The sequence below is a fragment of the Ignatzschineria indica genome (assembly GCF_003121925.1).
GTDB classification, from domain to species: Bacteria; Pseudomonadota; Gammaproteobacteria; order Cardiobacteriales; family Wohlfahrtiimonadaceae; genus Ignatzschineria; species Ignatzschineria indica.
In genome coordinates this window covers 461,371-1,370,028 of the sequence record NZ_QEWR01000002.1, presented here as the reverse complement: position 1 = coordinate 1,370,028, position 908,658 = coordinate 461,371, and the positions used below count along the sequence as shown (strand labels likewise).

The window sequence follows — 908,658 nt, the reverse complement described above, 5'->3', positions numbered from 1 at the left end:
GCATAGCCGGGTAGCTACATACGGACGGGATAACCGCTGAAAGCATCTAAGCGGGAAGCCCACCTCAAGATTAGATTTCCCTAGGGGTTTAACCCCTCTGAAGGTCCGTCGAAGACTACGACGTTGATAGGTTGGGTGTGTAAGTGCAGTAATGCATTGAGCTTACCAATACTAATTGACCGTGAGGCTTGACCATATAATAGGTCTTAGACAATTTTGATACGAGACATGATCGTTTCCAAAGTTGACGCGAATACAAACAACTTAAGCAATTCAATCAGACATTGCTGTTACTAACCAACTAATCAAATTTATTCGTGAGTGGAGTGCAAGATAAAATGCAGAGATGCATCCGCACTTCAAGCACAAGCCAGTTTTCCTGGGGAAAATAGCGCTATGGAACCACCTGATCCCATCCCGAACTCAGAAGTGAAACGTAGCAGCGCCGATGGTAGTGTGGGAGATCCCATGTGAGAGTAGGTCAACCCCAGGGCTTCATTAAGAGCTCCTAGCTAATCAGCTAGGAGCTTTTTCTTTGTCTGGATTTTTTAAGTAATTTTTAAGTAATTTCTCTTTATTCAATAGAGTTAATAGAAAGCAGAATGATGAATGGCTACTAATAATCCTGAATCTTTTCTCCTTAAGAAAGCTCCTGGAGCTACGGGTATGGACTACTTCATTCTTTTAGCCAGCGCATGCCCGCAGTTTGGGCATTTTCGATGCCCCTTGCCGGCACGCAGTTTTTGGAAGAACGTGATAGTGAGGACCGACAATTCATCAGCCTCTGTTTGTTTCAGGGTTTGAACTTATAAGAGGATTTATTGAGTGGCGGGAGCCGACTCTCTCACTCTTATCACAACTGTATGCCCGCCGGTCGGTATCTTCTATGCCCCTTGCCGGCACGCAGTTTCTGGAAGAATGCAGTAGTAAGATACGGCAACTCATCAGCCTTTGTTGCCTCAACTAATCATTTTTATGATTCTTAAGAGGATACGTGGAGCTGCGGGAACCGACTACTTCATTCTTTTAGCCGGTGCATGCCCGCAGTTTGGGCATTTTCGATGCCTCTTGACGGCACGCAGTTTTTGGAAGAACGCTATAGTGAGGACCGGCAATTCATCAGCCTCTGTTTGTTTTAGGGTTTGAACTCATAAGAGGATTTATTGAGTGGCGGGAGCCGACTATCTCACTCTTATTACAACCGTATGCCCGCCGGTCGGCCTTTTCAATGCCTCTTGCCGGCACACAGTTTCTGGAAGAACGTGATAGTAAGATCCGGCAACTCATCAGCTTCTGTTTGTTTTAGTGTTTGAACTTATAAGAGGATTTATTGAGTGGCGGGAGCCGACTATCTCGCTTTTATCACAACTGCATGTCCGCCGGCCGGCATTTTCAATGCCTCTTGCCGGCACGCAGTTTTTGGAAGAACGTGATAGTGAAGACCGGCAGCTCGTCAGTCTGTTTTTTTCAGTATGATTAATTATTAATGTAGCGATATTTGCCGGCATGCGATTATTGGAAGTATGCAGTAGCAAGATCCGGCAACTCATCAGCCTCTGTTTGTTTCAGGGTTTGAACTTATAAGAGGATTTATTGAGTGGCGGGAGCCGACTATTTCACTCTTATCACAACTGTATGCCCGCTAGTCGGTATCTTCTATGCCTCTTGCCAGCACGTGATTTTTGGAAGAACGTGATAGTGAGGACCGGCAATTTATCAGCTTTTATTTGTTTTATTATTATATTTCTAATATAAAAGGTTTTTGGAAAGGCGGAAATCGACTACTTTACTCTTTTAACTAATGTTTGCTTGGCATCTATGAGGTCGCGAAATTAGTTGTTACTGATGAATTTTTGTATTCCACAGACAAGTATCGAGGATATCGATAGAATGATAGGGAAGCGTTGATTATTTATTTGTTGAATCTTCAGAAGGTATAACATGAAAAAATGTTTCATCTTCTTTAATAAGACCTAAGTGTTTTCTGGCTAACTCCTCTCTTGCAGAGTAGTTGTGCTTGATTCCATTGATAATTTGTCGAGCATGATTATTTTGATTATGTAGTCTTTTATTTTGCTCTTTTAATGCTTCTAACTTTACTTGCAGCTCTTCAATCTGTTTGGGGCCAGAATCTGTATCAAACCATATCTGTTTAATAAGTAGCCCTAATACGAGAACTAATATAAGTAATAGTAGGTGCATTAGTTTCATAATTGATTAACTCGCAATGTATACGAAAGCCTCTAGATTTGAGATAATGAGCAGATAGATGTTTTAATCCACTATTATAGCGCATAAGTACTTATGAAAGACAGTATAATTATAAAGTTAGATGAATTGGCGGAACGGTTAGAAGAGGTATCTCATCTTCTATCGGATCCTGATGTGATCAGTGATAATAATAAGTTTAGAGAATTATCACAAGAATATGCTCACCTAGACCCTGTCGTTGCAGAGTTTAATGAGTGGAAGCAAAATGAAGCTGCATTGCAAGATGTGAAAGAGATCTTTGATGGCTCCGATAGCGAAATGAAGGAGTTGGCAAAAGAGGAGCTTCCCTTATTAGAGGCAGAGAAAGAGCGATTAGAAAAATCATTAAGTATCTTATTATTACCCACAGACCCTTATGATGATAGCAATATCTTCCTTGAGGTTCGTGCCGGAACAGGTGGAGATGAAGCAGCTATTTTTGCGGGCGATCTTTTACGTATGTATATGCGTTATGCCGAAGAGCGTGGCTGGCGTGTTGAGTTGATCAGCGAACATCATGGTGAGCATGGTGGATATAAAGAGGTGATTGCTCGTATTGAGGGGCAGGGTGCTTACTCTCGTCTTAAGTTTGAATCGGGAGCACACCGTGTTCAACGAGTTCCAGAGACAGAATCTCAAGGTCGAGTTCATACTTCCGCTGCTACCGTGGCTATTTTGCCAGAAATTCCTGAAACAGAGATGATTGAGATTAATCCCGCAGATCTTAAAATCGATACATTCCGTTCATCAGGTGCCGGTGGACAGCACGTTAACGTGACAGATTCAGCGATTCGTATTACGCATTTACCAACCGGCGTTGTGGTTGAGTGTCAGGATGAGCGTTCACAGCATAAGAATAAGGCGAAGGCGATGAGTCTTCTTGGATCCCGACTTTTAGAAGCTGAACGTGAACGTGAGCAGAAAGAGATGAGTGAAACTCGTCGTAGTTTAGTAGGTTCAGGAGATCGTTCAGAGCGTATTCGCACTTATAACTATCCTCAAGGACGGATCACAGATCATCGGATCAATTTAACGCTCTATAAGCTTGATGAGATTGTTAATGGTGATCTTGATCAGATTATTGAGCCCTTAATTCAAGAGAACCAAGCAGATCTATTAGCTGCGATAGGGGATGAGTCATAATATTTTATGAAGAAGGTGAGTGATAGGTTAAAGTTACGCATTCTTGCTACAACCGATATCCATGGTTTTTATACAAACTTTGATTACTATAAAGATCAGGTTGTCGATCGTTTAGGGCTGATTAGTCTGGCGAATCTAATTGATGATGCCCGTTGTGAGAATGGTAATACCTTGCTCTTTGATAATGGAGATCTGCTACAGGGATCTCCGATGTCTGATTATCTACGTGATTATGCCGTCACCAATGGCCATCCCGCCTATGCGCTGATGAATGCAATCGGTTATGATGCGGCAACGTTAGGTAATCATGAGTTTAATTTTGGCGTGCCTTATCTACTTGAAGTATTGTCTCAAGCCAATTTCCCTTATGTTAATGCCAATATTGAAACGATAGATGGTGTGCCTTTTCTTCCCCCTTCTGTGATGTTAACGCGAAACTTTATCAGTGAAGCGGGCGCGGAGATTGAGTTGAAAATTGGGGTTACCGGAATTGTACCACCCCAAATTACAACTTGGGATAAGACGCACCTTGATGAATATGCGGTTGCCAATCATCGTTTAGTGACTCAAGATGCCTATCAAGCTGTTAAAGAAGAGGCTGCAAATTTGAAGGTTGCAGGTGCTGATTTAGTGGTTGTTTTAGCCCATACAGGTCTCTCTAAGCGTCCTTTTGAGGAGGAGATGGAGAATAGTGGCTACTATATCGCTCAGATTGAGGATGTGGATCTTCTAATTACAGGTCATCAGCATCGTCGTTTTCCTTCTGAAAGTTATCGTGAATTAAGTTCCTTAGGTTTTGATGTTGATGCGGGGACCATTTGTGGTACACCTACTGTCATGCCGGGATCATGGGCAAAATGGTTAGGCGTGATCGATCTAGAATTAGTTGAGAGTGATGAAGGCTGGCAACTACTTGAATCAGGAAAGAGTGAGTTGCGCGGGATTGATAGTTATTTAGCTCCTGGCAGAGCGATTAATCCTCTCTATTGGAAGAGTATCGAAGTGGCACATGAGGTGATTCGTGAAACGATGAATGTTCCCGTTGGTTATACCGATAGCGGGTTTTATAGTTATCTCTCTTTGATACAAGATGATAATTGTATTCAGATCGTTGCTGATGCGCAGAGCCATTATGCCGAGAAGCTGTTAGCGGAGCTTCCTCATCGAGAAGAGCTTCCGCTTCTTTCCGCAGTTCCACTCTTTAAGGTGGGAAGTCGAAAAGATGATCCCACTTACTTTACCGAAATCTCTCCTGGAAAGCTCTCTTTTAAAGATATTGCTGATCTCTATGTCTATCCCAACTATCTAGTTGTTTTAGAGATCTCGGGAGAGAATTTAAAAGAGTGGCTTGAGTGTTGTGCAAGTATCTACCATCAGATTTTACCAATGGATGAAGTGCAACATCTGATTAATTGGGCGAAATATCGTCCTTATAATTTTGATGTCATTAAAGGAATTACTTATCAGATTGATCCAACGGTGGCTCCTCGTTATGCCCCTGATCTAACATTGATGAATCAGGAGAGTGAGCGAATTGTTAATCTAGAGCATGGGGGGAGAAAGATTTTGCCAGAGGATCGATTCTATCTAGCAACTAATAGTTATAGAGCTTTGGTGGATCGTTTTCCCGGCGCGGGAAAAGGCAATATGGTTTGTAGCACGATGAAGGAGATTCCCGAAGTAATCCTCTCTTATATTATGGAGAAGGGGGCGCAGATGTTGAGTATCAACCCTGATTGCAATTGGTCTCTTGATCAATCCGCGCTTGAAGGACGATCGGTTTTGCTAGAGTCTGCTAATAGCGCTTTAGCCGAATCTATTATTTCGCAGACATCACAATATCCTATTAAGAGAGTTGGAGAAGATGCTGAAAAGTTTGCACTCTACCAGTTAGATTTTAGGTAGTGCGAGACTAACGCATCTTATTTCTGATTCGTTATAAATCTCTGTTTTTACGCTTCTTTCGATGGATCTTTTCCTCTACTTATCTCTATTTCTCTGAGAAATCTCTCTCTTTTATTGTTTGAAGATAGAGAGATTTCAATTTTTTACTTAGATCCAGAACTATTTTTTGACGTTTGCTATTGATCATTGGTCCCTCTTTTTCAAAATATTGTGGGTAGGAGCGGAGATAACGACCTTCAGCAATCAATTGGTGTAGATCGCTTTTTTCACTCTCATCATTCTTATCTCTCCAACCATTACTTTTATCATTTTTTTGAATTTCCTGAAGGTAGATCGGTTGGAGAACAGCATGACTTCTTCCGTTGAGAAGACCGACAACATAGAGCATTCTCGAGAGAAGGAGATCAATTGCCGTATCATTGATACAGTAGGTCTCTAAGTTATTAAGATGATCGAGAAGAGAGTTTCCATAATGTTTAAAAGAGGCGGCAAGTCCTCCTAATATCGCGCCAGTCGCTGTTGCTGCTCCTAAAGTGGTAAAGCCTGCTAAAGCATCAACGCCGGCAAAGAGGCCCGCGCCTACACTTGCGCCTTTACCAAACTGCATTGAAAAATCGATGAGATTATCACTTGTGAAGAGATCTTGCTCATATTGTGATCCTTCAATTGCTAATTGAAAATAGGCGATATCTTCACGATTAAATTGATAAAGAGAGAGCAGTGCTTCAAAGGCGCGTTTTTCTAATTTTTCAATCATTTGATTGAGTTTTTTCATTACCTTTTCTGCCGGGGCATTCTGCTTCTCTTTGAGTTGTAAGGTCATCAAATTGAGATAGAAGTTTGCCACAATCTGCATCGCTCGCTCTAAGCGTTGTTGATCCGCTAATTCTTCGAGAGCGTTATAAGCCATAATTTCCGCATAATATTCAGGAAACATAATCGCGATCTGCTCATAAAATCGCTTCTTTTGTGGCGGCATAATAGTATCAAATTCGAGATAGTGATGAATGCCGTGGGCTTTAAGATGCTGTTTCCATGCAGAAAGATGTTCTCCTTGAATAAAGTTGAGAATGGGGAGAATCGGTTTATGGGTCTTCTCAATGAGTGTCAGCTCATCATCAAATTTAGGAAGGAAGGGGAGACGACAATCGACGACATAACAGATCAGATCGGCCACAAAGAGTTGCTTAATCACCTTAACCTCTTGTTCAAAGAGCGCTTCAACCGCATGATCTTGGGCAAATTTAAGGAGATTTTCTGACTCCTCTAATCGTGTATTAGAAGGATACCGCTCCTCTAGAAGATCGAGGACCCCCATCGCATCTTCCATGCCGGGAGTATCTACATAGGTAAATGTTAATTCTTGAGAGGCGCGTTTAATCTCGGCGACATCGATGGTAGTTGAAGCTTCATCACGAACTTCACCAAAATTTCTCTCTCGGGTAATCGTTCTAATTAAGGAGGTCTTTCCTGTATTGGTATGACCTACGATAGCGATCTTTAATGTTTTTAGCCCCATAATTATTCGACGGAATCTCCTTTTAATCGATTAATGTATTAAATCAATGTATTAAATCAATGCATTAGATGTAATAGATATCATAGATGCAGTCGCTATGATAGCGGATCGCTATTACTTCTAGGTGGCTGATCTCCTCTATTTTTTACCTTCTGCGGCGCAGGGTAGAGAAGAATTCTTTCATCTTTATAGAGATTAGGGGTCAATTTATGTTGCCACTCCTCTTCTCGTGAAGGATTTTGATGGGTTACTAAGATGATCTCGGTGCTTAATGCTAAATTCATCAATGTATAGATTCTTCGTAATAGACTTCTATCAGGCGTCAATTGAGTATCGATATAGATAATAAGATATGCAAGAGGCGACGATTGTAGTTGGGAGAGTAGCTGTTGGAAATCAGCTCTGCTATTGATGATCTCCACGATTTTATCACTCTCTTTAGAGTGAGGTACCTCTCCGACATAGTCGAGGGCAATCCTTTTTTCACCTTCTCCGTAGCGGATGCTCTTCGGTGGGCGAAGGCTTTGTGGTCTTGCTTTTGCGGCATCTATCACTTTTCCTTCCCCAGATAGAAGCGAACGATGCTCATTTTTTTGTTGATCTTTGAGATACTTCTTATAGCTTCTTTGGGCGAGAAGGAAGAGTATAATACGTGGAATTAAACCATAGAGAGCAATCATTATTAAGATCCAGCGCGCCCATGCGGCATTCTCGATGGCGGTAGGGGGTAGATTGAGACTATGTTCAACAATTGCAGGGGAGATCAATTCTCCGGCGATGAGGTCAGGAAGAAAGTTCAAGAGTTGAATGATTAGAAAGTAGAAGTCACTACGATCAGGAAAGAGAGTACTAAAGAGATTGAAGGAGTACTGCTTGAGGGTAAATTGAAAAAAGAGTGTAACGAGCAGTGTCGCAAAAATTAAGATCCATGCGCCATGCATAATCACTTTACTAAGATAGAGTAGCTGTTTTGGATCGGGTTCATTGATCTTTTCTGAGCTATTTGAGAGACTTTTTCGAAGCGGTTTTTCAACTTTTTGCCATCCTTTTTGTAGTAGCAGTAATAACTCAGCAAAGAGTGAATGGCGTCTTACAAGGGCAAAAAGAAGAAACAGATAGGCAGGTAGAAGAATTCCCAATATGAGTGCAATAGGATGAATAGGTGATGTTAAAAGCGCATTACTACCACTTGCCGTGATAAAGATGATAAGTAAGGAGAAGAGGAGAATCGCTCCTTTAGAAAAACGTTGATTATCCTTAAATTGATCTGGGTATTGCACGTCTTCTCCTCTTTATGCTCTGTGAATAACTTCATAGAGAAGGGTGTTCCCTTTCACAGCTGTAATTCTAATTTGACTGCCGGCAGGGAGATCTTCCCCTTCAATCGCCCAAGTGCTATCTCCAAGTGCAACACGCCCTTGTTGATTGATAACGGCTTCTTGCAGCGTGATATTTCTTCCAATAAATTCAGAACCCCTAGTCTGATTGAGGGCACTACTCTTAATCTCTTTTCCTTTATAGGTTTTAACACCGACAATGACCGCAAGAAGTGCAAAAATAGCGAAGAGAAGAATCTGCAGAATAATCGATAGATCGATAACACTTAAGACCCCACCGACCATTAATGCAGCAATACCGATCCAAAAGAGATAGACGCCGGGAAGAATAATTTCAAAGAGAATAAGGAGTGCCCCGGCAATGAGCCAGAGCATCATGGGATTGATATCTGAAAAGAGCGCAATCATTTAGATTCCTTTTGTGCAGATTTAACGAGCTCCGCAATACCTGCAATTGAGCCAACAATGCCGGATGACTCCATCGGCATCATAATAATCTTATCATTTTTACTCTCAGCTATCTTACCAAATGCTTCAACATATTTTTGCGCAACGAAGTAGTTAATGGCTTGCACATCCCCTTCTCGAATTGCTTGAGAGACCATCAATGTTGCATTTGCTTCCGCTTCCGCTAAGCGTTCACGAGCTTCTGCTTCTAAGATCGCCGCCTGCTTTTTACCTTCAGCCGCTAAGATTGCTGATTGTTTCTCCCCTTCTGAGCGAAGAATATCTGCTTCTCGCACTCCTTGAGCCTCAAGAATTGCTGCACGTTTTTCTCGCTCAGCCTTCATCTGCTTTGCCATGGAGTCGACAAGATCACGCGGGGGTTCAATATCTTTAATCTCAATTCGGGTGACTTTGACGCCCCAAGGTTCAGTTGCGTGATCAACAACGGCTAAGAGACTTGCATTAATCTCATCTCGTTTTGATAATAATTCATCGAGATCCATTGATCCCATTACTGTTCTGATATTAGTCATGGTGAGATTTAAGATCGCAGATCCTAAATTGTTAACAGCGTAGGCAGCGCGCGCAGCATCATTGATCTGAAAGAAGACGACACCATCGACCCGCACCATTGCATTATCTTTGGTAATAACCGCTTGTGAAGGGACATCGGTGACACTCTCCATCATGTTGATCTTTCGTCCAATACGGTCAAAAATAGGGATAATAAAGGAGATCCCCGGGGTGATAGTCTTTCGATAGCGACCAAAGCGCTCAATCGTATACTCATAACCCTGAGGCACCATTTTGACCCCTAAAAAAATGAGGAGAATTGCGATAATCGCAATAATTAAGACTAAAATTGCACTGGTTGTCATAGTGACCTCTTAAATAATTGTATCTATTATCGAAATAGAGCGTATTGAAATAGATATCAAAATGGGTATCAAAAATAGATATTGGGATGTAAAAATTGAGGAGTAGACTTAAAGACGTTGATCCACTCTCAATGAGCCACTCTCAATTTTTAGAGTTATTTTTTAGACTTAGCTAAACTGATATAATCTATTATATTATAGATAAAAAAACACCTATCTAACGAACTTTTAGATAGGTGCAATCTATAGTGATCAGTTACGAATCTTCATGAACTGATTTCTCATGCTGCATTAAGCACTAAATGAGTTACCACATCCACAAGTTGTTGTAGCATTGGGGTTACGGATTACAAATTGCTCACCTTGTAGATCATTGACATAATCGATCTCAGCGCCCACTAAATATTGGTAACTTAATGGATCAATTAAGAGCACTACATCTTGGTTCACAACTTCAACATCACCCTCTTCTACTTCATTGGCAAATGCAAATCCATATTGGAAGCCTGAACAGCCACCGCCTTGGATATAGACACGAAGTTTAAGTGTTGAATCACCTTCCTCTTCGATTAAGCTCTTTACCTTAAGTGCTGCAGAATCTGTGAAGTTAATTCCTGTATCTTCAATCATCGACATCCCTTTCTCCTTAAAATCAATACATTTCTGCTCCATTATACCGCAGATTGATCGGTAAGGTGAGAACACTTTTGATATTTAGGATAAGAAAAGATGGGGCTTTCCCTAACTTTTTGTAAACCTAAGGACTCTTGAAATATTTTAAAAAAAAGAGGGTGGGAGAGAGGCTCAATATTAATTAGCATTATTAATCAATATTATTAATATGTATCTTGATAAGAACCGTCCATTTCCCATTTCCCATTTCTCATTTCTTGTTCTCTATTCTCCACACACCATTACTTATCAAGTAAGTCTTCGCATCTGATGATTGTAGTTCTTAATAAAGTGGGGCAGGCTAGGGTTGGCATTATCTCGTCGCCAGACAAGCTCAAGGTCAAATGTCACATCAAGCTCCGGCAACTCATGCATTACAACATCGTAAACCTTCAGATATTTGGCTACTGCCGGCACAAAGGTATATCCTCGGCCTGCAGAGACAAGGCTCAACATAGAGTTGTAATCGCAACCTTCATGATCAATTTTTGGGGTGAAATCATGGCGTCTTAACTCATCAATAATCATTTTATAGAGGTCAAAAGCTTGATTTTCCGGTGACCAGATAAAGGGTTCTGAACGTAATTGGTCGATCTTTTCGGGCGGATGATCAGCAAAAGGTGAGTTTTTATTAACTGCCAGAAGCATCGATTCTTTATAGAGAAATCGACCTAAAAAATCATTATCATCTTGTGGCCGGATAAACATAAAGCCGGCATCTAGCTCCCCATTACGAAGTGCCATAATCTGTTTTCGGGAGTGCATTGTGCAGACATTCAGGGAGATTTCAGGGTTATATTTTCGAAATTCACTTAAGTGTTGTTGCACTTCAGTGAGCCAGATGTGTTGTGGCGTAATCCCAATTTTGAGGTAACCAATATCGCCTCGATCTGCTTTTACCGCCTGTGATTTTGCACGCTCAATAGCATTGAGAATATTGAGAGCATCTTGATAAAACTTTCTTCCGGCAGATGTTAATACCATTCCTCTAGCATGCCTTTCAAAGAGGGTAACACCGATGGTCTCTTCAAGGTTCTTAATCTGTCGAGTGATGGCGGGTTGGGCAATATGTAGTGATCTTGAAGCCGCCGCTACACTGCCAAGTTCTGCAACCATCACGAAATAGTGTAGTTGTCTATTTTCCATATTATTCCCTTAATTATTTCAAATTATTTCAACTAATTGTTTTTATTGATTTTCTTGGTTTTATCTGTTTTTAACTTGTTTTTTAACTATTTGGCTTTTTATTTGGTTTTTGGGGTGTCTTCCTAGATATCTTCATCATTATTGTGTAGATACTCTTGAGTGATTCTTAAGAGAAATTGATCAAGATCTTATCTATGATATTACCCTATTTTCAACATGTTGTGTCGATTGCTCTCCCAAGGTTCTCTTTATCTTGAGCAATTAAGCGTCTTTTAAGAGGCGAGAGTAGTATATATAACAAAAAGGTATATGAGGATCACAATAAAGGTATTATTTATAAAATATGGGATTTGATAATATTGTATTCATGCTATTTGCCCTAATTTAAGAAGAAGCAAAAAGGTATAGGTTTGTAGTTGTAGGTATTATGTAGTTTTGGCTGTAATGACTGCACTACAAGTGATTAGATCTCATGTTTATGGAGTAGATATGATGAGTGCAATTTTGTTAGCGCGGATCCAATTTGCGTTTACGGTCTCATTCCATATTATCTTTCCGGCAATTACAATTGGGCTAGGAATGTGGCTCGTTGTGCTAGAGGGACTCTGGTTGAAGACAAAAAAACCAGTCTATATGGATATTTATAATTTTTGGGTGAAGTTTTTTGCCGTTGCATTTTCAATGGGGGTTGTCTCAGGAGTGGTGATGGCCTTCCAGTTTGGTTCAAATTGGAGTGAGTTTTCTAAGTTTTCAGGATCGGTAACAGGACCTCTATTAATCTATGAAGTGATTACTGCATTCTTCTTAGAAGCGGGCTTCTTAGGAATTATGTTGTTTGGTCGGGATCGTGTTGGCCCTAAGATGCACTTTTTTGCAACAGCAATGGTTGCGATAGGAACTACATTCTCTGCTTATTGGATCTTAGTCTCTAACAGTTTTATGCAGACACCACCATCTCTTGAGTCAGGTGCGATTGAGATTGTTGATGGTGCTGTTGTTGTAAAAGATTGGTTAGCAATTCTTTTTAGCGCCTCTTTACCGATTCGTATGGTGCATATGTTAACTGCTGCGCTTTTGACGGCAACGTTAATCATTTCGGGAACAGCCGCTTGGCATCTCTTACGAGGTAATCGTAACGCAGCGGTTAAGAAGATGTTGAGCATGTCGTTAGTAACGCTCTTCTTTGTCTCTATCTTCCAAGTGGTTATCGGTGATATCCATGGGCTGAATGTTCGAGATCACCAGCCAACAAAATTAGCAGCGATCGAAGGGCATTGGGATGCAACGCCTGAAGGGGAGGGAACAGGTTTTATTCTCTTTGCAATTCCTAATCAAGAAGAGCAGAAGAACTATTTCTCCATTGAGATTCCCTATGCCGCAAGCCTTATTCTAACCCACTCATTAGATGGGAAAGTCGCGAATTTAAAAGCATTTCCTAAAGAGGATATTCCTCCTGTCGGTTGGGTCTTCTGGTCTTTCCGCGTGATGGTAGGATTAGGTTTCTTAATGGTGATTTTAGGAATTTGGGGTGTTTGGCAACGGCATAAGAAGACTCTGGGTGAGAAGAAAGGGTTGCTCCGCTTTGCATTATGGATGGGGCCTAGTGGTTTAATCTCAGTCTTAGCCGGTTGGTTTGTCACAGAGATTGGTCGTCAGCCTTGGTTGGTCTATAACATTATGCGCGTTACTGAGGGACACTCTTTTATACATACCGCAGGAGATTTAACGGTGTCATTAGCGCTCTTTGTGATTGCTTACCTCGTAGTCTTCTTATTTGGAGTGACGATCCTTTTCCGTATTTTGCGCAGAGGACCTCAAAGTTCTGATGTTGCTGTAGCTGAGCAGTAAGGAGTCAATAATGGATTACAATATGTTAGTTATCATCTGGGCAGGTATTATCCTATTGGGTGTAGCGATCTATGTCGTTCTAGATGGCTTTGACTTAGGGGTAGGAATGCTCTATCCCTTCGTGAAGAGTGAAGATGATCGAACGACGTTAATGAATAGTATCGGTCCGGTATGGGATGGAAATGAGACTTGGCTTATTTTGGGAGGCGCCGCACTTTTTGGAATCTTCCCGATCGCTTACTCTGTAGTGTTATCGGGCTTCTATATACCGGTGATACTCCTTTTGATGGCCTTGATTTTTAGGGGTGTTTCTTTTGAGTTTCGTGGACGTGTTTCTGAGCAACGCCGTAATTTTTGGAATAATGCCTTCTTTTTAGGGTCGCTCTTCGCAGGCTTCTTTCAAGGGGTGATCGCGGGCGCTTTAGTGCAAGGTTTTGATTTTATGCCGGCGGTAGATGCGATCAATGCACCAGAAGGATATGTCTCTAAAGGGGCATTAGATCTAGTTATGGCTGGTGGTATCTGGGCTTGGCTCTCACCATTTTCGATTGTTTCAGGATTGGGTCTCACCGCTTTTTATGCTCTATTAGGTTCAACCTGGGCGATTAAGAAGACTGAAGGAGCGTTACAGGCGCATATTCGAAGCTTAACGCGTAAGATTGCGCTGATCTTCTTCCTCCTAGCTACTATTATTTTGGTATGGACCTTAATGATTTGGCAAGAGCAGCTCTTTATGGCGGAAAATCTCTGGAAGGTCTATCTCTTTGGTGCGCTCTATTTTGTAGCGATTATTGTTGCCTTTATCTTGATGCGTTCAATTCAAAATCCGAATACCCATTGGCAACCCTTTATCTATTCGTTATTAATGGCTGTCTTAGGTGCTGGCGCGTTAGTGGGCTTCCTTCTTCCCTATATTGTTCCATTTCAGGTCACTATCTTTATGGCAGCGGCACCAGAGTCGACTCTAACCTTCTCTCTAGTCGGGGCGTTGATCTTTATTCCCCTCGTGCTGATCTATACCGGTTATATCTACTATGTTTTCAGAGGTAAGGTGCAAGGAGAGGGGTACTAAGATGGAACAGGAGAGAGAAGTGTTCAACGAGCTCAAGGGAAAGGTAGAAGCAGCTCAAGTATCTGCTAAAAAAGGGCAAGATAGAGAGCAAGGCGATACTCGAAATCATGGTAAGAAGAGATCATTGAAGTCGCAACTCTTCTGGATGATGGGTTTATGGCTCGGTGGCGTGATCTCTCTCTACCTCTTTGTAAAATTAGTGAAAGTGATTATGTCCCTTGTCGGTTTATATGCATCCCCCTAGAGATAAAACCGACAATTTACCCCTAAGGATCAATCCTCCTTAGGGGATTTTTTTGTCTCAATTTTAGGCTGTTGATAGTTGATAGTTGATTGGCCGGTCAGCTATTTATTTTTTGTACACATTGGAAGTGGTAAAAGTAGAGATAGATAAAGAGATAGAGATAGGTAAAGTAGATCTCTGAAACAGATATTTAGGATTGTATTAAGGATAGAGAGTAGATATAGAGAAACCCCTAGATGGCGGTGTTTGTGAGCACTTCCATCATAGGGGTTTTTGTCTACTTGAAGAGTATCGTTCGTTTGAAGTTTTAACTTTAACTCAACTTCTTGCTGCTTACTATTTCTGCATCTCTTTCTCATCTTCAACAACAGCGATCGCAAGCTCATCTAATTGTGCTTGGCTGATATGAGCTGGTGCTTCAGTTAAGAGACATGCGGCTGACTGTGTTTTCGGGAAAGCGATCACATCACGGATTGAACTTGCTTCTGCCATCAACATCACTAAACGGTCAAGTCCAAAGGCGATTCCCCCGTGAGGCGGTGCGCCATATTTAAGTGCATCAAGAAGGAAGCCAAATTTCTCTTCTGCTTCTGCTTTATCGATCCCGAGTAATTCAAAGACCTTCATCTGGACATCATGTTTGAAGATACGGATTGATCCGCCACCAAGCTCTGTGCCGTTGAGGACGAGGTCATAAGCGTTGGCAATAGAGTTTGCAGGATCGCTAAGTGACTCGATACCTGTTTTAGGCGTTGTGAAGGGATGGTGAACGGCAACATAACGTTTCGCCTCCTCATCATATTCAAACATCGGGAAGTCAACAACCCACATCGGCGCCCATTTACAGGTTAATAGGTTAAGATCCTTACCGATTTTCACGCGAAGCGCACCAATAGCATCATTGACGATAGTCGCTTTATCGGCACCAAAGAAGATGATGTCATTATTTTTAGCATTCGTTGCTTCAAGAAGTGCTGTAAGCGTTGCATCATCTAAGAATTTAACGATAGGGGATTGCAAGCCATCGCGGCCAGCGGCAACATCATTGACACGAATATAGGCAAGACCTTTCGCACCATAACGACCGACAAACTCAGTATACTCATCGATGTGACGACGGGTAAATTGATCCGATGCATTGGGAATATTGAGCGCAACCACACGACCATTTTCACGATTTGCTGCATCTTTGAAGACCTTAAACTCACATCCTTTCATCAATTCAGTGACTTCTGTGAATTCAAGAGGGATACGAAGATCTGGCTTATCAGAGCCAAAGCGAGCCATCGCCTCATGCCAAGTCATACGTGGGAAGTTATCGCCAAGATCAACATCGATTGACTCTTTAAATACATCGCGAATCATCTTCTCTGCAATATCCATAATTTGATCAGAAGAGAGGAATGATGTTTCGATATCCACCTGGGTAAATTCAGGCTGGCGATCTGCGCGAAGATCTTCATCGCGGAAGCAGCGAACGATCTGGTAGTAGCGATCAAAACCACTGACCATTAATAGTTGCTTAAAGAGTTGTGGACTCTGTGGAAGTGCAAAGAATTCACCATGATGAACACGTGAGGGAACGACGTAGTCGCGAGCTCCTTCTGGTGTTGCTTTTGTGAGGAAAGGTGTTTCAATATCGAGGAAGCCTTGCTCGTCAAGTGCTTTTCGAATATAGCGTGTTACTTTTGAACGTAACATAATATTTTGATGCATGCGCGTATCGCGAAGATCAAGATAGCGATATTTAAGGCGAACCTCTTCTGATGTTTTATCATCACCTAGTTGGAAAGGAAGTGGTGCTGCGCTATTGAGGATCTCTAAGCGTTTTGCAACGACTTCGATCTTGCCTGAAACAATATTAGGATTCACCATCCCTTCAGGACGAGCAATAACTTCACCCTCAATTTTGATAACAAATTCATTTCGAATCTTCTCTGCTTCTTCAAAAGGAGTTGTGAGATGTGCAGGGTCGATAACCACTTGCACGATTCCCTCTCTATCTCGAAGATCTACGAAAATAATTCCGCCATGGTCGCGGCGACGATGTACCCAGCCAGAGAGGGTAACCGTTTTATCGAGAAGCGCCTCGTTGACGAGTCCGCAGTAGTGTGATCGCATAATTGAAGTCCTTAAATATCAAATAGATTAAATAGTGGAGTCTTATTTTTGATAATAGATAGAACTCACACTATTTTTCACTGAAAATGAAATAACAAATTATACAATTATAGGGGATTTTAAGGAAGATTTCAGGAGAAGATCGAATTGATTTTTCTTTAACTTTCTACTTTAGAGTTCTCTCTAATGGCACCTGTTACTTTGAGCGCAACGTCATTGAATAGTTCGCTACCAGCTTCAAGATGAGCCCCCGAGTAAATTAGACGAATTTACCGCAGAGCCATCTTGAATAATAACCTAGGAACCTACGCCTTACAAACGTAGGTTCCTAGATCTGTAAGCCTATCTGGTCTCTTATTTTTCTTCTTCTTTTGAGACTTCGATACTACTTCACCATATCTACTAAACCGTGAGAGTATATTCTCTCTTTAGTTTAGTCCTCCTTTGAATGTGCCTAGATTGTGGTGATCTATTATTGATATTTTTTATCAATCTAAGCACAAAATTTTATTAAGCCGACACCTTTATGAGTATCAATTCTAATTAGAAAAAGCAAACATTAAATTATTTTTGGGACCATTTTTTTATCTTTACAAATAGAGTTTTGAGATAACTATCTGTTTTTAAGCATATTTTTAAAGATGTTTTTGATGCAGTTTCTGTTGCTATTTTTGATAGTGTAATAGTATGAAATCGAGCGCTCTTTAATCTCTTATTCTCTAAAGGAGATATGCGTAAAATAGGGAGGGAAAAGCAGCTCGTTAATGAGAAGATATGATATTGTTGATCTTTTAATTGAATGATTAGCTACAAGTAAGATCGGATTGACGAGAGAAACGGTTAGAATGTGAGGAGATAGCCGAAACTACTGAAATAACCGAAATGGCTGAATGGGTGAACAATTATATAACGGCTTAGGATATAACGACTTGGGTACATCGAGCGATAAGTTATAAGGTTTATTCATTGCTCATTTATGAATTATATATTATATAGTTATATAGTATATTGAGTGTTCGGTAATGAGTGGTCGTTAATGTTAACAGATGGTTAATCAAAGAAAAGCGTCTTTCAGTAGTGTTTGATGAGCTATTGAGATGGTAACTATTATATATTAGGGAAAATATCGGGAAGTGAGGATAGGATGGGCATTGAGTTATTAATATTTCTTTTTTTAGGCTGTATTATTGGTCTTATTTCGGGACTATTAGGCGTTGGTGGTGGAACGGTTGTTGTACCAACTGTTGTTTTCTTCTTAGTCTCGATCGGTGTTGATCCTGAATTGATTATGAAGGTTGCTTTAGGTACCTCTTTTGCTGTTGTTGGAATTACAAGCCTCTCTTCAGTTATTGCTCACCAAAGAAGAGGATCGGTGATGTGGGGAGTTGTTTTTCTGCTAGGGATCGGTGCAATTGTTGGGGTTTCTATTGGTAGCCTTGTTGTAAAGATGATGAATGATCTGATATTGCAGTTACTCTTCTGTATCTTCCTCGCTTATACAATTTACAATATGTTGCGTACAGCATCGAAGAAGGAGGCCGAGAGCGTCTCTCACTTTGCTAAGCCCCTCTTTATATTAGTAGGAGGGGTGATCGGTTTTGTCTCAAGTTTTGTTGGAATTGGTGGTGGTGTAATGATTGTGCCAGTCTTGAGCAAGATCGGCTATAAGATGAAAAATGCGATTGCATCCTCTTCGGCAGTTGGGATGATTATGGCAGCTGCGGGAGCAGGGAGCGCGATCTTTAATGGGATGAGCGTTGAAGGGGTACCAGAATCTTCTTTAGGTTTTGTCTACTATCCAGCTGTAATAGGGCTCTCTATTACTAGTGTGATCTTCGCTCCTATTGGTGCAAAGCTGGTCTATATCTTGCCAGTAAAGCGCATTCGTCAGATTTTGGCAGGTTTTTTATCGATTATTTTGGTAATCTTTATCTACAATAACTTTGTTTCATAGTTCTGTTTTTAATTCTACTTATAACTCAATTTATAACTCAATTTATAATCCTATTTGCTCAGCGGATCTTATCAGCTTCTCTGATAACTTAAGTATCTCAATAGGGATAAGTTTTATAGCTTGTAGATAAGAAGAGTGAATATAGAAAATGGCATAGAAGATGAGAAGCAGGAGCTAAATTCCTGCTTTTTTTGTATAATCGAGGGTCAATCGAGGTTGTCTTATACGCTTCTCGAACTTTTATCGAAGTTTTTATCGATCGCACAATTGCAGCATAGATTAATCAAAAGGTTTAATTTCACCCATGTCAAAAACATTTTTAGTCGTTGATGGTTCTAACTTTCTTTTCCGTGCATTTCATGCGCTACCGCCCCTTAAAAGCCCAGATGGACGACCGACGGGAGCGATTCGTGGTGTGATTAGTATGTTTGAAAAACTAGTGCGGGAATTTAAGCCAGATTATCTAGGGGTTATCTTTGATGCAAGTGGGAAGAGCTTTCGGAATGATCTCTTTGAAGATTATAAAGCACATCGACCACCAATGCCGGATGATCTGCGCGCGCAAATTGAGCCACTATATGAAATTATCGATCTGATGGGCTTTCCACGGATCTCTATTCCTGGAATTGAGGCGGATGATGTAATCGCTACCTTAGCAGTTGAAGCGAAAGCGAAGGGCTTGCGCACGATTATCGCTTCAAGTGATAAAGATCTTGCACAATTGGTAGAAGATGATGTGATTACAATGTATGACGGCATGAAAAATGAGATGTTAGGTCGGTCTGAGATCTTTGAGAAGTATGGTGTCTATCCTGAACAGGTTCGTGATTACTTAGCTTTGATGGGTGATAGTGCCGATAATATCCCGGGGATTCAAGGGGTCGGTCCTAAAACAGCTGCAAAGTGGATTCATGAGTGGGGTGATTTAGATGCAATTGTAGAAAATGCTGAAAAGATTAAAGGTAAGGTGGGTGAACGACTCAGAGATAGTTTAGATATTTTGAAGCTCTCTAAAGAGTTGACGACACTGCTCCTCAATGCGCCTTTACCTGTAAAGGTGGAGGATTTAACCCCCAATCCCCCTTTTATCGGGCGTTTGCGGGAGGTCTATCAAGATTTTGGATTCCGCCAGTTGCTCTTAGAGCTTGATCAAGCTGGTGGTGGAGAGAGCTTTGTTCCGCCTGTTGCACAATCGGTTGCAAGTGATCAAGTAGAGCTTGCCGCGCATTGGATTAATCCTACATTGCCGGCAAAAAAATCTTATCGAACCATTTTAGATCTAGCAGAGCTTGAACAGTATCTCTCCTTGATTCCTGAGACCGCGCTTTTAGCACTCGATACGGAGACTGATGGATTGGAATTTATGCGTTCTAATCTTGTGGGGCTCTCTCTTTCGGTAGCTCCGGGCAGTGCGATCTATATCCCCTTTAAACAGGCGGGAGTAGAAAGTCCATTGCAGATAGAGGAGGTGATGACGCGTTTAAAACCAATTTTAGAAGATGCAGAGATTCCTAAAGTTGGACAAAATATTAAGTTTGATTGGCATATCTTAAAGCGTCATGGTGTGGAGTTACGTGGAATTGTTGATGATACTATGCTTGCAAGTTATATCTATGATCCTACCGGGAACCGCCACAATATGGATGCATTAGCGGAGCTCTATTTAGGCTTTAAGACAACCCCTTTTGAAGAGATTGCCGGCAAAGGGCGTTCGCAGAAACGCTTTGATGAGATCGATATTGAGATCGCTAGCTTTTATGCTTGTGAAGATGCCGATATTACCTTGCAATTACAGCGAAGTATCTTACCGCGACTCCGCTCTGAGGTGACACAATATAAGGTCTATCAGGAGATAGAAGTTCCTTTAATCTCTGTTCTTGCAAAGATGGAACATGAAGGGATTTTAGTGGATGCTCAGCATTTAGAGAATTTAAGTGCCGAGTTTGGGGAGAATCTAGCGGAGCTTGAAGCGAAAGCATATGAGCTTGCCGGAGAAGAGTTTAATATGAGCTCATCGAAGCAGGTTGGAGAGATTCTCTTTGAAAAACTGGGACTGCCGGTGATTAAGAAGACACCTAAAGGGGCACCTTCAACGGCGGAAGATGTTTTACAAAAATTAGCAGAGGATTATCCTTTACCGAAAATTATTATTGAGTATCGTGAGTTTTCTAAACTCCGCTCAACTTATACTGACTCTCTTGTCGCTGAGATCAATCCTGATACCGGGCGCGTTCATACCTCTTTTAATCAGGCGCAGACAAGTACCGGGCGACTCTCATCTTCAAATCCCAACTTGCAAAATATTCCGATTCGGACAAAGGAAGGGCGCCGTATTCGGGAAGCTTTTATTGCTAAAGAGGGCTCAACTCTATTAGCCGCGGACTATTCACAAATTGAGCTCCGTTTAATGGCGCACTTCTCTCAAGATGAGATGATGTTAAAAGCATTTAATGAGGGGAAAGATATTCATGCGGCAACAGCAGCAGAGGTATTCGGTATTCCCTTAGAGAAGGTGACAGGGGCTGAGCGTAGAGCGGCAAAGGCAATTAACTTTGGCTTGATCTATGGTATGGGAGCTTTTGGTTTGGCGAAGCAGTTGGGGATCTCCCGTACCCAAGCGCAAGAGTATATTAGTCTCTATTTTAGTCGTTATACCGGCGTTTTAAATTATATGGAAGAGGCGAAAGAGAAGGCGAAAGAAAAAGGGTATGTAGAGACAGCTTTAGGACGTCGACTCTATCTTCCTGGAATTCATAGTAGCAATGCGATTGCGCGATCGGGGGCGGAACGTGTTGCCATTAATGCTCCCCTTCAAGGAACGGCCGCAGATATTATTAAGTTAGCGATGTTAAAGGTGGACCGATCTTTAGCGGAAAATCCTCATCTTTCAGCAAAAATGTTACTCCAGGTGCATGATGAGCTGATTTTAGAAACGCCTATTGAGCAGATGGAAGATGTCCGGGCATTATTAGTCGATGCAATGACCGATGTTCTTAAGCTTGATGTTCCGTTGATTGTTGAGGTAGGAAGCGGTAAAAACTGGGATGAGACTGCAGGATAATTGCAAAACTGTATCTCTTTTAAAGCGCGATAGCACTTTCGTGAGCCATTGTTGAAAACAGTATGTAGTTATCGAGGTTGTTGCGAGGATAGTAGACAGAAAGAAGGGGAAAGATTAGGCTTTCCCCTTTTTTGATGATTGTTTTAGTGATGCGCTTTTAGTGAGAGCTAAAAGAGATGGGGTAGTAATTTTTTAGGGATTACAAATCGTGCAGTTAATTGAGGATCAACTAATTGGCTGATTTCAACATCACAAGCGATGCTACCGAGCATCGTCGCCTCTTCTAGGGAGATTTTAAGTTTTTCCGCTAATTTTTGAACGCCGATATTAGTCGCTTCTGTAAGAGCATCATCAATTGTTTTACGTGAAACCAAAAAGGCAAAGCTCTCCTCGTTTTCAACAACAGGATGAGTAAGCTTTTGCTCTTTGATAAGATCGAGCGTGACAATAACCTCTCCAGCAACTTCAACGCCAGAGCCACCAATCTCCCCATCTCCCATCGCGGCATGCAGATCCCCCAAGGCAAAGAGCGCACCTTTAACAAAGATCGGGAGATAGAGCGTCGCGCCCTCTTTAATCAGCTTGGTATCCATGTTGCCACCATGTTCGGCTGGCGTACCTGTGGAGATAGGTTCATCTTTGGGAGCAACACCGATGACACCAATCATCGGATTGAGTGGAAGGATAATCTCATCACTAAAGTGAAGTTGTTGATTTCGGATGGGAATAATTTTTTGGGTCATCTCCGGCAGTGGGATCAGTCCAAATCCAGGACCAACGGCACAGACACCTTGATCTGCTACAGTAATTGAATCGATGCTCACTTTTAAAATATCGCCGGCTTCAGCTCCTTCAACAAAGATCGGTCCTGTAGCGGGATTGATTTGGTTCCAGTTAATATCGGCGAGGCGATGATCATCATCCACCTGATTGCTAAAGCAATCTTTTGTGATGATTTTGATCTGTTCACCTGCTCTCACGCGTAATTTGGGGGAATTGTTTTTATCAAATGCATAGATAGTGGCACTACTGCTACAAAGTTGTTTCATGATCTCTCCTCCTGAACCTTCCGATTAGTTTGATCTACTCGTTACGCAAATAATCAAGCAGCAATCATTGATGGTTAGTGATTGCTGATTAGCTGTTGATGTTTAAGACTCTATCAATATAGCAAGATTTAATCGGTTGTGTAGAAGAAGGCCTCTCTATTGTGGATAACTTTGAGGATAACTCAGGGAGAAGCTGTGCAGAGTGGCACTGAAATTCTAAAAGGTGGTCTGTGGATAACTCTGTGGAATCTGTGAGAACATTTGGGCGCTATTTTGTAAACGCCCATTTTTACTGGCTTTATAAGATCTTTTATCACGCTATTGGTCATTGAGATGTGGATAACTCTTGTGGATAAGCGTTCTTGAGGATAAGAGTTGCTAGAGGTTGCTAGAGATAGAAAAGCCCTTATACCCTTATATAGATACGGATACGGGTGTGGCATCTTCTTTTAAGAAGTGGATAAAACTATAGAAGAGGGAGATAGGAAGGGCATGGTTGCATAGAGAAAGATCGATAGGAGTGGGGATATTAAGTGAGGGTATTAGTGAGTGTATTAGATTAGAGACAATAAAAAAGCACTCTTCGATAAAATCGACGAGTGCTTCAAATCTCAAGGTTAAAGCTGAAACCTTATTTTAGATCATCTATTTTGGATCATAGTTAGAGTGATTTAAGTGTTGTAATCATCTCATTGACAACTTTCTGCGCATCACCATACACCATATCGGTATTATCGAGATAGAAGAGGTGATTTTCGATTCCAGAGAAGCCAGAGCCTTGTCCACGTTTAATGACAAAGACCTGTTTTGCCTGATCTGCATTGAGAATCGGCATGCCGTAGATCGGGCTAGACTTATCGGTACGAGCAACAGGGTTGACGACATCATTTGCTCCAATTACGAGAACAACATCAGTCTCTTTAAACTCATCATTGATCTCATCGAGATCGAAGATGCTCTCATAGGGGATGCCTGACTCAGCTAATAGAACATTCATATGTCCCGGCATTCTTCCTGCAACAGGGTGGATCGCAAAACGAACATCAACGCCACGTGATTCTAAGATCTTCACAAGCTCAGCGACTTTGTGTTGTGCTTGTGCTGCCGCTAAACCATATCCTGGGACAATAATAACGCGATCAGCATAAGCCATTGTCATTGCTGCATTGGCGGCATCGCTTTCAGTCATTGAGCCTTCGATATCACCTGCTTCACTTTGACTCTCACCAAAGTTAGAGAAGAGGACATTGCTTAAAGAGCGGTTCATTGCTTTTGCCATCAATAGTGTTAGAAGGGTTCCTGCCGCTCCCACAACAGTTCCGGCAATGATCAATCCACCATTATCAAGTGCAATTCCCTCAAAGGCGACCGCAATACCCGTTAATGCATTAAAGAGTGAGATAATTACCGGCATATCGGCTCCACCAATGGGAATCGCAATTAAGACCCCTAATGCTAGGGTAAATGCGAAGAAGAGGAAGAGCATAAAGTAGTGAGGTGCAGGCTCAGAGGCGAGAAGAATCGCTAATAAGAGTGCAAAACCGAAGAGAAAAAGGTTGATGATATTACGATTCTTATAACGAATTGTTGAAGTCATACGACCATCAAGTTTTGCCCAAGCAACCACCGATCCGGTGAAAGAGACAGCACCAATAAAACCCCCTAATGCAGCAAGAAGGAGTGTTCTTGAACTATCGTTTGCATCGGGCATTCCGATCTGTAGAAGTGCAATTGCACCAATGATTGCGGCTGCTCCACCACCAACGCCATTATAGATTGCGATCATCTGAGGCATGTCGGTCATCTCGACTTTAAGCGCCGAGCGTTTAGCAATGACAAAACCTATTCCAATCGCAATAATAATTAAGAGAAGATTTGTGAGGAATGCATGGTGTGTAATTGCGGGGTGAAATATGGTAATAACAACGGCTAATACCATCGCTAATCCACCATAATGAATTCCTTTACGTGCGGTAGAGGGGTGACTCATGCTTTTAAGTGAGTAGATAAAGACAATGGCTGCAATAAAGTAGCCAATATTAACTAAGAGAGATCCCATCTGTTATTTCTCCTCTTGTTTATTAGATTTGAACATTTCCAACATCCGATCAGTCACATAGTAGCCACCGACTGCGTTGATCGCACCGAAAACAACGGCGATAAAGGCAAGTGATGTTTGGAAGAAGCCATCAGCATGTCCGAGCGCAATCATCGCCCCAACAAGAATAATTCCGTGAATAAAGTTAGAGCCAGACATCAAAGGGGTATGCAAAATCGCAGGAACCCGAGAGATGACTTCAAATCCTAAAATAGCGGAAAGCACAACGATATAGAGCGCTGCAAATCCTGTTATCATAAAAATCTCCTTGAGCAATTAAGCTGAAATAAGGGTGCTAATACGATCGGAGATAATCTTACCTTCGTAAGTGATCAGAGAATCTTTGATCACTTCATCTTCGAGATTGAGATTAAATCCATCTTCAGTAATGAAAGGGGTAATAAGATTGTAGATATTTTGTGAGAACATCTCTGATGCATGGATAGCAACAGCAGAAGGTAAGTTGCGTGGGCCTGTAATAGTGACTTCCCCAACTTTGATAGTATCTCCAACTTTTGTTAATTCACAGTTGCCCCCTGTCTCCGCTGCCATATCGACAATAACAGCGCCAGGAAGCATCGATTCTACCATCTCTTTAGTTACAATAATGGGGGCTCTCTTTCCAGGGATAGCTGCTGTGGTTATAACCACATGTGCTTCTTTAACATGTTTGGCTAAAGCTGCAGCTTGTTGTGCGCGCTCCTCTTCCGTTAACTCACGGGCATAACCCCCTTCGCCGGCGGCATTGACACCGGTATCGACCAATTTTGCGCCGAGAGATTCTACCTGCTCTTTCGCATCAGGACGGATGTCGTAGGCTTCTACTTGAGCTCCTAATCTTCTTGCCGTTGCAATTGCTTGAAGGCCGGCAACTCCAGCTCCGATGACTAAAACTTTTGCAGGACGAATCGTTCCGGCAGCGGTAGTTAACATGGGAAAGAAGCGGGGCGAAAGATCTGCACCGATTAGGACACTTTGATATCCCGAGATCGTCGCTTGAGAGGAGAGTACATCCATACTTTGCGCACGAGTGATGCGAGGAATAAATTCTAGCGCTAAAGCATCAACCCCTTGTTTCGCAAAGAGCTCAATAAGAGAGAGGTTGTGATAAGGATCAAGAAGTGAGATTGAGAGAGAGCCAGGTTTAAACTTTTGAGTAATGGTCTTTGTTGGGGCATTAATTGAGAGAATAATCGCTTTCTCATCAAAAGAGGGGGGCTCTACAATCGCACCAGCCTCTTCGTAAGCTTCGTTACTAAAGTAGGCATTAAGGCCGGCATCAGGTGTAACAATCACCTTAAAACCTGCCTTTACAAGGCGTTCACAATTTTTGGGGTCGAGTGCTACACGCTTTTCTGGTGAGCTTGACTCTTTGAGGAGAATGATGGTTTTAATCATTTTTTAACTGCTCCCTTTACTGAATAAGAATAGTGATGTCTAAAAGAACATGTCATTTTTTATAGTAACATGAGTTTCGGGAAAGATCATTGTCTAGGCAGGGGGAAAGAGGGGCTATTTTCCTCTATCTAACTGAGATACTCGCTATCTCTTGTCATAGAGTCAGTTTTTGATTATTTTTCAATTTCTTTTGATGCTGATAATTTAGTATTTGCTATACTGTTTCCCTTAAAATGAGAGATCTTAGAATAAATTCTTGGATAAAGGGTTACCTGTGACCAATATTGATCAATTGAAAAAACCTTCTCCGAAAGAGAGTAAGAAGCCACGATTTATCTTCTTTAAACGACTCATCAGTTACAAATATTTTATACGCTTAGCAAAGAGAATTATCCCTTGGGCCTTTCTCTTAAGTGCGATATTTGCTGTTGTTGGACTCTATTACGGGCTATTTGATTCTCCTGTCGATTATCAGCAGGGAGATACCGTTCGGATTATGTATATCCACGTGCCTGCGGCGATCCTTTCATCGGGGCTCTATATGTTCATCGCCTTTATGAGTGTGATGTATCTGATATTTCGTATTAAACTCTTTCCTGTGATTGCGAGGGCGACGGCGGTTTTAGGGGCTGTCTATACCCTAATTACACTGGTAACAGGTGCTATCTGGGGTGCTCCGACATGGGGAACCTGGTGGGTTTGGGATGTACGTCTCACCTCCGTTTTGATCCTTTTCTTTCTCTATCTTGGCTATATTGGGCTCGATAGCGCATTTGAGGATCGGGAAAAGGCTAATATGGGGATCTCTATTTTAGCTATCATTGGTGTTGTGATTGTGCCGATTATTAAGGCTTCTGTTTATCTGTTTGCAACACTTCATCAGAAAAGTACACTCTTTGCATCGGGGGGACCGAGCTTAGATCCTGCAATGTTGAAACCTTTGATGTTGATGTTTATCGCTTATCTACTCTTTACCGTTGGTTATATTCTATTAAAGAGTACGCATCTTATCTATAAAGAGCAGTTATTGCAGGCATATACCCGGCAGTGATGATACATTGTGGGGCAGGGATGTCGATCTTTAGGGGATGATCGCTACAACTTAAAAATGAAGTAGAATTAAATTAAAAGTTGGGGTTATAAATAAATGGCTGAGTTTTTAAGTCTATTTGATATGGGCAAACATACAGTATATGTATGGAGTTGCTATGCTTTTGTCACGATCTGTCTATTCGGGCTGATCATCTCATTGATGGCAGAAGGACGAAATTTAAAACGAGCAATGAAAGCGGAGGGATTAGAGTAATGAGTCAAAAGCTTAATAGTAGGAAGCAGGGGAGCATTATGTCCCCAAGACAGAAGCAGCGTCTCTATGTGGTGATTGCAGTGATTATCGCTGCTTTTTTAATTATCGGTTTTGCGATGTTTGCATCACGAGATAATCTCAATCTCTACTACTCTCCTGAACAGGTTCATAACGGCGAAGCGCCTTTAGAGAAGACGATTCGTGTAGGAGGGCTTGTTGTACCAGGGTCTCTTCATAAAGGGGCTGAAACATTAGCGGTTGAGTTCGCGTTAGTTGATGGCTCTTCAGAGCAGATCATTGTCGCTTATGATGGAATTTTGCCTGACCTGTTCCGTGAAGGGCAGGGGATCATTGCAAAGGGGATGCTCGTTGAAGGTAATCAGTTTGTGGCAGATGAGATTCTTGCAAAACATGATGAAGAGTATATGCCGCCTGAAGTCGCTGCAACTTTAGAATCACAAGGTCATCCATTTAAAGAGAAAGATATCTAATTGTATCTATGGCGTTTTATCAATGTTGATCGATTTGTCATTGATAAAGCGCCTGACTCTTTTAGAATCAAAAGCTCTATAGAATTAGAATTAATATGTAAGGATTAATAATAACTATGCTTCCGTTGGGTCAGCTCGCGCTCTATATTGCGCTCGGTGTTTCTATAGCACTCTTTATCTTGCCGCTAGTCGGCATTAAGTTTCGTAATCCACAATTGATGTATAGTGCAAGGCCATTAACCATATGGCTTTTTGTGCTTGTGGCCTTCTCCTTTATCTATCTCGGTCATCTCTTTTGGATTAGTGATTTTAGCTTCTCCTATGTCTTTCAGAACTCCAATACCAAATTGCCGGGAATCTATAAAATTACCGCAATTTGGGGTGGGCATGAAGGTTCGATGTTGTTGTGGGTCTTAACCTTAGCGCTCTGGATGTTAGCGGTTGTTTTCTATACCCGCAAAATGCCTCTAGAACTTTCAGCCGCAACTTTAGCGGTTTTAGGGGGGATTACAGTAGGATTTATCGCGTTTTTAATCTTCACTTCCGACCCTTTTGCCCGTAATTTAACGCTCGATCTCTATGATGGACGCGATCTTAACCCCTTACTACAAGATGTTGGTTTAATCATTCATCCGCCACTTCTCTATATGGGATATGTTGGTTTTGCAGTTCCCTATGCATTTATGTGTGCGATCTTAATGACAGGGCATATCGATCGGCTCTCTGTCAGATGGGTGCGTCCTTGGGCATTAGCAGCTTGGGGATTCTTAACCTTAGGGATCACAGTTGGAAGTTGGTGGGCTTATTATGAGTTAGGCTGGGGCGGTTGGTGGTTCTGGGATCCAGTTGAAAATGCATCATTGATCCCTTGGATTTTAGGGGCAGCACTGCTTCACTCATTAGCAGCGACAGAAAAGCGTAAAGCTTTTACTCTCTGGACCGTTATTATTGCTATTTTAACCTTCTGCTTAAGTGTCTTAGGAACCTTCCTTGTACGTTCAGGTGTTTTAACCTCTGTTCACTCCTTTGCGGCAGATCCTTCGAGAGGACAATTTATCCTCTTCCTTCTTGGTATTATTACACTTTTTGCATTTCTATTATTGCTCTTTAGATCTTATAAAATTCGTCAAGAGTCGCATCTTAGCTTGATCTCAAAAGAGTCGGGAATTCTCTTTAATAATATCTTTCTTTCGGTGGCCTGCTTTGTTGTAGTCTTAGGGACGCTCTATCCATTGATCGTTGATATTTTGCAGATTGGTAAAATCTCGGTAGGAGAGGGATATTTCAATGAGTATCTTGTTCCTATCTCACTTTTACTTCTTGTTGTATTAGGTTTTACTCCGCTCCTTCGTTTTAAACAGGATTCCTTCTCCCGTATTAAGAAGCCCTTGAGTATTATGGCGCTTCTTTCACTCATTTTTGGTGTGGGGAGTAGTTATCTCTATGCCGGTCAATTGGATCCTTTAGTTGTGATCAGTCTGATTCTCAGCTATTGGGTCTTCTTTGGAATTCTCTTTGAGATCAAACTCAATGGACGTAAGAGTGATAACTTCTTCCAAGCGCTCAAACATCAATCATTATCACGTTGGGGAATGAATCTTGGGCATTTAGGATTAATTGTGACGATTGTAGGAATTACACTCACTTCTCACTATAGTGATGAGCAAGATCGTTTAGTCCGAGTGGGAGAGACTGTTCAGGTAAGAGAGTATGGTTTTGAGTTATTGGCGCTCGAAGATGTTCAGGGTTCAAACTATATTGGGACAAAAGGGATTATTCAGGTCTACCAAAATGGAAAGCCCTTACGCATGATGTATCCCGAGAAGAGAACCTATACCGTTAGCGGAATGCCGATTAGTGAAGTCGCTTTAAGACCCTCTCTTTTAGATGATCTTTATGTTGCTATGGCGGAGGAGCGCGCTGAAAATGCGTGGGCTATTCGTCTCTATGTCAAACCATTTGTTCGTTGGATCTGGCTAGGAGGTATCATTATCTCCATTGCCGCGTTACTTTCAATGCTTGACCGCCGTTACCGCATTGGGCGAAAGCAGCTTCAATCAACTGATAATATAGAAACTGTTCAATAGGAGGGATCGATGTTAAGAGCAATTATAGCTGGGATTGTAGTGGTTGTTGTAGGCTTTCTAATCTTTCTCTTTATGAGTTTAGAGAATGATGCGAGTTACCTCCCTTCAGCGTTGAAGGGGAAACCATTACCCCCTTTCAGTGCCTATGAGGTTGCAGCGCCTGGGAGTCAAGCGAGAATCTTAACAGATGAGGATATTCAAGGGCCTGCGCTTCTCAATATTTGGGCAACATGGTGTCCTACCTGTGAGGCAGAGCATGAGGCGCTTAAAGAGATTGGCGCAACAGGTGTTCCGATCTATGGTGTGGACTATAAAGATGACCCACAACTTGCTTACCGCTGGTTAAGAGATCTAGGGAACCCTTATATCTTTACCATTGCCGATGAGAGTGGCAAGATCGGTCTCAATTTAGGGGTCTATGGTGCGCCTGAGACCTACTTCTTAGATGCTGATAATGTGATTGTCTATCGACATGTGGGTGAGATGACAGTCGATCTATGGAACAATGAGCTCAAAGAGATCTATGAATCGAGCTTTAAGCGTAATGATCAAGAGAATCATACGAAGGGAGATCAGTAGTGAGATATCTATTTTCAATCATCACATTGGTTCTATTATTGACCTCAGGTTATAGTTTTGCCTCTGTCAATCTTTATGAGTTTAATAATCCTGTTGATGAGCGTCGTTTTCAGAGTTTAACGCGAGAATTACGTTGTCCAAAGTGTCAAAATCAGAATATTGCAGATTCCGATGCGCCGCTTGCACAAGATATGCGTGATTTGACTTACGATATGATTATTGATGGGCAAGCAGATGCACAGATTATCAGCTTTATGGTTGATCGTTATGGTGACTTTGTGATGTATAACCCACCGGTAAAACCGGTAACATGGTTGCTCTGGTTTAGCCCTTTTGTGTTGCTCTTATTGATCTTAGCGCTTGTTTTCTTGGCAAAGCGTCGCAAACCGGCTGTTGTAAAAGTGGCCGCGCCAAAAGAGTTAACGGCAGAAGATCAGGCACGATTAGATGAAATATTGACGAGAAAAGATAATTAAAATGACGGCACTAGGTATAACATACACACTCCTTTTCATCCTGATCTCGCTTCTATTTATAGGATTTGCCTTGTGGGGCAAGAGCGCAGGAAAATATCCACGACTTAAAGAGGTTTATCGCGATAAATATCTTGATGAGACAGAGACTCTCGATGATGATTTAGCACGTGGAAAGATCGATGAGGCGACTTATGAAGCAACAAAAGTGGAGCTTGCAAAAGATCTTTTAGCAGTTGCGCATCCTGATCGACCATTGACGCCGGCTCTTAAGTGGATCACCTTTCTTTTTGGTGGGGTGATTATTGCTTTTTCTGCACTCTACTTTTGGGCAGATGGCTACTCTGAGGATGCAAAGAATCTCGATAATCAGCGAGCAACGGCACTTCCTTATGTGAAGGCTTGGTTGGCGGCGACCTCTATTGAAGATCTTCAACGTGAGAGCAATCTGATGGATCTCAATCCTCCAGAGCCATTACAACAGAATCTGTTAGGAACGTTAGCAGCACTCAACTTAATGAGCTCAAGAGATCATCATACTGATCCTAAGGAGCTCAATCTTTTAGGGAAGATCTATCTTAATATGGATCAATTAGGTTTAGCAGAGAAGAGTTATCTCGATCTTTATCGCCTCGATCCTACCAATGATAATACCTACTATACGCTCTTAAATATTCAGCTAGCAAAGAATAATTATCAACTTGATAATCGTTTAGAGGCGCTTTTTGATCAATTTGTCTTAAATAATGCCACCAACGAAAGTCTACTTCTCTATTACGGAACAGTTCTATTTGAGAATCAGAAAGTTGATAAGGCGATGCACTTCTTCTCTATTTTAGCGGATCTCTATCCTGAGGATTCAGAGAATCGCCGCGTGATTTTAGCGATGATCGATACCTTAACAGGTCAAGGAACGAATCAGCCGGCAGAGACGATGACAACAGATCAGGTGACTCTTCCGGTCACAATCTCATTATCGGAAGAGATTGTGCAACAACTTCCGCAAGAGGCAGTACTCTTTATCTATCTAAGAGATCAACCTGTCGGACCACCGTTGGCGGCAAAACGTATTCCGCTTACGGCAATTGAGACCTTCCCATTAAGAGTAACGATGAGTGATCAAGATCTCTTAATGCCGGGATCGGCTTCTTTAGCGAGTAAGCATGATTTAAGTGCTTCAGCGAAGATTAGTCTCAATGGTGATCCTATCACTTCAGCCGGCGATATTGAATCGACAGCGGTCACGGTACCTGATCTCAATCAGGGGATTAATCTTCTTTTAGACCATATTGTGGAGTAGATTCTATGGTAGCGCCCTTTAACTTAGAGGTGGAAGCGCTCGGTGTAACGCGAAATTATCGACCGATCTTCAAGCCCTTTTCATTTAATTTAACAAATGGAGAGTCTCTCTATATTAAAGGGCGTAATGGCGCAGGGAAAACCACCTCATTACGGGTACTTGCCGGCATTAGTCAGCGCTATCAAGGCAACATTTACCTCGATCAAATAGAGCGAAGAGAGCTGCTTCATCACTACTCAAAAGAGATCTCTTATATCGGTCATCAGTTAAGTCTCAATCTTGATTTGACGGCGGTAGAGAATCTCTCTTTTTTATTGAAGCTACGTGGAAAACGGATTGCACGAGAGAAAATTTTAGAGGTGTTTTCACTCTTAGGTCTTCCATTAGAGGAGCGTCCTATCCGTTACTTTTCGGCAGGGCAGAAGAGACGTGTCGCCCTAGCAAGGCTCTGGCTCGAAGAGAGTGCTATTTGGATCTTAGATGAGCCCTTTACGGCACTCGATATCGATTCTATCGCCCTTCTTGAGCAGAAGATGAAGGCCCATTATCAAAGTGGTGGGGGGATTATCTTTACTTCGCATCAAGCGCCGGCAGAAGAGGTTGTCTCTAAAACATTAGTGATCGAGAGGTTTCGTGTAGATGCTTAATGTAGTGATCGATATTATTGTTAGAGATATTCGAGTTGCGATGCGTAATCGCTCCGAGATCTTTATGCCGCTCATCTTCTTCTTGATTATTATCTCGCTCTTTCCGTTAGGATTGGGGTTGGAAAATCAGAAGTTATTAAAGGCTGCTGCACCTGCAATTCTCTGGATTGCAGCACTTCTTTCAACGATTTTGGTCCTTGACCGAATCTTTAAAAATGATTTTGATGATGGCTCTTTAGAGCAGATGGCGATTAGTGGTGCGTCGCTCTATAGCATGATATTAGGTAAGATTATTGCGCATTGGTTGGTGACAGGACTCCCACTTGTGATCTTCTCACCGATTTTAGCAGTGATGTTAGGTTTTACCTTGTCAGAGTCGATCATGGTAGCGTTGATTCTCTTAGTGGGAACCCCGTTGTTGAGTTTTGTTGGGGCGATGTGTGTTGCGCTTTTAGTTGGGCTACGGCAAGCAGGCCTTCTTTTGAGCATTATTATCCTGCCACTCTATGTCCCTATTTTATTGATCGGTGTCCAACTGATCTCTCGTCTACAGGAGGGGCATTCTTTAAGTAGCTTGATGTTGATTCTAATTGGTGCTGATCTAGCTGCTCTCATTATTACCCCGATTGTGACCGCTTTTGCCATTAAAATGAGTTTAGATTAATCTAGGCCCATCAATCATCAATCATCAACCATCAGCCATCCAATCACTCATCCTGTTATCGAGGAGATTGGTGTGCTATCTCTATAAAGGCTTCTAGATAATCGATTTTTTGATCTGAAATTCGTGAGCCTAAAAAGATCTGTTTTGCGATTCCTTGCTCTCCGAGGCGAACCGGTATAATCGGTAATCGCTCGCAATACTCCTCAATCAACCAACGTGGAAGGGCTGCCACCCCGCGGCCGCTAGCAACCATCTGTAACATAATATCGGTAGTTTCAATCGTTTTGTGGCGTCTAGGTGTGATGCCTGCCGGCAGAAGAAATTGATTATAGATATCGAGTCGGCCAATATCGACAGGATAGCTAATTAATATCTCTTCGATGAGATCTTCAGGTTCTGCAAAGGGTGCTGTCGCTAGAGGATGATCATTAGCGACCACTAAAACCTGCTCATAATCGAAGACAGGATCGAAGCGTAAATTGGGTTTATAGAGGGGGTCGGGCGTCACTAATAGATCGATCTCATAACCGAGAAGTGCACCAATTCCCCCAAATTGAAACTTCTGTTTAACATCGACATCCACATCTGGCCAAGCGCTAAGATAGGGGGCAATAACTTTTAAAAGCCATTGGTAACAAGGGTGACACTCCATGCCGATCCGTAATGCGCCACGCTCCCCTTCGGCAAACTGTTTGAGGCGCTCTTCAGCGAGCATTAGCTGTGGAAGTACACGATTGGCAACAGAGAGTAGATAAGCCCCTGACTGTGTTAACTCTAAATGTCGCCCTTCTCGCCGCCAAATTTCAATTCCTAATCGTTCTTCAAGTTTGCGAATACTATGGCTGAGTGCCGATTGAGAGAGGTGGAGCGCTTTTGCGGCTGCGGTTAAAGAGCCTTGTTTATCGACCTGTTGCACAATAGTGAGGTGGATTCGTTCTAACATAATTTTAAAGGACCTCTTAGAGAAGCTAGGTAGAGTGGTAAAAGTGGGATATTCAGAACATCGATCTAATATCGATCTATAGAAGGGTTCTAGAGAAGAGTGTTATAGCTGAATTTAATATATGAGCAAAATTCATCGATTATTGAAATATGATCATTTTACTTCATTTATTGCTCTTCCTACAATGATTCTCAGTTCAAGATGTTATTAAAGAGAGAGAAGCTCCTACCGAGTTAATGCTTCTCGCTAAACCCTTCAAAACGATAATAGCAAAGAGGGTTCTATCAATGACATCTCTCTATCTAATAGATCTATTAGATCTTCTTCTATATCCCCGATCTATATTCCGATCTACATTATTTACCGCTACTCAATATCAGGAGAAGTCATGTCAGACGCATTTACCTTTAATATTAGACGAATTAACTTTGATGAGAATTATCAACCCGCCAATGAAACTCGTTTGACCACCAATTTTGCTAACTTAGCACGGGGTGAGAGTCGGCAAGAGAATTTACGTAATACTCTCAATATGATTAATAATCGCTTTAATAGTTTGGCAAATTGGGATAATCCTCACGGGAACCGCTATGCCGTTGAGATTGAGATTATCTCTGTAGATATCGATGTTGAGGGGAATGGGGATCAATTTCCGATGATTGAGGTCTTAGAAACGACCATTATCGATCATCAAACGGGAGAGAGAATCGAAGGAATTGTGGGCAATAACTTCTCCTCTTATGTTCGCGATTATGATTTTAGTGTTCTTCTCTTAAATCATAATCGTGATCGAACAGAGTTTTCTCTCCCTGATCAATTTGGTGAGTTACATGGCAAGCTCTTTCAATACTTTTTACAGTCTGATCTCTACCAACAAAATTTTAGTAAAGCCCCTGTGATCTGCCTGAGCGTTGCCGGTAGTAGAACTTATACTCGCACAGAGAATGAGCACCCTATTTTAGGTGTAGAGTATCAACAGGGAGAACGCTCCTTAACGGATCAATACTTTGCAAAGATGGGGTTAGAAGTTCGTTACTTTATGCCAAAGGGAAGTGTTGCACCATTGGCTTTCTACTTCTCTGGCGACTTACTTAATGATTATAGCAATCTGGAGCTTATTGGTACGATCAGTACGATGGAGACTTTCCAGAAGATCTATCGACCTGAGATCTATAATGGTAATGCCCCCGCAGGTGCAATTTATCAGCCAAGTTTAACTAATCAAGATTTTTCATCAACGCAGATTGTCTATGATCGCGAAGAGCGTAATCGTCTTGCTGTAGAGCAGGGCATCTTTACTGAAGCGCACTTTATTAAACCTTATCAACCAGTTTTGGATGCTTGGGCAGAAAAGATCGAGTTTAACGCTCAATAGAGTGTTAGAACGTTAAATAGATTATCAAAATAGAGAAGTAATAATAACAATACTAAAAATAATAATAAAAACAGAGAAGCAACAACATAAACAACCACATAAAAACAGCTATATAAAAACAACAGTGCAAAAAAAATAGGGATTATTAAAATGAAAAAATTGCTACCTACTTCAACCGCCGGCAGTCTACCTAAGCCTTCTTGGATTGCAGAGCCTGAACAACTTTGGTCCCCTTGGAAATTAGAGGGAGAGGCATTAGAGCAAGCAAAAAGAGATGCACTTCTACTCTCCTTAATTGAGCAGGAAGCAGCGGGTATTGATATTGTCAGCGATGGCGAACAGACACGACAACACTTTGTTACCACCTTTATTGAGCATCTTAGCGGTGTTGATTTTGAGAAGCGGGAGACTGTTCGTATTCGTGATCGCTATGATGCGAGTGTCCCCACCGTTTTTGATGCTGTATCGAGAGAGCACCCCGTCTTTGTCGAGGATGCTAAGTTCTTACGTCAACATACTCAAAAGCCGATCAAGTGGGCATTGCCAGGACCGATGACCATGATCGATACCCTCTATGATGATTACTATAAAAGTCGTGAAAAGCTTGCATGGGAGTTTGCTAAAATCCTCAATCAAGAGGCAAAAGAGCTTGAAGCTGCGGGAGTCGATATTATCCAATTTGATGAGCCGGCATTTAATGTCTTCTTTGATGAGGTCAATGATTGGGGTATTGCTACATTAGAACGAGCGATTGAAGGATTGAAGTGTGAAACAGCGGTTCATATCTGTTACGGCTATGGTATTAAAGCGAATACTGATTGGAAGAAGACACTCGGTTCAGAGTGGCGCCAATATGAGGAATCTTTCCCTAAATTACAACAATCGAAGATCGACATTATCTCATTGGAGTGTCAAAATTCCCATGTGCCGATGGATCTGATTGAACTTATTCGTGGCAAAAAAGTGATGGTCGGTGCAATTGATGTTGCGACAAATCAGATTGAGACTGCTGAAGAGGTGGCGGCTACATTGAGAAAGGCATTACAGTTTGTGGATGCCGATAAGCTCTATCCAAGTACCAATTGTGGCATGACTCCGCTCTCACGTACGGTAGCAAATGGCAAGTTGCGGGCGCTTAGTGCCGGGGCAGAGATCGTTCGAAGAGAGCTCTCTTAGTGAGAGATTATGAATATGAAATGGTAGCAAGAGATGCCTGAATCGTAGATTTTTGATTTGAGATTCAATAGCGAGGTTGAAGATCAAGGATCAAGGATTAAGGATTAAGAATCAAGCTTTAAGATTGAAGCTCAAGAGTAAGGTTCAAGTGTAGAGGAGAGGAAGATGGCTTTGGTGATCTTTCTCTCCTCTTAATTTTTTCCTTGGGAAAATATTGACAACATTGTTGTCAAGACTTACTATTTAGCCTATTGTTTTAATTCTTTCTAAAAGAGAGATCATGACTGAAAATCACCCAATTGAACAGAAACAACTCTTTGTTTCGATGTTCCAAGAGATATTTACCCTTTTATCAAAACTGCACCGGATCAGTGAAGATCTATTGATTGCGGCAGAGAGTGATATTACCCACTCTTGCTGGACCATCTTATCGATCATTCATTGTGAGCCGGAGCCTTTAACCGTGCCACAGATTGCACAACTTCGCTCTACCTCCCGTCAAGCGGTACAGCGACAGATCTGCCTACTACTAGAGAATGGTTATATTGAGGCGGTGGAGAATCCGCAGAACAAGCGCTCTCCACTCTATAAAGTGACCGCTGTGGGAGCCGCTTACTATCAAGATGTTAGAGCAAAGGTTTATGGGCAATGGCTTGCAGATGTGGCAAAGATTGTTGGGGTAGAGCAAGCGGAACAATTTTTAGCATCGATTCGGATGCTCGATGAAGCACTTAATATTGTGAGTGCGAAGAAAAATCAGCAGAATTAAGAGAATCAAAAGTTGAGTAATGGAGAAGAAGCCTAATTAGATAGGACCATATATTACTTCTTAAATTATTAATATGGCATAGATGAGAGATAAGATGAGAAAGCGAAATCATTTTCAATATATTCGAAATATTGCGGGAAGTATCGGGCTTGCTCTATTAGTTGCGGCATGCGCAGAAGAGCATCAAGCCGGTCCAGTGATGATGACACCGCAAGCAGTCGTTCAAGAGGTTGAACGGAAAAATATTACCGTTGAGGCAGAATTGCCGGGAAGAACGGAAGCTTCAGTCATTGCAGAGGTTCGTCCTCAGGTGGGGGGCATTATTCTTTCTGTTAATTTTACGGAAGGAAGCTTTGTCAATGAGGGGGATCAACTCTATCAGATCGATCCTGCCACTTATAAAGCAAGCCTATTACAGGCAGAAGCAACGTTAGAGCGTGCTAAAGCGAATCAAAACGCGGCGCGTCTTAAAGCCGATCGCTTAAATGCATTGAAGAAGTCAAAAGCGGTGAGCCAACAAGATGTAGATGATGCCAACGCGGCATTGATGCAGGCTAATGCAGAAGTTTTAGGGGCTGAAGCACAAGTGACTAATGCGAAGATCAATCTCGATTATACCCAGATGGAAGCACCTATCTCGGGGCAAATTGGTCGAACAAACTTTACGCAAGGGGCGCTCGTTTCTCCAGGTCAGGTCAATGAGATGGCTGTTATTCAGGTACTCAATCCGATGAAGGTTAATATTACCTACTCTTCTGCTGAGTATGCTGCCGTACGTAAAAAGATTATGAATGGAGTCTATACCCCTACAAAGGTAGAAAATCTTGAAACCGGTGAGTGGGAAGATGGTCATTTGGTCCGTATCTATCTCGAAGATGGTTCACTCTATGATGAGGTCGGTTATATCAAGTTCTCCGATCTGACTGTTGACCCGACAACAGGATCGATCTTCCTTCAGGCCCAATTTGAGAATGATGGTAGTCTCCTCCCCGGAATGTTTGTTCGTACGGTTGTTCAGCAAGGGATCGAAGAGGGGGCGTTAGTGGTCTCGCAAAAGGCCGTTACTCAAGGTCCTGGTGGCGTGAGTACCGTAGTTGTGATCGATCAAGAAAATATCGCTCATATCCGTCCGGTCGAGATCTCTCGTTCTTATGAGCAAGATTGGGTAATTGCCAATGGCTTAAAAGAAGGAGAGCGAGTTGTTGTTAAAGGATTACAATCGGTGCAATCTGCGATTCAACGTAGCGGTGGGCAGCCGGTAAAGGTTGAGATAATTCCAGATGATAATACGATTCAGTAAGATCTTTTGATCCACTGATTTACCTTAAATTATCATCACACAATAAAGGATTAGATAATTGTTATGGCACGATTTTTTATAGACCGACCAATATTTGCGTGGGTGCTTGCGATCTTAACGATGTTTATCGGCCTCTTAGTGGTACGAAACATGGCTGTATCGCAATATCCCCCTATTGCACCGCCTCAAATCAGTATTTCTGGGGTCTATCCAGGTGCAAGTGCACAGACGGTTGAAGAGAGCGTTACACAGGTTATTGAACAGAGTATTAGTGGCTTAGATGGCTATCGCTATATGAACTCCTCAAGTTCAAGCTCTGGAACTTTCCAAATCACTGTGACCTTTAACCAAGGGGTTGATCCAGATTTAGCACAAGTTCAGGTTCAAAATAAGATTCAACAATCATTGAGCAAACTGCCACAAGCGGTACAGCAACAGGGGGTGACCATTGCGAAGACCAGTGGCTCATTCCTCTTAGTTGTTGGCTTCTATTCGCCTGACGGATCGATGTCTTCCGGAGATATTGGTGATTATATCTCCTCAACACTTGAAGATCAGATGAGCCGAATTGGGGGCGTGGGTGAGATTCAATTTTTCGGTTCAAGTTATGCGATGAATATCTGGCTCGATCCCATAAAGCTCTATAAATATAATATGACGCCAACAGATGTTGTCGCCGCGATTAAAGAGCAAAACTCTCAGGCAACATTAGGGGCATTAGGTGCGATGCCGGCGGTGAAGGATCAGCTGATTAGTTATACCGTCACCTCGCAGTCATTACTGCAGAGTCCAGAAGAGTTTAAAGCGATTCAATTACGAGTGAATGAAGATGGAAGTGAAGTACTCCTTTCAGATGTTGCGCGTGTTGAGTTATCGCCTGAATCAGAAGCAGTTGCCGTAAAATATAATAACACTCCAGCTGCGGGGCTTGCTGTGAGTCTTGCATCGGGAGCAAACGCGCTTGATACGGCAACGGCGGTGAAGAGTTATTTAGAGAAGATCTCAGTAGATTTCCCATCTGGTTTAGCTTACACCTTCCCTTATGACACAACGCCCTTTGTTGAATATTCAGTTGCTAGTGTGGAAGAGACATTGATCGATGCTATTATCCTGGTATTTATTGTTGTCTTCTTCTTCCTGAAAAATATTCGGGCAACGATTATTCCGATGTTAGCGATTCCCTATGTTTTAGCGGGAACAATGTTGATTCTGGATCTATTGGGATTCAATCTCAATACTTTAACGCTCTTTGCGCTGGTATTAGCGATTGGTCTATTGGTTGATGATGCGATTGTTGTTGTAGAGAATGTGGAACGTATCATGGAGGAGGAGAAGGTATCTCCCCTTGAGGCGACTCGTCGCTCGATGGATCAGATCACAGGCGCCTTGATCGGAATTGGGGTCGTTCTCTCAGCGGTATTTGTACCGATGGCCTTCTTAGGGGGCGCAACAGGGGTTATCTATCGTCAATTCTCGGTCACAATTATTACAGCCATGTTGCTCTCTGTGATTGTCGCTATTATCTTTACTCCGGCGATGTGCGCCACATTATTAAGAGATCATAAAGAGCATCATGTTCCTAAAACGGCATTCGGGCGCTTCTTACAGAAGCTCTTTGCACCTTTCAATAAGGTGATTGGATTAGCCGTTAAATATTTCAATATCGGCTTTGATAAGGTGAGTGATACTTATACTAAGACGATTGCGAAAGTCTTGAAACATCCGTTGATTTTTGTCCTTCTTCTTATTGTCGGTTTAGGGGCAATTGGACATCAATTTATGAAGTTGCCAAAGAGCTTCTTGCCAGATGAGGACCAAGGGATCTTAATTGGGATGACCATTAACCCTAATGGAACTTCACTCAATCAGACAGAGATCCCACTTCAAGAGATTGCTGATTACCTGATTAATGAAGAGAAAAAGACGGTCGAATCGGTGATGACTGTTGCTGGCTTTAGCTTCTCAGGACAGGGAAGTGAGCAGGGGATGTTCTTTGTTAAGCTTCGCCCTTGGGAGGATCGTAAATCTGCATATGAATCGATTCCAGCACTCATGGATCGCTTACAGAAATACTTTATCAATATTCCAGAAGCGCAGATCTTTGTCTTTAGTCCGCCACCGATTATTGAGTTAGGGACGGCAACGGGTGTAAGTTTCCAACTTCAAGATACGATTGGATTAGGGCACGACACCTTGATGAACTCTGTGATGAAGTTTATCGGTTTAGCTGCGACATCTCCTGATCTTGATATCGCTACTTTGCGTCCCGGTGGACAGTTTGATACGGCGCAATATCATGTCGATATTGATCGAGAAAAGGCACAAGCATTACAGGTATCGGTTGGAGATATCAATACTGCACTCTCAATTGCTTGGGGAGGAATGTATGTGAATGACTTTATCGATCGTGGTCGTGTGAAACATGTTCAGGTGAAAGCAGATGCGCCTTATCGTATGATGCCGGATGATTTTAATAGCTGGTATGTTCGTAATGCGAAGGGTGAAATGGTGCCATTTAGTGCATTTGCAAAGGGGCGTTGGTCTTATGGTCCACCACAACTTAACCGTTTTGATGGGTTCTCCTCATTCCCGCTCTCAATCAATGCTGCACCAGGTAAGAGTACCGGGGAAGCGATGGATGCGATTGAGATATTAGTCAGAGAACATCTACCACAAGGGATCAATGTTGCTTGGACTGATACTTCCTATGAGGAGCAAGAGGCCGGAAACTCTCAGGTGATGTTGTTGTTAGTCTCGGTCTTTGTTATCTTCCTTAGCTTAGCGGCGCTCTACGAGTCATGGAAGGTACCGATCTCTGTACTCTTAACAATTCCTGTAGGTGTTGTGGGTGCAGTGATTACCGCAAGACTCCTCGGAATAGAAAATGATGTCTACTTCCAGGTGGGATTATTAACAACAATCGGCTTGACCTCGAAGAATGCGATTTTGATTGTTGAGTTTGCGCGCGATCTTGTTCGCGAAGGGATGTCAACGATTGATGCTACTATTCGAGCCTCGCAAGAGCGACTTCGCCCTATTGTGATGACTTCTCTCGCTTTTGGACTTGGTGTGATGCCGTTAGCCTTATCAACAGGTGCCGGTGCCGGCGCACAAAATGTTGTCGGTCGCATCGTTGTTGGTGGAATGATTGGAGGAACGCTACTCGTTCTACTCTATACACCGGTCTTCTATATTCTCCTCAATCGGGATAAGAAGAAGCGCGATGAAGCTGGAGATAAGCCATCAGAGCAAACTAAAGAGGTGGATGCTCCTGCGCAATAGGCAGAAATAAGTAGCTCAAAATAACTATTAGAAAGGCTAGAGGATTGATAGATCTTCTGGCCTTTCTCTTTTTTATTGGGTTCTGCTCGTGAACTCGGTAATTCATAAGTTTCTGTCACAAGTTTCTGTTTGTTGATGTTGAAAAAAGAGGGTAACAAAAAAGGAGCCATGATTCTGTCAGGCTCCCTCTCTTTATTGCTTTTCTTCGACTTTTTATCCGAATTTTTAATTGACGATTACTAGTCGACTCTTAATCAGACCTTAATCGATTTTACGATAAGCAATCGCTTCAATTTCAACTAATGCACCCATCGGTAATGCACCCACTTCAAAGCAGGAGCGTGCTGGTGCATTCTCAGTGCCGAAAAATTCAGTGTAGACTTCATTAAAATCGGCAAAGTCATTGATATCATCAAGATAACAGGTCACTTTTAAGACGGTGCTAAAATCCGCATCCGCAGCTTCTAAGATTGCTTTGAGGTTTTGAAGGGCTTGTGCTGCTTGCTCTTTAATTCCCCCTTCTGGAAACTTCATCGTTTCAGGGTTAAGTGGAAGCTGCCCTGATGTGAAAACAAGATTCTCAAAGACATTACCTTGTGAATAAGGACCGACTGCCGCTGGGGCATGAGCTGTGCTAATAATTTTCTTCATACTGTTCAATTTTGATTTTATAAACTTCTATAGATATAACTGGAAAATTCCGGTAAAGGAGTATGATGTTATCAGTTTTATGGGCAACATCATAATATTTTGCCTCCTCAATCGGGGTGATGATAGGCTTTAAAAGCGTGAAGAGAGGAGAAACGTTTGTGATAACATCTTCTTTTAGCCTCTCTTTTTCTCTCTATTATCCCTGATCAGTTCCTTATTTAAAATCTCAAAAGAGACGAGATTAAATTCCAAGACAGATATTGGTTGCACGCATCGTCTCAATCAATGGATGATCAACAGGAATGAGGCGTGGATTGCCGGCAACCTCTTCGAGGGGAACCGCAACAAGTTGACGGCCTTGATCTGCGACCATAACGCCGAAGCGCCCCTCTTTGACAAGTTCAATCGCTTTGGTGCCACATTGAGTTGCAAAGATCCGATCTGCAGCTGTAGGAGCACCACCACGGCTGACATAACCTAATGTTGTTAAGCGCGACTGCATTCCTGTTAGTTCAGGAATACTATCGACCAATTTGATCGCTTCGGCATGTTTTTTCGGCGTTAAACCTAGACGATGATTCTCTTGAGAGATCGCTCCTTCAGCGACAACCAATAGTGCTGACCGGCGATTTTTAATATTTTTTCGCGTATATTCTACAATCGCTTCTAAAGAGTAGGGAATCTCAGGAATCAGGCAGATATCGGCAGAGCCGGCTAAAGCCGCACCTGCAGCTAACCACCCGGCATCTCGTCCCATCACTTCCAAAATCATAAGACGATGGTGGGAGTCGGCCGTAGTTCTTAATCGATCTAATGCCATAACAGAGACGTGAACCGCAGTATCATATCCGAATGTTACATCGGTATGGGCGATATCATTATCGATCGTTTTGGGGAGAGTGACGACAGGAACGCCGGCGGCATGGAGATAGGAGGCAAATCGTTGAGTTCCATCGCCACCTAAGCAGATGAGTGCATCGAGTTCTAATGCCTTAAAGCTTTCGACACAGGCCGCAACGGCGTCTTCTGTATTTTGTGCTTTGCCACCTCCGCGACCAGTACCGAGAATTGTTCCACCAGTTCCGGCAATATCGTAGACATCAGCGAAGGTTAGCTCACTATGAGCCATCTCAGCAAGGCCGAGAAACCCATCATGAATTCCGGTCACTTTCCAACCCTCTTTGAGAGCAGAGAGGGTAATTCCGCGTAATGCTGCATTTAATCCTTGGCAATCTCCGCCGGCAGTTAAAATTCCAATATGTTTTTGACTCATCTATTTTCTCTCCTTGAAGGCATCGATGGTATGAACTATGAGGGGTAATCGCTAAAAGTGAAACCTAACTCACCTATAGATCTTCTTCATCATGCCAGATTTTATCAATTGTGATAGTGGCATTGATCTTAAGGGGGGTATCTTCAATCTCTTCCAATCTTACAACAGCAAAAGCCTGATGACCTTGATGATAGACAACTGTTCCTGCCTCTTTACCGCTTTGATTTGTAATAAGAGCATTGCATGTTAGATCCTTCATCTCTTCTGCGGTGATAAGGGCTAAGCGTCTTTTATGCTTTCCTAAATATTGCATTCTAGCAACGATCTCTTGTCCGGTATAGCAACCCTTTTTAAAACTAATTGCCCCTAGAAGATCTAGACTTAACATCTGAGGAACATATGCCTCACTATTTTCTGTCGTAATCCAAGGAATAGCGAGACCTTCAGGAAGCTGTGCTAGCTCTTCTGCCGTGGGGGATTCTAGCTGTAATGTGACTTTTGAACGAAAGATAAAGATTTTTAGATGCTTTTCGATCGTTTCCGCTAGATCGTTAGGCAGAAAAAGATGAAATGTTTCATCATCGATCTTAATCATCCAAAAGAGGGTCATGACGCGCCCTTGACGATTACAGATTGCCGCTAACCCTTGATTCTCTTTTTCAGGATAGAGTGAGGTTAAGTGATTAACATCTGCTGTAATTTGGCCTTGTAGAAAAGTAGCGGCATCTTTGCCGGTAACGGTAAGTCGACTAAGTTGAATTGACATATAAAATTCTCCCGATGTTGAATATTGAGATCTATGAGTAGTTTAGTTTTATGGTTGTATCGTTTTCTGTTTTTGTTGTTTTGTAATTGAATTGTTGAATTGTTGAATTGTTGAATTGTTGGATCATTTGAAAGGAAGTGAGATCTAATAGTTATGTATCAGTTCGATATCGGTATGATCAGTGAAATCAACGAAGCTGATGAAGACGATAAAACTTGTAGTGATCGACCTTCTCAAGTGATATCTACTCTAGTAACCGCAGATAACGTAGCGTATAAGATTTAGTCTCGTACCAGATATCTCATTTCGATAATCACTTCAGGTCTCTCCTTCTCTCTCTCTTGATGCCTTACTCTATTGTAGCGCAATTGTGCGAAATAATTTTTCTCTCAATCTTATTTTGAAAGTTGAGGGAAGTTTGTATAATCGCTTCTTTATTCTCTCCTTATGATAGACTAAAAAGAGCAATATACCTATGTTTTGCCCATGTCAATGCGAATGCTTAATAGACTCTTTAATGGAGATTCGTTTGGTGAAATGGGTGCATGAATAAGCGACTTATTAAAATTAGAACCGGGAGGTCAATATGAGTTATCAAGTAGTGGGGTATCCATTCTGCCCCTTTGTGCAGAGAGTTCTCATTGCATTGAATGAGAAAGCGGTTGATTTTGAGTCGATCTGGCTCGATCCTCATGCTGAATTACCAGAGTGGTTTAAAGAGTGGTCTCCTTTAGGGAAGGTGCCTGTCATGAAAGTGACAACGGGAGAGGTACTTTTTGAGTCGATGGCGATTGTAGAATATATCGAAGAGCTACATAAAGTCCCTTCTATCTATGCTAAATTGCCGGCAAAAAGAGCGATTCAGCGTGCTTGGGCAGGGGTTGCCGGTGAGCTATATGGCCCACAATATATGAGCATGGGCGCCAAAAGCCATGAGGAAGTTGAGAAGCACTTTGCTACGATGAGAGGAACTTTAGCTGTTCTTGAGGAGCGTTGTGGACGTAACTACTTCATTGGGGAGACAATGACCGCTGTTGATATTGTATTAGCACCGATGTTTATCCGCTTTGATGCGTTGACCTCAATTGGTGTTGAGAATATTTTGGCTGATTTCCCAAAACTGGAAGCTTTAAGCAATAAGCTCTTAACACATCATGCGGTTCTACAGATTATCGCTGGCGATTGGACAGAGAGATTTATAGAGATTCAAAAAGGGCGTGGTGGAATTCTTTTCCAAAATATCGATGGGTGATGATCTAATCAATAATTAATGGGTGAGAATAATTGGTGAGAATCAATTAGTGGTCGTCAATGAGTTGTCATCAATGAGTTGTCATCAATGAAGGGGCTTCCATATCTGGTTAGATGCAAGATTGAATGCGTAATCATTCGATTAAACAGAGCTCTTAAATTGGATAATCAATAGCCCTTAGGGGATCAGGACTTGGTCACTGTTAGAAGTAGTAGTACAATTTCACTGCCCAATCATCATCAGATTGAGAGAGATTAGCAGATATCTTCATAGGAAGAGGCTAATCTCTTTTTCCATATAATGGGCAGGTGTTACCAATAATAAGATAATTTTTAGTAGAACCAATGCCGTACGATCCTGTTTTGAGATGTTCTGAAAGCTTTAACAAAATCGTGATCGTATTGAGTGATTGAGAGGAAATATATGAGACCGTTAATCGCTTACTTTTCTAATGCAGCATTAGAGAATAATATCGAGATCTTAAAGGGAAAATCGCCCCAGAGCCAACATTGTGCTGTTTTGAAAGCCGATGCATATGGACATCGGGTGGAGAATATGTTGCCGATTGTTAATCGAATGGTGGATTATATTGCTGTTGCGATGCGAGAAGAGGCTGATGATATCCGACAAAAGGGAGGGACACTTCCGATCTTGTTATTAGAAGGGGTCTTCGCGAAAGAGGAGTATCAACGAGCCAGTGAAGCTAATTATCTTGTAGCGATAGGTAATGAGAAGCAACTTCAGATGTTAGAGGCGTCGAATCTTGCTACGCCCATCGGTATCTTTGTGAAGATTGATACAGGGATGCATCGATTAGGGTTTACACCAGAAGAAGCATTCTCTGTTGTTGCGCGTTTACAGAAACTCTCTTCGGTTGCATCTATTACCTTAATGACCCATTTTGCAACTTCAGATGAAGAAAACTCACCACTCTTTCCAAAACAGATTGAGCGAATGGCGCAATTAGATCCATTAGGACTTCCTCAATCATTAGCCAATTCAGCCGCTATTTTACAAGCACCAGCAACACATCAATCGATTGTGCGGATGGGGATCTCACTCTATGGTATTTCTCCTATTGATGGAAAAGTGGGGGCTGATTTTGGACTTCGGCCTCTCTTAACGCTTCGTTCAAAAGTGATTCATACGACGGAGATTGAAGCCGGTGAGAGTGTAGGTTATGGTGCTAAATTTATCGCAACAGAGAGAATGCCGATAGGTGTTGTTGCCTGTGGGTATGCCGATTGTTATCCTCGGGAAATTAGTGAGGAGGCTTATGTTTTAGTGGGTGAACATCGCGCTAAAATTGTTGGTCGACCCGCTATGGATATGATGATGATCGATCTACGTTCCGTTCCTCAAAATGCATGGGATCAATCGGTAGAGATCTTTGGTGAGAGATTGCCGATCGAAAAAGTAGCCGCTTGGGCAGGAACGATTCCGTATACTATTTTGACCCATTTAGCGAAAAGAGTGCACTTTACAACAGAAATAGATAAGGGCGTAGATAAGGATTGGTAGCGATAGTGCCACTAGTTGTATAAAAAATCATTTCTGAGAAATTCCTCTATTATCAATTTTCTATCTAGAATTATAAGAAGTTAATTTTTCCCGCAGGGAATAGATAATATCTTTTTATTAAATTAGAGGAAGGATGCAGAATATGAAAATGCGATCCCTATTCGCCGTTATATTATTGGGATTCTCGCCCTATTCGATGGCAGAGGTTGAGAAGGGATTTTATATAGGTGCAAATGCTTTAGGTGTTAGACAAGATGTAAAAAAAATGGAAGGGTTCCCCTTTGATAATCAGAGAGATACTAATCAAAATTCTGCTAAAAAGAGCTTTTTAAATGGTTCTCTCTCTATCGGGTATCAGTGGAATAGCGCATTTCGATCGGAATTGGAATATCTTTTTCCTCACTCTCAGCGACATCAAGGTAGAGCTTCTCATTTAGCGGGGGATTCTTATCAGGGAGTGAAGACACAGCGTCTAATGTGGAATAACTACTTAAGTACCCCTTTAGGAGATGCCCTCTCTTTTTATGGAATGGCAGGAGTAGGTATTGCTCAAGTAACGACTTCTGGGAGGAGTTTAGGGCAGATGTATGCTAAAAATCGGCAATATAATTTTGCATGGAATGTTGGATTCGGTCTTAGTTATCAACCTTTTGATAATACTTATATCGATTTTGGTATACGACATGTCAACCTAGGAAAGGCAAGAAGTGGCAGATCAGGTAATGGTGCGAGATTAAAGGGCAAGATCGCCAGTAATGAAGTTGTATTGGGTTTGCGTTATGTCTTGGGTGAGTTATATCAGGAAGAGTTACGGGAAGATATCTATGCAGACCATGTAACGGAGGATCTCAAGGAAAGTTTTGAGCGAGCGCAGGCAAACAGCCATAGTTTTCGTGCTTATGTTGAAGAAAACAGAATGCGCTTACCAGATGAGATGAGCCGATCTCCGAAAAAGATAGATGTGATTGATTGATAATGACGCTATATCCATTATTGTAGAAGTTTACGAACCCCAAAATAGTTGATCTTTTTGGGGTTCTTAGTTTTTTAAGTTATAACACTTTACTGCAATTGCAACTACGTTAGAGATCCCTCAAATTTTAATTTACAGATATCGTCATTAGGGGCGCAATACTATAGATATTTACTGAGGTAACCGATCTAAGAAGTTTTGATAGGCAAAGCCGGCGATCTCCTCTTCTGAGTAGAAGGCTTTGAGGGCTTCGATAAGATTGGGGTACATACTTGTATCACTGAGCGCTTCAACTTTCGATTCGATTCCATCAAAGTCGGAGCCAAAACCAATATTTTTAATGCCTCCTAAAGCGACAATATGGTTGATCTGATAGATGACATCAATAATTGTGGCATTCCCTCCTTTTTTGACAAAAGGTGGGCAGAAGACGATATGTATCATTGCCTTTCGCTCAATCATTGCACGGATCTGATCATCAGTGAGATTACGACGATGTTCACAAATTGTCATTGCATTAGAATGGCTTGCAATGGGGTATTTCGCAAGTTCCATCACATCCCAAAATCCTGTAGGATGAAGATGGGAGACATCGACAAAGAGTTGATGTTCATTACACCATTTCACAATCTCTCGCCCAAAACGACTTAAGCCGGCACCTCTAGCTTCGGCAACGCCATCCGCTGCTAAGTTTCCATTATTCCAGGTTAACCCGATCGAGCGAACCCCTAATTGATAGAGAAGGGTTAATTTTTTGAGATCATTGCCAATAGGATCAACCCCTTCTAAGGTTAAAAATGCACCGATCTCGCCCTCTTTGAGCTGAGAGATCTGATCCCAAGAACGAATTAAACGCATTTCGGGATGTTTCTCTAAAACTTCGCTATAGAAGTAATGGATCTGCGCGATCACCTCTTGAAATTGATCAGAAGAGGGGAGGGAAGGGGAGACAAAGATGGCAAAAGCTTGAACCTTTACACCGCCTCTCTTCAACTTATCTAGATTAACATCGAGCTCGATCGAATCTTTGAAGGAGAGTTTTCCCTTAGCATCGGAGAGTTTCATTAAGGCGTCACAATGAAGATCGATAATTTTCATATTTGATTGCTCTTGTTAAATTAAGTAGTTAATAGATGGCTCTTGAGTTTAGAGAGTAGATCTTAAAGTGCTCACTCATATATAGAATAATAGAGCATAATAGAGCGTTAATAAAATATACCCTGAGCTTACTTCTCTTTTTTATAGACCGTCAAGCCCGCAAAGGTCTGCATTGTCGGCATTACCTCGATGCGGTTAATATTAACATGTTTAGGTTGTGTCGTAAGCCAGTAGATAATCTCAGCAATCTCTCGACCGGTAACGGCTTCTACATCTGCATAGACCGATTCTGCTCGTTTATCATCCCCCTTAAAACGAATATTGGAGAATTCAGTATCGCTACAGAGTCCCGGCTCAACATTAGAGACACGAATATTCTTCCCGATAAGATCAGCCCTTAGATTTTGTGAAAAGCTAGTGACAAATGCTTTGGTCGGGCCATAGATATTAGAGCCGTAGTAAGGGTAGTTGCCAGCAGTTGAACTAATATTGATGATATAACCATCATCACGGGCGACCATCTGTGGCAAGATCAGATGGGTGATATAAGTTAAGCCTCGGATATTCACATCGATCATCGTTTGCCAATCTTCAAAATCGACATCAAACGCAGGATTGAGATTGAGAGCAAGACCGGCATTATTGATTAAAATATCAATTTGATCGAAAGGTTCTGGAAGGTTTTCGATCCCCTCTTTAACAGATTCAAGATTTGCCATATCTGCTGTTAAGGGGTAAAAATTTTCACCTAATTGCGCTTTTATCTCCATCAGCTTCTCATGTCGACGAGCAAGACCGACGACGGTATATCCCTTTTCAATGAAAATTTTTGTCGCCTCTAATCCAAATCCAGATGATGCGCCAGTTATCAAGATATTCATTGTGTCACTCCTCTTTTTATGCTTTTTATATTTTATGAAATAGCCATACGGACCATACGAGCCATGCGATTATAGTTATAATCGTCATTACTTTTACTTAAAATAGCATCTTTGGTGCTTGAAGGGGAATGAATCTCTCTCCTTTATGAGATGAAAAAAGAGTTAGAGGATATTGATAAGATGGGTTAAGAGATAATCGATCATAATGGTGAAGCAGAAAGCCATTATAAGAAGTAGAGAGTTGAGAAATTGACGCCTTCCCCAGCAGGATTCTTCTGTTTGGATCGGTCTTAAAATATCGATTAACCAATAGAGCGTAATTGCAATAATAAGCAGTTGCATAGCAAGGAAATGAAAGCTTTCAAGAGCAAGTAATAGCGTTGCAATTGCCATTGCTCCGACATAGAGCGCCATCTCTTTTTGTGTCCTTTTTAAGGAGAGAAAGAGAGGTGCCATCGGGATCTTTGCCGATTGATAATCTTTTTTTCGGTAGAGCGCGATTGCATAAGAGTGTGCTACCTGCCAAGTGGCGAAGATAATAAAGAGAAAGAGGATATTACTATCAATCTGCTGACTAACTGCCACATAACCCACAAGAGGGGGGACGGCACCGGAGATACTACCGACAAGAATACTTAAGGTTGAATTGCGTTTAAAGATGAGGGAGTAGAGAAGAATATAGTCGATAAAGCCGATTAGAGCAAAGATCCCCGCTAGGGTATTGACTCTTACAAAGAGAAGATAGAAACCGATAATCGCAGCGACTATTGAGAGAATTAGTGCTGTTTTAAGGGAGATATCCCCATTAACGAGAGGTCTATTTTGGGTGCGCGTCATAATGCGATCGATATCGCGATCGATAATATTATTGGCGATCGTAGCACTTGCAATAATGGCACTAATACCGATCATTGTTGCGATAAAACGGGAGACATTGAAATTCTCCGCAAGATTGAGTGCTAATAGGTAGCCTGCAATCACAGGAACGAGATTGCCGAGAATAATCCCATGTTTAATCAATTTTAAAAATGGACGAAAATTACGATAGATCACGTGGTTCCCTAACTCAATTGATAGATGAGAGAAGTGGAAGGGGTGAGATAATAGGGTGAGGCATGAAGATTAAAATATTTCTATTATCCTCACCCCATTAATGCTCTGCTTAGGAGATCTCCTAGATTGCTCTCTTAATAGATAGAAAAAGAGAGATTACATAGGAAGTTCCGGCATCATATTCATATGGAGATAGTACATCACCCAGCCAGAACCACCGACAACCATCAGAAGAATAATGCCGGTAAAGAGTAGAGAGGCCACATTCCAGCCATCGTTATCTCCCTTTTTAATATGGAGAAAGCAGACGACCTGCACAATCACTTGAGTCATTGCACTGAGCGCTAAAATCCCCGCTAATACACCAATAGAGAGCATCTCTCTTAAGTAGATGACGGTACCAAAGGAGAGAAGTGTGAGAATAATGGAGAAGCCATAACCGACTAAATAGGCGGTCAATTCCCCTTTTCCCTCTTGCGTGGTTTGTGTCATCTCCTCTTGTGGTGTTGTTAATGTAGTGTTGAGATCGGTCATAGTGAAACCCCCATCAAGTAGACAACAGTAAAGATACAGATCCAGATAATATCGAGAAAGTGCCAAAAGAGACTAAAGAGCTTCATTCGTGTACGAGTCTCTAGGGTTGATCCTTTAAAGGCTAACTGCAACATCATCACCAACATCCAGACCATCCCGATGGAGAGATGCGCTCCATGAAGCCCTACAAGAGAGAAGAATCCAGAGAGGAATCCGCTGCTTTGTGGTGTTGCACCAATATCGATAAAGCCTAGAAACTCTCTAATCTCTAATGTTAGGAAGATCCCTCCGAGAATAAAGGTGATGATAAGAAGGAGAATTGTTGCACCAATCTTACCGCGTTTGAGGGTTAACATCGCTAAGCCACAGGTGAGGCTACTAGTGAGTAGCGCTACCGTTTCGGCAAAAGCATTTCCTAGATCAAAAAGAGAATGGGGCGTATGGCCATGCGTTGTATTTTGTAGTAGAACAACGAAGACCGCGAAGAAGGTTCCAAAGATAATAGAGTCTGCCATCAGGTAGATCCAAAATCCAAAGACCTTATTATTTGCGCTCTCCTCTTCTTGACGTAATTTGATATCAGAACTACTTAAGGTATTTGTTGCCATTAGTGTTCTCCTTGTGCAAGTTGATACTGTTTAACACGTTCTAAGAACGCCTCATCGGCGGCTTTTACTTCTTCTGCAGGAATAAGGATCTCTTCGTGTTCTCTGAAGCTTTCAATAATCCACCAGATAATTGCCGCACTGAAGAAGAGGATTGCCATCCACCAGATACTCCAAACAAGAGAGAATGAGAGTAATCCCGCTAAAACACCACCCGATACAAAGCCGAGCGCTGTATGTTTTGGAATATAGATATCTTGATATTGTCGATCGGGATCATATGCCTTTCCTTCCTGCTTTAATTTCCAGAACATATCGATATCATCCACTTTAGGAATGACGGCGTAGTTATAGACAGGGGGTGGTGAAGGAATTGACCATTCTAAGGAGCGACCATTCCAAAGATCTCCTGTAGGATCTTTTAACTTCTCTCGCTGCTTAATACTGACAAAGAGCTGCACTAAGATCGCAATAATCCCTAAGAAGATTAAGACAGCACCAAAGAGGGCGACAACGAGATAGGTTCCATATCGAGGATCGATGTTTTGGCTAATGCGACGTGGCATACCATCAAATCCTGCGAGATAGAGGGGGATAAAGGCAAAGAGGAAGCCTATAAACCAGAGCCAGAATGTGGCATATCCCCATCCTTTATGGAGTCTAAAGCCAAATGCTTTAGGGAACCAGAAGTTGTAGCCGGCAAGGACACCAAAGACAACCCCACCAATGATGGTGTTATGGAAGTGGGCGACAACAAATTCAGTATTATGGACTGCATAGTTGACTCCAGGAATCGCGAGCATTACGCCTGTCATCCCTCCTAATACAAAGAGGATAAGGAAGCCTACAGCATAGAGCATTGGCACATCCATCTTCACTTGACCTCGATAGATGGTAAAGAGCCAGTTAAAGACCTTCACTCCCGTTGGTACTGCAATCAACATGGTAGTAACACCGAAGAAGGCATTGACATTAACACCTGCACCCATGGTAAAGAAGTGATGCAACCAAACGGTGAGCGACATAAAGAGAATCGCAATAATCGCCCAGACCAATGCTTTATAACCGAAGAGATATTTTCGGCTGAAGGTTGAGACAACTTCAGAGAAGATACCAAATGCCGGCAGAATTAAGATATAGACCTCAGGATGTCCCCACGCCCAGATCAGATTGACATACATCATCTGACTTCCGCCTCCTAAAGAGTTGGTGAAGATCTCAAAGCCGAGATAACGATCTAATCCTAGCAATAACATGGTTGCAGTTAAGATAGGGAAGACCGCAAGAATTAAGATAGAAGTACAGAGTGTTGACCAAGTAAATAGTGGCATTTGAAAGAGTCTCATGCCGGGTGCTCTGACCTTCAAAATAGTGACAAACATATTAAGAGCGGCTAATGTTGTCCCTAAGCCGGAGACTTGAATACTCCAGATATAGTAATCGACTCCAACGCCAGGACTATAGAGCTTCTCTGAAAGTGGCGCGTAAGCAACCCAGCCAGTCTTTGCAAACTCACCAATACCAAGGGAGAGGTTGATTAAGATAGCTCCCGCTACAGTTAACCAGACACTCACCGCATTGAGGACTGGAAAGGCCACATCGCGACGACCTAATTGTAGAGGAACGACCACGTTCATCAATCCAATTAAGAAGGGTGTTGCCATAAAGAAGATCATAATGACGCCGTGAGCTGAGAAGATCTGGTCATAATGTTCAGGTGGAAGGTATCCTACCTGATCTCCTGTTGAGGCAAGTGCCATCTGTGAGCGCATCATAATAGCATCAGCAAAACCGCGGAGTAGCATAATGATCGCGACGATAATATAGATAATACCGATTCGTTTATGATCGGTGGTTGTTAGCCAGTTAGTCCAGAGCCACTTCCATCTTCGAGTGAAGGTGATAGTTGCCAGAACCGCTAAGACGATAAGAATAATAAATCCAAAAGCCGCGAGGGGAATCGGGTGGCTCCATGGAATACTATCGATGGTTAATCTTCCAAACATAGACGAATCCTCTACTGTTGATGGGATATATAGGTTAATGCCGGCGATATTGGGCGGCTTAATAGCGCTTCAATATTAGGCTTTAACCGGTTAACTTCATGAATATGCTCACGCATATGCTCTTCAACCTCTTCTAGATCTAAAAATTGAGAGATGACACGCAGATAGAGCCCTTTCTCAATAGGATGGAAATATTGTTCTGGAGCATTGATCGGCTCCTCTTCAACAAATTCTTGATATTTGGCCCAATCGAGAGGGTTATTATTGTGAGATTGTTGCTCTTTAACCCACTTGGCAAAATCATCATCAGAAAGAGCGGTGACTCTAAACTTCATATCAGAATAGCCGGCACCACTATAGCCATAGGATGCCCCTTGATAGGTTCCCTCTTCATTAACAATGAGATAGAGGACATTTTCCATTCCACTCATCACATCGAGTTGTGTTCCAATTTGTGGAATAAAGAAGGCATTCATCACCGTTTGTGAGGTAAGTCTAAACTTAAGAGGGCGATCAACAGGAAGATAGAGGGTATTAATGGTTGCAATTCCCTCTTCAGGATAGATAAAGAGCCATTGCCAATCCATTGAGACCACTTCAATAACGAGATCTTCTTTCTCAGATTCAATCCGTTTTTTCGGATTGAGATCGATGGTACTTTGAACGGTAATAAAGGTTAAAAGGGCGATAATGGCGATGGGAACTCCCCACATGAATCGTTCCAAGATCTTCGATTCTTGCCATTCGGGTTTATAGGTTGCTTTTTTGTTCGATTCTCTAAACCACCAAGGGAAGATAACCGCCATGATGATGCAGGGAATGATAACGATGAGCATAAGGGCAGCGCTAATCATTAGAAGCCACTTCTCATACTCGGCAATCTCACCTTTCGGATTGAAGAGGGCAAGATCGCTACATCCCGTTACTATCAGGAGGGCTGTGGCGATGGCTCCTATTTTTAGCGCTTTTAAGGCAGCTTTATTCATATCGAAATACCTATCAGCTATAAGTTTATAAAGGTAGGGTAATTATTTTTCTTCTCAATTGATCTGTTTAAACGCTAAAGAGAGCGATCAACCGAATCAATTTTTACCCTACAGAACTACAGATAAAAGTTGTAAAAGAGCGATAATCCCCTATCACTCTCTATTAATGTAAGCTGATAAAACATGATACAAAACTATAAAAAGTGACTTTCTGTTCTATATCAGGTTTTAATTCCTCTTACTCTCTCCATACTTATTAGCAATAAGATGCCATCTTCAGATCTAATCTTTTGCCCTGACAAATCCCTTTTAGGTTAGAGAAGAGCTCTTTTTATATAAATTGTGCTGATTGATAATCACTCTATGAAAAGCAATAATGTAAATATTATCACTTTAAGTAAAGTGTTAATTGAAATATCAATAACCTTCCAATTCACCTTCTACTTTAGCTTCTCTGAACTTAACTTTCTCTGCTAACTTCTTGATAATAGCTTGATATGATTCTGTTATCCTCGGTCGATTGAATTAGCGAAGTTTGTTAGTTTTTGTCAGTTTTGGCTGTCAGTTGTAATAAGCGTATAGATTTTCCTTTAAAAATATAAAAAAATCAAAATAGAGCTCAATAATCTTACGATTAAATCTCTATTTTGCATATTGTACTAAAGGCTTGAATCTTTAAAAGCTTTTCTTATCATACCAATTATTATTAATATTATCGGTTAATTTAATTTTCTAGCTTTTTTGTGATTGTTTCTCGCTTTTCAGCCGCATTTAACCAAGCCTCTTCTAGGGCTTCACTCTCTGCTTCAAGCGCACTTTTATCTTGATCGAATGTTAAGATCTCTTCAGGAGATAGGGTTTCATAGCTATCAGGATTCCCTAATACTTCTTCGATCTCCTCAATCTTTATTGTCAATTTTTCTAATTTTTTTTCAGCTTGCTCGATCTCTTTTGTCAGGCGTCTTAACTCTGTTTGCAATCTTTTACGCTCTTCTCGATCGAGATGGTGTTGAGGTTTTTTCTCCGCTATCGGCGCACTCTTTTCTGCACGAGATGTGGCGCGATTCTGTTCTATAAGATATTGCCGATAATCTTCTAGATCCCCTTTAAACTCTTTTAAGGATTGATGGGCAACAAGCAGGAATTGATCGCAACAGAGCTCTAAAAGGGAGGCATCATGGGAGACCATTAATACAGCACCGCTGAAAGATTGTAGGGCAATTGCTATCGCTTCTCGCATATCGATATCGAGATGGTTGGTCGGCTCATCAAGAAGCAGAAGATTAGGCTTTTGATAGACAATTAACGCAAGGGCTAATCGTGCTTTCTCGCCCCCTGAAAAGGGGGCAATCGCTTCTAGTACTTTATCGCCATGAAAACCGAATGAGCCTAGAAAATTACGGGCATCTTGGGTTGTTATCTGAGGATCTAATTGTGTTAAGTGCCAGATAGGGGATTCAGAGAGGGTTAAATATTCTACTTGATGTTGAGAGAAGTAACCTACCTTAAGATGTTCTGACGCAATAATTGTTCCTGAGGTTGGGATATTTTCTCCGGCGATCAGCTTAATGAGGGTTGATTTCCCTTCACCATTTCGCCCTAAAATCCCGACGCGAGTTTCAGGGGTGATTGTAAAATTGATCTCTTTAAGAATAAAGTGGTTTTGATCATAGCTAAAGCTGACATGATCAAGACGAATAAGAGGGTCGGGTACTCTTTCGGGGTTTTGGAATTGGAAAGAGAACTCATTTTCCGCCACAACAGGGGCGATATCCTCGAGTTTTTCTAATGCTTTGACGCGGCTTTGGGCTTGCTTTGCCTTGGTCGCTTTAGCACTAAAGCGATCGATAAACTTTTGAAGATGCGCACGCGTCTTCTCATTTTTTTCAAATTGGGCTTGTTGGTGCGCTAATTTTTCTGCTTTTAAACGCAGGAATGCAGTGTAGTTGCCGCTATAAACGGTCGCCTTCTGCTGGTAGAGATGGATAATTTGAGTACAGATATTATCGAGAAAATCGCGGTCATGGGAAATAACAATTAAGATGCCGGGATACTGTTTGAGCCAATTTTCAACCCAAACAACGGTCTCAAAGTCGAGATGGTTTGTTGGCTCATCAAGTAGCAGAATATCGGAGCGACACATTAATGCTTTGCCGATATTGAGGCGCATACGCCAACCCCCAGAAAAATCTTTAACCGGTTTGTGGTAATCATCTACCTTAAAACCTAAACCATCGAGTAGTTGATAGGCTCTGCTATCAGCACGATAGCCATCAATCTCTTCAATGCGAGCATAGATATGAGCAATTTGATTGGCATCATTTTGTGCAAGAGCGTTCACCTCTGCTTCACGTAGTTCTACTAACTCTGCATCTCCACTTAAAATATATTCAAAGGCGGAGAGCTCCGTATTATGGATCTCTTGCGCGACCTCGGCAATCACCGCAGACTTAGGAATATGAATCTCCCCTTTATCAGGTTCATGACGACCGAGTATGGTATTGAAGAGGGTTGTTTTCCCTGTTCCATTTTTACCTACTAATCCGACTCGCATGCGTGGTGTGATGGAGAAGCTGAAGTTGTCGATAAGTATATTCGCATTCATGCGAATGGTGAGGCCTTGGAATTCAATCATAGTTAATCAGGAGATCTCTGTTGAGCTAAAATTAGGTGAAAGTTGGGTGTAAGTGAGGTTGAAATTTGAGGTTCAAGTGTGGGTTGAGATAGCGGATAAAACAGAAGCTGGAGTTGAAATTATCATACTTGTAATCGTCATGCCTATAATTGTTATGTCTGAGATAACTATCTCAGCTCAAAAGGGTAGGGAATCACGCTGTTTGATTCTATCTCTATCTTCAATAATGATTTTCTAGAGGGTAGAACTCTCTGCATGATTGATCGCCTGCCACATTAGAAATGCCTCTTTAGTTGCTTTAACATCATGAACTCTTAAGATTTTAGCACCTTGTTCAATACTCCAGAGCGCTACGGCAAGATTGCCGGCAAGTCGCTCTTTAGGAGCTTCCACATGAGTGATAGCGCCAATAAAGCGTTTGCGAGAAACGCCTACGAGGTAGGGGTATTGGCTTTTCTGCGTCAATCTTCGGAGCTCTTTAAGTAGGGTGAGCTGTTCCGGGACATTTTTATCAAAGCCAAAGCCGGGATCTAAAATAATTCGTGAGGAATCTATTCCCTCGCTTACACATTTTTGGGCGATTTTCTCTAGATGTTGAAAAACGGAATGAGTCACGCCGCCGGTGAGGCGATAATCCCCTGTAATATGCATTTTTTGGTGATCGCCTAACATATGCATGAGGACTACTGCTGCTTTAGATTTTAAAAGAGAGTCGAGTGCTTTAGGATCGCTTAATGCGGTGACATCATTGATAATATCGACCCCAAGATCGAGCATCTGCTTCATCGTCTCTGCTCGAAAGGTATCAATTGAGAGGGGGATATCAAGTTTTTGTCGAAGTAGAGAGACGACAGGTCGAAGGCGTCTGATCTCCTCCTGGCTACTAATCGGTGTTGCTTTGGGGTTTGTAGATTCCGCACCGATATCGAGAATATCTGCCCCTTCCTCTAACATCTCATAAGCGCGATCTAGAGCGCGCTCTGGATCATAATAATCACCACCATCGGAGAAGGAGTTAGGTGTTAAGTTGAGAATCCCCATAATTTTTGGGGAGGAGAGATCAAGTGTTCGATCGTTAAAGGTTATATTCATAGGTTCTCTACTTTCGTTATAACAATTAGTCATATCCATAAGTCATACTTATAAGTCATGCTCATTAGTTGTATCAACTCATTTGAGTCAATCCCTTTGAGTTAAGACGTTTGAGAGAAAAAAGATGGCAAAAGCCATCTTTCTTTTTTATAGATTTTGCAACTCTTTGCTTCTCTCTCAAATAGTGATTTTCTTTTAGAAATCAGCAGTTTTGTGAAGATTAGAGGTGGCGACGAGGATCGTAATTATTATTGATATGGGGATCTTGTTCGCCTAGATCTTCACTTTCATGAGAAGCGTTGATGCCCCCTTCTTGCGTTGTTGAAGCTTTCTTCTGCTGATCCTCTTTGTTTACGTTCTCTTTCGCATTAGAGAACTCTCCATCAGCAATCTCTTCATCCTCCTTTTTATGGGAGATTTTATCAACAGAAGAGATTAAAAGATCACCATCAACCCGTTTAACATCTTTCGGGCGTTCATCAAAAGCGAGCGCCATCGCTTCTTTAAAGAACTCTAATGCACTCTTATCATCATTCTGAATCAACTTAATCTCACCAATTAAGCGATAAGCTTTTACAAATTGGGGATCGAGTTGAATAGTCTTTTGAAGGTGCGTCATCGCTTCATCATATTGCTGGTTTCGAAAAAGCATATGTGCAAGAGTATATTGTGTAATGGCACTATCTGGTGCATCTGCATTAAACTTTTTAGCATGATGAAGGAGTTTTTGCTGATCGCCACGATAGAGGTGACCATAAGCTAAGATCAGCATCTCATTGTGTGAGCGATTGATCTCTTTTCGAAGAATTTCTTCAGCACGCTTTGTATCCCCCACATCAAGCAAGCGATTAGCATAGGCGATGAGGAGCGCCGGCTCATGCTGGAGATGTTTAGGAAGGCGGCCCCAGACGAGGCGTAATTGATCAGAATCTTTACTAATTTGGCTTGCATACTCAAAGAGTGCTTTGTAAACATTTTCTGTATATTGATCGATCTCTTCACTAGGCGTTAAGCGTGGAAGCGCTTTCTGCAGATTGGGAAGAAGTCTAAATAGCGCCTCATTTTTACCCTGCTTCTGCAATGCAACGGCAAGTAGTAGTGTTGCGTAGTGATTTTTTTCTCGTTCTAATAGGGTGTTTAGAAGAAGTTCAGCTTTCTCATTCTCATCAGCCTCTAAGAGAAGTTCTGCACGTTGTACCTCTGCTAACTCACGATCATGTTTTGAATCTGAAAGATCGATCTCACGAAGATAGCGATCTCTTTTCTCCATATTACCGGAGAGTTGAGCTGCTCGCGCTGCGCCCACATAGCAGAGATTTTTACTCTTACTTCCTTTTGCCGCTAGTAAGAAGAGATCTTCTGCTACTTTGGGGCGATTTTCAAGAAGTGCGAGTTCTGCTTCCGCAAATTGTTTATCTGCAATTCTCGCGCGACGATTGAGTCGAAAATGACGCATAATCTTCGGCGTTCTAATAATTGTGATGATCAGTCGAATCACAACATAGATAATGAGAATAGAGACTGCAGCAAGTAACAAGCCTCCGACAATTGTGGTATGAATTGTTTTAGGACCAATGATGGGGAAGGAGCCTGTAATGAGAACCTGTCCTGTATCATCTTTGACAACAAAGAAGAGGAGAATGGCTAAAATCGGAATAAGAATAATCCAACCGATTGTTTTAAGAAATCTACCCATTATTGCGCTCCTTTATATGCTCGAAGAGTGGCTTCAAAGTCTGTGAGTGTGCGCTCAATATTAGGAGGAGTCACTTCAAGTTTTGCATCAAGAAGCCATTGTAACTGCTGAATAGCCTCTCTAACATCGGCATTATCTTCATCGAAGTAAGTTTTTACCCAAGATTGTACGCTCTCTACAGAGTGTTTGAAGAGGGTGACTTGATCTTGAAGTAGTGCGATTTTTGCCGCAGTTAATTCAAGTTGAATATTTTGTAGTAGGAAGAATCTATCTTCTTTCGCCATTAGTTCCGGTACTTCAGTTCGCTTATCTTCGATCACGACAAGATGCTTGAGGGAACTTGTTAATTTATCAGTCCAACTCTCTCCTTCAGGAGCGCCTTGGTTAAAGATCTCATTTTTAAGGTTGACCAGTGCGCTATCGCTCTTAAGGGGGGCTTTCTGAAGGAGCATTGTCACTTTCTCTAAGCGACGAGTAATATCCACTAGATCTAATGGTTCTAATGTCTTTAAGGTATCGATATTGGCTTCGAGAAGCTTTTTGGTCTCATTGAAATTGATACTATTGATCTGAGAGAGTTTATCGAGTGCTGAACTTAAGATCTGTGATGCTGTCTTGTAATCTTTGTCATATTGCACTTTTTGAATCGCGACCTTGAGGAGATAATCAACCTCTGTAGTGCGAAGCATCTCTAAATCGGTAATATTTTTGATGGTAGAGATGAGCTCTTTTGCTTCATTGAGAACGACATTTTGTTGTAACTCTTGTGCTGCGAGCTTCTTATCAAAGTCGTTAGCGATTGTAATCGCTTGATTGCTGACTTTGGCAATATTGTTGATTTGATCGCCTTGAGCTAAGAGATCTTTCTGTGTTGCTGCGAGTTTATCGATCTGTGCTTGTAATCCCTTAGCTGACTCTGCCATCGATTGGTTAAGTTGATCATGTTTTTGCGCAACTGCGGCAACTTGTCCTGAGAGTGATTGAGCATCACTCGTCGCTATCTTATCGGTGGTAACTTTGAGTGTGGAGAGGCTCTTGTTGAGCGTATCAACTTGCCCTTTAAGCGTGGAGATTGTCGATGCATCTGTTGCAATAGCGCTCTCTAGTTGAGCGATTTTATCGGTTTTCTCTAACGAGCCTTTATAGTAGGAGAATCCACCAAGCCCTAATCCACCTAATGCTAAGATAAGAGCGAGATAGGTCAATCCTTGGCTTGGGCGAGTTGAGTGTTCAGTGCTCGATGTTGTGGCTGTCGTTGCTGAAGTTGCAACATTTTCGCTATGTGCCTCATTATTCATACTGTGATCTTCCGCTCTCTCTAATGACTTTTCATCAACTGTTTTTGTGGTTGAATCGTTCACACTTTCCTGTTCTTTGCGTTTTTGATTCTCTTGACTTTTCTCTTCCTGCGCGGATAGAGACGTTTTTTCTAAGTCGTGAGGCGACTCAATCTTTTGCTTGATCTCTTGATTGGTCTCTTGGGTATTTGTTGTTTTAGAGGCCTCTTTCTCATTATCGGCTTCTTTATTAGAACGCTCTTCATCAGATTTCTTCTTAGAAGATTCATTTTCAACAGCTTGATTTTGATTCTCTCTGCGCCCATTGCCTCTCTTTTTATTACCTTTCTGATTTTGGCGCTTACTATTCGTGGATTGCGCTTTATCATCGTTATCACGCTTCTCCACAGTTGCTGTATCAAGCTCTTTATCTACAGTAGTAGCCTCATTAGTAGAAGATTGTGGGGAGATGGACTGTTCTGTTTTTTTAGAATCTTGGTTATTCAGCTCTTGCGTCATAGAGCGCTCCTTATCATTATCAGGTGAGATAGAAGGGGAATTGAGGGGGTGCGAAGTGAGAGGGTTAAAATACTCCTCAATTGCTTGCCAGAGATCTTTTTCAAGTGCAGATCGGGCAACAATGACTCTCTCAAACCCTTCTGATTTTACTATGTTTTCTAATCGTTCGCTACCTACAAAGATCCCATCAATTTGGGCTCTGAGCTGGTGTCGCTCTAAAATAGGGAGTAAGTTATTGAAAGCTTCTTGGCTTGAGATAACAAGATAGAGTGATCTTGTAGATGCGGGTGTTGAAGCAGATGTTGTAGCCGAGGATGCATCTTTAAAGCTTAGAAGAGGTGTGAGATTGAGCATCTCTTCAGTGGGGGCTTCTCGACGATAGACATCACAATACTTACCAAAGCCACCGAGATCATCAATTGCTTGATCGAGGAGTCGGCGACCCCCTTCACCACTAATAATTAAGATTTTTTTGCCGGCAATATGATGGGCTTTTAATGTCTCAACGAGTGCTTCAGAGGTGTAGGGCTTAGGTGCTGTAATCGATTCTTTATTGGCAAGATAGGGCTCTAAAGCCCTCTCTGTGCCGGAACCTATAGAGATAAATCCCTTAATTTTATCGAAGGCTAATCCTAACTTCTTAGCAAAACGAACAGAGTTAGGACTTGTAAAGAGGAGGTAATCATACTCTGATACTTGATCTAACTCTTTTTGTGCTTTAGCCAGTTCTTGAGGTGGGGCGATAATAATGCCGGGAAGATCAAAAGCAGTATATCCCAATGCTTGCAATTTTTGGATAAAGGAGTGTGACTGACCCTTTGGGCGAGTCACAATAATTCCAATTTCGGCAATATTCCCAATATTATTAATATCTTCGATAGGATTATTCTCTTTCTGCTTCATAGATTTAGCCATAGATCTTTTCAAGTATCTCTTTTGCGCCACGAGAGAGAAGGTTATCTGCAAGGGCTTCTCCTAAGGCGACCGCTTCTTCAGGTTTTCCCCACAACTCATGATAGATAATTGTCCCATGATCGAGATCTCCTACTAAGCCTCTAAGATAGAGCCCCTTTTCACTCAATTGGGCAAAGCCGGCAATAGGTGCTTGGCAACCACCATTAAGTTTTGCATTGAAAGCTCTCTCTGCCGAAACACAGATAGCGGTCTCTTCATCGTTCAATTTGGCAATCACCTCTTGAACCGCATGATTGTTAGTGACACATTCGATTCCAATTGCGCCTTGACCGACGGCGGGTAGGGAGATTGTATCGGGAAGAAGTTGGGTGATCTTCTCTTCAAAGCCTAAGCGGATTAATCCTGCCGCTGCAAGGATAATGGCATCATACTCTCCATTTTCTAATTTTTGGAGGCGTGTATTTACATTTCCTCGAAGATCTTTAATCTGAAGGTCGGGGCGATGTGCTAGTAGTTGAGCTCTACGACGTAGTGAGCATGAACCTACTACTGCACCTTCAGGAAGATCATCTAAGGATTTATAGTTAATGGAGACAAGCGCATCTCTTGGATCTTCTCGTTTTAAGATTACAGGTACACTCATCCCTTCAGGGAGTTGAGATGCCATGGGAACATCTTTCATTGAGTGAACAGCAATATCTGCTCTTCCTTCTAACATCGCAACCTCTAGCTCTTTGATAAAGAGCCCTTTTCCCCCTATTTTACTAAGAGGTGAAGAGAGTAGTTGATCCCCCTTTGTTGTCATGCCGAGCAATTCAATCTCCATTTCCGGGAAATGCTTGAGGAGTTCACTTCGAACATGGTTCGCTTGCCAGAGCGCGAGAGGACTTTCACGTGTTGCAATTGTTAATTTCATCTTTTTATCCTAGTTAAAATCTCGATTTTAGTTGGTTGCTTAATAATATATCAATTTTATCGCTTGAGTTATGATCTCTTATAGAGATTGATACCGACACCGATGCCGTATTGATTGCGTATCGATGTTGCAATAAGTGATAGGAATAGAGTTATTGCAATATCAGTTGCGACATAAATCCGATATGATCTTGATATAAATTAAGTCTCGATAACTCGATATGTTATCAATTTATATGAAACGCTTTCTCTTTTATTGATACTTATCTCTATTTTTAGAGAGCATGAATCTCTAAAATAGCGAGAAATAGCGATAATATATTGATGAGATATATTGACTATATTATCTATAATGTTCTTTTCAGCAAAATTAATGATGAAGGTAGATGCGATGCAAAATGTTATAACGATAGATGGCCCTAGTGGTGTAGGTAAAGGAACTCTCTCCTTACAGCTAGCAAAAAAATTGGGCTGGCACTTTTTAGACTCAGGAGCGATCTACCGCGCAGTGGCTCTTTTTGCTGAAAAGAGAGGGGTAGATCTTGAGGATGAGGTTTTAGTCGCTTCTCTTGCAGCAGCGTTACCCCTTCGTTTCGAAGTGGTGGGTTCTGCTCTCAATATCTATTTAGAAGAGGAAGATGTTACCCATAAGATTCGTGAAGAGAAGACGGGTAATAAGGCTTCAATCGTTGCCAAACATCCGCAAGTTCGGGAAAACTTACTTCAACGGCAACGTGATTTTGCACAAGCGCCGGGACTTATTGCTGATGGTCGAGATATGGGAACGGTGGTCTTTCCAAGTGCAAAATTGAAACTCTTTTTAACAGCTACTGCAGAAGAGCGGGCAAAAAGACGGCATAAACAGTTGTTAGAGAGTGGAATTTGCGTTAATATAGAGCAGATTTTATCTGAGGTGGAAGCAAGAGATGAGCGAGATCGGACGCGATCGAGCGCCCCCCTTATTGCAGCAGATGATGCGATAGTGATCGATACATCTAAACTTGGGGTGGATGAAGTCTATGCATCGGCTTGGAAAGTGATTAAAGAGAGATTCTTTTAAACTATTAATAAGTGCTTAAGTGACGTTATAAACGATGTTTAAACGCTTATAGAATGGTTTAAAAGTGGTTTAAAATTCGATCTTAAAACGGCTTTAAAAGCAGTTGATAACAGATTTTACATCTCTTAGATGGATCATCTAAGGTTTGTCATCGAAGGTTTAAGGGGAGACTGAGATAATCGGTCCCTCTTTTGCTTTATCAGCTCGATAAAAAAGGGTAATCAGAAGATTATTGATTAGATGTAGGTTTCACAAAGAGCGATAGCGATATCGATCAGTAGACTCCCCAATTTATATCTATAGAAGATCTAAAAGGTCTAGAAGATATTTCTCGGGTAGGGGATTTCAGAGTAACTACTCAGAAGTCGGTCGATTACTAAGCTATAGTGCTAATGTTGTGATTTTTTATTACTTTAAACAAGTCGTAGATTGGAATAACGCTACAATTTACTTGTTGCCAAGAAATTGAGAATACTTAAGGTAGAACGCTTAGGGTATATGAGGTTTCTAGGAAATAGGGTGAGTATAGTGAGAAAAATATTCCACATGTCTATGCATTTTTAATTATATGTCATTAAGTTTTGCAGAATTATTTGAGCAATCAATCGCCGAAGAACAAGCACGTGAAATTGGTGCAATCATTGAAGCAACGGTTGTAAAAATCGAAAACGGTTTTGTAATCGTTGATGCTGGCCTTAAGAGTGAAGGTCGCATCCCCGCTGAACAATTTCAAGATTTAAATGGTGAAATTGAAGTTCAAGTTGGTGATAAAGTGGACGTTGTCCTTGAGTCATTAGAAGATGGTTTCGGTGAAACTCGTCTTTCACGTGAAAAAGCGAAACGTGCAGAAGTATGGGCATTCCTTGAGAAGAAACTTGAAAATGATGAAATCATTAAAGGTGTTATCTCAGGTCGCGTTAAAGGTGGATTTACTGTTGATATCGGTACAGAGCGCGCGTTCTTACCAGGTTCATTAGTAGATGTTCGCCCTGTTCGTGATATCGCATATCTTGAAGGTAAAGAGCTTGAGTTAAAAGTTATCAAGCTTGACCAAAAGCGTAACAACATCGTTGTTTCACGCCGCGCGGTACTTGAAGAAGAGTATTCTGCAGAACGTGAAGAGCTTCTCAAAACACTTGAAGAAGGTGATGTTGTTAAAGGGATCGTTAAGAACCTTACTGATTACGGTGCGTTTATCGACCTTGGTGGTATTGATGGTCTTCTCCATATCACAGATATGGCGTGGAAACGTGTTCGTCACCCATCTGAGATCGTAGAGATCAATCAAGAGATCGAAGTTAAGCTTCTTAAATTTGATAAAGAGCGTAACCGTGTATCACTTGGTCTTAAACAACTTGGTGAAGATCCATGGAAAGATATCGCTATGCGCTTCCCTGCAGGTCTTCAAACAAAAGGTAAAGTTACTAACATTACTGATTACGGTTGTTTCGTTGAGATTGAGCCAGGTATCGAAGGTCTTGTTCACGTTTCAGAAATGGATTGGACTAACAAAAACGTTAATCCTTCTAAAGTTGTTACAGCGGGTGAAGAAGTGGGCGTTGTGGTTCTCGATATCGATGAAGAGCGTCGCCGTATCTCTCTCGGTATGAAACAGTGCATGCCAAATCCATGGTCTGAGTTCGAGATGAAATATAACAAGAACGATAAGATCAAAGGTACAATCAAATCTATTACAGATTTCGGTATCTTCATCGGTCTTGAAGGTGGCATTGATGGTCTTGTTCACCTTTCTGATATTTCATGGAGCGTTCCTGGTGAAGAAGCGATCCGCGAATATAGCCGTGGTGATGAGATCGAAGCAATGGTATTAGCAGTTGATGCTGATCGTGAGCGTATCTCTTTAGGTATCAAACAACTTGACCAAGACCCATTCTCTTCATTCTTAGCAGAGCATGAGAAAGGTTCTTTAGTGAAAGGTGTTGTTACTGAAGTTGATGCTAAGTATGCAGTTGTTGATCTTGGTAACGGTGTTGAAGGTAACCTTCGCGCATCTGAAATTTCATCTGAGCGTGTAGAAGATGTTCGTAACGTCTATAACGTAGGTGATGAAGTTGAAGCACGTTTTGTAAGCGTTGATCGCCGTAATCGTTCAATCGTTCTCTCTGTGAAAGCAGTTGACGAAGTAAGCCCACAAGATATCGCTGAGTACACAAATGATAATGTTGGTGCGACAACTTTCGGTGATCTCTTAAAAGAGCAGTTAAAACAGCAATAAGAAGCAACAATAATTTTAGAGCCACTTTGATTAAGATAGATTAACGTGATTCAGATTGATTCAGATTGATCAATTGAGGCTCATTAAAATTAATAGTTGTATGACCTTCGGTCAGTAAAAACCGCAGACTTTATAGTTTGCGGTTTTTTTATAGAGGTATTTGATTCTAATAGAGAATTAAGAGATATTTTTTAGAGGGATTGTTGCTTAATAGAACGATAGATTGTATTATTTTATATATAAAAATATACATAAATTTACGGCGTTTGCGGGATTTATACTGAAAACTAGGGAATTATAGAATCAAGGAGAAGTACGGTGACTAGATCAGAGCTAGTACAAAGATTAAGTGCAAAATACCCACACTGTTCAACAGCTGAAGTTGAAAAGAGTGTTAAGAAAATTTTAGAACATATTACAGAGACCTTAGGGAAGGGCGGGCGTATCGAGATTAGAGGATTTGGTAGTTTCTCTGTTCGTTATCGAGAGCCTAAGATAGGGCGCAACCCGAAGACCGGAGATGCAGTAAAATTAAGTGGCAAATATACCACCCACTTTAAACCGGGTAAATTGCTCCGTGAGCGGGTCAATGAAAGCCGTGAGCATTATGAGCTTCCGAAGTAGAGTGATGACCCCATATCAATATTAGACCGAAGTATCAGTATTTAGTATCATAATTTAGTGTCACAATTTAATGGCACACTTTGGTAATGACATACTTTAGTATCGAATTTCATACTGGTCTTTATATTTAGAGAGAAGCAGTAGAGTTGATAAGAGCATCTCAAGTGATGGTTTGAGATGCTTTTTTTATGTTCTTTTTTAAGAGAGATAAGGGCTATAAGAGAGCGAAAATATAAAGCGGTAATGGTAATGAAATTGTTGGGAGTTCGTTATAATAGAGGCTCAATATTGAAAATTAAGCAGTAGATAGCAACAAAATGTCGGTATCATCAGTCGACTCCTATTTTATCTGCCATGTGGCATAGGTCATGATGGCGAGAATAGTTAAGTTGTTAATCGTTACAGATGATCGATCATCGATCGAGCCATTTTATGAAGGAGCAGAAGCACATTGAGTACTCAAAAGGGAGAGCAAGAACTCTATTTTATTATTCCCGCAGCGGGCGTTGGAAGTCGCATGGGGTCTGAAGTACCAAAGCAATATCTCAAGATTGCCGGGGAGAGCATCTTAACGCATACCTTAAAATTATTTTTAGGAGTTGCGGAGATGAATGGTGGCGTTGTCGCTCTATCTGCTGAGGATGAAACACCTTTAGCGGTCGAGAGCGAATCTCTATGGCGGGTTGAGGGGGGAGCTACACGAACAGATTCTGTTGCCGCGGGGCTCTACTTCTTAAAAGAGAAATTAAGTCGTGCGGGAAAAGATCTCAATAAAATCTGGGTTGCTGTACACGATGCGGCAAGACCGGGGTTGAGACCTGAAGAGCTCTCTCTCTTTCTTCGATCTGTATTAGAAGATGCGCCGCAAGGGGGAGCTATTATGGCCTTACCGGCGCAAGATACTGTGAAACGTGTCGATAGAGCTGGATTAATTATCGAAACGATTGATCGTGATCGAATCTGGTTAGCACAAACTCCCCAAATGGCGCCACTTTTAACACTGATTGAAGCTACCGAGCGTGCAGAGCGAGAAGGTGCAAAAGTGACAGATGAGGCTTCACTTTTAGAGTATAATGGCCTCTCACCAAAGGTCTATCGGGGTTATCCACATAATTTTAAAGTCACATATCCTGAAGACCTACAATTAATGAGCCTCTATTTTAGTGAGAGAAGAGAATGAGAATAGGATTTGGTTTTGATGTTCATACCTTTCAAGAGGGTGATCATCTTATGTTAGGTGGGGTAAAGATCCCTTTTCATAAAGCATTTAAAGCGCACTCAGATGGTGATGTGGTGCTTCATGCCCTAACAGATGCTATTTTAGGAGCGGTAAAGGCGGGAGATATTGGAACACTTTTCCCCGATACTGATCCACGTTATAAAGATGCCGATAGTCGCCTTCTCCTTAAAGAGGCTTACCAAATTGTTCTCGATAGAGGTTATAAGATTGGTAATATCGATATTACGATTATGGCGGAACAACCGAAGATGAAACCCTATAGAGCGGCGATTGAATCTGTGATTGCCGCAGATCTTAATATCTCCACAGAGGATATCAATGTTAAAGCGACAACTATGGAGAAGTTAGGTTTTGTCGGTAGGGAAGAGGGAATTGCCGCACAGGTCGCCGTCTTATTAAAGCGTCAGGAGTAAAGTGGGCGAAAGCTATCAGCAGTAGTAAGCAGTAATTTAAAACAGATGAGATGAGGGCGCATCGATAAATAGTAATGGATGCTCTAAGAGATCTTCTAATAGGCCTTCTGATAGACCTTCTAAGAGAGATTAGAGGTATAGAAGCATTGGAAGTATTAGACATTGATGATTACTTACAGAGATGCCCATTATGAAACAAATATAGGAACAAGTAGAGTATGCAACGAAAGAGAGATATTTTTGTCACAAACGCACTGCCATTTGCCAATGGAGATATTCATTTAGGGCATCTATTAGGGTATGCTCAAGCCGATATTTGGGTGCGTTTTCAGCGAATGCTTGGAAACAATGTTTATTATATCTGCGCTGATGATACCCATGGAACGCCCATTATGCTAAAGGCAGACTCTCTTGGTATTACTCCTGAAGAGTTAATTGCAAAAGCGCATGCGGCACATCTGCAAGATTTTGATAATTTCCATATCGATTTTGATAATTATTACACGACACATTCAAAAGAGAATCAGCAGTTAGTTGAAGAGATCTATCTTACGCTCAAAGCAAATGATCTAATAGAGACAAAAACGATTGAGCAGTTCTATGATGAAGAGCGCAAGATGTTTTTACCTGATCGTTTCATTAAGGGAGAGTGCCCTAAATGTCATGCTAAAGATCAATATGGGGATAACTGTGAAGCGTGTGGTGCGACTTATCGGCCGACAGAATTGATCAACCCCTTCTCTGTTGTGACAGGGAAGACTCCAGTCATGCGCCCTTCTGAACACTTCTTCTTTAAGTTATCAGATCCACGTTGTGTCGAATTCCTGCGTCAATTCCTAGAAGATAAAGAGCGCTTGCAACCTGAAGCGGCCAATAAGATGCGTGAATGGATTGGTGAAGAGGGAGATTGTAAGCTCTCAGATTGGGATATCTCTCGAGATGCCCCCTATTTTGGGTTCCCTATTCCAAACGCGGAAAATAAATATTTCTATGTTTGGTTAGATGCCCCGATCGGTTATTTTGCTTCATTTAAGAACTATTGTGATCGTGTTGGTAATATTGATTTTGAGAGCTTTATTAAGAGAGATAAGGCAGAAGCTACCGGCACGGAGATGGTCCATTTTATCGGTAAAGATATTATGTATTTCCATACGCTCTTCTGGCCTGCAATGCTCAATTTCTCTGGACATCGTGTCCCTTCTCAATATGCGATTAATGGCTTTTTAACCGTAGATGGCGCGAAGATGAGTAAATCGCGCGGCACATTTATTACTGCTGATTCCTATATTGCTCAGAAGCTCGATCCAGAATGGTTGCGTTACTATTTTGCTGCAAAATCGAATGGAGCAATCGATGATTTTGATCTCAACCTCGATGATTTTGTGAATCGTGTTAATGCGGATCTTATCGGTAAATATGTCAATATTGCTTCAAGAACAAGTCGCTTTATCTCAAAAAACTTTGATAATCGGTTAGGTGAGATTGCAGCGGAATCGGTGGCATTGATCGACTCTGTTATTGCGCGTGCGCCCGCAATTCAAGAGGGCTTTGAAAAGCGTAATTTTGCCGCAGCTCTAAGAGAGATCTCAGCAGCTTGTGATGATGTGAATGAGCATTTTGATCAGATGAAGCCCTGGGAGATTGCTAAAGATGAGAGCAGAGCAAAATTACTTCAAGATCTCTGTACCGGCTATTTAGAAGCCTTTAGAATTTTAACGCTCTATCTTAAACCAGTGTTACCAGTGGTTGCAGAGCGTGTAGAGAAATTCCTCAATATTGCACCTTTAACTTTTGCAGCGCTTCATGAGAAATTACCTCAGGGGCATCTTATCAACGATTATGAGCATCTGATGACGCGTCTTAATCGTAAAGATCTCGATGCGATGATTGAAGCGAATCGTGAAGCCTTGAGTGTCGAGCGTAAAGATGCGCAACAAGCTGATAAAGCGGGCGATAAGGTCGTAAAGAGCGAGCAAAAAAAGGGCGGTAAGGGTTCTGATAAAGGTGTTGATAAAAGCGAAGAGGAGGCATATATCTCGATCGATGATTTTGCCAAGATCGATCTTCGTTTAGGAAAGGTACTTTCATGCGATTTTATTGAAGGGGCTGATAAGCTTTTAACGTTCCAGATCGATTTAGGCGAGGAGCGTCCCCGCACTATCTTCTCCGGCATCCGTAAGTTTTATCAAGATCCTGCCGCTTTAGTGGGAATGTATGTGGTGGTGGTTGCAAATCTAGCGCCGAGAAAGATGCGTTTTGGTGTGAGTGAAGGAATGATTCTGTCTGCCTCCACCAAAGAGGAGTTAACCCTCTTAACCTCTTTAAGTGAGCTTAAACCCGGGGCGAAGATTTCGTAATCATCACAACTGGTTAATTATATTGAGAAGTGAAAACAGAAAAGAGAGTCACCATTGAACATTATTGAAAATGCTCAATGGGCTCTCTTTTTTATTGAAGCTATTTTATTGTAATGATTTTGGTTGAAATAACTTTCATTAAAATGAAGCAAGTATAGCTAGTATCAATTTTGGATTATCTCCGGCATATGCCGGAGCGTGTTTAGAGTGTAATAAATGCACTCGCAATGCCGAAGTAGATAAAGACACCGACAATATCACAGATAGAGGTGATTAGCGGGCCACTTGCTGTTGCAGGGTCCATCTTCATCTTACTAAAGATAAAGGGGAGTGAAAGTCCAATGATGCTACCAATCATGACAACAAAAACCATCGTTAATGCCACAATGAAAGCAATCTCAACACCACCACGGTAGAATCCTACCAATGAGACGGCAAGCGCCATTGTAAAGCCAAGGAGTGCAGAGATGATAGTCTCTTTCCCAATCATTCTAAACCAATCTTTGATACGAACTTCTCCAAGCGCCATCGCTCGAATCACTAATGTTGCGGACTGTGCTCCGGCGTTACCTCCACTATCGACTAATAAGGGGAGGAAGAAGACCAGTGCGACATTGCTCTCAATAAGATCTTCATAAGTTGCGATCCCCGCACCAGAGAAGATATTCATAAAGACAAGAACAACTAGCCAAGCAACTCGTTTACGGTAGAGAAGACCGATAGTTGCCGTCAGAAGATTTTGATTATCGAGCTGATCACTCTTGATCGAAGCCATACGATAGATATCTTCAGTACCCTCTTGTTCCATCACATCTAAAATTTGATCGATATGAATGACGCCTAATAGGTGACCTGATTCAGCAACAACGGGGATTGTCACAAGATCTGTATCTTGAAAGAGTTGCGCCACCTCTTCTTGATCGACTGCCGTTGTCACTTTTTTGAGTTTTGTCTTCATGACATTCGCAATCATCTCATCGCCTTTTGCAGAGAGAAGCTCTCTAATTGCAACGACACCAACAAGAACTTTATCTTGATTGAGAATATAGACGTAGTGAATATCTTCTCTTTGGTAGAGATTTTTACGAAGATAGTCGATTGCCTCATCAACCGTATGATTGACATCGAGGGTGATAAAGTCATTGGACATTAGGGACCCGGCGCTCTCAATGCCAAATTTCATATTACGATCTTGAATTACCATTTTGCTTAACCTCATTATCTTTTATTTTCATAAAACGACAGTAAGAAATCTCTCTGTCATCGATATATTTTGTTAAGCGCGGCTGTGCGCAGCGGCCGACGCTGATATCCTTGGGAAAAGAGTCCATAGATGATCAGTCTATTTTGAGATCAAAAAAAACACCCAACCACAAGACGTGAGGAGGGTGTTTTCTCGATATGTAAAGGCGCCTTTACAGTGATCTCTCCTCTTTCGTAAAGTTTTAGCACTATATGGCATGGGTATTCATCCGAATCCCGGCTACATTAGATACTGCCTTAGCTCGACAGTTTCTGCTGACCCATTGGTGTCTCTCGACGTTTCTGGGCAGTAGCTTACCTCCATATAGGAGCCTCACCTAACGAGGATAGTTAACAATTAATAATCTGTTAACCCAAAATATTTATTTGAGGGCATTGTACCCTTAAATTTTGAATAAGCAAATTATAGCTATGAGATTTTCAAGCCTTTACTCTTTTCTTGACGCTTTATCTCTTTTATTTACTGAATCTCTTTTTACATCAATTCTGTTGATTTGATCGAGACAATTTGCTTTCTAGAGCGCTTTAAGTCTTATCTAATGAATCTGCTTTAATGAATCTACTTTGCGCTCTGCTTTATGATTCTTTATGAAACCTTCACTGTTAAGATATCGCAAGGGGAATCATTGATGATCGATCCCGATGTTGATCCTAATAGGACTCCAAGGCCAGAGCGGGTATGGGAGCCGATCACTAAAAGATCCGCTTTGAGCTCTTCTGCTGCACGTAGGATACCTTCTTTCGTTGATAATGCAGAGATGACCATTGTGTCACAATCTGGAATTCCCAACTTGAGAGAGAGCTCGCGCATCGATTTTTTTGCTTCTGCAATAATTTCACTATCAGAGACCTGTGGAATAATAGGCATAAGCTCATAGCCGGCACTAATACTGATACCTTCTAAGATATTGAGGAGGGTAATCTTTGCATGGTTTCTTTGTGCAACGATAAGGGCTTGACGGCCAACCCTTTCTGCATCTGCAGATTGGTCAACTGCTACAAGAATATGTTGATACTCATTCGATTCAGACATCTTTTTAATCTCCCGCTATATATATGAGTGGTCATCTATTTCATCTCTTTTTGTTATAGCAAGAGATCCGCGATTTATCAATCATCATAGGCTTAAAAAGCGACTTGGGGCAAAAAAACGTGTACAATACGGACACCTATTTTTTGAGTCAATTTTGAATATTCATCATGAGTAAATTAGCGAAAGAAGTTGCCCGTCGTAGAACCTTTGCCATTATTGCCCACCCTGATGCGGGTAAGACCACAATGACTGAAAAGCTCCTGCTTTTTGGAGGCGCCATCAATCTTGCCGGTTCTGTCAAAGGGCGTAAAGCTGCACGTCATGCAACCTCAGACTGGATGGAGCTTGAGCAGCAACGGGGGATTTCAGTGACCTCTTCAGTTATGCAGTTCCCTTATCGCGATTGTATGATCAATCTGCTTGATACGCCGGGACACCAGGACTTCTCGGAAGATACCTACCGAACTTTAACGGCGGTGGATTCAGCGCTCATGATGATCGATTGTGCAAATGGGGTTGAGGAGCAGACAATTAAACTGATGAATGTTTGTCGTCTTCGCGATACTCCGATTATCACCTTTATCAATAAGCTTGACCGAGATGGAAAAGAGCCGATCGATCTTCTAGATGAAGTGGAAGAGGTTTTAAAGATCAACTGTGCGCCAGTGACATGGCCGATCGGTATGGGGCGAGAGTTAAAGGGTGTCTACCATATTCTTGAAGACTATATCCATCTCTATGATTCAAAAGAGCGTGGAACTCGCAGCAAAGGACAGATCATTCAAGGTTTAGATAGCCCTGAATTAGATGGGGTTTTAGGAGAGGAGCGGGCCAATGCTTTTCGTGAAGAAGTTGAGCTTGTTCGCGTGGCAAGTCATGAATTTGATCTTGAAGAGTATCTTGCCGGGCGTTTAACGCCGGTCTACTTCGGTTCTGCGATCACTAATTTCGGGGTTCAAGAGATGCTCGATGGATTTGTTGAGATTGCACCATGCCCTAAAAAGCAGGCAACCTTAACCCGTGAAGTATTAGCAGATGAAGAGCCATTAACAGGATTTGTTTTTAAGATTCAGGCCAATATGGATCCTCGCCATCGAGATCGTATCGCTTTTATGCGTGTCTGTTCCGGCAAATATACACCAGGAATGACCGCGCATCATGTTCGGATTGGCAAAAATATCCGTATTCCAGAAGCATTGACCTTTATGGCCTCCGATCGCGGTCATTTAGAAGAGGCCTATGCCGGCGATATTATCGGTATCTACAATCATGGAACGATCCGTATTGGGGATACCTTTACCGAAGGTGAAGAGCTAAGCTTTAAAGGAATTCCTGATTTTGCACCAGAACTCTTTCGTCGTGCGCGTCTTCGCGATCCTCTAAAGATGAAGCATCTTGAGCGTGGTCTTGAACAGCTTTGTGAAGAGGGAGCGACACAGCTCTTCAAACCCCTTCGTAATAATGATCTAATCATTGGTGCGGTGGGAATTCTTCAGTTTGATGTGGTCGCCCATCGATTAAAGCTTGAGTACAATGTAGATTGTATCTTTGAGCATGTCGAGGTCTCTACAGCACGATGGGTCCATGCTAAAGATCCGAAGAAGTTTGCCGAATTTAAGAAGCGGGCGGAAGATAACTTAGCGATCGATCACCATGGAGAGTATGTCTATATTGCTCCTACACGAGTTAATTTACATTTAGCGCAAGAGCGTTATCCAGATATTCAATTTGATGCCTTCCGTGAGATTCATGGTTAACATCAATTGAGTGTGTCGAGAGGAAGTCGACAATTGATTAAGACCCATTAGGATAGTGGTGTCTTAGTTACCAACCTCAGCATTATTGCTGAGGTTTTTTTATGCAAAAAAAAGCATCGTGTGCTTTAAGCGACTGTTGTTTCTCATCTTTTATTCCTTATTTCCTGTTGAGTATAAATTATCATTTGTTACTAGTTATCTTATCTGATAGATTCCTAAATGACAATGATTATCGTTACAGTTAATATTGATTATATCGATAGCTCATCGGTATAGCCCATCGGTATAGCTCATATGTAGAAGTTATATTTAGAAGCTATATGTAGCTATCCAAAATAGAGGGCTCATAGAAAGCTCATCAAGAAGATCACTCAAATAGGAACCATAAAAAAGATGCAAAATAGTAGCCATCCTCCCCAAGAAGAAGTGTCGTTATCTTTTCTCTCCCCAAAAAGTAACGGCACACTCAATAGAACTGAGTTAAAAGCTGGAACTGAGCTAAAAGTTCTTGGAGTTAGATCACCAATTTTTAGTGTGCTCTTTAATAAATTTCTCTTTAGCGCATGCTGTACACTCTCACTTCTCTCAATATCAGCTGCTTTAGCGGATGATGATAAAGAGGAGAATCTTCCAACAATTGCATTAGGTTCTGTAGTTGTTGTTGGTGCGCCAGAGCAGGTTACTCCTTTTAAAGAGACTCAAAGTGCTGCGGATTTGAGTAAAAACTTGGTGCAAGATGAGCGTGATCTATTGCGCCATGAGTTGAGTGTTGGTGTTAATGAGAGTGGGCGAGCGGGGAGTAATGGTTTTGCGATTCGAGGCGTGGATAAGGATCGGGTTGCCGTCATTGTCGATGGTTTACCGCAAGCTGAGAGCTTTATGCCCTCAATCTACCGTGGATATGGCTATTTTAATGGCAGTATCAATAGTACAGAGTATGAAAATATTAGTGCTGTCACAATCAATAAAGGGGCGAACTCCGTCAGTGATGGAAGTGGTGCTATAGGTGGATCACTCTATTTTACGACTAAAACAGTGGATGATATTGTAAAACCAGGTCAAAGATGGGGACTCTATTGGAAGACGGGGTACTCCTCAAAAAATAGGGAGTGGCGTCAAGTACTAGGTGCCGGTTATCGTGGCGATCGCTTTTTTGGGTTTGCACAATTAACAAAAAGAAGAGGGCATGAGACCGTTAATAGTGGTAATGGGGAGGAGATCTATGGTCCTGCAAGGGGGCGTCCTGATCCGCAGATGAAGCATGGTTCCTCTTGGCTAACAAAGTGGGGTGTTAATATCACCGATGAGCAGACTTTAACCGCATTTTATGAGAATCGCCGGCAAGACAATCGAACTGAAGAGCGAAGCTTTGATGCTTGGGGAACGTATCGATTTGCGAAAGATACCGCACCCTATCGTCGCTTTGGTGTGGAGTATGACTATATTCCATTGGACTCCTCTTGGTTAGACACGCTCAATATCGTCTATGCTGATCAGAAGATTGATATGCGCTCAGATACCTATAATGTAAGTCAGAAAGATCCAACTGATATTACACAGCGTTACTATCGTGCTTTTGAGCAGCGACAGAAGCTCTTTAAGAGCCAACTTTTTGCGTTACCGATCTCTTTGAGTGAGCAGAAGCATTTGCTACAAGCAAAGTTGGAGCTTAGAAGGGGCATGCTTAAGAATAGTAATCGAGATATTCTCTATCTCAGTGGTGTGGCACACCCTTCAAATTACAGTATCATGACTCCGGTTAAATCCTCTGTTACCGCTTTTTCTCTGCAAGATGAGATAACTGTAACTCCTCAATTATCTCTCACGTTGGGGGCGCGTTATGATCATTACCAATACTCTCCGCAGATGGATGGCAGTAATAAATTTCCAGTGAGCTTTAATGGTGAGAAGAAAAGTTTTTCTAAAACCTCTTGGCAGTTAGGGATTCATTATCAAATAACACCGGAGCAGTTGATCGGTTATCGTATCAGTACAGGATTTCGAGCCCCAAAAATAGAGGAGCTCTTCTTTGAGTTTGGTAAAGGGGGAATGAACCACTTTATGCCGAATCCTCAATTGAGACCAGAGACAGCGTTGAATCAAGAGATTACTTATCAATTTAAAAATGAGTATGCAGAGATAGGATTAGGCGCGTTTCATAGTAAATATCGTAATTTTATTGATGAGAGAGTCTCTGAGAAATTAGAACCCAATCCTTACTATCCCTATAGTTGGGATTCAAAGCCGTATCTATCAATTAATCAGATTCAATTTGTCAATGTGGCACATGCTCATATTTCAGGACTTGAATTGAATGCGACATTGAATGGTCCCTTATTTGGGCTCTCTGAGAGTTGGAAATTTCACATAAAAGGGCAATATAGTAAGGGTAAGAATCAAGATGGCGATCCTCTAAAATCGATTCAGCCTTGGAGTGCGTTGATGAGTATTGAGTATCAAGATCCTGCTCAGCGGTGGAATAGTACTTTGACAGCGCGTTATAGTGCGGCAAAGAGAGGGAAAGATACCAAAGAGACACAATACTCATGGCGCGGGAAGGAGGAGACGGAATGGAAGTGGTTAAGTCCATCTTACTTCGTCGTGGATGTGACAACACAGGTGAAACTTGATCGTGATCTGACGCTTAATTTTGGGGTTTTTAATCTCTTTAATCGTAGTTATGCCACATGGGATAGCTTACGGGATCTTCCTACCTTTGGGACAACGAATCGAATCGATCGTGATAGTCGGGGGTTAGAGCGCTTTACAGCACCTAAGCGTAATTTTGCTATCTCGATAGAGGGGCGGTTTTAAGTAAGAGTTATCACAAGATTAAAAGATCACCCTAATATCTTTTAAATACTATTTTAAATATTACCTAAATAGTACCTAAATAGTATTAGGGGAATATATAAATTCTTTATAAAGTGTTATAATTTACCTATAAGTTATAGGGTTTTATTTGATTAACCCAATATAGATAAGAGCTCTAACGAGGAGGTCTGTTTGTTCGTTAGAGTAGATGATTTTATCTATATTCTGTTTTATAGCGTGATCTTTTATATAGGAGCAAAAGATGAAAAAGTTATTAGCAGTTACCGTCTTGGCGGCAGTGACCTCTTCTTTAACTGTAGCGCAAGCGCAAGACTTTCAGCAGTATGTCTCTGCGAAAGCGGTTCTCAATCATGTGAATAGCAAGTTTGAGCTCAACAATGAAGATACGAAAAAGAGTAAAAATGTGGGTGGTTTCCGTTTAGCTTATGGTGCGATCTTCCCAGCAGCTGATAATAATGTACGTGCTGAGATTGAGTATGGTTATAACGGTAAAGCAAAAGTGAATGCAGATAAGAGAGAGTCTGAGACAAAGTCTCAATCTGTAATGTTAAATGGTTACTTTGATTTTAATACCGGTACTGCCGTGACTCCTTATGTCGGTGCAGGTCTTGGTTATGCAAGATTGAAGAATACCGTTACACCTGAAGGAAAAGATTCATATTCAAAGAGCAAAGGTAACTTTGCATGGCAGGTGGGTGCTGGTGTGAGCTACGCTGTTAACAGCAATGTTGATATCGATTTAGCTTATCGTTTTATGGATTACGGAAAAGTAGATCATAAGGATAATAGAGGAAAAGCTAAAATGCGTGGTAATGAGTTTAGCTTAGGGGTTCGTTACAACTTCTAATCCCATTAATCTTCTAGCTGATAGATCATTCATTGATAAAATTTAGCTAAAAATCGGTTATAAAAGTGATAAAAAATCTTAAGTTCCTTACGAGCTTGAGATTTTTTTTATTCTTTAAAAACAACTTGTTAAGCGATTTTTATAGCGCGAGAATAAAAAAAGATGACATAAAAAGGGGAAAAGCAGTGATATAATTCTGCTCCAAAAGCTGATCTTTAAATATAGGAGATAAAGATGAAAAAGCTACTGACCATCTCTGTGCTTTCTGCTGTAGTAGCGAGCGGTTTCACTGTTGCGCATGCACAAGATTTTGATCAATATCTATCTGCAAAAGCAGTTCTCAATCATGTGAATAACAAGTTTGAGGTGAATGACGGTGAAGATTCAGAATCACTTAAAAAGAGCAAAAATGTTGGCGGTTTCCGTTTAGCATATGGTGCGATCTTCCCTGCTGGGGATAACAATGTTCGTGCTGAAATTGAGTATGGCTACAATGGTAAAGTGAAAGTATCAGATGAAGATTCTAAATCTGAAACTAAATCACAAGCCTTAATGCTTAATGGCTATTATGATTTTAATACTGGTACTGCATTTACCCCATATGTGGGCGCAGGTATTGGTTATGCGCGTCTTAAAAATACTTTATCTGATGAAGAAGTATCCATCTCTAAGAGCAAAGGTAACTTTGCATGGCAAGTGGGCGCCGGCGTGAGCTATGCTGTAAATAGCAATGTTGCGGTTGATCTTTCATACCGCTTTATGGATTACGGTAAAGTATCTCATAGCTATAAAGCGGATGATACTTCTTTCAATGGTAAAGTTAAACAACGTGGTAATGAGTTTAACTTAGGTGTCCGTTACACTTTCTAATCTGTATCGATGAGATCAATAGAGATCAACGGATATCAACGAATATTTATTAATATGTGCTAGTTGATATTTCCGCTCAATATCTTCTTTATCTGAAATAGGATCAAGAAGCCATTTTGCAGAGCCTTGGAACAATGTTTCAAGGCTCTTTTTTTATTTCTGACCTTTTATCTCTTCTTTCTTAGCTCTTAGGTGATCTTGAAGCCCCTCTCTATTATGGATGATAGTAGAATAGAGAGCATCATAGCTGAGTGTAAACTATTTGAGTGAATTATGAGGAGAAGAATGAGAGAGAGCAATGTGAAGGTCGATTTAGGCGCCCTAGAAACGGAGCAACGCAATAGTCGTACGATGGAGATCGACACCTTATCAACTTTGGAGATGGTGCGATTGATCAATCGAGAGGATCAAGCTGTTATCGATGCCATTGAACGTGCTACGCCACAAATAGCAGCGGCAATTGATGCGATTGTTTTACGCTTGCAGCAAGGAGGCCGTTTAATCTATGTAGGTGCCGGAACCTCAGGGCGGTTAGGGGTATTGGATGCTTCTGAATGTTTGCCAACATTTGGTGTGGGAGAAGAGAGTGTACTGGCGTTGATTGCCGGGGGAGATCGCGCATTACGCCATCCGGTAGAGGCGGCAGAAGATCAAGAAGATGCTGCAATCGTTGATCTCGCTGCTGTTGCATTTTCAAGTGATGATATCCTCTGTGCGATTGCTTCATCTGGGCGGACACCTTATGCTTTATCAGCCTTACAATACGCGAAGAGCTTGGGCGCTGCGACCATCTCTCTTGCCTCTGTTTCGGAGAGCAAAATCGGAAAAGTTGCTGATTATCCTATCGAGGTAATTGTCGGACCTGAAGTGATTACCGGCTCAACACGTATGAAGGCAGGATCTGCGCAGAAGATGGTACTCAATATGCTCTCTACCGGCACTATGATTAAGTTAGGCAAGGTGTATCAAAATTGGATGGTGGATCTTCGTGCGACAAATAAAAAATTGATCGAAAGAGCGCGACAGATGGTGATGATGGCGACCGGCATCGATTATAATAAAGCCTCTCAACTCTTAGAGGCCGCTGATTACCACGTTAAAAGTGCGATTGTTATGGCGCTCTTAGCAGTCGATTATCAAAGAGCGACACAATTATTAGCTGCCCATCAAGGTGTTGTGAGAGCTGTATTAGCAGAGGCGGATCTAACCTAAGAGAGAAGTATAGTGGAGACACATAAAGGAGAAATGAAATGGAGAACTTAAAAGGAGCGCTTAAATGAGTGATAGAGCTATCCGCGATACCTTTGCAATAGGCTTAATGACCGGCACCTCTCTAGATGGGGTTGATGCGGCATTAGTGAGAATCAGGGAGACTGTAGTAAAGGGGCAGGGAGGTGAGATCGTAAGAGGGGAGGAGGATCTTCAATGTCAATTACTCCATTTTATCTCAATCCCTTATTCTCCTCAGCTACGAGCGGAGATTGAAGCACAATGCCATAATGAGGCATCCACCGTTGCCGGGATCTGCTCTCTTAATATGAAGCTAGGTGAAATCTACCAAAAGAGTGTTGAAGTGCTTCTGAGTGAAGTTGAGCAAGAGAGAGTGCGAGATCCTAAACGATTGATGGGATTCTCCGGCACTGTTGATTTTATCGCTTCTCATGGTCAGACTATCTATCATCTACCGCCGGCAGTAGCGAATAAAAAAGGTTATACCCCTTCCACATTACAGATTGGTGATCCCTCACTTTTGGCATACCATTTTCGTTGTGATGTCTACTTTAACTTTCGAATGATGGATATCGCAGCCGGCGGTGATGGCGCGCCTTTAGTACCGATGACGGAGTATCTACTCTATCGCCACCCTAATTACCATCGCTTATTACAAAATATTGGAGGGATTGGAAATGTAACGTTGTTACCGAAAGCTGCATCGATCAGTGAGATTTCAGCCTTTGATACGGGGCCGGGCAATATGATGATTAATGATGCTATGCGTACACTCTATCAGCGTGATTTTGATCGAGACGGAGAGGTTGCCCGAAGTGGGAGGTTGATTTCTGAGCTTTTTAAGGAGTTGCAAGCCGATCCTTATTTAGCACAGCAGCCTCCAAAATCTACCGGACGGGAGTATTTTGGTGCGCAATATACCTTACCGCTTCTTGAGCGCTATCGAGCTTATGCGCCGGAAGATCTGATCCATACTTTGACCCGGTTTAGCGCATACTCTATCGCAGAGAGTTATCGCCGCTTTATCTTTCCTTTTTATAGGATTGATCAGGTGATTGTCGCAGGTGGTGGTGCTTATAATAGCGCTTTGATGGAGTATCTAGAAGCAGAGCTTGCCGGTGTTTCGCTCTTAACGCAGGAAGATCTTGGTTTTTCCAGTGATGCAAAAGAGGCGATGGCTTTTGCGCTCTTAGGATATCTGACAAAAGAGCGTCGAGCGGGGAATCTTCCAACAGCGACGGGTGCCTCTGAGGCCGTGGTCTTAGGTCAAATTTGTCCCAATCCCTTTCCAGAGATGGATTAATTAATGATACAATGCCGACTTGATAATCATTCTTTTTTGTCCTATCTGTAGGAGGTCAGCAATGTCGATAACGAATAGCACACTAGAAGCTCAAAAGGGAAGCGCAGAAGCCCCCATCTTAGTTTTAGGAATTAGTGAGTGGCGCGCTGAAGAGTGTGATCATGAGAATATTGTCAATTGCTTAGAAGAGGGGCAGGTACTCTATTTTCCCTCACTCCCCTTTGTTTTAACAGAAGAGGAGCAGGCATTATTAGATCCCCGTTTAGTCAGCCCAAAGCGCAAGAATATTATGTATCAAGCGGATCAAGGGAGTATTAAAGGGATTGCTGATTCAGCCTCAGAGAGTGAGAAGAAGGCAGTCGAAGGATTGTTGAAGCGCTATTCAGAAGCGAGTTATCAACTTTTAACCGATCTGATTCCTCAATATAAGGGGAAATTACATAGCCCGATGAATACGCTGCGTCTCAATGCGATTGATGAGTGGAGTGATAGTCACTCTTTTCGTAAAGACGATCGCCGGCTACATGTGGATGCATTTCCTTCTCGTCCCCTTCATGGGCGTCGTATTATCCGCATTTTTAATAATATTAATCCGAGTGGTGTGCCACGAAAATGGCGCGTTGGTGAACCTTTCCCGCAATTAGCTGCGCGTCTATTACCGAAGAGTAAACCATACTCTCGAATAGGTTCTGCTCTCTTAGATCGATTACAGATTACTAAAAGTCGTCGTACCCATTATGATCATATTATGTTGCAATTCCATGATCTGATGAAAGAGGATCAAGAGTATCAAGATAATGGAATTCAGTGGGATGTAAGCTTTATGCCGGGCTCAACATGGATCTGTTTTTCAGACCAGACACCTCATGCTGCAATGAGTGGGCAATTTATGTTAGAGCAGACCTTCCAGCTTGATGTTGATGATATGGTGGATCCTGCAAAATCACCGTTAAAAGTATTGGAAGCGATGGTGAAGAAGCCACTTGTATAAGGGATGAAGTGTTATTTTGAAAATGTTGTGAAAGGGCGAGACAGGATCTCGCCTTTTTGTTGTTTTTAGTTAAAGATGGAGAGTTGTAAAGCGCGAGAGATCCCTTTTTGCCGGCGAACATAGCCTTTTTATGCCGGGGAATGGTTAAAAATAGCCTGTTGTTATGCGTGATATTTTCAAAATTTCCACAATTTTTACGAAAGATATCGTAGAATTAAACTCATTTTAGAATCGATTATTAGGGCCCCATTTTATAACTTACAACGTAGAGATATGAGTTGGCGCATAAATCTTTATAAGGGGCGGTTTAGAAATTGGCAATTAGGGGAATTTTTACGATGTATGAAGCAACAATGCTATTGATCACTCTAGCGGGAATTCAGTTAGTTGCACTGATCTCTCCTGGTCCTGATTTCTTTTTAATTACACAAGTTGCCGTCAGTCATTCAAGGCGAGAGGCCTTTATGGCAGTATTTGGGGTGACGATCGGTGTCGCTGTTTGGGCACTGGTGGCACTATTGGGCTTGCACCTTTTAGTTGAGCAGTTTCCTTGGATCCAAGGTCTACTCTATCTTGCAGGTGGTGGTTATCTCAGTTATTTAGGGCTATTGCTCTTAAAAAGTGGGCTAAGAGCGCGGCATCAACAGAAGCAGGGGCTTGTCGATAATGCTACTGAAAAGGTGATGGCGCGGGTGGTCGAAAAGGAGCGAAAAGGGGTGCAATTTCTCTTTAAGGGATTGTTTACTAATCTCGCAAATCCTAAAGCACTGATCTATTTTGGCAGCGTCTTTGTTCTCTTTGTCGGGGATAATATCTCTAATGTGATGCGAGTCGAGATCTTCGCATTAGTGGTGATTTTAACCTTTCTCTGGTTTGCGATTGTGGCGATTCTCTTCTCTTTGCCAAAGCCAAAGGCGATCTATCAGCGTTTAGGTGCTTATATTGATGCTGTTGCCGGCGCTCTCTTTCTGCTCTTTGGGCTCAATCTTCTCTATCAAGGGGGAATGATGCTACTTTTAGGGTAGTGCCATTAAGATTAGCACCAAAGCGCTAAGCTACTGGGCGCTATGTCATCGGGAGTTTCAAATAAAAGAGGCTAGTCTGTTACTAGCCTCTTTATCTATATACTTATCTCTATCTCTATCTCTATCTCTATCTCTATCTCTATCTCTATCTCTATCGCTATCTCTATCTCTATCTCTATCTCTATCTCTGATCGGAGATAGGGAGATAGTGGTCACTCTTCGATTCTTGAGTTGATTGACCTTATTTTGACTCGGCTACATAGAGATTAATTGTATCTTCAATATGATTCTTCATAAGTGCAACCCCTCTCTCTGCATCTCGTGCTAAAAGCGCATTGTAGAGCTCTCTATGAACATCGACAAAGTGATCAACATTCTCCAATTTTCTAACATTGGTTCTTGTCTCATTGAGTGATTCGAAGAGCTGCTTGAAGATAATTTCCATCATCTCGACCATTGTGGGATTATGACTCGCTTTGATCAGGGCGAGATGAAAGCGTAGATCCTCTTTAGTGGCCGCTTTGTGGAGTTTAATTCGCTCCTCAAGTGCGATAAGTGCCTCTTCGATCTGTTGTAAATCATCATTCGTTGCGCGTTTTGTAGCAAGGACGAAAGCTCGAGTCTCTAACCCTTCACGAATTTCTAGAAGATCAACAATGGCCGCTGAATGGATATTGAGAACGCTATTTTTCAAACGGCTAAGAATAAGATCTTTATCACTTCTTGTTAAGAAGAGCAGGCCTTCACGATCGAGGAAGATATCTTCCTCTTTGAGAACGTCAATCGCCTTTAAGATATCTGTTTCTGATCTCTGAAGAGATTCCTGAATTTCAGGGAGTGACGGTAGAATCTCTCCGGGAAGAAATTGGCCTGATTCAATCATCTCCATAAAATCGAGAATAACTTCTTCATGAGGTAAGCGTTCAACAGCGGATAATTTCATCTCTCATTCCTCCAAATATAAGTTATCGAAATATTCGATAAGGTAGCTCTTTATAGGGTTTTCAGTCACTCAATAGCTACCTAACATTGGGACCGATTATTATTGTTATCTGATTTCACTTTTACATAAAAATGTTAAGGGAGCAATCAATTTCATCTTCTATTAGATGAATGAATGCCCCCTTAATGATCCCTTAATGATTCCCTAAGTCCGATTTTATTGTGATAAGTAGGAGAAATTGTGATCTCTCAAATCTGCTCATGAATATTTTTTAAATACTTTATGAGTAGACTATTTGGCTGTATTTGCCGCAATATTGATCGCTTCCCAAGTGGTTGTAAAGGGCGGTGCATAACCGAGATCGAGAAATCCTAATTCCTCTGTAGAAAGCTCAGCGTGGATAGCGACAGAGAGCGCATGGAGACGAAGTGCCGCATCTTTTTTACCAAATATTTGCGCACCTACTAAGCGATGATTATCCTCACGATAGACCAATTTGATAGTCAGCTCCTCTTGACCTGGGTAGTAATCGGTATGGTTCGCTGTTTTAATCAATGTGCTCTTATATTTTACCTCAGTTGATTCTTCTAGCTGCTTTGCCATCTTTTCAGTCAGTCCTGTGCTTCCTGCTTCATATTGACCTACTTTAATCATGCTTGAGCCTAAAGCGCCGGGGAAAGCGATATAATGTTCCGGTGATCGAACAATATTACTGCCGATAATACGCCCCATCTTATTGGCATAGGTGGCCAGAGGAATATAGCGATCGCCCAATTGTCGATGATAGATTGATGCACAGTCGCCGGCACTAAAAACTCCTTCGATAGAGGTTTCTCCAAATGGGTTGATTAAGATCGCACCATTGGGCAGTTTCTTCAGCTGAGGATCGGTTAAGAAGTCGGTATTAGGGCGAAAACCGATGGCAACGACAACTGCATCAACCGTGATCTTCTCCACTTCGGTCTTAACAGCGACAATCTTGCCATCAGAGAGTTGAAAGCCGGTGACATTTTGCTGCAATCGAAGATCGACGCCTTCTGCCTCTAACGCTTCTTGCATTAAGTGAGAGAACTCTGGATCGAAAGGGCCTTGCATAATGGCATCACCACTTTGAAGGAGGGTAACCTTTTTGCCAAGTAACGCTAATTGATCGGCAACTTCAACACCAATAAAGCCGCCGCCTATAATAGCGATCGATCGGTATTGATCGAGTTTTGCTTTAAGCGCCTCTGCATCGCGTAACTTTGTATGGAGGTAGAGATTAGGCGCATCCATCCCTTCAAAGGGGAGTCGATTTGCTGAAGCGCCAGTTGCGATCATCAGACGATCAAAAGCAATCTCCTGATTCATTCCACTCTTGTCACGATAGGTGACTATTTTTCGAGTTGTATCAACCGCTGTGGCCTCTGATTCAAGAAGAAGATTGATGCCGCTCTTTTCTATCATTTCAGGCGTTCGGGCAAACATCTTTTGAGGATCATCAAATTGCCCCCCGAGATAGTAAGGGAGACCACAAGCACCAAAGGAGATATAGTTCTCTTTTTCGATAACTGTAATATTTGCCTGAGGGTTTTCCCGTTTAGCTTTTGCCGCAACGCTCATGCCGGCAGCGATTCCCCCAATGACAACAATATTGAGTTCCTGTTGCATAATAGCCTCCTTAACCTAGACGCTCTATTAACCACTTGGCAATATCTTGTAGCTCATCATTGATTACCTCATGTTGCATAGGGTAATCATGCCAACGGGTATCGATACCTTGGGCTTTTAGAAATTGTTCCGCGGCACGACCTAATTCGATCTTAACAACAGGATCTAAAGAGCCGTGAAGATGGAGTGTTGGGATCTGCTTCTTCTTTTCATCGAGGGTAATCGCTTCATCGAAGGTTGCACTATAGGTTGAGAGTGCCATCACGCCACCGACATTTTTGGGATAAGCGATAAAAGCAGTATGGAGTACGACAGCACCACCTTGGGAGAATCCTGCCAAAATAATACGCTCAAGGGGAATTCCCTTTTCGATCTCTGCCTCAATCAAAGCAATAATCGATTGGCTCGACTCATCGAGTTCAGAGAGCTTTATTTCACGAGGGGAGGTAAGTGCGATAATGTCATACCAAGAGGGCATTGGAAAGCCATTGTTCAAGGTAACGGGACGAACGGGTGCTTGGGGTAGAATAAAACGGGTATGGGGAAGCGCATCTCGCTGAAGAATCTGCGCTACGGGGAGAAAATCCTCTTTAGTAGCCCCTAGGCCATGTAGCCAGATTACCGCAGAATCAGCCGATTGTTTCGGATCGAGAATAATAGGTTTATCCATGGGGAAACTCCTCTTTTAAGATTGAATGTACTTTATCTGATCATAACATTGATCCCTTAAGTGAGCATGTCTGTGAGCAGGTCGTTTAAGCGTTATGAAGATCAAATCCCAATGATGCTCCCGCTTCTGCGATCAGATCTAGCCAAGTGGGAATGACAAAACTTGTCATTAGCGGAGCAAGCGGGTAATTTTCGACCTCTTGAGGTGTAATCCAGATCGCTTCGGCAATCTCTGTTGCAGCCTTAACCTCGATTGCTTGTGGAAGAAGAATAAAGAAGAGGTTAGAGCGAATCTGATATCCCGGCTCATTTGCGGCTGGCGCTTCATAAGTGGTGATAAAGTTGGCAAGCGCTGCGGGAATCTCTACATCGAGTTCCTCTTTAAGTTCTCGGATAAGTGCCTCGATTGCCGTTTCATGGGGCTCGATCTTGCCACCTGGAAGCATATATTTTTCGGTATTTTTCTTTCGGACAATAAGGAGTCGCCCTTTAGGATCGATCATAATGCCGGCGGCTAGGATAAAGAGTTTTTCTTCAGGGGTGTGAGATATCTTATTCATATTATTTTTACCATTAGGGATTGAAGCATCTATTAACAGATCTATTGTACGCTACTTCTAAAATGGTTGAGGGGCAGAAAAGTGAGGAAACTCTAGACAAAAAGGTAGTAAAAGCTCGCTTATTTTGAGCTGAGTGTAGGCGATAATTGTAAAAAGCGGTATGATTGTAGAGGTAATAGCAGTGCTTTGAATAGAAAGAGAATCGATTGTTTTAGAGATCATCTTGAGATAACTTCGAGACAATCTCGAGACAACTTCAAGAGAGTCTCAAGAGAGTCTCAAGAGAGTCGATTATACTCCGCAATAAATTGATTAATAACGGAAGAAAGGAGCAGCAATGAGTGAACTAAATTTTCAAGAAGGATTAGTCGTTGAGAATCGTGATCATGCGATTTTTATGGAAATTAATTTTAAGAGTGATGATCTCGATGCCATTAAAGATGCGATTGCAGGTCTACTTGCGCGTCAAAGATCGTATACCAGTCGCTTTGATAAATCCGGTTTACAGATTGTTGTTGCTTTTGGTCGAGAAGCTTGGACGGCTCTCTCTGAAAATGGTAAAAGTGCACCGGAATTAGTCGACTTTAGAGAGCTCGGTTACGGTATGGCGAAAGCAACGCAACGTGATATGTTTGTTCATATCAATTCCCACTCTCATCGTATCAATTTTTCAGTGGCACAAGATCTAGTGAAGATCTTTGGAGATCTTATTACGGTAGAGGAAGAGGTGCACGGTTTTAGATGGATTGAAGCGCGTGATCTGGGTGGATTTGTTGATGGAACAGAAAATCCTAAAGGATTAAAAGATCGTACTGAGGTCGCGGTAATTAATGAGGGGATTGATGCCGGCGGAAGTTATGTCATTGCTCAAAAATGGGTTCACTCATTAGAGCAGATTAATCATTTTGATCTTAAGACACAAGAGGATATCTTCGGGCGAACAAAAGTAGAAGATATTGAGATGGATGATGATGAGAAACCGGTTGGTGCTCATACAGAACGAGTTGTGATTGATGAAGATGGGGAAGAGTTAGAGATTGTTCGTCACAGCTTACCATATGGTTATGCAAGTGGAGAGAAAGGGCTCTATTTCCTCGCTTATAGTGCAGAATTGACCCGTTATGAAAAGATGTTAGCGCGCATGTTTGGAGAAGAGGATGAACATTTCGATCGCATGCTCTCTTATACACATGCAGTTACCGGAAGTTTCCTCTATGCGCCATCCCTCGATCAACTTGAAGAGATTGGGGCAGCGTAATAGATCATCTGTAGTAGATCTCATCTGTAGGAGATCTTTTAAGAATATCTATTTAAGTTATTAATTTAAGGAAGCGTCATCTAATAGGTGGCGCTTTTTTGATGGAGAACGGATAAGTCGTAGCGAGATCTGCTAAAGTGAAGTGAGAGGATCTATTAAAACCTCTAACGGTTTAACCGTTCAACCCATTTAACAAAGGAGTCTCTATGTTAAAAGTATTGCAATCTCCCGGTAAGTACGTCCAAGGTCCTAATGCGCTCTATGAAATTGCAGAGTATATTAAGCCTCTTGGGAAAAAAGCGCTCTTTATTGCAGATCAATTTGTCTTTGGCCTTGTTGAATCAATGTTGCAAGAGAGTTGTCAAAAGAGTGATATCGCCTACCATAAAGCGGTATTTCAAGGAGAGTGTTCTCAAAATGAGATTAAACGTCTCGGAGATCTCTTTGCTCAAAGTGGTGCAGATATTGTTGTTGGCGTTGGCGGTGGAAAGACCTTAGATGCGGCAAAAGCGGTTGCATATTATGGTGGAGTTCCGATTGTGATCGCTCCAACAATAGCTTCAACAGATGCCCCTACAAGTGCGCTCTCGGTGATCTATACCGATAATGGAGAGTTTGAGAGTTATCTACTCTATCCCAAAAATCCAGATGTTGTTGTGATGGATACAACAATTATCGCTAATGCACCTGTTCGCCTCTTTGTTGCCGGAATGGGGGATGCTTTAGCAACCTATTTTGAAGCGAGGGCCTGTACTGATGCGCAGAAAGCGACAATGGCCGGAGGCTTAACGACAAGAGCGGCAATGGCATTAGCGGAGCTCTGCTATCAAACATTATTGGAAGAGGGTCTTAAGGCGAAATTTGCTGTTGAAAATCGTGTGAGTACCAAGGCGGTAGAAGATATAGTTGAAGCCAATACCCTCTTAAGTGGTTTAGGATTTGAGAGTGCGGGATTGGCAGCATGCCATGCGATTCATAATGGATTAACCGTAATTGAAGAGTGTCATGAGATGTATCATGGCGAGAAGGTTGCCTTTGGTGTTTTAGTGCAGCTTATTTTGGAGAATAGTCCACTTGAAGAGCTTGAAGAAGTTCTCTCTTTCTCAACCGCTGTCGGTCTGCCGGTAACATTGGCACAATTGGGTCTAAATGATGATGCACCACGTTATCATGAGCGTCTTAAAGAAGCGGCAAAACTGAGTTGTGCAGAGGCTGATACGATCCATAATATGCCCTTTAATGTTACAGAAGAAGATGTCTATGCTGCGATTATCACTGCAGATCGATTAGGGCGAGCATGGCTCAATAGTGATGAAGCGTAATACTCTGATATCGGTGTTTGGTCGTTTTGTTTTAATTGGCGGATAGAGAGAAGCATTGATCAGCGAGCTGATCAAATCGATGATCAAATCGATGATTAAATCGGTGATTAAATTTAAATAGAAGATCAGACAGAAGATAGAAGATATAGCAGAAGATAAAAAAGAGCGTTCACTTTGAACGCTCTTCTTATTGAAAGTCATTTAAGAGTTATAACGCTTATTTGCAATACCTATTTGTAATGATCATTGACATTAAAATGACAAAGACTCAAAGCAACTAACTCAAAGTAACCAACTCTAAACAATTAATTCTAAACAATTAACTTTAAGTGATTACATTGCTGCTTTAAAGATATTCTCAACATCTGCTTGCGTACCTTGAACAGGGTTAGTTGCTGAACAGACGTCAAGAAGTGCATTTTTAGCAAGGAGGGGAATATCTTCCTCTTTTGCATTAAGAAGTGTTAAGTTCGCTGGGATATCGATACTTTCTGAAAGCTCACGAATCTTCGCAATTGCCGCATCTGCAGCCTCTTTATCACTCATGTTCGCAACATCAATATGCATCGCTTTTGCTACATCTTTAAGACGAGCAGCTGCCGCGCTCTTATTGAAATCTAAGACATGAGGAAGTAATACTGCGTTACAAACACCGTGTGGAAGGTCATACATGCCGCCTAACTGGTGCGCCATCGCGTGGACATATCCTAATGAAGCATTATTGAATGCCATTCCTGCGAGGAATTGTGCATAAGCCATATTATCACGAGCTGTAATATCATCCCCATTTGCAACTGCAGCTTGTAAGTTTTCAACAATTAAGCTGATCGCTTTGAGCGCGCAAGCATCTGTAATAGGATTTGCTGCTGTTGAGATATAAGCTTCAACGGCATGTGTCATCGCATCCATACCGGTTGCCGCTGTTAAGCCCTTTGGCATTCCTTTCATCATATGTGGATCATTGACAGAGAGGATAGGAGTTGAGTTTTTATCAACAATCGCCATCTTCACGTGACGCTCTTCATCTGTGATGATGCAGAAGCGGGTCATTTCACTTGCTGTTCCAGCAGTCGTATTGATCGCTACCATCGGTAATTGTGGGTTTTTAGTCTTATCTAAACCTTCAAATGCGCTGATATCATCACCATTTGTTGCACAAAGAGCGATTCCTTTAGCACAGTCATGAGGTGATCCGCCTCCTAGAGAGATCACAAAATCACACTCATTCTCTTTAAGAATTGCTAAACCATCAGCGACATTCTTTGTTGTTGGGTTAGGATTTGTACCATCAAAGACGACAGCTTCAATATCAACATTATTGAGAAGCTTGATGACTTCATCCGCCATACCTGAAGTTGCAAGGAATTTATCGGTCACGATCAATCCTTTTTTGAAGCCATAGCCTCTTAAAGTTGCAACTGCATCTGCTAACGCATTTTCACCAATAATATTGACGGGTGGCATAAAGAAAGTACTACTCATAGTTAGACTCCTTGTCTTTAGAGTGCCGATTAAAGCACCAGATTATTTAAAAAAGAAAATTGGAACGATATTTTTTAGCAATTCTTATCTAGCGTCTATTCAATATTGATCTAGGATCTACCGAATGTAGATTGATTTTGTCTTTTCTCTACTTTTTCTCTACTTAACTTCATTCTAATTGAGAGTGAGGGAAACCTTTAATATAAAATATTAATATCGATAATAACATTGTGCTATAGCGCTACGTTTACAAAATGGGTTGATCGACCTCTCCCTACTATTCTCTCAATAATGGTTTGTTGCCAATGATCTGTCGGCAATGATCTCTAGCTAGATATTATATTGCTTTATAGTATGAATGCCTATTCCCATTATAGGATGCTTTTCAGAATCAATAAGGAATATATCTCACGACAATCTGACCTAAGTAAGTTTTTTATAATTTTTATAGACTTTTATAGATTTTTGTAGATTTTTACGAACACCCATCAGTTCTCACCATTTGTTGATGAGAGCTGATGGCTGGAGATGGTGAGAGAGATGAAGCCGATAAATCTCTTATTGAGAAGGCGTAGAGGGAGTAGGGGGTGTTGCTGTCGCTGTTGCAATGGCTGATTGATCACTACCGCCTTTAGCAAGGAGCACAGCCATTTTTGCCTGCTCTTTCTCCTTTGTTTTCCAATCTTGAATCATGGTGGTGATATAGACTGTAAAGATAGGAAAGATCGTAATGCCGGTAATAGCAACGATAGCAGTACTGACTTTACCGATACTGGTAACGGGAATAATATTAGAGCCGAGTGTTGTGACTGTCATCGAAGCCCACCAAAGGACATCATAATAGTTTTTAACTTCTGGATTGACAGGCGATTCTGTTAAAAAGAAGACGAGCGTCTGTATATAGGTAATGGAGATAAAAATAGAGAGATAGGCGATAAAGAGCCCGGTAATTCGATTACTAATGACCAGATTAATTAAGAGAATAAGCGCAAAAACGCCTCGGAAGATCGGGATAAATTTTAAAAAATAGACCGCTTCAGAGGTTAGGTCGATGGAGTAGTAGGCAAGAAGATTGCTATAAGGGATCGATAGTGGCAATAGTATAAAATATTTTTTAAAGTAGGCCATCTTATCCTCTGCAATGAGCATTAGAAGGATAAAATCGATAATAAAGTAGATACAGATCCAAAATTGTAAGCGTGTTGGTTCAACATCGAGATTCTTCTGAATATTGGGAAGATCAACAATGGTGATATCTGCGATCAGAATTAGAGAGGCTAAGATGGTTGCAAAATAGAGGAACTTTCGGGCATAGAGCCGAAAATCGAAATGTCGCTTTGTCATCGGTTATTCACTTTAGTATAGATCGATATGGTAATTTTAGGAGGTGATTAATAAGCTCTATTGTAGACGAAAAAGCGCTTTGATTCTTCCTCTAGTAAAATGTTTTTACGATGGTTTATTCTGCAATGGGACCTATTTTTGATCGGTAGCTTTTTTAGCTCTGTTGATCTATCTCTTCATCCCTCTCTTCATCCCTCCCTCTTTATTTATCAATAAATGTAAAAGATTGAGGACTAAAATATGCACCATTGATATAATAATCGATGGAGTATAAAAAGGAGGCCTTCGATTGATCGATAGCGCAGGAGCCCTTAAATACCAATAGAGATGCCAATAGTAAATTTTTATCGAATTTACTATCTAAGGCTCTATTTATATTTGGGATAACTTTGAAGTCATTGGGAAAATATGTTGGATAATAATTACAATAGTGAGGTTCTTCAGCAATTACTGCCGCAGAAGGTTCGAGAATTAATTCGGGAAGGGAGATTGCGAGAGCCAACGGCAAAGATGGCAACGCGTTATACAAAAGGAACACTGATTGTTATTCCTAAGAGTGAGGCATATGATTTTTTAGTCTATACACAGCGAAATTCAAAAGCGTGTCCGGTCCTAGAGGTATCGGATGCGGGATCGAAAGAATTTCGTCTCACTGCCCCAGGTTCTGATATTACGCGAGATATTTCTCGTTATTCGATCTATGAGCGGGGAGAGTTGGTGGGCGAAGCCGATTCCTTAGAGCGCTACTGGCGTCCCGATTTGGTCAGTTTTCTATTAGGCTGTAGCCGTAGTTTTGAGGCAGTCTTACAATTTGCCGGCGTTCAATTGCGACATGTAGATGATGGCTATGATATTCCGCTCTTTATTACCAATATTAAGACGATTCCAAGTGGTCACCTTAGTTCGCCGCTTGTGGTCAGTATGCGTCCAATCAAACGTCAAGATTTGATGAAAACGATGAAGATCACAAGTCTGTTAGAAGATATCCATGGTGCGCCGATTCATATTGGAGATCCAGAGTTGATCGGAATTAAGGATCTTCGTGCGCCCGATTTTGGTGCGCCTCTACTGTTAGCTGAAGATGAAGTCCCTGTCTTTTGGGCAAGCAGTATTACAGCAAAGTTAGCATTGATTAGAAATCGTAGTGAATTTCTTATCACTCAAGCACCGGGGCACGATTTTATTACAGATATTTTAAGCGCGGATCTATCATCACTAATGGAGTAGGAGTGGTAAGAGGGATTGGAAGGTGCTCAGATTGATGGGGCTATTTCTGTGTTGCCAATATAGATAGTCCAACCTTCATCTTTTTCTCAATCTATTATCTATTAGCTCCATCTATTAACTCCAGATAAATTCATTACTCTCACCAATCCAGCGATCGATCAACTTTTGACTGAGCTGATCATCTTTAATGACGTTATCGGCAATAGCGGTCGCCTTCTCAATAAGATGTTGATGTTCAAAGAGATCGGCCATTTTAAATTGAAATTCTCCGGTTTGACGTGTGCCAAAAATATCGCCGGCGCCGCGAAGTTCAAAGTCTTTTTCTGCTATCTCAAAACCATCATTGGTTAGCTGCATAATCTCTAACCGCTCTCGAGTCATATGGGAGAGTGGGGGAGAGTAGATCAAGAGGCAGAAAGAGGCTTTTGATCCACGACCAACGCGACCTCTTAATTGGTGGAGTTGGGAGAGCCCAAGGCGTTCGGCATTTTCAATCACCATAATCGATGCATTGGGAACATCGACACCCACTTCAATGACTGTTGTTGCCACTAAAATATCGAGTTCATGCGCTTTAAAAGCATTCATGACCGCCTCTTTTTCAGCACTCTTTAAGCGTCCATGAATTAAGCCGATACGAAGATTTGGCAATTTTTCGCAAAGATCAGCGTATGCCATTTCTGCAGCTTTTGCCGGGAGTTGCTCCGATTCTTCAATCAATGTACAGACCCAATAGACTTGAGTCCCTTCTTCACACTGTTTTTTAACGCGCTCAATCACTTTGTCGCGAGCTTTATCACTCACGACAGAGGTAGTGATCGGGATACGGTTCGGTGGGTACTCATCAATCACAGAGCTTGAAAGGTCGGCGTAGAGCGTCATCGCTAATGTTCGGGGAATAGGTGTTGCCGTCATCATCAATTGATGAGGCGTGAAACCCTCAGGCGCTTTCTTTTGTAGCATTAGACGTTGCTCAACCCCAAATCGATGCTGTTCATCGATCACAACGAGGTTGAGTGCTTGATAGGAGACACTCTCTTGAAAGAGGGCATGTGTGCCAATAATGACATCAATTTGGCCTGTCGCAATCTCTTCAACACGTTCTCGTTTCTGTTTTTCCGTTAATCTCCCTGTTAAGAGTGCTGTTTTAATCCCTAGTGGAGTCAACCAACGTTCTAGATTGATGGCATGTTGCTCTGCGAGAAGTTCTGTCGGAGCCATAAAGACCGCTTGAAATCCGGCCTTTGCCGCATGAATTAATGCGCTTGCAGCAACAACTGTTTTACCAGAGCCGACATCGCCCTGCACAAGACGCATCATCGGAGAGTGGGATTGGATATCATTTTCAATCTCTTTCACAACACGCTCTTGTGCATTCGTTAAGGTAAAGCCTAAGCTTCCTTTAAAGGTATCAAGGGCCTCAGGATCGAGATAGATCGGATTTGCTCTCTCTTGGAAGAAGCGATTGCGTGATTTTTTAAGCGCTACTTGATGGGCGACAATCTCTTCAAGTGCAAGAATTTCTTGAACGGGATAATGCTTCTTCTCTAACCGCTCAATATTGACATCTGTGGGTGGCTTATGCAGGAAGTAGAGTGCATCTTTTAGATTAGTCTCTCTCTCTTCTAAGAATGCGGGGAAGTGTTCATCTTGTAACTCTTCGAGTAGATTGTTGATCAATGCTTGCATCTGTTTTTGGGTGATGCCGGCAGTGAGGGAGTAGATCGGTGTCATGCGCTCTTCTAACTCAACATTTTGATCGGCAAAGTTGAGAACTTCGGGGTGGCTCATCTCTAAGCGGTTAAGCCCGTAACGTACTTCGCCGTAGCAACGTAATACTTTTAGCGCATCAAAGCGCTTAATCATACTGGTGTAAAAATTAAAAAAACGAACAGCAATAACGCCGCTCTCATCTTTAAGCCAAACAAGAAGAGTAGGGCGACGACCATGAGTCATCTCCTTTTTAAAGATCTCTCCTTCAATAATGGCGATTTGTGAAGGCTGGAGTAGGGCGATCGGTGTAATGCGCGTTCGATCTTGGTAACGAAATGGTAGATGGAAAAGGAGATCAAGATAGCTCTTAATTCTCAACTTTTCTAATGTTTCAGCCATTTTCGGCCCTACCCCTTTTAGTGCTGTAATAGGTCGGTTTTTTAAAGTTTCCACAATTGCGCTCTAAGAATCCTTCATGAAATTCGTGAGTTGATTTTAAAGATAGTTCTACTTTCAGCTATTTTGCCACTTTTTTGCTACTTTGCGAATCTCTTTCAAATGATCTCCCTCTCCTAATTATGTCGCTTTTTTATTGTTAAGCCTTAACGATCGTTATTTTGTATATCGACTAATTTTTCCTATTTTTAGGTATATCATTTTTTTATATAAAACTTATAAAGTTAGTTCTTTTTTAATGAAATATTAAATTGTCGACTACTTTTTAATAAGGGTTAATTACTTTTTTCTTAAAGAAAAAATCTGATTGTTATATTTTTTTGATTTTATTTTTAATTTATTTTCAATTTATTTTTCCCTTATCGTTAGATATATAGGGGGATTGTGCAGTTTTAAGGTTGCTCTGTGAAAATCATCCTAATAATTTTTTAATGTTTTTTACTATTTATTTGAAAATAATTTTTTATCTTTTCTCCATGAAGTTCAAAAAACATACCTATAGTTTTTATTTATATTAAAACTTTAAAGGAGTATTTCAGATGAGAAAGAATCTGTTTTTGAATCGATTTTTGATAAAAAGTAATAGAGCAAGATGGGAGGGGAGTTGTAAGAGATTAGAGCGCTCTATACTAAGCATTTCTCTCATGATCATCCTATCAAACTATGGGGAGATGGCTTATGCAAAGAGTGTTCTCCATGGAGAAGGTGCGGTAACGGAGGAGATATCTATCTTGATGCAAGATAAGTTGCGAGATTTAGAGGGATGTTATGAAGAATATGAAGAGGAATATGGTTCATTTTCCTTTTTATTAAATGCGCCAAAACTTGTCTCATTATTTCGAGAAAACTCATCCGTACAGACGTCTTACTCTCTATTATTAGAGGCTCAATTAGAGAGTGATACAGATCCCATTGTGATTGGAAAAGATGTCATTGTAGAGGCTAATGAAACAATTGTCTTTGGTTCTCACTCAGAGGCAGATCAGGTTGGTGCGGTTGCAATAGGGTTTGATACGAAAGCAGATGGTCTTGCGGCCGTCGCACAAGGGCATCATGCAGAAGCATTGGGTAATGCAACTATTGCAATAGGACAATATTCCCAAACTTTACAAGATGAAGCGATTGCGATCGGGGGCAATACGGTTGCTCAGGGAGAGTCCTCAATTAGTATTGGTCATGGTGCTCAGAGTAATGAGCATTATGCCGTTGCTTTCGGTAGTAAGGCTATCGCAGATGGGAATGTTTCGGTAGCAATTGGCGCAGATTCACACGCAGTGGGTGGGAGTAGTTTAAGTATTGGATCACAAAGTTACAGTGGCTCATATGGTGCTACTGCTATTGGGACAGAAGCGAAGGCAAAAGAGATATTTTCGACAGCAATTGGTTTTCAAGCTCTGGCAGAAAAGAGTGGTTCTATGGCTTTGGGCATTAACGCTCAAGCCTTAGAGGAAGAGAGTATCGCAATAGGTAATGAATCGATTGTGGAGAATAGGAATGAGGTCTCTTTTGGTAATGAGAAGTTAAAACGAAAATTGGTTAATATTGAAAAAGGGCGTGTTGAAAAAGATTCGACTGATGCCGTAAATGGCTCTCAGCTTTTTGAGACTGATGAAAAAGTAGCACAGATCGATCAGCGTGTAACAAATCATGAAAGTACTATCAATAATCTTGGAGATCGAGTAATACAGCATGATAATCATATTACAAGTCTAGAGAAACAAGTGACTCAAAATAGTGGGGATATTCTCCAGATCGGTGATCAGATTACAACAATCACCCATCAGACCGGCAAGCGCTTAGCCGGGATTGAGGAAGCCTTTGGTGCCGGCGCAGAGTTTAATGAAGCAGGGGAGCTAAAGCAGCCGAACTACTCAGTCGCATTAGCACTTCCTGAGGGGCAAGAGATTAAAGATGGTGTGGAAGCAGGTTTCCAATATGTCGGAAAAACCTTAAATGATCACGATAGACGGATCAATGAGAATGTAACTAATATCAAAAATATTACCCAAGGAACTGCCGGGATAGTGAAGCTCGATAACAATAAGATTGTGATTGATAATCAGTTAGCAAAAGGGGCGATGATTTTTGATTTCTCAGATCAAGATCAAGGAGGAAAATCTGTTGCTCGTAAGTTAACAGGTGTCGCCATTGGTGAGGTTTCTGAAACTTCAAGCGATGCAATCAATGGGAGCCAATTGCATGTGACTAATCAGCAGATAACAGAACTCGATCAGAGTATAAAAAACCATGAAAGTACTATTAATAACTTGGGCGACCGAGTAACAAATCATGAAAGTACTATCAATAACCTTGGAGATCGAGTAATACAGCATGATAATCATATTACAAATCTAGAGAAACAAGTGACTCAAAATAGTGGGGATATTCTCCAGATCGGAGATCAGATTACAACAATCACCCATCAGACCGGCAAGCGCTTAGCCGGGATTGAAGAAGCCTTTGGTGCCGGCGCAGAGTTTAATGAAGCAGGGGAATTAAAGCAGCCGAACTACTCAGCCGCATTAGCACTTCCTGAGGGGCAAGAGATTAAAGATGGTGTGGAAGCAGGTTTCCAATATGTTGGAAAAACCTTAAATGATCACGATAGACGGATCAATGAGAATGCAACTAATATCAAAAACATTACCCAAGGAACTGCCGGGATAGTGAAGCTCGATAACAATAAGATTGTGATTGATAATCTGTTAGCAAAAGGGGCGATGATTTTTGATTTTTCAAATAGCGGGCAAAATCGTGTTTTAACTGGTATTGCTCGGGGGAAGATATCTCAAAATTCAACTGATGCCGTCAATGGCTCTCAGCTTTTTGAAATGGATCAAAAGATAGAGAAGATCACAAATCTTAATCATCAGAGCCTAGAGGGAGTTGCAGATGCTTTTGGGGGAAGCGCCTATGTTAAGGAGGGGATGTTGGAAGGTGTTGATTTTACCAACTCATTAAAAGCAGATAAACCGATTACTAATGTTAATGATGGTTTTGGTTATGTGGCAGATCGCCTAGATGATCATGATAAACGCCTCGATAAACATGATACAACGTTAGAGAACCATGAAAATCGTATCACTCATCTTGAAGATAACATTACTAATATTGCTGAGGGAAAATCGGGTCTTGTTCAACTTTCTGAAGATCAAAAAACGTTAGTTGTGGATAATGATCTAGGCAAAAATGCAGATACTTTTGATATCTCCAATAGTAATGATGAACGTACTTTAACGGGGGTTAAGCATGGTCTAGTGGCAGAAAACTCTAAAGATGCTATTAATGGTGGACAGCTCTATGCTTCAAATCAGTCAATAGCAGAGATGTTTGGTGGAGGGGCAACAATCGATAAAGAGGGCTATATCTTAACACCTGAATATCGTTTGGGAGATGACCATATCTTTAATAATGTGGGAGATTCATTAAGCTATCTCAATAGTAAGATTCAAGAGCATGGGATCTTTAGTTTAGATCGTGAGAAGAACCAGATCATTATTGCTGAAAATGGGGAAATCAACCAAGAGACCGTAGTTAATATGGGAAGTCATAAGGTTGTGGGTGTTGCTAATGGTCGAATTGAAAAGGGATCCCAAGAGGCTATCAATGGCGGTCAACTTTGGGAGACCCAACAGCAAGTGGTCTCAAATAGTCATCAGATTAAGCATATCAATAATACCTTGAATCATTACAATAATCGGATTTCTAATCTTGAGCGAACGGTTCAACAAAATCGTAAAGTTGCAAGTGCAGGAATCTCTAGCGCAATTGCGATGAGTTCAATTCCTTATAGCCAATCGAATAAACATTCATTTGGCATGGGTGTCGGTTCTTATGATGGAGAAGCCGCAGTTTCAATGGGAGTTATTTTTAATATCTCTCCTGATGCTCGATTTAAGATACAGGGTTCTTATGATACTCAAAATAAGGCGGGCGTTGGTGTTGGTTTCTCTATCGATTTTTAAAGATTGAGATTGAGGATCGAGATTGAGGATAGAGGTTGAAGGAAGCATCGCTATATAGATGGGATATCATTTATGGTAGCGATGCTTTTTTATTGTGATGAAAGAGGGCATAATTACCTCTCTTTATAAATGTAATGATCAATAAGTGTAAGAGAGTCAGCCATGCGTTGGGAAAATGAGCGGAAAAGTCAAAATATTGAAGATCGTCGTGGTCAAAGACGAGGAAGAACACCGATGCGAGGCGGCATGGGATTGCCCCTTAAAGGGAAATCGGGTTTAGCAATTTTAGCTGTTGTGATTGCTGCGGGTTATTTTGGTTTTGATTTAACACCACTACTACAAGGCGAAATGCCGGCAATGGAGCAGAGTAGTCAGCAAGGATCCCAGGCTTCCTATCAAGCATCTCCTGCAGAGCAGAGAATGGCAGACTTTACAGCGGTTGCTCTCGCTAAGACAGAAGATCTCTGGAGAGCTCGTTTTAAGGAGCAGGGAATGCGTTATCGTGAGCCGACCTTAGTGATCTATAGTGGCAGCACAAGTACAGCTTGTGGTTATGGACAAGCGGCGATGGGGCCTTTTTACTGTCCTGCCGATGAGAAAGTCTATCTCGATCTGAGCTTCTATAATGATATGAAGCGCAGTTTAGGGGGCGGTGGTGATTTTGCTCAAGGATATGTGGTTGCCCATGAAGTGGGGCATCATGTACAAAATCTTTTGGGAATTTCAACCGCCGTTCGCCAAGAACAAGCGCGGGTAAGTAAGGTTGAGGCGAATCGCTTATCGGTGAAGATGGAGTTACAAGCAGATTGCTTTGCCGGCATCTGGGGACGATCGGTACAAGAGCAAAATCTCCTAGAGGTTGGCGATGTTGAAAAAGCGATGAAAACGGCAGCGGCGATTGGCGATGATCGATTACAGAAGCAGGCAAATGGCGTCGTTGTTCCCGACAGCTTTACGCATGGGACCTCTAAAGAGCGTCAGGAGTGGTTTATGCGAGGTTTTAATAGTGGTGATATCAAAGCTTGTAATACTTTTGAGAATTGATATGAGTATTTATGTAAAGTATCTGTTATTGAGATCTCGTATCATAGCTATAAAGAGCTGATAGAGAAGATCTGGTAGAGAAGATCTGAGAGAGAAAATGAAGAGGGCGAATCAATGCTGATTCGCCCTTTTTCTTATAAAGTCTATTAGTTATATCGTCAATGATGGAATTAAAGTCCGGCAATAGACAGATATTTGGTTTGAAGATAAGGCTCAATCCCTTCTGATCCACCTTCACTTCCAATACCACTCTCTTTCATACCACCAAAGGGCGCTTGTGCGGTGCTTGGGAGACCATCATTCCAACCTAGAATGCCAAAGTCGAGGTTCTCTTGGAAGTAGATACCGCGTTTATAGTTATCTGTAAAGAAGTAAGCGGCTAAACCAAATGGAGTGCTATTTGCGATCTCAACGGCTTCTTCATCACTTTTAAAGGAGGTAATGGGTGCTACGGGCCCGAAAGTCTCCTCCTGCATAATCTTCATATCTAGCGTGACATTGGCCAATACTGTTGGATTGACAAAATAGAATCCTTTTTCATCATCAAAGTGAGTTGTTCCACCAGCAAGTACCGTTGCTCCTTTTGCTTTCGCATCCTCAATTTGTGCCACAATCTTATCAAACCCTTTTTTGTTGATAACAGGGCCAACTTCAACTCCCTCTTCTAAGCCATTTCCTACTTTGAGTGCTTTTGCGGCTTGTGCAAATTTTTCACTAAACTCATCAATCACAGCTTCATGGACGAGAAAGCGATTAGCACAGACACAGGTCTGGCCTGCATTACGGAATTTTGAAGCAATCGCTTGCGTTACCACATAATCAATATCGGCATCTTCACAGATAATAAAAGGGGCATGTCCCCCTAATTCCATAGAGACATGTTTAACGGTATCTGCACTCTCTTTAATTAACTGTTTTCCAACAGGTGTTGAGCCAGTAAAGGTGATCTTTCTAACATAAGGGCTACTTGTAAAGAGTGGGCCAATATCGGCACCTCTACCATTGACGATCTGAACCACATCTTCAGGAATCCCTGCTTTATGAGCAAGCTCGACTAGACGGATCATGGTAAGTGGGGTATCTTCTGCCGGTTTTACAATGAAGGTGCAGCCTGCCGCTAATGCAGGACCCGCTTTTCGTGTCATCATTGCCGCTGGAAAGTTCCATGGCGTAATAGCCGCCACTAAGCCAACACCCTGACGCGTGACTAAAAGTCGTTTATTGGTGCTATTAGCAGGAATTGTACGACCATAGAGCCGTTTTGCCTCTTCTGCAAACCAAGTGAGATAACTTGCCGCATAAACCACTTCACCACGAGATTCAGTGAGCGGTTTACCATTCTCTTCGGTCATAATTTTGGCCAAATTTTCTTGATCTTCAATAATCAGCTCAGCCCAGCGATTGAGTAGTTGCGCTCGCTCATAAGCACTACTTTTAGTAAATGTTTTAAACGCTTCATATCCCACTTTGAGTTTAGTCTCGATACTTTCAGGGCTATCGATGGTTACTTTTGCTAAAGTTTCTCCCGTAGCGGGGTTTGTGACTATTAATTGTTCGCTCATAACGTCTCCTATCTGTGTGATTAGTTATCGTGTATCTATTATTAGTATATTTTCTTTTAATCGCTATTGCTTATTTAATCGACATCTTTTGTTGCTTTTGTCGTTTATTCGATTTTTTTAGTATGGTTTGCGATTGTTGATAGAGAACCTATCCGTTAACTTACCCATTAGTCTATCGGACAATCTATGCATGTTTATATACATTTCCGTATATATTTTTGATGGCTCTCTTAGCACTCTCTCTTTAGCTAGCTAGAATGTTAACCTTAAGTTTACACTTGTCCGAGTGCTTTGGGAATCTCTTTTTCTAAAAACTGCACACAACTTTTCAACTTAGCCGAGTTATTAAGGCGCGTCGGGTAAATTGCCCAGATATCTGCATCTTGCCAGTAATTATCAAGAATATGTATCAATTCTCCTTGGGCGATCTCTTCTTGAATATCCCATAAAGATCGAAGCATTATCCCTTGGCCTTCTAGCGCCCATTGATGAATCAATTCCCCATTATTGGAAGAGAGCTGTCCTGAAATTTTAATTTGTTGTTCCCCTTTTAAAGAGTTTAATTTCCAGAGCGCATAGGGAGTATCCCTCTCTTGAATAATTAAACAGCGATGATCTAACAACTCTTCTAATCTCTTTGGCTCACCAAATTTTTGAAGGTAATGGGGGGAAGCACATAAAATTCTACGATTATTTGCTAATTTTTTAGCAATAAGATTCGGGGCAATCTCATTACCGATATGGATATCTAAATCAACATGTTGTGCGACAAGATCCTGCATTTTATCGATAGTATCAAAGCGAATTGTCACTTTGGGATATTGAGTCACAAATCGAGATAAAAGAGGGGCGACATAGCGCCTGCCAAATCCTAAACTGCTTGTGATTGTAAGATGCCCTTGTGGATTGTGGCTATTTTCGGAGAGATCCTCATTCATTTTTTGCACCTTTAGGAGAATCTCTTGAGCCCAGAGATGGACCTTCTCTCCTTGTGCAGTAAGCTCACAATTGCGATTTGTTCGATAGAGTAGCTTATAGCCTAAAAGATTCTCTAGTGCCTTAATTCTCTTTGAAATATGGGATCTTGAGCAACCAAGTTCATCAGCGGCGTTGAGAAAGCTTCTATTTTTTACTACTACTAGAAATAGATAGAGATCATCCGTTTGAGGAAGCGAGTGAATAGTATTCATATAAGATCTCCTTAGGGATTATCCTATTTCTGAAATAGATCCGAAATAGATCTGAAATAGATTTGAAAAGTGGCTCTAAACAATAGAGTTAGAAGAGGCTCTATCGTGATATTTATGATCCTCCATTGTTTGATTGAGTTTAACAGACTTTTATGGATAGATTGACAATAGATTCCTAAATGGAAATAAGTAATTTCCATTAGAGGGCTAATAATAATTTGTGCTTTCTGTCATGATGCCTAAAAGGCTTTTAAGAGAAGCTTGATGGAGAAGTTGATGGCGAAATTGATTGGGAAGATGAAGAATCGTCAGCTCTCCTTTTCTTAAGAGCCTGTCATTATTGATAGATAGTTTAAAAATTATAAGGTGGGAGAGAGATGGTAAAGAGATTTAAAGTAGCGGTTTTAGCTGGTGATGGCATTGGTAAAGAGGTGATGCCGGAAGGGCTTAAAGTATTAAAAAGTGTTATCCAGAAATATCACCTTAATATTACATTTGAGGTTTTTGATTGGGCCAATTGTGACTATTATGCTGAAAATGGCACTATGATGCCGGCAGATTGGTTTGAGACTTTAAGTTCATTTGATGCAATCTATTATGGTGCTGTAGGATGGCCTGAATTAGTACCTGACCATATCTCTTTATGGGGATCACTATTACAATTTCGAAGACGTTTTGACCAATATGTTAATTTGCGTCCTGTTAGATTATTTCCGGGAGTCACCTCTCCTTTAGCAGGAAAGAAGCCGGGAGATATCGATTTTTATGTTATTAGAGAGAATACGGAAGGTGAGTATTCTGCTATTGGTGGAAAGGTATATGAAGGGACGGAACATGAGTTTGTATTGCAAGAGTCAGTATTTAGTAAGCGAGGGGTCGATCGCATTTTGCGTTACGCTTTTGAGTTTGCCCAAAAAAGAGAGCGTAAAATTTTAACAAGTGCAACAAAATCGAATGGATTAGCAATTAGCATGCCTTATTGGGATGAGCGGGTTGAGGATATTGCAAAAGAGTATCCTGATATTCAATGGGATAAGCAACATATCGATATTCTCTGTGCCCGATTTGTAATGCGTCCTGAGCAGTTTGATGTGGTGGTTGCGTCCAATCTATTTGGAGATATTTTGTCAGACTTAGGTCCTGCTTGTACAGGAACGATGGGGTTAGCGCCATCTGCCAATATCAATCCTGAAAGAACCTACCCATCTCTTTTTGAGCCTGTACATGGTTCAGCCCCCGATATTTATGGAAAAAATATTGCCAATCCTATTGCGATGATCTGGTCTGGGGCGATGATGCTCAACTTTTTTGGAGAGTTAGAGGGATGTGAGTCTTATCGAGAAGCACATGATCATATCTTGCACGCCATTGAAAAAGTTTTAGCTGAAGGACCGTACACGAAAGATATGGGAGGAGCGGAGACGACTGAGGCAATGGGAGATGCTATTGTGAAGTTGATAGAAGCACGCTAAGGTGTTAATAACATTAAGATATTCAATAAGACTCAATAAGACTCAATAAGATTCAATAAGATTCAATAGATAAGAGATTAATCATATCTTCTTACCTATTAATCCCCATTATTTTAGAACCCTAAGGAGATCGCTCTTTAGGGTTTTTTAATAGCGTTTAGACCACTAATAGTTGCATATATCAATAACAATATAAGTATCCATATAAGTATTCATATAAGTGACAATATGGGCATCAATATGAGTGTAAATTTGATAATGATAATTATCTGCATCAAACGGGGTATTTCTTTGAAAGAGATGGTAGTATTATTAAAATTGTCTTTTTAACCTCCCTTTTTATGTATATAAGACATCTATTTTAGAGGACATTATCTCAATATGAGCAAAGCAGCAGAAACATTTGGCGATAGGCTAATTACACTTTTAAAAAAGAAGAAGTTGAGTCAACGCAAAGTCTCTGAAGCACTTGGAATATCTAGAACGGCAGTGAATAAATGGACAAAAGGAGGCATGATCGATGAGAACAATCTCGATCGATTAGCGCAATTTCTGCAGGTCGACAAGATATGGCTTAAGTATGGGGAGTATCTAAGTTCTGAAAAAGAGGAACCCTCCTTAACGTTAGGGCGACATATCAATGACTTTTATCTCCATGAATCAACAGAAATAGTGACTTGGGAGTGGGATATTGTTACTGGTGAAGTATTCTATTCAGATAATGTAGAACAGGTCTATGGAATCCCGATTAGAAGTAATCATGACTTTCTATCATTAATGAATGAGGAATCACGGGATAAAATGCTCTTAGAGTATGAAAAAATTATTCAGCAGGGGGGCGCTCATGAGATCGATTTTAAGATATATCAAAATGGTGAGTATCGCTGGATCCGTTCTCGAGCCGCAGGAATTAAAGGGCACAATAATAAAGTTACAAAAATAGTTGGGATTAGTCTTGATAATACCGAGCGGAAAAGAGATGAGATAGCACTTAAACAACAGAAGAGCTTTTTGAGTTTTTTACTGAAAAATCAGACAGCGCTCACGGTATTTATGGATTGTAAAGGAGAGGTGTTAGTGAGTAACTGTAATGATAAGAAGATCAGCTTTCTTAAGATACAATCTTACCTCTATCAATTAGCGATGGAGAAGGAGACGGCTTTAAAAGAGATTTGTGAAAAGGGAAGTGGCGTTATTGAGTTTCAGGGAAAACGATTGGCATTACAAGCAGGTCGAGATTATGCCGATCGTCTCTTTTTAATGTTACAGACAGATTCAGATGAATTCTGTTAAGTTCTCTAATGCTTTATGGAAGCTTTATGGAAACCGTCAAAGGGAAGTTTATATCGATGCGAGGCCAACTCTACGTCAGCTCTATATCGGCTCTATCTCAGCGTTATAGACTCCTGAGAATAGAGAGAAATATAAAAATATAAACTTCCTAAATATAATTCAAATGATCAAGTAGCTAGGCAATAATTGTCAAAATTAGATTTTAGATATCAGAGATCTAACACAATACGTTTACCTTTAGCGCGAGAGACACAGATCATCATTGTTTTCTGTTCAGCTTGCTCCTCTTCATCAAGATAGAGGTCCCGATGATCAGCTTCTCCTTCTAATATTGCTGTTTCGCAAGTTCCACAAACGCCATTACGACATAGGCATTCTACAGAGATTCTTTTATCAGCCTCAATCGCTTGTAATATCGAGCTGCTTTCATCAACCATCAATGAGAAGCCCGATTTCTGGAAAACAACTTCAAAAGCATCGCCTTCACTTCCTGTCTCTGTGAAGTTTTCAAAATGAACTTTATCAGCACCGAGATGCTCTGTACCGGCAGCAATTACGGCATCAATAAGTGATTGAGGGCCACAGACATAGAGGTGTGTGTTGGGGGGTTGGCGTTCGATAAGCTCTTTTACATTGAGTTGCTGTTTGAGGGCGTTGTCATAGAGCGTTAAGGCATCTTGAAATTCTGTTTGTAAAAAATCGACAAATGCCGCATTTCCCGCTTCTCTGAAGCTGTAATGGAGTTCAAAAGGGAGTTTAGCCTCTTTCATCTCTTCGATTTTATGAAGATAGGAGAGAAATGGGGTTATGCCGATTCCACCAGCGATAAAGAGATGTTTGCTCTTTTCACATTCGATTAGTGGGAAGAAGTTTTCCGCTGGAGAGATCTCAATAATATCCCCTTCTTGAAGAGATTGATGCATATGGCGTGAACCGCCTTGCGAATCTTCTGTATGTAGGACTGCAATCTCATAATAATGACCATTATTGGGGTGACTGATTAGTGAATAAGCCCGTTTGATCTCTGGAGTGAGATGTAACCGGATATGGCTTCCGGGAGTAAAGCTTGGGAGAGTTCCCTCTGTGGGTAGTAATGTGAATTTTTTAATAGCGGGAGTGAGTTGCTCTATCTTCCCTACTTTTACAGAAATTGGATCGGATACCATATAAGCTCCCTTAAATGTTCACTGCTAGCAACTGCAATAGTCTGTTTCTGCTCAGTTTCTGCAGCTTTGAAAATAGTTTTACAGGGATGACTGAAAGAGAGCAGATATCACCTTCCGGCACTATCTGCTTCTCTTATTATCATCTTTTAAATAATCTTATTGACGACTTATGGATCTACTCTTGATGAGCTCGTGCAACATGTTGATGGAAGTGGGCGACACCGTGCTCACTAATCCCACTCCGTTGACGGTCAGTCATAATTCTTCCTTGTCCGCGATAGCCTCTCGATTGCAAACCTTTCTGAACACCTTCAACTAGACGTAAATCTTCAGGACGGAAGACGGTGCGATACCATTCAATCAGGTTTTTCTGATATTCGGTCAATTCTTCATTTAGGAAGTAGATATCGTAATATTGCAATGTTTCGCCAGCGCTTACCGGGAATTCATAGATAACCGTCATAAAATCCCCACCAGGAGGCATATTAAACATTGTGCAGGGCCATACCCAGAAACCATAAAACTTTGGATCTTTTACCGACTCATCAAATTGGTAAGAGGACTCTGAAGGCTTTGCCTGCCCAATCTGAACGGTCCAATTATCATATAAGTTATGTTCATAAACGCCGACATCTACAGAGCTTGCGAAGCTAACATGATTGGTCGGGCAGTGATAACACTCAATGTAATTATCCACGATCGTTTTCCAGTTTGCCGCTGTAGGATTGACAAAGCGCGCTGCAAGTTTTAGCTCTTTGATAACAGGGCAAGCTTGTTCCATCTGCTCTTTCAATCCGGGAAGCTGCTCTTCAATAGGTTGTGGCTCATCCCTTGTTAAATTGATATAGATAAAGCCGGCATATTCAGTGACATGAAAAGAACTTAAGCTCATTGCTGAAGCATCAAAGTTAGCGACATTTTCACAGTTTGTCGCATGTGCTAATTCACCATCGAGCTTAAAAGCCCAAGCATGATAGGGGCAGGTAATAACATTTTTAGCTTTTCCACCCTCACCACTCATTAATTGATGACCTCTATGAGGACAAACATTGTAAAATCCGCGTAATACATTATCTCTGCCTCTGACGATAATCAGACTTTCTCCAATAATTTCGCGAATAACATAATCATTTTTTTCGGCCAACTCACTGATGTGGGCGACACAAATCCACGTGTTGGCAAAGACTTTCTCTTTCTCTACTTCAAAGAGCTCCTCCGAAGTGTAATATTCTGCTGGAATGGTCCATGCGTTATCAAGATCGATGTGATCCTCAATAGATATTGTCTTTTTGATAGCTGTCATTTTTATATTCTCCTTTGTAGTCATGTAAACCTAAAGTTTACTTATCATGATCCTATAATAAGAATTATAAGGGGTCAATAAGCTTTTAAAAATAAACTTAAATATTTTTTCAAGAGAATAAAAAAGATGATAGTTGATCTTAATCATCTAATAGTGACTGATTTGCCTCATTTTTTTGATTGCGATCAAAGGTATTAAATTTTTAAAAAGTGAATATTTTATTGACTAAGCAACTCTGAAGGGCTAAAAATGTAAACCTTGGGTGTCATATTAAGTGCCCAAATAATAAAAAATATAATGGAGGATTGCTTCAATGATGAAGAGTAAGAGAGCGGTATTCTATGTATCTCTAGGGTTAAGTTTAATCGTTATAGCTCTAGGGGTGTTTATTCCGGAACGGGTGGAGGCTTTTTCACGGGATTCGTTAGTATTTATCTATAATAATCTGGGCTGGTTTATCCTCGGTTCGGTATTGGTCTTTTTTCTATTTTGTATGTATCTAGCGATTACCCGTTTTGGGCATATTCGTTTAGGAGATGATGAGGATCGGCCGGAATATAGTACGCTCACTTGGGTTGGAATGTTATTTAGTGCCTCAATAGGAATTAGCTTAGTCTTTTGGGGCGTTGCTGAACCTGTTTCTTACTACATCTCCCCACCGGTTGGTGAAGGTTATACAGAAGAGGCGGCTAAAACTGCGATGCAGTTTGTTTATCTTCATTGGGGTGTATCCGCATGGGCTTGTTACGCTTTAGTGGGGGTCTCCCTAGCCTATTTTCAGTTTAGAAAAAAACTTCCTGCTTCTTTAAGTTCTGTATTTTACCCCTTAGTGGGCGATAGAATTTATGGAACTTTCGGTAAGTGGATCAATATATTAGTGATATTCTCTGTCGTTATCGGTATTGCCACCTCTTTAGGATTTGGCACACTGCAAATCAATAGTGGGATGAATATTTTATGGGATGTTCCTGTTTCTACAAAAATACAGTTTTTTATTATCGCTGTTGTAACAGTGATCTATGTCTCCTCCACGATATCGGGATTGCAGGGTGCTATTAAACATCTCTCTAATCTCAATATGTTATTAGCATTTGCACTTTTGGGCTTTATTCTCTTTTTAGGTCCAACACAGACCATCTTTAAGGTGCTCTTCCAAGGAATGGGAGATTATGCACAAAACTTTATCAATATGTCATTACGAACGGAACCTTACGGAAATGGTGATTGGATTGCAAATTGGACCCTCTTCTATTTTGGCTGGTGGATTGCATGGTCACCATTAGTTGGAAGTTTTGTTGCGAGAATCTCGAAAGGAAGAACGATTAGAGAGTTTATGATCGGGGCTGTTTTTATCCCGGTATTAGGTTCATTCTTCTGGTTTGCCGTGATGGGGGGAAGTGCAATTCATATTATTCAAAACCTGGGACAAACAGCATTGGCTACCGTTGTTGCAGAAGATGTTACGTCGGCTTTCTTTGTCTTTTTAGAAAATTTTCCTTATCCCGTTTTTACAAGTATTTTAACTATTGTATTGGTGATGATCTTCTTTATCACTTCAGCGAACTCCGCACTCTTTGTTTTAGGGATGGTGAGTGAAAATGGTAATCCCAATCCCTCTAATCGAGTAAAAATTATTTGGGGAGTTATTATTGGTGCAATTTCAACGGTATTGATTGTCACGGGAGGATTAGCGGGCTTACAGTCGGCCTTAGTGGCAATGTCTATTCCTCTTGCGGTGATGATGTTAGTGATCTGTATCTCCACTTATAAAGGGATGAAAGGGGAGCTACGACCTATTCGGCAGGTGCATACACAAGAGGAGAATAAGCTCTTAAGAAAGCAGGTTAATCATTAATAGGTTATCAATCAGATAATAGGTCAATGATTGGTAGGCTCATCTTTAGTGATGAGCTCGCTATTGGTCAAAAGAGGTTCTAAAGAGTCAATATCTTTAGAACTTTTTTTATGGGTTTTCTGGGAGATCTATGGGAGGGAGAGGCTATCGCTGAAATATTGATCAATAAAAGATGACTCAATAAAAAATTGAGTGATAAAAATTGATCTTGAATATCTGATCTTTAAGGCAATTTTAAGCTAATATGGTGCCATTATAATTGATAATGTTAAGCAAAAGAGGAGTCATATTAGCGATGAATCGACACTGGAATAAGATTGCTTTATTGGTGGGCAGTTCACTTTTACTAGCGGCATGTCAGCCTGCAGGCCCAGATTTGGCCGATCTTCAGGCGCTTCGTGATCCATCTTCTGAAATTGAGATTACAAGTAGTCATATTAAAACCGTCTCTCCGATAGATGAGCATCGAGCGCTCTATGATATTAATGGCACCTTTAAATATCGTGATGGTCGCTATCAGTTTTTGACCACCTTTGGCAATATTAAAATCTACACGCCTTTAAATGGGGAAGAGAATAATCAGTTTGATGCCGTTGTTGTTGCCCAAGAGGGGGATGATCAAACATGGTTGATTGAGATGGAGACCTTACCTCGTTTCACCGGAGAGGAGACAGCGCAAACGCTCTCACACCGAGCGCTCTTTGCCAATAGTGTTGAGCATCTTCCCGGCATCTATACTCATCAAGATGGCACGCTTTTTGCCCTTAATGATAAGACGCTTGATAAGCGCATTAAAAACTTAATGAATGAGTATGAGGCGCAATTGCAGAAGAACTTAGAGCTCGATAAAGATCTTAAAGCAGTCGATGAGGCGTTAGCGCTCCATTATCGAAAGCAGGAAGAGGAGAGCCGAAAATATTTAAAAGAGCAGTTAAAAGAGTCATCGAAGGCTGTCGATAATGGGGAAGCGCTGTTGCAGAATCATATCGAAACAGCATTAGCTGCGGATGAGAAATATCAGCATCTTTTACAAGAGCGAGAAGGGTATCGTTTAGAACTTCAAGCATTACAACAATCGATGCCGGCGCTTTGGCGCGTTGATCAATGTTATGAGAGTGATTACCGCTTTCATGGACGTATGTGTCATCAGCTGATGAGTATTAATCGCGATTATCTACCAAAGATCCGCTTTCAGTATCGTCCTGATGCATCTCTCTATACGGCTCAGTAATATTAGGAAAATTGAGAACTTAAGGTGATTATGTCATAACTTCTTAGCAACTTTGATCAGGAGAGATTACCTTTATCGCTAATAACCCTTATAATGAGGGATTAAGCATGATCTTTGAAGGAATCTCTCTTCTCTCTATCACCTTTTTATAAAGATCGCTCGAAGAGGGGCTGACAAGAATCTAAATTAGATTTGATTAGGATTGAATCAAATTTGATGCAGATCCAAATAAGATCCAACAGGAGCAAATTCTCCTGTAAAATTAGATACTATTTATTTTATTTAATCATTAAGGTAGCAAAGCAATGTCAATAGAAGCTGTTCAAGCGCTTGCAAAGAAAGATTTCAATGCTGTTAACGAGAAGATATTAACGGCACTCCATTCAGATGTCGTCCTGATCAATCAAGTCGGACAATATATTGTCTCATCTGGCGGCAAACGTTTACGGCCCTTGATTACGCTTCTTGCTGCACGTGCCGCGGGATATGAAGGAGAAGGGCATATTACTGCAGCAGCGCTGATAGAATTTATTCATACGGCAACGCTTCTTCATGATGATGTCGTTGATCACTCCGATATGCGCCGTGGTCGAGAGACGGCGAATGAATTATGGGGAAATGAGGCAGCGGTTCTGGTAGGTGACTTTATCTATACCCGTTCTTTCCAGATGATGGTCAGTCTCGACTCGATGCCCATTATGCGGATTCTCTCTGATGCGACCAATGTGATTGCAGAAGGGGAGGTGATGCAGTTGATGAATATTGGTGATCCCGACACCACAGAAGAGAATTATATGAATGTCATCTACTCTAAGACGGCGCGTCTTTTTGAAGCTGCCGGGGCAGTTGCCGGAATCCTAACGCGCGAAGCAGGTGGTGATGATTTCGAAAAAGAGTTAGCAACTTACGGGATGTATCTTGGAACCGCTTTTCAATTGATCGATGATATTTTAGATTACACCGCAACGGCAGCAGAGATGGGTAAAAATACCGGAGATGATCTTGCAGAAGGGAAACCGACGCTCCCCTTGATCTATGCGATGCGTGCAGGGACGGAAGAAGAAGCAGCCTTAATTCAAGATGCACTTGTCAATGCCGATATCTCAAAATTAGATGCTATTTTAGCTGTCATTGAGAAAACAAAGTCGCTCGATTACACACATCAAGTGGCAGTTGCGCAAGCAAAACTTGCCATTGAAGCATTGAGCCGTCTACCGGAATCGCCCTATAAAGAAGCGCTGAAAACATTGGCAAATTATGCTGTAGAGCGGAAATTTTAGAGAACGTCTTTATCAAGAGTGATCGAAGTTGAAGAAAGGATGGCAACATCCTTTTTTTATTGTCCTTTTTTATGCTTCCTTTTGGTTGTTCCTCTTTTATTGTTCATTTTTTTAACGCCCTAATTTATAAAATGAGATAATAAGATAATGGGTTATATCAGATAATAGTTTATAAGAGGAGTTGCAGATGAGTGAAGTAGTGAGTGAAAAGAGAGGAACGCGGCATAAGGAGTATGCACTCCTATTGGCAATTATCGTCATTGCGTTTGATCTCTTTTTTGGAAGTACGAAATCCACCCCCTTTTTGATCTTAATTAATCTTATCTCATTAGTGGCTATTCTCTATAGTGCTTTTAGTGTGGTGCGTCATGCAGATATCTTTGCCCATCGCTTAGGAGAACCTTATGGTTCTTTGATCTTGAGTCTTTCAGTTGTGATCTTAGAGGTAAGCTTAATTACGGCGGTGATGTCATCAAGTCCCGGTGTTGGGGAGAATGGGATCGATCCTTATGCCACATTGATGCGAGATACGCTCTATTCATTGATCATGTTAGTGATTAGTGGCTTTGTAGGGATCTCACTTCTTTTAGGCGGACGCAAATTTAAGACACAACATGTCAATTTAGGTGGGGTGACGCAATATACAACAGCGATTATCCCACTTGTTCTAGTGGTTTTGATTCTACCAAGCTTTATGCCGGGTGGAACCTTTAGTAAAGGACAATTAATTGTTGTGGCATTTCTTTCAGCTGTTCTTTACGCTGTTTTCCTTGTGATTCAGACAAGAACTCATCAGAGCCTCTTTATCTATGATCATGAAGATCAGGATGAGAATCATGAAGGGATTCCCTCTCCACATTCCAATCTTTGGCATGGTATCTGGTTGGTGATTCATCTAGTCTCTGTTGTTGCGATTACTAAGGTGGATTCAGCTCCTTTAGAATCTTTGCTTGATAATCTCAATGCACCGAAAGCTTTAACCGGTTTGATTGTAGCGATCCTGATCTTTGCGCCGGAAGGATTAGGGGCGATGCGGGCAGTCTTGAATAATAAGTTACAACGTGCAGTTAATATGTATTTCGGTTCTGTTTTAGCAACAATCTCTCTAACCGTTCCTGCGGTGGTTATTATCTCTCTCTTAACAGGGCATCAGATTGTTTTAGGTCTGCCGATTACTGATGTTGTTCTATTAGCGGGATTATTTGTTCTCTGCCAGGCAACATTTGATAGCGGCCGAACCAATAAGGTGGATGGTGTTGCTCATCTTGTCATTTTTGGCGCATTTTTAATGTTGTTATTAGGTGGCGAATAGAGCAAGGTTCAAATCGATCTTGCTCTATAGAGTAGAGCGTTAAGAGTATGGAAAGGCATCATCATTGATGGTGCCTTTTGCTATTTGAAGTAAGAAGATTTGAGAGTTGCCGGAGAGAACGATCATGCTCTTTTAACAATCGCATGCCGGCAGATTAACATTTTCAATGCCGAGATGATCGGAACAAGGGTTGAGTGATTAAAGTTGAGGGATTAAACGATCGCTCATCTGCGGGCGCATGATCTTTCTGGAGTTGCAAACATTCTCTCCCGCTATGAGTCAGCTTCTGTTGATACAAATGAAAGATCCTTCATCGCCGGGAGCATGCCGGCAGATTAACATTTTCAATGTCGAGATGATCGGAATAAGGGTTGAGAGATTAAAGTTGAGGGATTAAACGATCGCTCATCTGCGGGCGCATGATCTTTCTGGAGTTGCAAACATTCCCTCCCGCCATGAGTCAGCTTCTGTTTATATAATTGAGATGATTCTTATATCGTCGAGAGATCAATGCCGGCAGATTAACATTTTCAATGTCGAGATGATCGGAATAAGGGTTGAGTGATTAAAGTTGAGGGATTAAACGATCGCTCATCTGCGGGCGCATGTTCTTTCCGAAGTTGCAAACATTCTCTCCCGCTATGAGTCAGCTTCTGTTGATACAAATGAAAGATCCTTCATTGCCGGGAGCATTCCGGCAGATTGGTATTTTCATTGTTGAGAGGAGGGGAGCTATATTTGAGAAATTAAAAAGAGCGTTGCGGTTATGATTCCGTAACGCTCTACTTTTCTGTTTTCTACTGATTTTTAAATAGATTTCATCTATTAGTTAAATGCTCTTTAAAGATCCGATGGAAGAGGTTTTCTTCTGATGGGGGTCTCATGTTTGTAGCGATCTTCTAATCGATCAGCAATCGTATGAGGTTTTGAGCCACCATTGTAGGGATTGCCTTCCTCATACTTTTTACTGATTTCACGCCATAGATCTGCATTCTTAACGCCGGCAATATCAGGATTAAAGATGGGATCTTTTCCTTCACGCTTTTGGCGCTCATAATCTTTAAAGGTGCGATAGAGTGGTTTTGAGAGAAGGATAATTCCCACAAGGTTGAGGTAACTCATGCTACCAAAACCAATATCTCCAAATCCCCACATTAAATCGACCGACTCAATGCTGCCGAAGAACATTGTGAGAAGGAAGATAAATTTTAATAAGAGCGTTAAAAGCGGATACTTAATTTTACGATCTAAGAAGATCATCGCCGTTTCAGCAATATAGTAGTAGGCCATTAACGTTGTAAAGGCGAAGAGAAAGATTGCAATTGCAACAAATCCCGCACCGGCGTTAGGAAAAACACTCGATACTGCCATTTGAGACCATGCGCTTCCGGCACTAATACCGGGGATATTCTCAACAATCGTTTCACCTCCGGGAGGAGTAACGTTATACATCCCGGTAATTAAGATCATCAATCCCGTTGCTACACAGACAATCACGGTATCGATATAGATTGAAAACCCTTGAATTAATCCCTGTTTAACAGGATGACTCACTTCAGCTGCGGCGGAGCTAAAAGTTGCTTCTCCGGCACCAGCCATACTTGAGAAGACCGCACGCCGTACACCCCAGGCAACTGCTAAACCAACAATACCCCCAAAGATGGCATCCATGCCGAATGCACTCGAGATAATCAGTTTAAACATCGCCGGAACTTGTGTAATATTCGCCCCTAAGATTACAAACATTAAGATGATATAGAGAAGCGCCATGATGGGAATAATCTTATCGGCATAATTAGCAATACGTTTAACACCCCCAAAGATGAGATAAGCCATTGCAATAGTTATAACAATGCCTGTTAAAACGGGAGGGATATTAAATGCGGTATTAAAAGAATCGGCAATAGTATTTGATTGGATTCCCGGCACTAAGAAACCATATGAGATACAGATCACGACCGCCATTAAAATAGCAAAAGGTTTCCAGCCAAGACCTCGCTCAATGTAGTAGGGAGCGCCCCCACGATATTGCCCATCTACTTTCTGTTTATAGATCTGTGAAAGGGTTGATTCGGCAAAAGCGCTTGCGCCACCTAATAGCCCCATCACTGCCATCCAGAAGATTGCGCCTGGACCACCGGCAGCGATTGCTGTGGCAACGCCGGCAATATTACCGACACCCACTCGACTTGAGAGCGCTAGACAGAAGGCCTGGAATGAAGAGATCCCCTCTTGGGAACTTTTCCCCTCTTTTAGTAGCTTGATCATCTCGATCAGATAACGAAATTGAACTCCTCGAGTGATAATTGTGAAATAGAGACCAGCTCCGAGAGAGAGTGCAACGAGTGCATTTCCCCAGATATAGCCTACCAATGTATCAACGATGCTTTGCATAGTTTTATCCTCCGATGATATCGCCCTATTTTTATTGATGATTGATTTTATTTAATGATTTGAATCTCTATTTTTTCTATTTTTATAGTGATCGATAGGGTCGAAATGTTTTTTTGTTTGGTAGTAATTTTTAGATATTCGATACAGTAACGTATCGATGATTTGAATTGCTGACTTGAATTGATGATTGGGATTGATGATTTTTAGTTGATTTGTCGTTAATTGCTAAAGTATTAATAGGGAAGAGGGTCAAGGGAGATCTTCTCCCTTTCCCGCTCTTCTGTTGTGTCAGTTACGTTAGTTATGTTAGTTACTACAGTGATACTGATTAATGGATATTGATTAATGCATATACCAGATCACTTTCTGTGCGGTATATTGTTCAAAGGCTTCTAGGCCATTATCTTTACCGCCAAAACCTGATTGTTTAAAACCTCCAAAAGGTGTAGTAATATCCCCTTCACTAAAGCCGTTGACTGAGATTGTTCCTGCTTTAATAGCGGCAGCAACATGAAATGCTCGCTTGATATTTTGGGTATAGAAGGAGGCCGCTAAACCATAGTGTGAGTCATTTGCGAGCGCGATCGCCTCTTCATCTGATTGGAAACTCACAACGGCGAGAACAGGGCCAAAGACCTCATTTTGAAAGAGGGTCATATCGGAGCGAACATTATCGAAGATTGTCGGTTCGATATACCAGCCACTGCCTAAGTCGGAATGGATTTTACCGCCGGAAACGAGATTACCTCCCTCTTTTAGAGTGATATCGATAAAGGATTTGACCTTGTTAAAGTGTGCTTCTTCGATCATCGGCCCGATAGAGACAGAAGGATCTAAAGGATTTCCGACCTTCCATTCAGAGAGCGCCGCAACTAACTTTTCTAAGACCTCCTCTTTAATCGATTCATGAAGAAGCAGGCGAGAGCCACAGCTACAGTTCTCACTCATATTCCAAAAGGCTGAGGCGAGAATATGGGGAATCGCGGCATCAATATCGGCATCTTCAAAGAGAATTTGAGGGCTTTTTCCACCACATTCTAAGATGATCTCTTTGAGGTTGCTCTCAGCAGAGTATTTTAGAAAGTAACGGCCCACTTCGGTTGATCCCGTAAAGGAGACCACATCAACATCCATATGGCGACCGAGCGCCTCACCAACCTTTTCTCCTAATCCTAGAACAAGACTCAAAGCACCCTCTGGGACGCCTGCTTCATATGCAAGTTCAACCATTCTAAAAGCACTGAGTGAGGTCAATTCTGCTGGTTTTACAATGACAGAATTTCCAGCAGTTAATGCCGGCGCCACTTTCCAAGCAAACATCTGCGCCGGGAAGTTCCATGGTAATACCGCACCGACAACGCCGATCGGCTCTCTAACAATAAGTCCTAACGTATCGCTATCTGTAGGGGCGACTTTTCCGAAGAGTTTATCGATCGCTTCAGCATACCAGCGGAAGGTCTCAATCGTTGCTGGCATATCGGTGTTGAGACACTCTGTAATGGGCTTACCGGCATCAACCGCATCGAGTGCAGCAAGTTCCTCTTGATGCTTTTCAAGTAGATCGCAAAATCGTAACATCACCTCTTTACGCTCTGCCGGAGATTTTTTACTCCAGATACCTGATTCAAAGGTATCTCTCGCAACCTTGACGGCTGCATCGATATCGTTGGCATCGCCATCAGTAATGGTGCCAATGATATTTTTATCTATCGGAGAGATATTCTCCAAAACGGCGTTATTAAGTGGATGACCGGCAATTCTATTTTGCGCAATAAGCGCGCCTTTTTGGGCTTGCTCAAAGATCTCTTCTTTTTTTCTAATCATCAATATTCTCCTTAAATTTATCTGAATCTCTATTTACGACTCACGATTCACGATTTGTGATTCACTATTTTCTTCTGTCGTACGTTTCGCTCTTATCTTGTTAAAAGTGAAGCGCTTCAGAAAAAAGGGAGAATTAGTATCATGAGATCTTCGACAATAATCAATGGAAAATCGCATCGATCCTGGTTGATTACTTACCATTTTCTCCCTTTTGTATCTGCTCCTTTTAGCGGAAGAATGCTAAGAAGGCATCGCGCTCCTCATCAGAGAGATCAGATAAGGGGAGTCTTACTTTTCCAACAGAGAGAGTTGCTTTTAGACAGCCCAATTTTGCTTTCTGATTATAGTTGCCTGACTCCATTGAGTGGATTGCCGGGTAGATCTCTTTCATAATATTGCGTGCAAGATCCCAATCCCCTTTCTGTGTGGCATTAAAGAGTGTAACCTGCTCTTCAGGGAAGACATTCCCCGCACCGGCGATCCAGCTCTTAGAACCCCAGAAGAAGAAATCGACCGGCTGATCATCACAACCACAGACAATCTCAAAATCTTCAAAAGGAGTCTGGAGTAAGCGAAGCGCACGACTAAAGTCACCACTACTCTCTTTCAGGCCGATGATTTTAGGATTTTTCGCAAGATGGAGAACACTCTCATACTCAATCTCAATGCCGACACGAGCTGGGAAGTTATACATAATGATCGGAATATCGGTCGCTTCTGCAACTGTCTCATAATGGGCAATTAATCCAGCTTGGTCCGGTAAGCTATAGGCTGGAGGTGCGAGCATGAATGCTTCATAGCCAAGGGCTGCCGCCTCTTTTGCGCGCTTTACCGTTCCTGCAGTTGAGAGATCATTAATGCCGGCAATGAGGGTGACACGCCCTTTAGCGATTTTAGCAACGGTTGTGAGAACAGCTTCTCGCTCCTCTTCTGTTAAGGTGTAATATTCGCCTGTCGTACCGCAGGCGACAAGACCGGCGACACCTTTTGCGATAAATTGTTCTGTCAATTGCTCTAAAGTTGCAATATCGAGGGAACCATCTTCTTTAAATGGGGTGACTAAAGGAACGTAGATACCATGTAATTTCATTATTCAATCTCCTATGATTGGTCTATTAATCAGTTTGCTGATCTTTAATTGTTATTAAAGTTATTAAAAACGATCGATTGCAAAGGGTTTTACATCGATCGGTGGGGGTTGATTGAGATAGAGTGCGGTGATGATCTCGGCTGTTAAAGTGGCATGTGTAATACCGAGATGCTGATGCCCAAAGGCGTAGTAGCAGTTATCAACTTGATCAATCACCGGGAGAGAGTCAGCCATCGTTGGGCGAAATCCCATCCACTCTGTCGCGTCTGTTGCATTTAAAGGATCCTTTAACATCGGTGTTGCTAAAGGGAGGAAATTTTGTGCTCGGCGCATATCGGGAGGAAGTTTCAATCCTCCATACTCCACTGTGCCAGCAAGTCTTAATCCACTATTCATCGGGGTCATAATAAATTTACGATCGATACTGGAGATTGGAATAGAGAGCCGCTCTTTTTCATGGGGGAGCATAAGGTGGTAACCTCGTTCTGTTTCCAAGGGGAGATTAAATCCACTTAAGGCTTTTGCAAAGGGCTTTGAGAAAGCACCCGTCGCTAAAACAATGCTTTCGGCAGTGAAGATCTCTCCATTAGCGACCACCTCCACTTTTTTTGAAGAGAGTTTTTTGATTGAACCGACCTCATAATTTTCGATCACGCTTCCACCTAGTTGCTGAAACTGAGTGAGGAGATGATCAATCAGGGCAGATAGATCTACAATATGCCCAGTATCAGGAAAGAGGAGCGCACCTAATTGAGAGTCGGCTAATGCCGGAGCCTTATCGAGTAGCGCTTGCCGTCCTAGTAGCTGATTCTTGATGCCAAGTGCATTGAGTTTTTCACCATGTTTTTGTAACTGCTCGAGGGATTGCTCTCTTTCTGCGACAAGGAGTGAACCCTCAATTTTGACCCAAGATTGAAGTGCCCAACGCTCCTTAAAGCGTTCCCAAGAGGGAAGGGCGGCTCTATTCAACACTCTTAATGACTGATGAATTCTTTCAAAAGGGGCTGACCGCATATTACTAAGAAGTTTCATTCCCCAAGGCATCAATTGAGGCAGATAGCGCCAATCAATTCGTAGAGGGCCAAGAGGATCTAATAACATCTTTGGGAGCGACTTGAGCATAGAGGGATCAGCAATGGGATAGACCTGTTCTGTAGCAATATGCCCGGCATTACCCCAAGAGGCACCGCGGCCGACTTGCTCTTTCTCAAGCAGAAGGGTATCGATGCCCGCTTTTTGGAGCTCGAGAGCAATGGTTAATCCAATTAAGCCACCGCCCACAACAATTATTTTTTTCTCTCTACTAGTTTTCTCTCTACTAGTTTTCTCTCTATTGGACATAAAGATCTCCGCTTCTTCTCTTAGATTGATCTGTTCTCTGAATCTGCTCTCAAGTGATCTCCATTGGGAGATATCTCTGCTTAAGAGGGATTATCTCAATCGGTTGAGATGCCGTAACGAAATGGATCGGCGGAGTCGAGAAGGAGTGTATTCTCCCCAGAGATATAGGCGCGCCCCCGAATAATGGGAATAATTTTATCCCCATCGCGCTGATAACTTGCCTGAAATTGACTGCCGATAACACTCTCTTGAATCCAGATATCCCCTTCTGCTAATAAGCCATCTTCTGCCAAGGTTGCAACTTTAGCGCTTGTTCCTGTTCCACAAGGAGAGCGATCATAAGCGCCGCCAGGGCACATCACAAAGCTACGGCTATTGGCGGTCGGCGTTGATTGGAAGAGCTCAATATGATCGATCTCTTCATTATTAGCCCCGGTAATGCCGGCAGCTTTAAGTGCCGCCATAATCTTTAAGGTAATGTCACTTAGTTGCGCGGCATTTTTTAAATCAATATCCAAAAAGTGCTGATTGACTAAAAAGAACCAGTTGCCTCCCCAAGCGATATCTCCGGTAACGCGCCCTAATTGAGGCACATCAACACTCACCGCTTTTCGATAACGATAGGCCGGTACATTTTTTAAGCTCACAGAACCATCTTCATGAAGTGTGGTGCGAATATCTCCTACAGGTGTTTCGATAAGATGTTCGCCCGCTTCTACTTTTTGAAGATGGAGGAGGGAGGCCATCAAGCCGATCGTGCCATGGCCACACATTCCAAGATAGCCTTTGTTGTTAAAAAAGATCACTCCGGCGGTTGCTTCTGGATTTGTTGGTGAACAGAGGAGGGCACCCACAAGCACATCATTGCCACGAGGCTCTAAGATGACCGCCTTACGGAAGTGATCAAAACGGTTTTTAAGAATTTCAAGACGCTCAGCCATTGAACCATTCCCAAGATCGGGAAAGCCTTCTAAAACTAATCGGGTCGGCTCACCGCCTGTATGTGAATCTAATACTTTTATTCTTTCGAGTGATAAACTCATTCTCGTTTCTCCTTCGCTTTGGCTGCTTAATATTTAGTCTGCTTGATTTGTCTTGAGGTTTCTTGATATGTTTTGATCAAAGTGATGCGCTAAATAGCACAATGATAAAAACCGAAAAAAGCTGAAAATAGATAAAAAAATAGATAAAAAAATAGATAAAAACAGCTAAAAAGAAGAAAAATAGCGGAGCATCACTTGCTATCAGAAGGAGGAACTTCATGTTGATACAAAATTTTTTGGAAAAGTACCAAGGTCAGCAAGCTTTTTTAGTGAGTCATTTAGAGGAGTTTACAAAGCATATTAAGTTGATCATGCCCTTGATCAATTCGATGTCTAATATCACCTTTTTTGTAAAGGATCGTGAGGCGCGTTATCAGTTGGTTAATCACTGTTTTTTAGAGCGAGCAGGATTGAGATCATTTGAGGAGATTATCGGACGAACCTCAACAGATGTCTTTCAGAGTCAGTTTGGATCTCTCTATGAAGAACAAGACTTTAAGGTAATTGAGACCGGCTCCTCTATCTTAAATCGCTTAGAACTTCATACTTACAATAATGGCTCAATGGGGTGGTGTATGACGACAAAAATTCCCATTACTGATATCAATCTGAAAGTAGTCGGCGTTGTGGGGATATCGGTTGATCTACAGGATGATAAGTTTGTGCGAACAGATCTTAATGTGAGACTCAATCGTGTTCTCGATTATGTCAGTGAAAATTTCTTTACGCAGATCTCCACTCAAGAGTTAGCAGAGATGGCACATCTCTCTGTTTCTCAACTAAATCGACAATTTCGGGAGATCTTTCTGATGACGCCGTTACAGCTTATTCAGAAGAAACGCTTTGAACATGCGATCGATCTTCTCTCCCAAGATCTTTCGATTACAGAGGTATCGATGCAGTGTGGTTATATCGATCATAGCGCCTTTAGCCGTAAATTTAAGGAGGTCACTAATATGACGCCGACAGAATTTAAACTTGCATTAGCCTCTTGAAAGAGCAGAGCGCTACACTGTAGCAGTCATGCTGATCTCTCTTTTTCTCACTTAGATAACAAGACTCATAATCAGCGGGATTGTGATGATGGAGAGTAGGGTGCTCCAGGTGATCATCGAGGCGATGGCATCGGAATCGCCACCCATCTGTCTTGAGAGAATATAGGCATTGCCGGCAGAGGGCATCGTTGCAAAGAGAAGAGCGACACCTGCAGTAATTCCTTCAACTCCGAGGATTTTTAATAGAATAATTGTGATAGCCGGCATTAAAAGAAGCTTGAGGACGATCGCAAAAGTGATCGCTTTCATCTTGCCGGCATCCATCATAATAATCAGCCCTGCGCCGACAGACATGAGGCTCAAGGGGGTTGCGCTATTGCCAAGATAGAGCATCCACTGTTTTAAGGGGCCACTTAATTCGATCTGCAGAAGATTGGCGGCAATTCCGATCAAAACCCCGATAATTAGTGGATTTTTAAGAAGGGCGAGTAATATTCCGCCAAGACTCTTCTTTCCACTCTGATTGCTGCCATAGAGGTTGAGAACAGAGATACAGAGGATATTGATTATAATAATCATATAGGCCATAAAAACGCCGGCAATGATAATGCCGGATGTACCAAAAAGCGATTGTGATAGCGCTAAGAAGACATAGGAGTTATAACGTGTCCCACCTTGAAAAATAGAGGTAAAGAGTCGATTTTCGATCTTAAAAAAGTGCTTGATTGGAAAGAGTAAGAGAGCGATAAGAAGCGTTGCAATAAAAGTTGCTAACAACGCTTCTATCAATCCCGGTTCTGAGAAGTTTGCTTTTGAGATCTCTAAGATCAGTAAAATAGGGAAGAAGAGGTAGTAGACCAAGGCTTCAATCCCTTTCCAGAGCTCATGACTCGGCAGAAGCCGCTTTGCAATAAATCCTGTAATCACAAGCCCAAAGATAGGCAAAACTGATAAGAGTGTCGCAAACATCTCATTTACCTCTATTGGCCACTCTTCATCTTAATCCACATGCGTGTTAACGCTTTCTGCTGGCGAAGATCATAAGGGCGCTTAATATGAACATTTTTTAAAGATTCTTCCGAGGGGAAGATAATCGGATTATTACGCAGTTCCGGTTCAATATACTCAAATGCTGCCTCATTTGCGGTGGGGAACATAATTTTATTTGCAGCGCGCGCACTATTTTTAGCATCTAACATAAAATTGATAAATTGATACGCTTCATCCACATTTTTGGCATCTTTGAGAATCACCATCTCATCAAACCAGACAATCGTTCCCTCTTTAGGAAGAATATATTGGATATCATTCTCTCTTCCCATCTCTTCTGCGGCATTTTTAGCAATAAAGAAGTCGCCGGACCAACCTACCGCAAGACATGCATCGCCATTGGCAATAGCACTGATATATTCTGATGAGTGAAATTTTTTCACATAGGGGCGAATGCTCTCTAATGTTGCTTGAACCTGCTCAATATCTTTTTTATCGGTCGATTCGGGATCGATTCCAAGATACATATTGATCAGTGGTGTTGTCTCGATAGGGCTATCGAGAACATAGATGCCACATTCAGCTACTTTTGAAGCATATTGTGGATCGAGTAGTAATGCGTAAGAGTCAAGCGGAGCATCGGGAGCGAGCGCTTTAATCTTAGCGGCATCAAAACCGATTCCAGTGGTTCCCCAAAAGTAGGGGATAGCGTAATCATTGATATTTTCAAAGGTCGATAGACTCTCAAGTGCGAAGGGCCAAATATTTTTATAATTGGGGATCTTCTCTTTATCGAGCTTTAGCAGTTGATCTGCTTCCATCAGATAGGTGACAGCAAAGTCTGACGGAACAACAATATCATAACCAGAATTACCGGTGAGTGTTTTCGCAAGTAGCATCTGATTGCTATCTAAAGCATCAGCAATCACTTTAATACCAGTTTGTGCCGTAAATTCATCGATCAGCTCCTGATCGATATAGGAGACCCAATTATAGATTTTTAACTCTTTTGTGGGCTCTTTAGCCATTGAAAGCTGAGCAAGTCCACAGAGAGCCGCCAGCGTAATTAAGCGATGAATAGCGCGCATTTAGATCTTCTCCTTATTAGAAAGATATCGAGTAGATATTGGAAAGATATTGAAAAGATATCAAAAAGATATCGAAAAGATATCGAAATATGATTCAAAACTCGGTAATAGAGTCTGAAACAGCGGGGGATTGCGGTTATGAGATCTGCTGTTAGGAGGAGAGATGAGCGCCATCCTTTTTCTGCTTATTCTATATAACAGCAAAATCGCCAAGTTGTTGCCAAGAGCTTGGGTATTCTGGCGATTGATACTCTGATTTTTAGCATAAATGGGCGAAAGATGATAGCTCTAAAAAAAGAGATTTGCTCAAAGAGGTGAGATCTTCTATACTCAAAAACGATTGAAAAATTATTAAAAAATGATTGTTATTCCCCTAGAGGTGCTGTTGAAAACAGCTGAGATTGAAGTAAAACTTCGGGACTCTTATCACCTGATCTAGTTAATACTAGCGGAGGAAAGTGGCGAATACACTGCGCTCGTGGCTGTGTGTGCCGACTCTCTGCAATGGAGAAGATAGATGACATTATTACACGCCGTAACGAGAGATATCCCCACCATATCTGATGAGAATTTAGTAGCGATGATCGAAGCGATTACTCCCTATGTGGATTATATTCAGCTTCGAGAGAAGTCGCGCTCTTCCAAAAGTTTAGGACGCTTAATTGAGCGAATTTTAGCGCGCGGAATTCCTGTTGAAAAATTGATTGTTAACGATCGCGCTGATATTGCCCATGCCTTTGGTATTCCTCGAACCCATCTGACAGAGCAGAGTCTCTCCATTGCACGGATGCAAGATGCTTTTCCGGAGATGAAGTTTGGCCGCTCTTTTCATACAGTGAGCGCTGTAGAGCGGGAGCTCTCTCATTACGATTATGGTTATTTAGGCCATATCTTTCGCACAAGTGAAAAGCACTATCCTGCCTTAGGGATCGACCCCTTAATCTCCGCTTTTAAGGCGATTAATAGTCGAGAGGTGCAAGGTCGAGAAGTACAAGATCGAGGCGTACAAGCGCAAGGAAAATTGATCGCAATTGGTGGAATCGATGTCGATACCTTACCTAAGATTTGTGATGTTATCGATGGTGCGGCAGTGATGTCAGCGCTCTTTCCTGTTGCTAATCATCTTTTCGATATTGAGCGGGGGCGTCTAAAAGCAAAAGCATTAAGAGAGATTTTAGATAGAGATAATCGCTAAAGATCAATTATAGGGAGATCATTATATGGAGATTATGATTAATGGTGAAAAGGTCGAGATCGCGGCAGATATTGATAATATCGCAAAGTTGATTGAGCACCTTGATCTAAAGAATCGAAGGTTCTTTATTATCGAGAAGAATCGTGAAGTTGTAAAAAAGGAAGATTACACAACAACAGCGGTTGTTGCTGGTGATCAATTTGAAATTGTACATTTCGTAGGCGGTGGCTAGGATGACACTTAAAATAGGAAAATTTGAATTTAACTCCCGACTCTTTTTAGGAACGGGGAAATATCGTACTTTTGAGGAGCAGAAAGGGGCAGTAGAAGCGAGTGAATCGGAAGTATTAACTTTTGCTGTTCGCCGAATGAATATTTTTGATGATAATCAGCCTGATCTTCTCGAAGCGCTCGATCTTACTAAGTATAAGTTACTCCCCAATACTGCCGGTGCAAATACAGCAGAAGAGGCGGTGAGAACGGCAAAGCTTGCACATGCGTCTGGTCTTTGCGATATGGTTAAGGTAGAGATTATTGGTTGTCCTAAAACATTACTTCCCGATCCTGTTGAGACGCTTCGTGCAACAGAGATGTTGCTTGAAGAGGGGATGACGGTATTGGTCTATACCTCCGATGATGTAGTCTTAGCAAGACGACTTCAAGAGATGGGGTGCCATGCGATTATGCCGGGAGCTTCACCGATTGGTAGTGGTTTAGGGATTATCAATCCGCTCAATCTGCAATATATTATTGAGCAAGCTACTGTGCCGGTAATTGTTGATGCCGGATTAGGAAGCCCCAAAGATGCTGCATTCGCTATGGAGCTTGGGGCAGATGGTGTCTTGATGAATAGTGCCGTCGCTTATAGTGAAGATCCCATCAAGATGGCATTAGCGATGAATCTTGCAACAAAAGCGGGACGTTTAGCTTATGAGGCAAAACGAATGCCGATGAAGGGGCATGCAACAGCAAGTAGTCCATTGACAGGATTGATCAGCTCCTGATCTCTGACCTTGCAATAAGCTTTAATTTTGCAATGAACTTTAATTTTAAGGGCCTCATCAAATCGGTGGGGCCTCATCATAAAATAGAGTGATAATACCCCTAAGAGATAGAGAGAATGTAGATGAGTGAGATCGATTCCCGTTATGATCGTTTAGCCCGTTTTTATAAAATTGGCACTGCCGGGGTCAAGGCATTTAATCGTGCGAATGTGGTGATATTAGGTTGTGGAGCGTTAGGTGCTCAACATGCGGAAATTTTAACGCGCGCTGGTTTTGGGCGATTAACATTGATCGATCGAGATTTTGTCGAGCGCTCTAATCTTCAGCGGCAGACGCTCTTTACTGAGGAGGATGCCGAAAAAGCACTACCTAAAGTGATCGCCCTTAAAGCACATCTTAGTAAGATCAATCAAGATATTGAGATTAGTACCCATATTGCTGATGTTTCGAGTGATAATATTGAATCCTTGATTGCAGGGCATGATCTACTACTCGATGGGACCGATAATCTTGCACTACGGATGTTGATCAATGATGCCTGTTATAAACAGGGGATACCGTGGATCTTCGGCTCTGCTTTAGAGAGTTATGGCATGAGTTATAATTTTAATTTTGACTCTGACCCTGAATCTAGTACCTCCTTAGAGAGGAGAGATATTCGATCGAATCACCAGGCTGCGCCCTGTTTACGATGTCTTTTGCAGACATTGCCATTAGAGAGCCACGATACCTGTAGTTCTGTGGGGGTGATTCAGCCCATATTGCAGATGATCTCTAGTATTCAAACAACTGAAGCGATGAAATATTTTGCTGATCGCGAAGCGGTTAGAGAGACACTCTTCTCTATCGATCTTTGGGATTTTCATCCTCAAAATATCTCCCTTCATCGCCTTAAAGATCCAGAGTGCCTAACATGCGGGCCTAATCCCACCTTTCCTGCGCTGAATCAGAAAAATCGAGAAGCACAGCGCCTCTGTGGTGATGGATCTGTGATGATTCGGGAAGTGGCACCGCTCAATCTCAAGCAGCTAAAAAATCGTCTTGATCAGCGCCATATTGATTCTCAATATAATGAGTATTTTCTCAATATCCATCTTCCCTCACATCGGGTGATTCTCTTCGCTGATGGGCGGGGAATTGTCTATGGTGTTACCGATACGGAGGAGGCGTTACAACTCTATAATAGAGTTGTGGCGTTTTAATGATGTTGAGCTCAATAAAGTCACCACCGAACAGAATCCTAATCGACCCTCCTATCACCAAAGTGTTTTATCTATGCCGTTCGAAGATAGACCATTAAGCGCCCCCTATAAGGTTCATTATTCACCGGGGTTGTTAGGGGAAGCATCTCTATTAATTGAAAACCATATTGCGCCATAGCGCGCTTAAAGTGATTATGGTATCCCCGATTAGGATCGATAATCCAAACGGTACACTCTTTCGCACCAAAGCGATCGATCAGTTGGGCGACCTCTTTTGCTGCATTGGGTTCATAGAGAACATCACTGGCGATGATATGATCATATTGAGATTGTAGTAGCGGTGCGTTGGTATCCTCTAAGGAGGGGGTTGGAACATCTCCCCATTGGCTATGTTTAAAGCGAATCGTGGGAATCTTATTTTGTTCGCTATTTTTTTGTAGAAATTTTCCGGCAAGTGGGTGACGATCACTGGCGGTTATATCGTAGCCTAACAGCTTTGCGGTCATACTGGCAATACCAAGTCCACAGCCAATCTCAAGGAGCGATTGATCTTTTGCTATCGGGCGTTTAATTAATTTATTGGCTAATTGAATACTAGAGGGCCAGAGCATTCCAAAGAGGGGCCAAGCAGCGGAACAGATACCGAGTCTTGCGGCTTGGTTAAATGGGTCGAAGAATTGTTGTTGATCGAAGAGGGAGGTGATATTAAGCGAGAGATCAGGATGAATCTCGATCTGCTGCTCTTTAGTCTTATAGGGAGTTATATTATTCATGAATGCGTATGAAGATGCCTCACTTAATTGCCAATAGAATATTCACTATCGCAAATCCCTTGTTATAAAGCTAATAATGGAGAATATAAATAATATTTTTGAAAATATCATTTTGAAAATAATGTTTTAAAAATAATATTTTCTGCCACTAAAAAATGTAATCCATTATATTTTTTAAATAGCAAAGAGCACACAAAAAGCACACAAAAAAACATTCAACAAAATACTCAATAAAACACTCAGTAAAAAACCACATAAAAATAACTAGTAAACAATTTTAAAATATTTTTTTATTATCCGTCGCAATGCTTAAGATGCCTTTAAGATTAAATTGTCATGATAATGACATTGGTAGTCGGTAGAAGCATAAAATAGCAAGTGAGATGAGGCGATAAAATGGTAAGAGAGAAGCAGATTGTTTGGGGGGTATTGACCCTCTCCTTTCTTTTATGGGGTGCAGATGTTGTTAGCAATTATAGTGCAAGCGATTGGGGCATATGGCTTTGGCGTAAGGAGCTTATCAATCTGACCGGCATCTTAGCGCTTATTCCGATGGGCGTTATTATGTTATTAGCGCTTCGTCCTCGATTCTTAGAGCCACTCTTTAATGGGATGGATAAGATCTATTACGTCCATAAATGGTTAGGGATCTGGGCGATTACGGCAGCGCTTCTCCACTATGGTGTTAAATTGAGTAAGAGTTTCTTAAAGCCCTATTTTGAAAAGGGGCCAAAACCGAAAGCGGAGACACTCGCTTGGCTCGATAGCTATCACTCTTTAGCAAAAGATGTGGGGGAGGTCCTCTTCTACCTCTTTGCTATTATGCTGGTTGTCACGCTGTTGAAAAAGATTCCGTACCGTTTTTGGCGAAAAATCCATAAAGTGATGGGGTTACTCTTTTTAGCAGTTATTTTCCATACGGTTGTTTTAGCACCAGCGCGTTATTGGACGGAGCCGCTCGGCATTGTTTTGATCGTTATAATGCTCATTGGTATTTATTCTGCACTGGTCTCTCTTTTAGGGATAATTGGCCGCGGTAAGCGTTATCAGGCGACAATTAAATCACTCGACTTCTCCGCAAATAGCACCATTGTGGATTGTGAAATGCCGGCGAATTGGACGCATACTTCAGGGCAATATGCTTTTGTGCAACATCCAGTGTATAAAGAACGGCATCCATTTACGATTGCTTCAAGTGTGCATGATGATCAAACAATCCGCTTTGCGATTAAGGAGTTAGGGCATTATACGCGTAAGGTCCCTAAACGTTGGAAAGTGGGGGATAGACTCAATATCGAAGGGCCTTATGGTCGATTCTCATATGAGAGCTCACTTTTACCGAAACAGATCTGGATTGCCGGCGGCGTTGGAATTACCCCTTTTATTGCTTGGTTAGAATCTTTGCAAGGGAAAGTGTCGAAGTATGATATCACTCTCTATTATCTCGTAAGAAATCGAGATGAAGCGTTAATGGTCGATTATTTGGTAGCGCTTGCTGAGAAAGCAGGAGTTACACTATCTATTCATTATAGTGATGAGAAAGGGTATCTTGATTTCAAAAAACTCCCCTTTGATGCGGAGACGTCGGTCTGGTTCTGTGGACCAACAGGGATCGCAAAAGCGATTCGATCCACCTTAAAAAGTAAAAACCTATCGCCGAAAAAATATCTCCATTGTGAATATTTTGAGATGCGTTAAAGGGAGGATTGTTAGCGGTAATTGAAGTTGATGCGTAAGCGTCAATACTCCTTTGATGCATGCTTTAAAAGTCTGCAAACTTTCTCGATTCTTAGTATCCTATAGCTGATTAGAGTATCAGCCAAAGATCCCACAATGTGTGGGATCTTTCTAATTAAACGACACCTTTTTATGTGTCTATCTTATCGATTCTTATCGATTTTCTGTCCTATTTTAATAATTACTTGAGCTGTAGCGAGAAAGATGAGCCTATTATCCCACGAATTAGAGTTATTAAGTCCTGCCCGAAATGTTGAGATTGCCCGTGAAGCGATTATTCATGGCGCCGATGCAGTCTACCTAGGCGGTCCTGAATTTGGTGCTCGGCATGCCGCAGAGAATGATGTTGTTGAAATTGCCAAGCTCACCTCTTTTGCCCATCGATTTAATGCAAAGGTCTTTATTGCGCTCAATACGATTTTGCATGATAACGAGTTAGAATCGGCCCGTAAGCTTATTTATGAACTCTATGATGCCGGCGTTGATTCTTTGATTATTCAAGATATGGGATTATTAGAGCTCGATCTTCCCCCGATTGAGCTACACGCTTCGACACAGACCGATATTCGAACGCTTGAAAAAGCAAAATTTATGGCGGATGTGGGTTTTTCTCAATTAGTGCTGGCGCGTGAATTGAGTCTTAAAGAGATTCGGGCGATTCATGAGGCACGTCCTGATACGGCATTAGAATTCTTCGTCCATGGTGCGCTCTGTGTGGCATTCTCAGGGCAATGTTATATCTCTCATGCCGAGACGGGGCGCTCAGCGAATCGGGGAGATTGTTCACAAGCTTGCCGTTTACCCTATACACTGAAAGATAGTGAGGGGCGCGTGATCGCTTTTGATAAGCATCTCTTATCGATGAAGGATAATAATCAATCGAATAATATCGATGCGCTGATTGAAGCGGGGATTCGCTCATTTAAAATTGAAGGGCGTTATAAAGATATGGCGTATGTTAAGAATATTACGGCCCATTATCGTCGTCTGATTGATCGTTATATTGAGCAAAATCCTGAATTTACTCGCGCTTCCTATGGCAAAGTCGTTCACCATTTTGAACCCAATCCTGATAAAACCTTTAATCGGGGAAGTACCGATTACTTTGTCAATGAGCGCAAAGGGGATATCGGTGCATTTGATTCTCCTAAGTTTGTGGGTTTACCGATTGGTCATATTCTCGATATTAAGAAGAACTTTATCGAGGTGAAAACCACAGAACCTCTGGCAAATGGTGATGGGCTCAATATTCAGATTAAGCGAGAAGTGGTGGGATTTGCCGTCAATCGTGCGGAGAAGATTGGGGAGAATCACTATCTTGTCTATCCTAATGAGATGCCGGTAGAATTTGTCACTGAACGCGCCAATATTCAGAAAAAGCATCCTCTGAATCGTAACCATGATCAGGTTTGGAGTCAGTTATTAACGAAAGAGTCAGCAGAGCGTCTTTTAGAGGTATCACTCATTTTTAGTAGAGCGGCAGAAGGGTATCAATTAGAGCTCTTCACAAAAGAGGGGCACTATGCAAAATCGATCTTAACGGGAGATTTTGAGCTAGCTAATAACCCTGAAAAGGGATTAGCGGCATTAGAGAAGAACCTTAAGCGTTTTGGTGGTACCGGATTTCAATTGCTTGATGTGATGATTCAGCTAGATGAGATTCCCTTTATTCCGGCAAGTATGATCAATCAGCTACGCCGCGAAACTATTGAAAAGCTTGAGTTTGCGATAGAACAAAATTACGTTAGAGGTACACGTCAACCTGCGGTCGAACCGCCGGCGACTTTCCCCTTTGAGGAGCTCAGCTTCTTAGCAAATGTCTATAATGAGAAGGCGCGAGAATTCTACTTTAAACATGGTGTGAAGATGATTGAGCCTGCTTATGAAGCGCATGAAGAGCTTGGCGAAGTGCCGGTGATGATCACGAAACATTGTCTCCGCTTCTCTTACAATCTCTGCCCGAAACAGACCATCGGCGTAACCGGTGTTCAAGGGCAGATTAAACCCACGCCGCTCACGCTTTCCCATAAAGGAGAAGAGTACACACTGAAGTTTAATTGTCGCCCTTGTGAAATGCATGTGATGGGGAAAATGAAGCCCCATATTGCCAAACAAGCATTATTAGGATCAGAGCTGAAGTAGAGAGCCTATGAGATTAACCCACAATGAAAAAAATTGGTTTAGAGCGCAGTTCCCGGCGTTAGTCCAACCGCGTCCTGAAGAGAGTCACAAAGGGACGTTTGGTACGCTCCATATTATTGGGGGCGGAGTCGGTATGACAGGAGCGCCGGTGCTTGCTGGGATGGCAGCATTAAAGAGTGGTTGCGGGAAGGTGATTTTAGGATTTAATCAAGAACCACTTGAGCTCTCTTTAGTAGCGACAGCTCCTGAATTGATGTTGCATCAGGCGAAAGATCTCATGAATGAGAAGAGCGCGAGCGCTTGGGTCTTTGGTTGTGGCTTAGGCATTGATCATTCAGCACAAGGGTTGATGGCATCTCTTTTAAGGGAGATTTCAGCTTATCAACCACTGTTGATTGATGCCGATGGACTCAATCTCTTATCGGAGATGTGGAATATTGATGGGGAGATCAATTGTGGGGAGATAGGATTAGGTGCACAATCGGTTTTAACCCCTCATCCTAAAGAGGCGGCAAGATTATTAGGAGTCTCTGTAACAGAGGTTCAGGCAGATAGAGAGGGAGCCGCGAAGCGATTAGTGGAGAAGTTTGGTTGCTGGGTGGTCTTAAAAGGGCATCACACACTTATTGCCGCTCCTGATCAAACGCTTTGGTGTAATAAGACCGGCAATAGTGGCTTAGCTACCGCAGGAAGTGGCGATCTACTCTCAGGGATTATTGGGAGTCTATTAGCGCAAAATATTCCGATGATGGAAGCGGCTCGCGGCGGTGTTTGGCTCCATGGGAAAGCAGCTGATCTTCTGGTTGCTAAGGGGGTGGGACCCATTGGCTTAACGGCTCATGAAATCATTGATGAGGTACGAACTTTGAGAAATCGATTAGTTCTCTCTAGCTCTCTCTTATGAGTGATAAAAATCAGTCCACCATGATCGTATGATCGAGCAATAAGGTTTTATGTGAAACATATCGATAAAAAAGATTCCCATCGCGCCTCTTACCATCCTCTTAAAAGGGTGGGAGGAGCGCTACTTCTGCTTCTTCTCATCTCTCTGTTGGGAACAGCGTTCTATTTTCATGATCGTTTATGGTTATTACCGAAATATTTTGAGTCAGGCGAGAAATCGCCGGTGGAGATAGAAAAAGAGAGAGATCCACAATTTTCCCCAGTAGATTTGGAAACGCGAGCATTAGAGGCGTATCAATATGCAAAAGCGCATGATTTTGATTTAGAGCATGCGATTTTGATCGATTATGGCCGGCATTCTGGAAAGAATCGTTTCTTTGTTTGGAATTTTATAGAAAATCGTATTGAGATTGAGAGTCTTGTTGCCCACGGTTATGGCAATAGTGGATTTGAAAGTAGTAATCAAGAGATTGTCTTTAGCAATACGCCCAATAGTTACGCCTCTTCGCTTGGGAAGTATCGAATAGGTGCGCGAGCGCCTAGTAAATGGGGTATCAATATTCACTATAAGATGCATGGTTTAGAGCCGACAAATGATAGAGCATTTGAACGCTATATCGTTCTACACTCTTTTGAGATGATTCCCGAAGAAGAACCCTATCCTGCGTATCTACCGATGGGATTTAGCCAAGGATGTCCTGTGATCGATAATGGCACGATGGTGAAGGTTGATCAGTTATTGCAGCAGAAAAGTAAACCGGTATTACTTTGGGCTTACTATTTAGAGTAAGAATTTAGAGTAAGAGTAGAGAGAGCTATCTAATGAGAAAGCATCTTTAGTTATTTTGTCTCTTATTTTGTCTCTTGTTTTATCGATTATTTTGGTTTTTCTCCCATTATTTGATCTGTTGTTTAACGTAAGACTTAAAAAAATTTTCTGTAAAAAAAAGAGGTTACCGCAATAGCGGTGAAAAAATATTGTATAAGAAAAGGGATCTCGTTATGATGAAATGCTTCTAAGGCATGAAGCATTGATTGTCTAAAAGCACGTAAAACTCTCATCTTTGAGAGGGACGTGTTTTTTTTTGCCTTAAAAAAGTGAAATGATAAAGCGTGAAATGAAAGCACAGCTCAATCACCGCTGAGTCAAAGTTCAATCAGAGTTCAATCAGAGTTTAATTAAAACACAACACAATATAGAGATGGAGAAAGAAGAGAAATGATAAATCCTGCGGCATTGGTATTAACAGATGGCTCAATTTTTAGAGGAGAGAGTGTTGGCGCTGAAGGTGAAGTGGTTGGTGAATTGGTTTTTTATCGCAGCGCAACAGGGTATCAGGAAGCTTTAATAGATCCTGCTTATGCCGGAAAAATCGTGACCTTCACTACCTCCCATATCGGAAATACCGGAATCAATGATCAGGATAATCGCTTCGCATCGATAGCGCCCTCTGCTGTTGTGATGCGAGCCCATTCACTTATCCCCTCCCATTTTCGAAGTCGGGAATCCTTTTCTGCTCTTTTGCGGCGACGAAATATTATTGCTATCTCTGAGATCGATACTCGGGAGTTGAGTCAACGAGCCTTAAATGCCGGCACTCTATCTAGTTGTATTATCACCGGCGATTACAGTGATCGAGAGTTGCAACAGAAGGCAGTGCAATATTTTGCCGAGAGGGAGTCGACGCATTTACCCCATTCTCTTAATTTAATTAACCATCTAGTAGAAGCATAAGGGGGAGCATCATGCCAAAACGTCAAGATTTAAAATCGATTCTTATTATTGGTGCCGGCCCTATTGTTATCGGCCAAGCTTGTGAGTTTGATTACTCAGGGGCGCAAGCATGTAAAGCGATTAAGGAGGAGGGGATTCGTGTCATCCTCGTCAACTCTAATCCGGCAACAATTATGACCGATCCGGAGCTTGCAGATGCGACCTATATTGAGCCGATTGAGTGGCAAACCATTGCTAAGATTATCGAAAAAGAGCGTCCCGATGCTATTTTACCAACGATGGGAGGGCAGACGGCACTCAATTGTGCGTTAGATCTTAGTCGTCATGGGATATTAGCAAAATATGGTGTAGAGCTGATTGGGGCCACAGAAGATGCGATCGATAAGGCGGAGGATCGAGGTCGCTTTAAAGAGGCGATGGAGAAGATCGGTTTAAAATGTCCGCAAGCATTTGTTGTTCACTCCATGGAGGCGGCATTTGAGGCGCAAAAGAGAGTAGGTTACCCCACATTGATTCGCCCCTCTTTTACTATGGGGGGAACCGGGGGTGGTATTGCGCATAATGAAGCGGAGTTTATCACCATTTGTGAGCGAGGATTTGAAGCCTCTCCGACACACGAGTTATTAGTTGAGCAATCAGTCCTCGGTTGGAAAGAGATTGAGATGGAGGTTGTGCGGGATAAAAAGGATCATGTAATGATCATCTGTTCGATTGAGAATTTTGATCCTATGGGGGTTCATACCGGTGATTCGATTACGATTGCTCCGGCACAGACCTTAACAGATACGGAATATCAGGCGATTCGAGATGCTACTTTTGCCATTATTCGAGAGATTGGGGTTGATACGGGTGGCTCTAATGTTCAATTTGCTGTCAATCCTGAAAATGGTGAGTTGGTGGTGATCGAGATGAATCCGCGAGTTTCTCGCTCTTCTGCTCTAGCTTCAAAAGCAACCGGATATCCAATTGCGAAGATGACCGCTAAATTGTCCGTAGGTTATACACTCGATGAGCTCAATAATGAGATTGTGGGGGAAGCCCTCAGTGCTACGGTAGAACCGGTGATCGATTATGTTGTGACAAAAGTACCCCGTTTTGCATTTGAGAAATTTCCTAAAGCGAATGATCGGCTCACCACACAGATGAAGTCGGTTGGCGAAGTTATGGCGATGGGACGAACCTTTCAAGAGTCGTTACAGAAGGCGCTTCGAGGTTTAGAGGTTGGTTTGTCAGGGCTTAATCCGCGAACAAGATCAGAAGCAAGCGTGATTGCTGAATTAGCGATGCCGGGACCGGAAAGATTACTCTATGTTGCCGATGCTTTTCGTTTAGGAATGAGCTTGGAGAAAGTTCATCACTATTGCAAAATCGATCCGTGGTTTTTGGCACAAATTGAGGATCTGATTGTCGAAGAGCAGCAACTCGAGAGAGAAGAGTTGCAAGATCTCAATTTTGAGCGTCTACTACAATTGAAGCGTAAAGGATTCTCTGATCATCGTATTGCAACATTATTAGATATGAAAGAGTCCCATATTCGCGCATTGAGAGATGAGTATCAACTTCATCCTGTCTATAAACGTGTTGATAGTTGTGCCGGGCGTTATCAGACGGATGTGGCTTACCTCTACTCAACTTATGAAGCATATTGCGAAGCCCGTGTGAGTGATCGCCGTAAAATTATGATCTTAGGGGGAGGTCCCAATCGAATTGGGCAAGGGATTGAATTTGATTACTGCTGTGTACATGCTTCTCTTGCGCTTCGAGAGTCAGGTTTTGAAACGATTATGGTCAATTGTAATCCAGAGACTGTATCGACCGATTTTGATATCTCTGACCGACTCTATTTTGAACCGCTCACATTAGAAGATCTTTTGGAGATCATCCGTATTGAGAAACCTGAAGGGGTGATTGTGCAATATGGCGGGCAGACACCGCTTAAATTGGCAAAAGCCTTAACTGCTAATGGTGTCCCGATTATTGGAACATCGGCTGCAAGTATCGATTTAGCGGAAGATCGGGAACATTTTCAAAAAATTGTGGATCAACTCGGCTTAAAGCAACCCGAAAATCGTATCGCTCACCATAATGATGAAGCACTACTGTTAGCTGAGGAGATCGGTTATCCATTAGTCGTCCGTCCATCTTATGTTTTAGGCGGCCGGGCGATGCAGATTGTTCACTCTAGTGAAGAGTTAACACAATATATGGTGGAAGCGATTGAGGTGTCTGAAGAGACGCCGATCTTATTAGATCATTTCTTAGATCACGCTATTGAAATTGATGTTGATGCTGTCTCTGATGGTGTGGAGGTTATCATCGGTGGAATGATGGAGCATATTGAAGAGGCGGGTGTTCATTCTGGTGATTCAGCCTCCATTTTGCCACCTCACTCTCTTAATCTTAATATACAAAAAGAGATAGAGCAGCAGACAAAAGCATTAGCTAAAGCGCTCAATGTTGTGGGATTGATGAATGTTCAATTTGCCGTTCAAGATGGGGAGGTATATCTGCTAGAGGTCAATCCTCGAGCTTCAAGAACGGTTCCATTTGTGAGTAAAGCGACATCTCTTCCATTGGCGAAGATTGCAGCACGAGCAATGGCGGGAATCTCCCTTAAAGAGCAGGGTGTCACCGCAGCGATAGTGCCTTCCTACTATTCGGTTAAAGAGGCGGTATTTCCTTTTAATAAATTTGCAGAAGTGGATGTTATTTTAGGACCAGAGATGCGCTCAACTGGTGAGGTGATGGGGATAGGAGAGAGTATCTCAAGTGCCTATTTAAAAGCGCAATTAGGTGCGGGTGAACGACTTGTTAAAAAGGGGAAGATCTTCTTATCGGTACAAGATCGTGATAAGGCGTTATTGAAGAGAGTCGCCAAGAATTTTATCGATCAAGGTTACTCTCTAGTGGCAACAGAGGGAACGGCCAATTTTCTTCATCAAGCGGGATTCTCGGTAGCATCGATTGCAAAAGAGGCAGGAGATCACCTTCCGATTCTTGAGATGATTAAAGCAGGTGAAATTGCATTGGTGATCAATACTGTTGAGCGAAGCCCTCAGGCAATCGAAGCAAGTTATCAGATCCGTCGGAGCGCACTAAATCATCGTGTCCCTTATTACACAACAATTGCCGGGGCCAAAGCGGTGAGTGAAGGAGTTGCAAATTTAGATCATCTTGAAGTAGCCTCTCTTCAAGAGCATCATCAGACTTTAAAGGTCTAACTACAAAAAGGTCGACTGAAGATCGATTGAAGATTGAATAAAAGATTATAAAGTAGGTTATAAAATCCTCAAAATAGTGCATTTTAATGGGCTATTTTTGAGGATTTTTTAGTATCTCTTTTTTTATAAAAAGAGAGGAAAAGCACGGTTATATCGTTATTTGTGGTTTTTAGTATATTATTTTATAAATGGGGAATAAGGGAGTTATTGATTGACTTACATTATTATTTCACTTAATTTTTAAAAAAGAGAAAGTTGCATGCAACATGTTTTGTAATTTGTTTTGTTAGCAAACGGATTAATTAAGATTATAAAAAGTGAACGACTAATCACCTATAAGTAACAGCTTTATAGAGTTTTATAGAGCAAGTTTTAGCGGGTTATATAGAGAGAGTTGTTGAGAAAAATAATAGAAGTCAGAAAGTTAAATATTGAAGGAGCGGATATGTGTCAATTTCATCTACCAAGAGAGTATAAAATTAAACCAAGCCCATGGGGGCCTGATGATCAAATAGGGCGTCTTAACTGGATTACAGATGAGAGCCGGGCGCGGGTAATGGAAGCGATCAATCCGATAAAATCGTATGATATTTCAGTCGATTATTTTATCGGTATGCCTTCATGGGCCGGCGCAGGAGATCCCTCTTTCCAGATCTGGATGACCCATACACCCAAGGGGAATGTGAATGATGACTTGATGCCGGTGAGCAAGGAGTCGAAGCAACTGATTGGCTATTCAGGAGATGCATTTACAATGTATACCCATTGTGGAACACATATGGATACCTTGAATCACTTTGGTTATGGGGATCAGATCTGGAATGGTTATTCAGAAGCAGAGGATTTAGGAAGTCGTCACTGGAATAAATGTGGTCCAGAAAACTTCCCCATTATCTGTGCAAGAGCAATCCTATTAGATGTTGCCGGAGCTTTAGGGGTTGATCGACTCCCTGAATCTTACGGTATTGGGCAAGCAGATCTTGAAAAAGCGATAGCGCTACAGAACGTTACGATAGAGCAAGGTGATATCGTGATGATTCGCACCGGGCAGATGACAGTTTGGCCCGATCGAGAGCTCTATCTAAATAATTCTCCTGGCCTTAATATTGAGGGTGCCCAATTTTTGGTAGGATTAGGTGCGATGATTATAGGTGCTGATAATATCGCACTTGAGCAGACGCCATCTGCAGAACCTGATAATTACTTCCCGGTACATACCTATCTCTTTGCAGAGGCGGGCGTGACTATTTTAGAAGTTCTCAATCTTGAAGAGCTAGCGCGTGATCGAGTTTATGAGATGGCTTTTATTGGAAGAGCGATGCCGATTAAAGGGGCGACAGGCGCACCAATTCAGCCGGTAATTTTTCCATTGAAACATTCATTGGCAGAGTAATAGTTAAACGTGGGTAGAGAAGAGAGAAATGGTCGAGTTGCGATCGATCAGAAGTCGATCAGAGGCCGATCAGAAGTTGACTAGAGAGGGGGGAGTAATAATGAAGCGATATCGAACAGTACGTGCATTGCATGAGGCTTACCGTGTAGGGGAAACAACTCCTTTAGCATATACAGAGTCTCTCTTAGCAGAAGCGGAGAGTGATCATTATGAGCGGGGAACATTTACTGCGATTTTACGAGATCGTGCTTTAGCAGAAGCAAACGCAAGTAGTGAGCGGTGGGCACAAGGTACTCCTCTTGGTCTCTTTGATGGTGTTCCGCTTGTCTGGAAAGATCTCTTTGATATTGCCGGAACTCGAACGACTGCGTCATCTTTGGCCTACTTCGATGCCCCTTTAGCTAAGGAAGATGCGGCAGCCGTTGCTTTTTATAGTGCGCAAGGAGGGATCAATTTAGCAAAGGTTGGATTGTCTGAATTTGCCTACTCAGCTTTAGGGATTAATCCTGGCTTAGGAACACCTGCAAATGCTGCGATTTCCGGCGAACGTCGGATCCCCGGAGGCTCATCAAGTGGAACGGCAGTTGCCGTGAAAAAAGGATTGGTCTCAGTAGGGATGGGGACAGATACGAGTGGATCAATCCGTATTCCGGCAGCTTTTCAAGGACTCTATGGCTATAAGCCTAGTGGTGATTTCTACCGAGATACTGCTGGAATTATGCCTCTCTCAACAACTTTAGATACTTTTGGTCCAATCGCTGCTTCATTACAAGATTGTTACGATCTCTATTGCCTCTTTGCTCAACAGCCACCTCAATTATTAGAGCAGATTTCAGCAGAGAGATCTGATGGTGAAGTGCCTCTTCGTTACTGCGTTCCTACCAATATATTTAAGTGGGAGATCGATCAAGATGTCCTCGATTGTTTTGAGCAACTTCTCTTACAATTAGAGGGAGAGGGCTATACTATTGAGCGCATTGATGTGCCGGCAATAGATGCAGTTGCAGATATTATGGATCGTTATGGAACTTTTGCAGCTGCTGAGTCGAGCTATTATCATCGAGCATTATTGCAAGATGAACGCAGGCAGAAGATCCACCCTCGTGTTTTGAGCCGCATGGCAAGGGCTAATTCGATGAGTGCGGTGGATTATTTAACATTAAAGGCAAAGAGAAGCGAAATTCTAGCGTTGATGCGTGAACAATATTCTTCAACTATCTTCTTAATGCCGACGGTGGCGATGGAAGCTCCCTTATTAGCGCCGTTAGAGGTCGATGATGAAGCCTTCTTCCGTGAGAATTTGCGAGCGATGAGATTGACGGTTGTCGGTAATTTTTTAGCGTGGGATAGTATTACATTACCGATGGGGTTCGGTGATGAAGGTTTGCCGTTAGGATTGATGGTCTCTAATAATGGATCAGATCCTGATCTACTCTTTGATGAAACAGCAAAGATTGATCGATTGATTCAAGAGAGAAGCAAAGTAGATCTATTTAGATCTGTTTAGAAAATAGTCTCTGATGAAATATTGCGCATAAAAAGTTTTGACACTAGAGGAAAATCACGTATACTTACTTTCGTCGATCAGGACACTCAATGAAAATTGAGTAAGCATATAAGCTTCTATTTGGGTGCTTAGCTCAGCTGGTAGAGCATCGCCCTTACAAGGCGAGGGTCGGGGGTTCGATCCCCTCAGCACCCACCAAATAGCAAGAGAAGCCCTGTGTTGAAACAGGGCTTCTTTTAATTTAGGTTTATCATGCAGCTTTAATATTAATTGATAAAATATAAAATCAAATAGTATTGACAGATGCCAATAAGTAAAGATATAATGATTACTCTATTGGGTGCTTAGCTCAGCTGGTAGAGCATCGCCCTTACAAGGCGAGGGTCGGGGGTTCGATCCCCTCAGCACCCACCAAATAGGAAACCCTACAACTTCGGTTGTAGGGTTTTTTCATATCTCGTTTTCATATCTCGTTTTCATATCTCGTTTTCATATCTCATTTTTATATCTCGAGATAAAAATTTAAGATCAAAAAAATCTAAGATCATATTTCAGGGAATACTTCCGGGAATATGTCAGATAAAAAAGCGCTAAAAGAGAGCCCTTCCATTTTAAGGGAAGGGCTTTCTGACGCTTCAATTCTTGAATTTATTTTTATATTTTTTAATTTTTTAGCGTTTCCTCTTTTTCATGCCGCTTAGTTTTGATCAAGTGGAAGTTTGAGTTGTTTATTCTCTTTAGCCAATGTCTTCTTCAGTAATGTTGTGTAGAGTGGGCGGCCACCGAAGAGCTGTGCAACTATTGTCGCGCCTAAACAGGTGATTAACATCGGTAAAATCAGCGCAAAGTTACTTGTTAACTCTAATACTAAGAGCGCGCCTGTTAGCGGTGCACGTACCGTTGCGGCAAAGAGAGCTCCCATTCCTGCAATGGCAAACATACCGGCATGAAGTCCATATGTTGGGAAGAGATCCGCTGCAATATCGCCAAAAAATGCCCCTGATAATGTTCCTAACGCTAAAAGTGGCGAGAAGACACCGCCGGGTGCGCCGGAGCTAAAAGAGATAATGGAGGTGAAAAAGCGGATCACGAAGAAGATTAGAATCATCTGTAGGGTGAATGATCCTTTTGTCCAATCATGGATCACATTGAAGCCTTCACCCACAACGACAGGAAGGTAGAGGGCAATGACACCACAACTTCCCCCGATGATTCCCCCCATTAAGATAAAACGATAAGTTTTACCCTTGTAGAATGCTTGGAAACAATCTTGGAGAAAGAGTAGGGAGCGATTGAAGAGGAGCCCTACGACACCAATGATAAAACCCATGACAATAAAGAGCCAGAGAGACTCCATTGGCGCATAACCAAAGACACCAACATCAAGAAGGGAGGCATTCCCATTGATAAAACGGTAGACCACTGTCGACATAATCGCGCCAATAAGTACCGCTTTAAAAGAGATCAATCCATATTTAAACTCTTCCCGCATCTCTTCAATAACAAAGATTACGCCGGCAAAAGGGGCATTAAAGGCAACAGAGAGGCCGGCAGCAGCTCCAGAGGCAAGAAGAATATGGCGATTCTCTGATAGTTTAACTTTAAAGATCGCTCCCACCATTGCAGCTAAGTTAGCTCCGAGTTGTACGGTCGGTCCTTCTCGTCCTAATACCATGCCGGAGCTTAAAGTTCCGAGTCCTCCAAAAAATTTGACCGGCAGTACGCGCCACCAACGAACGGGGCGAACATCTTGTAATGCTCCTTCAATCTCCGGAATCCCTGATCCTCCAGACTCTGGGGAGAACTTTTTAACAATATAGTAAGCAAAGAGACTTAAAGTGAAGGAGATGGCAAAAGTTGTTACGACCACTTGCCAGGTCTCGGAAAAGTATTGTTTAGGAATACTCTCCCTCAGTTGTGAGAGATAGTCGACACCTTGTTGAAAGAGGACGCCCATAAAGCCGACTAAAATTCCTACAATCGCAGCAAGAATTAAGATCTGCATTGGGGTTTTATCACTATGGATAAATTTCTTAAGATAGTTCAAATTCAGAATCCTTTTTACTTTTTATTGTAGAAATAGGATAGCTTTTTCCTATTAGCGCTAGTTATTTATTGAATCACCAGTAATCACCAGTAATCAATAGGGAGGATTATTCTCGATCACTATTGTGAGGCTATTACTAATATGTGCTTGCCTTATATTAAATACTTAGCGTCATTATATTCAGCGTAATCGATTGCTCACAACTCACTTATAACTCTCACTTATAACTCATTAATAATTTACTGATGATGATTACTGATAACCACAAAATATATTACGAAATTATGTTACGAAATTATTGTGAAATTATTACAAAAGCATTACAAAGTTGATTCAATTATAAGAAAGTTTATTAATATAGCGAAATTATTCAGGAATTATTGAGCGCTAACTTGATAACGTGAGGATTATTCTAGCCGGCTATTGCAGATAAATATCACCGATATTTCGATAGTAAATTTTCGATAGTGTAGTAGAATACTGCACTTAGCGATAGGAGTAGAGTTCTATCACACATTAAATTTTAAATTGATTGCAGCACAGTCTGCTTTCCCCTGGAAGGAACTATTTAAATGACAAAACGATCAGTAGAGCTTCTTGCTCCGGCAGGAACATTTAAGAACTTACAATATGCATATGCCTATGGTGCAGATGCCGTCTATGCAGGATTGCCACGTTATAGTTTACGTGTTCGTAATAATGATTTCCGAAATACCGAACGCGTTAAAATGGGGATCGATTATGCCCATGAATTAGGGAAGAAATTCTTCTTAGCGGTCAATACGATGCCTCATGGCGGTAAATTGAAGACCTTTATCGATGATATGGCGCCTGTACTTGATCTTAAACCTGATGCGCTCATTATGTCTGATCCAGGCTTAATAATGATGGTTCGTGAACGTTTTCCAGATCAAGAGATCCATCTTTCTGTACAATCGAATGCGGTCAATAGTGCGACGGTTCAATTTTGGCAAAAACAGGGGTTAACCCGAGTAATTCTCTCAAGAGAGCTCTCTTTAACTGAGATTGAGGAGATTCGTCAGGAGTGTCCTGATATGGAGCTTGAGGTCTTTGTTCATGGTGCGCTCTGTATTGCTTACTCCGGGCGTTGCTTACTTTCAGGTTATTTTAATCATCGTGATGCGAACCAAGGGACTTGTACCAATGCTTGTCGCTGGAACTATGGTTTAACAGATGCCACGGAAACGCCAGAAGGGGAGTTGGTACCTGTTGGCACTGATATGCAACGCATCTATCGTGAAGAGAGTCAGCATCCTAATATTGGAATTAATCCCGTCACCTTTATTCAAGACGCGATGAATGAGGTAGCTTATACCGATCTTTCAACAGGAAAGGCATATACTCCTCATCCTGAAGCAGTAAAACCTTATCTTATTCAAGAGAATGGTCAGCGTAAGGGGGAGTGGATGGAGATCAGTGAAGATGAGCATGGGACTTATATCATGAACTCTCGTGATCTTCGTGCGATTCAACATGTGCAAAAATTGATTGAGATCGGCGTGGACTCCTTAAAAATTGAAGGACGCACAAAATCACCATACTACGTTGCGCGAACCACACAGCTCTATCGACAAGCGATTGATGATGCATTAGCGGGTAGGGAATTTAATCCAGAGCTCTATGGAAAGCTTGATGGCTTAGCAAACCGTGGCTATACCGAAGGTTTCTTGCAACGTCATGCTCCTCATGCATATCAAAACTACTTAACGGGGAATTCGATCCATTCACGTCAGCAATATGTTGCAGAGGTGCTTGAATATGATCCTGAAACCGGATTATCGAAGCTTCAGGCAAAAAATCGATTCTCAACAGGGGATCGCCTAGAGGTGATTCATCAACATGGTAATCGCGATATTATCCTCGGTGAAATGAAGACAGAGAAGGGCGAAGTGATCGATTCTGCAAAAGGTTCTGCCTATGTTGTATGGGCAGATATTGGTCCAACCGATGAGATGACGATGCTTGCACGCTATCTTAATAGTGATGAATCTGTTGATTAAGATGAGAGCTTTGAGAGTTAAACTAAAGTTGACTTGATTTAGTTAAATCTTATCGGATTAGATTTTATAATAGAATTAAATATCTAAACCTCGGCTTTAAATGGTCGAGGTTTTTTTATTGTGTCATGATAATTGAATCATGAGTATTAAGTGTCGTGAGTATTAAGTGATGGAAAATTATATCTGATCAATTAGATCTCAGGTCAATCACTATTTTGCATAGCTCTAGTCGCTATCAGCAATTATCGGAAAGTATCAGCGATGATCGAGAGGCTTCGATTATTACTAACAAGAGATCTATATCAGAAGATGTTCAAATAAAGGTATATTAAATAATGTTATATTTCTGTAAATTGTTATAAAAAAGAAATATAATATCGTTATAGATAGAGATAAGAGATTAAAATTTCTTAGATAAGATCATTCGTTAAATTTTTGAATCTAGAAACGATTTGATTTTGATTTTGATTTTAAATAGAGAACTCTAACGATAGTAATTTAAGGTTTAATTTAAGGTTTTATATTTTTAAGCTTTTAATTGTCTTTTTTAAAGGAGATAGCAGATGATCCGTTGTGTACGTATGTGGACAGGTGAAGATGGGAATTCCCATTTTGAAGAGGGAACATTGGTGATGAAAGAGGGGGAACGTGGTGATTTTATCGGTCTTCCCATTGCGGTCAATGAACTCTCATTTCGTGAAACAACCTCGGGTGGATCATTTGATTGGCATAAAGATCCTGTCCCACGCTTTGTGATTACCCTTTCTGGAACATTAGAGTTTGAGATGGCATCAGGAGAGACATTTCAGATTAAACCCGGCGATATTCTATTAGCACAAGATAATACCGGTACTGGTCATAAGTGGCGTTTAGTGGATGATGAGCCATGGCGTCGAGCTTATGTTGTCTATGATGAAAAGAGTGATTTAACTTTTAAACCATTAAGTAATCAATAAGAGAAGGAGTCGATTGATGAAGAAAAATGTGAGTGAGAAGACAGATATTGTCTTAATTGGTGCCGGGATTATGAGTGCAACTTTAGGGACTTTTCTTAAAGAACTTGATCCTGCGCTCAATATTACGCTCTTTGAACGCCTTGATGATTGTGCCAAAGAGAGCTCCTACTCATGGAACAACGCGGGGACTGGTCATGCTGCAAACTGTGAGATGAACTATACACCACAACGCCCTGATGGGACTGTCGATATCAGCGAAGCGTTAGAGGTGAATACCGAATTTGATATTTCGCGTCAATTTTGGAGCTATCTTGTCAATAAAGGCAAGATTAAAGATCCTGGTGAGTTTATCCACTCATGTCCTCATATGAGCTTTGTACAAGATGCCGAAAGTGTCAAATATCTTAAGCAACGTTTCGATGAGATGTCTGCACATCACTGCTATCACGGGATGGAATACTCCGATGATTTTGATCAGATTGCAAAGTGGACTCCTCTCATTACCGAAGGAAGAGATCGCAATCAGCCGATCGCAATGACACGAATGATCACCGGTGCCGATGTCGATTATGGCGCATTAACACATATTCTTATCTCTGAGCTTGAGCAACAATCGGGATTTACACTGCATTACAAGCATGAAGTTAAAGATCTAAAGCGTGATAGTAATGGCGAGTGGTTAGTAACGGTTAAAGATCTCGATACTCATGAAAAGCGCGTGATCTCTGCGAAGTTTGTCTTTATTGGTGCCGGTGGCCGTGCTATAGAACTATTGCAAAAATCAGAGATTCCAGAAGGGAAAGGTTATGGTGGCTTTCCTGTTGGGGGAATTTGGCTTCGTTGCGATGTAGCAGATGTGGTCGAACAACATCATGCAAAGGTCTATAGTAAAGCGGCGAAAGGTTCTCCTCCAATGTCTGTTCCACACCTTGATACGCGCATTATTGGTGGGAAAAAATCGTTGTTATTTGGTCCTTATGCTGGTTTTTCCACAAAATTCCTCAAACATGGCTCCTATGCGGATCTCTTTAAATCTGTTCGTCCAGGTAACATTCTGCCGATGCTCGATGTTGCAAAGGATAATATGGGATTAGTGGAGTATCTTATTGGCCAAGTGTTACAGACACATCACCATCAGTTCGGTGAGCTTCAGGCATTCTATCCCTTAGCAAAACCGCATGATTGGGTTGAGGTCATTGCCGGACAACGTGTTCAGATCATTAAACCTGATAAACCAGAAAAAGATGGAATCTTACAATTTGGTACTGAGCTTGTAAGTAGTGAAGATGAGAGTTTAGTTGCGCTTTTAGGAGCATCTCCGGGCGCTTCAACCGCAGCCTTTATTGCGCTCAATGTTCTTAAGAAGTGCTTTAGCAAGCAGTTAGCTGATGGTTGGCAGAAGAGACTTGAAGAGATCATTCCGACCTTTGGGATCGATCTTAAAGTGGATGCAGATGCTTGTCGCGAAACTCGTCAAAGAACCGCTAAAGTTCTCAATCTAGAGTTTATTTAATCAATCAATTAATGAGCAAAAAATAAGAGATAAAGGTTCAAAACCATGATATTACATACAATATTAGCGGCTCTCGGGCCGATTGTTTTGGGTTTGTTAGTCGGTTGGGGTTCGGGTAAGACAGGATTTGTAAAACGGGAGTATACTCAAGCTTTTGCAGACTTTGTTGTAAAAATAGCCCTTCCATTTGCCCTCTTTTTGGCGGCGATTCAATCCTCTCCAAAGGTTTTGTTGGATGTGGATTATATGCTCGCTTTAGCGGTGGGACTAGTGGTAACTTATGTTGTGGGCTTTGCTGCCGGGAAGCTCTTTTTTAAACATAACAAAAAAGATGCCGCAATGCAGGCGCTCTGTGTCTCCTTTCCTGATATGGCGTACTGTGGGCCACCGGTTCTTCTTGCGACCGTTGGATCATCGGGTCTGATTGCAATGGTGATGGGAAATTTGATCTATACAGTCTTTATTATTCCTTTCACATTGATGATGATCAGTACAAATAGTAATAAAGGGGGCATGTTGAAGAGTATTTGGCATGCTGTATCACAACCGCTTGTATTCCTTCCTATTTTAGGGGCAGTATTAGCGATTATGGGAGTTAAACTTCCGGAAATTGCGCAAAATTCTGTTAATGAACTTGGTAAAACATCGGGTGGGGTAGCGCTCTTCTTCTTAGGGTTATTGATCTCCGGTATCAAGTTGCGTGCTAATGTGGAGATTATCTTCAACGTCTTTGTGAAAAACTTTGTTCAAGGGGCATTGATTTTAGGAACAGGGCTACTTCTCGGCTTAGAGGGGGAGTTATTAAAATCAGCTTTCTTAATCGGTGTATTGCCCACAGCAACAGCAGTGCCGGCATTAGCGGTAGGCAATCAGGCGTATCAAGATACTTCTGCCGGGACGGTATTATTGAGTACGTTAATGGCATTAGTCTCTATAATCATTGGTGTAACCATTGTCGATCTTATTTAAAGAATCTGAAAAGAATCTGAAAAGCATCTGATTTTTTTGAGATTACGCCATATCCATATTATTAATTGAGTGAGTGCTATCAGCTCATTAGTAAAACCCCAATATCATTCGAGATTGGGGTTTTATTTTGGGTGGTACATGGATGCTACACAAATGGTATAGGGATAGTATAGGGATTATGTATCGAAAGGAATGGCTGATAGTGAGATCTTTATATAAGATTGATAAGATGTTAATAGACGTTTAATAGACGTTTAAGAGATGTTTAATGATGCTTAATGCATGACTAATAAGCCTTGATTATGATGATTAATAGTGCTGACGCTTATTAAGGTATAAAATAGAGCGGAGCCGATGTTGGTATCGACCCATATCGATTGTACATATCGATTGTATATTAGAAAGGAATAGAGAAAAGATTATGAGCAACATTGTAAAAGAAGTTTTTTATTTAGAGGGACATCCCCATATTACCCTCAATAATCTTCTGAAAATGACAGGAGTTGCCGAAACTGGTGGTCGGGCAAAATTGATGGTCAGTGATGGATTAGTGAGTGTCAACGGAGAGATCGAACTACGTAAGACAGCAAAAATATTGGCCGATAGCCATGTCACGGGAGAAGGTTTTGAGATTACCGTTCTTGCCGGGGATGGGGTTTAATTTGACGTGTTCAACACAATGAATAATTCGGATAAATGGTCCGAATAAATAATTTAGGTGGATGAATCAACTAGGTTAAAGGGGCAGAGGAGCCATTATACAAGGCTCCTCTTTATCGTTTTATACAAATTGATTATTTTGTTTTTAAGGGCGCATCTAATAGTGCTTTAACATTAAGAATAATAAGCTCGTTATCATCAGCGGTATTAGGAAGGCGACTGCTTGAAAATGGAAGATTATTATCATTTCCTACAATAATCTCTTCATCATTGACGATATCTACATTTTCAATTGTGAAGAAAGGGAAAACAAAGTGTCCATTACTGAGCGGTTTGCGCGAGAGATTATTCGGATCTTCGATCTCTAATAGATCGATATAACCTATTTTATCGACATCTTTATTTTGGTTATCTTTATTGAGTGCGATTTTATAGATACGTTTAAATTGCGGGAGATTCTCTTCTGGAAAACAGTTTGCTCTAACATCATTTTTACAAACGAACTCTATAACGCCCTCCCCATTATCTCTTTCGATAACAAGCGCATATTGATCATCAATCATATTAAAATCACCGATTGATAAACCCGGCTTTTCAAGAGGATAATACCAATAGTTTCCGCTCCACTCTTTTTGGGAAACATCAAACTCTAAAATAATTAGATTATTACCATCACTCTCAACAAGAGCGCCTTCTAAGAGGGGGTAGAGCTTAGAACCATCTCGGCTCACTGCCATTCCTTCAAATCCTTTTGAACGTAGCACTTCAAAGTTAAGTTTTTGTTCGGGATTTCCAGGTGTTGTTAAGCTGTAGTGATCTGGTGATCGTAATCGTTCTCCTTGAAAGTAAGTTTCATAGAGTGCCACTATACGACCATCGGTTGTTGCCTGGATGAGATAAGGGCCAAATTCATCACCTATCCAGAGATAACCCCCGGCAAATTGAAAGCTCTCAAGATCAAGGTCTGCGCCAGTTAGATAGCGCTTTTCTGTTGCTTCATTTTGAATACGGAAAGGAATCTTCTTGTCAGGATCATGTAAAAAGATAGTTTTTAATCGTTTAAATTCATTATTATCAAAATCAATATCATATTGGTTGAGATAGAGCATAAAGTCGGGGGAGTTTTTAGCACTTCCTGCACCATTATCAGTTAAGAGCCAATATGAGCCATCAGCCATTTTTTTGATTCCAGAATGACCTTGTATCGGTTGACCTTTAAAGGGAAGGGAGACGCCTGTTGGGCGCCCCATCGATTTTCCCTCAATTGAGCCGACCACATCATTACGCAGATTTTGTGTAAACTTTCCACTTATCTGGAGATCATCGGGTGCATCGTTAGGTGCTGAAATTATACTTTCTGCGGGAATATAGGCGTGAGCGGTTAAAGTTGCGGGATATTTTTCACTTGCGAAAGAAGGAGCGGTTGTTGAGACAAGAAGTGATAGTAGAAGTGCGGCGATAGGTTTAATATGTGTTGAAGAGGGATATGCTGAAGAGGATGTTGTCATGAGAGACCCCTTTTTAAGTAGGTTGATAACAGGTTGAGTCTCTATCCTACAAACCCTTTTTAACAGGATAATTACAGAGAGGTGCTATTTATTACGACGCACCTCTCTTTTTTGAAATAGGCTTATCATGCCCCCTTTTGTAGGAGATTTGATAAGCCATATCAGGCCATATCAGCCATATTAGCAATGGAATATTAATCTAATGAGATATAGATCTACGCCGCTCGCAATTTTTTAACCATCTCTACAAGATATTGGCGCACATCTAATGCTGATGTCGCCTCTTGTTCGAAGGTGAAGCGGAAAAAAGCCTCATCATGCGCCACAGTAAATCCATATTGATCCACTTCTACCATGCGGACAAGATCAGGCTGAGTGACGGTTGTTTGAGTGCTAAGATAGAGGAGTAGGGCATCATGGTGATCGGCATTCATATGATCGATCATCTCCGATTCAGATTTTTCATCAAAGATTGTCGGCGCAAGAATAGTGTCATAGTCAACCCAATGAATCTCTCCAAAGCCATTGATATAGCGCGCTTTTTTAGGTTTTAAGAGATAGAATTGGAAGTTGTGAACTTTATGGTAACGACTACTTTCAGGATAGAAGCGTTCATAGCGCTTGGCAATTGCCGGGATCTCTTCTTTAGTCGCGGCTTTGACATCACCAAGAATGGTTAATCTCCAGCCTTTTTGAATATTATCTTGATCATCATTGTGAAGTGTTAGTGAAGCTTTCGGATTCTCTTTAACATTTTTAGTATGTTGAGCAATATCTGCAATTAAGAGAACGATCTCATTGCGCTCATTGAGACAGAAAGGAACGACAGAGCCAAGAGGATAGCCTTCAAGATCGAGTGTATCGCGCATAATGGTTGCCAATACTCCATTGAAGTTTGCAAGTAATTGTATGCGTGAGTCTCTTGCTGCATCTTGTTTGCTGTAAGTCTGTTTTAAGTTATTTTTAGTGATCAATTCGGACATCTGTAAATCTCCTTAAGTATTGTTTGAGTGGGTGTTTAAGTTATTGATTATGATTTTAGGGATCGATTCTGTGAGATTTTATAATCGCCCTAGTTTGAACTATATTTTGAAAGCAAGCGTTGAAAAGCGACTATCTTGAGGATCATTCAGCGTAATAAAATTGACTTTAAAGACCTCTTCTAGCTTCTTCGATTGCCACAATTGAGCGGGTGTATGCTCTCCGACGATCTCTCCCCCTTTAAGGAGTATTAAGCGATCGGAGACTTGCAGAGCATGATTGAGATCATGCATTACGCAGATAATGGTGAGCCCCATTTGAGTCAGTTTTTTGAAATAACGTAACAGTTGTTGTTGATGATAGAGATCGAGATGGTTAAAAGGCTCATCAAGAAGCATCACTTTATCTCTTAATGCTCGATCATTCTGCTCTTTGGTAAAGAGCGTCTGTATCAGAACCCTTGCGATTTGAACTCGATGTTGCTCACCGCCGGATAGACGTTGATAGGGCTGCTCAATTATTTTTTCAAGTTCTAAGGTCGTTACAAGATCCTTTAATAGTGGCTCAACATCAGGATGTTGCGGCTCTACCTGATGAGGCATTAATCCCATCAATATAATGGCGCGTGCATTGAGTGCAAAGGGGATATGCTCTGTTTGCGGGAGAACAGATCGCTTTGTTGAGAGCTCGCTGACAGAGTATTCTGATAAAGCTCTCTCATTAAAGAGAATCGCTCCACTAGAAGGCTCAGCATCTCCTGCTAGAAGAGTTAAAAGTGTGGTTTTTCCTGCGCCATTAGGACCGATCAAAGCGGTAAATCCCCCTTGAGGAATTGTGAGTTGCGGAATATTGATCAATACTCGATTCTGATATTTTAAAGTGACACCATTTAATGTAAACATCTAGCCTCTCCCTTGTCGGTAGACGAGATAAGCTAAGAAGGGAGCGCCGATAAAGGCGGTCAAGATTCCAATCGGCACTTCGCTATTGCCGGCAATCGTACGCGAGAAGCTATCGGCAATGATGAGGAGAATTCCGCCAAAGAGATAGGAGAAGGGTAAAACGAAGCGGTTGTCAGCACCAAAGACCATACGAATTAGATGAGGAATTAAGAGGCCAATAAAGCCGATTCCTCCAGAGAAGGCTACTGCTGTGCCGGTAATAATAGCGACTCCCCAGATCTGTTCACGCTTTAGACGCTCAACATTGATCCCAAGATGCTTCGCTTCCCGCTCACCTAGAAGCATCGCATTCATCGATTTTGCTCTGCGCCAGAGAAGTGGCAGAATGATGATCTGCACTACCAGTAAAATGGTGAGTTTCTCATAATTGAAGCTACTTAAGCTCCCCATTGACCAAAAGGTGAGAGAGCGAAGTTCTGTCTCATCAGCAATAAAGGTCAATAGCCCGATCAAAGCTCCAGTAAAAGCATTGATAGCAATCCCAATGAGAAGCATCGAGCTAATACTAATACCGCGTGTATTTCGAGAGAAGAAGTAGAGTAATGAAGTGATAAGCCATCCACCAATGCATGCGGCGATCGGTAATGCATAATCTCCTAATTGAGCAAAGAGTGTTGGCATAAGATGGGTTCCTAAGACAATCGCTAAAGCGGCAAAGAGCGCAGCTCCACTAGAGACTCCAATAATGCCCGGCTCAACTAAAGGGTTGCGAAAGAGCCCTTGCATAATTGCTCCAGAGAGCGCCAATGCGCCTCCAACAAGTAGGGCTGCTAATATTCGAGGGACGCGAATATTCCAAACGATGTAATACTCCATCGAATCTGCTTGAAAGAGGTTTCGCCAATCCAGCTCCATCGCGCCTTGTCCGGCAGCAATGATAAGAACGAGAATAAGTGAGAGAAGTATTGCGCCAATGATGGGACGCTGATACTGATCAAAAAAGCTACTATTCACAATTATTGCTCCTGAAGGCACTCATTGATTGCCGTTAATAGCGCCTCTCCTTCGGAGAAGATATGAATGCCATAGACTAAGTAGTTACTCATATTGAGATCAAAGACACATTGTGGTTGGAGCGCTTGAGGCCAATGATCGATCCCCGTCATTCTTCGTTGAAAAGGGGGAATGCTTCTCTCTTTTCTCTCCTTTGTTGTCGGAGTAGGATCGAAATTGCCACGATGACCGATGAGGACAATATCGGGACGCTTCTGTAATTGATTCTCTAAAGAGACCGCTCGGTAGTTATTAAAATCATCCCCAAAAAGATTTCTGATATTAAGGAGGCCAAGGAGCTTATCTGCAGAAGTTTTACCGCCCGAGATTTGTGGTGAACCTAATTGGGCTTCTTGTAGGATAAAAAAGGCACTTAAATCGGGTTGTTGCGCACTCATCTCTTTCAATTTTTTAGCATCATTGGCGACTTTTGCTTTCAATGCTTCACCTTTCTCTTCGCTTCCTACTTTGGCGGCGATGGTGGTAATCGCATTTTGAATATCCTCGACATCCACCCATTCGGGAAATTGAATCATCTCTACACCAGATTGTTTGATCTGTTCAAGAACTGTTTGTGGACCTGAGTCGAAAGCGAGTAGTACGAGATCGGGATTTAACGCGAGAATTCCCTCTGAGGAGAGAGAGAGGCGGTAACCGATATCGGGAACTTTATTGAGAGAAGAGGAGGTATGGCTTGTTTTATCGATTCCAACAAGCGTTGATTCTGCACCAAGCGCCGTCACAATCTGTGTTAAGGGGTTTGATGCTGAGACAATGCGTGATGCAATGTTATCTGCTGCGATGGCCTGTGTACTTAAAGTGGCAAGAAGCGTGGTGATGAGTAATTTTCGGAGCATATTAAACCTTTTTTGTAAACCTTTTCTGCTAGATCAAATTGTTGTTATAGAGATGCTAAAATTCATACTTCACCGAGAGGGCCGCATTGAATCCAGGATTGGTTGCACGGCGTAGATCGCTACTATCTCGATTGACAAGGCGTTGACTCCATGAGCTATATTCTTTATTGAAAATATTGTAGAGACCGGCATTAATCGTGATATCGCGACGAGGTTTATATTCTGCAATAAGGTCGACGGTGGCATATCCCGGACCAGGCTGTGGAGGATCTTGTGGTAGGTCGTAAGGACTCGGTTCATTGAGATTGATATCTTTCGCTTTTTTACCTTTGACTGCTTTTAAACGGGCTCCGATATAGAGATTATCGAGATAGTTATAATCGATCCCGATAGTTGCTGTCAGCGGTTCGATGTTGTTGATAGGATTATTTGACCCTTTCTCTTTACCTTTTGCATAGGCAAGACTTCCATTGATTCCGATCGTACCGTTACCATTTTGAATGGTGAAGAGATCTATATCTCCTTTGAGTTCTAAGCCATAAATTCTACTTCTATCTAGGTTGATCGCTTGAAATACGCGATATCCAGTTAGTGGATCACGGGCAGCTTCTTGGCGTTCCTCAATAAAATTTTTATAGTCGGTATAAAAACCGGTGGCAGAGAATGATTTTGTATTATCGATATAGTTCCAACCGAGCTCATATGATTTACTCGATTCGGGTTTAAGATTAGGGTTAGATTTACTGATATAACCATGCGTAGGATTACCAAATCCGACATTGATTGCGCTAAATGAAGGTGCTCTAAATCCTTCTGAGTAATTAAAAAAGAGCGTATTCTCTTCTGTAGGATGCCAAAGGAGTGCGACTCTTTTAGAAAATTGACTTTTACTCACAGAGGCAGGTTGATCACCACTTGGATTTGCACTCTGATAGACTCCTCCTAATTTAGGGGACATCTTGTAATGGTCATAGCGGATGCCGGCAATCACTTCAAATTGACCTTCATAAAAGCTAATGCGATCTTGCAGGAAGATCCCAAGCTCTTTGATCTTAGAATCTGGGAAGCTTTTATTAGGGAATGTTTCACTCTCATCCCTCATTCCCGTCGCTATGTTAATGGTATTCCCATCTCTTTCTGTTGTGACTTTATTGTGGCGATAGTTCACACCATAAGTTAAGTTATGGAAAACAGCATCATTTTGTGCAATACCTTTGGTAAATTCTGCACCTAAACCATAAGTTTTGTTATTAAAGTCGCTATAACGAGTTCTATAGGTGGTTTTACTACTAGGGGAGTATTTATTCGCAGGTATAAAGCGCATCTCATTATGATCTTGTTTTGCTTTGCTATCTTGAAAATAGATATTCCAAAAACCACGATCAAATAGTGCTGTTTCTTGATTGAAATCGTGACGTAATGTTACTTGCTGACGTTTATTAACGTCTTTTGTATGTATATCTAGGTATGTTGTACCAAATGATACTGAGTTTATTTTTGAAAGAGGATCGGCATGGAGGCTCTCTTTAAAGTTCTCGTACGTTAAGCTAAAGCGATGATTAGCATTGGGCTCGAATACCCATTTTGTTAAGAAGTTATAGGTATCAGCTTCCGATTTATTAGGGTGAGTACGGTTTGGTCCGATTGTTTTTTCACTTGAGGATTTTCCGGCATGATTACGCTCTTCATGGGGATTGGTGTAGGTTAAACGTGCAAATGCCGAGAGCTTATCATTAAAGCGACCGGCAACTGTTCCGGAGAGAAGCGTTTCTCTTGTTGCAGTACGATAGCCCGCCTTAACCTCACCGCCGAAATTGCTATCACTGCGGAGAAAATCACTTGGGTCTTTTGTCTGCATAAAGATCCCCCCGGCAAGTGCGCTACCACCGTAGAGGGTCGACATTGGACCTTTAATAATATCGATACTCTTCATTGCATCGATATCGAAGTAATCACGACTCGTTGAGAGATAGCTCCCAAAGTTATAGGTCATAGGAATAGGAGCACCATCAACAGAGATTAAGACACGATCTTTGCCAATTCCTCTAATACGAATATCACTAATTCCTCCTGATTTATTGAGATCAACTGTGACGCCTGGCTCATAATTGAGTAGTTGAGCGAGATTGGTCGCATTGAGACGGTCAATATTTTTCGTATCAAAGTGGGCAATCGTTGCGGCGCTCTCTGCTATTTCTAAATCCTCCTTGAGTGCACCACTAACAATCACTTTTGAGAGGGTGACTGAAGGAGTATTATCAATTGATCTATTGGGTATTGCGATACCTTCTGCATTAAGCGTATTGTCTAATACCCATTCCGGCGTTGATTGGGCATAAAGTGGCGAAATAAGAAGAAGGCTGGTAATGATAGTGAGAGGATTTTTTTTAAAAGTCATGAGAGCAGCTCTTATTATATGAAACAGTATATCTTTTAAGGTAGTATCTCATTTGCTAATGAGATTCGTTATCAAATGAATACTATTAATTTTTGTTACTGCTTGTCAATGACTCTTATAAGAAATATTAATGTCGACTGAATAGAATAGCGCCATAGAGATGATATTCTTTTTGCTGTTAACTCTGCTATTAGGCTGTTATTACAATATTTTTGGGTGTAGAGCTCCATCACTTGTAGGAAGAGATCAAAATTTTGCATCATTTTTTGGTGAGTAATAAATATGCAGTGTGTGAATGGTGATTTGCGGTAAAGGTGTTGTGAATTTCTACTCAAGAGATCCATGAAGAGCGCAGTGAAGAGCGCAATAAAAAAGGCCTCATTGAGGCCTACAGTATTATCACGGGGTTTTATACGGAGAATCTTGCTCCCTTCTTATTTAAAAGGGGGGCGATACTCAAAGTCACTACTCGCTTGATGATCATCAAAGATCGGAAGCGGTGATTTTTTACTAAAGAGTTGATTGATAAAGAGATTAGGAAAGAGCTCGATAGTAGTATTGAAGGTCTCAACATTCGCATTAAAAATACGGATACTTGCAGCTACATTTTTTTCAAGTTCACTAAGTTCCTGCATAAATTGTTGATAAACTTCAGAAGCTTTGAGTGAGGGGTAATTTTCGGCCACCATATTGAGCTGAGAGAAGAGCATTTTTGATTCATTGTTAATCTCTCGTAGCTGCTCTACGCTACTATTTTCGGGGGCAATATTTTTAAGAGATGAGCGCAGTGCAGTAATATTTTGTAAAAGATCTGCTTCATGAATTTTATACTCTTCGACCATTCGCTCTAACGTTGGAAGGAGTCTGTTTTTTTGCATCTGTTGCGTGATCACATCGGCCCAAGCTCGCTGTGTGGCATTGTAGTAGGCGATAATACGGTTATGAATTGTAATGATATAGATAATCAGTAAGAGGGGGATAAGGAGCGTAATAATAAGTGGAATCGACATCAATTATTTTCCTGAAATAGTGGGTTAAGGTTGTTCGTAAGCTCTATTTTTAAGACCTATTTGTAAGACCTATTGTGTAAGTTCTTTCTATTTGAACTGTTTAGTTAAGATCATTTCGCTCAGCTTCGATGAGGAGATGGCTCTATTTTAGCTGAAAGAGAAGGTTTTTTATCAGAGGAGTGATCTTTTGGAGCTGAGGGAGTTCTCGTTTCTCTTGTAGTTCGGCAATGAAAGCATCGAGATGTTGAAGATCGTAATTTTGTTGCGCGTGAATCAGATCTCTATTATCGAAAGCGATCAGTAACTGTTGATTGAGTTCTATATTCATATTCTTAAACTCCTCACTCTGCGTCAGTAGTTGCTCTACAATTGTCGGTATCAATATCTTCGCAGCAAAGTGTTGCTCTGAGGTATAGAGTGAAAAACGTTTGCGGAAGGCTAAAGATGCCGGTAGATAGTCGCTCTTTCTCTCTTTTAAGTAGCGATCTGCGGTTATTTGTAGTAGAGGGAGCTCGTTGTCTTTCAAAAATTTGGGGGCAAGTAATAAGCCATATCGATGGTAGTGGTGATAGATTTTGCGGTTTTTGGGTTTTTCATCACTCCCTTTCTCCTCAACGACCTCTTCATCCACATAATGAAAGTGAAAGTAGTAGAAGGGGATCGATGTTAATCCAATATCGATAGATCCCTTTAAGAGCTCTGGAATTTCCCGGCGATAATTGCCCCGATCGAACTCTCTAAATCGTTGTAGTAGATCGTTTACCGGCAAGACGTTAGGATCGATAGAGGTGATCTGATTGTCAAAGAGGAGGTCGCGGTAGAAGATCTTTTCCGAGAGCTGTTTGGGGAGCTTCTCTCGTCGATAGAAGCGAATAGCAAGGATGATCGCAATAAAGAGCGCAAGCATTAAGAGAAAGAGGAAAAAACCCTCCCCGTTCTCTCGATAGAGAAAAAATCCTGTAATAAAGAGCAGAAGATCCGCGCCAAAATAGAGGAGGTAATCTCGCCGGTCAAATTGAAGCGGCGTGATCTCTCGCATCGATTCAGCTATCTTGAGCAGCTCTTGAGCGGATTGAGCCTGATCGATCTTTTCCGAAGCTTGGGTGATCTTCCGCCATAGTAGACGATTGTGTTGTATCATCTGAAATGTTTAGCCCTACTAATCTTTTAACGTTTTTCAGCTGTAGTAGGGGTAAAAATGGTGTAGCGAACACGATAGTTGATCTTCTTCTCTCCCTCCGCAGGAAGAGAGACATTCCAGATAGCACTCTCATTTTTTAGAACTGCCGGCGGTTGCTGAGCCACAATCTCCCAATTGATTCCTTCTCCGGGATAGAAGTTCTCCGTTAACTCAACATTGACCGCTTCATTTTTACGATTATTGATTGTGAGCTGATAACTGACCTCCCACTCATCAGGATTAATAATATGGTATTGCTGTTGCTCTCTGGTGAGGGTGACATCAAAAGCAGATCCCATATTGAGTGATATCTCTTCTCCTGATGCGCTATTCGCGAGCGCATCTTCCCCAAGGAAAGTGGGTGTTTTACCCTCCATTTGGTAAAGGCGAATGGTGCCAGAGGGTAGCGCAAATCCAAGTTGATCCTCCTTCTTATTATTAAAGTAGAGGGTGATTGCGGCATTTTGTGATGATGATTGAGCTGCAAGACGCTGGCTAGGACTTATATTATTAAAATGGTAAACCTTTTGGTAAGGGATTTTTTCTGCTGTAAAGAGAGCGACTTGACTCTGCTCTTGTTGTTGGAGGTTAAATGTTCCAGGTAGAGAGAAGCGTTGATAATCGCTGATACTTTCGGGGGTAATATGATCTCTCTGTGGCGCCGCGGCGGCTTTGACCATAAAGTTTTCTCGATAGAGTGGTGCGCGATTGAGAAGGTTGAGATTCCCGGCAATGAGTGAGATTTCGCTACTGTTAAAATCGATACCGCTCTGATTGTTAATGGTTGCCCATCCCTCTAAGCGAAACAATTTCTCCTTCTCATCAAGTTGTGCAATATAATCGCTACTCCAACTCACTCCTCGCGTGAGGTAATTGAGATTTGCTCGGTAAGGGGTGATCGTTTTAGGTAGATTCTCTAAGAGAAGAGAGAGTACCGGAGTGCGATTTAAACCTTTAGGAATCTCTTTAAAGGCGAGTCTTGCATCTGCTGGAAGGCCTGATTCGATGCGGTCTTCATACTGAAGAAGGAGACCACCATTGTTAGAGAGAATAATCGCCTTTTCCCGGCGTTCTTTAGGTGATTGCCAGATCACTTCAACCTCTTTGCCAATAGAGTAATCGATCAATGTTGTCGGGGAGAGTAGATTGCGATTGAGTTTCTTCTCTATTACGAGCGGAAGCATCTCTTTCTCTTCTGATGAGGTTGATTCATCTTGGCTTGGATTAAATTTTAAGAGTAATGATTCTACAATTGCTTCTGGGGCAATATTGGGGAGAAGAAGTACCGGTTCTTTCTCAGATAATTGAAAGGTGCGATTTTCTGAGACTAAAGCAATCCCTTCTTGATAGATCGTCAGTTGTCGATCGATAAGATTCTGCTCTGAAGCTGATTCAGTAGCTAAAGAGAGAGGGCCGATCGGCAATAATAGGGTGAGAATCGTAGCTTGAAAGAGGGTCGTTCGTTTCATTATCGAGAATCCTTTCTATCCATTATTTTATTTAAGGGCTTTTATTTAGGGGCGTGCTACAAGATAGTGCTACAGATAATTATAGCGATTAATGGTTATTGGTAATAGATCTATAGATAATTGATCTATAGTTAATCCTTCTGTTGCTATATTCTATCTGCCATATTCTATTTCTATAATAGCAATAGCATCTATGATCGGCCCCATTATTTATGGGGAGTTTAATAAGTTAGGAATAAGTGCTATTAAGCTTGATATTTCGATAGGGATTTCGTAAAATGCCGAGATCGTTTACCAGCGACCCCTAACGTTGATTTAGAGTCAGTATCGTGAGAGTGATCTCTCGCCGGTATTCTCGTTACCGGCGGTATGCATGCTGGTTTTAAATTTTTTTGTTAGTGATTATTTATTTTGGAGTTTTCGATGAAAACATTTAGTGCAAAGCCTGCTGAAGTAACCCGTGAATGGTTTTTAATTGATGCAGAAGGAAAAACCCTCGGCCGTTTAGCGAGCGAAGTTGCAACACGCTTACGTGGTAAGCATAAGCCTGAGTTCACACCTCACGTTGATACCGGTGATTACATTGTTATCGTAAACGCAGAGAAAGTTCGTGTAACAGGTAACAAGCTTCAACAAAAAATTTATTATAAACATACCGGTTATGTTGGTCATTTAAGAGAGACTACTCTTGAGAAGATGTTGCAAACTAAACCTGCAAATGTGATCGAATTTGCGGTCAAAGGCATGCTTCCTAAAAATGCATTAGGAAGAGAAATGCTTCGTAAATTAAAAGTATATGCAGGTCCTGAGCATGCTCATGCAGCACAGCAACCAAAAGTTTTAGACATCTAATTTTAAGAAGAGAGAATTAATTATGGCAGCTAACCAAAATTACGGTACTGGAAGACGTAAAAGATCACAAGCAAGAGTGTTTTTACGTAAAGGTACAGGCAGTATTATTGTTAACGATAAATCACTCGATGATTACTTCCCACGTGAAGTATCACGCATGGTAGTTCGTCAACCGCTTGAGCTTTTAGAAGTTACTGATCAATTTGATGTGATTGTAACTGTGAAAGGTGGTGGTTTGAGTGGTCAAGCCGGTGCAATTCGTCACGGCTTAACACGTGCACTCGTTGAGTATGATGAGGCGAATCGTGCGCCGTTACGTAAAGCAGGTTTCGTAACTCGTGACCCACGTAGCGTTGAGCGTAAGAAAATCGGTCTTCGTTCAGCACGTCGTGCAACTCAGTTCTCAAAACGTTAATTTTTATCGATATTTTGAGTATGATGAAAAATATCAAAGCCTTTCTTTTGAAAGGCTTTTCTTTTTGGAGAAAAGGTTCAATGAACCCTCACATGAGTCCTCATATATACCATACGAAAGATCATCCTATTAGAAATCGGCAGATCTCTAAAAATTCTTTACAGGTGATCAATCGGCTCAATAGCGCTGGCTTCAACGCTTATCTTGTTGGTGGTGGTGTGCGTGATCTTCTCTTGGGTCTATCCCCTAAAGATTTTGATATTGTGACAGATGCACATCCTAGTGAGATTCGTCGAGTATTTCGCAATAGTCGTATTATTGGACGTCGTTTTCGTCTGGTGCATGTTGTTTTTGGTCGAGAGATCATTGAAGTAGCCACTTTTCGCTCTAATGAAGCGAATGATCAATCGAAACATTATCAGACAAATCAGGAAGGGTTTGTAACACGAGATAATATCTACGGCACGATTGATGAAGATGCGCTTCGGCGAGACTTCACCATCAATGCGCTCTATTATGATGTTCGTAATCAGACCATTATCGATTATTGTAATGGATATCAAGATCTAAAGAGTAGGCGTTTATCATTGATCGGTGATCCGACAGAGCGATTCTTAGAGGATCCCGTCCGTATTTTGCGTGCGATTCGTTTTGAGGCAAAATTGGGATTAACGATCGATCCGGAACTGCTCCCCTTTATTGCAGAGCATCGTCATCTTCTTGCAACCGTTTCGCCAGCGAGAATGTATGATGAGGTTTTAAAGCTCTTTTTAACAGGACATGGTGAGCATTCTTACCATAGTATGATTGCGCATGAGCTCTTCGAGATCCTCTTTCCATTAACCTATAATGCGTTAGAGCGAGAAGGGTTTCCGGATCAGCATCTCCTCTTAAGATCACTGCAAAATTCAGATGAGCGTGCAGCTGCGGGATTAACGAGTTCCCCCTACTTTGTCTATGCCTCTCTGTTGTGGGCACCTTTTGTTGCAATTTATGAAAAAGAGATCGTAAAAGGCAAACGAAATAGTGATGCCTCTTCTAGCGCTATTGATGAAGTCTTTAAAGTACAGCATCAAATTACGGTTATTCCCCGTTATGTTCGGGAGTTTATTGAAGAGTTGTGGATCTTTCAGTTCCGATTGCAAGCGAAAGTGATTCGTCAACCGAAACGTTTGATGGAGCATCCTCGTTTTAAAGCCGCGTATGATTTCTTACTTTTGCGTGCAGATGCACAAGAGAGCGATGAAGTGATTGAAAAGGCTCAATATTGGGAGGCACAGTTTAAGGATTACGAACAGACACTTCTTGCAAAAGAGCGGGAAGCGGCAAGAGAAGAGCGTCGAGAAGGTAAGCGTGCTGTAGCGGCTGAGATCAAAACTCATCAGCAAAATGATGATGCTTCGACTGAGCCTAAAAAGCGTCGGCGCCGCCCCCGAAGACGGAATCGTAGTAAGGAATCGCCGGCAAAATCGTAAGATAATGGTGGGATAATAAGTTAATACCCCTAAGATGGTTAAGAACTATCTAAAATACTCTCTTAAGTTGATCGAAAGATCGGCGTCGATAGTGTTTTAGGTAGTTTTTTTATGGGTGAAATTTTTTGATATTGATCACACTTTTAATAATCTATTTTTATATTTTTTGGGAATATCAAGGGATTACGTTTTTAATAAAAGTGAATATATGTAACTCTATAATATATTGTGTTATTGTTTTAGTAGTTAATGGCCGTTGGTCATAATGTTAATGTTTTAATCATTTTTGATGCAGAATTTTCAATTTCCTCGGTTTAGTTCTATTGAAGAGATTCTAGGTGATTTATGGATAATGCAAAAAAGATTGGTTTAATAGCCTGTATCGGTATTGTTGCAGGAAATATGATGGGAAGTGGTATTGCGCTATTGCCGGCAAACTTAGCGAGTATTGGCTCTATTGCGATTACCGGTTGGATTGTCGCTTTGATTGGCGCACTCTCATTAGCGTATGTCTTTGCGAAGTTAGCAACGAAAGATCCTGAAGAGGGAGGTCCTATTGCCTATGCTAATGAGGTGAGTTCGGCTTTAGGATTTCAGACAGGGGCACTCTATTATCATGCCAACTGGATTGGGAATCTTGCCATTACAACAACAGCGGTCTCCTATCTCTCTGTATTTTACCCTATCCTCAATGAGGCGATTCCGGCAGGAATTCTCTCTCTTGCACTGATTTGGATCTTCACATTTATCAATCTGTTAGGGGGGCAGTGGATTGGTCGTTTAACCACTTTTGGTTTAGTTCTGATTCTTATTCCTGTTATTGGAACGGCAATATTTGGATGGCTCTGGTTTGATAAAGAGACCTATATTCACAACTGGAATGTCTCTCATGATACCGACTATCAGGCCGTTGTAAGTAGTACATTGCTCTGCTTATGGGCTTTTGTAGGAATCGAATCTGCCTCCGTTAACTCAGCACTTGTTAAAAATCCTAAAAAGACAATTCCTTTAGCAACGATGATTGGCGCTTTTTTAGCGGGTATCGTCTATATCTTGGCAACTCAGGTTATCTCTGGTATGTATCCGGCGGCAGAAATGGCGGCATCGGGGGCACCTTTCTCAAAGACAGCATCAACCATGTTAGGTGAATGGGCAAGTCCTGTAGTCTCGATCTTTACGGTAATTGCTTGTTTAACATCATTAGGTTCTTGGATGATGTTGGTAGGGCAAGCGGGGGCTAGGGCAGCGCATGATGGGAACTTCCCTAAAGCTTATGGGGAGATGGATAAAAATGGTATTCCCCGTAAAGGATTGATCTTAGCGGCAATTCAGATGTCTATCTTATTAACTTTGGTGACATTGGCGAATGCAGAATCAGGCCGTGCTTCTACCATCTTTAAAGATCTTATCAATATCGCTGTTCTCTTAACGATGTTGCCCTATTTCTACTCCTGTTTAAATCTTATTCGAGTGGAAGGGATGAGTGCGAAGCGTCTCTTGAGTTTAACAGCTGCTATTTTTGGGAGTATCTTCTGTTTCATTGCGCTCTTAGGGTCAACGCCGATGCAACTCTCCGGCACCTTTATTGTGAGTTTAATTATCTTAATGTTCTATGCAAAGAAGTTAGGGCATCAGCGAGAAGTTGTTAATGACAATTAATAAGTGAAACTAATAGATAAATTAATAGATAAATTAATAGATGCAACCAACAGATGTCATCAATAAATAGAGTCAATATATGAGATCAATAAGTTAGATTGGGTTTTAAAGTAGTGAGCGTGCAGCAGTCTGCTCAATCAACAATGATAGTCAAAAGGAGTCTATATGTATCAAATCGCACTATTAAATGATGTTCGCGAAGAGTTTAAGAGTCTACTATTCTCTAAGCTTGAGGCGAGTTTAACGGAGATGGGGTATAAGTTACTTCTTGTGGAGCAGGCAGAAGATCTTCTTCATCTCTTACAAAAAAATCCCCGTATTTCGGGTGTGATTTTTGATTGGGATAATCATCAGTTGCCACTCTGTGAGCAGATCGCCCATCTCAATGAGCAGTTGCCGCTCTTCACCTTTATCAATGATAAGGTGGCGATGGATCTCTCACTCTCTGATCTAAAAAATAATCTCTATTTTTATGATTATGTTCTCAATAATGCGACAGATAGCGCAATACGGATTGATCAGCGGGTTGAAGAGTATATTGAGCAAATTTTACCTCCCTTTACAAAGGCGCTCTTTAAGTATGTTGGGGCAGAGAAGTATACCTTCTGTACACCGGGTCATATGGGAGGGACGGCATTTGAGCAGAGTCCCGTAGGCTCACTCTTCTATGATTTTTATGGTGAGAATACTTTTCGCTCTGATATATCGATCTCCATGGGAGAGCTCGGTTCTCTACTAGATCATTCAGGGCCACATCGTGAGGCAGAGGAGTATATCGCAGAGACCTTCAATGCAGATCGAAGCTTTATTATTACCAATGGAACCTCGACGGCGAATAAAGTTGTGGGTATGTATGCTTGTCCGGAGGGGAGTACCATTATTGTGGATCGAAATTGTCATAAATCGATTACCCATTTAATGATGATGACTAATGTAACGCCGATCTATCTTAAGCCGACCCGTAATGCTTATGGAATCTTAGGGGGTATTCCTAAGAAGGAGTTTGCAAAAGCACATATTGAAGCGCTTGTGGCTGAAAGAGAGAATGGTTCTGCACCAGTATTACCAACTCAACCTACGATGGGCTCTTCTACGATACAGATTATATCAAGGAGCATTTGCCGGTTAATTCAATCCATTTCGATTCAGCATGGGTTCCCTATACCAACTTCCATCCGATCTATGCGGGAAAATCAGACATGGGTGGGAAGCGAGTGGCAGATAAAGTGATCTATGAGACGCAATCGACCCATAAGTTATTGGCGGCTTTCTCACAAGCATCGATGATTCATGTTAAGGGGGAGATCAATGAGCGAACCTTTAATGAGGGATATATGATGCACACGACGACCTCCCCCCTCTATAGTGTCGTTGCTTCATGTGAAGTATCTGCGGCGATGATGCGAGGTGCCGCGGGAAGAAATCTGATGCAGCAAGCGATCGATCGGGCGATCGATTTCCGTAAGGAGATTGCGCGATTGAATCGTGAGTCGAGTGATTGGTTCTTCAATGTATGGCAACCTGAAAATATTGATGAGCTCGCCTGCTGGCCACTCAATAGTGAAGATCGTTGGCATGGATTTAATGAGATTGATGATAACTTTCTCTTTTTAGATCCGATTAAGATTACCATCACAACTCCTGGTATGGATGCTGCAGGTACGCTTGATGAGTGGGGAATTCCTGCATCCATTGTCTCTCAATTTTTAGATGAACATGGCATTGTTGTGGAGAAAACAGGACCTTATTCTCTACTCTTCCTCTTTAGTATGGGGATTGATGAGACAAAGGCGATGACGCTTCTAAGAACTTTAATGAAGTTTAAGCATGCTTATGATCAAAATCTAAAAGTGAAAGAGGCGCTGCCGGCACTCTACGCTATCGACCCACAATTTTATAGAGATCTTCGCTTGCAAGAGTTGGCTAAAGGAATTCATCAATTGATGAAGGAGCATCAATTGCCCCAATTGATGTATAACGCCTTCGATAGCCTCCCTGAGATGGAGATGACTCCCCATGCAGCCTATCAGGCAGAGTTACGAGGAAAAGTTAAGGAGTGTAAGCTTTCAGAGCTAATGAATCAGGTAAGTGCCAATATGATTCTTCCTTATCCGCCGGGAGTCCCGCTTATCATGCCGGGGGAGAAGATCACTGAGGCGACTAAACCGATTCTTGAGTTCTTAGAGATGCTTTGTGATATCGGTTCCCACTATCCTGGTTTTGAGACCGATATCCATGGTGTCTATCAAGATGATGATGGTGAGTATGTAGTTCGGGTCTTAGATCTATAGATAGAAGGTAAGAGATCATCACCTCTATTTGCGTACTCTCTTGAATAGAGTCACCATTTTAAGATGAATTTAATATGAGTTTAATATGAAAATAGCCTAGCTCAATTATGGAGCTAGGCTATTTAACTTATTCCAATGAGTTCAATGAGTTCAATGATTTCGATGAATTTGATTAAATATAGTTACTAGGATTAACTGTCTGTCCTTTGGTTCGAATCTCAAAGTAGAGAACGGTTCGACCATCAAAACTATTACCCATCGAAGCAATCTGTTGCCCTTTTTTCACCTTCATTCCCTCTTTAACATTGACAGAGGCAAGATATCCATAAGCAGAGTAGGTATCTGCATTATGCTTAATAATAATCAGCTGTCCATAACCTGAGTTTCCTGTTCCGGCAAATACCACCTCGCCATTATGTGCTGCACGAACAGGTTGGTTGAGTGTGCCGGCAATCTGAATCCCTTTTTGACCAGGAAGATTGGGGTTATAGCTCTTCGTAATGGGGCCATCAGTCGGTCTTTGCCAACCACTGATACCGGTTGAGACTTTGTCTTTTGGGGCCGCCGGGGCTTTCGGGACAATAACGGTATTATCACGGCGCGTAATGGCTTGTGGCGCGCTACTACCACCTTTTTCTCGCACTGCTGAGCCGGCTTTACCACTAACACGTAAGACTTGCCCTGTATGAATCAGGTTGGGGTTAGAGATATTATTCAATTTCTGCAACTGCTGAAGTGACATATTATGTGCCCGCGCAATTTGACTAAGAGAATCGCCGGGACGCACAGTATAACTACCCGAGGAGCTACAAGCTTGGATAATAAGGAGTGCTGATAAGATAAATGTTACTCGTTTTAAGCGCATAATATTTACTTTCTATATTAAAAAAACCCCAAAAAGAAGAAGATATCTTACCATCATTCCTCTTTGAGGGGTATCTCTATGATCTATTTTATAATCTACTATTGTGTTAGCTCGATTAGTAAAACTGGCAGTGCATTTTTACTTAATTGAGCGGGTCAGTTGCACACATCGCGGTTACATTGACGATGCGACGAGCGGTTGCGATATTGGTCACAACGTGTGCAGGTTTTGAGATTCCTGTCAAAATCGGACCTACAACAATACTATCGGTAATTGTCCGAACAAAGTTATAGGTAATATTGGCAGAATCAATATTGGCAAAGATGAAGAGATTTGCCTGACCTTGTAGTTCTGAGTTCGGGAAATATGCATTACGATAACGCTCCCAAATCGCAAGATCGGGTTGCATCTCTCCTTCCACCTCCAGTTCAGGGGCGCTCTCTTTTAAAAGATGCAATGTTTCTTGCATTTTTCGTGAGAATTTCGACTCTCTTGAACCGAAATTTGAGTGAGAGAGTAGCGCCACTTTAGGCACAATACCAAAACGTTCTACTACAGATGCGGCCATCTTTGTGATATCAGCAAGCTCTTGAGCGGTAGGATCTTCATTGACATGAGTATCACAGAAGAAGAGCGGCCCTTTCGGTGACAGGATCAAGCTAATCGCCGCTGGTTGAGATGTCCCTTCTCGAAGGCCGATGGCATCCACAATATGATGAACATGGCGATGGTATTGACCTAAAACACCACTGATTTGACCATCGATCTCTCCAAGCTCAAGGAGCATAGAGGAGAGTAAGTTACCTCTTGTCTGCATACGTTGACGAGCCAACTCCGGCGTAATGCCTTTACGCTTCATTAGGCTGTAATATTGTTCTGAACAGCGATCAAGAAGGGGAGGGTTGCGATAATCGATAATTTGAACATAGTCACTACCAATATCTTTACTGATACTATCTTCTGGCATTAAGACTTTTGTTGGAAGATTAATTCCTAGTTCTTCAATACGCTGTTGAATCACTTTAGGTTGCCCAATGAGGATAGGGTTCGCTAAGCGATCTTGTTTTACCAGGTAAACGGCACGGAGAACTCGTTCATCTTCCCCTTCACAGTAAGCGATCGTGCGTGCATTCTCTTTAGCTTGATTGAAGATGGGGCGCATCGCCATATTGGTCTTATTAAAATGTTGACTTAAACGATGTCGATACTCTTCAAAATCCACAATTGGGCGAAGGGCAACGCCTGATTCCATTGCCGCTTTTGCAACCGCAATAGGGAGTTCTACAATAAGGCGAGGGTCGAACGGTTTTGGAATAATGTAGTTGCGAGAGAAGCGAAGACTTTCGCCGGGATAAGCGTGAAGAACCTCATCTGTTGGTTCTTGGTGAGTTAGATCTGCGATTGCTTTGACACAAGCCATCTTCATCGCTTCATTAATCTCTGTAGCCCCACAGTCGAGAGCACCGCGGAAGAGGTAAGGGAAGCAGAGAACATTATTAACCTGGTTAGGATAATCGGAGCGACCTGTGGCAATGATTGCATCTTCCCTGACAGCGTGAGCAATCTCTGGGCGAATTTCTGGTTCGGGGTTTGCAAGAGCAAAGATGAGCGGATTAGGTGCCATCTTCTCAACCATCTCAGCCTTAAGAACGCCGGGAGCAGAGAGACCTAAAAAGACATCCGCCCCTTCAATGACTTCACCTAAAGTCATCTTATCGGTTTGCTGCATAAAGAAGGATTTATATTCATCGAGCGATTCAGGAGAACGATGTTGATTAACAACGCCATCACGGTCAGCAACGGTGATATTCTCTTTCTTTAAACCAAATTGCATTAAAAGATTTAAGCAAGAGATGGCCGCAGCGCCCGCACCACTACAGACAAGTTTGATCTCTTCAATCTTTTTATCGGCAAGTTTAAGCGCATTTAATACGCCTGCAGCAGTGATGATCGCCGTTCCATGCTGATCATCATGGAAGACCGGAATATTCATCCGTTTTTTGAGCTCTTGTTCAATATAGAAGCATTCAGGCGCTTTAATATCTTCTAAGTTAACGCCACCAAAGGTGGGTTCAAGGCTCGCAACAATATCGATAAATTTATCGGGATCTAACTCATCGACTTCAATATCGAAGACATCGATATCGGAGAATTTTTTAAAGAGAACCCCTTTTCCTTCCATGACAGGTTTTCCTGCCAATGGGCCAATATTTCCAAGTCCTAATACCGCAGTTCCATTACTAATAACGGCAACAAGATTACCTTTAGAGGTGTAATCGAGAGCGGTGAGCGGATCTTTTTGAATCTCTTCACAAGCGTAGGCAACGCCAGGGGAGTAAGCAAGAGAGAGATCCTTTGAGTTGACAAGCGGTTTGGTTGCTTCAACTGAAATTTTTCCAGGTCTAGGCTGGGCATGATAGCGAAGCGCTTCAATTCGAAGATCTTCAGTTTTATTATTTGGAGAATCCATTGAGATCTATCCTTTATACTGAATTTTGAGTGAATATTAGATACTAACAAGGATTGATCTTCGAATCTACTAGGCTACTCATAAAAAAGGGGATCAAACTCAATTTTTACGGAGTTATAGATTTAACTTATTGATTTTAATCTATTAAAGATCTCTTTTTGCACATAAAATCTCTCTGCTTGATCTTGGTATAAAATATAGATTGCCGTTCTATTTATCGCCCTATTTATCGCTCTATTGATGGCTCTATTTTAGGTCTATTCTAGGTCTGTTTTCTTACTATTATCTGATTTTTAATCATCATTTATTTGATAATGAGCTCGCTATTATATCTCCTCTATAAGTCTGCTATAAGCTTGTTATAAGAATATTAAATAACGATTTTATGGGGACGATGGAGATCCTATTTGCTATAATAGAGGGCGATTTAAATTATGGAAAGTGCTTCTAGATATAGCTTTTAAGTAGTGAATCAACAGAGTATTTCCCGACAATGTTTGTGGAGGGTTTTATTAATGCCAAGTGATGATAAACAGTTAGTACTTCGTGCTAATACTTTTCCGTCTGTCGCCGATGGGCTCGATGCCTATATCAGTGCGATTGGCGACATCCCCACTTTAACTGCCGAGGAGGAGCAAGCGCTTGCTTATCGATTAATAGAACATGGTGATCTTAATGCGGCACAGACACTTGTTCTATCCCATCTAAAATTTGTGGTTCATATTGCGAAAAATTATACCGGCTATGGCCTTCCTTTGGTGGATCTGATCCAAGAGGGAAATGTGGGATTGATGAAAGCGGTTAAACGGTTTGATCCTTCCTACAATGTGCGTCTTATCTCTTTTGCCGTCTACTGGATTAAATCTGAGATTCATGAGTTTGTTATTCGTAATTGGCGAATTGTGAAAGTTGCAACAACAAAGGCGCAGCGAAAACTCTTCTTTAATCTCCGCTCTTCAAAAGAGTCTCTTGAATGGCTAACAGATGATGAGGCCGCTGATATCGCTAAAGAACTCAATGTTAGTAAGGCTGAAGTTAAACGGATGGAGATGCGACTCTTCTCGAATGATTTAGCATTTGATCTTCCGGTAGGAAGTAGTGTTGATGATGGTGATTTTAGTCCCTCAGATTGGCTCTCTTCAAATGCATTAGATCCTTCACAGGCTGTTGAGAAAGAGGATTATCAGACGCACAATAATGAGAAGCTCAATAATGCGATTGAATCTCTCGATCCGCGTAGTAAAGATATTATTCTTCAACGCTGGATGAGAGATGAGGATGAGGAGCGACCTACTTTAACTGAGCTTGCTGATAAATATTCAGTATCAGCAGAGCGTATTAGACAGATTGAGAATCAGGCGATGAGTAAAATCAAAGACCTGTTGACGGTATGATAACGTGCTCAATGTTCGTAAAGGACTCAGATTATTGATCTGGGTCTTTTCTATTATGGAGTGATATAAAATGAGAGCAATTAGAGAGATTAAAGAGAGTATTCAGGTCAAAGAGTTAGCGTTAGAGACAATGCCGGAGATGATCGAATCGACGGGTGAATTGATGCTTGATGCGCTCAAAGCCGGTAAAAAGGTTCTAATTTGTGGTAATGGTGGCTCAGCAGCCGATGCACAACACTTTGCGGCAGAGTTAATTAATCGCTTTGAAATTGAGCGTGCTCCTTTGCCGGCAATTGCATTAACTACCGATAGTTCAAATTTAACCTCCATTGCCAATGACTATAGTTATGATGAGGTCTTTGCTAAGCAGGTGATGGCGCTCGGACAGGCTGGCGATATTTTGATTGCGATTAGCACGAGTGGTAATTCAAAGAGTATTAATCGTGCCGTAGAGGAAGCACTTAAGAAAGGGATGATTGTATTGGGATTGACAGGGGAGAAAGGGGGAGAGATGGCAATGATAGAGAGCCCCAATCTTCATCTTGTTAAAGCACCGAGCCCAAGAACTGCACGAGTACAAGAGGTTCATATCCTTGTAATTCATATCTGGTGTGGAATGATCGATGCCGCTTATCGCTAAGCATTCCTCCAAACGGTTAAGAGGATGGGAGTAATAGTTTAAAGTATGGTTTAAAGGTGTAATTTTTCAATCGAGTCAATCTTCAGGAAGCTAATATCAAGAGGATAGGGTGAAGAGTTACAGCTGAAAATTAAAAATTTAATTGATTAAAGATGGCATAAGTCATAGGAGAGAAGCGGATGTTAAGACGATTCCTATTATTGAGTAGTTTTGTAATGTTGCTTTCAGCATGTGTTCCGGCATTTATCGTCGGCGGTGTGGGCGCGACAGCTGCAGGTGTTAATGATCGCCGAACCGCAGGGCAGATCGTAGAAGATAATGCGATCACAGTGAAGGTGCAAAATATGATCAGTCAACTTCCTGAACGAGGTCTTGCGCATATTAGTATCCTCAGTTATAACGGCACTGTCCTTATTTTAGGAGAGGTCCCTAACCATCAATTAGGTTTAGAGGTGGAAGAAGCGGTACGTAAAACTGAACATGTTAAGAGCGTTCATAATGAGTTGATTGTGGCGCCGGAAGCATCTCTTGCAAGTATTGCAGCAGACTCTATGTTGACTGCTAAAGTGAAGACTGCACTGGCAACAGATATTAAGCTGAAAGGCTTTAATGCCGGAAATGTGAAGGTGATGACCTCAAGACGAAAGGTCTATCTAATGGGGATTGTGAATGAGGCAGAAGCACGTGAAGCGATCGAGATTACTCGTCATGTTGCCGGCGTTGAAGAGGTTGTTCCTTTCTTCGATATCGTGAATCGACAGTTCCACAATATCAATTAAGAATTTTATATATTAAGATAGTTGTGCTAGGCGGGCTATTTTTAAAGTTAACTGCCTGGCTATGAGATAGTTTCAGAATTGATACTTTTAATAAGTTTTTAAACCATATTTTAAGTATGAGTTTCAATTAGATGTTTGAAGTAGCTATTTAGAATAGATATTTGAAATAGATATTTCGAGATGAAAAGGAATAGTAAAGATGACTAAAAGATATGATGCAATTGTAATTGGTGGTGGCTCCGGTGGACTCTCCTATGCAGAAAGAGCCGCAAGTTACGGAGTTAAATGTCTCTTAATTGAAAAAGATAAATTAGGTGGAACTTGTGTGAATGTAGGATGTGTTCCTAAAAAAGTGATGTGGAATGCAGCGAATATTGCACATATGTTTGATGATGCTAAAGGTTATGGTTTTACATTTGGTGAGCCACAGTTTTCTTGGAGCCATCTAAAAGAGAAGCGTGATCAATATATTAAGAATATTGTAACTTGGTATAACAACAGTTATATGCCAGATGCTGGTGTTGATGTTATTCATGGCGCGGCTAAATTTGTTGATAACAAGACAGTCGAAGTGAATGGTGAACATTTTACGGCAGATAAAATTGTAATCTCAACAGGTGGTTATCCATTAGTACCTGAAACAGAAGGGGCAGAGTATGGGATTACTTCAGATCAGTTCTTTGATCTTGAAGAGGCACCTAAGCGTGTTGTTGTTGTAGGTGCCGGCTATATTGCGGTGGAATTAGCGCAGCTTCTTTCTGCGTTAGGTAGTAAGGTGGATCTCCTCTGTCGTGGTGAGATGGTTTTACGCCATTTTGATAGCTATGTTACAGAGCATCTTAAAGAGGTTTTAGAGGGTGATGAGAATTTAACGCTCCATACACACTCCAATGTACAACGTGTTGAAAAGAGAGCAGATGGATCTTTAGTGGTTGTTACAGAGAAGGAATCGATCGAGACAGATCTTCTTGTTTGGGCAATTGGTCGTGGTTACAACACTCATAATATTGGGCTTGAAAATACAGATCTTAAGGTTAATGCAGATGGCACGATCAGTGTTAATAAGTATCAAGAGAGTGAAGTGCCGGGGATCTATGTGTTAGGGGATATTATTGGTGGGAAGTTCCAATTAACCCCGGTTGCGATTGCCGCAGGACGTCGTCTTGCTGATAGGTTGCATAATGGGATGGAAGGCCGCCATCTTGAGTATAAAGATATTCCGAGTATCGTCTTCTCCCACCCACCAATCGGTACAACGGGTTTAACAGAGAAAGAGGCCGCAGCTGAGTATGGTGAAGATGCTGTAAAATGTTATACCGCCTCTTTTACCTCTATGTACTCCAACTTTAGTACAAAACCTGTGAAGACTGCGATGAAGATGGTCACTGTTGGAGAGGATGAGAAGATCGTAGGAATTCACCTCATCGGGCCAACTGTCGATGAGATGTTGCAAGGCTTCGCTGTTGCAGTGAAGATGGGTGCGCATAAGCGAGATTTCGATGATACCGTTGCACTTCATCCAACAGCTGCCGAAGAATTGGTGACGATGCGTTAACAGCTTATATTCAGTCTAAATAAGAGTAGAAACAGAATGTTAGAATTTTTTCAGAGTATCGATATTATTGTGCTATTAACGCTCGTCCTCTCTGTAGGATTAGTTTTAGCTTTTGAGTTTGTAAATGGGTTTCATGATACGGCCAATGCCGTGGCGACAGTGATCTATACTAAGTCACTTAAACCCCGCTTAGCGGTCTTTTTATCCGGGATATTTAACTTTTTAGGGGTTCTGTTAGGAGGTTTAGGGGTTGCTTACGCTATTGTTAACCTTCTACCGATGGATCTCTTAGCAAATGCCAATTCAACGAAAGGGTTGGTGATGGTCGTCTCCCTTTTAGTTGCGGCGCTCATCTGGAACCTAGGGACTTGGTATTTTGGAATCCCTGCATCAAGCTCACATACTCTCATTGGCTCTATTTTAGGGGTAGGATTAGCCAATGCGCTTTTAACAGATCACTCACTAGTCGATGGTGTTAACTGGGATAAAGCTGTTGGAGTCTTTGAATCGCTCCTCTTCTCCCCTTTTATTGGGGCAGGGCTAGCGGGTCTACTTCTGTTACTACTCTTACGTTTTCTACCTAAAAGTTATATTCATAAAACACCTTATCAACGCCATGTGTTAGATAAGAAGAAGAAACCGCCTTTTTGGCCTCGCTTCTGGTTAGTCACCTCAGCGATGGGAATGAGTTATGCTCATGGTCAGAATGATGGTCAGAAAGGGATTGGTCTTGTGATGTTGGTACTCTTTAGTGTTGTGCCGGCACAATTTGTACTTAATCTTAATTCGAGTGTATTTGAGATTGAGCAGACACGTGTCGCAGCTCAACAGATGGTCAGTTACTATGATGCCAATCAAGAGGTGTTAGATAGACTCTATCCTAAGAGTGACCATGCATTAAGTGATGGCCTCTTTAGCTGTGAATATAGTGAGATGAAGCAACATTCTGAAAAATTGATTTCACTGCTTAATGGTATTGATACCTATGATCGTTTAACAACAGATGAACGTTGGGCGGTACGCAATGAGGTTATGTGTCTTGCGAGTATTGCAAAGACGTTAGAGTCTCAAGATCAATTGCCAGAAGCTTATCGAAAATCTTATAAAGCGATTGGAAAAGATTTAACTAAGACGACAGAATACGCACCTTTCTGGGTGATTGTAGCAGTTGCCGTTGCACTTGGTATGGGGACGATGATCGGCTGGAAGCGCGTAGTCGATACTGTGGGGGGCAAAATTGGTAAGAAAGATATGACCTACGCACAGGGGATGAGTGCGCAGATTGTCTCGGGTATTGCGATTGCGTCAGCTAGTCATTTTGGCTTTCCTGTGTCAACAACCCATATATTATCGAGCTCTGTTGCCGGAACCATGATTGCTAATAAATCGGGCTTGCAGAAATCGACCGTTAAAAATATTCTTTTAGCTTGGATCTTAACGTTGCCTGTTTCAACAGGATTAGCGTTTGGACTCTATTTCCTCGGAACATGGTTATTTGTGAGCTAAAATGAAATTATTATCATATCAAGAAGCTGCTGATGCACTGCTGCGTGGTGAAGTGATTGCCTATCCTACCGAGGGGGTATATGGCTTTGCTGCAGATGCAATGAATAGAGTAGCGGTAGAAAAATTATTGCAAATGAAAGAGCGTTCAGTCTCTAAAGGGTTTATTGTGATGGGTGCTTCATTAGCCCATCTCTCTCCTTTGATTGAGCCGTTAAATGATGGAGAAGCGCAGCGTCTTTTAGAAGAGTTAAGAGGAGGATATCGCTATACCTGGATAGTGCCAGCAAAAGAGAGTTGCCCCCACTATCTGCGCGGTGAGTTCCCAACATTAGCGATTCGAGTGACGAATCATCCTGATGCACTTGCGCTATGTGAAAAGATGCCGGTCGGAGTTGTTTCAACGAGTGCGAATCTCCATAAGGAAGCACCCTTAGAGAGTGCAGAAGCGATCTATCAGCTCTTTGGAGATCAGATTGCCGGAGTAATGGAGGGTAAGGTGGGTTCGCTCTCCTCTCCAACACGAATTGTGCATCTTAAAAGTGGAGAGATTATTCGATCTTAATTCTTAATTCTTAATTAATATTTAACATTTAATATTTTAATTAACGCTGTCATTGAGGCATCGATAGAGAAGAAACAAAAAACCTGCATTGAAATGCAGGTTTTTTATTGATCTTTTTAGTCTTATTGAATCTTATTGGGTTTTAATCTAAGAAGAGGGAGGTGATTAATGCAATAGCTTTAATTGCTTTAAACCTCTTTAGGCCTCTATTTATAATCTTAAATTTAACTCTTAAGATTAAGCCGCAAGCGCTTTGATTTGTGCGTTAAGACGGCTAAGAAGACGTGATACTTTGTTCTTATGAATAAGACCACGTTTTACAGAGCGATCAAGTGCGCTTTGCGCTTTACCAAAAGCTTTAACTGCTTCTTCGCGGTTATTTGCTTTGATAGCATTGATCGTTTTTTTCACGTAAGTTCTAGTCATTGAACGGTATGATGCGTTAGCTGCGTTGTGCTTTTCAGCTTGACGAACGCGTTTTCTTGCTTGTGCTGTATTTGCCAAGGTTTTACTCCACTTTAAAAATTTAGAATTTATAACATATTATTGCGCCGAATATCGACGCAATCAAATTTGTAATAATCACATATGATTAACTTTTTTCTCTCTTTTGTCAATCAAATGTCGCGAAAGTTTCAGCATTATCCCTGTGGTTAGCCTCACCGCTTGTTATTCAATCGGCGATTGGAAGAGAGATTAGAATGCTGGAACAATACTTCCTTGGTACTTCTCATTGATAAAGTCACGAACTTCATCGGTGGTGATAACCTCAATTAATGCTTTAATGCGAGGATCATCGCTATTTTCAGGTAAAATTGCAATGATATTGGCATAAGGAGATTCAGCGCCTTCAATAAAGAGGGAATCTTTAATCGGATTTAAACCTGCTTCTAATGCAAAGTTAGTATTAATGAGTGCAAGATCTACCTCATCGAGGGTTCTTGCTAGCATGGGGGCTTCAAGTTCTACAAATTGAAGTTTGTGAGGATTCTCTTTGATATCGAAGACCGTTGAAAGAATATTGTCAGGATTCGTGAGGGTAATGATCCCTTCATTATGGAGTAGAAGTAACGCTCGTCCACCATTTGCAGGATCATTTGGAATGCTCACCTTCGCTCCCTCTTTTAGGTCACCTTTCTCTTTAATCTTCTGTGAGTAGGCAGCAATAGGCTCAACATGGATCGCTGGATCTAACGCAATGATATTGAGTTGGTGATTTTTATTGAACTCTTCTAAATAGGGAAAGTGTTGGAAGAAGTTTGCATCCGCTTCTTTCTCATCGACCATTAAGTTAGGAAGGACATAATCGGTGACAACAACGATGTCGAGATCGATCTCTTTCTTCGCTAATTGTGGCTCAATAAACTCTAAAATCTCCGCATGGGGAACAGGTGTTGCTACAACCTTAAGTTTTTCTGCTGAAAAGCCAATAAATGGTGTTAATGAGAGTGCTGTGACAAGTGCTAATTTACGCATAATGAATTTTCCTTTTATCAAAAATGGGGAATCGAGCCCCGACTTAATAGGTATATCGATCTTTAAGATTGAAATCAACCCTTTCAGTGGAATTTTAATGGTATTTTTATGGAGAGTCTCTCGTGATGTTATTGTCAATCAATAGTAAATTTAAACAGTAGTTTGAAATAGTAAATTTAAGGAGAATGTTTAAACAGGATATTGAAGCGGTTTTCATTGCGATAAAAAGAGAGCGGTACCTGATTTCGATACCGCTCTATTTACGCTTACTATACTCTTATTATGTTCGATTATGTTTTCATCTATCTCTATACTAGTGCGGCGATAAGTTCATCTCGGTCGCCGGGAAGAAGATCGATCATAGGAATTTCAATCATTGTATACGCACCGGGTTGCTGCCTGGTTGCCGCACGGGCAGATGAGACCAAGATCTGTGCTGTGAGTGCAGGATTATTGATGCGCATATCAAACTCAAAGATCTGATTATCAGTTGTACCTGAAACGCCTTTACGAGTAATTTTAACGCCATGTCCAGCATCTTTCAGTTGATCGATATCATCGACTTGAGTGATAACCGTATCATCATGTTTAAAATAATCATCATTGAGAATTGTTGATTTGACATGATTGAAATCATGCCCCTCTTCTACTTCAATATAGACCATACGGCGATGCTGTCCCGTTCCGATTGGAATTGTGACTGAGAGAGCGTCTTTCACGCCAGGAATTGCTTTGACAGCGGTAGAGTGGCCCATGCTCATCCCGGGCCCAAAGTTGGTGTAAGTGACACCTTTAGGTGCTGCGGCAAGAAGAAGAGCGCGAATCACCGAATCTGAACCAGGATCCCATCCTGCAGAGATAATTGCGCTACGATTGTGAGCTTTTGCAATCTTATCAAGTTCATTGCGTACAGCGGCAATATCGCTATGAATATCGAAACTATCGACAGTGTGAATCCCTTTTTTAAGATACTCTGCAGCATAAGCTTGGGTTTGGCGGCTAGGCACACAGAGAATGGCAACATCGACAGCTTCAAGTTGGTCGATATCGGTGACAATAGGGTAGTTCACACCGGGAATTTCCCGTTTCTCTCGGCGAACAATACCGGCAATAGAGAAGTCTGGTGCTGCCTCTAGCGCATTAAGGACATAACGGCCGATATTGCCAAAGCCAACGATAGCTGCATTTATTTTGCGTGTCATATAGTCTCCTAGTTAGTTGAGTGATCAGTAATTGATATTGCCTAGAGATCGGATAAAGATATTCTGTGATAAGAGAATATGATAAGAAAATCATAAGAGAGAGGGTCTCTTTCTATCTCATTACAAAATCTACTACAGTGATATTTTTACTTCGATTGCTCTATAAGTTGCAATGTTTTTGTCAATAATTTCGTCAATATTCTAATTAGTATTCGAATCAATACTTTATATCGATATTATTATATCGATATTTTAATCGATAGTTCTCTCGATACTTTTACAGTTTTCCTGAGGCGCTGTAACGCTCCTCTATTTGCGAGTATAGTGACGTACGAGCCAATCCCCAATCCATTGCATAATCTGTACGATAATGACCAGCACAATCACAATGAGATACATCAATTCCGACATATTGCGGTGGAAGCCGTAACGAACAGCGATATCTCCTAGTCCTCCGGCACCTACGGTTCCTGCCATAGCGGTATAAGAGAGTATTAAGATTCCGGTAATGGTAATGCCGGCAATGAGGCTAGGTCTCGCTTCGGGGAGCAGTACTTTCATAATAATAGTTCGAAGTGGTGTTCCCATACTTTGAGCTGCTTCAATCACTCCGCGATCTACCTCTCTAAAGGAGGTTTCTGCCAGTCGAGCAAAGAAAGGGGCAGAACCGATCACAAGAGGAAAGATAGCCCCCTTTATCCCCATCTTTGTTCCCATCAATTTGAAGGTTAATGGTAGCAATACTACGATTAAGATCAGAAAGGGGATCGATCTTAATGTATTGGTGAGAAAGGAGAAGAAACGATAAAACTTTGGTGCTGAGAGAAGTTGTGTTGGGGAGGTGAGATAGAGTGCAACCCCCCATGGCAACCCAATTAATATTGTAAAAAACCATGTAAAACCTAACATGATCAATGTGACTAAGGTGTTATCCCAAATGATATTCCAATATTGGGTATTGTTAAGTGCATTGATAAATTCCGTCATTACTGAATCTGCTCCTCGTTATGACTTGTTAGATTGATAGATGGTTTGTGAAAGAGCGGCTTTGTTGTAATTCCTTCACTATTAAAGAGAGTGATCGCCGCGCTTCTTTCTGCCGGTGATCCACTTAAAACAACGGTTAATTGCCCATAGGGGATATCTCGAATATAACTGATTGATCCAGATAGAATAGAGAGATCGATATTGCTACGCTTGATAATCCGACTCAGATGAGGCTCAAATGCTTCAGTGCCAAGGTAGGTGAGCTGATAGAGGGAATCTTGTTGCTGTGGATAACGGCTGATATATTTTTTAAGCTCATTCTGCTCGGTTTTATCAATAATAAAATCTTGGGTAACAATCGATTGTGGATGTAAAAAGACCTTCTCAACATCGCCCGATTCAACTATCTGACTATCGTGAATAACGGCGACTTTATGGCAGATTGAGCGAATGACCTCCATCTCATGGGTGATTATCACAATTGTTAAGCCTAACTCACGATTGATATCGACTAATAGTTCTAAAATTGATTGTGTTGTTTGGGGGTCAAGTGCCGATGTTGCTTCGTCACAGAGTAGCACTTTAGGTTTATTGGCGATAGCTCTAGCGATACCGACCCGCTGTTTTTGTCCCCCAGAGAGTTGAGCGGGATATTTATCTCGATGCTCTTCAATTCCTACTAAAGTGAGTAACTCCGATACGCGCTTTTCAATATTCGCCTCACTCATACCCTCTAGGCGAAGTGGAAAAGCGATATTGTTATAGACAGTCTGACTTGAGAGAAGATTAAAATGTTGAAAGATCATGCCGATCTTTCTTCTCGCAAGCATCAGCTCTCGATTAGAGAGTTTTGTAAGATCGATATTATCAATCATAACTGAACCACTATCGGGCTTTTCTAATAGATTGATACAGCGAATTAATGTGCTTTTCCCGGCTCCAGAGTGACCGATGATGCCGTAAATAGAACCTTCTTCAATCGTGAGATTGATATTGTTGAGGGCGATTTTTGGCCCCTCTTTTGTGGTATAGGATTTGATGAGATTTTCGATTTTTATCATTGATTTTTACGACTTATATTTCAATTTCTATTGTAATAGGGATATTGGAGCTCAATCGCTCTATAAATTCCTATTAGAGTATCAAAAAGAAGGCGCAAGCGGGAGCTGTTTTCACCTTTATTCTTCGATAATGTTGGGATATTTTTTTAGTAATTGCTCGATGATTTTTTAAGATGTTTTGATCTCTTCTTGTGAGATTTGGTGGATATTCCTACTGATAGGCTTTCCCTTTATGGTGCTCTATCTCGAAGGGGAGAGCGCTCTATTATTTTCGAATGACCTTCACATGATCTATCCGCATGATCTATCAAATGCTTTGGGGTAGAGATTGAAAATGGAGAGATCACTTTAAAATGAAAAAGTTAGCACAGAGCGAAGCGATCCGTTAGGTGATTGTGGAAGGAGATCGAGCAACAGAAATAAAGGTCTACCTATAGCCCAAATGTTCTTTTGGTGGATTGTTGGGGAGAAAAATATGCGTAAATTTCACTAAATATCCGCTATACTGTTGGTTAAAGTATTATTTTATTAGCCTCAAAAGATTGATCTCTCGTAGGTTCTCTCTTTTGAAGGTTCTATTCAATTGTGTAGGGCCCTATTTCCTCCCTTATTTTCTCAACAAATATGGTAGCAAGAGTGATGAAATGGAGTGTTTGAGGGGTGGGGCTTTAAAAAGTAAGTAGAGGTAGTTGGTAGCACTCTTCATGCCTGATGAGGCTATCTTATCGCTATTTTCACAAAATAAGCAGGACTGCATTGCAGGGGGCTTATCAAAAAAAGAGGATTATTTTTATGGTAGACCAAAAGTTGTTGAGTGATATTGACCCATTAGAGACCAAAGACTGGGTTGATTCAATCGAGAGTGTCCTTGAAACAGAAGGGGAAGAGCGTGCACACTTTCTTATTGAGAAGGTGATTGAACGGGCACATCGTGATGGTGTGAAGATCCCGTTTACAGGTACAACCGAGTATATCAATACAATCCCTGCGGATAAGCAGCCCCGTTATCCAGGAAACTCAGAGTTAGAACATACCATCCGTTCCTACATTCGCTGGAATGCGATGGCGATGATCGTTCGATCAAATGCGATTGACTCTAGTCTCGGCGGACATATTGCGAGCTACGCTTCATTAGCAACGATGTGGGAAGTTGGTTTTAACCACTTCTGGAAAGGGAATACCGATACACAAGATGGCGATCTCATCTTCTTCCAAGGACACTCGAGTCCTGGGATCTATGCACGTGCTTTTATTGAAGGACGTATTACAGAAGAGCAGATGGATAATTTCCGCCGTGAAGTGGACAATAAAGGGCTCTCCTCTTATCCACACCCCTGGTTGATGAAAGATTTTTGGCAATTCCCAACAGTTTCGATGGGATTAGGTCCTATTCAAGCGATCTATCAAGCGCGCTTCTTAAAGTACCTTCATTCACGTGGGCTTGCGAATACAGAGGGACGTAAAGTCTGGTGCTTCTGTGGAGATGGTGAGATGGATGAACCAGAATCATTGGGCGCAATCTCTCTTGCTGGTCGTGAAAAACTCGATAACCTTATCTTCGTTATTAACTGTAATTTACAGCGTCTTGATGGACCTGTTCGTGGTAACGGTAAGATTATTCAGGAGCTAGAGTCAGGTTTCCGCGGTAATAATTGGAATGTGATTAAGCTTATTTGGGGGAATGGTTGGGATTCTCTTTTAGCACAAGATCATGATGGTATTTTGCGTAAACGAATGATGGAGTGCGTTGATGGAGATTACCAAACTTATAAATCTCGCGATGGTGCTTATGTTCGTGAGCATTTCTTCAATAGTCCAGAGCTTAAGGCGATGGTTGCACATATGTCGGATAATGACGTTTGGCGCCTCAATCGTGGTGGTCATGATGAGAACAAAGTCTATGCAGCATATGATGCGGCAGTGAAGACAGAAGGAAAACCAACAGTTATCTTAGTCAAAACCATCAAAGGTTATGGTATGGGCCAAGATGGGGAGGCTCAAAACGTTGCGCATCAGCAAAAATCGATTAGCCTTGAATCCCTTCGCCGATTCCGTGACCGCTTTGAGGTGCCTATCTCAGATGAAGATCTTGAAGCGCTCAACTTTATTCGTCCTCCTGAAGGAAGTCCAGAGCTTGAGTATCTTCATGAGCGCCGCCGTGCATTAGGAGGATATGTTCCTTCTCGCCGCGTTCAAGCAAAAGAGAAATTAACCGTTCCGAAGCTCGATGCATTTAAGGCGCAATTAGAAGCAACTGCAGAAGGTCGTGAAATCTCAACAACGATGAGTTTTGTTCGTATTCTCAATACGATTGTGAAAGATAAAGTGATCGGTAAGCGCGTTGTTCCTATTTTAGTGGATGAGTCGCGTACCTTCGGTATGGAAGGGATGTTCCGCCAATTGGGAATCTGGTCGCAAGCAGGGCAGCAATATACGCCACAAGATGCCGGTCAATTGATGTTCTATAAAGAGACGAAAGATGGGCAGATTCTACAAGAAGGGATTAATGAGGCAGGGGGTGTGAGCTCATGGATTGCCGCTGGTACCTCATACTCAAACTCTAATGTTGAGATGATTCCTTTCTTCGTCTGTTACTCTATGTTCCAAATGCAGCGTACTTTTGACCTCATTTGGGCTGCGGCAGATCAGCGGACACGTGGCTTCCTGATGGGAGGAACGGCGGGCCGTACGACACTCAATGGTGAAGGGCTTCAGCATGAAGATGGTCATAGCCATATTTTGGCGAGCTTGATTCCAAACTGTATCTCTTATGATCCTGCGCTTCAGTTTGAGTTAGCGGTTATCGTTCAAGATGGTTTGCGCCGTATGGTGGAAGAGCAGGAAGATGTCTTCTACTACATTACGATCATGAATGAAAATTATGCGCATCCTGCAATTCCTGAAGGTGTTGAAGAGGATATTCTTCGTGGTATGTATCTCTTAAAAGCAGGAGAGAAGAGTGATGCACCAAAAGTTCGTCTTTTAGGTGCAGGTACAATCTTGCAAGAGGTGATGCAAGCGGCAACGCTTCTTAAAGAGGATTGGGGTGTGGAGAGTGATCTCTATAGCTGCCCAAGCTTCACTGAGCTTGCGCGTGATTTCCATGAGTGTGAACGTCAAGCTCTCTTCCATCCTGAAAAAGAGGCGCCGGAATCATTTGTGGGCAAAATGTTAAATCATTCTGATGCCCCTGTCATTGTCTCTACTGACTATGTCCGTATGTATGCAGAGCAGATTAGACCTGCGGTTAAAGCACCTTACCGTGTTTTAGGTACGGATGGTTTTGGTCGTTCAGATACAAGAGCGCAATTACGTAAGTTCTTTGAGGTTGATCGCTACTACATTACTATTGCGGCGCTCAAAGAGCTTGCAGATGCAGGAACGATTGCACGATCAGTCGTAACAGAAGCAATTAAGAAATATAACATTGATGTTAATAAACCAAATCCACTTTGGGTATAAGGTTTTAAGCGCCCCTCTATTAGGAGTGGCGCTTCCTTATTCTAGGGTGTAAAACTCACGAGATGAGTTGTTAGATAGATAATTGAATAGATTATTAAATGGGTTATTGACAGATATAGAAGGATAAGAATTATGGCGAATATTGATTTAAGAGTTCCAGATATTGGGAATTCTGATGCCGTCGATGTCATTGAGATTAATGTTAAGGTGGGCGATATTGTTGCGGTTGATGATACGCTCGTAACATTGGAATCAGATAAAGCATCGATGGATGTGCCTGCTGAAGCGGCAGGAAAAGTTACAGAGATTTTGGTTGCAGTGGGAGATCAAGTTCAAACAGGGGATGTGATTGCGCGTGTTGAAGCAGTGGACCAAGCTCAAAAAGGCTCTACTACTAATGAAGTACAATCATCAGAGAAAGCAGTTGAAGCAGCACCATCAGCATCGAAAGTTTCCGAAACAGAGGCAGTGACAAAGGTTGCGGAGAATTCATCAGCAACAGGCGAGATTGCGGAAATTACGATTCCGGCAGTTGGTAATTCTGATGAGTTAGATGTGATCGATATCGCTGTTAAAGTAGGGGATCATGTTAAGCTTGATGAGACTCTCGTCACATTAGAGTCAGATAAAGCATCAATGGATGTACCCGCTGATAAAGAGGGGGTCATTACTGAGATTGCATTGTCCGTGGGCGATAAAGTTAAAGAGGGTGATCTTGTCGTTAAGATTCAGACAGGCGGAGCGGCAACAGATGCAGCGCAAACTTCTGCACCAGCACAAGTAGATGCGCCGGCAAAAGAGGTGCAGCAAGATGTTGTTAAATCATCATCTGAGAGTTTAAAAGCTCCCCATAAAGGGGATCAACTTCCTATTGCACCGGTACAAAATGCTGCAGAGCTCGATTTTAGTGGTGCGCATGCAACCCCTTCTGTGCGTGCATTTGCTCGTGAATTAGGTGCGGATCTTAATCAGGTTAAAGGGTCAGGGCGTAATAATCGTATTTTGCGTGAAGATGTGTTGCAATACGTTAAGGGAGTACTCTCTGGAAGTGTGGCAACATCAGGGGCTAAGGCGTCTACCGTCAACGGTGGTGGTTTAGATCTTCTTCCATGGCCTAAAGTCGATTTTTCTAAATTTGGAGAGGTGGAAGAGAGAGAGCTTTCTCGTATTCAGAAAATTTCTGGGGCAAATCTTGCACGTAATTGGGCGATGATTCCTCATGTTGCTCAGTTTGATGAGGCAGATATTACTGAACTAGAGGCTCTGCGTAAGCAGCTTAATAAAGAGTATGAGCGTGAAGGTGTTCGTGTCACTATCTTGGCATTCCTCTTTAAGGCTGTGGTAAAAGCGTTACAGAAATTCCCTGAGTTCAATAGCTCATTAGAAGGGGATAAACTCATTCTTAAAAAATATTACCATATCGGTTTTGCAGCTGATACACCTAATGGGCTTGTTGTTCCTGTTATTCGGGATTGTGATAAGAAAGGGGTATTAGAAATTGCTACTGAGATGCGTGAGCTTGCAGGCTTAGCGAGAGAAGGGAAATTGCGCGGAGATCAGATGACCGGTGGTTGCTTTACTATCTCCTCTTTAGGTGGAATTGGTGGAACAAACTTTATTCCTATTATCAATGCGCCAGAAGTTGCGATTTTAGGTGTTGCGAAGAATCAGGTAAAACCTGTCTGGAATGGAAAAGAATTTGAACCTCGTTTAATGATTCCTCTATCACTTTCATACGATCATCGTGTGATTGATGGGGCTTTGGGCGCGCGTTTTATCGTCTATCTCAATGAGCTTTTAACTGATATGCGTCGTATGGTGATCTAGGAGAGAGATATGATTATTGATTTAAAACTCCCCGATATTGGTAATTTTGATAGCGTTGATGTTATCGATATTAGTGTCAATATTGGGGATCATGTTGAGGTTGATGATACGCTCTTAACCTTGGAATCTGATAAAGCTTCGATGGATGTTCCTGCCGAAAAAGCAGGTGTTGTCACAGAGATATTGGTCAATGTTGGTGATAGTGTGAAAGAGGGCGATCTCTTTGCACGCTTAGAGGTAGCAGATGCAGACCTATCGAGCGCTTCAGCAGTGAAAGAGAAGATTGTTGACAGTGAGGCATCAACGAGTGCTGAACAGGAAGAGAAGGCGGCTCTTGTTGACTCATCCATTATTGATGCGGATTGCGACCTGGTTGTTATTGGTGGCGGCCCTGGGGGGTATTCAGCTGCTTTTAGAGCTGCAGATCTTGGTCTTAAAGTTGTTTTAGTAGAACGTTATCCGACAATCGGTGGCGTTTGTCTCAATGTGGGATGTATTCCATCTAAGGCGCTTTTGCATGTCGTTGATGTTATGGAAACGGCTAAATCATTTGCCGATATCGGTGTAACATTTGCTAAGCCTGAGGTTGATATCGATAAGTTGAGAGGTTTTAAAGAGTCTGTTATCGGGAAATTGACAGGTGGATTAGCAGGTATGGCTAAGATGCGTAAAGTCGAAGTTGTTCAAGGCTTTGCAACTTTCAAAAATGACCACTGTTTAACGGTAGCGCTAAATGATGGTGCAGAGCGAGAAATTCGTTTTAATAAAGCGATTATTGCGGCTGGATCCTCGGCTGTTAAGCTTCCTTTCTTGCCAGAAGATCCTCGCATCATCGATTCAACGGGAGCGCTTGAGTTAGAAGATATTCCTCAAAAGCTTCTCGTTATTGGTGGTGGAATTATTGGTCTAGAGATGGCGACCGTCTATTCAACACTTGGTAGTGAGATTACTATTGCAGAATTTGCCGATGGATTAGTGCCAGGGGCGGATCGTGATTTAGTGAAGGTCTTTGAAAAATATAATAAAGATCGATTCCATAAAGTGATGCTTAAGACCGCTGTTACGGGTGCTGTTGCAAAAGATGAGGGTATTGAGGTGACTTTTGAAGGGGAGAATGCCCCGGAGACACCTCTTCTCTTTGATAAGGTTCTGGTTGCGGTAGGGCGTAAGCCAAATGGTTTAACGCTTCATGCAGAGAGAGCAGGGGTGAATGTTGATGAGCGTGGCTTTATCTCTGTCGATAGACAGATGCGCACCAATGTTTCTCATATCTTTGCGATTGGTGATATTGTTGGTCAACCAATGCTGGCACATAAAGCTGTTCATGAAGGCCATGTTGCGGCGGAAGTCTGTGTCGGTGAGAAGCGCTTCTTTGATGCGAAATTTGTACCTTCCGTTGCTTATACTGATCCAGAGATTGCTTGGGCGGGTTTAACCGAAACAGAGGCGAAAGCGAAAGGAATTCCTTACGAAGTCTCTGTCTTCCCATGGGCGGCAAGTGGTAAAGCGATTGCAAATGGTCGTGATGAAGGCTTTACAAAGCTTCTCTATGATCCTGAAAGTAAGATTATTTTAGGGGGTGCTGTAGTTGGGATTCACGCCGGTGATCTTATTGGTGAAGTCTGCTTGGCTGTTGAGATGGGTGCCGATAGTATCGATATTGGACATACTATTCATCCACATCCAACATTGATTGAATCGGTAGGAATGGCTGCTGAAAATATTTTAGGCGCATGTACCGATCTGCCACCGATAAAAAAGCGTAAATAGTTCATTATGAAATATAGATAATCAATATTGATTATCGTGGTAGCTTTCTTGATATTTAAATGGTATTTAATTGGTCTTGCAATAATCGATCTTTCAGTAATGTTTAGATAATATTGAAGATGCTATTTAAAAGCATAGAATGTGAAAAGAGAGTAAAAAGAGAGCCCCGAGATATAAAATCTTGGGGCTCTTTTTTTATGGATGATGAGAAGAGAGAGGGCGGAAATTATACAAATTTACCGATTTTGGGTTCTGCTATTAGTTACCGCTCAGCTTTCGTTCTAATCCTAATCCTAGTTTTAGGGCGAATTGGATCGGGATTAAGATCTATTTCTCTTCATTCATCATGGCGTAATACTCTTCTTCTGTCAGAAGCTTCTCTTTTTCTCGCTTAATTGCTTTTTGTGCCGCCTCATCATAGAGCTCCTCTTCAGGTGCACGTTCTTTATCGATCTCATGCATGATGTCATAACACATTTCGCGCGTATGTAGTTTTGTCATTGCTGAAATTGCAAAGTGTGGGGCAGGACGATCCCAATTGACCGCATTTAAAAACTCTTCGATCGCATTTTCACGATCTTCCTCGGGAATAAGATCAATCTTATTTAAGACTAGCCAGCGAGGCTTTTGGTAGAGCTCTTCACTGTAATTTTTTAACTCTTCTAAGATTGTAAAGTAATCTGCAACCGGATCTTGAGAATCGCTAGATGCCGAAAGATCAATCAGGTGGAGAAGGATGGAGGTACGGCTAAGGTGCTTGAGGAACTGTATTCCCAATCCAACCCCTTCAGAAGCTCCGGCAATAAGGCCAGGAATATCAGCAACGACAAAACTGTGAAGTGGGTCAATATCAACTACGCCTAAGCTCGGTGCTAAAGTGGTAAAAGGATAATCCGCAACTTTAGGGCGAGCGCCAGAGATTGCACGGATTAATGTTGATTTTCCGGCATTAGGAAGCCCTAATAGGCCAACATCTGCCATCACCTTCAGCTCTAAGCGTAGCTCTCTCTCATCACCCTCAGTTCCAGGTTTTGATTGTCTAGGTGCTCTATTGGTGGATGTCTTGTAACGAGTATTCCCTAAGCCATGATATCCACCTTGTGCAACTTTTACGATCTGACCATCTTCTGTTAAGTCAGCGATAAATTCGTTGGTAACATTATCAAAGACCTGGGTACCTAGAGGAACATCAAGATAGAGATCTTCCCCATCCTTTCCTGTTCTGTTAGCGCCAGCGCCATCTTCTCCACGCTCTGCACGATAGGTGCGAGTGTAGCGATAGGTCATTAGTGTATTCAGTGCTTTAGTTGCACGAAGGTAGACGCTTCCGCCATCACCGCCATCTCCACCATCGGGACCACCGAAGGGGATAAATTTTTCGCGTCGAAAGCTAACACAACCATTGCCACCATTGCCGGCGATAACAACAATTTTTGCTTCATCAATAAATTTCATTGAATTACCTCAATTTATAATGTGAGGACATAAAAAAAGCTCCACGGTAGATAGTGTGGAGCTTTCATGACTATTTCGTTTAGTAGCGAAATGAATTAAGCAACTGGCTCGATGCTTACATATTTACGCTTGCCTAAACCTTTTGTTTCAAATGTAACGTGACCGTCAGCTTTTGCAAATAGTGTGTGATCTTTGCCAACACCGACATTTAATCCTGCATGAAAACGTGTTCCACGTTGACGAACAATGATTGAACCAGCGGTTACAAGCTCACCACCAAAACGCTTTACTCCAAGACGTTTACTTTCTGAGTCACGACCGTTACGGCTCGAACCTACACCTTTCTTCTGTGCCATAGTTTAAGTACCTCTATCTAGTTAATTAAGCGCTGATGCCAGTGATTTTGATTTCTGTAAAATGCTGGCGATGACCCGCATGATGACGGTAGTGCTTACGACGGCGGAATTTGATGACATCGATCTTACGAGTACGACCTTGCTTTCTAACTTCTGCTGTCACTTTAGCGCCCGCAACCACTGGGGTACCTACAGTTACATTACCATCTGCACTAACAAGAAGAACATCATTTAACTCGATGTTAGAACCTTCTTCTGCACCTTCGATTTTTTCAATACGGAGGATTTGACCTTCCGCGACGCGATATTGTTTACCGCCCGTTCTAATTACTGCATACATAATTGCTGAATGCTCCGCATAAATTAATTTACATAAAATATTCGATCAAACCAGCCATTTGAGAGGGGACTACAAAACGGTCGGGTTTAAGAGGGGTAATATTAAAACTTATCTAATAAATAGTCAAGCTTTGTGCAAGCTTAACAGAAAGAATATACCCATATTCTCTAGAACCTCTGACCCCATTCTCAGTTGGAGTTTGCTACATTTTATAGGGTTTTAAAAGATCTTGCTATCCCATTTCCCACTACAACTTATTAGTTTAAGTGTTGTAGCATTTTCGCTACCTTCAATTTTGCTTTTAATCTGATTGATACTTCTTGATAGTTTGTAGTAGCCCTTAGGATGCCATTAAACAAGAGGGAAATAGCGCCTTAAAATATCGTAATTTCTTCTTTAATCATAGAGATTTCTTCTTTTTTAACTAAGTTTTTATAAATAGAGGGTCTTTTAAGGGGGTGGGGTAGGTATAAAAATCTAGAGAAGGGGTAATAGATGCAAGAAGCTTTAGTAGGGATGGTCTTATTTCTACTGTTAACTTATGGAGCTTTACAGCTATTGCGACAAGAGCTAAAAGTTGCGGTAAAGATAGAGCAGAAAGTGATAAGTTTTTCGTTAAGAGAGGAGCAATTAGATGTCTATTAGGAGTCGAGGTGCTAGCTCTACTGTCAGAAATATTGATGGGGATGAGGGCTGTTTAGGGGGAATGTTTCCTGCGGAGAAGGGAGCAACGTTACTCTCATTTGTTGTTGGTTTGGCTTTGGCAGGAACGTTACTTGTTATGGCTGTATTAACTTTTCAGCAGGTGTTTCACGTGCAACAGCAGGTTGAGGCGCAAATTTCAGTATTGGATGCACTGATGGAGGTAGAGGATTTTTATCGAAAGGAGTTGGGGCGATTACAATTTGCACCTTATTGCCCTTCATTATTGCCCCCTTTTCATGAGCTCTTTTTAGGAGATGGTATGGTGCGAGAGTATCGAGATAGAATGGCGATGGGAGTTGTTATTTCAAAGCGGAAGGCAGGTAGTGATCCCATCGTTGATCTTTTAAAGCTAAAGGGGCACGGTAGCGGAACCTATCTTCCAAAGCCGCCTAAAAATATTTCGCGCTTATTAAATGGTGCTGAGCTTCTCTATATTAATGGGTTAATTCCTAGTGATCTGCGACTAGATGGAAGGTATTTTGTGGGAGAGTATGATTCAGATCTCATTGGGTTACGAAAGGGGAAGTTTTATATTACTGATTGTCAGAGTGCCTTATTGCTAGAGGCGGAACGAGATGGTGGGATATTTTATGTTGCGACAGAAGATTATCAGCGTGTGAAAGAGCTGTTTGATCCCACTCAAGTGCAGATATATCTCTATAAGGAGTATCTTGTCTATCTACAGATAAGGGATGATATTAGTCAGTTAGTAGTAGATTATATGGATGGACAGGCATTTTTGAGGATCCCTTTTATTGCTGATATGCGTTTTAATTTGAGGGTAAATGGTCTCAATATTAAATTAGTTGCCGCTGTTCCTTCTCATCGTCGAAAACGAGCTGTTATAGTCGAGGAGGAGGGGTATCGTCGTACATTTTTTAATAGTGAGGCGGTTAGGTTAAGGTCTTTAGAGGTGCGCTGGTAGGATGAGGCGAGAACGGGGTTCTATACTTCTCACTTTAATGGTAGTTTTTCTACTTTGCGGACTCTATCTATCATCGGGTGTTGTTGCGCTTAGTTTAAAGATTTTCCAGCTTCAGCGGTGGCATAGATCGCTCGAAGAGCGGGAGCGGACTATTTCTCTTTTTCTGCAAGAGAGGGTTCGGATCGATTGGAGTGAAGGTGAGACTGCTCTTTCGTCGGAGAGGTGTCATCTATTTAGTCAGCGGGAATTACGACAACGGGAAGGTTTTTCTGTAAAGAGAGTAGGTGATAATTGTTATCCGGCGAGTGATAGAACGATTTATCAACTCTCTTTCGCTGGGGGAGTGAGTGATTATAATCGAGTGTTGTATCAGTATCAGTTTGTATCTAAGAATAAGATGCCGATTTTAGAGCCAATGTTAAATGTTGAGCGTGAGGAGGATCGATGGATTCTTAGAGTTCGATATCAAGGTGAAGTCTTGACCTTTCAGGTTCTGAAGAACGTTTTGAGGGATAGTGGTATTGACTTAGATGAGCGAGATCTTGCTGCCTTTGGTCTGATCCCGATGGTTGAAAGTCACAATCAAAACTTAGATCTCCTCTTTGCGCTACAAGGTGGAAAGTATTTATGGAAGCTAAAAAGGGAAGGAATGCCGAAACTTTTGCACCAATTTCGTGATGAGGAGTGGGTGTTGGCATCGCTATTTAAACCTATAGAGGGTAATCTCTACTTGTTAGTAGTTAGTGATCGTCATTCTTTAGCTGAATCATTAACACTTTATCTATTGGATGTTAGTACAGATCATCTTGCTTATAAGGTGTTGCAAGAGGATCTGCTTTTGAGTTATCGAGGTGTAGCAGAAAAGGGGAATTTTAAGGTGGAGAGAGTTGACGATCGATCTCTTGTAATGCGAGGAGAGATGCGGGAACGTTTAGGTTCTGCTGTGGATGAATTTCTTTTTGCTATCGATTGGAATGGTGATGCGCTTTGGGGAAGAGATTATTTCTGGAGAAGATCAGCGATCGAATGTGGGTTTCAGCAGGAAGCATATGAGCCGATTCCTGGATGGCAGATTGGGTGTCAACGGCAAGCGTCGACTAAGCTGCTCTATCTCTATTAACTCCAGCCCCTCCCTTTTTATCCTCGACATTATTTTTGTTTGATAGATATACTTGGGTTCTTATTTTTAGGGGGTATCGATATCTCTATACGGAACTATATAGAAATATATGAAGTAGGGGGGGCTACAGCTGATCTATAAAAACTCTCTGCTATCGATAAGAGCTATTTAATGAGGGGTATTGGTTAAAGTTATTGATGAACGTTATTATTAAAAGAATCTGGTATCTTAATAATTCAGCTATCTTTAGATAAGATAACTATTTCTTAATAAACTCTATGTTTTTTTGGATAGAGTTGGTTGAGGTTTGAGAGGTATTGTTAATGCGATATATCGGAGCATTTCGGATCGGTTATTACTATTTATTAGTCATTGGTATTTAATAGAGCTTGTATTATTGGTGTTATTTGGATGTTTTGGTTGATATCTGCAGAATCTACTATATGTAGAGGTGTGTCTTTCAAGATGGGTGAAGGTTTATTTGATAGGGAAGTGAAATGAGTCAAGAGAGTGATAAGCGGGCTTTTTTTGAAACAGTGACAGTAAAGAAGTATCAAGAGGGTCACTGGAGAGAGGAGCAAGATGATGTGTTGGTGGAGGTGCCGGTGGCTCTCACATATAATGGCTATCCCCATGTAGTCGTTATGTCTACGCCGAGAGATATCATCGACTTTGTGTATGGATTTTCGCTGACAGAGGGGATTATTAGTTCTATACAAGATGTCCGTTCGATCTCTATCGATCCAAGAGAGAGTGGTATTGAAGTGAGAATTGAGATTACACCACTTAGCTTTAGTTGTATGGAAGGGCGGAAGCGGCAGATGAGTGCTAGAACGGGATGTGGGATTTGTGGTCTAGATTCACTATCAGCAGTGGTGAGAGATCAGGCGAAGATCGATTTTGATTTTAAGCTTGATGAGGCGGCGGTTGATAAAGCTTTAAGGGGTTCTAATGCTTTGCAAGTGATGAATCAGCGTACCGGTGGGGCACATGCCGCTTTTTTTGTTAATCGAAGTGGTGAGATTTTACTCGCTAGAGAGGATGTTGGTCGGCATGTTGCTTTAGATAAGCTCGTAGGTGCTCTTTTGCAAGGTGATTATGATTGTAAAGAGGGGTTTATTTTAACAACCTCCCGAGCAAGTTTTGAGATGGTACAAAAGACAGTCGCTGCACAAGTTGGTATGTTGGTAACCATGTCCGCACCAACCTCGATGGCAATTAAACTTGCAAAAAGGATGGGGCTAAAGTTAGCCGCTTTTACGCGGGTCGATAAAATTAATCTCTATCAAGGTTGACAGAAATAGCTATAAATTATACTATTTCGTATCCTCTAGGTTAACTAGGGGATCTTATGTTATTTTTGTAACTCATGTTATTTAGCAAGGATTTAGATTTAATGGTAACAGTTAATCAGTTGATCCGCCGTCCGCGCGGAACGAAAGCTGATAAATCTGACGTTCCTGCACTTGAGGGTTCTCCTCAACGTCGTGGAGTATGTACAAGGGTTTATACAGCAACGCCTAAGAAACCTAACTCTGCTATGCGTAAAGTATGTCGTGTTCGTTTAACTAACGGATATGAAGTCTCTAGCTACATCGGTGGTGAAGGGCATAACTTACAAGAGCATAGTGTTGTTTTAGTTCGTGGTGGAAGAGTTAAAGACCTTCCAGGGGTTCGTTATCACGTAGTTCGTGGTGCACTGGACTCACAAGGTGTTGATAAACGCCGTAAAGGTCGTTCAAAATATGGTGCTAAGAAGCCTAAAGCATAATCGCTTAGCTTAATTTAGTTTCTGTTGGATTTAGTATTTATTGAGAGTATCTCATGTCAAGAAGAAGAGAAGTCCCAAAACGCGAGATTTTGCCTGATGCAATCTATGGCGATGTAATGCTTGCGAAGTTTATTAATATGGTGATGGTTTCTGGTAAGAAATCAATTGCTGAGCGTATTGTTTACGGTGCATTAGACATCGTTAAAGAAAAAGGTCACGAGAACCCAGTTGAAGCTTTAGAGCAAGCTTTAGATAATGTTCGACCAAAAGTTGAAGTTAAATCAAGACGTGTAGGTGGTGCAACTTATCAGGTGCCAGTAGAAGTTCGTGCATCAAGACGTGATGCATTAGCGATGCGCTGGATGGTTGATGCAGCAAGAAAACGTTCTGAGAAGTCAATGACGCGTCGCATGGGTTCAGAGATTTTAGATGCCCTCGAGAACCGTGGTGCGGCAGTAAGAAAGAGAGAAGACATGCACCGCATGGCAGAAGCGAACAAGGCTTTCTCGCATTTCCGTTGGTAAAAGAATTACAGAATTTGTTCATGCAATTGCGGTGCTCATATATTTTGGGACACCGCATTTATTGTTTAAAGAAATTAAGATTTAATTTTAAAAGAAGGATTTATTATGGCTCGAACTATGCCTATTGACCGATACCGTAATATTGGTATCAGTGCTCACATTGACGCAGGTAAAACTACCACATCTGAGCGTATCCTCTTCTATACTGGTAAAAATCACCGTATTGGGGAGACTCACGATGGTACTGCAACGATGGACTGGATGGCTCAAGAGCAAGAGCGCGGAATCACAATCACATCTGCGGCAACCACTTGTTCATGGAAAGGGATGAAGCAACAATTCCCTGAGCATCGTATTAACCTTATCGATACACCGGGACACGTTGACTTTACAATCGAAGTTGAGCGTTCAATGCGTGTTCTAGATGGTGCGGTAATGGTGTACTGTTCAGTAGGTGGTGTTCAGCCGCAATCTGAGACAGTATGGCGTCAAGCGAACAAATACGCAGTACCTAGAATTGCATTTGTTAACAAGATGGACCGTACAGGTGCTGACTTCTTCCGTGTTGTTGATCAGATGAAAGAGCGTCTTCGTGCAAATGCTGTTCCAATTCAAATTCCAATTGGTGCAGAAGATAACTTCGAAGGTGTGATTGATCTTGTAACAATGACAGCAATCTACTGGAATGAAGAAGATATGGGTATGACGTTCGAAGAGCGTGAGATCCCAGCTGAGCTTCTTGCTGATGCAGAAAATTACCGTTCACAAATGGTTGAGGCTGCTGCAGAATCAAGTGAAGAGTTGATGGATAAGTATCTTGAAGAGGGTGAGTTATCTGAAGAAGAGATTCGTCAAGGACTTCGTGCTCGTACATTAGCATCTGAATTAGTACCTGTTTGTTGTGGTACAGCATTCAAAAACAAAGGTGTTCAAGCATTGCTTGATGATGTGATTTACTATCTCCCATCACCAACAGAAGTAAAACCAATTGCTGGTGAGCTTCCTGACGGTGAGCCAGGTGTTCGTAAGTCATCTGACGAAGAGCCTTTCTCTGCACTTGCATTTAAGTTAGCAAATGACCCATTTGTTGGAAACTTAACTTTCGTTCGCGTCTACTCAGGTGTCGTTAAATCTGGCGATCACGTTTACAATCCTGTGAAGAGCAGACGTGAGCGCGTTGGTCGTCTACTTGCTATGCACTCTAACTCTCGTGAAGAGATTGATGAGGCAAGAGCGGGTGATATTATTGCTATGGTTGGACTTAAAGATGTTACAACAGGTGACACTCTCTGTGATCAGAAAGATCAAATTACGCTTGAGCGTATGGAGTTCCCAGAGCCTGTAATCTTTGTTGCAATTGAGCCAAAAACAAAAGCTGACCAAGAGAAGATGGGTATGGCGCTTTCACGTTTAGCGCAAGAAGACCCATCTTTCCGTGTAAGAACTGATGAAGAGTCAGGTCAAACGATTATTGGTGGTATGGGTGAGCTTCACTTAGATATCATTGTGGATCGTTTGAAGCGTGAGTTTAAAGTAGAGTGTGGTGTTGGTGCGCCGCAAGTTGCTTATCGTGAAACAATCACTAAGCCGGTTGAAGCAGAAGGTAAGTTTGTACGTCAATCTGGTGGTCGTGGTCAGTTTGGTCATGTGTGGTTGCGTATTGAGCCGCAAGAGCTTGGTAAAGGTTACGAGTTCGTTGATGAGATTGTTGGTGGTGTTGTTCCAAGAGAATATATCCCAGCGGTTGATCGCGGTATTCAAGAGCAGATGGCAAACGGTGTTATCGCAGGCTATCCAATCGAAGATGTAAAAGTAACATTATATGATGGTTCATATCATGATGTTGACTCAAGTGAGATGGCGTTTAAAATTGCTGGATCTATGGGTTTCAAAAATGGTGTTCAAAAAGCAGGTCCTGTATTGCTTGAGCCAATCATGAAGGTGGAAGTAGAGACGCCTGAAGAGTACATGGGTGATGTTATGGGAGACCTTAACCGTCGTCGTGGTAATCTTCAAGGTATTGATGATGCATTTGGATCAAAACTTATCAGAGCGGAAGTTCCATTATCTGAGATGTTTGGTTACGCAACAGCGCTTCGCTCATCAACGCAAGGTCGTGCAACATACTCCATGGAATTCTTGAAGTATAACCAAGCACCAAATAGTGTTGCTGATGAAATCATCAATGCGAATAAGGTAGACTAATAGAGTCTAATTAAAATAAATAATTTGCAATCTAATAGACAAGCTCTATAATGTAGAGCTTGTTTTTAGCTCTTTAAAAAATTGGGGTATTAATAGTATGTCAAAGGAAACTTTTAGTCGTAATAAACCGCACGTAAACGTCGGTACAATTGGTCACGTTGACCATGGTAAAACAACTTTAACCGCGGCTTTAACAAAAGTGGGTAACGAATCTATAGGTGCAAACGTACGTGCATATGATCAGATCGATAACGCACCGGAAGAGAGAGAGCGTGGTATCACGATTTCAACTTCTCACGTTGAGTATGAGTCTGAAAATCGCCACTATGCACACGTAGACTGTCCTGGACACGCCGACTATGTGAAAAACATGATCACTGGTGCAGCGCAGATGGATGGAGCTATCTTAGTATGTTCAGCTGCAGATGGGCCTATGCCACAAACTCGTGAGCATATCCTTTTATCGCGTCAGGTAGGTGTTCCATATATTCTTGTTTTCTTAAATAAAGCAGATATGGTTGATGACGCTGAGTTAATCGAGCTTGTTGAAATGGAAGTTCGTGAACTTCTTGATGCATACGATTTCCCTGGTGATGATACCCCAGTTATCGTTGGTTCAGCGCTTAAAGCAATTGAAGGCGATGAATCAGAAATTGGTGTTCCAGCAATCAAAAAGCTTCTTGCAGCTTTAGATGAGTGGATCCCTGAGCCTGTTCGTGAGATCGATAAGCCATTCCTTATGCCTATCGAAGATGTTTTCTCAATTTCAGGTCGTGGTACTGTAGTAACAGGCCGTATCGAATCAGGAATCGTTAAGACTGGTGAAGAGTTAGAGATCGTCGGTATTCGCCCAACTCAAAAAACAACATGTACTGGTGTAGAAATGTTCCGTAAGCTTCTTGATCAAGGTCAAGCAGGTGACAACGTGGGTGTTCTTCTCCGTGGTACTAAGCGTGAAGATGTTGAGCGCGGTCAAGTATTAGCAAAACCAGGATCTATTAAGCCTCATACTAAATTTGAAGCAGAAGTTTACGTTCTCTCAAAAGAAGAGGGTGGACGTCATACTCCATTCTTTAAAGGTTATCGTCCACAATTTTATTTCCGTACTACAGACGTTACAGGTGCTTGTGAGCTACCTGAAGGTGTAGAGATGGTTATGCCTGGTGATAACGTAAAAATGGTTGTTGAGTTAATCAACCCAATTGCGATGGATGAAGGTTTACGCTTTGCGATCCGTGAAGGCGGTCGTACAGTAGGTGCTGGTGTTGTAGCGAAAGTTATTGCATAATTAATTTTTTTCCTAGGTTTCTTTTGGAACCTAGGATTTTTAAATGAGAGTAGTATGGATAATCAAAGAATTAGAATTCGCCTTAAAGCATTTGACTATCGTTTAATTGATCAGTCTGCAAAAGAAATTGTTGAAACAGCTAAGCGCACAGGTGCGCAGGTTAAAGGTCCAATTCCTTTACCTATTAAGCGTGAAGTATTTACAGTATTGACATCACCGCATGTTAACAAAGATGCGCGTGATCAGTATGAGTTAAGAACTCATAAGCGTCTCATGGACATTGTTAATCCAACAGATAAAACAGTTGATGCATTAATGAAACTGGATTTAGCTGCTGGTGTGGATGTACAAATTCGTTTAGACTAGTACGGGTTTGTTCGCGATGAAGGTCGCCAACCTTCCTCTCGTTTTTATCATTTATTAATTGAGGTTATAAAATGGCAGTAGGATTAATCGGAAAAAAACTCGGGATGAGTAGAGTTTTTGGTGAAGATGGTCGCTCTCTTGCAGTGACTGTTGTGCAAATCGAAAACAATGAAATTGCCCAAATCAAAACAGCAGATACTGATGGTTACACAGCGGTACAAGTAGCGCATGGTCCACAGTATTCAAGCAAAAAGAAAAAATCATTAGATGGACACTTTGCAAAAGCAGAGATCGCATCAGCACGTTCACTTTGGGAATTTCGTGTCGATACTACAGACGCATATGAAGTTGCACAAAAGTTAACTGTAGAGTTATTTGAAGCAGGACAAAAAGTCGATGTTTCAGGCGTTACGCAAGGTAAAGGTTTTGCCGGTACAATTAAACGTCATAACTTTGCTGGTCAACGTAATACGCACGGTAACTCATTGTCGCATCGTGTTCCAGGATCAATCGGTCAATGTCAAGATCCAGGTCGTGTTTTCAAAGGTAAGAAAATGGCGGGACACATGGGTGCAGTTCGTAGAACAGCTCAAAATCTTGAGATCGTTGGAGTAGATACTGAGCGCAACTTACTTCTCATTAAAGGTGCTGTCCCAGGACCTAAGGGGTCAGATGTTGTTGTGTCTCCTGCAATCAAAGTGAAAAGAGGTAAGGCGTAATGGAAATTCAAGTAATCGGCGGATCTCCAGTTGAATTAGATGCCACGCAGTTTGGTCGTGACTTTAACGAAGCGTTAGTGCATCAAGTTGTAACAGCATATCAAGCAGGTGGAAGAGCAGGTACTCGCGCTCAGAAAACACGTGCTGAAGTAGCAGGTTCTACAGCGAAGCCATGGAGACAAAAAGGAACTGGTCGTGCACGTGTTGGTAGTAAGCGTAACCCTATCTGGAGAGGTGGTGGTGTAACGTTTGCAGCTAAGCCACAAAACTGGAGCCAGAAAGTAAACAAGAAAATGTACAAAGCGGCGATGCTTAACATTCTTTCTGAATTAATCAGAAGCGAGCGTTTAGTAGTTGTTGAAGATTTTACAATGGAAGCGCCAAAGACGAAAGCATTTATCGCTAAGTTAGAAAGCTTGAATGTACATAATGAAAGCGTATTAGTGGTTACTGAAGCTGTTGACTTCCCGCTCTACCTAAGTGCTAGAAACGTGCCAAACGTTCTCGTACTTGATGTTGAAGCGATTGATCCAGTTAGCCTCGTACAGTTTAATAAAGTTGTAATGACTAAACAGGCGCTTGTTTCAGTTAAGGAGTTATTAGCATGATTTTAGATGTTAAAGAAAGATTAATGAAAGTGATCATTGCTCCTCATGCGTCTGAAAAAACAGCGCGCCAAGAAGAGCTTAATCGTGAAGTAACTTTCCGCGTATTGAAAGATGCCAATAAGAAAGAGATTGCTGACGCAGTAGAGCTCTTATTTGGACGTAAAGTAGAGAAGGTTACTGTGCTTAACCAAAAAGGTAAGCGTAAATCATTTGGCCGTCATATGGGTGTAAAGCAAGATTGGAAAAAAGCTTACGTAACACTTGCAGACGGGGAAGATGAAATTGATTTTTTAGGTGATATGTAATGAGTATAAAAAAAGCTAAACCAACTTCACCAGGTCGTCGCTCACTAATTCAGGTTGTAACGCCAGGCCTTCATAAAGGTAAACCATATGCTCCATTAGTAGAAGGTCAGCATAGAACCGGCGGCCGTAATAATGATGGACGTATTACTTCACGTCATCGTGGTGGTGGTCATAAACAACATTATCGTTTGATTGACTTTAAACGTAATAAAGAGAATATTCCGGCAAAAGTTGAGAGAATTGAGTACGATCCAAACCGTACCGCACACATTGCACTTCTTTGCTATGTAGATGGTGAACGTCGTTACATTATCGCTCCTGCAAAAGTAGAGGTGGGTGATGTATTGTTTGCTGGTCCAAATGCGCCCATCAAAGCAGGTAACTCTCTACCACTTCGCAATATTCCAATTGGTACGACAGTACATTGTGTTGAGATGAAGCCTGGTAAAGGTGCTCAATTAGCACGTTCAGCAGGTACTTCAGTACAACTTATCGCTAAAGAGGGTGAGTACTCTACATTACGTTTACGTTCAGGTGAAATTCGTAAGGTTCTCTCTGATTGTAAAGCGACCGTTGGTGTTGTAAGTAATGGAGAGCATAGCCTTCGTGTGTTAGGTAAAGCCGGTGCAAGTCGTTGGGCTGGTGTTAGACCACAAACTCGTGGAGCTGCGATGAACCCGGTAGACCATCCACACGGTGGTGGTGAAGGTCGTACTAAGGGTGGTAGACATCCTGTGACGCCTTGGGGTCAACCTACTAAAGGTTACAAGACACGTACTAACAAGCGTACAAGTAAGTACATTGTTCGTCGTCGTACTAAATAATTAAATCGAATAAAGGGTAAAATATGCCACGTTCTATAAAGAAAGGTCCATTTATCGATCATCATCTACAAAAGAAAGTAGATGAAGCTGTAGCGTCAAATAATCGTCGTCCAATTAAGACCTGGTCACGTCGCTCAATGATCCTACCAGAAATGATTGGACTTACAATTGCCGTACACAATGGAAAAATTCATGTGCCGATTTTAATTACTGAAAATATGATTGGTCATAAGTTAGGTGAGTTTGCTGTCACTCGTACTTATCGCGGTCATGCTGCAGATAAAAAAGCACGTTAATAAGGAGATAAAACATGGAAAGTAGAGCAGTACATCGCCATGCGCGAATTTCTCCTCAGAAAGCGCGCTTAGTTGCAGATCAGGTCCGTGGACTACCAGTTGATCGTGCACTTACTTTGTTACAATTTAGCGACAAAAAAGCTGCAGATCTTATTCTTAAAGTATTAGTTTCTTCAATGGAAAATGCTGAGAATAACTTTGGTGCGGATATCGACAACCTCTATGTGAAAACTATTATGGTTGACGAGGGTCCTCTTCTTAAGAGAATGCGCCCACGTGCAAAAGGTCGTGGAGACCGTATTCTTAAGAAGACAAGTCACATCACAGTAATCGTTGCTGAAGCTTAATTAGGAGTAAGTCAAAATGGGTCAAAAAGTAAATCCAACCGGTATACGCTTAGGGATCTCAAAAGACTGGAATTCGCGTTGGTACGCGGATTCTAAGACTTTCCCTGAGTTTATTGAATCTGACTTTAAGGTTAGAGAGTTTTTAAGAAAGAAATTAGCAGGTGCTGCTGTTTCTAAGATTCATATCAGCCGTCCTTCAAAATCAGCGCAAGTTGTTATTCATACAGCTCGTCCTGGTGTTGTTATTGGGAAAAAAGGCGAAGATATTGAAATCTTACGTAAAGAGCTTTCAGAGATCATGGGTTGTCCAGTACATGTATCAATCCAGGAGGTAAGAAAGCCTGAGTTAGATGCGTATTTAGTTGCAGAGGGAATTGCTCAGCAATTAGAGCGTCGTGTAATGTTCAGAAGAGCTATGCGTCGTGCGGTAACTAATACTATGCGTTTAGGTGCTGAAGGTATTCGTGTTAACGTATCTGGCCGTTTAAATGGTGCGGAAATTGCTCGTACTGAGTGGTATAGAGAAGGGCGTGTTCCTCTCCATACATTCCGTGCAGATATTGATTACGGAACAGCAGAAGCATTAACAACTTATGGTATCTTGGGCGTTAAAGTTTGGATCTACAAAGGTGAAGTATTTGATTACCTTGCTGTAGAACAAGAAGAAGCGGTACCTAAGAAAAGAAACAGAAGAAGGAAAGGTGAGTAATCATGTTGCAACCAAAACGTACTAAATTTAGAAAAATGCGTAAAGGTCGTAACCGTGGAGTTGCGGCAGCAGGTAATAAGGTAGACTTCGGTGAATTTGGCTTAAAGTCTACAGAAAATGGTCGCATCAATGCTCGTGAAATCGAAGCAGCGCGTCGTGCGATTACTCGTTATATCCGTCGTGGTGGTAAAGTTTATATCCGTGTTTTCCCCGATGTGCCAATTACTGGTAAGCCATTAGAAGTTCGAATGGGTAGTGGTAAAGGTAACGTTGAGTACTGGGTAGCAAAAGTTCAACCAGGTCGTGTGCTTTTTGAAATTGAAGGTGTCACGGAAACTGTTGCTCGTGAAGCATTTAGACTTGCTTCTGCAAAGCTATCTGTTAAAACAGCGTTTGCTGAACGTACAGTTCTTTAAAGAGGTAAAAAGTCATGAGTAAAGTATCTAAAGCAGCTCAATTGAGAGATAAATCGGTTGAAGAATTAAGAAATGAAAAACTTGATTTACAACGCGGTTTGTTCAATCTCCGTATGCAAAAGGCGACTGGTCAGCTATCAAAGTCACACCAGTTCAAAGAGTCTCGTAGACAAATCGCGAGAATTAACACAGTACTTGGTGAAATGAAAGAGGGTGGTAAATAATGACTACTGCTATTGAACAGCAACACGCTCGTACCGTTATTGGTACAGTTGTATCGAATAAGAGTGATAAAACCATTACTGTATATGTAGAAAGATTAGTAAAGCATCCTAAATACAAAAAGTATGTGAAGCGCTCTACTAAGTTCTATGCGCACGATGAAGCGAATACATGTAACATCGGTGATATCGTTGAAATAAAACAAGTACGTCCTATTTCTAAGAAAAAAACTTGGGATTTAGTTCGTGTAGTTGAAGAGTCGAGAGGTTAATAATGATTCAGACGCAGACAGTTTTAGACGTAGCTGACAACTCTGGTGCACGTAAAGTAATGTGTATCAAAGTTCTTGGCGGTTCACATCGTCGATATGCTACCGTTGGGGATGTAATCAAAGTTTCTGTTAAAGAGGCTATTCCACGCGGACGTGCTAAAAAAGGTGATGTGTATAATGCAGTAGTAGTAAGAACTCGTAAAGGTGTTCGTCGCCAAGATGGTTCATTAATTAAATTTGATGGTAACGCTGCTGTACTTCTTAATAATAACTTGGATCCGATCGGAACTCGTATCTTTGGCCCAGTGACTCGTGAGTTACGTGGTGAGAAGTTCATGAGAATTATTTCGCTTGCGCCTGAAGTTATCTAGTAAAGAGGATTATTAAATATGTCAAAAATCCGTAAAGGTGATGAAGTTGTAGTAATCGCGGGAAGCAGTAAAGGGCATCGTGGTAGCGTGCTTGAAGTGAAAGATGGGCGTGTGAAAGTTGCTGGTGCTAATAAAGTAACTAAGCATGTTAGACCAAACCCACAACTCGGAATCGAGGGTGGTAAGGTAGAGCAAGAATCTTTCATCGATCTCTCTAACGTGATGATTTATAATCCCGAGACGAAAAAACAAGATAAAATCAAGATCGAAGTTACTGAAACTAAAGATGAAAATGGTAAAGTAAAATTCGTTCGTGAAAGAGTTTTTAAATCTACAAATAAAAAAGTTGGCTAGTTTAAATACTTTTGCTATTATAGCCAGCTTATTTTATAAATAATTACTGTGCCAAACAGGATGTATCGCATTAAAAGACATATCCGTTTGGCATTGAGGAATATCATGAAAGCAAGATTAAAACAGTATTATGATGAAGTTGTAGTACCAAAACTTATCGAAGAGTTTGGCTACACTAATCCTATGGAAGTGCCAAAAATCACTAAGATCGCTTTAAATATGGGTGTTGGTGAAGCGGTACTTGATAAGAAAATTATGGATAATGCCGTAGCAGAGTTAACTGCTATTGCAGGACAAAAAGCACAAGTGACCCTTTCAAGAAAATCGGTTGCTGGATTTAAGATTCGTGATGGTTGGCCTGTCGGTTGCCGTGTAACATTACGTCGTACAACTATGTATGAATTTTTAGATCGCTTAATTAATATCTCTTTACCTCGAGTACGTGACTTCCGCGGTGTAAGTGCACGCTCATTTGATGGTGCAGGAAACTATAACTTTGGTATCAAAGAACAGATCGTTTTCCCTGAAATCGAATATGAGAAAGTAGATGCTACACGTGGGATGGACATTAGTATCGCAACAACTGCGAAGACTGACAAAGAAGCAAAAGCTTTATTAAGCGCTTTCAACTTCCCATTTCGTAATTAATTATAAAGCAGGAAATTATGGCTAAAGTATCAATGGTTAATCGTGAAAAGAAGCGTGCTGAGCTTGTTGCTAAGTATGCTGAAAAACGCGAGCAGTTAAAAAAGATTATTATTAGTGTCGACGCTACTGCAGAAGAGAAAGAAGCAGCAGTTGTCGCACTTCAAAAATTACCAAGAGATTCTTCTCCATCTAGACGTCGTAGACGTTGTAGTATTACAGGCAGACCTCATGGTGTATACCGTAAGTTCGGTCTTGGAAGAAACAAGTTAAGAGAAATCACTATGCGTGGTGATATTCCTGGCTTAAGAAAAGCTAGCTGGTAGGAGAATTTTATAATGAGTATGCATGATCCAATTTCAGATATGCTAACCCGCATTCGTAATGCGCAAGTTTCTGAAAAAGTAAACGTAGAGATTCCTTTCTCTAACGTAAAAAAATCTATCGCTGATGTGCTTCTTGAAGAAGGTTACATCGCATCAATCGATGTTGCTGGTGATAAAGCTTCTAATAAAAAATTAGTGCTTACACTTAAGTATCATCAAGGTAAGGCTGTTATTGAGCGTATTGAGCGTGTAAGTAAGCCAAGCCTCCGTGTATATCGTGATAAAAATAGCTTACCACAAGTTTTAGGTGGTTTAGGTATTGCGATTGTTTCAACTTCACAAGGCATGATGACTGACCACAAGGCGAGATCTTTATCGCTCGGTGGGGAAGTGATCTGCGTTGTAGCTTAATTAGGGGGTTAGGATGTCACGTGTAGCTAAACAGAATATTACTGTTCCAGCGGGTGTTGAAATCACAATCTCTGGAAATAATGTAAAAGCAAAAGGTCCTAAGGGTGAAAATAGTCTTCAACTTCATTCATCTGTAGGGATTAAACAAGAAGGTTCGGAATTAGTAATCGTACCTGATTTAGAGCAGAGCAAAGGTAGTTACGCAATTGCAGGAACAATGCGTTCTTTAGTAAGTAACTTAGTTATCGGTGTTTCTGAAGGTTTCGAAAGAAAGCTTATCTTAAATGGTGTTGGATACCGTGCTGCAGCACAAGGTTCAAACTTGAATCTTACACTCGGTTTCTCACATCCCATCGTTCACGCTATGCCAGAAGGTGTTACTTGTGAAACTCCTACACAAACAGAAGTTGTGATTAAGGGTGTTGATAAGCAAGTAGTTGGTCAAGTTGCGGCTAAAATCAGAGCCTACAGACCACCTGAGCCATATAAAGGTAAAGGCGTTCGTTATTCAGATGAAGTTGTTTCATTGAAAGAAGTTAAGAAGAAATAGGTGAGAACGATGAAAAAAAGAGACGCAAGATACAGAAGAAGCCTTAAAGCTCGTATCAAAATGAGAGAGTTGATGGTTGATCGTTTAACCGTACATAGAACTCCTCGTCATATCTATGCACAAGTAATTAGTGGTACAGATAATAAAGTGTTAGCTGCGAGTTCAACGCTTGTAGCAGATGTTAAATCTCAGATCAAAAATGGTGGTAACGTTGATGCTGCTGCTGTAGTTGGTAAAGATATCGCTGCAAAAGCAAAAGCAGCTGGTGTAACTAATGTTGCATTTGATCGCTCTGGATTTAAATATCATGGCCGCGTTAAAGCTCTAGCGGATGCAGCTAGAGAAGCTGGATTAGAGTTTTAATAAGGAAGGAAATTAAATGACTACAAAAGTTGAAAATCAAAATGCAGCGGTAGCTGCAGATGGTTACCAAGAGAAGCTTGTTACAGTAAACCGTGTATCTAAGACAGTAAAGGGTGGTAGACAATTTGCTTTTGCTGCACTTACTGTAGTAGGTGATGGTAATGGTAAAGTGGGTTACGGTTATGCGAAGGCAAAAGAAGTGCCTGTTGCAATCAAAAAGTCGATTGAGCAAGCTAAACGTAATATCAAGACAGTTTCTTTAAATGGTGGTACACTGCAATACTCTGTAACAGGTATTCATAATGCGGCTCGTGTCTATATGCAGCCTGCATCTGAAGGTACAGGGGTAATTGCAGGTGGTGCGATGCGTGCAGTGTTCGAAGTAGCTGGTGTAAAAGATGTACTTGCTAAATGTCAGAACTCACGTAACCCTGTAAACGTTGTGCAAGCAACAATTAAAGGTTTAGCTGCAATGCAAACTCCAGAAGAGATTGCTGCAAAACGTGGCAAATCTGTTGAGGAGATAAGAGGGTAAGTCATGACACAGAAAACTGTAAAAGTAACGCTTGTAAAGAGTACTAATAGCCGACTTCAATCACATCGTGATTGTGTAAAAGGTTTAGGTTTACGTCGTCTTCATCATACAGTAGAGGTTGCTGCCACTCCTGAAAATATGGGGATGATTAACAAAGTAGCTTACTTGCTTAAAGTTGAGTAGTTGGGGATAGGTAAACAAATGAAATTAAATACATTAAAACCTGCGTTTGGTAGTAAAACTAACCCAAAACGTGTAGGCCGTGGTTGTGGTTCTGGCTTAGGTAAGACAGCGGGTCGTGGTCATAAAGGTCAACACTCTAGATCAGGTGGTTACCATAAAGTTGGGTTCGAAGGTGGACAACAACCTTTACAAAGAAGATTGCCAAAAGTGGGTTTCAATTCACAAATTGGTTTAGTGACTGCAGAAGTACCATTATCAGCACTTAATAAAGTAGAGGGTAATGAGATCACTATGGCATCACTTATTGAGAGCAATATTCTTCCAGCGAAATATGAGCGCGCAAAAGTTATGCTTTCTGGTGAGATCAATAGAGCGGTCACCTTAAAAGGTATTCGTGTTACTAAAGGGGCTAAAGCGGCTATTGAGGCTGCGGGCGGCTCTGTTGAAGAGTAAATATGCAAAGAAATCAAGTAGGGGCTAATAACCTCGGACGTTTTTCAGGACTCTTGTCAAGACTATGGTTTTTAGTCTTGGCATTAGTAGTCTATAGAATTGGGGTCTATATTACACTGCCAGGTATTGATGCTGTTACGCTTTCGGAGGTAATGGATCAACAAGGGCAACAAGGTGGTATATCTGCAATGATTAATCTCTTCTCAGGTGGTGCATTTGAGAAGATGTCTGTGTTTATGCTAGGTGTAATGCCGTATATTACAGCTTCGATTGTTATTCAGATGTTATCAGTAGTGTATGCTCCTCTCGAACAACTCAAAAAAGAGGGTGAGGCAGGGCGTCGTAAGATGACTCAGTACACTCGCTACATGACTATTGCTTTCGGGGTTGTGCAGGGGATTGTTTATTCAATCGCGATCATGAATGGTGGGTTTGTAAATGCCGAATTGGTAGTTATACCGCCAGTCCTATTCGTTACACTTTCAACGCTAACACTCGTAACAGGAACAATGTTCCTCGTTTGGTTGGGTGAGCAGATTACAGAAAGAGGTATCGGTAATGGTATTTCAATGATCATCTTTGCAAGCATTCTAATGGGCGTACCTTCATCGGTTGCGTTCCTATTTGAGACTGCTACCACACAAGGTGGTGCAATGTGGTTGTTATTAGTTGTTCTATTCTTGCTTGTATTGGCTGTAATTTTTGTGATTGTCTTTATTGAGCGTGGTCAGCGCCGTATTACAATTCAATATGCAAGAAGACAGCAAGGTAGAATGATGACGGTTGGTAATCAAACTAACCATCTGCCATTAAAACTCAATATGTCGGGAGTTATACCGGCAATCTTCGGTTCTGCGTTCCTATCCTTTGTTTACACCATTAGTACCGGTTTAAGCAAAGTTAATGTGCCAGAATTGACTGACGCGGATACAGGGCTTTGGGGGAGCTTTAGCTATTATGTATCCTTGACACTTAATAAGCTCGGATTTTACGGAGTGAAGTATTTCTCTATAGGTCAGCCTGCATATATGATATTATTTGCGGCACTTATAATCTTCTTCTGTTTCTTCTACACTGCATTGCAGTTCAACTCTAAAGAGACAGCAGAAAACTTAAAGAGAAATGGCGGTTTTATACCTGGCATTCGCCCTGGAATTCATACATCGCAATATTTAGATAGAGTATTAACTCGAATTACTTTATGGGGTTCGCTCTATATTACAATTATCTGTCTATTGCCTGAATTCTTTAATGGTATAAGTCCTGTACAAATGTACTTCGGTGGAACCTCGATCCTGATTGCTGTTGTAGTCGTAATGGATTTAGTAACACAAATTCAAGCATTATTAATGTCTCAGCAGTATGAGTCTTTAATGAAAAAAGCAAATATTAGTTCAGCATTGAATGGTACCCCACCAAACTTTTAGTAAAATATATTGGAGTTAAGAATGAAAGTAAGAGCGTCAGTTAAGAAAATTTGTCGCAAATGTAAGATTGTTAAACGCGCTGGTGTTGTACGTGTTATCTGTGAAGATGGACGTCATAAACAACGCCAAGGTTAATAGTATTGAGTAATTTTAATTTATCAGGTAGAATGCTCTGCTTGATATAATATTAGGATAGGATTTATATGGCACGTATAGCAGGTATTAATATACCAGTAGCAAAGCATGTGATTATTTCACTGCAATCAATTTATGGTGTTGGTCCAACTCGTGCGGCAGCAATCTGTGCAGCGGCAAATGTTGACCCAACGACAAAAGTAAAAGACTTAACAGATGAGCAAGTTGATGCACTACGAGCTCAAGTTGGTGAATATACTGTAGAAGGTGATTTGCGTCGCGAAGTATCATTAAACATTAAACGTTTAATGGATCTCGGATGCTATCGTGGTATTCGTCATCGTCGTAGTTTACCTTTAAGAGGACAGCGCACCAAAACTAATGCACGTACTCGTAAAGGTCCAAGAAGACTTGTTAAATAATTTGTTAGGGAAAATGTAAAATGGCAAAACCTTCAGTAAAAACGCGTAAGCGCGTTAAAAGAAGTGTTGTTGACGGTATCGCACATGTTCAAGCATCATTCAACAACACAATCGTGACTATCTCTGATCGTCAAGGAAATGTACTTTCATGGGCAACTGCTGGTGGCTCAGGCTTCCGTGGTTCAAGAAAGTCTACTCCATTCGCAGCTCAAGTAGCAGCAGAAAGAGCTGGTACAGTAGCGCAAGAATATGGTCTTAAAAATTTAGACGTAAATATCAGCGGACCTGGTCCAGGACGTGATTCAGCAGTTCGTGCACTTAACGCGATTGGCTATAAAATCACAAGTATTTCTGACGTAACTCCCATTCCACACAATGGTTGCCGTCCGCCGAAAAAGCGCAGAGTATAATATAAATTTTTAAGGAGTATAGATAGTCATGGCACGTTATATTGGCCCAAAATGTAAATTAGCAAGACGTGAAGGCACAGATCTCCACTTGAAATCTGGCGCACGTTCTTTCGAATCAAAATGTAAGCATGACAGAGCACCTGGACAGCATGGTGCAAAACCAGGTCGTACATCTGACTACGGTTTACAGTTACGTGAAAAACAGAAGTTAAAAAGAATGTATGGATTGTTAGAGAAACAATTCCATCTTTACTATAAAGAAGCAGATCGTCGTAAAGGTTCTACAGGTGAGAATCTTTTAGAGATCCTTGAGTGCCGCTTAGATAACGTTGTTTATCGTATGGGCTTTGCTTCAACTCGTGCAGAAGCACGTCAGTTAGTAAGTCATAATTCAATTTTAGTAAATGGTGAGAAGGTTAATATCCCTTCATATCAGCTGAAAGCAAGTGATGTAGTTGCTATTCGTGAGCGTTCTAAAAAGCAAGCAAGAATTGCATATGCAATGGAATTAGCAGAAGCAAATGGCCTAGTTGATTGGGTTTCGGTTGATAAAACAAAAATGGAAGGCGAGTTTAAGCGTGTTCCTGAGCGTTCAGATTTACCAGCAGATATTAACGAGTCATTAGTAGTAGAGTTGTACTCAAAATAATAAGCATATTGGTATTTTTTCGTTCCTTCTTATTATTTTAGATCAATCGGGTAAGTACATATGGCTTTAAATGAGTTGTTAACTCCACGTATAGTGGAGATCAAAACCGACGAAAATCACTTCTCTGAAATATCGCTAGAGCCTCTTGAGAGGGGCTTTGCGCATACTTTAGGGAATGCATTACGTCGTATTCTGCTATCTTCGATGCCAGGTGCAGCGATTACAGAATGTGAAATTGATGGCGTTTCAAAAGAGTACTCTGCAATTCCAGGGATGCATGAAGATGTTATCGATCTTCTGCAAAACCTTAAAGGTATTGCTATTACTCTTCACGATGCCCCTGAAGCATATATCTCATTAGATATTCAGGGACCGTGTGTGGTAACAGCAGGAGATCTTGAAGTTCCACATAATATTGAAATTGTTAATCCTGAACATGTAATTGCGAACCTTACTTCGAGTGGTTCCTTAAAAATGCGCATGAAGGTAGAAAGTGGTCGCGGTTATAGTACTGCGGCAAACCGTGAAACCGAAGCGGGTGATAGTTCTACTATTTCACTTGGCCTCTTCAAGTTAGATACGACATTTAGTCCTGTAAATCGCGTAAGTTATCGTGTAGAAACGGCCCGTGTTGAACAGCGTACTGACTTAGATAGACTCGTTATTGCGTTAGAAACTAATGGAACTTTAGATCCAGAGCAAGCAATTCGTAATGCAGCAACGATCCTTCATGAGCAGTTAAATGTCTTTGTAGATCTTAAACCAATGCCGGAAGAAGAACCTGTAGAGGAAGAACCAGCATTTGAGATAGATCCTACATTATTAAGACCTGTTGATGATTTAGAGTTAACAGTTCGTTCTGCGAATTGTCTAAAAGCAGAGAGTGTATATTACATCGGTGATTTGATTCAGAAAACAGAAACAGAGTTACTCAAAACGCCTAATCTTGGTAAAAAATCATTAACAGAAATTAAAGATGTGTTGGCGCAATATGGTTTATCTTTAGGTATGACTTTAGATAATTGGCCACCGCCTAACTTAGATACCTCTAAGCCACCAGCATAATTTAATTATTTGAATAGGAAGTATAAAAATGCGTCATCGTAAAGCAGGTCGTGCATTTAGTCGCACATCAGCACATAGAAAAGCAATGTTCAAAAATATGTCTGTATCTATTCTTGAGCATGAAATTATTAAGACTACACTCCCGAAAGCAAAAGAGCTTCGTCGTGAAGTAGAACCATTAATTACACTTGCTAAAGTTGATACGGTAGCTAACCGTCGTAAAGCTTTCGCAATCTTAAGATCACGTGAAATGGTCACTAAACTTTTTGAAGTTTATGGTCCACTTTTCAAAGATCGTAATGGTGGTTATCTCCGTATTTTGAAGTGTGGTTTCCGCCCTGGAGATAATGCTCCAATGGCTTATGTTGAATTTGTTGAGCGTCCAGCTAAAGCAAATGAAGCTGATGCCAGCTAAATCATAAATTATTTATTAGCCGGTTATTCTTATAGCCGGCTTTTTTATTTAACGGTCGAAAAGATGAAATTTTTCTTTTATCGAGACTCTCGTGTTATTCCGGATGCACCACGAATTGTTACGATTGGGGCTTTTGATGGAATACATTTAGGTCATCAAAAATTATTGCATAAGGTGAATGCGCTACAGGCTAAAAATCCTGATGCAAAGCGAACATTAGTGACGTTTGAGCCACTTCCTCATGAGTTCTTTTTGAAAGAGAATTCGCCGGCACGAATTATGTCGCTAAAAGAGAAATTAGCTTACCTTAAAAAGAGTCAATTAGTTGATGAGGTGATTATCCTGCCCTTCACTGAACGCTTGCGGGAAGAGTCTCCAGATCACTTTATTGACCATTTTTTAGTAGATCAGCTCAATATTAAGGGAATCGTGATTGGTGCTGATTTTCGTTTTGGTGCGAAAGCGGCAGGATCTTTTGAAGATCTTTCAGCTGCTGGGCAAAAATATGGCTTTGAAGTTGTTCAAGAAGATTACTACTTTATTGGTGGCGTACGTGTCTCCTCGACCTTGGTTCGTGAGGCTCTGGCAGTTTCAAACTTTAATCAAGCGGAGCTCTATTTAGGTCGACCGTATCAGATTATGAGTCGTGTCGTTTATGGAAATCAGCTCGCTAGAAAGCTCGGGACAGCGACGATCAATCTGCCATTAAAACGCTTTAAGCCTCCCTTTACCGGGGTGTATAATGTAGAAGCCACTCTCTGTCGAACTCAGGAGAAGTTGAAAGGTGTTGCCAATATTGGTTATCGACCTACAGTTGATGGCATAAAACCTAATTTAGAAGTACACTTACATGATATCAACCGTAACTTATATGGTGAGACATTTAGTGTTAGATTTCTCTCTAAAATTAGGGATGAGAAACGATTTGAAAGTATTGAAGCATTAAAGGCGCAGATCTTATTAGATGCGGAGGCTTCAAGAGATTATTTTAATCTTCAAAAGTAGGATGTGAACGTGAGTAAAGCAAAAAGAATCGAAGAGAAGAATGACAATATATACCGGGATACCTTAAATCTTCCGGAAACAGATTTTGCGATGAGAGGGAATCTTCCAAAGCGGGAACCTGAGTTTATTGAGTATTGGGATAAGATCGATCTCTACCATAAACAACGGGAGATCTTCAAAGGAAAGCCGAAATTTATTCTTCATGATGGACCTCCTTATGCAAATGGTGCGATCCATTTAGGACACGCAGTTAACAAGATCTTAAAAGATATTATTGTTAAATCTAGAGGGCAATTAGGTTTCGATTCTCCTTATGTTCAAGGTTGGGATTGTCATGGTCTTCCTATTGAATTAGTTGTTGAGAAGAGTTATGGCAAAGTGGGCGATAAATTGACTCCTGCTGAGTTTAGGGCTAAGTGTCGCGAGTTTGCAAAGAGTCAAATTGCAATTCAAGCCGATGGCTTTAAGCGTTTAGGTGTGCTCTCTTATGAAGAGAAACCTTATTTGACGATGAATCAAGATGCGGAAGCTGATATTGTTTTGGCATTAAAAGAGATCGTTAAAAAAGGTCATCTAGAGAAGGGGGCAAGACCTGTTAACTGGTGTCTCGATTGCGGCTCATCTTTGGCTGAAGCGGAAGTAGAGTATGCAGATAAGGTCTCTTATAGTATCGATGTTAAATTCCCGGTGGTAGATGTTGCCTTATTGGGGGAGAAGATTGGTCAGCCATTAGAGGGTGAAGTCTCTGTTGTTATCTGGACAACGACTCCTTGGACATTACCTGGTAACGCGGCTGTTTCTGTGAATAAAGATTTTATCTATGCTTTAGTCGATAAGTCTGGTGATCAACTTCTTGTGGCAAAAGATCTTGTGGAAGAGCTTGAGAAGAGTTGGGGTTGCCAATTACCGATAATTGCAGAATTTGAAGGCGCGGTTTTAGAGAATTTGATGGTGAAGCATCCTATTGAAGCGGATCGCAATGTACCATTGATTTTAGGAGATCACGTTACATTAGATGCAGGGACAGGATTTGTTCATACTGCCCCAGCTCATGGTGAGGAGGACTATGCTGTTGCTCTTGAGTATGGGATCGAATTTGAAAATCCTGTATTAGGTGATGGTACTTATATTGCAACAGTTCCCTATTTTGGCGGTAAAAATATTCGTGGTATTGAGCCTGAAATGATTCAATACTTAACAGATAAAGGAATCTTAATCCATAGCGGTAAGATTACCCACAGCTATGCTCATTGTTGGCGCCATAAAACACCTACAATCTATCGTGCAACGCCTCAATGGTTTATCAGCATGGATAAGCAGGGATTGCGTCAAGAGGTTCTTGATGAAATTGATCAAGTGCAATTTATCCCGACATGGGGTAGAGAGCGTCTTTATGGCATGATCGAAGGCCGTGGCGATTGGTGTATTTCACGTCAACGCTATTGGGGTGTTCCTATTCCTTTCTTCCTACATAAAGAGACAGGGGAGTTACATCCTGAGACTGATCGCTTGATGGAAGAGGTTGCGACAAGAATTCGTAAAGATGGATTAGAGGCTTGGTTTAGTGCAGAAGTAGAAGATTATCTCCCTGCAGAAGAGGCGGCGCTCTACCAGAAAAATAGAGATACATTGGATGTCTGGTTTGACTCTGGAACAACACATTTTAGTGTTTTAGCACGTCGACCTGAATTGAGCTATCCGGCAGATCTCTATCTCGAAGGATCGGATCAGCATCGTGGTTGGTTTAACTCTTCAATTATCACCTCTGTTGCAATTAATGGTGTTGCCCCTTATCGAGCACTATTGACCCATGGATTTACGGTAGATGCGAAAGGCCGTAAGATGTCTAAGTCTTTAGGTAATGGTGTTGAGCCAGCTGATGTGATCGATAAAATGGGCGCAGATGTTCTTCGTCTTTGGGTCTCCTCAACAGATTATCGTGGAGAAATTCCGGTATCAGATGAGATCTTAAAGAGAACTTCAGAAACTTATCGCCGTATTCGTAATACCGTTCGTTTCCTTTTAGCGAATACTAATGAGTTTGATCTTGAGAAGAATGGTTTAAGCTTTGATGAGATGCTTCCTCTTGATCGTTGGATTGTTGCAAGAGCCTTAGAGATCCAAGAGGAGATTAAGGAAGCATATCTTGATTACTCCTTCCATAATGTCTATCAAAAATTACAATACTTCTGCTCAATCGATTTAGGAAGTTTCTATCTCGATATCATTAAAGATCGTCAATATACCGCAGCTAAAGAATCTATTGCGAGACGTTCAGCACAAACTGCGCTCTATCATGTGTTAGAAGCTCTAGTTCGCTGGATGGCACCGATCCTTACCTTTACTGCAGAAGAGGTTTGGTTAGCGATGCGTGATCGTGGTAATGAGCGTTTAGAGTCTGTCTTCTTAACGGAATTCTATGATGGATTGATGCCACTATCTGAATCAGACCCATTCAATACAGCATATTGGAACCGTCTATTAGCTATTCGTGGAGAAGCTTCGAAAGTGATCGAAGGATTACGATCTGAAGGCAGAGTAGGTTCTTCATTACAGACAAAGATTACAATCTATGCAAGTGATGCATTAGCGGCAGATATCGCACGTCTTGAAGATGAGTTGCGCTTTGTTCTTCTCTCTTCATATGCTGATGTTAAACCTCTTTCTGAAGCGCCTGAATCGCTCGAAGAGCATTCTTTAGAGGGTGAAAGCTTTGCAGTAGATGTTGAAGTATTAGGGGATGATTATCAGAAGTGTGTAAGATGTTGGCATCATCGTGAAGAGGTGGGTAAAAATAACGAACATCCGCTTCTTTGTGATCGCTGTATTGAGAATCTATCACCGGAAGGGGAAGATCGTCACTATGCATAAAGCTGCTCATCAAGAGAAGCCAGTTAATATCTACTTCTGGATGATCTTTGTGGTTATCGGAGTCCTACTCGACTTCGGTACAAAATATGCAGCGGAACATCTCTTATTGTACGGGGAGAGTATCCCCGTCTTTAAGGGGCTCAGTTGGACATTAGTCTATAACCCTGGATCAGCTTTTAGTTTTTTAGCAGATCAGGGCGGCTGGCAGAGATGGTTTTTTGTTGCTATTACCGTAGTGATCTCTCTGATTCTCTTTTTTTGGATCAAGCGTACCTCATCTTCGGAAAAGCTTTTAAGATTTGGCTTAGCTGCTGTATTAGTGGGCGCAATTGGTAATCTTATTGATCGGGTAGTTTTGGGGCATGTGGTCGATTTTATTCATGTTTACTTTAATGATTGGCACTTCCCCATCTTTAATGTCGCAGATATCTTTGTTACTACAGGAGTTGCCTTTATCCTTCTCTCCTCATTAACGGAGAAGCGACGGCAACGTGAGGATGAGTCAATTCGTTGATTCTTGAAAGTAGTGTCACCCATAACAGTCATTCATCATCTCTAATAAGTGGTGGTGAATGAGATTGGATGGGTGTGACACTTAATAGATGAAGTAAGAAGTGAAGTGTATTGCCGCAACTCCTTTGTGAGTGCGGTCTGTTAAGGTGCTAGTAGATAGGATAAAACTATGGCAGATGATAAATCAACACTAGAGAAGATCTTAGAACATAACCGTGAGTTTGTTGACTCGAAAGAGTACGATCATCTCTGTACTGATAAGTATCCCAACAAAGAGATTGCAATTTTAACCTGTATGGATGCGCGAATTGTGGAGCTTCTTCCTAAGGCAATGGGAATTCGTAATGGGGATGCTAAGATTATTAAGAATGCCGGTGCGCTAATTAGCCATCCCTGGGGTGCAGTTATGCGCAGTCTTTTAGTGGCGGCACTTGAGTTTAATGTTAAAGAGATTATGGTGGTTGGCCATACTGACTGTGGTATGCGGGGATTTGATCCAGAACATCTTCTTGGTAAAGCCCGTAAATTTGGTATCACAGATGGAACAATTACAACATTGAGAAATGCCGGTATTGATCTTGATGGTTGGTTGCGAGGGTTTGATAATGTTGGCGATAGCGTTCGCTATACGGTCGATCAGATTCGCAATCATCCTTTAATGCCGGGGCGAGTTGTGGTTCATGGTTTAGTGATTCACCCCACAACAGGAAAATTGCATACCGTTGTTAATGGTTATGTCGAGAATGTTAATCTACTTGAAACACCTAGTGGTGCAGCGAGTAATACTGCAAATAATAGTAATTTAGTAGAAGAGAATAATGACTAAGAAGATATTTTTAGCCAATCCCCGCGGGTTTTGCGCGGGTGTGGATCGTGCCATTAGCATTGTTGAGCGAGCGCTCGATCTTTTTGGCGCTCCCATCTATGTTCGTCATGAGGTTGTTCACAATAAATATGTGGTCGATAGCCTGAAAGATCGTGGTGCGATCTTTGTAGATGAGCTTGATGAAGTTCCAGATGGAAAGATTGTTATTTTTTCTGCCCATGGCGTTTCAAAAGCTGTACAAGATAATGCTAAAGAGCGCGGACTTGAGGTGTTTGATGCAACTTGTCCTCTCGTGACGAAGGTACATTTAGAGGTATCTCGTTTTGCGAAAGATGCAATGGATACTGTATTAATAGGTCATGCTGGACATCCTGAGGTGATTGGGACAATGGGGCAGTTTGATTCTCGATATGGTGGGGAGATCCATCTTATCGAAGATCTAGAAGATGCGGATCAGTTAACCGTTAAAGATCCTTCAAAGATTGCTTATGTAACGCAGACAACGCTCTCTTTAGATGACACGTCACAAATTATTGATCGTTTGCGGGAACGTTTTCCGGAGATTCAAGGTCCTAAAAAGAGTGATATCTGTTACGCAACTCAAAATCGTCAAGATGCGGTCAAAACTTTAGCAGAGAATTGTACTTTGATTCTTGTTGTTGGTTCTAAGAATAGTTCTAACTCTAATCGCCTGCGGGAGCTTGCGGAAAAAGAGGGTGCTACAAGCTATCTGATCGACAGAGCAACAGATATTGATCTCGATTGGTTAGATGGGCATCTCAATATAGGTGTTACTGCTGGAGCCTCAGCGCCCGATATCTTAGTGCAAGAGGTGATTACCTTTTTGCAAGAGAAGCGAGATTATCAATTAGTAGGAAATATGCCGGGAATTGAGGAGAATATCGTTTTCCCGCTACCTCGTCTTCTTCGTCCTTCTGAGGATGAGTCAAAGGCTTGATGCTAAAGTAGAGTGTAGTAATTGTAATAGTAGCAATAGTAGCAATAGTAGCAATAGTTGTAATAGTTGTAACCAAAGAACGGTTATAAGTATTCGGTTATATATATTAAATAGCATAAAACCGAAATCATTTTGGAGCTGTCATTCCTAATGATTTCGGTTTTTTATTGAGTGAAGCTCGATTCGTTATCACAGCGCACTTCATTATGGTCATTAACTATCGTAGTTAATTATCTTTACTGCCATTTATAGAAAAAGCTTGAAGGCAGGGTTTTCATTCTCATCTTCAAATTGATAGCCTAATTCATCGAGGAATGATTGGAAGGAGCCATCTTGAAGATCTTTTTCAGGCACCTGCATGCCGATAAGAACGCGACCATAATCTGAACCATGATTGCGATAGTGGAAAAGACTAATATTCCATCGTCCCGCAAGCATTGATAAAAATTGTAAAAGAGCTCCGGGTCTTTCAGGAAACTCAAAGCGGAAGAGTCGCTCATTCTCTGCATCTGCTTTTCCACCAACCATATGGCGAATATGGAGTTTTGCCATCTCATTATCACTCAGATCGACCACATCTAACTGATGGCTCTGAAGTCTTTCTAAAATCTGCTGTTTCTCTTCATCGCCACGGCTCAGTTGTAAGCCTACAAAGATCACCGCTTCTGAGGGATTTCCATAGCGGTAATTGAATTCAGTGATGCTTCGTTTGCCAATAAGGTTGATAAAGTTTTGAAAACTGCCGGGCGATTCAGGAATTTTGACAGCAATGAGCGCCTCATTTCTTTCCCCTAACTCTGCTCTCTCGGCAACATATCGTAATCGATCAAAATTGATATTCGCGCCACTTAAAATGCCGGCAACATTTTTAAATCCAGAGTGGGGATTGGCTTGAAGATACTTTTTAATGCCGGCAACACTGAGGGCTCCAGAAGGCTCGCTTAGGGCGCGTGTATTGTTAAAGATATCTTTCATAGCGGCACAGAGTTCATCAGTTGAGACTGTGATAATCTCATCGACATATTTCTGACACAGCTCGAAAGTCTTTTCTCCGACTAGTTTGACAGCAGTGCCATCGGCAAATGTCCCTACCTGCGGAAGATTGACTCGCTCTCCAGATTCTAAAGAGACTTTCATTGAAGCAGATTCTTCAGGCTCGACCCCAATAATTTTACAATTAGGTGCGATAAATTTGACATAAGCAGCAACGCCGGCGATTAGCCCGCCACCACCAACCGGGATAAAGATCGCATCGAGGTCCGGTTTTTGATCGAGCATCTCTTTACCGATTGTCCCTTGTCCTGAGATCACGGCAAGATCATCGAAAGGATGAATAAAGCTCTTCCCCTCGATTTCTGAAAGATGGAGGGCGTGTGCATAGGCCTCATCAAAGTTATTGCCATGGAGAATTACATTTGCGCCCATTTCACGACATGCATTCACCTTAAGAAGAGGTGCTGAGGTTGGCATTACAATGGTCGTATCAAGCTTGAGGTGGAGGCCACTGAGCGCAACTCCTTGAGCATGATTGCCGGCAGAGGCACAGACAACTCCTTTTGCTTTCTCTTCATCACTCAGTTGGAAAATTCGATTAAATGCACCTCTAATTTTGAAGGAGAAGATCGGTTGTAGATCTTCTCTTTTAAGCCAAATATTACATTTTAATTGTTGGCTGAGTAGGTAGAGATGGTCTAATTGCGTATTTTTTGCAACATCGTAGACACGGGCCGATAAAATATCCCGGATTAATGAGTTCATGAGTGTGTAACCTTTGTTCTTATTAGATTCGGTAGAAGAGATAGAGATTATCTATCATCATAAAGCTATCTAAAGCGTAATTGATCATTTAGGAAGATGTTTTTTGCATTGATCCAACTTCCTATTAGGATCCCCCTTTTAAGTTTAGTTTGATTTTTTAGTTTGACTTTAAAAAGAAACTAAGATTACAGAATGCCTTAGCAAGATTGAGGAATCAAGTATTAGTTGAAACTATTCTTGCACCATATCTAATTTAGGTTTTGGCACCTTATTGGGGATTTGTGGTGTATTGATAAAATGATTGATAAATTGACAAACTTCTCTAAATTGTTCTCGCGTTATTGAAGAGATATGAGTACTCATTGCCGATTCGCTTGAAGTTGTTGGGGAAGAGAAGATGTAAGAAGTGATGGGCGCATTGAAGTAGTGAGTAGAATGCTCTTTGACCTCTGTGATAAAAGCTTGCGAGCCAATGGTTAAAGAGATCGATTGCCGCTCCTTTTGTGCTTGTTTTAATATTGTTGGGATCTTCTGAATCTCTATCTCTATAAATTGGATCTTTGACCAACATTGAGCAGCATCAAGGGGTTCAACCATCTCAAAGAGTGTCACAATAGAGGGCGTTAAGGGAGCCTCTTTTTCAATTAGAATTCGTTGTTGAAAGAAAGGGCGAATAACGGTCGGGATAAAGTGCCAATTTTCGATAGGATTCTCTCGAATGGCTGTTGCCGAAATAGGGCAAAGATCTCGAGGAGGGTCGATTAATATTACCGGAAGCTGAAAGAGCGCCTCATAATGTATCTTATCTTGAGGCTCACTACTAAAGATTAAGGTGGGCTTGATATTGAGTTTTTTTAGATGAGATTTAAGTCGGTCGCTCCAAGCTTCCCAGCCATTGGGGTAGGAGGGAATACCATCCTCATTAAAATCATATAGAAAGATTCCGGGAATATCTTTAAGGCAATCTTTTGCCCAGTTGAGGCGATCTTCAATAGTCGGCGCTGTTGTAAAAGCACTTGCTTGATATAGGGCTTCATCCCGATCAGTTTCGCTACAGACAAAGATGTGAAGCTGATCCACCATCAACTTAGCAGAGAGAATCATACTGATATGACCTTGATGAAGTGGGTAGAATTTTCCGACAATAAGACCGATCTTTTTCATATTTTTTATAGGGGATAGAGGGATTATCTAATAATGATGGAAGGATTATGTGAGTGGAAGGATTATCAAAAATTATAGTAATTTTATAACAAGTTGAACATGTTATAATATCATGCCTTTAGACGTGACGATGGTAGAGAAATAATTCTCTATCATAACTCTCCCTAATAGGGTTGAGAATTGATCTATTTCCCGCTTTCTTTTAGAGAATATTTGCATGATAACATCGATTTTAACAGGTAGTTTTTTATGGGCAGGGAGTCTTATTACTCTGTTACTCTATATCGTCTTTATTTTAGCGGTATGTGTCAAAATTATTATGGACAATACTAGTGCCAGTAAAACATTGGGCTATCTTGTTTTGATCGTATTTTTACCGCTTTTTGGGGTGATTCTCTATCTCTCATTAGGGGTCAATTATCGTAATAAGGCGATGTACGATAAAAAGCTTGAATATAATGATGATCTAAAAGATAAGATTTATGAATATACCAAACATATTGAGAATAACCCTCAAGCAATCGATAACCCTGTTATTGAGCAATTTAAGCGATTAGCTCACTCAGTTTCAACGGAAGATATCCATTGGATGAGCCTCAATAATGATGTGAAGCTCTTAAAAAATGGGGAAAATAAGTATCCGGAAGTTTTAAAGGAGATCGCTGCGGCAAAAGAGACCATTCATATTGAGTATTATATTGTTCGAAATGATGGGATTGGTAATCAGATCAAAGATCTCTTGATTAAAAAAGCGAGAGAGGGTGTTAAGGTTCGCTTTATCTACGATGATTTTGGCAGTAAAAAGATTCGAGGGCAATTTGCACAAGAGATGCGAGATGCAGGTATCGAAGTTTATGCTTTTAGAAAACTGCTCTTTATCTTCTGGGCTAATCGGGTCAATTATCGTAATCACCGTAAAATTATTGTGATTGATGGACGCGTAGGGTTTGTCGGTGGAATCAATATCGGAGATGATTATATTAATGTGCCGGGAAGCGGTAAGCCGATATTGCGAGATATGCATGTACGCCTTGAAGGTTATAGTTGCTATGCATTGCAACATATTTTTTTATCAGATTGGAATTTCTGTGCAAAGCAGAAGATTGAACCTAATGCGCAACTTTTCCCAGTGGATTTACGGGAAGAGCAGGGTAAAACAGCGGTGCAAATTGTGGCAAGTGGGCCCGATTCCCCTGAGCCTTATATTATGAATTCGATCATTCAGGCAATTGCATTAGCGAAGAAAGAGGTACTTATTACGACTCCCTACTTTATTCCAACAGAGCAGATCTTAACGATGCTAAAGATTGCGGCAAGAAGCCAGGTAAAAGTAAAACTCTTAGTGCCGGAACGAACCAATTCACTCTTAGTTCGAATGGCGAGTCGAGCGCTCTATCTTGATCTATTACGTGCCGGCGTTGAGATCTATCATTATCAAAAGGGCTTGATCCATGCGAAGACGAGTGTTTATGATCGGAGTTTAGCGATGATCGGAACAGCAAATATGGATATTAGAAGCTTTGATCTCAACTTTGAAGTGAATGCCATAATGTATGATCGAGAATTTGCCGAGAAGATGACAGCACAATATTATGAGGATCTTGAAAGTTCTGTTCAGGTGACTCTCGAAGAGTGGGAGAAGCGCCCTAAATATAAGGTTTTTGCTGATAAAGTGGTCTATTTAGCGTCATCTCTACTCTAATTCTGCTGATTTTAAGTAGTTACTATTTAGCCTATCTGAAGGGCTATGAGCTATAAAGGCAACAGTTACAGTTACTCTAAATTAGGCTAATTAGGCTAATTAGCCTAATTCGAATAAGTAGAATAAGTAGAATAACTAGATTCCGCTATAACAGATCTTGTTATAGCAAAGAGGAAGGCGAAAGATTTAATCGTTTTGATAGATATTGCTGTTCTGTCGAGGAGAGCTGTGTTAATTGATGTCTAAGGAGAAAGTGGAGTGTTACTAACCCACTATTGGGTTTAAATTTTTCGCCATCGAGAAGTGCTGCCATCACCTCTTCTGAGGTGAGTGCATGAAATGCTTCCACTTCACCATCATTAATTTGGGGCTCAAAAGAGGGAGGAATGGGGAGATCAAAGATAAAGATCGACTCATCTCGAATGCTCTTGTTATGCTCAGTGAGATAGTTAAAAGGGGTAACAAAGGAGAGCGCTTCTGTTGCCGCTTCTGGAATATTAGCTTCCTCCATCGCTTCACGCTTTGCAGTTACAAGTGGAATTTCACCATAACTTAAACCACCTGCTGCAATATTATCGAGCTTATGGGGTTCAATCCGCTTGAGTTTAGAACGCTGAGCAACCCAGATATGGGAGATTTGATCGCTCTTTTCAGTCTCAACATAGCCATTGATATGAACTCCAAATACTCTAAAGCCTAAGAAAGGGGCAACACCACGTTCTATCGTAAAGAGGGCATTTTGCAATCGTTCTTTACGGCGATAGACTCCATAGGCCTCATCTCTCCAATTAGTAATAATGCCGGCAAGGCGCAAATCTTCTGAAAAGCTGGCAAGAAACGCATTACGCTCATCAAATGTAGCGCAAATAAATTGGGAGGTAAAGGTGACTGTTGATGTTGCTTGATTCAGCTGAAAGAGCTCCGGATAGTTCGCAATAATGTCGATATTATCTTGATGTATCCAACCGATAATCTCTTCTTGAAAATAGAGGGGCCAGTAGAGAGAAAAATTGGGTTTTGGGAGATATTTAAAGAGATTTGAGAGCATATTAAATGATGAGGTAAGAGAAGAGCTAATGGGCATTAAGGAGAGAAATCTCAAGAAGATTCCCTAGAATACTTCTTGAATAATGCCCAAGCCCTCTCACTATTATTTTCTTTTTGTTGTTGGATTGAATTGTTAGATCGAATTCTTAGGAGCAGATTAAATTTTTTGATCGATCGCAGTTAATAACGACGCAATGTTTGTGTGATATCTGCTGCAAGAGAGTTGGCAATCTTCTGTAATGCGCTGTTGTATGCAGCAACACCCCCTTCTGCATCATAACTTCTGCTCGGTTCTGTAATATTGTAGGTGAAGGTCTTAATAATCTTGTTATTACGATTATCAATGAGGCGTGCTTGAAGCTTTAAGACAACATGATTTTCAGTGGCATTAGGAAAGATCTGATTCATCTCCAATAATGTGATGTCGAGACGATTTTGAGCATTAACGCTATTGGGTGCCGTAACAACATATTGGAAGAGGGCACGATTCTCTAAATCTTGAGTAATCAGCGATTGAATCAATTGTGCTGGCGGTGCAATCCAATCACTTTTTGTGTAGCTCTCAATTTCATTAGGTGAACGGCTGTAGGTCATATCGGTTGAGAGACGACCTAAAGATTTTACTTGCGAGATCATAAGTGAAGGGAGCGATCGATTGCCGGTGTTAACACTATCTTCTGCCGGAGTTAAGGTAAAGCTCTTCTTGGGGGGAGCAGATGCACATCCTACAATGATAAGGGGAAGAGCAAAAAAGAGGATAAGTTTTTGCAAACGCTTCATAAATATTCTCCTGATAGAGGCTTTAAGCCCTTGGAACGGATCGAAAATTAAAGTTAAATTTAGATAGAGTATTTAGATAGGGTGTAGATCGGTAGAAAGTGTTTCTACCGATCCTATGATTTTACTCACCAGGCCCCGGTTGCTGTTTGGGTTTTCCTAAGATTAAGGAGTTAGGTGATGCTTCTAGTTCTTGCATAAAGAGAGAGAAGTTGTAAAGAGCGTTCTCCAATGTTGGTAAAATGGATTGGAGATTACTATTAGTCTCTTCTCCTAAGTTATTCCAGGTTCCTAAAGTCAATTGAGCACTATCTAGAGTCTTGTTGACATTAACAGTTGTCTGTTCAAGTTGTTTTGATGCGCCTTGGATCTGTTTAGCAAACTCACCTAAAGCCGCCGCTGCCTCTTTCACTTTCGGTTGAATTGTATCGATTGTATCTGTCGCTTTCTCTGTTAATGTATTGACTTTACCACCAATGCCGGCAAGATCTGCGGTAAAGGCATTGGTGTTGCTTAAGATATTGGAGAAGTTATCGATATTTTGTGTTGTTAAAATAGATCCCATCTTTTTAGAGAGCTCAGTGAGCGACTTGGTAATATTATCGAGCGCTTCATCTAGACGGCGCGCAAGGGAAGGACCATTTTGAATTGTGGGAATAGGATCCGCTTTTGTAGGGAGAAGAGCGCCTGCTTGAGGCGTTCCTCCGCTTAAACTAACATTAACGATGCCGGTAATTCCACGATTGATCAATTCTGCTTTGGTATCTTTTTTGATAGGAGTTCCCACATCAATATTGAGGAATATCGTCACATAGCGAGGATCTTCATGATTAAGTTCAATTTTACTCACTTTACCAACATTGACGCCGCGATAATCGATAGGAGAGTTGACAGAAAGACCGGCAACCGATTCATTCGTAACAACTTTATACTCAATGGTGTTGACCTTTTCAAAGCCATTTGTCAGCCAAATTATAAGTGCAATAAGACATGCGATAAAACCGAGAACAAATGCGCCGACAATAGTGTAATTAAATTTGTGTTCCATGTGCCTCTCCCACTGTGCGTCCACGTGGACCTTGGAAATAGTGTTGAATTAAAGGATTATCATTTTTAACCAGTTCAGCAATGGGCTGATAAGCGATCAGTTTTTTATCACCTAAAAATGCGACCTGATCTGAGATTGCCCAGATAGAATCTAAGTCATGGGTGACCATAACAACGGTTAGATTGAGCGATTCTTTGAGCTGACGCATAAGATCATCAAACTCTGCTGCAGAGACAGGATCGAGCCCAGCTGTTGGCTCATCTAAGAAGAGCAGCTCGGGGTCAAGTGCCAATGCTCTTGCCAAACTTGCGCGTTTGATCATACCGCCTGAGAGATCTTTGGGGAGCAGATTGGCTGCTTGAGGTTTTAAACCTGATAAGGTGAGCTTCAGCATCGCCACTTCTTCCATCTCTTTACGACTTAGCTTTGTATGTTCTTGTAGTGGCACCATAATATTTTCTAGCACGGTTAGCGAGCTAAAAAGAGCCCCACCCTGAAAGAGCATACCAAAGGTTTGACGTAATTTTTGAGCCTCTTTATGGGTTGATCCCCAAACGGGTTGATTAAAGAGATAAACTTGGCCCTTTGTGGGTTTTTGCAGCATGATGATGCAGCGGAGTAGGGTTGTTTTTCCAGAGCCCGATCCGCCTACAAGTGCAACAAGTTCTCCTCTTTTTACCGTCATATTGAGATCTTCATGAACAGAATGGGTTCCAAAGCTGTTATAGATATGTTCTACACGAATCACATCATCATTATTCACCGCTTGAGATTGCGGCATAGCAATTTTAACTTCACTCATCGATCGATCTCCCTATAAGCCGACATTGCGCATTAAGATTGAGAAGAGCGCAACGATGACAATGACGTAGAAGATAGATTGTACAACCGCCTTCGTTGTCTGTTGTCCAACACTATCAGCGCCTCCTTGTACTTGGAATCCTTGATAACATCCTACAAGTGTAATCACTATTGCAAAGACGGGAGCTTGGATAATGCCTACTAAGAGCGAGCGCCAAGTAACGGCATTGGGGATCGTTGTGATAAACTCACCAAAAGAGATATCGAGATAGATTGCCGCTAAACACATACTACCGAAGATTGCCATCATATCGGCAAAGAGTGTTAATAGGGGAAGTGAAACAGCAAGCGCATACATTTTGGGTAGAACGAGTTGGTCATAGCGATTGATACCGATTGTTTCTAGCGCATCCACCTCTTCATTGACCACCATGGTCCCGATCTGTGCGGCATAGGCCGCCCCCGTTCGTCCGGCAATAATAATCGCCGTTAAGAGAGGGCCTAAAACACGTAAAATTGCAACAGTAGAGAAATCGACAATGTAGATACTAGCGCCAAACATCTGCAGAAGACTCCCCGCTTGATAGGAGATAACAGCACCGATTAAGAAGTTAAGTAGACCAATAATCGGAAGCGCCATAACTCCTGCACTCTGGATATTCGCCCAGAAAGCACTCCATCTAATTTTCCAAGGCGTAAAAGCGCGTTGTGTCGCAATGACAGAAATTTCCCCAATAAATTCGATAAATTTCTGGATCTCATCGAGAAGATAGATGGTAAACATTCCGACTCGTTTGGTGAAACTATTACGATTATCGGGAGCAGCCAGTTGAATGCCGGCATCTTCAATACGAGATTTAATGTAGAGGTAGAGATCGAGCTGTTTCTTTTCAAATCCTTGATAATCGATCTTACTCTCTTTGGGGAGGCTCTTAAGAGCAATATAGAGCTCTTGGCATCCGGTGGTATCGATTTGGCTCAATTTTGATCCATCGATCGTTACATCTTTCAGGGCAGCAATTTGTGGTTGAATCTTATCTGATGCGAGCTGTATCTCTCGCAGATTAGATAGCGTCCACTGCCCATCAATTATGATTGTATTGTTATCAATCGTTATCATTCTGTTTGCTCATTAGTAACGGATATAAAAGTATCGGTAAATATTGATCACTATCGATGCATATTGATTCGTTATCAATTTGATTATTCGATTATTCAACTATTTGATTGATCAATTATTCAGTTGCTCAATTAGTCAGCTATTCAAATTATTCAAACTATTCAAATTATCAAAACTTTATTCATCAAGATTTCTATTTAAATATCTCTATTGAAAATTTTATCATTTAAAACATTATAGAAAATAGTATGAAGAATAACTATGAAAAATATAACTATGAAAAGTGCTTATTGCAGTTCTTGATCATGATTCTTATCAAAATTTATACTTAAATCTTGATGGCGGTTCAATATTGTACGTGGAATAACAGTGATTAGCGAGGATTAACTTTTCGCCATGCGGCAGGATTTTGCTGATGTCCTGCTTGTGACCAGATCCCTCGTTTTGCTGCTTTCGCCTCCTCTTCTGCTCTATAATATTGAGGGTCATTATTATATTGCCGATAAACAACCGCTTCCCCTAATCGGACCATCTCAAGTCCGATATCTTTTTGGTTGTAAAAGAGCTGTGCGACATAACGTTGGTAGTGATCTCGATCTCTAATTTTCAGAGTAATGATATCATTTTTCTCTTTAGGAAGAAGATTTATCAATGCCTTTTTAGCGCGATCTCCCCAAGGTTTTTGTCCCATTTCTGGTGCATCCATACCCCAGATTCTCACCCTTAACTTATGCCATTTTCCGCTCGCTTTTCCTGTAGGAGAGCAACTTGTAGGGCAGATCGCGGTGATTGAATCACCATCACTAATGTGATTAATTTTACAGGGGCATTGATAGCCCTTTTCGAGCTGAGTCTGCTCTTGAGTATCCCCTTGGCTACTTTTTAGTGGGTGTGGCCTTTCGAGAAAAAAAGAGCTAGCAAAGATCGCCATAAAGAGAAACGCGACAATTATTTTCCCTTTCTGTTCTCGCTTTATCTTACTCAATAAGTTTTTTAAATAATATTTAATGGCTTTTGAGTATCGGTATTCCATATTAATAGATTAATAGTTTGATTGTTTGATCGTTTAGTTTCGAGTGATGCTCTCTTATTAAATGTTGATGAGGTGTTTAGGAAAGCATTCTTCCAAATGAAGCTATTTTAGGAAGCTGTTTTATGAAGTCATTTTAAATCATTAGGCTAAAATTTAGCTAGCTTTATCGATTTTATATGACTCTATAGTAGAAGGGGGAAGATCCAGTGCAAAATCAGCTGGAGAGAGATAAAGGCAAAGAGGCCGGCAATCATATCATCGAGCATAATGCCAAGTCCTCCAGATACGCGCTGATCTGCAATCTTGATGGGCCAAGGTTTTAAGATATCAAAGAAACGGAAGAGGAGGAATCCCAAGATAATGGTACTCCATGAGAGTGGTGCAGCAATCATGGTGATCCAAAAACCCACAAACTCGTCCCAGACAATGCCACCATGATCGTGGACGCCTAATTCATCACTTGCTTTTTGGCAGATAATGATACCGGCAATACTAGTCAAAAGAAGCATCAGAAGATAAAACGGTAGTGAGAGGGTTAATGAGAAGATAATCCAGAAGGGGATAGCCATTAAAGTTCCCATTGTCCCAGGGGCTATTGGGGAGAGGCCGGCACCAAACCCAGAAGCTAAAAATTGCCAGGGAGTTTTGATAGTGATTTTGGGATTCATTTGAAACCTCCTTCTGAGGAATGGGAATGATAGTCTGTCTCTGCAACGCTTCTATCTGCTATTGATACCTAACGGATTATTTAACGAAGTAATGTTCACGAATAAATTTTAACTCATTGATCGATTCACGAATATCATCAAGTGCAAGATGGGTATTCTTCTTCTCGTAACTAAGCGGGTTAGAATACCAACGTTTAACAACTTCTTTAAATGAGCTGACATCGATATTACGATAGTGGCAAAATTGATCGAGTTCCGGCATATATTTTTTTAGAAAGCGTCGATCGGTACCAATACTGTTACCGCAAAGGGGAGATTTCCCCGCAGGAATCCATTGTGAGGCAAACTGAAGTGTCGCATTCATTGCATCAGTTACTGTGACATCGCTCTCTTTAATTCGCTTGATTAAGCCTGAATTGCCATGTGTGGTTTGACACCAATCATCCATGAGGTCGAGAATCTCTTGAGGCTGATAGATTGCAAGGTTAGGACCTTCTGCTAAGAAGTTGAGATCTTTATCTGTAATGATTGAGGCGATCTCAATAATGTGGTGAATCTCCTCATCAAGGCCGGTCATCTCTAGATCGATCCAAAGTAGATTGCTTTCAGATTGCATATTTTTCTTCCTATATTGCGTCTTAAGTAATTGAATAGTGGAGTGGGAAAGGGGCATTATACCGAAAAGAGTGGGTCGGGAGAATTAAAAAGGCAGAGTCTCATTTGAACTCTGCCTCGTTTATCTAAAGCTATTGGAATTCTTTAAGGAGTTTAGCCTCGGATAAAGACAATTTCGCCGGTGACATCATTAGGCTTATAGGCGTATCCTTCAAGATTAAATTTCTTGAGCTCTTGGAGATCTGTAATGTTGTTTTCACTGACAAAGCGGGTCATTAAACCTCGCGCTTTCTTTGCATAAACACCGATTACTTTATATTCGCCATTACTAAAATCTTTAAAAATTGGGGTGACAACTCGTGCTTTTAATTTTTCAGGGCGAACAGCTTTAAAGTACTCATTTGAAGCGAGGTTGATAACTACTTTTGCATCGATCTCATCAATACGGCGATTGAGATATTCTGTGACTAGATCTCCCCAGAACTCATAGAGATTTTTTCCTCGTGGATTAGGAAGTGCCGTTCCCATCTCTAAGCGGTAAGGGGCGATAAGATCTAAGGGGCGAATAGCACCATAAAGACCCGATAAAATCGCTAAGTGACGATTGAGAAAATTGACACAATTTTCAGGTAGGTCGTATGCAGAGAGCCCTTGATAGACATCACCATTGAAGAGATAGAGTGCAGGTTTTGCATTTTGTGAGGTAAATGGAACCTCAAATTCTCTAAAGCGCTCTACATTCTGCTCTGCTATTCGCTCAGATACTTTCATAAGACTCTGAATCTCTTCCGTTGAGTATTGACGAAGAATATCAATTAGCGCCTCTGACTCCTGAAGTAGCTCAGGCTGTTCAAGACTTGTAATTGGTGGTGGAGTATGTTCATCCAACATCTTTGCAGGAGAAAGTAAAAACAGCATAGTAATCCTCTTTATTGTTGTTTTAATTGTTATCTTAATCTTAGTTAATGATCAATTTTATCATCTGTTTGCGTTACACTCTTTTCCATCAGAGTATCTCTTTTTGCTAAAAAATAAAAGAAAATTAAGGCGACGATGTAAGCGATGATCGTGCTGACAAAAAGATCGATAGGGAAATGCATCCCAAGTCGTAATCGACTAATCATCATTAACCCAGCCCAGAGTGTCATAATAACAATCGCGACCGCTGTTTTAGGATCTTTTTCCCGGGTCATAAAACCGACAATAATAAAGGCCCACATCACCGCAAAAATCGTATGCCCTGAAGGGAATGAGTAACCTGTTTCCGCTTGCCAGTGAGATTTTAACCAGTTGGGGGTTATAGGATCATCCTTAATTGCATTAGCAACAATTGTGCCGCGCTCTTTGCGAGGAAGCTCATAAAATGACTCAATATCTACTCCTTGATTAACGACATAACTCATGTAGGGGCGAGGCTCTTCCCAGAGAACTTTAATCGTGCTTTTAATGATCTGTGTACTACCTTGTAGCAAAAAGACACTTAAAAAGATAATAACCCAGTGATGCTGTAATTTTTTACAACGCATGCTCAGCCAGATAGCCAAAACAAGCGATGTTAGTAGTGCAAAATAGGGGGCGGAGCCAGATTCAGTTACGATAAAGAGGATAGCATCTATCGCCGTATAGCTGTGAAGTGGAGACCAGTGCCAGCCTAGAATCCAAGCTAAAAGTGGGATAAGTAGTAATGCGATAAAAACAAAAGAGAGATTACGAAATAGGGTTTTATAGGTGTTCATCATAAATAGTTGATAATCAGGTGTTAGGGTGATTGATTATAAATCAATTCTTTATTGAGGGATAACCTTGTCGTGATGAGCTAAGGGCAGTATCAGCGAAAATAGTGGAGCCCAAAGAGCTGGTCAAGTTGCCGTGCTACGCCATCTTCAATGTTTTTAGCGATGATTCGATCGGGAAACTGTGCTTTTAACGGTTCTGTTGCATTACCCATAATAAAAGGGTGCGCCACCAGTGAGAGTAGCTCTCGGTCATTGAGTTGATCACCAAAAGCGATGCAATGTTGTGGGTCGATATTGAGTGCCTCTAAGACATATTGTGCCCCGACTGCTTTATTGATCCCTAGCGGCATCACTTCGAGATAGGTTGATGATGAGGTTGAAACTGAAGCGCCATCAAAGAAATCATAGGCGATTGAGAGATGATCGTGCAGCTCCTCTTCTGGTAAGACAAAGAGCGCCTTTGTTAATGTCTCATTGACCCAATCGTGATTAGGGCAAAGTACTTCAAAGCGCTCACCCGGACAGGTATAGTGATGGGGAACACCATCTTTGGTGTAGATAATATTGTTGTGGTAGAAGATGGGGGGATATCGATATTCATTAGAGAAGTTGAAAACTTGCTTTAAGACAGGCTTTGGTAATGTTGCCTCATGTAGAACAGCATCTCTTTTAAAGTCAAAGACGCGAGCGCCATTGTAGTTAATGATATATTCTGCTCCACCAATGGCTTTTGCAAAAGGGAGGCTACCGGCAAAACTTCTTCCTGTACTGAAGATGATCTGAATCCCTTTCGATTTTAGTATCGTAAGAATCTCCTGAAGTGCCGGAGAGAGTGCATTATTATCATTGAGACTGGTGCCATCAAGGTCTAGAAAAATCGCTTTAAAGCTCATGAAAGATCCTTTTGTCGAGTGAAATGCATAAAAGAGAACTTGTAGAGTATAGAGTGATAGCGTGAAGGCGACAAGCGGTGATCAGATGATCTCTTTTATCCCTTTTCATTTCATCCTAGATCTAAATCTTGATCTAAATCGATTAATAGCGCTTTTAAGTTGGGCTTTTAATGATCGATATTATCGCTATATACTTGAAACTAATTTCTCATTTTAGTGCTAAATAGATTATAATAAGGCGGTAATAAAGCCGATCGATACTAGTCGGTAGCAGGCTTCATGTTACTATAGAGTCGGTTTCTTGTAGCGAGGAGCTCTGATAAAATAGAGAACTCATCATATAACGACGATAAGAACTAAAAAAGTGAGAACTAAAAATGGCAAAAATGCAATCCCTTCAAGACCCGTTCCTGAACTTGCTTCGTAAAGAGCGTGTTCCGGTATCTATCTTTTTAATCAATGGCATTAAGTTGCAAGGACAGATTGAGTCCTTCGACCAATTTGTCATTCTATTAAGATCAAATGTCAGTCAAATGATCTATAAGCATGCGGTGTCTACAATCGTTCCTGCGAGAAATGTTAATTTAAGCAGTGAAGTGGTAGGAGAAGTTGACGCTCCTATTGCTGAATAGCAGAGGTAAGGGTACATCCTTTATTAATGAATCATATAGTAGAGCAATTTAGTCACGAAGATGACAGAGCAATCATCGTCTCTTTAGAGATGCCTGAAAGTGAAGAGGGGGATCTTGCAGAGTTTAAGGAGTTAGTGACATCTGCAGGTGTTGAGATCCTCTCCTGTATTACAGGAACTCGGCAAACCCCTCATCATAAATATTTTTTAGGAACTGGCAAAGCAGATGAAGTACGTGTAGCCGTAGAGCAGAGCGATGCTAATGTTGTATTAATTAACCATGATTTAACGCCTAGTCAAAACCGCAACTTAGAAGAGTTATGCGGTGTTCGTGTGGTTGACCGGACTGGCTTAATTCTCGATATCTTTGCCCAAAGAGCTCAAAGCTTTGAAGGAAAGTTACAGGTTGAGTTGGCACAATTAACCCGATTATCGACACGTTTAGTACGAAAGCATACTAATCTCTCGCAACAAAGAGGTGGTGCTGTAGGACTTCGAGGGCCAGGGGAGACTCGGCTTGAGATGGATCGGCGCGTTATTAGTGATCGTATTCGGCAGCTTAAAAAACGTCTTGAGACCGTGACAAAGATGCGTGCGCAGGGGCGTATCTCCCGTGAACGTAACGAGGTTCCGACAATTGCGCTGGTCGGCTATACCAATGCCGGCAAATCTTCTCTTTTCAATCGATTGACTGCCGCTGGCGTCTATGTGCAAGATCAACTCTTTGCAACACTCGATCCGACTCATAGAGCGTTAGATATTGAGTTTGTTGGCAGAGCAGTTTTAGTTGATACCGTTGGATTTATCTCTAAACTTCCTCATGATCTTGTAGAAGCATTTAAATCAACTTTGCAAGAAGCCGTTGAAGCGGATCTTCTTCTCGAGGTGATCGATGTTGCAGACCCAGAGAGAGATCTAAAGATGCGAGAGGTAACTGCTGTTTTAGAGCAGATCGGAGCAGAAGCAGTACCGCGATTACAGGTCTTTAATAAGATCGATCTTAAACCTGAGATTGAGCCCCATAATGAGATGTCAGAAGAGGGCGTTGTTAAAGCCGTTTGGATTTCAGCAGCTAAAGATATTGGTATTGATCTACTTTTAGAGGGAGTCGCTTCCCACTTTCAGAAAGAGCACCTCTCAATGAGATTGACACTTCCCCCAAGTGAAGGGCGACTAAGAGCAGAGCTCTATGCGCTTGATGCAGTTAAAGAGGAAGCGTTTGGCAAAAATGGTGAGTTTCTTTTAGATCTCTATGTTGCTCGATATCGAATTATGCGACTATTGAAGGAGCAGCCAGAAGCGGCTCCCTATTTCGAACAATATCTATAGGTGCAAATAGCGTAAAAAATTGGTATCTTGTCGAGTTGGTATTCAACAGTTTCGGTAAGATCTGGAATCAAAGGGATTAAATGAAAAAAAATAACTTAGAGATGGCTTGGCAAGAGCCTAAAGATAGCCAGCAAGGTGGCTCATCAGGTAGTCCTCATGGAAATAATCAGCCGAATGATCAACGACCTAAAAATGGCGCTGGACCCGATCTTGACGAAATTTTTAAAAAGTTAGGCGGTGCATTTCGTGGCAAGAAAGGGATGGGCGGTCATCGACAGGGCGGTTATGGTAAATATATCGCTTTAGGTGGTGCTGTTCTTCTATGTGGTTGGTTAGCAACAGGTTTCTATACGATTGATGCGGGACAGAAAGGGGTCGAGTTACTCTTAGGTCAGTATCATGCCACTAAAGATCCTGGTTTAAGATGGCGTCTTCCTAATCCGATTGGTGATCATCGCATCATCGATATTCAACGTCGATTTTCACAAAAGATCGGTTCTACCGCTAAAGGAAATCGTCGTGCTGCGATGTTAACAAAGGATGAAAACTTAGTTGATGTGAGTGTTGAGGTTCAATATCAGATTAATAATGATGATCCTTCACAATATTGGTTTACATCTGTTGATCCCGATAAAACATTAAAAGAGGTTGTCGATAGTGCAACCCGTGAGCGTGTTGGTCAAACATCTCTAGATGATATTTTGACAGATGGTCGAGAGCAGTTGATGCAAGAGGTTAAAGAGCTTGCTCAAAGTATCTTAGATAACTATCAGATTGGTCTTGTGATTACAAACGTGAACTTAGAAGATGCGCAAGCGCCGGCAGCGGTGCAAGATGCCTTCTCCGATGCGATTCGTGCTCGTGAAGATGAGCAGAGTCGAATTAACCAAGCGAATGCTTATCAGAGTAAAGTCCATGAAGAGGCGCGCGGGGAAGCAGAGAGAATTTTGCGCCAGGCAGAAGCTTATCGTGAGAGTAAAATCGCACAAGCACGCGGGGAAGCAGAGCGTTTTAATCGCCTCTACTCAGCATATGCTATAGCGCCAGAGGTGACTAGAGAGCGTCTCTATCTTGAAAATATGGAAGAAGTATTACAAAACAGTAATAAACTCTATATGGGGTCAGATAGTAATAACTTAATGATGTTGCCACTCGATAAGATGACCGGCTCTACAACAAATTCAGGACCGAGTAAGATTGAGAAAAGAGAGGGAGCGGTGACAATCGAAGTGAAAGAGGCAACGCCGACACCAGAGAGCATTATTCAAAATCAACCTAATAACAATGTGAACGATCAGAGAAGTCGTGCGCGTTTCACTCGTTAAGAGAGGAGAGAAAAAATGAGAATTGTAACTCGCATCGTTTTACCAATCGTCATTATTGTACTGCTTCTCTTGAGCACATCTTTAGTGATTGTTAAAGAGTGGGAAAAAGGCCTCCAGCTCCGTTTTGGACGAATTGTTGCGGTCTATGATGAACCCGGTATCTATTTCAAATTACCCTTTATTGATAATGTAAGAGTCTTTGATGGCAGAATTCAGACATTAGATACGCCGCCAGAACCTTTCTTGACTTCTGAGAAGAAGAACTTGATTGTTGATACCTTCATTAAGTGGCGTGTCATCGATCCTGAGGTCTATTATCAGAAAGTATCGGGTAATCCCGGTATCTTTAACCGTCTTTTTGAACCTATTGTGAAGAATAACTTTAGAGCAGCTTTCGGTAAGCGTGATGTTCAGACAGTTGTAGGTGGTAATGTTACCTCTAAAGGAAGTAAATATGGCGACGATACTTCAAAGGTGATTGTCGTTGATAAGCCGAGTGATGCACTCTCTTTAGATCCTAAGACATTAGAAGAGATTCATTCTGAAGATGTCGATATCGTTATTCGCAGTAAAGAGAATGTTGTTCCGGTTATTGCAGGGCAAGAAGTTGATCTCAATAATACAGTTCGTCAAGAGATTGAGCGGACGATTTTAGTCGCGCTCTCTGTGGAAGCGAAAGAGTATGGTGTTGAGATTATCGATGTTCGTATTAATGGTGTAGAGCTCCCTGATGATGTTACCGATAACGTCTTTAAACGTATGAGAACTGAGCGTGAACGTGTAGCAACTGAATTGCGTTCCAAAGGGGAAGCTGCCTATATCGAAAAAGTTGCAGAAGCAGATAGTAATCGAACGATTCTTCTAGCGACTGCCTATGAAGAGGCAGAGAAGATTCGTGGGGAAGGGGATGCTGGAGCAGCAACGATTTATGGAGAAGCTTATGGTCAAGATCCTGAGTTTTACTCTTTCTATCGTAGTTTAGAAGCATATAAAAATGCCTTTCAGAATGATGGGGATCTCTTAATCCTCGATCCAGAGAGTGATTTCTTTAAACACTTTCAGCAGAAACAGTAATAAACAGCAAGTATGAGTGTTGTTCAAGCTGTCTATTTGTATCAATTTAAAAGCGCTCTGCGCTAGATTCATTTTCATGAGGAAAACTTATAATGGGTAATAATGTTGTTATTATCGGGACGCAATGGGGCGACGAAGGTAAAGGAAAGATCGTTGACCTCTTAACAGATAAAGCAGAAGCTGTTGTTCGATTTCAAGGGGGGCATAATGCCGGGCATACTCTTGTTATCGATGGCGAGAAGACAGTTTTACGTCTAATTCCATCTGGAATTTTGCGTGAACATGTTACCTGTTATATCGGTAATGGTGTGGTGCTCTCTCCAGAAGCACTTTTAAGTGAGATGGATGAGTTATTGAGTCGTGGCATTAATGTCGATGAGCGCTTAAAGATCTCAGAAGCTTGCCCTTTAGTGATGCCATACCATGTTGCGATCGATCAGGCGCGTGAAGAAAAATTGGGTAAAAATAAGATTGGTACAACAGGAAGAGGTATCGGTCCTACCTATGAAGATAAGGTTGCTCGACGTGCGGTACGTGTTGCTGATCTCTTCTACCCTGAAGTTTTCCGTCAAAAACTTGAGAGTGTTATGGAGTACCATAACTTTGTGTTAGTTAACTATCTTGGTAAAGAAGCACTCTCTGTAGATAAAGTATTTAATGACACAATGGAGCTTGCAAAACGTCTTCTTCCATTAGTGACCGATGTCTCTTATGAGCTTAAAAAGTTAAGAGATCGTGGAGCTAAAGTGATGTTTGAAGGAGCGCAAGGAACATTTTTAGATATCGATCATGGAACTTATCCTTTTGTGACTTCAAGTAATACATCAGCAGGTGGCGCGGCAACAGGGTCAGGTGTAGGTCCTTTAGCGTTAGACTATGTTTTAGGTATTGTAAAAGCATATGTCACGCGCGTTGGCTCTGGGCCATTTCCAACAGAATTAACATGTGAAATTGGGCAAGGTTTAGCAAAACGTGGTCATGAATTTGGTTCAGTGACCGGTCGTGCGCGTCGTTGCGGATGGTTTGATGTTCCTGTTTTAAAACGCTCGATTGATATCAATAGCTTATCAGGTATCTGTTTAACGAAACTTGATGTGTTAGATGGTATGGAAGAGGTGAAGATCTGTACCGGTTATAAGTTAGATGGTGAAGTAGTTGACTATCCTCCTTATGGTGCTGAAAACTTTGCTCGTTGTGAGCCTATCTATGAAACAATGCCGGGTTGGTCAGAGAGTACTGTTGGTGTCATGAGTTTTGATGCACTTCCGATCGCTGCGCAGAACTATATTAAGCGTCTTGAAGAGCTTGTGAAGGTACCTGTAGATATTATTTCAACAGGCCCTGATCGTAATGAGACATTAGTTTTAAGAGACCCTTTCGATTAGTAGAAGGTAATCCGTAATGGCGTTAAAAGCTTTTAAAGCTTACGATATTCGGGGGGAATACCCCTTAGAGATTAATGAAGACCTAGCTTATAAGCTAGGTCTTGCATTTGTAGCGGAATATCGAGCTCAAGAGATTGTTGTGGGGCATGATATTCGTGAAAGCAGCCCGCAACTTTTCACTCAATTAGTCGCAGGTATCTGTGATGCCGGTGCCGATGTTATCTCTCTCGATATTTGTGGAACGGAAGAGGTCTACTTCAATACAGTCTATCTCGAAGCAGATGGCGGTATTATGATTACAGCAAGCCATAACCCCAAGAGTCACAACGGTTTTAAATTGGTAGCGAGAGGCGCAGAGCCTATCAGCGGTTCCACTGGTCTTGAGGCGTTAAAAAGACGTATTTTGCAGGAAGATTTTGGTCAACGCGCTGTAAGAGAAAAAGGGATATTGAAGCACTTTGTCGATAAGAGACCTTATCTTCAAGCCTTGTTGCAAGCCTCTTCAATGGCATTGTCACAAAGGAGTGAAGATTTACCTTTAAACTCATTCACTGCAGCTTCATCAGCGTCGTCCATCTCACCCATTTCACCAAAGCCATTAAGGATCGTCTGTAATAGTGGCAATGGTTGTGCCGGAGCGATTGTCGATCTTCTTGAGCCCTATCTGCCTTATCAGCTAATAAAGATTCATCATGAGCCAGATGGTACTTTTCCAAATGGTGTGCCTAATCCACTTTTAGTGGAGAGACGACAGGCAACCCAAGAGGTAATACTAACTTCAGGTGCTGATTTTGGTGTTGCGTGGGATGGTGATTTTGATCGTTGCTTCTTCTTTGATGAAAGAGGAGATTTTGTTGATAGCTCCTATATTGTTGGGCTATTAGCAACCGTATTATTAACGGATCATCCCAATTCTACTATTGTGATTGATACCCGGCAGACACTCAATAGTGAAGAGGCGATCAAGAATGCTGGTGGAAAGGTTGTTATTTCTGCCGGTGGACACTCACCGATGAAGGAGAGTATGCGGAAGTTTAATGCACTTTATGGTGGAGAGATGAGTGCTCACCACTACTTTCAAGCATTTCATTACTGTGATTCGGGAATGATCCCCTTTCTTCTCATCTCTCAGCTTTTAGCAAAGAGTGATCAGACGTTAGGTGAGCTCGTCGCAGCCGCTAGACGACGTTACCCCTGTAGCGGTGAACTTAACTATCTAGTAACCGATTCGGATCTTGTTATTGCGAAAATTGCCGATTACTTTAAAGATAGAGCAGTTTCTGAAGATTATCTTGATGGCTTGAGCCTCCGTTTAGATGATTCTCGGATCAATGTGCGAGCTTCTAATACAGAACCTTACTTGCGAATCAATATCGAGGGAAAGGGATCTGAAGCGATTGTAAAAGAGCGGCAAAGAGAGATTGAGTTGCTGTTAACTCCCTATTTACAGTAGTTAAATGCCGGCGCTTTAAGTTGCCGGCATTTTTATAGATCTTAAGTTTAAGAGGTTGATGATAGAGCGCTTATCAATTGATAAGCTACAATTTATGGTAGTAGCTTGAAGAGGGCATAAGCGATGATAATCGCTAAAATTGTCGGGAAGAGGGCTCCTAATAAGGGTGAGAAGCCTGAGATAAGGATAAAGTGCCCTAGCATCTGTGTTGTTAAGTAGATAATAAGCCCTAAAATAACGCCGATTAAGATACGCTCACCAATTCCTTGTCGTCGTTGTTGCGCAAAGACTAAGGGGGCAGCGATCAGGATCATTGAAATGTTGGTCAGTGGATTAAAGACTTTAGACCAGAAAGCGAGGCGATATTCGCTACTATCGAGATTATTCTCATCGAGATAGTTAATAAAACGCCAAAGACTTTGGCTCGATTGATATTCAGGATCGCTAATTAGCGCAGTTAAGGCTGCTTGATCGATATGGGTCTCGATTTTGAAATCTTTTAGCTGCTCTTTTGTGATTTGGCGTTCACTAAAGGTGATTGCGGAGAGCGAAGGAATGACCCATTGGTCATTTTCAAGGATCATATGATCAGCTCTCATAATCTGTTTGAGAACATTTCCTTCCGGTTTATAGATGGTGATATTGCGTAGTGAGAGATCACGCATTGATCGCACTTCTATAATATAGCCGCCATCAATGGCCCAAAACCCCTTACCGATACTGCTCTTATGGCTCACTTCTAGAGCCTTTTCGTGAGTCTCAGGGACAATATATTCGCCTATTAAGACAACACCAAAACTTAATATAAGGGTGGTATAGATCGCTCCTTTCAATGTCCGTGCTTTACTAAAACCCGCTGTTCTAATGGCTGTTAGCTCATTGTGGCTCGCGAGTTGGCCTAGTCCAAGAAGCGTTCCTAATAGAAGTGCCATCGGAAAGATTCGATAGATCCGTGCCGGCATATCATAGAGTAGATAGAGTAGCATATCAGTGACGACATAGGTCTCATCGAGATCTTGTAGCTCATTTAAGAAGGTAAAAAAGGTCTCAATAATAACAAGAAGTAGAAGACAGAGCAGAGTAAAGAAGAGAGAGGTCTTTAAGGTATATCGATCTATTTTTATCATATTATCCTCGCGATAATGATTTATCGCCCATAGTGCTATTTATGCTATCAAGAGAGTGCTGCTAGAGCGATCTGTTATAACGCCGGTAGACAATATAGGCAAATATAAACATTATCAGTTGAATCCACCAGATACCTAAATCAGGGTTAATTTTGCCACTCTTAATCCAAGAGAGTCCGATACCTAAGAAGTTAAAGTAGAAGACGTAAAAGATGACTCCCACAATTAATTTATTAAAGCGACCCTCTCGCGGTCGAGAGTGTGAAAGTGCCGGGATCAACAAAATTAAGAGATAGATTGAGATCGGACCGGAAAGTCGCCTTTGTAATTCTCGCTTCTCATCCGGTGTTGTACCAGTGATGACATCATACGCACTCCAAGCGATCGCTTTGGGCCAAGCATCACTACTTTCAGTATCGAGGCGGATTCGTAGCGTATCGAAGAAGAGCACTTCTGAAAAGTCCGCATTTGTGGTTGTTCTTGAACCATCCTCTAAGATTACAAAACGGGTATTATCCTCATTGATCTGTTGGGTTCCCTTTTCGGCAATGGTGATAGTGTGATGTCCATTCGCTTCATTTGTTTTGATAAAGATCTTGTTCAGCGTTCCATCTTCCGCATTGATCGATTGTACGTAGATAGTCTGTTTACCGCGGGCAAACTCCTGGAAAACACCTGGTTTTAAGATTGTCAGCTGGGCCTCTTCTCGTGCCTTTTTTAAGACCACTTCTTGAATTTGTGCAATCTCCGGCACAATCCAGAAATTTAAGATTAAGATAAGAAAACTTAAGGGAATTCCGATCTGTAACAAAATACGATAGAGTCGTTTAACCGGCATTCCTAAAGCGTAAAAGGCGGTCATCTCACTATCTTTGTAGAGTCTACCGAAAGCTAAGATAGAGGCGAGTAGAAAGCTCAAAGGGAGCAGTTCAGTGATAAATCGAACAACTTGTAGGCCTAGCAATGAGATCACAGCTGATTGCGATAGAGTTCCATTGATCACTTGGTTGAGATAGAAGGCCAATCGCTGCACAAGCAGAATAGAGATCAGTACTAAGAGTACTGCTGCGAAGGTCGACAAGATCTCTCGTCGAATATAGCGATTAATGAGACTCATATCATTACTGTTCCATAATTTGAGGACCTAAATCGGTCGCTGAAAGTGTAGATCGCTGTGAGTAAAGGCGAAGAGAGGCTATCGCGCCTCTTCATCCACCTGTTTACGCTCTCTGTAGAATTGTTCATAATATTGATCAAATGTTCCGGCATCGATGTGATCTCGAATCTGTTGCATATGCCAGAGGAAGTAGTGCAGGTTATGAATACTTGCTAAATGTGCGCCAAGCAGCTCTTTGGTTCGAATAAGATGACGAAGGTATGAGCGACTAAAGTTTTGACAGGTGTAGCAGCTACAGGTCTCATCGAGTGGACGAGTATCGAGATCATAGCGAGCATTTTTGATGCGAATATCGCCAAAACGGGTAAAGAGATGTCCATTTCGAGCATTGCGCGTAGGAATCACGCAGTCAAACATATCGACCCCTCGTTTTACCCCTTCAATCAGATCTTCTGGTTTACCGACTCCCATCAGGTAGCGGGGTTTATCTTTCGGCATTTTGGGATCGAGAAATTCTAAGATACGATCTCGCTCCTCTTTTGGCTCACCGACTGCTAAACCACCGATCGCATAGCCATTGAATTCGATCTCTTGAAGAGCATCGAGTGATTGTTCCCGAAGATCTTCAAACATACTTCCTTGAACGATTCCGAAGAGTGCATTAGGATTTTCACCGGCAACAAAGGCATCTTTAGAGCGCTTAGCCCAACGCATAGAGAGCTCCATCGATTTTTTAGCTTCATCATAAGTTGCAGGATAGGGTGTGCATTCATCAAATGCCATCACAATATCGGAACCTAAAACCCGTTGAATCTCCATTGATTTCTCTGGATCGAGAAAGAGTTTCTCACCATTAAAGGGGGAGCGGAAGGTAACCCCTTTCTCCTCAATCTTACGAAGTTCTGCAAGAGAGAAGACCTGAAAACCACCTGAGTCAGTAAGGATCGGTTTATCCCACTGCATAAAATCATGAAGATCGCCATGAGCCCGAATCACATCAAGTCCCGGTCTTAGCCAGAGATGAAAAGTGTTGCCAAGAATAATCTGAGCATTCATCTCTTTTAGGTTTTGGGGGGTTACCCCTTTTACTGTGGCAATTGTCCCTACCGGCATGAAGATAGGTGTTTCGATCGTGCCTCGCTTAAAAGTAATCCGGCCTCGGCGAGCAGCGCCATCGGTCTTTAAAAGTTCAAATTTCATTGCTACCTTATTTTTCCATAATTTTAATGCTATTATTTTACCGTTAAACAGTAAGAAATGCAGATATTCATTGGGGAATGAATTATCGCATATAACCCCTTTCATCGTCGGCAAAATTAATAGGCTGATTTAAGAGGCTAAGTCTCTTAAAAGGTTATCTCATAATCTTACGGGATGAGGCTAGCTGATAGGTGGGCTCACAAGATTCACTGAAAAAGGATGTTATGGTACAAGTCAGCTTTTATGTTCTACCAACAAGTAACGAAGCTTCTCGACAAAAATTGCTATTGAAGATCTTAGAGAAGGCATATCTTGCTGAGGAGCCGGCACTTCTCTATAGCGATAATCAGGAGTTGATCCGCTTTTTAGATCGAAAGTTGTGGGAATTGCCCCACATTGAATTTCTTCCACATGCTGTCATTACGACGGAGGAGGATATTAATGAGGCTGATTTTATCTATCTCTCCGATAAGATGTGGCCATTACCGCATCGATCTTTAATTATCAATATCCATCCCTTTGTGCCGGATGATGTTAAAAATGGGCTCTATCCGCGTGTCTTTGAGGTGATTACGCAAGATCCGCAAGTATTAGAAGAGAGCCGAAATCGTTATCGGCTCTATCGTCAATTGGGGTTTGAGATTGAAACCCATAAGTTATAATCAGTTATAATAATTACAATGTCGTTTATAGGCAGTCGATAAGCAGTTTATAAGCAGTTAGTAAGAGATAATTTTCTGCATCATTGAGGACGATTACTCTCGATCATCTCTTTTGCATGTTCAAAGGTGGCTTCTGTCAGCTTGACACCCCCTAGCATTCTAGCGATCTCATCAATACGGCCTTTAGGAGTGAGCGCACGAATAGCAGTCGTTGTACTACTCTCTCCTTTTGTTTTAGCCACAACAAAATGGTGATGCCCAAAACTGGCAACTTGAGGAAGATGGGTCACACAGAAGACTTGACGACCGATGCTAAGTTCTTGCAGATAGCGACCAATCATCTCCGCAACAGCACCACCAACGCCGGTATCAACTTCATCGAAGATTAAAGTAGGAAGAGATGAGCGCATGCTTAGAATCACAGAGATTGCTAAGCTAATACGCGCTAATTCACCGCCTGAGGCAACTTTTCCTAAAGGTTGTAGAGGTTGCCCTGGGTTAGCAGAGACATTAAATTCAACTGCCTCATTACCATAAGGGTGGTAAGGATTATTAGGCTGAAGGTGGATTGCAAATTTTCCCCCTTCCATCGCTAAGCCTTGCATCGATTCGGTGATTTTAAGATTGAGTTCTTCTATCGCCTCTAATCGTTTCTGCGTGATCTCGTCCGCCATCTTCTGCCAACGGATTTTCATCTGGGCAATCTTCTCCTCAAGCTCTTCAATCTCCTCTTCAGAGACATCTTGGGCGCTAAGTTCCTGTTCGAGCTCTTGTTGTTTTATTAAAAGGTTGAGAGGGTCGATCCGATGTTTACGCGCTAAACTATTGAGCTCTTGCATGCGGCTTTCGACCTGTCGTAACTCCTCTTGATCAAATCCCTCATGATCCATTTTGGCATTGAGCTCATTTTCCGATTCACTACAGAGAATAAGCGCATTGTTGATCATCTCTTTAATATCTTTTACAGAAGGATCGAAGTTTTCGATGGTTTGTAGTGACTGTTCTAGTTGTGCTAACTTCCTGGTGATACCATTTTCATCATCACTTAAGTAGTTGATTGCTTCTTCTAGAGCGGCAATTCTCAGCTCAAAGTTATTAAGATGATCGAAGCGTTCATTGATCGTTTCCCACTCACCTTCTTGTGGCTTTATGCTATTGAACTCTGCTAATTGAAACTTTAAAAAGTTGATGCGATCTTGTGTGCTCTCATCCCGGTTTTTAAGCTCATTGAGTTTACTCTCTAACTCCTGCATCTCTCGAGTGAAGATGGCAAGTTCATTCACCTCTTCTAGACAACCGGCATATTGATCGACAAGATGACGCTGAGCATTAGCGCGGGTTAAAGATTGATGCGCATGTTGACCATGGATATCGACTAAACGCTCACCGATACTCTTTAGCGCATGAAGTGGCATAGCGCGACCATTGATAAATCCGCGGGTTCGACCATTATTAGAGATAACACGACGAAGAATACAGAGATCATCATCAAAGCCGATAGAGTTTTCAGTTAACCACGCTTTTGCTCTTGGAATCTTAGAGATATCGAACGTTGCAATGACCTCACCTTGCGCTTCGCCCTGATAGATCATTGAGCTATCTGCTTTTCCGCCTAATACAATTGAGAGAGCATCGACCGTTAAAGATTTTCCCGCGCCGGTCTCACCACTAATAACAGTTAAATTAGGTGAGAAATCGAGTTGCAACTCTTCAATAATGGCGAAGTTTTTTACATAGAGATCAATTAGCATCGCAGATTCCTTAACTTATACGGTGTCTATTATGAGGGTCGATGAATTTCTTAGTTTGAAAACAGGCTTTAGAGGTTTACTTCGGAAATCTATTTTGAGCTCTTTTTTATTCTCTCGATGATCGTATCGAGATCGAGAGGACTTTTGTAGATCTCCTCTTGCCATTTAATGACAGGAATAAACCAACCATAACGCTCTACTAATGCATCATCGTGAACAATATCGATATAGTGATATTGAATACCTTCAGCTTGTAAACGCTCTTCAACAGCTTCGCAGAGTTGACAATCTAATGTGCTGTAGAGCACGACTGTGTCAATATTTTGAGTCTGATTTGTCATACTTAATTACGCTCTTTTACTATGAATACCAATAAATGATCCAATAAATGATCCAATAAATGGTCCAATAATCACCTATTGGCATGATCGATTGGCATTATCTATTGCGGATCATTAATTGATGATGATCTGATAATTGTGTCGCTTAGTTTACTCAATCATCTCTTAAACGACAATAAAAATATTGCTTTTATGTAATATTTGTAAAAGTTTGCAATATTTATAATGAATTATCTATTTCCCCTACCTGTTTTCTTATCTATTTTTTATCTGTTTTATAAGCACCTCATGAAGCACTTCAGGAAACCCTTTTATGTGAGTTTTATATGAGAGGATGTCGTAATGGATCTTATTGAAGTTAAAAATGACTGATAGTTAATGAGTAGGTGTAAAAATAGTAGATAGTGGTATTTCTAATAACGGAGTGTAGTCAATTCTCTGTAGAATAAAAAGGATCTTTCAGTTATGCTTTTTTTGTTGCGCTATAATTGCATCAATTTAAATGACATACTCATTGGCGAAGTAGTGAGGCGTTCAATAAAAATTCACTCATAGGATGAATATTAACGCCCCCTTAATTTGTTAATTGGTAATTCGTTAATTGGGTTAATTCGGTTAATTTGACTAATTGGAACTGGTTCGGTTAGTTCGATTGGTTCGGTTATTTTCACTAATCCCATTAATAAAATCTTATTCAGGAGAGAGCCATATATGGATGCGCAACGAGAGATATATCTTACCCATGCAAAGAATGTATTAACAATTGAAGCAGATGCTGTATTGGCATTGCAATCAGAGATTGATGAGAATTTTTTACAAATTTGTGATCTTCTGAAAGATTGTCGCGGTCGCGTTGTCGTGACGGGGATGGGCAAGTCAGGACACATTGGCAATAAAATTGCGGCGACGATGGCGAGTACCGGCACTCCTGCCTTTTTTCTCCATCCCGCGGAAGCAAGTCATGGTGATCTTGGCATGATTACTGAAGAAGATGTAGTTCTTGCGCTCTCTAACTCTGGTGAAACCGATGAGATTATTTCGATTTTACCCATTATCTCCCGAAGAGATATTCCACTTGTAGCAATAACGGGGAATCAAGACTCTACCTTAGCAAAATCAGCCGATTATCACCTTTTAGTGAAGGTTGAGAAAGAGGCATGTCCTCTCAATTTAGCACCGACAGCGAGTACAACTGCGGCGCTTGCGATGGGAGATGCATTGGCAGTAACGCTATTAGAGATGAGAGGATTTACCTCAGAAGATTTTGCCTTCTCTCATCCTGGTGGCAAATTAGGTCGCAGATTGCTTCTGCGTGTTGCCGATATTATGGCGCCTTTTGAAGAGCTTGCGGCGCTTCCAGAATCCACTACATTAACCGATACTCTTTTAGCAATGACCCAAAAACCGTTAGGCGTTTCAGTCGCTATTGATCATCAACAGATGCTTTTAGGTGTCTTTACAGAAGGGGATCTTCGTCGCTCTTTGATGACAGGTCGAGATATTCATGAGCTCACATTAGGTGATTGTATTACGCGTACTCCCTATATTATTGCGCCCGATGCTTTAGCCGTGGATGCCGTGCATTTAATGGAGACTAAGAGAATTACGGCACTCCCAGTTGTTGAAGCGGGGAAAGTAGTAGGTGTGATCAATATGCATCACCTTCTCCAAGCGCGAGTAATTTAGGGCTCTGATGAGTGTTTATTAAGGATTTTTTAAAGAGTTTATAGAGAGTTTATAGAGTAATAAAGGGTAACAATGAAACTCAATCCGGAACAGGCAAGTGCGGTTAAGCATATTAAAACACCATTATTGGTATTAGCCGGTGCAGGCTCAGGAAAGACGCGTGTTATTACCGAAAAAATCAGATATCTGGTTGATGAGCACTATTACGATCCGCGATCAATCTATGCTGTGACTTTTACCAATAAAGCAGCAAGGGAGATGTCGGATCGATTGATCGGAACAATGGGGAAGGAACGGGGTCGTAAAGTGCGCGTCTCTACCTTCCACACCTTAGGGCTCTCTATCTTAAAAAAGCATGGGAAGTTGATCGGTCTGCGCCCAGGATTTTCTATCTATGATCAGAAAGATAGTACACAATTGATGGAATCCTTGATGGAGAGTGATGCGGAAACGATTCGTTTAGCATTAGATCGTATCTCTTCATGGAAGAATGATCTACAGAGTTTAGAGGCGCTTCGTAATGCCGCTTTAGATCCATTTGAGAGCTCTCTTGTGGAGCTTTATGATCGTTATCAGACTCAGCTTCTCTCCTATAATGCCATCGATTTTGATGATCTCATTCTTCTGCCACTACAGTTACTGCAGAAATTTCCTGATGTTCGTTATCACTGGCAAAAGGAGATTCGCTATCTGCTCGTCGATGAATATCAAGATACCAATATGTGTCAATATGAGCTGGTGAAGTTACTGATCGGGGATCATCACCACTTAACTGTTGTGGGGGATGATGATCAGTCGATCTATGCATGGCGAGGCGCACGACCTGAAAATTTACATCAATTGCGGGTCGATTTTCCCAATCTAACCCTTATTAAGCTTGAGCAGAACTATCGCTCAACAGGCCATATTCTTAAAGCTGCAAACCATGTGATTTCACTCAATCCCCATATCTATGAGAAGGCACTTTGGTCCACATTAGGGGATGGGGAGAAGATTGAAATTCGCGACTTTAAGAGTGCCGAGGCAGAGAGCGAATATATTGCAACGACAATCGTGCATCATGTGATGTTAAATCGTGCTAATTACAGTGATTTTGCTGTTCTCTACCGAGGCAATCATCAAGCACGAATCTTTGAGATGGCACTGCGTATGCGCGGTGTACCGGTTAAAGTGGTTGGAGGAACTAGTTTTTTTCAACAGCCTGAGGTTAAAGATCTTCTCTCCTATCTCAAGCTCATTAGTAATCCAGCGGATGATCCCTCTTTGTTACGGGTAATCAATATCCCCAAAAGAGAGATTGGGGCGATAACGCTCAAAAAAATTACAGAGTTTGCCGCAGAAAACCATCTCTCTCTCTTTGAGACATTAGAGCACCCCCATTTAGCAAGTTATATTGGACGAGCAGGGCACAAATGTGCTCAGTTTGCAGCCCAAATTCGTTCACTGAGTCGTTATGAAAATCATGTTGAGAAACTCTTTGATAAGTTGATTACCGATATCGGTTATGAGGAACATCTACGAGATCAAGCAACTTCTCCTAAATCATTTGAGCGAAAATTGAATAGTGTTAATGCATTAAGAGAGTGGTTTGCCGGCGAAGAGGGGAGTTTGGGTGAAATACTCTCCCACTTAACTTTGATCTCTATTTTAGAAAATCAACGAGAAGAGGAAGAGGCAGATGCTGTGACGTTAATGACGCTCCATAGCGCTAAAGGATTGGAGTTCCCCTATGTTTTTATGGTGGGATTGGAGGAGGATCTGCTTCCGCATCGAAATAGTATCGATAGTGATATGGTTGAAGAGGAGCGTCGACTCTTCTATGTGGGTGTAACCCGAGCCCGGAGAAAATTGGAGATCACTTTCTGTCGGCAGCGCCGGCGTTATGGTGAGTGGGAGTCTTGTAAGATGAGCCGCTTTTTAGAGGAGTTGCCGGAAGAGAATATTGTCTGGTATACCGATGGCAAGATGCCATCAAAAGAGGCTCAGCGCCAAAATACGGCAGATACGCTTGCCGGATTACAGGCCATGCTCGATGGGCTAGAGCGATGAGAGATTCTATGCATAATGAAATCAATAAAGATGGCATAAGCGGTGGTATAAACACGTTGGAATATGGATCTAAAAAAGCCATTAGCAGGGGAGCAAACTTGGCAGATAGCGGGATTGCTATTTGTCGAGTTATGAGGCAGATTATGGCTCGAATGGTTGTACCTATCGGACGAAGAGGATTTATTGAAGGATACTTTATCCTCTCTCTGATGGCTTTATCGTTCTTTGCACTCTTTCTCTACCACTATGCTGATGTAGCAGAGTCGCCACAAAAACTCTTAAGGGGCATTGCTAACCTGATACTAGAACGAAATTTCTACTTAGTTATTGTGATGCTCTTTTTTTTAAGCTTCGGAATTCTCTATCTACTACGAATACGAGATAGTAGACTTTCACCGATGCTAAAGGGACTCTTTTTTCTACCTCTTTTTCTCTTTTATCTCTCCGCTGCTGAATTAATTTTAGTGCTCACCAATACCATTGTAGAGACCAACTTTCTGCAGATGATAGCCGCGATTAAGCGCTTTTCACAAACCGCGAATGGGGAGAATTTCTCTCAAATAATTCCTCAGAGTTGGATCCTTTTATTAAAAGAGGGTGCATGGCGTTTTCAGTTGCTCTCTCTTTTGCATCTCTTGGTTCTGATCTTGCCGTTACTTTTTCCCGCCTCTTCCTCTCTAGATGAGAAGCGCTATACCTCTACTTTTCAACTGATCTTTATTATTTTCTTAAAAATTCTTCACTATCTCTTTTTTACCCTTGCGCTATTATGGCTTCTATCGAGCCTTCTCGGTTGGGGATATTTAACTTATCTGACATTTCAGATGGAGAGTGGCGTGCAATATCTAGAAGATTATCAGCGTTTTCAAACGCTATTAGGTGGGTAAGAAGGGGGATGATAAAGCGTATAGTGGTTGTGATCGCAATTTTGGCATCATTACTCTTAAATGGAGGATTACTCTTACTATTGCTATTCTCTTTTAAAGTAGATTCGCTCGCTCTAGCACACAATGCCGGAACGATCGAAGGGGAACAATATCTATCGGTTCAACTATTGAGTCATAACTCCCTCTTAGAGAAGATTGTAGAGGAATCGGAATCGGAATCGGAATCGAGATCGAGATTGGAAAGAGAGAGCGATGATAAGGTGATAAATCGGATTGTTGATCAAGCGCCCTTATTGCTACCGGAAAATAATAGAGCGTCGGACCTCTCCCTTATTGCCGTCACAGAATCTAAAGATGCACAGGTGGAAGTGATAGAGAAGAGAAAGTCTGTAGAAGAGAGAGAGAAGCAGATAGATTCTTCTTCAAATATTGCAAAACAGCGTCGTGAAAGTGATGACCGCAGAAAGAGTGATCTTCAGCCACGGCAGGAGAAGGGAAAGCTTGAGTTGAAGAAGAACCCTTCGTCTCAAAAGCGACATATCGAATCAGAATCACTCTCCCAAGAAGCGCCGGTGATTGAGCGGAGTGAGAGTGAAGGAAGAAGTGGCGATCTATTTGCTCAATCTTTGATGAATACTATTCTCTACAATATTGAAGGTTGCTATCCAGAGGCTTCAAAACGAAGGGGTGAAGAGGGTACGGTTGAGTTAGCATTGCAGCTGAAAGGGGGGCATATTGAAGTGATAGTGCTGAAGAGCTCGGGGTATGGACGTCTTGATCGCTGTGCTATTGCATCTGTTGAGAAAGCATTAAAAAAGAGCCAGATGAAGGAGCTCCCATCCCAAAGGATCAAACTAAAACCGATTCGATTTCAATTACGGTAGACAATGATTGGTAAGCAAGTGATGTTAAAAGTTGAAGCATTGACGGCAATGTTATCTACAGGAGAAACAATTCTCTCCGATATCTCCTTTTCTCTTCCAAAAGGAGCAAAGATGGCGATCATCGGCCCTAATGGTTCAGGGAAAAGCACTCTGCTGAAGGCATTAATCTCGGCAATTCCGGCAGATTATCGCACTTTAGAGATTAATGGTTACCGTTTTGAGCAACTCTCTTTAAGGGAGCGGGCATTGCAGATGAGCTATATCGCTCAACAACAGCAAATCGATGAGGAGATTACCGCTTGGGAATGGTGTGAGTTAGGCCGTTATCCACACTCTTTAAGTCGCACTTCAACTAGCAATAGCAGATTAGCCGGCGGATCAGATTATCAGATTATTAAATCGTCACTGCAGCGTTGTGATGCTCTTCAATTTGCCGGAAGAAAGTTATCGACATTAAGTGGTGGAGAGCGGCAACGGGTCTATATGGCGGGTGCATTAGCGCAAGAGACTCCCCTAATTTTACTTGATGAGGTGAGTGCCGCATTAGATCCCAAACATCGAGAGACGATCAACCAGTTGATTGCGCTCGATTCTGAGAAGACCATTTTATCGATCACCCATGATCTTAATATGCTCGATGCTTATAGCCACCTTCTCGCGCTCAAAGCGGGGAGCGTTGTAGCCTTTGGGTTAAGGGAAGAGGTTTTATCGAAATCATTACTTCATGCTCTCTTTGATTATGCTTTTGAAGAGGTGATTTATGAAGAGAAGCGATGTTATTTTTAAGACTTTTAAGGAGTAGGTGTGGCGCGACTATCAGAGATTGCTAAAATCGATAAAAGCATCAGAGATAGACTCATTTTTTTAGGGGCTCTGAGCCTTATTTTATTGATCATAATGCCCTCATTTGGGCTCATATTTCTTCTTCCTTGGGGAGAGGGAGCTGAGCTCTATTGGCAACTGCGTTTCCCTCGAGCGGTTGCGACCTGGCTGATTGGTGCTGGGTTGGCACTTGCCGGCTTAGTATTGCAAGCGATTTTACGAAATCCATTAGCAGAACCTTTCACATTAGGGGTAGCGGCAGGGGCAAGTTTAGGAGCGGCTATCTATATCTATTGGGGGATCTCCTTCTCATTGGGAATTGTGACCGGTTTGACGATCTTTGCTTTTATCGGAGCCCTTATCGTGACGATTATTATCTATCAGGTGAATTTTCGAACTGGGCACTCTCCTATCAAACTATTACTGATGGGGGTGATCTTAACCTTCTTTATCTCAAGTATTTTGATGCTACTTCAAGCTTTGGGTCGTTCATCCTCTGCATTAGCGATGATGAGTTGGATGATGGGGCGGCTCTCTTTAATTTCTCTAAATGATCTATGGCAATTACTGCTAATAATGAGTTTTTCATCAATCATTATCTTTCGCTCGCTTATTCCCCTTAATCTATTGCAGCAAGGAGATGAGGTGGCGCTCTCAAGAGGAGTTGATTCTGTTCGTGTGATGCAGATTCTCTTTTTAGTTGTAAGTTTGATGACGGCTCTCTTTGTTGCTATTGCCGGGCCGATAGGTTTTGTCGGGATGGTAGTTCCCCATCTAGTGAAACGAATGTTAGGAAGCAGTGATCATCGTTATCTCTTTTGGGGCGTGATCTTTGTGGGGGGAGGGTTATTAGTGATTGCCGATACAATAGGCTCTCTTATTTTACGCCCTTCAGAGATTCCGGTGGGGGTTATTACCGCTCTTTTAGGTGCTCCCTTCTTCCTCTATCTTCTCCTTAAAGGGGGGCATCGAGATCGTTTTGTAAAGCCATCTCGAAATAAGAGGGGATCATAACCTCTTGTTACAAGTCATCTATCAGTGTTTTAAAAAGGTTTTTTAATAAATTCTTTGCATCTCTAGAGTACTTTGTTAATACTATCTCCGGCAGAAGTTTGCGAAATCGATTCTGCTCAATCATTTCTGCTCAAATCAATAAATGTTTTTATTGCTATAGATTGAGAATGACTGATCTAGGTTTATTAAAACTGATCAATTTATCCACTTATTAAATAGGCTAGGCTTTGGGAAGCAGGGTGAAAATCCCTCACGGACCCGCCACTGTGATGTCGTTAGACTTCAGTCAGATACCACCTAGCTTCTACTACTCTCGAGGTTTAAGAGGCATATATGAATACTCCTTTTTTGAATAAAGGTGCTCCGGCACTTCTTCTTATTTCATCCTTTCTATTGACGCCGGCACTTGCCGATAAGGTGATGGCGGAAAATCATGATGAAGAGATTATCTTTACCGCCAAACGCACGCCGGCGCTCCTTAATGAAGTTGGTACACAGAGTATCGTTATTACAGAAAAGGAGATTCAAACACGGCAATACAATAGTGCGGTTGATGCTTTAGCGCATCAGCCTGGCGTTATTTTAAGTCAAAATGGACCTACTGGACCGAGCTCGCTCTATCTACGAGGCAGTAGTAATACGTTACTTTTAATCAATGGAGTGCCGGTATCTGACCCGATGGGGACTAATCATAACTTTAACTATGCTCTTTTAGGACAGTTGTTAGATGTTAATCGTATTGAGGTATTAAAAGGACCTCAAAGTGCGCTCTATGGTAGTTCTGCTATGGGGGGTGTTGTTCAGATCTTCACTAATGATTTAAATAATCCCGGCACACGTTTTCGTATTATGGCAGGTTCTCATGAAACGATTCAGGTAGGTGCAACAACGACAGGGTCAGTAGGTGATCTGCGTTATTCTTTAAGCGGGCTTTTCTATAATACTCGTGGTATTGACGTGACTACGGATACACCTAATAAGCCTCAGAATGATTACGATAAAGATCGAAATAAAAACCGCCAACTATCAGGGCGTTTTAATTATATTTTGAATGATAACTTAGATGTCGATTTAGATTTCACCTATAACAATCGTTATGATGAATTTGATAACTTATACAATGTAACTCCTTATAATGATTATAATAAGTCGAAAATTTTTACAGGAAGAGTAGGGCTTAACGGTTCGTTTTTTGAGGACCAATGGAGCTCAACCTTCTCTTATGGTGTAGTGAATTTAGATCGAGATAGTTATTCGGGGGAAGATGTTAATAGATATGACCCTAATCCTAACTGGAAACCGACAGATCCTGACTGGATGAAAACAATACCCGTTAAAATTGGGGAGAAGATCAGTCATTCCCGTTTTAGAGGAAAAACTCAAACTCTTAATTTTGATAACGAGTTAACCTTCTATCAAGACTTTTCCACCCGTTTTGGAGTAGCGTATCATCACGATAAAGGATCAGATAATAGTCGCTTAGATCACTCACAAAATACGAAGAGTATCTATGTAGAACAATCGCTCGATTTTGCAGATAAGTTCTTTAATACTGTGGGAATTCGTTACGATAAAAACTCTATTTTTGGAAGTAAAACCACTTATCGTTTAACTTCTCGTTATAATGTCAATGAGATGCTCGCTGTTAAAGGAAGTTTCGGGACAGGATTTACAACGCCGACGATCTATCAATTATATGTTCCAATATATGGAGATAGAGATTTAAAACCGGAAACTAGCCGTGGTTATGATTTGGGCGTTGAATTAAGACCTTCATCCAATAGTCTGGTATCACTCAATTATTTTTATACTGATTATAAAAATATGATTGTAGGAAATTCGAAAAATAACTACAAATATGAAAATTTAAATAGAGCGAAGATTAAAGGGGTTGAAATAGCAGGTTCTATAGCCTTAACTAATCAATTAGCCATATCTGCAAGTTATACCTATCTTAATGCGAAACAGAGATCAGAGGGAGGGGAGTATGAACAGATGATTCGTCGCCCCAAACATCAAATTACAGCGAACGTAACTTATCAGCCGATTCAAAATTTAACGCTTAATGCATCGGCTATCTACTATAGTCAACGAGAGGATGCTGTTTTCGGGAAGCCTAATGTAAAGCTTGATGCATTTACACTCTTCGACATCGCCGGCAGTTACAAAATCAATAATACCTTTGAGGTGGATGCAAAGATCCAAAACCTCTTTAATAAGGATTATGAATTTGCGCGTGGCTATCGTGAAAAGGGGCGAACAGCTTATCTTGGCGTCAATATCTCTCTTTAGGATATTGTTTTGTAAGTACTTAAAGTAGTATTGAGAGAGTGCTATTTCAGCGTTGGAATAGCACTTTTTTGATGGGCTAATTTGAGAACTTATGTAATTATAAGTTGACTGATTGATTAGTTGACTAGCTCATAAATTTATAAACTCATTACAAAAGTGTGTGGATCGATAACATTATGAATAATAAGGCTGCGTTAGTGGTACAAGCCCTCATACAAGCATCTCTGCAAAGGCTCAAACTCCGTTTTTGCTATATCGCCAATATTGTCCAATTAGTTGTTGCCGGCATTCTGCTGATCATGCTATTTGCTCCTGCCTTTGCCGCAACGATGACTATCCCTAAAGGGGAGAGCCTTCAGTGTCAAAGAATTGTCTCTATCTCGCCGGCATTGAGTGATATGTTGGTGGAGTTGGCGTTAGAAGAGCACATTGTTGGTGCAACCCGTTATGATCGTCTGCCGTCAACAGAAAAGCGCGAGATTATTGGTGGTTATTTTGATCTCAATATTGAGAAAGTGGTCTCATTGAAGCCCGATATTGTTTTTCTTGAGGGGAATGTGAATAATCCCATCTCAGAACGATTAACAACTTTGGGAATTAAAAATCGTGTCTATGCGCTCGATACCATTGAAGAGATTGAAGCTGCAAAGCAGGAGATGGGGCACTATTGTGAGGGGGAGATGGAGATTCACTCTCAGACATTGAAAGATCAACTCGCGGCTTTAATACCCATTGAAGCACTCAATCAGGAGGCACCTCGCGTATTGATTCTCTATAACTATGGCGATCATGCTGAAACTATTTTGCCCAAATTAGCCGCTGGCCGCAGTTTTCATGGAGAGCTGTTGGAGACACTTGGTATGCGCAATGTCTATTTAGGATCGCTCAATGCGCCGGAGTTAACGCGAGAAGCGATCTCTATCCTCAATCCTGAATGGATCTTTATCCTTAATGGTGCGGTAGAGGATCATGCTTTAATGCGAGATCAATTAATTGTAAAACAGCTCTCTCCCCGCTGGGAGTTTCTCTCCCGCGTTGATGCCGTTAAGAATCATCATGTTTATGAGATATTTGGCTTTTATACACAGATTCCTTCTGTTTCTGCAATGAAGCAGTTAGCGACTCTTTTTACTCAATTGGTCTATGGTCGAGAGATCGAAGATGGGGCGGTATCGGCACATTAAATTTTGGGTGTAAAGTTGCTAAATATGGTAGACTAAGCCGCTTTATCGACCGATTTATTGATTTTAGGAGTAAATTATGAGCAAACAACAGACATTATCGATTATCAAGCCAGATGCAGTTGCTAAAAACTTAGTAGGTGCAATCTATTCACGTTTTGAAGCAGCAGGTTTTAAGATTGTTGCAGCAAAAATGACTCACTTAACACGTGAAGAAGCTGAAGGTTTCTACGCAGTTCACAAAGAGCGTCCATTCTTCAACGATTTAGTTGAATTCATGATCTCAGGTCCTGTTGTGATCTCTGTATTAGAAGGTGATGATGTGATTGCTAAACATCGTGATCTTATGGGTGCAACAAATCCTAAAGATGCATTAGCAGGTACTCTTCGTCATGACTATGCAGAATCAATCGATGCGAATGCTGTTCACGGTTCAGATGCACCTGAAACAGCGAAAGTAGAAATTGAATACTTCTTTGGTCCTAACGCAGTTGCAGCACCTAAAGTGTGTGCATAATCGTTAAGTACTAAAGAGCAGTACCGACCCGCAATATTGAGTATTGTTATATATGATCGATATTGCGGGCGTATTGATAGTAATAGAAGGACTTTAAATATCTATGTTAGATATTGACATTGAAGTAAAAGTTGAAGATATGAAGCATCAGAGCGATCTGATTAATCTTTATAGCCTCACTTTTGCCGACTTAAAAGAATTTTGCCTCTCAATCGGAGAGAAGCCCTATAGAGCGACCCAAATCATGAAGTGGCTCTATCATAAAGGGGTGCGTTCGATTGATGAGATGACCGATATCTCAAAAAAGACACGAGAGAAGCTCAAAGGGATCACAACACTCTCACTTCCCGAGGTGATCATGGATCATCTATCAGAAGATGGGACGCGAAAATGGTTGATCCGTTTAGATTCCGGTAACTCAATTGAGATGGTCTATATTCCAGAAGATGATCGAGGAACGCTCTGTGTTTCATCACAGGTAGGTTGTGCGCTCGATTGCTCTTTCTGTGCAACTGGAAAACAGGGTTTTAATCGAAATTTAGCCGTTGAAGAGATCATTGGGCAATTGATGATTGCAAAGTTACTGCTCAATGACTTTGAAGAGATCGATAACTTTACCCCTAGAAAAGTGACTAATATTGTCTTTATGGGGATGGGGGAGCCGCTCTTAAATTACCGTAATGTTGTCGCAGCAATGAATATTATGCTCGATGATTACGGTTTTGGGCTCTCAAAACGACGCGTGACCTTGAGTACTTCAGGCGTTGTGCCGGCACTCTACCGTTTAAAAGAGGATATTGATGTCGCTTTAGCGATCTCTCTGCATGCACCCTATAATTCATTAAGAGATGAGTTGGTGCCGATCAATCAGAAGTACCCTATTAAGGAACTTTTAGCGGCATGCCGTAACTATATTGATGGCACAAATAAGAAGATTACTTGGGAATATGTTCTTCTACGAGATATTAATGATCGTGATGAAGATGCCCATGCCTTAGCTCGCTTGATCCGTAATATCCCGGGAAAAGTAAACTTAATTCCTTTCAATCCTTTTGATGGTGTTGATTATAAGACAACAGAGCGTCAACAGATCGATCGCTTCCGTTCGATTCTTATGAGTTATGGGCTTGTTGTGATGACTCGTAAGACGCGTGGTGATGATGTTGCTGCGGCATGTGGTCAATTAGCAGGGAAGGTCAAGGATCGTACGAAACGAACCGGTCAGAGTGAAGTGACTGAAGGATAGATGATTGAGAGTTGAGATCTTTTATTCGCTTCTTATCAATGAAGCTTCTTAGCAATAGATATTAAGAAGCATCGGAAGGCATTGGGAGCGTTACCGTAAGGTCAGTTTTTAAAGAGAGCGTTATCATTGTGATGCGCTCTTTTTTGTTCTCTCTCTATCGATTTTTTCCCTCTATTTTTCCCTATATTTTCCCCATCTTCTCTTTTTAATCATTATTTACTCACCACTTGTCGATCATCTGATCTTCATTGAGATCGTGACATCTATTTTACGCTTCATGATATTGCTGACATTTCATGATATTTCATGATATTTCATGATATTGAGAATCATGACCTAACTTTATCTAGTTACCGTGTTATTTCGTGATCTCTTTTCTGCGCTAAGAGAGAGTGATATAGGAAATTGATGAAAGGAGTCGACTGTTGAGAAGAGCGTTGTTAAAAAACGTATTATTAATAATGATCGCCTTTGGAGTAATAGGATGTGCTCATATAGGAGGATCGGGGGCGTTAACAACTTATCTCGATCAAGAGGCGCTCTCTTTAACGGATCAGAAGCAGTATGAGTTGAGTCTCTACTATATTGAGTCAGGGCATTATAAAAGTGCACGGGAGAAGCTCGAGCGATTAGTGATAGACAATCCTAACTTTCCCGATGCTTATAATGGGTTAGGAGTGATCCATGAAAGGCGAGGGAGAGTGACGTTGGCGGCTGATTATTTTTTACGAGCGATTCAATTAAATCCCAATTATGATACGGCGATCAAAAATTATGGGGTATTAATGTGTTATGTCACGGGGGGAGATGGTATTATCTCTATGGCAAAGGATCAGTATCCGACGATTGTAAAATCTCGTCTATATAGTGAGGCGGCAAGGTGCTATCTCGATAATGGGAAGTATCAGCAAGCCACAGATGCCCTTAATAAAGCGTTACAACTCGATACCGATTATGCTGATAGCTATCTAATTAAAGCAAAGCTCGACTATAAATTAGCACAATATGAATCGGCCGAGAGCGCAATCTTTCATTTTAATGATCTCAATGGTTATACAGAAGAGAGTCTGCGTTTAGCACTTATCTTAGCGGAAAAGAGGGGCAATCAAGCAGATATTGATCGCTATAGAAATGCATTAGTCGAGCAGTTTCAGATGACAAAATAGTGTCTTATAGTGTCATATAGAGACATCAAAATAGAAATAGTGGCGCGCTATACTGATAGCTTTTATCTGCAGATAGGGCGTTTTAATGAAAGATGAGGAAGAGGAAAGCATGAATGCACAGGAACTAGGCGCAAAGCTAAGAGAGATCCGATTAGAAAAGGGCTTATCAATAGAGCAAGTTTCACGTGTATTATCATTAAGACCCGCGCTTGTTGAAGCGATGGAGAGTGGTGATTATCGTGAAATTGGGGCGCTTCTCTATGCAAAAAACTACCTCAAAAAATATATCCAATTTTTAGGGGTTGATGATCCCCATTTTAGTGCCAGTGTTGAGGCGCTCTCAGATGGTTTAGACCCTAAGAGTCAAGGATTTTATGAGACCTCAAAAGTGAAGCTTGAGGTAGAAGAGAAGAAGCGCTCAAATAATTTTAAGTATTATCTTCTCTTTGTTTTAGTGCTCTTAGCGATCTTTGCCTATCTCTATCAGAGTGGTATGATTCCTTCCCCTTTTAGAGAGAAGTTATCTACTGAAGGGCAAGGAGCAGTCTCTCTTCCTAATGAGCGACTCCCCTCTTTAGAGCTTGAGTATAATCTTAAAGAGAAGGAGTTAACCTCTTATGAAGAGAAGAGCTTTGAGGAGATTCTGCTCGATGCAACACAGCAGCAACAAGATTTAATGGTTAATGAGGTTCATGGAACAGAATCTCTTTTACATCTAGAGAGTGATGCCTTTTCAGAAGATCCAGAAAATGCCCATCTTGTAAGGTTAGATCTACAAAGTGAACTGAATATTGAAGCGATGCTTCCCGCGCTTACTTCACCGCGAGAGGAGTATCAACGTTCGGGAAATTATGCTGTTTTAGGAAAAGCGCTTCGAAATTATGCCCCGCTCTTGACTGATGATAAATTACCACTTATCGATTTAGGTTCAAAAACGGTCTCATCACAATTTATAATCCCAGAAAAGCATATCGACTATCTCTATCAATCTCCCAATAGCGTTCGATTAGGGCTTATTATTCCTAAAAGCTTTGAAGAGCAATTGGCGGCATTGCAATCTAAGAAGCTCTCACTCTATGATCGGGAGAGTGGTTACTACCCCCTTTTAAGTCGTATTGTTGCTGGAAAACAGCTTTTAAAGTTGAAGCGTGAGTATCAAGCGCTGAAAGAAGAGGAGGGGGCTCTCAATGCTCTTGTTGTGGCAGATGATGCCGGGGATAATCTATTAGGCGCTCTTAAGCAGAACCTTCTACTGCAAGCAGAAAAAGAGGCCTCAATTAGCACTCTACAGACCCTTTTAGAAGAGAAAGCGATCGTCACAATTGTGGCACAAGATATTACAACTTTAGGGGTTGAGGATGAGAAGGGGCGCCAGATTGCCAACAAGGTACTGAAACGAGGTGATCAGTATCAGTTAGAAGGGCAAGGGATTTTTGAGATATATTTAGGGAATCCGGCAGTTATTGATAGAATAATGGTAAATGGAGCGCCGATTCCAGAGTATCATTATAAGCCCTTAACTGAAGAGGCTGTATCGATCCGTTTTTCGCTCAATTCAGGACAATATCTTTAAATATCATTAGGAAATAGTAATGAGTAATAAAATTAATGCATTGCGTGGAATGCACGACTGCTTACCTGCTGAAATTGGTTATTGGCAGACAATTGAAGGACATCTCCGTTCACTCTTTGCCGAGTATGGTTATTGTGAAATTCGGACACCGATGTTAGAAGAGACTCGTCTCTTTACACGTTCAATTGGTGAAGTGACCGATATTGTTGAGAAAGAGATGTACACATTTCCTGATCAGAGTGAAAGCTTGAGTCTCTCTTTACGCCCTGAGATGACCGCGGGAATCGTTCGTGCCGGTATTCAGCATGGACTCTTCTATAATCAGGTGCAAAAATTATGGCAGATTGGACCAGCATTCCGTTATGAGCGACCTCAAAAAGGGCGTTATCGTCAATTCCATCAAGCAGATGTTGAGGTTTTTGGGGTTGAAACACCGGATGTTGATGCTGAAATGTTAGCGATGTTAGCTCGCTTTTGGCAACGACTCGGCATTGCAGATGAGGTAAAGCTTGAGATCAACTCGATGGGAACAGCGGAATCTCGTGCTCAATATCGTGAAAAATTGATCCAATACTTTGAGGGTTTCATGGATCAACTCGATGAGGATTGTAAGCGCCGTCTCTATACCAATCCTCTTCGTATTTTAGACTCAAAAAATCCTGGTTTAAATGAGATTATTGCCGGAGCACCTAAACTACTAGATCATTTAGATCCTGAATCAAAAGAACATTTTGATCTGCTCTGTCAGCAGCTCGATATTTTAGGTATTCCTTATATTGTTAATCCTAGAATCGTTCGCGGTATGGATTACTACACACGTACGGTCTTTGAGTGGACGACAACAAAACTCGGTTCTCAAGGAACGGTTTGTGGCGGTGGGCGCTATGACAAGATGGTAGAGGAGTTAGGTGGACGCTCAACGCCGGCAATCGGTTTTGGTATGGGAATGGAACGTCTCATTCTTCTTTGCCAAGCTTGCGGTGTTGAAGCGAATGAGTCGACCCCACTTTTAACGACGATCTTTCTTGGAGAGCAGGCAACCCTTCAAGGGCTCGCAATAGTCGAATCTTTACGAAATGAGATTGAGAATGCAGAAATTATCACGAACCTAGGTGGTGGTAGTATGAAGTCTCAGATGAAAAAAGCAGACCGCTCAGGGGCAAAATATGCTTTAATCATGGGTGAAAATGAGTTAGAGCAAGATATTGTGATCTTAAAAGATCTCAGAGAGAATGGGGCGCAAGAAGAGATTGCTCGAACAGAGTTAGCGACATTTCTCCGTGCTAAGTTAGCAGAGCGCTAAGTCGGTAATATAGAGTAGATAGGATTAGATGTTAACCTATTAAAATAATTGAAGTAAACTAGAGTGATTTCTAATTTTAGATCAAAAGGTTTAGATTGAATGGCTTTAAATCAATATGAAACAGATGAGCAACGTGCAGAAGTACTGATCGATTGGCTCAAGAGAAATGCGGGCTACCTTCTTCTTTTAGTGGTAGTTGTGGTCGCTTCCATTGGTGGCGTGGAATATTATAAGCATCATAAGGTGCAGAAGCTCAATGAGGCTTTTGATCGTTATGATACCTTTTTAACAACTTATGATAATGAGCCCGTAGATCTAGGGAAGAGTGCAGCACTCATTAGTGAAAATGAGGGGGTTTACCAGATCTTCTCAGCACTTCTTTTAGCCAAAGAGGCGCATGGTGCCGGTGATTACCAAGGTGCGGAAAAATTATTAAAGTCAGCTTTGACAGCAGATCTTAATGATCCTGGTTTAAAAGATCTGATCAACTATCGTCTTGCGATTGTTCAATTTGATCAAGGAGAGGATCAGCAGGCGCTAGTGACGCTAAAAGAGATTCAATCATCAGAGTTTTTAGGTTTACGAAAAGTATTAGAGGGTGATATCTATAGCGCTTTAGGTGAGATAGAAGATGCGAAGATCGCTTATGAGGAAGCACTCAGTAGCGAAGTTGTTCCTGATGATGCGCGTGATAAATTGCATCTTTTAAGTGCTCAATAATCAATCCTCGATAGGACTCTAAGCAATATGAAAAAAATCATTACAACCTTGATCATATCATTAGTGATTGCTGGCTGTGCCGGTGGTCTTCGTGGTAAAAGTAATTTGACGCCACCCACCGAGTTGGATTTAACAGTGCCGGCAACTTTAGTGAGCCAGAATTGGCAGATTAAAACAGGTAGCCAAACCCCAAAAGAGAGTAATCTTCGCTTCTATATTGCCGATGATGGTTTAGGTACACTCTATATCGCCGGACAAAAAGGGGTTGTGACTGCTATCGATCGCCATAATGGACAAAAGCGATGGGAAGTTAAGACGCAATCTCCTCTCTATACCGGGATTAGTTATAGTCAAGGCATTCTCTTAGTAGGAACGCAAGATGGGCATATAGAGGCGCTTTCAGCCTCCAATGGTGCGCAAGTTTGGCGTCAAAAACTGTTAGGTGTTCCTGCTGTACCTCCTGTCGGAAGTGGTCAATTAGCGATTGTACGAACCCTCTTTGGTGCGGTAGAGTCATTTAATCTGCAAGATGGTAGTGAGGAGTGGGCTTACCTCTTCCCACGCTCAGAGTTCTCGGTTCGAGGTGCAGCGCCTCCGACATTCCTTAATGGTAATATCTTAATTGCCGGCGATACGGGTACACTCTCTTTAATTAATGCCGAAACAGGAGCTGAGATCTGGAGTAGAGTTCTTAGTCAGCCTCAAAATGGTAGCTATATGGGGGGATTGCGAGATGTTGACGCCGCGATTATTGTATCGCCACAGCGGATCTTTGTGGGACAATATTTAGCAGGTGTTACAGCTTTAACGCATGATGGACGTAAGTTATGGCAAGCTGGTAAAGGTGTCTATGCGGGACTAGCTTATACTGGTGAGAGTGTGATCTCTGTAGAGAGAGATAGTACAATTCAAGCATTGAACGCTCAAAATGGAGCGTCAGTGTGGCAAAACCTCGATTTAAGAGGGCGCAATTTAACGAAGCCTGTGATCGTGCGAAATCGTATTGTTGTAGGTGATTTTGAAGGATATGTCCATGTTATTGATGCAACAACAGGAATACTTCAAGGCACTACAAAAGTAGGGTCAACAGGATTTTTATGGGATATTAGAGAGATCGATGGCAGTGTCTATCTGCTCGATTACTCAGGTACACTTTATAAAGTTTCGATATAAATACGATATTTTGATTCGATATTAATTAGTATAAGGGAAAGGATGTCACAACCACTTATTGCGCTAGTAGGGCGTCCCAATGTAGGAAAATCGACAATTTTTAATGCATTAACGCGAACAAGAGATGCGTTAGTTGCCGATCAACCTGGTTTAACTCGTGATCGCCAATATGGTGAAGGGCGAGTAGGTGATCGTCCCTATAATGTATTGGATACCGGTGGATTATCAGGTGATGATAATCAGATGGATAATCTCATTGCAGAACAGGTCTGGATTGCCACTGAAGAAGCAGATCTTATCTTCTTTATTGTTGATGGTCGGGCAGGTGTTACGGCTTTTGATGAGCAGATCGCAGATCGTCTTCGGAGAATGGGAAAGCCGGTTATTGTTGTTGTTAATAAGGCTGAGGGTATTTTACCTGAAGTTATTGTTGGTGAGTTTTACTCATTGGGTTTAGGGGAGCCTATTGCTATTTCTGCCTCCCATAATCAAGGTTTATATGAGTTACTTCATCGCGCTTATGAGGAGATTGAATTTCCTGAGGCTGTTGTCTCTGAAGAGATTCAAGATGATATTATCCGTTTGGCGGTCTTCGGTCGTCCTAATGCCGGGAAATCGACTCTCATTAATCAGATGGTGGGAGAAGAGCGTGTTTTAGCCTCTGATGTGCCGGGAACAACGCGAGATAGTATTGAAATTCCATTTACAGCTTATGATCGAGAATTTATTCTCATCGATACTGCGGGGATTCGTCGCCGTAGCCGTGTCACTGATATGATCGAGAAGTTTAGCGTTATCAAGAGTTTAGATGCTCTTGAGAAAGCGAATGTTATCGTCTTTGTCTTTGATGCTAAAGAGGGATTATCGGATCAAGATGCGACCCTTTTAGGAGCTGTTTTAGAAGCTGGTAAAGCGCTTGTTCTCGCGGTTAACAAATGGGATTCACTCGATGAAGATGAGAAGAGTTGGGTTCAACAAGATTTTGCGAGACGTTTTGCCTTTATCGATTTTACGGAGCCGCTCTTTATCTCTGCGCTGAAAGGGCAGGGAGTACGTCAAGTGATCCGTCAAGCGATCGAGGTATTTGATCAATCGATGCGTGAATTCTCTACAAATGAGCTCTCTAATATTTTAGAGTATGCTGTTCATGCGCATCAGCCACCGATGGATAAAGGGTATGCACCGAAGTTGCGTTATGCGCATCAAGGGGGCAAAAATCCATTGAAGATCATTATTCACGGTAATCGGACTCAATATGTTAAAGATAGCTACACTCGTTATCTTAGCAATATGTTCCGTGAGCAGCTTGAGATAGTGGGAACCCCGGTTCGTATCCTCTATCGTACTAATGAGAATCCTTATGCAAATCGTCCAGGAAAAACCACAGAGATTCGTGGAAGTGCGAAGCGTAAACGCAAGTTAGAGCGAGCAAAAGAGAAATAATATAAATAGAAGCAGGATAAGAGAAGCTAGAAGAGAAGTCAGAAGAGAAAATAGCTCGATCGTGAGTCTCTATCTCTTATTAAGATTCTTGCTGAACCTCCTTATTATAGAAGTTATCATTAAAAAGGTCATAACGTTAAATGTTATGACCTTTTTCATTTGTGCGCTTTACTACGTAGTGAGCTAAGGAGTGAACTAAATGGTGATCACTTATCCAATTGTTAATTGCCAAAATCCCGTATGATCTTTTGTGAGTACAAGTGTATCGAATTGGTAATCGCCATCATTGTAATAGAGGGTATAGCGAACAATAGCCCGATCCTTTTCACTGTTATATTCGATGGTATGATACTCAATTTTATTAATTCCCCCCTTTTCTTGAATATTGAGTGCAAGATCGGTGAAAATAATTGTTAGAATCTCATACGCTTCTGCCTCTGCTTCAGGATCTTTTAGTTTCTCTTCGAGATTGAAAAGGGAGAGAAGCTCGGGATAGTTCTGCTGGTTGAGGGATTCATAGAAGAGTTGAATACTCTCTTCAGGAGAGTGGGAGGGAGTACATGCTGCTATTAGAAGAGTCAATCCCACTATGGATCTACGTAATAAAATTTTTAATCTATGAAACATCATAAGCCTTAAAGGAGATTGGAGCTAAGAGCAGATTATAGCAGAACTGAATGATAGATTTGTGGAATAGGAGATATCTGCCGGGTATGAAAATGAATTGAGTCATCGTTTATTGCGATCAGCGGAATACTCACTATTAAGAAAGAGGAGCACTAAGAAAAAAGATCACCTCAATAAGGTGATCTTCTCTCTTGAGTGATCTCTTTATAGATATATCCATTACTCGATGCTTTTAATATATCTTTTGTTATCAACTGTTAATTAACAGCCGTTGATTAACAGTCATTGATTAACGTTTTTTCAGAGATTTTAAAGCATCGGCAAAAGGGTTATTGCTGATTGATCCGCCTCTATTTTGTGAATCACGATCTCTGTTGCGATTTTTGCCTCCTTGGTGATTTCTTGCGCTATTTTCTCGTGAGTTACTTGTTCGGTGGGTATCGGTATCGGAGGTGTGATTCTCCCCTTGTGGAAGTGGATCATTCATTCGCATCGAGAGCCCAATTCGTTTTCTTGGAATATCAACTTCTAATACTTTTACCTCAACAACATCCCCCACTTTGACGACTTCATGGGGATCTTTAACAAAACGATCTGCTAAAGCACTGATATGAACCAATCCATCTTGGTGGACTCCAATATCAACAAAAGCCCCAAAGTTTGCGACGTTAGTCACAACGCCTTCCAATTTCATTCCTGGCTTGAGATCTTTCAGTTCAGAGACATCTTCTCTAAATTGCGCGGTAATAAATTCAGGGCGAGGATCGCGTCCCGGCTTTTCAAGCTCTGCTAAGATATCCTCAACTGTGGGAAGACCAAATTTTTCACAGACATAATCTTGAGGATTAAGCCCCTTAAGAAAAGTACTATTACCAATAATCTCTTCCAATTTTTTACCACTTTTTTGGAGAATTCTCTCTACGACAGGATAAGCTTCAGGGTGAACTGCGGAGATATCGAGGGGATGATCTCCTCTAATCCGTAGAAATCCGGCGGCAAGCTCAAATGTTTTGGGACCTAAGCGGGGAACTTTTTTGAGTTGAGCACGATTTTTGAAAGGGCCATTCTCATCACGATAAGCGACAATATTGTACGCAGTGGTGCTATTGAGACCGGATACTTTTGCAAGAAGCTCTGTGGATGCCGTATTCGCATCAACACCGACGGCGTTAACACAATCTTCCACAACACTTTCGAGCATGCGATTGAGTTGTACTTGATTAACATCATGCTGATATTGCCCAACACCGATCGCTTTGGGTTCGATCTTAACTAATTCGGCAAGGGGATCTTGGAGACGTCTAGCGATCGAAACTGCTCCACGTAGAGAGACATCAAGATCGGGGAACTCTTTTGCTGCTGTTTCAGATGCTGAGTAGACCGATGCTCCCGCTTCACTTGTGACCACTTTATTGAGCTTAGGAAATTGCTTGCAGAGCTCAGCTGCTAATTTATCTGTTTCACGGGATGCCGTACCGTTGCCGATAGAGATCAGTTGAGGATTATATTTTGTGACAAGCTGTGCGAGTATCTCTAAGGATTGAGTCCAGCGATTGTGGGGTGCATGAGGATAGATCGTCGCAGTCTCTAATAATTTCCCAGTGCGATCAACAACAGCGACTTTACATCCTGTCCGAAGGCCGGGATCGATTCCTAAAATCGCTTTCTCTCCAGCCGGTGAGGCGAGGAGAAGATCTTTTAAGTTACGCGCAAAAACGGCAATCGCTTCTGTCTCTGCCGCTTCACGCATCTGATTGATCAACTCTAAAGAGAGGGAGAGATGTAATTTGGCTCTCCAGCTAAGACGGATTGTCTCTTTCAGCCAAGGATGTGGCGCAGTGAGCGCTAATTGATCGGTGATTATTTGAAGTGGCACCTCTTCTAGTAATTCTGGCAGTTTAAGGTTGAGCTGTAAAATATCTTCATTTCTTCCTCGAAGAAGTGCTAAAGCCCGATGAGAGGGAATTTTGTGAATCGGTTCTTGAAACTGAAAGTAATCTTTATAATTGTTCCCAAGCTCCTCTTTTCCAGCTTGAACTTGCGCATGAAGCTCTCCCTCTTTCCAGAGATAGTGACGAAGTTCTCCTAGAAGTTCAGCATTTTCAGAGATTCTTTCAATGAGAATAAAACGAGCGCCATCGAGGACCGCTTTATGATCGGCAAAACCATGATCAGGATTGAGATAGGGCGCAGCGAGCGCTTCAATATCGAGATCGGAATCATTATTTAATGTGAGAAGTTGATCTGCTAAGGGCTCAATGCCGGCTTCAATGGCAATCTGTGCGCGGGTTCTTCGCTTAGGGCGATAGGGAAGATAGAGATCTTCGAGTGCCATTTTAGTCTCGGCATTGTTGATCTTTTTGCGAAGATCATCACTCAATTTATCCTGCTCTAAAATGGAGTTGAGGATGGTCTCTCTTCTCGCATTGAGCTCGCGAAGGTAGATTAAACGCTCTTCAAGATTACGAAGCTGTGTATCATCTAAGCCTCCTGTAACCTCTTTACGATAACGGGCAATAAAGGGAACCGTTGCACCCTCATCAAGTAGCTTAATCGCGGCTGATACCTGTGTCTCTTTAGCATTGATATCGGCGGCGATAATAGTGGGTAGTGCTGCGAAATGGGCTTGCATATCTGCCTGAATCGTCATTAACAAGAACTCCTTCTGCTCAAAAGTAATGAAAAAGAGCTCTATTATATCGTGATTTACCACTAGGAGCGTATCGCTTTACGTTTAAAGTAAAGATTCGAGTAATTGTTAGACATCATTATCTTATATCAATGTTGGAACAATCTAGGATCAAGATGGGATCAATAGTGGATTAAGATTGGATAGATTGTTGCACTTATTATGCGCTCTAATAGGATTGTAGATGTAATAAGGAGAGACTCTGACATTACTTCTGATATTACTCAATGTATGGATCAATCGATGCCGCTTCTTAGGGGTGAGAATTTTTCTCCATGAAAAGATCTATGCTAAACTGACAAAAATTAAAAAACGTAAAATCGATCTTTCAATAGCGAAAGCATCAGGATCGATATGCGAAGAATAGGAAGAAATAATGAGTAGAAAAAAGATAGAGATGATCACCATTCTCCTATGCCTTATGGGGAGCTTTCTCTTCGGTGTGACATTCGCAGCGGAAAAGGCAAAAAAAGGGGCAATGGAGAAGGATCATAGTGTTCAGCGAGTATCTCAGCCAATTTTAGGACGTTATGAACGTGTCAAAATTGATGAGTTAGGTGGCAAAACTATTAAAGCAAAAATTGATACCGGTGCTTATACCGCCTCTTTGAATGCAATTGATATTGAGTATTATCAGAAAGATGGGGAAGATTGGGTTCGCTTTACGCCTGTTGTTGATGATAAGCCTCTACAGACACAAACACTTCCCTTAGTTAAAATTTCTCGAATTAAACAGCGAGCAGAGGAGGGGGATGATAGCGATGATATTGCATCTGCGAAGCGTCCTGTTGTGGCAATGACAATCTGTATTGGTGATCAAAAGGCAGTGATTGATGTCAATTTAACTAATCGCGGTCATTTCAATTACCCTCTTTTGATTGGTGCAAAAGCTTTAAGAGAGCTCAATGCTCTAGTTGATGCTGGAAAACGCTATATTGCGCCGGCAGATTGTGATTAATTGACCTATTGTCAATTGATCAACTTTATCTATTTAAGCCATCTATTTAAACTAGCTATTTAAAAAGTAATTTAAAAAGTAATTTACTTAATAGTATTTAATAGCACTTAATAGTGATCGATTTAATTATTACTGATTGAGTTGTTACTGATTTAGTCGTTACCGATTCGCCAAATAAGGAAAGTCTCCAATGCGTTCCGTCAATCTTCATTTAAGAGTTTTAGTATTTCTTCTTGTAGCATTCGGCTTAGGCTCTATCGCTTATGAGCGCTATGTGTTACAGATCCCTTTTACCGATCGAGCCGTTGAGGATCTCTGGACGATCGATGCCAAGATCACCTATGACGTCCCCGCTAATTCGGGCGTCAGTGTGAAGTTCTATCTACCGACAATCTATAATCAATACTCGCTCTATAGCGAATCTCTAATTGCTGATAAGCAGTATGGTCAGGTATTAGAGCAGGATGAATATGGTAATAAGATAGGTCACTATTCGATACGAAGAACGAAGGGGCCGGAGACGCTCTATTATCGTCTAGCCTTATCTCCTAATTTTGGTATGAGTGAAAAGGTCGAAGAGAAGGGACCTATCTATCGAGAGCCAATTCCGCTAGAGGGGGCTGATAAACTAGCGGCAGATGCATTAGTGACCGATATTCGTGCAACTTCCTCTAATACAATGAGCTTTATTAGTGAAACTATTCGCCGAGTAAATGATCCTGATAATATCAATGTGAAGACCCTTCTTAAGGGGGATAACTCTGTTAAGAATCGTTATGCCGTAGCGGAGCTGCTTCTCTCTCAAGCCCATATTCCTGTTCAGCGAGTCAATACTTTGGAGCTAAAACCGAGTGTTGATCAATCGCCAGAGATCTGGTTAAGAAGTTATATTGAGACAACCAAAAAAGAGGGATCGAAGAATACAACAGTTGGAAAATGGTACTACTTCAACCTTACCACCGGAATGGTAGGATTACCGAAGAATGCGATTATCTGGTCAATTGGTGATAATCCTATCCTCTCTGTTGATAATGGTGTTCGAGCAAAAGTCTCCTTTAGTGTGACGGACAAACAGTTAACGGCAATTAGCCTCGCTCAATCGACAAATACCGCTAGTTCTGAATTTTTAGCTTACTCGCTCTATAGTTTGCCCATCTCCATTCAATATGGTTATGAATTGATGCTGATGATTCCTTTTGGCGTTTTGGTCATTCTTTTAGTGCGTAACGTTGTCGGGATTCAGACATTAGGAACATTTACCCCAGTATTGATAGCGCTCGCATTTAGAGAGACGGGATTAGCGTTTGGGGCGATATTCTTCTCCATTATTATTGCGATGGGGCTACTGGTTCGCTCCTACCTTGAGCATCTAAAATTACAGATGTTATCGCGACTCTCTGTTGTTTTAACCTTTGTGATCATTATGATCGCTGTTTTAAGTATCTTCAGTTATAAGATGGGCTTTGCTAAAGGCTTGGCTATTGGCCTCTTCCCGATGGTGATCCTAACGATGACAATTGAACGCCTTTCGATTACGTGGGAAGAGCGTGGTGCCGGTAATGTCTTAAAAATCAGTATCGGTACTTTGATTGCTTCCTCTTTAGCTTATCTTTTGATGGAGGTTGAAGAGTTAGTCTATTTTGTCTTTACCTTCCCCGGCATCCTCCTTGTTCTAGCTGGTTTTATGTTGATGATGGGGCGTTATCGTGGTTATCGCTTGACGGAGTTGAAGCGCTTTAAGGCGATGTTAAAAGAGGATAAGTAGAGATGTTAACATGGATTAAACGCTGGCGCGCTCTGCGAAAACGAGGTGTCATGGGGATCAATGAACGAAACGGGGATTTTGTCCTTAAATATAATAATCGCCGTTTCTACCCTTACGTTGATGATAAGATCTTGACTAAAGAGCGAGCAATTGCTGCGGGAATCAATGTGCCGGAGATGTATGGCGTTATTGAGACTGAGAGCGATATTAAACGGCTGAAAAAGATTATTGGTGATAAACGAGAGTTTGTGATCAAGCCCGCTCAAGGTGCCGGAGGCGATGGTATTATTGTGATTGCCGATAAATTTGATGAGTATCGTTATAAAACGGTTTCAGGACGTTTAATTACTCTCGATGAGATTGAGTATCAGATCTCTAGTACATTGACCGGTCTCTACTCATTAGGAGGTGCGCGAGATCGAGCTCTGATTGAGTATAAGGTGACCTCCGATCCGATCTTTAGTAGCATCAGTTACGAAGGTGTTCCCGATATTCGGATTATTGTCTTGATGGGATATCCGATTATGGCAATGTTACGACTACCGACAAGGCAGTCAGGTGGGAAAGCAAACCTCCATCAGGGTGCTATCGGTGTTGGCGTTGATCTAAAGAGTGGCACTACCTTAAAAGGGACTTGGCTCAATGAGATTATCCATCGACATCCCGATACTAATAATGAGGTCAGTAGCGTGACGCTCCCTAATTGGGAGGGCTTTTTAGAGCTGGCAACGAGTTGCTATGAGTTGAGTCAATTGGGTTATATCGGCGTTGATATGGTACTCGATGAGACAAAAGGACCATTAGTTTTAGAGATCAATGCGCGTCCGGGATTAAACATTCAGATTGCTAATAATGCCGGCCTCTCGGCAAGAGCTAGAAAAGTTGAGGAACATCTAGCGATGCTTAAAAAAGAGGGATTACCTGCAGAATCGATCGCTGAAAGAATGGCATTCTCTCAGCAATATTTTGGTGCCGATATGGTTGAATCCTTAGAAAAATAGAGAGAGCAAGATGGCACAATCTCACGAAGCCCGATACTTCTACTATCACCGATTTCCCACTGGGGAGATCGGTTTTTTATGGCAAAAAGAGGGGCTCTTAGCACTCGATATCTCTCAGTTAAAGATGCCGGTTAATCAGACCTCTCTCTTATCGCTTCAAGGGATGCCTCATGGAGATGGCGGTTTTCAATGGGGCAATCAAGATATTGATAGAGATCTCAATCATCGCTTAGCCACAATATGGGAGAGAGATGCGAAAGAGATTATAGATCTTTCTGATCTTTCAGATTTTTCTTCTCACTCTAATTACTCCAAACACTTTAAGTTTACTCAAAGCGCTTCAAGCGATAGTAGTGAGCGTTTGATTTATAAGGCAATTTCAGAGCTATCGGCCTATTTTTCCGGGACCTTACAACAATTCACCATTCCCCTCCTTTTGAAGGGAACGCCTTTTCAACAGAAGGTTTGGCAAACATTAATAACAATTCCCTATGGCAAGGTGGCAAGCTATCGAGAAGTAGCGGAGATGATCAACCGGCCAGGGGCAACTCGAGCGGTGGGGAGTGCAAATGGCAAAAATCCATTGCCGATTATTATTCCTTGTCATCGCGTGATTGCCAGTGATGGCAGCTTGGGAGGTTATAGTGGAGGGCTGATGACTAAAATAGCACTCCTTGAGCAGGAAGGATTCACCATTACTGCAGAAAAAAAGCGATTAAGAGTAGTGCCAAGAGAATCTGTCCTGTTCCAAGAATAAGAGCATAGAGTGCTAATTTACCTCCTTGCTGTTTGAGGAGTGAGAAATTAAGGCGTAGCCCAATCGCTGCAAGTGCAGTTACCTCAAAGAGTCCACTTAAGGTGAGAAACCCTTTTGTAAGATCTTGATGAATGATCTCAATAGAGTTGAGGGTGCAGGCGATCATAAAACCAAAGAGATACCAAGGAACGATTTTAATGATCGATTGTAAAAATGATGATGCCGAAGATGGCGCTTTATCGTTGACCGATGAGTGCCTCTTAGAAGCATTTAGCTCTTCTTCCTCGGACATTGAAATGGTTACTTTTTTTGAATTTTTTATTGCAGCACGACTATTTCGTGCTGCAATTTGGTGAAAAAGTAGAACAATAAAGATCAATGAAGCGATCCGCATAATCTTAAAGATTGTAGCATCTCGCATCACCTCATCACCTAACATACTTGCGCTAGCAATCACTTGCCCAACAGATTGTAAAATTCCACCAATAAAAGCACCTTGCAACAGCGCATGATCATAAAGCGTTAGGGCGATAAGGGGGAGAAGAAACATCATCACGGTCCCCATGAGGTTAACAATGGTAATGATCAGGCCTCTTTCCTCTTCTTTTGCTCCAATAACCGGTGCTGTAGCGGCGATAGCGGAAGAGCCACAAACACCATTTCCAGCGGCCATGAGGAGGTAGTAATTTTGTGTGAAATGAAGGAGTTGACCAATCCCAATCGCTAAGAGAAGGGTGCCGATAATCTGTAGTGTGATAAAGAGTGTGCCGGCAAAGCCAAGTTCGCCCAAAGTAGAGAAGGTCACCGAAAAACCTAATAAGACAATGGCATATTCTAGTAGGCGCCCTTCTGCAAAGCGTGTTCCTTTTTGAAAAATATTTTGTTTAAAGAAGAGATTTCCTAAGATAATTCCTAAGAAGATGGCAATGGGAGAGGGACCAATTGCCGGGATCCAGAGCGCTAAAATAGCAGCTACAGCAGCGGTTCCTATTGCAAGAAGCAGCCCGGGGATAATTGCTGGAATTTCAGAAGGTTTGGGAATAAAGCTAGGATATTTCATTATGATAGGAGATTCGTAGATTTGAAATAGGGGAGGGAAGATCGCTGTTTTATCCTACTCCTTTTCATACAATGTGCCAATTAATTGCTAGAAATCATGCGATTAACGATTAATGATTAACGATCAAATACTAATGATCTAATGTTAATAATTGAGTATTAACTACTCGAAAAAACGCCACAACTCTCTATCGATGAAAGATTGTGGCGTTCTATTTGAATAACATGCTATTGATCGATCGTTCTTAGTTAACTTCTAGAACGATTTTACCGATATGTGCGCTCGATTCCATTAATTCGTGTGCTTTATCTGCTTCTGCGAGGGGGAAGGTTGCACAGATCACAGGTTTAAAGTGTCCTTCCACAAGAAGGGGTAAAACATCGCGACGAATATCTTCTGTTAATTGGCGTTTGAAAGCATATTCACGGGAGCGAAGTGTGCTACCGGTAACGGTGAGGCGTTTTTGCATAATCTTCATCAAATTGGCAGTCACTTTTGCGCCCCCCATGGAGTTGATATAGACCAGTCGACCATCGGGATTGAGAAGATCGATATTCTTCTCATAATAATCACCTCCAATCATATCGAGAATGACATCGATACCGATCTCTTTTAAGACTTCAGCAAAATCTTCCTCTTTATAGTTAACAGCAATCTCTGCTCCTAGTGCTTTTACTGCCTCCTGTTTTTCGCTATTTCCAACAGTTGTGTAGACATTGGCGCCAATAATTTTTGCAAGTTGAATAGCGGTAATGCCGATACCACTACTGCCACCATGAACTAGGAAGTTTTCCCCTTTTTTTAATGCACCTCTTTGGAAGACATTGCTCCAGACCGTATAGAGGGTCTCAGGAAGGCTAGCTGCTTCAACGAAGCTTAGCTCTTTCGGTTTAGGGAGAGCCAAATCTTGATCGACACGAACGTACTCAGCATAACCGCCCCCGCCAATAAGTGAGAAGACCTCATCGCCTACCTTCCAACGGGTCACTTTGCTCCCGACCGCTTCCACAATACCGGCGACCTCTAATCCAAGAATGTCTTGAGGTTCTCCTTCGGGAGCTGGATAGTAACCTTTTCGTTGAATGACATCAGGGCGATTAACTCCTGCCGCTTTCACTTTGATCAGAATGTCATTCTCACCTACTGTTGGGCGTTCTTTCTCTCCAAGTTGAAGAACTGAAGGTGCGCCAAACTCTGTAAGAATAACTGCTTTCATAGTATCCATAATATCTCCTTATCTGTTTTGTAAGAGAGGGAGCGGGCTCGATAAAACTGCTATCTATAATACCGCTATCTATAATACTGTTATCTATCGATACTTATTTAAAATGATAGATAGACACTATAACCTATCTTCAATCTTGATTGCTATCTCTGCAAAAGTGGGCTCAACAATTGATTGAGTTTCACAATCGGATGAACAATCTCAACATTATCGAAGCGTTTTACCTGACTTCGGCAGGAAGATCCAGTGGCTAAGAGTGTTTCAGGTGCATTCTCTTTGATGATCTCGCCCCATGATTGAGAGTAGATCTTTTCAGAGAGATCTCTATTTTTCTTAATATGGCCAAAGCCACCACTCATTCCACAACAACCACTCTTCTCCTCACTTAAGTGGAGGCCAAAACGGGCAAATATCTCTTGCCATGCTTTAGGCGCATGTGTTGCATTGGTCTTTTCAGTACAGTGGCTCATCAGCTTGAGATCGATCTTCTCTTCAATCTGTGGAAGATCTTGTCTATTGGCAAGATAGGTGGCTAACCACTCTTGAATGAGTGCAACATTGGGGGAAGCAAGCCCGATAGCAGGATACTCTTCTCGATAGGTGAGTGTGATCGGTGGTTCGATACCTACGAGTGGAATGCCGTAAGCGGCAAGCTTCGTTAAGAGCTCATTTTGAGCTTCAGCCTCTTTTTTAAATTGTGTTAAAGCACCATAGACATGAGCGACCTTTCCAGAGGATTGGTAAGGCGCGATAAAGATCATGACGCCTAATTGATGAAGGAGCTCTACGGTGGCATTAAAGGTTGTCGCATCATAGAACATAAAGAAGGAGTCAGGCACTAAAATAACTGCGTTTTCCGGAGATTTAACCGACTCTAAGCAGGAGAGATTATCGAGTGTTAATTGTTGATAGTAGTGTTGATCTGCATGATATTGGGCTCGCTCAAGTTGTGGAAGATCGACGAGTCCAATCTGTGAGAAGAGCTGCTTCGTTAGGCTGTTTTGGGTAATCCAATTAGTAATTCCTGCAACCTTGGCACTCTGTTTTACCATCTTTTCAGCATTGATCAAGATTTTTTCATAGAGTGGGCGTTTTCTCTTTTGATAATATTCATTGAGAAATTGGGATTTTGCCGCCGGGATATTGACTTTAATAGGGCATTCTCCGGCACATGATTTACAGCTTAAGCAGAGTGAGAGTGAATCATAGAGCTCTTGCTCAAATTGGGGTTGAACAATATTGTGTGATTTTTGACGAAGCCACTCTTTGATCAATTCTGCTCGACCTTTAGGGGAGTGAATTCGCTCTCTTGTCGCTTTATAGCTTGGGCACATTGCGGCATTGAGATCATAATTGAAGCAGGCGCCATTTCCATTACAGTAGAGAGTTGTCGCATAAGCATTTTCAGCCCAGTAATGACTATTGATCTGACGATTAAAATCAGCACGAAGTGGCACTTCATCAATCTTTAAGAGCGCATGATCCGCAACGGCTGCAATTTTGCCGGGATTGAGTTGATTGTAAGGATCGAACGTTCTTTTTACACTCTGGACAAGGGGATAGAGCTCACCAAAGAAATCTTGAGCATATTCAGAGCGAACCCCCTTTCCATGCTCTCCCCAAAGTGCGCCACCATACTTTTGGCAGAGCTGATAGACTTTGTCGGAGATTTGTCGAATAAGCGGGCGATCCTCTTCTAGTTTGAGATCAAGTGCAGGGCGGACATGGATAACGCCGGCATCAGCATGACCAAACATGCCATATTTGACTGCCGCTTGGTCTAGAATAGCTCGAAATTCAGCAATAAAGGGGGCTAGATTTTCTGGTGGAACAGCTGTATCTTCCACAAATGGAATCGGGCGACGATTTCCTTGAACAGCGCCTAGCAATCCTACCGCACGTTTACGCAGACCATAGATATCAAGTACCGCTTTTTTTCCTAAGAGTGGGCGAATGGAGAGTCGGCTTTTATGGGGATGGGTCTCAATATAGTGTGTAAAGTCGGTGACCTTCTCTTGCAATGTCGGAAGATCATCTGCATTAAATTCAACAAGTTGAATCGCTTTAAGCGCCTCATAATCGATGCCGCTAAAATACTCCTCTGTTGTCGCCCAGATAAAGTCATTCTTGGCGATCTCCATGACAATATTATCGATCACCTCAACTGATGTCGGTTTAGGTGTTGCCCCCATTAAGAGCGGGGCATCCTCAAGTGCGCCGATAAAATCATTGTAGGTTATTAGGACGAGTGCCGTCTCTTTGGGAATTGGCAAGACATTGAGTTTCGCTTCTGTAAAAACGCCCAATGTTCCTTCTGACCCACAAAGAAGGTGGTTGAGATTGATAGCATCATCTTGTGTGAAGTGATCAAGGTCATATCCTGTGATAAATCGATTGAGTTGAGGGAAGTGGGAATGGATCTTCTCTTTATGGGGAAGAAGTGCTTGATAGAGAGATTCCGCTATTGGTAAACATTTTTCATCTTTCTGATTTTGAGAAAAAGGACGACTCACAAGCGCTTCACCGCCGATGCGATAAGCTAAGATCTCAAGGACATGTTGGCTGGTCTTGCCATACTCACAGCTTCCTTGGCCAGAAGCATCAGTATTGATCATTCCACCGATTGTTGCACGGTTAGAGGTTGAAAGCTCAGGTGCAAAGAAGAAACCATGGGGGCGAAGATAGGCATTAAGTTGATCTTTGACAACTCCCGTTTGCACTGTCACGACTCGCTTATCAGGATCAAAGTGTAGAATCTTATTCATATGGCGTGATAGATCTAAGATAATCCCTTGATTGAGGGATTGCCCATTTGTTCCTGTGCCACCTCCGCGAGTGGAGAGCGTAATATGGCGAAATCGCTCCTCTCCTAGCAGCACCATCACTTTCTCCACATCGTGATTATCTTTGGGAAAAAGGATCGCTTCCGGCATCAATTGGTAGATAGAGTTATCTGTTGCCGCGATCAATCTTTGGGCATAAGAGACCTCAATCTCGCCATTAAAGTTTTTTGCGCTTAAGGCTTCTAAAAACTGCTCTGTACTCGGGGTGGGGTGGATGCTCATAATCTCTCTCCATTCTTTATTGTTGTTTTTTATAGTTTTTTACCGTTTATTATTTATAGTTATTTCTCTTTATTGCTCGTTCTTTTCGGTTGATCGAGATACTCCTGTGATTGCATCTCAATAAGGCGACTAATTGTGCGATCAAACTCAAAGTCGAGCGCCTTTTCACCTTTCGGTGCATAGAGTTGATTCATCGGAACTTCCGAACCAATAATCACTTTGACCCCTTGGTCATAGAACTCATCAATCATAATCACAAAGCGTCTTGCCTCATTCTCTAAATCTCGCGTTAATTGCGGTAAGCCACTGAAGAAAACGGTATCTAAGATTGATGCAAGATAGATAAAGTCTTGAGATGAACGTGCTTTGCAACAAGCCTCATCGAAGGTGAACCAAGCACTCTTCTCATAATGTTCTAACATATGAAATGGATGTCCATTGACATCGAGTGTTTCGGGATGATCTGAACCACCGGTGAGCTTCTCAAATTTTAGCTTGAACTGCTTCTCTTGCTCCTCTTCTGTACCGGTAAACCAAACATCGGCACTATCGATATGGCGCATACGATAATCTTGATCTGTATCGAGAACAATGACTTCAAGACGATTCTTGATAATATCGATTGCCGGCAGAAATTGTTGACGCTGTAATCCATTTTTATAGAGATCTTCAGGCGGACGGTTAGAAGTTGTGATAAAGAAGATACCTTCCGCTAAGAGGGCATCGAGCAGACGATAGAGAATCATCGCATCGGTAATATCGATAACGTGAAACTCATCTACACAGAGAACTTTACACTCTTTGGCAAATTCTTTTGCTACCAATTTAAGCGGATCTTCACTTCCTTGATATTGACGCATCTTTTGGTGAACATCTTGCATAAAGTGGTAGTAATGCTCCCGAATTTTGGGAACATCGATATTGTTAAAGAAGAGATCCATTAGAAAGGTTTTTCCTCTTCCTACGCGCCCATAGATATAGAGTCCGCGTGGATCGCTATAGGTCATCGGTTGCTCGGCAAAAGGTTTTAACATCTTCTGCATAAAGGAGCGAGAATCCTCTGCCGGGATCGGTTTATCGTTGAGAATTTTAGCTTTTAATTTGTCATAGCTCTCAGCGACAGAAACTTGGACGGGATCGACCTTAAAACCTTTCTCTTCGATGAGTTTGAAATAGGCCTCTTTAATGGTTGTCATAATGATTTGCTCCTCTATTTTTTAACCCGACGCTCTTTAAAAAATGCTTTGATAAGTGAACGACACTCCTCAGAGAGGATGTGTGGAATAATGGTGATTTTATGATTAAATGCTTTATAGTCATTGATATTGAGGTTAGTTCCTAATGCGCCATTCCGGGAATCTCCTGCACCATAAACAACGGTATCGATACGTGCGTGGAGAAAACTGCCTGCGCACATTGTACAAGGTTCTAAAGTGACATAGAGTGTCATCCCCGGCAGACGATAGTTTTTGATTTTGGCACAAGCTTTGCGAATTGCAACAATCTCGGCATGTGCTGTGGGATCATTATCGATAATGGAGCGATTATGTCCACGTGCGATAATTTCTCCATTGTGGACAATCACAGCACCGATAGGGACTTCTCCGATCTCCCCTGCTTTTTGTGCCTCAAGAAGAGCCTCTTGCATAAAGTATCGATGTTGCTGATATGCTTCATCAGGGGTCTTATCTATCGTGCTGTTTTCTCGTACTTCACTCATATTGTATGATCTATTCTTATATGATCTGTTATCAGATGATGGATTTTTTATTTTTCTATAGCATTCTATAGCGTTCTATAGCTCTTCTACTGTTACTTCCTAACTGTTATTTCCTGATAATCAGGTTTTCTATGAGGTTTTGTGAAACGCTCTTTTTATTCGCTAGGCAAAGAAGATCAATTTTGCATAGAAATGATTGATCACATTTAAGCCTAAGAAGAGACCGAGTACAATCACCATTGGGCGAAAATCGATCATACCGACCTGTAGCTTAAAAGGGAAGCGTTTCATAATGGGTGCAAGCAGTTGATTGAGAAGACTTAAAAAGACGCTCTGTCTTGGAGATGAGCCGATCCAGCTACTAATTGCTTGGATAATATAGGCAAAGAGATAGATATAGATAATGTTGCGCAAGATCTCTAAAATCACCACTCCCACTAATGCTAGCGGTGTAATCGGCAACATCACTTTGAGTAACATCAAGAGGAGGTACTTGATGATTGTAATGATAATCGCCGCTAAGATCGCAGACCAATCGGCACTGCCGATGATGGGCGTGATTTTACGAATCGGTAAGATAATTGGGTTGGTGAGTTTAACGATCGATTGCACAATCGGATGGTAAAAGTTTGCCTTAACTAATTGCAATAGAAAGCGAAGAAGAATAAAGATCATCGCAAAGCTATAAGCAACTTCAATGAGAAATTCGAGAATATTGTTGATCATTAGAGATTTTGCTCCTCATCTATCTAATGGGGGAAATAGGAAATAGGAAATAGGAAAATAGTGGAAACAGAGGAATTTATAACTGAGATTTAGTGGGTGATTCAATGGCGTTAATAGCGTAACGAATAGATGACTCATCGCTACTCTAGATCACCTATATTTTCTCAGAGATGAGTTCGGAAAGTTCTTGATCGCGATTAAATGCAGCTCTCATCGCCTCCTCAACAATCTTGTCAAAATGATTTCTCTCTAAGCTAAAGATCGCCTGCTCTGTTGTTCCTTGGGGGGACATCACATTGCGCTTTAACGTCTCAAAAGAGAGATCAGAAAGTTGACTATAACGTGCTGAACCTAGCACCGCTTGCTGTGTTAATACTCTACTATTTTCAGGAGTAAGCCCCATCTCTACTCCGACACGGCTCATAATATCCATCAGATAGTAGAGGTAAGCTGGGCTTGAGCCCGAGACAGCTACCGCCGCAGAGATGAGCTCTTCAGATGCAAGCCAAGTAGTAATTCCACAGCTTGCGAAGATCTGGTCGGCATCATCGCATGCAGATTTTGAGACCGCTTCATTAGCATAGAGCGCAGAAGCCCCTAATCCAATAGTGGATGGAGTATTAGGCATGACACGAATGATGGGATATTCCGTTGCATCGATGCCACGTAAAATTGCTTCTATTGAAATGCCGGCAGCGATAGAGATAATGAGTGGTTTCTCTTTAAGTGCATGAAGAATGGGTTTAAGTTCAGCAAGGAGAGTTGGGAATCCTTGGGGTTTGATGGCTAAAATAAGGATATCGACCTGATCGATAAAATCGCGATAATCTGCTGAAGTGGTAACGCCGAGCGTCTGTTGAAAATAGGTGCGTTTCTCTTCATTTCGATCACAAAGATAGAGGTCAAAACAACGCTCTTTTTGTGATAATCCGCTCAATATCGCCTTTGCCATATTGCCGCCACCGATAAATCCTACCGCTTTTTTCATAAATACTCCTCGCTATTATTGTTCGTATTGATCTCTTTTGTATCATTGGGGTGAGATCTTTTTGATGTTACGAAAGTTGCAATCCCCGGCGTTAATTAAATGGTATTAAAATGGTATTAACTTAGTGTTAACTTAAATAGGGGATTTTGAGCTCATTGGGTTATTTTATCATGCTCTTTCAGGAAAAACTTTAGGCAAGAAGAAACTCTCGCTTGAGACGCTCAATTTCATCTCGCATCTCCGCAGCCGCTTCAAATTCTAAGTTTTGTGCATGATCGAGCATCTCTTTTTCCAATTGTGCCAGATGTTTTGCCAATTTTTTAGGGTCTGATTTAAATTGATGCTCATCATTAATACTCTGTTCATCGATGATCAACTTGCCGCGATACTCTTTGATATATTCATTATCAGGAGCGGCATCGCGGGCATCATACATAATGTCTTGAATCTGTTTTTGAATGGTTTTAGGGGTAATATTGTGTTCAATATTGTGAGCCTCTTGTAGTGCCCGACGACGTTCCGTCTCATCGATTGCGGCACGCATCGCTTTAGTGATCTTATTGGCGTAGAGAATGGCTTTCCCTTCCGAGTTTCGTGCAGCACGCCCTATAGTCTGAATCAGGGAGCGCTCTGAACGGAGGAATCCCTCTTTATCAGCATCTAAAATCGCTACGAGAGAGACTTCAGGAATATCGAGTCCCTCTCGTAAGAGGTTAATCCCCACTAAAACATCAAAGACGCCAAGGCGCAGATCACGGATAATCTCCACCCGTTCGACGGTATCGATATCTGAGTGGAGATATCGAACCTTGATTCCATGATCGGCTAGGAACTCTGTTAAATCCTCTGACATCTTTTTCGTTAAAGTGGTAATAAGAACTCGTTCATTTTTAGGAATTCGTTGATGGATTTCAGAAAGAACATCATCGACCTGTGTCTCTGCCGGACGAACCTCTACAATCGGATCGAGAAGTCCTGTTGGCCTTACCACCTGTTCTACAACTTGATCGGCATGTTCTGCCTCATAGATACTTGGCGTTGCCGAGACAAAGATCGTTTGAGGCATTAAATTTTCAAACTCTTCAAATTTTAGTGGGCGGTTATCGAGAGCAGAGGGGAGACGAAAACCGTAATTGACTAAGGTCTCTTTTCGAGATCGATCCCCTTTATACATTGCGCCTACTTGAGGGACGGCAACGTGGGATTCATCAATAAAGAGAATGGCATTTTTAGGAAGATAATCGAAGAGTGTGGGGGGCGCTTCTCCTGGCGCTCTTCCGGAGAGGTAGCGCGAGTAGTTTTCGATTCCCTGGCAATAGCCTAGCTCAATCATCATCTCAATATCAAACTTGGTTCGTTGCTCAATCCGTTGTGCTTCCAATAATTTATTTTGTGAACGAAGCTCTTCTAAGCGTGCGGCGAGTTCCACTTTAATCTCTTCTACGGCGGCAAGTAGTCGATCTTTGGGGGTTACATAATGGCTTGAGGGATAGACTGTCAAGCGGGAGACATTGCGAGAGACATGACCGGTTAGAGGATCAAAGAAGGAGAGTTTTTCAATCTCATCATCAAAGAGCTCAATTCGAACCGCATCTCGTTCACTCTCTGCGGGAAAGATATCGATCACTTCGCCTCGAACTCTAAAGTTTCCGCGCTCTAAGATCGTATCGTTGCGTGTATATTGTAGTTCTACTAAACGCTTAATAATATCGCGTTGATCGATCCGCTCCCCTTTAGTGACATGGAGAATCATACTCATATAGTGATCTTTATCGCCAAGACCGTAAATTGCGGAGACCGTGGCAATAATAATGGTATCGGGACGCTCTAAGATCGCTTTGGTCGCTGAAAGTCGCATCTGTTCGATATGATCATTGATAGAAGCATCTTTTTCAATAAAGGTATCTGATGCCGGCACATAGGCTTCTGGCTGATAGTAATCGTAATAGGAGACAAAATATTCCACAGCATTTTCAGGAAAAAATTCCTTCATCTCACCATAGAGTTGTGCAGCAAGTGTCTTGTTGGGAGCTAAGATCATTGCTGGGCGCTGTGTATTTTGGATCACATTGGCCATGGTAAAGGTTTTCCCTGATCCTGTAACGCCAAGAAGGGTCTGAAAGGCTAGTCCATCGTTGAGTCCTTCTGTTAATGCAGTAATTGCTGCAGGCTGATCTCCTGCCGGAGAATAATGGGTAGAGAGCTTGAAATGCATAGGATCTGTCGCCATATTGAATGTTATGTATGTCTGTATCGGTTTTAGAAGTCACTTTCATAAAGCATCGAATATAGAGATAGTATGCCATTTGCGATTGATGATTTGATGAAAGTACGAAAGTAATAAATGAAATAAATGAGTGATCAAAAGAGTGATCAAAAATTTGATATTAGTTTTTATGTTAATTTTCTACCAAAATTATATCAATTCTCTCTCTTTTATATTTTTTATCTCTTTTGTACGACTTGATATCACTTAGTATTACTTATATCACTGATAACCTCTCGTCGGTTGATCTGCTATTTAAGCTGTTATTTATCTGCTATCTGATAGTAAGCTGATAGCAATTGATAGCAATCAAGATCAGCAGAGCTTATGAGGTTCAAGGATCTCATAGTGATTCTAAGAGAGGCTAACGATAGCATAACTTCTAACAATCACTGTTAGGTGGTAAGATCATTGATGTAGAGATTTATCGATAAAACGTGGATGAATACCAAATCACATTATAATAAATTGGAGATAAAAACGAATGTCTCAAAAACGAGTAAAAGATGCGGAATTACCTATTTTAGCGCTTCGCGATTTAGTAGTGTTTCCGGGGACAAAAACTCCACTTTTAGTGGGTAGACCTCTTTCAATAGGTGCGCTTGAGATGTCAACGGAGGTTGATAATCGTGTTCTATTGATGAGCCTAAAAGATCCTGATGAAGAGCGAATTAATATGGAGACAATCTACCATACCGGTGTTGTTGTCCGTATTATCTCAAGTAAACTCTCAAAAGGGGGATCCTACCAAGTTACATTAGAAGCCCTTGAACGAGTTAAATTGCAGAAGACAAAAGAGTTAGTCTATGAAAATGGTGAGGGCTACGTTTTTGATTTTGTAATGGGAAGTTATGAGCTTGCCCCTTTTGAAAATAATTTAACAGAGGCAGAAGAAGAGGTCTACTACGCTACTTTTGAGAAGTTGGTGAAGAAGCTTTTAGAAAATGCTCAAATTAAACAATTAACGCCGGAATTGCTCTTAGAGGATAAAGCGCTCTATCCATTGGTGATGAAGCTTGCTTGTGAGATTCCGATGTCGGTGGAGAAGAAACAATCGATCTTAGCGGCAGAAGATTTAGGTGAAGCTGCGGATCTCTTGATCAATCATTTGAGTGTTGAGCTCAACATTATCGATCTTCAACGTCGAATTCATGGATTAGTCCAGACACAAATCTCAAAAAATCAGCGCGAATATTATCTCAATGAACAGATCAAGGCGATTCATAAAGAGCTTGATGATCTAAACGATTCAGGCCTTTCCGAGTTAGAGACGCTCGAAGAGAAGATTAAAGCTGCCGGTATGCCTAAAGAGGCTGAAGAGAAGGGGCTTAATGAAGTTAAGCGACTCAAATCAATGCCGGCAATGTCCGCAGAAGGAACGGTTGCTCGAACCTATATCGATTGGCTCTTAAAGATGCCCTGGAATGATCGCTCTCGTCTTCGCTATGGTTTGATTACTGCGAAAAAGACATTAGATCGAGATCATTCTGGCCTTGAGAAGGTCAAAGATCATATTCTTGAGCATTTAGCGGTTATTAGTCATACAAAATCGAAGAAGGGTGATATTCTCTGCTTTATTGGACCACCGGGAGTAGGGAAAACCTCTCTTGCTCGCTCAATTGCCGAAGCGACAGGACGAGAGTTTGTGCGGATGAGTTTAGGGGGCGTAAGTGATGAGTCTGAAATTAGAGGTCATCGTCGTACCTATATCGGCGCGATGCCGGGTAAACTTGTACAACTTTTAGCAAAAGCGAAGACCAAAAATCCACTTATTCTACTCGATGAGTTAGATAAGACCGGCCATAGCCATAAAGGTGATCCGGCAGCCGCACTTCTAGAGGTCTTAGATCCAGAACAAAATAGTACCTTTAATGATCATTATCTCGATGTTGATATCGATCTTTCGGAAGTGATGTTTATTGCAACCGCCAATAGTTATGATATTCCAGGGCCTCTACGCGATCGAATGGATATCATTGAACTTTCAAGTTATACCGAGCTTGAGAAGCTCACAATTGCGAAAGAGCACCTTATTCCAGATGCCTATAAGGAGAATGGATTAACGCGTGAAGAGATTAAATTTACCGATGATGGGCTTCTTTTTCTTATCAATCATTACACAAAAGAGGCAGGGGTTCGAAATTTAACCCGTGAAATCAATACAATCTTCCGGAAATTCATTAAAGAGAGAATGCTCGATAAAGAGCGTGATCGTAAAGGGGAGATCGTTGATGAGGCGCGTATCAAATATTATCTTGGCGCTATCAAGTATCGTCATGGTATTAAAGAGGATGAGCATGAGGTTGGCTATGTCAATGGGTTAGCTTGGACACAAGTTGGTGGTGATCTTCTGGGGATTGAGGTACAGCTAGTGCCCGGTAAAGGGGAACTTATCGCAACGGGTAGCCTTGGTGATGTGATGAAGGAGTCCGTTAGAACAGCATTAACGGTTATTCGCGCACGTAGTAGTTATTATGGTTTGCCCGATGATTTCTACAAAAAATGGGATATTCATGTTCATGCTCCGGAGGGGGCGATTCCTAAAGATGGACCAAGTGCCGGTGCCGCGATTACCCTTGCAATTCTTTCTGCACTTTTAGGTGTGCCGATTCGTTCCGATATTGCGATGACAGGGGAAATTACCCTCAGAGGTCATGTGTTAATTATTGGGGGATTAAAAGAAAAATTGATAGCAGCCGAGCGTGCGGGTATACGTACCGTCTTGATTCCAGAGGAGAATGTGAAGGATTTAGAGGAGGTTCCTCAATATATTCTCGATGCATTAGAGATTATTCCTGTAAAAACCTTCGATGAAGTGGTAGATTGTGCATTAACACAATCACTTACAAGACGAGATGAGTGGAAACGCTTTGATAGTTTTACAACGCTTCCTGAAGAGGTCGATGAGATCAAAAAAAGAGCGAAAACACATTGAATCACTTGACTTGCATCGATTGCGGACGTATAAATCTATACAGAATTAGCAAAGTTTGTTAATTTGAATAGACATAAGCACACTATGATCGTGCAAATTACATGTTTTTTTAATAGTAGGATATAATTTTATGAACAAAACTGAATTGATTGCTGCAGTAGCAGAAAAAACGGAAATGACGAAAGTAGCTTCTGCGAAAGCGGTTGAAGCAGTGATGGAAACCATTACTGAAGCGCTTGCAAATGGTGATAGTGTAACTTTAATTGGTTTCGGTACATTTACAGTACGTGATCGTGCTGCACGTGTTGGTCGTGACCCACGTAACCCTGAAAAAACAATTCAGATCAAAGCGTCACGCGTACCTGCGTTCAGAGCTGGTAAAGGTCTTCGCGAGTCAGTTAATAAGTAAGTATTCCTTATTTAACAGAGCATATTAAAAGGCTTTAGTACATTATGTGCTAAAGCCTTTTTGTATCTACTTTTTGCATCTACTTTCTGTATCTATCTTAATCAGGCTATTCAATCGCGTTATAATAAGCGCTTTAATAGGTGTTTCAGTAGGCATTTTAATAACTATTTTAGTGAATGTTGATGAAAATAGAAATTCTATATAGGAAAGAGGGTAGCTATCTCGTAGATAAGAAGGCTATCGAAGCAGATAGTAGAAGTAGAAATAGAAATAGATAGTAGAGATGTAGGATATTTCCCTCATCGTAACGGTAAAATAGTAGAGAAGTAGCAGAAACAGCAGAAACAGCAGAAACAGCAGAAACAGCAGAAACAGCAGAAACAGCAGAAAAAAGAAAGGAAGCAATCGATGTCAGAAACACAAATCCCTCAAAGTGTGACCTACCAATTATTGCAAGAGCAATTTCCAGGTCTTAATCTTTCTGAAGCGCAGGGGCTCTTAATAGCCCTTCTATGTGGAGAGTCTCATGATTATTTTCATAATTGGCTAGTGGAGATTGAGCATATTCGTTTTGATGAAGCGGAGTTGAATCAAGAGATCTTAAAAATTCTCTATGAAAAGACGCTTGCAGAGTTAAATTCCGAGGATTTTAATCTCTCTCTTCTCTTGCCGGAAGAACCTTTAGAGCAACGTATTGAAGGATTTATCAAATGGTGTCATGGTTTTAGCTATGGCTTTGGCCTCTCTAATGAGCTCTATGAGGCGCTTGATGAAGATGGTCGAGATTATATCCGTTACATTATTGAGTTCTCAGGATTAGAGCAGGAACAGGTGGTCGATGAGTTGGCTGATGAGGAAGATTATCTTGCGTTAGAGGAGTTGATTGAATTTGTCAGAGTAGGTGCTTTGATGCTCTACTATCACCTTAAAGGCAGAGATAGAGAGGAAGTTGTTGTAGAAGAAGGAACACCTCAGATTCACTAGGCTAACTTTGATAGGTAGAAGAAAATGATCGATACCCATATTCATCTCAATGATATAACGCCGAAAGAGGCGCTCGCTGAACATCTGCAACGAGCCCAGGATTTGGGCATTCGGGGATGGATTATGCCGGCAACGACCATTGATTCATTTATCCCTCTCGTGGAGATCACTCAGCGTTATTCTCACTGTTATCCTGCTTTGGGGCTCCATCCGTGGTTTTTACCGGAGCAGTTCGATTTTGCTATTTTATCGTTAAGGGAGGCGATCGAGCATTATTCACCTATCGCTATAGGGGAGTGCGGACTCGATTTTTCTCGTGAGGATCATCTAAAGCAGATAGCTCTTTTTGAGGCGCAGGTTGCACTTTCTGTAGAGTATCAACTCCCCTTAATTATCCACTCCTATAAAGCAGTGGATTCAGTATTGCAAATTTTGCGTCGCTATCCGCAGGCTCGGGGGGTGTTTCATGGTATCAACTGTAGTCTGCAGCAGTTAGAGCAGATCTTAGCACTCGGCTTCTATTTAGGATTTGGAGGGGCGGTCACCTATTCTCGCGCTAAAAGGTTGCAACGTTTATTACAAGCGACACCTATCGATCATCTTCTACTTGAGACAGACGCACCCTTTCAACCAGGAGCTTATCGGGAAAAGGGTGAGGCTCATCTGCCGGAAGATTTAGTGAAAATTGCCCACTCTATTGCACAACAAAGATCGCTTGAGAGGGGAGAACTTGCTAAGATAACAACACAGAATGCGATTCATTTATTTAATTTGGAGATAAAATGACGATCAATAAACCTGCACGCTTATCTCAACAACTATCGATTGAGTATCCTATTATCCAGGTGCCACTCTACCATGGTGGATCAACAGAGCTTGTTGCTGAAGTCTCAAATAGTGGTGGTCTAGGCATGATTGCAGGTGGTTTTTTAACCGCCGAAGCCCTGCAACATGAGATCTCCTCTATTAAAGAGTTAACCGATCGCCCATTTGGCGTTAACTTAATGATCTCAAAGAGTCGTGATATTCCAGAATCGCTCTATGCGGATGCGATTTCACGGATGAAAGGGTTTGCAAGCGCAGAGTTATTGGAGATAGAGAATCTCAATACTGATGCATGGGAACTCTCACCTTTAGATGATCTGTTAGAGGTTATTTTAGATGAAGAGGTGCCGGTCGTAAGTTTCACTTTTGGTATTCCCTCTAAAGAGACGATTGCACTCTTAAAAGAGGCTGGTGTTAAAATTATTGGTCATTCAACTCATATGGTTGAAGCGCTTTTATGGGAAGAGAGTGGTGTTGATGTCCATCTCTTGCAAGGATCTGAATCGGGGGGAATGCGTCACACTTTTATTGGTGATGTCCGCACTCATGCTTTTAGCGCACAGGCATTAACAACTCAAGGGGCGCGTCTATTGGAAAAGCCTTTTGCGGTATCAGGTGGGATCTATAATAAATCACTCTTTGCTGCAGCAATTATTCAAGGGGCGGATGGTGTTGGGATTGGCACCGCGTTTATGTTGACGCCAGAATCGGGATTAAGTGAGCAAGAAGCGGAGCTTCTTCTCAAGAGTAATGAGTATGATTCTGTCTTAACAGAGCATTGGACCGGGGTATTAGGGCGCTGTTATAGCAATTTAGGAACGCAGCAGTTACGAAAAGTCCGTGGCAGAACACTCCCTTTCCCGGAGCAGCTCTTTTTGGTTCATGCAGCAACGATCGATGAGTTAGAGATGGGGGATCATCCTGTGGACTTTCAGCCTATCTGGGCGAGCGTTAATGCGCCTTTTTGTGAAAGAGTCTCTGTGAAGAGATTGATGGAGTCATTGGTGAGTTGATTGCTCTATCACATTTAATCGAGATTTAATCGAGATTTAATCGAAATTTAAGAGAGATTTTAGAAGGGCGAGAAGAATGATCTTGCCCTTATCTTTTTCTATTTCTTTTTCTATTTTTGTTTCTACTCATCGGTCTTCTCTAAATATTGGCATTGGTGATAGACCAGACAAGATGCACAACGAGGTTTGCGTGCAATACAGGTATAACGTCCATGAAGAATAAGCCAGTGGTGGGCATCGAGAAGAAACTCTTTAGGAATCCTTTTGAGCAGTTTATCCTCCACCTCTCGAACATTTTTACCCGGTGCTAATCCTGTGCGATTTGAGAGGCGAAAGATATGGGTATCAACAGCCATTGTAGGCTGACGAAAGGCAGTATTGAGAATAACATTCGCTGTTTTTCGACCAACGCCGGGAAGCGCTTCTAAAGCTGCTCGCTCATTAGGAACTTCTCCTTGATATTTCGTTGCTAAAATACCACAAGTCTTATGTAAATTAGCCGCTTTAGAGTTGTAGAGACCTAATGTTCGGATATACTCCTTAATCCTCTCTTCACCTAAGTCATACATCGCTTGAGGTGTATTAGCTGCAGCAAAGAGCCCTTTTGTTGCTTTGTTGACGCCCACATCGGTAGATTGTGCAGAAAGAAGAACAGCAACTAAGAGCTCAAAGATAGAGTTGTAGACCAATTCTGTCTTTGGTTCAGGATTCTCATTTCGTAATATTGTGAAAAATTGGGTAATCTCTTCTCGGTTCATGAGGCGTTGATACTCTTTCTTTTTACTCATCTTTACTCTTCATCCATTTCTATTTCTGTTTTATATTCGGTTTTTTATTAGGCTATGCTCACATTTAGCGTTCATCATAACTCTTCTTCGCAAGCGCAATAAGATCGAGCATTTTTGCCTTAGGTGCCGGGTCAGCAAGCTCTTTTTCTTGAGGAGGCTGTGTATCTGTAATATTGGTTCGTGCTGCTTCTCGTGCTTTTTTTGCGCGATATCTTTGACGCGACTTTTCAGCACGCTGTTTCTCCCAAGAGGAGAGTCCTATCGGAGAAGCAGCTAACTGCGGGTCTAGAGGTTCAATCACGATACAGTTGAGGGGGCAGGGGGGAATACAGAGCTCACATCCAGTACACTCTTCGGTGATAATAGTATGCATTAAGCGACGTGCGCCGACAATTGCATCAACGGGGCAAGCTAAAATGCACTTCATGCAGCCGATACAGTAGGGCTCTTCTATACGAACAACTTGAGGGGGCTTATAGTGACCTAACGACTCATTTAAGGGGAGTATTGGGCGTGTTAAGAGCTCACCCAATGCAGCAATAACCCGATCGCCTCCGGGGGGGCAGCGATTAATAGGTGCATCATCACGGACAATAGCCTCCGCATAGGCAAAGCAACCTTGGTATTGGCACTGTTCACATTGGGTTTGTGGTAAAAGGGCATCTACCGCATCGATTAAAAGATCTTGATTCTGTTGCGTTCTCTGTTGCATTCTATCTAGTCTATCTGTTGATCTATTGTTAAGGGTGGGTGAGTAGTGTGATTGATCAATCGCTTGATGAGGCGATTGGCGTTTCGGTTCACTATTTTTATCGTGAAATGCTCATGACATACTCATGGCATACTCATGACATACCTATGAAATATTCCATAAAAGCTCGAAGTTCATAATCATAGGAGATTGGTGTAACTTTCGCAATTCTCTTCCATTTTTTTAATCGGTGATTTGTAAGGCGTTTTGCCATTTACTCAAGTGTTATTAAGGCATACTTAAGCAGTTGATGCTCTTAATGATTTGTATTCTATTTTTTCTCTCTATCACTTAAATAGGTCGGCTTTTAGGGTAAAGTTGCGTAGAATAGAGAGTATCATTGGGGCGTTGATGGTTATTATTAATATCCCGATAATATATCTCACCTAGTATATTTTAGAAATATTGATAGAAATCGATAGGAGTCTGCATGCAATTTGACCGGGTTAATCGTCTTATATTTTTTTGGATCGGAGTAATAATAACACTCTACCTTATTCATCGTTTAGCCGCTGTTTTAATCCCTTTCTTAATTGCGTTTGGTTTAGCCTATTTAGGTAATCCTTTAGTGGAAAAGATTCAATCGAAAAGGATTCCAAGAGTCTTGGCGGTCACAATTGTCTTTGCCGGGTTATTACTTCTATTGGCGCTACTTTTAACCGTCGTCATTCCGCAGCTTCTTAATCAGATCTTGGCTTTTGTCGATAAAGTGCCAACCTACTACCTCTGGATGCAAGATAATATTTTTCCTCGGCTAGAGAAATATCTCTCTTTAGAGAGTTTAAAAGAGAATCAATATGAGGCGCGTCAAGCATTGACAAAATCTCTCAATTATCTAGGTGAAATTACCTCAAAAATTGCACCTTCAATTAGCGCTATTATTATGGGGATAGTGGGTTTCCTGGTCAGTCTCTTCTTAATTCCAATGATCACCTTCTATGTAATGCGTGATTGGGTCAGTATTACTGAACGATTTGAGACTTTAATTCCTCGGACAATATTTCCACAGGCGATGCGCTTTTTTCATGAAGCGAACTTTATGTTGAGTGGTTTTCTACGCGGACAATTAACAGTGATGTTCTGTCTAGCCTGTATCTACGGCATTGGTTTGACTATTGTCGGAGTAGAATATAGTTTAGTCATCGGTATGATTGCTGGTTTAATCAGTTTTGTTCCCTATTTTGGCGCAACTTCAGGGGTGATTATGGGACTCACTGTCGCTTGGTTTCAATATGGGACCTTAACTCATCTCTTCTTTGTAGGTATCGTTTTTGCGATTGGGCAATTGATGGAGAGTTTTGTTCTAACGCCCATTTTGATTGGTGATAAATTAGGAATGCACCCAATTGCTGTCGTCTTTGCTTTGATGGCTGGGGGAACGCTTTTTGGATTTACTGGGGTACTTTTAGCATTACCCGCATGTGCGGTATTGATGGTCGCACTTCGTTTCCTCTATCACCGATATCTTAAGAGCGAATTTTATAATGGTCAAAAGAGTGACTCAGAGGTATCGGAGTAGGTTCTTGCTATTATTGCTATTCTCTCGGAATACTCTTTTTTAAAGATATTTCTTGATACTTTTTTCTTGACTATTATTGCTGATTAATTATTTCTCTTACAATGTTTAGATATAATATTTTGATATTGTTTTATCCTTATTTTTATTGTTTTTTGTTATATTTACATTAAGGATCAAGAAGATAAATTATCTCATATCGATTAAATAACCAGTTAAGAGAAAACTTAAAAAATTTTGATTTGTCTATTTGTTTATCAATAAATAGATTTAGCATGCAACGTGTTATATGTTGAAACTGTTACTGAGGGAAGCGCCTTATTGATTGAGGCGCTCTTTTATGGGTGATCCCCGGCGTGATTCAGTGATAGCAGTGAAAATAGTATAGAAAGTACAAAATATAAAATAGAAAATAGAAAATATAAAAAGAGATCGATTGTTTCGATGGTGGTTTTAAAAGGATCATCACCGAATTACTATGAATTCTTATCGATCTGAAGAAGAGGTTGAACCACAACCCGAAAGTTTTATAAAAGATAAGCGATAAAATAGAACGAAAACAGAACCATTACATGAGGAGGAGTTATGTTTCAGGTACTGCGTATTGCTAGTGCATTCGTAGGAATTATTGTCGGGGCGGGATTTGCGTCAGGGCAAGAGATTCTACAATATTTTACAAGTTTCGGTTATATGGGGATCGTCGGTGCTTTTGTTGCCACTGTCCTCTTTGCTTATATGGGAATGATGTTGACCCGTATTGGGAGTATCATGAAAGTCCACTCCCATAGCGAGGCGATCTACTCTTTAAGTGGAAAAACATTAGGCGTTGTGGTCGATGCCATTTTAGTTTTAACGCTTTTTGGTGTCGGTGTTGTAATGGTTGCCGGCGCAGGAAGCTTAGGAACTCAATTTCTGGGGCTTTCTCCCTTTATTGGTAGTTTAGTGATGACTGTTTTGATTGTTGCGACGGTATTGATGCCGATCCATCGTGTTATCTCTCTTATTGGTAGTATTACCCCCTTCTTAATCGTAGCTTTAGTGGTTATTTGCACTTATAGCCTTTTTACCTATAGTCAAGATTTGGATGTTTTAGAGCCCATTGCAACGAGTATCGAGACCTCTCTGCCTAACTGGTTTGTTTCAGCCGTCAACTATGTCTCATTTAATATTGCGGTAGGTGCTGGAATGGCGCTCGTTATGGGCGGAAGTGAGCCGAATGTTAAGATTGCAACATGGGGCGGTTTTTTAGGCGGAATTGGTGTCGGGCTCTTAATTCTCTTAGCTCATTTAGCGATCTTCTTAAAAGTCGATATTGTTGGAAATTACCCATTACCATTATTGAAAATCATCCAAGATATCTCTCCTGTATTAGGTGGGTTTATGGCGGTTGTTCTTTTTGGGATGATCTACAACACCGGCGTTGCAATGTACTACGCTTTTGTGGCGCGTTTTACGACGATGCAGACTAAAAAATCTTATATCTTTGCGATCATCACAGGTGCCGTTGGATATGTGGCTAGCTTTGTTGGTTTTACCGATCTTATTGCTTACTTCTACCCATTAATTGGCTATTTAGGACTCTTCTTAATTGCGATCTTAATCTATGCACCTTTCAAGTTACGCAAGATGGCGGAGAAGAAGTAGTATCTGCATCATTAGATAAAATGATGATAAGATCATGAAGATGATAAAAGAGAAGGGTAGCTTTTAACAGCTACCCTTTTCTGCTGTGAGGCGAAAATAGCCATAGACATTAATGATAAAAGAGGGGTAAGAATCGGAAGAGGCGTTATGATCTCCTTGCCGGCAGATATTGATTCTGCCATTAGCGATAGAGCGTGCCATCCCATAGGCATACTCTCTTCGAGCACTAATATTGAGTCCACCGCCGATATTTGCCGTTGTTGTTAAGATCAATTTCTGATTGCTCTTCTCGAAGAGAGGATAGTAGTGCAATATCGATTCTTCAGATGGAGTAAATTGTTGCATGTCATCGTAGAAGAGCAACCATCCCGGCCAGCTTCTCTCCTCTTCATCTAGACATTGGTATCCATCACGACTTCCACAGAGTGTAATAGATCGCTCTTCTAAAGAGGCTAAATTTTTAGCCATCTGCAGATCTTGTTTCAGGTGGAACTTTGCAATTTCTAAAGTTAGTGATTCCTCAAGGGAGCGGTAGAGTGGGAAGAGGGAGAAGAAGGTCAGAGCGATGAGAAGAAGAGTAAATAGGAGCTCGATAAGTGTGGCGCCGGACTCATCGGTTATGTTGAAGGATGGGCTTTTGCCATTCATAACAGACTCGATATCTTGGTGAAGCGTTACGGAAAAGTATTACGGGAAAACTTTGTCTATAGAAACGTTTGATCGATAGAAAAGATGAGCAGCTCGCTATATTACAACTATATTTAATATAGCGGCTGCTCGGGAGGAGATAGTTGAGTTAGGGAGAGCGTTGAGAGTTATGAGCGAGGAGATATCTCTCCCTTGTCTCCTCTGATCTTCTACTTCTCAGTAGTAGAATTTTGTTGCGGGTTATTCGATTCTCTATTATCTGAAGTTACTGTACCTTCAGACACTGTATCGCCGCTCATTGTATTTTCGGTGACAGGTGTGACATCAGTCATCATCTCATCAATAATGATATTATCGCGATTGGCTTCTAATGTTTTTTCGCCAATGCCTTTGACAGCAAGAAGATCTTCCACACGTTTAAAGGGACCATTTTGCTCACGATATTCAACAATCGCGGTTGCCTTAACGGGCCCTACATTCGTTAAGTTCTCCATAATGGTATCGACATCAGCGCTATTGATATTGATAGGCGCTGAATGGGCAAGCGATAGGAGAAGTGCTGATATGAGTAATGAAATAGAGAACACTACTCGTTTATAAATTGAGGTTACCTTATTTATCATAAAAACTCCTTATTTCAAATGGTTAGGAAGATAAACCTTCTAAAAATAAGCAGTTTTAACTGTAGGTAACTCTTTGAATAGATGGGAAACTACTCCGTAGCGAGGGCGATTAAGATATCGCTATAAGCCTCTTCTTGAGTGAGAAGAATCTGCTGTTTTCGCGCTAACTCAAGGAGTGAGAGAAAAGAGATTGTAATGCCATAGCGACCTTCAGCAGGATCGATGAGTTCCGTAAATGCAATCGGTTTTTCCGGCGTTAGACGGGTAATAATCTGATCAATACGATCATTAATAGAGATCTTTTCCGATTTAATCTGATGCTTTTGGTGAAGATTAGCCCTTGCAATAATTTTTTCTAATGCTTTAAGAAGTTGCGAGAGTTCAATTGTGGGTTCTGGTGTTTCCACAACAATATTAGGGGTATCTGGGGAGATAGGAAAAATATCTCGGTAGAAGATCTCTCGCTCTGAAAGTTGGATTGCGACCTCTTTATATTGCGCATAGATCTGTAGACGACGAATAAGTTCTTGACGTGGATCGATCTCTTCTTCGCTCTCATCTACTTCAGGTGTTGGAAGTAGAATGCGAGATTTAATCTCCGCCAACCAGGCAGCCATAACAAGATATTCAGATGCAAGTTCAAAGCGTTCCTCTTCTAGATAATCGATATAGGACATATATTGCGTTGTAATATCGCTAATAGGTATATCGAGGATATCGAAGTTGTTTTTTCGGATAATATGGAGCAGTAGATCGAGCGGACCCTCAAATTGATCGAGCCAAATTTCAAAAGCATCTGGGGGGATAAAGAGATCTACCGGAGGATTGAGTTGTTCTCCTTTAAAGATCGCAATATTGTCATGTTCACTCATATCTATTGAGCATCCTTTATCTCTCTTTTATTGTTGCTAAATATTTTATTACCTATCGTGAAAAATCAGGAGTAGTGATGAGCTACTCCTTACATTATTTCTGCCGAAAGGGTTAGATAAAATTTCTCAGACCAACAGCATCTTTTAATTTTAGTAACATCTCTCTTGCCGGGATACGTGCTTTTTCGGCCCCTTTTTGTAGAGTCTCTTCAATAATACGAGGATTTGCCATCAGCTCATAGTAACGTTCTCTTGCTTCTTTGATCTGATCATTGATGAGATTAAAGAGCGCTTTTTTCGCATCTCCCCAACCCATCCCATCAATGAGAGCTGCACGGAAAGCCGCAGTCTCTTCAGCGCTACCAAAGGCTTTGTAGATATCGTATAGATGCGCACTATCAGGATCTTTGGGCTCACCAGGTTCTAGAGAGTTTGTCACAATACGATTGATCGATTTTTGTAGCTTCTTCTCAGGTAAGAAGAGAGGGATTGTATTGTTGTAGGATTTACTCATCTTGCGACCATCAAGACCGGGTAAAATCGCAGTTTCATCATCGATCACTTCTTGTGGCATAACAAAGAACTCAGATTGGTAGATATGGTTGAAGCGCTGTGCAATTTCACGAGCAATCTCAACATGTTGACGCTGATCGCTACCGACAGGAACGAGGTCTGCATTAAATGTTAAGATATCGGCAGCCATTAGAACAGGGTAGGAGAAGAGCCCCATGGTAACTCCACGATCAGGATCATTCTCCTGTGCGATGTTATCATCAACCGCTGCTTTATAGGCATGAGCACGATTCATTGTCCCTTTTGCCGTAACACAGTTAAGAAGCCAGGTAATTTGCGGAATCTCTTCAATATCTGATTGGCGATAAAAAATCGCTTTATCGGTATCTAGTCCAAGGGCCATCCAGGTAGCGGCAATCTCAAGGCGAGATTGATTGACCAATTCGGGATCTTGGCATTTGATTAAAGAGTGAAGGTCAGCTAGGAAGAAGTAAGCACTGTCATGAGTTTTACTCAACTCAATTGCAGGGCGAATTGCGCCGGCATAATTTCCCAAATGGGGGGTTCCTGTTGTACTAATTCCTGTTAAAACTGTCTTCTGTTTCATTTTAATTCCTTTATTGCAAATTAGAATCAGCAATTGGGATCAGAGAAGATCTCTCTATTGCTTTAATAAGGTCTTTTATTAATAACGTCTTTCAATGATACTCTATTTTCATTCTTAAATAGCGTATCTTAAATGGTGTGGCTAATTATGCGACTAAAATTGCGCTAGTCATATCTCGATATTGAGAAGATCATCCTCAACTCAGACTGAATTTTCTACTCTCTTATGGTGAGCATTAATTGAGGATTGATCGCTTCAGGATATTCCACATGATAGAGATGTAATCCTTGAGGGGGGACGGTGATGCCGCCTTGAGTTCTGTCGAGACTCTCTAATACCCTTTGAGGATAGATTACCTCCTCTTTACCTAAGCCCACTTCGAGCAGGGTGCCTACAATATTTCTCACCATATTGTGGAGAAATGCATTCGCTTTAAGTTCGATCTCAAGCAGAGGGCCTTTCTGTGTAAAGGTAATATGATGTAGATTACGAAAGGGTGTTGTTGCTTGACACTCTGATGAGCGAAAGGCAGAGAAGTCATGCTCCCCAATAAGAGCTTGTGCTGCGCGTTCCATCTTGATGATATCGAGCGGATGGTAACACCAGAGACTTTGAGTTCTTAGCAGAGGGCTTCGATAGGGATGATTGTAGATAAAGTAGCGATAGGTACGGCTAACGGCGCTAAATCGAGCATGAAATTGGGAAGAGACTTCCGTGATATCTCTTACCGCACAATCGGGGGGAAGATTAGAGTTGATACCCAACATCCACGCACGTTTTTCACGAATAGCGTTGCTATCAAAATGAGCAATCTGATTGATCCCATGCACGCCTGCATCTGTTCGTCCGGCACAGACTAGTTTAATCTCTTCATTTGCCACAAAACTGACTGCTTTTTCCAATACCGCTTCTACTGAGCGGACAGGAGGATTGAGCTGCTTTTGCCAGCCTTTAAATTCAGTTCCATCATACTCAATGAGAAGTGCATAGCGATATGAGGCAGGTTGCTCTTCTTGCGCGCTCTCTACTCTAACGCTACTGTGACAATGTGATTTCATAAAGTTTCGTAATCTTGTAATCTCTAAGATTTTGTAGGTTGATGTGTAACAGATGCTCTAAAAACTACTCTTTTGTCCGCTTTGAGTCGATAATTTTGAGTGAGTTCTCCATAGCGATTCTAAACTCAGGCCCCTTTTTAAGGGCTAAAGTCACTAGAAGGATATCGACAATAGCAAGATCAGCAAGACGAGAGATCATCGGCATATATTCTGAAGTATCCTCTTTTGTTCCAGACTCTAAAACAACGGTAGCATGGTAGCTTAAGGGGGAATTTTTAGGAGCAAAGGCGATCACTTTCGCACCATTTGAGAGAGCAAGATCAGCAGAGTCGATAACATCTTGACTCTTTCCGGTATGGGAGACGGCGATCAAGACATCTTTAGGTGTTAAAAGGCTTGCCGCTAAGCTATGAACATGGTGATCTGTATAGGCAGAGACGGGGATTCCGACTCGTAATAGCTTCTGTTGAATATCATTAGCCACAACGCCAGAGACACCGTGACCAATACACATGACCTGATTAGCCTGCTCAAGTAGTCCGATCGCTTGATCGAGATCCTCCTCTTTGAGAAAGTTTTTCATATTGAGAAGTGCGGCACTTGATTGATCGATCAATTTGATAATAATGCTTGCGGTAGAATCATGGGGGGAGATACTTCCATGCACAAAGGGAACACCGGAGCGTAAGCTCTTAGCAAGAAGCTGTTTAAAGGTATGAAAGCCTTCATAGTTTAAAGCATGACAGAAACGCATAATGGTGGGTTCAGATACCCCTGCTTTCTCTGCTAATGCACTGATTGAGAGGTCAACCGCTTCATTAGGATGAGCTAAGACCCAATCAGCAACTTTTGCTTCAGATTTCCGAAGATGATGATAGTTATTTTGGATATGAGATAACATGAGCTCCTCACGATTGATAATGGTTAGATAGGATCTGTTTTAATCCGATCAAAGTAGCATAAGGGTGTTTGATGAGATAGGTAGGGACTTGTGTCAAGATCTCATCAATATGACTTCTGTTACAAAACGCCTCTCTAAAAGGGGAATCGAGAAGGAAGGACTCAAAGCGAGGCGCAAAGCCGCCGGCAATATAGACCCCTCCTAATGCACCACTTGTCAGAAGTGTATTGGCTGCAACATTTCCTAACATAGCGCAATAACGGGAGAGGACCGCAATTGCAAAGGGCATCTTTTCCTCTAAAGCGGCTGCTAGTAAGCCTTTAGCAGATGAGAAGTCGACCGGCGTTTGTCCATAAATTTTTGCCATCGCCATAATAAGGCGAGGGATACCTCTTTGACATCCTAGAAGATCTTCAATGGTAACAGGGCGATGAAGTGTCTGCTCTACCAATTTAAGGATCGCGATCTCTTCTTGATCTTGTGGCGGGTAGAGCGCTTGCCCTCCTTCTGCCGCAATGGTAAAGCTTCCTGTAGCGGTAGAGATCAGAAGCGCAGAACCAAAGCCAGTACCAGAACCAATTACTGCTTTAGGGTGATTGCTAAAAGGTGAGGCACACTCTTGTGCGCTATCGATTTTGACGACTTCTCTCTCTGTAAGATGATCAAGTGATGCTGCAAGAGCAGCAAAATCATTGAAAGGCTTCACTTTTAGAGAGAGTTGATCTGCCATCTCTTTGAGACTAAAGTGCCAATGATTATTACTCAGAGAGATTTGATCCCCTTGAATCGGTGCTGCGATCGCCATCAGTAGTTGCTGGGGTGCCGGCGGTGTTACATCCCTTAAGTATTGTTTAATTAGTTCAGTAGGGGAGGGAAAATCAGAAGAGAGATATTTACGAATATGGCTGATTGCTCCCTCTGAGTCGATATAGGCGATACGTGTAAACGTTGCGCCCATGTCAGTAATCAGTGTTGAAACATCACTCTGCTTCATGATGATTGATCCATGCTCCAAGATATTGTAAAGCTTCGTTGAGTCCTATCTCAGGTTTTGTTGAGGAGAAGAGTTGTACTGTAATAGGCATGGTAAATTCATTTTCAACAACTTTACGAACGTGATGAAGCGCTTTACTCGCCTCATTTTTACTCAATTTATCTGCTTTAGTTAAGAGGATATGGGTCGGTAACTCCTGATATTCACACCAATGGAGCATCTGTTTATCAAGCTCTGTTAGTGGATGGCGGGAATCCATCAACATAATCAGCGCATCGAGCTGTTTTCGTTCTTCAAAGTAGCCTTGTAATATCTTTTGCCAATGTTCACGCATCGGTAATGGTACTTTGGCATAACCATAGCCAGGAAGGTCTACGAGATAGAGATCATCTAAGACTTCAAAATAGTTGATCAGTTGTGTTCGCCCAGGGGTTTTACTGGTTCTTGCTAATGTTTTCTGCCCGGTAATCAGATTGAGAGCGCTCGATTTCCCGGCATTTGAGCGACCAGCGAAAGCGATCTCAGCACGGCTATCAGGAAGTTGATTTAAACCATTTGCGCTCGTTTTAAAAGTGGTTTTTCTTAATAAGGAGCGAATATTTTGCGTCATGTAACCTTCCTCTTTGTCCGTGGATTGTGTAACGCAATATTCTACCCTTTATTGGGGGAAAATGCACCTTAGAGAAGAGAGGCGCTCTGCTCGATATTGAGATGTTTTTAGATCGGTTTTTATTTTTATCTCTTCTCTTCTTGTCTCGATTTTCGTCTCTATTTCTACCCCTATTTCTCTCTCTATTTTTTTAGTGATCTCTCTGATGATCATTCAAGCTGCTACTTAAATTTTGCTGAAATGATTTATTGGAATGATTCATTGGAATGTGTTATCGAAATGCGTTATCGGAATGATTATTTGAATCTATTCGATATATAATCCATTCGATATTTTATTGGTCATTTTTGACCTTAAGCTACTTTATTGCAAAACAACATTACACAACCGCATCACACAACTACATTGCCAAAATGATTAAAGGATAGAATATTGGAGGGGAAGCTCCTTAGAAAGAGAAGGAGGTCACCTCAAAAGGTCTTTGATCAACTCTCATTAAAGAGAGTTCTCCCTCCCAAACGCAACCAGAATCGATCCCATAGGCCCTATTTTCGAAATGGCGACCTAGACTTGCCCAATGACCAAAAATAATGAGGTTATCTTCCTGTTTAGGACGTTCAAATTTGAACCAAGGGAGCATCACTTTTTCATCATATTGATCAAGTTTGTTAGCAAAATCGAGACTTAAATCTAAGTTGAGATAACGCATTCTTGTCAGGTAATTGATTATGGCACGAATTCTATCAAATCCCTGGAGTGTTGGAGACCATGCATTTGGTGTATTGCCAAACATCGATTGAATAAATTGCTGATATATCTCGTGATCGCTATTTTGTAGATAAGCTTGCGCTTCTTTGCTCAATCTTACTGCCTCTTCAATACTCCAAAATGGAGGAATTCCGGCATGGGCAATCGCGATCTTAAATTGAGGAAGGTAGCGCACAAGGGGTTGATGGCGTAGATATTCACGAATCTCATCGGCCAGCGAACTTTCGAGCAGCTCTTGATAGGTATCACCTCTTTTGAGGCGTGTATAGCCTTCTGCATAGACGAGATAAGAGAGATCATGATTTCCCAATACAGGAAAAATTGAATCTTGATGCGCTAAGAGATACTCCATAACAGCAAGTGATTTAGGGCCTCTATTGATAAGATCTCCCACAAGATAGAGCCGATCCTCTTGATGCTTGAAATTGATCTTTGTTAAGAGGGCTTGAAATTCATCAAAGCAGCCATGAATATCGCCCATCACATAGGTTGCCATCGTATTACTCCTTTTCAATCATTTATCGGTATCTTCTTCTCTGATCTTGATTGATGGCTCAATCTATCGAGTGACAATCTATCTAGTGAAGCTGCGCGCCTTCATAAGGGGCATACTCCATTATCTTCAACAATCCCTCTACCTCTGCTTCAAAGGCCCAAGGATAGTGGACAATATCGGAGGGTGAGATCTCTTCGCGATCAACAGTGCGGAGGTAATCAAGGGTGTAAGCTTCATTTTCATTCTCTAAGAGAGAGATAGCAAAGTTATAGTAGGGAATCGCTTTTTCATACTCTTCTGTAGAGACAAAGAGATAGATCAGATCTAAAATCGCCGGCAAAGAGTAGTAGTGTGGCATAAAGCGATTTTTAGTAATACTGTAGTTGATATTGCCAAGCGCGCTACTGTAGTAGTGGAGTGCCTCTTCATGATTTCCAAGTTGAAGGTTGACCCATCCTAACATCGACTGTGTTCTGCCAAGATTGTAATAATCTGGCGGTGACACAGCTTCATGAGACTCAAGTTTAAAGAGAAGAATCTCTTCCGCTTTTTCGAGTTCTTCAAATTTAAGATAGAAACTAGCATAATTTTCAAGCGCAAGAATGGTACGAATATCATTGGTGGTAAGATGCTGTAGGTCGAGCGCAAGCGCCGCCTTATAATTTGCATCTGCTTTTTCAAAATCATTTACAGTCTCATAATAGACTGCTAGATTGCGTAGCACTTCGGTATATTGTGGTGTATAGGTATGATTTTCCAAGATACTTTTTGCTTGAGAGAGGAGATCATAGATCAGTAGTCTTTCTGTTGCCATATCGAAGGTCCAGACAAGCTTTACTAAGATATCGGCGATCTCCATATCAAAGCCTGAAAATGTCTTATAGAGATCAAGCGCATGAGTATATTGAAAACGGGCAAGGAAAGGATTCTCCTCAATATCGGCTAATTTCACCAATGCTTTAGCATAGAAGGGGGAGTCTTTCTTTTTAGCCCCTAACTTGATCGCTTGCAGATAGTATTGACGCGCTTTGTCATTATCACTTGTTAAGAGAAAGTAATCGCCAGTAATAATCAGTTGTTCAATCTGCTTTTCAAGAGGCAAGTTATTAAAGTCAGCGATAAGCGCTTCCTCTTCTAAAATCTCTAACGGATCTGGAAGATAAGGGTAGATCAGAGGTTCTGATTCTGTCTCCTCATCAAGATCGGCACTATAAGTATGAATATTGTCGTAATACTCTTCTAAAAACTCAGTTGTCAGTTCACCTGTGATCTCCTCGGTGAATTCAATACCTTCCGCCTCTTCTTCAAGCGGATCTTCGAGAAGATCTTCTGTATTATCTTCTCCTCTCTCTTCACTGATCTCCTCTTTGACAAGATCTTCCTCTTCAAGAAGACTCAAAGAGTGGTCGATACGATCGGCAATGCGAATCATGGAGAGATCATTTTGATGGAGATGTTCTTCATAAGGACGAGCGATAGGATCCTCTACAATTTCACTTTTCCGATGGGGAAAAAGGGTGAAGAGGAGATAATCCTCAATAGCACTATCATGACGAATAGCGCCTTTCTGTTCAGTCTCATATTGATCGATAATAGAGGTGATCTCATCGTGAAGCTCTGCCGGCGGGGCCGTCGGGATTATTTCGATCTGCGCCTCTATCAATTCCTCTTGTGGTGCTGCCATCAATTTTTGGTAGAGCACCGACTTTGCTGCACCAATTAGAAGCGGGTAGCCATTTTTAGGATAGGAGGAGATCTTTTTATAAGAATTGATCACCGCAGAGAGTACTGCGGGAGATTGGAGCTCTTTCGCTTGAATTGCTCTTGCAAGCGAGGTGAGAATCATTGTGATAAGAATCAAGCTTACTATGAGAAGATAGCAACGAAAAAGAGAGAACATAGTGATCACTCGTTGTAATAGAAATCTATTCATTCAAGTCTCGATAGTAGCTAGTAAGAGGGCTCTGTAAATGGGTGAGCATTTTATATGCTAGATGAGCTAGTATACTACAGATTTTTAGCGCAATAAAATAGCGCAATAACCGATTGATTATCAAGGTCATGATCCGCTATTGCGCTCTTTTAAATATTGAGTCAGCAGATCTGCTATCGGTTTTGGTTTAGGGAGAAGAAGTAGTTCATCACGGGGAATAAGGGAGAGATTTTGGGGTAATGCTTTCTCTAGCTCGGGGCATAGTTCGATGAGAGAGGAGAGAGACACTCTAAAGATTGAAGCTTCCAATGTGTAGTGGGTAAATTGATGTCGAAATTGGGTGAAGCTCTCTCGGTTTTTGATCGATTCAAGAGTGATATTGGCTAAGATAGGGCTATTTTTACTGCGAGAATTACGTCCTTTAATGATGAGCTCTGGCAGTGAGTAGAGGCCACCCCAGATCCCTTTTTCCGGTCTCTTTTCTAATAAGAGATAATCTTGCTCCTCAAAAATCAGCATGGCTACCGACTCTACCGGCATACTCTTTTTGAGTGCTTTTGCCGGAATCTCCAATACTTTCTTATGTTGAAAGGCACTACACGCCTCTCGCATAAAACAGCGCTCACAGTTCGGCTTAAGCTTACAGAGCGTTGCGCCAAAATCCATAATCGCTTGAGTGTAATCAGCTGGGTTTTGTCGGCAGAGAAAGAGATTGCTGATCGGTATAAGACGTTTATCGAGCTCTTTGCGTGGTGCAGTCATGCCGACAATGCGAGAGAGAACGCGCCTGACATTTCCATCTAAAATGGCATAGGGGAGATTAAATCCTTGCGCTAAAATGGCATTTGCGGTTGTATCGCCAATTCCTTTGAGAGAGCGAATAGCATCAAAATCAGGAGGAATAACACCTTGAAATTGAGAGACAAGTTGTTGGCTTGCGGCATGGAGATTGCGGGCGCGAGTATAGTAGCCCAATCCTTGCCACAATTTGAGAACTTGATCTTCAGAGGCTTCAGCTAATGCTTCTGGCGTCGGAAAGGCGGCCATAAATCTTTCAAAATAGGGTAAAACAGTGATCACTTGTGTCTGCTGCAACATAATCTCAGAGATCCAGATGCGGTAGAGATTGATCTTTTCACTCAGATGGGGCTGAGGCTTCCAGGGGAGATCATGGCGACCTTCTCGTTCAAACCACTCAAGGAGATAGGTTTGAAAGCGAGACACTTTCTCTTCGGTGATGGGATCGAGTAAGGTGTTATCTTGAATAAGAGGTTTAATATCTGTCATTTCGCTACTATTTTCTAGAAATGGTACAAGGAATTGAATGGTGCTAGGCGTGGTGAAGAGTCTATTTTGAGTAAGTTTTCAATGATCTTCAAAGAGAAGTGAAAAGCGGGAGATTATCTCTCCCGCCAATCAGTTTTGATGCTAAGTTTTGATGCTATAAAGAGGTTGATTATCTATGATTCATCAATCACTTATCAGCTGAGGGCTGATTTAAAGATCAACCTCAATCTCTTCGCTCTTCTCATCTTTAGGGTGAGGGAGAATAGCATTAAGAACAATGGCTAAAACAGAGGCTAAACCGACGCCGGCAAAGGGGAAACTGCCGATCTCAATGGTGTATCCGCCCACACCCGTAATTAATGTAGTACTGATAATGACTAAGTTACGAGGGATAGTGATATCAACTTTTGCATCGATAAGCGCTTTAAGACCAAGACTTGCGATTGTTCCAAAGAGAAGAATCATAATGCCACCCATAACAGGGAGTGGAATAGAGTTTAAAAAGGCATTAAATTTACCAAAGAAGGCCATGAAGATTGCGAAGATCGCGGCATAGGTCATAATCAATGGGTTATCATTTTTAGTTAACATTACCGCGCCCGTTACCTCACCATAAGTAGTCACAGGTGGGCCACCAATTAAGCCGGCAACACAGACACCTAAACCATCTCCTGCGAGCGTCTTATCTAACCCCGGGTTAGAGGCATAATCCTTACCTGTTACTTTACCGATCGCCATAATACCGCCGATATGTTCAATCGCCGGTGCAATAGCGACAGGAAGCATAAAGAGCGCAGCCATCCAGTTAACCTCAGGTGAAACAAATTGAGGAACTTTAAACCAAGGTGCTTCAATAACCTTTTCAAATTCAACTAATCCTAGCGCAGCAGCAATCGAATAACCAACAGCAATACCGATCAAAATGGGGACTAGTCTTAAGAAGCGTTTGCCAAAGATTGTTACCAACACTGTCACAGCGAAGGTAATGGTTGAAACAATGATGGAGAGTTTGTAGTCGATCACTTGCTCACCATTAGATTTCCCCATTGCCATCTGTGTCGCAACGGCAGCCACGGAGAGCCCAATCACGATAATGACAGGACCGATCACAACCGGAGGAATCAATTTATGGACGCTATCGATCCCTTTTATGCGAATGGCAAAAGCGAAGACAAAATACATAAAGCCTGCGGCGAAGAGGCCAAAGAAGGTTGCTCCCGGTCCCCAAGTGGTCATCGAGAAGATGATCGGGGCAATAAAAGCAAAAGAGGAGCCGAGAAAAATCGGTACCTTCCAACCGGTAACGATCTGAAAGAGAATGGTGCCAATGCCGGCACCGAGAAGCGCCATAGAAGGGTTAAGTCCTGTTAAAAGGGGGACGAGCACCATTGCACCGAAGGCTACAAAGAGAATCTGTAGACCTGCAACGGCGTTATGAATAGCCTGCATAGAGTAGATACCTCATTAAGAATAGATATTAAAGGATCGATAGGGTGCATCGAGTGATGCATCAATAGAAAATTGTTTTTTGATTATAGCAGGTTATTGCTTGAGATCATCTTTGAGATCGATTAAGCGCAGTTCAGAACTTTTTAGAAGGAGAGATCGCTGATCTGGTTATAGGTGTAAAATCTATGCAGCTCATCTATCTCTAAAAGTTGTGGTTATTATCATTATTTGAGATACTTCTATCTTTCTATCGATCAGTTACGTAATTGATTGGCTCTTTAGAGGGCTCTATTGTGTAACTATCATATAAAAGAGAATATCATCGAAGATAATAACGAAGATATCAATCGGATGATGTAAATTACTATCTTAATACTATCTTAATCATTATTTAAAGATCATTAAGATCATTAAGATCATTAAGATCATTTTAGAGGAGGAGAAATAGGAATGAATAGATATCGATTGGTGATGTCTTGCCCCGATGGTGTTGGAATTGTCTCGGCTGTGAGCGGCTTTTTAGCGGAGAATGGCGGCTGGATTATGGAAGCGAATCACCATTCAGATCTGGAGACAGGTATGTTCTTTATGCGCCATGTGATTAAAGCGGAGAGCCTGCCTTTTGGAGTTGAGGAGTTTGAGCGGCGCTTCACCCCTATTGCAGAGAAATTTCAGCTCAACTGGCGTATTGTTGATACTTCTAAGCGCCATAAAGTGATGTTGATGGCAAGTAAAGAAGCACACTGTTTAGTCGATATCTTATCGCGTTGGCATGCCGACGAACTCGATTGCGAAATTGTGGGGGTGATCTCTAACCATAATGATCTAGCGAGCTTAGTGGAGTGGTATGGGATCCCTTATCACCATGTACCGGTCGACCCGCAGAATAAGGAGCCAAGTTTTGCTAAGGTTAATCAATTGATTGAAGATTCGGAAGCAGATACGATTGTTTTAGCACGCTATATGCAGATTATTCCACCGGAATTATGTCAGAAGTATCAACATCGAATTATCAATATTCATCACAGTTTTCTCCCCTCTTTTATCGGGGCTAAGCCATATCATCAAGCGGCCAAAAGGGGTGTGAAATTGATCGGTGCAACTTGCCACTATGTGACTGAAGATCTCGATGCCGGTCCTATTATTGAGCAAGATGTGATCCGCGTTTCGCATGAAGATAGTGTCAAAGATATGGTGCGTTTAGGAAAGGATATAGAGAAGGTCGTCCTTGCTCGAGGTTTGCGTTACCATCTTGAAGATCGTGTAATTGTTCAAGGGAATACGACAGTTATTTTTTAATGAAAAGGAGGGATTCTCCCCTCCTTCTCTCTACGTACCATTCTACAATGGCGCTATTCCACAATATTTTTAGTAGAGAATTCTATCTCCCCAAAATCGATCATGGCATTGAAGAGTCTAATTTTACTAAATTGTTTTAACTCTTCGCGATGAATCTGCCGAGCTATTAAGATGCCGTGATGCAGAAGCGCCGATCTTTTAGTACCCTCAAGAAGCGGAGATGCCGGCGTATACCAATGCTCTCCTTCGAGGAGCGCGATATTGGCAATTGAAGTATCGGTTAGAAAGCCATCGCGTGTTATTAAGATATCGTCACAGCGTTTTTTCTGTTGAAAGAGGGTGTTGATCACAGGACGTTTCTCATATTTATAGGCGTAATCGACTTCGGCTTCAATAAGCTTTAGAGAATTGACAGGTCGCATCTCATAGGGGAGAAATTCAATTGTTGAGATCTCCTCTTGATAGATTACTCGTACTCGATAGAGTCCTTTTTTAGGAATATTATCAAGTTGCATCAATGCTTGAGGCAGTGAGAGAGGGGGCGCATCGGGATAGAAATGTTTCCGTGTTTTATCCATTCTCTTTTGATGGTAAGAGAGGGCAAAAAAGTAACCATCTTCCAACTTAATTGTCTCAAGAAATGGGGAGGTAGATTTTTTCGATAAGCTCATGGTATTCATTCTCTACATTGCTCATAGCGGTAATACCACCACCACTTTTAAAGGTATAGTGGTAGAGGGGGAAAACTGTTTGATTCGATATATCATCAGCCACATCATCAATTGCATTATCAATCACATCGTCAGTTGTATCGTTGTTTTGGTGAGTCTGTTCCTCAAGATAGCGAATGAGAACGGTGCTATCAAGATTTTCTCCATCAAAAATAGCGGCGACACCGGAGTAGAAATGGCGTGAATATGACTCGACTTGAGTAAGAATTTCGGTCGCTTTATCACGAGGAGACCCTGTGATGGAGCCTGCCGGTAGAAGTTGGTAGAAGAGATCTCCTAGTGATTCTCTATAATTTTTGGGGAGATCTCCTTCAATCATAGAGCTACTTTGAAGAATCTCTCCATCACCCCGAGAGATACGATCAATGTAACGAAAACGGGTAATGCGAGCATTATTAGCGACGAGAGAGATATCTCTAATAGCCTCTTGTGCAACGGTTTCATGTTCATCAATCTCTTTGGGATCTTCCATCAATCTCTCTAATGCATTAGGAATCGCGGCATTGATTGTGCCTTTCATCGGATAGGTGGCGATGACATTATTCTTAATTGTAATAAAAGTCTCTGGTGAAAAGGAGCAAAACTCTCCTTTTAGCCAGAGTCGATATTTCGCTTGAGTACGTTGAAAGATCTCAGGAAGAGTGAGATTACACTTCACTAAGGTTGGAAAAGTAAGATTAGCGAGGGAGATCTCCCCATTTTTGAGCGCCATCATTAATTGTGTAAAAGAGGATTGATAGCGAGCAAAGGGGATCGGTTCTGGTTGCCAAATTACCGGCATGCTCTCATCTAGAAATGTTTTTTTGGAAGCAGGAGAGCGCCTCTCTTCAGCTCTTTTATGATCGACCCACTCTGTAAACTCCTCAATGTTATTCTGTTTGCCATTAAAGTCGAAAGCGATCTCTGAGGGATCTATTTCGGAGAGAGGCAAAACAATATTTGTTTGAGTATCAAAACTCGCAATAAGAAGAAAGGGTCTCTTTTCAGAGGCGAGTTGATTGATGGTTTTGATGGCAGTTGGTCGATCTAGAAAATTCATAAATATGTGACCTTAAGGATGATTGATGAAAATTAAAGGTAATATCGAAAGCTGATAAGGCTGATGAAACTTATTAACTCATTTACTTATTAACTCATTTTAATGAGGATGATTTTTGTAGTTTTTCCGGGTTCCTAATTTCAAAGTAGCTAATTGCAAGTAAAGAGCTCACCATAATCAGTGCACCTAACCAAAATTGTAGTGTGACAGCCCAGCCAAAGATGATAAACCCTAAAAAGGTATTGAGTGGCAATTTAAAGTAATCGAAAGGCTGAATAAAGATCACATCGGCATGAGAATAGGCTTTTGCAACACTATATTGGGCAATCGCTGTTAGAAAACCTAAAAGTAGTAGTGCAAGTAGAAGTTCCCTACCTGGAACGAAGAGCTGATCTGGAAGGTGGCTAAAATTGTCAGTTAATGCGATAAAAAGATTGATCGGCACCATTAAGATATAGAGATAGCTCACCATTGTTAAGGGGTGATCTTTATCGGAGAGATGCTTCATCAAGAGCGCATGCAGAGCCCAAAAGAGTGCCGCAAGTAGGGGATAGATAGCAGCGCTATTAAAGTTTTGTTGATTGGGGGCCAAAATAATAATGGCACCGATAAATCCTAAAATTGTGGCGATAACGCGTGGTGCTGTTAATCGTTCTCGTAAAAAGAGAAAAGCGCCAAGGCTTGCGAAGAGAGGGGAGGTCATTAGGAGCGCGACTCCCTCACCGATTGGAAATTGAATCGCAAGAGCATAGACCCAAAATTGAATTCCGATGACTGCCACTAAAATGCGCCAAAAATGGGTCATAAAGTGTTGTGTATAGAGGATTCTCTTCAATCCTAATCGCAGGATAAAGGGGGCCATAAAGAGAAGGGCAAAGAGATATTGGTAGAAGGCTATCCAGCTAGAGGTGATACGATAATGTTCAGTTATCAGAGGCGTAATCACATTGATGCCGGCAAAGGCGATCCCTGCAAGTAGCATCCATATCGCGCCATGCAGTGAATACTCTTTACTCTCAGTATAACGTTTTAGCAGATATTGAAATCGATTCATAGAGAAGTCTTTAGGACAGGCTTAGAGGAAGTTTTAGAGAAAGCTTTAGATAATATCGCGGAGAGATAAGGTCATGAACGGAAAAGATCTTCCAAAGGAAGATCTTTTGCTGTTTTAAAAAGGGTTTAATTTAGAGAAGATCTTTATAGCCAAGGGCATTGAGTGCTTTCTCATCATCTGACCATCCCTCTCTCACCTTAACAAAGGCGCGTAGAAAGACTTTTGCATCAAAGAGACGCTCTAGGTCGATTCTCGCTTGTGTACTCGCTTCTTTCAATGTTGCGCCCCCTTTACCGATCACAATTCCTTTTTGACTCTCTCTTTCTACAGAGATAGCGGCAAGAATGCGGTAGAGGTTTCCTTCAATCTTAAACTCCTCAATCTCAACAGCGATTGTGTAGGGGAGCTCTTGGTTGAGTCTACGCGTTAACTTCTCTCTTAAAACTTCCGCTGCTAAGAAAGCACTTGAGACGGTTGTAATCTCATCTTCACTATAAGGGAAAGGCTGTTCAGGAAGATATTTTTTAATTACGTCGAGCAGAACATCGGCAGATTTTTTCTGCTTAGCGCTCAGTGGCACAATATCTGAGAAGGGGAAACGTTCGCTCATCTCAGCAATAAAGGGGAAGAGCTCCTCTCTATTTTGTAGCTTATCGATCTTATTGATCACAAGGATAACAGGGGTCTCAATTCCTTTTAGCTTACTCAATACCTTTTCATCATCTTTATTAAAGCGTAGTGCTTCTACAATAAAGATAATAACGTCACCGGTTGTAATGGTGCTCATTGCAGTTCTGTTGAGCTGTTTATTGAGCGCTGATTGCATATTAGTATGAATGCCGGGAGTATCTAAGAAGATAATTTGTGTCTCTTCATCGGTATAGATCCCGGTAATTGCGTGACGGGTTGTCTGTGGTTTATTGGAGGTAATACTAATTTTTTGCCCCAAAATACCATTCATTAAGGTCGATTTTCCTACATTAGGGCGGCCAACAATGGATGCAAATCCTGCTTTTGTCATCTTAAATTTTCTCCAACATTAATTCTGCTGCGCGTTGTTCCGCACGTTTTTTGGTTGTCCCTTCTGCGATAGTTTTGTGATTCTCAAAGGTGCAGAGGACTTTAAAGACCTTCTCATGGTCGCGGCCTGATATATCGATCACTTCATAGATGGGGATCTCTCTATTGAGCGCTTGAAGCTTCTCTTGAAGACGACTTTTAGGGCTCTTAAAAATTTCGCCTAGATCCTTCTTCGCTTTCTCAGTGATTGATTGGAAGTAGGGCTCATAGAGTGCAAGAATGACAAGGCGAGTTGTCTCAAAGTCTGAGTCGAGAAAGAGTGCGCCAAAGAGTGCCTCTAGGCAGTCCGAGAGCGTACTAGGTCTAAATTCCCCTTCATTGTTCTTCTCGCCTAAGCTCAAAATTAAAAACTTATTGAGCTCTAGCCTGAGTGCGATCTCCGCTAAAGTATCCTCTTTAACAAGATGTGCGCGTAATTGGCTTAGCTCCCCTTCATTAGCATCAGGCAACTTATGGTAGAGTGCTTCTGCAATAATGAAGTTGAGACAGCCATCTCCTAGATACTCTAGGCGCTCATTATTATTTTGTGAATAGGAACGGTGGACAAACGCACGTTTTAATAGGCGTTTATCCATAAAGGTATAATTTAGTTTCTGCTCAAGTTGGTGCATATTAGTCTATTGTTGTAAAGATATGATCACAATCCTTAAAAGAGGTGACACAGTTATAATTCATCCAGATAAAGCGTGCTTTACCCAATATTTTTTGATCATCCACGAGCTCCCAGAAGCGACCATCGTAACTGTTGTCGCGATTGTCCCCCATCATTAGGAACTTCCCTTCCGGGATTGTGAGAGGAAACTTATGATAGAGCCCAACACCGCGATCTGCAGGTGTAATGACCTTTGAGGTCTGAATGATCTGCTCTTTGTAGACACCTGATCCCGGCTCACCAATAGGGAAGCGCTCAAGCACGAAAAGATCATCCTCTTCCGGCTCTCTAGCAGGGCCTACAACCTGATACTCTAATGGTTCGCCATTGATGGTAAATTGCTTATTCTTATAATCGACAACATCGCCGGGAACAGCAACGACGCGCTTGATGTAGTTCACCTTCTCATCTTTGGGGAATTTAAAGATAGCAACATCACCTCTCTCAATTCCTTCACCCGGTTTTGAGAAGAGTCGCGTATTGAGGATCGGCAGGCGAACACCATAAGACCACTTATCCGCAACAATCATATCGCCGGCATAGAGTGTAGGTTGCATCGACCCTGATGGAATAACGTAAGGCTCAATAATAAAGGAGCGAAGGACACCTACAAAGAGGACAACGGGAAAGAGAAATTTAGCCCAATCAACAATTTTAGGCTCCTTTTTTCCCAATTTGCGTCGTTTCTTATAGTAGAGTGCATCAAGTAACCAGATCAAGCCTGTCACAGGAATTGCTAAAATGATCAGGATTGAGAGGTAGTGGGTAAAATCTGCAAATAGTGACATAATTATCTACTCTTCATTAACTTTGAGGACGGCAAGGAAGGCTTCTTGTGGAATCTCCACGCTACCGACCTGTTTCATCCGTTTTTTCCCTTCTTTCTGTTTCTCAAGAAGTTTACGTTTACGGCTTACATCTCCTCCATAACATTTTGCTGTAACATCTTTACGGAGGGCTCGAACGTTGGTTCTTGCGATAATATTTGCACCGATAGCAGCTTGAATTGCGATCTCAAATTGCTGTCTTGGAATCAATTCGCGCATCTTTTCTACCAGTTTACGACCTTGATATTGTGCATTATCTTTATGGGTAATCAAAGAGAGCGCATCAACACGATCGCCATTAATTAAGACATCAACCTTCACAAGATCAGATGCCTCAAAGCGGAGGAACTTATAATCGAATGAAGCATAACCGCGAGAGACCGATTTAAGGCGGTCGAAGAAATCTAATACGACTTCACTCATTGGAATCTCATAGCGAAGCTGCACTTGATTTCCGGCATAAACCATATCGAGTTGGACGCCTCGCTTCTCAATACAGAGCTTCATAATATTGCCGATATAATCTTGAGGGGTGAGGATGTTTGCTTCAATAATGGGCTCTCTGATCTCTTTAATCTGTGTTGTTTTCGGTAATCCATCGGGATTATCAACATAGATCACTTCACCATCATTCTTCTCAACTTCATAGATAACAGTCGGCGCTGTTGTGATGAGATCGAGGTTATATTCACGCTCGAGACGCTCTTGGATAATTTCCATATGGAGCATGCCGAGGAAACCACAGCGGAAGCCGAATCCTAATGCCTGAGAGGTTTCAGGTTCAAAATGTAATGAAGCATCATTAAGACGCAATTTTTTGAGCGCTTCACGGAGATCTTCATACTCTTCTGATTCAACAGGGAAGAGACCGGCAAAGACTCGGGGCTGAACCATCTCAAATCCGGGCACTGCCTCTTTAGCCGGGTTTCTTTCGAGCGTAATGGTGTCTCCTACAGGAGCTCCATCGATATCTTTAATACCGGCGATAACAAAGCCAACCTCTCCTGCGGAGAGCTGCTCTTTATCAACACGGTTAGGAGTAAAGACACCAACATGTGTCACCTCATGAGACTCTTTTGTACTCATGATTTTGATCTTGTCATTTTTGCGAAGTACACCATCGAAGATTCTGACCAGCGAGACAACACCGACATATTGGTCATACCAAGAGTCGATAATCAACGCTTTAAGAGGAGCATCCACATCGCCAACCGGTGGGGGAATGCGTTTGATCATATCTTCTAAAACATCTCTGACCCCAATGCCTGATTTTGCTGAACAGCGAACGGCGTCGAGTGCTTCGATAGCAATAATATCCTCAATCTCCATCGCCACACGATCAGGGTCCGCTGCCGGGAGATCGATCTTATTCAAGACGGGGATTACGGCTAAACCTTGATCAATCGCGGTATAACAGTTGGCAACAGATTGAGCTTCTACTCCTTGAGCGGCATCGACGACTAAGAGCGCCCCTTCACAGGCAAAGAGTGAGCGGGAGACCTCATAGGAGAAGTCCACATGTCCGGGAGTATCGATAAAATTGAGATGATACACTTCACCATCATCAGCTTTATAATCGAGAGAAACACAGTGAGCTTTAATCGTAATACCTCGCTCTTTCTCAAGATCCATAGAGTCTAAGACCCGATCTTGCATCTCGCGTTCAGTAAGACCTTCACAAATACGGATAAACTGGTCAGCTAAAGAGGATTTGCCATGGTCAATATGGGCAATGATTGAAAAGTTTCTAATGTTCTTCATCGATTCTATCTATATAAAAAGGTGAATTGTATATACTTCAAAGGAGCTCTATCTTAGCAAATAAAGCATTAGGAGATATATTTAATATTTTTTGAATATTTTTGGATGCATTAAGCGATATTTCGTAATACGCTCATTCTTCCCATTGTTTCTATTGTTACACTGTAGATTGTAATCTGCTGATTATACCGAAAACTCCTTTGTTGTAGTAGCGCTATCGATTTTTGTACTTTTTAAGGGAGAGAGGTGGTTTGTCTCTTAAGACGAATTGATTGAAAAGGAGAGGTTAAAGCAGAAGGAAGGCTACCTTGAAACTTCGATTATTGTTATGATGGAGCGATTGAGAATTTTGAAAATAGAGCCCTGTTTAAGAACCATTAGATAGTGTTTAAACAGTTATCTTTTAAAATAGTTATCATTTAAGTATTTATCGTTAAGCTTATCTTTAAGTTTATCTTTGAATTGAACATCTATATAAGTATAAGAGAGGATTAATGACTCAGCAGACATTTACTAAGGTGAAAGAGACTTTCATCCCATCCCTAAACATTACGCTTCAAGAGTATGAGCATAATGTTACAAAAGCAAAGCATATCCACTTAGCAAATGATGATAGCAATAATGTATTTTTGGTCGGATTTCTGACAGTACCGGAAGATTCGACAGGTGTTGCACATATTTTAGAGCATACGGCTCTTTGTGGTTCCGAAAACTATCCTGTTCGAGACCCGTTTTTTATGATGATTCGCCGTTCTCTTAATACCTTTATGAACGCTTTTACTTCATCAGATTGGACCGCTTATCCCTTTGCGAGCCAAAATAAGAAGGATTTTTATAATCTTCTCGATGTCTATCTAGATGCTGCCTTTTTCCCACAATTGGAGTATCTCGACTTTTTACAAGAAGGGCATCGACTTGAGTTTAGTGAGATCGATAATCCCGAGAGCGAGTTGGTCTACAAAGGCGTTGTCTTCAATGAGATGAAAGGCGCGATGAGTTCGATTGGCTCTATTCTCTATCAGGAATTAACGAAAGCGCTCTTTCCAACAACGACCTATCACAATAACTCAGGGGGCGATCCGGAGGATATCCCTAACTTGACGCATGAAGCGCTCGTCAACTTTCATAAGAAGCACTACCATCCATCCAACAGTGTCTTTATGACCTATGGAAATATGGATCCTTTAGAGCATCAAGCAGTATTTGAAGAGAAAGTTTTATCAAAATTTGATTATCAAGACTTTGACTTTAGTGTCAAAGATGAGAAGCGTTACACTGAGCCACAAAAATTTACGGCAACTTACCCATTACCGGTGGATGAGCCACTTGAGAAGCAGAGCCATGTCATCAACTCTTGGCTACTCAATCCAATTATGGATGCTGATGAATTGATGCGAGCTAGAATTTTAAGCAGTGTTTTAGTGGATAATGCGAGCTCACCGCTCCGTTTAGCGTTAGAGACTTCAGATCTTGGTACTGCTCCCTCCATCTTTTGTGGCTTAGAGGAGGGAACTCGTGAAGCATTCTTCTCATGCGGTTTAGAGGGGGCTAATGGCGATGAGAGTGAAAAGATCAATCAACTGATTGTTGATACCTTAATTCAGGTGCGCGATGAAGGTGTTCCCCAGGAGAGTATTGAAGCGGCTCTTCATCAATTAGAGTTAGCATCTCGAGAGATCTCTGGTGATCGTTACCCTTATGGATTACGTCTGATTGTAGATACCTTAACGCCGGTTCTTCATGGCGGAGAGGCATATGATGCTCTCTCATTTGATGAGTCATTGAAGAAGATGCGCGAAGAGATTCAAGATCGAAACTTTATCCCTAACTTAATCGATCGATTGCTACTCAATAACCCTCATCGCGTGATGTTGACCGTTAATCCGAGTCATACATTAGCTGATGAGCGTGTGGCAAAAGAGAAGGCGAGATTAGCAGAAATTCAGAGCAGCTTAACCGAGGCAGATAAAGAGAAGATTATCCGTGAAGCAAAAGCGCTGCAGGCGCGTCAATCACAGATCGATGATGATTCTATTTTACCGATGGTCACACGAGAAGATATTCCTAAAAAATTGACCTTCCCAGAGCTCAATTATCAAGAAGGGGTTGTCTTAGGATCGCCCACAACAAATGGAATGACTTATCAATCGATTGTTGTGGATCTTCCGGCATTAACAGAAGAAGAGATGGTTATTTTGCCATTTTTAGATGCCTTTATTACAGAGATGGGGGCAGGCTCTCGTTCATATCTTGAGCAGCAGGCAAGAATCTCGGCAGTCACCGGTGGCGTGAGTGCAAGAACAATGTACCAACCTTATGATGGCGATATTCGAGGTTACTGGGTTCTTTCTGGTAAAGCACTCTTAGATCATAGTGATGCATTAGCTTCATTATTAAGAGATATCTTCTTCGATGCTCGCTTTGATGAAGTAAAGCGTATGCAGGAGATTATGGCGCAGATTAAAGTCGGGCGCGAACAGGGTATTGTTAGTAATGGTCATAGTTATGCGATGGGAGTTGCAAGTCAAAATATTTCGCTTATCTCTCAATTAGAGCAGCGTCTATCGGGAATGCAGTCGATTAAAGATTTCCGTGAAATTGAGAAGCGAATGAAGGATGATACAGAGTGTAGAGCTTTCGGTGAGAAGCTTGCAGCGCTCTTAACAAAGCTACAGCAGAGTCCTTATGAGATCATTGTCTTAAATGACTCAGAACAGATCGAGAAAATTGGGCAAGATTTTGCTGCGGTGATGGCTCACAATGTAACGGAAGATGTAACTCGTTTCAGCGCTCCATTTTCTGAGCACTCTGAGGAAAAAGTTTATCTTGGTTGGGCGATCAATGCACCAGTTTTCTACTGTGCTAAGAGTTATAAAACAGTCACTCGCGATCATCAAGATTCCCCTGTTTTTCAGGTATTAACTGGATTTTTGCGTAACGGTTATCTGCATCGGGCGATTCGAGAGCAGGGGGGCGCTTACGGAGGAGGTGCAAACTATAATGCCTCATCAGGCGCGTTTAACTTCTTTAGTTATCGTGATCCTCGCCTTGAGGAGACATTAGCTGACTTTGATGCCTCTATCGTTTGGTTATTAGAGAATGAGCATGATGAACAGCAACTTGAAGAGGCTATTTTAGGCGTTATTAGTGCAATTGATCGTCCTAAAGCACCGGCAAGTGAGTATGGCGATCGTTACTTTATGGCAAAATATGATCGTACTCCGGAGGATCTAGAGCAGTATCGTGCAGCGGTACTCAATGTGACAATTGATGATCTTAAGCGTGTTGCCCGAGAGTATCTCGCAAATCCCGATACCCATACTGCAGTATTAGGGCCTAAAGCAGCCTTAGAAGCCGCTGGTTTTGAAGTTAAACAACTTTAAAGATAATTGATCCTCCTTTAGAGGGCAGGTCGAGTTAGGTCAAGATATGTCGAAATAGGTCGAAGCAGTTCTGAATATTGATCTATTAGATTGATCTATTGTATCTATTATTAAAAGTACCCCGAAAGAGTTAACCTAAAAGGTTAATCATAATTTCGGGGTATTTTTTTTGCTCGATATTTTAACTTGCACCCCAGATTATTTGATATTAATCAATAAGTTATCTTTTAGTAAGCTTTTTCCCTCCACTTTTTTCATCGTTTTCCCAATAGGGATCTTTTTTCTCCTATCTTTTAGATGTCGACACAATTGTCGACAATGTTAATTAAAACAGATATATTCTTTAAAAGAGGTGAATAAGATGGCAAATCTTAAAGAGAACATTAAATCTTTATTGAAAGATCTTACCCATATCAATGCAGGTGTTGGGCAGGAACAACCGGTCATCTCCTATATTATGTCGGCACTGAAAGGTGAAGTTGATGAGTTAAAGGTGGATCATAATGGTAATGTTCATGCGATTAAACGTGGACATAAAGAGGGATTAACCATGATGGTTGCGGCCCATACGGATGAGATTGGCCTTATTGTGAAAAACATTTTGCCAAATGGTTTCCTCTTAATCGAAAAATTAGGGGGTGTACCCGATAACATGTTATTAGGCCGTAAAGTCTATGTGGGTAAGAATAATCTTCCGGGTGTTATTGGGACAAAGCCTGGGCATCTTCAGACGCCAGAAGAGGCCAAAAGAGTTAAAACAGTCTCTGAATGTTATGTCGATATGGCGCTTCCTTCGAGAGAGGCAGTAGAATCTCATGGCATCTCTGTTGGGGATCAGGTGATTATCTCAGGTGAGTTTACGGAGATGGTTGATCCTGACTATATCTCGATGAAAGCAATAGATGACCGTTTAGGTTGCTCTATCCTCATTGAGTTGCTGAAAAATCTCTCTAAAGATGATTTTGCCGGAACGCTTCATGGTGTCTTTACAGTCCAAGAAGAGGTTGGGCTCTATGGTGCGCAGAAGGTTGGCGATGGCTATACCCCTGATTATGCCATTGTGCTTGATACTATCCCTGCTGGTGATACCCCTGATGTTAATACTGAAAGAGATCTGCCTGTTCGCTTAGGGGAAGGGCCAGCATTGCCACTTGCAGATGCTGTTATGCCGATCTTCTTTAGCATGGTTCATCCCGCTGTACGTCGTGCGATTGAGAAGCAGGCAACAGCGCAAAATATTCACCTACAAAAGTTAACGCTTTTAGGGGGTGGATATACTACAGATTCAGCGAAGCTCTCTCATGCCGGAGGCGGTATTCCATGTGCGACATTAGCAATTCCTCGTCGTTACTCTCATTCCCCCATTGAGTTGACGAACCTCAATGATAGTGACGATGTCTATAATATTCTCCATGGTCTTATTCGAGATAATGAGAATATGAATACCTCCTTTATCTAGTGGGATGCGGTTGTTGATAAGCTCCACTGCATAGCGGTGGAGCGCTCTTTGAAGTTTATAAAGATGCGTTTCAATGACGCATATTCTGTTGAGGTTATTGTATGAGAATTCCTTTAGCGTCATTTCAATGGATGTTATTTATTTTGATGGGAAGTATTGTCATTCCTGTCGCTGTCGGCTCAACTTATGGTTTAACGGGAGATCTGTTAGTTACCTTTGTTTCAAGGACTCTTTTTGTATTAGGAGTTGCGGGGATAATACAGATCTTCTGGGGGCATAAAATGCCCATTATTGAAGGTCCTGCAGGTGTTTGGTGGGCGGTATTTGTTCTCTATTTAGGGATTGGGGTCGCAATGTTTGGTCCTAATAATGAAGATAATATAGAGACATTACGCGTTTTAGGTTTCTGTTTTATTTTGAGTGGTGTGGTCTTTATTCTCTTTGCTTATTTGGGCTTAATTGAGAAGATCTCTAAACTCTTTACCCCTACGATTATCGGGGTCTATCTCTTTTTGATGGTTGTGCAGCTCTCAGGAACCTTTATCAAAGGGATGATGGGCGTCAATAGTGATGGTGATAGCGTTGATTTGGTTGTGATGCTGCTCTCAATTATTACGGTTGCTTCAGCTTTCTATGTAAAACGCTTTAAATCGATAGCAGCTTACAGCACTTTGATCTCTATTGCTGTAGGTTGGGGGCTCTTTATTATTTTTGGCAAAGGGAATGCGATTGTCCCAACTGATGGGTATTTTCAGTTACCAGAGCTATTTCCTTTTGGTGCCCCACGTATTGAATTGGGGATGGTGGTTAATGTTATTCTGCTCACCATTTTATTAATAACTAACCTTATGGCGAGTGTTAAAGCGGTACAGGTAACCTTAGAGAGCTTCAATATTAAGCGAGAAAATAGATTGAAGCAGACAGGTATTATCTCGGGCCTAATTCATATGATGGCAGGAGCTTTTGGCGCGATTGGACCTGTTCCTATCTCAGGATCTGCAGCTTTTATAGCACAGACAAAAATTACAGAGAAGCTCCCCTTTATCCTTGGAAATCTCTTAATTATTGCGATCAGTCTCTCGCCTAAAGTGACGGCGCTCTTTGCGGCACTTCCAACGGCAGTCGGTTTTGCGGCACTTGTTCCAACATTTGGCTTCGGCACTATTATTATTGCCAAGAATCAGTTGGCTTTGGCAGAAAATCCCGATATCCGTAATTTTGTTGCTGCATCAGCTTGGTTTATTGGGATCGGCATCATGTTTATGCCAAGTTCAGCCTTTGGTCATCTCTCTCCACTGATGGTCTCACTATTGAGTAATGGTTTAATTGTAGGAACCGCTTTTGCCATTATTGTTGAGCGAGTATTGCTTCATCAAGAGAAGAGCCGCTCTAAAGAAGAAGGTGCAGAGGCTTTAAAGGGAGATTAACCTTTTAGGGTTGAGAGAGAAATTTTTAAAAAGAGATTGGAGGGGATGGTCTTAGTAAGGATCATGCGTGAGTTATTGGGTGTAAATGATAAATATTAATGGGATAATTGTTAGTAGGATAATTGATGATATAGATTATCTAAAATTAATCGTTGATTCTCTTTAAAATATATTTTCATTTTTCATTTTTTGTGTTTACTCTATTTTTAGAGTGATATCAACCTAGAGATATCTAGATCCAGCGTTAGCTATAGCATTATCTATATTAAGGTTCTCCTATCAGGAGATCGTTTGTTTGCAGATAGCCTATTAAAAATGGCATTAGATATCTAATACCTAATATTGAGATCTATTGTAGATCATGTTTTAAGTGATTGAGAGGAAGATTAATTTGAGTAATCGAACTATTTGGCTCTTTCCTGGGCAAGGCTCACAAAATTTAGCGATGTTAGAGAATGTTGATCCTCACTATTTTCAGCTAGTTAAAGCCGAAACAGGAAAGGATTTTCAAGAGCAACCACCAGATTTTCAGCAGACTGTCGATATCCAGTTAGCGCTTTTGATCACGGAAGTGAGTGCCGCTGAAAAGTTACGTGAAGCGATGGTTGATATCAATATGGTTGCTGGCCACTCTTTAGGGGCATTTAGTGCTGCTGTTGTGGCACAAGTATTAACACTTACTGATGCCATTAAACTTGTTTATCGGCGCGCTTCATTGATGCAATCACTCTACCCAACAGGATATGGTATGGGGGTGATTACAGGCTTAACACAGCGAGAGTTGGCCACCTTGGTTGATACAAATTTTAGTAGTGACAATCCTGTCTATCTCTCTAATCAAAATGAAGAGTTGCAGCTAACTATCTCAGGAAGTTGGGTAGGGATTGATCGAGTGATTGCCGCGGCAAAAGAGCAGGGAGCGGGATTAGCTAAACGCATAGCGGTACCGACCCCATCCCATTCAATTTTGATGAAGCCGGTAGCTGAAGCATTAGAGCAGTTAGCGACAGAGATTGAGTTTCATCCGCCAACTGTTCCCTATTTAGGGAATTGTACAGGGAGATTGTTGAATGATGCTGATGAGATTGCAGGGGATCTTATCCACAATGTGGTTCATCCTGTAAAGTGGCTCGATATGATGCAGATCGCTGTCGAAAATGGAATGCATCACTTTATTGAGCTACCGCCGGGCAGAGCATTAACGAATCTGGTAAAGCGTAGCTATCCCGACCTATCTACTTATAGTGTCGCTCAATATGGCATATCAGATACCATCTTTTTATATAAGAAACGGAGTAGTGAAGTATGACTAGTGAAAAACAGTGGGATCTTAAACGGCAAAAGAAAATTGCCAAAATGGCTAAAGTCGCCCCAATGATGCAGGGGAAATATATCAATAGCAGTGATATTGTTGCTGCATTAGAAGCACTGATTTCTCCGGGTGATCGTGTTGTTTTAGAGGGTGATAATCAGAAGCAAGCCTCTTTTTTATCAGAAAAGTTATTAGAGGTCGATGTTAATAAGGTTAATCAACTTCATATGATTATGCCGAGTGTTTCTCGGCCGGAACATTTAACGATCTTTGAGAAGGGGATTGCAGAAAAGCTCGACTTCTCTTATGCCGGCGCTCAAAGTTTACGTATCTCACAGATGATTGAAGATCAGGTTGTTAAGTTAGGAGATATTCATACCTACTTAGAGCTTTATGGGCGTCTCTTTATCGATCTAACTCCTAACGTTGTCTTAGTAGCTGCAGATAAGGCGGATAGTGAGGGAAATCTCTATACAGGCTTTAATACCGAAGAGACCCCCACTATCGTTGAGGCGGCGGCATTTAAAGATGGAATTGTGATTGTACAGGTCAATGAGAAGGTTGATCAGCTCCCAAGGATCGATATCCCGGTATCTTGGGTGGATGCCATTGTTGTGGCGGATGAGCCCTATATCTTAGAGCCTCTCTTTACCCGTGATCCGAAAGCGATTACAGAGATTCAGATCTTGATGGCAATGATGGCAATTCGTGGAATTTATGAGAAGCATCAAGTGACCTCTTTAAATCATGGGATCGGATTTAATACAGCGGCGATCGAACTTCTTCTACCGACCTATGGAGAGAAGTTGGGGCTTAGAGGGAAGATTGCTAAACATTGGGCATTAAATCCGCATCCTACGATGATTCCTGCAATTGAATCGGGTTGGGTTGAGAGTATCCATAGTTTTGGCGGAGAGGTGGGAATGGAGCGTTATATCTGCGCCCGCCCCGATATCTTCTTTACAGGGCATGATGGATCGATGCGTTCAAATCGTGCGATGTGCCAAGTTGCCGGTCAATATGCGGTGGATATGTTTATCGGTTCCTCTTTACAGATCGATCGGGATGGAAATTCATCAACAGTAACGTTAGGTCGTCTATCTGGTTTTGGTGGAGCGCCTAATATGGGGCATGATCCTGGTGGTAGAAGGCACTCAACAGCTGCGTGGCTCGATTTAGCAGGGAAAGAGGAGCTTGCTAAGGGGCGTAAAATAGTCGTGCAGATGGTAGAGACTTATGGTGCTAATAAGAAGCCTGTTATTGTTGATCGACTCGATGCAATTGAGGTGAAGAAGCAAGCAAATCTTCCGATCGTTCCCATTATGATTTATGGCGATGATACTACTCATTTGGTAACAGAAGAGGGAATTGCTTATCTCTATAAGGCGGAAGGATTAGAGGAGAGACGTGCGGCAATAGCTGCAATCGCCGGGGTAACGCCTATTGGTGATACTGTCGCAGAGGCAACCGTTCAATCATTAAGAGATCGAGGGATTGTCGCATTGCCGGAGGATCTTCAGGTTGCAAGAACAGAGGCGAAGCGGTCACTACTTGCTGCCTATTCCATTGAGGACTTAGTCACTTGGTCCGGTGGGCTCTATGAGCCTCCTAAGCAGTTTAGAAGTTGGTCTTAAGCTCTGTTTTACCTATTGAGATAGATCATACAGGGAGATGATATTGGTGAATAGATCAATGCAGGGAGAAGTCGCAGTAATGGGGCAGATAAGGATGGCGACCAAGTTGCCGGTAATGGGGACGCAAGGTAGCTTAGCGCACCATTTGGCAATGATGGCTGTCTCGGCACTTATTTTAGAGGTCTCTTTAAGCCCTAAGCCGGGATTAGTCGATCGTTGGAGCAATAATGCCCATCACGATATGGATTGGCAACTGCTTGTGCATTCTGCTGAGAGTCTCTACCCCACCTTTTATCAGATCGCCCTTCGCTCCTTAAATGCGCCTATAGGGCAATCTTTAAGAGAGGATATTGCCGAGATTGGGCGAGAGGGAGAGCGGATCATGTTGCAGATCACAAATGGGATCAATACCCATAAAGGGGCGATCTGGATTTTAGGATTGATGATTGCTGTTTTAGCAAGTTATCGTTGTGAACTCTCTTTCTCACAACTACTGGAGATGATCGGAAAGTTAGCCTCTTATCCTGATAGGCGTTATTGCCGGGATCACTCAACAAACGGTGCAGTTGTCGGGAGGAAATATGGTATTCGCGGTGCATTAGAAGAAGCGAGAGCCGGATTTCCTTCATTGAGCCGAGTGATCGCGATGCCCACTCGATACAATAAAGTGGAGCAACAAGCGCTCTACTGGATTGAGCGACTTTTGCAATTGATCGCGGTTGTTGAAGATACCTGTATCGCTTCGCGCAGTGATCTTAAGACTTTACAAGAGGTACAAGATTATGCGCTTAACATCCTTGTTTTAGGCTTAGATCGACCTGAAGGAGTTAGTGCTTATGTCGAATTTTGTCACTATTGTCGAGATCATTATCTCTCTCCTGGCGGAAGTGCGGATCTATTAGCGGCAATCATATTTTTAGAGAAATTAGGAGTTATTGATGGAACAGTTGCGTTTTAAATATAAAGGGCATGAGCTGATTGAGAATCGTGCTCATATCGGTGTTGTTGGGTCAGGTGATCTTGAGGTGATTTTTGAGCCGATAGAGGGTGAGTATGCAGAAGTCTCTGTTATTACCGGTAGCGATGGCTTTGAAGCTGTGTGGGATAAGGTCTTAACGCGGTTTTTTACCCGTTATCCTCTCTTGGCAAGAGTGACCATTCATGATTTTGGGGCCACTCCAGGCGTTGTGGGTCTTCGATTAGCACAAGCATTAGAGGAGTTGAAGAAAGATGAGAAATAGTTTTGTTGAATTAAATGGTAGAGAGCGAGCAATAGCACTCTTAGATGAAGGAAGTGCAACAGAATTTTTGGATCCTTACGATGGGATTATGAGTCCTTATTTAGTCCCTCAAGGTATCGTGCCACAAAGTGATGATGGTGTGATCTTGATGCGTGGAAAGCTCAGAGGAAGAGAAGCGCTCGTGATCTCTCTTGAAGGCCATTTTCAAGGTGGCGGAATCGGTGAGGTTGGAGGCGCAAAAATCTCAGCTGCATTGGAGATGGTTTTAAAAGAGAATCGTGCCGGTAAAAGAATCTATCCTATCTTAATATTAGATACTGGTGGTGTTCGCCTTCAGGAGGCAAATTATGGATTGCTCTCAATCTCAGAGATTCAGAATATGATCATCGCATTAAGAGAGCATGTGCCGGTAATTGGTCTTGTGCCGGGATTAGTAGGCTCTTTTGGCGGGATGTCTATCACCTCAGCCGTCACTTCTTACCTGATTGCGACCAATCGGGCACGTGTCGGGCTCAATGGTCCTGAGGTGATTGAGCAGGAGGCTGGTGTCCGTGAATTTGATTCGAGTGATCAGTCCCTTATTTGGGATACCATTGGTGTGAATCAGAAGGCGAAGACAGGGTTAGTGGATGAAGTTGTAACAGATGATGTTGCCACTATTATTGCGACAATAGAGAAGGTAATTGCTAATCCTCCAAACAGTTATCGCTCTCGTCAGTTAGATCGTTTTTTAAAGATTTTGGATCAGATCGACTTTTCTCAACCTTTAACGCCAGCTGCGTATGTTGAGCTCTATCAGCAATCGCTAGAAGAGGTGAAAGATTATTGCTTCCCATTAGTGACAGAAAGGGAGAAGCCACAGAGTGAAGGGCGGGGATATCACTGGTTTTCACAATTAACAGGGCTAAAGAATCCACATTCAGAAGTTCCTTCTGTCTTAGCCGCAAATGTAGAGCAAGAGGGGGAGCTACGCCGTTATTTAGCGGTTGTTCCTAATCCTGAGAATCGTTTCTATCGTGTACGAAAAGGGGAAGTTGGGCTACAAGAGGGACTTGTTCTAGCAAAACAGATCTGGGATGCGATTGAAGCAGATCGAAATAAGGAGAAGAAGCGTCCCATTATTATGGTGATCGATGTTCCGAGTCAGGCATATGGCTATAAAGAGGAGCTTATTGGAATCCATCTTGCATTAGCGGCAAGTGTTGATGCTTACGCTTCTGCAAGACAGATGGGACATCCTGTAATTGGGTTAATTGTTGGTAATGCGATTTCAGGGGCTTTTTTAGCTCATGGTCTACAATCGAATCGTCTTATCGCGTTAGATGATAAAAAGATTAATGTGCAAGCGATGTCGAAAGAGTCTGCGGCGAGGGTTACATTGCGAACCATTGAGGAGATCGATGCAGCTGCTGCGAAGGTGCCGGCAATTGCGTACGATATTGAGAGCTTCCAGAAGTTAGGTGCACTCTATCAGCTATTAGAGGTCTCTAATGCAGATCAGCCAACTGAAGTCGATGTTGCGCTTTTGTTGAAGGCAACTAAAGAGGCGATTGCGAGCTTATCGCCGGAAGAGCGTGATTTAAGCTTTCGCTATACAAATCCACAAGCTACCACATTTGGGCGTGTAGAAACCAATAAGGTAAGAGCGCGATTAGAGGAAGTATGGCAATAATTAAACCTCATGATATTGTTGAGATTAAGAAGGGCGTATCGATTGATACGCTCTTTTTTCCCGAATGGGCACTTCAGCGATGGCAGGAGACCGCCTATCATGTTGTAAGAAGAGGTGAAGTGCCGGCAGGAAAGGTTGCGATAGGGATCAGAGGAAAAACACGAGGAGAGCGATATGGTACGGCAATTCCTCGAGAGTGGATTCACTCTGTTATTACTCCAGAGAGTTTAGTGCAAGAGTCGGTTTGGGGAGGATGGCAGCGACAAAAAGAATTTCCTCAAATTATCGACTCAATTCAAGTCTTAGCATCTCTCTTTTCCAAGATCTCTTGGGGGATTGGTGGAAGTTTAGGATATGAGTTAGCCACAGGATTACCGACTCTTTCAGCGCGTAGTGATATCGATATCATCCTTTATCCTCAAAAAAAATTTTCAATTAAAAGTGCAGTTGAGTGGCTATCAGCATTACAATTACTCCCTCAAAAGATCGATGTTCAAGTGGAAGGGCCTAAAGGGGCGTTTCATCTTGAGGAGTATGCTCGAGGAGCTAAGAAGATTCTTCTTAAAAGTGCATCAGGATATCTTTTAACAGAAGATGTTTGGGATGAGACTTCAGATTGAAGTTTAGGCATTGAACTTAAGAGATAAGATTTTGAATTTTTAGCTAGAATTTTTAATTGGAATTTTTGAAGATAGTGAAGAGATAATGAAGATTATCGATTTTTATTAAATGAGACTATTGCAGTAATTTTCAGAGTCGATACTATACTTTGTTATCTTTTAACGAATAGAGCAATTAGATAAAAAATCGCTACCTCATAGCTGGCTTTTAAGATCGATGGTGAGACAATTTTGAGGGTGTGAGAGAATCTTATCTGCTACTTTTATCTACTTATAACTAATATGGTAACAATATACTTATGGAGTTAAAGCGCGCGCAGACACTGCCGAATACAATTAAAGAGGTTATTATTCAAGATATTATTAAAGGGGAGATTCAGCCGCGAGATAAGATTCTTGAGGAGAAATATGCTAAAAAGACGGGGGCGAGCCGTGCTTCTGTTCGGGAAGCTATCTTTATCTTAGTGAGTGAAGGGATCGCGACTAAGGTTGAGAATAAAGGAACTTTTCTAAATAGTTTTACCCTTGAAGAGCATATCGATCTCTATCACCTTCGTTTTTTTCTTGAGAATAAGGCTTTAGAGAAAGTCTCTAGAATAGCGGACCTTGCACCACTTATTGAGCATCTTGAGGAGCTTTCAGCACAGATGCGCTCCAGTTTGCAGGCGATTATCGATAAAGGGGAAGGATCGCGCGAAGAGATGGCTTATATAGGGTTACTCAATTACGAGTTTCATTATGCACTTGTCCAATTCTCAGGAAGTCGAGTTTTGATTGAGCGTTATCCCTCATTTTTTGTGAGCTTAGCCTTTATACAAAATGAGCTCTATCTCCATCAGCGAGCAGAAGTTTATAAACCATTAATAGAACATGATGCTCTGATTGATGCTTTACGGAATCGTGATTTTGATCAATTCTCAACAATTTTGGCAGAGCATCATCAAGATGTATTGCGTCTGTTAGAGAGAGGCGCTGAGAAGGTCTTTCTTTAAAATGATTAGAGAAGCTGCTTACATAGCTAAGTAGTGATATATAGCCATAGAAGAGAAAGCTGAAGAGAAAGCCGAAGAGAAAGTTGAAGAGAAGAGAGAAAGGGGGAGGTTGCGAATCGGCATCTCCCCCTTATGATTTTCTTAACATGTAACATCGAATGTTTTGTATCTGATGCCTAATCGATATCTAGCTCAATTGCTTTCTAGTTTTTGTTATCACGCTTTTATTGATTAAGTGGCTGATCTTCTCTTTTATCATCTTGCTTAGTATGAGAGTTTTTCTCTTTTTTATCACTCTGATCTTCTTGAGATGCATCTTCTTCCACTTTCTCTTGGTGGATATGAAGACCATCATCATCAAAAGAGCAATCTTGGATCGTTGGCCATTCTACATTGAGCTTAATATTTTGTGCTTTAAGTTCCGTCTGCATTTGGCAGAGTGCTTTATCAAGCTTCTCAATATGGTTGAGGAGAAGGTTGATAGCATTTGCTTCAGGATCTTCAATATCATGACTCATCCCATAAGCATTAAAGAGCTTATTAGCGATCTCTTTTTTAAGATTTGGACGATCCGGTTTGGATAGACGAGCAGGAATACCGACTGCGGTTGTATTATCAGGGACTGCTTTAACGACAACAGAGTTAGCACCGACGCTCGCATTATTTCCTAAAGTGATGGGGCCTAATACTTTTGCACCCGCTCCTACAACGACATTATTACCTAAAGTGGGATGGCGCTTTCCTTTTTCAAGGCTTGTTCCACCCAGCGTAACCCCATGGTAGAGAGTACAATCATCCCCAATCTCTGCAGTCTCTCCAATGACAACTCCCATTCCATGATCGATAAAGAGGCGGTCACCAATTTTTGCCCCAGGATGGATCTCAATACCGGTTAAGAAGCGATTCCATGTGGAGATCCAGCGGGCTACTGTTTTAAAACGTTTACGCCAGAGGGCATGTGCAATCCGATGAATCCAGACAGCCCAAAGACCGGGGTAGGCGAGGAGAATCTCTAGAGAGGTTCTCGCTGCCGGATCAAATTTTTTAATATTGTTAATATCATCTTTTACTCTTTTTATCATAAATCTCTACTCCTCTTTTTCAGCTTCTTCGTCTGTTTTGGGATCTACTTTGGGGTCTACTTTTTTCGTTTGTTTCTCTAAAGCATTTAGGGTTCCACGTAAGATATTGATCTCTTCTTGCGTTAAAGCCGCCTTTTTATAGAGCTTTCGTACCTTGCGCATGAGATGCTTGGGATTATTGGGATCAAGAAAGTCACTTTCGATCATCACTCGTTCTAGGTGGGAGAAGAGCCCTTCTAATGCTTCGTGAGTTGCAGGAAGCTCGCCGGCATAGTGCGGGGCTTTAATGATCGCTTTTGCTTTCTCTTGTGAGAGTAGTCGGCGCAAATCATAAGCAATAATCTGGATGGCTTGAGAGATGTTGAGAGAATTGTAATTATTTTCTGTCGGGATATAGAAGAGTTTGTCGCAGATATCGACCTCTTCATTAGTTAACCCCGTTCTCTCTGTACCAAAGAGGATCGCAATCTTCGCATCAGGTGTTTGTGAGAGAATTGAGCGGATCTCTTCAATACCCTCTTCAATAGGGAGCTCTGGCTTACCGATATGGCGACTTCTAGCGCTAGTGCCGAAGATATATTGACAATCTGCAACCGCCTCAGAGAGCGTCTCAGTGACAATGGCATTTTCTAAGACATCAAGAGCACCACTTGCTAGGGCTGTAGCCTCTTTACTTGGGAATTTATGAGGATTCACTAACGTTAAGTTATATAATCCCATCACCCGCATCGCTCGTGCTGCCGCACCGATATTTCCGGGATGTGTCGTATTAACCATAACAATTTTAATAGATTGCAGTGGGGATTCATTGTGCATCAGTTGACTCGCTTTTATGCTTTTAATGATATATTGACGCCCTAAGTAGGGAGTGGGGATCTAATCGCTGTTAAAATAGAGCGGAAACTCTCTTTATTCCCCTTCAAGTTGCTTATTATATTTATTGATTAAAAAGCATCAGTAAAGTGTGCATCAGTAAAATAGAAAAGCAGAAGAGGGGAGGGGCTCTTTGAAGGAGGTATTCGCTCTATTAAAATTATTTATTTTATTTATCCTACACTCTCTGATTTTAAGTGAAGAGAGCTAGAATGATCTAAGGTCAATCTTCAATTCGAATCATGACCTCGAATCATGTACTCGATTGAACACCGATTGAATTTCGAACTCATTTTAATATGGCTTAGGATTATAGCAACTATTAACATAAGAGAGGACAAGATGCCTAAAAACTTTATACAAGATATCGCCGGACGCCTTCATGATGCGCTCCCTGATGGGGTAAAAAATGCCGGTGGCGAAGTGGAGAAGTTAGTCAAAGAGGGGGTTGATTCAGCCTTGAGTAATTTTAAATTTGTTCGCTATGAAGAGTTTGAGATTCAAGAGAAGGTTCTATTGAAGACAAGAGAGAAAGTGGAGTTGTTGACGCAGCGCGTGGCAGAGCTAGAAGCGAAACTTGATCAGCTTTTGTTAGATAAAGAACAGGCTGAAAGTGATGATGCTTCCATCTTATTAGCGGACTCTTCAGGGGAGTTGCCAGAAGATTAATTGGAAATCGATAAGGGGAAATAAGCGATCTCTCCATTGTGATAAATGGAGGTGGAAAAAGGGTTAAACGTGGGATGAAAGAGCGATCAATAGCTCATTGGTAAAAAATAAAGTAGAGATTAAAAGCAGATTGAGCGAAGGAAGATAAAGCAGGATTTAGAAGCTGTGGTGCTATTCAATCGATGCTAAATGAAGTACTATATTCACAAATTTTGTTGAGTCTCAAATCTAATATAAAGGAAGTGTATAGTTATGAGTCAAGCCCCTAAATATAAGCGCATTTTATTGAAGCTCAGTGGCGAGGCATTAATGGGTGACGCCGATTATGGTATCGATCCGGTTACTATCGGACGTATTGCCGATGAGATCAAGGCATTAAACCGTATTGGTGTTGAGGTCGGAGTTGTAATCGGTGGTGGGAATATCTTTCGTGGGGCAGGATTAGCAGAAGCGGGGATGGATCGTGTTGCTGGTGACCATATGGGGATGTTGGCAACTGTGATGAATTCATTAGCGCTTCAAGATGCATTGGAATCTCGGGATGTTTACGTTCGAGTGATGAGCGCTATTCGTATCAATGAAGTGTGCGAAGATTATCTTCGTCGCCGTGCTGTTCGTCATCTTGAGAAAAAGAGAGTGACTATATTTGCCGCAGGTACCGGTAATCCGTTCTTTACAACAGACTCTGCTGCAGCACTTCGTGCGATTGAGATCAATGCTGAAATTATGTTGAAAGCGACAAAAGTAGATGGCGTCTATACCGCAGATCCGATGAAAGATCCTACCGCAACACGATATGACCATATTACTTTTACCGATGCACTCACTCAAAATTTAGGGGTTATGGATGCCACAGCCCTCGTGATGTGCCGTGAAAATAATCTCCCCATTAAGGTCTTTAATATCTTTAATGAAGGCGATCTAATGCGTATTGTAAAGGGTGAGCCGGTAGGAACTTTAGTATCAGAGACCGCTCCTGAATAGGAGTATGGTAAAATTATTCTAGTTTTTTAATAATCTTAAATAGTTTTAAAGTGAGAGATGCTACTGGCTCAGTAGCCCGCAGGCATCTCCTTTTTTAGAAAAATTGAACAACAGTTGAATAAAAATTGGAGAAAATTTAAATGACGCAAAATATCATCAAAGATGCAAAGACTCGTATGGATAAATCAGTTGATGCACTCGCTAGCGCCCTTGGGAAGATTCGTACAGGTCGTGCTCATATCTCAATTTTAGATCATATTGAAGTTGAATATTACGGTTCTATGGTGCCATTAAGTCAGGTTGCTAACTTAACAGTGCAAGACTCTCGAACTTTAGGTGTTGCACCATGGGAAAAACAGATGGTTGGTCCTATCGAAAAAGCGATTATCGATAGTGATTTAGGCTTAAACCCAGCAACAACCGGAACCTTAATCCGTATTCCACTTCCACCATTAACAGAAGAGCGCCGTAAAGAGTTAGTGAAGTTAGTCGGCGGTGAAGCAGAACAAGCGAAAGTAGCCGTGCGTAATATTCGTCGTGATGCTAATAACCAGATCTCTGCTTTAGAGAAAGAGGGTGAGATTTCAGAAGATGTACAGCGCCGTACAGAAGATGAGATCCAGAAGTTAACTGACGCTACGATTAAAAAAATTGATGAAGTACTCGCAGCGAAAGAAGAAGAGTTAATGGAAATTTAAGCTAAGGGTTAAATGTGAGCGAAGGTAAAGAGCGCTGTCAACATGTTGCCATCATTATGGATGGCAATGGCCGTTGGGCTGAAAGAAATCGTTTAGCACGAGCATTAGGGCATCGAGCCGGTGTAAAGGCAGTTAAACGGAGCGTTGAGTGTGCAATCAAAAATGGTATTAAAGTCTTAACCGTTTATGCATTTTCAACGGAGAATTGGAAGAGGCCTCAAGAGGAGGTCTCTTACTTAATGGATCTCTTTTACCAAACATTAGAGGGGCAACTCAAAGCACTTCATCGTGCGGGGGTTCGCCTCTCTTTTATTGGTGATCTCTCCCCGCTCTCTGTAAAGTTGCAGGAGAAGTTATTTGCTGCGGTAGAACTTACTCAAGATAATGATGTGCTAGATTTTGTAGTTGCGATCAATTATGGCGGACGGCAAGAGATCGTCAATGCTTGTAAGAACTTGGCTGAAGAGGTGATTGCTGGAGATCTTGAGATCGATGAGATTACAGAGTCTCGATTTGAGAAAGCGCTAACAATGAGTGACCTTCCTCCTGTTGATCTTTTGATCCGTACAAGTGGAGAGCAGCGAATTAGCAACTTCTTAATTTGGCAGTTAGCTTATGCTGAACTCTACTTTATCGATTGCCATTGGCCCGATTTTGGTGAGAAAGAATTTGAAGCCGCTTTGGCTGAATTTTATCGTCGTGAACGACGATTTGGTGGGAGATAAATTATGAAGCAACGTATTATTACCGGCATTATCTTAGGGGTTGCGGCACTACTTGCCATCCTTTTTTTACCAACCTCTCTCTTCTCTCTCCTACTCTTTTTGATCTCGGTTATTGGGCTTTTTGAGTGGAGTAATCTCTTAAAGCTCTCAGGGATGCAGAAAGGGGTCTATATTGGTGTCGGTTCTATTACACTCTTACTCGTTGTTGGCGCGCTTTTATTGGGTAATCGCGAGACAGATCAGATTGTTGGTGGACTTGCGCTCTTTGTGCGCAGTAATCCACTCCTCTTTGGGCTTTTACTGCTGATGTCCCTCTTTTGGCTCATGATGCCTTTTATTCTCTCCATCTATGCGAGAAGGCCGCTCTCCTTTCTAACTAATAGAGAGTTTCTCTTCGTCGTCAGTATCCTTTCACTAGCTGCATTAATGATCACTTTAACGGTATTGCAACAAGGGCTTATTCTGCTCCTCTACCTTATTTTATTGGTGATTATTGCCGATAGTGGTGCCTATTTTGTTGGGCGGAAATTTGGTAAGAGAAAGTTGGCCGTCACCATTAGTCCAGGGAAGAGTGTTGAAGGTGCTATTGGCGGGATTGTTCTTGCAGGGCTCTTCTCTTTAGCGGCAATTCTCTACTTTACAAGTGATGAAACTGCGATCTTTATCGCGCAAGAACGAATGATGTTAATCCTTAACTTCGTCTCTTTGAGTCTTCTGGTAGTGATTATCTCTATCTCTGGCGATCTCTTTGAGAGTGTGGTGAAGCGTCATGCTGGAATGAAGGATAGCGGTAATATTTTGCCAGGCCATGGTGGGGTATTAGATCGTATTGATGCTTTAACGGCAGCTGCGCCGCTCTTCTTTGTAGGGTTAAGTTTTATATGAAAAAACAGATCTCTATTTTAGGTGCAACAGGTTCGATTGGTGATTCAACACTTAAGGTGATTCGCAACAATCGCGCGCTCTATCAAGTTCACTCTCTGGTTGCGAATCAGAATGTTGATAAGATGATGCAACTCTGTCAGGAGTTTGAACCTAAGTATGCAGTTTTAGAGAATGAGTCTGCAGCTAACAGCCTTAAAAAGTTGGTAGAAGCCGCTAACTTACCAACGGTAGTGCTAGGGGGTGAGGCGGCTATTATTGAGCTTGTAACAGAGAGGGAAATAGATCTTGTTGTCGCAGCGATCGTAGGGGGAAAAGGGTTTCTCTCGAGCCTTTCAGCCGCTAGAGCAGGGAAAACCATTTTATTGGCGAATAAAGAGACGCTTGTTTTAGGTGGAGCACTCTTTATGGCGGAAGCAAAAGCTCATGGCGCGACGATTTTGCCAATCGATAGTGAACATAATGCGCTCTTTCAATCACTTCCTAAAAGAGGTGATGAGTTGAGTTATGAAGGTGTTAAACGTCTAATTCTAACTGCTTCCGGAGGGCCCTTCAGAGGTTATCAGAGACAAGATCTAGAGAAGGTAACGTTAGAAGATGCTCTCAAGCACCCTAATTGGTCTATGGGGGCAAAGGTGACGATCGATTCGGCAACTTTGATGAATAAGGGACTTGAATTGATCGAAGCACATTTTCTCTTCTCCATGCCGGTAGAGAAGTTGAGTGTTGTGGTTCACCCTCAAAGTATGATCCACTCATTGGTTGAGTATATAGATGGCTCTTTGATCTCTCAGATGGGTGCTGCTGATATGGCAATTCCTATCGCGCATGCATTAGCATATCCGCAACGAGTTGTATCGGGGGCATCCTACCTCGACTTGACAAAGATGTCAGCATTAACTTTTGAAGAACCTGATCTTGTCACTTTTCCTGCACTTCGCCTTGCGCAGGAGTCTCTTATTGCCGGCACACCCTACTTAGTGGCACTCAATGCTGCTAATGAAGTTTTTGTGTCGGCATTTTTAGCACAAAAAATCACCTTTGTTGAGATAGCGGATAAGGTGGCTGAAGTTTTAGACCGAGTGGTGATGTCAGCTAATGCATTACAGACAGAGGAGGCTCTTTTAGCGTATGATCAAGAGATTCGTCAGATGGCTAAGGCACTCTGTTAAGTTGTAAAATTTTACTAAAAAGGCTGATCTTAAATGTCGATGTTGTTTAACTCTATCTTTGGTTTTTTAATTCTGATGGGTGTTTTGGTGACACTCCATGAGTTTGGCCATTTCTATGCAGCAAGAAAGTTAGGGTTTAAAGTCTTAACCTTTAGTATCGGTTTTGGAAAGAAAGTTTGGAGCCGCCGAGGCAAAGATGGTGTGGAGTATCGTATCGGCCTTATTCCGCTAGGTGGATATGTTGCGATGCTAGATGATCGCGTTCATAAAGTCGATCCGGCGGATCAGAGTAAGACTTTCAATGCGCAACCTATTTGGAAGCGTGCAGTTGTGATTGCTGCAGGCCCTTTAGTCAATCTTCTCTTTGCGATTATTCTTCTTTTTGGCCTCTATCTCTATGGAATGCCAGCATTTAAAGCAAAAATTGATACCCCTCCGGTTCAATCTGTCTTTGCTGAGGCAGGATTTGAGCGGGGAGATGAGATTATTGCGGTTGAAGGGAACTCAGTTCGTACCTTTGAAGAGATGATGATGCGTTTTGTAGAACATCTTAATGATGGTAAAGCAGATGTTGATGTTTTGCGAAATGGACGTCTAGAGCAGATAGAGATTAGAATGGATGAGCCCTTAAGACTTAATGCGAATCAATATATCGATCAGCAATTAGGGATTAATCTCTACATGCCGAGAGTGCCGGCAAAAATTGGTGTTCTGACAGATGGTGGTGCAGGTAAGCTTGCAGGATTACAACTCGATGATGAGATTCTTAAAATTGGTAACCAGCGTATCGATTCCTGGCAAGACCTTCTTTTAACAATGGCACAGTTAGAAGCTGCGTCAGATAATAAAGTTTTGCTACCGGTTGAGGTTTTGCGTAAAGGGCAGATTATTGAGGTGCCGATTGAGTTGAACCGTAATGAGAGTGGTCGGTTTATGTTAGGCGTCGGCATTACGCAGCTCTCGCCGGAGGTTGCCGCTGAGTTTGAGCAGATGCAGACATTGCAAAAGTATCCTCTTTTTGAGGCTTTTCAATATGCTATTGCTGATACTTATCAAAATTCTCTTATGATTTTTAAATTTATCGGTAGAATGATAACAGGTGATATTCACCCTAATGTGATGGCAGGCCCTGTAACGATTGCAGATGTTGCCGGCAAGAAGCTTGATGCAGGCTGGGTCTACTTTATTCAATTGATGGCGCTCTTTAGCGTCAATCTCGGAATTTTAAACTTACTACCGATCCCGGTTCTAGATGGCGGACGGTTAGTCGGTTTAGGAATTGAGGCGACGGTAGGTCGGGATAGAATCCCGCAAACACTCTCGATGCGAGTGATGCAGATCGGTGCTCTCTTCCTATTTCTATTTATGGCTTTTGTGATCTTTTATGATATTAGCAAGTGGTTCTAAATAGATAATTAATTGGAATTTTTGAAGTTATTCGGTATATTAACGCAGTTTATAGATGCATTTCTATGCCCTAATTATTAGAGAAAAATATAATGGCTATTGTCGATATAAAGAGAGTTTTTTTAGCTACGAGCTTAATGCTTGGGGCCGCAGCTTTTGCCCAAAAGTATGAAGTGAAAGATATTCGCGTAGAAGGATTAGAGCAGGTTAACCCGGGTGTTGTCTTTACTACTTTAGGTCTCAATCCAGATGCCCCAGTTCAAAAGGGGAATGTTAAAGATATCGTCGAGAAGCTTCATGCTACGGGACTTTTTAAAAATGTCACAGTGAAAACGCCCAATGGAAGAATTTTGGGGCGTACAAGGCCAAAATCGATTACAGTAGCAGTTCCGGTACAAAAACAACCATCGACGGTGCGTGGTGCCGGCCCATTTGGTAATATCCGTACAGAGCCTGTTGAGCCTGAAATTGAATATATTTATGAAGAGATTCCCTGTACATTTGATGATCCGCGCTGTCAGCCGGTAGAGTCAACTGTACGTTCAAATCTGATTGTTGAGTTAGAAGAGTATCCTGTTCTTTCCCGAGTCACCTTTAAAGGAAATCGTGATCTAAAAGATCCTCAGCTCAATCAGATTATCTCAGCGGCTAATCTTAAAGTGGGAGAGAGCCTTAAAGACTCCTCATTAGAAAATGCAAAAAACAATCTTCTTAAGGCTTATGAGACCCGTGGTAAATATGCGGTAAGAATTGAGCCCAAAGTGATCGAGTTACCCCGTAATCGTGCCGAAATTCAATTTGAGATTTCAGAAGGGCGTACAGGGCAGATTAAAAAGATTAACTTTACCGGTAATGAGAATGTCTCTGATAGTAAATTATTGCGTCAGATGCGTGTTCGAGAGTCGGGCTTTAGAACAATCTTCTCTTCCGGCGATCGCTATGATCCTTACACTATTCAAGATGAACTCGATCAAGTTCAACAATATTATCGTAATAATGGTTATCTCAAGGCTGAGGTCAACTACTCAAGTGCGACCATTAGCCCTAATCAGGATACAGTCTATCTTGATATCGATATTCATGAAGGGAAGCAATACCACTTCGGTGATTTCACCATTGTTGGAAACTATCCGAGCGTTGATAAAGAGGAGTTACTCTCCTTAATTGATATTAAACCGGGTTCACTCTATCGAGCTAAAACAGTTGAAGCAGCAGTTAAAACGTTGCAAGATCGATTAGGAAATGAGGGGTATGCTCAAGCGCGAGTCAACGCAATTCCTCGAATCAATGAAGAGACCGATACCGTTAGCTTCTCCTTTGCAATCGACCAGGGTGAACGTTACTACGTTAATCGTATCAATATCGAAGGTAATGAGCGAACGCAAGATGAGGTATTCCGTAGAGAGTTAAGACAGATGGAAGGGGGCCCGTTTGTAACAAGCGATATTGAGCGCTCACGGGTTCGTATTCAGCGTCTTGCACATGTGGAAGATGTTGAGGTCTTAACTGAGCCAGTCGAAGAGGGTGTGGTAGATCTGACCTACCGTGTTAAAGAACGTAGTGCCGGATCGATCACTTTCGGCTTAAGTTATGGTATGGATAGTAAGTTTGGTATTAATGCCGGCTTCAATCAACCGAACTTTATGGGAACAGGGCATGAACTCAATGTTCAAGCTGAAACCAATAAGAGCGGCAGTTACTACGGCATCGATTATATGAATCCCTACTTTACAAAAGATGGATTAAGTGCAGGTGTCTCCTTAAGTTATAGTAAGCAGAAGCATGACTATGACGATAGTGGTAACTACATTGCCGATGGACTCTCTTTAATGTTCAATTTCGGTTACCCACTCTCTGAATATACTGCGATTCGTGCCGGAATTGGTTATGAGCAGTTAAAGCTTCGTACAACTCATGCGTCTCCTAATAAGATTGTTGAAGAGATTGCAAAATTAGATTGTGGAATGGCTTGTGTTAATAGCCATACTGAGGGGCGACTCTATAAGGCAAAATTGAACCTCTATCGAGCGAATGTTGGAATCTATCGCGATACTCGAAATAGAACGATCTTCTCATCGGAAGGTTCTCTCAATAGTGCAACGATTACGGGAACATTGCCGGGATCAGACTCTAAATTCTACAAATTACTCTTAAAACATCAGAGCTACTATCCATTGAGTGAGAATGAGGATTATGTATTCTCTCTCCGTGGCGATATCATGATGGGCTGGGGTTACGGGAATGATGGTGATACTTCACTTCCATTCTTTGAAAACTTCTATGCCGGTGGTTTAGGATCGGTTCGTGGTTATCGCGGAAGTTCAATCGGGCCAAAATATGAAAATGGCGACTCGATGGGGGGTTCATTGCGCTATAACGCGACAGCAGAATTGATTATGAAGGTTCCTGGATTCCAAGATAATAATGATGTTCGTTGGAGTCTCTTTGTGGATGCCGGGAATGTTACCTCAAAACCGAGTAAACCAGAATTTGGAGATGTGAGTTATTCAGCGGGAGCAAGCTTTGTCTGGTTATCCCCACTTGGTCCACTTGCATTCTCCTATGCGAAGCCATTTAAAACTCGTGAAGGTGATAGAGAGCAGAAATTCCAGTTCTCAATTGGTATCCCTTACTAAGTCGTGGTGAAAAGATAATGTTTAAAGGCATTTTAAGAAAGGGAGCAGCAGTACTATTAACTGCTGCTTTCATTGTTTTTACTCCTATCTCCTCTGCAAAAGAGTTAAAGATAGGCGTGGTTGATATTAATCTCTTATTAGAGAAATATATTGAACAGAAGGATATCTATTCGCTTCTCAATGAGGAGTTCTTTGCAAGAGATCAATACCTTCTCAATAAGCGTGATCAGATTGAAAGTCTGCGCCGAGAATTGATGAATGGTAATAATGAAGCCTCAGTTGCGCGTGAGTTAGAGCGCCATATTGTCAATCTTGAACGAGAGTTTGTCCGACTCAGTAATGACACGCGTCAGGAGTTCAATCTTCGTAAAAATGAGGAGCTCTATAAGCTACAAAGAGAGATCAATAACGCAATATTAGAATATGCACAAGATCACGATTATGATCTGATTTTAGAGTCAGGATTACTCTTTTCTAAAGAGTCACTCTATTTAACAGAGCCGATCTTCCAAACATTAGTGAAGGAAGAGTCGCAAGAGAAAACGGAAGAGAAAAGCGAGAAGTAGATGACATTACAACAGATTTTTGATTACCTTATCTCAAAAGGTGAAGTGGTTGAGCTCCATGGTGATGGTGCAATTAATATTTTAGGGCTCTCCACAATCCAGCATGGAAAACCTAATACGCTCTCTTTTTTCCATAATCCCCGCTATCGTCAATATCTAGAGAGCACGGAAGCTTCTGCTATCTTAGTTGATGCTCGTAATTTTGAGCATGTTACTCAGCCAGCAATTATCTGTCAAAATACCCATGCCGCATGGGCCTATGTGACTCAGCTTTTTCAGGAAGATTATCGTAATTTTTCAGGAATCGATCCCACTGCGAGAATCGCGCCGACCGCAAAAATTGGTGAAAATGTGACGATCGGTGCTTACAGTGTGATTGGGGAGAATGTGGTCATTGGCGATAATAGTTATATCGATGCCCACTGTATGATTGAGCGAGATGTGACGCTTGGTGAATCTTGCTACCTCTTTTCTAGCGTTACGGTTCGCTATGAGTGTCAGTTAGGGGATCGAGTTGTTCTGCACCCTAATGCCGTGATCGGTGCTGAAGGTTTCGGTTTTGCCCGAACGAAAGCAGGTTATATTAAGGTTGCACAATTAGGGCGCGTGATCTTAGCGGATGATGTTGATATTGGTGCCGGCAGTTGTATCGATCGCGGTGCGATAGAAGATACGATTATTGGTAGAGGAACGAAGATCGATAACCATGTGCAGTTAGGGCATAACTGTATTGTTGGAGAAAATACTGTTATCGCGGGTTATACCGGTATTGCCGGCTCTACAGATATCGGAAACAATGTGGTTATTGGTGGCGGCGTTGGTATGAATGGTCATATGAAGATTGAAGATAATGTGGTTGTTACCGGTGGTACGCAGGTGAGTCAGCCACTTAAGTCAGGAAAGATCTACTCCTCCATTCCTCCTGTTTTGGAAAATCGCGAGTGGCGCTATAATAGTGCCCGCATTAAGCGTTTGGGAGATCTCTTTGATCGGGTCAAAAAGCTAGAAGCTCAATTAGGGCAGTTAGCAGCATTAGATCAGTCAAATAGAGAGAAGTAGAGGGTAAGCGGAGAGTAATAAGGAAGTAAAAAAGCGTTAGATTAAAAGCGTTAAAGTGTCACTAAAAAATTAGTGAAGAGTTAGTGAAGAATCAGTGAAGAATTAGTGAAAACATTAAGTTAGATATCAGTTTAGATATTAGTTTAGATATTAAATAGAAGAGAATAGAGAATAATAATTATGAGCGATAACAAAGTAATCGATATCAATGAGATCATGACATATTTACCCCATCGATACCCTTTTTTAATGATTGATCGTGTACTTGACTTTACGCCAAATGAGACGTTACACGCTCGTAAAAATGTCACCTATAATGAGCCCTTTTTCCAAGGCCATTTTCCCGTTAAACCGATTATGCCTGGAGTGCTTATTTTAGAAGCATTAGCCCAAGCGACCGGCATATTGAGTTTTAAATCGGTTGAAGATTATGACTCTACTGATCAATCGATCTATTACTTTGTGGGTATTGATAAAGCCCGATTCCGTAGACCTGTTGAGCCGGGTGATGTTCTAGATCTTAAAGTACAATTTCTTCGCGCAAAAAGAGGAATTTGGGCTTTTGAAGGGAAGGCATATGTTGATGGCAAATTAGTGTGCCAAGCTGAATTGATGTGTACTCGCCGTGAGGCATTTGAATAATGAAAAAAGTATTAATACATCCAACCGCAGTGATCGATCCTTCTGCAAAATTGCATGAGAGTGTGGAAGTTGGACCTTATTGCGTTATTGGACCTGATGTAACGATTGGTAAAGATACCGTTTTGACTTCTCATGTTGTGATTCAAGGGCCTACAACGATTGGTGAGGGGAATACCTTCTATCAGTTCTGCTCGATTGGTGAAGTGCCACAGGATAAGAAGTTTAAAGCGGGAGATAAGGTCTTTCTAGAGATCGGTGATCGCAATACGATACGGGAATATGTCAGTATCAGCCGCGGAACGATCCAAGATAATGCTGTGACAAAGATCGGTGATGATAATTGGATTATGGCAACATGTCATATTGCTCATGATTGCATCGTGGGAAGTCGTACTATCTTTGCAAATGGCGCCTCTTTAGCAGGTCATGCCGTGATAGAAGATGATGTCATTCTCGGTGGCTATTCGATGATCTATCAACGCTGCCGTATTGGTGAAGGTGCAATTACAGGGTTCTCTTCCGGTATTCATCGGAATGTTCCTCCTTTTGTAACTGCCGCAGGATATCGTGCAGTTCCATCAGGAATTAACTCAGAAGGGTTGCGTCGAAGAGGGTTCTCACCTGAAGCGATTAAGGCAACGAAAGATGCTTATAAGGCACTCTACCGGCAAGATCTCTCTCTTCAAGATGCGATCTTAAAGATTAAAGAGTTAGCAGTAGATGCCCCTCATCTTGAGAAGATGGTGAAGTTCTTAGAAGAGACGGAAGATCGCGGTATTATTCGTTAGTCATTATGGCAGATCGATTAGAGATCGAGAAGAGGGTGCGTTAAAGGCATGGGAATCTCTTCTTATATCATTTGATCAATGATGCTAACAGATGATTCTAATAGATGATGCTGAGATGATATTTGATAATGACACTTAATAGATAATAGAGGAGAAGCGAAAGAGAGATCTTGTAGCTATTTCGATATCTATTAGGTGTTTTTCTTTTTCTTGTTTCTTATTTCTCTATTTTTTTTTAATAAGATTGATAGCATCAAAATTGATAGTGGTAGATAGGATTGGTAGCAATTGTAGATTTTTTTAGAGTGCTTGAGGTTTGTAAAATATATCGAGCGTATCGAAGTTGTAGCATAAAATTGTGAAGTAGATAAAGTTGTAAACTATTGCAAGCTATAACGATGAAAACTAGTGATAAGGTAGGCCTAAACTGAGAGAAGCAATGAGAGTCGGTAGAGAGATAAATCGAGGAGATAGAGATGAGTAGAGTAGATGATCGTGAACCAGAAGTACTTGATCGAACTTCGATAGAAGTTAATTTAGAGGAGCAAACACCTCTGTTTATGCTCGTTGCCGGTGAACTATCAGGAGATCTCTTAGGCGGTGGATTGATAACATCACTTAAAGAGAGCTACCCCAATGCGCGTTTTTTCGGTATTGGGGGACCGATGATGATTGAAGCGGGTTTAGAATCGATTGCCCCTATAGAATCACTCTCTATCATGGGACTTGTAGAGGTTCTCAAAGAGTTACCTAAACTCCTTAAGATTAAAGCGGAATTGGTCACTGTGGCAAAAGAGCGCCGACCTCTCTGTTTTATTGGTATCGATGCTCCTGATTTTAATCTTCGTTTGGCAAAGTCTCTCAAAGCGCTTGATATTACTACCTTTCAATATGTCTCACCTTCGGTTTGGGTTTGGCGAGAAGGGCGTGTTAAACAGATTCGGAAATATATCGATCGTGTATTAACCCTCTTTCCTTTTGAGGTGGACTTCTATCAAAAACATCAAGTGGATAGTATCTGTGTCGGTCATCGTCTAGGGGGTGAGATTCCTTTGGAGATCGATCGAGCTTCTGCAAAAGTAGCATTAGATCTTCCTCAAGAAAGGGAGTATTTAGCAATATTGCCGGGAAGCCGTCGAGGAGAGATTAATCGATTATTACCCCTCTTTTTAGAGAGTATCCCCTTGATTTTAAAGCGTTTCCCTACATTAGAGTTTCTAATACCGGCAGCAACTCCAAAAATTTATCAGATGATTCAGAGTGCCCTATGGGAGCTTCCCTTTGAATTGCGGGAGAAGGTGCATCTATTTCAGGGGCGCTCACGAGAGATTATGAGTGCTTCAAAGGGAGTTCTACTAGCTTCGGGAACCGCTGCTTTAGAGGCGATGTTGTTGAAGCGATTGATGGTTGTCTGTTATCGCTTTAATGCTATTACTGCATGGTTAGCACCTAAAATCGTAAAAATTTCCCATTTCTCACTTCCCAATATATTAGCAAAAGAGCCCCTTGTAACGGAGCTTTTCCAACAGGAGGTCACACCAGAGAGGATTGCTTTAGAAGTTGGGGAAATCTTGAAAGAGAGTCCTGAAAATAGTGAGAAATTAGCACAATTTAACGAGATGCATCTCTCATTACGCCTCGATTCTGATCAAGTGGCAAAAGAGGCTGTTATCTCCCTTTTAAAAGAGCGAGGGCTTCTCTTATGATAAAGTCAGAAGATCAGCAACTAGGACTCTTTCCGGAAGAGGATTTTATAGGTTTAGTTGCCGGTGTTGATGAGGCGGGCAGAGGGCCACTCTGTGGTGATGTTTATGCTGCTGCAGTGATATTAGATCCTGATTGCCCTATTAAGGGGCTTGATGATTCTAAGAAGTTGAGTGAGAAGCGCCGGGCTATTTTAGCTTCCGAGATTAAAGAGAAAGCATTAGCATGGGCCATTGCCAGTAGCTCCGTTGCAGAAATTGATGAGATCAATATTCTACAAGCAACACTATTAGCGATGCGTCGTGCTGTAACTGCACTCTCTATTCAGCCTCAGTTACTTCGAGTTGATGGGAATCAAGATCCGAAAAGTGATGTGCCGGCAATTACGATCATCAAGGGGGATGCTCTCTTTGCAGAGATTAGTGCGGCCTCTATTTTAGCAAAAGATGCGCGTGATCAATCGATGTATGAAGCGGATCAAGACTATCCGCAATATGGGTTTGGTCAACATAAAGGGTATGGGACAAAGGCGCACTTAGCAGCTTTAGCGCAATATGGGGTAACACCGCTCCATCGCACCTCTTTTGCCCCGATTAAACGCTTGATTGAGAAAGCGGAAGTTAGGGATTGATAAAAGACAACCTTTGGAAAACATAGTAGAATAGTGAAGAGTTATTGAGAGAAAGGTCAAAAATGAAAAACGCTAAATGGATCGATTTTGTTGTAGGACTATTTGTCATAAGTGGCATTGTGGCATTTGCTTGGCTCGCTTTTAATGCCAGTAATGCGACAACAGGTTTAAGAGGAGGGAAACCGATCTATGTTACTGCCTCATTTACCAATATTGGCTCATTAAAGGTGAAAGCACCGGTGATGATCTCAGGTGTTCGCGTTGGGCAGGTGAATGGAATTGCATTGGACCCTCACAATTATGAGGCGGTTGTCACTTTAGCATTAGATAGCTCAGTTCCCATTCCGCAAGATACCATAGCCGCAATTAATACTTCAGGTTTAGTCGGAGAGCAATATATTGCATTAGATCCGGGTGGATCTGAGAAAGATCTCACCAATGGTGATCGTATTCGCATGACCCAAGATGCATTTGTTATGGAGCGATTGATCGGGCAGTTAATGGCCTCTTTTGGCGGAAGTAAAGGAGATACTTCAGAGGTTATACCGGAAGAGAGCTCTAATAGTAATAGTGGTAATAGTGGTGGTTTTAAGCCCGGATCACTTTTAGATTAAGATCTTAAATATGATTGAGCGATTGAACGATTGAAAAGGGCGGGAAAATTATCCCGCCTTTATGCTGATAGTCCGTTGATTGTCTATTGATTATCTACCTAAAAGTGATGATTCCATCTCCCCATTTCAGTAGACCCAATGGATTCAATGGATTCAATAGAGGAAACTCAAGTGATCAAATGTTAGAGAGAAGAGAAGAGTTAGGCCGAACCTTAGCCGTTGTCCTCAATAAGCGCTCATTTAAAGAGTCTGGTTTTTTGGTGGATCTCTTTACTCTTGAGTATGGACGAATTACATTACTCACACGAGGAAGAGCGAATCCAAAGCGCCCTTTGCACCATTTAGAGCTCTTCTCTTATAGCGATTGGCATCTCAAAGAGGGGCGCGTTTTTCATTTTGCGCATGAGGTGGATCTTCTCTATACCTTCTCGTTGAAGGGGCGTGAAATATGGACTGCTTACTATCTCAATGAGTTACTATTGCGATTGATGCCAAAGCATCAACCTGCGCCGGAGTTATTTCAGGTCTATCAAGAAGTTCTCGCTGCCTTAGCCGAGGATGTTGAGGATATTTCCCCCTATCTGCGCCATTTTGAGCGCTCTCTTTTAGCCTATTTAGGAATCCTCCCCGATCTCTTTTATGACGCTGCCGGCGATCCGATCCATTCTCAGAAAAGCTATTATCTCTCCCATGAGGAGGGGGTATTGCCTATTGAATTTCCTGGAACTTTTAAGATTTCAGGAGAGGTGATTCTGAAGATTGCAGAAGAGGAGACGTTAGTCGGGGAGGAAGCTCTGATCTATCGTAATATGATGCGCTATCTTTTAGCCCCCCTCATTGGCGATAAGCCCCTGCAATCGCGAATTTGGATGCAGAGGCTCTATCGAAAGCGCTAATCGAGTAAGGCTATCTCTCTATATGATTGCATACATTTATAAGCGATGTTAAGAAAGAGCCTCTTTTGCCGCATTTTTCTCATCCTCTTCTCGACGTTTAGTGAGATAGAGATTGATGAGGGTTACTAGAAAGACAATGGTGGCAACGATGCCTATCATAAGAGTCGAGAGTGCATTGATATTAGGGCTTACGCCGAGGCGCGCTTTTGAATAGATCCAGATAGGAAGTGTTGTTCCGCCGGGTCCTGTCGTAAAGGTTGCAATCACTAAATCATCGAGTGAGAGGGTAAAGGAGAGTAACCATCCCGATATAATTGCAGGAAAGATCATCGGAAGCGTGATATAGAAAAAGGTTCTAATACCATCTGCACCAAGATCCATAGCGGCCTCTTCAATATGGCGATCAAATCCTGTTAGGCGAGATTGAACAACAACAACGACATAACACATTGTAAAGGTGATATGGGCAATCATCATTGTGAAGAAGCCGGTACTAAATTTAAGTGCAACAAAGGTTAATCCAAGGGAGCTACCCATAATAATTTCAGGCATCACCATAGGGGCATAGGTAATGCCGGAGAAGAGAGTTTTACCTTTAAAGCGTCTAAACTTCACAAGGGCAAAAGCCGCCATCGTTCCAAGTACCACTGCAAACGTGGAGGTTGATACCGCTAATAGCAGGCTCGTTTTAGTCGCCGACCAGATCCCTTCTTGCTCAAAGAGATCGCTATACCATTTTGTCGAAAATCCGGACCAGACGGTGACTAATTTCGATTCATTAAAGCTATAGACGATCACCAAAATAATGGGGGTATAGAGGAATATGAGCCCCAATATGAGTGCAGTCCAGTTCAGGGCAGTCATCTTTTTTCTCATAACAGCTCCTAATTAAATTGTTTCGCTTGAATGCGATTAAAGATATAGATGGGAATAATCACAATGAGTAGCAAAATAACAGAGATTGCCGATACAAGAGGGAGATTCATCCCTTGGAGATAGGTGTCATAGAGTACCTTTCCAATCATTGTGACATTAGAGCCACCTAAGAGATCGGGAATGACAAACTCGCCGATTGCTGGAATAAAGACTAAGAAACAGCCGGCAAGAACCCCGGGAAGGGAGAGGCGGAAGGTGATCTGCCAAAACGTTTTGAGAGGCGGTGAACCGAGATCAAGCGCCGCTTCCACTAATGTATTATCAATTTTGATGAGTGTAGCAAAGAGCGGAAGAATCATAAAAGGGAGATAGCCATAGACAATTCCGATATAGACCGCTAAATCAGTGTGAAGAATGTGGAGAGTCACTGGGGAAGTAGGATCGATGAGTCCAATACCCATTCCAACCCAATTGATAAAATTATTGAGTACCCCCGTGGGTGATAAGATTGTGATCCAAGCGTAGATACGAATCAAAAAAGAGGTCCAAAAGGGGAGAATTACCAACATTACCAAGAAGAGCTGCCATTTTTTAGAAGCGCGAGACATCGCTAGCGCAATGGGGTAACCAATGAGCAATGTAAGGAGTGTTGAGAAAAAGGCGATCTTCACGCTATTAAGATAGGCGTGAATATAGATCTTATCTTCCCATAATTCGAGGTAGTTTTGAAAATTGATGGTAATTTGCAGCAAGCCATCATCAATCCACTCCATTAGATCGGAGAAGGGAGGGGAAGCGATCTCTGCTTCTGTAAAGCTGATTCGTAGAATAATCAGAAAAGGAATTAAGAAGAAGAGAATAAGCCATAAAAATGGCGTACCAATTAAGAATCGATGGCTATGACCTAAACCAACGATAAAGCGATAAGGGGGAAAGCGGAGCAAGCGGCGATGGGTAAAATTGAGCCGGGAGACGATCTCCGCCATGATGCCGGTAAAAGTTCCGACCTCTTGTTGACGATGGGGCATTGTCCAACCTCCATAAGTTAAAGATTAAGAGATGAGTACAATTCCTGAATCTTCAGTAAAACTCACATAGACACGATCTTCATGGGTAATTCTCTGTTCAATAATGCGCGTATCATTCATCTGTGAGACAGTGATCATCTTCTCATTATCGAGTTTGACATGATAGATTGAGACATTTCCCATATAACCAATATCCCATACCTCTCCTTGAAGACAGTTATAATGCGCCTTTTCTGGAGGTGTTAATGAGATATCGAGCTTTTCAGGACGAACGGCAACCCATGCTTGAGATCCTACCGTAGCACCTACTCCTTGTGCACAGATAAGCGGGGTTGGAGCTTCAAAACTCTCAACAGTTGTTTCAGTCGATGAGATCTCTGAGATAACCCCTTCAAAGATATTGACATCCCCAATAAACTCCGCAACATAGCGTGAGTTGGGGAATTCATAGATCTCTGCCGGCGTTGCTACCTGTGCGAGTGATCCTGAGTCCATTACTGCAATACGGCTCGATACCGTCATCGCTTCCTCTTGGTCATGGGTCACTATAATAAAGGTCATTCCTAGCTCTTCCTGTATTGTCATGAGCTCAAATTGAGTCTGCTCTCGTAAGCGTTTATCTAAGGCGCCTAAAGGTTCATCTAAGAGTAGGAGTTTTGGTTTTTTAACGATACTACGAGCAAGCGCAACTCGTTGTCGCTGCCCACCTGAGAGTTGATGAGGCTTCCGTTTAGCAAAGCGTTCCATCTGTACAAGCTCTAACATCTGTTGTACTCGCTTGCGAATCTCGGGTTTTTTAACTTTATCCTGCTTTAAACCAAAAGCGATATTATCTTCCACCGTCATGTGTGGAAAGAGCGCGTAGCTTTGGAACATCATATTAACAGGGCGTTCATAAGGAGGAATTTTAGACATATCCTCGCCTTCTAAGAGAATCTTTCCTGATGTAGGCGTTTCAAAGCCGGCAAGCATCCTCAGAAGCGTTGTCTTCCCACATCCCGATGGCCCTAATAGGGAGAAAAATTCTCCTTTATAGATATCGAGCGAAATATGATCAACTGCAAGGTGATCATCATAACGTTTAACGATATCGGTAATTTCAACATGGGGAACAGAGTTGGGATCACGCCAAGGTTCATTCTTGTGTAAACGGCTTTGTTGCATAAGCGCCTCCGGCATTTTATTAAAGAGAGATTCCCTTTAAAAATGGTGAATAGGAAAAGGACAATAAAGGCTTCTTATCTCGCGGGGAGCGAAGGCTGAATTCTAGAGCGTTTTATAGAGCGGATCAAGCCTTTTTAAAATTAAAGCGGTCGGAGCATTCCGATTCTCTGCTGATCCTGTACTCTAATCTGCTTAAAGGGATCATTTTAACATGCTTAACAGAGAGTTAGGGGATAAATCCTAAGGAGATGATCAAATTGTTTTTTCATCTCTATCTTTTACCTATCTACTATTTGTTTATTTTATCTTTTTGATCAGATGGTTTGTTGTTTTATAAAAAAATCTCCCCATTTGGGGAGATTAGTCATACGTAATTTAGTATAAGTTGCTATTTGAAGTTTAGAGAATAGTAAATAACTCTTTGAAAGGAAGGCGAGATTTAGGAAGCTTGGCATTGAAGTCATCCGGGCTGCGATATCCTAAGGAGGCGATCACGACACTTCTAAATCCTTTCTCTTTTAAGTTGAAGATCTCATCGAGCTTTTTCGGATCAAATCCCTCAATAGGCGTTGAGTCGATTTCGATTGCCGCCGCGGCAAAGAGTAGATTACCTAACGCAATATAGACTTGACGATCCTGCCACTGATGGAGCATCTCGGCACTATCACTATTTAAATCAACAAAGTATTGGCGTCCCTTATCATTAGCCTCTTTCATCCCCTCTTCAGGAAATCTCTGATCGCTCTCTTCTTGATCGACGATCTTAGTTAAGTAGCTTCGGGGCATCTCGTTGCGCGCAAGAAAGATCACAACATGGGAAGCATCTTTAACGCGAGGTTGGTTGAACTCAAAAATCGCAGGTAATACACGCTCTTTCGCCTCATCAGATTCTAGGACTAGAAAGTGCCAAGGTTGGGAGTTAACTGATGAGGGGGAGTTACGAAGCACTGAGTAGAGGTGCTCCATCGCCTCTTTAGGAATTTTTTTATGAGGATCGTAAGCTTTACAGGTATAGCGATTTTCAGAAATTTCTGCAACAAACTTCATTTTTGACTCCTTTTAAGTGATATCTGTTATTAAGACTGTCCTGGTGAAGAGGACAACTCAGTCGTAGTGGTAGCAGTGAGGGCCACTCTATCTGATTATTGAGTATAGAGGGTACCGAAAAGATCGTAAGTTGTCGCCTCATCGATTAAGACTTTTACTTTTTGCCCGACTAAATCACTTGAGGCATCATCAATATAGACATGTCCGTCAATCTCGGGAGCATCTGCTTTTGAACGAGCGATTGCGATTCCTTCTTCCTCATCAAAATCATCCACTAATACTTCTAGAACGGTTCCTACTTTCGCTGCCAATTTTTCGGCAGAGATCTCTGCTTGTAAGGCCATAAATCGCTCTAAACGTTCCTCTTGAATCTCAAGGGGAATAGGCTCTGCTATCTCATTTGCTGCGGCACCTTCAACCGGTGAGTAGATAAAGGCACCTACACGATCGAGTCGCGCTTCTCTGATAAAGTCGAGTAGTTCTTGAAATTCCTCTTCTGTTTCGCCGGGGAAGCCGACAATAAAGGTGGAGCGGATCGTAATTTCAGGGCAAATTTCACGCCATTTCTGAATTCGTTTTAACATATTTTCGCTATTTGCCGGACGTTTCATCGCTTTGAGAATGCGAGGAGAGGCATGTTGCATCGGTACATCTAAGTAGGGAAGAATTTTTCCTTCCGCCATCAGGGGAATAAGATGATCAACATGGGGGTAGGGGTAGATATAGTGTAATCTTACCCAGACATCAAGTTTCCCTAGCTCTTCACATAGATTTTGAATATGGCTACGAACCGGTTTTCCATCCCAAAAACCTGTCTGATATTTGACATCAACGCCATAGGCACTCGTATCTTGTGCGACAACTAAAAGCTCTTTAACCCCTGTTTCAACTAACTTTTTTGCTTGTGATAGTACATCACCGACAGGGTAAGATTGATGTTTTCCACGCATTGAGGGGATGATGCAGAAGGTGCAGCTATGATTACAGCCTTCAGCAATTTTAAGATAGGCGTAGTGACGTGGGGTTAACTTAATGCCGGCAGGGGGTACAAGATCGGTAAAAGGATCGTGAGGACGCGGAAGATGGTGGTGAATTGCGGCCATTACCTCTTGGAAAGCATGGGGACCTGTAACGCTTAAAACATTGGGATATTGCTCTAAGATCTTATCTGCATTCGCGCCTAAGCAACCTGTAACGATCACTTTACCATTCTCATCAAGCGCTTCACCGATCGCATTAAGGCTCTCTTGAATCGCAGAGTCGATAAAGCCACAGGTATTAACTACAACAAGATCTGCTTCATCATATTGGGGGACAATTTCATACCCTTCGGTACGAAGTTGGGTCAAAATATATTCGGAGTCAACTAATGCCTTCGGGCAGCCAAGGGATACAAAACCAATTCTAGGAGTCACAATTTTACCTTCAAATATCTGTTAATAGTGGATCGTTGTGAGGCGATCATTTTCTGTTGTTGTGTGCATATTGTAAAAATTTTATGAAGCGCTTGCAGAGATTTATGATTTTAATGCTTGCATAATCTCTTCATGAGCTGCTATATCACGACTATTTGCTCTAATAATTCGGCGACGATGGGAGGATGCTACAAGGTTTGAGGATGCCGGCAGACTCTCTTTATCAGCATCTGTATCTAAATCTTTGCTTGTCTTTAGTTGAGCTGTTTCATCAATACCCCTTTCATCACTCTTATCACGCTTGTCACTCTCTTCATTACTCTTTTGAGCACTCTTTTCTGCTTCAATTCGAACTTGTGGTGCTCGAATAACAGAGTTCACCGGTGGTGGCGGAGCTGTCTCTTCTTCGAGTAGATCGAAGAATGATTTTTGTCCGCCAGTCATATTGAGATAGACTTGTGCTAAGAGCTCTGAGTCGAGTAATGCGCCGTGTAGCTCACGACGGGAATTATCCACACCTAAGCGACGACAGAGAGCATCGAGTGTATTTCTTTGGGAGGGATATTTCTCCCGAGCCATTTGAAGGGTATCAATGACGCTAGAGCGTTCCGTGACTTTGGGAAGCCCCATTCGCTCTAGTTCAAAATTGAGGAAGGGAATGTCAAATCCGGCATTGTGGATAATAAGTTCAGCACCATCAACATAGTCGAGAAAACGTTGACCAATCTCTGCAAAAACGGGCTGAGTTTTAAGAAAATCATCCCCTAATCCATGAACATTAAAGGCCTCAATAGGCATTGATCGCTCAGGATTGATATAGACATGGAAATGGTTATCAGTGATCTCCCGGTCAATCAGCTCAATACAGCCGATCTCAACAATACGATCACCTTTTTTAAAATCAAAACCTGTTGTTTCAGTATCTAATACTATCTGTCTACTCATAATGATCCTGTTGTCTCTTTCGCTTTTTTAATGGCATCGGTTGCTAATCTATCTGCGATCTCATTTTCACGATGGCCGGCATGACCTTTTACCCAGCACCAGTCGATAGAGAGGTGGCGATCTCGCTCGATAAGTAGGAGGCGCCAGAGATCTTGGTTGAGAACGGGTTTATTATTGGCGGTTTTCCAATCGCGCCGAATCCAGCCATCGATCCACTGTGTAACACCCTGTTGCACATAACGGGAATCGGTTGTTAACACAACATGGCAGGGGCGCTTTAGAGCTTGTAGTGCTTTAATTGCCGCGGTCAATTCCATACGGTTATTGGTTGTTTCTGCTTCATATCCGGAGAGTGTCTTCTCATGTCCACGGTAGGAGAGAAGAACTCCCCATCCGCCAGGACCCGGGTTACCACTGCAGGCCCCATCGGTATAGGCATAGACAAGTTGCTCTTCTGAAGGCGGTGTCATATATGACCTCTCTCTTTTATGTTAGGTAAGGCTTTTAAATAAAGTTTTTTAGATGAGACTTTTGCCAATATTTTTAACGTCGGTCTTCAATTCATTCGCGATCAATTTTATTGTGCTTGGCTTGATACAGCTTATACGGTTTATGCGGTTTATACTGCGACCACTGCTCGAATCGTCGGATGCGATTGATAATCGATAATCTCAAAGTCATCAAAGTCAAAATCAAAGATACTTTCACGTTGATGACGAATCTTGAGCTGTGGCAATGGTAATGGATCGCGACTCAGTTGTAGATCGGTCTGTTCAAGATGATTGGCATAGAGATGACAATCTCCCCCTGTCCAGATAAAGTCCCCCACTTCTAATTGGCAAACATGAGCGATCATATGGGTTAAGAGTGCATAACTGGCAATATTGAAGGGAACACCTAAAAAGATATCTGCTGACCTTTGATAGAGTTGGCAAGAGAGTTTTCCGTCGCAGACATAAAATTGGAAGAGAAGATGGCAGGGGGGAAGTGCCATCTTATCGAGTTCTCCTACATTCCAGGCGCTAACAATCAGACGGCGTGAATCGGGATTCTCTTTGATATCGTTAATAAGTTGGGAGATCTGATCAACCGTTGTGCCATCCTCTTTAGGCCAGCTTCGCCATTGCGCACCATAAACAGGCCCCAAATTGCCATTTTCATCCGCCCACTCATTCCAGATGCGAACGCCATTTTCCTGAAGATAGGCAATATTGGTATCCCCTTTTAGGAACCAGAGCAACTCATAGATGATGGAACGCAGATGAAGTTTTTTGGTGGTGACAAGCGGAAATCCATCTTGAAGGTTGAAACGCATCTGGTGACCAAAGATAGAGTAGGTTCCAGTGCCGGTACGATCTTCCTTAAAATGACCTTCAGTGCGAATCATTTTCATAAGATTGAGGTATTGCTGCATCTATTTGCTCCTACGGTAAGCTGAGATAAGAATAATAACGCCAATGATAATCATCGGGATGCAAAGAAGCATGCCTTGTGTTAGCCATCCTCCGGCGATATAGCCAAGATGGGCATCAGGCTCTCTAAAGAATTCCACAAAGAAACGGAAAGCGCCATAACCTAGGAGAAAGAGTCCCGAGGCGGCAGCTCTAGGGCGTGGCTTGGCGGTGTAGACCCAAAGGATGATAAAGAGTAGTAATCCCTCGGTGAACGCCTCATAGAGTTGTGATGGATGGCGGTAGATATAGTCGATTGAAGAGGGGGCATGTTGAAAGAGAAATCCCCATGTCTGATCGGTATATCTGCCCCAGAGTTCACCATTAATAAAGTTTCCTATACGACCAAAAAAGAGTCCAAGGGGAATTAGTGGGGCGATAAAGTCGGTAAACTCCCAAAAGCTCTTCTTATAACGTTTTGCGACAAAGTAGCTTGCAATTAAGACACCTATAAGTCCGCCATGGAAGCTCATACCAGCCCATTCTATGCTTGAACCTGTCCAGCCGATAATTGAGGCGGGATTTTGTATAAAATTCCCAAAATCATAAAAGAGTGTGTAACCAATTCTTCCCCCTAAAATCGCACCAATAAAGAGGTAGAAAGCCATGTCGCTCACTTGGGCTGGCGTCCATCCTGAGCTCGGTTTTTTGGCGCGATAGCTACCGAGGAGAACGGCTAACCCTAAAGCGATAATATACATCAATGCATACCATCTTAAGGCGACAGGACCGACTGAGAAGATGATAGGATCGATCTGCGGTGAAAAGTAGAGTGACATTTATAAAGCTCCCAATAAGCGCTCGCTGTAAGAGGATAGAAAAAAGGGCTACAACAAGTGTGCCCTTTTTAGTAATTAAAGGAGAGAAACAATTCTACTGTTCTTCTGGCTCACGTTCAAGATCATTCTCGGTGCTTGGCGTTTCTGATGCTTTCTTGGCATCTCTCTCATCTCTTACTTTCTGTACAACCTCATCAATTGTGATAATTAATTTTTCGTAAGGATTTTGATTGCCCGGGCGATTAGCTGCTTCATTAGCGCTTAAGAGATAACGACCATCGATCACAACCGCAGGAGTGAAGGGGATCTTATATTGCTCATTGATTAAGTTTGCGCCTCTATTGAGTGCACTCACAGTTGAAAAGCTATCCCATGTTTTGAGAAATTGATCCTTATCGATACCTTGTGTCGCCATAAAGTCTGCGATCTGCTCTTTATTGATGAAGCGTTTTCTCTCTTTATGAATCGCATTAAAAAATGCTTGATGTCCTTTATCGAGAGCATTCATTGAGTCTAAGGTGTAAAAAGCATGAGCGTAAAGAGTCCAAACGCCTTGTCCCGGTGCCGCAAGAGGGATAACGGCAACATCTTCAACGCCTTCTTGCTCTTTTGCCCACTTGGAGAAGTAGGGCTCAAATGTACTACAAGCCGGGCAGGCGTAAGAGAAGATCTCTACAACCTCGATCTCCTCTGGATTGTAGATTGCCGGAACAGCTGGAGTGATCTCAGAATAGTAATTTTCAGCTAGGGCAAAGCCAAAAGTTGTTGCGAGTAGAAGTGTACTTGTTGCAATAATTTTATTTAACATAGGATAAATTCTCCTTGTGCGGAATAGATTGCCTTGAAATGAAAAAAGTGAGCATGAAGCTCACTTTTATCGAAAATCTTAAACTTATTAAGGTTGAAGACCTTGAATATAAGAGGAGACCTCTTTGATCTCTGCTTCAGTCATGCGTTGTGCAATATCTCGCATGATTCGAGCTGGGTCATTTTTACGCTCTTCAGTCTTAAAGCGGTTCAATTGCTTTTCAGTATAGTAAGCATGTTGACCTGCTAATGCCGGATAATTTGCAGCAGCATTACCTTGACCTGTTGGGCTATGGCATGCAGCACATGCAGGAATACCGCGTGCGATATCACCACCACGATAGATCTGCTCACCACGGATTGCTAATTTTTCATCAGCAACCGCATAGCTAGTCTTCTGCTTTGAGAGGTAAAGAGCTACATCTGCGATATCTTGATCACTCAGTTTATCTGCTTCAACACTCATCTCCGAGTCAAAACGCAAACCATTATCTGGATCACTATATGAACGTTTCATTTCATAGAGCTGAGTGCGGATATATTTCTGATGCTGTCCTGCGAGTTTTGGATAGAGATCATTTGTACTGATACCATCCTTACCATGACAAGATACACAGGTTTCAGCGATCGCTTTACCTGCTTCATAATTTGGTGTGATTTCTGCAGCATTAATGTTTGTTAACATCAATGAAACACCAATTCCAATTAGGGCTTTGTAATTAAAACGCACAGCAGTTTACTCTCCTAAATCTGGGTTGTTCTATTATTAGTTGATATGCTCAAGGTCAATAAGCGCTACCGATTTATCTCAGTTTCTGCCAATTTTGATAGTGCTATCGACTAACTCTTTTAAAATCCTTATGTAAATATTGCCTTATTCTATTCTATTTTGAAAAAAATATGTAGTAGAAGAGTGAAAGAAGTTTGCCTAAGTCAAACAACCACCCATTAATTGAACAGAATGAAGGGGACTTATCCTGCAATAATTTATGATATAGGGGGAAAAGTTAGTCTATAATAGCTCATTTAGATCGATTATATGTTGTTTTTTGAAGGAGTGTAAAAGTCAATGCCCGTGATCACTTTGCCTGATGGCAGTAAAAGAGAGTACCAAGGCGCTGTTACTGGATTTGATATTGTTAATGATATTGGACCAGGACTTGCTAAGGCAGCAGTCGGAATTGTAGTAGATGGAGAAGAGCGAGACCTTAGCTATACCATTACCGGAGATGTCGACTTTAAGGTACTAACGATAAAGGATGAAGCTGGGCTTGATATTGCGCGTCACACTCTTGCTGCGCAGGTTTTAGCTCGAGCAGTTAAAGATCTCTATCCTGATGCGCTATTAGCCATTGGTCCGACTATTCAAAATGGTTTCTACTATGATGTTGATTTTAAAACGCCTATCGACCCTGAAGCATTACCGGCTATTGATGCTAGAATGCGGGAGATTTTGAAAGAGAATCTCGATGTGACGCGTGAGATGTGGCCTCGTGATAGAGCGATCCAATATTTCTTAGATAAAGGGGAGATCTATAAGGCGGATATTATTAATCGTGCGCCGGAAGATCAGCAGGAGATCTCTCTCTATCGCCAGGGTAATAATGGGGAAGATATCTTTATGGACCTCTGTCGCGGTCCTCACACGCCAACGACTAATCGTGGCAAGTTAGCATTTGCATTAACGAATATTGCCGGCGCTTATTGGCGTGGTGACTCCAACAATAAGATGTTAACTCGTATCTATGCTGTTGCTTTCCCAACAGAGAAGGAGTTGCAGGCTCATCTTGAGCGTGTGAAAGAGGCTGAAAAGCGCGATCATCGCCGTATTGGGCGGGCGCAAAATCTCTTTCACCTTCAAGAGGAAGCGCCGGGAATGGTCTTCTGGCATCCTAAAGGTTGGACTATCTGGCAAGCTGTTGAGCAATATATGAGAAAGCGTCAGCAGGAAGAGGGATACCAAGAGATTCGTACTCCAATGGTGGTTGATCGTTCTCTTTGGGAGCGTTCAGGACATTGGGAGAACTACAAAGAGAATATGTTCACAACTGCTTCTGAAAACCGTGATTATGCGGTCAAGCCGATGAACTGTCCTTGCCATATTGAAGTCTTTAATCATGGCTTACACTCCTATCGTGATCTGCCGATGCGTCTTGCTGAATTTGGCTCTTGTCATCGTAATGAGCCATCGGGTGCACTGCACGGTATTATGCGCGTTCGTGGATTTGTTCAAGATGATGCGCATATCTTCTGTCGTCCTGATCAAGTGATCTCAGAGGTAGAGCGATTCCATAAATTTGCAATGAGCGTTTATGATCATTTTGGCTTTAACGATGTCAGTGTAAAACTCTCTTTACGTCCTGATCAACGTGCGGGTGATGATCATGTTTGGGATATGGCTGAGTCAGGTCTTCGTACTGCGCTTAATGCTGCAGGTATTGTTTGGGAAGAGCTCCCCGGCGAGGGGGCATTCTATGGCCCTAAGGTGGAATATCACATTAAAGATGCTATCGGTAGATCATGGCAGGTTGGAACAATTCAGTTAGACTTCGTTCTTCCTGAACGTCTTGGAGCTGAGTATGTTGATGAAGATAATACGCGTAAGACACCTGTGATGTTGCATCGTGCCATTTTAGGTTCTTTTGAGCGTTTTATTGGGATCTTGATAGAGCATCATGCTGGTTCATTCCCACTCTGGTTGGCGCCAGAGCAGGTTGCGGTATTAACGATCACTGATCAGCAGAGTGAGTATGCAGAGAAAGTTGCGCAAACATTGAGAGCTCATGGTATTCGTACAACGGTAGATCAACGTAATGAGAAGATCGGTTATAAGATCCGTGAAGCGACCATTTCCCGTATTCCCTATATTCTTGTTTTAGGAAAACGAGAGATGGAGATGGGGCTAGTTGCAGTCCGAACTCGAGAGGGTGTTGATATGAGTGCAATGACGCTTGAAGATTTTGTTGAGCTTTTAAAGAAAGAGCTCTAATTGCTGGTGCAGTTGCAGTTTAAGTTTTGAAGTTTTTCAGCTTTTAATTATTTTTCGTTAAATGAATAAGAAGCTATTTAAGCTCAGATGAGTAACAGCACTAAAATTGGATGAATATCTGTTGCGCGATCTGTATAATAAGAGAGATAGCGCAACTTAAATTTGATTTTAAATCTGTTTTTAAATCTGATCTTTAAGGGAAAATAAAGAGAAATTAAAGAGGAATTAAAGTGAAATTGTGACTCAGCACTTATGAGTCAACTCTTTTAAGAGTTGAATTAAGTGGTGATTAGCGGTTGCATTTTGGATAGAAGATTTATATAAAGAGTAATTAAATCATCATTAAACAAATCATCATTAAACGATCATCATTAAACGATCATCATTAAACGATCATCAATGTTATTCGTTTATTCGTCAATGTTATTAATTATTAAAACAATTAAAACATTATTGATGGTGTGATTTAGATGAATAACGATTATTCAGTAAAACAACCCATAAGAAGATTGAATAGGTGGCAGTAAAAATAGTGAATATAGAATAGCGAGCTTAAATGATGAACTTTAATGGCAAAATTTAAATAGTGAGTTTAAAGAGATGCTATTTTGGAAATCATTTATATTTTTGCTAAATTATTTTTTGCGAAGTATTTTTGCGAGATATTGTGATAAATCAATATGGCTATAGGTAATAGGCAATAAAGCAATAGTCACCTTTCAATACTATTTGACTAATTAACAGTAGGAGATATAACTATTAGTAATCAATATGAGCACCGAATAAATGAGAAGATCTCGGCGAAAGAAGTGCGATTAATTTTAGCGGATGGGGAGCAAAAAGGTGTTGTCCCTCTTGATGAAGCGTTAGAATTAGCATACAATGACTCGCTTGACTTAGTAGAAGTCTCGCCAACAGCTAAACCGCCAGTATGTCGTATCATGAATTACGGTAAATACCGTTATGAATTGCGTAAAAAAGCGGATGAAGCGAAAAAGAGACAGAAACAGGTTCAAGTAAAAGAGATCAAATTTCGTCCGGCAACGGATGAGGGGGATTATCAGGTAAAACTACGCAACCTGATACGTTTCCTTAAAGATGGAGATAAGGGCAAAGTCACACTTCGTTTTAGAGGTCGTGAAATGGCCCATCAAGATCTCGGTATGGATCTACTTCTTCGTGTAGAGCAGGATTTAAAAGAGTATGGTGTTGTCGAACAGCGTCCAAAGATGGAAGGCCGTCAAATGACGATGGTCGTAGCGCCACTTAAAACTGCAACTAAAGAGTAGATTATTTATTAATAAATCATTTAGAAATGCGAGTGGATTAAAATGCCAAAAATGAAAACCCATAGCGGCGCTAAAAAGCGTTTCCGCAAAAGTGCAAGTGGTAGCTTCAAGCGCCAATGTGCATTCCGTAGTCATATTCTTACTAAGAAATCTACTAAGCGTAAAAGACACTTACGTGGTGAGGCTGTGATCTCGAAAGCAGATCATAAGCAAGTAGCTCAATTGTTACCTTACGCATAAGTATATAGATTAGGAGAATTTAGAAATGGCAAGAGTTAAACGTGGGACGATTACAAAAGCGCGTCACAAAAAAATCTTAAAAAAAGCAAAAGGTTACTACGGTGCGCGTTCACGCTCAATCCGTACAGCAACCCAAGCAGTTTATAAAGCGGGTCAATACGCTTATCGTGACCGCCGTCAACGTAAGAGAGATTTCCGCTCTCTTTGGATCGTTCGTATCAACGCAGCTGCACGTGAGTTTGGTCTTTCTTATAGCCGTTTTATCAACGGATTGAAAAAAGCTGAGATCCAAATTGACCGTAAAGTGCTAGCAGATATGGCAGTTCATGATATTAGTGCGTTTGGCGCATTAGCAGATCGTGCTAAATCAGCATTAGCATAAATATCTCTTAAATAAAAGAGTTTACACAAAAGGAAAAGCAGCTATCGATGCTCTTTTCCTTTTTTTATTTGATAATCAAAAGATATGTAGGTAGATGAACTAATGAGTCTAGAGACAATTCTTCAAACCGCTTTAGAAGCTATTTCTAAGGCTGATAATTTACAGGCTATCGATGATGTACGAGTTGCCTATTTTGGTAAGAAAGGTCAAATTAGTGGCCTAATGGCATCGCTTGGAAAGTTAGATCCTGAAGAGCGTAAAGCGCGAGGCGCGGAAATTAATCAGGTTCGTAGTGAGGTGATGAAGGCGCTTGAAGCAAAGAAAGAGGCGCTAGAGACAGCAGAACTTCATCGCCAATTGATGACTGAAACCGTTGATGTAACGCAACCAGGACGTAACAGCGATATAGGGACACTTCATCCGATTACGAGAACAATGATGCGTATTCATCAACTCTTTGCATCTTTAGGTTTTGATATTGTTGAAGGTCCTGAGATTGAGAGTGACTTTTATAACTTTGAGGCGCTCAATATTCCAGAACATCATCCTGCTAGAGCCATGTTTGATACCTTCTATTTTGATGATCATATGTTATTGCGTACCCATACCTCTAATACACAGATCCATGTGATGCAGCAGGAGAAGCCGCCGATTCAGATGATCGGTTATGGGCGTGTTTATCGAAGTGACTCTGATGTGACGCATAGTCCTATGTTCCATCAAGTGGAAGGTTTAGTAGTCAATGAGAGTGTGACTTTTGCAGATCTGAAGGGAATCCTTACAGAGTTTATGCAAAAATTCTTTGAAAAAGATCTCAAGCTTCGTTTCCGCCCCTCATTCTTCCCATTTACAGAGCCTTCCGCAGAGGTTGATATTGAGTGTGTGATCTGTGAAGGTGATGGTTGCCGTGTTTGTAAGAACACTGGTTGGTTAGAGGTTTTAGGCTGTGGAATGGTTCATCCAAATGTATTAAAAGCTGTCAATATTGATCCAGAGAAGTTTCAAGGATATGCGTTTGGAATGGGAGTAGAGCGTTTAGCGATGTTACGTTACAGCGTCAACGATCTCCGCTTATTCTATGAAAATGATATGAATTTCTTAACGCAATTTAGATAAACAAATACTGGGTAAAAGTTATTATGAAAATTTCAGTTTCTTGGTTAAAAGAGTGGATTGAGAAGATCCCAAGCGATTTAGCAAATCGATTAACGATGGCAGGTCTTGAAGTGGAAGGGGTTGAGCTTGCGGCTCCTCACTTTACCAATGTTGTGGTAGGGGAAGTTGTAGAGCTGACTCCCCATCCTGATGCTGACCGTCTTCGTGTTGCACAGGTTAATGTTGGTGATGAAAAATTATTACAGATAGTTTGTGGTGCGCCGAATGTTGCGGTGGGTATCAAAGTTCCTACGGCATTAGTGGGTGCGACATTGCCGGGTAATTTTAAGATTAAAGATGCGAAATTACGAGGTGTTGCTTCTTCGGGTATGCTCTGTTCTGCAAAAGAGTTGGGCGTGAATGAAGATGCATCAGGTTTGATGATTCTTGATCCTCAAACAGAAGTTGGTACTGATTTTAGAACGCTCTTTGATCTCGATGATGAGATTGTTGAGATCGATCTTACGCCTAATCGTGGTGATTGTTTAAGTATTTTAGGCGTTGCGCGTGATCTTGCTGCTATTACCGGTATCGATGCGAAGAGCTTTACTGCAGAGTCGGTTCCTGTTCAGAGCAGTATGGTGAAAGGTGTTGAGATTGAAGAGAGCGCAGATTGCCCGAAATATCTCGGTCGCGTTATCTCTGGTGTTAATCCGAAAGCATCAACGCCACTTTGGATGGAGGAGCGTCTTCGTCGAAGCGGTATTCGTCCTCATGGAATTTTAGTGGATATTACAAACTATATCCTTTTAGAGGTTGGGCAACCACTCCACGCTTTTGATTATGCAAAAGTGGCAGGAGATATTTTAGTCCGTAGAGCAAAAGAGGGAGAGAAGTTCGCCCTTATTAATGGTGATACGGTGACTTTAAAGCCTGATACCTTAGTGATTGCAGATCAAGAGAAGGTCTTGGCAATGGCTGGTATTATGGGAGGAGAAGAGAGTGCTTGTGGGGATGATACAACAGATATCTTCTTAGAATCTGCTTGGTTCAATCCTATTACCATTGCAGGAAAAGCGCGGAACTATGGTCTACATACCGATTCTTCACATCGCTATGAACGTGGTGTTGATTTTGAGTTGGCAGAGAGAGCGCTAGAGTATGCAACGCGTCTCATTTTACAATATGCCGGCGGAGAAGCGGGTGCGATTACAACAAAGGTTGTGCCAGAAAAATTACCTGAAAGAAATGCTGTAAAAGTCAGATTTTGTAAAATAAATCAAATAATTGGACAAGAATTTACAAGTTGTGCTATAAAAGAGCTCATAGGCCGTATCGGTGATATTCAAGAGGTGAATGACGATTATCTAGTTGTGATTCCGCCTTCATACCGTTTTGATCTACAGATTGAAGAAGACTTTATTGAGGAAGTTGTCAGATTAAATGGTTATGACCAAGTGCCTGTCTCCTTTGAAATGCTTTCAAAAGTCTCTATGCCGATAGTGGCAGAGTCTTATGTTTCACTCAATGATTTTAAATCTCTCCTAGTAGGTCGAGGCTATCATGAAGTGATTGAGATGAGCTTTGTTAGCCCCAAATGGCAGGAGATTTTAGATCCCACTAATGTTGCTATTAAGTTGAAGAATCCGTTATCAAGCGATCTTTCAGTAATGCGTACGACATTATTGCCGGGTGTTTTAGGGGCGATGGAGCACAACCTTAAGCGTCAGCAGAGTCGTTTACGATTCTTTGAGTCAGGTCGAACCTACAATGGTACTTTAGAGAATGTGGCACAAGTTCTTCATATTGCAGGTGCTATCTGTGGGACTGCAGAGCCTCTTCAATGGGGTGTTAAAGCACGTAATGTCGATTTTTACGATCTCAAAGGTGATGTTGAAGCCTTACTAAAGAGAACGGGCCGTGATGATTTCCGCTTTGTTCCGACAGAGAGAGAGATCCTTCATCCAGGTCAAAGTGCTGATATCAAACTCTTAAGTGGAGACGTTATCGGTTACTTAGGTAAGTTGCATCCAACGGTATCGAAAGCATTAGATCTCAACCGTGATGTCTTTGTTTTTGAACTCAATTATGATCTTTTAGCGGGATCGATGACACCGAAATTTAAGGAGTTATCTAGATTCCCTTCATCAAAACGAGACTTAGCGCTAGTAGTTCCTGTTGAGGTGACTACTCAGCAGTTATTGGATGTGATGAAAGCTTCGGGTAAACGTCGTTATTTAACGAAAGTGAACCTCTTTGATATCTATGTTCCAGAAAGAGAGCAGAGTGAAACGGCTACAAAGAATATGGCATTTAGTCTAACTTTCCAAAATCCAGAAGAGAGTCTAAAGGATGTGGAAGTTGAGGCCATTGTAGAAGAGATCTTACAGGATTTAGCTGCCATTGATGTATCATTGCGTCAATAGTTAAAACTTTGTAGATCTAACTTTGCAATAATAATAGTTTAAATTGAGACAATACTAGGGAAAGGAGTTATAGATGTCTACTTTAACTAAAGCAGCGATTACGGAGAATCTGTATCACAGTACAAATATCTCACGTGAGGATACAAAACAATTTGTAGAAGACTTTTTTACAGAGATTAGTGATGCGTTAGCTACAGGTCGCGCGGTCAAGCTTTCAGGTTTTGGCAGTTTTGAATTGCGTGATAAAGCAGAGCGACCCGGAAGAAACCCTAAAACAGGGGAAGAGATTCCGATTAGTGCTCGCCGTGTCGTTACCTTCCGTATTGGTCAAAATTTACGCTTAAGTATGAATGAGCTCAGTGAGAAAGCAGAAGGATAAGTAGAGGGTTAAGTAGGGTCAAGATTAAATCTTGCTGTGATACTTAGCGTTGATACTTAAAGTGTCTTAATTAAACGTTTTAGTTAAACGTTTTAATAAACGCGTTTCATAAACATGTTTAATAGACGCTTTACTCGAGAGCTACAGTCAAAATCTATAATTGAAATCTATAATCGAGAACTTTGACTCGAATTAGAAAATAAACCCCATATAACTTGATGGTTGTATGGGGTTTTGTTTTATCTATTTATCTATTATTGGGTCGATTTTAGATGCTGAAAAGATGATATTTCCCCTGAGTGAAGAGATTTCAGTATAATTATCTATTCTTTAGCATCTATTCCTTAATATCTATTCCTTAACAATAGAAGGTGTAGTTGTTGAATGCTATATGCCGATATTTGTCGTATCGGTTATTTTGATTCTCTACTCTGTTTCCTATTTTTATTACTCATTATTAATCAATTACTACCAACCATTAATCAACCATTAACCATCAATTATTAATCGATCTTAGGATATTATGAAATCATCGCTTTTCCGTTCACTCTTTACAGTAAGTGGATTTACCTTACTCTCAAGAATTATGGGGCTGTTGCGAGACATCGTCTTTGCAAGTTACTTCGGTGCCGGCGCAGCGATGGATGCATTTAGTGTCGCTTTTAGAATCCCTAATCTATTCCGTCGTTTTTTTGGGGAAGGGGCTTTTAACCAAGCATTTGTTCCTGTCTTTAGTGAGATTCGTTTAGAGCGTAGTCGCGATGAGTTAAAGCGATTTTTAGCAGAAATTAGTGGCACATTAGGTCTTGTTCTGCTCTTAATTACCGTTGTGGGGGTCACTTTTTCATCAGAGATGGTCTTACTCTTTGCCGCTGGGTTTGTAGATGATACCGGCAAGTTTCTTTTAACAGAAGAGTTGCTACAACTGATGTTGCCTTACCTCTTTTTTATCTGTATGACAGCGATGTATAGCAGTGTGATGAATGCACTCAATAAGTTTGCGATTCCTGCTGCCGTGCCGATTCTACTCAATCTCTTTCTGATTGCCGGCGCAGTTGTCAGTGTCTATCTTGAAGAGCCAATTAAAGCGTTGGGCTATGCGGTCTTCTTTGCTGGAATTTGTCAAATGATGATCCTATTTTGGGCAGTAAAGCGGGAGGGATTAATCGCGAGTCCAACGGTGCAATTTCGCTCTCCTGAAGTTAAGCGGGTGATGTTTTTAATGGTGCCGGCATTGATCGGCTCATCAAGTAGTCAGATCAATATCTTAATTAATACACAATTGGCATCACGACTGGAGACCGGGAGTATTACCTGGCTCTACTATTCAGATCGTTTGGTTGAGTTTGCGATTGGGACATTTGCTGTCGCATTGGGAACGGTCATATTACCGAAATTATCAGAGCTTAATACGAAAGGAGATCAGGTCAATTTGGGTAAGACGATCGATTGGGGAATTGAATTAGCGCTTATTATTGGTATCCCTTCGATGTTAGGATTGATCTTTTTGGCTGAACCTCTATTAGCGATTCTCTTTATGCGTGGTGAATTCTATGAGTCGGATGTCATTATGGCGGCAAAGAGTTTGATGACTTATGCGCTCTCCATTCCAGCCTTTTTTATGATACGTATTTTGGCACCGGTCTACTTTGCTCGGCAGAATACCAAAACACCGATGTATTTTAGTCTGATCGCAATTGGCGTTAATATTGTCTTGCAGTTTATTTTAGTCAAATATTATCAACATGCCGGACTTGCACTCTCCTCATCACTTGCTGCTTGGGTCAATGCGTTACTTTTAGCTTTTGGGCTCATCTTTTTTGATATTCATCACTTTAATAACCTCTTTACTCGGCGGATCTTGGCGCTTGTGCCGGCCAATTTACTCTTAGTTGTCATCCTCTATTGGCTTCAGGGTTTTTCGCTATTCTGGTTTGAAGGGGCTTTTATCTTCAAGTTCCCGGCAATATTAGCTGCGATTATAGGAGTGGTGATTCTCTATTTTATAACGCTTCATCTATCCGGCTTTTCACTTCGAAGAATGAAAGGCCCATTAGTGGCGATGGAAAATCGTGGAGAATGAGTATAGCTCTATGATCGACTGGTGGTGGTATACGACTGGAAGGGAGATTGATCGTGCTTACTCTTTCGATTGATAGGCTGTTTCTCCACTTACTCTCCTGCGATCTCTCTACTTAATTGTTTTAATCGTCTCTCTTCTGCTTCTTCACGACGTTTTTGTCCATTTTTAGCGCGATGAACCTCACTGCTAATATAGGTAATGACAGAGATCCAGACAATAGTAAAGCCGATGAGGCGAAGTGGTGGGAGTGTTTCATTGAAGAGAAAGAGCCCGGTTAAAAGTTGCAATGTGGGGGAGACATATTGCAATATTCCGACTAGAGAGAGGGGGATATATTTAGCCCCTTTGGCGAAGAGAAGTAGAGGAATCGTTGTTGCTGCTCCCGAGAGAATAAGAAGCGTCAGCGGTAAATTTTCTAATTCTAAGAAGATCAGATCCCCATTTTTATAAACTGCAACTAGGTAGATAATGGTAAAGGGCATCATGAAGAGGGTTTCGAGAAAGAGCCCGGGTAGTGGTGGAAGCGCCACGATTTTTTTCATTGCACTATAAAAGCTAAAAGAGAAGGCGAGAAGAAGGGCGATGTAGGGGATGGTACCTGCTAATAGTGCAAGCCATAAAACACCTATTGCCGCGAGAGAAATCGCAAGATATTGTACTTTTGTTAAAGCTTCCTTAAAGAAGACGCGCCCTAAAAAAATCGACACTAATGGATTGATATAGTAGCCGAGACTCGCTTCGAGTACCTGATGAGAAGAGATTGCATAGAGATAGATCGACCAATTCATAAAGAGGAAGAAGGAGGATGCCATAAAGGTGACAATAATGCGCCGATTGAAGAAGGCATCTTTAAGAAGCAATCGATCCTCTTTTCGGAAGCAGAGCAGAATCATAATGAAAGCGAGCGACCAGCCGATGCGTTGCGCCATTAGTTGCAAGGGATCTACGCCTGATAAGGGAAACCAGTAGATCGGAAAAAATCCCCAGATAATGTAGCAGGAGAGAGTAAGAAGCACGCCTTTTTTATAGTTGTTAGCGTAAGATTGTTCCATATATGCTATCTCAAGTGGTCAGTTATCAATTGGTAAGAGTGTTTTATTCACAGTTCTTCATAATTTCTTTTTCTAGAAGGATAGTGTAGCAGTATTTTGTTGGGAGCTTATTCCTTTATTCTCTGTTCGGAATGGGCAGGGAAAGAGTTCGATACAAAGTGGTGCGATTCAGGTAAAATGGGTAGAGAAAATCGAACAAAATAGATTAGATGAGGTAGTGTATTGTGATTAAGATTCAAGATATTGAAGTAGCGAATCGAAAACCTTTTGTCCTTTTTGGAGGAATCAATGTTTTAGAGTCCCTAGACTCTACATTGAGAGCGTGTGAAGCTTATGTGAAGGCGACAGATCTTTTAGATATTCCACTGGTCTTCAAAGGCTCATTTGATAAGGCCAATCGATCCTCAATTCACTCCTATCGAGGTGTGGGGCTAGAGGAGGGGTTAAAGATCTTCTCTGCAGTGAAAAAAGAGTTTAATGTGCCGGTAATTACTGATATCCATGAGCCTTTTCAAGCAGAACCGGTTGCGGAAGTAGTGGATGTTTTACAGTTGCCGGCCTTTTTAGCAAGACAGACAGATCTCGTAGTCGCGATGGCAAAGACAGGTCGCCCCATCAATGTGAAAAAACCGCAATTTTTAAGCCCTTCACAGATGCTCAATATTGTGGAAAAGTTCCGAGAAGCAGGTAATGATCAGGTTATGCTTTGTGAGCGTGGTAGCTGTTTCGGGTATGACAATCTTGTGGTGGATCTATTAGGATTTGGAGTGATGAAGAAGGTATGTGATGATGCGCCTATCATCTTTGATGTTACCCACTCTTTACAGCAGAGAAATCCATTGGAAAAAGCTTCCGGAGGACGTCGCGAGCAGGTGTTAGAGCTTGCTTTAGCGGGTATGGCAACGGGTATTGCCGGACTCTTTTTGGAATCGCATGAAGATCCCGATCAAGCAAAATGTGATGGACCAAGCGCACTTCCATTAGCACTACTTAAGCCCTTCTTAGAGCGTGTTAAAGCAGTGGATGATTTAGTGAAATCTTTTGAACCATTAGAGATTAAATAGGAGTTATCATGAGTGAAGTGATGACCTATACTGTCCCGGGAAAGAGTCGCTCTAAGTTAGGGCTTATTCTTTCTGCGCTTATCGTTTTAGGGAGTGCATTGGAGATTCTATTAACAAAAACAGCGCCTTTGGGGCTCTTTGTTCTTTTTGGTCTCTTCTTCTACTTCACGTCCATCTCTACGGCAACCTTAACGGATGATCAGTTGTCGGTAAAGCCGATTTTAGGTCGAGTGCGAACTTTTCCGCTTAAAACAGGGATCTTCACATTGAAAAAGAGTGAGAGTTGGGCGACGAAGTTATCGACCTTGAAATCATCAGCTGATACTTTGATCTATACTCCTGCGGGAGGAGATCCTGTAATGGTGATCAATGGTCTCTATGATTCAGCCGATATAGAGAGGCTCTATCAAGAGATTGAGAATCGGCAGTCAGCACTGCTCTCTTAAGTTTGCTCTTTTAAGGTTATTTTTTATTTTTCTTAAATCTTACTCCCTTAAGATCAAAGAGGCTGGGTTAGAGAAGAGAAAAGATAAAGAGGAAAGATAAAGGGAAAAAAGAGAAAAAGGTCTAAGTTTATACTTAGACCTTTTTTATGATGGCAATTTGACTATTGCTGATCGTTTCTCTTAAATCGCGGCGGTGCGCGCTTTTAACCACTCTAAAACAGCGGCATCTTCAATGCGAGGAGAGAGTTTTTCATAGACTGTCTTATGATATTGATTCACCCATTCAATCTCCTCAGTAGTGAGAAGTGTTGGCTCCATTAGGCGCGTATCGATAGGAAATAGCGTCAATGTCTCAAACAGCATAAAGTTGCCAAAATCTCGCTCTTTAGGATTTTTGACCGGTTGAGAGGTGACTAAGTTTTCGATACGAACACCCCATTTACCTTCTCGATAGATTCCTGGCTCAATAGAGGTTACCATCCCTTTTTTAACGCGCATTTGCGGATTAGGGGTTGCATGGTATGAGAGCACTTGTGGGCCTTCATGGACATTAAGGAAGTAACCAACGCCATGACCTGTACCATGTCCATAGTCGAGTTGATGTTGCCAGAGAGGTTTTCGTGCAATAGCATCAAGCAGTGGCATCGCAATATTTTCAGGATAGATTGTACTGCTCATAGCGATCAGGGACTTAAGGACAAAGGTGAAATCCCTTTTTTGCTCTATCGAAGGATTGCCAATAGGGATTACACGGGTAATATCGGTCGTACCATTTTTATATTGAGCGCCTGAATCGATAAGTAGAAGTCCATCGCCTTCAATGACGGCATGATCTTCTTCAGTTGCGCGATAGTGGGGGAGAGCACCGTTAGGATTAAACCCGGCAATTGTATCGAAGCTGAGGTCAATAAAGAGAGGGCGTTTAGCTCTTTCTGCAGCTAGACCATCGGCAACATCAAGCTCGGTTAATCTCTCACCTTTGGCGAGTTTTTCTTCAAATTGAGTATAGAAGTGTGCCATCGCAACACCATCTTCAATCATAGCTTCTTGGATATGGGAAAGATCATTATCACTCTTTTGCGCTTTAAAGAGAGTGCTTGGATTGGGGAGATAGAGAATCTCACACTCTTCATCAATTGCCTCTAATGCGGCATAAGTTGTTCGTTTCTCATCAAGCATGACGATTTTATCTGCCGGAATATTTCCCAACTCATCGTAGAAAGCATCGTAAGGGAAGACTGTCACTTTATGTTCTGTGAGATACTTTTTCACTTCAGGCGTCAGTTTCTCTTCATCAATAAAGAGCGTGACTGATGAGGGAGTGATCATTATAAATGCTAAAAAGACCGGGTTATAGGTGACATCTTGACCACGAAGATTAGTGAGCCAAGCGATATCATCGAGCGTGGAGATAATATGAACATCAGCCGCTTCATCTTTCATTACTTGACGGATACGGCGTACCTTTTCACTCAATGATTCAGAGAGAAATTGTGCTTCATGAAGATAGAGTTTTTCCGCAGGAAGCGGTGCGCGATTCTTTATTAATTGGTCAAAAGGATCATGTTGTGTGGTGAGTGTGATCTCAAAATCATCAAGTGCCTCATAGCTTTCAACAAAATTCTCTACTGACATTGTATCGGGGAGTATTGCCACTTCCGCGCCGGGCTTAAGTTGAGATTGAAGATATTGAATATAAGAGGGGGTATTTGGCGCGCCAAGTTTCATCAGTTCAACAGTCGTTCCTTGTAACTCTTTCGCCGCCTGAACCCAGTATCGACTATCGGCCCAGATGTAGGCGCTCTTTTGAAGAACGACTAATGTTCCGGCAGAGCCGGTAAAGCCGGAGAACCACTCTCTCAACTTCCAATGATCAGGAAGATATTCGGAAAGGTGGGGGTCAGCACTTAAAATAATCCAAGCATCGATCTTATCTTTGATCATCTGCTTCTGTAGAGCGGCAATACGTGCATTAATTTCGCTATTTTTACTCATATTTTATCCTTCAGAATGGTTCTATATTGGGAGGTTGATCATTCATCTGATCTTTGTTTCTCTTGTAGCATTCTACCCCTCTTTTATCGCAATCTCTAAAGATTCTACACCTTCTGATGGGAAAGTTAGCAGTTAAAACCTATCAGTAAGAGAGATTTAGCGAAGGGGAGAGATCTGATTTTTGATGAGAGTGTTTAATATCGATTGGCAATAGAAAAAAGCTGTAGAGAAAAGCAGTGGAGAAAAAGATGGAAAAATTAGCGAAAATAAGGGAAATTACCTAATGTTATTCCTAATGTCATCATTTTCTATATTATTCTATAAATCTCTATAGTTTTAGAGTTCTTGTTGAGACACATATAGAGACTCCTATAGAGACTCCTATAGAGACTTATACAGAGACTTATATGGGGGAGTTTTAGAAAGTGGTTCTGATTCTAAGAGAAAAAGGCTCGGGGATCGGGTATTATTAAGAGAGTATTAACAACCATGTCCATTTCTTTTTTGTAGGCTTGATTAAATAATGAAATATGTGAGTACGCGAGGGGGAGATCTCCCAAAATCTTTTTGTGAGGTTGTATTAGAGGGGTTATGTCGAGATGGGGGTTTATCGATGCCGGAATCGATCCCTAAGGTTTCAAAAGAGACTTTAGATGCATGGCGAAAATTACCGCGATATAGTGATTTAGCGCTAGAAGTAATGTCTCTTTATGCAACAGATATTCCGAGGGATGATCTCAAAAAGTTAGTAGAAGGCGCTTACAATAGCGATAATTTTGCCGTTGAATCAATTATCTCTGAGCGTACGATTAGTAATCAGGTGAAGGTGCTAGGTCTCTCTGAAGGTCCTACTTACGCTTTTAAAGATATGGCGATGCAGTTTCTTGGCGAGCTCTTCCCTTACGTATTAGAGAAGCAGGATAAGAAGCTCAATATCGTCGGAGCAACATCGGGAGATACGGGATCGAGTGCCATTCATGCAATGAAGGGAAAACCTCGAATCGAGGTGGTGATGTTAAGTCCTCATAATCGTATGAGTGCTTTCCAAACGGCGCAGATGTATTCGGTTCAAGATGATAATATTCATAATATCGCTATTGAAGGGGTTTTTGATGATTGCCAAGATCTCGTTAAAGCACTCAATAATGATATTGAATTTAAAGAGAAGCACCATCTTGGTGCTGTCAACTCCATTAACTTTGCGCGTATTTTGGCACAAGTCGTCTACTACTTTAAAGGTTACTTTATGACGACAGAGAGCAATGATGAAAAAATTGATGTCGTGATTCCCTCTGGTAACTTTGGGAATATTTTTGCCGGCATTATCGCTCGTGAGATGGGATTACCTATTCATAAGTTGATCTTAGCAACGAATGAGAACAATGTACTTGATGAGTTCTTTAAAACAGGGATCTACCGTCCTCGTGCGTCAAAAGATGTTCATCTCACTTCTAGCCCTTCGATGGATATCGCTAAAGCGAGTAATTTTGAGCGCTTTATCTACCTCATTGCCGGCAGTGAGAAGACAAAAGCACTTTGGGAGCAGATTGAAGAGCAAGGATATTTTGATCTGACAGGTGATCCTCTCTGGAAAGAGCGAGCAAGTTGGAATATAGAATCTGGTGAAAGCTCTCATCAGAATCGATTAGAGACGATTGAGAAGGTCTACCGTGAGTCAGGGGAGTTGATCGACCCTCATACTGCTGATGGGGTCTTTGTGGGAAGCCAATATCTTGATGGCGATCTACAGCTCTGTTTAGAAACTGCCAAACCGATCAAATTCTATGAGACAATTAAGCAAGCGGTGAGTGACGCGCCGTTTGATTTAACTGAGGTCAAGGCAATTGAAGCCTTACCGCAGAAGAGAGAGGTGATGGCGAATGATGTCACCTTATTACGTCAATTTATTGAATCCGCTTTAAACTAAGGAACACTGTAATACCATGAAAAAAACATCATTTCCAAAAGATGAGATGAAAGTTCTCCTCCTAGAGGGTATTCATCAGGATGCGATCGATTACTTTAAACGTGCGGGCTATAACAATCTTGAGATCCATTCGACGGCTCTCGAGGGAGAAGCTCTTATTGAAGCCCTTAAGGATGCTCACATTGTGGGGATCCGCTCCCGTACGCAGTTAACGGATGAGGTATTGAGTCAAGCCTCGAGATTGATGGCAATTGGATGTTTCTGTATTGGGACAAATCAGGTGGATTTAGAAGCGGCAAAAGCGCGTGCAATCCCAGTCTTTAATGCACCTTATTCTAACACCCGATCGGTGGCAGAGTTGGTCATTGCTGAGATGATTATGCTAAAACGTGGTATCGCTTATAAAAACTATGTTTGTCATCAAGGTGGTTGGGTGAAGTCTGCTGCAGGCTCTTATGAGGTGAGAGGTAAGACTTTAGGAATTATCGGTTATGGTCATATCGGCACTCAAGTAGGTATCTTAGCTGAGAGCTTGGGGATGCGCGTTATCTTCTACGATATTGAAAATAAGCTTGTCTTAGGAAATGCGCAACAAGTTGAGACGATTGATGAGCTTTTAGCTGAATCTGATGTGGTAACACTCCATGTGCCGGAAGATGATTCTACAAAGAATCTTATGAGCCGTGAGCGAATTGAGTCGATGAAGAAAGGGTCGGTCTTGATCAATGCTGCACGTGGAACGATTGTGGATCTCGATGCACTTGCGGATAATATTAAAAATGAACATCTTTTAGGTGCCGCAATTGATGTCTTCCCTGTAGAACCAAAATCGAATAAAGAGGAGTTTAAATCACCACTTCGTGAATTGCAGAATGTGATCTTAACTCCTCATATTGGTGGTTCAACGATGGAAGCGCAACAAAACATTGGGGTTGAGGTTGCTTCTAAATTGGTGCTCTATTCAGATAATGGTTCTACGATTTCTGCGGTTAACTTCCCAGAGGTGATGCTACCGAAGCAGCCAGGAAGTCATCGTATTCTTCATATCCATGAGAATACTCCGGGTATCTTACGTGCGGTGAATGAGATGGTTTCTGACCTAGATCTCAATATCAATGCGCAATATCTTCAAACATTAGGGGATATCGGCTATGTAGTGCTTGATGTCTCTGGTAAAGAGGAGAATGCCGTTAAATTGCAACATGATATGAAAGAGATCAAAGGGACACTTAAGTGTCGTATTCTCTATTAAACTCTATTGACCTCTATTAATCTCTATTAATCTCAACTAATTTTAATAAATTTTAATTAATCGAGTGATAGAAGAGTGATCAATTATTAAATATAATGGACCTATGGAATAACCTATAGGTCCATTTTTAATTCTGTAGGATCATTTTGTCGGCAAAATCCTGTATCATTAACCCTATATTAGTTTTTTATCAAATATTAAAAAAATATAAGAGAGAAAAAATGTCATTAAGAGATCAATTGGTCAAAGCGGGTTTAGTCTCAAAAGATCGTGCTAAGAAGGCACAAAAAGAGAAGGCTAAGAAGCTACATCAAGCGCATCGTGATAAGAATCTCAAGAGTGAGCTCGAAGCAGAAAAGTTACGTAAGGAAGCAGAGAGACGTGCTTTTGATGAAGCTAAGAAAGCGATGGATTTAGAGAAGAATCAGGAGATTATTGCGGCACAAGAGAAGAATCGTGCCCGTAGTGAGATGCGAGATCTTATTGATCGCGAGAGGGTTAATAAAGAGAAGGGCGAGACCCGCTTTAACTTTAGTCATGATGGTAAAAAGATTCGTTCGGTATTTGTCACTGATAAGCAGCATAAAGATCTAAGTGATGGGAAGTTGATGATCTGCCGCAATGATCGTGATGGTTTTGATTACCCTGTATTGCCGGTGACTTTTAAAGAGCGTATTCATCACTTAGAGGAGAAGTTAGGTGAGAAGATCTTCTATTATCTCTCTGAGGCGATGACAGAGGGGGATGCAGAGGATGAGTGGGCAGCTTGGGATGCCTATGAAGCATCACTTAAAGCTGAGAAGAAGTCTGGTGGATCTCATAACTAGGAGATAGGTGGGATCTGATGCTACTTAGGCTTATCAATAGAGGAATCGAGATCACGTTGATCATAGTGAATCCTTGTAAGAGAGTTGTAAGAGCAATATAAAGTAGTGAAAGAGTAGCAGTAGAGTAGTAATAGAATGGTAAAAAAAGAGCCCTTTGATAAAGGGCTCTTTTCTATTGATAAGGTGTAGTTGATATCGACTCTTTCATGATTATTTTAGAACGAGATGATGAGTCGTGTTGATGAGTAAATTACGCTTGTTTGTCTTTATTTTCTCTCTCTTCTTTCGCTTTCTTCATAAAGAACCATGTTAACCAACCTAACATGACAATCATAAAAACAACACCAAACCCAACGATACCAACAAAATAGGGATCTGCGCCAATTAACTTCATCATAGAACCTTCTCCTTAATAAGGTAGAAATTTAAATCTATTCAATAAGATCTATCTAATATGATCTATCTAATATATATAATGATACTATCCCACAAAAATGGGGAGGAATCCACGAACTGTAAAGAAGTATCAATTTTGCTTGATAGATATCAATATTTGAGCTTTTAGGGGCTATTTTGGCGCTTTAATGCAGATGAAATATTATGAGAGATAGGGGCGCTATAAGAGGAGGGCAGTAGAAGGTTATAAGAGATGAATATTAGATGAATATTAGATGAATATTAGATGAATATTAGATGAAATGAGGGGGGGTAAAGGGTACTCGGCATGAATAAGATGCATAAAATAAAAAGCATAAAAAAACCACTCAATTGATTGAGTGGTTTCTTGATATGGTGGCTCGAGGCAGAATCGAACTGCCGACACGCGGATTTTCAATCCGCTGCTCTACCAACTGAGCTATCAAGCCATGTCGTGCTAACGAAGTGACATTAAACAGGATTTAGATTCTTTCGTCAAGTATTAATTGAGATTAGCCTGAAAATAGAGCAGGTGACCGATTTTTTGGTTAATTTCGACGCTCTTCCTAGGTGAATTAGGGGTATAAAGGTAAAAGAATGGAGAAGGTTAGCCTACGGGAGAGGTTAGAGAAATTGAGAATTAGAAGAATTAATTAGAAGAATTAAAAAACCCTACTTCGAAAAGTAGGGTTTTAAAGATGGTGGCTCGAGGCAGAATCGAACTGCCGACACGCGGATTTTCAATCCGCTGCTCTACCAACTGAGCTATCAAGCCGTCTTGATAAGGTGGTATTAAACAGCATTCTCTGAGAAGAGTCAAGAAACTTTTCTGCTATATTATTGCTCATAATCTGTTGGGCTATGATATTGGCGGTAATATAACGAATCTTTCATCTATCTTTGGAGAGTACTTTTGGTAAATACTTTGAGTGAGTATGTATTAAGAGTCTATCACTCTAGCTTTACTATTGGAGTATAGAGAGAGTAGTAGGTAATAGAGAGTAGTAGGTAATGAGTAGTGGCAGTGGGCAGAGGATAAAGGATAATAGGTTTGGAAAGATCGAAATGGATAGGAGGCGGAGATGGGAAGCGTTACAGATCTTATTGAACAATCGTTAGAGAGAGGATTTCCCGGTGGACAGCTTCTCGTTGAGTATCAAGGGGAGGTAATATATGACGTTGCCTTCGGATCAACCATATTGCATCAAGTTATCCTCGATTCTGGTGAGATGAAAGTGACGCGTGGCGAAGCTGTGACTAAAAAGACCCTTTTTGATATCGCCTCATTAACAAAGATCTTTGCAACGACCTATCTTTTTCAATACTACTATCAACAGATGCCAGATCTCTTAGAGCGTCGAGTTGCAGATTTTTTTCCTTATTCCCAATCAGCTGCTTCAGAAATAACCTATCCTGCGCTTGTTGGTGAAATTCCGTTAAAGGCACTACTCTCACATCATGCCGGTTTTGAGCCTAATCCTCTCTTCTATGATCCTCATTATAGTGAATCGCTCTATTCTCAAGATCGTGCTCAATTTGTACAAAAGTTATTGCAAGCCCCCCTTGTGAATATGCCGGAACAGCAGGGGCTCTATTCCGACGTTGACTTTATGTTACTCACCTTTATTTTAGAAAAAATAGGTGGAAAGTCGATCGATAAGCAGTTAGAGACATTTTTTTGGAATCCATTAAATCTTTCTTATATTGGATTTAACCCAAGAGAGAGGGGAAGATCACAAGCAGAGATTGCCGCGACAGAGCGCTATGGGAATAGTCGGGATCATACTATTGATTTTCCCAATATACGTCGCTATATGCTTCAAGGAGAGGTACAAGATGAAAAGGCATTTCATTGTATGGCAGGGGTTTCAGGTCATGCCGGGCTCTTTAGTAATAGTCATGATCTCTACCAACTTTTTCGATTGATGAGAGAAGATAATGAGGTTTTCAGCGCGGAAACACAGCAATATTTTTTAACGCCTCCCTATGAAGACGCTACCTTTGCTTTGGGGTATCGTTTAAATGGAGAGGGGATGGATTATATGTTTAGTGATTATGCTGGGAAAACCTCGAAGCCAGCCTTTGGGCATACTGGCTGGACTGGGGCATTAGCAACTTATGATCCATTACATGAGTTGATGATTATCTATCTGACGAATCGCAAGAATACTCCCGTTGTTGATCCTCTCCACAATCCTCATCTCTTTTATGGAGATCGATTGCCGGCAGGACGATATCGTGATCTGATTGGTGCGATCTATAGCGATTTAGGAATAAGAGGATAGAAGTATGTACCAAAATAGTCGCGTCGAAAAATAGGAAAACGATAGGGACATGATAGGGAAACTAGCGAATAAAACGGATAAGAGAATGAGTGATTCACTAGAGAAGGGCAATGGTGGAATATGGTAGATAATAGGCTTAAAAAAGAGTGTAGAGCCACAAAGAGTAAGCATTTTATGACTAAGGGGGCACTCTATTTCTGGGGTTCGATCATCATTGCGATTCTTTTAGGGAGCTTAATGCCTTTAAGTTTTTCCCCTTTTGGTTATGGCTTTTTAGCGCCGATTCTACTGGCTTTTTGGCTACTGCTCATATTGCCGGGAAGTTGCAAGCGTGCTTTTTGGTTAAGTCTTCTCTTTGGCGTTTCATTTTTTACTGTAGGCGTCTGGTGGATTCGTATTAGTCTATTGGAGTTTGGCGGGGCGCCTCTGCTACTAGGAGTTTTTTTAACGCTACTTTTAGCGCTCTATTTAGGGCTCTATTATGCGCTATTAGGCTATTTTACATTGAAGACTCAGCTCTCACTGCCATTTCGACTAGGCATTCTCTTTCCTGTCGTGGGGGTGCTTTTTGAATTTATTCGCTCCCAATTTCTCACAGGATTTCCATGGCTCGCTCTAGGGTATACGCTTACCGATTATCCATTAGCTCGCTGGATCTTCCCGGAGATGGGAGCGCTGATGGCAAGTTTTTGGGTCTATTGGTTAGCGGGGCTTCTTACGTTGTTGCTTCTGCAAATTATGGCTTATAGGGGGAAAGAGCCTGGAAATGCTTCTCAAAAAAAATTGAAAGCCTATCTGCCGGCACTCTTTATGGCAATGATGCTGATATTAATTATTGCGGGAACGAGTACTTTGCTGAGCGATAAGATCTCCCCTAAAGGTGAGCCGCTTAAAGTGGCATTAATCCAGGGAAATATTGCACAGGAGTTAAAGTTTAGTGAGGCACAATATTACGAAATTTTAGCAACCTACTATCAATTGACCGCGCAAGTGGCCCCGAATGTTGATCTTATTATTTGGCCAGAGACAGCAATTCCTGCGCTCTATGAGCAGGAGGTTACACTGGGTGAGGCATTACGTAAGATCTCGCAAGAGGAGAGGGCGACGGTGATGACGGGGATCTTTTCAGGGCAAGGATCAGTGATACGAAATTCAGTCGTGGCTTATAGCGACCAGTTGAGAAGCCGTGATCAGCGTTACGATAAAGTTCATCTTGTTCCTTTTGGCGAGTTTCTACCTTTTCGTTCTCTTTTAGATCTCTTAAGTGGCATGATTGAGATCCCCTTTTCAGATCTTACTGCTGGTAGAGAGGAGCAATCGCCTTTCCTTATCCATTATGAGGTAGATGGCGTACCTGCGATAACGCAACTCTCTACCTTTATCTGTTACGAGGCTGTTTTTGGTGATGAATTACGCTATCTTGGGAAGCAATCAGATTTTTTAGTGAATGTGAGTAATGATGCTTGGTTTGGAGATTCAATTGGACCTTGGCAACACTTTCAAATTACGCGAGCACGCGCGATTGAGCTACAAAGAGAGATGGTTCGTGCTACTAATAATGGGATTACAGCGCTTATTGATAGACGGGGAGAGGTAAAGGCGATCCTACCTCAATTTGAACAGGGTGTTCTAGAAGTTGAGGTAATGCCTTATGAAGGAACGACGACTTATAGCCGCGTAGGAGATCTCTCCTGGCTATTGCTCTTGTGGGTTGTTGCTGGGCTTGGAGCGCTCTTTTTTAGAAGGGAATTAAAGAGGTGATTAGAAAGAAGTGAGTAGACTCTGCCGGCATTTTGGCCATCTCTACTCACCTCTATTTAATGTTCAATGCTTGCTATTTCTACTCTTTTGTCCTTTTTATCCTGGTTCAGGATGCTCGTTAAGGTTCTTTTCGGAGCGATTTTTTATTCTCTGAAAGGGAGCGGACTGTAGCGAGCGTAGAGAATCGTGCTGACAAAAAGAATAATGGTTAAAAGAAAATAGATACTGCCAATGCCGGGATATCCTGATACCCAAATATCGGTTGCAGCGATCAGGTAGAAGAGGGAGAGGAAACTTGTCCAGGCATGTGTAAATCGCTTTGCACGAAGCAATCCGCGCGCAGGGAACACGAGGGGCATTAGAAGTCCGATAATCAGAAATATTCTCGGTTGTTCTGGATAGATTGCATTGGTCACAATACAGAAGATAGTAAAGAAGAAGAGTGCAAGATAGGAAGCAAGTGCACTGATTCTTGAAATTGAGACAATCGGACGCATATTGAGATAGAGCTCCTTTTTTAATTGAGCAGAAGAAGGTGATCAAGCCGAAATAGCGCGATAAACTTATCGAAGTTTAGATAAGCTCAATATTCATGCTATAAAAAAGGAGTCTATTTTATCATGAAACAGAAGAGTTAAAAGTATATGCCTGAATTACCAGAAGTTGAGACCGTCCGTGCAGGAATAGCGCCCCATATTGAAGGAGCAACAATTCGTGGTGTTGAGGTCTACCATCGCCAGTTACGTTATCCGATCCCTGAGGCGATTGAGACACTCTACAATGCAACAATTGAGAAGGTGGAGAGGCGAGCGAAGTATCTGATCCTGACCACGACTCGAGGAAGAGTTTTAATCCATTTAGGAATGTCCGGCGCCATTCGAATTTTGCCTGATGATTTTGAGCATAAAAAGCATGATCATTTTGTCTTACGGCTCTCAGGTAATCAGGCGTTGATCTACAATGACCCTCGTCGCTTTGGCTTTATTCTCCTCTATGGTAAGGATGAATCGATCCCTTTTTTAGAGAAATTAGCACCAGAACCACTCACGGATCAATTTACGGCAGCCTATCTCCACCCTAAGTTGAAAGGAAGAACGCGGCCGATTAAATCGATCTTAATGGATCAAGCCTTTGTTGTAGGTGCTGGCAATATCTATGCGAATGAGTCGCTCTTTATGGCGGGAATAGATCCGCAACGCCCGGCAAATAATCTCTCATTAGAAGAGGTTGAACGCCTTGTTCAGGAGGTTAAGAAGGTGTTAGCGCGAGCAATCGAGCAGGGTGGAACGACCCTAAAAGATTTTACGACACCCGATGGTAGTCCCGGCTATTTTGCCCAAGAGCTCTTAGTTTATGGGCAAAAAGGTCAACCTTGTCCTCTTTGCGGGCAAGAGATCGAGCGTATTGTTATAGGGAATCGGGCAACTTACTTCTGTTCTCAATGTCAGAAATAGCGATAAAAGTCACTTTTCTCTATTTTTTAGCTCACTTTTCTGCTTTTTGCTATCGCTTCTGAAGGAAAAATGGTAGTGTGAAAGTATGTCAATAAGAATCAATAAAGTTTCAATGAAATTTCAATAAAAGCTTGGAAATAGCGATAAATAACGATGAGTAGCGATGATAGAGATCTAGATCTGTGTCTAAATCTAGTGTTGAAATAGCTCTATAAAATTATTTTTTTAATGACTCACCACTTTAGTATCTACATTTAGTATCGATAAAGAAGGAGATAAGTATGAATCTTAATTTAACAGGTCAAGGCTTAGAGTTAACAGATGGGCTTCGTAGTAGAGTAGAAGAGAAATTCTCACGTTTAGATCGTTATAGTGAGCATATTACAAGTGCGCATGTGGTATTAACTATTAAAGATAAGCGCCAAATTGCAGAGATCACTGTGACTGTTGCAAAGGGAAAAGATCTTCATGCGGAAGCCACCACAGAAGATATGTACCTCTCGATTGATGAGTTGTCTGGAAAAATTGAGCGTCAACTTCTCAAGCAGAAAGATAAAGCGATAACCGCAGAGCGAAAACAAGGACATGAGATTCGTCATGAAGAGGGGAAAGAGTAGTATTCCCTACAGATACTCGATATTGATGATATTTTTTAGAGAAGCCCCGTTTAAGCGGGGCTTTTTCTTTGATCAACTGTTTTTTATCTAAGGTAGAAAGCGTATGATAGGGGAGAAATTATCGTGAAATTGTCATGATATTAAAGGATCGCTTTATCACTAGTTTTTAGATCTTTTAGATCATTTTTTTTAGATAAATTAAAAGAGCCGATTGCGCTATAATCAATTGTTATTATTTGCTGTCATTTGTCGTTTTTTGTTATGAGAGATGGTTTTGTTGATCTTTTTTGACATAGCTTGCTCTCCATACCTTCAATCTTGACTTCAGGTAGTGGTAAATAGTGCCTTACGGATATTGATGCTTATTTCAGAGCTTATTTTTTGATAGTTAGAAGGTTTTCTCCATGTTTGCAACAGACTCAAAGCACTTAATTGTCGGTTTTGGTATTACAGGACTCTCCATTGCAAAAGCCCTTACTCGTTTAGGGGTGGAGAAGATCTGCGCTATTGACTCGAGGGTTAAGCCCCCGCATGAAGCGGAGATGGCACAACTTTGTCAAAAGATGGCAATCGGTAGTTTTAAAGATAGTACTGCAAGTGATCTATTAGAGAGTTGTGATTATCTCTGGATCAGCCCCGGAGTTCCCCTTGTAACGCCAGAGTTGGCCTCTACTATTGCACGGTTGCCGGCAGAACATGTTGGGGGAGATATTGAGCTTTTTGCCCGCCTAGTTAAAGAGAATATTATTGCTATCACCGGCACAAATGGGAAGAGTACTGTCACAACCCTTTTAGGTTCTATCTTTGCGCAACTTCCTTATGATCTCTATGTCGGCGGTAATTTAGGGCAGCCAGCTTTAGAGCTTTGGATGGCTTCAGAGGATCGAAAAGAGAAGGTGCAAGAGCCCCTTTTTATCCTTGAACTCTCCAGTTTTCAGTTAGAGACCACCTACTCATTACAAGCTGATATTGGTGCGTTACTCAATCTTTCGCGAGATCATCTCGATCGATATCGAGATTATGAGCATTATGTTGCGGCGAAATTAGCACTGATTAAACAGTCATCTGAGATTGTTATTCCTGCTGATGAGCCCCTAATCGATGCCTTTTTAGCAACGGAACTACCACGACGTGGCGAGGAGGAGATTGCTCGATTCTCACTGACTGATAATGCGAAGACCGATTATTATGCCTCATTAGAACGTCAAGAAGTTGTGAGCCGTACCGGGGAGCAGGTCAGTTATGCAAAGACACAATTAAGGGGACAGCATAATCTTCTTAATATTGTTGCATCTGTAGCAATTGCAGAACGATTTGGCGTTTCATTAAGAGCGATAGAGGCGGGCATTACCAATTATCAGCCATTAGCACATCGTTCTGTCAAGGTCCGGGAAATTGATGGGGTGACCTACTATAACGATTCAAAGGCGACAAATCTCTCTTCAACAGAAGCTGCTATTTTGGGCTTCCCCGAGCGAAAATGGTTGATTTTAGGGGGCGTTACTAAAGAGCAAGATTTTTCACCGCTTAGAGAACTTCTACAAAAAAATATTGCGGGAGTTGCGCTGATTGGAAAGGATTATTCCGCGATACTGCCTCATATTCCAGAGAGCGTTCCCTATTTTGAGTGTGGGACTCTTGATACTGCATTGGTTCAATTAAAAGCGTTAGCTTTGCCGGGGGAGATTGTTCTTTTTTCCCCTGCTTGTGCAAGTTTTGATCAATTTAAGGGGTTTGAAGAGCGAGGTCGTATCTTTGAGACATTAGTTCATGCGCTATAAGCGTGATTGAATGCTCAATATTGAGCCTGTTTGTGGTACAATTTTTTCTCTTTAACGAATAGATTAGGTGTAATTTGAAGAATATGTCTAAACGCATTCCTCGTGGTGTCCATCTTGATCCTTGGTTGCTGATCACTTCTTCGCTCTTTCTACTGATTGGGCTCTTGATGGTGACCACGGCATCGGGATATGTTGCAGAGTATTATGGTCTCTCTCCTTACCACTATGGGATTAGACAAGGACTCTATATTGCTATCGGGCTCACTTTCGCCATATTTGCTTTTAAGATTAAACTTAATATCTGGTATAAGCTGACACCGATACTGATGCTCTTCTCTTTTGTTGCACTTGTATTGGTGTTGATTCCCGGCATCGGTCGAGAAGTTAATGGTGCTTTGCGCTGGATTCCCATCTCATTTTTTAACTTTCAGCCAGCCGAGATGGCAAAGTTTGCGGCACTAACCTATATCGCCTCCTATCTTCATCGACAGAAAGATCGGATTGGGTCTAAGATTTCAGCATTGATTATTCCGCTCTTCGTGATGGGTGTTTTAGGCGTTCTGCTCCTTTTAGAGCCTGATTTTGGTTCTACGGCTATCATCTTTGTGGTTGGTTTGGGGTTGCTCTTTATTGCCGGCGTCTGTCTTTGGCGCTTTGCGATTGTGCTGGCGCCGACGTTAATTGTAATGGCCGTTATCCTCTATACTTCCCCCTATCGTCGTGCCCGGTTATCAGGCTTTTTACGCCCATGGGAAGATGCTTATAATCAGGGGTATCAGCTAGTTAACTCCCTGATCGCAATTGGTCGAGGGAAGCTCTCTGGGGTTGGAATCGGTGAGAGCATGTCCAAGCTAGGTTATCTGCCAGAAGCGCATACCGACTTTATTTTTGCAATCTATGCGGAAGAGTTTGGCTTTTTTGGTGTGATTTTCCTCGTTCTCATCTATATGATCTTCCTCTATCGTACTTTCAATATTGGAAGAAGAGCAGAGCAGCTCGATCTCAATTTTGCAGCTTATATCTCTTATGGCATCGGTTTATGGCTAGGAACGCAAGCATTGATTCATATGTGCGTTGCTTCAGGGTTATTGCCAACAAAGGGTTTAACATTACCGCTGATGAGTTATGGGGGATCGAGTATTATCACGATGATGGTGGGCTTAGGGCTGCTCTTTCGGGTTGATCGAGTTGTGCAGTTACGAGAGTTGCAAAACTATCAAGATGAGCAAGAGCTAGCGGCTCAACGGGAGATTGCAGAGAGCAAGATAAGGGTGGCGATGAAATGAGTAGCATGCGTGGAACGATTGTTATTATGGCCGGCGGTACGGGAGGGCATATCTTCCCCGGGATTGCTGTTGGCGAGGCGCTGCAAGAGCAGGGTTATAAAATTGAGTGGCTCGGTGCAAATGGGTTGGAACTTAAACTTGTACCACAGCATGGCTTTCCCCTCTATTCATTAGAGATTGCCGGCATTCGAGGTAATGGCTTGAAGGGGTGGTTAAGGCTTCCATGGCGTTTAACAAAAGCGGTCTTAGATGCGCGTCGCTTCTTTAAGAGAGTCTCACCTCTTTGTGTTGTGGGGTTTGGAGGCTTCGCTGCAGGTCCTGGAGGATTAGCTGCCAAATCGTTAGGGATTCCGATTATTATTCATGAGCAAAATGCCGTGCCCGGTTTGGTTAATAGAGTCTTATCGCGACTCAGCTGTGTTAATTTAGCGGCATTTAATGCCGAGTTACCCCATGCGAAAGTGGTGGGGAATCCTGTTAGAGAGGGATTGTTAACGCTTAGCCCTTATGAGCAACGATATGGCGCACGAAGTGGAAGACCATTACAGATTCTTGTTGTGGGAGGTTCGCAAGGAGCTCGAATCTTAAATCAGGTGATGCATGCTTTTGCTCAAACAGAGATGGCTGGCGCTTATCAAATCTGGCATCAAACAGGGGAGGCTTTCTATCAGGCTCATAAGAATGATGCCTGCTTTCAGAGTGAGCATTATCGCTTAACCCCCTTTATCGATGATATGGTAGAAGCGTATGGATGGGCAGATCTTGTGATCTGTCGTGCAGGCGCTTTGACTGTTTCCGAAATATTAGTGGCAAATGTTGCAAGTTGCTTTATCCCTTTTGCAAAAGCCGTTGATGATCATCAAACCAAAAATGCCGAAGCATTAGCAGAGATTGGAGCTGCGTATCTCTATCCTGAGAGCGACTTTAATCTAGCAACACTTCAAGAGATGTTAACTCATTTTACAAGAGAAAAAGCCATCGAAATGGCGAGTAAAACCAAAATTTTAGCGAAACCTGAAGCGACAGCTGAGATTGTTTCAGTAATTGAAAAGGTCATAGAATCATGAATCAAAAAAGTTATATTTGTCCCTCTGAAATGCGCCGTATTGAGAGAATTCACTTTGTTGGAATTGGAGGTTCGGGGATGTGTGGTATCGCCGAGGTGCTTCTTAATTTGGGGTATGAGGTGACAGGATCAGATATTGCCGCTTCACCTGTTGTTGATCGCTTAATTGATCTGGGCGCTTTAGTGTGGATTGGCCATCAAAAAGAGCATGTGATCGGTGCTGATGTTGTTGTGATCTCTACCGCTGTCAAAGAGGATAATCCGGAGGTGATTAGCGCTAAAGCGGAGCGTATTCCTATTATTCAGCGAGCGCAGATGCTTGGTGAATTGATGCGTTTTCGTTTTGGGATTGCTGTTGCCGGTACTCACGGGAAGACGACAACAACCAGTCTTTTAGCCTCTATTTTAGATGAGGCAGGGCTTGATCCAACCTATGTTATCGGTGGACGTTTAAATAGCTCTAATGTGAATGCGCGTTTAGGTTTAGGGCAATATCTTGTTGCAGAAGCGGATGAGTCTGACGCCTCATTTCTTCATCTTCATCCTATGTCTGCCATTATTACCAATATCGACCAAGACCATATGAGTACTTATGGGGGGGATATTGAAAATTTACGTCAAACATTTGTCGATTTTCTTCATCTGCTTCCTTTTTACGGCTTGGCGGTTCTCTGTATCGATAATGAAGAGGTTGCATCGCTTATCCCACGAATTCATCGTCCAATAATCACCTATGGTGAGAGTGAAGGGGCAGATTATCAGCTTCTCAATTATGAGTCACGTGGTATGCAGACCCGCTTTGAAGTCAAAATGCCACATGGAGTGAGTGAATTTACCGTTGCTCTTCCAGGAAAATATAGCGTTCTTAATAGCTTGGCTGCAATCGCAATTGCTAATGATTTAGGGGTTCCTCATCCCGCTATCCGTCGTGCTTTACGCCGTTTTAAAGGTATTGGTCGTCGCTTCCAATTCCACCCTTCTGTTCCATTACAGAGAGGGGGAAGTGTAGAGGTAATGGAAGATTATGGGCATCATCCGACAGAGATTAAGGCCGTCTATGAGGCTTTAACGACAGCTTATCCTGAAAAGCGAATTGTTGTTGCATTTCAACCTCATCGAAATTCAAGAACAGCTGAACTCTATGAAGAGTTTATTGCGGTCTTATCAGAGATCGATACAGTATTGATCACTGATATCTATTCGGTAAGAGAGGCTGAAATTCCCGGAATTTCAGGTGAGAAGTTAGCAGAAGATGTGGCCAAGAAAGGGGGGAGAAATACCCTCTATGTAGGATCGATCGATGAGATCAGAAGTGCTTATGCCAAAATCGCCCAAGATGGTGATCTCATAGTGATGATGGGGGCGGGCAATATCGGTGGCATTGCTGCCAATTTTTATAAGGGAGGGGCACTCTAAATGGTTTCAGCATTAAATCGATTTGAAGACCCGAAGGTTTTCGGTAAAGTTGCCGTTGTCTACGGTGGTCATTCATCGGAGCGAGAAGTCTCGCTCTGGTCGGGAGAGGCTGTTTTAGCAGCGCTCAAAGCACAAGGGATCGATGCTCATGGGATCGATACTGCCGAGGTAGAGCTGCTTTCTCATCTAGTAGCTGAATCTTTCGATCGTGTCTTTATTGTCCTTCATGGTCGTGGTGGGGAAGATGGTGTTTTACAAGGTGCGCTCGAGTATCTCAATATTCCTTACACCGGGAGTGGAGTATTAGCTTCTAGTGTAGGGATGGATAAGTTAAAGAGTAAGCAGATTTGGCAAGCTCTGGGGCTTCCTGTATTAGAGTCTTACCTTCTCAATTCAGAAGAGGATGTTGCTCGGTTAGCGCCGATCTTAAGATACCCAGTAGCAGTTAAGCCGGCAGAAGAGGGATCGAGCATTGGTGTTAGTCGTGTTGAGAGTGCGGATGATCTGCTAGCTGCATGGAAGGCTGCAGGAGGCTATAATTCTCCTATATTTGCAGAGAATTGGATTGTGGGTAATGGTGAATATACCTGTGCGATCTTAAATGGTACGGCGCTCCCCATTATTCGTATGGAGACCGATTTAGCATTTTATGATTATGAGGCAAAATATCTCCGTGAAGATACGCGTTATTTCTGTCCATCGGGATTGAGTCAAGCTGATGAGATGCGGTTTAGAAAACTCTGTGAAGAGGCTTTTCATGCATTAGGAGCAGATGGTTGGGGGCGCGTTGATTTTGTCTTAGATCGCGATAATAATCCCTGGTTATTGGAGATCAATACCGTTCCAGGAATGACAAATCATTCGCTTGTTCCTTTAGCGGCAAATCGTGCCGGCATCTCCTTTGAGCGCCTCTGTTGGTTGATCTTAGAAGGCTCTTTGTGATCTTCTTTAGGGATATTTCAGAACCATTACATTGATGTATAATAGGCTATAGTTAATCTTGAGTAGATCATATATTTTGTTGCAATCGAATTATCGTACCTCTCGACCCAAACGTCGTCAGCGGTCAGGTGTTGTCCAGAAAAAGCCCTTTGATTGGCGACAATTTGGGAGATTTCTCTATCGCTTATTACGCTATCTTCTCTTAATCGCACTTCTTGTTGCGATCTTTGTCGGTCCCTATTGGGGATGGCAATATTTAAAAGAGAATAATCTCTTTTTTAAAATAGAGACGGTTTCTGTCTATGGAGAGATTGAGCATCTTCCAGAAGAGCGAGTCAATGAGTTGGTAAAAGATGCGATTGGGCAAAATCTGATCGGATTAGATATGAAAGGTTATCAAGATGAGATCCTCTCTGAGAGCTGGATTAAGAGTGTCTCTCTTAAACGAAATTGGTTTCATGAGTTAGAGGTGCATATTGAAGAGCAAGCACCGGTGGCGATCTGGAATGGTGTTGAGATGATCGATGCATCAGGAGAGCGATTTACCCCCTCTTTTTATCCTCAAGGAGAGTGGGTCTTTCTTGCAGGCCCTGATGGTCGTGCGCTAGATGTCTTAGAGGTTTATAGCCGGACTAAAGAGCGCTTAGAGGGAACCGGGTTTCAACTGAGTCATCTCTCATTAGATGAGAGTGATTCATGGAGTCTTGTTTTAGATGATCAGCTCTTGCTCATTATGGGGTCTGAAAATTTCGATCAACGCTTAGAGCGATTTCTACGGCAATTTTCAGATCGAGAGGTTCTTGATAGAATTCAACATATCGACTTTAGATATAAAAATGGATTCTCTGTAAAGTGGAAAGAGAATTCAGATAGTATAAAGAATAAATTATAAGGTGCAGAAAGATGACGGATACCTCAGTTTCATCAGTAGGAGTTTGCATAGATATAGGAACGAACAGAGTCGTTGGTATGATGGCAGAAATTCGGGATGATGGGTCTATTGAGATTATTCGAATTATCTCAAAACCCTCTCGAGGCATTAAGCAGGGGAGTATTGCCAATATAGCGCCAATCTCCAACATTGTTCGCGATATTATTGCGGAATTTGAGCGTGAAGAGAATGTAAAGGTTCTTTCTGTCTCAACCTCTATTACGGGCACCCATATTCGTAGTCGTCAGAATAATGGTGTTGTTACGATTTCAGGGGATCGCTTTACTGAAAAGGATAATGATCGAATCTTACAGGAAGCGGGTAAGATTAAACTTGATGCCGGAGAGAGCGTTCTCCATGTATTGCCACAAAAATATATTATCGATGGGGGAAGTCCTGTTGAAAATGCCATTGGACTCTCAGGGGTTAAGTTTACTCTTGATGCTCATCTCGTAACAGCATCGACCAATGCGATCAATGATATTACTAACTGTATTACAGAGAGCAATGTAGAGATCGATAATATTATCTACGAAGGTGTTGCTGCTGCGATTAGTGTTTTAACTGAGGATGAGATGCAACGTGGTGTCACCCTAATCAATATTGGTGCGGGAATAACCGATGTTGTTGTCTATAAAGGTGGGGCGGTTGTCTATCACTCTCCTATACCATTAGGTGGCAATGATGTGACAACTGATATCGCTAAAATTAAGCGTTATTCCACCCAAGTTGCTGAGAGTATAAAGTTAGAGCATGGTAGTTGTCTTGGCTATAGTAGCTATGATGATAGTTTTAAATTACCGGTGATTACCAATCAGACTGAAAATAGAACAATGTCTCGTCGAGAGCTCTCTTCTATTATTGAAGCGCGCTATCGTGAAATTTTTGAGATTATCCGAATGAATCTTGAAGATGCCAATGTCTATCTACCTCATGATGCCGGCGTGGTATTGACGGGAGGCGGGAGTATGATCCCGGGATGTGCTGATCTAGCGCAAGAAATTATGGAAAAACCGTGCCGTATTGGAACTCCATTAAATGTCATATATGATAAGGGTGAAGGATTGACGCCGGAACATGCAACAGTTGTTGGGCTTTTAGCCTCTCATAAGTATGACAATATCTGGCAAAAAGAGTTACAAAAAACAATGCCAAGTGGTAACTTTTTTAGTAACATATATAAGAAAATCACTGGAATGTGTCGAAACTACTTCTAGTGTTGTTAAGAATACGAATAAAATGAGGATTTATAATGTCCATATTTGAGTTGCAGCAAGATATTAACGAACATGGCCCTGTTATAAAAGTAATAGGTGTGGGTGGCGCTGGTGGTAATGCGATTACTCATATGGTTGATTCCGGATTAACGGGAGTAACGTTTATTGCCGCAAATACAGATGCTCAAGATCTAAGAGAGGCGAAAGCAGATATTCGCATTCAATTAGGAGAAGCATTAACTCGTGGTTTAGGTGCGGGTGCAAATCCAGAGATTGGACGTCAAGCTGCAGAAGAGACTAAAGATCACATTAAAGCAGAATTAAATGGTGCTGATATGGTCTTTATCGCTGCAGGAATGGGTGGTGGAACAGGAACCGGTGCAGCGCCTATAGTTGCTGAAATTGCAAAAGAATTGGGCATCTTAACGGTTGCGGTTGTTTCAAGACCTTTCTCGATGGAGGGTAAGAAGCGTGATCAAGCCGCAAATCAAGGATTAAAACAGTTAGCACAACAAGTTGACTCGCTTATTACAATTCCTAATGACCGTTTAATGAGCGTTCTTGGGAAAGGGGTGAGTCTCTATGATGCTTTCAGTGCAGCGAATAATGTTCTCTTCAATGCGGTACAAGGGATTACTGATAGCATTATCAAGCCAGGAATGATCAATCTCGATTTCAATGACGTTAAGACAGTTATGAAACAACAGGGATTGGCAATGATGGGGGTAGGGCTCTCATCAGGGGATAATGCGGCAAGAGAGGCGATTCAACAAGCGATCTCTTCACCACTATTAGAAGAGGTGAGTCTAAAGGGAGCTAAAGGTTTACTGGTTAATATTTCTGGTGGGCCTAAATTGAGTATCGGTGATCTTCATGAAATTGGTGCAATCATTAGTGATTATGCTAATGAAGAGACGACCGTTGTCTTTGGTGCCGTGATTGATGAAGAGATGGGGGAAGATATTCGGGTAACGCTTGTAGCAACAGGGTTAGGTGAATATCAAGCTCCGATCGAGCGTGGTAGTATTGCAGATCAACTATTAGGTAGAACTATAAAGCCTGCGGCAGCAACAATTCCGACGGAACCTGCGGTAAAAGAGCAACCTAAAGCCTCGTCATCATCACAATCTTCAGGATATCTCGATATCCCTGCTTTTTTAAGAAAAAATTCTTAATCGCTTCAGCTGATACTCTTAATTTTAGGAGATAGCGTTGAAGAGAAGATTAATGAATAGAGGAATCTCTAAGTAAATAATATGCTAAAACAGAGAACAATAAAGAGTTTAGTCCAAACAACAGGTATCGGCCTTCATTCTGGGAAGAAGGTCTATTTAACCTTGCGCCCAGCAGGCATAGATCAGGGAATTATCTTTAGAAGAACAGATGTTGATTCGCCCGATATTAAAATTCAGGCTGATTCTGTTGTTAGTACGCAACTTGCAACCAAGATTGCATCCCCTTTAGCGCCAGATGTTACTATCTCGACGATAGAGCACTTAATGTCTGCGTTGTGTGGTTTGGGAATTGATAATATTATTATTGAAGTAAGCGCGCCAGAGATTCCGATTATGGATGGTAGTTCGGCGCCTTTTGTTTATCTTATTCAATCGGCAGGTATTCAAGAGCAGAATGCGGCGAAGAAATTTATTAAAATTAAAAAGCCGGTCGTTTATAAACATGAAGATAAATTAGCAAAGCTTCTTCCATATGATGGATTTAGACTCGATTTTACAATCAAATTTGATCATGCTGTCTTAGATAAGACCAATCCTCAGCATCGTTGTGAGTTTTCAAGTCAATATTATATTGAAGAGATTGCTCGTGCGAGAACGTTTGGTTTTATGAAAGATCTAGAGCTAATGCGAGAATTAAACTTAGCGTTGGGTGGCAGTATGGATAATGCTATTGTTGTGGATGATTACCGTATTCTCAATAGCGATGGATTGCGTTATGAAGATGAATTTGTTCGCCATAAAGTTTTAGATGCGGTAGGAGATCTTTATGTATTAGGTCATCCTATTATTGGAGAGTTTGTTGGCTATAAAGCGGGGCATATGATGAATAATATGTTGATCCGTGAGCTGGTAAAAGATCCATCTGCATATGAGTTTGTGGTCTATGAAGAGGCAGAGACATCACCTGTTACATTTAAGGTGCCGGCCTGGAATTAAATTTAGTAATAAAAGTGAGTAGTAAAAGTTAGTAATAATTTAGTTATTTTCACTAATGGCTCTTTTAATTTCTTTGAAAGTAGCGTATAGTTTGTGGTTTACGATTTTATATTGAATAACGTGTCTCTATATAATATAAAAAAGTTTTGGATTATAGTTGAATATAGGATATAAATTTTTATGGTTACAATTCGTCTAGCTCGTGGAGGCTCTAAAAAGCGTCCTTTCTACCAAATCGTTGTTGCGGATCAAAGAAACTCTGTAACTGGTAAATACATTGAGCGTCTTGGCTTTTTTAATCCCATCGCTAAAGGTGGAGAGAAACGTTTAGAACTTGCCCAAGATCGTGTAGATTACTGGGTAGGAGTGGGAGCACAACCTTCTGAGCGTGTTGCATCTTTAATCAGAGAAGCTAAAAGAGCTGCTGCTAAAGAAGCTTAATAGCTTATAAAGTAGAGTTTTAGAGCCATCTTACAATTTCAGTAAGGTGGCTTTTTTGTGTCAAATAAGGAGAGATCATGAGTGATGAAAAGATCATTGTAGGGAAAATCAATGGTTTTCATGGCGTTAGAGGCTTTATAAAAGTCTTTTCTGAAACAAGACCGAGAGAGGGAATTTTAGAGTATTCTCGCTTTTTTATGAAGCAAGGTAATGAATGGATTACTTTAGAGGTTGATGGTCGGCAGAAGCATAATAAGCACGTTCTCTTAAAGTTTGAAGGATATGATTCCCGGGATGCTGTAGAACCACTATTGGGGCAAGAACTCTATATTTCACGTGAAGATATGCCGGAGTTAGAAGATGGTGTTTACTGGCTTGATCTTTATGGTTTAAAGGTGATCAATCATGAAGGGGTGGAGTTAGGAGAGATTGCTGATATCTTTGAAACAGGTGCTAATGATGTGATTACTGTTAAAGGTGCTAAAGGTGAGATGATGATTCCTTTTTCGATGGAGTATATCGTTATGGAGATCAATCTCGAAGAGGGTTATGTTCAGGTTGATTGGGATGAAGAGTAGAGATGAAGGGTAAGTTGATCATCGATGTTATCGCCTTAATTCCCGAGTTAATAGCTCCTATTATCGAAGATGGGGTTGTTAGTCGTGCTCATAACAATGAGCTCTTTGAGCTCCGTTTTTGGAACCCCCGCGATTACTCTACAGATAATCACCATACAGTGGATGCCCGTCCTTATGGTGGGGGACCGGGAATGGTGATGATGTATGAGCCTTTGAAGAAGACTTTTGATGCTATTGAGAGCTTTAGAGGGAGTAGAGGCTTACGTCTCTATATGTCTCCACAGGGAGATCTTCTGAAGCAGCAACGTGTCAGAGAACTTAGTGAAGAGCAACATCTTATTATTCTTTGTGGCAGATATGAGGGAGTTGATCAACGTATTATCGATACAGAGATTGATGGTGAGATCTCTGTTGGTGACTATGTGCTCTCAGGTGGGGAGTTAGCTGCTGCCATCTTAATTGATGCGATTGTCCGAATCCTTCCCGATGCGATCTCAAATGAGGAGTCTCATCTTCATGACTCTTTTAGTATTGGAGATCAGCTTGATCATCCTCACTATACTCGCCCGCGGGAGATTAATGGCTTAAAGGTGCCGGAAGTACTCTTTTCTGGCGATCATGCAAAAATTGCTCAATGGCGTGACGCAGAGGCAAAAGCAAGAACGGAAGCGAGACGAGTGCGTTTACGGCAAGAAGAGTTGTAGCGCCGTTAAGCAGAGAGTAGAAAGTAGGAGAGGAAAAAGGGAAGCTAATTATTAAGCTTCCCTTTTTCTATTTTGTCATCTATTGGTTCTGTTATCTCTAATTTATCTCTAATTCATCTCTAATTTTAACCCTATATTCTTGGCTAGAATGATTCTGATTCAGGACTCAATTAGCTCTTAATGACCTTTAGATAGAGTAGTAGAGCTTGTATTCCATAGGATTAGGTGTTTCTGCTACTTGATTGATCTCTTTCTGTTTCAGTGCAATGTAAGAATCGATAATACTATTGCTAAAGACCCCACCTTTAAGGAGGAATTCACGATCCTGATCTAGCGCCTCTAATGCCTCATCAAGATTACGGCAAACCTTAGGGATATTATTTAGGAGTTCGCTCGATAGATCATAGAGGTTCTCATCAGCGGCAGGTCCTGGATGGATTTTGTTCTCAATGCCATCTAAGCCCGCCATAAGAAGTGCCGAAAATGCTAAGTAGGGATTTGCCGTTGCATCAGGGAAGCGCACTTCAATACGGCGTGCTTTTTCATTAGCGACATAGGGGATCCGGATAGATGCTGTTCTATTTTTAGCCGAATAGGCTAAGAGCACAGGTGCCTCAAAGTGAGGAACAAGGCGCTTATAACTATTAGTTGAGGCATTTGTAAATGCATTAAGTGCACGCGCATGTCGGATGATGCCACCAATAAAGTAGAGGGCATCTAATGAGAGATTGCTATATTGATCTCCGCAGAAGATATTGTCGTTCTCTTTAAAGAGAGAGATATGGACATGCATTCCAGATCCGCTCTCACCATGATAGGGTTTAGGAAGGAATGTTGCACTTTTACCGTGAAGATCGGCTGTTGTTTTTGTAACATATTTGAGACGTTGTACCTCATCTGCTTTTTTAAGAAGCGTATTGTAACGAACGCCAATTTCACATTGTCCTGCAGAGGCGACTTCGCGATGATGAATCTCTACTTCAAGCCCCATCTTTTCTGCATTTAAGACAATCTCATTACGAAGGTTGTGTAACTTATCGACAGGTTGAAGTGGCGAGTAGCCTCCCTGTTTTTCGGCATAATGTCCAGAATAGGAGTTTTCATCATTTGATGACCAGTAGGAGGTATCTGATTGTAACTGATAGCTCATATGATCTGGTGCAATATTGTAACGGACGCTATCGAAGATAAAAAACTCATTTTCTGGGCCAAAAAAAGCTTGATCTGCAATATTGAGGTTTGATAGATGCTCTTCTGCACGACGTGCAAGCGCTCTCGGATCTCTCTCATAATAATCCATTGTATCGGGCTCTAGAACATCACAAATTAAGACTAGGGTCGGATGTTGAGCAAGATGATCGACGAAAGCAGTCTCAGGACGAGGTAAGAGAATCATATCTGAGCACTCTGTCTTCTTCCATCCTTTAAAGCTTGAGCCATCAAAAAACTTACCCTGAGTGAAGAGGTCTTGGTTCGCTTGTCGTGCTGGAATAGTAAAATGATGTTCTTGTCCGATCATATCGGTTAAACGAAGATCGATGAATAAAATCCCATTTTCTTTAATAAACTCTAAAATGGAACGAATACTATCAGCCGGCATGCTCACTCCTTAAATTTTCCATGTGGTGTAAATCGGTATTCTACACTAATTTTTAGGAAAAATGCTCAATAAAGTGGTAGTAACAATAAAGAAAACGATAAAGAAAATAATTGCGTAAAGGGTGGCAAAGGGATCAAAAAAGAGATTGCTGAAAACTGACTGGGAATTTGTCCAAGATATTTAATAGATACTTACGAAGATATTTGCTCCAAACTTGTTAAGAATTTGCTAAGAGCTTGCCAAGAATGTGCCGCATGCAATTGACTGAGGCATTTATACAAATATTTTTTGTAAAACTGCAATAGTCAAGAAGCTTGCTTAAAAAGAGGAAGCCTTTTTTTATCCCTTTCGCTTTTAGGGAGAGTTCCGTAGAATGCTCTACAATATAACTTATGTTTAAAGAGATAGAGATTAAATAATAGAATGAAAATAACTACTTGGAATGTTAACTCAGTCAATGTTCGTTTAGCCCATTTAGAGCAGTTTTTGAAAGAGGTTTCCCCTGCGGTGATAGGTCTGCAGGAACTAAAATCAGTTTCAGAAAAATTCCCCTTAGAAGCTTGTGAAGCATTGGGTTATCACGCTGCAGTTAATGGACAGCCCACCTATAATGGTGTGGCGCTATTATCTCGTTTTCCGATGAGTGATATTCTCTTTGATCTTCCAGGATTTGAGGATAGTGAGAAGCGAGTTATTACCGCAACGATCAATGGCGTTCGAGTAATTAATGCTTATGTTCCAAATGGACAGAGTCCCGACTCTGACAAATATCAATACAAGTTAAATTGGTTACAACATTTTAAGGTATTTATTGAGGCACAGCTTCAGATCTATCCGGAACTTATCGTGATAGGGGATTTCAATATTGCCCCTACCGATGATGATGTTCATGATCCTAAGAGCTGGAAAGGAAAGGTGCTCTGCACCGACGCGGAGCGAGAAGCTTTCTTTCAACTTCTCGATTTAGGGTTAATCGATGCTTTGAGAATAGAAGCACAACCGGCAGGACTCTTTACTTGGTGGGATTATCGTCAGAATGGATTTGAGAAAAACAGTGGTATTCGGATTGATCATCTATTATTATCAACAGTAGTGAGTCGACGATTTGTGACCTCTAAAGTTCATTTGGAGTATCGAGCGATGGAACGCCCTTCAGATCATGCGCCGGTCTCTGTTCTGTTGAAGGATAGTGAAAAAGATACGGATAGGGTATCGAAATAGAGCAGAGATAGCCTACTATTACTAGATGTCGATAGAAGTTGATAGATAAAGTAGCAGATCGTAAAAGTGGAAATAGCTGCATAACGCAATCTATGTAATAGTTAAGAGAAGGACGAGATGGAGGGAGCTCATTGAAAAGCCCCTGTATTAAATTTGATAAGGAGAGAATTATGTTTGGTGGTAGTATTGTCGCGATAGTCACCCCGATGTTTCCGGATGGTCGTATTGATTATGATTCATTTGAAAAATTGGTTGAATTTCATATTGAAAATAAGACAGATGCGATTGTTGCGGTAGGTACAACAGGAGAGTCTGCGACAATTAACTTCGATGAGCATCGTGAGGTTGTCAAACGAGTTGTTGGTTATGTTCGTGGGAGGGTTCCTGTGATTGCAGGAACAGGTGGCAATTCTACAGAAGAGGCGATTCGCTTAACCCATTGGGCAGCTGAAGATGGTGCCGATGCTTGTCTCTTAGTTGCGCCTTACTACAATAAGCCACCACAAGAGGGACTCTATCAACACTTTAAGTTGATTGCCGAGACTGTAGATATTCCACAAATTCTCTACAATGTACCGGGGCGTACAGCATCTGATATTTTGCCAGATACTGTTGAAAAATTAGCAAATCTTAAAAACATTGTTGCGATTAAAGAGGCGAGTACTTTCGAGCGTGTAGAGCAATTAGTTCGTCGCGTAGGTGATAAGATCGATATCTTAACTGGAGAAGATGGTATCGCTGCTAAGTGTGTATTAGCCGGGGCAAAAGGGGTGATCTCTGTTACGGCAAATATTGTGCCATTAATGATGCATGAGATGATGGAAGCGGCTTTAGCAGGGGATGAGCAACGCGCTTATGAGATCAATGATAAGATCAAAGAGCTTCATCATGTCCTCTTTTTAGAGGCAAACCCAATCCCTGTAAAATGGGCACTTCAGCAGATGAATCGTATCCATGCCGGAATCCGACTCCCCTTAGTTCCGCTCGACAAGCAGTATCATCTAACAGTACGTGAAGCGATGAAGGGTGCAGGACTTCTATAAGTCACTGTCAGATAAGTATAAAATTAAATTGTTATGAAAAAGGCATCTTATTGTTTTTTTCAGCTATAATTTTCAAAACAAGTATTTTGTGATTGTTTCAATTGCCGATACGATAACAAGAATTTTATTCAGTAAAGGTTGTTTCATGTATACAAAAAAAATAGCGTTTGCAGTGGTGCTATCTGGCTTAATTATAGGTGGGTGCTCTACTCAAAATGTGCAGTCACGAGATAATTTGCGTTATTTGAAATCATCGCAAGTTAATCCTTTAGAGTATCCACCAACATTGGTTAAACAGACTGAGACGAATGTTGAAGCAGCAACGACACTGCAAGAGTATAGAGCTTATCAAAAACGGGCAGCTTCGAAGGTATTGCCAACTGCGGGTGAGAGCATTACATTTATCGAGTCAGAAGGTGGTCGTCGCTGGATCAATACAGGGCATACGCCAGATTTTGTTTGGCAGCAGGTTCACCAGCTCTTAAGACAATTAGGATTAGAGATTGAATCTCAAAGTCCTGAAGCTGGTCTTATTGAGACTAAGTGGGCAGAGAATCAAGCAGATGTGCCGGAAGGATTTATCCGAGGCTTAATTAAACGAGTTGCAAGTAATCTATTAGGCTCCTCATCGAGAGATAAATTCAAGATTCGTTTAGAGCGGGAAGGAGATCGAACGCTGATTTTTGTGACACACTATGCGATGAAAGATGAAGCAACTGGAAATGATGATCAATTCCATCGATGGGTAGATGCTCCTAAAGATCCTGAACTGGAGGCGGAATTTATTGCACGCCTTGCGGCAAGATTAGGAGGTGACGGTAGCACCGCTATGGGAAAGCAGGGGCTTCCCGTCACTGATCGGGAAGGGTTACAACTTATCATTAAAAATCGCTCACAAGATGTTGTATGGGAGCAGGTGGCTAATATCTTAGATGATGGGGTCAAATATAATGTATTAGAGCAATATGCGGATCTTAATACATTGCGTGTTGGGCGAACGGTTAAAAAGCGTCGGTTTTGGTTCTTTAGCCAAAATGATCCCGAAGGTGAAGTCTATTACATACGGATCAATCCCGTGGGTGAAGATCAAACACAGATCGATGTCTTACCTGTGTTAACGCTCAATCACCTCGAAGAGATGATGGAAAAGGTACAGACAGGATTGAAGTAGATACCTGATAATCTGATAAAATAGAGACGCCTGGTTATTATTTAGCCAGGCGTTTCTTCTATTTGAGAGAATATGAGTGAATATGAGCGAAGGAGAGAGTTTATGAGTCGACGTATTGCTAAATTAGCACCTCACGTCATCAATCAGATTGCAGCAGGAGAGGTGGTTGAGAGGCCCGCTTCTATTGTGAAAGAGTTGGTCGAAAATAGTATTGATGCCGGAGCAACTGAAATTACCATCGATATTAAGAGTGGTGGAATCGATCATATTATTGTTCAAGATAATGGTCATGGGATTGCCAAAGATGATCTTAATTTAGCATTGTCGAGTCACTCCACAAGTAAAATTCGTTCATCAGAAGATTTGATAGAAGTTTCAACTTTAGGATTTCGTGGAGAGGCACTCCCGAGTATAGCGGCGGTTTCACGTCTAACATTGATATCACGAGAGCGTGGTGCTGAATATGCTTATCGTGTTGATGGAAAAGGGGATGACCTAGGGGAGGAACCAATGCCGGCCTCTCTCTTAGAGGGGACTCGAATTGAAGTGAAGGATCTCTTTTTTAATGTGCCGGCAAGACGTAAATTTCTTCGAACTGAGCGAACAGAATATAGCCATATTGAGACCTTAGTGAAGCGTTTAGCCCTGATTCGTTATGATATTGCATTTACCTTAATCCATAATGGTCGAGAGCAATTTTCATTACATCGAGCAGAGACCTTAGAGGAGAAGCAAAATCGCATTGCTGCAGTATTTAATCAGGAATTTTTAGCAGAGAGTTTTCATTTTAGCCATACAAAGAAGATCCCTCTCGATGATTATGATACCACTCGTACTTTAACGATAGAGGGTTGGTTAGCAAAACCGACATTTTTTCGCAATAACAATGATTGGCAATATGTCTATGTGAATGGACGTATGGTGAAAGATCGCCTGGTAGCGCATGCAATTCGACAAGCTTATCGTGATGTGATGTATAGCGATAAGCACCCTGTATTTGTTATCTACTTAACGCTCGATCCGGCAGCAGTGGATGTGAATGCTCACCCTCAAAAACATGAGGTAAGGTTTCGGGAATCAAGAATGGTGCATAACTTTCTCTTTAGCACGTTGAATCATGTTATCTCTCAACCTGAGGTTTTAGAGGGGCATGAGAGTCTCCCTGTCGTTGCCACGTTAGAGGATGAGGGCTCAAAGGGGTTCTCGTCATCAGTATCATCAGGGTCATCAATAGCTTCTAGCGGTCAGAAAGGTTTCTCTTTTGGTGCGCCTCCGGCAAAGAGTTATAAACCGGTCAATCTTTATGAGGCGATTGGCGCATCGACAGAGCATTTGACACCTTTAACAGGAAGTGCTGAAGCATCTTATGGCGTGAGTGCCGGCAGTAATGGAGAGCTTCAATCAGGGGGTGATTTAGTAAAATTGAACGCCTCTCAGGAAGAGCAAGCAGCAGGGCTCGATCCTGATGAAGCGCCTTTAGGCTATGCATTAGGACAGTTGCATGAGGCTTATATCTTGGCAGAAAATCGACAGGGACTCGTGCTTGTCGATATGCATGCAGCGCATGAGCGAATTATCTATGAACGATTTAAGAATGCGATTGCTACAGAAGAGGGGATTATTCGTCAAGCACTCTTGATTCCAAAGCCGATCGATGTCTCAAGTCATGAGATTGCGTTAGTTGAAGAGTTTCAAAAAGAGCTACAAGATTTGGGGTTAATCATTGAGGTTTTAAGCCATAATAGTATCGTGGTGCGAGAAGTGCCGGCAAGCCTGATTCGTGCGGATATTGAGAAGTTGGTGATAGAGGTTCTTCACGATTTCGATCAATATGGATCTAGTCAAAAAATTACAGAACATCTCAATGAGATCCTCTCTACGATGGCTTGTCATAGCGCTATTCGCCATCATCGGCGTTTAACATTGCCGGAGATGAATGCATTACTGCGTGATATGGAGCGTACTGAGCGCGCAGGTCAATGCAATCATGGAAGACCGACATGGCGCACCTTAGCCTTAACAGATCTCGATAAACTCTTTTTTAGAGGGGAGTAACATATGCAAAATAATCAAAAGAAGTTGGCAGTTATTTTTGGTAATCCCGTTGCACAATCAAAATCACCAGAGATGCAGATGCAATTTGGAAAAAATGTCGATATTGAGCTCAATTATTTAAAAGTATTAACAACGCTTCCTCAATTTGAGACAAGTTTGAGAGAATGGATCGGGAAGGGGATTGTAGGTGCAAATATTACCGTGCCCTTTAAAGAGGTTGTGATGCCCTATTGTGATCGCTTAACAATTGAGGCGGAAGAGGCGAAGGCAGTTAATACGATTCGTATCGAGAAAGATGGTTCGATTACAGGTCATAATAGTGATGGGATCGGACTGCTAAGAGATATTACAGAGATCAAGGGGATCGATATTACCGGTAAGCGCATCTTGGTATTAGGTGCTGGCGGAGCGGTTAGAGGGATTTTAGGGCCGCTTTTAAGTCACAAGCCCGCATCACTCATCATCACGAATCGCACTTTTTCTAAAGCGAAAATGTTAGCAGGAGAGTTTTCCCATTTAGGAGAGATTAAGGCCGTAGAGCGAGATGATTTGATGGGGAGTTTTGATCTGATTATTAATGGGACAAGTGCCTCTTTACAAAATGAGTTCCCGCCACTACCTGCCGGCGTGATCAGCTCTCACACTATCGGTTATGATCTTGTTTATGGTGACCAGCCAACCATTTTTATGGAGTATCTTCTCTCGGAAGGGGGGAGAGCGGCTTATGATGGATTAGGGATGCTCATTGAGCAGGGGGTTTACGCATTTGAGTTTTGGTTTGGTAAGCGCCCTAGCATTGAGGGGGTGCTAGAAATTTTTGGGCGTGCTTCTTACGCCCCCTTTTATGATCAATAGATCTGCCTTTTATCAGACAGAGAAAGTGAGATTTTGGTATCATTTCAGAATCATTATTTTAGGATAGAGAGATATGTCGGAAGAAAAAACCCATTTTGGTTATCAAACCGTAGATCGTGATGAGAAAGAGGCTAAGGTGGCGGAGGTTTTCCACTCAGTTGCTAGCCGTTACGATGTGATGAATGATGTGATGAGCTTTGGTATTCACCGCTTATGGAAAAATAGTGCGCTCTCATTATCAGGCGCTCGTAAGGGGCAGAAAGTTCTTGATCTTGCTGGAGGTACGGGAGACCTAACAAAGCGTTTGAGTAAGCGTGTTGGCTCGGAGGGATTGGTGGTTCTCTCTGATATTAATGAGTCGATGTTGGAAGAGGGGCGTAAGCGTCTTATCAATGAAGGGATTGTTGGAAATGTTGAATTTAAACAGATCAATGCTGAAGAGATCCCCTTCGAAGATGCTACCTTTGATCTTGTGACAATCGGTTTTGGTCTTCGCAATGTGACCGATAAGATGAAGGCTTTAAAAGAGATGCGCCGGGTCTTAAAGCCGGGGGGCCGACTCTTGGTATTAGAGTTTTCTAAGCCGGTTGTTCCTGGATTGGCAACTGTTTATGACTTCTACTCATTCCAAATTATTCCTAGAATGGGGCACTTGATCGCAAGTGATGGTGATAGCTATCGTTACCTCTCTGAGTCGATCCGGATGCATCCGCCGCAAGAAGAGTTGCGCGATATGATGCTAGAAGCAGGTTTTGATGAGGTTGATTATAAAAACTTGACTGGCGGTATTGTTGCGATTCATCGAGGATTTGTCTATTAGAGCAGAGTTGAGGAGGGGGTGAATCTCAATTCACTCCCTATCTACTTTTGTGTCGCGTGATACTTGTTACATTTATAAAATAAGGATGCTTTGATGATTGCTCGTAGTTTGCGAATGATTCAGATTTGGTGGATCTTTTTACGCTTTGGCCTCTATGATCTTGCCTTTATGATGCCGGGATTGCGTCATTTGCGTTTTCTTAAGCCTCTACTCTCCCTCTTTAATGCACATAAGGGAACAGCGTTACCGGTTCGCATTCGTCTAGCATTAGAGCAGTTAGGGCCCACCTTTATTAAGTTAGGTCAAGCTCTCTCAACACGCTACGATCTGCTCGATCGGGAGATTGTTGTCGAGCTTGTAAAACTACAGGATCAGGTTAAACCTTTTCCGACAGATGTCTTAATCGATATTATTGAGCGCTCTTTTGATAAGCCTTTAATGGAGATCTTTAAAGAGTTTGATGAAGTGCCGATGGCCGCCGCTTCTATTGCACAAGTCCATAGTGCGCTATTGCATAATGGGCAAGAAGTTGTGGTAAAAGTTGTTCGTCCTGATATTCAGAAGGTGATCAAACGCGATATTGCGATCATGGAGGTGTTAGCCTTTATGATAGAGCGTTACTATCCTGATGGTAAGCGTCTGCGTCCTGTTGAGATTGTTGAGGAGCATGCAAAAACTATTCTCAATGAGCTTGATCTAACGATTGAAGCGGCTAATGGGGCGCAATTGAGGGAGAACTTTCGGGATTCTAAGATTCTTTATGTGCCGGAGATCTATCTCGATTATGTGCGTAAAAATGTCTTGGTTATGGAGCGCATTTCAGGGGTGCCTGTTGGCGATATTGCAACGTTAAAGGAGCTTGGTGTCAATATTCCGCTTCTAGCGCAGCGTAGTGTCGATATCTTCTTCACCCAAGTCTTTGAGCATAGTTTTTTCCATGCAGATATGCATCCTGGCAATATCTTTGTCGATGTGAGTAATCCCGCTGATCCAACCTATATCGCGCTTGATTTTGGTATTATCGGCACTCTAAATGAAGAGGATCAGCACTACTTAGCAAGTAACTTTTTAGCTTTCTTTAATCGAGATTATCTAAAGGTTGCTGAGCTGCATGTTGAATCGGGCTGGGTTCCTCCCGATACTTCTGTGGGAGATTTTGAGGCAGTGATTCGCTCTCTTTGTGAGCCGATCTTCAATAAGCCCTTAAAAGATATCTCATTTGGTGCCTTTCTTCTCTCCCTTTTTCAAACGGCGCGTCGCTTTAAGATGGAGATGCAGCCTCAATTGATGCTATTGCAAAAGACCCTCTTTGCAATCGAGGGATTAGGGCGAGAACTCTATCCTGAGCTCGATTTATGGGCAACAGCAAAACCTTATTTAGTGGAGTTTGTGAAGAAGAAGCGGGGGCCCAAAGCGATTGTATCCCGTTATCGTCGAGATATCCCGATCTGGATAGAGCAATTGCCTGACCTGATGCAAAATGGTCAGCTAACGTTACAGCAAGCGGCAAAAGGGAAGTTGAAGGTCAATTTAGCAGATAATGAGTGGACTCGTTTGGCTAAATTAGAGCATGATTCAACTATCCGGAGAATCTATGGCGGTATCGGTGCAGTCTTTCTTTTAGCACTTTTATTAAAATTTGAGGAGAGTTCGCTCTGGATGATTCTCTCATTGGGGGGCGCATCATTACTCTTTCTCTATTTAGCATTGAAGAAGAGAAACCATTAGCGTCGTTAAAGATTCTTAAACTACTCGGATTAACAACTTAGATTGCTTGAATCACTATTACAGAAAGAGCGATGTAGAAATAGATGTAAAGAGTGGTAAAAATTAGAGACGGTTATATAAAGAAAATAATAAACTAGAGATTATTATAAAGAGGTTGTCTCAGCGCTTGTTAATATAATAGAAAATCATATAATGAGTGCTATATTAAATATTTATTTACGATATAATAGGGATACCGGATCTTATTAAGGTCTATCACCAATTGATGATTGATCTGAAAGAGATGCCGGAAAATTATTAATAAGGAGAGAAGTCAATGAAAAAATTAGCACTTGCTGCGATCTTAGCAGTATCAACGATGGGCGTTTCTATGGCAGATGTCGATAGCGAACAAGTGATCGATTATCGTCAAGCTGCATTTAAAGTTGCAGGTTGGAATATGGGCATTCTCGGTGGAATGTTAAAAGGTGAGATTGAGTATAATCCAGAAGAGGCAGTTGCAGCAGCTAAGCGTATCAATGAGATGGCAAAAGCAGTTGGTGCGACCTTTGTTGATGGAACTTATGAAGGCTCAAATGCTAGCCCAAAAATTGTTGAAGAGCGCGCAGATTTTGATAAAAAATTAGCAGCATTTATTCAAGAGAGTGATGTGATGGTTGAAGCAGCTGGAGAGAAGAAGACTTTAGCGGCACAAATGGGTAAATTAGGTGGTACCTGTAAATCATGTCACGATAGTTATAAAGTCGATTAATGACTTAATGAGGGCGGTAGAGTTATCGTGAGCAATAGATAGCCTTTTCCCTCAAGTATGATATAAGTTAAGAGCGGTTGAGTGATAATCAACCGCTTCTTTTATGTCTACCCACTTTATAGGAGATCAATAAAGTGATGAAAAAACTTAAGCTTGCAACTCTTTTATCCTTAGGGTTCTTATTTGGTAGTCATACCGTTAATGCGCAGGAGGTTCGTGTCTATAACTGGACAGATTATATCGATCCTGAGCTGATTACTGAATTTACAGATAAGACCGGCATCAAGGTGATTTATGACACTTTCGATAGTAATGAAGTGCTTTTGGCAAAAACATTAACAGGAAACTCAGGTTACGATATTGTGGTACCTTCTGATTACACTTTAATCTATATGGTACAAGCAGATGCAGTTCAGAAGATTGATCGTGATAAACTTAAAAATATCGACAATATCTGGCCCTTTGTGGAAGAGCGGTTAGATGAGCTTCCCGGGGCGATAGAGTATTCAGTTCCCTACATGTGGGGAACAACGGGAATTGCCTACAACGTCAATAAAGTTAAAGAGTTAGTGCCAGACGCACCATTAGATTCAATGGAGCTTCTCTTTAATCCAGAATATGCTTCAAAATTGGCAAGTTGTGGTATCTATATTGTTGACTCCCCGAGTGAGTTTTACCCGATGGTGATGCGCTATTTAGGGCTACCGGCAGAGAGTACATCTGATGAAGATTTGGCTAAAGCGAATGAGGTATTACAAGCTATTCGTCCTTATATCACTAAGTTTCACTCCTCTGAATATATCAATGCGATGGCCAATGGCGATGCTTGCTTATCACTCGGTTGGTCAGGAGATCTCTATCTAGCAAAAGCAAGAGCAAAAGAGGCGAATGCCGGTGTTGAGATTGAGTATTTTATTCCTAAAGAGGGTGGGCTTCTTTGGTTTGATCAGCTTGCAATCTTAAAAGATGCTAAAAATGTTGATGAGGCATACGCTTTTATCGACTATCTTTTAGATGCGAAAGTGAATGCACGCGCGGCAGATTATGTGGAATATGCCACTTCTAATGAGGCGGCCTTTGAGTTTGTTGATCAGGATCTGCTTAACGATCCGACGCTCTATCCTTCAAAGGAGCAATTGGAGCTTCTTAATGTGAAGCAGCCTTACACTCAACGGGAACAGAAAAAATTGATGCGTGATTGGTTAAGAATTAAAGCGCAACGTTAAAAAATAACGCCGGTATGAGTCCGTTATAAGATTTATTATAAGATTCAGATCGATATGAAGATGGAGAAGGGTATCTAGCTGTTTTAGATACTCTTTTTTTATTTTTCTTGCTCCCGGGCTCTTTTATCATCTGTTATCTCTTTTATAAGACTTCATCAGACTTCATCAAACCTCATCGAACTTCATTAACTCCTATTATTTCTCACGATTCCTTGTTGATGAGAGAGATACCAATATTTAATCGGTGTTACAGCCGAACGACAGCTCTTGAGTGGAACTTTTAATGTATAATGTAGTGTTAAGCATTCGATAGGACACCTAGTGAAAACTAGGTGCAAGAGTTCGATAAAGTTAGATAAAAAGTTAGATAAAAATGGAGAGCGGGAGAGTATTAATGTGATCTCGTTACTGCTAAAGTTATCGATAACCTCTATCGATAGAAGATATTGATAAAAGATATTGATAAGCACTGTTTTATAAGAATTGTTTTATTAGATAATTGTAACTTGTTACAACAAGGAAATGATATGAGTAGACAACACCATCCTTTAGTGATTTTAGGATCTGGACCGGCAGGCTATACCTCTGCACTCTATGCTGCACGTGCTAACCTTAAACCTGTGGTGATTACTGGTATGCAGATGGGCGGGCAGTTGACGACCACTACCGATATTGATAATTGGCCAGGTGGCGCTGAGGGGTTAACGGGTCCTCAATTGATGGATCAGATGCGCGAGCATTGTGAGCGCTTTGGTACAGAGATCCTCTTCGATCATATTCAACAGGTTGATCTTTCTCAACGTCCTTTTCTCTTAGAGGGGGATAATGGTAGCTATAGTTGTGATGCATTGATTATCGCAACGGGAGCATCCGCTAAATATTTAGGACTTCCCTCTGAAGCGCAATATCTTGGGCGCGGCGTTTCTGCTTGTGCAACTTGTGATGGCTTTTTCTATCGAGATCAAGAAGTTGTGGTTGTCGGTGGTGGAAATACCGCTGTTGAAGAGGCGCTCTACTTAAGTCAGATTGCGGCAAAAGTTCATCTTGTTCATCGTCGCGATACCTTCCGTGCTGAAAAGATCTTAATTGATCGCCTTTACCGTAATGTCGAAGCGGGGAAAATAGAATTACATCTTGATCAGACCTTAGAAGAGGTTAAGGGTGATGATGCTGGCGTGACGGGAGTCGTTCTAAAATCAACGAAAGATGAATCGACCAAAGAGCTTGCGGTACCGGGGGTCTTTATCGCTATTGGTCATGCGCCTAATACTGAAATCTTTGCAGGGCAACTTGAGATGAGAAATGGTTATATCATTGTTCAATCAGGAATTGATGGTAATGCTACTAGTACCTCTGTTGCTGGTGTTTTTGCTGCTGGGGATGTGATGGATTCAAATTATCGTCAAGCAATTACATCTGCGGGAACGGGCTGTATGGCTGCACTTGATGCGGAGCGTTATCTCGATTCCCTCTAGTTCCCTCTATAGAGAAGAGGGTGGGTAGATCGAATGAGTTTTTAAAGTGCATTAGGTGATTGAGATTATCTTAGTAGATCAAAATATTTTAGGTTGCCGCTCGATTATTTGGAGCGTTACTTATAGCGTTATTTATTATTGAAAAGAACCTATTTAGAAGAACTCATTTGTAAGCATTAACATTTGTAGGCATCAAATTTAGAAGCATTAGAAGCATTAGAAGTATCAACTAATAAGAATAAGGATAGAGATATGAAATTTAATACATTAGAGAGTTTAGATTTAGCGGGTAAACGAGTCTTAGTACGTGAAGATCTTAATGTTCCCATCCATAATGGCGAGATCACCTCTGATGCCCGTTTAGTGGCAGCTCTCCCGACGATTGAAGCAATTTTAGAGAAGGGCGGAGCTGTGATGGTGATGTCACACCTTGGTCGACCAACAGAAGGAGAAGAGAGTGAAGAGTTTTCACTAGCGCCGGCTGCCGTTTGGTTATCTGAGCGCCTTGGTAAGCCGGTGACACTTGTTAAAAACTGGATCAATGGGGTAGAGATTCAACCGGGTGAAGTGAAATTATTGGAAAATGTTCGCTTCCTCAAAGGTGAAAAAGCAAATGATGACGCACTCTCTCAAAAGATGGCCAATCTTTGTGATGTCTATGTGATGGATGCTTTTGCAACTGCTCATCGTAAGGCCGCTTCAACCTATGGTGTGGGAATGCTTGCAAAGGAGAGTGCCGCAGGATTACTCTTAGAGAAGGAGTTAACAGCATTAACGAAAGCGATTAGCCATCCAGAGAGCCCGATGGTAGCGATTGTGGGTGGTGCAAAAGTTTCCACCAAATTAACCGTTTTAAATGCACTCTTAGATAAGGTTGATCAATTGATTACCGGTGGGGGTATTACTAATACGTTGCTTTTAGCGAAAGGCTATAAAGTTGGAAAAAGCTTAGTAGAGAAGGATCTTGTTCCAGAGGCGAAAAAGCTTCTTAAACGTGCAGAAGAAGAGGGGAAAGAGATCCCATTACCTATCGATGTTGTTGTAGGAACGGAGTTCTCTGCAGAAGCAAAAGCAGAGGTAAAAGGCATTGATGAGGTAGGTCCAGATGATATGATTATGGATATTGGCCCCAAAACAAGTGAGCTCTACCAGCAAATTTTAATGAAAGCGAAAACAATCGTCTGGAATGGTCCTGTAGGTGTATTTGAGTTTGAAAACTTTGCCGATGGAACAAAAGCTTTAGGAGAAGCAATTGCGAAGAGCGATGCTTTCTCAATTGCCGGCGGTGGTGATACGGTTGCAGCAATTGAGACGTTTGGGTTGACCGATCAGATCTCCTATATCTCCACTGGTGGGGGTGCTTTCCTTGAGTTGTTAGAAGGGGAAGTCCTACCTGCGATTGAAATGTTAGAAAAGCGAGCAAAATAACAATGAATAATAACGAAATCTTAATTAATATTACGCCAAATGAGACAAGAGCGGCGGTGATCAGTAACGCGATGGTCCAGGAAGTATTAATTGAGCGAGATGAGAAGCGAGGCCTTGTTGGCAATATTTATAAAGGGGTCGTTATTCGTGTTTTGCCAGGTCTTGAAGCCGCTTTTGTCGATATTGGTCTCGATCGTGCTGCCTTTCTTCACGTAAGTGATATTCAGACAAGCTGTAGTGAGTATCAACCAGATGCTTGTGATGATAATAGAGAAGGTGACGGAAATCAGCGCGTTCCAACGAAACGTAATCCTGAAGCGATCGATATCACTAAGTTGCTACATCAAGGTCAAGAGTTGATTGTTCAGGTGATTCGTGACCCCCTTGGGACCAAAGGGGCACGAATTACAACACAGATCTCAATTCCCTCCTGCTATCTTGTCTATTTAGCAGATTCTGATGTGATCGGTGTTTCGGTGCGTATTGAAGATGAGGAGGAGCGTGACCGTCTAAAGAGTATCCTTTTAGGCTATCAACCGGAGATCCCGGGGGCGTATATTGCCAGAACCGCAGCTGAAGGAGCTGATCCTTGGGTCCTGCGCGCAGATATGCAGTTTCTGAATCGTCTTTGGAAAGATGTTAAAGAGCGAATTCCTGCGGCAAAAGTAGGGGAGTTAATCTATGGGAACTTTCCACTAGAGCTCCGTATCTTACGGGATTATATCTCAAAAGATATTCAGCGAGTACGAATCGATTGCATGGAAGGTTATAAGAGCATGATGGATTTTACCACACGCTTTTTGCCGGAGATGACAGAGCGAATTGAGTACTATGTTGGGCCTCGTGCCATTATGGATCTCTTTAATACAGAGCGAGAGATTAATCTCGCCTTAGAGAAGCGAGTCGATCTTAAATCGGGTGGTTATCTGATGATCGAACAGACCGAAGCGATGACAACGATCGATATCAATACCGGTGGTTTTGTCGGGTATCGTAATCTTGAAGAGACGATCTATAAAACAAACTTGGAAGCTGCTCAAGCATTGGCACGACAAGTGCGACTACGTAATCTTGGCGGCATTATCATTATCGACTTTATCGATATGCAGAGTGAAGAGCATCGTCAAGGTGTTTTAGAGGAGCTATCTGAGCATCTCTCCCACGATTATGCCCGTACCTCCATTAGTGAAGTGACCTCACTGGGTCTAGTGCAGATGACGCGTAAGCGAACACGTGAGAGCTTAGTGCAATTACTCTGTGAGCCATGCCCTAAATGTCAGGGCAATGGTTATGTGAAGACGAGCGCTACAGTCTGTTTTGAGATCTTTCGAGAGCTGATCCGAGATGGTAAGCGTTTCCCAAGTCTTAAAGAGTTTCTAGTATTAGCAGCACCGGAGGTGATAGAACGCCTTCTCGATGAAGAGGCGCATAGTGTTGCAGATCTTCAAAATCAGATCGATGCCAATATTCGTCTGCAACCAGAAGAGCTCTATCCCGTTGAGCAGTTTGATATTGTGCCGATGTAACCGTGTGAGAAGATAGGAGGAGAGGCGTGAAGATTGTTTTAGGTGTGAGCGGAAGTATTGCCGCATATAAATCCCCTGACTTAGTTCGTCGCTTGAGAGAGTTAGGGCATGAGGTGCGGGTTGTGATGAGTCGTGGAGGCATCAGTTTTGTGACTCCTTTAACGTTGCAGGCAGTTTCGGGGTATCCTGTTGTCTATGACCTTTTAGATCCAGCTCATGAAGCGGGCATGGGGCATATTGAGTTAGCTCGCTGGGCGGATCTTATCCTTATCGCCCCGGCAAGTGCGAACTTAATCTCAAGATTAGCCGCCGGGTCTGCTGAAGATCTTCTCTCTGCGATCGTTTTAGCCACCGAAAAGCCCATTATGTTAGCGCCGGGAATGAATCGCTTGATGTGGGCGAATCCCTTTGTTCAGCGTAATATTGCAGCTCTTTCAGCTGCCGGAATCGATATTTTAACCCCGGGAAGTGGTGCGCAAGCTTGTGGGGAAGTGGGGTTAGGGAGAATGCCCGAACCTCTAGAAATTCGTGATCATGTCACGGCCTTTTTTCAACGCTCTGCAACTGATGCTGCTTTTGATAGTCGAGCAGAGATCGAGGTGGAGATGGTAGATGGGGCAGATGAGATCGACGATGAGAATAGTGAGCCGCAAGGGGCGCTTATCGGGAAAAGGGTAGTTATCACCGCAGGTCCTACGGTAGAAGAGATCGATCCGGTACGTTACATCAGTAATTACTCTAGTGGGAAGATGGGATATGCACTTGCACAAGTCGCACAACGCTTAGGTGCCGAGGTGACCTTGATTTCAGGACCTGTAGCGATTGCGCCTCCGGCAGGGGTCGAGACGATCGCGATTAAGAGTGCCGAAGAGATGATGCAAGCGGTTGAAAGGGCGTGTCAAGGGGCGGATCTCTTTATTGCCGCTGCCGCTGTGGCCGACTATCGGGTTGCAGATCGCGCTTTAGAGAAGATTAAAAAGAGTGATGATCAGGATGAGTTAATTCTGAAATTGACCAAAAACCCCGATATCTTAGCAACGATAGCTAAAGGGGAGGCACGACCAACACTCTGTATCGGTTTTGCTGCGGAGACCAATAATATTGAAGAGAATGCAAAGTCGAAGTTACGACGAAAAAATGTCGATATGATCTGCCTTAATGATGTTTCTGGTGGAAAGGTCTTTGGCGCCGCCGAGAATGAGATGCTACTCTTTAAGCGCGATGGTTCCGTAACACCGATTGCAAAAGCGGATAAAGCGATTGTTGCTGAGAAGATCTTTGAGGAGATTATCAATCTATTTCCAGCGAAATTTTGGTGTTAAAGGTTGGTGTTAGAGAGTTATTGTCAAAAATTGGCGTTAAAAAGTCTCTGGAGAGGAGTCTGATGAGCATGGATAGTAGGTAATGGAACCGATCAGTGGTGCGATAGGAGGACTGCTTTTATTGGCACTCTCTGCATTTAGTTCGGCGACCATATTGCCGGGAAGTTCCGAAGTGGCACTACTCGGATATCTTCATCTCTATCCCGAATGGCTCACTGCGGCCTTTGTCGTTGCCACAATTTTTAATACTTTGGGAAGTATCTCAATGTATTGGGCCGGGCGCATTATTCCAGAGCGAAAAGAGTCTTCTGCTAAGGTAGATCGTTTAATCGCACGCTTTGGTCTCTTCTCACTCCTATTTTCTAGTCTTCCGCTTATCGGTGATTTTATTCCCATTGCGGCTGGTTGGTTTCGACTCAATTTTTGGTACGCCTCACTCCTTATTTTAGTAGGTAAAGCGGTGCGTTATCTGCTTCTTTTGGGGGCATTTCATACTCTTTTACGGCTCTTTTAGATATTATTCATAGAGAAATTGGGGGAATCACTTGCACTTCTTTCTAACTCAATTACTCTAAGAGAGTTGCCAAAATTTTGATGGAATTGTGCCGTGTTAACCTTCTTCTGGATTCTCCTTCCGATCTTCTCCATTTTTGTTGTGGGTTTTATCTCGCAGAAGATCCTTCATTTCGATATTCCCAATCTCTCTAAGATGTCGATCTATGTTTTATCCCCTTTTTTAGCCTTTAAAACTTTCTACTCTTATCAGATATCGGTCGACTATCTCTACTACTTTGGTTATATCTATCTTCTCTGTTTTGCACTTGTGCTACTGGTCTCTATTGCCGCGAAGATTTTCCACTATGATGAGCAGACACGCTGTGGAATGATATTAGGTTCCTGTTTTATGAATAATGGGAATTATGGAACGCCTGTTGTTTTAGCTTTTTTCGGTGCTGCAGGTTTTGATTTGGCAATCATTATGTTGGTATTACAGCAGGTAGTGATGAATACGGTCGGGACTTATTACGCCGCAAAAGGTTCTTCACGCAAAATTATTGGGAGTTCCGTCCGGCATGCTCTTTATCAAGTTCTAAAGATGCCGACGGCTCATGGAGCGCTTTTAGGGGTGCTTTTTCAATTACTCCATATCCCTCTAAGTGAATCACTCTACCGCTCTATCTCGATGGTAGGTGATGCCTCCATTGTTGTTATTATGGTGATTTTAGGTATGCAGTTGGCCAATATTCGAATCACAAAAATTGCGTATGGAAAACTATCGATCAATTTAACCATTAAGATGCTTCTTTCACCGCTGATCGCCTTCTTTTTAGTAGAGTGGTTGCCGATCGATCACGCCTCAAAACAGATCTTGATCCTACTTGCAGCAATGCCGGCAGCGGCCAATACAACATTATTAGCTGTTCACTTCGATACAAAGCCAGAATTAGTTTCAAGTGCAACGCTAATTAGTACTTTAATGAGTCTTATGACACTACCAATTGTTTTGCTCTTTTTAGGGGTTGAGTTACCTGCATAATAAACCAACACAATAAATCAACACAATAATTAATATAAGCATTAGGGGAGGGAGATATGGGGAGAAGAGGGGCGTTGGGTATGGCGCATATTGCAGCATTACTCTTTGGGCTGACGGGGATTTTTGGGGTACTGATTACCACTAGCGTGGAGATGATCACTTTAGGGCGAGCCGCTTTTGCCGTTTTAGGTTTATGGTTGCTCCTCTTATGGCAAGGGCGATCTCTTGAGTGGCAATTTACTCTTAAAGAGTGGGGGATCCTCCTTCTCTCTGGCATCTTTTTAACGATTCACTGGTTAACTTTTTTTATTGCAGTCAAGATTGGGGGTGTCGCGGTTGCAACTTTAGGATTTGCGACTTTCCCCGCCTTTATTACTCTGATCGATTATCTGCTTTTTAAAGAGCAAGTGACTCTTCGGGAGTGGTGGTTGTTACTTTTGACTACAATCGGGCTCATTTTAGTAACTCCTAGTTTCTCTTTTGCAAGTGATGGAACGATCGGTCTCTTATGGGGGATCTTGTCAGGCTTTGCTTTTGCGCTATTGGTGGTGACGAATAAGCGAGGCACAAAGGGAATCGATGCTGTTCAGATTGCTCTTTGGCAAAATGGTATTGTTGTTCTACTTCTTCTCCCTTTTACTCTCATGCAATTTCAGGAGATGACGCTCTTAAATGGATTCTATCTCGCCTTATTAGGTATTTTTTGTACAGGGGTTTCCCACTATCTATTGGTAAAGAGTTTAGCTGTTTTAGAGGCGCGTATTGCCGGTATGATCATAGCGCTTGAACCTGTTTATGCAATTTTAGCAGCTTGGTGGCTCTTCGGTTCACAGCCGACTTTAGCGATGTTAGCTGGTGCGACTCTCATTATTGGTGCCATTTTTCTAGTCTCTCAAAAGAAGAATTAGCATCAGGATGAGAGAGGCATATGCCTCAAGATTTATATTCATTGATGGTTTCGATTATCAATATACTTTGTCCATTCCCATTCCCATTCCCATTCCCATTCCCATTCCCATTTCCATTTCCATTCCCATTTCCATCTTCGTTTTTATTTTCGTTTTTGTTTTTTTGATGTCTGCTATATTTATATATTATTCTAAGTTGTTGTTTATTAATATTATCTGTATCTTTTATTTATAACTATTATCAACTCCTGTTATAGAGTTTCATTATCACTATTAGTTTCATTGGTTTTGTCTCTGTTTTATTTAATTTTTTTATAACGATATTGTAAATTGTTGATTTGAGTTATCTATTTAATTAGATATTTTGTAGAAATTGTGAAAAACATTAAAATTTAGTGAGGATTTTCCTCTTTTTTGCTATATTGATCAATAAGGTAGCTACTATCAATACGATATAGAGAATAGTCTTCATATTATATTAAATCTGTTGTGTTGATGGAGTGCTTTTGATTCATATTTTGTGTTCTATAGATCACTGTTGATCAGTCACCTCAGGGTATTGCTGATGAAAGAGATATAGAGATGGGAGCAATAAGGGAAAAGTATGAAAAAGAAAATCGAAGAGTATAAAGGTCCAGCAGGTGGTTGGGGTGCATTAAAAGCAGTGACGGAGATTCTTGCAGAGCAAGAGAGAGAAGGCGCAGATGCAAAAGCACTCTTTAAGATGAATAAACATGATGGGTTTGATTGTCCAGGTTGTGCTTGGCCAAATCCAGAGAGAACCCCCATCTTTGATGTTTGTGAAAATGGGGCGAAGGCTGTTGCTTGGGAGGCAACCCGTAAACAGTTAACGCCAGAGATGCTCTCTAAAATGACGGTAACAGAGCTCTCAAAATTGAGTGCCCATGAATTAGAGGATTTAGGTCGTTTAACCTATCCAATGAAGTATGATGCCGCAACTGATACCTATCAGCCGATTGAATGGGATGTGGCATTTAAAGAGATTGGAGAGATCCTCCAAAGTTATGATGATCCCACAACACTAGAGCTCTATACCTCTGGTAGAACCTCAAATGAGGCAGCATTTCTCTATCAGCTCTTTGGGCGTGAATATGGAACGAATAACTATCCCGATTGCTCTAATATGTGTCATGAGCCAACAAGTGTTGGATTAGGCGCTTCGATTGGTGTTGGGAAATCGACAGTTACATTTGATGATTTCGAGAGTGTCGATCTAGTGATCGATATCGGTCATAATCCAGGTACGAATCACCCAAGAATCTTGAGCACTTATCGCGCACTTTCAAAAAGAGGTGCAACTTTGGTTGCTGTAAACCCGCTTAAAGAGCGAGGACTTGAGCGTTTTATCTACCCACAAAATCCGGTAGAGATGTTAACGGATCATGCTACAAAATTGGCATCGCACTACTATAATGTTCGCGTCGGTGGTGATGTGGCATTGATGAAAGGTTTGATGCGTATCGTGATTGAGCGTCATGAGGATGCTGTCGCTAAAGGTGAGCCGGCGATTTTAGATCTCGACTTTATTGAGAATGAAACTGTGGGTTATGATGCGGTTCGTGAAGATGTGCTAAATACTTCTTGGGAAGATATTACGCGGGTTTCGGGATTAACAAAAGAGGCGATCGAGGAGTTTGCGGAGCTCTATATCAAGGCCGAGCGTACGATTATCTGCTACGGCATGGGGATTACACAGCATGAGCATGGGACTCAAAATATCCAGCAGCTCGTCAATCTTCTGCTCTTAAAAGGAAATATGGGGCGTCCCGGCGCTGGTATTTTACCTTTAAGAGGGCACTCAAATGTGCAAGGAGATCGCACAGTCGGTATTACAGAAAAACCGAGTCAAGCGATGCTCGATAAGTTAGAGGCACGTTACGGCTTTACACCCCCTTCAAAGTGGGGGCATGCGGTCGTTGCAAGTGTGGAGGCGATGTACTCAGGGCAATCGAAAGCTTTCATCGGTATGGGTGGGAACTTCGCTGAAGCGATGCCTGATCATGATAAGACCTATCAAGCGATGAAAAATCTTGATCTTGCGGTCCATATCGCAACGAAGATGAATCGATCCCATCTTTTAACCTCTAAAAATACCTATCTATTGCCTGTTTTAGGGCGTACAGAGATCGATATGCAGGAGACAGGTCGTCAAGTCGTAACGATCGAGGATTCGATGAACTTTGTAACAGCCTCTTGCGGTATCCTTAAGCCGATTAGTCCAGATCTTCTCTCAGAGTGTGCGGTGGTTGCCGGTATTGCGAAAGCGGCTATTCCTAACACTAAAGTGAAGTGGGATGAATTAGTGGCAGATTATAGTAAGATTCGTGATGATATTGAGTTTGTCTATCCTGACTTTAAAGATTACAACGAACGTATTAAAGCGCCGGCGGGCTTCCATCTTCAAAACCCCGCATCCATTCGTAAGTGGGTTACTAAGAGTGGTAAAGCTAACTTCTTTAAGACTTCTGACGGTATTATTGAAGATCCCGATTCACTCTTAAATGCAGAGTTAACTTTAACGACCTTAAGAAGTCATGATCAGTACAATACGACTATTTATGGTCTTAATGATCGCTATCGTGGCGTCTTTGGTCAGCGTGATGTTCTCTTTATTAGTGAGGCAGAGGCGCAGAAGCAGGGTGTGAAAGCGGATGATCGAGTTAATATTATTGCGCTTGATCGAGATAAAAAACCAACGGAGCGCCGTTTAGATAATCTGCGTGTGGTGATCTATGATATTGCCGATCGTTCAGTGGCAACCTATTTCCCTGAGGCGAATAACTTGGTCGCTTTAGAAAGTATGGATCAGCAGTCAGGTATACCGGTTTATAAAAATATTCCGATAGTGATTGAGTTAGCGAGTAGTTAATTAATATTTATAGTTCAATATTTATAACTCAATATTTGTAACTCAATATTTGTAACTGAGTGGACAACTACTGACTAAGTCAATTGATCTAGTCATTGATAGAGGCGATCTTTAGAGATCGTCTCTTATTTTTTGCCTCTCTCTTTATCTTTTTTTATCTCAAAGTGAAAGGCCTTTAAAAATTTTTATAAACTATGGTGCCTCTCGTTTCGTTATAATATAAACTACTATTTTAACCGGTGCTTTAAGGAGCAATTTGATGGAAAAGATCATCGTATTAGATTATGGCAGTCAATATAATCAACTCATTACTCGACGCATTCGTGATATTGGGGTCTTTTCGGAGTTGATTTCGCATAAGATCTCAGCAAAAGAGCTCAAAGAGATGGCGCCGGCAGGAATTATCCTCTCAGGAGGCCCTAATAGCGTTTATGCAGACAATGCATTTTCAATCGATCCTGAGATCTTTCACCTCGGTATCCCTGTATTGGGCATCTGCTATGGGATGCAGTTGATGACCCATACTTTAGGGGGTAAGGTAGAGAAGGCGGCTAATCGTGAATATGGTTTAGCCTATCTTCATGTCGATCTTAAAGAGACAATGCTCTTTGATGGCTTGCCGGAGACACAATCTGTCTGGATGAGCCATGGAGATCTTGTTACAGAAGTACCAAAAGGATTTACTGTCACCGCTGAGAGTAGCGATTGTCCTATTGCGGCAATGGAGTATCCTGAAAAGCGCCTCTACGGCGTACAATTTCATCCTGAAGTGAAACACTCCGTTTTTGGAACAGATCTATTAAGAAACTTTGCCTATGATATTTGTGGCTGTTCTGATCGCTGGCATATGGATTACTTTATCGAGCAAGAGATCAGAAAGGTTCGGGAATTAGTTGGTGATAAAAAGGTTCTCTTAGCGCTTTCAGGGGGTGTTGACTCAAGTGTTGTCGGTGTTCTTCTACAGCGCGCGATTGGAGATCAATTAACCTGTATCTTTGTTGATCATGGACTTCTTCGTAAAGGGGAAGGAGATCAGGTGATGGAGAGTCTTGGTGGTAAGTTTGGACTCAATATTATCCGTGTTGATGCTAAAGATCGCTTCCTTGAGAAGTTAAAAGGGGTCTCAGATCCTGAAGAGAAGCGGAAGATTATTGGTAATGAGTTTATCTATCTCTTCGATGATGAGGCGAAAAAGCTACAAGATATCGATTTCCTGGCACAGGGAACACTCTATACCGATATTATTGAGAGTGGTACCGATACGGCAGAAACAATTAAATCGCATCACAATGTCGGCGGATTGCCAGAAGATATGAAGTTCCAATTGATCGAACCTTTAAAGACACTCTTTAAGGATGAGGTGCGAGCTTTAGGATTGGAGTTGGGAATGCCTCATGAGCTTGTTTGGCGCCAACCTTTCCCCGGTCCTGGTTTAGGGATTCGTATCTTAGGTGAGATCACTGAAGAGAAATTAGAGATCGTTCGTGAAAGCGATGCGATTTTACGAGAAGAGATTAAGCTTGCCGGCCTTGAAGGGGATATTTGGCAATACTTTACGGTGCTTACAGGATTAAAGAGTGTCGGCGTGATGGGCGATTCTCGAACTTATGACTATACGATTGCTATCCGTGCGATTACCTCAATTGATGGGATGACGGCAGACTTTGCGCGAATTCCATGGGATGTTTTGCAGAAGATCTCTGTACGCATGGTCAATGAGGTGAAGCATATTAATCGGGTTGTTTACGATATTACCAGTAAGCCACCTGCAACTGTCGAGTGGGAGTAGAATGATGGATGATGAAGAGTAGTCAACAATAGATAAAAAATAGATAAAACAGGATATTATGAACCTGTTTATAAGATAAAAAGAGAGGAAGTGATCATTCACTTCCTCTTTTTGTGTTGCTTGAATATGTACCAATTTAAATCTGTACAGATTTAATATTGGGTTTTAATGATTATTTTTGCTCTTCCATAGAGGATTCCCAACACTCAGCACCTTTTAGCCCGGGAATATCTTCTGCGCGGAATGTGGGGTTTTTCTTCTCTTTTAATTGACGGTAATAATCATTAGCGACTTGGAATGCAACTTTGCCGAGAATGGAGATCACCACAAGGTTAATAATGGTCATAGCGCCCATAAAGAGATCTGCTAAGCTCCAGACAACGCCCATGCTCATCACAGCACCAAACATCACCATCGCTAATACTAAGAGACGATAGAAGAGTAGAGCTGTGGAACTATTTTTGATAAATTCAATATTGGTCTCTCCATAGTAGTAATTACCAATAATAGAACTAAAGGCAAAGAAGAGAATTGCGAGAGCGACAAAGTATTGTGCCCAATCACCAACCTGTTGCGCGAGGGAGTTTTGTGTTAATACGACACCATTTCCCCCATTTTCGCCAATATAGAGGCCCGAGAGGAGGATAATAAAGGCAGTAGCGGAACAGACAACAATGGTATCGAAGAAGACGCCAAGGCTCTGTACTAATCCCTGTTTTGCAGGGTGGGAGACATTTGCGGTTGCTGCTGCATTAGGAACAGATCCCATTCCTGCTTCATTTGAGAAGAGTCCGCGACGAGCCCCTTGCATAATCGCAACGCCTAAACCACCCCCAGCAAACTCTTTGAGTCCAAAGGCGCTATTGATGATTAACATAAACATCTCTGGCACTTGATCAATATTGGTAGCTACAACATAGAGGGCAATTCCTACATAAAAGAGCGCCATAATCGGCACGCAGATCTGTGTAAAATGGACAACGCGGCGAATCCCACCAAAGATAATTGCGCCGGTAGCGATCACTAAAAGTGCGCCAATGGCAATAGTATCGATACCAAAAACGGCACTAAATGATTGTGCAATAGTATTTGATTGGACAGAGTTAAAGATAAAGCCAAAAGTAACGGTTAGAAGAATAGCGAAGATAATCCCTAGCTTTTCCCAACCTAGCGCTTTCTTCATGTAATATGCCGGTCCTCCACGAAAGTTATCACCATCTTTAACTTTATAGACCTGTGCTAAGGTGGATTCGATAAACGCAGTAGACATGCCGATAAGCGCAATGATCCACATCCAGAAGACGGCGCCCGGTCCACCGATGGCAATTGCTAAAGCAACGCCGGCAATATTGCCTGTTCCAACGCGACTTGCCGCACTGATTGTGAAGGCTTGGAATGCAGAAACGCCATTATTTCCAGGATTCTTTTCCACCGTTAATCGAAACATCTCTTTAAAGAGGCGAATCTGGATAAAGCGGGTTTTGATGGTGAAGTAGATCCCAAGGATCAGAAGAAAGGCGACTAAAACATAGGACCAGATAAAATCATTTAATGGACCGATTAGCCAGTTAATAAAGCTCATGGTTCCTCCTTACGCTTTATATATTGATGGCAAAAAGACTCTCTAGAATATTATTTTTAGGATGATGAGTCTAGAAAAAATTGCGCTTCAAAGGGAGTGGTGAATTGATCTTAACGTTAAGTCAATCTTATTTTAATTCTGTTTAAATTCTATTTAATCCTTATTTAAGCCTATTTAAGCCCTATTTGAGCAGGGGTTAAATATTCTTTAAAGAGTATTTAAAGAGATTTTAGAGTAGATGATCCATAAAAAAAGAGCAACCTTAATCGGTTACTCTTCTCTTTTATGCTCGGCTAATCACGACTTCAATAGAACACTCAATATAGAGTGATCGATAGATGAGTGATGATTAGAGTGCTTTAATCTTCTCTAATTGTGCTTTGAGCTCTTGTAATTGATTTTCGGCATCGAGTAATTTAGCGCGCTCCCCTTCGACAACAGCAACAGGTGCTTTCTCTGTAAAGCCAGGGTTGGCTAATTTCTTGCTCAGCGCCGTGATTAAGGGCTCAATTTTGCCAATCTCTCTATTGAGGCGATTGAGCTCTTGCTCTTTATCAATTAATCCAGCAAGTGGAATCAGCAGGCGCATTTTTCCAATGACGGCAATTGCTGATTCTGGTGCATCACCCTCTACCTGCGTCATACTAGAGAGGCGTCCCATTCGCTCAAAGAAGGGCATATTTTTCTTAATATTTGCAATATCTTGTTCAGAGGCATTCTCATAGAGAACATCTAATGCTTTGCTTGGAGAGATATTCATCTCACCTCGAATTCGGCGAACCGCTAAGAGAACATTTTGTAACCACTCAATCTCTGCTTCAAGCTTAAGATCTCGCTCTTTGGCCTCTGGGAATGGCATCACGGAGATGCTCACTTTCTCTTTGAAGCTCGGCTCAATCTCTGTCAACTTCTGCCAAATCTCTTCACTAATATAGGGCATAAAGGGATGAAGCGTCTTGAGAAGCGCATCTAATACCGAGAGTAGGTTATAGCGAGTTGCTGCTTTCTCTTCATTGCTGTAGTGATCACCATTGAGAATTGGTTTTGTCAATTCAAGGTACCAGTCACAGAACTCATGCCATGTAAAATCGTAGATCGCTTGTGTTGCCAAATCGAAACGATATCCTTCAATATGGCGTTTTACCTCACTAATCATCGCGCTTAAGCGAGAGTTGATCCAGCGGTCGATATGGGAGAGTTTACTCTCATCTTTGCGGACCTCTTCACCTTCTGCATTCATAAAGACGAAGCGAGAAGCATTCCAGATCTTATTACAGAAGTTTGAATATCCTTCAATACGGCCAACATCAAAGATGATATCGCGACCATTGGTTGCAAGTGAGGTAAAGGTGAAGCGAAGCGCATCGGTCCCAAAGGCTTTAATACCATTGGGGAAGTGGCGACGAGTATCTTCTTCAATTCTTGGAGCCATCTGTGGTTGCATAAGGCCTGTTGTGCGTTTAGCAACCAGGGATTCAAGATCAATACCATCAATTAAGTCGATCGGATCAAGAACATTTCCGCGTGACTTACTCATCTTTTGACCATCTTGGTCACGGACTAAACCATGGAAGTAGACCTCTTTAAAAGGAATCTCTTTCATAAAGTGGAGCCCAAACATAATCATTCGAGCAACCCAGAAGAAGATAATATCAAAACCCGTTACAAGAACAGAAGTAGGGTAGAAGGTTTTGAGCTCTTCAGTCTGATCGGGCCATCCTAATGTAGAGAAGGGCCAGAGTGCAGAGGAGAACCAAGTATCTAATACATCTTCATCTTGGCGTAGTTGAACCGACTGATCGAGTTGATACTCTTCACGGATAGTCGCTTCATCTTTGCCCACATAGATATTACCGGCATCATCATACCAAGCAGGGATACGATGCCCCCACCAGAGTTGACGCGAGATACACCAATCTTGAATATTATTCATCCATTCAAAGTAGGTGTTTTCCCAGTTTTGAGGAATAAATTTAATATCCTTATTTTTAACAGCTTCAATGGCAGGTTTTGCTAATGTTTTTGCATCGACAAACCATTGGTCAGTTAGGTAGGGCTCAACAATCTGATTGGTACGATCACAGCGAGGGATCATCAGCTTATGGGGTTCAATTTTTTCTAAGAGTCCTGCCTCTTCAAAATCAGCAATAATCTTTTTACGAGCATCGAAGCGATCTAACCCGCGATAAGCTTTCGGCATCTCATCATTAATTGCTGCATCATCGGTGAAGATATTGATCATCGGTAATTGATGACGAACCCCCATCTCATAGTCATTAAAGTCGTGTGCCGGGGTAATCTTGACACACCCTGTACCAAATTCAGGATCGACATAATCATCGGCAATAATCGGAATTTGACGATCACAGAAGGGGAGATCGATCATTTTACCGATATATTTTGCATAACGCTCATCTTCAGGATGAACAGCAACAGCGCTATCGCCTAACATCGTCTCAGGGCGAGTGGTTGCAACAACGATATATTCATCAGTGCCGGCAATAGGGTAGCGAAGATGCCACATTGAGCTCTCTTCTTCTTTCGATTCCACCTCGATATCAGAAACGGCCGTTTTGAGGATAGGATCCCAGTTGACAAGACGCTTACCGCGATAGATCAATCCCTCTTTATAGAGCTCAATAAAGACCTTCTGTACCGCATCAGAGAGCCCTTTATCCATAGTAAAACGCTCACGGCTCCAATCAGGGCTTGCTCCCATGCGGCGAAGCTGTTGGGTGATATTGCCGCCTGATTCCTCTTTCCATTGCCAGATCTTCTCAATAAAAGCATCACGACCAAGATCGTGGCGTGTTTGTCCTTTACCATTTAATTGGCGTTCAACCACCATTTGAGTAGCGATTCCGGCATGATCCGTTCCCGGCTGCCAAAGGGTATTTTTGCCAAGCATCCGGTTATAACGGATTAGAAGATCCATGATCGTATCTTGGAATGCATGCCCCATATGGAGGCTGCCGGTAATATTCGGTGGGGGAATGACAATACAGTAGGGATCTTTTGTCTGATCGCCATTTGCTTTAAAGAGGTTGTTCTCTTCCCAAAATTGGTACCATTTTTTTTCAATCTGTTCTGGTTGATAGCTCTGTTTCATCTACTGTTTCCAAAGTTTTTTAAAGTTTTCTAAAGAGGTTGATAAGCGTATAAAATTACTCAAAATTATAGCATTAACTTCACCTATAGTCGCCTCTAACTGAGGGAATACCTTTTCTTTAAAGCAAAAAAAACTAGCTCGAAAGCTAGTTTTTTGCTGAGACCGGTTAATACTGGATTATTTTAAGCGGGCTTCAGTGTATAGAACGTGTTTACGAACTACTGGATCGTACTTTTTGAACTCTAACTTTTCAGTTGTAGTACGTTTGTTTTTTGTGGTCGTATAGAAATGACCGGTACCTGCTGAAGATACTAATTTAACTTTTTCTCTCATGACCTACTCCTTAGATTTTTTCGCCTTTAGCGCGAAGGTCTGCTAATACTGCGTCAATCCCTTTTTTGTCGATGGTACGAAGACCAGCTGGAGAGATACGAAGAGATACAAAGCGATTCTCGCTCTCAACCCAAAGGCGATGTACCTGAAGGTTAGGGAGGAAACGACGACGTGTTTTATTGTTTGCGTGGGAAACGTTATTACCAGACATTGGCCCTTTCCCAGTTACTTGACATACTTTGCTCATGCTTAATAACCTTGATCTTAATTGTAATATTAACCCCGGCCGCCAGCTAGAAAAACTTTGTGCGGACTGAACCCACGAATTATAGAGGAAAGCGGAGCCAATTGCAATAATTGGAGTGATCTTTCACTCATAGAAATATCGGGATTAAAGTAAATTGTGTGCCTTTTTGGCTAACAAGTCGGAAATTATACCACTTTTTTGTAAGAATTCTAGATGTTGACGGTAAGTTTGCATTCCACTTTCACGCCCCGTCTCGATATTACTAGTGATTTGCGCTAATTTATTTTCTCGAATAAGGTGTGATATCGCGGAATTGACCACCATAACTTCATAAAGTGCAAAGATATTTTGCTCAATATTGATCAATTGTTGTGCAATGACGGCGAGGAGTGTCTCCGATAGTTGAATACGGACCATCTCCCGCTCCGATTCTTGATAGTAACTTAAGAGGCGATCGATCGCTTTCGGCGCGCTATTGGTGTGAAGTGTCGAGAGGACAAGATGCCCCGTTTCTGCTGCCTGTAGTGCTAGATGAACGGAGGATTTATCTCGTAACTCTCCGATGAGAATAATATCGGGATCTGCTCGCAGTGCATTTTTTAAAGCATTCTCAAAATTAGGGGTATGACGATGTAACTCTCGTTGCTCAATGAGTGATTTTTTAGGGTAATAGAGTTGTTCAATAGGATCTTCGATAGTGATAATATGCCTCTTCATCGATCGATTCACCGCTTCAATCATCGCTGCTAACGTCGTTGATTTGCCCGAACCTGTTGCGCCAGTAATAAGAATTAAACCACTCTTTTGTTGCAGGAGCTGCTTACAGATAGGTGGGGCATAGATCTCTTGAAGCGTTCGAATTTTATCGGGAATTAAGCGAAAGATAGCAGTTAATCCACCAAGATTTTGAAAGTAGTGTCCTCTGAGGCGGTAAGGAGAGCTTCTATCCCTTCTATTTTTATCACTCTTTTGGTAATTACTCTTCTTGTTATCGCTCTTTTTGTCAGGATAAAAGGTATAAGCAAAATCGATAGCACCGGTGCGTTGTAGTATCTCTTTCTCTCTCTCTGATAGGATCATGAGAAGCGCCGAAGTTAAGGCCTCTTTAGAGATCTTCTTCTCCGTTAAAGGGAGGAGCTTTCCCCCTTTCCGAAGGTAAGCAGGGCGATTAGCAGAGAGATGTAGGTCGGAAGCTTCTTGCTGAAATGCAGTAATAATCAAGTTTTTGAGCATTAATAAACCCCCTCAAAAGATTCAGATAACGCTGATATTGAGGGGGTAAAGATAGCGATTCCTCACACACTTTGGGAATGCTTAATAGAGCCTTTGCTAGCATGTTCATGCTATTGTTGGGCTATCGATGAACTACTGATAAATAGTGAAGCAGTATTTAGAAATAGTATTCAATAGCAAAAATAAAATAGTCGCTAGACATTTTGAGAGTTTCTTAACCTGCTAAGTTGTTAAGTTTTTAAAAAGCTCTACTTTAACTGCGCTTTCATTTTACCAATAATATCTTGATAGCTCGTACCGCTATTAAAGATTGCACTGCCGGCAACAAAGGTATCTGCACCTGCTTCTGAGATCTCTTTAATATTATGCAAGTTGACGCCTCCATCAACTTCAAGCCGGATATCGAGGCCTTTATCATCAATAATTGCGCGTAATGTTCTTAATTTTTCTAAGCTTGAAGGAATAAACTTCTGCCCCCCAAACCCAGGGTTAACGCTCATCACTAACACCATATCGAGATACTCCCAAACATGATCGAGCAGTGAAATCGGGGTAGCTGGATTAAGGACTAAGCCTGCTTTGCAGCCCAATGATTTGATAAGTTGCAGTGAGCGATCGACATGTAGAGATGCTTCGGGATGGAAGGTGATATAGGTTGCGCCCGCTTTTGCAAATGCCTCAATCATGCGATCAACAGGGGAGACCATTAGATGAACGTCAATAGGAGCAGTGACGCCATAGTCTCGAAGAGCCTGACAGATCATCGGCCCGAAAGTTAAATTTTCGACATAATGATTATCCATCACATCGAAATGGATGATATCAGCGCCCGCAGCTAAAACAGCATCGACCTCTTCGCCTAATTTAGCAAAGTTGGCGGAGAGGATAGAGGGGGCGATCCAGTTAGGTTGTTTCATAAAGTATGCCTCTGAGCAATAGGGGATAGATATTGGTTGGATAGGTGTTTTTTAAACAGCTACTTGTTAGAGAGGTATAGCGATCGAAATAGAATCGATCTTTCATACGTCCCATTTTATGGGAAGAGATAGAAAGAGGAGCGATAGCTAATAGTAGCGTCGCTCCTTCACTCTATCTCTATTTAAGTGCTTGTCACACAATCGATATGATTATTGATGCACGATTATTGAAGTATGATTATTGAGCCATTTTCGTCAGAACGCGATCCATTGCCGCAATTGTCTCATCAAGATCCTCATAGCTATGTGCGCTAGAGAGGAATCCCGCCTCAAATGCGCTAGGAGCTAGATAGATCCCCTCTTCTAGAAGTCCGTGGTAGAACTTCTGGAAGAAGTCGATATCCGATTTTGTGGCATCAGCATAGCTCTTGACTTCATCATTGGTGAAGAAGAGGCCAAACATTCCGCAGACATGATTTGTCGAGAGTGGGCGTTGATGTTTAGCAAAAACGGCTTTGATGCCATCGATGAGGTAATCAGTCTTTGCTTTGAGATCTTCATAGAAGCCCTCTTTTGAGATCAATTCTAAGGTCTTAATACCTGCTGCCATCGCAACGGGGTTTCCAGAGAGTGTCCCTGCCTGATAGACCGCCCCATTTGGGGAGAGATGATCCATAATCTCTTTTTTACCACCAAAAGCGCCTACCGGCATGCCGCCACCAATCACCTTCCCAAAAGTAGAGAGATCGGGGGTGACACCATAGAGACCTTGCGCCGAATGTTTATCGACACGAAAACCGGTCATCACTTCATCGATAATAAAGAGTGCGCCATGTTGGTCGCAACACTCACGAATGGTCTCTAAAAAACCTGGTTGTGGTGGAATACAGTTCATATTGCCGGCAATAGGTTCAACAATGACACAAGCAATTTCATCACCATATTTCTCAAAAGCCTCTTTTACTGCTTCAGGGTTATTATATTCAATGACGATGGTATGTTGTGTTAAGTCAGCAGGAACACCAGGAGAAGAGGGCTCTCCAAATGTAAGAAGGCCAGAACCTGCTTTGACCAATAGAGAGTCAGAATGTCCGTGGTAGCAACCTTCAAATTTTACGATTTTATCGCGGCCGGTATAGCCTCTTGCCAAGCGAATAGCGCTCATGGTCGCCTCTGTTCCTGAGCTGACCATCCGAACCTGATCCATCGAAGGAACAAGCTCTAATACCTTTTTAGCAAGTACTGTCTCTGAAACAGTAGGGGCTCCAAATGAGAGTCCATTTTTTGCCGTCTCCATGACAGCTTCAATCACTTCAGGATGTGCATGACCTACAATCATCGGCCCCCATGAGCCGACATAGTCAATATATTTTTTGCCTGTCTCATCATAGACATAAGCACCTTCCCCTTTCTTGAAGAAGACGGGGGCGCCTCCAACCTGTTTAAAAGCGCGAACGGGGGAGTTGACGCCACCTGGAATATATTTCTGTGCGTCGCGATATAATTCGTCAAATTGACTCATAAGTTGATGTCCCTTTAGTAGATTAGATGTGACAAATAAGCGAGTCTTTATTATGGAACTAAATTCCTATTTGTTCAACAGGCGGAAATTCACTACAATAGCGGAAGTTATTAATCAGAAGGAATAAGTATGATCGCTGAAGTGAAAGATAAATTAGTGACAGGATTAGATGAGATTAAAGCAATTAATCCTGTGGCATTTGATGTAGAGGGTCTTGTGAGTTATGCCGATTGGGTTGTGATCGCCTCTGCAAACTCAGGGCCACACCTTAAAGCTTTAGTGCGTAAGGCAGAAGAGGTAATGCTCAAAGAGGGAATTAAACCGATCGGTGTAGAGGGTATCAATGCCGCTTCTGATTGGGTATTAATCGATTTTGGAGATATCGTTCTTCATCTCTTAACAGAAGAGAAACGTGATTTTTATAATCTCGAAAAGATCTTTATGCGCGCAGATGCATAGGAGATGGGTTTGTAAATAGGAATCGAAAGAATGATTGTCTATCTTATTGCTGTTGGTAGCAATATGCCCAACTGGGTCAAGATGGGGTTTGAAGAGTATGCCGGGCGCCTACGTCATGATGTTGAGTTGAAGTTGATTGAAGTGCCGGCACTCGTGCGCAAAAAGAATGCTGATGTCAAGCGTATCCTTAAAGAGGAAGGGGAGAAGCTCTTAAAGGCGATCCCTAAAAATACCTTGATCGTTGGTCTTGATGTTGTCGGTCGTGAGATGACAACAATGGATCTAAGTAAGCGCTTGGAGTCCTGGATGCAATCGGGGCAAGATGTGGCACTTTTAGTGGGAGGGCCTGAAGGTTTCTCACCAGAGATTAAGGCGCTTTTTCAACAGTCGATTTCGCTCTCTAAGTTAACACTTCCTCATCCGATGGTGCGTGTATTAGTGGCTGAGCAGCTCTTTAGAGCTTGGAGCATTATTAATAATCATCCTTACCATCGAGAGTAGTTGATGTAAGTTTTAAGGCTCAGCCTAACATTTTGAGTGTCGCGAAGAGCGATTGCAAAAAACGATTACAAAGAACGATTAAAGAGTAATAGAAGTAGATAAAGATTGATGATACTCGATGAAAAGTGTTGGAAAGCAATCATTTAATTGATTGATCAATTCAATTGTCAATTCTCTTAAGTTTTTGACAAAACATTGAGCAGTAAAACAGTTAGTTGCATCCTATATCAAGAGGATAGCCTGTTTGACATTAGATCATTCAGGCTTTTTTATCTTTTTTTGATATGATTGAGATCAGGATTGTGACAAATATATTATATCTTTTCTGATTTACGATCGATCTTCATGATTGATCCTCATATTTTAGTAAAAGAGCATATTTGTAAAAGCATTCCTATCAGTAATACTTAGGGAATTCTGTTGTGATATAGAGTGCAACAGAGAGAACTATAATGATAAAAAAGATCGCTGCAATTTTAGATGCAGAAAGTGTTTATTAGGTATTGAGCTAGTATTGGATTGGTATTGAGTTGGTATTGAGATATCTATTCGTTAAATTGTGGATTGATATTGTTCACTGATAGATTTAAGTTGTAAGAATTCAATCCCAAAGATATCTGGTTGATATCACTACAGTATCTTCACAATCGTATCTATAACAACACTAGATAATAGCTCTAGATAACAGCACTTGTTTATAGCAACTCTGTTTATAGCAACACTGTTTATAGCGATATCTCATAGATAGATAGCCTGTAAATAGGGAGCTTCTAAACAAGTAGTTAATAAGTAAGTAGTTGATAAACAAAAAACTTATCAATCAATTATAAAAAACTCATAAAAATGAGATAAAAAGAGGTGGTAACAGATTCTTATGCCTTTTAGGGGTTTCTGTTGCTTTTATCTTTTCGAGATCAACTCTAATATCGAGCGTTGAAAGTTAGATGGTCGATAGAGGTAAAAGTGCCGGAAAAATAGAGGTGAAATCTGTTATATCGATCATTTTATAGAGCAAAAATAGAAGAGGGAATATGAAGTTTATAAAGAAGATGACTTATCTCTCTCTCTTAAGTCTGTTGCCGTTTGTCAGCAATGCAGATGAAGGGGAGAAGATCTATATGAAGGGGGGTGAAAACCCAATGGCCATCGCTTGTATGACATGCCATGGCATGAATGGCGAAGGGTTAGCTGCGGCAGGATATCCAAGTGTTGCTGGAAAATCAGCGGTCTATCTTGCAAAGCAGGTTAATGATTTTAAGGAGGGGAACCGCACACATCCTGTTATGGATGGTGTTGCAAAAGCGCTTTCTGAAGATGAGATTACAGAAGTAGCACTCTATATGCAGAACTTACCGGCACCTAATGTTCCTAATATTCCTCGCTCAACACAACCGACAGATGTTGGGAGCCAATTAGCACTTCGTGGAGATTGGAGCCGCAATATTCCTGAATGTATTGCTTGTCACGGCCCTGCCGGTGTCGGTGTTGGCGATGCTTTCCCTAAATTAGCAGGTCAGAGTCAGCTCTACATTATTAACCAGATGAATGCATGGAAAAATGGAACTCGTAAGAATGATGAGAATGATCTTATGGGGCATATTGCGCGTTCTCTCAATGAAGATGAGATTCAGGCAGTTGCGACCTATTTTTCAAATTTAGGAACGGTGGGGAAATAAGATATGAAAAAGATTTTGATAGCATCGACGCTGGCACTTCTCTTTTCACCAGCGCTCTTAGCACAGACAGCGCCTGTCTCAATGGAAGATCAATCACAACTTCCTCAAGCACCTAAAAAAGCAGAGGGTGAAACATATCATCAGCCACCTAGCGATAGTGAAATTCCTAACAATGCTTTTGGTGACATGATTCGTAAAGGACAGGCGATCTTTATCGATACAAAACGTCAAGTTCCTGAATATGTGGGTAATGGTATGAATTGTGTTAACTGCCACATGGATCAGGGAAAGATGCCTAATGCTGCGCCATTATGGGGTGCTTATACGATGTATCCCGCTTATCGTAGTAAGAATGATAAGGTCAACACTTATGCGGAGCGAATTCAAGGATGCTTTGAATTTAGTATGAATGGAACACCGCCGGCAGCTGATAGTGAAGCAATGACTGCATTGATCACCTACTCCTATTGGTTAGCAAAAGGGGCGCCAACAGGGGTATCGCTACCAGGCCGTGGTTACCCAGAAGTACCACAACCTAAAGATGGCTATAGCATTGAGCGAGGCGAAATTGTCTATAAAGAGAATTGCGCAATCTGCCATGGCAATGATGGATTAGGCCAGAAAGTGGATGATCACTATGTCTTCCCACCACTTTGGGGTCCTGACTCTTTCAACTGGGGTGCGGGAATGCATCGTATCAACACAGCTGCGGACTTTATCAAGGCAAATATGCCATTAGGTAAAGGAGGATCATTAACTGATCAAGAAGCATGGGATGTAGCGGCATTTATGAATAGTCATGAACGCCCCCAAGATCCTCGAATCATTGATGGTTCAGTAGAGAAGACTCGTGAGAAGTATCATGCTAATGATGGTGTGAATCTCTACGGTGTTGAGGTGAATGGTAAGATTTTAGGTCAAGGTATCTAATTTCTCCCTTCCTTTTCTCCCTTTTACTCTTTATCTTATGTTGATATAACGATGGGAGTAGATCTGAGGGATAGATCGAAAGGTGTGAGCTAAAAGCGATTTAGATAGATCTAAAATTATAGAAAGATCCTAAGGTCATTTGAGACTTTAGGATTTTTTTTGTCTTATTTCTCTAGTGGTAGTATTTATTGGAGTTATTTTGCGCATATTAAAGTAACTACTTGATTATTTTTTCTTATGATTGTTATCAATCATTTTTATTGAGGTGTTTTAGTAAGTTTTCTGTTAATAAAAGATAAATAGAATGAATTTTTGGATCTATTTTTGAAATAGATCATGGTGAAATTGCGCTTTTTTGCTATCGTAAACAGATCATTAGATAGTAATGTTGAGTGATCTTTAGGGGCGTTTTAAAAACGGTAAGATCCTTCGACAGATAAAAGGAGAGAATATGCCAAGTTATATAGCAGAGCTGATAGGAACCGCAGTGATGATTCTTTTTGGAGGAGGTGTTGTTGCAAACGTCGTCCTCAATCGGTCAAAAGCGGCTGGTGGTGGTTGGATTGTGATTATTATGGGGTGGGGATTTGCTGTAATGCTCGCAATCTATGCGGTTGGGAAATATAGTGGTGGGCACTTTAATCCTGCAGTAACGGTGGGATTAGCGATTGCCGGAAAGTTTCCTTGGGTTCATGTTATCGGTTATATCATCGGACAGATGTTAGGAGCGATGTTAGGGGCATACCTTGTTTGGCGTCACTTTAAGCCACACTTTGCGGTGACAGAAAATGCAATTGCAAAGCGAGATATCTTCTGTACAACGCCGGCAATTGAGGATTATCCCAATAACGTTATTTCCGAGATTATTGGTACTGCCATTTTAATGTTTGCTATTCTTTTTGTCGGTATTAATGAGTTTACCGGTGGATTGCAACCTGTCGTTGTTGGTTTCCTAATTATGGCGATTGGCCTTAGTTTAGGGGGAACAACAGGATATGCGATCAACCCCGCTCGTGATTTAGGGCCTCGAATTATGCATGCATTACTACCTATTCCTGGGAAGACAGATTCAAACTGGGGGTATGCATTTGTACCTGTATTAGGGCCAATGGTAGGGACAATTTTAGGAGCAGGGTTATACGGACTTTTCTACAGAGAAGGTGCCGGTAATACGATGGGGATTCTTGAGAGTCTAATTTGGCTTGTGATTGGAGTGGGCGCTATGTGGGCGCTTCTTCGTTATGCTCGAAAGAGAGGGGAAAAAGCAGACTCCTTAGAAGTTAGTCCTGATCAATATTAATGATATTAGACGCTACTCTATCGACACTAGTGATAATGATTGATAGTGATCGATAGTGATCGGTATCGAGAGAGAATAGAAGTAAAAGTGAAAACAAAAAGAAGCAGAAAAGAAGCAGAAAGAAGTAAAAGAAGTAAAAGAAGTAAAAAAGTAATGAGTAGAGTGATGAGGATTGTTCTCTAACGCCGCAATAATATTGGCTTGAGATCTCATCATGATAATAGAATCGATAAAAGGAGCCGCTATGCAAAAGTATGTAATGGCAATTGACCAAGGAACCACAAGTACCCGCGCAATTATCTTCGATAAAATGGGAAATATCAAAGGGACATCTCAGAAAGAGTTTCGGCAAATATTCCCTCAGCCAGGTTGGGTCGAGCATGATCCAACAGAGATTTGGGCCTCTGTTTTATCGGTAATTACAGAAGTTTTAGCGGAAAATAGTATCAGCCCTAAGCAGATTGCAACTATCGGTATTACCAATCAGCGAGAGACCACCGTTATCTGGGATAAAGTAACGGGACTACCGATCTATAATGCGCTTGTATGGCAATCGAGACAAACAGAAAAGATCTGCGACTCATTGCGAAAAGCAGGGCATGAAGAGACCTTTAGGGCAAAGACGGGCTTATTGATTGATCCCTATTTCTCCGGAACAAAAGCTGCTTGGATTTTAGATCGAGTCGAGGGCGCACGTAAGCGTGCTGAACGAGGAGAGTTACTCTTTGGAACGATCGATACTTGGATTATCTGGAAATTGACAGGAGGGGCGGCGCATGTGACCGATTACTCCAATGCAAGTCGTACTTTGATGTATAACATCTATGATCTGAAGTGGGATGAAGAGTTACTTGAGCTTCTCAATGTGCCGGCATCTATTTTACCAAAAGTCTGCTCCTCCTCAGAAATTTATGGAACAACATCACCGCAACACTTTTTTGGGGAAGAGGTGACAATCTCCGGAGCTGCTGGAGATCAGCAAGCAGCACTCTTTGGGCAAGCCTGCTTTAAAGAGGGAATGGCTAAAAATACCTATGGAACGGGCTGTTTTATGTTGATGAATACAGGGGAGAAGCAGGTTCGTTCCGATAATGGGCTATTGACAACATTAGCATGGGGGATCGATGGTAAAGTCCAATATGCGCTAGAAGGATCGATCTTCGTTGCAGGATCGGCGGTACAATGGCTTAGAGATGGGTTGCGAATGTTTCAACGAGCAGATCTCTCTGAAGGGTATGCAAATCGTGTCGATTCCACCAATGGTGTCTATGTTGTGCCGGCATTTGTGGGCTTAGGAACCCCTTACTGGGATCCCGATGCGCGTGGGGCGATCTTTGGTATTACCCGAGGAACAGAGAAGGAGCACTTTATCCGTGCGACATTGGAGTCGATCGCTTATCAAGCGTGTGATGTTCTTAAAGCGATGGAGCAAGATGCTGGGCTTGAGCTTAGCTCATTACGGGTCGATGGTGGCGCTTCCCTCAATAACTTTTTGATGCAGTTCCAGAGTGATATTTTAGGGGTAGAGGTTGATCGACCTAAGATTAGTGAAACAACGGCGCTTGGTGCCGCTTATCTTGCCGGGCTTGCTGTCGGTTATTGGGAATCCATAGATGAGATTGATCAGATCTGGGCTTTAGATCAGAAATATCAACCTGTTATGGATGATGAGACTCGCCAAAGGCTCTATCGCGGCTGGAAGTGTGCAATTAAAGCAACCCAAGCTTTTAAAGTTGATTCGTGCGAGTGATCAGAGTGCGATAAAATAGATCTTTGAGAAGTGGTAGAAGATCTACTGCTTCTCTCATTTTGAATATCGATACATTGTGATGTATCAAAAGGAGTAACTTATGAGGTTTTCAGCTTTAGATCGACAAGAAATTATTGAGAAGCTCGAAGCGGAAACATATGATGTTGTGGTCATTGGAGGCGGAATTACAGGTGCCGGAATTGCGTTAGATGCATCACAGAGAGGGATGAAGGTCGCTCTAGTAGAGATGCAAGATTTTGCTGCCGGGACAAGTAGCCGTTCTACCAAACTGATTCATGGCGGCTTACGTTACTTAAAGCAGTTGCAGATCTCTGTAGTCCGTAATTCTGGCCGTGAACGAGCCGTAGTTTACGAGAATGGTCCACATGTGACAACGCCGGAGTGGATGTTGCTTCCTCTTCATAAGGGGGGGACATTTGGTCCATTTTCCACCTCTATCGGTCTGATGATGTATGACTTTTTAGCAGGTGTAAAACGGGATGAGCGCCGAACGATGTTGAGTCGAGAAGAGACCATTAAAAAAGCACCTCTTGTAAAGCAGGAGGGTTTAATTGGTGCCGGTTACTATGTTGAGTATCGTACAGATGATGCGCGTTTAACGATTGAGGTGATGAAGAAAGCGATAGAGCTGGGTGCTACAGTGCTCAATTATGCAAAAGCGATAAGTTTTCTCTATGATGAGCAGAATCGAGTTAGTGGTATTGAGGCAACTGATCTTGTGACAGATCACACATTTACAATTAAGGCGAAAAAGGTAATCAATGCGACAGGCCCTTGGGTTGATGAGATGCGGAAGCTCGATCGTGGTAAGGCCAATAATAAGCATCTACGTTTAACAAAAGGGATCCATTTAGTGGTGGATCAAGCACACTTTCCTCTTAAGCAAGCGGTCTATTTTGACACAGAGAATGATAAACGGATGATTTTTGCAGTTCCGCGTGATGGTAAAACCTATATCGGAACAACGGATACAGTCTATGAGGCCGATAAAGCGCATCCTATTGCAACAGAAGCAGATCGGGATTACATCTTAGATGCAGTGAACTATATGTTCCCAACTATCAAACTAGGTAAAGAGCATATTGAATCTTCATGGGCTGGCATTCGCCCGCTTATTTGGGAAGAGGGGAAAAATCCATCGGAGATCTCGCGAAAAGATGAGATTTGGGAATCTGATACCGGTCTTTTAACCATTGCCGGTGGTAAATTAACGGGCTATCGTCATATGGCCGAGGAGATCGTCGATCGTTTAAGTGATGTTTTAAAGCGAGATTATCACTTAAGTTTTGCCGGCTGCCGAACAAAGCATCTGCCTGTGTCCGGGGGTGATGTGGGAGGATCGGCACAATTTCCTGCTTATGTTAAAGCGCAGACTCAATATGGAATCGATGCGGGTTTAAATGAGGCCGAGAGCCACTTTGTTGCGCGCTATTATGGGACAAATTCTAAGATTCTTTTTGATCACTTTAAAGAAAATCCCTACCAAGATAAGCCTGAATTATCGCGGCTTACGGCACTTCGACTCTGGTATGCACTCAATTATGAAGGTATTCTCTATCCTGATGATTTCTTGATTCGTCGAACAGGGAATCTCTTTTTCAATATCGATGCTGTTAAGCGTGAGAAGAGAGCGGTTATTGAGAAGATGGCAGAAGCTTTCGCTTGGGATGGAGAGCAGAAGCAGGCGATGGAAGCGCGAATGGATCAATATATAGCAGATACCGCTGCCTTCCCGGTGCTTTAGTTAAATTTTAAGTTAAGCTTTAAGCCTAGTTATAAGTCTAGCTATAAGTTTAACTCCTATCTGCGAATAGATCGCTAGTGATAGAAAAAAGAGAGCCCATCTTTAATAGATGGGCTCTTCTTCTATTGAGTGAGAGAGTCTTTAAGTAGCAACGCTCTTTGATTCATCTCTCATTGAATTCTCATTAAGCACTTATTCATTAAGCACTTATCAAGTTCTAACCTTTATAACGGCTCAATACGAGTGAGGAGTTTGTTCCTCCAAAGCCGAAACCATTATTGAGGATATGATCAATTTTCGCATCATCAATACGCTTACGAACAATGGGGAAGTCCACAAGTGCAGGGTCAACCTCATCGATATGTGCGCTCTCTGTGATGAAGTTATTCTGCATCATTAAGAGACAGTAGATCGTCTCATTAACGCCGGCAGCACCGAGTGCGTGACCTGTTAACGATTTTGTAGAGCTGATAGGAGGAATCTTATCGCCAAAGACATTTGCAATCGCTTTCATTTCAGGAATGTCGCCTGCGGGTGTAGAGGTACCGTGTGTATTGATATAGTCAATTTCACCATCGACCGTTTCTAGCGCCATACGCATACAACGTTCAGCACCTTCACCACTTGGAGCAACCATATCGTAACCATCAGAAGTTGCACCATAGCCTGTAATTTCAGCATAGATCTTAGCGCCACGTTTAAGCGCATGTTCTAACTCTTCAACAACAACGATACCGCCACCGCCAGAGATCACAAAGCCATCACGATCTTTATCATAAGCACGCGATGCCACAGAAGGGCGATCATTATATTTTGAAGAGAGTGCGCCCATTGCATCAAACATTGCGCTCATGTAAGGATGGAGCTCTTCACCGCCTCCGGCAAAAACAACATCCTGTTTCCCCATCTGAATCTGCTCATAAGCATTACCGATACAGTGGATGGAAGTTGCACATGCTGAACTGATGGAGTAGTTCAAACCTTTGATCTTAAATGGTGTCGCTAAACAAGCAGAAACGGTTGATCCCATGGTTCTTGTTACCATATAGGGGCCGATACGCTTTGTAGCGCCATTTTTGCGTAAAATATCGATACTATCGATCTGGTTCTTAGTTGATGCTCCGCCAGAGCCAACAATCAAACCTGTACGCGGATTTGAGACCTCTTCCTCAGTTAATCCTGAGTCTTCGATCGCCTCTTTCATTGCAATATAAGCATAAGCTGCTGCATCTGCCATAAAGCGGAAGTGACGTCGATCGATCTGAGATGCTAAATCAATATTGATCGCTCCATGAACATGCGAGCGAAAACCAAGTTCAGCCATCTCTTCTGAGAACTTGATTCCAGATTGTGTATTGAGGAGCGATTGTAAGACCTCATCTTTATTGTTGCCGATGCTCGACACAATACCAAGGCCTGTTATAACAACACGTTTCATGAATAAGATTCCTCCAAAAAATTAAAAGTTGTCTGTCTGCGTGAAAAGGCCAACTTTTAGATCTTCTCCTACGTAGATTTCTTTGCCGTCAACTTCCATCGTTGCATCAGCAATACCCATGGTCAAAGATCTTAAAATAACACGCTTCATATGGATGTTGTAAGTGATTTTCTTCGCAGATGGAAGAACTTGTCCTGTGAATTTTACATTTCCAGCTCCAAGGGCGCGTCCACGACCTTTTCCGCCCATCCAGCCAAGATAAAATCCAACAAGTTGCCACATTGCATCTAATCCTAGGCAACCCGGCATAACGCTATCACCAATAAAATGACAAGGGAAGAACCAGAGGTCAGGACTAAGGTCAAGCTCAGCTGTGATGGAACCTTTACCATATTTACCGCCATCTTCAGTGATGGAGACAATGCGACTGATCATCAGCATCGGTGGCATCGGAAGTTGTGCATTTCCTTCTCCAAAAAGGTTGCCTTTTGCGCATTCGATAAGCTCATCATAAGTGAAGCTTGATTGTGTTGTAATTCTTGTCACGTCTAATTAAATCCTATGAAATTGTACAGAGTTAGAGTTATCGCCCAACATGGGAGTTTCTATTTTGAAGTCCCATTTAGCGATCATGCTGCAATCGCAAATAACGTTGAGCTAAAATAATTTCTAAGTTGCGATTATACCTAAAAAAAGGATGAAGAGTTAGCCTGATTCCATATCAGGGATGCTTTATCCTCTATTTTTAATAATATTCTTACGATATTCCTATGATCTTTTACGATCCTTTCATGATCTTTTCACAATATTCCCACGATACTACAGCGATATGGGGATGAGATATTGACCTATCACAGGTTCTACTAATATCGATCTTATCGACTGCTTTCAGAGTACTCTTCTTTGAAGGTCAATTGGGTTGTTCTTATCTCTATATCTCTATATCTCTATATCTCTATATCGCTACCCTAGAGCGCTTCTATAGATCTTTTCTCTAGAGATCTTTATAGAGATCAGGCTCCCCTTTAGGGCGAGTTTTAAAACGGCGATGAGCCCAGAGATATTGTTCCGGCGCTTCTAAAATCCAAGATTCAAACATCTGGTTGATTCGAAGCGTATCTGCTTTAAGATCTTTGGTGGGAAAGTTCTCAAGCATGGGTAAAATTTTGATGTGGTATCGATTACCTTTACGGATCACATAGTAAGGAAGCGCCACCGCTCTTCCTAAACGGCAGAGGGTCGATGTTGCGGTAATAGTGAGCGCTTTAACACCAAAGAAGGGGATAAAGACATGATCGGTACTACCATAATTTTGATCGGGGGCGTACCAGATCAGATCGCCACTTCGAAGGAGTTTAATCATTCTACGGGTCTCATCTCGGGTGATCGGCTCTAAGCCAGATTGATCAAAGCGCCCCTTATATTGTACATACTCATAATACTCATTTTCATGAGGACGATACATACCACGAACCTTTGTTTTAAAGGAGATCGCTCGACCGCCTAGCTCTAAAGGTGTCATATGAAGCGTAAGGAGAAGCGCACCCTTGCCACTCTTTTCAAAAGCCTCTAAATTCTCTAATCCTTCATAAACTAGATGTTTTTCAAGCTGTTTTTTGGGCATATACCACGCAATAATCACCTCAAAAATGGCCATTCCCATAGAGAGAAAGTTCTCTTTGACTAACTTTTTTTGTGCAGCATGATCGAGCTCAGGAAAGCAGAGTTCAACATTTCGTTGAATGATTTTACGTCGACTTTTAGCAATATAGTAGGAGCATCTGCCGGCTATTCTTCCTAGAAAGAGGAGAAAAGGGAGGGGAAGATGCGCAATCATTTTTGCAAGAAAGATACCTGTTGCTAATAACTTGTGGTCAGAAGCTTTCGGTATGGTGTGTTTATCCATAGTTCTAATAATAGCCTATATGAAAGAGGGTAGATTATAACAGTTTTGTCACCGGCTGTTATAGGAACGACTTAAGAATTGGCTAAATTTATTGAGAGAGATCTCCTGCTCGATCCGCTATAATACGCAGAACTTCCTTTTTGAAAAGAGGGAGAGATCACCACTTTTTGAGGAGATGATTGCGTCGTTGATGGAGTCTCACTTTCCTCTCACTCAATATCGTGGTAAAGATGGGTAAAAATTGAGCGGTAAAAAACAGGTAAACTTTGATTTTAATCAAGTTGTTTTATACCCTATAGCAGGTAACAGATAATGAGATTAGAGATAGGTAGAAGAGCCCTTTTAATGTTAGGGTTTTTGGTGGTATTAGCAGGATGTGGTTTCCATTTACGGGGCAATGTCTCATTTCCAGAGGCGTATCAGAGTGCATTTGTAGAGAATAATGGTCCTGCATACTCTCGGGATAGTGTGGAGTTTTATCTTAAGCGACAACTCGGTTCTGAGTTACGATTTGTGAATAATCGAGAAGATGCCGATCTCATTATCGATATTGATGAGGGATATGATACACGGGTAACAGCAAGTAGCTTAAATGGTGCGCGACGAAGTTATACAACCGATACCTTCGCACAAATTAAGGTGACAGATTCTCAAGGTGGGGTGATTCTTCCCATGAGTCGTTTCACCCGTTCACGGGACTTCTCTATCGATGAGAGGGAGCCACTTGCAAAGACAACAGCAGAGGCCGCGATTAGACGCGATCTTGCAGATGACTTAAGTCGAGTATTTATTAGAAGATTAATTGCAGTGATGAAAGCTAAGCAATAGGGAGATTTTGTGACAAACGGAGATGTAACTGCTATTAAAGATGTGCAGGCCTATGAAGATGGGCGCAATGTGGAGATTTCACAAGTGGGAATCAGTGGCTTGCGCCTTCCCATTGAGTTTAGTAATGGGGGGCAATCTCAACATAGTGTGATGGAAGCGGCCTTTACAGTAACATTGCAAAAAGAGCGAAAAGGGACCCATATGTCTCGCTTTATTGAGGTGTGGGATCGTTTAGAGAAACCCTTTTCACTTGAACGTGTAACGACATTACTAAATTCTTTAGAAGAGAAATTAGATGCAGAGAAAGCGCAGATAGAGTTGAAATTTCCGCTCTTCTTTACTCGAACTGCACCCGTTTCTCAGGCAAAGAGCCTAATGGATTTCAATTGTGAAATTGTAGCTGAATCGAACCATTCAGATCCCGGAGAATCGCACTATGAATTACGTCTTATGGCGCCGGTAACCAGTCTTTGCCCCTGTTCTAAAGAGATCTCAGAGTTTAGTGCTCACTCTCAGCGTTCACACTTAACGATTGCGCTACAATTTCGTGACCGAGCAGGTTTTGAAGCGATCGATATCGATCAATTATTGATGGAGATGGAGTCAGTTGGCTCATCGAGACTCTACCCACTATTGAAGCGTCCTGATGAGAAGTATGTGACAGAGATGGCTTATAAGACGCCTCGATTTGTAGAGGATCTGGTGCGTGATCTTGTTGTACTCCTAAGGGAGCGTCAGGATCTTATAGCATTTTCTGTACAATCAGAGAATTTTGAATCGATCCATAATCATCAAGCTTACGCAAAGGTCAATTATACCTTTTAGCATTTTTAACTTTCGGTGAGAGATGCCCGAGTGCCGGCTGAGTGATTGTCGGGTAATTATTAAAAGAGATGAGATGTGTGAATATGGTAACGCACTCATCTCTTTTTTTATTACCTCTTCAGATGCGCCTTTTTGTTAGAATAGGCGCTTGTGGAGCATTCTTATCTCTTTCGACATGAAGAGCTCAATAGAGTCGAAGAGAGAATCGAGTAGATGCATGAATAGATATGATGATCGTAAAGAAAGAGGTATAGATGTTAGAGTCAGATCGGTTAATAGTGAGTGATCAACCCTTAGCAGAAGAGAAGGTGATAGATCGTGCGATTCGTCCTAAAAAATTGGCAGACTATACCGGACAAGCACCGATTCGGAGGCAGTTGAGCATCTTTATTCAGGCGGCAGTCAAGCGTGAAGAGGCACTCGATCACGTCTTGCTCTTTGGTCCTCCAGGTTTAGGAAAGACAACGCTAGCTCATATTATTGCTCATGAAATGGGCGTTGGTTTAAAGCAGACTTCAGGCCCTATTTTAGAAAAAGCGGGTGATCTTGCCGCAATTTTAACGAGTTTAGAGGATAACGATATTCTCTTTATCGATGAGATCCATCGTCTCAATCCAGCAGTAGAAGAGGTGCTCTATCCGGCAATGGAGGATTATCAACTCGATATTATGATTGGTGAAGGTCCGGCGGCACGTTCGGTTAAGATCGATCTTCCAGCATTTACGCTTATTGGTGCGACGACGCGAGCAGGGCTTCTCTCCTCACCACTGCGCGATCGATTTGGGATTGTATCTCGCTTAATGTTCTACACCCATCAAGAGTTAACAGAGATTGTAAAACGATCAGCGCGCTTATTGGGGGCTTCCATTACTGAGGAGGGCGCTTATGAGATTGGACGTCGTTCTCGTGGAACTCCGAGAATTGCTAATCGCCTCTTACGCCGCGTACGCGATGTGGCAGAGGTTGAAGCAGATGGTGATATTACTATTGAGATCGCCCGATCAGCATTAGCAATGCTTGATATCGATAATGCCGGGTTAGATGAGCATGACCGTAATTTTCTTCGCCTGATTGTGGAAAAATTTGATGGTGGGCCTGTAGGTATCGATACTTTAGCGGCGGCTTTAGGTGAAGAGAAGGGAACATTAGAAGATATGATTGAGCCCTTCTTGATTCAGGAAGGGTTTATTATGCGTACTCCTCGAGGACGTGTTGCCACACAGCTCTGCCATCAATATTTTGGTCTTGCGGTGGATCTGCCGGAAGAGGATATTGGCGATATCTCATAAGGGATAGGATTGGCATTATGGAAGATTAGATGCAGATATGGAGAAGGTCTCTAGAAAGCATCTAGAAAGTATTTGCAATATAGCAATATAGGCATATAGGCATATAGGCATATAGGAATATAACTATGCTAGTTATGAAGCAATATTGTGAGTTAGCAGGATAAGCGAGTTAAGTGAGTGATGGTAAAGAGAGATTTTTATACGGTTGTAGAGGATGCGCTCTATACAACAGATGCTGAAGAAAAGTGTGAAAAGGTTGATCATCTCTATGATCAGTTATTAAGTGGAGAGATAGAGCCTTATCCCGATCAAGATGTCATGGGAGTGATTCCTGCAGGACGACCGGAGCTTCCTCGTTTAGTTTCGCCTCAAGAGGTGCCACGCCGGCGTTTAGGTTCTAAGGCAGGTGTTTTAGCGCTTGTTCATGCTATCTGTCATATCGAGTTTAATGCGATTAATCTTGGGCTTGATGCCGCTTACCGTTTTCGGCAGATGCCGGTGCAGTTTTATCATGATTGGTTGTTGGTCGCGAAAGATGAAGTGCGCCATTTTCGGATGTTAGCGCAATATTTAGAGTCAGAAGGCTCTTTTTATGGTGCTTATGATGCGCATAATGGACTCTGGGATTCTGCCGAAAGAACGGCGCATGACCCCCTTATTCGGATGGCATTAGTGCCGCGAGTTTTAGAAGCGAGAGGATTAGATGTTACGCCGGGAATTATTGAGCGCCTTACACTCAATGGTCAAGATGAGGTTGTTGCTCTGCTAAAAATTATCCTCAAAGAGGAGGAATCTCATGTTTTGGTGGGGAATCGTTGGTATCGTTATCTCTGTGAGCAACGTCATTTGCCCCCTAAAGAGACCTTCTTTTCCTTAATTGAAGAGTATGGGCAGACTTTAAAGCCCCCCTTTAATATTGAAGCACGCCTTCGTTCAGGATTTACCCAAGAGGAGATCGATTATCTTGTAGAGTCGATCGATCTTTAGATTTCGGAGAGTGCAGGTAGGGTTGTGATTAGACGAGATATTAAAAAACTTGAAAAAGGGTGGGAAAGAAGATGAGAGAAGAGAGTGTGAGAAAAAAGAAGACGATAGCGGATAGAGATTATCCGGCGTTGAAAGGAGAGATTGTCTCTTCGATAAGATCAAGGCTATTAGCATTAAAACAGGGGCTCTTTATCGGACTCTCGGGTATTAAATTGACAATAGAGGAGAGGAGATGGCTAGCGCATAAAGATGTTGCCGGCGTAATACTCTTTAGCCGTAATTATCAAGATAAGCAACAATTGACAGCATTAACAGCTGAGATACGGGAGATTAATCCTGAGCTATTGATCTCTGTTGACCATGAGGGGGGACGTGTACAGCGTTTTCGTGAAGGCTTTACTCAGCTGCCCCCTATGCGGGAGTTAGGGAGGCTTTATGATCAATCAAGAGACGCTGCGCTGTCTGAGGCTTATCAATTGGGATCGATCATGGCATCAGAGCTTATCGCGGTAGGTGTTGACTTTAGTTATGCCCCTGTTTGTGATATCGATTATGGAGTTAATCCTGCCATTGGTGATCGCGCTTTTCATTATGATCCTACCGCTGTGACTGAGCTTGTTCTCGCTTTTTATCGAGGAGTGAAGGCGGCAGGATCGGTTGGTGTTGCCAAACACTTTCCTGGGCATGGTTTTGTCAATATCGATACTCATGTTGCCATTGCGCAAGATGATCGGCCTTTAACGCTCTTAGAAGAGCGAGATCTTAAACCTTTTCGGGCGCTGATTGATGCTGGCATAGAGGCATTGATGCCGGCACATATTATCTTTACGGCACTCGATGCTGATAATAGCGTTATCTCTTCAGAGAAATGGCTCCGATATCTCCGTGAGGAGCTTGCTTTTCAGGGCGCCATTATTAGTGATGATCTTGATATGGGAGGAGCGAGCCATTTAGGATCTGTAAAAGAGAAGGTTGATCGTTGTTTTTCTGCCGGTATCGATATTGTACTTCTCTGTAATGATTTTCAAGCGATTCGGGAGTTATTAACCGCTGATTGACCAGAATGGCTCTCTATCTAATAGAGCGGAAAAGAGAGATGAAGAGCAGCAAAAAGGTAAAAAAGGTAAAAGAGGTAAAAAAGAGGGCAATAAAACTCTTTTGGGATAAGTTGTGGGATATGCACATTTTCTGTGGATAACTATAAGGACAACTTGATCATAGCTGTGGGATAAAGTCGATAACTCTCAAAAGCATTGGAAATAGAGGGTTTTAAGCCTGTGATTAATTGGCTTATATTTGCTTAAAAAATAAGCAAATCCTATTTTAGGTTTTTCTGATCTCAATTCTAAACCTTTAAAATATGAATCTCTTGCTAAGATGGGTTATCCCCTTTTTGGGGGAGATATGCACATTTTCTGTGGATAACTATAAGGACAACTTGATCATAGTTGTGGGATAAAGGGGGTAGAAAATCTATTTTAATATAACTTATTGAATTTAAATAGGATTTTTAGAAGTAGTTATCCCTGTTAATAAATAAAAAAACCGCTCAATGAATGAGCGGTTTTAATTTGCTTTCTGATCAATTTTTTGATTTTTCAAAGTTGAAATATGGTCATTAGAGATCAGCTTTTAGTGAGAGCCCGTTATCTTTTATATCGCTTCTAGCCCTCTTCTAGCCTTTTTCTAGATATCCTTTAGATATCTTTTGTTGCGCGTTGATGCTTACGGCGATCCGCTTCTGTAAGATAGCGTTTACGGATACGGATCGATTTTGGCGTTACTTCCACTAACTCATCATCATCGATAAATTCAATAGCGCGCTCTAAGGTTAATTTTACCGGTGTTGTTAATGTTAATGCTTCATCGGTTCCGGCAGCACGAATATTGGTCAGTTGCTTTGCTCTTAACGCATTGACAACGAGGTCGTTATCACGGCTATGAATACCGATCACTTGACCTTCATAGATCTCATCTCCATGACTTGCAAAGAGGCGTCCGCGCTCTTGTAGGTTGAAGAGGGCATAAGCAAGTGCTTTACCTTGTCCATTAGAGATTAAGACACCATTTTTTCTCTGACCGACAGATCCTTTTTTAAGTGGACCGTAATGATCGAAGTTATGGAACATCAGTCCTGTACCACTTGTTAAGGTCATAAACTCTGTTTGGAAACCGATCAAACCGCGTGAAGGAATCATATATTCGAGACGAATACGTCCTTTACCATCCGGCACCATATTTTGCAGTTCAGCAAAACGGTTCCCCATCTGCTCCATGATATCCCCTTGATGTTGCTCTTCAATATCAAACATCAATGTTTCATAGGGTTCCATCTTAACGCCATCTTCCTCACGAATAATAACTTGTGGACGACCGACAGCCATTTCATAACCTTCACGACGCATATTTTCAATAAGAACAGAGAGATGGAGTTCTCCACGACCTGATACTTTGAAAACATCGGCATTATCTGTTGCTTCAACCCGAAGAGCAACGTTATGGATGAGTTCCTCTTCAAGACGCTCTTTAATTTGGCGTGAGGTGACAAACTTACCCTCTTTACCCGCAAAAGGTGAAGTGTTGACCTGAATCATCATCGAAACGGTTGGCTCGTCGACAGCTAAAGGTGGTAACGCTTCGACATGTTGTGGATCACAAATTGTATCTGAGATAAAGAGGGGGTCGAGCCCGGTAAAGCTGATGATGTCACCTGCTTGTGCTGATTCAAATTCAATTTTATTAAGGCCATGGAAACCTAAGATCTGTTGAATTTTACCATTACGTTTTTTGCCTTCACGATCGATAACGGTCACGTTCATATTTTTATGAACTTTACCACGTTTAATACGACCAACACCGATTACACCGACATAAGAGTTATAATCGAGTGATGAAACCTGTAATTGAAAAGGTGCATCAACCTCAACATCAGGTGCAGGTACATGATCAATAATTGCTTGGAAAAGTGGCTCAAAGTCACCACTACGAACATCATCGGTAAGGCCTGCATAACCATTAATTCCTGATGCATAGACAACTGGGAAATCGAGTTGCTCATCTGTAGCACCAAGATTATCGAAGAGTTCAAATGTTTGATCTAATACCCAATCAGGACGTGCGCCAGGTCGGTCAATTTTATTGATGACAACGATCGGTTTAAAACCCATCGCAAACGCTTTTTGTGTTACAAAGCGGGTTTGAGGCATTGGGCCCTCTACTGAGTCAACGAGGAGTAATACCGAGTCAACCATCGAGAGAACACGCTCAACTTCGCCCCCAAAATCCGCATGTCCTGGAGTATCTACGATATTGATACGGTATCCATTCCAGTTGATAGCGGTATTTTTAGAGAGGATCGTAATTCCTCGCTCTTTTTCGATTTGGTTCGAATCCATGACGCGATCCGCAACCTCTTCACGCTCACCAAAAGTTCCTGAACTTCTGAGGAGTTGGTCAACCAGGGTTGTTTTACCATGGTCAACGTGGGCGATGATGGCTATGTTTCTTAATTTATCTATCATTTTCACTTTCTTTTATCATTGATGCCCAGCGAAGCCTCAAATATGATCTTGAGGGTAGGGCGATTCTATTGAGATTATCTATCTTTCGAGGGCTGTATTATAACGCACTTTTTGATTATTTTTTGAGTTAATTTATTTTATGAAGCGGGGCGTTTGATTCTTCTAGCAAACATTCGATATCGTTGAAAATATCATTAAAAATCAATTTTTTTCTATTTTGGGAAGTCGTTTTTGGGAAAGAATTGAGTGGGGATTTATTTACAAAATAAATTGTCTTTATCAGATGATTGACAACTTCGATAATCACTAGTAATTTGCGATAGAGGGACTCTCATTTAGCGAGCCTCTTTTTAATGTTCGATAACAATAAAGAATAAAGCGTTCAACAGAAACTTTTCAAGATTTAAGTGAGCCTTAACCTTATATAAGACTGATGTGAAACTGATATGAGATTTTATGAGGCTCTCAATAAATGTTGAGAGATCATTTCATTTAAATTCAATGCATTAATACTGTGTCGATATCTACGCTGTCAATATCGATGTCAGTCTCTGAGCTTGAGTCTATTGATCACCGCTGTCGAAGCTATTATTTTTATAACACTAATTGTAGACCACCCAATTTATACACCATTTTATTATTCTGTTTTATTGATGAGGAATATCATGTCAAAGCAACCTTCTACTGAGTTCAAGCGTCTTGAACTACTCCCTCCTTATGTCTTTAGTGTGATTGATGAGCTAAAGGCAGAAGCTGCGGCAGCAGGAAAAGATGTTATTGATTTTGGGATGGGAAATCCCGATCAGCCAACCCCTGCGCATATTGTTGATGCATTAACAGCAGCGGCAAAAGAAGGAGCCAATCATCGATATTCAGCCTCAAAAGGAATTGCTCCCGTTAGAGAAGCGATCTGTGATTGGTATGAGAGAAAGTACCAGGTCAAATTAGATCCTAATAGTGAAGCGATCTATACTATCGGCTCTAAAGAAGGGCTCGCAGATCTGACCTTAGCAGTATTAGATAAAGGGGACGTTGTTTTAGTGCCTGATCCTGCCTATCCTATCCATCCCTATGGTCCGATTATTGCCGGCGCTACTGTGATTCATGTACCCGCAGGTCCTGAAGATGATTTTGAAGCTAATCTTCGAGCTGCAATTGAGAATAGTCCGGTTAAGCCGAAGATGCTCTTTCTCAATTACCCATCAAATCCAACATCTGAGTGTGTCGATCTTGCCTTCTTTGAGCGGATGGTCGCTTTAGCAAAAGAGCATGGTATCTGGATTGTGCATGATTTAGCGTACGCTGATCTCTCTTTTGATGATTATCAAGCCCCCTCTATCTTACAGGTAGAAGGTGCTATCGATATTGCTGTTGAATCTTATACGCTCTCTAAAAGTTACAATATGGCAGGTTGGCGTGTCGGATTTATGGTGGGTAATCCAACCTTGATTGGTGCTTTGACAAAGATTAAATCATATCTCGATTATGGCTCTTTTGCACCGATTCAACATGCAGCTGTTGCAGCGCTCACCGGTCCGCAAGAGTGTGTTGAAGAGGTTCGTCTACGCTATCAGGCACGACGTGACCTATTGTGTGATGGACTCTCATCGATCGGCTGGGATGTTAAAAAGCCTAAAGCATCGATGTTTCTTTGGGCTAAGATTCCTGATGCTTATCGTGACATGGGATCGATGAAGTTTGCAGAAAAGCTGATTAAAGAGGCATCTGTTGCGGTAGCGCCCGGCATCGGTTTTGGTAAGGGGGGCGAAGGATATGTGCGTTTTGGTCTTATTGTCGATGATGAGAGAACAGCACAAGCGATAGAGAATCTACGGCAGATGTTTATTAAAGATGGCTTGGTAGTGGCACCGTAGTTTGAAGCGAAAAAGTAGTTAGATGATCCCTTCTATCGAAGTGATAAAAGTAAGGTAGATGTGGGATAAAAGCGAGATAAAATAAAGATGAGCTGTAGCGTTATAGTAACTTTCTACAGCTCATTTTTTTATTTGTCGATTCAGCGCTGATCGATATTCGGTATCGATTTTGAGTTCGATTTTAATGCTTGCCTTCGGCAGGAGATTGAGTATAGATTCAAGATCTATTTTTTGATCTATTTTTTGATCTGTTTTATGAGCTCTTTTTGAAAATAGAGGATTCTCTTTAGGGAAAATTAAGCATTAGGATAGGTAGATTTAGAAGCTTAGACGGGGTAGAATAAGGCTGTTTTTAAACTATTTGTAGGAGAATTGTAGTATGGCTAAAGTCCTTGATGTGGTGAAACCAGGCGTACTCTTTGGTGATGATGTCCGAAAGGTATTTGCAATTGCTAAAGAGAATAATTTCGCATTGCCGGCGATTAATGTTGTCAATACAGAATCAATTAATGGGGTTTTAGAAGCGGCGGCTAAAGCTAACTCTCCTGTGATTATCCAGTTCTCCAATGGTGGAGCACAATTTTATGCCGGTCGTGGATTGAAGCTTCCAGGATATGGTGGTCATGAGGCCGCTGTTTTAGGGGCTGTATCAGGCGCGAAACATGTTCACACAATGGCGGAAGCTTATGGTGTGCCGGTCATTCTTCATACCGACCACGCGGCAAGAAAATTGCTCCCATGGATTGATGGTCTTCTTGAAGCAGGTGAAAAATTCTTTGAAGAGACAGGTAAGCCACTCTTCTCCTCGCATATGATCGATTTATCAGAAGAGTCATTAGAAGATAATATTGCAACTTGTGTGGAGTATCTTAAGCGTCTCGATAAATTAGGAATGACTCTTGAGATCGAGTTAGGTATTACTGGTGGTGAAGAAGATGGCGTTGATAACACTTCAGTGGATAATGCGCTGCTCTATACTCAACCAGAACATGTTGCTTATGCTTATGAAGAGTTGAGCAAAGTGAGTCCACACTTCACAATTGCGGCATCATTCGGTAACGTTCATGGTGTTTATAAGCCAGGAAATGTTGAGTTAAAACCAGAAATCTTAGATAACTCACAAAAATATGTCTCTGAGAAGTTCAATCTTCCGGCAAAACATCTCGATTTTGTCTTCCACGGTGGATCAGGTTCAAGTTTAGAAGATATTCGTGAAGCGATTAGCTATGGTGTCATTAAGATGAATATTGATACTGATACTCAATGGGCAACGTGGGAAGGCGTTCTTGACTACTATAAAGCGAATGAAGGCTATCTCCAAAGTCAGTTAGGAAACCCTGAAGATCCATTTGGTCCTAACAAATCTTACTATGATCCACGTGCTTGGTTACGTAAAGGTCAAGAGAGTCTCGTGAAGCGTGTTTTAGTTGCTTATGAAGATCTTAACGCGATGAATCGTAACTAATCTGTATTTAACTTTGTATTTAACTTCTATTTAATCATGGTTTAATCTTAATTTATTAAGAGTGAAATAGAAGGAATCAGCTACAGATTCAGTAATAGATCATTCAGCGGTAGATCATTCAGCATGATCAGAAAGATTGTAATCAAAATGATAAAAGAGCGATATGTCTTTGGATATATCGCTTTTTTGATAGCGCGACATTCACCAGTAAAAGAATAAAGTTCAACAGTTTCTGCTTATTTCTTTATTTTATATTTGATTCTATAAGAGGGTTCTTGGAGGGGCGGGAACCCACCATTTTGTTCTTTTCACCAGTGCATGCCCGCGGTTTGGCATTTTTAATGCCGAGAAAATAATTAAACATGATTTAAATAACTTTTAAATAGTTATTAAACAGTCGTTAAACAATAGGTGCCGGCGATAGAAGATCGCCAACTGCCGGTGCGTGGCTTTTGGAGCTGCGCGATAGTGAGATCCGGCAGCGTTCAGCCTTTGCTATTTTGATGAATCATTCTTAAGAGGGATGTTGGAGGAACGGGAGCTTACCATTTCATTCTTTTCACCGGTGCATGTCCGTAGTAGTAATCTCCGGCAATAGTTCAGCTATATTTGTATCAATAGATCTTTCTAGATCTTTTAAGAAAATAAGTGGTATTGCATTGTGCGAGGAGAATTTGTTCTGTTTTTCGATAAAAAAGAGGAGATCATCTGATCCCCTCTTCTATAGATGTTGATATATCGATCTATTCTTATCTACTTTCGTTAATTAGTAGCCAGTCTGCTCATCGTGAAGGATTTTCCCACCGAAGATCTTATGTACATAGAATGTGTAGAGAAGAATCAGTGGTAGAACAATCGCAACTCCCCAGAGGGTGAACTCTAGTGATTTAGGTGCAGCACTTGCTTCCCATATATTGAGTTTTCCAATAATAATGTCCGGGAAGATACTGTAACCAAAGCCGATAAAGGTACACAATACAATTAATACCGCAAGGAAATAGGGTACCCAGTCACGCTTATAGGTTGTATCTTGCTCGATAAATTTAAGACTTCTAAAGATAATGAAGGCAAAAATGACACAGAGCAGTGGGATTGGCGCTAAATAGTAGAGGTTTGGAATAGTAAACCACTTCTTAAAGATCACATCGCTAGTATATGGCATCGCTAATGAGACTAAAACGATCGCTAAGAAAGCCAACACGATGGAGTGACGAATCGCTTTTGCTGCAAAGAGGCGAACGTGACCATCTGATTTAAAGATCAGCCATGCTGAACCTAAAAGCGCATAACCAAAGCAGAGTGCGATACCGACACAGACCGCAAAGATCCAGTTAACCATGGTATGCTCAAGCCCTGTTGCATAGAGGCCGATCATAATGCCTTGCGACATAGTTGCAAGATAGGCACCAAAACAGAAGAGCGCATCCCACATCGGTTGACGATGTTTAGGTGCTGTATTTCTAAAGTCAAAGGCAGCTCCACGGAGGATTAATCCACCTAACATCAAGACAGTAGGGATATAGAGCGATACTAAGATATCGCCATACGCTTTCGGGAAGGCGATAAAGATCACTCCAATTCCAAGAACGATCCAGGTTTCATTCGCATCCCAGAAAGGGTCGACTGTTGCCACCATCTTATCGCGATCACTACGCTCTCTCATAAAAGGGAAGAGCAGACCAACGCCGAGATCATAACCATCGAAGATGATATAGAAGAAGACCGCGGCAGCCATTAGGCCGGCAAAGATAACGGGAAGTATTGTTGCAGCATCCATAACCATAATTATGCTCCTTGTGTTTCTGCAGCGATATTGTTTTTAACAGTCTTGTTTGTGAGATAGAAGAGTACTGCAAGATAGCTCACAAGAACGAAGATGTAGATTAAACAATAGATGAGTAAGGATGAGATCATCACAGTAGGACCATGTGGCGCTGCGGCATCTGCTGTCTTAATTAGGTTGTAAACAATCCAAGGCTGACGACCAATCTCGGTAGTATACCAACCAAAGAGAACTGCAACCCAACCGGAGAAGGTCATACCAATAAAGACTTTGAGCATCTTAGGTCCAATTTTTTTGCGACGCATCAACTGTACCGCACCAATCCATGATGTGAGTAGCATTAAGAGACCAACGCCGACCATGATTCTAAAGCTCCAGAATACAATCGCAACAGGAGGATGCTCTTTAAACTCATTGAGCCCTAACACTTTTCCATCAAGAGAGTGGGTCAAAATAATACTACCTAGATGGGGAATTTGCAGCGCAAAATCATTACTACGAGTCTCTTCGTTAGGGAAAGCAATAACGTTGAATGCCATCGGCGATTCAGTCTCCCAAACGGCTTCAATTGCCGCAAGTTTGTCAGGCTGATGTTTTAAGACTAAGAGTCCTGATTGGTCACCGACAAAGATCTGAATCGGAATTAAGATCGCCGCAATAATGACACCGGCATTGAGCGAACGACGGCTCGATTTAGAAGGATCTCCCTTAACAATCTTATAAGCTGAGATTCCCGCAATTAAGAACGCCGCTGTTAAACCTGATGCTAGTAACATATGTGCTAAACGTGTGAGGAATGAGGGGGTAAAGATCGCATCCCACCAGCTTGTCACATGCGCAACACCATCGATCATCTCATAGCCGGCAGGGGTCTGCATCCATGAGTTAAGGGCGATAATCCAGAAGGCGGAGAAGGTCGTTCCTACGGCCACTAAGAAGGTTGCTAAGTTATGAATAAAGGGGGAGACTCTTTTTTGGCCAAAAAGCATTACACCTAAGAAAGTTGCTTCTAAGAAGAATGCAGTTAATACCTCATAACCTAGGAGTGGGCCTGCGATATTTCCAACATGCTCCATAAATCCTGGCCAGTTGGTACCAAATTGGAAGCTCATTGTTACACCGGTAACAACACCAATGGCAAAACTTAATGCAAATATCTTCACCCAGAAGTTATATGCATCTAACCAAGATTGATCATTGGTCTTTTCAAATCGCAGTTTAAAGAAGAGGAGTACCCAAGCAAGTGCAATATTGATACTTGGAAAGATAATATGAAAGGAGATATTGATTGCGAACTGTATTCGCGCTAACACTATCGGATCTAGTTCCATAGGGGGCCCTTTTTGTTAGTGAGTGTAGTTATGATGAGATTAACACTTAACGGTTAATATCACGACCTATAGGCAATATTTATTTCTGCGTTAACAATTAATCTTATTTCATAATCTCTTTTAATCATTTTAATAAGATCTTATAGTGACAATTTTCCGATAGTGATTTTTAAAAGATTCCCCTAGTGCTTCTTAACTACTCAGGTATTCGATCAGTTAAGTTTTAAAAATCAATGGGGCGCCGGGAGAAGATCAGTGGAGGCTTTTGAACTAATGCCTCTTTCTCTCTCTGCTATAAAAAAGCGGGCGACCGATAAAATTGCTCCTAATAAGGTTAATCAAAATGGTTAATGTCGATTACGGTTGAAATAAGATCTGCTGTTATCGAGTTGTATCATAAGATCCTTGCATTGTAGTGCTTTCTCTTTAGATACTTTAATAATCTATTGTCCATAAGGTTTTTAAATGTGTAAAAAACAGAAATAGAATTATCAATGAGCCGGCAATCAAACCTTCCTCCGTAGAGAGGAAACAGTGATGCCCTCTACATTTGTTCATCATTTTACAATAATTGATACTTATTATGAAGTGTTGAAGAACTCTTTTCTTAAAGTAAATAGACGATAGAGGAGTGATAGAGCGTAGAGCGCATCGGGACGAATTTTCTTAGGAGATTTTTTACTTGCCTCAATCACTCATTAAAGATTAAAGAGCAATGCAGTGGGATAGAAAACATGCGATAATTGGGAACTATTTTATTCAAACAGGATAAGTGTAAAGAAATGGCTGAAGAGTGGATTTATGGCTTTCATGCAGTGGAAGCCGCAATCAGAGAAGATCGAGTAATTAAGGTGGCGATCGATCCATCGCGTAAAGATAAGAGAATGCAAGGGATGATCGCATTATTGGAGGGGCTTAAAATTAGGCCTGAACATCTAACGAGTATTCAATTAGAAGAGTTAGTGCGCGAGAGTCGTCATCAAGGAGTTATTGCTAAGATTGCCGTACGTCCTCCTGAGAGTGAAAACTTTCTCTATCAGCTTCTAGATCAGCTCGATCATCCTCCTTTTCTCTTAATTTTGGATGAAGTTCAAGATCCTCATAATGTGGGAGCTTGTCTTCGTAGTGCCGAGGCTTTTGGTGTTGATGCCGTGATTGTCCCTAAAGATAATGCTTGTTCATTAACGCCGGTGGTGCGTAAGGTCTCAAGCGGAAGTTCAGAGCGAGTTCCTTTTATTGAGGTGACCAATCTTGCGCGTGTTTTAGAGAAACTGAAAGCGAGAGGAATTTGGATATCGGGCTTAGCCGGTGGCGGGGAAAGTACTATTTTCTCTGCTGACTTTAGAGGACCACATGCCATTGTAATGGGTTCAGAAGGTTCCGGTATGCGCTGTTTAACCGAGAAGAATTGTGACTTTATTGTCAAAATCCCGATGGAAGGGGAGATAGAGAGTCTCAATGTCTCTGTTGCTACCGGAGTGACCTTGGCAGAAGCATATCGTCAGCGGCATCAGCTATAAAAAAACGCCGTACTTGGCGTTTTTAGTTTGAACATTGATAAATAATTGAGAGCGATAATTGAGAGCGAGATAGGTTTATCTCGCTCTTTCTATTTCTAATATCTGTTTCTAACACCTGTTCTAATATTTATTTCTAATATTATTTCTAATATTCTATAGATCTAGTCGGGTACTTGGCGCTGATAGCGTTGAGCGGCATCATGCGCGCGATCATCTTTCTCTCTAAGAGAGTTAGGACGTAAAAAGGTATAAGCTACAAAACCTGCAAACCACATTAAAAAGCCGACAGGGACAAAAATTGTAACTAGATAGATGCCAATTGTTTTTTGCCCAAGAATTAGCATGGGTAAGCCGACAACAGTACCGATAATACTAATAATCATTCCGGCATAGAACATAAATTTGTTGAGTGCAAGCATTGTTAGATAACCTCAATGGACGATACGAAGATAAAATAGGGTGATCCATAATAAGAGATCGATCGCTGATGATCAATGATTGAATAGCCGATAATGGGTGTTAACATTGGCATCCATCATTGGAGGATCATGAGCAACTCTGGTAATAATCATACCATATTTAGGCCTGCTCATTAGTAAGTTCGGTCGAGATCGATCAAGTTGAGGGCCGTTTTGCCAGCCTCTATCCGGCGAATATTCTCCACAACTTGCGCTGCTGCTGTTCGAGGATTGGTCGATGCCGCAACATGGGGCGTAATCTCGATTTCGGGAATTGTCCAAAGGGGATCTGTTTTCGGGAGCGGTTCTTTTGCAAAGACATCAAGCAATGCTCCTGCGATCTGTTGTGATTCAATTGCCTCGATCAGATCTGCGCTATTAAGATGTTCTCCTCGTGCGGCATTGATTAGATAAGCACCAGGATTGAGTTGATCAAAGAGGGTGCGATTGAGGATTGATTCTGTTTCTGATGTGAGCGGTAATAGACAGATGAGAAGGTCTAGATTTTTCGCAAAATCGAGAAGCTCTTCAGTGCCGGCATAACTCTTTAATGAAGGAATCTCTTTGGGCGTGCGAGACCAGATACGAATATTCGGAAAGCCATTCTGTTGTAGTCGTGCTGCTGTTGTTTTACCAAGTTCACCATAGCCTAAGATGCCAATTGCAAATTCATCGTGAAAGTTTCGAGGTACGGGATTCCATTCGCCAATAGTTTTGGAGGCTCGATAGCGATGGAAGTTACGAAAAGCGGTTAACGCTCCATAGAGTGAGTATTCACTCATCTGATTGGCCATATCGGGATCGATAATACGGGCGATCGGCATCTGTGTCGGGCGATCTGCTGTTTTGAAGAGGTGGTCAACCCCCATGCCGAGCGATTGAATTAACTTTAATTGTGTGAGTGTTGGAAAGATGCCAGCAGGTGGTTTCCACGCCAGTACAACTTCGATCGATTCTGGATCATAATGATCATTTAAGCTATGAATCGTAATATTGGGATCGATTTTAGTGATCTCCGTGCGCCAGCGTTCTAGGCCTCGATCATTTTCTGTTAGATAGAGTAGATGTGTCATGATTGCCCCCTTTCTATTATTTTTTTATCAGTTGTCAGTCATTAGTCATTAATTAATAGAGATAACATATCAAGAGGGAGATCAAAAGAGGGGGAGAAAAAGAGAGGAATAAAAAAAAGAGAATAGAAGGATGATTTCTACTCTCTATCGTCTACTCTCTATAGGCTAACGACTATTTCAGTTATGCACTTTTTGCCGAAAAGGGCAAAATTGATCGACAACTTAAGCCTTTTTCTGACCTTCTTTAAGAAGATCACGAATCTCAGCAAGGAGAATCTCCTCTTGCGTCGGTTTTGGATCTTCTATTGCTTCTTCTACCGCTTCAGCTACTGCCTCATCCTGTTTTGCGCGTAATTTGTTCATAACGCGAATCGCTAAGAAGATCGAGAAGGCGACGATAATAAAGTCGAAGATGTTTTGGATAAACATACCATAATTGAGAATTACAGCCGGTTCATCGCCTACCGCATCTTTAAGTGTTAAGGCGAAGTCTTTAAAGTCGATTCCACCAAGAAGAAGTCCTAAAGGGGGCATAATAATATCGGAAACAAGGGAGGAGACGATCTTATTAAATGCTGCACCAATGATCACCCCAACGGCAAGATCGATCACATTTCCGCGCATTGCGAATTCTTTAAACTCTTGAAGAAACTTAATTTTCATATTTTAACTCTGTTTTTTAACTCTATTTAGTTTTATTTGGTTTTGCTTATTGCTTATTGCTTATTGCTCATTGGTTATGCCTATTGCCTCATTTATGACTATTTCATTTGCTGCTATTTTTAATTATTAATTGAGTCTAATTGAGTTGTTAATTAAATAGGCGCGTAACTGATGTTGATTTTTAGTGATTTTTTTATTGATTACAATTTAGCAATTATAATCATTTAAATAATCATTTAATCAATATTTTTATCCTATTAATATCCCCATTTGAGAGGCGCACTATTTTAGATCATTTTACAGTTGTAGGCTATCTAATATTTAAATTGGCGTTCAAGAGGCAATAGGATAAATTAGTAGGGTTATCAATAAGGAGGTTTGGATGAAAATCGTAGTAGCTTTAGGGGGCAATGCGCTTGGCAATAGTGTCAGTGAGCAAGAGAGAATCTTAAAATCGACCGTGGTGCCGATTGTGGATCTCATTGCCGAAGGACATGATGTTGTGTTAGCGCATGGCAATGGACCACAGGTAGGGATGATTAAGCTTGCAATGGATGTTGCAGAGCAGAATCTTGGGAAAGAGGGGGTTCCTATTACAGAATGTGGCGCTATGAGTCAGGGCTATATCGGTTATCATCTTCAACGATTTTTGCGCGATGAGTTACAACGCCGGCAGATCGAGAAAGAGGTTGTCACCATTGTGACAGAAGTATTAGTTGATAGTGATGATCCTGCTTTTGCTAATCCGCGGAAGCCAATCGGCTCCTTCTATAGTAAAGAGGAGGCGGACAGATTAGCAGCAGCGGGTTACCCTGTAATGGAAGATGCCGGAAGAGGTTATCGTATTGTGGTCGCTTCGCCACTGCCCCAAAAAATTGTGCAAATTAAAACTATTGAAAATCTTATCAATGCCGGGGAACTAGTCATTACGGTGGGCGGAGGCGGTATTCCTGTTGCGATTGAGGATGGGGTAACCGTTGGTAAATTAGCTGTGATTGATAAAGATTTTGCTTCTGCAAAGTTAGCAGATCAGATCAATGCCGATCTTTTAGTGATTTTAACGGCTGTTGAGAAGGTCGCAATTAATTTTGGTAAGGAGAATCAAGAAGAGATCTCAGAGATGAATTATGCCGAAGCTGCTGCCTATATAGAATCAGGGGAGTTCGCGCCAGGTTCCATGTTGCCTAAGATTCGTGCGGCGATGAGTTTTGTTGAGCAAAATAGAGATAAGCGTGCATTGATTACCTCCTTAGAGCGGGCAAAAGAGGGATTCAACGGGAAGACCGGGACCTGGATCCGTTATGAGTAATCTTTTTTAAGTTTCTTTCCGCTCTTTTGTGCTTGTTCAGGTATCATATAGAGAGTAGATAAGCGTTATGCAACGTGAGAATTAACGTTAGAATTAACGCTAAGTTAGCATTAATACATTAATAATTAATGCTAAAGAGAATGTTAAAGTTATAGGTGAGGGCAGAGTGATTCTGCCCCATTTTATTATTGATGATTCGATCGATTAATCTCTATTCGCTCTTATCAATTCTACTTAATCTCTCCTATAGGGTTAGGGTGAGAGTGAAGTGGAAATGAGCTCGAAATGAGGTTGAAATGAGGTTGAAATGGGATTGGAATCAAAGGTCAGATCAGAAATGAGATCAGCGCATAGAGGGAGAGATTATGAATAACAACAAACATCCTATCGATTATTACCATCAAAAATATGGCTTAACGTTACCCCATACGGATGTTGTGGCGTTGATCGAAGAGTATCAGTTATCACCGGGTCGACTTCTCGATTTAGGATGTGGGCAAGGCCGTAATTCTCTCTACTTAGCAGAGCAAGGATTTGATGTTACTGCTTACGATCTTAATCCGAGAATGTTACAGACGATTCGCGATATCATTGAGCAGGAAGGGATCAACAATATTCAGGTTGAGGAGAGAGATCTTAATAAAATTGAGATCGAAGGGGAGTATGACCTGATGATCTCGACAGTGGTGATGATGTTTTTACAAAAAGAGGCGATTCCGAATCTTATTGCACAGATGCAACAACATACCGCACCTGGCGGTTATAATTTAATTGTTTCAGCGATGTCCACGGAGGCTTATCCCTTTGATGGCTTTCCTTTTACCTTCAAAGAGGGAGAGCTTCGCAATTATTACAAGGGTTGGGAGCTACTCCACTACAACGAAGAGGTCGGTGAGCTTCATCGTCGTGATGCTAATGGCAATCGTCTAAAATTACAGTTTGCAACGATGTTAGCAAGAAAACCTGCTTAATAATTTTGATAGATGATAGATTAAGAGGAAAAGAGATAGGGAAAGCGATGATGATCAGTGAGGAAGATAGAGCCCTTTTTCGTGGTAGCGTTGGTCATGTTGTCAAGATTAAAAATCAAGAGAATGTCTTGAAATTACCAAGACCACAATTGAAGGTGAAGATTCGTAAAGCATTGCGAGAAGATCCCGATATGGTCGATCTTATGAGTGATGATCCCACTTGGATCAATAGTGATCCCACCTCAGAGATGCGATTTCGGCGTGATGGGGTTTCACCAAAGTTATTGCGTCAGCTGATTCAAGGGAAAATTGCGCCCGATGCTGTGATCGATCTCCATGGTTTAACTGCTTCAGAGGCACGTGATGAATTGCAATATTTTCTCTACGCTGCACTGAAGCAGAATCTCTTCTGTATCAAGATCATTCATGGTCAAGGCTATGGCTCAAAGGGGGATCCGATCATTCGAGGATTGATCGATCGTTGGCTACGATTACAGCTCGATATTCTCGCCTTTGTCAACCCTCCGCAAAGAATGGGAGGAAGGGGCGCAACGCTCTGCCTACTTCGAAGTCAATATCCCTTTGATTGATATTTATCTCCTTCCATAAAGTTGAAGTGCACTCAATTGAAATGCACTCAATTAAATCGGACTCAATTGAAACGGATTCAATTGAAGTGAATCAACTCATTTCGACCTGGGGCGAGATATTAACTTCATGATACTATGGAGAGAAAGGGTGATCGCCCCCTTTATAGACATTTTCTATACTGTATAACCTTATATAACCTTCAGTTTAACGTGAGGCAAGAGTCTAATTGCTATGCATGATCCATCTACTTCTCCCTATCCTATTTTAGATCCTCAAACGGTTCCTATTACCGGCAATATGATGATAGAAGCCTCAGCCGGTACAGGAAAGACCTATACCATCACGCTTTTAGTCCTGCGTCTGCTCTTAGGGCTCAATGAGGATAAAGATGCGAAAAAGCTCCCTGAAATTTTAATCGTCACCTTTACCAATGCGGCAACAGCAGAGCTTAAAGAGCGAATTTATAGCCGTATTATTGAGCTAAAGCATGCTTTTTTGCAACATATGGTGGGTGGGGATATCGCTGATTCAGCGCTTTTAGCGTTGGTTGAGACCTATTTAGAAAAGAGAGATGCCCCATCATATTCATATGCAGATGATATGTATGACTCGTATGACTCGTATGACTCGTATGACGCGTATGAATCGGGTGAGTCACATGAGTCGTATGACTTGTATGAAGCGGGGAGTGATGGGCTCTATCGTGAGCAAGGCTCTCTCTTTGATGATGAGGTAGTAGTGGATACTCCTCAGGCAGAACGTTATCAATCCGCCCTTAATCTTCTTATTGAAGCGGAAGGTGCGATCGATCAGGCGGCAATTTATACGATCCATGCGTTTTGCCAACGTCTCTTAAAGGAGAATGCGCTCGATTTAGGGCAACCTTTCAATTTTGAACTAGAAGAGGATCTCTCTCCTTATTATCGAGAGGCGATCTACCATTTTTGGCGTGAAGAGTGTTACCCGCTCTCTCTCGAAGCGGCTAAAACGGTACAAGCCATCTTTGGTATTCCGCTAGCTCATGAGATACGCGATCATCGTTTTTTTCAGCGGAAAGGACTCAATCTTTTAGATAAAATTTTACCATTACTGCGAGATCCTTCTCTAATACAGACCGATCTTTGGGAAGGAGAGAAGTGGGAAGAGATCGATCATCTTCAGCAACTACTCGATCGCGTTCGATCAGAGGTTGAGGCGATGAAGGCGGTGATTCGTAGCGATTTCTCTCATGATGATTTTATTGATCTTGTAAATTTAGTCGGTCTTAAAAAACAATCTTATCGTACCGATCTGATTAAGAAGTATCATGATGCTTTAATGCGTTGGGTTGAGAGTGATTCGATTCTCCCTTTCAAAGATCAGGATAAGTTTTCGTTAGCGCATATGGAGAGCCGCTTGATGAAGGGGGGAGATCTCCGACGTATGCCGGAAAAACTCTATCAGCTCTTTATGGATCTGGAGTCTCTGCATGCGATCTCTACTATCTGCTATCATTACGCCGGCAGTAAGGTATCAGCGATCTTACAACAGATGAAGCAAGAGGCTCATATCTTAGGCTTTGAGGATCTACTCTCGCAACTTGACCAGAAGAGTTTAACAGCAACAGAAGGGTTCTTAGAGGCCCTCCATCTTCGCTATCGTGCCGTTTTAATCGATGAGTTCCAAGATACGGATCATCAGCAATTAGCGATCTTTCGTCGCCTCTTTTTTGATTATCCTGAGATTCCCTTTGTGATGATAGGGGACCCAAAGCAATCGATCTACCGTTTCCGTGGGGCAGATATCCACTCCTATTTAGGTATTAAGGAGCATATTGAAAAGATCTATACGCTCAATACCAATTACCGTTCAGGAGAGCTGCAGGTCGCCGCTGTTAATCGACTCTTTGCCCTAAGAGCTGCGATCAATCCACCCTTTATTGAGAAAGATATTCCCTTTATTGAGATTAAGACGCCACCATCGGCAGCATCCTCCAAGTTGATCCTACCTCATCGACCAGATGCCGGAATGACCTTTTTAGAGTATCGGCCGGCACCGGCTGAGGTTGAGCCTGAAGAGAAGAAGGGTGCTAGTCGTGTGAATAATGGTGATTTTAAAGATCAGATGGCAGCGGCAACAGCTGAGGAGATTGCAAGGCTCTTAAAAGAGGGGCAGTTAGCGACTGAAGAGGGCTCGCGCGCGATATCACCAGAAGATATCACCATTCTAGTTCGCTCTGGCAGTGAAGCGGATATACTCCGAAAAGCGCTTCGCAGAGTAGGGGTGAATGCAGTCTATTTGTCAGAGAAGAGCTCAATTTTTGATGCCGGCAATAGTATCGCCCTTGATCTCTACCTCTTTCTCTATACCTTGCTCTTTATGCATGATCGTAAAAAGGTGATGCAATCGGTCGGTTCTGTGCTCTATGGTTTTTCTGTAGAGGAGTATGAAGCACTGATGAATGATCCCGATGCTTTTGAGAAGCTTCTGACAGAACGTTATCAATTACGGGAGATTTGGGAGAAGCAGGGGATTTTATCGATGATCCGAACCTTTATGGTGCGGGAGAATCGTCTGGCGAAACTCTTAATGTTAGAGGATGGCGAGCGGCAAGCGAGCGATCTATTTCATTTAGCAGAGATATTGCAACGGGAATCTTTTAGTAATGGGGAAGCATTGCTGCTCTGGTTACATGACAAAATTTTTAATGTTGAAGGTCGGCAGCAAGAGAAAATCCGGCTTGAGAGTGATTTTAAGACCCTACAAATTATGACGATTCATAAATCGAAGGGGTTAGAGTTCCCGATTGTCTTTCTTCCTTTTGCACTCTTTAAAGGGCGTGGTGAGAAGGAGGGAATCTATATTGATGCGACAAAAGAGCGGCGCTATATCTATCCTGAAGAGTGTACTTCGGAGATTGAGCGTTACTTTCTAAAGGAGAATTTAGCGGAGGATATTCGGTTACTCTATGTAGCCTTAACACGAGCAAAGTTTCACACCTATGTGGGCTTTACCCGAGCATTAGATAAAAAGGCGTATCAAGATAATGCGCTCTCTTATCTGATGGGGATCGGAACTAAAGAGGAGGATTTAGCGCCCTTTTTTGAAGCGGGAATTTCACATCAGATCTTTTCTGAAGAGGAGCTGAATGATCCACAAATGATTCGTGTTAATTTGATCACTGAAGCGAAATCAGCACCTATGCCGGCACAATTTAAGCGTCGATTAGCACCTCTTTGGCGTTTTACGAGTTTCTCCAATCTCTCCTATAATGCAAAGAGTAGCACGCCCATTCCACAGTTATTAGATGATGAGGTTGAGCTTGAGCAGGCAGATATTGAGAGTGATCATGAGGGAGAAGAGTCGCCATTGTCGTTAGAACGCTTCTCCCACTTTCCAAAAGGAGCGATCACCGGTAATTTTATTCATGATCTCTTAGAGTGTTATCAACCTGCTCAATTAGAAGATAGCGAGCTTCTCACCCGATTGATTGAGGAGAATTTTGCACATCTTGTGCCAGTATCTGATCTTCCACATTTAGTTGAAGAGCTACAACTCTGGCTTGATTCTATCTTTCATGCGGATCTAGCGCTCTCTCAAAATTTAAGGGAGATCTTAGAAGGGAATCAACAGGTACGGGAGCTAGAGTTTATCTTTCCTATTACTCAACGGATCGATGCGCAATCGCTTAATCAACTTCTCGATCAGCAGCCGACAAGAGCGTTAAAGAGTGCATTAGACTTTGAGACCTTAAGTGGATTTCTTCGAGGGTTTATCGATCTCTTTTTTGAAGTGGATGGGAAGTTTTATGTCGCTGATTATAAGAGTAACTATCTTGGACCATTGCCGGAGAATTACGAACAATCTGCGATGCAGCACTCAATCGATCATGCCTATTATGATCTCCAATATCTTCTCTATACCGTGGCTGCTGTAAAGTTTCTTCAAAATCAGCGTGCAGATTTTGACTATGCCCGTGATTTTGGTGGGGTTTACTATCTCTATCTTCGGGGAATGGTGTCGGGAGGCAGAAGTGGAATCTATTATGTTAAGCCGGATTATGCTTTAGTTGAGGCGTTAATAGCTCGGTTAGGGTTAGAAGAGGCAGAGGAGATCTAAAAATGATGAGTGATAGATTGAGTCAAGAAGAGAGAGTACAAAAAGAGGGAGTACAAGAAGAGCGCATGCGGAAAGAGGTCGTGGTAGATAGAATGCCGGCATTATCCTATTTTCAACAGCTCTTTCCAGAGAGTGAGGCTTTAGAGAGGTTATTAGAAAAAGAGACTCTGGGAGAAGAAGAGCGACGCGCCTTAGAGAGAGGGTTGAAATCATGGCTGCAACAGTTAGTTGAGCGGCGTTATTTTAATTATATCGATCTCTATTTTGCTGATTTTATAGGGCAAAACAGTCCGATAACTTCTCCTCGACATTGGCTTGGTTACACCTTTTTACTACTGTTACTGAGTCGTGCTTATGGTTATGGTCATACCGCACTTCCTGTTACCCATCTTTACAATCCTAAACAGTGGTTTCAGGAGGTAGAAGATCCTGCGCGAATGGCGATTATCTTTGGATTTGTCTCTCTGCTGTTAGGTGCGAAGACGTTACGAAAAGCGCTGACAATATCGGAAGAGCAGATGGCGCTAGCGCAATTTTGGCAAACGGTATTAGAGTCGATCGATCTTCCGCTTGTACGGGTGGGAGATATCCTCTATCTCGATCGTAATTATGAGCAGGAGAGCGTTATTATCGACTTCTTTGCTCAGGATCGTTCAATCGTTTTAAGTGATAGAGAGGTCTCTTTTTTAAAGGAGCGCCTTAATCACTATTTTATGGCTGAGAAGAGTCGTCAAGCGAAGAGTGAGAGCGAGACTCGCCTCAATTGGCAAAAATTTTCTGCTGCGAATGTTCTCTTAAATCGACTCTCTGTCATTTCAGGGGGACCCGGAACAGGAAAGACCACGACTGTTTTTAAGATTGCGCAGATCTTGGTGGATCTCCACTTTATGCAGCGTGAGTCTCAAGGGTGTAAGCAGCCTTTTACTATTCTCTTAACGGCACCTACAGGGAAAGCTGCGGCGCGTCTTTCGGAATCGATTTTAGGGCAGATTCGTGCTCTACAAGCAGAAATCTCCACATTGCCAGAGGAAGAGGAGCGCTTGATTCGTGAGCGATTGGCGCTCATTCCTTATAGTGGGCAGACCATTCATCGTCTTCTTCGAATTGACCCACTCACGCGAAAGCCCCATTTTGATCGTTTTAACCCTTTGAGTTTCGATCTTCTTGTGGTGGATGAAGCATCTATGATTGATCAGCAGATGTTAGTGCAATTGATTGAGGCATTGCCGGAGAAGGGGCGAGTAATCTTTTTAGGAGATAAAGATCAACTTGCATCGGTAGAAGCGGGCGCCATTATGCATGAGCTCTGTGCGAAGGAGAATTATTCGCCCGATCATTATGAGCAGCTTCAACATTTAATTGAGGAACCTTTGACTGATGTGCCGGTCTTGCCCCATTGTGCTGCTTTTAATTATCTAAGCTTTCTGAAGAAGAGCTATCGTTTCCGTGATGATTCGGCATTAGGTGCATTAGCACGGGAAATTAATCATGAGGGAGATAGTGGTGCAGAGGCCCGATATCAACGGGTTGATTCTCTCTTTAAAAAGGTATCATCTCCACTTGATCTGCAAGGGGGAGAAGGATCACTTTTTTGGAGCCAACTACCTGCTATTCCTGCTGAGTTGGAATCCTATTTTAAAGCGGCTTATAGCGATTATTTAACCCTTTTGCCTAAAGGAAGAGGAATCGAGTTTGCGGAAGAGGCTTTTAAACTCTTTAATCAACTTGGTGTCTTAAGTGCAAGAAGAACGGGCGAGTATGGGGCGGTCGCTTTGAATGAGTTGATACGAAAGACCCTTTTTCCAAAACTTTATTCTCGAGAGTTTTTTCATGGATTACCGATTATGGTTACCCATAATAGTATCGATCATCAACTTTTTAACGGTGATATAGGATTAATTTTAGAGAATGAGGAAGGAAATCTACGGGCTTATTTTGAAGGGGTCGATTCCGCACGGGTCTTCTCAATTCATGCACTGCCGAAATTTGAACCTGCATTTGCGATGACGATTCATAAATCACAGGGAAGTGAGTTTCAGAAAGTGATGCTCTTTTTAGGCGATGACCCTTCGCGATTTTTAACAAAAGAACTCTTCTATACGGGGGTTACAAGGGCACGATCATCCGTACATCTCTTTGCCAGTAGTGCTGCGCTTAAAGCAGCATTAATGGGGAGAGTCGATCGTTATAGTGCAATTCATGATAGACTGTCTCAAGCGATTTTAAGATTGTCATAGAGAGTTTCTCTATTAAAATAGGTGTGATCGCAAGGCAATGAATTATCAATAGATGCACTAATAATAGATCAGCAGATAGATCAGTAGATATATCAGTAGATACAGATATAGAAGTAGAAGTAGAAGTAGAAGTAGAAACAGAGATAGAAACTGCGATAAAAAAATAAGGATTATATGGCGAAAACAGATCAGTTACAGGAGTTAAGAGAAGCTCCCATTAAAAAATTATTGTGGAAATACTCACTCCCTGCAATTATCGGCAGTAGTGTGGCAGCACTCTACAATATTATCACCCGATACTTTGTTGGAAATGCCGAGTATCTCGATGATCATGCATTGAGTGCGATGGGAATAGCGCTTCCAGTTATGACCATGATTGCCGCCTTTGGAATGTTAGTGGGGGCAGGTGCGGGAAGCCGAATTTCGATCTACCTTGGTAATGAAGATTATGATCGGGCAGAGTCTGTTGTCGGGACCTCTCTTCTCCTCACTTTAACGATCACTTTAACGGTCTCTTACGGAATGTTTCTATTTCTCGACCAGTTAGTCTATCTCTTAGGGGCTGATGAGTTTACTTATCAATATACTCATGATTTTTTACGCTACTTTCTTCCCGGTGCAATCTTCTCTAATCTCTGTTTTAGCTTTAACAATATGATGCGAGCCTCAGGGCATCCGCGAAAAGCGATGTATACCATGTTGCTAACGCTATTGATCAATCTTATTTTAGCGCCACTTTTTATCTATGTTTTAGAGTGGGGAATTAAAGGTGCCGCCATCTCTATTGTACTTTCGATGGTTGTGGGGACCATTTTTGTGATGGCTCACTTTATGAGTCGTTCAACACTATTACGGTTTCGACTTGCAAAGATTCGTTACAACTGGTCTATTACGAAAGCGGTGCTAAGTATCGGGATGTCTCCCTTTATTATGAATGTGGTCTCAGCGGCTATTATCTTTATTATGATTCGTCAGGTGAAGGTTTATGGGGGATCGATCGGTGTTGCGGCTTATACGATTGCTAATATCACCTTAATGTTGGTGGTGTTAGTACTTTTAGGGTTAACGCAGGGAATGCAGCCTATTGTAGGGTATAGCTATGGTGCGGGTGCATTTGATCGTTTAAGGGAAGCGCTTCTTTATACGATTAAGGTTGGCATCTGTATCGGTTTGATCGCCGCTATTATTGGGGTCTTTTTCCCGGCATTGGTGGTAAAACCCTTTAATCCTTCTGAAGAGTTGGCACTTGTGACAATGAGCTCAATTCGAATTGTGACCATACTCTTTCCGCTAGTCGGCTTTCAGATGGTGGTGACAATCTTCTTTCAGAGTATTGGAATGGTAGGGCACTCGATCTTCTTAAGTTTAAGTCGGCAGATTATCTTTCTGATTCCAGCGCTTTTTATCTTGCCAAGTTTAGTTCCTCATTGGGGTTTTCCTGAAATTGATGGTGTTTGGGCAGCTATTCCAACTGCTGACTTTCTTTCAGCATTCTTGGCTGGATTGCTCTTATGGTTACAATTACGTGAGTTTAAAAAGATGAGATTAAGGGGGGAGATCAATGAGAAGAGATAGTAGAGATAATAAAAATATGAGCCGTAATGGCGTTGTAGATGAGAAGCATCTCTCTTCAAAAAAGGGGAGTGGGCGTAAGATTCTCAATCGTGACTTTCAGAAGATGAGCTATTCGAGAATGATCTTCTCCGGTTTAGGTAATTTAGTACTACTGGTGATCTGTTTTTGGATTCATTGGAGCCTTGGGGTTCTCTTTATGATCTTCTGGCTCTTTATTCTTCCCTATCTTGATATGCGACGCCTACGCCGTTATGAGGCAGAAAATCCCACGCCTCTTCCATCGAAAGACTCTTTTGATGATACTGACTTTGTAGATGGGCAGGGAGCGCGTGAGGAGGAAGATCACTGGAAATCATGGGATGATTGGGATGCATGGGTTCAGGAGTCAGACGCTCACTCAAGCGATGAAGCTGAAGGTAAAGAGGGAAAGAGTAGTTCAGAAGGTAAGAGGGAATCGGTTGAACAGATAGAAAAGGGGCAATAGAAAAGGGGCAAAAGTAATCAGCCCCTAAGTACTCTTTACTCTTTACTCTTTATTGTAGTTATTTCTCTCTTATAGTCACTTCTCTTATAGTGATTTGTGCTATCGATAATCTTTGGGAGATACTTCACTGATCTCTATTTACAGACCTCTAGTCATAGACCCTCACTTATTGATTCCTACTGATAGATCTCTTCATCATCCATCTCTTCCATCTCGATCGCTTCAATCTCTTCAATGGCGCGAATTTGATCTGCACTCATAGGCGAGTCATTCTCGTTGATCTCTTCAACCTCTTCGATAAAGAGCTCTTCGTTATAAGCAGCGCAGTGAGCAAAACCCTCTTCAAATCGAGGATCATCAATTTTCTCCATCAAATTCTCAATAAAAGGGAAATCGGACTCTTTAATATTGGCATAGGAGAGTTTGCCACTGAGTGCCACAATTAAAAACTTCTCTTCTCGTTTATCAAGAGGAATGGTGGGAAGGTTATCGCGATAGACATTAGCGACACATTGGCAATAATCATCGTTGGCGATCTCCTCTTGTTGGCAGTAGAAAAGGTATGCATTTGCAATTCGATCGGCAGGTGTCTCCTTCACTTTCCCTTTTGCTTCTGTAATAGAGGAGAGTGAGAGGAGCGTGATGAGAATTAAGAGAGTCGCTTGTAATGTTGATCGAGTTATCAATCGAGCTAACGATGCCATCATAAATAGATCCTTATCTGAATTTTACCCTAGTTAGTTGGTTACTATACTCTATTATTAATAATCTTCAGTAATAATTTTTAGCAATAATCTTTATTGAGCTTATTATTCTCATTAAAGTTTTTGAACTTGTCGAGCCTATTGAATCTATAGGGGTTATTAGAGATTTTAGCGAGCATCTCATTGAATCTTATAAAAAAATCTTGTGAGTATATTTGTTCAATGTTTACTTCATGTTCGTGACATTGTGGGGTCACGTTAATCTATTTCTATCTAGGATTTCTCTTTTTCATAGAAGCCTTCAATTTCTGCAATCGGTTTAAGGCGCATAATCCCTTTATCTACAGCGATGAACGAATGGGAGAGAAAGAGTGCTTCTTTCACATTATGGGTGACATAGAGAATCGGAATGTTGAAACGATCGGGGATCTCAATAAGGTAACTTAAAATCTCCTCTTTTCTTGCTTGGTCGAGTGCTGATAATGGTTCATCCATTAAGAGAATATTGGGAGAGCTAAGAAGTGCACGACCGATAGAGATTCTTTGTTTTTCTCCACCTGAGAGATAAGCGATTCGTTTTTTGAGGAGTGGTTTAATTCCAAGAAGTGTCACAATATCTTCAAAGAGTAGATCATCTTGCGCTTTCATCCCATAGTGGAGATTTTTTTCAACAGAGTAGTGGGGAAAGAGTGTTGGATCTTGAAATACATAACCGATACCCCGTTTATGAATCGGGAGGGAGATCTTCTTATTGGTATCTAATATAGTTTTATCGTTGATCTCAATAACGCCTTCTTGAGGTGTCATCTTGCCGGAGATAAAGTTAAGAAGGGTGGTTTTTCCAGATCCTGATGGCCCGAAGATAGAGGTGATTCCTTTAGGGGGAAGTGTCAAATCAGCTTGAAAAGTAAAGTCTTGGAATCGGTGGGTAATATCTATTTTAATCATAAGATGGTGACTCTTGTTTACAGGTCCAATTGAATTAATGCCAAGAATTTATGCCAAACCTAAGCGCTTTTTATGGGCTCGCTGAAGTGCTTCAGAGAGAATAAGCGCAACAAAGGAGATCGCAATGGCGATAATACAGAGCCGCATTGTCTCAGCTTCTTGGTTCGGTGTTTGGATAAGGGTGTACATCGCTAGTGGTAATGTTCTTGTCTCTCCCGGAATATTAGAAACGAAGGTGATCGTTGCGCCAAATTCTCCGAGTGAACGGGCAAATGCGAGGACAACGCCGGCAATAATTCCCGGCATTGAGAGGGGGAGTGTTACGGTAAAGAACATCTTAAGTCGTGATGCACCAAGGCTACGAGCTGCAAATTCTAAATTGCGATCAATAGATTCAAAACTGATCCGTATTGCACGAACTAAGAGGGGGAAAGAGACTACGGCAGAAGCAAGTGCCGCACCTTTCCAGTTAAAACTAAAGGAGATACCAAAAACTTGATTGATCCATTTTCCAACATAACCATTTTTACCCATGGTAATCAGAAGAAGATAACCGATCACCACTGGGGGAAGAACAAGTGGGAGATTGATAAAGCTATCGAGGATCGTTTTCCCTTTGAAGTTTTTTCGGGCAAGTATCCAAGCGCATAAGATGCCGATCGGAAGGCTTGCTGCAATAGCGACACCGCCAATTTTAAGACTTAATAGAATGATTGACCATTCATACTCTGATAAAAACATCAATAGAGTCCTCTAGTTGAGTTAACTTAAGATGGAAATGGATTATAGAAATCTTGTTAAATCTCATTGTCGAGATGCGATAGGGGCGCAAGAGATTATAGAGAATGGGAGATCATAGAGATATAGATATAGATATATATAGAGAGAGAGATATAAAAAAACATATTCACATAGGTTAAGGGGGACCTATGTGAATATGTAGGCTCTACCAGCAATCAGAGATGATTTTAAAGAGAGACTCTAAATGCATGGTATTTTTTACTGTTCATCCCATCTTATTGTTTGATTAACCTTGCTACTATTGTAGAGCAGGGCTTAGGAGAACATTAATATGATTATCTCTACAAGTGTCTCATCATCTTTTGATGATCACTCTCGTATCGATCCCTTACTTTTTAGTAGGTACGGCAAAGCCATACTTTTTGAAGATTGTTGCTGCATCATCACTTAAAAGATAATGATAGAAACCCTCTACCGCAGGATTTGCCTTATCTTTTATGATTGCGATAGGGTACTCAATAGGCTCATGAAGATCCTCAGGGAAAGTTGTGACAGTTTTAACCTTTTGGCTAATACTTGCATCAGAGGAGTAGACAACCCCTAAGTCAGCCTCTTTAACCTCAACAAGAAGGAGAGCGGCACGAACGTTTTGTGCTGCTGCAACTCTTGGCTCAACTGTTTTCCAAACACCTAATTTCTCAAAAGATTCTTTTGCATAGAGACCTGCCGGAACATGGTCAGGATCGCCTAGTGCGATACGAGTTTTTGCCAGCGCATCTTTCCAAAACTCATTGGATGAGAAGTCAACTTTATACTCAATAGGATTTTCATTAAATGTAATGAGCGCCAACTCATTTTTTACAATATTGGTGCGTGTTGCATTATCGAGAAGATCTTTCTCCTCAAGATAATTCATCCAGCTCTGATTAGCGGAGATGAAGATATCTGCCGGTGCGCCTTGCTCAATTTGGCGTGCTAAGTTAGAAGAGGAGTCATAGAGTGCTTCAATTTCATCTTTTTTATCCTCTTTTTGGTAGGCGACTTTGATCTCATCAATTGCGTTTTGTAATGATGCTGCAGCAAAGAGCGTGATATTCTCTGCGCTAGCGAAGACGCCAGTAGTTGCCAAGATTAGGGTAAGTGCTGTTTTTTTGAATTTTAACATAGTATTCCTTAAGAACATTGAATAGGTGATTAAAGATCGGATTCTCCGACAAACTCTTTTTCTATGAGGTTCTCTCTATGGATGAATAATCTGTTAAGAAAGAGGTGATAGATGGATAATTAGATTAATTAATAAGACTTATTAGAAATAGACTTATTAGAAATAATACGATTAATTGTCACTATTAGTAATTACCCAAAGTAACTAGATGAAGAGATTGAGGATCCTATCTATCAGCTGTTTAGGAGATCTACCTTTGGGAATCGGCACTAAAGAATTGCCACTAAGGGTCTCTATTAAAGGTGAACTTAAGATTCAAAGAGAATTTGCTTTCATGGATTGGGGTATAATGTGGTGATAAAAATGAGCATAAGATCAATGAGCGTGTTAAAAAACAGTTAATGATCACCATATATGTTTATTTATCATGTTTATTTATTAGTAATCGATAGAACATTACAGATGATCGGAGATTATTGATGATAGCTCACATATTACTAATTACAGATTGCAAATTATAGATTACTAACCTATTACGTAAAAGATTGAGGCAGAGAATGTTAAAAGAGCAAGCACCTAAATTATTATGGCAACACTTCATGGAGATGAGTGCAATTCCTCGTCCCTCTAAAAAAGAGGAGAAGATTCGCACTTTTTATAGGGATTATGCGGAGCAGAAGGGGTTTGCTTATCGTGAAGATGAGATCGGTAATATTGTGATTGAAAAGCCGGCAACACCTGGATATGAAGATGCACCGAAAATCATACTGCAGGGGCATATCGATATGGTTTGCCAAAAACGGGAGTCGAGCGATCATAATTTTGATGAAGATTCGTTACAACTACAGGTGAAAGGTGATTGGCTCTATGCAACGGATACAACTTTAGGGGCCGATAATGGTATTGGTGTTGCGGCAGCGATTGCTATTTTAGAAGATGAGAGTGCAGAGCATGGGCCGTTAGAGGTGCTTTTAACGGTGGATGAGGAGCAGGGAATGGGAGGCGTTCGCCATCTTCAGCCCCATTGGCTTCAAGGGGAGTATCTATTAAATCTGGATAGTGAAGAGGAAGGCGTCTGTATTGTTGGTTGTGCCGGTGGCGTTGATATTGTTCTGACAAAGTCGCTCCATTTTGATCAAGAAGCTCGTGGTCTCTTTTATGAAGTGGTTGTCGAAGGGCTGCGTGGTGGTCACTCGGGGATCGATATTGATAAAGAATTAGGGAATGCTAATCAACTTTTAGCAGAACTTCTCGTTGATTATGCTCATCAATCAGCACTTCGTTTAGCGCTTTTTGAAGGTGGGACATTACGCAATGCGATTCCTCGTTCAGCGCGAGCTGTTGTCGCTATTCATGAAGCGCATAAGGCTGACTTTGAGGCGCATCTTAAGGAGAGAGAGGGGATCTTTAAAGAGCGTTTTAAAGGTATTGATGAGGGGGTTGCGATTCGTCTGACAGCAGTTGACTCTCAAGCGACACTCGATGCCGAAAACTCACAAATGCTTTTAAATCTACTGTTACTGCTCCCGAGTGGTGTTATTCGACGCTCAACGGAATTGCCCATTGTTGAGACAAGCTGTAATTTAGGAGTTGTCACCATTAATGAAGAGAATGGTTTAATGGCTGAGTTATTAGCACGATCAATCACTCATCATGGTGTCGACCAAGTTCGTTCACGGGTAAAGGCATTAGCGATCATGGTTGATGCATTTATGGAAGAGGGAAATGATTATCCTGCATGGCAGCCAAATTTAGAATCGCTTCCATATCTCAAGTTACTAGAGGTCTATCGTGAACAGACAGGTGAGTCGATGGAAGTTTCAGTGATTCATGCTGGATTGGAAACGGGGTTATTAGGGGAAAAGTATCCACAATTACAGATGGTGAGCTTTGGTCCTACAATTAAGGGAGCGCACTCACCAGATGAGCGGGTCAATATTCCAAGTGTAGCCCGTTTTTATGAGTTACTGAAGGCATTATTAAAAGCGTTAAAAGAGAGAGAATAGGTGTAAGAGAGATTGAAAGCCACTCTATTTAAGAGTACGACCTTAGGGTATACACAATCTGTGTACATAAATTCAGTTTAGTTGCTCAGTTAAGTTACTAGACTGAGTGGCTAAATTATTAATGATAGTAGAAGGAGAGGACAAGTTATGAGCGAATATAAGAAGGTCTATGATTTTGATCAGATCATCAATCGTCGCAACAACAATTCCGATAAATGGACAGCTTACTCAAAAGAGATCCTACCGATGTGGATTGCTGATATGGATTTTAGAGCCGCAGATGAGATTATTGATGGGCTTGTCGCAATGTCACAAAAAGGGGTTTATGGTTATGGGAAAGTGAGACCTGAGCGCCTATTAGAGGCTATTGTCTATCGTTTGCAGCGCCTTTACGGATGGACTATCTCCAAAGAGAGCATTGTGATGTTACCCAGTCTAGTGACGGGTTTTAATATTGCTGCAAATATGGTTTATCGTCGTAATCCTAATGCACACTACCTCTACCATACGCCGGCATACCCTCCTTTTATTGCAATTGAGCAGAATGTCGGAACAAAAGGGATCGGTGTTCCTCTAAAAGAGATTGTAGAGGGAAATATTATTCGCTATGAGATCGATTTTGCATTGATGGAAGAGATGGTGACGCCGGAGACTGAGATCTTAATGCTCTGCAACCCACAAAACCCATCAGGGCGTGTCTTTACGAAGGAGGAGCTATTAGAGATTGAGCAGTTTGTTATTAAGCATGATCTTTTAGTCCTTTCTGATGAGATTCATGCTGAGCTTGTGTGGGAGGGAGAGCATACACCGTATGCAACTCTTTCAGAAGATGCCAAAAATCGTACAATTACTCTAATTTCTGCAAGTAAAACCTTCAATCTTCCCGGTTTAAGTGGTGGTTTTGCGATTATTGAAAATGATGCGTTACGTGATGAGTATCATAAAGCGATGATCGGGCTAGTACCGAGAATGAATGTTTATGCGATTAAAGGGGCGGAACTTGCTTTCGATTATGGGGATGAATGGCTATCGCAGCTCAAAACATATCTGACTGCCAATAGAGATCATGCTGTTGCAGAACTTTCTAAAATAGAAGGATTGCGCTTAGTTGTTCCGGAAGCAACATTCTTACTCTGGCTCGATTTTAGTGATACTGCTCATAAAGATGAGGCTTATAGACGACTCTTAGAAGCGGGTGTTGCCTTAAATGATGGTAAAACCTTTGGTGCGGAGGGTAATTATGTTCGCTTAAACTTCGGAACGTCGAGAGAGCTATTGGATAAAGCAATTACAATTATTCAAAACTCACTACATTAGAATAGTTGACTTGTCTATTTAGAATTATTCAAGAATATTCAAGAGTATCTAATATTAAGCACAAGTATTTAAGTCAATTTACTTAAATGATATTAAATATTGATAAGGCCAAGCTTTAATAAGACCTAATAATCTCTAATTATTTTAGAAATTGGCTTGAATCTGCTGATCTAAAACTCTTTTACTATTGAAGTAAAAGAGTTTTTTATTTTTTAAGAGAGAATCTTTTATCGCTTTTGAGGACTTTGAGTTACTTTTAGTTTTTATAGAGTTCTTACCAACTTATAACTAATTTATACAAACAATTACATTGTTATAAATAACTTTAATATAAAGTTGCTATTGTGTTAATCATCTTATTAACTTCTATCTTTTAACTCCATGTTGGCAGATATTGCTTCTTTGAGGAGAATTTTTTGAAAGGATGTTGCGGAAATGTTTAGATTGTTAACTTAGTTTTAAGTCCATCAGATCTTATTTTTGAAATTTATTTAGAAGGTTTAAGGCTACGCCTAACAACCAGAATGAGAAACTAGAGCTTTATGCTGATCATGATTAAAAAAATTATAGTTATGCTCTAAGTTAAGGGATTATTAGAGGTAGAGATTTATGAAAACTAATCGACAAACTCATCATTTATTAAACGACGAGAGATCATTAGAGGACTCTACGGATTATCAGATCGATGAAGTTGATGAGGTTGATGATGTTGAGGCAGAAGAGATCGATGAGTTTGAGCGTATCTTGCAAAAAAGTGATGATCAATTTCGGGGAACAGATGATCTCCTTTATCGTTATTATACGGAGGTGGGGCGCTATCCTCTGTTAACGGCTGAAGAGGAGAAAAAGTATGGTCTTTTAGCACAGAAAGGGGATAGGGAAGCGCGTAATATTTTGATGCAGAGTAATCTTCGACTTGTAGTCATGATTGCTCGCCGGCAGCAGAGGCAAGGAATTGATCTACTTGATCTTATTTCAGAGGGTAATTTGGGGCTTAATCATGCTATCGAAAAGTATGAAGCGGATCGTAATTATCGCTTTTCAACCTATGCTGTATGGTGGATAAGACATTATATTAGTAGCGCAATTATGAATCAGAGCCGAACTGTTCGAGTTCCAGTTCATGTTAATAAAGCGATTGCACGATTGGTGAGAATTGCAAAAAAATTGGCGCAAAAGCTCAAAAGAGAACCTACTATTAAGGAGCTTGCAAAAGAGAGTAAATTAACGATTTATGAAGTGATGAATCTATTAGCGGATAATGAAGCGATCTTTTCGCTCGATGCCTTAATTACACAAGAGGGGGATGGGCAAGATTTTCACCATATTATTCCAGATCAAGAGAATATCGATGTTCCTGATTATTTAATGAAATTGGAGAAGTTTTCTGTATTAGAGTCTCTACTTGCCTCTTTAGAAGAGAAGGAGAAAGCTGTTATAGTTTATCGCTTTGGTCTAAATGGTCGACGCCAGAAAACACTCGATGAAACAGGAGAGAAGCTCTCATTGACACGAGATCAGGTGCGTTATCTGCAGATGAAGACATTGGAGAAGATGAAAAAGCTCTTAAAAGATCAAGCGGTGGAGATGGAAGATCTTCTTTTCGAATAGAATAATTATTTCGCTACTCATGAGCGATTGAGTGATTGAATGTAATTGAGCAAGATTGATTTCAAAAGAGATGGAGAACTCCTTTGTGCACGTTGAACTTGAAATTGGAAAATGTATCCCCATTAATTTCCTGTAAGCTCTCTCTGTAGAGAGTTAAAAAATGCGTTTTCGCAAAACATTCTAAGTATCAGAAGCGAAGGAATCATGTTATAATGATCCGCTTAAAAATATAAAGCCAGCGGTAGCGCGTTTGTCCGTGTACTTATTAATTGAGGGTGTCATTCTAAGTTATGAGCAATCAGTCAGATCAAAAAAAGCAGGATCAGCTAAAAAAAGAGCAAATTAAAAAGCTTATCGCTTTTGGTAAAGAGCAAGGATATCTTACCTATGCTGAGGTTAACGACCATCTTCCAAAAGGAATGGTAGACCCTGAGCAGATCGAAAGCATAATTGCGATGATCGAAGATATGGGGATCTCTGTGCATGAAGAGGCGCCAGATGAAGACACTTTAATGTTAAGTGAAAGTGTTGATAGTGACGACGCGGTTGAGGAAGCAGCAGAAGTATTAGCAAATATTGATGATGAAGAGATCGGTCGTACAACAGATCCTGTTCGCATGTATATGCGTGAAATGGGAACGGTCGATCTATTAACGCGTGAAGAAGAGAAGCAGATAGCGATCCGTATCGAAGAGGGCATTCAATCTTCACTTAACTCTTTAGCGCTCTATGTTCCAGCGACCTATCATCTTATCGACTCATATCATGAAGCGATTAAAGAAGAGGGGCGTATTACTGATCTAGTGGTAGGTTTTATCGATCCTAGCTTCTTCCTTGAAGATGAAGAGAAAGAGGATGAGGAAGTTGAAGTTGAAGATACTGCAACCGGTCCCGATCCTGAAGTTTTAGCAACAAAGATTACCGAGCTTCAAGCGATTGTAGATGAGCTGAATGCAATTAAAGAGAAAGAGGGAGCAACAAGTAAATCGGATCGTATTAAAGAGGTAAAAGCATCTTTACGTGAAAAATTCCTCGAATTCCAGTTAGCACCTAAATTTCAATCAGAGATGTATGACCGCTTACGTGCGACGATCGATCGTATTCGTCCATTAGAGCGTAAGATTATGCAGATCTGTATCAGTAAAGCAAAGATGCCGAGAACTGAGTTTTTAAAGATCTTTCCAAGAAATGAAGCTAATAAAGCGATCTTTAAGGATGATATCTTTAAGCGTAAGGCGAAATATGTGGAAGCTCTTATAGAGTATGATAAGTATATCTATGAGTATCAAGATCGATTAGCGAAGATCGAGCAAGAGACAGACCTTACAATTTATGAGATTAAAGAGATCAATCGTCAAATCTCTATTGGAGAGGCGCAAGCTCGTCGTGCGAAGAGAGAGATGATTGAAGCTAACTTACGACTTGTGATCTCTATTGCTAAAAAATATACCAATCGTGGATTGCAATTCCTAGACCTTATCCAAGAAGGGAATATCGGCTTGATGAAGGCGGTCGATAAGTTTGAATATCGTCGTGGTTATAAGTTCTCTACTTATGCAACCTGGTGGATTAGACAGGCTATTACTCGTTCAATTGCAGACCAAGCTAGAACTATTCGTATTCCTGTTCATATGATTGAGACGATCAATAAGCTCAATCGTATCTCTCGTCAGTTACTTCAAGAGTTAGGTCGTGAAGCAACGCCTGAAGAGATCGCAGAAGCGATGGGTGAGACGGAAGAGCGCGTTCGTAGAGTTCTTAAGATCGCACGTGAGCCTGTCTCTATGGAGACGCCTGTTGGTGATGATGAAGATTCAAGCCTTGGAGATTTCATTGAGGATGTCTATGCAGTATCTCCTATTGAGTCCGCAACAGATGAGGGCTTAAATGAAGCAACCCGTGAGGTATTAGATACCTTAACTGCACGTGAGGCAAAAGTTCTGAGAATGCGTTTCGGTATCGATATGAATACCGATCATACGCTTGAAGAGGTGGGTAAACAGTTTGATGTAACGCGTGAGCGTATTCGTCAGATTGAAGCAAAAGCACTACGTAAATTGCGCCATCCTAATCGTTCAGAAGGACTTAAGAGCTTCTTAGATGCGGATTAGATCTAATCGATCTGTCTAAATTATCTGTTAAGAGCATCTGATTGATTTTAGAACTCTTATACAGGATAAGAGATATAACCCCGAGCTATTATTTGAGTGATACTCGGGGATTTTTATTTCTTCTATTAATTTCTTCCGTTAAGATTGAATATAGATATAGAAAGAAGCATTTCCCGCAGCAGTCATTTGTAATAGTCATTTGTAACAGTTATTTTCAATAGCTACCTACAATAGTTATTTGTGAAAGATATTTGCGAAATATTCTACATTTTAGAGATAAGAGCATGAAGAGTATCAAGTTTTCTGTAGCCCCTATGTTAGATTGGACCGATCGACATTGTCGTTACTTTTACCGTGTGATGAGTAAAGAGGCGTTACTCTATAGTGAGATGGTAACAACGGGAGCAATTCTCTATGGTGACCGCGATCGGCATCTCTATTTTGAAGAGGCGGGACCTGTAGCTCTGCAGTTAGGCGGATCGGATCCAGAAGATTTAGCGAAAGCGGCTAAGATCGGTGAAGCATATGGCTATAGTGAGATCAATCTCAATTGTGGTTGTCCCTCTGATCGTGTTCAAAAAGGGAGCTTTGGCGCTTGTTTGATGGCAGAACCCGATCTTGTTGCCGAATGTTATAGTGCAATGGCTGAATCAACCTCATTGCCGGTAACGATTAAGACGCGTATTGGGATTGATCATGAAGAGAGTTATCAGTTTTTAGCAAACTTTATTGATAAGGTGAGCGACAAGGGTTGTAATCACTTTATTTTACATGCCCGTAAAGCATGGCTATCAGGTCTTTCACCTAAAGAGAATCGCGAGATTCCTCACCTTAATTATGAGCGAGTCTTTGAAATTAAGAGAAATTATCCGCATCTTGAAATTGCGCTCAATGGTGGCGTCCAAGATTTAGCACAAACAGAGCTTCTTTTAGAGAGCGTTGATAGTGTTATGGTCGGGCGCTCAATCTATCATAATCCTTACCAGATGGCGCATGTTGATCAACAAATTTTTGAGATTGATGTGCCGATTAAAAGTCGTTTTGAGATTATTATGGAGATGGAACCCTATATTACAAAACATATCAATAGTGGCGGGCGGTTGAATCATATTGTTAAACATATGTTGGGATTATTTCACGAAGTTCCAAGAAGCCGGCTTTGGCGTCGTTATTTAAGTGAAAATATGCATCGGGAAGGGGCTGACTTTCAGGTTGTATTGGATGCTTATCGACAGCTAAATGCATAATTTTTTGCTATTTTTCATAGATTCATCATACTTTTTTAGTATATTAAAAAAGATTGAAATAAAATAAGTTAAAATCAACAAAATGAATATAACAGCAGATGTCAAAAACGATATTAAAATTTGATATTGAAGTTTGATATTGAAATTTGATGTTGAGGTTTAATATTGAGATCGATGTTGAAGTCGATGTTTAAATGAATAGTATTAGGTTAATGACGGTATGATCTTGGGTATTTGTATCGATATTGTTAATAACCGGTCCCCAATTCCGATAGAAAAGGATTTATTATGAAGAAGCAGATAATTGGCTATACACTCTCATTAGCGCTCGCAGCAGGAAGTGTTGGTTATAGTGCTCCCCTCGATCTCTTTGAAGAGAACTATGAAGCTATCAATAGAGCACTAGTCGGTCCTGGGGTTATCTCTCAGTTGTCAGATTATGCTATTGAGATTGAGGCAACGACGAAGAGTGAGAATGTTGCAGATTTTACCGCAGATCTCCTGATGGATTTTGGTGGTACTCCCAATCAAGTTCTTAAAAGTGAGGAGAGAGGAGAGGTTGTCTTTACAAATTATGCTGAGGGACAGGGTGTTGCAACAATACTCTCTAAAGCAAATATTGCTCTTTATCAAGAGGAGGAAGATGCAGATTCCATTCTCTTCTTAAAAGCGGAAAATGTAGAGCAACAGGGGCAGATTGATCAAGAAAATAGTCAATATAAGTTTACTTATCGTTATCCTGAAGTGATTATCTTCAATGATGAAGGGGCTATTGATGTTGCCACTGTCAATGAGATCAATCTTGAGGGTATTTATGGTTTTAGCCAAAATTTTGAAAAACGTGATAGTGTCAATATTGATTACAAGTCCGGAAAAATTGTTATCAAGCCAGAAGGTCGAGATGAAGCTTTAGTCACCATCGAGGGAAGTAATGGTTATTGGGTTGAGAATAATGGTGAAAAGGTACAGAAGTTTCTTTTTGAGCTCAATAAGATATTTGTAAAAGAGAGTGATGAAGATCAGCCCTTCAGTGAGATCCTAATGGATCGATTAACCTATGCTGCTGGTGCTGAGCTGATGGATGAAAAGCCTTATATTCATGGTCACTTTGGTATCGATAAAATTGAGGTGAAAGTTCTTGCCTATAAGTTGGCGGCATTACCTTTTGGTGATTTCAATCTCAAATTGCAGTTAACAGAGTTAAGTGATGATCTTTTTGAGAAGTTGGAAGTATTGCGACTTAATGAGGCAGATACTCTTAATGAAATTTTAGTCAATAGCTCATTTAAGATGAGTGACTTTGTCGTTCCAGGAAGTCGACTCAATATCTCTATTGCCGGTGATTTAGATGAAGATCATGCAAAGATGGATCTCTCCATTATGCCAAATGCTGCCTTTATTGAGAAAGTTTCAACGCTCAATTTAGAAGATCCTGATGCATTTTCAGAAGCGTTCTCAGGGTTGACTTTCTTTGAATTTGTTAACCAATATATTGATGATTTAGTGGTAAATGTAATGATTGATAAGAGTTACTTTATCAATCTAGGAAGCAATGTTTTGTTGAGTCAGGGAGAAGCTGACAATCAGGAAGCGGCAAAACGTCAAATGAATGAGTTCTATAAAGAGTTTATGGTGCTTGCAATGGTTATTAATAGTGGTATGCCGGTCATTGAATTTTCACCACAAGGAATTAGTTCCGATATTCGCTATAATGGTGGTGTATGGAGCGTGAATGGTCAGGAGATCGACTTAGAACTTATCGCCTCAATGTTTAGTGAATAGTATTTAGCGTTTTAATAGTTGAGATGGAGGGAGGCGCGAGTCTCCCTTCTTACTTTGTAAAAGAGAGGAAAAGATGAAAGCAACAATTCAAAATGATGTTAAAGATGCAATGCGTGCAAAAGATCGGGAGAAAGTAACAACTCTACGAGCTATTTTAGCGGAGATCCAAGAGGCAGAACTGCAAAAACGTGGTGAGGGTCTCTCTGAAGCAGATTATTTAACGATTCTTAATCGAATGGTTAATCAGCGTCGAGAATCGATCGATCAATTTAAAAAGGCAGATCGTATCGATTTAGTAGAGAAAGAGGAAGCGCAGTTAGTACATATTATGCCTTATTTACCAGAGCAGCTCTCTGATGCGGAGATTGTGGCAATTATCGATGCAGCAATGGCAAAATTGGAAGTGAATGATATGAGCGGTATGGGGAAATTGATGAATGCTGTTCGCCCAGAGCTTCTTGGAAAAGCGGATATGGGTGCTGTAAGCGCTTTAGTGAAGAGTCGTTTAAGCTAATCTTTTGATCCTATCTATTTTATTGAGAGCAATCTACTGTATTATTGGAGTAGATTGCTTTTTGTTAATGATCATTTAGATCCGCATTAGATCCACATTAGATCTGCATTAGAGCTTGAAAGGTCAGTATAGGAGCTATGCAGGGTTTATACAGAATTTATAAGTTTATTGGATCTATTAGAATGTTGGATTTCTAGTTGCTTCAGAGGGAATGATAAGTATGAGTCGTGGTAAAGGGTTTATTCCTCGAGATTTTATCGATCAATTAGTTGCAAGGGCAGATATTGTCAGTGTGATTAATCAACGCGTTCCATTGAAGCGAGCAGGCAGTAACTATAAGGCTTGTTGCCCTTTTCATGATGAAAAGACTCCTTCATTCACAGTGAGTGAGCCCAAGCAGTTTTATTACTGTTTCGGTTGTAATGCAAGTGGTAGTGTTTTAGATTTTTTGATGGAGTATGAGCGATTAGAGTTTGTTGAAGCAGTTGAAGTTCTTGCGCAGATTGAGGGATTAGAAGTTCCTTATGAGAAGCGTAACACAAGACCCAAAGAGGTAATTAAACGAGAGAGAGGGCTGCTTGAGATTATGGAGCTAGCCCAATCCTTCTATCAACAAGCCCTTAAAGAGGGGGATGGTACAGAAAGAGCGATCCAATACCTTCAAAAAAGAGGTTTAACAGGTGAAGATGCAAAAAAGTTTGCAATAGGGTTTGCGCCGGTCGGTTGGAATAATTTAATGACAGCCCTTATGCGAGAGGGGATTTCGGAGTCGCTTCTTTTAGAAGCAGGACTCTTGAGTGAGTCAGAAAATCAGCGACGCTATGATCGTTTTCGAGATCGAATCATGTTTCCTATTCGTAATCGGCGGGGTGAGACGATCGGTTTTGGTGGGCGAATTTTAGATCAGGGAGAGCCTAAATATCTCAACTCACCCGAAACTCCTATTTTTCATAAAGGAGAGGAGGTGTATGGTCTTTATGAGTTGCGCAAGTATCAACGTGATTATGAGGAGATTATAGTTGTTGAGGGCTATATGGATGTCATTATGCTCTCTCATTATGGGATTGGGAATGCTGTTGCAACATTAGGAACCGCAATCGCATCACGACAGATCGAGCTTCTCTTGCGCTATACATCTCGTTTAGTCTTCTGTTTTGATGGCGATCGAGCAGGTATTGCTGCTGCACATAAAGCGATGAATGAAGCTTTGCCGGTGATTGCTGCAGGTAAAGAGATCTCATTTCTCTTTCTACCAGATAATGAAGATCCCGATAGTTATGTCCAAAAAAGTGGGACAGAAGCCTTTTTACAGTTGATTAAAGAAGCTGAACCTCTCTCTAAATTCCTCTTTGATGCTGCAGAACGAGAGGTCAATATGGGCTCTTTTGAAGGGCGCTCACAATTTTTAGAGAATGTTGGTGAAAAAATTAATAGTATGCGCGATATCCCGCTTCGGGATTTTTTGCGAGCAGAACTTGGTCGAAGAGCGAATCTTTCGGCAGGAATATTGAATCGTTACGTTAGAGAGGGGAGAAGTACGCCCCAGCGTCGACATGTTGATTTTAGTGCAGGACTCTCTCTAATTGAGCGAATTGTTATTTTACTTTTAACTAACCCGGCATTAGGGCGAACTCTTCAAGGAATGCATTTTCTACTTGAAAGCGATGACTTAGAGCAGAATCATCTCTATGAGATTATTACAGCTATTCAAGATTACCCGCATCTTGAGAGTGCGGCGCAGCTCATTTTACATTTTCAAGATGAGCCATGGAGTGATTGGCTCCGAAATCTGGCTACACAAGAGCTTCTAATCTCAGAAGAGTTACAAGAGAATGAGTTAAAAGATCTCCTCAAGCAATTAACGAGAGGAGAGACGCCCCTAAAAAAGGTTTTAGCAAAGCTGCAAAACAATGAGCCTTTAACTCCTGATGAGTTGGCTCTTTTGAGAAACCCTTAGGTTAATTTTACTAATGCAATAGTCTTAATTAGATAGGGGTACTATTGAAAATAGAATTTGTAAATTTATAATAATTATATTCTTATATCTGTTGATATGTCCCTGGTTATCTTGCCTGTTTTATCCCTTAATTTATTCTTGTTTGTTGTTTTTATAGGCAATGTTATCGTTTTAGTTTAATAGAAAGTCGATAAGTTCTATTTTTGTTTCTGTTGAGATATTGGTATCTAGCTTCTGCTCTAAAAAATCTAAAGCAGTTGCAATTTTTTTATAATAGGAGCGCAAATTAAAGTTTCTATCTTGATTGAGTCCATTTTCCCCAAATATTAGGTACTCAACATTAAAACCTAAGGGGTACAGGGAGTATAAAAACTTTAAGTTTGGGATAGACTTATTCGCCTCATAAAGACTAATAGACATTTGAGATATATTTAGTTCTTTGGCTAATTCTGATTGGGTCATCGAGAGCTTGACCCGTTCAGACTTTAGTCTTTGTCCAAAAGATTCTAATAAGTGGTCCAATTTTATTTTCCTTTAGAAGTATGTATAAAATATTAGATGCAACGATTATTTGATATTTAAAACTATTCTTGACTGACAATAATATTATCAATAAGTGGATCAGCCGACTAATTTTATCTTAATAGTTAACTTATATTTCTAAACTTTAGTTTTGAAACAAAAGAAAAGAGTCTGTTTTTAACAGTTAAAGTTAAAAGTACAATATAAAAAATCATCAGTTGAGATATATTTTTAAACTTAATGGTTACTATTTATTGATTTAAACGAAGTTTTAAAACTTGGAAATTTAAAACTTAAATATTTTTTTGATGCAGATAACTCAAAAGCAAAAGGATATCGAGTTGTGTGTCTGTTTTTCATGGTTCATAACTCAGTTCATATTTTGTAGTAAATGTGGTTTTTTGTTATTTATATCATGGAATGATCTCTATTTCGATATAGTTTTGATCTATCTTTTAGTTGATATCTCTATGTTTTAGAGTATTTTTGATTATTTGAATCCCAATAGAGAACTTCTTGCTAGAAGGTTTGAGTATGTCTCGCTCTTCTATTAGTAATCTTAAGTCATTCTATTGATAGATCTATCATAGAAAAATATTGATTTTATCAAGTCTCCTGACAATAAAATATCCCCTAAGTCTCCTGTTAGTTAGATAATAGGTTCTTAGGGGATTTATCGATTCTTATTGGAGTTTATTTGACCTCTATATTTGCAATTATAGCCAATAATTTTTTGCTAATTATCCAAGCTACTAGAAGGTTGGTTTTAGATGTGATAACCAACGTTTTTCACAATATCTAAAGATTGCAACCAGAACAAAGGTCAGTAGCAGGTAGACGATTGCCGCGATAAGAAATGGAATGAAGGGGGAATAGGTGATGCTATAGACTCTACGCGCCCAGCCTAAGATATCGATCAGTGTTAAGACGGACGCTTGTGCCGTTCCATGGAGCATAAAGATCACTTCATTGCTATAAGCAGGTAGTGCTCGTCTAAACCCAGAAGGAAAGATAATCCGGCGAAAGAGTGTCAATTTACTCATACCAAATGCAATGCCGGCTTCAATTTCGCCTTTAGGGGTATGCTTTAGAGCACCTTTAAAGATCTCTATTGTGTAAGCACAGGTATTGAGTGTAAAGGCGATTAATGCACATTTATAGGCGTCAGTTAAGACATGATCCCAAAGCCAGCCACTATTGCGTACTGCTTCAAATTGACCTAACCCAAAGTAGATCAGATAGATCTGAACAAGAAGTGGTGTTCCTCTAAAAAAGTAGCTAAAGAGCTCAATCGGAAGTGTAATAAAACGATTTTTAGAGAGCGCTAAAATAGAGAGAGGAACGGCAAAGAGTAGCCCTAAAAGAGAGGCTATAACAGTCAGCTTAATCGTTAGCCAAACAGCTGGTAATAGGTCGGGCAATTCCGGAAGAATAGCATCTAATGCATCCATCATAGTGATACCTCGTTATTAAATCCTGTACTATAGTGGCGCTCTAGATATTTAATAATCAGAATGGATGCTGATGTTAAGAGTAAAAAACCTAACGCTGTAACAAGATAGAAATCGAAGGAGAGACGTGTTGCTTTACCTGCATTGTTTGCGATAAAGACAAGATCATGTAATCCGATAAGAGAGACAAGCGCGGTTGTCTTTAACATCACTAACCAGTTATTGCTTAATCCCGGCAAGGCAAAACGCATCGCTTGAGGAAAGATGATTCGGCGATAGAAGTGGGGTTTTGACATGCCAAGCGCAATAGATGATTCAAATTGCCCTTTCGGAACAGACATTAAAGCGCCTCGAAATGTCTCTGAAATAAATGCACCAAAGATTAGGCCGATGGTAATAATCCCCGATACAAAAGGATCGAGAAAGATCGGGCTAAGATTAAGAAGCTCTGTTAATTGGTTCATCAACTCCTGTAATCCAAAAAAGATTAAGAAGATGAGCACAATATCCGGAATGCCACGAATTATTGTGGTATAGATCTTTGAAATTGACCGCAATAAGCGATGCTTGCTAAGCGCAAGTAAAGCGGAACCAAATCCCAATATTACGGCAATAATAAAGGAGAGCAGACCGAGGGCAATAGTGATGAAAAACCCCTCAAGGAGTGAGGGGCCATATTTGATTATCTCACTCAAACTTATTCTCCAAAGCTATCTTTCAGTTCGACAACCCGATTGAAGACTAACTCTTCTGCTTTAGAATCGCGAGCATAGTAACCAATACGTTCAAATTGATAGGCTTGCTCTATCGGCGCATCTGCTAATGCCGGCTCCCCTTTACCATAGACAACGGTCAGGGAGTCTTTGTTGAGATAGTCAAGCATATCTCCTGGCATTCCTTGAGGATTCTTCTCTGTAAAGAGAACATCATAGTTATGAATGGTAATATCGATGGCATCCTTAGCAGAGACCCATTGAATAACACCACGCGCTTTAACGCCTTCGACATTCTTTCCGAGTGATCCTGGAATAATTTCAGCAATAACTTCTACAATTTCACCATTCTCATCCTTAATAACTTCGGTTGCTTTGATGATATAGGCGCCACGGAGACGAACATAACCGTCAAGCACAAGACGTTTATATTTCTTATTCGCTTCCTCTTTAAAGTCAGCGCGATCAATATAGAGTGTATTGCTAAAGTTAACGCTACGAGTTCCACGACTCTCATCTTGAGGATGATTGGCAATTTCCAATAATTCATCATGAGGAAGATTAGTGAGAGTCACTTTTAACGGATCGAGAACTGCCATGCGGCGATCTGCCATCTCATTGAGGACATCTCGCATCGATTGACTCAATTGTTGCAGCTCAATCATATTTTCTGATTTTGTAACACCAATGCGATCACAGAAGAGACGGAGCGCTTCTGGTGGGCATCCACGACGACGAAGCCCTGAAATGGTCGGCATACGAGGATCATTCCAACCATCGACAATTCCGGTGGCTACCAGTTGTGTTAAAAGACGTTTTGACATCACGTTATATTCGATATTAAGACGTGAAAACTCATACTGTCTTGGCGTATGAGGCATATCGGCATTTTCAACACACCAATCATAGAGTGGGCGATGATCTTCAAATTCTAATGTACAGATTGAGTGGGTAATGCCCTCAATGGCATCACTTAAGGCATGTGCAAAGTCATACATTGGATAGATGCACCACTTATCCCCTGTTTGGTGATGAGCTTCGTGGCGAATACGATAGAGCGCCGGATCTCGTAGATTCATATTAGGAGATGCCATATCGATCTTAGCGCGAAGCACCTTAGCGCCATCTTCAAATTCCCCTGCACGCATGCGCGCAAAGAGATCGAGATTCTCTGCAATAGAGCGCTCTCGATAGGGGGAGTTAATGCCGGGCTCTGTTAAGGTCCCGCGCATTTGGCGAATCTCTTCAGCACTACTATCATCAACATAGGCTAACCCTTTTTTGATAAGGTGTATGGCTGCTTCGTAGAATTTTTCAAAGTAGTCCGATGCATAGAAGAGATCATCCCACTTAAATCCTAACCATTCGACATCTTTTTTGATCGCTTCAACATATTCGATCTCCTCTTTTGTCGGGTTAGTATCGTCAAAGCGGAGATTACAGCGACCGCCATAATCTCTCGCAATGCCAAAGTTGAGGCAGATAGATTTTGCATGCCCAATATGCAGATAGCCATTTGGTTCCGGTGGGAAGCGTGTATGAATATCCGATGGACGCTGGTATTTTCCGCTCTCTAAATCTTTATCGATAATTTGACGAATAAAGTTAGTGCGAACAATATTTTCAGACATAGTTCTAGTTGCCTCTGCTTTGGTAAATAATAGTGGATCAAATGGCTAAGATAGTAGCACATTTATCCCTATATTTCGATTATTTAAACGTCTATTCCTTACTCGATTCTCCCTTCTTTATTTGGGTTGAATCTTCGAGCACGGCAGTGATCTGATCGATATTGTGCTTAAAAAGACCGATATAATCATTTGCTGGTGGTGTCGTTGTTAAAGCATCAGAGTAGAGAATGCCACCATCTTGTAAGTTAAGATCTTTTGCTAAGGTCTTAATAAACCGGGAAGGGGCGATATTTTCACTAAAAATTGCACGAATATTCTCTTTTTTAACAAGCTGATAGAGTTCAGACATTCTTTTTGCCGAAGGTTCAGCAAGAGGGTTGAGGTTTGAGATAGCGATAAAGTGTAGATCATAGGCTTTCGCAAGGTATCCAAAACTATCGTGAAGAACCATCAACTTACCATTATGATCGATGGGCTTAAGTAGATGAATCGCATAGTTATTAAGTGCTTCTAATTCACGTTTATAGGCTTCGAAGTTATTTTCAAAATAGGCTTCCGATTCAGGTTGTGCAAGTGTTAAGCCGTTACGAATATTTTCAGTCATAATGATGACATTTTTAGGGTCTTGCCAAATATGGGGATCAAACTCACCATGATGATGGTCGTGGTCGTGGTCGTGGTCGTGGTCGTGGTCGTGGTCGTGGTCGTGGTCGTGGTCGTGGTCGTGGTCGTGGTCGTGGTTGTGGTCGTGACCGTGATCATGATGATTCTCATCCTCATGATAAGGTAGGAGAGGGACATTATGACTTGCATCGACAATAATGCCTTCATAGCGATTAGCTTCTAAAATTTTATTGAGCCAGCTATCAAAATCCACACCATTGAGTATCACCACATCAGCATTCTGAATTTTAATAATATCTTTGGGGGTTGGTTCAAAGCTGTGGGCATCTTGATCTGCCTTGATGATGCTTTCAACATCAATCTTCTCTTGGCCGATATTTTGGGCGAAATCTTCCAAAATAGAGAAGCTAGTAACCACTTTTAAAGGTTCTGCCAGTGAGATGGAGAGTGGAAATAGAAGAGCGCCTATAGCACTTATTAAGAGACGTTTCATTGTCGATATCCTCAAATAATAGTTTTTAATGTTTCCTTGAGAGTCGATCGAAAGGATCGAGCACTCTTTGCAGTGACCTTTTGATAGGCCTACTTAATATGATAGCGTGCTTGTCAATAGTTAAATGCAAATTATCCCTTAAATTTTTATCTAAGAATGACATTTTAAATAACACTTGAAGGAAAGCTTTAAGGATCAATTTTATTTTGCAATATAATTAAAGTAAGTTACACTTCTTCTTATAAAGTATATAAAACATATAAATTAAGTTTTCTAGAAGGAGTGTTGTGAGGTGGTACGCAATATAAATCAGAACGGGAAGAGCATTGTTGCTTTAAAAAAGATATTAGTCCTATTACGAAAACCCTTTCTTGCAGGGGCTCTTGTGGGAATTTTGACTCTGGGGTTAGTTGGCTGTAGCGCAGATCATCGGGAGAATGAGATTGTGATGGGTGTATCTCCAGGACCCTATAATGAGCTGTTTGACGAGGCAATTGCTCCGATACTTGAAGCAGAAGGTTATACCATTAAGCGCATCAATTTTTCTGCATTAATAGAGTCTAATATCGCAATGTTAGAAGATGCCGTAGATGTGGTGGTTGCCCAGCATGCCGGATATATGAAGGTCTTTAATGAGCAGCGTGGTACAAACCTTGTGGCTTTAGCGAAGATTCCAACGGTTCCTGCTGGGATCTTTTCAAATCGTCATCAACAATTAGTCGATATAAATGAAGAGATGACAATTTTAATCCCACAAGATGCATCGAATGCTGCAAGAGCTTATGGTTTATTAGCAAAGGCTGGATGGATCACCTTAGCACCAGATATTAATCTGATGGCGGCAACACGGAATGATATTGTCGCAAACCCTTATCATTTAAATATTAAAGAGGTTGATTCCCATCTTATTCCTCGAGTCTTGGATGATGCAGATTTTGCTGTGATTCCGGGGAGCATAGTCTGGCTTGGTCAGATGGATGCTAGCAAAGTATTGCTCCAAGAGGATCTTTTGGAAGATCTCTATCTTCAAGTTGTTGTTTTAGATAAAAATCGTGATAGTGATTGGGCAAAGGCGATTATTGCCGCGTACCAATCGCCTGAATTTAAGCGCTATATGGAGGTGAATAATCAGAGTAACTACTGGATATTGCCACCTGAGTTAAATGCAGATTAATAGATCGATCTTACTGCATCTCTATTATCTCTAGTTAGCGTTGGATACTGCAGGAATTAATGCCGGCGCTAACCCCTCTCCTTCAATCTCACTTTCTAAGGATTTAGCAAAACCGAGATGATTAATCCATAAAATCTCTCCGCTTTTTCGCTCTTTAAGCAACCAACAGTTATCTCGTTCCCAAACAGGAATTTTTGCCTCTTGTAGTAATTTTTTTAATTGTTGACTGCGCTCCCGATAGAGCGGGTGAAAGCGCTCACCACCTTGTCGTTTAACGAGTAGAAGATCATCAGCTGAAAATTGTTGCCAAAAATGGCGGCTCGGCGCATTGCTACTAGGAGTGAGTTGAAAGGATTTAAAGGAGGATAAGACCTCTGATTTCTCTTCTAGATAGAGGTAATCTTGGAAATAGAGTATGACGTAAGGATCGAGCTCAAAACGAGTTTGATGGGTTGGGGCTCCGTCAAGAAAGACTCTTATAAATTCAGTAAGCTGGCGTTGTGAGAAGATAAGATTATAGGGACGAATCCAAGCCTGTAGTAGATTTTTTTGCCGTGCAAGGCTCAGTTTTTTTAGAGAGGGGAGGTGTAGCTGAGGAGCAACTCTTTCTAAATCTCCTTCTGCTCTATCTGTCTCTATTTCCTTTTTTTGAGCGATTTTTTCAAGATCAAGCATCGCAAGTTCTAAGAGGAGATCATCCGCCTCTTGCATAAATTGTGTAACTTGATAGAACGCTTCTTCATATTGTGGAAAGGAAGTCTCCATCCGCTTGAAGAGATCATTTCGGATAATATTGCGCTCCATATCATCAGCCTCGTGATTTGTGTAATCTTCTAACCAGGGGAGATTGAGTGCAATTGCCGTTTCATAAAGCGTCTTTTTAGAGATAGAGAGAAAAGGGCGGAAAAGATCGATATCGTAAGCACCAAAGCGAACGGTATTAAAATCTCGCATAGCACCAAGGCCTCTTGTGCCTGAACTTCGAAGAAGTCGTTGTATCAATGTTTCTGCTTGATCAGAGCGATGGTGGGCAACACAGAGAAGGGAGTTAGGTTGCATTGTCTCTGCAAATTTAATATAGCGCATCTCTCTCCCTGCAGCTTCGAGCCCCGACATCTCTTCTAAATCAAAAAAAGCTTCATAGTGGTAATGGGTAAAACCATAAAACTCGGCACGTTGGCGCGCAAAGTTTGCCCAAAGATGGGAGTAATTATCATGCCAGTTATGATTAACATGAATTGTATAGATCGGGGGAAGTTCCTCTCTAAATGTATAGAGCCAATGGAGTAGGGTATTGGAGTCAACACCGGCACTGAGGGCTAAGTAGAGAGCCTCTTTCTGTTGAAGTCTCTCCCGATAGCGGTTGAAGATATCAAAATACCATTTTGGTAGGGGACTCTGCTTTTGCATTTAATCACTCTCCACTTATAGATCCGTGCCAATATTGAGGTGAAGTTTAACGGTTTCGCCAAACTCTTTATTAAAACCATGAGCAATATCGAGTCGAACAGCACCAATCGGGGAATACCAGCGAATACCGGTTCCGGCACCATATTTTAGATTGACCTTATCATTATAAGCATCACCGGCATCTACAAAGCCGACAATTGCAAAGCTTGGCGTGATTTTATGCTCATATTCGACACTCGCTAGGACCATCTTTTTTCCACCATAGATATCGCCGTTATAACCTTTCTCACCAATACCATCATATTTATAGCCTCGAACAGTGTTATCACCGCCGGTATAGAATCGAAGGCTCGGTGGTAGTTTACGTAGATCCTTGTCGCGAATCTTGGTATAACCGGCACCGGCTCTTAAAACAAAACGATCGGTATCAGTGATTGGTAGATAGGTGTGCAAAATAGCACTTGTCTGTAAAAAGCTCATATCAGCGGCAACATTTTTGACAGCTCCTCTTACGCGACCTTCAATTTTAAAACCAAATTGATCAAAAGGGAGATTGGGAGAGCTTTTCCACTCACCATAGATTGTGGGGATTAAGAGCTTGCTATTTTGGCGTACTCCTTCAATATCTCTAAAACGGTCATATTGATAATGGAGGGAGAAGCCATACATATATTGATCTCGTACTCGCTCTTTAGAGCCTCCCACAAGATAGGTGGTGTAATCTTTTGTGGAGGTATCTTCAAAATTGTAGTTGAAGAAGATGTTATAGCGGTCTTGTACGGGATGACTTCCTGGGATCTGATAGTTGATCATTGCATCACGTCTCTTTTGTGCCCAGAGAAGATTGGTAAAGAGTTTATGTCCATAACGATTGATATAGTGCCAATTGAGTCCTGCCATCGCTTTTAGACCGATATCGGAAGAGTAACCGACACCGAGTGAGAGTGTACGCTGTTTTCGTGGACGAAGATAGATATCGAGCGGAACCTCTTTTGTCTCAAAATTTGTACGTGGCACAATGACTACATCTTCAAAATAATCTGACTCATTAAATGTCGATTGCAGTTGAACCAATTTTTGATCGCTATAATCATTTTGTGAGCGCATATTATGGAGAAAACGATCTAAAAATTCCGTCGCAAAATATTCCTGATGAAATGTGGTATGACCAAAATGGTAGCGAGGACCTAAAGCCATCACAAGATCTATATCTGCTTGATAGGTGATAAGATTTACCAATAATTGATGATGAGGATAGTAAGCATCAAAATAGCCAAGGGCTGATGCTTTTTCTGAGAGCTTACTCTTGGTCGATTCATACTGCGTATGGTTCAGGGGGGCCCCTACCTTCATTTTGGTTCCAGTAATAATCTTTTCAAAAGCTTGATACTCTTTTTTAGCTTCGGGCGTATCGCGCTCTTTGATCTTGTCGAGATCTGTTACTTCGAGTATAAGAGAGCCGATGGGGATTTGTGGACCTGGATTGACATGGTACGTGACCGTGACCTGATCTTTTTGATAAATCAGATCAGCATCAATCTTTGCTCGATAGTAGCCATAAGGTTGCAGGGCATCTGCAATTTGATTAATTCCTTCCTGATAGAGCCATTCGATACGAAGATCAGGGGGCGCATCTTTATCATTAAGGGCATATATAGCCGTGGCATTTTGAGCATTCGTTAATGCCTTTTTATTATCAATTCCCTCTATTTTCACCACCATTTTTCGCTCGGCAAAGGCGAGCGTCGAGAGGGAGAAGAGGCAGAGAAGAAGAGCAAACAGTTTTGTTTTTTTCATAAAATAGCGTCGCTATAACTCTTAAGTGTCATAGTGTGAATCTTAAGATTTAAGATCCGTGATAAAAATTAATTGTAAAGATCGATTTTAAAAACTGATTTTAAAGATCGACTCTAAGGTTCAATAGTAAAGATTAATGGTAAAGATCAATACTTGAATTTGATGGTAAGTTTTCGATTGTCAATTATCGGTTGCAATTATCAGTTGTATTGATTGTCTGTCATTATCAGTGTCAGTATCAGTTGATTATCTCATTAAGGTTTTCTTGTGATAAAAGCAGTATCCCCCAAAGAGACTCTTTAAAGTATAACCGCAAACGGCAACTCTTGAAAGAATCTCATTGAGGGATCGCAATGGTACTACTTACAATAGTACTACTTTATTATCTCCATTAACTCTATTATTAGGGGGATCTGTGAGAGTGATGGGGCTTTCGCTATTTGTGTTATTCGTCTAACTTGAATGCCTCATGAAGCGCTCTGACAGCTAACTCATGATATTTACTATCAATCACTACAGAAACCTTAATTTCTGAGGTAGAGATCATTTTGATATTAATCTTTTCATTAGCAAGTGTTTTAAACATGAGACTTGCAACACCGGCATGAGAACGCATTCCTAAGCCAACAAGAGAGACTTTAACGATATCTTTGTCGCCAAGAACTTTACGTGCCCCCATCTCTTTTGCGGATCTTTCTGTAATTTCAAGTGCTTTATCAAAATCCACTTCATTGATAGTGAAGGTAAAATCAGTTGTGCCATCTTGAGAGATATTTTGCACAATCATATCGACCTCAATATTAGCGTCACTAATCTGCTCGAGAATATTAAATGCAATTCCAGGTTGATCAGGAACCCCTAAAACTGTAATTTTTGCTTCATTCTTACTCGTTGCAACACCTGAGATAATGGCTGCTTCCATGTCAATATCCTTTTCTGTAGTAATAAGTGTTCCCTCGCCTCCTTCAGCTAAAGAGGAGAGTACGCGAATAGGAACTTTGTTTTTAGCGGCAAGCTCAACAGAGCGAATTTGCAACACTTTTGAGCCTAAACTAGAGAGCTCTAACATCTCTTCAAAAGCGATTTTATCTAATTTTTTCGCTTTAGGCTCAATACGTGGATCGGTGGTATAGACACCATCAACATCGGTAAAGATTTGGCACTCGGTCGCTTTTAGACTAGCGGCAAGTGCAACGGCTGTCGTATCTGAGCCACCACGACCTAAAGTGGTTACAGAGCCATCTTCAGTGACTCCTTGGAATCCTGCAACAACCACAACATATCCAGCAGCAAGATCAGCTTCGATCGCTGAGGTATCGATATTTTTAATACGTGCTTTGGTATGTGCTTGGTCTGTTAGGATTCGAGCTTGATCACCATTGTATGATTTTGCCTTAATTCCCATCGCTTCAAGTGCAATAGAGAGGAGAGAGATACTCACTTGCTCACCTGTTGAAACAAGCGCATCCATCTCTCTTGGGTTAGGGCGTTTGGTAATTGCATGCGCTAACTCTAAAAGTCGATCGGTCTCTCCGGACATCGCCGAGAGAACAACAACCATTTGGTGGCCTTCGTTATGATGTTTTTGAATACGGCGGGCAACATTCTGAATGCGTTCAATATTTGCCACTGAGCTGCCGCCATATTTTTGTACTAACAGAGTCATTTATTTTATCCTGCCTTATTGTTATAAGTACGGTGATTAGAGGACGATACGATTAAGAGATCGACCTATAAATATTACAAGAAAGCGCTAGAAAATCTAGCGCTTTTTCGATAAATCTCACAACTTCTAATGGGGATTAATCCACTATTAGAGGAAGATGAAATTGAGCAGAATATAGATCGGAACTAAAACAATTATTGCGATAAAGAAGTATCCGAAGAATGAAGGCATTTTAATACCTTCCTGTTCTGCCATCGATTTAACCATAAAGTTAGGCGCATTACCGATATAGGTTAATGGTCCTGTAAATACGGTACCCATCGAGATAGCAAGTAAGGTCGCCGGAATGCCATTCATTAAGAAGTCAGCAGCAGCGACACCTTCAGGGGCTTGAGCGCCTGCCATCTTGAAGAAGACGAGATAGGTCGGAGCATTATCTAAGAATGCAGATAATACAGTTGTTACCCAGAAGTAGATCACATTAATCGGCTCACCATCACTGGTATGGGTAATATCTACCACTGAACCAAATGCACCATTTTTACCTGCTTCTAAAATGGTAATAACAGGAACAATCGTTAAGAAGATACCGGCAAAGATTTTGGCGACTTCAATAATCGGATGCCAATTGAAGTTGTTATCTTTGCGAACTTTGTCTGAGGTGATTTTCAGAGAGACAATCGTTAAGAAGATAAAGAAGAGATCACGAAGAACATTCTCTAGATGTACTTCAACCCCAAAGATCTCCCATGAGATGCCAGGAATCCAGATGCCGGAGATAATAATACCGACAAGAACCCCTAAGATGATCAAAAAGTTCTGCTTTCCAACAATAACGACAGTCGTCTTCTCATCTGAAGGCGCGATCTTCTCTTTTTTGAAATAGTAGCTATCAATCAGATAGAAAAGACCTAGCAAAATAAGTGAGAAGATTAGAACAGGGAAGAACATATGTTGCAATGTCCAGAAGAAATCAACCCCATTTAAGAAACCTAAGAAGAGCGGTGGATCTCCAAGTGGCGTTAACCCTCCTCCGATATTCGCAACAAGGAAGATAAAGAAGATCGGAATATGCATGCGATGCTTACGATTTCTATTCGCTGAGAGGATAGGGCGAATGAGTAACATCGCAGCACCCGTTGTTCCCATCACTGATGCTAAAACGGTACCAATAGCTAAGATCGAAACGTTAAATTTCGGGCTCGCTACTAAATTGCCGGAGATATGAATACCCCCCGATGCCGCAAAGAGTACAAGGAGCAAGAGGATAAAGGGAATATACTCTTCGACTAATGCATGGGTAAAAATATTCGCTGTAATACTCATATCATAGGTAACTAACAGCGGAATAAAGAAGAGGAGGGTCCAGCCAAAGACAATTTTCCCGTAATGATGGTCCCATAATTTCGGGGCAAAGAGGGGGAGAACTGCGATGGAGAGAATAATCCCAATAAAGGGAATGGACCAAAGAGGAGAGAGACTTGGGCCATCAAAAGAGAGCTCGCCTCCCGCTAAAGCGATGCCGGGGAGCATGCTCATAAGTAGAAAGAAAAGGGCTTTACGCATTTTACCTCCGATTATAATTGCGTAGTTGATGAGAACTTCTGCTCATACGTTTATTGATATGATCTTGTAATGATCTCTAATCCCTAAATTATATCCCTAACTTCATTAAAAAAGTGATAATCGCGTCATTTTGCTAACTTTATCAGCACCTCTGCCGAGAGTGCTTTCAATCGATAATCCAATCGCCCTCTCAACTCTCATCTCAATTTTTATCTCAATCCGAAAACTTTGGAGAGAGTAGATCTCTTGTTGTTCATTTTATCCTTGCTCCTTATTTTGTTAGATCTGTTTGTGAGATCTCTTCTATTTTTGCCATATTGATCGTGTTATTCGATAGCTCTTTTCGGTATTGTCTAAGTAGTCATTTTGTAGTATCGATGTTTGATCTCTATGTTTTAATGATGATCTCTCAATTTTTAAATCTCTACCATATGGATTAGGAGTAATGAGGCAAGCTTTTGAGCATATTGTTGATTGCCGTGATTATCTGATTTTGAGTAAGGATATTAGTGATATTGCAGTAAAAATAGATGTAGACCGCAACACCCTTTAATCCTTTGACTCATATAACTATTTCTTAAGTTAAAAGTGGGGTTGAAAATGGGGTTAAAAATCTGTTTTATAAGATCGGTTATCCAAACACCTCTGAAGTTTAGATAGGTTTTGGTTTTATCGATAAGCGACCATTCTTCACTAACTTACTGAAAATAGAGGACTGATCCACTCTGGTATGAGTAGATCGCAACTGTTTTGAGTGAGGTAGTGAGTTAATTCTGGAATAGAATTAAACTAGTGCCTATCTTTTTTGATAGTGAGGATTTCTAGCCTTAGATAGATATACCTTAAATAGATATATAGATATCTTTGTAAGATATATTTGTAGCTTAAGAGTGAATAAGCGATCATGCTATGCTATAAACCCTATAATTAATTCAATATCAAATAAAATTACAATAGCACAAAATATGAGAAAATTTCAAAAAATCGCCTTAATCCTCAGTAATCGAGAGTCTGATGAGATCCAAAAAGCGGTTCAACGAACAAAAGCGGTGATTGAGTCGTGCGGTGCGACAACCATCGAGGTCAATAATGTTGAGTATCGCAATAGTCTCAACTATCCGCCGGCATTGATTAAAGAGATTGCCACTTGTGATCTGATTATCGCGTTTGGTGGTGATGGGACTTTTTTAGGAATTGCCCGTAAGGTGCATCAACTCAATATTCCTGTTTTAGGTGTTAATTTGGGTCGATTAGGTTTTTTAACGGATATTGATCAACAGATGCTTCATACTCATCTTCGAGCGATTCTTGAAGGTGATGTCATTTATGAAGAGCGCTTTTTATTAAAGGCTTCGATCGATCAACAGTTAAGATCTTATGCCATGAATGATGTTGTAATTCATAAAACGGAGCTTTCACGTTTAATTGAGATCGATGTTTATGTTAATCAACGTTATCTTTCAACTTATCGTGCAGATGGATTGATTATCGCCACGCCAACAGGTTCTACTGCCTACTCACTCTCTACCGGCGGACCGATTATGTACCCCACATTGCCGGCGATTATTATATCGCCGATCTGTCCCCATACATTTAGCCATAGACCTTTAGTGATTCCGGCAGATTGTGAAATTGAAGTTGTAACGAGTGATCGAGAGAGAGAGGATGTTCATGTCACTTGTGATGGACAAGAGCTTTTATCCCTCTCTGATGGAGAGCGATTGACGATCGAACCCTCCTCTCATCCTTTGACGCTCCTTCATTCTAAAAACTATCATTACTTCTCCATTTTAAGGGAAAAGCTCAATTGGGGTGATCATCCTAATATCCGGCGTTAATGCGTTTTTTTTGTAAGTAGTTGCTAGGAAGTTGCTGCAGAAGTTTATAAAAAAGATTGCTTTTATTTTTTTACCCCTTAGAATGTACTCGTTTGTTTAAACGAAGATGAATTTGAGGAAGGCAATGAAGCTAATGAAGCGACGAATGGATAACTGGGCAGAGGTCGGAATGGTGCAGATCGCACATATCTCTATTCCATTAAATCCTTTTAATCCACGCAATTCATTCAATTTTATTAATAGTAGCTTCATCGATCTTAAAACCATTCTTCAAAATAATTGTTAAAAACCTCCGTTATTTCAATGGAGGTTTTTTTTCGCCTTGAGAAAAGCGTGAAGAAGCTTGAAAGAGTAAGAATCAGCTTCAATCGGGTGATGAGATAGAGCGTCATAACGGCCGAGACCATATTGCCGTGGCTGCTTGTGAAGAGAAGAGTAGCTATTGCTAATTTTATAGAACATTTAGGAAAGGAGATTTTCATGACAACATTAGTGGCAAAAGAGCATCGCATTTATACAGATACAAGAAGCTTAAAGGCGTATCTATTAAATAGTATTCGTGAAAATGGTGGTTGGGTGAATGCTCATATGCATGGAGATCGTGCTTTTACTATCGATTATGAAGGGTTTGAAGTCTACCAGACACAAACTTTAATCGAAAAATGGGATACCTTAGATCGTATTAAGTCCAGCATGACTGAAGAGGATTATTATCGTCAATTCTCCATGGGGATTGAGCGGATGATTGAGCAGGGCGTTACTGCTGTCGGAAGTTTTATCGATGTTGACCCCATCGTGGAAGAGCGAGCGATTAATGCAGCACTTCGTGCAAGAAAGAATTATGAAGGGGATGTTACGATCAAGCTGATCAATCAGACTTTAAAAGGTGTTATTGATAAAGAGGCTCGCTACTGGTTCGATAAAGGGGCTGATAAGGTTGATATTATTGGTGGTTTACCTCGTCGAGATCTGCGAGACCATGGTGAAGGGATGGATGCTGTTCATATGGATGTTTTATTACAGACGGCAAAATCTCAAGGAAAGATGGTTCATGTGCATGTGGATCAATTCAACTCCAAAGAGGAGAAAGAGACAGAATTAGTCGCCGATAAGACGATCGAGCATGGAATGGAAGGGCGTGTCGTCGCCATTCATAGTATCTCCATTACCGCACATGATGAAGCGTATCGTCAAATGCTCTATAAAAAGATGTTAGAGGCAAAAATGATGGTGATCGCTTGTCCTTTTGCTTGGATCGATAGCCCACGACGTGAAGATCATGGACCGACGCGTAATGCGATTACCCCGGCAGATGAGTTAGCAAAAGCAGGTATTCCAGTTGCGGTTGGAACAGATAATATCGCTGATTACATGTTGCCATTTAGTGATGGCGATATGTGGGAAGAGTTAAAACTTTTGATTACAGGTTGTCGTTACACTGATCTTGAAGAGGCGATCAATATCGCAACTAAGAATGGTCGTATGGCACTAGGTTTAGAACCTTATGCGCGTGTTTAATCAGTAGAGCATCAATCTGAATATCACTTTTTTTAATATCGTTATAACAACAATACCGATTTAAATCGGATAGGAAGGCATGTCATCACAGGCCTTCTCCATTCAGCTGATGCGATTGAGTAAATCGCAACGCATTCTCCATAACAGTGGCTCATCCTGCTGTTATGGATTTTTTTATCTCCTAAAAAAGTGAAGCTAAAGAGTTGTAGGATATTACGATTTTATCCCCTCATCAGCTGCATCTCCATAAGAGGTGTAGGTGAGGGGAAGTGTAGGCGGGTGAGTCATAATAGTAGAGACGATAAAAAACCTCTCTATATCGATACTCCGCCTTTATTACAAGATGGAGTTGAGGGATATAGGAGAGGTTTTGATATTTATCTTATTCTAATTTGAACTCTCATTTGAATGCTAATTCCAGACACTAAACTTTAAGCTTTAATAACTTTAAGCTTTAATCTTTAATATGATTCTTAAGTTTATAGCATTTTTGGGTTGTAGATTAGAGCTTGTTAGGATCTTCGATCTTATTTTGCAGGCACATTGCTGTTAATGTGTTACGCAACAAACAGGCAATTGTCATAGGACCAACGCCGCCGGGAACGGGGGTGATAAAAGCGGCATTTTTGATTGCTTCATCAAAATCAACATCTCCTACGAGGCGTGTTTTTCCATTCTCTTCGATACGATTGATCCCTACATCGATGACGGTCGCTCCCTTTTTAATCCAATCGCCTTTGATCAATTTAGGAACGCCAACAGCCGCAACAACGATATCAGCTTCACGGCAGAGCGCAGCGACATCTTTCGTGCGGGAGTGCGCAATAGTGACAGTACAGTTTTGTGAGAGGAGAAGTTGCATCATCGGCTTTCCAACAATATTAGAGCGCCCAACAATAACGGCATGTTTGCCGGAAAGATCTTTTCCAAGTTTATCTTGTAAGAGAAGAAGCGATCCTAAAGGGGTGCAGGGAATAAGATAGGGCTGACCAATTGAGAGTTGGCCGATATTCATAGGGTGGAATCCATCAACATCTTTGAGGGGATTGATACTATTAAGAATCTCCTCCTCATTGAGGTTTTTTGGTAGTGGAAGTTGGACAAGAATGCCATGAATACTCTGATCTTCGTTAAGATTTTGAATCAAAGTGAGGAGCTCTTCTTGTGTTGTTTCAGCAGGAAGGCGAAAAGTTTCAGATTTGAAACCGCACTCTAAGGCGAACTTCTCTTTATTGCGCACATAAACCTGACTTGCAGGATCTTCACCGACCAGAATGACGGCTAAACCTGGGCGAATATTGTGTTGTGCTTCGATTGCTTTTGTCTGCTCGGCGATCGTTTGACGAAGATTAGCAGCAAATGCTTTTCCATCAATAAGTTGTGCTTGTTGCGACATGTTCAATTCCTTCTTGTAATGGATGATATGAAAAGGTAGTCAAGAGTGTGGTGCTTTTGATAAATTTTCTATTGGATATAGGTCATCTGCAAGTCATCTGCAAGTCAGTTGTTATCCATTGATTTCGCGATGTTTTACAAGGACATGATCATTTTCTTGTAATTTCTCAAAGAGCCTTTGTGCTAGATAGACTGAGCGATGTTTCCCTCCGGTGCAACCAATCGCAATGGTGAGATAGGAACGAGTTCCTTGTTTAAATGCCGGCAACCATTTTAAGATAAAGTCTTCAATATCTTGGTAGAAAGCTTGAATATCATCGGTTTTTGCAAAAAAATCGACGATCTCCCGATCAAGCCCCGTATATTCTCGAAGTATCGGTACCCAGTGCGGATTGGTTAACATTCTGGCATCGAAGACAAAATCAGCATCGAGTGGAATACCATTTCGGTAGCCAAATGAGACAATGGAGATAGAGAGCTTTTTTTGCGACTTATCTAAGAGCTGATCTGTAAGAATAGCGCGGAGCTCATGGACATTGAGAAGAGAGGTATCGATGATAATATCAGCTTGCGCGCGAAGCGGAGAGAGTAGCTCCCGCTCATTGGTAATCGCTTCAATTAACGTCATCTGGGAAGTGGTTAAAGGATGTCTTCTGCGTGTATGGCTATAACGCTTAATGAGTATCTCATCACTGGTCTCTAGAAAGAGGATATGAGGTCTGACAGCTGTTTTTTGCTCAATAAGAGCGAGAATAGCTTCTGCCTCGGTGAGATCTTCTGGAAAACTACGAGCATCAACGCCGATAGCGAGTTTACGGATATTATTCTTCTGTTGAATCTCTTCTAAAAAGCGAGGGATAAAGGTAATGGGTAGATTATCGATACAGAAAAAACCTTCATCTTCTAAGGTCTGTAGCGCAATCGATTTTCCTGATCCCGATAGTCCGCTAATAATAATCATTTTTTGCATTATAGGGTCGACTCCTATCGTCGTAATCATCGTAATATTGGGTAATCAATAGTTAAAGGTATCAGTGATAAGATGGATCAATAGATTCGTGATCAATGGCGATCTTACTCTGTTCTTTCTCTTTTAGATGGTTTTTTAACCTCATCACTACTCTTTTTCAGTGTCACTCTCCGTTTTCTTCCGGTAGCAACATTCTCTTTAGGGGAGACTTGACTCTTTTGAGAAGGACTCGCTGTTATCTTTGCCGGAGTAGTTCTTCTACTTTTAACGCTTAACGTGGGGTTAGATCGACTCTTTCCCCCACTTTTGGAGGTACTATTTCCCTTTTTAGAGGTCACTTTTTTAGGAATGACTTGGGCGCCGACATTACTTGTCGGGCGTACTTTTCCACCGACCTGTTTTGCCTTCATAATGCTAAGAAGTGCCGAGGCGATGAAAAAGAGTGAGATTCCCCCAGCTAAATAGTAGCGGTAGTCAGCAAAGATATAACGAAAGTTCCCTTTAAAATTGATATGGGGAAAGACCCATAAAATAAGGGGGAGAAGAACGGCTAAAATAAGTAGATGAAATTTGGGGGGAATAAGAAGCCAAACACCGGTGATCCCATCGTAATCATATTTTGATGTGGGATGTTGTGTCTCTTTTAGTAGCTGCTGATCAGGATTCATAGGTGACTAACTCACGAAGATAGTGGTAATAGAAAAGAAAGAAAGCGAGCATCTCTTTCGCTCCGTTATCGGGAAATAGGCGCTCAAAGGATGATTGAATCGTGAATGATGATTTTACCCTATTTAAGAGGTTTCTGGTAGCGGTGGGGAGTGAGTTGATGTAATGCTCATCTTGAAGAAGTGTTACAAAGGTTTGGGCGAGCTCATTGCTCTCGATCTCTTCGGTCAAGAGATGGGGGAGATCAGCTTGTAATGCTTCAAGCATCTCGGTAAATGATGGGTGGGAGAATGCCGGCTTATAGTCTTGAGTATAGTAGTAGGGAATTGGCGCACTAACTCCATAGAGAAAGCCATCAATGAGATGGTTGAGAAGTTTTGCAGCATCTGCTTGAGGATAGTAGGGAAGCGGATGCTCTTCAATCAGATCCCCTTTTCTAGAGAAGTAGAGGAGATTTTCATGGAGGCGATCGCACTCTTTTGTGGCATGGAAAAAGAGATTAGTAATGGCCGCTGCAATTTTACGTCGTTCATTAAATTCACCGACATCCCACATAATAAGAAGTCCATCGGGGGTTAATTCTGGAAGTTGGCCATAGAGGGTAATTCCTCTTTGATAGCGCTCACTACGCCATTGTCCATAAGGATATTGTACACTCAGTAACTTGGAAGCAAGCAGTAGGGGAAGTGTCTGTTTCTCCTCCCAAAGTAGATCGCCATAAGCAAATTTGGGAAGTGATCCTTCTAGTCGGTAGCGCTTAAAGAGCTGTTTGGCAAAAGTTGCTAAAGATTGAGTTGAGGGAGATTGAGTTAAGGATCCCGATGATCTGGTATCGTTAGTGGAGAGACTCTGTTCCATTTGAAAAAGGAAGTCGGTATCCAAAGCACCACTATTTTGAGGCCGATAGAGCGCCTCACGTAGGAGATCATTTGTGACACGACGATTGAATTGATAGAGTTCTAGATGATTTTGGATAGCGAAGATCTCATCATCTTCAATATTATTCGCTCTACTGTTGTAGGTGGGAATGGTTAAACGATGCTCGGCAAAGTATTGTGTGGGATCTTGATAAAACTTAATAAGCGTGTGGAGTGAGATCTCAGTCAATGGTGTCAATGCTTGCGATTTCTGGTAACTCTCTAAGAGCATCGGATATGAGTAGGGAGCATGGTAGAAACTCTTAATATCACGTGACAGGGACCATTCACTCTGAAAACTCTGAATAGGAGATTGAGGATTGAAGAGGGCCTCATTATAGGGTGCCATAGGATGCTCAAAGGTGATATTTTTTGTCGGCGATATCCCATTCTCTGTGATTGCGATCTGATCGATATAACGCATCAACTCATCAATCAAGAGAGAGGGGAAGCATTCACTATTATCTTGAATTGAGCGACCGATATAGCTGAGGTAGAGAATCTCTTTAGCGGAGAGAATGGCTTCTAAGAAGAGATAGCGGTCATCACTACTTCGTTGGCGATCTCCTCGCATTCTCTGATATTGCATAAGATCAAAGCTATGGTGAATGGCTGTTTTAGGGAAATCAGCTTGATTCATTCCAATCATAGCGACCATTTTAAAGGGGATTGTTCGCATGGGAATAAAGGAGCAGAAGGTGATCTTTCCCTGGATAAAGTTCTGCTCCGGTTTCTCTTCAAGAAGTTTTTGTTCAAGAAGAGGAACGAGTGCATTGAGGGGAAGTGGTGTTGAGTAATCAAGTGCACGCGCGCCTGATAAGATGTTGTGCCAAATTTTTTGGGTAAAGTGTAATTTATCTTGATTAGTGGTTGAGAGTGTAAAGAATCGTTGCCAAATCTCCGGCAAGATAAGAAGCCACTCGGCAACTCTTTTTTCGCCGGACAAAGAATCTCTAGTTTCGATAAGAAGGTCGATGAGATGGCATAGACGACCTAAAATTTCTGCATTTTTCCCTTCAACATAAGGGTAGGGGATCAACGCTTGATTCGCCGTCTGAAAGTCAGGATCATTAAGGTCACTTGCTCTGCTATAGAACCCATGCTCACCTTGTTCAAAAAGTAGCGCTGTGCGCGTTGAACCGTAGCCAAGAAGCATCCGCTGTAACCCCCAGCGCCAAGTATTGATATCCCACTCAAATTGATTATCGTAAGGGAGCGCTAACTCCTCTGTTAGATGAAGGCCATCAATGGCCTGTTTAATATTGACATCACTAATCCAAAATTGAATGAGTGCAATATCTGATTCTGAAAATTGGAATTTCTCCATAATCTCCGGCAACTGGAGTAGTGTTAAGAGGTCGCTTGCTTTAAAGGCACTTTCAGGAAGCGTGAGGATCTGCAAAAGTGCCGAGAAGATAGTATCACTCTCTTTAAGACTGATATCGGAGATGGAGTAGGGTAGATAGCGCTCTTTAGGTGCGCTACCAAAAATAGCATCGATAAAAGGGGCATACTCTTCAATATTGGGGGTCATGACCACAATCTCTTCTAAAGAGAGATCAGGATTGTGATCGAGCTCCCGGAGAATCTGGTTATAGAGCGCTTCTACCTCGCGCATTGGACTGTAGTTAATATGAAGCTGGATAGAACGATCATCTGGGGTAAGAGGGAATTTCTCACTCTCTTTCAGAGGGCGGAGATGATAGATCTCATTTTGTATCTTCGAGAGAAGATGTTTCACCTCCGGTTCAGAAAAAGCCTCTGTCACATTGAGCTCTAAGGTTCCATCATATTGTTGCAAAAGATGGAGATGATCGCGACCGACTCTTCCTAATGAAGCGAGTAACGGATGCCCATAGCTATTTTGCCAATGTTCATCGAGTTGATCGATACTTACCGGCAGATGAGGGGAGAGTGGGTCGATCTGGCTCTGAAGTTGAGTGAAAAAATTGTAGTAGTTAAATTGTGGCGCTTCTCCCTTAATCAGATCTCCCCAGTAATATTGGGAGGGATTATTGAAAAAGAGATGGATATCGATCATTTTAGAGAATTGAACAATTAACCCTAAGAAGAGGGGCGGTAGAGAGTTGAGCCCAATAATAAAGATTCGCTTAGGGAGGTGAGCTTTGATAGAAGGGTCTGTCAATTTCTGCTCAATCAGCGGGTGCATCATCCCTAAATGACGTGGTCTACCTAAGCTATTGTAGAGCCTCTCAAAGAGGGATGCTTGCCACTTCTCAAGAGCTGGGGGAAGTGACTCATCAAAATAGGGAGGCGCAAGTTCCCCTTGACTCCAAGCATTGATCCATTGACTACGATAGACAATATATTTATCAAAAATAGCGGCAAGTTCAGCGGAGAGGTGGAGTATTGCACGTTTCATGCCATCATTAAGCGGATGGGATTTAGATGTGGTGTCGAATTGGCTTTGTTCGTGAGTTTCACGCTCATTTTCAAAGTTGATATCGATGCTGATATCGGGGTGGATCTTGTGAGAGGGAGATTGCTGCTGATACTTTTCAAGATATTGCAGTATGGGCTGATATTGTTCATGAATCTCTTCTGCCGGATCTTCAACGATCTCTTGCAAGATTTTCACAAGTGGCCAGAAAAGATCATCTTTTGAGAGGCGCTCTATGGGGTGCGCTTCAAGTTCCTCTTTGGTGAAGATTCGCTCTAAGAGATTGATCAACATCTTTGAGGGGAGGAGAAATTCCGCTTGCGTTAAAATTCCTAGCTGTTTGGCGAGTTTAATCTGCATCCACCGCGCCATTCCGAAGTTCTGTACAAGAAAATATTCTCGGTCAAAAGGGGAATCTTGTGGATCGACCTTTGTGATATAGCCGGCAATATATTGCAATGTATCGAGATGATTGGAGTAGTAGAGATGAAAACTCATAAGAGGAGGTCTCCCATATGATCGCTGGAGTGAATCGATGATTTTAACTAAGTTTTAACTAAACTTTAATTATCTATCGATAGCTATCGATACTTAATAAAGCGTTAGTAAAACCTGAATAAAACCTGAATAAAACCTGAATAAAACGTGAATAAAATTTGAATAAAGTATCAATGAAACATCAATAAAATATCAATGAAACGTTATTTTACGCTCGTTAAAGGATATCATTTTTTTGAAGTTCATTTTTACCCAAAACTTTTTACAAAATCTTTTAATCAAGAAGAGATAGGAGATAAATATGGGGAGGGGTTATACGTTTCTTTAAAAAACTTCTTTAAAATAAAAAATCGATTAATGCTATACGTAATAGCTATACGTAATAATAATAGATCTGCTACATTAGTAGTAGAAAGAGGGGGTGGAAGAAACATCCCCGTCCGATTAATGCATTAGAAAATTAGAAAGTTGAGGAGTAGGAACTGATTATGGCTGGAATCGAAAGTTTATTTGCAAAGCGAATTCAAGGATCGCAGAGCTCAATAGTGAGAGATCTTTTACGATATAGCAAGATGCCTAATATTGTCTCACTTGCAGGGGGGATTCCGGCAGCAGATATGTTCGATATGGAGGGGATTAATACCGCTCTTAATGAAGTGATCGAATCGAAAGAGGTCAACGCCTATCAATATAGTACAACTGATGGGGAGCTCGTTCTGCAAGAGGAGATTGTTAAGTTGATCGAAGATCGCGGGATCGATGCAGCATGTGATGAGATTGTTGTAACAAGCGGATCGCAACAGGGGCTTGATCTGATCTCTCGGACATTTCTTGATGAAGGCGATGTGATTTTAGTTGAGCGTCCTACCTATCTTGCAGCTATTCAGGGGTTTAAGTTAACCGGTGCAACGGTGGAAGATGTTGAAGGGGGGCCTGAAGGACTCAATGTGGATGCGTTAGAAGCACGCCTTAAAAAGGGGCCGATTAAGGCACTCTATATTGTCCCTACATTTGCTAACCCTACCGGCTCAACCCTTTCAGATGAGAAGCGAGAGCGTCTCTTAAAGTTAGCGGTAGAGCATAACTTTGTCATCTTTGAAGATGATCCTTATGGTGAGATCCGTTTTACCGATCAATTGGCAAAACCGATCTATTCACTCGCTAAGAGTGAGAAGGAGAAGGAGCATATTGTCTATCTCTCTTCATTTTCTAAAGTTTTAGTACCGGGTCTCCGTCTAGGTTTTATTGTAACGAGCCGTAAAATTAGAGAGAAAATTGTGATCTGTAAGCAATCGGTGGATCTACATACCCCCGTTTTATCGCAACTTATTGTGGCTAACTATCTTAAAAGTGGTCGTCTTCAGCCGCGAATTAAAGAGATCTCTAAAGCATATCAGAAACGTTGTCAGCATCTGATCGACTCTTTAAAAAAGCATACAGAGGGTAAGATCTCTTTTGATGCTCCTACCGGTGGGATGTTCCTTTGGGCTAAATTGCCAGAGGGAATGAGTGCGACTGAACTTCTAAAGCATGCGATTGATGCAGAGGTTGTCTTTGTGCCGGGAGCTGCTTTCTATGTGGGAACGCCGGAGGATAATACATTGCGTCTCTCATTTGCAACGGTGACTGAAGAGAGCGCAGAAGAGGCGGGTAAGCGCCTTGCTATTGCACTTAAAAATTATGAAGAGGTTATCGCAAAAGCATAGATGAAGCAAATGATAAGCAGCGAATGATAAGAGAGGGCGAGAGATTAATCTCGCCCTTTTTTCCGCCTTTTTTATGACTCTAATTCTACTTTTCTCTTTGAACATGGTTATCTTATCGCAATGGGGGTAGATGTTGGTCCGCTTTGATCTATGATAGATATGTTATAATTGCCCCCTATTTTTAGGGATTATCTTAAGCTTGCGAGCGTAGAGATAAGGGTGCAATAGAGAGCGAGATTTTTGGAGAATGTAAGATGAATAGTGATCAATATAAGACGATAACCGCAATGAGTGAGGATGAATTTGTCATCTCGCGAAGCCGTTTTATCACTTTTGCCTTACCGGTGACCTCTGAAGAAGAGATTGATGCACTACTCGATGAATATCGCAAACGTTATAACGACTCTCGCCATGTCTGCTACGCTTATGTTTTAGGGGAGCGTTATGAGCATTATCGTGCAAATGATGATGGCGAACCTTCGGGATCTGCCGGCAGACCGATTCTTGGACAAATTCGCTCCTTCGAGTTAACCAATGTTTTAGTGATCGTAGTTCGTTATTTTGGGGGGATTAAGTTAGGCACCGGCGGATTAGTCTCTGCTTATCAAGAGGGGGCGCGCAATGCGCTACAGAGAGCCAATATTGTCACGAAAACGATAGGGCTCGATGTTACCTTTACCTTCGATTATCCGGCAACAAATGAGGTTAATCACGTTATCAATGATCTAAATGCAGCGAAAGTGGCCGAGAATTACGGTATCAATTGTGAGATGACTTTAAGTGTGCGTGCTAATGATTATCCCGCGCTTTTAGAGCGTTTAGAGAAGGTTGATACATTGGTCATCTCTCATAAGTGTGATCTGACTTAAGGAAGGTATGCTGAAGAGGAAGAATTTATGGTCGACTTAGATTTTAAGTTCCTTATACGCTTACATTTTTAGATTGATAGCATTTGGGGTCTTCCTTTTCAGTAAAGAAAGGGGCGCGCTAATCACTAATGGAGCCTAAAATCGACTAAAAGGGGATTGTGATCTGAGGCATCCGTCTTAATCACCTCGCTCTTCTCAAGTCGTAATCCGCGGTAGAAGACAAAATCGAGCGGAGAGTTGAAGAATGCTTTGCGATGATCATCATTAAAAATGACCGGCTTTAATCCCATTCTCCGTGTAAAAAGATAGAGGAGATGGCGTCTTTTTCGGCTCCAAGTGTTGAAATCGCCGGCAAAAATAACAGGACCATTATGGTTAATCACATGTTCTGCAATCGATTGGATCTGCTCCCGGTAGATCTTGACCCCTAAACTGAAGTTGACTGAGTGGACATTCACCACCATCAAAAGTCGCTTATCATAGAGAGGATAGACCGTTACTAGCGCTGATTTTGCCAATCGTAAAAAGGGCTCAGTTGTTCGAAAAGGTCGGGTATAGAGTGGGTAGCTTGAGGCGAGCGTCATAACGCCGTAAGCATCTTTTGTAATCTCAATTGCCGGCACTTGATCACCGACTAAGAAGTGTTTTTTAGAGAATTGAATCAACTCTTCAGAGGCTTTTGCTTCTTGCAGTAAGATGAGATCTCGATCTTTACCATACTCTGTCAAAAGTGGCAGCCAATTGAGTTTTTGTTGTTTATAGATATTCCAAACCATTACCGTAAGGCGATTATCTTTTGAGAAGGGATAGAAACGATCGAGGCGCGTCTCTCCATGAAGAGTCTCTTTCCCATTTTGCTGAGCGGTAAACCGAAATAGATGATTTTTGTGATTTGCCATAATTGAATCGTTAATCGTCGTTAGAGTAAGGTTGAAGTTACAGTCATTGAGATCTTAATGCACCAACTGAATTTATTTAATCGATAAATCTATAAATCTATAAATCTATAAATCTATCTATAAATATAGAGTGAGTATCGACTATTTAGACTTGTATCTCAATAATAAGCCTCTCAATATATAAATATTGAACCTAAATATTGAGCCTAAATATCGAATGTAAACTTAAAGTTCTAATATAAAATTTTACACGAAGTGATAAATGATGGGAAATATTTACCAAAATAGCGCTTCTATGATGTGATTATTGATGACGCCTGATAACTATTGATGATTAATCGCTTTAATTAAATAGTTTTAATCAATAGTTTAATCAATAATTTAATCAGCTGTGTTATCTCTCTTCCGGCATGATGACCTTATTGCATCTTTATAGGTATCTTTATAGATATCTTTATTGCCCTCTAAAGGGGTGGTCAATGCTCTTTAGGGATAAAAGAAGGGATCATTCGGCAGACTCTCTATTTTTGATATATCTCGACTTTATTGGGGTTTATATTGCAATATATTCTTATAAAATTATCTAATTTTAATTAATAATTGATTCGCTTTATCCTTATCTCTCCGTTAATTTATTTATCAATCGGGATAAAATATTATGAAAGCGGTAATGTTTGATGTATTGTTGTAGTGTTTGTGTAGTTTAAAAGATGAAACGAAATAACGCTCGCCTAAAAGAGGCGATATAAAAATATTAAAGTGACGTACTAAAAATGGAGGAAGACCTATGTCTGTCGAATCATCATCAGATAGAAAGATTAAAAAGATTCTAGTCGCGAACCGTTCCGAGATAGCTATTCGTATTATTCGTGCTGCTGCGGAGTTAGGGATTAAGACCGTTGGAATTTATGCGGAGCAGGATCGTCGATCTGCACATCGATTTAATGCTGATGAGAGTTACGTAGTAGGCCGTGGGAAATTACCCTTAGAGGCTTATCTTGATATTGATGATATTATCCGTATCGCAAAAGAGACCAATACCGATGCAATCCATCCTGGTTATGGCTTCCTAGCGGAGAATCCTGACTTTGCGAAAGCTTGCCGGGAAAATGGAATTATCTTTATAGGTCCTTCATATGATGTGTTAAATACTTTAGGTAACAAAGTTGCTGCGCGAAATGCTGCGATTTCAGCAGGTGTTCCGGTAATGCCGGCATCAGAAGCACTACCTCGAGATGAAGAGTCGATCAAGCGTATCGCAAAAGAGATTGGTTATCCGGTCATGCTCAAAGCGAGCTGGGGCGGTGGCGGTCGTGGTATGCGTGCAATCTATGATGAATCGACACTGATGGATTCTGTGCGTGAAGCAAGAGGAGAAGCATTAGCTGCTTTTGGTAATGATGAGGTCTATTTTGAGAAGTTAATTGAACGCGCGCGCCACGTTGAAGTTCAGCTTCTTGGGGATCAGCATGGCAATATTGTCCACCTTTGGGAGCGAGATTGTTCTGTACAGAGACGTCATCAGAAGGTTGTTGAGCGTGCGCCGGCACCCTATCTCTCGCAAGAGAAGCGAGAGGAGATATGTGAAAGCGCATTGAAATTGGGGCGAGCTGTTCAATATAGTAATGCCGGAACAGTTGAGTTTTTGATGGATGCCGATACCGAGCAATTCTACTTTATTGAGGTTAATCCTCGTATTCAGGTAGAGCACACCGTTACAGAAGAGGTGACGGGTGTTGATCTAGTAAAAGCACAAATTCAGGTCGCAGAAGGAGCGAGAATCGGCTCATCAGAGATGGTCGTTCCGCCACAAGCTGATATTAAGTTGAAGGGAAGTGCTTTACAATGCCGTGTTACAACGGAAGATCCTGCAAATAACTTCCTCCCAGGAACAGGAACGATTATTGCTTATCGTTCTCCTGCTGGATTTGGTATCCGTCTTGATGGGGGAACAGCTTACTCAGGTGCCGTTATTTCACCCTACTATGATTCGCTCTTAGTGAAGGTGACCACTTGGGGGAATAATGATCTTGAAGCGATTGAGCGTATGGATCGAGCATTGCGTGAATTCCGCATTAGAGGCGTCTCTACTAACCTCTCCTTTGTTGAAAATGTCATTAATCACCCGAAATTTATTGCTGGTGATTATACAACGAAATTTATTGATCAAAATCCAGAGCTTTTCGATCTGAAAGAGCGTCAAGATCGATCAAACTCTATTCTGAAATTTTTGGGAGATGTGGCAGTTAATGGTCATCCTGAATTGGAAGGAAGAGCAATCCCTAAACATTTTATCAAGCCGATATTACCGCAGTTAGAGCGAGGAGAGCGCGCACCTGTTAAAGGCTCTCGTGATCTTCTTTTAGAGTTGGGTCCTAAAGGATTTTCTGATTGGATGCGTGAGCAGAAAGAGATTCTAATTACCGACACAACAATGCGTGATGCGCATCAATCGCTCTTTGCCACAAGAATGCGTTCTCAAGATCTTTGGGATATTGCCCCTTATTATGCCGAGTTAATGCCCGAACTCTTCTCTTTAGAGTGCTGGGGTGGCGCAACATTTGATGTGTCGATGCGCTTTTTAAATGAAGATCCTTGGGAGCGATTAGTTCGTCTAAGAGAGATGATTCCAGGAACACTCTTCCAGATGCTCTTAAGGGGTGTCAATGGTGTTGGTTATACCAGTTACCCCGATAATGTCATTCAATATTTTGTGAAGCAAGCGGCTGAAAAAGGGATTGATCTCTTCCGTATCTTCGATTCACTCAATATTGTGGATAATATGCGCGTTTCGATCGATAGCGTCTTAGAGTCAGGAAAGTTAGTTGAGGGAACGATCTGTTACACGGCGGATCTCTTCGATGCAAAACGACCTAAATATCATCTCAACTACTATGTGAAGTTAGCAAAAGCGTTAGAGAAAGCGGGTGCGCATATTATCGGTATTAAAGATATGGCGGGTGTTTGTCGTCCTGAAGCGGCGAAAGCATTAGTTAAAGCATTGAAAGAGGAGATCGAATTACCCATCCATTTCCATACGCATGACACATCAGGTATGTCAGCGGCTTCTGTTTTAGCTGCTATTGAAGCGGGAGTGGATGCTGTTGATACGGCGATGGATAGCCTCTCAGGTTTAACGAGTCAACCTCCGATGGGATCGATTATCCATGCGTTAAAAGGGAGTGAGCGCGAATCAAGAATTGATGTTGATGCGATGCATCAGATCTCTACTTATTGGGAAGGTGTGCGCTCAATTTATGCGCCTTTTGAATCGACACTACGATCTGGTACTTCAGATGTTTATAACCATGAGATGCCGGGTGGACAATATACTAACTTAAGAGAGCAGGCGCGATCAATGGGGCTAGAGCCGCGTTGGAACGAGGTCTCTAAAGCTTATGCCGAAGTCAATCAGCTCTTAGGGGATATTGTGAAGGTTACCCCTAGCTCTAAAGTTGTGGGTGATATGGCTTTAATGATGGTCACTCAAGATATTAAAGCTGAAGATGTATTAGATCCTAATCGTGAAATTGCATTCCCACAATCTGTCGTTGGGCTTTTAAAGGGTGAGTTGGGAATTCCTGAAGGTGGTTTCCCTGAAGATATTACCAAGAAAGTCTTAAAAGATGAGAAACCGATTGAGGGGCGTCCGGGGGCGCATCTCCCACCTGTTGATCTTGTTGCTGAAAAAGAGAATTTGGAAGCGGCATTGGGTTATGAGGTTTCAGAGACGGATCTCGCTTCTTACCTGATGTATCCTACAGTGTTTAAGGAGTTTAAAGCGCATCAAGAGAAGTATGGCAATGTCTCTAATATTCCTTCGAAGATCTTCTTCTATGGACCAGAGAAAGATACTTATCATACAGTCTCTCTAGAGCAAGGAAAGGATCTCCTAATTAAGCTATTAGCGATCTCTCTTCCTGATGCTACAGGTCACTGTAATGTCTTCTTCGAACTCAATGGTGAGATTAGAGCATTCTCAATTCCTAAAAATGAGTTAACGTCTGATCTACCTTTAAGAGAGAAGCGTGAGAAGGGAAATCCTTACCATGTTGCGGCGATGATGCCGGGCGTTGTTGGTACAGTTCATGTTAAGGTGGGCGATATTGTGAAGGAGGGAGATGCGATTGTAACGCTAGAAGCGATGAAGATGGAGACAACCATCCGTGCAGAAGCGTCAGGTGCGATCGAGCGGGTACTTGTAGCAAAAGGTGACGTGGTAGAAGCGGAAGATCTTCTTGTTGAGATCGATCAATAGATACTCTCCAATCTATTTTCTGAATTAATGAAGTGACCGGTCATAGCGATCGGTTAATAATTCAAAAGAGAGGGCAGCTCTTTTAAAGAGAGCTGCCTTTTTGTTTGAGTGGTTACTATTTTTTCTCAATCCTATTTCCCCTATCGTTGTGATGGTAAAATAATGTTAAAGTTTAGGAGAAAGTTAAAGGATTGATCCACTTCTACTTGAACGATAAGTTGTTGAGGTATTGATAGTTAACAATTAACAATTAACAACCAACAACCAATAACTAACAAATTAACAATTCACAATTAATAGTTAATCACTTAGGGACTTAAGCCTTTACACTTAAGTCTCTAAATGAGTGAAGCGAGCTTCTTTTTTAAGCTCTTTTATAATGACTGGAAATAGAAGGATATTAGATATGAAATCGATGATGAGAGTCGCTCTGTTATCTTGTGCAGTGATGTTTCTTGCGGCATGTGCTGTAACACCGGCAGAGAAGGCGGCGGAAGCAAAGGAGCAAGCAGCACAGATGTTAGATACGCAGGTGGCGTTAGCTTCACAATGTAGTCCACAAGCAGCAGAGCTGATGAAAGAGATGCCTAATGTCGCTCATTTAACTGCAGCTGAGCGTAAAGTTTTTGAAGCAAAATATGTTGCAGCTGTCAATAATCCACTCTTCCAATCGTGTTATAACATGGCATGGAAAGATTATCGTGAAGAGAATCAGATGCAAGCAGAGCAGATGGCCGCTTGGGCAAATGCCGATGCAGCATGGGATAATGGTATGTTCTTTGATGGACCTTTCGCTTGGGGCGCTTGGGGATATTAATGGTTGAGTGATAAGCGCGAATGAGGCTTATGAGTTATTGCTATTCTTGTTGATGGTTCTTGATAGCTTGGTAACTCTTGGCGATTATTAAGCCTCAGATATGATAAGCAGAAAAGGGGAGCTAATAGAGGCTCCCCTTTATATATTTGAATAATATTTGAATAATATTTGAATGCAGACATGAATCTCTTCTCTATTGAATCTGATGTGAGCATAATTGATATTTGCTATTTAAAGCTCACTCATGATTGAGTTTAATGAGCTCCAAATTGCGCTTCTTTGAGAATCACTAAAGGATCAACCTTGGGGTTCTCCTCTTCAGCGGTAACAGCTATAACGGTGAGTTGATCGCCATCTCGTTTTAAACGCTGCCAGGTATAGAGTTTCTCTGGGGCAGTGATGGTGTAATAGATCTCATCTAATTGAGGAATAACTTCAAGTAGCTCGACAGATGTTCCTTCTGGCGCGCCCTTAATCAACTTTTCACTATAATTCTCTAATGAATCCTTCGCCTCATCAGCTGTGAGGTGACTGCCTGTTACCATGACGGTGATATCATGGCGATTAGAGTATTGTGCTAAAAGTGTGCCGGCGGGTGCTTGGGTAGAGTCGATATTTTTATAGCTATTATCAAGATAGAGTGTGGCAACACCCTGTTTTGCAATAATCTTCTCTTCTGAAAGAGGTTTGAAACGATCATAGATCATAAAGATAATTACAACCGCAATAATAGCGATAATAGAGGCTTTTTTATTAGTCACAATCTACCATGTCCTTATTTGATAAACTCATTGAAAGAGCGTTGAGAGGGGTAAAGTTACCGAAAATAAGGCTATAAAGCAACTACTATGAATGCTCTGGAGCAGGATTAAGCCGATTCCTTCTTAAAAGAAGCGAACTCTTTTAATCCTTCTTATCGCTCTTTTGCTGCGCTTCTTCTACTTGTTTTTGATCATTTGGCATTCGACCGGCAAAATTTTAGGTGGCTTATCGATGGGTGCTGACTTTTTAGGTGGATTAAGATGCCAGTTGATCTGATCATTGACCCAATTTTGTAGATCTTGATTACAGCCATCACCTACAGGTATCGGTGCTTGAGGGATGCAATGTTCGCTACCTTTAGGGCATTGTAGGCGGATATGAAAGTGAGAATCATGGCCAAACCAAGGGCGTAATTTTTGTAGCCAGCTTCGATCTTCTTCACTTTGACAGAGTGCTGCTTTAATAACGGGATTGATAAAGATTCGCTCTGTTTGAGGGTCGGTTGCACTGTAGTAGAGTAGATCGCGGTAGAAGGGGCGCCAATGTTGATTGAGTTCCCCTTTTTTAGGGTTGACGACGGAGGGTGTTACCAGTGTTTCAATCAGCGATTCTGGAAGTGGTTCATTACGATCTTCAAACCAGATATCAATATCTAGCCCAGTTTGATGGCTTGCATGACCAAAGTTAGCAGGACCGCCTCTTGGCTGAGAGATATCGCCAAAGATGAGAATCTGATTTTCGCTCAATGCCCAGCGATCGATTTTTGCGATAAAATCTGCCATTTCTGGCGCACCATAGTGTCGATTACGACTAGGTCTTACCTGTTGATAGCTCAATCCTATGGTGGGAATCGTGACTGCGCCATCGATACATCCATTGGCATAGCTTCCTAAAATGACCGTCTGCTCATTGTTGCTAGGAGAGGCGATCGTATGCCATGCATGAGCAATGGAGTGGCTGATGAGTAGAAATGTCACAGCCAAAATAACTTTAGATAAAGTTTTAGATTGTTTAAGAAGTAGATGTATCTGTTGTTGGTGTTGTCGATTTTGTATCGATAGGCATAAGGTCTCTACGGTAAGAGAAGCAGGGAAGGGCTTCATAAAACTTCTCCTCTTGAGCGGGAAATAAGATCAAGGATATCATTAGATCACTATCGAGTTTATCGCAGATAATAAAAAAGCCTAGATTTTTCGATCTAGGCTCTCTAATAATGGCGGAATGGACGGGATTCGAACCCGCGACCCCCTGCGTGACAGGCAGGTATTCTAACCAGCTGAACTACCACTCCGAGATTAGAATTGCTACTCTTAATAGCTTTGTTAAATAGATCAGATTCAAAGTGAATATAGATCACATTTAACAACTTAAAATATGGCGGAATGGACGGGATTCGAACCCGCGACCCCCTGCGTGACAGGCAGGTATTCTAACCAGCTGAACTACCACTCCGTGTTAGATTGTGATATGAAGTTACTTGTTTTCAGTGATACGATTTAATCGTAAGATTTTTATCGCAATTTTTACAACTCTATTTATAACTTCTTTTACAAAGGATTATTCTAATCACTCTTTGAGAAAGATGCAACTCTTTACAATAATTTATTGTAGCTCGAATTGTAAATAATGAATTGTAAATAATGAATTGTAAAACGTAAAACTAATAACTTCATATTTTAAATTAGTGGCGGAATGGACGGGATTCGAACCCGCGACCCCCTGCGTGACAGGCAGGTATTCTAACCAGCTGAACTACCACTCCGCTATACTTGTCTTTGAGCTTCCTCTTAAACAAGGATTGCTATTATACGAAATAAAATTCATTTGTCATCTTTATTTTAGGGTTTGTTTAATAATAGCGCAGGATAGAGGGTTTTAATCTTATTTGATCACTTGATTGATGGTCAGAAAATCATGATACAATCGAATAATGGTGCTTTTTACATCCCTTCGATGTTGGAGTGATCTTTTAATTCTTTTATTAAATAAGAGGAAAGGTAATGAAGTTGAGTAGATGGAGAGAGAGATGGAGTCAAATCGCCGTTGCTGGATTACTAGGAAGTAGTATTGCAATGGTGGGTATGGCAACAGAGACATTGAATATTACACCACTATCGAAAGAGCATGATGTAAAGGTGGTGTTAGATCAAGAGGCGCATCACTTCTCAGTACACGGTGGTTGCAATATATTGATGGGGCAGGTTTATCTTAAAGATAATGGTGCCTTTAGAGTGAAAGAGGGGCGAGCAGGAGCCGCTTTAGCATCAACGATGATGGCGTGTGATCCTGAACTACAAAAGCTTGATGAGCGGATCTCACAATTTATGATCTCTACACCTAAAATGGTCAGAGAGGGAGATGCTCTCTATTTAGTGGGAACGGTGCCGGGTGAAAAGGTCTCTCATTATCTTCCTGTTGAGTTAGATCAAGGAAAATATCTCGATATCAAAGCAAAGCTTTACGAGCGCGTTTTTTACTATATCTCTGCAGAACGTACTCCTTGTGAAGAGCAAGAAGCAGGGTGTTTGCAGGTAAGAGAAGATAAAAATAGTGAGTGGGAGATATATACTGGGGAGATTGAAGGATTTACGCCGGTTGAGAATTATGAGTATCGTCTTCGCTTAAAAGAGTATCAATCAGAGGATGGCGCTGCGAAGCATGTTTTAGATATGATTGTAGAGCAAGGGGAGGTGGTTCCCGTTGGTCACCCATCAGCAGATGACTCTAACACTCAGCAATAGTGGTTTTTTAAGTCAATAGAAAGAGAGAGATTTCCAGTAGTTTTTAAATTCTGGTAATTCTCTCTCTTTTTATTTTTGTTCTTCTAATTTTTAAAGTTGTGTATCGACATCTGAGAGAAGGCGTTATTGATTTTAGCTTCTCTTCTTTTTCCGTTAGAGCCAACCTTTGCGTTTAAAGAGGAGGTAGGGGGCGATTCCAGAGAGAATCATTGCACCGATAGAGAGGGGATAGCTAATCGCGTAATTGAGTTCTGGCATCGGGAAGTTCATTCCGTAGATACTTGCAATGAGTGTTGGTGGGAGAAAGACAACAGATGCAATTGAGAAGATCTTGATAATTCGACTCTGTTCAAGAGAGATCTTTCCGGTAGCCGCATCGAGCAGGAAGTTCACTTTGTCGAAGAGAAAGGTGGTATGCCCTGTTAATGACTCGAGATCCTGTAAAATCTCTCTGACATCATTTTTTTGCTGTTCGCTAAGAAGTTGGGTTCTCATTAGGAAGGAGAATGAGCGACGCGTATCCATCAGAGAGAGGCGTGCTTTACCATTCATATCTTCTTGAAGGGCAATATTTTGAAGAACCTCCTCCATTGTTGGCTCTTTGTCGCTCTCATCATCTTGAGATTCTAAGCGGCGGCGTTTTTCTCCCTTCTTCTCTTTTTTATTATCATCTTTCTCATCAAGCGCTAAAACATAAGGGCTTGTATTTTCAAGTTCGGCATAGATTCGTTCTAAAACATCGGCAACATGCTCAATAGCCGTTTCATGTAGTCCAATTAAGATATTCATCACATCAACTTTGCCATTCGTTAACTCTAGTTGAACCTGTCTTGCACGAAGGCGATAGAGTCTAAATGCGGAGAGATCCTCTTCATGGATCGTAAAGAGGCGATTGTTCTTAATTGAGAATGCCACCGTGATGTTGCGCGCACTATTATCAAAATCATTCAGAAAGAAGCTGTGAACATGTAGCCCATCTTCATCCTCATAAAAACGAGCGGAAGCCTCGATATCTTTGATTTCAGCTTTCTCTGGAAGCTCAAGTTTAAAATGTTCTTCAACAAGGCTACGCTCCTCATCTGTGGGATCAACGAGATCGATCCAGATCATCTCATCTCTAAAGTCATTCTGATTTTGAATTGAGATTTGGTGTAAGCGATTCTCTGTGAGAACAAATCCTGAAATCATATCTAAATAGCTCCTTTCTGCTGTTTGATTTGGGTGTAAATTTAATTTAATAATCCCTTTTTTAGTCGCCGATATTATCGGTGAGTGATTGGTCAATGCTCGACAAATGGTCGGTGACGACTCGATAGAGTGGTCGATAGCTCTTCGATAGGCTCTCTTTGTGCTTTTTAATAGCCCTATCTGATCAGTGGCATTGTAATAGTGGTACTTAATAGAGGCATTTAATAGAGATATTTAAGTGGCGTTTAAAGCTTATTTAAATTCCACATAAATTGTTTTTAAAGAGGCTTTTAGCGAGAATCTAACGATAACTAAAAAGGGAAAGTGCATGCATTGTATCTGGAATTGACAATTCTTTGTAGTTTTATAGCAATACACTGATTTCTGCTATTTGAGTGCGCTATTTTGTTGATAGTGTCTCTTCTTTTATGACAATGACTCTTTTTTATTCAGATACTTGTCTTTGAGGATAGAATCCTCATATTAGGGACAGCTTAATGAGTATGAGTTGAGCATCTAATTTTACATTTTAAAGAGAGGCTCTAAAAAGATCTCTCCTCTCTTGAGTTGTGGTTGATATTGGTCGACTCGGTCGGAAAGATGAGAGTCGTTGGGCCGGTAGAGAAGAAAATTATTAGAAAAGTCTTGCATTTATTTTTAAATATTATATAAGCATGCAGAGAAAATAATATTTGCTGTTTAGAAGGAGTTTAGCGATGTCTAACGATTATGATGATGATTTATTAGATGACGAGGATATCATTGAAGAAGATGTTCCTGATGTCAGTGATGTAAAGGGCAGTAAATCCCAAGCATGGAGAAGTATTGAGGCGATTCGAGAAGAGCGAGCACTTCAGAAGAAGCTTGCTAAAGAGTTTGATCTCGACAGTTTCGATGATCTACTTCTTGATGATGATCTCGATGAACTTTAATAAGCTTTAGTAAGTTTTAGTGAGCCTTAATGGTTCTAATCAGTCTTTACTAAGATTTTAAAACGTTGGGTTTTTAGATGTTAGAGTTTTAACTTTAGGTGTTGTAAATCACTTTAGTTGAGATGTTTGGGACGAGAGAGCAATATTCGCAACATTTTCATTGTATAATGTTGTACATTATTCAATAGATAAATGGGAGATAGTCATGACAAAAGAGAAATTAACTGAGACAGAAGCTCAAGAAAATAGAGAAGAGATGATTGTAGAAGATGAGATCCTCGAAGAGGCTCAAGATGAAAATGCTACCGATGTCGCTGATGAGATTGAGACATTAAAAGCGGAAAAAGAAGCGCTATATGATCAATATATCCGTGCGGTAGCCGAAGCACAAAATATTACAAGACGTGCAGAGATTGATGTCGCTAATGCACATAAATATGCACTCGATAAATTTGTAAAAGACCTTCTTCCTATTATTGATGCGATGGAATTAGAGATGAAGGCGGTTGATGAGAACTCATCTGAAGAGTTGAAACGTTTCAGAGAGGGATCACAATTGATGTATAAGATGCTCCTTGGGGTTTGTGAAAAATATGGTGTCAAACAGATCAGACCAGAAGGGGAGAAACTCAATCCAGAACTTCATCAGGCAATCTCAATGATTCCTCATGATGGATATGAGACTAATCAGATCATTACGGTCGCACAAAATGGTTATCTATTAAATGACCGACTCATTAGAGCCGCGCAAGTAATTGTTGCAAAATAAAAAGCGCGTTTCTTTGATTTAGTACACTAGTAAAAGATAACAAGTTGATTTATCATTGACGGGTATTGAATCATTCAAATTATAAAAATGGCTTGTATTTTCTAGGAGCAGATCGTGCAAAATCAGCAGTCAGATAAGTTTACATTTTCGTTACTAACTATATTAGCATCGCTATCATTATTGACAATTGTCGTGGTATTAGTGATCTCATTTGTAAAATTTATTAGTAACAATACTGATATTAACGGTAAACCATTTAATGATAGAGAGCTCGTAGCGGAGCGTTTAACACCCTATGGGCGTGTCAATACAGGGAATTTAGTATCGGATGTCGTAAAGGCTAAAGCTCCTCAAGATGTATATGCCGCACTCTGTGCAAGCTGTCATGATACAGGGCTTAATGATGCCCCGTTAACAGGGGATAACTCTGCTTGGGCATCAAGATTTAGTGAAAGAGGTCTTGATGGACTTCACACAAGTGCGATTAAAGGTCGTAACTTGATGCCAGCGAAAGGGGGCGACCCACGCTTAACAGATGAAGAGGTGATCAACACTGTAGACTTCATGTTAGCGAAGAGCGGTATCGAAGTTGCTGCTAATGATCCCGCTGAAGATATCGTCGCTGAAGAGAGCGCAACTGATGCAGTAGTAGGAGAGCCAGAAGTGAAGGCTGTTGAAACAGAAGATGCAGAGCTTGTGGAAAAAGAAGCGATTGAACAAGAAGCTGTAGAGAGTGAAGCTGCAGAGAAAAAAGAGTAAACTTCTATCGCAGAGATATGTGGATAGGAGAAATCCCGTACCACATATGTCATAATAGTATGTTGTAATGGACGGGTATGAGACTATAGATCATACCCGTTATCTTTTTTAGGAGAAAATATTATGCGATTTTTACACACAATGATTCGAGTAACGGATCTAGAGCAGTCGATCAAGTTTTTCACTGAAATTTTAGGATTGAAAGAGACTCGTCGAAAAGAGTATCCGCAGTGGGAATGCACACTCGTTTACTTAGCTTGTGAAGGGCAGGATGTTGAGATTGAATTGACCTACAATTGGGATTCTAAAGAGGAGTATGGCATTGGTCGTGCTTTTGGACACTTAGCCTTTGAGGTTGATGATATCTATGAAGTGTGTCAGCGTGCTATGGATGCCGGCATCGAAATCAATGTTCCTCCAAGAGATGGTTGGATGGCTTTCTTTAGAACGCCAGATGATATCTCGATCGAGTTACTTCAAAAAGGTGAGCCAAAAGCACCGGCGGCTCCTTGGAAAGATATGGAGAATGTAGGCTGGTGGTAAGTTAATCCCAAAATAGTTCATAGTTCAATTGATAGCTGAACATGAGCTATCAATTGGATTTGGAATTATTTAGATAAGAATAAAAAATAAAGGATGTTACTGAATGAATAAATACCCCATGACTAAAGCGGGCGCAGAAGCGCTTCGTCGTGAATTAGATGAACTTAAACAAGTGCAAAGACCTCGAGTTATTGAAGCGATTGCAACAGCAAGGGAGCATGGAGATCTCAAAGAGAATGCGGAATACCATGCAGCAAGAGAAGAGCAGAGTTTTATCGAAGGGCGTATTGCCGATTTTGAAGCAAGATTGGCAAATGCACAGGTAATTGATATTACAGAGATCCCTAATAGTGGTAAAATAATCTTTGGCGTAACGGTAACGCTTTTTGATCTTTCAGAAGATAAAGAGGTGACTTACCAGATCGTAGGTGAACATGAAGCAGATGTGAAGAAGAATAAGCTCTCGATCGCATCACCTATTGCAAGAGCATTGATCGGAAAAGAGGTTGATGATCTGATTGTGATTAAAACACCTGGCGGTGATCGCGAATATGAAGTGATCAGCGTTGAGCATATTTAAGAGAGTTTTAAGAGAGTTCATATATTTTTATATGAGTTATATGAGTTATATGAGCTTCATCGAAGATCTTAATAGAGCGCTTAAATCGTTGTGCCGATAAGGCGTAGTGTCTAGGCGAATTCTATCAATACTCATCAATAGATAGCAGGAAGAAGAATTATGCAAGCATTGACAGCAAACCCAGTGGCGAAGTGGATTATTATCTTAATTTTAGTGCTGGGTGTTGTCTTCTTCCATGGCTTTTTAGTTCCAGCATTGGGCGCGATGATTATCACTTTTGTGACATGGCGTCCTTACTCAGATTTAGTGCGGTTTTGCAGGGGAAATACGATGATCTCGGCCTCCCTTGCGACCGCTTTTATTGTTTTAGTGATCATCATTCCCTTCTTTTGGTTGGTCCATTATCTCTACGGTGAGGTGATTCTTCTGCGCGCTTGGTTAATTGAAGCGAATACCTTTGGAATCCCAACGCCCAATTGGGTCTTAAATCTCCCCTATGGTGATCAGATCAATACTTACTGGATGACCTACCTCGGAACGCCTAATGGAATTCATGATTTCTTTGCCGAGATCGGTTTGGCCAAATTAGGGTATCTCGCAACAGTCACTCGCTCTGTTACAAAGAGTTTTAGTGCTTTAGGCTTTACGATCCTCTTTATGATGATTATTCTCTTCTTCTGTTATAAAGATGGTCGACGTTTTAGTCGGCAGCTTGATAAGGTAGGAGAACGAGTTTTCCCGGGAAGATGGAAAAGAATTTCTCGAATTGTTCCCACTTTAGTGAGTTCAACCGTTTCTGGAATGGTGATTATTGCTATCGGAGAGGGGATTGTTTTTGGTATTGTCTATTACTTTGTTGGCGCACCTATGCCGGTCACATTGGGGATTATTACCGGTATTTTCGCTCTCATTCCAGGAGGTGCTCCCCTCTCGATGACGATGGTCTCCCTCTATTTAGCTGGAACTGGGGAGTATACACATGGAATTATCCTCTTCTGTTGGGGGGGGATGCAGCTCTTTATTGTCGATAAGACGATTCGTCCTCGGTTAGTGGGTGGATCTGTTAAACTTCCTTTCTTACCAACGATTTTAGGGTTGGTAGGGGGTGTTAAGACAATGGGGATTATCGGACTCTTTATTGGGCCTGTTGTGATGGCATTACTTGTTGCTCTTTGGCGCGAATGGGTGCATGAAGAGACCTTAATAAGCCAAAATATTCAAGATCATCAATCATCAGACTAGCCATTATAAGATTAATAGTTGTGATATCAGTAATCGCAAGATCAGTAATCGTAAGGGAAACATTGTAAGAGGCGTAATCGCAAGTCAATCATTATCCTGTTTATCTTATTGGTTAAGATGGTTGGTTAAGATTTTCGATAAAATTATTAGGTAAGGTTATTGATCAATATCTTTCTTCCTTCCTCAACTTTTTTATTGGATGAAGAATGCTCTTAAAGAGAGGAGTTTAAGATTCTCTTAAGGTTCATTGTGTCTACTTCTTGTTTAGATGAGTTTATACTAAGTTAGAAATCATCATTATCAAATCTTATAAATATTACAAATATTACAAATATTATTGATCCAGATGAATCCTGGATTCTTATAGGATCAATTTTAAGATGAACCAATTCAATACCACTCAATTAGATGGGAACTTGTAGATGTTAAGCGCATATAGATCGGTTGTCGTTGCATTATTATGGAGTACTCTCTTACTCATATTACCTACTTCTGCATGGGCAAAAGTGACTCATGTAGAGTTAACTGAGGTCTTATTAGAAGATAAGTATGAAGAGATCTACGCAGTGGGTGTTCTCTATCCTTATCAAGAAGCAATGATTCGCCCTGAAGCTGCAGGGCGTATTGTTAAAATCGCTTTTAAAGAGGGAGAGAGTGTTGAAGAGGGCGATCTTCTTATCGAACTTGATTCTGCGATTGAAGCTGCTGAATTGAAGGAGCGAGAAGCGAAACGTCAATTGGCTAAACAGAATTTAGATCGATTACTAGCCGCTCGCGGTGGGTCGACTGCGCAAGCTCGAGATATTGCGCAAGCAGAGTATGAGCAAGCGGTCGCTAATGAGGAGATCTCACGAGCCAAATATGAACGTCGTTTTATCTATGCCCCCTTTAGTGGTACGGTGGGCTTAAAGAGTGTTGAGGTAGGGGATTATGTCCAAGCGGGGGCCGATCTTGTCCGACTTTTAAATATTGATCTACTCCGTTTAGAGTTTAATATTCCTGAGCGTGTCGCCCATGTGGTAGAGAAGGGGCAAAATGTTCATTTTACGGTGGATAATTATCCCAACCGACTCTTTACAGGGGAAGTCTATGCCGTAAGCCCCGAAATTGAGCAGAAAGGTCGTTCTTTAACGGTATTAGCGAGCTTTCATAATGAAGATCAAACCTTGATTGCCGGCTCCTTTGCGCGACTCAATCTTCTCGTTCCTCTCAATTACAAAGTGATTATTATTCCGGAAGAGTCGATCTTTGCCTCTGAAGGCTCTCAATTTGTCTATCGCGCGAAAGCGAGTGATGAAGCGGGAGTCTATATCGCTGAATTGGTACCAGTAGAGATTGGTGAACGTTCCGCTTTTAGTGTAGAGATTCTTTCAGGACTGCAGCCTGATGATGTTGTTGTTAAAGCGGGGCAGATTCGTCTAAAAGAGGGATCAAAGATGAAGGATGCCTCGGGAGCGACTTTTCAGCAGTTAGGTGATGCGCAATATAAGGCTTTAGAAACCGACGAGCTTGGGGTGGAAAAATCATCCGAAACAAGATCCGAAACAAGATCCGTTCAGTCAGCAACAGCAGGAGAGTAAGAGAATGAAGTTATCTGATACCTCCATTAAACGTCCTGTCTTTGCGATTGTTATCAACATCCTCTTAATTCTATTAGGTTTGATCGGCTTAGATCGCATCTCGATTCGAGAGTATCCCGATATTGATGTGCCGATAATTAGTATTCGAACGAGTTATCAGGGAGCAAGTCCTGAGATTGTTGAAACTCAGGTCACAAAAGTGATTGAGGATGCGGTCACTAGTATTGATGGTATCGACTTTATTCAATCTGACTCCCGCCGAGGATTCTCCTCGATCAATATTACCTTCAATCCCACTAAAAATATTGAGGAAGCGGCCAATGATGTGCGAGATCGTGTTGCTCGAGCAAAACGTGGGCTACCCGATGAGGTGGATGACCCTATTATTCAAAAGAGTGATTCTGATGCCGACCCGGTAGTGATTTTAGCGCTCTCAAGTGATCAATATAATGCGATTGAATTGACAAAGATGATCGAAACGATTGTCCAGCCGCAGATTGAGTTATTGGAAGGGGTTGCCAATGTGACACTTTGGGGTGGGCGAGAACCGGTGATGCGTGTCTGGATCGATCCACAAAAATTAGCGATTCTCGATGTGACGGTCAGTGATGTGGAAGCTGCACTTCGCGCACAGAATGTGGAGATTCCAGCAGGAACCATTAAGAGTTCTACTCAAGAGTTCTCAATTGTTGCGCGGACCGATCTCAATCAAGTGGAAGAGTTTCGCAATATCATTATTAAAGTTGCCGATAATGCCGCAGAGGAGAATCGTCCGATTGTCCGGTTAAGTGATGTGGCATTAGTGGAGTTAGGTGGTGTTGATGAAACTTCTCGTCCGCGTCTTAATGGAAAGCCGGGGGTAGGGGTTGCGGTTATTAAACAGTCAGTTGCGAATCCTTTAACATTATCAGCTGATATTCGTGCGCTTCTACCACAGCTTCAAGAATCACTTCCTGGAGATGTGGAGATCGCTATAACCTCAGATTCATCGGTCTTTATCAATAAGTCATTAAGCTCCGTTTACAATACGATTGTAGAGGCACTGCTATTCGTTGGAGTGATTATCTTTCTCTTTTTGCGAGATTGGCGTGCAACACTGATACCGATGGTAACGGTACCGATCTCTCTGATCGGAACGCTCTTTGCGATGTATCTTCTTAACTATTCGATCAACACCTTAACGCTCCTAGCCTTTGTTCTAGCGATCGGTTTAGTGGTCGATGATGCGATTGTGATGTTAGAGAATATCCATCGCCATATTGCTGAAGGATTATCTCCGATAGAAGCTGCTTTTAAAGGATCAAATGAGATCGGTTTTGCCATTATTGCAATGACGATTACGCTTGCGGCAGTTTTTCTACCGCTCACCTTTACTCAGGGAAGAATCGGGCAGCTTTTTGTGGAGTTTGCCGTAACGCTCTCCATTACGGTCTTAATTTCAGGGTTTACGGCATTAACCCTCTCCCCGATGATGTGTTCCCGTCTTCTCAAGCCAGAAAGTAGTAGTCAGAAAAAGGGTGTTATTGGGAGCTTTTTTGCATCCATTTCACAATGGATCGAGTCTCTATTAGAGGGGATGACCCAATTTTATGGGCGTATTCTCCGTCTCTGTCTGCAATTTCGCTATCTTGTTTTAGTGGGAATGGTCGCCTGTTTAGGGGGCGCTTATCTCTTCTATCAAATGTTACCGCAGGAACTTTCGCCGACAGAAGATCGGGGAATGATCCGTGTAGCAGCGATTACGCCGGAAGGGGCAACGGTTGATTTTACCGATCGCTATTTTTCTGAAGTTGAGGAGTATCTCCTCGATAACTTAGATGATGGGACAGTGGTCTATGCGATCTCTGGAATCTCAATGGGGGCTTTAGGCTTTGTTACTCTACCGGATTGGGATGATCGAGAGGAATCACAGATGGAGATCACCTCGCGACTCAATCGAGGGTTTCAAGATATTGCTCTCGGTTTGCGCGTTTTTGCCAGTAATCCCCAATCGTTAGGGCAGAGAGGGGATTCAAAAGATGTTCAGATTGTGATTCGTTCGAATGAGAGCTTTCAAAAACTCGATCAGCAGGTCACAGAGATTATGGAGCGAATGCGAGAAAATGACCTTCTAATCTCTCCTGATAATGATCTTCGAATGAATACGCCACAATTAGAGGTAGCAGTTGATCGTGAGAAGCTAGCGCTTTTAGGGATCGATGTCTCTGTTGTTGGTAGAACGTTAGAGTCGGCTTTAGGGGGGCGCAATGTCACTCGTTTTAAGGAAGGGGCAGAGCAGTACGATGTGATGGTACAGGTCGATCCCCAAAAACGGAGTCAGCCAAGAGATCTAGAAGGGATCTATGTTCGTTCAAAATATGGTGAAATGGTACCGCTCTCCAATATTGTGACGGTAACGGAGACTATTGCGCCCCAAAATTTACGTCACTTTAATAAGCTCCGTTCTGTGACGATCTCTGCCAACTTGCAATCAGGTGTTTCACAAGGTGAGGGAATTGCGCTTGTCGAAGAGATTATCCGTGAGGTGATCCCTGATGCTATGCTCGATTATCAAGGTTCATCAAGAGAATTTTTAGAGTCAGGTTCTTCGATGATCTTTATATTCGTTATGGCACTACTCTTTATCTATCTTGTGCTAGCGGCACAATTTGAGTCATGGATCGACCCTTTTATTATTCTTCTCTCTGTTCCTTTAGCGGGATTTGGTGCTCTTGGTGCGCTCTATCTCTCTGGTGGATCGATCAATATCTATAGTCAGATCGGTCTTGTCACACTGGTCGGGTTGATTACAAAGCATGGTATTTTAATTGTTGAGTTTGCCAATCAGATTCGAGCAACCGGTATCTCAAAGAGAGAGGCGATTGTTGAAGCCGCAACGTTACGACTTCGTCCGATCTTAATGACAACTGGCGCAATGGTTTTAGGTTCAGTGCCGCTTGCGCTCTCTGTAGGGGCAGGAGCTGAATCGAGATCAGCGATCGGTTGGGTTATCGTTGGGGGGATGAGTATTGGAACACTCCTAACTTTAATTGTCGTGCCGGTGATCTATCTCTTTATTGGTGGGAGAAAAAGAGAATCTGCGCAGATGCCCCAATTTCAGGTACAATAAATTCTTTGTCATCAATGAGAAGATAGGTTGTCCAATGATTGTGCGCTATTTAGGGCTCGCTCCTTATCAAGAGGTTTATGAGGAGATGAAGCATTTTACAGAGAGTCGAACTGAAGAGACCCCCGATGAATTATGGGTTGTGGAGCATCCTCCTGTCTATACGCAAGGGCAAAACGGGAAGCCGGAACATATTTTAAATCCGGCGATGATTCCTATTGTTCAGGTCGATCGTGGTGGGCAGGTCACCTATCATGGTCCCGGGCAGCTTGTAGTCTATACTTTGATCGATTTTAAAAAGAGAGGTTGCGGTGTTCGCTCATTGATTCGTGCTCTAGAGAATGCTGTGATCGCAACTTTAGCCGATTATGGGATCGAAGGAAGCGGAGATGTCTCAGCGCCAGGTGTCTATGTGGATGGAAAAAAGATTGCCGCATTAGGATTACGTATTCGAAAGGGCTCGGTCTATCATGGATTGAGTCTTAATGTCGCGATGGATTTGACACCATTTTCCGGGATCAATCCGTGTGGATATCAGGGGCTTGAGGTGATTCAGATGATCGATTTTATTCCTACAATTTCGTTGTCAGAAGTCACCGAGCATCTGGTAGGTCATCTAGAGTACTATCTCGATCCGTTACAGTTGCAACAGAGTATCACTGATAGAGGATTACTTATAAAAGAGGGAAGTGATCCCTCTCTATGAGCTTCATGATCTTCATGATCTCTATGAGTTTCATGATCTCTATAGCTATTTTTTAGGATAAGGAAGGAGTTTAAAAATTGGTGGTTGAAGAGCGAGACTCGCAAGCTTTTAGCTGGAAGCGAGCATTAAAGGTGACCTCACCTGTTGCGATGGGATATGCGCCGGCAGGGATGGCATTTGGTGTTTTAGCGAGTGTTGCCGGCATTCCTTGGTGGATGTCGATCTTGATCTCTATTGTGGTCTTCTCTGGAGCTGCACAATATGCGGCAATTCCCTTAATCTCTACCGGCGCGGGATTACTCAATATTAGCGTTAATACCTTAGTCATCAATTTACGCCATGTTTTCTATGCACTTCCCTTAGTGGATATTCTCCCTAAAAATCCTCTAAAACGTGCATACTGTCTCTTCTGTTTAACAGATGAGTGTTTTTCGGTGATGACGAGTCTCACAAAAGAGGAGCAACGAGGGCTCTTTCCAAAAATCTCTCTTTTAGTCCATGGTTACTGGGTATTGGCTACAATTGTAGGGATCATTGCCGGAGAAGAGCTTGCGCAATTGATTCCTAACCTAGAGTTTGCATTGCCGGCACTCTTTGTTATTTTATGGTTCGAACAGATGCGAAGTAAGCGGATTTGGTGGCCTTCATTGATTGCGGTAGGACTCTATCTATTGATGCTATTGATTGCTCCTAAATATGTCTTAATCTTAACACTACTCTTTGCGGTTCTCTTCATTCTTCTACGCGCAGCACTTCAATCAAAAAGGGAGAGTATCTAAATGGGAAATATGACGATAAGTGCGCTAATCATTGCGATTATTGCAATGGGGGTCATCACCTTTATTTTACGTGCATTTCCAACATTTGTGCCTAAGCGTATTCTCGATTCCCATCTATTGCGTTATCTCAATTACGCTCTTCCATTGAGTGTGATGGCGGTCTTAATTATCCATAGTATGGAGATCGATTTTTTCGCACCTGATCTCTCGGCAATTATCGCTAAAATATTAGCGCTCCTGCTGGTATTGGCAAGTTATGCTCGCTGGCGTAATGTCTTTTTGAGTGTGATTGTCGGTGTGGCGGCGCTCAATGGATTTATCTATCTCTTTTCGCTGATCTAAGCGTATCGCTATTCTGTCGGGTATTCGGGCAAAATTTGGAAAGATTCAATCGCCCGGATTACCTCTAATACTTCTGGATTTTCCCCTTTTCCCCCTAAATTGATGGCATGGGGATTATTTGCGGTGGGAATCACGCCGGCATAGTGAGCGTCACTTCCTAAAAAGAGTCCAATTAGTGGGCGATCTTGTGTATTGGCAAGATGTGCAAAACCGGTATCTACCGCGATAATGAGCGTTGCCTGTGAGAGAATCAATCCGGCCTCAGCAATAGAGACTTTTGGCATTAATATTGCACCAGGAATCTCCTCTGCCAGTCGCTCTGCACGTGCTTTTTCACGCTCATTTCCCCAAAAGAGAATAGAGGCGATCCCCTGTTCATCGAGCCAATTCCCAATAGAGATCCAGCGCTCTTCGGGCCACTCTTTATTTTCTGCACTCGTGCCATGAATGAGGGCGGCAAAAGGGCGGTCAGGTGTTAAAGGAGATCGGGTCTCCCAATGTTGAATGCCGAAGTCAACCGGCGTATCGATTTTGTAATGGAAGATGCCGGCAAAGAGTTGCCGATTCCGTTCAATTGCTGTTAAGCCTTTATCCACTCTAATCCCATGTTGATAAAAACGGGCAGCAAAAGGATCTCGTATCGATTCTTTTGCGTAGCTATAGGTTGGGATCTTTCCTTTTTGAGCGGCGATTTTGGTGATAATAGCGCTCTTAATCAGACCTTGGCAATCGACGATTAGATCCCACTTACATTGGCGTAAAGCGCTTTTGAATGTGGTGAACTCTTGCCATGTTTCTCGTCTTAAGGGATGCTTCTTCCAACGGCGACTGCCAAAAACAATCACCTCTTTTGTCATAGGATGCATCTTTGCGATATCGACAAAGGACTCTTCTACAACCCAGGTGATCTCATATTGATTGGGACACGCTCTTGAAAGATCAGTTAATGCTGGGAAGGTATGGATCAGATCTCCCATAGAGGAGGTTTTCACTAAGAGTAGCTTCTTCATACGATTGCTTTTAATTCCTTTGTGCAATTGATCGGTCATTGACCAAGTACGATTACCATAGCCTAATATTACCGAGGCTTTATGGTGATCGATAATGGTCATCAATAGTGGGTGATGATTTTACCATGAAGCGGCGCATCATTCGGGAGATTATATCAAGTTATCGTCAAAAGAGATGATGGCTAAAATTAAAAGAGATCACCTCTTTTCAAAGAGAATAACACCTGCTACATTGAAGGATAAGAAGAATAATGCTCAGGCTCAGCGAAGCTGTCTAATGGCGCTACGAAAAGGGTCTATAAAAAAGGGTCTATAAAAAAGGGGCTATGAAAAATGAGCACCTATGGAAAATAATTATAGAGCTATCATCGTATAAATTATAGGCATCAAGTTATATGCCTTAAGTTATATGCATTCAGTGTTATGTGCATCAAGTTAAAGCAGATCGAAGGATCGACAACATCAATTAGGAGAGGAAATGATCAGGGTTGGAATTATCGGGGTGACGGGTTATGCCGGCCAGCAGCTATTGTGGTTATTAGAGCAGCATCCCGAGGTTGAGATAAGGCTTCTCTCTTCAAAATCTTACGCTGATATGAATATCGCTGAAGTCTATCCCAACTATGAGGGTCGCTTAAGCCATATTCTCTTAAAAGATCATGATTTTATGGCGCGACTTGATGAGATCGATCTTCTCTTTATGGCATTACCCCATGGTTTATCGCAAGGCTTAACAAAAGAGGCTTATGCCGCCGGCGTCAAAGTGATCGATCTAGGTGCAGATTTCCGCTTTGAAGATATCAAGCAGTATGAGTCTTGGTATAAGGTGACGCATCAAGCGACAGATATTAGCCCTCTTGCCGTTTATGGAATGCCGGAGTTACACCGAAAGAGAATTGTTGATGCGCCGATTGTCGCTTCTCCAGGATGCTTTCCAACATCAGCGATTTTAGGTGCTGCCCCTCTTATTGCCAATCAATGGGTGAAACCTGATCTTATTGTCGATTCTAAAACAGGAACAACAGGTGCCGGCAGAGATGCCAAAACAACCTCTCTCTTCTGTGAAGTGAATGAGAACTTCAAGCCTTATGGGCTTCTTAATCATCGCCATACACCAGAGATGGAGAAAGAGTTAGCAAAGTTGCAGGATGATCCTCAGGGCGTTGCCGTTCTCTTTACTCCCCATCTTTTACCCCTTAATCGAGGGATTCTTTCAACAATCTATCTCGATTTTGCTGATGATAAAAGCTTTAGCGAAGCGGATGCTTACAAACTCTATGAAGAGTTCTATCGCGATGAACCTTTTATCCGTGTGCGCAAAGGGTTACCTGAATTGAGCCATGTACGCGGCACCAACTTTTGTGATATTGCTCTGCGAGTCGATGAAAAGCGACGAAAAGTGATTGTGATCTCGGCCATTGATAACCTTATCAAAGGCGCTGCAGGGCAGGCGGTTCAGAGTATGAATATTATGTTTAAACGCCCAGAAGATGAGGGGTTAAAGATACTCTCTATGTATATTTAATACCACTTTAGAGAGTGAAAGTCAGTGGAAGTCAGTGAAAGCATCATTCAATATTTAAAGCTATATTTAAAACACTCTATTTAAAATACTGTATTTAAAACGATATTTGTTATAGTTGTTGCTATTTTATATCGACCTTAAGATCGATAGTCAGGTCAATCTAATCTATTGAGCTGTTTGTAACTTAATGTTTTAAAATAGAGTTCTAATATTTATGGAATGACTATTGAGTAAATATTAAACAAATATTCAAACAAATGTTTAAACAAATATTTAAATAAATATTGAGCGAACATTCGATGCTTATAGATTGAATAATTATCTTTTAGACCTTGTTTTAGATTGGGTCGAAGTTTTAGGGAAGTAAGATTCTCAATATTAGGAGTGAAGAATCATGATTACAATTTTGAAAGACGGGACGATTACCTCAACCCCGGGATTTCAAGCCGCCGGTATTACGGCAGGAATTAAGGAGAGTGGGAAGAAAGATCTCGCTTTTATCTGGAGTGAAACACCGGCAGTTGCAGCCGCAACATTGACCCAAAATAAGTTTCGTGCAGCGCCGGTCGATCTTTGTGCTGGCTTTTTAGCAAATGAGACACATCGCGGTCTGATTATCAATAGTGGGAATGCCAATGCCTGTACCGGTGAAGAGGGTGCGGCAAATGCATTGGAGATGTGTGAAATAATCGCTAAAGAGATGGATGTCGATACTGAGTCGATCTTTGTAGCTTCTACCGGTGTGATCGGTCAACAGTTGCCGATGGAGATTATACGTAAAGGATTAGTAGAAGTCCCTAAGGCACTTAGTCGTGAAGGGGGGAATGAAGCTGCAGAAGCGATCATGACCACCGATCTTGTCTCAAAAGAGGTGGCAGTCTACTTTGAGTTAGAAGGTGAGATCGTCACTATCTCTGGTATGGCGAAAGGTTCGGGCATGATTCATCCCAATATGGCGACGATGATTGCGGTATTAACAACGGATGCTAATATCTCAAAAGAGATGTTACAAAAGGCTTTCTCTGCGAGTGTGAATACCTCCTATAATATGGTCTCGGTGGATGGTGATACAAGTACCAATGACTCTGCATTTATCTTTGCAAATGGGCTTGCTCATCACACTAAAATTGAGGCAAGCGGAGATGCCTACCTCAAATTTAAGCGGGGATTAGATACTGTTAATCAGTTATTAGCGAAGAAGATTGCTCGAGATGGTGAAGGTGCAACTAAACTTCTAGAAGTTCGTGTTGAGCATGCTCGCTCTTTAGCAGATGCGCAGAGCGTTGCCAAATCGGTAGTGACCTCAAGCCTTGTGAAGACTGCGATCTTTGGTGAAGATGGTAACTGGGGGAGAATTATCTGTGCGGTAGGTAATGCTACGGCAGAATATGATATCTCGAAAGTTCAGATCTTTATGGAAGCTGCCGGCAAATCGGTACAGATTGTCGCTGATGGCTTTGGCGCAAAATTTGATGAAGCTGAGCTTGATGCACTCTTAAAAGAGGAGACGATCACCATCTTTATTGACCTGATGAATGGGGGAAGTACGGCAACTGCTTGGGGATGCGATCTCTCCTACGATTACATCAAGATTAATGCAGATTACCGAACCTAACTCTGTTGTAGGATGAGTGGAGCACGAGCCTGTTTATAGATTGATCACTTTTTTATTTGTAAACATGCTCGTAGTCATTAGGACCTAGGCTCATAAGAAAGCAAAAAGAAAACAAGAAGAGAATAAGAAGAAAGCAATAAGGATAGAGGATGATTACCAATCACGATAAGGCCCATATATTGGTGGAGGCATTACCATTTATTCGTAAATATGCGGATAAAACGGTAGTGATCAAGTATGGGGGTGCCGCCATGGTGGATGAAAAAGTGCGCGATGAGTTTATGAAGGATATCGTTCTGATGAAGTATGTCGGATTACGTCCCATCATTATTCATGGTGGTGGCCCTGAGATTAATGCTATGTTAAAACGGGTCAACAAGGAGAGCCGATTTGTAGAGGGCAATCGCGTAAGTGATGCTGAAACGGTTGAGATAGCGGAGATGGTGTTATCGGCGAAGATCAATAAGGGTATCGTGGCAGATCTCAATCGTTTAGGGGCGAAAGCTGTCGGCCTAAGTGGTAAAGATGGCGGGATGTTAACGGCACGTAAGAAATATATTGAGAAAGAGGGTGAAAAAATCGATATTGGCTATGTTGGTGAGATCGAATCTGTTGATCGTGCCTTGATCGATATTTTAGTAGAGCAAGATTATATTCCTGTGATCTCATCGATCGGGATTGGCCCTGCTGGCGAGACCTTCAATATCAATGCCGATTATGTTGCCGGAGAAGTTGCCGCTGCTGTCGAAGCGTATCGCTTAATCTTCTTAACCGATGTAAATGGTGTCTATCGTGACTTTGAAGATAAGAGTTCTCTCATTGCCGATATGTCGGTTACAACGGCAAAATCTTATATTGATAAGGGGATTATCAGCGGTGGGATGATTCCGAAGGTCAATACCTGTCTTGAGGCGATTGAGCGCGGTGTTCATCATGTCATTATCTTAAATGGGCAGATCCGTCACTCAATCTTATTAGAACTCTTCACAGAAGAGGGATGCGGAACGATGATCTATAAAGATTAACGCTCCTTAGGTCATATGCCGAGTCATAAGCAGAGTCATAAATAGAGTTTAAAATCAATAATAGTCAATAATAGTCAATAATAGCAATAATAGAATATGTCGATAGGATCTCTCTCAATCTATGAGAGATAGTAAGAGATGATGAGAGGTCGATCAACTGTAAAATATAATAGCGTAAAACCAAAAGGATAAGAGATGCTACTCAATGTATATAATCGGTTTCCGGTCAATTTTGTAAAGGGTGAAGGGTTAACATTGATTGATGATAAGGGAGATCGATATCTCGATTTTGTCTCCGGTATTGCGGTCAATGCATTAGGTCATGCACACCCTAAAATGGTTGAAACAATTCAAAAGCAGGCGGAGACGTTACTTCATGTCTCTAACCTCTACTACAATGAGGCGCAAAATCGCGCGGCAGAAAAGTTACTTGCCGCAACCGGTTATGATCGTGTCTTCTTCTGCAATAGTGGTGCAGAAGCAAATGAGCTAGCGCTTAAAATTGCGCGGAAGTATGGTAAGCAGATCTCCCCTTCTAAAAATGTGATTCTCTATATGAAGAACTCCTTTCATGGGCGTACGACAGGGACTTTAGCCGTAACTGGGCAAGAGAAGTATCAAGCAGATTATCGCCCTTTGATTCCCAATACGGTAGAGATTGAGTTCAATGATCTTGAAATGTTAAAAGCACATTTTAATAGTGATGTCTGCGCCATTATTTTGGAGCCGATCCAAGGGGAAGGGGGATTAACCTCGGCAACGGAATCTTTTATTACAGAGATTGCCCGTTTAGCAGAGGAGCATCAAGCGTTAGTGATCTTCGATGAGATTCAATGTGGAATGTCTCGTACCGGGACAGTTCTCTATTCTGATCAGCTCCCCTTAAAGGCAGATGTTGTGACATTAGCAAAAGCATTAGGTGGTGGTGTGCCGATCGGTGCTTGTATTACAAAGGGGATAGCAAATGAGATTCTCGTACCGGGCGATCATGGTTCGACTTATGGTGGTAATCCTTTTGTCTGTAGTGTTGCCGCAACGGTATTAGATGAGATCACTTCTGAAGAGATGCTCTCTCATGTAAAAAAGATGGGGGAATATGCTCATAGTGCTTTAGAAGCATTACAGAAGAAGCATCCAGAGATTGTTGAGATTCGTGGAAAAGGATTACTTCTAGGATTTAAACTTGATGATTCTCTACAAGCGGGGGATCTAGTTAAAGAGGCTTTAGCACGCAAGTTGCTGTTAGTCTCCGCAGGGGGGAATGTTGTTCGTTATTTCCCAGCGCTCATTGTGACAGAGAAGGAGATCAATGCAACGATCCCTATTTTAGATGCAGCCTTAAACGCCCTTAAAGAGGCGTAAAGCTTCAGGGATCATTGGAAGTATAAAGTATTATGAAATCGCACATTAGGTGCGATTTTTTATTATCGCTATTAAGGGGTAATGTCGTCACTTTAGTGATTTAAGATATTGAGATAAAAGGGGCTGAACGCTGCCGGATTTCACCATCGCATTCTTCCAAAAATCACGCGCCGGCAGTCGGTGATCTTTTATCGTCGGAAAAATGATTGATTTATTGAAATAAATAGGGCTGATGAGATGCCGGATTTCATCATCGCATTCTTCCAGAAATCTTGCGCCGGCAAAAGGCGATCTCTCGATTACCGATCATCATCTCAATCATGGTTTTCTGTAGATCTGGTTTCTCTCAGCATCATTGATGGCATTCTGCGGGCATGCAGGGGTAAAAAGAGCGAAATGGTCGTTTCCCGCGGCTCCATGAACTTTCTTAAGAATGATTCATTAAGACAACAAAAGCTGAACGCTGCCGGATTTTACTACCGCATTTTTTTTAAAAATCACGCGCCGGCAGTCGGTGATCTTTTATCGCCGGAAAAATAATTGATTTATTGAAATAAATAGGGCTGATGAGATGCCGGATTTCACTTTTGCATGCTTTTAAGTAATCACGTGCCGGCAAAAGGCATCAGAGATGCCTAACTGCGGGCATGCAGGGGTAAAAAGAGCGAAATGGTCGTTTCCCGCGGCTCCATGAACTTTCTTAAGAATGATTCATTAAGACAACAAAAGCTGAACGCTGCCGGATCTCACCATCGCATTCTTCCAAAAATCACGCGCCGGCAGTCGGTGATCTTTTATCGCCGGAAAAATAATTAATTTATTGAAATAAATAGGGCTGATGAGGTGCCGGATTTCACCATCGCATTCTTCCAAAAATCACGCGCCGGCAATAGGCATCAGAGAGGCCTAACTGCGGGCATGCAGTAGTGATAAGAGCGAAATAGTCGGTTCCCGCGGCTCCAGAAATCGTCTTAGAGAGTATGCATGAAAACGGAAGCTGTTGAATTGCTGGAGATCACAACTGCATACTTCCATCAATTGCATGCCGGCAATAAGCGATCTACAAGCAAATAATAAAATAAGAATAAAATAGAAATAAAAAAGAGCCTTATAAGAGGGATCAGTTAGAGCGTTGCAAAGTAGTATAGGGATTGGCAATGCATAGCTTAAGGGAACGTAGATCTAACTCTCAAAGGCTTTTAAAGAGGTGTGATACTTTATATAAAAATAGTCGCTCTGATGGGGGATTAGAGCGACTATTCCTTTTTACAGCTGTTACTTCTTACAAGTATTGATACCTAAAACAGGGTAGAGTGGGCAGTAGCGGATAATTCCTGTTAAAAGTGGAACTAAACCGATCAAGCCCCAAAGTGATTTAGGACCAATAAAGACTAAACTTAAGATGATGATGCCAACGATGATACGAATAGTTGCATCGAGTGTTCCAATATTCTTTTTCATATGAAGCTCCTCTATTTATTAGGTTGTTCTGATGAGTTATTTGAATTCTTATTTGGGTTTATAGACTAATAGTTTATAGGCTAATGGGTAAATAATATATGAATTTATATATTATATGGTATTCCTCTGAAGTACAACTTTTAATACCACTTCTCTTCTAACTTATCTTTAACGTATCTCGACGATGAGTAGCATTTTCAGCAACATTGAGTGCTAAAATCTAGGAAGTGGAGGGAGAAAGTGTTGTGTTATTCTTTGCGAAAGGTCAAAATGTAGTCAATATCTTTAGGTAAAGAGAGCGCTAACCACTGTATAATGCACTCTTTTCACAGTCGGGCTGGCAATTGAATGAGAAGCTTTAATGACAATGTCATCATAGCACTCTAAAATTGTAGTGTAGTCAGTAGTGTAGTCACTTTTGAATAGGACAATATGAGGTAATGAATATGGTCAAGAAAATCATTTTAGATTGTGATCCTGGGCATGATGATGCCATTGCACTTCTTTTAGCGCATGGGAATCCCAATATCGAACTCTTAGCGGTCACGACCGTTGTAGGAAATCAGACATTAGAGAAGGTGACCCGTAATGCTTTAGGATTGGCAAAAGTTGCCAATATTGTCGGCGTTCCATTTGCCGCAGGCTGCTCAAGACCACTAGTGCGTGATGTGGAGATTGCTCCTGATGTTCATGGGGAATCGGGTTTAGATGGCCCAACATTGCCAGAACCTGATCTTGAACTCGATTCGCGTCATGCGGTCGACCTCATTATTGAGACTATTCTTAGCCATCCACCAAAGACAGTAACATTAGTTCCAACTGGTGGCTTGACTAATATTGCGATGGCAGTCCGTAAAGAGCCCAAGATCGCCTCGCTTGTGAAAGAGGTTGTTTTAATGGGCGGTGGCTATCATGTTGGAAACTGGAGTGCCGTTGCTGAATTTAATATTAAAATTGATCCAGAAGCGGCCCATATTGTCTTTAATGAAAAATGGCCTTTAACGATGGTAGGCCTCGATTTAACGCATCAAGCTTTAGCAACTCCCGATGTAATTGAGAAAATTGCACAGATTGGCACAAAGCCGGCAAAATTTGTGGTGGAACTATTGGAACACTTTGGTGTGCTTTATGAAAAAGCGCAAGGATTTATCTATCCGCCGGTTCATGACCCCTGTGCGGTTGCCTATGTGATCGATCCTGCGGTGATGACGACACAGAAAGTGCCGGTCGATATTGAGTTGACAGGGACATTAACACTTGGAATGACGGTTGCTGATTTCCGTATGCCACCGAGTGAAGATTGCCATACGCAGGTTGCAGTGAAATTAAATCACGCTTACTTTTGGGATCTCATAGTCGAAGCATTAGAGCATATCGGCGAGGTGGATTATGACGCAGAATGATATTACAAAATCTGCCGAGGTGACGGAACCACGGAGTGTGGTTCCTCTTATGGTTGCGCTCTTGATGGCCTGTATGGCTTTCCAGCTCAATGCAACCATGCTCAACCCGGTATTAGTGACCATTGCCGGTGCGCTTGATACATCAGAGGCAACGATAGGGCTTTCACAAACAGCCTTCTTTATGTCAGCGGCGCTCTTTTCTATCTTTATTCCACGTTTAAGTGATATTGTCGGTCGCCGTAAGATCCTCTTTATTTTAATCTTTGTGACAACGATTGGTGGTGTACTTTCAGCCATTACGCCTAATATCGAGCTCTACTTCGTATCACGCATTATTCAAGGCTTTTCAGGACCTGTTGTTCCGCTCTGTCTGTTGATGCTCCATGCTGAAGTGAATGATCCAAAACGTTACGGGATGTTGATGGGGATTATTACTGCTGTTAATGGTGGAATCGCCGGGATTGATGCTTTCTTAGGTGGATTTATTGCCACTCACTTTGGTTTCCGCCCCGTATTCTGGTTTATCGCTGCTGTTGGTCTTATCACGCTCCCCTTTATTCTCAAAGGTGTGAGAGAGACAAAACCATCAGCTGGACAGAAGATGGATTGGTTTGGCGTTCTCTTTTTGGTCATTACCCTTGCTGGATTCTTAGTAGCCTTTAATGAAGCAGGGAAGATTACACATGCTAACTGGTGGATTGTCGCAATCTCTATTATTGTTGCGATTCTCTCTTTTCTCTTCTTTATTCAGATTGAGAAGCGTATTGGTGAGCCACTCGTTACGGTGGAGCATCTTAAAGAGCGTTCGACTTGGGCTCTGCTTTTAACTACGGTTCTGACGATGACCGGTATCTTTGCCGTTGTGAATGGTTTAGTGGTCTCTTTTGCGCAAAATGGAGAGATCGGTTTTGACTTTACTGCGAATAAGACAGCGATCTATCTGCTAGCACCTTACGCTTTAATTGGGTGGTTAGTCGGACCTTTTATGGGGAAACTAGCACCTATTTGGGGTTATAATCGTATTCTTCGTTTTGGTTTGATCGGGAGTATCATAGGAATTTTGATCTTGATGCTCTTTGGTTTAGGCTCTCTGACTATTCTGATTTTAGGGACGCTATTGATTGGGGTGATGTATGCCGGAACAGCGAATATTATGCTCAATGGTTTAGGCGTTGTTCTTTCACCAGAAGATAATCCGGGCTTTTTGCCGGGTATGAATGCTGCAGCATTCCATATTGGTGCAGGCTTAAGTTTTGCGCTCTTACCGGCAATGTTGGTATTGAGTAGTGATCTTTTGCAGGGGTATGGCAATGGGATGTTATTAGGGCTGATTATTACGGTTGTTGCCCTTTTAGTCTCTTTCTTAATTCCTAAACCTCTTAGTGCAGAGGTTGCGGGCGCTGAATAAGGTTTTTTTGAATAAGTTTTTCGAATAAGACATTCGAATAAGACATTCGAATAAGACATTAAATAGAATCTTAAGAGATCATCATGATCATAAAGTGGGTTATTGCATTATTGATCATGGCATAATAGAGCAGTATCGATATCGAGAGATGTTGATACTGCTTTTTTTTAGGGGTATGCAATATTGAGGCGATGACTCGATCGCATTACTCCTCAATATCTATATGCTAGAGATCGATTTTTGACTTAAGATCAGTGGTAGAAGCTTAATGGAGAGAGAAGATGGTTAGTTTAGGCAGCATTCAAAGATGGATCGGGCAGATGTCAGCCCCCCTTTATGAGGGGACACTTGCGACGATTGAGATTGTATTAGGATCAGCCTTTATCGCGACGATTGCCGGCGCATTCTTATCGCTCCTTCTCTTCGGTGTCTCGCGACATCGAAAGCTTGCAACGTTCTTTCTACCGCTTCGTCTGATTGTTTCACTCGTTGGGAGTTATCCTCTTATTCTCTTTGCACTTCTCCTACTTCCTTGGTCATCATCGCTCTATGGAAGCACAAAAGGGGCAAGTAATGGGCAGTTAATTTTAACGATTTGGGGAGTCTTTTTCTTTGCCTATCAGATTCTTAGTCGAATCTCTGCTATTGAAGAGGAAGAGGCGTTACCGATAGCTGTTTTAAAGGGGATCGAAGCACTACTGATTGCACTTCTTGCCGGTAGTGCAACGTTAGGATTATTAAAGATGGGGGGATTGGTCACTTTTGTTCTCGATCTATCGATGCCTATTGTGCCGGAAGCGGTGATAGTTGTTTCGGTGATCTATCTGTTCTTCTTAATCATGATTAAAGTATTCTTTGGATCAATGTTCGTTATTTTACGGCAGCAGTTAATCAAGAAAAAGGAGGAGGCAATCAAGAAGAGCGAAGAGAATGCTTTTAAATCTAAAGAGTTCTCAGCGCCGGATAAAGAGGAGATTGACCATCTATTTAAGGAGCAGGATTCATCGAAGGATCAACGCCGAGAGAATCTCCCGAATGATCTTGATTATTTGATTCGTAATCGCCGTTCTTAAATTCATCGATTAACACTCATCTGATTGATATAAAAGGGCTGAACGCTGCCGGATCTTACCATCGCGTTCTTTCAAAACTCACGCGCCGGCAGTTGGTGATCTTTTATCACCAACAAATATCATCATTTTAACGCTATTTTCCTGACATTAGAGATGCCGACCAAGCGGGCATGCAGGAGTGATAAGAGCGAAATAGTTGGTTCTCGCGACTCCAGAAATCGTCTTAGAGTCTGTTAAAACCTTTTACAAGTGATTAGAGATTTGCAAAAAAGACTAAAAAGATCGGCGCTAGGATATTGGTGATAAAGCCGAAGCTAATCGCAATAGGGACAACTTGTGCGCCGCCGGTTCTTTGAATGACCGGTAAAACAAAATCGAGAGAGGTTGCGCCACCCGATCCAACTGCGGTTAATGGATAGCGTGCCATCAGTAGCGGAATCACCATAAAAGCGAAAAACTCGCGGAAAAGATCATTAAAGAAGGCGATTGATCCTAAGATCGGACCATGGGCATCTTGAAGAATAATGGTAGAGAGTGAATACCAACCAAATCCAGAGCTAATTGCTAATCCATGAGTAATAGGCATCTGTAAAATGAGCGCAGCAATTATCCCACCGGCAAAGGAGGAGAGGATAAAGAAGAAGCTCAGAATAAGTCCATAACGGTTTAAAAGCACGGCTTTAAGATGAACCCCACTTGCTCGAAGCTGTAGACCCACACAGGCAAGTAGAATCATAAGGGCAATCTCTGCTAAATGTTCGGGAAGATAGATATATTGGTTGGCGATTAAACCTACAATAAGACCTAAAATAATGGCGCCAATAAGCTTAGAGGAGCCTAGAAGCGCCTTCCAGGTGGACTCTTTTTTGACAGAACCCGGTTTCAGTGGAAAGGGAAGTTGCTTATCGAGAAAGATTAGGGCAATCATATTTAACCCTAAGATTAAGACAATAAAGAGTAGTGTCTTACCAAAGATCGACTGTAATTGGTGCCACAGATCGGGGATTGCTGCTAGATTTAACCCCATGATAAAGAGAATAATGTAGATCAGCGAGATCAGAAGATGATCGACAAGCTTAATCAATGCGCGCTTCTTAAGGGGAATGGCAAAGCCAATGAGCAGCGGAAGGAGAACCCAAGTCAGTGTTTGGAGCATAATTTTAGAGACGCTATCGGTAAGAGCTAAGGGAAATAGGATAGAACCTAACCAATTTACGGCAATCTTGTCAGACAATTGTGAGCTAACTATTGCGCGTTATAGCTTAACAGATAATAGCGGGAGAAGAGAGTGATTTTCATCTTTCCTTTTATGATGATCGCAGAGATTATAAGAGAAGTTTATAAGAATAAATCATAAGAGAGAAACCATGAGAGAAACCGTTATTAGAAGCGATATGCAAAGAGTTGTTATCGGCTCTTTAATTTGCTTTTCTATTGTTTTTCTATTGCTTAATCGAAAGTTAGTTGATCCTCTATCTGTTAATCGTTCATTTGTTTATCATCTTTTATGGTAAAATGCTCTCTTTATAAATTCGTTATTACTCTTTTCTTTTATCAATCTTGTCACAATAAGGTAGATATATGGCAGGTCACAGTAAATGGGCAAATATACAGCATCGTAAAGGTGCTCAAGATAAAAAACGCGGTAAAGTTTTTACCAAATTGATCCGTGAGATCACAATTGCAGTCAGAACATCAGGAAATGGCGATCCAGATACTAATCCACGTCTTCGCCTTGCGATTGATCGCGCTTATGCTGCAAATATGCCAAAGGATACGATTGAGCGGGCCGTGAATCGTGGTCTTGGTATTACCGATGGTCCTCCTGATGAAGAGATCCGTTATGAAGGTTATGGTGCCGGCGGCGTTGCCGTGATGGTCGATTGCCTCTCTAATAATCGTAATCGTACCGCTGGGGAAGTGCGTCATGCTTTTACTAAATATGGTGGCAATTTAGGAACTGATGGTTCTGTTGCTTTCCAGTTTAGAGAATTGGGCGTTCTCTCCTATCCTGAAAATTCAGATGAAGATGCGATTATGGAAGCGGCGATTAATGCCGGTGCAGAAGATGTGATTGTTGATGAAGATGGTTCTATTGAGGTCTTAACCACACCGCAGAGCTATGTCGATGTACATAATGCGATGGTTGAAGCAGGTTTAGAGCCGGAAGATTCAGAAGTCACACAATATGCTGATAATAACGTCTCGATCGATCTTGAAGCTGCGAAGAAAGTGATGGCGATGGTGGAAGCGTTAGAAAACCTCGATGATGTTCAGAAGGTCTACTCTAATGCGGATATCTCTGATGAGATTTTAGAGCAACTCTTCCAATAATTGCTCACCCATAATTCTTACAGGATTATATGATTATATTAGGAATCGATCCAGGTTCTAGAATTACCGGTTATGGGGTGATTGATGCTAGCGGTAGAAGGCCACAATATGTGGATTCTGGCTGTATTCGAATGAAGACAGATGAACCGATGGCCAATCGCCTCTTAACGATTTTTCAGGGTGTCGATCAGTTGATTGCGCTCTATCGTCCTGAAGTCCTCTCGATTGAAGAGGTTTTTTTACACAAAAATCCACAATCGGCCCTTAAATTAGGGCAAGCTCGTGGTGTTGTGATGTGTGCTGCGGCGATGGCAGAATTAATCGTCGCGGAGTATGCGGCAACCCGTATTAAGCAGACGGTTGTGGGGCGTGGGCATGCGGCTAAAGAGCAGGTGCAACATATGGTTCAGAGCCTTTTAAAGTTAAATCGCAAGCCACAAGCAGATGCGGCAGATGCTTTGGCCGCAGCATTAACACATGCATTTCATTCAAAGTTAGGGGGATTAGTATGATTGGTCGTTTAACCGGTATTTTGGCAGAGAAGCGTCTGCCAAATCAGGCTTTGATCGATGTAGGTGGTGTTGGTTATGAAGTGGAGCTACCGATGAGTAGCTTTGCACAATTACCGAGTGAAGGGGAGGACGTTCAGCTAACAATACATCATGTTGTGCGGGAAGATGCCTCACTTCTTTATGGTTTTAGTAGCCCTAAAGAGCGAGAAGCATTTCGTCTCTTGATTCGTGTTTCGGGTATTGGTCCTAAGAGTGCGATTCTTATTCTCTCTGGGCTCTCTGCAGAGGAGCTCTATCGTGTGATTCAGACCGAAGATCTCAATAGTTTAACAAAGGTTCCTGGAGTGGGTAAGAAGACGGCAGAGCGACTGATTGTAGAGCTTCGGGATAAGATTAAAGCCTTAGCACCACTTGATATTACCGATGATCTGATTGCTACTAGCAGTGGAATGTTAATCTCTGATGGTGATGCGATTATCACAGATGCCATTGAAGCGTTAGTGAGTCTTGGTTATAGTCAAACTGAAGCGAAAAAACGCGTCAATAAGATTGCAAAACCAGGTTTAACATTAGAGGCGATTATTCCATTAGCGCTCAAATTGTGATCATGACTGTTTAAGGTTGTCATCTCAATCATCAAGAGAAAATCATGAAACAAGAATGCCGAGGTTATAATACTCGGCATTTTTTACGCCATTTTATTCGAGCTTATGGTCTGATTTTTCTTGTAGATAGTCGATCATCATTTTATTAGCTGCCGGAAATTGTCGTTCGCTCAATTGATCTTGTTCAACCCAAGCGATCTCTTGTGATTCGGCGCCTTGAGGTATTCCTGTAAAGCTAAAGACTTCAAAGATGACAAAGTCGATCGTTTTATCGGGATAATGGTATTGAAAGGAGAGTGCCTCCTCAAAGAGGGTTGCTTCAATTGCGATCTCCTCTTTTAGTTCTCGCACTAAAGCGGCTTGATCCGGTTCACCCTCTTCGACTTTTCCGCCGGGAAATTCCCAGAGACCGGCAAAATCTTGTTCTGCTTTTCGGCGACTTAAAAGGATTCTCTCTCTTCGCTCATCCCAAATAATGGCGGCAACCACTCTAATCTTTTTCTTCATCTATCACTCTTTTCAATGAGGTTTTTATTAGGAATCTCTATTATAGCGAATTCTCAATAGTCGAGGGGATTGATCACTATTTGCCGGTGATAGGAGATCGCCCTTTGCCGGCGCGTGATTTTCGGAAGAATGCGATGGTGATCTCCGGCAACGTTCAGCTTCAGTTAGTTTTAATCTTTTCAATAAGAAGGTTCGTGGAGCCGCGGGAGCCGACCATTTCGCTCTTTTAACCGGTGCATGCCCGCAGGTCGGTATCTCTGATGCCCTTTGCCGGCCGCAATTTGGGGAAGAAAGCGATAGTACGATCCGGCAACGCAACAGCCTTTGTTGTTTCAACTAATCATTTTTATGATTCTTAAGAGAATTCGTGGGACTGCGGGAACCGACTACTTCATTCTTATTACTTCTGCATGCCCGCAGGTCGGCATCTCTAATGCCTATTGCTGGCGTAAGATTTCTGGAAGAATGAGATAGTAAGACCCGGCAATGCAACAGCCTTTGTTGTTTCAACTAATCATTTTTATGATTCTTAAGAGAATTCGTGGAACTGCGGGAACCGACTATTTCGCTCTTATCACTACTGCATGCCCGCAGGTCGGTATCTCTGATGCCTATTTCCGGCACGCAATTTGGGGAAGAACGCGATAGTAAGATCCGGCAACGCAACAGTCTTTGTTGTTTCAACTAATCATTTTTATGATTCTTAAGAGAATTCGTGGAACTGCGGGAACCGACTACTTCATTCTTATTACTTCTGCATGCCCGCAGGGCGGTATCTCTGATGCCTATTGCCGGCGCAAGATTTCTGGAAGAATGAGATAGTAAGATCCGGCAACGTAACAGCCTTTGTTGTTTCAATTAATCATTTTTATGATTCTTAAGAGAATTCATGGAACTGCGGGAGCCGACTATTTCGTTCTTTTAACCGGTGCATGCCCGCAGGTTGGTATCTTGGATGCCGTGGTTATTGCTGTTGATCTAGAGCATCTAGAAGATAGAGCCGTACCATATTGAGAAGATTGATCACTGAGAAACTCACAGTTGCTTGATGATTGAAGTAGGGGATTACCATCTCTTTTTCATGAAGTCGATCATGATGTTGAAGTAGTAGCGTTAACTTCATATTTTGTCCCACTTTTTCACCATGAACGGTCGCCACCAAATCGGCGTGACTTAAGGATTGAATATAGTAGAGCTTGGTTTTATATGCTTCGACAGAGAGATCTTGATAGCGACTTTCGATCCAAGCGCCTTTGAAGTAGTGCTCTCGATCACTCTTCTCATTAAGGCGACTAGAGATCATCCCTTCACTAAAAGATTCATATAACCCTAAAGTGAGCTGTTTTTCATTGAGAAGATCGGCAACAACTGATTCCATGCTCATCTGATCTTCGCCAAAACAGAGATCTCCGAGAAGCGTTTTAGCACGTTGAGCAAAGGGTTCAATTAAAGCCATCGCCGCAGATTCGGAATGAGTTTTAGCAGAGAAACGAACCTGAATGCCTTCAATACCAGAGGCAAGAAAGGAGAGCTTAGGATTGGGGAGATGATCGAGCTCATCATTAATCTCCGATAACAGTGCAGAGATATCGGATTCCCCTTTTCCCCAACAACGAAGCGTCTTTGTGTAGATCCGTTCGACATCAGGTAGAAGCGTTAAAAGATAGGGAATCACATCTTGCTCCATCATCACCTTCATCTCAGCAGGAACGCCGGGCATTAGAAAGAGATGTTTTCCTTCATATTGAAGATGGATGCCGGGGGCAGTGCCGGGAAAGGCCTCTAAGATGTCAGCACCTTCAGGATAGAAAGCTTGGCGTAAGTTATTATCAGACATCGTTCTATTGCGTTGGCGAAACTTCTCCCGAATGACTTCAGCAAGTGTCTCATCATAGATGAGTGGAAGATCGAGTGCTTTGGCAACAGCTTCACGAGTGATATCATCTTGCGTGGGTCCTAATCCGCCTGTGCAGAGAATAATATCGGCACGACTAAAGGCACGTGCAAGCGTTGTGGCCATATTGTTGAGATTATCCCCTACGGTGGATTTAAAATGGCAATCGATCCCGATTTCACTCAATTGACGCGCAATCCAAGGGCCATTTGTATCGATTGATTGACCTAAAAGAAGTTCTGAACCACTGACTATAATCTCTGCTTTCATCAATAAAATCCTCTATTGCCTTGTCCCGGGAGATACCACGGTTGGAATAGAGTATTTTACAGGATGGATTGAAGAAATACAGTGATATAGCACCAGATTTTTTGCGATGGATGGAATCTTAATCTATTTGAGAATAATCGATATGAACATTAGGAAGGGTGCAGGACAGTGGTTCTGTTTTAAGGTAGAGCTCTTTTTCTCGACGAGGAAGTTGCTTAAAGGCATACTCTGCTTTCATTGCTGCACTTCGGCTAAGATAGCGTTTCGCGAAGATCATTGTGGCAGGACGACGCGACATCGGGCGGGTATATTTGGCCCCTTTCCCAAGATTATGTTCTGCTAATCTTCTGGTAAGATCTTTGGTATAGCCGGCATAGAGGGTATTATCCCGGCAATGGAGAACATAGAAGTAGTGCAACTCCCTTTTTTGTGAATCTAATGTTAAGGCGTTTTCGATTTTACATCTCCTGAAAACGATAATCGTGATGCTGTCTTAAGATCTCGATAATCTGTGCGCGGAGATTATGCTCGATATAACGTTTACGAAGGGGAACATGCAGAATGGGAATCTGTGCTTGATAGAGCGCTTCATCGACAAAAGCATCACGCACTTTGCGCTCATATTGATCATGGGTACTATCATCAAGCTCAATTACGAGAAGAGGTGCTGTTGTTAAAGGATGCACTAAGACAAAATCGACATGTTTTGAACGAATTTTACTAAATGCGCCGGCATAATCGCTCCGTTCAAGCCCGGGTCTCACCTTGATAATATCGGCAATCCGTACTTTACCAAAGATCTTTACCGGTATGCCGGCAAGGGCCACTTCTAAAGAGGAGAGAAAGAGCTGCTCTGCCGGTGTGAAGAGGTTAGGAATCGCTTGATACCATGAGGCAGGAACAGGGCGATCGACCTCCACAACTTTTTTCGGCATCATCTTCCAACGAAGAAAGAGAAAGAAACCTAAAATGATCAAAACGATCAAGAGCAGTTTATAGAGCATCTGTTTTTAACTCCCTTTCTCTACAACAGTTGTCGTTTGCGGCTCACGAGTGGTTGTACAGCTAAGATATTCTGAAAGACGCTTCGGATCACGATTGAGCGCATGGTAGATCACAGCATTACTCAAGACATTTTTCACATATCCCCGTGTCTCATAGAAGGGGATTGTTTCGATCCAGAGTGCCATATCGAGTTGCTCATCCTCGTTAGGAAGCCACTTTTTTACATTGTGAGGACCGGCATTATAGCTTGCTAACATATAGGGGATACAACTTCCTACATTCTCTTTCAATTGATGGAGATAGGTGATGCCGTAACGGATATTTGCCTCAGGATCATAGAGAGATTCTCGTTCTTTCTCATTGAGAGAGAGGGAGACACGCTCTGCTGTCGGAATGAGTAATTGCATCAAACCATAAGCGCTTGCCGGAGATTTTGCTCGTTCATGGAAGAGGCTCTCTTGACGAATGAGTCCTAAGACAATCGGCTCTGTGACCAGTTGATCGCTATATTTCTCAATAATTGGGAGATAAGCGGTTGGATAACGGTAGTAGATGCCACCTTCAGCACGGGCTCTAGTTGCCGCTTGGAGACTTAAGTTATAAAAACCAGCATCAAAGGCGGCGATACTTCCTGCCTCTTGTTCTGCTTGTGTGCTATTGCGTAGTGCCTCTTGCCATTTAGCGCGACTAAAGTACTCCTCATTGGCTTTAGCAAGCAGTAATCCCACTATAAAGCGTTGTGGAAGCGGTGTGTCACTCTTTATCTTCTTATTTTTAGCAATTGCATTGATGCCATCATAATTGTGTTCTAGAGCATCTGCTGCTAAAAAACCGTAGAAAGAGGGTTGGTTCTGAATAAGTTTGTAGTAATATTTTGCCTGTTCATGATCGCCAATCTCCATATAGGTTCTGCCTAACCAGTAGCGCCAGACATCCTCTTTTTGCGCTTCAGGAGAGAGATGGGAGAGAAGGGCAAGTGCAATGGGGTAATTTCCCTCTTTAGCCGCTAAACGAAAACCCCATTGAATCAATTGATCATCTCGCTCATCGACAGGGATGGCAAGAATCTTATCAAGAGGTGCTACAGCATCAGCGCGCCCTGCTTGAAAGACGGCGATACGGTTGCGTAATTTGATATAGTCCTCATCGGTCAGAAGCGATTTCTCCTTCGCTAACTGTAAACCTGCTTCTGCTTTTAAGGAGTCTTGACTCGACCATTTTTGCAATACTCTGTTATAGAGCTTCTGACTGTCGGGATAGTAGCTCTTTTGAACCATAATAGCGCTAGGATCTTTTAGAAGATTGGCAAAGTATTGAAAATAGTTCTGCTTCTCTTCAGGAAGCGTTGTAATAAGACTCTCTGCTTTAGAGACTCTTCCCGCTAAGAGAAGTGCTTCGATCTTATTCTCAACAAGAGCGGTATTTTGGTTGTTCTGTAACCAGTAGCGCTCCGCTGGCAAGCAACTATTAGGCAGTTGTAGTTGCTTCTCCCAATCTTTCTGAAATTCAGCGAAATTAAATTGAGCACTCTTCTGCTGCGCATTGTAGAGATAGCATCGTAAACTCAATGTATCTGCAAACTGTGCATGATCGAGAATGAATTGGTAATTCTCCCTCTTCTCTCGATTTTGAAAGAGATTGATCTTTAATGTATTAGCAAAGGGCTCTTTTGCATGGCGATCGGTAAAGTCGAGAACCTCTTGAGGATCGCTCTCATCGATTCGCTCTTGATAGTAGTAGAACTCTAAATAGGGAAGGAGAGAGGAGTTTTGGAGTTGATCGCGATATTGTTGATAGGCTTGCCAATCTTTCTTAACAATTGCCTGTTTTCCATTGATAAATGCCTGCTCTTCTGTAATCTCCATTCCATTTCCCCAAAGAGGAAGTGTGAGAAGAGAGCTTAAAAGTAGCGCGCAGATTGATCGCTTATTTCGTAACAATAGGGTCATATCAAGTCCATTTCCTAAATAATAGATGAAGCGTAATATCGATAGCGAGTAGTGATCATCAGTCCTATTCGGTCAATAGATCGGTGATCTATCAATCGATTACGCTTAAGATTCCACTTGATTTAGATCAAGTATTACGCCCCGATTCTACCATAACTATCGGTAATTATTAGCCTTCAACCGTACCGAAGATCTTATCACCGGCATCGCCTAAGCCTGGAAGGATGTAGGCATCTTCATTTAAGCCTTGATCGATCGATGCTGTATAGATATCAACATCAGGATGCTTTGCATGTAATTTTTCAATACCTTCAGGAGCTGCAACTAAAAAGAGTGCTTTAATCTTCTTACAGCCAGCATTCTTGAGGAGATCGATAGTTGCAATTGCGGTGCCGCCTGTTGCTAACATCGGGTCGATAATAAGCGCAGTACGATCTTCAAGATGAGTGGTGAGCTTCTGATAGTAGGCAACAGCTTCTAAAGTTTCAGGATCACGTTCAAAGCCAACGACAGAGACGCGCGCGCCAGGGATCAACTCTAAAACACCTTGTTGCATACCGATACCCGCTCTTAGGATCGGAACGATGGTAACTTTCTTTCCTTTGATCTGCTCTACTTCAACATCACCGGCCCAACCTTCAACTGTGCGAGGTTCTGTCTCAAGATCTTTGGTCGCTTCATAGGCAAGAAGCTGGGCGATTTCAGAGGCTAATTCTCTAAAATCTTTTGTTGAGATCTCTTTTTTGCGCATCTTTCCAATTTTATGGGCAACAAGAGGGTGTTTAATCTCAAAAACGTTCATGAGTTATCTCCTTAAATTAATTAGCAAAAAACCCATTTTGGGCATGGGTTTTTTGTAATTAATGAATTGCGCTAGTACTCACTAGTTGTGAACAGTACTAGCATAAGTTGTACGAATCTGGATCGTTCCGATATAAGTATTTTGTGATCTCATTTGATTAATCTCAAGCGCTTATATCAGTGATCGACCAATCATGCCTTTTGGTTTTCGATCGCTTCATTCATCATCTGCTTGAGATCATTACGCTCTGCAAGCTCTAAAATGATGTCACATCCGCCGATCAACTCTCCACCGATATAGATTTGTGGGAAGGTTGGCCAATCTGCATATTTTGGAAGATGTTCAAAAATTTGTGGATCATCCATCACATTTACAAATGAGAAGGGAAGACCGGTATCTGCAAGTGCCTGTGCTGCACGACTTGAGAAACCACACATTGGAAATTGTGGGCTTCCTTTCATGTAGATAACTACAGGGTTTTCAGTTACTTGGCTCTTGATCTTCTCGAGCGTTGCTTGTTCTGTCATCTTTTTATACTCCTAGTAAAAATACCACTCTATTTTATCAGTTATTCCCTGAAGGTGGCATATTATAGCTACAAAAGGGGCAAAGATATTATTTTTAAGCGATATCTTTGCGTTGATGTCGGTTTCTTTACAATCTTTACACTTTTTATACTTCTCTATTCTCTACCACTTGATAATGGGGATCAATTGTTTAATTCCAAAGTGATATTTCTAGAACCGATGGGTGAAACGGGCGATCTTAATCTATTGACGCCCCTCACCATGGCCGAGCACAATATATTTTTGTGAGGTTAAGCCCTCAAGCCCTACAGGACCGCGAACATGAAGCTTATCGGTAGAGATGCCAATCTCTGCACCTAGACCAAATTCAAAGCCATCACAGAATCGGGATGAGGCATTGATCATGACACAAGCGGAATCAACAGCGCGGAGGAAATGCATCGCTTTAGAGTAGTTCTCCGTCAAGATCACATCGGTATGGTGGGAACCATAATGATTAATATGTGTAATGGCTTCTTCCATACTTTTGACCACTTTTACCGCCAAGATTGGGGCGAGATATTCAGCATGCCAATCCTCTTCTGCAGCAATAATTGCCGGAATATTTTCCGCTTTAAGAAGTGCTAAAGCTTTTTCACAAGTTCTCAGTTCTACCCCTTTCTCAACTAAGATCGTTGCCATCTCGGGAAGAAACTTCTTTAAGATTCCCTCATGAATTAAGAGCGTCTCCATCGTGTTACAAGGGGCAAAGCGCTGCGTCTTTGCATTATCGACAACATGGTAAGCTTTGTTAATATCCGCTTCACTATCGACATAGGTATGGCAAACACCATCGAGATGTTTAATAACAGGAACCGTTGCTTGGTGATTGATCCGTTCCACCAGTGCTTTACCGCCACGAGGAATTACTACATCGATATATTGTGGTGAGGTGACCATCAGATCAACAATCGCGCGATCGGTGGTATTGATAATTTGAATTGAATCTTTCGGCAGTCCCGCCTTTTCGAGCGCAATCGTGAGTAGTGTTGCTAAGTATTGATTGGTATGAAAGGCTTCACTCCCGCCGCGAAGGACTGCGGCATTTCCCGATTTTAGGCAGAGTGCTGCAGCATCAATCGTTACATTAGGGCGAGATTCATAAATAATTGCAATAACGCCGAGAGGCATTCGCATTTTGCCAACCTGAATACCTGAGGGGCGAACTTTAATATCGCTGATTTCACCAATAGGATCAGGGAGGAGAATCATCTCTTTAACGCCATTTGCCATCGCTTCAATACGTGTATCATCGAGTGCTAAACGATCGATAAAGGCAACATCAAAATTTTGTTCTTTTGCATTGGTAAGATCTTTACTATTTTCAAGCTTGATCTCTTCACGGTGCGCTAGGATCTCTTCATAGAGACGCTCTAAAAATTGATTCTTCTTTCCAGAGTCCGCCATACGGAGCTTTTCGGAGGCGCTACGAGCATTCTCTCCCACATTTTGCCAGTAATTTAACATATATTGATATCCTCATTGAGTTCTCTATTTTTTTAGTCTAGATGATTCTGTAGTCGTTGATCTACAAAGTGGATCTAGCTCTCATTATTCACAGATTAGTATACAGGATTTGTTAGAAAAAACGGGGAAGCTGTTGGAATTGAGTGATAAAAAAAGAGCTCTTTGGAGGGGAACCAAAGAGCTCAGTAGATATTGGATCTCGACTTAGGAAATCAGATCCAAGGATTCAGAGAGAATCGATATCTACTTATCAGCCAAAGAAACGCTTACAGAGAAGAGAACTGCTGCAATACGTACCGCTGACTGAATTCCTTGAGAAGAGACACCTAATTGGCGTAAGTTTTTCTCATGTGAGTCGACACACATTCCACAACCGTTGACAGCTGATACAGCGATAGAAGCAAGCTCAAAAGTCGCTTTATCAAGACCTGGGTTTGCCATTTGGTTCATGCGAAGACGTGCTGGTAATTTTGTATACTCATCGTTTGATACAAGATGGGTAAAACGATAGTAGATGTTATTCATGCTCATGATGCTTGTTGCGATCTGCGCACCTTGGAACTCCTCTTCTGTTAAGAAGTCTTGTGCAAATTTTTCCATTGCATCGATTAACACTTTACATTTGGTGCTTAGCGCTACAGAAACAGCAACAGCAGCGATCTGTTTCTCAGTCAGACCTGGCGCACCAGCTTCTGTTAAAACAGTTGAAAAGTTAAGACGCATATCTTTTGCATACGCTGGTAACATCTCTTTAATGGTATCGATAGCCATAATGAATCTCCTTACTATTTAAAATATTGCTTAATTGATTTAATCAGTTTAATCAGTTGGTTGTTTATCTGAAAGCTTATCTCTAATAAACAATCTTCAACTTTTGTATCTTTAATTTAATCTTTAATTTTGGTGAGATTTAAAGATTGCTCCTTTTGAAGTCCTTTATCTATGAGCCTTCTGGAGCGACTGAAGATATTAAAACATATATAACGGGCAAAATCTTATGGTATTTATTAATAGCTACGATAAAGAATCTTAAAAAGGGTCTGATAAGAGGAAGTTATCAGAACCTATATATTAACCTCTAAGAAGATCAGCGGAGCCGCGGGAGAGCACTATTTCGCTCTTATCACGACCGTATGCCCGCAGGTTGGCATCGATGATGTCGAGGAGTCAGAACTACTTAAACCCATGATTGAGATGATGATTATCGGCAATTGAGAGATTATTTATTGCCGGCGCGTGATTTTTGAAAGAACACGATGGTGAGATCCGGCATCTCATCAGCCTCTTTTTGTCTTCATTAATCATTAATAATTCTTAAGATGATCCGTTGAGCCGCGGGAGAGCACTATTTCGCTCTTATCTCTACTGCATGCCCACAGGTCGGCATCGATGATGCCGAGAAAGATCGAATGATTGAAGTCGCCAACTTGCCGGCAACAGGGGATAGCCAATCTGCCGGCGCGTAGTTTTTGAAAGAACGCGATGGTGAGATCCGGCAACTCATCAGCCTCTGTTTGTTATAATTCAATTCAAGTTTTCAATTCAAGTTGCAAGTTGAGATTGAAGTTAAGATTCAAAATGTTGAATTAGGGCAAGTTATAACATCGATTATCGATCAATACGATCAATATGAATAGTTAAGATTGAGGAGGATTAAATATGGAAAAAGAGCAAATAGCACCACCTGTAGAGTTAGATCCCAAGAATTCTAATGAGAAGAGAGAAAGAGGTGATGAGGATATTTGTCACTATTTAACAAATTGGTTGGCACGAGAGATCCCAATTAGCCAATCATTAGAACTTAAACCGCTCTCATGGGTACAGGAGAAGTTGACTATAGCGGTACCACTAGCACCTAATCGTAATCATATGGGAACCGGATTTGGCGGAAGTCTCTATACGGCATCTCTCCTAGTCGCTTGGAGCTGGCTCCATCTTAAGTTGAGAGAGTTAGGGATTAGCGAAAAGATCCATATCGTTATTCAAGATGCACATATTCACTATCCTATGCCGATGAAAGAGGATGCTATCGCGATTTGTGAAGCATCGAGTGACGAACCATGGGCTCGCTTTGTTAAGATGTTTCATCGCTATGGGAAAGGGCGAATAAAGTTGGAGAGTCATCTTGAGAGCGCTGGTATCATAACCACCCAATTTAAGGGAGATTTTGTCGTTTATCGCACTTAAATTGAGAAAGATTTGCGGTTAGATCATCTTATTGACTCTATTTTCTTATAAAGTGTTCTTTATACAGTGTAAAATAGCTAGCTGTTAGTAAACTCATTTTGAGTTTGCTGATGAATATCATTATCTAATAGGTTGTATCTAATAGGTTGTATCTAATAGAACGTTATCTAACAGATTGTCCCGATAGATACTATCAACCTATCAATTTTAGGATCAAAGAGAAAGGAATCTTCATGACGCTTAACGCACGTGATCGACGACAAAATATTCAACTTTTAAAACAGGAGCATTATGATCTTGTCATTATGGGAGGGGGGATTACCGGTGCCGGTATTGCGCTTGATGCTGCTTCAAGAGGGATGAAGGTTGCATTGTTAGAGAGAGAAGATTTTGCTTCTGGAGCAAGTGGTCGCTCAACAAAGATGATTCATGGTGGATTGCGCTATCTGAAGAAGCTTCAAATTAAGAATGTGATGCAGACGGGAAAAGAGCGCGCGACGCTCTATGAGAATGCCCCCCATGTGATTCGTCGAGAGAAGATGCTGATTCCCTTCTATAAAGGGGGAAGTTTTGGGCGATTGACTACATCGATCGGTCTGAAAGTGTATGACTATCTTGCCGGCGTGCAGAAAGATGAGCGCCGACAGATCTATCGTCGTGAAGAGGTCTTAAAGAAGATTCCCCAACTGAAAGCGGAAGGTTTACGCGGCGCTGCTGAATATGTTGAGTATCGTACCGATGATGCGCGCTTAACGTTGGAGATTATCAAAAGAGCTGTAGAGATGGGGGCTCATTGCTTCAATTACCTTGAAGCACAATCCTTTAATTATGATCCTAATGGCTATGTTGAAGCCGTTGTTGCTAAAGATCGAATGACCCAAAATACCTACCTTGTTGAAGGGGATATCGTTCTCAATGCCACTGGCGCATGGGCTTACGATTTCTCTCCGGAAGCGATTGTTGATGGGATGGAAGTGCGTTATATCAAAGGAGCCCATCTTGTCTTTGATCAGAAAGATTTCCCCCTTGAAGATGCTCTCTTTTTTGATACCGAAGATAATAAGCAGATGGTATGTGCTATCCCGCGCGGTGATAAGACCTATGTTGGTGTGAGTAGCTCCCTTTATGAAGGTAAGCGAGAAACGCCAGCAGTTTCGACGACAGATCAAGCAAGGCTCTTAGCATTGATCAATCAATATTTACCGGCACTCAATCTTACAACGGAATCGATCGAATCTTCTTGGGCAGGTGTAGCATCAATCATTATTGATAAGCACCATACAGGGAAGAAGGGAGAGAAGAGCCTTCTCAAGATTACAGGCGATGGTTTAGTCACTGTCACAACCGGTAAATTAACGGGGTATCGGGAATTAGCGGAATCAGTTGTTGATGAGATTGTGGCAAAATTGGGAAGCGAAAAGGGAAAAACATTTGGTGCATGCCAAACGATGACGCTACCGATCTCCGGCGGTGATGTGGGAGGGAGTGAAGGGTTTGCGCAATTTATTGAAAAAGCGGTTGAAGCAGGCATCGCTGCCAATTTAACAGAAGAGGAGGCGCGTCAATTAGCGTTGATCTATGGTAGCAATATCGACCAACTCTTCAATATTGCTAAAACAGCTTCGCCTGAAGAGATGCAGGGATTGCCACTACCTCTCTATCTACAGCTTCGTTATGCTTTAGAGCATGAATCCCTTTTAAGACCGAGTGACTTTTTTATTCGTCGTACGGGAATGCTCTATTTTAATCTTGCTCAGATGGTGCAGTATCAAGTGGAGGTCGTGCGTTTTATGGCACGTTATTTCTCTTGGAGTATTGAGCAGATTAAACACTACAACAGTGAGCTTGAGATGGCGCTCTATCAAGCAACTCATCCTGTAGAAGATGATCGAATTGTGAAGTTAACAAAAAAAGAGCAAGCAGTTGCTGCAGCACCTGTGATCGAAGAGATATCTCATCCGAAAGAGAAGGAGAATGGGGCAGAATTGACGACTCATGACTCATCTGGGAAAGAGGGTAGAGCGCTCTAAAAGAATCGGTTAAAATGGTGAATAAAATTATTCATAAAACAATAATTCGCGTAAAGTATTCTTCCTAAGAATAAAAATAAGAGACTGACTAAAATACCTAGGTCTTTAGAGTCTATTAGGGATCTATTGGATCTATCGGATCTATTAGACCTACTAGAAGTATCTATCTAAGGTATAAGGTTGAAAGTACAAATTGAGAGTACCTGTTGAAGTACTCATATAAAACAAGAAGTGAGGGAGCGTTATGAGTAAAGAGCATCTTGCAGTATTAGAGCAGCGTCTAGAAGAGATCGATTTTGATAAATCGTTGTGTGATGCCTTTTTGAAGTTAAAAGATACCGATGAGATGTTATCTTTTTTAAAGGATCTCTTAACGCCAAAAGAGCTCTCCTCAGTGGTTGAAAGATGGAAGGTATGCCAGTTGCTTGAGCGGGAAGATCTCTCCTATCGAGAAATTCATGCATTGACCTCAGCAAGCTTAACCACAATTGGTCGTGTAGCACGTTTTATTAATGAAGAGAAAAATCATGGTTATCGTCTTGTATTAGGAAGAATGAAGGAAGAGGAGAAGATCTAGAGAGGGGCAGAAGCTTCGATGAGATCTCTGTTTGCTATCGATCGATATTACCTATGTGGTTAACTCTATGTAGTTAAATCAAATGTAGTTAAATCAATATATTAACTTTTATGATGCCGAGCTTAGTCTCGGCATTTTTTTATACTACTTATAATACTTTATGCTTCCCTATGGTTTATAACTTATGGTCTATAAGTTTCATAGATGGATCAATGATTTCTTCTCCCTTATAAAATGAGCCTTGGAAAAATTGAAAAAGATTGACACACTTTTGGAATTGTAATACTGTATCACCACAGTAGTACAAAAATAGAGGCTTAATTCACAATACGGCGCCATAAGCTTCAGAGGTGAAGTCAAAACGAAGTAATAGTGAACTGAAAAAGCGAAGTAGAAAAGCGAAGGCAAAATAATCATTAGGAGCGATCATGAAAAAGTTACTTGCAGTGCTATTAAGTGCCACATTGGCAACAGGACTCTCATTTGCAGATGAGATGAAGAAGGTCTATGTCAATCAAATTGTGGAACATCCGGCACTTGATGCGACCGCAAAAGGAATTCGTGATGGTCTTAAGGAGCGAGGATATATTGAAGGGGAGAATCTCGACTTTATCGTCGAATCTGCTCAAGCAAACGTTGCATTAGCTGCACAGATTTCAACAAAGTTTGTTGCTCAAAATGCCGATGTTACTGTCGGAATTGGAACGCCTTCAGCGCAGAGTTTAGTAAAACCGGCGATGGAAGGGAAGACAAAGATGGTCTTTAGCTCTATTACTGATCCTGTCGGTGCAAGTTTAGTGCCGGCACTCGAAAATGGTAATAATAATGTGACCGGTATGTCGAACTATGTTGAAGTCGCTCCGCAATTAGCGATGTTTAAAGAAGTTTTACCCGAGATGAAGAAGATCGGTTTTATCTACAATCCCGGTGAAGCAAATTCCATTACCCAATTGAAAGATCTTGAAGAAGCAGCGCCAGATTTTGGCTTAGAGGTAGTGACACAATCGGTCAATCGTACGGCGGATGTCCCTCAAGCGGCTACGCGCCTTGCAAATCAGACAGATGCAATCTTTATCTATGGTGATAATACTGCGCTCGCAGCTTTAGAGAGTATTGTTATCGCTGGCATTAAAGCAGGTAAACCTGTATTCGTTGCCGATACCGATGCTGTTCTTTCAGGTCCTTTAGCGGCATTAGGTCCTAATCAATATCAGTTAGGAATCGATACCGCAGAGATGATTGCCGACATTTTAGATGGTCAAGATATTAATACAATTCCCGTCGGATTTCCTGATAAGATGGAGCTCGTTATTAATATGGATACCGCTAATAAGCTTGGCTTAACACTTCCTAAAGAGGTTGTTGAGGCGGCAGCTGTCATCATTAAAGATGGAAAAGCGGAAGCCGTTCAACAAAATTAGGATATAGGATGAGTTTAAGTGAATTGATTATGAGCCTGGAACTCGGGTTCATTTATGGAATTGTCGGGATGGGGATCTACCTCACTTTTAGAATTATCGACTTTCCAGATCTAACTTGTGATGGTAGCTTCGTATTAGGAGCTGCCATCTCTTCCGTTTTAATCAAAGCAGGGGTTGATCCCTTTCTTTCTCTGGTCTTCGCCCTGATGGGTGGCGCACTTGCCGGTGCATTGACGGGAATCTTAAATAGCTTTTTTAAGGTGACCGATCTTCTTGCCGGGATCTTAGTGGCATTTATGCTCTATTCTATCAATCTCCATGTGATGAATGGGACGCCCAATATCTCTCTATTGATGTCACCGACCATCTTTATTACCAATAATTTGGTAGTTTTAGGTGGGATTGCGGTTATTTTGATTGCGCTCTTTAGTTATCTTCTCAATACCGATTTAGGGCTTTCGATCCGTGCTGTTGGGCAAAATAAACGTCTCTGTCTCAATGGTGGAGTTAATGTTAAATGGATGGTGATTTTAGGTGTTGCGATGGGAAATGCGCTTATTGCGATGGGGGGCGCACTCTTTAGTCAGCAGCAAGGGTTTACCGATATCTCTGCCGGTATCGGCACCATTATTGCCGGGTTTGCCGCCGTAATCATTGGGGAGCGAATCCTTCCTTTTCGTTCAATGTGGATTAAGTTATTGAGCTGTATTGTCGGTTCGATCGTCTATCGTATTGTCACAGGTCTTGCACTCCATGCAGAATTCCTCAATTTGAAGAGTTACGACTTCAACCTGATCGCCGGTCTTCTGATTATTATCATTATGGCGATGCCGGGAGGAAAGCGTCGATGCTAAAATTAGAGGGTATTAAGCTTGTTGTTGGTAAAGGGACACAGCTTGAGCGGACAATCTTAGAAGATCTCTCACTTGAGGTTAAAAAAGGGGAATTTGTCGTGATTATCGGTGGGAATGGCGCCGGTAAATCGACAGTTTTCAATACCATTTCTGGTTTTATGAAGCCGGAGAAGGGCAAAATTTTAATCGATGGTGTTGATGTCACCAAGAGTTCTCAACAGGAGCGGGCAAAATGGGTCTCTATTGTGATGCAAGATCCCCGTGTCGGGACTATGGAGAATATGACCATTTTAGAGAATATGGCTTTCTCCTATAAGCGTGGTGGACGCCGAGGCTTCTCTCTTTTTAATAATCGTGAGCGGCGCCATTTCTTTCAAGAGAAGTTAGCGCTTCTTGATATGAATTTAGAAAATCGACTCAACGAAACTGTAACAAATCTCTCCGGCGGTCAACGCCAAGCATTAAGTCTTGTGATGTCGATTGTGGCAGAATCTAAGATTTTATTACTTGATGAGATTACAGCCGCGCTCGATCCTAAAATTGCAGAAAATGTGATGGCATTAGCGGATAAGTTAGTACGGGATCAATCGCTCACCTGTGTTATGATTACTCACAATATGGAGCATGCGATTCGTTATGGTGATCGCACTATTCTTCTAAAAGATGGCAAGTTCCGTAAAGAGTATAGCCGTGCAGAGAAGGAGAATCTGACGGTCTTCGATTTAACACGAGAGTTTACCGATCCCTAATTGTGGCGATATCGAAGGATCGATAGATAGCATAATATCATGAGAGAGAAGATAGAAGTTATTGGTCAATCCCTACTATTAGACGCCTCTTCAGATGGAGAGGCGCTCTTGCTTTCTCTATTAGAGAAGGTGAAGTCAGTTGAAGCGACTGCAATGGCGACGCTTGCGGAGCGATTATCCGTCAAAGAATTTAAGCAGTTACAAAAAAGGATTGGCAAATTACACAGCGCTTCTCAATCACGCTGTATGGCGAGCTCCTTTCGTGCGCGAATAGCCCCTCGTTTGGCAATCGCTACCAAAGATCTCTATCCTAAAATCTCGTTTCATCTTCGCGGAAAGAGTGCCGGAACTGCGCATCTTCAGCGTTGGGAGCTCCGTTTTAATCCAATACTTTTAGCAGAAAATGGTCAAGCCTTTATTGATGAGGTGGTGCCTCATGAATATGCCCATCTCTTAGTCTATGCTTTAGCCGGTGATGTAGCGCCACATGGTGCTGAATGGCGTTGGATGATGGAGGAGATCCTAGCGGTGCCGGCAAATCGAACGCATCAATTCTCCACAGAGAATAGCCGTACGCGACAATATCAAAAGTTCTCTTATCATTGTGGCTGTCAAACGCATCAGTTAACTACAATTCGGCATAATCGTCTCTTACGGGGGGAAGCACAATACCATTGTAAACAGTGTGGTGCAGCCTTAGTAAGAGCGGATGATTCCTCCACTTGTTAAAACTTTATAACAAAAGAGGCTGAACGCTGCCGGATCTCACTATCGCGTTTTTCCAGAAATCTCACGCCGGCAGAAGGCAATCACTCGATTACCGGAAAACTTTCTCGGCATCAAGGATGTCGACCTGCGGGCATGCAGTAGTGATAAGAATGAAACGGTTGGTTCCCGCCCCTCCGGAAATTGTCTTAGAGGTTATCAATTAAAACAGAAGCTGAACGCTACCGGATCTCACTATCACGTTCTTCCATAAACTGCACGCCGGCAAGTTGGCGATCTCAATCACCGACAAATATTACTCCATATCGATACTATTTCTCGGCATCAAGGATGCCGACCTGCGGGCATGCAGTAGTGATAAGAATGAAACGGTAGGTTCCCGCGACTCAACAAATTTTCTTATGGGTTGAATCTATTAAACAAAAGAGGCTGAACGCTGCCGGATCTCACTATCACATTTTTCCATAAACTGCGCGCCGGCAAGTTGGTGATCTCAATCACCGACAAATATTACTCCATATCGATACTATTTTTCGGCATTAAGGATGCCGACTTGCGGGCATACGGTCGTGATAAGAGCGAGATGGTAGGTTCCCGCGACTCAACAGATTTTCTTATGGGTTGAATCTATTAAACAAAAGAGGCTGAACGCTGCCGGTCCTCACTATCACGTTCTTCCATAAACTGCGCGCCGGCAGAAGGTAATCACTCGATTACCGGAAAACTTTCTCGGCATCAAGGATGCCGACCTGCGGGCATGTAGTAGTGATAAGAATGAAACGGTTGGTTCCCGCCCCTCCGGAAATTGTCTTAGAGGTTATCAATTAAAACAGAAGCTGAACGCTGCCGGTCCTCACTATCACGTTCTTCCATAAACTGCGCGCCGGCAGTTGGCGATCTTCGATCACCAGAAATTTTTCGGCATCAAGGATGCCGACTTGCGGGCATACGGTCGTGATAAGAGCGAGATGGTAGGTTCCCGCGACTCAACAGATTTTCTTATGGGTTGAATCTATTAAATAAAAGAGGCTGAACGCTGCCGGATCTCACTATCGCGTTCTTCCATAAACTGCGCGCCGGCAAGTTGGTGATCTCAATCACCGACAAATATTACTCCATATCGATACTATTTCTCGGCATCAAGGATGCCGACCTGCGGGCATGCGGTCGTGATAAGAGCAAGATGGTAGGTTCCCGCATATCCACGAATTTTCTTACTGAGTTGCATCGTTATAGATTATTAACGGTATCTCTATTATCAGTAATGGAAATTATTGAGGATAGGCTATACAATGACGAGCGATTAAAATCATAGTAAAAAGGTGAATCCGGTGAGTCTATCCGTTTCTGAAAAAAAGTTAGAAAAACGTCTCCGTCGTAATGTGGGGCGCGCGATTATGGATTATCAGATGATTGAAGAGGGTGATCGCGTGATGGTCTGCCTCTCTGGAGGAAAGGATTCTTATGCGCTCTTAGATCTTCTTCTAAAGCTACAGAAGCAGGCACCGGTTAATTTTGAGCTCTTTGCTGTCAATCTCGATCAGAAGCAACCCGGGTTTCCGGAGGAGATTTTGCCCAATTATCTCCACTCTATCAATGTCCCTTTTGAAATTTTAGAGCAGGATACCTACTCGGTGGTGCAACGCCTTATCCCTGAAGGGAAGACTACTTGTAGCCTCTGCTCTCGTCTACGTCGGGGTGTGCTCTATCAATATGCGAAAGAGAAGGGCTTTAATAAGATCGCGCTTGGTCATCATCGTGATGATATTGTGGAAACACTCTTTATGAATCTCTTTTTTGGTGGCGTTTTAAAAGCGATGCCCCCTAAATTAGAGAGTGATGATGGAGAAAATATTGTTATCCGTCCGCTGACTTACTGTAGTGAGAGCGATCTGATTAAGTATGCACAGTTGCGTCAATTCCCCATTATTCCATGCAACCTCTGCGGTTCACAAGATGGATTGCAACGGCAAAGTACAAAGCAGATGTTAGCTGCATGGGAAGCAGAATATCCGGGTAGAATTGATTCGATCTTTCGTGCGATCACTAATATTAAGCCCTCACAACTGGCCGATCCCCATCTCTTCGACTTTAAAAACTTCCTTGTGAGAGGTGGAGTAGAGCCTACGGCTCTTGAACGAAAAGAGCTCGGAATTGACCCCGAGAATAATTGGTTACGTTAATTTTAATTCTCTTTAGACGCTTTCTCTTTAGATCGATGTGATTGAGTTCTTTATCGCTTATTTCTTTATCGCTTATCCATAGTTACGCCCCTTAGAAAGGGGCGTTTACATATCACTGGGTATCATTACATATCAGATTATAGCATCAGATTATAGCGATATTTGTGTGCATTCTGCTGCTTCAAGAGAGATATCGATAGGATCTGATTAATGGCGATCAACCTCAAAACCTTGGCTTCGTAATAACTTATCAATCACCGTGGTATCAACTTTAAGATCATGGAGATCATTCTCGACCAACTCATCTGAAAGGGTGTCAAATGCCTGTTGCAAGGTCTGCATAGAGCGGAGAATCTCCTGATGAAGTTCGATCTGCTTATCGCGTGAGGCATACTCCATGACGGTAAGATATTTCTGCAGATTCTCTTGAATCAGCGGAAGATAACGATTTAAGAAGCGGCCTCCCACTAAGACATCACGGGGATCTCGCTCCATCGCTTTAATGATTTTTGAGGCAGAATAGCTGATCTCGACCACTTGATCGGCAATATCGTGAGGAAGGCGGTCGACTAGCAACTCAATCTTTTCAAGAAGCTCAATATGTCGCCCAAAAAGTGCATATTTTGCTGCCTTTTCTGCCTCTAACTTCTCCGCACGACGAAGGGCGGCAAGCTCTGCTTCGATCTCTCGCTCTGTCTCGATATAGGCTTGTTTTTCTCGCTCACTCATAAAGAGGTAACTAAATTTACGGCGAATTTTTTTTGGTGCTAATAACCCAAAGAGTAGGGTTACCGCAAGTGCCGAAGAGGTTATTCCAGGAAAGATCGAGAATGCAGCAGCAGGATGATCTGCTAAACTCCCCGCTAAAAAGAGAAGCGCTAAAGGAATAGTGAACCAGAAAGCACGATTATTGATATCTCGATCACGAATGCCGGTAATTGCGGCAACAATACCCCCGATCAGAAGGGAGATCGGCCAGTAGCCACTTAAGATCATAATGATTGCGGCAATGATTCCCACACCTAATGCAAAACGATTAGGGCGGGAAGGGAAGAGCATAATTAGTCCAAGATAGCTACCGAGTAGACCAAATCCCGGGGTGATTCCATCACTTGAAGGGATAAAGATACGCGCAATCTCCACACCGATGCCGGCAATAAATGCTTTTGCATGATCAACTAGGCGATTAAAGGTCGCTTTAGCGCCTTCAATACCGCGGCTAAAAGCACTATTGAGGCTATTGAAGATCTCCTGATCATATGGAGCATTTTGATTTGTAGCGTGACGCTTCTCCTCCCTTCTGCTCTCTCGATGAGAGGGGGAGAGATCCATCGCTCGTTCTTGGGCGTAGCGAAATCGCTCTTTAAGAGAAGCCCCTTTGAGGGAGCTTCGCTCCGTTGCTGCTTTTTGTGCGGCACGACGTTCAAAGGGAAGCTCATTGGTACGCTCAGAACGAGAGTTATGTGACTGACGATATTGGCTCATAGAGGACTCATAGATACAAAATGGATCAGCTAAAAGTGATCACTCAAAAGAGATAGCTTTTAAGTGATCGCCTTTAAGTAATTGCTTTCAAGTAATAAGTTGATGTGAATGATCATCATTGATGATTGATGAGTTATTGTCATCAGCTCTAGTGATTAGCTATTGTACTTATCGACAACAGAGCTAATACGCTCACGGAGATTCTCTTCCATCTGACCCAATTCCACCTCAACTTCTGCACGACGACGTCTCGCTTCTGTTGCGATCTTCATCGTCTCTTCAATCGTATCGACTAAGCGAGTTTGGACTTCACGGATTGTCTCAATATCAACAATTGAGCGCTCCACCTCTTTTGCTGTTGCAATGGAGTTTTGCTGTAATGCTGCCGCATTTTTACGAAGTAACTCATTAGTGGTATCGGAGACATCTTTCTGCAACTGTGCGGCACGACCTTGCTCATCGAGTGAGAGGGAGAGAACGATTTGACTCTTCCAGATCGGCAGCGTTGAAAGAATACTTCCTTGAATCTTCTCTGCAAGCTGTTGATTATTATTTTGAATAATTCGAATTTGGGGGGCTGTCTGCATGGAGATCGTTTTTGAGATCTCAAGATCGTGTAAACGGCGTTCAAAACGATTCAGGTTTTCCATAAGATCCTTCACTTTTTGCGCGTCTAAAAGATCTTTCGATTCATCCGCAGCTTTTTGAAGTGCCGGTAGTTGAGTCTCCTTAATCTCTTTAACCTTCGCTTTTCCTGCTTCAACAAAGAGACTCACCTCTTTATAGTAATCGAAGTTTTTAAGATAGAGCTGTTCGAGGCGTTCATTATCTCTTAAAAGCCCCACCATTGAGTTATCGAGATGACTTGCAATTGAATCGACTTGTGAGGTTAACGACATATGATCGATCTTCGCTTCCACCCCTTTTTTAAAGAGGGAGCCAATAATGGGTAATTTTGCAAGAAAGTTACCACTCTTCTCTTCAGCAGAGAGCGGATCATACTCTCGAATTTTCATAATAAGGGAAGAGAGCTGATCACCAATAACGCCTGAATCTTTACCTTTTACCCGATCTAAAAGTGTATCGGCAAATTTAGCGATCTCTTCCATCGGCTTAACTCCGTAAGCCATCACTTCAGCGGGATTATCGATATTGATTGTCTCAGAAATAGCATTGATTCGAACAAGATCTTCCTTCTTCACCGGGAGTTCTTTCCCTTCATCAAATTCTGCCATCTCTGTTGGGGTAACGGTTTGTAATGCTTTCTCTTCCAATAATTTCTCTTCGCTCATGCTTGATCTCTCTTCTTAACGTTATCGTAATATTCCACCATTATAATGTTTTTTGACGGGATAATCCTCAATAATCTAGGTAATTTCCGATTTATGCTCGTTATATACTAATAGGAAAGTTCAGCGATTATAGCAGGGGATGTTTCAAGCTAACTCTTTAATAATAGTAACCTGCTTGATATGTGATTATATTGATGCAACTATATTAACTTAATTATATTAATCTAATCATATCCATCTAATCATATTTATATAGTGATAAATATTTAATTGTGCTCATTTAGGCGCACTTACTTAATCATGCTTTTAATAGTAACTACTTAATTTTATTGGTATTAAGTGTCTTTTGTTATTGATAATCGATATTATTTAAATTAATTTAAAGAGAATCATAAAAAGTATTAAATAGTATTTTTCGATAGAAAGCGATCTAATAGAGAAAGAGGCGAGAAATCACCTCTACTACCTACATTAAAGAGGACAATATTATGTCTTTATATCAAAAAGGACTTTCAACTGAACCTAAAGTGATCGCTCATCGGGGTGCCGGAAAGAGTGCGCCGGAGAATACATTAGCGGCATTTCGTCACGCCTTTCAAGAAGGGTATCGCTACTTTACCTGTGATATTCGCTGTTCTGAGGATCGGGAACTCTTTCTCCTTCATGATGCTGATCTTGAGAGAACGACCAATGGTTATGGTAGAGCAGATGAATTGAGCTGGGATCAACTCTCTAAGTTAGAGGCAGGCTCTTACTATTCACCACTCTATATGGGAGAATCAATCCCCCGTTTTGAGGCAGTTGTAAACTTTATTATTAGTAATTATTGCCGACTCAATATTGAGGTGAAAAGTGGCGCGATAGATGATAGGGAATTGGGGCGAATAGTGGCTGAAAGACTCTATCGTAAGATTATTGATCGTCTTGATGCTTGTGTTGATATTCTCTTTGATGAGGATCTCGATCGACTCTTTGAGCGCCTCTTCAATGAGATGCTCGATGGACCGACCGATTATTGTATTAAAAATCAATTTCTCATCACCTCGAGCTCTCCCCTGATTTTAGAGGGGGCCTTTACTGCCCAACCCTGGATTCCACGAGGTTATATTGTCGATCCTGACGATAATCGTTTTTTAGATAGAGGAGTGAATAGAGAAGTTGATAGAGACGTTGATAGAGAAGCGCTCTTTTCATTACTCAAAAACTTAAAATGTAGTGCGCTTATTATCCCTAAGGAGTTTGTCACTCCACAACTTGTCGAGCGTTGCCGGCAGGAAAGTTATCTTCTATTTGTGACAGTAGTTGATGAGATTATCGAGATTGATCAACTCCTCAAGATGGGAGTCGATAGCGTCATTACCGATAATATCGATGCAGCGGCTTGTTTTTCTTAATGGTCGCTTTTTACAGAAGATGATAGTGGAAATACATTAAAGTGCAGCAATTGACTATAATAGTTAATGATTCAATCATGTTATATCTAATGTACTAATATAGATATCTTATATTAGATATCTATATTAGGCGATAACTATTGGGTGCTTGCATTGCACAGCCTTATTAAATTTAGTTTAAATTAACGTTAATTCATTGTGGTTAAAGTCGGTTGATGCAATGTTAGTGCGTCTCATAAAATCTATTGATAGGGTTAAAAAGGAAGATTAGTTTTAATGTTATTACCCCAAAAGAACTCGGCAGAGTTAGCAAAGCTCTTTGCTCAAATGCTCGAAGAGGAGAATTATATAGAACCGGAGACGCCTGAGGAGTTCGCTTATTATCTTGAAATTAATAAAATCCCGAAGAGAAGTATGGATGATCTGCAAGCTTGGGCATTTTATTATGCAGTAAAACGAGATTCTGAGCGGGCAATCGATTATTTTAAACGCTCTTTTTATTTTGAAGATCCTGAGTTTTGTAGTAATTATCTCTACTATTTGATTCTATTAAAAAAGTTTGATGCTTGTGAGGAAGCCTTAATACGTGCTGTAGATAAATATCCCGTAAGTATAGCTTCAATCACTAAGCTTCAGCTCTTTTTTGCAATTTTAAAAGGAGATGAGGAGGGTATCTTAGACGCTTTTGACAACCTCATAAAATTAAAAAATGAGGAGAGTGATTATTATCGCTTTTTAAAAGCACAATACCTTGCCTTTATGCAGAATATGCTCTTTTCAGGAGAGATGCTTCAATTAATTGGGAAGATCTATCAAGCCATTTGCCATCAATATTCTTTTATAACCTATCCTAAAATTACTTTTGAGGTTGATGAGGAACATGGTCTCAATGCTATTGTTTTTGCTCTGAAGTCAGAAAAAGATGTGATGCTTATCCCAGAGTTAAATGGAGAATTGGCAGATCGATTATCTCAGTTAGAACAACTTGATGGAAAGGTATTTACTGCAACATTTGATATGATTAGGAATCTTTAAATATCAGAGGTAATATGGCGGTTAAAAGTATTGATTTTTTGAATTTTGCTGAAGACCTGTTTAAGAGCGCAAGTCGAGAGATCGAATATCGAAATGTAGTATCTCGTTCATATTATTCTTCTTTACATTTGATCAATTCTTTTGTTCTCAATGCACCTAAAAAGCAACAGAATTTAATCAATTATCTTTGCGATACAAAAGAGCATCTCAATGAAAAAGTTGACTCAAAAACTTTGAGATCATTTGGATTGAGATTAGAGCAACAACGGAGAAATAGGGTTAAGGCAGATTATTATCTACATAGACATCTCTCCTCTTATGAGGCAAAAAATGCGCTTAAAGAGGCCAAGATATGTCGAGCTTTACTAGAAAAAGAGGAAGATAAGAATATTTAGTATTGAGATCTATTAATAATCTCGGTAATGCGCTTATTACTCTTATTTTTAAAAGTAATTTGTAAGATATTGTAAATCTCGTACTAATGTGTGTGGTACGGGATTTTTTATTTGATTTTTCAATAGGTAAGAGAATCAGCGGAAGGGCGGGAACCTACCATCTCGCTCTTTTCACAACCGCATGCCCGCAGGTCGGCATCTTTGATGCCGAGAAAGTTTTCTGGTAATCGAGTGATTGCCAACTGCCGGCGCGTGATTTTGAGAAGAACGCTATGGTGAGATCCGGCAGCATTCAGACTCTTTTTTGAATCAATTATCCTCAAGAAGGTCAGCGGGGCAGTGGGAGAGAACCATCTTGCTCTTATTACAACTGCATGCCCGCAGGTCGGCATCCTTGATGCCGAGAAAGTTTACTGGTAATCGAGTGATTGCCAACTGCCGGCACGTGGTTTCTGGAAGAGCGTTATGGTGAGATCCGGCAGCGTTCAGCCTCTTTTGTTTAATAGATTCAACTCATAAGAAAATCTGTTGAGCCGCGGGAGAGAACCATCTCGCTCTTATCACGACCGTATGCCCGCAGGTCGGCATCCTTGATGCCGAGAAAATAATTAAATATGATTTGAACGGTTATTAAATAGTTCTTAAACAGCAGTTAAACAATATCTGCCGGTGATAGAGAGATAGCCATTTGCCGGCACGAAATTTATAGAAGCATACAGGGGTGATCTCCGGCAACTCAACACACTTTTTTCCATCAACAAATAGTCATAACAGGTGATCGAAGATTGCCAACTGCCGGCGCGTGGTTTCTGGAAGAGCACTATGGTGAGATCCGGCAGCGTTCAGACTCTTTTTTGAATCAATCGTCCTTAAGAAGGTCAGTGGAGCCGCGGGAACCTACTATCTCGCTCTTATCACGACCGTATGCCCGCAGGTCGGCATCCTTGATGCCGGGAAAATAATTAAATATGATTTGAACGGTTATTAAATAGTTCTTAAACAGCAGTTAAACAATATCTGCCGGTGATAGAGAGATAGCCATTTGCCGGCACGAAATTTATAGAAGCATACAGGGGTGCTCTCCGGCAACTCAACAAACTTTTTTATCAACAAATAGTCATAATAGGTGATCGAAGATCGCCAACTGCCGGCGTGAGATTTCTGGAAAAACGCGATAGTGAGGACCGGCAGCGTTCAGCCTCTGTTTTTAATTGATATCCTCTAAGACGATTTCTGGAGGGGCAGGAGAGAGCGGCTTCACTCTTATCGCAACCGCATGCCCATAGGTTGGTATCCCATTTCGTTTTAAGATCTATTACTCTTGGTTATGGTGAATATGATACAAATGAGTAGGAGGAGTGAAATCGGGTGAGTCGTTTCAATGATTCCTAACGATTCTAAAGACTCTAAGGATTCTAAAAAGTCTGTTGTTTAAATAATATGAAATAGTGAAGGAGGGAATATGTTGGTGGAAGATTGGCTTAAAACGCCGATTGTAAAAAATCATCTTGCATGGGAAAAGGTGGGGAAGATCGAGATCGATTCAACTCATCAGCTTCATCAAGAACCACTAGTAAAGGTGATGCCGACGACTCGAATGAGAGTCTATAGCGCTTACTATCATGATGGAATCTCAGGCGCTCTGGAATCGATCTATCTTCGACAATCTGTTTTAGAGCGCTTAGAGCAATTGATCGATCAATTGCCTGAAAACTTAGGGTTACTACTTCTTGATGGTTGGCGCCCGGTAGCGGTGCAGGAATCATTGCGTCACAATTTTCGTGAGGATCTCGAGCGATCTTATCCCGATTTTAATAAAGATCAGATCGAAGATCTATTGGATCAATTTGTTGCAAAGCCGAGTGCAGATCCTCTTGCACCAAGTCCTCATCTGACGGGAGGATCGATCGATTTAACCCTCTTTGATCTAACGACAGAGAGTGAGATCGATATGGGAACCTCTTTTGATGCGATGGAGGAAGCTTCCTGGAGTCACTATTTTGAGGAGAATACGACTGATGTGGAAGATAGAGATATTCGAGATTATCGAAGACTTTTAATCAATGGGATGACGGCGATGGGCTTTACAAATCTCCCCTCTGAATGGTGGCATTTCGATTTTGGCAATCAGCTCTGGGGATATTATCGAGGAAAGCAGGCTTTTTATGGTATTGCTTCTCTCTCGGCACAATGATAAATAATAGAGAAGATATAGTAGAAAAGAGCGGTTAAAAGATTATTAAAAGACTATTAAAAGAGTAAGTAAAAAATTACTAGAAACTATCCAATAGCGTCCAGTAACACTAAAAACAGATTTATCTAAAATATACTAAAAAAGATATTAAAAGAGATATTAAAAGAGGAGGGAGTATGGAGACCTTAATATCAGCCGATCAGACATGGCTACTATTGGCTTTTCTATTTGTTGTTGCTTCGGCATCTATTGTGATTGAGCAACGTTATAAGTGGTCTGCAAAAGTTCCCGGCGCGGTGATTGCGCTGATTATTGCAATCACATTTTCAAGTTTTAAGATTATCCCAACAGATGCCGCCGTTTACGATATGGTGTGGGGATATGTTGTACCAATTGCAATTCCGCTACTGCTCTTTCAGGTCAATGTGAAGAGTATCTTTACAGAGAGCCGGCGCTTGCTCTTTATCTTTCTTTTGAGCTCTGTGGGGACAATGGTGGGCGCGTTTATCGCCTTCTTTATCTTTAAAGATTGGATTCCTGAACTAGATAAAATCAGCGGGATGATTAGTGCCTCCTACATCGGCGGTGGTGTTAACTTTGCGGCGATGACAGCGAAGCTGGAACCTTCTAAAGATATGGTGGCTTCGACCATTGTGGCAGATAATCTGATTATGGCACTCTACTTTATTCTTTTATTGAGTATTACGGCGATGAGTTGGTTCCGCAAGCGCTTTAAAACACCCTATATCGATCAGGTTGAGAAGAATCTCGATACAGATCGGGATGAGAATCTTGCGGCAAGCTATTGGCAACCCCGAAATATTTCGTTAAAAGATATCGCGATTAATATGGGCGCATCACTCCTGATTGTTGCGATCTCTTTTACCCTTGCAGATTGGTTAAAGCCATTAAGAAGTATGGTAGATCATCTACTTCTGGAGATTTTAGTGAGCTTTATTACCGATCCTTACCTAATTCTAACCACCTTAACGTTTGTTGTAATCTTCCTTTTTCAGAAACCTTTCCAAAAGTTAAATGGGAGCCAAGAGCTAGGAACCTATATGGTCTATCTCTTTTTTGTCGTGATCGGAATTCCGGCATCGATTCCGATGATTATTCAAAATGCGCCACTGTTACTACTCTTTGTTGTTCTCATTATGCTTGTGAATCTCGTTGTAAGCCTTGTTTTAGGGCGTCTCTTTAAGTTTAGTTTAGAGGAGATTCTTCTAGTCTGTAATGCCAATGTCGGCGGCCCGACAACAGCAGCAGCGATGGCGATTAGCAAGGGGTGGCGGACTCTGGTGGGCCCCATTTTAGTGATCGGAACGGTCGGCTATGTGGTGGGAAATTATGCCGGGACAATAATCTATCTGATCACCACACGATTATTGTAAAGGGTAAAGCGTAAAGCGGTTTGAAGTTGTAAAACTCTACTACTAGAGCCGAAATAGCTGAAAAATTCGATAAAAAAGGCGTCTCATGGGAGGCGCCTTTCTTGCTTTTGCTGTTCTCTTACTACTCTCTTACTACTCTTTTACTACTATTTTAGTCTTTTTTATTCTTAGCTGTTATTGATGATCTTTTATAACTCTATATAACTCTATCTAAGCTAAGGTATTATCACCGGCATGGTAACTCGAACGAACCATCGGGCCAATATGCGCAAGTTTAAAGCCGAGACGATAAGCCTCTTCTTCATATGCTTTAAAGGTTTGAGGTGTCACATAACGCTCTACGGCAAGATGCCCGCCGGAGGGTTGAAGATATTGGCCGATAGTGATCATCTCAATATCATGTTCACGCATATAGCGCATCACATCCATCATCTCTTCATCGGTCTCGCCGACCCCCACCATTAAGCCCGATTTAGTGGGAACATCAGGATTACGTGCTTTAAATTTCTTTAAGAGCATTAAGGAGTGATCATAATCGGCGCCGGGGCGAACCTGTTTATAGAGGCGAGGAACAGTCTCCATATTGTGATTGAGTACATCAGGTGGAGTTTCGCTTAAGATATCGATCGCCACATCCATTCTGCCACGAAAATCGGGAACTAAGATCTCGATTTTTGTATGGGGAGAGAGCGCACGAATCTCACGGATGCAATCAGCAAAGTGTCCCGCACCACCATCGCGAAGATCATCGCGATCGACCGATGTGATTACCACATAATCGAGCCCTAACATCTTCACTGTCTCCGCTAAGCGTTTTGGTTCTTCAGCATCGAGCGGATTGGGGCGGCCGTGGGCTACATCACAGAAGGGGCAACGGCGGGTACAGATATCCCCCATAATCATAAAGGTGGCAGTTCCTTGATTAAAGCACTCCCCAATATTGGGGCATGCCGCCTCTTCACAGACAGAGTGAAGCTTATTATCGCGTAAGATTTTAGTAATCTCACTAAAGCGTTTACCGCTTGGAATCTTGGCTCGAATCCAGTCGGGTTTGGGGATGCGCTCCTCCTTAGGAACGGCGACAACCTTAATCGGAATACGTGCGGTTTTGGCAGCTCCGCGTAGCTTTTCACCTTGTTCTAATTTCATTGTTATGGTCACTATTTCGCAGATTAAAAAAATCGATAAGAGACAGTATAACAGGGAAAAGGGGGAAGTTAACCATAGATCGAGAGAATGATTAGAGAGATTTTATACACTCTCTTTTTCTCAAAATAGTTCTCAACACCTATTAAAACTGCATTTGAACTCTGATCAAAAAAGCTCTACAGCAAGCAAGATCTATGGCATGATGAAGGTGTGACTTGAGATTATCAGGAGCAAGTCTCGATAAGGAGGTCAGAAGATGAAATTAGATGATCGATCGAATAGCACATGTGGAAAGCGGGCAGGTAAGAAGCAGCGGATTCCTAAAAACCCAAAGCATCCAGAGCGAATCTGCTGGGGATGCGAGCGTCTTTGTGCTGCTAATAAGATGTTTTGTGGTAATGGTAGCGAACGTTCGCAACATCCTTGTGAGCTCTTCGGAGAGGATTGGTATCTCTCTTTAACAGAAGAAGAGCTCGCTTATATCGAGTTGGTATAAATCAGCATTACCAAGCTTGAAATGTTGTTAGTTTTTCTGAAAAGTGATCTGGCAATGTAACAAAAGCGCCCGCTTGAGTGCAGATATAGTGGCTCAGATGGTGGGCAAATTGGTGTGCTTCTTGAAATGAAGCACCTCGGTAAAGTGCTGTGATAAAGGCGGCGGAGAAGCTATCGCCGGCACCGATACTATCCGCAAGGGTGATCGATTTTCCTGAAAGTGCAGAGTAATCATTCGGGCTCATCACAATACTCCCCTCGGCACCCAATGTTAAGAGAATCGCATTGAGTTCAAATCGCTCGATCAGATGGTAGAGCGTATCTCGAAGCGGGAGCGACTCCATCTGATAGATCTTCTGCAGATAACGTAGCTCCATCTCATTGAGTTTAAGAAGATCGGCGTAGCGTAAGAGTTGATCGACTAAGGGGGCAGAGTAGTAGGGTGTTCTAAGATTGAGATCACAAAAGCGCATCGCTTGTTGTTGATGCTCCAAGATACTTTTTAGCGTTGAAAAGGAGTTTTGACTCGCATTATTGAGCATTTCTTGCTTTTCAGTTGTATCGATAGTTTGATCCTTCTGTTAAAAACTTAATTAAATGCAATTAGTCAAATTATTTGAGATTAAATCGAGCTATATGGTATTGTCATCTTTTGAAAGGTGATATTAAAAATCGAACTAGAAGAACCTCTATTATAGATAGAGGAAGGAAATATAAAGGAATATAAAAATACGCTTTTGTTGCAATGAGCCTATCGTATAATAACCCAAAGATCACGAAGCTAATTGCAGTAAAACCTCATAAGGGTATTAATGGATTAACTCCTTATGAAGTTTTAGAAAGTTATTATTAATTCCGAAGTCTAAACACCTTATTAATTTTTGCTAGTTTTAATTAAAAAAATGACCTATAGCAGTATATAGCCCATAAACTGCAATCCCTAAAAATAAAACACCACAGAGAATCATAATAACAGGATAAATCTTACTTTGTGACAAGGTATTGAAGGCTTTATATATTATTAATAATGTAGTAAAATCCAATAAAATCCAAGTCCCAATTAGTATTGTTAGGCTAAGGTTAATATCGGTATGTACCCCTATAAATTGAGGGAAAAAGGAAACAAAAAATATAATATCTTTAGGATTGGATAAACCGACGAGTAATCCTTTTTTAAAGCCCCCTTGATCTGTTTTAAGGGGCATTAGCGTCCCCCTCTCCATAAAATATTCTTTGAGTATCTCAATACCTAAATAACCTATATATAGGCAACCTATAATTCTTATAGTGGCATATACATTCTCATTTATAGAAAAAATTCCTTTTAAAGCTAGTACAGAAATACTAATCAAGATTAGTGAAGCAAGGTTAGTACCAACTATTGTATTAAAGGCTGCTTTGTATCCATGTTTTAATCCAGTGCTAGCTACCAATAACATAACGGGACCTGGGGAAGCTATCATAGTTATAACAGTTATTATGTATAAACCTAATTCTAAAAAATCCATTTAGATTTCCTTTTTTATAAATTTAAAAGGGCAGTGTTGGGGACTTTTAAAATTTTTTTCTCCTAATTGATATTGTTCCCATTCTTTTGACCCATCACCATAAAACCCTAACTCTTTCGGAATATGCCCATTATTGTATAAGAAAACTCTATCTCTTATTTTTTTTCTAATTTTTGTACCTTTTTTACCAGAAGCCACAAAGTCAAAATTTTCTCTAGGATTTATAATAAATGTTAAGTTTTTTCCAAGATTGCGACTTTTTAAATCATAATGATGTTTAAAACTCATATTAAAAAAAGTTGTATCCCATTAAAACAGTAACACCAATTAGTATCATCTGTGTCAATTCTAGTAATTAATACTACTTTACAAAATAAAGATCTACTCTTGAGCTTTTTTCACTAAATATGGAAAATAAATAATTTAAATAATTTAAATAATTAATGATATAATTATATTTTTATTATGTTTTTTGTAAAGATGAATTTTTATGAATATTGATGGTAATATTATTATTTATTTAGAGGGAGCTCAAGCTTCTGAAATATCAATTGCCTCAGAGATAGAGTTAATAGCAAATAAACATGGGTACTGTGTTATACGAAATCTAGGGTTAAAAGATTTAAGTTTAGATAGAAAAAAGAAGAGCTATCTAATTTTCTTGCCAAATTAGGTGTGTTAACAGGGCACTATACAACTACAAATTGCTCTAACAACAACTCTCAGTTTTGGGATATTAAATTTAGAGGTAGTGATTGATTTGAAAAAAAATCAAACAACTTTTTCTGAGGAAACAGGCTCTTGTCCATTGCATACAGACTCGTCATTTACAATTAACCCAGAAGATTATCTTGTGATGTATGTTGTAACTCCTGCAATAGAAGAGGGGGGTCACTGTATTTGAGTGCAAATGATATCATTTCTGATCTGAGTTATTTAGATAAGGGTAAGCAATATTTAAAAACACTTAGCGAAAATAGATATCCATTTAAAACTCCAAAATCTTTTGATGAAAAAGAGTCAGTCATATTTTCTAAAATAATTGATATAAAGTCGAATAGTATGCGTTTTAGACTTGATTGTATATTAAAGGGCATGGGTGTATATAAAAATGCAGATCATGCAGCAATGACATCAGCTTTAAATGCTTTAACGCAAGTAATTAATGAAAATAAAAAGGTGCGAGAATTTAAGGCATTAGAAGATGATTTAATTATTATAGATAACCTGAAAGGTTTACATGCTAGACAACCTTTTTCAGATCAAAATAGACACTATATTCGAGCTAGAGTAACAAAAAATGGAAACAGTTAATCATGTTTTAGATTTTGGTAGCATTTATATATTAGAAATTATTATATTTTCAGTAGCTTCATGGTTACATGGACTCACAGGTATGGGATTTCCTATGATAGGTACTATAGCCTTAGCTATTGTTTTTCCTTTACCTAAAGCCATTATTATTACGGCATTCCCAAGTTTAATCATGAGCTTAATAGTGTTGTTTACTAAATAATAGTCGAGGAGTATTGAAGGAGCTTTCCTATTTTTTTCGGAAATATTGGTTATTAGCACTAATGTCACTAATTGGTAGTATACTCGGTGTTAAGCTTTTACTATTTGTACCAGCAGGTGCTATTTATCTAGTAATGACTGTAGTCACTTTATACTATGTAATATTCAGTATATCTATGACCTCATAAAAGTTGAATTAATAAGTGTAGCCTATTCAGAATAAAGGTAACAAGTATAAGGGGTAATTTATGAGGCTTGATAAAGATAATCAGAGTATTACTTTTATCTATCGCGAACATCGTTATTTGGCCCCATTTATGGGGCTAGCGATTTTTTTTGATAACTTTGATATTGATAGGTGTACTCTTTGCAGGAACAACTCTCTTGTTTGGCCTTGAAGAGGAACAGCCATGGTTGTTTGTTATTGGACTACTTGTTGTGATAGCTATCTGTTTTTATTTGTTTGCTAACCCATTGTTTTATTAAGATAAGTTAGTGACATGGATCTTTGCTCGTGTGGATACGGTGAGTTTTTACGAGGATTATTTCGTCTCGGAGCGTTATGGTAAGGTGCATTCCGAGATGTTGTTCGATATGCGTTTCGTCAGGATAATTTAGCCAGTAATAATCGCATTGTAATTTATTGTGTTGATCGAGTACTGCATTATGCATTAGATTTGCGAACAAATTATAAAGCCCCTAAAAGCCTATCTGATGTGATGCTGATGACTTGGATTGATGAAGAAGAAAAAAATTTTTTAGCCTTTACATCTTTGTTGCAACATTTTGAAAAGCTTTTTACCGACTGGAATGAACGAGCTTATCAATCTCAAGGTCGAGAAAAGCACTTTATCTATAAAGGTGATTTTTTCGTCGTCCATTACCGATCATTATGGGGGGTGTGACCTCCGTGGCATTGTTAGCAGGGATAGGTACACCACCGATAGTGATTTATATGATTTACAAATTGAATAGTTATTTTTGGCAGAATATTATAGTTACTTGGAAGCGTCGTAGGTAGTTATTTTAATAAACAGAGAAGCCTTTATTAATCAAGTTATTTTTTAAAATTTATAAAACAGGAAAAGCACATTATGGAAGAATATTTAGAGGCATTCTTTTTTCTTGCCTTTTTTTATTGGCCTATATATTTAATATTTGCTGGATTGATATTATTTTTTGTCTATAAAATTTGGGCAAGAAAAGCAATAGTAATGAAGATTTTTCTTGTGTTTTTTGCATTTGTTGGAGTGATGATTTTACTTCCAGCTCTCTATGTGGTTTTTATGCTCATATACGGAACAATAATTAATCTTTAGAACTAAAATTGGCTTTTAACTAATATTTACTTACACTAAAAAAATAAAGTTGCATTTTGATATGCTTGCTAGCCGACTTGGACGGTAGCAAGGATCATTAGGATATATTGCGTCAGCTTTTTGCAATAAAATCGGTTTTGCTATGATAGTTTGAATGGTTGTGCAGCCGAGAAATGGGGAGAGTTAATTGAGGAATAATGATTTTATGAGTATTTTTTTTCGATTTCTATATAGTTTTTTCTTGGCTTTTATGCTGTTGATACAATCCTTTGTTTGGGCGCAGTCTCAGTTGGGCAACAGCGAGACAGGGGGGGAGGAGGCTATGTCGGTGCAATGGGCAACAGAGGATATTACTGGCGCTTGGGAGACGGTTTCACGTGTTTATTTGACCTTGCAGGAAGAAGAAACGGCCTCCCCGGATTTTGTTGCTGAAGTTGATGCATTAAATACCTTGCTGGCACAGAAAAGGATCATCGAGCGTTTCTCGAATGAAGTATATAATCACTTTGATTCTGAGGTGGGAGGTGAAAATATCATTTATGATCGATCCGCTGATGCGTTATTTGTGTATGACACTGGCGAACCTGTAATTTACCAATTTACATTTGAGCGGTACCAGAGTGATTTTTTGGACGATGGAGGTCATGACAGTCAGTGGGCGCACATGGAAACGACTTCTCAAGAGCATGATTCTATTTTGGGTCTTGAGATAGAGCTGATTCGTTATTGGGATAAGAAAAATGACGAGGAGAATACCGCAGAGGCATGGTATTGGGTGAGCCCAGCGCTACCCTCATGGTTTTATCAACTCAAAGGCTTGGGAGTGTCGGGATATGCTGTAAAACAGTTAAATAGCATGTCTATAGATGGACACCAATTAGGAGTTAACAGGGAGACCATCAGTATCCGCCCCATAGATCCTACCATGTTATTACGTGCTCCTGAGGATAGTTTTAATGTGGTTCTTTGGGAGGAGGTACGCGAGGAAGAGATGGCAGAGAGGGATGCTCGTGACATATCTATGCCTGATAGGCAAGGTGTGGCACAAGAAAATGCAGAGATTTCTGTGAATCGGGATGATAAAGCCGAGGTGTCATTGACGAAAGTAGAGCGTCAGCAGGCTGATTTTCTAGAAATGCTAATGATTAGCAACCCCAAGGTTTATGAAGCAGTATCAGTTTTTCAAGGTGGGTTGGCTCGTGTGGAACAAGCAGGGAAGACCTTTTATATTAATACACAAGGCGAGCGTCTGTTCGATCATAAAATAGATACTGTGCTGACTGCCCAGCAAACAGGCTGTTATCAGTTGAGCCCTTTTGATGAGGGTGTTATAGCGCACTATTTGGTGGCTCGGGATCAAAAAATGGGGCTGGTGGATCCGCGTACGGGACAATGGTTGATAAAAGCTGACTATGATTATTTGGAAAAAAGGCCTTGTCAAACATTAAAGGCTCATAAAGATGGACTGGTGGGCTTATTCACTTTCGAAGGTGAAGAAATGGTCCCAACTAAGTATCAAGACGTGCAGTCATTTGGTTTCCAAAATTTTTTTGCTGTACAACAAGGTGAGAAATGGGGGGTCTATGAAGGAGAATCACATGAGATGGTGATTCCCGCTGAGTTTGAACAGATCAGTTATTGTGGAGGGTGTGGTATAAAGCCGGAATACTTTTATGCGAAAAAGGACGGTTACTGGGGGTTGGTAGGATTTGACGGAAAGCTATGGCTGCCCTTTGAGTACGAGTTTCCTCAGCATTCGTATATGCGTGGCGATCAGTGGGTGGTAAATTTGCAGCGTGATGGTCAAGAGCTGCTGATTCATTTAGGTACAGGGACACATTATTTCAATAAGGATTACGATGACGTTCTTGTGTTAAATGACTTTATAGCTCTTAAAAAAGGGGGGCGCTTTGCCTTGTTTAATAGGGATGGTCAGCAACTCACGGATTTTGAATTAACAGGGGTTTACGAGCTCGATAACTATTCTGGCCAAAATCTTTATATAGAGGTGGTTAAGGAGGACAAGCGCGCGGTTCTGGATGCATCGGGAGCTGATGTCGTGCCTTGGCAGCGGGCGGAGTACATTAGCCGCTTAAGACAGGATTATTTCCTTGTCCACCATAATAAGAAGGGCCAGGTAGAACTGCGTGATTTAAGTGGGATGGTATTAGTGCCAGCACAATATGATGGTTATAGTATTGAAGCCCGTAAGAACGAATCCAATGAATGGGTAGATACCAATGTATTAAAAGTGCATAAAGGAAAATTGCGTGGTTGGTATTTCACGGATGAAGAAATTCTGGTTGAGCCTAGATTTGATAATATTCGTTATTGGATGCCAGAGCATGCTGAGCATCCCTATATTTTGGTAGAGAAGGGTGGGATGAGTGGACTTTATGATCTGGATGGTACAGAGGTGCTACCACCGGCATATGATTCATTAAGTCTACAGCTGCCAGAGCTACTGTCTTTTAAGCAGGACAGCGGTTATGGATTGATTGATTTACATACTGCCAAAGAACTAGTTCCGCCTCGTTATGCATGGATTGATCCAGCTAAAACGGACAAAATATTGCGTTTACGGCTTCCTTATGAGCAACAAAAAGAAGGAGAAAGTCCTTATCATTGGTGGGATGCTGCGCAGCAAAAGATGATTGAGTTGCCGTTCGAAGAGTACGAGCCGCTGGCTCAAGAGGGGCTGTGGGTGGTATACAAAGATGGGAAGAGCTTCTTATATAATGTACAGGCACAGAAAATCATCAGTGCGCCTTATGATCTTATTGGTGATGCAAGCAATGGTTTGATCATTGTAGAAAATGACGATAAATTTGGCGTGATCAATGACAAAGGAGAAGAGATTTACCCACTGGATTATGATATGGCCTTACGAAATGATTCGGGGTTTATAGCGTTGTCTCAGCAAAATAAAAAACGCTTCTGGGAAACGACTTATCTACGCCCCGATGGCGAGCATATTTTTTCAGGCCCTATTAGGACATGGTCTTCGCCGGACTCCTACGATGCCCCGCTGATTCGTGTTGCTGAACAGGAAATTATTGTTGGTGCTTATGATCCTGCACGGCGTAATGATTCCTTTGGAATATACGATTGGCATGGTAGTGAGCGGCTAGCACCTAAGTATAAAACTCTGCTTTTATATAATGATGTGCCCAGATATGGTGCAATTAAAAAACACCATGTAGGGCTATTTGATGATCAGTGCAATGAGATTTTTCCGATGATTTTAGATGGTATATATCATGCTGATGTACCGATGCATTGGGGGCCGATCAGAAACTTAGAGGCCGGGTTTCCTTTGTTGGCATATATTGATGAACGTGTAGATCAACGCAACAAGCGATACTATTTTTATACTGATAAAAATGGTGAGGTGTTGCCTGTAGTGGCTCATGAAAGGATAGCCTTTCATGAAAGAGGGTATTAAGTTACTAAGCAACTATCCTTCTATACAATCTAAATGTGAACGAAATTGACCTGAATATGAACTGAATCCTTCTTACTATTGTTTCAATAATCGGAAGGGGTAGCTCCAAACTATTTTTTTATTAAAAGGCGACATCGAGGCTAATATCCTAATAAAAAAATCAACCGCTGTTGATGATTGCATTATTGTTATTATAGTTGTTATTGTTAGAATAACTATTCTACGCATAGAGTCCCTATGCTTTATATATGGAGAGTAGATAATTCATTATGGAAAGAGTTTATGCCAAACCAGGTGAGCCTATTCAATGTGCCCACTGTCGTTATGAAATCTCATACGGCGCAACCATTTGCCAAGGATGTCAAACCCATTTGATTTACGGTATGCCTGATGGCTATTTTCGATATATGAAATCTCAGGCTATGATACTCGGTATCATATTGACACTCATTTTATGGTTCCTTTTGATCGTACTTTTCCCTATTCTTTATGGTTTCTTTATTGCGCCAGTTATAGCTATTTTAATTAGCTGGCTTTTGTATAGAAAAAGTAAAAGACACGCTATAGCGACTATCCCTGATAACCTTGTCTCATTTATTCCCCCCGAAGAAATAGCGGTGCGAACCTTTCGAAAAGCCATGAAGTAAGTATCTTAAGATTCTTAGCATAACGCATTATCAAACTATTGAGATTTATGAGGGTTAAAGTGAAATAAATTCTTTATAGATACAGAAAGGGGCTGAATCATTGGTGTTTTTGGAGATAAAGGTTGAATGGGGCTGTTTGATTTCTTGCAATAACCGCACCAAGTTATACGGCCAGTTTTGGAAAAGTAGAGCTACTATTTTTAATAATCGAATTCTAAGTGATATAGGTGACTTTTCAAACGCGAATTTAGGGGGGATATTTTGCCAAGATTATTTTTTTAATCTTGCTAATCCCTGTACTAAGGTTCGTATTCCTTCAAAAAAAGTAAAGAGTGTAGGTTGTTATTGTCACCTAATTCTATATATCTATGATTTATAGCATTGGTAATTTTTCGCATTAAATATAGCTCGTTTGGGTTAGGGGTAGTGATATTTTTTAGAGAAGTAAGACTTTTTCTACAGATAGCGCAAACTTGGAGGCTTATATCTTGTTGAAGATATGATTTGTTAATTATATCGATTCTATGAGGCATAATTGGAGCAGAATAATGAGAGCATCGATCGAGTAAATGGATATGATGTGTATGACAGATAGTCATATATGATAAGCGCCGACGCTTTCTGTAATAAGGGGTTAAATCTTCTTTCAAACAGAGAGGGTAATATTGCAAACTAAAGCTCTGGCGGGATCTATGATAGATGCCTATATTAAGAATACCTTTAATAGTTGTCCGATTAAAAGTATAGTCAGGAAATATTATTTCTTCATACGAAGACATTGTTAGATTTGAAATTTTCTCAGGTAATCCCCCCTAAAAATAACCTAACTCAAAAGTAGAATTTTCGCTTAATATTAATTTAAATAAGTCAGGAGATTCTCAATGAAAACATCTAAATTTACTGATAGCCAAATTATGGCAATTTTAAAATAAGCTGAATCTGGAATACCTGTGACAGCTCTTTGTCGTGAACATGGCATGAGTAGTGGGCCATTTTATAAATGGCGTGCAAAATATGGCGGTATGGATACAACATTAATGGCAAGATTTAAAGAACTAGAAGCCGAGAATGCTAAACTCAAAAAAATGCACGCTGAAGAAAGATTAAAAGCTGAAATTATCCAAGAAGCTATTGCAAAAAAGTGGTAAAACCATCTTGTCGTCGAAAGATGGGCTGTATTACAAAGATCTGTAAGCATTCGCCTAGCCTGTGTTACATGTAATATCAGTGAAAAATGTTATCGATATCAATCGAAGCTTAAAGATGAGAATGCTCTAATTGTTGCAAAACTAGTTGAATTAAGTGATAAAAATAGAGATTGGGGATTTGGAATATGTTTTGCTTATCTACGCCATGTAGCTCAATATCGTTGGAATTTTTTGAGTTTATTTAGCCAACGATAAATTGTAGATCTTGATTTCTCTAGTAACTTTGCAACTCTATCAATTTCTTCATAGCTACATTCTCTTTTTTCTTTTCCCATTAAAGGTTTTAGAAGTTGAAAACATTCCCATACCTTATTCCATGTGGCATCGGGGATAGAGATTAAATTTTTACTTTTAGTGTGATCAGTAATTTGTAATTCATGTACTTTTACTAATTTCGTTTGCTTTGTTTGAGGATTATTGAGTAAAGCTGTATTAAGATCTGGAATATCAATTAAAATCTAATTGGTATTTTTCCATAAAACGATATTACCGGGGATTAAATTAGACATCTTTACCTCCTTTTATTTTATAATCCAAATATTAGAGTTCATTGTTAAAGTAGTTGATAGATCACAACATATAACTCTTCTTGCAATTAAAGACCATTATCGGTAAGGCTTTAGCTCGGTTTCACTTATCTTGAAAAATGCTTTCAAGAAGTGTTGTAGGTGTAGAGTTTTAAATTTTTTCTAACTGATCCATAATAACTAGTTGAAAGCAATGAGGATCGGCAATATCGGTATAACGATTTAGGAAGTTAATATTTTCTAGGAGAGGGGTGCGTATATCATCTTCAGTATAAATTTTAAAATCCCAACCTTGTATTTGAGCGTAGGATTTAGCTGCACGAAATTTTTTTAATAGACCTTTCCAATTACCATCTTTAAAGGCTTCTCGATATTTAACTTCTAGGAGTATAGGCTTTCTTTGTAAACAATCATGATTATGCCATTCTATCAGTCCTTCGGGAGTATATTTTCTCCAAGTATTAGTTTCATTTTCTTGATAAGAGATTGTTATTAGTTGGGGAGTATATATTGAAACATTATCGTCAAACATTAAAAGGATCATTAAATCTCTTTCCAATGATGATTCATATTTCTGTCCCGTAGGTACTCTTCCTGTTATTCTTCTAGTTTATATACCTGTTTTACGAATAGGTTTTCCTGTGAACTCAGTGGCTATATAATATTATTTTTCATTTTTGTCCCCAACAAAAGCAGCAGTAATATCATTTAATTCGATAATTATTCTCTATCATCTCATTTAATTTGATGTTTTACACCCTCTCTTTCTGCTCGAAGAATGGTAGCGCTGATCGCATTGCGAGAGAGCCATAGGCGATCAATGTTGTTGTCGCAGCTTTCTCTAATATCTCGGAGGTGAGGGGAATCTGATCCCATGCAGCGGGCATTGCAAATTGGTAGTGGGGTTCTTGATCGATAATGGTGATATCGACGCGACCGGTGGGGAACCTGTTTTGCGCCGCGATCACGGGAATATGATGCTGTTGAAGTTGTGCTAAGGCTTCTCTTCCTAAAGCATCATCACCAATAGCAGTCACAAGCGTTGCCGGAAACCCTAACTGATTAAGAAAATAGCAGAGGTTACTCGGCGCACCGCCCAATATGCGCTTGGGGCCTTTTATCCCCTTATTTTTTAACAAATCATCCTGAAAGCAATCCCAAAGTAATTCACCGAAACAGAGCGCAGTAGCTTGATGATTCATATATTGTTCCCCTTTAAAGTATGCTTTTGAATGATGGTTATGAGAGGTTATGAGTGGTGATAAGTACTTATAAGCAACTCATAAATGACCATGGATGATGAGTGATGACGCTCAGCAATAGTGAGCCATCTTATCAATGAAGCGATTATTTTACGAGATCTGCTAAGAAAGATCCCATAATTGCATGTCCGCAGGACGGTATCGATGATGCCCACTGCCGGCATGTAGTTTTTGGAAGGATGCAATAGTGAGATCCGGCAACTTAACCCCCTCTTTTATTTCAAGTTATTGAGAAAACTCAGGAGGAAAGAGGCGCTTTTTTGTGATCGGTGGTATAATTTTTCTTTAACTGATATTTGATAGCTCTTCAAAGATAATTCTTCAAATATCAAATGAAATCGATCAAATAATCTAACGCATTAAGGACTGACATGGATTTAAAGAAGTATATTGCTCGTATCAAAGATTTCCCTGCAGAAGGTGTTGATTTTAAGGATGTGACGCCGCTACTCAATGATGTTGAAGCGTATCGCTATACCATTGAAGAGATGAGTCAGTTTGTCAAAGCATGTGGGGCGACAGTGATTGTTGCACCAGAAGCACGTGGTTTTATCTTTGCCGCACCTGTTGCGGTGATGACAGGAACACGCCTCGTTCTTGTGCGTAAGCCGGGGAAATTACCGCGTAAGTGCCATAAGGTCGCCTACTCATTAGAGTATGGCAATAATACGCAAGAGATGCATGTCGGTGATGTTAAAGAGAATGATCGCGTTGTGATTATTGATGATGTACTCGCAACAGGCGGTACCATTAAGGCGATTATCGAGATGATTACGCGAGAGAAGGCAACGGTAGAAGGGATCTGCTTCCTTGCTGATCTCACTTATCTCCACGAACCAGAAGTATTAGAGGGCTACAACGTGAAGAGCCTTCTTAGTTATGAAGATTAATTCCCTTTAAGCTTTTACCATAAGCCCAGCTTACTAGCTGGGCTTATTTTTTTGTCTCTCTTTTTGTCTCTCTTTTTGTCTGCGATTTTTTATCGTCTATTGATCTGCAATTTATAGCTGTTTGGGCTGTTTGCTTGCTCTTAAGAGCATGGTGATCTCTCTTTTTAATCAATCATTGCATTTTGTAAAAGATCTGTTAATAATAGAATCTCTTATTCTGGTATAACATATATGATAAGTATGTAAATGATAAGTGTATAAGTTAAATATGCAAGTTAAATATGCAAGTTAAAGATGAAAGTTATATATGAAAGTACTAACAAGAGTAGGGGAGATAAGTGGAAATAGAAGCGAGTCGAAATAGCTATTAATAACGATTAGAGACGGCATATTAGGGAGATAAAAAATGGTAACGGGGTTGTTAGTGGGGGCGATATTGGGTTTTATTCTGCAGCGAGCGCGCTTTTGTATGACGGGAGGATTTCGCGATATCTATCTTGTGAAAAACTTTACGATGCTCTATGCCTTCTTGATTGCGATATCGGTGCAGGCTATTGGGGTCTTTTTCTTGGTGAAGGCGGATTATCTGGCGATCTCAACAGGTTCGATCTCCTTGATCGGCTCAATAGGTGGCAGTCTGCTCTTTGGTTTTGGAATAGTGCTTGCCGGCGGTTGTGCGACGGGAACATGGTATCGTGCAGCAGAAGGGCTTATTGGGAGTTGGATCGCGCTGATTTTTTATATGATTTTTGCAGCGATTACAAAGTATGGTGCGCTCTCTGGATTACAAAGAGAGATCGCTAGTCACACAGTTATTAATGATTCAATTGCCGAAACATTAGGGATAGAGCAGGGGATTTTAATATTATTATTGGTGGCGGTAACGCTCTTTTTCACGATTAAACATCTTCGTAAGCCGGCGGTGAAGATGCCTTCTCTTCCGGCGAAACATCAGGGGATTCGTCATCTTCTCTTTGAAAAGCGTTGGCATCCTTTTGTTGCCGGGGCGGTTATTGGTCTCATTGCACTTGCTGCCTGGCCTTTAAGCTCGATGACAGGGCGTAATAGCGGTTTAGGGATTACAACACCTTCCGCTAACATTATTCAATTTTTAGTGACGGGTGATTTTGGCTTAATCGATTGGGGTGTCTTCTTAGTTCTTGGGATCTTTATTGGGTCATTTATGGCGGCGAAGGGGAGTCGAGAGTTTAAGTGGCGCGTACCAAGTCACAACATTATCATTACAAGTGTGATTGGTGGGGCTTTGATGGGGATTGGTGCAAGTCTTGCCGGCGGATGTACGATTGGTAATGGATTAACCAACACCTCCATCATGGCGTGGAAAGGTTGGTTAGGGCTCTTCTTTACCATTATCGGCGTTTGGATTGCTTCCTACTTTATCTATGTTCGTCCGAGAAGAGTAGCGCAACAAGGGACTGCCGGCACCGTGAGCCACTCAGCATCATAGTACGAATCCTCGGTGATAAGATCGTCACTTTGCCGGCATGCAATTTATAGAAGCGCGCAATACGCAATAGTGCTCTCCGGCAACTCAACAGCTCCTTTTACCTCGATATTTTAGTAGATAAGAGTAGGTAAGAGAATCAGCGGAAGGGCGGGAGGGAACGATTTGGTTCTTCTTACAACTGCATGCCCGCAGGTCGGCATTTTTCAATGCCGAGAAAGTATTCTGGTAATCGAATGATTACCCTCTGCCGGTACGGGGTTTTGGGAGGTCTGTGATAGGAAATAGAGATTGCCAACTTGCCGGCATAAGATTTGTGGAGATATGCAGGGGTGATCTCCGGCAACTCAACAGCCTCTTTTACCGCACTATTTTAGGAGGTAAGAAAGTTAGCAGAAGGGCGGGAGGGAACGATTGGGTTCTTCTTACAACTGCATGCCCGCAGGTCGGCATTTTTCAATGCTGAGAAAGTATTCTGGTAATCGAATGATTACCCTCTGCCGGTACGGGGTTTTGGGAGGTCTGTGATAGGAAATAGAGATTGCCAACTTGCCGGCATGAGATTTATGGAGATATGCAGGGGTGATCTCCGGCAACTCAATAGCCTCTTTTACCGCACTATTGTAGTCGGTAAGAAAACTAGCGGAAGAGCGGGAGGGAACGATTGGGTTCTTCTTACAACTGCATACCCGCAGGTCGGCATTTTGATGCCAACTGCCGGCGGGAGGTTTTTGGAAATACGCGATGGTGAGATCCGGCAGCGTTCAGCTTTTGCTGGTTTCATTATTTTAAAAAAGAGAGTTCGATAGGATCAATAGATAGGATCAATAGATAGGAGAAAAATAGTATGGCACTTTATGAATTAAAATCGTTAGGACTTGTCTGCCCCTTTCCACTACTAGAGGCGAAAGAGAAGATGGAGCAACTGGAGAAAGGTGATGCATTGAAAATTGAGTTTGATTGTACCCAAGGGACAGAAGCGATTCCTCGCTGGGCGGCAGAAGCAGGGCATGAGGTCACCGATTATGAACAGATCGGCGATGCCGCATGGTCGATTACCATTGTGAAACGATAATGGATAAGTCTTATCACTCATATTTTAACGGTGATAATGCATCAATGGGGCGGATTACCCATAAGATTTGGGGATGATCATCTTTGATCATCCTCTCTTTTTGATCACTATGAGAATGATCACCGTTACCATAATTACGATTAGATATGGGGGAGCTTGCTAAAGAATCACCGGTAGAGGATGGCTGATTTTGATCTCTTCCGGGCTGATACTGGTGCCGTATGCGACTACTTCAACACCGGCGGCAACTGCTTCCCGAAGGAGCTTACCATAAGCGGGATCGATCTCATCTGCCGGGCGAACGCCTTTAGCGCCTGTAAGATTCACACAATAGAGTAAAATCGCCCGCGTGCCACTCTTTGCTAGCGCTATCAACTCTCGAAGATGCTTCTGCCCACGGGTTGTAACAGCATCGGGGAAGGCGGCAATATCACTCTCTTCAAACCCTAGTGTCACGCTCTTCACCTCAATATAGACCTCACGCTCCGCTTGATCTTTGAGGCAGAAATCGATCCGTGAGTTTTCTACCCCATAACGCACCTCTCGCTTTAGATTGACGAAAGCACCGAGATCGATAACCCCATCATTGAGCGCCTCTTCTACTAAGAGGTTTGCATAATGGGTATTGATATTTGCAAGCTTGCCAAAGGGAGTGGTGGCAATCACCCAAGTACCGGCGGTACTTCTTTTCGGGTCATTAGCGGGAAGATACCAAAGATCACTGCTGGGAAGGAGACAATTCTTCATCGAGCCGGTATTAGGGCAATGAAGAGTGATGATCTCGCCCGAATCGAGCTTAACTTCTGTTAAAAATCGCTTATAGCGTCGGATCAGCCGCCCTTTGGTCAGTGGTGGGGTAAATTTCATCGCTAAGTTTTTATTCTCTCTTATTATTGAGCTATTAATCGAGGCAAAGGAGAAGATCTGCTTTAAAAAGAACTCTTATAGAAGACTCATTATACCATTGAGAGTGATGCTATTGAGGGCGATTTCTCTTCTGGAGACCTTTCTGTTGAGTGCTCCCAAGCAAAAGTGTAATCTTGGGAGTGCTCAGTGAAGATATTTATCATCTTAATTAACGATACTCAATCTGATAGATCATAGCTAGTAAAAATCATCTCTGATTTTTGCTATTGGATTAATGGATATTGAGATTAAGAGATATCAATAATATTCCATTGTATAGATGACGACACTTGAAAATGGGCCCGATTTAATTGGAGCATTGCCAGGTTTTTTTTCTATCAAAGCATCAAACTTCATCTTTAATAACTTGTCTGATCTACCAATAATACCCTCCCCAGTAGCCTGACCAAATTTTACTAAATTACCCTTTTCATCTTTTAGTTTTAATGTAAGCCCATTTTGCAAATCTATATTTTGGTCGTTATAAAGCGTCCCAGAGTTAAAGACAATTTTGGGGGAAACGTTTGAGTTACATTTTGTTGATGTTTTTTCTACTGTTATAGTGAAATTATCTTTGAGTTGTTTGCCTGACTCCATCTCTTTTTTACTTACACTACCAAAATCAATCGAAGGTTTATCAACGGATGTTTTAAATGCGCCAGCTAAACATGTATTTTCCCTAATAGCTTCAAGCGATAAAATTAAGGTCAAACGAGTACAATTAGTGCCATCTTCTACATTGCAAATAGAATAGAGAGTACCACCGGTTTCATACTCTCTTCTTTTACCAATAACTGGAGAATAAAGCATTAGAGCGGGAAGGGTATAACGAATCGTATATCGAGTACCTGGAGCGTAAGGATAAATTCCGAAATTCGTTGTTGCTCTTGTAAAAAAGTTAGAGGTTGACCTTAGTTGTGAGCCTGTCGATGCATTAATAGTCAGATGCCCCTCCCCTTCATACCTTGTTGGCTTAAGGTCATCTAGCATTATTTGGGTACCTCTTGTTGCGTTACCGTTATGCCCAGAAAGCTTACCTATGTCAAAAATTGTGACTTTAGATTGAGTGCTACAATATACAACAATATCAATTGTAAAACTTATAGGAGATGCATTTTGTTCAAAAATAATAAGCCTATCAACATGATTTGAAGATGGATATGATGTTGTGCCACCATTTTGCGTAATACGTTCAACAGTACACTGAGCATGGGCTGTAAGTGAAAATAAGAAAAGTGATAGTGAGAATATCAACATTTTTATAAAAGTTGATATTTTTTGCGTAAAATAATTCATAGAATATACCTAAATGGATAACAGAGAATATTGATTTTTCTAAAGTGGACTATGATTGGTTTTAACTTAATGAGTAGTTATCATATTAAATATTTGGTAGTAACATCGTTAAATAAAAGTCAATTAGAATCAATTAGAAAAAATATTGTTTCATCGCTTTAGCATCCATTAGTTGATAATAAGTTGACAACTGTTTTCACATTGATAACTCTGTAATTCCGTTCCCCCAAAGTCATTAATGAAGTAGACGGTTGGCGTATTTCCTAAAGAGAGATTAACGACGTTACTTTCAAAAGGTTTTAAGATAATATCTTTTTCAATCACCTTTCCTTTTGGACCATGACTAAAGCCTAAAATGACCATATGATATTCTGTGGGATTTTGGAGTGTATAGCTATTACCCGACTTCGAGATTTGTAATTCTTTTAGCCAACCATTCTCTTTATACTGTTTCAAGCCTTTTGGACGATAGAAGAGCTTTACCTTCGATTGAATCACAATATTGACCTGATTCTCTGCGCCTGTTTTTGGCGGAACGCCCAACACATTAAAAAAGAGCATCGATTCACGATCAGTCGGAAGGTTATTTTGTCCCGCTAGAGAGACCTTTACCTGCTTTTCTTGCCCGGGATTGATTCTCTGCAAAATAGGTAGCGCCACCAATGGTGATTCGATCTTATTGCCTTGCGCATCTTCGATCCAAGATTGCGCTAAGTAGGGCTCTTTTTTATTGGTATTTGAGACCACAATCGATTGTGAGTTTGATTGAGCACGGTCAAAGATGATCCGAGTTCTATCGAGCGTGAGCTGCGCATAGGAGGTGTTGAGGAGTGATAAGCTAAGTGTTGCGACCGCAATGAGTAGTTTTTTCATAATAGATGACTCCTAGTGACAAATAATTGTGGTGAATTCTTCAGTATCGGTAGATTGAATGGGGAGGCGACAAGATTGATCATCACCCCATTTCACAATAAATGCAGCCTTTTTATTAAGGCCGGTTAGATAAGTTCGACCTTGATCGGCGACCATTCCCACTTCAATATCAAGACCGTTTTCTCGATAAACGATGGCGCCAAAGGGAGGATGTGATCCATCGGGTAGCGTAATGGTAACTAACGCCTTCTGACCACTGACTGCATTAGCAGATCGATAGGCGATCGCGCCTTTCGTTGGGGCTACTTCCATCACGTTATCTTGAATCTCTACATTCTCAGGGAGATTATCATTATCGATCAGGTAGGTTGACTGATAGTAGTTAGGAAGATTACTGATTCCCACTAGACCAAAAAGATTAGATTCGCTACTTGAACCTTGTATTTTGACACCCGAAACCCCCGCATCGACAATAAGGCGTGATCCTTCATCATAGACATAAGGATGAGTTGCTACCCCGTGTTGCGTTAAGGTGAGTGAACCACTAAAGCCCGCAGTAACACTCTGCTGATCAGATGAGTAGCTCGCCGAGCCATTAAAGTTACCAAAGCTTAAGTTAGTATTGTAAGAAGCACTCAATGCGTAGTCGATCGATCCACTGAGATCACGCTGATGATTCATTGAAGCGCCTAAAGAGTAGTTTCCGCCCATTCCTTCACTATAAAAAGTGGCTTGTTGGGAGACATTTTTTCGCCCTCGTTCATAACGTGCGTTATAAGAGAGACGCGATGTTCGATCTTCTAATGGAATGGAGAGATAGAGCCCCACTAAATCATCTTTGTTACCATAGCTACTTTTATTGTGAGAGAGATTGAGCGATACCGAAGTATTACGGAAAGAACCACTCTCGATAGTCTTATAGATAGAGACGTTATAGTAGGAGTTACTTTCTTGATTCCAATAGGTCGATTTTGAAGCGGTTGCTGAAATATTGATATTCCATTGAGGAATATATTGGGAAACACTGAGGGAAAACCGATTTTTTTCTAAATAGAGGCGATCAAACTCATTAGTTTTCATATCAACATAGTTATTGAGTGTTGTGTAATCTCGGCTTGAGAAGCGGTAACCTGCGATATTGAGCGAGGTGTTTTGCCCAAAACGCTTTGCATAATTGAAGCGATAGCTTTGGCCTGTCAGGCGTTTTCCTGGATTGGCTCTATTCTCCGATTTTGTCATATCAAATGAGAGGGCACCAACAACCCCTAAATTGAGCCCGAGCCCGGCACTATAGGCTAAATACTCATTATTGGTCGTGTAGACTACGCCACCAATTAAGGAGATCATATCGGTTAAACCATAAGATCCATCGACTGAGGTAAATTTAACATCGATCTTTTCATTAATATGTTGTGGTGCTAATTTTCCCGCATTTATATTGTAACGAAGTGCCCCTTTTCGGGTTAGATAGGGAACATGGGCAATATCCACTTGGAACTCATTGATCGATCCATCACTCTCTTCAACCGTAACATCTACCGTGCCATTTAAATAGGAGGGGAGATTGGCAATGGCAAAAGGTCCAGGCGGTACTTGAACCTGCTTGATGATATTGCCATATTGTCTGACCGTGACAACCGCATTAGACGTTGCGGTACCAGTGATTTGGGGCGCATAGCCTTGTAAATAGTTAGGCATCATGCTCTCTTCGGTATAGAGCGAAGCCCCTTTAAAGCGAACAGAGCTAAAGAGATTTGAACGGGAATAGAGCTCCCCTGCATAGAGATGGGCGTTTAAGCTCCCAATATCGGTAAAGGCATAAGTTTGGGTGCGCTCAAATTTTTTCCTCACATTGTTAGGGTTATATTGATAATTGGTACGAAAGCGGAATCGTCCAATATTGGCACCAATGATGCCATAGCTTGAGAAGTTGTTAAGGGTAGAAGATTGGCCTTGATTCTTATAACGATTGAAGGTTTTAAGCAGATTATAATCTAAAAAGAGACCGCTAATTCCATGATCACGCTGATTAGGTGGAATCCAATAAGGGTCGAAGTCCACCAAATAAGCATGGGGCATACGAATTTTGATCTTTTGTTCACTATCATCAAACTGTGCATCGATAGCGGCATCATATTCTGTTAAGCCGTAACAGTTACCGGCATCAGTCGTGTTGATGATCGATTTTTTAGCACCTGAACGGAGCGTTTTGCTAATAGGTAGTGAGGTCAATAACTCATCGGTAAAACAGATATGACTTTCATTATTATTACTGTAGAGATAGACCGGATGATTATAGAAGATATTTTGCTCATTGATCTCAATATCGGCAAGGTATTTTCCCGTAAATTGATCGTTACTGCCAGAAAAGGCAGAAAGGTCGACATTTTCAAACCCTAAAGACTCTAAAACCTTGTTATTAAATTCAAACCCATAGCTAAAAGGGGAAAGGAGGGCACCTATAAGAATTAGATATTTCCCTTTTTTTATAGCTTTTTTCATCAAAAATTCCGCTTAGTAGTTTTTAATTATCTATACACCAGAAGAAGGTATCTCAATAAAAGAGATACCTTCCTTATAAAAAGCTAGGTAATAGATTGATATCTGCTATTGAGGTTATTTATAGCTAGCAACAAAAGAGATTGTTGTTTCAACAGAACCAGCTGTTACAGTAGTGTCACCCGCCATACGACCACGAATACTATAAGTTGCGGTTCCGTTTACAGCATCAATGTTTGCTTCGATCGGATCAGGCGTTCCTGTTGGCGGAATTTGTGCAAGACCTTTGCTTCCACCGACTTCAACTTCGATGCCTACACCTTGTGCATTACCATTATTTGCCCAAAGATTAGTACCAAAAGTAGCTTCTTTACCTGGTTGAATAGTAATTGTGACCGCTTTTAATTTATCTTTATCATCAACATCTAAATTACAATCTACAAATTTAATTTCACCCGTACCCCAAGCACCAAACTTCTGTTTTTGTAGAGTTCCTTTCGCAATCGAGCCTAAATCAATTGTTGCGGAATTCCCTGCAACAATCGTACAACCTTTTTCCGTCACTGTACCTGTGAATTTAATTTGTCCATCTGAACCCGCTGTTGCTTTCGGAAGATCTTGAGCAAATGCTGTAGTGGAGAGAGAGAGCGTTGCAACTAATGCTAACGATAATTTTTTCATCTTTTCATAACCTTTGTTTGTTAAATGCAAAATAGTTTTTTATGTGAGCTAAAAAACAGTCGACATAGTAAAGGTTATTTTTATAAAAGTAAATATTCCTATATAAAATAACAATATTTTTTATTAATATCGTTTGCTGTCAATAAGTTATTGTTAGCTTCTAAGAATTTTTGTTATCAAAGATTAAGGGATATAGGAATGTTTTATCTCTTATTAATACTCTGTTTTGTATTGCAATATATTGATTGATACTGTTTTTTAGAAAAGTTTATATTACGAAGTCCATAAAAAAAGCACTGTTCGTACATGAACAGTGCCCTTTGGATTGCATCTAATAGTTATTAAAATATCAGATTTTTTATCAATTTTTTGTTATTTTTTTTTGTGTAAATGTACTTTATATATATGATTATGTAATAATTTTATATCTCTATTGATTATATCTCTGGTGATTATGTCTCTGTTGGTTTATATCTAGTGATATCTAGTGATTCTATCTCTATCGTTGAGTCGCTATGCAGAAGCTCGGCAAATAGATGCTATCCATGCAAAAATGCAATAAGCGCTGTAACAGTAATGAGCATCCCCACGGTGGAGACTGCCAATATAGAAGAGGCTTGCTGCTGATATTGCTGATACTTTGTCGCAAGGAGGACAATCATCGGCCCCGATGGAAGCGCGGCGAGGAGTAAGCCCTCATCATAGATTAATGCCCCTTTTTGAATCCCGAAGAGGAGCGCGATGGCGATAAAGAGTGCCGGCAATCCCACATTTTTTAAGAGGGCGATTAAAAGCACTTCAAAGCTGAGTTTAAAGCGATTAGCGGCAATGGTCATCCCGGCAACAAAGACGGCAACACCGGCAGTAGCTTTACCGATAAGCGTTAGCGAGTGATCCACCACCTCCGGCATTTTGATATCTAAAAAGACGAGGGTAAAGGCTAAGAGTGGCGCCCAGACAAAGGGTGTTTTAAAGATCGCCTCAAAGAGGGAGTGACCAATAAGTTTCGCAAGAGAGTCATGCTGATCTGCCATTTTTGCGAGACTCAATTTAATGATAATGGTCGCTAAGGGGACAATCACCACATTGATCACAAGGGAGATAATACTAATCGCAACACCACTTTCAACGCCGTAGAGACTTCCTAAAAGGGCAGGGCCATAGAAAGGTCCGGCAGAGAAGCTCACCGCTAAACCGGCAATGGAGGATTCTACACTATTGCGCCGAAAGAGAATCTTTGCCACTAAAAAGCCGACAAAGTAGGCAATCAGTAGTGCTACTAAAAGCGCGCCAAAGAGGATGATCTCCTCCAAGAGTTGTGCTCTTGTGACCATAATTGTTCCTACAAAGAGCATCGGCGGAAGGGCGATTTTGAGGACTAAATTGTTGATGATCGGAATCGGATTAACGTCGGTGCCGAAGAGATGCGCTTTCTGTGCGCCAAAGCCGAAGGCGAGAACAAAGATAATCGGGACAACAACTGCGGCGGATTGTAATATCTGCTCCATGGCGGACTCCTCTCATTGGTATCACTTACATTACATTATTGACATCATCTGTATCTACATCATCTGCATCTACGACATAGGCATCATGGGGCGATCTGATGATCTGATGATCTGTTGATCTGATGATCTGATGATCTCCCCAGATATTATTCTATCGAACCATCGGTTTGAACGATTGATTTCAATCAGAGAAGCTCATCAATGTTTACGATAGCCCACAGAGAGATCGATCTCATCATGATAGTGCTGTTTTAAGCTCACAAGCAACTCATCATCGGCAATTACTTTCTCCTGCTGCATCTGAAGAACGCCGGCGCTACGCGGATTGTGATACTTAAAGATCAGCTGTAAGCCCTTCTCATCATGTCGATAGGGCATCAATTTCTGGAAGATCTCCTGAACGGTGGCAAGTGATAATGGGCGGCGATTCTCAATAAGAATAAAGTGCCCATGGGTTTCTCGCACCTGTCTTAATGTGCGTAATTCACTGACGCGCAGAGTCATGCAGTTATTGAAGGAATCCCAGCTATGGCTGCCGCGGATAAAGAGGATGCTATCGGGCGTGATCTCTTCTCCCGCTTCATTGAGCGTTTCGATCGGCTCTTCAAAGAGTCTAAACTCTGCGCGAGCATGCCCATCATCGAGCACCACAAAGAACATCTTATTGCCCGCCTTGCTGATGCGGGTATAGAAGGCAGTCACTAAGCCGGCAACGATCACATTATCCTCATTGCGTGAATGATATTGTGGCTCCGGCATCGCTTGTAATGCAGAGAGAGTCGTATTCGCCACCTCTTTAATCTCCGCACGATATTGATCGATCGGATGGCCACTAAAGAAGAAACCTAAGACCGATTTTTCCGCATGGAGGAGCTCTTTTTCCGTCAGTGGCATCGCCTTATGCAGTTGATATTGGGGTTCATCGCTCGGCTCATCGCTAAAGAGGCCAAAGATATCACCTTGACCGCTATTTTCATTCTTCCGATTTTGATCGGCAAGACGAATCGCTTCTTCCATCGTTGCGAGCAGCTCTGCTCGGTAAGCGGCACGTTCGGCGATCGAGTCAATCTCAGGATTGAGGCAATCGAGGGCGCCGGCACGGATTAAGATATCGATGGCACGTTTGGAGGTTTTAGAGAGATCGACCCGGCGACAAAAATCGAAAAGATCGCGATAAGGGCCATTTTCCTCCCGCTCTTCAATCAGTTGCAGTGCCGCCGCTTTTCCATACCCCTTCAATGCGCCGAGGCCATAGATAATTGCCCCCTCTTTATTGACGGTAAATTGATGGTAGGAGTGATTGATGCTCGGGCGGATGAGTGGAATCTTCATCGCCAAGACCTCTTCGATAATGATAATGATCTTATCGGTATGATCGAGGTCGGCAGAGAGCACCGCTGCCATAAATTCAGGAGGATAATGCTCTTTGAGATAAGCAGTCTGATAGGAGAGAAGGGCATAAGCAGCGGAGTGCGATTTGTTAAATCCGTAACCTGCGAACTTCTCCATCAAGTCGAAGAGGCGTCCTGCCTTTTCACTATCAAAGCCGAGCGTTTCCGCCCCTTGCATAAAGAGCGCGCGTTGCTTCTCCATCTCTTCGGGGAGCTTTTTCCCCATTGCTCGGCGCAGTAAGTCCGCTCCCCCTAAGCTATAGTTCCCGATAATTTGGGAGATCTGCATCACCTGTTCTTGGTAGACAATAACGCCGTAGGTCGGTTTTAAGACCGGCTCAAGTTCAGGGAAGGGGTAGATCACCTCTTCGCGCCCATGTTTACGATTGATAAAGTCTTCCACCATTCCCGACTCAAGGGGTCCGGGGCGAAAGAGCGCAACAAGTGCGACAATATCTTCAAAGTTGTCGGGCTGTAATCTGCGGAGAAGATCCTTCATCCCACGAGATTCGAGCTGGAAGACCGAGGTAGTTTGGCACGCTTTTAAGAGATCAAAGGTGGGTTTATCATCGAGCGGTAAGTTGTGAAGATCGATCGTCTCACCGCGATTATACTCAATATTTTTAATCGCCCAATCGATAATGGTTAAGGTACGAAGGCCTAAGAAGTCAAATTTGACTAAGCCCGCGGCTTCAATATCATCCTTATCATATTGGGTGACAAGTGCCGTAGAGCCCTCCTCACAATAGAGGGGGGAGAAGTCGGTCAATTTTGTCGGTGCAATCACAACACCGCCGGCATGACGCCCCACCGATTTTGCTAATCCTTCAAGTTGCTTAGCAAAGTCGATCAGAATCTTCACCTCTTCATCTTGGTGATAAAGATCATGAAGCTCCGGCTCCTGCATCATCGCCTTTTCGAGCGTAATGCCCAGATCCATCGGGATCAATTTTGCAATGCGATCGACAAAGCCATAAGGATGCCCCAGCGCACGCCCCACATCACGAATTACCGCCTTTGCCGCCATTGTGCCATGGGTGGCGATCTGCGATACCGCCTCTCGGCCATAACGATTGGCCACATACTCAATCACGCGGTCGCGCCCTTCCATACAGAAATCGATATCGAAGTCCGGCATCGAAACCCGCTCGGGGTTTAAGAAACGTTCAAAGAGAAGGTCATAGGGAAGGGGATCAAGATCGGTAATCTTCAACGCCCAAGCCACAAGGGAGCCGGCACCCGATCCGCGCCCGGGGCCCACCGGAATCTGATGATCCTTCGCCCATTGGATAAAGTCGGCAACGATGAGGAAGTAGCCGGGAAAGCCCATATTGTTAATGACATTCAGCTCAATATCGAGCCGTTCCCAATAGTGCTGATTTGCTTCACTCTGCTTGCCGATCCGCTCCTCTAAGCCACGATACGATTCCGCTTTGAAGTACTCCTCAATCGTCATCCCATCAGGGATAGGGAATGCCGGCAATTGCGGTTTGTGAAGCGTTAAGGTGACGTTACAACGTTTAACGAGCTCGATACTATTCTCAATGGCATCGGGATAGTCGGAGAAGAGCGCCTCCATCTCCTCAATCGAACGAAGATACTGCTTGGGGGAGTAGTTTCGCGGGCGGTTAGGGTCGAGCATCGAATAGCCCGATTGAATCGCAACGCGCACCTCATGAGCTTCATACTCATCTTCCCGCATAAAGCGTACATCATTGATGGCAATTAGCGGGAGGTTTAGCCGTTCTGCAAAGGGGGTTACCTCTTGAATAAAGCGCTCATCATCTTGTTGATCGAGGCGCTTAATGCCGATATAGAGTCGATCCTCTAAAAAGGAGGCGTAGGTCGATTGTAAAAATTTTTCTGCCGCTGCTTCCCCTTGATTGAGAAGCTTCTGCCCAAAATGGCTCTCTTTCGCCATAATGACAATTAATCCGGCTTGATACTCTTCTAACTTCTCATGGGTAATATAAGGAACACCGCGAACCTGATGGTAGCGGTAACCATAACTTAAGAGCTCTGCTAAGTTGAGATAGCCCTGATAATCTTGTGCAATCAGCGTGATACGGCCGACACTATTCTCTTCATCGATCACTAAGCAATCGGCCCCAAAGATCGGTTTAATGCCCGATTTGAGCGCTGTTTCATAAAACTTAATGGCAGCAAACTCATTCCCAAGGTCGGTCAGTGCCGCAGCACGTATCCCCATCTCTTTGAGCTTTGCAAAGAGTGGCTTAATGCGGATTAAGCCATCAACCATCGAGAATTCAGTATGAAGATTAAAGTGGGTAAAGGTCATAAGATGTCAGCTTCACTAAATTTCCAAAAGAGTAGGGCAAAATGATATCACATTCCCTTTTGGTGGGTGGGGCGATCTCTATACGCCTCTTTTGATACAGGTCGACAAAGGTATCATGAGTCGCATTTTTAGGGTAAATTGTTTTGGCGATCAATTTTTATTGTTGTATGATACGTCGCAAATTGTATAGAAGAATCATCATGCTTATAACCCCATTAGACCATATTCATAAGATTACACTCATGGATCACACTTATGAGATCAAGCTCTGAGTACTCTCAATGGGTTATAAAAGTTGTTAGATTGAAGAATTAGGAACAATATTGTCAATGGTATCAGAAAAGGATCAGCAAGAGCAGCATTGGGAGCTTCTCCATTATTGGGAGGAGTTCTTAGAGAGTAGTGAGCGGATTCTCTTTCTACAAGGTCCCATTGGCCCCTATTTTTGGCATCTTAAAGATTCCCTTGAAGCAGAATCGGGAAAGCGCTGTTATAAGATCAATTTTAATGGCGGAGATCTCTACTACTATCCGAAAGGGGAGCGTACCTTCAATTATGAGGGCTCTGTCTCTCAATTTCGTGACTATCTGCAAAGCTTTCTCCTTGAGCATCAGATCGATACCATTGTCTGCTTTGGCGATGAGCGTATCTACCATCAGATCGCTCGGGAGCTAGTTCTCGGGCAGGCGGAGTGGCGCAAGGATGATACAGAGCAATCATCACCACTCACCTTCTGGGCATTTGAAGAGGGGTATCTGCGTCCGCACTATATTACTTTTGAGAAGTGGGGCGTTAACTATAATAGTCGCATCAATCGTAATACCGAAAGCTACCGGCAATTTACCGCCTTAACAGAGGTGGATGATCTTGAAAAGGATCTCAATAAAGGGGTTAAACCGGTGGCGGCCGGTTTTTGGCGTCGGGCGAAGATCGCTATTCGTTACTATAAGGCGATGCGCGATCAGCGTACACAATTTCCTCACTATAAGCATCATCGAGAGACACGGCTTCATGTCTACGCTTATGCTTGGGTGTTAGCGGGGATTCGTCATTTGCGTTACCGCTTTCGAGATCAAAAAATTGCTAAAAAGATGATGGATGGGAGCTATGGCGATTTCTTCCTCTTTCCGCTACAAGTGCATAATGATAGCCAGATTCTGCAACATGGGCGTGGCAGACGTGTTCCGGAATATATCCGCCAAGTGATCGCCTCTTTTGGCCGTTATGCCAAGCCAGAAGATCGCTTAGTGATTAAACATCATCCGATGGATCGGGGCTTTAACCATTATGGGAGATTAATAGAGCGCTTAGCACGCCGTTATCAGGTGGAAGATCGGGTCGATTATCTCTTTGAAATCCCCATGCCGGTACTACTTCGGGCCACAAAAGGGGTTGTGGTGGTCAATAGTACCAGTGGACTCTCGGCGCTGATTCATAATCTACCTGTTAAGGTGATTGGTGATGCTCATTATGATAATCCTTATCTCACTAATCAATGCTCTTTAAGTGATTTTTGGCAACAATATCGGGCACCTAATCCACGATATGTGAAGCGTTATCTCTACTCATTAAAGTTTAAGAGTCAGCTCAATGGTAGCTTCTATTATGAGGAGGAGCTGATGCTCCCGGAGGCAAAATTTTCCGACAGCGCTTCGAAATTTTGATACTATCTAGGGAATTTCAGTGATCGATAATAGGAGCACGCAAGTTATTGTATGGGATTGAAATTATCTCATTTCTAATTAGGTAGGGTATGAATAGTAAGATCAAACATATTTTTAAAGACAGACTGATTGTTGCGTTGGTGATTGTGCCATTTATCATTGCCGTGCTCTATTTAACCTTTCTTGCGGCAAATCGTTACGTCAGCTCCGCGCAGGTAGTGGTCAGGCAGCAAGAGAGCGGACAACAAGCGGGGCTCCCAGGGTTGGCGATGTTAATGGGGGCGGTCGACCCTGTTTCGCGCGAGGATACCCTCTATCTTAAAGAGTATATTGTCTCTCACGATATGCTCAAAATTTTAGATGAGAAGCTCAACTGGAGTGAGCATTATGCCGGCAGATGGTATGATCCGCTCTACGATATCTCTATCGATGCGCCATTAGAAGATAAGGTGAAGTTCTATCAAAGAATGGTCACCACCCACTATGATGAGACAACGGGGCTTCTCCGAATCGAGGTGGAAGCCTTCTCCCCTGATTATGCCAAAGAGATCTTAAAAGAGATCATGGTGCAAAGTGAGATCTTTGTAAATAATATAACGCGTTCCATGGCCGATGAGCAGCTCGCCTTTGCTCAAAGAGAGCTCAATGCCGCAACCGATCGCTATGAGAATAAGCAGGCAGAATTGGTCGCCTTTCAGAATCAATACAATATCTTCAATGCAGAAGTGACGGCAGAATCGCTCAACCAGATTGTCGCTAATTTAGAATCTGCGATCGTTACGGAAAAGGCGCGTCTTAATGCTTTAAAGTCCCGTCTTTCTGCCAATGCGCCCCAGATTAAAGCGCAAGAGAATAAGATCAATGCATTAATCAAGCAGCTCGAAGCGGAACAGCGTAAAATTACCACCAGTGAGATTACAGAAGATGATCTTCTCAACACCATCGCCTTTGAGTATCGCCGATTACAGGTGGATCTCTTAGTAGCGGAAGAGTTTTATAAAACGAGCTTAGCGGTGGTGGAGAATGCCAAGCTTGAGACGATTAAAAATATCCGCAGCCTGATTGCTGTTGTTAAACCCAATTTACCCGAAGAGGCGGCCTATCCACGCCGGCTCTATAACTTAATTACCATTTTAATCGTCCTATTATTACTCTACGGGGTGACCCGCTTTGTGATGGCATCGATCAATGATCATCGTGAATAGAGAAGAGTGAGTGAGAAGAGTGAGTGAGAAGAGTGAGTGAGAAGAGTGAATCGTGCATTGCGAATCATGAATCATGAGCCATGAACCATGAATGATGAATCATCAGTCGTGAGTAGGACTCACAATCAATACTCTCAACAATCAACACTCAACAATGAGTATTAATAATAGGTAGCAACTAGAAGGTCTAAAATAGAGGTTTCTAAAGTGACAAGTACGATAAAATACCCCTCGATGCGCCAAATTTTGCGGATCTCCACACTTGTGGTTCCGCTCTTTTTAGCGGGCTGTTCAGGCGTGATCTCTGCCTCAGGCCCTGGTGCATCCACGATCATCAATCAACAAGATCAGATGACGGAGACAGGCCCCAAAATTGTGGGGGGCTATGAGTTTATTGAGCTAAAGCCATCAACCATCGCGCAATATATGCGCCCGAAGATGACAAAGCTCAACACCTCTGTCAGTAAGCCGACTGTTCCCGACCTTAAACTCACGCCGGGAGATGTCATCAGCGTGATGATCTCCGATAGCGCCGAAGATGGTGCGCTCTTTGCGCCACTTTCAGCAGGCGGAACCACCTTTAATAAGGTGCGTTTAAGCCGGAATGGCACCATCTCTCTCCCTTATGTGGGCATTGTCAATCTTAATGGGTTAACGGTGACGCAGGCAGAGGCGCGAATTCAAGAGCAGCTTAAAAAGTTTGTCACCGATCCGCAAGTCTTCCTCAATATTACTGGCGATCTCGGCGGTTCTGTTTTAGTGGCGGGTGATGTGAATAAGCCGGGGCGTTTTTCGACGCTTGAAGGGCCATTAACGATTCTCGATGCCGTTAACCTCGCCGGCGGACCAAAGTCAGAGCCTTACCTTGTAGATGTTGTGGTACGTAATGGGCGTAATGTAACGCGCTATAACTATGCCGATCTCTTAAATGGGCTCAATCACCCGATTACCGCCAATAGTGAGGTGGTGGTCGAGCGTGCAAAACAACGCTTTGTCGCGATGGGCGCCGTTAATAAACCAGGATTACATGATTTCCCCTCCCGCCAGCCGAGTCTGCTCGAGGTACTCGGGGTGATCGGCGGTTTGAGTGACCAAAAAGCAAATGCTACCGGCGTCTTTATCTTTAGACTCTCTGATGGCACTACTTTTGATCCAAAGACCAACACCATCACCTCTAAAGAGAAGCCGCGCGTCTTTCAGCTCAACATGAAGGACCCTACATCGCTCTTTGTTGCTCAGCAGTTTCTGGTACAACCGGAAGATGCCGTCTATGTCACCAATGCCGGCACTTATGAGTTCCAAAAACTTATTGCCCCTATCTTCCAAGTTCTACTTTTAGGAAATAGTGTCAATAACCTCTAATCAAAATAGTGATGATTAATCCCTCCTCTCTGCTATATAAGCGTGGAAGGATAAAAGTTAAAAGAGCGATAGGGCTAATCTCTATCGCTCTCTTTCTGAGATTTTTATAGTTTTAAGATATCGTGGCCTGAGTTAACATTAAATATTGATTTTTAATAGAAGCTACCATCTTAAGGAAGCTAAATAACAGTTCTACTCTAGATTTTTATAAAATGATTAAAGCTGTTAAATATCAATTAATATATAGCCCGTTTCATAGTACAATGTTGCGATAAAATTTATCGCCTTTCGTAAAAGTTGCATATTTCCGCCACTTTTTACGATAGTGCCGGCATTTTATAAAGAATAATATAGGCGCAATAACAACTATTAGCGCACCTAATCAAAGATTCTAAGAAGAGGAGAAGATGAGTTCCATATCCAGAAGAAGTCCTTGGCAGATTATGCAAGATGTGATCTTTGCTCTTGTCCTGCGCGAATACCTCACCCGTTTTGGCGAACGGCGGATGGGGGCTTTCTGGATGCTCTTTGAACCTGCTGCCCATATGGGGGTGATGATCTTTATCTTCACTGTGATCCGTGCGCGCTCCGTCCCCGGGATGGATTTCCCCATGTTCTTTTTAACGGGGATGATTCCTTTCTTTTTGATGCGTAACATCATCTTTAAATTAATGGACTCTATCGGCGCGAATCAGGCACTCTTTGCTTACCCTAATATCAAGATTTTTGATACCTATGTGGCGCGTGTCTTAGTGGAGCTCTCCATCTCTAGCGTTATTTACGGCATCTTTATCTTTATCTTTGGTTTTTGGATCGGTTACGATGTCGTCGTGGCTTACCCCTTAGAGTGGCTCTATTCACTTCTAATCGGCATCCTCTTCTCCTTTGGCTTAGGGGTGATCTTTTCGGTATTAACAATAATCATGCCCAACCTTAAATCTTTTATTCGCATCCTCTTTCTGCCGATCTACCTTATCTCTGGGGTGATCTTTCCGCTCTGGATTATTCCCGATCAATATCTCCCCTGGTTACTCTGGAATCCATTTGCACAAATTATCAGTAATATTCGAGAATCCGTTTTTGTCAATTATCCAGTCATTCCCGGCATGAGCCAAAGCTACCCCTTTTTCTGCACTATGATCACCCTCTTTATCGCCTTAGCGCTCTATCGTCTCCGCCGGCAGAGGTTATTAGTGAAATGATTAAGATCGAGAATCTCACCAAATCCTACCTGCACCATAAAGCAGGGCGCAAATATGTCTTTAAGGATCTCTCCTTTACCATTCCGAGCGATAAAAATGTCGCCATTATCGGTAAAAATGGCGCGGGGAAATCAACATTGATGAATCTACTTGCCAAGGTAGACTCCCCTGATAGCGGGCGGATCATTACCGATAAAAGCATCTCTTGGCCTGTGGGCTTATCTGGCGGCTTCCAAGGTTCTCTCTCTGCACGGGAGAACGTGAAGTTCATCGCCCGCACCCAAGGCTTTCGCGGAAAGGAACTCTATGAAAAGGTCGCCTATGTAGAGCAGTTTGCAGAAATTGGTGATTATTTCGATCTTCCCACTAAAACCTATTCATCAGGAATGCGCGGGCGCGTCGCCTTTGGCCTTAGCCTCGCTTTTGATTTTGATTACTATATCGTTGATGAGGCGATGTCCGTCGGTGATGCTCACTTTAAAAAGAAGGCGAGTCAAGCCTTTAAGGATAAGGTTGGGAAAGCGAATATTATTCTGGTGACGCATGGAATGACACAAGTAAGAACCATGTGTGACCTTGTCATTATCTTAGATAATGGCAAAGCCGAGATCTACGATGATGTAGAAGAAGGTATTAAGATTTATCAAAATTTGTAATATTTTAATTTTTATAACAGGTGGCTTAAGTGCTACATTTTTAGAGGTTTTTTAGTCGTATGGTAAATAGCTTACAAATCGTAACGGATGCGGTTACAGATCAAATCGGTATTTTAAATAAATGGCAAGAGAAGCTAGTGGATAACCACAATATTGATCAGGCTATTGATCTGATCCTTGGCTGTGAAGGACGGACTATTATCTCTGGCGTTGGTAAGTCTGGCTTAATTGGTAAAAAAATTGTTGCGACTTTTGCTTCTACTGGTACACCAAGCTTTTTTCTGCATCCTACCGAAGCCTTCCATGGCGATTTAGGGATGATTAAACCTTCCGATCTTCTTATTTTGATCTCCTATAGTGGTGAAACGGATGAAGTCAATAAACTTATCCCTAGCCTTAAAAATTTTGGTAATAAAATTGTCGGAATTACGGGGAATGCAGACTCTACATTAGCAAAGTATAGCGATGTCTTTTTAGATATCGGTGTTGAGCGGGAGATCTGCCCTAATAACTTAGCGCCTACCTCTTCAACATTAATTACCCTTGCATTGGGTGATGCGCTTGCAGTTGCTTTAATGAAGCAGCGTGATTTCAAAGCAGAAGATTTTGCTCGTTTTCATCCCGGTGGTAGCTTAGGGCGTAAGCTTTTAAGCCGTGTTGCCGATTATATGGTTACCGAAAATCTCCCTTTTGTCACAGAAGATGCCAAACTTTCTGAATGCCTCTTAACCATGACAGACTCAAAAAGTGGTATCGCCTTTGTCGGGACTGCTGATAATTTCTTAGGGGTTATTACGGATGGCGATATTCGCCGTGCCTTAGTGAATAATGATATGAGCATGAGTGTTACTGCGAAAGAGATTATGACAAAAACACCCCAAACAATAACGGCAGAGACTTACTTAGTTGAAGCAGAAGAGCAGCTAAAACAGAATAAGATTCGCTCTCTTGTCGTTATGGATGGTGAGAGCGTTATCGGTCTATTTGAACAACCCACATTTTAGGAGTAGATAATGACAGTAGTAAAAGTCGGTGAGATAGAAGTAAGTAACGATGCCCCCTTTACCCTTTTTGGTGGGATTAATGTTTTAGAAGATCTTGATAGTACGCTTCGTGCTTGTGAGCATTATGTCAAAGTAACAGACGAATTAAATATCCCCTATGTTTTTAAAGCCTCTTTTGATAAGGCTAATCGTTCCTCTATCCACTCTTATCGCGGTGTCGGGTTAGATGAGGGAATGCGTATTTTTAAAAAAATTAAAGAGGAATTCAACGTCCCCATCATTACCGATATTCATGAACCCTATCAGGCAGAGATCGTTGCAGAATATGTTGATGTATTACAACTCCCCGCTTTTTTAGCAAGACAGACAGACCTTGTTGTAGCGATGGCGAAAACAGGGCGGGCAATCAATGTAAAAAAACCACAATTTTTAAGCCCATCACAAATGGTCAACATTGTCGACAAGTTCAATGAGGCAGGGAATAATCAAGTCATGCTCTGTGAGCGCGGCAGTTGTTTTGGTTACGATAACTTAGTAGTTGATATGTTGGGTTTTGGGGTTATGAAAAAGGTGAGTAATAATGCTCCTATCATTTTTGATGTTACCCATTCACTACAACAGCGTAATCCTGGGGATAAAGCCTCCGGCGGTAGAAGGGAGCAAATTGTCGACTTAGCCTTAGCAGGAATGGCAACTAGGATTGCTGGCCTGTTCTTAGAAGCGCATGAAGATCCTGATAGAGCAAAGTGTGATGGACCGAGTGCATTAAAATTATCCTTACTAAAGGAATTTTTAAATAATATACAAACAATAGATGCTGTTGTGAAAGCTATAAGCTTTGCAAAAGTATATTGACGTAAATAGAATGGAACGAAGAAAGCGAAATGATAAGCTTATCGAGTATTTATTGATAGACCCCTTTAATAGTTATAATAGTGGTGTGACTCAATATATATTATTAAGTGATAAAATTTTAAAGAGTAAAGGCACTAGAAGCTTTGTCTTAGCGAAGGATATTAATGAAACACTAGAGGGGTTTTGTTGTAGAATAGCTACTTTTGTCAAAGAAAATACTGTCCTTGAAATAGAAGCCCCTGAAACATTGGCTACAACACGTTATCTCACACATGAAAAAATACATATTCGATTACATTTGAGTAGGCAGGTAGGGCGTTATTTGCAAGGATTTCCTATAGACTATAAATCTGCATATTTGGAGCAAAATGAAATTAATAAAGCCTATAGGGTTTCTGCTCCATCACAAATAGCTTTATTTTTATCTAAAAAAATATTTAATATAAAAAAATGTGATATATATCCTAATCCGGTGGAAGCTATACCAAATAAAATTTCTTGTTTTCAAGGTGTTGCTTCTAGTAACGGGAAGATATATTTCATAGGGAGAGGTGATAGTTTAAAAGGTTTAATGTTTTTAAAGATTTTTAAAGTTTTTGAAAACAATATTATATGTGTGGGGGACTCTAATCTTTTAAAGTTTTTAAATAAAAATAATTTAAATGTTAAGTTTATAAATGGAAAGGATAGAAAATACTTATCTTTATTAACATCTAGTGATGTTGTTATTATTCCTAGCTTATTTGAAACGTGGTCAATGGTGGCGGTTGAATCATTGACTAGATCTGTAAAGGTTGTAACTTGGAATCATTTGGGGTTTTGTGAGTTTTTTTATAGTCCTTTGCTTTTTAAAGCTAATTTTCCTAATGAAGATGAGTTTATTGATTTAGTTAAAAAGGCCTTATGTTTTAAGGTGAGTGATAAATTGGTGATGGATATGAATTGCAATATTAATAATATAAATAAATTTTTTTTTAAGGGAGTTACAGAAAATTATTTTTGTTTTAAAAATAGATATTATGATGAAGTCTTAATAAGAAATATTAAAAATATTTCTAAAAAAGGAAGAAAAAACAGGTTTAAATCGCTGACTAGGAAGTTTTTTGCGAGTCCGATTCAGTTTTGGAGAGATTCTTTTGTTGTGCGATTTTTAAAGAAAATAAAAAATAAAAAATAAAAAGTAAGGGAGTACTTATACTCATGAGAGTTAAAGCAAAATTACGAAAATTGTGGAGAAATCCTAGACAGTTTTTTATTGACTCTAAGATAGGAAAATATTTTTTGAAAAAAGAGATTCCTAGCTTTGCAGATAGTTATGATTCTCTTGAATTAAACTCTGACTTTAGATATCAAAGTTTAAGTTTCACTACAAATGGGAATGTAATTCTTCCAGAAGAAAGGTTTGAGGGTAGGTATTTAAGAACTTTATTTTTATTTAATGAAAAATATAGCAAGCAGATGTCCAATATAGTCCGTTACTGTTATTTGCAAACAGACTTTAAACCTTTAAGAGAAGATGAATTAATGCTTTTTAGTTATGATGACTCTATCGGTCTGAATAACTATTTTGATTTACTTTTAAAGATCGATTCAAAAAATAAGGAAAGGTTATCATCATATCTAAATATTTTTGTTTTTGATGAAAATTTGAACTTTGCAGTAGCATTAAGACAATGTAATCCTGATGTATGCGTAACTTTTGTTCAGTTGGGTGGTAAATGTACAGATAAAAGTAAGGTGCGCATAGATCCGGAATATCGTCTGATAGACTATGTAATAGAACGTATTCCAGAGACTCTTGATACGTATAATAAAAATGATCGTAATACATTTTATGCTCAACACTTTAAAGAGATAGGATTGTTTATTAGAAAAATTATTCAAAATCAGATTCCAAGAGAAAGAGATATTTTTTTACCCATTATTTCTGATTGTACTTATAAACCAGACTTGATAATTAAATCTGATCAAGATTTAGATGTGATTATAAAATTAAAAGATATGCCTATAGAAAAAGTTAAAGATCATAAGGAGTTATGTATAAAGATAGCAGAATATGTTTTAGAGTTATATGTCAAAGAGTCAACTTATTTGAAGTATCAGAATTTATTGGAAGATGTATCACTAATAAATATAAAGAAATTTTTATTTTTATCTACAGAAGATGGTTTAAAGTTTGAGGTCATAAATGGCTAATATAGTACATATTTCTAATACACCGCTAGTGGGATCTCCCGGTAAAATTAGTTGGTTAGCGAATGAGAATGGGTTTAATTCAGCATCTATAATATTACGAGATTATCCTTTACATGGTGGGCTTGCTGAGAAATTTACTCAAAACTCTATTGTTTATAGAGATGATAATAAACAATTAAGTTCGGTAGTGACTACTTTGATAGATCAGGCCGATATCATTCATATTCATAATGATGTATCGTTAGAGTTTATTAATAAATTTAATTTTGGTAATAAAAAAATAGTTTATCAGGTCCATTCTCCTTTAAGAGAGGGACCTCTTTATTTTGAACGTTCAGAATTCATGGGATTAGAGTTTTCAAAAAAACTTGTTATTGCACAATATCAGACTAGGCATTATCAAGATTACGAACCTGTACCAAATATTGTATTAGGTAAACCTCATTTAAAATTAAGAGAGGACACCGAGAAGTTAAGGGTACTTTTTTCACCGACTCATAAGCGAGGGGGAAGGTGGAATAATAAGTATTCTCATAAACTGATAAATGTATTAAAAAGTCTTAGTGAACTTAACTTAATAGAATCTATTGAAATAAATAAACCTTTAAGTCCAAGCGATCTATTTGAATTAAGAAAAACATGTCATGTCAGTATTGATGAGATAGTAACTGGATCATATCACCAAGTAAGTTTAGAAGGGTTATGTGCTGGTAATATTGTGATTAATAACTCAGATTTTTTTTCTTCTTATATGCTAGCAAGTGTTTCTAATGCTAAGATGATGCCCCCTTTTTATATAGCATCAGAATTTGATATAGGTGAAAAGTTATTGCGATTAGCTCAAGATGTTGAATTAACTAGAGAATATCAAAAAAAATCTTATGATTATTATATTGAAAATTTAATGCCTGAAAAGTTATTTAAAGTCTATAAATCAATATATGAGGAGCTATTAAATGTCTAACATTTCTTTATTAAAAAATAAAGAGTTTGGCAAAAGATGCTTTATACTTGCTAATGGACCATCAATAAATAATTTGGATCTAAGTAAGTTAAAAAGAGAAATTGTTATAGGTATGAACGCTTCGCCTTTATTAGAAAAAAGCAATTCTTTTAAACACTCTTATTATACTATATCTGATACTAGGTTTTTAACTGAAAATGAAGATAAATATGATATCGCGGTTAATCTTGTTGATGAGTCTGTAATGAAAGTTTTCCGGAAGGAAATATATAAATTTTATCCAAACAAGAGAAATACTCATTATGTCCAAGCTTTAGAGAGAGATGGTTTTTCAGAAAATTTAAAACATGGGTATTATTATGGACGAACAACCGTAATGCTTGCATTACAGCTTGCTTATTATTTGGGGTGTAGTGAAATATATCTTTTAGGGTTTGATCTCACTTATAGTCACAAGCAAGCTCGTTTTTATGTTGAGAAAAAAATGCAGATAGATGATGCCCAAGCAAGTATTCAAATATGGAACATCCATCAAGCTTATTTATTTTTGCAAAGTAGGGGAATTAAGTTGTACCAATGTAATAAAAACTCTCTTGCTAGAAATTACATACCTTTTTGTAATTTTGAAGATATTTTTAATTAGGAGAAACATGGTGAAATGGGATAGAGATTATATAAGAGATAAATAAAAAGTAGCGATGCTTGATATAGAAGGTGTTTATTTTCCTGCAGAGAAACCTAAAAGATTGTTAGTTTTTTTAGCTCAATGGGAAAAGATCGTTATGATAGATATTCGTAGTTTTGGAATAATGAGGAAAAAAGTGGGAGGATACTAGTTATTTGTTTATAAAAGATGATTCTTTTCATTATTTTTTAGGAACAGATGATAAGCCAATGAAAGATAGTGTTAGAAAAGTTATAGAGTATCATCAAGTTTAGTGTTCATTAACTTCGCAAGAAACTTATATGCTAGGTATTAGCATGGGAGGATATGCCGCTATATATTTTGCATTTTATATGAAGGCAAAAGGAGCAATAGTGGGAAATCCACAAGTGACATATAAAGCAACTGAAATGTGTTTTTATAGAAATTGGGAACGACAGATTAGAAATATAGGTACACAATGGTGTGACTTAGATATGTTAGCAATCCGATCAGACTATGTTCCATTTATATATTTAAAATACGGAAATTATTCGGCTGATAAGAGTGCTAGTGATACTCTGGTATTAACATTAATTAATAAGCATTGTCTATTAATGATTAGAAAAGAGGATTGGAAAGATCATACAGTTAATGCTTTATATAAAAAACATAGAAAGAGTAGTTCAATATTTTGAGCTTGAACCTAATAGAATGATAGTAACTTAATATTTTAAGTGAAAGCTATTGAAGTTTTTATCGATATTAAAAATGGTATAAGTATATGGTCTCAAAAAGATTTATTAGATTAAAAGAGTTTTTGCCTTTAACTAAGTTTATCAGGGTTCCTCCAGATTCTTATTATTTGACACGACCCAAATTAGATAAAAATAAATATTATTATTTTCATACAGATGAAGATGGTTTTATTTTTAATAAAATTAATAATGCTTATGATCGAGATTTGATACTTATAGGAGGATCGAGTATAGAAAATTTATTTGTGGATGCAGATAAAAGAATATTAAAATATCTTGAAGATTTTTTGATAGATTTAAAACTGGACTACAATATTAAGAATGCAGGTACTTCGGGAGCGTCCTTACTACACATAACAAATATTATACTTAACAAAATAGTAAACAAAAAAAATCCAGTTATATTTTTATTCATACCAAGTAATGATTCATCAATTTTAAATTTACATAATACATATTGGAACATTGATAAGTTAAATTCAAATATAATTGGTATTGAAAATGATACGATTTTTTCTAAAAATAATAAAACGACTAGTTATGAAAATGTTTTATTATCATTAGTTAATATGTGTAGGATTTTTTCTGTGGATTTGTTTGTTTTTAATACAATAAGATTAAAAGAAAAAAGTAATTATAAAGTTATCGATAATATAACTGAAAAGGTATGTAGGGGAAATAATATTGTTTATACAGATATGAATAGATTTCTTCAAAAAGAAGCTAATTTTTATGATGATGTACACTTGAATGCAGAAGGATCATACCAACTAGCCAAATTGTTGAAGTTTTTTTGTGCCAAACATTTATCTCCAACACAAACATCCAGCTATAAATTTAAAAACAAGGATGAATTTTTATCTTTAGAAATAAGGTCGATTCTTAAAGAAGGTGCTTATAATATTAATAGTTTTAATAAAAGTGAGCATTTTATGGGTGTTGTTAATAATAATTCTATTAATTTTTGTTTTTATAGCAATATTTATAGTAAATTTAATACAATACTTGTCTTTGATAAGAAAGAAAACACCTTAGGATTAGTTAAAAAAATAAATGACACAGATGAGAAAGCTATTTTGCATATACAGTCTGGTAGATTGTTTTTTATCGAAAGGGGAATTAAATTTTTTATAAATGAGATAGTTGGTTTGCATGTTAATTTTAGTGATAAAATTGAACGTACAAATTATATTATTGAAAGTTATAACGAAAATGAAAAATTGAATCTTTCTATAAAAATTAGAGAATTTTATTTAAGCGCATCTAATCTTTTAAGAATAAATTTTGTTGAACATAAAAAATCATGTGAGGTTTTTAGTTCTTTTATTATTAATAAAAATAAGCCTTATAGCTATTTCTGAAAGAATACTCTAGGGGGTATTGAATATTTATAGTTTCAACCAAATATAGTGATAAGCTAAAAAAATGTTGTTTTAGCCTTAAAAATGTATTCTTCATTAAATGATAAACTTTGTAAATATACCCAGTCCAAAGGATTATTGTTGGTAAGAGTATTTCTTTTTTGGGGATAATAGCATTGGCTCCCAGATTTATAATTATTTCTCTAAAAAATTTTATAATTATATTCTTTGTCTTCAATAATATAATTTATTGTATTTGAGAGGGGTGTCCAATAGTTCTGGGGTTGTAAGTTTATAGTTAAGTGCATAGTACATAACCTGAGACTTCGTAAGGTGACTTTTTTTAATTCATTGGGAGAGATATTACTCAATAATTCAGAAGGTCTTTCTTGGTTATAACTTAATATTCAAGTCTAACTAAGTTCTAGCACCTGAGTTAATCAGAAGGATAGATGAAGATTTAATACTTTAATTCGCTAACTGCGATTAAAACACTCGAGATAAGCATTTTGATTTGGCATTCTTAGCTCAATATAATAAATTATTAAAATAATTAATACTATATTATTTTTTATCAATGATTCATACTCTTCTATAGATGCTTTTATTGTTCTTTACAAAATACCTATCAAATATTATCTTCATAGAACATCTATAACTCCCTTATAAAGTGCTATAATTTCGTTCTTATATTTATAATTCTTAGGGCGAAAATATAGCGCTTTTTTATTGGGATAAGCGTTATTTGAGTTGGCTATTTCCCATATGGGTGAAGGAAGTTATTGCGCATGATCATTACCTTTTCTGCAGGTCTAAAGCGAAAGCGTGCTTTGTTGGAGCATGTCTTAGATATGGCAGACAAAGATGTCGTTGTCGGCTGGGGCAATAAGGCGAATACGCAAAAGGCGCGAAACTATGCTGCGAAGCATCAGCTCCCTTTTGTTGCGCTTGAAGATGGCTTCCTTCGCTCCATGGATCTCGGCGTGAATGGAGAAGCGCCCTTATCAATTGTGGTGGATGATTTGGGAATCTATTACGATGCTTCCAAGCCTTCCCGCTTAGAGCAGTTGATTTTAAAAGAGGAGATGCCGGAATCGTTCTTAGCGGATGGCGCACGGGCGCTTGATTTGATCTTGACCCATCAACTAACGAAATATAATGCCATTCCGGAAGATCTGCCGGCAAATTTAACCTTTGAGGCAGAGAGAGAGCATCTCTTAATCATCGACCAAACTTTTGGCGATATGTCTTTGCAATATGGTGGCGTCAAAGCGGAGACCTTTCTCACCATGTTAGAGCGTGCAAAGCGGGAGCATCCGGAGGCGGTGATCTGGATTAAGATTCATCCCGATGTCTTAGCAGGGAAGAAGCAGGGGCATTTTACCGAGGTGATGCCAGCATTAGCGCGTGATCCACAAATTCGGTTCTTAGCGGAGAATATTCATCCCCATACCTTATTGAAGAAGATGGACTCTATCTATGTCGCCACCTCGCAGATGGGGTTTGAGGCTCTGATGCTCGGCAAAAAAGTGGTCATCTTTGGTCTACCGTGGTATGCCGGTTGGGGATTGACGGAAGATCGCCATCCACAAGTTTTAGTGCCGGAGTTCAAATCCCGCCGCCGGCACGCAACTCTTCTTGAGCTCTTTACCGCGAGTTACCTGCAATATTGCCGTTATCTCAATCCTTATACCGGCAGAAGAGGAACGATCTTTGATGTGATCGATTATCTCATCATGATGAAACGGCGGGAGAAGCTCCTTGCGGGGGAGATCTGGGTAGTGGGCTTATCGTTCTGGAAGCGGAAAATTATCACCCCCTTTTTACGCGCGGTGAATAATCGGCTTCGTTTCTTTAAGAATCAGGCTGCAGTTGAGTGTGCTTATGCAGAAATGCGTAATCGGATTGATCGGAATACAGAGAATTCAGAAAACTTAGAAAAATCAGAAGACTCAGATCATGCAGAAAATAAGATTCGGCTCCTTATCTGGGGGAAGAAGTTTCCGCAATTGGTAGAGTGGGCGAATCAGCAGCAATTGCCGATCTTAAGAATGGAAGATGGTTTTATCCGCTCCGTGGGCTTAGGCTCTAACCTTGTTCCACCGCGCTCTTTGGTGCTTGATGATTTAGGCATCTATTTTGATGCAAGTACCCCTTCACGCTTAGAGCAGATCTTAAGCGAAACCACTTTTGATGCCGAGCTATTAGCCGAAGCGGCAACATTGCAGAAAGATCTTATCAATTTTAAGATCGGTAAATATAATGTGGGCCGGCAAGATTGTACCTTACCGAAAGCGGGCGAGAGACCGATCCTCCTAGTGCCGGGGCAGGTGGAAGATGATGCCTCCATTCAGACCGGCACGCGCGATATCAATACCAATTTAGCACTGCTCAAAGAGGTTCGCCGACAAAACCCAGCGGCCTATATCGTCTACAAGCCCCATCCCGATGTGGTGAGTGGAAATCGCGTCGGGATTGTGCCGGAAGCGGTGGCAAAAGAGTATGCCGATGAGGTGATGATCGATGGTGATATCATCGCGCTGATTGAGCAGTGTGATGAACTCCATACCATGACATCGCTCTCCGGCTTTGAGGCACTTTTACGGGGGAAAAAGGTCTTCTGCTACGGCATCCCTTTCTATGCAAACTGGGGCTTAACGGAAGATCGCCACACCTTAACCGGCAGAAGAGGCAGAAAGCTCACGCTCCTACAACTGATCGCCGGCACGCTCATCCTCTATCCCACCTATCTCAATATCGATACTGGCAAAATCACCAACGCCACCACCACGCTACAAGCCTTAGTGACTGAGCGGAGTAAACAGAAATCCACCAAGCTCAAAACCACCTACTTAGGCAGAAAGTGGCAACAGCTAAAAGGTTTAATACGGACGATGGGGTGGTAGGTTTGATATTGCAATATAAGCGATATTTATAGGAGAGGCGTTATCATTATTGCTATGGATGTGCTAATCTTTTTATGCATAGAATTAAATACTGTAATATTTTTTGTTAGTTTAAGTAATCCAGAAGTCATTGCTTAAGTAAATCTTTAAATATGTATTAGTGAAATTTTTATGGAGATAATTTCCTTATATAAAGCGCCGGTATTACCGCCGAAAGAAGAAAATGGGGATCGCTATATAACAGGGAGTACCCCTCTTTACTCTCATCGAGTATTGATTCAACACCTAGTAGGTGATGATGCTAAAGGTATAGTGATATCTGCAGACCTTGAGCATAAGATTATTGAAGACTTTAAAGCGTTAAACTCTGATAAAGTTTACAATATTGATGAGCTTCAAGATCAATATGAGGTTGATAGTATCTCGGAGATTATTACTCTTCTTATGAAGGAAAACTTTTACCCCGAAAATAAGGCTTATTTTCTTAACTCTTCTTGGTGTATATATCATGTAGGTGATAGTAAAAAATGGGCGGCTAGTGATGCTTATATTCTTAACCCGTATCCCAAAGATACTTTATTAACAAAAACAGAAAAGAGAGAAGATTATTACTGTAAGTTTTTTATAGGAAATAAAAGATTGATTTTGATTGGGGTCTCTTTTCATGAGGTGCGAGATGAATACAATGGTGTTAGACGAATATAATCAGTTCTTAGAACCTTGTTGCATATGTGATAGTGAGCATACAGTAATTGGGATTAAAGAGCGCGAGGCTCTTGGTGATACTAAATTTACATATCAACAGTTGCTGATTAGGTGTTTAGATTGTGGGTTTGAGTTTGTTAATAAAGAACTATCAGCACAAACACTTAAGAATCGGGATAGGGCTGAAATGATGCTGAAGCTTAGTCTTACGACTATAAAAGATGCTTATCAGAGTAGAAGGGTATCCTTTGATTACACAATTGAAGTGGACAGAGGCTTACAAAAAGGGAGTGGAATTATTAATAATATTTACACCCATCGCATTCCAACGGTTAATTATAGAACAACCATTAGCTCTTTCTCCTCGATTGATCAATCAATTTTTACTTTAGATAATCAGTTACCGCCTAGACACTCCACATATGTAAGATAGGAATCTATGTGTATGAATGAAGAAATGTTACAAGGATCGCTAATACTACCATTTACGCAATTGGGGTTTGCAATAAAAAAGATCTCAAAACAAGATATTGATGAGGTATTAAATGCAAATATAAAAACAATAAAACTCACTTCTGATAAGAACTTTCAGATAAGTGTTGATGACAATGATTATCAAAAAATTAGGGTTGTCAGTGATATATCTATCTATGCTTCTGATGGAGAAAATAGCGATTTAAAGAATAGGCAACTATTTATTAATACTGAGGTTGAAGTACTATATTTAGTGCATGATGAAGCTAAGGTGTATGAAGCTGATATGGTGCAAAAGCTCTTAATTGCACAAACCAATGTACAGCTTATAGATGTTGTTAATTTTATTTTGCGAAATAGTGAGTTAAAAGGGGAAGATATCAGATACGATGTTTGAAATTGATGTTTTGATAACACTTAAAATGTGATTTTAAAAGATGAGTTTTATGCGCTAAAACTTATTTAAATGAGTACCTTATTACCCGCCATGTCTCTATATTAATTATTTTAATTTATGTGGGAGCTGGCGGTTTTTATTTCAGAGTTTTTTTAAAGGCTTTGATTTTTAGAACTCATTTCCGGCACACTGATCCTCTATCCCACCTATCTCAATATCGATACCGGCAAAATCACCAACGCCACCACCACGCTACAAGCTTTAGTGACTGAGCGGAGTAAACAGAAATCCACCAAGCTCAAAACCACCTACTTAGGCAGAAAGTGGCAACAGCTAAAAGGATTGATACGGACGATGGGGTGGTGATGGGGAAGTTTATCCTAAAAGGTCTCAAGCGTACAGATCATAACTTAACTTACATTTTCACATCTAGAATTTTTATTTTTTAGATGGGTTTTGTTTATTGTTTCTAGGAATCCAAATGAGATCTTTTTTAGGGCTATGAAGTCCATCTATATGTTCAAACAATTCTGAATTAATATTGAGCCCCATAGGATCTAATATAAAATCAATTCCCTCTCTTCTAGCCAGCTTTGCAGCGGGTACAAAGTCAGCATCACCTGCAATCAAGATGATTTGTTTGACAAGCTTTTTAAGAGTTAATGAGGAGATATCTATTCCGATTTTCATATCAACACCTTTTTGTCTAAAAGAGAGGTGAACGTCATCTTTAGTAATATCCTCAAATCTTTTTTTATCCTTTAATAGATCTTGAATCACTCTATCTTTGTATGTCCAGTTGGTATGTGTGATCTCCCCAAATCTAAGGGCAACCTTTCTAAGTTTTTTGAGTTCGGTATGCAGCGCTGTTCTGAATTGATATTCTTTAGTTTTAGTTGAATCGTAGGCATCTTTAGAGATTGGGTTATGCCCTTTATATTGAGCAGGTGGGCAATCATAAAAAAAGATTCTATAAAGATCTCGTTTTCTACCCTCTTTCTTTGTATTTAAGTGGGATAGAGCATACTCAAAAATGAAAGTAGCGACTTTTTGGGGATCATAGCAGATCGTATTGATCTCTTCTTGCGACAAACCTTTAGGGTATTTTTTACTTAAATAACGAGATCTTTTTATTAAAAAAGCACCGTCAATGAGTATTGCTGTTGACATATTTTCATTACCTCTAAAAACAAAAAGCCCGAATGGTTCGGCGCTACCTGAGATAAGGCGGTAGGCTTACTGCAAACGGGCATATATCTGTATAGAATATTATAGATGAAGCATATTGTTGTCAAATCCTCTTTACTTTCATCGAGTGTTGATTCAATACCTAGTCAGTAATTGGGATTAAAGAGCGCGAGGCGCTTGGTGATACTCAATTTACATATCAACAGTTGCTGATTAGGTGTTTAGATTGTGGGTTTGAGTTTGTTAATAAAGAGCTATCAGCAAAAACACTTAAGAACCGAGTTAGAGCAGTGAGAAGGGGCTGATTGCTGGCATGCTCATCTACTCTCTTACCAATCTCAATATCGATACCGGCAAAATCAGTAACGCCATCAGCACGCTACAAGCTTTAGTGACTGAGCGTAGTAAACAGAAATCCACCAAGCTCAAAACCACCTACTTAGGCAGAAAGTGGCAACAGCTAAAAGGTTTAATACGGACGATGGGGTGGTAGGTTAAAGAAGGTTCGGCCGTGACGCTAAATTCAGACAGAAAAGCCAAGGGTCACCTTGGCTTAAATTTTTTAAGGACTCGTACTTATTCTCCTTAAAGATCGCTTTACCCGTTTATTAAGGAATTGATCTATAATAATTAATATTTGATAAATGAGTGATGAAAGAATCTAATATCTCATTATCTATACCTATACTTGAGGGTTTCGTTTCTATTTAAATGGGGGAGAAGGGGCTGATTGCCGGCATGTAGATCTCTATTACATCTATTCCCTGTATATTCTCGGTATATTCCCAGTAAAAGTGCGCCATAAATTGTTTTATAGTACATTAACAATCATCATAGATTTTAATCATTAAGGTAGAAACATGCAGTTTATCGTTGAAAATGTTGGAAAAATAGATCGCGCAACTTTTGATCTTAAACCACTGACAATATTTATAGGGCAAAATAATAGTGGTAAAACATATGCCGCAAGTGCTCTGTGGGCTGCTATTAATAGTATTAAAAAGAGAGCGACTCTTGCTGATATTGTAAAAACTGAACTTATTGATTTAATCCATCAATTAACGGCTCAAGCTTTAGAAGAAAAAAGAGCTCAACAGAAAGAGGTTCCTGAATCACTTCTAAATAAGATTAAGGCAGAAGTTCCTTATTATCTTAAGCAGAATTCTAAAACTATTTTGAAAAAATGCTTTAAATTTGATGGGTTTAATGAGGAGTCAAAACTTCTTTTTAATAGTGGACCTGATCTTATATTGACGATCGATGTTCAGGTACGCCCCATATTGGTATCAGAAGAGACAATAGATAAAGAAGGGCGAAAGTTTACAGCTTGCTTCACCTTTAAATGGAGAGATCGTAAAGAGAGAGAGTATGATGATCTCTTGGAATATAAAATAAGAGCAGAACCGCTTTCAGAAGAGTTACTAACAGAGAGCGAGAGTGAGCTCTATATTGCCTTGCTTAAGCGAACTGAAAAGGAGATTATTGGGCATACTTATTTTGGGGAAATGTGGGATAAGTTCGAGAATCTACTCTACATCCCGGCAGCAAGGACCGGTATTCTATTAACATCAGACTTCTTTGTGCAAGGAACGATCGCACGATGGCGAGAAGCAACAGAGGTATTAGAAAAGGAGAATGATCCCTTTTTACTAACCGAAAGCTCCGAAGATAGAAGTTTTTTTGTAGAGAGATTTAAGGGCAATTTAACAGAGCCCTTAATTGCTTTTACGGAAGAGATCAATCGAAGAAGCTATGGGGGAAAGAAAAAAGCACAGAAGAATGCAACCTCTTTGAGTGATAATATTAAACGATTATTATCAGGGGATATTCGCTCAAACTCTCCCAATGTCGATCGCCCCACCTTTGAATATCAGCCCGATGGCTCTGATCATACGATTCCTCTCTCTGCTAGCTCATCACTTGTTACTGAAGTTGCTGCATTGTCAATATTAAATCCTGTTTTGACAAATTCTTTTATTATTTTTGAAGAACCAGAAGCGCATCTCCATCTTGCTGCACAAAGAGAGATGGCAAAGATTATTATTCAATTAATCAACAGTGGTTGCTATCTACTTATCACAACACATAGTGATACATTTTTACAGCAATTAAATAATTTATTGTTGCTCAGTGAGCATCCACAAAAAGATCGGTTATTAGAAAAATTTAATTTAACAGCTCGCGATATAGTAACTCCCGATCAGGTATCGGCTTATGATTTTGATTGTGATAATGACCATAAAACAACAGTTCGTTCAATAGAGTTTGGTGAATATGGTTTCATTGCAGAATCATTGAATAAAGTGTTGATAAGCCTTGCCGAACAATCTCATGAAATAATTACCACATTAGAAAAAGAAGGAGAGGATTAAGGTAATGATGAATAACCCTTTTTTAAATCTCTTAAAAAACGATTTATGTTATATCATCGAAAAAAAAAGAACCTATAATCATGCAAGAGAAGAAACAAAAAGGGGCGGGTATCTGCACTTTTAGATCTCCTCATGATGTACTTATGATTAAGGCTAAAGATCAAGGAACTGCTTTATGGGCCTTAGTGAATCAGCGGTGCTCAGAAGGTGCATTTTTGGAGATTAAGGAGGATGGAGAAAAGGTATTACATCTTTTAGAGATGAAGAGTCGATGTACGCAATCTGAATTTATTAAAGCTTGTGAACAGTTAGAAGGGATGTATTACGCCGCATTGTCGGTGATGGCTGTTTTGAAATTGGGATTTCCAGATCAAGTCATCTCATATATCGCTTATAAATCCACCAATTTAGAGAATCAAATTCAATTACCTCTTTATCAAAATAAACAGCTTGTTGGTGTCGATACAGAAGGGGTTCGAGCATTAAATTTTTGGAGAAATCATAAGATACAATTTAAACATTGCTTTTCTTCGCTGATTAAAGGTAAGCGTGATCAAGATGGAAATTATGATTTTGGAACTATTTAAAGTGATGAGCTTGGAAGAAGGGCTGGAATCTTCAAAATAGAACTATCATGAATCGATATATCTAATATATCTAATATATCAATACCAATGATGACCTCTTTGTAAACGATGGGATAGTCATCACGTTAAGATCTGATTTTTCTTGTTCTAATTTCAGTGATTAATGCGTCTAAACCTGCGTTAATATCTTCTATTTTACTTGCACTACGCCAGTGTCTTTTAGTAGGGAAATTGATAATCAGTTTAGGGTTAACGGGGCTACCAGTTTCAAAGATCAACATTTTTCCAGGTACAACTTGTTGTAAATCACAGGCCTTTTTATAAGCCAGAAAATTTTCCGGAAATGCTTTTTTAAATTGTAGAGCAATCCCTCGTCCCATTACTCCAACACAATTGACAGTATTGACTAATGCCTCTACATCGGCGTGAAAAAGATTTCCTTGTACGAAGTTAATCATCATTAATAATACCACTCTCTTTTTATAGTGACTTTAGGAGGATGGGTGATGTTTTCTGACTCTGTTATTTTATATCTTAATATTAATCATATTCTGCATTTTCTATATATTGTTGCTTAATATTTATATTTAAGCTATTTTGTATTTGCCCCATTTAATAGGAATGGGGGGATATCACATGATGTCAACCAGAATAATCCTCCAGTTATTGGTGATTATTCCGATGACAATGCTGTAGATATGAATATGCTTAATATGAATATTTATGGTAATACGCATCTTTAGTCCTCCTCGTGAGACTGAAGCAATGATATTATAGATCATATGCAACATATGGTGGCACAGCGGTTTTATCGCAAAGAATACGTAAAAGATTACGTTTGTTAAGCCCCAAACAGTATAGGATGGCCACAGTCCGACCTGTTTGGGGTTTTGCATTATATGGCTTAGATGAAATTAAAAAGTTCTGATTGGTACCGAAATAGAGGGTACCTACATTTTGATCAGCAGATCGGAATAAAAGCAGCTCGAGCAATTGTGACAAACCCTAAAAAGGTGGCGCGTCACAGCTTTTATCCAATGTTGAGGTATTGTGCTTTTACAATAAAACTAGGTAAAGCATCAGAAGATGCTTCTTTGGTTAAAACCCATAAAGCACGAGAAATTACTTATGCCTCACATTTAGACTCCCATATTTATGCATACTACGGAAAAGTTTTAGAATTATCCTATGAGCAGATTCTTTCGCAATTAAATCTTTCCGATGTTGTTTTAGCTTTTAGAAGGTTAGGTAAGTCGAATGTAGATTTTGCTTATGAGGCTTTTAAGGAGATAGAGTCACGAAAAAATTGTGACGTTATTGCGCTCGATATTACCGGTTTTTTTGATAACCTTGATCATCAACATCTAAAGGATGCTTGGGCAAAACTTCTTCATAAAGATCAATTGCCGGAAGATCATTATGCGGTGTATCGATCATTAACTCGTTACGCTTATTGCATAAGGGATGAGATTTATAGAGAGTTTGAAATCTCTTTAAACAATCCATGGCATCAGCGTAAAAGGATCTGCTCTGCTTATGAGTTTCGATCTCGGGTGAGAGAAAAGGAATATATTTCAATTAATAATACAGATAGAGGTATTCCCCAGGGAACAGCTATTAGTGCGTTGCTCTCTAATATCTTTATGTTAAATTTCGACCAAAAATTGCATTCAAAAATGAATGATTTAGGTGGAAGTTATCGTCGCTATTGTGATGATATGTTATTTATACTTCCTAAGTCTCAACAATTTGATGTCGAAAGCTTTGTTGCTTCAGAAATAAAAGCATATGGACTGTCTATTAATTCTAAAAAAACAGAGAAACGACTATTTAGAGATAGTAAAAGTAATAAAGCGCTTCAATACTTAGGGTTTACATATGATGGTAAACGAATTTTGTTAAGATCAGCTGCTTTAGCTCGATTTTCTGAAAAAATGAATAAATCAATTCGTTTAGTGAAGAATACGGTCAATAAAGAATCTAAAAAAATGGGTTATAAAGTGCCATTACGTAGAAAGAAACTGTATGAAAGATATAGTCACTTAGGACATAGAAACTTCATTACTTATGGGCTGAGAGCTTCTGAAGTTATGAATTCTAAGGCTATTAGAAAACAGATTAAACCATTGTGGGATCGTTTAAATCAGAAGTTAGATGAAGTTGATCAATCGATTAAGGATCAATAAGAGATTCACTCAATAAAAGAGAGCCGGGACGTACATTAAGTATAATGCAGAGGTACCCGGGCGTATTGTTGAATATATTAGCTGCAACTACTTGTTTTAGCAATAGTTATAAGTTGATAGAGCTATATTTTAAGATAAGTTTAGGGATGTTTGTATGAGCTTATAATGGGGGTAATTTTTAGAACTGATTGCCGGCAGATGGCTCTCTATCCTACCAATCTCAATATCGAAACCGGCAAAATCACCAACGCCATCAGCACAACAATAAAGATCACTATCGGTGTAATTTTTTCACCTTTAAAAAATAGAGGCCTGAGATATTACTATTATTCTATGATTAATATTAATCTATAAATTTCATGGAAATTAATGCCAAAATATCGATTACTTATAATAAGTGATATTATATTAAAACGAAAAATTTGAAGCGAAAATGACAAAAGGATCAATGATGAAAAAAATAGTTCTTTTAGGCTTTATCTCGGCGTTACTGGTAGCTTGTACCCCGAAGGATGAAGATTACTACTTTAAGCACCTAGATAAAGCAGAAGAGAAGGCAAAGAGCTGTAATAGCCAATTAGAAAAGATATTGATGGCGGGAAAGGATGAAAAGGCGCTCGCTAAATTGAAGGCAGATACAGAGTGTCAGGCGGCTTTTGATGCGCTTAATAAACAGAAAGAGATTGAGCGAGAGAAAGAGAGAGCGGAGAGAGAACTTAAGAGACAACAAGAATTAGAAGCAAAGCAGAAGGCGACCAAAGAGGCTAAAAATCGTATCTCCCAATCACTGATCGATAAAGATTGGGATGAGATTATTACTGAATACTTAAAACAGAAAGAGTGTAACAGCCTCGCCCAAAGAAATACCCCCGAGTGCATGGCTTGGAAAGAGATCCATGAAGAGGCCTTTAAGGAGGGGGAAGATCAACTCTCAAAAGAGAACTTTGAAGCCTTAACGGAACAACAAGCGACTTATTGTAATTTGGATAAGAGACCGGGTTCTGCCTGTGATGTTTGGCAAAAGAGTTGGAATACTCAAAATGCTGCTATCGTGAATCAATTTATCAACGATGATCAGCGCTTTGTTGAGACCTATAACCAGTGTTATGACACAATGGAAAAAATACGGCAATCAGATGAGGGACGCAGAGTAAAAACTCAGCTAGAGCGTGAAGTGACCGGGAGCTATCCTTGTTATCAGATAAAGGAAGCCTACTCTAAGAGAGGATTAGGATCTGGGTGGAATATCTTCACGAAGCGTATTAGCTTGTAGTATTTGTTGATCAGTAAGAGAAAACAGGTAGGTCATTGATACAAGCAGATTGATACAAGTGCATCAATACAAGTACAGCGATACAAACAGATTATTGATAGTGTCGATTTAAATGAAGATCAAAAACCTCATAAAGTAGCTCGACTATTGAGCTTTTTATGAGGTTTTTTTGCAGATATCTCTATAAGTTAAAAAGCAAAACGTTATTACAGAAATTATCACAACGCAGATGTAGCGCAGATGCAATATATCGATGATGCGCTTCTCAGTTGGCTTTCCTTATTTGTTGCAAGAGGAAAATCATGTAGCAACTCCGTTTTGGTGGCAGGGGGGCTGTATTGGAATAAATGCCTCTACATCTATCCCCTAATTTTTATATTTTCATATATCTCATTTTTCCCATTTAGGATCATAAGATTCTAGTGAAGGGCGCAATCTTCTGATATTCGCTTTCTTCTTAATAAGTGCGCGTCGCTTTTCAGAGAGTTTCTTGTAATACTCAAAGTAGGTGAGCATTTGGTCTTTTTCTCTCTTTTCTTTGGCATTATTCTCTAGTGTCATGTTGTTATCTCCTTTTACCACGCATAATGGATAAAACTCAAAAGCATCATAAGAAGGGAGAGGCAAGAGAGTCTTAAAAGAGTAGGGACCCATTTTAAGTTATTGATCTTTTCGCTCTTTATATCTTCATTTAGCTCTATGATATCACTATAGTAGGCTATCGACCACATCAGGTATTCGTTGTAGCTTGTTTCTTCTGATAACTTTTCTTCATTAAAAAGCTCGATTCTTTGTAGACCAACTGTTGGTTTCATAATGCGTTTAAAATCTAAAGCTTTTAGACATTTAAAAATAATTATTACAGATAAAGCAACAATGAATATAAAAAATAAACTAACATAGAGTGGATTATAATTTTCCACTCCAGAAGTTTCAGCATTGCGAATAAAGTTAAGAAATAAATTACTTCCTACAAGCAGCAATAGAGGGATGAAAACAATATATTTACTAATTTTATCATCTATGCCTTTGATACTTTTATTTAGGTCTTCGTGCTCACTTATGGTGTCTTCTAAAATCTTTTCATAGATTTTATTATCTTCATTTTGCGTTATAGTTTTTTTCTCCATATTATTTTTTACCCAAAGTATTCTTTTATTAATAACGTGAAGAAATTGTAGGAAGTAAAATTACAAATTGTCGGAGTAAGTATATTTTAATCAATTTGTTTCTGTTTCTTTATGGTCATTGATCGTTTAGTCAGTTATTTTCAGAGAGTTTTCAGATAACTTCTTAGATGAGTGAGAGAAGATCCTCCTTTCTTAGCAATAGTCATTCTCTCTTATCCCAATTATTGATATCCTTATACCCATTATAGATATTTATAGTCATTTATAGTTATTATCGTTATTGACCAATAGTAGGGATATTCATGATTAAGAAAGCAATTTTACCTGTTGCGGGTTTAGGGACCCGTTTTCTGCCGGCGAGTAAGGCGATTCCGAAAGAGATGGTGACGGTGGTCGATCGTCCTGTGATCGATTATGTGGTGCAAGAGGCAGTCAAAGCAGGGATTGAGGAGATTATCTTAGTAACGCATAGCTCAAAAGGGAGTATTGAGAACTATTTCGATAAGAACTTTGAGTTAGAGACGATCCTGAAAGAGAAACAAAAATTCGATATTTTAGCGGAGATTGAATCGATTCTGCCGAAAGGGGTGAGCGTTGTGAGCGTGCGTCAGGGCGAGCCACTTGGCTTGGGGCATGCGGTATTATGCGCGAAATCCTTGATCGGCAATGAGCCTTTTGCCGTCCTTCTCCCTGATGTATTGGTCTATAACGAAGGGGAAGAGAATGATCTTGCGCGAATGATTGAGTATTACAATCAGCACCAGGCAGCGCAGATTATGGTGGAAGAGGTGCCGGCATCTTTGGTGGATCAATATGGGATTGTGGATGTGGCATCAACCCCGGCAGAAGGGGAATCGATTGTGATGCAGGGAATTGTGGAAAAGCCGGCAGTGGGAAGCGCGCCTTCGAATCTCTCGGTGATTGGTCGTTATATTCTTCCGCCGGAGATTATGTCGCTTCTTGAGAAGACGCCGAAAGGTGCCGGCAATGAGATTCAGCTCACCGATGCAATTGCACTATTACAGAAAGAAGCACCGATTGAAGCATATCGCATGAAGGGGCAGACCTTCGATTGTGGTAGTAAAATCGGGTATTTAGAAGCGGTTCTCCATTATGGTGCGATTCACCCGACATTGGGCGCGCCTTTCAGAGCTTTAATCGAAAAATCTGCACGTGAGATAAAGTTATGAAGATCGCCATTATCGGATCAACCCTGCAAGCCGGCGTCTTAACGGCGCTACTCTCTAAATATGGCAATGAGGTCTATGTTTTAACGGGAGTTGATCGAGGAGAGAATAAGGGGGAACAATCCTTCTTTCCCCATCTTCAAGACCCACAACTCTTAGCAGAGTTAAAGCGCTTAGAGGAGGCGAAAAGCTTCAAGCAGCTCGATTCTATGGCAGAGTTGATGGATCTTTCAACGGAGATCGATTGTTACTTTCTCAGTTTTAATGCGTTAGAGAAGAGCAGAGCGACCGATTTTTTAGAAGAGATGGCAAGTAGAATTGCCGAGAATCATATTGAGCAGAAGCAGCATAATATCCCGCTTTTGATCAATGGTTCGACGTTTGGACTCTATGGTACGGAGGCATTGCGCCAAGCATTTCCAGAAGCGGATTGGGCTTATCTTCCTGATATCGTACAAGAGGGAAATGCCGTGAAGAGTTTTATCGATCTTGCACAGCTGATTGTGGGGATAGAATCGGAACAGACATTGATTCGACTTAAAGAGCTCTTTCGTCCCTTCTTCCCACTTCCTTCCCAATGGTTAGTGATGCCGATTCTCGATGCGGAACTCACGAAGTTGAGTATCTCCGGGATGCTCGCAACGCGCATCAGTTATATGAATGACCTTGCTAATGTTGCCGAGAGTATTGGGGTGGATATCCTCAATGTTAAACAGGGTTTAGCGGCAGATCGCCGAATTGGTGGTGCTTATCTTTCGCCGGGAGCGGGTTTTGGGGGAGAGAACTTCTCAAGCGATATTTTGATGCTCTCTGAAGAGGTGGGGCGCCGTGGGGTTAAAAGCCGTTTGATGGATCAAGTTTGGGAAGTGAATGAGGATCAGAAAGAGGTACTCTTCCGCCATCTCTGGCGTTATTACGAGAGCGATCTTGCCGGCAAAAAAGTGGCCATTTGGGGCGCTTCTTTTAAAGAGGAGACGGCGAGTATCTACAATTCCCCCATCCATAAGATGATTCGCGCACTGGTTGCACAAGGGGTAACGATCTCGCTCTTTGATCCGGCGGCAATGCCGGCAGTGAAGAGTGCCTATCCTTTTGAGCCGATCGATTATTGTGATGATAAGTATCAGACGCTCGAAGATGCCGATGCTCTGATTATCTTAACGGCATGGAAGGAATTCTTTAGCCCCGATTATACCTTGATCAAAGAGAAGATGGCGCACCCCTTTATTCTCGATGGACGCAATATCTTTGATCCACACTATATGCAAAATTTAGGCTTTATCTATAAGGGAATCGGCCGTTAGAGCCGGGAGACGATCGATGCAGAAAGAATCATTAACGATATTAGAGACATTACCCCCTTTATCGGCAGATCCACACTTTATTGCGCTAGAAGCGATGGCAGAATCGATGCAGAAGAAACCACTTGCGCGTCTATTTGAAGAGGATGCTGATCGCTTTAATCAATTTCACTTTCAGTTAGAGGGGCTCTTGATCGACTTTAGTAAGCAGCGGATCGATCAAGCAATTTTGGAAAAGTTAGCCGAACTGACGAAATCACGCAAGCTAGCTGAGAGTATCGCGCTACTCTTTTCGGAGAGTAAGATCAATCAGAGTGAGAATCGAGCAGCAATGCATTGGGCGCTTCGTACCCCGGAAAAGGCGCTTGAAGCGCTTGGGATCGATCCCGAGATCAGCCGAGCGATTCACCGAGAACTTGAGAAGATGTATGCCTTAGTGGAGCAGATTCATCAAGGACAATATCGAGGGGCGACAGGAGAAGTGGTGACCGATGTGGTCAATATCGGGGTCGGAGGTTCTGATCTTGGGCCATTGATGGCCTCTTATGCCTTAGCGGACTTTACTGTCCGAACAGAAAAAGAACTCAATATCCACTTTGTCTCAACGATGGATGGGAGCCAACTCTCTGAATTGCTGCACCAATTGCGCCCGGAGACGACGCTCTTTATTATCTCATCAAAATCATTCGGCACAATCGATACCCTTAAGAATGCGGCAACAGTGCGCAGCTGGATGGAGAAGGCATTAGGCGATGAGCCACAACTACTGAAAAATCACTTTATTGGCGTTTCCAGTAATAGTGAGGCGATGAGTAGATGGGGGATTGCTAAAGAGCGGCAACTCTATCTCTGGGAGTGGGTCGGCGGGCGCTATTCGCTCTGGTCGGCGATCGGTCTTCCTATTGCGCTCACCATTGGTGTTGAGGGCTTTAAATCCTTCTTAGAGGGAGGATATATGATGGATTGCCATTTTAGAGAGGCGCCTTTTAATGAAAATCTCCCCATTTTGATGGCGATGATTGAGATCTGGAATAGTAATTGTCTCGATATTCAGACTCATGCCGTTCTCCCCTATGATGGGCGCCTGAAATATTTTGCCAGTTATTTGCAGCAGCTAGAGATGGAGTCGAACGGAAAGAATATCACGCGTCGAGAAGAGCGGGTCGATTACACGACTTGCCCCATTATTTGGGGTGAGGTAGGGCCGAATGCGCAACATGCTTTCTACCAACTACTCCATCAAGGGACAGAAGCGGTGAGTGCTGATTTTATCGCTCCTAAGCGCCGATATACCGATGATCAATTTACCTATAGTGAGAATGCGACAGAGTTGATTGAACAACATGATTTGGCATTGGCCAATTGTCTTGCGCAATCGCGTCTTCTTGCCTTTGGAAATGCGGCATTGGTAGATGAAACGGGAGAGGAGCATATCCCTGCCTATAAAGGGTATGAGGGGAATCAACCGAGTTCAACGCTCTTAATCGAGAGCTTAACACCAAAGACATTAGGGATGTTGATCACGCTCTATGAGCATAAAGTTTTTGTGCAATCGGTGATCTGGAATATCAATCCTTTCGATCAGTGGGGTGTGGAGAAGGGCAAAGAGATCGCCAGTCAATTAATCCCTCTATTAAAGGGTGATCGACCAGCAGGCAGTGTGATAGACTCCTCTACAGAGGGATTGATTCAATATCTACAAGGATATCTATAAGGATATCTATAAGGATATCTATAAGGAGCAGAAACGAAATGAAGATCTTAGTTACCGGCGGAGCGGGCTATATCGGCTCACATACCGTTATTGAATTATTAGAAGCAGGCTTTGAAGTGGTGGTATTTGATAATCTCTCTAACAGCTCGGTTGAATCGTTAAAACGGGTTGAAGAGATTACGGGTAAATCGCTGATCTTTATCGAAGGGGATATTCGTGATGGCGCGGCGCTCGATGAGCTCTTTACAGAGCATGAGATCAAAGCGGTGATTCACTTTGCCGGCCTTAAGGCGGTAGGAGAGAGCCAGGAGATTCCATTGGTCTACTTTGATAATAATATCGCAGGTTCTATCTCCTTGATCAAAGCGATGGAGAAGGCGGAATGCTTTACGCTGATCTTTAGCTCTTCCGCAACCGTCTATGATGAGGCAAATATCTCCCCATTAACAGAGGAGATGCCGACTGGAATGCCCTCTAACAACTATGGTTATACAAAGTTGATTGTTGAGCAACTCTTACAAAAAGCGGCGATCGCCGATGAGCGTTGGTCAATCGCATTATTGCGTTATTTCAATCCTGTTGGTGCCCATCAGAGCGGTAAGATTGGGGAAGATCCGCAAGGAACGCCCAATAATTTGATGCCATTTATGACACAAGTTGCGGTAGGAATGCGCGATAAACTCTACATATTCGGCAATGATTATCCTACAACAGATGGCACCGGCATTCGTGATTATATCCATGTGGTGGATCTGGCAAAAGCGCATCTATCGGCGCTTAAAAATCGTCTTGAAGCGCATGGTTGCCGTGCATGGAATATTGGTACCGGCAATGGCACCTCCGTTCTAGAGATGAAAGAGACCTTCGAGAGCGTCAATGGTGTTGAGATTCCGTATCAGATCACAGAGCGCCGTAGTGGCGATGTAGCGATCTCCTATGCTGATAATGGGCGCGCCGTCAAAGAGCTCAACTGGAAACCCCAATATGGTCTTAGAGAGATGCTCGAAGATAGCTGGCGCTGGCAGAAAGAGAATCCGAGAGGGTATCGGGAATAAGTAGAAGCATTTTATTGTGATCTAAGATCTGCTAAGATGTTTCCATCCTTTAGCGTTACTGGTCATTTTCAGTCGGGTGTTAAGCCAGACTCTAACTTATTGAACAGATTGAGAGTTGCGAAAGCTAATTTCCCAGCTCTCAGGAGAGCCGGAAAATTATCTTTCGCTCCCTTCAGTAAAGGATCGAGATAGAGCCTCAAAGAGTTTGGTCATTTGATCAACATTTTCGAGGCTCTATTGGTATTCGGGTGATTGAATCTATTGGGAAGGTTGGAGCGTATTTGGTAAAAGGTGTAGAAAAAGGTATAGAATCTATCTGTTAAGTTGATGATTCAATATTGGTAAAAATTAAAAAATTGAAGTGTGATTGGTGTAGATAGCCCATTATAAATATTTCAATCGTAATTTTTGAGCCACTTTGTCTTTTATTATCGGCATTATACAAATATTATGTAACTTTCTTGTCATACTCTTTTTTTATACTTAAATCTTCTCAATAAAGATGGAGATTAAAGAATGAAATTGAGCAAATTGATGGCTGCACTATTTGTTATGGGAAGTATCAATATTGTATTGGCCGCAGATCCTAATATTGATAAATATGTTGTTTCATTCCCTGATCAAGATCGAGTGTCTTATCAAGGACTTTATCAGTCACAATTTCCAGAAGGTATCCCGATGGGGATAGGTTCAGGTCTCTACTTTGTGGGGGAAGAGCAAGGAAAATTAAAGTTTGTGACAGTGACAGATCGAGGGGCTAATGCAGATGCTCCTCAGCTAGATGGGGGAGAGAGTAAAATTTTTGTTACGCCTAATTTTACTCCTACAATGATGGATATTGTTGTTGATGAAAAAGGTGCGGTATCCATTAATCCGGTATCTTTAAAAGATCAGAATGGATTAATCTCTGGCTTGCCCCTCTCTTCAGAATATATAGGTTCTACACATGAAGTTCCTTTGAGCGAAACCTTAGAAATATTATCTACGGTTGATAATGGGTTAGATCTTGAGGGGATAGTAAGCGATGGTAAAGATGGTTATTGGGTTTGTGATGAATATGGGCCATTCATTGCCCACATTAGTGCTGATGGTACTATTTTAAAAAAATTAGGCCCTACACCGAATGAAAATGAAAAGGCTGTTGCTTCAGGCTTACCAAATATCTTAAAGTGGCGCCAGGCAAATCGTGGGTTTGAAGGAATCGCTAGACTTCCAGATGGAACTATTATCGTGGCGGTACAGAGCGGATTAAATATTGAAGGAGAAACAAAGAAAACGGCAGAGGTGACTCGATTAGTCGCTTATAATCCTGAAACAGAAGAGAGTAAGATGTATGCTTATCCTATTGATGTCGATGCTTATAATAAGTTAGGGGATGCAAAAATTGGTGACATTGTTGCCTTAGACCAGAATCGTATTTTAGTGATTGAGCAGGGAAAGAGTAAGACAAATGGTATGCGTAATCTTATCTATATTGTCGATCTTTCAGAAGCAACGGATTTAACCGCTTCAGATAAAATTCGACCTGTAGAGTTTGATTCATTAGCTGAAATTGAAAATCGTGATATTCAAGTTGCTAAGAAAGAGTTGCTTATTGACCTTAGAGATTATGGTTGGCAGCAGGAGAAAGCCGAAGGTTTAGCATTAATTGATAAAAGACGTATAGCTCTTATTAATGATAATGATTTTGGTATTAATGCAGTGTTAAAAAACGGCAAAGATGGTACAAAAATTAAAGATTATACATTGCTAGAGAGCGGAAAATTAGCGCTTAATGGGGAAGAGACGGAAACTCAGATTCTTATTGAGCCCTCAAAATCTCCCGATAACTTAAGTGAGCTATGGGTTGTGACTTTTGATCACGATATCTAATGTATATTTAAATATAGATAATGTTAGAGAGATTATAAGTTGAATGCCAGTTAAATAGAGTTTTCTAATATTACTATAAGTTCACCTATAACAAAATCCCTCGACTTTGATCTAAAGTGAGGGATTTTTTATGATCTCTATGATTGACCTATGCAATTGAGCTAGGCAATTGAGTTATTCAATCTTTTGCCGTAGCTTTTCTAGAGACTTTGCAGAGGTTGTCAATTACTGCTCAATCAATGTCGTTAACTCTGCAACATACTCCGCCATAGGGCGTGGATTTTTGGCGCGATCTGATTCGATATTGAGACGAAGGAGCGGCTCGGTATTAGAGGCGCGTACATTAAAGCGCCACTCGCCAAAATTTAGGCTGATACCATCGGTGGTATCGATCTCAGGGTTGAGCGCTTCATAATGCGCTAAAATTCGTGCGATAGTCTCTTTTGAATCATTCACCTTAAAGTTAATTTCACCACTACAAGGGAATTGGGTGATCATCTCTCCGACAAGCGTTGAGAGTGGTTTTTTCGTCTCAGAGAGGAGCATCACTACTAAAAGCCAGGGGATCATTCCACTATCACAATAGGCAAAATCTTTGAAGTAGTGATGTGCGCTCATCTCGCCCCCATAGATCGCATTCTCCTCTCGCATCGCCTCTTTAATAAAGGCATGCCCCGATTTTGATTGAATCGCCTCACCATTGAGCGATTCTACAACGGCTAAGGTATTCCAGATTAAGCGTGGATCATGGACAATTTTTGCGCCAGGTTTTTGTGTTAAGAAGGCTTGTGCCAGAAGGCCAACGATGTAGTAGCCCTCGATAAAACCTCCCTTTTCATCAAAGAGGAAGCAACGGTCAAAATCGCCATCCCAAGCGATACCCATATCTGCTTGATGCTCTAATACCGCACTTCGGGTGCTTTCACGATTTTCAATTAAGAGGGGATTAGGAATCCCATTGGGGAAAGATCCATCAGCCTCATGATGAATTTTGATAAATTCGATCGGGATATTGAGATCTTTAAAACGTGCTTCTAAAGCATCAATCACATGTCCGGCTGCGCCATTACCGGCATTAACCACCAATCTTAATGGACGGATTTTCACAGGATCGATATAAGTTAAGAGATGCTCGATATATTCCGGCACGATATTGTAAGAGGTGATACTCCCTTTCTGTGCCGGCTCACTAAATTGGCCGGCAATCACTCTGTCATGAATCTCTTTTAAGCCACTCTCCATGCCGATAGGGCGTGCATTTTCACGGACGAGCTTCATGCCGTTATAATCGATCGGATTATGGCTTGCTGTCACTTCAATTCCCCCCTCAACATCGAGATGAAAGGCGGCAAAGTAGACCTCTTCTGTACCTGTCATGCCGAGATCATACACATCGACACCGGCATCGGTCAGGCCATTGATAAGCGCTTGCTTCAACGCTTCACTAGTGGGGCGAATATCGGCGCCTACCGCAACTTTTTTCGGTTGGTAGATATCGCCATAGGCGCGACCGATCTTGTAGGCAAGGGCTTCATCGAGCTCTTCACCAAGTTTTCCACGAATGTCGTAAGCCTTAAAGCAGGGGAGTTTTATCATAAATTATCCTTATTTTTTATCCTTATATTGATCTTTATTTTCTCTTAATGTTCTTTTAATGTGCCATGATTCTTTTTTTCGTTCTAATCTTTCCACTTATTTTCTACTTATTATAATCGTTCACCATTTTTTTGTTGATCACTTTGACTTGTCGGGTGAAAAGGAATGGTAAGCGCCATATTGAGAGTTAGAGAAGGGCGTTAGTGAGGGAGTTAGTGAGTGGAGTTAGAGAATACCTTTTTGAAAGTCGTTAATTGTCATAGTTGGTTGTAATAGTTAGCTGTAGCAGTTGAGTAGTACAGCTCAATACTGTTACGATAAGTAGCAATCGTTATGAGAAATTGAAGAGATGGAGAATCAGAGAAAGATGGGAATAATCAATGAATAGTAAAACACTCTTTTTAGCAGGATATGCGCGTTTACCTCAGGGGATGGCAGCAAAGAATCTCTTTGAATCGATGACAATCACGGTGGAGATTGAGCCGAAATATGGCGTTATTTTAGCTGCAGATTGCACTTTGATTACTGAGCTTGGACGTAATTTTATTGGCCAGTTATTGCGAGGTTATAGTCTTAATGATGGTGTAGAGACAATTATTGAAGCGATCCATGATGCTTATCGTGGTAAGGCAACAAGCGCTCTGATTGCGGCACTAAAAGATCTTGAGCATCAATATCAGCAGTTAAAACGGCGTTAAGCCATTAAGTGAGGCGGTGAGGAGATAGAAAGAGAAAAGATTTTATAAAAAGGAGTAGCATTATTTTTTGTTGCATGCTACATTCAAGATCAAGGTTCAACAGATAGCAGTGCTCATTAATGAGATACCTTTATCGGATCGATTCATTAATAGAACCACTCCTTTAACTTGAACTTACCCAATATATTTTGCCGTTAATTGTCAACTGCAGAGCCATTTTGGATCAGTCGTCCTGCAACCATCTTTAGATGGAGAAGAGCGCAGCACTGCCGACCAATAAGAATGGATAAACCAGTAGACAGATTGATTGAAGATTTTATGAAATTTTCAGTCGGTCTGTTTGCTGGTTTTTTTGTGGCTAAAATTTAACGGCGAACATGAAAATTATCTATAGCATTTAACGTATTTAACGTATTTAAAGAAAAGAGAATAGGGAGAAGAGAATGTCTAAATTTATTCAGAAAAATGATAAGCTCGAAGTCAGTTTTAATCCACAATCGAAACGTCTACTCAATGTAAACCTCTCAAAAAGCGTTGTTGAGAACTTCTTAAAGCGTATTCGTGAAGAGGAAATCGGTGTTCAACGCCTTGAGTATACTCCTTATGAGCGTCAAGTGATTGCAAGTTACCTAGATGAAGAGGTGGGCAATGATTTTGGGAATATGTTACGTGAGATCGTGAATGATCGTGAAACAGGTGGGTTTACGATCGGTCTTGAAGGGGTAACAGAAGATACCGATGAGTATGTGATCTTCTCAACAGCGATTGCTCATCTTGTAGGGATTTCTAACTTCGACTCGATGACGGGTAAATATTATGCCCGCTTTACGGTAAAAGATACCGATAATAGTGATTCTTACCTGCGTCAAGCATATCGCCTCTTTACACTCCATACTGATGGAACTTTTGTTAATGAGCCGACAGATTGGCTCTTGATGATGAAGATGGTTGAGGAGAATGCCGTAGGCGGTGAGAGTCGATTACTCCATCTCGATGATTGGAGCGAGCTCGATAAATTCCACAAAAGTTCATTAGGGGAGCATAAGTTCCAATATATTGCGCCACCGAGTAAAAATGTACAGGAAATCGTTTTCCGTAAGCTCTTCTTCTTAAAAAATAATCGTCCTTGTATCTGCTTTATCGATCAGTTCGCTTATCCTGAGACAATTGAAGAGGCGAAATTCTTAAAAGCACTTTCACAATCACTTGAAGCGGATAAGAGTGTGATTGAGCTCGAATTACCCGTTGGTAATCTTGTTGTACTTAATAATGAATTTTGGATGCATGGGCGTGCGGCATTTGAAAAGAATCCTAACCTCAATCGTGAATTACTTCGTCAGAGAGGACGTTTCTACGAGTAGATTAATAGCAGAGGATCAAGGAAGGATAACCGCTTAATCGGTGAGCGGTAATGGGGGGATAGTCGAGTTATTAGTGAAAGAGAAAAGAAAGAAATTTTATTGAGATTCACGCACTTTTAATTTAACTTTTAATTAACTTTTAATTTAACTTTTAAGTTAAGTAGATCGCGATAATAGCTCCTGTGCTAATAGCTCACTATCAAAAGAAGAGGCTCTAAAGTCAGTTGATGACCTTAGAGCCTTTTTATCATTTTAGATCTTTTTGGATCTTTTTAATCTTTTTTATATTTTTATATTTTATTCGATTCTCTGCATTGCTCAGAATCGAGTCCGATTAAATCGGTCCATAGTTAATTGCCGTAGCCACCCAGATCGCAGCCATACCGATAAGGACCCAGATTAAGAGGATGGGGAAGACAAATTTAACCCAACGTGTCCAAGGAACTTTCCCCACTGCGAGAACTGCCATCAATACGCCGGAAGTAGGCGTAATAATATTGGTAAAGCCATCTCCTAACTTAAGGATTAAGACGCCAGTTTGACGCGTGAGATCCAAGACATCAAGAATCGGCACCATAATCGGCATCACGATCGAGGCTTGCCCTGTACCTGAGGTGACAAGGAAGTTAAAGAGGAGATTAAAGAAGTAGAGCATCTGCGCGCCCCAGTAGTGGGAGGTCTGCTGTAGAGGCACTAATGTTGCTTGAACAATAGAGTCGAGAACATTTCCCTGATCTAAGATCACAATAACCGCACGAGCAATACCGACAACAAGTGCTCCATAAACAAGGGATTGCGCCCCTTTCATAAAGGTCTTTATATAAGTATTAGGATTGATCTTAAAGATCGCCGCGACAACGATACTCATCATGATAAAGATTGCCGAGAGATGATCAACCCCCCACTTATATTGAAATGCGCCGTAGAGAAAGAGACCGATAAATGCCACAAAGATAAAGAGGCTCAATTTCTGTTTCCAAGTAAAGGGCTCTTTAAGATTCTCCTCTTCACTCTTCGCTTCTGCCTCAAGATCTTCATAGTCAGGATTATCTTCTGCTAATGAAGCCATATAGCTCTTCTCAGGCGTTTTGGCGATACGATTTGCATACCAAACAATATAGAGAATCGTGACACTAATTAAGATCACAAAGAGCACAACACGGAAGATAATGCCGGAGAAGAGCGGGACTTCTGCCAAGGTTTGCGCTGTTCCTAAAATTGTAGGATCAAGAATTCCCACCGCATTACCGGCATAGTAACCTAAATAGACGACGGCAACACCGGTGATAGCATCGAGCTTCATCGAGCGAGAGAGGGCAATACCTATCGGAATAAAGGCGATTACAGCATTTGCCGCTAATCCTAATGAAGAGAGTAGGCCAAAGATGAGTCCTACAGCAACAATCAAAATACGGTAATTGCCTTTGGTCTTAATAATCAGCGCATTGATACCAGAATCGATCGCTCGGGTCTTATCATAGATCGCAATAGCACCCCCAATCATAAAGATTAAGAAGATAATACTCGCTGATTGCTTTAAACCTATGGGGATGGCGTAGAAGATATCCATAAGTGAAGCAGGTTTTGAGGCAACTTCATGGAAACTGCCGGGAACAACACGATTGATACCGCCGATCACTTCTCGCTCGTAACTTCCGGCCGGAATAAGGTAGGTGGCGATTGCTGCGAGAACCACAATTCCAAAGATGATGATAAAGGCATCTGGCATCGCCCATTGAAATTTCTTCTTCATCTTCTGCTCCCCATTTTTAAGGGATTCTCTGTTTACAGATTGAGTCATAGAATCTCCTTATGATCCAAGTTTCGCTAAGATATGGGCAAATAGTGCGGTTCTCTCTGTGAGTGTCGGGAGTTCGAGATACTCTTTATCACTATGTTGATGTCCGCCGACAGGGCCTAAACCATCAACTGTCGGAATACCCACACCTGCGGTGAAAGAGGCATCGGAACCACCTCCGGTCGAGATATCTTCAATCTCTAAACCCAGCATTTTGGCTTCTGAGAGAATCAGATCTACAAGTTGAGCGCTCTGTTCAGTTTTGGCCATCGGTGGGCGATTGATGCCACCGGTGAGTGTGAGTTTAATGCCATCTAACATGGGTTTGCGACAGACCTCTTTAACCGCACGATCGATCTCAATCCCTTGCTCTTCAGTAGAGATACGAACATCAATCTCTGCATAGGCGTTTGGAGCAACTGTATTGACAGAGGTTCCCCCAGAGATAATGCCAACATTCACAGAGAGACCTTCTTGATGGCGTGAAAGTGCATGGAGTGCTTGAATCTTATAAGAGAGTTCCTGAATCGCGCTGATTCCTGTTTCAGGTGCGATTCCTGAGTGAGAGGCTTTCCCTTCAATCTTCAATTGATAAGTTCCGACACCGCGGCGGGCGCTTACAATTGCACCATTAGCTCTTGCTGGCTCCATTACAAGGGCGGCTTTTTTCCCTTGAGCGGAAGATTCGATAAGCGCTCTTGAGCTATGTGAGCCGATCTCCTCATCGCAGTTTAGAAGAATCTCTACATCTTTATACGCCTCATTCCCACTCTCATGGAGTGCTTTAATCGCATAATAGACGAGAACATGGCTCGCTTTCATATCGATAACGCCGGGGCCATAAGCGCGATCACCCTCAATGGAGAAGGGGCGCTCAGCAACCGTCCCTTGAGGGAAGACAGTATCGAGATGGGCTAAAATAAGGATATTCGGCTCTTTCGCTTCCTTATGACGTAGGCGATAGTTATTGCCAAATGTTTCATTGGTAAAGATCTCAATCTCAAAATCTAGCTCACGATAGCGTTCAATAATTTCAGCAGCGACGGCATCAACCCCCGCTTTATCGTAAGATCCGCTATCGATATTGACTAAAGTTTTTAAGAAATCAATCATTGCGCTCTCTTGCGCATTGATCCACTCATTGATCATATCTATTTCTCCTCTTTTAATAGATCACGATAGAATCCTGTTGTTCGCTAGAGTGCTCTATGATTTCTCATAACTGACTCTAGAGCGCCCCATAGGGTTCTATCTCTTTTATAAAGCATTATTATTGTTCTATTTTTGATGACATTATGACGGGTAGATCAGTATTACTACCCATATCGCTGCCTCTCTTTTATTCTTATTTTGAAGCTCTCTTGATCTCTCTTGAGTCCTTTTGAGATCAAAAGAGCTATGCTATGTGAGCATCTATCGAAAGGCAATCATTTTCAAGAGTGATAAAAAAATTTTATAGGTGAAATTTCTGAAGTTTATAAAGTTAGAAGAATCTTCATTTATTGCGGTGATTTTCTTTGAAAAGTATCAAATTATGGTTAATTTTTTGGCAGTGAAATTTCTATCCATAAAATTTTATAGATGTCATTTTTCATACATTCCACTCTCATAGCACTATCATCATTCGTCATTCGTTATGACCATTTTTACCATGATCTCTTCATTACGATCTCTTCGAGATCCTGATTCTGACAACTCCCCGTTTTATCTCAACTTCGCCTCAACTTTATCTCAATCCTATCCCCATTCTCTTTCCTGATCTTTATTTGATGAAAGTCATATCTGTTGCAAATTGTTCTTTTTTAAAAAAGCATCAATTGATGTAGGAAAGTAGGCTTTTTAAGGGACAGGGAGTGCTTTAAGCTCTTGGTAATATTGAGAAAGTCAAAAAACCTCTTTTTAGAATCAGATAAAGAATAATAAGTCAATCGCTCTAATGGATAGCTTTCTCTCCAATTAAGTGCGCAGTAGACTGAGAAGCTAATAAGTCAGCGAGTTTTGGGCAATTGAGACTTGAGATAAAGCGGATTGTTTTGAAGTTTCATCTCAGATAGTCTCCTCTCAAATAGCTCCATCAAGTTGCTCTAGAAAATAATAAGAGAGAGCAAGTAGAAAAGAGTAGAGCGAATAGGAGTGCGCACTAGAAGGGAGCGCAATCGGGAGCACCGTTGATTGAAGGGATTGAGTATTTAAATAAAAGCGCATTAAATGCATTAAAAGTAGAAGGGGTGCAAGTATGAAGAAGCTGATAGGTAGTCTGGTGATTATAGGCGTTGTGGGGTTTTTAGGCGCCTACGCTGGGTCCACATTTTTAACCCATTTCCGAAAGGTAGAGATGCCGGCAGATAGCGCAAAGATCGCTTATGATGAGGCATTGATTAATCGGGGAGAGTATGTGGCAAGACTCTCTGACTGTGCCGCGTGCCATACGGTTCCCGGAGAGCCTGAGTATGCCGGTGGATTGGCAATGCAGACCCCTTTTGGCGCAATCTACTCAACCAATATCACGCCGGATCTTGAGACCGGTATCGGTGGCTATAGTTTAGAAGAGTTTACCAATGCGGTAAAACATGGTGTTCGTCAAGATAATGCACCACTCTATCCGGCAATGCCCTATACCTCATATGCGATTATGCCAGATGAGGATATGGAGGCGATGTACGCATACTTTATGATGGGTGTTAAGCCAGTGATGAAGCCTAATGCACCGACGACATTCCCTTGGTTTATGAGCATGCGTTGGCCGGTGGCTTATTGGCAGCTCTTCTTCTCTCCTTCACGTGAGTTTCAGCCAGATCCTGCTCTTAGTGATCTTGAAAATCATGGTGCATATTTAGTAGAAGGACCTGGGCATTGTGGAGCCTGTCATACGCCTCGTGGTATCGCTTATCAAGAGGTGACGCTCTCTAATGATTCCGATCTTTTCCTCTCGGGTGCTGTGATCGATGGTTGGCGTGCTAAGAGTCTTCGTGGTGAAGCGCAAGGGCTGAAGATGTGGAGTCAAGAAGATCTTGTGGAGTTCTTAAAGACAGGACGTACAGATCGTATTATCGCTTTTGGCGCAATGGCTGATGTGATTGAGCATAGTTCTCAATATTGGAGTGATCAAGATCTAGCAGCTACAGCGGCTTACTTAAAGAGTTTATCGCCGGCACCTAATAAGATCTTAAACCTTCCTGAAAAAGAGGATACTACGACAGATCTGCTTCTATCGGGTCAATATAGTGATCCCGGTGCGATTCTCTATGTTGAGCATTGTTATACTTGTCACCGAGCCGATGGTGATGGTGTTCCTCGCATCTTCCCGGCATTAAACTTAAATAGTGCAGTGATTGCTAATAATGCTCAATCGGTGATTCAAGTGACATTAGAGGGGGGTAAGATGGCAGCAACTCCGGCAGATCGAATGGCATTTACTATGCCGGCCTTTAATCACTTAAGTGATGAGGAGGTGGCGATTATTGTTAACTTTATCCGTAATAGTTGGAACAATACCGCCCCTGAAATTGAAGCGAAAGATGTCGCAGAAATTAGAGAATTCTTACGGCATAAAGCCCCTAACATTACCCTCAACTAAAGGAGAAGATGATGAGAATAATGGATCGATTAAAAAAATCCTCAATCGCGCCGATGATCACTCCTTTAGGAGATCAACGGGAGAGTGTAGCAGTGAAGCAATCGTTATTGTCGAATAAGAGTTGTAAGATGGAAGCAAGGGAAGGTATGCCGATGAAGAGTCAGAAAGAGAGAGATCATCAAGGTTGGAAAAGATCGATTTTAGCCCTTATTTTAGGGGGATCTATTGCCGGGATCGGTGCCATCGCGATTGCCGCGAATTTAACAGAAGCAGATCCAGAACGTTTTCCAATGACCGATCAAAATGGAGAAGATTTAGGTTGGTATACGGTTCCATCCGATCTTGAGATCTTAAAAGAGCCTAATGCCAAAGAGATTCTCTACGGTAAAGTGCTTCTCAATGAGACAAAACGCCTTCTTCCCGATAATGTCGGCGCAACGATGAATTGTAATAGTTGCCACATTGCTGAGGGAAAAGCACAATATGGCGCACCTTACTTAACAACGGCACATCAATATCCTAAAGTGATGCCACGTGCCGGCAAAATGGTCTCTTTAGAGGGGCGAATTAATGGTTGTTTCCAACGTTCGATGAATGGAAAGCCACTCGATCCTGAATCGAAAGAGATGAAAGCGATGATCGCTTATATGGCCTGGTTAAGTGCAAGTCAACCGGCGGATGCTAAGGTGGCGGTTGTTAACTCAGGGCCTGTCGATGAGAGTTTAGTTCCCGATCCTGTGCGTGGACAAGCGATCTATGAAGCGCAATGTGCAAGTTGCCATGGTGATCAAGGAGAAGGTCTTAAAGATAAGCGAGGCAATGTGATCTTCCCACCCCTTTGGGGACCTGAGTCATTTAATATTGGTGCAGGAATGGCAAGAACCTATAAAGCGGCACAATTTGTAAAATATAATATGCCGATGGCCGTCAATTTTGAAGGCGCATGGGGTCAGGGTGGTGTCTTAACAGATCAAGAGGCAGTGGATGTTTCTGAGTATTTTACCCATCTTCCACGTCCTGATTTTGAAGGAAAAGTGAATGACTGGCCTAATGGTAAGAAGCCAAAAGATGCGCGTTATTAGGAGATGCAGCTCTTTGAGCTTGTTTTAGATCTTGTCTTAGATCAATATTGATTTCCTTAATCTGCGATATGGATACTATTGTGAGCTTAAGCCCTTGAAATAGTCGTTATCATCTCCATATTAGAATCGCATCCCTAAGAGAGGCCCCGACAATTACTTTGTCCCAAGGGACCTTTTTCTTGCCTATTTTTTGTGGATTCTATGATCTCCCATGATCTCCCATGATTTTCGATGCCCTTTTATAGAGCTTAGGGCAGAATGAAAAAAAGAGCGAGATGATTTCAATTTCATCTCGCTCTTTCTGTCACGAAGCTCTTTTGTGCTGCTTTTATCAATGATTAGAAACGATCAGCAGGTCAAAAGAGATTAGTTAGGGTGAATCGGAGAGCGACCTAAAATAAGGGTTTCTGCTAAGTCGATCTCATAGAGTAGCTTGGCATAGAGCTCAGGACTGAGTCGTTTTTTCGAATTGAGTTCATAGAGCTTGCGTCGCTCTGCACGAACGGCAGCAAGGCGAATATGAACCTCAATGGCATCACTCTCTTCCGTCTTCTGAATCATATGATTGACCTGCTCAATTTCGCTAATGACATGATTACTAATCTGACGAATAAAGAGTTGTCGCTCATCCTCCTCTTCAGAAGGTTTCTCGGCATTGAGTGATTCAGCGGTCTTTTCAACGGCTTCAATCGCTGCTGTGGCAATCTCAGAGCGAACTTCATGTTCCTCTTTAATATTCTCAACCGCAATCGGTTCTGCTTCCTGTTTCTTTCTTAGAAGGAAGGGAAGTACGATGGCCGCAGTCACTAGGGACATAATAATAATTCCTGCTGCCAAGAAGATCACCTGATAACGCGCGGGGAAAGGAATATCAGGATTCGTTGAGATAAAGAGCGGGATAGAGAGCGCCGCCGCGAGCGTGACTGTTCCGCGAACTCCGGAAAAGGTTAAAATGAGAAGCTCTTTGAAGCTCATTTTGGCAAATACCATCGGTTTTTTAAAGGGTGTGATCGGGCTGGTATAGCGCAGTAGGAGTAACCAAAGGAAGCGTAAGAGCATCAATGCAAAATAGATGAGAACGATATCTCCGATCAATGTTGTAAAGGTGGTCGAGGGATCAACTAAAGCATCAAGATAGGTCTCTTGGAAGATACTTGGTATCTGTAATCCTAGCATTAAGAAGACTGCGCCATTGAGGAGATACTCCAATAATCCCCAGATACTATTAGCACGCAGACGCATCTGGACCGGCGTTGTCTGGAAGAATTTCGAGAAGCTGACAGTCATCCCTGCGGTAACTGCTGATAAAATCCCTGAAAGATCGAGCAGCTCGGCAATGGCATAGGCACCAAAAGGGAGGAGCATTAACATAATCATCTGCGATCCGACCTCATCCCCTTGTAATTTTCCGATATAGAAAATGAGCTTAATATAGACCCATGAGAAGGCGATCCCGACAATAACACCCCCAACAGCCATCTTGAGGAAAGTTAAGCTTAATAGCGCATAATCTTCTGTTGTTGTCAGTGCGGCAACGCCAAGTGCAACCGCAATTGCAAACTTTAATGAGACCAGTGCCGAAGCATCATTCATCAGAGCTTCGCCCTCAAGTACTTGCATCAATTTATGGGAGAGACGTCCTTTACCCACAATGCTTGAGAGCGCGACCGCATCGGTCGGAGAGAGAACAGCGGCAAGCGCAAATGCAACCGGCAGTGACATCTCCGGCATAAAGTAGTAGATCAAATATCCTAAACCGCCGACGGTGACAAAGACCAAGACAAGTGCAAGACTCGCGATTTCTCGTCCTGAATTAATAAAATCTTTTAGCGGCATCTTTCGGCCATCTTCAAAGAGGAGTGGCGGAATAAAGAGGAGCATAAAGAGCTCAGGATCAAAGGTGACATGAAAGCCATCATGAGGCCATGAGACAATCGCCCCCATTAAAATCTGTATAAAGGGTAGGGGAAATTTAAAGGGAATCAACTTATGGACGGTACTAGCGAGCGCAATAAGTAGAATAATGACAAAGATAGTAATAAATATACTCATACGATTTAACGCTCTCCTGTGCGAGAAGGGTTATCTTGAAGGGTTAAGGGCATACTTTCCTAAAGGTGTTTACGATATGTTTATGGCTTTGAGGGGCTTTCTAACGCTTTCTAACTTAAAAGGTCAATCTCTAATCGCTACTCATCTCGTAATTGAGGGTATTGTTGCCAAAGCGCAGAGAAGCTCCCTAAATTTATCGCTTGATGATACCCATGATGGAGTAGCGCTTGGGTCGCAAATTCAGAACGAACCCCCGCCGCGCAGTAGAGACCGATAGGCGTATCTTTAGAGTCGATATAGGTTTCAATCTCATCTAATATATTTTGATACTCAATCAATATTGCCCCTTTCAGGTGTCCGGCACTGAACTCTTCAGGAGTTCTTACATCGATGATTAGCATGATGATATGTTCACTTTATTCAATGAAAAGAAGCAATTATTCTACCATTGTGTGTAAGATGCATAAATAGAGAAATAGTTAAGCGTCAAATAATTTATCATTAGAAGGGTTTACTTTTGGGGAGTGAGGGTATATTTTTAATCCTTAAGTTATTCAAAGTATATCTACTTTGTATGTTATTAAAATCACTGTTTTATGACAGAGAACGATAAAGCGTTCATAATTTTAGCAATGGTGATCACACTTTTTTATAAAAAAGTGGTAAATTAGAGAATCAGCGGAGAGAGTGCGATTTTTCACTCTCTAATTATCTCTCTAAAGATCACCCAAAAGAGCGAAGGGGAATGGGATGGATAAGATAAAAAATGAGACTAAGATCGGTCATCAGTTATCAAAAGAGGAGAAAGCCTCTTTAAAGAGTCGGTTAACTTCAATGCAATATTTTGTGACTCAGGAGAATGGAACTGAGCCACCTTTTCAAAATGAGTATGATCAACATTTTGAAGAGGGGATCTATGTTGATATCGTCTCTGGAGAGCCACTTTTTGCTTCTTGTGATAAGTTTGATGCAGGATGTGGCTGGCCGGCATTCTCTCGACCGATTGAGGCAGAAGAGATCACAGAGCATGAAGATCTCTCTTATGGCTATCATCGGACAGAGGTGCGCAGTCGTAGTGCGGATTCCCATTTAGGGCATCTCTTCAATGATGGACCTCAAGAGTTGGGGGGAATGCGTTACTGTATCAACTCTGCTGCACTTCGTTTTATACCTAAAGCAGAGATGGAGAAAGAGGGTTACGGCCATTATCTTCCATTATTAGAGAGAAAGTAGTAAAAGAGTAGAGAGAGGGGAAGGAAAGAATGATTTGCGAGGGATGATTTATAGGTAATGGTTTATCAATAGATCAATAGATCAATAGATCAATAGAGGATCATTTACCCTATGCAATAATTACCCCATGCAATAATCTATGTAGGAGATCTCTCTGAAGAGTTATAGATGAGATAATGTTAAATAATTAGTTAAGTGAGTAGTTAAGTAAGTAATCGATAATAATAAGAAGATGGGTGAAAAAGATTGAAAAGATTACCCATATTCATGGTATCAATTCTGTCAGTCTATATTGTTTCACTGAAGTTTTACTGTAGTCACAGAGAGGGTAGAAAAGGGGAGTATAGGAGTGCTGTACCTAAAAGAGAGGGGAATAGCGCTCTTTTCTGTTGTCTAAAAGTAAAGATATAATTTTTAAATATATTATTAGTAGGTATAATGATCATTGTAATCGATTTTGGATGCAGATATCGGTGCAGTGATTCAATTTTGTTAACGTTAGTTAGTTTAGGGGGAAAGATGAATATTCAAGAGATGCGTGAAGGCGCAACGGAAGCGACTGCTTTTTTAAAAAAATTTGGGAATGAAGACCGACTACTGCTGCTATGCCACTTAAGTAAAGGAGAGTATTCTGTCTCTGCTCTCGAAGAACTGACCGGCATTCAACAACCAACACTTTCACAACAATTGGGCGTTTTACGAGAAGACAATTTGGTCAATACCCGACGTGATGGAAAGTGGATCTACTATTCAGTTGATGATCCAAAAGTGATTACACTCTTACATTGTATTTATGGTCTATTTTGTTCTAAAGAATTTAAGGAGTAATCAACATTATGTCATTCTTTTCACTTCCGGCACTCCTAGGGGGATTGCTCATTGGATGTGCTGCTGTTCTCTTCCTTATTGGGTTAGGGCGGATTATGGGGGTGAGTGGTATTGTAAGTAATCTTTTAACACGTCAAGGTATTACCGCCTGGCGTCTTCTCTTTGTGATTGGCTTACTCATCTCTCCCGGAGTCTATTATCTTATTGCCGGTTCATTACCCTCTGTCTCTGTAACTTCATCAGTTCCTCTCTTAATTGCAGCAGGCCTTCTTGTCGGAGTAGGATCAGCAATGGGCTCTGGTTGTACAAGCGGTCATAGCATCTGCGGAATCTCCCGATTTGCTCCAGGATCATTGATTATTACAGTGCTCTTTATGGTTGCCGGCGGGGTGACCGTTTTTGTCTTAAAGCATTTGATGATGGGAGGCTAATATGAAATTAATCATTGCATTTGCCTCAGGATTGCTTTTTGGTTTGGGGCTACTCTATTCTGGAATGGCTGATCCAGCAGTTGTTCAGGGATTTTTAGATCCTTTTGGTGATTGGAATCCCTCCCTCTTATGGGTGATGGTCGGCGCACTCTTTATCTCTTTTATCGGTGTTTTTATTGCACGTAGACGCGATAAGACCTTAACGGGAGATCCGCTTAACTTTCCTCAAAATAGTAAGATCAATAAAGATCTTGTATTGGGCGGTCTTATTTTTGGTATCGGTTGGGGATTGGTGGGCATCTGTCCAGCGCCGGCATTAGTCCTTCTTGGTCGTGGAATGTGGGAAGGCATTATCTTTGTGATCGCCATGTTAGTGGGTATGCGCTTAGTCACCTTCTTTAAAAAATAGAGTGAGGAGATGAATGCATTCCATAATTGTTCAATCATTATTCAATGATTATTAAAATATGTGAAGGCTTGAATGAAGGCTTGAATCTACAGTGATACCAATATCGATACTCAGCATCGCTACTATATATAGATAGATAAGATGGATAAGATATAAAAAAACTTAGTTGAGATGAACTACACCCCAGAGTTGGAGACAACTTTGGGGTGTTTTTATATGAATGATTTAATGTCACTTAACGCAGCTTAGTGATAAATAGAGCAATATTCAGAGTGAGTAGAGTTGCCTCATCGTTCCATCTATTTTATTGACCGTATTTTACATTGCCTATAAATAGCAACAATATCATACATATAAAAAAATAATAAATAACTTAAATTGACGTGCAAAAAGCATATCATTTTGATTAATTTTTATGCAGTTTTCTTTGAGCGATAAAAATAATTTCTAATTTTTCCCAAATTCAATGAACTTCTACTCAACCTCTTTTCTATGAGGTTAATTGAATCGTGATTATTATAATAATTATCAATTAATCTAATTTTATTGGGTTTTTCTATGTATAAATCAATCTGTTATCAAAACATGATTGCTTTACTTTAAAATATTTTTTGTGTTAGGTTTCTTTTCGCTTCTCTGTTTCATCTTGAAATGGAGAGGTATAGAGGGGGGTCTATCTGACTTATATTTACCTCCTTCTTTCTGATATCGGCAAGATGTTTAATTAATTGAATTAAAAGGTTGTGAAAATTATGAAAAAACTAACATTAGCATTAGTCGCAGCATTATCTTTATCTACAGCAGCATTTGCTCAGACTGCAGGTTCAGATGGTCAAATTAAGTTCACAGGAACAGTAACAGAAAAAGGTTGTACAATTGTTGCGGGTAACTCTGCAAACATTAATCTTGGATCAATGCCTAAAGCAAATTTAATGAAACAAGTAGAGGGTGCATGGGGAACAGGTCAAGTAAGATTTGTTGATTGTAATTTAGAAACTGCAGAAAAAGATCCAAAATTAACAGCCGTAACGATCGCTATTCAAAAAGGATCAAAATCAGATATAGGCTCAAACTTATGGGCAAATGACGGATCTGCTAAGAAGGTAGGCATCGAAGTCGAAATTGATGGTGAGAAAGTTACACCAGATGGTTTGACAAAACCTTTAGTGGCTACAATTGACCCTGTTAATGGAACAGCAACTTATAACGTACGTGGACGTATGGTTGGTGCAGAAACAGGTGTAACAGCTGGTAATGTAGAGACAACTGTATCATTTGTTGCAAGTTATAAATAAGTCACTCTAGCAAAAAATTAGAAATCAAGAACAACCATCTTTATGACTGGTAGTACTTTAATTTCTATTGAAATGAAGGGTAGGTATCCCGCAATCTTATTGAGGGATAGCTACTTTTGAATCAATTGAGTAGTGGTGACGATGTGCTGTGTAACTTAATCAACTTATTTAAAATTTATTTAAAACTTAAATTCAGAAGTGCTGTTAATGAATCTATAAATAAGTTCAAGACAATTAAATTGATAGGAAAACTTTTCCTGTCGGCCATCTCTCTATCATCATCCTAATCCTAGATAATTATCCTAGAAAGAGTTACTGAGTAATGAAACCTTTAATGAAAGCTGTTGTGAAAATAGGGGGACCCCTAATTCTTATCGGAGCTCTGCTATCACCTATCAGTTATGCATTTGAATTTGACAATAAGATTTTAGAATCTTTAGGGTTTGAGAATGTTGATCTTTCTGCCTTTGCGGGGAGTAATGATCAATTTACGGGTAAATATCTTGCTGATATTGTAATCAATGAGCAAAATATTTTCTATAACTATCCTGTCTATCTCTATAGTGAGGAAGGGCAGAGCTATATCTGCTATACCGATGAACTGTTAACATCTCTTCCTATTAGTAAGGAACTCCGTATAGGGGCTAAAAAAACGTTAGTCAATAGTACTGATGCAGGTGAATGCTATGGATTAGAGCAGTATGATTCTGCAATTGCGGCAGAGTTTGATGATAGAGAACAAAAGATTAAGATTCGTATGCCCCATGCTTATTTGGTGGACTTCGATCCTTATTGGGTTCCACCAAATCAGCGTGATTATGGTATTAGTGGTCTATTTTTAGATTATAACTTGCTCAAAACTTATAATCGTTATAAAAGAGATGGTGGTGGTCATTATAGTAGTAATAATTTCTCAAGTTACGGTGTGATTGGGCTTAATTTAGGACCATTTCGTTTTAGAAGTAATTATCAATATAGTCCGAATAGTGAAAAGAAGTTTGAGAGAACACAAACTTATGCTTTCACTGATATAGGGAGTCTCAATGCACATCTCTATGCAGGAGAGCTTTATTCTCGCTCAAATCTCTTTAGTTCTGTGCGTTTTAAGGGGGTTTCTCTCTATACTGAAGAGAGTATGATGCCTAACTATTTACAAGGTTATGCGCCTCAAGTGACTGGGACAGCAACCTCAAATGCTGTTGTGACTGTTAGACAGTATGGCAATATTATTAAGCAGGTCCAAGTTCCCCCGGGACCCTTTGCAATTGCAAACCTTCCTTCTTATTTAAGTGGTACCGTTGATGTGATGGTAGAAGAGAGCGATGGGTCTGTCAATGAGTTTCAAGTCGATATTGCTCATGTTCCTTATTTAACACGAAAAGGGGCATTACGCTACAACCTTAATGCCGGCAAATTATCCCCTCAAAATAATTTGCGTAAAATTGATGTGAAATTTGCATCAGTGGATGGGTCATACGGTTTGACCGATATGATCTCTCTGATTGGTGGGCTAACCTATACAACAAATAATGAGTATGTTGCTTACAATGCGGGCTTAGGTCTCAATCTTGGAATAGTGGGGGCATTCTCCTTTGATATAACTAAATCAGAGAATAAAGCGAATCTAGGTCGCCGTTTAACGGGGCAGAGCTATCGTTTTAACTATGCAAAACGTTTTGGTGAGAACACCTCACTTAATATTGTGGGTTATCGCTTCTCAAGCCGAGATTATACAACCTTGAGTAACTATGTGGATATGAAAGCAGGAAGAGATAACCGGATCTATTTAGAAAAAAATCGTTTCTCTCTGAGCGTGTCACAATATGTCCCGCGGTGGAATATTAGTGTAGCTGCAACCGCTTCAAAATCGACCTATTGGAATCAAGATAGTAACTCTTATTACAACCTTTCTTTTTATAAAACAATAGAAAGAGGCTTTTTTCAGAGTACATCTGTTTCATTAAATCTTTCCCATAATAAGAGTAATTATGGAAATAAAGATGATCTCATTAGTCTCTATGTCTCTATTCCGCTAGAAGATCGAAAGTCTAGAGTTTCTTACAATGCGCGTTATGATCGAAATCGTGAGAATTTTTCGCAACAAGCGATACTTTATAGCGAAGGTATGGGGGGGAATTACTCTTTAGGGGCATCAATGAATCATAAACAAGATTTAAGTGGCTCTATAGATTATGCATTAAGCGCTTCTTACAACACAACATTAAGTTTTGGTAACTTTAATGGTTCTGTAAGTTATGCATCAGATCAACAAAATGTTACGGCTGGATTCAGTGGTTCTTTAACATTAACAGAGCATGGCTTAGCAACTCATCCTTATGTTTTTGAAGAGGGGTCACGTTTGATTATCGATGCCGGAGTTCCAGAGGTAGGAATGCAGGGAAATAGTAGTAAATCCAATATTTTTGGTTTAGCAGGTATTAGTAATATTCCAAATTACTATCGCTCTACCTATCTTATCGATAATGATAACTTGCCCGATAATGTTGAGATTCAAGATGGGGTAATGGAGGTTGCGCCGACTAAAGGGGCGATTGTATATCGATCGGCAAATGCGATTAGTGGGGAGAAAGCATTAGTAACGATTACACTGCCAGATGGATCTCATCCTCCATTTGGCGCTATTGTTTATCGAGAGAATGGGAAAGGCTCTGAAGTAGGAATGGTTGCTGACCAAGGGCGGACTTATCTCACAGGTCTTAATAAAAAAGCGGAGTTTGCTGTGAAGTGGGGAAGAGATCAATCGTGTACTTTGCCTATCCGGTCAACAGACTCTAAAGATTTAACTACTATTATTTGTTATTAGGAGTAACTAATTATGAAACGACTGTTAATTTTAGCAGCAGCTTTACTCAATATCTCTTTTGCTCAGTTAACGCTTGATAGAACGCGTGTCATTTTTGATCGAGTACAATCTAACTCTCAATCAATTGTTGTTTCGAATACTAATAAAAATGAACCTTATTTAGCACAATCTTGGATAGAAGATGAATCAGGAAATAAGATTGAAACACCTCTTGTTGCATTACCGATTCTTCAAAGAATCAATCCTGGGCAAGAAAAGCAAGTGAAGATCTCTTTAGCCGGACAGAGTCATCTACCTGAAGATCGTGAAACAATGTTATTCTTCAATGTCTTAGGAGTACCTCCGAAAACAGATGCTGAGAATCAAGTTAACATAGTTATTCAATCAAAAGTAAAACTCTTTTATCGCCCAAAGGGCTTACCACAGTATAAAGATAATGGTTGGTTAAAAGAGTTACAAGTTTCGAAGTCGGGTAATAGCTATACACTACAAAATCCATCTCCTTACCATATCGTGATTTTTGGTGTTAGTAATGGTCCGAAGGGGAAAATTACTGAAAAAGATCTTGTTGTAAAGCCTTTTGGGAGCGTAACGGTTACCGAAGCCTTAGGTAATACTCCGACGATCTATTTTATTAATGATTACGGTGGCACAGAGTCGCAAAGTTATCAGTGTGGTAGTAGTTGTCAACTAGTAGATCGTAATAAGTAATCACTACGATCTAACTATAATTCAATCTATCTAGGGTAGTTTAATATTTGAAATAAAAAATAGAGAGTAGTTAAATGCAGTCGCAAAACACAATATTAACTCTCTATACGTATGCTTCAAGCATTACTGAATGACAAGCATTGGTAAAAACTAAGGGCCGTTCTCCTAGATTTGAACATCTATGACAAACCAAATTTAAGAAATATCTTTATGGGAACCTTATATCGTCTGAAAATAGAGTATCCCTGGAGGTATTTACTAGAATGCATTGGAAAGCATAATACAGTTTTTTAAAGCTTTGGGTCTGTTGAAGCTATGAATGCTCAACAGACCCTGATTAATTAGTTTATGTTCTTATAAAATAGTGGAGAGAATCATATAATGAGAGTTAGAATTAGGCTGCAGGCTATATTAATCTTTTTTTTAGGAATAGTGATCATTACTCCTAACTATGCTCAAAAGGGGTATGATTGGAATAATCCATTATGTATTGCTAGTGATACAGGTTTGGGGGGGCCAAGATATATTGAGACAAATTTACCAATAAATGAGGTTGCTCCTGCGCAAACTATTGAGTTTAGGTTGCGCTGTAAGGGAGATGTCCCAATTTTTGTTCAAACACTAACAGGAAGTGGGGGAGTATCTATTTTTGCTAATAATATTGTTAATCAATACCTGCCGACTACTGGAATTTTTGATGTGGAAACAACAGTTGTTGCGCTCAATAGTGGGAAAACACAAACAAGTTCTCTATATGTCTTTGATATTGCGGCTGGCGATCTTGGTGAGCAGCTATTTTTACCGGCATTAGGTGAAGGGCAGTTTCATGAATTTTCGGTTAAGATAAATATTAGTGAAAGAGTTGTAAAACCTCGTGTCATTCCTGAAAATCCAAAGCCTATCAATCCATTTTACATACCACTTTTTTCTGTAGTCGATAACTCTTCTGATGTGCAATTAGAGAAGAGATATGCCCCTTATCCGCTTTATTTAGTATCAACATTTGATACTTTCCCTGATCCTTGTGTGACACCCGGGCCGATGGTTGTTGTACCTCCTCAGGTTGATTTCGGAATACTTAATCGGGAAGATCTTGTGCAAAGCGTTAAAAAAAGCTTTTATTTCAGATTAGCTAGACCTTCTAACGATACTTGCGGTCACTCCCTATATCCAATTATTACATTTAAAGCGATGGATCCAGTTGTTAATGATGAGATAGAAATTTCAAATGGTACCAGTCTCTCTTTTGTAGTCGAGGACCTCTCTTCAGGGAGTGCGATAGGAACTAAAAAGTTACAATTTAATACGCCTTTACGGTTTGGAGAGCTAAAGCCTCAAGGTTTGCTTAATCTGTATGTAACGGCAAATCTTCGTAAAAATCCAGAAAAGGCTTTAAGAGGAGGATATTTTTCAACTGTGATGATCTATCATATTGAGTTCCGTTAATTGCATTAGCATGATAGGACAGGGCGTTAGCGTTATGATTTTAATTAAGTTAGGTTAAACTATATTCGAATTCAAACAAAAGAAATTTTGTTGAGTTAGTGTTAATGGCAAAAAAGGAGTAATCTGTGCTAAAAGATTACTCCTTTTTGGGTTGCTGTAGTTTTTTATAGCTCTTTAGATCCTATAAATCTTTATTGCCATTGATTATCCTTGATCATTATTGAGCTTAACGATTCTCGATCGGCTATTGCTTCTCATTAAAGAGTTTAAGGGAGTTTTCAATCTCTTTTTGTGCTGCGGCTTTATCGCTATAGCCATCGAGTTTCACCCATTTACCACTCTCAAGACCTTTATAGTTTTGGAAGAAGAACTCAATTTGGTCAACCAATAATTTAGGAAGATCTTTAATATCTTCAATATGGTCATACATTGGGCAGAGTTTGCTGATAGGAACAGCGATCAATTTGGCATCACCGCCTGATTCATCAGTCATATTGAGGACGCCCAATGGACGGCAACGAACGACAGAGCCATGAATCAGTGGGAATGGGGTGATCACTAATACATCGAGTGGATCGCCATCATCGCAGAGAGTGTTAGGAATAAAGCCATAGTTTGCAGGATAACGCATATTGGTGCCGACAAAGCGGTCCACCCAGATGAGATCGGTATCGTGATCGACTTCATATTTAACGGGATCAGATTCTGCCGGGATCTCAATGATACAGTTAAAATCTTCAGTAATCTTTGCAATATCATTGGCTGCAGGAACTTTTGCAAAACTCATAATCTTCTTTGCCTCTTTTTTAGTAGTGATGAATCCACTTTAGACTTGCGTTATCTATTTTTATCAATGATCAAGATCAACTGATAATTGCCGTCATAAAGTGATCTTAAAAAATGATCTTAAAAATCTTTGTAGTCAATTATAGCAACTTTATGATCTATTCCTATTTTAACTGCAAAAAATGACCATATTTGATAGGATTAACAGATCGTTATTGAGAGGTTTTTCTATGAAATTTATCTGGATTAAAGGGGATAAGGCATCTGCATTTCAAGATGCGTTAGCGGTTAGAGATACCGTCTTTACACAAGAGCAGGGATTCCCCGCTGAGATCGATCATGATGCGATGGATCAAAATTCATGGCATCTTCTACTCTATCGGGATCGTCAGGAGCAGATGACAAGTGCAGAGAGTATCGAGAGTGCTGATTTAATGATTGAGCACGATCTTGCTCTAGAAGCTGCTGAGATGGGCCTCTCTTCGGGTAAGAGTAAGAATAGCACCACCGATCGATCGAATTTAGAGGCGATCGGAACACTTCGATTTTTTCTCAATAGCGATGGCGTCTATCAAGTAGGACGGGTGGCAATTCTTAAAACATATCGTGGATATCGATTAGGGCAATTTCTCTTAAAAGAGGCCTTAAAGAAGATGGCGGTCTTAGCTGAGAGCCGTGAAGTGATTCTGCATGCGCAATTAGCGGCAAAGGGATTTTATGAACGCTATCAATTTAAGGCAGAAGGTGAGACCTTTCTAGAAGAGGGCGAGCCCCATATTACTATGCGAAGAAGGTTAGAGCTTGGGAAGATCCCGGCAGAACAACTAGCTAATGCTGAAAGAATCCTTTTTATTGCTCATCTTGCAATTGGTGACTTTACCTATCTTCAAAATGGTTTTAGAGCGTTTAAGGAAGCTTATCCTCACTTAAAGATCGATCTCTTTATTGAAGAGGTTCGTTGCACCAATGATCCGAAAAAATGGCCCTTTTTGAAGAAATACTCCCTCTACGATTGGGTCGGGAAATGTGGCATCTTCGATAAGATCTACAATAAAAACTATTCGCCGGCACTTCGCCTTGAATCGATTGTGGAAGCGAAATTACAAAAATATCCCATCGTTGTCTCAATTGAGACCTTAGCATCACTCAATGGTGCAGGATTAGCACGAGATATTGCCGGCCCTGATGGATTTGCGATGGGGATGGATATTCGTTATCGCTGGTATCAAATTCGAGAGAAATTGGATCTTAAAAAATTGGATGCCACAATTGAAGTTATCAAACCCCATAATGGGAATGATCGCCATATTAGTGATGATTATGCTTACTGGTTTTCTCAAATAGGGGGAGTTATGCTCTTTCCAGAGGAGCGCTATCCTTTTGTGAGAATTCCCAAAAAGTGGCAAAAAGATGCACGGAAGCAACTTAAAAAGTGGGGCGTTACAGCAGAGCAGCCGATTGTTTTTATCAACCACATTGCTAAAAATCCACGTCGATCCTGGAAGTTAGAGCAGGTTCGGGAATTAATCGAGCTGATGCAGCAACAGCCTCAGTGGCAAAATAGCTTCTTTATTATTAATGGTATCCCTGAAATATTTCCTGAGATTACCGCTTTAATAGAGAAGCATCAGTTAAAAAATACAGCCCCCTTTAGTGCGCTCGATAATTTCTTCCAATTGCCGGCGATGTTGGCAGCTTCAGATCTTATAATCTCTGTTGAGACGGCGGTGATGCATCTTGCTAATGCGGTTCATGTGCCGGTGATTGCTTTAATGAGGATTAAAACATTGGAGTGGGTACCACTCAATGAGGCATTAACGACCTTAATCTTTACCCCAAAGCGTGCTGATGTGATTGCCGATATTCCACCTCAACGTGTGATTGATGCACTTCCTGAGAATCCGCTTGCCGGAAGAGAGGAGAGAATTTTAGACGGGAATATTGATGATTTAGGGGATGATTTAGATGAGAACCTAGAGGATGAAGGCAGTGTAGCAGAAGGCTCTTCTACTACTGCATCTGAGGATGGTGAGTAGTGAGTAAGAGGTCGACTCGAGCTGTGATTCTTCTGCCTGGAGCAGTCAACTTTGAAGCAGTGATTTCCATGTTTGGTGATTGGTTTCAAGATGCGATGGTGATTGCCGTCGATAAAGGAGTTGATAAAGCAGAGGCATTATTAACACTCAATAAAGTCAATAAAGCGCGTGAAGTTGCGGTAGATTTTTGGGTTGGAGATTTCGATTCAAGTGAAAAGCTAGAGATTTCACCCACACTTTACCGAGAGAAGGTAGGTTATCCTGTTGAGAAGGATGAGATCGATACAGAGCTAGCAATTTCACTTGCAAGAGAGCAAGAGATTGATCAGTTTCTTCTGTTAGGAGGAGTAGGCGGGCGACTCGATCATCAAGCGGCTCTTCTCTTTTTGCCACTACAATATCCCCATACAACATTTATTCATACAGATGGTATTGAGACGCTTCACTTTATAGAACCGGGAAGAGATTATCGCTTTACCCCTCCACTTGGAACGACAGTCAGTCTTATCGCCTTGAGGGATCTAAGAGGCGTCAATCTTTCTGGAGTGAAGTGGCCCCTTGTTCAATATAACTTAGCTGTGGGTTCTGGATTAACCTATTCTAATGAGGTTGTTACCGAAAATGGGATTAATCTGTCGATTAGAGAGGGAGAGGCCTGGCTCTATCTGTTGTCAGAAAATAGCAAACGATCACTTTAAGCGCTCTCTCCCTCTGTTCCTCTATATCTAAATAGTGGGAGAAATGGTAGAATAGGCGCGCATTTTAAATGATTTTAAATGAATATTGAAGGTAAATATAATTGATATTGCGTGATATGGCGATATCGAATGGAGTCAAATATGTGGCAAATTATCTATAATGGCGATTGCTCAAAATCGAGAGCAGCACGTGAATATCTTGATGAGAAAAAAATTGAATATCAGGTGATCAATTATCTTGATGAGCCGCTCTCGGCTGAGATGATCCGTTCACTCCTTACAAAGTTAGGGGTAGGGATTGATGGCATTATTCGAATGAAGGAAACACCGTTTCAGAAGATCTCTCAAGAGTGGTTCACTTGGAATGAGGATCAAAAAATTGCCTTTGTTGTGGAAAATCCTATTGTGATTGAAAGACCGATTGTTGTTTATCAAGAGGATGCGGTGATTGCAAGACCTGATCCATCGCCGATTGATCATCTGCTTGCAAAGGCTTGGAAATAGCTTTTGAGGATGAGTTTTAAACTTTTAAACTTTTAAACTTTTAAAATTTTGGAGTTTAGATCTTAGCGTCATTATGAGTTGAGGGTGGGCTGAGATCAAATAAGGAGAGAGAATGGAAGGGAAGAGAGAGGAGATGGTGAGTGATCGAGCAGTATTGAGCCGATCCTTTATTGTCATCGGTGCTATTTTAGCTGGATTAGCGGTTATGGTAGGTGCCTTTGGCGCACATGCCTTAAGTGATCAACTTGTAGGGCGCGGTAAAGAGATCTGGGAAACTGCGGTTCAGTATCAATTTATTCATAGTATCGCTCTCATTATTATCGGAATTTTACTCCTTCTATTAACAACCCCTAAACTTCTCCGTTTAGCGGGTTTTTCATTTTTGATAGGGACTATTCTCTTTTCAGGGAGCCTCTATCTCATCGCGCTCTTATCTGTTAAAAATTTGGGATTGGTGACGCCTATAGGCGGTCTCTTTTTTATTGTCGGTTGGATATTGCTGATCTGTGCAGCGCTATTATCTACTCGAATTCGTGCTTAAGTACTTAATAAAGGAAATATTATGAGTATTCATTCTGTGTTATCTGTCTCTCCACTCGATGGTCGTTATGCCAGTCGTGTTGAGCCATTAGTGGCTGAGGTGAGTGAGTATGGTTTAATTCGTTATCGTGTGATGGTTGAGATCAAGTGGTTAATTAAGCTTGCCTCTGAAAAGCATTTTGAAGAGATTCCTTCATTTGGGGAGGAGGCGAAAGCATTCTTAATTTCGCTCTATGAGAATTTCTCTCCTGAAGATGCCATGGCGGTCAAAGAGATTGAAAAGTCAACGAACCATGATGTAAAAGCGGTTGAGTATTGGATCAAAAATCAGGTTAAAGATCACCCAGAACTTGCGGCATCATCAGAGTTTACTCACTTCACCTGTACCTCAGAAGATATCAATAACCTCTCATACGGTCTGATGTTTAAGAGCACGATTAATGATGTTGTTTTGCCACAACTTCAAGAGGTGATCGCCTCTATGCGTGATATGGCACATCAATTTGCTGCGATTCCGATGCTCTCAAGAACCCATGGGCAGCCAGCAACACCGACAACTTTAGGGAAAGAGATCGCTAATGTGATCTATCGTCTTGAAAGACAGGTTAAGCAGTTACAAAACACAGAGTTTTTAGGCAAAATCAATGGCGCAGTGGGGAACTATAATGCGCACGTTGTAGTCTATCCTGAGTTCGATTGGCCGGCATTTGCAGAAGATTTTATTACGCAAGATCTTGGTTTAACTTTTACCCCTTACTCAACTCAGATTGAGTGCCATGACTATATCGCTGAGTTTTCACACACAATGACCCGTATCAATACCATTTTGATCGATTGGGCGCGTGATGTCTGGAACTATATTAGCCACAACTTCTTCAAACAGCGCACGATTGCCGGCGAAGTGGGCTCTTCAACGATGCCACATAAAGTGAATCCAATCGACTTTGAAAATGCGGAAGGGAACTTCGGTATTGCTAATGCACTCTTTATCCATTTTGCAGAGAAGCTTCCAATCTCGAGAATGCAGCGTGACTTAAGTGATTCTACGGTACTTCGTAGCGTCGGATCTGCTTTCGGTTACACCTTGATCGGTTTTAGCAGTCTCTTAAAAGGTCACGGTAAGCTCGAAGTAAGTGCTGAAACCTTAATGGCAGATCTTAATGCAAACGTGGAAGTATTAGGGGAAGCAGTACAGACAGTGATGCGCCGTGATGGTATCGCGAATCCTTATGAGAAATTGAAAGATTTCACCCGTGGTAAACGTATTAATATTGAACAGATGCGTGAGTTTATCGATACGTTAGAGCTTGCTCCAGAAGTGAAAGCGCAACTTAAAGCACTAGAGCCGGCAACTTATGTTGGACTTGCTGAGAAATTAGCTCGCGAGATCTAACGTTTAACATTTCTGTTATAAAGAATCATCTCTTCAATATTGGGTATCAATATTGGGTATCAATATTCAGATTGAAGAGATGCGTAATAAGAGTATTGATAAAAATATTTACAGTGACTTCGGTTGCTGTAAATATTTTTTTATGACTTAAAAAAGCTTAAAAAGCTTAAAGAACTTAAAAAATAAAAAGATCATCAAAGATCGCTAGATCTCATGAGAGATCATCTCATGAGAGATCATAAGAAAGCCGATAAAGGTATAAGGGGGGGAAGTTATGATTTGGCAGATCTATCTACAGGGTGTTTTGCTATCGTTTGGACTCATTGTTGCTATCGGTGCGCAAAATGCTTATGTTTTAAAACAGGGAATAGAGAATAATCATATCTTTTGGGTTGCAACAGTCTGCTTTCTTTGCGATTTTCTCTTAATGTCGGTTGGTGTTTTAGGAATCGGCACAATGGTGGCGCAAAATGCTATTTTGCAGCTTATTTTAGCACTGCTCGGGACGCTCTATTTAGCGATCTTTGCCTATAACTCATTACGTGCGATCTTCCAAGAGCAGGTGATGAGTACAGGATATTATGAGGGGCGATCCTCACTGCGATCAGTTATTTTGGCAACATTGGCGATTACGTTACTCAACCCTCATGTCTATCTCGATACGATTGTGATTATTGGCGGAGTTGCCGGGACGCTTGAGGATGAGCATAAGATCGCTTTTCTGTTAGGGAGTTTGACGGCATCGAGTATCTGGTTCTATAGTTTGGGGTATGCCGCAACAAAATTAGCACCGATTTTCCGAAAGCCGTTAACTTGGCGGATTCTCAATCTCTTGATTGCTCTGATGATGCTATTTATTATCTATCAACTTCTGCGTTTTAGTCATGAGCAGATCATGATGCTATTGACCTAAAGTAAGTTAACCCATAGTCAATTAATCCATACTTAGTTAACCGATACTCAGCTATCAATGGTAGCCCAATCAATAGCACTCTTCTATCGTGAAGAGATCTTATCGATGAGATAAAAAAAGTGTGGAGACTGATCCACACTTTTTCGATTGATCTCATCTTATGCTATTGAGAGCACTCTCTTATTTATTGTGTTGCCGTGACGAGCTGTAGGCCGACGACACCTACAATAATTGCCGCTAAGCTTAAAATTCTCTTAATATTTTTCGATTCATTGAAAAATATAATATTAAGAATAACCGCTCCTGCCGTCCCCACACCTGTAAAGACCGTATAAGCGATACTGAGCGGTAAAAAGCGGAATGAGAAGTAGAGAAGGGCGAATGATGCAAAGATCCCCCCATAGTAGAGAACTCGATTGATCAAGGTTCTATTTTGGCTATAGAGGCTCAATCCAAAGACACCCACAAGTTCTGCAACAGAGGCAAGCGCCACAAAAATCCAGCCGATTGTAATATATGAGATTCCCATTATGCATTCTCCTCTTCTCGAATATTGACATCAAAGAGGTTGAGTCCTAAAACCCCCACTAAAATAATCCCCATGAAGAAGAGCATCTCTCCTGTGATGGTTTCATCAAAGAGGAAGTAATCCATCAGGACTGTACCGACCGTACCACTTGCGGCAAAGATCGCATAGACCGTACCTGTAGGAAGCCCTTCACAAGCTTTCGCAAGAAAGTTAAGGTCGAGGAGGACAAAGACACCAACGATCGCCCAGTGCCACCAGGTTGATGCTACATTAAATCCATAAAGCCATATCAGCTCAAAAATAGAGGTGAGCGCAACGTAAATCCACGCTTTGTTCATAATAGTTTCCGTATATAAATAACGATAATTGATAAGTTGGGATAGGCAATCGTGATTGTGCCTAGTAGATTCCCACTTAGACTTGATATTTTCTGATAGTTTTTGATTGTGCTTGAGAGTGATGACCCAAGATTAAGGATCATCGATGAATCGAGGAGGATTCATCAAGAGGTGAGTTCACCCGCGCCGATAGCAGAGAAGACAGAATCGGGCAATAAAAAGAGAAGAATGGTTGTACTGCTGTTTGTCGCTAAAGCGCATAAAATTAGGAGAGTTGTTAATCGTGAATATATTTTATTCTCTCTTAAGAGAATGTCAATATGGGATAAGAGAGAAATTTCAACTTCGTGAAGCGACGCTTTGATGCTTGATAGCTGATCAAAGATTATTGTGAATAATCTGTGAATGATCAGCCGGCAATTTTGTCGTTTGCTGTTGCTCAATGAGCTCTGCAACATTCTTTTTAACAAGATGATTCATAATAAAGAGTAAAAGAAAGATGAGGAGGATTGCACCGATCCACTTTCCAAAGCGACCTTTTGTCCCTTTTTTCTGTTGATATTGATTAAAGTCTCGATCAAATGGCATCTTTTTTAATCCACCTTTTTAACAGTTTCAATCGGTTTTGAGGAGAGGGAAGCGCCGAGAGAGGCGATAATAATCGCTAAAATCCCACCAATCTGTACCGTAGAGAGGACTTCGCTTAAGATAATAAATCCAAAGATCGCGGCAATGGCGGGTTCTAAACTGGTTAATGTCCCAAATGTTTTTGCCGGCATTCGAGTTAATGCCATCATTTCAAGTGCATAAGGGAGTGCTGAAGTTAAGACGGCAACGGCGATCGCCATTGGTAGATATTGTGGCGCAAAGATCCCAAATCCGCCACTTGCAACACCGATAGGTACATAGATAATCGCGGCAATCGCTGCTCCAATACCGACAGTGGCTGTTCCATAGTAGTTCCCCGCTTTTTGACCAAAAACAATATAGAGTGCCCAACAGACACCAGCTGTTAATGCATAGAAGACCCCTAACAGATCAATTGAGCTACTATCTTGAAAAGGAATGAGCGCTAATAATCCGAGGACGACTAAGCCGATCCAGAGAAAGTCGATCTTTCTACGTGAAGCAAAGAGAGCAACAGCTAAAGGGCCCGTAAACTCTAATCCTACCGCGATTCCAAGCGGGATAGTTTTAATTGATTGATAGAAGAGGAAATTCATCGTTCCCAGAGTGATCCCATAGTAGAGAAGATAACGACGATATCCAACCTGTAACTTCCGTTTCCAAGGCTTGAAAATGATCAGCAAAATAATAGCGCTAAATCCTAGGCGATAAGCAGTAACCGCTTCTACACCTACTAAAGGAAAGAGCTGTTTTGCTAATGTTGCGCCCCCTTGGATCGAGATCATTGCCGCAAAGAGGCAGAGGAGCGGAAGAAGAAAACCACGGTTTGAATGAATCATAATAATATCAGATCGTTATAGAGGTTGAGGGGTATTATCAACAGATGTTAATGGGGGCTAATTGTATCATGAGGAGACCATTTTTGGCGCAACAAAGTCATTTGAATCTGATCTGAGGATTATTTATTTTTAACCCATATTTTTTAATGTAGATTTTGAATCTCTATTTTTAACCTTTTTCCGTGGTAGGAGTGTCAATGCCATTCCACCAAAGATCGCAATAATGCCGATCCACTGCTCGGGAGAAGGGAAGAATCCTGTGATAAAGATATCCATTAAAATCGCAACGAGGGGATCGAGAAAGACAAGAAGTGCAATCGTTTCTGTTTTCAGTGAGCGAATGGAGTCGAAGAAGAGATAGAAGACAATGCCGGTATGGACAAAGCCGGTAATGAGGATATAGAACCAGTTGAGAGCGGTTAAATTCTCAAAGAGGGAGAAGTCGATAAAGGGAGCAAGAAGAAGTGCCCCAAAGAGTACCTGAATAGTGGTGATGGCGTAGGAGCTCGCATATTTAAAGCCTTTGCCGGTTAAGGTTAAGAGGGCATAGAAAAGTGCCGAAAGAAGCCCGTAAATTAAACCTTTACTGAAAAAGTCGGCAACTGATTCTGTTTGATTGATCTCTGCAATCGCTAGTGTACCGATAAAGCAGATAATAATGGCCGATAGCGGAATGAGGGTGAGCCGCTCTTTATAGATAAATGCCCCTAGAATCATCACAATAACTGGCGCAAGATGGTAGATGGAGATCGCAACCGTGACGCCACTCTCTTCGATTGCCTTGAAGAAGTAGACCCAATTGAGGATCAAGAAGATGCCGCAGATTAAGATCTTTATAACCTCTTTAGGAATCCAGCGTTCTCGGCGTAGTTGACCTGTCAGCCACCAAAAGAGCCCCAAAAAGAGGCTAGCGCAGATACAACGAATAAACACGAGCTCGAGAGCAGGAATGCCACTTCGTTGAGAAAAGAAGCCAACAGATCCAAAAAGGATCATGGCGATCGACATCTTCGTTAATGCCGAGCGATTATTGAGTGCCGGCGTCAGGGTATTCTCCATCATAATAAAACTCTTTGGTGTAGATAGCGGAAATAGGGTGGGCTGATGGTAGTGAAGTCTGATTTTGTCAAGAGCTTATCACTCCTCTTTTATCTCTATAATTATGTCTCTTGTTCATGGTATGAGCGAGGTCATAATTCTATTGACACTTTGTAAGAGTCGATCGATTAAATGGGGTGAAATATCGATATTGCACTCTACTATATCAAAGTCAAAAATATCAAAGTTAAAATTTGCCTGTTATTTTCCACCCTCTTTTTTTCTATCTCTCTCTTATCTCTTCTGATCTCTTCTGATCTCTTTTTTTATACCTATCTCCTTTTGCTTCTTAGTCAAGAAGTGAAGGATTAGCTTATGGTAAAATAGCGCCCTAGATTATAACGGGGCAGAATCAATCTATTATCAAAATTATTGATCAATGAGTAGGAGCGTATCATGAATCATCACTATGAGGATCTGATTGAGATTTTCAATAACACTTTTTTGGAGAGTGAAAATACCATCTTAGTCAAAGGGGATGATGAGCCGATCTATCTGCCGGCAGATGCAAATTCTCCCCATCATCGAATTATCTTTGCCCATGGTTTTTTTCAGAGCGCTCTTCATGAGATTGCCCACTGGTGTATTGCCGGTCGGGAGCGACGTCAGTTAGTCGATTTTGGTTATTGGTATTGCCCCGATGGCCGGGATGAAGCGACTCAAGCTCAATTTGAAGCGCATGAGATTCGACCTCAAGCCTTAGAGTGGCTCTTTTCGCAAGCATGTGGCCGCAAATTTTCTGTAAGCTGCGATAATCTTGCCGGTGATTTTGAACCCGATCGTCTTCAATTTCAACAGCGAGTACAGCAGGAAGTGATCAAGATGCTCAATGAAGGAATTCCCCCGCGTGGAGAGCAATTGATAGCAGCGCTACAACATTTTTATCACACACCTCCATTAAGAGAAGCTGATTTCCCTTATCCCGAGACGATTTGGGATCTTTAGAGAAAGTTTCAGTAAGGGGATAGAGATATCTGTCTGCGGAATAGAGATTTAAAGAAGATTTAAAGAAGATTTAAAGAGGCGATAGGAGAAACAATGAAAGAGATTGGACAGCCGATTAAGCAATGGGATGAGGGAGAGGATCGATTGCGTGAAAAGATCGAGGCAACTTTGAAGCCTGAAGATAAGTTATTGCTCGTTCTTTCAGATTCTCATGGTGATCTTGCAAGCGTGATCGATATTATCACTCGATGGGAGAATCGAATCTCAGCAGTGCTCTTTTTAGGGGATGGTGCCGAGGAACTTTTAGAGGCGGCATATATTTTTCCCGAGCTGCCATTTTATGGCGTTACCGGTAATAATGATCCTCATATCGCGCCTAATAATCGCCTTAATTTTCCTTTAGAGAATGTAGTAGAGATTGCCGGGAGACGAATCTATCTGACTCATGGTCATATCGCTAGCTATCGCGAAGTTGAAGCTACGGTCATTAAGAGAGCTAAAATCAATCATGCTGATATTGCGCTTCATGGTCATCTTCATATTCCGGCGGCAAAAGAGATTGAGGGCATCCAACTCTTTAGTCCCGGTGCGATTCGCTATCCTCGCGGTGGTTCTCAGAGAGGATATCTTCTTCTAAAAGTAGATGCAGAGCGCAGAGTGGAAGAGTACTTTTTTACCTTGAGAAAATAGGGTGCCAACAGTGGGGGATAGAGCGTGTTAATTGATGGTTTTTTAGCGAGTATTTAAGATCGATCTTAATCTTATAAGGGATCTTATAAGGCATCTCAAAAAGGGTTCTTGAAATAATCCTCCTTCTTTTTTGAAAAAGAGGGCGCAAATGAGAGAGATATCTTTCAGAGAGTCTGATTAGTTTATAGCAATTAGTGGTGGAGAGATAGTTTTGAATTGATCGGTAATTAGCTGATTGTAGAGACTTTAAATTGATTGCCGAGAAGTCTGTAGGCAGTAAAAAAGAGTTTTTCAAGTTATAAATTTAAATTAATTTTGTAAGTGATGAGAACCATTGAAAGAGGCTATGATTCCTATCTTTTACCCATTTCAAGTGGGCAATAGAAGAGAAAACGGCCAAGTCTTCTGCTTACGATTAAGTGATAAGAGTGGTATAGTAGTCTCTCAAATTTATCTTGAGTTTTTCTCATCATTTATTCCCATCGTTTATTAATGAGTCAAGCAATTGTTGAACAAATTTCCATCTCTCATCATCAGGTCGGAGGCGGGAATTTTTTGCTTTTTAGTGATGAGAAAAACTTAAAATTTCAAATTGACATAGGGTGCTGAGATGATTAATTACGTAGTTAAAAGTAATGGCGAACGAGAGAAGTTCGATGCCGATAAACTCAATAAATGGGCTGAATTTGCCGCTCATTATGAGGTTGATTGGAGTGCGATCGCTTTAGAGGCTTACCGTAAGTGTTATGACGGTTGCACAACGCTAGAACTACATAAAGCGATGATTGATGCTTGTGTTGAACGTGAGGATCATCAGCACCTAAAGATGGCAGGTCGCCTTTTAATTGGAACGATCTATAAAGAGGCTTTTGGCGGTTTTAAAAAGATTCCAACGCTTCCTGAGTTTTATGATCATATGGTGGCGCTTAACCATTGGGAAGCGATGGATTACACCCGTGAAGAGTTAGAGGCGCTAGAGGAGATTATCGATCACAATATCGATATCAACTATAACTACACAACGCTTCGTCAGATGAAAGATCGTTACTTGATCAGCAATCGTGTAACAGGACTCTGCTTAGAGTCGCCTCAATTTATGTTTATGGGGATGGCGATGCAAAATATGCAGAACCAACCTCGTGAACGCCGTATGGAAGATATTAAGAAACTCTATCGTTATCTGAATGAGTTAAAGATCAATACGCCTACGCCGATGTTGATTAATATGCGTACACCCCATAAAGGTTATGCTTCATGCTGTGTCTATACCACGGCAGATAATGTGAAGAGCTTAGCGGTGGGTGACCATATCGCTTATATGATGACCTGTGCTTCAGCGGGAATCGGCTCCCATCTTTTAACCCGTTCGAAAGGTGATCCGGTGAAAGAGGGGCGCGTTGTGCATCAAGGGAAATTACCCTATTATCGGATGATTCAATCGGCCGTACATGCCAATATGCAAGCATCTCGTGGTGGTTCGGCAACGGTCTATTTCAATGTGTTAGATCCTGAAATTTTCGATCTTTTAGTTTTGAAAAATCCAACAACCATCACGCAAAAACGTATTCGTGATATCGACTATGCGATGTTAGTGAATCGTTACTTTGTTGAGAAAGTGGCGCGTAATGAAGATTGGATGTTAGTAAGTCTGCTCCATGCACCAAAACTTTATGAGCTCTTCTATAGTGAAAATTATGAAGCGTTTAAAGAAGAATATGAGCGTGTCTTAGCAGATGATTCTATCGAAAAGACATTAGTCAAAGCACGTGATATTGCGATTAAATCATTAACAGAAGCGGCAGAAACGGGGCGAATCTATCTCACCTATATCGATGAGATGAATCGTCATACCCCATTTAAAGATACAATCTACTCTTCAAATCTCTGTCTTGAGATTGCACTGCCGACAAAACCTTATACCGGTATGCCTGATCTCTACTCAAGCGACCCTGAAGGGGAGATCGGTCTCTGTTCTCTCGCCTCAATAGTGGTAGGGCGTGTCTCGGAAGAGGAGTATGAAGATGTCGCTTACTACTGCGCCTTGATGATTGATAATGTTATTGAGATTATGGAGTATCCATTTGCATCACTTGAGACAACGGCAAAAGCACGTCGTTCAATTGGTGTGGGGATCACAAACCTTGCGCATGAGATGGCACTTCAAAAATTGAGCTATGCTTCAAAAGAGGGTAAAAACTACATTCACTTTATTGCTGAGCGTCACTCCTATTTCCTCCATAAAGCAAGCTTACGCTTAGCAGAAGAGAAGGGGAATGCCGCATGGATTGATCGCACGAAGTATCCGGAAGGCTGGTTGCCGATCGATACCTACAATCGTAATGTCGACAGTGTGCATACGCAACCATTGGTGTATGATTGGGAGAGTCTCCGTCAAGGAATTATTGCGCAAGGTGGTATTCGTCACTCGGTATTAGAGGCAATGATGCCGGTGGAATCTAGTTCACAATTAACAAATACGACCAATGGTCTCTATCCCATTCGTAACTTGAAAGTGATGAAGACCTCAGGAACAGGGAAGAATCTTCTACTCGCTCCCGATATGGATGAGTTAGCGCCATACTATGATATCGCTTGGAATCTTGATTCTAAGGATCTTATCGAGATGTATGCGATTATTCAGAAGTTTACTGGGCAAGCGATTAGTGCTGACCTCTACCTCAATTTACAAAATCAGCAGACGATTTCGAGCAGACAGCTCCTCTCTGACTTTATCTATATGATGAAGTTAGGTTGTAAGACCCGCTACTATCTCAACAGTGCTTCAGGCATTGTCCATGAAGGGTATGAGAAGGTAGAGGATCAGAGTTGCGCCGGCGGAGCATGCACACTTTAATTGAATAATCGACGAAGTCCTGCAAATTTCGTCGTTTTACTGGAGAAAGTTTATGCAAGATATATCAATATTTAATCAGAAGAATGATAACTGGCAAACAGGTCAGTACCCACTCTTTTTAGGTGAACCTTTAGCACTTTATGATTCGATCAATACGCCATATCCGCGTCTATTTGATCTCTATAAATTGCAAAAATCGATGGATTGGACTGAAGATGAGGTCAATCTTGAACAATCTCGCATGGACCTCCTAAACTGTTCTAAGAACAACTACGATATCATGGTCAAGACGCTCGCATTCCAATGGGAGCTTGACTCTGTAGCATCAAGAACCATTGCGCCGCTCTTTGCGCCCTTTGTGACAAACTCTGAGCTTTGGGTGATGCTTTCAAAACAGTCGGAGATGGAGAATCTTCACGCATTGACCTATTCGGAGATTATTCGTCAATGTATCTCCGATCCTCAAGAGGTCTTTAAAGAGGTGATGCGTAATGATGAAGTTCTTAACCGCTCTACAACGGTGATCGATTGTTTTGATACGTTAGATCGTTATGGTGCGCTCTATAAATTAGGGAAGATTGATCGCGACTCAAGAGAGTTAAAATCTGTCATTCTTCGTGCCTTCATTGCGCTCTACTGCTTAGAGAAGATTGAGTTTATGAGCTCATTTGCTTGTACTTTTGCACTTGCTGAGCAAAATATTTTCCAAGGTATTGCGAAACTTGTTCAGAAGATTGCCCAAGATGAGCAGGTTCACGTCATGATGGATGAGGCAGTTTTAGAGATCCTCTTTAAAGATCCTGAGTGGGTTGAGCTTCTTCATGAGAATAAGGATGCTGTCTATGAGATCATTAAATCAGTGATCGATCAGGAGTTTGATTGGAACCGTTATCTCTTTAGTGAAGGGCGCTCGATTGTAGGTCTCAATGAGATGCTTCTTAATGAGTGGGTCCTTTGGAATGCTCAAGATCTCTATCAGTTCCTCGGTTTAGAGAATCCCTATAAGCGTATTGAGAAGAATCCGCTCTCCTGGATGGATAACTGGTTCGATCTTAATAAAACGCAAAATGCTAACCAGGAGATGGATAACACCAACTATCGTCTCAATAGCGTAATGGATGATGCGGAAGATGAGATTTTTGATATCTAAATAGACGATGCTTATTCAGCCATCGATTTTATCTATCTTCATGACTTGGAAGATCCTAATTTGATTATTAGGATCTTTTTTATTGTTCTGAATTAATCTATCACTCACCTGTCATCACCTTCTCTTGTTATATATTGATTGCTTAGAAGAATATATTCTTTTATTCTATGGGAGTGATCTTTCAAGATCACTTCTTTTATTTGGGGCGATTTCCTAATTGCGGCCCTTACATTTCAGCTAAAAAGGATAGAAAAATGACAACTGATCATATTTGTCACGATATGCAAAATATCGACTCTCTCAGAGATGATGAAAAGCGTAAATCTCAAGATCAACATAAGAATAATTTTAATCTCGATCATAGCTCAAATCATCAATCAGACCATCAAACAAACCACCGACCAAACCATCAATTGAGTCACCTATCTCCCTATTATCAGCTACGAGAATCTCCTTACCAGCTCTCTTTACAGGTTGTTCCTGCTTCTGGGCGTATCGCTATTTGGTTAAGAGAGAATATGGCTCAAAACTTGAATAATGTTAATGAGCAACAAAGTGAAATCGTAGAAGAGGAGGGAAGGTCGACATTGTTCGGTTACTACTGTTGGGAAGAGGCGCGTTGGTATCATCTTAACTTGGATATCACATTCTCAAAACCAGCTTTAAGAGAGATTGAGCATTATGCCAAAGAGTATGCTTTGCGAAGAGATGCTGATTTTTCTACAAAGAGGATATTGATACATTACCTAAGCCGTTATTCAGGCTATACCCTCTAGATTAGAGAAGAAGAGAGGCATTTATAGAGTGTGCCGGCGACTCTTTGAGGAGAGTCGCTTTTTTACGAGGATTGATTAGAAGAATTTATGCTAAGAATCTATCCTCTTGTAATCGTGACGAAATGAGTAAAGAGTCACCAACAATCTTAAATAAAATCACATTTCTTCTCTATTTCCCCTATGATAGTACGGTACGTTTATATCTAAGAATGCTCTTAAGGGCTGGAGGAATAACAACAATGGAATATTACACAAATGAGTGGTCAATAGAGAAGGCATTAGCGCTCTTTGAAAAACCACTTTTTGAGTTACTTTTTGAAGCACAGACAGTTCATCGTCAAAATTTTGATCCTACCAAGGTTCAGGTGAGTACATTGCTCTCAATTAAGACCGGCAACTGCTCGGAGGATTGTAAATATTGCGCACAGAGCGTTCGTTACGATACTGGGTTAGAGCCAGAAAAACTCTTAGAAGTTGAAAAGGTTATTAATGAAGCGAAAGCGGCAAAAGAGACGGGCGCAAGTCGTTTCTGTATGGGGGCAGCTTGGCGTAATCCTAAAGCGCGTGATATGCCGATGATTAAGATGATGATTGAAGGGGTGAAATCTCTTGGATTAGAGACCTGTATGACGCTTGGGCATCTCAATGCTGAGCAAGCGGAAGAGTTAGCGGATGCCGGATTAGATTACTACAATCATAACCTCGATACCTCTCCTGAATATTATGCGAGCGTAGTAACAACACATAGCTATCAACATCGTCTTGATACGCTCGATTATGTGCGTGATGCCGGCATTAAGGTCTGTTCAGGGGGAATTATCGGGTTAGGTGAGTCTGTCCGTGATAGAGCTTCACTTTTAGTCCAGTTAGCGAACATGGGAACGCCACCAGAGAGTGTTCCGATCAATCGCCTTATTCCGATTGCCGGAACGCCTTTTGAAGAGAATCAGCGAGTCGATGATTTTGATTTTTTAAGAACGATCGCAGTAGCACGTATTATGATGCCGAAATCGATGGTGCGCCTCTCGGCTGGTCGCGAAACGATGAGCGAAGAGTTACAAGCGCTCTGCTTCATGGCGGGTGCTAACTCCATTTTTTATGGTGATAAGCTCTTAACAACGCCTAATGCGGACCAGATTACCGATAAGGAGCTCTTTGAGAAGCTCGATATTACGGCAACACATGACCCTTACAAGCCAGGGCATAATCCTCATACGGCAAAAAATGATCTAGAAGAGTCGGTCAAAAAAGCTGCTGTAACTGCTTAATATCATGGTCGTTAAGTTGCGTGATATTATCGATTGATACTGAAAACCCCCTTTAAGTGATTACTTAAAGGGGGTTCTTTATAAAGCCTCTCTACTTCTTATTTTCTTCTGATCTCAATTCTAATCTTAAGGATCAATGAGAATTATGATCATTGAGAATTTTAGATGAGAGCTCTATTGGTGAGTTTTTTGTGACTTCTATTACTTTTCACGCTCACTTTTCACACTCAACAGGTTCACCTGTTAAAGCATCTTCTTCTGCTTCAACAAACTCTTGTGCCATAAAGCCGCGATAGGAGTCATCCATAATCTCCATCCAAGGCTTTGGTAGGGCAGAGGCTAATGTGCCGGTAATTGTTGAGCTATAGCTCTTATTACGGAAGCCCATAATATCTTCCTTCTTATCTTCCTGCCATGATTTGAGGATTAATCCCTGCTCATGAACATGGAAGTCAGGATAGTCTGTACCTTTAAGTAATTCTTCAATATAGGATGCTTGATAATCGATGAACTCATGATCTGTTGAGAGCTTCTCTAAACGATCGATCCATTTCTGGCTATCTTTGCGCATCTCTTCTTTTGAAGGAAGTTTCTGCGTTCCCATAATCATGTCGCGTACAGTCCATGCTTGTGTATCAAACATGTTGAAGGTGTAGTACTGATTCTGCATTCCCACATAGAACATCTTCGGATTATCGATCAGGCAGACACCTTTATAGAGATTCTCAGGATAGATACTCTCTTTTGCAACTAAGCGAACATTATCGTGTAGGAATGGGAAGTTAAACTTAAATCCTGTACAGAGAATGACAGAGTCGATCTTCTTCTTTGTACCATCTTTAAAGTGTGCAACATCATCATCCATTCTCTCAAGAAGGGGTACTTCAGTAAAACCTTCAGGCCAATCATGACCTATAGGATTGGTACGATAACTAAAAGTGATCGATTTAGCACCATATTTGTAACATTGTGTTCCGATATCTTCAGCAGAGTAGCTACTACCGATAATTAAGACATCTTGGCCTTTAAATTCACGGGCATCTCTAAACTCATGAGAGTGAAGGACACGACCAGAACTCATCGATAAACCATCAAATCTTGGGATATTCGGCGTAGAGAAGTGACCTGTTGCACAGACAACATAATCAAACTCTTCTGTAATTAACTTATTCTGATTATGGTCCATGACAGAAACAGTAAACTTCTCTGTCTCTTCATTATATTCAACCCAACGCACCGCATGGTTGAAACGGATATATTGACGAACATTGTTCTTCTCAACACGTGAGATTACATACTCTTTCAATACCGCTCTTGGGACATAGGATGGAATCGGCTCTTTGAAATGATCATCAAATGTGTAGTCACCAAACTCGAGTGCTTCTTTAGGTGCGTTGATCCACAAGAATCGATACATACTGCCATGTACGGGCTCTCCGTTACGGTCTGTACAGGTTTCCCAATTGTAGCGCCACATGCCGCCCCAATCTTCCTGTTTTTCATAACAGACAATTTCAGGAATCTCTTTTCCTTGGTCACGTAATGTTTGGAAAGCTCTTAATTGTGCAAGTCCGCTTGGGCCTGCGCCTAATACTGCAATTCTAGTTTGTTGATTCATAAATACCTTTCTACGTTTGCCAATAACGCTTATAACAGTATCGAAAAATAAAACCTGATACAATATTGACACTTTTTTGAAAATGGTGTATGTGAATCCGCTCTTGAGCACCCACCTTAAAAGTAACCATTTTTATTAGCTTCTGTTCGCTCAGCGCCTACTTAAAATGCTTTTCGACCATTTTAAGAGGAAGAGTCATAGGGGCTTTAAGGCGATAGCTATGGGGAGTGAGCCTCTATTGAGAAAAGAGAAGAGATCTTTGTGTAGTTATATTGTAGTTTTCAGCTATAAAAAATAAAAGAGAGGCTTCAATCAGGGGAAAAACGGCAATTGATCAAATATTGATCAATAGTGATTTTTTTATCATTTAGTGAAGATTAAGAAGATCTCAAATGGCGATTTATCAGCCTTTTGCCAAAATTATTTGCAATCAGTTGAGTGCTGAAAGGGAAAAAAGAGGTCGGAGAGAGGAAGAAAAGTGATTGAAATGTATCTAGGAGATAAAAGGTAGTGAGCCATTTTCTCTCAATCGTGGGAGGTTAACCTCCTATAAATATTGCTATGTGTTGAAATTGTAGGAAAATTTTAGGAGGGCATTGCAGGTATGATAACCGCTCTATCGCTATAAAATGCTATAGAGCGGTATTGATTGCTTCAGCGCTTATTATATATTCTCTGTTAAGAGGATTGGCCAGCCATTTTTACGGGCATTAGTAATAATCGCACGATTGAGGGCAGTTCTTGCAAGAAGATAATATTTAGCAGCATTTGGGGCCATCTCTACAACAACTTGATAACTTGTTGTTGTGCCGGAGAGCAGCTGTCGTAGATAGAAGGTGATATTTTTAACGCCATTGGGTAATCCTTCTTCATAATGTTTAAATTCAGATTTGATGGCATTGACCATACTCTCTTCAATTTCAACGAATGTGAGAGGGGATTCAGGATTAGGCTCTTCCATCGTAAAGTTGAGCGTTAAGCTATAACCTCGGGAGAGATTGCTAAATTTAAGCTTATAGAACTCTGCTGTTGGCATCACAATGGTAGAGCCATCATGATCGAGATAGATCGATTCTGGAGTCTGTCTTAATACTTTGATGATACGTTTATCAGGAAGAAGCAAGATGTCATTTTTCCGACTCGGGAACCAGAGTTCATCGGTGATTGTTTCGCGAGAATAGAATTTATCGAGGAGATCGATGGTGACACGTACCGTGCCATTATCGAGAAGTGGGTTGGTGAGATAGACATAATTGAGGCTGATCTTTTTAATCTCCCATGGAATGTCGCCATAGATAATTCTTTCTCCTTCTCGCGCCTGACCGAGGTTGAGGAAGATCCGTAACTTTTGTAGATAGAGTGGGAATTTCGCTCTAAAGCTGACAACAAGCATCAAGAGAGCGAAGACCACAATCCCAAAGAGCATGAGATTGCCACTCGTATGGAGAATAACAAGAAAGATCGTTAAGGTAAGGAGGAAGTTTGCCGCTTGCAGTAAAAGCATCACAAAGCGCCATTTGAAATCGAGGGTTCGCTTTCGATCGCGCTGTTGATAGTTTGAGTAGAGAAGGATGATCTGTCTAAAGAGATAGTAGAAGATAAGTGATGCGGCCGAAGCAATAACAATGGTGATTCCCTCTTCTGTAATAAAGTGCCAGAGGTTGTCCCAAAGTTTGACCAGAAATGGACGATTATCGGTGAGGTCTTGCAGCTTTAGATCTACAATATTCTTCTGATGTTCTAAAGATTTAATCTTATCGGTCCATTGCTCTTCGATCTTAGTAATCGCAGCGAGTGATTTAGGATTGAGATCTTCCCGATCGATACTCTGTAGGGTATTGAGCCCAAATTGAGCAAGTTCAATCTTTTTTGCCAGCTCACGTGTATCTTCAATTAAGAGATCTTTAGTTCGCGCTTTTTCAGTTGCCCGTTGCATCTGTGCAAAGAAGGGTTGCAAAATCTGTAATACTTCCTGTTGCCAATCATAATTGATTTGCGCTTCTGCTTCCGGCGCTATCTCAGGTTCATTAAAGAGGGAGAGGTCAATTCCTCCAAGAGCTGTCTGCTCGAAGAGTGCATTAAATTCTTTCTGTTGATGCATTAAGGTTTGGAGGCGTTGATTGAGATCTGCTACCTCCTCTTCAGAGAGCGCTTTATCTTTAAGCTGCTTTTGGAGAGCTTTCTTACGCTCAATAATATCATCGAGTTTGAGCTCAATATCGTTGAGTTTTTCTGTCCGCTCTTCTAAGGGGGTATCTTCCGCCATCGAGAGGGAGGTCGCCATTGAAAAGAGGAGAAGAAGGGTGAAGAAGAGGGTGCGGATTTTAAAATGGATGGTCATATATTTATCCCTATTGCATAATCTTTGCGAACTGCGCACTTCCACATTAAGTGAAGGGGCTCATCAGGTCAATAGCCCCATCTTATCAGCCTTATGATTATGTTGTTGTGAATAATATATTAAGGATTGATTTTGCACTCTTTTAATTGATGGTAATGATATTTTTATTGGAGTTATTATCTTAACTGTTTTGACTTTATCGATAGCTTTTGTTGATCCTCTATTTAATATATTAATTATTTTTAACTTAAAGAGCATATTGAAATAGATCATATATTGAATGAATTACTTAAATAGTAGTTAACAGCAATAGTTGCGTTCTTGTAAGCTCGTAAAATTTTTGGCATATTCTCGTAATTTGATTGGCATAGCCAATTTATGAAGATTGTAACAGATTTGGCACAAATTAAGCCCTGAATGCAGGGCTTTTTTATTGTGTTTAAACAGTGGTTAAATGCTGTTTAAAGTTTGGAGAAGTCGAGGACGATTTGTCTATATTTACCTAATTCATCTTTTTTATAGATACGAATGTATTCACTGGAACCAATAATTTTGATTGAATCGTTAATAGCATCCATTGCTTTAAGCCACTTCTCATCTTTAATATCGAGCGATCTTAAGCTTAAGACGTTACGAACGTTAATAGATCCAGCTTTATCGACACTGAATGCTCGATTAATAAGCGCCATGATCTCATCAGATGCACCATTAGACCAACTGAGAATACACTTATCAATGAGCTCTTTAGCGATCATGAGACGATTATTAAAGTTAATATGATCAGCAACTGAATACTGAATGCGATACTCGCCATTAAATGCATATAGGGATGCACCACCTTTAGAACCTTGAATAACCGTGTCATACTCGGTAGCGCTGAGTTCGATGAACTCTCTAACTTCATTGAAGATCTTCTCTTTAAACTCAATCCCTGCCTGCTGGTACTCTTCAGCCAATACGACGAGCTTGCGAACGGTCTGATCTTCAAACTTATCGAGCTCTTTTACTGCTGGTTCTGGAACAAGGTTCCCTTTGGGATCTTTCCAATATCTTTTACCGTCTAAAATAACGATATGATTCATAATTATTTCCTTTTTATCTATTAACTGATAATATAAAGTTGGATTTTTATTTAACTTTTATAAGTGATCTATAGAGGCGTAGCTTTAGGCGCTTTTTCTTGCTATTAATTCTTTAAGTGCAGCACTATTCTTTTTCGCCATATCGCGCTTAATAATGGGATCTATAGGCCGCTTTCCAGTTGTTAATGTTGTTAGACTATTAATCCAAGAGCCTAGCTCCATCAGCGCTAAATTAGAAATGAACTCTGTATCCAGCCCTGATTTTGCTAAGGTGAAGATAGCTATTTGAGTCCATTCCCGACGCTCTCTTAATGTTGATTGATGGGTACTACTCTTTGTTATTGGGTAGGCTCTGAGCGCTTTTTTCTTAAATTCATCTCCGCATCTAATAAGATCGTAAACTCTTCAGAGGCTAGATTTAAAATCTCATCTACGGTAAGTTTCTGGCCACCCACTCTTAATGTTTCCGATAGTGTTACAGCTCTTTCAATTGTAAAACGCTCTGTTTCGGGTAATTCATCGAGATTGGGATATTCACTTAAGAGGATATTGAGAGTATTCATTTCTCCTCTGATCGTTAACAAGCGCAACTCAAAGTCATAATGAAGATTGCCATCTTTATCTGCATAGCCGTAGAGTAGCTTTCCTGTTTCTTTTAAATTACTCATTGATCTCTCCAAATGCGAAACCTGTGACTGATACTGTTGCCTCACCTTCTGCACTGGATGATTCTGCGGTTGTTTCTACTGCAAAATCCCGCAATGTTTTACGGCGTGAAGGATTATCTAATGGCCAATAAGTAAATTTGCTTGCTGTAATTTTTGCCCAATCAATATCTTGGCTACCATCGATGAGGATAGGAACATCAAAGTTCAAATCAAACGTTGCAATACCCTTTGCGTATCCGAGAGAACGGCCTTTCGAGTTCATCGTATTGACTCTTCTTCGACCTGTGTTTACATCATATTTGAAATTGATCGCTTCAATCTCAACTCCATCAATCTCTATAACAACCGAGCCCACGTAACGTGCGTTCTTAGACATCTTTAATCTCCTCTTGATTACAATTCAATAACGCCATCATAGATAGATATAAGAAGCACGAGAGCCTGCGGGGCTTCAGGATTTTAGGAGGGCTTGTCAGATTCTCCAGTAGGTGTTGGATGCGTATGATTATTAAAGCTTTTACCGGCAACGATCACATCCTCATCTGCGGTTACTTTCGATTTCACTTCTAACGGCATATTAATCGTGGCTGTTGCGCCTGAAGCACTGCCCCCACCTGCATTTAATGCACCATTAAGATTGATCACAGGTGCTGTAATCGTTGTAGATTGAGTTGCGTTAATCTCGATATCATCAGCAGTTCCAGTGATCTTTGTTGCTTTGAGATTGATCTCTTTGGCATTAATATCGATAATGTTTCCTTCCTTTAACACAATGGTTGATCCATGTGAGCTATATAACGCCACTTCACCAGGTTTCAGTGCTGCAAGCCTGTAATTGCCGTTTTCAGTCGCAATAATGACTGAATGACTTGTAAGCCCATTGAGCGGCACAACAATCACATTGGTGCCTGCGGGTGGATTAGAAGTAAAGCCAAAGTGTTGGTAGAGCTCAACATCTTGCAGCGTTTCATCCGATAAGCCTGATACTTGATGTCTTTGAATATCGGCACTGCTATCGCTACTATTGAGAATCCCACGGAACGGAGATCTGATATTATTAAGAAGCTTCTGTACTTCCTGTTTCATTCTATTAAGCATAATTACCTCTTCGTTGGCGTAATCACTGCCAGCTCTTTCTTCTGTTTTTTACCTTTTCTTGAGCGAGCTTTTGATGCTCCTGGTGAGTCGGGTAACCAGACACCATCTTCTTTAAGTTCTAAAATAGTGATCCTTCCTTGGCTTCGGGATGATTGAAACCTCCGAGATATCAGAAAAAAGACGCGATCGATACCGAATACATCACTCTCTAAATGAACTCTCTGGCCATTCTCCCAAAGAATTCCAAAATCTGTATAATGTCCGGGAACTGTTGCTCTGATCGTTAAGCCTTCCAATTGCACATCTGCAAGCCATTTCTTTGCCGCTTTCTCTAGTGCTTTTTGATTTTCAACATTCCCGAGAATGATCGTTCTTTTCTTCTCAAATTGAGCCGTTTCATCTTTATGAACATACTTAAGATCATGTTTAGCACTATCTGTTTTACGGCCGTGAGATTGTCCTAAGAATGTCACTTCACTATAACGATTCGCAGCAGATTGCTGCATTATTAGTTCCGTTACATTATTAAGATGACCGCTATAATTTAAGATCAGCTTAGCCACAGGTGGCGTAGTATAGTCGGCTTCTCCCACAACTAAAGTGCCATCCGCTTTAAACCAGGCGTGCATGCCGGCGCTATTAACTAAGCGTTTTACTGCTTCCCAAGCATTCATTCCGGGTTCGAGCTCTGTCTTATCAAAAGCAATATCTTCCTTGCCTTTGAACTCAATCTTGTCAATTCCTAAGGGATTAACGATCTTTTCAATCGATTCTTTAAGTGTTAAGCCAACAAAACTCGTGATCTCCGCATCGCAATCGACTAAGATCGCACCTTTATCGCGGCCATTGATGCTAAAAGAGTGATTAAATTTTGTCAGGGAGTGTTCGATACGATCGATAAATCCTGTAAGAATGAGCTTTCCATCAATCCTTACTGTGCAAGTCGCACCCTCATTAATGAGTGGAACAATCGTGCCATCTGGGATACCAATGCGCATACTGAAAGCATCTGCCGGCGTTTCAAAGCTATTTTCAATATCGTACTCTTGCCATTTATCGTGTGTTAAACCATCGATTTCTACGGCGATGACACTATCTTTAATCATCCAATTCGGCATATTATTCAGAATAGGCATTTAATAGCGCTCCTTGTCGAATAAAACTAGAATGAATAATCTGAGGATTAAGCTGCAATAGCTCTTTAAAACGATAACGATCTTGATAAAGATCAAAAGCAATCTGTTGCAATGTTCCACTGATTGGTGCAGGGATTACGATTAATGGTGGTTTCTTGGCGATATAACTGATCGCTAAACGTTTTAAATCGTGCTGAATATCTCTTAAAGATTGCACCATGATATAAACCTCATCGGGATTATTCACAGCTCCACGAATAGCTTCAATTGTTGATGCAGTGAGAATTCTTGCATGATTAACGATATTCTCGATCTCAATTACAGATAGACGATCTTCAGAGATAATCTCCGTAATCTTAATAATGTAAACAGCGTTTAATAGCGCCTTAAACATGATATTAATCTCAGTAACATCTCCAATGGCAATCGGCACACCGAGATCTAAACGGCTATCACCTTTCCCGATTTTGATCGGGAGAGCCTCAAGCACATCGATCGATGTTTGCAATGCATTAAGCTCCACATTAGGTAGAGCACTATTGCGGATCGTACTGTTATCAATGTAAGTCGTGATGCCTTCTGATAGCTTGGTGACGATCTCATTATCAATGCCTGATTCTGCATATTTACCGCTATTTGAAGCGAAAAGAAGTTCGTTATCTCCACGCGCTAATCTCTGAATCTCATAGTTAAGATTAATAAGGGATGCTTCAATCGCTCGAGCACGGGCACGATATGATTTAATTTCATTGATTGAGGTTCTAAAAGCGCTAAAGTAGTCTGTTGCCAATGCAATGAGGTTTTCTGCTTGATTGAATAGACTATCAATTACAGAGAAGATTGAGCTTAGCGAGAAGATCGGTAATTCGTTGATCGATTTACGAAAAGTGATTGAGAAGCGAACATAGTCAATATTCTCCGCTTCGTGTGTAAAGTGATAACTTGATGGGTGCATGTTTGGTATTCTGCCACGTACTGGATGCACCAATGTTCCACCACCTTTGGTGGCCAGAGCTTTGAGAAGTTGATTAAAGCGAAACTCATAATCATTACCCCAAAAGACCGCTGTAAGTGTTACTTCTTCCGCATCATTGCCGAGATCTTCGATATCTGCACCATCTTTATAGGCATATTGATGCAGTACGAGTGCTTTCGTATTTGAATCATCGATATCTTTCACGTCAAAGGGGATACCGCGATAAGATGCTGTTTGTAAGTTATTTCGCCAGGACATTAGTAGTTACTCCCTCGATTCATTCGATCAATCGTATGCTGTTCAACAATCTCCATCACCTGCCGACCATCAATTTCACCGTTTACGTGAAGCTCAATAATGGTTGGTCGACTATTGATCTCATTATGCTGTTGCTTAATTTGCTCCAGATTCTGTTTTACAAGGTTCATGATTTCACCACCAATAATTAGAGGCTGATAATCGGGATTCTTTGCTACTTTAGGCAGTGAAGAAATAACAGGCATAGATTGCTCTTTTATTAATTTGTTATAATTATCCATTACCTGTCCAATAGGTAAGTGATCCCAATTTACGCCCTGATTTTCATCTTTTGTAAAGTGATGATATTCATGAGTTTGTATTCCTTCATGAATTTGGTTAATGGTTGTTTCTGATTTATCAATATTTTGGGTTTCTTCAATCGACTCTAAATAAGTATCATGATTTTCTATGTGGTTATCGATACTCTTTGTAATAGCTTCTTCAGGCAAATCCTCCCATCGCTGCTCTCTATCAGGAGTAGGCTTATCTGTTACAAGAGCTTCTGAATAGTGATATTCAGAGTTTTGATTAATCACTGTTTTTGAATTATCAATATCATTTTTTTTAATTAGCTCTGAATATGGGGCAGATTTATCTTCACGATTATCGGTATTGCTTGTAAAATCTTCTTCCGTCCGCTCTTTTAATAGTGGCTCTCTAAAATAAAGTTCACCAATTACAGGTACCTCACCGGGATGAAATGGAGCTTCTGTAGATTCTGCCGGTTTTTCATCACCAAGCCCAAAAGCATTCACGAAGCTTTTAAAAGCCTCAGAAAATGGTGTTAAAGCAGTATCAACAATCGGTTTGATTGTTTTTTCATAACCTGTTTCAGTAATCTCTTTTGCTGCACCCGGTGTAAAACCATCATGCTTATCGACAATATTGCCGATATCATCTTTTGAGCCTTCATAGAGTGCGTATGCTTCACCGGCAACGGGTGCCCACCGTAATGCACCTAATGCCGCAGTTGCTAGTTTTGATTTTCCACCAACATTGGCCGGATTTGCGGTTGGTCTTGCAGTCTGTGATCCTGGTACAGTTGTTTGGGGCCGTCCCCAAGGAGTACCTATCCCACCTCCACCTTTACCTAAGACTTTACTGAGTAGCGCCATTCCAGCGGCAGCTGTTCCGAGCGTAATCAACGCATCTCTTGCTAAAATGATCGACTTCGTTAATTCTGGATATTCAGAACCATAAGCTTCTAATTTTTCTAATAAAGAAGCATAAGCATCTGCAACAGGACGGTAAGCCTCCATCTCACGCCATTCTTGGTTGTTTACTGCCATATCAGTCTTAAATTTATTTTGCGATGAAACTACTTCGTGTGAAATATCTACTGCACCTGATGCATCCTCCAGCTCTTTTGTTAACTCTTCTCCATATTCCTGATTCAATCTAACAGCAAGGAAGCCCATAAGAGCCTGTTTATTCCCAAGTATTTGAGATATCTTTGAAGATTCAAGAATGGTCATTAACTGCTGTAATTTAGCTTCTCTTTCTGCACCAGAGGCCGATAAGATCTCTTTCTCGAGTTTTTGATATTCCGCATCTTGAGCAATATATTTATCCATAATCCCCATAAAGGCTTGAACAGGGCTTAGTCCTGCATCCACACCTGCCATCATGCTTTTAGCGAGATCAATCCCTTTTTTATTTCCCTCTTTATAATCGCTATTAGCAAGGGCATTGTTGGTACTTGAATCAAGCAGTGCGAGTAAGAAAGAATCCACATAGTTACCTGCTTGGTCATTCGTACCGGCTACTACAGCGGCTTGCTCATTCATCACCAGTATTTCCCGGTAATGGTCCATTCCGCGCATACCTCGAGATGATGCTGAAGCTAATTGTTGCGGAAGCCATTTAGACATATCTCCAAGCTCAAAAGAACCGCCTTGACCGGCTTTCAACGCCATATCAAGTGCTAATGGGATCTCATCAATCGCTAACTTCATACTCTGCATAAGCGCATTGACTACCATCGAGATATCCTCAGTTGATGAACCAGTTGCTACCGCTGTTTTTTGGATCGTTGGCATTAATTCGGCGACTTCGTCATAACTTAAAGTACCGAAAGAGAGCATTTTATTAATACCGGCCAAAGCATCTTCTTTACTACCACCTTGCTGAATTGTTTGAAATACTAATTCTCGGATATCTTTAGCGCCTTCCATTCGCCCTTCAGTATCTCGATCGGAGAAAGCAGTATTAGCGGCATTAGCCACTTCATAATCAAAATCTAAAGTCTTTTTCACAGGCTCTTTTGCGAGGTTATAACCGACCGTAGCACCGGCGGCAATTCCTCCACCAATCCTGGCAAGATTATTAAAAGTTCCTGCTAATTTACTGGTTTTACCCATTTCTGCATTGAGTTCCCGGACTCGATTGGTCATGGCTTGGTAAGCCCGGCGTTGTTCATTGGCACTAGAGAAGCCTGCACGTGCTAAACGATTATATGATGCCTCTGTTCGTTTAATTTCGCGCTGTATATCGCTTTCTGCGCGAATACTTAAGTTTCTCCGGGCATCGGAAAAGCGCTTATAGCTCTGAGCCCGTTTTGTTTCACCACGCTCCATCTCCGCCATTGCTTTTTTAATTCCGCTAGTAGCTTGATCTTTGACAGTGAGCGCAACATGATATTTAAGATTTTTAGACATATAAAAAGCCCTAATAAATGGATATTAGGGCTAGTTTAAACACTGTTTAAATGGTGTTAATGATGCGGTGTTTCAGTGATATTACTTTGAAGGAGTTATTACTACACCTTTATATTCATCTTTAGGACCTTCAAAGATTTCGCGCAAACATGCAGGAAGGCTTTTATCGTACTGGTCTCTATATGACATCCAGGTCTCATGTAATCTACCTATTTTATTGAGTGTCCCCATATCATCTTTACCATTCTTACGGGCATTATAGATATCATAAACCATATCAAATCGCGCACCATATTGGTTAGATAACATCTGTATCGTAGCGTAACAAGAAGCGAATGGAGATCCTAAAGGACTACCAATAATTTCATCAGATTGATTGCTTAACTTATTAAGCTCTCTTCTCAGTGCTATTGCACTTTGCATATCTACGCTATTCTCATAATCATTTAGCACTTGAGTTGATGTAGCTAACTTCTCTTGGGCTGTTACTAATATGGTGTAAATCTCAACTTTTTTACGATCATACTCATTCTTTTGACTTTCATTCGCTAAAGCCAAAGCAGTAATGATCAATATTATGGAAAGAAATAGCCTCTTCATTAATCCACCTCTGTTTTATGAAAGTATATTTTGATAATATTTAAATTTTAATAGAGAAATAAATATAACATTTTGAAAGTGAGGTGAATATGGAAATTAAAGGTAGTGGTGATATTAAAGTTGCTGATGAAGTCAATGTATCAGCAGTCAATATTTCTGGGATTAAACTAAGTGACTTAATAAACCCTACAGCAAAAGGGTTCAATAAAGTTTTTAATATTTTGTTTGGGAAAAAGTACGCCAAACAAATAAGACATATTTTATTATCACAAGCACAAACAGAACAAGATATTAAGTTAATTGAAGCAGGACAAGCATTCTATAATCTCGAAGACAAAAAAATTGAGGTAAAAAATAGCTCTCAGGAAGAAATTAAAGAATTAATAGTTGCTTCATTTCAAGAAGAAGAGGTTATCAATACAATTAAATGTTTGGCAGCAGCTACAGAGCATGTTCATAGTGATATTGATGATGAAACTACAATCTCACAAACTTTTGTTAATAAATGGAGAGATGAGGCAAAGCTTCTTGCTGATGAAGATCTTCAACATATTTGGGGGAGAATACTAGCTGAAGAGGTAAACTCGCCTAATACTGTTAGCCTAAGAACTTTAGATGTTATTAAGAACATTTCTCCAGAAGAAGCCAAATTTATCAGCCATATTTCTAATTATGTCGCATTTGGGCAATATTTAATGGTTCCTCAACATGACAATGAATGGCTTGCAGATCCCCAGCAACTGCTGTTATCTAGTGATGCTAACTATGTTGATATTTCTAATTTATATATGTCGAGTGGTTTTCAGTGGCCGACACAAACGTGTATTTTTGATGATAAAGAACGAGAGTGCTACATTCTAGATACGCCCCTATATACTTTTGTTATTCTTGTAGATGATGCTTCCGAACCACCTGTAACATCAGTCTGGAATGTGAGCCTTGCAGGTCAGAATCTAAGTAATATCATAGAGCATGAAGATAACGAACAGAAGATATTACGTAATCTTTTAAAGATAATTGCCCCAACCGTTAAAAAATCTGGTCTTGATACTATCCATTTCAGTTGTAAAAAACCAACATATGGACCACTTATGAGTTATAGTTATCAATAGACTAAAGCTCCCAACTGGGAGCTTTCTTATATCTTGGCATTATCTAAAAATTATTCAGTTTCTTCGAGAACTTGAATATCACGATATAACTGTGTTGATTCGTCATATAACTGCTGAAGTTTGGTTTCCTCATCTTCATTACGATCCCTGATTCGTTCTAAGCGAGAGATATCTCGCTCTAGCGTTTCGAGGTCATCGTGTAACGATTGAATTTTGCGTTGTTTTTCTTCTTTTAAATGCTCTTGATAAAGCTCATCATCAACAATCCAAGATTCTGATTCACGATCCCAAATCTCATAAGATTTCCCCTGATCGACATTGATCGGAAAACCTTTTTTGTTCGGCTTAATCGCTTTACCCTCTGATTGACCGTTGAACAGTTCAGTGTGCTTTTCTTCTGTGATCTGAACAGCATCTGCTGGTGCAGAAACAGGATAAAATGAGTTAGTTGTTGCTGAATATAGATAAAATTGTTTCATTATTTTTCCTTTTATTAATAACCGATTGCGAACCATTGAAGCGTCCCCGCCGATTCAAATATATTGTGTGAAAAAGATGAGCTTGATAGCGCTTTTATGACAAAATTATTTTGAGTAGGCCCAAAGTTACTTTGTCCTCCTGTTATATTTAAACAGGCGTTTGGAAACGAGATTGGAAAACTAGATTCTTGCGGGTCTTTATTAGAACCGACCGTTCCCCATTGAAAAATTAATCCTGTATATCCACATTTCCACCAGCCATTTTTTGATATTGAAGCAATATTAGGTTTAATTCTTGAGTCAACTTCTGTGACAAGATTTTGACTTGCAACAAAATATTTTGAATTACCAAGACTGTTCACAATGTCAGATTCTATTAATGCATTTTGAGATCCAAACTTTCTAAGAAAACCAGATTTGTCCCATGTTGTATTATTTTCTGTATATAGTTCATCAAAAGCCTTTGTAGCGGTGTTAAATAACCAGGCTCTATTTCCTGTAGGTGTTTGCAATATTCCGCTCATACGATCTCTTTGATATCCGTGCAATATGATGTTTGCACGCATCGTTGTCGGGAATAAATCATTAGTTTGTTGCAAAAAAGAAGTTTTATAGTTAAATATGTCGATGTTTTGATCGATATTTCCGTCACCGAGTCCAAATGCTCCGGTTTTCATTACATCGGGGCCTTCTCCAACAAATGTCAATTTGTCTTGCTTCGTTTGTGCTAAAGCATGAGCATTGTTTGCTGTCTTCTGCGCTGTTGATGCAGTACGATTAACGTTATTTACAGATTTTGGTGTTGCGGCACGATCTTCCGCATCAGATAGTGAAGAATCTAATCGTGTAATACCTTGCTTTGACGTAGTTGCTAAGTCAGTTGTTGTAATAGCATCGCTGGAACCAGATATTCTAAGAAAACCAGATTTGTCCCATGTTGTATTATTTTCTGTATATAGTTCATCAAAAGCCTTTGTAGCGGTGTTAAATAACCAGGCTCTATTTCCTGTAGGTGTTTGCAATATTCCGCTCATACGATCTCTTTGATATCCGTGCAATATGATGTTTGCACGCATCGTTGTCGGGAATAAATCATTAGTTTGTTGCAAAAAAGAAGTTTTATAGTTAAATATGTCGATGTTTTGATCGATATTTCCGTCACCGAGTCCAAAAGCCCCAGTTTTCATAACATCAGGGCCTTCACCGACGAATGGTAATTTATCTTGCTTTGATTGCGCTAAAGCATGTGCATTGTTTGCTGTTTTCTGTGCTGTTGATGCTGCACGATTGACATCATTGACGGCTTTGATCGTTGCAGTTTGATCTGTTCGATCAGATAGTGTTGATGTTGCGTTATTAAGTATTATTTTTTTTATAGCATCTCTTACTTGGGTGTTATTGAGTTCGTTAGGATTGATGCCGGCGGCTTTTAGGACTTCTAGCATCTCTAGTGTGAGTGACTTTAGAGAGTCTTCTGTTGTTTGAAGCCATTCGGCAGGAACTCTTGTACCGAGTTTACCGGTGGCTGGATCGGGATTTTGCCACTTTTCGCCTTCCAGCTTTAAAATATCAGGATACTCTTTTTTCATGTTACTCCTCTTGTAAAGCTTGTTTTAACGCTGTTTAAACAGGGTTTAAGTGATTATGAATAGTTGAAGATACAGAGCGTATGCGCTGGTTTTAGATCGTTGAAGATCTCTTCAATAATGGGATCTCGTATTGTTAGGAGCCTTTCGCCGGCTCTCGCGCTACCTGCTCGGAAGTAATATTGCTCGGTATAGCTGCTCTGGACATTGACATACCAAACCCACATCTGATCGAATCTTCCAATGCGGTCACCCACGCGATTCTCCCCGGCGCGAAAGATATAATCATCTCCTTCGATGATTGTGATCTCGTATCCCATATTTTTTGCGAGGTTGATGAAGTATGGAATAGATAGACCACCTACTTCAGCAAGCTTCTGCAATACTCGATTAACGCGGAACTGATAGTTCTCTTCAAAATCTATTGGGATTCCGAGCAGACGTTCCCAGTCTGCTATCAGTTCATTGGAATCATGTGGTGTAATGGCATTAAGGACTCTTTGCCCGTGGGCATTGATACGATTGAATAATCGAGCTTCAACCGTTAATGTCTGCACCATCTGCTCACCATTTCGATCGTATGAAACAGGGGGTAGAAGGCTCTGTAAGCGCTCTAAATATGCTTGTTCACTGTAGATATGATTACGCTTATTCATTTCATCTCTCTCACTGTAATCGTGCCTAAGCGATACCATTCAATCAGTAATGCATCTGGCGTGAGGTTTTGGCTTGGTGCAATGAGCTTTCTATCCACGACACCTACTTGGTCACTGATCAAAGCCTCAATCTGAGAGATAATCAGTGTCTCTGCCGGCGCAATACGGGAGAAGTGGTCTTCCAGGACTCTTTTGAGTGTCTTGGTAATATCATCTAAGGCGATCCCTTTAAGCTGTACTTCGACAACCACATCAATGCGCTTAATGAGCGGAGCAACTACATAAGAGTGCTTTGCTGTTACTGGTCTTACATCATCAATGTATGCTTGGCAGGCGTTAATCACTGATTCACTCGGTAGATCATCACCCGAGGTAATCGCGATATCCACTGTTCCAAGCCCACGCCGAAGCGGATAGACATAAGCATTGGTCACGCCGGGCACTTCTAGCGCCCATCGCTTATAGTCGTAGCGGTTACCTCCTGCTGGAGGTCGTCTGAGGATTTCCAGATATCGGGCTAAAAGATCACCATCTGACTCAATATCGGTGCCACCTTTGGTGCTAACGATACACTCTGATCGAATGCCGGCAGGTGCTGCGGTTAAGATACCATTCACCTTTACAAAGTTGCTCTTTGTGCCGGGCTCTTTGGCACTGATCTTGAGTTCTGCCTGATTGCTTTCTAGCGTTGTATCACTTAGCGTTAGAAAGTAGCAATCATTCGCTTTGATCTCTGTTCCAGCCGGAATCTTACGTCCTTTTTCCCCAGTGATCGTTGCGATACCTTCCGCTTTAACGGCATTTTTACGATAGATTGCACGAGTTGAAGCGTGTTTCTCTAAAAACTCACTGTCGGCACTATCAGCAAAAATTTGACGCGCAATCCAAGCGTGATGGGCATAGAGTCCTTCTGTAAGAGCAGCCAGACTTGAAGCGCGAATATAGTTATCGCTATCTGAATGAATTGCGGCACTTTGATCGAGAGAAGTAATGTCGTTGAGGATCATCTCTCTGATCTCATCAAAGCTCGGCACCATTAACGGCATATTCTCTCCTTATATAATCGGTACAAGGTGGTTAAAACTGTTGCGCTTACCTTCGATATCGACAACAGTGATATGTAATAAAAGGGAGCCGTTCGCTTGCGTTGCTTCTACATCGATACTTTTTGCACGTTCCTCATCTAAGATGGGCTGTAGTGCCTCTTCTGCATACTGAATCGCTAACAAGCGAACACGGCTCACATTCTTTTCACGCTGCAATGTATGCAGCAATGATCCAAGCTCGGGATCTGCCCAGTAAGTTCCCTTGGGTGTTTCAAGGCGAACATAAACAGCATTCCCTAAGCTGTTTCCGACTCGTTGGTCTTGATAGTAGTCTCCCGTTCTCGGGTCAATTAATCTGTCCATAGGCGTATCTTAAGCAATAAAAAAGCCCACACGAGCGTGCAGGCTTTCAGGGTTTAATCGAGGTTAAGAGTGATTAGAGTGGTTTAGAGGTAGAGATCAATTCTTGCTGCTAAAACATGTAGACCGTTCACCACATCCGCCGGAATGATAAGATTTAGGCGGTTGGCATCTTGTAGATCACGTTCTACGACTAAGAGTGATTTATTCTCTTCCACCTGCTCCAAGATCTCTAAGTCTTCTAGCTTCATCAAGACATCGAGGGTTTCAGATCTAACCTTGGGTGGTGTCTTGTCAGAGAGTTTTTCGCGTGGGAATCTAAGCGCATAACGTTGATCTAAAGCATCACGCGTATAATCGAGCGTTCTGATGGTTGTTACATCGAGTAATGCAGGATCATCTGTTCCAGTAGCGTTCTTTGTGTAGGTAGTAATCGCACGCATGATCTGAACTCGATTATTCACCACTTGAAGCGGTGACAAACCGTTATAGAGTGCATTGTTAAACTCCGCAAAGGTTGGCCACTCGGATTCCGGCGTAATATCTAAGCCCTTAATTTCAAGTGTATTGAGCGGCCTTGCGGGATCTTCTTCTGAAGCCATCACTGCTGCAAAGCCTGCGGCGATCAGAGCATTACCTGAAATCGAACCTTTATACCATTGTAAAATCATGCGTCCTGAATTGAGCTTACTTGCCTTGGTGATCCCTTGTGCAAGCGTGCCATTCCAACCAGCAACACCAATTCCACCACGCTTTTCAATCGCATTAGACACTGCTTCGATATGCTCATTTAAGCGCACTAAGTTCTCATCATCAGAGAAGGCACTCACATAGATGTGGTAACGTTTACCGGCCACTTCTGACAATGCTTCAGAGATATCGGCATTACCTTGGCCATTCTCCATATTGCCGACTTTTAATGTCACACCTGGCGCATTGCTTTGGCCATCGAGATAGATCTCATTGCCGATCTCCCCACCATTTTTGGCAGTCAATGTAATACCAGCATCTTCCGCTTCAGCCGTTACTAAAACTGATTCATTGGCATTAATCACAGCGGTTAGGCGTTCCGCCAACTCTTTCGCGCTTTCGCTACGGGTTGCTGCGATCTTAAGCGATTCTTTCCCAATATTGAGAATAATTTGACCCTCTCGAGTTGCAGAGCCTTCGATTTCAATCTTACCGACTGCTTTTACTGATGCAGGATCATCCGGTAAACCGATGATGGATAGATTGATATATTGGTTATTACGGATCGCTTGTTGCGCCATCAAATGCGCCCAGGAACCGTAGCCAAACTTTTCACCGGCTTCAACATCAGAGAAGACCATGACTGCCTCAAGGGGCTTCTGTGTGCCTGAATCAAGCATAGGCGCGACAATTAGTACGTGCTGTGGATTGACCGGGAGGTTACGCACAGCAAGCTTTGTATTAAACTCAATATAACGTCCAGGAACACGGATGGAGCTTGGGATCGTTTCAAAACTAACGTTAGGACTTGCCATTATTGATCTCCTTTTTCTGTTTTGGTTGTTGTCTTGCGGACTGCTTTAGGCTCTGGCACCTCAATGAGATCGCCGTCACTAATACGCCGGCGATAGTAGAGCGTATTCGGCACTTCTACGGCAGTATCTGTAATGTAGCGATTGGCGCGATTTTCATAAGGGACTTTTAAGCCGGGAGAGGCTTTTACAAATAGTGGTTTACTCATCTTTCTTTCCTTTCAACATATCTAAGATATTGTTCTGAAGCGCACTATCACGGGTGATATGCTTCATTTCTACTTTTGCGGTTGAGTCTGGGTCAAAGGTTGGATCTTTAATCTCGGCATTGATCTCATGCAGATCCTCGCATGGTTTGATCAGCGCGGTACGGCGGAACTCGTTAAACCAGTAATCCTGGTGAGCAGGATCATCGGTAATTTCAGGATAGGCACCATCTTCCAAGAGCTGTGATTGATCAACTACCGCACTCCACTCGATCGCAAAGACAGAGAGCGCATTGCGTTGCACAATGTAATGATTGAAGAGAGAACGGATGCCGGTAGGCCTTAATCCTCGGTAGACAATGCCATCAAGTGTCTGGTTGGTAAGAAGATAACGAACGGCCTTAATCAAGTTATAAGTGCCGATCTCATACTTATAAGCGCCACCTTTACGGGCTGATTCTTCTGATCTGACTGATTGAACGGCAATCATCGTAACAAAGCGATGCTCTTCCAAGTAGCGACTTCTTGAAGTAGATCGGGCTTCAATTGATGCGCCGGCATATGTCACCCAGATGGAAGGCATAGCACGAATTGTATTAAAGAGATCATCTCCATCAAGCTCACCGCCGTAACTTTTGACCTCTCGAACGATTTCGCCCAAACCTTCTTTTAAACGTTCAACAATGCGTGTTTCGATTAGCTCAATCATGCTTTCTCCAACAGCGCGGGATTTCCGCGTAGTTCAAACTCTACTAACGATTCTGACGACTAAAGACTGAGTTGTTGAGGTTTTGGAAAGCGATCAGATCACTATCTTCTGCTACCTCCTCATTCTCATCATCGATTAAGGGAATTGCGCCATTGGCCACTCGTTCTAAAAAGCGAATTGCTCGCTCATACGCATCAACGATCTTTTCGCTCATCATGAGATAAGAGGCTTCACATAAGAAAAAGCGAGCGATATTCACACAGTGCCGTTTGAGAATTGGAGGAGTCTTCCTAAACGGTAATGAATATCGCCCGAGATAACCATTAATCTCGTGTGTTGCATCATCTAATGCGATCTGAAGAACTTCATTACTGATCACGCCATCACGCACACGATCCGATAGTTCAATCGCTTCTTGCTCTCCAAACTGTCTCACTAAATCATCAATCGATGCGTATGAAATCATGATCTTTTCCTCCTATTATTGTGAAATAAGAATCGCGTTATCTTGCTGCAACTCCGCAAGCACTTCGTCGCTTACTTCGTGCCGGACGCGCTCATTGGTAACTTTGATGCCGGCTCTAAATCTTGCCTTAATACCTATAGGAGTTTGTAGATAGACAATATTCAAGCCATCTTTGGTTTTGCCACTTTCGAGCTCTTGTAGCTTTTTCTCTGCCACTTCAAGCGCTTTTTTAGTTGCTTCATGGGCTTTTGTTTCAGTTTCAAGCGCTGTCTCAAGCTTCTTTTGATCAGCTTGAAGGGCTTTGTTTTCTGCTTCTAAGGTTGCAAGATCTTGCGTTTCTGCTGTTTTGGTATCTTTACTCATTTGATTTCTCCATTTGCGAATGCCTCACCAGGAGGCATCCACGTTTAAACACGATTTAAAGAGTGGTTAACCACGGATTAAAGGGCAAGCCATGGCGCAACAATCGGTGTTAATAAGCCTTTTAAGGTGTTAGTCGTACCGCCGATTACATCTGCATTACAGAGCTCCAATGCTTTCGCTTCATCATTGGGGTGAACGAGGAGGATGTTAGGATTCACATTGATAATGCGGCCACCATCGCCTTTAATCGTGCGCATCTTCGCACGAACATCTAACACGGCATCTTTGCTCAGATCTGCTTTCACTTTATGCGCAAACTGCCACATACCATATCCAGCTGCACCACGTGCGCGTGAACCGTAGAGGTATTCATCTTTCATAAAGACGCGATCTGATTTATCCGCATCATTCTGAACATTGAATTCAGGGCTAACACGGTTTTGATAGATCAGTGGTTTGACATGGCGCGTCGTATCGAGCAGATAGAATGCATTCTCAGAATCGCCATCTTCTGTAATATTGGAGACAAATTCAGGATCACCTTCCTGACTTACTTTGGGATAAACGGGATGCTCTTTATCAAAGAAGGCTTGGCCGTCATAACAAATGCCGGTTTCTCCCTTTTGGAGTGCTTCAAAAACAAGCTGATCTGGTAACTCAGCGGCACTCATCGCCATCTCACGGATCATATCGGTATAGAGTCCGATATTGTCATCTTCGATATCTTCGGCACGAACACCGACCGTTGCCTCGAACTTGCGATTCACTAAGACCATCGCTTGTGCTGCCATTTTTTCGATCGTTCGCTCATCGAGCCACTCTTGCATTCGCGGGAAGCGACCTAACCAGCCGTAGGTGTTGGAAGTAGTATTGGAAGGAATGACCATCGCAAACTTCTGGTAAAGCGTTGGAGTGGTCTCTAAGATACGCGCAAACTCGTTGCGATAGAGGGTGTTAAGATTGCGCAGGATCGATGGGATATTATTTTTAGCCATGCTTATTCTCCTTGAGATGATTTAGCATTAGTGAATGAAAGGCCTGTTAATTGCTCTAGGCGTTTTTGCTCAGGGGTTAAGGCATCAGTATTAGGAGCGCCACCGCTTTGGGTTTTGCCGATGGGGACGATAGGTTGAGCATTTGCAAGATACTCTTTGAGGGAGTCGATATTTTTAGTACCGAGATTAAGAGCCCAGTTTTTCTGTGATGGGAGGAGTTTGCCGGTTTGTAGCGCTTCTTCTACAACACTATTGAGTGCTTGAGTATTTTGCGCTTTTTGTAACTCGGCAAGTTGATCTCTGATTTCGTTAAATACCTCAATAGGTACATATTTTTCAGGATCAGGCGCTACAGTTGGTTCTTCTGTGTTTGTTTCCGGCTCTTCTACAGGATCTGGTGTTGGCTCTGGCTCTTTCGGAGCAGTATCTGCTTTAGTTGTTTCAGGTGTCTTCTGTGTTAACCAGTCCACCTGATTAACCATCTCTTTCACCGCTCCAACTAATTGATCGGCAGATAACCCTTCAGCATTTTCAATCAGTGTTTTAAGTTGCTCTAAGAAACTACTACGGCTTCGGGTACTCGGTACAAGCTCACTTAAAGCCACCACTTTCGCCATACCATCGATCGCCGGCGTATTCGTTAATCCCACATTAAAGAGTGAGAGAATGTTGCCTTCTTCATCAGATTCAAAAAAAGGAGAGATATAGCGATACTCATCATTTTTGATCTGCTGTGCTGCTGTAGCAGTCCATTTAACTTTTGCAAAGAGTCCTTCACCTTCACGATACTCCAATCCTTTAAACCATCCTGCGGCAGGATTGGGTTTCCCATTACTTGCGGCATAGATCGTTTGATGCTCATAGTCGACCATATAGTCATCTTTCTGGGTATTGGCGGCTTCAATAAGCTTATTAGCAAACTCAGCAGTTAACTGCCAGCCTTCAGGACGGCGGCCATCCTTGGCATAAAAGCGACCGTCGGGGAAGATCTGAATCTCACCATTGCCATCACTATCAATGTTTTTATCGATCGTGAGTGTTAGCGCCACCATATTATGATCGGGTTGTTGCTTGGCGCCTTTTGTTAGCGCCCATTTTTCTCGAAACTTATTCATTCATAACATCCTCTATAAGATTGATCGGAAATTCGTATCCAATTTCTTGCTCTGAGGAGCCCAATGTAAAATTATCGAGGCGATAAAAAAGGGTGAGCCCTTTCAGGGATCTAAAAGGGCTCTTAAAGTCATTTTTAATGAGAAAAGTGGGAATAGTGGAAAAGTTGGCTTTTAAATAGTGTTTAAAACGTTCAGAATAGCGTTTAAAAACGTTTAATAAATTTTGGACGAGTGAATATCAATTAAAAGTGTCTACGATGAAAAGAAGGGCTATAAATCGCCTGCTAAATATTTTGAGATTGTATGAGAGATTTCTTCAATTTCATCATCGGTTAAAACTAAGAACTCTCGTTTAGGAATTTTAGATCCCGGGTGATTAACCTTCTTTACATAACGGCCATTAAATTTTAAGGCCTTCTTATGCTTTGGACGAATCACGTGTGGTTTGGTTTGTCCGCCGAAGTTATGAATACCGGCATAGACAACATTGGTTCCAACGATAGCTGAATTGTTATCAGAAAGACTATTGATGCTCCCCTTGAGTGTTCCACTCTTTACTAAGAGAGATTTGGTACTACTTTTTACCGGCCCCATAAAATTTGCATTTAGAGGTAGCCACTGTGGTCGGCCACCTGCTGCAAAGTTATCTTGTACACCTGCTTCCATGATTCCTGAGATATGTCTCATCAGCGGTTGGCGCTGAGTACATCGCTCTGCTAATTGATCTAACTGATTTTGTAACTCTTTAGAATCAATGGTGAATTGGATATCAATCATTTTGATTACCTCTTAAATACTTTTTAAATGCCTTTTAACACGACTGCATTCTTTAACTCTCTTTGAAACAGATCATCTGCGATAAAATAGATCGATTCCACATTGAGTGTTTTAAGAGAAGTTGTTTTCACAATCGCATGTAACCATTGTTGACCCTCTTTTCTTACAAAGATCTTTTTACCTTCTCTCTCTAATATATATTCAGGCTTATTAAAGAGTGAAGGTAATAGCGAGTATGTATCTACAGTTAGAAACTCATCTTTAAGATGATCATTAAATTGCTTCAGTAGAAGATCATCAGATAATAGAACCGTTTTACTCGGTAGGGCTAAATCATCCTCAATAACGCCAGCCGTAAAATTAAGCTGATAGCGCCGGCGATTTCTAATCTTATTGAATGTAGCGCGATCGATCTTTTCATTATCGCGTAATCCTAAACGTTTCCGCTCCTCCAGATACTCTTTCTCTAATCGCTGATATTGAAGCTTAAACTCTGGGCCACTCATCTCTTGAACTGCGAATTGATTCGCAATCTTAGGATCATACTGATCTAAGTTTGGCCGATAGCCGTGGCGGTGAACGTTATAGCCAAAGTCTTTGCCAGGGTAGACTTTCGTGCCTGCGCGATCGAAATATTGGCGACCCTCTTTATCTTCATGTACTTCAGCACTATTTGTTTCAATCCCGTGCTTTTGTGCGTAATACTCCGAACGTGCGATTACGGTACAGCGACAACGATAATCGATCGGTGGATAGAAAGTCTGCCAAAAAGGATCATCATAGCGCTTAATCACACCATTGAGTGCAGCATGACTTGCTCTGGTCTTATCATCATTGACGGCCACATATTCCCAATAAGGCATTGTAACGGCATTATCTAATTGGCGTTGGTATCTAGCTGTTTGAAAAGCAGAGTTCATATTGGTATTGAAGATCGTACCGATTCTGTGTGGAGCTAGAATCTCGCCGGTATCTGGATTGACAACATCACCATCATTGATCCAACCGCGTTTCTTTGTTTGATTGAGAATATCATCACGCCAGGCATTAAAGCCTTTGCCACTTTTAATCGCTTCATCAAGGCTATTTTTAAAATCTTGAAGCAGATTAATATTGTTAATATTCTTCAATGTAAACGCTTTGGCATGCATACTTTCGCCGAGCGCAGCCATCTCATCAGAGGGCAAAACCTTCTTTCTTGTAAAGTAATCAATCGCGCGCTGGTTCGGTAGGTTGAGCGCAAACCCGAGATTAATTCTCTTACTCATGACTGATCTCACTTTCTTTATCAACACTTAAGATCCCAGCGATATCTGCCACCAACAAAGCTTGGCTCATCGCTTCATTAAATTGGGTATCTTGGTTCATCTCTTCCATCATCAGAGAAAGCATAGCTTCTGCTTCTTCGTAGCTCTTTGCTTCTTTCAGCTTTGCCACCGCTTTACGAACAACAGAATCATAACTTTGGGTATATTTGCTCGGTAGACCTCGTACAGCGGTATCAAGTTCCTCTTGTGATTCGATCGCATTGTTTGTTTCATCATCTAAGGGAGGATTCTGACTAAGGGCAACGGTATGCGTTGAACAGCAAGAGCATTTTTGATTCCCGGGCAAATATGTATGAAGAAGAGCATTATTAAGCGGTTGCTGACTCATAAAGAAAGGTGATGCTGGCGTGGTATAACTTGCTTGCAAGACTTCATCATCTTCGCCAGGTTTACTAAATCCTGTTTGCTCGTAAAACTCATCGGCTTTTATTGGTGCAATATTACGGGCTTGATCGAATGTTTGAACAACAAGCGAAAGATCCTTCTTCTCCCGTGTATCAAATTCAAAGTACGGTAAACGACCAAGATTCACATCCGGGAAGTTCTTCTGTAATACCGGGCCAATCAGTTGCATAGTGATTGTCTGTGCAATCTGCTTAGCATCACTAATCAAGATATCGTGGCGCACTTCATTGTGAACATTACCAAGCGCATTAGTTGATGTTTTACCATCTGCTTGGCTTGTGAGCGTTCCACCTAGAATGATTTTTGAAATCCACTTTTCACAAAGCTCAATCATGGCAAGATAAGGATCTTCTGATCCAAGTGCTGCATTGATTAATTCCACATTCATCGACTCCGGCATAATCCCGGCGGCATTGTGACCAATCGATGCCAAAGCATTTAAGAGAATACGTCGGTTCGCTTGTGTTGTCCCCTCGGGATATTTACCAATTCGGATTGGAAGCCCATAGAGCTCTAAGAACTCGGCAAAATCTAAGACTGAGAAATTCTTTAAGGCAAATATCCAAGCTAACACTCTAAAGAGGCCGGAACGTGCTTGCGCTCCAGATTTTACTTTATGCCGGTGAATAATCCAGGTATCTGGCCATAAGGCTTCCCCCTCGAAGTTACCCGGCGTTAAGAGGCGAAACTCATTGGTCTGGATATCATATTTAAAATGGGATTGCGGTTCCCAGTCGAACTTATATGGGAGAAGTTTACCGTCCAAGTAATCCCATGTCATTGCGATCGCAGAGAAACCGGCACCGATTCCATCTGAGAGATCGAGTAGTAGAGAATCAATATTGGAGATATTCTCCAAGTAATCTCGGATAAACTCGGCTTGCTTCTCTTCTGCTGGCGTTGGATTCTTAACGCTTTTAATGCTCCATTCTAAAGTGAGAATGGCATTACGGCGCTTTTGCATTTCCGCAAAGATATGGCCATCTTGCTCCTCCATCTCAAAAAAGAGTGCATGCATCGCGCTGATATCGCCTTTATCAGCATCATCCAGTAAGCGCTTTAACTGTACCGGCGTTATCGTCCGCGCATTGCTCTCATAATAGGTGGGCATCTGATCCCGATCGAGATCATCCACCTGTGTTTTATTTGGTTTTAATGCTGCTTTAACGGCACTTGATAGTGCGTTTAAACCTCGTTTAAAGATGTTCATAATTCTCCCCACAAAAAAAGCCTACATTAGCGGTAATGTAGGCTCTTCAATCACCTTTGAGTGGGTGATGGGGTTCAGGGGGTTATGATATTCTTGCAGCTGGTATTCTTAAATGTTTATCAGCAAACTCTGGATAAGGTTTTACATTAATATGAATAACAAGCTCATTTCTATCAACATCATACTCAACATAAATAGGTATTTTTTCTTTTTTAACTGGATCTAGATACTTATTTAAAAAATCTTTCATATCCTGACCTTTATAATCTGTGTGTAATTCAAAAACTCTAGGTTCATATTCCTCTCCTGAATACACATTCTTCAAATATAAATGAAGTAAAAAACAAGGTATCATATCCGGTTCTTTATCTGGGTCAATCCCAATTTTATGTCCATATAATTTAAGATTGTTAGCCCTCATACTGTCAAATATTTCATATCGCACTAAATAATTTATTTGCATCTTTATCCCTTAATTTATGTTGAATCGGAATACGTATATTGGGGCGATTAATTTATTTTCAATAGCTTATCTATTAAACCAAGCATTATCATCATCAGGATCAATTCGATCTGGTACTGTTTCAAAATCATAGATCTGTGATCGTTTACGAGCTATTTCTATAAAAAAGCCTACATTACCGCAATGTAGGCTCTTCAGTTCACTGTGTGAGGGTAAGGGATTTCAGTGGGTATTATTCAAATATACTTTCAGGAGTCTGACTTGACCACCCTAAAGAAGTTATTGGTTTAATAGGTCTAATTTGTCTTATTCCTTTTATTGGCATAATTTGTTTAATTCCCTTTATAGGTTTAAGTTGCCTAATTGGCTTTAATGGACCACTAGATGATTTTTCGGTAAACAATAAAGTATTACCATTTGCATCAAGTAAACTTCCTTTATTAAAATAACCAATATGTTTCCCTGAAATAGAATAAATAGATTCATCATGAATATATCCGATTGGCTTGCCTACATAGGTATAAATATGAACCCCATCATCACTATAAGCATATGCTCGCCCATTTTTATCATAAAAAGAAAAAGTCATATCAATCCTTATAAAATAATTAACTAGAACTTGATCATGGGGATGATAATTTTATAATCAATTGTTTTACCTATTAAAAAAAGAATTATCATCATCTAAGTCAATCATGTGTCCATTTTCAATAGATTCAAACTCATAAATCTGCGATCGTTTACGTGCGATCTCCCAGAGCATGTGAAGAGCATCTGGGCCATCATCATGATCTGCCATCGGGAAATGCTTCAGTTGAGTAATAAGGGTTGTTTGACTTGGATGGAGGAGAATAAAGCCGTTCTTCATATGGGGCTGAAGGCTTTCAATTCTCAGCATCTTATCGGTAGTCGGCTTAATAGGGACTGCCGGCACGTGAATATGTTGCTTTGCGGCCGCTTTTACTAATTCAGCCATTAAAAACTCTTGAAACTGCACAGTTTCAAAAGACCAAGCGATAATCTGCCGGCGACGCTTTTGCATCTCAATCACATCCATGATGATACGATCAGGCAGGCGTTTCTTAATCTCTGCTTCAACAACGTAGAGCTTGCCAGTCTCCCGATCATAACCGCCGGCAAGAATAGCACTGGGGTCTTTACGCCGGCCTTCTTTCCCGAGAGATGGATCACATGATGCAAAATATACCAGCCCATCCGGCAAGTCGTTCCAATATTGAATCGCATCATTAAAGAGCGCATGTTCACTGCTTACCGGGTCATTTTGTTGCTCGGAATCAAAGGTATCATGGCCATCGCGCGCTCGAATAATCATTAAGCTCAGGAGGGTTCTTGCTGGCCAAGAGAGAACAGCACCATCATTCATCTCATCATAATGCGCTTCATAGAATGCTTTTGCCGGTGCTTCTCCCTCATTGCGATAGATCTCTTCCCACTTATCCCATAAGCTCATATTATTAGGCCATTCTATGAGGGATTTAAAGCGGTAAGCCTTCCAGAAAGGATTGGATAATAAGCGGTTTAAAAGGGAATCATAATGGAGAATTGTACCGATGATCACGAAATCGATCTTGCCACCGACTTCACCAAGGGGCATCAGAGTTTTATTAAACCAAGAATGGAGCTTATCCCGTTGCTCTTTGGAAGCCACATTCTCATCATTCTCAAGATCATCACCAATCACAAGATCAGGACGATAAGCACCATGCACAAGACCACGAAGACGCTTTCCTGATCCGGCTACTTGTACTTTAATACCTTTAGCAGTCACAATAGTACCGACTTGCCAGACGCGACCTTTGCCGACTTCATCAGGGAAGTCACTCTTTAAACGGGGGTTAAACTCAAGCTCCGCTTTGATTGCTTCCAGCATAGGAAAAGCTTGATCGATACTATCCATCACGATCACAATAAACTTTTTGCAATTACGAATAATATTCCAAAGAGTAAAAAGCCTTGTTACCATTGTTGATTTCGCTTCTCCCCTTGGGGCGGCAAGAGCTAAATACTGAGGTTCTTCGCTATCAATCATCTCCGGCAATAACTTAAAAAGCTCTGCATGCAGACGAGATTTTGAGGGAGTACGGATATAGTGCGGAAAGTAGTTATTCACAAAGAATTCATAACCGGTCACTGGGTCATTGACGGCATCGATACGCTCTTTACGAGCCACGGGATCGAGATCAAAGCCATCTACTTCGGCTTCAATACGCTCCTTAAGTGCGATTGCAAGTTCTTGAATCTCTTTTAAGAAATCATCTTTCCGCATAATCTATTTATTCCCATACTTCTGTTGGATCTCATATCCAAAATCTGTCAACACATCGACAAATGCCGGCAATAGATCTTTGTGCTTATCTTGTAAAAATTGACCAAAGTCTTGGATAACATTCATCGCAACCACTAATTCAGAAACTTCAGGCAACATTCTTCGAGATGCTGCGGTGACTTTATGAAGAGAGTCTGTGAGGGATGCAATGGCTTTAGTAGCATCAAGCGGATCTAAGAGCGGGTTTCCTTCTTCATCCGTGGCATTGACACGATCAATCGTAGACTTTAAAAGAATCATCAGAGAAGTAAGGCCGATACTTGCCACATTATCCGCACCTTTGCCGGCAACTAGATGGGCATTACGAACCTTATCCCAATCGTCACCTTTTTCTAATGCTTCACGCTTCCAGCGATAAAGTGTGGCAACGGGTGGCATGCCTTTCATTGCTGCTACTTGTGTTAACGGCATCTGCTCAAAAACATAATATTTACGAACATCATTTTTAACGCCGGGTGAGTAGTTCTGTCTGCTATTCTTTTTTCGTGCCATATTAGAGCCCAAACTTAGACTTAATAATTGCAATGCCGGCTGCAACAATTCCACCTGAGATACCGCCAGCAATCGCTCCTTTAGTGATCGCTTTCTGCTCGATCTTATCTGTCTTCTCATGCAGAGAGTCGAGCTTCTGATTCATATCAATTAAGAGAGCTAATACCTCTCTATCGGTTACTTCGCGATTGTGCTGGTTCATGGGGGGCTCCTATTTCGACATTATTTATCCACTTTTTGATCGAGCTTTTCTGCAAGCTTATCGATCTTATTAGTGATATTGGTGAGTTGATCTGAGAGCAGATCGTAATTTCTAAGTGAATCGGCTTTTTGGATATAGTTCACTTTGATCTGTGTTAATTCCTTCTGTGTATCTTCTCGAAGCTTTGCAAGGTCGGCTCTCTCTTCTTTTAATCGCTCGGAATGGGTCTTAATGAGAAAACCAAAGAGCGTAGAGATAAGACCTAGCGCAATATTAAACGCTAATTCAAAGGTCATTAGGTGCCTCCTTATTATCTGTGTGCTTTGATTTTACAAAGCAGAATATACAGAGATCTCCTGATTCTTCAGTGTAGAAGTTAATAAAGAGATCTTTTCCACATGCTGGGCATTTTTGCTTATCCATCTGTCTCCTCCGCACATATCAGATCAATCCAGCGATTAACCAGGAAGGCATTTTGAATGAGGAGAGGCTCGGTGGTTTCCCGAACCTTCATCTTTGGGGGATCTAAACATAAGCCCACATCACTCGGGATATACTTCACCTTTGTCGCGCATGCGCTTAAGAAGCTCATCAACATCACAATGAAAAGCATCCTCTTTAATAACGCGGTACTTTTTCGCATTTTGTTGCATCCTTTTAAATCCTAAAATAAGATCATCTCTCTCTTTTTTAACGGCTTTTAATTCCTCTTTTAAACGCTGTTTAAACTTCACTTGATAGAAGATGGCAACCGTTAAACTAGCGATAACTGTGATCATTGAGATAAAGCTAATCGTGTTCATTATTCTCACCACGTCTATGTGTAATCCATCCCTTAGATGCCGGCGTTGCTACAGCGATACCCGCTAAGAAAAGCGCGATCTCTGAAGCAATGGCGTTCTGTGTAATCACGGCATAGAGAAAGCCGATAGTCAGCACGATAATAGAGATCACTTGGATAAAATTCGTTGTGCTATAACGCCCATCATCGTTGCTCATAATCTCGCGTAATAGATTCTTCATCACTTCCTCCTGCTTACTCACATAAACGCTGCATTGCAGTATTTCTTGATAATTTATAGTATAGCTCTTGCCGGCTATCATCAGGGTGTGCGAGTTCAGGCTCCCACGTATCACAAGAGAAGACATCTTCATTGCCAGGCTCTTCATAAATGGGTTGAGGTTGGCAAGCGGCAATCACAGTAATCACAAAGATCAGCGCAATGGTATTAATAATCTTATTCATATTTATCGGTCTCCAATTTCCAGTTGATGTTTGATAAGAGCAATAAGCGATTCATCCAGCCACGGCCAAATGTGTTGAAGTGCTTTAAAGTGCCGTAGAAGTGCATTCGCACAATGTTGAAACGGAGGATTAGCTCACTTTCGGTATAACGGCTGATCGCATTGATGGTATTCGCTCCAATCGCACCATCTTCGGTAACGCCTACAGCACGCTGTAGAAGCTTAATTGCACGGGAATAGCCAGAATTGATAGAGCAATCATAGAGATGGAATGCCACATGATTCTTAATGTGATTCATCAGCTTGCCATCCCAATAATCTTTGAAATAGATGGCGATAGCAGTATCACGAGGGAGATCACGCATATGCCCGGTATAGCCATTCGCTCGGGCTACACGTTCTGTAATGCCGTAATTGGTTGCACCACCGGGATCTGATGGATGATTAACAAAGCCACCTTCTAAGTGGTCAATGATAATATTGGTGTACGCAAGGAACTGCGCTGGATACTTTTCTTTAGACATAAAAAAACCTCATCTGTTATTGATGAGGTCAATGGTAGCTTTCAGCTACAGGTTATTTAGGATGTTAGGTTTCAGTATTACGATTGATCAAATACCGGTTCAAATATAACTTTAGAAATATTACCATCCCATCCTTCATGACCGATAGCTTCACTATATTTTTTACAATGAGTACATCTATATCGCACTCTTTTTTTTAATACTTTTTGCAATGCTCCATGATGTTTTTTAAGCATTTTTAACTTATTGTTGGTTGTATCTATCTCTTTTCTAATCATGCTTTCTTTATCTGATAGTTGTAAAAGGACATCAAAAGCATCTAATACAGCACTACATTGACCACACGAGATAGATCTATTTTCAGCATCAACTACGATATGCTTATGCTGACAGGGGCTATTATTGATAATCTTAAATACAGGACGATCTAGATTTTCTTTAGGATCAAGATTTATTATCTTCATAATCTTACTCCTGCTCAGGCTTTCCAAAGATTTTGATGATATTTCCATCTTTATCAATAAAAGAAATTCCTTTACCTTTTTCTAATCTCAGTTCGACACATTCCTTCCTGGTTCGCTTTATCTCTCCAGTTATCATCTCTCGTGTCCACTTTTCTAAATGATGTCTTTTATTTTTAAGGGATAAAGATAGTACATCTTTAAACTCAGGATCACCTTTTTTTATAATCTGTATCTTCACTTTCAGATCTCCTAAATCAATGCTTGTTGTTTGCTAGCTTCCCGTTCTGCATTCATCTCTTTCTTAATATTGAATGCTTGCCGGTATGTGATTCCAAAGCGAGGGCCAAGTAGGAAAATCGCTCTCTCTTGGCTGATGCCGAGATCGATAATTAACTTCTCAACGGCTTTCCAAAACTCCACATTGCGGATTTTAACCATCGCCTCAAAACAGCGGGGGATATAGAGTCTGGTGCCTTGATAGTGCTGTACGATTTTCTCAACCGTAGATTTATCTAATATGGAGCGCAGATCTTGGTAAGCGTAGCTATCTTTAGCATTCGTGATGAGCATTGTGTTGCCACCATATTTCTTAATGACTTCAATGGCATTTCTCATCCCAATAACTTCAACCAGTTCTTTTCCCGACTCCGGCAAGATCTCGCTATATTTGCTGATCTCATCATAGAATTGCTCACTTTGGGTTAAGCGTTCTAAATAAGCAGATTCAATCTCATCGAGATCACTGGGAATAATGAGATCTTGCCCTCGGAAGACCTCCATGAGAGGTCTTGTTTGATTGCCAAGAATATGTTTTAAAGCCTGATAGACAGAGCCACTTAAGTGTTCGGACGGCACTGCAAAGCTTGAACCACCAAATTCTCTCACTAATTCTAGCGTTAATTTAATGCCGACCGTGTCAATAATCATCTGCGTCGTTCTTGGTAGTAACTTTAATCGTTCCATCTTAGATCTCCTTCCTGTTGTTCTTCCGGTTTGCATGGGTTTGGAGTGCTGCAACTAATCGGTGAAGTTGATCATGTGAGAGCCAATTTGCACGATCAACACCAAACATCTGCTTTGCCATTCCGTTAATATAGTTCCAAGTGAGGTTTTGCTCCTTGAGAATCGCATAGAGCTTACGGAACATCGGTTTTAATGCCTTTCTGGCGCGGTCATTCTCTTGGAACATTAGCTTATCCATCTCTTTGATCACTAATAGCTGTTCCTCTTTGGTCATCTCAGTCGTAGAGCGCTTCTGGGTTAAGCGGTAGAGAAATGCTTCATAGTTATCACGATCAGAGAGCCCTAAGATCTTACTTTGCATAATCTTGATTCGAGCTATTCGCTTATTACGATCTGCTTTATTCATCGTCCTTCCTCCTTGTAAATTTCATAGCAAGGCATTGAACAGAGAAGCTTGTGCGAAACAGTGCCGCAGATCACACAAGCCTTCTCACAGTCACACCAGCCGGCATTACCGCACATCTGCTTAACAACATGATGATCTTGCGTTTTAGGGCTAAGATAATGTTTATACTCCAAAGCGGTACTAAAATTCGCATAGATTGGGCTGATAGGTTGGTTACGATCACTATTTCTTTTAAATACTGCAAACATCTAATACCTCCATGATCCAAGGTGAGAAGAGATTTTATTCATACTCACCGAAGCTAACTTCACATCCTCTTTGCTATATAAGTGATAGCCCAACTGCACCTTAACGATTTTATGGACTTGATTTGCGATCCCTCGAACTTGAGGGATCACATCACAAATAATATTGAGCTCTTTCGTAAAGCTATCGTCTTGATATCTCACTAACTCTTTTTCAATCTGCATACTCATACAAACCCCCAAACTTTACGCTTTGGCTTAATCTCTCTAATAGGGGCAGATTGCTTCCAAGTGATTTTGAAACCATTCATCGAGATAAAGAGCTCATTACGCAAATCATCTCGATGAGCTACGCCGTAACGCAACTGCATCATCTGCTCTGAGGTTGGGCGTTCAATCTTGATCTCATGATCCGTTAAGGAAACATCAATTACAGAAATTCCGGCAGATTGAAGCCTATGCAGTGTTGAAAAGAGATTCTTTGTTTCATTCAAAAAGTGTTGAGTTGATTTAGACATAATTAGCTCCTTAGTGAACAAGCATTTCAGAAAATTGGGTAATGATATTTTGATCAATCGGACGATCATTGATTTCAGCAGTGCGAATAGCACCGCGGAGTAACTTATTGAGACGGCGAGCATTAGCGCCACATTTCTCAAAGAGCAGCCCATTAAACTCATCGGTGTTGAGCGTAGCCTCCGCCAGTGCATAGATATCTTCTTTCTCTAAGCGATCTCCCATTGAGTAGTGAAAACCAACACGGCTATAAAGCTGAGCATGTTCACTATTACGGCCACGCATATTCATTAATAATCTTGGAAGACCTGCAAGCACTAACCCAACGCCAGCCTTATCGTGAATTCTTCTAAGAGTCTCAAGCGCTCGATATGGTAGATATTCCGCTTCATCAATAATGATTAAACGACCCGTGCCTTTAAGGCGCTCAATAATCGCTTGGCTCATATCGTGCAGAGATCCTTTCTCTGATAAGTTCAATCTGATACAGATCTCCCGAAGTAGGACTTTCGCGGTATAGGTCGGTTCAGTCTCGATAAAGATCACATTCTTCTCTTGGCGGACATACTCTTTAAGTGTTTGAGTTTTACCGAGTCCCGCAGCACCCGTAATGAGTGAAATATCATTCTCAAGATGCGCATAACGGATCACATCTAAGGCTCGGCGTGATTTAGGCGTTGGCACGTAAGGGAAGGTATGACGATCTAATACTTTCTCTTCAACACGTTGCAGTAATGCGCGGATACTGCTTTCAAGGTTTTTGATATCGCCAGGATAGTTACCTTTGAGATATTGATTCACTACCGATGGTGATACATCTAATTGAGCAGATACTTGGCGTTGGCTGAGTTTATGCTCTTGCATATAGGCTTTTAATTCATTAATCATGTTTAACTCCTAGGCTTTCTTTTTTTTTAATTCAAACTCTTCACGTTCTGATTCAAACAAGAAGACAGGTTCTTTCTCTTCTTTGGGCATCTCGATGAAGTTGCTAAAGTCTGGTTGGTGATCGATCGTTCCGCGTGCTTCTGCTTCCACCTCTTCCATACGTTTTTGAAGCGTACGGAGGCGATTCTTACGGCGTCTCTCACGAACTTCTTCCACATATGCTTTCGGGAAAGCATCGCGCTTATTACCATCAAACTCGGCCTCACAGATAAAGCGTCCATCGATATCTCGGATAATGACGCTCGAAGCATCGTGAATATCAAAGCTCACTTGAACTTCTAAGCCGTTATACGGTGCGAGATCCATCGAAAAGTATTGGTTGTTGTAGAGCGATACCCAGCCACGCTGAACGGTACGGATTTCGCTTGGTCTAAAGAGATCACGGATCTCCGCATCCGTTAGATAATCAACTTCAGCTGTTTCAAGCTGTTTCTTACGAGCTTCTGCCGGTGTCGTTCCAAGCTCTCTATGAATATGTTCATTGTTGTACCAGTCGATACCAGCCTGGCACATGTCAATAAACTGCTGCCACGAAGGAATCTTGTTTACCGTTGTTTCTTGTTGCGTCGTAAGTTCTTTGCCTTTAGCAACCGCATTTGAAGCACTATCAACAGCAACTAACATCTTACGAACAGACTCACGATCTGAATTACCGCCGAAGTAAGTTGGGAACTGTCTTGCTATACGTTGTGCTACGGTTCTATTTAAGCGCTCAATAATTCCGCGTCCTTGCGGATTACCGGGGATACCCGTTTTATGCTCAACACCAAGACGAGCAAAGATACCTGTGACATCGTGATCTAAATGCTTGGCTGTCTGACCACCACCATTATCTGAATAGTAAATAAGCGGAAGGCCATGCTTCTCAACACCGTGACGAAATGCATCTGCAACCGCTAAAGTGTTCTCAGCAAGCGATACCGACCATCCCACAATGTAACGATTCGCTGCATCGATGATCATCGTAAGTTCTGGGATAAAAGGACGACCGTGATCTGGGTGCTGTACTTTGAGTTTCATCGAAGTACCATCTCCTACCCAAGCGCCATTCAAACCCAATACTTCCCAATTGCGCTTCACATATGGCAATACCGCTTTACGATCTGAACCAGTCACACGACCTTTTTCACGATCGATCTCACTCATACGGCGTAATGCATAACGCACTTGATGAATCGTGGGATACTCTTTCTTCTGAGCAATGCAGATATTGACAAACTCAACATAAGCCTCTTCAACACTGATTCCTGAAGGCACTTGATAGATCTTCAAGAAGAGCGGTAACCAAGGAATTGACTTCAAAGGTTTCGCTTTTGGTTGACCCGGTGCAAGTGCTTGCACTCTTTCGGCCGGTGTTTCGCATTTAGCTGCCGTTAATACATAGCGCATCAAAGAGCGCTCGGAGATTACACGGCCTTTTTGGCGACGAGCATTTGCTAAGTAAGCAGCTTCTTGTAATGAAGGTTCTAACTCTCCCGCTTTGGCTTGTTTAACAATCGTTTTAACAGCGTTTAAACGAGTCGTTGTTTTTTCAAGCTCCGCAACTGCTGCAACAAGATAGAGACGAGCATCAGCAATCTCTCTCTGTTCAGTTGTAAGCTGATCTAATTCTTTAGATTCCGGAATCGTTAGCGATTTAACTTTTGCATGACGCGGTTCAATAACCAGGTTCGCAATTTCGTATTCGCGGATCTGTTGTTGAATTTCGGGAGGCATAGAGGCAACTTCATATTCGTAGCCACCGCCTCGACCTTGTCTCTCTTGCTTATTCCAGTTGTTGCGATTAGCTGTTGCAGTAATATTTTGAACAGTACTGGGTAAACCATGTAAGTTCATTTCTGACAATTCTTTCGCACTATAAAAAAGTTTCATAAGATTACCCAAACATACGAGATTCTTTTAGTTTTCTTTCCTGAAAGCGAGTAGGCCATATTTGTTCAGGTGGAATTCCAATCGCATTTGCGATAATTCTTTCTCCTTTTGGAAATGGTCTATATAATGCTTGGCTTAAAGAGGAAGATCCGGCATAACCATGTTTAAAGGCTAATTGCCTGATCGACCAACCATTTTTATGAAGAGCTGCAATGATGTCAGCGCGATGCCAATCACGTTGGCTGTTTTTTTCTTTGCTTAATACGTTCATTTACTAACCCTCTTTATTTAGTGAAAGATGTTAACGAATGAGTAGATGATATAACCAAATAAGAAGATAGTCAACTTGAATGATCATATCGATATCATCATTCAAGTTCTTAATCGTATACAAAAGAGCATTTAGGATGTTCTAGCGCATATATCAAGGAGATAAGTGATGTCAAATGAGAAGTTGAATGAAACAGCTAATCATTCAAGTTTAAAAAATGAACTTGAATGCGAAAGCTCTTTTCACAAACGATTACTTTCATTAGTAGAAGAAGTCGGGAATCCAAATGCCTTTGCTAATAAGGTAGGAGTATCACCATCTGGAATTCATCGATTGATGGAGGGTGGAACACCAGGAATGCCTCTATTAATTAAAATATGCGATGCATTTAATATAAGTAGCGATTGGCTAAGTAGAGGTATTGGGCAAAAATACTTATCTTCAGAAAATGTCGATATGCCTAACTTAGCGGTTCTGAACACATTAGGGGAGTCTGTTGATTTAAATGAGTTTGTGTTTATTCCCCGTTATAACATCAGTGCAAGCGCTGGGCATGGTTGCGATGTAAGCCAAGAAATGTATATGCACTCAATGGCATTCAGAAAGTATTGGATTGATAACGTTCTTGGCGTATGTGCTAAAGATCTCATTGCAATAGGTGTAAGGGGTGATTCTATGGAAGGTGAGATTAGTGATGGGGATGTTATTCTTATCAATACGGCAGATAAGCATCTTAACAACGGGATCTACGTCATCCGAATCGATGGTGATCTCATCGTTAAACGCATCCAAAAGCTACCAGGCAATAAGATTGAGGTCTCAAGCACCAATAATGTCTATAGACCCTTTGAGATAGATCTAAGCAATCAACCAAACGATTTTGGTGCTATTGGTAGAGTTGTTTGGCATGGTCGTAATGTGCCGTAACTTTAAAGTAGCCTACAAATAACAACTACAACCCACTTTCAACCTCTCTATAAAAACAAAACACTTCAAAGGCTGTCATTGCAACAGCTCTGAAGTGTTTTTGCTTGAACTATTAAAACCTATCATTTTTTAATAGTTAACTGTTTAAAGTTGAAAGTGCCTAATCTTTTAAACGGCTGTTTAATAAACGTTTAAACACCTATTAAACAGTTGTAACAATATGCCAATCATTTCGCAAAAAACTAACATGAATTAGCATTTTGTGCCAAAGGCCGTTTTTTGCAGCAAACCTCGGTGAAGCCGATAACATCAAAGCTCATCGAGGTTCTTCTTCAGCCTCTCCATGTGCCACAATGATCAGTACCCCACATTCTTTCCAGGGGAAATATTTATAAGCTGCCTATACGGCAGTTAACGTAGGTTCAAATCCTACAAGGCACACCAAGCTTTTCTAAGCTGCCTATACGGCAGTTAACCTAGAAGAGCATAACGCAGTGCTTTTGTAAGATTTCTAAGCTACCTATACGGCAGTTAACTCATGCTCTAAGGGCTTAGACAGGGGCTTTCGTTTCTAAGCTGCCTATACGGCAGTTAACAAGCAGACGCGGAAACGGGCGGTAGCGGTTGTTTCTAAGCTGCCTATACGGCAGTTAACTGGTTTGCCCCTAAATATCACATTAATGAGCTTTTCTAAGCTGCCTATACGGCAGTTAACGCACATTTGAAGAGATTCGGGAAGATGAATACTTTCTAAGCTGCCTATACGGCAGTTAACAATTAGAGCAAGAATTAATAGAAGTTTAATTTTTTCTAAGCTGCCTATACGGCAGTTAACAAAGATTGACTATAAGTCTATCAATTGCGCAGTTTCTAAGCTGCCTATACGGCAGTTAACCAATTGCACGCTCAACAACGCGCACTAAATCATTTCTAAGCTGCCTATACGGCAGTTAACATATAGAGATAGCGCCGTCAAAATTCATATTTTTTCTAAGCTGCCTATACGGCAGTTAACCCCTCCACGCTATAATAGTACTCCTCGAGCAATTTCTAAGCTGCCTATACGGCAGTTAACACTTTCTGCACCCATCTTGAATGCACCAACTCTTTCTAAGCTGCCTATACGGCAGTTAACTCACGCGGATCTAATTGTGATTCTGAAACATATTTCTAAGCTGCCTATACGGCAGTTAACGTATTGGTCAAGGCGGCCGAATCTTATCAGAATTTCTAAGCTGCCTATACGGCAGTTAACTATAGATTTAAGCCTTAAAAGGACTGAGTAGTCTAAGTTTAAGGCGCTTTTGCCTTTAAAAACCTATTATTTTCTCATGCTGTGTAACTTATTGATTTATTGCTAAATTTTTAAAGAGCATAAAATAAAGGTTAAAAAGGATTAATACCTTGAAATCATATTAATCCCCATCTGTAAAGAAGTTCTTATTACTTTTGTGAAGAATAGTGGTGATAAGAACCTCCCTCTCTATTGAAGCGTAATTTATGATGAACGATAGGTCAAGAGGCTCATTGATCGATAATATTTATTGGCCGGTCTGTCCGCGATGGCGTAGTGCATGATCGAGCAGGGTAATCGCTAACATCGCTTCTGCGATGGGGGTTGCGCGAATACCGACACATGGATCGTGTCGCCCTTTGGTGATGACTGATGTCTCATTGCCGTCAATATCCACAGTTTTTCCTTCTAAGCGAAGGCTTGAGGTGGGTTTTAAGGCGATATGGGTAATGATAGGTTGACCTGAGGAGATGCCCCCGAGGATTCCACCTGCATGATTAGAGAGAAATCCATCAGATGTGATCTCATCTCTAAATTCGGTACCAAGCGCTTCTACAGCGGAAAATCCATCACCAATTTCGACCCCTTTTACGGCATTAATTCCCATCATGGCATGTGCAATATCGGCATCTAAGCGATCAAATACCGGCTCTCCTAAACCGACAGGAGGGTTCTCGGCAATAACGGTGACTTTCGCGCCAATAGAGTTTCCAGATTTGCGGAGTTGATCCATATAGTTTTCTAGCTCGGCCATATCCTCTAAGCAAGGCCAGAAGAAGGGGTTTCCTTCCGCTTCAATGGCTGCCTTTTGGAACTGACTTGGTTTGATCGGCCCTAATTGTGAGAGATAACCATAAATTTCAGTACCATAAAGTTTTTTCAGTACAGCTTTTGCAATTGCACCGGCAGCGACACGAATGGCTGTTTCCCGCGCACTAGAGCGCCCACCACCGCGATAATCACGTACTCCATATTTATGGTGATAAGTATAATCGGCATGACCAGGTCTAAAGAGATCTTTAATATCGTTATAATCTTTCGAGCGCTGATCCTCATTCTCAATGAGTAGGGCGATAGAGGTTCCGGTACTTTTACCATCGAAAACACCAGAGAGTATCGTGACTCGATCCGCTTCTCTGCGTTGAGTTGTATGGCGTGATTGCCCCGGCTTACGGCGATCAAGATCGACCTGTAACATCTCTTCATTAATTTCGATTCCTGGAGGGCAACCATCAACAATCGCAACTAATGCCTTTCCGTGACTCTCTCCTGCGGTAGTTACACAAAATAATTTTCCGATGCTATTGCCCGACATATACTTTCTCTCCCTTGTCGATATGAGATTAACTTATTATTTCTTTATTGTTGCCTTTATTTTGAATCGCTCTCGATTCAGCCCATTGAGCAGAATAGCACCTTTTTGCGCTTGTCGCATCTTCCTGTTTTTCTTCTTGATGCTCCTCCCGATAATAAGAAGAGGTTTGTCACTTTTTATACCATTTTCAAAAGTATCTTAATCTATCTCAAGGGATCTCAAGGGATCTACAAGGCAGATGAGATGGGGAGAATAAAAAAAGAGGTCCACACTTGTGGACCTCTGAGATGCGGTTATTTGCAGGTATTCGTTATAAGTTATGACTTGTATGACCTGTATGATCTATAACGAAATGATAACCTAAATTATGATTGAGATTGCAATCTTAGATTGCGAAAAGCACACGCTTTTCATCTTTTAATAACTCATAGACTTTATCGATATGTCCCTGTTCAGTGACAAAGACTTCTATAGTTAAAGAGATATATTTACCAGACTTACTCATATTACGCTTAATACGATCGTGATCTAGTTTAGGGTCAACCTCTTTCATTAAGCCGATAATCAGCTCTTCAAAGTCGTCACTATTTTCCCCCGTTACTTTAAATGCAAAGTGGGTTGGGAAATCGACAAGTGATTCGCCAGTTTCTGGATTAATCATGATATTTTTCTCCAAGTTGTTTGACCATCTTTATCTTCAAGCGCGATGCCTAATGCGGCAAGTTCATCTCGTATACGATCTGATTCAGCCCAATTCTTCTCGGCTCTCGCTTGATTACGGGCAGCGATCATTGCATCAATATCGATCGCTAAGTGCTCTGTATCCCCCTGTAAAAAGTGGGTTGGATCTTGTTGTAAGATTCCTAGTACAGCACCTAACTCTTTTAAAAGCGTATAGTAAACAGGCTCTTTAGTTCGATTATAGTTGTTCGCTACTTCATGTAATATGGAGATTGCTAAGGGAGAATTAAAGTCATCATCCATAGCTGCGTAGAAATTATCCAATATTGGATGGCTCTCCGGCATCGGAACAATCTCTTCAGGCGCTGTAGCGAGTGCAGTATAGAGACGCTTTAGACCATTTCCTGCTTGGGTGATGGTATCCGTTGAGTAGTTAATATGGCTGCGATAATGAGTGCTTAAGATAAAAAAGCGTAAGACTTCAGCAGGGTAGAGCTCAAGAATCTCGCGAATAGTGAAGAAGTTACCGAGCGATTTACTCATCTTCTCATTATCGATGTTGATAAAGCCATTATGCATCCAATAATTTGCCATCGGTTTATCGTGGCAGCCTTCAGATTGGGCAATCTCACACTCATGATGGGGGAATTTAAGATCCATTCCACCGCCATGAATATCAAAATGCTCCCCAAGATGTTCTGCGCTCATCACAGAGCATTCAATATGCCAACCGGGGCGACCAGGTCCAAAGGGGGAATCCCATGCGGGCTCTCCCGCTTTTGCATGTTTCCAAAGAACAAAGTCGAGGGGATCTTCCTTATATTGGTCGATTGCGATGCGTTCTCCTGCTCTTAACTCATCGATCGATTGATTGGAGAGCTTACCATAATCTTTAAATTGGCGAACGCGATAGTAGACATCGCCATTATCAGCATGATAAGCGAGTCCTTTTTCGATTAATTGCTCAATCATTGTAAGCATGCCGGCAACATGATCTGTAGCACGGGGCTCTTCATCTGGCTTTAAGATATTGAGTGCATCACAATCCTCATTCATCTTTTCGATAAACTCAGCCGTAAGTTCATCAATCGTAATTCCCCGCTCATTAGCGCGGGCAATAATTTTGTCATCAATATCGGTAATATTGCGGACAAATTTGAGATTATAACCCCGATGGCGGAAGTAGCGATTGATCATATCAAAGGCAACAAGAGAGCGAGCATGACCAATATGACAATAATCGTAGACCGTCATTCCACAGACATACATCTTAATCTGTTCAGGATTAATCGGTATAAACGGTTCTTTTTTGCGTGTTAGGCTATTGTAGATTTGAATCATGCTCTTTGATCTCCAGCTTTAAAAAAGACTCAATCGGTCAGTCGTTATTTTATGAGTATCTCTACGTCTTTGCTACTTTGCGATTCTCTTAAAGAGTATTGTTAAAGAGTATTGCTTAAAGGGTATCGATAAACGGCCATTACTCAATGAAATAATAAGCCCACCATTTTACAGTATCTTGCACGATATTGATAATGAATTGCTGATAGCCTAGCTCATACATCTTAAATAGATTGCTTCTTAACTCTAAATGATAGTAGATATGATATAATTTCCATTCTCAATAACTTATTGTAGAGATTGGTAAATGGTAATGAACTCTTGAGTTCATGGATTCTTGAGTCTTCATTTCTTGAGTTTTCATTTAAGTTCTCACTCTACGATTTTAAAATTTAATGATTAGGTCGATCAATATTTATGGTTCTCTATACTCCTAAAAAACTCCCTGGTGTTCCTCTACTGGTCATTATCATTACTCTGATGGGGGCTTTTGCTCCGATGTCGATCGATCTCTATCTACCGGCATTTTTACAGATTCAGGAGGGGTTTGGAACCACCGATGCCGAAGTTAAAAAGACCTTAACGCTCTTTCTGTTAGGACTCTGTGTCGGAATGATGTTTTATGGGCCTCTCTCCGATAAATATGGTCGACGCAATATTATCTTAATCGGAGCGATTATCTACTCCATAACCAGTATCTTAAGTACTTTAGTTTCGCAAATTGAAGGCTTGCAGGCACTACGCTTGATTCAAGCAATTGGTGCCGGCGCCTGTATGGTGGTCGGGCGCGCGGTAATTCGAGATGTCTTTAAGGGGAAGGAGGTTGCGGTGATGATGTCGGTGGTGCAGGTGATTATGATGATTGCGCCACTCTTAGCACCTCTTATCGGTGTTGCGGTACTCTATCTCTTTAAGAGTTGGCAGGCGCTCTTTTGGGTCTTAACTTTTTTTGGTAGCGCTGCTTTTTTTCTGACCTTCTTCTTTCTGCCAGAGACCTATCAAAAAGAGGATCGAGGTGATATCAGTATTGCGCAGACCTTTAAAAATTACGGTTTGATCTTGAGAGATCGCCGCTCCTTAGGCGCTATGCTCGGTTGTGCATTGCCCGCGGGTGTTGTATTTGCTTATGTCACCGGTTCCTCTTATCTCTATCAAGCGCAATATGGCTTAAGTGAATTCCATTTTAGTATTCTATTTGGACTCAATATTGTTGGAGTGATTATTAGTGCGCTCCTCAATATTCTCTGTCTCAAACGTTTTAGTGTGATCACTTTGATCCTTTTTGGGCTTGTATGGATCAGTCTTGCCGGCATTATTATGTTGTTCTGGGGAGATCAATCTCTCATTGGTTTTTTCCTCTCAACTTTCCTTTTGATGTGTGTATCTGGCTTTATAGGGAATAATATTGTCTCTCAAATTATTGAACTCAACTATCATCGAGCAGGAGCGGCAATGGCACTGAACTCAGCAACACAATTTTTTGTTGGCGCGATTGCAAGTTATATCGTGACACATCATCAAGAGCTTTTAACAGTAGTGATGGGGGTTTCCGGAATTTCAGGTGCGATTGCTTATTTTCTTCTCTATCAGCCATGGCGTGAGATTCATGTAGAGCCGAGCAAATAATAGAAAAGTTGATAAAAGCTGATAAAAAAGCTGATAAGTAAAAAGCCCAGAGAGCTAATGAACTCTTTGGGCTTTTGTTTGGGATTTAGTGCGAAGATGCTAGCTTACAATCGCTAGTAGGTTCATTATCCCATCGACCTCTTCTCATCTTGATGTTGATCGAGATAGATTATAAATGATCTATATAGAGCCATAGGGGATTATATAGCTCCATTGAAGAGGGCGAGTTAATGATTTTACTTACCTAAATCTTCGAAAAAACGTTTAGCTTTATCTAACCAACTATTCTGTTTAGGTGCGTGATTTTCCCCTAATGTTTCACCAAATTTACGCAACATCTCTTGCTGTTCGCTGCTCAATTTAACCGGGGTCTCTACTTTGATTGTGCAGTAGAGGTCACCTTGCGCACCGCCTCGAACGGGCTTAACCCCTTTTCCGCGTAATCTAAAGACTCGATCTGTCTGTGTTTCTGCCGGGATCTTTAAGTTAACGCGTCCATCGAGGGTAGGGACTTCTATCTCGCCCCCTAATGCTGCGGTTGTAAAGCTGACCGGCACTTCACAGTAGAGGTTTTCATCTTCGCGAGTGAAGATGGCATGTTTCTTCACGCGGATCTGTACGTAGAGATCGCCATTCGGCCCGCCATTTTCACCAGCTTCACCTTCACCAGAAAGGCGAATTCGGTCACCAGTATCAACGCCAGCCGGTACTTTAACCTCAAGTGTCTTATTCTTGCGAATACTGCCACTACCATGGCAATGTTTACAAGGATTGGTAATCTTCTTGCCGCGACCATGACAGTCAGGGCAGGTCTGCTGTACAGAGAAGAAGCCTTGTGATACACGAACTTGTCCTAAACCGTGACAGGTTGGGCAGGTAACAGGTTCTGATCCTTCAGCAGCTCCGCTACCATTACAGTAGTGACAATGAACTTTTGTCGGTACAGTGATTCGGGTTGTTGTCCCAAAGACAGCCTCTTCTAAGGTAATATCGAGCTGGTAACCAATATCTTCTCCACGATATGCACGGGGACCACCTTGTGCGCCACCGCCACGATTGCCGAAGATATCACCAAACATATCACCAAAGATATCGCCGAAATCAGCGCCGCCGAAGCCGCCAAATCCACCCTGTCCAGCACCAGCTTGACCATTGACACCTGCATGACCAAATTGATCATACATTCTTCGTTTCTCTTCATCGTAGAGAACTTCGTAGGCTTTCTGAACCTCTTTAAACTTCGCTTCAGCTTCCTCTTTATTCTCCGAATTACGGTCTGGATGATATTTTCCAGCAAGTCTTCTGTAAGCTTTACGGATCTCATCTTGTGTCGCTGTTTTCGCTACGCCTAAGACCTCATAATAATCGCGTTCCGCCATATATGCTTATTCCTTAATTTCTCTATCGTTTGACTCTATCACTATCTTCTATAAATGATTTCTGTAATAACTATTTTACTGTTTTACTATTTAAACTATCGGTATTGGTTAAATATCACTCTCTTCAACATTTTTAATATCTTTAATATCCTTAATACCTTTAGTGCTTTGAGTATCTATATTAATATTTCTACTATTAATGCCTAGTTAATAGGATTGAATAGATCTGAATACAAATAGATCTTCATATATCTATCTTTGTTCTTCTGGTTGTTGCAGTTAAACAGATTATCAATCTAGATTACAGAAGGTGGGTAAGTGGGTAGCTTTCAGATTAACCTTTAAGCTCTTAGCGAGAGATCAGTGTTAGATTAATCACTATCACCACTCCTATTACTTTGGGCACTTATTAAATCATGATTGATAAGATGTTTAATCGATATTAAATCTATGGTTCATCTTTATCGATGTTCTTATGAGAACTCTATTTGAGAGTCTTGTCTATCGAATCTCTATTGACTATTTTTACGACCAATATCAATTCTGTTTGTTTAGACTTTAAAAGAGGATACCCCTTTCGAGGTATCCTTCATAGAGTACTTATGATGAAAGAGAATTACTTCTTCTCACCTTTGTCATCTTTTACTTCTTCAAACTCGGCATCTACAACATTGTCATCTTTCGCTTCTTGACCTTCAGCTGTTTCGCCTTGTTCTGCATAAGCTTTCTGTGCAAGCCCACCCGCAAGTTCTGTTAATTTCTCAGTTTTTGCATTGATATCAGCAAGATCACTGCCTTTTACGGCTTCTTTAAGCTCTTCGATCGCTGCTTCAATCGCTGTTTTTTCAGACTCTTCTACTTTATCTGCTAAATCTTTAAGTGATTTTTCAGAAGCGTGGATCATCTGTTCAGCCATATTGCGTGCAGAAACGAGCTCTTGGAACTTCTTATCATCTTCAGCATGCTTTTCAGCATCTTTGATCATCTTCTCGATATCATCTTCAGAGAGACCAGAGTTTGAACGAATCTGGATAGATTGCTCTTTACCTGTCGCTTTATCTTTTGCTGAAACATTCATAATACCATCAGAGTCGATATCAAATGTTACTTCGATTTGTGGCACACCGCGTGGTGCTGGTGGAATGTCTGAAAGATCAAACTGACCTAAAGAGTGGTTCTCAGAAGCTTGTGGACGCTCACCTTGTAATACATGAATCGTTACCGCAGGTTGATTATCCTGTGCTGTAGAGAATACTTGGCTTGCTTTTGTTGGGATCGTTGTATTCTTCTCGATCAATTTAGTCATCACGCCACCCATTGTCTCGATACCGAGAGAGAGTGGAGTTACGTCAAGAAGGAGAACATCTTTGACATCACCACCTAATACACCGCCTTGTACCGCAGCACCTGATGCAACAGCTTCATCTGGGTTCACATCATGACGAGGCTCTTTACCAAAGAACTCTTTAACTTTCTCTTGCACTTTAGGCATACGAGTCTGACCACCGACAAGAATGACATCATCGATTTGGCTCGCAGAAAGACCTGCATCTTTAAGTGCTACACGGCATGGCTCAAGCGTACGATCGATAAGATCTTCTACTAACGCTTCAAGTTTTGCGCGTGTCATCTTGATATTAAGATGTTTTGGTCCTGTATTATCTGCCGTGATGTAAGGAAGGTTGATCTCTGTCTGCTGTGCAGAGGAGAGTTCGATTTTCGCTTTTTCACCTGCATCTTTAAGACGTTGTAACGCTAAAGGATCATTTTGGAGATCGATACCGGTCTCTTTTTTGAACTCTTCAACAAGGTAGTTGATAATAGCATTGTCAAAGTCTTCACCACCAAGGAAAGTATCACCATTAGTTGAGAGAACTTCAAACTGTTTGTCGCCATCAAAGTCAGCAATTTCGATGATGGAGATATCAAATGTACCGCCTCCTAAGTCGAATACTGCAACTTTCTTCTCACCCTTAGAGTCTTTATCAAGACCATAGGCAAGAGCAGCTGCTGTTGGTTCGTTGATAATACGTTTTACATCAAGACCTGCGATCTTACCTGCATCTTTTGTTGCTTGACGTTGCGCATCATTAAAGTACGCAGGAACAGTGATCACGGCTTCTGTTACTTTCTCACCAAGATATTTCTCGGCAGTCTCTTTCATCTTCATTAAGACACGTGCAGAAACTTCTGGTGGTGCCATCTTCTGATTATCTAAGACTTCAACCCATGCATCGCCATTATCAGCTTTGATAATAGAGAAGGGAACAATCTCACGATCTTTCTGTACTTCTGCGTCATCAAAGCGACGGCCAATAAGACGTTTGATTGCATAGAGTGTATTTTTAGGGTTGGTAATTGCCTGACGTTTCGCCGGCTCACCTGTTAAAACTTCATCGGGAGTATATGCCACGATAGAAGGGGTTGTGCGATCACCTTCTGCGTTCTCAATAACGCGCACTTTATCGCCTTCCATTACGGCAACACATGAGTTAGTTGTACCTAAGTCAATACCAATAATTTTAGCCATTATTTTATTTCCTTTATTGTCACTTATTATTGAATCAATGATTGTTAATAATTGTTGTTGAGTAATGCGTTAAAGTCAGAATTAATCAGATTTAAATCAGATTTATGAGGTTTTAAAGTTCCATAAGATCAATCAGATCAATATCGATATTAATATCGATGAGAAAAGGTTGATCTAACACAATTCATAAGAGATCTTAGATCTCTGCTCTAAACTTCCCTTACTTCTCTTTACAACTTAAAATCTTTCAATTTATCTTTCATCTTCTTTAGCCTACTTCATTCTCTGAGTACAATATGGGAACGAATTTTTAGACTTCAAGTGTTTTTATCTATTTTTCTTAAATTTTTTTTGAGTTTTTCTTAAATATTCTTCTAAATCTTACTCTTAAAGCTCTAAAGTTTGTTATATGGTTTGCCTCATTCCTAGCGATATATCGGCCTTAGGGGAGATTGTTCTAGCTGAAGGACTTCGTGGAAAGTTGATCAAAATAGGATCTATTTCCACTCTATCTCTTAGTGTTTATTTTTGAGGTTTATACCTCTTTTGAGGGTTTTCTTGCACCAAAGATATCGCTACCGATACGGATAATGGTGGCGCCTTCTTCAATTGCAAGCTCTAGATCTCCACTCATTCCCATAGAGAGTTCTTTAGCATCTTCAGGAAGTAAGCCTTTTTGCCTCATCTCTTCACTCAACTCTCTTAATGTAGAGAATCCTGCACGAATAACGTCTGGATTATCAGATTGAAGGCCAATTGTCATCAAGCCTCGAATCTCAAGGTGAGTAAAGGGGGCGAGATCCTCTAGAAATGGGGCAAGTTGGTCGGGAAGTAACCCCTGTTTATTGGGATCTAATGAGCTGTTGACCTGAATTAAAATGGCTGTTTTTTTATTTAAAGCTTGAGAGGCTCGATCGATACGGCGAGCGATTCTGACGCGATCAACACTTTGGATACAATCTGCATACGCTGTAACCTCATTCACCTTATTTCCTTGTAATGGACCAATAAAGTGAGTCTCTCTGGGTGTTTTAAAAGGGATATTGATCTTTTGGAGGAGTTTGGGGGCTTTTTCCATCAGTTCTTGGGCTCTATTTTCACCGATAAGCCCATAACCGAGAGCAATTGCTCGATTAATTGTATCGATCGACTGCTCTTTTGTTGCTAGGAGGAGAGAGATCTCACTGGGATCTCTTTGAGCACATTTTGCGGCGCTCTCGATCCGTTGATAGATCTTTTTGATATTGGAGAGAAGTTGTTGGTCGCTGATCTGTACTTCTGTCGTCATGTCCTATTTACCTCTATTTTTAACTTTTATTAGCCACTAGTAACCTTTTTTAGGGTCGATATCGAGCGATTTTAACTTGCGATAGAGGTTTGTTCGCTCCATTCCTACCAATTCAGCAAGATTTGCGATATTCCCTTCAGAGCGTTCATATTGTGCGATCAAATAGGCTCGTTCAAACTGTTCTCGAGCTTCCCTTAAGGGAAGATGGAGCGGTAGATGATCTGTTAAGTTGGTTAAGTTGCTACTATTTTTAAGATCTTGTTCTAATGCTTGATTGACCTCTTCTAGTGTAACTTCATCGCTTTTACCTAAGACCAATAAGCGTTGAATGATATTTTTAAGTGCGAGATGATTGCCACTCCACTGATGGTTTCGAAGACGATTTTGCGCTGCAATAGAGAAGTGGCGATAGGTTAAGCCTTTATCATCAACAAAGTAGTGGATGTAGGCATTGACTAATTCCGGCACATCTTCAGGGTGTTCTGCAAGAGAGGGGATCTCGATAAGAACGACATTAATTTGATGCCAGAGAGGTTCAAGAAAATCTCCGCTCTCAACAAGCGAGAGGAGTCCAGGTTGTGCTGAGAAGATATAGCGAATATTTGTGGGGGTAATGGTGCCTGTTTGTGGATGGATATATGATTTTGTTTGGATAAGATCATAAATCAGCTTTTGTGCGCGATCATCTGCTTGCTCTAAGTTGCTAAGATAGAGAGTGCCGCCATCAAGCGATTGGAGGAGTTGTGAACGTTTCTCCGCATTTTCAATAAGTTCTTTTACTTCATTTAAGCTGAGTGAGTTGAAACTCAATTCCAAGAAGGGGGCTTTTTTTCTATTTGATGAAGTATGGATATAGCTTGCAATGCCGGCTACTTCAGAGCCAAATGTATGGAGAAGAAGAACATTGGTGTCTGATTTAGCCGCTTCGATTAACCTCTCTCTTAAGGTTACCATCAATTGACTTCGACCAATCGGTTCAAAGGGAGGGATTGCCGGCGGAGCACTCTGTAAGGACTCTTCTGCCTGAGGAGTTTTTGATTTTGATTCTTCCAATGTCTTCTCAACGACGAGGAGTAACTTTGCTAATGTTAATGGCTTTTCAAGAAAGTCGACAGCGCCTAATTTAGTCGCTTCAATCGCATGCTCTAAAGTTCCATGTCCACTCATCATAATAACAGGGCAGTGTAGCTCGCTATTATTACGCCACTCTCCTAAAAGGGAGATGCCATCAATATCGGGCATCCAGATATCGAGAAGAATTAGATCAGGCTCTCGCTCTGCTTTTAGCGCTTTAGCCTCTGAGCCATTATAAGCCATTGCGACTTCGTAACCTTCATCTTGTAAAATGTCACTAACAAGGTTACAGATATCTTTTTCATCATCAATAATTAGGATATAAGGTTTTTCTTGTGACATAGTGAATTGACTCTCTCTTATCAAATTAGGGTAGGGGTAAATAGGGCTAGGCAGATCAATAGGCTCTTTTTAAAGGGGCTATTGATTCTGTGTTATAGCATTCATTTTATCAATAAAGAGGAAAAAGGGGTGTCTTTAACCACCCCTTTTGTAAAATTAGCCTCTCTGTTCTCTCTATTGCGATAGAGGTAGAGATAGAGTTCAGAATTATTTGAGGATGATTACTCCTCACTACTCTCCTTGGCACTACTCTTTTTACTACTGCTCTTCTTAGTCGCAGTGCTCTTGGTTGTACTCTTCTTGGCTGTAGTACTCTTTGTCGTACTACTCTTCGTTGCCGTGCTCTTTTTGGGAGAGGATTTTTTGGCCGTGCTCTTTTTGGCGGTCGTTTTTTTAGTTTCAGCCTTATCATCTGCACTTTTTTTAGTGCTACTCTTCTTTGTTGCAGCTTTGCGGCGACCTTTTGCCGGTGCTTTTGCCAATAGCTCTTTACACTCTTCTAATGTTAGTAGTGCCGGATCACTCTCTTTCGGGACCTTCGCATTTTTGGTGCCATCTGTAATATAAGGTCCGTAGCGACCATTAATTACTTCGATCAATACATCACCATCTTGGAATGAGTTGATGAACTTAGCGGCTTCCGCTGCTTTATGCGCTTCTACAATTTCCATCGCACGCTCAAATGTGACGCTATAAGGATCATCCTCTTTTAGAGAGACAAATTTGCGTGGACCATATTGTATGTAAGGACCAAAACGGCCAATATTTGCACGAATGTCGTAGCCGTCTTCTCCTTGACCTAAAACGCGAGGAAGGCGGAAGAGTGCCATCGCTTCTTCAAAAGTAATGGTGTCAATACTCTGTCCTGGAAGAAGTGAGGCAAAACGGGGTTTCTCCTCATCATCCTTATCTCCGATTTGAGCAAAAGGTCCATAGCGACCAATTCTTACAGAGACTGGCTTTCCTGTTTTAGGATCTTCTCCCAATACTTTAGCCTGAGCCACTTCAGCGCGGGTGACATTCTCTTCAACATGATTACATTGTGCGATAAAGGGGGTCCAAAATTCTTCTAAAAGAGGAATCCACTCTTTTTCTCCATTTGCGATCTCATCGAGATTATCCTCCATGAGTGCCGTAAATTCATAATCGACGATGCGAGTAAACTCTGAAGAGAGGAAGCGTGCGACAATTTTCCCCATGTCGGTAGGGATAAAACGACGACTATCCAAAATAACATATTCTCGATTTTGGAGCGTTGAGATAATGGAGGCGTAAGTTGAGGGGCGTCCAATACCAAATTCTTCGAGAGACTTGACAAGAGAAGCCTCCGTATAGCGTGGGGGTGGTTCAGTGAAGTGTTGATTTGGTTTGATCTCGGTAAGATCGATTATTTCCCCAATTGCCATTTCTGGAAGGATCTTATCTTCATCTTTCTGCTCCTCTTTTTCATCATCAACATCCTCGAGATAGAGGCTCATAAAACCTGGAAAAGCAATGGTAGATCCTGTTACACGGAAGGTATGAAGACCTTTTTCTCCCAAATCGATCGAGGTGGTATTCATGATTGCAGACTCCATCTGAGAGGCAATGGCGCGTTTCCAGATCAGCTCATAGAGGCGATATTGATCAGAAGTCAGGTGCTCTTTTACCGATTCCGGAGTTCTAAAGACAGATGTTGGGCGAATCGCTTCATGCGCTTCTTGGGCGTTTTTTGCCTTTGTCTTATATTCTCTAGGTGCTTTAGGAAGGTACTCATCGCCATGTTGACTCTTAATATAGCGACGAATATCTTCAAGCGCTTCGTTAGAGAGAGTGACAGAGTCTGTACGCATATAAGTAATGAGACCGATCGTTTCAGCCCCTAGGTTGATCCCTTCATAGAGATCTTGCGCTGTTCGCATTGTGCGAGTTGTACTAAATCGCAGTTTACGTGAAGCTTCCTGTTGTAAGGTTGAGGTGGTAAAAGGCGCTGCCGGATTACGACGACGCTGCTTCTTTTCAACATTGTAGACAGGGATTTTATTATTAAACCGCTTCTCGAGTGTTGCTTTAGTGGTATTTGCGCTCTTTTCATCGGTAATGGTAAATTGCTCTACCTTTTCACCGTTATACTCGATTAATTTACCGGAGAAGGTCGAACTCTCTTTTGCAAGGTCGGCAAAGATTGACCAGTACTCTTGAGAGACGAAAGCATTGATCTCATCTTCTCGCTCTACAATTAATCTTAATGCCGGTGATTGCACGCGACCTGCAGAGAGGCCAGGGTTGATCTTTTTCCAAAGAAGTGGAGAGAGATTGAAACCGACAAGATAATCGAGAGCAGTTCGAGCTTGTTGTGCCTCTACAAGATCCATATCAATCTGTCGCGGATGTGCTACAGCATATTGAACGGCGCTTTTAGTAATTTCATTGAAAACCACACGGGTGATATTTTTCCCTGTCAGTGCTCTTTTACTCTTAAGATACTCTAAAATATGCCAAGAGATCGCTTCACCTTCTCTATCCGGGTCCGTCGCAAGCATAAGGTTATCCGCATCTTTTAATGCCTTCTCTATAGCAGCAAGATGTTTTCGGTTTTGGGGGATCACCTCATATTTCATCGCAAAATTATTATCTGGATCAACAGAACCAGTTTTGCGAACTAATTGTCTTACGTGACCAAAAGAGGCCAGAACGGTAAAGTCCTTGCCCAGATATTTTTCAATTGTTTTTGCCTTTGCAGGGGATTCAACAATAACTAAAGATTTACTCATCTAATTTCTCAATTATCCTACGATTGTAACGTATCTATTAACGTGTCTATATTTTATAGTTCAAAGTGGCACATATTTGCTACAATAACAAATTCAGATTTCTAAATTCAGATTTAAAACGAAGTAGTAGTTTGAGTAATTTATCTTAAGAATTCAAGCTATCGCTATAAATTAACCTAAAAAGTAGAATTGATATCAATATGTATTACGACCAGAAAAAACCAAAAAGATCTTTCAAGTGGCTCTATTTGATTCTTATAGTCGCCTTTGTTGTATGGGTGATGCTCGATGATACCGATAAAGAGAATGAAACAACGCAGATTATTGAGGTTGAGTTGCCTCAGTAGTCACTTTTATATTGATTGATTTGTTTAAATCGATCGATGTAACTAGATAGATACGAGTAGATCGAGATGATCAATGGGTAGAATTAGTATAGAGTCGGTCAATCAATCGATAATGATCAATCGATAATGAGGTTATCGATAAGGGTACAAAAGTGATGCAAAAGATGAATAAGCCTAACCGTAAGGGGTTGGCAAGAATTGTTGCAGCAACCCAATATTCTCTAAGAGGTCTGCAAGCAGCTTACCGCAATGAAGAGGCGATTCGTCAAGAGTTGTGGGCGGGAATTGTTATTGTTCCGCTCGCTTTTTTGATTGCGGATAGTGGTGTTGAGTTAGCTCTTCTTCTTGGAAGTGCGATTTTGATCTTTCTGATGGAGCTTGTTAATTCGGCTATTGAGTCTGTGGTAGATCGTATAAGTTTGGAGCATCACCCTTTATCGGGGCAGGCGAAAGATATTGGTTCAGCACTTGTGATGGTGGCACTCCTTCTTTTTGCCACTGTCTGGTTGGCGATTCTCTTTTATTGATTCTTACGATTGAATCTTTTATTGGATATTAGTTTGAGCAGAGGCAAAAGTGATTGTATTAGGAATTGAAAGTTCATGTGATGAGACAGGTGTCGCCATTTACGATGGGGCAGAGAGGAAGTTATTAGCACATCAGCTCTACTCCCAAATTGCTTTGCATGCTCAATATGGTGGTGTAGTACCAGAGTTAGCATCGAGAGATCATATTCGTAAGCTTCCCCTTTTAGTCAATGCTGCGATTGAAGAGGCGGGAATTAATCTTCATGATTTAGAAGGAATCGCTTTTACGCGAGGACCTGGTTTAATCGGCGCGTTAATGGTTGCGGCAACTTATGCTCAAGGTTTAGGGTTAGCGCTTAATATTCCTATTTTGGGTGTTAATCATATGGAAGCTCATCTAATGGCGGTCATGTTAGAGGAAGAGCGGCCAGAATATCCCTTTGTAACGCTATTGGTTTCCGGAGGTCATACGCAACTTGTCTTAGTGCGTGATTTTGGTGATTATGACCTTTTAGGTGAGAGCCTTGATGATGCAGTTGGGGAAGCCTTTGATAAAACAGCAAAGATAATGGGTCTTCCTTATCCAGGAGGCCCAGAATTAGCAAAGCTGGCTGAAGAGGGTGATCCTACTCGTTACCACTTTCCACGACCGATGGTGAATCGCCCGGGGTTAGAGTTTAGTTTTAGCGGTATTAAAACAAAGGCCCTATTGACGATTGAAGAGGCAACTGAAGCTGACTACCCTGATATTGCTGCTGCATTTCAGGAGGCATTAATCGATACTTTGATTCAAAAATCTTTAAGAGCACTAAAACTGACCGGTGCTAAAAATTTAGTGGTATCGGGAGGTGTAGGTGCTAACCAGCATCTTCGCGCAGAGCTGAGACGTTTAAGTGGCATTAAAGATTTTAAGGTCTATTTTCCTCGATCAGAGTTTTGTACGGATAATGGTGCAATGGTTGCTTATCTAGGATGTGAACGCTTGAGTCGAGGTGAGGAAAGCGAATCTGTAAAGCTTTTAGCTCGTTGGCCGATCGACCAGTTAACAGAGCGGGATGCCAAGGAGTAAAGGGATGGATCGATATTGTAGACGTTGGCAGGAGTTATTACCTCAAGAGCGATTAGGTGTTGAGGTCAAGCAGGGGGTGCAGAGTTATCGTACCGATTTCCAGAAAGATTTCGATCGCCTTATCTTCTCTGCTGCTTTTAGACGTCTTCAAGATAAAACGCAGGTTTTTCCTTTAGCGCAGACCGATTATGTTCGGACTCGCTTAACACATAGTTTAGAGGTTAGTAGTGTCTGTCGCAGTTTAGGTTCTCTACTTGGGGAGCATCTAGCACGTAAGAATGCGCTCTTTGAGATGACGCCTGCTGATTTAGGGGCAATTATGGCAGCAGGCGCTTTAGCGCATGATATTGGTAATCCGCCATTTGGTCATGCCGGTGAGGAGGCGATCAGTCGCTTTTTCAAACGTAATAACGTAGGCCGTGATGTTTTGTCACAGATGAAGCCTGAAGAGCAAGCTGACTTTCTAGCTTTTGAGGGAAATGCTCAAGCTTTTCGGGTTTTGACAAAGTTGCAAAATTCTACTAATAGAGGTGGATTACAGCTTTCAATCCCGGTTTTAGCTTCAATCTTAAAATATCCCTGTGCAAGTCTACATAAGCCCCGTGATGAAAATGTAGCATTTAAGAAATTCAATTACTTTCAATCAGAAAAAAAGCTCTTTTCGGAGGTCGCGACAGCTTCTTCAATGACACCTCACCCAACAGTTGAGGGGGCTTGGTTTCGACATCCTTTAGCATATCTATTAGAGGCGGCAGACGATATTTGTTACCATCTAGTAGATTTAGAGGATGCTTATCGTTTAAGATTATTAGGAAGTGAGCAAGTAGCCCATTTTTTAGAGTCTGTGATTACTAGTACGACAAAATTACCTGAAGAGAAATTGAGTCGTTTTACTCGATCGAAAGATCGGGTGGAATATCTTAGAGCATTTGCGATAGGTCTACTGGTAGATCAGACAATAAAGGCTTTCATTGAGAATGAAGCAGCAATTTTAGAAGGGCGTTTTAGTAAGAGTTTGCTGGATCTTATTCCGGCATCAGCGTCACTTCGAGAGATTAAAGCTTATTCGCAAGCAAACGTTTATCACTCTGATACAGTTTTAGAGGTGGGAATTGCAGGATTTAAAGTTTTAGAGACTCTGCTAGAAGCTTTTACTGAGGCGGTTGAATTTGGAGAGAAGGGTGGGGCAAGAACTAAGATGTTGTTAAAGTTCCTGCCTGATCAGTTTTTCTGTGAGGGGCGGGCTATTAGTTCTGATCCATATAAGCGAGTGCAACAGGTTACAGACTTCGTTTCTGGAATGACTGATCGCTATGCGGTAAAAGTATTCAAAATGATTACGGGGGTTGATTTGCCTGTATAACTCTTGTTTAATATGCGCTGAACTGCGGAGGTTGGCGCTTCTTGCTTTGATACTATTTATTATTGATAGATATCAAGACACAACTGCTTGATTCTAGTAAGATGATGGCTCGAGTAACATTAGTATGGGATGCATTTTTAAAATGATGTTTGTTAAATTTTGGGGGAACTATGGGACAAAGTAAAAGTCTTCATGATCATTATGAGTACGGAGTAATCCGTGGGCTCGTAGTTAGTACTCTGTTTTTTGGAGCACTAGGATTATCTGCTGGACTTTGGGCGGCGTTAGAGCTGACCTGGCCAGTATTAAACTTTGATTTGCCAGGACTAACGTTCGGGCGCCTTAGACCTGTTCATACCACTTTAGTTATCTTTGGTATGGGGGGATCTGCATTAATCGGTACATCTTTCTATGTTGTGCAGAGAACGTGTCAGGTAAGATTAGCCTATCCAGTCTTGGCATATATTGTATGGATTGGCTGGACAGTTGTATTTACATTGGTTCCGATCAGCTACATGATGGGTTACACTCAAGGTAAAGAGTATGCTGAATTTGAGTGGATTTTTGACTGGGCGGTAGCCGTTATCTGGTTGATGTATTTCTTTGTTTTTGTAATGACTGTTTTACGTCGTAAACAGAAGCATATCTATGTTGCTAACTGGTTCTATCTTGCGTTTATCCTCGCGACGACACTTCTCCATGTATTTAACAACATCTCGATTCCTGTATTTGGCGCAGAGGGTTTAAAATCTTATAACGTATTTAGCGGTATGCAGGATGCAATGGTGCAATGGTGGTATGGACATAACGCTGTTGGTTTCATCTTAACAGTTGCGTTCCTTGGTATGATGTATTACTTCGTACCGAAAGAGGCGGGTCGTCCGATCTACTCATATCGTCTTTCGATTGTTCACTTCTGGGCATTGACCTTCCTATATATGTGGGCTGGTGCGCATCACTTGCATTGGACTTCACTTCCAGACTGGGTGAGCTCACTCTCTGCAACATTCTCAATTATTCTTCTTCTTCCTTCATGGGGTGGGATGATTAACGGTATCATGACCTTGTCAGGTGCATGGGATTCAATCCGTACTAATCCAATTATCCGCTTCATGGTGGTATCTCTCTCCTTCTATGGTATGAGTACATTTGAAGGTCCATTAATGAGTCTTCGTTCTGTTAACGCACTCTCTCACTATACTGACTGGACAGTAGGTCACGTTCATGCGGGTGCATTAGGATGGGTTGCGATGATTACATTCGCGTCACTCTATCACATGGTTCCACGTGTGTTTGGTGGTAAGATCTGGAGCGAGCGCATGATCTTTGCTCACTTCTGGTTAGCGACGATTGGAATTGTAATCTACATTGTTTCTTTATGGGTTGCGGGTATCGGTCAAGGTATGATGTTGCGTGCATTTAACCCTGAGTATGGAACACTTGCATACGAATTTATTGAAACAGTTAAGTTTATGCATACTCCGTATATCTTCAGAGCAATTGGTGGTGGCATGTTCTTATTGGGTGCTGTTCTTATGATCATTAACTTTGTAATGACAATGATTGTAGGTACTCGTGCTCAAGCGGATAACAATGCGTTAATCCCTGATGCAAAAGCTCATGCGTAATTAGGAGAAAATTTTAATGATTAAACATGAACGTTTAGAAAAAAATACAGGGCTTTTACTTCTCTTCACACTTGCGGTGATTAGTATCGGTGGGTTGATCGAGATTGTTCCTCTCTTCTATATTGATGGAACGATCGAAGAAGTGAAGAAGAACGTTACAGAAGTAAAGCTTGATGAGAACTTCCAACCCGTTCTTGATGAAAATGGTAATGCAGTGATGGTCACTCGTGAAGTAGATGCGATCCGTCCTTATACACCATTAGAATTTTTAGGTCGTAATATCTATGTAGCGGAAGGTTGCTATAACTGTCACTCACAACAGATTCGTCCTATGCAGGATGAGTATGAGCGTTATGGACACTACTCATTAGCGGCAGAATCTCAATTTGACAAACCATTCCAATGGGGATCGCGTCGTATTGGGCCAGACCTTGCACGTGTGGGTGGTAAAATGGATAACCAATGGCATGTGGATCACTTAGTCGATCCTAAGAGCCGCGTTCCGGCATCAATTATGCCTAAATATCCTTGGTTGCTTGAAGATGATCTCTACTATGCAGATGTTAAGGAGCACTTAAGTGCAGCGCGCATTGCTGGTGTTCCTTACTCGAAGACAGAAGAGGAATATCAGGCAAATATAGAGCGCTTTGGTATTGATGTTGCCAATATGCTTGTTATTGACCTTGCGGCACAAAACTTAGAAGCACAGGCAGCTGCAGGAAATTACGATATGAATCCTGACCGTCTCACTAAAATGGATGCAATTGTTGCTTACCTTCAGGTATTAGGAACAATGGTTGAGTTTAAAGAAGACCAGGGTATCGAATTTAGTGAATTCCGTTAATTTAAAGGAGAGCGTGTGATGATGGATTTCTTTATGTGGTTTACAGACTTAGGCAATAGTAAAACCTTAGCAGCTGTTATCTTCTTTGCTGTCTTTATCGGAATTATCATCTACACATTCACCGGTAAAGCTCGGAAAAAACGGTTTGATGAGTATCGATATATTCCATTTATGGATGATGAAGAGTTCCTCTTTGATCAGAAAGAGCAGAAAGACAAAACTCAAGATCAAAGCAATGGACACAAATAAGTGAAAGATCTCTTCATGGTCAAAGTGACTGAGGAATAAAATAATGAGTGAAAACACAAATAAGAAAGATTTAAACAATGCAGAGGTAGAAACAACCGGTCACGTATGGGACGGTGACCTCCAGGAGTATAATAATCCTCTCCCTAGATGGTGGCTCTATGCTTTCTACGGAACGATTATATTTGCAATCGGCTACTGGATTCTTTTCCCAACTTGGCCGATGGCAAATGGCTATACTAAAGGGATCTACAAGGTTGAGATTGAACGACCTGTAGTGCAACAATCAGGGGATCTTTTAGTTGATGTAGAAGATGCAGATAATGCGCAGATGGAGCGTGTTAAAGTTCACTGGACAACACGTACAAGACTTGTCAATGAGTTACAATCATCTCCTGAAGCATTGAAGCGTCATGAACACTTCTCTGAGCTTATGGCTAAAACAGAAGAAGAGATCATCAATGATCCCAATATGATTAAGTTTGCGGAGAATGCAGGTAAAACACTTTTTGTTGATAACTGTGCAACGTGTCATGGTCCACAAGCGCAAGGAATCGTTGGTCTCTATCCTAACTTGAATGATGATAACTGGCTTTGGGGTGGTAGTTTAGCGCAGATCGAGGAGACAATTACTAAAGGTCGCCGTGGTAACATGCCTGCTGGTAAACTAACGATGACTCCTCAAGAGATTGAAGATGTTGCTAAATATACATTAACACTCTCTAATAACTATACTCCCGATGAGGCAACATCACGTGGTGAAGAGCTCTTCTTTGGTAAAGGTGCATGTTTTACATGTCATGTAGACTTTACAAAAGATCCGCGTAAGGCTCAGGGTAACCCGCTTCTTGGTGCGCCTAACTTAACTGATCAGATCTGGGAGATTGTAGATATTAATTCAAAAGAGACTCCAGAAGAGAAGGTTGCGGCAATTATCCCACAAATTCGTGACGGGGTTGATCCTAATACCACGAACCGTGTGATGCCGGCTTGGGAATCACGTTTAAGCCCGGAGCAGATTCGTGCATTAGCTGTCTATGTTCACCAATTAGGTGGAAATAGTGCGGAAGAGTCTAATCAATAAGTTCTCTTAATGGAGTGAGGAGATGGTTGTAGTATAGATACCTTCAGAGCTCCATTAAAAAGATCTTCAAAGGCCCTTTATTTTAGTAAAGGGCCTTTTTATTGATTTAGAACGTAAAAAATGATTTCCTTTCTGGGAACACTTAAGATTTTTATCAAATTTAGTTATAATGAATCCCTTATAAAATCATTAGCTCATAAAGGATGAAGAGAGTGGCAAATAATCTATCAGAGCAGAACAATACAACTCCAAGCAGTGATTCGCTTTATGCAAAACGTATTCCTATCTACCCCCGCAGTGTTAAGGGGAAATTTAGAACTTTTAAAAGTTCCGTTTTAGCATTAGCATTTCTTGTCTTTTATTTATTACCTTGGGTGCCATGGGATAGAGGCCCTGGCCTACCAGGACAGGCTGTCGTATTCGATTTAACGGCGAAGACCTTCTATATCTTTAGCTTACCTGTCGATATTCAAAATATATTCTGGTTAGCAGGTATTTTGGCTATTTTTGCATTCTCCCTTTTCTTTGTAACCGCCGTATTAGGACGGGTATTCTGTGGGTATTTCTGCTTCCAGACGCTTTGGACTGATGCATTCATTATGATTGAGAGCGTCATTCAAGGAAATCGTAATGCGCGTAAACGTCTACATGAAGGGCCATGGAATGGAGAGAAAATTAGTAAGATCGGTTTGACTTGGTTAGTTTGGCTTATTTTTTCTGCATGGACAGGGTTCACATTTACCTCATATTGGATGCCTGCACCAGAATTGATTAAAGTTGTGTTTATTGGGCAAGCGCCTTTTGCAGCATATGGGGCGATCGCATTTATAACTGCAGCAACCTTTATTATGGCGGGTTTCTCTCGTGAGCAAGTCTGTACTTACATGTGTCCTTATGCTCGTTTCCAAGGGGTTATGTTTGATAAAGATACGCTCGTAGTCACTTATGATGAAGCAAGAGGTGAGAGAACTAAGGGAAGAGCAAAACCAACGAAGGCTTTAAGAGATCGTGATACACGTATTGAAGAAGGTTACGGTGATTGTATCGATTGTGATCTATGTGTGCAGGTCTGTCCCGCAGGTATCGATATTCGTGATGGTATCAACTATCGCTGTATTACGTGTGGTCTCTGTATTGATGCTTGTCACAATATGATGACGAGCCTTAAATATCCAACGGGATTAATACGTTACGCTTCTGAAAATAGTTTAGAGGGTAAAAAGACTAATTACTTTACACCAAGAAATATTGGTTATGGTATTGTAATCATCATTGTTGCAGCAATCTTGGCTTGGAGCGTTTCGCATCGAGATGTTGCACACTATATTGTTGAATCAACCCGTAAACCGCCAACACTCTTAAGTGATGGTCGACTTCAAAATACTTACGAATTGAAGTTTAATAACTTGACGCTCGATGCACAGAAAATTCATGTCGCAGTAGAGGATGAGGGTTATGAGTTAGCGATGCGTTTTAACGATATTACCTTAAAGCCGGGTGAGCGTGTAGCTCTCAATGCGGCAGTCCGTAAAGACAAGAATGTTGCGTTTATTCCTAAGGTTACATTTGATATTACTGTTTCTGATCCAGAGACAGGGGATGTCATTGATAAGCAGCAGATGAAAGCGATATTTCTTGAGAGATAAAAGAGGATTAATTTAAGTCTATGAATGAAACTGTAGCAATAATGCTGCTCGGTATCGCATCAGTATTAGTGGCCTGTATTATTTTACACAGGCTACTAAGATTTACACCGTTACAAGCAGCGAGTATTACAGCATTGATGGGAATAGCAGTTGTTGTTCCTTTCTCTATTTTGCATTGGCGTGGTGGTGATGTATTTACACTCTATATCACCTGTAATCTGCTAACTTCATTTGCTTATTATCTTATCGCTTCTGGCGGGATGAAGAGTCTTCGTGATAAAGATGGTAAACGAATGCATTGGGCTCCCATTACGATATTGGGCTTCTTCTTAGTTTTAACGATTCAAAATGGTGCCTTTGTCGTGATGGCAGAGAAGGGATTGATCTTTAAGACAAATGCTGAAGATGCTTTTGTGAGTACTAGATTCCCCGGAGAAGTTCCTAATGCCTATCACAAGAAAGAAGCGTATTATAATGCTTATCAGAAACGTCTTTTGGAGCAGGAGAGACGTGGTTGGCAGGTGAAGTTTGGCTTTGCTGAAACCCCGTTTGTGGATCAGGATAACTTCTTTGTTGTTCAGCTTTTAGATAAAGAAGGGAATCCATTGGAGAATGCTGAAGTTGTTGCAAAATTCACCCGTTCTGCTGAGCAAGAGTTAAATAGAGATTTTAACCTTGAAATGTCAGAACCTGGTCTATATTCAGTGCCAATCAGTTTTCCGCGAATTGGGCCTTGGGGTTTAGAGCTTGATATTCTTAAGGGTGAGGATCGACATGAGTTGGTAGGGCGAACCCTAGTTAACTGCCCACCTGATATGGTGTGTGAGCTAGAGGAACGTCTTAGAGTCCACTAGTGACTTGGTAACTAATATATATACATATATATAGATGATGAATATAGATAGATTGAGAAAGAGCAGTAATGCTCTTTTTCTTTATTCTCATTTTGAAATAGAGTAATCGAAGTGATTTCTCGCAGTGATTTGATTAGGAACTGATTGTATAAAGGCCAATGTGCAGGATTAAATCATTGTTATAATGTCGGATGCTTTATACTACTCTATAAGCTTAAAAAGAGAGCGTATTTTTAGTGGAGTTGATATTTTGATGAGTGATAAGGGAACCCAACTGCAATGTTACCATTGTGAGCTACCGATCAAGGGTAAAGCTCCCTTTACGGCGATGATTCAATCTGAAGAGCAACCGATGTGCTGTGCCGGTTGTAAAGCGGTTGCTGAGATGATTGATCAGACAGGATTAACGCGTTATTATGATTTTCGGTCTGAGGCTGCTGAACGCCCTGATACAGCCCCTAACTTAATTCCTGATGAGTTGCGACAACAGATGCACTTTTATGATCATCCCGATGTTGCCGTACAATTTATTACTAAATCAAAGAATAAACAGGGTAAAGAGATCTTTGAAGCCTATCTTATTATCGATAAGATTACCTGTGCCGCTTGTGTTTGGTTGCTAGAAAATAGTATCAAACGTATTAAGGGTGTTGAACGATTTGATATTAACTTAACAACTCATCGTGCTCATTTAAGCTTTGATCCTTCCGTTGTAAAAATTTCAGATATTTTAATCGAGATTCTCAATTTGGGTTATCAGGGGACTCCCTATGATGAGCAGATTGAACAGAAAAACTTGAAGAGAGAATGGCGCTCACTTCTGATGGAGTTTGGGATTGCTGCGCTCTTTTCAATGCAGGTAATGACTATTTCCGTTGCACTCTACTTTGGTCATTATTCAGAAGATATGAGTGATAGCTCTTACCACCTATTACGATGGTTTAGTCTCTTTGCCACCATTCCTTGTGCGACCTATTCGAGTCGTAGTTTCTATAAAGCGATGTATCACGACTTAAGAAGTGGCCGTTTAACCATGAACGTGAATATTTCGATAGCGGTCATTGCCGGGACTTTATGGAGTGGTTACAACACCTACATGGGGATTGGTGAAACCTATTATGAAGGGGTGACGATGTTTGTCTTTCTTCTTCTAGGAGCAAGAGTATTAGAGACAAGCGCACGCCATAAGTCGTTATTGATCTCTGATGATATCTTAAAGCTCAAGCCGAACTTTGCAGAGAGAATTGCGGAAGATGGCTCTTTGGAGCTTGTCTCTACCAATCGCTTAAATGTAGGGGATGTTCTTCTGATAAAGCCGGGTGATAGTATCCCGGTTGATGGGGTCTTGCTAGATAAGATCGCAATGGTCGACGAATCTCTCTTATCAGGAGAGAGCCTTCCGCTAGAGAAGCATCAAGGCGATCGACTTATTGGAGGATCAGTCAACTATGAGCAGCCGTTACGGATGGAAGTTTTGACGGTAGGTGCCGAGACAGTCCTCTCTAAAATGTCACGCTTAATAGATCGTTCTATGAGCGAGAAGCCGAAGATCGCTAAATTAGCAGATATTATCTCTACCTATTTTGTTATTGGATTATTAATTTGTTGTGTAGGGACATTCACTGTTTGGTATTTCTTAGCAGATGCCCCGACAGCATTTGGGGTTACGCTTGCTGTTTTAGTTGTCTCTTGCCCCTGCGCGCTCGCTTTAGCGACTCCTTCTGCATTAAGTGCCGGCAATCAGGCGATTATCGAAAAAGGTTTAATCGCAACACGAGCCGGAGCATTAGAGACTTTAGGGAAAGTGACCGATATTGTTTTTGATAAAACAGGGACCCTGACAGAAGGTCGCTTAACGATTAATGAAATATTGCTCTACACCGATCAATATAGCGAGTTTGAATTAACGAAAGTTGCCGCAAGCTTAGAGGCGACTTCGAACCATCCTATCGCCTACGGTTTTAGTGAGTGGGCATATGAAAATCAAGCTGAGCTCTATACGGTGGATATTATTGAGAATGTTGTAGGGCGAGGTATTAAGGGAGAAATCAACGGTATCAACTATAAAATTGGTCGTCTTGATTGGTTTGATCTTAGCGAATATGAAGGGAAATTTGATTCTGGCTTATGGGTCGGCTTAGGGATCGGCGATCAACTCTTAGTAGCTTACTCTCTACTAGATCAACTTAAAGATGATACTCAAGAGGTGGTTGAAGCTTTAAGAGCGCAAGGTTACCGTCTGCATATCTTAAGTGGAGATCGACAAACGACGGTTGATCTCTTTAATGAGGCATTGAAGATCGAAGATGCGCGTGGGGATCTTCTTCCCGAGGGGAAATTGGCTCGGGTTGAAGAGTTGCAAGCATCGGGTGCGATTGTGGCGATGCTTGGGGATGGAATTAATGATGGTCCAGTTTTAGCGAAGGCAGATGTCTCCATTGCAATTGGTCAAGGAGCACTGCTAGCTCAATCGACAGCAGATATGATTTTGATGAGTGATCAACATTTAATGCCGCTAGTAGAGGGGGTTAAATTAGCGAAAAGAACCGATAAAATTATTACGCAAAATCTCTTTTGGGCGTTATTATATAATATCGTTGCTATTCCGTGCGCAATGACAGGTTTTGTCTTGCCTTGGATGGCAGCACTCGGAATGAGTTTAAGCTCATTAATAGTAGTAGGCAATACACTCAGAATTAGGGAGGGCCGAAACCGATGAGTCCGCTATTTATATTACTTCCATTGACCCTAGTAGGGATGGTTGTAGCAGGTTACGCATTTATTTGGGCTGTTCGCTCAGATCAATTCGATGATATGGAAGGTCCTGCTTATCAGATCCTTTTTGATGAGGATGAGAGACCTCTTGATCAAGAGGAGAAGAGGGCAGAAGAGACTTCCGGCGAGCCTTTAAAGAGAGAAGAAGACTCTCTAGTAAAGAAAGACTCGAAAGATGAGGGTTCACTTAAGGCAGAAGAAAGGTTAAAAGATGAAGATAGATGATAAGACAGTAGAATGGTTGGCATTTTTGGCCCATCTACAGATTAGTGAGGATAAAGTTGAAACGCAGAAATTGCGTCTTGAGAATATGGCGGAAGTCATTCGAGCGATACGCGATGTAGAGACTGAAGGCATCGCACCAATGACCAATCCCTTTGATGCGACTTTAACATTACGTGCCGATGTAGTGACTGTCAAAAATGAGCGTGATGAGTTACAAAAACTAGCGCAGAATGTTGAAGATGGTCTATATCTTGTTCCTCAAGTCATTGAATAGAAGAGTGTTATCATGCATACAAAAACAATTTCAGAACTTCGCCTTCAGTTAGAGAAGGGGGAAGTTTCAGCAACGGAAGTTATGCAATACTTCCAAGATAGAATTAAAAAATATGATTCGCAGATCAATAGTTTTATTACAACCACTTTTGATCAGGCAGAAGCAGATGCCCAAAAAGCAGATCAGATCTTAAAAAATGGAGAAGGGAAGTTATTGACAGGAGTTCCTATCGCGCATAAGGATCTGGTCTCGACTAAAGGTGTCTTAACGACAGCAGCGTCGAAGATGTTAAGTAATTATGTTCCTCCTTTTGATGCGACAATTGTAGAGCGATTAGAGAATCATGGTGCAATTTCATTAGGTAAGGTCAATATGGATGAGTTCGCGATGGGCTCAACCGGTGGCACTAGTTACTACGGTATTACCAATAACCCATGGAATCTTGATCATGTTGCGGGAGGCTCTTCGAGTGGTTCTGCAGCGGCTGTCGCTGCCGGTTTAGTTCTTGCTGCAACGGGTTCAGATACGGGGGGATCTATTCGTCAACCTGCAAGTTTTTGTGGTGTAACGGGAATTAAACCAACCTATGGGCGTGTCTCTCGCTACGGGCTAGTTCCTTTTGCTTCCTCTTTAGATCAGGCAGGGGTTTTAGCTAAAAGTGCCGAGGATTGTGCTTTAGTTTTAGAGGGAATGGCGGGATTTGATCAGAAAGATCCAACTTCTATGGAGATCGAGTTACCTCACTTCTCCCAATCGCTCGATATGCCGCTAAAAGGTTTAAAAATGGCACTTCCACGTAACTTCTTTGAAGGAGAGATGGATGCGGCAACGGCAAAAGCAATCGATGAGACGCTCGATATCTATCGTAAGTTAGGATTAGAGTTTGTTGAAGTAGAGTTAAAGTATCATGATCTTGTAACACCTGTTTATTATGTCGTAGCACCGGCTGAGGCAGCAAGTAACCTTGCACGTTACGATGGTATTCGTTTCGGTTACCGTGCTGAAGATGTTCAAAATTTGGAAGAGCTCTATTGCCGCACTCGCTCTGAAGGTTTTGGTAATGAGGTGAAGAGCCGCATCTTAATGGGAACTTATGCAAAAACCGAGAAGCTCTATCAAGACTTCTACATAAAAGGGCAACAGATTCGTCGCTTGATTAGTGAAGAGTATCAAGCGGTTCTGAAAGAGGTTGATTTTATTGCAGGTCCTACGGTGGCAGGCCCGGCATATAGTAAAAATCATAAAGCTTCGAGTATTCAAAACTCCCTCTTTGATACCAATCTCATTGGTGCAAATCTTGCAGGTTTACCGGCGCTCAGTCATCCTATGGGTTTTAGTGAAGGTATGCCACTAGGTTTCCAAGTCATCGGTCGCGCATTTGATGAAGCTCGTTTGTTGGCAGTTGCTCATCAATATCAACAAAATAGTGATTGGCATAAAAAGATCCCAACAAATTTTGCATAAAACTCTCTTGATCTTTGATGAGCCTTCTTTGATAACTTTTTTGATAAGTATTATTAAAGTCTCATAAAAGACTTATAAAAGTGTCACAAATAGGCGGTTAAAGAATAAAGAAATTAAAGAGTTAATGATGCAGGTAGATGAATTCAGTTTTACAAGTATGATGAGAGGTATTCAATGAGTTGGGAAGTTGTAATTGGACTAGAGGTCCATACTCAGTTAACAACAAAGACAAAATTATTTTCCGGTAGTAGTACGCTATATGGTCAGCCACCTAATACACAGGCGGGAATCTTTGATATTGCACTACCGGGTGTATTGCCACTATTAAATGATGCGGTAATTGATAAAGCGATTCGTTTAGCAATAGCGACAAACTCGAAAGTTCAACAGCGGACAATCTTTGAGCGTAAACACTACTTCTATCCAGATTTACCAAAAGGTTATCAGACAAGTCAGCTAGATGCGCCGATTGTTTATGATGGTTATCTGATGATTGAGACAGAAGCGGGTGAGAAGAAGATTCGTATTAATCGTGCTCACTTAGAGGAAGATGCCGGAAGTTCACGTCATGGGGAAGTCCCTGGAATGACAGGTATCGATCTGAATCGTGCGGGAACACCACTATTAGAGATTGTTTCGGAACCTGATCTTAATTCGGCAGAAGAGGCGATTAGCTACCTTAAGCAGCTTCATCAGATCGTGACATGGCTCGATATTAGTGATGGAAATATGCAGGAAGGTTCATTTAGATGTGATGCAAACGTCTCGGTAAGAAGAGCTGGTGAACCTTTAGGAACGCGAACAGAGTTGAAAAATATCAACTCGTTCCGCTTTATTGAGCAAGCGATCAATTATGAAGTTGCGCGTCAAATAAAGATCTTAGAGGCAGGTGGAACAATTACGCAAGAGACTCGTCTTTACGATTCAGAGAAGAATGAGACCCGTTCTATGCGAGCGAAAGAGGAAGCAAATGATTATCGTTACTTCCATGATCCAGATCTTCTGCCCATTATTATCTCCGATGAGCGTATCGAAGCAGTTAAGGCTGCTTTTCCATTGATGCCAGAAGCTCTAAAATCGAAGTTAATGAGCGAATATGATCTTTCTGAATATGATGCCTCAGTTATTATTCAATCGCGTGCTATGGCAGATTATTTTATGACATTGCTAAGTCAGAAAGTCGATGCAAAAATGGCAGCGAACTGGTTATTAGGAGATGTTTCTGCCTACTTAAATGAGAAGGGCTTAGATATTACTCAGTTGCCTGTTACCGCAGAGGCATTTGCTGGTCTTTTAGCAAGAATTGAAGATAAGACAATCTCTAATAATATTGCGAAAAAAGTTTTTGCATTGATGATTGAGCGTGGAGAGGGCGCAGATGCAGTCATTGAAGCAGAAGGGTTAAAACAAGTTACAGATAGTAGTGCAATTGAGGCTTGGGTTGATGAAGTTATTAGCAAAAACCCGAAACAGGTAGAGCAATATCGTTCAGGGCAGACAAAAATTTTAGGATTCTTTGTCGGTCAAGTGATGAAGTTAAGTCAAGGTAAGGCTGATCCTGCAATGATTAATGAGTTAATTAAACAAAAATTGATCTAGTACTTTCAAATATAACAATACCTTAACAGTTACTTTAGTTAGTTAGGTTTTTGTGGGTCTGGTAATAGAAATTATCAGGCCTTTTTTATTTCATCATTATTTTTATTTCTGCTATATTTTTTATATTGATTTCTGATATTGTATGTAATACCAGAGATAAATGATTAATGTTAATCGATAGTTAAATATTGTTATTTTCTGTGAAGTAGTTTGCTTACTATTTATTTACTATTGTCTATTAATTTTTATTTTTAATAATACTCTGTCAAAGATTTCTGTTGTGCTTCTGTTAGGATAGAGGTAATGACAGCAACTCTCCTTGATAAGGATGTAATAATCGGTTTTTACATCTCATTTAAGGTGAAGGGGGTAATATAAATCAACTTTTATTAAGAAGTTAATAAGACTTGTAATATGTTGCCTAAAGTCATTGATAGATATCTGTAAAATTTTAAGATTGTAGTTATATTTATTTACTTATTGAGTCCAGTTATATTGGAATATGTAATTGGAATTTAATAAGCCCAATGTTAAGTGGCGCAATAGATATATAGATATGATCTTATATAGAGCATCGATATTAAATCTGATAATAGATACTTTTATTATTGAGATTACATATCATAATGTCGACATAAAAATGATTTTTTGATTATAACTTAAGTTGTAGTGCAAGCAAAATTATTTTTATTTTGATTATGGTATTTATAATTTGATATTAAATTTAACGCTCATGTTTTTAAGATATTAAAGCGTTGAGTGCTAAAAGATTTGATTTATTATCGAACCTGTACTCCTGAGGCAAACAATCTTTACCATTGCTTGATGGGTTAAAGAAGTGCTGGTGTTATGGGGATTGTTAAAAGTGGATTAATAAGAGATAGGAACTATTTAATAAGCTGATGTTTTGTGGTTTATCTCTCTCTAATGTCTGATTAGATTCTAGTTTTATTAAACATTTTATAGTGTTGCGCTAACGATGTGACACGATTTTGAAGTGTCCTAAAAAAATGAATATGAAGAATGTATGCGTTAAAGAGAGAAAGTGATGTTTAAATAAGGGGGTAAGTAATGATTCCTGTCGAAAGACATGAGGCAATTTTGGCACTTGTTGCTGAAAAAGGAATAGCGACGATTAATGAATTGATAGAGCTTTTAGGCGTATCACATATGACGATACGCCGAGATCTTCAAAAGTTAGAGCGTCAAGGGAAGGTAGTAACAGTCTCTGGTGGCGTAAAAGCTGCTGAGAAGCTATCGACACAGCTATCTTATAAAGTAAAAGAGTCTTCAAATGAGGAGGGGCAGCGTAAGATCGCACTTCTTGCAGCTGCAAGAATCCCTGATCAGAGTTGTATCTTTTTAGATTCAGGTTTAACAACTTTAGCGATTGCAAGAGAGATTAAGGGGCGTGATGATTTAACCATTATTACGAATGATTTTATAATCATGTTTTATCTGATTGAAAATGGAAAAGGCAAACTAATTCATACGGGAGGTACGGTCTGTCCTGTATCTAGTTGTAGTGTTGGGGAAGGGGCGGCACAAGGTATTCGAAATTATCTAATTGATATCGCCTTTGTGACAACCTCCTCTTGGAATGAGCGTGGGTTATCGGCAACCTCTGAAGATAAAGTTCCTATCAAAAAAGCGCTTCCCGATGTTGCTAAAAAATTGGTTTTAGTGGCGGATAGTACGCAGTATGGTAAAGTTAATACCTATTTCTCCTTGCCATTAAAGCATTTTGATGAGGTGATTACAGATAAGCCTCTACCTGATGATATTACGGAGATTTTGCAAAATCATAAAATTAATCTGATTACAGATAATGCCGGGGCTGTTGCTTATTAAGTGGTAAAGCCTGCATTTATAAAAGAGAAGATGATCAAGCCCATATTCGTCGTTAGCAATCAGCGAGTTAAAGAGCTGTCAGTTGAGATCTTTTGGTTGTGCTATTAGTGGGGAAGATGATATTTTGCCCACCAATATCGGTTAGAATCTGCATAGTTCTTGATTTGAATATCTAATTGGGACGTATGTTGTGAGGCGCTATCGGGAGTGATTGTCATCTCTATAGCACCCAAATAGCCATTGTAATACTCAATATTGTCGATAGAGCGCAATGCTTTTTGAGGAAACTTTGTAGAGAGGAGAATAGTCGATTGTAGATTATTCTCCTCTCTCTCTTTCAGGATCTCTTTGACGATTCGATTTAAAGTCTTATTAAGGTCGATATTAAAACGGCTCCGTCCTTGGTTTGGATAGAGGAGAATTAATTGACTGATATTGGTATATTGTAGATCTTGAGGAAGCGCTACATGGGTAATGTGGCGCCATTCAGATTGGCTAATATCGGAGAGAAGATAGAGCAATAATTGATCTTGATAGAGAATGCGATAAGCACAGCTAGAGCGGATTCTCTTAATGGGCTCAATAGAGATTGTTTTTGAGCGATAGGAGAGTCTTTGGCACTCTTGAGCCTGATCGATCATTGGAGCTATCGAGCGATGAGCAAAGATCTGTTTAATGGGGATGGCTTCTCGAAGTGAGCGAGTTCCACCAATATGTTGTTGATTATTTTGCGTTAAAATTAAGTGAGTGAGATGATTGATCCCTCTTCTTTTTAAGAAGGGAACAATCACATCTCTACCGGCATCAAAAGCACCAAAGCGATTTCCACTATCATAGAGGAGCTGATAATCTCCTAGTTGAAGATAGAAGGAGAGCCCTTCACCGACGGGAAGTTGATAGAGGTAGAGCCTCTCTTTTCCCCAGCTTTTCTCTACTTCTTGATGACTTGTGAGAGATATCTCGTTAAGGGGTTTATCTGTAATAGGGCGATCAAAGAGTATCATACTGAAACATAGCATAGAAAGCACTCCCCCTAAGAGATAAGCGATCAATAAATAACGCGTTCTATTTCTGATCTGCTTGCTAGTCTGATTCTTTCTTCCCGCTCTTTGATCTGTTAAGAACCATTGAAATGTGTTCTCCCTATTTCGTCGGAGTTGTATCTTGGGGATATGGGCGATCCAATAAAGAGCGAGTATTGTTGCGATAAGGGCTATTTCGAGTGTTATTGAAGTTGTCTCTACTGCGGCAAAAGGAAGACTTGCTGTTGCTTCAATGGCATAGCGTAATACTGTAATACTCTGATTGGTAAAGAGGAGGAGTGGCGTAGCGAGTAGTTGTGAAAAAGGAAGAAATAGTGTTCCTAATAGGAGCGAGGGCATAATCATTAACGAGGTCCATGGGATCGCAAATAGATTGATGAGGGGGCTGATCAGAGAGATCTCTTGGAAAAATGCAGCCGTTAGTGGAATTAAGAGAAGAGAGATAATCAGTTGGGAGAGAACAACTCCTTTAACTGTTGTACTTACGACTCGAGCGGTTAAGGTTAAAATGGTAACGGCAGTAAAGGAGAGCCAAAATCCCGGCATAAGAATGGAGAGAGGCCAGATTGAAAGGATGATCAGCAGGGCAAGAGCAACGCTATTGAGGGTAAAGATCGGCTTTTCAATAAGCAGTGAGAGCATCGCAACAGAAAACATAATGGCCGCCCGAATAGTCGGAAGACTCATGCCGGCAAGGAGCGCATAACCCCAAGCACTACCAATGGCGATAACTGCCGCAATTTTGTAGGGTGCCGGGCGTCGCCAGCCGATTAAGGCAAAGAGGATACGAAAGAGAATAAAGGCATAGAATGCAGTTAATGTTAGATGTAATCCAGAGATTGAAACAAGATGGATCGTGCCGGTCTCACGTAAGATTTGCCAATCATGCTGCGTTAATGCTTCACTCTTTCCCACCGAGAGCGCACTCATATAAGCACCATTACTATAATTTTTTAACATTGTGTCAGCCACTTTTTGGCGAATAAGATCAATTTTAGGCGACGCTTCTATCTTTTCAGGTGAAGATATCAGCTTTCCATAACCGATCTCTTTTCGCGCTAATACACGTAATATTCGTTGTTGATCTCCCGGCATTGAGCGAAAAAATCGGGCGCGTAATCCTAAATCTCCTCGATAGAGTGCGCCGACTTCTAGTCGATTTTTAATATCAGGAGGCAGTGAGTAGATACGCAGTTGTGCGCCTTTGAGAGCTGTTAGTAATCTTGATTGCTTCTCCTGATTCTTTTGCAGATTTTTCTCACTATTATGAGCTTTTACGATCTCAATTGTGGTGCTGTAGGGGGAGTTATTGTAGATAACACGGTAGGTCGCCTCTATTTCAACCGGTAATGATTCTAAAATAGTTCGATAATCTATCAATGCCGAGAGATAGAGCGGTGTAGCGAAGAGAAGACCGATTATAAAAAAGAGCAGTTGATTGCTTTTCTCCTTTTGTAAAAAGAGAGTACTTCCATTGAGAGCTGCCTGTTTGATTTGTGCTTGTAAATAGATGACAGGGATTGAGAGTTTGAAGGGAAGATCCGTTTTTAATGCCAAAATTCGATTGTAGAGTTGAGGAAGATATTGTAGTGCCCGACGAATGATCAGAATGAAGAGCAGGGCGATGAGAGATATGATAATGGTTATAGTAAGAGAGTAGGGTGAGAGTATCAGCCAGAGCGCTTGAAGAACAAAAGCAAATGTAAGGGTGACCATAATCGTTGATTACTGAAAAGGCATTTTCAGATTTTCTCTTTAATATTTTTCGAAGTGGTAACAATGCTTGTTAAGCGTAGGAGAGTTTTCTGCGAAGTGAAAAAGGCGTAAAATGAGAGATCTTAAATTTTGGAAAAGATCACCTCTTTTTGAGCACTTTAAGCGGCTTCAATCGATTTATACCCGTATTGATAGCCACAATTTAATATTAAATGGAGAGATAGATGACCACGACAAATGGAAGCGGACAATGGCATAAAAAGGGGAAGAAGGGAGAGAGGAATACTCTGATCTGTCCTTGTCAAAGTGGTTGTGAATACCATGATTGCTGTGAACTGCTTCATCTTGGGAAGGCTCCTTTAAATGGGGAGCAATTGATGCGGTCGCGCTATAGTGCTTTTGTTATGGGGTTAGAGCGCTATCTTTTAAGTAGTTGGCATGAGGAGACTCGTCCTGAAACATTGACATTATCGCCGGAGCAACAGTGGTTCTATCTTAAAGTGATCAAAAGTTGTGCTGAAAATGATCAAGGTGAGCAATATGTCACTTTTGAGGCGCGTTATCGTGAGAATCATCAGGTCTATAAGATGTGTGAGAAGAGTCGCTTTATTAAGGATAGTAGTGGATTGTTGAAGTATATTGATGGGGAATTTATAGCGTAAAAGGTAAGTAGTGGCGTGGATAGTGTTTTGAGAATTGAGTAGGCAAGAGAGCACCTTCCTTCATTGTAGTAGATCAAGGAGTATACTTGCTTCTTAGTGATTGCCAGTGATTTCTATCTTAGCTATTTATTTTCCTCTAAGTTAGTGATAGCTTTACTCTATAGTTATTGAAAAAGTTATTGAAAAAGTTATTGAAAAGTACTTTTTTGGAAAAGTACTTGGAAAGAGATCTAGGAGAGGTCTAAGAGAGAGCTCTTGCAAAATCGCTATTAAGATCGAACAATGTACCCCTGTTGTCTCGAGAGATGAATGATGTACCCCATCACAGTAGAGCGAAAAGATCAGCTTCAACGAGCATTTTTACTTATCAAAAAAGATTGAAACTATACTAACCCCATACGCTATCAGTTTCGCTGATAGTGCGTTTTATATGGTATTTTCAAGAGATATCGATCATTACTCTAAAGATTATTTTAAAGAGTACTCTAAAAGAGTATCGATGAGTAGGCCTGTCAGAGAAAAGTTAGAAAAGTTAGAAAAGAAAATTACGGAGAATAGAGGAATAGAGATGGTTCAAGATCCAAAGTATCGTTCACATACATCAACACAAGGGCGAAATATGGCCGGTGCGCGTTCGTTATGGCGTGCAACAGGAATGACAGATGAAGATTTTAAAAAGCCAATTATCGCTGTGGCTAACTCATTTACCCAATTTGTACCGGGACATGTCCATCTAAAAGATTTAGGACAGATGGTAGCAAGAGAGATCGAAGCTACCGGCGGTGTTGCTAAAGAGTTTAATACAATCGCCGTCGATGATGGAATAGCAATGGGTCATGATGGAATGCTCTACTCACTGCCGAGCCGTGATCTTATTGCAGACTCAGTGGAGTATATGGTTAATGCGCATTGTGCAGATGCTTTGATCTGTATCTCTAACTGCGACAAGATTACGCCGGGAATGTTAATGGCAGCGTTACGCCTCAATATCCCCACTATTTTTGTCTCCGGTGGCCCCATGGAGGCTGGAAAGATCACTTGGGATGGCGAGTCGATGAAGCTCGACCTCGTTGATGCAATGGTGATGGCGGCAAGTGATGATGCTGCAGATGAGAAGGTTTCGGCAATTGAGAGCGCAGCTTGTCCTACGTGTGGCTCCTGTTCTGGTATGTTTACGGCAAATTCCATGAACTGCTTAACAGAAGCTTTAGGACTGGCACTTCCCGGAAATGGCTCATTATTAGCAACTCACGCTCGCCGAAAAGAGCTCTTTTTAGAGGCCGCACGAACCATTGTAAAAATTACGAAGGATCACTATATCAATGGAAATGAAGCGGTATTACCGCGGAACATTGTCAATTTTGATGCTTTTGAAAATGCGATGATGCTCGATATTGCCATGGGGGGATCGACCAATACAGTTCTCCATCTCTTAGCGGCAGCTCATGAGGCGAAGGTCGATTTTACGATGAAGGATATCGATCGTCTCTCTCGTAAGGTTCCTCATCTCTCGAAAGTCTCGCCCTCAACAAATCTCTATCATATGGAAGATGTTCATCGTGCCGGAGGGATTTATGGCATATTAGGGGAGCTTGATCGAGCAGGCCTAATTCATAATCAGCAGCCGACCGTTGCTCATAAAACGTTGAAAGAGGGGCTTGATGAGTGGGATATCTGTCGATCAGAGAAGCATCATGATTTCTATAAAGCAGCACCCGGCGGTGTGAGAACTACTGAGGCATTCTCCCAAGATCGCCATTTTGAGACACTCGATCTCGATCGTGAGTCAGGTTGTATCCGTGATATTAAGCATGCTTATAGTCAAGATGGTGGGATTGCAATTCTCTATGGGAATTTAGCTACCGATGGCTGTATTGTAAAGACAGCAGGTGTTGATGCATCTATCCTTAAGTTTACTGGTAAGGCGCGTGTCTATGAGAGTCAAGATGCGGCTGTTGCTGGCATTTTAGGTGATGAAGTCTCTCCTTGGGAAGTGGTTATTATCCGTTATGAAGGGCCAAAAGGAGGACCAGGAATGCAGGAGATGCTCTATCCGACCTCTTATCTGAAGAGTAAAAAGATCGATGCGGAGTGTGCGCTTTTAACCGATGGACGCTTCTCTGGGGGAACCTCAGGACTCTCTATCGGTCATGTTTCTCCAGAAGCGGCTGATGGTGGTTTAATTGCCGTTGTAGAGAATGGTGATGAGATCATTATCGATATTCCTAATCGTTCAATTCATCTCAATGTGCCGGAAGCGATCTTAGAAGAGCGGATGAAAGTTCAACGGGAGAAGGGTTTTGTGCCGGCAAAAGAGCGTCCACGCAAGGTCTCTAATGCATTAAAGGTGTATGGAGCTTTAGCGACCTCAGCAGCTTTTGGTGCTGTAAGAGATGTTTCTCGCTTAGAGAAATTACGTTAATTGATCTCTTTTAGAGATTGAATGAGATGTGAGGCAACATCGTGATGTATTAAAAATAGACGAATCGATTTTTGCACTTGCTATCTAGAGAAAGATCTCTATAATACATCAAAGTTAATCCTCGATAGCTCAGTTGGTAGTAGCACTTGACTGTTAATCAAGGGGTCCCTGGTTCGAGCCCAGGTCGAGGAGCCAAATAAGAAGCCGAAGTTATGATAACTTCGGCTTTTTCTATCCCTTTTTTCCTCTTATTTTTTATCTCTTACATCTCCTCGGTTTTGTTCTTTCAACTCTCTTAGCAAGAGTAGAGTAATATTATTGAGTTTATCTTTATTGAGACTACCTTTATTGAGTATCTCCCTATTGAATATCTTCTCTTCTTAGAATGGAGTGGCAGCAAGAGAAGGGGATTTGCTAAAATTGAATGGAAATTGAGAGTAAGTTGAGAGCAAGTTGAGAGCAAATTGAGTCTGAAGCTAAAAAAGAAGTTGCAATATCAAAAATTATGATTATAATACCTAATCTCTAATCCTCGATAGCTCAGTTGGTAGTAGCACTTGACTGTTAATCAAGGGGTCCCTGGTTCGAGCCCAGGTCGAGGAGCCAGATAAGAAACCGAAGTTATTATAACTTCGGTTTTTTGTTATCTCCATTTTTAACCGCGACTCTATAGAGACTTAACGCTTTTTCCACTCTTTGTAAATCTCCTCTCTTTTCTGTCATCTTCATCGATCCTTATCGTTTGTCGTTCGATGCTTATGAAGATCAAAGGATTGGATGAAATAGGGAAGAATCATTGAAAATATTGATCGATCCTTGCTATAGTACTTCTTTCTACGATATTAACTATCTTCTCCCACTTGAGAAGGGTATGAGACGCAAAAGATGACAGCAACAACAATAGCAAACGATATTAAAGAGTATGAGTTAAAACATCGCGGTAAGATCAAGCGATTGACCAATAAGACATTTAAGTTTGATAAGCGTGTCGGCGAGGGCTGGTTTTCCGCAGTCTACTTCTTAAAAACGGCAGAGATCGCACGTCAATGTGCGCCTGACAAGATTGTAACGATGCAATTTTTTCAGCGTAAAAATGGTGCTGTATTATGTGGGATCGATGAAGCGATCTCACTTCTTCATGCTTTTGCGAATCATCCTGAAGATCTTGAAATTTGGGCACTCAATGATGGTGACCGTATTGATGCATATGAGACAGTATTAACCATTACAGGGCGATATCAAGATTTTGGTTTTCTCGAAGGAATTATTGATGGCATTTTAGCGCGTAGAACATCGGTAGCAACCCATGTTTTAGAAGTGGTAGAGGCTGCCGGCGATAAAGAGATTATCTTTATGGGAGATCGGGATGATCACTTCAGCCAGCAGGCCGGTGATGGTTATGCGGCCTTTATTGGAGGATCAACGGCGCAAGCGACGCATGCAATGAATGAGTGGTGGGGAATTGAAGGGCTAGGAACAATGCCACATGCCTTAATTCAACTCTTCAATGGTGATACTTTAGCTGCGGCAAAAGCATATCATGAGATCTTCCCAGAAGATAAGCTGATGGTTTTGGTCGATTATAATAATGATGCGGTAGAAGAGTCACTGAAGGTGGCACGTCACTTTGGAGATAAACTCTCAGCAGTTCGTGTTGATACCTCAAATACCATGGTAGATCAATATTTTATGCGTCATCAAGATCAGTTAGGGACGTTTGATCCGCGCGGAACAAATCCCACTTTAATCTTTGCTTTAAGAGATGCGCTCGATCGAGAGGGCTTTAATAATGTGAAGATCGTTGTGAGTGGTGGTTTTAATGCAGAAAAGATCGCAGAGTTTGAGAAGCAGAATACTCCTGTTGATATCTACGGTGTCGGTTCGAGCCTATTGAAGGTTAATATTAGTTTTACGGGCGATAATGTTCTATTAGATGGTCAAGAGCAAGCAAAAGCAGGGCGTCGTTATCGACCTAATCCTCGCCTTGAACGAGTTCTTTACGGTGATAATGAGATTCGTTAGGATTCAGTCGTCGACATCATCGATCATCGGTAGTATCGATGGTATCGGATGGTATCGATATTCAATAGAGCCAATAGAGCGTAAAAGAGTAGAGTATAAAAGATAAACATTCAGATAAAAATTGAGAGCGTGATAGAGATATCGCGCTCTTTTGCAATGGGCAGCGAAATAGGAAGGAAGCGGTTATGCAATATTTAGAAAATTATATTATTGAGTTAGAGCATTGGTTAGAAGCAGAACTGCAGTATCGTCAGGCAGATAATTTCATTTTTGGTGTTAGTGGTGGTGTTGATTCAGCTGTGATCGCTTTTCTATTAAGGAGACGATTTTCAGAGCGGGCATTGGGGGTTATGATGCCTTCTCATAGTCATCCAGATGATCTTAATGATGCTAAATTGGTGATGGAGAGTGCCGGCTTGCCTTACCATATCGTTGATTTAACAGAGACACATAATCAATTGATGCATGCCGTCGGGGAGCGCTATAACCATACGGGAGATATCGCTAAAGATCGTGTTATTTCCGGAAATAGTAGTGCAAGATTGCGGATGACGACGCTCTACCTCATTGCGCAGACACAAAATGGTGTTGTCGTTGGCACCGATAATGCAGTTGAGTGGTATACCGGTTATTTCACAAAGTTTGGGGATGGTGGTGTTGATATCGCTCCTCTGATTCATCTCGATAAAGAGGAGATTTTTCAACTTGCGGAGATATTAGGCGTTCCTCAAAAGATTATCGATAAGAAACCTTCGGCAGGCCTTTGGGAGGCACAAACAGATGAAGATGAGATGGGTGTTACCTATCATGCACTGAATCGTCACTTAAGAGGTGAAGCGGTGACAGAAGCAGAATTAGAGCGAATCAATTATTGGCATGAACGCTCCCATCATAAACGGGCAATGCCCCGGACTCCGCAAAAACCTCAACGTTAAAAGGTTAAAGAGTGATGTTATTTGTTGTCGTTATGGCGCTCTATCTCTCGATTCAGAACTATATTTTGTGGCGCTACTATCAGATGCTCCCCCAATATCGAATTGTAAGGATATTCGGGGCTATTGGAGCATTACTGCTTACCATCAGTATGCCGTTAGTGATGCTTTTAGGGCGGCTGCTTCCAGGAGAGATTGTGCGGCCACTCTATCTGGTGGGAGCAACATGGATGGTTGGATTGATCTATTTTCTGATTCCGCCTCTTCTGCTCGATCTCTTTCGGCTTATCAATCGTTTTACCCAGTGGATATCGCCGAAGAGAATCGATGCTTTCCGCCTTGCAAATGGCAAACTGTTTCTCTCTCTTGCGCTCTTCTATCTTCTCTTTTTCTCCATCGGACATTGGGTTTATGAGGAGAAGGCGCGCCGAGAATATTTTTTCGATCTGGCTGATCTGCAATTGATAGATGAGAAAGCTTGTCTATTACCGGCAGATAGAGTAGATAAGGGGAGTCAGAGTGGTGAGACGTCATTTAAAGTGGTGATGGTGAGTGATCTCCATCTAGGACATACCATTCAAGGGGCAGAGCTCAAACGCTGGGTTGAGATGCTCAATGCAGAAGAAGCTGATTACCTTCTGATTGCCGGAGATCTTATCGATAATGATCTTAGACCTCTCTATGCCGGTAAAATGGAGCAGATTTTGGCAGAACTCTCGGTCTCTAAAGGCATCTATGCTGTTTTAGGGAATCATGAGTATATTGCCGGTGTGGAGCAGAGTATCCCCTTTTTTGCTAAAAGTGGCATTACACTATTGCGAGATGAGGTCGTTTTATTACCTGAAGGGCTGATCTTGATGGGCCGAGATGACAAAATGAATCGTGAGCGGGCAACACTCTCATCTCTTTTAGACGTTGTCGATGAGATCGATTCTACAGCTCCACTGATTATCTTAGATCATCAGCCGGGAGATATTGCCGGCACATTAGCATCTAGAAGGGGAAAGGGGTCCTTTTTACAGCTCTCTGGACATACACATGATGGTCAAGTATGGCCCTATATGTATGCGACCGATTATCTCCATCAAATCTCTTCAGGCTTAACAAGCTTCGGAGAAGACCATTTTTTAATCAGCTCTGGTTTAGGTGTATGGGGTGGGAAATTTAGAATTGGCACTCGCTCTGAATATGTGGTGATCAATTTTTGCTCAGTAGCTGGGGAGAATAGAGTGTCTGATGAGTGATAGTTTCGATATTATTCAACAGTTCATATAACTCATATAATCGATAAGATTAACTATCTTATCGATAGAGTATCGAACATAGAGTATCGAATGCTTTCCCCCCACTATTTGCGGTTGATTCGATCGCAAATCGATAGAGAATCACAAAATGGTTTGACAATTGTTAAAAATAGACCTATAACTTTATAGGAATCAGAACAAAAGAAATCTGCAGTGAGATGTTTGAGGCAGAGAGTTTGATAAGACCTCTTATAAAAGATCCCAATCATAAGCAGAGATAATAATAGAGGAATTTATTGAGATGTTTGGACAAAGCTTTTTCTATAACTATTGGTGGCACAGCTCGCAATTGCGGGAGGTATCTGTGCGCCTAAGTGAAAGATAGAAGCTTTTAGCCATAGATCAGAAAAACCCGCACACGCTGCGGGTTTTTTTATGCCTAAAGAAATCGTAATAAGATCCGCAGTCGTAGAGTAGATGATGAGAGTACCCCGATTTTAACGCGATAACGATAGGATAGAACCATGACAGATAGAACGAATACTTCATTAAAGACGACTTTTCAAAGACTCTATAGTGGTGAGCGATTATCTCAACAAGAGAGTCACCAACTCTTTAGTGCTATTGCTAAAGGAGAGGTTGGAGATACCCTTTTAGGAGCAGCATTGATCTCGATGAAATTACGTGGCGAAACGCCAGCTGAAGTTGCCGGAGCTGCCGCCGCTTTCTTAAATGAGGCGAGATCTTTTGCAACCCCAGAATATCCTTTTGCAGATATCGTTGGTACCGGTGGTGATGGTCTAAATACCGTCAATATCTCAACAGCAAGTGCTTTAGTCGGTGCAAGTTGTGGGGCAGTTGTGGCTAAACATGGTAATCGCAGTGTCTCTAGTTTAACGGGCTCTTCAGATCTTCTACAAACCTTAGGTGTCGATCTCTATAAAAGTCCGGAAGAGGCACGTCTTTCACTCGATAATGATCAAATTACCTTTCTCTTTGCACCCCATTATCATGGTGGTTTTAAGCATGCAGCGAAAACGCGAGGAGAACTTAAAACACGTACTATTTTTAATTTACTAGGACCTTTGACAAATCCCGCTCGTCCTAAGCGTGCAGTGATGGGGGTCTACCATGCTGACTTAACAGAATTGGTTGCTGAAACGGCAAAATTACTCGGTTATGAGCATGTTTTAGTGATTCACGGTGGTGGAATGGATGAGGCGGCACTCCACGCTCCGACCAAAATTACAGAACTGCGTTCAGGTATGATTGAGACCTATTATCTCAAACCTGTCGATTTCGGATTGAGTGAGCATCCGCTCTCAGCGATTCGTGGTGGAGATGCCTTAGAGAATCGTAAAACACTCTTAACGATGTTACATGGTGCAGCTCCAGAGGCGCATCGTCATGCTGTTGCTATCAATGTTGCGCTTCTTTTAAAGCTCTTTGGTTTTGAGAATTTAAGAGAGAATGCCGACAGAGCATTAACCGCGATCGATGAAGGGATGGCGTTACGATTACTTGAGCGTATCACCGGTAATCAATTTACAAAAGAGGGGGAGATTATCACTGATGCAAAAACGATTCAACGTCTCGCCTAAAGTGATCTCTAAGGTGAGAGAGAAGATAGAAATAGATCATAAAGAGATAAGTAGAGAGATAAGTAGAGAGATCAACAGAGAGATAATAGAAGGGAGCATAGAGTAATGAATGAGACAGTATTAGGGAAGATTGTAGAGACGCGGCGTAAAGCGATTGCACAGTTGGTGCAAGAGATGCCATTAACAACGTTTGAAGCAGATTTAACCTCCAGTGATCGTGATTTTTATCAAGCGATTGAAGCGCGAAGAGAGGAAGGGCTTCCTGCTTATATTTTAGAGTGTAAGCGCTCATCTCCTTCAAAAGGATTGATCTGTGAAGATTTTGATCTACCAGAGATTGTTCAGTCATACTCTCCCTATGCGACAGCAATCTCCGTCTTAACTGAGCCGCAATACTTTGGGGGCGATTTTATCAATTTGAAAATCGCAAAAGCTGCCACCAAACTTCCGATTCTCTGTAAAGATTTTATTGTTGATGCCTATCAGATCTATTTAGCGCGTTATTATGGTGCTGATGCGGTTCTCTTAATGCTCTCAGTTCTTCGAGATGATGAGTATCGTTATCTTGCTAATATCGCTCATACTCTTGGGATGGGGGTATTAACAGAGGTGAATGATGAAGACGAGGTGCGCCGTGCGCTAAAGCTGCGTGCAAAAGTGATCGGTATTAATAATCGTGATCTGCGAGATCTCTCTATCGATTTGGGTAAGAGTGAGCGTCTACGAGCTTTAATGCCGGCGGAGCAGATTGTAATTAGTGAGTCAGGTATTCGTCACTACCATGATATTCGTAAATTATCTCAATCGGTGGATGGTTTTTTAATCGGAAGCCATCTTATGGGGAGTGCTGATCTCGATCGTGCGCTTCATCAACTACTTGTTGGTGGGGATAAGGTATGTGGCTTGACCTCAATAGAGGATGCGCAAGCCGCCTTTGATGCCGGTGCGCAATATGGGGGGTTAATCTTTATTCTCACGAGTCCTCGCGGTGTTACTTATCGGCAGGCGAAGGAGATTCGCCATGCTGTTCCCTTGGAGTATATTGGGGTTTTCCAGAATGATGATATTGATGCCATTCTATTTATTGCTAAAGAGGTAGGGCTTTCGGCGATTCAACTCCATGGGCATGAACCGCAACATTACATCACTGAATTACGCGCAAAACTACCCAGAAATATTAAAATTATTAAGGCGATCAATATTCAAGAGGGGGAGCAACAATTACCCTTTCTCGATTACCAAGATGTGGATCACTATCTTCTTGATGGCAAGAAAGGGGGAAGTGGCGAACCTTTCGATTGGTCGCTCTTAGAAGGAGCGGATCTCTCTAATCTCTTTTTAGCTGGTGGAATCAATCATAACAATATTGTAGATGCACTCTCATTTCACCCTTTAGGTGTAGACCTTAACTCAGGTGTTGAAGCTCTGCCGGGAAAGAAAGATGCCAAGAAATTAGAGCAGATCTTTCAATTAATTGCAGAACATAAGCAACCTATCAAAATTAATCGGGATAAATATTCACGATGAATCTTTGTGATGATGACAAGGTGTGTAATGTTTATAAAATTTACACCTTATGTAAAGTACGTAAAGTGCATAAAGTACGTAAAGATCGGCAATAGAGATACCCTTTTTAGATAACAGATAACAGATAACAGATAACGATAGAATAGGATTAGGAGCATAGCATGAGAAAGTTAGACCCTTACTTTGGGGAGTTTGGTGGGCAATATGTGCCGGAGTTGCTGATTCCAGCGCTCGATCAGTTAGAAGCGGAATTTATTAAGGCGCAAGATGACCCTGAGTTTCAGCGGGAATTTATGGATCTTCTTAAAAATTATGCCGGCAGACCAACGGCTTTAACTCTCTGCCGTAATTTAACAGCAGGAACTAAGAGCAAACTCTACCTTAAGCGGGAAGATCTTCTTCATGGTGGTGCGCATAAAACGAATCAAGTTTTAGGGCAGGCACTTTTGGCAAAGCGGATGGGGAAACGTGAAATTATTGCTGAAACAGGTGCCGGGCAGCATGGTGTTGCGACTGCTCTAGCTTGTGCTCTTTTGAATATGAAGTGCCGGATCTATATGGGGGCTAAAGATATTGAGCGTCAAGCGCCTAATGTCTTTCGAATGGAGTTGATGGGTGCTGAGATTATTCCTGTTTCTAGTGGTTCTGGAACATTGAAAGATGCTTGTAATGAGGCATTAAGAGATTGGTCAGCAAGTTATAAAACAACGCACTATCTTCTAGGAACTGCCGCAGGTCCTCATCCTTTCCCAACAATTGTCAGAGAGTTTCAGAAGATGATTGGGGAGGAGACCAAAGCGGAAATTTTAGCGCGTGAAGGACGATTGCCAGATGCCGTTTTAGCCTGTATCGGTGGTGGCTCTAATGCCATTGGGATGTTTACAGAGTTTATCCCTGATGCGGCTGTTCGTTTGATCGGTGTAGAGCCTGCAGGAAAAGGGATTGAGAGTGGTCAACATGGCGCCTCTTTAAAACATGGAACGCCGGGAATCTATTTTGGAATGAAATCACATCTGATGCAGAGTGATGAAGGGCAGATTAAAGGTTCATACTCCATCTCTGCAGGATTAGATTTTCCATCAGTCGGTCCGCAACATGTTCATCTGCATAATATCGGTCGAGCGGAGTATCACTCTGTGACAGATGAGGAAGCTCTTGATGCATTTCAGCAGTTAGCGAAAAGAGAGGGAATTATTCCCGCTTTAGAATCGTCCCATGCGCTTGCTTATGCTCTGAAGATGATTGCAGCAGAACCTGATAAGGAGCAATTGCTTGTAGTGAATCTTTCCGGTCGAGGAGATAAGGATATCTTTACAGTTCATAAAATTTTAGAAGGGAGAGTATAAAATGGCGCGATATGATCAACTACTTACCAAGCTTCGTGCAAAAAAAGAGGGCGCATTTATTCCCTTTGTCGTATTGGGTGACCCAAATAGAGCACTATCTGCCAAGATCTTAGAGACATTAGTGGTATCGGGTGCTGATGCTTTAGAGGTGAGCATTCCTTTTTCTGATCCTTTAGCTGACGGCCCTGAAATTCAGGGAGCTGTTTTACGCGCATTGGAGAGCGGTGCAACGGTTGAAGGAGCCTTCTCGCTTCTCTCTGAAGTGAGAACAAATCATCCTACGCTTCCGATCGGTCTATTGATGTATGCCAATCTTATCTATGCATATGGAGTAGAGGCGTTCTATCAACGTTGTCAAGAGGTTGGGATCGATTCTGTGTTAGTGGCAGATCTTCCGCTAAGAGAGGCGGCACCTTTTAGTTCTATTGCCAAAGCGAAAGATGTTGCTCCCATCTTTATCTGCCCACCCGATGCGACTGATGAAGCAATTGCTGGTATCGCTCAAGAGGGGGAAGGGTATACTTATCTGGTCTCTCGAGCGGGGGTAACAGGTGTTGATCAAGATTCTCACTCAGAGGAGAATTGTGATCTGACACAAAATATTCGCCGTTTAAAAGCTGCAAAGGCCGCACCCATTGTTCAAGGGTTTGGGATCTCAACACCAGAGCAGGCGCGTTACTATTTAGCGCAAGGGGTCTCCGGCGTAATCAGTGGTTCTGCTGTAACACAGATTATTCGGGAAAACCTCGATAATGAGTCTGAGATGTTAGAAAAACTCGCTAATTTTGTCCGGTTGATGAAGCAGGCTACACTATAGAGCTCTAGGATTCACGATCGCTAAATATTATGAACTCTATCAGCTCTATCAATCCTATAACGAGTAATATTTCGCCCGATCCGAGAGAGTAAGGATGAATAGAAGCTGACAGAGATTGCGCTTTTAGCGTATAATTGATCCCTTAAAATTGAGCCGATGATATTACGATTGGTACAATTAACATTATTAGCAAAGGTAAATAGAAAGGTTAAAAAATGCATAAGTGGATCTATTTTGTGGTTGCGGCACTTGTTGCTGTCTTTATCTATATGGTCAGTATGCCTTTTATTATGCTCTATCAAGATCATCAGGAGCCGATAGAGGAGGTCAATTACTATATTGCTGAAGAGGGGCTTGAAGCGCATTACCATAAAGAGGTAGAGATGGCGAAAGGTCGAAAAGCTAGAAGAGCAGAGGCTCAGCAGGAAAAATCTGCAGAAGCAGAGATGCAAAACGCTATCGAGAGCGGAGTAACTTCTGATTAAGGATTAAGTGGAGAAGCGCATTGAGCTCATGATTAGAGATCAATATTAAGCCTGCAGCAAAATTGTTATACGGATTGTTATAAAGATTATTGTAAAGATCACTATTTAATTGTAGTGATCTTTTTTTGTTGATTTCGATATTGCTTTGCAGACAGATCAGACGCTCGATCTTATCAATCGATAAGCGTTTGGTCATTATTCTAGAGCCATTTTCTATGAAATATTTTTAATAGACATTTAGAGAGAAGTGGTTATTCTAAAAGTAGTTATTATTGAGAAGGGATAGAAGTAGAGATCCCCAAAGGAGAGTGTTTATGTTAATGCGAGATCAGACCATTTTAGTGCTTGTCGATGTGCAAGAGAAATTATTGCCGGTGATGTATCAAGAGGAGAAGCTTCTTAAGAACTTAGAAATTTTAGTTGAAGGGGCAATTACACTCGATATTCCTATTATCTGGTTAGAACAGTATCCAAAAGGTCTAGGACCGACAGTTCCCACTTTAAAGAATCTTTTAGTCGACGCGGCATTATCCCCTTTAGAGAAGATGACCTTTAGTGGTGTTCCTCATCCACAATTTCAGGCAATGTTAGATCAATATCCAGAGGCCCACTTTGTTGTTGCCGGCATTGAGACGCATGTCTGTGTCTATCAGACAGTAAGAGATCTTTTAATGCTTGATCGTGAGGTTGAGGTTGTTTCTGATGCGGTCTCTTCCCGAGTTGAGCCTAATATTGAGTTGGGCTTGAATAAGATGATTCAATTAGGCGCTAACTTAACAAGTGTGGAGATGGTGCTCTTTGAACTTCTAGAGAGTGCAGAGGATGCTCAATTTAAGGCAATTAGCCGTTTGATTCGTTAATTGGCATCAATTGATATAATTGATATCAATTGTCGTTAACGCTCTCTATTTCATAAATAGAAGATTGAGTACTATCATTGATTGTACTTATCGAATTAGCGATCAGATCGATCGTTGGGGATATCGAGGAGTAATATTATTGGAGATGGACGTCATAACGCGTCCATTTTTATTGTAAGATCTACTGATGCTCGGTACGACGCTTATGCGATCTTTATGGGGTCTTCATTGGATCTTCATGGGATCTCTATGTGACCTTCAGGCAACCTCCAGATAAGTTTTATCTGATCGCTATTGAAGAGTGGTCAAATAATAGGATAATTGATATTGAGTTATTTTTTATTACCCCTATTATGCTCTCATCGATTTTTGGAGATCCAGTTGATCTCTATGATCCATTACTGTTATAGGGCATTGTTGGGTATTGTTGTTTTTTATCTCAACTTGCGCTTTCGATTTTACGATCCTCATTTGTTAGGAATTATAGATGTAATATGAACCAAGAACTTCTCATTGTCCTCGCACTTCTCTTTGTCGCTATTGTCGCTTTTATGGTTAATAAGCCGAGAATGGATGTTGTTGCGGTCTGTGCGCTATTAGCACTTCCTCTAACGGGAAGTGTCACCTTAGATCAAGCATTAGCAGGTTTTAGTGATAGTAGCGTCATTATTGTTGCCGTCTTCTTTATTATTGGTGATGGCTTGGTTCGAACCGGCGTTGCTTTTAGAGTTGGTGATTGGCTGATGAAGCAGTCAAAAAATAGCGAAACACGATTGATTGTTCTGTTGATGCTCTCTGTTGCGCTATTGGGGTCAGTGATGAGTTCTACCGGGATTGTGGCCATTTTTATTCCGATAGTCTTAAGTGTTGCGGCTAAGATGAAAGCGGATACCCGTAGATTGATGATGCCCCTCAGTTTTGCCGGCTTAATTAGTGGCATGTTAACCTTAGTTGCAACTGCTCCGAATCTAGTTGTCTCTGCGCAGCTTGAGCTTGCCGGGAATAAGGCATTTGAGTTTTTCTCCTTTACACCGATTGGCCTCATTATCCTCTTTGTGGGTATCTTCTATATGCTCTTTGCGCGACGATTTTTAGGGAAAAAGCAGGAGGAGACCTCACAAAATAGAGGTAAGAATCGGATCAATTTTGATGATTTAGCGAGTGAATATAAGCTAAAAGGGCGTAATTATCGGGCGCAGGTAGGGAAAGGCTCTCCGATGATTGGTAAACGCTTAACAGAGTTAAACCTGCGAGAAGCTCATGGCGCTAATATTATTGCGGTTGAGCGTCGCCTTAATCGTCTTCGGAATGTGGTGCTCGATGGGGTACCTGACCGGGTTATTCAAGAAAATGATGTTCTTCTCTTTGACTTTTTCTATCCTGAAAAGGTCGATCTATTTTTACAGCGTTTTAATCTTGTCTCGCTTCCCTTAATGAGTAGCTACTTTAATGAACATTCTCGTGAAATTGGAATGGTTGAGGTTGCAATTCATCCGGACTCGAAATTGATCGATAAAACGGTATTGGAGAATGCGTTTAGATCGAAGTTCGGGCTTAATGTGATGGGGATTAAGCGCCAAGGAGAGGTATTAGAAAATGAACTTCTCAATGAGAAGTTAAAACGGGGGGATATTCTTTTAGTATTTGGTATGTGGCGTGCCATTCGTCAACTACAGACGATGAAGAATGACTTTGTTGTTCTGACAATTCCGGCAGAGGTTGATGAGGTCGCACCGGCAATGGATCGGGCTCCTTATGCCATTATTGCTCTTTTAGTCACAATTGGATTGATGATCTCGGGGATTTTTCCGAATGTTTTAATTGCTATTTTTGGGGCATTACTGATGGGAGCATTTGGTTGTATCACAATGGATAGTGCCTATAAGTCGATTCATTGGCAGAGTATTATCTTAATTGTAGGGATGTTTCCTTTTGCCGTCGCGCTACAAAATACCGGGGGCGTTGATCTTGCGGTTAAATATCTTTTAGAGGCAAGTGGAGATGCAAGCCCTAGAGTGATTTTAGCAATGCTCTTCGGCTTTACCGCAATTATTGGACTCTTTATCTCTAATACGGCAACAGCGGTTCTCTTAGCACCGATTGCGATTCAGACTGCCGCAGTGTTGGAGGTCTCTCCCTATCCCTTTGCGATGGCAGTAGCCATTGCCGCTTCTGCAGCATTTATGACGCCGGTCTCATCCCCAGTTAATACCTTAGTAGTTGCCCCTGGGAAATATAGTTTTGCTGACTTTATTAAAATTGGCGTTCCCTTCGTCATTATTGTGATGTTAATTGCCGTAACCTTTATTCCGATACTCTTCCCGCTTTAGAGCGGGAGCATATCTCGGGTGTTATTTTAGGACTTTATCTCAGGACCTTATTTTATGAGCGCTTTTTAAGCTCTTTGATTGCAAGCTCGGTAATGAGGTGGAGTTCATCATAGTAGCGTCGCATCATCTTCTCATCTTCGATCAATTTTAGCTGTAGCTCATCCTCTTTTGCGCTCTTATGAGCCGGTGCTCGTAGTGAGATGGTATGTTCAATCTGTAAGCAGTAATCTTCAATGGTAAAGAGTGTCTCTCTTAAGATATTAAAAGTGGCATGAGAAGAATCATCAAGAATCATCTGATAGAGATTAAAGTCGATAAGATGTTGTAGCGCACGGCTGATTATTTCACTTGTTTGGGATTCCCCCTCTTTGTTAGAGGTATCATATTGCACTTGAGCTACCTTTAAGAGCGGTCTTGCCTCTCCATACTCTTTGCGATAGAGGTAGAGGCGATAGTTCAGTAGCGCTTCGACGCCAAGATCTTGTAATGCTTTGCAGAGGTCTGTGATTTTTTGGATAGGTAAAAAAGTCGCTATCTTATCGCTATTGAGCGCAATATTGCCAGACTCTCTAAAGAGTGTGACATCAGAGAAGGAGCGATGCTGACCGATCTCTTGATATAAGTGAAAAACTGTTTGGTTATCTACCTTAAGTTCCATAAACCCTCTCACCATTTTTATTATTGATTGTTCTCTCTTGCGGAGATCTTGCTTGTCATTATGGCTATCTCAAAACTATAGCGTTAGCACATAATCGCCCTTCATCAAGGGATTGTGATTTCGCTAACATCTATAATAGACTCACAATAAGTTGCTTAATTTTATCGTAAATAGGGATCGAGAGAGGCACTAAGTGAGCATTATCTGATTAAGGTCAGATAATGATTTATCTTTAAAACATGGCTATTTTGATATCAAAATAACCATATTTTGTTCTTTTTATTCTTCATATTTTTATTGAAGACTATTTATTGATGGCTATTTCAATTCGCTAGGTTTGATGAGGGCAAAATTGATGTGACAATAACCGCGAGGGTTTTTCTCTAAATAATCTTGATGCATCGTTTCAGCGGGCCAAAAATATTTTAGAGGCTCCACTTCGACGGCGATTGGTGCGCTATAAGCTTGTTGCTCTTGCGCAATAAAGGCTTTAATAGTGGGAAGATCAGTGCGATCACTATAGTAGATGCCGGTACGATATTGCGTTCCAACATCGCCCCCTTGCTGATTAAGGGAGAGTGGGTCGATCATGCGAAAAAGATGCTCTAAGATCTTCTCTAACGAAATGATATCGGCATCATACTCTATTTTAACGACCTCGGCGTGATCGGTCTCCATTGTGCAAACTTCTTCATAGCTTGGATTTTCAGTGATCCCTTGAGCATAACCTACTTCGGTGGAGATCACCCCTTTAAGACGTTTATAATACTCTTCAACGCCCCAAAAACAGCCGCCGGCAACTACAATTTCTCTAATATCTCTACTATCCATTATTTCCTCGCTTAAGTTGTCTCTTCCTATTTCTCAATCTGTTCTCGAAGGCTTTTCGATAACTTTAGATTGCACTTTTAAAGCCTTTTTAAATGTTTCTACAGATGGAGCAGTTTAACATATTTCTATGCGTCTACATTTAGAGCTGTGAAGTGCAGCATAATTTTATACAATAGACTCTCTTTCTGAAATAGGATCAAGGAGTCTAAAAAATGAGTGAAGAATTAGATGATTTAACATTTGATCTTGATAATCTCTACGAAGGAGTTACGGCAAACTCCGATAATCCCATCGATACAACGGCACCGGAAGTGGTAGAAGATACAGGTTGTACCGGCGGAGGCTGTACACTTTAAGTATCAATAGTCGTTTAAGAGTCGATCTCAGCTGTAAGAGATTGATTTAAATAGTTGATCTTACAGATCCTTTTATGGATCATTTGAGATTATCGAACGATAGAAAACGTATTGTTCTAGTAGATCTTCAAGAGAAGAAGAGACGATCTATCGGGTAGATAGGTCGTTTTTTTTGACTCTTTTGATTCGGTGGCTTTGATGACTTTGATGACTGTGATGACTGTGATGGCTGTGATGGTAGTGATGAAAGATTCTGTTGAGGATCTTTCCTGATCCATCTTGATCGATTTGAGAGATGATGAATTTGAATAGATAAAGGAGGTCGTTGATGCAGTTGACATTAGAGGCGATTAGAATGATTGATACAATCGCTAAGGTAAACTCTTATGAGCAAGCTTCTGAGATATTACAATCACCAACTACAACGCTGATCGAAGAGATTAGCGAGATTGAGAAGAAGTTGGGACTCGTTTTCTTTGAAAAAAGAGAGGATCAGATGATTCTAACGCCTACAGGACAGCTTCTTTTAGAGGAGGGGCGTATTCTTTTAGGTGCTGTGACAGATCTTGAAGCGCGTCTGCAAAAGATGGCGGGCGGTGTCGAGTTAGAACTCAATATTGTCTTTGATGAGCTCTTTCCACTCGAAGAGATTATGCCACTCTTTACACGCTTTAAAAATTCACTTGTCGCGACGGAACTCAATATTAGCCGAGAGGTGATGATGGGCGCGTGGGAAGCTCTTTTAAAGTTTCGAGCAGATATTATTGTGGCATTAGGCGAAGGGCCATCAGGAGGGGGTTATAGTACTTATCCGATCGGTGTGGTCCCCTTTATCTTTACTGTTGCACCGACCCATCCTTTAGCGACACAAGAGGGTGCCTTAACAAAGCATGATCTTTTAAAATATCCGGCAATTATGTTATCTGATAGTGCTCGTTCACTCCCTAGACGTCAACGGACGCCTCATGAGTGGGAGAAGGTTATTACAGTGAATACACTGCAAGATAAGATTGCCCTACAAATTGCCGGCGTGGGGCATGGCTTCCTTCCGAAAAAACAGGCGCAAGCCTATCTTGATGCCGGAACATTGGTGACAAAAGAGGTGGTTGAGGGTTATCGCGAAGAGACGCTCTATTTAGCGTGGCGTACGCATGATGAGGGGCTTGCGTTAAATTGGTGGAAAGAGGCGTTAGCAGAGAAGTGGCTCAGTTAAGCGGGATTTGATTGTTATGACTGATCATTGTTACTGATTAGATATTCAAGGGATCTGATATGCAGCAGGTCTGATACTAAACAGCTCTGATATTAAATATTAAGGATAGACTCTAGAATAAGAGTGGCAGAGATTGTTGATTAAGCTCACAATTGAGCGTCTCTTTATCAAGATCGATATTGGTAATAGAGAGTCCCATCAAGCGAACGCCTTTATTGGGATTGAGCTCTATTCTTTCTAAAAGATAGAGAGCAACAGACCAGAGCGCTGTTAAATCCTCCCCTAATGGGAAATGAGTTGTGATACTGCGTGATGTTTGGGTAAAGTCTTTATAGCGTAATTTAAGTGTGCAATTACGCCCAACAAATTGGCTTTTTAAAGCACGGCGAATGAGCTCTTGAGCAATGATCTCAAGCTCTTCAATCACAGACTCTTTAAGAAGGAGATCATTGAAGAAGGTCTCCTCAACGCCGAGAGATTTTTGAGGCTGATCAGGATCGACAGAGCGACGATCGAGGCCTTGCGCATAGTAGAAGTAGCTCTTGCCCGCTTTTCCAAATTTGTCGATCAGGTAAGATTTTTCTAATTTTTGTAGATCCGCCCCTGTCTCGATGCCCATCTGATGCATTTTTTGAGCAGTGACTCGGCCGACACCAAAAAACTTTTCAATCGGTAACTCCGCTAAGAAGGGGATGGCATCTTCCGGTTTAATCTCAAAGAGACCATTAGGCTTTTTGATATCAGAGGCGATTTTGGCAAGAAATTTATTGTAAGAGATACCCGCAGAGGCAGTGAGTCCTAATGTCTCCTCAATCTCTTTTTTTATCTTTAGGGCGATCTCTCTACTAGAGGAGAGATTTTGAAGATTTTCCGTTACATCAAGATAAGCCTCATCGAGCGCAAGAGGTTCGACCAGCGTGGTATAGCGGTAGAAGATCTGTCGAATCTGCTGAGAGATCTCTCGATAGCGGGTAAATCTCGGAGCTGCGAAGATCAGATGAGGGCAGAGCTCTAAGGCTCGTTTGGTTGGCATTGCAGAATGAACACCAAATGCTCTCGCCTCATAGCTTGCTGCAGCAATGACCCCCCGACCCTCAGAAAAACCGACAACGAGAGGCTTTTCTCGATATTCAGGGTGATCATGCTGCTCAATAGAGGCATAAAAGGCATCCATATCGATATGGATAATTTTGCGAAGTTCTGCCATAGGAAGAAATAACTATCGGAAGAAATAAAGTTACTAGATAAGTTACTAGATAAGTTATTAGAAAGTCACCAATAGCAAGCGATTAGGATTTTAGATATTCCTTCAAGCTATTGTTGATCTCTATTTCGCTTTTTTACGACGACGATTCTTACTTTTTCCTGCTTTAAGGCGCTTTTTCTCTTTTCCTTTGCGAGCCTCATCGATTCGATGTTTTCTGCTCTTTTTGGGAACAGAACGATCTCCAGGATTACCCTTATTGCCATTGCCATTGCCATTGCCATTGCCATTGCCATTCTCTCTTCTCTCTTTCTGACTACCATTGGTCATCGAGGAAGAGATCAGCTCAAAGTCGATATGCTTTGTTTCAGGATTCGATTCGAGTACTTTTACACGAACTTTATCGCTTAGGCGATATTGCTGGCGGGTTCTCTCCCCAATAAGGCGATGTTTTGTCTCATCATAGATATAGTAATCATCACTCATTTGAGAGATATGAACCAATCCTTCAATAAAGATATTATCGAGCTCGACAAAGATTCCAAAGCTGGTAATGCTGGTAATTGTGCCATCAAATTCATCGCCGATAAAACGTTGGAGATATTTGGCTTTTAACCAATCCATCACATCGCGAGTTGCATCATCGGCACGGCGTTCACACATTGAGGTATGTTCGCCCATATGAACCATATGCGCTTCTGGATAGAATTGATTAAAATCCCCTCTCTGAAGAATTAATTTAATTGCTCGATGCACAATCAGGTCAGGATAACGACGAATCGGCGAGGTAAAATGTGCATAGTGGGTGAGTGCTAAACCAAAATGCCCCTCATTTTCAGGTTGATAGATCGCTTGACTCAAAGAGCGTAACATAACGGTCTGAATCATATTGAATGCCGGCAGCTCTTTCGCAGCATTGAGGGTATCGGCAAAGTCCATGGGTGTCGGTTCACTTGCACCTGCAAGGCCGAGACCAAACTCTTTGAGGAAATCTCTCAATGCCAATAATTTTTTACTATCAGGTTTCGGATGGACACGATAGAGGGCAGAAAGCGGAGAGGCCTCAATGGTTTTAGCCGCTGCGATATTGGCAGTAATCATACACTCTTCAATGATTTTATGAGCATCAAAGCGTGCATCAGGAACGATCTTCTCAATCTCCCCATCATTATCATATAAGATCAATGTTTCTACTGTCTCAAAATCGATTGTTCCACGCTCTTCACGAGCTTTACGCAAGATTTTGTAGAGCGCATAGAGATGATCGAGATGTGGCACTAATGTCTGATAACTTTCACGAAGGATCTCATCGCCATCAATAATTTTTTGTACCAACTCGTAGGTTAAACGCGCATGTGAACGCATCACTCCCTCAAAGAATTGATATTCAACAAGATCTCCCTCTTGATTAATAGTGAGCTCTGCAACCATCGTTAGGCGATCAACATCAGGATTGAGTGAGCAGATGCCATTTGAGAGCTTAGGATGCAACATCGGAACAACATAATTAGGGAAGTAGACCGATGTTGAACGAAGATAAGCATCTTGATCAATAGCTGAGTCGCGAGTGACATAGTGCGCAACATCTGCAATTGCCACATAAAGCTTATAGTGCCCATTTTTAAGGGGTTCACAATAGACCGCATCGTCAAAGTCACGTGCGGTGATGCCATCGATTGTGACAAGTGGCAGATCTCGATAATCCTTGCGCCCCTTCATCTCTTCAGCGCTCACCTCAGAAGGGATTGTCTCCACCTCAGCTTCACACGCTTTTGTAAATTGATGTGGGATATTATGCTCTAAAATGGCTTGCATAATCTCAATATCGATCGTCATCTCCTCTCCAAATACCTCCAAAACTTCAGCTTTAGGATAGGCATCATCAGAAGGGTAGCTATCGATCTTAACGCGAACGAGATCGAAATTTTTTGCTTTCATGCTCTTGGCATCATCGACAAAAAACTCTGTAGTAATTTTGCGGTTCTCGGAGATCACGCTATTGACCCCTTTTTCACGATAGAACCGGCCGATAAACTCATGGAGTTTATGTTCGAGAACCTGCTCAACTTTGGCAATTCGACGTCCGCGATTATCGATGCCGGCAATGGAGACTTCAATCCGATCGCCATGGAGCACTTTTTTCATCTCATGGGGCGGGATATAGAAGGAACCGCCACCTTCAAGATCGAGATATCCATAACCTTCCGCATGACCGGAGACTATGCCGATAAAGCGTTGGCTATTATCTATAATCTGTAACTTATCTGCTTTATCGATATAGAGTGTACCTTGGCGGATCATCGCATTGATTCGGCTCTCTAAGGCATCGAGCTCCCAATTTTTACGGAGCTTAAAGGTGCGTGCAATCTCATCAAAATCGAGATTTGGATGATTTTCTAATAATTCTAAAATAAAAGAGCGGCTCGGAATTGCTCGGCCATACTGCTCTTTTTGTGCTGCATACTCTGCATCATTCTCATAATATTGTGCAAAGTACTCTAAATTTTTTTTGATGTCATTCACTGATGTCTTTTCCTTATAGGGATGACTGCCACTGAATATCGATCTTCTCATCTTCTGGAATCATTCGCTCAATATGGCGATCGATCACAGATTGAATGGTTTCTAACTCTGATTCAGTTGGCGTTGTAAGTTTAATGGTAAGGGATTTCTCTTGTGGATAGAAGAGGGCAACTTTGCCATTTCCGAAATCGACCTTACCTTCTGTTTCATTATATTCGGTTATTAATTTGTGTGCCCAATGTTTGCAAAGGCGACGAACTAAACGTGTCGGGTCATTGAGGGCAAATGTCGTTGTTGAGTGAAAGTTTGAGTGGCTCATATGAACTCCTATTGTTGTGATTGTTATTTATTTTTATGATTGATGGGTTTATGGGATTATTGATGTTAGTTCTTCATAAGAACAGGCTATCAGCGATACGTTATCATCAGTAATACGTTACCCGCAATGTGTTATTAGCAATACGTTATAAACTATGTTTTATAAGCAATTTTTATAAGCAATTTTTATAAGTAATTTTTTATAAGTAAAATCCTACAAGAAGTAAAACTTTACTCGCAATGCTTGATAAAAGAGTAAGGCATCACTCATAGATAATGGGGTTAATCATTCTCATTACAAGAGACTCATTACAAGAGATCATTGCCTGCATCGTAAGCAATACAAAATATCAATATGCATCGAAAGAGCGGATAGGGCGCTTGATGCTCGACATTAGATATCACTCCCTTCAGTCAGATAGCGATAATCGATTGCAACATGCTCAGAAAGGGAACAGGGTTAAATAGAGTAGATGGGGAAGTGAGATGATGTAGTTATCGAGCAACAATTAATTATTTATTGATGATTATTTATCATTATTTGTTGTTATTTGTCGTTATTTTTTCCAGTAGTGTATCAATAAAATGATCGGGGAGCTCATTTTTTAGTGGAACTGCCCAGAGATTATCCATTGTGAGATGGTTAAAATGGCGACATTTTGTGGCATCTTTCTCTGTCATAAGGATAGGGGGTGCCAGTGAGGCAAGCTCATGCTCCTTAATTTGATGATGGTCAGGAAAACTCTTTGTTGTAAATTGGAGGCCTTTAGCACGGAGCATTTGATAGAAATTCTCAGGATGAGCGATGCCGGCAATAGCGGTAAAATGGGTCGATGCAAAAGATGATAATTTTCTTTTGATTGTCGGATCATTGAGTGAAATAGCATCATCTAATTGTGATGATAGCGGAATAACTTCTATATTGTTATCGATCTTGTTATCTATGTTGTTATCTCTCTTGTTGCGTTTACCTTCAAGATCAGTTGCTCTCTTTGCAGGCTGTCTATGATCAGCAAATTGGCCAGAGAGTTGATTAATCTCTGCTTTGACAGCTTGTGGAGAGATCTGATTACAGATAATAAAATCCGCTTTATCGATGCGGGAGATAGGCTCTCTTAAAGGGCCTGCGGGTAAGATTCGACCATTTCCAAACCCTTGCGCACCCACTACAATAATCTCAATATCACGCTCTAACTGTCGATGTTGTAATGCATCATCGCAGAGAAAGCAATCAATGTCTGGAAAAGCTTTTAAGAGCGCAATGCCGGCATTATAGCGATCATGATAGATAGCCATAGGGGCTTTAGTTTTTTGGTAGATGAGTGCCGGCTCATCACCGATCTCTTTAACGGTAGAGTGAGGAGAGACAATCTGTAGCGTCTGATCTTCTCGTCCAAAACCTCTTGAGAGTATGCCAACCGTGAGGCCTCGAGCTTGTAAGCTTTCTGTCAAGGCAATGGTTGTGGGGGTTTTTCCAGTTCCTCCCACATTGATGTTGCCAATAACAATGGTTGGGCGTGGTAGCTTTTGAGCCCGCTTCTCCCGTTTTTGAAGATCATATTGGGAGAGAAGATGATAGAGCGATGAAAGAGGTAGTAGAAGTGTTGAGATTATGCCCTTTTTTTGCCAAAAGAGGGGAGCTTTTAATATCATCTGTGGGTGACCTCTTTAAATCGCTTGCTTCGAGGGATCTGATGCTTCTAAAGGCAGATTCAGATTATGTGATTCACTCTCTTCTTTTTGCAACTGCTGGTAGAGATAGATCAATCCTTTAAAGATTAAGGTCTCATCAAAGATAATCTCCTCTCTGAAAGCAGCATCTTCATAGTAACGGAGATTACCCCCGGTAAAGATCAGATGCTCAATGGGGTACTCTTTCTTTATCTCAGCGATTAACCCCATAATCATATGGTAGTGACCATTAATAGTGCCGATACTAATCGATTCAAAGGTGTTAAACCCAAGCGTTCCCTCTTGTAGGGCATAATCCATCTCAGAGAGAAGGGCTGCTTGCGCAAAAAGTCCTTGAAGGCTCGATTGAATTCCAGGAGAGATCGTTGTTCCGACAAATTGCCCCCCTTTGATCACAAAGATAGTAGTGGCAGTGCCAAGTGCGACAACGGCACAATTTTGATATTGATAAGTGGCTTCAACTCCATAAAAGTTTGCAACAAAATCGGCCCCTAAAAGGTGGATGTTTTTAAGGGAGAAGCGAGACCAATCTACCGGGAGATCATGGCGTAGACTGTAGACAGGGATCTGGTAGAGATCAGCAATTGCGCGAATAAGATTATTCAGATCAGGGACGACAGAGACATAGATCACTGCATCAAAAGAGATCTGAAATTGATCGAGCTTATCCTTTATCGCTACTCTATCGCTAAGAACGCTATCTTGACTAAGAGGGCGAATCAAGGGCGTTAAAGTGCCATCTTTAGCGTCATAGAGTCGAAAGTCTGCTGTGGTATTGCCAATATCTACTAAAAGTAGCTTCATGATTTTACGCCTATTTACAGAGATAAAGCTTGTCATTATAGCCGCTTTTTTATTGAAATCATCCTAAAGATCATCTTCAGCAGCAAGGAAGCGCATAAAGTTTTTTAATGTTTCTGCTCAATAATAACCTCTCTATTGGTAAAAATCGTCTCAATAGAGGCAGGATTAATGGCGATATCCATTGTTCGTGAGATCGCTTCAAAGGCCAATTCCATTCGATAGCTCTCTAAGATCTTTTTCGTGATCGGGTAGCGCTCTCGTCTTGTGTGAAAGGGGTTATCTTTCTCTTCTAAGGTGATCGGAAAATTCATCTCTGCCTTTGCTTTTAAAAGTGGAGTAATTGCCGCAATGATCAATTTTGAGGGGATATCTTCCGGTAATAGTAGAACTAATGAGTTAGCGGCAGGTGCATTGAGGATCTTTTCAAGCGCTAAGGAGAGAATATCGAGCCAGTTTTGGGGTAGATTAGTGGGTAGCGTCGCCTCATCCCCTTTTGAAAGTATCTCCTTTTGAAATTGCTCTAATAGAATCTTATCAACTAACATTTCGCTGACTCCTCCCTAAGTGGTGAATTGAGAGTATAGCCGAGGAGATGATCATTTTAGACTCTCTAGGATCTCTCCGAACGGCATATCGTTAAAATCTTTGAATAGACTGTTTGACTATCAAGCGTAGTGAAGAGTGCTCTATTCTGGGAGTTGCGATTGTCAGTTGAAATCTCGGGTTGGGGTGTGAAGGGGGATTGCTTAAGCGCGTAGGGCATTGAGGAGCGTTAAGCAGTCTGGAAAGTAGTAGTCTGCAAGTTTTGGGTAGATATTCTCTCTCTGGTTGATCAAGACAGTTATGATTCCGGCACTTTTCCCGGCAGCGAGATCATACTCATGATCACCAATAATTAGCGCTTCTTCTGGTGCGATCTGCCATTGAGTCAGAAGCGCTATAATACCATCAGGTGATGGCTTGGGAGTTGTGGTATCGCGTCCAATAATGAGCTCTGGTGGGAAGTGATGCGCAATATTGGCAGCTGTGAGCGTTATCTCTGTAAGAGCATGTAAATTGCGCGTTAAGATTGCAAAATGGGTCGATCTTTCTGCTAGGTAATCGAGAAGATCAGCGGCACCATGAGCCGCCTTTGTTGCTTTTGCTACTTTAAGTTCATACTCTGCAAGCCAGCGTTCTCTGGCTAAGCGATCTGCTTCGGGGAGTTTTGCAAGATTATCTAAGATATCCTCATCATCAGCGACCTCAAGAACTTTTCGTATCATGGCAAAATCATGTTTTGCGACAGTGAGAGTGCCATCCATATCAAAAATCCAGTAGCGGATATCTTGTAAACGAGAAATATTGTGTATCATAAGAGTCCTTTGAGTATCACAGTGAATATAGCTTAGCGTATTGAAGATGGCGTATTGAGGATAGTGTCATTAATAGCACTATAGTGACTATAGTAACTATAGTGATTAGGATCAAGGTCAGATTGAAGTGCAGAGAGGATTAATCATGGAGATAATGGAGGAGATAAGATGAAGTTATTATTGCAACGAGTCAAAGAAGCATCTGTAACTGTGGGTGGAGAGGTCGTTGGTGCTATTGATCAAGGGTTGTTGCTCTTTGTCGGGATAGAACCTTTTGATAGTGAGGAGATTGTCAAGAAGGGGATTGAGCGAGCTATGAAGTATCGTATCTTTAGTGATGATGCCGGAAAGATGAATCTTTCATTGATCGATCGTGGAGGAGATCTTCTTTTAGTCTCTCAATTTACTTTAGCGGCCGATACAGATCGGGGCTTGCGACCAAGTTTTACCTCAGCCGCAGCACCTGCGCTCGGAGAAGCGCTTTTTGATTATGCTGTTTCTGTTGCAAGATCGCTGATGGAGAAGAGCGGTGCCGGTCAAGTAGCAACTGGCCGATTTGGTGCGGATATGCAGGTTGCGTTGATCAATGATGGACCTGTCACCTTTCTCTTAGAGACGCGATAATAGATCCGTAGATTAGAATCCGATTAAAAGAGAGTTCAGTATCGATTAGCGCTTGATAGATTGCATCACTTCACTTAAGCGACGAAAAGAGTCGAGTCGCTTTTCTTGATCATAGATAACGCCGGCAAACATGAGTTCTTCAACTTCAATCTCAGTGAGTAATGATTCGATCATCTCTTTAGCACGATTGTGGTCGCCAACAGCAGAGATCCGTAACATCGAGGAGACATGGCGTTTCTCCATTGGATTCCAATAGCGCTCCATCTCCTCTCGGGTAATAGGAGGTGGGGTTAACTTGCGATCATCGCGAATCAATTGGGTAAAACTCTGCTCCATTGTGGTAAAGAGATAATCCGCCTCGTCATTACTCTCGGCAATAACAGCATTCATACAGAGCATAGCGTAAGGTTTATCAAGATATGCTGATGGGCGGAAGCGTTCTCGGTAGAGTGCAAGCGCTTCTTTCATATGGGTAGGTGCAAAATGGGCGGCAAAAGCATAAGGGAGCCCTAAATGTGCCGCTAATTGTGCGCCAAAGAGGCTCGATCCTAAGATCCAAACAGGAATGGAGAGATTCATGCCGGGAATGGCATTGATGCGCTGATTATCTTGAGGATGGAAGTAGTTGAGCAGTTCTACAACCTCTTGGGGGAAATGATCTGCGCGCGCAGGATCGCGACGAAGTGCATAAGCGGTTTGTGGATCAGTGCCGGGAGCTCGCCCAACTCCAAGGTCGATTCTATTAGGGTAGAGGCTCTCTAAGGTGCCAAAAGCCTCTGCTACCATTAAGGGCGCATGATTGGGGAGCATAATTCCCCCTGACCCGAGACGAATTTTCTCTGTTTTACTTGCAAGGTAGCCGATTAATACTGCTGTAGCAGAGCTTGCGATATTAACCATATTGTGATGCTCGGCAACCCAAAAACGGGTATATCCTGATTTCTCGCCAAGCTGTGCAAGTGCGGCAGCTCGATGAAAAGCATCTCGAGGAGTCTCTTTTTGATTAATATTGGCTAAATCTAAAATGGAATATTTCATACCGATTCTCCTATCTTTCTCCTCGTTAATTTCTACTCATTCAATCATTCAATCATTCATTCAAGTAGTCATTCAATTATTTAAGCACTCGCTTTTCCCTTCTTAGCCTCTTTGATTCTTAACACCTCTAGCTCTCTAATACCATGCTTCACGCATCTCCTCGATTAAGAGGGAGAGGTCATTATCACTAAAGTAGAGTGGACGGAAATTGAGGATAAAAGCTTTAATGTTTTCAAAAGAGCCCTGTAATTCACAACTCTCTTCATTTGGTTCGTAGCGAAAAGCGCCTTGGAGCTCTATCAATTCATGTTCGAGATAAAACTCTATAATATCGATCCAAGTGTAGCCGGTCACCTCTATCTCAAGGTCATCAAAAACCTCAAAGCGATCTTGGGCAGGGAAGTAGACGCCCCAAAGATGATCATCATATTGAACAAGTTCAAAGGGGTGAATTCGTTGTAAGTCTTGCATAATATATTATCTATTACTCTCTGTGACGTTATTAGTGTATCGAAAAGGGAAGGATAGAGAAAGCCCTCTATAACGTGCTGGTTTATAGAGGGCTCTTTAAGTGGTAGCGTTAACGCTTCTCCAACCGTTAACTATTTTGCCACTGTTTCTTATTTTTTATTTCTTATTTTTTCACTTGTGATGTTTCATCAACCTGATTTTTAATTGATCACTTTTTAGTCGATCAGATTTGTCGATCAGATTTTAAGCATCAGGTGTCCGTGAACGACTTAAGAATTCTTTCGGGAATTGGGTAAAGCCTTTTGTGACAAATGAGAGATAGACTAAACCGATCATACCCCAAACAATTCCGATCACTAGTGCCGTATACTCAAGGTTAAACCAGAGATAGATAATAAACGCCATTCCTGCCATTGGGAAGAGAAGGTAGTTCAAATTATGCATCACAGAGTAACGCTGATTGTCGCGAATATAGTATTGAACGACAACGCAGAGATTAACGAAGAAGAATGCTGTCAACGCCCCGAAGTTAACAAGGTGAAGCGCAAAGCTAAGATCGAAGAATCCTGCAAAAAGACAGATAAAACCAACAATAATGATATTAATTGATGGGGTTTTATATTTAGGATTGATATAGCCAAAGATCTTAGGTGGTAAGATACCATCACGTCCCATAACATACATCATTCTCGATACCCCTGTATGCGCTGCAATCCCTGATGCACAGACAGCAAGGACCGCTAACCAAAGACCGATCGATTGAAAGAGCTTTTTACCAACATAGAGTAATACTTCCGGTTGGCTCTCTTCAGGATCGATAAAGGTATAGTTTTTAAAGTAGAGTTGCATAAAGTAGGTGACGAAGATAAAGATAATTCCTCCCACGAGGGTGGTTAGAAGAATCGCTCTTGGCACTGTTTTAGCGGCATCTTTAGTCTCTTCTGAAAGAGAGCTTAAGCCATCAAATCCTAAGAATGAGAAGCAGAGAATAGCTGATCCCGCAGCAACTGCGCCGATCTGCATATCTTCAGACCAGAAAGGTTCTGTACTCATGAGTGTGCCGGCACCAATGTCATCAAATGCTAAGCCCTTAACAATCAATCCAATAAAGATCCCGATCAGAAGCAATTGGCAGAAGACAATTAAGGTATTAACATTTGCGACCAATTCAACACCGCGGTAGTTGATATAAGTCATTGCAATCGCTAATGGAATAACATAAAACCAGACACTAATATCAGCACTAATGAGAGTCTTTAGGTAGATGGTTGCTAGCAGAATATTGATCATCGGATTAAAGAGATAATCGAGCATCGTACACCAGCCGATCAAAAATCCTAGATTAGGATTAAGAGATCTCTGTGCATAGGTATATGCCGATCCTGCAGAAGGGTAATATTTTACCATTTGGCCATAGCTCATCGCTGTAAACATCATCGCCACAAGGGTGATGATATATGCTGTTGGAACATGTCCGCCTGATTGATCGCTTACAATTCCGAAAGTATCGAAAACTGTCATCGGTTGCATATAAGCAAGACCGATCATGACAAGTTGCCATAATACTAAGGTTTTTTGCAGTTTTGATGGAGAAGAGATGGATGAAGCAGTCGTAGCGTTAGGAGATAACGCCTTCGTATTTAATAACATAAGTTTATTTCCCCCAGCCGTCTTAATGGCATGTTAAGAGAGATAAATTAGCCGCGTTAATTCAGATGAATTATTGCCCCCTTGTATCGAAATGAGAAAGAATCTTCTCATAAAATCCCCACTTTATATTTGAGGTTCGGGGAATTTTACACGTTTTATCCCATATGGCTACCCTTTTTTAAATATTAAATAGCGATTATTGCTTGTGGGTTTACGATATAAGGAGGGAAAACTTTAAAAGAGCCTTATTTGGGGTAATCATTTGTTAATGAATTGCAAGATTGAGCGGAGAAAAAGGAGAAAAAAGAAGCGCTTGATAAAAATTAATTATCAAGCTGCCATTTTCTGTAGAGGTCAGGTGAAGCGGGAGTCTCTTCTTTAGAAAAATTTTCCTTGTCGTGAAGAATAGCCTGAGATGCTATCTTTCCATAAACCATCGGTATTTTGGCCGATACTGCCGATGCCATTGAGATCAAACTCAATATAGACGCGCCACTGTTTTTGTTCATCATAGACATTATTGCGATAGTAGCGAGCGGCAACACGCGTAGTGACACAACAATCTCGAAATTCAACCCCTAATTGGCTATCGATCATCTTCGATTCGCTTAAGATATAGTTGTAGCGGCCGGCGATAGCCCATTTATTATTGAGGCTCCAGTAGAAAGAGGTATCGATCTGATCTGTTTTTGTTGCTTCAACATAATCTGCGCGGTTATAGCGATAACTAATTGAGAATATTTTGTCGGAAGCCGGGCGATAGTTGAGATCAAATGTTCCGTAGATCACCTGTTTATTGTTAGTTGACCAGTCGAGATTTGCTTTTGCATAGAGATCACGGGTAATGGCAACCCCTGTCTCTGCAGTGAGTGCAGAGCGACGAATTTTATTTTCCCCTTTTTTAATATCCTCGCCGAGCGTAATACGTGGTGAAGTGAAGTATTGCGTCTGTCCTAGGGAGAGGAAGAAGCGCTCATAACCACTATTATCTTCAATGAGCCGCGTTGTAACTGCCGTTGTGAGTCGGTTAGCATTACTCTGTCGATCAGCACCATAGAAATCATTAAAGTTAAAGAGATTGTCAAAGTTTGAATCCATCCTTGAAGTATCAAAGATAGGAATATGGCTCTGGTTGCGATAGGGGGCATAGAGATAGAAGAGGCGAGGCTCAAAGGTTTGTGTAAAATCACCACCACCAAATAGATTAGTTAGTTGCATCTCTTTATCTAAAAAGAAGCCGGCATCAAGGCTTAAGATCGGCATTGAACGAGAGAAGTTGGTTTTATTTCCGTCTTGATACTTTTTATTATGATAATTGAGATGATATTGGGTATAGCGAAATCTTGCCGCAGGCTCAATAAACCCCCATGCATTTTCCAATCGATAGCTAATAGTGGGCATTAGGTCGAGACGAGTTGCCGCGCGGGGATGTCTTGCATCTTCTCCTAAGAAGCGATCATTTTTAGCAGCAAAGTGAACGAGCTCCCCATGAAGATCGATATTGAGATTGCCCAGATTCCATCCGCCTTGGAAGAGTAGCTGCGGTAATCGACCATATGGATTCCGTTTAACAATCTCTCGATCAGTGACAACAAAATCTTGGAAACGAAGAAGCGTTGTCCAGTGATCGGTTCGGTAATTTAAGACGGCATGGCGCTCTAATGTTACCTCTTCATAAAGGCCATTTTGTTTTCCAAGATCACTCATATAATCTTTATCAGAGACATTTTGAAAGAGAATGTTTCCGGAAAGGTTTTTATTAAATTGAGAGCGCTGTTCCGCTTTGAGATACCATCGCTTCTTATTATCGTAGAGCTTATCTCGAAAGAGATAACTTCCTTCAAGGGTGAGATATTGCCACTCATTAAGGTAACGAAAATTACCTTTTATCGCTGCGCCTCTTTTAGTGATGATCCCCGGCGCTAATATCGCATCCATATTAGGAGCGATATTGAAATAGTAGGGTAGAAAGAGGGAGATTCCACTGCTTCGACTAATTTCAAACTCAGGGAAGAGGATTCCACTATGCCTTTTTCCATCGATCGGATATGAGATGTAAGGAGTGTAGAGTACCGGGATATCGAAAACATCGAAAGTAGCATCATAAGCTTTTGCGCGTCCTGCAGCATGATTGATATCGATATCTTTTGCATCAATTTTCCAGATCTCATTATCGACTGAGCAGGCAGAGTAGGTGGCATCTTTCAAGAGGGTTTTCTGTTGATTATCAAAGTGATCTATCTTTGTCGCACGCCCTTGTATATTGGTACCAGCTTTCAAGTAGTAAGTTGCTGCAGTAACCGAGGTCTCTTTTTTATCGATATTATGTATAAGGCGATCGCCAACAAGTACTGTATCTGGGGTTGCATAACGGACATCTTTCCCTTCTGATGTGATCACTTGATGGACGCGATCCATATCAAACTGATCACTTCTTAACCACTCATTGCCCAGTTGTATCTCAACATCTCCATAGAGATGGGCATTTGTTGGAGTGAGATTTCCTTCATTTGCCGTTACAAAAATCTGCTCTTGAGTCGCTTCTTTATTGAGCGGCATAATATGTTGAGCAAGTGGAGAGATCTGACAAGCTACAGGGGTAGAGGCCAGAGACAAGGCCGGTAGCGAGAGCATTAATGCAATCGCAAGTTTGGAGGGTAGATATCTAGTCTTGGGCACGACAATTTATGCTCGAAAGTTGGGATCAGAAAGATCAGGCTAATAAACTTTAATGGAGTGTAGAATCTCATTTTTTACGCTTAATTTCAACGGAAAGGCTCGCTAAATTTCTATCAAAGATGATACAATCGATATAAAGAGAAGCTAACTCTTTCCACAGGTTTAGTATATATTTGCATAGATCTATACAGATCTGCATAGATATACACAGGTTTTCTGTAAGATATTGCTATAGTGTATCGATGATTGTCAAAAAGGGGCTAGATTTCTTTAGACATGAGCGGTATGAGTGGATAGAGCTGTAGGAAGAGAGGCTTTAAGTTTTACTATTTTATTAACTTTCGTTCATTCATGATAAATATCGATCGTTGAAAAGGTCGATCTACAACTAACCCTTAGGAGTTAATTAGATGAATAACTATTATCAGGCAGATGCCTATACTGGCGTACAGCGTGAAGGGATGCATAAGGTATTGCGTCAAGCTTATACTTTAGTTGCGCTCTCCCTTATTCCGACAATTATTGGTGCTTTTATCTCAGTACAAACCAATGTTGTCTTAAACTTAATGGTTTCAAGCCCCATTATCTTCTTTATCGGTTTTATGGTGGCTTTCTACGGTCTCTCTTTTGCGATTGAGGCGAATAAAACATCGGTTACCGGTTTGGTATTGATGTTTGTCTTTACCTTTTTGATGGGAATGATGTTAGGTCCTCTCTTAACATTAGCGCTTAAATCCACAAATGGCTGGCAATATATCGGGATTGCAGCAGGAGGAACTGCGGGTCTCTTCTTAGTATTAGCTATTTTGGGTGGAGATAAAACAAAAGATTTCTCTCCAATTGGTAAGTATGTTGGAGCGTTAGGGATTGTGATGATTATCACTATCGCGCTTAACTTCCTCTTCTTAAAGATGCCGATGATTAACTTGATTTTATCGATGTTGATCATTCCATTTTCAGGAGCAATCATCTTATGGCGCGTGAATAGTGTTGTCAGAGGTGGAGAAGATAACTATATCAGCGTAGCATTAGATATCTATATTGCGCTCTATAATATCTTCTCAAGCTTACTTCGTTTAATCCTTGCAAGTAATGATTAATCAGTAGGCGTATCGCCGAGATCATTGTAAAGAGTATAAGTATAAGAGGGTGCTTATTTGATAAGCACCTTTTTTATTGCTGGTATTTATCTTCCTGCTTGTATAATCAGTATAATCCGCATGAATCGATTGATATTGACCATTGCCGACCATGACCGATTATTTTCATTAATCCTCTGCTAGAGTTTATTACATAAGATCGATATGATAGAACACTAAATATGTAGTGAGGATATGATGATTCAAAATCGAAAAGATCAAGTATTGAGTACTTTAGAGAATTTCTATATCGCCCCCCTAACGGAGATGAGTGCGGAGATAGAGCTCTTAAAACGAATGGTTGCAAAGCGTCCATTTCGGGTACAGATATCGATGCCTTCAAGTTGGAGGATGGAGCGTTATCTCCCTACTTTAAAGAATCTTACGAGCGATGAGGCGTTAGCGCGTCTGCAAATTTTTGCGAATTATTTAGCCGGTAGTACACAATCGGTATTTGATCATCAATATGCTCTCAGTGCCGGCGCTTCGCTTCCTTACTTTGAGTGGCGGGAAGGGGAACGATTAAGGGGTATCAATAGTCTTTTAGGGGAGTTACGTCTCTTCTATCTCTATCGAGGAAATGAAGAGGCAACACTCGAGTTTTTCACTTTTCTGCAAGAGATCAATCTCTTTTCACAACTTGTTGTGGTGGGAAATTCGTTAACAGAATCGCTCGAAGCGCTATTGTTAGAGAAGCAGATTCCTATGATTAAAGAGAGTAGAGATATTGAAGACTCTTTTTGGGATGCATTTATTAAGAATCGATCTCTACCTCAATTGAGTCTAACAACCTTTTTTCATCCTACTATCGATATTTTATTGATGAGTGCTGAAGGGTGTTATCTCAAGGGGTACTCTCGTACGGAGTTTATAAAGCAATATGAGCAGATTAAACGGGAATACTTTATCGATCTGCCGAGCCGTTAACTCCTCATCATACTTTGATAATCGATTTAACCTCTTTTTTGTTGATAGATTCCTTGATCAGAGGTGATGACGCCTTCGATCTCAAGCATCATCAGATCAGTGGTGATATCTGCAGCGCTCTTATTAAGTTGTTCAACTAGTTGGTTGATCGATTTTGGTGTTATTAAGAGCTGATAGAGCTCATATTGAGGGTGATCTGCCGGTAGTCGTGGGGCTGGTGTTCTAACAGTCCTCTTTTCGCTCTTTGGGCGGAAGCGACTATTTTTGGCTTTCTCATTAGGGAGCTCCTCTTCAATGATAAGATTAAGAGATGTTTGTGGTGAGTCTGGTGCAGGGTCAATCCAGCCCTTGAGTAGAGAGCGGATATCGTGAGTCGATTCTACCAAGGTTGCGCCTTCACGAATCAATTGATGACAGCCTCGAGATTGTGGTGAATGGATGGAGCCGGGAATGGTAAAGAGATCACGATTCTCCTCCATGCTCATTCTTGCAGTGATGAGAGAGCCTGATTTTTGTGCAGCTTCTACCACCAATGTGCCGAGAGATAAACCTGCAATAATACGATTTCTCCGGGGAAAGTTTTGAGGTTTTGCCGGCATATGGAGAGGATATTCGCTAATAATGGCGCCTCCATATTCAATAATCGCTTCGCTCAAGGGAAGATGGTTTTTCGGATAGATCTCATTGAGCCCCGTTCCTAAAACGGCAACGGTAGGTGCTTGACGTTCAACAGCTGATTTGTGGGCAATATAGTCGATACCTAGTGCTAAACCACTCGTTACCGTAAGTCCGGCAGCGGTTAATTCTGAGGCGAAAAGTTTAGCATTATAGCTTCCTTCTTCTGTCGGCTTGCGCGTACCTACGATCGCAATTTGGGGTGCGGAGAGAAGCGGGATAGAGCCCTTAACAAAGAGGATCGCCGGTGGATCGAAGATCTCTTTTAAGAGGGGTGGATAGGATTCGCTTTCAAGATGTAAAATGGCATGATTAGGCTCTTCCGCCCAATTGAGTGCCGCTTCTATTTTAGGTGTTAATTGGTAATGATTAGGATGTTTGACAGAGCTGGGAATTCCCGCTTCTTGCCAAGCGAGTTGATCTGCTTCTAAAATCTTCTCGATAGAGCCAAAATAGTTGAGAAGTTGTTGAAAGCGTCTTGCGCCAATTTTTGGGGTATAGTAGAGCGTCAGCCAATCCTGTAGCATCAATTTAATCCTTACTCTTTATGCTATCTATTGATGTGATCCATTCATACGATTCATTCACATGATTCATTCGCATGATCTATTTATGTGATCTATTCATATGGTCTATTCATGTTATATTGAGAAGAGATGGAAAGATCGATTGTCAAAGTGATCGACAACTGATCGATAACCTATAACTATAAGTAACGGAGTTTTAGAATGGGAAATATGATTGAGAAAGTCACAACAGAAATTTTATCAACCCCCTATGAGACGCAGAGAGAGCCATTGGAGCTCGACTCTTTAAAGGAGAAGTATATTGTGCTCTTCTTCTATCCAAAGGATAATACGCCGGGGTGCAGTAATGAAGTACAAGATTTTAATAAATTATTATCGCAATTTGCTGAGCTAGATTGTGCTGTTGTAGGGGCTTCTCGAGATAGTAAAAATTCTCATATTAAGTTTTCAGATAAATTTGAACTCAATTTTCCCCTCTTATCAGATCCGGAAGAGACACTCTGCCGCGCCTTTGATGTGATTAAAGAGAAGAAGATGTTTGGTAAGGTAGGGATGGGGATTGAACGTAGTACCTTCATCTTCGATAAGAGTGGAACAATTCTTCATGAGTGGCGTAAAGTGAAGGTGCCGGGTCATGCAGAAGAGGTTTTAGAGACGTTAAAATCGCTATAGATAGTGCTTAAATAATAACAGACAACAGACAACAGACAACAGACAACAGATAACAGATAACAGATGGATGATAGAAGAGGCTAGCTAGGACTAGCCTCTTTTTATGGGAGATTATGGAAAAGTGGTCAAATTAGAAGTGAATAAAGGGGATCGCTTTTAGGATTACAAGGAAGACAACTAGCACTAAGATAACGCTTGGAATCTCATTGAAGTAACGATAAAACTTGTGGGAGTGGTGATTTTTATCGTGACGGAAGATTAACACATAACGATAGCAGTAGAAGTGGTAGATCAGAAGAAGAAAGACGAGTGTCAATTTAAAATGAAACCATCCCATCTTAAGAAGTGCCGGATTCTTCATAATCAAGATCAAACCAAATATGACGGTAAGGGCTCCGCCAATATTGGTCATGATCATCAACTTTTTCTCCATCACCTTAAATGTCTCGCTTGTTGCGGGATTACTATTTGATGCATGATAGACAAAAATTCGGGGAAGGTAGAAGAGGCCAGCAAACCATGTGACCATAAAGATAATATGTAGCGCTTTGTAGACAAGATATGACATAAAATTTTATAACCTTATTTATAACCTTATATTAATGTGCCTGATGATTATATCTGATGACTATATCTGATGATATTTTTCATATTTACGATTATAACAGAGATTCCTAGCTGTCATCGATAAAGCAAAGGGGTGAGGTAAAGAGGATGAAGTCGCTGGGGGAGTAATCTTTTTCTCGATCATCAATCTCCATCGACCAGTAATTTCCAATAAAAATTCTCGATAACCAATGATAGAGGGGTGATAGATAAGAATCACCCACTCCCGATCTTGTGCAAAGGGCTTATTTTAGCGATAATGTCCGGCATTGATAACTTTAGATCTTCAACAAAGGACTTTATATGGTTTTTACCATCAAAAGACGCCCCACAAGTCAAGTGATGGTGGGAAATATCGGCATCGGTTCTGATTATCCAATTAGGGTTCAGTCGATGACCAATACCAATACAGAAGATGTTGCGGCAACTGTTGCGCAGATTATTGAGCTTGCGGATGCTGGCTCGGAGCTTGTTCGCGTCACGGTCAATACCGAATTAGCGGCAAAGGCTGTTCCTCATATTGTAGAGCAGCTAAGAGCTACGGGGTATGAGACGCCGATTGTTGGGGATTTTCACTTTAATGGGCATCGTTTACTGCAAGCTGAGCCTGAATGTGCCAAAGCATTGGCGAAATTGCGAATTAATCCCGGCAATGTAGGGCGCGGGGCACGAAAAGATGAACAATTTAGTGCCATCGTTGAGGAGGCGCTCAAGCATCAAAAGCCGGTTAGAATCGGTGTCAATTGGGGGAGTTTAGATCCTGAGGTTTTAAAGCGTCTTTGGGATGAGAATCTTAAAAAAACAATCCCTCTGTCTAATGATGAATTGATGTGTGAAGCGATGATTGTCTCGGCGCTAGAGAGTATTGCTTTTGCGAAAGAGATTGGGATGACAGATGAAGATATTATCCTCTCTGTGAAAGTGAGTCAGAGCCAGCAGTTAATTAAGGTCTATCGTGATATCGCACCATTGACTCAGGTACCGCTCCATCTGGGCTTAACAGAAGCAGGGATGGGAATGAAGGGAACAGTGGCTTCAACTGCGGCATTAGCCGTCTTACTTCAAGAAGGAATTGGTGATACCATTCGTATCTCTTTAACGCCGGAACCTAATGCCTCTCGGACCGAGGAAGTGCTCGTAGGGAAAGAGATTTTACAGAGTCTACAGATTCGTGCTTTTACCCCAAAAGTGGTCGCTTGCCCAGGATGTGGCCGAACAAGTAGTGATGATTTCCAACATTTAGCGCAAGATATTCAATCCTATATCGATAACAATATGCCTACTTGGAAGACCCAATATGAAGGGGTTGAGAAGATGGTGGTTGCAGTTATGGGATGTATTGTTAACGGCCCTGGCGAATCTAAAATGGCGAATATCGGCATTAGTCTACCGGGGAATGGTGAGCGACCTGTCGCACCAGTCTATATTGATGGTGAACGATCAGTAACCCTAAAAGGGGAGCAGATCGCTCAAGAATTTAAACAGATCATAAACGAATATATTAATGAGAAATATCGAAAACAGTAATGAAGTGGTGCTTGAAAAGCATGATGATGTAGTGAAGGATCAGCAAAAGGATCGTCCACTACGAACCGTTCGTTCATTTGTGAAGCGAGAAGGGCGACTAACAAAGGGGCAAGAGCGAATTTTAGCAGAGAGTCCCTATCTTCTCTCTCATACAATTGTGGATGAGGTCTGGGATCTTGATCAGATTTTTGGCCGTCAAAACCGTGCGCGTACTTTAGAGATCGGTTTTGGTGATGGTGCCTCTCTCTCTAAGATGGCTGAAAATGAACCTGCGCGTGATTTTTTAGGGATCGAAGTGCATCGACCTGGTGTTGGTCGTCTACTCTTAGATGTTGAGGAGAAGGGATTAACCAATATTCGAGTGATCGATTATGATGCCGTTCATATCTTAAAGCATGCGATACCTGATGGAGCGCTCGATTGTGTTCAGATCTTCTTCCCCGATCCTTGGCATAAGAAGAAGCATCATAAACGTCGTATCATTCAGCCTGAATTTGTTGCACTTATTGCGAAAAAGCTCTGTAGTGGTGGTCGACTCTGTTTAGCAACCGACTGGGAACCCTATGCAGAGCATATGATGGAGGTGATGCTCGCCGCTCCTGATTATGAAAATAGTGTGGAAGGCTTTATTGAAAACCCTACCCATCGTATGCCGACCAAATTTGAGGCAAGAGGGCGTCGTTTAGGGCATGGTGTTTGGGATCTTGTTTTTCTTAAGAGATGATAATTTCTAAATAGCGCTTCTAGGTCTTCTAGATAGAGTAGAGCATATCTAGTTGCGCTTGATTATTGATGTATCAATAATATATTAATAACGTATTACTGTAAAAGAACTGTAAAAGAGTGGAGGGCGTGATGATTGATAGTGCTATGATTCTCGCTCTCTCGATCTTTATTTTTACAATGATACTGGTGATTTGGCAACCGAAAGGGTTGGGGATAGGATATAGCGCCTCATTGGGCGCTATTTTAGCGTTAGTTACAGGAACCATCGCTCTGTCCGATATCGGGATTGTCTGGGGAATTATCTGGAATGCCGTTTTAACCTTTATTGCGATAATTATTATCAGTATTGTGTTGGATAAAGCCAACTTCTTTGAGTGGGCAGCACTTCATATTACTCGTTTAGGAGCCGGCATCGGTTTAAGGCTCTTCTTTCTAATGATGCTTTTAGGCGCATTGATCTCTGCATTCTTTGCCAATGATGGTGCAGCGCTGATTTTAACACCGATTGTGATGGCAATTTTAGTGAAAGCGGGGGTCAGTCGTGCTTCAACATTAGCTTTTGTGATGGGGGCAGGATTTATTGCCGATACGGCAAGTCTTCCTTTTACAGTCTCTAACTTAGTAAATATTGTTTCTGCTGATTATTATGCGATCTCATTTGGGCGTTATGCATCAGTTATGGTGCCGGTCAATATCGTCTCTATTTTGATGACGATGTTAGTGTTAGGGCTCTTCTATCGCAGAGAGATCCGATTTCAATATCAACTTTCAGGTAATAAGCTTCTCCCTAGTAATGTTATTGAAGATAAGCCTCTTTTTTGGGCTGGCTGGATAACGTTGATTCTTTTGCTGATCGGTTTTTTTATCTCTGATCACTATAAGATCCCGCTCAGTGTGATCGCCGGTGCCGGCGCGCTCTTTCTTCTCTATGTTGCCGGGAAACGGGGTGTAGTAGCACCTAAAAAAGTGCTTCTATTGGCGCCTTGGCAGATTGTTCTCTTCTCTTTGGGGATGTATCTGGTGGTCTTCGGTTTAAGAAATGCCGGACTGATGGCGTATCTGGTAATACTTCTTAATCAGTTAGTTGAAGCAGGGATCTGGAGCGCAACGATCGGGACCGGGCTCTTGTCGGCGCTTCTATCGTCGGTCATGAATAATCTTCCTACCGTTTTAATTGGCGTTCTTTCGATCGATAGTTCTATTGCGACAGGTGTGACGAAAGAGGCAATGGTTTATGCCAATGTGATTGGTAGTGATCTCGGACCTAAGATTACACCGATTGGTAGTCTAGCAACCCTGTTATGGTTACATGTATTGAGTCAGAATAATCTCAAAATTACTTGGGGTTACTACTTTAAAGTGGGAATTGTCTTAATATTACCTGTATTGTTAGTCACCCTTGTCGCTCTGGTTATTCGGTTATCGTAGTTGCCGGGATCTTCTCTTTGATCTCTTCCGGCGTGCCATAGAAGATATCATCAATATACCAACGCTTTGAGAGATGCTCTGTTCTAACAAAGAGCTCATCATCGATCTCTTTTCCTAAGCAGGCTTTAGCAATGGGGGAGTTGACGGAGGAGTAATCTTTATGATGCGCGATCTCATCTGCACCAACAATGCGAAAAAATAGGCGATTTTCATCATCATCCATCAAAGTTACCCAAGCGCCAAAATAGACTTTTCCTTCCTGTTGAGGAGAGTAGGGAACAGGGCGAAGAACCTCAAGACGCTTCCGAAGATGCCGAACGCGACGATCGATTTCACGTAGTTTCTGCTTATTAAACTGATAGTCGGCATTTTCCGAGCGATCGCCTAATCCGGCAGCCCAAGTCACCTTCTGTGTGATCTCGGGGCGTTCAATTCGCCAAAGATAATCGAGCTCCTTTTGCAGAATCTCCATCCCTTCTTGTGTGATTAAGTTGATAGCCATGATAAACCTCTGCTTTTGATCTATTTTTTTAATCTCTATTTTTTAATCTCTATTTCTTTCTACCACGTGTTCTTGGACGATTATTTCTACCTCGGCGATTATTAGTCGGGGTATTTGAGTTGGGTGTCTGGTTAGTATTGGGGCTCAATCCTTGGGTTAAATTTTGGATAAAATTACCATCTGATGATTGACCTAATCCCCCTGGAACGCCGAAAGGATCGCGATTTCTTCTACGATTTTCCCGTGCAATATTTGCTTCAAATGAGCCTGACTCGAAGGGGAGTCGATTCTTATTGACGATCTCATCGTGATTATTGCTAAAGAAATCGCTTTGGCTCTCTCCTTTAGCAGCGGGTTGAGCAGAAGGTGTTGGTTGATTTTCTCGATCATCCCGGCGGCGGCGAGCTGTACGTGGTTTGACTTCACGTTTGACTCGTTCTTGACGCTTAACACGTCCACGGCGTGGTGTTCGTTCTTCACGTCTACTATTTTGAGCGCTCTGAGCATTCTCTTGTGCATTCTCTTCAATATTATTGACGGTTTGAGATTGTGACTCTACTCTATTTTCAGCTACTTTTGCCTTGTGCGCTTCAGTGGCTTCAGTAGCAGGATTATTTTTAGAGGTGCGTGCTCGATGATCTCGGCGACTGCGTTGGTCTCTACCATCACGATTCTCTCGATGATTGTTATTTCGATTACTCTCTCCGCGGCTTTGACGCTTTGGTGGTTTGATATCGACTATTTCGATAGGAAGATGAAGATCGGGGTACTCTTCAAAGAGTGCATCGACCCACACCTGGTCATTCTCAGAAGCGATCGAGATAAAGTGTTGCGGGTTAAATTTCTGCTGAACAAATTGCAGGCGCTCCTCATATTCAGCATAAACCGTAGGAAAATCGAGGAAGAAGACGGCATCACATTTTGTAATCTTGTCCGCAAAATCTTGAACGACACGATGCATTAAAATCAAGGTGTTAAATTGCCCTTCATGATAGCGATCAAAGAGACTATTGGCTGTTTCATCATCGATCTTTTCATGCACAATACGGCTACGAATACGCGCACGATAGAGATATTTCTCTAATAGGCGAGCTGATTGTCGATTATGGGTGATCACTAATACATCTTGAAGATTATGTTCTCGGATATAATCACGAATATATTGACGTTGTAAATTTCTGGGAACCATTGCAATAAAGGTGCCACCTGTACTCTGTTGCTCTTTTGAAGCGGTCGACTCTGCGTCTTTTGAGGTCTCTTCTTTGCTCTCTTCCTTTTTATGGCTATTAAGACTAATTTTCATCCCTTTTTTAGCTGTAGGTTTTGTATTCGAGGAAGGTCTAGTCCCTGCTGTTGGTGATGCTATCTCTTCAATATTAATATCAATATCGTTATTAGCTTTAGCTTCAGTTTCAACTTCTGCCTTACTATTAGGAACATTGATAATATTGATATTAATGGCTTTTTCTATTTTTTCCTTCGGAAGAGAAGCTAAGATTGGCTCGCTAATTTCAGAAAAACAGGTAGCTAGAAAATAGGAAGGATGATTTTCAAAACTTTCGATGAGATAACTGCGATTTTGTTCTTCGAGGAAGAAGAGATCATCGATAAGTGCAATCGGTACTGCTTGATCGACAATGATACAATCGAAGTTTTCTGGATTGAAGGGTTGTCTGCGCATCGCATCGAGTGAGAAGAGAGTGTAGGGCGCGATAATGAGATCAGAAGCTGAGATATTGATGGGCTTATCCGCATCTTTTGGAAATAGTGTGTTGACGCTCAGTTTAGGATCGAGTGCTTCAAGAAAGAGCTTAAGGAAGATGGTATCACTGATAGAGCGAGTAATAATTAAACCGCTCGTGAGTAACTTCAGAGTGAAGAGTCGAGAGAGTTGAACCAAAATAACCGAAGGCGGAAGAATCTCTTCTACCTCTAAAGGGGCTTTCTGCTCTAATAGGGACTTTCCTCTGACAGAGAAGGTGTTCCAACGTGATAATATCGTCTCTTGTGTCGAATTCATATAATCTTTTTCTAAGTTGTCTTTGTGATTGTAATTTTAATTGTGATTGTAGTGGTGGCTGTGATTCAGGCCTTCAATAGGACTTAAATATCTATCTTAAGTATCTACCCGCTAGGTATTTAATATGTATCAATATAGGAGAGAATCAAACTTCTTCTTTTTCTTTAGATTCTGCAATAAACCATACACTTACTCTTAAGAGCTTGTTTTAACCTTGGTCAACTTTAACCTTGATCAACACCGATGTTGATGCGATTAATTTTGATGAAGAACAAGATATCGACCAATAAGGCACTATCGCTCTCTACTGTTTAAATTTTTACTCAAAACTCTTTTAACAATTCTTTCAAAAATTCTATTCAAAATAGACTTCTAAATTGCTTAAAGTTCTGTAATTCTCTTTTTGAGATCGATGCCTACCATTTAATGGGGAAGCAACGTTATTATTTGTACTTAATTTTTATTTAGTTTTAGTTTGAGCTCTATCGCTTGAGCTATTTAACTTTGAGTTATCTCACATTTTTAAGTTTTTTAGCTCTCTTCTCAATACTTATAAACTTGCTTTAATTTTGTAGCATTTAAGGATCGAGACCACTTAACAAATCTTCTCATTGGAGTAGTGATTTTATAATATGACGATTGAATGAGTATTGTAAATCGATAACGATATAAAATCTCTCTATAAATCGATAGGTGAAGCGCTAGATCAAGCATTATATTTCGCTATCAAGTTTATATCTCTATCTCTCTATAAATATCTATCGATTGTATCTATCGATAGATCTACTCTATCTTCTATCCTTGTCTATAGTTATGGATATTAATGATGTCAAAGTAATAGATCGTAACATCGTTATTCTATAATCCCATTTAATCTAATCTATAGGAGATTCTATAATAGATCTATGCTTTAAGCGTGCGGTTGCTATTTTAAGCCAGTCTCTATTTAAGTGTTATATCTGGTATAGATATTATTCATACTCGATCTGCTTTATAGCGCTCTATTTATCGCCACCTGCAATCGATAGATGTGACGCTCAACTTCAATCTTTGATAACGCTTTATAATTTAGCACGATAAGGGTAGAATGAAAAGCTCGTATTTGAATATATAGTGTCTACAACAGTATCTACAATTCCGGGCTCCGGAACGACTTATGGGAAAGGATTGATAAGAGTATGAAGCGAATCTACTTTTGGTTGAAATTGGCGATTTGGTTACTGATTTTTGCGGTAATGTTTATCATTTTCTATGTGAATCGTCATAGTGATGTCACCTTCAATTATCTGTTAGGTGAAGCAACAATTAATACCTCCCTCTTTATCTGTATTGTCTTTATTGTGGGAGCGATTTTTACAATCGCTGTTCTTGCATTGCTCAATGTTTCTCGACTCTTCCAACATCTCTCCCTGAAAAGCTCTGTGAAGAAGCTTGAAAGAGAGAATGCAGAGTTAAAGCGTAAAACGCATGTACTTTAATCAATAGAGCTTTAATAGAGCATGAGTGAGATGGATCAGTTTTTAGAGGAGCAGAGCGATTTTGATTTCTAGAGTAATCGGTATAAGCGCCACAACCTCTCTACAAAGAAGAGCTTCTTCGATAAGCAGACTCCCCTACCGTGATCGTGATAGGGGAGTCATTGTTGCAATTTAATTATGCTTGAATATATCTGGTTACTTCTACCATTAGGCTTACTGATTGGCTGGCTTGCCGCGAAGCGAGATAACGTCAAAAAGCAGAAGATGCTCCGTTATCTCAATCTCCGTTACTTTATTGAAGAGAGTCAGGAGGTCGATGAATCGTTACTAACGCTCCCTCCAGATTTCGATGCTGATAACTTACGATTTAGCCTGATGTTAGGCGATCTTTTTCGCAAACGAGGAGAGATCGATAAAGCGATCAATCTTCACGAGTATCTTATTAAGGAAGCGCCCACAAAAGCATTAACGGAGAAGGTCTACCTCTCTTTAGCGGAAGATTATCTTGCCGCCGGTATGCTCGATCGCGCTGAAAGCACGCTTCGCCAGCTTCTTGAGTCGGCAGAGTATCGAGATCTTGCTCTCCTCAAGTTAACAAAAATTTATAAGCAGCAGAGAGAATGGTTGCAGAGCATCGCAATGCTTGAACAGATGGAGTCGCTTACACCTCTCTTAAAAGCAGAGATGGCGCATCTCTATTGTGAATTAGCAGAAGAGGCATTGGCAGAGAAGAGTGCAACAGGGTTAGAGCGCGTGATGCTTTGGCTCGATAAAGCTTATAAGGCAGATAAAAACTGTGTTAGAGCAACTTTGATTCGAGCTTATGGTCTCTATCAATATGAGCAATATACCTTAGCTTTAGAGACATTATTGGAGATTGAGCGACAAGAGATTAAGCTGATTCCACTTATTGTTCCGATCGTTTATGAACTCTACCATCTACAAAGTCGAGAAGAAGATTTTCTTACTTGGTTAGAAGCGATGATCGCTAAAAATCACCATATTATGTTAAGGGTTTGGAAGACGCATTACCTTATTTTGCATCAATCATTTGAGGCGGGGATCAATTATCTACAATCATCTCTCAAGCGAGATCGTAATTTATTGGGGCTAACAATTCTCAATCAACTACAAAAATATTGTCAAGAGAATGAATCTGCGCGATTGATCGATCAAACATTTCAGGAGATGCTCGATCGTTATGCGCAGTTTCAGTGTGATTCTTGTGGTTATACGACAAAGACCTTGCAGTGGAGTTGTCCAAGTTGCTTTGAGTGGAATCGCTCTATGCCGGTAGAAGATATCGTCGCGTTAAAAGTTAAACATCACGGTTCTGCTTAAATTTTGCCTCTCTTTTACTCAAAGAGCGACTAATTTTAAAACAGCACTTTGAGGGAGGTGATTGTATAGCTTATTCTTTTTCTCCTTATCTTTATGTAAAGATGAATTAAGCACCTGAATTAGGCTCTCTTTTCGAAAAAGAGGTGTATAATGTGCGCGTAATAGATGAGGCTGATATTGAATCTCTAATCTCGATAATCTCTAATCGCGATAATCTCTAACCTTGGATAATATCAACAATTATTAATAGCGATATTATTCTGAGGACTATTACTGCTAGGTAACTTTACAGAAGGGTCATTATAGATACGATCTTTCTGCTCTTGTTTCATCGCTATAATAGGGCAGCCTCTCTAGTTGTACCGCTTTTTTATTACTCTTGAGAGACCTCTAATGAAAGAAGATAATCTGTTATACCATCTTGAAGATCGACCTCCTTTTTCAATCTCACTCCTCCTTGCCGCTCAACATCTACTTGCTGCACTCGGCGGTATTATCGCTGTTCCCTTAGTGATCGGTAGCGCCTTAGGCCTTCCTAGTGCCGAAAAAGTGGCCTTAGTGAATGCTGCGCTCTTAGTTTCTGGTGCCGTCACCTTTGTCCAATCTCGAGGGATTGGTCCTATAGGGCTTAAATTGCCGGCTGTAATGGGGACAAGTTTTACCTTCGTAGCATCAGCTATCGCAATCGGTAATAGCGAATATGGTGTTGCCGGGATTTTAGGATCTTCATTAGTTGCTTCCTTAGTGATGATTATTGGCAGCTTCTTTATGCCACAAATTCGTAAACTCTTTCCGCCTGTTGTGACCGGTACAGTGGTTGCAATGATCGGCTTAAGTCTTCTTCCAGTAGGGTTAGATTGGTTTGCCGGTGGGCAGGTGGGCTCTCCACAATATGCTTCAGGCCCTAATCTTGTAGTTGCTTTCTTTGTGCTCTTTGTGGTGATTGCTTTGACGCAGTGGGGGAAGGGTATTTTAGCATCTGCATCAATTGTGATAGGAATGATCGTTGGTTATTTGGCGGTGATTATTTTAGAGAAGGGCTTTGGCTATGAACTAGGTTTAGTCGATTTCTCAGGCGTTGAGTCTGCTAAAGTTTTCGCGCTTCCATCGCTCTTTGAATATGGTTTTGCCTTTCCAATCTCCGGCATTATCGGAATGAGTATCGCCTATCTTGTAACGATTGTTGAATCGAGTGGAAATTTCCTCGCACTAGGTGAAGCAACGCAGACTAAAGTAACCGGTAAACGGATGAAGGCAGGAATCTTATGTGAAGGATTAGGGTCAGCGCTTGCTGCTTTAATGTCCACGACGCCTTTTTCAACCTTTGCGCAAAATATCGGCATCATCTCTTTAACAGGCGTTGCAAGTCGTTTTGTGGTTGCAATGGCAGGAATTTTGCTTCTTTTTGCCGGCATCTTCCCTATCTTTGGTGCGCTTGTGGTATCGATCCCTCTTCCTGTTTTAGGTGGAGCAGGTTTGATGATGTTTGCCATGATTATCGCTGCCGGGATTCAAGTATTAGGTCGTGTTGAGATCAATAAACGTAATGGTTTAGTGATCTCTGTCTCATTGGGTTTAGGCTTGATGGTAACGATGCGCCCAGAGGTGTTAAATGCACTTCCTGAGTTTGTTCAGGTAATCTTTAAATCAGGTATTACCGTCGGTTCGCTCTCAGCTCTGATCTTAAATCTTATTCTTCCCGGAAGAGAGATTGTCGCAGATGATGAGGCGGAAGCTTAATCGATCTCCAGGAGCGATCAATGCCGACCAAACTTGCTCGATTGAGTTTGATCTGAGTTGATTAGGTTTGAGCGGGTTTAATCACTCTTTAAAATTTAATGAGATTTAACAGTAAAGGCGAAAGTATGAGGATTCATGAATCTCTCCAACTTTCGTCTTTTTACAACTGTGTTTTATCAAATTATAAAGATAAACTACTCGACAGTGAGTGATTTAGCGAGATTTCTCGGTTTATCGATATCCTCTCCTCGTTGTAGTGCCGCATAATAAGCGATTAGTTGGATCGGGATGGTAAAGAGGATAGGGCTTAAAAGATCACTCACTTCAGGTAGATGCATAATATGGGCTCCTTTGAGATCATCTAGTGGCACCTTGCTATCGGTAATAATAAAGAGTTGACCTTTACGCGCTAAAACTTCATGAAGATTGGCGCGGACCTTTTCAAAGAGGGCATCATCTGGGAGAAGAGCGATAATAGGCATCTGATCATCGACAAGCGCAAGCGGCCCGTGCTTCAACTCTCCTGATGGATAAGCTTCTGCATGAATATAGCTGATCTCTTTAAGCTTTAATGCACCTTCAGCCGCAATGGGGTAATGAATCCCGCGACCTAAATAGAGTGCGCTAGTTGCTTCTAAGAAGAGTGTTCCCCATTGACTTGCAAGTTCTTGGCAATTAAAGCTCTGAATAATCATCGCCGGTAATTCCCGCATCATCTGTAGATTATTTCTCGCCTCTTTGGAAGAGAGTCCTCCTTGGCTCATGGCAATACTATTGGCCAATATAAAGAGACTCATGAGCTGTGTTGTAAATGCTTTTGTAGAAGCAACACCCACCTCGATTCCTGCCTCGGTATAGAAGGAGCAATCACTCATGCGTGGCAGTACGCTCTCTTTGACATTGCAGATAGAGAGCGAACTCATTGCGCCAAGCTCTAATGCATGTTTAAGGGCTTCGATGGTATCTAATGTTTCACCCGATTGAGAGATCGTTATCACTAGCGTGTTCTCTTCAACAATCGGTGTGCGGTAACGATATTCACTGGAGATCTCTACAAGAGTTGGAATTTTGGCAATCTCCTCAAACCAATATTTTGCGACTAAGCCGGCAAAATAGGAAGTACCACATGCAAGAATCTGGATTCGTTGGATTTGAGGGAATAGCGCTACAGCCTTTTCTCCAAAAAGCGTCGGAGAGAATGGTGAGTGATCCGCTTCCGCCATCGTTTTCGCCATGGTATTTTCCAATACTGTTGGCTGTTCGAAGATCTCTTTGAGCATAAAGTGCTGATAGGTGCCGATATCAAGCTTCTCTAATGTGAGATCGGAAATTTTGATCTTATCTGTAATCTCTTCAGAAGAGAGCGCTTCTCCTTGGTAATTAAAGAGCGTCGGTTCACCACCGGCACGTAAGATAGCAAGATCCCCCTTCTCTAAATAGAGAAGACGATTTGTTTCAGAGATTATCGCCGCAATGTCGGAGGCGATGTAGTGGCTCTCTTCTCCTAATCCAATGATTAAAGGGCATCCTTGAGCTGTTGCGATCAGTTCATTAGGATTGTTTTGGTCTAAAACTAAAAATGCATAATTACCGCTAATAGTTGCGATAACATGCTTTACTGCTTCTAAGAGCGAATCATGTTTTGTGGAGGATTCGTGTAAAAGGTGCGCTAATACTTCCGTATCTGTCTCTGACTCAAAGTGATAACCGATACTTTGAAGGCGTTGTTTATGTTCATCATAACCATCAATAATCCCATTGTGGACAATCATTAAATGACTTGATTGATGAGGATGAGCATTTTCGATAGAGACGCCACCATGCGTTGCCCAGCGAGTGTGACCGATACCGATAGAACTCTCATAAGGAGAGGCTTCTTGGAGCAGATTTTCAACACGGCCTACAGCTCTGAGTCGTTTTAAATCATTTTTGTCTAAAAAGGCGATACCGACAGAATCGTAACCTCGGTATTCGAGCTGTTCTAAGCCGTTTAAGAGGGTTGGGAGGATATTCTTTTGTTGACTAATGATTCCGAAAATTCCGCACATTGTTCGCCCTTTATTAAATATTATTAAATGTCTGTTAAAGTGCGTATTTTAGAGGGAAAGCGGGATAATTTCTAATTAAAATTTTTAAAAACTAACACTTTTTTACTGCTCGAGTATGGTTGAGAGAGAGGACAAAGAGCCAAATAGAGCTAAAATAGTAGAGGGATCTATAGAGAAGAAGGCGCAATAAACGATAAAAATTTAAGCGATTAGAGGGAAGGAGATCATATTCTGCGGGATAACTTTTGCAATAGCAGGGAAAAGCCCCTATTATTGAGATCTATTAGATGTATAGACCTTTTCAGTATATGAGAAGATATTTAATCTAGATTGAGAGAGCTTAAGAAAATTATGGAACTTATAAAATACAGTACACTTATTGAAGAGCCTTGGAAAAACGGGTTAGGGACAACCCGCCAAATTGTTATTTGGCCATTAGATGCGGACCTTAGTAATTTTGAGTGGCGTGTGAGTGCTGCCGCTATCATCTTCCCAGGTCATTTTTCTCATTATCCAGGCGTCTCTAGAAGCTTAAGCGTTCTCTCAGGAAAGAGTGCCGAGCTGAAATTGGGAGAAACAAAACAGACACTCTCTTATCAAGGACCTATTGTGACCTTTGATGGCGGTGATCATGCGGAAGTGTTAAGTGCTGATGGTCCCGTTTTAGATTATAACGTGATGAGTCGTGATGCCGCGGTAGAGCATGAGCTTTCTTGCGTAACATTAAAGAAGGAAGAGGTCTACAATCGTAAAGGTGACTTCACTTTAGTCACTGTTTTCAAAGGTTGTAATCTTATTTTTGAAGGGGAAGTGGTCTATCTTGCTGAATATGATTCCGTCCTGTTTAAGAAGCATGATGGCGCTGATCTCGTTTTTGAGAGTGCCGACCCAACAACATCGATGTTAATTACCGAAGTTTGGTATAAGTAGTCGCGTATTTAAGGGGTTCATTTTAAGGTCTTCTTTAAAGGTTTTTAGTAACAGCTTCTATTAATGTTTCTATTAATGCTGTTAATTAAAAAATAGAGAGTATAAGTTAGAGCTATAATATCTTTAGATGTTGTAGCTTTTTTCTATCTGGATTTTACCTTTATGGTTGTAGATAGCGAATCATCTCACCTAGACGCTTTCGATCGATTAAGATCACATCAAGCTTAATCGCCGCCTCAATAGCCGCTTTAGTAAAGCCACTATTGGTAATCACAATAATACGATCAAGTTCATAGAGATCTTTTGCTGTATAGATCTCCTGAATCGCTGAGAGCGGGACATTTCGGGCCCATCTTTTGCATTGAAAACCATATTTGAGTTTCTCATGTTCAGCATAGACATCGAGTCCTTTATCATTACTATAAGGGGAGACGCGGATCTTTTTAAATTGATAGAGATGGAGAAGGTTTGCAACATAATGCTCAAATTTCTCCCCATCCATCTGATCGATCTCCTCTAAGGTATAGCTCGCAGTGCGTCGATCCTTCTCATATTCTCGGCGAAAGATATTGAGTGAGATAATTTTTCTTCCTACTCGTAAAACAAGATCGCCAATCGCCTTAAATGTAGGAATGATAGGGATAAGCGCCATAATACTTGGATAGAGCGGATTAACATGGCGAAAGAGCGCAATATAGAGCAGAAATCCGGCCCAAGCGGTTGTAATCATAAAAGCTTCTGATGCGGAGAGATAGAGCCAGCGACCGATACTAATAATAGGAATTAGCAGAAGAAGCGTAAAGTAGAGAACGCCAAGATAAGCAACCCAATGATTTTCAGAGTGAATAAGGGAGAGCCCCATTAGGGTTAAAACCGAAAGGGTAATCAATGGCATTGTGATATAGCCAAAAAAATATTTTGATATTGTAAATGCGCACTTCATCGTTATTAATTTTCTACTTTTCTGCGCAAACCTTGATTTAAACTAGCTTAAGAGAGATTATTCTACCATAAGATTATCTGATTAATCTCAAAAAAGATAAAATCGGACTTGAAAAAGTGATTTTTATTAAATTTAAGGAAGGATTAAGGAAGGATTTAAGAAAGGAATTTGATAGTACAGTTACAAAGAGCGTTGCTAGCAATAAAGCAGGAGAGGCGTAAAGAGGATAGAATAATGGTGAAAAGAGAGGATCTCGTTTAATTAGTGAGCAATTATAAAGATAGTGTTGACAGATATCGTGATACTATATAGAATTCCTTTCTAGTTCAGGACATATAGCTCAGTTGGTTAGAGCACAGCACTCATAATGCTGGGGTCGGTAGTTCGAATCTACCTATGTCCACCAAACCAGTGGTTTTAGAGTGCAATTTTAAGGCCACAAAAAATTAGGACATGTAGCTCAGTTGGTTAGAGCACAGCACTCATAATGCTGGGGTCAGTGGTTCAACTCCACTCATGTCCACCAACACAAAAAGCCCACTTTTTAGTGGGTTTTTTTATTGTCTAAAATTGTGTTTGACGGGAATTTTGACGGGAATACGGTTAAGTTAGACATAAAATTAATAAATATTCTGTTCTAAATTGATTGGGAAGGATATTACCTAATGATTCGTGAGCTCTTTCTTCATTATAACTTAAGACCGAAATCATTGATAAGGGTTATATGTGACGGATGGTAAGTGGTAGAATTAAGGTGATTGGTGGTAATATTATTATGTTTGGATGGGTAACAAACCATGTAAACTTGGTCAGTAATTCTAAAAGGGACATTTTCTAAATTTGATTATTTGAAGGTTTTCGCTATTTTCATAGAGCTATACTACAATAGATTAAATAATCAAATTTCTTCATTGATTGGAGAATATTATTAATATTTGCCGGAGGAAATAAGTATGCTATATGAAAAAAAAGGATTTTTACGATCTGTAGCAAGTATATTTATACAAGGCTCTAGCTATTATGACTATAAAAAAATTACTCAGAAATCCTTTAAAGAAGCTTCTACTGAGGATATTTTAGAAATATCTAAAGATTTTGAAAGAGTCACACAAAAATATATATCTGATAAAAATATAGAGCGATACGTTTTTGATAAATAAACTGTAGTATTACTATAGATTTAGCATGAGAAAAGAAAATCATCAGGCAGCTGAAAATAATAAGGACTCTCAGGCGAATGATTTAATACAAAAGCTTCAAAAGCAAGGTATTTTAGATGATGCTGCGCTGAAAGTCATATATGAAAATCCTGAAGCTGCAAAGGTTATTACTCAGATAGCTGTTCAACATAAACAGGAAAGTTACGATAGTCCATTTCCACACCTTGATCATCTGGAAAGATTTAACGAGCTCTATCCTGATGCTACTGAAACTGTTTTTAAGGAATTTGAGCGGCAGGGAAAACATCGTAGAGATATGGAGTCTATTATTGTAGATAGAGGAACAAAGTTTGATCTTAATGCTCAAAAATATGGATTTTTTACATCTATAATTTTAGTAATAGCAGCTTTGTTTGGAATGTATATGGGATGGGATGTTTTATCTTATGGAATTCTCGGCTTTGGTGTAGCTCCTATCGTATCTAGTTACTTTGGTAAATTTTCTAAAAAAGAAAAATAAAATTTAAACTTTGCTCTTAAAATCATTCCCAAGGCATTGTTATGAGGATAAACAGCTACTGTTCTGATTTATAACGTTAGATCATATCCATCAACACGAAAGCCCACTTTTTAGTGGGCTTTTTTATTGTCCAAATCTAAGCTCTTTTTTAGATCGTCAATAGCTGGAAGTGTGAGCTATATATCAGTATTCTTTGCTTCTCATTTATCCCTCCAACTCTTATTGTTTATACCATTAGTTATTTTTGTCATTATTTCTGGCAACAAGGTAAGATACTTTAATCTGGCCATATAGAAAACGTGATCTAATTAAAGAGAGAAGAGGGCTAACATGAGAAAATTATTATTGAGTCTTGTATTGGGGGGATTTGTCACTTTGGGGCAGATGGCATCTGCAAGTGATGTGAAAGCAGTCACTGACTTTGATAGTCAGCGTTATCTTGGGCAGTGGTATGAGATTGCGCGTCTACCTAACTTTTTTCAAGAGAAGTGTGTGGGCGATATTGCGGCTAAATATCATCGTGAAGGGGAGGGGATTGCTGTTGTGAATCGTTGCCGGGTTGCTGATGGCAAGATGGATGTTGCTACCGGTTTTGCGACCTTAGAAAATAGCAGTGGCAGCGAATTGAAAGTCTCATTTCTTCCTCGTTATCTTCGCTGGGTTCCTTTTACAAAAGGGGATTATTGGGTACTAAGAATTGATCCCGATTATCAGATCTCTTTAGTGGGAGATCCTGATCGAAAATATCTCTGGCTCCTCTCGCGTACACCTACTTTGTCGGCAGAGGTTATTAAGGATTATCTCAATAGTGCAAAGGAGATGGGATATCAGTTAGATAATATTATCTATACCCAAAATAGTGTGGGCGACCAGCAATAGATAATAGATAATAGATGGAAAATAATGCATGGGAAAAAAGTTAGAGATATTACATGTGACTGATCTGCACTATCAGAAGAAGCTCTATCGATGGATTGCTAAAGTAGAGGATCAATTTGATCTAATCTGCTTAACAGGGGATCTTCTCGATGAACGTGCTAATGATTCTGGTAAAAAACAGATTCGATATCTTAAACGATGGCTGGCAGAGCGAAAAACGCCAGTTATTATCTGCAGTGGTAATCATGATTATGTTAAAGAATCGATCGATTGGATGAGAGATCTACCTTATGGAGATGGTGATATTCACGCTATTTTAGGGCTAAAAATAGCCTCAATCCCTGAAGATTGCCGTGATTTTAGCCCATATTATGATTGTGATATCGTTTTGCATCACTATCCGCCTAAAGGAACGCCGACAGCATTTCATCGAAAGAAAGGTAAAGATGTTGGAAGTAAACGATTAGCGCGAGAGCTCCCTCAATTTAGATGTCAGCTACTACTATGTGGGCATGCACATCGTCCGCTTCTACCGATTTTTGTCCGTCATGGCATTAAGATCTATAACTCCGGTGGTGATCATGCGCCTAAACGTCCTCAATATAGTCGTATTACCTACTATCGCTCTAAGAAGAGTTCCGATTAGGTTATGCAGATCCTAAAATCAATTGTTAAGCAATTGATAAGCAAATAGAGCAAGAAGGTAAGAAGGCAATAGAGTGATAGAGCAATCTAAAAGTTTTAGATTGCTTTTTCTTTATCCGCTTCTCTTTTGGTAAAAAGCATGATACTTTTATTTTGTATATAAATCTTATATGTTTAGTTTTACATATGATCTTTTATTAGTTATGCAAAATTTTAGTGGTGCAGAGAAAGGAGAGCAGAATGGAGCGAGAGAGTATAACAAGTGGCACGGTGATAGTGGCTGCCGGCAATATGAGGGGAAAGAGCGCTAATCATCCCTTTGAATCAAGGAGAGGGAAAAACTCTTTTCGCCAAAAATTGGAAAAGAGCGTAAAAATAGCTGGACTCTTTCTTTTAGGGGGTATTCTAGCCGCCTGTGGTGATTCATCAGATGCAGATAAGGTATTGCGAGTTGGAATGCCGCCGAGTGCGCACAATATTTTAGTGGAAAAGGTTGTAAAACCGGAGTTAGAAGCGAAAGGATATGAGATTGTTTTTCGTAATTTTGGTGCATTACGGGATGCAAATAGCGCTTTAGTTGAAGGGGGAATCGATTTCCATACCGCTCAACATCAGGCTTATCTCGATGTCTATAATCGAGAAACAGGGGCAGATCTTGTCTCTGTTGTGCATACGCCTTCAATCCCTGCATTTATCTATTCTACTCGGCAGAAATCGTTAGATACGGTAGAAGAGGGCGCTTCTATTTTAGTGCCGAATGATCCCTCGAATGCGGCACGCTCTTATGCCTTATTGCAGAAGATCGGTTGGATTGAGTTAGATCCTCAAGTTGATTTGGCGATTGTGACGGCTAGAGATATCACCAAAAATAGTAAAAACTTACAATTTACAGAGGTGGATTCTGCCTTAATTCCTCGTCTTCTTGAGGAGATCGATTATGGTGTGATGCCGGGTGGTGTTGCATTATTAGGGGGAATAGGGCCTGAATATGCATTAGCTCATGAGACCTTTCTTCCTGATCTTGAACTGATGGTTACAGTGAGGAAGGAGGATCAAAATGCACCTTGGATTGATGATCTAAAAGCGGCATTTAAATCGGATAAGATGCGCCACTTTATTGAAACTGATCCTGAAATTGCCGGCTGGTTTATCTGGCCTGAAGGTTAGAGATTCATTTTCTTTCTTAAATGATCGCGATAAATTAAGTTTAAAATGAGTCATTTTTTAACTAAGTGTGAATATTTGTTGATCAATCCCCCCTTTTATCTTTAAGAAAAAAAGGGGGTTCTTTTTTAAGGATTTCAGTAGGTAATAGTACTTAATTAAAATGATAGTCACTCTTAAATGTCTCTTTTTTTAAAAAGATAACATTCAGATTAACTCTTTAGTTGCTTGATAATAGCGATCTTTTTAGAACTATTTTTTGTGAAATGTCTAATCTTATAAAAAATATTCTGTTTTTTTGTGAAATATTTTTGGGGAGCTAAAAATAGATCTCGCTTCATTGAAAAAAATTATCACTTTAGAATAGTTGCTAAAAATTGATCATGATCAATAAAATTTTCTCATGATAAGATACGCGCTTATTAAACTTTTAGGCGTTTTAACATAATTATTTGAAGTGGAGTTTTTATATGAGTATTTCACGTAGAAAATTTCTTCTAGGTGCTGGTGCTGTCGGCGTTTTAGGGGCGGGTGCAGCTGTAACCCCAATGATTCGTAGAGAAGGTACCTTAATTTCAACAACTTCTCGCGCACCATATGTTGCGGGAACTGAAGGTCCTTTACCGAAAGAGTCGGATGTGGTGATCATCGGTGCGGGTATTCAAGGAATTATGAGTGCGATCAACATGCGTGAGCGTGGTATGAGCGTGACAATTGTTGAGAAGGGTGAAGTTGCAGGGGAACAATCAGGACGTGCTTATAGCCAAATTATCAGTTATAAAACAGCACCAGAGATCTTCCCACTTCATCACTATGGTAAAAAGTTATGGCGTGAGATGAATGAGCGTGTCGGTGCTGATACCTCTTACCGTACTCAAGGTCGTGTAGAAGCCATTATCACACCTGAAGAGTTAGCGACCGTTCAAGAGTGGATTGCCGTTAATTCACAAAATCCAGGATTTGATACACCTTTAAAGACCCGTATCATTCAAGGTAAAGAGTTAGCAGATCGTCTTCCTAATGCACAAACAGCTTGGGAAATTGCAGGTTTTGAAGAAGATGCCGGAAGTGTTGATCCAGAACGTGGTACGACAGTTTTAGCAGAATATGCGAAACGTATCGGCGTGAAGATCTTTACCAACTGTGCAGCGCGCGGTATTGAGACTGAAGGTGGTAAAATTGCGGAAGTTGTGACGGAGAAAGGGGCAATTAAGACCAATCTTGTTGTATTAGCAAATGGTTTCTGGGCGCGTCTCTTTATGGGTAATATGGGTGTTGATCTTCCTACGCTCAATGTCTATCTCTCACAGCAGGTTGTCGAAGGAGCAGAAGGCGCACCAAGAGGAAACGTTCATCTTCCAAATGGTATCCATTTCCGTGAGCAGTCGGATGGGACTTATGCGGTTGCACCTCGTATCTTTACAAGCTCTATTACAAAAGATAGCTTCCTTTTAGGGCCTAAGTTTATGCACCTTTTAGGTGGAGAAGATCTACCATTAGAGTTTAAATTAGGAAGCGATCTCTACAACTCATTTACCATGAAAACATCATGGAGCATGGATGAAGTGACTCCATTTGAAGAGTATCGTGTCGCTACTGCAACACCTAACAACGAACATCTTGATGGTGTATTTGATCGTATGAAGGCAGAGTTCCCACAATTTGCAGATTCTAAAGTGATCGAGCGTTGGGGCGCATGTATTGCACCGACCGCAGATGGATCACCCATTATCTCTGAAGTTGAAAAGTATCCAGGTCTTGTGATCAATACGGCAACAGGTTGGGGTATGAGTGAGAGCCCTGCAGCAGGTGAACTTACGGCTGATCTTATTATGGGTAGAACACCGATTATCGATCCAACGCCATACAGCATTAAGCGTTTCTCATAATTATCGGTATAGTTCTATTCTATCTGCTATAACCTCATCTATTCATCTCAATTAATTGACTCAATTAATTGGAGTTAGTTGAGGTTAGTTGAGAGTGATAGATATTAGTAGAATAATGCAGTTCTATTGAGTTCGCTAAAAATGGTAAACCCAACGGTTTCTCTATCGTTAAGATAGTAAGCCGTTGGTTTTTTTTATGGTCAATCTTTAATTATTTAATTTTTGATTATCTGATTATCTGAGTATCTGATTATTGCTTATCAGATACTCTGAATGCTTTTGTTTTTTGTCGAAAATCCATGCTAACGTTCCGCTAGAAACTTGCATTGAGTAGATAGGCATCGCCTCTTCTTGGTGCATGTTTACGAATGCGCTCCATCTCTGCCGGGATCTGAATAAATTGATTAGTCATCTCCACAATACAGCGATCGAGCTGATCATTGCCGCTACTCTTATAGATGCCTGTACGTAGAGGATTTTCATAGATAATAAGCGCAACACGATATTGGCGATTTTGCCCTTTGATATAACGATCATAACATTGGGTCGATTTAAGAGAGACATTGTACTCCAATCTACGAATGTGGCTCTCAGCAGCATTATAGATATTGCGATAAGCTCTCACTTCAGCTTTTTCTATCTTCTCTTCTTCTGTCTGCTTCTCCTCTTCGATCGGTATCGGTTCACTATCGGGAGAATCGAGGTAGTGGACGATAAGGGGTGTCGATTCTGCTTTTTGCATCTCTTCAAGAACTTCATCAATCTCTACAACTTCATCATTGCTCTCATCAAGCATCTCATCTTCTATTTCATCGAGTGAGTCATTAACGGCATCATCTACTGCTACGTCGTTCTCCTTGAAGTTTTGTGGGTTATATTGTTTAAGAAGATCGATAAATTGAGGTGAATAGTAGTTCGGTTGATCGCTATCATCTTCACTCTCTTCCCAGTTTTTATCGAGAAATGGTGTCTCTTCTAAGAGTGCAATCGCATCATCTACTAACTTTTGGTAAGGATTCTCTTCTGTTGTGATGATTCGGCGATAATCTCCCGCCTCTCTTGGAGGAAGAATATTATCTTGCAGATATTCGCCATCCTCAGAAATATTACGTTGGTAAGGAAGCGCTTCATCTGATTCCTCTTCTACATCTTTTGTATCTTCGTTCTCTGCTTCCTCTCTTTTCTCAGCATCCTCTTCTAAAGATTCATTTCCGGGAGCATTTTCTCTCTCTTCTTCTGTAGAAGCCTCTAATTCTGCTACTTCCGGTGCTGTTGCTTCCTCCTCGACCTTTTCCTCAATCTCCTCATCAGTTTTCTGATCGATCTCGCTCTCTATTGTTTGATCTGTTAAAGGTTCTAGCTCATTAGTCGGAATAAGTGTTACCGCTACTAGATCCTCCTGCTGATAGAGTTCAATACGATTTTGCTCATCATGGAGCATCAGATAGCCAATGCCGGCATGTAAAAATAAGGCGATGAGTAGGGCGATGATAAAGAGGGTGCGATCATTCATAGAATCTTCAATTATTCCATTGAGTCAGCAGAGTTGTAGGCTCTCTCTATTAGATAGAGAAAGGGAGGATTATTTTTCTGATTGATAAATTGCTGGCAAAAGACATGATATTGTCGTTGATCCAAAGTTGAGAGATATTGCGCTAATTGATCTCGCTCCTCTTTTCCTGCCTCATGACCATGATAGACAGCAATCACCATTATGCCATAAGGCTTGAGTCGTAAAAGTCCAGCTTTAACACTTTGAAGGGTTGATTCTGCTACCGTTGTGATCGATTTATCGCCCCGAGGAAGATAGCCGAGATTGTAGATAATAAAATCGACGCGCTCTTCAGGTGCAAGATAGCGATCAAAATGGATATGGCTATCGTGAATTAACTCTATTTTGGGAAGCTTAATATCTGCCTCCTCGAGCAGTTGTTGGCTTCGCTCGATCGCTTTTTTCTGGATATCAAAGCTATAGAGGCGACCTTTCGGTCCTAACCGTTGCGCAATCTTGAGAGTATCTTGTCCATTACCTAATGTTGCATCAATGACCGTACTTTCCGGTATTATAAAACGCTCAATATAGCGGTCGATAATGGGATGGATAGAGGTTAAAAATTGGTAACGTTTCATAGCGATCTGATCTGCCTATTACAACTGTTGATGGATATATAAGGATAAGAGCTATTAATAGATATTTGATGGCTCTTTTATAAGAGTCTAGCGATCTTCATTAAAATCGCTAACAAATAGGAGTATCATATCATGTTTATGTGCTGTTATTGAGCAGATAAAGCAAGCTAAAAATATTACTCTTATAGAGGTTTTATAGATCCATTGTATATATCTATATATATATCTATTTGGACGACCTTGATCTAGATATAGATCTATATCGAGGTTGATACGATAAGTTTGTATCTGAGTTAATTGATGAACGCTTAGACAATCAAAAGAGAGGAGCGATAAGTAATGGCGAAGAGAAGAATTACCGATCTGCTGCAGATGAAAGCTGCATCAGAAAAGATAGCAATGTTAACCTGTTATGAAGCAGGTTTTGCAAAAGAGATGAAAAAGGCTGGTATTGATGCCATTTTAGTAGGAGATTCATTAGGAATGGTAGTGCAGGGACATGGTTCGACACTACCGGTTACATTGGAAGAGATGATCTACCATACGGAAAATATTGTGCGGAGCCATCCTGATGCATTTATTGTGGTTGATCTCCCTTTTGGATCGTATGAAGGCAGTTGTGAAGAGGCATTTCGTGCAGCTTCAGCATTGATGAAGGCAGGTGCAGAGATGGTTAAGCTCGAAGGGGGTGCCGGCATGGCAAAGATAACGGCCTTCTTAACAGCAAGAGGTATTCCGGTCTGCGGTCATGTTGGGCTCTTGCCACAATCGGTTCATCTTATCGGAGGATATCGCGTTCAAGGACGGGATCTACAAGTGGCAGCGCAATTGATTGAAGATGCCAGAGCGCATCAAAGTGCCGGGGCACAATTGATGGTTGTCGAGTGTGTTCCTGAAGAGGTGGGAGAAGCACTCTCTATTGCGCTCGATATTCCTGTGATCGGTATTGGTGCCGGTGCTTTAACGGATGGGCAGGTCTTAGTGATGCACGATATGCTCGGTGTCAGAGGAGATGTTGTGCCTCGTTTTGTCAAGAATTTCTTAGCGAGTAGTGCCGAGAAGGGTGATCCATCGATTGAGGGTGCTTTTAAGAATTATGTAACTGAGGTAAAAATGGGAGTATTCCCGGGAAAAGAGCATCTTTTCTAACGGTTTGAATTTTTTATTATGATAAAAGTCTTCAATAAATTGGGGAGATAGATAGTGAAAGTATTAAAAAGTGTAGCAGAAGTGCGTCAATGGCGAAAAGCACATCATGAAGTTGCGTTTGTTCCTACAATGGGAAACCTCCATGCGGGGCACCTCTCCTTAGTGGCAGAAGCGAAGCGTCATTGTGAGAATGTGATTGTTTCGATCTTTGTCAATCCACTGCAATTTGGTGAGGGGGAGGATCTCGATAGTTATCCGCGAACAATAGAAGCGGATATGGAAAAGTTGGAAGCTGCCGGCGTTTCGGCGCTTTTTCTTCCAACAGAAGAGATTCTCTATGGAGAAGATGCGCCTTTTTTAGTGGTACCTCCAAAATCGCTTATCGGTGAGCTTTGTGGGCGTGATCGTCCGGGCCACTTTGAAGGAGTTGCAACGGTAGTGACAAAGTTTTTCAATATTGTTACTCCCACTTATGCTTGTTTTGGTAAGAAAGATTACCAACAGCTTAAAGTGATCGAAGCGCTTGTGGCGGCACTCAATTTTGATATTAAGATTATTCCGGTCGATATTGAGCGAGAAGAGAGTGGTTTAGCGCTCTCAAGTCGTAATGGCTATTTAAGTGATGAAGAGCGTCAGCAAGCGACAAAAATTTCTGAAGTCTTAAAGGTCTTGAGGGAGAATCTACTCGCGCTTGATCTTGCATCGCGTCCTGAAAATTATCATGCCTATGAGAATGAAGCGCGTACTATTTTAGAGCGAGAAGGTTTTGTTGTGGATTATCTCTCGATTCGAGAGCAAAAGACGCTACAGTTAGCCACTCAGAAAGATCAACATCTTGTGGTCTTAGTGGCTGCAAAATGTGGTAAAACAAGGCTTTTAGATAATATTGAGATCAACTATTAAGTTTGATTAATTCTTGATTAACTCTTGATTAATTGACGTTTAAATTGAGAAAGGAGATGCGATCCATCTCCTTTTTTGTCGATTATTACTAATGATTATATTAGAAAAAAGGTAGAAAAAAGGTAGAAAAGAGGCTGAACGCTGCCGGTCCTCATTGTCGCGTTCTTCCAAAAATTACACGCCGGCAATGGGCATCATTGATGCCAACCTGCGGGCATGCAGTGGGAAAAAGAGCGAGATGGTAAGCTCCCGCGGCTCAACAGATTCTCTTATGGATTGAATCGATTAAACAACAGAAGCTGATGAGTTGCCGGAGATCACCACTGCATGCTTCCAAAAACCACGCGCCGGCAAATTGGCAATCTCCTATTGCCGATACTGCATGTTTCCATAAATCGCATGCCGGCAGATGATCTTCGATTGTCGGGAAATAGCATCACTTAATACTGATTAATGCTTGATAGTATTGTCTCAGGCATCAAAGATGCCAACCTGCGGGTATGCAGTGGTTAAAAGAGCGAGATGGTAAGCTCCCGCCTTTCAACGAATCATCTTAAGAATCATTGATTGAAAAAAGAGGCTGAACGCTGCCGGTCCTCACTATCGCGTTCTTCCAAAGATTACACGCCGGCAATGGGCATCATTGATGCCAACCTGCGGGCATGCAGTGGTGAAAAGAGCGAGATGGTTCTCTCCCGCCGTTCAACAGATTCTCTTATGGATTGAATCGATTAAACAACAGAAGCTGATGAGTTGCTGGAGATCACCACTGTATGCTTCCAAAAACCACGCGCCGGCAAATTGGCAATCTCCTATTGCCGATACTGCATGTTTCCATAAATCGCGTGCCGGTAGAGGATGCTGGCAAGATGATTTCAATTGTTGAGATTACGACATTTTTTCTTTGTTACATTGTTGTCACATACGCTTTGTATACTGTTTTCAGTCGCGGGAGGAACGTAGTTATGAAACCGACCCCCGTCTCCTTAAATCATAAACTTTTAATTTTGTACACTTAGGAGAGTTTTTATAATGAAAACAGTAAAGAGCAGTATCGCTAAATTGACCGCAGCAGTTGCATTGGGTGTCGCTATCACTACTACAGGTGCTATGGCAAAAGATCCCATTACTGTAACAGGCGCAGGCGCTTCTTTCCCGGCACCTGTCTATGCGAAATGGGCCGCTGAGTATGCGAAAGAGACGGGTAATCGAATTAACTATCAATCGATCGGTTCTTCCGCTGGCGTTAAACAGATCGATGCAGGTACAGTAGATTTTGGGGCAACGGATGCACCTCTATCAGAAGAGCAGTTAGCAGAGAAAGGTTTAATCCAATTCCCAACAGTGATTGGCGGTGTTGTTCTTGCAATCAATGTTGATGGAATCAAAACGAATGAACTCGTATTAGATGGTGAGACATTAGGGGATATCTATCTTGGTAAAATCACTAAGTGGAATGATGAAGCGATTGCAAAGTTAAACCCTAATCTTAAACTTCCTAATCAAGATATCTCTGTTGTCCGTCGTGCAGATGGTTCAGGAACCTCCTTTATCTTCACCGGTTATCTCGCAAAAGTGAATGAAGCGTGGAAAGATCAGGTAGGAAGTGGTTCAACAGTGAACTGGCCTGTGGGAATAGGTGGTAAAGGGAATGATGGTGTTACCGCATTCGTCCAACGTATCGAAGGTTCAATCGGCTATGTTGAGTATGCTTATGCAAAGCAGAATAATTTAAGCTATACCAAGTTGATCTCAAAAGATGGTGAAATTGTCAGCCCAGGCATCGACTCCTTCAGTGCTGCTGCAAAAGAGGTGAAATGGAATGAATCTTTTGTACAAGATCTAACAGATAAGCCAGGTAAAAATGCATGGCCTTTAGCAGCAACGACCTTTATTCTTCTCCATAAAGAGCAGAATAAGCCAGAAGTTGCAAAAGAGATCGTTAACTTCTTCAACTGGGGTTATGGTAAGCAGGGTCAAGAGATTGTTATCGGTCTAGATTATGCTCCACTTCCTGAAAATGTTGTCAAAATTATTGATACAACTTTAAAAAATGAGCTTATCATCAAGTAGATAGATGAGTAAAAATCAGTATATGCTCTATATATAGATGATAAAGATGGTGAAAATATTAAAAAGTATTCATCTTAAGCGATAATAGAATACCCAATCGATGAGAAGACGCTTCGGTTGGGTTTTCCATATCCAAAAAATTCAAAAGCTTAAAAGTTTAAAAGTTTAAAAGCTTAAAAATCTAATAATCGAGTCATCGAGATAGTGAAAGAAGAGATTGAATGAAAAGTATTAAAAAACCACAATCGGCTCTGCCAGATCAGCTTTTTGCTTTCAGCGTTCGTGCTGCGGCGATCTTTGTGCTGATTCTTTTAACCGGGATTATGCTCTCCCTAATTATTGCTTCTATGCCAAGTATTAAGGAGTTTGGACTCAAATTTCTCTGGACAAAGGAGTGGGATGCGCCGATGGATCAATTTGGTGCCTTAGTTCCGATCTACGGCACGATTATTACCTCCATTATTGCATTAGTGATTGCGGTGCCGGTCAGTTTTGGGATCGCTATATTTTTAACAGAGCTAGCCCCCCCTTGGTTACGCCGACCGATCGGGGTTGCGGTGGAACTTCTCGCGGCCATTCCCAGTATTGTCTATGGTATGTGGGGACTCTTTGTCTTTGCACCACTCTTTGCAAAATATTTCCAAAAGCCGCTCGAATCTTTTAGTAAGGGGATTCCTTTTCTCGATGAGATCTTTAAAGGCCCCGCTTTTGGTATCGGTATTTTAACAGCCGGCATTATCCTCGCCATTATGATCATTCCCTATATCGCTTCAGTGATGCGCGATGTCTTTGAGCGAACACCTCGTATTATGAAAGAATCAGCTTATGGGTTAGGCGCTACTACTTGGGAAGTGATCTGGAAAGTAATTCTTCCCTATACGAAAAAAGGGGTTTTTGGCGGTGTGATGCTTGGATTAGGACGCGCACTGGGAGAGACAATGGCGGTGACCTTTGTGATCGGTAATACCTATCAATTTGATAGCTTCTCCCTCTTTGCGCCCGGCAATAGTATCACCTCATCATTAGCAAATGAGTTTGCCGAAGCATCGAGCGAGCTTCATACGGCAGCGTTAATGGAGTTAGGGCTTCTCCTCTTTATTATTACCTTTATCGTATTAGCGATCTCAAAAATATTTATGAAGCAGGAGCGTGCATAAGATGAACGTTATAAATAGTAGTAGAGAGAATAGCAGAGAGAATAGTGGAAATAGCGGAGATATGGAAAAGAATAGGGTATCGCAAGATCAACACCATGAGCGCCAAATGACCCATCTTTCACGTGTGAAGAAGCAGCAACGTCGAAAAGTCATCAATCAATTTGCGATTGGACTTTCGCTTGTTGCGATGGCTTTTGGACTCTTCTGGTTAATTTGGATCTTATGGACGACAGCGACGAAAGGAATGGGGGGAATCTCGCTACAATTTTTCACTGAGATGACGCCACCACCTAATAGTGAAGGGGGCGGATTACTCAATGCGATTGTGGGAAGTGGCATTCTAATTCTCTGGGCAACAGTAATCGGTACGCCGCTTGGAATTTTAGCAGGTGTCTATCTGGCTGAATATAATAGTAATGGCAAGCTCGCTTCGGTGATTCGTTTTATTAATGATATTCTCCTCTCGGCACCCTCTATTGTGATCGGGCTCTTTGTCTATACCGTTGTGGTGGTTCGGATGGGGCATTATTCTGCTATTGCCGGAATCATCGCTTTAGCATTGATCCAGATTCCGATTGTGATACGGACAACGGAGAATATGTTGCTCCTAGTACCTCATACTTTGCGAGAAGCGGCTTATGCTTTAGGAACACCTAAATGGAAGATTATTGTTCGAATTACCTTAAAATCCTCCCTCTCCGGGATTATGACGGGAATTCTTTTGGCAGTTGCACGTATCTCGGGTGAGACGGCACCTCTCCTCTTTACGACACTTTCCAATCAATTCTGGAGCACCGATCTTATGGAGCCGATGGCAAGTTTGCCGGTCACAATCTATAACTTCGCAATGACGCCAGATAGTAATCTTCAAGCATTAGCTTGGGCAGGAGTTTTCTTTATTACAATGGCGATCTTGGCACTCAATATTATTGTGCGGATCTTCTTTAAATCTAATAATCGTGATTAGTCGATCACGGTTAGAGGAGTGTGATAAGAGAGCAGAATATCTCTATTGTTACACTCCTGTTACATAATGAATTTATAATAGCGAACTTATACTCGATATAATCGCTCAACCTTTAGTAGAAAGCTTATGAGATTTGAAAATAAGCGCTAAATAGGGCATAGGGCATCTAACCATGCTAAAGGTGAGTGAATCTCTTAATAGATGTAGGAAGATAGAATGAATTTAGAAGCTAAACAGAATATCGATTCTCATGATGCATTTGCCGCAGCGGCAGTTAAGCCCCCTGTTAAAGAGGATCGCCCGGCAAAAATTAGCGTTAGAAATTTAAACTTTTATTACCATAAATTTCACGCACTTCACGATATTACACTCGATATTCCCGAAAATCAGGTAACGGCTTTTATCGGCCCATCTGGTTGTGGTAAATCAACACTGCTTCGAACCTTTAATAAGATGTTTGAACTCTATCCCGAGCAGCGCGCTGAAGGGGAGATCTTGATCAATGGGGAGAATATCTTAACCTCCAAGCAAGATGTCGCTCTCCTGCGTGCTAATGTTGGCATGGTGTTTCAAAAACCCACTCCTTTTCCCATGTCGATCTATGACAATATCGCCTTTGGCGTCAAACTCTTTGAGAATCTCTCAAGAGCCGATATGGATGCGCGGGTAGAGTGGGCCTTAACAAAAGCGGCACTCTGGTCGGAGACTAAGGATAAGCTTCATGAACATGGCACCAATCTTTCTGGCGGACAGCAGCAACGATTGAGTATCGCGCGTGCAATTGCTATTCGCCCGGAGATTCTTCTAATGGATGAGCCTTGTTCGGCGCTCGACCCCATCTCAACCGGTAAGATTGAAGAGTTGATCTTTGAGCTAAAAGAGGATTACACCATCGTGATGGTGACTCACAATATGCAGCAGGCAGCACGCTGTTCAGATAAGACGGCGTTTATGTATTTAGGAGATCTGATCGAATTTGATGATACCGATACGATCTTCACAAAACCGAATCACAAACAGACAGAAGATTATATTACCGGTCGTTACGGTTAATGATTGAGTATGAGTGGTTGAGTTTTGAGAACGAGATTTGAGAACGGGTTTTGAGAACGAGATTGATATTGAGAAGAGAAGGGAACGCATGAAGAAGTTAGATTTTACGAGCCATATCTCAGCGCAATTTAATGCTGAGCTTGAGCGTTCGATGAGTAAAGTATTAGAGATGGGTGGGTTAACTGAGCGGCAGATTCGCGATTCGATCAAAGCGATGAGTCAGCGTGATGAGGCCTTAGCCCATGCTATTATTGAGCGAGATGAGGTGATCAATGAGTTAGAGGTTGAGATCAATGAGCTCTGTATTATGATTATCGCAAAACGGCAACCAACAGCGAGTGATCTTCGTCTTCTAATTGTAATTATTAAGACAATCGCCGAGCTTGAGCGTATCGCCGATACTGCTCGAAATATTGCTAAAATGGCCTATATTACGCCGGCGCCGGAGCATCTTGATGCGATTACCGTCTCTTTAGAGTCTCTAGCGATTCGGAGCCTTAATTTCTTTGAAAAGGTATTAGATGCCTTTGCACGTATGGATCTTGAAGCCGTCTTATCGATCTATCCCGAAGATGATAAGATCGATAGTGAATATGAGAATATTATTCGTCAGTTGATGACCTATATGATGGAAGATCCTCGCTCTATCCCCTCTATCTTAAAGGCGATGAATTGTGCGCGTTCTTTAGAGCGAATAGGGGATCGATGCCAAAATATCTGCGAATTTATTATCTACTTCGTCAAAGGGGTAGATATTCGTGTCCAGAAGAATGAGCGATTACAAGAGCTGCTCGATCAGCGAGATCGTAAAGCACTTTAACCCTTGCTATAAGGGCTTTATGATTAATAACTCAATGGAGGATCAGTTTAAAATATGAGCTGATCCTTTTTTATTGTTCTCTTTTACCGTCCTTCTATATCGTTATAGGATCTCTGTTTGAATATTGTTCGATCACTATCGAGATCATTTTTATGTCACTATTTCAGTGACAAAGGGAAGCCATTAGCAAATAATAAGCATCAATATCTATTAGTGATCTCTATTATTGATCTACTATTATTCATATCTTTATCTTCTTGCTATCTTTCATCAGCTGATCAATTGATCTGATGCCGGCAAGTCATTTAGGAGTATCGATGTCTCTCTCTTTTCAAGTTATTGCTTCACTTAAAAAATCTCTTTTCCGTGTGAGTGCCTTACTCTTAGTCGCAGGGCTTTCACTCTCTTCCCCGATTGCATCTGCTCAATCAGTCCCCATCGATAACTTTAAAAATTGTCTTATAGAGCGCACCTCTGATGTTGATCGGGTAGAGTTAGCTCAATGGGTCTATTTAGCGATCTCTTCCCATCCTCACTTAGTTGCCTATTCGGCGATTACTCCGGCAGAGCGACGTTTGATGAATCAGCGTGTTGCGCGTCTTTATGAGCGTCTTGTTACTCAAGATTGTAAAATTGCTTTGGTAATGTTAGTGGTGACAGATCAAGTTGAAGAGGGAATGGAAGTCGGTTTTAGTGCATTAGGAGAGATTGCAATGCTCTCTCTCTATTAGAGGATGAGAGTGTGCTTGAGAGTATTGAAGAGTATGCTAAATATCTCGATGTTGAGAAATTTGCCGATCTTTTTGAGATCGATAATTGATTGACTGATCGACTCAGTCTTCATTAAGTCTTCATTAAAGCGCTATGGCGTTGTCAGAAGATAGTACTAATGGTTGGGGGTTAGGGTTTAGACTCCTCCCCACTCTTGCAATTAATAGTTGCTGTTCGGCGTAAATCCGTTAGAATGATCGCCTTTCATTCGTGGTTCGCAATCCTCCCACATAAAAAAACTAAGGAATTTAATCGATGATTCAATACAACTTTACGCCAGAGCAGCGGCAGCGTGCGCTCTATATTCTCTCCTTTTTTCATATTCTGATTATTGCCTCGAGTAACTATCTAGTTCAGTTACCCTTTACGATCTTCGGTTTTCATACCACTTGGGGGGCATTTACATTTCCCTTTATCTTTTTGACCACCGATTTGACGATACGCATTTTTGGGGCATCATTAGCGCGGAGAATTATCTTTGTGGTGATGATCCCGGCATTGATGATCTCTTATCTTCTCTCTGTTCTCTTCTTTAAGGGATTATGGGTGGGTTGGGAGTCTTTGGCGACCTTCAATCTCTTTGTTGCGCGTATTGCACTTGCGAGTTTCTCTGCTTATCTCGTTGGGCAGTTGATCGATATCACTGTCTTTAATTATCTTCGTCAAAATCAGCGTTGGTGGGTTGCACCGAGTGCCGCGGCTGTCGTGGGGAATTTAATCGATACTCTAGTCTTCTTTAGTATTGCGTTCTATCAAAGTGATGATGATTTTATGGCAGAGAATTGGCCAGAAATCGCTATGGTGGATTACTTCTTTAAGATCGTTATCTCAGCAATCTTCTTCCTCCCGCTCTATGGAATATTGCTCAACTATCTTTTAAGAAAATTAGCTTCCCTCAAGAGTCAATAGATAGAGCAGGGTAATAACGTGCCGGTGATGAATCGATCAGATTACGACTCATACCAGCGCGTAGTTTCTGAAAGTATGCAGGAGTGATCTTCGGCATCTCATTAGCTTCTGTTGTTTAGTTGATTCGATCCATAAGAGAATCTGTTGAGCGTCGGGAGATAACCATTTCGCTCTTATAACTCCTGCATGCCCGCAGGTTGGCATCTTTGGTGCCTGATGCCGGCGAGAAATTGATGAAAATACGCGATAGTGAGATCCGGCAGCGTTCAGCCTTTGTTGTAAGAGCTAAAAAACGGCTGAGAATCGTCTCTTACATTTTTGATAGGTGAGCTTTAAGACGAAAAGAGAAGCAGCTTCCTTTCCCAACTTCACTGCTAATCTCTAGCTGACTCTCATGATTATTGAGAGCATGTTTAACAATGGCTAAACCTAAACCACTTCCTCCCGATTGCTCGCGGTTGCGAGAGGAATCGACCCGATAGAAACGCTCTGTTAATTTGTGAAGATGCATTGGAGGAATTCCTTTTCCTCTATCTGAGAGCTGAAAGAGAATCTCGCCTTGTTCACTACCATTATCTACCTTTGTTAGTAGAAGATGGATCGGCGTTTGGGGAGGATTATGTTCAATGGCATTGTAAAAGAGATTGAGAACCACCTGCTTAAGTTGATCCTGACTGCCGAGAACAGTTAAGTTTGGGGTAATCTCTGCGGTAATATAATCTCGAGATTCGGGATGTTGCTGATAATAATCATCGAGCATCTCAGCGGTGAGTTGTGAAAGAGGAACAACTTCGGCACGATCCCACTTAGCACCTGTCTCAAGGCGTGTTAATGCCATCAGTTGAATCACTAAGGAGTGAAGTCGCTCCGCTTGCTCCTCGATACGATCGAGCGCCTTAGCTTCAAAACTCTCGCGCTCTGATTCTGCCAAATTGCTCTGTAACATCTCGACATACCCTTTAATCACCGTTAAGGGCACCCGTAATTCATGGTTAACATTAGCGAAGAAGGTTTGACGCGTTCGCTCCGCAACCTCTCTATCGGTTACATCTCGAGCAATAATGAGTAGATTATTTTCGATATAAGGGTAGTAGAAGCGGCACTCAAGTTCACGTTGATCGAGCTGTAGGAGAAAAGGGGATTCATAATTTCCCGCTTTAAAATACTCCACAATTTCAGGTGTTCGAATTAGATTGAAGATCGATTGACGCTCATCTTGTGGCCAACGTAATTTGAGCATCGCTTCTGCTTGAGGATTACACCAATTTAAACGACCTTCTTTATCACATAAGATTGTGGCATCCGGCATCGCCTCCGCCCCTTTTCGAAAGTAGCGAATAAAATCGAGAAGTTGATTGCGCTCTTTTCGTTGCTCAATGCGCATACGATGCAAACCATGGAAGATAGGAAGCCAGCTACTTTTACCTTCGGGGGGATAGAAATTATGATCGATCCAGATCCAGCGGGAGAGGCGGTAGAGTTGCCGATAGTGCCAAAGAAGCAGCAGAAGAGTCGCAATAAAGAGCCAAAGAAAGAGGGAGCCAAAGAAGAATGAGAGTACAATCGCCGGCAGATAGAGCAGAAATAGCTCTAAAAGAAACTGTTTGGGAGAGAGGTGACCTAACATTTTTAAGGCTCCTTAGATCAATCTTAATTGAACACCTAATTTCTATCGGTTTTAAGCTACTAATCTATTGATTTATTGATTTATTGAATGATCTAATACCAATCAATCTGTATGCATTTTGATCAATAGAAGAAGAGAGAGAAGTAGAGAGCCCATCATAACGGATTGAAGAGGGCTTCTCCTACTAAAATTTAAGAGGATGAATGCTTTACCCAATCGATCTCTAGCGAAATTCTCTTATAAAGGCGTATTAGAGATGAGGAGAGAAGCGATAGCCTTCGCCACGAACGGTTTGAAGTAATTTATTATGGCCTGTAGGCTCTAAAATTTTACGAAGGCGCCCAATTGTGACATCGACCGTTCGCTCATCGACATAACTATCGATTCCCCAGACATGATCGAGAAGCTGATCGCGACTATAGACACGATCAATATGGGTAATAAAGAAGGCTAAAAGGCGGAATTCAATAGCACTAAGATTGATCAACTCCCCATTAATGGTAATTCGTTGTGCATCTAGATCGAGTTCAATACCGGCAACTTCACGAATCTCATTCTCCTCTTCAACATACTCATCAATTCGGCGAAGAAGGGAGTTGATTCGAGAGAGAAGCTCCTTCATTGCAAAGGGTTTAGGAAGATAATCATCAGCACCTGAATCGAGCCCAACAACACGATCTTCTAACTCTGCGCGAGCACTCAACATAATGACAGGAATATGGCGATTCTTACGGCTTGCTTTAAGCTCCTTTAGAAGATCGATTCCCGATTTTTGTGGCATCATCCAATCGAGGAGTATTAGGTCAATCTTAGGATTTTGAGTTAAGAGCTCTTTTGCTTCAATACCATCAAATGCTTGAATAACCTCAAATCCTTGACTTGAGAGAAAGTGTTCAATCATCTCTGATATAGGAATTTCGTCTTCAACGATGAGAATTTTTTTCATATTTACCAATATCTACCACTGTTTTACTATTGAAAATTAGTTGTCTACTCAATCGACTCACTGCTATCACGGTCGAGAGAGCGATCGCTATAGTGTCTCTTTTATTAGCAGATTCTTATTCTAAGGAGCGATTGTGACAACTATGTAACAAAGTGACAGATTGCGCAATGATTTGTCATCTTGATGTCATCTCAATAGGGTAAAAGGTAAGGGGGAGGTCTCAAAATCATTCTGTTCCAGTTGATTTTAAGCAGTAAGAAGATTAGTTGAGCGGCGGGAGCCAATCATTTCGCTCTTTTCACCACTGTATGCCCGCAGGTCGGCATCTTTGATGCCCATTGCCGGCGTGTAATCTCTGGAAGAACGCATCAGTGAGGACCGGCACCGCTCAGCCTTTTTCATTTCAAAAAAATAGCTGATGATAGAAGATCATTATTTGCCGGCGCATGGTTTTTGAAAGCATGCAATGGTGATCTCCGGCAACTCATTAGCTTCTGTTGTTTAGTTGATTCAATCCATAAGAGAATCTGTTGAGCGGCGGAAGAGAACCATCTCGCTCTTATAACTCCTGCATGCCCGCAGATTGGCATCTTTGATGCCCCATGCTGGCGCGTAATCTCTGGAAGAACGCATCAGTGAGGACCGGCACCGCTCAGCCTTTTTCATTTCAAAAAAATAGCTGATGATAGAAGATCATTATTTGCCGGCGCATGGTTTTTGGAAGCATGCAGTGGTGATCTCCGGCAACTCATCAGCTTCTGTTGTTTAGTTGATTCAATCCATAAGAGAATCTGTTGAACGGCGGGAGAGAACCATTTCGCTCTTTTTACCACTGTATGCCCGCAGGTCGGCATCTTTGATGCCCATTGCCGGCGTGTAATCTCTGGAAGAACGCATCAGTGAGGACCGGCACCGTTCAGCCTTTTTCATTTCAAAAAAATAGCTGATGATAGAAGATCATTATTTGCCGGCAGTGAAAGATTCTCAACTGCCGGCATCTGATTTCTGGAAGTATGGAATAGTAAGGCCCGGTAACCAGACCCTTTCTGATCTTACTTAAGGATGACTATTACGGATAATATCCGCTAAATATTGGGTATGCTTTTCACTTATCTCCCAAGCATCACTCTCAACCATGACACGGACAACGGGTTCCGTCCCCGAAGGACGAATAAGAATTCGACCTCGACCAGCTAACGCCTCTTCGACCTCAGCCATCGCCACTTTAAGCGCATCACTCTCCCAAGCAGCACCTCGTTCGATTTTAACATTGTGCATCACTTGAACCGTTTTGGGGATACGATCACGAATTTCTGCAAAGGTTGCACCACTCTGTTTCATCAATTGAATCGCTTGCAGTGCCGCAATAATTCCATCGCCAGTTGAGTGTTGATCAAGGCAGAGAATATGACCCGAATTCTCTCCACCGATATTGAGCTCTAATTGGTTGAGAAGCTCTAAAACATAACGATCTCCCACATTAGAGCGGTGGAGCGTAATACCATGTTCTTCAAGCGCTAATTCAAAACCTAAATTGCTCATAATGGTGCCGACAACAGCCGTTTCCTGGCGTTCTGTCGCTAAGAGATAGAGGATATCATCCCCATCAAACGGGCGACCTTTCTCGTCGATAATCAGTAGGCGATCGCCATCCCCATCAAATGCAACGCCGTAATCTGCCTTTTCTGCCTTCACAGTTGCAATGATTTTTTCAGGAGCAGTTGAGCCGACAGCATCATTAATATTGGTCCCATTTGGGGTTGTTCCGACCTCAATAACGGTTGCGCCTAATTGACGAAAAAGATCCGGAACGACCCGATATGTTGCACCATTGGCACAGTCGACAACGATCTTATCCCCTTTGAGGGAGAGCTCCGGCGCACTAGCAAGGCAGAAATCACGATAGTCTGTTAAGGCATCAGAGAGTGTCTCAATAGTACCGGTCGCACCTGTCTCTGGAGCAGAGAAAGGGGTATCAATTCCTGCTTCGATAGAGAGTTCAACATTATCATCGAGCTTTTCACCCTTCTCATTGAAGAATTTAATACCATTATCGAAGAAGGGGTTATGTGATGCCGAGACAACAATACCCGCTACAGCTTGATGCTTCATTGTGAGATAAGCAACTCCCGGCGTGGGAATCGTGCCGGCGAGAAGAACATTGACACCGGCATAGGTCAATCCTGAGGCGAGTGCCGCTACAAAAAGATCACAGGAGATGCGTGTATCTTTGCCGATGACGACGGTACTCTTATCTCCTTGAGAGAGCGCTTTACCTGCGGCAAATCCAAGTTTGAGAGCAAAATCGGGGGTGAGTGGAAATTCCCCTACTTTTCCGCGGACGCCATCAGTTCCAAAATATTTTCTCATTGCGCTGACTCCTTTTTAGTACCCACTTAAAGTTGGGTAAGTTGAACTATGGAATGTAAAGATAAAAACAAAATATGGGGAAAATCATAGCAGATTTTTAAGTGTGTGGTCCTTTTTGCAGCGATAAACCTCAGTAGGATCAATTTTAGGGATGATGATAGAGGGCAATTATAGGGGTAATTTAACTCTCAAGTTCTCTATTTATTTTGCTATACTGAGGGAATTAGAGTTTACAATCTATTTCAGGAGCAGAAATGAATCGAAAGAAAGTGAGTATCTTTGGGGGAACAGGCTTTGTCGGCTCTCCACTTGTTGCGGCATTAGCAAAAAATGGTTATCGCGTAACGGTCTTCTCTCGTGATCGTAATGTGCAAAATGATGCTTCATGCCTCTCTTATGTTGAATTTATCGATGGTTGCAAATTGGAAGATGAAGCCGTTATTCGTCAACATATGGCAGGATCTGATTATGTGATCAATCTTGTCGGCACATGGGATAACAACCGTCGCCGAGCGACTAAAGCGCATGTTACTTATCCAACTCGCATCTATGAGATTGCAAACTCCTTAGGGGTGAAGAAGATGATTCACTTTAGTGCTTTAGGTGCTAAAGAGGGGCAGAGTACTTTCTTTACAACAAAAGCTGCCGGAGATAAGGCGCTTCTCGATCTAGCGGCTAAAAATAAGATGAAGGTTGCGATTGCAGCGCCCTCATTAGTCGTCGGTTATGAAGATCGCTTCAGCTATAATTTAGCGCGTTGGATTCGTCACTCACCGCTTTTATGGTTACCGATGGCAGAGGCGAAAGTGCAACCTGTTTTTATCGATGATCTGATTCAAGCTGTTTTTGCGCTTTTAGAGCAGGATCATGAGCAGGTTGAATTTGAACTTGCCGGCAAAGAGCAATATCGCATCAAAGAGATTGCACAAAAGATAGCGAAAGAGATTACGCCAAAACGCCGTACAATTATTGGTATGCCCAATTTTATCGCCGGCACTTTAGCGTTCTTTATCGGCTTTATGCCACGTTTCCCCTATAATCGTAATCAGTTAAAGAGTGCTAAAACGGGCTCTGTAACAACACGAAATGATTTTGAGAAGCTCGGTTTAACGCCGGCAAGTTATGAGTCTGTTCGTCAAGCAGAGATGCCGACAACGATCTTAGATAAATATTATTATGATCGCCTCAATGCGCGCCGACCTGTAAAGCTCTAACACTCATCACTCTAACGTTTGTTACTCTAACGTTTATTACAAATTATTAGAAGACATTATCAAAGTAAGCTCCTTATATGTGAGGGATTCCTTTTAAGAGATCCATTAGATATAAGAGAGCTTCTTTATTTGTCTATCTTTTATTCATCAGTCAGTTATTGAATCAGCGCTAGTTGAATGAATGGGGTCATTGATTCATTGATTCATTGATTCATTGATTCATTGGTGCATGGCTCATTCGTTCGTTAAAAAGGATTATAAAAGATGTTAAATGTTGAATTTAAAGTTTTAGATCAACGTCTCGGAAGAGATTTTCCACTGCCTAATTATGCAACAGAAGGTTCTGCCGGGTTAGATCTTCGGGCAATGATCGATGAGGATCTTGTTATCAAAGCCGGCGAGACATCGTTTGTAAAGACTGGAATTGCTATCTATCTCAAAGATCCTCGCTATGCGGCGATGATTCTTCCTCGCTCAGGTTTAGGGGTAAAGCATGGCATTGTTCTGGGGAATTTAGTAGGCTTAATTGATGCCGACTATCAAGGGGAGTTGATGGTTTCGCTCTGGAATCGTAGCGATAAAGATTTTACCTTAACAGTGGGCGAACGTATGGCGCAGATGGTGATTGTTCCTGTTATGCAGGCAAACTTTGAGCAAGTTGAAGAGTTTGAAGCATCTGAGCGTGGTGAAGGTGGATTTGGACATACAGGACGAAAATAGAAGATGGAAAGAGAGAAGGGCTATCGGGTCCCATTAGCCTGTTTTTGGCTAGTCTTTTTAGCGGCGGCATCGTTACGAGTAACCTTAACATCGTTAGGTCCGGTGATGAGTGATATCTCAGAGAGTCTATCGTTATCGAGTGCGGTGGTCAGTTTTTTAGTGACTATTCCGGTAATCTGTATGGGGATCTTTGCACTCTTTGCTTCCCCACTGAGTCACCGATTTGGCTTAGAGCGTGTTATTACCTTTAGTCTCTTTCTAATTGGGATCTCAACAATTACCCGTAGCTATTTTCAGAGTAGCACTTGGCTCTTTCTCTCCTCTTTTCTAATGGGGATCGGGATTGCTATTGCCGGTCCTCTCCTTTCCGGTTATGTAAAGCATCACTTTAAGCAGCGCAGTAATGTGGGGATGATCTTTTATACATTAGGAATCAGTATCAGTGGTGTTTTAGGAACGATGAGTAGCTCTATCTTAAATCACTATCTCCACTGGGAGTGGGCATCAACCCTTCAATTTTGGGCGCTCCCTGTTTTAGCGGTCTCTGCAATTTGGGCTACCTTTTATCTCTTTAGAGGTAGTGCGCCGGCAAATCAACAAGCGCCGAAAGCAAAAATGCCTTGGAATCAGCCACGAGCTTGGATGCTAGTGGCCTGTTTTGGTCTACAATCAGGGCTTTTCTATACCAATGTTGCGTGGCTTCTTCCTTTTCTATTAGAGAAGGGGATCGATCAATTTCACGCTAATACATTGCTCAACCTCTCGATTCTCAATGGAATTATTGGTGGGTTTCTCATTCCGATTATTGTAATTCGCTTAGGATTAAGAGCAACAAGTCTCGGCGCAATCTTTGTGACAATTGTAGCGGTGATGATCCTTTTGTGGGGCGGTAATAATCTATTACTGCTCTATATCACAGTGGGTATTTTGGGCATATTGGTAAGTTCAGGATTATTTGCCTTAACGATGCTGCTCCCTTTTAATGAGGTTGATGATGGAAACTCGGTGGCAAGTTGGACAGCGATGATGCTCTTTGGTGGTTACTGTTTTGCCGCTTTTATTCCTACACTTCTCGGATGGCTCTACGATTTAACCGGCACTTACGATACGGTATTTTTAGGGTATCTGCTCAATGCCACTTTGTTGGGGGTTGTCTTTTATCGTTTCTTTAGTCGTAAAAAACGTGTCGGTGCATCATAAAATAGTGATTGGATAAAAATAATCAGTGAAAAGAGTGTAAGGCACTATGATTTTTTAGAGCGATCTCGTATATTGATTTGTGGACGTGATTTGTGGGCGTTATTGAACGTCATCAATTATCATTAATTATTATGAAGTATCATTAAGCGTCATTAAGCGTCATCAAAGGTAGCAATAGCTATAAAATATGATTAAACACTTATGAAACGTTATTAAAACGTTATCTAATAAATAGACGATAGGTTGATTGAGCCATATCGTTGTCATCAATAGAAAATGCTTGAGATTTGGAGAAGGTTAGGAAAATGAAAGTATTAGTTTTAGCAGGAGATGGAATTGGTCCGGAGATTGTTGGCGAGGCGGAGAAGGTCCTCAATTTTGTGGCAGAAAAGCATCAACTCTCGCTCTCTACTGAACATGCACTGATTGGTGGAATTGCCGTGGATGAGAAAGGCGCGCCTCTTCCTACTGAGACCTTAGAGCAAGCAAAAGCGGCAGATGCAATTCTTCTTGGTTCTGTGGGAGGTCCTAAATATGATTCGCTTCCTCGCCATATTCGTCCTGAGCAGGGATTATTAGCGATTCGTAAGGAATTAAATCTCTTTGCTAATCTTCGTCCGGCACAAGTTTTTAAAGAGTTAGCCCACGCTTCTAGCCTTAAAGATGAGCTCGTTGCAGGACTCGATATTATGATTGTGCGTGAACTGACAGGTGATATCTACTTTGGTCAGCCTCGCGGTATTGAGGAGCGTGATGGGGAGCGTGTAGGTTTTAATACGATGATCTATTCAGAATCGGAGATTCGCCGTATTGCACATGTTGCTTTTCAAGCGGCTCAAAAGCGTAATAAGCGCCTCTGTTCTATCGATAAGATGAATGTTTTAGAAGCGACTCAACTTTGGCGTGATGTGGTGACAGAAGTTTCAGCAGAGTATCCTGATGTTGAGCTCTCCCATCTTTTAGTGGATAACGCTGCAATGCAGTTAGTTAGAGCACCAAAGCAATTTGATGTGATGTTAACGGGAAATATTTTTGGAGATATTCTCTCTGATGAAGCTTCAATGTTAACAGGCTCGATCGGCATGCTTCCTTCAGCCTCTTTAGATGAGAATAATAAAGGGCTCTATGAACCTATTCATGGATCAGCACCCGATATCGCCGGCAAAGATATTGCCAATCCTTTAGCAACGATTCTCTCAGTGGCGATGATGTTTCGCTATACCTTTGGACATAATGAGATTGCCGATGAGATCGAAAATGCAGTGAAACAGGTCTTAAGTGAAGGGTATCGTACACGTGATATTGCTCAACCTGGTGAAGAGGTTATTGGCTGTGTTGCAATGGGGCAAGCGGTACTAAAAGCGCTCGGAGCATAATTGATAATTTGAGCTTCAATTGATACTGTTTCGATCTTAATAGGTTTCAGCAGATCAGATCTAGCCTGTTTGGATCGAATCGATCATAAAGTCATTAAGTGATGACTTAATACAGTAATGCAGTAATAAAATAACGAAATAATAAGATAAAGGATCAATATAAGATGAAAAAGTTGGGTTTAATTGGTTGGCGTGGAATGGTCGGCTCCGTTTTAATGGAGCGTATGGAAAAAGAGAATGATTTTGCCGGAATTCACACCACCTTTTTCTCAACCTCAAATGCCGGTGGTGATGCGCCGGTGGTCGCAGGGAGTTATGAATCAGTGTTGGTCGATGCTTTCGATATTGAGGCATTAGCAGCACAAGATATTATCATTAGTTGTCAGGGAGGCGATTACACTTCGTCTGTTTTTAATAAATTGCGTGAAGCGGGCTGGCAAGGCTATTGGATCGATGCTGCATCGACACTGAGAATGGATGATGATGCGATGATTATTCTCGATCCGGTTAATCGTGAGATTATCGATCAGAGTTTAGAGCGTGGCATTAAGAATTTTATCGGTGGAAATTGTACCGTGAGCTTAATGTTAATGGCACTTGGCGCTCTCTTTAAAGAGGGGTTAGTTGAGTGGGCGACCTCTATGACCTATCAATCAGCTTCAGGTGCCGGCGCACAAAATATGAAGGAGTTATTAGAGCAGATGGGTGCGATCCATTCTCTTGTCAATAGTGATCTTTATAACCCGGCAAAGAGCATTTTAGAGATCGATCAGATGATCACTGATTCTTTCGCGACAGATCAATGTCCTAAAAATCGTTTCGGTGTGCCATTAGCAGGAAGCTTAATTCCATGGATCGATACGGAATTAGAAAATGGTCAGAGTCGTGAAGAGTGGAAAGCGATGGCAGAGAGTAACAAATTACTACAGTTAGAGCGTTCAGTTCCTATTGATGGGACCTGTGTTCGTGTAGGAGCGATGCGTTGCCACTCACAAGGATTGACGGTGAAGTTGACAAAAGATGTTCCGCTCGATGATATCGAAGCGATGATTAAAGAGAGTAATCGCTGGGTTAAAGTGGTTCCTAATCATCGCGATATTACGATGCAGGAATTAACACCCGCAGCAACCTCCGGCACAATGAGAATCCCTGTAGGACGTCTTCGTAAGATGAATTTAGGGCCGGAATATCTCAATGCTTTCACTGTAGGTGACCAGCTTCTTTGGGGTGCCGCAGAGCCACTTCGTAGAATGCTCAACATCTTATTAGAGAGAGAAGAATCGCTTAAGTAATGTTATCTGCAGCTTTCTAATAGCGACAGCATAACCTAATCGCTAACTACCATACCATTATTTGATGTAGTTGTGATGTAGTTGCGATGTAGTTGCTATAAAAAATCCCACAGCATTAAACTGTGGGATTTTTGTTGATCAATATTTCTGTTGATAGTTACTTGAGTCTTCAGGTCAGGAATCTCGGTTTACAAATCAGATAAAGAGTCTATCGCTCCCGTTTTCCGCGTCTTCTTGGAATGCCTTGGTAATTGGTGGTGAACAGTTTACCACGTTGATGTTGACGCTGACGGCGCTCTTTATGGCTCTCTGCCGGCACTAAAGCCTCTTTGCCAGAACCGATCAGATCACTTCGACCCATGTAGCGCAATGCTTGGCGTAATTGTGGCCAATTATTGGGATCATGATAGCGCAGGAAGGCTTTATGAAGTTGTCGGCGTTTGAGGCTCTTTGCAGTTCCTACATGTTCAGAATTACGACGAATCGGCTTGAGAGGATTCCGTTCAGAGTAGTACATTGCCGTTGCCACTGACATCGGTGTCGGCATAAAGGCTTGGACTTGATCGGCACGAAGATCATGCTTTTTTAACCAGAGTGCTAGGTTGAGCATATCTTCATCACTAGTTCCGGGGTGAGCGGCGATAAAGTAGGGGATCAGATATTGCTCTTTTCCTGCTTCGCGAGAGTACTTTTCAAAGAGTGTTTTAAAATCCTCATACGCTTTCATGGATGGCTTCATCATCTTCGAAAGTGGGCCTTCTTCCGTATGCTCCGGGGCAATTTTAAGATATCCGCCCACATGATGTGTTACTAGCTCTTTAATATATTCTGGCGATTGTGCGGCAAGATCGTAGCGAACGCCGGAAGCGATATGGATTCGTTTAATACCTTCAATCTCACGAGCTTTTTTATAGAGATCGATAAGGGGCTTGTGATCTGTATTGAGATTTTGACAAATCCCAGGATAGACACAGGAGAGTTTACGGCAATGCTTCTCAATATTAGGGTCTTTACACGCTAAGCGATACATATTGGCGGTAGGACCACCAAGGTCTGAAATATAGCCTTTAAAATCGGGGCTGCGATCTCGAATCTCTTTCACCTCTGCCAAGATAGACGCCTCAGAGCGGCTCTGAATAATGCGTCCTTCATGCTCTGTAATGGAGCAGAAAGTACAACCGCCAAAACAGCCACGCATAATGCTAACGGAATGTTTGATCATCTCCCATGCTGGAATATGGGCATCACCATAGCTAGGATGAGGTGCGCGCTCGAAGGGAAGGGCATAGACGGCATCCATCTCTTTTGTTGAGAGAGGAATGGGCGGCGGATTGATCCAGACATCAAGATCCCCATGTTGCTGTACCATCGGGCGAGCATTAAATGGATTTGTCTCGAGATGTAAAATTCGACTGGCATGAGCATAGAGTGCGGCGGTTTCTGTTACATCTTCAAAGCTTGGTAGACGAATGGTGAGATCTGTTCGGCTAATATTCTCACTTTTAAGGGTCGATTTTGCTTGATCTTGGGTCGGCGCTTCAAGCGCGACATTTGTCTCACAATCACGGCTTGTAATCGTGCCGTAAGGATTGATATAAGGATCGATCTTTCCGACATGATCAAAGTGGGTAGAATCGAGTTCGTGACGATCAAAATGATGCTTTCCATGAGGGCGAATAAGGGCAGAGCCACGAATATCGGTAATATCCGTAATCTTTTCACCGGCAGCAAGACGATGGCTCAATTCAACAATAGAGCGCTCTCCATTTCCAAATAGAAGAAGATCAGCAGCACTATCGACTAAAATTGAGCGACGAATGGTCTCTGACCAGTAATCATAGTGGGCGACTCGGCGAAGCGATGCTTCAATACCGCCGATAACAATCGGAATATCGCGATACGCTTCGCGCACCTTTTGGCTATAGACAATCACAGCACGATCGGGGCGCTTCCCATTCACATCACCTGCGGTGTAGGCATCATTACGGCGGACCTTACGATCTGCAGTATAGTGATTGACCATCGAATCCATATTGCCAGAATTAACAGCAAAATAGAGATTAGGCTCTCCTAAGCGCATAAAGTCATCAAGTGATCGCCAGTCAGGCTGAGAGATGACTCCCACACGGAAACCTTGCGCTTCTAGTAGACGGCCTAAGATAGCTGTCCCAAAACTTGGATGATCGATATAACTATCGCCGGTGACAAAGATAATATCGCAACTATCCCAACCTAGAAGATCCATCTCTTCTCGTGTCGTTGGGAGAAAGGGCGCCGTACCAAAACGATGAGCCCAATATTTTCGATAGGAGAAGAGCGGCTTAACACCTTCATATTGTCGCATAGTAAAACCTATTTAATTCAAGAGTTGATACTGATCTTACCCCTTCAAAGTTGGGAAAGGATCGGTAGATAGATGGGCTCGATAATAACCTTTTATTGCTCAATATCCAAGAAAATAGCATAAGAGAGGTGATGTGCTAAAAATTTGAGGAGAAATTGAGGGGGAGCTAATAAAAAGCTAATAAAAAGCTAATAAAAAGTTGAGGAAAATATGGGTAAAATTTACCCATCTTGAGAAGGGGGGAATTATTCGGTTTTAAGAGAGATTACTATTTACGAGCTACTTTTATCTTAAATAGCTGCTATCTATCTGTTTTTGTAGCACTTTTTGTCGCGATATTTTGGAGTGTCACTCATCGTTATTTGTAAATCATTTCTGTTTGTAACTTATTGATTAAAGAGGTTTCTCTCAATTCGTAATGCTAGAAATAGTTGTTATACTGTAGCGTAAGTTAAGTCGTTGCATTGAGTTGTAGCGATCGTCCGATTCAATCATTTCGATCATTTCAATAATAAAGAGGGAATATAAAATGAAAGGGAATAAAGACGTTATCGATTACCTAAATGTTCTTCTTGCTGGTGAGTTAGCAGCGAGAGATCAATATTTCATCCATGCAACAATGTACAACGAATGGGGATATCAGAAGTTATTTGAACGAATCTTCCATGAGATGGATGATGAAACTGAACATGCGAAAAAGATTATTGAGCGTATTTTAATGTTAGAAGGTATTCCAAAGATGGTGCCCGATGCGATCAATATCGGCTCGACAGTTGAAGAGATGCTTCAGAGCGATCTCAATCTTGAACTGTCAGTGCGTGAAGCATTGAAGAAAGGTATTGCGCTCTGTGAAGAGAAGCAAGATTATGTTACGCGTGAGATGTTAGTTGAGCAGTTAAAAGATACTGAAGAAGATCATGCTCACTGGTTAGAGAAACAACTTCGTCTTATCAAGACTATTGGGTTACCACTCTATCTCCAAAATGAGATTGCTTAAGGATTCATTGCTTAAGGATTATCATCATGATCCTAATGGTTTTAATGATCATTAGGATCTTCTAAGGATTAGCATTTAAGATAGATCTTGAGAAGATTAGATCTATTGAGAGAGTCGAGGTAAACAATATGAAAGTTGAACGTTCAGTATTACTACAGCTGAATAAGGTATTAGGACAATATCTAATCTCTATCAACCAATATTTTCTTCATGCGCGTATCTTGAAGAATTGGGGTTTTGAGGGGTTAGGGCATCCTGTCTATAAAAAATCGATTCAAGATATGAAAGAATCTGATGATCTTATTGAGCGTATTCTTCTGCTTGAAGGGCTTCCTAATTTACAAGAGTTAGGAAAATTACTAATCGGAGAGGATGTTCCTGAGATCTTAAAGTGTGATCTTGATCGTGAATATCAGAAGCGTGCTGTTTTAGTTGAGGCGATTGCACATTTAGAAGAGGTGCAAGATTATGTCTCACGCGAGCTTTTAGAAGGACTTCTCGATGAGAGTGAAGAGTATATCGATTGGCTTGAGACTGAGAGAGAGAATATCGAAGTGTTAGGCTTAGAGATCTATCTTCAACAGTTAATTGAGAAGAAGTAGCGCTCAATTTTATGCACTAGATCTGATGAGATCATTGATAGACGGCTGATCTTCATCATTTCATCATCTCATTGCCTGGATCTCTCATTATTATCGATTATTCAATGAGGCATTGAGTTTGGCATCATATGTGACGTAAATTGAGCGATAATTTAATCGTTGACAGAGTTAATCGTTGCTAGAGATCCTCTATTTAGTCTCCATTTCTCCATTCAATAAATAGAAGAGCTTATCAACGATCTAAAATGAACATATCTAAATAAAGATGGTTTCAAAAATAGTTAAAATGGTTAAGATTATCGCTCAGTTATAATTTATCAATACTCTATCTGCAACGCTCAATTATTATTGATAGTAATTTGATAGTAATGATTGATAGTTGTTATTGAGAGTAGTGGTGAGTTTGAGAGTCATAATTAAAAATCTCAGAGGATTTAATCAATTCTCTGAGATTTTTTTGTGATTTTTGAAACGCTCTTTTTACGTTCTGATAGAGCGAAATATTTGCTGATTTGTATCGACAATTTTCGTGATAACTATCGCAACTCATAAGCCTGGGGGATAGGATTATGGGCCGATTGAGGAGATGCTTCTCCCGGCAATAGACTTCTAGCAATATCGGCACAAGAACCACAACCTGTTGCAACACCTAGCTGCGCTTGGAGTGCTTCAAACGTTGTCACGCCATTTTCGACAGCTTCAACAATTGCTTTATCAGTAATCCCATTGCAAAGACAAATATACATCATTAATTCCTCTTATCGATGATCGCTTTCTACATACTAATAATAATTATTCTTATTTGCAAGTAGTAAATAATACGATTTGAGAATAAAATTATTCGAAGAGGGAATTGTGATGAGCGCAAGGCAGTAAGTGAGGTAGGAGAGTCGTTAAATCACGATAGTTGCAGGAGATAGTGAGATCGAAATCGTTAAACTAATGTTGGGGCTTTCTTCCGTTATCGATTCTTTTCGAAAGAAAAATGAATAAAATGAGTGAAAAGATCAAAGTTAGAAAAAATATGCACTATATTATGAGGGAAGGTTTTAATGAGATCATGATAATCGGCATTTTATCGAGGTTTTAATCGACTATTGTCGACAAAGTGCAATGTTGTTAATGTCATATTGTCAATGTCATATTTATTAATGCAATATTATTAACTTGAAGAGTGCAAGCGTCGATAAAGCTGATAAAGATCTCAACAAGTTAAAGTAGATTTTAAGCTAGAAAGGGAGCTAAACATTGAGCAGAGAGATTAAGAATTTACGAGATAAATTATGGCAACGGGGTGAGCTGTTTCGTACCATTCGCGATTACTTCTTCTTAGAGGAGGTGGTTGAAGTTGATACCCCGATTATGAGTCAATTTGGCAATCCTGATCCTGCGCTACTCAACTTTAAGTCTTGTTATACCGGGCCTGGAAAGCTTCATAATTGCGAAACTTATCTAATCACTTCTCCTGAATATCATATGAAGCGCCTTTTAGCAGCAGGTTCTGGATCTTGTTACTATTTAGGCAAGGTTTTTCGAGATGGGGAGTTGAGTCATCGCCATAATCCAGAATTTACGATGCTAGAGTGGTATCGAGAAGGATTTGATCTAGAGACCCTCATGGAGGAGGTCTATCGCCTTATTCGTATTTTAAGTGGGAAGGATCTTGAGCGAGAATCTTATAGTTATCAAGCGGCTTTTCAGAAATTTTTAGGGATCGATCCTTTCTCTATGACGCTCGATGCATTAATCGCATTTATTGAATCTAAAGATCTCTCTTTGACTTTTATGCCAAGAGATCGGGATGAAGCGCTCGATCTTATTGTCTCTCATCTCTTAGAGCCACAGTTTGATCGAAATAGAGTCACTTTTCTCTATCATTATCCGGCAACTCAAGCTTCACTAGCGAAGATTGTTACAGATGATGATGATGGAAATCTCGTTGGAAAACGATTTGAAACTTACTGGCAGGGATTAGAGCTAGCCAATGGTTATGAAGAGCTCACAGAGAGTCAGGAGCAGAGAGCTCGCTTTGAGGCAGAAAATAGCGTACGGCAAGAGATTGGATATGAGGCTGTTCCGATCGATCATCTCCTTTTAGAGAGTTTAGATCAGCTGCCATTTTGTAGTGGTGTTGCTTTAGGCGTCGATCGTCTACTGATGGCGATCTGGGGCAAGGAAGATATTGCCGATGTGCAAGCCTTCGGTTTTGAGCAATCATAAGGGTTATTTGGGTAATTATCTATTGAAATAAATAGGCTGAACACTGCCGGATCTTACTATCGCGTTCTTCCAGAGATTACGCGCCGGCAGTTGGCAACTATTCGATTACCAGAAATTTTCCCGGTATCATCGATACCAACCTGCGGGCATGCAGTGGTGAAAAGAGTAAGATGGGTTGACTCACGCCTTTTAACGAATCTTCTTAAGAACGATTGCTTGAATCAGAAGCAAAATAGGCTGAACGTTGCCGGATCTTACTATCGCGTTCTTCCAGAGATTACGCGCCGGCAGTTGGCAATTATTCGATTACCAGAAATTGTCCCGGTATCATCGATACCAACCTGCGGGCATGCAGTGGTGAAAAGAGTAAGATGGATTGACTCCATGCCTTTTAACGAATCTTCTTAAGAACGATTGCTTGAATCAGAAGCAAAATAGGCTGAACGCTGCCGGATCTCACCATCGCGTTCTTCCAGAGATTGCGCGCCGGCATGGGGCATCATCGATGCCAAACCGCGGGCATGCAGTGGTGAAAAGAGCAGGATAGTTGGTTCTCGCCTTTCAACGAATTCTCTTAAGAATTAATGATTGAAAGTTAATGATCATCAATAGTTATCTTGATCAGATATTCTTAATCATAATTGGGTATAATCTTGAGAGGTTATTTTAAAGAGAGGTTGCGGTTGGAAGATCGAAAACCACTTAAATAGTTGCAGATCTAAAACTTGGGAAACTGAGAGACGAGGTGAGAGGATGGTCGATGCGCCGAAGCCCTTTTGGCAAACATTACGGTTTATATTGAGTAATCTCATTGTATTGAGCTACTTTTTAGTGCGCGTCATACCAGAGAGTAGGGTTCTTGATGGGATTGTCTTTACACTCGATACATTTTTAATCCCAATGTTTGTCTTTATTGCTGCCTATTTGACGCAAGATATTTCATTGAAAGAGATTAAAAAGGCGGTCATTCCGGCAATTATCACCTGCAGTGGTTTTCAGTTGATTAATACGATTCCGGCAATAATTGCTGGGGAGTTTTCGCTTTTGAAGTTTTTTATCGAGCCGCTCGATGGCGTCTGGTTTATTATTGCCGTTCCGCTCTGGCAAGGTTTTAGTAAGATGCATGCAGAATTACGCCATCATCCTGTCATAACGATGATTATCTTCTCCATCATCGGATTTATTGCCTTCTTCTATGGACTACCTTATTCAGGCCTTTTCTCTATTGTCGCTTATTTTCCTATCTTCTTTTTAGGTCGCCGCATCACTCATGAAGCGATTCATCGCTGGCGCTCTGCACCCATCTATCTTCCGCTCCTTCTATTAGCGATCGGTTTAGCTTCCGCCTATTTTGGTTTTATCCACTATCCTCATCCTCTCTCATTTAGAACGCTCTATCATCTTCCTCTACAAGAGGCGATTATCTATTATCTACTCTTTATGTCACTTCTAGGCATGTTTGGCATGGTGATTGTCTATGGTATCCGCTATCTTGCCTTTTTAGAGAGCGTTGCACCTAAGGCGTTAGGCGTCTATCTGATCCATCCTATTATCTGTGTAATTGTTTTAACTGCGTTAGCACACTCTCAAATTGCTTTAACATTGCCGGTAGCGCTATTTTTGACGCTTGTAACGATAGTTGTTGCAGTCGGTCTTGCCTCGATCTTCCCCTTCAATTGGTTATTAGCACCGAAGATTTCCCATGAAGAGTATGAGTCAGCTTAGTAATAGAACATACAATAATAAACTCAATAAAAAAGTCAATCAGAGGCCTAATAAAATAAAACCTAAACAGATCTCTCTGTCTAGGTTTTCAAAAGCATTGCAATAGTGCTAGCTGAGATAATCGATAAGATTGATGAATCTAAGACTCAGTCTAGAAGTTACTCTTCATCTTCCTCTTTGATCTGCGCTTTATCAAATGCTAAGCGAGAGTTGAGGCGAAGTACCGCATTATCAAAGCGACGTTGATCGGTGCGATTACGAATCTCTAATTTTGGCACGGGGGTCGGAGTGCCATTATCATTGATCGCAACCATAGTGAAATAGCAGCTATTTGTGTGGCGTACTTCACGAGTCTTAATGTTTTTGGCTTCAACACGGATACCAATCTCCATAGAAGTGCGCCCAACATAGTTGACGTTTGCATGGAATGTAACAAGCTCTTGAACATAGATGGGTTGTTTAAAGACCACTTTATCGACCGAAAGGGTAACAACATAGGATCCCGCATATTGGCTCGCACAAGCATAGGCGACTTGGTCGAGGAGCTTAAGAATATTGCCCCCATGAATATTTCCTGAAAAGTTAACCATATCCGGTGTCATTAAGACAGTCATACTGAGTTCACGTGTGGGTGTTTTTGTATCAATCATTTTTCCTATCTCATTTGAAATCAATAAAAGGTATAATTGCTCTCTATTATAGTGGGTCAGCTGAAATCATACAGTATCAATTAGTATCAAACCCACTTATTCTTTTTATAAGAGTGATTACAGAAGTTAATGAGTGTTAGCGAGAATATTGCTAATAAAATTGTTTGAGTCCCTTTGTTATTCTATAAGCAGACTTGTAGCTTTTATTAATAATTTTATTGATAACCTATTTATTAGGGGATCATTAGACTTATCAATATAGTCAGCTTAGCCAGCTTAGTCAGCTAAATCGGCTGAATTAGCTCGATCGGTTTTGATCAGACCCAATCAATTGATATCAACTAACTTTAATCAACTCTACCTTTATTTATATCACGATAAATTATTCCGGCAAGATAAATGAGTTATTTAGAACAATTAAATGAGAGTCAATATGAAGCAGTGACTGCACCGCTTGGGCCTGTTCGCGTATTGGCGGGTGCAGGATCGGGGAAGACGCGTGTTTTAATCTCTAGAATCGCTTGGTTATTAGAGACTGAGCAAGCAGAGCCTTTTGGTATTTTGGCGGTTACCTTTACCAATAAGGCAGCATTTGAGATGCGTACGCGATTAGAGGATACTCTTAAATTTTCATTAAGAGGTATGTGGATCGGCACCTTTCACTCCCTCTGTCATCGTATTTTGCGCCTTCATCATCGCGATGCAGGATTGATTGAAAATTTCCAAATTCTTGATAGTGATGACCAAGTGCGTCTCTGTCGCCGCGTTATTCGGGCAAGGGGCTTAGATGAGAAGCTCTATCAGCCACGTGTATTAGCCAATTTTATTAATGGGCATAAAGAAGAGGGGCGTCGAGCGCAACATATCGAGGTCTATAATGATGCCTTTACCAAAAATCTCGTCCAGCTCTATCACGATTATCAGACACTGTGTGAACAGTCGGGGCTCGTTGATTTTTCAGAGATACTTTTAAGAACAGTAGAGCTCCTTCGAACCCATCAAGCAATCTTAAATCACTATCAAGAGCGCTTTAAGTTTGTCTTAGTCGATGAGTTTCAAGATACCAATAGTGTGCAATATGCTTGGTTACAGCTACTCTCCGGCAAGCATCATAATCTCTTTGTTGTGGGGGATGATGATCAGTCAATCTATGGCTGGCGGGGAGCAAAAGTGGAGAATATTCTCCATTTCGATACGCATTTTGAGGGGGTAACAACTGTTCGATTAGAGCAGAATTACCGCTCTACTAAGGCGATCTTAGAGGCGGCCAACCATGTTATTGAGAAGAATGATACCCGTTTAGAGAAGCGGCTCTGGACCGATAATGAGTCGACACAACCGATCATTCTCTATCGTGGAACCGATGGTTATGATGAGGCGCGTTTTGTTGTGGAGACCATTAAAGAGCGATTAAAAGAGGGATATCAGAAATCGGATATTGCAATTCTCTACCGCTCAAATGCGCAATCTCGACTCTTTGAGGAGCTGTTACTGCGTGGACAGATCCCTTATCGAGTCTATGGTGGTCTACGCTTCTTCGATCGTGCGGAGATCAAAGATATTATGGCTTATCTGCGCATGGTGGTAAATCCCAACGATGATGTCTCGCTTGAACGCAGTATGACTACACCGCCAAAAGGAATTGGGCAAGCGACGATTGAGACGATTCGAGAATATGCCGCACAGCAGAGAATCTCTCTTTGGGAGTCGATGCAGCATCTTCTTGAGGGGCAGCAGCTTAGCACAAGGGCTCATAATGTTCTTCTTGCCTATAGTGAGCAGATTCATGATCTTATGCAGAAAGTTGAAGAGATGAAGCTCGATCAATTCTTTGCTTACGCTATTGAGCAGAGCGGATTAAAAGCACAATATAAGAAGGAACCACTCAATCGAGGAGAAGATCGGATCGATAACCTCAATGAGCTCATCACAGCAGCAGAGTACTTTATGATGAGTGACCAGGTGGAGTTAGCTTTTAGTGATGATCCTGTGGATATTCAATCCTTAACGACAAGAGAGCAACTCGATGCCTTTATGGGGCAGACATCACTCGATTCTAGTGATGCGCAGGCGGAAGCAGGAGAGGATTCAATTCAATTGATGACGCTCCATGCCTCAAAAGGTTTGGAGTTTCCCATTGTCTTTTTAGTAGGGATGGAAGATGGCATGTTCCCAAGTGATGCTTCCATTCAAGAGGCTGATCGTTTAGAGGAGGAGCGCCGATTGGCATATGTTGGTATTACTCGGGCAGAAAAGGTTCTCTACCTTTTAGGGGCAGAGCAGCGGATGATCTATGGTAAGACGCTCCGGATGCCACCCTCCCGTTTTATCCGAGATATACCCTCTCATCTTGTTGAGATGATCGGTCCGGCGATTGCGATTCGACAAACATTACCTAGTAGTAAGGCTGGGAAGCGAGAACAGTTTGAAGATAATATTGATGGATATAAGATTGGTCAGTTTGTCTCTCACCCCAAATTTGGTGATGGTGTGATTCAAGGATTTGAGGGGGTTGGCGCAAGTACCCGAGTGATCGTAGAATTCTCCGAATCAGGACGTAAGGTTTTAGTTTTAAGCTTTGCTAATTTAAAGATTTTATAAATAATTTATAGAGGTTTTGTAAACGCTTTGTAAGCTCTTTGTAAGCACTTTGTAAAAGTTTTACAGCTATTTATTATGAATTTTTATGAATTTGTAATATTTATGTAAATTATTTCTATACTTTTATTGTCTACTTTTTTCATAAGAGGGGGAATATGATATAGATCATGTTGCTAGAGATGGAAACTTGCTTTATATCAATAGCGTAAAGCGAAAGCTCAGTTAGACTATTACTCATTCCCTAGTAGTAGGCAATAACAAGTTCAAATCATCAATGCATTTCGTCTATTAAATGTTTATTTGAATGGATATGCCTAATATTTTACTGGTTTTAACGTTACGTTAGAACCAGTTTTTTTGCTTGTTTTTTGTTTACTTCCCAATAATTCCTATCTACTATCTCTGTTTCTGTTGCATTAAGAGTTTAGAGAATACTCTAGCGAGAGAAGCATCGATAGGGGGGGTAGAGGTGCTCCTTTATTTACTTTTACCAAAGATGGGTCTACCCTAAATCTATAAGTCTATAAGATCTATCGATAAAGAATGAAGAATAAAAAGAAGGAGTAAAAGATGTTTCAAGCCCTCTATCTGCAGGATACCCCAAGTTTTAGCTGTTCTCTTACATCCGTTACACTCGATGAACTCCACCGTGAGGAGGGAGATACATTGGTTGAGGTTGAGTATTCGACGCTTAACTATAAAGATGCATTAGCAATCACTAATCAGGGGAAGATCGCCCGCCGTTTCCCAATGATTCCGGGGATTGATCTTGCCGGTCGTGTTTTAGAGACGCAATCAGATGCGGTAAAGGTAGGAGATCAGGTATTTATCAACGGATTAGGTTTAGGTGAGAGTCATTATGGCGGCTTAAGTGAGAGAGCTTATCTTAAGGGGGAACAGCTTTTACATCTGCCCGACAACTATACCTCTTTTGATGTAATGGCATTCGGGACAGCCGGATATACTGCGGCACTTTCAGTCGCAAGATTATTAGAACTAGGTTTAACGCCGGAAGGAGGAGAGATCCTTGTATCTGGTGCGACAGGAGGAGTAGGGATGGTTGCTATCATGCTTCTCTCTCAATTAGATTTTGAGGCGGTAGCGCTCACTTCGAAAATAGATCAACCGGAGTTTTTCACTCAGATTGGGGCTAAACGAGTTGAAGATGCGCGAAGCTATTATGAGGCAGGGCGCGTACTACAGAAGGGGCAATACCAAGGTGCGATTGATGTTTTAGGCTCGATCCCGCTTGTTAATATCTGTGCGCAGATTCAATATGGTGGTGTTGTTGCCGCTTGCGGTTTAGCGCGTGGAATGGATCTTCCTGGAAGTGTGGCACCTTTTATTCTGCGCGGTGTTACACTTGCCGGTATTGATAGTGTAATGGCCCCCCGATCGGCACGACTCAAAGCGTGGAAACTCTTGAGTGAGAATATTTGTAGCGCAGAGATTCGCTCGCAGGTTGATGAGATCACCTTACAAGAGGCGATACCTACTGCTAAGAAGATGATTGCCGGTCAAATTCGGGGGCGATATGTTGTTAAGATTTAGCGTAGTATTGATCTAAATGATAGGAGCAGGATGATCTATTTATCAATCTGGCGAAATTGGCGATTGAAATATAGAAGCCCTGCATTCTGATCATCACTAATTGCCATATAATCGAGTTCAAGAATAAAGAGAGTATGAGTACCAACTTCATAAGTTGCAGTGACGCGCCCCTCTAAATTAGCTAAAGCCCCCTTAAGCAGAGGCAGATCAGAAGGTCCTTCTGTAAACTCAAAGCGTTCAAAACGCTCTTCCATTGAGACGGGATGCATACCGCCAAAATATTCTGCAGCTTCTTGCTGTTCAGCGCTTAAGATATTGACTGCCATACGATTGTGAGCTTTAAAGGCGGCGTTGCTGGCACTATTTTGATTGATCGAGACAAGCATTGTCGGAGGTGTATCAGTGATGGAGACAACCGCTGTTGCCGTTAAGCCACACCGGCCCATTGCGCCATTTGTTGTGATAATATTAACGCCGGCACCGAGTTGCGCCATGGCATCTCTAAAGCTCTTTTTTATATCTTGATGGTGATCAATCACTATCTCTTTCATTCTATTATTCCCTCCTGTAGTGAACCATTGATTCTAGCGCTTTCTCCAAGGTTTGAAAAGTAGAGAAGCGATCTTCCTATTATGTGGGGGAATTTGAGCCGGTCTTGCTAATAATACGTTGATAGACCTCTGGGTAATGATCCTTCCACGCTGTGTGTGCTTTGATAATATCGCTGCAATCAATATTAATAATTCGCTCACTATCGCTCTCAATAGGGTAGTAACCAATCGGTCTACTCAGTTTGATATTGGCAATTGCGTAAGTGGTATGGAGCGTTGCATCGTGAATAGAGTGACAATTGTAGATCTTGCCACTAATAGCGGCGGTTAAATCTTCCCACTCTTGAGCATTATTATCGACCGCTCCTCCTAAAAGAATCACATTATTGATCTTCATTTCAGGATGGTATTTGAGAAGCTCAAGTGCATAGAAGATGACACGGCAACCTAAAGAGTGTGCAATTAAGGTGTAAGGCCCCTCTTTACATTGATAGAGGATATTTCCTAAAATCTCCCCGGTATCTGCAGCCTTCTTCATCGAGACATGCCACGGGTTGGTAATGGCGCTATAGGCAAGTTGCGCTAAAAAAAGTTTTTTAGAGAGAATATTTCCAAACTTAGGGGAGAGAAGTGAGCGGGTAAAATCTGCCACATTCTTTGATGCCCATGTTAAGCCATAGATCTCAATATTATCGGGAATAAGCTCAAAAGCACGGCACCAATCTTCAAAAATTTTATCGTGCTCTTTTAGAAACCCATTAATCACAATTGCGCGGTGAGCTCTATTTTGAGATGCTGATCTCTCCTCTTTCCCACTTTTTGGGGATGATTTACTCAATCGAATAATTTCAAAGCGCTCATCATCGGTAAAATATTCACTAAGAAGGTGTTTGCCGATTGTCGCCCCAAAACTGTAGCTTTTATTCTCAAGGGAGAGTAATCGTTTATATTCGGTAATATCTTTAAGTGGGGGATCGAGCGGTGCAAAGCGAATGATCGAACCATCATGCTCTGCACAGCGTTCATTATCCCAAGAAAAGAGTTTTCCAAAGCTCTTCTTATCAGCCCCTTTCGCCATATTGTCACAAAATCGGCACTGTACGGTGTAATTGCCACATTCAACACATTGATAGATGCTTCTACGTAAGCGATGGGCCTCTATCAGCTGATGATCTCTCTTATTGAGGCACCATGAGCAGTAACGATTCTCTAACGTCTCTGCTATTTCCGCCTCTTCAAGTTCCCTCTCAATCGTCTCTTTCTGCTGCACCTTATAGGTTTTATTATCAATTTTCCGTTTATCTTTCCGCCCTAAATCTCGCTTCATCTCTCATCCCCTTTTATCTCATTCCCTTTTAACAATTATCTCGTCTTAACAATAACCTCGTCTTAACAATAATCTGCGCGATATCGATCAACCCACATTGCTGTTGCCCCACAGACAGCTGCGGGCATAATAAAGAGATTGATAATAGGAATCATCGTTAAGAGTGAGACTAAAGCGCCAAATGGGAGGTTGAAGAGACGATCCTTTCCAAGGCGATTTTTCATGTCAGGAAAAGAGATCTTATGATTATCAAAAGCATAATCACAATACTGAATCACCATCATCCAAGAGGCAAAAACAAACCAAAGTACCGGCGCTGCAATATTGATAACGGGAATGAAGGAGAGCACTAAGATTAGAAGCGCACGGGGAAGATAGTAACCTAAACGAACCAATTCTCGATGGATCATTCTCGGTATATCTTTAGCAAAAGCGGCCCATGAGAGATCTACTGCCGGCACGCCAGATCGCTCTTCTTCTACCTTCTCGGCCAGTAGGCTATTGAAAGGGGAGGCGATAATGTTTGCGACAGTACTAAAAAAATACCCAAAAACGAGTACGATCGAGAAGAGGATAAGTGGCCAGAGGATAAAGTGGAGCCAATGAAGCCAGTTAGGGAGATAATCTAAAATCGCGGCGATCCAACCATCGATCTGGAAGTAGAGCCAGATAAAAGCACCTCCAAGAATAAAGATATTGACAACAATCGGGAGAAAGACAAAACGTTTCAATCCCGGCTGCATCATGATGGAAAAACCCTCTAAGAAGTAGTGAAAGCCTGTTTTTCTACTTCGATCTCTCCTATTTCGATTGATCTCTTTCTGACTCATCTATATTGCTCCTTTTTGTTGCCTTGTTCTTGCTCTTACTCAGCTCTTAACTCTTACTATTTTTTGAAGTCCCAAATCTCAAAGGTGTAATCATATCGATTCTTCTCATCTTTATGATGCTTCTCTTCAAAGATGAGGGTTGCATGGCTAAAATCAAAGGGGGGCATCTGGGTATCCCCTTCGATATTGGCATGTACATGGGTAAGATAGAGTCGATCCATCATAGGAAGAGCAGCTCTATAGATCTGCGCGCCCCCCATAATCATAATCTCTTCAACCTCGGGCTCTTTTTTAAGTGCCTCTATCGCAACTGAGAGATCGGAATAGATTAAGCATCCGGGGAGAGTTTCCTTCTCTAAAGAGCGGGAGATTACAACATTAGTTCTGCCGGGAAGTGGTCGGCCGATCGATTGGTAAGTTTTTCGGCCCATAACAATCGGCTTTCCCATAGTGCTCTTTTTAAAAAATTGCAGATCATTAGGAAGATGCCACGGTAGGGCATTCTTATCACCAATTGTGCCATTATCTGCCATTGCTAAGATTAGGGAGATGATGCACTGGTTTTCTCCTCTTTTCTCTGCTGTTTTTTCTCTATCTACTGTACGATTATGGTCGTCTCTGTTCTGATTCATTGAATACTCACTTCACTATTTCATTATCTATGAATGTTGATGTTAATGTGGATGTTAAGGTCAATTTTATTACCTCTTTTCTCTTATTTTCTTCCTATTATAGGGGAATTTCTTTTAAAGTATCCTCTGATTAGATCTGTTGATTCTAAAAAATTGTACCCATTAAGTCTCAATCAGCTTTTAGTTGAGTAATGAGAGCGATTCGCCCAATCCTTCAATTCTAGCTATTACTTTTCTTTGGTTATCTTTGGTTATTTTAAGAAATAGATAATAGCCAATAGACAATAGCAATAGATAATAGACAACTTCCCTGCAACTTACACTTAATTAAATAGTGAGGGGTGCTATAATATCGTCCTACTTATTTTAGGTGTTGATAAAAATGATTGAACAGAAAGAGAGTAACAAAGCGCCTCATAAAAAGAGCAATGCGATCTATGTATTACCTAACTTGATTACCACTGCTTCGATGCTCTGCGGTTTCTCTGCAATTTTAATGGCATTAGATGCCTATTATGGTGCTCATACGGGAGATTCGCCCCAAACCTTCACGCAAGCAGCTATCTTGGTCTTTATTGCGATGATCTTCGACGGTTTAGATGGTCGCGTTGCCAGAATGACCAATAGTTCTAGTGCATTTGGCGAGCAATATGATTCTTTATCAGATCTGATCTCCTTTGGAATTGCGCCGGCACTGATTATCTATCTTTGGGCATTAAAAGAGAGCCACTTCAATATTATTGGTGGAATCTCTTGGTTTGTGGCCTATATCTATCTTGCTTGTGCCGCTCTTCGCTTAGCACGCTTTAATGTGCAGATTGGTAAGGTGGATAAGCGTTTCTTTGTGGGAATGCCAAGCCCAACAGCTGCGGCAATAGTGGTCGGGCTTGTCTGGTTTGGAGAAAATGTGGGTTTAGAGACACCATGGAAAGATTATGCCGCTTTAGCATTGACGCTCTATGCCGGCTTGATGATGGTGACCAATATTAAGTTCTTTAGCTTTAAAGATCTCCGTTTTCAAAATCCCGTTCCTTTTTTCTTTTGGGTTCTACTTGTTTTAGCTTTAGGAATCTTAGCGGTCTGTGTGGTACGCTTCCCAGGGGAGTCGATCTTTATTGTATTATTACTCTATGGATTATCGGGGCCTGTTTATGGAATTTTCCGTTTTCGTAAGAGAAAACAACTCAAGAGCCAGCCAAAAGCAGCAAGACAACGTTAGAGTTATTAGCCGATTGACCGACTGACCGGTTAGTCGATTAGTTGATTGGTCAACTAGATAATTTAGATAATGGGACATCTGCCTATATATTATCGATTATCTAACGCTGTGATTATCTAATGCTGTTTTATAGGTTATTAAAATTTTAATGGGTCAGATGAGGTCGGTCGATAAGGCCTCATCTCTTTTTTGATAGGGAGTAGGAGAGATGGATACCAGACAAGCTGAATATCTGAAGCTGTTGGGAATTCAAGCCTGGTGTAAGCAGGAGGATCTCCCTATAATTCAAGCGCATCTTCAGCAGGAAAAAGCACCACAAAGTGGAAATAGCGCCCCATTAGTGCGAGAGCCGAAAGAGGGGCGTATACGCTTACAAGATCAGATGGCTTCTCTCTTTGATGAACGGCCTTCTGGAAAAACGCCTGATCAGAGATCTGCGGCGGGAATGGCAGGGGCACATCTTGTTGATAAGGCGCCGGCGTCACATTCCGGTGAGGTAGAGCAGCCTCTAATAACTGAATCATTATCGAAATCATTATCGGAATCATTATCGGAGTCGTTATCGCCCCAAGTCTCACAGAGGGAGGGAGTAGCGCTACAGGAAACGGTACAAAATCCGGCTGATCTCAATGTTTTAAAAGAGCGTGTTGCGCCACAACAATCTTTTCAGGTAGAGGTTGCACCAAGAGCGCCGGAGAAGATCGCAGTGAGAGGACCATTTACCCCTACTCCCTATCAGTTTCCGACAGATTCCTCTATCTATTCGCCACAATTTGCCGAAAGTATTCAGCAGTGTCGAGGGTGTGAATTTTCTCAGTCACGGCATCAAGCAACATTACCGCGACAATATCCTGATGCGCCAGTGATGGTGATTACGGATATCCCCCTAAAAGAGGAGATGTATCAGGGGTTAGTCTTAGATCGCGCAGATGAGTCCTTCTTCTATCAGGCATTGAATCGCGTTGGTTTTAAGGTTGAAGAGCTCTATATTACTCCCTTTATTAAGTGTCGGCCGCCTGAATTACGTGATGTGGAAGAGAGTGAGTGGCATGCCTGCTATGCTATCTTACGGCAGGAGATTTTAGCGTTACAGCCGAAGGTAATCTTTCTTCTAGGACGAAATTGCGTTAAATTTCTTCTCCAGAGCGAGCTCCCCTTTGGGTCACTCCGTTTAACACCCCATCAATTAACCTTTGACGGGGTTACTATTCCGGCAGTGATCTCCCATTCGCCTAAAGTTTATGCGCGAAATTCCCGTTTAAAAGCGAACTTTTGGCAAGATGTGAAATTTTTACGCCGGCAATATCTTGCTTAAGCGGTATGCTATTACGATTCAATCTATTACTATTCTATAAATAATGGTTTTAACGGCTTTTAATGACTTTTAATGACTTTGTTATAGATGAGGGATAGGACTCTTTTTGTGAGGAGCATTGATAAATAGAATCGTTCCGACAATGGGTGTTCAGAGTTTCAAGATGCAGTAAAGATCAAGATACTCATGAGAGGTATCTTTTATTAGGGAGGAGAGATGGAAAAGAGAAGAGAAGAGGAGATTGCAGCACTATTTGCAAGGCTCTCAATTGTGCCGGCAACAGTAGAAGATTTAGAGAGTATTGTTGAAATTGAGCAGAGAGCCTATCCTGTACCTTGGAGTAGAGAGCAGTTACTTGCCGTCTTTCAGCAGAAGGTAATTCGTTTAAAACTTCTTCTTGATGAAGAGATCGTGATCGGTTATGCCTTTGTCTCTATTGTATTAGATGAAGGGCATCTGCTCCACATTACAGTTGATCCGCAATATCATGGAAAGCGATTAGGATACTATCTCCTCGATGCGATCTTAAAATTAGGGGAGAAAGAGAAGTTGGCAACGCTCTTTTTAGAGGTCCGTGCCGGGAATGAACCTGCGCGCCGGCTCTATGATCGGATCGGATTTAATCAAGTCGGTCTGCGGAAAGGTTACTATCCTTGTAATATCAATGGACGGGAAGATGCGATTGTGATGGCTTATACTTTTCCAACGGCAATCTTTAATTTCAATTTAGAAGCATAAAGTTAGAAGCATCGCTAGCAATCGGTGATCAATATCGATGATCAATATCAATGATAAATGCCGATGAGTAGCATCAATGAGTCTATAAGAGAACTTTATAAGGCTCGTTTACAAGTGAGTTAAGTGAGTTAAATTACTAAGCGCGTTAAAAGTAGAGGATTAATAATGAGTGAGTGTCATGATAAAGCAGTTATTCAGCTCGATCTGAAAGGATTAAACTGTCCCATGCCGATCTTAAAGACAAAGCAAGCATTGATGCGTGCCGAGAAGGGGGATCGACTAGAAGTCTATGCAACAGATCCCCATGCAGAGATCGATTTTAAAGCCTATTTAGCACGAACAGAGCATCAACTTCTCTCTTTTGAGAAGCGGGATGGTCTCTTTATCTTCTTGATAGAAAAGGCATAATAGAGCCCGATATCAGAAGCATTAGAAGTATCAGTAATAGTAATAACGTTAAATATTAAATATTAATTAAGTTAATTAAGGTATTGATTGGTTAAAGACCAAAGAACGCATGAAGATTATTCGTAGAACCCCCCAACATTCCCATATTGCCCCGCAACACTCCTCCTTTCTCCAAGAGATCTTAAAAAAGAGAGCCATTGATGATCCGGCAGAGCTCGATCTCTCCCTTCGTGGGCTCCACTCTTTTGAAAGCTTGAGTAATATAGAAGAGGCAACAGCGATTGTTGTCGATGCGATTTTAGAGCAGAAAGAGATCTTAATTGTGGGTGATTATGATGTTGATGGTGCAACAAGTATCGCCTTAGCGGTTAGAATTTTGCGGGAGTTTGGATGTCATCATGTCCGCTATACAGTGCCGCACCGCATCTTAGATGGTTATGGACTTTCAACACCTCTAGTGCGTAAGATTTTACGTAATCCTCCCGATCTACTCATTACGGTGGATAATGGAATCTCTAATATTGATGGCGTTGCTCTTGCGCGTGAAGCGGGGATCGATGTTATTGTGACCGATCACCATCTACCACCCGAGACACTTCCTAATGCCAATGCTATTGTGAATCCCAATTTAGTGGGAGATCAATTCCCGAGTAAAGCATTAGCCGGGGTTGGGGTGATCTTTTATCTTCTCTCTAGTGTTCGTGCAAGATTGCAAAAGATCGGATATTTTGGGGAGAATCCAGCCCCTAAAATGGGGAAATATCTCGATATTGTTGCGCTGGGAACCGTTGCAGACCTAGTGCCACTTGATGCTAATAATCGTAAAATTGCTCAGCAGGGGCTCTTAAGAATGCGCCAAGGGATTACTATTCCCGGCATTGCGGCGTTAATTGAGGTCTCTAGTCGCAATCAAGCGCGCCTTTCAACCAGTGATATTGGGTTTGGAATTGCGCCGCTACTCAATGCTGCAGGTCGACTCGATAATATGCAGGTAGGAATTGAGCTTCTTCTAACCGAAAGCCCAGAAGAGGCTCGAGCCATTGCGCAGGAGCTCTTTAGTATGAATGAGGAGCGTAAGCGGATCGAGCAGGAGATGCGTGAAACGGCTGATTTTATCCTCAATGAGATCTCGTTAGATGATCAAACATTGCCACTTTCGATCTGTCTCTATGATCAATCTTGGCATCAAGGAATCACCGGGATAGTTGCTTCTCGTATTAAAGAGCAATATTACCGTCCCACCTTTATCTTCGCTTATGATAATGAGGGATTAGTCAAAGGATCAGGGCGCTCTATTCGGGGCATTCATCTTCGAGATCTGATGAGCAATGTTGCGCGAGATAATCCTGGCTTGATTGTTACTTTTGGGGGGCATGCGATGGCCGCAGGTCTCTCTTTAATGGAGGAGAATATTCCCCATTTCCAGAAGGCGATGGAAGAGGAGATCGAGCGCTTTTTAGCGCAAAATGGAGAGGATCAAGAGGCGCTTTTGAGTCAAAAGATTTACAGTGATGGACCACTACCACCTACGGCTTTCAATCTGCAATTTGCCGATGAGATTAAGTTAGCATTCCCATGGGGACAGCAATTTCCCGAACCGATCTTTGATGATCGCTTTGAAGTGCTCGATTATCGTATTCTCAAAGGTACTCACTTAAAATTTACGCTAAGAGCGCCGGGAAATGGGGAGTCTTTTGAAGCAATGGCCTTCTTCCAAGCGCATCAATTAGTGGATCATGTTGGGGAGATTCATTGTGCATTTAAGCTCGACATTAATGAGTGGCGAGGAAATCGTAATCTACAGTTGATTATCGACTACTTTACGCCGGTGGCATAGTAGCAATAATAAACACGGATGATACGGATGATACGGATGATACGGATGATACGGATGATACGGATGATACGGATGATACGGCGCCACCATCACCGCTCCTGACTTTTATGTTTTCGGTCACTTTTCTTTTTCTGCTATCTCCGTTTTGATCAGTCGATAAGGCAACAGAAGACACAATTTGGCAGACATAGACTAACTTTATACTTTTTATTCAGTTTAACGAAGTATAGAGGCGTCTTATGCAACAGATAGAGACCAGATTAGAGTTCACCGGATTAGAATTAAATTTAGGGTTGAATCATTCTTTGTTGAATCAGCGCTTACCATTTCAGCGCTATTGGCAGAGATTTTTTTGGCACTTTTCATCCCCTATTTTACAGCTTTTCCTATTACTGTTGATCATCGTGCCGGCAAATGCCGTTCCGTTGCAGCATGGAAAGAGTTTAACCCCTGCTATATTAGATGAGATTATTGTGCAGGAATATTTTGTGAGTGAAAAGCTCGATGGTGTTCGCGGCTATTGGGATGGGGAGCAACTTCTCTCCCGGCAAGGGTATGAGATCGTTGCACCAAAATGGTTTACAGAGCATCTTGGAGATACCCCTTTAGATGGGGAATTGTGGCTAGGGCGAGAAACCTTCCAAGAGATCTCCGCCTTGATCGCGCGTGCCGATCGGGATGATCCGCTCTGGAATAGGGTGACTTATCAGATTTTTGATCTGCCGGCAGAGCGAGGCCCCTTTCGTGATCGCGTTGCCAAGATGGCGCAATATCTCCCTCTTTTAGCGGAGAAAAATCCCCATATCACAATGATTCCTCAAATACGAGTGAACTCTAAAAGAGCACTTAAAAGAGAGCTAGATAGGGTCGTTTCGCTAGGGGGAGAGGGATTGATGCTCCATCATCAAGATGCTTTTTATCAACCCTATATTCGTCACGGTCAGCTGCTGAAGATGAAAAAGGTGGAAGAAGATTGTGCGATGGTAATCGGTTACACTCCAGGGAAGGGTAAGTATCGGGGTATGGTAGGTGCTTTGCGCGTTAAAAATGTTATTGAAGGGGAGACGAAGTATTTCAAAATCGGCTCCGGTTTGAAGGATCACGATCGGCAATCACCACCAGAGATTGGGCAGTGGATTCGTTATCGCCACAATGGCTTTACTGATCGGAAGATTCCTCGCTTTGCACGAGTTGTCGATATTAGTGGTGAGCATTGTGAGCAATTATCAGAGCAGGAGTTTAGGGCGTTAGAAGAGGCAATTTAGCTTGAGATGAGATTATCTGTTTGTAGATATGGGGTTATCTATTATAATAATGGGGTTTATAGGATCTATATCGGATAATGGAGAGAACGATCATCTCGGAGATTCCCTGAAAAGTTGCTTAAGAGTGGCTGATAGAGAATAAGTTTTAAGAAGTTGCAAGAGAGATCGATAGGGAATTTAACCTTCTGCTATTATCACTTTTATTATATAAGAGGCTTAAAATGAAGAAATTAACAATGATTGGACTTGCAGTATTGACGCTTGCTGGTTGTACAAACTCAAGTCTATATTCGGGTGATGTCTATACAGGAAACCAGGCGAAAACAGTTCAATCAGTCTCCTATGGTACAGTTGTTGCAGTTCGTCCTGTAACGATTCAAGCGGAAGGTTCATCATTAGGAACCGTCTCTGGTGCAGTCTTAGGAGGTGTTCTTGGTAATGCAATGGGTGGCGGTCGTGGTCGTAATATTACAACCGCTGTGGGTGCCGTTGCAGGTGGAATCGCAGGAAATAAAGTTGAGCAACAGATGGATAAAGTTCAAGGTGTTGAGCTCGATATCAAAACCGATAGCGGACAAACAATTGCGGTGGTACAAAAGCAAGATAAGAGCCTTTTCCGCCCAGGTCAGCGTGTAAGAATGGTAGGAAGTGGTCGTAATATCAACGTCTCTCCTCTTTAATAGCATCGATTATCGAGCGTAAGCGCATTAAAAAATGCATAACAAAAAGGATCTAAAATGGAGTAAATCCTCTATTTAGATCCTTTTTCTTTTTATTGTAATAATCAATTCTTAAGAGAGTTATTGAAGCAGCGGGAGCTGACTCATTCTTGCTTATTGCCATTGAATGTCCGCCGATTGGCATCTTTAATGCCGGGAAAAATCACTATTTAAATGATTAAGACTTCATCCCAAGATCGGCGCATTGCGCGCCGATTGGGTTATTGTATTATTTGAAAAGTATTATTTGAAAAAGTTAAGTGCAGAGACATTGAAGACTTCCACCAATAGATGGGAGACAATTGCCACTAAACCGTAGAGAATGATGATGTAGGGCATCACTTTACCACCAAAAGCACGAAATGAGACAGCCGGTTTTTGCCCACTCTTTTCTGCTTTTTTCCGATAATTGATCACCATTGCGGCCGGTACAATAACAGACCAGATCGCAGCAAAGAGACCTGCAAACCCGATCGCTAATACAAATCCATTTGGAAAGAGCATTCCTAAAATTGTAGGAGGTAAGAAGGTGATCAATGCTGTTAAAAAGCGACCTTTATGACCATCATTAATCTTAAAGAGGTCAGCAATATAGTCGAAAAGACCCAATCCTGCGCCTAAAAATGAGGTCACAACTGCAAAGAACGCAAAGAAACGGAGCGCTAAGCCGGCAAAAGGTGAAGCATTAACCTCATCGAGTAGCCATGCAACTTGGTCACTTCCCACAGAGAGGAAGCTTTCACGCTCAATACTTCCCATAATAGCGACCATCCAAGCAAGATAGAAGATAAAGGTGATGGACATTCCCCACGCAATCGCTTTTTTGATCTTTTTCCCCTCAATTCCATAATATTTTACAAAGCTAGGAACGCTGGCATGGAAGCAGAAGGAGGTTAAGAAGAAGGGCAGGCTGGCAAAAGCATAGATGGCATAACGAGATTCACCACTTGGCTCAAAGAGATAGGGAATCTCGATCTTGCCTAAAAGACCAGTCACTGCGGCGAAAAGGGTCAAAAACATACCGATCATTAAGATGGTTGAGATACGATCAACCGCTTTTGTGCTCCACCAAACGATGCCGGTGAAGAGCAGGGCGAAAATCAGTGAGGATTGATAGCGTGGAATCGCAATATCGAAATTGTGACCGATGGTATTACTGATCACAGAACCAGAACCGACGACATAAGCATAGAGAAGAATATAGAGAACAAAGGCGACAGAGAAACCATTTACAAAGCGCCAAAGACCGCCTAAATTATCTTTAACTAAAGTATCAAAGCTAGCCCCCGGTCGATAACCTAAATTGACCTCTAAGATCTGCTCCGCAGTAATATACATAAAAAAAACAGTCAAGAGCATTATCATGACTGTCCAACCAAACCACATCCCAGCAGATGCGATCGGTAAGCTTAACATTCCGGCTCCAATCATGGTTCCTGCAGCGATCATTGCGCCACCCACAACTGAAGGCGATTTATCTACTTTCATCTTCTTCCTCATCGGTCTACAACATAAGTTTGACCTGTTAGTTGATATTGCTCATTACTATATGATCACATATATTGATCATGTGTCTCGATCAGCATCGATCAGCCAATCGGCTAATATGAATTGATAAGTGCTGATAAGCGCTGATAAGAATCTACCGAATTTATCAAATCTATCAAGCCTATCAAATCGATTGATGCTCCAAATTTATTACTGAAAGTCTCTAATATTATCACGATCTACTATTACTGTAATGATTAATCGGGAAAATCGCGGGATAAAAATAGATCTTTGGGGATAATATGTGATAGACTTCTCGCCATTGACTGCAACATAATATGATTTTTTGATTCGTTTATCACTTCACTTACTGCACAGCCCATCTTTTTTTAGTCCGTTTATTTCATTTGCGTAAGTAGGCCTTTTATTTGAGTACCGTTGCAACAGCGTCAATACTTTGGGCCCTATCCTTCAGATTTTATAATCACTCTTTTATTGATATTTGAATACTGATGTCTCAATCAGCGACTATTAAGAATGATGGATAGATTTTCTCCTCTTGCACCTTATTGAGGAAATAATAAAAATGACTATTGAAGTATCGCCAGTTGAAGCGATTTCAACAAGAAAACCCACGATTATTGAAGCATTTATTCCCATAATATTTATGATGTTCTCCCTTGTGATCGGGATCGGTCTATGGGATGTTAGCCCCCATATACCCCTCTTATTGAGTGTCTGTGTAGCGATTATTGTCGCAATGCGCTTAGGTTTTAAGTGGAAAGCGATCGAAACGGGAATGTTAGATGCCGTTCGTCTTGCGCTACAAGCGATTGTAATTCTGATTGTGATCGGTACCATTATCGCCTCTTGGATTGCCGGCGGCATTGTTCCGACCTTGATCTATTATGGACTCAATCTTCTTAATCCTGCCTATTTTCTAGTTGCTGCATGTGCCATCTGCTGCATTATCTCAATCGCATCGGGAAATGCTTGGACTGCCGCTGGAACAATAGGGATTGCGATTATGGGGATCGGCTTTGGTTTAGGAATTCCTCCAGAGATGGTTGCAGGAGCAGTAATTTCCGGCGCTTACTTTGGCGATAAGATCTCCCCGCTTTCTGAGTCGACCAACTTAGCGCCAGGAATCGTAGGGGTCGATCTCTTTGAACATATCCGCTATATGCTCTATACCACCATTCCGGCATTGATTATCTCTCTGATCCTTTTTACGATTTTAGGCTTTAGTGCAACCGCAGATTTAACTGATACAGCAGCGACAAACTTCACTCTACGAGAAGATCTTAAAGAGCTCTTTGTGATTTCCCCTTGGCTTCTACTTGTGCCGGCATCGATCATTATTGTGATGATCTTCCGTATACCGGCATTTCCAGGGCTGATGATCGGCTCTATTTTGGGCGTGCTCTGCGCGCTCTTTGTGCAGAATGCTGATCCTAGCATGGTGATGAATGCGCTCTATGATGGTTACAGTATCACCACAGATAATGAGACGCTCAATGAACTTCTTAATAATGGCGGGATTGTCTCGGTCTTCTCGACAGTATCGCTTGTGATTATCGCAATGTGTTTTGGGGGGATTTTAGAGTTTACCGGCATCTTCCAGACTATCGTTGCCTCTATTGTTCGTTTAGCAAAGACAACAAAGAGTCTGATTATTGCCACAGTAACAACCTGTATTACGGGCAATATTGTCGGATGTGATCAATATATGTCGATCATTGTGCCGGGTAGAATGTATGCAGAGGAGTATCGTAAGCGTGGGATTAAGGGAAAAGTTCTCTCTCGTACATTGGAAGATTCCGGAACGATGACCTCACCGCTTATTCCTTGGAATACTTGTGGTGCTTTTATGGCGACCACACTGGGCGTTGCGACATTCGATTATCTTCCTTATACCTTTCTTTGTCTCTTAAGTCCGGTGATTGCAATCGCTTATGCCTTAACGGGTTATACCATTGAATATTATGAAGATGGTGAAGCGCCGAAGAAAGTGAGACGTTTTAGAATGCCGAAGCGAATCTAAAATAGAGACTTTTGATGAGAAGTTAAAATTTATAATATCGCTTATAGTATCGCGCGATAAGAGAGTGATCGAGAGGTCACTCTTTTTTTATGCTGAGCGAAGATGGATCTGCCGGTAACGATCAGGTGTCATACCGGTCATTTTAAGAAAGAGGGTAATAAAGCTAGAGGTAGAGCGATATCCGAGCCTAAATGCACTCTCCTCAACGCTATAACCTTTCTCTAAAAGTGCTGAACCATGGATAAAACGAAGACGCGCAGACCATTCACTAAAGCTCATCCCTAATTCTTTTTGAAAGTAGCGTGCGAGCGTTCGCTCGGTTGTATAGACTCGCTCCGCCCACTCTTTAAGCGTTAATCGCAGTGCCGGATTGGCTTCTAAGGCACTTAAAATGGGCATTAAATAGCGATGATGAGAGAAGGGGAGATAAGTATGGCCGACCATTGCCTCTTCAAGCTCATCGATAAAGACAAGGCTTCGGCGATAATCACGATCACTTTCAGGCAGATAGATCTCTTTTGCAAAGAGCTCATCAATGATACTCGATGCGATAGCGCTCAGCTGTAGGAGCGATGGGGTTTGTGGAAGCTTTTTCGCCTCTGCTTCACAGATATTGACTGAGCGAAAGCGTGCTTCAGCGCGACTATAACAGCTATGAGAGCAGAGTGGTGGAATCCAGATAGCAAATCCCGGCGGGGCAATAAAGCGTTCTTGAGCAATCTCTAAGGTGATCACACCATCATTAACTAAAATCATCTGTCCCCAAGAGTGGGAATGGCTTAAATATTCTGTCGCTTCATTGATATGTTCATCCGCTAGCATAATAAGGCGCTTAGGGTGATGTTGAAATGATTGCAGAGGAAGTTGCTGTACCATTAAAAGCTCCTATTAGAGAGAAGTTGGGGGAGATTGTCTGAATAGTGAGGAGGATTGTCCGATTTCCATTATATCCCTCATATCAGACAAGACTATACTATCCCTCAAGTGATTTTCTTACAACTTATTCACTTATAAGCTACTCAATTAATATCTACTCACAATATCTACTCAATCTAGGAGTTATCACTATGCAATTTGCAGCGATGTTCTATCCCCTTTTAGCCGTCTTAATTTGGGCGATGAATGCTGTTGTCAACAAATTATCGACGGGAGTTGTCGAGCCAGAGACTATCTCATTTTACCGATGGTTCTTTGCCTTTTTAATCTTAACCCCTTTCTGCCTTAAAAAGAGCATTAAAGAGTGGGATACAATTCGCCCTTATCTTGCTAAGTTGGCATTTTTAGGGCTTTTAGGAATGGCACTCTATCAATGTCTTGCTTACTATGCCGCCTATACCATTAGCGCGACGATGATCGGTATCTTTATCTCTCTCATTCCGCTCTTAACTATTATTTTGAGCCTATTTATCCTTAAAACACCGATCACATTGGGTTTAATTATCGGTAGTGCGCTCTCCTTTTTCGGGATTATCTGGCTGATTAGTGGTGGTATGCCGGGAATTCTCTTTGAAGTAGGCGTAGGGCAAGGGGAGTTGATGATGTTAGTTGCCGCTTCTGCCTATGCGCTCTATGGTGTCTTGACGAAAAAGTGGCAGATTCGCCTCTCTGTTTGGCAATCTCTCTATTGGCAGATCATCTTTGGGATGATTCTTCTTCTCCCACTCTTCTGGCTAGCGGCTGATCGGGCAATCACATCTGATAATATCGGTTTGATTCTCTTTGCCGGCATTCCCGCCTCTATTATCGCTCCCTTTTTATGGATTAAAGGAGTCGCTTTTCTTGGCCCTAATAAGACAGCACTCTTTATGAATCTTTCACCGCTATTAACAGCACTGATCTCCATTGTTGTACTGCATGAATCTCTAGAGAGCTATCACTATATCGGTGGCGCCGTCTCTCTAACAGGTGTCATGATCGCACAGAGATTTTCGCAGTAGGGGGTATATATATCAATGTAGAAAGAGTCTAAAAAATTTTTTAGAAGAGATCTCATCTATTGGTGAGATCTTTTTTTATTTCGAAAATAAGTAGGCGTGAGTCAATACCCTATTGAATTAACAATAAGTTAACTTTCTTTGGAAGCTGTTTTGTGTCGATTCTATCGTTAAAATAACTCGATAATCGACATTGTTTTCCACTAATACTTAAATCGTAATGAAAAAACGATTTGACTTTAAATTATGAAATATGTAATATAAGCATCATCGGAGGGCTGATGAGAAAAGTAAGTGCCCCCAAGAAGCTAAAAGTTATTGAGATTAAAAGGAGGTTTATTGTGGTAGAGAAGAGAGCGTTAAAAGAGATTGCATTAGTCGCATCAGCTGGTGTTATTCGATCTGAAGATTTAAAAGTCGATCTTTATGATAAAGAGGTTGTGCTGTTAACCGGCAATAATGTTTCAGAATTAGGGATTTTGTTTTTAGAAGAAGGAGGAGATGAAAAAAATATAAAGAAGGTATTTGTAGAAGAGAAGACATTTTTAGAGAAGAAGCTAGAGGCCGGAGATATTGTCTTTATATCTCGAGGCGCCCACTTTAGAGCAGCTATAGTAAGAGAAGAGGATCTACGCTTTGATCTACTTCCATCGCCTAATTTTTTAGTGATCAAGGTAAATCCAGAGCAATCTGCAGAAGTAATTGTTGCTTATCTCAATAGCTTTATAGGGCAACAACAGTTGAATCACATTGCTGTAGGTGCATCTTTAAGAAATATTCCAGTAGGTAAATTGAAGGATTTTAATATTCCTTATCTATCTCAAGAGAAGCAATCCGCATTAAACACTCTTTTCTATAAAAATATAGCGGCATTGGAATCTATCTTGGCGTTATATACCCAGCAACAGCGAGTCTTTAATGCCGTTATTAGTAACTTAGTGGAGGAGTAATAATGAAATATAGATCGAAGTTTTATAGTGTAACTGATAGTTTGCGCAGTCATGTTGAGCAAGACTCTATTATTGAGGTGATGGTAGTTACAGCCTATCTATTTTGGAGTAATCCAGAAGCTACAATTAGTGCAACTCAAAGAGGTGAAAAAGCTCTACAGAGTCACTTTTTTGAAGCATTTATGCAGCATGAGTTAGAGAAATATTTCGATAAAGAGAATTATCGGCGATTGAAATTAGGAGAAATATTCTCTTTCTACTTAAAGCTCTATGAGGATTTCGGGAAATCTAAGGAGCAGTTTTCTGTCGTGGTTGCAGAATGGATCTTTGCAGCAGATATTAAAGAGCAATTTGAATCAGTTGATCCAGGATCTTCATCGCAACTTATGAGTGAGATTGCAAAATTGTATGGTGAGGGTCTAGTTTATGATGGCGCTATGGGGCTAGGAAGGTTGCTCTATCTCTTAAATCCAGAGAGTTTCATCGGTAAAGAGATCATGGCACATATCGCATACTTAAGCAGACTGCTCTTTACAATGTTAGGAAGAGAAGGCGATATTCAGATTGAAGATGCTCTTCTTACTGAAGAGAGTTCTTATCAGGCAGATATCGTTGTATCACAACCTCCGTTATCAATGAGGTTAAAACCAGGAATAAATTATGATGAAAAACCTTACTTATTAATTACTGGAAAAGTACCCTCTAGTCGAGGTGATAGTTTATGGATTCAGGAGAGTCTCTATCACGTTAAAGAGGAAGGACGAGTTATTTTACAACTGCCTCCGGGTTGGTTTTTCCGTGGAGGTTATGATCAAGCTTTACGACAGGCATTGATAGATCGAAATTGGATTGAAACGATTATCTATCTCCCTCAAGGGTTACTAAATTACACAGGAATTAATACTAACATTTTAATCTTAAATAAATCTAAAGAGAGTGCAACCATTCGTTTGATTGATACTCGGGAGTTTGGGAGAAAAGGTAAGCTCGGTAAAACCTACTTTACAGAGGAAGCGGTTGAGGAGATTGTCTCTCTAATAGAGCGTAAAAAAGTTGGGCAATATGATTTTGTGAAGGATGTCGAACTACTAGAGATTGTTAAACAGGAATATAACTTAGATAGTAATCAATACTTTAGTGAGGAGTTAGAGATAGAAACTTTAAATATTGAAAAAGAGCTCAAGCAACTTGAGAAAATGTTTGAGGATCAACAGAGAAAGCAGCAAGATTTTATTAAGAAAATCCCCTACTTTATCAAAAATAAAGGGCATTAAAATATGCAGAGTAGGGAAATAAAGGGGTTGATGGGGATTTTGATATTTTTTAACAAGCAGATCAATACCTTAAGTGCTTGAAAAATTAGAAGAGATAAAAATAGGAGGATAGTATGCAACAGACACAACACTTTAAGCACAGATTAAGTCAGCGAGGAGTAACACGAAAAATGGTTGATTTCACCTTAGATTATGGAAGGGTTGATGGCGATCGTTGGGTTCTAGATCGTAAAAATATAGATCGAATGATTGAGCATCTTGAAAATGAATTAAGAGTCGCAAAAAAGATTCGGGATAAAGGTGGGACTATTGTTATTACAGAAGATAATAAGTTTATCACGACTTATATTCGAGAAAGTCACCATTAAAATTTATTAATTGAACTGTAAATTGATGAAAGACACTTTAGTTTTTTGTAAAGCGACTACGATAGTCATTATTGATTTTGATGGAATGGAGTTATGCGGAAATTTTTGAAGCGTTTTTGGGGAAAATTTAATAGACAGGATCCGATTCAGACTGATAAGGGAAAAACATTCTCTAATCATGATAATAATAGTAAATTCTCTAAAAAAGATTCATCAAAAGAATTATCTGTGAGTTCAGAAGATTTACTTGTACAGAATTTGGAGAGCTCTTGTTCAGATGCTCAAGAGAAAGATGACAACAACGCCAATGTAGATAATATATCTTTGCGAAACTCTGAGGTTGCTGATAGCGAACAAGATCAATTTTTAGATGAATTAGATGATATTTTAGCAACACTTGAAGGAGGAGAAGAGTTAGTTAGTCCTGAAAAAGTCGTCTCAGATAAATTCAGTTACAACTTATCAAATACTACGGAAATAAAAAATAATGTTGAAGACAAGGCAAGTAGTCTAACTACAGATGCTGTTGCTAGTGTAAGTTTTGATTTTGAAGAAAAAGATACCTTACAATCCTCCCGATTTATTGAAGAGGAGATTGTCATTCAATCTGATAAATTTCCAGGGGACTTAACAATAAGTAAACATGATACGTTTATTGAAGTAGAAGAAGTAGAAGAAGTAGAGGAAGAATCGAGAACTTCTATTGGTGTAGGTCAAGTCGATGATCTTTCATTTTATGATGAAAGTGATGAGGCAAAGGACTTAGATTTTGATGATGCTGAGCTAGAAGTTTATGCTGATGAATTAACTGAATTAAATTTAGGAGATGAATCGCCACAAGTCTATGACAATCATTTGAACAGTGACATACAGCAGTGTGAGATAGACAGGTTATTAGAGGAGCAATTTGATTCTTATGATAATTTTCTCTCCTCAGCTTGGGATGATCTTGATGAAGATGTGGCCGTAGAAGAAAAAAACGATTGGTGGATTGAGCGAAATGTGACGCCGGAGCTCAGGATCGCTCAATTAGTAGATCAATTTATTGATAATATTGATTGCTCGGAGGCTTATTATCCCATTTTGGAGAATATTTTTTGGGGCGTGGGTAACCGTCATGTATTGAAAGAGGGGTATATTGTTCGACGTAGTCCTGCACAAGAGAAGGTGCTTGCCGAATTAATTACTATATATAATGTGACACCCTATGAGCTAGAGCTAATCTATGCCCTCAAGCAGATTTGGATGGATAATCATTGTTTTTGGTCAGTTGCAATATTAAGCCGAAAAACAAAAGAAATTATTAATATTGAACACAATCATAAAAATTTAAGTTGGAAAGTTGCGGCACGCTTTATTCAAAACCTTTCTTTTCTAAGCGATGAAGTATTAATAGAAGAATTTTTACTAAGTCTTTATCACTATTGGTACCAAATTTATATTATTCGGCCTAGAAAACGGATATCCAGGGCGGTGGATTACACAGTTTTCCAAGATTTTTTAAAAGAAATTGTCCGAATGGCTGAGTATAAAGAAAAAGAGATGGAACCACGGTTAAGAGGATATAACAGTTGGTTTGAAGAAATTTCTGGTGAGAGTAATTGTTACTTTTGGGAGCCAAATAGAGAGCTAAATATACTACAGGAGTTAGATTTATATGAGCAACATGACTATCCCAAAGCTATTGCCACTCGTTAAGCATTGCATCATTTATATCTTCTTTAAGAATGAGTGGCAGAGAGCTATTGTTCAAGATTTTGATAAATTAGATGAAATTATGACCCTTAAATTTATTGAGGGAAAGTCTAAATTTAGCCGTATCAGGGTAAAGCAGAGAGAATATCCCTATTACTCAGGTTTTGAAAAAGGTTTTCGAGTCATTGCTAGTACTCGAAGAGTTGGTCGCTCTAATTTAGAAGAAGGGATCGTTCTTGATCAGAAAAATGTAGCGGGGCAATATCTTGTTGCGGTACACTTTTTTCATGACGACCGAATATTATGGATTCCTTTTGAGCGATTGAGTTTGATTCGTGATCACGCTCGTAACTTTGAGAAAGTTAAATATAATAATCAAAATAATCAGGCTGAGCATTTTCGATTAAAAACCTTAGGATATGGAATTCAACTTTGGAATCAAAATACTGGCTCTCTATCATCTTTAAATATTGATCCATTGCCTCATCAGATCAATCTTGTACATCATATTTTACAGTCAGGGAATCTCAATTGGATGATTGCTGATGATGTAGGGTTAGGAAAAACGATTGAGACAGGGATGTTAATCACTGCACTCAAATATCGAGGAGAAGCTAAGCGCATTCTTTTAGTGACGCCGGCAGGATTGACGAAGCAATGGAAAGAGGAACTTTATTATAAGTTTTCATTTGATGATTTTCGTATTTATGGTGATGATTTTATAATCAATGAGTCACGAGAATGGCGAATGTATGAACATGTAATTGCCTCAATAGATCGCTTAAAAAGTGATGAAAGCCGAGCATTATTAAGTGGTGCAGGTTATTGGGATTTGATTATTTTTGATGAGGCACATCGTTTGACGCGCTCACAATATGGGAATCGCTATGTTTCATCAGGACGCTTCGATGTTGCGGCATTATTACGTCGTCATACTGATAATTTAATTTTGTTGACCGCCACGCCACATCAGGGAAAATCTGATCAATTTCAATCATTACTCAATTTATTACGACCTGAGTTAAAAGAGGAGATAAATCGTTTAAATCGTAATCCTGAGATTTTGTCAGAGATGGTTTATCGAAATAATAAATCAAAGGTTACTGATTTAGAGGGGCGTAAAATCTTTAAGGGGCAAAAAACCTATCCTATTCATCTGCCAGTTTCTCAGGATGCGATTACTTTTGATCGAAAACTACAGGAATATCTCCGTAAAAGCGCTAAGCGCAGTGAAGAGTTAGGCGGAAATATTGGTCGAGCCATTGGGTTTGTGATTGCAATTTATCGAAAACTTGCAGCCTCAAGTATTGCTGCAATTCTTAATGCGCTTATAAAACGTCAAGAACGGCTACTTTATGGTTCAAATGAAGAAATTAATGATGAAGATGAGCGCTTTATCGGCGAGTTTGAAGAGCGGCAAGTCAATATTGAAAAGGATGTTAAGGAACAGTTTATAGAGGGTGAGATTGAATATTTAGATCAATTAATAGCCCTTGGTGAAAAGGTTCGGGCGGATGATCAAAAGTTACAAGGATTTTTAACACAAGTTGTAGATCCTATTCTTCAAGAGAATCCGACTGAGAAGCTTGTAATATTTACGGAATACTTATCAACACAGAAATACCTAGAGGTCGCTCTTAAGAAACGTTATGGAGGAGAACGTATCTCTTTAATTAATGGCTCCATGTCTTTAGAAGAACGGCAAGAAGCGATTGCTCAATTCAATGGTGATGGGCAATTTATTCTCTCAACAGAAGCGGGGGGAGAGGGTATTAACCTGCAGCATAATTGTCATATCTTAGTCAATTTCGATCTTCCTTGGAATCCAATGCGCTTAGTGCAAAGAATTGGGCGTATCTATCGTTATGGGCAAATGAAAGAAGTATTGATATTTAATATCTTTTCGCAAGGTACTGTCGATGACGATATTGTTCGCTTGTTATATCAAAAAATTGATCAAGTTGTGAATGATTTAGGTGCAATTAGTGATGAATTTGATGAGGGTCTAAAGCACGATATTTTTGGAAATATAGCAGATCTTGTAGAGGTAGATAAAATTCTTGATCATTCGATCGTAGAATCTAAAGAGCAGACGGAAGAAAAACTTACGATGGCACTTGAAGATGCAAAGGTGATCTCTCAAAAGCAACAAGAATTATTTAGTTATGTTGCGCAATATGACGCAAATGCTTTAGAGCGCGAGTTTGTGATTACTTTAGATCATATTAGTGCCTTTATTCGCGGAATGTGTCGTTATACTGGCGTAGAAATTATTAAAGAGATGTATGACGGTGATATTTGGGTTCTTAAGTTACCAGATGTTTTAATGAAAAAATTAGCAACACGTAAACAAAATATCGAAGTCACAATTAATCATCGAGTAAAAATGCAACGTCCTAAGACAGAAGTGATGGATCTTAATCATCCTTTGATGAAGTATTTTATTGATATAGCAACCTCTTATGAATTTGGTGGGGCGAATGCCTTGGTATGTAGTGATCTCATTGAAGGTAAAGCGGTGATAACAGCGATAGTAAAATGGCAAAATTTACAAGGGACCAGTATTCATCAAGATATGATTACTTTTGCATTAACTGATGATGGTCCTCGACTTAATCCCCCAAGTTTTTCAAATTGGCTCTTAACGCCGGCAGAGAACTACTTGTCACAGGAGCACATTAATAGGGAAAAAGTTTTACCTTATTCTTTAGAAACGACTATTAATGAAGTATTAGATGATGCGATTAACCAAAAGCGACGGGAGACATTAATTCCCCATGATCAATATCTGCTTTCAGCTGCTTGGGTAAAAAAATCATAAGGTAGATTCATCGATAGGTATATTAACCAGTAACAATAAAATTAATGATTAATTGGTCTATTTAAAATTATTTTTAATAAGGCTATCGATCAAAAAATAGAAGGAAACAAGTTATTTATGGCGATTAAAAAGACAGAGTTATACTCCTCCCTATGGGCAAGTTGTGATGAACTTCGTGGAGGAATGGATGCGAGTCAATATAAGGATTATGTATTGACAATGCTCTTTTTGAAGTATGTATCAGATAAGTATAAAAATGATCCGTTTGGAATGATTGTTATTCCTGAAGGTGCGAGTTTTGATGATATCTCTCACTTAAAAAATGATAAAGAGATTGGTGATAAACTCAATAAAATCATCAGTAAAATTGCAGAAGAGAATGATCTAAAAACAGTCATTGATGTAGCAGACTTTAATGATGAAGATAAGTTAGGTAAAGGCCAGGATATGGTCGATCGTTTAACTAAACTGATCGGAATATTTGAAGGGCTTGATCTCTCTTCAAATCGTGCCGATGGGGATGATCTTCTTGGGGATGCGTATGAATACCTTATGCGCCATTTTGCGACAGAGTCCGGGAAGTCGAAAGGACAGTTCTATACGCCGGCGGAAGTGTCGCGGATCTTGGCAAAAGTGATTGGGATTAATGAGGGAACCTCTCAAGATCAGACTGTGTACGACCCAACATGCGGTTCCGGCTCTCTACTCTTAAAAGCCGCTGATGAAGCGCCCCGAGGATTAACCATCTACGGGCAAGAGATGGATAATGCCACAAGTGCATTAGCGCGTATGAATATGATTCTGCATGATAATGCAACGGCAAAAATCTGGAAGGGTAATACCCTTTCGGAGCCAGAGTGGAAAGAGGATAATGGGCAGTTAAAGCAGTTTGATTTTGCTGTGGCAAACCCACCTTTCTCAAGTAAAAACTGGACAAACGGGCTTAATCCGGCAAATGACCCTTACAAACGTTTTGAATGGGGAGTTCCCCCAGAAAAAAATGGGGATTATGCTTTTTTACTCCATATTCTTAAGAGCCTAAAAAGCACAGGTAAAGGAGCCGTAATTTTACCGCATGGTGTTCTCTTTAGAGGCAATGCCGAAGCGCGTATTCGGGAGAATCTTGTTAAACAAGGCTATATTCAAGGCATTATTGGTTTGCCGGCAAACCTCTTTTATGGAACGGGGATTCCTGCCTGTGTGATTGTGATTGATAAAGCCGGTGCAGCATCGCGCGACTCGATCTTTATGATTGATGCCAGCCGTGGATTTATTAAAGATGGCAATAAAAATCGTCTTCGCAGTCAAGATGTGCAGAAAATTGTCGATGTCTTCACCCAAGGTTTAGAGGTGCCGAAATTTAGCCGGCGCGTTCCGCTTGCTGAGGTTGCCGAGAATGAGTATAACCTCAATATTCCGCGCTATATCGACTCGAGTGAGCCCGAAGATCAGCACGATCTCTTTGCTCATCTCAATGGCGGGATTCCTAATCGTGATATCGATTCACTCTCTGCCTATTGGGATCTTTTCCCCTCTCTACGCCGGGAGCTTTTTAAGTCGATGGACGGGGATTATAGTGAGGCGATTATTCCGCCGATGGAGGTAAAGCAGGCGATTCTCAATCACGAAGAGTTTCAAACTTTTGCCAAAGAGAGCTTAGCGCCCTTTGAAGCGTGGGCGATCGAGTCTGATTTGCCGAGCATTGCCGTAGGTGATCAGCCGAAAGCCTTTATTCATCGTATTAGTCAAAGTCTCTTAGCCCATTATGCCGATCGTCAGCTTCTGAATCAGTATGATATCTATCAGCTTTTGATGGATTACTGGAGCGATACAATGCAGGATGATCTCTACATCTTAACGCAAGATGGCTGGAGCGCCGGCAATCGTCTACGGGAATTAGTGGTGAAGAAGGGGGAAAAGTCAAAAGAATCCCCCGATCTGACAATTAATAAGAAAAATTACAAAGCCGATCTTATTCCGCCGGCACTTATTGCTAAGCGCTATTTCAATGCTGAACAAGAAGCGGTAACGGAGGCACAATCTGCCCTTGATACCATCACGCAGACGCTTGAGAGTTTTATCGAGGAGCATTCCGGCGAAGAGGGATTGTTGGCAGAAGCGATGACGGATAAAGAGAAAGTGACGAAAACATCGGTGACTCAACGCCTGAAAATAGCAACAGATCCTGAAGAGCAAGCGGTTCTTAAAGAGGCAAAAAAATATTTTGATCAAGAGACAAAGGCAAAATCAGATCTAAAAAAAGCGATCGAAGCGCTTGATTTGGCGGTATTTAAGAAATATCCCGCATTAACGGAGAGCGAAATTAAGACCTTAATCATCGAAGATAAATGGCTACAAACACTACGCAATAACATCATCGCCGAGATCGAGCGCATTACCCAGCGCTTAGCTAATCGTGTAAAAGAGTTAGAAGAGCGTTACGCCGAATCTTTACCAATGATTGATCTTGAAGTGAAAACCCTTGAGGCAAAAGTCACAGAGCACCTCAAAGCAATGGGCTTAACGTGGGAGCAGTAATGAAAAACGAACAGAAGCAAACAATCCTCGCCGGCAAAGTACCGGCAGGTTATCAGCAGACAGAAGTAGGCATTATTCCGGAAGATTGGGAAGTTGTTAAGTTGGGGGATTTAGGATCATCCATTATTGGATTAACCTATAGTCCTCAAGATGTTAAAGATTTTGGCACATTAGTTTTAAGGTCTTCTAACATTCAAAATAATAGACTTGCCTATAAAGATAATGTTTATGTCAATGCGGAAATCCCTAACAGAGTAATAGTTAAGGAAAATGATATTCTTATCTGTGTTCGTAATGGAAGTAGAAGCTTAATTGGAAAATGTGCTTTGATAGATAAAAATGCTGAGGGGATGGCTTTTGGTGCCTTTATGTCAGTTTTTAGATCTAATAGCTCTTCATTTGTCTTTTATCAATTTCAATCTTCTCTAGTACATAATCAGATTAATGAAATAATGGGCGCTACAATAAATCAGATTACAAATAAAGATCTTGAACGTTTTATTATTAGCATTCCAACAAGTAAAGCTGAACAAACCGCCATTGCCGAAGCGCTTTCTGATGTGGACAGTTTATTGGTTTCGCTTGAGAAGCTGATCGAGAAGAAGCGCGCGATTAAAACCGGCACAATGCAACAATTACTGACCGGCAAAAAGCGCTTGCCGGCATTCGCCCAACGAGAAGATGGCACACTGAAAGGTTATAAAATAACGGAATTAGGCGAGATCCCGGAGGATTGGGAGGTTAAGTTATTACTTGATTTGAGTAGTTTTAAAAATGGAATTGCTCACGAAGATACTGTTGATGAATCTGGAGAATATATTTTAATTAATTCTAAGTTTATTTCGACAGAAGGGCAGGTTATTAAATTCACTTCAGAAAATCGTCAGCCCGTATTTAAAGATGATATTTTGATGGTAATGAGTGATGTACCAAATGGGAGGGCAATTGCTAAATGCTATCTGGTTGATGAGAATGATCGTTATACTTTAAATCAGCGTATTTGCGCGTTGACTGCTAAAAATATAGTTCCAAAATATTTGTTTTATATTTTGAATAGAAATAAATATTATTTAGCCTTTGATGATGGAGCAAAACAAACAAATTTACGTAGAGAAGATGTTTTAAATTGTCCTTTAATAATTCCCCCACTTAAAGAACAAACCGCCATTGCCGAAATCCTATCTGATATGGATGCCGAAATTGAAGCGTTAGAAGCAAAACGCACCAAAACGGAGAAGATCAAGCAGGGAATGATGCAGGAGTTGCTCACTGGTCGGACGAGGTTGATCTAAGATGAGTAATAAAGCGATGACTCACACAATCTGCCCGATTCAAGAGCTGTTAAAGGAGCAGAATTTAAGGATTCCCCAATATCAGCGCCCTTACAAATGGACGGCAGAGAATGTGAGCGCGCTTCTGCACGATATCAAAACCCAGAGCGATAGAGCAGTGCCGTATCGCCTTGGGAGTATCGTGTTTCATCGGCAGATTGAAACGAATGAAGACGGAACGGAAAAAATGATCCTCAATATTGTCGATGGGCAACAGCGGATTATGACCTTAATGCTGATTATTTGGGCACTTCGAAAGCATTATGTAGGCGATGAGAAATCGTCAGAAGATAGGGAAAGTCGGAAAGATGAGATAAAATCGGAAACGGTAATTCTTCGTTCAGATCTAGTGGAAACGCTAAAGGAGTTAACAGAGAAAGCATCTTTTCAAGATTGGGCTTTTCCCAGTACGATTTCTCAGGAGAATATCACTCAAAATTATCAGCTCATTAATCATTACATTGCTCAAGGCGGATTGCAGGAGAAAGAGATCGATTTCCTGCTCAATCGCTGTCAAGTGGTGCGCTTTGAGTTACAAGATATCTCAGAAGCGTTTCAATTTTTCGATTCTCAAAATAGCCGAGGGCGAGATCTTGCACCGCACGATCTACTCAAAGCTTTTCATCTACGGGAATTCCCCGATAGCGAGGTTAATCTAAAACCGATATCAATCGCCTATTGGGAAGCGACAGAAGATGCCGAAAGTGATGAATTAAGAACATTATTTGGTACCTATCTCTTCCGTATTCGTAGATGGATGCAACAAGCGCCGGCACGCTATTTTACGAAATCCCAAATTGCACTCTTTAAAGGCATTAATTTAGATCACAAATCGAATTATCCTTATACAAAAGCGCTTCAGGTAACGCACCGTTATATTGATCACTATAATCGACAATTTGATCGAGAGATTGATGGGCAGAAGATGGATTTCCCCTTTCAACTCGATCAAGCCATTATCAATGGTCGGCGCTTCTTTGAGATGGTGGAATATTATCAAAAGTCGATTGTGAGCCCGGTCATTCAATCGCAATTCAATATCACTACTTCAGATGAAGAGAAGCACAATTTATCATTAGACGGTTTACTCAGCGATCGAGCGGTAGATATTCTTCAGACGCTAGCAACTTATGGGCAACGGCATAGAGTCGGCGATGGCTGGGTGCGGATGATCTTCGATTGCGCATTAATCACTTATCTCGATAAATTTGGTCCAGCCAAAATATCAGAAGCGATTGAGCAGATCTTTATCTGGGCGTATGCTTGCCGACTGCAACAGCACGCGGTGCAATTAGCTACTGTAGATAACTATGTTTTAGGGCGAAATCTCTTTGCCTTTATCAAAGAGGCGAATGAACCGCAGGAGGTTTTTATCCAACTGGAGAAGACGCGCTATCTACCGACAATATCGGGAAATCACAGCGATATTGTAGGATTATTTGAGAAATTGGGCTTTTATAAAAAGGAAAATAATGACGAGCAATAACAAAAATGATGGCGTCAGAGAATTGAGCATCGGCGAGCTATTCAAGGAGCCTAATACCGCTTATATGATTCCGATGTATCAGCGCAATTATGCTTGGCGCGAGGCGGAGATTGAACAGCTCATCGAAGATATTGAGAGCTATGTTAATGGCGATCAGAAAAAATACTATATCGGGACGTTAGTGGTCTATCAGCGTGATGATGGGATCTTTGAGGTGATTGATGGACAGCAACGGCTAACAACGCTGACTTTGATCTTATTGGCTTTTAATTGTTTGGACAAAAAAGTTTTTGAAAACACAGGGTTAGATATTCAAAGCTGGCGACAAAGTGCGAAGCTCACTTTCGAATGTCGGCCGAAATCAATTGCGACTTTAGAGATGATTCAAAAAGGGGGGGATCTTACGGCGTTAGATGCGGAGGATTATAACCAAGGGATCATAACCGGTTATCATATTATCAAAAAGACTTTTCAGCGGAAATTGCAAAGTAGAGAGGCGAGGGAAGCCTTTTTGCAATATCTACTCAACTCTGTTCACATCGCCCGTATCGAAGTGCCTCAAGGGACAGATCTCAATCACTATTTTGAAGTGATGAATAATCGCGGGGAACAGCTAGAAAAACACGAAATTATCAAAGCGAATCTACTCTCTAAACTCTCGGAAGAGGATCGGCCTATTTTGAGTCAAGTGTGGGATGGCGTTGCCAATATGGAGCGCTACCTACAATATGCTTTTGAGCCTGAACCGAGAAGCGCGATCTTTGGGAATGAGTGGCAGAGTTTGCAGGTCACGGATTATGATGGATTAAAGTCGATTTTAAAAGCAGATACAACTAAAACAGAGGTAAGTCATCATTTAGTAGCGACAGAAGCGCCGACAATCAAAACGCTCATTGCAAATATCACGACTAAAGATCATAGAGAGAAAAATAGCAATGACGCAGGAGATACGCCAGAGCGCTTTCAGGTGGTACTCTCATTTTCGAGCTTTCTACTACACGTTCTGCGGATCTTTGTGCAGACGAAGTTATATCCCAAGCAATTTGATCGAAGTGATCTAGCGTTAGTTGATAATGATCTTCCCGATGTGGCGCTTGATGATAAGCAGTTAATTCAACAGTTTAATGAGTACCTATTAGAGAAAGATCTTTTCTCGGGGGAAACAGCGGAATCAAAAGCATTGGAAAATGAGATCATATCTGAACGGATCAAACAATTTACCTATCTGCTACTTCAATGCAAATATCTCTTTGATCACTATGTCATAAAACGGGATACAAGCAAAGAAGATCTGTGGGGAATCAGGGCGCTGAAAAAATATAGTCCGAGTGCAAACTATGTGAATACTTTTACCGGCGGAGAGACTGAAACGACAGATGTGAAGCGAATGATTCTATTGCAAACTGCATTTCACTACTCTATTCCGTCGCCCCATTATAAGCATTGGCTCTCAGGATTACTCTATTTCTTGGTCAATGAGCAATCAGATAGGGAGATGCTTCAAGAGATTAAGGCACAAGCCTACTTAGACTATATGGAGCGTTTAGCTCGGCGTTACACTTTTTGGCGTTATCTTGCTAAAGATGAAGATAGAACGGCGAAAGGGGGTTATGGCAATATGCTCTTTAATAATGAGAATGTCGCTACCTCGATGACTGAAAAAGATATTCCTTTAGATAAGTTGAGCTATTTCGGAATTGAGAATCATTTTGTCTTCTATTATCTCGATTACCTTATTTGGCAAGAGGCGCAAGATGATAGAGAGCTTATCCGAGATTACACAATGGTGGCCGGCGGTTCAATTGAGCATTTCTATCCGCAAAATCCCAAAAATGAGAAGCGCTTAGATCAGCAATCTACAGATGAAAATGGTAAAGAACGGGGGACGGAGAATAATAACGAAGAACCGGCAATCCGCACTGTTGATCGTTTTGGGAATCTTTTCTTAATCTCTCGCAACCAAAACTCTAAAATTGGCAATGATCTGCCGGGCGCGAAGATTGATCATTACCATAAGAGAGATATCGATAATCAGAAAATTGTGAGTTTAAAACTCTATCGGATGATTAAGTTAATCAACAGCGAACAGAAAGATCCCAATAATCGGGAGCAATATATTGAGCTGATGGGTAAACATGAAGATGATATGTGTGATCTTCTGAAAAGCTCAATGAGCGCATTTAATAAAGCTATTAATTAAGGGAGTTATTAGAGCTATTCCAGTTAATATAAGAGTATAAAAATATCAGCAACTATAAATAAGTAAAAATTACTAATAATAGATGTCATAAAGAGTAAAAAAGATAAAATATAATTTATAATATAGATTTAATTTAGCCATAAAAGATCATTTCATTCGGAAGTGGTTAGATTCAGAGCATTGGAAGAGAGAAGAGAAATAGTATGAGTCATGTAGGTAGTCGTGAGAGAGAAACACAAGATAAAGTCGTCAGTTTTTTTCAAAAAGAGTTAGGTTATCGCTATTTAGGTAATTGGCATGATCGTGCTAATAATCGCAATATTGAAGAGGAAATTCTCTCAAATTGGCTTGCAAGACGTGGTGTTTCCCATGAGCTAATTAATCGAGTGCTTAGAAAGATTGATAAGGCGACTGCGTTGGGAGAGGGGAAAAAGCTCTATGATGCTAATCGAGAATTTTATGAGCTACTTCGTTATGGCGTTAAAGAGCGAGAAACAGTAGGGGAGCAAAATCAAACAATCTGGTTAATAGATTGGGAGAATCCAGATAATAATGATTTTGCAATTGCAGAGGAGGTCTCTGTTAAAGGGGTTAATAACAAGCGCCCCGATATTGTTCTTTATGTTAATGGGATTGCTTTAGCTGTTTTAGAATTGAAACGCTCTTCCGTGTTGGTATCTGAAGGAATTCGACAAAATTTAGATAATCAGAAGCCTGAGTTTATTCGTCACTTTTTTGCCACTATTCAGTTGGTCATGGCGGGGAATAATACACAAGGATTGCGTTACGGAACCATAGAAACACCAGAAAAATATTTCTTAGAGTGGAAAGAAACGCCTGGGAATGGTCACTCTAATAGACTCGATGAAGATCTAAGCCTTTTGTGCAATAAGTCTCGATTTCTTCAAATTATTCATGACTTTATTGTCTTTGACGCAGGTATTAAAAAGACTTGCCGGCATAATCAATACTTTGGTGTTGAAGCGGCTAAAAAACGCATTGAGACGAGAGAGGGCGGCATTATTTGGCATACGCAAGGCTCTGGGAAAAGTTTAACAATGGTTTGGCTTGCCAAATGGATTAAGGAGAATATTGAAAATAGCCGAGTACTGATTATTACTGACCGAACAGAGCTTGATGAGCAGATTGAGAAGGTCTTTAAAGGGGTTAATGAAGATATCTATCGTACGAAAAGTGGAGCCGATCTTATTGCAACACTTAACCAGATCAATCCCTGGTTAATCTGTTCTCTTATCCATAAATTTGGGCGCCAGATAGATGCTTCTGAAGATGAGATCGCTACAGAAGAATTTATTACTGAGATCAAAAATGCGATTCCGCAAGATTTTAAGGCAAAAGGTGATCTCTTTGTCTTTGTGGATGAGTGTCATAGAACTCAATCTGGAAAACTACATGAAGCGATGAAATTGATCTTACCAGATGCCATGTTTATCGGTTTTACCGGAACGCCATTAATGAAAAAGGATAAGAAGAAATCAATCGAGGTCTTTGGAAGTTATATTCATACCTATAAGTTTGATGAAGCAGTCAAGGATGGTGTCATTTTAGATCTCCGTTATGAGGCACGTGATATCGATCAACACTTAACACAGCCTGATCGTATAGATGCTTGGTTTGAAGCAAAAACAAAGGGCTTAACTAATGTTGCTAAACAAGCTCTTAAGAAGCGCTGGGGAACGATGCAGAATCTTTTATCGAGCAAAGATCGCCTTAGTAAAATTGTAAATGATATTGCATTTGATCTAATAACCAAGCCATGTTTAGTTAATGGGCAAGGAAATGCAATTTTAGTCTGCTCCAGTGTCTATCAAGCCTGTCAACTTTATGAGTTATTTGTTCGTAATACGGATCTTGCAGAAAAAGTAGCCATTATTACGAGTTATCAGCCGACGGCAACATCGATTAAAGGGGAGGAGAGTGGAGAGGGTGAAACAGAGAATCTCTTTAAATATAAGATCTATCGGGAAATGTTAGCTCGATATTTTGGTCAGTCAGAAGAGGAGGCGGCCAAAAGAGTAGAAGAGTTTGAACGTGTAGTAAAACAGAGGTTTATTGAAGAGCCCGGCCAGATGCGACTTCTCATTGTAGTTGATAAACTTTTGACGGGATTTGATGCACCCCCAGCAACCTATCTTTATATCGATAAAAAGATGGCAGATCACAATCTTTTTCAAGCAATTTGCCGTGTTAATCGTTTAAATGGTGATGATAAAGAGTATGGCTATATTGTAGATTATAAAGATCTTTTTCACTCTCTTGATAAGGCTATTACTGATTATACGCAAGGCGCTTTTGATGGTTATGATGATGAGGATGTTGCCGGGATTCTGAAAGACCGCCTTACTGAAGCAAAGCAAGATTTAGAAGATGCGCTTGAGATGGTAAAAGCACATTGTGAGCCAGTTAAAGCGCCTAGAGAGACTGAGAATTTTATCCATTATTTTTGTGGTAACTCTGAAAATAAGGATGATGCGATAGAGCGAGAAGCATTACGTCTGGTATTCTATCAAGATGTGTCAAAACTAGTACGTGCCTATAGTAATTTAGCAAATGAGATGATTCCGGCAGGATTTACTGAATATGAGGCAGAACAGATTCATTCAGAAGTCCGTTTTTATCAAAATGTTCGTGATGAGATTAAAGTGGCAAGTGGTGATCTTATTGATATGAAGCTCTATGAGCCAGCAATGCGAAAATTGATCGATATGTATATTACCGCAGATCCGAGTGAAGTCTTAACCGATTTTCATGAGCTTGGTTTGATTGAATTAATTGTTAAAAAAGGTGCAGATGGATTAAAAGAATTACCAGAAGGTATTCGTAATAGTCCTGAAGCGATGGCTGAGACAATTGAAAATAATATTCGTAAGAAAATTGTTGATGAGAATCCTATTAATCCTAAATATTATGAGCAGATGTCCGTTTTATTAGATGAGTTAATTAAGGAGAGAAGAGAGCAGGCACTCGATTATAAACTCTATCTTGAAGAGATCTTAGCGCTCTCCAAAAGAGTACTGAATCCTGATCAAGGATTAAGCGATTATCCTTCTATGATCGATACGCCTGCTAAAAAAGCGCTTTATGATAACCTACAACAACAAGAGAAACTCGTATTAAAAATTGATAATGCGATACGAGAGACGAAAAAGGCTGATTGGATAGGAGATCGGTTTAAAGAGCGTGAAATTTCTCAAGCAATTTATAATGCATCAGATGAGGCATTAAGTCATGAAGAGATTGAACCTATTCTTGAGCTTGTGAAAGCACAAAGAGAGTATCGGTAATTCTATTCTAAGAGTATCTATTCTAAGAGTATGCTATCAGCGCTGATAATTTACCTCTCTTAATGAAATTCAGTTGTGGGAGTTTTTCTCCCACTTTTTTATATTTTGGTTAAAAGAGAAGGCTACGTTAGGAAAGTCTCATAAATTTTCATTAATATATATCATTTAAGTCATAACCTATTGTTAGATAGAAGGGAATCAATGGAAGAGATAAAGATAGGTTCTATTAATATGCTTCTTCATAGAAAGGAAATTAAGAATCTACACATAAATGTCTTACCTCCTGATGGTCAGGTGCGTATTTCCGCACCACAGAGGATGAGTGATCTAGCGATTCGGATGGCTGTTATTCATCGTATTCCTTGGATTAAGAAGCAACAGAGAGCTTTTGCCATACAACAGAGACAATCAGAACGGGAGATGATTAGTGGTGAGTCTCATTACTTATGGGGGAAGCGCTATCGTTTAGATGTTATTTGTAGAAATGGTCAGCATCAAGTGTTTGTTCAGCACGATCTGCTTAATCTCTATGTTTCTCCAAACACCTCTAGAGATAATCGTTTTAAAGTTCTACAAGATTTTTATCGCGAAGCTGTTAAAAAAGAGAGTCAAAAATTAATATCGAAATGGGTAGAGAAGATGAATGTTCCCAAGCCAATTTGGCAAGTAAGAAAGATGCGGACTATGTGGGGGAGTTGTAATATTGAAAAGAGGCGTATTCTGTTAAATTTAGAGTTAGCAAAAAAGCCGGTAGAGTGTTTGGAATATGTTATTGTCCATGAGCTGGCTCATTTTTTAGAGCGATATCATAATGCACATTTTAGAGATATTTTAGATAATTACTTACCTTCATGGCGAGAACGTCGTAATTTACTTTCAGAGTATCCATTAGCAGATGAATGTTGGAATTTTGGTTTAGAGTAACCCCAATAACAGCAAAACACCCTAAAGCAATCAGTAATGATCAACTTTAGGGTGTTTTTGTATCGGTTTTATACCGATTTTATATCGATTCAGATTCTATCTTAACTCTTTTTATATGACTAGAGGCTTTTTCGGCGAATGATCCGATGACGTAGACGGCTATAGATAAATGCGAGTAAGAAGAGAACTGTTTGACTGAGAACGATACAGGGGCCCGTTTCGGCATCGATATGAAAGCTTAAGAGAACGCCCATAAAAGCGGAGATGAGTGAGGAGATCACCGCAATTATCATCATAATGGGGAAACGCTTTGTGAGAAGAAAGCCGATAATTCCCGGCGCAACTAACATCGCAATAACGAGGATAACGCCCACCGCTTGTAGTGATGCCACAATACTTAATGCTAATAGAATCAGTAATGTATAGTGCAGAAATTTGACCGGCAGCCCTAAAACACTCGCTTGTACCGGATCGAAGCAGTAGAGCATAAAATCTTTTCGTTTTAAGAGGATAACAAGCAACGTAATGCCGGCAATAATGATAATTTGCCACAGCTCTGATGGGAGAATCCCTAAGATATTACCAAATAGCACGTGGGTGAGATGCTGATCGGTCTTGACAAAGGAGAAGGCAAAGAGCCCTAATGCAAAGAGTCCTGAGAAGACAATTCCTAAAATCGCATCCTCTTTAATCTGGCTATTAGCGCGTAGATATCCTGTTGCAACTGCACAGAAGAGACCGGAAGCAAAGGCGCCTATTACGAGTGGAAGATTGAAGATAAAGGCTAAGACAATCCCCGGCAATACAGCATGAGAGATCGCATCGCCCATCAATGCCCAGCCTTTTAAAATAAGGTAGCAGGAGAGAACGGCACAGACAACACCGGAGATCAGCGCGCCTAACATCGCTTGCTGCATAAAGGGATATTGTAGTGGTGTTAAAATTAAGGAATCGATCATAGTGATACCTCCTTCTGCGCATCTTGCTCCAATGTCTCTTCGATCTCATCAATACTTTCACTCAGTTTTTGATGCCGGCGTGCCGAGCGTCGCTTTGCAAAATGGCCATGTTTAGGCGCGAAGAGGAATGCAAGCAGAAAGAGGGCTGTCTGAAGAACAACAATTAAACTTCCCGTTGTTCCGCCGGGGAGAAAGAAGCTAACATAAGCACCGATAAAGCTACTGACAGCTCCGATAATCACCGCTAGCGTGAGCATCACCCCGAAACGATCTGTTAAGAGATAAGCGGTAGCGCCAGGGGTGATTACCATTGCGATTACTAAGATTGCTCCTACCGTTTGGAGAGCTGCAACAATACAGGCGCTTAAAAGCACAAAGAAGAGGATCTGTAGACGCATGACCGGCAGACCAATTGTCTTTGCTTGCACTTCATCAAAGAAGAGAAGCATCAGATCTTTCCAATAGCAGAGAAGGAGAAGAAGGGAGATGATAGTGATAATGGCTGCTTGCAGGGCATCACCATCGGAGATTCCTAAAATATTACCAAAGACAATGGAGTTGATGCTAATAGGGGTGGGATTGAGCGAGATGATAAGTAATCCTGCCGCAAAGAAGCTACTAAAGATCAGTCCGATAATGGCATCTTCTCGCAATTTTGTGAAATGCTTCACCAGCCCCATTGCAAGCGCCGCTAAGATGCCGGTAAAAAATGCGCCAATCGCATAAGGCAGGCTTAAAGCATAAGCGCCGGCAACACCAGGAACGACTGAGTGGGAGAGCGCATCCCCCATCAATGACCATCCTTTAAGGACCAGATAAGCAGAGAGAAAAGCACAAACAGCGCCAACTAGAAGACTCATCAAAATCGCTTTGAGCATATACTCATATTGAAAAGGCTCTATTAAGAGCGACAATAACTGTTCCATTGATCACTCCTGAGATGTTTCACTATTAAGTGGAGCACGCTCTTTTTGATTATTGCGTGTTTTTTTGAGCTCTTGAGTCTCTGTACAACCATAGAAGACAGCAGGGCGCTCATCATCGGTTAAGACCGTCAAGTGGCGAGGATCATCATCATTATGGAGGTGATCCCCTTTAAGCGAGATTTCACGTAGAACGCCACCAAAGGTATGGGTAAGATTCTCCTGTGTATAGGTGGTCTCTGTGGGGCCTTGGGCTAAAACTGTCTGATTTAAGAGAATAACTTGATCACAAAACTCCGGAATCGATCCTAAGTTATGGGTGGAGACGAGCATCAGATAATTCTCTTCTCTTAGTGAGATAAGAAGTTCAATAATGCTATCTTCTGTCTTAAGATCAACGCCGGTAAAGGGCTCATCAAGCAATAAGATACGACTCTCTTGAGCTAAAGCTCTAGCTAAGAATACCCGCTTTTTCTGTCCCCCGGAAAGCTCACCAATCTGCCGTTTACGAAAATCGGTAAGATCGACACGTGCTAACGCTTCATCGACCTTTTGATGATCGATTTTAGAAGGAATACGTAAAAAACCCATCTTGCCATATCGCCCCATCATCACCACATCTTCAACAAGGACAGGGAAGTTCCAATCCACTTCCTCTGTCTGCGGGACATAGGCGATCTTGTTAGCTTTGAGCGCCTCTTTAATGGGCATATTATCGATCTTAATCGTGCCGGAAGTGGGGTTGACTAACCCCATGATCGACTTGAAAAGTGTCGATTTTCCACTTCCATTGACCCCCACTAAGCCACAAATTGTGCCGGGATCGAGACGAAAATTGACATCAAAAATAGCTCTATGGCCATTGCCGTAGACAACAGCGACATCTTCAACAACGATACTCATTCTAGGTTAAATCCTTTAACAATCGTTTCTACAGTGGTTTGGAGAAGATCAATATAGGTGGGAACAGGCCCATCTTCTGTTGAGAGAGAGTCGACATAGAGAACGCCACCGTAACGAGCGCCACTCTCTTTTGCAACCTGTTTTGCCGGCTTATCTGAGATTGTACTCTCACTAAAGAGGACCGGAATTTGGTTGGCACGAATGGTATCAATAAGGCGCTTAACCTGCTGTGGTGATCCTTGCTCATCGGCATTGATTGGCCAGAGATAAGCCTCTTTGAGATCATAGTCTGCTGCTAAGTATCCAAAAGCCCCTTCACTGGTAACTAACCAACGCTGATCTTCTGGAATCTGCTCAAGCTTTTCCCGTAATGGTTTATCGAGCGCTCTGATCTTTTCGGCATATTGTGCAGCATTTTCATTGTAGATCGCCGCATTTTCAGGATCAGCTTCTACAAAAGCTTGACGAATATTTTCGATATAGACTAGGGCATTATTAGGACTCATCCATGCATGTGGATTGGGTAATCCCTCATACTCTCCTTCATAGATAGAGAGCGGTGTAATACCTTCTGTAACGACAACGGAGGGCACATTTTTAATATTTTGGAAGAAGCGTTCAAACCAACGTTCAAGATTGAGACCATTCCATAAAATAAGCTCCGCATCTTGCGCTTTGACGAGATCTCTAGGTGTCGGTTGATAATCATGAATCTCTGCTCCCGGCTTAGTAATTGACTCTACAATTGCTGCATCGCCGGCAACATTTTGTGCCATATCTTGTATTATGGTAAAGGTTGTGATAACTTTTAAGGGTTCTTTCGCATATGCAATTCCCCAGGCGGAAGTTAACATCGCGCTAATCAGCGCACCTCTTAGGGCAGTTCTAGCCCACTTTTTCAGACTTTTTTTCGATTTTAATTCCATGATTATTGGCCTCCCTCAGCCTTTTATTTGAGAACCATTCTCATTTGTAAATTTATATCATATAGAGCTTACTGTCAAACTTATCCTAAAAATATAATGAAAAAATGATATTTTGGGGACTGATATAGATCGATATAGATTGATATAGGATGGTTGCATCTCCCCTTGGAGTGCGCTATAGAGCAGGAGAAGCAGGGAGGAGTTGAAATTGAAGTGCAGAATTTTTCTGGAGATAGATAAAGATCTGGTAAGAGAAAGAGTGAGAAGAATCGCAAAAGGAGTCACAAAAAAGGTCACAAAAGGAACCGAAAGAGGAATCGCGAGAAGAAGGGCAGGAGAAGTAAGAGGCCCGGCGAAAGATGGTGGAAACTTAAGAGGTCGTAGGAAGAGTTAAAAGAAGGCTCAATTGGAAGATCGTCATCATTTCCATTTCAATCTATTTCCATTTCAATCCCAATCCGAGATAGAGCGTTCGATTGGTGCTACTTCCCCGTTTCGCCTTTAATTTCTCATATTGATAACCGGTATTGATAGAGAGATTATCCGTCAAGCGATAGGCGAGAGAAGCATTGAGATTGAGATCTAAAGTAACATCCCGATTAAAACTTCGCCCGACACTCCCTTTAGTTGCAAAGGAGATAGTCTGATTGTAGAGATCATGCTGAAAATCCCATTTGAGTGAGAGCTGCGGGTTATTGGAATGTGTTCGATCCCGATACTCAATACTTTGATAGTTGAGTAATGTCGCCAAAGAGAGCTGTGAGCGCGCATTATTCCAGACCTGAAAACCAGGTCCTGTACCGATTAGTAGATTATTGCGGATATCTTCAATCCAATCGTGCTGAAATGCGATCGATCCTTGCCAGAAGAAGCGCGGCGTGATGAATCGATCCGCGGCATAATTGAGATGATAGTAGTAATCTTTTGTTTTATTCTGATCTCGCTTACGATAGAAGTGTGCGGAGGTGATATGGCGCCAAAGACCATATTCCAAAGTATATTCCCCCTTAAGGCGATAGCGGGAGAGGCGAGAATTATCATTATCAAAGATCGCACTTGCGTTGAGCGCTAACTCTTGGCGAAAAGTTTTAGGTTGCAGAGTTGTACGATTTACTTTTGCAATAATAAGATTTTTATCGAAAGGAATGGATTGAGGGATGCCATGATTTTTAATAATGAGTCGATCTTTTAATGCCTCATCTTCAGCATCGTAGCGCACCTCGGTTGAGGTAAAACTCTTTGTAAATTGATTCTCTTTGACGGCGACCGGCGCTTTAATCTCAAATTGAGCGATATGTTTTGCATCTACCTTTACTCTGCCGGCATAAGGGGTTTCGATCTCAACCTTATGCGCCTCTATTAGTAAGATTTTACCACTGAGCTGATCCCCATTTTTTAAACGGATCTGATCGGCAAAGAGCGGAGTCGCTAGAAGTGAAATAAGCAGGGAGAGGAGGAGAATCAGTTGTGAAGTAAAGCGTTGGTGTGAAAATAATCTCATCAATTTTGGCATCAACAATCTCTCTTTTAGGGGAGAAGGTACTTTTCCGATTCTGCAGTAATAGATTACTGTAGAACGAATTAGAAAAGTCGGTAGAGAACAGGATAAAGGTCGATTTTGACAAGATCAAGAATAAATTGACGTTAATTTAAATAATTTATAACTAGTCCAGAAATGATCTGCTAATAATCTAAAAATGATCTGAAAGAGGTCTTTATGTAATTTATCTAAACATTATCTAAACATTATCTACATAGTATCTAAATCTATCTATAGATCATTTAATCTGTAATTTGATAACGGGTAATCTGATAACGGATTACTCTTTCTCTAAGAGCCAATGGAGATAGCGTGCATGGGTTTGATATTCATGCTTTTCCGAATAGCGTAGCTCCATTGCGAGATGATCCTCCTCGCTGATTCTCTGTCGAGCTTTTGGTGCCATAAAATCATAATAGGTGCGTATCCCACTCTGTTTAATAAGTTTGAGTCCATAACGCTCTACCTGTTCTGCTAACCATTGTGGTGAGATAGGAGAGATTGGCGTTAAGCTCCCTTTATCACCGTTAAATTGCCCTTTCTCTACATAGTAGTAGTTACCGCGAATAAGGTTATGGTAGATCAATCCCTCTCGGTTATAGAAGAGCAGGGAGAGCTTGCCACCCTTTTTAAGATAGGGAAGTGCAATCTGAAAGAAGATCTCAGGATCGGGAAGCCATTCGATCATTGCATGGCAAGTGATAAGATCAAACTGAGGGAGCGATAAAGGTGTTAATGTCTCAAGTGAGGCGTGATAAAAGGTCGCTTCTAATCCCTCATTGAGAAAGCTTGTCTGCGCTAAGGTTAACATCTCTCGCGCCGGCTCTATCAATGTGAGATGATGCCCTTTTTTCGCTAATATCATTGCATATTGCCCCTGTCCAGCACCGATATCGAGAATCGAGAGGGGCTTTTGATGAAGGTTTAAAGCGGCAAAATCTCGCTCTAAGATCGCAAGGCGCAACTTTCCTTTAAATGTCTGATAGATGTTACGTTTAAACTTGCCACTTAATTGATTAAATCTCTCCTCAAATATCTCCTCCTTTTGAGGCTCTCTGTCGATCGATTGATCGGAAGATTTTGATGTCGAGGTCACTTGATTTGATGGGGGCAATTGAATGGTATCAGTGGGCATAATAGACATAATAGATCTTTAAAAGTAGATTGGCGCAGGAATAGATCACGATAATTGATGCGGTTGAGATTCACTTAGGCAATCAGATTGAAGCGGGGATATTGCAAGATTTCTGCTAGCATCGAGTAGGGAAATTCATGGGTGATCTCGCGATAATCGTGTGCAGCATCATTATAAAAAGAGGCGGACTCATCGATATTGCGATTGGTAATCTCCACTTTCTCCCAAAGCTTGGTAAGCTCCTCTAAATCTTTTAGTTCAGGATGGCGAATTGCGCGTTTATGGAGGTAGTTCAGGCGATCTCTTAGTAATAAGATATTGAAGATCTCCTCCTCTTGAGATTGCTTGCGGAGCTTATCATCATAGAGAGGCATAATCTCTTCATAGAGTTTTCGCTCATCTCGTAATACTTTTTGGGTCATCACGATAATAGGGCGAGAGTGCGCGATCAATTCACTCTGAAGTCGTAGAACGTCTGAAAATGCCGTTTCACAGAGCAATCGCTGAGCGCGTAATTTTCGGTAATGGTGGAGGAACAGCACTAAAATAGTGGCCGAGAGAAGAATCGTAATAACGATCGTTAATATAGTGGTTTTCATATAAGCTCAAGGTTCCTTAGCCGATGAGAGTTCTATCTACAAAGTGGCGCGTCGTTAGCCATGGCGCTATTCTCTATCATTTCTCCTATTATATTCGGAATAAAAATAAATGGAGAGATATCTTGATCTATTGATCTAGGTTGGTGGATCGATGATCTATTAAAGTAGATAATATCTAGATATTATCGATGAGTATTTTGATGAGTCTTCTTTGGGGATTTCTCATATCTCCTCTTTATTTTCCATTTCCCACTTCTCATTTCTCATTCTCAGTTCCAGTTTCCAGTTTCCAGTTTTTCTACTCTTAGATTGCTATTTTTTTAGGAGTCATCCACATCTTTTTTCAGGGTAAAAAAAGGGTGGAAAATTCTCTTTAGGGAAAGATAAAAATCTCTGAAATGCCCCATAAAATCTTTATCGAAAGATAAAAAATAGCGCTCTAATTCTATTGACTAAGGTAGGTCATAAGGATAGAATCAGTGACTCAGAAATCGATATCTCTTTCGATTCTTATTGATCTTATTTATGGGTTGAATTTCTCAATGAAAAAACAGAAAGTCGCCATCATTATGGGGAGTAGAAGCGATCTGCCGACAATGCAGAATGCTGCTGACATACTCAACCAATTTTCCATCTCATACGACATGAAAATCGTCTCGGCACACCGTACGCCAGAGCATATGGTCTCCTTTGCGCTCTCTGCAAAAGAGGCAGGTTATGATCTGATTATTGCCGGAGCAGGAGGTGCTGCGCATCTTCCGGGAATGGTTGCTTCCTTAACGACACTCCCTGTCATTGGCGTTCCAATTAAAACAAGCACCTTAAGTGGTGTTGATTCTCTCTACTCTATCGTGCAGATGCCGGGTGGCGTGCCTGTTGCCACAATGGCAATTGGTGATGCAGGGGCAAAAAATGCCGCACTTTTAGCAGCTCAAATTCTCGCATTGAGTAATGACACACTTCATCAACAGATTGAACATTTTCGCGAAAAGCAAACCGCAACTGTATTAGCAGATAGCACAATTGAGGAGAAATAACCAAAATGCACATTTTACCCGGAAAAACTATTGGAATTATAGGTGGTGGTCAACTAGGTAAAATGCTAGCAGAAGCGGCGAACAGGATGGGATATTATGTTATAACGCTCGATCCTGCCTCAGATGCGCCGGCGGTCTCCGCATCGCATGGTCATATTGTCTCTGGCTTCTCTAATGAAGAGGGCTACGAGACATTGATCTCCCGTTGTGATGTGGTGACTTATGAATTTGAAAATATTAGTGCCAGCTTGGTAAAACGACTTAATGAGGAGTATTGCAATATCCCTCAGGGTGAGCTTCCTCTCTATTTAGCCCAAAATAGAGCACGCGAAAAAGCGGCATTAACAGAGGCGGGCTTACCTGTTGCGCCATATGTTGTATTGGAAGATCCAGAAAAAGAGCTCTCTAATGCGATTGAAACATTAGGTTATCCCTTTGTCGTAAAGACACAAGAGGGGGGATATGATGGTAAAGGACAGGTTGTGGTCCGCAGTGAGGCGGATCTATCAAAGGTGGCCACACTCTATAATATTCCTTGCGTTGCGGAAAAATTTATCCCATATGATTGGGAGTGCTCCATTATAGGGACACGTTCAATTAATGGTGAATATCGTCACTTTCCGATTGCGGAGAATCTGCATCATAATAATATTCTCTTTAAGACCGTTGCCGGAAGTGAAAAGGTGACGCCTGAATTAGAAGATGCGCTCAATGAGATGCTTAAAAACTTTATGCATACTCATAATATTGTCGGAACCTTAGCAATGGAAGCTTTTGTTGTGGGTGATCTTATCTATGTTAATGAATTAGCACCAAGACCACACAACTCAGGCCACTTTACCATTGAAGGGTGTGCAACGAGCCAATTTGAACAACATATTCGAGCGATTTGCGGCCTCCCACTTGGTGAAACAAATCTGAAACAGAAAACAGTAATGTTCAATATTCTTGGGCAGAACCGGGAATTTCTCTTCAATTATCTTCCCCATCTTTCTAGTGATGCACATCTCCATCTCTATGGAAAAAAAGAATTTAAAAATAACCGTAAAATGGGCCATGTCACCTTTACGGGCTCAAAAGGATTAGCTTCTTTTGAGAAAATGCTGACAGATAGTTTTGAATAAACTGATACTCAAGGACTCTAATGAAACGTAGATTTTATATTGAAAGTACACCGCGCTATTCAACTGAGGCTGCTGCCTTATTAAGCGAGCTCAAAAAAGCACTTAATATTCAGACGTTATCAAAAGTGCGACTCATTCAAGTATATGACCTCTTTGATTTGGCAGAGAAAGACCTTGATAGAGTGCGTACGGCATTGATTCAACCAGTCCGAGATCAAGAGATTGATGAGAGTATCATGATGGCTGAGTTAGCAAAAATGCCTCACTTCACGATTGAATGGCTTCCTGGACAATATGACCAAAGAGCATATAGTGCAGAACTTGCATTTAAAGTTGTCGGCGTCTCTCCGAAGACACAAGTTGCAACGGCACTTCTTTATGGTTTTAATCATGATCTTTCGCCAGAAGATCTCCAAAAAATTCAAGATTATCTCTTCAACCCCATCAATTCCCGCCTGAAAGATCTAACCCTTCCTATTAATGAATCTCGCTTTATCGATAGACGTGAACCGAAGAAGGTAGAGAAGATTAAAGACTTTATCCATATGACCGATTCGAAACTGACAGAATTTAAGCTGCAGATGGGATTGGCAATGGAGTTTGAAGATCTTAAACATATTCAAGATTACTTTAAAAATGAAGAGAATCGTAACCCTACTGAGACAGAGCTCTTAGTACTCGATACCTATTGGTCAGATCATTGCCGTCACACCACTTTTGAGACAGCACTTCAAACGATCGATTTTACCGAGAGCCAATTTAAAGAGCAGATTCAGCAAGCGTATGAAGATTATCTAGCCCTTCGTCGTGAGACAGGGATTACAGAGCGTCCTGAAACATTGATGGATATGGCGACTATCTTTGGCCGTTATCAGCGTAAAACAGGTGAATTGGCAGATATGGAGGTTTCAGATGAGGTCAATGCCTGCTCTGTTCGTATCAATGTCGATGTCAATGGTGTTGATGAGCCGTGGTTATTGATGTTTAAAAATGAGACCCATAACCACCCTACAGAGATCGAACCCTTCGGTGGTGCTAATACCTGTGTTGGTGGCGCTATCCGTGATCCTCTTTCTGGGCGTGCATATGTCTATCAAGGAATGCGTATTACCGGTGCCGGCAATGTGCTTGAACCTGTAGAGGAGACGCTTCCCAATAAGATTCCACAAAGAAGAATTAGTAAGGTCGCAACTCAAGGAAATAGTGCTTATGCTAATCAAATCGGGGGAACGACAGCTTTTGCTAAAGAGTATATTCACCCCGGTTTTGTGGCAAAGCGAATGGAGTTAGGGGCAGTTGTTGGTGCTGTACGTGAAGATTATGTTGTGCGTGAAAAGCCCGTTGCCGGCGATCTAATTATTCTTTTAGGTGCAAAAACAGGCCGTGATGGCGTCGGTGCAGCAACAGGCTCATCGCAAGTACAAACCGTTGAGACAGTTGAAACTGCAGGTACAGATGTTCAGAAGGGCTGTGCAAGTGAAGAGCGTAAAATTCTTCGTCTCTTTCGTAAGAAAGAGGTTACAACACTGATTAAGAAGTCAAATGACTTTGGTGCCGGTGGTGTCTCTGTTGCCATTGGGGAGTTAGCAGATGGTGTCTATGTCGATCTTGATAAAGTTCCGACTAAGTATCCCGGCCTTAATGGTACAGACCTTGCAATCTCAGAATCGCAAGAGCGCATGGCGGTTGTGGTTGCTAAAGAGAATGCAGAGCGCTTTATTGAGCTTGCGGCGGCGGAGTCTGTAGATGCTGTAGTTGTGGCAAAAGTAACAGAAGATCCTCGCCTTGTGCTTGAATGGAGAGGGCATAAAATTGTTGATATTGCCCGCTCATTCTTAGATACCAATGGTATTCGTAAAACGGCGACCGCTAAAGTGGTTGATAGCAACCTACCATCACCACTTCTTCAGCGTCAAAACTTAGATGATATTGAGAAGACTTGGCAGAATATTCTTTCTGACGTCAATATTGCGAGTCAAAAAGGGATGAATCAGAGTTTTGATTCCACCTTAGGGCGCTCAACGGTTCTTCTACCTTATGGTGGTAAGTGTCAGGCAACGCCGGCAGAAGCTTCAATTCAGAAGATTCAAGTCGAAGAAGGGGAGACGCAGACAGCGGCAATCTTAGCGCATGGCTACAATCCCTATATTGGTGAGTGGTCTCCTTTCCATGGCGCGGCGTATGCGGTTATTGAATCCCTCTCTCGCTTAGTGGCATCAGGTGGTGATCCTAAGCGCGCACGACTCTCTTTCCAAGAGTACTTTGAGCGTTTAGATGGTGTTCCAGAGCGTTTTGGTAAGCCGGTAGCGGCACTTTTAGGCTCTATCGCTGCGCAGAAAGCTTTCAATGTGCCGAGTATTGGCGGTAAAGATAGTATGAGCGGAACTTATGAGGAGATTAATGTTCCACCTACTTTAGTCTCTTTTGCGGTTGTTCCGGTAAAGACTGAAGATGTTATCTCACCAGAATTTAAGGATAGTGGTCACTATATCTATCTTCTTCCTGTGAAGGAGGATGTGACAGATCGCATCCCTTATGAAGAGATTAAACATAACTTTGAAGTTTTTGAGAAGATCCATCGTCAATATAAGATCTATGCGGCAAGCTCCGTTCGTCAAGGTGGCGTGGCTGAGAGTTTAGCAATGATGAGCTTTGGTAATCGTATCGGTGCTAATATCGAAAATATCTCTGAGCATGATCTTTTCCGCCCACAATATGGGGCATTTGTGATCACAACGCGTCAAGCGTTACCGGAGTCGGAAGATTATATTGCAATCGGTACAACATTGAGTGAATACCGCTTCGATTATGGTCAGATCACTATTTTAGGTTCAACGCTACAAGCGGCAGCGGAAGATCGTTTTGAGAAGATCTATCCGATCTATCAGAAGAGCGAAGGTTTTGTTCCTAAAGTAGAGGCTCGCCCCTTAAGTGCCGTGAAGAATCATCTTGCAGTTGAAAAACCACAGGTCTTAATTCCTGTCTTTGAGGGAACGCATAGTGAATATGATACGGCGAAAGCTTTTGAAAAAGCGGGTGCGACAACCAATCTTCTACCGATCGTAATGTTAACGGAGGCTGATTATTTAGCCTCAATTGCGAAGTTTAAAGAGGCCTTAAAGCTCTCTGAGATCTTTGTTCTATCATCCGGCTTTGCAAGTACTGAAGAGCCAGCAGGAACGGGGTCAACAATGGCGCTCTTCTTAAAACGTCCTGAGATTCAAAAAGCGGTTGAAAACTTCTTAGAGAAGGGTGGATTGCTCCTCGGTATCAATGCCGGTTTCCATGCATTAGTGAAGACAGGTCTTCTTCCTTATGGTGAATATCGTTCAGAGAATGAACTCCTCTTAACGACCAATCAGGTCGGTGAGTTTAAAGCGCAGATGGTGACAACAGAAGTTGTGAATAATCACTCATTATGGTTTGCGACCAATAGTATTGGTGAAGAGCATCACCTCCCCTTTGCAGCATTAGAAGGGCGCGTTGTCTTAACAGAAGAACTCTATGAGCAATTAAAAGAGCGTGGGCAGATCGCAACTCAATATGTCGATCATAAAGGGCGTGCAACACTTGATCCCACCTTTAACCCGGCACTCTCTGATTATGCGATTGAAGCGATTACAAGTCCTAATGGGCAGATTCTCGGTAAGATGGCACATAGTGAGCGATATGAAGAGGGGCTTTTCCTCAATATCCCCGGCAATAAAGCACAAACGATCTTTGAAAATGCAGTGGCAGCAGTCACTACTCCTAAAATCTAATATGAGCAGAAGGTATTAAATATGTCACAGTTACTCTATGAAGGTAAAGCGAAACAGATCTACAGTACAGAGAATCCAGAAGAGGTTCTGATCCATTATAAGGATGATGCAACTGCAGGTAATGGTGCTAAGAAGGCTCAATTTGAAGATAAAGGGGTCTTAAATGCTGCGATTTCGACGATGATCTTTGAATATCTAATTGAAAATGGTATTAAGACCCATCTGATCAAGCAGGTTAATGATCGTGATGTTCTCTGTGAGAAGATCGATATTGTCCTTCTTGAGGTGATTATGCGTAATATCGCAACAGGATCACTCACAAGTCGTTTAGGGATTAAAGAGGGAACAAAGCTGAACCCGCCGATCCTTGAATTCTGCTATAAAAAAGATGAGTTTAATGATCCATTGATCAATACTGATCACGCATTAGCACTCGGCTTAGCAACGCGTGAGGAGATTGAGACAATCTCTGAAGAGGCACGCAAGATCAATCAACTCCTTATCAAACTCTTTGCAGAGATCGGCATTGAACTTGTAGATTTTAAGGTGGAGTTTGGTCGTAATCCTAAAGGGGAGATTGTTCTCGCTGATGAGATTAGCCCAGATACCTGTCGCCTTTGGGATGTTGAAACCCATAGCAAGCTCGATAAGGATCGCTTCCGTCAAGATCTCGGTAATGTGATCGATGCCTACCGTGAAATTCATAAGCGTCTTTTAGCACGCAAGGAGAAATAAGTGTTTGCAGTTATTGGTAATCCAAATGCTGCTTCCTTAACGTACTACGGGCTGCATAGTTTGCAGCACCGTGGTCAAGAAGGTTCCGGTATCTCTGTAATGAATGATGATGGAGAGATCAATACCATTAAAGGTGAGGGACTCTTAACGGATGTCTTTACCAATCCTGCAATGTTAGTCGATCTGCCGGGGGCATATAGTATCGGTCATATCCGCTATCCATCAAATGGGGAGAAGGGCTACGATAATGTCCAACCGCTTTTGATGAAGATGAGTGATGAGAAGTTTGCCATCGCTTATAACGGCAATATCACCAATACAGCAGAGCTTCGTCGTGAGCTAGAGCGTCAAGGAAGTGTCTTTCACGCTTCAGGTGATGCGGAGATCTTAGTCCATCTTATTCGCCGTAAAGAGGGCTCATTTTTAGAGCGATTAAAAGCTTCTCTCTTAGAGCTTGAAGGGGCTTTCAACTACTTTATCCTTCATGATAGTGGTGTCTACGCCGTTCGTGATAGTAAGGGAATTCGCCCACTCTGTATCGGTAAATTGTCAGATGGCGGTTATGTCTTTGCCTCTGAGACCTGTGCTTTAGGAATTGTAGGCGCAACTTATATCCGTGATGTGTTACCTGGTGAGATCGTCTATATTGAAGATGGCAGAGTGATGTCAACCTTCTTTACTGAAGAGCGCATGCATGCAATCTGCTTAATGGAGTATGTCTATTTTGCACGTCCCGATAGTGATCTTGAAGAGCGAAATGTCCATAGCTTTCGTAAGCAGAGTGGTATTGAACTCTGTAAAGAGACTCATGTTGATGCCGATATGGTGATTGGTGTTCCCGATTCTTCAATCTCGGCAGCTAATGGTTATGCAGAGGCGGCCGGACTTCCTAATGAGATGGGGTTGATCAAAAATCGTTACGTTGGTAGAACCTTTATTCGCCCAACACAAGCATTGCGTGAGCAGGGTGTCAGAATGAAGTTAGCGCCAATTCCTTCTGTTGTTAAAGGAAAACGTGTGATTGTGATCGATGACTCGATTGTTCGAGGAACAACAAGTCGCCGTATTGTACAGATGTTACGGGAAGCAGGAGCCAAAGAGATCCATATGCGCGTCTCCTCACCGCCGATTATGTATCCCTGTTTTTATGGGGTAGATACCTCAAGAAGAGAAGATCTTTTAGCGCATCAACTCGATACGGAAGAGATGCGTCGCCATATCAAAGCAGATTCCTTAGCATTTTTAAGTCGAGAGGGAACGGTCCGCGCACTTCAGCGTTCAGAGAGTTTAGGCCCTAATTGTGGTGTCTGTATGGCCTGTTTTACAGGTGAGTACCCCACTGATATCTTAAAGAGAGAGCAGTAGAGAGATCAATTAAGAGAGATCAACGTATAACGCAGTTATACCCATACGTAGTTAATTATAAGTAGGATCTACACTCAGTTAAGCGCCTTAATGGGTGTAGATCCACCATCATCAGATTCTGGTATAAGAAGAGTAGAAAGGAATAAGCATGAGCGATGCATATAGAGAAGCAGGTGTTAATCTTGAGGCTGGCTACGAGTCAGTTGAACGAATTAAAAAGCATGTTGCCAGTACCATGCGCATTGGTGCGATGGATATTTTTGGTGATTTTGGTGGCTCATTCGATCTTTCAGAGCTTAACTATCAAAAACCTGTATTAGTCTCCGGCACCGATGGTGTTGGCACAAAGTTAAAACTCGCTTTTGAGATGGATATCCATGACACCATCGGAATCGATGCGGTTGCTATGTGTGTAAATGATATCTTAACGCAAGGGGCAGAGCCGCTCTTCTTCTTAGATTACATCGCCTGTGGGAAGAATAATCCCGCACAGATTGAAGCGATTGTAAAAGGCGTTGCTGAAGGCTCTAAACTTTCAGGCGCTGCGCTCTTAGGTGGTGAAACAGCAGAGATGCCGGGCTTCTATCAAGATGGTGAATATGATATTGCTGGCTTTGCTGTCGGCGTTGTTGAAAAAGATGAGCGCATTACAAAAGCAAATGTGAAAGTAGGCGATAAGATTATCGGCTTACCTTCAAGTGGCGTGCATAGTAATGGATTCTCCTTAGTTCGCCATATTATTAAGGAGAAAGGGCTCGATTTTCATACCACTTATGAAGGCTTTGATAAACCATTAGGTGAGGTGCTTTTAACACCCACAGAGATCTATGTAAAACCGATTCTCAATCTCTTAAAAGAGGTTAAAGTCAATGCAATGGCGCACATTACAGGGGGCGGTTTCTATGAAAATGTTCCGCGGATGCTCTCTGGTCAGTTAGGAGCTCGATTTGAGCAAAAAGCATGGAATCCGCCGGCGATCTTCCCCTTTTTACAGAAAGCAGCAGGGATCTCCGATAAAGAGATGTTTACTGTCTTCAATATGGGGATTGGCTATATGATTGTGGTTGATCCAAGTGATGTGGAGCAGACGCTGTCATTACTGCCTACGGCCACTTTAATTGGTGAAATTACTGAGTCTGGTGAAGTAGAGATTGTATAGATGAAAAAGATCGCTATTTTTGCCTCAGGAACAGGATCAAATTTTGATGCATTAGTTGCTGCTATTGAACGAGGAGAGCTCGCCGCATCGGTAGAGCTACTCGTTTGTGATCGTCGCTCTGCAAAAGTTTTAGAGAAAGCGAAAGCAAAGGGGATTCCAACACTCCTCTTTTCAGGAAAAGAGTATGCTTCTAAAGCAGAGTATGAAGCGATGATTGTTGAAGCTTTGCATGAACATCAGGTTGAATGGATAGTTCTTGCTGGATATATGAGACTGTTAGGGGAGACGCTTCTAAATGCCTATCCTAATCGGATTATCAATATCCATCCATCGCTACTTCCCGCTTATAAGGGGAAAGATGCCGTAGGACAAGCGCTAGCAGCCGGCGAGAGAGTGGTGGGTGTATCGATCCATTATGTCGATGCCGGTATGGATACAGGCGAATTGATCGCTCAAGAGTCGATCAATCTCACAGGACGAGAGAATAAGGAAGAGGTGATGGAGATGGTTCACCATGTTGAACATCAACTCTATCCTAAAACATTAGCAAAGCTCTTTGCAGCGTCAGCTAGCTAGAGTCGTTCGCACTACAATTTCATATCGATATCTATTTTATAGATGCTTAGAGTAGTCTTCGACTTCGACTCAAACTGAGAGTAATAGAGTAATAGATATTGATCACAATTTTCCGCGCTACTTCTGAAGCCTACTTATTGAGCGAATAACTTAGGTAGAGAATCGCCGTAGTATTCAGAAGTATTGCGATCATTTCATCGTTGTTATTTTAGAAAGGATAGATCTAATCATGACTAAACGACGCGCACTTTTAAGTGTCAGTGATAAAACAGGAATTACCGAATTTGCAGCTGAACTCGTAAATTTAGGTTTTGAGCTTATCTCCACAGGGGGAACTAAGAAAGCGATTAGCGATGCCGGCATTGCAGTGAAAGATATCTCTGATATCACCGGCTTTCCAGAGATTATGGATGGTCGCGTTAAAACGTTGCATCCTATGGTTCATGGTGGTTTACTCTCCGTTCGCGGTAATGAGAATCATACCAAAGCGATGACCGATAATGGTATTGATTATATCGATATGGTTGTGGTGAATCTCTATCCTTTTAAAGAGACAATCAGTAAACCTGGCGTTCAATATAATGATGCGATTGAGAATATCGATATTGGCGGTCCTTCAATGCTCCGTAGTGCAGCGAAAAACCATGAATCAGTAACTGTTATTACCGATCCGGCAGATTATGCAGTGGTTTTGGAAGAGCTAAAAGCAAATGGTGATACCACTTTTGCAACGCGTCAAAAATTAGCGCTTAAAGTCTATCAAACAACAGCCGCTTATGATGCATTGATTGCACAATATTTTGCCAATGAAATTGGGGATCAATTCCCTGAGAAGCTTACTTTAACTTATGAAAAGCAGCAAGGTCTTCGTTATGGTGAAAATCCTCATCAAGAAGCAGCCTTCTACAGAACGCCATTACCCCAAAATAACTCGCTTGCCCATGCAACGCAGATTCATGGTAAAGAGCTCTCTTACAACAATATTCAAGATGCCAATGCGGCAGTCAATATTATGTTGGAATTTAAAGAGCCGGTAGTTGTAGCAGTGAAACATATGAACCCTTGTGGTGTTGGTTTAGGAAAAGATCTGTTTGAAGCTTGGACAAAAGCGTATGAAGCAGATCCAACGTCTATCTTTGGTGGAATCATTGCGACCAATCGGGAAGTGGATGCGAAAACAGCCGAAAAGATGAGTGAGATCTTCCTTGAGATCATTATCGCGCCAAGCTTTACCGAAGAGGCGAAAGCGATCTTAATGGCGAAGAAAAATATCCGTCTTTTAGAGAATAATCCGCAAGAAGAGCAGATGAAAGAGACCTT

Annotated in this window: 784 protein-coding genes, 11 tRNA genes, 2 rRNA genes, 5 pseudogenes, 1 CRISPR repeat array and 4 riboswitches (1 of these 807 only partly in view); of the genes and pseudogenes, 481 read left to right on the top strand and 321 right to left on the bottom strand. The window is 41.3% G+C overall.

Annotation, left to right across the window (positions count from 1 at the left end):
- A 23S ribosomal RNA gene (locus tag DC082_RS06050) occupies positions 1-196 on the top strand; the annotation flags it as partial.
- A 182-nt stretch (positions 197-378) separates the two neighbouring features.
- A 5S ribosomal RNA gene (rrf, locus tag DC082_RS06045) occupies positions 379-493 on the top strand.
- Positions 494-1,908: 1,415 nt separating this feature from the next.
- On the opposite strand, the gene DC082_RS06040 is transcribed toward rrf, so the two are convergent.
- Positions 1,909-2,211 carry an FtsB family cell division protein gene (locus DC082_RS06040; protein WP_109236140.1) on the bottom strand — a complete coding sequence of 101 codons (303 nt, stop codon included), beginning with the start codon at positions 2,209-2,211 and terminating at the stop codon, positions 1,909-1,911.
- Between the two features lie 93 nt (positions 2,212-2,304).
- On the opposite strand from DC082_RS06040, the gene prfA reads away from it, so the two are divergent.
- Entirely contained in the window at positions 2,305-3,393 is a 1,089-nt protein-coding gene (prfA, locus tag DC082_RS06035) for a peptide chain release factor 1 (protein ID WP_109236139.1), read from the top strand.
- Positions 3,394-3,399: 6 nt separating this feature from the next.
- Complete coding sequence (locus DC082_RS06030) at positions 3,400-5,298, top strand: bifunctional 2',3'-cyclic-nucleotide 2'-phosphodiesterase/3'-nucleotidase (protein WP_109236138.1); 1,899 nt, start codon at positions 3,400-3,402, stop codon at positions 5,296-5,298.
- 85 nt (positions 5,299-5,383) lie between these two features.
- Here DC082_RS06030 and DC082_RS06025 read toward each other — a convergent pair whose 3' ends face one another.
- The 6 genes from DC082_RS06025 to DC082_RS06000 all read right to left on the bottom strand — a co-directional run bounded on the left by DC082_RS06025 (position 5,384) and on the right by DC082_RS06000 (position 11,297).
- Positions 5,384-6,817 (bottom strand): GTPase/DUF3482 domain-containing protein, encoded by a 1,434-nt coding sequence (locus DC082_RS06025; protein WP_109236137.1) that lies wholly within the window; start codon positions 6,815-6,817, stop codon positions 5,384-5,386.
- A 95-nt stretch (positions 6,818-6,912) separates the two neighbouring features.
- The gene (locus tag DC082_RS06020) at positions 6,913-8,097 is read right to left on the bottom strand and encodes a DUF2868 domain-containing protein (RefSeq protein WP_109236136.1); all 1,185 of its coding nucleotides are present in this window, start codon (positions 8,095-8,097) and stop codon (positions 6,913-6,915) included.
- Positions 8,098-8,109: 12 nt separating this feature from the next.
- Positions 8,110-8,562: an NfeD family protein gene (locus tag DC082_RS06015; protein WP_094566577.1), complete on the bottom strand. Its 453-nt coding sequence runs from the start codon at positions 8,560-8,562 to the stop codon at positions 8,110-8,112.
- The gene (locus DC082_RS06010) at positions 8,559-9,479 is read right to left on the bottom strand and encodes an SPFH domain-containing protein (protein WP_094566578.1); all 921 of its coding nucleotides are present in this window, start codon (positions 9,477-9,479) and stop codon (positions 8,559-8,561) included. Before DC082_RS06010 ends, DC082_RS06015 begins: the two co-directional genes overlap by 4 nt.
- Before the next feature lie 291 nt (positions 9,480-9,770).
- The gene (gene erpA / locus DC082_RS06005; RefSeq protein WP_369828025.1) at positions 9,771-10,151 is read right to left on the bottom strand and encodes an iron-sulfur cluster insertion protein ErpA; all 381 of its coding nucleotides are present in this window, start codon (positions 10,149-10,151) and stop codon (positions 9,771-9,773) included.
- A 249-nt stretch (positions 10,152-10,400) separates the two neighbouring features.
- Complete coding sequence (locus tag DC082_RS06000; protein ID WP_094566580.1) at positions 10,401-11,297, bottom strand: LysR family transcriptional regulator; 897 nt, start codon at positions 11,295-11,297, stop codon at positions 10,401-10,403.
- A 489-nt stretch (positions 11,298-11,786) separates the two neighbouring features.
- On the opposite strand from DC082_RS06000, the gene DC082_RS05995 reads away from it, so the two are divergent.
- Genes DC082_RS05995 through DC082_RS10930 form a run of 3 tightly spaced genes read left to right on the top strand, consistent with a single transcriptional unit; the run spans position 11,787 to position 14,461 of the window.
- The gene (locus tag DC082_RS05995; RefSeq protein ID WP_229821608.1) at positions 11,787-13,145 is read left to right on the top strand and encodes a cytochrome ubiquinol oxidase subunit I; all 1,359 of its coding nucleotides are present in this window, start codon (positions 11,787-11,789) and stop codon (positions 13,143-13,145) included.
- Between the two features lie 10 nt (positions 13,146-13,155).
- Entirely contained in the window at positions 13,156-14,217 is a 1,062-nt protein-coding gene (cydB, locus tag DC082_RS05990) for a cytochrome d ubiquinol oxidase subunit II (RefSeq protein ID WP_109236134.1), read from the top strand.
- A gap of 1 nt (position 14,218) precedes the next feature.
- Positions 14,219-14,461, top strand: a complete 243-nt coding sequence (locus DC082_RS10930; RefSeq protein ID WP_229821606.1) for a hypothetical protein — start codon at positions 14,219-14,221, stop codon at positions 14,459-14,461.
- A 336-nt stretch (positions 14,462-14,797) separates the two neighbouring features.
- On the opposite strand, the gene aspS is transcribed toward DC082_RS10930, so the two are convergent.
- Entirely contained in the window at positions 14,798-16,582 is a 1,785-nt protein-coding gene (gene aspS / locus DC082_RS05980; RefSeq protein WP_094566584.1) for an aspartate--tRNA ligase, read from the bottom strand.
- Between the two features lie 1,144 nt (positions 16,583-17,726).
- On the opposite strand from aspS, the gene DC082_RS05975 reads away from it, so the two are divergent.
- Positions 17,727-18,536, top strand: a complete 810-nt coding sequence (locus tag DC082_RS05975) for a sulfite exporter TauE/SafE family protein (protein WP_109236133.1) — start codon at positions 17,727-17,729, stop codon at positions 18,534-18,536.
- Positions 18,537-18,840: 304 nt separating this feature from the next.
- The gene (gene polA, locus DC082_RS05970; RefSeq protein ID WP_109236132.1) at positions 18,841-21,597 is read left to right on the top strand and encodes a DNA polymerase I; all 2,757 of its coding nucleotides are present in this window, start codon (positions 18,841-18,843) and stop codon (positions 21,595-21,597) included.
- A 167-nt stretch (positions 21,598-21,764) separates the two neighbouring features.
- Here polA and DC082_RS05965 read toward each other — a convergent pair whose 3' ends face one another.
- The 4 genes from DC082_RS05965 to DC082_RS05950 all read right to left on the bottom strand — a co-directional run bounded on the left by DC082_RS05965 (position 21,765) and on the right by DC082_RS05950 (position 26,142).
- Positions 21,765-22,646: an acetamidase/formamidase family protein gene (locus tag DC082_RS05965; protein ID WP_109236131.1), complete on the bottom strand. Its 882-nt coding sequence runs from the start codon at positions 22,644-22,646 to the stop codon at positions 21,765-21,767.
- 661 nt (positions 22,647-23,307) lie between these two features.
- On the bottom strand, positions 23,308-24,705 hold the full coding sequence (locus tag DC082_RS05960; protein WP_109236130.1) for an NAD(P)(+) transhydrogenase (Re/Si-specific) subunit beta: 1,398 nt from the start codon (positions 24,703-24,705) through the stop codon (positions 23,308-23,310).
- 3 nt (positions 24,706-24,708) lie between these two features.
- Positions 24,709-25,002, bottom strand: a complete 294-nt coding sequence (locus tag DC082_RS05955; RefSeq protein WP_094566589.1) for an NAD(P) transhydrogenase subunit alpha part 2 — start codon at positions 25,000-25,002, stop codon at positions 24,709-24,711.
- An 18-nt stretch (positions 25,003-25,020) separates the two neighbouring features.
- Positions 25,021-26,142, bottom strand: a complete 1,122-nt coding sequence (locus DC082_RS05950; protein WP_109236129.1) for an NAD(P) transhydrogenase subunit alpha — start codon at positions 26,140-26,142, stop codon at positions 25,021-25,023.
- Positions 26,143-26,416: 274 nt separating this feature from the next.
- On the opposite strand from DC082_RS05950, the gene ccmC reads away from it, so the two are divergent.
- The 9 genes from ccmC to ccmB all read left to right on the top strand — a co-directional run bounded on the left by ccmC (position 26,417) and on the right by ccmB (position 33,689).
- A complete protein-coding gene (gene ccmC / locus DC082_RS05945) occupies positions 26,417-27,193 on the top strand; it encodes a heme ABC transporter permease CcmC (protein ID WP_229821604.1) in 777 nt (258 codons plus the stop codon).
- 96 nt (positions 27,194-27,289) lie between these two features.
- Positions 27,290-27,448 (top strand): heme exporter protein CcmD, encoded by a 159-nt coding sequence (gene ccmD, locus DC082_RS05940; RefSeq protein ID WP_094566591.1) that lies wholly within the window; start codon positions 27,290-27,292, stop codon positions 27,446-27,448.
- Positions 27,448-27,939: a cytochrome c maturation protein CcmE gene (gene ccmE, locus DC082_RS05935; protein WP_229821602.1), complete on the top strand. Its 492-nt coding sequence runs from the start codon at positions 27,448-27,450 to the stop codon at positions 27,937-27,939. The genes ccmD and ccmE overlap by 1 nt, the downstream gene beginning before the upstream one ends.
- Before the next feature lie 116 nt (positions 27,940-28,055).
- Entirely contained in the window at positions 28,056-30,026 is a 1,971-nt protein-coding gene (locus DC082_RS05930) for a heme lyase CcmF/NrfE family subunit (protein ID WP_109236128.1), read from the top strand.
- A 9-nt stretch (positions 30,027-30,035) separates the two neighbouring features.
- On the top strand, positions 30,036-30,605 hold the full coding sequence (locus DC082_RS05925) for a DsbE family thiol:disulfide interchange protein (protein ID WP_094566594.1): 570 nt from the start codon (positions 30,036-30,038) through the stop codon (positions 30,603-30,605).
- On the top strand, positions 30,605-31,081 hold the full coding sequence (locus DC082_RS05920) for a cytochrome c-type biogenesis protein (protein ID WP_094566595.1): 477 nt from the start codon (positions 30,605-30,607) through the stop codon (positions 31,079-31,081). The genes DC082_RS05925 and DC082_RS05920 overlap by 1 nt, the downstream gene beginning before the upstream one ends.
- A 1-nt stretch (position 31,082) precedes the next feature.
- On the top strand, positions 31,083-32,378 hold the full coding sequence (ccmI, locus tag DC082_RS05915) for a c-type cytochrome biogenesis protein CcmI (protein WP_109236127.1): 1,296 nt from the start codon (positions 31,083-31,085) through the stop codon (positions 32,376-32,378).
- 5 nt (positions 32,379-32,383) lie between these two features.
- Entirely contained in the window at positions 32,384-33,025 is a 642-nt protein-coding gene (gene ccmA / locus DC082_RS05910; RefSeq protein ID WP_109236126.1) for a cytochrome c biogenesis heme-transporting ATPase CcmA, read from the top strand.
- A complete protein-coding gene (ccmB, locus tag DC082_RS05905; RefSeq protein WP_109236125.1) occupies positions 33,018-33,689 on the top strand; it encodes a heme exporter protein CcmB in 672 nt (223 codons plus the stop codon). Before ccmA ends, ccmB begins: the two co-directional genes overlap by 8 nt.
- A gap of 55 nt (positions 33,690-33,744) precedes the next feature.
- Here the strand turns inward: ccmB and DC082_RS05900 are convergent, their stop codons facing one another.
- Positions 33,745-34,632, bottom strand: a complete 888-nt coding sequence (locus DC082_RS05900) for a LysR family transcriptional regulator (protein WP_109236124.1) — start codon at positions 34,630-34,632, stop codon at positions 33,745-33,747.
- A gap of 388 nt (positions 34,633-35,020) precedes the next feature.
- Here DC082_RS05900 and DC082_RS05895 point away from each other — a divergent pair, with 388 nt between their 5' ends.
- The 5 genes from DC082_RS05895 (at position 35,021) to DC082_RS05875 (ending at position 42,534) form a co-directional block, all read left to right on the top strand.
- The gene (locus DC082_RS05895; RefSeq protein ID WP_109236123.1) at positions 35,021-36,007 is read left to right on the top strand and encodes a DUF1852 domain-containing protein; all 987 of its coding nucleotides are present in this window, start codon (positions 35,021-35,023) and stop codon (positions 36,005-36,007) included.
- A gap of 150 nt (positions 36,008-36,157) precedes the next feature.
- On the top strand, positions 36,158-37,183 hold the full coding sequence (locus DC082_RS05890; protein ID WP_109236122.1) for a methionine synthase: 1,026 nt from the start codon (positions 36,158-36,160) through the stop codon (positions 37,181-37,183).
- 280 nt (positions 37,184-37,463) lie between these two features.
- Positions 37,464-37,952 (top strand): MarR family winged helix-turn-helix transcriptional regulator, encoded by a 489-nt coding sequence (locus DC082_RS05885; protein ID WP_109236121.1) that lies wholly within the window; start codon positions 37,464-37,466, stop codon positions 37,950-37,952.
- A gap of 94 nt (positions 37,953-38,046) precedes the next feature.
- A complete protein-coding gene (locus tag DC082_RS05880) occupies positions 38,047-39,252 on the top strand; it encodes an efflux RND transporter periplasmic adaptor subunit (RefSeq protein WP_109236120.1) in 1,206 nt (401 codons plus the stop codon).
- A gap of 63 nt (positions 39,253-39,315) precedes the next feature.
- The gene (locus DC082_RS05875; RefSeq protein ID WP_109236119.1) at positions 39,316-42,534 is read left to right on the top strand and encodes an efflux RND transporter permease subunit; all 3,219 of its coding nucleotides are present in this window, start codon (positions 39,316-39,318) and stop codon (positions 42,532-42,534) included.
- Between the two features lie 261 nt (positions 42,535-42,795).
- Here the strand turns inward: DC082_RS05875 and DC082_RS05870 are convergent, their stop codons facing one another.
- From DC082_RS05870 to ygfZ, 3 genes are all read right to left on the bottom strand, one after another.
- The gene (locus DC082_RS05870; RefSeq protein ID WP_094566605.1) at positions 42,796-43,185 is read right to left on the bottom strand and encodes a RidA family protein; all 390 of its coding nucleotides are present in this window, start codon (positions 43,183-43,185) and stop codon (positions 42,796-42,798) included.
- A gap of 241 nt (positions 43,186-43,426) precedes the next feature.
- Positions 43,427-44,458: a 6-phosphofructokinase gene (locus DC082_RS05865; protein WP_109236118.1), complete on the bottom strand. Its 1,032-nt coding sequence runs from the start codon at positions 44,456-44,458 to the stop codon at positions 43,427-43,429.
- Between the two features lie 73 nt (positions 44,459-44,531).
- The gene (gene ygfZ, locus DC082_RS05860) at positions 44,532-45,224 is read right to left on the bottom strand and encodes a CAF17-like 4Fe-4S cluster assembly/insertion protein YgfZ (RefSeq protein WP_109236117.1); all 693 of its coding nucleotides are present in this window, start codon (positions 45,222-45,224) and stop codon (positions 44,532-44,534) included.
- Positions 45,225-45,810: 586 nt separating this feature from the next.
- Between ygfZ and DC082_RS05855 the strand changes: the two genes are divergently transcribed.
- The 3 genes from DC082_RS05855 to DC082_RS05845 all read left to right on the top strand — a co-directional run bounded on the left by DC082_RS05855 (position 45,811) and on the right by DC082_RS05845 (position 48,970).
- Positions 45,811-46,476 (top strand): glutathione S-transferase family protein, encoded by a 666-nt coding sequence (locus DC082_RS05855; protein WP_109236116.1) that lies wholly within the window; start codon positions 45,811-45,813, stop codon positions 46,474-46,476.
- Between the two features lie 423 nt (positions 46,477-46,899).
- Complete coding sequence (gene alr, locus DC082_RS05850; RefSeq protein ID WP_109236115.1) at positions 46,900-47,997, top strand: alanine racemase; 1,098 nt, start codon at positions 46,900-46,902, stop codon at positions 47,995-47,997.
- Between the two features lie 142 nt (positions 47,998-48,139).
- Positions 48,140-48,970, top strand: coding sequence for an outer membrane protein (locus tag DC082_RS05845; RefSeq protein ID WP_157957412.1), 831 nt, complete (start codon positions 48,140-48,142; stop codon positions 48,968-48,970).
- A gap of 171 nt (positions 48,971-49,141) precedes the next feature.
- Here DC082_RS05845 and DC082_RS05840 read toward each other — a convergent pair whose 3' ends face one another.
- The 12 genes from DC082_RS05840 to hemC all read right to left on the bottom strand — a co-directional run bounded on the left by DC082_RS05840 (position 49,142) and on the right by hemC (position 65,183).
- Positions 49,142-50,068 carry a dipeptidase gene (locus DC082_RS05840; protein WP_109236113.1) on the bottom strand — a complete coding sequence of 309 codons (927 nt, stop codon included), beginning with the start codon at positions 50,066-50,068 and terminating at the stop codon, positions 49,142-49,144.
- A gap of 128 nt (positions 50,069-50,196) precedes the next feature.
- On the bottom strand, positions 50,197-50,949 hold the full coding sequence (locus tag DC082_RS05835; protein ID WP_094566612.1) for an SDR family NAD(P)-dependent oxidoreductase: 753 nt from the start codon (positions 50,947-50,949) through the stop codon (positions 50,197-50,199).
- A 162-nt stretch (positions 50,950-51,111) separates the two neighbouring features.
- Positions 51,112-52,002, bottom strand: coding sequence for a heme o synthase (cyoE, locus tag DC082_RS05830; protein ID WP_229821601.1), 891 nt, complete (start codon positions 52,000-52,002; stop codon positions 51,112-51,114).
- A 156-nt stretch (positions 52,003-52,158) separates the two neighbouring features.
- A complete protein-coding gene (cyoD, locus tag DC082_RS05825; protein WP_229821599.1) occupies positions 52,159-52,536 on the bottom strand; it encodes a cytochrome o ubiquinol oxidase subunit IV in 378 nt (125 codons plus the stop codon).
- A complete protein-coding gene (gene cyoC / locus DC082_RS05820) occupies positions 52,533-53,144 on the bottom strand; it encodes a cytochrome o ubiquinol oxidase subunit III (RefSeq protein WP_109236112.1) in 612 nt (203 codons plus the stop codon). The genes cyoD and cyoC overlap by 4 nt, the downstream gene beginning before the upstream one ends.
- Positions 53,144-55,147 carry a cbb3-type cytochrome c oxidase subunit I gene (locus tag DC082_RS05815; protein ID WP_094566614.1) on the bottom strand — a complete coding sequence of 668 codons (2,004 nt, stop codon included), beginning with the start codon at positions 55,145-55,147 and terminating at the stop codon, positions 53,144-53,146. The genes cyoC and DC082_RS05815 overlap by 1 nt, the downstream gene beginning before the upstream one ends.
- An 11-nt stretch (positions 55,148-55,158) precedes the next feature.
- Positions 55,159-56,133, bottom strand: a complete 975-nt coding sequence (gene cyoA, locus DC082_RS05810) for a ubiquinol oxidase subunit II (protein ID WP_109236111.1) — start codon at positions 56,131-56,133, stop codon at positions 55,159-55,161.
- Positions 56,134-56,857: 724 nt separating this feature from the next.
- Positions 56,858-58,768, bottom strand: coding sequence for an ABC-F family ATP-binding cassette domain-containing protein (locus DC082_RS05805; RefSeq protein WP_109236110.1), 1,911 nt, complete (start codon positions 58,766-58,768; stop codon positions 56,858-56,860).
- Positions 58,769-59,002: 234 nt separating this feature from the next.
- The gene (gene folP, locus DC082_RS05795) at positions 59,003-59,860 is read right to left on the bottom strand and encodes a dihydropteroate synthase (RefSeq protein ID WP_109236108.1); all 858 of its coding nucleotides are present in this window, start codon (positions 59,858-59,860) and stop codon (positions 59,003-59,005) included.
- Between the two features lie 220 nt (positions 59,861-60,080).
- Positions 60,081-61,556 carry a heme biosynthesis HemY N-terminal domain-containing protein gene (locus tag DC082_RS05790; RefSeq protein ID WP_109236107.1) on the bottom strand — a complete coding sequence of 492 codons (1,476 nt, stop codon included), beginning with the start codon at positions 61,554-61,556 and terminating at the stop codon, positions 60,081-60,083.
- The gene (locus DC082_RS05785) at positions 61,556-64,267 is read right to left on the bottom strand and encodes a uroporphyrinogen-III C-methyltransferase (RefSeq protein WP_109236106.1); all 2,712 of its coding nucleotides are present in this window, start codon (positions 64,265-64,267) and stop codon (positions 61,556-61,558) included. The genes DC082_RS05790 and DC082_RS05785 overlap by 1 nt, the downstream gene beginning before the upstream one ends.
- Positions 64,260-65,183, bottom strand: coding sequence for a hydroxymethylbilane synthase (gene hemC / locus DC082_RS05780; RefSeq protein WP_094566621.1), 924 nt, complete (start codon positions 65,181-65,183; stop codon positions 64,260-64,262). Before hemC ends, DC082_RS05785 begins: the two co-directional genes overlap by 8 nt.
- A gap of 390 nt (positions 65,184-65,573) precedes the next feature.
- Between hemC and cmk the strand changes: the two genes are divergently transcribed.
- The 6 genes from cmk to metG all read left to right on the top strand — a co-directional run bounded on the left by cmk (position 65,574) and on the right by metG (position 73,112).
- Positions 65,574-66,242: a (d)CMP kinase gene (cmk, locus tag DC082_RS05775; protein WP_094567333.1), complete on the top strand. Its 669-nt coding sequence runs from the start codon at positions 65,574-65,576 to the stop codon at positions 66,240-66,242.
- A 568-nt stretch (positions 66,243-66,810) separates the two neighbouring features.
- Positions 66,811-68,478: a 30S ribosomal protein S1 gene (gene rpsA, locus DC082_RS05770; protein WP_109200911.1), complete on the top strand. Its 1,668-nt coding sequence runs from the start codon at positions 66,811-66,813 to the stop codon at positions 68,476-68,478.
- A gap of 318 nt (positions 68,479-68,796) precedes the next feature.
- Positions 68,797-69,102 (top strand): integration host factor subunit beta, encoded by a 306-nt coding sequence (gene ihfB, locus DC082_RS05765; RefSeq protein WP_094566623.1) that lies wholly within the window; start codon positions 68,797-68,799, stop codon positions 69,100-69,102.
- 451 nt (positions 69,103-69,553) lie between these two features.
- Positions 69,554-70,282, top strand: coding sequence for a 2-C-methyl-D-erythritol 4-phosphate cytidylyltransferase (gene ispD / locus DC082_RS05760; RefSeq protein WP_109236105.1), 729 nt, complete (start codon positions 69,554-69,556; stop codon positions 70,280-70,282).
- The gene (gene ispF / locus DC082_RS05755; RefSeq protein ID WP_109236104.1) at positions 70,279-70,755 is read left to right on the top strand and encodes a 2-C-methyl-D-erythritol 2,4-cyclodiphosphate synthase; all 477 of its coding nucleotides are present in this window, start codon (positions 70,279-70,281) and stop codon (positions 70,753-70,755) included. The genes ispD and ispF overlap by 4 nt, the downstream gene beginning before the upstream one ends.
- Positions 70,756-70,973: 218 nt before the next feature.
- Positions 70,974-73,112 (top strand): methionine--tRNA ligase, encoded by a 2,139-nt coding sequence (gene metG, locus DC082_RS05750; RefSeq protein ID WP_109236103.1) that lies wholly within the window; start codon positions 70,974-70,976, stop codon positions 73,110-73,112.
- 202 nt (positions 73,113-73,314) lie between these two features.
- Here metG and mgtE read toward each other — a convergent pair whose 3' ends face one another.
- Together mgtE and DC082_RS05740 are read right to left on the bottom strand one after the other, a co-directional pair.
- On the bottom strand, positions 73,315-74,316 hold the full coding sequence (gene mgtE, locus DC082_RS05745) for a magnesium transporter (protein ID WP_229821595.1): 1,002 nt from the start codon (positions 74,314-74,316) through the stop codon (positions 73,315-73,317).
- A gap of 219 nt (positions 74,317-74,535) precedes the next feature.
- A riboswitch (M-box (ykoK) riboswitch) is annotated at positions 74,536-74,707 on the bottom strand.
- Positions 74,708-74,961: 254 nt separating this feature from the next.
- Positions 74,962-75,408 carry a universal stress protein gene (locus DC082_RS05740; protein WP_094566628.1) on the bottom strand — a complete coding sequence of 149 codons (447 nt, stop codon included), beginning with the start codon at positions 75,406-75,408 and terminating at the stop codon, positions 74,962-74,964.
- 167 nt (positions 75,409-75,575) lie between these two features.
- Between DC082_RS05740 and DC082_RS05735 the strand changes: the two genes are divergently transcribed.
- The 8 genes from DC082_RS05735 (at position 75,576) to DC082_RS05700 (ending at position 86,266) form a co-directional block, all read left to right on the top strand.
- Positions 75,576-77,165 (top strand): peptide chain release factor 3, encoded by a 1,590-nt coding sequence (locus tag DC082_RS05735; protein ID WP_109236101.1) that lies wholly within the window; start codon positions 75,576-75,578, stop codon positions 77,163-77,165.
- Positions 77,166-77,558: 393 nt separating this feature from the next.
- Entirely contained in the window at positions 77,559-79,979 is a 2,421-nt protein-coding gene (locus DC082_RS05730; RefSeq protein WP_109236100.1) for a TonB-dependent hemoglobin/transferrin/lactoferrin family receptor, read from the top strand.
- A 262-nt stretch (positions 79,980-80,241) separates the two neighbouring features.
- Entirely contained in the window at positions 80,242-80,847 is a 606-nt protein-coding gene (locus DC082_RS05725) for an outer membrane protein (protein ID WP_109236099.1), read from the top strand.
- A gap of 234 nt (positions 80,848-81,081) precedes the next feature.
- Positions 81,082-81,717 (top strand): outer membrane protein, encoded by a 636-nt coding sequence (locus DC082_RS05720; RefSeq protein ID WP_109236098.1) that lies wholly within the window; start codon positions 81,082-81,084, stop codon positions 81,715-81,717.
- Between the two features lie 285 nt (positions 81,718-82,002).
- Complete coding sequence (gene murQ / locus DC082_RS05715; protein WP_109236097.1) at positions 82,003-82,929, top strand: N-acetylmuramic acid 6-phosphate etherase; 927 nt, start codon at positions 82,003-82,005, stop codon at positions 82,927-82,929.
- 64 nt (positions 82,930-82,993) lie between these two features.
- Entirely contained in the window at positions 82,994-84,250 is a 1,257-nt protein-coding gene (gene anmK / locus DC082_RS05710) for an anhydro-N-acetylmuramic acid kinase AnmK (protein WP_109236096.1), read from the top strand.
- Between the two features lie 61 nt (positions 84,251-84,311).
- Positions 84,312-85,241: a Kdo hydroxylase KdoO gene (locus DC082_RS05705; protein WP_109236095.1), complete on the top strand. Its 930-nt coding sequence runs from the start codon at positions 84,312-84,314 to the stop codon at positions 85,239-85,241.
- A gap of 338 nt (positions 85,242-85,579) precedes the next feature.
- Entirely contained in the window at positions 85,580-86,266 is a 687-nt protein-coding gene (locus tag DC082_RS05700; protein ID WP_229821593.1) for a LysE family transporter, read from the top strand.
- A gap of 241 nt (positions 86,267-86,507) precedes the next feature.
- Here the strand turns inward: DC082_RS05700 and DC082_RS05695 are convergent, their stop codons facing one another.
- The 4 genes from DC082_RS05695 to DC082_RS05680 all read right to left on the bottom strand — a co-directional run bounded on the left by DC082_RS05695 (position 86,508) and on the right by DC082_RS05680 (position 90,088).
- On the bottom strand, positions 86,508-87,209 hold the full coding sequence (locus tag DC082_RS05695; RefSeq protein ID WP_094566636.1) for a FadR/GntR family transcriptional regulator: 702 nt from the start codon (positions 87,207-87,209) through the stop codon (positions 86,508-86,510).
- Between the two features lie 291 nt (positions 87,210-87,500).
- Entirely contained in the window at positions 87,501-88,859 is a 1,359-nt protein-coding gene (locus DC082_RS05690; protein WP_109236094.1) for a CoA-disulfide reductase, read from the bottom strand.
- Positions 88,860-88,869: 10 nt separating this feature from the next.
- Positions 88,870-89,529, bottom strand: coding sequence for an alpha/beta hydrolase (locus tag DC082_RS05685; RefSeq protein ID WP_094566638.1), 660 nt, complete (start codon positions 89,527-89,529; stop codon positions 88,870-88,872).
- Positions 89,530-89,614: 85 nt separating this feature from the next.
- Positions 89,615-90,088: an NUDIX hydrolase gene (locus DC082_RS05680; RefSeq protein WP_109236093.1), complete on the bottom strand. Its 474-nt coding sequence runs from the start codon at positions 90,086-90,088 to the stop codon at positions 89,615-89,617.
- Between the two features lie 337 nt (positions 90,089-90,425).
- Between DC082_RS05680 and DC082_RS05675 the strand changes: the two genes are divergently transcribed.
- Positions 90,426-91,346, top strand: coding sequence for a Dyp-type peroxidase (locus DC082_RS05675; RefSeq protein WP_094566640.1), 921 nt, complete (start codon positions 90,426-90,428; stop codon positions 91,344-91,346).
- Between the two features lie 206 nt (positions 91,347-91,552).
- Positions 91,553-92,668 (top strand): glycerol dehydrogenase, encoded by a 1,116-nt coding sequence (locus tag DC082_RS05670; protein ID WP_109236092.1) that lies wholly within the window; start codon positions 91,553-91,555, stop codon positions 92,666-92,668.
- 333 nt (positions 92,669-93,001) lie between these two features.
- Here the strand turns inward: DC082_RS05670 and yiaY are convergent, their stop codons facing one another.
- Positions 93,002-94,150: an L-threonine dehydrogenase gene (gene yiaY, locus DC082_RS05665; protein WP_109236091.1), complete on the bottom strand. Its 1,149-nt coding sequence runs from the start codon at positions 94,148-94,150 to the stop codon at positions 93,002-93,004.
- A gap of 558 nt (positions 94,151-94,708) precedes the next feature.
- A complete protein-coding gene (locus DC082_RS05660) occupies positions 94,709-95,494 on the bottom strand; it encodes an ion channel (protein ID WP_109236090.1) in 786 nt (261 codons plus the stop codon).
- A 408-nt stretch (positions 95,495-95,902) separates the two neighbouring features.
- On the opposite strand from DC082_RS05660, the gene DC082_RS05655 reads away from it, so the two are divergent.
- Positions 95,903-96,721, top strand: a complete 819-nt coding sequence (locus tag DC082_RS05655; protein WP_109236089.1) for a D-glutamate cyclase family protein — start codon at positions 95,903-95,905, stop codon at positions 96,719-96,721.
- A gap of 114 nt (positions 96,722-96,835) precedes the next feature.
- Here DC082_RS05655 and recG read toward each other — a convergent pair whose 3' ends face one another.
- Positions 96,836-98,887 carry an ATP-dependent DNA helicase RecG gene (gene recG, locus DC082_RS05650; protein ID WP_268245774.1) on the bottom strand — a complete coding sequence of 684 codons (2,052 nt, stop codon included), beginning with the start codon at positions 98,885-98,887 and terminating at the stop codon, positions 96,836-96,838.
- Between the two features lie 647 nt (positions 98,888-99,534).
- On the opposite strand from recG, the gene DC082_RS05645 reads away from it, so the two are divergent.
- Together DC082_RS05645 and ypfJ are read left to right on the top strand one after the other, a co-directional pair.
- A complete protein-coding gene (locus DC082_RS05645; RefSeq protein WP_189363306.1) occupies positions 99,535-102,855 on the top strand; it encodes a YadA-like family protein in 3,321 nt (1,106 codons plus the stop codon).
- A 162-nt stretch (positions 102,856-103,017) separates the two neighbouring features.
- On the top strand, positions 103,018-103,899 hold the full coding sequence (gene ypfJ, locus DC082_RS05640; RefSeq protein WP_109236086.1) for a KPN_02809 family neutral zinc metallopeptidase: 882 nt from the start codon (positions 103,018-103,020) through the stop codon (positions 103,897-103,899).
- A gap of 170 nt (positions 103,900-104,069) precedes the next feature.
- On the opposite strand, the gene DC082_RS05635 is transcribed toward ypfJ, so the two are convergent.
- Both DC082_RS05635 and DC082_RS05630 read right to left on the bottom strand, forming a co-directional pair.
- Entirely contained in the window at positions 104,070-105,461 is a 1,392-nt protein-coding gene (locus DC082_RS05635) for an NAD-dependent succinate-semialdehyde dehydrogenase (protein WP_109236085.1), read from the bottom strand.
- A gap of 272 nt (positions 105,462-105,733) precedes the next feature.
- The gene (locus DC082_RS05630; protein WP_109236084.1) at positions 105,734-106,651 is read right to left on the bottom strand and encodes a LysR family transcriptional regulator; all 918 of its coding nucleotides are present in this window, start codon (positions 106,649-106,651) and stop codon (positions 105,734-105,736) included.
- A 377-nt stretch (positions 106,652-107,028) separates the two neighbouring features.
- Between DC082_RS05630 and DC082_RS05625 the strand changes: the two genes are divergently transcribed.
- Together DC082_RS05625 and DC082_RS05620 are read left to right on the top strand one after the other, a co-directional pair.
- The gene (locus DC082_RS05625; RefSeq protein WP_109236083.1) at positions 107,029-108,123 is read left to right on the top strand and encodes a tartrate dehydrogenase; all 1,095 of its coding nucleotides are present in this window, start codon (positions 107,029-107,031) and stop codon (positions 108,121-108,123) included.
- A gap of 381 nt (positions 108,124-108,504) precedes the next feature.
- The gene (locus DC082_RS05620) at positions 108,505-109,416 is read left to right on the top strand and encodes a helix-turn-helix domain-containing protein (protein ID WP_109236082.1); all 912 of its coding nucleotides are present in this window, start codon (positions 108,505-108,507) and stop codon (positions 109,414-109,416) included.
- 209 nt (positions 109,417-109,625) lie between these two features.
- Here the strand turns inward: DC082_RS05620 and DC082_RS05615 are convergent, their stop codons facing one another.
- Entirely contained in the window at positions 109,626-110,582 is a 957-nt protein-coding gene (locus tag DC082_RS05615) for a PDR/VanB family oxidoreductase (protein ID WP_109236081.1), read from the bottom strand.
- 175 nt (positions 110,583-110,757) lie between these two features.
- A complete protein-coding gene (locus tag DC082_RS05610) occupies positions 110,758-111,885 on the bottom strand; it encodes an aromatic ring-hydroxylating oxygenase subunit alpha (protein WP_109236080.1) in 1,128 nt (375 codons plus the stop codon).
- 316 nt (positions 111,886-112,201) lie between these two features.
- On the opposite strand from DC082_RS05610, the gene DC082_RS05605 reads away from it, so the two are divergent.
- The 4 genes from DC082_RS05605 (at position 112,202) to DC082_RS05590 (ending at position 117,563) form a co-directional block, all read left to right on the top strand.
- The gene (locus tag DC082_RS05605) at positions 112,202-113,740 is read left to right on the top strand and encodes a BCCT family transporter (protein WP_109236208.1); all 1,539 of its coding nucleotides are present in this window, start codon (positions 112,202-112,204) and stop codon (positions 113,738-113,740) included.
- Positions 113,741-114,035: 295 nt separating this feature from the next.
- A complete protein-coding gene (locus DC082_RS05600; protein ID WP_109236079.1) occupies positions 114,036-114,971 on the top strand; it encodes a hypothetical protein in 936 nt (311 codons plus the stop codon).
- Between the two features lie 305 nt (positions 114,972-115,276).
- Entirely contained in the window at positions 115,277-116,251 is a 975-nt protein-coding gene (ispB, locus tag DC082_RS05595) for an octaprenyl diphosphate synthase (RefSeq protein WP_109236078.1), read from the top strand.
- A gap of 187 nt (positions 116,252-116,438) precedes the next feature.
- Entirely contained in the window at positions 116,439-117,563 is a 1,125-nt protein-coding gene (locus DC082_RS05590; protein ID WP_109236077.1) for a sodium-potassium/proton antiporter ChaA, read from the top strand.
- Positions 117,564-118,403: 840 nt separating this feature from the next.
- Here the strand turns inward: DC082_RS05590 and DC082_RS05585 are convergent.
- The 5 genes from DC082_RS05585 to DC082_RS05565 form a co-directional block, all read right to left on the bottom strand.
- Positions 118,404-119,957, bottom strand: coding sequence for an alanine/glycine:cation symporter family protein (locus tag DC082_RS05585; RefSeq protein WP_109236076.1), 1,554 nt, complete (start codon positions 119,955-119,957; stop codon positions 118,404-118,406).
- A gap of 342 nt (positions 119,958-120,299) precedes the next feature.
- Positions 120,300-121,781, bottom strand: a complete 1,482-nt coding sequence (locus DC082_RS05580) for an aldehyde dehydrogenase (protein WP_109236075.1) — start codon at positions 121,779-121,781, stop codon at positions 120,300-120,302.
- Positions 121,782-122,007: 226 nt separating this feature from the next.
- Positions 122,008-122,871, bottom strand: coding sequence for a 4-hydroxy-tetrahydrodipicolinate synthase (gene dapA / locus DC082_RS05575; protein ID WP_109236074.1), 864 nt, complete (start codon positions 122,869-122,871; stop codon positions 122,008-122,010).
- Between the two features lie 63 nt (positions 122,872-122,934).
- Positions 122,935-124,212, bottom strand: a complete 1,278-nt coding sequence (locus DC082_RS05570) for an NAD(P)/FAD-dependent oxidoreductase (protein ID WP_109236073.1) — start codon at positions 124,210-124,212, stop codon at positions 122,935-122,937.
- A 95-nt stretch (positions 124,213-124,307) separates the two neighbouring features.
- Positions 124,308-125,255, bottom strand: coding sequence for a 4-hydroxyproline epimerase (locus tag DC082_RS05565; protein ID WP_109236072.1), 948 nt, complete (start codon positions 125,253-125,255; stop codon positions 124,308-124,310).
- Between the two features lie 218 nt (positions 125,256-125,473).
- On the opposite strand from DC082_RS05565, the gene DC082_RS05560 reads away from it, so the two are divergent.
- Complete coding sequence (locus tag DC082_RS05560; RefSeq protein WP_109236071.1) at positions 125,474-126,250, top strand: AraC family transcriptional regulator; 777 nt, start codon at positions 125,474-125,476, stop codon at positions 126,248-126,250.
- Between the two features lie 51 nt (positions 126,251-126,301).
- On the opposite strand, the gene DC082_RS05555 is transcribed toward DC082_RS05560, so the two are convergent.
- The gene (locus DC082_RS05555) at positions 126,302-127,219 is read right to left on the bottom strand and encodes an AEC family transporter (RefSeq protein WP_109236070.1); all 918 of its coding nucleotides are present in this window, start codon (positions 127,217-127,219) and stop codon (positions 126,302-126,304) included.
- 11 nt (positions 127,220-127,230) lie between these two features.
- A complete protein-coding gene (locus DC082_RS05550) occupies positions 127,231-128,328 on the bottom strand; it encodes an extracellular solute-binding protein (RefSeq protein WP_109236069.1) in 1,098 nt (365 codons plus the stop codon).
- A gap of 365 nt (positions 128,329-128,693) precedes the next feature.
- Positions 128,694-128,802, top strand: a riboswitch (TPP riboswitch).
- A 43-nt stretch (positions 128,803-128,845) separates the two neighbouring features.
- Here DC082_RS05550 and DC082_RS05545 point away from each other — a divergent pair.
- The 4 genes from DC082_RS05545 to DC082_RS05530 all read left to right on the top strand — a co-directional run bounded on the left by DC082_RS05545 (position 128,846) and on the right by DC082_RS05530 (position 131,729).
- Entirely contained in the window at positions 128,846-129,523 is a 678-nt protein-coding gene (locus DC082_RS05545; RefSeq protein WP_109236068.1) for a thiamine phosphate synthase, read from the top strand.
- A 25-nt stretch (positions 129,524-129,548) separates the two neighbouring features.
- On the top strand, positions 129,549-129,755 hold the full coding sequence (gene thiS / locus DC082_RS05540) for a sulfur carrier protein ThiS (RefSeq protein WP_109236067.1): 207 nt from the start codon (positions 129,549-129,551) through the stop codon (positions 129,753-129,755).
- Between the two features lies 1 nt (position 129,756).
- Positions 129,757-130,527: a thiazole synthase gene (locus DC082_RS05535; RefSeq protein ID WP_109236066.1), complete on the top strand. Its 771-nt coding sequence runs from the start codon at positions 129,757-129,759 to the stop codon at positions 130,525-130,527.
- Between the two features lie 122 nt (positions 130,528-130,649).
- Positions 130,650-131,729, top strand: coding sequence for a ThiF family adenylyltransferase (locus tag DC082_RS05530; protein ID WP_109236065.1), 1,080 nt, complete (start codon positions 130,650-130,652; stop codon positions 131,727-131,729).
- A 71-nt stretch (positions 131,730-131,800) separates the two neighbouring features.
- Here DC082_RS05530 and DC082_RS05525 read toward each other — a convergent pair whose 3' ends face one another.
- Positions 131,801-132,502: a class I SAM-dependent methyltransferase gene (locus DC082_RS05525; RefSeq protein ID WP_109236064.1), complete on the bottom strand. Its 702-nt coding sequence runs from the start codon at positions 132,500-132,502 to the stop codon at positions 131,801-131,803.
- A gap of 396 nt (positions 132,503-132,898) precedes the next feature.
- Here DC082_RS05525 and DC082_RS05520 point away from each other — a divergent pair, with 396 nt between their 5' ends.
- The 11 genes and pseudogenes from DC082_RS05520 to DC082_RS11025 all read left to right on the top strand — a co-directional run bounded on the left by DC082_RS05520 (position 132,899) and on the right by DC082_RS11025 (position 145,841).
- Complete coding sequence (locus DC082_RS05520; RefSeq protein ID WP_109236063.1) at positions 132,899-134,200, top strand: ferredoxin reductase family protein; 1,302 nt, start codon at positions 132,899-132,901, stop codon at positions 134,198-134,200.
- A gap of 243 nt (positions 134,201-134,443) precedes the next feature.
- A complete protein-coding gene (locus tag DC082_RS05515; RefSeq protein ID WP_109236062.1) occupies positions 134,444-136,381 on the top strand; it encodes a peptidase U32 family protein in 1,938 nt (645 codons plus the stop codon).
- A gap of 7 nt (positions 136,382-136,388) precedes the next feature.
- Positions 136,389-137,285 (top strand): NAD(P)H-hydrate dehydratase, encoded by an 897-nt coding sequence (locus DC082_RS05510; protein WP_109236061.1) that lies wholly within the window; start codon positions 136,389-136,391, stop codon positions 137,283-137,285.
- Between the two features lie 51 nt (positions 137,286-137,336).
- Positions 137,337-138,074, top strand: coding sequence for a murein L,D-transpeptidase catalytic domain-containing protein (locus DC082_RS05505; RefSeq protein ID WP_229821591.1), 738 nt, complete (start codon positions 137,337-137,339; stop codon positions 138,072-138,074).
- Between the two features lie 429 nt (positions 138,075-138,503).
- A complete protein-coding gene (locus DC082_RS05500; RefSeq protein ID WP_109236060.1) occupies positions 138,504-139,019 on the top strand; it encodes a carbamoyl-phosphate synthase domain-containing protein in 516 nt (171 codons plus the stop codon).
- 11 nt (positions 139,020-139,030) lie between these two features.
- Positions 139,031-142,162: pseudogene (carB, locus tag DC082_RS05495) on the top strand (carbamoyl-phosphate synthase large subunit); the annotation flags it as partial.
- A gap of 523 nt (positions 142,163-142,685) precedes the next feature.
- Positions 142,686-143,633 carry a cyclase family protein gene (locus DC082_RS05490; protein ID WP_109236058.1) on the top strand — a complete coding sequence of 316 codons (948 nt, stop codon included), beginning with the start codon at positions 142,686-142,688 and terminating at the stop codon, positions 143,631-143,633.
- Between the two features lie 100 nt (positions 143,634-143,733).
- On the top strand, positions 143,734-145,140 hold the full coding sequence (locus DC082_RS05485) for an amidase family protein (RefSeq protein ID WP_157957411.1): 1,407 nt from the start codon (positions 143,734-143,736) through the stop codon (positions 145,138-145,140).
- 122 nt (positions 145,141-145,262) lie between these two features.
- A tRNA-Val gene (locus tag DC082_RS05480) sits at positions 145,263-145,338 on the top strand.
- Between the two features lie 140 nt (positions 145,339-145,478).
- Positions 145,479-145,554: transfer RNA gene (locus DC082_RS05475), tRNA-Val, on the top strand.
- Between the two features lie 158 nt (positions 145,555-145,712).
- Positions 145,713-145,841: a hypothetical protein gene (locus DC082_RS11025; protein ID WP_268245773.1), complete on the top strand. Its 129-nt coding sequence runs from the start codon at positions 145,713-145,715 to the stop codon at positions 145,839-145,841.
- Here DC082_RS11025 and clcA read toward each other — a convergent pair.
- Positions 145,838-147,145: a H(+)/Cl(-) exchange transporter ClcA gene (gene clcA, locus DC082_RS05470; RefSeq protein WP_109236206.1), complete on the bottom strand. Its 1,308-nt coding sequence runs from the start codon at positions 147,143-147,145 to the stop codon at positions 145,838-145,840. The two genes, DC082_RS11025 and clcA, sit on opposite strands and share 4 nt — an antisense overlap.
- Positions 147,146-147,759: 614 nt before the next feature.
- On the opposite strand from clcA, the gene trhP reads away from it, so the two are divergent.
- The 5 genes from trhP to DC082_RS05445 all read left to right on the top strand — a co-directional run bounded on the left by trhP (position 147,760) and on the right by DC082_RS05445 (position 153,307).
- Entirely contained in the window at positions 147,760-149,208 is a 1,449-nt protein-coding gene (trhP, locus tag DC082_RS05465; protein ID WP_109236056.1) for a prephenate-dependent tRNA uridine(34) hydroxylase TrhP, read from the top strand.
- A gap of 563 nt (positions 149,209-149,771) precedes the next feature.
- On the top strand, positions 149,772-150,164 hold the full coding sequence (locus DC082_RS05460) for a cupin domain-containing protein (protein WP_094566674.1): 393 nt from the start codon (positions 149,772-149,774) through the stop codon (positions 150,162-150,164).
- 16 nt (positions 150,165-150,180) lie between these two features.
- Positions 150,181-151,677 carry a malate dehydrogenase (quinone) gene (gene mqo / locus DC082_RS05455; protein WP_109236055.1) on the top strand — a complete coding sequence of 499 codons (1,497 nt, stop codon included), beginning with the start codon at positions 150,181-150,183 and terminating at the stop codon, positions 151,675-151,677.
- 45 nt (positions 151,678-151,722) lie between these two features.
- Positions 151,723-152,646 carry an AEC family transporter gene (locus DC082_RS05450; RefSeq protein ID WP_094566676.1) on the top strand — a complete coding sequence of 308 codons (924 nt, stop codon included), beginning with the start codon at positions 151,723-151,725 and terminating at the stop codon, positions 152,644-152,646.
- Positions 152,647-153,067: 421 nt separating this feature from the next.
- Positions 153,068-153,307 carry an RNA-binding S4 domain-containing protein gene (locus DC082_RS05445; RefSeq protein ID WP_109236054.1) on the top strand — a complete coding sequence of 80 codons (240 nt, stop codon included), beginning with the start codon at positions 153,068-153,070 and terminating at the stop codon, positions 153,305-153,307.
- A 133-nt stretch (positions 153,308-153,440) separates the two neighbouring features.
- Here the strand turns inward: DC082_RS05445 and DC082_RS05440 are convergent, their stop codons facing one another.
- The 9 genes from DC082_RS05440 to DC082_RS05400 form a co-directional block, all read right to left on the bottom strand.
- Positions 153,441-154,814, bottom strand: a complete 1,374-nt coding sequence (locus tag DC082_RS05440) for an esterase-like activity of phytase family protein (protein ID WP_109236053.1) — start codon at positions 154,812-154,814, stop codon at positions 153,441-153,443.
- A 215-nt stretch (positions 154,815-155,029) separates the two neighbouring features.
- Positions 155,030-155,797, bottom strand: a complete 768-nt coding sequence (locus DC082_RS05435) for a HugZ family pyridoxamine 5'-phosphate oxidase (RefSeq protein ID WP_109236052.1) — start codon at positions 155,795-155,797, stop codon at positions 155,030-155,032.
- Positions 155,798-155,896: 99 nt separating this feature from the next.
- Positions 155,897-156,697 carry an ABC transporter ATP-binding protein gene (locus DC082_RS05430; RefSeq protein WP_109236051.1) on the bottom strand — a complete coding sequence of 267 codons (801 nt, stop codon included), beginning with the start codon at positions 156,695-156,697 and terminating at the stop codon, positions 155,897-155,899.
- Entirely contained in the window at positions 156,698-157,711 is a 1,014-nt protein-coding gene (locus DC082_RS05425; RefSeq protein ID WP_229821589.1) for a FecCD family ABC transporter permease, read from the bottom strand.
- 2 nt (positions 157,712-157,713) lie between these two features.
- Positions 157,714-158,607 carry a heme/hemin ABC transporter substrate-binding protein gene (locus DC082_RS05420; protein WP_109236050.1) on the bottom strand — a complete coding sequence of 298 codons (894 nt, stop codon included), beginning with the start codon at positions 158,605-158,607 and terminating at the stop codon, positions 157,714-157,716.
- A gap of 55 nt (positions 158,608-158,662) precedes the next feature.
- On the bottom strand, positions 158,663-161,005 hold the full coding sequence (locus tag DC082_RS05415; RefSeq protein WP_109236049.1) for a TonB-dependent hemoglobin/transferrin/lactoferrin family receptor: 2,343 nt from the start codon (positions 161,003-161,005) through the stop codon (positions 158,663-158,665).
- A gap of 434 nt (positions 161,006-161,439) precedes the next feature.
- A complete protein-coding gene (locus DC082_RS05410; RefSeq protein WP_109236048.1) occupies positions 161,440-162,015 on the bottom strand; it encodes a LemA family protein in 576 nt (191 codons plus the stop codon).
- Between the two features lie 142 nt (positions 162,016-162,157).
- Complete coding sequence (locus DC082_RS05405; RefSeq protein ID WP_109236047.1) at positions 162,158-163,156, bottom strand: hypothetical protein; 999 nt, start codon at positions 163,154-163,156, stop codon at positions 162,158-162,160.
- Positions 163,157-163,182: 26 nt separating this feature from the next.
- Entirely contained in the window at positions 163,183-164,664 is a 1,482-nt protein-coding gene (locus DC082_RS05400; protein ID WP_109236046.1) for a DUF4139 domain-containing protein, read from the bottom strand.
- Between the two features lie 423 nt (positions 164,665-165,087).
- On the opposite strand from DC082_RS05400, the gene rplM reads away from it, so the two are divergent.
- The 5 genes and pseudogenes from rplM to DC082_RS11090 all read left to right on the top strand — a co-directional run bounded on the left by rplM (position 165,088) and on the right by DC082_RS11090 (position 171,356).
- Positions 165,088-165,516 (top strand): 50S ribosomal protein L13, encoded by a 429-nt coding sequence (rplM, locus tag DC082_RS05395; protein ID WP_094566687.1) that lies wholly within the window; start codon positions 165,088-165,090, stop codon positions 165,514-165,516.
- A 22-nt stretch (positions 165,517-165,538) separates the two neighbouring features.
- Positions 165,539-165,931 carry a 30S ribosomal protein S9 gene (gene rpsI, locus DC082_RS05390; RefSeq protein WP_094566688.1) on the top strand — a complete coding sequence of 131 codons (393 nt, stop codon included), beginning with the start codon at positions 165,539-165,541 and terminating at the stop codon, positions 165,929-165,931.
- Positions 165,932-166,023: 92 nt separating this feature from the next.
- A complete protein-coding gene (pcnB, locus tag DC082_RS05385) occupies positions 166,024-167,406 on the top strand; it encodes a polynucleotide adenylyltransferase PcnB (protein ID WP_109236204.1) in 1,383 nt (460 codons plus the stop codon).
- 345 nt (positions 167,407-167,751) lie between these two features.
- Positions 167,752-169,065, top strand: a complete 1,314-nt coding sequence (gene cadB, locus DC082_RS05380; RefSeq protein ID WP_109236045.1) for a cadaverine/lysine antiporter — start codon at positions 167,752-167,754, stop codon at positions 169,063-169,065.
- A gap of 165 nt (positions 169,066-169,230) precedes the next feature.
- Positions 169,231-171,356, top strand: a pseudogene (locus DC082_RS11090) (lysine decarboxylase LdcC).
- Between the two features lie 172 nt (positions 171,357-171,528).
- Here DC082_RS11090 and DC082_RS05370 read toward each other — a convergent pair.
- Both DC082_RS05370 and DC082_RS05365 read right to left on the bottom strand, forming a co-directional pair.
- Entirely contained in the window at positions 171,529-172,221 is a 693-nt protein-coding gene (locus DC082_RS05370; RefSeq protein ID WP_109236044.1) for a peptidoglycan DD-metalloendopeptidase family protein, read from the bottom strand.
- A gap of 142 nt (positions 172,222-172,363) precedes the next feature.
- The gene (locus tag DC082_RS05365; RefSeq protein WP_094566692.1) at positions 172,364-174,691 is read right to left on the bottom strand and encodes an NADP-dependent malic enzyme; all 2,328 of its coding nucleotides are present in this window, start codon (positions 174,689-174,691) and stop codon (positions 172,364-172,366) included.
- 515 nt (positions 174,692-175,206) lie between these two features.
- Between DC082_RS05365 and rpoH the strand changes: the two genes are divergently transcribed.
- The 6 genes from rpoH (at position 175,207) to DC082_RS05335 (ending at position 181,127) form a co-directional block, all read left to right on the top strand.
- A complete protein-coding gene (gene rpoH / locus DC082_RS05360) occupies positions 175,207-176,085 on the top strand; it encodes an RNA polymerase sigma factor RpoH (RefSeq protein WP_094566693.1) in 879 nt (292 codons plus the stop codon).
- A 70-nt stretch (positions 176,086-176,155) separates the two neighbouring features.
- Positions 176,156-176,725, top strand: coding sequence for a D-sedoheptulose-7-phosphate isomerase (locus DC082_RS05355; protein ID WP_109236043.1), 570 nt, complete (start codon positions 176,156-176,158; stop codon positions 176,723-176,725).
- Positions 176,726-176,904: 179 nt separating this feature from the next.
- Positions 176,905-177,504: a BON domain-containing protein gene (locus tag DC082_RS05350; protein ID WP_109236042.1), complete on the top strand. Its 600-nt coding sequence runs from the start codon at positions 176,905-176,907 to the stop codon at positions 177,502-177,504.
- 199 nt (positions 177,505-177,703) lie between these two features.
- A complete protein-coding gene (gene gorA / locus DC082_RS05345) occupies positions 177,704-179,059 on the top strand; it encodes a glutathione-disulfide reductase (protein WP_109236041.1) in 1,356 nt (451 codons plus the stop codon).
- Between the two features lie 36 nt (positions 179,060-179,095).
- Entirely contained in the window at positions 179,096-180,565 is a 1,470-nt protein-coding gene (locus DC082_RS05340; protein WP_109236040.1) for an inorganic phosphate transporter, read from the top strand.
- 1 nt (position 180,566) lies between these two features.
- Positions 180,567-181,127 carry an L-threonylcarbamoyladenylate synthase gene (locus DC082_RS05335; RefSeq protein ID WP_109236039.1) on the top strand — a complete coding sequence of 187 codons (561 nt, stop codon included), beginning with the start codon at positions 180,567-180,569 and terminating at the stop codon, positions 181,125-181,127.
- Between the two features lie 237 nt (positions 181,128-181,364).
- Here the strand turns inward: DC082_RS05335 and rpsT are convergent, their stop codons facing one another.
- The 5 genes from rpsT to DC082_RS05310 all read right to left on the bottom strand — a co-directional run bounded on the left by rpsT (position 181,365) and on the right by DC082_RS05310 (position 185,853).
- Positions 181,365-181,631 carry a 30S ribosomal protein S20 gene (rpsT, locus tag DC082_RS05330; RefSeq protein ID WP_094566699.1) on the bottom strand — a complete coding sequence of 89 codons (267 nt, stop codon included), beginning with the start codon at positions 181,629-181,631 and terminating at the stop codon, positions 181,365-181,367.
- A 192-nt stretch (positions 181,632-181,823) separates the two neighbouring features.
- A complete protein-coding gene (locus DC082_RS05325; protein ID WP_094566700.1) occupies positions 181,824-182,603 on the bottom strand; it encodes a MetQ/NlpA family ABC transporter substrate-binding protein in 780 nt (259 codons plus the stop codon).
- Positions 182,604-182,911: 308 nt separating this feature from the next.
- Positions 182,912-183,805 (bottom strand): diaminopimelate dehydrogenase, encoded by an 894-nt coding sequence (locus DC082_RS05320; RefSeq protein ID WP_109236038.1) that lies wholly within the window; start codon positions 183,803-183,805, stop codon positions 182,912-182,914.
- 309 nt (positions 183,806-184,114) lie between these two features.
- Positions 184,115-184,792, bottom strand: a complete 678-nt coding sequence (locus tag DC082_RS05315; protein WP_109236037.1) for a methionine ABC transporter permease — start codon at positions 184,790-184,792, stop codon at positions 184,115-184,117.
- Positions 184,792-185,853 (bottom strand): methionine ABC transporter ATP-binding protein, encoded by a 1,062-nt coding sequence (locus tag DC082_RS05310; RefSeq protein ID WP_109236036.1) that lies wholly within the window; start codon positions 185,851-185,853, stop codon positions 184,792-184,794. Before DC082_RS05310 ends, DC082_RS05315 begins: the two co-directional genes overlap by 1 nt.
- Positions 185,854-186,645: 792 nt before the next feature.
- On the opposite strand from DC082_RS05310, the gene aceE reads away from it, so the two are divergent.
- The 3 genes from aceE (at position 186,646) to lpdA (ending at position 192,912) form a co-directional block, all read left to right on the top strand.
- Complete coding sequence (aceE, locus tag DC082_RS05305; RefSeq protein ID WP_094566704.1) at positions 186,646-189,315, top strand: pyruvate dehydrogenase (acetyl-transferring), homodimeric type; 2,670 nt, start codon at positions 186,646-186,648, stop codon at positions 189,313-189,315.
- 132 nt (positions 189,316-189,447) lie between these two features.
- Entirely contained in the window at positions 189,448-191,142 is a 1,695-nt protein-coding gene (gene aceF / locus DC082_RS05300; protein ID WP_109236035.1) for a dihydrolipoyllysine-residue acetyltransferase, read from the top strand.
- Between the two features lie 9 nt (positions 191,143-191,151).
- Entirely contained in the window at positions 191,152-192,912 is a 1,761-nt protein-coding gene (gene lpdA, locus DC082_RS05295) for a dihydrolipoyl dehydrogenase (protein WP_109236034.1), read from the top strand.
- A 327-nt stretch (positions 192,913-193,239) separates the two neighbouring features.
- On the opposite strand, the gene cgtA is transcribed toward lpdA, so the two are convergent.
- From cgtA to rplU, 3 genes are all read right to left on the bottom strand, one after another.
- The gene (cgtA, locus tag DC082_RS05290) at positions 193,240-194,367 is read right to left on the bottom strand and encodes an Obg family GTPase CgtA (RefSeq protein ID WP_109236033.1); all 1,128 of its coding nucleotides are present in this window, start codon (positions 194,365-194,367) and stop codon (positions 193,240-193,242) included.
- 95 nt (positions 194,368-194,462) lie between these two features.
- The gene (rpmA, locus tag DC082_RS05285; protein ID WP_094566708.1) at positions 194,463-194,723 is read right to left on the bottom strand and encodes a 50S ribosomal protein L27; all 261 of its coding nucleotides are present in this window, start codon (positions 194,721-194,723) and stop codon (positions 194,463-194,465) included.
- Positions 194,724-194,748: 25 nt separating this feature from the next.
- Positions 194,749-195,063 (bottom strand): 50S ribosomal protein L21, encoded by a 315-nt coding sequence (gene rplU / locus DC082_RS05280; RefSeq protein WP_094566709.1) that lies wholly within the window; start codon positions 195,061-195,063, stop codon positions 194,749-194,751.
- 495 nt (positions 195,064-195,558) lie between these two features.
- Here rplU and DC082_RS10735 point away from each other — a divergent pair, with 495 nt between their 5' ends.
- The 41 genes from DC082_RS10735 (at position 195,559) to ispH (ending at position 223,571) form a co-directional block, all read left to right on the top strand.
- Complete coding sequence (locus DC082_RS10735; protein WP_157957410.1) at positions 195,559-195,708, top strand: hypothetical protein; 150 nt, start codon at positions 195,559-195,561, stop codon at positions 195,706-195,708.
- Positions 195,698-196,693 carry a hypothetical protein gene (locus tag DC082_RS05275; protein ID WP_109236032.1) on the top strand — a complete coding sequence of 332 codons (996 nt, stop codon included), beginning with the start codon at positions 195,698-195,700 and terminating at the stop codon, positions 196,691-196,693. The genes DC082_RS10735 and DC082_RS05275 overlap by 11 nt, the downstream gene beginning before the upstream one ends.
- A 1-nt stretch (position 196,694) precedes the next feature.
- Positions 196,695-197,813, top strand: coding sequence for a hypothetical protein (locus DC082_RS05270; protein WP_133243687.1), 1,119 nt, complete (start codon positions 196,695-196,697; stop codon positions 197,811-197,813).
- 497 nt (positions 197,814-198,310) lie between these two features.
- Positions 198,311-199,108: a formate dehydrogenase accessory sulfurtransferase FdhD gene (gene fdhD / locus DC082_RS05265; protein ID WP_109236030.1), complete on the top strand. Its 798-nt coding sequence runs from the start codon at positions 198,311-198,313 to the stop codon at positions 199,106-199,108.
- Between the two features lie 101 nt (positions 199,109-199,209).
- Entirely contained in the window at positions 199,210-199,584 is a 375-nt protein-coding gene (rpsL, locus tag DC082_RS05260; protein WP_026879366.1) for a 30S ribosomal protein S12, read from the top strand.
- A gap of 53 nt (positions 199,585-199,637) precedes the next feature.
- Positions 199,638-200,108, top strand: coding sequence for a 30S ribosomal protein S7 (gene rpsG / locus DC082_RS05255; protein WP_094566713.1), 471 nt, complete (start codon positions 199,638-199,640; stop codon positions 200,106-200,108).
- Positions 200,109-200,213: 105 nt separating this feature from the next.
- Entirely contained in the window at positions 200,214-202,313 is a 2,100-nt protein-coding gene (gene fusA / locus DC082_RS05250; RefSeq protein WP_094566714.1) for an elongation factor G, read from the top strand.
- A 97-nt stretch (positions 202,314-202,410) separates the two neighbouring features.
- Entirely contained in the window at positions 202,411-203,601 is a 1,191-nt protein-coding gene (gene tuf, locus DC082_RS05245) for an elongation factor Tu (RefSeq protein WP_094566715.1), read from the top strand.
- A 54-nt stretch (positions 203,602-203,655) separates the two neighbouring features.
- Complete coding sequence (rpsJ, locus tag DC082_RS05240; protein ID WP_094566716.1) at positions 203,656-203,967, top strand: 30S ribosomal protein S10; 312 nt, start codon at positions 203,656-203,658, stop codon at positions 203,965-203,967.
- Positions 203,968-204,038: 71 nt separating this feature from the next.
- Positions 204,039-204,686 (top strand): 50S ribosomal protein L3, encoded by a 648-nt coding sequence (gene rplC / locus DC082_RS05235; RefSeq protein WP_094566717.1) that lies wholly within the window; start codon positions 204,039-204,041, stop codon positions 204,684-204,686.
- A complete protein-coding gene (gene rplD / locus DC082_RS05230) occupies positions 204,686-205,294 on the top strand; it encodes a 50S ribosomal protein L4 (RefSeq protein ID WP_094566718.1) in 609 nt (202 codons plus the stop codon). The genes rplC and rplD overlap by 1 nt, the downstream gene beginning before the upstream one ends.
- Positions 205,291-205,599: a 50S ribosomal protein L23 gene (gene rplW, locus DC082_RS05225; RefSeq protein WP_094566719.1), complete on the top strand. Its 309-nt coding sequence runs from the start codon at positions 205,291-205,293 to the stop codon at positions 205,597-205,599. Before rplD ends, rplW begins: the two co-directional genes overlap by 4 nt.
- The gene (rplB, locus tag DC082_RS05220) at positions 205,599-206,423 is read left to right on the top strand and encodes a 50S ribosomal protein L2 (RefSeq protein ID WP_094566720.1); all 825 of its coding nucleotides are present in this window, start codon (positions 205,599-205,601) and stop codon (positions 206,421-206,423) included. Before rplW ends, rplB begins: the two co-directional genes overlap by 1 nt.
- 23 nt (positions 206,424-206,446) lie before the next feature.
- Positions 206,447-206,719: a 30S ribosomal protein S19 gene (gene rpsS / locus DC082_RS05215; RefSeq protein ID WP_094566721.1), complete on the top strand. Its 273-nt coding sequence runs from the start codon at positions 206,447-206,449 to the stop codon at positions 206,717-206,719.
- A gap of 14 nt (positions 206,720-206,733) precedes the next feature.
- Positions 206,734-207,066 carry a 50S ribosomal protein L22 gene (gene rplV, locus DC082_RS05210; protein WP_094566722.1) on the top strand — a complete coding sequence of 111 codons (333 nt, stop codon included), beginning with the start codon at positions 206,734-206,736 and terminating at the stop codon, positions 207,064-207,066.
- Between the two features lie 16 nt (positions 207,067-207,082).
- Positions 207,083-207,775: a 30S ribosomal protein S3 gene (gene rpsC / locus DC082_RS05205; protein WP_109236029.1), complete on the top strand. Its 693-nt coding sequence runs from the start codon at positions 207,083-207,085 to the stop codon at positions 207,773-207,775.
- 2 nt (positions 207,776-207,777) lie between these two features.
- Complete coding sequence (gene rplP / locus DC082_RS05200) at positions 207,778-208,191, top strand: 50S ribosomal protein L16 (protein WP_026878337.1); 414 nt, start codon at positions 207,778-207,780, stop codon at positions 208,189-208,191.
- 14 nt (positions 208,192-208,205) lie between these two features.
- Entirely contained in the window at positions 208,206-208,415 is a 210-nt protein-coding gene (gene rpmC, locus DC082_RS05195; protein WP_109236028.1) for a 50S ribosomal protein L29, read from the top strand.
- Positions 208,415-208,684 (top strand): 30S ribosomal protein S17, encoded by a 270-nt coding sequence (rpsQ, locus tag DC082_RS05190; RefSeq protein WP_109200820.1) that lies wholly within the window; start codon positions 208,415-208,417, stop codon positions 208,682-208,684. The genes rpmC and rpsQ overlap by 1 nt, the downstream gene beginning before the upstream one ends.
- Positions 208,685-208,686: 2 nt before the next feature.
- Complete coding sequence (gene rplN / locus DC082_RS05185) at positions 208,687-209,055, top strand: 50S ribosomal protein L14 (protein ID WP_094566726.1); 369 nt, start codon at positions 208,687-208,689, stop codon at positions 209,053-209,055.
- An 18-nt stretch (positions 209,056-209,073) separates the two neighbouring features.
- Entirely contained in the window at positions 209,074-209,409 is a 336-nt protein-coding gene (gene rplX / locus DC082_RS05180; RefSeq protein WP_109236027.1) for a 50S ribosomal protein L24, read from the top strand.
- A gap of 105 nt (positions 209,410-209,514) precedes the next feature.
- A complete protein-coding gene (gene rplE / locus DC082_RS05175) occupies positions 209,515-210,057 on the top strand; it encodes a 50S ribosomal protein L5 (protein ID WP_094566728.1) in 543 nt (180 codons plus the stop codon).
- A 17-nt stretch (positions 210,058-210,074) separates the two neighbouring features.
- Positions 210,075-210,380 (top strand): 30S ribosomal protein S14, encoded by a 306-nt coding sequence (gene rpsN / locus DC082_RS05170; protein ID WP_109236026.1) that lies wholly within the window; start codon positions 210,075-210,077, stop codon positions 210,378-210,380.
- Between the two features lie 12 nt (positions 210,381-210,392).
- Entirely contained in the window at positions 210,393-210,791 is a 399-nt protein-coding gene (rpsH, locus tag DC082_RS05165) for a 30S ribosomal protein S8 (protein ID WP_109236025.1), read from the top strand.
- A gap of 13 nt (positions 210,792-210,804) precedes the next feature.
- Positions 210,805-211,341 carry a 50S ribosomal protein L6 gene (gene rplF, locus DC082_RS05160; protein WP_094566731.1) on the top strand — a complete coding sequence of 179 codons (537 nt, stop codon included), beginning with the start codon at positions 210,805-210,807 and terminating at the stop codon, positions 211,339-211,341.
- Between the two features lie 9 nt (positions 211,342-211,350).
- The gene (rplR, locus tag DC082_RS05155; protein WP_094566732.1) at positions 211,351-211,704 is read left to right on the top strand and encodes a 50S ribosomal protein L18; all 354 of its coding nucleotides are present in this window, start codon (positions 211,351-211,353) and stop codon (positions 211,702-211,704) included.
- Positions 211,705-211,720: 16 nt separating this feature from the next.
- On the top strand, positions 211,721-212,239 hold the full coding sequence (gene rpsE / locus DC082_RS05150; RefSeq protein WP_109236024.1) for a 30S ribosomal protein S5: 519 nt from the start codon (positions 211,721-211,723) through the stop codon (positions 212,237-212,239).
- Between the two features lie 3 nt (positions 212,240-212,242).
- Complete coding sequence (rpmD, locus tag DC082_RS05145) at positions 212,243-212,422, top strand: 50S ribosomal protein L30 (protein ID WP_094566734.1); 180 nt, start codon at positions 212,243-212,245, stop codon at positions 212,420-212,422.
- An 18-nt stretch (positions 212,423-212,440) separates the two neighbouring features.
- Entirely contained in the window at positions 212,441-212,875 is a 435-nt protein-coding gene (gene rplO, locus DC082_RS05140; RefSeq protein WP_094566735.1) for a 50S ribosomal protein L15, read from the top strand.
- Between the two features lie 2 nt (positions 212,876-212,877).
- Positions 212,878-214,302 carry a preprotein translocase subunit SecY gene (secY, locus tag DC082_RS05135; protein ID WP_109200812.1) on the top strand — a complete coding sequence of 475 codons (1,425 nt, stop codon included), beginning with the start codon at positions 212,878-212,880 and terminating at the stop codon, positions 214,300-214,302.
- Between the two features lie 21 nt (positions 214,303-214,323).
- Complete coding sequence (rpmJ, locus tag DC082_RS05130; RefSeq protein WP_094566737.1) at positions 214,324-214,437, top strand: 50S ribosomal protein L36; 114 nt, start codon at positions 214,324-214,326, stop codon at positions 214,435-214,437.
- Positions 214,438-214,505: 68 nt separating this feature from the next.
- On the top strand, positions 214,506-214,859 hold the full coding sequence (gene rpsM / locus DC082_RS05125; RefSeq protein ID WP_094566738.1) for a 30S ribosomal protein S13: 354 nt from the start codon (positions 214,506-214,508) through the stop codon (positions 214,857-214,859).
- 20 nt (positions 214,860-214,879) lie between these two features.
- Positions 214,880-215,269 carry a 30S ribosomal protein S11 gene (rpsK, locus tag DC082_RS05120; RefSeq protein ID WP_094566739.1) on the top strand — a complete coding sequence of 130 codons (390 nt, stop codon included), beginning with the start codon at positions 214,880-214,882 and terminating at the stop codon, positions 215,267-215,269.
- 28 nt (positions 215,270-215,297) lie between these two features.
- Positions 215,298-215,918: a 30S ribosomal protein S4 gene (gene rpsD / locus DC082_RS05115; protein ID WP_094566740.1), complete on the top strand. Its 621-nt coding sequence runs from the start codon at positions 215,298-215,300 to the stop codon at positions 215,916-215,918.
- Positions 215,919-215,978: 60 nt separating this feature from the next.
- Positions 215,979-216,983 (top strand): DNA-directed RNA polymerase subunit alpha, encoded by a 1,005-nt coding sequence (locus tag DC082_RS05110; RefSeq protein WP_109236023.1) that lies wholly within the window; start codon positions 215,979-215,981, stop codon positions 216,981-216,983.
- 28 nt (positions 216,984-217,011) lie between these two features.
- Positions 217,012-217,398 (top strand): 50S ribosomal protein L17, encoded by a 387-nt coding sequence (gene rplQ, locus DC082_RS05105; RefSeq protein ID WP_094566742.1) that lies wholly within the window; start codon positions 217,012-217,014, stop codon positions 217,396-217,398.
- A 63-nt stretch (positions 217,399-217,461) separates the two neighbouring features.
- Positions 217,462-218,403 (top strand): bifunctional riboflavin kinase/FAD synthetase, encoded by a 942-nt coding sequence (gene ribF, locus DC082_RS05100; RefSeq protein ID WP_109236022.1) that lies wholly within the window; start codon positions 217,462-217,464, stop codon positions 218,401-218,403.
- Positions 218,404-218,493: 90 nt separating this feature from the next.
- On the top strand, positions 218,494-221,274 hold the full coding sequence (gene ileS, locus DC082_RS05095) for an isoleucine--tRNA ligase (RefSeq protein ID WP_229821624.1): 2,781 nt from the start codon (positions 218,494-218,496) through the stop codon (positions 221,272-221,274).
- Positions 221,267-221,788, top strand: a complete 522-nt coding sequence (gene lspA, locus DC082_RS05090; protein ID WP_109236020.1) for a signal peptidase II — start codon at positions 221,267-221,269, stop codon at positions 221,786-221,788. Before ileS ends, lspA begins: the two co-directional genes overlap by 8 nt.
- Before the next feature lie 168 nt (positions 221,789-221,956).
- Entirely contained in the window at positions 221,957-222,613 is a 657-nt protein-coding gene (locus DC082_RS05085; RefSeq protein ID WP_109236019.1) for a beta-class carbonic anhydrase, read from the top strand.
- Positions 222,606-223,571: a 4-hydroxy-3-methylbut-2-enyl diphosphate reductase gene (gene ispH / locus DC082_RS05080; RefSeq protein ID WP_109236018.1), complete on the top strand. Its 966-nt coding sequence runs from the start codon at positions 222,606-222,608 to the stop codon at positions 223,569-223,571. Before DC082_RS05085 ends, ispH begins: the two co-directional genes overlap by 8 nt.
- 246 nt (positions 223,572-223,817) lie before the next feature.
- Here the strand turns inward: ispH and ilvA are convergent, their stop codons facing one another.
- Together ilvA and DC082_RS05070 are read right to left on the bottom strand one after the other, a co-directional pair.
- Positions 223,818-225,329 (bottom strand): threonine ammonia-lyase, biosynthetic, encoded by a 1,512-nt coding sequence (gene ilvA / locus DC082_RS05075; RefSeq protein WP_109236017.1) that lies wholly within the window; start codon positions 225,327-225,329, stop codon positions 223,818-223,820.
- Between the two features lie 231 nt (positions 225,330-225,560).
- A complete protein-coding gene (locus tag DC082_RS05070; RefSeq protein ID WP_109236016.1) occupies positions 225,561-226,493 on the bottom strand; it encodes an adenylyltransferase/cytidyltransferase family protein in 933 nt (310 codons plus the stop codon).
- Between the two features lie 217 nt (positions 226,494-226,710).
- On the opposite strand from DC082_RS05070, the gene cls reads away from it, so the two are divergent.
- The gene (gene cls, locus DC082_RS05065) at positions 226,711-228,195 is read left to right on the top strand and encodes a cardiolipin synthase (RefSeq protein ID WP_109236015.1); all 1,485 of its coding nucleotides are present in this window, start codon (positions 226,711-226,713) and stop codon (positions 228,193-228,195) included.
- Between the two features lie 160 nt (positions 228,196-228,355).
- Here cls and DC082_RS05060 read toward each other — a convergent pair whose 3' ends face one another.
- From DC082_RS05060 to DC082_RS05010, 11 genes are all read right to left on the bottom strand, one after another.
- Complete coding sequence (locus DC082_RS05060; RefSeq protein ID WP_133243686.1) at positions 228,356-229,297, bottom strand: NUDIX hydrolase; 942 nt, start codon at positions 229,295-229,297, stop codon at positions 228,356-228,358.
- A 125-nt stretch (positions 229,298-229,422) separates the two neighbouring features.
- Positions 229,423-230,022 (bottom strand): ABC-type transport auxiliary lipoprotein family protein, encoded by a 600-nt coding sequence (locus tag DC082_RS05055; RefSeq protein ID WP_109236013.1) that lies wholly within the window; start codon positions 230,020-230,022, stop codon positions 229,423-229,425.
- A 121-nt stretch (positions 230,023-230,143) separates the two neighbouring features.
- Positions 230,144-231,067, bottom strand: a complete 924-nt coding sequence (locus DC082_RS05050) for an MlaD family protein (protein WP_109236012.1) — start codon at positions 231,065-231,067, stop codon at positions 230,144-230,146.
- Entirely contained in the window at positions 231,051-231,869 is an 819-nt protein-coding gene (locus DC082_RS05045) for an ABC transporter ATP-binding protein (protein ID WP_229821586.1), read from the bottom strand. Before DC082_RS05045 ends, DC082_RS05050 begins: the two co-directional genes overlap by 17 nt.
- A gap of 12 nt (positions 231,870-231,881) precedes the next feature.
- The gene (locus tag DC082_RS05040; RefSeq protein ID WP_109236011.1) at positions 231,882-232,988 is read right to left on the bottom strand and encodes an MlaE family ABC transporter permease; all 1,107 of its coding nucleotides are present in this window, start codon (positions 232,986-232,988) and stop codon (positions 231,882-231,884) included.
- Positions 232,989-233,361: 373 nt separating this feature from the next.
- On the bottom strand, positions 233,362-233,973 hold the full coding sequence (locus tag DC082_RS05035) for a thermonuclease family protein (RefSeq protein WP_157957409.1): 612 nt from the start codon (positions 233,971-233,973) through the stop codon (positions 233,362-233,364).
- Between the two features lie 230 nt (positions 233,974-234,203).
- Positions 234,204-234,689 carry a phosphatidylglycerophosphatase A family protein gene (locus tag DC082_RS05030; RefSeq protein WP_109236009.1) on the bottom strand — a complete coding sequence of 162 codons (486 nt, stop codon included), beginning with the start codon at positions 234,687-234,689 and terminating at the stop codon, positions 234,204-234,206.
- 76 nt (positions 234,690-234,765) lie between these two features.
- Complete coding sequence (gene orn, locus DC082_RS05025; RefSeq protein ID WP_094566757.1) at positions 234,766-235,305, bottom strand: oligoribonuclease; 540 nt, start codon at positions 235,303-235,305, stop codon at positions 234,766-234,768.
- A gap of 152 nt (positions 235,306-235,457) precedes the next feature.
- Positions 235,458-236,222: a peroxide stress protein YaaA gene (gene yaaA / locus DC082_RS05020; protein ID WP_109236008.1), complete on the bottom strand. Its 765-nt coding sequence runs from the start codon at positions 236,220-236,222 to the stop codon at positions 235,458-235,460.
- Between the two features lie 44 nt (positions 236,223-236,266).
- A complete protein-coding gene (locus DC082_RS05015) occupies positions 236,267-237,043 on the bottom strand; it encodes a phosphatase PAP2 family protein (protein WP_109236007.1) in 777 nt (258 codons plus the stop codon).
- Positions 237,044-237,132: 89 nt separating this feature from the next.
- Positions 237,133-237,933 carry a Cof-type HAD-IIB family hydrolase gene (locus DC082_RS05010; protein ID WP_109236006.1) on the bottom strand — a complete coding sequence of 267 codons (801 nt, stop codon included), beginning with the start codon at positions 237,931-237,933 and terminating at the stop codon, positions 237,133-237,135.
- 377 nt (positions 237,934-238,310) lie between these two features.
- Here DC082_RS05010 and hfq point away from each other — a divergent pair, with 377 nt between their 5' ends.
- The 6 genes from hfq to DC082_RS04980 all read left to right on the top strand — a co-directional run bounded on the left by hfq (position 238,311) and on the right by DC082_RS04980 (position 245,130).
- Positions 238,311-238,565, top strand: coding sequence for an RNA chaperone Hfq (gene hfq, locus DC082_RS05005; RefSeq protein WP_094566761.1), 255 nt, complete (start codon positions 238,311-238,313; stop codon positions 238,563-238,565).
- A gap of 26 nt (positions 238,566-238,591) precedes the next feature.
- On the top strand, positions 238,592-239,893 hold the full coding sequence (hflX, locus tag DC082_RS05000; RefSeq protein ID WP_109236005.1) for a ribosome rescue GTPase HflX: 1,302 nt from the start codon (positions 238,592-238,594) through the stop codon (positions 239,891-239,893).
- Between the two features lie 80 nt (positions 239,894-239,973).
- Positions 239,974-241,218, top strand: a complete 1,245-nt coding sequence (hflK, locus tag DC082_RS04995) for an FtsH protease activity modulator HflK (RefSeq protein ID WP_109236004.1) — start codon at positions 239,974-239,976, stop codon at positions 241,216-241,218.
- A gap of 15 nt (positions 241,219-241,233) precedes the next feature.
- Positions 241,234-242,292, top strand: coding sequence for a protease modulator HflC (hflC, locus tag DC082_RS04990; RefSeq protein WP_109236003.1), 1,059 nt, complete (start codon positions 241,234-241,236; stop codon positions 242,290-242,292).
- Positions 242,293-242,384: 92 nt separating this feature from the next.
- Entirely contained in the window at positions 242,385-243,677 is a 1,293-nt protein-coding gene (locus tag DC082_RS04985) for an adenylosuccinate synthase (protein ID WP_109236002.1), read from the top strand.
- 16 nt (positions 243,678-243,693) lie between these two features.
- Positions 243,694-245,130 (top strand): phosphomannomutase/phosphoglucomutase, encoded by a 1,437-nt coding sequence (locus DC082_RS04980; RefSeq protein WP_109236001.1) that lies wholly within the window; start codon positions 243,694-243,696, stop codon positions 245,128-245,130.
- 92 nt (positions 245,131-245,222) lie between these two features.
- On the opposite strand, the gene lptG is transcribed toward DC082_RS04980, so the two are convergent.
- The 3 genes from lptG to tgt form a co-directional block, all read right to left on the bottom strand.
- On the bottom strand, positions 245,223-246,257 hold the full coding sequence (gene lptG, locus DC082_RS04975) for an LPS export ABC transporter permease LptG (RefSeq protein WP_109236000.1): 1,035 nt from the start codon (positions 246,255-246,257) through the stop codon (positions 245,223-245,225).
- 61 nt (positions 246,258-246,318) lie between these two features.
- Positions 246,319-247,374, bottom strand: a complete 1,056-nt coding sequence (gene lptF, locus DC082_RS04970; RefSeq protein ID WP_109235999.1) for an LPS export ABC transporter permease LptF — start codon at positions 247,372-247,374, stop codon at positions 246,319-246,321.
- A gap of 78 nt (positions 247,375-247,452) precedes the next feature.
- Positions 247,453-248,574 carry a tRNA guanosine(34) transglycosylase Tgt gene (tgt, locus tag DC082_RS04965; protein ID WP_109235998.1) on the bottom strand — a complete coding sequence of 374 codons (1,122 nt, stop codon included), beginning with the start codon at positions 248,572-248,574 and terminating at the stop codon, positions 247,453-247,455.
- A 224-nt stretch (positions 248,575-248,798) separates the two neighbouring features.
- On the opposite strand from tgt, the gene DC082_RS04960 reads away from it, so the two are divergent.
- Entirely contained in the window at positions 248,799-249,236 is a 438-nt protein-coding gene (locus DC082_RS04960) for a DNA polymerase III subunit chi (protein WP_109235997.1), read from the top strand.
- 80 nt (positions 249,237-249,316) lie between these two features.
- Here the strand turns inward: DC082_RS04960 and recN are convergent, their stop codons facing one another.
- Both recN and DC082_RS04950 read right to left on the bottom strand, forming a co-directional pair.
- Positions 249,317-250,987 (bottom strand): DNA repair protein RecN, encoded by a 1,671-nt coding sequence (recN, locus tag DC082_RS04955; protein WP_109235996.1) that lies wholly within the window; start codon positions 250,985-250,987, stop codon positions 249,317-249,319.
- An 89-nt stretch (positions 250,988-251,076) separates the two neighbouring features.
- Positions 251,077-251,328, bottom strand: coding sequence for a glutaredoxin family protein (locus tag DC082_RS04950; RefSeq protein ID WP_109235995.1), 252 nt, complete (start codon positions 251,326-251,328; stop codon positions 251,077-251,079).
- Between the two features lie 711 nt (positions 251,329-252,039).
- Here DC082_RS04950 and DC082_RS04945 point away from each other — a divergent pair.
- From DC082_RS04945 to der, 16 genes are all read left to right on the top strand, one after another.
- Positions 252,040-253,014, top strand: coding sequence for a KpsF/GutQ family sugar-phosphate isomerase (locus DC082_RS04945; protein WP_109235994.1), 975 nt, complete (start codon positions 252,040-252,042; stop codon positions 253,012-253,014).
- A gap of 72 nt (positions 253,015-253,086) precedes the next feature.
- The gene (locus DC082_RS04940; RefSeq protein ID WP_109235993.1) at positions 253,087-255,063 is read left to right on the top strand and encodes a UvrD-helicase domain-containing protein; all 1,977 of its coding nucleotides are present in this window, start codon (positions 253,087-253,089) and stop codon (positions 255,061-255,063) included.
- A 143-nt stretch (positions 255,064-255,206) separates the two neighbouring features.
- Positions 255,207-255,950: a hypothetical protein gene (locus DC082_RS10610; protein WP_133243685.1), complete on the top strand. Its 744-nt coding sequence runs from the start codon at positions 255,207-255,209 to the stop codon at positions 255,948-255,950.
- A gap of 8 nt (positions 255,951-255,958) precedes the next feature.
- Positions 255,959-256,834, top strand: coding sequence for an energy transducer TonB (locus tag DC082_RS04935; RefSeq protein WP_157957408.1), 876 nt, complete (start codon positions 255,959-255,961; stop codon positions 256,832-256,834).
- Positions 256,835-256,837: 3 nt separating this feature from the next.
- The gene (locus DC082_RS04930; protein WP_109235991.1) at positions 256,838-257,620 is read left to right on the top strand and encodes an ABC transporter ATP-binding protein; all 783 of its coding nucleotides are present in this window, start codon (positions 256,838-256,840) and stop codon (positions 257,618-257,620) included.
- 18 nt (positions 257,621-257,638) lie between these two features.
- Complete coding sequence (locus DC082_RS04925; protein ID WP_229821585.1) at positions 257,639-258,670, top strand: FecCD family ABC transporter permease; 1,032 nt, start codon at positions 257,639-257,641, stop codon at positions 258,668-258,670.
- 204 nt (positions 258,671-258,874) lie between these two features.
- A riboswitch (cobalamin riboswitch) is annotated at positions 258,875-258,986 on the top strand.
- A gap of 17 nt (positions 258,987-259,003) precedes the next feature.
- Positions 259,004-260,962: a TonB-dependent receptor plug domain-containing protein gene (locus DC082_RS04920; protein ID WP_109235990.1), complete on the top strand. Its 1,959-nt coding sequence runs from the start codon at positions 259,004-259,006 to the stop codon at positions 260,960-260,962.
- Between the two features lie 176 nt (positions 260,963-261,138).
- Entirely contained in the window at positions 261,139-262,146 is a 1,008-nt protein-coding gene (locus DC082_RS04915; protein ID WP_109235989.1) for an ABC transporter substrate-binding protein, read from the top strand.
- A 76-nt stretch (positions 262,147-262,222) separates the two neighbouring features.
- A complete protein-coding gene (gene ndk, locus DC082_RS04910; protein WP_094566781.1) occupies positions 262,223-262,660 on the top strand; it encodes a nucleoside-diphosphate kinase in 438 nt (145 codons plus the stop codon).
- 103 nt (positions 262,661-262,763) lie between these two features.
- On the top strand, positions 262,764-263,906 hold the full coding sequence (gene rlmN / locus DC082_RS04905; protein ID WP_229821583.1) for a dual-specificity RNA methyltransferase RlmN: 1,143 nt from the start codon (positions 262,764-262,766) through the stop codon (positions 263,904-263,906).
- Between the two features lie 425 nt (positions 263,907-264,331).
- On the top strand, positions 264,332-265,072 hold the full coding sequence (locus tag DC082_RS04900) for a tetratricopeptide repeat protein (RefSeq protein WP_133243684.1): 741 nt from the start codon (positions 264,332-264,334) through the stop codon (positions 265,070-265,072).
- Positions 265,073-265,181: 109 nt separating this feature from the next.
- Positions 265,182-266,645 (top strand): helix-turn-helix domain-containing protein, encoded by a 1,464-nt coding sequence (locus tag DC082_RS04895; RefSeq protein ID WP_189363305.1) that lies wholly within the window; start codon positions 265,182-265,184, stop codon positions 266,643-266,645.
- A 19-nt stretch (positions 266,646-266,664) separates the two neighbouring features.
- Positions 266,665-267,948 (top strand): histidine--tRNA ligase, encoded by a 1,284-nt coding sequence (gene hisS / locus DC082_RS04890; protein ID WP_109235986.1) that lies wholly within the window; start codon positions 266,665-266,667, stop codon positions 267,946-267,948.
- A gap of 99 nt (positions 267,949-268,047) precedes the next feature.
- Positions 268,048-268,668: a YfgM family protein gene (locus DC082_RS04885; RefSeq protein WP_109235985.1), complete on the top strand. Its 621-nt coding sequence runs from the start codon at positions 268,048-268,050 to the stop codon at positions 268,666-268,668.
- Positions 268,669-268,695: 27 nt separating this feature from the next.
- Positions 268,696-269,841, top strand: a complete 1,146-nt coding sequence (locus DC082_RS04880; protein WP_109235984.1) for an outer membrane protein assembly factor BamB family protein — start codon at positions 268,696-268,698, stop codon at positions 269,839-269,841.
- 42 nt (positions 269,842-269,883) lie between these two features.
- Positions 269,884-271,284, top strand: coding sequence for a ribosome biogenesis GTPase Der (gene der, locus DC082_RS04875; protein ID WP_094566788.1), 1,401 nt, complete (start codon positions 269,884-269,886; stop codon positions 271,282-271,284).
- Between the two features lie 210 nt (positions 271,285-271,494).
- On the opposite strand, the gene DC082_RS04870 is transcribed toward der, so the two are convergent.
- A complete protein-coding gene (locus tag DC082_RS04870; protein WP_157957407.1) occupies positions 271,495-271,866 on the bottom strand; it encodes a DUF4878 domain-containing protein in 372 nt (123 codons plus the stop codon).
- 334 nt (positions 271,867-272,200) lie between these two features.
- Positions 272,201-274,561, bottom strand: coding sequence for a Tex family protein (locus tag DC082_RS04865; RefSeq protein WP_189363304.1), 2,361 nt, complete (start codon positions 274,559-274,561; stop codon positions 272,201-272,203).
- 415 nt (positions 274,562-274,976) lie between these two features.
- On the opposite strand from DC082_RS04865, the gene DC082_RS04860 reads away from it, so the two are divergent.
- The 4 genes from DC082_RS04860 to DC082_RS04845 all read left to right on the top strand — a co-directional run bounded on the left by DC082_RS04860 (position 274,977) and on the right by DC082_RS04845 (position 279,081).
- Positions 274,977-275,558, top strand: coding sequence for an ATP-dependent zinc protease family protein (locus tag DC082_RS04860; RefSeq protein WP_275665745.1), 582 nt, complete (start codon positions 274,977-274,979; stop codon positions 275,556-275,558).
- A 190-nt stretch (positions 275,559-275,748) separates the two neighbouring features.
- A complete protein-coding gene (locus DC082_RS04855) occupies positions 275,749-277,323 on the top strand; it encodes a UUP1 family membrane protein (RefSeq protein WP_109235982.1) in 1,575 nt (524 codons plus the stop codon).
- 2 nt (positions 277,324-277,325) lie between these two features.
- Positions 277,326-278,324, top strand: coding sequence for an alpha-L-glutamate ligase-like protein (locus tag DC082_RS04850; protein ID WP_109235981.1), 999 nt, complete (start codon positions 277,326-277,328; stop codon positions 278,322-278,324).
- A 10-nt stretch (positions 278,325-278,334) separates the two neighbouring features.
- Complete coding sequence (locus tag DC082_RS04845; protein WP_229821581.1) at positions 278,335-279,081, top strand: methylated-DNA--[protein]-cysteine S-methyltransferase; 747 nt, start codon at positions 278,335-278,337, stop codon at positions 279,079-279,081.
- Here the strand turns inward: DC082_RS04845 and DC082_RS04840 are convergent.
- From DC082_RS04840 to uvrB, 8 genes are all read right to left on the bottom strand, one after another.
- Positions 279,020-280,141, bottom strand: coding sequence for a YeiH family protein (locus DC082_RS04840; protein ID WP_109235980.1), 1,122 nt, complete (start codon positions 280,139-280,141; stop codon positions 279,020-279,022). The two genes, DC082_RS04845 and DC082_RS04840, sit on opposite strands and share 62 nt — an antisense overlap.
- Positions 280,142-280,385: 244 nt before the next feature.
- Positions 280,386-281,357, bottom strand: coding sequence for an NAD(P)H-quinone oxidoreductase (locus DC082_RS04835; RefSeq protein WP_109236198.1), 972 nt, complete (start codon positions 281,355-281,357; stop codon positions 280,386-280,388).
- A 152-nt stretch (positions 281,358-281,509) separates the two neighbouring features.
- Positions 281,510-284,431 carry an FAD-binding and (Fe-S)-binding domain-containing protein gene (locus DC082_RS04830; protein WP_109235979.1) on the bottom strand — a complete coding sequence of 974 codons (2,922 nt, stop codon included), beginning with the start codon at positions 284,429-284,431 and terminating at the stop codon, positions 281,510-281,512.
- A 59-nt stretch (positions 284,432-284,490) separates the two neighbouring features.
- A complete protein-coding gene (gene zapE, locus DC082_RS04825) occupies positions 284,491-285,627 on the bottom strand; it encodes a cell division protein ZapE (RefSeq protein WP_109235978.1) in 1,137 nt (378 codons plus the stop codon).
- A 14-nt stretch (positions 285,628-285,641) separates the two neighbouring features.
- Positions 285,642-286,151: a tRNA adenosine(34) deaminase TadA gene (gene tadA, locus DC082_RS04820; protein ID WP_109235977.1), complete on the bottom strand. Its 510-nt coding sequence runs from the start codon at positions 286,149-286,151 to the stop codon at positions 285,642-285,644.
- 162 nt (positions 286,152-286,313) lie between these two features.
- Positions 286,314-286,877, bottom strand: a complete 564-nt coding sequence (locus DC082_RS04815) for a YggT family protein (RefSeq protein WP_109235976.1) — start codon at positions 286,875-286,877, stop codon at positions 286,314-286,316.
- Between the two features lie 154 nt (positions 286,878-287,031).
- Positions 287,032-287,865, bottom strand: a complete 834-nt coding sequence (gene proC / locus DC082_RS04810; RefSeq protein ID WP_109235975.1) for a pyrroline-5-carboxylate reductase — start codon at positions 287,863-287,865, stop codon at positions 287,032-287,034.
- A 190-nt stretch (positions 287,866-288,055) separates the two neighbouring features.
- The gene (gene uvrB / locus DC082_RS04805; protein ID WP_229821579.1) at positions 288,056-290,095 is read right to left on the bottom strand and encodes an excinuclease ABC subunit UvrB; all 2,040 of its coding nucleotides are present in this window, start codon (positions 290,093-290,095) and stop codon (positions 288,056-288,058) included.
- Positions 290,096-290,615: 520 nt separating this feature from the next.
- Here uvrB and lon point away from each other — a divergent pair.
- Both lon and DC082_RS04795 read left to right on the top strand, forming a co-directional pair.
- Positions 290,616-293,066, top strand: a complete 2,451-nt coding sequence (gene lon / locus DC082_RS04800; protein WP_109235974.1) for an endopeptidase La — start codon at positions 290,616-290,618, stop codon at positions 293,064-293,066.
- 130 nt (positions 293,067-293,196) lie between these two features.
- Positions 293,197-293,475, top strand: a complete 279-nt coding sequence (locus tag DC082_RS04795; RefSeq protein ID WP_094566799.1) for an HU family DNA-binding protein — start codon at positions 293,197-293,199, stop codon at positions 293,473-293,475.
- A 217-nt stretch (positions 293,476-293,692) separates the two neighbouring features.
- Here the strand turns inward: DC082_RS04795 and DC082_RS10730 are convergent, their stop codons facing one another.
- On the bottom strand, positions 293,693-293,896 hold the full coding sequence (locus DC082_RS10730; protein WP_157957406.1) for a hypothetical protein: 204 nt from the start codon (positions 293,894-293,896) through the stop codon (positions 293,693-293,695).
- Between DC082_RS10730 and DC082_RS04785 the strand changes: the two genes are divergently transcribed.
- The 3 genes from DC082_RS04785 to DC082_RS04775 are packed head-to-tail and all read left to right on the top strand — an operon-like array spanning position 293,884 to position 296,297.
- Complete coding sequence (locus DC082_RS04785; protein WP_109235973.1) at positions 293,884-294,459, top strand: YecA/YgfB family protein; 576 nt, start codon at positions 293,884-293,886, stop codon at positions 294,457-294,459. The genes DC082_RS10730 and DC082_RS04785 overlap by 13 nt on opposite strands.
- Before the next feature lie 24 nt (positions 294,460-294,483).
- Entirely contained in the window at positions 294,484-295,245 is a 762-nt protein-coding gene (locus DC082_RS04780; RefSeq protein ID WP_109235972.1) for a TatD family hydrolase, read from the top strand.
- On the top strand, positions 295,242-296,297 hold the full coding sequence (locus DC082_RS04775) for an NAD(P)H-dependent flavin oxidoreductase (protein ID WP_109235971.1): 1,056 nt from the start codon (positions 295,242-295,244) through the stop codon (positions 296,295-296,297). The genes DC082_RS04780 and DC082_RS04775 overlap by 4 nt, the downstream gene beginning before the upstream one ends.
- Positions 296,298-296,419: 122 nt before the next feature.
- Here the strand turns inward: DC082_RS04775 and nth are convergent, their stop codons facing one another.
- On the bottom strand, positions 296,420-297,055 hold the full coding sequence (nth, locus tag DC082_RS04770) for an endonuclease III (protein WP_109236196.1): 636 nt from the start codon (positions 297,053-297,055) through the stop codon (positions 296,420-296,422).
- Between the two features lie 94 nt (positions 297,056-297,149).
- Complete coding sequence (locus tag DC082_RS04765) at positions 297,150-297,797, bottom strand: RnfABCDGE type electron transport complex subunit B (RefSeq protein WP_109235970.1); 648 nt, start codon at positions 297,795-297,797, stop codon at positions 297,150-297,152.
- A 469-nt stretch (positions 297,798-298,266) separates the two neighbouring features.
- Between DC082_RS04765 and DC082_RS04760 the strand changes: the two genes are divergently transcribed.
- Entirely contained in the window at positions 298,267-299,355 is a 1,089-nt protein-coding gene (locus DC082_RS04760) for an AI-2E family transporter (RefSeq protein WP_109235969.1), read from the top strand.
- A 582-nt stretch (positions 299,356-299,937) separates the two neighbouring features.
- Positions 299,938-300,996, top strand: a complete 1,059-nt coding sequence (locus DC082_RS04755; RefSeq protein ID WP_109235968.1) for a YkvI family membrane protein — start codon at positions 299,938-299,940, stop codon at positions 300,994-300,996.
- 63 nt (positions 300,997-301,059) lie between these two features.
- Here the strand turns inward: DC082_RS04755 and DC082_RS04750 are convergent, their stop codons facing one another.
- From DC082_RS04750 to DC082_RS04695, 12 genes are all read right to left on the bottom strand, one after another.
- On the bottom strand, positions 301,060-301,644 hold the full coding sequence (locus DC082_RS04750) for a hypothetical protein (protein WP_109235967.1): 585 nt from the start codon (positions 301,642-301,644) through the stop codon (positions 301,060-301,062).
- A gap of 209 nt (positions 301,645-301,853) precedes the next feature.
- Positions 301,854-302,267: a ComEA family DNA-binding protein gene (locus tag DC082_RS04745; protein WP_109235966.1), complete on the bottom strand. Its 414-nt coding sequence runs from the start codon at positions 302,265-302,267 to the stop codon at positions 301,854-301,856.
- An 89-nt stretch (positions 302,268-302,356) separates the two neighbouring features.
- Positions 302,357-303,139, bottom strand: coding sequence for a segregation and condensation protein A (locus DC082_RS04740; protein ID WP_229821577.1), 783 nt, complete (start codon positions 303,137-303,139; stop codon positions 302,357-302,359).
- Between the two features lie 112 nt (positions 303,140-303,251).
- Positions 303,252-304,259 (bottom strand): tryptophan--tRNA ligase, encoded by a 1,008-nt coding sequence (trpS, locus tag DC082_RS04735; RefSeq protein ID WP_094566810.1) that lies wholly within the window; start codon positions 304,257-304,259, stop codon positions 303,252-303,254.
- A gap of 215 nt (positions 304,260-304,474) precedes the next feature.
- On the bottom strand, positions 304,475-305,317 hold the full coding sequence (gene truA, locus DC082_RS04730) for a tRNA pseudouridine(38-40) synthase TruA (protein ID WP_109235965.1): 843 nt from the start codon (positions 305,315-305,317) through the stop codon (positions 304,475-304,477).
- A 64-nt stretch (positions 305,318-305,381) separates the two neighbouring features.
- Complete coding sequence (locus DC082_RS04725) at positions 305,382-306,218, bottom strand: MurR/RpiR family transcriptional regulator (protein ID WP_094566811.1); 837 nt, start codon at positions 306,216-306,218, stop codon at positions 305,382-305,384.
- Between the two features lie 7 nt (positions 306,219-306,225).
- On the bottom strand, positions 306,226-307,212 hold the full coding sequence (locus DC082_RS04720; RefSeq protein ID WP_109235964.1) for a glucokinase: 987 nt from the start codon (positions 307,210-307,212) through the stop codon (positions 306,226-306,228).
- A complete protein-coding gene (gene yihA / locus DC082_RS04715) occupies positions 307,199-307,822 on the bottom strand; it encodes a ribosome biogenesis GTP-binding protein YihA/YsxC (protein WP_109235963.1) in 624 nt (207 codons plus the stop codon). The genes DC082_RS04720 and yihA overlap by 14 nt, the downstream gene beginning before the upstream one ends.
- Before the next feature lie 448 nt (positions 307,823-308,270).
- A complete protein-coding gene (locus DC082_RS04710) occupies positions 308,271-309,086 on the bottom strand; it encodes a symmetrical bis(5'-nucleosyl)-tetraphosphatase (protein ID WP_109235962.1) in 816 nt (271 codons plus the stop codon).
- Between the two features lie 82 nt (positions 309,087-309,168).
- On the bottom strand, positions 309,169-311,019 hold the full coding sequence (locus tag DC082_RS04705) for a tetratricopeptide repeat protein (RefSeq protein ID WP_109235961.1): 1,851 nt from the start codon (positions 311,017-311,019) through the stop codon (positions 309,169-309,171).
- A gap of 126 nt (positions 311,020-311,145) precedes the next feature.
- Positions 311,146-312,306: an A/G-specific adenine glycosylase gene (gene mutY, locus DC082_RS04700; protein ID WP_109235960.1), complete on the bottom strand. Its 1,161-nt coding sequence runs from the start codon at positions 312,304-312,306 to the stop codon at positions 311,146-311,148.
- 210 nt (positions 312,307-312,516) lie between these two features.
- Positions 312,517-313,755, bottom strand: a complete 1,239-nt coding sequence (locus tag DC082_RS04695) for a uracil-xanthine permease family protein (RefSeq protein ID WP_109235959.1) — start codon at positions 313,753-313,755, stop codon at positions 312,517-312,519.
- 450 nt (positions 313,756-314,205) lie between these two features.
- Here DC082_RS04695 and purU point away from each other — a divergent pair, with 450 nt between their 5' ends.
- Positions 314,206-315,054 (top strand): formyltetrahydrofolate deformylase, encoded by an 849-nt coding sequence (gene purU, locus DC082_RS04690; protein ID WP_094566817.1) that lies wholly within the window; start codon positions 314,206-314,208, stop codon positions 315,052-315,054.
- 53 nt (positions 315,055-315,107) lie between these two features.
- On the opposite strand, the gene DC082_RS04685 is transcribed toward purU, so the two are convergent.
- From DC082_RS04685 to lepA, 7 genes are all read right to left on the bottom strand, one after another.
- Complete coding sequence (locus tag DC082_RS04685; RefSeq protein ID WP_109235958.1) at positions 315,108-315,725, bottom strand: aminotransferase class IV; 618 nt, start codon at positions 315,723-315,725, stop codon at positions 315,108-315,110.
- Positions 315,688-316,824 carry an aminodeoxychorismate synthase component I gene (locus DC082_RS04680; protein ID WP_109235957.1) on the bottom strand — a complete coding sequence of 379 codons (1,137 nt, stop codon included), beginning with the start codon at positions 316,822-316,824 and terminating at the stop codon, positions 315,688-315,690. Before DC082_RS04680 ends, DC082_RS04685 begins: the two co-directional genes overlap by 38 nt.
- Before the next feature lie 94 nt (positions 316,825-316,918).
- Entirely contained in the window at positions 316,919-317,878 is a 960-nt protein-coding gene (locus tag DC082_RS04675; protein ID WP_109235956.1) for a DMT family transporter, read from the bottom strand.
- Positions 317,879-318,008: 130 nt separating this feature from the next.
- Entirely contained in the window at positions 318,009-318,899 is an 891-nt protein-coding gene (era, locus tag DC082_RS04670) for a GTPase Era (protein ID WP_109235955.1), read from the bottom strand.
- A gap of 1 nt (position 318,900) precedes the next feature.
- Positions 318,901-319,569 (bottom strand): ribonuclease III, encoded by a 669-nt coding sequence (gene rnc / locus DC082_RS04665; RefSeq protein ID WP_109235954.1) that lies wholly within the window; start codon positions 319,567-319,569, stop codon positions 318,901-318,903.
- Position 319,570: 1 nt separating this feature from the next.
- Positions 319,571-320,398, bottom strand: a complete 828-nt coding sequence (gene lepB / locus DC082_RS04660; RefSeq protein ID WP_109235953.1) for a signal peptidase I — start codon at positions 320,396-320,398, stop codon at positions 319,571-319,573.
- A 6-nt stretch (positions 320,399-320,404) separates the two neighbouring features.
- A complete protein-coding gene (gene lepA / locus DC082_RS04655) occupies positions 320,405-322,198 on the bottom strand; it encodes a translation elongation factor 4 (RefSeq protein WP_109235952.1) in 1,794 nt (597 codons plus the stop codon).
- 494 nt (positions 322,199-322,692) lie between these two features.
- Here lepA and DC082_RS04650 point away from each other — a divergent pair, with 494 nt between their 5' ends.
- The 10 genes from DC082_RS04650 to DC082_RS04605 all read left to right on the top strand — a co-directional run bounded on the left by DC082_RS04650 (position 322,693) and on the right by DC082_RS04605 (position 335,938).
- Complete coding sequence (locus tag DC082_RS04650; RefSeq protein WP_109235951.1) at positions 322,693-325,581, top strand: insulinase family protein; 2,889 nt, start codon at positions 322,693-322,695, stop codon at positions 325,579-325,581.
- A 361-nt stretch (positions 325,582-325,942) separates the two neighbouring features.
- Positions 325,943-327,040 (top strand): M42 family metallopeptidase, encoded by a 1,098-nt coding sequence (locus DC082_RS04645; protein ID WP_109235950.1) that lies wholly within the window; start codon positions 325,943-325,945, stop codon positions 327,038-327,040.
- Between the two features lie 101 nt (positions 327,041-327,141).
- Positions 327,142-328,467: a purine/pyrimidine permease gene (locus tag DC082_RS04640; protein ID WP_109235949.1), complete on the top strand. Its 1,326-nt coding sequence runs from the start codon at positions 327,142-327,144 to the stop codon at positions 328,465-328,467.
- Positions 328,468-328,858: 391 nt separating this feature from the next.
- The gene (locus DC082_RS04635) at positions 328,859-329,776 is read left to right on the top strand and encodes an ACP S-malonyltransferase (RefSeq protein WP_109235948.1); all 918 of its coding nucleotides are present in this window, start codon (positions 328,859-328,861) and stop codon (positions 329,774-329,776) included.
- The gene (gene mdcA / locus DC082_RS04630) at positions 329,773-331,413 is read left to right on the top strand and encodes a malonate decarboxylase subunit alpha (protein ID WP_109235947.1); all 1,641 of its coding nucleotides are present in this window, start codon (positions 329,773-329,775) and stop codon (positions 331,411-331,413) included. The genes DC082_RS04635 and mdcA overlap by 4 nt, the downstream gene beginning before the upstream one ends.
- Positions 331,414-331,459: 46 nt before the next feature.
- The gene (locus DC082_RS04625) at positions 331,460-332,371 is read left to right on the top strand and encodes a triphosphoribosyl-dephospho-CoA synthase (RefSeq protein ID WP_157957405.1); all 912 of its coding nucleotides are present in this window, start codon (positions 331,460-331,462) and stop codon (positions 332,369-332,371) included.
- A complete protein-coding gene (locus tag DC082_RS04620) occupies positions 332,352-332,654 on the top strand; it encodes a malonate decarboxylase subunit delta (protein ID WP_109235945.1) in 303 nt (100 codons plus the stop codon). The genes DC082_RS04625 and DC082_RS04620 overlap by 20 nt, the downstream gene beginning before the upstream one ends.
- Positions 332,644-334,326, top strand: a complete 1,683-nt coding sequence (mdcD, locus tag DC082_RS04615) for a biotin-independent malonate decarboxylase subunit beta (protein WP_109235944.1) — start codon at positions 332,644-332,646, stop codon at positions 334,324-334,326. Before DC082_RS04620 ends, mdcD begins: the two co-directional genes overlap by 11 nt.
- Positions 334,317-334,946 (top strand): malonate decarboxylase holo-ACP synthase, encoded by a 630-nt coding sequence (locus DC082_RS04610; RefSeq protein WP_109235943.1) that lies wholly within the window; start codon positions 334,317-334,319, stop codon positions 334,944-334,946. Before mdcD ends, DC082_RS04610 begins: the two co-directional genes overlap by 10 nt.
- Positions 334,947-335,245: 299 nt before the next feature.
- Positions 335,246-335,938, top strand: a complete 693-nt coding sequence (locus tag DC082_RS04605; RefSeq protein WP_109235942.1) for a GntR family transcriptional regulator — start codon at positions 335,246-335,248, stop codon at positions 335,936-335,938.
- Positions 335,939-336,162: 224 nt separating this feature from the next.
- Here the strand turns inward: DC082_RS04605 and epsC are convergent, their stop codons facing one another.
- On the bottom strand, positions 336,163-337,020 hold the full coding sequence (gene epsC / locus DC082_RS11085; RefSeq protein ID WP_109235941.1) for a serine O-acetyltransferase EpsC: 858 nt from the start codon (positions 337,018-337,020) through the stop codon (positions 336,163-336,165).
- A gap of 6 nt (positions 337,021-337,026) precedes the next feature.
- On the bottom strand, positions 337,027-337,836 hold the full coding sequence (locus DC082_RS04595; RefSeq protein WP_109235940.1) for an RNA methyltransferase: 810 nt from the start codon (positions 337,834-337,836) through the stop codon (positions 337,027-337,029).
- 399 nt (positions 337,837-338,235) lie between these two features.
- On the opposite strand from DC082_RS04595, the gene DC082_RS04590 reads away from it, so the two are divergent.
- From DC082_RS04590 to recO, 16 genes are all read left to right on the top strand, one after another.
- Entirely contained in the window at positions 338,236-338,562 is a 327-nt protein-coding gene (locus DC082_RS04590) for an accessory factor UbiK family protein (protein ID WP_094566837.1), read from the top strand.
- A gap of 252 nt (positions 338,563-338,814) precedes the next feature.
- Positions 338,815-339,546 (top strand): UMP kinase, encoded by a 732-nt coding sequence (gene pyrH / locus DC082_RS04585; RefSeq protein WP_094566838.1) that lies wholly within the window; start codon positions 338,815-338,817, stop codon positions 339,544-339,546.
- Positions 339,547-339,686: 140 nt separating this feature from the next.
- On the top strand, positions 339,687-340,244 hold the full coding sequence (gene frr, locus DC082_RS04580; RefSeq protein ID WP_109235938.1) for a ribosome recycling factor: 558 nt from the start codon (positions 339,687-339,689) through the stop codon (positions 340,242-340,244).
- Between the two features lie 14 nt (positions 340,245-340,258).
- The gene (gene uppS, locus DC082_RS04575; protein ID WP_189363303.1) at positions 340,259-340,969 is read left to right on the top strand and encodes a polyprenyl diphosphate synthase; all 711 of its coding nucleotides are present in this window, start codon (positions 340,259-340,261) and stop codon (positions 340,967-340,969) included.
- A gap of 3 nt (positions 340,970-340,972) precedes the next feature.
- Entirely contained in the window at positions 340,973-341,854 is an 882-nt protein-coding gene (locus tag DC082_RS04570; RefSeq protein WP_109235937.1) for a phosphatidate cytidylyltransferase, read from the top strand.
- Positions 341,851-343,023, top strand: a complete 1,173-nt coding sequence (gene dxr / locus DC082_RS04565; RefSeq protein WP_109235936.1) for a 1-deoxy-D-xylulose-5-phosphate reductoisomerase — start codon at positions 341,851-341,853, stop codon at positions 343,021-343,023. Before DC082_RS04570 ends, dxr begins: the two co-directional genes overlap by 4 nt.
- Positions 343,024-343,056: 33 nt before the next feature.
- Positions 343,057-344,430 (top strand): RIP metalloprotease RseP, encoded by a 1,374-nt coding sequence (gene rseP, locus DC082_RS04560; RefSeq protein ID WP_109235935.1) that lies wholly within the window; start codon positions 343,057-343,059, stop codon positions 344,428-344,430.
- Positions 344,431-344,522: 92 nt separating this feature from the next.
- Complete coding sequence (gene bamA / locus DC082_RS04555; protein WP_109235934.1) at positions 344,523-347,066, top strand: outer membrane protein assembly factor BamA; 2,544 nt, start codon at positions 344,523-344,525, stop codon at positions 347,064-347,066.
- 17 nt (positions 347,067-347,083) lie between these two features.
- Positions 347,084-347,632 (top strand): OmpH/Skp family outer membrane protein, encoded by a 549-nt coding sequence (locus DC082_RS04550; protein WP_109235933.1) that lies wholly within the window; start codon positions 347,084-347,086, stop codon positions 347,630-347,632.
- Positions 347,633-348,691 (top strand): UDP-3-O-(3-hydroxymyristoyl)glucosamine N-acyltransferase, encoded by a 1,059-nt coding sequence (gene lpxD / locus DC082_RS04545; protein WP_109235932.1) that lies wholly within the window; start codon positions 347,633-347,635, stop codon positions 348,689-348,691.
- A gap of 177 nt (positions 348,692-348,868) precedes the next feature.
- Positions 348,869-349,333: a 3-hydroxyacyl-ACP dehydratase FabZ gene (gene fabZ, locus DC082_RS04540; protein ID WP_369828055.1), complete on the top strand. Its 465-nt coding sequence runs from the start codon at positions 348,869-348,871 to the stop codon at positions 349,331-349,333.
- Positions 349,333-350,121 (top strand): acyl-ACP--UDP-N-acetylglucosamine O-acyltransferase, encoded by a 789-nt coding sequence (lpxA, locus tag DC082_RS04535; protein ID WP_094566847.1) that lies wholly within the window; start codon positions 349,333-349,335, stop codon positions 350,119-350,121. The genes fabZ and lpxA overlap by 1 nt, the downstream gene beginning before the upstream one ends.
- A gap of 476 nt (positions 350,122-350,597) precedes the next feature.
- Complete coding sequence (lpxB, locus tag DC082_RS04530) at positions 350,598-351,827, top strand: lipid-A-disaccharide synthase (RefSeq protein ID WP_109235931.1); 1,230 nt, start codon at positions 350,598-350,600, stop codon at positions 351,825-351,827.
- A complete protein-coding gene (gene rnhB, locus DC082_RS04525) occupies positions 351,824-352,456 on the top strand; it encodes a ribonuclease HII (RefSeq protein WP_109235930.1) in 633 nt (210 codons plus the stop codon). Before lpxB ends, rnhB begins: the two co-directional genes overlap by 4 nt.
- A gap of 62 nt (positions 352,457-352,518) precedes the next feature.
- On the top strand, positions 352,519-353,070 hold the full coding sequence (gene mlaD / locus DC082_RS04520) for an outer membrane lipid asymmetry maintenance protein MlaD (protein ID WP_109235929.1): 552 nt from the start codon (positions 352,519-352,521) through the stop codon (positions 353,068-353,070).
- A gap of 179 nt (positions 353,071-353,249) precedes the next feature.
- Complete coding sequence (gene recO / locus DC082_RS04515) at positions 353,250-353,966, top strand: DNA repair protein RecO (protein WP_157957404.1); 717 nt, start codon at positions 353,250-353,252, stop codon at positions 353,964-353,966.
- Positions 353,967-354,014: 48 nt separating this feature from the next.
- On the opposite strand, the gene DC082_RS04510 is transcribed toward recO, so the two are convergent.
- The 11 genes and pseudogenes from DC082_RS04510 to DC082_RS04460 form a co-directional block, all read right to left on the bottom strand.
- The gene (locus DC082_RS04510) at positions 354,015-354,842 is read right to left on the bottom strand and encodes an ABC transporter permease (RefSeq protein WP_094566852.1); all 828 of its coding nucleotides are present in this window, start codon (positions 354,840-354,842) and stop codon (positions 354,015-354,017) included.
- Between the two features lie 8 nt (positions 354,843-354,850).
- A complete protein-coding gene (locus DC082_RS04505) occupies positions 354,851-355,870 on the bottom strand; it encodes an ABC transporter permease subunit (protein WP_094566853.1) in 1,020 nt (339 codons plus the stop codon).
- Between the two features lie 24 nt (positions 355,871-355,894).
- Positions 355,895-357,034, bottom strand: a complete 1,140-nt coding sequence (locus DC082_RS04500; protein ID WP_109236194.1) for an ABC transporter ATP-binding protein — start codon at positions 357,032-357,034, stop codon at positions 355,895-355,897.
- 399 nt (positions 357,035-357,433) lie between these two features.
- Complete coding sequence (gene nfsB / locus DC082_RS04495; RefSeq protein ID WP_109235927.1) at positions 357,434-358,081, bottom strand: oxygen-insensitive NAD(P)H nitroreductase; 648 nt, start codon at positions 358,079-358,081, stop codon at positions 357,434-357,436.
- 95 nt (positions 358,082-358,176) lie between these two features.
- Positions 358,177-359,499 (bottom strand): 30S ribosomal protein S12 methylthiotransferase RimO, encoded by a 1,323-nt coding sequence (gene rimO, locus DC082_RS04490; protein ID WP_109235926.1) that lies wholly within the window; start codon positions 359,497-359,499, stop codon positions 358,177-358,179.
- 309 nt (positions 359,500-359,808) lie between these two features.
- A pseudogene (gene dnaQ, locus DC082_RS04485) lies at positions 359,809-360,444 on the bottom strand (DNA polymerase III subunit epsilon); the annotation flags it as partial.
- Positions 360,438-360,911 (bottom strand): ribonuclease HI, encoded by a 474-nt coding sequence (rnhA, locus tag DC082_RS04480; protein WP_109235924.1) that lies wholly within the window; start codon positions 360,909-360,911, stop codon positions 360,438-360,440. The pseudogene dnaQ and the gene rnhA, both read right to left, overlap by 7 nt.
- 149 nt (positions 360,912-361,060) lie before the next feature.
- Positions 361,061-361,855 carry a thymidylate synthase gene (locus DC082_RS04475; protein WP_109235923.1) on the bottom strand — a complete coding sequence of 265 codons (795 nt, stop codon included), beginning with the start codon at positions 361,853-361,855 and terminating at the stop codon, positions 361,061-361,063.
- The gene (lgt, locus tag DC082_RS04470; RefSeq protein WP_109235922.1) at positions 361,856-362,671 is read right to left on the bottom strand and encodes a prolipoprotein diacylglyceryl transferase; all 816 of its coding nucleotides are present in this window, start codon (positions 362,669-362,671) and stop codon (positions 361,856-361,858) included.
- Between the two features lie 94 nt (positions 362,672-362,765).
- Positions 362,766-363,479, bottom strand: coding sequence for a thiol:disulfide interchange protein DsbA/DsbL (locus DC082_RS04465; RefSeq protein WP_109235921.1), 714 nt, complete (start codon positions 363,477-363,479; stop codon positions 362,766-362,768).
- 87 nt (positions 363,480-363,566) lie between these two features.
- Positions 363,567-364,208 carry a c-type cytochrome gene (locus DC082_RS04460; protein ID WP_109235920.1) on the bottom strand — a complete coding sequence of 214 codons (642 nt, stop codon included), beginning with the start codon at positions 364,206-364,208 and terminating at the stop codon, positions 363,567-363,569.
- A gap of 339 nt (positions 364,209-364,547) precedes the next feature.
- Between DC082_RS04460 and thrS the strand changes: the two genes are divergently transcribed.
- The 8 genes from thrS (at position 364,548) to murJ (ending at position 374,361) form a co-directional block, all read left to right on the top strand.
- Positions 364,548-366,467 (top strand): threonine--tRNA ligase, encoded by a 1,920-nt coding sequence (thrS, locus tag DC082_RS04455; RefSeq protein WP_109235919.1) that lies wholly within the window; start codon positions 364,548-364,550, stop codon positions 366,465-366,467.
- Between the two features lie 752 nt (positions 366,468-367,219).
- On the top strand, positions 367,220-367,756 hold the full coding sequence (gene infC / locus DC082_RS04450) for a translation initiation factor IF-3 (protein WP_094566863.1): 537 nt from the start codon (positions 367,220-367,222) through the stop codon (positions 367,754-367,756).
- 42 nt (positions 367,757-367,798) lie between these two features.
- Complete coding sequence (gene rpmI, locus DC082_RS04445; protein WP_094566864.1) at positions 367,799-367,996, top strand: 50S ribosomal protein L35; 198 nt, start codon at positions 367,799-367,801, stop codon at positions 367,994-367,996.
- Between the two features lie 25 nt (positions 367,997-368,021).
- Positions 368,022-368,378, top strand: a complete 357-nt coding sequence (gene rplT, locus DC082_RS04440) for a 50S ribosomal protein L20 (RefSeq protein WP_094566865.1) — start codon at positions 368,022-368,024, stop codon at positions 368,376-368,378.
- 102 nt (positions 368,379-368,480) lie between these two features.
- Entirely contained in the window at positions 368,481-369,494 is a 1,014-nt protein-coding gene (pheS, locus tag DC082_RS04435; protein ID WP_109235918.1) for a phenylalanine--tRNA ligase subunit alpha, read from the top strand.
- 23 nt (positions 369,495-369,517) lie between these two features.
- Positions 369,518-371,899, top strand: coding sequence for a phenylalanine--tRNA ligase subunit beta (gene pheT / locus DC082_RS04430; RefSeq protein ID WP_109235917.1), 2,382 nt, complete (start codon positions 369,518-369,520; stop codon positions 371,897-371,899).
- 73 nt (positions 371,900-371,972) lie between these two features.
- A complete protein-coding gene (locus DC082_RS04425) occupies positions 371,973-372,278 on the top strand; it encodes an integration host factor subunit alpha (RefSeq protein ID WP_094566868.1) in 306 nt (101 codons plus the stop codon).
- Between the two features lie 523 nt (positions 372,279-372,801).
- Positions 372,802-374,361 (top strand): murein biosynthesis integral membrane protein MurJ, encoded by a 1,560-nt coding sequence (murJ, locus tag DC082_RS04420; RefSeq protein ID WP_109235916.1) that lies wholly within the window; start codon positions 372,802-372,804, stop codon positions 374,359-374,361.
- A gap of 89 nt (positions 374,362-374,450) precedes the next feature.
- Here murJ and rarD read toward each other — a convergent pair whose 3' ends face one another.
- Positions 374,451-375,413 (bottom strand): EamA family transporter RarD, encoded by a 963-nt coding sequence (gene rarD, locus DC082_RS04415; protein ID WP_109235915.1) that lies wholly within the window; start codon positions 375,411-375,413, stop codon positions 374,451-374,453.
- Positions 375,414-375,637: 224 nt separating this feature from the next.
- Between rarD and kdsA (DC082_RS04410) the strand changes: the two genes are divergently transcribed.
- On the top strand, positions 375,638-376,477 hold the full coding sequence (gene kdsA / locus DC082_RS04410; protein WP_275665734.1) for a 3-deoxy-8-phosphooctulonate synthase: 840 nt from the start codon (positions 375,638-375,640) through the stop codon (positions 376,475-376,477).
- 8 nt (positions 376,478-376,485) lie between these two features.
- Positions 376,486-376,923, top strand: coding sequence for a hypothetical protein (locus tag DC082_RS04405; protein ID WP_109235913.1), 438 nt, complete (start codon positions 376,486-376,488; stop codon positions 376,921-376,923).
- 180 nt (positions 376,924-377,103) lie between these two features.
- On the opposite strand, the gene DC082_RS04400 is transcribed toward DC082_RS04405, so the two are convergent.
- On the bottom strand, positions 377,104-378,918 hold the full coding sequence (locus DC082_RS04400) for an aminopeptidase P family protein (RefSeq protein WP_109235912.1): 1,815 nt from the start codon (positions 378,916-378,918) through the stop codon (positions 377,104-377,106).
- Between the two features lie 523 nt (positions 378,919-379,441).
- On the opposite strand from DC082_RS04400, the gene thrC reads away from it, so the two are divergent.
- From thrC to DC082_RS04385, 3 genes are all read left to right on the top strand, one after another.
- Positions 379,442-380,845, top strand: coding sequence for a threonine synthase (gene thrC, locus DC082_RS04395; protein WP_109235911.1), 1,404 nt, complete (start codon positions 379,442-379,444; stop codon positions 380,843-380,845).
- Positions 380,846-380,861: 16 nt separating this feature from the next.
- Positions 380,862-382,097 carry a phosphoglycerate dehydrogenase gene (gene serA, locus DC082_RS04390; protein ID WP_109235910.1) on the top strand — a complete coding sequence of 412 codons (1,236 nt, stop codon included), beginning with the start codon at positions 380,862-380,864 and terminating at the stop codon, positions 382,095-382,097.
- A 221-nt stretch (positions 382,098-382,318) separates the two neighbouring features.
- Positions 382,319-382,924 carry a DUF2058 family protein gene (locus DC082_RS04385; protein ID WP_109235909.1) on the top strand — a complete coding sequence of 202 codons (606 nt, stop codon included), beginning with the start codon at positions 382,319-382,321 and terminating at the stop codon, positions 382,922-382,924.
- 250 nt (positions 382,925-383,174) lie between these two features.
- Here DC082_RS04385 and DC082_RS04380 read toward each other — a convergent pair whose 3' ends face one another.
- The 3 genes from DC082_RS04380 to DC082_RS04370 form a co-directional block, all read right to left on the bottom strand.
- The gene (locus tag DC082_RS04380; protein ID WP_109235908.1) at positions 383,175-383,321 is read right to left on the bottom strand and encodes a DUF3149 domain-containing protein; all 147 of its coding nucleotides are present in this window, start codon (positions 383,319-383,321) and stop codon (positions 383,175-383,177) included.
- Between the two features lie 393 nt (positions 383,322-383,714).
- Positions 383,715-383,790, bottom strand: a tRNA-Phe gene (locus DC082_RS04375).
- 250 nt (positions 383,791-384,040) lie between these two features.
- Positions 384,041-384,116 (bottom strand) — tRNA-Phe (locus DC082_RS04370).
- 307 nt (positions 384,117-384,423) lie between these two features.
- Here DC082_RS04370 and DC082_RS04365 point away from each other — a divergent pair.
- Both DC082_RS04365 and lnt read left to right on the top strand, forming a co-directional pair.
- Positions 384,424-385,626 carry a serine hydrolase gene (locus DC082_RS04365; RefSeq protein WP_109235907.1) on the top strand — a complete coding sequence of 401 codons (1,203 nt, stop codon included), beginning with the start codon at positions 384,424-384,426 and terminating at the stop codon, positions 385,624-385,626.
- A gap of 174 nt (positions 385,627-385,800) precedes the next feature.
- Positions 385,801-387,387 (top strand): apolipoprotein N-acyltransferase, encoded by a 1,587-nt coding sequence (gene lnt / locus DC082_RS04360; protein ID WP_157957403.1) that lies wholly within the window; start codon positions 385,801-385,803, stop codon positions 387,385-387,387.
- 143 nt (positions 387,388-387,530) lie between these two features.
- Here lnt and DC082_RS04355 read toward each other — a convergent pair whose 3' ends face one another.
- Positions 387,531-387,884: a DUF2069 domain-containing protein gene (locus DC082_RS04355; RefSeq protein WP_094566879.1), complete on the bottom strand. Its 354-nt coding sequence runs from the start codon at positions 387,882-387,884 to the stop codon at positions 387,531-387,533.
- Positions 387,885-388,031: 147 nt separating this feature from the next.
- Here DC082_RS04355 and mutM point away from each other — a divergent pair, with 147 nt between their 5' ends.
- The 14 genes from mutM (at position 388,032) to trmD (ending at position 401,991) form a co-directional block, all read left to right on the top strand.
- Positions 388,032-388,841, top strand: a complete 810-nt coding sequence (mutM, locus tag DC082_RS04350) for a bifunctional DNA-formamidopyrimidine glycosylase/DNA-(apurinic or apyrimidinic site) lyase (protein ID WP_109235905.1) — start codon at positions 388,032-388,034, stop codon at positions 388,839-388,841.
- 281 nt (positions 388,842-389,122) lie between these two features.
- On the top strand, positions 389,123-389,458 hold the full coding sequence (gene hpf, locus DC082_RS04345; protein ID WP_094566881.1) for a ribosome hibernation-promoting factor, HPF/YfiA family: 336 nt from the start codon (positions 389,123-389,125) through the stop codon (positions 389,456-389,458).
- A 404-nt stretch (positions 389,459-389,862) separates the two neighbouring features.
- Positions 389,863-391,239: a UDP-N-acetylmuramoyl-L-alanine--D-glutamate ligase gene (murD, locus tag DC082_RS04340; protein ID WP_109235904.1), complete on the top strand. Its 1,377-nt coding sequence runs from the start codon at positions 389,863-389,865 to the stop codon at positions 391,237-391,239.
- Positions 391,240-391,322: 83 nt separating this feature from the next.
- A complete protein-coding gene (gene ftsW / locus DC082_RS04335) occupies positions 391,323-392,525 on the top strand; it encodes a putative lipid II flippase FtsW (protein ID WP_229821575.1) in 1,203 nt (400 codons plus the stop codon).
- On the top strand, positions 392,522-393,592 hold the full coding sequence (murG, locus tag DC082_RS04330; protein ID WP_109235903.1) for an undecaprenyldiphospho-muramoylpentapeptide beta-N-acetylglucosaminyltransferase: 1,071 nt from the start codon (positions 392,522-392,524) through the stop codon (positions 393,590-393,592). Before ftsW ends, murG begins: the two co-directional genes overlap by 4 nt.
- On the top strand, positions 393,589-395,007 hold the full coding sequence (murC, locus tag DC082_RS04325; RefSeq protein ID WP_109235902.1) for a UDP-N-acetylmuramate--L-alanine ligase: 1,419 nt from the start codon (positions 393,589-393,591) through the stop codon (positions 395,005-395,007). Before murG ends, murC begins: the two co-directional genes overlap by 4 nt.
- Positions 395,008-395,949: a D-alanine--D-alanine ligase gene (locus DC082_RS04320; RefSeq protein ID WP_109235901.1), complete on the top strand. Its 942-nt coding sequence runs from the start codon at positions 395,008-395,010 to the stop codon at positions 395,947-395,949. It abuts the gene before it with no gap.
- 76 nt (positions 395,950-396,025) lie between these two features.
- The gene (locus DC082_RS04315; protein WP_133243683.1) at positions 396,026-396,841 is read left to right on the top strand and encodes a cell division protein FtsQ/DivIB; all 816 of its coding nucleotides are present in this window, start codon (positions 396,026-396,028) and stop codon (positions 396,839-396,841) included.
- Between the two features lie 11 nt (positions 396,842-396,852).
- Positions 396,853-398,097 carry a cell division protein FtsA gene (gene ftsA, locus DC082_RS04310; RefSeq protein ID WP_094566888.1) on the top strand — a complete coding sequence of 415 codons (1,245 nt, stop codon included), beginning with the start codon at positions 396,853-396,855 and terminating at the stop codon, positions 398,095-398,097.
- A gap of 41 nt (positions 398,098-398,138) precedes the next feature.
- On the top strand, positions 398,139-399,272 hold the full coding sequence (gene ftsZ / locus DC082_RS04305; protein ID WP_189363313.1) for a cell division protein FtsZ: 1,134 nt from the start codon (positions 398,139-398,141) through the stop codon (positions 399,270-399,272).
- An 81-nt stretch (positions 399,273-399,353) separates the two neighbouring features.
- Positions 399,354-400,268: a UDP-3-O-acyl-N-acetylglucosamine deacetylase gene (lpxC, locus tag DC082_RS04300; RefSeq protein ID WP_094566890.1), complete on the top strand. Its 915-nt coding sequence runs from the start codon at positions 399,354-399,356 to the stop codon at positions 400,266-400,268.
- Positions 400,269-400,448: 180 nt separating this feature from the next.
- Entirely contained in the window at positions 400,449-400,709 is a 261-nt protein-coding gene (gene rpsP, locus DC082_RS04295) for a 30S ribosomal protein S16 (RefSeq protein WP_094566891.1), read from the top strand.
- Between the two features lie 77 nt (positions 400,710-400,786).
- Entirely contained in the window at positions 400,787-401,287 is a 501-nt protein-coding gene (gene rimM, locus DC082_RS04290; protein WP_109235898.1) for a ribosome maturation factor RimM, read from the top strand.
- 2 nt (positions 401,288-401,289) lie between these two features.
- A complete protein-coding gene (gene trmD / locus DC082_RS04285; protein ID WP_109235897.1) occupies positions 401,290-401,991 on the top strand; it encodes a tRNA (guanosine(37)-N1)-methyltransferase TrmD in 702 nt (233 codons plus the stop codon).
- A gap of 187 nt (positions 401,992-402,178) precedes the next feature.
- On the opposite strand, the gene glnA is transcribed toward trmD, so the two are convergent.
- Entirely contained in the window at positions 402,179-403,591 is a 1,413-nt protein-coding gene (glnA, locus tag DC082_RS04280) for a type I glutamate--ammonia ligase (RefSeq protein ID WP_109235896.1), read from the bottom strand.
- 423 nt (positions 403,592-404,014) lie between these two features.
- On the opposite strand from glnA, the gene xth reads away from it, so the two are divergent.
- From xth to guaA, 18 genes are all read left to right on the top strand, one after another.
- Positions 404,015-404,812, top strand: a complete 798-nt coding sequence (gene xth, locus DC082_RS04275) for an exodeoxyribonuclease III (protein ID WP_109235895.1) — start codon at positions 404,015-404,017, stop codon at positions 404,810-404,812.
- A 170-nt stretch (positions 404,813-404,982) separates the two neighbouring features.
- On the top strand, positions 404,983-405,855 hold the full coding sequence (dapA, locus tag DC082_RS04270; protein ID WP_109235894.1) for a 4-hydroxy-tetrahydrodipicolinate synthase: 873 nt from the start codon (positions 404,983-404,985) through the stop codon (positions 405,853-405,855).
- A gap of 244 nt (positions 405,856-406,099) precedes the next feature.
- The gene (gene bamC, locus DC082_RS04265; RefSeq protein WP_157957401.1) at positions 406,100-407,026 is read left to right on the top strand and encodes an outer membrane protein assembly factor BamC; all 927 of its coding nucleotides are present in this window, start codon (positions 406,100-406,102) and stop codon (positions 407,024-407,026) included.
- Positions 407,027-407,128: 102 nt separating this feature from the next.
- Positions 407,129-409,081, top strand: coding sequence for a DNA mismatch repair endonuclease MutL (gene mutL / locus DC082_RS04260; protein WP_109235892.1), 1,953 nt, complete (start codon positions 407,129-407,131; stop codon positions 409,079-409,081).
- A 3-nt stretch (positions 409,082-409,084) separates the two neighbouring features.
- A complete protein-coding gene (gene aroE, locus DC082_RS04255; RefSeq protein ID WP_109235891.1) occupies positions 409,085-409,936 on the top strand; it encodes a shikimate dehydrogenase in 852 nt (283 codons plus the stop codon).
- A gap of 73 nt (positions 409,937-410,009) precedes the next feature.
- On the top strand, positions 410,010-410,756 hold the full coding sequence (ubiE, locus tag DC082_RS04250) for a bifunctional demethylmenaquinone methyltransferase/2-methoxy-6-polyprenyl-1,4-benzoquinol methylase UbiE (protein WP_109235890.1): 747 nt from the start codon (positions 410,010-410,012) through the stop codon (positions 410,754-410,756).
- Positions 410,757-410,849: 93 nt separating this feature from the next.
- Positions 410,850-412,484 carry a ubiquinone biosynthesis regulatory protein kinase UbiB gene (gene ubiB / locus DC082_RS04245; RefSeq protein WP_109235889.1) on the top strand — a complete coding sequence of 545 codons (1,635 nt, stop codon included), beginning with the start codon at positions 410,850-410,852 and terminating at the stop codon, positions 412,482-412,484.
- A 316-nt stretch (positions 412,485-412,800) separates the two neighbouring features.
- Positions 412,801-413,235 carry a c-type cytochrome gene (locus tag DC082_RS04240; protein ID WP_109235888.1) on the top strand — a complete coding sequence of 145 codons (435 nt, stop codon included), beginning with the start codon at positions 412,801-412,803 and terminating at the stop codon, positions 413,233-413,235.
- A gap of 137 nt (positions 413,236-413,372) precedes the next feature.
- A complete protein-coding gene (locus DC082_RS04235; protein WP_189363302.1) occupies positions 413,373-414,461 on the top strand; it encodes a polyamine ABC transporter substrate-binding protein in 1,089 nt (362 codons plus the stop codon).
- Between the two features lie 527 nt (positions 414,462-414,988).
- Complete coding sequence (gene trxB / locus DC082_RS04230) at positions 414,989-415,936, top strand: thioredoxin-disulfide reductase (RefSeq protein WP_109235886.1); 948 nt, start codon at positions 414,989-414,991, stop codon at positions 415,934-415,936.
- A 252-nt stretch (positions 415,937-416,188) separates the two neighbouring features.
- Positions 416,189-417,364, top strand: coding sequence for a phosphoglycerate kinase (locus DC082_RS04225; protein ID WP_109235885.1), 1,176 nt, complete (start codon positions 416,189-416,191; stop codon positions 417,362-417,364).
- Between the two features lie 2 nt (positions 417,365-417,366).
- On the top strand, positions 417,367-418,890 hold the full coding sequence (gene rng / locus DC082_RS04220; protein ID WP_094566906.1) for a ribonuclease G: 1,524 nt from the start codon (positions 417,367-417,369) through the stop codon (positions 418,888-418,890).
- A gap of 26 nt (positions 418,891-418,916) precedes the next feature.
- Positions 418,917-420,212 carry a bifunctional phosphopantothenoylcysteine decarboxylase/phosphopantothenate--cysteine ligase CoaBC gene (gene coaBC, locus DC082_RS04215; RefSeq protein WP_109235884.1) on the top strand — a complete coding sequence of 432 codons (1,296 nt, stop codon included), beginning with the start codon at positions 418,917-418,919 and terminating at the stop codon, positions 420,210-420,212.
- A gap of 82 nt (positions 420,213-420,294) precedes the next feature.
- Positions 420,295-420,726: a YqaA family protein gene (locus DC082_RS04210; RefSeq protein ID WP_109235883.1), complete on the top strand. Its 432-nt coding sequence runs from the start codon at positions 420,295-420,297 to the stop codon at positions 420,724-420,726.
- Positions 420,727-420,819: 93 nt separating this feature from the next.
- Positions 420,820-421,749, top strand: coding sequence for an AEC family transporter (locus DC082_RS04205; RefSeq protein WP_109235882.1), 930 nt, complete (start codon positions 420,820-420,822; stop codon positions 421,747-421,749).
- Between the two features lie 56 nt (positions 421,750-421,805).
- Positions 421,806-422,657 (top strand): DMT family transporter, encoded by an 852-nt coding sequence (locus DC082_RS04200; RefSeq protein WP_109235881.1) that lies wholly within the window; start codon positions 421,806-421,808, stop codon positions 422,655-422,657.
- A 604-nt stretch (positions 422,658-423,261) separates the two neighbouring features.
- Positions 423,262-425,547, top strand: coding sequence for an FdhF/YdeP family oxidoreductase (locus DC082_RS04195; protein WP_109235880.1), 2,286 nt, complete (start codon positions 423,262-423,264; stop codon positions 425,545-425,547).
- Positions 425,548-425,806: 259 nt separating this feature from the next.
- Positions 425,807-427,336, top strand: coding sequence for a glutamine-hydrolyzing GMP synthase (guaA, locus tag DC082_RS04190; RefSeq protein WP_109235879.1), 1,530 nt, complete (start codon positions 425,807-425,809; stop codon positions 427,334-427,336).
- Between the two features lie 172 nt (positions 427,337-427,508).
- Here the strand turns inward: guaA and DC082_RS04185 are convergent, their stop codons facing one another.
- The 7 genes from DC082_RS04185 to hemL form a co-directional block, all read right to left on the bottom strand.
- A complete protein-coding gene (locus tag DC082_RS04185) occupies positions 427,509-428,918 on the bottom strand; it encodes an alanine/glycine:cation symporter family protein (RefSeq protein ID WP_109235878.1) in 1,410 nt (469 codons plus the stop codon).
- A 349-nt stretch (positions 428,919-429,267) separates the two neighbouring features.
- Positions 429,268-432,027: a valine--tRNA ligase gene (locus DC082_RS04180; protein ID WP_109235877.1), complete on the bottom strand. Its 2,760-nt coding sequence runs from the start codon at positions 432,025-432,027 to the stop codon at positions 429,268-429,270.
- Between the two features lie 177 nt (positions 432,028-432,204).
- Positions 432,205-432,360 carry a 50S ribosomal protein L33 gene (gene rpmG / locus DC082_RS04175; RefSeq protein ID WP_026879695.1) on the bottom strand — a complete coding sequence of 52 codons (156 nt, stop codon included), beginning with the start codon at positions 432,358-432,360 and terminating at the stop codon, positions 432,205-432,207.
- A 10-nt stretch (positions 432,361-432,370) separates the two neighbouring features.
- Complete coding sequence (rpmB, locus tag DC082_RS04170; RefSeq protein ID WP_094566915.1) at positions 432,371-432,607, bottom strand: 50S ribosomal protein L28; 237 nt, start codon at positions 432,605-432,607, stop codon at positions 432,371-432,373.
- A gap of 144 nt (positions 432,608-432,751) precedes the next feature.
- Positions 432,752-433,840 carry a type IV pilus twitching motility protein PilT gene (locus DC082_RS04165; RefSeq protein WP_109235876.1) on the bottom strand — a complete coding sequence of 363 codons (1,089 nt, stop codon included), beginning with the start codon at positions 433,838-433,840 and terminating at the stop codon, positions 432,752-432,754.
- A 248-nt stretch (positions 433,841-434,088) separates the two neighbouring features.
- Positions 434,089-434,757, bottom strand: coding sequence for a ribulose-phosphate 3-epimerase (gene rpe, locus DC082_RS04160; protein ID WP_109235875.1), 669 nt, complete (start codon positions 434,755-434,757; stop codon positions 434,089-434,091).
- Positions 434,758-434,995: 238 nt separating this feature from the next.
- The gene (hemL, locus tag DC082_RS04155) at positions 434,996-436,279 is read right to left on the bottom strand and encodes a glutamate-1-semialdehyde 2,1-aminomutase (RefSeq protein WP_109235874.1); all 1,284 of its coding nucleotides are present in this window, start codon (positions 436,277-436,279) and stop codon (positions 434,996-434,998) included.
- A gap of 129 nt (positions 436,280-436,408) precedes the next feature.
- Between hemL and rsfS the strand changes: the two genes are divergently transcribed.
- The 7 genes from rsfS (at position 436,409) to DC082_RS04120 (ending at position 444,660) form a co-directional block, all read left to right on the top strand.
- Positions 436,409-436,738, top strand: coding sequence for a ribosome silencing factor (gene rsfS, locus DC082_RS04150; RefSeq protein ID WP_094566919.1), 330 nt, complete (start codon positions 436,409-436,411; stop codon positions 436,736-436,738).
- A 30-nt stretch (positions 436,739-436,768) separates the two neighbouring features.
- On the top strand, positions 436,769-437,239 hold the full coding sequence (rlmH, locus tag DC082_RS04145; RefSeq protein ID WP_094566920.1) for a 23S rRNA (pseudouridine(1915)-N(3))-methyltransferase RlmH: 471 nt from the start codon (positions 436,769-436,771) through the stop codon (positions 437,237-437,239).
- Between the two features lie 1,031 nt (positions 437,240-438,270).
- Positions 438,271-438,915, top strand: a complete 645-nt coding sequence (locus tag DC082_RS04140) for a c-type cytochrome (RefSeq protein ID WP_094566921.1) — start codon at positions 438,271-438,273, stop codon at positions 438,913-438,915.
- 3 nt (positions 438,916-438,918) lie between these two features.
- Positions 438,919-439,845, top strand: a complete 927-nt coding sequence (locus DC082_RS04135) for a c-type cytochrome (protein ID WP_094566922.1) — start codon at positions 438,919-438,921, stop codon at positions 439,843-439,845.
- Positions 439,846-440,296: 451 nt separating this feature from the next.
- Positions 440,297-441,145, top strand: a complete 849-nt coding sequence (locus DC082_RS04130) for an MIP/aquaporin family protein (RefSeq protein ID WP_109235873.1) — start codon at positions 440,297-440,299, stop codon at positions 441,143-441,145.
- Between the two features lie 244 nt (positions 441,146-441,389).
- On the top strand, positions 441,390-442,895 hold the full coding sequence (gene glpK, locus DC082_RS04125; protein WP_109235872.1) for a glycerol kinase GlpK: 1,506 nt from the start codon (positions 441,390-441,392) through the stop codon (positions 442,893-442,895).
- Positions 442,896-442,995: 100 nt separating this feature from the next.
- Positions 442,996-444,660, top strand: a complete 1,665-nt coding sequence (locus tag DC082_RS04120; protein WP_109235871.1) for a glycerol-3-phosphate dehydrogenase/oxidase — start codon at positions 442,996-442,998, stop codon at positions 444,658-444,660.
- A 217-nt stretch (positions 444,661-444,877) separates the two neighbouring features.
- Here DC082_RS04120 and fabB read toward each other — a convergent pair whose 3' ends face one another.
- The 3 genes from fabB to lpxL all read right to left on the bottom strand — a co-directional run bounded on the left by fabB (position 444,878) and on the right by lpxL (position 448,004).
- The gene (gene fabB, locus DC082_RS04115) at positions 444,878-446,098 is read right to left on the bottom strand and encodes a beta-ketoacyl-ACP synthase I (RefSeq protein WP_109235870.1); all 1,221 of its coding nucleotides are present in this window, start codon (positions 446,096-446,098) and stop codon (positions 444,878-444,880) included.
- Positions 446,099-446,119: 21 nt separating this feature from the next.
- Positions 446,120-446,635: a 3-hydroxyacyl-[acyl-carrier-protein] dehydratase FabA gene (fabA, locus tag DC082_RS04110; protein WP_094567352.1), complete on the bottom strand. Its 516-nt coding sequence runs from the start codon at positions 446,633-446,635 to the stop codon at positions 446,120-446,122.
- Between the two features lie 457 nt (positions 446,636-447,092).
- Positions 447,093-448,004: an LpxL/LpxP family Kdo(2)-lipid IV(A) lauroyl/palmitoleoyl acyltransferase gene (gene lpxL / locus DC082_RS04105; RefSeq protein WP_109235869.1), complete on the bottom strand. Its 912-nt coding sequence runs from the start codon at positions 448,002-448,004 to the stop codon at positions 447,093-447,095.
- Positions 448,005-448,316: 312 nt separating this feature from the next.
- Here lpxL and DC082_RS04100 point away from each other — a divergent pair, with 312 nt between their 5' ends.
- From DC082_RS04100 to nagZ, 5 genes are all read left to right on the top strand, one after another.
- A complete protein-coding gene (locus tag DC082_RS04100; protein WP_109235868.1) occupies positions 448,317-448,832 on the top strand; it encodes an LPS-assembly lipoprotein LptE in 516 nt (171 codons plus the stop codon).
- A 9-nt stretch (positions 448,833-448,841) separates the two neighbouring features.
- Entirely contained in the window at positions 448,842-449,657 is an 816-nt protein-coding gene (gene folE2, locus DC082_RS04095; RefSeq protein WP_109235867.1) for a GTP cyclohydrolase FolE2, read from the top strand.
- Between the two features lie 254 nt (positions 449,658-449,911).
- Positions 449,912-450,946, top strand: coding sequence for a Holliday junction branch migration DNA helicase RuvB (gene ruvB / locus DC082_RS04090; RefSeq protein WP_109235866.1), 1,035 nt, complete (start codon positions 449,912-449,914; stop codon positions 450,944-450,946).
- A gap of 180 nt (positions 450,947-451,126) precedes the next feature.
- Positions 451,127-451,933 carry a ferritin-like domain-containing protein gene (locus DC082_RS04085; RefSeq protein WP_109235865.1) on the top strand — a complete coding sequence of 269 codons (807 nt, stop codon included), beginning with the start codon at positions 451,127-451,129 and terminating at the stop codon, positions 451,931-451,933.
- A 71-nt stretch (positions 451,934-452,004) separates the two neighbouring features.
- On the top strand, positions 452,005-452,991 hold the full coding sequence (gene nagZ, locus DC082_RS04080; RefSeq protein ID WP_109235864.1) for a beta-N-acetylhexosaminidase: 987 nt from the start codon (positions 452,005-452,007) through the stop codon (positions 452,989-452,991).
- A gap of 639 nt (positions 452,992-453,630) precedes the next feature.
- Here the strand turns inward: nagZ and typA are convergent.
- Positions 453,631-455,454, bottom strand: coding sequence for a translational GTPase TypA (typA, locus tag DC082_RS04075; protein WP_109235863.1), 1,824 nt, complete (start codon positions 455,452-455,454; stop codon positions 453,631-453,633).
- A 665-nt stretch (positions 455,455-456,119) separates the two neighbouring features.
- On the opposite strand from typA, the gene DC082_RS04070 reads away from it, so the two are divergent.
- Together DC082_RS04070 and fbaA are read left to right on the top strand one after the other, a co-directional pair.
- Positions 456,120-457,328, top strand: coding sequence for an aminotransferase class I/II-fold pyridoxal phosphate-dependent enzyme (locus DC082_RS04070; protein WP_109235862.1), 1,209 nt, complete (start codon positions 456,120-456,122; stop codon positions 457,326-457,328).
- Positions 457,329-457,707: 379 nt separating this feature from the next.
- A complete protein-coding gene (fbaA, locus tag DC082_RS04065; RefSeq protein WP_094566934.1) occupies positions 457,708-458,793 on the top strand; it encodes a class II fructose-bisphosphate aldolase in 1,086 nt (361 codons plus the stop codon).
- 766 nt (positions 458,794-459,559) lie between these two features.
- On the opposite strand, the gene DC082_RS04060 is transcribed toward fbaA, so the two are convergent.
- A complete protein-coding gene (locus tag DC082_RS04060) occupies positions 459,560-460,576 on the bottom strand; it encodes a cytochrome d ubiquinol oxidase subunit II (RefSeq protein WP_094566935.1) in 1,017 nt (338 codons plus the stop codon).
- A 2-nt stretch (positions 460,577-460,578) separates the two neighbouring features.
- Complete coding sequence (locus DC082_RS04055) at positions 460,579-461,907, bottom strand: cytochrome ubiquinol oxidase subunit I (RefSeq protein ID WP_109200644.1); 1,329 nt, start codon at positions 461,905-461,907, stop codon at positions 460,579-460,581.
- A gap of 782 nt (positions 461,908-462,689) precedes the next feature.
- Between DC082_RS04055 and rlmB the strand changes: the two genes are divergently transcribed.
- Complete coding sequence (gene rlmB / locus DC082_RS04050; RefSeq protein WP_109235861.1) at positions 462,690-463,427, top strand: 23S rRNA (guanosine(2251)-2'-O)-methyltransferase RlmB; 738 nt, start codon at positions 462,690-462,692, stop codon at positions 463,425-463,427.
- A gap of 161 nt (positions 463,428-463,588) precedes the next feature.
- Here rlmB and DC082_RS04045 read toward each other — a convergent pair whose 3' ends face one another.
- The 3 genes from DC082_RS04045 to mscL all read right to left on the bottom strand — a co-directional run bounded on the left by DC082_RS04045 (position 463,589) and on the right by mscL (position 465,615).
- Entirely contained in the window at positions 463,589-463,846 is a 258-nt protein-coding gene (locus DC082_RS04045; RefSeq protein ID WP_094566938.1) for a hypothetical protein, read from the bottom strand.
- Between the two features lie 173 nt (positions 463,847-464,019).
- On the bottom strand, positions 464,020-464,958 hold the full coding sequence (locus tag DC082_RS04040) for a 2-hydroxyacid dehydrogenase (RefSeq protein WP_109235860.1): 939 nt from the start codon (positions 464,956-464,958) through the stop codon (positions 464,020-464,022).
- Positions 464,959-465,180: 222 nt separating this feature from the next.
- Positions 465,181-465,615, bottom strand: a complete 435-nt coding sequence (gene mscL, locus DC082_RS04035) for a large-conductance mechanosensitive channel protein MscL (RefSeq protein ID WP_094567354.1) — start codon at positions 465,613-465,615, stop codon at positions 465,181-465,183.
- A gap of 388 nt (positions 465,616-466,003) precedes the next feature.
- Here mscL and arcC point away from each other — a divergent pair, with 388 nt between their 5' ends.
- The 7 genes from arcC to DC082_RS04000 all read left to right on the top strand — a co-directional run bounded on the left by arcC (position 466,004) and on the right by DC082_RS04000 (position 476,886).
- Entirely contained in the window at positions 466,004-466,930 is a 927-nt protein-coding gene (arcC, locus tag DC082_RS04030) for a carbamate kinase (RefSeq protein WP_109235859.1), read from the top strand.
- 365 nt (positions 466,931-467,295) lie between these two features.
- Positions 467,296-467,901 (top strand): tellurite resistance methyltransferase TehB, encoded by a 606-nt coding sequence (gene tehB, locus DC082_RS04025; RefSeq protein ID WP_109235858.1) that lies wholly within the window; start codon positions 467,296-467,298, stop codon positions 467,899-467,901.
- Between the two features lie 47 nt (positions 467,902-467,948).
- On the top strand, positions 467,949-468,491 hold the full coding sequence (locus DC082_RS04020) for a Smr/MutS family protein (RefSeq protein ID WP_109235857.1): 543 nt from the start codon (positions 467,949-467,951) through the stop codon (positions 468,489-468,491).
- 232 nt (positions 468,492-468,723) lie between these two features.
- Positions 468,724-472,590, top strand: coding sequence for an exodeoxyribonuclease V subunit beta (recB, locus tag DC082_RS04015; protein ID WP_109235856.1), 3,867 nt, complete (start codon positions 468,724-468,726; stop codon positions 472,588-472,590).
- Between the two features lie 2 nt (positions 472,591-472,592).
- Positions 472,593-474,827, top strand: a complete 2,235-nt coding sequence (recD, locus tag DC082_RS04010; protein ID WP_109235855.1) for an exodeoxyribonuclease V subunit alpha — start codon at positions 472,593-472,595, stop codon at positions 474,825-474,827.
- Between the two features lie 174 nt (positions 474,828-475,001).
- A complete protein-coding gene (locus DC082_RS04005; RefSeq protein WP_109235854.1) occupies positions 475,002-476,402 on the top strand; it encodes an MATE family efflux transporter in 1,401 nt (466 codons plus the stop codon).
- Positions 476,389-476,886 (top strand): hypothetical protein, encoded by a 498-nt coding sequence (locus DC082_RS04000; protein WP_109235853.1) that lies wholly within the window; start codon positions 476,389-476,391, stop codon positions 476,884-476,886. Before DC082_RS04005 ends, DC082_RS04000 begins: the two co-directional genes overlap by 14 nt.
- 176 nt (positions 476,887-477,062) lie before the next feature.
- Here the strand turns inward: DC082_RS04000 and DC082_RS03995 are convergent, their stop codons facing one another.
- The 4 genes from DC082_RS03995 to modA all read right to left on the bottom strand — a co-directional run bounded on the left by DC082_RS03995 (position 477,063) and on the right by modA (position 480,444).
- A complete protein-coding gene (locus tag DC082_RS03995; protein WP_109235852.1) occupies positions 477,063-477,593 on the bottom strand; it encodes a hypothetical protein in 531 nt (176 codons plus the stop codon).
- A 270-nt stretch (positions 477,594-477,863) separates the two neighbouring features.
- Entirely contained in the window at positions 477,864-478,538 is a 675-nt protein-coding gene (locus DC082_RS11005) for a molybdenum ABC transporter ATP-binding protein (RefSeq protein WP_109235851.1), read from the bottom strand.
- A gap of 48 nt (positions 478,539-478,586) precedes the next feature.
- The gene (modB, locus tag DC082_RS03985) at positions 478,587-479,279 is read right to left on the bottom strand and encodes a molybdate ABC transporter permease subunit (RefSeq protein ID WP_109235850.1); all 693 of its coding nucleotides are present in this window, start codon (positions 479,277-479,279) and stop codon (positions 478,587-478,589) included.
- A 388-nt stretch (positions 479,280-479,667) separates the two neighbouring features.
- Positions 479,668-480,444, bottom strand: a complete 777-nt coding sequence (gene modA / locus DC082_RS03980) for a molybdate ABC transporter substrate-binding protein (RefSeq protein WP_229821573.1) — start codon at positions 480,442-480,444, stop codon at positions 479,668-479,670.
- A gap of 557 nt (positions 480,445-481,001) precedes the next feature.
- On the opposite strand from modA, the gene DC082_RS03975 reads away from it, so the two are divergent.
- The 8 genes from DC082_RS03975 (at position 481,002) to dnaG (ending at position 492,989) form a co-directional block, all read left to right on the top strand.
- Complete coding sequence (locus tag DC082_RS03975; RefSeq protein WP_109235848.1) at positions 481,002-482,450, top strand: aminoacyl-histidine dipeptidase; 1,449 nt, start codon at positions 481,002-481,004, stop codon at positions 482,448-482,450.
- Between the two features lie 147 nt (positions 482,451-482,597).
- Positions 482,598-483,767, top strand: a complete 1,170-nt coding sequence (locus DC082_RS03970; RefSeq protein ID WP_109235847.1) for a MalY/PatB family protein — start codon at positions 482,598-482,600, stop codon at positions 483,765-483,767.
- A 609-nt stretch (positions 483,768-484,376) separates the two neighbouring features.
- Positions 484,377-485,378: a sigma-70 family RNA polymerase sigma factor gene (locus tag DC082_RS03965; protein WP_109235846.1), complete on the top strand. Its 1,002-nt coding sequence runs from the start codon at positions 484,377-484,379 to the stop codon at positions 485,376-485,378.
- Between the two features lie 290 nt (positions 485,379-485,668).
- Entirely contained in the window at positions 485,669-487,489 is a 1,821-nt protein-coding gene (gene rpoD / locus DC082_RS03960; protein WP_109235845.1) for an RNA polymerase sigma factor RpoD, read from the top strand.
- Positions 487,490-487,773: 284 nt separating this feature from the next.
- Complete coding sequence (gene dusA, locus DC082_RS03955; RefSeq protein WP_109235844.1) at positions 487,774-488,736, top strand: tRNA dihydrouridine(20/20a) synthase DusA; 963 nt, start codon at positions 487,774-487,776, stop codon at positions 488,734-488,736.
- Between the two features lie 288 nt (positions 488,737-489,024).
- Positions 489,025-490,518, top strand: a complete 1,494-nt coding sequence (locus DC082_RS03950) for a YdgA family protein (RefSeq protein WP_109235843.1) — start codon at positions 489,025-489,027, stop codon at positions 490,516-490,518.
- Between the two features lie 73 nt (positions 490,519-490,591).
- The gene (locus tag DC082_RS03945; protein WP_109235842.1) at positions 490,592-491,032 is read left to right on the top strand and encodes a GatB/YqeY domain-containing protein; all 441 of its coding nucleotides are present in this window, start codon (positions 490,592-490,594) and stop codon (positions 491,030-491,032) included.
- A 220-nt stretch (positions 491,033-491,252) separates the two neighbouring features.
- Positions 491,253-492,989, top strand: coding sequence for a DNA primase (gene dnaG / locus DC082_RS03940; RefSeq protein ID WP_109235841.1), 1,737 nt, complete (start codon positions 491,253-491,255; stop codon positions 492,987-492,989).
- A 171-nt stretch (positions 492,990-493,160) separates the two neighbouring features.
- Here dnaG and DC082_RS03935 read toward each other — a convergent pair whose 3' ends face one another.
- The 5 genes from DC082_RS03935 to DC082_RS03915 form a co-directional block, all read right to left on the bottom strand.
- Positions 493,161-493,511 carry a helix-turn-helix domain-containing protein gene (locus tag DC082_RS03935; protein WP_109235840.1) on the bottom strand — a complete coding sequence of 117 codons (351 nt, stop codon included), beginning with the start codon at positions 493,509-493,511 and terminating at the stop codon, positions 493,161-493,163.
- A gap of 752 nt (positions 493,512-494,263) precedes the next feature.
- Complete coding sequence (locus DC082_RS03930; RefSeq protein WP_275665728.1) at positions 494,264-494,965, bottom strand: ABC transporter permease; 702 nt, start codon at positions 494,963-494,965, stop codon at positions 494,264-494,266.
- Positions 494,962-495,657, bottom strand: a complete 696-nt coding sequence (locus DC082_RS03925) for an ABC transporter permease (protein ID WP_229821572.1) — start codon at positions 495,655-495,657, stop codon at positions 494,962-494,964. Before DC082_RS03925 ends, DC082_RS03930 begins: the two co-directional genes overlap by 4 nt.
- A 2-nt stretch (positions 495,658-495,659) precedes the next feature.
- The gene (locus tag DC082_RS03920) at positions 495,660-497,306 is read right to left on the bottom strand and encodes a glutamine--tRNA ligase/YqeY domain fusion protein (protein WP_109235838.1); all 1,647 of its coding nucleotides are present in this window, start codon (positions 497,304-497,306) and stop codon (positions 495,660-495,662) included.
- A 91-nt stretch (positions 497,307-497,397) separates the two neighbouring features.
- Positions 497,398-498,423, bottom strand: a complete 1,026-nt coding sequence (locus tag DC082_RS03915; protein ID WP_109235837.1) for a metal ABC transporter substrate-binding protein — start codon at positions 498,421-498,423, stop codon at positions 497,398-497,400.
- A gap of 292 nt (positions 498,424-498,715) precedes the next feature.
- On the opposite strand from DC082_RS03915, the gene DC082_RS03910 reads away from it, so the two are divergent.
- Positions 498,716-499,597 (top strand): MetQ/NlpA family ABC transporter substrate-binding protein, encoded by an 882-nt coding sequence (locus DC082_RS03910; RefSeq protein WP_229821571.1) that lies wholly within the window; start codon positions 498,716-498,718, stop codon positions 499,595-499,597.
- Between the two features lie 30 nt (positions 499,598-499,627).
- On the opposite strand, the gene tilS is transcribed toward DC082_RS03910, so the two are convergent.
- From tilS to DC082_RS03890, 4 genes are all read right to left on the bottom strand, one after another.
- Positions 499,628-501,007, bottom strand: coding sequence for a tRNA lysidine(34) synthetase TilS (tilS, locus tag DC082_RS03905; RefSeq protein WP_109235836.1), 1,380 nt, complete (start codon positions 501,005-501,007; stop codon positions 499,628-499,630).
- Positions 501,008-501,022: 15 nt separating this feature from the next.
- The gene (locus tag DC082_RS03900; RefSeq protein WP_109235835.1) at positions 501,023-502,804 is read right to left on the bottom strand and encodes an autotransporter assembly complex protein TamA; all 1,782 of its coding nucleotides are present in this window, start codon (positions 502,802-502,804) and stop codon (positions 501,023-501,025) included.
- A 445-nt stretch (positions 502,805-503,249) separates the two neighbouring features.
- Positions 503,250-504,470: an aspartate kinase gene (locus tag DC082_RS03895; protein WP_109235834.1), complete on the bottom strand. Its 1,221-nt coding sequence runs from the start codon at positions 504,468-504,470 to the stop codon at positions 503,250-503,252.
- A gap of 147 nt (positions 504,471-504,617) precedes the next feature.
- Positions 504,618-506,036 carry a sodium:proton antiporter gene (locus DC082_RS03890; RefSeq protein WP_109235833.1) on the bottom strand — a complete coding sequence of 473 codons (1,419 nt, stop codon included), beginning with the start codon at positions 506,034-506,036 and terminating at the stop codon, positions 504,618-504,620.
- Between the two features lie 965 nt (positions 506,037-507,001).
- On the opposite strand from DC082_RS03890, the gene DC082_RS03885 reads away from it, so the two are divergent.
- The 3 genes from DC082_RS03885 to DC082_RS03880 all read left to right on the top strand — a co-directional run bounded on the left by DC082_RS03885 (position 507,002) and on the right by DC082_RS03880 (position 509,392).
- Positions 507,002-507,874, top strand: a complete 873-nt coding sequence (locus tag DC082_RS03885) for an NAD(+)/NADH kinase (protein WP_109235832.1) — start codon at positions 507,002-507,004, stop codon at positions 507,872-507,874.
- A 124-nt stretch (positions 507,875-507,998) separates the two neighbouring features.
- Positions 507,999-508,160 carry a hypothetical protein gene (locus DC082_RS10725; protein WP_157957399.1) on the top strand — a complete coding sequence of 54 codons (162 nt, stop codon included), beginning with the start codon at positions 507,999-508,001 and terminating at the stop codon, positions 508,158-508,160.
- 194 nt (positions 508,161-508,354) lie between these two features.
- A complete protein-coding gene (locus tag DC082_RS03880) occupies positions 508,355-509,392 on the top strand; it encodes an amidohydrolase family protein (RefSeq protein WP_109235831.1) in 1,038 nt (345 codons plus the stop codon).
- A 502-nt stretch (positions 509,393-509,894) separates the two neighbouring features.
- On the opposite strand, the gene folD is transcribed toward DC082_RS03880, so the two are convergent.
- The 4 genes from folD to recC form a co-directional block, all read right to left on the bottom strand.
- Positions 509,895-510,788, bottom strand: coding sequence for a bifunctional methylenetetrahydrofolate dehydrogenase/methenyltetrahydrofolate cyclohydrolase FolD (gene folD / locus DC082_RS03875; protein WP_109235830.1), 894 nt, complete (start codon positions 510,786-510,788; stop codon positions 509,895-509,897).
- A gap of 111 nt (positions 510,789-510,899) precedes the next feature.
- Complete coding sequence (rapZ, locus tag DC082_RS03870; protein WP_109235829.1) at positions 510,900-511,757, bottom strand: RNase adapter RapZ; 858 nt, start codon at positions 511,755-511,757, stop codon at positions 510,900-510,902.
- Positions 511,758-511,861: 104 nt separating this feature from the next.
- A complete protein-coding gene (locus tag DC082_RS03865; RefSeq protein ID WP_109235828.1) occupies positions 511,862-512,425 on the bottom strand; it encodes a hypothetical protein in 564 nt (187 codons plus the stop codon).
- The gene (gene recC, locus DC082_RS03860; protein ID WP_109235827.1) at positions 512,415-516,239 is read right to left on the bottom strand and encodes an exodeoxyribonuclease V subunit gamma; all 3,825 of its coding nucleotides are present in this window, start codon (positions 516,237-516,239) and stop codon (positions 512,415-512,417) included. Before recC ends, DC082_RS03865 begins: the two co-directional genes overlap by 11 nt.
- A 488-nt stretch (positions 516,240-516,727) precedes the next feature.
- On the opposite strand from recC, the gene DC082_RS03850 reads away from it, so the two are divergent.
- Both DC082_RS03850 and DC082_RS03845 read left to right on the top strand, forming a co-directional pair.
- Positions 516,728-517,945, top strand: a complete 1,218-nt coding sequence (locus tag DC082_RS03850; protein WP_109235825.1) for an aminotransferase-like domain-containing protein — start codon at positions 516,728-516,730, stop codon at positions 517,943-517,945.
- 254 nt (positions 517,946-518,199) lie between these two features.
- Positions 518,200-518,814, top strand: coding sequence for an IMPACT family protein (locus tag DC082_RS03845; RefSeq protein ID WP_109235824.1), 615 nt, complete (start codon positions 518,200-518,202; stop codon positions 518,812-518,814).
- Between the two features lie 125 nt (positions 518,815-518,939).
- On the opposite strand, the gene DC082_RS03840 is transcribed toward DC082_RS03845, so the two are convergent.
- Positions 518,940-519,728: an endonuclease/exonuclease/phosphatase family protein gene (locus tag DC082_RS03840; protein WP_268245777.1), complete on the bottom strand. Its 789-nt coding sequence runs from the start codon at positions 519,726-519,728 to the stop codon at positions 518,940-518,942.
- A 772-nt stretch (positions 519,729-520,500) separates the two neighbouring features.
- On the opposite strand from DC082_RS03840, the gene DC082_RS03835 reads away from it, so the two are divergent.
- Together DC082_RS03835 and DC082_RS03830 are read left to right on the top strand one after the other, a co-directional pair.
- Positions 520,501-523,971: a pyruvate carboxylase gene (locus tag DC082_RS03835; protein WP_109235822.1), complete on the top strand. Its 3,471-nt coding sequence runs from the start codon at positions 520,501-520,503 to the stop codon at positions 523,969-523,971.
- A 406-nt stretch (positions 523,972-524,377) separates the two neighbouring features.
- The gene (locus DC082_RS03830) at positions 524,378-524,788 is read left to right on the top strand and encodes a hypothetical protein (RefSeq protein WP_229821569.1); all 411 of its coding nucleotides are present in this window, start codon (positions 524,378-524,380) and stop codon (positions 524,786-524,788) included.
- Positions 524,789-525,042: 254 nt separating this feature from the next.
- Here the strand turns inward: DC082_RS03830 and DC082_RS03825 are convergent, their stop codons facing one another.
- The 5 genes from DC082_RS03825 to DC082_RS03805 form a co-directional block, all read right to left on the bottom strand.
- On the bottom strand, positions 525,043-525,549 hold the full coding sequence (locus tag DC082_RS03825; protein WP_109235821.1) for a hypothetical protein: 507 nt from the start codon (positions 525,547-525,549) through the stop codon (positions 525,043-525,045).
- A 177-nt stretch (positions 525,550-525,726) separates the two neighbouring features.
- Positions 525,727-526,653 (bottom strand): penicillin-insensitive murein endopeptidase, encoded by a 927-nt coding sequence (gene mepA / locus DC082_RS03820; protein ID WP_109235820.1) that lies wholly within the window; start codon positions 526,651-526,653, stop codon positions 525,727-525,729.
- A 111-nt stretch (positions 526,654-526,764) separates the two neighbouring features.
- Positions 526,765-526,841: transfer RNA gene (locus DC082_RS03815), tRNA-Asp, on the bottom strand.
- Positions 526,842-526,925: 84 nt separating this feature from the next.
- Positions 526,926-527,002 (bottom strand) — tRNA-Asp (locus tag DC082_RS03810).
- 233 nt (positions 527,003-527,235) lie between these two features.
- A tRNA-Asp gene (locus DC082_RS03805) sits at positions 527,236-527,312 on the bottom strand.
- A 238-nt stretch (positions 527,313-527,550) separates the two neighbouring features.
- Between DC082_RS03805 and DC082_RS03800 the strand changes: the two genes are divergently transcribed.
- Positions 527,551-528,291, top strand: coding sequence for a DUF4377 domain-containing protein (locus DC082_RS03800; RefSeq protein ID WP_109235819.1), 741 nt, complete (start codon positions 527,551-527,553; stop codon positions 528,289-528,291).
- A gap of 153 nt (positions 528,292-528,444) precedes the next feature.
- Here DC082_RS03800 and corA read toward each other — a convergent pair whose 3' ends face one another.
- Positions 528,445-529,479 (bottom strand): magnesium/cobalt transporter CorA, encoded by a 1,035-nt coding sequence (gene corA / locus DC082_RS03795; RefSeq protein ID WP_109235818.1) that lies wholly within the window; start codon positions 529,477-529,479, stop codon positions 528,445-528,447.
- Positions 529,480-530,195: 716 nt separating this feature from the next.
- Here corA and DC082_RS03790 point away from each other — a divergent pair.
- From DC082_RS03790 to DC082_RS03740, 11 genes are all read left to right on the top strand, one after another.
- Positions 530,196-530,411, top strand: a complete 216-nt coding sequence (locus DC082_RS03790) for a PA3496 family putative envelope integrity protein (protein ID WP_094566981.1) — start codon at positions 530,196-530,198, stop codon at positions 530,409-530,411.
- Between the two features lie 205 nt (positions 530,412-530,616).
- Complete coding sequence (grpE, locus tag DC082_RS03785; RefSeq protein WP_094566982.1) at positions 530,617-531,180, top strand: nucleotide exchange factor GrpE; 564 nt, start codon at positions 530,617-530,619, stop codon at positions 531,178-531,180.
- A gap of 114 nt (positions 531,181-531,294) precedes the next feature.
- Positions 531,295-531,939, top strand: coding sequence for a c-type cytochrome (locus DC082_RS03780; protein WP_157957398.1), 645 nt, complete (start codon positions 531,295-531,297; stop codon positions 531,937-531,939).
- Positions 531,940-532,062: 123 nt separating this feature from the next.
- Positions 532,063-532,482, top strand: a complete 420-nt coding sequence (locus DC082_RS03775; RefSeq protein WP_094566984.1) for a VOC family protein — start codon at positions 532,063-532,065, stop codon at positions 532,480-532,482.
- A gap of 103 nt (positions 532,483-532,585) precedes the next feature.
- The gene (greA, locus tag DC082_RS03770) at positions 532,586-533,062 is read left to right on the top strand and encodes a transcription elongation factor GreA (protein WP_094566985.1); all 477 of its coding nucleotides are present in this window, start codon (positions 532,586-532,588) and stop codon (positions 533,060-533,062) included.
- 159 nt (positions 533,063-533,221) lie between these two features.
- Entirely contained in the window at positions 533,222-534,304 is a 1,083-nt protein-coding gene (locus DC082_RS03765; RefSeq protein WP_109235816.1) for an AI-2E family transporter, read from the top strand.
- A gap of 422 nt (positions 534,305-534,726) precedes the next feature.
- Complete coding sequence (locus DC082_RS03760) at positions 534,727-535,884, top strand: efflux RND transporter periplasmic adaptor subunit (protein WP_109235815.1); 1,158 nt, start codon at positions 534,727-534,729, stop codon at positions 535,882-535,884.
- Between the two features lie 4 nt (positions 535,885-535,888).
- Complete coding sequence (locus DC082_RS03755; protein ID WP_109235814.1) at positions 535,889-538,993, top strand: efflux RND transporter permease subunit; 3,105 nt, start codon at positions 535,889-535,891, stop codon at positions 538,991-538,993.
- Between the two features lie 34 nt (positions 538,994-539,027).
- Positions 539,028-539,696 (top strand): lipoyl(octanoyl) transferase LipB, encoded by a 669-nt coding sequence (lipB, locus tag DC082_RS03750; protein WP_109235813.1) that lies wholly within the window; start codon positions 539,028-539,030, stop codon positions 539,694-539,696.
- An 80-nt stretch (positions 539,697-539,776) separates the two neighbouring features.
- Entirely contained in the window at positions 539,777-540,475 is a 699-nt protein-coding gene (locus DC082_RS03745) for an AzlC family ABC transporter permease (RefSeq protein ID WP_229821567.1), read from the top strand.
- Positions 540,476-540,817: an AzlD domain-containing protein gene (locus DC082_RS03740; RefSeq protein WP_229821566.1), complete on the top strand. Its 342-nt coding sequence runs from the start codon at positions 540,476-540,478 to the stop codon at positions 540,815-540,817. It begins immediately after the preceding gene.
- Positions 540,818-540,825: 8 nt separating this feature from the next.
- Here the strand turns inward: DC082_RS03740 and waaC are convergent, their stop codons facing one another.
- On the bottom strand, positions 540,826-541,827 hold the full coding sequence (waaC, locus tag DC082_RS03735) for a lipopolysaccharide heptosyltransferase I (RefSeq protein ID WP_157957397.1): 1,002 nt from the start codon (positions 541,825-541,827) through the stop codon (positions 540,826-540,828).
- A 478-nt stretch (positions 541,828-542,305) separates the two neighbouring features.
- On the opposite strand from waaC, the gene argC reads away from it, so the two are divergent.
- The 6 genes from argC to DC082_RS10720 all read left to right on the top strand — a co-directional run bounded on the left by argC (position 542,306) and on the right by DC082_RS10720 (position 548,170).
- The gene (gene argC, locus DC082_RS03730; protein WP_109235811.1) at positions 542,306-543,352 is read left to right on the top strand and encodes an N-acetyl-gamma-glutamyl-phosphate reductase; all 1,047 of its coding nucleotides are present in this window, start codon (positions 542,306-542,308) and stop codon (positions 543,350-543,352) included.
- Between the two features lie 397 nt (positions 543,353-543,749).
- The gene (gene argJ, locus DC082_RS03725) at positions 543,750-544,967 is read left to right on the top strand and encodes a bifunctional glutamate N-acetyltransferase/amino-acid acetyltransferase ArgJ (protein WP_189363312.1); all 1,218 of its coding nucleotides are present in this window, start codon (positions 543,750-543,752) and stop codon (positions 544,965-544,967) included.
- Positions 544,968-545,116: 149 nt separating this feature from the next.
- Complete coding sequence (gene argB, locus DC082_RS03720; RefSeq protein WP_109235809.1) at positions 545,117-545,992, top strand: acetylglutamate kinase; 876 nt, start codon at positions 545,117-545,119, stop codon at positions 545,990-545,992.
- 195 nt (positions 545,993-546,187) lie between these two features.
- Positions 546,188-547,354, top strand: a complete 1,167-nt coding sequence (locus tag DC082_RS03715) for an aspartate aminotransferase family protein (protein WP_109235808.1) — start codon at positions 546,188-546,190, stop codon at positions 547,352-547,354.
- 237 nt (positions 547,355-547,591) lie between these two features.
- Complete coding sequence (locus DC082_RS10645) at positions 547,592-547,894, top strand: hypothetical protein (RefSeq protein ID WP_133243682.1); 303 nt, start codon at positions 547,592-547,594, stop codon at positions 547,892-547,894.
- A gap of 129 nt (positions 547,895-548,023) precedes the next feature.
- The gene (locus DC082_RS10720; protein ID WP_157957396.1) at positions 548,024-548,170 is read left to right on the top strand and encodes a hypothetical protein; all 147 of its coding nucleotides are present in this window, start codon (positions 548,024-548,026) and stop codon (positions 548,168-548,170) included.
- A gap of 459 nt (positions 548,171-548,629) precedes the next feature.
- Here the strand turns inward: DC082_RS10720 and DC082_RS03710 are convergent, their stop codons facing one another.
- Positions 548,630-548,815: a YgaP family membrane protein gene (locus DC082_RS03710; RefSeq protein WP_094566995.1), complete on the bottom strand. Its 186-nt coding sequence runs from the start codon at positions 548,813-548,815 to the stop codon at positions 548,630-548,632.
- Between the two features lie 446 nt (positions 548,816-549,261).
- Here DC082_RS03710 and uriH point away from each other — a divergent pair, with 446 nt between their 5' ends.
- The 3 genes from uriH (at position 549,262) to DC082_RS03695 (ending at position 552,699) form a co-directional block, all read left to right on the top strand.
- Positions 549,262-550,218 carry a uridine-preferring nucleoside hydrolase UriH gene (gene uriH, locus DC082_RS03705; RefSeq protein WP_094566996.1) on the top strand — a complete coding sequence of 319 codons (957 nt, stop codon included), beginning with the start codon at positions 549,262-549,264 and terminating at the stop codon, positions 550,216-550,218.
- Positions 550,205-551,626 (top strand): uridine transporter UriT, encoded by a 1,422-nt coding sequence (gene uriT, locus DC082_RS03700; RefSeq protein ID WP_109235807.1) that lies wholly within the window; start codon positions 550,205-550,207, stop codon positions 551,624-551,626. Before uriH ends, uriT begins: the two co-directional genes overlap by 14 nt.
- 281 nt (positions 551,627-551,907) lie before the next feature.
- Complete coding sequence (locus DC082_RS03695) at positions 551,908-552,699, top strand: hypothetical protein (protein WP_109235806.1); 792 nt, start codon at positions 551,908-551,910, stop codon at positions 552,697-552,699.
- A gap of 253 nt (positions 552,700-552,952) precedes the next feature.
- Here the strand turns inward: DC082_RS03695 and DC082_RS03690 are convergent, their stop codons facing one another.
- Complete coding sequence (locus tag DC082_RS03690) at positions 552,953-553,855, bottom strand: LysO family transporter (protein ID WP_229821564.1); 903 nt, start codon at positions 553,853-553,855, stop codon at positions 552,953-552,955.
- Positions 553,856-554,280: 425 nt separating this feature from the next.
- On the opposite strand from DC082_RS03690, the gene DC082_RS03685 reads away from it, so the two are divergent.
- Genes DC082_RS03685 through ruvA form a run of 3 tightly spaced genes read left to right on the top strand, consistent with a single transcriptional unit; the run spans position 554,281 to position 556,150 of the window.
- Positions 554,281-555,033, top strand: a complete 753-nt coding sequence (locus DC082_RS03685) for a YebC/PmpR family DNA-binding transcriptional regulator (RefSeq protein ID WP_109235805.1) — start codon at positions 554,281-554,283, stop codon at positions 555,031-555,033.
- A gap of 29 nt (positions 555,034-555,062) precedes the next feature.
- Positions 555,063-555,545, top strand: coding sequence for a crossover junction endodeoxyribonuclease RuvC (gene ruvC / locus DC082_RS03680; protein WP_109235804.1), 483 nt, complete (start codon positions 555,063-555,065; stop codon positions 555,543-555,545).
- Complete coding sequence (gene ruvA / locus DC082_RS03675) at positions 555,542-556,150, top strand: Holliday junction branch migration protein RuvA (protein WP_109235803.1); 609 nt, start codon at positions 555,542-555,544, stop codon at positions 556,148-556,150. Before ruvC ends, ruvA begins: the two co-directional genes overlap by 4 nt.
- A gap of 93 nt (positions 556,151-556,243) precedes the next feature.
- Here the strand turns inward: ruvA and mutT are convergent, their stop codons facing one another.
- Positions 556,244-556,657, bottom strand: a complete 414-nt coding sequence (gene mutT / locus DC082_RS03670; protein WP_109235802.1) for an 8-oxo-dGTP diphosphatase MutT — start codon at positions 556,655-556,657, stop codon at positions 556,244-556,246.
- A gap of 522 nt (positions 556,658-557,179) precedes the next feature.
- Between mutT and DC082_RS11000 the strand changes: the two genes are divergently transcribed.
- Complete coding sequence (locus DC082_RS11000) at positions 557,180-557,305, top strand: hypothetical protein (protein WP_268245769.1); 126 nt, start codon at positions 557,180-557,182, stop codon at positions 557,303-557,305.
- A 316-nt stretch (positions 557,306-557,621) separates the two neighbouring features.
- Here the strand turns inward: DC082_RS11000 and DC082_RS03665 are convergent, their stop codons facing one another.
- The 9 genes from DC082_RS03665 to DC082_RS10710 form a co-directional block, all read right to left on the bottom strand.
- Positions 557,622-558,821: a CinA family nicotinamide mononucleotide deamidase-related protein gene (locus DC082_RS03665; protein ID WP_109235801.1), complete on the bottom strand. Its 1,200-nt coding sequence runs from the start codon at positions 558,819-558,821 to the stop codon at positions 557,622-557,624.
- Between the two features lie 118 nt (positions 558,822-558,939).
- The gene (locus DC082_RS03660) at positions 558,940-559,239 is read right to left on the bottom strand and encodes a GIY-YIG nuclease family protein (RefSeq protein ID WP_109235800.1); all 300 of its coding nucleotides are present in this window, start codon (positions 559,237-559,239) and stop codon (positions 558,940-558,942) included.
- 40 nt (positions 559,240-559,279) lie between these two features.
- On the bottom strand, positions 559,280-559,825 hold the full coding sequence (locus tag DC082_RS03655) for a DUF2726 domain-containing protein (protein WP_109235799.1): 546 nt from the start codon (positions 559,823-559,825) through the stop codon (positions 559,280-559,282).
- Positions 559,826-559,831: 6 nt separating this feature from the next.
- On the bottom strand, positions 559,832-561,775 hold the full coding sequence (locus tag DC082_RS03650) for a lytic transglycosylase domain-containing protein (protein ID WP_109235798.1): 1,944 nt from the start codon (positions 561,773-561,775) through the stop codon (positions 559,832-559,834).
- Positions 561,776-561,944: 169 nt separating this feature from the next.
- Positions 561,945-562,577 (bottom strand): uracil phosphoribosyltransferase, encoded by a 633-nt coding sequence (gene upp / locus DC082_RS03645; RefSeq protein WP_109202384.1) that lies wholly within the window; start codon positions 562,575-562,577, stop codon positions 561,945-561,947.
- Between the two features lie 191 nt (positions 562,578-562,768).
- Complete coding sequence (grxD, locus tag DC082_RS03640; RefSeq protein WP_094567008.1) at positions 562,769-563,104, bottom strand: Grx4 family monothiol glutaredoxin; 336 nt, start codon at positions 563,102-563,104, stop codon at positions 562,769-562,771.
- Between the two features lie 243 nt (positions 563,105-563,347).
- Positions 563,348-564,610: a glutamate-5-semialdehyde dehydrogenase gene (locus DC082_RS03635; RefSeq protein ID WP_109235797.1), complete on the bottom strand. Its 1,263-nt coding sequence runs from the start codon at positions 564,608-564,610 to the stop codon at positions 563,348-563,350.
- Between the two features lie 243 nt (positions 564,611-564,853).
- On the bottom strand, positions 564,854-565,381 hold the full coding sequence (locus DC082_RS03630; protein WP_109235796.1) for a carboxymuconolactone decarboxylase family protein: 528 nt from the start codon (positions 565,379-565,381) through the stop codon (positions 564,854-564,856).
- Between the two features lie 574 nt (positions 565,382-565,955).
- Positions 565,956-566,114, bottom strand: a complete 159-nt coding sequence (locus tag DC082_RS10710) for a hypothetical protein (protein WP_157957394.1) — start codon at positions 566,112-566,114, stop codon at positions 565,956-565,958.
- A 155-nt stretch (positions 566,115-566,269) separates the two neighbouring features.
- On the opposite strand from DC082_RS10710, the gene DC082_RS03625 reads away from it, so the two are divergent.
- From DC082_RS03625 to ttcA, 8 genes are all read left to right on the top strand, one after another.
- Positions 566,270-566,797, top strand: coding sequence for a YiiD C-terminal domain-containing protein (locus DC082_RS03625; protein ID WP_109235795.1), 528 nt, complete (start codon positions 566,270-566,272; stop codon positions 566,795-566,797).
- A 233-nt stretch (positions 566,798-567,030) separates the two neighbouring features.
- On the top strand, positions 567,031-568,827 hold the full coding sequence (locus DC082_RS03620; protein WP_109235794.1) for a glycerol-3-phosphate dehydrogenase/oxidase: 1,797 nt from the start codon (positions 567,031-567,033) through the stop codon (positions 568,825-568,827).
- 244 nt (positions 568,828-569,071) lie between these two features.
- Positions 569,072-569,404: a YerC/YecD family TrpR-related protein gene (locus DC082_RS03615; RefSeq protein ID WP_109235793.1), complete on the top strand. Its 333-nt coding sequence runs from the start codon at positions 569,072-569,074 to the stop codon at positions 569,402-569,404.
- Between the two features lie 428 nt (positions 569,405-569,832).
- The gene (locus DC082_RS03610) at positions 569,833-570,825 is read left to right on the top strand and encodes an ABC transporter substrate-binding protein (RefSeq protein WP_109235792.1); all 993 of its coding nucleotides are present in this window, start codon (positions 569,833-569,835) and stop codon (positions 570,823-570,825) included.
- 29 nt (positions 570,826-570,854) lie between these two features.
- Positions 570,855-571,679, top strand: coding sequence for an ABC transporter permease (locus DC082_RS03605; RefSeq protein ID WP_229821562.1), 825 nt, complete (start codon positions 570,855-570,857; stop codon positions 571,677-571,679).
- Entirely contained in the window at positions 571,673-572,428 is a 756-nt protein-coding gene (locus DC082_RS03600; RefSeq protein WP_094567017.1) for an ABC transporter ATP-binding protein, read from the top strand. The genes DC082_RS03605 and DC082_RS03600 overlap by 7 nt, the downstream gene beginning before the upstream one ends.
- Positions 572,429-572,674: 246 nt before the next feature.
- Entirely contained in the window at positions 572,675-573,157 is a 483-nt protein-coding gene (locus DC082_RS10995) for a SprT family zinc-dependent metalloprotease (protein WP_109236187.1), read from the top strand.
- Positions 573,158-574,485: 1,328 nt separating this feature from the next.
- The gene (gene ttcA / locus DC082_RS03590) at positions 574,486-575,337 is read left to right on the top strand and encodes a tRNA 2-thiocytidine(32) synthetase TtcA (protein ID WP_229821560.1); all 852 of its coding nucleotides are present in this window, start codon (positions 574,486-574,488) and stop codon (positions 575,335-575,337) included.
- 207 nt (positions 575,338-575,544) lie between these two features.
- Here the strand turns inward: ttcA and DC082_RS03585 are convergent, their stop codons facing one another.
- Both DC082_RS03585 and DC082_RS03580 read right to left on the bottom strand, forming a co-directional pair.
- The gene (locus DC082_RS03585; RefSeq protein ID WP_109235789.1) at positions 575,545-576,822 is read right to left on the bottom strand and encodes a 5-bromo-4-chloroindolyl phosphate hydrolysis family protein; all 1,278 of its coding nucleotides are present in this window, start codon (positions 576,820-576,822) and stop codon (positions 575,545-575,547) included.
- Between the two features lie 155 nt (positions 576,823-576,977).
- Entirely contained in the window at positions 576,978-578,114 is a 1,137-nt protein-coding gene (locus DC082_RS03580; protein WP_229821559.1) for a toxic anion resistance protein, read from the bottom strand.
- Between the two features lie 488 nt (positions 578,115-578,602).
- On the opposite strand from DC082_RS03580, the gene DC082_RS03575 reads away from it, so the two are divergent.
- The 3 genes from DC082_RS03575 to DC082_RS03565 all read left to right on the top strand — a co-directional run bounded on the left by DC082_RS03575 (position 578,603) and on the right by DC082_RS03565 (position 580,938).
- Complete coding sequence (locus tag DC082_RS03575; RefSeq protein WP_109235788.1) at positions 578,603-579,508, top strand: glycerophosphodiester phosphodiesterase; 906 nt, start codon at positions 578,603-578,605, stop codon at positions 579,506-579,508.
- Between the two features lie 276 nt (positions 579,509-579,784).
- Positions 579,785-580,543 carry a hypothetical protein gene (locus tag DC082_RS03570; protein ID WP_109235787.1) on the top strand — a complete coding sequence of 253 codons (759 nt, stop codon included), beginning with the start codon at positions 579,785-579,787 and terminating at the stop codon, positions 580,541-580,543.
- Between the two features lie 14 nt (positions 580,544-580,557).
- Positions 580,558-580,938 carry a hypothetical protein gene (locus tag DC082_RS03565; RefSeq protein ID WP_094567022.1) on the top strand — a complete coding sequence of 127 codons (381 nt, stop codon included), beginning with the start codon at positions 580,558-580,560 and terminating at the stop codon, positions 580,936-580,938.
- Positions 580,939-581,057: 119 nt separating this feature from the next.
- Here the strand turns inward: DC082_RS03565 and DC082_RS10640 are convergent, their stop codons facing one another.
- Positions 581,058-581,330, bottom strand: coding sequence for a hypothetical protein (locus DC082_RS10640; RefSeq protein WP_133243681.1), 273 nt, complete (start codon positions 581,328-581,330; stop codon positions 581,058-581,060).
- Positions 581,331-582,400: 1,070 nt separating this feature from the next.
- Here DC082_RS10640 and DC082_RS03560 point away from each other — a divergent pair.
- Positions 582,401-583,132: a M15 family metallopeptidase gene (locus DC082_RS03560; RefSeq protein WP_109235786.1), complete on the top strand. Its 732-nt coding sequence runs from the start codon at positions 582,401-582,403 to the stop codon at positions 583,130-583,132.
- 176 nt (positions 583,133-583,308) lie between these two features.
- Positions 583,309-584,526 (top strand): DUF819 family protein, encoded by a 1,218-nt coding sequence (locus DC082_RS03555; RefSeq protein ID WP_109235785.1) that lies wholly within the window; start codon positions 583,309-583,311, stop codon positions 584,524-584,526.
- A gap of 210 nt (positions 584,527-584,736) precedes the next feature.
- Here DC082_RS03555 and lipA read toward each other — a convergent pair whose 3' ends face one another.
- Positions 584,737-585,675, bottom strand: coding sequence for a lipoyl synthase (gene lipA / locus DC082_RS03550; RefSeq protein ID WP_109235784.1), 939 nt, complete (start codon positions 585,673-585,675; stop codon positions 584,737-584,739).
- A 256-nt stretch (positions 585,676-585,931) separates the two neighbouring features.
- On the opposite strand from lipA, the gene DC082_RS03545 reads away from it, so the two are divergent.
- Positions 585,932-586,171 (top strand): DUF3079 domain-containing protein, encoded by a 240-nt coding sequence (locus DC082_RS03545; RefSeq protein ID WP_109235783.1) that lies wholly within the window; start codon positions 585,932-585,934, stop codon positions 586,169-586,171.
- A gap of 7 nt (positions 586,172-586,178) precedes the next feature.
- On the opposite strand, the gene DC082_RS03540 is transcribed toward DC082_RS03545, so the two are convergent.
- The 3 genes from DC082_RS03540 to DC082_RS03530 all read right to left on the bottom strand — a co-directional run bounded on the left by DC082_RS03540 (position 586,179) and on the right by DC082_RS03530 (position 587,966).
- Entirely contained in the window at positions 586,179-586,712 is a 534-nt protein-coding gene (locus tag DC082_RS03540; RefSeq protein WP_109235782.1) for a carbohydrate kinase family protein, read from the bottom strand.
- Positions 586,713-587,060: 348 nt separating this feature from the next.
- The gene (locus DC082_RS03535; RefSeq protein WP_109235781.1) at positions 587,061-587,678 is read right to left on the bottom strand and encodes a LysE family translocator; all 618 of its coding nucleotides are present in this window, start codon (positions 587,676-587,678) and stop codon (positions 587,061-587,063) included.
- The gene (locus DC082_RS03530) at positions 587,679-587,966 is read right to left on the bottom strand and encodes a YqcI/YcgG family protein (protein WP_109235780.1); all 288 of its coding nucleotides are present in this window, start codon (positions 587,964-587,966) and stop codon (positions 587,679-587,681) included.
- Between the two features lie 202 nt (positions 587,967-588,168).
- Here DC082_RS03530 and DC082_RS03525 point away from each other — a divergent pair, with 202 nt between their 5' ends.
- From DC082_RS03525 to DC082_RS03495, 7 genes are all read left to right on the top strand, one after another.
- Complete coding sequence (locus DC082_RS03525) at positions 588,169-588,351, top strand: hypothetical protein (RefSeq protein WP_109235779.1); 183 nt, start codon at positions 588,169-588,171, stop codon at positions 588,349-588,351.
- Between the two features lie 227 nt (positions 588,352-588,578).
- Complete coding sequence (locus DC082_RS03520; RefSeq protein WP_109235778.1) at positions 588,579-588,992, top strand: TauD/TfdA family dioxygenase; 414 nt, start codon at positions 588,579-588,581, stop codon at positions 588,990-588,992.
- On the top strand, positions 588,979-589,194 hold the full coding sequence (locus DC082_RS03515) for a hypothetical protein (protein WP_109235777.1): 216 nt from the start codon (positions 588,979-588,981) through the stop codon (positions 589,192-589,194). Before DC082_RS03520 ends, DC082_RS03515 begins: the two co-directional genes overlap by 14 nt.
- 724 nt (positions 589,195-589,918) lie before the next feature.
- Complete coding sequence (locus DC082_RS03510; RefSeq protein ID WP_109235776.1) at positions 589,919-590,098, top strand: hypothetical protein; 180 nt, start codon at positions 589,919-589,921, stop codon at positions 590,096-590,098.
- Positions 590,099-590,287: 189 nt separating this feature from the next.
- Complete coding sequence (locus tag DC082_RS03505) at positions 590,288-590,512, top strand: hypothetical protein (RefSeq protein WP_109235775.1); 225 nt, start codon at positions 590,288-590,290, stop codon at positions 590,510-590,512.
- A gap of 187 nt (positions 590,513-590,699) precedes the next feature.
- Positions 590,700-593,957 carry a WG repeat-containing protein gene (locus tag DC082_RS03500; protein WP_133243680.1) on the top strand — a complete coding sequence of 1,086 codons (3,258 nt, stop codon included), beginning with the start codon at positions 590,700-590,702 and terminating at the stop codon, positions 593,955-593,957.
- 269 nt (positions 593,958-594,226) lie between these two features.
- Positions 594,227-594,604: a hypothetical protein gene (locus tag DC082_RS03495; RefSeq protein WP_109235773.1), complete on the top strand. Its 378-nt coding sequence runs from the start codon at positions 594,227-594,229 to the stop codon at positions 594,602-594,604.
- A gap of 299 nt (positions 594,605-594,903) precedes the next feature.
- On the opposite strand, the gene DC082_RS11080 is transcribed toward DC082_RS03495, so the two are convergent.
- Entirely contained in the window at positions 594,904-595,383 is a 480-nt protein-coding gene (locus tag DC082_RS11080) for a TniQ family protein (protein WP_109235772.1), read from the bottom strand.
- 102 nt (positions 595,384-595,485) lie between these two features.
- Here DC082_RS11080 and DC082_RS03485 point away from each other — a divergent pair.
- Positions 595,486-595,980, top strand: a pseudogene (locus DC082_RS03485) (transposase); the annotation flags it as partial.
- A 510-nt stretch (positions 595,981-596,490) separates the two neighbouring features.
- On the opposite strand, the gene DC082_RS03480 reads toward DC082_RS03485, so the two are convergent.
- Both DC082_RS03480 and DC082_RS03475 read right to left on the bottom strand, forming a co-directional pair.
- The gene (locus tag DC082_RS03480) at positions 596,491-596,883 is read right to left on the bottom strand and encodes a TnsA endonuclease N-terminal domain-containing protein (protein ID WP_109235771.1); all 393 of its coding nucleotides are present in this window, start codon (positions 596,881-596,883) and stop codon (positions 596,491-596,493) included.
- Between the two features lie 208 nt (positions 596,884-597,091).
- A complete protein-coding gene (locus tag DC082_RS03475) occupies positions 597,092-597,541 on the bottom strand; it encodes a PfkB family carbohydrate kinase (RefSeq protein ID WP_109235770.1) in 450 nt (149 codons plus the stop codon).
- Positions 597,542-597,972: 431 nt separating this feature from the next.
- Here DC082_RS03475 and DC082_RS03470 point away from each other — a divergent pair, with 431 nt between their 5' ends.
- The 4 genes from DC082_RS03470 to DC082_RS03455 all read left to right on the top strand — a co-directional run bounded on the left by DC082_RS03470 (position 597,973) and on the right by DC082_RS03455 (position 601,031).
- Positions 597,973-598,491 (top strand): adenine phosphoribosyltransferase, encoded by a 519-nt coding sequence (locus tag DC082_RS03470; RefSeq protein ID WP_109235769.1) that lies wholly within the window; start codon positions 597,973-597,975, stop codon positions 598,489-598,491.
- Positions 598,492-598,897: 406 nt separating this feature from the next.
- Complete coding sequence (locus DC082_RS03465) at positions 598,898-599,959, top strand: YeeE/YedE family protein (RefSeq protein WP_109235768.1); 1,062 nt, start codon at positions 598,898-598,900, stop codon at positions 599,957-599,959.
- Positions 599,960-600,480: 521 nt separating this feature from the next.
- Positions 600,481-600,765, top strand: a complete 285-nt coding sequence (locus tag DC082_RS03460) for a hypothetical protein (RefSeq protein ID WP_109235767.1) — start codon at positions 600,481-600,483, stop codon at positions 600,763-600,765.
- A 38-nt stretch (positions 600,766-600,803) separates the two neighbouring features.
- A complete protein-coding gene (locus DC082_RS03455) occupies positions 600,804-601,031 on the top strand; it encodes a sulfurtransferase TusA family protein (protein ID WP_109235766.1) in 228 nt (75 codons plus the stop codon).
- A gap of 159 nt (positions 601,032-601,190) precedes the next feature.
- On the opposite strand, the gene sfsA is transcribed toward DC082_RS03455, so the two are convergent.
- The 7 genes from sfsA to dnaE all read right to left on the bottom strand — a co-directional run bounded on the left by sfsA (position 601,191) and on the right by dnaE (position 612,484).
- The gene (gene sfsA / locus DC082_RS03450) at positions 601,191-601,898 is read right to left on the bottom strand and encodes a DNA/RNA nuclease SfsA (RefSeq protein WP_109235765.1); all 708 of its coding nucleotides are present in this window, start codon (positions 601,896-601,898) and stop codon (positions 601,191-601,193) included.
- A 297-nt stretch (positions 601,899-602,195) separates the two neighbouring features.
- The gene (locus DC082_RS03445; RefSeq protein ID WP_109235764.1) at positions 602,196-603,233 is read right to left on the bottom strand and encodes a fimbrial protein; all 1,038 of its coding nucleotides are present in this window, start codon (positions 603,231-603,233) and stop codon (positions 602,196-602,198) included.
- A 168-nt stretch (positions 603,234-603,401) separates the two neighbouring features.
- A complete protein-coding gene (locus DC082_RS03440; protein ID WP_109235763.1) occupies positions 603,402-604,106 on the bottom strand; it encodes a fimbrial biogenesis chaperone in 705 nt (234 codons plus the stop codon).
- A gap of 12 nt (positions 604,107-604,118) precedes the next feature.
- Positions 604,119-606,608: a fimbria/pilus outer membrane usher protein gene (locus tag DC082_RS03435; RefSeq protein WP_109235762.1), complete on the bottom strand. Its 2,490-nt coding sequence runs from the start codon at positions 606,606-606,608 to the stop codon at positions 604,119-604,121.
- Positions 606,609-606,722: 114 nt separating this feature from the next.
- Entirely contained in the window at positions 606,723-607,286 is a 564-nt protein-coding gene (locus tag DC082_RS03430) for a fimbrial protein (protein ID WP_109235761.1), read from the bottom strand.
- 539 nt (positions 607,287-607,825) lie between these two features.
- The gene (locus DC082_RS03425; protein ID WP_109235760.1) at positions 607,826-608,794 is read right to left on the bottom strand and encodes an AEC family transporter; all 969 of its coding nucleotides are present in this window, start codon (positions 608,792-608,794) and stop codon (positions 607,826-607,828) included.
- Between the two features lie 198 nt (positions 608,795-608,992).
- Positions 608,993-612,484, bottom strand: coding sequence for a DNA polymerase III subunit alpha (gene dnaE, locus DC082_RS03420; protein WP_109235759.1), 3,492 nt, complete (start codon positions 612,482-612,484; stop codon positions 608,993-608,995).
- Between the two features lie 329 nt (positions 612,485-612,813).
- Here dnaE and DC082_RS03415 point away from each other — a divergent pair, with 329 nt between their 5' ends.
- From DC082_RS03415 to DC082_RS03335, 17 genes are all read left to right on the top strand, one after another.
- Positions 612,814-614,148 (top strand): capsule biosynthesis protein, encoded by a 1,335-nt coding sequence (locus tag DC082_RS03415; protein WP_109235758.1) that lies wholly within the window; start codon positions 612,814-612,816, stop codon positions 614,146-614,148.
- A gap of 89 nt (positions 614,149-614,237) precedes the next feature.
- The gene (locus tag DC082_RS03410; RefSeq protein ID WP_109235757.1) at positions 614,238-615,353 is read left to right on the top strand and encodes a KpsE/RkpR family capsule polysaccharide export protein; all 1,116 of its coding nucleotides are present in this window, start codon (positions 614,238-614,240) and stop codon (positions 615,351-615,353) included.
- A 207-nt stretch (positions 615,354-615,560) separates the two neighbouring features.
- Positions 615,561-616,715 carry a polysaccharide biosynthesis/export family protein gene (locus DC082_RS03405; protein ID WP_229821556.1) on the top strand — a complete coding sequence of 385 codons (1,155 nt, stop codon included), beginning with the start codon at positions 615,561-615,563 and terminating at the stop codon, positions 616,713-616,715.
- A gap of 407 nt (positions 616,716-617,122) precedes the next feature.
- Positions 617,123-617,917 carry an ABC transporter permease gene (locus DC082_RS03400; protein ID WP_229821553.1) on the top strand — a complete coding sequence of 265 codons (795 nt, stop codon included), beginning with the start codon at positions 617,123-617,125 and terminating at the stop codon, positions 617,915-617,917.
- On the top strand, positions 617,914-618,573 hold the full coding sequence (locus DC082_RS03395; RefSeq protein ID WP_109235755.1) for an ABC transporter ATP-binding protein: 660 nt from the start codon (positions 617,914-617,916) through the stop codon (positions 618,571-618,573). Before DC082_RS03400 ends, DC082_RS03395 begins: the two co-directional genes overlap by 4 nt.
- A gap of 59 nt (positions 618,574-618,632) precedes the next feature.
- On the top strand, positions 618,633-619,577 hold the full coding sequence (locus tag DC082_RS03390; protein WP_109235754.1) for a KpsF/GutQ family sugar-phosphate isomerase: 945 nt from the start codon (positions 618,633-618,635) through the stop codon (positions 619,575-619,577).
- A 9-nt stretch (positions 619,578-619,586) separates the two neighbouring features.
- Complete coding sequence (kdsA, locus tag DC082_RS03385) at positions 619,587-620,432, top strand: 3-deoxy-8-phosphooctulonate synthase (protein WP_109235753.1); 846 nt, start codon at positions 619,587-619,589, stop codon at positions 620,430-620,432.
- A gap of 10 nt (positions 620,433-620,442) precedes the next feature.
- Complete coding sequence (locus tag DC082_RS03380; RefSeq protein WP_133243679.1) at positions 620,443-621,609, top strand: glycosyltransferase; 1,167 nt, start codon at positions 620,443-620,445, stop codon at positions 621,607-621,609.
- Between the two features lie 23 nt (positions 621,610-621,632).
- Positions 621,633-622,628: a hypothetical protein gene (locus tag DC082_RS03375; RefSeq protein WP_109235751.1), complete on the top strand. Its 996-nt coding sequence runs from the start codon at positions 621,633-621,635 to the stop codon at positions 622,626-622,628.
- On the top strand, positions 622,621-623,592 hold the full coding sequence (locus tag DC082_RS03370) for a hypothetical protein (protein ID WP_109235750.1): 972 nt from the start codon (positions 622,621-622,623) through the stop codon (positions 623,590-623,592). The genes DC082_RS03375 and DC082_RS03370 overlap by 8 nt, the downstream gene beginning before the upstream one ends.
- The gene (locus tag DC082_RS03365; RefSeq protein ID WP_109235749.1) at positions 623,585-624,235 is read left to right on the top strand and encodes a 6-hydroxymethylpterin diphosphokinase MptE-like protein; all 651 of its coding nucleotides are present in this window, start codon (positions 623,585-623,587) and stop codon (positions 624,233-624,235) included. The genes DC082_RS03370 and DC082_RS03365 overlap by 8 nt, the downstream gene beginning before the upstream one ends.
- Before the next feature lie 395 nt (positions 624,236-624,630).
- Positions 624,631-624,933: a hypothetical protein gene (locus DC082_RS03360; protein ID WP_133243678.1), complete on the top strand. Its 303-nt coding sequence runs from the start codon at positions 624,631-624,633 to the stop codon at positions 624,931-624,933.
- 86 nt (positions 624,934-625,019) lie between these two features.
- A complete protein-coding gene (locus tag DC082_RS03355; RefSeq protein WP_109235747.1) occupies positions 625,020-626,354 on the top strand; it encodes an SGNH/GDSL hydrolase family protein in 1,335 nt (444 codons plus the stop codon).
- A 788-nt stretch (positions 626,355-627,142) separates the two neighbouring features.
- Positions 627,143-629,260 (top strand): capsular polysaccharide biosynthesis protein, encoded by a 2,118-nt coding sequence (locus tag DC082_RS03350; RefSeq protein WP_189363299.1) that lies wholly within the window; start codon positions 627,143-627,145, stop codon positions 629,258-629,260.
- 171 nt (positions 629,261-629,431) lie between these two features.
- Entirely contained in the window at positions 629,432-629,965 is a 534-nt protein-coding gene (locus DC082_RS03345; RefSeq protein WP_109201282.1) for a hypothetical protein, read from the top strand.
- Positions 629,937-630,398, top strand: a complete 462-nt coding sequence (locus DC082_RS03340) for a hypothetical protein (protein WP_109201283.1) — start codon at positions 629,937-629,939, stop codon at positions 630,396-630,398. The genes DC082_RS03345 and DC082_RS03340 overlap by 29 nt, the downstream gene beginning before the upstream one ends.
- A gap of 12 nt (positions 630,399-630,410) precedes the next feature.
- On the top strand, positions 630,411-630,836 hold the full coding sequence (locus DC082_RS03335) for a hypothetical protein (protein ID WP_109201284.1): 426 nt from the start codon (positions 630,411-630,413) through the stop codon (positions 630,834-630,836).
- A gap of 438 nt (positions 630,837-631,274) precedes the next feature.
- On the opposite strand, the gene DC082_RS03330 is transcribed toward DC082_RS03335, so the two are convergent.
- Positions 631,275-632,006: an NYN domain-containing protein gene (locus DC082_RS03330; protein WP_109235746.1), complete on the bottom strand. Its 732-nt coding sequence runs from the start codon at positions 632,004-632,006 to the stop codon at positions 631,275-631,277.
- 331 nt (positions 632,007-632,337) lie between these two features.
- Between DC082_RS03330 and DC082_RS03325 the strand changes: the two genes are divergently transcribed.
- The 3 genes from DC082_RS03325 to DC082_RS03315 all read left to right on the top strand — a co-directional run bounded on the left by DC082_RS03325 (position 632,338) and on the right by DC082_RS03315 (position 634,983).
- Positions 632,338-632,517, top strand: a complete 180-nt coding sequence (locus tag DC082_RS03325) for a hypothetical protein (RefSeq protein ID WP_109235745.1) — start codon at positions 632,338-632,340, stop codon at positions 632,515-632,517.
- 367 nt (positions 632,518-632,884) lie between these two features.
- A complete protein-coding gene (locus DC082_RS03320) occupies positions 632,885-634,396 on the top strand; it encodes an AAA family ATPase (RefSeq protein WP_109235744.1) in 1,512 nt (503 codons plus the stop codon).
- A gap of 80 nt (positions 634,397-634,476) precedes the next feature.
- Positions 634,477-634,983 carry a hypothetical protein gene (locus DC082_RS03315; protein WP_109235743.1) on the top strand — a complete coding sequence of 169 codons (507 nt, stop codon included), beginning with the start codon at positions 634,477-634,479 and terminating at the stop codon, positions 634,981-634,983.
- A gap of 128 nt (positions 634,984-635,111) precedes the next feature.
- Here DC082_RS03315 and DC082_RS03310 read toward each other — a convergent pair.
- Positions 635,112-635,441: pseudogene (locus tag DC082_RS03310) on the bottom strand (macro domain-containing protein); the annotation flags it as partial.
- Between the two features lie 450 nt (positions 635,442-635,891).
- Here DC082_RS03310 and drt2 point away from each other — a divergent pair.
- A complete protein-coding gene (drt2, locus tag DC082_RS03305) occupies positions 635,892-637,169 on the top strand; it encodes an antiviral reverse transcriptase Drt2 (protein WP_109235742.1) in 1,278 nt (425 codons plus the stop codon).
- A 451-nt stretch (positions 637,170-637,620) separates the two neighbouring features.
- Positions 637,621-638,442 carry a hypothetical protein gene (locus DC082_RS03300; protein WP_109235741.1) on the top strand — a complete coding sequence of 274 codons (822 nt, stop codon included), beginning with the start codon at positions 637,621-637,623 and terminating at the stop codon, positions 638,440-638,442.
- Positions 638,443-638,832: 390 nt separating this feature from the next.
- Here the strand turns inward: DC082_RS03300 and DC082_RS10705 are convergent, their stop codons facing one another.
- Together DC082_RS10705 and DC082_RS03295 are read right to left on the bottom strand one after the other, a co-directional pair.
- Positions 638,833-639,003: a hypothetical protein gene (locus DC082_RS10705; RefSeq protein ID WP_157953455.1), complete on the bottom strand. Its 171-nt coding sequence runs from the start codon at positions 639,001-639,003 to the stop codon at positions 638,833-638,835.
- Positions 639,004-639,017: 14 nt separating this feature from the next.
- Positions 639,018-639,572 (bottom strand): hypothetical protein, encoded by a 555-nt coding sequence (locus tag DC082_RS03295; protein WP_109235740.1) that lies wholly within the window; start codon positions 639,570-639,572, stop codon positions 639,018-639,020.
- 302 nt (positions 639,573-639,874) lie between these two features.
- On the opposite strand from DC082_RS03295, the gene galU reads away from it, so the two are divergent.
- The 5 genes from galU (at position 639,875) to DC082_RS03270 (ending at position 646,701) form a co-directional block, all read left to right on the top strand.
- On the top strand, positions 639,875-640,762 hold the full coding sequence (gene galU / locus DC082_RS03290; RefSeq protein ID WP_109235739.1) for a UTP--glucose-1-phosphate uridylyltransferase GalU: 888 nt from the start codon (positions 639,875-639,877) through the stop codon (positions 640,760-640,762).
- Positions 640,759-642,063 (top strand): nucleotide sugar dehydrogenase, encoded by a 1,305-nt coding sequence (locus DC082_RS03285; protein WP_109235738.1) that lies wholly within the window; start codon positions 640,759-640,761, stop codon positions 642,061-642,063. Before galU ends, DC082_RS03285 begins: the two co-directional genes overlap by 4 nt.
- Positions 642,064-642,079: 16 nt before the next feature.
- A complete protein-coding gene (gene pgi / locus DC082_RS03280) occupies positions 642,080-643,774 on the top strand; it encodes a glucose-6-phosphate isomerase (RefSeq protein WP_109235737.1) in 1,695 nt (564 codons plus the stop codon).
- A gap of 38 nt (positions 643,775-643,812) precedes the next feature.
- Entirely contained in the window at positions 643,813-644,829 is a 1,017-nt protein-coding gene (galE, locus tag DC082_RS03275; RefSeq protein ID WP_109235736.1) for a UDP-glucose 4-epimerase GalE, read from the top strand.
- 516 nt (positions 644,830-645,345) lie between these two features.
- Positions 645,346-646,701 (top strand): esterase-like activity of phytase family protein, encoded by a 1,356-nt coding sequence (locus tag DC082_RS03270; RefSeq protein WP_109235735.1) that lies wholly within the window; start codon positions 645,346-645,348, stop codon positions 646,699-646,701.
- Positions 646,702-646,926: 225 nt separating this feature from the next.
- Here the strand turns inward: DC082_RS03270 and DC082_RS03265 are convergent, their stop codons facing one another.
- Positions 646,927-648,297 (bottom strand): phosphohexomutase domain-containing protein, encoded by a 1,371-nt coding sequence (locus tag DC082_RS03265; protein WP_109235734.1) that lies wholly within the window; start codon positions 648,295-648,297, stop codon positions 646,927-646,929.
- A gap of 380 nt (positions 648,298-648,677) precedes the next feature.
- On the opposite strand from DC082_RS03265, the gene DC082_RS03260 reads away from it, so the two are divergent.
- Together DC082_RS03260 and glaH are read left to right on the top strand one after the other, a co-directional pair.
- Positions 648,678-648,995 (top strand): DUF3870 domain-containing protein, encoded by a 318-nt coding sequence (locus DC082_RS03260; protein ID WP_094567078.1) that lies wholly within the window; start codon positions 648,678-648,680, stop codon positions 648,993-648,995.
- A 443-nt stretch (positions 648,996-649,438) separates the two neighbouring features.
- Positions 649,439-650,356 (top strand): glutarate dioxygenase GlaH, encoded by a 918-nt coding sequence (gene glaH, locus DC082_RS03255; RefSeq protein ID WP_109235733.1) that lies wholly within the window; start codon positions 649,439-649,441, stop codon positions 650,354-650,356.
- Between the two features lie 334 nt (positions 650,357-650,690).
- Here the strand turns inward: glaH and DC082_RS03250 are convergent, their stop codons facing one another.
- Together DC082_RS03250 and DC082_RS03245 are read right to left on the bottom strand one after the other, a co-directional pair.
- Positions 650,691-652,157 carry a YfcC family protein gene (locus tag DC082_RS03250; protein WP_229821552.1) on the bottom strand — a complete coding sequence of 489 codons (1,467 nt, stop codon included), beginning with the start codon at positions 652,155-652,157 and terminating at the stop codon, positions 650,691-650,693.
- A gap of 9 nt (positions 652,158-652,166) precedes the next feature.
- Positions 652,167-653,300, bottom strand: a complete 1,134-nt coding sequence (locus DC082_RS03245; protein WP_109236181.1) for a M20 family metallopeptidase — start codon at positions 653,298-653,300, stop codon at positions 652,167-652,169.
- Between the two features lie 1,090 nt (positions 653,301-654,390).
- Between DC082_RS03245 and DC082_RS03240 the strand changes: the two genes are divergently transcribed.
- Positions 654,391-655,731 carry a c-type cytochrome gene (locus DC082_RS03240; RefSeq protein WP_109235732.1) on the top strand — a complete coding sequence of 447 codons (1,341 nt, stop codon included), beginning with the start codon at positions 654,391-654,393 and terminating at the stop codon, positions 655,729-655,731.
- A 152-nt stretch (positions 655,732-655,883) separates the two neighbouring features.
- Positions 655,884-656,813 (top strand): c-type cytochrome, encoded by a 930-nt coding sequence (locus DC082_RS03235; protein ID WP_109236180.1) that lies wholly within the window; start codon positions 655,884-655,886, stop codon positions 656,811-656,813.
- 366 nt (positions 656,814-657,179) lie between these two features.
- Here the strand turns inward: DC082_RS03235 and DC082_RS03230 are convergent, their stop codons facing one another.
- Both DC082_RS03230 and DC082_RS03225 read right to left on the bottom strand, forming a co-directional pair.
- On the bottom strand, positions 657,180-658,865 hold the full coding sequence (locus DC082_RS03230; RefSeq protein WP_109235731.1) for a Na+/H+ antiporter: 1,686 nt from the start codon (positions 658,863-658,865) through the stop codon (positions 657,180-657,182).
- 137 nt (positions 658,866-659,002) lie between these two features.
- Positions 659,003-659,266, bottom strand: a complete 264-nt coding sequence (locus DC082_RS03225; protein ID WP_229821548.1) for a rhodanese-like domain-containing protein — start codon at positions 659,264-659,266, stop codon at positions 659,003-659,005.
- Between the two features lie 349 nt (positions 659,267-659,615).
- Between DC082_RS03225 and msrB the strand changes: the two genes are divergently transcribed.
- From msrB to DC082_RS03185, 8 genes are all read left to right on the top strand, one after another.
- Positions 659,616-660,098 carry a peptide-methionine (R)-S-oxide reductase MsrB gene (msrB, locus tag DC082_RS03220; RefSeq protein ID WP_109235729.1) on the top strand — a complete coding sequence of 161 codons (483 nt, stop codon included), beginning with the start codon at positions 659,616-659,618 and terminating at the stop codon, positions 660,096-660,098.
- Positions 660,099-660,617: 519 nt separating this feature from the next.
- Entirely contained in the window at positions 660,618-660,926 is a 309-nt protein-coding gene (locus DC082_RS03215; protein WP_109235728.1) for an ArsR/SmtB family transcription factor, read from the top strand.
- A gap of 8 nt (positions 660,927-660,934) precedes the next feature.
- Entirely contained in the window at positions 660,935-661,357 is a 423-nt protein-coding gene (locus DC082_RS03210) for a YeeE/YedE family protein (protein ID WP_109235727.1), read from the top strand.
- Position 661,358: 1 nt separating this feature from the next.
- Positions 661,359-661,766: a DUF6691 family protein gene (locus DC082_RS03205; protein ID WP_109235726.1), complete on the top strand. Its 408-nt coding sequence runs from the start codon at positions 661,359-661,361 to the stop codon at positions 661,764-661,766.
- A gap of 752 nt (positions 661,767-662,518) precedes the next feature.
- On the top strand, positions 662,519-663,061 hold the full coding sequence (locus DC082_RS03200) for a fimbrial protein (protein ID WP_109235725.1): 543 nt from the start codon (positions 662,519-662,521) through the stop codon (positions 663,059-663,061).
- A gap of 322 nt (positions 663,062-663,383) precedes the next feature.
- Positions 663,384-665,885, top strand: coding sequence for a fimbria/pilus outer membrane usher protein (locus tag DC082_RS03195; protein ID WP_109235724.1), 2,502 nt, complete (start codon positions 663,384-663,386; stop codon positions 665,883-665,885).
- A 12-nt stretch (positions 665,886-665,897) separates the two neighbouring features.
- A complete protein-coding gene (locus tag DC082_RS03190; RefSeq protein WP_109235723.1) occupies positions 665,898-666,596 on the top strand; it encodes a fimbrial biogenesis chaperone in 699 nt (232 codons plus the stop codon).
- Between the two features lie 381 nt (positions 666,597-666,977).
- On the top strand, positions 666,978-668,042 hold the full coding sequence (locus DC082_RS03185) for a hypothetical protein (protein WP_133243677.1): 1,065 nt from the start codon (positions 666,978-666,980) through the stop codon (positions 668,040-668,042).
- A gap of 244 nt (positions 668,043-668,286) precedes the next feature.
- Here the strand turns inward: DC082_RS03185 and ppa are convergent, their stop codons facing one another.
- Entirely contained in the window at positions 668,287-668,829 is a 543-nt protein-coding gene (gene ppa, locus DC082_RS03180) for an inorganic diphosphatase (protein WP_109235721.1), read from the bottom strand.
- 229 nt (positions 668,830-669,058) lie between these two features.
- Between ppa and DC082_RS03175 the strand changes: the two genes are divergently transcribed.
- The 6 genes from DC082_RS03175 to DC082_RS03150 all read left to right on the top strand — a co-directional run bounded on the left by DC082_RS03175 (position 669,059) and on the right by DC082_RS03150 (position 674,912).
- Complete coding sequence (locus DC082_RS03175) at positions 669,059-670,864, top strand: GNAT family N-acetyltransferase (protein ID WP_189363298.1); 1,806 nt, start codon at positions 669,059-669,061, stop codon at positions 670,862-670,864.
- Positions 670,864-671,562, top strand: a complete 699-nt coding sequence (locus tag DC082_RS03170; RefSeq protein ID WP_133243676.1) for a thiamine diphosphokinase — start codon at positions 670,864-670,866, stop codon at positions 671,560-671,562. Before DC082_RS03175 ends, DC082_RS03170 begins: the two co-directional genes overlap by 1 nt.
- Before the next feature lie 141 nt (positions 671,563-671,703).
- On the top strand, positions 671,704-672,066 hold the full coding sequence (locus DC082_RS03165; RefSeq protein WP_157957393.1) for an ArsC/Spx/MgsR family protein: 363 nt from the start codon (positions 671,704-671,706) through the stop codon (positions 672,064-672,066).
- Between the two features lie 112 nt (positions 672,067-672,178).
- Complete coding sequence (locus tag DC082_RS03160; protein WP_229821546.1) at positions 672,179-672,607, top strand: DUF423 domain-containing protein; 429 nt, start codon at positions 672,179-672,181, stop codon at positions 672,605-672,607.
- A 21-nt stretch (positions 672,608-672,628) separates the two neighbouring features.
- Positions 672,629-673,999, top strand: coding sequence for an adenylosuccinate lyase (gene purB / locus DC082_RS03155; RefSeq protein WP_109235718.1), 1,371 nt, complete (start codon positions 672,629-672,631; stop codon positions 673,997-673,999).
- A gap of 274 nt (positions 674,000-674,273) precedes the next feature.
- Entirely contained in the window at positions 674,274-674,912 is a 639-nt protein-coding gene (locus DC082_RS03150) for a LysE/ArgO family amino acid transporter (protein WP_109235717.1), read from the top strand.
- A gap of 184 nt (positions 674,913-675,096) precedes the next feature.
- Here the strand turns inward: DC082_RS03150 and DC082_RS03145 are convergent, their stop codons facing one another.
- The 5 genes from DC082_RS03145 to DC082_RS03120 all read right to left on the bottom strand — a co-directional run bounded on the left by DC082_RS03145 (position 675,097) and on the right by DC082_RS03120 (position 678,307).
- Positions 675,097-675,441, bottom strand: a complete 345-nt coding sequence (locus DC082_RS03145) for a DMT family transporter (RefSeq protein WP_275665716.1) — start codon at positions 675,439-675,441, stop codon at positions 675,097-675,099.
- Positions 675,441-675,779 carry a DMT family transporter gene (locus tag DC082_RS03140; protein ID WP_189363297.1) on the bottom strand — a complete coding sequence of 113 codons (339 nt, stop codon included), beginning with the start codon at positions 675,777-675,779 and terminating at the stop codon, positions 675,441-675,443. The genes DC082_RS03145 and DC082_RS03140 overlap by 1 nt, the downstream gene beginning before the upstream one ends.
- 378 nt (positions 675,780-676,157) lie before the next feature.
- On the bottom strand, positions 676,158-676,367 hold the full coding sequence (locus DC082_RS03130; protein ID WP_109235714.1) for a hypothetical protein: 210 nt from the start codon (positions 676,365-676,367) through the stop codon (positions 676,158-676,160).
- A 5-nt stretch (positions 676,368-676,372) separates the two neighbouring features.
- Entirely contained in the window at positions 676,373-677,245 is an 873-nt protein-coding gene (rhtA, locus tag DC082_RS03125) for a threonine/homoserine exporter RhtA (RefSeq protein ID WP_109235713.1), read from the bottom strand.
- A gap of 129 nt (positions 677,246-677,374) precedes the next feature.
- Entirely contained in the window at positions 677,375-678,307 is a 933-nt protein-coding gene (locus DC082_RS03120; RefSeq protein WP_229821544.1) for a DMT family transporter, read from the bottom strand.
- Between the two features lie 432 nt (positions 678,308-678,739).
- Between DC082_RS03120 and DC082_RS03115 the strand changes: the two genes are divergently transcribed.
- The 6 genes from DC082_RS03115 (at position 678,740) to bioB (ending at position 686,026) form a co-directional block, all read left to right on the top strand.
- Positions 678,740-679,288 (top strand): elongation factor P hydroxylase, encoded by a 549-nt coding sequence (locus DC082_RS03115; protein WP_109235712.1) that lies wholly within the window; start codon positions 678,740-678,742, stop codon positions 679,286-679,288.
- Between the two features lie 93 nt (positions 679,289-679,381).
- Positions 679,382-679,978, top strand: a complete 597-nt coding sequence (locus DC082_RS03110) for a YfcE family phosphodiesterase (protein ID WP_109235711.1) — start codon at positions 679,382-679,384, stop codon at positions 679,976-679,978.
- Positions 679,979-680,588: 610 nt separating this feature from the next.
- The gene (locus DC082_RS03105; RefSeq protein ID WP_109235710.1) at positions 680,589-682,832 is read left to right on the top strand and encodes a ribonucleoside-diphosphate reductase subunit alpha; all 2,244 of its coding nucleotides are present in this window, start codon (positions 680,589-680,591) and stop codon (positions 682,830-682,832) included.
- A 52-nt stretch (positions 682,833-682,884) separates the two neighbouring features.
- Complete coding sequence (locus DC082_RS03100; protein WP_094567108.1) at positions 682,885-683,982, top strand: ribonucleotide-diphosphate reductase subunit beta; 1,098 nt, start codon at positions 682,885-682,887, stop codon at positions 683,980-683,982.
- Between the two features lie 254 nt (positions 683,983-684,236).
- Positions 684,237-684,758 carry a hypothetical protein gene (locus DC082_RS03095; RefSeq protein WP_109235709.1) on the top strand — a complete coding sequence of 174 codons (522 nt, stop codon included), beginning with the start codon at positions 684,237-684,239 and terminating at the stop codon, positions 684,756-684,758.
- Positions 684,759-684,997: 239 nt separating this feature from the next.
- Positions 684,998-686,026, top strand: coding sequence for a biotin synthase BioB (bioB, locus tag DC082_RS03090; RefSeq protein ID WP_109235708.1), 1,029 nt, complete (start codon positions 684,998-685,000; stop codon positions 686,024-686,026).
- Between the two features lie 214 nt (positions 686,027-686,240).
- On the opposite strand, the gene DC082_RS03085 is transcribed toward bioB, so the two are convergent.
- The 10 genes from DC082_RS03085 to DC082_RS03040 form a co-directional block, all read right to left on the bottom strand.
- A complete protein-coding gene (locus DC082_RS03085) occupies positions 686,241-687,644 on the bottom strand; it encodes an NAD(P)-binding domain-containing protein (RefSeq protein WP_109235707.1) in 1,404 nt (467 codons plus the stop codon).
- Positions 687,645-688,308: 664 nt separating this feature from the next.
- Positions 688,309-689,985, bottom strand: coding sequence for a hypothetical protein (locus DC082_RS03080; RefSeq protein WP_109235706.1), 1,677 nt, complete (start codon positions 689,983-689,985; stop codon positions 688,309-688,311).
- Between the two features lie 461 nt (positions 689,986-690,446).
- Entirely contained in the window at positions 690,447-691,067 is a 621-nt protein-coding gene (locus DC082_RS03075; protein WP_109235705.1) for a DUF3164 family protein, read from the bottom strand.
- Between the two features lie 338 nt (positions 691,068-691,405).
- Positions 691,406-691,735 carry a hypothetical protein gene (locus tag DC082_RS03070; protein ID WP_109235704.1) on the bottom strand — a complete coding sequence of 110 codons (330 nt, stop codon included), beginning with the start codon at positions 691,733-691,735 and terminating at the stop codon, positions 691,406-691,408.
- Positions 691,728-692,111: a phage tail protein gene (locus tag DC082_RS03065; RefSeq protein ID WP_109235703.1), complete on the bottom strand. Its 384-nt coding sequence runs from the start codon at positions 692,109-692,111 to the stop codon at positions 691,728-691,730. Before DC082_RS03065 ends, DC082_RS03070 begins: the two co-directional genes overlap by 8 nt.
- Before the next feature lie 83 nt (positions 692,112-692,194).
- On the bottom strand, positions 692,195-692,833 hold the full coding sequence (locus tag DC082_RS03060; protein WP_109235702.1) for a phage baseplate assembly protein V: 639 nt from the start codon (positions 692,831-692,833) through the stop codon (positions 692,195-692,197).
- A 2-nt stretch (positions 692,834-692,835) separates the two neighbouring features.
- Positions 692,836-693,969, bottom strand: a complete 1,134-nt coding sequence (locus DC082_RS03055; protein WP_109235701.1) for a phage baseplate assembly protein — start codon at positions 693,967-693,969, stop codon at positions 692,836-692,838.
- A complete protein-coding gene (locus DC082_RS03050; protein ID WP_109235700.1) occupies positions 693,953-695,203 on the bottom strand; it encodes a DNA circularization protein in 1,251 nt (416 codons plus the stop codon). Before DC082_RS03050 ends, DC082_RS03055 begins: the two co-directional genes overlap by 17 nt.
- Positions 695,203-697,902, bottom strand: a complete 2,700-nt coding sequence (locus DC082_RS03045; protein ID WP_109235699.1) for a phage tail tape measure protein — start codon at positions 697,900-697,902, stop codon at positions 695,203-695,205. Before DC082_RS03045 ends, DC082_RS03050 begins: the two co-directional genes overlap by 1 nt.
- An 81-nt stretch (positions 697,903-697,983) precedes the next feature.
- On the bottom strand, positions 697,984-698,502 hold the full coding sequence (locus tag DC082_RS03040; protein ID WP_109235698.1) for a hypothetical protein: 519 nt from the start codon (positions 698,500-698,502) through the stop codon (positions 697,984-697,986).
- 89 nt (positions 698,503-698,591) lie between these two features.
- On the opposite strand from DC082_RS03040, the gene DC082_RS03035 reads away from it, so the two are divergent.
- The gene (locus DC082_RS03035; protein WP_109220494.1) at positions 698,592-699,614 is read left to right on the top strand and encodes a DUF2806 domain-containing protein; all 1,023 of its coding nucleotides are present in this window, start codon (positions 698,592-698,594) and stop codon (positions 699,612-699,614) included.
- Between the two features lie 50 nt (positions 699,615-699,664).
- Here DC082_RS03035 and DC082_RS03030 read toward each other — a convergent pair whose 3' ends face one another.
- From DC082_RS03030 to DC082_RS02865, 36 genes are all read right to left on the bottom strand, one after another.
- Entirely contained in the window at positions 699,665-700,093 is a 429-nt protein-coding gene (locus DC082_RS03030; RefSeq protein ID WP_109235697.1) for a tail fiber assembly protein, read from the bottom strand.
- A 14-nt stretch (positions 700,094-700,107) separates the two neighbouring features.
- Positions 700,108-701,682: a gp53-like domain-containing protein gene (locus DC082_RS10915; protein WP_123059925.1), complete on the bottom strand. Its 1,575-nt coding sequence runs from the start codon at positions 701,680-701,682 to the stop codon at positions 700,108-700,110.
- Between the two features lie 53 nt (positions 701,683-701,735).
- A complete protein-coding gene (locus DC082_RS03020) occupies positions 701,736-702,335 on the bottom strand; it encodes a YmfQ family protein (protein ID WP_109235696.1) in 600 nt (199 codons plus the stop codon).
- The gene (locus DC082_RS03015; RefSeq protein ID WP_229821542.1) at positions 702,332-703,381 is read right to left on the bottom strand and encodes a baseplate J/gp47 family protein; all 1,050 of its coding nucleotides are present in this window, start codon (positions 703,379-703,381) and stop codon (positions 702,332-702,334) included. The genes DC082_RS03020 and DC082_RS03015 overlap by 4 nt, the downstream gene beginning before the upstream one ends.
- A 9-nt stretch (positions 703,382-703,390) precedes the next feature.
- Positions 703,391-703,744 (bottom strand): phage GP46 family protein, encoded by a 354-nt coding sequence (locus tag DC082_RS03010; protein WP_109235695.1) that lies wholly within the window; start codon positions 703,742-703,744, stop codon positions 703,391-703,393.
- Positions 703,745-703,827: 83 nt separating this feature from the next.
- On the bottom strand, positions 703,828-705,246 hold the full coding sequence (locus tag DC082_RS03005) for a phage tail sheath subtilisin-like domain-containing protein (RefSeq protein ID WP_109235694.1): 1,419 nt from the start codon (positions 705,244-705,246) through the stop codon (positions 703,828-703,830).
- Positions 705,246-705,452, bottom strand: a complete 207-nt coding sequence (locus DC082_RS03000; RefSeq protein ID WP_109235693.1) for a DUF2635 domain-containing protein — start codon at positions 705,450-705,452, stop codon at positions 705,246-705,248. Before DC082_RS03000 ends, DC082_RS03005 begins: the two co-directional genes overlap by 1 nt.
- On the bottom strand, positions 705,445-706,158 hold the full coding sequence (locus DC082_RS02995; RefSeq protein WP_109235692.1) for a DUF1834 family protein: 714 nt from the start codon (positions 706,156-706,158) through the stop codon (positions 705,445-705,447). Before DC082_RS02995 ends, DC082_RS03000 begins: the two co-directional genes overlap by 8 nt.
- A gap of 43 nt (positions 706,159-706,201) precedes the next feature.
- Positions 706,202-706,624 carry a gp436 family protein gene (locus DC082_RS02990; protein ID WP_109235691.1) on the bottom strand — a complete coding sequence of 141 codons (423 nt, stop codon included), beginning with the start codon at positions 706,622-706,624 and terminating at the stop codon, positions 706,202-706,204.
- Between the two features lie 15 nt (positions 706,625-706,639).
- The gene (locus DC082_RS02985; RefSeq protein WP_109235690.1) at positions 706,640-706,987 is read right to left on the bottom strand and encodes a hypothetical protein; all 348 of its coding nucleotides are present in this window, start codon (positions 706,985-706,987) and stop codon (positions 706,640-706,642) included.
- 77 nt (positions 706,988-707,064) lie between these two features.
- On the bottom strand, positions 707,065-707,982 hold the full coding sequence (locus DC082_RS02980) for a Mu-like prophage major head subunit gpT family protein (RefSeq protein ID WP_109235689.1): 918 nt from the start codon (positions 707,980-707,982) through the stop codon (positions 707,065-707,067).
- Between the two features lie 2 nt (positions 707,983-707,984).
- Positions 707,985-709,097, bottom strand: coding sequence for a phage protease (locus tag DC082_RS02975; RefSeq protein ID WP_109235688.1), 1,113 nt, complete (start codon positions 709,095-709,097; stop codon positions 707,985-707,987).
- Between the two features lie 270 nt (positions 709,098-709,367).
- A complete protein-coding gene (locus DC082_RS02970) occupies positions 709,368-709,874 on the bottom strand; it encodes a phage virion morphogenesis protein (RefSeq protein WP_109235687.1) in 507 nt (168 codons plus the stop codon).
- Positions 709,875-709,897: 23 nt separating this feature from the next.
- On the bottom strand, positions 709,898-711,142 hold the full coding sequence (locus tag DC082_RS02965) for a phage head morphogenesis protein (RefSeq protein WP_109235686.1): 1,245 nt from the start codon (positions 711,140-711,142) through the stop codon (positions 709,898-709,900).
- Entirely contained in the window at positions 711,135-712,817 is a 1,683-nt protein-coding gene (locus DC082_RS02960; RefSeq protein WP_109235685.1) for a DUF935 domain-containing protein, read from the bottom strand. Before DC082_RS02960 ends, DC082_RS02965 begins: the two co-directional genes overlap by 8 nt.
- Before the next feature lie 82 nt (positions 712,818-712,899).
- Positions 712,900-713,280, bottom strand: a complete 381-nt coding sequence (locus DC082_RS02955; protein ID WP_109235684.1) for a hypothetical protein — start codon at positions 713,278-713,280, stop codon at positions 712,900-712,902.
- A 232-nt stretch (positions 713,281-713,512) separates the two neighbouring features.
- Positions 713,513-713,869, bottom strand: coding sequence for a 4-fold beta flower protein (locus DC082_RS02950; protein WP_109235683.1), 357 nt, complete (start codon positions 713,867-713,869; stop codon positions 713,513-713,515).
- A 66-nt stretch (positions 713,870-713,935) separates the two neighbouring features.
- A complete protein-coding gene (terL, locus tag DC082_RS02945; RefSeq protein ID WP_109235682.1) occupies positions 713,936-715,567 on the bottom strand; it encodes a phage terminase large subunit in 1,632 nt (543 codons plus the stop codon).
- 3 nt (positions 715,568-715,570) lie between these two features.
- A complete protein-coding gene (locus tag DC082_RS02940) occupies positions 715,571-716,119 on the bottom strand; it encodes a DUF1804 family protein (RefSeq protein WP_157957392.1) in 549 nt (182 codons plus the stop codon).
- Position 716,120: 1 nt separating this feature from the next.
- Positions 716,121-716,321, bottom strand: coding sequence for a hypothetical protein (locus tag DC082_RS02935; protein ID WP_109235680.1), 201 nt, complete (start codon positions 716,319-716,321; stop codon positions 716,121-716,123).
- Positions 716,322-716,341: 20 nt separating this feature from the next.
- Complete coding sequence (locus tag DC082_RS02930; RefSeq protein ID WP_109220459.1) at positions 716,342-716,617, bottom strand: hypothetical protein; 276 nt, start codon at positions 716,615-716,617, stop codon at positions 716,342-716,344.
- Positions 716,607-716,744 (bottom strand): hypothetical protein, encoded by a 138-nt coding sequence (locus DC082_RS10700; protein WP_157957391.1) that lies wholly within the window; start codon positions 716,742-716,744, stop codon positions 716,607-716,609. Before DC082_RS10700 ends, DC082_RS02930 begins: the two co-directional genes overlap by 11 nt.
- Positions 716,745-716,863: 119 nt before the next feature.
- Positions 716,864-717,124 (bottom strand): hypothetical protein, encoded by a 261-nt coding sequence (locus DC082_RS02925; protein ID WP_109235679.1) that lies wholly within the window; start codon positions 717,122-717,124, stop codon positions 716,864-716,866.
- Positions 717,111-717,344: a DUF2644 domain-containing protein gene (locus DC082_RS10695; protein ID WP_157953773.1), complete on the bottom strand. Its 234-nt coding sequence runs from the start codon at positions 717,342-717,344 to the stop codon at positions 717,111-717,113. Before DC082_RS10695 ends, DC082_RS02925 begins: the two co-directional genes overlap by 14 nt.
- 13 nt (positions 717,345-717,357) lie before the next feature.
- Complete coding sequence (locus tag DC082_RS10690; RefSeq protein ID WP_157957390.1) at positions 717,358-717,567, bottom strand: hypothetical protein; 210 nt, start codon at positions 717,565-717,567, stop codon at positions 717,358-717,360.
- Entirely contained in the window at positions 717,560-718,090 is a 531-nt protein-coding gene (locus DC082_RS02915) for a glycoside hydrolase family 108 protein (RefSeq protein WP_109235677.1), read from the bottom strand. Before DC082_RS02915 ends, DC082_RS10690 begins: the two co-directional genes overlap by 8 nt.
- A 77-nt stretch (positions 718,091-718,167) precedes the next feature.
- Positions 718,168-718,554 (bottom strand): hypothetical protein, encoded by a 387-nt coding sequence (locus DC082_RS02910; protein ID WP_109235676.1) that lies wholly within the window; start codon positions 718,552-718,554, stop codon positions 718,168-718,170.
- Between the two features lie 4 nt (positions 718,555-718,558).
- A complete protein-coding gene (locus DC082_RS02905; protein ID WP_109235675.1) occupies positions 718,559-718,792 on the bottom strand; it encodes a hypothetical protein in 234 nt (77 codons plus the stop codon).
- A gap of 11 nt (positions 718,793-718,803) precedes the next feature.
- Entirely contained in the window at positions 718,804-719,517 is a 714-nt protein-coding gene (locus tag DC082_RS02900) for a Mor transcription activator family protein (RefSeq protein ID WP_157957389.1), read from the bottom strand.
- Position 719,518: 1 nt separating this feature from the next.
- A complete protein-coding gene (locus DC082_RS02895; RefSeq protein WP_109235673.1) occupies positions 719,519-719,923 on the bottom strand; it encodes a regulatory protein GemA in 405 nt (134 codons plus the stop codon).
- Positions 719,920-720,171 carry a hypothetical protein gene (locus tag DC082_RS02890; protein ID WP_109202174.1) on the bottom strand — a complete coding sequence of 84 codons (252 nt, stop codon included), beginning with the start codon at positions 720,169-720,171 and terminating at the stop codon, positions 719,920-719,922. Before DC082_RS02890 ends, DC082_RS02895 begins: the two co-directional genes overlap by 4 nt.
- On the bottom strand, positions 720,172-720,399 hold the full coding sequence (locus tag DC082_RS02885) for a hypothetical protein (RefSeq protein ID WP_109235672.1): 228 nt from the start codon (positions 720,397-720,399) through the stop codon (positions 720,172-720,174). It abuts the gene before it with no gap.
- Entirely contained in the window at positions 720,396-720,686 is a 291-nt protein-coding gene (locus tag DC082_RS02880) for a hypothetical protein (protein ID WP_109235671.1), read from the bottom strand. The genes DC082_RS02885 and DC082_RS02880 overlap by 4 nt, the downstream gene beginning before the upstream one ends.
- Before the next feature lie 10 nt (positions 720,687-720,696).
- The gene (locus DC082_RS02875; RefSeq protein WP_109236174.1) at positions 720,697-721,572 is read right to left on the bottom strand and encodes an AAA family ATPase; all 876 of its coding nucleotides are present in this window, start codon (positions 721,570-721,572) and stop codon (positions 720,697-720,699) included.
- 9 nt (positions 721,573-721,581) lie between these two features.
- On the bottom strand, positions 721,582-723,468 hold the full coding sequence (locus tag DC082_RS02870) for a Mu transposase C-terminal domain-containing protein (RefSeq protein ID WP_229821540.1): 1,887 nt from the start codon (positions 723,466-723,468) through the stop codon (positions 721,582-721,584).
- Between the two features lie 40 nt (positions 723,469-723,508).
- A complete protein-coding gene (locus DC082_RS02865; RefSeq protein ID WP_109202179.1) occupies positions 723,509-723,775 on the bottom strand; it encodes a helix-turn-helix domain-containing protein in 267 nt (88 codons plus the stop codon).
- Between the two features lie 168 nt (positions 723,776-723,943).
- Here DC082_RS02865 and DC082_RS02860 point away from each other — a divergent pair, with 168 nt between their 5' ends.
- On the top strand, positions 723,944-724,702 hold the full coding sequence (locus DC082_RS02860) for an XRE family transcriptional regulator (RefSeq protein ID WP_109235670.1): 759 nt from the start codon (positions 723,944-723,946) through the stop codon (positions 724,700-724,702).
- A gap of 388 nt (positions 724,703-725,090) precedes the next feature.
- Positions 725,091-725,957: direct repeats of the CRISPR family, unit length 28 nt; unit sequence TTTCTAAGCTGCCTATACGGCAGTTAAC.
- A 286-nt stretch (positions 725,958-726,243) separates the two neighbouring features.
- Here DC082_RS02860 and aroC read toward each other — a convergent pair.
- The 3 genes from aroC to cysS form a co-directional block, all read right to left on the bottom strand.
- Positions 726,244-727,311: a chorismate synthase gene (gene aroC / locus DC082_RS02855; protein ID WP_109235669.1), complete on the bottom strand. Its 1,068-nt coding sequence runs from the start codon at positions 727,309-727,311 to the stop codon at positions 726,244-726,246.
- A gap of 385 nt (positions 727,312-727,696) precedes the next feature.
- Positions 727,697-727,972: an HP0495 family protein gene (locus DC082_RS02850; protein WP_094567114.1), complete on the bottom strand. Its 276-nt coding sequence runs from the start codon at positions 727,970-727,972 to the stop codon at positions 727,697-727,699.
- Positions 727,969-729,333 (bottom strand): cysteine--tRNA ligase, encoded by a 1,365-nt coding sequence (gene cysS / locus DC082_RS02845; protein WP_109235668.1) that lies wholly within the window; start codon positions 729,331-729,333, stop codon positions 727,969-727,971. Before cysS ends, DC082_RS02850 begins: the two co-directional genes overlap by 4 nt.
- 417 nt (positions 729,334-729,750) lie before the next feature.
- Between cysS and DC082_RS02840 the strand changes: the two genes are divergently transcribed.
- Positions 729,751-730,959 (top strand): multidrug effflux MFS transporter, encoded by a 1,209-nt coding sequence (locus DC082_RS02840; protein ID WP_109235667.1) that lies wholly within the window; start codon positions 729,751-729,753, stop codon positions 730,957-730,959.
- Positions 730,960-731,195: 236 nt separating this feature from the next.
- Here the strand turns inward: DC082_RS02840 and dnaJ are convergent, their stop codons facing one another.
- From dnaJ to DC082_RS02815, 5 genes are all read right to left on the bottom strand, one after another.
- Positions 731,196-732,338 carry a molecular chaperone DnaJ gene (dnaJ, locus tag DC082_RS02835; protein WP_109235666.1) on the bottom strand — a complete coding sequence of 381 codons (1,143 nt, stop codon included), beginning with the start codon at positions 732,336-732,338 and terminating at the stop codon, positions 731,196-731,198.
- Between the two features lie 616 nt (positions 732,339-732,954).
- Positions 732,955-734,868: a molecular chaperone DnaK gene (gene dnaK / locus DC082_RS02830; protein WP_109235665.1), complete on the bottom strand. Its 1,914-nt coding sequence runs from the start codon at positions 734,866-734,868 to the stop codon at positions 732,955-732,957.
- A gap of 535 nt (positions 734,869-735,403) precedes the next feature.
- A complete protein-coding gene (locus tag DC082_RS02825) occupies positions 735,404-736,156 on the bottom strand; it encodes a YggS family pyridoxal phosphate-dependent enzyme (RefSeq protein ID WP_109235664.1) in 753 nt (250 codons plus the stop codon).
- Positions 736,157-736,192: 36 nt separating this feature from the next.
- Positions 736,193-737,572: a sigma-54-dependent transcriptional regulator gene (locus DC082_RS02820; RefSeq protein WP_094567120.1), complete on the bottom strand. Its 1,380-nt coding sequence runs from the start codon at positions 737,570-737,572 to the stop codon at positions 736,193-736,195.
- A gap of 221 nt (positions 737,573-737,793) precedes the next feature.
- Positions 737,794-740,325 carry a DNA topoisomerase I gene (locus DC082_RS02815; RefSeq protein WP_109235663.1) on the bottom strand — a complete coding sequence of 844 codons (2,532 nt, stop codon included), beginning with the start codon at positions 740,323-740,325 and terminating at the stop codon, positions 737,794-737,796.
- A gap of 511 nt (positions 740,326-740,836) precedes the next feature.
- On the opposite strand from DC082_RS02815, the gene DC082_RS02810 reads away from it, so the two are divergent.
- The 15 genes from DC082_RS02810 (at position 740,837) to DC082_RS02740 (ending at position 758,121) form a co-directional block, all read left to right on the top strand.
- The gene (locus DC082_RS02810; protein ID WP_109236172.1) at positions 740,837-741,199 is read left to right on the top strand and encodes a diacylglycerol kinase; all 363 of its coding nucleotides are present in this window, start codon (positions 740,837-740,839) and stop codon (positions 741,197-741,199) included.
- Positions 741,200-741,248: 49 nt separating this feature from the next.
- Positions 741,249-742,268, top strand: coding sequence for a tRNA (adenosine(37)-N6)-threonylcarbamoyltransferase complex transferase subunit TsaD (tsaD, locus tag DC082_RS02805; RefSeq protein WP_109235662.1), 1,020 nt, complete (start codon positions 741,249-741,251; stop codon positions 742,266-742,268).
- Between the two features lie 4 nt (positions 742,269-742,272).
- Positions 742,273-743,631 (top strand): deoxyguanosinetriphosphate triphosphohydrolase, encoded by a 1,359-nt coding sequence (locus DC082_RS02800; protein WP_109235661.1) that lies wholly within the window; start codon positions 742,273-742,275, stop codon positions 743,629-743,631.
- A gap of 170 nt (positions 743,632-743,801) precedes the next feature.
- Positions 743,802-745,259, top strand: coding sequence for a cytochrome-c oxidase, cbb3-type subunit I (gene ccoN, locus DC082_RS02795; protein ID WP_109201391.1), 1,458 nt, complete (start codon positions 743,802-743,804; stop codon positions 745,257-745,259).
- Between the two features lie 19 nt (positions 745,260-745,278).
- The gene (gene ccoO, locus DC082_RS02790; protein WP_373296269.1) at positions 745,279-746,103 is read left to right on the top strand and encodes a cytochrome-c oxidase, cbb3-type subunit II; all 825 of its coding nucleotides are present in this window, start codon (positions 745,279-745,281) and stop codon (positions 746,101-746,103) included.
- A gap of 18 nt (positions 746,104-746,121) precedes the next feature.
- Positions 746,122-746,352: a cbb3-type cytochrome oxidase subunit 3 gene (locus tag DC082_RS02785; protein ID WP_109235659.1), complete on the top strand. Its 231-nt coding sequence runs from the start codon at positions 746,122-746,124 to the stop codon at positions 746,350-746,352.
- Positions 746,353-746,395: 43 nt separating this feature from the next.
- Complete coding sequence (locus DC082_RS02780; protein ID WP_109235658.1) at positions 746,396-747,433, top strand: cbb3-type cytochrome c oxidase N-terminal domain-containing protein; 1,038 nt, start codon at positions 746,396-746,398, stop codon at positions 747,431-747,433.
- Between the two features lie 212 nt (positions 747,434-747,645).
- Positions 747,646-749,079 (top strand): cytochrome c oxidase accessory protein CcoG, encoded by a 1,434-nt coding sequence (ccoG, locus tag DC082_RS02775; RefSeq protein ID WP_229821539.1) that lies wholly within the window; start codon positions 747,646-747,648, stop codon positions 749,077-749,079.
- Between the two features lie 20 nt (positions 749,080-749,099).
- Positions 749,100-749,933, top strand: a complete 834-nt coding sequence (locus tag DC082_RS02770; protein WP_109235656.1) for a FixH family protein — start codon at positions 749,100-749,102, stop codon at positions 749,931-749,933.
- Positions 749,934-750,186: 253 nt separating this feature from the next.
- Positions 750,187-752,652, top strand: coding sequence for a heavy metal translocating P-type ATPase (locus tag DC082_RS02765; RefSeq protein WP_109236171.1), 2,466 nt, complete (start codon positions 750,187-750,189; stop codon positions 752,650-752,652).
- On the top strand, positions 752,649-752,933 hold the full coding sequence (ccoS, locus tag DC082_RS02760) for a cbb3-type cytochrome oxidase assembly protein CcoS (RefSeq protein ID WP_109235655.1): 285 nt from the start codon (positions 752,649-752,651) through the stop codon (positions 752,931-752,933). The genes DC082_RS02765 and ccoS overlap by 4 nt, the downstream gene beginning before the upstream one ends.
- Positions 752,920-753,207 carry an Asp-tRNA(Asn)/Glu-tRNA(Gln) amidotransferase subunit GatC gene (gene gatC / locus DC082_RS02755; RefSeq protein WP_109235654.1) on the top strand — a complete coding sequence of 96 codons (288 nt, stop codon included), beginning with the start codon at positions 752,920-752,922 and terminating at the stop codon, positions 753,205-753,207. The genes ccoS and gatC overlap by 14 nt, the downstream gene beginning before the upstream one ends.
- Before the next feature lie 12 nt (positions 753,208-753,219).
- Positions 753,220-754,671: an Asp-tRNA(Asn)/Glu-tRNA(Gln) amidotransferase subunit GatA gene (gene gatA, locus DC082_RS02750; RefSeq protein ID WP_109235653.1), complete on the top strand. Its 1,452-nt coding sequence runs from the start codon at positions 753,220-753,222 to the stop codon at positions 754,669-754,671.
- Positions 754,672-754,845: 174 nt separating this feature from the next.
- The gene (gatB, locus tag DC082_RS02745; protein ID WP_109235652.1) at positions 754,846-756,270 is read left to right on the top strand and encodes an Asp-tRNA(Asn)/Glu-tRNA(Gln) amidotransferase subunit GatB; all 1,425 of its coding nucleotides are present in this window, start codon (positions 754,846-754,848) and stop codon (positions 756,268-756,270) included.
- 1,071 nt (positions 756,271-757,341) lie between these two features.
- Positions 757,342-758,121: a DeoR/GlpR family DNA-binding transcription regulator gene (locus DC082_RS02740; RefSeq protein WP_109235651.1), complete on the top strand. Its 780-nt coding sequence runs from the start codon at positions 757,342-757,344 to the stop codon at positions 758,119-758,121.
- Positions 758,122-758,225: 104 nt separating this feature from the next.
- Here the strand turns inward: DC082_RS02740 and DC082_RS02735 are convergent, their stop codons facing one another.
- Positions 758,226-760,880 carry a ComEC/Rec2 family competence protein gene (locus DC082_RS02735; protein WP_109235650.1) on the bottom strand — a complete coding sequence of 885 codons (2,655 nt, stop codon included), beginning with the start codon at positions 760,878-760,880 and terminating at the stop codon, positions 758,226-758,228.
- Positions 760,881-761,104: 224 nt separating this feature from the next.
- Between DC082_RS02735 and DC082_RS02730 the strand changes: the two genes are divergently transcribed.
- The 14 genes from DC082_RS02730 (at position 761,105) to DC082_RS02660 (ending at position 777,128) form a co-directional block, all read left to right on the top strand.
- On the top strand, positions 761,105-761,542 hold the full coding sequence (locus DC082_RS02730) for a YchJ family protein (protein ID WP_109235649.1): 438 nt from the start codon (positions 761,105-761,107) through the stop codon (positions 761,540-761,542).
- A gap of 568 nt (positions 761,543-762,110) precedes the next feature.
- Positions 762,111-763,964: a dihydroxy-acid dehydratase gene (gene ilvD / locus DC082_RS02725; RefSeq protein ID WP_109236170.1), complete on the top strand. Its 1,854-nt coding sequence runs from the start codon at positions 762,111-762,113 to the stop codon at positions 763,962-763,964.
- Between the two features lie 118 nt (positions 763,965-764,082).
- A tRNA-Asn gene (locus DC082_RS02720) sits at positions 764,083-764,159 on the top strand.
- A 334-nt stretch (positions 764,160-764,493) separates the two neighbouring features.
- Positions 764,494-764,570, top strand: a tRNA-Asn gene (locus DC082_RS02715).
- 306 nt (positions 764,571-764,876) lie between these two features.
- Positions 764,877-765,986 (top strand): nicotinate phosphoribosyltransferase, encoded by a 1,110-nt coding sequence (locus DC082_RS02710; protein WP_094567377.1) that lies wholly within the window; start codon positions 764,877-764,879, stop codon positions 765,984-765,986.
- Positions 765,987-766,171: 185 nt separating this feature from the next.
- Entirely contained in the window at positions 766,172-766,921 is a 750-nt protein-coding gene (gene nadE, locus DC082_RS02705) for an NAD(+) synthase (RefSeq protein WP_109235648.1), read from the top strand.
- Positions 766,922-766,935: 14 nt separating this feature from the next.
- Positions 766,936-768,162 carry a metallophosphoesterase gene (locus tag DC082_RS02700; RefSeq protein WP_109235647.1) on the top strand — a complete coding sequence of 409 codons (1,227 nt, stop codon included), beginning with the start codon at positions 766,936-766,938 and terminating at the stop codon, positions 768,160-768,162.
- A 524-nt stretch (positions 768,163-768,686) separates the two neighbouring features.
- Positions 768,687-769,763: an anthranilate phosphoribosyltransferase gene (gene trpD / locus DC082_RS02695; RefSeq protein WP_109235646.1), complete on the top strand. Its 1,077-nt coding sequence runs from the start codon at positions 768,687-768,689 to the stop codon at positions 769,761-769,763.
- 105 nt (positions 769,764-769,868) lie between these two features.
- Entirely contained in the window at positions 769,869-771,290 is a 1,422-nt protein-coding gene (trpCF, locus tag DC082_RS02690; RefSeq protein ID WP_109235645.1) for a bifunctional indole-3-glycerol-phosphate synthase TrpC/phosphoribosylanthranilate isomerase TrpF, read from the top strand.
- Between the two features lie 161 nt (positions 771,291-771,451).
- Complete coding sequence (trpB, locus tag DC082_RS02685) at positions 771,452-772,636, top strand: tryptophan synthase subunit beta (protein ID WP_109235644.1); 1,185 nt, start codon at positions 771,452-771,454, stop codon at positions 772,634-772,636.
- A 1-nt stretch (position 772,637) separates the two neighbouring features.
- A complete protein-coding gene (gene trpA / locus DC082_RS02680) occupies positions 772,638-773,453 on the top strand; it encodes a tryptophan synthase subunit alpha (protein WP_109235643.1) in 816 nt (271 codons plus the stop codon).
- Positions 773,454-773,668: 215 nt separating this feature from the next.
- A complete protein-coding gene (locus DC082_RS02670; protein ID WP_109235641.1) occupies positions 773,669-773,938 on the top strand; it encodes a hypothetical protein in 270 nt (89 codons plus the stop codon).
- 314 nt (positions 773,939-774,252) lie between these two features.
- Positions 774,253-774,798: an isochorismatase family protein gene (locus DC082_RS02665; protein WP_094567146.1), complete on the top strand. Its 546-nt coding sequence runs from the start codon at positions 774,253-774,255 to the stop codon at positions 774,796-774,798.
- A 494-nt stretch (positions 774,799-775,292) separates the two neighbouring features.
- On the top strand, positions 775,293-777,128 hold the full coding sequence (locus tag DC082_RS02660; protein ID WP_109235640.1) for an SLC13 family permease: 1,836 nt from the start codon (positions 775,293-775,295) through the stop codon (positions 777,126-777,128).
- Positions 777,129-777,180: 52 nt separating this feature from the next.
- On the opposite strand, the gene DC082_RS02655 is transcribed toward DC082_RS02660, so the two are convergent.
- The gene (locus tag DC082_RS02655; RefSeq protein ID WP_109235639.1) at positions 777,181-777,786 is read right to left on the bottom strand and encodes a hypothetical protein; all 606 of its coding nucleotides are present in this window, start codon (positions 777,784-777,786) and stop codon (positions 777,181-777,183) included.
- Between the two features lie 318 nt (positions 777,787-778,104).
- Positions 778,105-778,617, bottom strand: coding sequence for a peptide-methionine (S)-S-oxide reductase MsrA (gene msrA, locus DC082_RS02650; protein WP_109235638.1), 513 nt, complete (start codon positions 778,615-778,617; stop codon positions 778,105-778,107).
- A gap of 212 nt (positions 778,618-778,829) precedes the next feature.
- Between msrA and DC082_RS10685 the strand changes: the two genes are divergently transcribed.
- Together DC082_RS10685 and DC082_RS02645 are read left to right on the top strand one after the other, a co-directional pair.
- Positions 778,830-778,973 carry a hypothetical protein gene (locus tag DC082_RS10685; protein WP_157953459.1) on the top strand — a complete coding sequence of 48 codons (144 nt, stop codon included), beginning with the start codon at positions 778,830-778,832 and terminating at the stop codon, positions 778,971-778,973.
- Positions 778,974-779,301: 328 nt separating this feature from the next.
- Positions 779,302-780,186 carry a LysR substrate-binding domain-containing protein gene (locus tag DC082_RS02645; protein WP_109235637.1) on the top strand — a complete coding sequence of 295 codons (885 nt, stop codon included), beginning with the start codon at positions 779,302-779,304 and terminating at the stop codon, positions 780,184-780,186.
- A gap of 112 nt (positions 780,187-780,298) precedes the next feature.
- Here DC082_RS02645 and dinB read toward each other — a convergent pair whose 3' ends face one another.
- From dinB to DC082_RS02610, 7 genes are all read right to left on the bottom strand, one after another.
- On the bottom strand, positions 780,299-781,393 hold the full coding sequence (gene dinB / locus DC082_RS02640; RefSeq protein WP_109235636.1) for a DNA polymerase IV: 1,095 nt from the start codon (positions 781,391-781,393) through the stop codon (positions 780,299-780,301).
- Between the two features lie 120 nt (positions 781,394-781,513).
- A complete protein-coding gene (gene rnr / locus DC082_RS02635) occupies positions 781,514-783,913 on the bottom strand; it encodes a ribonuclease R (protein ID WP_109235635.1) in 2,400 nt (799 codons plus the stop codon).
- A 13-nt stretch (positions 783,914-783,926) separates the two neighbouring features.
- The gene (locus DC082_RS02630; protein WP_109235634.1) at positions 783,927-784,232 is read right to left on the bottom strand and encodes a DUF2218 domain-containing protein; all 306 of its coding nucleotides are present in this window, start codon (positions 784,230-784,232) and stop codon (positions 783,927-783,929) included.
- A gap of 536 nt (positions 784,233-784,768) precedes the next feature.
- A complete protein-coding gene (gene lpxK, locus DC082_RS02625) occupies positions 784,769-785,884 on the bottom strand; it encodes a tetraacyldisaccharide 4'-kinase (protein WP_109235633.1) in 1,116 nt (371 codons plus the stop codon).
- Positions 785,885-785,899: 15 nt separating this feature from the next.
- A complete protein-coding gene (locus tag DC082_RS02620; RefSeq protein WP_157957388.1) occupies positions 785,900-786,727 on the bottom strand; it encodes a type III pantothenate kinase in 828 nt (275 codons plus the stop codon).
- Positions 786,728-786,831: 104 nt separating this feature from the next.
- A complete protein-coding gene (locus DC082_RS02615) occupies positions 786,832-787,272 on the bottom strand; it encodes a hypothetical protein (RefSeq protein WP_109235631.1) in 441 nt (146 codons plus the stop codon).
- Positions 787,273-787,473: 201 nt separating this feature from the next.
- Positions 787,474-788,082 carry an HAD family hydrolase gene (locus DC082_RS02610; protein ID WP_109235630.1) on the bottom strand — a complete coding sequence of 203 codons (609 nt, stop codon included), beginning with the start codon at positions 788,080-788,082 and terminating at the stop codon, positions 787,474-787,476.
- Between the two features lie 168 nt (positions 788,083-788,250).
- Here DC082_RS02610 and dtd point away from each other — a divergent pair, with 168 nt between their 5' ends.
- Positions 788,251-788,706: a D-aminoacyl-tRNA deacylase gene (gene dtd / locus DC082_RS02605; protein WP_109235629.1), complete on the top strand. Its 456-nt coding sequence runs from the start codon at positions 788,251-788,253 to the stop codon at positions 788,704-788,706.
- 45 nt (positions 788,707-788,751) lie between these two features.
- On the opposite strand, the gene DC082_RS02600 is transcribed toward dtd, so the two are convergent.
- From DC082_RS02600 to DC082_RS02585, 4 genes are all read right to left on the bottom strand, one after another.
- A complete protein-coding gene (locus DC082_RS02600) occupies positions 788,752-789,744 on the bottom strand; it encodes an LLM class flavin-dependent oxidoreductase (RefSeq protein ID WP_109235628.1) in 993 nt (330 codons plus the stop codon).
- 135 nt (positions 789,745-789,879) lie between these two features.
- A complete protein-coding gene (locus DC082_RS02595; RefSeq protein ID WP_109235627.1) occupies positions 789,880-790,215 on the bottom strand; it encodes a hypothetical protein in 336 nt (111 codons plus the stop codon).
- A gap of 243 nt (positions 790,216-790,458) precedes the next feature.
- Positions 790,459-791,865, bottom strand: a complete 1,407-nt coding sequence (locus DC082_RS02590; protein WP_109235626.1) for an APC family permease — start codon at positions 791,863-791,865, stop codon at positions 790,459-790,461.
- 378 nt (positions 791,866-792,243) lie between these two features.
- Positions 792,244-794,544, bottom strand: coding sequence for an LPS-assembly protein LptD (locus DC082_RS02585; protein WP_109235625.1), 2,301 nt, complete (start codon positions 794,542-794,544; stop codon positions 792,244-792,246).
- Positions 794,545-794,954: 410 nt separating this feature from the next.
- Between DC082_RS02585 and DC082_RS02580 the strand changes: the two genes are divergently transcribed.
- The gene (locus DC082_RS02580) at positions 794,955-795,644 is read left to right on the top strand and encodes a Bax inhibitor-1 family protein (protein ID WP_109235624.1); all 690 of its coding nucleotides are present in this window, start codon (positions 794,955-794,957) and stop codon (positions 795,642-795,644) included.
- A gap of 237 nt (positions 795,645-795,881) precedes the next feature.
- Positions 795,882-796,610: a hypothetical protein gene (locus tag DC082_RS02575; protein WP_109235623.1), complete on the top strand. Its 729-nt coding sequence runs from the start codon at positions 795,882-795,884 to the stop codon at positions 796,608-796,610.
- Between the two features lie 26 nt (positions 796,611-796,636).
- Here DC082_RS02575 and dprA read toward each other — a convergent pair whose 3' ends face one another.
- Positions 796,637-797,812, bottom strand: coding sequence for a DNA-processing protein DprA (gene dprA, locus DC082_RS02570; protein ID WP_109235622.1), 1,176 nt, complete (start codon positions 797,810-797,812; stop codon positions 796,637-796,639).
- 201 nt (positions 797,813-798,013) lie between these two features.
- Here dprA and DC082_RS02565 point away from each other — a divergent pair, with 201 nt between their 5' ends.
- A complete protein-coding gene (locus DC082_RS02565; protein ID WP_109235621.1) occupies positions 798,014-798,484 on the top strand; it encodes a peroxiredoxin in 471 nt (156 codons plus the stop codon).
- A 130-nt stretch (positions 798,485-798,614) separates the two neighbouring features.
- Here the strand turns inward: DC082_RS02565 and hemJ are convergent, their stop codons facing one another.
- Positions 798,615-799,052, bottom strand: a complete 438-nt coding sequence (hemJ, locus tag DC082_RS02560) for a protoporphyrinogen oxidase HemJ (RefSeq protein WP_109235620.1) — start codon at positions 799,050-799,052, stop codon at positions 798,615-798,617.
- A gap of 341 nt (positions 799,053-799,393) precedes the next feature.
- Here hemJ and ispG point away from each other — a divergent pair, with 341 nt between their 5' ends.
- The 3 genes from ispG to DC082_RS02545 all read left to right on the top strand — a co-directional run bounded on the left by ispG (position 799,394) and on the right by DC082_RS02545 (position 802,771).
- A complete protein-coding gene (gene ispG / locus DC082_RS02555) occupies positions 799,394-800,617 on the top strand; it encodes a flavodoxin-dependent (E)-4-hydroxy-3-methylbut-2-enyl-diphosphate synthase (protein ID WP_109235619.1) in 1,224 nt (407 codons plus the stop codon).
- Positions 800,595-801,341, top strand: a complete 747-nt coding sequence (trmB, locus tag DC082_RS02550; RefSeq protein ID WP_109235618.1) for a tRNA (guanosine(46)-N7)-methyltransferase TrmB — start codon at positions 800,595-800,597, stop codon at positions 801,339-801,341. Before ispG ends, trmB begins: the two co-directional genes overlap by 23 nt.
- A 146-nt stretch (positions 801,342-801,487) precedes the next feature.
- Positions 801,488-802,771 (top strand): arsenic transporter, encoded by a 1,284-nt coding sequence (locus DC082_RS02545; protein ID WP_109236169.1) that lies wholly within the window; start codon positions 801,488-801,490, stop codon positions 802,769-802,771.
- On the opposite strand, the gene greB is transcribed toward DC082_RS02545, so the two are convergent.
- Positions 802,755-803,273 (bottom strand): transcription elongation factor GreB, encoded by a 519-nt coding sequence (gene greB / locus DC082_RS02540; protein ID WP_109235617.1) that lies wholly within the window; start codon positions 803,271-803,273, stop codon positions 802,755-802,757. The two genes, DC082_RS02545 and greB, sit on opposite strands and share 17 nt — an antisense overlap.
- Positions 803,274-803,322: 49 nt before the next feature.
- Positions 803,323-805,293: a hypothetical protein gene (locus DC082_RS02535; protein WP_109235616.1), complete on the bottom strand. Its 1,971-nt coding sequence runs from the start codon at positions 805,291-805,293 to the stop codon at positions 803,323-803,325.
- Positions 805,294-806,471: 1,178 nt separating this feature from the next.
- Here DC082_RS02535 and DC082_RS02530 point away from each other — a divergent pair.
- From DC082_RS02530 to DC082_RS02520, 3 genes are all read left to right on the top strand, one after another.
- Positions 806,472-806,771 (top strand): lipopolysaccharide assembly protein LapA domain-containing protein, encoded by a 300-nt coding sequence (locus DC082_RS02530; protein ID WP_094567172.1) that lies wholly within the window; start codon positions 806,472-806,474, stop codon positions 806,769-806,771.
- Between the two features lie 177 nt (positions 806,772-806,948).
- The gene (locus tag DC082_RS02525) at positions 806,949-808,112 is read left to right on the top strand and encodes a hypothetical protein (RefSeq protein WP_109235615.1); all 1,164 of its coding nucleotides are present in this window, start codon (positions 806,949-806,951) and stop codon (positions 808,110-808,112) included.
- Between the two features lie 393 nt (positions 808,113-808,505).
- Entirely contained in the window at positions 808,506-809,852 is a 1,347-nt protein-coding gene (locus tag DC082_RS02520; protein ID WP_109235614.1) for a nucleobase:cation symporter-2 family protein, read from the top strand.
- Positions 809,853-810,046: 194 nt separating this feature from the next.
- Here DC082_RS02520 and glmS read toward each other — a convergent pair whose 3' ends face one another.
- Positions 810,047-811,900 (bottom strand): glutamine--fructose-6-phosphate transaminase (isomerizing), encoded by a 1,854-nt coding sequence (gene glmS / locus DC082_RS02515; protein WP_109235613.1) that lies wholly within the window; start codon positions 811,898-811,900, stop codon positions 810,047-810,049.
- A gap of 351 nt (positions 811,901-812,251) precedes the next feature.
- Between glmS and DC082_RS02510 the strand changes: the two genes are divergently transcribed.
- Positions 812,252-812,830: a HutD/Ves family protein gene (locus tag DC082_RS02510; protein ID WP_094567177.1), complete on the top strand. Its 579-nt coding sequence runs from the start codon at positions 812,252-812,254 to the stop codon at positions 812,828-812,830.
- A 160-nt stretch (positions 812,831-812,990) separates the two neighbouring features.
- On the opposite strand, the gene DC082_RS02505 is transcribed toward DC082_RS02510, so the two are convergent.
- Positions 812,991-813,773, bottom strand: coding sequence for a restriction endonuclease (locus tag DC082_RS02505; RefSeq protein ID WP_109235612.1), 783 nt, complete (start codon positions 813,771-813,773; stop codon positions 812,991-812,993).
- Positions 813,774-814,102: 329 nt separating this feature from the next.
- On the opposite strand from DC082_RS02505, the gene DC082_RS02500 reads away from it, so the two are divergent.
- The 8 genes from DC082_RS02500 to DC082_RS02465 all read left to right on the top strand — a co-directional run bounded on the left by DC082_RS02500 (position 814,103) and on the right by DC082_RS02465 (position 820,030).
- Positions 814,103-814,179, top strand: a tRNA-Met gene (locus tag DC082_RS02500).
- A 43-nt stretch (positions 814,180-814,222) separates the two neighbouring features.
- A tRNA-Met gene (locus DC082_RS02495) sits at positions 814,223-814,299 on the top strand.
- A gap of 427 nt (positions 814,300-814,726) precedes the next feature.
- Entirely contained in the window at positions 814,727-814,933 is a 207-nt protein-coding gene (locus tag DC082_RS02490) for a hypothetical protein (RefSeq protein ID WP_109235611.1), read from the top strand.
- Positions 814,934-814,958: 25 nt separating this feature from the next.
- On the top strand, positions 814,959-815,453 hold the full coding sequence (locus DC082_RS02485) for a DUF2335 domain-containing protein (protein ID WP_109235610.1): 495 nt from the start codon (positions 814,959-814,961) through the stop codon (positions 815,451-815,453).
- A gap of 330 nt (positions 815,454-815,783) precedes the next feature.
- Positions 815,784-816,332, top strand: a complete 549-nt coding sequence (locus DC082_RS02480; RefSeq protein WP_109235609.1) for a lipocalin family protein — start codon at positions 815,784-815,786, stop codon at positions 816,330-816,332.
- Between the two features lie 28 nt (positions 816,333-816,360).
- Entirely contained in the window at positions 816,361-816,978 is a 618-nt protein-coding gene (locus tag DC082_RS02475) for a metallophosphoesterase family protein (RefSeq protein WP_109235608.1), read from the top strand.
- A 239-nt stretch (positions 816,979-817,217) separates the two neighbouring features.
- Positions 817,218-818,144: a MetQ/NlpA family ABC transporter substrate-binding protein gene (locus DC082_RS02470; protein WP_109235607.1), complete on the top strand. Its 927-nt coding sequence runs from the start codon at positions 817,218-817,220 to the stop codon at positions 818,142-818,144.
- Positions 818,145-818,611: 467 nt separating this feature from the next.
- A complete protein-coding gene (locus DC082_RS02465) occupies positions 818,612-820,030 on the top strand; it encodes an FAD-dependent oxidoreductase (RefSeq protein ID WP_109235606.1) in 1,419 nt (472 codons plus the stop codon).
- Positions 820,031-820,343: 313 nt separating this feature from the next.
- Here the strand turns inward: DC082_RS02465 and DC082_RS02460 are convergent, their stop codons facing one another.
- Together DC082_RS02460 and mnmM are read right to left on the bottom strand one after the other, a co-directional pair.
- A complete protein-coding gene (locus DC082_RS02460; protein ID WP_109235605.1) occupies positions 820,344-821,543 on the bottom strand; it encodes a hypothetical protein in 1,200 nt (399 codons plus the stop codon).
- 11 nt (positions 821,544-821,554) lie between these two features.
- Positions 821,555-822,160 carry a tRNA 5-(aminomethyl)-2-thiouridylate-methyltransferase MnmM gene (gene mnmM, locus DC082_RS02455; RefSeq protein ID WP_109235604.1) on the bottom strand — a complete coding sequence of 202 codons (606 nt, stop codon included), beginning with the start codon at positions 822,158-822,160 and terminating at the stop codon, positions 821,555-821,557.
- Between the two features lie 339 nt (positions 822,161-822,499).
- Between mnmM and panB the strand changes: the two genes are divergently transcribed.
- The 10 genes from panB (at position 822,500) to DC082_RS02410 (ending at position 831,962) form a co-directional block, all read left to right on the top strand.
- Positions 822,500-823,309, top strand: coding sequence for a 3-methyl-2-oxobutanoate hydroxymethyltransferase (gene panB / locus DC082_RS02450; RefSeq protein WP_109235603.1), 810 nt, complete (start codon positions 822,500-822,502; stop codon positions 823,307-823,309).
- Between the two features lie 54 nt (positions 823,310-823,363).
- A complete protein-coding gene (gene panC, locus DC082_RS02445) occupies positions 823,364-824,212 on the top strand; it encodes a pantoate--beta-alanine ligase (RefSeq protein WP_109235602.1) in 849 nt (282 codons plus the stop codon).
- A gap of 670 nt (positions 824,213-824,882) precedes the next feature.
- Positions 824,883-825,098 carry a hypothetical protein gene (locus DC082_RS10635; RefSeq protein ID WP_133243675.1) on the top strand — a complete coding sequence of 72 codons (216 nt, stop codon included), beginning with the start codon at positions 824,883-824,885 and terminating at the stop codon, positions 825,096-825,098.
- Between the two features lie 146 nt (positions 825,099-825,244).
- A complete protein-coding gene (gene pstS, locus DC082_RS02440) occupies positions 825,245-826,285 on the top strand; it encodes a phosphate ABC transporter substrate-binding protein PstS (RefSeq protein WP_109235601.1) in 1,041 nt (346 codons plus the stop codon).
- Positions 826,286-826,506: 221 nt separating this feature from the next.
- Entirely contained in the window at positions 826,507-827,442 is a 936-nt protein-coding gene (gene pstC / locus DC082_RS02435) for a phosphate ABC transporter permease PstC (RefSeq protein WP_094567254.1), read from the top strand.
- A gap of 61 nt (positions 827,443-827,503) precedes the next feature.
- On the top strand, positions 827,504-828,409 hold the full coding sequence (gene pstA / locus DC082_RS02430) for a phosphate ABC transporter permease PstA (protein WP_268245776.1): 906 nt from the start codon (positions 827,504-827,506) through the stop codon (positions 828,407-828,409).
- A gap of 216 nt (positions 828,410-828,625) precedes the next feature.
- Positions 828,626-829,462, top strand: a complete 837-nt coding sequence (pstB, locus tag DC082_RS02425; RefSeq protein WP_109235600.1) for a phosphate ABC transporter ATP-binding protein PstB — start codon at positions 828,626-828,628, stop codon at positions 829,460-829,462.
- Positions 829,463-829,550: 88 nt separating this feature from the next.
- Positions 829,551-830,282 (top strand): phosphate signaling complex protein PhoU, encoded by a 732-nt coding sequence (gene phoU / locus DC082_RS02420; RefSeq protein ID WP_109235599.1) that lies wholly within the window; start codon positions 829,551-829,553, stop codon positions 830,280-830,282.
- Positions 830,283-830,599: 317 nt separating this feature from the next.
- Complete coding sequence (locus DC082_RS02415; protein WP_109235598.1) at positions 830,600-831,013, top strand: hypothetical protein; 414 nt, start codon at positions 830,600-830,602, stop codon at positions 831,011-831,013.
- 244 nt (positions 831,014-831,257) lie between these two features.
- Positions 831,258-831,302, top strand: a riboswitch (PreQ1 riboswitch).
- Between the two features lie 6 nt (positions 831,303-831,308).
- Positions 831,309-831,962 (top strand): 7-cyano-7-deazaguanine/7-aminomethyl-7-deazaguanine transporter, encoded by a 654-nt coding sequence (locus DC082_RS02410; protein WP_094567258.1) that lies wholly within the window; start codon positions 831,309-831,311, stop codon positions 831,960-831,962.
- 310 nt (positions 831,963-832,272) lie between these two features.
- Here DC082_RS02410 and phoR read toward each other — a convergent pair whose 3' ends face one another.
- The 5 genes from phoR to glmM all read right to left on the bottom strand — a co-directional run bounded on the left by phoR (position 832,273) and on the right by glmM (position 836,905).
- Positions 832,273-833,589 (bottom strand): phosphate regulon sensor histidine kinase PhoR, encoded by a 1,317-nt coding sequence (gene phoR / locus DC082_RS02405; protein WP_109235597.1) that lies wholly within the window; start codon positions 833,587-833,589, stop codon positions 832,273-832,275.
- Positions 833,590-833,839: 250 nt separating this feature from the next.
- The gene (locus tag DC082_RS02400) at positions 833,840-834,535 is read right to left on the bottom strand and encodes a response regulator (protein WP_109235596.1); all 696 of its coding nucleotides are present in this window, start codon (positions 834,533-834,535) and stop codon (positions 833,840-833,842) included.
- A gap of 246 nt (positions 834,536-834,781) precedes the next feature.
- Positions 834,782-834,904, bottom strand: coding sequence for a hypothetical protein (locus DC082_RS10990; RefSeq protein WP_268245768.1), 123 nt, complete (start codon positions 834,902-834,904; stop codon positions 834,782-834,784).
- A gap of 405 nt (positions 834,905-835,309) precedes the next feature.
- Positions 835,310-835,432: a hypothetical protein gene (locus tag DC082_RS10985; RefSeq protein WP_268245767.1), complete on the bottom strand. Its 123-nt coding sequence runs from the start codon at positions 835,430-835,432 to the stop codon at positions 835,310-835,312.
- Between the two features lie 159 nt (positions 835,433-835,591).
- Positions 835,592-836,905, bottom strand: a complete 1,314-nt coding sequence (gene glmM / locus DC082_RS02395) for a phosphoglucosamine mutase (RefSeq protein ID WP_109235595.1) — start codon at positions 836,903-836,905, stop codon at positions 835,592-835,594.
- Positions 836,906-837,159: 254 nt separating this feature from the next.
- Here glmM and DC082_RS02390 point away from each other — a divergent pair, with 254 nt between their 5' ends.
- The 5 genes from DC082_RS02390 to asd all read left to right on the top strand — a co-directional run bounded on the left by DC082_RS02390 (position 837,160) and on the right by asd (position 842,707).
- Positions 837,160-838,119: an NAD-dependent epimerase/dehydratase family protein gene (locus DC082_RS02390; protein WP_109235594.1), complete on the top strand. Its 960-nt coding sequence runs from the start codon at positions 837,160-837,162 to the stop codon at positions 838,117-838,119.
- 264 nt (positions 838,120-838,383) lie between these two features.
- On the top strand, positions 838,384-838,839 hold the full coding sequence (dut, locus tag DC082_RS02385) for a dUTP diphosphatase (RefSeq protein ID WP_094567263.1): 456 nt from the start codon (positions 838,384-838,386) through the stop codon (positions 838,837-838,839).
- 3 nt (positions 838,840-838,842) lie between these two features.
- Positions 838,843-840,039: an MFS transporter gene (locus DC082_RS02380; protein WP_109235593.1), complete on the top strand. Its 1,197-nt coding sequence runs from the start codon at positions 838,843-838,845 to the stop codon at positions 840,037-840,039.
- A 305-nt stretch (positions 840,040-840,344) separates the two neighbouring features.
- A complete protein-coding gene (gene leuB, locus DC082_RS02375) occupies positions 840,345-841,415 on the top strand; it encodes a 3-isopropylmalate dehydrogenase (protein ID WP_109235592.1) in 1,071 nt (356 codons plus the stop codon).
- A 164-nt stretch (positions 841,416-841,579) separates the two neighbouring features.
- Positions 841,580-842,707 carry an aspartate-semialdehyde dehydrogenase gene (gene asd / locus DC082_RS02370; protein WP_109235591.1) on the top strand — a complete coding sequence of 376 codons (1,128 nt, stop codon included), beginning with the start codon at positions 841,580-841,582 and terminating at the stop codon, positions 842,705-842,707.
- 208 nt (positions 842,708-842,915) lie between these two features.
- Here the strand turns inward: asd and DC082_RS02365 are convergent, their stop codons facing one another.
- Positions 842,916-845,051, bottom strand: coding sequence for a YgiQ family radical SAM protein (locus DC082_RS02365; protein WP_109235590.1), 2,136 nt, complete (start codon positions 845,049-845,051; stop codon positions 842,916-842,918).
- Positions 845,052-845,580: 529 nt separating this feature from the next.
- On the opposite strand from DC082_RS02365, the gene bfr (DC082_RS02360) reads away from it, so the two are divergent.
- Complete coding sequence (gene bfr / locus DC082_RS02360) at positions 845,581-846,048, top strand: bacterioferritin (RefSeq protein ID WP_109235589.1); 468 nt, start codon at positions 845,581-845,583, stop codon at positions 846,046-846,048.
- A gap of 128 nt (positions 846,049-846,176) precedes the next feature.
- A complete protein-coding gene (gene bfr / locus DC082_RS02355) occupies positions 846,177-846,650 on the top strand; it encodes a bacterioferritin (RefSeq protein WP_094567272.1) in 474 nt (157 codons plus the stop codon).
- Positions 846,651-847,186: 536 nt separating this feature from the next.
- Here the strand turns inward: bfr (DC082_RS02355) and DC082_RS02350 are convergent.
- Entirely contained in the window at positions 847,187-847,399 is a 213-nt protein-coding gene (locus DC082_RS02350) for a bacterioferritin-associated ferredoxin (protein ID WP_275665707.1), read from the bottom strand.
- A 499-nt stretch (positions 847,400-847,898) separates the two neighbouring features.
- Here DC082_RS02350 and epmA point away from each other — a divergent pair, with 499 nt between their 5' ends.
- From epmA to DC082_RS02340, 4 genes are all read left to right on the top strand, one after another.
- Entirely contained in the window at positions 847,899-848,870 is a 972-nt protein-coding gene (epmA, locus tag DC082_RS02345) for an EF-P lysine aminoacylase EpmA (protein WP_229821535.1), read from the top strand.
- Between the two features lie 216 nt (positions 848,871-849,086).
- On the top strand, positions 849,087-849,278 hold the full coding sequence (locus DC082_RS10630) for a hypothetical protein (RefSeq protein WP_133243674.1): 192 nt from the start codon (positions 849,087-849,089) through the stop codon (positions 849,276-849,278).
- Between the two features lie 10 nt (positions 849,279-849,288).
- Positions 849,289-849,417: a hypothetical protein gene (locus DC082_RS10980; RefSeq protein WP_268245766.1), complete on the top strand. Its 129-nt coding sequence runs from the start codon at positions 849,289-849,291 to the stop codon at positions 849,415-849,417.
- A gap of 206 nt (positions 849,418-849,623) precedes the next feature.
- Positions 849,624-850,595, top strand: a complete 972-nt coding sequence (locus DC082_RS02340) for a hypothetical protein (RefSeq protein ID WP_109235587.1) — start codon at positions 849,624-849,626, stop codon at positions 850,593-850,595.
- 158 nt (positions 850,596-850,753) lie between these two features.
- On the opposite strand, the gene DC082_RS02335 is transcribed toward DC082_RS02340, so the two are convergent.
- Positions 850,754-851,245 (bottom strand): acyl-CoA thioesterase, encoded by a 492-nt coding sequence (locus DC082_RS02335; protein WP_094567275.1) that lies wholly within the window; start codon positions 851,243-851,245, stop codon positions 850,754-850,756.
- Positions 851,246-851,644: 399 nt separating this feature from the next.
- On the opposite strand from DC082_RS02335, the gene uvrD reads away from it, so the two are divergent.
- Both uvrD and DC082_RS02325 read left to right on the top strand, forming a co-directional pair.
- On the top strand, positions 851,645-853,846 hold the full coding sequence (uvrD, locus tag DC082_RS02330) for a DNA helicase II (protein WP_109235586.1): 2,202 nt from the start codon (positions 851,645-851,647) through the stop codon (positions 853,844-853,846).
- A 570-nt stretch (positions 853,847-854,416) separates the two neighbouring features.
- Positions 854,417-855,397, top strand: a complete 981-nt coding sequence (locus tag DC082_RS02325; protein WP_109235585.1) for an MDR family oxidoreductase — start codon at positions 854,417-854,419, stop codon at positions 855,395-855,397.
- A 35-nt stretch (positions 855,398-855,432) separates the two neighbouring features.
- On the opposite strand, the gene DC082_RS02320 is transcribed toward DC082_RS02325, so the two are convergent.
- The 4 genes from DC082_RS02320 to dfrI all read right to left on the bottom strand — a co-directional run bounded on the left by DC082_RS02320 (position 855,433) and on the right by dfrI (position 858,737).
- Positions 855,433-855,948 (bottom strand): flavin reductase, encoded by a 516-nt coding sequence (locus tag DC082_RS02320; protein ID WP_109201477.1) that lies wholly within the window; start codon positions 855,946-855,948, stop codon positions 855,433-855,435.
- Positions 855,949-856,027: 79 nt separating this feature from the next.
- Positions 856,028-857,275, bottom strand: coding sequence for a DUF726 domain-containing protein (locus DC082_RS02315; protein ID WP_109235584.1), 1,248 nt, complete (start codon positions 857,273-857,275; stop codon positions 856,028-856,030).
- Positions 857,276-857,337: 62 nt separating this feature from the next.
- Entirely contained in the window at positions 857,338-858,105 is a 768-nt protein-coding gene (cysZ, locus tag DC082_RS02310; RefSeq protein WP_109235583.1) for a sulfate transporter CysZ, read from the bottom strand.
- 56 nt (positions 858,106-858,161) lie between these two features.
- On the bottom strand, positions 858,162-858,737 hold the full coding sequence (dfrI, locus tag DC082_RS02305; RefSeq protein WP_109235582.1) for a trimethoprim-resistant dihydrofolate reductase DfrI: 576 nt from the start codon (positions 858,735-858,737) through the stop codon (positions 858,162-858,164).
- Between the two features lie 382 nt (positions 858,738-859,119).
- Between dfrI and pssA the strand changes: the two genes are divergently transcribed.
- From pssA to DC082_RS02270, 7 genes are all read left to right on the top strand, one after another.
- Positions 859,120-859,956, top strand: a complete 837-nt coding sequence (gene pssA / locus DC082_RS02300; protein WP_109235581.1) for a CDP-diacylglycerol--serine O-phosphatidyltransferase — start codon at positions 859,120-859,122, stop codon at positions 859,954-859,956.
- Positions 859,957-860,164: 208 nt separating this feature from the next.
- Positions 860,165-861,271, top strand: coding sequence for a uracil-DNA glycosylase (locus tag DC082_RS02295; protein WP_109235580.1), 1,107 nt, complete (start codon positions 860,165-860,167; stop codon positions 861,269-861,271).
- Positions 861,272-861,487: 216 nt separating this feature from the next.
- Positions 861,488-862,009 carry a ribosomal protein S18-alanine N-acetyltransferase gene (rimI, locus tag DC082_RS02290; protein ID WP_109235579.1) on the top strand — a complete coding sequence of 174 codons (522 nt, stop codon included), beginning with the start codon at positions 861,488-861,490 and terminating at the stop codon, positions 862,007-862,009.
- Between the two features lie 165 nt (positions 862,010-862,174).
- The gene (locus DC082_RS02285) at positions 862,175-862,417 is read left to right on the top strand and encodes a sulfurtransferase TusA family protein (protein ID WP_109235578.1); all 243 of its coding nucleotides are present in this window, start codon (positions 862,175-862,177) and stop codon (positions 862,415-862,417) included.
- Positions 862,418-862,526: 109 nt separating this feature from the next.
- On the top strand, positions 862,527-864,254 hold the full coding sequence (gene recJ / locus DC082_RS02280; RefSeq protein WP_109235577.1) for a single-stranded-DNA-specific exonuclease RecJ: 1,728 nt from the start codon (positions 862,527-862,529) through the stop codon (positions 864,252-864,254).
- Between the two features lie 308 nt (positions 864,255-864,562).
- Positions 864,563-865,519: a DNA ligase gene (locus DC082_RS02275; protein ID WP_239991303.1), complete on the top strand. Its 957-nt coding sequence runs from the start codon at positions 864,563-864,565 to the stop codon at positions 865,517-865,519.
- Positions 865,520-865,740: 221 nt separating this feature from the next.
- Complete coding sequence (locus tag DC082_RS02270; protein WP_094567288.1) at positions 865,741-866,199, top strand: outer membrane lipoprotein; 459 nt, start codon at positions 865,741-865,743, stop codon at positions 866,197-866,199.
- 282 nt (positions 866,200-866,481) lie between these two features.
- Here DC082_RS02270 and DC082_RS02265 read toward each other — a convergent pair whose 3' ends face one another.
- Positions 866,482-867,726, bottom strand: coding sequence for an aromatic amino acid transport family protein (locus DC082_RS02265; protein WP_109235575.1), 1,245 nt, complete (start codon positions 867,724-867,726; stop codon positions 866,482-866,484).
- A gap of 586 nt (positions 867,727-868,312) precedes the next feature.
- On the opposite strand from DC082_RS02265, the gene nhaC reads away from it, so the two are divergent.
- Complete coding sequence (nhaC, locus tag DC082_RS02260) at positions 868,313-869,770, top strand: Na+/H+ antiporter NhaC (RefSeq protein ID WP_094567290.1); 1,458 nt, start codon at positions 868,313-868,315, stop codon at positions 869,768-869,770.
- 87 nt (positions 869,771-869,857) lie between these two features.
- Here nhaC and DC082_RS02255 read toward each other — a convergent pair whose 3' ends face one another.
- Positions 869,858-870,646 (bottom strand): AraC family transcriptional regulator, encoded by a 789-nt coding sequence (locus DC082_RS02255; protein WP_109235574.1) that lies wholly within the window; start codon positions 870,644-870,646, stop codon positions 869,858-869,860.
- 191 nt (positions 870,647-870,837) lie between these two features.
- On the opposite strand from DC082_RS02255, the gene DC082_RS02250 reads away from it, so the two are divergent.
- The 12 genes from DC082_RS02250 to DC082_RS02195 all read left to right on the top strand — a co-directional run bounded on the left by DC082_RS02250 (position 870,838) and on the right by DC082_RS02195 (position 890,596).
- Positions 870,838-871,707, top strand: a complete 870-nt coding sequence (locus tag DC082_RS02250; RefSeq protein WP_109235573.1) for a DMT family transporter — start codon at positions 870,838-870,840, stop codon at positions 871,705-871,707.
- Positions 871,708-871,985: 278 nt separating this feature from the next.
- Entirely contained in the window at positions 871,986-872,654 is a 669-nt protein-coding gene (locus DC082_RS02245; RefSeq protein ID WP_133243673.1) for a restriction endonuclease subunit S domain-containing protein, read from the top strand.
- Positions 872,655-872,656: 2 nt separating this feature from the next.
- Positions 872,657-873,928 carry an N-6 DNA methylase gene (locus DC082_RS02240; RefSeq protein WP_109235571.1) on the top strand — a complete coding sequence of 424 codons (1,272 nt, stop codon included), beginning with the start codon at positions 872,657-872,659 and terminating at the stop codon, positions 873,926-873,928.
- 113 nt (positions 873,929-874,041) lie between these two features.
- Positions 874,042-874,296, top strand: coding sequence for a hypothetical protein (locus DC082_RS02235; protein WP_109235570.1), 255 nt, complete (start codon positions 874,042-874,044; stop codon positions 874,294-874,296).
- A 93-nt stretch (positions 874,297-874,389) separates the two neighbouring features.
- Positions 874,390-875,994, top strand: a complete 1,605-nt coding sequence (locus DC082_RS02230; protein ID WP_109235569.1) for a hypothetical protein — start codon at positions 874,390-874,392, stop codon at positions 875,992-875,994.
- Entirely contained in the window at positions 875,954-878,812 is a 2,859-nt protein-coding gene (locus tag DC082_RS02225; RefSeq protein WP_109235568.1) for a helicase-related protein, read from the top strand. Before DC082_RS02230 ends, DC082_RS02225 begins: the two co-directional genes overlap by 41 nt.
- Before the next feature lie 117 nt (positions 878,813-878,929).
- Entirely contained in the window at positions 878,930-881,350 is a 2,421-nt protein-coding gene (locus DC082_RS02220; protein ID WP_109235567.1) for a type I restriction-modification system subunit M, read from the top strand.
- Positions 881,350-882,642, top strand: a complete 1,293-nt coding sequence (locus tag DC082_RS02215; RefSeq protein WP_109235566.1) for a restriction endonuclease subunit S — start codon at positions 881,350-881,352, stop codon at positions 882,640-882,642. The genes DC082_RS02220 and DC082_RS02215 overlap by 1 nt, the downstream gene beginning before the upstream one ends.
- Before the next feature lies 1 nt (position 882,643).
- The gene (locus DC082_RS02210) at positions 882,644-884,167 is read left to right on the top strand and encodes a DUF262 domain-containing protein (RefSeq protein ID WP_109235565.1); all 1,524 of its coding nucleotides are present in this window, start codon (positions 882,644-882,646) and stop codon (positions 884,165-884,167) included.
- Positions 884,154-886,367 carry a GmrSD restriction endonuclease domain-containing protein gene (locus tag DC082_RS02205; RefSeq protein WP_109235564.1) on the top strand — a complete coding sequence of 738 codons (2,214 nt, stop codon included), beginning with the start codon at positions 884,154-884,156 and terminating at the stop codon, positions 886,365-886,367. The genes DC082_RS02210 and DC082_RS02205 overlap by 14 nt, the downstream gene beginning before the upstream one ends.
- 203 nt (positions 886,368-886,570) lie before the next feature.
- Positions 886,571-889,672 (top strand): type I restriction endonuclease subunit R, encoded by a 3,102-nt coding sequence (locus tag DC082_RS02200; protein WP_109235563.1) that lies wholly within the window; start codon positions 886,571-886,573, stop codon positions 889,670-889,672.
- Positions 889,673-889,873: 201 nt separating this feature from the next.
- On the top strand, positions 889,874-890,596 hold the full coding sequence (locus DC082_RS02195; protein WP_109235562.1) for a M48 family metallopeptidase: 723 nt from the start codon (positions 889,874-889,876) through the stop codon (positions 890,594-890,596).
- Positions 890,597-890,715: 119 nt separating this feature from the next.
- Here the strand turns inward: DC082_RS02195 and DC082_RS02190 are convergent, their stop codons facing one another.
- From DC082_RS02190 to DC082_RS02175, 4 genes are read right to left on the bottom strand one after another with little or no spacing between them, the layout of a single operon-like run.
- Entirely contained in the window at positions 890,716-891,561 is an 846-nt protein-coding gene (locus DC082_RS02190; protein WP_373296267.1) for a metal ABC transporter permease, read from the bottom strand.
- Positions 891,552-892,481 (bottom strand): metal ABC transporter permease, encoded by a 930-nt coding sequence (locus DC082_RS02185; protein ID WP_109235560.1) that lies wholly within the window; start codon positions 892,479-892,481, stop codon positions 891,552-891,554. Before DC082_RS02185 ends, DC082_RS02190 begins: the two co-directional genes overlap by 10 nt.
- A 3-nt stretch (positions 892,482-892,484) precedes the next feature.
- On the bottom strand, positions 892,485-893,381 hold the full coding sequence (locus tag DC082_RS02180) for an ATP-binding cassette domain-containing protein (RefSeq protein WP_109235559.1): 897 nt from the start codon (positions 893,379-893,381) through the stop codon (positions 892,485-892,487).
- A complete protein-coding gene (locus DC082_RS02175) occupies positions 893,378-894,235 on the bottom strand; it encodes a metal ABC transporter substrate-binding protein (RefSeq protein WP_189363310.1) in 858 nt (285 codons plus the stop codon). Before DC082_RS02175 ends, DC082_RS02180 begins: the two co-directional genes overlap by 4 nt.
- Before the next feature lie 331 nt (positions 894,236-894,566).
- Here DC082_RS02175 and DC082_RS10975 point away from each other — a divergent pair, with 331 nt between their 5' ends.
- On the top strand, positions 894,567-894,701 hold the full coding sequence (locus tag DC082_RS10975; RefSeq protein ID WP_268245765.1) for a hypothetical protein: 135 nt from the start codon (positions 894,567-894,569) through the stop codon (positions 894,699-894,701).
- A 42-nt stretch (positions 894,702-894,743) separates the two neighbouring features.
- Here the strand turns inward: DC082_RS10975 and DC082_RS02165 are convergent, their stop codons facing one another.
- The 3 genes from DC082_RS02165 to DC082_RS02155 form a co-directional block, all read right to left on the bottom strand.
- Positions 894,744-895,820 carry a DUF481 domain-containing protein gene (locus DC082_RS02165; RefSeq protein ID WP_109235556.1) on the bottom strand — a complete coding sequence of 359 codons (1,077 nt, stop codon included), beginning with the start codon at positions 895,818-895,820 and terminating at the stop codon, positions 894,744-894,746.
- A gap of 307 nt (positions 895,821-896,127) precedes the next feature.
- A complete protein-coding gene (locus tag DC082_RS02160; protein ID WP_229821532.1) occupies positions 896,128-896,991 on the bottom strand; it encodes a methyltransferase domain-containing protein in 864 nt (287 codons plus the stop codon).
- A gap of 65 nt (positions 896,992-897,056) precedes the next feature.
- On the bottom strand, positions 897,057-897,581 hold the full coding sequence (locus DC082_RS02155) for a LemA family protein (protein ID WP_109235555.1): 525 nt from the start codon (positions 897,579-897,581) through the stop codon (positions 897,057-897,059).
- Between the two features lie 542 nt (positions 897,582-898,123).
- Here DC082_RS02155 and purE point away from each other — a divergent pair.
- From purE to purH, 8 genes are all read left to right on the top strand, one after another.
- Entirely contained in the window at positions 898,124-898,618 is a 495-nt protein-coding gene (gene purE, locus DC082_RS02150; protein WP_109201494.1) for a 5-(carboxyamino)imidazole ribonucleotide mutase, read from the top strand.
- 5 nt (positions 898,619-898,623) lie between these two features.
- Positions 898,624-899,742, top strand: coding sequence for a 5-(carboxyamino)imidazole ribonucleotide synthase (gene purK, locus DC082_RS02145; RefSeq protein ID WP_109235554.1), 1,119 nt, complete (start codon positions 898,624-898,626; stop codon positions 899,740-899,742).
- 20 nt (positions 899,743-899,762) lie between these two features.
- On the top strand, positions 899,763-903,503 hold the full coding sequence (locus DC082_RS02140; protein ID WP_109235553.1) for a phosphoribosylformylglycinamidine synthase: 3,741 nt from the start codon (positions 899,763-899,765) through the stop codon (positions 903,501-903,503).
- A 21-nt stretch (positions 903,504-903,524) separates the two neighbouring features.
- A complete protein-coding gene (purC, locus tag DC082_RS10910) occupies positions 903,525-904,238 on the top strand; it encodes a phosphoribosylaminoimidazolesuccinocarboxamide synthase (RefSeq protein WP_094567303.1) in 714 nt (237 codons plus the stop codon).
- Complete coding sequence (gene purF / locus DC082_RS02130) at positions 904,239-905,603, top strand: amidophosphoribosyltransferase (RefSeq protein ID WP_109235552.1); 1,365 nt, start codon at positions 904,239-904,241, stop codon at positions 905,601-905,603.
- 148 nt (positions 905,604-905,751) lie between these two features.
- Positions 905,752-906,762 carry a phosphoribosylformylglycinamidine cyclo-ligase gene (gene purM / locus DC082_RS02125; protein ID WP_094567305.1) on the top strand — a complete coding sequence of 337 codons (1,011 nt, stop codon included), beginning with the start codon at positions 905,752-905,754 and terminating at the stop codon, positions 906,760-906,762.
- On the top strand, positions 906,763-907,338 hold the full coding sequence (gene purN, locus DC082_RS02120) for a phosphoribosylglycinamide formyltransferase (RefSeq protein ID WP_094567306.1): 576 nt from the start codon (positions 906,763-906,765) through the stop codon (positions 907,336-907,338).
- Positions 907,339-907,567: 229 nt separating this feature from the next.
- A protein-coding gene (purH, locus tag DC082_RS02115) for a bifunctional phosphoribosylaminoimidazolecarboxamide formyltransferase/IMP cyclohydrolase (RefSeq protein WP_109235551.1) crosses the window boundary here: on the top strand, positions 907,568-908,658 show its 5' portion. It continues 451 nt past the right edge of the window; only the first 1,091 of its 1,542 coding nucleotides appear in the window; its start codon is at positions 907,568-907,570; its stop codon lies beyond the right edge, outside the window.

Coding starts and splice junctions, on each gene's coding strand:
- DC082_RS06040 (WP_109236140.1), bottom strand. CDS start 2,211: ATGAAACTAATGCACCTACTATTACTTATATTAGTTCTCGTATTAGGG.
- prfA (WP_109236139.1), top strand. CDS start 2,305: ATGAAAGACAGTATAATTATAAAGTTAGATGAATTGGCGGAACGGTTA.
- DC082_RS06030 (WP_109236138.1), top strand. CDS start 3,400: ATGAAGAAGGTGAGTGATAGGTTAAAGTTACGCATTCTTGCTACAACC.
- DC082_RS06025 (WP_109236137.1), bottom strand. CDS start 6,817: ATGGGGCTAAAAACATTAAAGATCGCTATCGTAGGTCATACCAATACA.
- DC082_RS06015 (WP_094566577.1), bottom strand. CDS start 8,562: ATGATTGCGCTCTTTTCAGATATCAATCCCATGATGCTCTGGCTCATT.
- DC082_RS06010 (WP_094566578.1), bottom strand. CDS start 9,479: ATGACAACCAGTGCAATTTTAGTCTTAATTATTGCGATTATCGCAATT.
- erpA (WP_369828025.1), bottom strand. CDS start 10,151: ATGGAGCAGAAATGTATTGATTTTAAGGAGAAAGGGATGTCGATGATT.
- DC082_RS06000 (WP_094566580.1), bottom strand. CDS start 11,297: ATGGAAAATAGACAACTACACTATTTCGTGATGGTTGCAGAACTTGGC.
- DC082_RS05995 (WP_229821608.1), top strand. CDS start 11,787: ATGATGAGTGCAATTTTGTTAGCGCGGATCCAATTTGCGTTTACGGTC.
- cydB (WP_109236134.1), top strand. CDS start 13,156: ATGGATTACAATATGTTAGTTATCATCTGGGCAGGTATTATCCTATTG.
- DC082_RS10930 (WP_229821606.1), top strand. CDS start 14,219: ATGGAACAGGAGAGAGAAGTGTTCAACGAGCTCAAGGGAAAGGTAGAA.
- aspS (WP_094566584.1), bottom strand. CDS start 16,582: ATGCGATCACACTACTGCGGACTCGTCAACGAGGCGCTTCTCGATAAA.
- DC082_RS05975 (WP_109236133.1), top strand. CDS start 17,727: ATGGGCATTGAGTTATTAATATTTCTTTTTTTAGGCTGTATTATTGGT.
- polA (WP_109236132.1), top strand. CDS start 18,841: ATGTCAAAAACATTTTTAGTCGTTGATGGTTCTAACTTTCTTTTCCGT.
- DC082_RS05965 (WP_109236131.1), bottom strand. CDS start 22,646: ATGAAACAACTTTGTAGCAGTAGTGCCACTATCTATGCATTTGATAAA.
- DC082_RS05960 (WP_109236130.1), bottom strand. CDS start 24,705: ATGGGATCTCTCTTAGTTAATATTGGCTACTTTATTGCAGCCATTGTC.
- DC082_RS05955 (WP_094566589.1), bottom strand. CDS start 25,002: ATGATAACAGGATTTGCAGCGCTCTATATCGTTGTGCTTTCCGCTATT.
- DC082_RS05950 (WP_109236129.1), bottom strand. CDS start 26,142: ATGATTAAAACCATCATTCTCCTCAAAGAGTCAAGCTCACCAGAAAAG.
- ccmD (WP_094566591.1), top strand. CDS start 27,290: ATGGCTGAGTTTTTAAGTCTATTTGATATGGGCAAACATACAGTATAT.
- ccmE (WP_229821602.1), top strand. CDS start 27,448: ATGAGTCAAAAGCTTAATAGTAGGAAGCAGGGGAGCATTATGTCCCCA.
- DC082_RS05930 (WP_109236128.1), top strand. CDS start 28,056: ATGCTTCCGTTGGGTCAGCTCGCGCTCTATATTGCGCTCGGTGTTTCT.
- DC082_RS05925 (WP_094566594.1), top strand. CDS start 30,036: ATGTTAAGAGCAATTATAGCTGGGATTGTAGTGGTTGTTGTAGGCTTT.
- ccmI (WP_109236127.1), top strand. CDS start 31,083: ATGACGGCACTAGGTATAACATACACACTCCTTTTCATCCTGATCTCG.
- ccmA (WP_109236126.1), top strand. CDS start 32,384: ATGGTAGCGCCCTTTAACTTAGAGGTGGAAGCGCTCGGTGTAACGCGA.
- ccmB (WP_109236125.1), top strand. CDS start 33,018: ATGCTTAATGTAGTGATCGATATTATTGTTAGAGATATTCGAGTTGCG.
- DC082_RS05900 (WP_109236124.1), bottom strand. CDS start 34,632: ATGTTAGAACGAATCCACCTCACTATTGTGCAACAGGTCGATAAACAA.
- DC082_RS05895 (WP_109236123.1), top strand. CDS start 35,021: ATGTCAGACGCATTTACCTTTAATATTAGACGAATTAACTTTGATGAG.
- DC082_RS05890 (WP_109236122.1), top strand. CDS start 36,158: ATGAAAAAATTGCTACCTACTTCAACCGCCGGCAGTCTACCTAAGCCT.
- DC082_RS05885 (WP_109236121.1), top strand. CDS start 37,464: ATGACTGAAAATCACCCAATTGAACAGAAACAACTCTTTGTTTCGATG.
- DC082_RS05880 (WP_109236120.1), top strand. CDS start 38,047: ATGAGAAAGCGAAATCATTTTCAATATATTCGAAATATTGCGGGAAGT.
- DC082_RS05875 (WP_109236119.1), top strand. CDS start 39,316: ATGGCACGATTTTTTATAGACCGACCAATATTTGCGTGGGTGCTTGCG.
- DC082_RS05870 (WP_094566605.1), bottom strand. CDS start 43,185: ATGAAGAAAATTATTAGCACAGCTCATGCCCCAGCGGCAGTCGGTCCT.
- DC082_RS05865 (WP_109236118.1), bottom strand. CDS start 44,458: ATGAGTCAAAAACATATTGGAATTTTAACTGCCGGCGGAGATTGCCAA.
- ygfZ (WP_109236117.1), bottom strand. CDS start 45,224: ATGTCAATTCAACTTAGTCGACTTACCGTTACCGGCAAAGATGCCGCT.
- DC082_RS05855 (WP_109236116.1), top strand. CDS start 45,811: ATGAGTTATCAAGTAGTGGGGTATCCATTCTGCCCCTTTGTGCAGAGA.
- alr (WP_109236115.1), top strand. CDS start 46,900: ATGAGACCGTTAATCGCTTACTTTTCTAATGCAGCATTAGAGAATAAT.
- DC082_RS05845 (WP_157957412.1), top strand. CDS start 48,140: ATGAAAATGCGATCCCTATTCGCCGTTATATTATTGGGATTCTCGCCC.
- DC082_RS05840 (WP_109236113.1), bottom strand. CDS start 50,068: ATGAAAATTATCGATCTTCATTGTGACGCCTTAATGAAACTCTCCGAT.
- DC082_RS05835 (WP_094566612.1), bottom strand. CDS start 50,949: ATGAATATCTTGATAACTGGCGCATCATCTGGATTTGGATTAGAGGCG.
- cyoD (WP_229821599.1), bottom strand. CDS start 52,536: ATGACCGATCTCAACACTACATTAACAACACCACAAGAGGAGATGACA.
- cyoC (WP_109236112.1), bottom strand. CDS start 53,144: ATGGCAACAAATACCTTAAGTAGTTCTGATATCAAATTACGTCAAGAA.
- DC082_RS05815 (WP_094566614.1), bottom strand. CDS start 55,147: ATGTTTGGAAGATTAACCATCGATAGTATTCCATGGAGCCACCCGATT.
- cyoA (WP_109236111.1), bottom strand. CDS start 56,133: ATGAATAAAGCTGCCTTAAAAGCGCTAAAAATAGGAGCCATCGCCACA.
- DC082_RS05805 (WP_109236110.1), bottom strand. CDS start 58,768: ATGATTGAATTCCAAGGCCTCACCATTCGCATGAATGCGAATATACTT.
- folP (WP_109236108.1), bottom strand. CDS start 59,860: ATGAATATAACCTTTAACGATCGAACACTTGATCTCTCCTCCCCAAAA.
- DC082_RS05790 (WP_109236107.1), bottom strand. CDS start 61,556: ATGGGTAGATTTCTTAAAACAATCGGTTGGATTATTCTTATTCCGATT.
- DC082_RS05785 (WP_109236106.1), bottom strand. CDS start 64,267: ATGGCTAAATCTATGAAGCAGAAAGAGAATAATCCTATCGAAGATATT.
- hemC (WP_094566621.1), bottom strand. CDS start 65,183: ATGAAATTAACAATTGCAACACGTGAAAGTCCTCTCGCGCTCTGGCAA.
- cmk (WP_094567333.1), top strand. CDS start 65,574: ATGCAAAATGTTATAACGATAGATGGCCCTAGTGGTGTAGGTAAAGGA.
- rpsA (WP_109200911.1), top strand. CDS start 66,811: ATGTCATTAAGTTTTGCAGAATTATTTGAGCAATCAATCGCCGAAGAA.
- ispF (WP_109236104.1), top strand. CDS start 70,279: ATGAGAATAGGATTTGGTTTTGATGTTCATACCTTTCAAGAGGGTGAT.
- metG (WP_109236103.1), top strand. CDS start 70,974: ATGCAACGAAAGAGAGATATTTTTGTCACAAACGCACTGCCATTTGCC.
- mgtE (WP_229821595.1), bottom strand. CDS start 74,316: ATGGTAATTCAAGATCGTAATATGAAATTTGGCATTGAGAGCGCCGGG.
- DC082_RS05740 (WP_094566628.1), bottom strand. CDS start 75,408: ATGTCTGAATCGAATGAGTATCAACATATTCTTGTAGCAGTTGACCAA.
- DC082_RS05735 (WP_109236101.1), top strand. CDS start 75,576: ATGAGTAAATTAGCGAAAGAAGTTGCCCGTCGTAGAACCTTTGCCATT.
- DC082_RS05730 (WP_109236100.1), top strand. CDS start 77,559: ATGCAAAATAGTAGCCATCCTCCCCAAGAAGAAGTGTCGTTATCTTTT.
- DC082_RS05725 (WP_109236099.1), top strand. CDS start 80,242: ATGAAAAAGTTATTAGCAGTTACCGTCTTGGCGGCAGTGACCTCTTCT.
- DC082_RS05720 (WP_109236098.1), top strand. CDS start 81,082: ATGAAAAAGCTACTGACCATCTCTGTGCTTTCTGCTGTAGTAGCGAGC.
- murQ (WP_109236097.1), top strand. CDS start 82,003: ATGAGAGAGAGCAATGTGAAGGTCGATTTAGGCGCCCTAGAAACGGAG.
- anmK (WP_109236096.1), top strand. CDS start 82,994: ATGAGTGATAGAGCTATCCGCGATACCTTTGCAATAGGCTTAATGACC.
- DC082_RS05705 (WP_109236095.1), top strand. CDS start 84,312: ATGTCGATAACGAATAGCACACTAGAAGCTCAAAAGGGAAGCGCAGAA.
- DC082_RS05700 (WP_229821593.1), top strand. CDS start 85,580: ATGTATGAAGCAACAATGCTATTGATCACTCTAGCGGGAATTCAGTTA.
- DC082_RS05695 (WP_094566636.1), bottom strand. CDS start 87,209: ATGAAATTATCCGCTGTTGAACGCTTACCTCATGAAGAAGTTATTCTC.
- DC082_RS05690 (WP_109236094.1), bottom strand. CDS start 88,859: ATGCAACAGGAACTCAATATTGTTGTCATTGGGGGAATCGCTGCCGGC.
- DC082_RS05685 (WP_094566638.1), bottom strand. CDS start 89,529: ATGGATAAACCTATTATTCTCGATCCGAAACAATCGGCTGATTCTGCG.
- DC082_RS05680 (WP_109236093.1), bottom strand. CDS start 90,088: ATGAATAAGATATCTCACACCCCTGAAGAAAAACTCTTTATCCTAGCC.
- DC082_RS05675 (WP_094566640.1), top strand. CDS start 90,426: ATGAGTGAACTAAATTTTCAAGAAGGATTAGTCGTTGAGAATCGTGAT.
- DC082_RS05670 (WP_109236092.1), top strand. CDS start 91,553: ATGTTAAAAGTATTGCAATCTCCCGGTAAGTACGTCCAAGGTCCTAAT.
- yiaY (WP_109236091.1), bottom strand. CDS start 94,150: ATGAGTAGTACTTTCTTTATGCCACCCGTCAATATTATTGGTGAAAAT.
- DC082_RS05660 (WP_109236090.1), bottom strand. CDS start 95,494: ATGACAAAGCGACATTTCGATTTTCGGCTCTATGCCCGAAAGTTCCTC.
- DC082_RS05655 (WP_109236089.1), top strand. CDS start 95,903: ATGTTGGATAATAATTACAATAGTGAGGTTCTTCAGCAATTACTGCCG.
- DC082_RS05645 (WP_189363306.1), top strand. CDS start 99,535: ATGATCATCCTATCAAACTATGGGGAGATGGCTTATGCAAAGAGTGTT.
- ypfJ (WP_109236086.1), top strand. CDS start 103,018: ATGCGTTGGGAAAATGAGCGGAAAAGTCAAAATATTGAAGATCGTCGT.
- DC082_RS05635 (WP_109236085.1), bottom strand. CDS start 105,461: ATGAGCGAACAATTAATAGTCACAAACCCCGCTACGGGAGAAACTTTA.
- DC082_RS05630 (WP_109236084.1), bottom strand. CDS start 106,651: ATGAATACTATTCACTCGCTTCCTCAAACGGATGATCTCTATCTATTT.
- DC082_RS05625 (WP_109236083.1), top strand. CDS start 107,029: ATGGTAAAGAGATTTAAAGTAGCGGTTTTAGCTGGTGATGGCATTGGT.
- DC082_RS05620 (WP_109236082.1), top strand. CDS start 108,505: ATGAGCAAAGCAGCAGAAACATTTGGCGATAGGCTAATTACACTTTTA.
- DC082_RS05615 (WP_109236081.1), bottom strand. CDS start 110,582: ATGGTATCCGATCCAATTTCTGTAAAAGTAGGGAAGATAGAGCAACTC.
- DC082_RS05610 (WP_109236080.1), bottom strand. CDS start 111,885: ATGACAGCTATCAAAAAGACAATATCTATTGAGGATCACATCGATCTT.
- DC082_RS05605 (WP_109236208.1), top strand. CDS start 112,202: ATGAAGAGTAAGAGAGCGGTATTCTATGTATCTCTAGGGTTAAGTTTA.
- DC082_RS05600 (WP_109236079.1), top strand. CDS start 114,036: ATGAATCGACACTGGAATAAGATTGCTTTATTGGTGGGCAGTTCACTT.
- ispB (WP_109236078.1), top strand. CDS start 115,277: ATGTCAATAGAAGCTGTTCAAGCGCTTGCAAAGAAAGATTTCAATGCT.
- DC082_RS05590 (WP_109236077.1), top strand. CDS start 116,439: ATGAGTGAAGTAGTGAGTGAAAAGAGAGGAACGCGGCATAAGGAGTAT.
- DC082_RS05585 (WP_109236076.1), bottom strand. CDS start 119,957: ATGCAAAGCATCGTTGATACATTGGTAGGCTATATCTGGGGAAATGCA.
- DC082_RS05580 (WP_109236075.1), bottom strand. CDS start 121,781: ATGATTAGAAAAAAAGAAGAGATCTTTGAGCAAGCCCAAAAAGGCGCG.
- dapA (WP_109236074.1), bottom strand. CDS start 122,871: ATGAAATTACATGGTATCTACGTTCCTTTAGTCACCCCATTTAAAGAA.
- DC082_RS05570 (WP_109236073.1), bottom strand. CDS start 124,212: ATGTCCAATAGAGAGAAAACTAGTAGAGAGAAAACTAGTAGAGAGAAA.
- DC082_RS05565 (WP_109236072.1), bottom strand. CDS start 125,255: ATGAGTTTATCACTCGAAAGAATAAAAGTATTAGATTCACATACAGGC.
- DC082_RS05560 (WP_109236071.1), top strand. CDS start 125,474: ATGTTGATACAAAATTTTTTGGAAAAGTACCAAGGTCAGCAAGCTTTT.
- DC082_RS05555 (WP_109236070.1), bottom strand. CDS start 127,219: ATGTTTGCGACACTCTTATCAGTTTTGCCTATCTTTGGGCTTGTGATT.
- DC082_RS05550 (WP_109236069.1), bottom strand. CDS start 128,328: ATGCGCGCTATTCATCGCTTAATTACGCTGGCGGCTCTCTGTGGACTT.
- DC082_RS05545 (WP_109236068.1), top strand. CDS start 128,846: ATGACATTATTACACGCCGTAACGAGAGATATCCCCACCATATCTGAT.
- thiS (WP_109236067.1), top strand. CDS start 129,549: ATGGAGATTATGATTAATGGTGAAAAGGTCGAGATCGCGGCAGATATT.
- DC082_RS05535 (WP_109236066.1), top strand. CDS start 129,757: ATGACACTTAAAATAGGAAAATTTGAATTTAACTCCCGACTCTTTTTA.
- DC082_RS05530 (WP_109236065.1), top strand. CDS start 130,650: ATGAGTGAGATCGATTCCCGTTATGATCGTTTAGCCCGTTTTTATAAA.
- DC082_RS05525 (WP_109236064.1), bottom strand. CDS start 132,502: ATGAATAATATAACTCCCTATAAGACTAAAGAGCAGCAGATCGAGATT.
- DC082_RS05520 (WP_109236063.1), top strand. CDS start 132,899: ATGGTAAGAGAGAAGCAGATTGTTTGGGGGGTATTGACCCTCTCCTTT.
- DC082_RS05515 (WP_109236062.1), top strand. CDS start 134,444: ATGAGCCTATTATCCCACGAATTAGAGTTATTAAGTCCTGCCCGAAAT.
- DC082_RS05510 (WP_109236061.1), top strand. CDS start 136,389: ATGAGATTAACCCACAATGAAAAAAATTGGTTTAGAGCGCAGTTCCCG.
- DC082_RS05500 (WP_109236060.1), top strand. CDS start 138,504: ATGATAAATCCTGCGGCATTGGTATTAACAGATGGCTCAATTTTTAGA.
- DC082_RS05490 (WP_109236058.1), top strand. CDS start 142,686: ATGTGTCAATTTCATCTACCAAGAGAGTATAAAATTAAACCAAGCCCA.
- DC082_RS05485 (WP_157957411.1), top strand. CDS start 143,734: ATGAAGCGATATCGAACAGTACGTGCATTGCATGAGGCTTACCGTGTA.
- DC082_RS11025 (WP_268245773.1), top strand. CDS start 145,713: ATGTCAGATAAAAAAGCGCTAAAAGAGAGCCCTTCCATTTTAAGGGAA.
- clcA (WP_109236206.1), bottom strand. CDS start 147,145: ATGCAGATCTTAATTCTTGCTGCGATTGTAGGAATTTTAGTCGGCTTT.
- trhP (WP_109236056.1), top strand. CDS start 147,760: ATGACAAAACGATCAGTAGAGCTTCTTGCTCCGGCAGGAACATTTAAG.
- DC082_RS05460 (WP_094566674.1), top strand. CDS start 149,772: ATGATCCGTTGTGTACGTATGTGGACAGGTGAAGATGGGAATTCCCAT.
- mqo (WP_109236055.1), top strand. CDS start 150,181: ATGAAGAAAAATGTGAGTGAGAAGACAGATATTGTCTTAATTGGTGCC.
- DC082_RS05450 (WP_094566676.1), top strand. CDS start 151,723: ATGATATTACATACAATATTAGCGGCTCTCGGGCCGATTGTTTTGGGT.
- DC082_RS05445 (WP_109236054.1), top strand. CDS start 153,068: ATGAGCAACATTGTAAAAGAAGTTTTTTATTTAGAGGGACATCCCCAT.
- DC082_RS05440 (WP_109236053.1), bottom strand. CDS start 154,814: ATGACAACATCCTCTTCAGCATATCCCTCTTCAACACATATTAAACCT.
- DC082_RS05435 (WP_109236052.1), bottom strand. CDS start 155,797: ATGTCCGAATTGATCACTAAAAATAACTTAAAACAGACTTACAGCAAA.
- DC082_RS05430 (WP_109236051.1), bottom strand. CDS start 156,697: ATGTTTACATTAAATGGTGTCACTTTAAAATATCAGAATCGAGTATTG.
- DC082_RS05420 (WP_109236050.1), bottom strand. CDS start 158,607: ATGCTCCGAAAATTACTCATCACCACGCTTCTTGCCACTTTAAGTACA.
- DC082_RS05415 (WP_109236049.1), bottom strand. CDS start 161,005: ATGACTTTTAAAAAAAATCCTCTCACTATCATTACCAGCCTTCTTCTT.
- DC082_RS05410 (WP_109236048.1), bottom strand. CDS start 162,015: ATGTCGATTCCACTTATTATTACGCTCCTTATCCCCCTCTTACTGATT.
- DC082_RS05405 (WP_109236047.1), bottom strand. CDS start 163,156: ATGATACAACACAATCGTCTACTATGGCGGAAGATCACCCAAGCTTCG.
- DC082_RS05400 (WP_109236046.1), bottom strand. CDS start 164,664: ATGAAACGAACGACCCTCTTTCAAGCTACGATTCTCACCCTATTATTG.
- rplM (WP_094566687.1), top strand. CDS start 165,088: ATGAAAACATTTAGTGCAAAGCCTGCTGAAGTAACCCGTGAATGGTTT.
- rpsI (WP_094566688.1), top strand. CDS start 165,539: ATGGCAGCTAACCAAAATTACGGTACTGGAAGACGTAAAAGATCACAA.
- pcnB (WP_109236204.1), top strand. CDS start 166,024: ATGAGTCCTCATATATACCATACGAAAGATCATCCTATTAGAAATCGG.
- cadB (WP_109236045.1), top strand. CDS start 167,752: ATGGATAATGCAAAAAAGATTGGTTTAATAGCCTGTATCGGTATTGTT.
- DC082_RS05370 (WP_109236044.1), bottom strand. CDS start 172,221: ATGCGCTTAAAACGAGTAACATTTATCTTATCAGCACTCCTTATTATC.
- DC082_RS05365 (WP_094566692.1), bottom strand. CDS start 174,691: ATGGATTCTCCAAATAATAAAACTGAAGATCTTCGAATTGAAGCGCTT.
- rpoH (WP_094566693.1), top strand. CDS start 175,207: ATGCCAAGTGATGATAAACAGTTAGTACTTCGTGCTAATACTTTTCCG.
- DC082_RS05355 (WP_109236043.1), top strand. CDS start 176,156: ATGAGAGCAATTAGAGAGATTAAAGAGAGTATTCAGGTCAAAGAGTTA.
- DC082_RS05350 (WP_109236042.1), top strand. CDS start 176,905: ATGTTAAGACGATTCCTATTATTGAGTAGTTTTGTAATGTTGCTTTCA.
- gorA (WP_109236041.1), top strand. CDS start 177,704: ATGACTAAAAGATATGATGCAATTGTAATTGGTGGTGGCTCCGGTGGA.
- DC082_RS05340 (WP_109236040.1), top strand. CDS start 179,096: ATGTTAGAATTTTTTCAGAGTATCGATATTATTGTGCTATTAACGCTC.
- DC082_RS05335 (WP_109236039.1), top strand. CDS start 180,567: ATGAAATTATTATCATATCAAGAAGCTGCTGATGCACTGCTGCGTGGT.
- DC082_RS05325 (WP_094566700.1), bottom strand. CDS start 182,603: ATGCGTAAATTAGCACTTGTCACAGCACTCTCATTAACACCATTTATT.
- DC082_RS05320 (WP_109236038.1), bottom strand. CDS start 183,805: ATGACACGCAAAATAAATGCAGCTATCGTTGGCTTTGGCAATATCGGC.
- DC082_RS05315 (WP_109236037.1), bottom strand. CDS start 184,792: ATGACGGAATTTATCAATGCACTTAACAATACCCAATATTGGAATATC.
- DC082_RS05310 (WP_109236036.1), bottom strand. CDS start 185,853: ATGATAAAAATCGAAAATCTCATCAAATCCTATACCACAAAAGAGGGG.
- aceE (WP_094566704.1), top strand. CDS start 186,646: ATGGTAGACCAAAAGTTGTTGAGTGATATTGACCCATTAGAGACCAAA.
- aceF (WP_109236035.1), top strand. CDS start 189,448: ATGGCGAATATTGATTTAAGAGTTCCAGATATTGGGAATTCTGATGCC.
- lpdA (WP_109236034.1), top strand. CDS start 191,152: ATGATTATTGATTTAAAACTCCCCGATATTGGTAATTTTGATAGCGTT.
- cgtA (WP_109236033.1), bottom strand. CDS start 194,367: ATGAAATTTATTGATGAAGCAAAAATTGTTGTTATCGCCGGCAATGGT.
- rpmA (WP_094566708.1), bottom strand. CDS start 194,723: ATGGCACAGAAGAAAGGTGTAGGTTCGAGCCGTAACGGTCGTGACTCA.
- rplU (WP_094566709.1), bottom strand. CDS start 195,063: ATGTATGCAGTAATTAGAACGGGCGGTAAACAATATCGCGTCGCGGAA.
- DC082_RS10735 (WP_157957410.1), top strand. CDS start 195,559: ATGCAAGAAGCTTTAGTAGGGATGGTCTTATTTCTACTGTTAACTTAT.
- DC082_RS05275 (WP_109236032.1), top strand. CDS start 195,698: ATGTCTATTAGGAGTCGAGGTGCTAGCTCTACTGTCAGAAATATTGAT.
- DC082_RS05270 (WP_133243687.1), top strand. CDS start 196,695: ATGAGGCGAGAACGGGGTTCTATACTTCTCACTTTAATGGTAGTTTTT.
- fdhD (WP_109236030.1), top strand. CDS start 198,311: ATGAGTCAAGAGAGTGATAAGCGGGCTTTTTTTGAAACAGTGACAGTA.
- rpsL (WP_026879366.1), top strand. CDS start 199,210: ATGGTAACAGTTAATCAGTTGATCCGCCGTCCGCGCGGAACGAAAGCT.
- rpsG (WP_094566713.1), top strand. CDS start 199,638: ATGTCAAGAAGAAGAGAAGTCCCAAAACGCGAGATTTTGCCTGATGCA.
- fusA (WP_094566714.1), top strand. CDS start 200,214: ATGGCTCGAACTATGCCTATTGACCGATACCGTAATATTGGTATCAGT.
- tuf (WP_094566715.1), top strand. CDS start 202,411: ATGTCAAAGGAAACTTTTAGTCGTAATAAACCGCACGTAAACGTCGGT.
- rpsJ (WP_094566716.1), top strand. CDS start 203,656: ATGGATAATCAAAGAATTAGAATTCGCCTTAAAGCATTTGACTATCGT.
- rplC (WP_094566717.1), top strand. CDS start 204,039: ATGGCAGTAGGATTAATCGGAAAAAAACTCGGGATGAGTAGAGTTTTT.
- rplD (WP_094566718.1), top strand. CDS start 204,686: ATGGAAATTCAAGTAATCGGCGGATCTCCAGTTGAATTAGATGCCACG.
- rplW (WP_094566719.1), top strand. CDS start 205,291: ATGATTTTAGATGTTAAAGAAAGATTAATGAAAGTGATCATTGCTCCT.
- rplB (WP_094566720.1), top strand. CDS start 205,599: ATGAGTATAAAAAAAGCTAAACCAACTTCACCAGGTCGTCGCTCACTA.
- rpsS (WP_094566721.1), top strand. CDS start 206,447: ATGCCACGTTCTATAAAGAAAGGTCCATTTATCGATCATCATCTACAA.
- rplV (WP_094566722.1), top strand. CDS start 206,734: ATGGAAAGTAGAGCAGTACATCGCCATGCGCGAATTTCTCCTCAGAAA.
- rpsC (WP_109236029.1), top strand. CDS start 207,083: ATGGGTCAAAAAGTAAATCCAACCGGTATACGCTTAGGGATCTCAAAA.
- rplP (WP_026878337.1), top strand. CDS start 207,778: ATGTTGCAACCAAAACGTACTAAATTTAGAAAAATGCGTAAAGGTCGT.
- rpmC (WP_109236028.1), top strand. CDS start 208,206: ATGAGTAAAGTATCTAAAGCAGCTCAATTGAGAGATAAATCGGTTGAA.
- rpsQ (WP_109200820.1), top strand. CDS start 208,415: ATGACTACTGCTATTGAACAGCAACACGCTCGTACCGTTATTGGTACA.
- rplN (WP_094566726.1), top strand. CDS start 208,687: ATGATTCAGACGCAGACAGTTTTAGACGTAGCTGACAACTCTGGTGCA.
- rplX (WP_109236027.1), top strand. CDS start 209,074: ATGTCAAAAATCCGTAAAGGTGATGAAGTTGTAGTAATCGCGGGAAGC.
- rplE (WP_094566728.1), top strand. CDS start 209,515: ATGAAAGCAAGATTAAAACAGTATTATGATGAAGTTGTAGTACCAAAA.
- rpsN (WP_109236026.1), top strand. CDS start 210,075: ATGGCTAAAGTATCAATGGTTAATCGTGAAAAGAAGCGTGCTGAGCTT.
- rpsH (WP_109236025.1), top strand. CDS start 210,393: ATGAGTATGCATGATCCAATTTCAGATATGCTAACCCGCATTCGTAAT.
- rplF (WP_094566731.1), top strand. CDS start 210,805: ATGTCACGTGTAGCTAAACAGAATATTACTGTTCCAGCGGGTGTTGAA.
- rplR (WP_094566732.1), top strand. CDS start 211,351: ATGAAAAAAAGAGACGCAAGATACAGAAGAAGCCTTAAAGCTCGTATC.
- rpsE (WP_109236024.1), top strand. CDS start 211,721: ATGACTACAAAAGTTGAAAATCAAAATGCAGCGGTAGCTGCAGATGGT.
- rpmD (WP_094566734.1), top strand. CDS start 212,243: ATGACACAGAAAACTGTAAAAGTAACGCTTGTAAAGAGTACTAATAGC.
- rplO (WP_094566735.1), top strand. CDS start 212,441: ATGAAATTAAATACATTAAAACCTGCGTTTGGTAGTAAAACTAACCCA.
- secY (WP_109200812.1), top strand. CDS start 212,878: ATGCAAAGAAATCAAGTAGGGGCTAATAACCTCGGACGTTTTTCAGGA.
- rpmJ (WP_094566737.1), top strand. CDS start 214,324: ATGAAAGTAAGAGCGTCAGTTAAGAAAATTTGTCGCAAATGTAAGATT.
- rpsM (WP_094566738.1), top strand. CDS start 214,506: ATGGCACGTATAGCAGGTATTAATATACCAGTAGCAAAGCATGTGATT.
- rpsK (WP_094566739.1), top strand. CDS start 214,880: ATGGCAAAACCTTCAGTAAAAACGCGTAAGCGCGTTAAAAGAAGTGTT.
- rpsD (WP_094566740.1), top strand. CDS start 215,298: ATGGCACGTTATATTGGCCCAAAATGTAAATTAGCAAGACGTGAAGGC.
- DC082_RS05110 (WP_109236023.1), top strand. CDS start 215,979: ATGGCTTTAAATGAGTTGTTAACTCCACGTATAGTGGAGATCAAAACC.
- rplQ (WP_094566742.1), top strand. CDS start 217,012: ATGCGTCATCGTAAAGCAGGTCGTGCATTTAGTCGCACATCAGCACAT.
- ribF (WP_109236022.1), top strand. CDS start 217,462: ATGAAATTTTTCTTTTATCGAGACTCTCGTGTTATTCCGGATGCACCA.
- ileS (WP_229821624.1), top strand. CDS start 218,494: ATGAGAGGGAATCTTCCAAAGCGGGAACCTGAGTTTATTGAGTATTGG.
- lspA (WP_109236020.1), top strand. CDS start 221,267: ATGCATAAAGCTGCTCATCAAGAGAAGCCAGTTAATATCTACTTCTGG.
- DC082_RS05085 (WP_109236019.1), top strand. CDS start 221,957: ATGGCAGATGATAAATCAACACTAGAGAAGATCTTAGAACATAACCGT.
- ispH (WP_109236018.1), top strand. CDS start 222,606: ATGACTAAGAAGATATTTTTAGCCAATCCCCGCGGGTTTTGCGCGGGT.
- ilvA (WP_109236017.1), bottom strand. CDS start 225,329: ATGAACTCATTAATCCGGGATATTTTATCGGCCCGTGTCTACGATGTT.
- DC082_RS05070 (WP_109236016.1), bottom strand. CDS start 226,493: ATGAAAAAGATCGGTCTTATTGTCGGAAAATTCTACCCACTTCATCAA.
- cls (WP_109236015.1), top strand. CDS start 226,711: ATGATAACATCGATTTTAACAGGTAGTTTTTTATGGGCAGGGAGTCTT.
- DC082_RS05055 (WP_109236013.1), bottom strand. CDS start 230,022: ATGAAGCGTTTGCAAAAACTTATCCTCTTTTTTGCTCTTCCCCTTATC.
- DC082_RS05050 (WP_109236012.1), bottom strand. CDS start 231,067: ATGGAACACAAATTTAATTACACTATTGTCGGCGCATTTGTTCTCGGT.
- DC082_RS05045 (WP_229821586.1), bottom strand. CDS start 231,869: ATGAGTGAAGTTAAAATTGCTATGCCGCAATCTCAAGCGGTGAATAAT.
- DC082_RS05040 (WP_109236011.1), bottom strand. CDS start 232,988: ATGATAACGATTGATAACAATACAATCATAATTGATGGGCAGTGGACG.
- DC082_RS05030 (WP_109236009.1), bottom strand. CDS start 234,689: ATGAATCCCAAAATCACTATCAAAACTCCCTGGCAATTTTTAGCTTCT.
- orn (WP_094566757.1), bottom strand. CDS start 235,305: ATGCAATCTGAAAGCAATCTACTTTGGATCGATCTAGAGATGACCGGC.
- yaaA (WP_109236008.1), bottom strand. CDS start 236,222: ATGCTGTTTTTACTTTCTCCTGCAAAGATGTTGGATGAACATACTCCA.
- DC082_RS05015 (WP_109236007.1), bottom strand. CDS start 237,043: ATGATGAACACCTATAAAACCCTATTTCGTAATCTCTCTTTTGTTTTT.
- DC082_RS05010 (WP_109236006.1), bottom strand. CDS start 237,933: ATGAGCTTTAAAGCGATTTTTCTAGACCTTGATGGCACCAGTCTCAAT.
- hfq (WP_094566761.1), top strand. CDS start 238,311: ATGGCAAAAATGCAATCCCTTCAAGACCCGTTCCTGAACTTGCTTCGT.
- hflX (WP_109236005.1), top strand. CDS start 238,592: ATGAATCATATAGTAGAGCAATTTAGTCACGAAGATGACAGAGCAATC.
- hflK (WP_109236004.1), top strand. CDS start 239,974: ATGAAAAAAAATAACTTAGAGATGGCTTGGCAAGAGCCTAAAGATAGC.
- hflC (WP_109236003.1), top strand. CDS start 241,234: ATGAGAATTGTAACTCGCATCGTTTTACCAATCGTCATTATTGTACTG.
- DC082_RS04985 (WP_109236002.1), top strand. CDS start 242,385: ATGGGTAATAATGTTGTTATTATCGGGACGCAATGGGGCGACGAAGGT.
- DC082_RS04980 (WP_109236001.1), top strand. CDS start 243,694: ATGGCGTTAAAAGCTTTTAAAGCTTACGATATTCGGGGGGAATACCCC.
- lptG (WP_109236000.1), bottom strand. CDS start 246,257: ATGATAAAAATAGATCGATATACCTTAAAGACCTCTCTCTTCTTTACT.
- lptF (WP_109235999.1), bottom strand. CDS start 247,374: ATGAGTCTCATTAATCGCTATATTCGACGAGAGATCTTGTCGACCTTC.
- tgt (WP_109235998.1), bottom strand. CDS start 248,574: ATGAAATTTGAACTTTTAAAGACCGATGGCGCTGCTCGCCGAGGCCGG.
- DC082_RS04960 (WP_109235997.1), top strand. CDS start 248,799: ATGGTACAAGTCAGCTTTTATGTTCTACCAACAAGTAACGAAGCTTCT.
- recN (WP_109235996.1), bottom strand. CDS start 250,987: ATGCTAATTGATCTCTATGTAAAAAACTTCGCCATTATTGAAGAGTTG.
- DC082_RS04950 (WP_109235995.1), bottom strand. CDS start 251,328: ATGACAAATCAGACTCAAAATATTGACACAGTCGTGCTCTACAGCACA.
- DC082_RS04945 (WP_109235994.1), top strand. CDS start 252,040: ATGGATGCGCAACGAGAGATATATCTTACCCATGCAAAGAATGTATTA.
- DC082_RS04940 (WP_109235993.1), top strand. CDS start 253,087: ATGAAACTCAATCCGGAACAGGCAAGTGCGGTTAAGCATATTAAAACA.
- DC082_RS10610 (WP_133243685.1), top strand. CDS start 255,207: ATGGCTCGAATGGTTGTACCTATCGGACGAAGAGGATTTATTGAAGGA.
- DC082_RS04935 (WP_157957408.1), top strand. CDS start 255,959: ATGATAAAGCGTATAGTGGTTGTGATCGCAATTTTGGCATCATTACTC.
- DC082_RS04930 (WP_109235991.1), top strand. CDS start 256,838: ATGATTGGTAAGCAAGTGATGTTAAAAGTTGAAGCATTGACGGCAATG.
- DC082_RS04920 (WP_109235990.1), top strand. CDS start 259,004: ATGAATACTCCTTTTTTGAATAAAGGTGCTCCGGCACTTCTTCTTATT.
- DC082_RS04915 (WP_109235989.1), top strand. CDS start 261,139: ATGAATAATAAGGCTGCGTTAGTGGTACAAGCCCTCATACAAGCATCT.
- ndk (WP_094566781.1), top strand. CDS start 262,223: ATGAGCAAACAACAGACATTATCGATTATCAAGCCAGATGCAGTTGCT.
- rlmN (WP_229821583.1), top strand. CDS start 262,764: ATGTTAGATATTGACATTGAAGTAAAAGTTGAAGATATGAAGCATCAG.
- DC082_RS04895 (WP_189363305.1), top strand. CDS start 265,182: ATGAATGCACAGGAACTAGGCGCAAAGCTAAGAGAGATCCGATTAGAA.
- hisS (WP_109235986.1), top strand. CDS start 266,665: ATGAGTAATAAAATTAATGCATTGCGTGGAATGCACGACTGCTTACCT.
- DC082_RS04885 (WP_109235985.1), top strand. CDS start 268,048: ATGGCTTTAAATCAATATGAAACAGATGAGCAACGTGCAGAAGTACTG.
- DC082_RS04880 (WP_109235984.1), top strand. CDS start 268,696: ATGAAAAAAATCATTACAACCTTGATCATATCATTAGTGATTGCTGGC.
- der (WP_094566788.1), top strand. CDS start 269,884: ATGTCACAACCACTTATTGCGCTAGTAGGGCGTCCCAATGTAGGAAAA.
- DC082_RS04865 (WP_189363304.1), bottom strand. CDS start 274,561: ATGACGATTCAGGCAGATATGCAAGCCCATTTCGCAGCACTACCCACT.
- DC082_RS04860 (WP_275665745.1), top strand. CDS start 274,977: ATGAGTAGAAAAAAGATAGAGATGATCACCATTCTCCTATGCCTTATG.
- DC082_RS04855 (WP_109235982.1), top strand. CDS start 275,749: ATGCGTTCCGTCAATCTTCATTTAAGAGTTTTAGTATTTCTTCTTGTA.
- DC082_RS04850 (WP_109235981.1), top strand. CDS start 277,326: ATGTTAACATGGATTAAACGCTGGCGCGCTCTGCGAAAACGAGGTGTC.
- DC082_RS04845 (WP_229821581.1), top strand. CDS start 278,335: ATGGCACAATCTCACGAAGCCCGATACTTCTACTATCACCGATTTCCC.
- DC082_RS04840 (WP_109235980.1), bottom strand. CDS start 280,141: ATGAAATATCCTAGCTTTATTCCCAAACCTTCTGAAATTCCAGCAATT.
- DC082_RS04835 (WP_109236198.1), bottom strand. CDS start 281,357: ATGAAAGCAGTTATTCTTACAGAGTTTGGCGCACCTTCAGTTCTTCAA.
- DC082_RS04830 (WP_109235979.1), bottom strand. CDS start 284,431: ATGAGCATCCACCCCACCCCGAGTACAGAGCAGTTTTTAGAAGCCTTA.
- zapE (WP_109235978.1), bottom strand. CDS start 285,627: ATGACAACCATTAAAGAGGCCTATTTCAAACTCATCGAAGAGAAAGGT.
- tadA (WP_109235977.1), bottom strand. CDS start 286,151: ATGAGTGAAGTACGAGAAAACAGCACGATAGATAAGACCCCTGATGAA.
- DC082_RS04815 (WP_109235976.1), bottom strand. CDS start 286,877: ATGATCAACAATATTCTCGAATTTCTCATTGAAGTTGCTTATAGCTTT.
- proC (WP_109235975.1), bottom strand. CDS start 287,865: ATGAAAAAAGCGGTAGGATTTATCGGTGGCGGCAATATGGCAAAGGCG.
- uvrB (WP_229821579.1), bottom strand. CDS start 290,095: ATGGCGACAGATCCTATGCATTTCAAGCTCTCTACCCATTATTCTCCG.
- lon (WP_109235974.1), top strand. CDS start 290,616: ATGTCTCAAAAACGAGTAAAAGATGCGGAATTACCTATTTTAGCGCTT.
- DC082_RS04795 (WP_094566799.1), top strand. CDS start 293,197: ATGAACAAAACTGAATTGATTGCTGCAGTAGCAGAAAAAACGGAAATG.
- DC082_RS04785 (WP_109235973.1), top strand. CDS start 293,884: ATGTCAGAAACACAAATCCCTCAAAGTGTGACCTACCAATTATTGCAA.
- DC082_RS04780 (WP_109235972.1), top strand. CDS start 294,484: ATGATCGATACCCATATTCATCTCAATGATATAACGCCGAAAGAGGCG.
- DC082_RS04775 (WP_109235971.1), top strand. CDS start 295,242: ATGACGATCAATAAACCTGCACGCTTATCTCAACAACTATCGATTGAG.
- nth (WP_109236196.1), bottom strand. CDS start 297,055: ATGAACCGAGAAGAGATTACCCAATTTTTCACAATATTACGAAATGAG.
- DC082_RS04765 (WP_109235970.1), bottom strand. CDS start 297,797: ATGCAACAGAGAACGCAACAGAATCAAGATCTTTTAATCGATGCGGTA.
- DC082_RS04760 (WP_109235969.1), top strand. CDS start 298,267: ATGCAATTTGACCGGGTTAATCGTCTTATATTTTTTTGGATCGGAGTA.
- DC082_RS04755 (WP_109235968.1), top strand. CDS start 299,938: ATGTTTCAGGTACTGCGTATTGCTAGTGCATTCGTAGGAATTATTGTC.
- DC082_RS04750 (WP_109235967.1), bottom strand. CDS start 301,644: ATGAATGGCAAAAGCCCATCCTTCAACATAACCGATGAGTCCGGCGCC.
- DC082_RS04745 (WP_109235966.1), bottom strand. CDS start 302,267: ATGATAAATAAGGTAACCTCAATTTATAAACGAGTAGTGTTCTCTATT.
- DC082_RS04740 (WP_229821577.1), bottom strand. CDS start 303,139: ATGAGTGAACATGACAATATTGCGATCTTTAAAGGAGAACAACTCAAT.
- trpS (WP_094566810.1), bottom strand. CDS start 304,259: ATGAAACAGAAGACAGTTTTAACAGGAATTAGTACAACAGGAACCCCC.
- truA (WP_109235965.1), bottom strand. CDS start 305,317: ATGAAATCACATTGTCACAGTAGCGTTAGAGTAGAGAGCGCGCAAGAA.
- DC082_RS04725 (WP_094566811.1), bottom strand. CDS start 306,218: ATGTTATCTCATATCCAAAATAACTATCATCATCTTCGGAAATCTGAA.
- DC082_RS04720 (WP_109235964.1), bottom strand. CDS start 307,212: ATGAAGCAGAGTGATGTTTCAACACTGATTACTGACATGGGCGCAACG.
- yihA (WP_109235963.1), bottom strand. CDS start 307,822: ATGACGCAAAATATTCGCTCCTTATTAAGAAAAACCACTTTTAAAACG.
- DC082_RS04710 (WP_109235962.1), bottom strand. CDS start 309,086: ATGGCAACCTATGTGATGGGCGATATTCATGGCTGCTTTGATGAATTT.
- DC082_RS04705 (WP_109235961.1), bottom strand. CDS start 311,019: ATGAATAGATTTCTATTACAACGAGTGATCACTATGTTCTCTCTTTTT.
- mutY (WP_109235960.1), bottom strand. CDS start 312,306: ATGACAGATATTAAACCTCTTATTCAAGATAACACCTTACTCGATCCC.
- DC082_RS04695 (WP_109235959.1), bottom strand. CDS start 313,755: ATGCAGGCTATTCATAACGCCGTTGCAGGTCTACAGATTCTCTTTGTA.
- purU (WP_094566817.1), top strand. CDS start 314,206: ATGAATAGATATCGATTGGTGATGTCTTGCCCCGATGGTGTTGGAATT.
- DC082_RS04685 (WP_109235958.1), bottom strand. CDS start 315,725: ATGAGCTTATCGAAAAAATCTACCTCCCCATTTCTTGAGACAATTAAG.
- DC082_RS04680 (WP_109235957.1), bottom strand. CDS start 316,824: ATGAATTTTCTAGATCGACCAACTGCCATCAAAACCATCAATCAACTC.
- DC082_RS04675 (WP_109235956.1), bottom strand. CDS start 317,878: ATGAATCGATTTCAATATCTGCTAAAACGTTATACTGAGAGTAAAGAG.
- era (WP_109235955.1), bottom strand. CDS start 318,899: ATGACAAAAGCAGGATTTGCATCCATTGTTGGCCGCCCTAATGTAGGA.
- rnc (WP_109235954.1), bottom strand. CDS start 319,569: ATGCACCAACTTGAGCAGAAACTAAATTATACCTTTATGGATAAACGC.
- lepB (WP_109235953.1), bottom strand. CDS start 320,398: ATGTCACTATTTGCAGATTTTACCCACTACCTCTCAATCCTGATCATT.
- lepA (WP_109235952.1), bottom strand. CDS start 322,198: ATGAAGAACATTAGAAACTTTTCAATCATTGCCCATATTGACCATGGC.
- DC082_RS04650 (WP_109235951.1), top strand. CDS start 322,693: ATGACTCAGCAGACATTTACTAAGGTGAAAGAGACTTTCATCCCATCC.
- DC082_RS04645 (WP_109235950.1), top strand. CDS start 325,943: ATGGCAAATCTTAAAGAGAACATTAAATCTTTATTGAAAGATCTTACC.
- DC082_RS04640 (WP_109235949.1), top strand. CDS start 327,142: ATGAGAATTCCTTTAGCGTCATTTCAATGGATGTTATTTATTTTGATG.
- mdcA (WP_109235947.1), top strand. CDS start 329,773: ATGACTAGTGAAAAACAGTGGGATCTTAAACGGCAAAAGAAAATTGCC.
- DC082_RS04620 (WP_109235945.1), top strand. CDS start 332,352: ATGGAACAGTTGCGTTTTAAATATAAAGGGCATGAGCTGATTGAGAAT.
- mdcD (WP_109235944.1), top strand. CDS start 332,644: ATGAGAAATAGTTTTGTTGAATTAAATGGTAGAGAGCGAGCAATAGCA.
- DC082_RS04610 (WP_109235943.1), top strand. CDS start 334,317: ATGGCAATAATTAAACCTCATGATATTGTTGAGATTAAGAAGGGCGTA.
- DC082_RS04605 (WP_109235942.1), top strand. CDS start 335,246: ATGGAGTTAAAGCGCGCGCAGACACTGCCGAATACAATTAAAGAGGTT.
- epsC (WP_109235941.1), bottom strand. CDS start 337,020: ATGATAAAAAGAGTAAAAGATGATATTAACAATATTAAAAAATTTGAT.
- DC082_RS04595 (WP_109235940.1), bottom strand. CDS start 337,836: ATGCACAATGAATCCCCACTGCAATCTATTAAAATTGTTATGGTTAAT.
- DC082_RS04590 (WP_094566837.1), top strand. CDS start 338,236: ATGCCTAAAAACTTTATACAAGATATCGCCGGACGCCTTCATGATGCG.
- pyrH (WP_094566838.1), top strand. CDS start 338,815: ATGAGTCAAGCCCCTAAATATAAGCGCATTTTATTGAAGCTCAGTGGC.
- frr (WP_109235938.1), top strand. CDS start 339,687: ATGACGCAAAATATCATCAAAGATGCAAAGACTCGTATGGATAAATCA.
- DC082_RS04570 (WP_109235937.1), top strand. CDS start 340,973: ATGAAGCAACGTATTATTACCGGCATTATCTTAGGGGTTGCGGCACTA.
- dxr (WP_109235936.1), top strand. CDS start 341,851: ATGAAAAAACAGATCTCTATTTTAGGTGCAACAGGTTCGATTGGTGAT.
- rseP (WP_109235935.1), top strand. CDS start 343,057: ATGTCGATGTTGTTTAACTCTATCTTTGGTTTTTTAATTCTGATGGGT.
- bamA (WP_109235934.1), top strand. CDS start 344,523: ATGGCTATTGTCGATATAAAGAGAGTTTTTTTAGCTACGAGCTTAATG.
- DC082_RS04550 (WP_109235933.1), top strand. CDS start 347,084: ATGTTTAAAGGCATTTTAAGAAAGGGAGCAGCAGTACTATTAACTGCT.
- lpxD (WP_109235932.1), top strand. CDS start 347,633: ATGACATTACAACAGATTTTTGATTACCTTATCTCAAAAGGTGAAGTG.
- lpxA (WP_094566847.1), top strand. CDS start 349,333: ATGAAAAAAGTATTAATACATCCAACCGCAGTGATCGATCCTTCTGCA.
- lpxB (WP_109235931.1), top strand. CDS start 350,598: ATGAGTAGAGTAGATGATCGTGAACCAGAAGTACTTGATCGAACTTCG.
- rnhB (WP_109235930.1), top strand. CDS start 351,824: ATGATAAAGTCAGAAGATCAGCAACTAGGACTCTTTCCGGAAGAGGAT.
- mlaD (WP_109235929.1), top strand. CDS start 352,519: ATGAAAAACGCTAAATGGATCGATTTTGTTGTAGGACTATTTGTCATA.
- recO (WP_157957404.1), top strand. CDS start 353,250: ATGTTAGAGAGAAGAGAAGAGTTAGGCCGAACCTTAGCCGTTGTCCTC.
- DC082_RS04510 (WP_094566852.1), bottom strand. CDS start 354,842: ATGAGAAAAAAGATGACTGCCCTGAACTGGACTGCACTCATATTGGGG.
- DC082_RS04505 (WP_094566853.1), bottom strand. CDS start 355,870: ATGCCCCATCGTCAACAAGAGGTCGGAACTTTTACCGGCATCATGGCG.
- DC082_RS04500 (WP_109236194.1), bottom strand. CDS start 357,034: ATGCAACAAAGCCGTTTACACAAGAATGAACCTTGGCGTGATCCCAAC.
- nfsB (WP_109235927.1), bottom strand. CDS start 358,081: ATGAAGTTTGTTGCAGAAATTTCTGAAAATCGCTATACCTGTAAAGCT.
- rnhA (WP_109235924.1), bottom strand. CDS start 360,911: ATGACACCGCCTTCAGAAGAGCAACTTGTCTATGCCTATACCGATGGG.
- DC082_RS04475 (WP_109235923.1), bottom strand. CDS start 361,855: ATGCAGCAATACCTCAATCTTATGAAAATGATTCGCACTGAAGGTCAT.
- lgt (WP_109235922.1), bottom strand. CDS start 362,671: ATGTCACTCTACTTTTCACCGCAGATCGATCCTATCATCTTCTCAGTC.
- DC082_RS04465 (WP_109235921.1), bottom strand. CDS start 363,479: ATGTTAAATAAAATTATTGCAACAAGTACACTTCTACTCGCAACAACT.
- thrS (WP_109235919.1), top strand. CDS start 364,548: ATGCCCGTGATCACTTTGCCTGATGGCAGTAAAAGAGAGTACCAAGGC.
- rpmI (WP_094566864.1), top strand. CDS start 367,799: ATGCCAAAAATGAAAACCCATAGCGGCGCTAAAAAGCGTTTCCGCAAA.
- rplT (WP_094566865.1), top strand. CDS start 368,022: ATGGCAAGAGTTAAACGTGGGACGATTACAAAAGCGCGTCACAAAAAA.
- pheS (WP_109235918.1), top strand. CDS start 368,481: ATGAGTCTAGAGACAATTCTTCAAACCGCTTTAGAAGCTATTTCTAAG.
- pheT (WP_109235917.1), top strand. CDS start 369,518: ATGAAAATTTCAGTTTCTTGGTTAAAAGAGTGGATTGAGAAGATCCCA.
- DC082_RS04425 (WP_094566868.1), top strand. CDS start 371,973: ATGTCTACTTTAACTAAAGCAGCGATTACGGAGAATCTGTATCACAGT.
- murJ (WP_109235916.1), top strand. CDS start 372,802: ATGAAATCATCGCTTTTCCGTTCACTCTTTACAGTAAGTGGATTTACC.
- rarD (WP_109235915.1), bottom strand. CDS start 375,413: ATGGAACAATCTTACGCTAACAACTATAAAAAAGGCGTGCTTCTTACT.
- DC082_RS04405 (WP_109235913.1), top strand. CDS start 376,486: ATGAGTGAAGTGATGACCTATACTGTCCCGGGAAAGAGTCGCTCTAAG.
- DC082_RS04400 (WP_109235912.1), bottom strand. CDS start 378,918: ATGAGTAAAAATAGCGAAATTAATGCACGTATTGCCGCTCTACAGAAG.
- thrC (WP_109235911.1), top strand. CDS start 379,442: ATGAAATATGTGAGTACGCGAGGGGGAGATCTCCCAAAATCTTTTTGT.
- serA (WP_109235910.1), top strand. CDS start 380,862: ATGAAAAAAACATCATTTCCAAAAGATGAGATGAAAGTTCTCCTCCTA.
- DC082_RS04385 (WP_109235909.1), top strand. CDS start 382,319: ATGTCATTAAGAGATCAATTGGTCAAAGCGGGTTTAGTCTCAAAAGAT.
- DC082_RS04380 (WP_109235908.1), bottom strand. CDS start 383,321: ATGATGAAGTTAATTGGCGCAGATCCCTATTTTGTTGGTATCGTTGGG.
- DC082_RS04365 (WP_109235907.1), top strand. CDS start 384,424: ATGGGAAGCGTTACAGATCTTATTGAACAATCGTTAGAGAGAGGATTT.
- lnt (WP_157957403.1), top strand. CDS start 385,801: ATGACTAAGGGGGCACTCTATTTCTGGGGTTCGATCATCATTGCGATT.
- DC082_RS04355 (WP_094566879.1), bottom strand. CDS start 387,884: ATGCGTCCGATTGTCTCAATTTCAAGAATCAGTGCACTTGCTTCCTAT.
- mutM (WP_109235905.1), top strand. CDS start 388,032: ATGCCTGAATTACCAGAAGTTGAGACCGTCCGTGCAGGAATAGCGCCC.
- hpf (WP_094566881.1), top strand. CDS start 389,123: ATGAATCTTAATTTAACAGGTCAAGGCTTAGAGTTAACAGATGGGCTT.
- murD (WP_109235904.1), top strand. CDS start 389,863: ATGTTTGCAACAGACTCAAAGCACTTAATTGTCGGTTTTGGTATTACA.
- ftsW (WP_229821575.1), top strand. CDS start 391,323: ATGTCTAAACGCATTCCTCGTGGTGTCCATCTTGATCCTTGGTTGCTG.
- murG (WP_109235903.1), top strand. CDS start 392,522: ATGAGTAGCATGCGTGGAACGATTGTTATTATGGCCGGCGGTACGGGA.
- murC (WP_109235902.1), top strand. CDS start 393,589: ATGAATCAAAAAAGTTATATTTGTCCCTCTGAAATGCGCCGTATTGAG.
- DC082_RS04320 (WP_109235901.1), top strand. CDS start 395,008: ATGGTTTCAGCATTAAATCGATTTGAAGACCCGAAGGTTTTCGGTAAA.
- ftsA (WP_094566888.1), top strand. CDS start 396,853: ATGACGGATACCTCAGTTTCATCAGTAGGAGTTTGCATAGATATAGGA.
- lpxC (WP_094566890.1), top strand. CDS start 399,354: ATGCTAAAACAGAGAACAATAAAGAGTTTAGTCCAAACAACAGGTATC.
- rpsP (WP_094566891.1), top strand. CDS start 400,449: ATGGTTACAATTCGTCTAGCTCGTGGAGGCTCTAAAAAGCGTCCTTTC.
- rimM (WP_109235898.1), top strand. CDS start 400,787: ATGAGTGATGAAAAGATCATTGTAGGGAAAATCAATGGTTTTCATGGC.
- trmD (WP_109235897.1), top strand. CDS start 401,290: ATGAAGGGTAAGTTGATCATCGATGTTATCGCCTTAATTCCCGAGTTA.
- glnA (WP_109235896.1), bottom strand. CDS start 403,591: ATGCCGGCTGATAGTATTCGTTCCATTTTAGAGTTTATTAAAGAAAAT.
- xth (WP_109235895.1), top strand. CDS start 404,015: ATGAAAATAACTACTTGGAATGTTAACTCAGTCAATGTTCGTTTAGCC.
- dapA (WP_109235894.1), top strand. CDS start 404,983: ATGTTTGGTGGTAGTATTGTCGCGATAGTCACCCCGATGTTTCCGGAT.
- mutL (WP_109235892.1), top strand. CDS start 407,129: ATGAGTCGACGTATTGCTAAATTAGCACCTCACGTCATCAATCAGATT.
- aroE (WP_109235891.1), top strand. CDS start 409,085: ATGCAAAATAATCAAAAGAAGTTGGCAGTTATTTTTGGTAATCCCGTT.
- ubiE (WP_109235890.1), top strand. CDS start 410,010: ATGTCGGAAGAAAAAACCCATTTTGGTTATCAAACCGTAGATCGTGAT.
- ubiB (WP_109235889.1), top strand. CDS start 410,850: ATGATTGCTCGTAGTTTGCGAATGATTCAGATTTGGTGGATCTTTTTA.
- DC082_RS04240 (WP_109235888.1), top strand. CDS start 412,801: ATGAAAAAATTAGCACTTGCTGCGATCTTAGCAGTATCAACGATGGGC.
- DC082_RS04235 (WP_189363302.1), top strand. CDS start 413,373: ATGAAAAAACTTAAGCTTGCAACTCTTTTATCCTTAGGGTTCTTATTT.
- trxB (WP_109235886.1), top strand. CDS start 414,989: ATGAGTAGACAACACCATCCTTTAGTGATTTTAGGATCTGGACCGGCA.
- DC082_RS04225 (WP_109235885.1), top strand. CDS start 416,189: ATGAAATTTAATACATTAGAGAGTTTAGATTTAGCGGGTAAACGAGTC.
- rng (WP_094566906.1), top strand. CDS start 417,367: ATGAATAATAACGAAATCTTAATTAATATTACGCCAAATGAGACAAGA.
- DC082_RS04210 (WP_109235883.1), top strand. CDS start 420,295: ATGGAACCGATCAGTGGTGCGATAGGAGGACTGCTTTTATTGGCACTC.
- DC082_RS04200 (WP_109235881.1), top strand. CDS start 421,806: ATGGGGAGAAGAGGGGCGTTGGGTATGGCGCATATTGCAGCATTACTC.
- DC082_RS04195 (WP_109235880.1), top strand. CDS start 423,262: ATGAAAAAGAAAATCGAAGAGTATAAAGGTCCAGCAGGTGGTTGGGGT.
- guaA (WP_109235879.1), top strand. CDS start 425,807: ATGGAAAAGATCATCGTATTAGATTATGGCAGTCAATATAATCAACTC.
- DC082_RS04185 (WP_109235878.1), bottom strand. CDS start 428,918: ATGAGCTTTATTAACTGGCTAATCGGTCCATTAAATGATTTTATCTGG.
- DC082_RS04180 (WP_109235877.1), bottom strand. CDS start 432,027: ATGAAACAGAGCTATCAACCAGAACAGATTGAAAAAAAATGGTACCAA.
- rpmG (WP_026879695.1), bottom strand. CDS start 432,360: ATGAGAGAAAAAGTTAAATTAGTATCTTCAGCAGGTACCGGTCATTTC.
- rpmB (WP_094566915.1), bottom strand. CDS start 432,607: ATGAGCAAAGTATGTCAAGTAACTGGGAAAGGGCCAATGTCTGGTAAT.
- DC082_RS04165 (WP_109235876.1), bottom strand. CDS start 433,840: ATGCTCAAAAACTTGATTATTACTGCATTTCAGCAAGAAGCTTCCGAC.
- rpe (WP_109235875.1), bottom strand. CDS start 434,757: ATGAAACAACCTAACTGGATCGCCCCCTCTATCCTCTCCGCCAACTTT.
- hemL (WP_109235874.1), bottom strand. CDS start 436,279: ATGAGTCAATTTGACGAATTATATCGCGACGCACAGAAATATATTCCA.
- rsfS (WP_094566919.1), top strand. CDS start 436,409: ATGATCGCTGAAGTGAAAGATAAATTAGTGACAGGATTAGATGAGATT.
- rlmH (WP_094566920.1), top strand. CDS start 436,769: ATGATTGTCTATCTTATTGCTGTTGGTAGCAATATGCCCAACTGGGTC.
- DC082_RS04140 (WP_094566921.1), top strand. CDS start 438,271: ATGAAGTTTATAAAGAAGATGACTTATCTCTCTCTCTTAAGTCTGTTG.
- DC082_RS04135 (WP_094566922.1), top strand. CDS start 438,919: ATGAAAAAGATTTTGATAGCATCGACGCTGGCACTTCTCTTTTCACCA.
- DC082_RS04130 (WP_109235873.1), top strand. CDS start 440,297: ATGCCAAGTTATATAGCAGAGCTGATAGGAACCGCAGTGATGATTCTT.
- glpK (WP_109235872.1), top strand. CDS start 441,390: ATGCAAAAGTATGTAATGGCAATTGACCAAGGAACCACAAGTACCCGC.
- DC082_RS04120 (WP_109235871.1), top strand. CDS start 442,996: ATGAGGTTTTCAGCTTTAGATCGACAAGAAATTATTGAGAAGCTCGAA.
- fabB (WP_109235870.1), bottom strand. CDS start 446,098: ATGAAACGTGTTGTTATAACAGGCCTTGGTATTGTGTCGAGCATCGGC.
- lpxL (WP_109235869.1), bottom strand. CDS start 448,004: ATGGATAAACACACCATACCGAAAGCTTCTGACCACAAGTTATTAGCA.
- DC082_RS04100 (WP_109235868.1), top strand. CDS start 448,317: ATGAGATTAGAGATAGGTAGAAGAGCCCTTTTAATGTTAGGGTTTTTG.
- ruvB (WP_109235866.1), top strand. CDS start 449,912: ATGTTAGAGTCAGATCGGTTAATAGTGAGTGATCAACCCTTAGCAGAA.
- DC082_RS04085 (WP_109235865.1), top strand. CDS start 451,127: ATGGTAAAGAGAGATTTTTATACGGTTGTAGAGGATGCGCTCTATACA.
- nagZ (WP_109235864.1), top strand. CDS start 452,005: ATGAGAGAAGAGAGTGTGAGAAAAAAGAAGACGATAGCGGATAGAGAT.
- typA (WP_109235863.1), bottom strand. CDS start 455,454: ATGATAGATAAATTAAGAAACATAGCCATCATCGCCCACGTTGACCAT.
- DC082_RS04070 (WP_109235862.1), top strand. CDS start 456,120: ATGTCAAAGCAACCTTCTACTGAGTTCAAGCGTCTTGAACTACTCCCT.
- fbaA (WP_094566934.1), top strand. CDS start 457,708: ATGGCTAAAGTCCTTGATGTGGTGAAACCAGGCGTACTCTTTGGTGAT.
- DC082_RS04060 (WP_094566935.1), bottom strand. CDS start 460,576: ATGGTTATGGATGCTGCAACAATACTTCCCGTTATCTTTGCCGGCCTA.
- DC082_RS04055 (WP_109200644.1), bottom strand. CDS start 461,907: ATGGAACTAGATCCGATAGTGTTAGCGCGAATACAGTTCGCAATCAAT.
- rlmB (WP_109235861.1), top strand. CDS start 462,690: ATGGCTGAAGAGTGGATTTATGGCTTTCATGCAGTGGAAGCCGCAATC.
- DC082_RS04045 (WP_094566938.1), bottom strand. CDS start 463,846: ATGCTTGCACTCAACAAATTTATGTTCTATGCCGGAATGATTATTAGT.
- DC082_RS04040 (WP_109235860.1), bottom strand. CDS start 464,958: ATGACACATCTACTCTATCTAACAGAAAATGATCGAGGCCTAGAACGC.
- arcC (WP_109235859.1), top strand. CDS start 466,004: ATGAAAATCGTAGTAGCTTTAGGGGGCAATGCGCTTGGCAATAGTGTC.
- tehB (WP_109235858.1), top strand. CDS start 467,296: ATGAATAACAACAAACATCCTATCGATTATTACCATCAAAAATATGGC.
- DC082_RS04020 (WP_109235857.1), top strand. CDS start 467,949: ATGATGATCAGTGAGGAAGATAGAGCCCTTTTTCGTGGTAGCGTTGGT.
- recB (WP_109235856.1), top strand. CDS start 468,724: ATGCATGATCCATCTACTTCTCCCTATCCTATTTTAGATCCTCAAACG.
- recD (WP_109235855.1), top strand. CDS start 472,593: ATGATGAGTGATAGATTGAGTCAAGAAGAGAGAGTACAAAAAGAGGGA.
- DC082_RS04005 (WP_109235854.1), top strand. CDS start 475,002: ATGGCGAAAACAGATCAGTTACAGGAGTTAAGAGAAGCTCCCATTAAA.
- DC082_RS04000 (WP_109235853.1), top strand. CDS start 476,389: ATGAGAAGAGATAGTAGAGATAATAAAAATATGAGCCGTAATGGCGTT.
- DC082_RS03995 (WP_109235852.1), bottom strand. CDS start 477,593: ATGATGGCATCGTTAGCTCGATTGATAACTCGATCAACATTACAAGCG.
- DC082_RS11005 (WP_109235851.1), bottom strand. CDS start 478,538: ATGATTAAAATAGATATTACCCACCGATTCCAAGACTTTACTTTTCAA.
- modB (WP_109235850.1), bottom strand. CDS start 479,279: ATGTTTTTATCAGAGTATGAATGGTCAATCATTCTATTAAGTCTTAAA.
- modA (WP_229821573.1), bottom strand. CDS start 480,444: ATGTTAAAATTCAAAAAAACAGCACTTACCCTAATCTTGGCAACTACT.
- DC082_RS03975 (WP_109235848.1), top strand. CDS start 481,002: ATGTTAAAAGAGCAAGCACCTAAATTATTATGGCAACACTTCATGGAG.
- DC082_RS03970 (WP_109235847.1), top strand. CDS start 482,598: ATGAGCGAATATAAGAAGGTCTATGATTTTGATCAGATCATCAATCGT.
- DC082_RS03965 (WP_109235846.1), top strand. CDS start 484,377: ATGAAAACTAATCGACAAACTCATCATTTATTAAACGACGAGAGATCA.
- rpoD (WP_109235845.1), top strand. CDS start 485,669: ATGAGCAATCAGTCAGATCAAAAAAAGCAGGATCAGCTAAAAAAAGAG.
- dusA (WP_109235844.1), top strand. CDS start 487,774: ATGAAGAGTATCAAGTTTTCTGTAGCCCCTATGTTAGATTGGACCGAT.
- DC082_RS03950 (WP_109235843.1), top strand. CDS start 489,025: ATGAAGAAGCAGATAATTGGCTATACACTCTCATTAGCGCTCGCAGCA.
- DC082_RS03945 (WP_109235842.1), top strand. CDS start 490,592: ATGAAAGCAACAATTCAAAATGATGTTAAAGATGCAATGCGTGCAAAA.
- dnaG (WP_109235841.1), top strand. CDS start 491,253: ATGAGTCGTGGTAAAGGGTTTATTCCTCGAGATTTTATCGATCAATTA.
- DC082_RS03930 (WP_275665728.1), bottom strand. CDS start 494,965: ATGATGGATGCATTAGATGCTATTCTTCCGGAATTGCCCGACCTATTA.
- DC082_RS03920 (WP_109235838.1), bottom strand. CDS start 497,306: ATGTCTGAAAATATTGTTCGCACTAACTTTATTCGTCAAATTATCGAT.
- DC082_RS03915 (WP_109235837.1), bottom strand. CDS start 498,423: ATGAAACGTCTCTTAATAAGTGCTATAGGCGCTCTTCTATTTCCACTC.
- tilS (WP_109235836.1), bottom strand. CDS start 501,007: ATGCAAAAGCAGAGTCCCCTACCAAAATGGTATTTTGATATCTTCAAC.
- DC082_RS03900 (WP_109235835.1), bottom strand. CDS start 502,804: ATGAAAAAAACAAAACTGTTTGCTCTTCTTCTCTGCCTCTTCTCCCTC.
- DC082_RS03895 (WP_109235834.1), bottom strand. CDS start 504,470: ATGACTCTGTTAGTACAAAAATATGGCGGCAGCTCAGTGGCAAATATT.
- DC082_RS03890 (WP_109235833.1), bottom strand. CDS start 506,036: ATGCGTAAAGCCCTTTTCTTTCTACTTATGAGCATGCTCCCCGGCATC.
- DC082_RS03885 (WP_109235832.1), top strand. CDS start 507,002: ATGAGAAAATTTCAAAAAATCGCCTTAATCCTCAGTAATCGAGAGTCT.
- DC082_RS10725 (WP_157957399.1), top strand. CDS start 507,999: ATGAAGCTAATGAAGCGACGAATGGATAACTGGGCAGAGGTCGGAATG.
- DC082_RS03880 (WP_109235831.1), top strand. CDS start 508,355: ATGACAACATTAGTGGCAAAAGAGCATCGCATTTATACAGATACAAGA.
- folD (WP_109235830.1), bottom strand. CDS start 510,788: ATGTCGCAACAAGCACAACTTATTGATGGAAAAGCATTTGCTGCTAAT.
- rapZ (WP_109235829.1), bottom strand. CDS start 511,757: ATGCAAAAAATGATTATTATTAGCGGACTATCGGGATCAGGAAAATCG.
- DC082_RS03865 (WP_109235828.1), bottom strand. CDS start 512,425: ATGAATCCTGATCAGCAGCTACTAAAAGAGACACAACATCCCACATCA.
- recC (WP_109235827.1), bottom strand. CDS start 516,239: ATGAGTTTTCATCTCTACTACTCCAATCATCTCGATACATTGCAATAT.
- DC082_RS03850 (WP_109235825.1), top strand. CDS start 516,728: ATGGCTGGAATCGAAAGTTTATTTGCAAAGCGAATTCAAGGATCGCAG.
- DC082_RS03845 (WP_109235824.1), top strand. CDS start 518,200: ATGAATAGTGATCAATATAAGACGATAACCGCAATGAGTGAGGATGAA.
- DC082_RS03835 (WP_109235822.1), top strand. CDS start 520,501: ATGTCTGTCGAATCATCATCAGATAGAAAGATTAAAAAGATTCTAGTC.
- DC082_RS03830 (WP_229821569.1), top strand. CDS start 524,378: ATGAAATCGATGATGAGAGTCGCTCTGTTATCTTGTGCAGTGATGTTT.
- mepA (WP_109235820.1), bottom strand. CDS start 526,653: ATGAAGCCCTTCCCTGCTTCTCTTACCGTAGAGACCTTATGCCTATCG.
- DC082_RS03800 (WP_109235819.1), top strand. CDS start 527,551: ATGAAGTTGAGTAGATGGAGAGAGAGATGGAGTCAAATCGCCGTTGCT.
- corA (WP_109235818.1), bottom strand. CDS start 529,479: ATGATTTCAGGATTTGTTCTCACAGAGAATCGCTTACACCAAATCTCA.
- DC082_RS03790 (WP_094566981.1), top strand. CDS start 530,196: ATGTCTAACGATTATGATGATGATTTATTAGATGACGAGGATATCATT.
- grpE (WP_094566982.1), top strand. CDS start 530,617: ATGACAAAAGAGAAATTAACTGAGACAGAAGCTCAAGAAAATAGAGAA.
- DC082_RS03775 (WP_094566984.1), top strand. CDS start 532,063: ATGCGATTTTTACACACAATGATTCGAGTAACGGATCTAGAGCAGTCG.
- greA (WP_094566985.1), top strand. CDS start 532,586: ATGAATAAATACCCCATGACTAAAGCGGGCGCAGAAGCGCTTCGTCGT.
- DC082_RS03765 (WP_109235816.1), top strand. CDS start 533,222: ATGCAAGCATTGACAGCAAACCCAGTGGCGAAGTGGATTATTATCTTA.
- DC082_RS03760 (WP_109235815.1), top strand. CDS start 534,727: ATGTTAAGCGCATATAGATCGGTTGTCGTTGCATTATTATGGAGTACT.
- DC082_RS03755 (WP_109235814.1), top strand. CDS start 535,889: ATGAAGTTATCTGATACCTCCATTAAACGTCCTGTCTTTGCGATTGTT.
- lipB (WP_109235813.1), top strand. CDS start 539,028: ATGATTGTGCGCTATTTAGGGCTCGCTCCTTATCAAGAGGTTTATGAG.
- DC082_RS03740 (WP_229821566.1), top strand. CDS start 540,476: ATGGGAAATATGACGATAAGTGCGCTAATCATTGCGATTATTGCAATG.
- waaC (WP_157957397.1), bottom strand. CDS start 541,827: ATGAAGAAGCTACTCTTAGTGAAAACCTCCTCTATGGGAGATCTGATC.
- argC (WP_109235811.1), top strand. CDS start 542,306: ATGATCAGGGTTGGAATTATCGGGGTGACGGGTTATGCCGGCCAGCAG.
- argB (WP_109235809.1), top strand. CDS start 545,117: ATGATTACCAATCACGATAAGGCCCATATATTGGTGGAGGCATTACCA.
- DC082_RS03715 (WP_109235808.1), top strand. CDS start 546,188: ATGCTACTCAATGTATATAATCGGTTTCCGGTCAATTTTGTAAAGGGT.
- DC082_RS10645 (WP_133243682.1), top strand. CDS start 547,592: ATGCCGGATTTCATCATCGCATTCTTCCAGAAATCTTGCGCCGGCAAA.
- DC082_RS10720 (WP_157957396.1), top strand. CDS start 548,024: ATGGTCGTTTCCCGCGGCTCCATGAACTTTCTTAAGAATGATTCATTA.
- DC082_RS03710 (WP_094566995.1), bottom strand. CDS start 548,815: ATGAAAAAGAATATTGGAACACTCGATGCAACTATTCGTATCATCGTT.
- uriH (WP_094566996.1), top strand. CDS start 549,262: ATGGTCAAGAAAATCATTTTAGATTGTGATCCTGGGCATGATGATGCC.
- uriT (WP_109235807.1), top strand. CDS start 550,205: ATGACGCAGAATGATATTACAAAATCTGCCGAGGTGACGGAACCACGG.
- DC082_RS03695 (WP_109235806.1), top strand. CDS start 551,908: ATGGTTAGTTTAGGCAGCATTCAAAGATGGATCGGGCAGATGTCAGCC.
- DC082_RS03690 (WP_229821564.1), bottom strand. CDS start 553,855: ATGCTCCAAACACTGACTTGGGTTCTCCTTCCGCTGCTCATTGGCTTT.
- DC082_RS03685 (WP_109235805.1), top strand. CDS start 554,281: ATGGCAGGTCACAGTAAATGGGCAAATATACAGCATCGTAAAGGTGCT.
- ruvC (WP_109235804.1), top strand. CDS start 555,063: ATGATTATATTAGGAATCGATCCAGGTTCTAGAATTACCGGTTATGGG.
- ruvA (WP_109235803.1), top strand. CDS start 555,542: ATGATTGGTCGTTTAACCGGTATTTTGGCAGAGAAGCGTCTGCCAAAT.
- mutT (WP_109235802.1), bottom strand. CDS start 556,657: ATGAAGAAAAAGATTAGAGTGGTTGCCGCCATTATTTGGGATGAGCGA.
- DC082_RS11000 (WP_268245769.1), top strand. CDS start 557,180: ATGATTCTTAAGAGAATTCGTGGAACTGCGGGAACCGACTATTTCGCT.
- DC082_RS03665 (WP_109235801.1), bottom strand. CDS start 558,821: ATGAAAGCAGAGATTATAGTCAGTGGTTCAGAACTTCTTTTAGGTCAA.
- DC082_RS03655 (WP_109235799.1), bottom strand. CDS start 559,825: ATGCTCTATAAACTGCTCTTGATCGTTTTGATCATTTTAGGTTTCTTT.
- DC082_RS03650 (WP_109235798.1), bottom strand. CDS start 561,775: ATGACCCTATTGTTACGAAATAAGCGATCAATCTGCGCGCTACTTTTA.
- upp (WP_109202384.1), bottom strand. CDS start 562,577: ATGAACGTTTTTGAGATTAAACACCCTCTTGTTGCCCATAAAATTGGA.
- grxD (WP_094567008.1), bottom strand. CDS start 563,104: ATGACAGAACAAGCAACGCTCGAGAAGATCAAGAGCCAAGTAACTGAA.
- DC082_RS03635 (WP_109235797.1), bottom strand. CDS start 564,610: ATGTTAAATTACTGGCAAAATGTGGGAGAGAATGCTCGTAGCGCCTCC.
- DC082_RS03630 (WP_109235796.1), bottom strand. CDS start 565,381: ATGGCTATCGATACCATTAAAGAGATGTTACCAGCGTATGCAAAAGAT.
- DC082_RS10710 (WP_157957394.1), bottom strand. CDS start 566,114: ATGAGTTGCCGGATCTCACCATCGCGTTCTTTCAAAAACTACGCGCCG.
- DC082_RS03625 (WP_109235795.1), top strand. CDS start 566,270: ATGGAAAAAGAGCAAATAGCACCACCTGTAGAGTTAGATCCCAAGAAT.
- DC082_RS03620 (WP_109235794.1), top strand. CDS start 567,031: ATGACGCTTAACGCACGTGATCGACGACAAAATATTCAACTTTTAAAA.
- DC082_RS03615 (WP_109235793.1), top strand. CDS start 569,072: ATGAGTAAAGAGCATCTTGCAGTATTAGAGCAGCGTCTAGAAGAGATC.
- DC082_RS03610 (WP_109235792.1), top strand. CDS start 569,833: ATGAAAAAGTTACTTGCAGTGCTATTAAGTGCCACATTGGCAACAGGA.
- DC082_RS03605 (WP_229821562.1), top strand. CDS start 570,855: ATGAGCCTGGAACTCGGGTTCATTTATGGAATTGTCGGGATGGGGATC.
- DC082_RS03600 (WP_094567017.1), top strand. CDS start 571,673: ATGCTAAAATTAGAGGGTATTAAGCTTGTTGTTGGTAAAGGGACACAG.
- DC082_RS10995 (WP_109236187.1), top strand. CDS start 572,675: ATGGCGAGCTCCTTTCGTGCGCGAATAGCCCCTCGTTTGGCAATCGCT.
- DC082_RS03585 (WP_109235789.1), bottom strand. CDS start 576,822: ATGAGCCAATATCGTCAGTCACATAACTCTCGTTCTGAGCGTACCAAT.
- DC082_RS03580 (WP_229821559.1), bottom strand. CDS start 578,114: ATGAGCGAAGAGAAATTATTGGAAGAGAAAGCATTACAAACCGTTACC.
- DC082_RS03575 (WP_109235788.1), top strand. CDS start 578,603: ATGTCTTTATATCAAAAAGGACTTTCAACTGAACCTAAAGTGATCGCT.
- DC082_RS03570 (WP_109235787.1), top strand. CDS start 579,785: ATGTTATTACCCCAAAAGAACTCGGCAGAGTTAGCAAAGCTCTTTGCT.
- DC082_RS03565 (WP_094567022.1), top strand. CDS start 580,558: ATGGCGGTTAAAAGTATTGATTTTTTGAATTTTGCTGAAGACCTGTTT.
- DC082_RS10640 (WP_133243681.1), bottom strand. CDS start 581,330: ATGCCGACCTGCGGGCATGCAGTTGTAATAAGAGCAAGATGGTTCTCT.
- DC082_RS03560 (WP_109235786.1), top strand. CDS start 582,401: ATGTTGGTGGAAGATTGGCTTAAAACGCCGATTGTAAAAAATCATCTT.
- DC082_RS03555 (WP_109235785.1), top strand. CDS start 583,309: ATGGAGACCTTAATATCAGCCGATCAGACATGGCTACTATTGGCTTTT.
- lipA (WP_109235784.1), bottom strand. CDS start 585,675: ATGAAATTAGAACAAGGTGAAAAGCTACGCGGAGCTGCCAAAACCGCA.
- DC082_RS03545 (WP_109235783.1), top strand. CDS start 585,932: ATGAAATTAGATGATCGATCGAATAGCACATGTGGAAAGCGGGCAGGT.
- DC082_RS03540 (WP_109235782.1), bottom strand. CDS start 586,712: ATGCTCAATAATGCGAGTCAAAACTCCTTTTCAACGCTAAAAAGTATC.
- DC082_RS03535 (WP_109235781.1), bottom strand. CDS start 587,678: ATGGATTTTTTAGAATTAGGTTTATACATAATAACTGTTATAACTATG.
- DC082_RS03530 (WP_109235780.1), bottom strand. CDS start 587,966: ATGAGTTTTAAACATCATTATGATTTAAAAAGTCGCAATCTTGGAAAA.
- DC082_RS03525 (WP_109235779.1), top strand. CDS start 588,169: ATGAATATTGATGGTAATATTATTATTTATTTAGAGGGAGCTCAAGCT.
- DC082_RS03515 (WP_109235777.1), top strand. CDS start 588,979: ATGGAAACAGTTAATCATGTTTTAGATTTTGGTAGCATTTATATATTA.
- DC082_RS03510 (WP_109235776.1), top strand. CDS start 589,919: ATGACTTGGATTGATGAAGAAGAAAAAAATTTTTTAGCCTTTACATCT.
- DC082_RS03505 (WP_109235775.1), top strand. CDS start 590,288: ATGGAAGAATATTTAGAGGCATTCTTTTTTCTTGCCTTTTTTTATTGG.
- DC082_RS03495 (WP_109235773.1), top strand. CDS start 594,227: ATGGAAAGAGTTTATGCCAAACCAGGTGAGCCTATTCAATGTGCCCAC.
- DC082_RS11080 (WP_109235772.1), bottom strand. CDS start 595,383: ATGTCTTCGTATGAAGAAATAATATTTCCTGACTATACTTTTAATCGG.
- DC082_RS03480 (WP_109235771.1), bottom strand. CDS start 596,883: ATGATCCTTTTAATGTTTGACGATAATGTTTCAATATATACTCCCCAA.
- DC082_RS03475 (WP_109235770.1), bottom strand. CDS start 597,541: ATGAATCATCAAGCTACTGCGCTCTGTTTCGGTGAATTACTTTGGGAT.
- DC082_RS03470 (WP_109235769.1), top strand. CDS start 597,973: ATGGATTTAAAGAAGTATATTGCTCGTATCAAAGATTTCCCTGCAGAA.
- DC082_RS03465 (WP_109235768.1), top strand. CDS start 598,898: ATGGTAACGGGGTTGTTAGTGGGGGCGATATTGGGTTTTATTCTGCAG.
- DC082_RS03455 (WP_109235766.1), top strand. CDS start 600,804: ATGGCACTTTATGAATTAAAATCGTTAGGACTTGTCTGCCCCTTTCCA.
- sfsA (WP_109235765.1), bottom strand. CDS start 601,898: ATGAAATTTACCCCACCACTGACCAAAGGGCGGCTGATCCGACGCTAT.
- DC082_RS03445 (WP_109235764.1), bottom strand. CDS start 603,233: ATGAATTATTTTACGCAAAAAATATCAACTTTTATAAAAATGTTGATA.
- DC082_RS03440 (WP_109235763.1), bottom strand. CDS start 604,106: ATGAAAAAACTACTCATTGCGGTCGCAACACTTAGCTTATCACTCCTC.
- DC082_RS03435 (WP_109235762.1), bottom strand. CDS start 606,608: ATGAAAAAAGCTATAAAAAAAGGGAAATATCTAATTCTTATAGGTGCC.
- DC082_RS03430 (WP_109235761.1), bottom strand. CDS start 607,286: ATGAAAAAATTATCGTTAGCATTAGTTGCAACGCTCTCTCTCTCCACT.
- DC082_RS03425 (WP_109235760.1), bottom strand. CDS start 608,794: ATGGAGCAGATATTACAATCCGCCGCAGTTGTTGTCCCGATTATCTTT.
- dnaE (WP_109235759.1), bottom strand. CDS start 612,484: ATGACCTTTACCCACTTTAATCTTCATACTGAATTCTCGATGGTTGAT.
- DC082_RS03415 (WP_109235758.1), top strand. CDS start 612,814: ATGGTATCAGAAAAGGATCAGCAAGAGCAGCATTGGGAGCTTCTCCAT.
- DC082_RS03410 (WP_109235757.1), top strand. CDS start 614,238: ATGAATAGTAAGATCAAACATATTTTTAAAGACAGACTGATTGTTGCG.
- DC082_RS03400 (WP_229821553.1), top strand. CDS start 617,123: ATGAGTTCCATATCCAGAAGAAGTCCTTGGCAGATTATGCAAGATGTG.
- DC082_RS03395 (WP_109235755.1), top strand. CDS start 617,914: ATGATTAAGATCGAGAATCTCACCAAATCCTACCTGCACCATAAAGCA.
- DC082_RS03390 (WP_109235754.1), top strand. CDS start 618,633: ATGGTAAATAGCTTACAAATCGTAACGGATGCGGTTACAGATCAAATC.
- kdsA (WP_109235753.1), top strand. CDS start 619,587: ATGACAGTAGTAAAAGTCGGTGAGATAGAAGTAAGTAACGATGCCCCC.
- DC082_RS03380 (WP_133243679.1), top strand. CDS start 620,443: ATGGAACGAAGAAAGCGAAATGATAAGCTTATCGAGTATTTATTGATA.
- DC082_RS03375 (WP_109235751.1), top strand. CDS start 621,633: ATGAGAGTTAAAGCAAAATTACGAAAATTGTGGAGAAATCCTAGACAG.
- DC082_RS03370 (WP_109235750.1), top strand. CDS start 622,621: ATGGCTAATATAGTACATATTTCTAATACACCGCTAGTGGGATCTCCC.
- DC082_RS03365 (WP_109235749.1), top strand. CDS start 623,585: ATGTCTAACATTTCTTTATTAAAAAATAAAGAGTTTGGCAAAAGATGC.
- DC082_RS03355 (WP_109235747.1), top strand. CDS start 625,020: ATGGTCTCAAAAAGATTTATTAGATTAAAAGAGTTTTTGCCTTTAACT.
- DC082_RS03350 (WP_189363299.1), top strand. CDS start 627,143: ATGATCATTACCTTTTCTGCAGGTCTAAAGCGAAAGCGTGCTTTGTTG.
- DC082_RS03345 (WP_109201282.1), top strand. CDS start 629,432: ATGGAGATAATTTCCTTATATAAAGCGCCGGTATTACCGCCGAAAGAA.
- DC082_RS03340 (WP_109201283.1), top strand. CDS start 629,937: ATGAATACAATGGTGTTAGACGAATATAATCAGTTCTTAGAACCTTGT.
- DC082_RS03335 (WP_109201284.1), top strand. CDS start 630,411: ATGAATGAAGAAATGTTACAAGGATCGCTAATACTACCATTTACGCAA.
- DC082_RS03330 (WP_109235746.1), bottom strand. CDS start 632,006: ATGTCAACAGCAATACTCATTGACGGTGCTTTTTTAATAAAAAGATCT.
- DC082_RS03325 (WP_109235745.1), top strand. CDS start 632,338: ATGCTCATCTACTCTCTTACCAATCTCAATATCGATACCGGCAAAATC.
- DC082_RS03320 (WP_109235744.1), top strand. CDS start 632,885: ATGCAGTTTATCGTTGAAAATGTTGGAAAAATAGATCGCGCAACTTTT.
- DC082_RS03315 (WP_109235743.1), top strand. CDS start 634,477: ATGCAAGAGAAGAAACAAAAAGGGGCGGGTATCTGCACTTTTAGATCT.
- drt2 (WP_109235742.1), top strand. CDS start 635,892: ATGAAATTAAAAAGTTCTGATTGGTACCGAAATAGAGGGTACCTACAT.
- DC082_RS03300 (WP_109235741.1), top strand. CDS start 637,621: ATGAAAAAAATAGTTCTTTTAGGCTTTATCTCGGCGTTACTGGTAGCT.
- DC082_RS10705 (WP_157953455.1), bottom strand. CDS start 639,003: ATGACACTAGAGAATAATGCCAAAGAAAAGAGAGAAAAAGACCAAATG.
- DC082_RS03295 (WP_109235740.1), bottom strand. CDS start 639,572: ATGGAGAAAAAAACTATAACGCAAAATGAAGATAATAAAATCTATGAA.
- galU (WP_109235739.1), top strand. CDS start 639,875: ATGATTAAGAAAGCAATTTTACCTGTTGCGGGTTTAGGGACCCGTTTT.
- DC082_RS03285 (WP_109235738.1), top strand. CDS start 640,759: ATGAAGATCGCCATTATCGGATCAACCCTGCAAGCCGGCGTCTTAACG.
- pgi (WP_109235737.1), top strand. CDS start 642,080: ATGCAGAAAGAATCATTAACGATATTAGAGACATTACCCCCTTTATCG.
- galE (WP_109235736.1), top strand. CDS start 643,813: ATGAAGATCTTAGTTACCGGCGGAGCGGGCTATATCGGCTCACATACC.
- DC082_RS03270 (WP_109235735.1), top strand. CDS start 645,346: ATGAAATTGAGCAAATTGATGGCTGCACTATTTGTTATGGGAAGTATC.
- DC082_RS03265 (WP_109235734.1), bottom strand. CDS start 648,297: ATGATAAAACTCCCCTGCTTTAAGGCTTACGACATTCGTGGAAAACTT.
- DC082_RS03260 (WP_094567078.1), top strand. CDS start 648,678: ATGAATAGTAAAACACTCTTTTTAGCAGGATATGCGCGTTTACCTCAG.
- glaH (WP_109235733.1), top strand. CDS start 649,439: ATGTCTAAATTTATTCAGAAAAATGATAAGCTCGAAGTCAGTTTTAAT.
- DC082_RS03250 (WP_229821552.1), bottom strand. CDS start 652,157: ATGACTCAATCTGTAAACAGAGAATCCCTTAAAAATGGGGAGCAGAAG.
- DC082_RS03240 (WP_109235732.1), top strand. CDS start 654,391: ATGAAGAAGCTGATAGGTAGTCTGGTGATTATAGGCGTTGTGGGGTTT.
- DC082_RS03235 (WP_109236180.1), top strand. CDS start 655,884: ATGAAGAGTCAGAAAGAGAGAGATCATCAAGGTTGGAAAAGATCGATT.
- DC082_RS03230 (WP_109235731.1), bottom strand. CDS start 658,865: ATGAGTATATTTATTACTATCTTTGTCATTATTCTACTTATTGCGCTC.
- DC082_RS03225 (WP_229821548.1), bottom strand. CDS start 659,266: ATGCTAATCATCGATGTAAGAACTCCTGAAGAGTTCAGTGCCGGACAC.
- msrB (WP_109235729.1), top strand. CDS start 659,616: ATGGATAAGATAAAAAATGAGACTAAGATCGGTCATCAGTTATCAAAA.
- DC082_RS03215 (WP_109235728.1), top strand. CDS start 660,618: ATGAATATTCAAGAGATGCGTGAAGGCGCAACGGAAGCGACTGCTTTT.
- DC082_RS03210 (WP_109235727.1), top strand. CDS start 660,935: ATGTCATTCTTTTCACTTCCGGCACTCCTAGGGGGATTGCTCATTGGA.
- DC082_RS03205 (WP_109235726.1), top strand. CDS start 661,359: ATGAAATTAATCATTGCATTTGCCTCAGGATTGCTTTTTGGTTTGGGG.
- DC082_RS03200 (WP_109235725.1), top strand. CDS start 662,519: ATGAAAAAACTAACATTAGCATTAGTCGCAGCATTATCTTTATCTACA.
- DC082_RS03195 (WP_109235724.1), top strand. CDS start 663,384: ATGAAACCTTTAATGAAAGCTGTTGTGAAAATAGGGGGACCCCTAATT.
- DC082_RS03190 (WP_109235723.1), top strand. CDS start 665,898: ATGAAACGACTGTTAATTTTAGCAGCAGCTTTACTCAATATCTCTTTT.
- DC082_RS03185 (WP_133243677.1), top strand. CDS start 666,978: ATGAGAGTTAGAATTAGGCTGCAGGCTATATTAATCTTTTTTTTAGGA.
- ppa (WP_109235721.1), bottom strand. CDS start 668,829: ATGAGTTTTGCAAAAGTTCCTGCAGCCAATGATATTGCAAAGATTACT.
- DC082_RS03175 (WP_189363298.1), top strand. CDS start 669,059: ATGAAATTTATCTGGATTAAAGGGGATAAGGCATCTGCATTTCAAGAT.
- DC082_RS03165 (WP_157957393.1), top strand. CDS start 671,704: ATGTGGCAAATTATCTATAATGGCGATTGCTCAAAATCGAGAGCAGCA.
- DC082_RS03160 (WP_229821546.1), top strand. CDS start 672,179: ATGGAAGGGAAGAGAGAGGAGATGGTGAGTGATCGAGCAGTATTGAGC.
- purB (WP_109235718.1), top strand. CDS start 672,629: ATGAGTATTCATTCTGTGTTATCTGTCTCTCCACTCGATGGTCGTTAT.
- DC082_RS03150 (WP_109235717.1), top strand. CDS start 674,274: ATGATTTGGCAGATCTATCTACAGGGTGTTTTGCTATCGTTTGGACTC.
- DC082_RS03145 (WP_275665716.1), bottom strand. CDS start 675,441: ATGGGAATCTCATATATTACAATCGGCTGGATTTTTGTGGCGCTTGCC.
- DC082_RS03140 (WP_189363297.1), bottom strand. CDS start 675,779: ATGAACAAAGCGTGGATTTACGTTGCGCTCACCTCTATTTTTGAGCTG.
- DC082_RS03130 (WP_109235714.1), bottom strand. CDS start 676,367: ATGCCATTTGATCGAGACTTTAATCAATATCAACAGAAAAAAGGGACA.
- rhtA (WP_109235713.1), bottom strand. CDS start 677,245: ATGATTCATTCAAACCGTGGTTTTCTTCTTCCGCTCCTCTGCCTCTTT.
- DC082_RS03120 (WP_229821544.1), bottom strand. CDS start 678,307: ATGATGGAGAATACCCTGACGCCGGCACTCAATAATCGCTCGGCATTA.
- DC082_RS03115 (WP_109235712.1), top strand. CDS start 678,740: ATGAATCATCACTATGAGGATCTGATTGAGATTTTCAATAACACTTTT.
- DC082_RS03110 (WP_109235711.1), top strand. CDS start 679,382: ATGAAAGAGATTGGACAGCCGATTAAGCAATGGGATGAGGGAGAGGAT.
- DC082_RS03105 (WP_109235710.1), top strand. CDS start 680,589: ATGATTAATTACGTAGTTAAAAGTAATGGCGAACGAGAGAAGTTCGAT.
- DC082_RS03100 (WP_094567108.1), top strand. CDS start 682,885: ATGCAAGATATATCAATATTTAATCAGAAGAATGATAACTGGCAAACA.
- DC082_RS03095 (WP_109235709.1), top strand. CDS start 684,237: ATGACAACTGATCATATTTGTCACGATATGCAAAATATCGACTCTCTC.
- bioB (WP_109235708.1), top strand. CDS start 684,998: ATGGAATATTACACAAATGAGTGGTCAATAGAGAAGGCATTAGCGCTC.
- DC082_RS03085 (WP_109235707.1), bottom strand. CDS start 687,644: ATGAATCAACAAACTAGAATTGCAGTATTAGGCGCAGGCCCAAGCGGA.
- DC082_RS03080 (WP_109235706.1), bottom strand. CDS start 689,985: ATGACCATCCATTTTAAAATCCGCACCCTCTTCTTCACCCTTCTTCTC.
- DC082_RS03075 (WP_109235705.1), bottom strand. CDS start 691,067: ATGAATCATATCGTTATTTTAGACGGTAAAAGATATTGGAAAGATCCC.
- DC082_RS03070 (WP_109235704.1), bottom strand. CDS start 691,735: ATGAGTAATTTAAAAGAAACAGGAAAGCTACTCTACGGCTATGCAGAT.
- DC082_RS03065 (WP_109235703.1), bottom strand. CDS start 692,111: ATGTCTAAGAACGCACGTTACGTGGGCTCGGTTGTTATAGAGATTGAT.
- DC082_RS03060 (WP_109235702.1), bottom strand. CDS start 692,833: ATGCTTAATAGAATGAAACAGGAAGTACAGAAGCTTCTTAATAATATC.
- DC082_RS03055 (WP_109235701.1), bottom strand. CDS start 693,969: ATGCCTATTCTGAATAATATGCCGAATTGGATGATTAAAGATAGTGTC.
- DC082_RS03050 (WP_109235700.1), bottom strand. CDS start 695,203: ATGTCCTGGCGAAATAACTTACAAACAGCATCTTATCGCGGTATCCCC.
- DC082_RS03045 (WP_109235699.1), bottom strand. CDS start 697,902: ATGTCTAAAAATCTTAAATATCATGTTGCGCTCACTGTCAAAGATCAA.
- DC082_RS03040 (WP_109235698.1), bottom strand. CDS start 698,502: ATGAAGAGGCTATTTCTTTCCATAATATTGATCATTACTGCTTTGGCT.
- DC082_RS03035 (WP_109220494.1), top strand. CDS start 698,592: ATGGAAATTAAAGGTAGTGGTGATATTAAAGTTGCTGATGAAGTCAAT.
- DC082_RS03030 (WP_109235697.1), bottom strand. CDS start 700,093: ATGAAACAATTTTATCTATATTCAGCAACAACTAACTCATTTTATCCT.
- DC082_RS10915 (WP_123059925.1), bottom strand. CDS start 701,682: ATGAAAAAAGAGTATCCTGATATTTTAAAGCTGGAAGGCGAAAAGTGG.
- DC082_RS03020 (WP_109235696.1), bottom strand. CDS start 702,335: ATGAATAAGCGTAATCATATCTACAGTGAACAAGCATATTTAGAGCGC.
- DC082_RS03015 (WP_229821542.1), bottom strand. CDS start 703,381: ATGCCGTTAATGGTGCCGAGCTTTGATGAGATCAGAGAGATGATCCTC.
- DC082_RS03010 (WP_109235695.1), bottom strand. CDS start 703,744: ATGGACAGATTAATTGACCCGAGAACGGGAGACTACTATCAAGACCAA.
- DC082_RS03005 (WP_109235694.1), bottom strand. CDS start 705,246: ATGGCAAGTCCTAACGTTAGTTTTGAAACGATCCCAAGCTCCATCCGT.
- DC082_RS03000 (WP_109235693.1), bottom strand. CDS start 705,452: ATGAGTAAACCACTATTTGTAAAAGCCTCTCCCGGCTTAAAAGTCCCT.
- DC082_RS02995 (WP_109235692.1), bottom strand. CDS start 706,158: ATGATTGAGCTAATCGAAACACGCATTGTTGAACGTTTAAAAGAAGGT.
- DC082_RS02990 (WP_109235691.1), bottom strand. CDS start 706,624: ATGATTTCATACGCATCGATTGATGATTTAGTGAGACAGTTTGGAGAG.
- DC082_RS02985 (WP_109235690.1), bottom strand. CDS start 706,987: ATGAGTAAAGATACCAAAACAGCAGAAACGCAAGATCTTGCAACCTTA.
- DC082_RS02980 (WP_109235689.1), bottom strand. CDS start 707,982: ATGGCTAAAAATAATATCCCATCGATCCTGCGCAATCTTAACACCCTC.
- DC082_RS02975 (WP_109235688.1), bottom strand. CDS start 709,097: ATGAATAAGTTTCGAGAAAAATGGGCGCTAACAAAAGGCGCCAAGCAA.
- DC082_RS02970 (WP_109235687.1), bottom strand. CDS start 709,874: ATGATTGATATCCAATTCACCATTGATTCTAAAGAGTTACAAAATCAG.
- DC082_RS02965 (WP_109235686.1), bottom strand. CDS start 711,142: ATGAGTAAGAGAATTAATCTCGGGTTTGCGCTCAACCTACCGAACCAG.
- DC082_RS02960 (WP_109235685.1), bottom strand. CDS start 712,817: ATGAACATCTTTAAACGAGGTTTAAACGCACTATCAAGTGCCGTTAAA.
- DC082_RS02955 (WP_109235684.1), bottom strand. CDS start 713,280: ATGCAAATAAATTATTTAGTGCGATATGAAATATTTGACAGTATGAGG.
- DC082_RS02950 (WP_109235683.1), bottom strand. CDS start 713,869: ATGACTTTTTCTTTTTATGATAAAAATGGGCGAGCATATGCTTATAGT.
- terL (WP_109235682.1), bottom strand. CDS start 715,567: ATGCGGAAAGATGATTTCTTAAAAGAGATTCAAGAACTTGCAATCGCA.
- DC082_RS02940 (WP_157957392.1), bottom strand. CDS start 716,119: ATGGCACGAAAAAAGAATAGCAGACAGAACTACTCACCCGGCGTTAAA.
- DC082_RS02935 (WP_109235680.1), bottom strand. CDS start 716,321: ATGAACCAGCACAATCGCGAAGTAACCGATAGAGAGGTATTAGCTCTC.
- DC082_RS02930 (WP_109220459.1), bottom strand. CDS start 716,617: ATGACCTTTGAATTAGCGTTTAATATTGCGCTAGGTCTTATCTCTACG.
- DC082_RS10700 (WP_157957391.1), bottom strand. CDS start 716,744: ATGGATAAGCAAAAATGCCCAGCATGTGGAAAAGATCTCTTTATTAAC.
- DC082_RS02925 (WP_109235679.1), bottom strand. CDS start 717,124: ATGAACACGATTAGCTTTATCTCAATGATCACAGTTATCGCTAGTTTA.
- DC082_RS10695 (WP_157953773.1), bottom strand. CDS start 717,344: ATGAAGAATCTATTACGCGAGATTATGAGCAACGATGATGGGCGTTAT.
- DC082_RS10690 (WP_157957390.1), bottom strand. CDS start 717,567: ATGAATAAGATTATTAATACCATTGCGCTGATCTTTGTGATTACTGTG.
- DC082_RS02915 (WP_109235677.1), bottom strand. CDS start 718,090: ATGTCTAAAGAAAAGTATCCAGCGCAGTTCCTTGCGTACACCAATATT.
- DC082_RS02910 (WP_109235676.1), bottom strand. CDS start 718,554: ATGAAGATAATAAATCTTGATCCTAAAGAAAATCTAGATCGTCCTGTA.
- DC082_RS02900 (WP_157957389.1), bottom strand. CDS start 719,517: ATGGAACGATTAAAGTTACTACCAAGAACGACGCAGATGATTATTGAC.
- DC082_RS02895 (WP_109235673.1), bottom strand. CDS start 719,923: ATGAATAAAGCAGATCGTAATAAGCGAATAGCTCGAATCAAGATTATG.
- DC082_RS02890 (WP_109202174.1), bottom strand. CDS start 720,171: ATGTTTGCAGTATTTAAAAGAAATAGTGATCGTAACCAACCTATCAGC.
- DC082_RS02885 (WP_109235672.1), bottom strand. CDS start 720,399: ATGAGTATGCAGATTGAAAAAGAGTTAGTGAGATATCAAGACGATAGC.
- DC082_RS02880 (WP_109235671.1), bottom strand. CDS start 720,686: ATGTCTAAATCAACTCAACACTTTTTGAATGAAACAAAGAATCTCTTT.
- DC082_RS02875 (WP_109236174.1), bottom strand. CDS start 721,572: ATGATTAATGAATTAAAAGCCTATATGCAAGAGCATAAACTCAGCCAA.
- DC082_RS02870 (WP_229821540.1), bottom strand. CDS start 723,468: ATGAACTTACATGGTTTACCCAGTACTGTTCAAAATATTACTGCAACA.
- DC082_RS02865 (WP_109202179.1), bottom strand. CDS start 723,775: ATGAACGTATTAAGCAAAGAAAAAAACAGCCAACGTGATTGGCATCGC.
- DC082_RS02860 (WP_109235670.1), top strand. CDS start 723,944: ATGTCAAATGAGAAGTTGAATGAAACAGCTAATCATTCAAGTTTAAAA.
- aroC (WP_109235669.1), bottom strand. CDS start 727,311: ATGTCGGGCAATAGCATCGGAAAATTATTTTGTGTAACTACCGCAGGA.
- DC082_RS02850 (WP_094567114.1), bottom strand. CDS start 727,972: ATGATTAATCCAGAAACTGGCGAATCACTTGTCGATTTCCCAACCCAC.
- cysS (WP_109235668.1), bottom strand. CDS start 729,333: ATGATTCAAATCTACAATAGCCTAACACGCAAAAAAGAACCGTTTATA.
- DC082_RS02840 (WP_109235667.1), top strand. CDS start 729,751: ATGGTTCTCTATACTCCTAAAAAACTCCCTGGTGTTCCTCTACTGGTC.
- dnaJ (WP_109235666.1), bottom strand. CDS start 732,338: ATGGCGGAACGCGATTATTATGAGGTCTTAGGCGTAGCGAAAACAGCG.
- dnaK (WP_109235665.1), bottom strand. CDS start 734,868: ATGGCTAAAATTATTGGTATTGACTTAGGTACAACTAACTCATGTGTT.
- DC082_RS02825 (WP_109235664.1), bottom strand. CDS start 736,156: ATGACGACAGAAGTACAGATCAGCGACCAACAACTTCTCTCCAATATC.
- DC082_RS02820 (WP_094567120.1), bottom strand. CDS start 737,572: ATGTCACAAGAAAAACCTTATATCCTAATTATTGATGATGAAAAAGAT.
- DC082_RS02815 (WP_109235663.1), bottom strand. CDS start 740,325: ATGAGTAAATCTTTAGTTATTGTTGAATCCCCTGCAAAGGCAAAAACA.
- DC082_RS02810 (WP_109236172.1), top strand. CDS start 740,837: ATGAATAAGCCTAACCGTAAGGGGTTGGCAAGAATTGTTGCAGCAACC.
- DC082_RS02800 (WP_109235661.1), top strand. CDS start 742,273: ATGGATCGATATTGTAGACGTTGGCAGGAGTTATTACCTCAAGAGCGA.
- ccoN (WP_109201391.1), top strand. CDS start 743,802: ATGGGACAAAGTAAAAGTCTTCATGATCATTATGAGTACGGAGTAATC.
- DC082_RS02785 (WP_109235659.1), top strand. CDS start 746,122: ATGATGGATTTCTTTATGTGGTTTACAGACTTAGGCAATAGTAAAACC.
- DC082_RS02780 (WP_109235658.1), top strand. CDS start 746,396: ATGAGTGAAAACACAAATAAGAAAGATTTAAACAATGCAGAGGTAGAA.
- DC082_RS02770 (WP_109235656.1), top strand. CDS start 749,100: ATGAATGAAACTGTAGCAATAATGCTGCTCGGTATCGCATCAGTATTA.
- DC082_RS02765 (WP_109236171.1), top strand. CDS start 750,187: ATGAGTGATAAGGGAACCCAACTGCAATGTTACCATTGTGAGCTACCG.
- ccoS (WP_109235655.1), top strand. CDS start 752,649: ATGAGTCCGCTATTTATATTACTTCCATTGACCCTAGTAGGGATGGTT.
- gatC (WP_109235654.1), top strand. CDS start 752,920: ATGAAGATAGATGATAAGACAGTAGAATGGTTGGCATTTTTGGCCCAT.
- gatA (WP_109235653.1), top strand. CDS start 753,220: ATGCATACAAAAACAATTTCAGAACTTCGCCTTCAGTTAGAGAAGGGG.
- gatB (WP_109235652.1), top strand. CDS start 754,846: ATGAGTTGGGAAGTTGTAATTGGACTAGAGGTCCATACTCAGTTAACA.
- DC082_RS02740 (WP_109235651.1), top strand. CDS start 757,342: ATGATTCCTGTCGAAAGACATGAGGCAATTTTGGCACTTGTTGCTGAA.
- DC082_RS02735 (WP_109235650.1), bottom strand. CDS start 760,880: ATGGTCACCCTTACATTTGCTTTTGTTCTTCAAGCGCTCTGGCTGATA.
- DC082_RS02730 (WP_109235649.1), top strand. CDS start 761,105: ATGACCACGACAAATGGAAGCGGACAATGGCATAAAAAGGGGAAGAAG.
- ilvD (WP_109236170.1), top strand. CDS start 762,111: ATGGTTCAAGATCCAAAGTATCGTTCACATACATCAACACAAGGGCGA.
- nadE (WP_109235648.1), top strand. CDS start 766,172: ATGCAATATTTAGAAAATTATATTATTGAGTTAGAGCATTGGTTAGAA.
- DC082_RS02700 (WP_109235647.1), top strand. CDS start 766,936: ATGTTATTTGTTGTCGTTATGGCGCTCTATCTCTCGATTCAGAACTAT.
- trpD (WP_109235646.1), top strand. CDS start 768,687: ATGACAGATAGAACGAATACTTCATTAAAGACGACTTTTCAAAGACTC.
- trpCF (WP_109235645.1), top strand. CDS start 769,869: ATGAATGAGACAGTATTAGGGAAGATTGTAGAGACGCGGCGTAAAGCG.
- trpB (WP_109235644.1), top strand. CDS start 771,452: ATGAGAAAGTTAGACCCTTACTTTGGGGAGTTTGGTGGGCAATATGTG.
- trpA (WP_109235643.1), top strand. CDS start 772,638: ATGGCGCGATATGATCAACTACTTACCAAGCTTCGTGCAAAAAAAGAG.
- DC082_RS02670 (WP_109235641.1), top strand. CDS start 773,669: ATGCATAAGTGGATCTATTTTGTGGTTGCGGCACTTGTTGCTGTCTTT.
- DC082_RS02665 (WP_094567146.1), top strand. CDS start 774,253: ATGTTAATGCGAGATCAGACCATTTTAGTGCTTGTCGATGTGCAAGAG.
- DC082_RS02660 (WP_109235640.1), top strand. CDS start 775,293: ATGAACCAAGAACTTCTCATTGTCCTCGCACTTCTCTTTGTCGCTATT.
- DC082_RS02655 (WP_109235639.1), bottom strand. CDS start 777,786: ATGGAACTTAAGGTAGATAACCAAACAGTTTTTCACTTATATCAAGAG.
- msrA (WP_109235638.1), bottom strand. CDS start 778,617: ATGGATAGTAGAGATATTAGAGAAATTGTAGTTGCCGGCGGCTGTTTT.
- DC082_RS10685 (WP_157953459.1), top strand. CDS start 778,830: ATGAGTGAAGAATTAGATGATTTAACATTTGATCTTGATAATCTCTAC.
- DC082_RS02645 (WP_109235637.1), top strand. CDS start 779,302: ATGCAGTTGACATTAGAGGCGATTAGAATGATTGATACAATCGCTAAG.
- dinB (WP_109235636.1), bottom strand. CDS start 781,393: ATGGCAGAACTTCGCAAAATTATCCATATCGATATGGATGCCTTTTAT.
- DC082_RS02630 (WP_109235634.1), bottom strand. CDS start 784,232: ATGAGCCACTCAAACTTTCACTCAACAACGACATTTGCCCTCAATGAC.
- lpxK (WP_109235633.1), bottom strand. CDS start 785,884: ATGATATTAAAAGCTCCCCTCTTTTGGCAAAAAAAGGGCATAATCTCA.
- DC082_RS02620 (WP_157957388.1), bottom strand. CDS start 786,727: ATGAAGCTACTTTTAGTAGATATTGGCAATACCACAGCAGACTTTCGA.
- DC082_RS02615 (WP_109235631.1), bottom strand. CDS start 787,272: ATGTTAGTTGATAAGATTCTATTAGAGCAATTTCAAAAGGAGATACTT.
- DC082_RS02610 (WP_109235630.1), bottom strand. CDS start 788,082: ATGATACACAATATTTCTCGTTTACAAGATATCCGCTACTGGATTTTT.
- dtd (WP_109235629.1), top strand. CDS start 788,251: ATGAAGTTATTATTGCAACGAGTCAAAGAAGCATCTGTAACTGTGGGT.
- DC082_RS02600 (WP_109235628.1), bottom strand. CDS start 789,744: ATGAAATATTCCATTTTAGATTTAGCCAATATTAATCAAAAAGAGACT.
- DC082_RS02595 (WP_109235627.1), bottom strand. CDS start 790,215: ATGCAAGACTTACAACGAATTCACCCCTTTGAACTTGTTCAATATGAT.
- DC082_RS02590 (WP_109235626.1), bottom strand. CDS start 791,865: ATGTTATTAAATACGAAGGCGTTATCTCCTAACGCTACGACTGCTTCA.
- DC082_RS02580 (WP_109235624.1), top strand. CDS start 794,955: ATGAATAACTATTATCAGGCAGATGCCTATACTGGCGTACAGCGTGAA.
- DC082_RS02575 (WP_109235623.1), top strand. CDS start 795,882: ATGATTCAAAATCGAAAAGATCAAGTATTGAGTACTTTAGAGAATTTC.
- dprA (WP_109235622.1), bottom strand. CDS start 797,812: ATGCTACAGGATTGGCTGACGCTCTACTATACCCCAAAAATTGGCGCA.
- DC082_RS02565 (WP_109235621.1), top strand. CDS start 798,014: ATGGGAAATATGATTGAGAAAGTCACAACAGAAATTTTATCAACCCCC.
- hemJ (WP_109235620.1), bottom strand. CDS start 799,052: ATGTCATATCTTGTCTACAAAGCGCTACATATTATCTTTATGGTCACA.
- ispG (WP_109235619.1), top strand. CDS start 799,394: ATGGTTTTTACCATCAAAAGACGCCCCACAAGTCAAGTGATGGTGGGA.
- trmB (WP_109235618.1), top strand. CDS start 800,595: ATGAGAAATATCGAAAACAGTAATGAAGTGGTGCTTGAAAAGCATGAT.
- DC082_RS02545 (WP_109236169.1), top strand. CDS start 801,488: ATGATTCTCGCTCTCTCGATCTTTATTTTTACAATGATACTGGTGATT.
- greB (WP_109235617.1), bottom strand. CDS start 803,273: ATGGCTATCAACTTAATCACACAAGAAGGGATGGAGATTCTGCAAAAG.
- DC082_RS02535 (WP_109235616.1), bottom strand. CDS start 805,293: ATGAATTCGACACAAGAGACGATATTATCACGTTGGAACACCTTCTCT.
- DC082_RS02530 (WP_094567172.1), top strand. CDS start 806,472: ATGAAGCGAATCTACTTTTGGTTGAAATTGGCGATTTGGTTACTGATT.
- DC082_RS02525 (WP_109235615.1), top strand. CDS start 806,949: ATGCTTGAATATATCTGGTTACTTCTACCATTAGGCTTACTGATTGGC.
- DC082_RS02520 (WP_109235614.1), top strand. CDS start 808,506: ATGAAAGAAGATAATCTGTTATACCATCTTGAAGATCGACCTCCTTTT.
- glmS (WP_109235613.1), bottom strand. CDS start 811,900: ATGTGCGGAATTTTCGGAATCATTAGTCAACAAAAGAATATCCTCCCA.
- DC082_RS02510 (WP_094567177.1), top strand. CDS start 812,252: ATGGAACTTATAAAATACAGTACACTTATTGAAGAGCCTTGGAAAAAC.
- DC082_RS02505 (WP_109235612.1), bottom strand. CDS start 813,773: ATGAAGTGCGCATTTACAATATCAAAATATTTTTTTGGCTATATCACA.
- DC082_RS02490 (WP_109235611.1), top strand. CDS start 814,727: ATGCTATATGAAAAAAAAGGATTTTTACGATCTGTAGCAAGTATATTT.
- DC082_RS02485 (WP_109235610.1), top strand. CDS start 814,959: ATGAGAAAAGAAAATCATCAGGCAGCTGAAAATAATAAGGACTCTCAG.
- DC082_RS02480 (WP_109235609.1), top strand. CDS start 815,784: ATGAGAAAATTATTATTGAGTCTTGTATTGGGGGGATTTGTCACTTTG.
- DC082_RS02475 (WP_109235608.1), top strand. CDS start 816,361: ATGGGAAAAAAGTTAGAGATATTACATGTGACTGATCTGCACTATCAG.
- DC082_RS02470 (WP_109235607.1), top strand. CDS start 817,218: ATGGAGCGAGAGAGTATAACAAGTGGCACGGTGATAGTGGCTGCCGGC.
- DC082_RS02465 (WP_109235606.1), top strand. CDS start 818,612: ATGAGTATTTCACGTAGAAAATTTCTTCTAGGTGCTGGTGCTGTCGGC.
- DC082_RS02460 (WP_109235605.1), bottom strand. CDS start 821,543: ATGAATGATCGCACCCTCTTTATCATCGCCCTACTCATCGCCTTATTT.
- mnmM (WP_109235604.1), bottom strand. CDS start 822,160: ATGAAACGTTACCAATTTTTAACCTCTATCCATCCCATTATCGACCGC.
- panB (WP_109235603.1), top strand. CDS start 822,500: ATGGCGAAGAGAAGAATTACCGATCTGCTGCAGATGAAAGCTGCATCA.
- pstS (WP_109235601.1), top strand. CDS start 825,245: ATGAAAACAGTAAAGAGCAGTATCGCTAAATTGACCGCAGCAGTTGCA.
- pstC (WP_094567254.1), top strand. CDS start 826,507: ATGAAAAGTATTAAAAAACCACAATCGGCTCTGCCAGATCAGCTTTTT.
- pstA (WP_268245776.1), top strand. CDS start 827,504: ATGGAAAAGAATAGGGTATCGCAAGATCAACACCATGAGCGCCAAATG.
- pstB (WP_109235600.1), top strand. CDS start 828,626: ATGAATTTAGAAGCTAAACAGAATATCGATTCTCATGATGCATTTGCC.
- phoU (WP_109235599.1), top strand. CDS start 829,551: ATGAAGAAGTTAGATTTTACGAGCCATATCTCAGCGCAATTTAATGCT.
- DC082_RS02415 (WP_109235598.1), top strand. CDS start 830,600: ATGTCTCTCTCTTTTCAAGTTATTGCTTCACTTAAAAAATCTCTTTTC.
- DC082_RS02410 (WP_094567258.1), top strand. CDS start 831,309: ATGATTCAATACAACTTTACGCCAGAGCAGCGGCAGCGTGCGCTCTAT.
- phoR (WP_109235597.1), bottom strand. CDS start 833,589: ATGTTAGGTCACCTCTCTCCCAAACAGTTTCTTTTAGAGCTATTTCTG.
- DC082_RS02400 (WP_109235596.1), bottom strand. CDS start 834,535: ATGAAAAAAATTCTCATCGTTGAAGACGAAATTCCTATATCAGAGATG.
- DC082_RS10990 (WP_268245768.1), bottom strand. CDS start 834,904: ATGCGTTCTTCCAGAGATTACACGCCGGCAATGGGCATCAAAGATGCC.
- DC082_RS10985 (WP_268245767.1), bottom strand. CDS start 835,432: ATGCGTTCTTCCAGAGATTACACGCCGGCAATGGGCATCAAAGATGCC.
- glmM (WP_109235595.1), bottom strand. CDS start 836,905: ATGAGAAAATATTTTGGAACTGATGGCGTCCGCGGAAAAGTAGGGGAA.
- DC082_RS02390 (WP_109235594.1), top strand. CDS start 837,160: ATGAATCGAAAGAAAGTGAGTATCTTTGGGGGAACAGGCTTTGTCGGC.
- dut (WP_094567263.1), top strand. CDS start 838,384: ATGTTAAATGTTGAATTTAAAGTTTTAGATCAACGTCTCGGAAGAGAT.
- DC082_RS02380 (WP_109235593.1), top strand. CDS start 838,843: ATGGAAAGAGAGAAGGGCTATCGGGTCCCATTAGCCTGTTTTTGGCTA.
- leuB (WP_109235592.1), top strand. CDS start 840,345: ATGAAAGTATTAGTTTTAGCAGGAGATGGAATTGGTCCGGAGATTGTT.
- asd (WP_109235591.1), top strand. CDS start 841,580: ATGAAAAAGTTGGGTTTAATTGGTTGGCGTGGAATGGTCGGCTCCGTT.
- DC082_RS02365 (WP_109235590.1), bottom strand. CDS start 845,051: ATGCGACAATATGAAGGTGTTAAGCCGCTCTTCTCCTATCGAAAATAT.
- bfr (WP_109235589.1), top strand. CDS start 845,581: ATGAAAGGGAATAAAGACGTTATCGATTACCTAAATGTTCTTCTTGCT.
- bfr (WP_094567272.1), top strand. CDS start 846,177: ATGAAAGTTGAACGTTCAGTATTACTACAGCTGAATAAGGTATTAGGA.
- DC082_RS02350 (WP_275665707.1), bottom strand. CDS start 847,399: ATGATGTATATTTGTCTTTGCAATGGGATTACTGATAAAGCAATTGTT.
- DC082_RS02340 (WP_109235587.1), top strand. CDS start 849,624: ATGGTCGATGCGCCGAAGCCCTTTTGGCAAACATTACGGTTTATATTG.
- DC082_RS02335 (WP_094567275.1), bottom strand. CDS start 851,245: ATGATTGATACAAAAACACCCACACGTGAACTCAGTATGACTGTCTTA.
- uvrD (WP_109235586.1), top strand. CDS start 851,645: ATGAGTTATTTAGAACAATTAAATGAGAGTCAATATGAAGCAGTGACT.
- DC082_RS02325 (WP_109235585.1), top strand. CDS start 854,417: ATGTTTCAAGCCCTCTATCTGCAGGATACCCCAAGTTTTAGCTGTTCT.
- DC082_RS02320 (WP_109201477.1), bottom strand. CDS start 855,948: ATGAAAGAGATAGTGATTGATCACCATCAAGATATAAAAAAGAGCTTT.
- DC082_RS02315 (WP_109235584.1), bottom strand. CDS start 857,275: ATGAAGCGAGATTTAGGGCGGAAAGATAAACGGAAAATTGATAATAAA.
- cysZ (WP_109235583.1), bottom strand. CDS start 858,105: ATGAGTCAGAAAGAGATCAATCGAAATAGGAGAGATCGAAGTAGAAAA.
- dfrI (WP_109235582.1), bottom strand. CDS start 858,737: ATGAATCAGAACAGAGACGACCATAATCGTACAGTAGATAGAGAAAAA.
- pssA (WP_109235581.1), top strand. CDS start 859,120: ATGATTGAACAGAAAGAGAGTAACAAAGCGCCTCATAAAAAGAGCAAT.
- DC082_RS02295 (WP_109235580.1), top strand. CDS start 860,165: ATGGATACCAGACAAGCTGAATATCTGAAGCTGTTGGGAATTCAAGCC.
- rimI (WP_109235579.1), top strand. CDS start 861,488: ATGGAAAAGAGAAGAGAAGAGGAGATTGCAGCACTATTTGCAAGGCTC.
- DC082_RS02285 (WP_109235578.1), top strand. CDS start 862,175: ATGAGTGAGTGTCATGATAAAGCAGTTATTCAGCTCGATCTGAAAGGA.
- recJ (WP_109235577.1), top strand. CDS start 862,527: ATGAAGATTATTCGTAGAACCCCCCAACATTCCCATATTGCCCCGCAA.
- DC082_RS02270 (WP_094567288.1), top strand. CDS start 865,741: ATGAAGAAATTAACAATGATTGGACTTGCAGTATTGACGCTTGCTGGT.
- DC082_RS02265 (WP_109235575.1), bottom strand. CDS start 867,726: ATGAAAGTAGATAAATCGCCTTCAGTTGTGGGTGGCGCAATGATCGCT.
- nhaC (WP_094567290.1), top strand. CDS start 868,313: ATGACTATTGAAGTATCGCCAGTTGAAGCGATTTCAACAAGAAAACCC.
- DC082_RS02255 (WP_109235574.1), bottom strand. CDS start 870,646: ATGGTACAGCAACTTCCTCTGCAATCATTTCAACATCACCCTAAGCGC.
- DC082_RS02250 (WP_109235573.1), top strand. CDS start 870,838: ATGCAATTTGCAGCGATGTTCTATCCCCTTTTAGCCGTCTTAATTTGG.
- DC082_RS02245 (WP_133243673.1), top strand. CDS start 871,986: ATGAGAAAAGTAAGTGCCCCCAAGAAGCTAAAAGTTATTGAGATTAAA.
- DC082_RS02240 (WP_109235571.1), top strand. CDS start 872,657: ATGAAATATAGATCGAAGTTTTATAGTGTAACTGATAGTTTGCGCAGT.
- DC082_RS02235 (WP_109235570.1), top strand. CDS start 874,042: ATGCAACAGACACAACACTTTAAGCACAGATTAAGTCAGCGAGGAGTA.
- DC082_RS02230 (WP_109235569.1), top strand. CDS start 874,390: ATGCGGAAATTTTTGAAGCGTTTTTGGGGAAAATTTAATAGACAGGAT.
- DC082_RS02225 (WP_109235568.1), top strand. CDS start 875,954: ATGAGCAACATGACTATCCCAAAGCTATTGCCACTCGTTAAGCATTGC.
- DC082_RS02220 (WP_109235567.1), top strand. CDS start 878,930: ATGGCGATTAAAAAGACAGAGTTATACTCCTCCCTATGGGCAAGTTGT.
- DC082_RS02215 (WP_109235566.1), top strand. CDS start 881,350: ATGAAAAACGAACAGAAGCAAACAATCCTCGCCGGCAAAGTACCGGCA.
- DC082_RS02210 (WP_109235565.1), top strand. CDS start 882,644: ATGAGTAATAAAGCGATGACTCACACAATCTGCCCGATTCAAGAGCTG.
- DC082_RS02205 (WP_109235564.1), top strand. CDS start 884,154: ATGACGAGCAATAACAAAAATGATGGCGTCAGAGAATTGAGCATCGGC.
- DC082_RS02200 (WP_109235563.1), top strand. CDS start 886,571: ATGAGTCATGTAGGTAGTCGTGAGAGAGAAACACAAGATAAAGTCGTC.
- DC082_RS02195 (WP_109235562.1), top strand. CDS start 889,874: ATGGAAGAGATAAAGATAGGTTCTATTAATATGCTTCTTCATAGAAAG.
- DC082_RS02185 (WP_109235560.1), bottom strand. CDS start 892,481: ATGGAACAGTTATTGTCGCTCTTAATAGAGCCTTTTCAATATGAGTAT.
- DC082_RS02180 (WP_109235559.1), bottom strand. CDS start 893,381: ATGAGTATCGTTGTTGAAGATGTCGCTGTTGTCTACGGCAATGGCCAT.
- DC082_RS02175 (WP_189363310.1), bottom strand. CDS start 894,235: ATGTTAACTTCCGCCTGGGGAATTGCATATGCGAAAGAACCCTTAAAA.
- DC082_RS02165 (WP_109235556.1), bottom strand. CDS start 895,820: ATGCCAAAATTGATGAGATTATTTTCACACCAACGCTTTACTTCACAA.
- DC082_RS02160 (WP_229821532.1), bottom strand. CDS start 896,991: ATGTCTATTATGCCCACTGATACCATTCAATTGCCCCCATCAAATCAA.
- DC082_RS02155 (WP_109235555.1), bottom strand. CDS start 897,581: ATGAAAACCACTATATTAACGATCGTTATTACGATTCTTCTCTCGGCC.
- purE (WP_109201494.1), top strand. CDS start 898,124: ATGAAAAAACAGAAAGTCGCCATCATTATGGGGAGTAGAAGCGATCTG.
- purK (WP_109235554.1), top strand. CDS start 898,624: ATGCACATTTTACCCGGAAAAACTATTGGAATTATAGGTGGTGGTCAA.
- DC082_RS02140 (WP_109235553.1), top strand. CDS start 899,763: ATGAAACGTAGATTTTATATTGAAAGTACACCGCGCTATTCAACTGAG.
- purC (WP_094567303.1), top strand. CDS start 903,525: ATGTCACAGTTACTCTATGAAGGTAAAGCGAAACAGATCTACAGTACA.
- purM (WP_094567305.1), top strand. CDS start 905,752: ATGAGCGATGCATATAGAGAAGCAGGTGTTAATCTTGAGGCTGGCTAC.
- purN (WP_094567306.1), top strand. CDS start 906,763: ATGAAAAAGATCGCTATTTTTGCCTCAGGAACAGGATCAAATTTTGAT.